This window comes from Streptomyces sp. V4I23 (assembly GCF_030817975.1).
Classification (GTDB): domain Bacteria; phylum Actinomycetota; class Actinomycetes; order Streptomycetales; family Streptomycetaceae; genus Streptomyces.
The window spans coordinates 3,482,718-4,391,750 of the sequence record NZ_JAUSZW010000004.1; the positions used below are offsets into that span (position 1 = coordinate 3,482,718).

The 909,033-nt window shown below is 71.0% G+C and carries 804 protein-coding genes, 23 tRNA genes, 3 rRNA genes, 1 other RNA gene, 35 pseudogenes and 3 riboswitches (2 of these 869 running past the window's edge); of the genes and pseudogenes, 370 read left to right on the plus strand and 496 right to left on the minus strand.

Going from position 1 to position 909,033, the window contains the following annotated elements; translation table 11 throughout:
• Positions 1-689, plus strand: partial view of a tryptophan--tRNA ligase gene (gene trpS, locus QFZ82_RS17965; protein WP_307714139.1) — the 3' portion only. It extends 307 nt beyond the left edge of the window; 689 of the gene's 996 nt are visible here — the last part of the coding sequence; its start codon lies beyond the left edge, outside the window; its stop codon occupies positions 687-689.
• A 54-nt stretch (positions 690-743) separates the two neighbouring features.
• Here the strand turns inward: trpS and proC are convergent, their stop codons facing one another.
• The 6 genes and pseudogenes from proC to QFZ82_RS17995 form a co-directional block, all read right to left on the minus strand.
• A complete protein-coding gene (gene proC / locus QFZ82_RS17970; protein WP_307714140.1) occupies positions 744-1,553 on the minus strand; it encodes a pyrroline-5-carboxylate reductase in 810 nt (269 codons plus the stop codon).
• A gap of 102 nt (positions 1,554-1,655) precedes the next feature.
• Positions 1,656-2,393 carry an ABC transporter permease gene (locus QFZ82_RS17975; protein WP_307714141.1) on the minus strand — a complete coding sequence of 246 codons (738 nt, stop codon included), beginning with the start codon at positions 2,391-2,393 and terminating at the stop codon, positions 1,656-1,658.
• Entirely contained in the window at positions 2,390-3,157 is a 768-nt protein-coding gene (locus tag QFZ82_RS17980) for an ABC transporter ATP-binding protein (RefSeq protein WP_307714142.1), read from the minus strand. The genes QFZ82_RS17975 and QFZ82_RS17980 overlap by 4 nt, the downstream gene beginning before the upstream one ends.
• Positions 3,158-3,291: 134 nt before the next feature.
• Positions 3,292-3,570 (minus strand): annotated as a pseudogene (locus tag QFZ82_RS17985) (class I SAM-dependent methyltransferase); the annotation flags it as partial.
• A 17-nt stretch (positions 3,571-3,587) separates the two neighbouring features.
• Positions 3,588-4,121 carry a hypothetical protein gene (locus tag QFZ82_RS17990; RefSeq protein WP_307714143.1) on the minus strand — a complete coding sequence of 178 codons (534 nt, stop codon included), beginning with the start codon at positions 4,119-4,121 and terminating at the stop codon, positions 3,588-3,590.
• A gap of 31 nt (positions 4,122-4,152) precedes the next feature.
• On the minus strand, positions 4,153-4,461 hold the full coding sequence (locus QFZ82_RS17995) for a peptidase (protein ID WP_307714144.1): 309 nt from the start codon (positions 4,459-4,461) through the stop codon (positions 4,153-4,155).
• A 151-nt stretch (positions 4,462-4,612) separates the two neighbouring features.
• Between QFZ82_RS17995 and QFZ82_RS18000 the strand changes: the two genes are divergently transcribed.
• Complete coding sequence (locus tag QFZ82_RS18000) at positions 4,613-6,763, plus strand: serine/threonine-protein kinase (protein ID WP_307717757.1); 2,151 nt, start codon at positions 4,613-4,615, stop codon at positions 6,761-6,763.
• A 36-nt stretch (positions 6,764-6,799) separates the two neighbouring features.
• On the opposite strand, the gene ilvD is transcribed toward QFZ82_RS18000, so the two are convergent.
• The 4 genes from ilvD to QFZ82_RS18020 all read right to left on the minus strand — a co-directional run bounded on the left by ilvD (position 6,800) and on the right by QFZ82_RS18020 (position 11,239).
• Positions 6,800-8,653 carry a dihydroxy-acid dehydratase gene (gene ilvD, locus QFZ82_RS18005; RefSeq protein ID WP_307714145.1) on the minus strand — a complete coding sequence of 618 codons (1,854 nt, stop codon included), beginning with the start codon at positions 8,651-8,653 and terminating at the stop codon, positions 6,800-6,802.
• A gap of 128 nt (positions 8,654-8,781) precedes the next feature.
• On the minus strand, positions 8,782-9,408 hold the full coding sequence (locus QFZ82_RS18010) for a TetR family transcriptional regulator (RefSeq protein WP_307714146.1): 627 nt from the start codon (positions 9,406-9,408) through the stop codon (positions 8,782-8,784).
• Between the two features lie 30 nt (positions 9,409-9,438).
• Positions 9,439-10,284 carry a sugar phosphate isomerase/epimerase gene (locus QFZ82_RS18015; RefSeq protein ID WP_307714147.1) on the minus strand — a complete coding sequence of 282 codons (846 nt, stop codon included), beginning with the start codon at positions 10,282-10,284 and terminating at the stop codon, positions 9,439-9,441.
• A 22-nt stretch (positions 10,285-10,306) separates the two neighbouring features.
• Positions 10,307-11,239, minus strand: coding sequence for a Ppx/GppA phosphatase family protein (locus tag QFZ82_RS18020; RefSeq protein WP_307714148.1), 933 nt, complete (start codon positions 11,237-11,239; stop codon positions 10,307-10,309).
• Between the two features lie 40 nt (positions 11,240-11,279).
• Between QFZ82_RS18020 and QFZ82_RS18025 the strand changes: the two genes are divergently transcribed.
• Positions 11,280-12,131 (plus strand): hypothetical protein, encoded by an 852-nt coding sequence (locus QFZ82_RS18025; protein ID WP_307714149.1) that lies wholly within the window; start codon positions 11,280-11,282, stop codon positions 12,129-12,131.
• A 112-nt stretch (positions 12,132-12,243) separates the two neighbouring features.
• Here QFZ82_RS18025 and QFZ82_RS18030 read toward each other — a convergent pair whose 3' ends face one another.
• On the minus strand, positions 12,244-13,917 hold the full coding sequence (locus QFZ82_RS18030) for a hypothetical protein (RefSeq protein WP_307714150.1): 1,674 nt from the start codon (positions 13,915-13,917) through the stop codon (positions 12,244-12,246).
• A gap of 205 nt (positions 13,918-14,122) precedes the next feature.
• On the opposite strand from QFZ82_RS18030, the gene radA reads away from it, so the two are divergent.
• Both radA and disA read left to right on the plus strand, forming a co-directional pair.
• Entirely contained in the window at positions 14,123-15,517 is a 1,395-nt protein-coding gene (gene radA / locus QFZ82_RS18035; protein ID WP_307714151.1) for a DNA repair protein RadA, read from the plus strand.
• 81 nt (positions 15,518-15,598) lie between these two features.
• Entirely contained in the window at positions 15,599-16,750 is a 1,152-nt protein-coding gene (disA, locus tag QFZ82_RS18040; RefSeq protein WP_177149505.1) for a DNA integrity scanning diadenylate cyclase DisA, read from the plus strand.
• 77 nt (positions 16,751-16,827) lie between these two features.
• Here disA and QFZ82_RS18045 read toward each other — a convergent pair whose 3' ends face one another.
• Complete coding sequence (locus QFZ82_RS18045) at positions 16,828-17,637, minus strand: hypothetical protein (protein ID WP_307714152.1); 810 nt, start codon at positions 17,635-17,637, stop codon at positions 16,828-16,830.
• Between the two features lie 175 nt (positions 17,638-17,812).
• On the opposite strand from QFZ82_RS18045, the gene QFZ82_RS18050 reads away from it, so the two are divergent.
• The 6 genes from QFZ82_RS18050 (at position 17,813) to cseC (ending at position 23,166) form a co-directional block, all read left to right on the plus strand.
• Positions 17,813-18,466: a phosphatase PAP2 family protein gene (locus tag QFZ82_RS18050; RefSeq protein ID WP_307714153.1), complete on the plus strand. Its 654-nt coding sequence runs from the start codon at positions 17,813-17,815 to the stop codon at positions 18,464-18,466.
• 178 nt (positions 18,467-18,644) lie between these two features.
• On the plus strand, positions 18,645-19,559 hold the full coding sequence (locus tag QFZ82_RS18055; protein WP_307714154.1) for an A/G-specific adenine glycosylase: 915 nt from the start codon (positions 18,645-18,647) through the stop codon (positions 19,557-19,559).
• Between the two features lie 258 nt (positions 19,560-19,817).
• On the plus strand, positions 19,818-20,390 hold the full coding sequence (locus QFZ82_RS18060) for a SigE family RNA polymerase sigma factor (RefSeq protein ID WP_307714155.1): 573 nt from the start codon (positions 19,818-19,820) through the stop codon (positions 20,388-20,390).
• Complete coding sequence (locus QFZ82_RS18065) at positions 20,378-21,043, plus strand: hypothetical protein (protein WP_307714156.1); 666 nt, start codon at positions 20,378-20,380, stop codon at positions 21,041-21,043. Before QFZ82_RS18060 ends, QFZ82_RS18065 begins: the two co-directional genes overlap by 13 nt.
• A 68-nt stretch (positions 21,044-21,111) precedes the next feature.
• Positions 21,112-21,813, plus strand: a complete 702-nt coding sequence (cseB, locus tag QFZ82_RS18070; RefSeq protein WP_307714157.1) for a two-component system response regulator CseB — start codon at positions 21,112-21,114, stop codon at positions 21,811-21,813.
• Between the two features lie 36 nt (positions 21,814-21,849).
• Positions 21,850-23,166 (plus strand): two-component system sensor histidine kinase CseC, encoded by a 1,317-nt coding sequence (gene cseC, locus QFZ82_RS18075; RefSeq protein ID WP_307714158.1) that lies wholly within the window; start codon positions 21,850-21,852, stop codon positions 23,164-23,166.
• Positions 23,167-23,329: 163 nt separating this feature from the next.
• Here the strand turns inward: cseC and QFZ82_RS18080 are convergent, their stop codons facing one another.
• On the minus strand, positions 23,330-24,037 hold the full coding sequence (locus QFZ82_RS18080) for a M23 family metallopeptidase (RefSeq protein ID WP_307714159.1): 708 nt from the start codon (positions 24,035-24,037) through the stop codon (positions 23,330-23,332).
• Between the two features lie 543 nt (positions 24,038-24,580).
• Between QFZ82_RS18080 and dacB (QFZ82_RS18085) the strand changes: the two genes are divergently transcribed.
• Complete coding sequence (dacB, locus tag QFZ82_RS18085; protein WP_307714161.1) at positions 24,581-26,182, plus strand: D-alanyl-D-alanine carboxypeptidase/D-alanyl-D-alanine-endopeptidase; 1,602 nt, start codon at positions 24,581-24,583, stop codon at positions 26,180-26,182.
• Positions 26,183-26,262: 80 nt separating this feature from the next.
• Here the strand turns inward: dacB (QFZ82_RS18085) and QFZ82_RS18090 are convergent, their stop codons facing one another.
• Positions 26,263-28,788 (minus strand): ATP-dependent Clp protease ATP-binding subunit, encoded by a 2,526-nt coding sequence (locus QFZ82_RS18090; RefSeq protein ID WP_177149515.1) that lies wholly within the window; start codon positions 28,786-28,788, stop codon positions 26,263-26,265.
• 431 nt (positions 28,789-29,219) lie between these two features.
• Here QFZ82_RS18090 and QFZ82_RS18095 point away from each other — a divergent pair, with 431 nt between their 5' ends.
• Entirely contained in the window at positions 29,220-29,780 is a 561-nt protein-coding gene (locus tag QFZ82_RS18095) for an SCO3374 family protein (protein ID WP_307717758.1), read from the plus strand.
• Here QFZ82_RS18095 and QFZ82_RS18100 read toward each other — a convergent pair.
• The 10 genes from QFZ82_RS18100 to QFZ82_RS18145 all read right to left on the minus strand — a co-directional run bounded on the left by QFZ82_RS18100 (position 29,759) and on the right by QFZ82_RS18145 (position 37,658).
• Positions 29,759-30,094, minus strand: a complete 336-nt coding sequence (locus tag QFZ82_RS18100; protein WP_307714162.1) for an Lsr2 family protein — start codon at positions 30,092-30,094, stop codon at positions 29,759-29,761. The genes QFZ82_RS18095 and QFZ82_RS18100 overlap by 22 nt on opposite strands.
• A 144-nt stretch (positions 30,095-30,238) precedes the next feature.
• Positions 30,239-30,766, minus strand: a complete 528-nt coding sequence (locus tag QFZ82_RS18105; protein ID WP_307714163.1) for an amino-acid N-acetyltransferase — start codon at positions 30,764-30,766, stop codon at positions 30,239-30,241.
• 9 nt (positions 30,767-30,775) lie between these two features.
• A complete protein-coding gene (locus tag QFZ82_RS18110) occupies positions 30,776-31,171 on the minus strand; it encodes a BlaI/MecI/CopY family transcriptional regulator (RefSeq protein ID WP_307714164.1) in 396 nt (131 codons plus the stop codon).
• 101 nt (positions 31,172-31,272) lie between these two features.
• Complete coding sequence (locus QFZ82_RS18115) at positions 31,273-31,446, minus strand: hypothetical protein (RefSeq protein WP_307714165.1); 174 nt, start codon at positions 31,444-31,446, stop codon at positions 31,273-31,275.
• Between the two features lie 14 nt (positions 31,447-31,460).
• Complete coding sequence (locus tag QFZ82_RS18120; protein WP_307717759.1) at positions 31,461-32,087, minus strand: hypothetical protein; 627 nt, start codon at positions 32,085-32,087, stop codon at positions 31,461-31,463.
• A gap of 130 nt (positions 32,088-32,217) precedes the next feature.
• Complete coding sequence (locus QFZ82_RS18125; protein ID WP_307714166.1) at positions 32,218-33,015, minus strand: type III pantothenate kinase; 798 nt, start codon at positions 33,013-33,015, stop codon at positions 32,218-32,220.
• Positions 33,015-34,022 (minus strand): carboxylating nicotinate-nucleotide diphosphorylase, encoded by a 1,008-nt coding sequence (gene nadC, locus QFZ82_RS18130; protein ID WP_307714167.1) that lies wholly within the window; start codon positions 34,020-34,022, stop codon positions 33,015-33,017. The genes QFZ82_RS18125 and nadC overlap by 1 nt, the downstream gene beginning before the upstream one ends.
• Positions 34,019-35,719: an L-aspartate oxidase gene (locus QFZ82_RS18135; protein WP_307714168.1), complete on the minus strand. Its 1,701-nt coding sequence runs from the start codon at positions 35,717-35,719 to the stop codon at positions 34,019-34,021. Before QFZ82_RS18135 ends, nadC begins: the two co-directional genes overlap by 4 nt.
• The gene (panC, locus tag QFZ82_RS18140; RefSeq protein ID WP_307714169.1) at positions 35,716-36,741 is read right to left on the minus strand and encodes a pantoate--beta-alanine ligase; all 1,026 of its coding nucleotides are present in this window, start codon (positions 36,739-36,741) and stop codon (positions 35,716-35,718) included. Before panC ends, QFZ82_RS18135 begins: the two co-directional genes overlap by 4 nt.
• Complete coding sequence (locus QFZ82_RS18145) at positions 36,738-37,658, minus strand: Rossmann-like and DUF2520 domain-containing protein (RefSeq protein WP_307714170.1); 921 nt, start codon at positions 37,656-37,658, stop codon at positions 36,738-36,740. Before QFZ82_RS18145 ends, panC begins: the two co-directional genes overlap by 4 nt.
• A 55-nt stretch (positions 37,659-37,713) precedes the next feature.
• Between QFZ82_RS18145 and QFZ82_RS18150 the strand changes: the two are divergent.
• Positions 37,714-38,653: pseudogene (locus QFZ82_RS18150) on the plus strand (low specificity L-threonine aldolase); the annotation flags it as partial.
• Here QFZ82_RS18150 and QFZ82_RS18155 read toward each other — a convergent pair.
• Positions 38,636-39,313 (minus strand): response regulator transcription factor, encoded by a 678-nt coding sequence (locus tag QFZ82_RS18155; protein WP_307717760.1) that lies wholly within the window; start codon positions 39,311-39,313, stop codon positions 38,636-38,638. The pseudogene QFZ82_RS18150 and the gene QFZ82_RS18155 sit on opposite strands and share 18 nt — an antisense overlap.
• A gap of 42 nt (positions 39,314-39,355) precedes the next feature.
• Positions 39,356-40,555, minus strand: a complete 1,200-nt coding sequence (locus QFZ82_RS18160; protein WP_307714171.1) for a sensor histidine kinase — start codon at positions 40,553-40,555, stop codon at positions 39,356-39,358.
• Between the two features lie 96 nt (positions 40,556-40,651).
• Between QFZ82_RS18160 and QFZ82_RS18165 the strand changes: the two genes are divergently transcribed.
• Together QFZ82_RS18165 and QFZ82_RS18170 are read left to right on the plus strand one after the other, a co-directional pair.
• A complete protein-coding gene (locus QFZ82_RS18165) occupies positions 40,652-41,677 on the plus strand; it encodes an SAM-dependent methyltransferase (RefSeq protein ID WP_307717761.1) in 1,026 nt (341 codons plus the stop codon).
• Entirely contained in the window at positions 41,674-42,816 is a 1,143-nt protein-coding gene (locus tag QFZ82_RS18170) for an NADH-quinone oxidoreductase subunit D (RefSeq protein WP_307714172.1), read from the plus strand. Before QFZ82_RS18165 ends, QFZ82_RS18170 begins: the two co-directional genes overlap by 4 nt.
• Before the next feature lie 53 nt (positions 42,817-42,869).
• Here the strand turns inward: QFZ82_RS18170 and QFZ82_RS18175 are convergent, their stop codons facing one another.
• From QFZ82_RS18175 to QFZ82_RS18190, 4 genes are all read right to left on the minus strand, one after another.
• Positions 42,870-43,880, minus strand: coding sequence for a hypothetical protein (locus QFZ82_RS18175; RefSeq protein ID WP_307714173.1), 1,011 nt, complete (start codon positions 43,878-43,880; stop codon positions 42,870-42,872).
• Positions 43,881-43,963: 83 nt separating this feature from the next.
• Complete coding sequence (locus QFZ82_RS18180; RefSeq protein ID WP_307714174.1) at positions 43,964-44,941, minus strand: ABC transporter substrate-binding protein; 978 nt, start codon at positions 44,939-44,941, stop codon at positions 43,964-43,966.
• Between the two features lie 58 nt (positions 44,942-44,999).
• A complete protein-coding gene (locus tag QFZ82_RS18185) occupies positions 45,000-45,683 on the minus strand; it encodes an ABC transporter permease (protein WP_307714175.1) in 684 nt (227 codons plus the stop codon).
• Complete coding sequence (locus QFZ82_RS18190; protein WP_307714176.1) at positions 45,683-46,381, minus strand: ABC transporter permease; 699 nt, start codon at positions 46,379-46,381, stop codon at positions 45,683-45,685. Before QFZ82_RS18190 ends, QFZ82_RS18185 begins: the two co-directional genes overlap by 1 nt.
• Positions 46,382-46,522: 141 nt before the next feature.
• On the opposite strand from QFZ82_RS18190, the gene QFZ82_RS18195 reads away from it, so the two are divergent.
• Positions 46,523-47,695, plus strand: coding sequence for an ABC transporter ATP-binding protein (locus QFZ82_RS18195; RefSeq protein WP_307714177.1), 1,173 nt, complete (start codon positions 46,523-46,525; stop codon positions 47,693-47,695).
• Between the two features lie 33 nt (positions 47,696-47,728).
• On the opposite strand, the gene QFZ82_RS18200 is transcribed toward QFZ82_RS18195, so the two are convergent.
• Entirely contained in the window at positions 47,729-48,838 is a 1,110-nt protein-coding gene (locus tag QFZ82_RS18200) for an esterase family protein (protein ID WP_307714178.1), read from the minus strand.
• A gap of 187 nt (positions 48,839-49,025) precedes the next feature.
• Between QFZ82_RS18200 and QFZ82_RS18205 the strand changes: the two genes are divergently transcribed.
• From QFZ82_RS18205 to QFZ82_RS18230, 6 genes are all read left to right on the plus strand, one after another.
• Complete coding sequence (locus QFZ82_RS18205) at positions 49,026-50,882, plus strand: phosphatidylglycerol lysyltransferase domain-containing protein (protein WP_307714179.1); 1,857 nt, start codon at positions 49,026-49,028, stop codon at positions 50,880-50,882.
• Positions 50,883-50,989: 107 nt separating this feature from the next.
• A complete protein-coding gene (gene folP, locus QFZ82_RS18210) occupies positions 50,990-51,847 on the plus strand; it encodes a dihydropteroate synthase (protein ID WP_307714180.1) in 858 nt (285 codons plus the stop codon).
• Positions 51,844-52,290 (plus strand): nuclear transport factor 2 family protein, encoded by a 447-nt coding sequence (locus tag QFZ82_RS18215; protein ID WP_307714181.1) that lies wholly within the window; start codon positions 51,844-51,846, stop codon positions 52,288-52,290. The genes folP and QFZ82_RS18215 overlap by 4 nt, the downstream gene beginning before the upstream one ends.
• Positions 52,291-52,486: 196 nt before the next feature.
• Positions 52,487-52,846 (plus strand): dihydroneopterin aldolase, encoded by a 360-nt coding sequence (gene folB / locus QFZ82_RS18220; RefSeq protein WP_177149541.1) that lies wholly within the window; start codon positions 52,487-52,489, stop codon positions 52,844-52,846.
• A complete protein-coding gene (folK, locus tag QFZ82_RS18225; RefSeq protein WP_307714182.1) occupies positions 52,843-53,493 on the plus strand; it encodes a 2-amino-4-hydroxy-6-hydroxymethyldihydropteridine diphosphokinase in 651 nt (216 codons plus the stop codon). Before folB ends, folK begins: the two co-directional genes overlap by 4 nt.
• Positions 53,494-53,597: 104 nt before the next feature.
• Positions 53,598-54,086 (plus strand): DUF3180 domain-containing protein, encoded by a 489-nt coding sequence (locus QFZ82_RS18230; protein ID WP_177149688.1) that lies wholly within the window; start codon positions 53,598-53,600, stop codon positions 54,084-54,086.
• A gap of 25 nt (positions 54,087-54,111) precedes the next feature.
• On the opposite strand, the gene folE is transcribed toward QFZ82_RS18230, so the two are convergent.
• The 6 genes from folE to dacB (QFZ82_RS18260) all read right to left on the minus strand — a co-directional run bounded on the left by folE (position 54,112) and on the right by dacB (QFZ82_RS18260) (position 61,602).
• Entirely contained in the window at positions 54,112-54,717 is a 606-nt protein-coding gene (gene folE / locus QFZ82_RS18235; protein WP_307714183.1) for a GTP cyclohydrolase I FolE, read from the minus strand.
• Positions 54,718-54,827: 110 nt separating this feature from the next.
• Positions 54,828-56,861: an ATP-dependent zinc metalloprotease FtsH gene (gene ftsH / locus QFZ82_RS18240; RefSeq protein ID WP_307714184.1), complete on the minus strand. Its 2,034-nt coding sequence runs from the start codon at positions 56,859-56,861 to the stop codon at positions 54,828-54,830.
• Between the two features lie 187 nt (positions 56,862-57,048).
• Positions 57,049-57,588, minus strand: coding sequence for a hypoxanthine phosphoribosyltransferase (hpt, locus tag QFZ82_RS18245; RefSeq protein WP_177149689.1), 540 nt, complete (start codon positions 57,586-57,588; stop codon positions 57,049-57,051).
• A 40-nt stretch (positions 57,589-57,628) separates the two neighbouring features.
• Positions 57,629-58,663: a tRNA lysidine(34) synthetase TilS gene (gene tilS, locus QFZ82_RS18250; RefSeq protein ID WP_307714185.1), complete on the minus strand. Its 1,035-nt coding sequence runs from the start codon at positions 58,661-58,663 to the stop codon at positions 57,629-57,631.
• Positions 58,664-58,874: 211 nt separating this feature from the next.
• A complete protein-coding gene (locus QFZ82_RS18255; RefSeq protein WP_307714186.1) occupies positions 58,875-60,029 on the minus strand; it encodes a zinc-dependent metalloprotease in 1,155 nt (384 codons plus the stop codon).
• Positions 60,030-60,198: 169 nt separating this feature from the next.
• A complete protein-coding gene (dacB, locus tag QFZ82_RS18260) occupies positions 60,199-61,602 on the minus strand; it encodes a D-alanyl-D-alanine carboxypeptidase/D-alanyl-D-alanine-endopeptidase (protein WP_307714187.1) in 1,404 nt (467 codons plus the stop codon).
• 97 nt (positions 61,603-61,699) lie between these two features.
• Between dacB (QFZ82_RS18260) and QFZ82_RS18265 the strand changes: the two genes are divergently transcribed.
• Together QFZ82_RS18265 and QFZ82_RS18270 are read left to right on the plus strand one after the other, a co-directional pair.
• Positions 61,700-62,194: an inorganic diphosphatase gene (locus QFZ82_RS18265; RefSeq protein WP_017949744.1), complete on the plus strand. Its 495-nt coding sequence runs from the start codon at positions 61,700-61,702 to the stop codon at positions 62,192-62,194.
• Between the two features lie 139 nt (positions 62,195-62,333).
• A complete protein-coding gene (locus QFZ82_RS18270) occupies positions 62,334-64,001 on the plus strand; it encodes a threonine/serine exporter ThrE family protein (RefSeq protein WP_307714188.1) in 1,668 nt (555 codons plus the stop codon).
• A 90-nt stretch (positions 64,002-64,091) separates the two neighbouring features.
• Here the strand turns inward: QFZ82_RS18270 and QFZ82_RS18275 are convergent, their stop codons facing one another.
• Positions 64,092-64,784 carry a DedA family protein gene (locus QFZ82_RS18275; protein ID WP_307714189.1) on the minus strand — a complete coding sequence of 231 codons (693 nt, stop codon included), beginning with the start codon at positions 64,782-64,784 and terminating at the stop codon, positions 64,092-64,094.
• A gap of 203 nt (positions 64,785-64,987) precedes the next feature.
• Positions 64,988-65,746, minus strand: coding sequence for a MerR family transcriptional regulator (locus QFZ82_RS18280; RefSeq protein ID WP_307714190.1), 759 nt, complete (start codon positions 65,744-65,746; stop codon positions 64,988-64,990).
• Positions 65,747-65,832: 86 nt separating this feature from the next.
• On the opposite strand from QFZ82_RS18280, the gene QFZ82_RS18285 reads away from it, so the two are divergent.
• A complete protein-coding gene (locus QFZ82_RS18285; protein ID WP_307714191.1) occupies positions 65,833-67,251 on the plus strand; it encodes a glutamate decarboxylase in 1,419 nt (472 codons plus the stop codon).
• Between the two features lie 9 nt (positions 67,252-67,260).
• On the opposite strand, the gene QFZ82_RS18290 is transcribed toward QFZ82_RS18285, so the two are convergent.
• The 5 genes from QFZ82_RS18290 to QFZ82_RS18310 all read right to left on the minus strand — a co-directional run bounded on the left by QFZ82_RS18290 (position 67,261) and on the right by QFZ82_RS18310 (position 71,357).
• A complete protein-coding gene (locus QFZ82_RS18290; protein WP_307714192.1) occupies positions 67,261-67,902 on the minus strand; it encodes a PadR family transcriptional regulator in 642 nt (213 codons plus the stop codon).
• Between the two features lie 54 nt (positions 67,903-67,956).
• Entirely contained in the window at positions 67,957-68,175 is a 219-nt protein-coding gene (locus QFZ82_RS18295) for a hypothetical protein (protein WP_177149553.1), read from the minus strand.
• A 42-nt stretch (positions 68,176-68,217) separates the two neighbouring features.
• Entirely contained in the window at positions 68,218-68,796 is a 579-nt protein-coding gene (locus QFZ82_RS18300; protein WP_307714193.1) for a DinB family protein, read from the minus strand.
• Positions 68,797-68,908: 112 nt separating this feature from the next.
• Positions 68,909-70,366, minus strand: a complete 1,458-nt coding sequence (locus QFZ82_RS18305; RefSeq protein WP_307714194.1) for an aldehyde dehydrogenase family protein — start codon at positions 70,364-70,366, stop codon at positions 68,909-68,911.
• Between the two features lie 91 nt (positions 70,367-70,457).
• Positions 70,458-71,357, minus strand: coding sequence for a helix-turn-helix transcriptional regulator (locus tag QFZ82_RS18310; protein ID WP_307714195.1), 900 nt, complete (start codon positions 71,355-71,357; stop codon positions 70,458-70,460).
• Positions 71,358-71,681: 324 nt separating this feature from the next.
• Between QFZ82_RS18310 and QFZ82_RS18315 the strand changes: the two genes are divergently transcribed.
• Entirely contained in the window at positions 71,682-72,176 is a 495-nt protein-coding gene (locus QFZ82_RS18315; RefSeq protein ID WP_307714196.1) for an ATP-binding protein, read from the plus strand.
• A 45-nt stretch (positions 72,177-72,221) separates the two neighbouring features.
• Here the strand turns inward: QFZ82_RS18315 and QFZ82_RS18320 are convergent, their stop codons facing one another.
• From QFZ82_RS18320 to rpmG, 5 genes are all read right to left on the minus strand, one after another.
• Positions 72,222-72,458 (minus strand): DUF397 domain-containing protein, encoded by a 237-nt coding sequence (locus QFZ82_RS18320; RefSeq protein WP_177149558.1) that lies wholly within the window; start codon positions 72,456-72,458, stop codon positions 72,222-72,224.
• A gap of 170 nt (positions 72,459-72,628) precedes the next feature.
• On the minus strand, positions 72,629-72,871 hold the full coding sequence (rpsR, locus tag QFZ82_RS18325) for a 30S ribosomal protein S18 (RefSeq protein ID WP_307714197.1): 243 nt from the start codon (positions 72,869-72,871) through the stop codon (positions 72,629-72,631).
• Between the two features lies 1 nt (position 72,872).
• Positions 72,873-74,006: a GTP-binding protein gene (locus QFZ82_RS18330; protein WP_307714198.1), complete on the minus strand. Its 1,134-nt coding sequence runs from the start codon at positions 74,004-74,006 to the stop codon at positions 72,873-72,875.
• Complete coding sequence (locus tag QFZ82_RS18335; protein WP_177149561.1) at positions 74,006-74,260, minus strand: type B 50S ribosomal protein L31; 255 nt, start codon at positions 74,258-74,260, stop codon at positions 74,006-74,008. The genes QFZ82_RS18330 and QFZ82_RS18335 overlap by 1 nt, the downstream gene beginning before the upstream one ends.
• A 5-nt stretch (positions 74,261-74,265) precedes the next feature.
• Positions 74,266-74,430: a 50S ribosomal protein L33 gene (gene rpmG, locus QFZ82_RS18340; protein WP_030361075.1), complete on the minus strand. Its 165-nt coding sequence runs from the start codon at positions 74,428-74,430 to the stop codon at positions 74,266-74,268.
• 61 nt (positions 74,431-74,491) lie between these two features.
• Between rpmG and rpmB the strand changes: the two genes are divergently transcribed.
• The 7 genes from rpmB to QFZ82_RS18375 all read left to right on the plus strand — a co-directional run bounded on the left by rpmB (position 74,492) and on the right by QFZ82_RS18375 (position 79,723).
• A complete protein-coding gene (gene rpmB / locus QFZ82_RS18345) occupies positions 74,492-74,728 on the plus strand; it encodes a 50S ribosomal protein L28 (protein WP_307714199.1) in 237 nt (78 codons plus the stop codon).
• Positions 74,728-75,033, plus strand: coding sequence for a 30S ribosomal protein S14 (rpsN, locus tag QFZ82_RS18350; protein WP_307714200.1), 306 nt, complete (start codon positions 74,728-74,730; stop codon positions 75,031-75,033). The genes rpmB and rpsN overlap by 1 nt, the downstream gene beginning before the upstream one ends.
• 86 nt (positions 75,034-75,119) lie before the next feature.
• Positions 75,120-75,581, plus strand: coding sequence for a hypothetical protein (locus tag QFZ82_RS18355; protein WP_307714201.1), 462 nt, complete (start codon positions 75,120-75,122; stop codon positions 75,579-75,581).
• Between the two features lie 370 nt (positions 75,582-75,951).
• On the plus strand, positions 75,952-76,701 hold the full coding sequence (locus tag QFZ82_RS18360; protein WP_307714202.1) for a FadR/GntR family transcriptional regulator: 750 nt from the start codon (positions 75,952-75,954) through the stop codon (positions 76,699-76,701).
• A 51-nt stretch (positions 76,702-76,752) separates the two neighbouring features.
• Positions 76,753-77,520 carry a (Fe-S)-binding protein gene (locus QFZ82_RS18365; RefSeq protein WP_307714203.1) on the plus strand — a complete coding sequence of 256 codons (768 nt, stop codon included), beginning with the start codon at positions 76,753-76,755 and terminating at the stop codon, positions 77,518-77,520.
• Complete coding sequence (locus QFZ82_RS18370; protein WP_307714204.1) at positions 77,517-79,076, plus strand: LutB/LldF family L-lactate oxidation iron-sulfur protein; 1,560 nt, start codon at positions 77,517-77,519, stop codon at positions 79,074-79,076. The genes QFZ82_RS18365 and QFZ82_RS18370 overlap by 4 nt, the downstream gene beginning before the upstream one ends.
• Entirely contained in the window at positions 79,073-79,723 is a 651-nt protein-coding gene (locus tag QFZ82_RS18375; RefSeq protein ID WP_307714205.1) for an LUD domain-containing protein, read from the plus strand. Before QFZ82_RS18370 ends, QFZ82_RS18375 begins: the two co-directional genes overlap by 4 nt.
• A 56-nt stretch (positions 79,724-79,779) precedes the next feature.
• Here QFZ82_RS18375 and QFZ82_RS18380 read toward each other — a convergent pair whose 3' ends face one another.
• Positions 79,780-80,901 carry a DUF2786 domain-containing protein gene (locus QFZ82_RS18380; protein ID WP_307714206.1) on the minus strand — a complete coding sequence of 374 codons (1,122 nt, stop codon included), beginning with the start codon at positions 80,899-80,901 and terminating at the stop codon, positions 79,780-79,782.
• A gap of 95 nt (positions 80,902-80,996) precedes the next feature.
• On the opposite strand from QFZ82_RS18380, the pseudogene QFZ82_RS18385 reads away from it, so the two are divergent.
• Both QFZ82_RS18385 and QFZ82_RS18390 read left to right on the plus strand, forming a co-directional pair.
• Positions 80,997-81,200 (plus strand): annotated as a pseudogene (locus QFZ82_RS18385) (ATP-binding cassette domain-containing protein); the annotation flags it as partial.
• A gap of 1,388 nt (positions 81,201-82,588) precedes the next feature.
• Positions 82,589-82,675, plus strand: a pseudogene (locus tag QFZ82_RS18390) (hypothetical protein); the annotation flags it as partial.
• A gap of 259 nt (positions 82,676-82,934) precedes the next feature.
• Here the strand turns inward: QFZ82_RS18390 and QFZ82_RS18395 are convergent.
• The gene (locus tag QFZ82_RS18395; protein ID WP_307714207.1) at positions 82,935-83,597 is read right to left on the minus strand and encodes a lipoprotein; all 663 of its coding nucleotides are present in this window, start codon (positions 83,595-83,597) and stop codon (positions 82,935-82,937) included.
• 111 nt (positions 83,598-83,708) lie between these two features.
• Between QFZ82_RS18395 and QFZ82_RS18400 the strand changes: the two genes are divergently transcribed.
• Positions 83,709-84,269 carry a sugar O-acetyltransferase gene (locus QFZ82_RS18400; protein WP_307714208.1) on the plus strand — a complete coding sequence of 187 codons (561 nt, stop codon included), beginning with the start codon at positions 83,709-83,711 and terminating at the stop codon, positions 84,267-84,269.
• A gap of 48 nt (positions 84,270-84,317) precedes the next feature.
• Positions 84,318-85,976 (plus strand): bifunctional 3'-5' exonuclease/DNA polymerase, encoded by a 1,659-nt coding sequence (locus tag QFZ82_RS18405; protein WP_307714209.1) that lies wholly within the window; start codon positions 84,318-84,320, stop codon positions 85,974-85,976.
• A 251-nt stretch (positions 85,977-86,227) separates the two neighbouring features.
• On the opposite strand, the gene QFZ82_RS18410 is transcribed toward QFZ82_RS18405, so the two are convergent.
• Positions 86,228-87,136: a zinc-binding dehydrogenase gene (locus QFZ82_RS18410; RefSeq protein WP_307714210.1), complete on the minus strand. Its 909-nt coding sequence runs from the start codon at positions 87,134-87,136 to the stop codon at positions 86,228-86,230.
• Between the two features lie 284 nt (positions 87,137-87,420).
• Here QFZ82_RS18410 and QFZ82_RS18415 point away from each other — a divergent pair, with 284 nt between their 5' ends.
• Positions 87,421-88,140 (plus strand): ScbR family autoregulator-binding transcription factor, encoded by a 720-nt coding sequence (locus QFZ82_RS18415; RefSeq protein ID WP_307714211.1) that lies wholly within the window; start codon positions 87,421-87,423, stop codon positions 88,138-88,140.
• Between the two features lie 66 nt (positions 88,141-88,206).
• Here QFZ82_RS18415 and QFZ82_RS18420 read toward each other — a convergent pair whose 3' ends face one another.
• Together QFZ82_RS18420 and QFZ82_RS18425 are read right to left on the minus strand one after the other, a co-directional pair.
• Positions 88,207-88,971, minus strand: coding sequence for an SDR family oxidoreductase (locus QFZ82_RS18420; protein ID WP_307714212.1), 765 nt, complete (start codon positions 88,969-88,971; stop codon positions 88,207-88,209).
• Between the two features lie 96 nt (positions 88,972-89,067).
• Positions 89,068-89,769: a ScbR family autoregulator-binding transcription factor gene (locus QFZ82_RS18425; protein WP_307714213.1), complete on the minus strand. Its 702-nt coding sequence runs from the start codon at positions 89,767-89,769 to the stop codon at positions 89,068-89,070.
• Between the two features lie 146 nt (positions 89,770-89,915).
• Here QFZ82_RS18425 and QFZ82_RS18430 point away from each other — a divergent pair, with 146 nt between their 5' ends.
• Positions 89,916-90,905 (plus strand): ScbA/BarX family gamma-butyrolactone biosynthesis protein, encoded by a 990-nt coding sequence (locus tag QFZ82_RS18430; protein WP_307714214.1) that lies wholly within the window; start codon positions 89,916-89,918, stop codon positions 90,903-90,905.
• A gap of 97 nt (positions 90,906-91,002) precedes the next feature.
• Here the strand turns inward: QFZ82_RS18430 and QFZ82_RS18435 are convergent, their stop codons facing one another.
• The 10 genes from QFZ82_RS18435 to wrbA form a co-directional block, all read right to left on the minus strand.
• Positions 91,003-92,391 (minus strand): aldehyde dehydrogenase family protein, encoded by a 1,389-nt coding sequence (locus QFZ82_RS18435; protein ID WP_307714215.1) that lies wholly within the window; start codon positions 92,389-92,391, stop codon positions 91,003-91,005.
• A complete protein-coding gene (locus tag QFZ82_RS18440) occupies positions 92,391-93,488 on the minus strand; it encodes a phenazine antibiotic biosynthesis protein (RefSeq protein WP_177149579.1) in 1,098 nt (365 codons plus the stop codon). The genes QFZ82_RS18435 and QFZ82_RS18440 overlap by 1 nt, the downstream gene beginning before the upstream one ends.
• 139 nt (positions 93,489-93,627) lie before the next feature.
• Positions 93,628-94,374 (minus strand): DsbA family protein, encoded by a 747-nt coding sequence (locus QFZ82_RS18445; RefSeq protein WP_307714216.1) that lies wholly within the window; start codon positions 94,372-94,374, stop codon positions 93,628-93,630.
• Positions 94,375-94,581: 207 nt separating this feature from the next.
• Positions 94,582-95,670, minus strand: a complete 1,089-nt coding sequence (locus QFZ82_RS18450; protein WP_307717762.1) for an LLM class flavin-dependent oxidoreductase — start codon at positions 95,668-95,670, stop codon at positions 94,582-94,584.
• Positions 95,671-95,948: 278 nt separating this feature from the next.
• The gene (gene aroC / locus QFZ82_RS18455) at positions 95,949-97,133 is read right to left on the minus strand and encodes a chorismate synthase (RefSeq protein ID WP_307714217.1); all 1,185 of its coding nucleotides are present in this window, start codon (positions 97,131-97,133) and stop codon (positions 95,949-95,951) included.
• 2 nt (positions 97,134-97,135) lie between these two features.
• Positions 97,136-98,350 (minus strand): 3-hydroxybenzoate 6-monooxygenase, encoded by a 1,215-nt coding sequence (locus QFZ82_RS18460; RefSeq protein WP_307714218.1) that lies wholly within the window; start codon positions 98,348-98,350, stop codon positions 97,136-97,138.
• Between the two features lie 132 nt (positions 98,351-98,482).
• Positions 98,483-99,751 (minus strand): 3-phosphoshikimate 1-carboxyvinyltransferase, encoded by a 1,269-nt coding sequence (gene aroA / locus QFZ82_RS18465; RefSeq protein WP_307714219.1) that lies wholly within the window; start codon positions 99,749-99,751, stop codon positions 98,483-98,485.
• Positions 99,751-100,494, minus strand: coding sequence for an SDR family NAD(P)-dependent oxidoreductase (locus QFZ82_RS18470; protein WP_307714220.1), 744 nt, complete (start codon positions 100,492-100,494; stop codon positions 99,751-99,753). The genes aroA and QFZ82_RS18470 overlap by 1 nt, the downstream gene beginning before the upstream one ends.
• 288 nt (positions 100,495-100,782) lie before the next feature.
• Positions 100,783-101,832 (minus strand): DUF6081 family protein, encoded by a 1,050-nt coding sequence (locus QFZ82_RS18475; protein WP_307714221.1) that lies wholly within the window; start codon positions 101,830-101,832, stop codon positions 100,783-100,785.
• Positions 101,833-102,276: 444 nt separating this feature from the next.
• Positions 102,277-102,894 carry an NAD(P)H:quinone oxidoreductase gene (gene wrbA / locus QFZ82_RS18480; protein WP_307714222.1) on the minus strand — a complete coding sequence of 206 codons (618 nt, stop codon included), beginning with the start codon at positions 102,892-102,894 and terminating at the stop codon, positions 102,277-102,279.
• 426 nt (positions 102,895-103,320) lie between these two features.
• Here wrbA and QFZ82_RS18485 point away from each other — a divergent pair, with 426 nt between their 5' ends.
• Positions 103,321-104,202 (plus strand): shikimate dehydrogenase, encoded by an 882-nt coding sequence (locus QFZ82_RS18485; RefSeq protein WP_307714223.1) that lies wholly within the window; start codon positions 103,321-103,323, stop codon positions 104,200-104,202.
• Positions 104,203-104,363: 161 nt separating this feature from the next.
• Here QFZ82_RS18485 and QFZ82_RS18490 read toward each other — a convergent pair whose 3' ends face one another.
• The 14 genes and pseudogenes from QFZ82_RS18490 to QFZ82_RS18555 form a co-directional block, all read right to left on the minus strand.
• Positions 104,364-105,497, minus strand: coding sequence for a transposase (locus QFZ82_RS18490; protein ID WP_307714224.1), 1,134 nt, complete (start codon positions 105,495-105,497; stop codon positions 104,364-104,366).
• A gap of 467 nt (positions 105,498-105,964) precedes the next feature.
• The gene (locus QFZ82_RS18495; protein ID WP_307714225.1) at positions 105,965-107,083 is read right to left on the minus strand and encodes a 3-dehydroquinate synthase; all 1,119 of its coding nucleotides are present in this window, start codon (positions 107,081-107,083) and stop codon (positions 105,965-105,967) included.
• Positions 107,080-107,643: a shikimate kinase gene (locus QFZ82_RS18500; protein ID WP_307714226.1), complete on the minus strand. Its 564-nt coding sequence runs from the start codon at positions 107,641-107,643 to the stop codon at positions 107,080-107,082. Before QFZ82_RS18500 ends, QFZ82_RS18495 begins: the two co-directional genes overlap by 4 nt.
• Positions 107,627-107,959, minus strand: a complete 333-nt coding sequence (locus tag QFZ82_RS18505) for a YdhR family protein (RefSeq protein ID WP_307714227.1) — start codon at positions 107,957-107,959, stop codon at positions 107,627-107,629. Before QFZ82_RS18505 ends, QFZ82_RS18500 begins: the two co-directional genes overlap by 17 nt.
• A 195-nt stretch (positions 107,960-108,154) precedes the next feature.
• Positions 108,155-110,039, minus strand: a pseudogene (locus QFZ82_RS18510) (anthranilate synthase family protein).
• On the minus strand, positions 110,036-110,695 hold the full coding sequence (locus QFZ82_RS18515) for an isochorismatase family protein (protein ID WP_307714228.1): 660 nt from the start codon (positions 110,693-110,695) through the stop codon (positions 110,036-110,038). The pseudogene QFZ82_RS18510 and the gene QFZ82_RS18515 overlap by 4 nt, the downstream one beginning before the upstream one ends.
• A gap of 36 nt (positions 110,696-110,731) precedes the next feature.
• Entirely contained in the window at positions 110,732-111,517 is a 786-nt protein-coding gene (locus tag QFZ82_RS18520) for a 2,3-dihydro-2,3-dihydroxybenzoate dehydrogenase (protein ID WP_307714229.1), read from the minus strand.
• 217 nt (positions 111,518-111,734) lie between these two features.
• Entirely contained in the window at positions 111,735-112,913 is a 1,179-nt protein-coding gene (locus tag QFZ82_RS18525) for a 3-deoxy-7-phosphoheptulonate synthase (RefSeq protein WP_307714230.1), read from the minus strand.
• A 364-nt stretch (positions 112,914-113,277) separates the two neighbouring features.
• Positions 113,278-113,814: a hypothetical protein gene (locus tag QFZ82_RS18530; protein WP_307714231.1), complete on the minus strand. Its 537-nt coding sequence runs from the start codon at positions 113,812-113,814 to the stop codon at positions 113,278-113,280.
• A gap of 318 nt (positions 113,815-114,132) precedes the next feature.
• Positions 114,133-115,374 carry a hypothetical protein gene (locus QFZ82_RS18535; RefSeq protein ID WP_307714232.1) on the minus strand — a complete coding sequence of 414 codons (1,242 nt, stop codon included), beginning with the start codon at positions 115,372-115,374 and terminating at the stop codon, positions 114,133-114,135.
• A 77-nt stretch (positions 115,375-115,451) separates the two neighbouring features.
• Positions 115,452-115,961, minus strand: coding sequence for a SigE family RNA polymerase sigma factor (locus QFZ82_RS18540; RefSeq protein ID WP_307714233.1), 510 nt, complete (start codon positions 115,959-115,961; stop codon positions 115,452-115,454).
• Positions 115,962-116,038: 77 nt separating this feature from the next.
• Complete coding sequence (locus QFZ82_RS18545) at positions 116,039-118,972, minus strand: BTAD domain-containing putative transcriptional regulator (protein WP_307714234.1); 2,934 nt, start codon at positions 118,970-118,972, stop codon at positions 116,039-116,041.
• 215 nt (positions 118,973-119,187) lie between these two features.
• Positions 119,188-119,853, minus strand: coding sequence for a hypothetical protein (locus QFZ82_RS18550; protein WP_307714235.1), 666 nt, complete (start codon positions 119,851-119,853; stop codon positions 119,188-119,190).
• A complete protein-coding gene (locus QFZ82_RS18555; protein ID WP_177149596.1) occupies positions 119,850-120,074 on the minus strand; it encodes a hypothetical protein in 225 nt (74 codons plus the stop codon). Before QFZ82_RS18555 ends, QFZ82_RS18550 begins: the two co-directional genes overlap by 4 nt.
• 169 nt (positions 120,075-120,243) lie before the next feature.
• Here QFZ82_RS18555 and QFZ82_RS18560 point away from each other — a divergent pair, with 169 nt between their 5' ends.
• The 3 genes and pseudogenes from QFZ82_RS18560 (at position 120,244) to QFZ82_RS18575 (ending at position 125,366) form a co-directional block, all read left to right on the plus strand.
• Entirely contained in the window at positions 120,244-122,787 is a 2,544-nt protein-coding gene (locus QFZ82_RS18560) for a polysaccharide lyase family 8 super-sandwich domain-containing protein (protein ID WP_307714236.1), read from the plus strand.
• A gap of 419 nt (positions 122,788-123,206) precedes the next feature.
• A pseudogene (locus QFZ82_RS18570) lies at positions 123,207-124,731 on the plus strand (methionine--tRNA ligase).
• A gap of 473 nt (positions 124,732-125,204) precedes the next feature.
• Entirely contained in the window at positions 125,205-125,366 is a 162-nt protein-coding gene (locus QFZ82_RS18575) for a hypothetical protein (RefSeq protein ID WP_307714239.1), read from the plus strand.
• Positions 125,367-125,896: 530 nt separating this feature from the next.
• Here the strand turns inward: QFZ82_RS18575 and QFZ82_RS18580 are convergent.
• Positions 125,897-126,163 carry a hypothetical protein gene (locus QFZ82_RS18580; protein ID WP_307717763.1) on the minus strand — a complete coding sequence of 89 codons (267 nt, stop codon included), beginning with the start codon at positions 126,161-126,163 and terminating at the stop codon, positions 125,897-125,899.
• 97 nt (positions 126,164-126,260) lie between these two features.
• Here QFZ82_RS18580 and QFZ82_RS18585 point away from each other — a divergent pair, with 97 nt between their 5' ends.
• The 4 genes from QFZ82_RS18585 to QFZ82_RS18600 all read left to right on the plus strand — a co-directional run bounded on the left by QFZ82_RS18585 (position 126,261) and on the right by QFZ82_RS18600 (position 128,583).
• Positions 126,261-126,539 carry a hypothetical protein gene (locus QFZ82_RS18585; RefSeq protein WP_307714240.1) on the plus strand — a complete coding sequence of 93 codons (279 nt, stop codon included), beginning with the start codon at positions 126,261-126,263 and terminating at the stop codon, positions 126,537-126,539.
• A complete protein-coding gene (locus tag QFZ82_RS18590) occupies positions 126,536-126,928 on the plus strand; it encodes a type II toxin-antitoxin system VapC family toxin (protein ID WP_307714241.1) in 393 nt (130 codons plus the stop codon). Before QFZ82_RS18585 ends, QFZ82_RS18590 begins: the two co-directional genes overlap by 4 nt.
• Positions 126,929-127,190: 262 nt before the next feature.
• Complete coding sequence (locus QFZ82_RS18595) at positions 127,191-128,009, plus strand: hypothetical protein (protein WP_307714242.1); 819 nt, start codon at positions 127,191-127,193, stop codon at positions 128,007-128,009.
• 58 nt (positions 128,010-128,067) lie between these two features.
• The gene (locus QFZ82_RS18600; protein WP_307714243.1) at positions 128,068-128,583 is read left to right on the plus strand and encodes a hypothetical protein; all 516 of its coding nucleotides are present in this window, start codon (positions 128,068-128,070) and stop codon (positions 128,581-128,583) included.
• A gap of 129 nt (positions 128,584-128,712) precedes the next feature.
• On the opposite strand, the gene QFZ82_RS18605 is transcribed toward QFZ82_RS18600, so the two are convergent.
• Together QFZ82_RS18605 and QFZ82_RS18610 are read right to left on the minus strand one after the other, a co-directional pair.
• Positions 128,713-129,258 carry a UPF0158 family protein gene (locus QFZ82_RS18605; protein ID WP_307714244.1) on the minus strand — a complete coding sequence of 182 codons (546 nt, stop codon included), beginning with the start codon at positions 129,256-129,258 and terminating at the stop codon, positions 128,713-128,715.
• Positions 129,259-129,545: 287 nt separating this feature from the next.
• Positions 129,546-131,633: a hypothetical protein gene (locus tag QFZ82_RS18610; protein ID WP_307714245.1), complete on the minus strand. Its 2,088-nt coding sequence runs from the start codon at positions 131,631-131,633 to the stop codon at positions 129,546-129,548.
• Between the two features lie 190 nt (positions 131,634-131,823).
• Here QFZ82_RS18610 and QFZ82_RS18615 point away from each other — a divergent pair, with 190 nt between their 5' ends.
• The gene (locus QFZ82_RS18615; protein WP_307714246.1) at positions 131,824-132,000 is read left to right on the plus strand and encodes a hypothetical protein; all 177 of its coding nucleotides are present in this window, start codon (positions 131,824-131,826) and stop codon (positions 131,998-132,000) included.
• Between the two features lie 72 nt (positions 132,001-132,072).
• Positions 132,073-132,282: a hypothetical protein gene (locus QFZ82_RS18620; protein ID WP_307714247.1), complete on the plus strand. Its 210-nt coding sequence runs from the start codon at positions 132,073-132,075 to the stop codon at positions 132,280-132,282.
• Between the two features lie 591 nt (positions 132,283-132,873).
• On the opposite strand, the gene QFZ82_RS18625 is transcribed toward QFZ82_RS18620, so the two are convergent.
• From QFZ82_RS18625 to QFZ82_RS18675, 11 genes are all read right to left on the minus strand, one after another.
• Positions 132,874-132,947, minus strand: a tRNA-Thr gene (locus tag QFZ82_RS18625).
• 130 nt (positions 132,948-133,077) lie between these two features.
• Positions 133,078-134,610, minus strand: coding sequence for an alpha/beta hydrolase (locus QFZ82_RS18630; protein WP_307714248.1), 1,533 nt, complete (start codon positions 134,608-134,610; stop codon positions 133,078-133,080).
• Between the two features lie 108 nt (positions 134,611-134,718).
• Positions 134,719-135,924 carry a DNA polymerase III subunit delta' gene (locus QFZ82_RS18635; protein WP_307714249.1) on the minus strand — a complete coding sequence of 402 codons (1,206 nt, stop codon included), beginning with the start codon at positions 135,922-135,924 and terminating at the stop codon, positions 134,719-134,721.
• Positions 135,925-136,347: 423 nt separating this feature from the next.
• Complete coding sequence (tmk, locus tag QFZ82_RS18640) at positions 136,348-139,515, minus strand: dTMP kinase (RefSeq protein ID WP_373429299.1); 3,168 nt, start codon at positions 139,513-139,515, stop codon at positions 136,348-136,350.
• Positions 139,516-139,652: 137 nt separating this feature from the next.
• Positions 139,653-142,499, minus strand: a complete 2,847-nt coding sequence (gene topA / locus QFZ82_RS18645; RefSeq protein WP_307714251.1) for a type I DNA topoisomerase — start codon at positions 142,497-142,499, stop codon at positions 139,653-139,655.
• 223 nt (positions 142,500-142,722) lie between these two features.
• Positions 142,723-142,920 carry a hypothetical protein gene (locus QFZ82_RS18650; RefSeq protein ID WP_177149604.1) on the minus strand — a complete coding sequence of 66 codons (198 nt, stop codon included), beginning with the start codon at positions 142,918-142,920 and terminating at the stop codon, positions 142,723-142,725.
• A gap of 271 nt (positions 142,921-143,191) precedes the next feature.
• Positions 143,192-144,703 carry a class I SAM-dependent methyltransferase gene (locus tag QFZ82_RS18655; protein WP_307714252.1) on the minus strand — a complete coding sequence of 504 codons (1,512 nt, stop codon included), beginning with the start codon at positions 144,701-144,703 and terminating at the stop codon, positions 143,192-143,194.
• 163 nt (positions 144,704-144,866) lie between these two features.
• On the minus strand, positions 144,867-145,454 hold the full coding sequence (locus QFZ82_RS18660; RefSeq protein ID WP_307714253.1) for a small secreted protein: 588 nt from the start codon (positions 145,452-145,454) through the stop codon (positions 144,867-144,869).
• A 191-nt stretch (positions 145,455-145,645) separates the two neighbouring features.
• Positions 145,646-148,054, minus strand: coding sequence for a sodium-translocating pyrophosphatase (locus QFZ82_RS18665; RefSeq protein WP_307717764.1), 2,409 nt, complete (start codon positions 148,052-148,054; stop codon positions 145,646-145,648).
• A 433-nt stretch (positions 148,055-148,487) separates the two neighbouring features.
• Positions 148,488-148,922, minus strand: coding sequence for an ATP-binding protein (locus QFZ82_RS18670; protein ID WP_307714254.1), 435 nt, complete (start codon positions 148,920-148,922; stop codon positions 148,488-148,490).
• Between the two features lie 93 nt (positions 148,923-149,015).
• Positions 149,016-149,369 (minus strand): STAS domain-containing protein, encoded by a 354-nt coding sequence (locus QFZ82_RS18675; protein ID WP_003967428.1) that lies wholly within the window; start codon positions 149,367-149,369, stop codon positions 149,016-149,018.
• Positions 149,370-149,448: 79 nt separating this feature from the next.
• Here QFZ82_RS18675 and QFZ82_RS18680 point away from each other — a divergent pair, with 79 nt between their 5' ends.
• Complete coding sequence (locus QFZ82_RS18680; RefSeq protein ID WP_307714255.1) at positions 149,449-152,130, plus strand: DEAD/DEAH box helicase; 2,682 nt, start codon at positions 149,449-149,451, stop codon at positions 152,128-152,130.
• Positions 152,131-152,275: 145 nt separating this feature from the next.
• Here QFZ82_RS18680 and QFZ82_RS18685 read toward each other — a convergent pair.
• From QFZ82_RS18685 to ssd, 7 genes and pseudogenes are all read right to left on the minus strand, one after another.
• Positions 152,276-152,536 (minus strand): annotated as a pseudogene (locus QFZ82_RS18685) (Rv3654c family TadE-like protein); the annotation flags it as partial.
• Positions 152,533-153,036, minus strand: a complete 504-nt coding sequence (locus tag QFZ82_RS18690; RefSeq protein WP_307714256.1) for a TadE family type IV pilus minor pilin — start codon at positions 153,034-153,036, stop codon at positions 152,533-152,535. The gene QFZ82_RS18690 and the pseudogene QFZ82_RS18685, both read right to left, overlap by 4 nt.
• Positions 153,023-153,277, minus strand: coding sequence for a DUF4244 domain-containing protein (locus QFZ82_RS18695; protein WP_307714257.1), 255 nt, complete (start codon positions 153,275-153,277; stop codon positions 153,023-153,025). Before QFZ82_RS18695 ends, QFZ82_RS18690 begins: the two co-directional genes overlap by 14 nt.
• A 52-nt stretch (positions 153,278-153,329) precedes the next feature.
• Positions 153,330-154,124 carry a type II secretion system F family protein gene (locus tag QFZ82_RS18700; RefSeq protein ID WP_307714258.1) on the minus strand — a complete coding sequence of 265 codons (795 nt, stop codon included), beginning with the start codon at positions 154,122-154,124 and terminating at the stop codon, positions 153,330-153,332.
• Positions 154,121-154,954, minus strand: a complete 834-nt coding sequence (locus tag QFZ82_RS18705) for a type II secretion system F family protein (protein WP_307717765.1) — start codon at positions 154,952-154,954, stop codon at positions 154,121-154,123. Before QFZ82_RS18705 ends, QFZ82_RS18700 begins: the two co-directional genes overlap by 4 nt.
• 14 nt (positions 154,955-154,968) lie before the next feature.
• Positions 154,969-156,117 (minus strand): TadA family conjugal transfer-associated ATPase, encoded by a 1,149-nt coding sequence (locus QFZ82_RS18710; protein ID WP_307714259.1) that lies wholly within the window; start codon positions 156,115-156,117, stop codon positions 154,969-154,971.
• Positions 156,114-157,217 carry a septum site-determining protein Ssd gene (ssd, locus tag QFZ82_RS18715; RefSeq protein WP_307714260.1) on the minus strand — a complete coding sequence of 368 codons (1,104 nt, stop codon included), beginning with the start codon at positions 157,215-157,217 and terminating at the stop codon, positions 156,114-156,116. The genes QFZ82_RS18710 and ssd overlap by 4 nt, the downstream gene beginning before the upstream one ends.
• A gap of 474 nt (positions 157,218-157,691) precedes the next feature.
• On the opposite strand from ssd, the gene QFZ82_RS18720 reads away from it, so the two are divergent.
• Positions 157,692-158,582: an HAD family phosphatase gene (locus QFZ82_RS18720; protein ID WP_307714261.1), complete on the plus strand. Its 891-nt coding sequence runs from the start codon at positions 157,692-157,694 to the stop codon at positions 158,580-158,582.
• Between the two features lie 334 nt (positions 158,583-158,916).
• Here the strand turns inward: QFZ82_RS18720 and QFZ82_RS18725 are convergent, their stop codons facing one another.
• Positions 158,917-159,747 carry an oxidoreductase gene (locus QFZ82_RS18725; RefSeq protein ID WP_307714262.1) on the minus strand — a complete coding sequence of 277 codons (831 nt, stop codon included), beginning with the start codon at positions 159,745-159,747 and terminating at the stop codon, positions 158,917-158,919.
• Between the two features lie 103 nt (positions 159,748-159,850).
• Between QFZ82_RS18725 and QFZ82_RS18730 the strand changes: the two genes are divergently transcribed.
• Complete coding sequence (locus tag QFZ82_RS18730) at positions 159,851-160,837, plus strand: ATP-binding protein (RefSeq protein ID WP_307714263.1); 987 nt, start codon at positions 159,851-159,853, stop codon at positions 160,835-160,837.
• 54 nt (positions 160,838-160,891) lie between these two features.
• Here QFZ82_RS18730 and QFZ82_RS18735 read toward each other — a convergent pair whose 3' ends face one another.
• Positions 160,892-162,175, minus strand: a complete 1,284-nt coding sequence (locus tag QFZ82_RS18735; RefSeq protein ID WP_307714264.1) for a hypothetical protein — start codon at positions 162,173-162,175, stop codon at positions 160,892-160,894.
• A gap of 297 nt (positions 162,176-162,472) precedes the next feature.
• Between QFZ82_RS18735 and QFZ82_RS18740 the strand changes: the two genes are divergently transcribed.
• From QFZ82_RS18740 to QFZ82_RS18765, 6 genes are all read left to right on the plus strand, one after another.
• Positions 162,473-164,812 (plus strand): bifunctional SulP family inorganic anion transporter/carbonic anhydrase, encoded by a 2,340-nt coding sequence (locus QFZ82_RS18740; protein WP_307714265.1) that lies wholly within the window; start codon positions 162,473-162,475, stop codon positions 164,810-164,812.
• A gap of 251 nt (positions 164,813-165,063) precedes the next feature.
• Positions 165,064-167,019 carry an acetate--CoA ligase gene (acs, locus tag QFZ82_RS18745; RefSeq protein WP_307714266.1) on the plus strand — a complete coding sequence of 652 codons (1,956 nt, stop codon included), beginning with the start codon at positions 165,064-165,066 and terminating at the stop codon, positions 167,017-167,019.
• Between the two features lie 250 nt (positions 167,020-167,269).
• Positions 167,270-168,664 (plus strand): Na+/H+ antiporter NhaA, encoded by a 1,395-nt coding sequence (gene nhaA / locus QFZ82_RS18750; protein ID WP_307714267.1) that lies wholly within the window; start codon positions 167,270-167,272, stop codon positions 168,662-168,664.
• 40 nt (positions 168,665-168,704) lie between these two features.
• A complete protein-coding gene (locus QFZ82_RS18755) occupies positions 168,705-169,196 on the plus strand; it encodes a phage holin family protein (protein WP_307714268.1) in 492 nt (163 codons plus the stop codon).
• 76 nt (positions 169,197-169,272) lie between these two features.
• On the plus strand, positions 169,273-170,211 hold the full coding sequence (locus tag QFZ82_RS18760; protein WP_307714269.1) for an alpha/beta fold hydrolase: 939 nt from the start codon (positions 169,273-169,275) through the stop codon (positions 170,209-170,211).
• Between the two features lie 151 nt (positions 170,212-170,362).
• Positions 170,363-170,551: a hypothetical protein gene (locus QFZ82_RS18765; RefSeq protein WP_256356048.1), complete on the plus strand. Its 189-nt coding sequence runs from the start codon at positions 170,363-170,365 to the stop codon at positions 170,549-170,551.
• 30 nt (positions 170,552-170,581) lie between these two features.
• Here QFZ82_RS18765 and QFZ82_RS18770 read toward each other — a convergent pair whose 3' ends face one another.
• From QFZ82_RS18770 to nth, 3 genes are all read right to left on the minus strand, one after another.
• Positions 170,582-171,781 (minus strand): MarP family serine protease, encoded by a 1,200-nt coding sequence (locus QFZ82_RS18770; RefSeq protein WP_307714270.1) that lies wholly within the window; start codon positions 171,779-171,781, stop codon positions 170,582-170,584.
• 116 nt (positions 171,782-171,897) lie between these two features.
• Positions 171,898-172,620, minus strand: a complete 723-nt coding sequence (locus tag QFZ82_RS18775) for a CoA pyrophosphatase (RefSeq protein WP_307714271.1) — start codon at positions 172,618-172,620, stop codon at positions 171,898-171,900.
• Positions 172,621-172,678: 58 nt separating this feature from the next.
• Complete coding sequence (gene nth / locus QFZ82_RS18780) at positions 172,679-173,509, minus strand: endonuclease III (RefSeq protein ID WP_373429428.1); 831 nt, start codon at positions 173,507-173,509, stop codon at positions 172,679-172,681.
• 305 nt (positions 173,510-173,814) lie between these two features.
• Between nth and QFZ82_RS18785 the strand changes: the two genes are divergently transcribed.
• Positions 173,815-174,489, plus strand: a complete 675-nt coding sequence (locus tag QFZ82_RS18785) for a Crp/Fnr family transcriptional regulator (protein WP_215183860.1) — start codon at positions 173,815-173,817, stop codon at positions 174,487-174,489.
• Positions 174,490-174,552: 63 nt separating this feature from the next.
• On the opposite strand, the gene QFZ82_RS18790 is transcribed toward QFZ82_RS18785, so the two are convergent.
• The 5 genes from QFZ82_RS18790 to QFZ82_RS18810 form a co-directional block, all read right to left on the minus strand.
• Entirely contained in the window at positions 174,553-175,437 is an 885-nt protein-coding gene (locus QFZ82_RS18790) for a prohibitin family protein (protein WP_307714273.1), read from the minus strand.
• A gap of 159 nt (positions 175,438-175,596) precedes the next feature.
• A complete protein-coding gene (locus QFZ82_RS18795) occupies positions 175,597-176,436 on the minus strand; it encodes an MBL fold metallo-hydrolase (protein ID WP_307714274.1) in 840 nt (279 codons plus the stop codon).
• The gene (locus QFZ82_RS18800) at positions 176,433-177,296 is read right to left on the minus strand and encodes an NUDIX hydrolase (protein WP_307714275.1); all 864 of its coding nucleotides are present in this window, start codon (positions 177,294-177,296) and stop codon (positions 176,433-176,435) included. Before QFZ82_RS18800 ends, QFZ82_RS18795 begins: the two co-directional genes overlap by 4 nt.
• Positions 177,297-177,458: 162 nt before the next feature.
• Positions 177,459-177,929 carry a RidA family protein gene (locus tag QFZ82_RS18805; RefSeq protein ID WP_307714276.1) on the minus strand — a complete coding sequence of 157 codons (471 nt, stop codon included), beginning with the start codon at positions 177,927-177,929 and terminating at the stop codon, positions 177,459-177,461.
• Complete coding sequence (locus QFZ82_RS18810) at positions 177,926-178,087, minus strand: DUF4177 domain-containing protein (protein WP_005314434.1); 162 nt, start codon at positions 178,085-178,087, stop codon at positions 177,926-177,928. The genes QFZ82_RS18805 and QFZ82_RS18810 overlap by 4 nt, the downstream gene beginning before the upstream one ends.
• Positions 178,088-178,206: 119 nt before the next feature.
• On the opposite strand from QFZ82_RS18810, the gene QFZ82_RS18815 reads away from it, so the two are divergent.
• Both QFZ82_RS18815 and QFZ82_RS18820 read left to right on the plus strand, forming a co-directional pair.
• The gene (locus tag QFZ82_RS18815; RefSeq protein WP_307714277.1) at positions 178,207-179,169 is read left to right on the plus strand and encodes an ArsA-related P-loop ATPase; all 963 of its coding nucleotides are present in this window, start codon (positions 178,207-178,209) and stop codon (positions 179,167-179,169) included.
• The gene (locus tag QFZ82_RS18820; protein ID WP_307714278.1) at positions 179,166-180,476 is read left to right on the plus strand and encodes an ArsA family ATPase; all 1,311 of its coding nucleotides are present in this window, start codon (positions 179,166-179,168) and stop codon (positions 180,474-180,476) included. The genes QFZ82_RS18815 and QFZ82_RS18820 overlap by 4 nt, the downstream gene beginning before the upstream one ends.
• Before the next feature lie 204 nt (positions 180,477-180,680).
• Here QFZ82_RS18820 and QFZ82_RS18825 read toward each other — a convergent pair whose 3' ends face one another.
• Positions 180,681-181,025, minus strand: coding sequence for a WhiB family transcriptional regulator (locus QFZ82_RS18825; protein WP_177149633.1), 345 nt, complete (start codon positions 181,023-181,025; stop codon positions 180,681-180,683).
• 392 nt (positions 181,026-181,417) lie between these two features.
• Here QFZ82_RS18825 and QFZ82_RS18830 point away from each other — a divergent pair, with 392 nt between their 5' ends.
• A complete protein-coding gene (locus QFZ82_RS18830) occupies positions 181,418-183,646 on the plus strand; it encodes a transglycosylase domain-containing protein (protein ID WP_307714279.1) in 2,229 nt (742 codons plus the stop codon).
• Positions 183,647-183,739: 93 nt separating this feature from the next.
• Here QFZ82_RS18830 and QFZ82_RS18835 read toward each other — a convergent pair whose 3' ends face one another.
• Positions 183,740-184,204, minus strand: a complete 465-nt coding sequence (locus tag QFZ82_RS18835; protein ID WP_307714280.1) for a GatB/YqeY domain-containing protein — start codon at positions 184,202-184,204, stop codon at positions 183,740-183,742.
• A 253-nt stretch (positions 184,205-184,457) separates the two neighbouring features.
• On the opposite strand from QFZ82_RS18835, the gene mptB reads away from it, so the two are divergent.
• From mptB to QFZ82_RS18860, 5 genes are all read left to right on the plus strand, one after another.
• Positions 184,458-185,912 carry a polyprenol phosphomannose-dependent alpha 1,6 mannosyltransferase MptB gene (gene mptB / locus QFZ82_RS18840; RefSeq protein WP_307714281.1) on the plus strand — a complete coding sequence of 485 codons (1,455 nt, stop codon included), beginning with the start codon at positions 184,458-184,460 and terminating at the stop codon, positions 185,910-185,912.
• The gene (locus QFZ82_RS18845; protein WP_307714282.1) at positions 185,909-187,147 is read left to right on the plus strand and encodes a glycosyltransferase 87 family protein; all 1,239 of its coding nucleotides are present in this window, start codon (positions 185,909-185,911) and stop codon (positions 187,145-187,147) included. The genes mptB and QFZ82_RS18845 overlap by 4 nt, the downstream gene beginning before the upstream one ends.
• A 21-nt stretch (positions 187,148-187,168) precedes the next feature.
• Positions 187,169-188,107, plus strand: a complete 939-nt coding sequence (locus QFZ82_RS18850) for a metallophosphoesterase (protein ID WP_307714283.1) — start codon at positions 187,169-187,171, stop codon at positions 188,105-188,107.
• A gap of 131 nt (positions 188,108-188,238) precedes the next feature.
• Positions 188,239-188,312: transfer RNA gene (locus tag QFZ82_RS18855), tRNA-Pro, on the plus strand.
• Positions 188,313-188,411: 99 nt separating this feature from the next.
• Complete coding sequence (locus QFZ82_RS18860) at positions 188,412-190,187, plus strand: PE-PGRS family protein (protein ID WP_307714284.1); 1,776 nt, start codon at positions 188,412-188,414, stop codon at positions 190,185-190,187.
• Here the strand turns inward: QFZ82_RS18860 and QFZ82_RS18865 are convergent.
• Positions 190,117-190,959 (minus strand): PE-PGRS family protein, encoded by an 843-nt coding sequence (locus QFZ82_RS18865; protein WP_307714285.1) that lies wholly within the window; start codon positions 190,957-190,959, stop codon positions 190,117-190,119. The genes QFZ82_RS18860 and QFZ82_RS18865 overlap by 71 nt on opposite strands.
• Positions 190,960-191,666: 707 nt before the next feature.
• Here QFZ82_RS18865 and QFZ82_RS18870 point away from each other — a divergent pair.
• Positions 191,667-193,040: a DUF4041 domain-containing protein gene (locus QFZ82_RS18870; protein ID WP_307714286.1), complete on the plus strand. Its 1,374-nt coding sequence runs from the start codon at positions 191,667-191,669 to the stop codon at positions 193,038-193,040.
• 31 nt (positions 193,041-193,071) lie between these two features.
• The gene (locus tag QFZ82_RS18875; protein WP_307714287.1) at positions 193,072-193,965 is read left to right on the plus strand and encodes a phosphorothioated DNA-binding restriction endonuclease; all 894 of its coding nucleotides are present in this window, start codon (positions 193,072-193,074) and stop codon (positions 193,963-193,965) included.
• 224 nt (positions 193,966-194,189) lie between these two features.
• Here QFZ82_RS18875 and QFZ82_RS18880 read toward each other — a convergent pair whose 3' ends face one another.
• The 3 genes from QFZ82_RS18880 to QFZ82_RS18890 form a co-directional block, all read right to left on the minus strand.
• Complete coding sequence (locus tag QFZ82_RS18880) at positions 194,190-195,707, minus strand: LacI family DNA-binding transcriptional regulator (RefSeq protein ID WP_307714288.1); 1,518 nt, start codon at positions 195,705-195,707, stop codon at positions 194,190-194,192.
• Between the two features lie 47 nt (positions 195,708-195,754).
• Positions 195,755-196,135: a helix-turn-helix domain-containing protein gene (locus QFZ82_RS18885; RefSeq protein WP_307717766.1), complete on the minus strand. Its 381-nt coding sequence runs from the start codon at positions 196,133-196,135 to the stop codon at positions 195,755-195,757.
• Positions 196,136-196,209: 74 nt separating this feature from the next.
• Positions 196,210-196,467 carry a helix-turn-helix domain-containing protein gene (locus tag QFZ82_RS18890; RefSeq protein ID WP_307714289.1) on the minus strand — a complete coding sequence of 86 codons (258 nt, stop codon included), beginning with the start codon at positions 196,465-196,467 and terminating at the stop codon, positions 196,210-196,212.
• Between the two features lie 484 nt (positions 196,468-196,951).
• On the opposite strand from QFZ82_RS18890, the pseudogene QFZ82_RS18895 reads away from it, so the two are divergent.
• Positions 196,952-197,524, plus strand: a pseudogene (locus tag QFZ82_RS18895) (hypothetical protein); the annotation flags it as partial.
• Positions 197,525-197,533: 9 nt separating this feature from the next.
• Here QFZ82_RS18895 and QFZ82_RS18900 read toward each other — a convergent pair.
• Positions 197,534-198,340: pseudogene (locus QFZ82_RS18900) on the minus strand (IS481 family transposase); the annotation flags it as partial.
• Positions 198,294-198,803 carry a leucine zipper domain-containing protein gene (locus QFZ82_RS18905; protein ID WP_373429300.1) on the minus strand — a complete coding sequence of 170 codons (510 nt, stop codon included), beginning with the start codon at positions 198,801-198,803 and terminating at the stop codon, positions 198,294-198,296. The gene QFZ82_RS18905 and the pseudogene QFZ82_RS18900, both read right to left, overlap by 47 nt.
• A gap of 114 nt (positions 198,804-198,917) precedes the next feature.
• Here QFZ82_RS18905 and QFZ82_RS18910 point away from each other — a divergent pair, with 114 nt between their 5' ends.
• From QFZ82_RS18910 to QFZ82_RS18930, 5 genes are all read left to right on the plus strand, one after another.
• Positions 198,918-199,262, plus strand: coding sequence for a hypothetical protein (locus QFZ82_RS18910; protein WP_373429301.1), 345 nt, complete (start codon positions 198,918-198,920; stop codon positions 199,260-199,262).
• Positions 199,259-199,957, plus strand: coding sequence for an ATP-binding protein (locus tag QFZ82_RS18915; protein WP_307717767.1), 699 nt, complete (start codon positions 199,259-199,261; stop codon positions 199,955-199,957). The genes QFZ82_RS18910 and QFZ82_RS18915 overlap by 4 nt, the downstream gene beginning before the upstream one ends.
• Before the next feature lie 85 nt (positions 199,958-200,042).
• Complete coding sequence (locus QFZ82_RS18920; protein WP_307714291.1) at positions 200,043-201,374, plus strand: hypothetical protein; 1,332 nt, start codon at positions 200,043-200,045, stop codon at positions 201,372-201,374.
• Between the two features lie 32 nt (positions 201,375-201,406).
• Positions 201,407-202,045, plus strand: coding sequence for a plasmid mobilization relaxosome protein MobC (gene mobC / locus QFZ82_RS18925; RefSeq protein WP_307714292.1), 639 nt, complete (start codon positions 201,407-201,409; stop codon positions 202,043-202,045).
• 1 nt (position 202,046) lies between these two features.
• Positions 202,047-203,744 (plus strand): relaxase/mobilization nuclease domain-containing protein, encoded by a 1,698-nt coding sequence (locus QFZ82_RS18930; protein WP_307714293.1) that lies wholly within the window; start codon positions 202,047-202,049, stop codon positions 203,742-203,744.
• Positions 203,745-203,890: 146 nt separating this feature from the next.
• Here QFZ82_RS18930 and QFZ82_RS18935 read toward each other — a convergent pair whose 3' ends face one another.
• From QFZ82_RS18935 to QFZ82_RS18980, 10 genes are all read right to left on the minus strand, one after another.
• Positions 203,891-204,292, minus strand: coding sequence for a hypothetical protein (locus QFZ82_RS18935; RefSeq protein ID WP_307714294.1), 402 nt, complete (start codon positions 204,290-204,292; stop codon positions 203,891-203,893).
• Positions 204,293-204,382: 90 nt separating this feature from the next.
• Positions 204,383-204,607, minus strand: a complete 225-nt coding sequence (locus tag QFZ82_RS18940; protein WP_307714295.1) for a hypothetical protein — start codon at positions 204,605-204,607, stop codon at positions 204,383-204,385.
• A gap of 177 nt (positions 204,608-204,784) precedes the next feature.
• Entirely contained in the window at positions 204,785-205,471 is a 687-nt protein-coding gene (locus QFZ82_RS18945; RefSeq protein WP_307717768.1) for a DUF317 domain-containing protein, read from the minus strand.
• Between the two features lie 845 nt (positions 205,472-206,316).
• The gene (locus QFZ82_RS18950; RefSeq protein WP_307714296.1) at positions 206,317-207,264 is read right to left on the minus strand and encodes a hypothetical protein; all 948 of its coding nucleotides are present in this window, start codon (positions 207,262-207,264) and stop codon (positions 206,317-206,319) included.
• Positions 207,265-207,317: 53 nt separating this feature from the next.
• The gene (locus QFZ82_RS18955) at positions 207,318-208,340 is read right to left on the minus strand and encodes a glycosyltransferase (RefSeq protein ID WP_307714297.1); all 1,023 of its coding nucleotides are present in this window, start codon (positions 208,338-208,340) and stop codon (positions 207,318-207,320) included.
• A 1-nt stretch (position 208,341) separates the two neighbouring features.
• Entirely contained in the window at positions 208,342-209,634 is a 1,293-nt protein-coding gene (gene serS, locus QFZ82_RS18960; protein WP_307714298.1) for a serine--tRNA ligase, read from the minus strand.
• Positions 209,627-210,337 carry a histidine phosphatase family protein gene (locus QFZ82_RS18965; RefSeq protein ID WP_307714299.1) on the minus strand — a complete coding sequence of 237 codons (711 nt, stop codon included), beginning with the start codon at positions 210,335-210,337 and terminating at the stop codon, positions 209,627-209,629. Before QFZ82_RS18965 ends, serS (QFZ82_RS18960) begins: the two co-directional genes overlap by 8 nt.
• On the minus strand, positions 210,334-211,260 hold the full coding sequence (locus tag QFZ82_RS18970) for an aminoglycoside phosphotransferase family protein (protein ID WP_307714300.1): 927 nt from the start codon (positions 211,258-211,260) through the stop codon (positions 210,334-210,336). The genes QFZ82_RS18965 and QFZ82_RS18970 overlap by 4 nt, the downstream gene beginning before the upstream one ends.
• Complete coding sequence (locus QFZ82_RS18975) at positions 211,260-212,510, minus strand: methionine adenosyltransferase (RefSeq protein WP_307714301.1); 1,251 nt, start codon at positions 212,508-212,510, stop codon at positions 211,260-211,262. The genes QFZ82_RS18970 and QFZ82_RS18975 overlap by 1 nt, the downstream gene beginning before the upstream one ends.
• An 80-nt stretch (positions 212,511-212,590) precedes the next feature.
• Positions 212,591-213,493 carry an aminoglycoside phosphotransferase family protein gene (locus tag QFZ82_RS18980; protein ID WP_307714302.1) on the minus strand — a complete coding sequence of 301 codons (903 nt, stop codon included), beginning with the start codon at positions 213,491-213,493 and terminating at the stop codon, positions 212,591-212,593.
• A 206-nt stretch (positions 213,494-213,699) separates the two neighbouring features.
• On the opposite strand from QFZ82_RS18980, the gene QFZ82_RS18985 reads away from it, so the two are divergent.
• From QFZ82_RS18985 to QFZ82_RS19005, 5 genes are all read left to right on the plus strand, one after another.
• A complete protein-coding gene (locus QFZ82_RS18985) occupies positions 213,700-214,920 on the plus strand; it encodes a helix-turn-helix domain-containing protein (RefSeq protein ID WP_307714303.1) in 1,221 nt (406 codons plus the stop codon).
• Positions 214,921-214,930: 10 nt separating this feature from the next.
• A complete protein-coding gene (locus QFZ82_RS18990) occupies positions 214,931-215,413 on the plus strand; it encodes an NUDIX hydrolase (RefSeq protein WP_256904159.1) in 483 nt (160 codons plus the stop codon).
• 151 nt (positions 215,414-215,564) lie between these two features.
• Entirely contained in the window at positions 215,565-215,843 is a 279-nt protein-coding gene (locus tag QFZ82_RS18995) for a hypothetical protein (protein WP_128802538.1), read from the plus strand.
• Positions 215,844-216,082: 239 nt separating this feature from the next.
• On the plus strand, positions 216,083-216,937 hold the full coding sequence (locus QFZ82_RS19000) for an AAA family ATPase (protein WP_307714304.1): 855 nt from the start codon (positions 216,083-216,085) through the stop codon (positions 216,935-216,937).
• Between the two features lie 29 nt (positions 216,938-216,966).
• A complete protein-coding gene (locus QFZ82_RS19005; protein ID WP_307714305.1) occupies positions 216,967-217,527 on the plus strand; it encodes a guanylate kinase in 561 nt (186 codons plus the stop codon).
• Between the two features lie 37 nt (positions 217,528-217,564).
• Here the strand turns inward: QFZ82_RS19005 and QFZ82_RS19010 are convergent, their stop codons facing one another.
• The 6 genes from QFZ82_RS19010 to QFZ82_RS19035 form a co-directional block, all read right to left on the minus strand.
• The gene (locus QFZ82_RS19010; RefSeq protein WP_307714306.1) at positions 217,565-218,422 is read right to left on the minus strand and encodes an NAD(P)-dependent oxidoreductase; all 858 of its coding nucleotides are present in this window, start codon (positions 218,420-218,422) and stop codon (positions 217,565-217,567) included.
• Positions 218,313-219,092, minus strand: a complete 780-nt coding sequence (locus tag QFZ82_RS19015; RefSeq protein ID WP_307714307.1) for an HAD family hydrolase — start codon at positions 219,090-219,092, stop codon at positions 218,313-218,315. The genes QFZ82_RS19010 and QFZ82_RS19015 overlap by 110 nt, the downstream gene beginning before the upstream one ends.
• 135 nt (positions 219,093-219,227) lie before the next feature.
• Positions 219,228-222,599, minus strand: coding sequence for an AAA family ATPase (locus QFZ82_RS19020; protein ID WP_307714308.1), 3,372 nt, complete (start codon positions 222,597-222,599; stop codon positions 219,228-219,230).
• Positions 222,600-222,706: 107 nt separating this feature from the next.
• The gene (locus QFZ82_RS19025; RefSeq protein WP_093681760.1) at positions 222,707-223,081 is read right to left on the minus strand and encodes a hypothetical protein; all 375 of its coding nucleotides are present in this window, start codon (positions 223,079-223,081) and stop codon (positions 222,707-222,709) included.
• The gene (locus tag QFZ82_RS19030) at positions 223,078-225,537 is read right to left on the minus strand and encodes an AAA family ATPase (protein WP_307714309.1); all 2,460 of its coding nucleotides are present in this window, start codon (positions 225,535-225,537) and stop codon (positions 223,078-223,080) included. Before QFZ82_RS19030 ends, QFZ82_RS19025 begins: the two co-directional genes overlap by 4 nt.
• Before the next feature lie 315 nt (positions 225,538-225,852).
• Entirely contained in the window at positions 225,853-226,485 is a 633-nt protein-coding gene (locus QFZ82_RS19035; protein ID WP_307714310.1) for a hypothetical protein, read from the minus strand.
• 233 nt (positions 226,486-226,718) lie between these two features.
• On the opposite strand from QFZ82_RS19035, the gene QFZ82_RS19040 reads away from it, so the two are divergent.
• The 5 genes from QFZ82_RS19040 (at position 226,719) to QFZ82_RS19060 (ending at position 236,463) form a co-directional block, all read left to right on the plus strand.
• A complete protein-coding gene (locus tag QFZ82_RS19040) occupies positions 226,719-228,860 on the plus strand; it encodes a hypothetical protein (RefSeq protein ID WP_307714311.1) in 2,142 nt (713 codons plus the stop codon).
• 17 nt (positions 228,861-228,877) lie between these two features.
• Positions 228,878-230,506, plus strand: a complete 1,629-nt coding sequence (locus QFZ82_RS19045) for a class I SAM-dependent DNA methyltransferase (protein ID WP_307714312.1) — start codon at positions 228,878-228,880, stop codon at positions 230,504-230,506.
• 40 nt (positions 230,507-230,546) lie between these two features.
• Positions 230,547-231,776, plus strand: a complete 1,230-nt coding sequence (locus QFZ82_RS19050) for a restriction endonuclease subunit S (RefSeq protein ID WP_307714313.1) — start codon at positions 230,547-230,549, stop codon at positions 231,774-231,776.
• Positions 231,773-235,051: a type I restriction endonuclease subunit R gene (locus QFZ82_RS19055; protein ID WP_307714314.1), complete on the plus strand. Its 3,279-nt coding sequence runs from the start codon at positions 231,773-231,775 to the stop codon at positions 235,049-235,051. The genes QFZ82_RS19050 and QFZ82_RS19055 overlap by 4 nt, the downstream gene beginning before the upstream one ends.
• A 155-nt stretch (positions 235,052-235,206) precedes the next feature.
• Positions 235,207-236,463, plus strand: a complete 1,257-nt coding sequence (locus tag QFZ82_RS19060) for a hypothetical protein (RefSeq protein WP_307714315.1) — start codon at positions 235,207-235,209, stop codon at positions 236,461-236,463.
• Between the two features lie 19 nt (positions 236,464-236,482).
• On the opposite strand, the pseudogene QFZ82_RS19065 reads toward QFZ82_RS19060, so the two are convergent.
• The 6 genes and pseudogenes from QFZ82_RS19065 to QFZ82_RS19090 all read right to left on the minus strand — a co-directional run.
• A pseudogene (locus QFZ82_RS19065) lies at positions 236,483-236,785 on the minus strand (aminotransferase class I/II-fold pyridoxal phosphate-dependent enzyme); the annotation flags it as partial.
• A gap of 115 nt (positions 236,786-236,900) precedes the next feature.
• The gene (locus QFZ82_RS19070) at positions 236,901-238,181 is read right to left on the minus strand and encodes a hypothetical protein (protein ID WP_307714316.1); all 1,281 of its coding nucleotides are present in this window, start codon (positions 238,179-238,181) and stop codon (positions 236,901-236,903) included.
• Entirely contained in the window at positions 238,181-239,662 is a 1,482-nt protein-coding gene (locus tag QFZ82_RS19075; protein WP_307714317.1) for an N-6 DNA methylase, read from the minus strand. Before QFZ82_RS19075 ends, QFZ82_RS19070 begins: the two co-directional genes overlap by 1 nt.
• Positions 239,663-239,688: 26 nt before the next feature.
• The gene (locus tag QFZ82_RS19080; protein ID WP_128802526.1) at positions 239,689-239,880 is read right to left on the minus strand and encodes a hypothetical protein; all 192 of its coding nucleotides are present in this window, start codon (positions 239,878-239,880) and stop codon (positions 239,689-239,691) included.
• Between the two features lie 362 nt (positions 239,881-240,242).
• A complete protein-coding gene (locus QFZ82_RS19085) occupies positions 240,243-241,565 on the minus strand; it encodes a 7-cyano-7-deazaguanine synthase (RefSeq protein ID WP_307714318.1) in 1,323 nt (440 codons plus the stop codon).
• Complete coding sequence (locus QFZ82_RS19090; protein WP_307714319.1) at positions 241,562-242,350, minus strand: hypothetical protein; 789 nt, start codon at positions 242,348-242,350, stop codon at positions 241,562-241,564. The genes QFZ82_RS19085 and QFZ82_RS19090 overlap by 4 nt, the downstream gene beginning before the upstream one ends.
• Before the next feature lie 470 nt (positions 242,351-242,820).
• Between QFZ82_RS19090 and QFZ82_RS19095 the strand changes: the two genes are divergently transcribed.
• Complete coding sequence (locus QFZ82_RS19095; RefSeq protein ID WP_307714320.1) at positions 242,821-243,573, plus strand: hypothetical protein; 753 nt, start codon at positions 242,821-242,823, stop codon at positions 243,571-243,573.
• Positions 243,574-243,661: 88 nt separating this feature from the next.
• Here the strand turns inward: QFZ82_RS19095 and QFZ82_RS19100 are convergent, their stop codons facing one another.
• Both QFZ82_RS19100 and QFZ82_RS19105 read right to left on the minus strand, forming a co-directional pair.
• Positions 243,662-244,132, minus strand: coding sequence for a DUF5615 family PIN-like protein (locus QFZ82_RS19100; protein WP_307714321.1), 471 nt, complete (start codon positions 244,130-244,132; stop codon positions 243,662-243,664).
• Positions 244,129-244,773, minus strand: coding sequence for a DUF433 domain-containing protein (locus QFZ82_RS19105; protein WP_307714322.1), 645 nt, complete (start codon positions 244,771-244,773; stop codon positions 244,129-244,131). The genes QFZ82_RS19100 and QFZ82_RS19105 overlap by 4 nt, the downstream gene beginning before the upstream one ends.
• Positions 244,774-245,424: 651 nt before the next feature.
• Here QFZ82_RS19105 and QFZ82_RS19110 point away from each other — a divergent pair.
• From QFZ82_RS19110 to QFZ82_RS19160, 11 genes and pseudogenes are all read left to right on the plus strand, one after another.
• Complete coding sequence (locus QFZ82_RS19110; protein ID WP_307714323.1) at positions 245,425-246,261, plus strand: DUF2182 domain-containing protein; 837 nt, start codon at positions 245,425-245,427, stop codon at positions 246,259-246,261.
• A gap of 248 nt (positions 246,262-246,509) precedes the next feature.
• Positions 246,510-247,166, plus strand: coding sequence for a DUF1326 domain-containing protein (locus tag QFZ82_RS19115; protein ID WP_307714324.1), 657 nt, complete (start codon positions 246,510-246,512; stop codon positions 247,164-247,166).
• Positions 247,167-247,454: 288 nt separating this feature from the next.
• Positions 247,455-247,639, plus strand: a pseudogene (locus QFZ82_RS19120) (multiprotein-bridging factor 1 family protein); the annotation flags it as partial.
• 742 nt (positions 247,640-248,381) lie between these two features.
• On the plus strand, positions 248,382-250,127 hold the full coding sequence (locus QFZ82_RS19125; RefSeq protein WP_307714325.1) for an alpha/beta fold hydrolase: 1,746 nt from the start codon (positions 248,382-248,384) through the stop codon (positions 250,125-250,127).
• A gap of 600 nt (positions 250,128-250,727) precedes the next feature.
• Positions 250,728-251,219, plus strand: coding sequence for a hypothetical protein (locus tag QFZ82_RS19130; RefSeq protein WP_307714326.1), 492 nt, complete (start codon positions 250,728-250,730; stop codon positions 251,217-251,219).
• Between the two features lie 42 nt (positions 251,220-251,261).
• Positions 251,262-251,954, plus strand: coding sequence for a class F sortase (locus QFZ82_RS19135; RefSeq protein WP_307714327.1), 693 nt, complete (start codon positions 251,262-251,264; stop codon positions 251,952-251,954).
• Between the two features lie 88 nt (positions 251,955-252,042).
• Entirely contained in the window at positions 252,043-252,438 is a 396-nt protein-coding gene (locus QFZ82_RS19140; protein ID WP_307714328.1) for a molybdopterin-binding protein, read from the plus strand.
• Between the two features lie 133 nt (positions 252,439-252,571).
• Complete coding sequence (modA, locus tag QFZ82_RS19145; protein ID WP_307714329.1) at positions 252,572-253,384, plus strand: molybdate ABC transporter substrate-binding protein; 813 nt, start codon at positions 252,572-252,574, stop codon at positions 253,382-253,384.
• A 100-nt stretch (positions 253,385-253,484) separates the two neighbouring features.
• Positions 253,485-255,497, plus strand: coding sequence for an ABC transporter permease (locus QFZ82_RS19150; RefSeq protein WP_307714330.1), 2,013 nt, complete (start codon positions 253,485-253,487; stop codon positions 255,495-255,497).
• A 251-nt stretch (positions 255,498-255,748) separates the two neighbouring features.
• Positions 255,749-256,324, plus strand: a complete 576-nt coding sequence (locus QFZ82_RS19155; protein WP_307714331.1) for a TerD family protein — start codon at positions 255,749-255,751, stop codon at positions 256,322-256,324.
• Positions 256,325-256,540: 216 nt separating this feature from the next.
• On the plus strand, positions 256,541-257,239 hold the full coding sequence (locus QFZ82_RS19160; RefSeq protein WP_307714332.1) for a 4'-phosphopantetheinyl transferase superfamily protein: 699 nt from the start codon (positions 256,541-256,543) through the stop codon (positions 257,237-257,239).
• A gap of 89 nt (positions 257,240-257,328) precedes the next feature.
• Here the strand turns inward: QFZ82_RS19160 and QFZ82_RS19165 are convergent, their stop codons facing one another.
• Entirely contained in the window at positions 257,329-258,384 is a 1,056-nt protein-coding gene (locus tag QFZ82_RS19165; protein ID WP_307714333.1) for a CdaR family transcriptional regulator, read from the minus strand.
• A gap of 264 nt (positions 258,385-258,648) precedes the next feature.
• On the opposite strand from QFZ82_RS19165, the gene QFZ82_RS19170 reads away from it, so the two are divergent.
• The 3 genes from QFZ82_RS19170 to QFZ82_RS19180 all read left to right on the plus strand — a co-directional run bounded on the left by QFZ82_RS19170 (position 258,649) and on the right by QFZ82_RS19180 (position 262,429).
• Complete coding sequence (locus QFZ82_RS19170) at positions 258,649-259,311, plus strand: hypothetical protein (protein ID WP_307714334.1); 663 nt, start codon at positions 258,649-258,651, stop codon at positions 259,309-259,311.
• A 241-nt stretch (positions 259,312-259,552) separates the two neighbouring features.
• The gene (locus QFZ82_RS19175; protein ID WP_373429302.1) at positions 259,553-261,382 is read left to right on the plus strand and encodes a prolyl oligopeptidase family serine peptidase; all 1,830 of its coding nucleotides are present in this window, start codon (positions 259,553-259,555) and stop codon (positions 261,380-261,382) included.
• A 288-nt stretch (positions 261,383-261,670) separates the two neighbouring features.
• Positions 261,671-262,429 carry an SURF1 family protein gene (locus tag QFZ82_RS19180; RefSeq protein WP_177149647.1) on the plus strand — a complete coding sequence of 253 codons (759 nt, stop codon included), beginning with the start codon at positions 261,671-261,673 and terminating at the stop codon, positions 262,427-262,429.
• 178 nt (positions 262,430-262,607) lie between these two features.
• Here the strand turns inward: QFZ82_RS19180 and QFZ82_RS19185 are convergent, their stop codons facing one another.
• The 7 genes from QFZ82_RS19185 to QFZ82_RS19215 all read right to left on the minus strand — a co-directional run bounded on the left by QFZ82_RS19185 (position 262,608) and on the right by QFZ82_RS19215 (position 269,018).
• Complete coding sequence (locus QFZ82_RS19185; RefSeq protein WP_307714335.1) at positions 262,608-263,696, minus strand: hypothetical protein; 1,089 nt, start codon at positions 263,694-263,696, stop codon at positions 262,608-262,610.
• 71 nt (positions 263,697-263,767) lie between these two features.
• Positions 263,768-264,430 carry a SigE family RNA polymerase sigma factor gene (locus tag QFZ82_RS19190; RefSeq protein ID WP_307714336.1) on the minus strand — a complete coding sequence of 221 codons (663 nt, stop codon included), beginning with the start codon at positions 264,428-264,430 and terminating at the stop codon, positions 263,768-263,770.
• Positions 264,431-264,750: 320 nt separating this feature from the next.
• The gene (locus tag QFZ82_RS19195; RefSeq protein ID WP_307714337.1) at positions 264,751-265,833 is read right to left on the minus strand and encodes an aspartate-semialdehyde dehydrogenase; all 1,083 of its coding nucleotides are present in this window, start codon (positions 265,831-265,833) and stop codon (positions 264,751-264,753) included.
• Positions 265,830-267,101 (minus strand): aspartate kinase, encoded by a 1,272-nt coding sequence (locus tag QFZ82_RS19200; RefSeq protein ID WP_177149650.1) that lies wholly within the window; start codon positions 267,099-267,101, stop codon positions 265,830-265,832. The genes QFZ82_RS19195 and QFZ82_RS19200 overlap by 4 nt, the downstream gene beginning before the upstream one ends.
• A gap of 237 nt (positions 267,102-267,338) precedes the next feature.
• Positions 267,339-267,998, minus strand: a complete 660-nt coding sequence (locus QFZ82_RS19205; RefSeq protein ID WP_307714338.1) for a DUF5063 domain-containing protein — start codon at positions 267,996-267,998, stop codon at positions 267,339-267,341.
• Positions 267,991-268,590: a recombination mediator RecR gene (recR, locus tag QFZ82_RS19210; RefSeq protein WP_177149652.1), complete on the minus strand. Its 600-nt coding sequence runs from the start codon at positions 268,588-268,590 to the stop codon at positions 267,991-267,993. The genes QFZ82_RS19205 and recR overlap by 8 nt, the downstream gene beginning before the upstream one ends.
• A gap of 92 nt (positions 268,591-268,682) precedes the next feature.
• Positions 268,683-269,018, minus strand: coding sequence for a YbaB/EbfC family nucleoid-associated protein (locus QFZ82_RS19215; RefSeq protein WP_307714339.1), 336 nt, complete (start codon positions 269,016-269,018; stop codon positions 268,683-268,685).
• 324 nt (positions 269,019-269,342) lie between these two features.
• On the opposite strand from QFZ82_RS19215, the gene QFZ82_RS19220 reads away from it, so the two are divergent.
• Positions 269,343-270,092 (plus strand): SLATT domain-containing protein, encoded by a 750-nt coding sequence (locus QFZ82_RS19220; RefSeq protein ID WP_307714340.1) that lies wholly within the window; start codon positions 269,343-269,345, stop codon positions 270,090-270,092.
• Positions 270,093-270,159: 67 nt separating this feature from the next.
• Here QFZ82_RS19220 and QFZ82_RS19225 read toward each other — a convergent pair whose 3' ends face one another.
• The 5 genes from QFZ82_RS19225 to QFZ82_RS19245 form a co-directional block, all read right to left on the minus strand.
• Positions 270,160-271,041: an SGNH/GDSL hydrolase family protein gene (locus tag QFZ82_RS19225; RefSeq protein ID WP_307714341.1), complete on the minus strand. Its 882-nt coding sequence runs from the start codon at positions 271,039-271,041 to the stop codon at positions 270,160-270,162.
• A 290-nt stretch (positions 271,042-271,331) separates the two neighbouring features.
• The gene (locus QFZ82_RS19230) at positions 271,332-272,279 is read right to left on the minus strand and encodes a class I SAM-dependent methyltransferase (protein WP_307714342.1); all 948 of its coding nucleotides are present in this window, start codon (positions 272,277-272,279) and stop codon (positions 271,332-271,334) included.
• 140 nt (positions 272,280-272,419) lie between these two features.
• Complete coding sequence (locus tag QFZ82_RS19235) at positions 272,420-273,070, minus strand: hypothetical protein (RefSeq protein WP_307714343.1); 651 nt, start codon at positions 273,068-273,070, stop codon at positions 272,420-272,422.
• Positions 273,071-273,191: 121 nt separating this feature from the next.
• Positions 273,192-275,624 carry a dolichyl-phosphate beta-glucosyltransferase gene (locus QFZ82_RS19240; protein WP_307714344.1) on the minus strand — a complete coding sequence of 811 codons (2,433 nt, stop codon included), beginning with the start codon at positions 275,622-275,624 and terminating at the stop codon, positions 273,192-273,194.
• Positions 275,621-276,391: a GntR family transcriptional regulator gene (locus QFZ82_RS19245; RefSeq protein ID WP_307717770.1), complete on the minus strand. Its 771-nt coding sequence runs from the start codon at positions 276,389-276,391 to the stop codon at positions 275,621-275,623. The genes QFZ82_RS19240 and QFZ82_RS19245 overlap by 4 nt, the downstream gene beginning before the upstream one ends.
• Before the next feature lie 103 nt (positions 276,392-276,494).
• On the opposite strand from QFZ82_RS19245, the gene QFZ82_RS19250 reads away from it, so the two are divergent.
• Positions 276,495-276,944: a hypothetical protein gene (locus QFZ82_RS19250; RefSeq protein ID WP_307714345.1), complete on the plus strand. Its 450-nt coding sequence runs from the start codon at positions 276,495-276,497 to the stop codon at positions 276,942-276,944.
• Between the two features lie 27 nt (positions 276,945-276,971).
• Here QFZ82_RS19250 and QFZ82_RS19255 read toward each other — a convergent pair whose 3' ends face one another.
• Complete coding sequence (locus QFZ82_RS19255; RefSeq protein WP_307714346.1) at positions 276,972-277,985, minus strand: GlxA family transcriptional regulator; 1,014 nt, start codon at positions 277,983-277,985, stop codon at positions 276,972-276,974.
• A 114-nt stretch (positions 277,986-278,099) separates the two neighbouring features.
• Here QFZ82_RS19255 and QFZ82_RS19260 point away from each other — a divergent pair, with 114 nt between their 5' ends.
• Positions 278,100-279,035, plus strand: a complete 936-nt coding sequence (locus QFZ82_RS19260; protein ID WP_307714347.1) for an NADP-dependent oxidoreductase — start codon at positions 278,100-278,102, stop codon at positions 279,033-279,035.
• Positions 279,036-279,089: 54 nt separating this feature from the next.
• Here the strand turns inward: QFZ82_RS19260 and QFZ82_RS19265 are convergent, their stop codons facing one another.
• Both QFZ82_RS19265 and QFZ82_RS19270 read right to left on the minus strand, forming a co-directional pair.
• On the minus strand, positions 279,090-280,847 hold the full coding sequence (locus tag QFZ82_RS19265) for a VCBS repeat-containing protein (protein WP_307714348.1): 1,758 nt from the start codon (positions 280,845-280,847) through the stop codon (positions 279,090-279,092).
• A gap of 298 nt (positions 280,848-281,145) precedes the next feature.
• Positions 281,146-282,501 carry an aspartate aminotransferase family protein gene (locus tag QFZ82_RS19270; RefSeq protein ID WP_307714349.1) on the minus strand — a complete coding sequence of 452 codons (1,356 nt, stop codon included), beginning with the start codon at positions 282,499-282,501 and terminating at the stop codon, positions 281,146-281,148.
• A 158-nt stretch (positions 282,502-282,659) separates the two neighbouring features.
• Here QFZ82_RS19270 and QFZ82_RS19275 point away from each other — a divergent pair, with 158 nt between their 5' ends.
• From QFZ82_RS19275 to QFZ82_RS19285, 3 genes are all read left to right on the plus strand, one after another.
• On the plus strand, positions 282,660-283,253 hold the full coding sequence (locus tag QFZ82_RS19275) for a type 1 glutamine amidotransferase family protein (RefSeq protein ID WP_307714351.1): 594 nt from the start codon (positions 282,660-282,662) through the stop codon (positions 283,251-283,253).
• Positions 283,250-283,768: a MarR family winged helix-turn-helix transcriptional regulator gene (locus tag QFZ82_RS19280; RefSeq protein ID WP_307714352.1), complete on the plus strand. Its 519-nt coding sequence runs from the start codon at positions 283,250-283,252 to the stop codon at positions 283,766-283,768. The genes QFZ82_RS19275 and QFZ82_RS19280 overlap by 4 nt, the downstream gene beginning before the upstream one ends.
• Before the next feature lie 101 nt (positions 283,769-283,869).
• The gene (locus tag QFZ82_RS19285; protein WP_307714353.1) at positions 283,870-285,588 is read left to right on the plus strand and encodes a serine/threonine-protein kinase; all 1,719 of its coding nucleotides are present in this window, start codon (positions 283,870-283,872) and stop codon (positions 285,586-285,588) included.
• Between the two features lie 85 nt (positions 285,589-285,673).
• Here the strand turns inward: QFZ82_RS19285 and QFZ82_RS19290 are convergent, their stop codons facing one another.
• Entirely contained in the window at positions 285,674-287,005 is a 1,332-nt protein-coding gene (locus QFZ82_RS19290; RefSeq protein ID WP_307714354.1) for a S1 family peptidase, read from the minus strand.
• Between the two features lie 134 nt (positions 287,006-287,139).
• Between QFZ82_RS19290 and QFZ82_RS19295 the strand changes: the two genes are divergently transcribed.
• Entirely contained in the window at positions 287,140-288,987 is a 1,848-nt protein-coding gene (locus tag QFZ82_RS19295) for a serine/threonine-protein kinase (RefSeq protein WP_307714355.1), read from the plus strand.
• Between the two features lie 6 nt (positions 288,988-288,993).
• Here QFZ82_RS19295 and QFZ82_RS19300 read toward each other — a convergent pair whose 3' ends face one another.
• The 4 genes from QFZ82_RS19300 to QFZ82_RS19315 form a co-directional block, all read right to left on the minus strand.
• Positions 288,994-293,484: a caspase family protein gene (locus QFZ82_RS19300; protein ID WP_307714356.1), complete on the minus strand. Its 4,491-nt coding sequence runs from the start codon at positions 293,482-293,484 to the stop codon at positions 288,994-288,996.
• A 2-nt stretch (positions 293,485-293,486) separates the two neighbouring features.
• On the minus strand, positions 293,487-293,912 hold the full coding sequence (locus tag QFZ82_RS19305) for a hypothetical protein (RefSeq protein WP_307714357.1): 426 nt from the start codon (positions 293,910-293,912) through the stop codon (positions 293,487-293,489).
• A 293-nt stretch (positions 293,913-294,205) separates the two neighbouring features.
• Positions 294,206-294,586, minus strand: coding sequence for a hypothetical protein (locus tag QFZ82_RS19310; protein WP_307714358.1), 381 nt, complete (start codon positions 294,584-294,586; stop codon positions 294,206-294,208).
• Positions 294,587-295,107: 521 nt separating this feature from the next.
• Positions 295,108-296,013: a LysR substrate-binding domain-containing protein gene (locus tag QFZ82_RS19315; RefSeq protein ID WP_307714359.1), complete on the minus strand. Its 906-nt coding sequence runs from the start codon at positions 296,011-296,013 to the stop codon at positions 295,108-295,110.
• Positions 296,014-296,105: 92 nt separating this feature from the next.
• Here QFZ82_RS19315 and QFZ82_RS19320 point away from each other — a divergent pair, with 92 nt between their 5' ends.
• A complete protein-coding gene (locus tag QFZ82_RS19320; protein ID WP_307714360.1) occupies positions 296,106-296,933 on the plus strand; it encodes an oxidoreductase in 828 nt (275 codons plus the stop codon).
• 231 nt (positions 296,934-297,164) lie between these two features.
• On the opposite strand, the gene QFZ82_RS19325 is transcribed toward QFZ82_RS19320, so the two are convergent.
• Entirely contained in the window at positions 297,165-298,451 is a 1,287-nt protein-coding gene (locus tag QFZ82_RS19325; RefSeq protein ID WP_307714361.1) for an adenylosuccinate synthase, read from the minus strand.
• 153 nt (positions 298,452-298,604) lie between these two features.
• Between QFZ82_RS19325 and QFZ82_RS19330 the strand changes: the two genes are divergently transcribed.
• The gene (locus QFZ82_RS19330) at positions 298,605-299,444 is read left to right on the plus strand and encodes a diacylglycerol kinase (protein ID WP_307714362.1); all 840 of its coding nucleotides are present in this window, start codon (positions 298,605-298,607) and stop codon (positions 299,442-299,444) included.
• Positions 299,445-299,595: 151 nt separating this feature from the next.
• Here QFZ82_RS19330 and QFZ82_RS19335 read toward each other — a convergent pair whose 3' ends face one another.
• From QFZ82_RS19335 to QFZ82_RS19390, 12 genes are all read right to left on the minus strand, one after another.
• A complete protein-coding gene (locus QFZ82_RS19335; protein WP_307714363.1) occupies positions 299,596-300,801 on the minus strand; it encodes a cytochrome P450 in 1,206 nt (401 codons plus the stop codon).
• A 19-nt stretch (positions 300,802-300,820) separates the two neighbouring features.
• Positions 300,821-301,480, minus strand: a complete 660-nt coding sequence (locus tag QFZ82_RS19340; protein WP_307714364.1) for a response regulator transcription factor — start codon at positions 301,478-301,480, stop codon at positions 300,821-300,823.
• The gene (locus tag QFZ82_RS19345; RefSeq protein WP_307714365.1) at positions 301,477-302,826 is read right to left on the minus strand and encodes a sensor histidine kinase; all 1,350 of its coding nucleotides are present in this window, start codon (positions 302,824-302,826) and stop codon (positions 301,477-301,479) included. Before QFZ82_RS19345 ends, QFZ82_RS19340 begins: the two co-directional genes overlap by 4 nt.
• A 91-nt stretch (positions 302,827-302,917) precedes the next feature.
• Positions 302,918-303,583 carry a response regulator transcription factor gene (locus tag QFZ82_RS19350; protein ID WP_307714366.1) on the minus strand — a complete coding sequence of 222 codons (666 nt, stop codon included), beginning with the start codon at positions 303,581-303,583 and terminating at the stop codon, positions 302,918-302,920.
• Positions 303,580-304,887 (minus strand): sensor histidine kinase, encoded by a 1,308-nt coding sequence (locus tag QFZ82_RS19355; RefSeq protein ID WP_307714367.1) that lies wholly within the window; start codon positions 304,885-304,887, stop codon positions 303,580-303,582. Before QFZ82_RS19355 ends, QFZ82_RS19350 begins: the two co-directional genes overlap by 4 nt.
• Positions 304,888-304,897: 10 nt before the next feature.
• Positions 304,898-306,088 (minus strand): acyltransferase, encoded by a 1,191-nt coding sequence (locus QFZ82_RS19360; protein WP_307714368.1) that lies wholly within the window; start codon positions 306,086-306,088, stop codon positions 304,898-304,900.
• Positions 306,081-307,049 carry an alpha/beta hydrolase gene (locus QFZ82_RS19365; RefSeq protein ID WP_307714369.1) on the minus strand — a complete coding sequence of 323 codons (969 nt, stop codon included), beginning with the start codon at positions 307,047-307,049 and terminating at the stop codon, positions 306,081-306,083. Before QFZ82_RS19365 ends, QFZ82_RS19360 begins: the two co-directional genes overlap by 8 nt.
• Before the next feature lie 125 nt (positions 307,050-307,174).
• Entirely contained in the window at positions 307,175-307,996 is an 822-nt protein-coding gene (locus tag QFZ82_RS19370) for an NAD(P)H-binding protein (RefSeq protein ID WP_307714370.1), read from the minus strand.
• A gap of 55 nt (positions 307,997-308,051) precedes the next feature.
• The gene (locus QFZ82_RS19375; RefSeq protein WP_307714371.1) at positions 308,052-308,921 is read right to left on the minus strand and encodes a S9 family peptidase; all 870 of its coding nucleotides are present in this window, start codon (positions 308,919-308,921) and stop codon (positions 308,052-308,054) included.
• Between the two features lie 567 nt (positions 308,922-309,488).
• Positions 309,489-310,682 carry a kynureninase gene (kynU, locus tag QFZ82_RS19380; RefSeq protein ID WP_307714372.1) on the minus strand — a complete coding sequence of 398 codons (1,194 nt, stop codon included), beginning with the start codon at positions 310,680-310,682 and terminating at the stop codon, positions 309,489-309,491.
• Positions 310,675-311,496: a tryptophan 2,3-dioxygenase family protein gene (locus QFZ82_RS19385; RefSeq protein ID WP_177149706.1), complete on the minus strand. Its 822-nt coding sequence runs from the start codon at positions 311,494-311,496 to the stop codon at positions 310,675-310,677. Before QFZ82_RS19385 ends, kynU begins: the two co-directional genes overlap by 8 nt.
• 87 nt (positions 311,497-311,583) lie before the next feature.
• Positions 311,584-312,519 carry a DUF3152 domain-containing protein gene (locus QFZ82_RS19390; RefSeq protein WP_307714373.1) on the minus strand — a complete coding sequence of 312 codons (936 nt, stop codon included), beginning with the start codon at positions 312,517-312,519 and terminating at the stop codon, positions 311,584-311,586.
• 187 nt (positions 312,520-312,706) lie between these two features.
• Between QFZ82_RS19390 and QFZ82_RS19395 the strand changes: the two genes are divergently transcribed.
• Positions 312,707-313,126: a DUF3151 domain-containing protein gene (locus tag QFZ82_RS19395; protein WP_177149708.1), complete on the plus strand. Its 420-nt coding sequence runs from the start codon at positions 312,707-312,709 to the stop codon at positions 313,124-313,126.
• Between the two features lie 171 nt (positions 313,127-313,297).
• Here QFZ82_RS19395 and QFZ82_RS19400 read toward each other — a convergent pair whose 3' ends face one another.
• The 7 genes from QFZ82_RS19400 to QFZ82_RS19430 form a co-directional block, all read right to left on the minus strand.
• The gene (locus QFZ82_RS19400; protein WP_307714374.1) at positions 313,298-314,749 is read right to left on the minus strand and encodes an MFS transporter; all 1,452 of its coding nucleotides are present in this window, start codon (positions 314,747-314,749) and stop codon (positions 313,298-313,300) included.
• A gap of 194 nt (positions 314,750-314,943) precedes the next feature.
• Positions 314,944-315,966, minus strand: a complete 1,023-nt coding sequence (fbaA, locus tag QFZ82_RS19405; RefSeq protein ID WP_177149710.1) for a class II fructose-bisphosphate aldolase — start codon at positions 315,964-315,966, stop codon at positions 314,944-314,946.
• Positions 315,967-316,154: 188 nt separating this feature from the next.
• Positions 316,155-316,694 (minus strand): orotate phosphoribosyltransferase, encoded by a 540-nt coding sequence (gene pyrE / locus QFZ82_RS19410; protein WP_307714375.1) that lies wholly within the window; start codon positions 316,692-316,694, stop codon positions 316,155-316,157.
• Positions 316,695-316,704: 10 nt separating this feature from the next.
• Positions 316,705-317,499, minus strand: a complete 795-nt coding sequence (locus QFZ82_RS19415) for an aldose 1-epimerase (protein WP_307714376.1) — start codon at positions 317,497-317,499, stop codon at positions 316,705-316,707.
• A gap of 19 nt (positions 317,500-317,518) precedes the next feature.
• Positions 317,519-318,460 carry an SRPBCC domain-containing protein gene (locus QFZ82_RS19420; RefSeq protein ID WP_307714377.1) on the minus strand — a complete coding sequence of 314 codons (942 nt, stop codon included), beginning with the start codon at positions 318,458-318,460 and terminating at the stop codon, positions 317,519-317,521.
• Positions 318,461-318,582: 122 nt separating this feature from the next.
• Positions 318,583-320,187 carry a polyamine aminopropyltransferase gene (locus QFZ82_RS19425; protein WP_307714378.1) on the minus strand — a complete coding sequence of 535 codons (1,605 nt, stop codon included), beginning with the start codon at positions 320,185-320,187 and terminating at the stop codon, positions 318,583-318,585.
• Positions 320,188-320,240: 53 nt separating this feature from the next.
• Complete coding sequence (locus QFZ82_RS19430) at positions 320,241-320,801, minus strand: DUF2617 family protein (RefSeq protein ID WP_307714379.1); 561 nt, start codon at positions 320,799-320,801, stop codon at positions 320,241-320,243.
• Positions 320,802-321,637: 836 nt separating this feature from the next.
• On the opposite strand from QFZ82_RS19430, the gene QFZ82_RS19435 reads away from it, so the two are divergent.
• Entirely contained in the window at positions 321,638-322,825 is a 1,188-nt protein-coding gene (locus tag QFZ82_RS19435) for a pyridoxal phosphate-dependent aminotransferase (protein WP_307714380.1), read from the plus strand.
• 222 nt (positions 322,826-323,047) lie between these two features.
• On the opposite strand, the gene QFZ82_RS19440 is transcribed toward QFZ82_RS19435, so the two are convergent.
• The 4 genes from QFZ82_RS19440 to QFZ82_RS19455 all read right to left on the minus strand — a co-directional run bounded on the left by QFZ82_RS19440 (position 323,048) and on the right by QFZ82_RS19455 (position 325,562).
• Entirely contained in the window at positions 323,048-323,794 is a 747-nt protein-coding gene (locus QFZ82_RS19440) for a UPF0158 family protein (RefSeq protein WP_307714381.1), read from the minus strand.
• Positions 323,795-323,913: 119 nt separating this feature from the next.
• On the minus strand, positions 323,914-324,516 hold the full coding sequence (locus QFZ82_RS19445; protein WP_307714382.1) for a hypothetical protein: 603 nt from the start codon (positions 324,514-324,516) through the stop codon (positions 323,914-323,916).
• An 89-nt stretch (positions 324,517-324,605) separates the two neighbouring features.
• Positions 324,606-324,863: a hypothetical protein gene (locus tag QFZ82_RS19450; protein ID WP_307714383.1), complete on the minus strand. Its 258-nt coding sequence runs from the start codon at positions 324,861-324,863 to the stop codon at positions 324,606-324,608.
• Positions 324,864-325,007: 144 nt separating this feature from the next.
• Positions 325,008-325,562, minus strand: a complete 555-nt coding sequence (locus QFZ82_RS19455; RefSeq protein WP_307714384.1) for a Uma2 family endonuclease — start codon at positions 325,560-325,562, stop codon at positions 325,008-325,010.
• Positions 325,563-325,651: 89 nt separating this feature from the next.
• On the opposite strand from QFZ82_RS19455, the pseudogene QFZ82_RS19460 reads away from it, so the two are divergent.
• A pseudogene (locus QFZ82_RS19460) lies at positions 325,652-325,909 on the plus strand (aminotransferase); the annotation flags it as partial.
• Positions 325,910-325,972: 63 nt separating this feature from the next.
• Here the strand turns inward: QFZ82_RS19460 and QFZ82_RS19465 are convergent.
• Positions 325,973-326,527, minus strand: coding sequence for a YbjN domain-containing protein (locus QFZ82_RS19465; RefSeq protein ID WP_307714385.1), 555 nt, complete (start codon positions 326,525-326,527; stop codon positions 325,973-325,975).
• Positions 326,528-326,747: 220 nt separating this feature from the next.
• Complete coding sequence (clpB, locus tag QFZ82_RS19470) at positions 326,748-329,348, minus strand: ATP-dependent chaperone ClpB (RefSeq protein ID WP_307714386.1); 2,601 nt, start codon at positions 329,346-329,348, stop codon at positions 326,748-326,750.
• 120 nt (positions 329,349-329,468) lie between these two features.
• Between clpB and QFZ82_RS19475 the strand changes: the two genes are divergently transcribed.
• Entirely contained in the window at positions 329,469-329,882 is a 414-nt protein-coding gene (locus QFZ82_RS19475; RefSeq protein WP_307714387.1) for a pyridoxamine 5'-phosphate oxidase family protein, read from the plus strand.
• 130 nt (positions 329,883-330,012) lie between these two features.
• On the opposite strand, the gene QFZ82_RS19480 is transcribed toward QFZ82_RS19475, so the two are convergent.
• Positions 330,013-330,330, minus strand: coding sequence for a (2Fe-2S)-binding protein (locus QFZ82_RS19480; RefSeq protein ID WP_307714388.1), 318 nt, complete (start codon positions 330,328-330,330; stop codon positions 330,013-330,015).
• A 330-nt stretch (positions 330,331-330,660) separates the two neighbouring features.
• On the opposite strand from QFZ82_RS19480, the gene QFZ82_RS19485 reads away from it, so the two are divergent.
• The gene (locus QFZ82_RS19485) at positions 330,661-331,650 is read left to right on the plus strand and encodes a helix-turn-helix transcriptional regulator (protein ID WP_307714389.1); all 990 of its coding nucleotides are present in this window, start codon (positions 330,661-330,663) and stop codon (positions 331,648-331,650) included.
• 23 nt (positions 331,651-331,673) lie between these two features.
• Here QFZ82_RS19485 and QFZ82_RS19490 read toward each other — a convergent pair whose 3' ends face one another.
• From QFZ82_RS19490 to QFZ82_RS19510, 5 genes are all read right to left on the minus strand, one after another.
• Complete coding sequence (locus QFZ82_RS19490; protein WP_307714390.1) at positions 331,674-332,696, minus strand: helix-turn-helix transcriptional regulator; 1,023 nt, start codon at positions 332,694-332,696, stop codon at positions 331,674-331,676.
• A gap of 199 nt (positions 332,697-332,895) precedes the next feature.
• On the minus strand, positions 332,896-333,465 hold the full coding sequence (locus tag QFZ82_RS19495) for a hypothetical protein (protein ID WP_307714391.1): 570 nt from the start codon (positions 333,463-333,465) through the stop codon (positions 332,896-332,898).
• Complete coding sequence (locus QFZ82_RS19500; protein ID WP_307714392.1) at positions 333,462-334,715, minus strand: hypothetical protein; 1,254 nt, start codon at positions 334,713-334,715, stop codon at positions 333,462-333,464. Before QFZ82_RS19500 ends, QFZ82_RS19495 begins: the two co-directional genes overlap by 4 nt.
• A complete protein-coding gene (locus QFZ82_RS19505; RefSeq protein WP_307714393.1) occupies positions 334,712-335,458 on the minus strand; it encodes an ABC transporter ATP-binding protein in 747 nt (248 codons plus the stop codon). Before QFZ82_RS19505 ends, QFZ82_RS19500 begins: the two co-directional genes overlap by 4 nt.
• A 79-nt stretch (positions 335,459-335,537) precedes the next feature.
• A complete protein-coding gene (locus QFZ82_RS19510; protein WP_307714394.1) occupies positions 335,538-335,906 on the minus strand; it encodes a hypothetical protein in 369 nt (122 codons plus the stop codon).
• Between the two features lie 488 nt (positions 335,907-336,394).
• Between QFZ82_RS19510 and QFZ82_RS19515 the strand changes: the two genes are divergently transcribed.
• The gene (locus QFZ82_RS19515) at positions 336,395-337,369 is read left to right on the plus strand and encodes a helix-turn-helix transcriptional regulator (RefSeq protein WP_373429303.1); all 975 of its coding nucleotides are present in this window, start codon (positions 336,395-336,397) and stop codon (positions 337,367-337,369) included.
• A gap of 3 nt (positions 337,370-337,372) precedes the next feature.
• On the opposite strand, the gene QFZ82_RS19520 is transcribed toward QFZ82_RS19515, so the two are convergent.
• The 8 genes from QFZ82_RS19520 to QFZ82_RS19555 all read right to left on the minus strand — a co-directional run bounded on the left by QFZ82_RS19520 (position 337,373) and on the right by QFZ82_RS19555 (position 342,846).
• Positions 337,373-337,627: a hypothetical protein gene (locus QFZ82_RS19520; RefSeq protein ID WP_307714396.1), complete on the minus strand. Its 255-nt coding sequence runs from the start codon at positions 337,625-337,627 to the stop codon at positions 337,373-337,375.
• Positions 337,624-339,075: an NAD(P)/FAD-dependent oxidoreductase gene (locus QFZ82_RS19525; protein WP_307714397.1), complete on the minus strand. Its 1,452-nt coding sequence runs from the start codon at positions 339,073-339,075 to the stop codon at positions 337,624-337,626. Before QFZ82_RS19525 ends, QFZ82_RS19520 begins: the two co-directional genes overlap by 4 nt.
• Positions 339,072-339,968 (minus strand): serine hydrolase, encoded by an 897-nt coding sequence (locus tag QFZ82_RS19530; RefSeq protein ID WP_307714398.1) that lies wholly within the window; start codon positions 339,966-339,968, stop codon positions 339,072-339,074. Before QFZ82_RS19530 ends, QFZ82_RS19525 begins: the two co-directional genes overlap by 4 nt.
• Positions 339,965-340,453: a hypothetical protein gene (locus QFZ82_RS19535; RefSeq protein WP_307714399.1), complete on the minus strand. Its 489-nt coding sequence runs from the start codon at positions 340,451-340,453 to the stop codon at positions 339,965-339,967. The genes QFZ82_RS19530 and QFZ82_RS19535 overlap by 4 nt, the downstream gene beginning before the upstream one ends.
• Positions 340,454-340,525: 72 nt before the next feature.
• Entirely contained in the window at positions 340,526-341,569 is a 1,044-nt protein-coding gene (locus QFZ82_RS19540) for an HTTM domain-containing protein (RefSeq protein ID WP_307714400.1), read from the minus strand.
• Positions 341,566-342,231: a DUF5819 family protein gene (locus QFZ82_RS19545; RefSeq protein WP_307714401.1), complete on the minus strand. Its 666-nt coding sequence runs from the start codon at positions 342,229-342,231 to the stop codon at positions 341,566-341,568. Before QFZ82_RS19545 ends, QFZ82_RS19540 begins: the two co-directional genes overlap by 4 nt.
• A complete protein-coding gene (locus QFZ82_RS19550) occupies positions 342,228-342,545 on the minus strand; it encodes a hypothetical protein (protein WP_177149729.1) in 318 nt (105 codons plus the stop codon). Before QFZ82_RS19550 ends, QFZ82_RS19545 begins: the two co-directional genes overlap by 4 nt.
• Positions 342,546-342,582: 37 nt before the next feature.
• A complete protein-coding gene (locus tag QFZ82_RS19555; protein ID WP_307714402.1) occupies positions 342,583-342,846 on the minus strand; it encodes a hypothetical protein in 264 nt (87 codons plus the stop codon).
• A 264-nt stretch (positions 342,847-343,110) separates the two neighbouring features.
• Between QFZ82_RS19555 and QFZ82_RS19560 the strand changes: the two genes are divergently transcribed.
• Together QFZ82_RS19560 and QFZ82_RS19565 are read left to right on the plus strand one after the other, a co-directional pair.
• On the plus strand, positions 343,111-343,518 hold the full coding sequence (locus QFZ82_RS19560; RefSeq protein ID WP_257537232.1) for a YciI family protein: 408 nt from the start codon (positions 343,111-343,113) through the stop codon (positions 343,516-343,518).
• 8 nt (positions 343,519-343,526) lie between these two features.
• Positions 343,527-344,732, plus strand: coding sequence for an RNA polymerase sigma factor (locus QFZ82_RS19565; RefSeq protein ID WP_307717771.1), 1,206 nt, complete (start codon positions 343,527-343,529; stop codon positions 344,730-344,732).
• Positions 344,733-344,875: 143 nt separating this feature from the next.
• Here the strand turns inward: QFZ82_RS19565 and QFZ82_RS19570 are convergent, their stop codons facing one another.
• Genes QFZ82_RS19570 through dnaK form a run of 4 tightly spaced genes read right to left on the minus strand, consistent with a single transcriptional unit; the run spans position 344,876 to position 349,042 of the window.
• Complete coding sequence (locus tag QFZ82_RS19570) at positions 344,876-345,346, minus strand: heat shock protein transcriptional repressor HspR (RefSeq protein WP_177149732.1); 471 nt, start codon at positions 345,344-345,346, stop codon at positions 344,876-344,878.
• A gap of 1 nt (position 345,347) precedes the next feature.
• A complete protein-coding gene (dnaJ, locus tag QFZ82_RS19575) occupies positions 345,348-346,526 on the minus strand; it encodes a molecular chaperone DnaJ (protein WP_307714403.1) in 1,179 nt (392 codons plus the stop codon).
• Positions 346,527-346,556: 30 nt separating this feature from the next.
• Positions 346,557-347,204: a nucleotide exchange factor GrpE gene (gene grpE, locus QFZ82_RS19580; RefSeq protein WP_307714404.1), complete on the minus strand. Its 648-nt coding sequence runs from the start codon at positions 347,202-347,204 to the stop codon at positions 346,557-346,559.
• Positions 347,201-349,042, minus strand: coding sequence for a molecular chaperone DnaK (dnaK, locus tag QFZ82_RS19585; RefSeq protein ID WP_307714405.1), 1,842 nt, complete (start codon positions 349,040-349,042; stop codon positions 347,201-347,203). The genes grpE and dnaK overlap by 4 nt, the downstream gene beginning before the upstream one ends.
• Positions 349,043-349,264: 222 nt before the next feature.
• On the opposite strand from dnaK, the gene QFZ82_RS19590 reads away from it, so the two are divergent.
• From QFZ82_RS19590 to QFZ82_RS19600, 3 genes are all read left to right on the plus strand, one after another.
• Entirely contained in the window at positions 349,265-349,786 is a 522-nt protein-coding gene (locus QFZ82_RS19590; protein WP_307714406.1) for a sugar transferase, read from the plus strand.
• Between the two features lie 130 nt (positions 349,787-349,916).
• A complete protein-coding gene (locus QFZ82_RS19595) occupies positions 349,917-352,184 on the plus strand; it encodes a (Fe-S)-binding protein (RefSeq protein WP_307714407.1) in 2,268 nt (755 codons plus the stop codon).
• Positions 352,185-352,409: 225 nt separating this feature from the next.
• A complete protein-coding gene (locus QFZ82_RS19600; protein ID WP_307714408.1) occupies positions 352,410-353,303 on the plus strand; it encodes a Yip1 family protein in 894 nt (297 codons plus the stop codon).
• A gap of 91 nt (positions 353,304-353,394) precedes the next feature.
• On the opposite strand, the gene QFZ82_RS19605 is transcribed toward QFZ82_RS19600, so the two are convergent.
• The 3 genes from QFZ82_RS19605 to QFZ82_RS19615 form a co-directional block, all read right to left on the minus strand.
• Positions 353,395-353,892: a phosphoribosyltransferase gene (locus QFZ82_RS19605; RefSeq protein WP_177149458.1), complete on the minus strand. Its 498-nt coding sequence runs from the start codon at positions 353,890-353,892 to the stop codon at positions 353,395-353,397.
• A gap of 14 nt (positions 353,893-353,906) precedes the next feature.
• On the minus strand, positions 353,907-354,482 hold the full coding sequence (dcd, locus tag QFZ82_RS19610) for a dCTP deaminase (protein WP_307714409.1): 576 nt from the start codon (positions 354,480-354,482) through the stop codon (positions 353,907-353,909).
• 73 nt (positions 354,483-354,555) lie between these two features.
• The gene (locus tag QFZ82_RS19615; RefSeq protein ID WP_177149456.1) at positions 354,556-354,732 is read right to left on the minus strand and encodes a hypothetical protein; all 177 of its coding nucleotides are present in this window, start codon (positions 354,730-354,732) and stop codon (positions 354,556-354,558) included.
• Between the two features lie 221 nt (positions 354,733-354,953).
• Here QFZ82_RS19615 and QFZ82_RS19620 point away from each other — a divergent pair.
• Positions 354,954-355,027 (plus strand) — tRNA-Gly (locus tag QFZ82_RS19620).
• A gap of 51 nt (positions 355,028-355,078) precedes the next feature.
• Here QFZ82_RS19620 and xerC read toward each other — a convergent pair.
• The 3 genes and pseudogenes from xerC to QFZ82_RS19635 form a co-directional block, all read right to left on the minus strand.
• Positions 355,079-356,251, minus strand: a pseudogene (gene xerC, locus QFZ82_RS19625) (tyrosine recombinase XerC).
• A pseudogene (locus QFZ82_RS19630) lies at positions 356,251-356,427 on the minus strand (excisionase family DNA-binding protein); the annotation flags it as partial. The pseudogenes xerC and QFZ82_RS19630, both read right to left, overlap by 1 nt.
• A gap of 40 nt (positions 356,428-356,467) precedes the next feature.
• Entirely contained in the window at positions 356,468-357,247 is a 780-nt protein-coding gene (locus QFZ82_RS19635) for a GntR family transcriptional regulator (protein ID WP_307714410.1), read from the minus strand.
• 18 nt (positions 357,248-357,265) lie between these two features.
• On the opposite strand from QFZ82_RS19635, the gene QFZ82_RS19640 reads away from it, so the two are divergent.
• Entirely contained in the window at positions 357,266-357,733 is a 468-nt protein-coding gene (locus QFZ82_RS19640) for an NUDIX hydrolase (protein ID WP_307714411.1), read from the plus strand.
• Positions 357,734-357,964 (plus strand): e9imm peptide, encoded by a 231-nt coding sequence (locus QFZ82_RS19645; RefSeq protein WP_307714412.1) that lies wholly within the window; start codon positions 357,734-357,736, stop codon positions 357,962-357,964.
• 418 nt (positions 357,965-358,382) lie between these two features.
• On the opposite strand, the gene QFZ82_RS19650 is transcribed toward QFZ82_RS19645, so the two are convergent.
• Positions 358,383-358,613 (minus strand): hypothetical protein, encoded by a 231-nt coding sequence (locus QFZ82_RS19650; RefSeq protein ID WP_307714413.1) that lies wholly within the window; start codon positions 358,611-358,613, stop codon positions 358,383-358,385.
• Positions 358,614-358,685: 72 nt separating this feature from the next.
• Between QFZ82_RS19650 and QFZ82_RS19655 the strand changes: the two genes are divergently transcribed.
• The 3 genes from QFZ82_RS19655 (at position 358,686) to QFZ82_RS19665 (ending at position 360,464) form a co-directional block, all read left to right on the plus strand.
• On the plus strand, positions 358,686-358,823 hold the full coding sequence (locus QFZ82_RS19655; protein WP_307714414.1) for a hypothetical protein: 138 nt from the start codon (positions 358,686-358,688) through the stop codon (positions 358,821-358,823).
• Between the two features lie 241 nt (positions 358,824-359,064).
• Entirely contained in the window at positions 359,065-359,811 is a 747-nt protein-coding gene (locus QFZ82_RS19660; RefSeq protein ID WP_307714415.1) for a hypothetical protein, read from the plus strand.
• Positions 359,812-360,035: 224 nt separating this feature from the next.
• On the plus strand, positions 360,036-360,464 hold the full coding sequence (locus tag QFZ82_RS19665) for a hypothetical protein (protein ID WP_307714416.1): 429 nt from the start codon (positions 360,036-360,038) through the stop codon (positions 360,462-360,464).
• Positions 360,465-360,886: 422 nt separating this feature from the next.
• Here the strand turns inward: QFZ82_RS19665 and QFZ82_RS19670 are convergent.
• The 6 genes and pseudogenes from QFZ82_RS19670 to QFZ82_RS19695 form a co-directional block, all read right to left on the minus strand.
• Positions 360,887-361,126 (minus strand): annotated as a pseudogene (locus QFZ82_RS19670) (site-specific integrase); the annotation flags it as partial.
• Positions 361,126-361,335 (minus strand): annotated as a pseudogene (locus QFZ82_RS19675) (excisionase family DNA-binding protein). The pseudogenes QFZ82_RS19670 and QFZ82_RS19675, both read right to left, overlap by 1 nt.
• Positions 361,298-362,191: an AAA family ATPase gene (locus QFZ82_RS19680; protein ID WP_307714418.1), complete on the minus strand. Its 894-nt coding sequence runs from the start codon at positions 362,189-362,191 to the stop codon at positions 361,298-361,300. Before QFZ82_RS19680 ends, QFZ82_RS19675 begins: the two are co-directional and overlap by 38 nt.
• Positions 362,172-362,646: pseudogene (locus tag QFZ82_RS19685) on the minus strand (leucine zipper domain-containing protein); the annotation flags it as partial. The pseudogene QFZ82_RS19685 and the gene QFZ82_RS19680, both read right to left, overlap by 20 nt.
• Before the next feature lie 219 nt (positions 362,647-362,865).
• On the minus strand, positions 362,866-363,315 hold the full coding sequence (locus QFZ82_RS19690; RefSeq protein ID WP_307714419.1) for a hypothetical protein: 450 nt from the start codon (positions 363,313-363,315) through the stop codon (positions 362,866-362,868).
• Positions 363,312-366,008 (minus strand): annotated as a pseudogene (locus QFZ82_RS19695) (RHS repeat-associated core domain-containing protein); the annotation flags it as partial. The pseudogene QFZ82_RS19695 and the gene QFZ82_RS19690, both read right to left, overlap by 4 nt.
• A gap of 114 nt (positions 366,009-366,122) precedes the next feature.
• Between QFZ82_RS19695 and QFZ82_RS19700 the strand changes: the two are divergent.
• Entirely contained in the window at positions 366,123-366,590 is a 468-nt protein-coding gene (locus QFZ82_RS19700) for a hypothetical protein (RefSeq protein ID WP_307714420.1), read from the plus strand.
• Between the two features lie 273 nt (positions 366,591-366,863).
• Here QFZ82_RS19700 and QFZ82_RS19705 read toward each other — a convergent pair whose 3' ends face one another.
• The 4 genes and pseudogenes from QFZ82_RS19705 to QFZ82_RS19720 all read right to left on the minus strand — a co-directional run bounded on the left by QFZ82_RS19705 (position 366,864) and on the right by QFZ82_RS19720 (position 370,051).
• Positions 366,864-367,223 (minus strand): hypothetical protein, encoded by a 360-nt coding sequence (locus QFZ82_RS19705; RefSeq protein ID WP_307717772.1) that lies wholly within the window; start codon positions 367,221-367,223, stop codon positions 366,864-366,866.
• Positions 367,224-367,531: 308 nt separating this feature from the next.
• Positions 367,532-367,949, minus strand: a pseudogene (locus QFZ82_RS19710) (hypothetical protein); the annotation flags it as partial.
• 55 nt (positions 367,950-368,004) lie between these two features.
• Positions 368,005-368,553, minus strand: coding sequence for an SMI1/KNR4 family protein (locus tag QFZ82_RS19715; protein WP_307714421.1), 549 nt, complete (start codon positions 368,551-368,553; stop codon positions 368,005-368,007).
• A 697-nt stretch (positions 368,554-369,250) separates the two neighbouring features.
• Positions 369,251-370,051: a hypothetical protein gene (locus tag QFZ82_RS19720; protein WP_307714422.1), complete on the minus strand. Its 801-nt coding sequence runs from the start codon at positions 370,049-370,051 to the stop codon at positions 369,251-369,253.
• A 415-nt stretch (positions 370,052-370,466) separates the two neighbouring features.
• Here QFZ82_RS19720 and QFZ82_RS39795 point away from each other — a divergent pair, with 415 nt between their 5' ends.
• Entirely contained in the window at positions 370,467-371,537 is a 1,071-nt protein-coding gene (locus QFZ82_RS39795) for a tetratricopeptide repeat protein (RefSeq protein WP_373429304.1), read from the plus strand.
• Positions 371,538-371,722: 185 nt separating this feature from the next.
• On the opposite strand, the gene QFZ82_RS19730 is transcribed toward QFZ82_RS39795, so the two are convergent.
• Together QFZ82_RS19730 and QFZ82_RS19735 are read right to left on the minus strand one after the other, a co-directional pair.
• Positions 371,723-371,899 (minus strand): hypothetical protein, encoded by a 177-nt coding sequence (locus QFZ82_RS19730; RefSeq protein ID WP_307714424.1) that lies wholly within the window; start codon positions 371,897-371,899, stop codon positions 371,723-371,725.
• Between the two features lie 5 nt (positions 371,900-371,904).
• The gene (locus tag QFZ82_RS19735) at positions 371,905-372,429 is read right to left on the minus strand and encodes a DUF5994 family protein (protein ID WP_307714425.1); all 525 of its coding nucleotides are present in this window, start codon (positions 372,427-372,429) and stop codon (positions 371,905-371,907) included.
• A gap of 284 nt (positions 372,430-372,713) precedes the next feature.
• On the opposite strand from QFZ82_RS19735, the gene QFZ82_RS19740 reads away from it, so the two are divergent.
• The 7 genes and pseudogenes from QFZ82_RS19740 to QFZ82_RS19770 all read left to right on the plus strand — a co-directional run bounded on the left by QFZ82_RS19740 (position 372,714) and on the right by QFZ82_RS19770 (position 377,092).
• Entirely contained in the window at positions 372,714-373,283 is a 570-nt protein-coding gene (locus QFZ82_RS19740) for a DUF5994 family protein (RefSeq protein ID WP_307714426.1), read from the plus strand.
• 4 nt (positions 373,284-373,287) lie between these two features.
• Entirely contained in the window at positions 373,288-373,539 is a 252-nt protein-coding gene (locus tag QFZ82_RS19745; RefSeq protein WP_307714427.1) for a hypothetical protein, read from the plus strand.
• 88 nt (positions 373,540-373,627) lie between these two features.
• Positions 373,628-373,888 carry a hypothetical protein gene (locus QFZ82_RS19750; RefSeq protein ID WP_307717773.1) on the plus strand — a complete coding sequence of 87 codons (261 nt, stop codon included), beginning with the start codon at positions 373,628-373,630 and terminating at the stop codon, positions 373,886-373,888.
• Between the two features lie 62 nt (positions 373,889-373,950).
• Positions 373,951-374,223 carry a hypothetical protein gene (locus tag QFZ82_RS19755; protein WP_307714428.1) on the plus strand — a complete coding sequence of 91 codons (273 nt, stop codon included), beginning with the start codon at positions 373,951-373,953 and terminating at the stop codon, positions 374,221-374,223.
• A 210-nt stretch (positions 374,224-374,433) separates the two neighbouring features.
• A complete protein-coding gene (locus QFZ82_RS19760) occupies positions 374,434-375,675 on the plus strand; it encodes a PP2C family protein-serine/threonine phosphatase (RefSeq protein WP_307714429.1) in 1,242 nt (413 codons plus the stop codon).
• A gap of 294 nt (positions 375,676-375,969) precedes the next feature.
• A pseudogene (locus QFZ82_RS19765) lies at positions 375,970-376,224 on the plus strand (hypothetical protein); the annotation flags it as partial.
• A 571-nt stretch (positions 376,225-376,795) separates the two neighbouring features.
• Positions 376,796-377,092: a hypothetical protein gene (locus QFZ82_RS19770; RefSeq protein WP_307714430.1), complete on the plus strand. Its 297-nt coding sequence runs from the start codon at positions 376,796-376,798 to the stop codon at positions 377,090-377,092.
• Between the two features lie 62 nt (positions 377,093-377,154).
• Here the strand turns inward: QFZ82_RS19770 and QFZ82_RS19775 are convergent, their stop codons facing one another.
• Both QFZ82_RS19775 and QFZ82_RS19780 read right to left on the minus strand, forming a co-directional pair.
• Positions 377,155-378,252, minus strand: coding sequence for a S8 family serine peptidase (locus QFZ82_RS19775; protein ID WP_307714431.1), 1,098 nt, complete (start codon positions 378,250-378,252; stop codon positions 377,155-377,157).
• A 38-nt stretch (positions 378,253-378,290) separates the two neighbouring features.
• The gene (locus tag QFZ82_RS19780; RefSeq protein WP_307714432.1) at positions 378,291-381,524 is read right to left on the minus strand and encodes a M36 family metallopeptidase; all 3,234 of its coding nucleotides are present in this window, start codon (positions 381,522-381,524) and stop codon (positions 378,291-378,293) included.
• Between the two features lie 111 nt (positions 381,525-381,635).
• Between QFZ82_RS19780 and QFZ82_RS19785 the strand changes: the two genes are divergently transcribed.
• Positions 381,636-383,330, plus strand: a complete 1,695-nt coding sequence (locus QFZ82_RS19785) for a helix-turn-helix transcriptional regulator (RefSeq protein ID WP_307714433.1) — start codon at positions 381,636-381,638, stop codon at positions 383,328-383,330.
• Between the two features lie 228 nt (positions 383,331-383,558).
• Here the strand turns inward: QFZ82_RS19785 and QFZ82_RS19790 are convergent, their stop codons facing one another.
• The 4 genes from QFZ82_RS19790 to QFZ82_RS19805 form a co-directional block, all read right to left on the minus strand.
• Positions 383,559-384,581 carry a LacI family DNA-binding transcriptional regulator gene (locus tag QFZ82_RS19790; RefSeq protein WP_307714434.1) on the minus strand — a complete coding sequence of 341 codons (1,023 nt, stop codon included), beginning with the start codon at positions 384,579-384,581 and terminating at the stop codon, positions 383,559-383,561.
• A 76-nt stretch (positions 384,582-384,657) separates the two neighbouring features.
• Entirely contained in the window at positions 384,658-385,485 is an 828-nt protein-coding gene (locus QFZ82_RS19795; protein WP_307714435.1) for an ATP-binding cassette domain-containing protein, read from the minus strand.
• Entirely contained in the window at positions 385,482-386,498 is a 1,017-nt protein-coding gene (locus QFZ82_RS19800; RefSeq protein ID WP_307714436.1) for an ABC transporter permease, read from the minus strand. Before QFZ82_RS19800 ends, QFZ82_RS19795 begins: the two co-directional genes overlap by 4 nt.
• Before the next feature lie 321 nt (positions 386,499-386,819).
• Positions 386,820-387,836 (minus strand): sugar ABC transporter substrate-binding protein, encoded by a 1,017-nt coding sequence (locus QFZ82_RS19805; protein WP_307714437.1) that lies wholly within the window; start codon positions 387,834-387,836, stop codon positions 386,820-386,822.
• Between the two features lie 304 nt (positions 387,837-388,140).
• On the opposite strand from QFZ82_RS19805, the gene QFZ82_RS19810 reads away from it, so the two are divergent.
• Complete coding sequence (locus QFZ82_RS19810; RefSeq protein ID WP_307714438.1) at positions 388,141-389,103, plus strand: carbohydrate kinase; 963 nt, start codon at positions 388,141-388,143, stop codon at positions 389,101-389,103.
• Between the two features lie 288 nt (positions 389,104-389,391).
• A complete protein-coding gene (locus tag QFZ82_RS19815; RefSeq protein WP_307714439.1) occupies positions 389,392-391,971 on the plus strand; it encodes a GH32 C-terminal domain-containing protein in 2,580 nt (859 codons plus the stop codon).
• A 312-nt stretch (positions 391,972-392,283) separates the two neighbouring features.
• Here the strand turns inward: QFZ82_RS19815 and QFZ82_RS19820 are convergent, their stop codons facing one another.
• Positions 392,284-393,471, minus strand: a complete 1,188-nt coding sequence (locus QFZ82_RS19820) for an MFS transporter (protein WP_307714440.1) — start codon at positions 393,469-393,471, stop codon at positions 392,284-392,286.
• 73 nt (positions 393,472-393,544) lie between these two features.
• Between QFZ82_RS19820 and QFZ82_RS19825 the strand changes: the two genes are divergently transcribed.
• The 3 genes from QFZ82_RS19825 to QFZ82_RS19835 all read left to right on the plus strand — a co-directional run bounded on the left by QFZ82_RS19825 (position 393,545) and on the right by QFZ82_RS19835 (position 396,980).
• Positions 393,545-394,312, plus strand: coding sequence for a DeoR/GlpR family DNA-binding transcription regulator (locus tag QFZ82_RS19825; protein ID WP_307714441.1), 768 nt, complete (start codon positions 393,545-393,547; stop codon positions 394,310-394,312).
• Positions 394,313-394,389: 77 nt separating this feature from the next.
• Entirely contained in the window at positions 394,390-395,130 is a 741-nt protein-coding gene (locus tag QFZ82_RS19830) for a PP2C family serine/threonine-protein phosphatase (RefSeq protein WP_307714442.1), read from the plus strand.
• A gap of 515 nt (positions 395,131-395,645) precedes the next feature.
• Entirely contained in the window at positions 395,646-396,980 is a 1,335-nt protein-coding gene (locus QFZ82_RS19835; RefSeq protein ID WP_373429429.1) for a protein kinase, read from the plus strand.
• An 18-nt stretch (positions 396,981-396,998) separates the two neighbouring features.
• Here the strand turns inward: QFZ82_RS19835 and QFZ82_RS19840 are convergent, their stop codons facing one another.
• Both QFZ82_RS19840 and QFZ82_RS19845 read right to left on the minus strand, forming a co-directional pair.
• Entirely contained in the window at positions 396,999-398,270 is a 1,272-nt protein-coding gene (locus tag QFZ82_RS19840; protein ID WP_373429305.1) for an MFS transporter, read from the minus strand.
• Positions 398,271-398,275: 5 nt separating this feature from the next.
• On the minus strand, positions 398,276-399,673 hold the full coding sequence (locus tag QFZ82_RS19845) for an NAD(P)-binding domain-containing protein (RefSeq protein ID WP_307714443.1): 1,398 nt from the start codon (positions 399,671-399,673) through the stop codon (positions 398,276-398,278).
• A gap of 130 nt (positions 399,674-399,803) precedes the next feature.
• On the opposite strand from QFZ82_RS19845, the gene QFZ82_RS19850 reads away from it, so the two are divergent.
• The 3 genes from QFZ82_RS19850 (at position 399,804) to QFZ82_RS19860 (ending at position 401,591) form a co-directional block, all read left to right on the plus strand.
• On the plus strand, positions 399,804-400,169 hold the full coding sequence (locus tag QFZ82_RS19850; protein ID WP_307714444.1) for a helix-turn-helix transcriptional regulator: 366 nt from the start codon (positions 399,804-399,806) through the stop codon (positions 400,167-400,169).
• Between the two features lie 86 nt (positions 400,170-400,255).
• Positions 400,256-400,426 (plus strand): 50S ribosomal protein L32, encoded by a 171-nt coding sequence (gene rpmF / locus QFZ82_RS19855; protein WP_307714445.1) that lies wholly within the window; start codon positions 400,256-400,258, stop codon positions 400,424-400,426.
• A gap of 4 nt (positions 400,427-400,430) precedes the next feature.
• Positions 400,431-401,591, plus strand: a complete 1,161-nt coding sequence (locus tag QFZ82_RS19860; RefSeq protein ID WP_307714446.1) for a GTP-binding protein — start codon at positions 400,431-400,433, stop codon at positions 401,589-401,591.
• A gap of 66 nt (positions 401,592-401,657) precedes the next feature.
• Here the strand turns inward: QFZ82_RS19860 and QFZ82_RS19865 are convergent, their stop codons facing one another.
• The gene (locus QFZ82_RS19865; protein WP_373429306.1) at positions 401,658-402,944 is read right to left on the minus strand and encodes a phytase; all 1,287 of its coding nucleotides are present in this window, start codon (positions 402,942-402,944) and stop codon (positions 401,658-401,660) included.
• Positions 402,945-403,132: 188 nt separating this feature from the next.
• Here QFZ82_RS19865 and QFZ82_RS19870 point away from each other — a divergent pair, with 188 nt between their 5' ends.
• A complete protein-coding gene (locus tag QFZ82_RS19870) occupies positions 403,133-404,230 on the plus strand; it encodes a magnesium and cobalt transport protein CorA (RefSeq protein WP_307717777.1) in 1,098 nt (365 codons plus the stop codon).
• A gap of 9 nt (positions 404,231-404,239) precedes the next feature.
• On the opposite strand, the gene QFZ82_RS19875 is transcribed toward QFZ82_RS19870, so the two are convergent.
• The 4 genes and pseudogenes from QFZ82_RS19875 to QFZ82_RS19890 form a co-directional block, all read right to left on the minus strand.
• Positions 404,240-404,425, minus strand: coding sequence for a hypothetical protein (locus tag QFZ82_RS19875; RefSeq protein ID WP_307714447.1), 186 nt, complete (start codon positions 404,423-404,425; stop codon positions 404,240-404,242).
• Between the two features lie 188 nt (positions 404,426-404,613).
• Positions 404,614-406,128 (minus strand): ATP-binding protein, encoded by a 1,515-nt coding sequence (locus tag QFZ82_RS19880; RefSeq protein WP_373429307.1) that lies wholly within the window; start codon positions 406,126-406,128, stop codon positions 404,614-404,616.
• A 117-nt stretch (positions 406,129-406,245) separates the two neighbouring features.
• A pseudogene (locus tag QFZ82_RS19885) lies at positions 406,246-407,201 on the minus strand (helix-turn-helix domain-containing protein).
• A gap of 282 nt (positions 407,202-407,483) precedes the next feature.
• Positions 407,484-407,606, minus strand: a pseudogene (locus QFZ82_RS19890) (ATP-binding protein); the annotation flags it as partial.
• 115 nt (positions 407,607-407,721) lie between these two features.
• Between QFZ82_RS19890 and QFZ82_RS19895 the strand changes: the two are divergent.
• Both QFZ82_RS19895 and QFZ82_RS19900 read left to right on the plus strand, forming a co-directional pair.
• Positions 407,722-408,174 carry a hypothetical protein gene (locus tag QFZ82_RS19895; RefSeq protein WP_307714448.1) on the plus strand — a complete coding sequence of 151 codons (453 nt, stop codon included), beginning with the start codon at positions 407,722-407,724 and terminating at the stop codon, positions 408,172-408,174.
• Between the two features lie 111 nt (positions 408,175-408,285).
• Positions 408,286-409,938 carry an immunity 49 family protein gene (locus tag QFZ82_RS19900; RefSeq protein WP_307714449.1) on the plus strand — a complete coding sequence of 551 codons (1,653 nt, stop codon included), beginning with the start codon at positions 408,286-408,288 and terminating at the stop codon, positions 409,936-409,938.
• A gap of 58 nt (positions 409,939-409,996) precedes the next feature.
• Here QFZ82_RS19900 and QFZ82_RS19905 read toward each other — a convergent pair whose 3' ends face one another.
• The 4 genes from QFZ82_RS19905 to QFZ82_RS19920 form a co-directional block, all read right to left on the minus strand.
• Positions 409,997-410,125 (minus strand): hypothetical protein, encoded by a 129-nt coding sequence (locus tag QFZ82_RS19905; RefSeq protein ID WP_307714450.1) that lies wholly within the window; start codon positions 410,123-410,125, stop codon positions 409,997-409,999.
• Positions 410,126-410,249: 124 nt separating this feature from the next.
• The gene (locus tag QFZ82_RS19910; protein ID WP_307714451.1) at positions 410,250-411,101 is read right to left on the minus strand and encodes an immunity 49 family protein; all 852 of its coding nucleotides are present in this window, start codon (positions 411,099-411,101) and stop codon (positions 410,250-410,252) included.
• An 11-nt stretch (positions 411,102-411,112) separates the two neighbouring features.
• On the minus strand, positions 411,113-411,274 hold the full coding sequence (locus tag QFZ82_RS19915; protein ID WP_307714452.1) for a hypothetical protein: 162 nt from the start codon (positions 411,272-411,274) through the stop codon (positions 411,113-411,115).
• A gap of 252 nt (positions 411,275-411,526) precedes the next feature.
• Positions 411,527-411,685, minus strand: a complete 159-nt coding sequence (locus tag QFZ82_RS19920; RefSeq protein WP_307714453.1) for a hypothetical protein — start codon at positions 411,683-411,685, stop codon at positions 411,527-411,529.
• A 364-nt stretch (positions 411,686-412,049) separates the two neighbouring features.
• On the opposite strand from QFZ82_RS19920, the pseudogene QFZ82_RS19930 reads away from it, so the two are divergent.
• Positions 412,050-412,136 (plus strand): annotated as a pseudogene (locus tag QFZ82_RS19930) (DUF397 domain-containing protein); the annotation flags it as partial.
• A gap of 64 nt (positions 412,137-412,200) precedes the next feature.
• Here QFZ82_RS19930 and QFZ82_RS19935 read toward each other — a convergent pair.
• From QFZ82_RS19935 to QFZ82_RS20010, 16 genes are all read right to left on the minus strand, one after another.
• Positions 412,201-412,788 carry an immunity 49 family protein gene (locus QFZ82_RS19935; RefSeq protein WP_307714454.1) on the minus strand — a complete coding sequence of 196 codons (588 nt, stop codon included), beginning with the start codon at positions 412,786-412,788 and terminating at the stop codon, positions 412,201-412,203.
• Entirely contained in the window at positions 412,785-413,033 is a 249-nt protein-coding gene (locus QFZ82_RS19940) for a hypothetical protein (RefSeq protein WP_307714455.1), read from the minus strand. The genes QFZ82_RS19935 and QFZ82_RS19940 overlap by 4 nt, the downstream gene beginning before the upstream one ends.
• Before the next feature lie 50 nt (positions 413,034-413,083).
• Positions 413,084-413,938, minus strand: a complete 855-nt coding sequence (locus QFZ82_RS19945; protein WP_307714456.1) for an immunity 49 family protein — start codon at positions 413,936-413,938, stop codon at positions 413,084-413,086.
• Positions 413,935-417,018 carry a hypothetical protein gene (locus QFZ82_RS19950; RefSeq protein WP_307714457.1) on the minus strand — a complete coding sequence of 1,028 codons (3,084 nt, stop codon included), beginning with the start codon at positions 417,016-417,018 and terminating at the stop codon, positions 413,935-413,937. The genes QFZ82_RS19945 and QFZ82_RS19950 overlap by 4 nt, the downstream gene beginning before the upstream one ends.
• Complete coding sequence (locus QFZ82_RS19955; protein WP_307714458.1) at positions 417,015-417,446, minus strand: DUF6507 family protein; 432 nt, start codon at positions 417,444-417,446, stop codon at positions 417,015-417,017. The genes QFZ82_RS19950 and QFZ82_RS19955 overlap by 4 nt, the downstream gene beginning before the upstream one ends.
• Positions 417,447-417,552: 106 nt before the next feature.
• On the minus strand, positions 417,553-417,861 hold the full coding sequence (locus QFZ82_RS19960; protein WP_307714459.1) for a pore-forming ESAT-6 family protein: 309 nt from the start codon (positions 417,859-417,861) through the stop codon (positions 417,553-417,555).
• A 55-nt stretch (positions 417,862-417,916) separates the two neighbouring features.
• Positions 417,917-418,252 carry a hypothetical protein gene (locus QFZ82_RS19965; RefSeq protein ID WP_307714460.1) on the minus strand — a complete coding sequence of 112 codons (336 nt, stop codon included), beginning with the start codon at positions 418,250-418,252 and terminating at the stop codon, positions 417,917-417,919.
• Positions 418,253-418,391: 139 nt separating this feature from the next.
• Positions 418,392-419,810, minus strand: coding sequence for a DUF6177 family protein (locus QFZ82_RS19970; protein ID WP_307714461.1), 1,419 nt, complete (start codon positions 419,808-419,810; stop codon positions 418,392-418,394).
• Between the two features lie 73 nt (positions 419,811-419,883).
• Positions 419,884-423,858, minus strand: a complete 3,975-nt coding sequence (gene eccCa / locus QFZ82_RS19975; protein ID WP_307714462.1) for a type VII secretion protein EccCa — start codon at positions 423,856-423,858, stop codon at positions 419,884-419,886.
• Between the two features lie 13 nt (positions 423,859-423,871).
• On the minus strand, positions 423,872-425,197 hold the full coding sequence (locus QFZ82_RS19980; protein WP_307714463.1) for a MinD/ParA family protein: 1,326 nt from the start codon (positions 425,195-425,197) through the stop codon (positions 423,872-423,874).
• A 52-nt stretch (positions 425,198-425,249) separates the two neighbouring features.
• The gene (eccD, locus tag QFZ82_RS19985) at positions 425,250-426,605 is read right to left on the minus strand and encodes a type VII secretion integral membrane protein EccD (protein ID WP_307714464.1); all 1,356 of its coding nucleotides are present in this window, start codon (positions 426,603-426,605) and stop codon (positions 425,250-425,252) included.
• Positions 426,599-426,931 (minus strand): hypothetical protein, encoded by a 333-nt coding sequence (locus QFZ82_RS19990; protein ID WP_307714465.1) that lies wholly within the window; start codon positions 426,929-426,931, stop codon positions 426,599-426,601. The genes eccD and QFZ82_RS19990 overlap by 7 nt, the downstream gene beginning before the upstream one ends.
• Positions 426,932-427,035: 104 nt before the next feature.
• The gene (locus tag QFZ82_RS19995) at positions 427,036-427,593 is read right to left on the minus strand and encodes a PadR family transcriptional regulator (RefSeq protein ID WP_307714466.1); all 558 of its coding nucleotides are present in this window, start codon (positions 427,591-427,593) and stop codon (positions 427,036-427,038) included.
• A 76-nt stretch (positions 427,594-427,669) separates the two neighbouring features.
• Positions 427,670-428,551, minus strand: a complete 882-nt coding sequence (locus QFZ82_RS20000) for a septum formation family protein (RefSeq protein WP_307714467.1) — start codon at positions 428,549-428,551, stop codon at positions 427,670-427,672.
• A gap of 184 nt (positions 428,552-428,735) precedes the next feature.
• The gene (locus tag QFZ82_RS20005; RefSeq protein ID WP_307714468.1) at positions 428,736-430,778 is read right to left on the minus strand and encodes an NADPH-dependent 2,4-dienoyl-CoA reductase; all 2,043 of its coding nucleotides are present in this window, start codon (positions 430,776-430,778) and stop codon (positions 428,736-428,738) included.
• Between the two features lie 184 nt (positions 430,779-430,962).
• Positions 430,963-431,097, minus strand: coding sequence for a DUF6126 family protein (locus QFZ82_RS20010; protein ID WP_307714469.1), 135 nt, complete (start codon positions 431,095-431,097; stop codon positions 430,963-430,965).
• Between the two features lie 148 nt (positions 431,098-431,245).
• On the opposite strand from QFZ82_RS20010, the gene QFZ82_RS20015 reads away from it, so the two are divergent.
• The 4 genes from QFZ82_RS20015 to QFZ82_RS20030 all read left to right on the plus strand — a co-directional run bounded on the left by QFZ82_RS20015 (position 431,246) and on the right by QFZ82_RS20030 (position 436,824).
• Positions 431,246-432,373, plus strand: a complete 1,128-nt coding sequence (locus QFZ82_RS20015; RefSeq protein WP_307714470.1) for an LLM class flavin-dependent oxidoreductase — start codon at positions 431,246-431,248, stop codon at positions 432,371-432,373.
• Positions 432,370-432,993, plus strand: a complete 624-nt coding sequence (locus tag QFZ82_RS20020; protein WP_307714471.1) for an FMN reductase — start codon at positions 432,370-432,372, stop codon at positions 432,991-432,993. The genes QFZ82_RS20015 and QFZ82_RS20020 overlap by 4 nt, the downstream gene beginning before the upstream one ends.
• Positions 432,994-433,065: 72 nt before the next feature.
• Complete coding sequence (locus tag QFZ82_RS20025; protein ID WP_307714472.1) at positions 433,066-433,512, plus strand: universal stress protein; 447 nt, start codon at positions 433,066-433,068, stop codon at positions 433,510-433,512.
• 129 nt (positions 433,513-433,641) lie between these two features.
• Positions 433,642-436,824, plus strand: coding sequence for an AAA family ATPase (locus QFZ82_RS20030; RefSeq protein ID WP_307714473.1), 3,183 nt, complete (start codon positions 433,642-433,644; stop codon positions 436,822-436,824).
• Between the two features lie 84 nt (positions 436,825-436,908).
• On the opposite strand, the gene QFZ82_RS20035 is transcribed toward QFZ82_RS20030, so the two are convergent.
• The 5 genes from QFZ82_RS20035 to QFZ82_RS20055 all read right to left on the minus strand — a co-directional run bounded on the left by QFZ82_RS20035 (position 436,909) and on the right by QFZ82_RS20055 (position 441,210).
• Positions 436,909-437,985: a MerR family transcriptional regulator gene (locus QFZ82_RS20035; protein WP_307714474.1), complete on the minus strand. Its 1,077-nt coding sequence runs from the start codon at positions 437,983-437,985 to the stop codon at positions 436,909-436,911.
• Positions 437,986-438,083: 98 nt separating this feature from the next.
• Positions 438,084-438,941 (minus strand): ABC transporter permease, encoded by an 858-nt coding sequence (locus tag QFZ82_RS20040; protein WP_307714475.1) that lies wholly within the window; start codon positions 438,939-438,941, stop codon positions 438,084-438,086.
• The gene (locus QFZ82_RS20045) at positions 438,938-439,909 is read right to left on the minus strand and encodes an ATP-binding cassette domain-containing protein (RefSeq protein WP_307714476.1); all 972 of its coding nucleotides are present in this window, start codon (positions 439,907-439,909) and stop codon (positions 438,938-438,940) included. Before QFZ82_RS20045 ends, QFZ82_RS20040 begins: the two co-directional genes overlap by 4 nt.
• Positions 439,910-440,007: 98 nt before the next feature.
• Complete coding sequence (locus QFZ82_RS20050) at positions 440,008-440,547, minus strand: NADPH-dependent FMN reductase (protein ID WP_307717779.1); 540 nt, start codon at positions 440,545-440,547, stop codon at positions 440,008-440,010.
• Positions 440,548-440,802: 255 nt separating this feature from the next.
• Entirely contained in the window at positions 440,803-441,210 is a 408-nt protein-coding gene (locus tag QFZ82_RS20055) for a hypothetical protein (RefSeq protein WP_307714477.1), read from the minus strand.
• A gap of 186 nt (positions 441,211-441,396) precedes the next feature.
• On the opposite strand from QFZ82_RS20055, the gene QFZ82_RS20060 reads away from it, so the two are divergent.
• The 3 genes from QFZ82_RS20060 to QFZ82_RS20070 all read left to right on the plus strand — a co-directional run bounded on the left by QFZ82_RS20060 (position 441,397) and on the right by QFZ82_RS20070 (position 445,151).
• Positions 441,397-442,422 carry an endonuclease/exonuclease/phosphatase family protein gene (locus tag QFZ82_RS20060; protein WP_307714478.1) on the plus strand — a complete coding sequence of 342 codons (1,026 nt, stop codon included), beginning with the start codon at positions 441,397-441,399 and terminating at the stop codon, positions 442,420-442,422.
• A gap of 435 nt (positions 442,423-442,857) precedes the next feature.
• Positions 442,858-443,103, plus strand: a complete 246-nt coding sequence (locus QFZ82_RS20065; RefSeq protein WP_307717780.1) for a DUF2630 family protein — start codon at positions 442,858-442,860, stop codon at positions 443,101-443,103.
• A 59-nt stretch (positions 443,104-443,162) separates the two neighbouring features.
• Positions 443,163-445,151, plus strand: a complete 1,989-nt coding sequence (locus QFZ82_RS20070) for an FUSC family protein (RefSeq protein WP_307714479.1) — start codon at positions 443,163-443,165, stop codon at positions 445,149-445,151.
• Here QFZ82_RS20070 and QFZ82_RS20075 read toward each other — a convergent pair.
• Complete coding sequence (locus tag QFZ82_RS20075) at positions 445,146-445,541, minus strand: RNA-binding S4 domain-containing protein (protein ID WP_307714480.1); 396 nt, start codon at positions 445,539-445,541, stop codon at positions 445,146-445,148. The genes QFZ82_RS20070 and QFZ82_RS20075 overlap by 6 nt on opposite strands.
• Positions 445,542-445,738: 197 nt before the next feature.
• Here QFZ82_RS20075 and QFZ82_RS20080 point away from each other — a divergent pair, with 197 nt between their 5' ends.
• Together QFZ82_RS20080 and QFZ82_RS20085 are read left to right on the plus strand one after the other, a co-directional pair.
• Positions 445,739-447,217 carry an APC family permease gene (locus tag QFZ82_RS20080; RefSeq protein WP_307714481.1) on the plus strand — a complete coding sequence of 493 codons (1,479 nt, stop codon included), beginning with the start codon at positions 445,739-445,741 and terminating at the stop codon, positions 447,215-447,217.
• Between the two features lie 143 nt (positions 447,218-447,360).
• Positions 447,361-448,320, plus strand: coding sequence for a hypothetical protein (locus QFZ82_RS20085; protein ID WP_307714482.1), 960 nt, complete (start codon positions 447,361-447,363; stop codon positions 448,318-448,320).
• A 14-nt stretch (positions 448,321-448,334) separates the two neighbouring features.
• On the opposite strand, the gene QFZ82_RS20090 is transcribed toward QFZ82_RS20085, so the two are convergent.
• Positions 448,335-450,389, minus strand: a complete 2,055-nt coding sequence (locus QFZ82_RS20090) for a PhoX family phosphatase (RefSeq protein ID WP_307717781.1) — start codon at positions 450,387-450,389, stop codon at positions 448,335-448,337.
• A gap of 283 nt (positions 450,390-450,672) precedes the next feature.
• On the opposite strand from QFZ82_RS20090, the gene QFZ82_RS20095 reads away from it, so the two are divergent.
• Positions 450,673-452,295: a VWA domain-containing protein gene (locus QFZ82_RS20095; protein ID WP_307714483.1), complete on the plus strand. Its 1,623-nt coding sequence runs from the start codon at positions 450,673-450,675 to the stop codon at positions 452,293-452,295.
• Positions 452,296-452,421: 126 nt separating this feature from the next.
• Positions 452,422-454,026, plus strand: coding sequence for a methionine--tRNA ligase (gene metG, locus QFZ82_RS20100; protein ID WP_307714484.1), 1,605 nt, complete (start codon positions 452,422-452,424; stop codon positions 454,024-454,026).
• A gap of 114 nt (positions 454,027-454,140) precedes the next feature.
• Here metG and aspS read toward each other — a convergent pair whose 3' ends face one another.
• On the minus strand, positions 454,141-455,919 hold the full coding sequence (gene aspS / locus QFZ82_RS20105; protein WP_307714485.1) for an aspartate--tRNA ligase: 1,779 nt from the start codon (positions 455,917-455,919) through the stop codon (positions 454,141-454,143).
• A 192-nt stretch (positions 455,920-456,111) separates the two neighbouring features.
• Here aspS and QFZ82_RS20110 point away from each other — a divergent pair, with 192 nt between their 5' ends.
• Complete coding sequence (locus tag QFZ82_RS20110) at positions 456,112-458,223, plus strand: SpoIIE family protein phosphatase (RefSeq protein WP_307714486.1); 2,112 nt, start codon at positions 456,112-456,114, stop codon at positions 458,221-458,223.
• Here the strand turns inward: QFZ82_RS20110 and QFZ82_RS20115 are convergent.
• From QFZ82_RS20115 to QFZ82_RS20125, 3 genes are all read right to left on the minus strand, one after another.
• On the minus strand, positions 458,166-459,257 hold the full coding sequence (locus tag QFZ82_RS20115; protein WP_307714487.1) for an AI-2E family transporter: 1,092 nt from the start codon (positions 459,255-459,257) through the stop codon (positions 458,166-458,168). The two genes, QFZ82_RS20110 and QFZ82_RS20115, sit on opposite strands and share 58 nt — an antisense overlap.
• 91 nt (positions 459,258-459,348) lie before the next feature.
• Positions 459,349-460,332, minus strand: a complete 984-nt coding sequence (locus QFZ82_RS20120) for a pirin family protein (RefSeq protein WP_307714488.1) — start codon at positions 460,330-460,332, stop codon at positions 459,349-459,351.
• A 120-nt stretch (positions 460,333-460,452) separates the two neighbouring features.
• Positions 460,453-460,905, minus strand: coding sequence for an SseB family protein (locus QFZ82_RS20125; RefSeq protein ID WP_177149390.1), 453 nt, complete (start codon positions 460,903-460,905; stop codon positions 460,453-460,455).
• Between the two features lie 131 nt (positions 460,906-461,036).
• Between QFZ82_RS20125 and QFZ82_RS20130 the strand changes: the two genes are divergently transcribed.
• Entirely contained in the window at positions 461,037-462,863 is a 1,827-nt protein-coding gene (locus QFZ82_RS20130) for an acyl-CoA dehydrogenase (protein ID WP_307714489.1), read from the plus strand.
• A gap of 153 nt (positions 462,864-463,016) precedes the next feature.
• Complete coding sequence (locus QFZ82_RS20135) at positions 463,017-464,312, plus strand: M18 family aminopeptidase (protein ID WP_307714490.1); 1,296 nt, start codon at positions 463,017-463,019, stop codon at positions 464,310-464,312.
• Between the two features lie 86 nt (positions 464,313-464,398).
• Here the strand turns inward: QFZ82_RS20135 and QFZ82_RS20140 are convergent, their stop codons facing one another.
• Together QFZ82_RS20140 and QFZ82_RS20145 are read right to left on the minus strand one after the other, a co-directional pair.
• Positions 464,399-466,207 carry an NHL domain-containing thioredoxin family protein gene (locus QFZ82_RS20140; RefSeq protein WP_307714491.1) on the minus strand — a complete coding sequence of 603 codons (1,809 nt, stop codon included), beginning with the start codon at positions 466,205-466,207 and terminating at the stop codon, positions 464,399-464,401.
• Positions 466,208-466,288: 81 nt separating this feature from the next.
• Positions 466,289-466,597 (minus strand): antibiotic biosynthesis monooxygenase family protein, encoded by a 309-nt coding sequence (locus QFZ82_RS20145; protein ID WP_307714492.1) that lies wholly within the window; start codon positions 466,595-466,597, stop codon positions 466,289-466,291.
• A gap of 53 nt (positions 466,598-466,650) precedes the next feature.
• Here QFZ82_RS20145 and QFZ82_RS20150 point away from each other — a divergent pair, with 53 nt between their 5' ends.
• Entirely contained in the window at positions 466,651-467,145 is a 495-nt protein-coding gene (locus tag QFZ82_RS20150) for an LURP-one-related/scramblase family protein (RefSeq protein ID WP_307714493.1), read from the plus strand.
• A gap of 1 nt (position 467,146) precedes the next feature.
• Here the strand turns inward: QFZ82_RS20150 and QFZ82_RS20155 are convergent, their stop codons facing one another.
• The gene (locus tag QFZ82_RS20155) at positions 467,147-467,953 is read right to left on the minus strand and encodes a carbon-nitrogen family hydrolase (protein WP_307714494.1); all 807 of its coding nucleotides are present in this window, start codon (positions 467,951-467,953) and stop codon (positions 467,147-467,149) included.
• 169 nt (positions 467,954-468,122) lie between these two features.
• On the opposite strand from QFZ82_RS20155, the gene QFZ82_RS20160 reads away from it, so the two are divergent.
• Positions 468,123-468,947 carry a maleylpyruvate isomerase family mycothiol-dependent enzyme gene (locus tag QFZ82_RS20160; protein WP_307714495.1) on the plus strand — a complete coding sequence of 275 codons (825 nt, stop codon included), beginning with the start codon at positions 468,123-468,125 and terminating at the stop codon, positions 468,945-468,947.
• A 58-nt stretch (positions 468,948-469,005) separates the two neighbouring features.
• Here QFZ82_RS20160 and QFZ82_RS20165 read toward each other — a convergent pair whose 3' ends face one another.
• The 5 genes from QFZ82_RS20165 to pdhA (QFZ82_RS20185) form a co-directional block, all read right to left on the minus strand.
• The gene (locus QFZ82_RS20165) at positions 469,006-470,313 is read right to left on the minus strand and encodes a nitrate/nitrite transporter (RefSeq protein WP_307714496.1); all 1,308 of its coding nucleotides are present in this window, start codon (positions 470,311-470,313) and stop codon (positions 469,006-469,008) included.
• The gene (locus QFZ82_RS20170; RefSeq protein ID WP_307714497.1) at positions 470,310-470,972 is read right to left on the minus strand and encodes a GntR family transcriptional regulator; all 663 of its coding nucleotides are present in this window, start codon (positions 470,970-470,972) and stop codon (positions 470,310-470,312) included. The genes QFZ82_RS20165 and QFZ82_RS20170 overlap by 4 nt, the downstream gene beginning before the upstream one ends.
• Before the next feature lie 110 nt (positions 470,973-471,082).
• Positions 471,083-472,489 carry a dihydrolipoamide acetyltransferase family protein gene (locus tag QFZ82_RS20175; protein WP_307714498.1) on the minus strand — a complete coding sequence of 469 codons (1,407 nt, stop codon included), beginning with the start codon at positions 472,487-472,489 and terminating at the stop codon, positions 471,083-471,085.
• 14 nt (positions 472,490-472,503) lie between these two features.
• Entirely contained in the window at positions 472,504-473,484 is a 981-nt protein-coding gene (locus QFZ82_RS20180) for an alpha-ketoacid dehydrogenase subunit beta (protein ID WP_307714499.1), read from the minus strand.
• A gap of 2 nt (positions 473,485-473,486) precedes the next feature.
• Positions 473,487-474,635, minus strand: a complete 1,149-nt coding sequence (pdhA, locus tag QFZ82_RS20185; protein ID WP_307714500.1) for a pyruvate dehydrogenase (acetyl-transferring) E1 component subunit alpha — start codon at positions 474,633-474,635, stop codon at positions 473,487-473,489.
• 344 nt (positions 474,636-474,979) lie between these two features.
• On the opposite strand from pdhA (QFZ82_RS20185), the pseudogene QFZ82_RS20190 reads away from it, so the two are divergent.
• Both QFZ82_RS20190 and QFZ82_RS20195 read left to right on the plus strand, forming a co-directional pair.
• Positions 474,980-475,204: pseudogene (locus QFZ82_RS20190) on the plus strand (response regulator); the annotation flags it as partial.
• A 192-nt stretch (positions 475,205-475,396) separates the two neighbouring features.
• Positions 475,397-476,407, plus strand: coding sequence for a phosphotransferase (locus QFZ82_RS20195; RefSeq protein WP_307714501.1), 1,011 nt, complete (start codon positions 475,397-475,399; stop codon positions 476,405-476,407).
• Positions 476,408-476,425: 18 nt separating this feature from the next.
• On the opposite strand, the gene QFZ82_RS20200 is transcribed toward QFZ82_RS20195, so the two are convergent.
• Positions 476,426-477,964: a protein kinase gene (locus tag QFZ82_RS20200; RefSeq protein WP_307714502.1), complete on the minus strand. Its 1,539-nt coding sequence runs from the start codon at positions 477,962-477,964 to the stop codon at positions 476,426-476,428.
• A 305-nt stretch (positions 477,965-478,269) separates the two neighbouring features.
• Here QFZ82_RS20200 and QFZ82_RS20205 point away from each other — a divergent pair, with 305 nt between their 5' ends.
• From QFZ82_RS20205 to QFZ82_RS20230, 6 genes are all read left to right on the plus strand, one after another.
• Positions 478,270-479,868: a protein kinase gene (locus tag QFZ82_RS20205; RefSeq protein WP_307714503.1), complete on the plus strand. Its 1,599-nt coding sequence runs from the start codon at positions 478,270-478,272 to the stop codon at positions 479,866-479,868.
• Positions 479,869-480,087: 219 nt separating this feature from the next.
• The gene (locus QFZ82_RS20210) at positions 480,088-480,687 is read left to right on the plus strand and encodes a hypothetical protein (protein WP_307714504.1); all 600 of its coding nucleotides are present in this window, start codon (positions 480,088-480,090) and stop codon (positions 480,685-480,687) included.
• 85 nt (positions 480,688-480,772) lie between these two features.
• Positions 480,773-481,411: a PadR family transcriptional regulator gene (locus QFZ82_RS20215; protein ID WP_307714505.1), complete on the plus strand. Its 639-nt coding sequence runs from the start codon at positions 480,773-480,775 to the stop codon at positions 481,409-481,411.
• 144 nt (positions 481,412-481,555) lie between these two features.
• Positions 481,556-482,317 (plus strand): ABC transporter ATP-binding protein, encoded by a 762-nt coding sequence (locus QFZ82_RS20220; RefSeq protein WP_307714506.1) that lies wholly within the window; start codon positions 481,556-481,558, stop codon positions 482,315-482,317.
• Complete coding sequence (locus QFZ82_RS20225; RefSeq protein WP_307714507.1) at positions 482,314-485,175, plus strand: ABC transporter permease; 2,862 nt, start codon at positions 482,314-482,316, stop codon at positions 485,173-485,175. The genes QFZ82_RS20220 and QFZ82_RS20225 overlap by 4 nt, the downstream gene beginning before the upstream one ends.
• A gap of 111 nt (positions 485,176-485,286) precedes the next feature.
• Positions 485,287-485,829 carry a bacterial proteasome activator family protein gene (locus QFZ82_RS20230; protein ID WP_177149370.1) on the plus strand — a complete coding sequence of 181 codons (543 nt, stop codon included), beginning with the start codon at positions 485,287-485,289 and terminating at the stop codon, positions 485,827-485,829.
• Positions 485,830-485,948: 119 nt separating this feature from the next.
• On the opposite strand, the gene QFZ82_RS20235 is transcribed toward QFZ82_RS20230, so the two are convergent.
• The 8 genes from QFZ82_RS20235 to pdhA (QFZ82_RS20270) form a co-directional block, all read right to left on the minus strand.
• Complete coding sequence (locus QFZ82_RS20235) at positions 485,949-487,082, minus strand: IS30 family transposase (protein ID WP_373429430.1); 1,134 nt, start codon at positions 487,080-487,082, stop codon at positions 485,949-485,951.
• Between the two features lie 162 nt (positions 487,083-487,244).
• A complete protein-coding gene (locus QFZ82_RS20240; RefSeq protein WP_307714509.1) occupies positions 487,245-488,234 on the minus strand; it encodes an NAD(P)H-quinone oxidoreductase in 990 nt (329 codons plus the stop codon).
• 10 nt (positions 488,235-488,244) lie between these two features.
• On the minus strand, positions 488,245-489,369 hold the full coding sequence (locus tag QFZ82_RS20245) for a TrkA family potassium uptake protein (protein WP_307717782.1): 1,125 nt from the start codon (positions 489,367-489,369) through the stop codon (positions 488,245-488,247).
• Positions 489,321-490,787 (minus strand): molybdopterin molybdotransferase MoeA, encoded by a 1,467-nt coding sequence (locus QFZ82_RS20250; protein ID WP_307714510.1) that lies wholly within the window; start codon positions 490,785-490,787, stop codon positions 489,321-489,323. The genes QFZ82_RS20245 and QFZ82_RS20250 overlap by 49 nt, the downstream gene beginning before the upstream one ends.
• Positions 490,784-491,740, minus strand: a complete 957-nt coding sequence (locus QFZ82_RS20255) for an NTP transferase domain-containing protein (protein ID WP_307714511.1) — start codon at positions 491,738-491,740, stop codon at positions 490,784-490,786. The genes QFZ82_RS20250 and QFZ82_RS20255 overlap by 4 nt, the downstream gene beginning before the upstream one ends.
• 132 nt (positions 491,741-491,872) lie before the next feature.
• A complete protein-coding gene (locus QFZ82_RS20260; protein WP_307714512.1) occupies positions 491,873-493,324 on the minus strand; it encodes a dihydrolipoamide acetyltransferase family protein in 1,452 nt (483 codons plus the stop codon).
• The gene (locus QFZ82_RS20265; protein WP_307714513.1) at positions 493,324-494,328 is read right to left on the minus strand and encodes an alpha-ketoacid dehydrogenase subunit beta; all 1,005 of its coding nucleotides are present in this window, start codon (positions 494,326-494,328) and stop codon (positions 493,324-493,326) included. Before QFZ82_RS20265 ends, QFZ82_RS20260 begins: the two co-directional genes overlap by 1 nt.
• Positions 494,325-495,464 carry a pyruvate dehydrogenase (acetyl-transferring) E1 component subunit alpha gene (gene pdhA / locus QFZ82_RS20270; protein ID WP_307717783.1) on the minus strand — a complete coding sequence of 380 codons (1,140 nt, stop codon included), beginning with the start codon at positions 495,462-495,464 and terminating at the stop codon, positions 494,325-494,327. Before pdhA (QFZ82_RS20270) ends, QFZ82_RS20265 begins: the two co-directional genes overlap by 4 nt.
• 241 nt (positions 495,465-495,705) lie before the next feature.
• Here pdhA (QFZ82_RS20270) and QFZ82_RS20275 point away from each other — a divergent pair, with 241 nt between their 5' ends.
• Positions 495,706-496,248, plus strand: a complete 543-nt coding sequence (locus tag QFZ82_RS20275; RefSeq protein WP_373429431.1) for an Lrp/AsnC family transcriptional regulator — start codon at positions 495,706-495,708, stop codon at positions 496,246-496,248.
• Between the two features lie 124 nt (positions 496,249-496,372).
• Here QFZ82_RS20275 and QFZ82_RS20280 read toward each other — a convergent pair whose 3' ends face one another.
• Together QFZ82_RS20280 and QFZ82_RS20285 are read right to left on the minus strand one after the other, a co-directional pair.
• Positions 496,373-496,969 (minus strand): TetR/AcrR family transcriptional regulator, encoded by a 597-nt coding sequence (locus QFZ82_RS20280; RefSeq protein WP_307714515.1) that lies wholly within the window; start codon positions 496,967-496,969, stop codon positions 496,373-496,375.
• Positions 496,966-498,477 carry a 3-hydroxyacyl-CoA dehydrogenase gene (locus QFZ82_RS20285; RefSeq protein ID WP_307714516.1) on the minus strand — a complete coding sequence of 504 codons (1,512 nt, stop codon included), beginning with the start codon at positions 498,475-498,477 and terminating at the stop codon, positions 496,966-496,968. The genes QFZ82_RS20280 and QFZ82_RS20285 overlap by 4 nt, the downstream gene beginning before the upstream one ends.
• A gap of 122 nt (positions 498,478-498,599) precedes the next feature.
• Between QFZ82_RS20285 and paaN the strand changes: the two genes are divergently transcribed.
• Positions 498,600-500,279 carry a phenylacetic acid degradation protein PaaN gene (gene paaN / locus QFZ82_RS20290; RefSeq protein ID WP_307714517.1) on the plus strand — a complete coding sequence of 560 codons (1,680 nt, stop codon included), beginning with the start codon at positions 498,600-498,602 and terminating at the stop codon, positions 500,277-500,279.
• Between the two features lie 57 nt (positions 500,280-500,336).
• Here the strand turns inward: paaN and QFZ82_RS20295 are convergent, their stop codons facing one another.
• Genes QFZ82_RS20295 through QFZ82_RS20305 form a run of 3 tightly spaced genes read right to left on the minus strand, consistent with a single transcriptional unit; the run spans position 500,337 to position 503,004 of the window.
• Positions 500,337-500,969, minus strand: coding sequence for a TrmH family RNA methyltransferase (locus QFZ82_RS20295; RefSeq protein WP_307717784.1), 633 nt, complete (start codon positions 500,967-500,969; stop codon positions 500,337-500,339).
• Between the two features lie 17 nt (positions 500,970-500,986).
• Positions 500,987-502,171 (minus strand): HTTM domain-containing protein, encoded by a 1,185-nt coding sequence (locus tag QFZ82_RS20300; RefSeq protein ID WP_307714518.1) that lies wholly within the window; start codon positions 502,169-502,171, stop codon positions 500,987-500,989.
• Positions 502,168-503,004, minus strand: coding sequence for a DUF5819 family protein (locus QFZ82_RS20305; protein WP_373429432.1), 837 nt, complete (start codon positions 503,002-503,004; stop codon positions 502,168-502,170). The genes QFZ82_RS20300 and QFZ82_RS20305 overlap by 4 nt, the downstream gene beginning before the upstream one ends.
• 114 nt (positions 503,005-503,118) lie before the next feature.
• On the opposite strand from QFZ82_RS20305, the gene paaA reads away from it, so the two are divergent.
• From paaA to QFZ82_RS20335, 6 genes are all read left to right on the plus strand, one after another.
• Entirely contained in the window at positions 503,119-504,090 is a 972-nt protein-coding gene (gene paaA, locus QFZ82_RS20310) for a 1,2-phenylacetyl-CoA epoxidase subunit PaaA (protein ID WP_307714520.1), read from the plus strand.
• Positions 504,087-504,377, plus strand: coding sequence for a 1,2-phenylacetyl-CoA epoxidase subunit PaaB (paaB, locus tag QFZ82_RS20315; RefSeq protein ID WP_177149357.1), 291 nt, complete (start codon positions 504,087-504,089; stop codon positions 504,375-504,377). The genes paaA and paaB overlap by 4 nt, the downstream gene beginning before the upstream one ends.
• Positions 504,374-505,093: a 1,2-phenylacetyl-CoA epoxidase subunit PaaC gene (gene paaC / locus QFZ82_RS20320; protein WP_307714521.1), complete on the plus strand. Its 720-nt coding sequence runs from the start codon at positions 504,374-504,376 to the stop codon at positions 505,091-505,093. Before paaB ends, paaC begins: the two co-directional genes overlap by 4 nt.
• Complete coding sequence (gene paaD, locus QFZ82_RS20325; RefSeq protein WP_307714522.1) at positions 505,087-505,605, plus strand: 1,2-phenylacetyl-CoA epoxidase subunit PaaD; 519 nt, start codon at positions 505,087-505,089, stop codon at positions 505,603-505,605. The genes paaC and paaD overlap by 7 nt, the downstream gene beginning before the upstream one ends.
• A complete protein-coding gene (locus tag QFZ82_RS20330; protein WP_307714523.1) occupies positions 505,606-506,661 on the plus strand; it encodes a 2Fe-2S iron-sulfur cluster-binding protein in 1,056 nt (351 codons plus the stop codon).
• 155 nt (positions 506,662-506,816) lie between these two features.
• A complete protein-coding gene (locus QFZ82_RS20335) occupies positions 506,817-507,980 on the plus strand; it encodes an acyl-CoA dehydrogenase family protein (RefSeq protein WP_307714524.1) in 1,164 nt (387 codons plus the stop codon).
• A 142-nt stretch (positions 507,981-508,122) separates the two neighbouring features.
• On the opposite strand, the gene QFZ82_RS20340 is transcribed toward QFZ82_RS20335, so the two are convergent.
• From QFZ82_RS20340 to QFZ82_RS20355, 4 genes are all read right to left on the minus strand, one after another.
• Complete coding sequence (locus QFZ82_RS20340; RefSeq protein WP_177149352.1) at positions 508,123-508,467, minus strand: rhodanese-like domain-containing protein; 345 nt, start codon at positions 508,465-508,467, stop codon at positions 508,123-508,125.
• A gap of 64 nt (positions 508,468-508,531) precedes the next feature.
• On the minus strand, positions 508,532-509,377 hold the full coding sequence (locus tag QFZ82_RS20345) for a hypothetical protein (protein ID WP_307714525.1): 846 nt from the start codon (positions 509,375-509,377) through the stop codon (positions 508,532-508,534).
• 33 nt (positions 509,378-509,410) lie between these two features.
• Positions 509,411-510,892 carry a DUF2252 domain-containing protein gene (locus tag QFZ82_RS20350; protein ID WP_307714526.1) on the minus strand — a complete coding sequence of 494 codons (1,482 nt, stop codon included), beginning with the start codon at positions 510,890-510,892 and terminating at the stop codon, positions 509,411-509,413.
• 304 nt (positions 510,893-511,196) lie between these two features.
• Positions 511,197-511,283, minus strand: a tRNA-Leu gene (locus QFZ82_RS20355).
• A gap of 335 nt (positions 511,284-511,618) precedes the next feature.
• Between QFZ82_RS20355 and QFZ82_RS20360 the strand changes: the two genes are divergently transcribed.
• From QFZ82_RS20360 to pknB, 6 genes are all read left to right on the plus strand, one after another.
• Entirely contained in the window at positions 511,619-512,482 is an 864-nt protein-coding gene (locus QFZ82_RS20360) for a DUF3662 and FHA domain-containing protein (RefSeq protein ID WP_307714527.1), read from the plus strand.
• A gap of 10 nt (positions 512,483-512,492) precedes the next feature.
• On the plus strand, positions 512,493-513,008 hold the full coding sequence (locus QFZ82_RS20365) for an FHA domain-containing protein (RefSeq protein WP_177149348.1): 516 nt from the start codon (positions 512,493-512,495) through the stop codon (positions 513,006-513,008).
• Between the two features lie 141 nt (positions 513,009-513,149).
• Positions 513,150-514,658, plus strand: coding sequence for a Stp1/IreP family PP2C-type Ser/Thr phosphatase (locus QFZ82_RS20370; RefSeq protein WP_307714528.1), 1,509 nt, complete (start codon positions 513,150-513,152; stop codon positions 514,656-514,658).
• A gap of 26 nt (positions 514,659-514,684) precedes the next feature.
• Positions 514,685-516,112 (plus strand): FtsW/RodA/SpoVE family cell cycle protein, encoded by a 1,428-nt coding sequence (locus QFZ82_RS20375; RefSeq protein WP_307714529.1) that lies wholly within the window; start codon positions 514,685-514,687, stop codon positions 516,110-516,112.
• Entirely contained in the window at positions 516,109-517,569 is a 1,461-nt protein-coding gene (locus tag QFZ82_RS20380) for a penicillin-binding protein 2 (RefSeq protein WP_307714530.1), read from the plus strand. The genes QFZ82_RS20375 and QFZ82_RS20380 overlap by 4 nt, the downstream gene beginning before the upstream one ends.
• Before the next feature lie 167 nt (positions 517,570-517,736).
• On the plus strand, positions 517,737-519,755 hold the full coding sequence (gene pknB / locus QFZ82_RS20385; protein ID WP_307714531.1) for a Stk1 family PASTA domain-containing Ser/Thr kinase: 2,019 nt from the start codon (positions 517,737-517,739) through the stop codon (positions 519,753-519,755).
• Between the two features lie 71 nt (positions 519,756-519,826).
• Here pknB and QFZ82_RS20390 read toward each other — a convergent pair whose 3' ends face one another.
• From QFZ82_RS20390 to QFZ82_RS20415, 6 genes are read right to left on the minus strand one after another with little or no spacing between them, the layout of a single operon-like run.
• Positions 519,827-520,504 (minus strand): class E sortase, encoded by a 678-nt coding sequence (locus tag QFZ82_RS20390; protein WP_307714532.1) that lies wholly within the window; start codon positions 520,502-520,504, stop codon positions 519,827-519,829.
• A gap of 39 nt (positions 520,505-520,543) precedes the next feature.
• Positions 520,544-521,899, minus strand: a complete 1,356-nt coding sequence (locus tag QFZ82_RS20395) for a class E sortase (protein WP_307714533.1) — start codon at positions 521,897-521,899, stop codon at positions 520,544-520,546.
• Positions 521,896-522,534 (minus strand): aminodeoxychorismate/anthranilate synthase component II, encoded by a 639-nt coding sequence (locus QFZ82_RS20400; RefSeq protein ID WP_177149341.1) that lies wholly within the window; start codon positions 522,532-522,534, stop codon positions 521,896-521,898. The genes QFZ82_RS20395 and QFZ82_RS20400 overlap by 4 nt, the downstream gene beginning before the upstream one ends.
• The gene (locus QFZ82_RS20405; RefSeq protein WP_307717988.1) at positions 522,531-522,731 is read right to left on the minus strand and encodes a hypothetical protein; all 201 of its coding nucleotides are present in this window, start codon (positions 522,729-522,731) and stop codon (positions 522,531-522,533) included. The genes QFZ82_RS20400 and QFZ82_RS20405 overlap by 4 nt, the downstream gene beginning before the upstream one ends.
• A 30-nt stretch (positions 522,732-522,761) precedes the next feature.
• Entirely contained in the window at positions 522,762-523,463 is a 702-nt protein-coding gene (locus tag QFZ82_RS20410; protein WP_307717785.1) for a class E sortase, read from the minus strand.
• Between the two features lie 51 nt (positions 523,464-523,514).
• Complete coding sequence (locus QFZ82_RS20415) at positions 523,515-524,282, minus strand: DUF881 domain-containing protein (RefSeq protein WP_307714534.1); 768 nt, start codon at positions 524,280-524,282, stop codon at positions 523,515-523,517.
• Positions 524,283-524,423: 141 nt separating this feature from the next.
• On the opposite strand from QFZ82_RS20415, the gene crgA reads away from it, so the two are divergent.
• Positions 524,424-524,681, plus strand: a complete 258-nt coding sequence (gene crgA / locus QFZ82_RS20420; protein ID WP_307714535.1) for a cell division protein CrgA — start codon at positions 524,424-524,426, stop codon at positions 524,679-524,681.
• 261 nt (positions 524,682-524,942) lie between these two features.
• On the opposite strand, the gene QFZ82_RS20425 is transcribed toward crgA, so the two are convergent.
• Together QFZ82_RS20425 and QFZ82_RS20430 are read right to left on the minus strand one after the other, a co-directional pair.
• On the minus strand, positions 524,943-525,839 hold the full coding sequence (locus QFZ82_RS20425; RefSeq protein WP_307714536.1) for a rhomboid family intramembrane serine protease: 897 nt from the start codon (positions 525,837-525,839) through the stop codon (positions 524,943-524,945).
• Positions 525,840-525,934: 95 nt separating this feature from the next.
• Positions 525,935-526,468, minus strand: a complete 534-nt coding sequence (locus QFZ82_RS20430; protein WP_307714537.1) for a peptidylprolyl isomerase — start codon at positions 526,466-526,468, stop codon at positions 525,935-525,937.
• A gap of 293 nt (positions 526,469-526,761) precedes the next feature.
• Between QFZ82_RS20430 and QFZ82_RS20435 the strand changes: the two genes are divergently transcribed.
• A complete protein-coding gene (locus QFZ82_RS20435; protein WP_307714538.1) occupies positions 526,762-527,442 on the plus strand; it encodes a DUF5324 family protein in 681 nt (226 codons plus the stop codon).
• A gap of 202 nt (positions 527,443-527,644) precedes the next feature.
• On the opposite strand, the pseudogene QFZ82_RS20440 reads toward QFZ82_RS20435, so the two are convergent.
• From QFZ82_RS20440 to QFZ82_RS20450, 3 genes and pseudogenes are all read right to left on the minus strand, one after another.
• Positions 527,645-527,992, minus strand: a pseudogene (locus QFZ82_RS20440) (DUF6344 domain-containing protein); the annotation flags it as partial.
• A 245-nt stretch (positions 527,993-528,237) separates the two neighbouring features.
• Positions 528,238-528,621, minus strand: coding sequence for an AsnC family transcriptional regulator (locus tag QFZ82_RS20445; protein ID WP_307714540.1), 384 nt, complete (start codon positions 528,619-528,621; stop codon positions 528,238-528,240).
• Positions 528,622-528,674: 53 nt separating this feature from the next.
• Positions 528,675-528,747 (minus strand) — tRNA-Ala (locus QFZ82_RS20450).
• Positions 528,748-528,937: 190 nt separating this feature from the next.
• On the opposite strand from QFZ82_RS20450, the gene QFZ82_RS20455 reads away from it, so the two are divergent.
• Positions 528,938-529,486, plus strand: coding sequence for a DNA-binding protein (locus tag QFZ82_RS20455; RefSeq protein WP_307714541.1), 549 nt, complete (start codon positions 528,938-528,940; stop codon positions 529,484-529,486).
• Positions 529,487-529,532: 46 nt separating this feature from the next.
• Entirely contained in the window at positions 529,533-530,825 is a 1,293-nt protein-coding gene (locus tag QFZ82_RS20460; RefSeq protein WP_307714542.1) for a serine/threonine-protein kinase, read from the plus strand.
• 22 nt (positions 530,826-530,847) lie between these two features.
• Here QFZ82_RS20460 and QFZ82_RS20465 read toward each other — a convergent pair whose 3' ends face one another.
• From QFZ82_RS20465 to dnaA, 13 genes are all read right to left on the minus strand, one after another.
• Positions 530,848-532,356 carry a hypothetical protein gene (locus tag QFZ82_RS20465; RefSeq protein WP_307714543.1) on the minus strand — a complete coding sequence of 503 codons (1,509 nt, stop codon included), beginning with the start codon at positions 532,354-532,356 and terminating at the stop codon, positions 530,848-530,850.
• Positions 532,353-532,607 (minus strand): hypothetical protein, encoded by a 255-nt coding sequence (locus QFZ82_RS20470; protein WP_307714544.1) that lies wholly within the window; start codon positions 532,605-532,607, stop codon positions 532,353-532,355. Before QFZ82_RS20470 ends, QFZ82_RS20465 begins: the two co-directional genes overlap by 4 nt.
• Before the next feature lie 106 nt (positions 532,608-532,713).
• Complete coding sequence (locus QFZ82_RS20475) at positions 532,714-533,784, minus strand: VWA domain-containing protein (protein WP_307714545.1); 1,071 nt, start codon at positions 533,782-533,784, stop codon at positions 532,714-532,716.
• Between the two features lie 185 nt (positions 533,785-533,969).
• Positions 533,970-534,104, minus strand: a complete 135-nt coding sequence (locus tag QFZ82_RS20480) for a DLW-39 family protein (RefSeq protein ID WP_003958712.1) — start codon at positions 534,102-534,104, stop codon at positions 533,970-533,972.
• 235 nt (positions 534,105-534,339) lie between these two features.
• Positions 534,340-534,413: transfer RNA gene (locus QFZ82_RS20485), tRNA-Ile, on the minus strand.
• Positions 534,414-534,495: 82 nt separating this feature from the next.
• Positions 534,496-535,131, minus strand: a complete 636-nt coding sequence (locus QFZ82_RS20490; RefSeq protein ID WP_373429308.1) for a DUF3566 domain-containing protein — start codon at positions 535,129-535,131, stop codon at positions 534,496-534,498.
• 3 nt (positions 535,132-535,134) lie between these two features.
• On the minus strand, positions 535,135-537,729 hold the full coding sequence (gene gyrA, locus QFZ82_RS20495) for a DNA gyrase subunit A (protein ID WP_307714546.1): 2,595 nt from the start codon (positions 537,727-537,729) through the stop codon (positions 535,135-535,137).
• A 44-nt stretch (positions 537,730-537,773) separates the two neighbouring features.
• Positions 537,774-539,849: a DNA topoisomerase (ATP-hydrolyzing) subunit B gene (gyrB, locus tag QFZ82_RS20500; protein WP_307714547.1), complete on the minus strand. Its 2,076-nt coding sequence runs from the start codon at positions 539,847-539,849 to the stop codon at positions 537,774-537,776.
• Positions 539,850-540,155: 306 nt separating this feature from the next.
• Positions 540,156-540,701 (minus strand): DUF721 domain-containing protein, encoded by a 546-nt coding sequence (locus QFZ82_RS20505; protein ID WP_307714548.1) that lies wholly within the window; start codon positions 540,699-540,701, stop codon positions 540,156-540,158.
• On the minus strand, positions 540,698-541,837 hold the full coding sequence (recF, locus tag QFZ82_RS20510; protein WP_307714549.1) for a DNA replication/repair protein RecF: 1,140 nt from the start codon (positions 541,835-541,837) through the stop codon (positions 540,698-540,700). The genes QFZ82_RS20505 and recF overlap by 4 nt, the downstream gene beginning before the upstream one ends.
• Before the next feature lie 57 nt (positions 541,838-541,894).
• Positions 541,895-542,788 carry a phosphogluconate dehydrogenase (NAD(+)-dependent, decarboxylating) gene (gene gnd, locus QFZ82_RS20515; protein ID WP_307717787.1) on the minus strand — a complete coding sequence of 298 codons (894 nt, stop codon included), beginning with the start codon at positions 542,786-542,788 and terminating at the stop codon, positions 541,895-541,897.
• Positions 542,789-542,874: 86 nt separating this feature from the next.
• Positions 542,875-544,005, minus strand: a complete 1,131-nt coding sequence (gene dnaN / locus QFZ82_RS20520) for a DNA polymerase III subunit beta (RefSeq protein ID WP_177149470.1) — start codon at positions 544,003-544,005, stop codon at positions 542,875-542,877.
• 871 nt (positions 544,006-544,876) lie between these two features.
• Positions 544,877-546,691, minus strand: a complete 1,815-nt coding sequence (gene dnaA / locus QFZ82_RS20525; protein ID WP_307714550.1) for a chromosomal replication initiator protein DnaA — start codon at positions 546,689-546,691, stop codon at positions 544,877-544,879.
• A gap of 360 nt (positions 546,692-547,051) precedes the next feature.
• On the opposite strand from dnaA, the gene rpmH reads away from it, so the two are divergent.
• The 9 genes from rpmH to QFZ82_RS20570 all read left to right on the plus strand — a co-directional run bounded on the left by rpmH (position 547,052) and on the right by QFZ82_RS20570 (position 553,924).
• Positions 547,052-547,189, plus strand: a complete 138-nt coding sequence (gene rpmH / locus QFZ82_RS20530; RefSeq protein ID WP_018846094.1) for a 50S ribosomal protein L34 — start codon at positions 547,052-547,054, stop codon at positions 547,187-547,189.
• A gap of 18 nt (positions 547,190-547,207) precedes the next feature.
• A complete protein-coding gene (gene rnpA / locus QFZ82_RS20535; RefSeq protein ID WP_307714551.1) occupies positions 547,208-547,579 on the plus strand; it encodes a ribonuclease P protein component in 372 nt (123 codons plus the stop codon).
• Positions 547,576-547,935: a membrane protein insertion efficiency factor YidD gene (gene yidD, locus QFZ82_RS20540; RefSeq protein WP_307714552.1), complete on the plus strand. Its 360-nt coding sequence runs from the start codon at positions 547,576-547,578 to the stop codon at positions 547,933-547,935. The genes rnpA and yidD overlap by 4 nt, the downstream gene beginning before the upstream one ends.
• A gap of 3 nt (positions 547,936-547,938) precedes the next feature.
• Complete coding sequence (gene yidC, locus QFZ82_RS20545; RefSeq protein WP_307714553.1) at positions 547,939-549,225, plus strand: membrane protein insertase YidC; 1,287 nt, start codon at positions 547,939-547,941, stop codon at positions 549,223-549,225.
• Between the two features lie 14 nt (positions 549,226-549,239).
• Complete coding sequence (locus QFZ82_RS20550; protein WP_177149321.1) at positions 549,240-549,752, plus strand: R3H domain-containing nucleic acid-binding protein; 513 nt, start codon at positions 549,240-549,242, stop codon at positions 549,750-549,752.
• 110 nt (positions 549,753-549,862) lie between these two features.
• Positions 549,863-550,579, plus strand: a complete 717-nt coding sequence (rsmG, locus tag QFZ82_RS20555; protein ID WP_177149320.1) for a 16S rRNA (guanine(527)-N(7))-methyltransferase RsmG — start codon at positions 549,863-549,865, stop codon at positions 550,577-550,579.
• Between the two features lie 246 nt (positions 550,580-550,825).
• Positions 550,826-551,899, plus strand: coding sequence for a ParA family protein (locus QFZ82_RS20560; RefSeq protein WP_307717788.1), 1,074 nt, complete (start codon positions 550,826-550,828; stop codon positions 551,897-551,899).
• Entirely contained in the window at positions 551,896-552,996 is a 1,101-nt protein-coding gene (locus QFZ82_RS20565) for a ParB/RepB/Spo0J family partition protein (protein WP_307714555.1), read from the plus strand. Before QFZ82_RS20560 ends, QFZ82_RS20565 begins: the two co-directional genes overlap by 4 nt.
• A gap of 310 nt (positions 552,997-553,306) precedes the next feature.
• Positions 553,307-553,924, plus strand: a complete 618-nt coding sequence (locus QFZ82_RS20570) for a GNAT family N-acetyltransferase (RefSeq protein WP_307714556.1) — start codon at positions 553,307-553,309, stop codon at positions 553,922-553,924.
• Between the two features lie 78 nt (positions 553,925-554,002).
• On the opposite strand, the gene trxA is transcribed toward QFZ82_RS20570, so the two are convergent.
• The 7 genes from trxA to QFZ82_RS20605 form a co-directional block, all read right to left on the minus strand.
• Positions 554,003-554,335 (minus strand): thioredoxin, encoded by a 333-nt coding sequence (trxA, locus tag QFZ82_RS20575; protein WP_307714557.1) that lies wholly within the window; start codon positions 554,333-554,335, stop codon positions 554,003-554,005.
• A 49-nt stretch (positions 554,336-554,384) separates the two neighbouring features.
• Positions 554,385-555,359 carry a thioredoxin-disulfide reductase gene (gene trxB, locus QFZ82_RS20580; RefSeq protein ID WP_307714558.1) on the minus strand — a complete coding sequence of 325 codons (975 nt, stop codon included), beginning with the start codon at positions 555,357-555,359 and terminating at the stop codon, positions 554,385-554,387.
• 124 nt (positions 555,360-555,483) lie between these two features.
• Complete coding sequence (locus QFZ82_RS20585) at positions 555,484-556,380, minus strand: hypothetical protein (protein ID WP_307714559.1); 897 nt, start codon at positions 556,378-556,380, stop codon at positions 555,484-555,486.
• Positions 556,377-557,081 carry an RNA polymerase sigma factor SigM gene (gene sigM, locus QFZ82_RS20590; protein ID WP_307714560.1) on the minus strand — a complete coding sequence of 235 codons (705 nt, stop codon included), beginning with the start codon at positions 557,079-557,081 and terminating at the stop codon, positions 556,377-556,379. Before sigM ends, QFZ82_RS20585 begins: the two co-directional genes overlap by 4 nt.
• Positions 557,082-557,105: 24 nt before the next feature.
• Positions 557,106-558,842, minus strand: coding sequence for a protein kinase family protein (locus QFZ82_RS20595; RefSeq protein WP_307714561.1), 1,737 nt, complete (start codon positions 558,840-558,842; stop codon positions 557,106-557,108).
• Between the two features lie 120 nt (positions 558,843-558,962).
• Positions 558,963-561,110, minus strand: a complete 2,148-nt coding sequence (gene murJ / locus QFZ82_RS20600) for a murein biosynthesis integral membrane protein MurJ (RefSeq protein ID WP_307714562.1) — start codon at positions 561,108-561,110, stop codon at positions 558,963-558,965.
• 44 nt (positions 561,111-561,154) lie between these two features.
• Positions 561,155-563,506 (minus strand): DUF6049 family protein, encoded by a 2,352-nt coding sequence (locus QFZ82_RS20605; RefSeq protein ID WP_307714563.1) that lies wholly within the window; start codon positions 563,504-563,506, stop codon positions 561,155-561,157.
• A 182-nt stretch (positions 563,507-563,688) separates the two neighbouring features.
• Between QFZ82_RS20605 and QFZ82_RS20610 the strand changes: the two genes are divergently transcribed.
• The gene (locus QFZ82_RS20610) at positions 563,689-565,155 is read left to right on the plus strand and encodes a CCA tRNA nucleotidyltransferase (RefSeq protein ID WP_307714564.1); all 1,467 of its coding nucleotides are present in this window, start codon (positions 563,689-563,691) and stop codon (positions 565,153-565,155) included.
• A gap of 92 nt (positions 565,156-565,247) precedes the next feature.
• On the opposite strand, the gene QFZ82_RS20615 is transcribed toward QFZ82_RS20610, so the two are convergent.
• From QFZ82_RS20615 to QFZ82_RS20625, 3 genes are all read right to left on the minus strand, one after another.
• Positions 565,248-566,516: an MFS transporter gene (locus QFZ82_RS20615; RefSeq protein WP_307714565.1), complete on the minus strand. Its 1,269-nt coding sequence runs from the start codon at positions 566,514-566,516 to the stop codon at positions 565,248-565,250.
• A 77-nt stretch (positions 566,517-566,593) separates the two neighbouring features.
• Positions 566,594-567,676 (minus strand): inositol-3-phosphate synthase, encoded by a 1,083-nt coding sequence (locus tag QFZ82_RS20620; protein WP_307714566.1) that lies wholly within the window; start codon positions 567,674-567,676, stop codon positions 566,594-566,596.
• Between the two features lie 59 nt (positions 567,677-567,735).
• Positions 567,736-568,452, minus strand: coding sequence for a PadR family transcriptional regulator (locus QFZ82_RS20625; RefSeq protein ID WP_307714567.1), 717 nt, complete (start codon positions 568,450-568,452; stop codon positions 567,736-567,738).
• 372 nt (positions 568,453-568,824) lie between these two features.
• Here QFZ82_RS20625 and QFZ82_RS20630 point away from each other — a divergent pair, with 372 nt between their 5' ends.
• On the plus strand, positions 568,825-571,503 hold the full coding sequence (locus QFZ82_RS20630; protein ID WP_307714568.1) for a transglycosylase domain-containing protein: 2,679 nt from the start codon (positions 568,825-568,827) through the stop codon (positions 571,501-571,503).
• A 126-nt stretch (positions 571,504-571,629) separates the two neighbouring features.
• Entirely contained in the window at positions 571,630-573,198 is a 1,569-nt protein-coding gene (locus QFZ82_RS20635) for a glycosyltransferase family 87 protein (protein ID WP_307714569.1), read from the plus strand.
• A 45-nt stretch (positions 573,199-573,243) separates the two neighbouring features.
• Here the strand turns inward: QFZ82_RS20635 and QFZ82_RS20640 are convergent, their stop codons facing one another.
• From QFZ82_RS20640 to QFZ82_RS20650, 3 genes are all read right to left on the minus strand, one after another.
• Complete coding sequence (locus QFZ82_RS20640; RefSeq protein ID WP_177149304.1) at positions 573,244-574,275, minus strand: alanine racemase; 1,032 nt, start codon at positions 574,273-574,275, stop codon at positions 573,244-573,246.
• Positions 574,276-574,369: 94 nt separating this feature from the next.
• On the minus strand, positions 574,370-575,488 hold the full coding sequence (locus QFZ82_RS20645) for a peptidoglycan bridge formation glycyltransferase FemA/FemB family protein (protein ID WP_307714570.1): 1,119 nt from the start codon (positions 575,486-575,488) through the stop codon (positions 574,370-574,372).
• A gap of 141 nt (positions 575,489-575,629) precedes the next feature.
• A complete protein-coding gene (locus tag QFZ82_RS20650) occupies positions 575,630-575,944 on the minus strand; it encodes a hypothetical protein (RefSeq protein WP_177149302.1) in 315 nt (104 codons plus the stop codon).
• Between the two features lie 271 nt (positions 575,945-576,215).
• Between QFZ82_RS20650 and rpsF the strand changes: the two genes are divergently transcribed.
• From rpsF to rplI, 4 genes are all read left to right on the plus strand, one after another.
• Positions 576,216-576,506, plus strand: coding sequence for a 30S ribosomal protein S6 (gene rpsF, locus QFZ82_RS20655; RefSeq protein WP_004950685.1), 291 nt, complete (start codon positions 576,216-576,218; stop codon positions 576,504-576,506).
• 75 nt (positions 576,507-576,581) lie between these two features.
• Entirely contained in the window at positions 576,582-577,166 is a 585-nt protein-coding gene (locus tag QFZ82_RS20660; RefSeq protein WP_307714571.1) for a single-stranded DNA-binding protein, read from the plus strand.
• Positions 577,167-577,209: 43 nt separating this feature from the next.
• Entirely contained in the window at positions 577,210-577,446 is a 237-nt protein-coding gene (gene rpsR / locus QFZ82_RS20665; protein WP_003956534.1) for a 30S ribosomal protein S18, read from the plus strand.
• Positions 577,447-577,464: 18 nt separating this feature from the next.
• On the plus strand, positions 577,465-577,911 hold the full coding sequence (gene rplI, locus QFZ82_RS20670; protein WP_177149300.1) for a 50S ribosomal protein L9: 447 nt from the start codon (positions 577,465-577,467) through the stop codon (positions 577,909-577,911).
• 131 nt (positions 577,912-578,042) lie between these two features.
• On the opposite strand, the gene QFZ82_RS20675 is transcribed toward rplI, so the two are convergent.
• Entirely contained in the window at positions 578,043-579,380 is a 1,338-nt protein-coding gene (locus QFZ82_RS20675; protein ID WP_307714573.1) for an MATE family efflux transporter, read from the minus strand.
• 426 nt (positions 579,381-579,806) lie between these two features.
• Between QFZ82_RS20675 and dnaB the strand changes: the two genes are divergently transcribed.
• Positions 579,807-581,279 carry a replicative DNA helicase gene (dnaB, locus tag QFZ82_RS20680; protein ID WP_307714574.1) on the plus strand — a complete coding sequence of 491 codons (1,473 nt, stop codon included), beginning with the start codon at positions 579,807-579,809 and terminating at the stop codon, positions 581,277-581,279.
• Positions 581,280-581,351: 72 nt separating this feature from the next.
• Here dnaB and QFZ82_RS20685 read toward each other — a convergent pair whose 3' ends face one another.
• Together QFZ82_RS20685 and QFZ82_RS20690 are read right to left on the minus strand one after the other, a co-directional pair.
• Positions 581,352-581,717, minus strand: a complete 366-nt coding sequence (locus QFZ82_RS20685; protein WP_307714575.1) for a VOC family protein — start codon at positions 581,715-581,717, stop codon at positions 581,352-581,354.
• Positions 581,718-581,726: 9 nt separating this feature from the next.
• A complete protein-coding gene (locus QFZ82_RS20690) occupies positions 581,727-582,332 on the minus strand; it encodes a TetR/AcrR family transcriptional regulator (protein ID WP_307714576.1) in 606 nt (201 codons plus the stop codon).
• 95 nt (positions 582,333-582,427) lie between these two features.
• Between QFZ82_RS20690 and QFZ82_RS20695 the strand changes: the two genes are divergently transcribed.
• Positions 582,428-583,804 (plus strand): serine hydrolase, encoded by a 1,377-nt coding sequence (locus tag QFZ82_RS20695; RefSeq protein WP_307714577.1) that lies wholly within the window; start codon positions 582,428-582,430, stop codon positions 583,802-583,804.
• Between the two features lie 85 nt (positions 583,805-583,889).
• Here the strand turns inward: QFZ82_RS20695 and QFZ82_RS20700 are convergent, their stop codons facing one another.
• From QFZ82_RS20700 to QFZ82_RS20715, 4 genes are all read right to left on the minus strand, one after another.
• Positions 583,890-584,342, minus strand: coding sequence for a GNAT family N-acetyltransferase (locus QFZ82_RS20700; RefSeq protein ID WP_307714578.1), 453 nt, complete (start codon positions 584,340-584,342; stop codon positions 583,890-583,892).
• A gap of 10 nt (positions 584,343-584,352) precedes the next feature.
• A complete protein-coding gene (locus QFZ82_RS20705) occupies positions 584,353-584,811 on the minus strand; it encodes a MarR family winged helix-turn-helix transcriptional regulator (protein ID WP_177149293.1) in 459 nt (152 codons plus the stop codon).
• A gap of 275 nt (positions 584,812-585,086) precedes the next feature.
• Positions 585,087-585,941, minus strand: a complete 855-nt coding sequence (locus tag QFZ82_RS20710) for a GNAT family N-acetyltransferase (RefSeq protein ID WP_307714579.1) — start codon at positions 585,939-585,941, stop codon at positions 585,087-585,089.
• A 4-nt stretch (positions 585,942-585,945) separates the two neighbouring features.
• Positions 585,946-586,491 carry a DUF2269 domain-containing protein gene (locus QFZ82_RS20715; RefSeq protein WP_307714580.1) on the minus strand — a complete coding sequence of 182 codons (546 nt, stop codon included), beginning with the start codon at positions 586,489-586,491 and terminating at the stop codon, positions 585,946-585,948.
• Between the two features lie 526 nt (positions 586,492-587,017).
• Between QFZ82_RS20715 and QFZ82_RS20720 the strand changes: the two genes are divergently transcribed.
• Positions 587,018-588,829, plus strand: coding sequence for a globin domain-containing protein (locus QFZ82_RS20720; RefSeq protein ID WP_307714581.1), 1,812 nt, complete (start codon positions 587,018-587,020; stop codon positions 588,827-588,829).
• 28 nt (positions 588,830-588,857) lie between these two features.
• On the opposite strand, the gene QFZ82_RS20725 is transcribed toward QFZ82_RS20720, so the two are convergent.
• The 4 genes from QFZ82_RS20725 to QFZ82_RS20740 all read right to left on the minus strand — a co-directional run bounded on the left by QFZ82_RS20725 (position 588,858) and on the right by QFZ82_RS20740 (position 592,101).
• The gene (locus tag QFZ82_RS20725; RefSeq protein ID WP_177149290.1) at positions 588,858-589,337 is read right to left on the minus strand and encodes an NUDIX domain-containing protein; all 480 of its coding nucleotides are present in this window, start codon (positions 589,335-589,337) and stop codon (positions 588,858-588,860) included.
• A gap of 61 nt (positions 589,338-589,398) precedes the next feature.
• Positions 589,399-590,289 (minus strand): LysR family transcriptional regulator, encoded by an 891-nt coding sequence (locus QFZ82_RS20730; protein ID WP_307714582.1) that lies wholly within the window; start codon positions 590,287-590,289, stop codon positions 589,399-589,401.
• 249 nt (positions 590,290-590,538) lie between these two features.
• A complete protein-coding gene (locus QFZ82_RS20735; RefSeq protein WP_307714583.1) occupies positions 590,539-591,672 on the minus strand; it encodes a cystathionine gamma-lyase in 1,134 nt (377 codons plus the stop codon).
• Between the two features lie 51 nt (positions 591,673-591,723).
• Complete coding sequence (locus QFZ82_RS20740; RefSeq protein ID WP_307714584.1) at positions 591,724-592,101, minus strand: phage holin family protein; 378 nt, start codon at positions 592,099-592,101, stop codon at positions 591,724-591,726.
• A 47-nt stretch (positions 592,102-592,148) separates the two neighbouring features.
• On the opposite strand from QFZ82_RS20740, the gene QFZ82_RS20745 reads away from it, so the two are divergent.
• From QFZ82_RS20745 to QFZ82_RS20760, 4 genes and pseudogenes are all read left to right on the plus strand, one after another.
• Positions 592,149-592,466 carry a cupin domain-containing protein gene (locus QFZ82_RS20745; protein WP_307714585.1) on the plus strand — a complete coding sequence of 106 codons (318 nt, stop codon included), beginning with the start codon at positions 592,149-592,151 and terminating at the stop codon, positions 592,464-592,466.
• Between the two features lie 120 nt (positions 592,467-592,586).
• Positions 592,587-592,808 (plus strand): DUF5326 family protein, encoded by a 222-nt coding sequence (locus QFZ82_RS20750; protein ID WP_307714586.1) that lies wholly within the window; start codon positions 592,587-592,589, stop codon positions 592,806-592,808.
• Positions 592,809-593,070: 262 nt separating this feature from the next.
• Positions 593,071-593,842, plus strand: a pseudogene (locus tag QFZ82_RS20755) (IclR family transcriptional regulator).
• A 142-nt stretch (positions 593,843-593,984) separates the two neighbouring features.
• Positions 593,985-594,419: an SsgA family sporulation/cell division regulator gene (locus tag QFZ82_RS20760; RefSeq protein WP_177149284.1), complete on the plus strand. Its 435-nt coding sequence runs from the start codon at positions 593,985-593,987 to the stop codon at positions 594,417-594,419.
• A 22-nt stretch (positions 594,420-594,441) separates the two neighbouring features.
• On the opposite strand, the gene QFZ82_RS20765 is transcribed toward QFZ82_RS20760, so the two are convergent.
• Positions 594,442-595,770 (minus strand): YibE/F family protein, encoded by a 1,329-nt coding sequence (locus QFZ82_RS20765; RefSeq protein ID WP_307714587.1) that lies wholly within the window; start codon positions 595,768-595,770, stop codon positions 594,442-594,444.
• A gap of 71 nt (positions 595,771-595,841) precedes the next feature.
• Positions 595,842-595,974: riboswitch (TPP riboswitch) on the plus strand.
• On the opposite strand from QFZ82_RS20765, the gene thiC reads away from it, so the two are divergent.
• Positions 595,967-597,742, plus strand: a complete 1,776-nt coding sequence (gene thiC, locus QFZ82_RS20770; protein ID WP_307714588.1) for a phosphomethylpyrimidine synthase ThiC — start codon at positions 595,967-595,969, stop codon at positions 597,740-597,742. (Overlaps the previous riboswitch by 8 nt.)
• A 214-nt stretch (positions 597,743-597,956) precedes the next feature.
• On the opposite strand, the gene QFZ82_RS20775 is transcribed toward thiC, so the two are convergent.
• The 3 genes from QFZ82_RS20775 to QFZ82_RS20785 all read right to left on the minus strand — a co-directional run bounded on the left by QFZ82_RS20775 (position 597,957) and on the right by QFZ82_RS20785 (position 601,301).
• Positions 597,957-598,781: a hypothetical protein gene (locus QFZ82_RS20775; RefSeq protein WP_307714589.1), complete on the minus strand. Its 825-nt coding sequence runs from the start codon at positions 598,779-598,781 to the stop codon at positions 597,957-597,959.
• A 148-nt stretch (positions 598,782-598,929) separates the two neighbouring features.
• Positions 598,930-600,027 carry a metallophosphoesterase gene (locus QFZ82_RS20780; protein WP_373429433.1) on the minus strand — a complete coding sequence of 366 codons (1,098 nt, stop codon included), beginning with the start codon at positions 600,025-600,027 and terminating at the stop codon, positions 598,930-598,932.
• A 161-nt stretch (positions 600,028-600,188) separates the two neighbouring features.
• Entirely contained in the window at positions 600,189-601,301 is a 1,113-nt protein-coding gene (locus QFZ82_RS20785; protein ID WP_307714591.1) for a LacI family DNA-binding transcriptional regulator, read from the minus strand.
• Between the two features lie 359 nt (positions 601,302-601,660).
• Between QFZ82_RS20785 and hisC the strand changes: the two genes are divergently transcribed.
• Positions 601,661-602,740: a histidinol-phosphate transaminase gene (gene hisC / locus QFZ82_RS20790; RefSeq protein WP_307714592.1), complete on the plus strand. Its 1,080-nt coding sequence runs from the start codon at positions 601,661-601,663 to the stop codon at positions 602,738-602,740.
• 25 nt (positions 602,741-602,765) lie between these two features.
• Here the strand turns inward: hisC and QFZ82_RS20795 are convergent.
• Positions 602,766-603,177, minus strand: a pseudogene (locus QFZ82_RS20795) (cyclophilin-like fold protein).
• 200 nt (positions 603,178-603,377) lie between these two features.
• On the opposite strand from QFZ82_RS20795, the gene QFZ82_RS20800 reads away from it, so the two are divergent.
• The 5 genes and pseudogenes from QFZ82_RS20800 to QFZ82_RS20820 all read left to right on the plus strand — a co-directional run bounded on the left by QFZ82_RS20800 (position 603,378) and on the right by QFZ82_RS20820 (position 611,079).
• Positions 603,378-604,883 carry a cytochrome ubiquinol oxidase subunit I gene (locus tag QFZ82_RS20800; protein WP_307717789.1) on the plus strand — a complete coding sequence of 502 codons (1,506 nt, stop codon included), beginning with the start codon at positions 603,378-603,380 and terminating at the stop codon, positions 604,881-604,883.
• Positions 604,884-604,904: 21 nt separating this feature from the next.
• Positions 604,905-605,907, plus strand: a pseudogene (gene cydB / locus QFZ82_RS20805) (cytochrome d ubiquinol oxidase subunit II).
• A 15-nt stretch (positions 605,908-605,922) separates the two neighbouring features.
• A complete protein-coding gene (gene cydD / locus QFZ82_RS20810; protein ID WP_307714593.1) occupies positions 605,923-609,480 on the plus strand; it encodes a thiol reductant ABC exporter subunit CydD in 3,558 nt (1,185 codons plus the stop codon).
• A gap of 109 nt (positions 609,481-609,589) precedes the next feature.
• A pseudogene (locus QFZ82_RS20815) lies at positions 609,590-609,790 on the plus strand (histidine kinase); the annotation flags it as partial.
• A gap of 125 nt (positions 609,791-609,915) precedes the next feature.
• Positions 609,916-611,079, plus strand: coding sequence for a M23 family metallopeptidase (locus QFZ82_RS20820; protein ID WP_307714594.1), 1,164 nt, complete (start codon positions 609,916-609,918; stop codon positions 611,077-611,079).
• A 69-nt stretch (positions 611,080-611,148) separates the two neighbouring features.
• Here the strand turns inward: QFZ82_RS20820 and QFZ82_RS20825 are convergent, their stop codons facing one another.
• Positions 611,149-612,012: an HAD family hydrolase gene (locus QFZ82_RS20825; protein ID WP_307714595.1), complete on the minus strand. Its 864-nt coding sequence runs from the start codon at positions 612,010-612,012 to the stop codon at positions 611,149-611,151.
• 92 nt (positions 612,013-612,104) lie between these two features.
• Here QFZ82_RS20825 and QFZ82_RS20830 point away from each other — a divergent pair, with 92 nt between their 5' ends.
• Positions 612,105-613,004, plus strand: a complete 900-nt coding sequence (locus QFZ82_RS20830; RefSeq protein WP_307714596.1) for an LLM class flavin-dependent oxidoreductase — start codon at positions 612,105-612,107, stop codon at positions 613,002-613,004.
• An 89-nt stretch (positions 613,005-613,093) separates the two neighbouring features.
• Here QFZ82_RS20830 and QFZ82_RS20835 read toward each other — a convergent pair whose 3' ends face one another.
• The 3 genes and pseudogenes from QFZ82_RS20835 to QFZ82_RS20845 all read right to left on the minus strand — a co-directional run bounded on the left by QFZ82_RS20835 (position 613,094) and on the right by QFZ82_RS20845 (position 616,316).
• On the minus strand, positions 613,094-613,666 hold the full coding sequence (locus tag QFZ82_RS20835; RefSeq protein WP_307714597.1) for an RNA 2'-phosphotransferase: 573 nt from the start codon (positions 613,664-613,666) through the stop codon (positions 613,094-613,096).
• Between the two features lie 127 nt (positions 613,667-613,793).
• A pseudogene (locus QFZ82_RS20840) lies at positions 613,794-614,497 on the minus strand (MerR family transcriptional regulator); the annotation flags it as partial.
• A gap of 26 nt (positions 614,498-614,523) precedes the next feature.
• Positions 614,524-616,316 (minus strand): annotated as a pseudogene (locus QFZ82_RS20845) (SDR family oxidoreductase).
• 301 nt (positions 616,317-616,617) lie between these two features.
• On the opposite strand from QFZ82_RS20845, the gene QFZ82_RS20850 reads away from it, so the two are divergent.
• The 7 genes from QFZ82_RS20850 to QFZ82_RS20880 all read left to right on the plus strand — a co-directional run bounded on the left by QFZ82_RS20850 (position 616,618) and on the right by QFZ82_RS20880 (position 622,159).
• Positions 616,618-617,583, plus strand: coding sequence for an ABC transporter ATP-binding protein (locus QFZ82_RS20850; protein WP_307717790.1), 966 nt, complete (start codon positions 616,618-616,620; stop codon positions 617,581-617,583).
• Positions 617,580-618,482 (plus strand): ABC transporter permease, encoded by a 903-nt coding sequence (locus QFZ82_RS20855; RefSeq protein WP_307714598.1) that lies wholly within the window; start codon positions 617,580-617,582, stop codon positions 618,480-618,482. Before QFZ82_RS20850 ends, QFZ82_RS20855 begins: the two co-directional genes overlap by 4 nt.
• A complete protein-coding gene (locus tag QFZ82_RS20860) occupies positions 618,479-619,390 on the plus strand; it encodes an ABC transporter ATP-binding protein (RefSeq protein ID WP_307714599.1) in 912 nt (303 codons plus the stop codon). The genes QFZ82_RS20855 and QFZ82_RS20860 overlap by 4 nt, the downstream gene beginning before the upstream one ends.
• 17 nt (positions 619,391-619,407) lie before the next feature.
• On the plus strand, positions 619,408-620,127 hold the full coding sequence (locus tag QFZ82_RS20865; protein ID WP_307714600.1) for an ABC transporter permease subunit: 720 nt from the start codon (positions 619,408-619,410) through the stop codon (positions 620,125-620,127).
• A 265-nt stretch (positions 620,128-620,392) separates the two neighbouring features.
• The gene (locus QFZ82_RS20870; protein ID WP_307717791.1) at positions 620,393-621,082 is read left to right on the plus strand and encodes a hypothetical protein; all 690 of its coding nucleotides are present in this window, start codon (positions 620,393-620,395) and stop codon (positions 621,080-621,082) included.
• Between the two features lie 108 nt (positions 621,083-621,190).
• A complete protein-coding gene (locus QFZ82_RS20875) occupies positions 621,191-621,811 on the plus strand; it encodes an NADPH-dependent F420 reductase (RefSeq protein WP_307714601.1) in 621 nt (206 codons plus the stop codon).
• Between the two features lie 261 nt (positions 621,812-622,072).
• Positions 622,073-622,159: transfer RNA gene (locus QFZ82_RS20880), tRNA-Ser, on the plus strand.
• 3 nt (positions 622,160-622,162) lie between these two features.
• Here QFZ82_RS20880 and QFZ82_RS20885 read toward each other — a convergent pair.
• The 9 genes from QFZ82_RS20885 to QFZ82_RS20925 form a co-directional block, all read right to left on the minus strand.
• Positions 622,163-622,975 (minus strand): HAD family hydrolase, encoded by an 813-nt coding sequence (locus tag QFZ82_RS20885; protein WP_307714602.1) that lies wholly within the window; start codon positions 622,973-622,975, stop codon positions 622,163-622,165.
• Positions 622,972-624,249 (minus strand): serine--tRNA ligase, encoded by a 1,278-nt coding sequence (gene serS / locus QFZ82_RS20890; RefSeq protein WP_307714603.1) that lies wholly within the window; start codon positions 624,247-624,249, stop codon positions 622,972-622,974. Before serS (QFZ82_RS20890) ends, QFZ82_RS20885 begins: the two co-directional genes overlap by 4 nt.
• A 480-nt stretch (positions 624,250-624,729) precedes the next feature.
• Positions 624,730-625,671: a prephenate dehydratase gene (gene pheA / locus QFZ82_RS20895; RefSeq protein ID WP_307714604.1), complete on the minus strand. Its 942-nt coding sequence runs from the start codon at positions 625,669-625,671 to the stop codon at positions 624,730-624,732.
• A gap of 44 nt (positions 625,672-625,715) precedes the next feature.
• A complete protein-coding gene (gene efeB, locus QFZ82_RS20900) occupies positions 625,716-626,936 on the minus strand; it encodes an iron uptake transporter deferrochelatase/peroxidase subunit (RefSeq protein WP_307714605.1) in 1,221 nt (406 codons plus the stop codon).
• Positions 626,937-626,941: 5 nt separating this feature from the next.
• Positions 626,942-628,900, minus strand: coding sequence for a copper resistance protein CopC (locus tag QFZ82_RS20905; RefSeq protein WP_307717792.1), 1,959 nt, complete (start codon positions 628,898-628,900; stop codon positions 626,942-626,944).
• Positions 628,901-628,922: 22 nt separating this feature from the next.
• On the minus strand, positions 628,923-629,369 hold the full coding sequence (locus QFZ82_RS20910) for a copper chaperone PCu(A)C (RefSeq protein ID WP_307717793.1): 447 nt from the start codon (positions 629,367-629,369) through the stop codon (positions 628,923-628,925).
• Positions 629,369-630,025 carry an SCO family protein gene (locus QFZ82_RS20915; protein ID WP_307714606.1) on the minus strand — a complete coding sequence of 219 codons (657 nt, stop codon included), beginning with the start codon at positions 630,023-630,025 and terminating at the stop codon, positions 629,369-629,371. The genes QFZ82_RS20910 and QFZ82_RS20915 overlap by 1 nt, the downstream gene beginning before the upstream one ends.
• Before the next feature lie 31 nt (positions 630,026-630,056).
• A complete protein-coding gene (locus QFZ82_RS20920; protein ID WP_307714607.1) occupies positions 630,057-630,803 on the minus strand; it encodes a YcnI family protein in 747 nt (248 codons plus the stop codon).
• Positions 630,804-630,898: 95 nt separating this feature from the next.
• The gene (locus QFZ82_RS20925) at positions 630,899-631,681 is read right to left on the minus strand and encodes a hypothetical protein (protein ID WP_307714608.1); all 783 of its coding nucleotides are present in this window, start codon (positions 631,679-631,681) and stop codon (positions 630,899-630,901) included.
• Between the two features lie 203 nt (positions 631,682-631,884).
• Here QFZ82_RS20925 and QFZ82_RS20930 point away from each other — a divergent pair, with 203 nt between their 5' ends.
• Positions 631,885-632,337, plus strand: coding sequence for an ATP-binding protein (locus tag QFZ82_RS20930; RefSeq protein WP_307714609.1), 453 nt, complete (start codon positions 631,885-631,887; stop codon positions 632,335-632,337).
• A 28-nt stretch (positions 632,338-632,365) separates the two neighbouring features.
• On the opposite strand, the gene QFZ82_RS20935 is transcribed toward QFZ82_RS20930, so the two are convergent.
• Complete coding sequence (locus tag QFZ82_RS20935) at positions 632,366-633,823, minus strand: aminopeptidase P family protein (protein WP_307714610.1); 1,458 nt, start codon at positions 633,821-633,823, stop codon at positions 632,366-632,368.
• A gap of 129 nt (positions 633,824-633,952) precedes the next feature.
• Positions 633,953-635,497: a PP2C family protein-serine/threonine phosphatase gene (locus QFZ82_RS20940; RefSeq protein WP_307714611.1), complete on the minus strand. Its 1,545-nt coding sequence runs from the start codon at positions 635,495-635,497 to the stop codon at positions 633,953-633,955.
• A 494-nt stretch (positions 635,498-635,991) separates the two neighbouring features.
• On the opposite strand from QFZ82_RS20940, the gene QFZ82_RS20945 reads away from it, so the two are divergent.
• Both QFZ82_RS20945 and QFZ82_RS20950 read left to right on the plus strand, forming a co-directional pair.
• A complete protein-coding gene (locus tag QFZ82_RS20945; RefSeq protein WP_307714612.1) occupies positions 635,992-636,732 on the plus strand; it encodes a bifunctional DNA primase/polymerase in 741 nt (246 codons plus the stop codon).
• 199 nt (positions 636,733-636,931) lie between these two features.
• Positions 636,932-637,534, plus strand: a complete 603-nt coding sequence (locus QFZ82_RS20950; RefSeq protein WP_307714613.1) for a hypothetical protein — start codon at positions 636,932-636,934, stop codon at positions 637,532-637,534.
• A 193-nt stretch (positions 637,535-637,727) separates the two neighbouring features.
• On the opposite strand, the gene QFZ82_RS20955 is transcribed toward QFZ82_RS20950, so the two are convergent.
• From QFZ82_RS20955 to QFZ82_RS20965, 3 genes are all read right to left on the minus strand, one after another.
• Positions 637,728-638,711 (minus strand): DUF5926 family protein, encoded by a 984-nt coding sequence (locus QFZ82_RS20955; protein WP_307714614.1) that lies wholly within the window; start codon positions 638,709-638,711, stop codon positions 637,728-637,730.
• A 151-nt stretch (positions 638,712-638,862) separates the two neighbouring features.
• Positions 638,863-639,462: an ATP-binding protein gene (locus QFZ82_RS20960; protein ID WP_307714615.1), complete on the minus strand. Its 600-nt coding sequence runs from the start codon at positions 639,460-639,462 to the stop codon at positions 638,863-638,865.
• A 53-nt stretch (positions 639,463-639,515) separates the two neighbouring features.
• Positions 639,516-640,319, minus strand: coding sequence for a glycerophosphodiester phosphodiesterase (locus tag QFZ82_RS20965; RefSeq protein WP_307714616.1), 804 nt, complete (start codon positions 640,317-640,319; stop codon positions 639,516-639,518).
• 276 nt (positions 640,320-640,595) lie between these two features.
• Between QFZ82_RS20965 and QFZ82_RS20970 the strand changes: the two genes are divergently transcribed.
• Both QFZ82_RS20970 and QFZ82_RS20975 read left to right on the plus strand, forming a co-directional pair.
• Entirely contained in the window at positions 640,596-642,062 is a 1,467-nt protein-coding gene (locus tag QFZ82_RS20970) for a trypsin-like peptidase domain-containing protein (RefSeq protein ID WP_307714617.1), read from the plus strand.
• A gap of 80 nt (positions 642,063-642,142) precedes the next feature.
• Positions 642,143-642,227: transfer RNA gene (locus tag QFZ82_RS20975), tRNA-Ser, on the plus strand.
• A gap of 148 nt (positions 642,228-642,375) precedes the next feature.
• Here the strand turns inward: QFZ82_RS20975 and QFZ82_RS20980 are convergent.
• Positions 642,376-643,053 carry a tyrosine-type recombinase/integrase gene (locus QFZ82_RS20980; RefSeq protein WP_307714618.1) on the minus strand — a complete coding sequence of 226 codons (678 nt, stop codon included), beginning with the start codon at positions 643,051-643,053 and terminating at the stop codon, positions 642,376-642,378.
• A 475-nt stretch (positions 643,054-643,528) separates the two neighbouring features.
• Entirely contained in the window at positions 643,529-645,088 is a 1,560-nt protein-coding gene (locus QFZ82_RS20985) for a YncE family protein (protein ID WP_307714619.1), read from the minus strand.
• 527 nt (positions 645,089-645,615) lie between these two features.
• Between QFZ82_RS20985 and QFZ82_RS20990 the strand changes: the two genes are divergently transcribed.
• Positions 645,616-645,697, plus strand: a tRNA-OTHER gene (locus tag QFZ82_RS20990).
• Between the two features lie 140 nt (positions 645,698-645,837).
• Here the strand turns inward: QFZ82_RS20990 and QFZ82_RS20995 are convergent.
• The 5 genes from QFZ82_RS20995 to QFZ82_RS21015 form a co-directional block, all read right to left on the minus strand.
• Positions 645,838-645,972, minus strand: coding sequence for a hypothetical protein (locus tag QFZ82_RS20995; RefSeq protein ID WP_307714620.1), 135 nt, complete (start codon positions 645,970-645,972; stop codon positions 645,838-645,840).
• Between the two features lie 584 nt (positions 645,973-646,556).
• On the minus strand, positions 646,557-647,378 hold the full coding sequence (locus QFZ82_RS21000; RefSeq protein ID WP_307714621.1) for a LamG-like jellyroll fold domain-containing protein: 822 nt from the start codon (positions 647,376-647,378) through the stop codon (positions 646,557-646,559).
• A 200-nt stretch (positions 647,379-647,578) separates the two neighbouring features.
• Positions 647,579-647,950, minus strand: a complete 372-nt coding sequence (locus tag QFZ82_RS21005; protein ID WP_307714622.1) for a hypothetical protein — start codon at positions 647,948-647,950, stop codon at positions 647,579-647,581.
• An 83-nt stretch (positions 647,951-648,033) separates the two neighbouring features.
• Positions 648,034-649,329, minus strand: coding sequence for an LAETG motif-containing sortase-dependent surface protein (locus QFZ82_RS21010; RefSeq protein ID WP_307714623.1), 1,296 nt, complete (start codon positions 649,327-649,329; stop codon positions 648,034-648,036).
• Positions 649,330-649,570: 241 nt separating this feature from the next.
• The gene (locus QFZ82_RS21015) at positions 649,571-650,476 is read right to left on the minus strand and encodes a bifunctional DNA primase/polymerase (protein ID WP_307714624.1); all 906 of its coding nucleotides are present in this window, start codon (positions 650,474-650,476) and stop codon (positions 649,571-649,573) included.
• Between the two features lie 422 nt (positions 650,477-650,898).
• Between QFZ82_RS21015 and QFZ82_RS21020 the strand changes: the two genes are divergently transcribed.
• From QFZ82_RS21020 to QFZ82_RS21040, 5 genes are all read left to right on the plus strand, one after another.
• Positions 650,899-651,822, plus strand: a complete 924-nt coding sequence (locus QFZ82_RS21020) for a bifunctional MaoC family dehydratase N-terminal/OB-fold nucleic acid binding domain-containing protein (RefSeq protein WP_307714625.1) — start codon at positions 650,899-650,901, stop codon at positions 651,820-651,822.
• Positions 651,819-652,223: a MaoC/PaaZ C-terminal domain-containing protein gene (locus tag QFZ82_RS21025; RefSeq protein ID WP_307714626.1), complete on the plus strand. Its 405-nt coding sequence runs from the start codon at positions 651,819-651,821 to the stop codon at positions 652,221-652,223. The genes QFZ82_RS21020 and QFZ82_RS21025 overlap by 4 nt, the downstream gene beginning before the upstream one ends.
• Complete coding sequence (locus QFZ82_RS21030) at positions 652,220-653,389, plus strand: lipid-transfer protein (RefSeq protein ID WP_307714627.1); 1,170 nt, start codon at positions 652,220-652,222, stop codon at positions 653,387-653,389. The genes QFZ82_RS21025 and QFZ82_RS21030 overlap by 4 nt, the downstream gene beginning before the upstream one ends.
• Positions 653,390-653,511: 122 nt before the next feature.
• Complete coding sequence (locus QFZ82_RS21035) at positions 653,512-654,066, plus strand: SigE family RNA polymerase sigma factor (RefSeq protein WP_307714628.1); 555 nt, start codon at positions 653,512-653,514, stop codon at positions 654,064-654,066.
• A gap of 162 nt (positions 654,067-654,228) precedes the next feature.
• Positions 654,229-655,875, plus strand: coding sequence for a long-chain fatty acid--CoA ligase (locus QFZ82_RS21040; protein ID WP_307714629.1), 1,647 nt, complete (start codon positions 654,229-654,231; stop codon positions 655,873-655,875).
• A gap of 107 nt (positions 655,876-655,982) precedes the next feature.
• Here the strand turns inward: QFZ82_RS21040 and QFZ82_RS21045 are convergent, their stop codons facing one another.
• On the minus strand, positions 655,983-659,942 hold the full coding sequence (locus tag QFZ82_RS21045; protein ID WP_307714630.1) for a PAS domain-containing protein: 3,960 nt from the start codon (positions 659,940-659,942) through the stop codon (positions 655,983-655,985).
• Between the two features lie 168 nt (positions 659,943-660,110).
• Entirely contained in the window at positions 660,111-660,554 is a 444-nt protein-coding gene (locus QFZ82_RS21050) for an SSI family serine proteinase inhibitor (protein ID WP_307714631.1), read from the minus strand.
• A 235-nt stretch (positions 660,555-660,789) separates the two neighbouring features.
• On the opposite strand from QFZ82_RS21050, the gene QFZ82_RS21055 reads away from it, so the two are divergent.
• From QFZ82_RS21055 to QFZ82_RS21080, 6 genes are all read left to right on the plus strand, one after another.
• Positions 660,790-660,883: transfer RNA gene (locus QFZ82_RS21055), tRNA-Ser, on the plus strand.
• Between the two features lie 217 nt (positions 660,884-661,100).
• Positions 661,101-661,173, plus strand: a tRNA-Arg gene (locus QFZ82_RS21060).
• Between the two features lie 224 nt (positions 661,174-661,397).
• Positions 661,398-662,264, plus strand: coding sequence for a DUF2797 domain-containing protein (locus QFZ82_RS21065; RefSeq protein WP_307714632.1), 867 nt, complete (start codon positions 661,398-661,400; stop codon positions 662,262-662,264).
• Between the two features lie 221 nt (positions 662,265-662,485).
• Positions 662,486-663,367, plus strand: a complete 882-nt coding sequence (locus tag QFZ82_RS21070) for an amidohydrolase family protein (RefSeq protein WP_307714633.1) — start codon at positions 662,486-662,488, stop codon at positions 663,365-663,367.
• Positions 663,368-663,432: 65 nt separating this feature from the next.
• The gene (locus QFZ82_RS21075; protein WP_307714634.1) at positions 663,433-664,170 is read left to right on the plus strand and encodes a response regulator transcription factor; all 738 of its coding nucleotides are present in this window, start codon (positions 663,433-663,435) and stop codon (positions 664,168-664,170) included.
• 1 nt (position 664,171) lies between these two features.
• On the plus strand, positions 664,172-665,740 hold the full coding sequence (locus tag QFZ82_RS21080; RefSeq protein ID WP_373429434.1) for a histidine kinase dimerization/phospho-acceptor domain-containing protein: 1,569 nt from the start codon (positions 664,172-664,174) through the stop codon (positions 665,738-665,740).
• 178 nt (positions 665,741-665,918) lie between these two features.
• Here the strand turns inward: QFZ82_RS21080 and QFZ82_RS21085 are convergent.
• Positions 665,919-667,744, minus strand: a pseudogene (locus QFZ82_RS21085) (MFS transporter).
• 8 nt (positions 667,745-667,752) lie between these two features.
• Positions 667,753-668,217: a MarR family winged helix-turn-helix transcriptional regulator gene (locus QFZ82_RS21090; protein ID WP_307714636.1), complete on the minus strand. Its 465-nt coding sequence runs from the start codon at positions 668,215-668,217 to the stop codon at positions 667,753-667,755.
• A 203-nt stretch (positions 668,218-668,420) separates the two neighbouring features.
• Here QFZ82_RS21090 and QFZ82_RS21095 point away from each other — a divergent pair, with 203 nt between their 5' ends.
• A complete protein-coding gene (locus tag QFZ82_RS21095; RefSeq protein ID WP_307714637.1) occupies positions 668,421-668,639 on the plus strand; it encodes a hypothetical protein in 219 nt (72 codons plus the stop codon).
• Positions 668,640-668,655: 16 nt separating this feature from the next.
• Here the strand turns inward: QFZ82_RS21095 and QFZ82_RS21100 are convergent, their stop codons facing one another.
• The 9 genes from QFZ82_RS21100 to QFZ82_RS21140 all read right to left on the minus strand — a co-directional run bounded on the left by QFZ82_RS21100 (position 668,656) and on the right by QFZ82_RS21140 (position 673,761).
• On the minus strand, positions 668,656-669,378 hold the full coding sequence (locus tag QFZ82_RS21100; protein WP_307714638.1) for a hypothetical protein: 723 nt from the start codon (positions 669,376-669,378) through the stop codon (positions 668,656-668,658).
• A gap of 60 nt (positions 669,379-669,438) precedes the next feature.
• On the minus strand, positions 669,439-670,296 hold the full coding sequence (locus QFZ82_RS21105) for an RNA polymerase sigma factor SigF (protein ID WP_307714640.1): 858 nt from the start codon (positions 670,294-670,296) through the stop codon (positions 669,439-669,441).
• Positions 670,297-670,530: 234 nt separating this feature from the next.
• Positions 670,531-671,376, minus strand: coding sequence for an RNA polymerase sigma factor SigF (locus QFZ82_RS21110; RefSeq protein WP_307714641.1), 846 nt, complete (start codon positions 671,374-671,376; stop codon positions 670,531-670,533).
• Positions 671,377-671,564: 188 nt separating this feature from the next.
• Positions 671,565-671,858: a Dabb family protein gene (locus QFZ82_RS21115; protein ID WP_307714642.1), complete on the minus strand. Its 294-nt coding sequence runs from the start codon at positions 671,856-671,858 to the stop codon at positions 671,565-671,567.
• A gap of 51 nt (positions 671,859-671,909) precedes the next feature.
• Positions 671,910-672,071, minus strand: a complete 162-nt coding sequence (locus tag QFZ82_RS21120) for a hypothetical protein (protein ID WP_307714643.1) — start codon at positions 672,069-672,071, stop codon at positions 671,910-671,912.
• Between the two features lie 141 nt (positions 672,072-672,212).
• Positions 672,213-672,297: transfer RNA gene (locus QFZ82_RS21125), tRNA-Ser, on the minus strand.
• Positions 672,298-672,376: 79 nt separating this feature from the next.
• Positions 672,377-672,868 (minus strand): tRNA adenosine(34) deaminase TadA, encoded by a 492-nt coding sequence (gene tadA / locus QFZ82_RS21130; RefSeq protein ID WP_307714644.1) that lies wholly within the window; start codon positions 672,866-672,868, stop codon positions 672,377-672,379.
• Positions 672,869-672,875: 7 nt separating this feature from the next.
• Positions 672,876-673,418 (minus strand): hypothetical protein, encoded by a 543-nt coding sequence (locus tag QFZ82_RS21135; RefSeq protein ID WP_307714645.1) that lies wholly within the window; start codon positions 673,416-673,418, stop codon positions 672,876-672,878.
• 160 nt (positions 673,419-673,578) lie between these two features.
• Positions 673,579-673,761 (minus strand): hypothetical protein, encoded by a 183-nt coding sequence (locus tag QFZ82_RS21140; RefSeq protein WP_307714646.1) that lies wholly within the window; start codon positions 673,759-673,761, stop codon positions 673,579-673,581.
• Between the two features lie 114 nt (positions 673,762-673,875).
• Between QFZ82_RS21140 and upp the strand changes: the two genes are divergently transcribed.
• Complete coding sequence (gene upp / locus QFZ82_RS21145; protein WP_177153687.1) at positions 673,876-674,511, plus strand: uracil phosphoribosyltransferase; 636 nt, start codon at positions 673,876-673,878, stop codon at positions 674,509-674,511.
• Positions 674,512-674,549: 38 nt separating this feature from the next.
• Here the strand turns inward: upp and QFZ82_RS21150 are convergent, their stop codons facing one another.
• Together QFZ82_RS21150 and QFZ82_RS21155 are read right to left on the minus strand one after the other, a co-directional pair.
• Entirely contained in the window at positions 674,550-675,173 is a 624-nt protein-coding gene (locus QFZ82_RS21150; protein ID WP_307714647.1) for a LytR C-terminal domain-containing protein, read from the minus strand.
• A gap of 112 nt (positions 675,174-675,285) precedes the next feature.
• Positions 675,286-675,582, minus strand: coding sequence for a type II toxin-antitoxin system VapB family antitoxin (locus QFZ82_RS21155; protein WP_003955420.1), 297 nt, complete (start codon positions 675,580-675,582; stop codon positions 675,286-675,288).
• A 96-nt stretch (positions 675,583-675,678) separates the two neighbouring features.
• On the opposite strand from QFZ82_RS21155, the gene QFZ82_RS21160 reads away from it, so the two are divergent.
• Complete coding sequence (locus QFZ82_RS21160) at positions 675,679-677,292, plus strand: helicase HerA-like domain-containing protein (RefSeq protein ID WP_307714649.1); 1,614 nt, start codon at positions 675,679-675,681, stop codon at positions 677,290-677,292.
• A 35-nt stretch (positions 677,293-677,327) separates the two neighbouring features.
• Here QFZ82_RS21160 and QFZ82_RS21165 read toward each other — a convergent pair whose 3' ends face one another.
• From QFZ82_RS21165 to QFZ82_RS21200, 8 genes and pseudogenes are all read right to left on the minus strand, one after another.
• Entirely contained in the window at positions 677,328-678,860 is a 1,533-nt protein-coding gene (locus QFZ82_RS21165) for a M28 family metallopeptidase (protein WP_307717794.1), read from the minus strand.
• 165 nt (positions 678,861-679,025) lie between these two features.
• On the minus strand, positions 679,026-679,625 hold the full coding sequence (locus tag QFZ82_RS21170) for an HhH-GPD-type base excision DNA repair protein (RefSeq protein ID WP_307714650.1): 600 nt from the start codon (positions 679,623-679,625) through the stop codon (positions 679,026-679,028).
• 52 nt (positions 679,626-679,677) lie between these two features.
• On the minus strand, positions 679,678-679,872 hold the full coding sequence (locus QFZ82_RS21175; protein ID WP_307717989.1) for a hypothetical protein: 195 nt from the start codon (positions 679,870-679,872) through the stop codon (positions 679,678-679,680).
• 62 nt (positions 679,873-679,934) lie between these two features.
• A complete protein-coding gene (locus QFZ82_RS21180) occupies positions 679,935-680,348 on the minus strand; it encodes a YciI family protein (RefSeq protein ID WP_307714651.1) in 414 nt (137 codons plus the stop codon).
• Between the two features lie 210 nt (positions 680,349-680,558).
• Complete coding sequence (locus tag QFZ82_RS21185) at positions 680,559-681,359, minus strand: SDR family oxidoreductase (protein WP_307714652.1); 801 nt, start codon at positions 681,357-681,359, stop codon at positions 680,559-680,561.
• Complete coding sequence (locus QFZ82_RS21190) at positions 681,356-683,017, minus strand: FAD-binding dehydrogenase (protein WP_307714654.1); 1,662 nt, start codon at positions 683,015-683,017, stop codon at positions 681,356-681,358. The genes QFZ82_RS21185 and QFZ82_RS21190 overlap by 4 nt, the downstream gene beginning before the upstream one ends.
• A complete protein-coding gene (locus tag QFZ82_RS21195) occupies positions 683,014-683,694 on the minus strand; it encodes a TetR/AcrR family transcriptional regulator (protein ID WP_307714655.1) in 681 nt (226 codons plus the stop codon). The genes QFZ82_RS21190 and QFZ82_RS21195 overlap by 4 nt, the downstream gene beginning before the upstream one ends.
• A 99-nt stretch (positions 683,695-683,793) precedes the next feature.
• Positions 683,794-683,907: pseudogene (locus QFZ82_RS21200) on the minus strand (SDR family oxidoreductase); the annotation flags it as partial.
• Positions 683,908-684,244: 337 nt separating this feature from the next.
• Here QFZ82_RS21200 and QFZ82_RS21205 point away from each other — a divergent pair.
• Positions 684,245-684,472: a hypothetical protein gene (locus QFZ82_RS21205; protein WP_307714656.1), complete on the plus strand. Its 228-nt coding sequence runs from the start codon at positions 684,245-684,247 to the stop codon at positions 684,470-684,472.
• A gap of 601 nt (positions 684,473-685,073) precedes the next feature.
• Here the strand turns inward: QFZ82_RS21205 and QFZ82_RS21210 are convergent.
• Positions 685,074-685,289: a DUF5988 family protein gene (locus QFZ82_RS21210; protein ID WP_307714657.1), complete on the minus strand. Its 216-nt coding sequence runs from the start codon at positions 685,287-685,289 to the stop codon at positions 685,074-685,076.
• A gap of 149 nt (positions 685,290-685,438) precedes the next feature.
• Between QFZ82_RS21210 and QFZ82_RS21215 the strand changes: the two genes are divergently transcribed.
• Entirely contained in the window at positions 685,439-685,606 is a 168-nt protein-coding gene (locus QFZ82_RS21215) for a hypothetical protein (RefSeq protein ID WP_307714658.1), read from the plus strand.
• 310 nt (positions 685,607-685,916) lie between these two features.
• Here the strand turns inward: QFZ82_RS21215 and QFZ82_RS21220 are convergent, their stop codons facing one another.
• Positions 685,917-687,110, minus strand: a complete 1,194-nt coding sequence (locus tag QFZ82_RS21220; RefSeq protein ID WP_307714659.1) for a peptidoglycan-binding protein — start codon at positions 687,108-687,110, stop codon at positions 685,917-685,919.
• 244 nt (positions 687,111-687,354) lie between these two features.
• Here QFZ82_RS21220 and QFZ82_RS21225 point away from each other — a divergent pair, with 244 nt between their 5' ends.
• Together QFZ82_RS21225 and QFZ82_RS21230 are read left to right on the plus strand one after the other, a co-directional pair.
• Positions 687,355-689,007: a GH25 family lysozyme gene (locus QFZ82_RS21225; RefSeq protein WP_307714660.1), complete on the plus strand. Its 1,653-nt coding sequence runs from the start codon at positions 687,355-687,357 to the stop codon at positions 689,005-689,007.
• A 122-nt stretch (positions 689,008-689,129) separates the two neighbouring features.
• Positions 689,130-690,053 (plus strand): peptidoglycan-binding protein, encoded by a 924-nt coding sequence (locus QFZ82_RS21230; RefSeq protein ID WP_307714661.1) that lies wholly within the window; start codon positions 689,130-689,132, stop codon positions 690,051-690,053.
• 140 nt (positions 690,054-690,193) lie between these two features.
• On the opposite strand, the gene QFZ82_RS21235 is transcribed toward QFZ82_RS21230, so the two are convergent.
• Positions 690,194-690,281, minus strand: a tRNA-Ser gene (locus QFZ82_RS21235).
• Between the two features lie 98 nt (positions 690,282-690,379).
• Here QFZ82_RS21235 and ffs point away from each other — a divergent pair.
• From ffs to QFZ82_RS21265, 6 genes are all read left to right on the plus strand, one after another.
• Positions 690,380-690,478, plus strand: an RNA gene (gene ffs, locus QFZ82_RS21240) — signal recognition particle sRNA small type.
• Between the two features lie 64 nt (positions 690,479-690,542).
• A complete protein-coding gene (locus tag QFZ82_RS21245; RefSeq protein ID WP_307714662.1) occupies positions 690,543-692,807 on the plus strand; it encodes a DNA polymerase III subunit gamma and tau in 2,265 nt (754 codons plus the stop codon).
• 61 nt (positions 692,808-692,868) lie between these two features.
• Positions 692,869-694,119, plus strand: a complete 1,251-nt coding sequence (gene purD / locus QFZ82_RS21250; RefSeq protein ID WP_307714663.1) for a phosphoribosylamine--glycine ligase — start codon at positions 692,869-692,871, stop codon at positions 694,117-694,119.
• Positions 694,120-694,536: 417 nt separating this feature from the next.
• On the plus strand, positions 694,537-696,198 hold the full coding sequence (locus QFZ82_RS21255; protein WP_307714664.1) for a hypothetical protein: 1,662 nt from the start codon (positions 694,537-694,539) through the stop codon (positions 696,196-696,198).
• 191 nt (positions 696,199-696,389) lie between these two features.
• A complete protein-coding gene (locus QFZ82_RS21260) occupies positions 696,390-697,850 on the plus strand; it encodes a N,N-dimethylformamidase beta subunit family domain-containing protein (RefSeq protein ID WP_307714665.1) in 1,461 nt (486 codons plus the stop codon).
• Positions 697,851-697,944: 94 nt separating this feature from the next.
• Complete coding sequence (locus QFZ82_RS21265) at positions 697,945-698,844, plus strand: phosphoribosylaminoimidazolesuccinocarboxamide synthase (RefSeq protein ID WP_307714666.1); 900 nt, start codon at positions 697,945-697,947, stop codon at positions 698,842-698,844.
• 49 nt (positions 698,845-698,893) lie between these two features.
• On the opposite strand, the gene QFZ82_RS21270 is transcribed toward QFZ82_RS21265, so the two are convergent.
• The 4 genes from QFZ82_RS21270 to QFZ82_RS21285 form a co-directional block, all read right to left on the minus strand.
• Positions 698,894-698,966 (minus strand) — tRNA-Gly (locus QFZ82_RS21270).
• A gap of 317 nt (positions 698,967-699,283) precedes the next feature.
• A tRNA-Gly gene (locus tag QFZ82_RS21275) sits at positions 699,284-699,356 on the minus strand.
• Between the two features lie 81 nt (positions 699,357-699,437).
• A tRNA-Gly gene (locus QFZ82_RS21280) sits at positions 699,438-699,509 on the minus strand.
• Between the two features lie 137 nt (positions 699,510-699,646).
• On the minus strand, positions 699,647-699,982 hold the full coding sequence (locus tag QFZ82_RS21285; protein ID WP_307714667.1) for an Lsr2 family protein: 336 nt from the start codon (positions 699,980-699,982) through the stop codon (positions 699,647-699,649).
• 279 nt (positions 699,983-700,261) lie between these two features.
• On the opposite strand from QFZ82_RS21285, the gene purS reads away from it, so the two are divergent.
• The 7 genes from purS to purM all read left to right on the plus strand — a co-directional run bounded on the left by purS (position 700,262) and on the right by purM (position 708,340).
• Entirely contained in the window at positions 700,262-700,507 is a 246-nt protein-coding gene (gene purS, locus QFZ82_RS21290) for a phosphoribosylformylglycinamidine synthase subunit PurS (RefSeq protein WP_147987130.1), read from the plus strand.
• Positions 700,504-701,184, plus strand: a complete 681-nt coding sequence (purQ, locus tag QFZ82_RS21295) for a phosphoribosylformylglycinamidine synthase subunit PurQ (protein ID WP_307714668.1) — start codon at positions 700,504-700,506, stop codon at positions 701,182-701,184. Before purS ends, purQ begins: the two co-directional genes overlap by 4 nt.
• A complete protein-coding gene (purL, locus tag QFZ82_RS21300; protein ID WP_307714669.1) occupies positions 701,181-703,430 on the plus strand; it encodes a phosphoribosylformylglycinamidine synthase subunit PurL in 2,250 nt (749 codons plus the stop codon). The genes purQ and purL overlap by 4 nt, the downstream gene beginning before the upstream one ends.
• A 169-nt stretch (positions 703,431-703,599) precedes the next feature.
• A complete protein-coding gene (locus QFZ82_RS21305) occupies positions 703,600-704,388 on the plus strand; it encodes a maleylpyruvate isomerase family mycothiol-dependent enzyme (RefSeq protein WP_307714670.1) in 789 nt (262 codons plus the stop codon).
• Positions 704,389-704,435: 47 nt separating this feature from the next.
• Complete coding sequence (locus QFZ82_RS21310) at positions 704,436-705,242, plus strand: META domain-containing protein (protein ID WP_307714671.1); 807 nt, start codon at positions 704,436-704,438, stop codon at positions 705,240-705,242.
• Positions 705,243-705,712: 470 nt separating this feature from the next.
• Positions 705,713-707,230: an amidophosphoribosyltransferase gene (purF, locus tag QFZ82_RS21315; protein WP_177153798.1), complete on the plus strand. Its 1,518-nt coding sequence runs from the start codon at positions 705,713-705,715 to the stop codon at positions 707,228-707,230.
• 42 nt (positions 707,231-707,272) lie between these two features.
• Positions 707,273-708,340, plus strand: coding sequence for a phosphoribosylformylglycinamidine cyclo-ligase (gene purM, locus QFZ82_RS21320; RefSeq protein WP_307714672.1), 1,068 nt, complete (start codon positions 707,273-707,275; stop codon positions 708,338-708,340).
• A gap of 54 nt (positions 708,341-708,394) precedes the next feature.
• On the opposite strand, the gene QFZ82_RS21325 is transcribed toward purM, so the two are convergent.
• A complete protein-coding gene (locus QFZ82_RS21325; RefSeq protein ID WP_177153145.1) occupies positions 708,395-708,658 on the minus strand; it encodes a DUF3073 domain-containing protein in 264 nt (87 codons plus the stop codon).
• A 281-nt stretch (positions 708,659-708,939) separates the two neighbouring features.
• The gene (locus tag QFZ82_RS21330) at positions 708,940-710,040 is read right to left on the minus strand and encodes a Glu/Leu/Phe/Val dehydrogenase dimerization domain-containing protein (protein ID WP_307714673.1); all 1,101 of its coding nucleotides are present in this window, start codon (positions 710,038-710,040) and stop codon (positions 708,940-708,942) included.
• A gap of 155 nt (positions 710,041-710,195) precedes the next feature.
• Here QFZ82_RS21330 and QFZ82_RS21335 point away from each other — a divergent pair.
• A pseudogene (locus QFZ82_RS21335) lies at positions 710,196-711,027 on the plus strand (hypothetical protein).
• Between the two features lie 477 nt (positions 711,028-711,504).
• A complete protein-coding gene (bldC, locus tag QFZ82_RS21340; protein WP_003949541.1) occupies positions 711,505-711,711 on the plus strand; it encodes a developmental transcriptional regulator BldC in 207 nt (68 codons plus the stop codon).
• Positions 711,712-712,068: 357 nt separating this feature from the next.
• Here the strand turns inward: bldC and QFZ82_RS21345 are convergent, their stop codons facing one another.
• The 3 genes from QFZ82_RS21345 to hrpA all read right to left on the minus strand — a co-directional run bounded on the left by QFZ82_RS21345 (position 712,069) and on the right by hrpA (position 716,631).
• Entirely contained in the window at positions 712,069-712,263 is a 195-nt protein-coding gene (locus tag QFZ82_RS21345) for a DUF6274 family protein (protein ID WP_307714674.1), read from the minus strand.
• A 252-nt stretch (positions 712,264-712,515) separates the two neighbouring features.
• A tRNA-Asp gene (locus tag QFZ82_RS21350) sits at positions 712,516-712,590 on the minus strand.
• Positions 712,591-712,680: 90 nt separating this feature from the next.
• Complete coding sequence (gene hrpA / locus QFZ82_RS21355) at positions 712,681-716,631, minus strand: ATP-dependent RNA helicase HrpA (protein WP_307714675.1); 3,951 nt, start codon at positions 716,629-716,631, stop codon at positions 712,681-712,683.
• 118 nt (positions 716,632-716,749) lie between these two features.
• Here hrpA and QFZ82_RS21360 point away from each other — a divergent pair, with 118 nt between their 5' ends.
• Genes QFZ82_RS21360 through QFZ82_RS21370 form a run of 3 tightly spaced genes read left to right on the plus strand, consistent with a single transcriptional unit; the run spans position 716,750 to position 718,944 of the window.
• On the plus strand, positions 716,750-717,289 hold the full coding sequence (locus QFZ82_RS21360; protein ID WP_307714676.1) for a hypothetical protein: 540 nt from the start codon (positions 716,750-716,752) through the stop codon (positions 717,287-717,289).
• A gap of 60 nt (positions 717,290-717,349) precedes the next feature.
• Positions 717,350-718,117: a DsbA family protein gene (locus tag QFZ82_RS21365; protein WP_307714677.1), complete on the plus strand. Its 768-nt coding sequence runs from the start codon at positions 717,350-717,352 to the stop codon at positions 718,115-718,117.
• A complete protein-coding gene (locus QFZ82_RS21370; RefSeq protein ID WP_307714678.1) occupies positions 718,114-718,944 on the plus strand; it encodes a cytochrome c biogenesis CcdA family protein in 831 nt (276 codons plus the stop codon). Before QFZ82_RS21365 ends, QFZ82_RS21370 begins: the two co-directional genes overlap by 4 nt.
• 106 nt (positions 718,945-719,050) lie before the next feature.
• On the opposite strand, the gene QFZ82_RS21375 is transcribed toward QFZ82_RS21370, so the two are convergent.
• From QFZ82_RS21375 to QFZ82_RS21390, 4 genes are all read right to left on the minus strand, one after another.
• Positions 719,051-719,127, minus strand: a tRNA-Phe gene (locus QFZ82_RS21375).
• A 22-nt stretch (positions 719,128-719,149) separates the two neighbouring features.
• Positions 719,150-719,224: transfer RNA gene (locus QFZ82_RS21380), tRNA-Asp, on the minus strand.
• A gap of 39 nt (positions 719,225-719,263) precedes the next feature.
• Positions 719,264-719,336, minus strand: a tRNA-Glu gene (locus QFZ82_RS21385).
• An 80-nt stretch (positions 719,337-719,416) separates the two neighbouring features.
• Complete coding sequence (locus QFZ82_RS21390; RefSeq protein ID WP_307714679.1) at positions 719,417-720,970, minus strand: metallophosphoesterase; 1,554 nt, start codon at positions 720,968-720,970, stop codon at positions 719,417-719,419.
• A gap of 76 nt (positions 720,971-721,046) precedes the next feature.
• On the opposite strand from QFZ82_RS21390, the gene QFZ82_RS21395 reads away from it, so the two are divergent.
• From QFZ82_RS21395 to QFZ82_RS21430, 8 genes are all read left to right on the plus strand, one after another.
• Positions 721,047-721,397: a metallopeptidase family protein gene (locus QFZ82_RS21395; RefSeq protein WP_307714680.1), complete on the plus strand. Its 351-nt coding sequence runs from the start codon at positions 721,047-721,049 to the stop codon at positions 721,395-721,397.
• Entirely contained in the window at positions 721,394-721,873 is a 480-nt protein-coding gene (gene crcB / locus QFZ82_RS21400; protein ID WP_373429309.1) for a fluoride efflux transporter CrcB, read from the plus strand. The genes QFZ82_RS21395 and crcB overlap by 4 nt, the downstream gene beginning before the upstream one ends.
• Complete coding sequence (locus QFZ82_RS21405; RefSeq protein ID WP_307714681.1) at positions 721,870-722,232, plus strand: CrcB family protein; 363 nt, start codon at positions 721,870-721,872, stop codon at positions 722,230-722,232. The genes crcB and QFZ82_RS21405 overlap by 4 nt, the downstream gene beginning before the upstream one ends.
• An 81-nt stretch (positions 722,233-722,313) precedes the next feature.
• Positions 722,314-722,907, plus strand: a complete 594-nt coding sequence (locus QFZ82_RS21410; RefSeq protein ID WP_307714682.1) for a hypothetical protein — start codon at positions 722,314-722,316, stop codon at positions 722,905-722,907.
• A gap of 257 nt (positions 722,908-723,164) precedes the next feature.
• A complete protein-coding gene (locus QFZ82_RS21415) occupies positions 723,165-725,336 on the plus strand; it encodes a DEAD/DEAH box helicase (RefSeq protein ID WP_307714683.1) in 2,172 nt (723 codons plus the stop codon).
• A 237-nt stretch (positions 725,337-725,573) separates the two neighbouring features.
• Positions 725,574-728,660 carry an FG-GAP-like repeat-containing protein gene (locus QFZ82_RS21420; RefSeq protein ID WP_307714684.1) on the plus strand — a complete coding sequence of 1,029 codons (3,087 nt, stop codon included), beginning with the start codon at positions 725,574-725,576 and terminating at the stop codon, positions 728,658-728,660.
• A 129-nt stretch (positions 728,661-728,789) separates the two neighbouring features.
• Positions 728,790-731,852, plus strand: a complete 3,063-nt coding sequence (locus tag QFZ82_RS21425) for an FG-GAP-like repeat-containing protein (RefSeq protein WP_307714685.1) — start codon at positions 728,790-728,792, stop codon at positions 731,850-731,852.
• 112 nt (positions 731,853-731,964) lie between these two features.
• A tRNA-Lys gene (locus tag QFZ82_RS21430) sits at positions 731,965-732,040 on the plus strand.
• A 174-nt stretch (positions 732,041-732,214) separates the two neighbouring features.
• Here QFZ82_RS21430 and QFZ82_RS21435 read toward each other — a convergent pair.
• The 3 genes from QFZ82_RS21435 to QFZ82_RS21445 all read right to left on the minus strand — a co-directional run bounded on the left by QFZ82_RS21435 (position 732,215) and on the right by QFZ82_RS21445 (position 733,883).
• On the minus strand, positions 732,215-732,880 hold the full coding sequence (locus QFZ82_RS21435; RefSeq protein ID WP_307714686.1) for a bifunctional 2-polyprenyl-6-hydroxyphenol methylase/3-demethylubiquinol 3-O-methyltransferase UbiG: 666 nt from the start codon (positions 732,878-732,880) through the stop codon (positions 732,215-732,217).
• Positions 732,881-732,959: 79 nt separating this feature from the next.
• Complete coding sequence (locus tag QFZ82_RS21440) at positions 732,960-733,358, minus strand: hypothetical protein (RefSeq protein WP_307714687.1); 399 nt, start codon at positions 733,356-733,358, stop codon at positions 732,960-732,962.
• 279 nt (positions 733,359-733,637) lie between these two features.
• Positions 733,638-733,883 (minus strand): hypothetical protein, encoded by a 246-nt coding sequence (locus QFZ82_RS21445; protein WP_307714688.1) that lies wholly within the window; start codon positions 733,881-733,883, stop codon positions 733,638-733,640.
• Positions 733,884-733,990: 107 nt separating this feature from the next.
• On the opposite strand from QFZ82_RS21445, the gene QFZ82_RS21450 reads away from it, so the two are divergent.
• Complete coding sequence (locus tag QFZ82_RS21450; RefSeq protein WP_307714689.1) at positions 733,991-734,755, plus strand: GntR family transcriptional regulator; 765 nt, start codon at positions 733,991-733,993, stop codon at positions 734,753-734,755.
• Positions 734,756-734,812: 57 nt separating this feature from the next.
• Here the strand turns inward: QFZ82_RS21450 and QFZ82_RS21455 are convergent, their stop codons facing one another.
• Positions 734,813-735,211 carry a tyrosine-type recombinase/integrase gene (locus QFZ82_RS21455; protein ID WP_307714690.1) on the minus strand — a complete coding sequence of 133 codons (399 nt, stop codon included), beginning with the start codon at positions 735,209-735,211 and terminating at the stop codon, positions 734,813-734,815.
• Positions 735,212-735,679: 468 nt separating this feature from the next.
• Between QFZ82_RS21455 and QFZ82_RS21460 the strand changes: the two genes are divergently transcribed.
• Together QFZ82_RS21460 and QFZ82_RS21465 are read left to right on the plus strand one after the other, a co-directional pair.
• A complete protein-coding gene (locus tag QFZ82_RS21460) occupies positions 735,680-736,666 on the plus strand; it encodes a hypothetical protein (RefSeq protein WP_307714691.1) in 987 nt (328 codons plus the stop codon).
• A gap of 10 nt (positions 736,667-736,676) precedes the next feature.
• Complete coding sequence (locus tag QFZ82_RS21465) at positions 736,677-737,405, plus strand: type 1 glutamine amidotransferase (protein ID WP_307717796.1); 729 nt, start codon at positions 736,677-736,679, stop codon at positions 737,403-737,405.
• Positions 737,406-737,682: 277 nt separating this feature from the next.
• Here the strand turns inward: QFZ82_RS21465 and QFZ82_RS21475 are convergent, their stop codons facing one another.
• Together QFZ82_RS21475 and sigJ are read right to left on the minus strand one after the other, a co-directional pair.
• Positions 737,683-738,681: a peptidoglycan recognition family protein gene (locus QFZ82_RS21475; protein WP_307714692.1), complete on the minus strand. Its 999-nt coding sequence runs from the start codon at positions 738,679-738,681 to the stop codon at positions 737,683-737,685.
• A gap of 117 nt (positions 738,682-738,798) precedes the next feature.
• The gene (gene sigJ / locus QFZ82_RS21480) at positions 738,799-739,677 is read right to left on the minus strand and encodes an RNA polymerase sigma factor SigJ (protein WP_307714693.1); all 879 of its coding nucleotides are present in this window, start codon (positions 739,675-739,677) and stop codon (positions 738,799-738,801) included.
• A gap of 229 nt (positions 739,678-739,906) precedes the next feature.
• On the opposite strand from sigJ, the gene QFZ82_RS21485 reads away from it, so the two are divergent.
• The 3 genes from QFZ82_RS21485 (at position 739,907) to QFZ82_RS21495 (ending at position 742,910) form a co-directional block, all read left to right on the plus strand.
• A tRNA-Met gene (locus QFZ82_RS21485) sits at positions 739,907-739,980 on the plus strand.
• A gap of 258 nt (positions 739,981-740,238) precedes the next feature.
• Positions 740,239-741,414: a PP2C family protein-serine/threonine phosphatase gene (locus QFZ82_RS21490; protein WP_307717797.1), complete on the plus strand. Its 1,176-nt coding sequence runs from the start codon at positions 740,239-740,241 to the stop codon at positions 741,412-741,414.
• A gap of 296 nt (positions 741,415-741,710) precedes the next feature.
• A riboswitch (cyclic di-AMP (ydaO/yuaA leader) is annotated at positions 741,711-741,867 on the plus strand.
• 11 nt (positions 741,868-741,878) lie between these two features.
• Complete coding sequence (locus QFZ82_RS21495) at positions 741,879-742,910, plus strand: M23 family metallopeptidase (RefSeq protein ID WP_307714694.1); 1,032 nt, start codon at positions 741,879-741,881, stop codon at positions 742,908-742,910.
• A 123-nt stretch (positions 742,911-743,033) separates the two neighbouring features.
• Here QFZ82_RS21495 and QFZ82_RS21500 read toward each other — a convergent pair whose 3' ends face one another.
• From QFZ82_RS21500 to QFZ82_RS21515, 4 genes are all read right to left on the minus strand, one after another.
• Positions 743,034-744,386: a PrsW family intramembrane metalloprotease gene (locus QFZ82_RS21500; protein WP_307714695.1), complete on the minus strand. Its 1,353-nt coding sequence runs from the start codon at positions 744,384-744,386 to the stop codon at positions 743,034-743,036.
• Positions 744,387-744,499: 113 nt separating this feature from the next.
• A complete protein-coding gene (gene trmB, locus QFZ82_RS21505) occupies positions 744,500-745,291 on the minus strand; it encodes a tRNA (guanosine(46)-N7)-methyltransferase TrmB (protein ID WP_307714696.1) in 792 nt (263 codons plus the stop codon).
• A gap of 147 nt (positions 745,292-745,438) precedes the next feature.
• A complete protein-coding gene (gene lhgO / locus QFZ82_RS21510; RefSeq protein WP_307714697.1) occupies positions 745,439-746,692 on the minus strand; it encodes an L-2-hydroxyglutarate oxidase in 1,254 nt (417 codons plus the stop codon).
• Positions 746,693-746,851: 159 nt separating this feature from the next.
• Entirely contained in the window at positions 746,852-748,336 is a 1,485-nt protein-coding gene (locus tag QFZ82_RS21515) for an MFS transporter (protein WP_307714698.1), read from the minus strand.
• 670 nt (positions 748,337-749,006) lie between these two features.
• Here QFZ82_RS21515 and QFZ82_RS21520 point away from each other — a divergent pair.
• Positions 749,007-751,181, plus strand: coding sequence for an asparagine synthase-related protein (locus QFZ82_RS21520; RefSeq protein ID WP_307714699.1), 2,175 nt, complete (start codon positions 749,007-749,009; stop codon positions 751,179-751,181).
• An 84-nt stretch (positions 751,182-751,265) separates the two neighbouring features.
• Here the strand turns inward: QFZ82_RS21520 and QFZ82_RS21525 are convergent, their stop codons facing one another.
• Together QFZ82_RS21525 and QFZ82_RS21530 are read right to left on the minus strand one after the other, a co-directional pair.
• Positions 751,266-753,233 (minus strand): sigma-70 family RNA polymerase sigma factor, encoded by a 1,968-nt coding sequence (locus QFZ82_RS21525; protein ID WP_307714700.1) that lies wholly within the window; start codon positions 753,231-753,233, stop codon positions 751,266-751,268.
• 230 nt (positions 753,234-753,463) lie between these two features.
• Positions 753,464-754,249 (minus strand): TetR/AcrR family transcriptional regulator, encoded by a 786-nt coding sequence (locus QFZ82_RS21530; RefSeq protein WP_307717798.1) that lies wholly within the window; start codon positions 754,247-754,249, stop codon positions 753,464-753,466.
• A 326-nt stretch (positions 754,250-754,575) separates the two neighbouring features.
• On the opposite strand from QFZ82_RS21530, the gene QFZ82_RS21535 reads away from it, so the two are divergent.
• A complete protein-coding gene (locus tag QFZ82_RS21535) occupies positions 754,576-756,039 on the plus strand; it encodes an NAD(P)/FAD-dependent oxidoreductase (protein ID WP_307714701.1) in 1,464 nt (487 codons plus the stop codon).
• A gap of 129 nt (positions 756,040-756,168) precedes the next feature.
• Complete coding sequence (locus QFZ82_RS21540; protein WP_307714702.1) at positions 756,169-757,824, plus strand: SpoIIE family protein phosphatase; 1,656 nt, start codon at positions 756,169-756,171, stop codon at positions 757,822-757,824.
• Positions 757,825-757,828: 4 nt separating this feature from the next.
• On the opposite strand, the gene QFZ82_RS21545 is transcribed toward QFZ82_RS21540, so the two are convergent.
• Positions 757,829-759,103 carry an MFS transporter gene (locus QFZ82_RS21545; RefSeq protein WP_307714703.1) on the minus strand — a complete coding sequence of 425 codons (1,275 nt, stop codon included), beginning with the start codon at positions 759,101-759,103 and terminating at the stop codon, positions 757,829-757,831.
• 158 nt (positions 759,104-759,261) lie between these two features.
• On the opposite strand from QFZ82_RS21545, the gene QFZ82_RS21550 reads away from it, so the two are divergent.
• The 5 genes from QFZ82_RS21550 (at position 759,262) to QFZ82_RS21570 (ending at position 766,320) form a co-directional block, all read left to right on the plus strand.
• Positions 759,262-759,828, plus strand: coding sequence for a MarR family winged helix-turn-helix transcriptional regulator (locus QFZ82_RS21550; RefSeq protein ID WP_307714704.1), 567 nt, complete (start codon positions 759,262-759,264; stop codon positions 759,826-759,828).
• A 657-nt stretch (positions 759,829-760,485) separates the two neighbouring features.
• Positions 760,486-762,012, plus strand: a 16S ribosomal RNA gene (locus QFZ82_RS21555).
• A 289-nt stretch (positions 762,013-762,301) separates the two neighbouring features.
• A 23S ribosomal RNA gene (locus QFZ82_RS21560) occupies positions 762,302-765,425 on the plus strand.
• Between the two features lie 79 nt (positions 765,426-765,504).
• Positions 765,505-765,621 (plus strand): 5S ribosomal RNA (rrf, locus tag QFZ82_RS21565).
• The 16S, 23S and 5S rRNA genes sit together here, the layout of an rRNA operon.
• Positions 765,622-765,768: 147 nt before the next feature.
• On the plus strand, positions 765,769-766,320 hold the full coding sequence (locus QFZ82_RS21570) for a GNAT family N-acetyltransferase (protein ID WP_307714705.1): 552 nt from the start codon (positions 765,769-765,771) through the stop codon (positions 766,318-766,320).
• Positions 766,321-766,328: 8 nt separating this feature from the next.
• Here the strand turns inward: QFZ82_RS21570 and QFZ82_RS21575 are convergent, their stop codons facing one another.
• From QFZ82_RS21575 to QFZ82_RS21600, 6 genes are all read right to left on the minus strand, one after another.
• Positions 766,329-767,975 (minus strand): type VI secretion protein, encoded by a 1,647-nt coding sequence (locus QFZ82_RS21575; RefSeq protein WP_307714706.1) that lies wholly within the window; start codon positions 767,973-767,975, stop codon positions 766,329-766,331.
• A gap of 1 nt (position 767,976) precedes the next feature.
• Positions 767,977-769,392, minus strand: coding sequence for an ATP-binding protein (locus QFZ82_RS21580; RefSeq protein WP_307714707.1), 1,416 nt, complete (start codon positions 769,390-769,392; stop codon positions 767,977-767,979).
• Between the two features lie 12 nt (positions 769,393-769,404).
• The gene (locus tag QFZ82_RS21585; protein WP_307714708.1) at positions 769,405-770,958 is read right to left on the minus strand and encodes an SCO6880 family protein; all 1,554 of its coding nucleotides are present in this window, start codon (positions 770,956-770,958) and stop codon (positions 769,405-769,407) included.
• Positions 770,955-772,247, minus strand: coding sequence for a hypothetical protein (locus tag QFZ82_RS21590; RefSeq protein WP_307714709.1), 1,293 nt, complete (start codon positions 772,245-772,247; stop codon positions 770,955-770,957). Before QFZ82_RS21590 ends, QFZ82_RS21585 begins: the two co-directional genes overlap by 4 nt.
• On the minus strand, positions 772,237-773,070 hold the full coding sequence (locus QFZ82_RS21595; protein ID WP_307714710.1) for a hypothetical protein: 834 nt from the start codon (positions 773,068-773,070) through the stop codon (positions 772,237-772,239). Before QFZ82_RS21595 ends, QFZ82_RS21590 begins: the two co-directional genes overlap by 11 nt.
• 152 nt (positions 773,071-773,222) lie before the next feature.
• Entirely contained in the window at positions 773,223-773,531 is a 309-nt protein-coding gene (locus tag QFZ82_RS21600; RefSeq protein ID WP_142217964.1) for a hypothetical protein, read from the minus strand.
• 377 nt (positions 773,532-773,908) lie between these two features.
• Here QFZ82_RS21600 and QFZ82_RS21605 point away from each other — a divergent pair, with 377 nt between their 5' ends.
• From QFZ82_RS21605 to QFZ82_RS21640, 8 genes are all read left to right on the plus strand, one after another.
• Complete coding sequence (locus tag QFZ82_RS21605) at positions 773,909-775,450, plus strand: metallophosphoesterase family protein (protein WP_307714711.1); 1,542 nt, start codon at positions 773,909-773,911, stop codon at positions 775,448-775,450.
• Between the two features lie 106 nt (positions 775,451-775,556).
• The gene (locus QFZ82_RS21610) at positions 775,557-776,069 is read left to right on the plus strand and encodes an SseB family protein (protein WP_307714712.1); all 513 of its coding nucleotides are present in this window, start codon (positions 775,557-775,559) and stop codon (positions 776,067-776,069) included.
• Positions 776,066-776,713, plus strand: coding sequence for a hypothetical protein (locus tag QFZ82_RS21615; RefSeq protein ID WP_307714713.1), 648 nt, complete (start codon positions 776,066-776,068; stop codon positions 776,711-776,713). Before QFZ82_RS21610 ends, QFZ82_RS21615 begins: the two co-directional genes overlap by 4 nt.
• The gene (locus QFZ82_RS21620; protein WP_307714714.1) at positions 776,713-781,443 is read left to right on the plus strand and encodes a putative T7SS-secreted protein; all 4,731 of its coding nucleotides are present in this window, start codon (positions 776,713-776,715) and stop codon (positions 781,441-781,443) included. The genes QFZ82_RS21615 and QFZ82_RS21620 overlap by 1 nt, the downstream gene beginning before the upstream one ends.
• Positions 781,437-781,913: a hypothetical protein gene (locus QFZ82_RS21625; protein WP_307714715.1), complete on the plus strand. Its 477-nt coding sequence runs from the start codon at positions 781,437-781,439 to the stop codon at positions 781,911-781,913. The genes QFZ82_RS21620 and QFZ82_RS21625 overlap by 7 nt, the downstream gene beginning before the upstream one ends.
• A 272-nt stretch (positions 781,914-782,185) precedes the next feature.
• On the plus strand, positions 782,186-782,599 hold the full coding sequence (locus QFZ82_RS21630) for a contact-dependent growth inhibition system immunity protein (protein ID WP_307714716.1): 414 nt from the start codon (positions 782,186-782,188) through the stop codon (positions 782,597-782,599).
• Between the two features lie 117 nt (positions 782,600-782,716).
• Positions 782,717-783,052: a hypothetical protein gene (locus tag QFZ82_RS21635; RefSeq protein ID WP_307717990.1), complete on the plus strand. Its 336-nt coding sequence runs from the start codon at positions 782,717-782,719 to the stop codon at positions 783,050-783,052.
• Between the two features lie 49 nt (positions 783,053-783,101).
• Positions 783,102-783,605, plus strand: coding sequence for a hypothetical protein (locus QFZ82_RS21640; protein WP_307714717.1), 504 nt, complete (start codon positions 783,102-783,104; stop codon positions 783,603-783,605).
• Between the two features lie 320 nt (positions 783,606-783,925).
• Here the strand turns inward: QFZ82_RS21640 and QFZ82_RS21645 are convergent, their stop codons facing one another.
• Positions 783,926-784,246 (minus strand): DUF397 domain-containing protein, encoded by a 321-nt coding sequence (locus QFZ82_RS21645; RefSeq protein WP_307714718.1) that lies wholly within the window; start codon positions 784,244-784,246, stop codon positions 783,926-783,928.
• A gap of 11 nt (positions 784,247-784,257) precedes the next feature.
• On the minus strand, positions 784,258-785,109 hold the full coding sequence (locus QFZ82_RS21650; protein ID WP_307714719.1) for a helix-turn-helix transcriptional regulator: 852 nt from the start codon (positions 785,107-785,109) through the stop codon (positions 784,258-784,260).
• A 200-nt stretch (positions 785,110-785,309) separates the two neighbouring features.
• On the opposite strand from QFZ82_RS21650, the gene QFZ82_RS21655 reads away from it, so the two are divergent.
• The 3 genes from QFZ82_RS21655 (at position 785,310) to QFZ82_RS21665 (ending at position 787,064) form a co-directional block, all read left to right on the plus strand.
• The gene (locus QFZ82_RS21655) at positions 785,310-785,726 is read left to right on the plus strand and encodes an ATP-binding protein (protein ID WP_307714720.1); all 417 of its coding nucleotides are present in this window, start codon (positions 785,310-785,312) and stop codon (positions 785,724-785,726) included.
• 181 nt (positions 785,727-785,907) lie between these two features.
• On the plus strand, positions 785,908-786,285 hold the full coding sequence (locus QFZ82_RS21660) for a Uma2 family endonuclease (protein ID WP_307714721.1): 378 nt from the start codon (positions 785,908-785,910) through the stop codon (positions 786,283-786,285).
• Positions 786,286-786,335: 50 nt separating this feature from the next.
• On the plus strand, positions 786,336-787,064 hold the full coding sequence (locus tag QFZ82_RS21665) for a Uma2 family endonuclease (RefSeq protein WP_307714722.1): 729 nt from the start codon (positions 786,336-786,338) through the stop codon (positions 787,062-787,064).
• An 11-nt stretch (positions 787,065-787,075) separates the two neighbouring features.
• Here the strand turns inward: QFZ82_RS21665 and QFZ82_RS21670 are convergent, their stop codons facing one another.
• A complete protein-coding gene (locus QFZ82_RS21670; RefSeq protein ID WP_307714723.1) occupies positions 787,076-787,684 on the minus strand; it encodes a hypothetical protein in 609 nt (202 codons plus the stop codon).
• 138 nt (positions 787,685-787,822) lie between these two features.
• On the opposite strand from QFZ82_RS21670, the gene QFZ82_RS21675 reads away from it, so the two are divergent.
• Positions 787,823-788,629, plus strand: coding sequence for an SAM-dependent methyltransferase (locus QFZ82_RS21675; RefSeq protein ID WP_307714724.1), 807 nt, complete (start codon positions 787,823-787,825; stop codon positions 788,627-788,629).
• A gap of 14 nt (positions 788,630-788,643) precedes the next feature.
• Here the strand turns inward: QFZ82_RS21675 and QFZ82_RS21680 are convergent, their stop codons facing one another.
• Positions 788,644-789,438, minus strand: a complete 795-nt coding sequence (locus QFZ82_RS21680; protein WP_307714725.1) for a thioesterase family protein — start codon at positions 789,436-789,438, stop codon at positions 788,644-788,646.
• Between the two features lie 151 nt (positions 789,439-789,589).
• The gene (locus tag QFZ82_RS21685; RefSeq protein ID WP_307714726.1) at positions 789,590-789,781 is read right to left on the minus strand and encodes a hypothetical protein; all 192 of its coding nucleotides are present in this window, start codon (positions 789,779-789,781) and stop codon (positions 789,590-789,592) included.
• A gap of 380 nt (positions 789,782-790,161) precedes the next feature.
• On the opposite strand from QFZ82_RS21685, the gene QFZ82_RS21690 reads away from it, so the two are divergent.
• Together QFZ82_RS21690 and QFZ82_RS21695 are read left to right on the plus strand one after the other, a co-directional pair.
• Complete coding sequence (locus tag QFZ82_RS21690; protein ID WP_307714727.1) at positions 790,162-791,175, plus strand: bifunctional lytic transglycosylase/C40 family peptidase; 1,014 nt, start codon at positions 790,162-790,164, stop codon at positions 791,173-791,175.
• A gap of 241 nt (positions 791,176-791,416) precedes the next feature.
• On the plus strand, positions 791,417-792,160 hold the full coding sequence (locus QFZ82_RS21695; protein WP_307714728.1) for a phosphatase PAP2 family protein: 744 nt from the start codon (positions 791,417-791,419) through the stop codon (positions 792,158-792,160).
• Between the two features lie 22 nt (positions 792,161-792,182).
• Here the strand turns inward: QFZ82_RS21695 and QFZ82_RS21700 are convergent, their stop codons facing one another.
• On the minus strand, positions 792,183-793,751 hold the full coding sequence (locus QFZ82_RS21700) for an FAD-binding oxidoreductase (RefSeq protein ID WP_307714729.1): 1,569 nt from the start codon (positions 793,749-793,751) through the stop codon (positions 792,183-792,185).
• 73 nt (positions 793,752-793,824) lie between these two features.
• Positions 793,825-793,989, minus strand: coding sequence for a hypothetical protein (locus tag QFZ82_RS21705; protein WP_307714730.1), 165 nt, complete (start codon positions 793,987-793,989; stop codon positions 793,825-793,827).
• A gap of 163 nt (positions 793,990-794,152) precedes the next feature.
• Here QFZ82_RS21705 and QFZ82_RS21710 point away from each other — a divergent pair, with 163 nt between their 5' ends.
• Both QFZ82_RS21710 and QFZ82_RS21715 read left to right on the plus strand, forming a co-directional pair.
• Positions 794,153-794,977 carry a hypothetical protein gene (locus QFZ82_RS21710; protein ID WP_307714732.1) on the plus strand — a complete coding sequence of 275 codons (825 nt, stop codon included), beginning with the start codon at positions 794,153-794,155 and terminating at the stop codon, positions 794,975-794,977.
• Between the two features lie 168 nt (positions 794,978-795,145).
• Positions 795,146-795,337, plus strand: a complete 192-nt coding sequence (locus tag QFZ82_RS21715) for a hypothetical protein (protein ID WP_307714733.1) — start codon at positions 795,146-795,148, stop codon at positions 795,335-795,337.
• A 111-nt stretch (positions 795,338-795,448) separates the two neighbouring features.
• Here QFZ82_RS21715 and QFZ82_RS21720 read toward each other — a convergent pair whose 3' ends face one another.
• Positions 795,449-795,793, minus strand: a complete 345-nt coding sequence (locus QFZ82_RS21720; protein ID WP_218183572.1) for a metal-sensitive transcriptional regulator — start codon at positions 795,791-795,793, stop codon at positions 795,449-795,451.
• Positions 795,794-795,986: 193 nt separating this feature from the next.
• Here QFZ82_RS21720 and QFZ82_RS21725 point away from each other — a divergent pair, with 193 nt between their 5' ends.
• Complete coding sequence (locus tag QFZ82_RS21725; RefSeq protein ID WP_307714734.1) at positions 795,987-796,607, plus strand: DUF47 domain-containing protein; 621 nt, start codon at positions 795,987-795,989, stop codon at positions 796,605-796,607.
• A gap of 5 nt (positions 796,608-796,612) precedes the next feature.
• Positions 796,613-797,611, plus strand: a complete 999-nt coding sequence (locus QFZ82_RS21730; protein ID WP_307714735.1) for an inorganic phosphate transporter — start codon at positions 796,613-796,615, stop codon at positions 797,609-797,611.
• Positions 797,612-798,237: 626 nt separating this feature from the next.
• Here QFZ82_RS21730 and pstB read toward each other — a convergent pair.
• From pstB to mshD, 11 genes are all read right to left on the minus strand, one after another.
• Positions 798,238-799,014, minus strand: a complete 777-nt coding sequence (pstB, locus tag QFZ82_RS21735) for a phosphate ABC transporter ATP-binding protein PstB (RefSeq protein ID WP_307714736.1) — start codon at positions 799,012-799,014, stop codon at positions 798,238-798,240.
• A gap of 50 nt (positions 799,015-799,064) precedes the next feature.
• Positions 799,065-800,141, minus strand: coding sequence for a phosphate ABC transporter permease PstA (gene pstA, locus QFZ82_RS21740; RefSeq protein ID WP_307714737.1), 1,077 nt, complete (start codon positions 800,139-800,141; stop codon positions 799,065-799,067).
• Complete coding sequence (gene pstC, locus QFZ82_RS21745) at positions 800,138-801,139, minus strand: phosphate ABC transporter permease subunit PstC (RefSeq protein WP_307714738.1); 1,002 nt, start codon at positions 801,137-801,139, stop codon at positions 800,138-800,140. Before pstC ends, pstA begins: the two co-directional genes overlap by 4 nt.
• A gap of 101 nt (positions 801,140-801,240) precedes the next feature.
• Positions 801,241-802,368 (minus strand): phosphate ABC transporter substrate-binding protein PstS, encoded by a 1,128-nt coding sequence (gene pstS / locus QFZ82_RS21750; RefSeq protein ID WP_307714739.1) that lies wholly within the window; start codon positions 802,366-802,368, stop codon positions 801,241-801,243.
• Between the two features lie 238 nt (positions 802,369-802,606).
• Complete coding sequence (locus QFZ82_RS21755; RefSeq protein WP_307714740.1) at positions 802,607-803,023, minus strand: NUDIX hydrolase; 417 nt, start codon at positions 803,021-803,023, stop codon at positions 802,607-802,609.
• A complete protein-coding gene (locus tag QFZ82_RS21760; RefSeq protein WP_307714741.1) occupies positions 803,020-804,210 on the minus strand; it encodes a CHAD domain-containing protein in 1,191 nt (396 codons plus the stop codon). Before QFZ82_RS21760 ends, QFZ82_RS21755 begins: the two co-directional genes overlap by 4 nt.
• Entirely contained in the window at positions 804,197-806,428 is a 2,232-nt protein-coding gene (locus QFZ82_RS21765; protein ID WP_307714742.1) for an RNA degradosome polyphosphate kinase, read from the minus strand. Before QFZ82_RS21765 ends, QFZ82_RS21760 begins: the two co-directional genes overlap by 14 nt.
• A gap of 203 nt (positions 806,429-806,631) precedes the next feature.
• Positions 806,632-807,573, minus strand: a complete 942-nt coding sequence (locus QFZ82_RS21770; protein ID WP_307714743.1) for an ABC transporter permease — start codon at positions 807,571-807,573, stop codon at positions 806,632-806,634.
• A complete protein-coding gene (locus QFZ82_RS21775) occupies positions 807,570-808,451 on the minus strand; it encodes an ABC transporter ATP-binding protein (protein WP_307714744.1) in 882 nt (293 codons plus the stop codon). The genes QFZ82_RS21770 and QFZ82_RS21775 overlap by 4 nt, the downstream gene beginning before the upstream one ends.
• Positions 808,448-808,846, minus strand: a complete 399-nt coding sequence (locus QFZ82_RS21780; RefSeq protein ID WP_307714745.1) for a GntR family transcriptional regulator — start codon at positions 808,844-808,846, stop codon at positions 808,448-808,450. Before QFZ82_RS21780 ends, QFZ82_RS21775 begins: the two co-directional genes overlap by 4 nt.
• A 100-nt stretch (positions 808,847-808,946) precedes the next feature.
• Positions 808,947-809,870 carry a mycothiol synthase gene (gene mshD, locus QFZ82_RS21785; protein WP_307714746.1) on the minus strand — a complete coding sequence of 308 codons (924 nt, stop codon included), beginning with the start codon at positions 809,868-809,870 and terminating at the stop codon, positions 808,947-808,949.
• Between the two features lie 546 nt (positions 809,871-810,416).
• Here mshD and QFZ82_RS21790 point away from each other — a divergent pair.
• Positions 810,417-812,237: a bifunctional UDP-sugar hydrolase/5'-nucleotidase gene (locus tag QFZ82_RS21790; protein ID WP_307714747.1), complete on the plus strand. Its 1,821-nt coding sequence runs from the start codon at positions 810,417-810,419 to the stop codon at positions 812,235-812,237.
• A 152-nt stretch (positions 812,238-812,389) separates the two neighbouring features.
• Positions 812,390-813,262, plus strand: coding sequence for a phosphatidylinositol-specific phospholipase C (locus QFZ82_RS21795; protein ID WP_307714748.1), 873 nt, complete (start codon positions 812,390-812,392; stop codon positions 813,260-813,262).
• Positions 813,263-813,295: 33 nt separating this feature from the next.
• Here QFZ82_RS21795 and QFZ82_RS21800 read toward each other — a convergent pair whose 3' ends face one another.
• The 5 genes from QFZ82_RS21800 to QFZ82_RS21820 all read right to left on the minus strand — a co-directional run bounded on the left by QFZ82_RS21800 (position 813,296) and on the right by QFZ82_RS21820 (position 818,836).
• The gene (locus tag QFZ82_RS21800; RefSeq protein ID WP_307714749.1) at positions 813,296-814,750 is read right to left on the minus strand and encodes a cell wall metabolism sensor histidine kinase WalK; all 1,455 of its coding nucleotides are present in this window, start codon (positions 814,748-814,750) and stop codon (positions 813,296-813,298) included.
• Positions 814,747-815,460 carry a response regulator transcription factor gene (locus tag QFZ82_RS21805; protein ID WP_307714750.1) on the minus strand — a complete coding sequence of 238 codons (714 nt, stop codon included), beginning with the start codon at positions 815,458-815,460 and terminating at the stop codon, positions 814,747-814,749. The genes QFZ82_RS21800 and QFZ82_RS21805 overlap by 4 nt, the downstream gene beginning before the upstream one ends.
• A gap of 20 nt (positions 815,461-815,480) precedes the next feature.
• Positions 815,481-816,488: a S1C family serine protease gene (locus tag QFZ82_RS21810; RefSeq protein WP_307714751.1), complete on the minus strand. Its 1,008-nt coding sequence runs from the start codon at positions 816,486-816,488 to the stop codon at positions 815,481-815,483.
• A gap of 518 nt (positions 816,489-817,006) precedes the next feature.
• On the minus strand, positions 817,007-818,032 hold the full coding sequence (locus tag QFZ82_RS21815) for a LacI family DNA-binding transcriptional regulator (protein WP_307714752.1): 1,026 nt from the start codon (positions 818,030-818,032) through the stop codon (positions 817,007-817,009).
• Positions 818,033-818,056: 24 nt separating this feature from the next.
• Complete coding sequence (locus QFZ82_RS21820; protein WP_177150228.1) at positions 818,057-818,836, minus strand: response regulator transcription factor; 780 nt, start codon at positions 818,834-818,836, stop codon at positions 818,057-818,059.
• A 258-nt stretch (positions 818,837-819,094) separates the two neighbouring features.
• Here QFZ82_RS21820 and QFZ82_RS21825 point away from each other — a divergent pair, with 258 nt between their 5' ends.
• The 8 genes from QFZ82_RS21825 to QFZ82_RS21855 all read left to right on the plus strand — a co-directional run bounded on the left by QFZ82_RS21825 (position 819,095) and on the right by QFZ82_RS21855 (position 824,174).
• Positions 819,095-819,913, plus strand: a complete 819-nt coding sequence (locus tag QFZ82_RS21825) for an alpha/beta hydrolase (RefSeq protein ID WP_307714753.1) — start codon at positions 819,095-819,097, stop codon at positions 819,911-819,913.
• A 44-nt stretch (positions 819,914-819,957) separates the two neighbouring features.
• Complete coding sequence (locus QFZ82_RS21830; protein WP_177150230.1) at positions 819,958-820,212, plus strand: MoaD/ThiS family protein; 255 nt, start codon at positions 819,958-819,960, stop codon at positions 820,210-820,212.
• Between the two features lie 10 nt (positions 820,213-820,222).
• Complete coding sequence (locus QFZ82_RS21835) at positions 820,223-821,284, plus strand: hypothetical protein (RefSeq protein WP_307714754.1); 1,062 nt, start codon at positions 820,223-820,225, stop codon at positions 821,282-821,284.
• Between the two features lie 169 nt (positions 821,285-821,453).
• Entirely contained in the window at positions 821,454-822,203 is a 750-nt protein-coding gene (locus tag QFZ82_RS21840) for a DUF2993 domain-containing protein (RefSeq protein ID WP_307714755.1), read from the plus strand.
• A 217-nt stretch (positions 822,204-822,420) separates the two neighbouring features.
• A complete protein-coding gene (locus QFZ82_RS39800) occupies positions 822,421-822,504 on the plus strand; it encodes a putative leader peptide (protein ID WP_355648638.1) in 84 nt (27 codons plus the stop codon).
• 146 nt (positions 822,505-822,650) lie between these two features.
• Entirely contained in the window at positions 822,651-823,496 is an 846-nt protein-coding gene (locus tag QFZ82_RS21845) for a sulfurtransferase (RefSeq protein WP_307714756.1), read from the plus strand.
• Between the two features lie 36 nt (positions 823,497-823,532).
• Positions 823,533-823,820, plus strand: a complete 288-nt coding sequence (locus tag QFZ82_RS21850) for a DUF1416 domain-containing protein (protein ID WP_017945923.1) — start codon at positions 823,533-823,535, stop codon at positions 823,818-823,820.
• 39 nt (positions 823,821-823,859) lie between these two features.
• Complete coding sequence (locus tag QFZ82_RS21855) at positions 823,860-824,174, plus strand: DUF3099 domain-containing protein (RefSeq protein WP_177150234.1); 315 nt, start codon at positions 823,860-823,862, stop codon at positions 824,172-824,174.
• Here QFZ82_RS21855 and QFZ82_RS21860 read toward each other — a convergent pair.
• Positions 824,168-824,530 (minus strand): DsrE family protein, encoded by a 363-nt coding sequence (locus QFZ82_RS21860; RefSeq protein WP_177150235.1) that lies wholly within the window; start codon positions 824,528-824,530, stop codon positions 824,168-824,170. The genes QFZ82_RS21855 and QFZ82_RS21860 overlap by 7 nt on opposite strands.
• Before the next feature lie 274 nt (positions 824,531-824,804).
• Between QFZ82_RS21860 and QFZ82_RS21865 the strand changes: the two genes are divergently transcribed.
• From QFZ82_RS21865 to QFZ82_RS21890, 6 genes are all read left to right on the plus strand, one after another.
• On the plus strand, positions 824,805-825,521 hold the full coding sequence (locus tag QFZ82_RS21865) for a hypothetical protein (RefSeq protein WP_307714757.1): 717 nt from the start codon (positions 824,805-824,807) through the stop codon (positions 825,519-825,521).
• A complete protein-coding gene (locus tag QFZ82_RS21870) occupies positions 825,518-826,306 on the plus strand; it encodes a hypothetical protein (RefSeq protein ID WP_307714758.1) in 789 nt (262 codons plus the stop codon). The genes QFZ82_RS21865 and QFZ82_RS21870 overlap by 4 nt, the downstream gene beginning before the upstream one ends.
• Positions 826,303-827,178, plus strand: a complete 876-nt coding sequence (locus QFZ82_RS21875; RefSeq protein WP_307714759.1) for a hypothetical protein — start codon at positions 826,303-826,305, stop codon at positions 827,176-827,178. Before QFZ82_RS21870 ends, QFZ82_RS21875 begins: the two co-directional genes overlap by 4 nt.
• A gap of 221 nt (positions 827,179-827,399) precedes the next feature.
• The gene (locus QFZ82_RS21880; RefSeq protein ID WP_307714760.1) at positions 827,400-827,972 is read left to right on the plus strand and encodes an FABP family protein; all 573 of its coding nucleotides are present in this window, start codon (positions 827,400-827,402) and stop codon (positions 827,970-827,972) included.
• Positions 827,973-828,108: 136 nt separating this feature from the next.
• Complete coding sequence (locus QFZ82_RS21885) at positions 828,109-828,570, plus strand: Fur family transcriptional regulator (protein WP_307714761.1); 462 nt, start codon at positions 828,109-828,111, stop codon at positions 828,568-828,570.
• Between the two features lie 10 nt (positions 828,571-828,580).
• Positions 828,581-829,576, plus strand: coding sequence for a folate-binding protein YgfZ (locus QFZ82_RS21890; RefSeq protein ID WP_307714762.1), 996 nt, complete (start codon positions 828,581-828,583; stop codon positions 829,574-829,576).
• Positions 829,577-829,585: 9 nt separating this feature from the next.
• On the opposite strand, the gene dtd is transcribed toward QFZ82_RS21890, so the two are convergent.
• On the minus strand, positions 829,586-830,023 hold the full coding sequence (gene dtd, locus QFZ82_RS21895; RefSeq protein ID WP_307714763.1) for a D-aminoacyl-tRNA deacylase: 438 nt from the start codon (positions 830,021-830,023) through the stop codon (positions 829,586-829,588).
• Positions 830,024-830,183: 160 nt separating this feature from the next.
• Here dtd and QFZ82_RS21900 point away from each other — a divergent pair, with 160 nt between their 5' ends.
• Together QFZ82_RS21900 and QFZ82_RS21905 are read left to right on the plus strand one after the other, a co-directional pair.
• Positions 830,184-830,825: an AmfC protein gene (locus QFZ82_RS21900; RefSeq protein ID WP_307714764.1), complete on the plus strand. Its 642-nt coding sequence runs from the start codon at positions 830,184-830,186 to the stop codon at positions 830,823-830,825.
• 88 nt (positions 830,826-830,913) lie between these two features.
• Entirely contained in the window at positions 830,914-832,158 is a 1,245-nt protein-coding gene (locus QFZ82_RS21905) for a GNAT family N-acetyltransferase (RefSeq protein WP_307714765.1), read from the plus strand.
• A gap of 8 nt (positions 832,159-832,166) precedes the next feature.
• Here QFZ82_RS21905 and QFZ82_RS21910 read toward each other — a convergent pair whose 3' ends face one another.
• Complete coding sequence (locus QFZ82_RS21910) at positions 832,167-832,334, minus strand: hypothetical protein (protein ID WP_307714766.1); 168 nt, start codon at positions 832,332-832,334, stop codon at positions 832,167-832,169.
• A gap of 300 nt (positions 832,335-832,634) precedes the next feature.
• Here QFZ82_RS21910 and QFZ82_RS21915 point away from each other — a divergent pair, with 300 nt between their 5' ends.
• The 6 genes from QFZ82_RS21915 to QFZ82_RS21940 all read left to right on the plus strand — a co-directional run bounded on the left by QFZ82_RS21915 (position 832,635) and on the right by QFZ82_RS21940 (position 839,448).
• Positions 832,635-833,465 (plus strand): GntR family transcriptional regulator, encoded by an 831-nt coding sequence (locus QFZ82_RS21915; RefSeq protein ID WP_307714767.1) that lies wholly within the window; start codon positions 832,635-832,637, stop codon positions 833,463-833,465.
• Between the two features lie 123 nt (positions 833,466-833,588).
• Positions 833,589-834,365, plus strand: coding sequence for an HAD family hydrolase (locus QFZ82_RS21920; RefSeq protein ID WP_307714768.1), 777 nt, complete (start codon positions 833,589-833,591; stop codon positions 834,363-834,365).
• 277 nt (positions 834,366-834,642) lie between these two features.
• Positions 834,643-835,686 carry a phosphotransferase family protein gene (locus QFZ82_RS21925; RefSeq protein WP_307714769.1) on the plus strand — a complete coding sequence of 348 codons (1,044 nt, stop codon included), beginning with the start codon at positions 834,643-834,645 and terminating at the stop codon, positions 835,684-835,686.
• Positions 835,687-835,816: 130 nt separating this feature from the next.
• A complete protein-coding gene (locus tag QFZ82_RS21930) occupies positions 835,817-836,452 on the plus strand; it encodes a TetR/AcrR family transcriptional regulator (protein WP_307714770.1) in 636 nt (211 codons plus the stop codon).
• Between the two features lie 212 nt (positions 836,453-836,664).
• Positions 836,665-838,590, plus strand: a complete 1,926-nt coding sequence (locus tag QFZ82_RS21935) for an AAA family ATPase (protein WP_307717799.1) — start codon at positions 836,665-836,667, stop codon at positions 838,588-838,590.
• A gap of 51 nt (positions 838,591-838,641) precedes the next feature.
• Positions 838,642-839,448: an alpha/beta fold hydrolase gene (locus tag QFZ82_RS21940; RefSeq protein WP_307714771.1), complete on the plus strand. Its 807-nt coding sequence runs from the start codon at positions 838,642-838,644 to the stop codon at positions 839,446-839,448.
• Between the two features lie 91 nt (positions 839,449-839,539).
• Here the strand turns inward: QFZ82_RS21940 and QFZ82_RS21945 are convergent, their stop codons facing one another.
• On the minus strand, positions 839,540-839,992 hold the full coding sequence (locus QFZ82_RS21945) for a GNAT family N-acetyltransferase (protein ID WP_307714772.1): 453 nt from the start codon (positions 839,990-839,992) through the stop codon (positions 839,540-839,542).
• A 296-nt stretch (positions 839,993-840,288) separates the two neighbouring features.
• Here QFZ82_RS21945 and QFZ82_RS21950 point away from each other — a divergent pair, with 296 nt between their 5' ends.
• From QFZ82_RS21950 to QFZ82_RS21960, 3 genes are all read left to right on the plus strand, one after another.
• Positions 840,289-840,729 carry a helix-turn-helix domain-containing protein gene (locus QFZ82_RS21950; protein ID WP_177150246.1) on the plus strand — a complete coding sequence of 147 codons (441 nt, stop codon included), beginning with the start codon at positions 840,289-840,291 and terminating at the stop codon, positions 840,727-840,729.
• 35 nt (positions 840,730-840,764) lie between these two features.
• On the plus strand, positions 840,765-841,352 hold the full coding sequence (locus tag QFZ82_RS21955) for a hypothetical protein (protein ID WP_307714773.1): 588 nt from the start codon (positions 840,765-840,767) through the stop codon (positions 841,350-841,352).
• A 123-nt stretch (positions 841,353-841,475) separates the two neighbouring features.
• Entirely contained in the window at positions 841,476-841,814 is a 339-nt protein-coding gene (locus tag QFZ82_RS21960; RefSeq protein WP_177150248.1) for a DUF2516 family protein, read from the plus strand.
• A 493-nt stretch (positions 841,815-842,307) separates the two neighbouring features.
• Here the strand turns inward: QFZ82_RS21960 and QFZ82_RS21965 are convergent, their stop codons facing one another.
• The 3 genes from QFZ82_RS21965 to QFZ82_RS21975 all read right to left on the minus strand — a co-directional run bounded on the left by QFZ82_RS21965 (position 842,308) and on the right by QFZ82_RS21975 (position 846,076).
• Positions 842,308-843,549 (minus strand): PP2C family protein-serine/threonine phosphatase, encoded by a 1,242-nt coding sequence (locus QFZ82_RS21965; RefSeq protein WP_177150249.1) that lies wholly within the window; start codon positions 843,547-843,549, stop codon positions 842,308-842,310.
• Positions 843,550-843,864: 315 nt separating this feature from the next.
• Positions 843,865-844,950, minus strand: coding sequence for a C40 family peptidase (locus QFZ82_RS21970; protein ID WP_307714774.1), 1,086 nt, complete (start codon positions 844,948-844,950; stop codon positions 843,865-843,867).
• A 340-nt stretch (positions 844,951-845,290) separates the two neighbouring features.
• Entirely contained in the window at positions 845,291-846,076 is a 786-nt protein-coding gene (locus tag QFZ82_RS21975) for a trans-aconitate 2-methyltransferase (RefSeq protein ID WP_307714775.1), read from the minus strand.
• Between the two features lie 325 nt (positions 846,077-846,401).
• On the opposite strand from QFZ82_RS21975, the gene mshA reads away from it, so the two are divergent.
• The 3 genes from mshA to QFZ82_RS21990 all read left to right on the plus strand — a co-directional run bounded on the left by mshA (position 846,402) and on the right by QFZ82_RS21990 (position 850,071).
• On the plus strand, positions 846,402-847,742 hold the full coding sequence (mshA, locus tag QFZ82_RS21980) for a D-inositol-3-phosphate glycosyltransferase (protein WP_307714776.1): 1,341 nt from the start codon (positions 846,402-846,404) through the stop codon (positions 847,740-847,742).
• A 14-nt stretch (positions 847,743-847,756) separates the two neighbouring features.
• Positions 847,757-848,257, plus strand: a complete 501-nt coding sequence (locus tag QFZ82_RS21985) for a YbjN domain-containing protein (protein WP_307714777.1) — start codon at positions 847,757-847,759, stop codon at positions 848,255-848,257.
• A 137-nt stretch (positions 848,258-848,394) separates the two neighbouring features.
• Positions 848,395-850,071: a glycosyl hydrolase family 28-related protein gene (locus QFZ82_RS21990; RefSeq protein WP_307714778.1), complete on the plus strand. Its 1,677-nt coding sequence runs from the start codon at positions 848,395-848,397 to the stop codon at positions 850,069-850,071.
• A gap of 221 nt (positions 850,072-850,292) precedes the next feature.
• Here the strand turns inward: QFZ82_RS21990 and QFZ82_RS21995 are convergent, their stop codons facing one another.
• A complete protein-coding gene (locus tag QFZ82_RS21995) occupies positions 850,293-851,564 on the minus strand; it encodes an MFS transporter (RefSeq protein ID WP_307714779.1) in 1,272 nt (423 codons plus the stop codon).
• Positions 851,565-851,717: 153 nt separating this feature from the next.
• On the opposite strand from QFZ82_RS21995, the gene QFZ82_RS22000 reads away from it, so the two are divergent.
• Positions 851,718-852,479, plus strand: a complete 762-nt coding sequence (locus tag QFZ82_RS22000; protein ID WP_307714780.1) for a phosphoglyceromutase — start codon at positions 851,718-851,720, stop codon at positions 852,477-852,479.
• Positions 852,480-853,063: 584 nt separating this feature from the next.
• Here the strand turns inward: QFZ82_RS22000 and QFZ82_RS22005 are convergent.
• From QFZ82_RS22005 to phoU, 4 genes are all read right to left on the minus strand, one after another.
• A complete protein-coding gene (locus QFZ82_RS22005; RefSeq protein ID WP_307714781.1) occupies positions 853,064-853,606 on the minus strand; it encodes a DUF4262 domain-containing protein in 543 nt (180 codons plus the stop codon).
• Positions 853,607-854,033: 427 nt separating this feature from the next.
• Entirely contained in the window at positions 854,034-854,513 is a 480-nt protein-coding gene (locus QFZ82_RS22010; protein ID WP_307714782.1) for an SMI1/KNR4 family protein, read from the minus strand.
• A gap of 364 nt (positions 854,514-854,877) precedes the next feature.
• On the minus strand, positions 854,878-855,030 hold the full coding sequence (locus QFZ82_RS22015) for a hypothetical protein (protein WP_307714783.1): 153 nt from the start codon (positions 855,028-855,030) through the stop codon (positions 854,878-854,880).
• A gap of 157 nt (positions 855,031-855,187) precedes the next feature.
• Positions 855,188-855,865, minus strand: a complete 678-nt coding sequence (gene phoU, locus QFZ82_RS22020; protein ID WP_307714784.1) for a phosphate signaling complex protein PhoU — start codon at positions 855,863-855,865, stop codon at positions 855,188-855,190.
• Positions 855,866-856,064: 199 nt separating this feature from the next.
• On the opposite strand from phoU, the gene QFZ82_RS22025 reads away from it, so the two are divergent.
• Complete coding sequence (locus QFZ82_RS22025; RefSeq protein WP_307714785.1) at positions 856,065-857,324, plus strand: cell wall metabolism sensor histidine kinase WalK; 1,260 nt, start codon at positions 856,065-856,067, stop codon at positions 857,322-857,324.
• Positions 857,321-858,001 carry a response regulator transcription factor gene (locus QFZ82_RS22030; protein WP_018847140.1) on the plus strand — a complete coding sequence of 227 codons (681 nt, stop codon included), beginning with the start codon at positions 857,321-857,323 and terminating at the stop codon, positions 857,999-858,001. The genes QFZ82_RS22025 and QFZ82_RS22030 overlap by 4 nt, the downstream gene beginning before the upstream one ends.
• Positions 858,002-858,126: 125 nt before the next feature.
• Here QFZ82_RS22030 and QFZ82_RS22035 read toward each other — a convergent pair whose 3' ends face one another.
• A complete protein-coding gene (locus QFZ82_RS22035; protein ID WP_307714786.1) occupies positions 858,127-858,807 on the minus strand; it encodes a DUF461 domain-containing protein in 681 nt (226 codons plus the stop codon).
• A 592-nt stretch (positions 858,808-859,399) separates the two neighbouring features.
• Here QFZ82_RS22035 and QFZ82_RS22040 point away from each other — a divergent pair.
• The 6 genes from QFZ82_RS22040 (at position 859,400) to QFZ82_RS22065 (ending at position 865,756) form a co-directional block, all read left to right on the plus strand.
• The gene (locus QFZ82_RS22040) at positions 859,400-859,882 is read left to right on the plus strand and encodes a CarD family transcriptional regulator (protein ID WP_003953493.1); all 483 of its coding nucleotides are present in this window, start codon (positions 859,400-859,402) and stop codon (positions 859,880-859,882) included.
• A gap of 299 nt (positions 859,883-860,181) precedes the next feature.
• Positions 860,182-860,919: a 2-C-methyl-D-erythritol 4-phosphate cytidylyltransferase gene (ispD, locus tag QFZ82_RS22045; RefSeq protein WP_307714787.1), complete on the plus strand. Its 738-nt coding sequence runs from the start codon at positions 860,182-860,184 to the stop codon at positions 860,917-860,919.
• Positions 860,909-861,406: a 2-C-methyl-D-erythritol 2,4-cyclodiphosphate synthase gene (gene ispF / locus QFZ82_RS22050; RefSeq protein ID WP_307714788.1), complete on the plus strand. Its 498-nt coding sequence runs from the start codon at positions 860,909-860,911 to the stop codon at positions 861,404-861,406. Before ispD ends, ispF begins: the two co-directional genes overlap by 11 nt.
• A gap of 86 nt (positions 861,407-861,492) precedes the next feature.
• Positions 861,493-862,893 (plus strand): cysteine--tRNA ligase, encoded by a 1,401-nt coding sequence (cysS, locus tag QFZ82_RS22055; protein WP_307714789.1) that lies wholly within the window; start codon positions 861,493-861,495, stop codon positions 862,891-862,893.
• Positions 862,894-862,987: 94 nt separating this feature from the next.
• Complete coding sequence (gene rlmB, locus QFZ82_RS22060; RefSeq protein WP_307714790.1) at positions 862,988-863,935, plus strand: 23S rRNA (guanosine(2251)-2'-O)-methyltransferase RlmB; 948 nt, start codon at positions 862,988-862,990, stop codon at positions 863,933-863,935.
• Between the two features lie 183 nt (positions 863,936-864,118).
• Positions 864,119-865,756, plus strand: a complete 1,638-nt coding sequence (locus tag QFZ82_RS22065; RefSeq protein WP_307714791.1) for a DoxX family membrane protein — start codon at positions 864,119-864,121, stop codon at positions 865,754-865,756.
• 95 nt (positions 865,757-865,851) lie between these two features.
• On the opposite strand, the gene QFZ82_RS22070 is transcribed toward QFZ82_RS22065, so the two are convergent.
• The 5 genes and pseudogenes from QFZ82_RS22070 to QFZ82_RS22090 all read right to left on the minus strand — a co-directional run.
• On the minus strand, positions 865,852-866,574 hold the full coding sequence (locus QFZ82_RS22070) for a nucleotidyltransferase family protein (RefSeq protein ID WP_307714792.1): 723 nt from the start codon (positions 866,572-866,574) through the stop codon (positions 865,852-865,854).
• Positions 866,575-866,685: 111 nt separating this feature from the next.
• On the minus strand, positions 866,686-867,108 hold the full coding sequence (locus QFZ82_RS22075) for a hypothetical protein (protein WP_177150267.1): 423 nt from the start codon (positions 867,106-867,108) through the stop codon (positions 866,686-866,688).
• 210 nt (positions 867,109-867,318) lie between these two features.
• Positions 867,319-868,446, minus strand: a complete 1,128-nt coding sequence (locus QFZ82_RS22080) for an ABC transporter ATP-binding protein (RefSeq protein WP_307714793.1) — start codon at positions 868,444-868,446, stop codon at positions 867,319-867,321.
• Between the two features lie 351 nt (positions 868,447-868,797).
• Positions 868,798-869,226, minus strand: a complete 429-nt coding sequence (locus QFZ82_RS22085; RefSeq protein ID WP_307717800.1) for an RNA-guided endonuclease TnpB family protein — start codon at positions 869,224-869,226, stop codon at positions 868,798-868,800.
• Positions 869,227-869,242: 16 nt separating this feature from the next.
• A pseudogene (locus tag QFZ82_RS22090) lies at positions 869,243-869,926 on the minus strand (RNA-guided endonuclease InsQ/TnpB family protein); the annotation flags it as partial.
• A 156-nt stretch (positions 869,927-870,082) separates the two neighbouring features.
• Between QFZ82_RS22090 and QFZ82_RS22095 the strand changes: the two are divergent.
• Together QFZ82_RS22095 and QFZ82_RS22100 are read left to right on the plus strand one after the other, a co-directional pair.
• Positions 870,083-870,158, plus strand: a tRNA-Thr gene (locus QFZ82_RS22095).
• An 88-nt stretch (positions 870,159-870,246) separates the two neighbouring features.
• Entirely contained in the window at positions 870,247-872,337 is a 2,091-nt protein-coding gene (locus tag QFZ82_RS22100) for a restriction endonuclease (protein WP_307714794.1), read from the plus strand.
• A gap of 41 nt (positions 872,338-872,378) precedes the next feature.
• Here the strand turns inward: QFZ82_RS22100 and QFZ82_RS22105 are convergent, their stop codons facing one another.
• The gene (locus tag QFZ82_RS22105; RefSeq protein ID WP_307714795.1) at positions 872,379-872,987 is read right to left on the minus strand and encodes a hypothetical protein; all 609 of its coding nucleotides are present in this window, start codon (positions 872,985-872,987) and stop codon (positions 872,379-872,381) included.
• The gene (locus QFZ82_RS22110) at positions 872,987-874,378 is read right to left on the minus strand and encodes an FAD-binding oxidoreductase (RefSeq protein WP_307714797.1); all 1,392 of its coding nucleotides are present in this window, start codon (positions 874,376-874,378) and stop codon (positions 872,987-872,989) included. The genes QFZ82_RS22105 and QFZ82_RS22110 overlap by 1 nt, the downstream gene beginning before the upstream one ends.
• Before the next feature lie 87 nt (positions 874,379-874,465).
• Here QFZ82_RS22110 and QFZ82_RS22115 point away from each other — a divergent pair, with 87 nt between their 5' ends.
• Both QFZ82_RS22115 and QFZ82_RS22120 read left to right on the plus strand, forming a co-directional pair.
• Positions 874,466-875,350, plus strand: coding sequence for an aminoglycoside phosphotransferase family protein (locus QFZ82_RS22115; RefSeq protein WP_307714798.1), 885 nt, complete (start codon positions 874,466-874,468; stop codon positions 875,348-875,350).
• Between the two features lie 25 nt (positions 875,351-875,375).
• Complete coding sequence (locus QFZ82_RS22120) at positions 875,376-875,846, plus strand: GNAT family N-acetyltransferase (RefSeq protein ID WP_307714799.1); 471 nt, start codon at positions 875,376-875,378, stop codon at positions 875,844-875,846.
• A 16-nt stretch (positions 875,847-875,862) separates the two neighbouring features.
• Here the strand turns inward: QFZ82_RS22120 and QFZ82_RS22125 are convergent, their stop codons facing one another.
• Together QFZ82_RS22125 and QFZ82_RS22130 are read right to left on the minus strand one after the other, a co-directional pair.
• Positions 875,863-876,858 carry a zinc-binding dehydrogenase gene (locus QFZ82_RS22125; RefSeq protein ID WP_307714800.1) on the minus strand — a complete coding sequence of 332 codons (996 nt, stop codon included), beginning with the start codon at positions 876,856-876,858 and terminating at the stop codon, positions 875,863-875,865.
• Positions 876,859-876,901: 43 nt separating this feature from the next.
• On the minus strand, positions 876,902-878,086 hold the full coding sequence (locus QFZ82_RS22130; protein ID WP_307714801.1) for an FAD-dependent oxidoreductase: 1,185 nt from the start codon (positions 878,084-878,086) through the stop codon (positions 876,902-876,904).
• A gap of 143 nt (positions 878,087-878,229) precedes the next feature.
• Here QFZ82_RS22130 and QFZ82_RS22135 point away from each other — a divergent pair, with 143 nt between their 5' ends.
• Positions 878,230-878,874, plus strand: a complete 645-nt coding sequence (locus QFZ82_RS22135) for a pentapeptide repeat-containing protein (RefSeq protein WP_307717801.1) — start codon at positions 878,230-878,232, stop codon at positions 878,872-878,874.
• Between the two features lie 86 nt (positions 878,875-878,960).
• On the opposite strand, the gene QFZ82_RS22140 is transcribed toward QFZ82_RS22135, so the two are convergent.
• The 3 genes from QFZ82_RS22140 to QFZ82_RS22150 all read right to left on the minus strand — a co-directional run bounded on the left by QFZ82_RS22140 (position 878,961) and on the right by QFZ82_RS22150 (position 881,346).
• Positions 878,961-879,461 (minus strand): hypothetical protein, encoded by a 501-nt coding sequence (locus QFZ82_RS22140; RefSeq protein WP_307714802.1) that lies wholly within the window; start codon positions 879,459-879,461, stop codon positions 878,961-878,963.
• Between the two features lie 131 nt (positions 879,462-879,592).
• Entirely contained in the window at positions 879,593-880,213 is a 621-nt protein-coding gene (locus QFZ82_RS22145) for a response regulator transcription factor (protein WP_177150276.1), read from the minus strand.
• On the minus strand, positions 880,210-881,346 hold the full coding sequence (locus QFZ82_RS22150; RefSeq protein ID WP_307717802.1) for a sensor histidine kinase: 1,137 nt from the start codon (positions 881,344-881,346) through the stop codon (positions 880,210-880,212). Before QFZ82_RS22150 ends, QFZ82_RS22145 begins: the two co-directional genes overlap by 4 nt.
• Positions 881,347-881,660: 314 nt before the next feature.
• Here QFZ82_RS22150 and QFZ82_RS22155 point away from each other — a divergent pair, with 314 nt between their 5' ends.
• Positions 881,661-882,149, plus strand: a complete 489-nt coding sequence (locus QFZ82_RS22155) for a heme-binding protein (protein ID WP_373429435.1) — start codon at positions 881,661-881,663, stop codon at positions 882,147-882,149.
• A gap of 366 nt (positions 882,150-882,515) precedes the next feature.
• On the plus strand, positions 882,516-883,901 hold the full coding sequence (locus tag QFZ82_RS22160) for a M1 family metallopeptidase (protein ID WP_307714804.1): 1,386 nt from the start codon (positions 882,516-882,518) through the stop codon (positions 883,899-883,901).
• 54 nt (positions 883,902-883,955) lie between these two features.
• On the opposite strand, the gene QFZ82_RS22165 is transcribed toward QFZ82_RS22160, so the two are convergent.
• Positions 883,956-884,531: a TerD family protein gene (locus tag QFZ82_RS22165; protein ID WP_177150279.1), complete on the minus strand. Its 576-nt coding sequence runs from the start codon at positions 884,529-884,531 to the stop codon at positions 883,956-883,958.
• 179 nt (positions 884,532-884,710) lie between these two features.
• On the opposite strand from QFZ82_RS22165, the gene arfB reads away from it, so the two are divergent.
• Positions 884,711-885,148 (plus strand): alternative ribosome rescue aminoacyl-tRNA hydrolase ArfB, encoded by a 438-nt coding sequence (gene arfB, locus QFZ82_RS22170; protein WP_177150392.1) that lies wholly within the window; start codon positions 884,711-884,713, stop codon positions 885,146-885,148.
• 19 nt (positions 885,149-885,167) lie between these two features.
• Here the strand turns inward: arfB and QFZ82_RS22175 are convergent, their stop codons facing one another.
• A complete protein-coding gene (locus QFZ82_RS22175) occupies positions 885,168-885,725 on the minus strand; it encodes a flavin reductase family protein (RefSeq protein ID WP_373429310.1) in 558 nt (185 codons plus the stop codon).
• 309 nt (positions 885,726-886,034) lie between these two features.
• Between QFZ82_RS22175 and cdgB the strand changes: the two genes are divergently transcribed.
• On the plus strand, positions 886,035-887,675 hold the full coding sequence (gene cdgB / locus QFZ82_RS22180) for a diguanylate cyclase CdgB (RefSeq protein ID WP_307714806.1): 1,641 nt from the start codon (positions 886,035-886,037) through the stop codon (positions 887,673-887,675).
• Positions 887,676-887,761: 86 nt separating this feature from the next.
• Entirely contained in the window at positions 887,762-888,733 is a 972-nt protein-coding gene (locus QFZ82_RS22185) for a carbohydrate-binding protein (RefSeq protein ID WP_307714807.1), read from the plus strand.
• Between the two features lie 70 nt (positions 888,734-888,803).
• Here QFZ82_RS22185 and QFZ82_RS22190 read toward each other — a convergent pair whose 3' ends face one another.
• From QFZ82_RS22190 to QFZ82_RS22200, 3 genes are all read right to left on the minus strand, one after another.
• Positions 888,804-889,730 (minus strand): 1-phosphofructokinase family hexose kinase, encoded by a 927-nt coding sequence (locus QFZ82_RS22190; RefSeq protein ID WP_307714808.1) that lies wholly within the window; start codon positions 889,728-889,730, stop codon positions 888,804-888,806.
• A 118-nt stretch (positions 889,731-889,848) separates the two neighbouring features.
• On the minus strand, positions 889,849-891,012 hold the full coding sequence (gene nagA / locus QFZ82_RS22195) for an N-acetylglucosamine-6-phosphate deacetylase (RefSeq protein WP_307714809.1): 1,164 nt from the start codon (positions 891,010-891,012) through the stop codon (positions 889,849-889,851).
• On the minus strand, positions 891,012-891,941 hold the full coding sequence (locus tag QFZ82_RS22200) for an ROK family protein (protein ID WP_307714811.1): 930 nt from the start codon (positions 891,939-891,941) through the stop codon (positions 891,012-891,014). The genes nagA and QFZ82_RS22200 overlap by 1 nt, the downstream gene beginning before the upstream one ends.
• Before the next feature lie 287 nt (positions 891,942-892,228).
• On the opposite strand from QFZ82_RS22200, the gene QFZ82_RS22205 reads away from it, so the two are divergent.
• The 3 genes from QFZ82_RS22205 (at position 892,229) to otsB (ending at position 894,620) form a co-directional block, all read left to right on the plus strand.
• Positions 892,229-893,446 (plus strand): extracellular solute-binding protein, encoded by a 1,218-nt coding sequence (locus QFZ82_RS22205; RefSeq protein WP_307717803.1) that lies wholly within the window; start codon positions 892,229-892,231, stop codon positions 893,444-893,446.
• Positions 893,447-893,527: 81 nt separating this feature from the next.
• Positions 893,528-893,764, plus strand: a complete 237-nt coding sequence (locus tag QFZ82_RS22210; RefSeq protein ID WP_307714812.1) for a DUF3263 domain-containing protein — start codon at positions 893,528-893,530, stop codon at positions 893,762-893,764.
• A 10-nt stretch (positions 893,765-893,774) separates the two neighbouring features.
• On the plus strand, positions 893,775-894,620 hold the full coding sequence (gene otsB / locus QFZ82_RS22215) for a trehalose-phosphatase (protein WP_307714813.1): 846 nt from the start codon (positions 893,775-893,777) through the stop codon (positions 894,618-894,620).
• A 234-nt stretch (positions 894,621-894,854) separates the two neighbouring features.
• Here otsB and QFZ82_RS22220 read toward each other — a convergent pair whose 3' ends face one another.
• The 3 genes from QFZ82_RS22220 to QFZ82_RS22230 are packed head-to-tail and all read right to left on the minus strand — an operon-like array spanning position 894,855 to position 897,492.
• On the minus strand, positions 894,855-896,237 hold the full coding sequence (locus QFZ82_RS22220; protein ID WP_307714814.1) for a trehalose-6-phosphate synthase: 1,383 nt from the start codon (positions 896,235-896,237) through the stop codon (positions 894,855-894,857).
• Positions 896,238-896,266: 29 nt separating this feature from the next.
• Positions 896,267-896,512 carry a hypothetical protein gene (locus tag QFZ82_RS22225; protein ID WP_307714815.1) on the minus strand — a complete coding sequence of 82 codons (246 nt, stop codon included), beginning with the start codon at positions 896,510-896,512 and terminating at the stop codon, positions 896,267-896,269.
• 38 nt (positions 896,513-896,550) lie between these two features.
• The gene (locus tag QFZ82_RS22230) at positions 896,551-897,492 is read right to left on the minus strand and encodes a glucosyl-3-phosphoglycerate synthase (protein ID WP_307714816.1); all 942 of its coding nucleotides are present in this window, start codon (positions 897,490-897,492) and stop codon (positions 896,551-896,553) included.
• Between the two features lie 116 nt (positions 897,493-897,608).
• A riboswitch (SAM riboswitch) is annotated at positions 897,609-897,753 on the plus strand.
• Positions 897,754-897,770: 17 nt separating this feature from the next.
• On the opposite strand from QFZ82_RS22230, the gene thrC reads away from it, so the two are divergent.
• The 4 genes from thrC to groL all read left to right on the plus strand — a co-directional run bounded on the left by thrC (position 897,771) and on the right by groL (position 901,997).
• Positions 897,771-899,075, plus strand: coding sequence for a threonine synthase (thrC, locus tag QFZ82_RS22235; RefSeq protein ID WP_307714817.1), 1,305 nt, complete (start codon positions 897,771-897,773; stop codon positions 899,073-899,075).
• The gene (locus QFZ82_RS22240) at positions 899,072-899,347 is read left to right on the plus strand and encodes a MoaD/ThiS family protein (RefSeq protein ID WP_018847107.1); all 276 of its coding nucleotides are present in this window, start codon (positions 899,072-899,074) and stop codon (positions 899,345-899,347) included. Before thrC ends, QFZ82_RS22240 begins: the two co-directional genes overlap by 4 nt.
• A gap of 406 nt (positions 899,348-899,753) precedes the next feature.
• A complete protein-coding gene (locus QFZ82_RS22245; RefSeq protein ID WP_005315736.1) occupies positions 899,754-899,957 on the plus strand; it encodes a cold-shock protein in 204 nt (67 codons plus the stop codon).
• Between the two features lie 417 nt (positions 899,958-900,374).
• The gene (gene groL, locus QFZ82_RS22250; protein WP_307714818.1) at positions 900,375-901,997 is read left to right on the plus strand and encodes a chaperonin GroEL; all 1,623 of its coding nucleotides are present in this window, start codon (positions 900,375-900,377) and stop codon (positions 901,995-901,997) included.
• A 97-nt stretch (positions 901,998-902,094) separates the two neighbouring features.
• On the opposite strand, the gene QFZ82_RS22255 is transcribed toward groL, so the two are convergent.
• Positions 902,095-902,355 (minus strand): Txe/YoeB family addiction module toxin, encoded by a 261-nt coding sequence (locus tag QFZ82_RS22255; RefSeq protein WP_307714819.1) that lies wholly within the window; start codon positions 902,353-902,355, stop codon positions 902,095-902,097.
• Positions 902,352-902,603, minus strand: coding sequence for a type II toxin-antitoxin system Phd/YefM family antitoxin (locus QFZ82_RS22260; RefSeq protein ID WP_307714820.1), 252 nt, complete (start codon positions 902,601-902,603; stop codon positions 902,352-902,354). The genes QFZ82_RS22255 and QFZ82_RS22260 overlap by 4 nt, the downstream gene beginning before the upstream one ends.
• Before the next feature lie 182 nt (positions 902,604-902,785).
• Between QFZ82_RS22260 and QFZ82_RS22265 the strand changes: the two genes are divergently transcribed.
• The gene (locus tag QFZ82_RS22265; RefSeq protein ID WP_307714821.1) at positions 902,786-904,297 is read left to right on the plus strand and encodes an alpha/beta hydrolase; all 1,512 of its coding nucleotides are present in this window, start codon (positions 902,786-902,788) and stop codon (positions 904,295-904,297) included.
• Positions 904,298-904,306: 9 nt separating this feature from the next.
• Here QFZ82_RS22265 and QFZ82_RS22270 read toward each other — a convergent pair whose 3' ends face one another.
• The 4 genes from QFZ82_RS22270 to QFZ82_RS22285 all read right to left on the minus strand — a co-directional run bounded on the left by QFZ82_RS22270 (position 904,307) and on the right by QFZ82_RS22285 (position 907,025).
• Entirely contained in the window at positions 904,307-904,885 is a 579-nt protein-coding gene (locus tag QFZ82_RS22270; protein WP_307714822.1) for a Uma2 family endonuclease, read from the minus strand.
• 56 nt (positions 904,886-904,941) lie between these two features.
• A complete protein-coding gene (locus tag QFZ82_RS22275) occupies positions 904,942-905,787 on the minus strand; it encodes a hypothetical protein (protein WP_307714823.1) in 846 nt (281 codons plus the stop codon).
• A 205-nt stretch (positions 905,788-905,992) separates the two neighbouring features.
• Entirely contained in the window at positions 905,993-906,202 is a 210-nt protein-coding gene (locus QFZ82_RS22280) for a DUF397 domain-containing protein (protein WP_307714824.1), read from the minus strand.
• On the minus strand, positions 906,183-907,025 hold the full coding sequence (locus QFZ82_RS22285) for a helix-turn-helix transcriptional regulator (RefSeq protein ID WP_307714825.1): 843 nt from the start codon (positions 907,023-907,025) through the stop codon (positions 906,183-906,185). The genes QFZ82_RS22280 and QFZ82_RS22285 overlap by 20 nt, the downstream gene beginning before the upstream one ends.
• A 115-nt stretch (positions 907,026-907,140) precedes the next feature.
• Here QFZ82_RS22285 and QFZ82_RS22290 point away from each other — a divergent pair, with 115 nt between their 5' ends.
• Together QFZ82_RS22290 and QFZ82_RS22295 are read left to right on the plus strand one after the other, a co-directional pair.
• On the plus strand, positions 907,141-907,362 hold the full coding sequence (locus tag QFZ82_RS22290; RefSeq protein ID WP_307714826.1) for a hypothetical protein: 222 nt from the start codon (positions 907,141-907,143) through the stop codon (positions 907,360-907,362).
• A complete protein-coding gene (locus tag QFZ82_RS22295; protein ID WP_307717991.1) occupies positions 907,359-907,577 on the plus strand; it encodes a hypothetical protein in 219 nt (72 codons plus the stop codon). The genes QFZ82_RS22290 and QFZ82_RS22295 overlap by 4 nt, the downstream gene beginning before the upstream one ends.
• A gap of 3 nt (positions 907,578-907,580) precedes the next feature.
• On the opposite strand, the gene QFZ82_RS22300 is transcribed toward QFZ82_RS22295, so the two are convergent.
• Positions 907,581-909,033, minus strand: partial view of a serine/threonine-protein kinase gene (locus QFZ82_RS22300; RefSeq protein WP_307714827.1) — the 3' portion only. The gene runs 371 nt beyond the window's last position; 1,453 of the gene's 1,824 nt are visible here — the last part of the coding sequence; the start codon falls outside the window, past its right edge; its stop codon occupies positions 907,581-907,583.

Here is a 909,033-nt window from a genome sequence, read left to right on the forward strand (position 1 = left end):
TGCGGCGCATGATCCAGTACAAGGAGAAGAGCGCGCGGGCTCGGGAGTCCGGGCAGAGCGTGCGGCTCTCGCTGCTCACCTATCCGGCGCTGATGGCGGCGGACATCCTGGCGTACCGGACCGACGAGGTGCCGGTCGGTGAGGACCAGACCCAGCATGTGGAGCTGACCAGGGACCTCGCGGTCCGGTTCAACCAGCGGTACGGGCACACCTTCACCGTGCCGCGGGTGACACATCCGCCGGTGGCCGCACGGGTCATGGATCTGCAGGACCCCACGTCGAAGATGGGCAAGTCCCACGAGGTCGGCGCCGGGATCGTGTACCTGCTCGACGAGGCGGACGTGGTGCGCAAGAAGGTCATGCGTGCGGTCACGGACAGCGGGCGCGAGGTCGCGTACGACCGGGAGGAGCGGCCGGGTGTCACCAATCTGCTGGAGATCATGGCGGCCTGTACCGGGCACGATCCGAAGGAGCTGGCCGGGGAGTACGGCTCGTACGGCGCGTTGAAGAAGGACGTCGCCGACGCGGTGGTGGAGGTGCTGCGGCCGGTCAGGGTGCGCCACGCCGAGCTGGCGGCCGACCCGGCGTACATCGACGAGGTGCTGCGCAAGGGCGCCGACCGGGCCAGAGGGATGGCGCGTCCGACGGTCGACGCCGCCTATCGCGCGATCGGGTTGCTGCCGGCCTGAAGCGGTGAGCGCGGGCCGCCGCCGTTCATGGCGGGCGGCCCGCGTACGAGGCGGTCAGCCGTTGCCGGAGGCGAGCTCGCGGCTGCGGTCGCGGGCGGCTTCGAGGGCGGCGATGAGGGCCGCGCGAACGCCGTGGTTCTCCAGTTCGCGGATGGCGCTGATCGTGGTGCCGGCCGGGGACGTGACGGCCTCGCGGAGCTTCACGGGGTGTTCGCCGCTGTCGCGGAGCATCACCGCGGCGCCGATGGCGGCCTGGACGATGAGGTCGTGGGCCTGGGCGCGCGGGAGGCCGAGGAGGATGCCGGCGTCGGTCATCGCCTCGACGAGGAAGTAGAAGTAGGCCGGGCCCGAGCCGGAGAGCGCGGTGGCCGCGTCCTGCTGGGACTCGGGGACGCGCAGGGTCTTGCCGACGCCGCCGAAGATCTCCTCGGCGTGCACGAGGTGCTCGGTGGTGGCGTGGCTGCCGGCGGAGATGACGGACATGCCTTCGTCGACGAGGACGGGGGTGTTCGGCATGACGCGGACGACGGGGGTTCCCGCGGCCAGACGCTCCTCGATGGAGGAGCACGTGATGCCGGCGGCGGCGCTGATGACGAGCCGGTCGGCGGCGACGTGCGGGGCGAGCTCGTCGAGGAGCTTGCTCATGTCCTGGGGCTTGACGGCCAGGATGAGGGTGTCGGCGCGCTTGGCCGCCTCGGCGTTGGTGACCGCTTCGACCCCGTAACGGGTGCGGAGCTCCTCGGCACGCTCGGGACGGCGGGCGGTGACCAGCAGATCGGCGGGGTGCCAGCCGGCGCGGATCATGCCGCTGAGCAGGGCCTCGCCGATCTTGCCCGTACCGAGGACTGCGACTGTCTGGGTCATGGCTCTGTTCACCTCGCCGGTCGGGATGCGTGCGCTCACATCCTTTCACCGGGGGCGGTGGCGTGCCGCGGCCGTCCACGTGGCGGGCACGGCCGGGACGGTTCAGGCGGTGCGGCGGCGCAGGGTGGCGGCGCCGAGGGCGAGGACGAGGACGGCGCAGGCGGCGACGACCAGGACGTCGCGGAGGAAGGCGGCGGTGGTGTCGGTGTGGTGCAGGACCTCGTTCATGGCATCGACGGCGTACGACATGGGCAGCACGTTCGAGATGGCTTCGAGGGCGGGCTGCATCTGGTCGCGCGGGGTGAACAGGCCGCACAGCAGCAGCTGCGGGAAGATCACGGCCGGCATGAACTGGACCGCCTGGAACTCGGAGGCGGCGAAGGCGGATACGAACAGGCCGAGTGCCGTGCCGAGCAGCGCGTCGAGGAGTGCGACCAGGAGCAGCAGCCAGGGCGAGCCGACGACGTCGAGGCCGAGGACCGACAGGGCGAGCCCGGTGGCGAGGAGGGACTGGACGACGGCGACGAGACCGAAGGCCATGGCGTATCCGCCGATGAGGTCGCCCTTGCCGAGGGGCATGGCGAGCAGTCGTTCCAGGGTGCCCGACGTGCGTTCGCGCAGGGTGGCGATGGAGGACACCAGGAACATCGTGATGAGCGGGAAGATGCCGAGCAGCGAGGCGCCGATGGAGTCGAAGGTGCGCGGGCTGCCGTCGAAGACGTAGCGCAGCAGCAGGAGCATCAGGCACGGCACGAGCAGCATCAGGGCGATGGAGCGCGGGTCGTGGCGGAGCTGGCGCAGGACGCGGGCGGCTGTGGCGAGGGTGCGGGCTGTGCTCATCGGGCGTCCTCCTGGAGGGCGTCGGCCTCGTCGACCAGGTGGAGGAAGGCCGCTTCGACGGTTTCGGTGCGGGTGCGGGCGCGCAGGTCGTCCGGGGCGTCCTCGGCGAGGATCTCGCCGTCGCGCATGAGCATGAGCCGGTGGCAGCGCTCGGCCTCGTCCATGACGTGGGAGGAGACGAGGATCGTCGCGCCGCGGTCGTCGGCGAGGCGGTGGAAGAGGTCCCACAGGTCGCGGCGCAGGACGGGGTCCAGGCCGACGGTGGGTTCGTCGAGGACGAGGACCTCGGGCGTGCCGAGCAGGGCGACGGCGAGCGAGACGCGGCTGCGCTGACCGCCGGAGAGGCGGCCGGCGAGGGCGTCGGCGTGCGAGGTGAGGTCGACGTCGGCGACGGCGCGCGCGACGTACTCCTCGCGGGCGTCCTGGTGGGCCCGGCCGGGGAGCAGGACGGATGCGAAGTAGTCGAGGTTCTGGCGGACGGTGAGGTCGTCGTAGACGGAGGGCGCCTGGGTGACGTAGCCGATCCGGGAGCGCAGTCCGGCGTCGCCGGCCGGGCGGCCGAGGATTTCTAGGGTGCCGGTGACCTTCGCCTGGGTACCGACGACGGCGCGCATGAGGGTCGATTTGCCGCAGCCGGAGGGCCCGAGGAGTCCGGTGATGCGGCCGGGCAGGACGGTGAAGTCGAGGCCGCGGAGGACGGTGCGGTCTCCTCGTACGACGGTGAGGCCGCGGGCCAGGACCGCGACGCCAGAGGAATTCATCATGCGATGAATAATGCGCCTGGCGGTGCCTGGGCGTCAAGGAGGGGGCAAGGACAGGGGAAGGTCGGGGCGGGCCAGCAGGACAGGGCTCAGGCGGGGAGGCGGATGACCGTGAGGTCGACGGCGTACGCCTCTTCGGGCACGCCGGGCAGCGACCGGCGGAACCGGTCGGCCATCGCGGCGCCCGGCTCCACGGCGGTGACGCGCGCGCCGCGCTCGCGCAGCAGCCGGGTGGCGATGCCGGTGCCGGCGCCGACGTCCACGGTCCGGGCGCCGGTGAGCGGGCGGCCGGACAATTCCTCGACGGCGTCGAAGAGGGCGGGCGGATAGCCGGGGCGGGCGGCGTCGTACTGGTCCGCCGCGGTGTCGAAGGAGAGGGCACGCCGGGACCGATCGGAATCCGTCATGCCTCTCATCCCTCCCACGGGGGCGGCTAGTTGCGCCGGGATCCGCCGCTCCGGCGGGCGCGGGCCGCCGGGTTCCCGGAGCGGCTGCCGCGGCGCTTCTCGTACTGCCGGAGCGCCGTCTCGTACTCGGCGCGGCGCAGCTGCTCGCCGGGTGCTTCCGTCAGGCAGCGCAGGGAGTAGGCGATGAGGGAGCCGATGAAGCCGATCGCCTTGAGGCTGCGCAGCGAGTCCTCGGATGCGGAGCCGGTCGGCCGCCGGCCGAAGCTCTCCCAGGTCTTGCGGAAGGCGATGGCGCTGCAGACGGCGAACATGACGACGACGAGGACGTTCACGAAGCCGCCGACCTCGGCGATGGCCAGGCCCTGGTAGGCGAAGCGCAGCACGAGCGCGGCGGCGAAGGCGGTGACGAGCGCCCCGGCGCCGACGGCGGCCCGGCGCAGCACGTAGCCCCCGTCGTGCTCGACCCAGGTGGTGCCGAAGTAACGGATGGGCTCGGGCCGCGGGCCGGTGCCGCTGCCGGTGCCAGTGCTGTCGCCGGGGCTCTCGGTGTGCTCGCTCACGGGTCGATTATCCCCGCGGCGTGGGTGCGGGTCAGGAGCAGCGGATGGTGACGTAGCCGTCGCTGCCCGTCTGGACGTAGGCGTCGGAGACGAACTCGCCGTTGGCGATGTTGTCCCAGATGTTGGTGGTGCCGTAGGGGCCGGTGATCGTCTCGCCCGGCTTCTGGCAGTTGATCGGGACGCTCGCGCCGTACGGCAGCACCCGGATGAGCCGGTACTGGGTACCGGGGCCGGAGCGCACGTTCAGCCGGACGCCCGGTGCGACCGGGTAGCGCTTGACCGTGAAGGTCTCCACGGCCTCGGTCCCGGCCTCTTCGCCCTGTACTTCCTCAACAGCCATCGAGTTCTCCCCCGTTGATGCACGTCTGATGCACGTCGTGTGAAAGCGGCGTGACTCGCCGCGCGCAGGCTAGCAAGCCATGGCTGGATCGTACGCATCATCGACTAGGCTCCGAGCGTCGCGCGTGCGCACCATCAGACGGGGGTGGGAGATGCCACCGCTGCGCAGTACCGGGTGGTTCCCGGAAGCGGAGCATCCGGAATATGCCGGGCAGTACCGCCTCGAGGCCTGCCTCGGCAACGGCGGCATGGGCGTCGTCCACCTCGCCACCTCCGCTTCGGGCCTGCGGCTCGCGGTCAAGGTCATTCACGCCGAGCACGCCTCGGACCCCGAGTTCAGGGCGCGTTTCCGCCAGGAGGTCGCCGCCGCCCGCCGGGTCAGCGGCGCGTTCACGGCACCGGTCGTGGACGCCGACCCCGACGCCGAACGCCCGTGGATGGCCACGCTGTTCATCGACGGTCCGACGCTGTCGGACCGGGTCAAGCGGAACGGCCCCCTGGATGCGGCGGAGCTGCGCAGGGCCGGCGCGGGGCTCGCCGAGGCCCTGCGCGACATCCATCGCGCCGGCGTGGTGCACCGGGATCTCAAACCCAGCAACGTGCTGCTGGCCCCTGACGGACCGAAAGTCATCGACTTCGGGATCTCCCGTCCCTCGGACAGCGATCTGCGCACGGAGACCGGGAAGCTGATCGGGACGCCGCCGTTCATGGCTCCCGAGCAGTTCCAGCGCCCGCGTGAAGTCGGGCCCGAGGCCGATGTGTTCGCGCTGGGCGCCGTGCTCGTGCACGCGGCGACCGGGCGCGGCCCGTTCGACTCCGACAGCCCCTACATCGTGGCGTACCAGGTCGTGCACAACGAGCCCGATCTGGCGGGCGTGCCGGAGGATCTCGTACCGCTGCTGCGCAGCTGCCTGGCCAAGGACCCGCGCGAGCGGCCCACGCCGTACGAGCTGATGGTGGCGCTGCGCGCGTCGTCGCCGTCGTCGGCGTGCGACACCCAGGCCTACATACCGGCGCAGCGTGGACCGGAGCAGCGGGAGAGGCGGCTCCCTGCGGCGGATGAGGCCGCCCCCGGAGGGAAGGCCGGTGCGAAGCGCCGCGGCCGGGCCCGGTGGGCGGCCGTCGCCGCCGGCCTCGCCGTGCTGGCCACCGGTGCGGTCGTGACCGTCGCCGCCACGTCGGACGATCCGGGACCGGGCCGCGCGGCACCGCGCGCCGAGGAGTCCTTCCGCCCCTGGAGCGTGGCACTGCACCGCGGCGACGGCGAGAACCGGACCCCGGTCTGCACCGGGGCCGGCCCTGCCCTCTTCTGCACGGCTCCCGGCACCGGAGCCGTACGGCTCGACCCGGCCGACGGCAGCACCGACTGGTCGGCGGGGAGCGCGGGTCCGCGGACGGCCCGGGGGCAGGGCGACGCGGGTCAGGAGCCCGTACTCGCGGGCGGCCTGCTGCACGTCGTCACGGCGGGCGGCGACCGCCACGAAGCGCTCGACCCCGCGACCGGCGCGGTGCGGTGGGACCTCGGCATCTCCGCGTACGCCGCGGTGCGTCCCCTCGGTGACGTCGTGCTGCTGGTCACGGAGGGCGGGCAGGTGCGGGCCGTCGACGCCGCGACGGGTGCGGACCGGTGGCGTAAGCGGCTCGGCGGGCCGGGCACGCAGTGGGTCCGGGCCGCGGACGGCGAGGGTCCCGCGTTCGACGCGACGCTCTCCGCGGACGGAACGACCACACGCGTCGGCGCGATCGATCCGGCGAGCGGCCGGCGGCTGTGGAGCGAGCGGCTCCAGGGCTCGCTGACCCCGGCGGGGGCCGTGGACGGTTCGCTGTATCTGCTCTCGTCCGACGCGGACGGGTTCACCGACGCCGTGGTCCGTGTGGACACGGCGTCCGAGGACCGCGCCGTCAGCCGTGTCCCGCTGGCCGCCCCCGTCGACCAGGCGCAGGCCACGGTCGCCGGGTCCGTCGTCTACCTGTCGGGCGCGGGCGGTTCGCTCCTCGCGGTCGACACGTCCCGGCCGGCCGGGGACGCGCAGCTGTGGCGCCTGGAGACGGCGGTGACCCACCTGTCCCGGCCGGCGGCCGACGACCGCTTCGTGTACGTGTCGGCCGGTGACGGGCGGCTGCTCGCCGTCGACGTCGCCCGCGGCACGCTGACCGGCCAGACCAGGCCCCGGATGGACGACGGGCGGTTCACGTACGCGGCCCTGCTGCCCGCCCCCGTCACCGCGCCCGGCACGGTCTTCGCCACCGCCCCCGACGGGTCCGTCTTCGCCGTCGACGCGAAGGACCCGGCGCGCTGGTGAGCGCGCCGGGTCCCCGGTGACTGCGATACGGGCGGGTCAGCCCAGCTTGGAGACGTCCCGCACCGCGCCCTTGTCCGCGCTCGTCGCCATCGCCGCGTAGGCGCGCAGCGCCGCCGAGACCTTGCGTTCGCGGGACTTCGGGGCGTACGCCCCGCCCAGCGCCTGCTCGCGGCGGGCCAGTTCGGCCTCGTCGACCAGCAGCTCGATCGAGCGGCCCGGGATGTCGATGCGGATGCGGTCGCCGTCCTCGACGAGGGCGATGGTGCCGCCGGACGCGGCCTCCGGGGAGGCATGACCGATCGACAGGCCGGACGTGCCGCCGGAGAAGCGGCCGTCGGTGATCAGGGCGCAGGTCTTGCCGAGGCCGCGGCCCTTGAGGAAGGACGTCGGATAGAGCATCTCCTGCATGCCGGGGCCGCCCTTGGGGCCCTCGTAGCGGATGACGACCACGTCGCCGTCCGTGACCTGCTTGTTGAGGATCTTCTCGACGGCCTCCTCCTGCGACTCGCAGACGACGGCCGGGCCCTCGAAGGTCCAGATGGACTCGTCGACGCCCGCTGTCTTCACGACGCAGCCGTCGACGGCCAGGTTGCCCTTCAGCACCGCCAGGCCGCCGTCCTTGGAGTAGGCGTGCTCGGCGGAGCGGATGCAGCCGCCCTCGGCGTCCTCGTCGAGGGTGTCCCAGCGCTCGGACTGGGAGAAGGCCTCGGCGGAGCGGACGCAGCCCGGGGCCGCGTGCCACAGCTCGACGGCCTCCGCGGACGGGGAGCCGCCGCGCACGTCCCACGTCTTCAGCCAGTCGGCGAGCGAGGGGCTGTGGACGCTGTGCACGTCCTCGTTCAGCAGCCCGGCGCGGTGCAGCTCGCCCAGCAGGGCGGGGATGCCGCCGGCGCGGTGGACGTCCTCCATGTAGTACGTGCGGTTCTTCGCGACGTTCGGCGCGACCTTGGCGAGGCACGGCACCCGGCGGGAGACCGCGTCGATCTCCTCCAGGCCGAAGGGGACGCCCGCCTCCTGGGCCGCCGCCAGCAGGTGCAGGATCGTGTTGGTCGAGCCGCCCATCGCGATGTCGAGGGCCATGGCGTTCTCGAAGGCGGCCATGGTGGCGATGTTGCGCGGGAGGACCGACTCGTCGCCCTGGGCGTAGTAGCGGTCGGTGAGCTCGACGACCGTACGGGCGGCGTTCTCGTACAGGGCGCGGCGGGCGGTGTGGGTGGCCAGCGTCGAGCCGTTGCCCGGCAGGGAGAGGCCGATGGCCTCGGTCAGGCAGTTCATCGAGTTGGCGGTGAACATGCCGGAACAGGAGCCGCAGGTCGGGCAGGCGTTCTCCTCGATACGGAGCATGTCCGCGTCGGAGATCTTGTCGTTGACGGCGTCCGACATCGCGTCGACCAGGTCGAGCGTGCGGACGGTGCCGTCGACCAGGGTGGCCCGGCCGGACTCCATCGGGCCGCCGGAGACGAAGACCGTCGGGATGTTCAGGCGCAGGGCCGCGTTCAGCATGCCTGGGGTGATCTTGTCGCAGTTGGAGATGCAGATCAGGGCATCGGCGCAGTGCGCCTCGACCATGTACTCCACGGAGTCGGCGATCAGGTCGCGCGAGGGCAGCGAGTAGAGCATGCCGCCGTGGCCCATGGCGATGCCGTCGTCGACGGCGATCGTGTTGAACTCGCGCGGGATGCCGCCCGCCTCGCTGATCGCCTGGGAGACGATCCGGCCGACCGGCTGGAGGTGGGTGTGGCCCGGAACGAACTCCGTGAAGGAGTTGGCGACGGCAATGATCGGCTTGCGGCCGATGTCCGCGCCCGGTACACCGGAGGCCCGCATAAGGGCGCGGGCGCCCGCCATGTTGCGGCCGTGGGTGACAGTGCGGGACCTCAGCTCGGGCATCGTCGCTCGCTCCTCGTCGTGATGGGTGTATCTGTCTCGAGCGTACGCCGCCGCTCCAAGATCTGGACAGCGTGTCCGGAATGCGGGACGCCCGGCTCAGTCCTCGGTCGGCTCGGCTCCTGGTCCGCTCAGGCCCCGGTCGGGCCGGGGTCCGTGAGGTAGCGCTGCAGCGTGGGCGCCACCATCCGCACGATCTCCTCCGTGTCCACCGAGGCCAGCGGCTCCGCCTTGATCACGTAACGCAGGATCGCGATACCGATCATGTGCGACGCGGCGAGCTCGGCTCGGAAGGTCGGGTCCGGTACGTCGAGGTCGCCCGCGACCCGCTCCAGCAGCCGCCGCAGGACGAACCCGCGCAGCACCGTCGCCGCCGCCTCGTGGGTCAGCGCGGAACGGATGATGGCGAGCAGGGGGGCACGGGTCACCGGGTTCTCCCAGACGCCGATGAAGTAGCGGGCGAGCCGCTCGCCGATGCCCTCGGTGCTCGTGCCGAGGATCACGGGGATGGCCAGCGCGGGCTCGAAGGAGACCTCGATCGCCGCGGCGAAGACGTCGTCCTTGGTGCCGAAGTAGTGGTGCACGAGCGCCGCGTCGACCCCGGCGGCCCGCGCGATCCCGCGCATCGTCGTCTTGTCGTAGCCGCGCTCGGCGAACTCGGTGCGCGCCGCCTGGAGGATCCGCTCGCGCGCGCCGGGCCCCTCGTCGGCCGCCTTGCGGGCCGGCCGCCCGCGCCGCCGGGGCGCCGCGCCGGTCATCGGGCCGTACCGGTCATCGCGTCGTGCCCGTCATCGCGTCCTACCGGTCCCGCCGTGGACGCGCGACGCGGCCGCGGAGGCCAGGTGCAGCCGCGTGAAGGCCAGCGCCTCCGCCAGGTCGGCCTCGCGTTCGGCGGCGGACATGGCGCGCCGCGTGTTGACTTCGATGACGACGTGGCCGTCGAAGCCGTTGCCGGCCAGGCGCTCCAGCAGTTCGGCGCAGGGCTGGTCGCCGCGGCCGGGCACCAGGTGCTCGTCCTTCGCGGACCCCTTGCCGTCGGCCAGGTGCACATGGCCGAGCCGGTCGCCCATCCGGTCCACCATCGCCATCGTGTCGGTCCGCGAGGTCGCCGTGTGCGACAGGTCGATGGTGAAGTGCCGGTAGTCGTCCTTGGTGACGTCCCAGTCGGGGGCGTACGCGAGCATCTCCCGGTCCCGGTAGCGCCAGGGGTACATGTTCTCCACGGCGAACCGGACGTCCGTCTCGTCCGCCATGCGCCAGATGCCGCGGACGAAGTCGCGCGCGTACTGCCGCTGCCAGCGGAACGGCGGGTGCACGACCACCGTGGATGCCCCCAGCTTCTCGGCGGCGGCCTGCGCCCGCTGGAGCTTGACCCACGGATCGGTGGACCAGACCCGCTGGGTGATCAGCAGGCACGGGGCGTGGACGGCGTGGATGGGGACCTGGTGGTAGTCCGAGAGCCTGCGCAGCGCCTCGATGTCCTGGCTGACGGGGTCCGTCCAGACCATGATCTCGACCCCGTCGTAGCCGAGGCGCGCGGCGACCTCGAAGGCGGTCGCCGTCGACTCCGGATAGACGGAAGCCGTCGACAGGACAACCTTCGCATCCGGGATGCGCACGACTGGTTCTGCCACGGAGACAGCCTAAAGGCAGGCGCTAGGCGGTCGGCAGATGGTCGAGGCGCCGCAGGATGACGCCCTCGCGCAGCGCCCAGGGGCAGATCTCCAGTTCCTCGGCGCCGAAGAGGTCCATCGCCCCCTCCGCGACCAGGGCTCCTGCCAGCAGCTGACGGGCCCGGCCCGGGGAGACGCCGGGCAGGCCGGCGCGCTGCTCCACGGTCATGGCGGCGAGCTTGGGCACCCAGCCGACGAGTGACGAACGACTCAGCACGCGCTGGACGTAGAGGCCCTCGCCGGAGCGGGCCGCACCCGCGATGCGGGCCAGCTGCTTGAAGGTCTTGGAGGTGGCGACGATGTGGTCCGGCGGGCCCAGCCGGCTGAATTCGCCGACGACGCGGGCGATCTCGGCGCGCACATGGCGCCGCAGCGACTTCACGTCCTGCGGGTCCGGCGGGTCGCCGGGCAGCAGTCCCGCGGTCAGCCGGCTCGCGCCGAGCGGCAGGGAGACGGCGGCGTCGGGCTCCTCGTCTATGCCGAACGCGATCTCCAGCGAGCCGCCGCCGATGTCGAGGACGAGCAGCTTCCCGGCCGACCAGCCGAACCAGCGGCGGGCCGCGAGGAACGTGAGACGCGCCTCCTCCTCGCCCGAGAGGACCGTCAGCTCGACACCCGTCTCGGCCTTGACCCGGGACAGGACCGTGTCCGCGTTGGTCGCCTCGCGCACGGCGGAGGTGGCGAAGGAGAGAACCTCTTCGCAGCCCTTGTCCTCGGCGGCCTGCAACGCGTCGGCGACGGTGTGGACCAGCCGCTCGATGCCCTCCTCGCCTATGGCGCCGCCCTCGTCGAGCAGCTCGGCGAGACGCAGCTCCGCCTTGTGGGAGTGCGCGGGAAGGGGGCGGGCGCCGGGGTGGGCGTCCACCGCCAGCAGGTGAACCGTGTTCGAACCGACGTCGAGGACTCCGAGTCTCATGGGCGGAACGCTACTGCGGTCGCGCGCATACGCTGGAGCCGTGCCAAAGACGAAAAAGGCGAAGCCGGGCAAAGCAGCGCCCGCTACGAGGTCCGAACGGCCCGACAACCACGACAAGCGCGCCTCGAAGAAGACCGAGCCCGACGAAAAGGGCCTGGACTTCCCCCGAGCATGGGTGGAGTTCCCCGACCCCGCCGACGACGAACAGGTCTTCCGGTGCGACCTGACGTGGCTCACCTCACGCTGGAGCTGCATCTTCGGCAGCGGGTGCCAGGGAATCCAGGCCGGGCGGGCGGACGACGGCTGCTGCACGCTGGGCGCGCACTTCTCCGACGAGGAGGACGAACAGCGTGTGGCGGAGCACGTGGCACGCCTGACGCCGGACCTGTGGCAGTTCCACGACGTCGGCACCCGGACCGGCTGGGTGCAGCAGGACGAGGACGGTGAGCGCCAGACGCGCCGCTGGGAGGGCTCCTGCATCTTCCAGAACCGCCCGGGCTTCGCGGGCGGCGCGGGCTGCTCGCTGCACATCCTCGCGCTGCGCGAGGGCCGGGAGCCGCTGGAGACCAAGCCGGACGTGTGCTGGCAGCTGCCGGTGCGGCGTACGTACGAGTGGATCGACCGGCCGGACGACACCCGCGTGCTGCAGGTGTCGATCGGCGAGTACGACCGCCGGGGCTGGGGCCCGGGCGGGCACGACCTGCACTGGTGGTGCACGTCGGCGACGTCGGCGCACGGCGCGGGCGAGCCCGTGTACGTGACGTACCGCCCGGAGTTGACCGAGCTGATGGGCAAGGCGGCGTACGACGTGCTGGTGGAGCTGTGCGAGGCGCGTCTGGCGTCGTCGCTTCCGCTGGTGGCGCCGCACCCGGCGGACCCGAAGCCCCGCTGACGGGCGGGCCGGACGGACGGCGGCCCGCCCCTCGGCGCCGGGGCCGCCGGGTGGCACGCCCCTCGGTGTGCGGAATGCCGGGGGGACGCCGCGGAGGACCGTTTCGGCCGGGTCAGTCCGAGGGCGGCGGGGTCGCCGGCTCGGACGGCGGTTCCGACGCGGGCGGTGACGTGGGCGGGTCGGACGGATCGGGCGAGGACGGCGGCGGAGAGGTCGGCGGCGTCGGGTCCGGCGAGGACGGCGGGGGGCTGGAGGGCGGCGGGCTCGACGGCGGCGTGGGGGTCGGGTCGGGCGAGGAGGGCGGCGGGCTGGTCGCCCCGCGGCCGTGGATCGCCACGACCGCGCCGGCCGGCTCGATGCCGACCTGCGCGCGCCAGTAGCCGGACGGCTCCCGCGAGGAGTCGACGGTGAGGTACAGAGTGATCGTTTCGCCGGGGTAAAGAGTGCCGGACGAGCGCGTGGTGCGCAGCCAGGGCACGTCCGTCCACAGCGACCAGTCGACCGGGGCGCCGCCGGACGCCATGAGCGTGATGACGGTGGTGTCCCCGGCGGGCTGCGCCTCGACCGTGAGCCTGCCCGGGCCCCGCCCGTAAGCGGAGGGCGGGGCGGGGGTGCCCGTGCTGACCACCTCGACGGAGACGTCGGACGTGTGGCGGTCGGCCGTGAAACGGGGGTCGGGCGTCGCGCTCGCGTTGCCCGCGTGCTCGTAATGACCGTACGGGTCGCCCTCGGCCGAGGCGTCCTGGTCGCCGGCGCTGATGACCGGCCCGCGATGGCCCTCACCGGTCAGCGGCGCCCCCCGGTACGCCGCCCACAGGGCGAGCACCGGCGCGGCCACGACGGTGGCCACGACCGTGGTGGTCACCACGCGGGCGCGCATCCGGTCGCGCCGGGCGGCGTGGTCCTTGGGATCGAGCGGGAAGCCGTCCGGGCCGAAGCGCGGGGCGCCGGCGCGGGCGCGCGGGACGTGCCGCATCGCGACGTACGCGGCGGCGCGCGGCGCCTCGACCAGGGGCAGCGCGGCCGGTGTGACGGACGAGCCGGGCCAGGGCCCCCGGGCGCCGGCGCGCTCGGCGGCGCGACGGCAGCGGGGGCAGTCGTCCACGTGACGCACGAGCTCACGGCGCAGGGCGGCCGAGAGCAGGACGCGGTTGTCGCCGGTGAGCCGGGCGACGGCCGGGCAGTTGCCGGTCTCGACGACGGCGAGCGCGGCCCGGGTGCGCTCCACCTCGCAGGCCGCGGCGGCCAGCAGCTCGCGGGCCGCGACCTCGCCGAGACCGAGGACCGAGGCGACGGCGGCCGGGCCGAGGCCGTGGCGCACGGCCAGTTCGAGGGCCTCGCGCTGCTCGGGAGTGGTGCCGGCGGCCTCGGGCCAGGCCAGCAGGGCCAGTTCGGCGTGGCGGCGCTCGGCGGCCTCGGGGGCGACGCGGGGCGCGGGCTCGCCGCCGACGGCGGGCCGTCCGGTGTGGGAGCCCTGGCGCCTGCGGCGCTGCTCGCTGAGCCGGCGCAGACAGGCCCAGCGCGCGAGCGCGTACATCCAGGCCCTCCGCTCGGCCTCGCCGGACGGGCAGCGTCCGTGCTGCCGTTCGGCGATGGCGAGGACGTCACCGAGGACCGCCGTCGCCGCGTCGTGGTCGCACAGCACGGAGAGGCAGTAGGTGAACAGGCCGTCGAGATGCGGCTCGTAGCGCGCGGGCGGTCGCTCGGCGGACGGACGGGGCGCGCGACGGTGTGCGCGGTGTGCGCCGGTGATGTGGGTAGGGGTTTCCAGCCTGCTGCTCGTCACTCCGTGACCGTAGGGGCAGCGCTGGACCCTGTTCGTACCCCTTGAGCACTTTTAATCCATACGGGTGAACCGTTCCCTGGAGGGAGGACAGAAGGGACAGGTTCCGCGCCCCGGGTGCCCACTGTTTCGCGCTGCGCGCCGGGCAGCGCGCCCTTGGCAGCGGGCGCCGGGCAGGGCTGTCAGTGGGCCCCGCTACGGTTTGCGCATGGCTGCCCGTACGAAATCCGCGAAGGACCGGCCGTCCTACCGCTGCACCGAATGCGGCTGGACCACCGCAAAGTGGCTCGGCCGCTGCCCCGAGTGCCAGGCCTGGGGCACGGTCGAGGAGTACGGCGCGCCCGCCGTCCGCACCACGGCCGCCGGCCGGGTCTCCACCGCCGCGCTGCCCATCGGTCAGGTCGACGGCCGGCAGGCGACCGCGCGCTCCACGGGCGTGGACGAGCTCGACCGGGTCCTCGGCGGCGGTCTCGTGCCGGGTGCCGTCGTGCTGCTCGCGGGTGAGCCGGGCGTCGGCAAGTCGACGCTGCTGCTCGACGTCGCGGCCAAGGCGGCGAGCGACGACCACCGCACGCTGTACGTGACGGGCGAGGAGTCCGCGAGCCAGGTCAGGCTGCGCGCCGACCGGATCAGGGCCCTGCACGACCACCTCTACCTGGCGGCGGAGACGGACCTGTCCGCGGTCCTCGGCCATCTGGACGCGGTCAAGCCGTCCCTGCTGATCCTCGACTCCGTGCAGACGGTGGCCTCCCCCGAGATCGACGGCGCGCCCGGCGGCATGGCCCAGGTCCGCGAGGTCGCGGCCGCCCTGATCCGCGCCTCCAAGGAGCGCGGTATGTCCACGCTGCTGGTGGGCCATGTGACGAAGGACGGCGCGATCGCGGGTCCCCGGCTGCTGGAGCATCTCGTCGATGTGGTGCTCCACTTCGAGGGCGACCGGCACGCCCGCCTCCGCCTCGTCCGCGGCGTGAAGAACAGGTACGGGGCGACGGACGAGGTCGGCTGCTTCGAGCTGCACGACGAGGGCATCACCGGCCTGGCCGACCCCTCGGGCCTGTTTCTCACCCGCCGCGACGAGCCCGTCCCCGGCACCTGTCTGACGGTCACCCTGGAGGGCCGCCGCCCGCTCGTCGCCGAGGTGCAGGCGCTGACGGTCGACTCGCAGATCCCCTCCCCCCGGCGCACCACCTCGGGTCTGGAGACCTCGCGGGTGTCGATGATGCTGGCGGTCCTGGAGCAGCGGGGCCGGATCTCCGCGCTCGGCAAGCGCGACATCTACAGCGCGACGGTCGGCGGTGTGAAGCTCTCCGAGCCCGCCGCCGACCTCGCGATCGCCCTCGCGCTGGCGTCGGCGGCGAGCGACACCCCGCTGCCGAAGAACCTGGTCGCGATCGGCGAGGTGGGACTCGCCGGCGAGGTCAGACGGGTGACGGGCGTCCAGCGGCGGCTCACCGAGGCGCAGCGTCTCGGCTTCACGCACGCCCTGGTGCCGTCCGATCCGGGCAAGATCCCGGCGGGCATGAGGGTCACGGAAGTCGCCGACATGGGGGATGCTCTGCGGGTGCTCCCACGCGTCCGCCGGAAGGCTCCCGACGGCGCCTGAGGCGTACGCCCCCCGGGGCGACGAGGCTCGCCGGTAGACTTTGCCCTGGTCTCGCCCACCCGTACGAGCCGGAGGAGTGCAGTGGCAGCCAAGGACGGGGCAGCAGCACCCGGAAAGTCCGGCCAAGGCACGGGCAACGAAGCGCTGATCCGCGCCGCCCTGAGCGCGGTCGCCCCGGGCACCGCCCTGCGCGACGGCCTGGAGCGCATCCTGAGGGGGAACACCGGTGGACTGATCGTTCTCGGCATGGACAAGACCGTCGAGTCCATGTGCACCGGCGGCTTCGTGCTGGACGTGGAGTTCACCGCGACCCGGCTGCGCGAGCTGTGCAAGCTGGACGGCGCGCTGATCCTCGACAAGGACATCTCCAAGATCCACCGGGCCGGTGTCCAGCTGGTCCCGGACGCCTCCATCCCGACCGAGGAGACCGGCACCCGCCACCGCACCGCGGACCGGGTCTCGCGCCAGTGCGGCTTCCCGGTGGTGTCCGTGTCCCAGTCGATGCGGCTGATCGCGCTCTACGTGGACGGGGAGCGCCGTGTCCTGGAGGAGTCCGCCGCGATCCTGTCGCGGGCCAACCAGGCGCTGGCCACCCTGGAGCGCTACAAGCTCCGCCTCGACGAGGTCGCGGGCACGCTGTCGGCGCTGGAGATCGAGGACCTGGTCACCGTCCGGGACGTCACGGCGGTCGCGCAGCGCCTGGAGATGGTGCGCCGGATCGCCACCGAGATCGCCGAGTACGTGGTGGAGCTGGGCACCGACGGCCGCCTCCTCGCGCTCCAGCTCGACGAACTGATCGCGGGCGTGGAGCCCGAGCGCGAGCTGGTCGTCCGCGACTACGTGCCCGAGCCGACGTCCCCCAGAGCCGCGCCCGGGAGGGGCGGCCAGCGCTCGCGCACGGTGGACGAGGCGCTGGCGGAGCTGGACGCCCTCACCCACACCGAGCTGCTCGAACTGCCCGTCGTGGCACGGGCGCTGGGCTACAGCGGCTCGCCCGAGACCCTGGACTCCGCGGTCTCGCCGCGGGGTTACCGCCTGCTGGCGAAGGTGCCCCGGCTGCCGGGCGCGATCATCGAGCGGCTCGTCGAGCACTTCGGCGGACTGCAGAAGCTGCTGGCCGCCAGCGTGGACGACCTCCAGGCCGTGGACGGCGTCGGCGAGGCGCGGGCGCGCAGCGTGCGCGAGGGCCTGTCGCGGCTCGCGGAGTCGTCGATCCTGGAGCGGTACGTCTGAGACGTGTACGGGCGAGGGGCCTCACGACCTGTTCGTGAGGCCCCTCGCCCGTGCCCGGCGACTCTGCGGCCGGCCGTTCAGTCCTTGTCGAGGCGGAACGACGCGGGCAGCACCTTCACGCCCGGGAACGCGACCTCGACGAGGTAGGTGCCCGCAGCCGCGCCGCCCGGGGACGTCGTCGGGCACTGCGGCGCGCTGCGCTTCCTGTCCCACTGGACGGTGTGCGTGATCGTCCCGTTGCCGGGGACGCTCAGGAACCGGGACGGGGCCGTGCGCGGGCAGTGGCCCGAGGACCACACGTCCTTGTCCTCCCTGTCGGTGACGGTGAACACCGCGGCCTTCGGTCCGAAGTCCGCCTTGCACGTCGTGGGCGACGAGTTGGCGACGACGAGCCTGAACGCCGGCTTCTCACCCGGCGCGTAGGACACCTCAGTGGTGCTGAGGGTCAACCGCAGTGCGCCGGGCGCGCAGTTGGGGAGGTCCGAACCGGCCGGGACGTGTACGCCGGGGGCGCCTTGCGAGGCGCCGCCCGTGGTGCCGGGGCCACCCGTGGTGGCACCGTCCCCGCCGCTCGCGCCGCCGGGGCTCGCGGAGCCGTCGCCGGAGCCCCCCGCGCCGCCGGAACCGCTCGTACCGCCGCCCGACTCGTCACGCCCGCCGGGCTGTTGGCTGATCGCAGGACCGGACTGGTCGGGTCCGGGAGTGATCGAGTGCGCGGGGGCCGGGCCCTTGCCGTCCGCGGTGTTCTTGCCGTCGTCGTCCCCGCCGGACGTGACGGCCCACACGATCAGCACCGCGAGCAGCGCGACCAGTGACGCCGCGACTGCCCTCCGTCGCCAGTAGATGGAGGAGGGAAGCGGCCCGATCGGATTGCGCAGAGATCCCACGGACCGAACTCTACGAGAGAACGTGCCCAACTCCCGCCCCACCCGCCGCCCTGGAACGAAGTTCTGCTGATCATCATCACGGGCCGCGTCCCGCAAGGCCATGACTTCCGTCGGGAGTCGCTCGGGACGATCGCGAAGGGTGACCGGACCGCCTGGGACGATACGGTCCGTGACCATGGACAGCAGCATCACACGCGCTCTCTACCGCGACATCATCGACTTCGCCCACACCACGCCCTCCTGGGTGCGGCACCTCGCCGAACTCTGGACGGAAGCAGGGCTGTTGCTCTTCGGCGTGCTGTTCCTCGTCGCCTGGTGGCGGTCGCGCACCGGTGAGCTGCGCGCGATAGCGCTCGCCGTCCTCGCACCGCTGGTGACGGCGGCCGGCTACGTGGTCAGCGAATCCCTCAAGTCCCTGGTGGACGAGGAGCGTCCGTGCCGCACGGTCACGGAGGCCGCCGCGTCGCTGGTGCCCTGTCCGCCGTACGGCGACTGGTCCTTCCCGAGCAACCACTCGGCCATCGCCGGGGCCGCGGCCGTGGCGCTGGCGATCGCGTGGCCGCGGATCGCGGTGCTGACGCTGCCGATGGCGCTGCTCATGGCCTTCTCCCGGGTCTTCGTCGGAGTCCACTACCCGCACGACGTGCTGACGGGCCTGGTGGTCGGCGCGCTCGTCGCGGCGGTCTGCGCGACGGCCCTGCTGCGCCCGGTCCGGGCGCTGCTCGGCGCCATGCGCGCGAGCCGCATCGGAATCGTGCTCTGGTTCGCAGGCCCCGGCCCCCTCCCGCGGCCCGCCCACGAGACGACTCACGCGGCCCGGGTGCCGTGACGCGGGGCGTGCGGGATGCGCCCGCTCCCCGCACGGGCCCGGCGTGCGCGCTCCCTGGGCGCCCGCTCCCCGCCAGGCGCGTGGAGCCGGGCGGGCCCTCCGCGGCCGCCGCGCGGGCCCGCCCGGGGCGGGTGCATGCGTCCCCCGGCCGCCGGGGCATGCCAGGATCGTGCGTGCCATGACTGTCACTCATGATTCCCAGACGCCCGACGCCCTCGACCCCGAAGCCCTCCACGTCCCCGTCATCGCCTGGTTCGACCGGCACGCACGTGACCTGCCCTGGCGCCGCCCGGAGGCCGGCGCGTGGGGCGTGATGGTCAGCGAGTTCATGCTGCAGCAGACCCCGGTCTCCCGGGTGCTCCCGGTGTACGAGGAGTGGCTGGCCCGATGGCCGCGCCCCGCCGACCTCGCGGCGGAGGCTCCCGGCGAGGCCGTCCGCGCCTGGGGACGGCTCGGCTACCCGCGCCGCGCGCTGCGGCTGCACGGCGCCGCACGGGCCATAGCGGAGCGGCACGGCGGCGAGGTGCCGCGCGTCCACGCGCAGCTGCTCGCCCTGCCGGGCATCGGCGAGTACACGGCGGCGGCGGTGGCCTCCTTCGCGTACGGCCAGCGGCACGCGGTGCTGGACACCAACGTGCGGCGGGTCTTCGCCCGCGCCGCGACCGGCATCCAGTACCCGCCGAACGCGACGACCGCGGCCGAACGCCGTCTCGCCCGCGCTCTGCTCCCGGACGAGGAGAGCACCGCGGCCCGCTGGGCGGCGGCGTCCATGGAGCTCGGCGCGCTGGTGTGCACCGCACGGAACGAGGACTGCGGCCGCTGCCCGATCGCCGCCCGGTGCGCCTGGAGGCTCGCGGGGAAGCCCGCACACGACGGCCCCGCGCGCCGCGGCCAGACGTACGCCGGCACGGACCGCCAGGTACGCGGCCGGCTGCTGGCGGTCCTGCGCGAGGCCGCGACACCCGTATCGCAGTCGGCGCTGGACGCGGTCTGGGACGAACCGGTGCAGCGGGCCCGGGCACTCGACGGGCTCGTCGCCGACGGTCTCGTCGAGCCTCTGGACGGCGGCCTCTACCGGCTCCCGCTCGGCTGAACCGGTCCGGGTGGGCCGCCGACGGCCCCGCCCGGACTGACCACGACCCGGTCAGGGTCCACCACGACTGAAGCGACCACCGGCAGCAACCACCAACGGCCCCTGCCCTGGTCAACCACGGTCCCGTAAGCCTGTTACACAACCGATGGACGGCCGTGCGTCGCCCGAGGGCTGCTCCGCACAGCGCCGTGACAACCCGCCCGTAGCTTCTGTCACGCAACGACACACGGGGTTTTCACGGGGACGGAGGCGGTTGGAATGGCGCACGGCGAGGTGCTCGAATTCGAGGAGTACGTACGCACCCGGCAGGAGGCGCTGCTGCGCAGCGCCCGGCGCCTCGTCCCCGACCCCGTCGAGGCCCAGGACCTCCTGCAGACCGCGCTGGTGCGCACGTACGGCCGCTGGGACGGAATCGCGGACAAGTCGCTCGCGGACGCGTACCTTCGCCGCGTGATGATCAATACGCGCACCGAGTGGTGGCGTGCCCGCAAGCTCGAAGAGGTCCCCACCGAGCAGCTCCCGGACGCGAGCGTCGAGGACGGCAGCGAGCAGCGCGCGAACCGCGCCCTGCTGATGGACGTCCTCAAGGTGCTGGCTCCCAAGCAGCGCAGCGTGGTCGTGCTGCGGCACTGGGAGCAGATGAGCACCGAGGAGACCGCCGCAGCGCTGGGAATGTCGGCGGGTACGGTGAAGAGCACGCTGCACCGGGCGCTCGCGAAGCTCCGCCAGGAGCTCGAGTCGCGGGACCTGGACGCCCGCGCCCTGGAGCGCGACGAGTCGCGGCGTATCCACCGGCAGGGCGAACGGGAGCGGGAGCGGTGCGCGGCCTGACAGGCAGAGACAGCGGGACACGGGTGGCGGGCAGCACGGCGACGGCCGGGCTGGTCGCCTTCGCCCTGTTGGCCGCCGGCTGTTCCACCGGGGGCTCGGGGTTGCAGGACGAGGGGGCCGCCCCGTCCGACCACGCGGCGAAGGGCACGCCCTCCCCGGCGCCGTCCGGGGGCGCCGGACAGTTCACGAAGGCGGTCGACGCGGTGGAGCTGCTCAAGAACGACCCGAAGGTCAGCGCCCGGGTCAAGGCGGACCTGCGGCCGTGCGCCAAGGACTCGTACCCGGTGGACACCTCGTACGGAGTCCTCACCGGCAGCTCCGCCCCCGATGTCGTGGTGAACGTGATGACCTGCGCCGACGCCGTCGGCATGGGCACGTACGTGTACCGGGAGAACGGCGACACGTACGAGAACGTCTTCGCCGTCGAAGAGCCCGCGGTGTACTCGGCGATCGACAGGGGCGACCTGGTGGTGACCAAGCAGGTGTACGCCAAGGGCGATCCGGTGGCCGAGCCGTCCGGCGAGGAGGTCACCACCTACCGCTGGTCCGCCGGGAAGTTCACCCAGCAGTTCTGGGTGCGCAACGAGTACAGCCGGTCGGTCGGCGAGGGGGAGGTCGTGGCCACGGACCCGCCCGCCCCGGGCGACAACTGACGCCCCCGCCTGCCCGGTGAGACATGTCCGCAGAGAAACGATCCCGAACGAGAGCTGAGAACTGACGGATGGCCGAGACCCATGTCCTGTTCGTCGAAGACGACGATGTCATCCGCGAGGCCACCCAGCTCGCGCTGGAGCGCGACGGCTTCACGGTCACGGCCATGCCCGACGGGCTCCAGGGCCTGGAGGCGTTCCGGGCCGACCGGCCGGACATCGCGCTGCTCGACGTGATGGTGCCGGGCCTGGACGGCGTCAGCCTGTGCCGCCGCATCCGCGACGAGTCGACGGTTCCCGTGATCATGCTGTCGGCGCGCGCGGACTCCATCGACGTGGTGCTCGGTCTGGAGGCCGGCGCCGACGACTACGTGACGAAGCCCTTCGACGGCGCGGTCCTCGTGGCCCGCATCCGCGCGGTGCTGCGCCGCTTCGGACATGCCGGCGGCGGCGCGGCCGAGGCGTCCGCCGGGCAGCGGGAGCAGGACGGCGTGCTGGTCTTCGGGGACCTGGAGATCGACACCGAGGGCATGGAGGTCCGCAGGGGCGGCAAGCAGGTCGGGCTGACGCCCACGGAGATGCGGCTGCTGCTGGAGTTCTCATCGACGCCCGGTACGGTGCTCTCCCGCGACAGGCTGCTCGAGCGGGTCTGGGACTACGGCTGGGGCGGTGACACCCGCGTCGTGGACGTCCATGTGCAGCGGCTGCGGACCAAGATCGGCCAGGATCGCATCGAGACGGTCCGCGGCTTCGGTTACAAGCTGAAGGCGTGACGCAGGCTGTATGAGATCCGGACAGGACCCCGTCGGATGAGACGCCCCTCCCTGCGCACCGGCGTCCGGTGGAAGATCAGCATCGCCATCGCCGGCGTCGGCGCCCTCATCGCCATGGCGCTGAGCCTGGTCGTGCACAACGCGGCGCGCGTCTCCATGCTCCGCAACGCCCGTGACGTGCAGATGGACCGCATCCTGCTCGCCCAGCGCTGGTACGAGACCTCCAAGAACCGCGATCCGCGCTTCAACAGCAAGATCAACGACTCGGCCCTCCCCGACGAGCTGCAGAAGCTGATGCGCGAGAACCGGCGCGGCAGTTACGTCGACGACAGCGGCGAGACGCCCGAGATCTGGGCCGCCGTGCCGCTGGCGAACGGCGACGTGCTCTCCCTGCGCACCGAGTTCACCGGGCGCAGCGCCACCGTGATGAAGGACCTCGACCGGGCGCTGATCATCGGCTCGGTGTCCGTCGTGCTGTGCGGCTCCGCGCTCGGCGTGCTCATCGGCGGTCAGCTCTCGCGCCGGCTGCGCAAGGCGGCCGCGGCCGCGGGCAATGTGGCGCAGGGCAACACCGACGTACGGGTCAGGGACGCCATAGGCGGGCTCGTGCGCGACGAGACGGACGAGCTGGCCCGCGCCGTGGACGCCCTGACCGACGCGCTGCAGTCCCGCATCGAGGCGGAACGCCGGGTCACGGCTGACATCGCGCACGAGCTGCGCACGCCCGTGACGGGTCTGCTGACCGCGGCGGAGCTGCTGCCCCCTGGCCGCCCCACCGAGCTCGTACGGGACCGGGCCCAGGCGATGCGCACGCTGGTGGAGGACGTGCTGGAGGTGGCGCGGCTCGACAGCGCGTCGGAGCGGGCCGAGCTCCAGGAGATCCAGCTCGCGGAGTTCGTCGGCAGGCGGGTGGCCGCGCTGCACCCCGAGGCCGAGATCCGGGTCGTCCACGAGTCCTGGGTGAACACCGACCCGCGCCGCCTGGAGCGCATCCTGGGCAATCTGCTGACCAACGCGGTGAAGTACGGCAAGGGCCCCATCGAGGTGACCGTCGAGGGCCGCGTGGTGCGCGTACGGGACCACGGGCCCGGGTTTCCCGAGGCGCTGCTGCGCGAGGGGCCGAGCCGGTTCCGTACGGGCGCGAGCGACCGGGCGGGAACGGGCCACGGCCTGGGCCTGACGATCGCGGTCGGCCAGGCGCGGGTGCTGGGCGCCCGCCTGACCTTCCGCAACGCGGCCCCGGAGGGCTCGACCCCGCTGGGTGCTTCGGGCGGGGCGATCGCGGTGCTCTGGCTGCCGGAACACGCCCCGACCAACACGGGCAGCTTCCCGATGCTCCCCCTGGACGCCTGACCGGCTCGGATCGGGCGAGGCGGGGCCGGCGCGGCGGGCTGTCGGTCGGGCCCCGAACGACGTCGAGGGCGACCCCGAGGACAGCGTGATGCCGTCCTCTGGGTCGCCCTCGATCCGATCGCCCAGCCGCGCCATGCCCGGGGCCGAGCCCTTCGGGGTCGCGTCAGATGGTGACGCCGACGGTGCGCAGGAAGGACACCGGGTTGAGCGCCGAGCCGTAGTTCGGGGTCGTACGGATCTCGAAGTGCAGGTGCGGGCCGGACGAGTTTCCGGTGTTGCCGGACTTCGCGATCGTCTGGCCGGCCTTCACGGTCGAGCCGATGGAGACCTTGATCGTCGACAGGTGGGCGTACTGCGAGTACTTGCCGTTGGCGTGCTTGATCACGACGGCGTTGCCGTACGCGGGGCCGTCGCCGCCACCGTTCGGGCCGGCCTTGACGACCGTACCGGCGCCGGCCGCCTTGACCGGGGTGCCGACCGGAACGGCGAAGTCCTGGCCGGAGTGCTTGGCGGACCACATGGCGCCGCCCTGGGCGAAGCTCGCGGTCAGCGTGTACTTGTTGACGGGCTTGACCCACGCGGCCCGCTTCTTGGGGGCCTTCTTGGCCGTGGCCTTCTTCGCGGCCTCGGCCTTGGCCGTCGCGGCCTTCGCCTTCAGCTGCGCGGCAACCTTCGCCTGGGCGTCGGCCTGGGCGGCGACGGCGGACGCGGCGTCCACGACGGCCGGCTTGGCGGCCTTGCCCGCATCGGCGGAGGCGACACCCGCACCGGCTCCGACGACCATCACGGCGCCCATACCGGCGGCCACGACAGCCCCACGGGTACGGAGCACGGACGGGCGGAGACGGTTGATCACGGTGCGCTTCGACATACGGGAGAACCTCCGGGCATGAATGGACCCGGCGTGCTCGCCGGGCTGGCTCCACATTGGTAACCCGGCCCCCCAAGACGTCTCAAATGCCTCAACTACGACATCACGTCGTAGGGAAGCCCCTGTGAACGGCATCTCTTGACGCCCCTGGAACGCACGCACAGACAGTCGAGAACAGGTCGACATATGCCTACAGGTCAGGGTTTAGCGGCATGTCGGGGCCCTGTCCGTCCGTTGCGGGCGACATTCAGGGGGTCACTGACCGGCGAGGGGGCGAAAGTCCCGCCCCGCAGTGGACCGAACATGCCCGTCCCAGCCGTCACAACGGCACTATTCCGTCTAGTAGGTCCGATTCGTCCTGTGCGCCTTGTCACGGCCGGGGCCCGTCCGGAGCCCCCGGATCGTGACCCAGGCCACGGGCTCGTGGTCTCCACGGGGTGGCGAAGAGCGCCCGGAATGCGGCATTTCGCGGTGACCGGGGCCACAGACACGGCCCCGAGGCGTCCTTCCGGAGCGGGTGCGCTTGCGGGATCCTCCCGTGACATGAGCAGACCCGTGAATCCCGTGAACCGCCGCCCCGGTCTCCGCCGCGGCTGGATCTGGACCGCCGTCGCCGGACTCGCCTGCACCCTCACCCTGAGCTCCCCCGCGGGGGCCGGCCCCGCGGACACCGGCCTGGGGAACGCGATCGACACGATCCTCTCCGACGCCCGCCTCGACGGCGGGGCGGTGAGCGTCGTGATCGCCGACGCCACCACCGGGGAGCGCATCTACCGGCGGGACGCGGCCGACCGCCTGATGCCCGCCTCGAACACCAAGCTCCCCACGTCCGTCGCCGCCATGGCGCTCCTCGGCCCGGACCACCGCTACACCACCGACGTCCTGACCACCGGCACCCGCCTCGGCTCCACCCTGCACGGCGACCTCTACCTGCGCGGCAGCGGCGACCCCACGACGCTCGCGAAGGACTACGACCGCCTCGCCGCCGACCTCGCCGCGAGCGGGATCCGGCGGGTCACCGGACGTCTCGTCGCCGACGACACCCGGTTCGACGACCAGCGCCTCGGCCGCTCCTGGGCGGCCGACGACGAGTCCTCGTACTACTCGGCGCAGATCTCCGCGCTCACCCTCGCGCCCGACACCGACTACGACTCCGGCACGGTCGTCGTCGAGGCCAGGCCGGGCGCCCGCCCCGGCGACCGGCCGACGGTGAAACTGACCCCGCCGAACGACTACGTACGCCTCGACGTCCAGGGCACGACCGTGGAGCAGGGCCGTCCCGACACCCTCTCGGTCGAGCGCCGCCACGGCACCAACACGATCACCGTCAGCGGCGACATCCCCCTCGGCGCGAATCCCACCAAGGAGTGGATCACCGTCTGGGAGCCCACCGGCTACGCCGCCGCCGTCTTCGCGGACGCGCTCGCCGCCCACGGCGTACGGATCACGGGCAGCCCGCGCCTGGGCCGCCCCACCCCGCCCGGCGCCCGCACGCTCGCCTCGCACCGTTCCATGCCGCTCAAGGAGCTGCTGCACCCCTTCATGAAGCTCTCGAACAACATGCACGCCGAGGCCCTGACGAAGACGATCGGCCACCGGACCTCCGGCCACGGCACGTGGGACGCGGGCCTGAAGGCCATCGGCGCCCATCTGGCGAAGGAAGGCGTCCGGACCGGAACCCTGCGCCAGGCCGACGGCTCCGGCCTGTCCCGGATGAACCTCTTCCCGGCCGAGGAGCTGGCCACCCTGCTGCTCTCCGTGCGCGACGAGCCCTGGTACGCGGACTGGTACGCGTCCCTGCCCGTGGCCTGCGCCCCGGACCGCGCGGTCGGCGGCACCCTGCGCTCCCGGATGTGCTCCACACCCGCGGCGCTCAACGCCCGCGCCAAGACGGGCTCGCTCACCGGCGCCTCGGCGCTGTCGGGATACGTCACGGACGCGGGCGGCCGGGAACTCGTCTTCAGCGTCGTCCTGAACGACTACCTGGCGTCCTCGGTCAAGAGCATCGAGGACGCGGTCGTCGTGACGCTGGCGTCCTCGGACACCGCGAAGGGCACGATCGCGACCGCCCGCCCCACCGGCGCCCGCGCGGTGGAACCGGACGCCACCCTCGAATGCTCCTGGCGCAAGCCCGCGCGCTGCTGAGCACGCGCATAGGAAAAGGGCCCGGCCCCGGACCTGAGGTCCGGGGCCGGGCCCTTCACATCAACCGCCTCGCAGGGCCGTCACGCGTCCTTCGACAGGTTCGGCCCCGTGCCGCCGGCCGCCTGCTCGATCGGCGGGACGTCCGGCAGAGCCGACTTCTCCTCGCCGCGGAAGGTGAACTTCTGCTGCTCGCCCTCGCCCTCGGTGTCCACGACCACGATGTGACCGGGGCGCAGCTCGCCGAAGAGGATCTTCTCCGACAGGATGTCCTCGATCTCGCGCTGGATGGTGCGGCGCAGCGGCCGGGCACCCAGGACCGGGTCGTAGCCCTTCTTGGCGAGGAGCGACTTGGCCGTGGAGCTGAGCTCGATGCCCATGTCCCGGTCCTTCAGACGCTCGTCCACCTTGGCGATCATGAGGTCGACGATCTGGATGATGTCTTCCTCGGTGAGCTGGTGGAAGACGACCGTGTCGTCGACACGGTTGAGGAACTCGGGACGGAAGTGCTGCTTGAGCTCCTCGTTGACCTTGACCTTCATCCGGTCGTAGTTCGACTTGACGTCGCCCTGGGCGGCGAAGCCCAGGTTGAAGCCCTTGGAGATGTCCCGGGTCCCGAGGTTGGTCGTCATGATGATGACCGTGTTCTTGAAGTCCACGACGCGGCCCTGGGAGTCGGTCAGACGACCGTCCTCCAGGATCTGCAGAAGGGAGTTGAAGATATCGGGGTGGGCCTTCTCGACCTCGTCGAAGAGGACGACGGAGAACGGCTTCCGGCGCACCTTCTCGGTGAGCTGGCCGCCCTCTTCGTAACCCACGTATCCGGGCGGGGAGCCGAAGAGACGGGAAACCGTGTGCTTCTCGCTGAACTCCGACATGTCGAGGGAGATCAGCGCGTCCTCGTCGCCGAAGAGGAATTCGGCGAGCGTCTTGGAGAGCTCGGTCTTACCGACACCGGAGGGGCCGGCGAAGATGAACGAACCACCGGGGCGCTTCGGGTCCTTCAGACCGGCGCGGGTACGCCGGATCGCCTGGGACAGCGCCTTGATGGCGTCCTTCTGGCCGATGACGCGCTTGTGGAGCTCGTCCTCCATGCGCAGCAGACGCGAGGACTCCTCCTCGGTCAGCTTGAAGACCGGGATGCCGGTGGCCGTGGCGAGGACCTCGGCGATCAGCTCGCCGTCGACCTCGGCGACGACGTCCATGTCGCCGGCCTTCCACTCCTTCTCCCGCTTGGCCTTCGCCGCCAGCAGCTGCTTCTCCTTGTCGCGGAGAGAGGCCGCCTTCTCGAAGTCCTGGGAGTCGATCGCGGACTCCTTGTCCCGGCGCACGCCGGCGATCTTCTCGTCGAACTCGCGCAGGTCCGGCGGCGCGGTCATCCGGCGGATACGCATCCGGGAACCGGCCTCGTCGATCAGGTCGATCGCCTTGTCCGGCAGGAAGCGGTCCGAGATGTACCGGTCGGCCAGGGTGGCGGCCTGGACCAGCGCCTCGTCCGTGATGGAGACCCGGTGGTGGGCCTCGTAGCGGTCGCGCAGGCCCTTGAGGATCTCGATCGTGTGCGGCAGCGACGGCTCCGCGACCTGGATGGGCTGGAAGCGGCGCTCCAGGGCCGCGTCCTTCTCCAGGTGCTTGCGGTACTCGTCGAGCGTGGTGGCGCCGATGGTCTGCAGCTCGCCTCGCGCCAGCATCGGCTTGAGGATGCTCGCGGCGTCGATCGCGCCCTCGGCGGCACCCGCACCCACGAGGGTGTGGAGCTCGTCGATGAACAGGATGATGTCGCCGCGGGTGCGGATCTCCTTGAGGACCTTCTTCAGGCGCTCCTCGAAGTCACCGCGGTAGCGGGAGCCGGCGACCAGCGCACCCAGGTCGAGGGTGTAGAGGTGCTTGTCCTTGAGGGTCTCGGGCACCTCGCCCTTGACGATGGCCTGCGCCAGGCCCTCGACGACCGCCGTCTTGCCGACGCCGGGCTCGCCGATGAGCACGGGGTTGTTCTTGGTACGGCGGGACAGCACCTGCATGACCCGCTCGATCTCCTTCTCGCGCCCGATGACCGGGTCGAGCTTGGACTCACGAGCGGCCTGGGTGAGATTCCGGCCGAACTGGTCGAGGACGAGGGAGGTCGAGGGAGTGCCCTCGGCCGGGCCGCCGGCCGTGGCGGCCTCCTTGCCCTGGTAACCGGAGAGCAGCTGGATGACCTGCTGCCGCACCCGGTTGAGATCGGCGCCCAGCTTCACGAGGACCTGGGCGGCGACGCCCTCGCCCTCGCGGATCAGGCCGAGCAGGATGTGCTCGGTGCCGATGTAGTTGTGGCCCAGCTGAAGAGCCTCCCGGAGCGACAGCTCCAGGACCTTCTTGGCACGGGGCGTGAAGGGGATGTGCCCGGACGGGGCCTGCTGGCCCTGGCCGATGATCTCCTCCACCTGCTGGCGGACCGCCTCGAGCGAAATCCCGAGGCTCTCCAGGGCCTTAGCGGCGACACCCTCACCCTCGTGGATAAGGCCCAGGAGGATGTGCTCGGTGCCGATGTAGTTGTGGTTGAGCATCCGGGCTTCTTCCTGAGCCAGGACGACAACCCGCCGCGCGCGGTCGGTGAACCTCTCGAACATCGTTAATCGCTCCTCAGAGCGGTCAGGCAGTAAGGGGTCGGTCCCCTCCCTGTCCTTCCGCAGCTTAGTCCCGCAAGCGGGGACCGCTCATTCCAACTGCCGACACCCGTCTGTGGCCTCCTGACCCCTGAACGCCGACAACTGCTCCAACCCGATGGTGCGAGACGATGTTCCCGCAGGCCAGGCAGTTACCCCCACCAGCAGTACGCCGATGGCGAACGTGAGCCGGCCTGGCGAGCGTGTCGCCCCTCCCCACTAGGAATGTCTTACCCGTTGCCACCGACAGTCCATGCGGCACGCAGCCGTTCCCTCAGCTACGGGCGAACAACCTTGCGCCGGTGCACACGTCCGGACAGCGCCGATTCGCCCACGGTGCGCGACGCAACGTCCACCCTGCGTAACCCATGAAGGCGGTACGCAGTTCCCCGGACATGGTCCTCGCCGTCCCGCATCCCCGCGCGCCTCTCGAAGGCGGCGCCGCGCATTGGTACCGCAGCGCACTCGGCTGGGCGGTGGCCGACGGCTCACCCCCGGAGCTGCTGACCGGACGGGATTTCGACGTACTGGAGCTGCCCGCGGAGGCCGGGGCCGCCGTCCTGCGGCTGACGGACCGCACCGGGCCCGTGGCCGTGCAGGGGCGCAGGATGCGGCTGCTGGTGGCCGCTGGGAGCGCGGAGGAGCTGCCGGGGCTGCTCGACTGGCTCGAATGGGGCGGGGTCGATCTCGACCTGACCGCCATGGGCGAGGGCGGGCGGATGACCGCCCCACCGCCGCCCGGACGCGGTGACGTCCGGGGAACCGCCCGCTGGCTGCGCCCTCCGGGGCGCTGGGGCCGGCTGCCGGCTCTCGCCGCATTCGGGGACAGTGGGGATGCCCCCGATCTCGTACGGCTGGTGGACACGGCGGCCACGCAGTGCCACCGCGTCCGGCTGCTGCGTGCCGGACGCGCGCGGGTGCAGCCGACGGGAACTCAGCCGTTCGCCTTCTCGTAGGCCTCGCGGACCGTCGCCGGGACGCGGCCGCGGTCGTTGACCTCGAAGCCGTTCGCCTTGGCCCAGGCGCGGATCTCGGCGGTGTCCTTGTTGCCGCCGGACGCCGCACGGCCCTTGCCACGGCCGGTCGCCGCGCGACCGCCGGTGCGCCGGCCGTTCTTCGCGTAGGGCTCGAGGAGGCTCCGGAGCTTGTCCGCATTGGCGGTGGTGAGGTCGATCTCGTAGGTCTTGCCGTCCAGAGCGAACGTCACCGTCTCGTCCGCCTCGCCACCGTCGAGGTCGTCGACAAGAAGGACCTGAACCTTCTGTGCCACCGGATTTCCTTTCATCGAAAATGCAGTACGCGGAAAGGAAACCGCTTTTCTCTGGAAAACACAAACCCTCGGCAGAGGTTCAGAACCGCGAGAACACGGGAAACGTGCGCGATTCGGACATAGAGATCCGGGCTCTTGCGACGATCACAGGTGCAGAAGCATCCGGCTGTTGCCCAAGGTGTTCGGCTTCACTCGTTCGAGCCCCAGGAACTCGGCGACACCCTCGTCATAGGAGCGCAGCAGCTCGGCGTAGACATCCGTGTCCACCGGAGTCTGTGTCTCGCCGATCTCGACGAAGCCGTGCTTGGAGAAGAAGTCCACTTCGAAGGTGAGGCAGAAAACCCGGCGCACTCCCAGCCAGCGGGCTGTCTGCAACAGCTTGCCCAGCACCTGATGGCCGATGCCGTGCCCCTGGAAGGCCGGGTCCACGGCGAGTGTGCGCACTTCGGCGAGGTCTTCCCACATCACATGGAGGGCGCCGCAGCCGACAACCCTCGCGTCCGCGTCGCGTTCCGCGACCCAGAACTCCTGGATGGCTTCGTAAAGGGTGACCGTTGCTTTGTCGAGCAGGATGCCTTCGCTCACGTACGGATCCACGAGACGGCGGACGTCCGGCACATCGCTGGTCCGGGCCCGCCGGACGGTGATGGCATTTGCTGCGGCATAAGGCATGGCCCGACGCTATCGCCCCGCGGCTCCGGGGCCGTCGCCGGCCTCGCCGCCCTGAACGATGTGCATGGCGGCTTGCAGCTGCTCGCGCTGCTCGGGCGACATCATCCCGAAGAAGGCGACGAGTGCGGCGGCGGGGTTGTCGCTCTGGGACCAGGCTTCGTTCATCAGTGCGGCCGAGTAGGCGGCCCGGGTCGAGACCGCCGTATATCGATAGGCGCGGCCCTCGACTTCCCTGCGCACCCAGCCCTTCTGATGGAGATTGTCCATTACCGTCATGACGGTGGTGTAGGCGATGGACCGCTCCTGCTGGAGGTCTTCCAGGACTTCCCTGACCGTGACCGGTCGGTTCCATTGCCAGACCCGAGTCATGACGGCGTCTTCGAGCTCTCCCAATTGACGGGGCACATTGCCACCATAGTGGGAGATCCTGGAGTCATCGCCTATTGATGGAGCAAAAAGGACGTACGGCCGCAAATCTGCCGTACGTCCTCGTTGTGCTGCTCGGGTCAGGCGTCGGGCCCCGCCTGCTTCGCCGACTCGGCGCGGGCGAGCGCGGCGTCCACCGCCGCGTCCTCCTTGGCCTTGTTCGAACCGCCCTGGCTCTTGACGATCGTCACGACCAGACCGATGAAGAAGGCGGCCATCACCACCGGGGGCACGAGCGCGGAAACGTAGTCCATGCCCTCCAGAGTAGCTATCCGGCGGCGCGCTGCTCCGGCGGGGGCACCGGCTTGCGGCGTGGCGGGAAGACCTCCGAGGGCTTCGGCACCGGCCGCTCGTCCGGGGCGGGCGGCGTGGGCTTCGGCTGCTTCGGCTGCTGCGGCTGCGGCTTGCTCTTCGGGTCCTCGGCGGCACGTCCGCCGGGCAGCGCCGTGAGCCGGGCACGGCGGGCACCCGCCGGCGCCGGCACGTGTACGGCCGGCGCGGGGACGCCCGGCACGGGGACGGCCTGCCGGGCGAGCCGGGCCTGCACGGACTGCTCGGCGAGCGCCAGGCAGCGCCGGAGCACGGCAGCGGCCACCGGATGGCCGCGCAGGGCGCGCAGGGCGGCGAGATCGTCGGTCAGGGGCTCGTGGCCGGCGGCCAGCGCTTCCTGGAGGAGCTCCAGATAGCCAGTGGCGGAGCCGGGCAGGGCAGCGCGGTAGCGGGCGAGATCGGCGACGAGGAAGTCCCGCTGCCGGCCCGCCTCGCGCACGGCCTCGTCGACGGAATCGGCCAGTCGCAGGCAGTCCCTGACGTCCTCGTCGGCGAGGGGAGCGGGATGGAGGGCGGCGGCGAGGGCGCGTCGGAGCACTCGCAGCTCGTCAGCGCCGAACGCCATGCCGCCGTGGGATCCGTATGGCGTGGGCATGGCCCGACCATACGAGCCGACGGCACAAATTCCCTTTAATGGTACGAAAGCGGGCGTTGCGCCCAGGGTGGTGCCGGTTCCCGGCCACCGCCCCGGGCCGTCACAGGCGCGAGACGTTCCGCTCGTAGACCAGGCGCAGACCGATCAGCGTCAGCCACGGCTCGTGCTCGTCGATCGCCGACGACTCGCCCAGCACCATCGGCGCCAGACCGCCCGTCGCGATCACCGTCACCTCGTCCGGGTCCTCCGCCAGCTCCCGCTTCATCCGGTGGACCACCCCGTCCACCTGGCCGGCGAAGCCGTAGACGATGCCCGCCTGCATCGCCTCGACCGTGTTCTTGCCGATCACGCTCCTGGGGCGGACGACCTCGATCTTGCGCAGCTGCGCGCCCTTGACGCCGAGCGCGTCGACGGAGATCTCGATGCCGGGGGCGATCACGCCGCCGACGTACTCGCCCCGCACGCTCACCGCGTCGAACGTCGTCGCCGTGCCGAAGTCCACCACGATCGCCGGTCCCCCGTAGAGGTCGACCGCCGCGGCCGCGTTGATGATGCGGTCCGCGCCGACCTCCTTGGGGTTGTCCGTCAGGACCGGGACGCCGGTCTTGATGCCGGGCTCCACGAGGACCGCCGGGACGTCGCCGTAGTAACGGCGGGTGACCTCGCGCAGCTCGTGCAGAACCGAGGGGACGGTGGAGCAGATGGCGATGCCCTCGATCCCGTCGCCCAGCTCCTCGCCCAGCAGCGGGTGCATGCTCATCAGGCCCTGCAGCAGGACGGCGAGCTCGTCCGCCGTGCGGCGCGAGTCGGTGGAGATGCGCCAGTGTTCGACGATCTCCTCGCCGTCGAAGAGGCCCAGCACGGTGTGGGTGTTGCCGGCGTCGATGGTGAGCAGCATCAGGCGTCGACCTCGCGGAGGTCGAGACCGATGTCGAGGATCGGGGACGAGTGCGTGAGCGCGCCCACCGCGAGGTAGTCGACGCCCGTCTCGGCGTACGCGCGGGCGTTGGCCAGGGTGAGCCGGCCGGAGGACTCGAGGATCGCGCGGCCGGCCACGAGCGTGACGGCCTCCTCGGTCTCGGCCGGGGTGAAGTTGTCCAGCAGGATCAGGTCGGCGCCCGCGTCGATGACCTCGCGGACCTGGTGCAGCGTGTCGACCTCGACCTCGATCGGGATGTCGGGGAAACGGTCCCGCACGGCCTTGAACGCCGCGGCGACCCCGCCCGCCGCCACCACGTGGTTGTCCTTGACCAGCGCCGCGTCGGACAGCGACATCCGGTGGTTGACGCCGCCGCCGCAGCGCACCGCGTACTTCTCCAGGGCGCGCAGGCCGGGCGTCGTCTTGCGGGTGTCGCGCACCTTGGCCTTCGTGCCTTCGAGGGCGTCGGCCCAGGCGCGCGTCGCGGTCGCGATGCCGGAGAGGCGGCACAGGATGTTCAGTGCGCTGCGCTCACCGGTGAGCAGGTCGCGCGTGCCCGCGGTGACGGAGAGCAGCTTCTGGCCCGCCTCGACGCGGTCGCCGTCCTCGACGTGCCGCTCGACCTCGAAGTCGGAGGTGCACACGATCGACAGGACGGCCTCGGCGACCCGCAGGCCCGCGACCGTGCCGGCCTCACGGGCCGTGAAGTCGCCGGTGGCCACGGCGTCCTGCGGGACGGTCGCCGCGCTGGTGACGTCCACGCCGCCGTCGAGGTCCTCCTCGATGGCGAGGTGGGCGATGTCCTCGACCTGCACGGGGTCCAGGCCGGCCGCGGCCAGCAGCTCGGCGAGCGCGGGGTCGAGGCCGCTCTCGTACGTCTCGTCGGCACAGCCGCAGCCGTCGCCGCAACCCGTGCCTGCGGCGGGGGCGCCGATCTGGATCAGCGGTACGTCCACGGGCTCCGGACGTTCTTCGGGCGTGGTCACGGTTGCGGCTCCCTGGGGGCGATGGGCGTTACGGGCGGAAAGGCTTCACTGGCGGTACGCCGTGGGACGAGGCCGCGGTCGGGCGTGAGGCGCACCGTGATGTGACGGCGCCAGTCGGCGTCGTCGCGGTCGGGCCGGTCCTCACGCCAGTGGCACCCGCGGGTCTCGGCGCGCTCGCGGGCCGCGGCGACGAGGACCCGGGAGACGAGGAGCAGGTTGGTGGCCTCCCAGGACTCGACGCCGGGCTCGGCCGCCTTGGGTCCGTCGGCGTCGTGGGCCGCGTTCAGCGACAGCGCCTCCAGGGCGTCGGCCGCGCCGTCGAGGCTGGCCGCCGTCCTGATCACGCCGGCGCCGTGGGTCATGATCCGCTGGACCTCGTGGCGCTCCTCGGGGGCGAGCAGCGGGACGGTGTCGCCGGCCGCCTCCTGGGGCGCACCGGCGCGGGCGTCCGCGCGGGACGCGATGTCGGCCGCGATCCGCTCCGCGAAGACCAGGCCCTCCAGGAGGGAGTTGGACGCGAGCCGGTTGGCGCCGTGGACGCCCGTGCAGGCCACCTCGCCGCAGGCGTACAGGCCCGGGACGGTGGTCCGGCCGTGCAGGTCGGTGCGCACGCCGCCGGAGGCGTAGTGGGCCGCCGGGGCGACCGGGATCGGCTCGGTCACCGGGTCGATGCCGTGGGCACGGCAGGCGGCCAGGATCGTGGGGAACCGGTTCTCCCACATCTCCGCGCCGAAGTGGCGGGCGTCCAGGTACATGTGCTCGGCGCCCTGCTCCTGCATCCGGCGCATGATGCCCTTCGCCACGATGTCGCGCGGGGCGAGCTCGGCCAGCTCGTGCTGCCCGGCCATGAAGCGGATCCCGTCCGCGTCCACGAGGTACGCGCCCTCGCCCCGGACCGCCTCGGACACCAGCGGCTGCTGGCCCTCGCTGTCCCGGCCGAGGAACAGCACGGTGGGGTGGAACTGCACGAACTCCAGGTCCGAGACCTCGGCTCCGGCGCGCAGCGCGAGCGCCACGCCGTCGCCGGTCGAGACGGCGGGGTTGGTGGTCGCCGAGAAGACCTGGCCCATGCCGCCGGTGGCGAGCACGACCGTGGGGGCGTGCACGGCGCCCACGCCGTCGTGCTGGCCCTCGCCCATGACGTGCAGCGTGATGCCGGCCGTACGGCCCTCGGTGTCGGTGAGCAGGTCGAGGACCAGGGCGTTCTCGATGGCGCGCAGACCCTGGTCGCGGACCGCGTCGACCAGGGCGCGGGAGATCTCGGCACCGGTCGCGTCGCCGCCCGCGTGCGCGATGCGCCGGCGGTGGTGGCCGCCCTCGCGGGTGAGCTCGATCTCGCCGGACGCCGGGTCGGTGTCGAAACGCGCGCCGGTGGCGATCAGCCGCCGTACGGCGTCGGGGCCCTCGGTGACCAGGGTGCGTACCGCCTCCTCGTCGCACAGACCCGCGCCCGCGACGAGGGTGTCGTCGAGATGCTGCTCGGGTGTGTCGCCCTCGCCGAGCGCCGCGGCGATGCCGCCCTGCGCCCAGCGGGTGGAGCCGTCGTCGAGGCGGGCCTTGGTGACCACGACGGTGCTCAGACCGGACGCCGCGCACCGCAGGGCTGCGGTGAGGCCGGCGACTCCGGAGCCGACCACCACGACGTCGGCCTCGATGGCCCAGCCGGGGGCGGGGGCGGTCAGCCGTATTCCGGTCACTGCTGGGCTCCGAACGTCAGCGGAATGTTGTCGATCAGGCGGGTCGTGCCGACCTTGGCGGCGACGGCGAGGATCGCCTCACCGGTGTGCTCGTCGGGGACCTCGGTGAAGGTGACGGGATCGACGAGTGCCAGGTAGTCGAGCACGAGCGGCGGGTCGGCCTGGGCGGCCTCGTCCAGCACGGTGCGGGCCGCGGCCCGCACGGCGTCCGCGCCGCCCGGCGGGGCGGCCTGCGCGACCGCGTGGGCGTCAGCGGCGGCCCGGGCCTCGCCCATCGCGGACAGGGCGGCGGCGCGGGCCGGGGCGGCGGGGACCGCCTCGGCCCGCGCGTGCAGCGCCTGCTGCGCGGCGAGGCGGTCACGGGCGGCGAACAGCGCGTGGGACAGGGCGAGCGCGGTCCGCCGCTCGGCGGGCGAGAGGTAGGCGTTGCGGCTGGAGCGGGCGAGGCCGCTGTCCTCGCGGACGGTGGGCACGCCCACGATCTCCACGGGGAAGTTCAGGTCGCGGACCATGCGGCGGATCAGGGCGAGCTGCTGGGCGTCCTTCTGGCCGAACAGCGCGACGTCCGGTGAGGTGAGGTGCAGCAGCTTGGCGACGACGGTGAGCATGCCGTCGAAGTGGCCGGGGCGCGTCCTGCCCTCCAGCACGCCGCCCATCGGGCCCGCGGTGATGCGCACCTGCGGCTCGCCGCCCGGGTAGACCTCCTCGACGGACGGGGCGAACACCACGTCGGCGCCCGCCTCCTGGGCCACGGCCAGGTCCGCGTCCAGCGTGCGCGGGTAGCGGTCGAGGTCCTCGTCCGCGCCGAACTGCAGGGGGTTGACGAAGACGGTGACGATGACGAAGCCCTTGTCGCCGACGTGCTCACGGGCGGCCCGGATGAGCCCGGCGTGGCCCTCGTGGAGGGCGCCCATGGTCATCACGACGGCGGTGCGGCCGGGGACGGCGTAGTGCTCGACGACGTACCCGAGGTCCTCCCGCGTCGGCACCAGCTCGACGTCGCGCCTGGTCTTAACGCTCATCGCAGGTCCCCCTCCGCGAGGACGCCCAGCAGGTCTTCGGCGAGCTCCGGCTTGAGCATGCCGTGTGCGAGGGCCCGGTCCGCGGTCGTACGGGCCATGGCCAGATATCCGGCGACGGCGCCGGGAGCGTGCTTGCGCAGCTCGGCGACGTGCGCCGCGACGGTGCCCGCGTCGCCGCGGGCGACGGGGCCGGTCAGGGCGGCGTCCCCCGAACGCAGCGCGTTGTCCAGGGCCGCGCCGAGGAGCGGGCCGAGCATGCGGTCGGGGGCCGCGACCCCCGCCGCGCGCAGGAGCTCCATGGACTGGGCGACCAGGGTGACGAGGTGGTTCGCGCCGAGCGCGAGGGCCGCGTGGTACAGCGGGCGGGCCGCCTCCTCGATCCACTCGGGCTCGCCGCCCATCTCGATGACCAGCGCCTCGGCCGCGAGCCGCAGCTCCTCGGGCGCGGTCACGCCGAACGAGCAGCCCGCGAGCCGCTGCACATCAACGGCCGTACCCGTGAACGTCATCGCCGGGTGCAGCGCGAGCGGCAGCGCCCCGACGCGGGTCGCCGGGTCGAGCACCTTGGCGCCGAACCGGCCCGAGGTGTGCACGAGCAGCTGCCCCGGCCGCACGGAGCCGGCGCCGGCCAGGCCGTCGACGAGGCCGGGCAGCGCGTCGTCGGGGACCGTGAGCAGCACGAGCTCGGCTCGGGCGAGCACCTCGGCGGGCGGCACGAGGGGCACGTCCGGGAGCAGCTCGGCGGCCCGGCGCACGGAGGCGTCCGAGACGCCCGAGACGGCCACCGGCCGGTGCCCTGCCAGCTGGAGCGAGGCGGCGAGGGCGGGGCCGACACGGCCCGCCCCGACCACGCCCACGGTCAGCCGGGCGGGGCGGTCCCGCGGGTCGAGCGGTTCCTGTGGTGGTGTGGCGTTCACGCGGCGGTGCCTTCCGTTCCAGTCCGCGGGGGGTACCGGACGATTTCTCGTCACGATGCTACGCCAGCGTTTCCGCCGCCCCCGCGGTTGTCCACAGGCTGTGGGCGATGATCGGACCCTGACGGATACGAGCGAGCACAACGAGCACGGCGAGCGGCGGCGCAGACTGGCCGCGTGGCGCACGTCGGAGCGCGTGCTGTGGCGGACGTCCGCCGAACTGCGCGTGAGGGACGGCCTTGCGGCGCTCGCCTCGGGCGCCGCCGACGTCTACGACCCCGACGAGCCCGTCGACATGTACGGCGACGGGATCGTGGCGGAGCTGGAGCGGCGCACGGCCGCCCTGCTGGGCCTTCCGGCGGTGGTGTACTTCCCGACCGGGACGATGGCGCAGCAGGTGGCCCTGCGCTGCTGGGCCGCCGCACCGGCAACCACGCGGTGGCGCTGCATCCGCAGGCGCATCCCAAGGTGCACAAGCGCTCGGCGCTCTCCGTGGTCAGCGGCCTGCGCACGATCCATCCGACGAACCGGCCGCGGCTGCCGACGGCCGACGAGGTGGCCGAGTGCGACGAGCCCTTCGGCACGCTGATGCTCGAACTGCCGCTGCGGGACGCGGGTTTCGTGCTGCCGTCTCGTGGGACGACCTGGTCGCCGTCGTGGAGGCGGCGCGCGCACGTGATGCGGTGGTGCACTTCGACGGCGCGCGTCTGTGGGAATGCGCCCCTCACTTCGGCCGCCCGCTGGACGAGATCGCGGCGCTCGCGGACAGTGTGTACGTCTCCTTCTACAAGTCCCTGGGCGGCATGGCGGGTGCCGTGCTCGCGGGGCCCGAGTCGCTCGCGGACGAGGCACGCGCCTGGCGCCACCGGTACGGCGGCCAGGTGTTCCAGCAGTATCCGGCGGTGCTGTCGGCCCTCATCGGGGTGCTGCGCCAGGTCCTCCCGCCGCAGCCGTCCCGCGATGCCTGCGCGGTACGGCGCTCAGACCTGTCCGCCGCCGCCCGCGCGCACGAGGCCCGTCTCGTACGCCAGCACCACGACCTGCACCCGGTCGCGCAGGCCGAGCTTGGTGAGGATGCGGCCCACATGGGTTTTCACGGTGGCCTCCGAGAGCACCAGCCGGGCCGCGATCTCGCCGTTCGACAGGCCCTGCGCGACCAGCATCATGACCTCGCGCTCACGGTCGGTGAGACGCTGCAGCTCCTTGTGCTGCGGCTCCGCGCCGGAGCTCGGCAGCATCGGCGAGAACCGGTCGAGCAGCCGGCGCGTGGTGGACGGCGCGACGACCGCGTCGCCGCTGTGCACGGAGCGGATGGCGCCGAGCAGTTCGCCCGGCGGTACGTCCTTGAGCATGAAGCCGCTGGCACCTGCCTTGAGTCCGGAGAAGGCGTACTCGTCGAGGTCGAAGGTGGTCAGGATCAGCACCTTCGGCGCGTTCGGCTCGGCGCAGATGCGGCGGGTGGCCTCGACACCGTCGAGGCGCGGCATGCGGACGTCCATCAGGACGACGTCCACGGCGGTGGAACGCAGGTTCTCGATCGCCTCCGCGCCGTCCCCGGCCTCGGCGACGACCTCCATGTCCGGCTGGGCGGCGAGCACCATGCGGAATCCGGTGCGCAGGAGCACCTGGTCGTCGACGAGCATCACTCGGATGGGCAGCACGGTCGGCTCCTCGGCCTGTAGGGGGCTGTAGGGGGCTGGTCAGTGGGCGGGCTTGAGCGGCAGCAGAGCACTGATCCGGAAGCCGCCGCCCGGCCGCGGCCCGGCGTCCAGCGTGCCGCCGACCATACCGACGCGCTCCCGCATGCCGATCAGTCCGTGGCCGCGGCCGTCAGCGCCGCCGTCCTCGTACAGCTCGTGCGACGAGCCGCGCCCGTCGTCCTCGACGAGCAGGCCGAGCCCGTCGTCGAAGTAGACGAGCCGCACGCTGGCGCCTGCCTCCGGGCCGCCGTGCTTGCGGGTGTTGGTGAGGGCTTCCTGCACGATGCGGTACGCGGTGAGCTCGACACCGCTCGGCAGCGGCCGCGGCGTGCCCTCGATCTTGAAGTCGACGGTCAGCCCGGCGGTGCGGACCTGTTCGACCAGTTCCTGGATCTGCTCGACGTCCGGTTGCGGCACGTATTCGCCGCTCTCCGGGCCGTCCCCGGTGCGCAGCACACCGAGCAGCCGCCGCATCTCGGCGAGCGCCTGCCTGCCGGTGGAGGAAATGGTCTCCAGCGCCTGCTTGGCCTGATCGGGCGCCGCGTCGAGCACGTAGGCGGCGCCGTCCGCCTGGACCACCATGACGGAGACGTTGTGGGCGACGACGTCGTGGAGCTCTCGGGCGATACGGGCGCGTTCGGCAGCGACGGCGACCTTCGCCTGCGCCTCGCGCTCCTTCTCGAGCCGGGTCGCCCGCTCCTCGAGCTGCGCGAAGTACGCGCGCCGGGTGCGTATCGAGTCGCCGAGGACCCAGGCGAGGGCGAACGGCAGGCTCATGACCACGGTGACGAAGATCCGGCCGAGGGTGCCCTGCTCCTCCGCGGGCCAGCGGATCTGCGCCAGCGTGGCGGCGGACAGGCCGCCGACCAGGGCGAGCCGGGAGGCCCAGCGCGGACCGTCGTGCGCGGCGACCGTGTAGATGATGACCATCATCGCGAAGTCGGCCGGGTTGACCTCGACGTCCAGCACCAGCTGCGCGACGCCCGCGAGCGCCGCGAGGACCAGCATCTTCTCCGGCATATGGCGGCGCAGCGCGACCACGACGCTCAGCACCAGGACGACCCCGACCGCCGTGATCCGGGGCCCCGCGCCTACGGGTTCCTGGACAGCCCACATCATGGCGAACCCGAAGAGCACGACGGCCCAGAAGCAGTCGACGCCCGTCGGGTGTCTGCGGAGGAAGTCGTAGAGGCGCTGCACGTGACCAAGCGTAAGGAAGGGAGATAGGTGCCGGAGTCAACCGGAGGGGCGATCCGGTAGACGAAGGCGTACTCCGCAAGGTGGAGACTGGTGCGCGTGACGTATGAGACCTCTGCCGGGCCCCCTGCCGTGGGCTCCGGCCTGCGCGGGTGGCGGGCCGCGACCGAGGCCGCGCTCTACGGGCCGGACGGCTTCTACCTGCGGCCGGAAGGCCCCGCCGGGCACTTCCGTACGTCCGTGCACGCCTCCCCGCTGTTCGCCTCGGCCGTCGCGCGGCTGCTGCTCGACGTGGCGGACGCGTACGGGATCGACGAGCCCGCGCTCGTGGACATGGGCGCGGGCCGCGGCGAACTGCTCACCGGCGTGCTGGCCGCTCTGCCCCCCGGCTACCCGGTGCGCGCCTGCGCCGTGGAGCGGGCTGCGCGGCCCGCCGGGCTCGATCCGCGCATCGCGTGGACGGACACGCCCCCGGACGGGGTGTGCGGGCTGCTGTTCGCGAACGAGTGGCTGGACAACGTCCCCGTCGACGTCGCCGAGGCGGACGAGCAGGGCACGGTGCGCCGGGTGCTGGTGGACTCCACCGGGGAGGAACGGCTCGGCGACGAGGTCGACGGCGACGACGCCGCGTGGCTGGCCCGCTGGTGGCCGCTGACGGAGCCGGGGTCCCGGGCGGAGATCGGCAGGCCGCGCGACGAGGCGTGGGCGCGGGCGTCCGGCCGGGTGGCGTCGGGCCTCGCGGTGGCCGTCGACTACGCGCACACGGCCGGCGCCCGACCGCCCTTCGGCACGCTGACGGGCTTCCGGGACGGCCGGGAGGTGCGCCCGGTCCCGGACGGCAGCTGCGACATCACGGCCCATGTGGCGCTGGACGCGTGCGCCGCCGCGGTCCCGGCGGCCCGGCTGATGACGCAGCGCGAGGCCCTGAACCGGCTGGGCGTGACGGCCGGGCGGCCGCCGCTGGCCCTGGCGTCGTCCGACCCCGCGGCGTACGTCCGCGCCCTGTCGCGGACCGGCGAGGCGGCGGAGCTGACGGCGCGGGGCGGCCTGGGCGACTTCGCCTGGCTGGTGCGGCGGATCGAGCCGGGGCGGCCCGGCGGGCCTCTGTCAGACTGGTGCGCATGACGGAGACCACGGTCGGCATCGGCGGAGCGGCGGAGAGCACCGACATGGTGCTCAACATCGGTCCCCAGCATCCCTCCACCCACGGTGTGCTGCGGCTGCGCCTCGTGCTGGACGGCGAGCGCATCCGGCACGCGGAGCCGGTCGTCGGCTACATGCACCGCGGCGCCGAGAAGCTCTTCGAGGCACGCGACTACCGCCAGATCGTGGTGCTCGCCAACCGCCACGACTGGCTCTCCGCCTTCTCCAACGAGCTCGGCGTGGTGATGGCCGTCGAGCGCATGCTCGGCATGGAGGTGCCGGAGCGCGCGGTGTGGACCCGCACGCTGCTCGCCGAGCTCAACCGGGTCCTCAACCACCTGATGTTCCTCGGGTCGTATCCGCTCGAACTGGGCGGAATCACCCCGGTGTTCCACGCCTTCCGCGAGCGGGAGGAGTTCCAGCACGTCATGGAGGAGATCTCCGGCGGCCGGATGCACTACATGTTCAACCGCGTCGGCGGCCTCAAGGAGGACCTGCCCGCCGGCTGGCTCGGCCGGGTCCGGCACACGGTGGCCGACGTCCGTTCGCGGATGGACGTCTACGACCGGCTGGTCCTCGGCAACGAGATCTTCCGCGGCCGCACCCGCGGCGTGGGCGTCCTGTCGGCGGAGGCCGTGCACGCGTACGGGGTGAGCGGACCCATCGCCCGGGCGTCGGGCGTCGACTTCGACCTGCGCCGGGACGAGCCGTACCTCGCGTACGGGGAGCTTCAGGACACCCTCACGGTCGTCACCCGCACCGACGGCGACTGCCTGGCCCGCTTCGAGGTGCTGCTGGAGCAGACGCACAACGCGCTGGACCTGGCGGACGCCTGCCTCGACCGGATCGCCGAGCTGCCGCCGGGCCCGATCAACCAGCGCCTGCCCAAGGTGCTCAAGGCGCCCGAGGGCCACACCTACGCCTGGACCGAGAACCCGCTCGGCATCAACGGCTACTACCTGGTGTCCAAGGGCGAGAAGACGCCGTACCGGCTCAAGCTCCGCTCGGCGTCGTACAACAACATCCAGGCGCTGGCCGTGCTGCTGCCGGGGACGCTCGTCGCCGACATGGTGGCGATCCTCGGATCGCTGTTCTTCGTCGTCGGCGACATCGACAAGTAGACGCGGAAGGCCGCCCTGCGCGGGCGGCCTTCCGATCGGGTCTTTCCTCGTCGCTACGAGACGGCGTTGCGCAGGTGGGCCACGTCCAGCTGCTCCGTCTCGTCGTGGGCGGTCAGGTCGATGACCTTGCCGATCGCGCGGGGGTCCTTCATACGCACGGCCGCGAGGGCCTCTTCGCCCACCACGTCGGCCAGGTCCTCGTGCTGCACGGCCTCGATCGCCTTCTGTGCGGGCTGCGGGTCCGCCGGCGCGGAGCCGGTGCCGGCCCCCGTGCCGAAGAAGTCGAAGCCGCCCTCGGGGCGCTTGGCGCGCGCACGCTCGGCGCCGTAGGGGACGATCGCCGACGCGGCGGGCACGGGACGGCGCGCGGGCAGGGCGGACGCCGGACGGGCGTGCTGCCCGGCCCCGGCGCCCGCCACGTGCTTCCCCTGCGGTTCGTCCGCCTCCTGGGACCGCTCGGCCAGATCCCGGGCGCGCGCCTCCTCGACGGTGCGCCTGGCCTCCTGGGCCGCGGCGTTGCGCGACAGCTCGTCCAGCGCCTTGGCGGCCCGCAGGTACGTGGCCGGGGTGGGCGTCGAACCGGCCGGGGGCAGGGCCTTCGAGGGCGCGGCCGCCTCGATCGCGAGCTGCCTGCGGCCCTCCAGGGCGCTGGCCCGCTCCGTCTCGGCGTTCGCGTACCGCCGCAGCAGGGCGGCGTGTTCGCCGCGGAGCCCGGCCAGCTCGACCCGCTTGGCACGCAGCTTGGCATCGAGCTTGATGCGCAGTTCGCGCGACTCCTCGATGTCCGCCTCGAGCTCCGCTATGCGCTCCTCGGTCTTCCACTGGTCGCCGGCGCGGGCGCGCGTGAGCTCCGCGACCCGGCGGCCGGCGCTCCGGTCCCAACTGCGCATGAGGACCGCACCGGTGACGGCGGCGGCAGCGGCGGCCGCCACCAGGATGCGCAGCACGACGGCATCCCCGACGAGCCACGCGCCGGCGGCGCACAGTACCGACGCTCCGGCCACGGCCGAGGGCGGCAGCAGTTTGTGCAGGGGCGGGGAATGGCGGTGGCGTCCACGTGGCATGGCCCGAAATTTACCGTGCGTAGGCGGGGAATGGGGTGTCGGCCCGGCAAATCTCTGGACGAGAACTCCGGGCCGGCACGCCTCTACTTCTCGATCAGCCCCTTCGACAGGAGATAGTCCTTCGCGGCGTCCTCGGGCTTCGCGCGCTCGGCGTCCACCGCGCGGTTCAACTCGGCGAGATCCGCGGTGGTCAGCACCTCGGTGAGATCACCAAGGACTTCGGCGATCTCCTTGTCCCCGGCGTCCCGCGCATTGACCAGCGGAAGGACGTTGTCGGCGTTCTGGAGCTTCTTGTCGTCCTCCAGCAGGACGAGGCCGAAGCTTTCCAGCGTGGCGTCGGTGGTGGTGGTCAGGACGAGCTGGTCCTCACCGTCCTTGACGGCCTGCTTGGCCTGCGGCGTCCCGACCCCCTTGGGGTCCACGCCGGCGACGTCGATTCCGTACGTCTTCTTCAGACCGGGGGCGCAGAAAGGCCGGACCTCGCACTCGTCACCCGCCGCGATCTTCACCTTCAGCTTCGACTTCCCAAGATCCGAAAGCGTCTTGAGCTTGTTCTTCTCGGCGAATTCCCGGGAGACCGCGAACGCGTTCTGGTCGACGGCCTCGCCCGCGTCGAGCACCTTCAGTCCGCGCGGCTCGGCGAGCTCGGTGAGCGCGGCGACGGTGGCGCCGACATCGCTGGAGGCGACGGGCTTCTCCTCCGGCGCCTTCGGACCGTTCACCTTCGCGTTGAGGAATTCCGCGACGGTGGCCGCGTATTCCGGTACGACGTCGATCTCGCCCTTCTCCAGGGACGGTTCGTACAGCTCGCGGTTCTTCACCGTGGTGACCGACGTCTCGTATCCCGCGTCGGCCAGCAGCTGGGCGTAGAGCTCGGCGAGCACCTTGGACTCGGTGAAGGCCGCCGCGCCCACGACGAGCGTGCCCTTCTCCCTGGATCCGCCGGCCGATGCGGCGCTGTCCTTCTCCTGCTCCAGGCTTTCGCCGCCGCACGCGGCAAGAGAACCCACGAGGGCCACCACACCGAGTACCGCGCCCGCGACGCGCGAGGTCTTGCTCATCAGGTTCTCCGTCCATGCGACCGACACATCGAAAAAGGGTCCTTCCGCTCCCGCCGTATCAGCGGGCCGACGCCGTCGCGGCCCTGCGCAGCGGGTTCAGCAGCCGGTCGGCGGCGACCAGCAGCCCCTCCACGAGGAGCGCGAGCACGGCGGCGAGCAGCGCGCCCGCGACGACCTGCGCGGTGTTGTACGTGTTGAAGCCGGCGGTGATGATCCGGCCCAGGCCGCCCTGGCCCACCATCGAGGCGATCGTCGCCGTGGCCACCACCTGGACGGCGGCCGACCGCAGCCCGGTCATCAGCAGGGGGTAGGCGAGGGGCAGCTCCACCCGGAGGAAGAGCTGGCCGCCCGACATGCCCATCCCCCGCGCGGCCTCGACCACCGCCCGGTCCACCTCCCGCATCCCCACGTACGCGTTGGTCAGCAGCGGGGGCACGGCGAACAGCACCAGCGCGATGATCGTCGGCAGGTAGCCGGCGCTGCGCAGCGGCGTGAGCATGAAGAGCGCGAGGACGGCGAAGACAGGGATCGCCCGGCCCGCGTTCGAGATGTTGACCGCCAGGGCGCCGCCCTTGCCGATGTGCCCCAGCCACAGGGCCACCGGGAGGGCGATCGCGCAGGCCAGGGCGAGCGCCACACCGCTGACGTACACATGCTCGCCGAGCCGGTGCCAGGCACCGCTCTCGCCCGACCAGTTGGCCCCCGTGGTGAGCCAGGTCCACGCGTCGGCCGGCACAGCCATCAGACCCTCGCCTCCGCCGCGCGCACGCGGGTCCAGGGGGTGAGCAGCCGCTGCGCTCCGAGCAGCAGCAGGTCCGCGAGCGCCGCCAGCAGCACGCACAGCACGGACGCGGTCAGCACCTGCGCCTTGAAGGTGGTCTGCACCCCGTCGTCTATGAGATTGCCCAGGCCGCCCTTGCCGACGAGGGCGCCGACCGTGGTCAGCGCGACCGTCGACACCGTGGCGATGCGCACGCCCGCCATCAACGCGGGGAGCGCCAGGGGCAGTTCCACCTCCCACAGCAGGCGGACCGGTCCGTAACCCATGCCGCGGGCGGCCTCACGCGCCTCGGCGGGCACCGCCCGGAGCCCGGCCAGGATGTTCCGTACGAGGATGGTGAGGGAGTAGAGCACGAGGCCCGTCACGACCAGTGCGGCGGACAGCCCGAAGAAGGGCAGCAGCAGCGAGAACATCGCGAGCGACGGGATCGTGTAGAGCAGGGTCGTCAGGCCGAGGACCGGTCCGGCGAACCGCGGCCGGGCGCGCACGAGCAGCGCGAGGGGCAGCGCCACCGCGAGTCCGATCAGCACCGAGGCCACGGTGATCCAGACGTGCTGGACCGTCGCGTCCGTCAGCTCCTCGCTGCGGCTGCGCAGATACTCCGCGCAGAACCAGTCGTTCGCCGCGAGGCAGCTGCTCGCGGCCCGCTCCGCACTCATCCCTCCCCAGCCTCCCCCGGAACGCCGGATCAATGCCGGCGGTCCACGGATTCGACCCTAACCCCCGCCACTGACAATCGCCGGGGACCGGCACATTGCCGCAACATGGCTTTCACACATGCGCCGTCACAATGGGGAGCCATGATCCGTTTCGACAACGTCACCAAGCGGTATGCCGACGGCACGACCGCCGTGGACGACCTCTCCTTCGAGGTCGCCGAGGGTGAACTGGTCACGCTGGTCGGTCCCTCGGGCTGCGGCAAGACGACCACGATGAAGATGGTCAACCGCCTCATCGAGCCGAGCAGCGGCCGCATCTGGGTGGGCGGACAGGACATCTCCACCGTCGACCCCGTCGCGCTGCGGCGCCGCATCGGTTACGTGATCCAGCAGGTGGGCCTCTTCCCGCACCGGACCGTCCTCGACAACACGGCCACCGTTCCCCACCTGCTCGGCGCCGGCCGCGCCAAGGCCCGTGCGCGCGCCGCCGAACTGCTCGACCTCGTCGGCCTCGACCCGTCCGTCCACGGCGACCGCTACCCCGAGCAGCTGTCCGGGGGCCAGCGCCAGCGCGTCGGCGTCGCCCGCGCGCTCGCCGCCGACCCGCCCGTGCTGCTGATGGACGAGCCCTTCGGCGCGGTCGACCCCGTGGTGCGCGAGCACCTGCAGAACGAGTTCCTCAGGCTCCAGTCGCAGGTGCGCAAGACGGTCCTGTTCGTCACGCACGACATCGAGGAGGCCGTACGGCTCGGGGACCGCATCGCCGTCTACGGTCAGGGCAGGATCGAGCAGTTCGACGCTCCCGCCACCGTGCTGGGCGCGCCCGCCAACGACTACGTGGCCGACTTCGTCGGCGCCGACCGGGGGCTCAAGCGACTGTCGGTCACCCCCATCGAGGAGGGCGATCTGGAGCAGCCTCCCGTGGTGCACCTGGGCGATCCGCTCCCCCGCGAACTCGGCTCGCGCTGGGCCGTGGTCCTGGACGGGGCGGACAACCTGCACGGCTGGATCTCCGCCGAACAGGCACGGCGCAGCGGTTCGGTGCGCGAGCACGCCCGTCGCATGGAGGCGTGGCTGCCGGTCGGCGCCTCGCTCAAGCAGGCGTTCGCCACGATGCTCCAGCACGACGCGGGCTGGATCGCGGTGATCGACAAGGAGGAGACCGGCCGCTTCCTCGGGGTGCTGACACCGGCCCGGCTGCACGAGGCGCTGCGCCGCTCGATCGACGCGGACGCCCACGACATCGCGCGCGCGGACGTCACCCTTGAGTCGATCGGCACGGTTCCGCCGCCGCTGTCCGTGGACAAGCCCTGACGGCGGCGGGCCGCGGGGCGCGTCGCGCGGGGGTCACGTCGCGCTGAGCCGTCCGCTCAGCCACTCCAGGGCCGGCGGGATCTCCCGCCGCCACGTGTTGAAGTTGTGACCGCCGCTGTCGAGCACGATCGACGACACCCGCGCGGGCGCCTTGACCTTCTCGATGAAGGCGAGGGTCCCCTTCAGGTTGCCCTCGCCCTGCCGGGACGAGGTGACCAGGAACGACGACCTGCCCTGCGGCAGATGGTCCAGGCTCCACAGCAGGTCGGCCCGCTTCCTCGCCCGGTCGTCACCATGGAAGAGGTCGCCTGTGGTCGGGTCCTCCGCGGCCTTGTAGTACGCGGACAGGCCGGCGCCCGCCGCGAACTGCCCGGGATGGTGCAGCGCGATCTTCAGGGCGCAGTAGCCGCCCGTGGAGTTGCCGATGAAGCCCCAGTTCCGCGGGGCCGTGCCCACCCGGTAGGTCTCCGAGACCGCCTTCGGCAGGTCCGTCGCGAAGAACGTCTCGGCCTTCGGCCCGCCCGGCACGTCCACGCACTCGGTGTCCCTCGGCGGCGCGACGGTCGGCCGCAGCATCACCAGGATCATCGGCTGCATCCGGCCCTGTCCGGCCAACCGGTGTGCCGTGGCGGGGTACTTGAGTCCCTTGATCAGGTTCTCGGCCGTGCCCGGGTAGCCGGTGAGCACGACGGCCGCGGGGAAGGTGCGCTTCCGGTGCCTCTCCTGGAAATACTCCGGCGGCAGGTAGACGTACGCGGGGCTGTCGATCCCCGACGTCGCGCCCGACACGACGACCTTCTGGATCTGGCCGCCCGTCACCGCGCGGGATCCGCCCGGCACGTCGGGCGCTCGTCTGTCGACGACCTCGATGCTGCTGCCCGCCGCGTGGTCCTCGACCACGCCCGTCTCCTGCTCCTGCCCGAAGAGGTCGGCCCAGGAGCCGTAGAAGAGGAAGGAGTTGTTGGCCGCGAGGGCGACGGCGGCGAAGAGCGCCAGCTGCGTGGCGAGCAGCAGCCCGATCCGCCCGGCCACCGGACGCAGCCCCCTGCGGGCCAGCCTGGGCCACAGCCACACGGTGGCGGCGAACAGCAGCACGGCTGCGGCTATGGCCAAGGCCAGGACTTTGTTGCTGGTCAGACCCATGGTGGCGAGTGCTTTCTGCTACGGGCCGGCGTCGGTGATCCGCGCCCGGCACGGGGCCGGTCGCCGAGAAATTCCCGGCGGCGGATGAACCCGCCTCCTGGAAGTGCCGTCCTAGAGAGCGCACATCGTCCGGGGCCGACCGACCTGTGGCCCGGACGCACGATCTCTCGCGGAGTCACGGGAAGCGATGTCTGCAACGGTAGATGGGGACAAATCAGCATTGGTTCCGAAACGGGCGACGCATCGGGCGATGAACCGGGTACGCCGCCTCCTGCGCGGGCCCCGCCCCGAGGCGGTACCCGCGCTCGTCGGCTCGGCCTGCACCCTCGTCGGCCTGATCGACATCGCGGCCGGGGTCTTCCCGCGGTTCCGGCACAGCAGGATGCACACCCTCGCCGAGGTGCTGCCCGGAGCCCTCGGCCCGTTCGCCGCCGCTCTCTCGCTCAGCACCGGAGTCCTGCTGCTCCTGCTGGCACACGGCATCAAACGCCACAAGCGGCGCGCCTGGCGGGCCGCGGTGATCCTCCTGCCGGCCGGGGCCGTCGCCCAGTTCGTCTACCGCCACTCCGTCGTCGGCGTCCTTCTCTCCCTGGGCCTGCTCACCCTCCTGCTGCGCCACCGGGGCGAGTTCGCCGCCCTTCCCGACCCCCGCAGCCGGTGGCGCGCACTGGCCAACTTCGTCGTGATGAGCGCCGGTTCGCTCGGCCTCGGACTGGTGATCGTGAGCGCCCACCCGGGCAGGATCGTCGGCAGCCCCGGCCTCACCGACCGCCTCGAACACGTCATGTACGGGCTGGCCGGCTTCGAGGGCCCGGTCGACTGGACAGGCAACGTCCCGTGGACCGTGGGCTACTCGCTCGGCTCGCTCGGCCTGCTGACCGCCGTCACCACGATCTATCTCGCCTTCCGTCCCGAGCACCCCGCCGCCCGCCTCGGCGCCGATGACGAACGCCGGCTGCGCGCCCTGCTGGCCACGCACGGCGGCCGCGACTCGCTCGGCCACTTCGCGCTCCGCCGCGACAAGGGCGTCGTCTTCTCGCCCAGCGGCAAGGCCGCCGTCTGCTACCGCGTCGTCTCCGGCGTGATGCTGGCCAGCGGCGACCCGATCGGCGACGTCGAGGCATGGCCGGGCGCCATCGAGCGCTTCATGGACGAGGCCAGGGCCCACTCCTGGACCCCCGCCGTCATGGGCTGCTCGGAGACCGGCGGCGAGGTCTGGACACGCGAGACCGGCCTCGACGCGCTGGAACTCGGGGACGAGGCGGTGGTGGACGTCGCGGATTTCTCCCTGACCGGGCGTGCGATGCGGAACGTACGCCAGATGGTCAAGCGCATCGAGCGAGGCGGCTACGAGACCCGCGTACGGCGCGCCCGTGACCTCACCGACGAGGAGCTGGAACGGATCCGCCGGGCCGCGGCCGACTGGCGCGGCACCGACACCGAGCGCGGCTTCTCGATGGCGCTCGGCCGGATAGGCGACCCGGCCGACGGCGACGCCGTGATCGCCACCGCCCACAAGGCCGATGAGCACGCCCCGTACGGCGATCTGAAGGCGATCATCCACTTCGTTCCCTGGGGGGACGACGGCATGTCCCTGGAGCTGATGCGCCGCGACCGCTCCGCCGATCCCGGCATGAACGAGCTGCTCATCGTCGCCGCCCTCCAGGCCGCCCCCGCCCTCGGCATCGAGCGGGTCTCCCTCAACTTCGCCATGTTCCGCTCGGCGCTCGCCCGCGGCGAGAAGATCGGCGCCGGCCCGGTGCTGCGACTGTGGCGCGGGCTGCTCGTCTTCCTCTCCCGCTGGTTCCAGATCGAGTCGCTGTACAAGTTCAACGCCAAGTTCCGGCCGCGCTGGGAACCGCGTTTCGTGGTTTTCCGCAGCACCCGCGACCTGCCCCGCATCGGCTTCGCCGCGATGCAGGCGGAGGGCTTCGTGAACCTCTCGCCGCCCCGCCCGTTCGCCCGCCGCCGCGCGGCACGCGAGCCACGCCCCTGCGCCCACCTCACCCGCCGCGCCGAACAGCACGAGATCCGCGCCGCCTGACCGCGCCCGAGTGCGCCCGGCGGATCGTGGCCGGGCCGGATGCCCGGCGACCGGCCCCCGCGACCGGCCCCGGCCACGATCCGCCGGGCAGGCCCTAGGCTGGCCACATGAGTACGTTGCGCGGACGGGGTACGGCCGACGGCCTGCCGGAGTGGGATCGCTGTGCGGTCATGGGGGTCGTCAATGTGACGCCCGACTCCTTCTCCGACGGAGGCCGCTGGTTCGACACCACGGCAGCGATCAAGCGCGGCCTGGACCTGGTCGCCCAGGGCGCCGACCTGGTCGACGTCGGCGGCGAGTCCACCAGGCCCGGAGCGACCCGCGTCGACGAGGCCGAGGAGCTGCGCCGGGTCGTCCCCGTCGTCCGCGGGCTCGCGGCCGAGGGCGTGGTCGTCTCCGTCGACACGATGCGCGCCTCCGTCGCCGAGCAGGCGATCGCCGCCGGGGCCGTCCTGGTCAACGACGTCAGCGGCGGTCTCGCCGACCCCCGCATGGTCCCCGCCGTCGCCGAGACCGGCGCCCCGTTCGTCGTCATGCACTGGCGCGGGTTCAGCGAGGACATGAACAGCCGCGCGGTGTACGGCGACGTCGTCGCCGAGGTGGTCGCAGAGCTGCGCGAGCGCATGGAGGCGGTCGTCGCGGGCGGCATCGCGCCCGAGCGCATCGTCGTCGACCCCGGTCTCGGCTTCGCCAAGGCGGCCGAGCACGACCTCGCGCTCGTGGCCCATCTCGACGAGCTGCGCGCCCTCGGCCGCCCGGTCCTGGTCGCCGCCTCCCGCAAGCGGTTCCTCGGCCGGGTGCTCGCCAAGGAGGGCGCGACGCCGCCGGCCAGGGAACGCGACGCGGCCACCGCCGCCGTCTCCGCCATCGCCGCCCACGAGGGCGCCTGGGCCGTACGGGTCCACGAGGTGCGGGCCACGGCCGACGCCGTGCGCGTCGCACGCGCCGTCGAGGGCGCCCGGTGAGCCCTACCGACACGGAGCTGGTCGAGAAGGCCAACACCGCCTTCTACGAGGCGATGGAGCAGGGCGACTTCGAGGAGCTGTCCACGCTCTGGCTGGACGAGGACATCTCCTGCGTCCACCCCGGGTGGCCCGTGCTCTCGGGACGCGGCGAGGTCCTGCGCTCGTACGCGCTGATCATGGCGAACACCGAGTACATCCAGTTCTTCCTGACCGACGTGAAGGTGAGCGTGGCCGGCGACACGGCGCTCGTCACCTGCACCGAGAACATCCTCAGCGGCGGTCCCGCCGAGGAGGCGGGCGAACTCGGGCCGCTCGTCGGCCAGCTGGTCGTCGCCACCAATGTGTTCCGCCGCACATCCGACGGTTGGAAGATCTGGTCACATCACGGTTCCCCCGTACTGACCGAAACCGAGGGCGAAGAGGACGAGGACAGCCCCTCGTAAGTGGGTAAGCGCCCCACAGGAGGTTCATGGCAGCCTCCCCCGGGTATACGCGGCTACCCCAAGCCCACGCGGTTCCCCCGGGCCCCGTGGGCAAGTCGTGTCGGTGCTCGCAGGTAGATTCGCATCCGGGTACCGCGCCATCCGCACGTGGCCGGGAGCCCGCATCCCGCTCGTACAGAAAGCAGGAGTGATTCGCGTGGATCGTGTCGCGCTGCGCGGCCTCAAGGCCCGCGGGCACCATGGCGTCTTCCCCCGGGAGCGGGAGGAGGGCCAGACCTTCATCGTCGACCTGGTGCTCGGCCTGGACACCCGCCCGGCGGCGGCCGACGACGACCTGGCGAAGACCGTGCACTACGGCGTGGTGGCGGAGGAGGTCGTCGCGGTCGTCGAGGGCGAGCCGGTCGACCTGATCGAGACACTGGCCGAGCGCATCGCCCAGCAGTGTCTGAAGCACGACGGCGTCGAGGAGGTCGAGGTGGTGGTGCACAAGCCGGACGCCCCGATCACGGTGCCCTTCGACGATGTGACCATCACGATCACCCGGAGCCGCGTATGACCAGGCCCACCCGTCACCCGGTCACCGCCCCCCAGGCAGCCGCTGCCCGGCGCGCGGTCCATGGCGACCCCACTGTGCAGCCGGTGCCCACCTCCGTGGTGGATCAGGTGGACGCCGCCGACATCACCCTGTCCAACCCCAAACAGGCGGTGATCTCGCTCGGCTCCAACCTGGGCAACCGCCTGGAGACCCTCCAGGGCGCGATCGACGCCCTCGAGGACACCCCGGGTCTGCGGGTCAAGGCGGTCTCCCCGGTGTACGAGACGGAGCCGTGGGGCGTCGAGCCCGGCAGCCAGCCGTCCTACTTCAACGCGGTGGTCGTGATCAAGACGACCCTGCCGCCGTCCTCGCTCCTGGAGCGCGGCCACGCCATCGAGGAGGCGTTCGACCGCGTCCGCGACGAGCGCTGGGGCCCGCGCACGATCGACGTCGACATCGTGGCGTACGCGGACGTCGTCTCCGACGACCCGGTCCTCACCCTCCCCCACCCGCGCGCACACCAGCGCGCCTTCGTGCTCGCCCCCTGGCACGACGTCCAGCCCGAGGCCCAGCTGCCGGGCCACGGCGCGGTCGCCGAACTGCTCGCGGGCATAGGCGTCGCCGGCGTGCAGCCCCGGGCCGACCTGGAACTGCGGCTGCCCGAGTAGTCGTTAGGCTCGTACGGGACGATCGCGCTGCGGCGCGGTCCCGTGCGGGACGACGCGTGCGGGACGCCCCGTACGACACCACAGCTGAAGGGCGGCTCTTAGCGGTGAAGCAACTACGGCTCGGTGTGCTGGCCGGACTCTTCGCCGCGGCAGGAGTCCTCTCCTGGGGCGGCGCCCGTCTGTGGGACTCCCTGGGCACCCTGCCGAGCGTGCCGCTGGCCGCGCCCATCGTGCTCGGGGTGATCGCCGCCGTCCTCGCCGCCACGGCCCTGTCGCTGCGCGCCCGCCTGAAGGCGCAGCGCGAGCGCCGCCCGGGGGCGAAGGGCGTCGAACCGCTGATGGCGGCGCGCGCCGTGGTCTTCGGCCAGGCGAGCGCACTGGTCGCGGCGCTGGTGAGCGGGATGTACGGCGGCACCGGCGTGTTCCTGCTCGGCTCGCTCGACGTGCCCGCCCGCCGGGACCAGGCGATCTACGCCGGAGTCTCGGTGGTGGCGGGCATCGCCGTGATCGCGGCCGCGATGTTCCTGGAGCGCGTCTGCAGGCTGCCCGAGGACGGCGACGACGACACCGACCAGGCGGCCCGGGCGGTGTGATCCGCGGCGCCGGCGGCGAGAGCCGTCAGCGCGCCATGATCAGGCTCATCGCCTCGTTGCGCGTCGCCGCGTCCCGCAGCTGGCCGCGCACCGCCGAGGTGATCGTCTTGGCTCCGGGCTTGCGGATGCCGCGCATCGACATGCACATGTGCTCGCACTCGACGACGACGATCACGCCGCGCGGCTCCAGGATCTCCATCAGCGAGTCGGCTATCTGGGTCGTCATCCGCTCCTGGACCTGCGGGCGGCGGGCGTAGACGTCCACCAGCCGGGCCAGCTTCGACAGGCCCGTGATCTTCCCGGTCGTCGAGGGGATGTAGCCGACGTGCGCCACGCCCCTGAAGGGGACCAGGTGGTGCTCGCACGTCGAGTAGACCTCGATGTCCTTGACGAGGACCATCTCGTCATGGCCGATATCGAACGTGGTCGTCAGCACGTCCTCCGGCCGCTGCCACAGCCCGGCGAAGATCTCCTTGTACGCCCGCGCCACCCGCGCCGGCGTCTCCTGCAGCCCCTCGCGGTCCGGGTCCTCGCCCACCGCCAGCAGCAGCTCGCGTACGGCGCTCTCCGCCCGCTTCTCGTCGAACTCGGCGATCGCGCGCTCGCCTTCCAGCGTCACCGGGTCGGTCATCTGTGCCTCGTTCCTCTTGCTCGGGCCGCGGGCATACGAAAATGCCGCGTCCCCCAGGCTAGAACCTGGGGGACGCGGCATTCATTCCGGGGCGGCGCCGAGCCCGGGGCTCAGGCCTCCGGGCGCTCCTCGGGGACCGCCTCGACGGTCTCCGCCGGGACCGCCTTGGTCACGTCAGCCACCGTCGGCGTGCTGCCGTTGGCACCGTTCGTCAGGGCGAGCTCCTTGGGGGAGAGCACCGGCGGACGGGTGGAGGGCGTACGGCGGGAGGAACCGGTCCACGCCGGGCGGGCCGGGCGCTTCACGATCGGGGCGAAGATCTCCGCGATCTCCTCCTTGCCGAGGGTCTCCTTCTCCAGCAGCTGGAGGACCAGGTTGTCGAGGACGTCGCGGTTCTCGACGAGGATCTCCCAGGCCTCGTTGTGCGCCGTCTCGATGAGCTTCTTGACCTCTTCGTCGACGAGCGCCGCGACCTCTTCCGAGTAGTCGCGCTGGTGCGCCATCTCGCGGCCCAGGAAGGGTTCGGTGTTGTCGCCGCCGAACTTGATCGCGCCGAGCCGCTCGGTCATGCCGTACTGCGTGACCATCGCGCGGGCCGTGGCCGTGGCCTTCTCGATGTCGTTCGCCGCGCCCGTGGTCGGGTCGTGGAAGACGAGCTCCTCGGCCGCGCGGCCGCCCAGCATGTACGCCAGCTGGTCGAGCATCTCGTTGCGCGTGGTGGAGTACTTGTCCTCGTCCGGGAGCACCATCGTGTAGCCGAGGGCCCGGCCGCGGGACAGGATCGTGATCTTGTGGACCGGGTCGGAGTTCGGTGAGGCCGCCGCGACCAGGGCGTGTCCGCCCTCGTGGTACGCGGTGATCTTCTTCTCCTTGTCGGACATGATCCGGGTCCGCTTCTGCGGGCCCGCCACGACGCGGTCGATCGCCTCGTCCAGCATGTGGTTGTCGATGAGCTTCTTGTCGCTGCGCGCGGTGAGCAGCGCGGCTTCGTTCAGCACGTTCGACAGGTCGGCGCCGGTGAAGCCCGGCGTACGGCGTGCCACGGCGGACAGGTCGACGTCCGGGGCGACCGGCTTGCCCTTCTGGTGGACCTTGAGGATCTCCAGCCGGCCCTGCATGTCCGGACGGTCGACGGCGATCTGCCGGTCGAAGCGGCCCGGACGCAGCAGCGCCGGGTCGAGGATGTCGGGCCGGTTGGTGGCGGCGATCAGGATGACGCCGCCCTTCACGTCGAAGCCGTCCATCTCGACGAGCAGCTGGTTCAGCGTCTGCTCGCGCTCGTCGTGGCCGCCGCCGAGACCCGCGCCGCGGTGCCGGCCGACGGCGTCGATCTCGTCGACGAAGACGATCGCCGGAGCGTTCGCCTTGGCCTGCTCGAACAGGTCCCGGACACGGGAGGCGCCGACACCGACGAACATCTCGACGAAGTCAGAACCGGAGATCGAGTAGAACGGGACGCCCGCCTCTCCCGCGACGGCGCGCGCGAGCAGCGTCTTGCCGGTGCCGGGCGGGCCGTAGAGCAGCACGCCCTTGGGGATCTTGGCGCCGACGGCCTGGAACTTGGCCGGCTCCTGGAGGAACTCCTTGATCTCGTGGAGCTCCTCGACCGCCTCGTCGGACCCGGCCACGTCGGCGAAGGTCGTCTTGGGGGTGTCCTTGGTGATGAGCTTGGCCTTGGACTTCCCGAAGTTCATCACTCGGGAGCCGCCGCCCTGCATCTGGTTCATCAGGAAGAGGAAGACCACGACGATCAGGACGAAGGGCAGGAGCGAGAGCAGCACCGAGACGAACGGGCTCTGCTTCGACGGCGAGACCGTGTAGCCCTTCTCGATCTCACCGGCCTCGAACTTCTCCTGCAGCTTGTCGGCCAGGTCGGCGCCCTGGGTGCCGATGTAGCTGGCCTGCACCTTGGTGCCGCCGTCGACCTTCTGGCCCTTCTTGAGCTCGATCTTGATGATCTGCTCGTCGCCGGTGGTCAGCTTTGCCTGCTTGACCTGGTTCTTGTCGATCGCCTGGACGACCTCGCCGGTGTCAACCGTCTTGTAGCCGCCGGACGAGCCGACGACCTGCATCAGCACGACCACGGCGAGGACGGCCAGCACGATCCACATGACCGGCCCACGGAAGTATCGCTTCACGTCCATCCATACGGAGCGGATCCGCTCCGTCCCTCCTGCCCGTAGGTAAATGCTGCTGTGGGACTTGCTATGAGACTGCTATGAGAAAAGACAACTGTTCTTCGGACGGTACCTCAGCATTGTCACCGGAGACCGCCTTCCCATGCTCCAACGGCGGAAAGGCGGCCTGGGTTCCCCGGGACCTTCCGGTGCCTCAGCCCCCGTAGACGTGCGGCGCGAGCGTGCCGACGAAGGGGAGATTGCGGTACTTCTCCGCGTAGTCCAGGCCGTATCCGACGACGAACTCGTTCGGGATGTCGAAGCCGATCCACTTCACGTCGATCGCGACCTTCGCGGCGTCCGGCTTCCTCAGCAGCGTGCAGACCTCCAGGGAGGCCGGCTCGCGCGAGCCGAGGTTGGTCAGCAGCCACGACAGGGTCAGGCCCGAGTCGATGATGTCCTCGACGATCAGGACGTGCTTGCCCTTGATGTCGGTGTCCAGGTCCTTCAGGATCCGGACGACGCCGGACGACTGCGTGCCCGCGCCGTACGAGGACACGGCCATCCAGTCCATCGTGACGGGGGTGGCGAGCGCACGCGCCAGGTCCGCCATCACCATCACGGCGCCCTTGAGGACACCGACGATGAGCAGGTCCTTGCCCGCGTACTCCGCGTCGATCTTGGCGGCAAGCTCGGCGAGCTTGGCGTCGATCTCTTCCTTGGTGATGAGCACCGACTGAAGGTCGCTGCCCATGTCCTTCTCGTTCACCCGCGTCGCTTTCTGTCTCGGCGGTTCAGCCTTGCCGAATGACCAGTCTGCCACCCTGGCGACGCGCCTCGACCCGGCCGGGCAGATTGATGGCCCGCTGACCGCGCCAGCCGGTGATCAGCCGGTCGACCTCTTCGACGTGTCGGGCGAACAAGGAACCGGCCGGCGCACCGGCCTCGATGGCGGCCCGGCGCAGCACCCGGCGCCGTACGGCGGCGGGCAGGTCGAAGAGCTTGGCGCACTCCAGGGCGCCGCTCTCGTCCCGTACCCGGGCGGCCACGTCGGCGGCCCAGCCGTCGAGCGCGTCGGCGTCGTCGCGGGAGAGGCTCGCGGTACGGGCCAGGGCTTCGACGACTCCTTTGCCGAGCGCCTTCTCCAGAGCGGGCAGGCCCTCGTGGCGCAGCCGGGAGCGGGTGTAGGCCGGGTCGGCGTTGTGCGGGTCGTCCCAGACCGGCAGCGACTGGACCATGCAGGCCTTGCGGGCGGTCTGGCGGTCGATCTGGAGGAAGGGGCGGCGGTAGCGGCCGTCCGTCCCCGAGACGGCGGCCATACCGGACAGCGAGCGGATGCCCGAGCCGCGGGCGAGACCGAGCAGAACGGTTTCCGCCTGGTCGTCACGGGTGTGGCCGAGCAGCACGGCCGAGGCGCCGAGGCGCTCGGCGGCCTCGTCGAGCGCGGCGTAGCGGGCGTCGCGGGCGGCGGCCTCGGGCCCTCCCTCGCGGCCGACGCGCACGGCGACGGACTCGACGGGGTCGAGGTCCATGGCGGTGAGGCGGGCGACGACGTCGGCCGCGCGCTGCGCGGAACCGTCCTGGAGGCCGTGGTCGACGGTGATGCCGCCGGCGCGGACGGAGAGTTTGGGGGCCTCGAAGGCGAGGGCGGAGGCGAGCGCCATGGAGTCGGCGCCGCCGGAGCAGGCGACGAGGACGAGCGGGCGCTCTCGCGCGGCGCGGGCGGCGGCTTCGGCGGTGTCGGTGTGCTCTGCGTGCTGAGTGAGGACTTCGTGGAGTACGCGGCGGACCGCCAGGCGTATCGCCGCGACCGCAGGATGGGGACCCATGTCCGGTGCCCTTCGTGAAGTTCGGGAGGGGGTGTCTCGGTCCGAGGTGAACGAGAGCGACGGGAAATCAGTCACTCAGAGTGCGTCGATGGTGACAGAACCGAGCCGATGCCCGAGCATTGCACGCCTGCCCAACGCCCCACGGTCCCTCGGACGGGTGATTGGCGGGGCGCCCTTCTGCCGTCACGGGCCCGTCGTTCACGACACTGTTCTACGGTGCGCCCTCGGCCTTGCGGTGCACCCGCGCGACCCAGTCCGCCGGTTTGGCGATCTCCGCCTTGGTCGGGAGCGTGTTGGGGGACGTCCAGACCCGGTTGAACCCGTCCATCCCGACCTGGTCCACCACGGAGCGCACGAAACGCTCGCCGTCGCGGTACTGCCGCAGCTTGGCGTCCAGGCCGAGCAGCTTGCGCAGCGCGAGGTCGAGGCGGCTCGCGCCACGGGCCCTGCGCTGCTGGAACTTCTCCCGGATCTCGGTCACGGAGGGCACCACGTCCGGTCCGACGCCGTCCATCACGTAGTCGGCGTGACCCTCCAGCAGGGACATGACGGCGGTCAGCCGGCCGAGGATCTCGCGCTGGGCGGGCGTCTGGACCAGTTCGACGATGGAGTGCCCGCCCTCGTCGTCCTCGCCCTCGGGGCGAGCCCCGACGAGCGACTGCGCGGCCTCCCGGAACCGTTCGAGAACGGTCATCGGGTCCATCTCGGTCTCGCCCAGGAATGACTGGATCTCGCCCTCGAGATGGTCGCGCAGCCACGGCACGCCGGTGAACTGGGTGCGGTGGGTCTCCTCGTGGAGGCAGACCCAGAGCCGGAAGTCGTGCGGGTCGACCTCCAGCTCGCGCTCGACGTGGACGATGTTGGGGGCGACGAGGAGCAGCCTGCCGCCGCCGTTGCCGTTCGGGTCGGCCGGGTCACCGGCCGGCAGGTCGCGGGTGGCGGGGGCGAAGGTCTCGTACTGCCCGAGGACCCGCGAGGCGAGGAACGACAGCAGCATCCCGAGCTCGACGCCGGTCACCTTGCCGCCGACCGCGCCCAGCACCGCACCGCCCGGCGTGCCGGACCGGCGCTCCTGCATCTTGTCCAGCAGGGGGCGCAGCAGTTCGCGGAAGCCCGCGACGTTCGCCTTGATCCAGCCGGCCCGGTCCACGACGAGGACGGGGGTGTCCTGCGGCTGCGAGCCCGCGGGGATCATCGCGGTGAAGCCGCGCACGTGCTCCTCGGAGGCCTTGGCGTGCCGGCGCAGCTCGGCGACGACGGCTCGCGCCTCGTCACGGCTCACGTCGGGACCGGGCCGCACGAAGCGGGTCGCGGTCGCCGCGGCGAGGTTCCAGTCGACCATCTCGGCACCACCGATGCTCGTCATGCGACAACCGTACGTTCTCGACCGCCGGGACGTGCAGGTGTCGGGTGGCCCGCCGGCCCCGCCCTGGCCGCGCCGGAGTGCGGGCGCCCGAAGTGTCCTGCGCGGGCCGCCCGCCCGCAGGGCGCCCACGGAACGCAGGGCCCGCCCGGATGGACGCCGGGTCGGGTGGCTACTTCGCGAGGGCCGACGCCAGGCGGTCGAGGGCGTCCTGCGCCGCGCCCCGCGAGGGGGTGCCGCCGGCGAGGAACGCGAAGCCGAGGAGTCGGCCGCCCGGGCCGACGACGGTGCCGGCGAGGGTGTTGACGCCGGTGAGCGTGCCCGTCTTGGCGCGGACGAGGCCGGAGCCGGCCGAGGACGGTGCGTAGCGGTTCTCCAGGGTGCCGGTGAATCCGGCGACGGGGAGGCCGGTGAGAACCGGGCGCAGTTCGGGGTGGGCCGGGTCGCCTGAGCGGGCGAGCAGCGCCGTCAGGAGGGCGGCGGAGACCTTGTCCTGCCTGTTGAGGCCGCTGCCGTCGGCGAACCGGGTGCCGGCCAGCGGCAGCTGGAGACGGCGCAGCTGTGCGGTGACGGCCCGTCCGGCGCCGGCGAAGTCCGCCTTCTCGCCGGCGGCTGTCGCGGTCTGCCGGGCGAGCGACTCGGCTATGTCGTTGTCGCTGCTGGTCAGCATCCGCTCGACGACCGCGGAGAGGGGATCGGAGAGGACCTGCGCGAGCGGGACGGCCTCCGCGGCCGCCCGGCCGGGCCGGGGGACGCCGCTCACGTGCACGCCCCGCTCCTCCAGCATCGTGGCGAAGACGCGGGCGGCCTCGCCGGCCGGGTCGGCGGTGCGGGTCGCGGCGCCGGTGCTCCGCGGGTCGTTCCGCCCCTGGTCGACCATCAGGGCGCTGACCGGGGCGATGTTGTCGTTGGGGCCGATGGGGTGCAGCAGGGGGCCGGTGTAGAGCGAGGTGTCGTGGACGAGGCGGACGGCATCGGCGCCGCGGCCGCGCAGGGCGCGGGCCGTGCGGTCGGCGAGCGTGGCCAGACGGCCCCGGTCGAGAGTGGCGTCACCGCCGCCGACGAGGGTGATCTCCTTCGCCCCGGCGGTCGCGACGACCGTGGTGGCTATGCGGTGGTCGGGTCCGAGCGCGGTCAGGGCGGCGGCGGCCGTGGCTATCTTCACGGTGGACGCGGGGGTCATGGGGGCCGTCGCTCCCTTCCCGTACAGCCGCTCCCCCGTGCCGAGGTCGATGACGCAGGCGGTCGGCGACGGGCCGAGGGCCGGGGCTCCGAGCAGCGGTCCGAGGGCCTTCGCGAGGTCGGCCGGGGCGGTCGCGGGGTCCTTCGCGGACGCGGTGCGCGGGCCGTCGGCGGCGGCGAGCACGACAGGGGCGCTGGGCGCGGGGGCGGGGCGCCGGGGCGCCGGCCGCCCGTGATGTACGCCACCCGTACGTCCGTGGGCCACCGCCCACTCCTTCTCGGCCTTACGCTGGCCCGAGTCCCAAGGACCCGCCGCGGCCACCGCCCCGGCGGCGAGGGCGAGGCCGGCAACGGCGGCGCCCGCTGCGAGCTGCCACGTCGTGACCTTCGGCACCCCGCACCAGCCCCTTTCGCGATCACCCAAGTGCGTGAGGGACACTTAATCACCGTCAATCACGTCTTGCTATGTCTTGATCATGGAGGAGCCACCCGTGGAGTTCGACGTCACCATCGAGATCCCGAAGGGTTCGCGGAACAAGTACGAGGTGGACCACGAGACCGGTCGGATCCGCCTGGACCGTCGACTCTTCACCTCGACCAGCTACCCGGCGGACTACGGCTTCGTCGAGAACACCCTCGGCGAGGACGGCGACCCGCTGGACGCGCTGGTCATCCTCGACGAGCCGACCTTCCCGGGCTGCCTGATCAAGTGCCGCGCCATCGGCATGTTCCGGATGACGGACGAGGCGGGCGGCGACGACAAGCTGCTGTGCGTGCCGGCGTCCGACCCGCGCGTGGAGCACCTGCGCGACATCCACCACGTGTCCGAGTTCGACCGCCTGGAGATCCAGCACTTCTTCGAGGTCTACAAGGACCTGGAGCCCGGCAAGTCCGTCGAGGGCGCCAACTGGGTCGGCCGCGCCGAGGCCGAGGCCGAGATCGAGGCCTCCTTCAAGCGCCTGGAGGCGCAGGGCGGCGCGCACTGACGCCGCTTGCACGAACCCCTGACGCGGGCGGGACACCTCGGTGTCCCGCCCGCGTCGCGTAGCACCCCTTGGGCGTGCCCATACTGGGCAGGAGGGCCGGACACAGGGCTGGTACGAGAGGGAGCGAGGACGGCGAGATATGGCGGAGCCCGAGGGTCCGGAAGACCGGAAGCCTCAGTCCGACGAGGCGCACAGCGCCTTCGCTCCGCCCCCCGGGGTGGAGCAGCCGGGAGCACCGGAAGAGGATCATCCCAGCTCGGAGTTCGCGGTTCCCGAGGGGCTGCTGCCGGAACCGCCGCCGGAGCCGGAGGGGTCGGCTTTCGCACCGCCGAGCACGTACAGCGCCAGGAGCTCCCCGCCGGCCTTCACCCCCGCGCACGGCGTCCCCGTGGTGCGGCTCACCAAGGACGCGCCCTGGCAGGACCGGATGCGGGCCATGCTGCGGATGCCCGTGGGCGAGCGGCCCGTGCCGGAGACCGCGCACCGGCAGGACGAGGCCGGCCCCGCCGTGCCGCGCGTGCTCGACCTGACGCTGCGTATCGGCGAGCTGCTGCTCGCGGGCGGCGAGGGGGCCGAGGACGTCGAGGCGGCGATGTTCGCGATCACGCGCGCGTACGGCCTGGACCGCTGCGAGCCGACCGTCACCTTCACGCTGCTGTCGATCACGTATCAGCCGTCCCTCGTCGACGACCCTGTGACGGCCAACCGCACGGTGCGGCGGCGGGGCACCGACTACACCCGGCTCGCCGCGGTCTACCGGCTGGTCCACGACATCAGCGTCGACGAGTCGGACGTCACCTTGGAGGAGGCGTACCGGCGGCTGGCGGAGATCCGCAGGAACCGGCACCCGTACCCCGGCTGGGCGCTCACCCTGGCCGGTGGCGTGCTGGCCGGTGCGGCGTCCGTGCTGGTCGGCGGTGACATCGTGGTGTTCCTCGCGGCCGCGGTCAGCGCGATGCTCGGCGACCGGCTGGCCTGGCTGGCGGCCGGACGCGGACTGCCGGAGTTCTACCAGTTCGTGGCGGCGGCGATGCCGCCCGCCGCGGTGGGCGTGGCGCTGACGCTGTCGCCGCTGGACGTGCGGGCGTCGGCGGTGATCACCGGTGGGCTGTTCGCGCTGATCCCCGGGCGGGCGCTCGTCGCCGGTGTGCAGGACGGTCTGACCGGCTTCTACATCACGGCCGCGGCCCGTCTGCTGGAGGTCGGCTACCTGGTGGTCGGCATCGTCGTCGGCGTGCTGAGCGTGCTGTACCTCGGCTTCGCGCTCGACGCCGGGCTCCAGCCGGAGACGGCCATCCACACGGTGGAGCGCCCGGTGGTCCAGACGCTGGCGGCGATGATGCTGTCCCTGTGCTTCGCCGTGATGCTCCAGCAGGAGCGCAACACGGTGTGGCTGGCGGCCCTCAACGGCGGGGTGGCCTGGGTCGTCTACGCGGCACTCGCCGACACCGCCGACGTCTCGCCGGTCGCTGCCACGGCCGCCGCGGCGGGGCTGGTGGGCCTGTTCGGCCAGATGCTCTCCCGCTACCGCTTCGCGTCGGCCCTGCCGTACGTCACGGCCGCGATCGGGCCGCTGCTGCCGGGCAGCGCCACGTACTTCGGGCTGCTGTCGATCGCCCGGGGCGAGCTGAACACGGGGCTCGCCTCGCTCAGCAAGGCGGCGGCGCTGGCGCTGGCCATCGCGATCGGGGTGAACCTGGGCGGGGAGATCTCCCGGCTCTTCCTGCGGGTGCCCGGAGCCGCGGGCGTGCCGGGAGCGGAGGCCCCGGGCGGCCGCCGCGCGGCCAAGCGGACGCGCGGCTTCTGACGGCGGGTACGGGCGTCGGGTGCCCGGCGCCGGGCTCAGCGCCGGGCTCAGCGCTGGGCGGAACGGGCTGTCAGGCCCGGGGCGCCGGGGTCAGCGCTTGGCGTGGCGGCCGCGCGCGGTCGACGGCGCTTCGGCGGCGTCGGCGGAGGCGGCGGCCTCCTTCTTGTTCTTGGAGCGGGCCCGCAGGACCTCGATCACGATCGGGAGCACTGAGATCAGCACGATCAGGATCAGGATCGCCTCGATGTTCTTGTGGACGAACTCGACCTTGCCGAGCGCGGCGCCGAGCAGCGTCACTCCCGCGCCCCACAGCACACCGCCGACGACGTTGAAGGTGATGAACGAGCGGTAGTTCATCCGGCTCACACCGGCGACGATCGGCGTGAACGTCCGCACGATGGGCACGAAGCGGGCCAGGACCAGGGACTTCGGGCCGTACTTCTCGAAGAACTCGTGCGCCTTCTCCACGTTCTCCTGCTTGAAGAGCTTGGAGTCGGGGCGCTTGAAGAGGGCCGGACCGACCTTGCGGCCGAAGAGATAGCCGACCTGGTCGCCGATGATCGCGGCCAGCACGACGAGGGTGCAGACCACCCACAGCGGCTGCTTGATCACATCGGTGGTCACCAGCAGGCCCGTGGTGAACAGCAGCGAGTCGCCCGGCAGGAAGAAACCGATCAGCAGGCCGGACTCGGCGAAGACGATGACCAGGACACCGATCAGCCCGAAGGTGGTGATCAGATAGTCCGGGTCGAGCCAGCTCGGTCCGAGCGCAAGGGTGTTCACGAGGTCCGGGCTCCTGAGTCGGTAGTCGGGCGATGCGCCGGGCGGCGTACAGCGTGCGGGGACGGGCCAAAGCTATCAACGCACCGGGCCCCCGCCGCGTTCCACCGGCCCGCCCAGGATGCACTGTGCCCCGGCCGGGACAAAGTCCCGGCCGGGGCACATGGCCGGAGGGCGACGGCCCGGTGGACGGCCGGCGACCCGAATCAGGCGCGCCGCGCGGCGTTGGCGATGATCGCCTCGCGCTCGTAGGCGGCCAGGCCCGGCTTCGCCTTGTCGATGTTGCGGGTGAAGCGCTCGTCGGAGACGTACATCTCCGCCAGGCAGGTGTGCATCTCGTGGGTGCACTCGTAGTGGTTGCGGGAGATCCACCGGCGGTGCTCCTCCGCGACGTCCGTCGCGGCCTCGGAGCCCGGCTCCTCACCGGCCTCCATCAGCGCCACGAACCGCCGGGTGATCTCCTCGGCCTCGGCTTGGATCCGCTGCCAGTCCTCCTTCGTGTACGACGCGCTACGCCGCGCCGACTCCTTGTAGGCGTCGGTGCCGCCCCAGCCCTGCTCGGCCTCCTCCGCGTAGTCGTCGGGGTCGAAGTCCCCGAAGACCTCGAACTTCTCCTCGGGCGTGAGGTTGATGCCCATCTTCTTCGCCTCCATGGCTCGCTCAACGGCGGCTGCCATCTCCTTCAGCTTGGTGATCCGGGCGGTCAGCAGCTCGTGCTGCCGCCGCAGGTGGGCCTGCGGGTCCGCGTCCGGGTCGTCGAGGAGTGCCGCCACCTCGTCGAGCGGGAAGCCGAGTTCCCGGTAGAACAGGATCTGCTGCAGCCGGTCCAGGTCGGCGTCGTCGTACCGCCGGTGACCCGCGTGGCTGCGCCCGCCCGGGCTGAGCAGGCCGATCTCGTCGTAGTGGTGCAGGGTGCGCACCGTGACGCCGGCGAAACGGGCGACCTGTCCCACGGAGTAGCTCATCGCCTTCCGCTCCTTCGTTTCCGTGACGCCTCCCAGGCTGCTGCCTCACGTTGCGTGAGGTGCAAGTCCGGGTGAGCCTGAGTCCCATGGCACTCCACCAGGGCGCGTCCGGTGACGGCGGACCGGAACGGCGCAGGCTGTCGCTCAACCCGTTCTTCGGCGAGGCGGATCCGGTCGGCGGCATGACGGCGGCCCCGCCCACGCACCGCCTCCCGGACGGGCCGCTGCCGCCCTCCACCGCGTACCAGCTCGTGCACGACGAGCTGATGCTCGACGGGAACTCCCGGCTCAACCTCGCCACGTTCGTCACCACCTGGATGGAGCCCCAGGCAGGGGTTCTGATGGGCGAGTGCCGGGACAAGAACATGATCGACAAGGACGAGTACCCGCGCACCGCGGAGCTGGAACGCCGCTGCGTGGCAATGCTCGCGGACCTGTGGCACGCCCCGGACCCGGCCGCGGTCGTGGGGTGCTCGACGACCGGGTCGAGCGAGGCGTGCATGCTCGCGGGGATGGCGCTCAAGCGGCGCTGGGCGACGAGGAACGCCGACCGCTATCCGGCGAGCGCCAGGCCCAATCTGGTGATGGGCGTGAACGTGCAGGTCTGCTGGGAGAAGTTCTGCGCCTTCTGGGAGGTGGAGGCGCGGCAGGTGCCGATGGACGGCGACCGTTTCCACCTCGATCCGGAGGCCGCCGCCGCGCTGTGCGACGAGAACACCATCGGGGTCGTCGCCGTCCTGGGCTCGACCTTCGACGGGTCCTTCGAGCCCGTCGCCGACGTCTGCGCCGCGCTGGACGCGCTCCAGGAGCGCACGGGCCTCGACATCCCCGTCCATGTCGACGGCGCGTCCGGGGCGATGGTGGCGCCGTTCCTCGACGAGGAGCTGGTCTGGGACTTCCGGCTGCCGCGGGTGTCCTCGATCAACACCTCCGGGCACAAGTACGGGCTGGTCTACCCAGGGGTCGGCTGGGCGCTGTGGCGCTCGCCGGCCGAGCTGCCGGAGGAACTGGTCTTCCGGGTCAACTACCTGGGCGGCGACATGCCGACCTTCGCCCTCAACTTCTCCCGGCCGGGCGCGCAGGTGGTCGCGCAGTACTACACGTTCCTGCGGCTGGGACGGGAGGGATACCGGGCGGTGCAGCAGACGGCGCGGGACGTCGCGAGGAGACTCTCGCGGCGGATCGGGGAGCTGGGCGACTTCCGGCTCCTGACGCACGGCGACGAACTGCCGGTGTTCGCGTTCACGACGGCGCCGGACGTCATGCGCTTCGACGTGTTCGACGTGTCGCGGCGGCTGCGGGAGCGGGGGTGGCTGGTGCCCGCGTACACCTTCCCGGCGAACCGGGAGGACCTGTCGGTGCTGCGGGTGGTGTGCCGCAACGGCTTCTCGGCGGACCTGGCGGAACTGCTGCTGGAGGATCTGCGGATGCTGCTGCCGGAGCTGCGGGAACAGTCGGGGCCGCTGAAGAAGGACACGGCGAAGGCGACCTCGTTCCACCACTGAGGGGTCGCGTCAGTGCGAGTCGCCCTCGTGGTGCCCGCCCGTCGCGTAGGGGTTCTCCTCGCCCTCGGCGAGGACGCCGACGAAGGGGGCGCCCTCCCCCGCGAACGTGTACGCGCCGGACTCGATCCGCTCGATCAGGCCCCGGGTCCACTGGGCGCCGGAGTCGGCCTGCGTCACCCACAGGTTCATGATCTCGCCGATGTGGCCGAGCGATTCGGGTCCCTCCTCGGGCGTGTAGTAGTCCGTGACCGACGAGCGCCACTCCTCGATGCTCCGCACCCGCTGCCCGAGCAGCTCCACCGCCTCGGAGCGCGGCAGGTCCACGATGAAGCCGAGCGCCGCCGAGAGCACGTCCGGCTTCTGGTCGTAGGCGGTCAGGGACGCGCGCAGGAGGGCGAAGAACTCCTGCGTGCCCTTGTCGGTGATCTCGTACTCGGTGCGCGGCGGCCCGCCCGCTGTCGACGGCGCCGTCTCGTGCGCGTACAGCAGTCCCTGCTTCGCCATGTGCTTGAGCGCGTGGTAGATCGATCCCGGCTTGGCGTTGGACCACTCGTGCGCGCCCCAGTACTCCAGGTCGTTGCGGACCTGGTAGCCGTGCGCCCGCCCGTGCTGGCGCACCGCACCCAGGACCAGCAGCCGGATCGCCGACATCCGCGTCCCTCCTGTTCAAGTTTGACCAGGGTACGCGGGCGACCGATCCGCCGGTCAGCGCGTCCACTTGTACTTGCCGCCGCCGACCCACCTCACGACCCCGGGATCGTCGAGGTCGACGTGGGGCAGACCGGCCTCGTGCGCCAGGTGGACCACGTCCAGCAGATCGCGGGCGGTCCCGGCCACGATGCCGTTGATCTCCACCAGGCGGAACGGCGGATCGGCGGGCGTGACGGCGTGGACGACGATCGGGGTCCTTTCGTCATGGGCCATGCTTCCAGGGTGGGCCGACACGACGGCGGGCACATGTCGGGGCTACGCGCCCGGGCCGCCGCCCTGCTCCAGGGCCACCAGGTCGAAGGCGCCCTTGCCGTCCAGCGACTCGCGGATGACGTCGGCGTGGCCGGCGTGGCGGGCGATCTCCTCGACCAGGTGGAGCAGCAGCCAGCGCATGGACACCCGGCCGTCCTTGGGGAACCAGGGCGCGGGCGGCAGCGGGAAGGTGTCGTCCAGGCTCGGCACCGAGCGGACGAACTCCGCGGTCTCCTTCGAGACCGAGGCCCAGAAGGTCAGCGTCGCATCGATCGTCTCGCCGTCCACGAGACGGAAGCTGTCGCCCCAGGTCTCCTCCGAGCGCTGCCGTTCTCCCCCAGAGCTTCGCCTGGGAGGTGCCCCCGGCTTCTGCTGCGCCATCCGCAGCCAGTTGAGCTCCATCTCGGCGACGTGCTTGAGCAGTCCCGACAGCGAGAGTTCGCTGGCGCTCGGGCGGCTCGCGGCCTGCTCCTCGGTCAGTCCGAGCACGGAACGCCGGATGGCGCCGCGCTGTGCCTCGACGAAACTCAGCAGCGCGCCGCGCTCGTCGCCGTGGGCCTCCGCGGGAACGTGAGTGACCATGGTGTCCGCCTTCCGGTCCGCGGGGAGAGGGCCTCTCCCCTTTTCGACACCCCTCACGCTACGGACCCTTGAGGACAGGTTCTGTCCTCAAGGGTCCGTAGCACGGGAAATGTCAGAAGGGGAACTGAGAGCGGCCGTGCTGCACCGAGATCCACTTCTGGGTGGTGAACGCGTCGAGCATCGAGTCGCCGTTCAGCCGCCCGACACCGGAGTGCTTCTCGCCTCCGAAGGGGACGATCGGCTCGTCGTGCACCGTGCCGTCATTGATATGGATCATGCCGGTGCGGACCCGCTTGGCGAGCCGGACACCGCGCTCGATGTCGCCCGTGTGCACGGCGCCGCTGAGGCCGTACGGGGTGTCGTTGGCGATCCGTACCGCCTCGTCCTCCCCGTCGAAGGGGATCACCAGGGCGACCGGGCCGAAGATCTCCTGGCTGAGCACGGGCGAGCCGGCCGGCAGGTCGGTCAGGACCGAGGGCGCGACCAGGTTGCCGTCGGTCGCACCGTGCAGCAGCGCGGTCGCGCCCGCCTCGACCGTCTGCTCGACGAGCGAGGTCACCGCGTCGGCCTGCGAGGCGTTGATCAGCGGGCCGATGTGGGTCGTCGGGTCGGCCGGGTCTCCCACCTTCAGCGTCTTCACCTTGGCGACGAACTTCTCGGTGAACTCCTGCTGCACCGAGCGGTCGACCAGGATGCGGTTGGCCGCCATGCAGACCTGGCCCTGGTGCACGTAGCGGCTGAAGACCGCGGCGTCGACCGCGTAGTCGATGTCGGCGTCGTCGAGGACGATCAGCGCGCTGTTGCCGCCCAGTTCGAGGATGGCGTGCTTGAAGTTGGCCGCGCAGACGGTGGCTACGTGGCGGCCCACCTTGTCGGAGCCGGTGAAGGAGATGGCCTTGGGCACCGGGTGCTCCAGCAGGGCGTCGCCGATCTCGGCGATGTCCGTGATGACCACGTTCAGCAGACCGGCGGGCAGCCCCGCGTCCTCGAAGACCTTGGCGACCAGGGAGCCGCCGCAGATCGGCGTGTTCTGGTGCGGCTTGAGGACGACGGCGTTGCCGAGCGCGAGCGCCGGGGCGACCGACTTGAGGGAGAGCAGGAACGGGAAGTTGAACGGGCTGATGACACCGACGACGCCGACCGGGACGCGGTAGACCCTGTTCTCCTTGCCGTCGATCGGCGAGGGCAGGATGCGGCCCTCGGGACGCAGGGCGAGCTGCATCGCCTCGCGCAGGAACTCCTTGGCGAGGTGCAGCTCGAAGCCCGCCTTCAGATGCGTGCCGCCGAGCTCCGCGATGATCGTCTCGGTGATCTCCTTCTCGCGGTCCTCGATGATCCGCAGGGCGCGCTCGAAGACCAGCCGGCGGGTGTACGGGTTGGTCTCGGCCCAGGCTTCCTGCGCGCGCTCGGCGGCGCGGTACGCCTGATCGACCTCGGCCGCGGTGGCCACGGTGACGGACGCCAGCTTCTCGCCGTCGAACGGGTTGAAGTCGATGATGTCCCAGGAGCCGCTGCCCTGCCTCCACTCGCCGTCTATGTACTGAAGTGCCAGTTCACTGAAGAAGGACATGTGATCGCTCCAGAGGCATACGCGGCTGTGGCCGGCAGAAGCACAGAAGTCAGATGGTCCGGGACTGATGTGGCGTCATCGTACTTGTGTTTCAGGTGAGTTGAAGGAGTCCCCGGAGAAGGTCGCGGGTCTCCGCGGCGTCCGGGCTGTCCTCCTCGAGCCGCTTCATCACCCGTTCGTAGTGGGCCACTTCCTCGCGCTTGTCCAGGTAGAGGGCGCTCGTCAACTGCTCCAGGTAGACGATGTCGGAGAGGTCCGACTCGGGGAAGCGCAGCATCGTGAACGCGCCGCTCTCGCCCGCGTGCCCGCCGAAACTGAACGGCATCACCTGCAGCGTGATGTTCGGCTGCTCGGAGACCTCGATGAGATGCCTCAACTGCGCCTGCATCACCGCACGGTCGCCGTAGGGCCGGCGCAGCGCCGCCTCGTCGAGCACCACGTGGAGGCGGGGGGCGTGCTCGGAGACGAGGGCCTTCTGCCTCTCGAGGCGCAGGGCGACGCGGCGGTCGATCTCGGCCGCGGGGGCGTCGGGCATGCCGCGGGTGACGACGGCATGCGCGTACGACTCGGTCTGCAGCAGTCCGTGCACGAACTGCACCTCGTAGATGCGGATGAGGGAGGCGGCTCCTTCGAGGCCGATGTATGTCTGGAACCAGCCGGGCAGCACGTCGCCGAAGCTGTGCCACCAGCCGGCGACGTTGGCCTCCTTGGCGAGGCCGAGGAGGGACCTGCGCTCGGCCTCGTCGGCCACCCCGTAGAGCGTGAGCAGGTCCTCGACGTCCCGCGCCTTGAAGCTCACGCGGCCCAACTCCATGCGGCTGATCTTGGACTCGGACGCGCGGATGGAGTATCCGGCGGCCTCCCGGGTGATACCGCGGGACTCCCTCAGCCTTCTGAGCTGGGAGCCCAGCAGGATGCGCCGCACCACCGAGCCTCCGCCCGGGCCCTCACCGCCGGGGTGCGCCCACGACGCCGTCTCGCCTGCTGTCACGACTCCAACCCTCCCCACTCCCCGCGCCGTTCGGCACGGACCGATCCTCCACGAGGGTCCCCCCGAACCCAAGAGCCGGATTCTGCCACCAAAACGCTTCAGCCCGTACTCGTCCGGTTACGGAAATGGGAAGCCGGTGAACGGCGGAGCGGAAGAAACCCGCAGAAGAAATGAGCAAGAACCGGCACGGGGTCGGACAGGTCCGGCGCGTGCACGTGCATCTGCCCTTGCATCTGCCCTGCGCATTGGGAACCATGGTGCTCGCGCACCTGCGTGCTCGTTCGTGTTGTAGCGTCACAGCCGCGATTCCCGGGAGTGCCTCGCATGGGGACGAATGGATCGACCATGCTCGAGCCGTTACGGCAGGGCCTTCCGCCGATCGATCCCTCGGCCGTCTCCAGCTCCGTCTCCTGCGCTCTGCCGGCCCGTTACGAAGCGGTGCGCGGCGCACGCCAGTTCACCCGGGCCACGCTCGGCCAGTGGGAGCTGGACCACCGCTTCGACGACGTCGCCCTGGTCGTCTCCGAGCTCGTCACCAACGCCCTGCGCCACGCGCTGCCCTCCGACACGGCGCCGCGGGAGAACGCCAAGGAGCCGCCGGTGCGGCTGCATCTGATGCGCTGGACGGGCCGGCTGGTCTGCGCGGTGCGCGATCCCAGCCACGACGGGCCCATGGCCAGGGAGTCCGAGGAGGACTTCTCGGCGGAATCGGGGCGCGGTCTGTTTCTCGTCGATTCCTTCAGCGACGGCTGGGGCTGGCACCCGCTCGCCGGTTCGCTGCGCGGCAAGGTCGTCTGGGCGCTGTTCCGCCTGGGCTGACCTCGCGGGGGCGGGCCGGATCGGGGGCCGGCCCGCCCCGGCCATTCACGCGACCAAGTGGTCGAATTCCCCGTCCTTGACGCCCAGAAGCAACGCTTCTATCTCCGCGGGCGTGTATACGAGTGCGGGACCGTCCGGGTGCCGTGAGTTGCGCATCGCCACATCACCGCCGGGCAGCTTGGCGAATTCCACGCAGGAGCCCTGGGAGTTGCTGTGTCTGCTCTTCTGCCAGACGACTCCCTGAAGCTCCGTGGCGGTCATGCCGTTGTACACGTGGTGCACAAGTCGCTCCCGGGGTGCAAGGTGCAGGTCTCAACCATCCGGGATCATAGCTGTGTTCATATGCCGATGCATGGGCGGATGCACTGGCAGATGCACGTGCACGGGCGGTGCTGTCGCGACTACGGAAGCGCTCTCACGCGCCGGCGGCACGCGTGCCACGCGCGGTGGTCTCAGCGCGTGGACGCGTACGGCAACAGGGCCATCTCCCGGGCGTTCTTGATCGCGCGGGCCAGCAGCCGCTGCTGCTGCGCCGTCACCCGGGTCACCCGGCGGCTGCGGATCTTGCCGCGGTCGGAGATGAACTTCCGCAGCAGATCGGTGTCCTTGTAGTCGATGTAGGTGATGCCGGCCTGATCCAGGGGATTCGGGCGGGATTTCGCGGGCTTGCGCGGGTCGGTGCGGCGGGGGGACATGTCAGACCTCCAGGAGGGAGTCGAAGGCGGGCGGCAGCCGCTTCCAGGCCTCGCGGCCCGCGGCGTACTCGGCGTCGGTCAGCAGACAGGATTCGAGGAGCATTTCCAGGCCGTCGCGGTCGAGGCCCGGCGAGGTGAAGACCAGGTGCTGGCAGCAGTCCCCGTGCTCGGGGTGCCAGTCCAGGGCCGCGGCCGCCCGGCGCACCGGCGGCACCATCTCCCAGGCGGCGTCCGGCAGCGAGGCGAGCCAGGGGCCCGCGCTCTCGACGCACAGCGCGCCGCCGGCGGCGTCCCACGCCAGCAGGGTGTCCGGCCGGTCGGCGAGCCAGAACCGGCCGCGGCTGCGGGCGGCCGCACAGGTCAGGTCCTCCAGAGCCGCGTACAGCCGCTCCGGATGGAAGGGGCGTGCGCGGTGCCAGACGTAGGTGGTGACACCGCAGTCGTCCGCCTCCTGCGGCAGCAGCGCGCAGGCCGGGTGCTGGGCGGCGGCGGCCGCCTCCACGTCGAAGCCGGCCGTGGCCGCGGCGGCGAGTTCGTCCGAGCCCACGGGGACGCGGCGGGCGGTCGGGTGCAGCTGAGTCAGCAGCGCGCGGTCCTCCTCGTCGGCGTCCTCGCTCTCGACCACGGCGATCACGGGCGCGTACTCCAGCTGGCGCGCCCAGGTGTCGGCGATCGTGCGGCGGTCCGTCGACGCCGCGGCGAGCCCGGCCTCGGCGAGGTCGTCGCCGTTGCCGAGGCAGGGCAGGAGCAGCGCCGGGTCGACGGCGCACATCACCGAGGTGACGGCGAGCCGTTCACCGCCGTGCGCGGCGACGACCTCGGCCATGGCCTTGGGCTCCACGGAGTCCCACAGCTCGACGATCGCGAGGCGGGTCGCCCCGTCCTCGGCGAGCCGCACGAGCTCGGGCATCAGGTCCTCGCGCAGCGCGCAGCAGGCGCAGTCGTTGACCAGCGGCGTCTCGCCGGTGTCGCGGACACGGAACGCGTCGCGCACCGTGCGCACGACGGTGCCCCGCTCCGCCGTGGAGAGGTCGTGGTGGAGCGCGACGCTGCCGGGCACCGAGGCGAGCAGCCGCTCCACGGTCTCTCGGCGGGCTTCGGCGTGCAGCCCGGCGACGATCGCGACGGGCAGCATCAGCGGGCCTCGCGCCGGCCGTAGCGGCGCTCGAAACGCTCGACGCGTCCGGCGGTGTCGAGGACGCGGGCCTGGCCTGTGTAGAAGGGGTGGCTCGCCGAGGAGATCTCGACGTCGATGACCGGATAGGTGTTGCCGTCCTCCCAGTCGATCGTCTTGTCGCTGGTGGCGGTCGATCGCGTGAGGATCGCGAAGTTCGCGACCTTGTCGCGGAAGACGACAGGCGCGTACGGGGGGTGGATGCCGGGCTTCATCGAGCTCAGCGCTCCTCTCGGAAGTCGACGTGGCGGCCGGCGACCGGGTCGTACTTGCGCAGCGTCAGGCGGTCGGGGTCGTTACGGCGGTTCTTGCGGGTGACGTAGGTGTAGCCGGTGCCCGCGGTGGAGCGGAGCTTGATGACCGGGCGGAGTTCGTTGCGAGCCATACGGGTAGTATATGGAAATGGTTTCCATTACCAAATGAGCTCGACGAGAGGTGCATCACCCATGTCCGCCCACTGCATGCTGACCGGGTCGAAGCCCGGCTTCGGCAACCGGATCTCCCACTCCCACCGGCGCACATCGCGCCGCTTCGACCCCAACATCCAGCGCAAGCGCTACTGGCTGCCGAGTGAGGGACGCCATGTGCGCCTCACGCTCAGCGCCCGCGCCGTGAAGACGGTCGACACCATCGGCATCGAGGCCGCCGTGGTCCGCATCCGCGCCCGGGGAGTGAAGGTCTGATGGCGAAGAAGAGCAAGGTCGCTCGCAACGAACGCCGCAGGAGCGTCGTCGAGCGGTACGCCGAGCGCCGCGCGGAGCTGAAGGAGATCATCCGCAGGCCCTCCAGCAGCGACGCCGAACGCGCCGCCGCACAGGCCGAGTTGAGGCGTCAGCCCCGGGACGCCAGCGCGACCCGGGTGCGCAACCGCGACAGCGTCGACGGACGGCCGCGCGGCCACCTGCGGAGGTTCGGGCTGTCCAGGGTCCGGATGCGTGAGCAGGCCCACGCCGGCTTCCTCCCGGGGGTGCGCAAATCGTCCTGGTAGCTTGGCGCGGTCTTGCAACCAACCAGGTACGCGGGCGCGTCGGCCCGTGACCGCAGGGGGACAGATCAGTGCACAAGCTCGTACGCATGTCGGCAGCCGCGGCCGGCCTCGTCGCCGCCCTCGCCCTGACCGGCTGCGGCAGCAGTGAGAGCGACGACACCGGCGGCGGCGACAAGGCGTCGGCCGCGCCCACCGAGTCCGGGGACACCGGCGGCGGCGAAGGCAGGCCCCGGGACATCGAGGGCACCTGGACGGGCCTCAGCGACGGCAAGCCGGTCGCCCTGTCCGTCACGCAGGGCAAGGCGGCGCTGCTCGCCGACGGTCACGCCTGCACCGGCGAGGTGCAGGAGACGGGCAGGCAGACGCTGTCGCTGAAGTGCGCGGACGGGAACACCGACCGCACGACGGGTTCGGTCGAGTCCAACGACGGGACGACGCTGGTCATCTCCTGGGACGCGGGCAAGAAGGACACGCTGAAGAAGAGCGATGCCGGCGAGCCTCCGGCGGGGCTGCCCACCGGTCTGCCGACGGGCGTACCGGCCCCCTGACGCACCGGGCTCCGGCGCGGCGGCCGGACTGCCGGCCTCCCGACGCACGGGTCGAGGGGCGGTCCGGCCCGAACTGCCGGACACCCCTGGCGGGCCGCGGACCCTCACGGGTCCGCGGCCCTTCCTCGTCCAGGGCCTCGGACACGTCCTCCAGCGCGGCGTTGGCGCGTCGCGGACCGGGCCCAGGCCCGGGGGCCCTGCGCTTCCCGGACCGCCTTCGCCGCCCGCCACCTGCAGCGCACGGACGAGGGGTGGTTGGACGCGGCGTGAGCGGCCGGCCCCGCGGGCGGGAGCGGGAGCGGTCGGATCATCGGCCGGGTGTGGCCTAGCGTGGTGGCCGACCCCTGTCACCGAGCCGAGGAGCCGACCGATGACTGCCGAGTGGCGCCCCGTACGGCAGTCCCGCACGCACGAGCTCGTCCTGGAGAGCATCGAGGAGCGGGTACTCTCCGGCGAACTCAAGGCCGGCGACCGGCTGCCGCCCGAACGCGAGCTGGCTCCCGTGCTCGGGGTCAGCCGGTCCGCGCTGCGGGAGGCGCTGCGGGTACTGGAGACGATCGGCGTGCTGTCCGCACAGGCCGGACGGGGCCCCGACTCCGGCGCCCGGATGGTGCGCAACCCGGACGACGCGCTCGGCCGGCTGCTGCGGCTGCACTTCGCGCTCGGCAGCTACACCCTCCAGGACATGCTGGAGGCCCGGGTCGTCCTGGAGCGTTCCAGCTTCGAGGCCGCGGCGCGGCACGCCTCGCGGGAGGTGCTGGCGGAGGCGGAAGCCCTCCTGGCCCGCCTGCGTGAACCGGGCATCGGCGTCGCGGAGTTCAACGACCTGGACACCCGCTTCCACGTCCTGATCGCCCGCGGCTCCGGCAACCGGCTCACCTCGACGCTCACCTCGGCCGTGCGCGAGTCGGTGCGGCCGCTGATCCTTCGCGCCCTGGAGGCGGTGGAGGACTGGCCCGCCACGGCTGCCGCGCTGAGCGCCGAGCACACGGAGCTGCTGCGGCTGGTGCGGGAGGGCGAGGGCGGCGCGGCCGCCGATCTCGCCGAGCGGCACATCCGGGGTTTCCACGGTTCCCTGGTCGACGACTCGGACGAGGACGGCCCACAGCCCTCGCCCTGAGCGGCCCGTCGTTAGTATGGTCGGACCATACTGCACAGGAGGGCTCGCTCGATGCGCATCGGACTGTTCGCCACCTGCCTGGGAGACACGCTCTTCCCCGACGCGGTGCGGTCGACCGCCCTCCTGCTCGCCCGCCTCGGCCACGACATCGTCTTCCCGCCCGAGCAGACGTGCTGCGGCCAGATGCACATCAACACCGGCTACCAGCGCGAGCCCCTCCCGCTCGTACGGAACTTCGCCGACCGGTTCGGCGACTCCTCCATCGACGCCGTGGTCATGCCCTCCGGCTCGTGCGCCGGATCGGTGCGCCACCAGCACGAGACCGTCGCCCGGCGGTACGGCGACCCGGCGCTCGTCACGGCGGTCGCCGGGGTGAAGGCGAAGACGTACGAGCTGTCGGAGCTCCTCGTCGACGTGCTCGGCGTCACGGACGTGGGGGCGTACTTCCCGCACCGCGTCACCTACCACCCCACCTGTCACTCCTTGCGGATGCTGCGCGTCGGCGACAAGCCGCTGCGGCTGCTGCGCGCCGTGGAGGGCATCGACCTCGTGGAGCTTTTGGAGGCCGACGCGTGCTGCGGCTTCGGCGGGACGTTCGCCCTGAAGAACGCCGGGACCTCCACTGCCATGCTCCAGGACAAGATGCGCCACGTCGTCTCGACCGGCGCGGACGTCTGCACCGCCGGCGACTCGTCCTGCCTGATGCACATCGGCGGCGGGCTCTCCCGTACCGGGGCGGGCACGCGCACGCTGCACCTCGCCCAGATCCTCGCCGCCACCCGCACCTCGCCGTACGCCCCCTCGGAGGCCGCCCGATGAGCAGCAGCACCTTCCTCGGCATGCCCGCCAGGCCGCCGCGCGTCCCCTACGGCGCCGGAAACCTGCGCGGCGACGTCCCGTTCCCCGAGGCGGCCGAGGGCGAGCTGCGCAACGCGCAGCTGCGCCGCAACCTCGGCAGGGCCACCCGCACCATCCGCGCCAAGCGGCTCGCGGTCACCGGTGAACTGCCGGACTGGGAGCGGCTTCGCGACGCGGGCTCCGCGATCAAGACCGACACCATGAACCGGCTCCCGGAGCTGCTGGAGGAGCTGGAGCGGAAGGTCACCGAACGCGGCGGCACCGTCCACTGGGCCCGCGACGGCGCCGAGGCCAACGCGATCGTCACCCGCCTGGTCAAGGCCGCCGGCAGCGACGAGATCATCAAGGTCAAGTCGATGGCCACCCAGGAGATCGGCCTCAACGAGCACCTGGCCGACGAGGGCGTCACCGCCTGGGAGACCGACCTCGCCGAACTGATCGTGCAGCTCGGCCACGACCGGCCCTCGCACATCCTGGTCCCCGCGATCCACCGCAACCGCGACGAGATCCGGGACATCTTCCTGCGGGAGATCCCGGGCGTCGACCCGGACCTCGACTCCCGGCCGGAGCACCTGGCGGCCGCCGCCCGCGCGTATCTGCGGCACAAGTTCATGACGACGAAGGTCGCCGTGTCCGGCGCCAACTTCGGCATCGCCGAGACCGGCACGCTGTGCGTCGTGGAGTCCGAGGGCAACGGCCGGATGTGCCTGACCCTGCCCGAGACGCTGATCACCGTCATGGGCATCGAGAAGGTCCTGCCGCGCCATCAGGACCTGGAGGTCTTCCTCCAGTTGCTGCCGCGCTCCTCGACCGGAGAGCGGATGAACCCGTACACGTCGCTGTGGACGGGCGTGACCGAGGGCGACGGGCCGCAGGACTTCCATCTCGTCCTCCTCGACAACGGGCGCACCGCCGCCCTCGCCGACCAGGCCGGCCGCGAGGCGCTCAACTGCATCCGCTGCTCGGCCTGTCTGAACGTCTGCCCGGTGTACGAGCGCGTCGGCGGCCACGCCTACGGATCGACGTATCCCGGCCCGATCGGCGCGGTGCTCACCCCGCAGCTCGCCGGGATGCACGCCGCCGACGACGACCCGAACGCCTCGCTGCCGTACGCCTCCAGCCTCTGCGGCGCCTGCTTCGACGCCTGCCCCGTGAAGATCGACATCCCGTCGCTGCTGGTCGAGCTGCGCCACCAGAAGACCGAGCAGTCACGGGGCGGCGGGGAGCGGCTGGCGATGAAGGCGGCCGCGGCCGTGATGAAGCGGCCGACGCTCTACACCGCCGCGCAGAAGGCGGCCCGGCTCGGCCGGGTGGCCGCCGGACGGGACGGCACGATCCGGCGTCTTCCGCCGCCGTTCTCGGGCTGGAGCGACAGCCGGGACACACCGGCCCCGCCGAAGCAGACGTTCCGTGCCTGGTTCGCCTCGCAGGAGGGCGGCGAGGCCCTGCGCGAGGCGGCCCGTGAAGGCGAACGGCGGCGGCCGGCCGGCCCCGCCCACCCCGAGGAGGACCAGTGACCGCACCGGTCGGCGGGCCGTCGGCCCGCGACATCGTGCTCGGCCGGGTCCGCGACGCCCTCGCGCTCGCGCCCCGGCGGGAGGTGACGGTGCCCCGGGACTACCGCACCGGCCGCACCCTGCCCGACGGGGAGCGCCTGGCGCTCTTCACCGACCGGCTGACCGACTACCGGGCGCGGGTCCACCCCTGCACGGCCGACCGGACCGCCGAGGTCGTCGCCCGCGTCCTGCGCGAGCGGGGCGCCCGCGTGATCGGCGTCCCGGCGGGGCTCGACCCGGGCTGGCTGACCGGCCACGACGGCGAGGTGCGCGTCGACTCCGCCGACGTGCCGCCGGCCGGACTGGACGCGCTGGACGCGGTGGTCACGGCGTCCGCCGCCGGCTGCGCGGAGACCAGCACCGTCTTCCTGGACGGTTCGCCGGACCAGGGCCGCCGGGCGCTGTCGCTCGTACCGGACCTCCACGTCTGCGTGGTCGACCTGTCCACCGTGGAGGCGGGAGTCCCCGAGGCCCTCGCCCGGCTCGTGCCGGGACGGCCGACCACGCTGATCAGCGGCCCGTCGGCCACCTCCGACATCGAGCTGGAGCGCGTGGAGGGCGTCCACGGTCCGCGCACCCTGGACGTGATCGTCCGCACCGACGTCTGAGACGTCCGGGGGCGGTCGGAGGGCTGCGGGCAGACCCGCCGCCAGGGAGGATCCGGCTAGCGCAGCCGCTTGCGGGGCGAGTGCGGCTCCCGACGGGCCCGGTCGGCCGCCGACGTGCCGTCGCGCCAGCCGTCGAGGTCCGTCGCGCCGCGGACGCGTGTCCTGGTCGTCTCCGGGAACATCCGGTCCGCGTGGTCCGCTACCGCCACCTCGCGGGTCGCCAGGACCGGGAGCAGGTCCGCCGTGACCTGTTCCTCGGCCACCGCCGCCAGATGCTCGCCCAGGCGGGACGCGTACGCCGTCCAGAACGACTGCCGGAAGGTCTTCGTGCGCCTGCGCCCGCCCGCCCGCTGGGCGGACTCCGCCTTGGTCATGGCTCCGGCGCCCTGGACGAGCAGCGAGGTGTAGAGCAGTTCCACCGCTTCGAGATCGCCCTCGAAGCCCACGACGGTGCTGAAGCCGAAGGCGCTGTTCCAGACCGCGCGGCAGCGGTTCGCGGAGGCGACCGCGTCGAGCAGCACCGCCTTGGCCGTCTCGTACGGGGCGTCCACGCCGATGCGGCACGCGGACGGCGCGTCCTTGCTGTGCGCCCCGTGGGCGAGGACGGCCTCGTCGATGCTGTGGCGGGCCATCAGTTCCTGCGCCTTCGCGGTGAGCGCCTCGGCCTCCTCCGGGTAGCCCGTCGCCTCCGCCTTGGCCAGCAGGGCGCGGACGCGGGTGAGCATGCGCGGCTCGTGCGCGGAGGCGATCGCCGTCAGGGGCGCACCCGGCGGCGGGGCGACGGGCTCGATCGCGGGGAGACGCGCGAGCAGGCGGTACAGCTGAAGGACGGAGGTCGCGTGCGTGAACCGGTCGGCCCGGTACGGCTCGTGGTCCGCGACGTCGGCGAGCTGGGCCCGCCAGCGCGGTGCGAGCCGGTCGCCGTAGGCCCGCGACTCGGCGGTGACCAGACCGGCGGCCAGGCGCTCGTGGGCGTCGTCGAGGTCCCGCCGGACCAGGCGCAGGACGTCGGCGGGCTGCCAGCCGCGCTCCCAGGCGCGGCGCAGCAACTCCTCGCCGCGCCGGCGCAGTTCCGCGTCGGCGGACGGGTCGGCGGCGAGGAGGGAGGCGGCGGTGTCCAGCGACTCGTCGCCCTCCGCGTACAGCGCCGCCGCCAGCGCCTTCTCGACCGTGCTCACACACCAGATGGTGTCACGGGGTAGTGCCTGCCCCACCTCCTGGACGCCCCTTGGCGGCCGTGACCGGCGGGCGGGCGGCCGGAAGCCTTGAGCGCATGCAACCGACTGCCGTACGACTCACCGCGCTCCGCCGCGTCCACCGCGACGTCACCGCCCTCGACGGCGTGGACCTCGCCTTCGCCCACGGGTCCTTCACCGCCGTCATGGGGCCTTCCGGCTCCGGCAGGTCCACGCTGCTGAACTGCGCCGCCGGTCTCGACCGGCCCACGTCCGGACGGGTCGAGATCGACGGGACCGAGTCGCCGGTCAGCTCACGACACCGTCCGCCGAACAGGTCGCGGGCCGACTCGCCGCCCTGGAGCCCACGCGCGGCGCCGGGCCGGATGCCGTGGCCGGGACGGTCGCGGGGACGGGAGCTCGGGCATGCTGATCGTCGCGTGTGCCGCGCCGCGTGCCCGGTGGGCCACCTTCGTCGCCGGTGCCGTGGCCCTCGCGCTCGGCGTCGGGCTGCTCACCACGATGGGACTGGGGCTCGCCTCGACCCTCGACCCGCCGGAGCGGGCGCCGCAGCGGTTCGCCGCGTCACCGGTCGTGGTGATGGGCCGCGACAGCCTCACCGTGACGGTGCGGCGCGAACCGGAGACCGCCGAGGTGTCGAAGAAGCTCGACCGTCCACAGCCTGTGGACGCCGCAGTGCTGCGGGCCCTGCGCAGGCTCGGACCGGTGGTGGTCCGGGGCGGGGGCGGCTGGTCACCGGCCTCCTCCTGGCCGCGGCCGGTACCGGGCTGCCGCTGTGGGTCTGGCGACGGACCCGGCCGACCTGCTGAAACGCAAGACGTACACGACCCGGCCGATGGTCCTGATCACCGCCGTGGCGCTCCTCGCCCCGCTGCTCGTGCGCCGCGCGGCCCGGCTGCTGCCGGTGCTGGGCGGTGCGGCAGGGCTGCTCGTACGGGAGAACACGGCCGCCTCCGTGCGCCGGACCTGCGCCGTCGCGGCACCCGTGCTGGTCACCGTCGCGCTCGCCGGGTCGCTGCTCGGTTCGGCGGAGACGGTGACCGCGTCAAGGGCGGCCGAGGCACGCGCCCGGACCGCCGCCCACCTGGTCGTCACGGGCGAGGAGCTGACCGTGCCCGCGCCGCGGGACGGGATGACGCTCTCGGCGACCGCGGCCACCGCCGTCTTCGTACGCGAGGAGGGCACCGCGCTGGTGAGGTCCGGGGCGCGGGCGGTGGCCGACCCGGCGGCGTTCGCGGCTCTGGCGAGGCCGGCGGTCGTGGCGGGCGATGTGCGCGACCTCGACGACCGGTCGATCGTCGTCAGCGAGGAGTGGGAGCGGCACACCGTCGGCGAGAGCGTCGACGTGTGGCTCGGCGACGGGCGGGCCCGCCCGGCTGCGGATCGCCGCCGTGCTCGCGGTCGGGGCGGGCGGCGACACGACGTACGTGACCGCCGCGAACGCACCGGGGGCGGCCGTGGACCGCATCGACGTACGGCTCGGGTCCGGCGTGCGGCCCGCGGCGGCGGCGGCGGAACTGCGGCGCACCACCGGCGGTTCGGTCCGCGACCGGGACGCCTGGGCGGCGGCGGCCCATCCGCGCACGAACCCGCGGACCCGGACGGCCTGCTCGTCGTCCTCGGCATCGCCCTCGTCCACACGGCGATCGCGCTCGCGGGCACGCTGCTCATGGCCACGTCCGCCCGGACCGGCGAACTGGCCTCGCTGCGCATGGCGGGCGCGACCCGCGCCCAGGTGCTGCGCGTCGTCGCGGGCGAGGCGCTGCTCTCGGTCGCCGTCGGCGCGGTGCTGGGAGCGGCGGTCACCGCCGTCAGCCTCGCCGGTCTCGCAGGGGCGGTTGCGGGCGCTGTCGGCGCCGGTGGCGGTCACGGTGCCGTGGGGGACGGCCGGGCTCGCGCTCGGTGCGTGCGCCGTGGTCGCGGTGCTCTCGGCGGTGGCCGGCTGCCCGCGGGCGGTCCGGCGGTGAGCCGGCCGGACGCGCCTGCGGGGCGATGTGCTGCTCGGGCATCGGGCGTCAGCCCGTGCGCAGGCTCTTCCTGGCCAGCTCGTACGCGGGAAGCATCTCCTCGTGCTCCTGGGTGTCGAGTCCGCCGAGGTCCACGACCACGACGCCCTCGGGCGTCGCCACGGCGAAGGCGCGCTCCTTCTTCGGCTCGTCGAGGAGGTCGTCGGTGTTGACGTACGTGACCTCGACGGCGTCCCGCTCGCCCGCCTTCGTGACGGTGTACGTCTCCTTCTCACGGCTCTTCGCCGCGTCCGCGACGAACGCCCGCAGCGCCTCACGGGCGTCGTCGCCCGCCTTGCCGCCCGCCCAGACGCGGAGGAAGCCGATGTTCCCGGCGGGCTTCGCGTCGATCTCGCAGACCAGCGTGACGGGACCCTGTCGCAGGAGAGCGCCGAACTCGTCGTCCGCGCCGCCGCTCTCGACCGCTTCGGGCTTCCAGTCGGCCGCGACGTCGATGGTGACCGGCATCGGGCACGGCGAGTCGGGGCCGCCGATCGTGGCCCCCTTCTTCGCGGAGCCCGCGGCGGCGGCCGTCGCCGTGGCGTCCGCCGTGCTCCTGGCCCCTGCCTCGGCGTCCGCCGCCTGCTCCGACGAGCAGCCGGTCACCGCGCCCAGCACCAGGACCGCCGTCGCCGCCTTGAGGGCCGCGCCGCGCGCACGCCCCTGCCTCACTTCTCGCACCGGAGGATCCCCACCCTGTGAATGTGCTCGCGGCCATGACCGTCCGCGTAGTAAGGATCAATCGTACGGAGGCGACGACCGGAGCCGAGGGGCGGACCGCGCATGGGCGTGAACAAGGACCGGATGCTGGCCGGCGAGTGGTACCTGCCCGACGATCCCGAGCTGGCCGAGGACACGGGGCGGCGCTTCGCGCTGTGTGCCGCGTACAACGCGGGCGGCGGCGCGGCGCCCGCGGACCGGGAGCGGATCCTCGCCGAACTGCTCGGCGGCCTGGGCCGGGAGGTGCGCATCCGGCCGCCGTTCCAGTGCGACTACGGCTACAACATCCGCATCGGCGACCGGACGTTCGTCAACTTCAACGCGGTCTTCCTGGACGCCGCCCCCATCACGATCGGCGCCGACGTGCAGATCGGTCCGAACGTCCAGCTCCTCACGCCCGCCCACGAGCTGGACACCGAACGCCGCCGCGCCGGCTGGGAGCGGGCGGACCCGGTGACCGTGGGCGACAACGTGTGGCTGGGCGGCGGGGTGATCGTGTGCCCGGGAGTGACGATCGGCGAGAACACCGTGGTCGGCGCGGGGGCCGTCGTCACCAGGGACCTGCCGGCCGGGGTGCTCGCGGTCGGCAGCCCGGCCCGCGTCGTCCGCCGCCTCACCGGCTGACGGCGGCGGCACGGCGCATTGTCCGACCCTGCTGCCACACTCGAACCCGTGAGCGAGCGGTGGGCCGTGGCGGCGGACGGGGACGGGGCACGGCTCGTCCCCCTCGGCCCCGACGGCCTGCCCGCGGGGCCGGTCGTCACCGAGCCCGACCTCGTCGAGGCGGTCCGCTCCCGGCCCGCCGTGGGCCGGTGGGTGTGGCGGTCCACAGCGGAGATCTATCCCCGTCTTCTCGCGGCGGGCGTCAGGGTCGAGCGGTGCTACGACATCGAGGACGCGGAGCTGCTGCTGCTCGGCCACGAGGGACGGCTGGGCGAGCCGCGCTCGGCGGCGGCCGCGTGGGCGCGCCTGCGGAACACTCCCGTGCCTCCCGATCCCCCGGCGCGCGCGGCCGTGCCGGGCTCCCAGGCCCCGTTGTTCGAGCCGCAGCCGGCGCCCCTGCCGCTGGAGGCGCTGCTGGAGGTCTACGCCGGCCAGCACAGACGGCACGACGCCGCCGAACACCCGGGGCGGATGCGGCTGCTGACGGCCGCCGAGTCGGCGGGGATGCTGGTGGCCGCCGAGATGCACCGGGCGGGCCTGCCGTGGCGGGCCGACGTGCACCGTGAGGTCTTGCACGAACTGCTCGGCGAGCGGTACGCGGGCGGCGGCGAGCCGCGCCGCCTCGCGGAGCTGGCGGACGAGGTCTCGGCGGCGTTCGGACGGCGGGTGAGGCCGGATCTGCCGGCGGACGTGGTGAAGGCGTTCGCGGGGGCCGGGATCAAAGTGAGGTCGACCCGCCGCTGGGAGCTGGCGGAGATCGACCATCCGGCGGTCGATCCGCTGATCCGGTACAAGAAGCTGTACCGCATCTGGACCGCGCACGGCTGGAGCTGGCTCCAGGACTGGGTGCGCGACGGGCGGTTCCGGCCGGAGTACCAGCCAGGCGGCACCGTCTCGGGGCGGTGGACGACCAACGGCGGCGGGGCGCTGCAGATCCCCAAGGTGATCCGGCGGGCGGTGGTCGCGGACGAGGGCTGGCGGCTGGTGGTGGCCGACGCGGACCAGATGGAGCCGCGCGTGCTGGCCGCGATCTCCCGTGACCGGGGGCTGATGGAGGTCGCCGGTCACGACGGCGACCTGTACACCGCGCTGTCCGACCGCGGGTTCTCCGGCGACCGCGCGCACGCCAAGCTCGCGCTGCTCGGCGCGATCTACGGGCAGACGTCGGGCGACGGCCTGAAGAACCTGGCGGCCCTGCGGCGCCGGTTCCCGCGAGCCGTGGCGTACGTGGACGAGGCGGCGAAGGCGGGCGAGGAGGGCCGCCGCGTCCGCACCTGGCTCGGCCGGACGAGCCCGGGGGCCGAGGAGACGGGGGCCGAGGAGGCGGGCATTCCCCAGGAGGACGACGAGGACCGCGGCCGCGTCTCCTCCTCGGACGCCCGCGCGAGGGGCCGCTTCACGAGGAACTTCGTGGTGCAGGGCAGCGCCGCGGACTGGGCCCTGCTGATGCTGGCGGCGCTGCGGCGGTCAATGGCGGGGATGCGGGCGGAGCTGGTGTTCTTCCAGCACGACGAGGTGATCGTGCACTGCCCGGTGGAGGAGACGGAAGCGGTGACCCGCGCGATCCGCGAGGCGGGCACCCTCGCGGGCCGCATCGCCTTCGGCGACACCCCGGTGCGGTTCCCCTTCACGGTGGCGGTGGTGGAGCGCTACGCGGACGCGAAGTAGGCCGCGCTACGCGGGCGGACCGGGCCAATCCAGCCTCGCCGGACCGCTGCGCCGACGGACCGGGCCTGTCCAGCCCCGCCGGCGATTGAGGCGCGGGGGTCCGGGGCAGAGCCCCGGCGACCCGGCCGAGGCATCGGACCCGGCCGCCCCCGGGGTGGCACGGCACGCCCTGCTGGGGTCCCCCACGCCCGCCAGGGCCCCGCCAGGGCGCAGGGGGAGTGTCCTCAAGCGCCGACCGGGCTGAAAAGGCGTCACGGCACGAGCAGCACCTTGCCCGTCGTGCGCCGCCCGCGCAGGTCCTCGAAGGCGCGGCGCGCCTCGCCGAGCGCGTACGGCGGCGACGTCACCGGCCTCAGACGTCCCTCCGTCACCAGGCGCAGCATCTCCGCCAGCGGGCCCGACACCGCCCCGGGCCGCGCCAGTGTCGGGCGGAGCCAGAAGCCGACCACGGCCGCGTTCAGCCGCAGCAGCCGCGCCGGGTCCACGGGCGGCAGCCCCTCCCCCCGCGCGTCCCCGTACGTCACCAGGCGGCCGAAGTCCGCGAGGGACGACAGCGCCCGCTCGAACAACTCCCCGCCCGTCGCGTCCAGGATCACGTCCGCGCGCTCCGCGAGCGGGTACTCCGCCACCGCGTCCGCCCCCAGTTTCAGGGCGAGTTCACGCTTCTCGGGTGTCGACGCCTGGGCCAGTACCCGCCCGGCGCCGAAGATCCCGGCGAGTTGTACGGCGAGGCTGCCCACACCCCCGCCCGCCGCGTGCACGACCACCGTCTCCCCCGGCTGGAGGCGAGCCGCCGAGGTCAGCAGGTGCCACGCGGTCAGACCCTGCATCAACAGGGCCAGCGCCTGTCCCGCGTCGAGTGCGTCCGGTATCGCGATGACGGCCGACTCCTTGGCGACGGCCAGCTCGGCGTACCCGTTCGCCACCCGGGCGAGCACCCGGCGGCCGTCCTCGGTGCGGCCGACGACCTCGCTGCCCGGGATGCGCGGCAGCGATTCCGCTACTGCGTAGGAGCCGTCGACGACAAGGGTGTCGGCGTAGTTCACGCCGGCCGCCTCCACCGTGAGCAACAGCTCGCCCGGTCCCGGTACGGGATCGGGCGCCTCGACGCCCTCCAGCACCTCGGGACCGCCGAATCGGCTGAACTGGATCGCACGCACTCTCGATTCCCACCCTTCTGTCCGGTGTGCCCGCCCACCGACGGAGCGCGGGCTCGAATAAACAACCGACTAAACGGTTTCTTTCTTCATGCACGCCTGCGGAGATGACAATGTCTGGGCCTCGAGACGGCTCCCACCTCCCGATTCGGGGTAGTTTCAGCGGCCAATGAGAGCGAAAACCAGTCGGACCACGCACACCAAGGGCCAGTAAAGAAACCGCATGGTAGGTTTCTGTGGTGGGAGATGTCCCTCGTATTGCGGATCGCGAGGAAGGGGTGGCGGCGGTGGCCAAGCAGGAGCGGGCGGAACAGACCCGGCGGTCCTTGATCCGCGCGGCGGCCCTGACCTTCGACGAGGTCGGCTACGAGCGCTCCTCCCTCACCCGGATCAGCGAGGCCGCCGGTGTGTCCAAGGGCGCGCTGTCGTTCCACTTCGCCTCCAAGGACGAACTCGCGGACGCCGTCCAGGAGTCCGCCCACCTCGCCGCCCGGACCGTCGTCGACGACGTCCGCCGCCGCCCCGGCCCGGCATTGCAGTCCGTCATCGACATCACGCACGAGCTCGCCGCCCTGCTGGAGAGGGACCCCGTCGCACGGGCGGGAGCCCGGCTGGCCCGGGAGCGTCCCGCGAGCACCGAGCTCCCGCACCACTGGAACGCGGCCTGGGCGGAGGCCGTACGCCGGCTGCTGCGCCACGCCCGCACGGACGGGTCCCTGATCCCTGATGCGAACGTCCACACGGTCGCGGTACTCGTGGCGTACCTGATGTCAGGTCTGGAGACGACCGTGCGCGACCACGGCGTCCTGGCCGAACTGGTACCGCCGCAGGGCGTTGACGATCCCCCCGAGCCGCCCCGCGCGTGGCTCAGCCGGATCTGGGAGCTCGTACTGCCGGAGGTCGCCGCCGCCGGGCACCTGCCGGTGCTGATGGCGGACGGCACCCGTACCGGGGACGGCCAGGACAGCGCCCTGTGCCCGCTGGGACCGCACGCGGCGGAGCCCTGAAAGCCCGCGGCCGACCGCATCCCGCCCCTGCCCGTCGGGCCGTGACAGGGGCCTGAGGCCCCCGCGTCAGAGCCGTGAGCCGCCCGTGGCGTCGATGTACTGCCCGGTGACCCAGCGGGACTCCTCGGACGCCAGGAAGCCCACGACGTCCGCGATGTCGGCCGGCTGCCCGATGCGGCCGAAGGCGGAGAAGCTCTCCAGGAAGGCGGCGCCCTCCGGGGTCGAGCGCAGCGGCGCGTTCATGTCCGTCTCGACGAAGCCCGGCGCCACCGTGTTCACGGTGATCCCGCGTCCGGCGAGTTCCTTGGCCAGGGCCAGGGTGAAGGTGTCCACGGCGCCCTTGGTCATCGAGTACGCGATGGCCTCGGGGAACGCCATCCGGGTCACGCCCGAGGAGATGTTGACCACGCGCCCGCCGTCGCGCAGCAGCCCGAGACCCCGCTGGACCAGGAAGAACGGCGCCTTGACGTTCACCGTGAACAGCAGGTCGAAGTCGGCCTCGGTCACCTCGTCGATCCGGGCCGTCGGCCCGAGCGCGGCGTTGTTGACCAGCACGTCGAGCCCCGGCTCGGCTCCCTGCGCCGCCATGCCCTCGCCGAACCCCTCGTAGAGCGCGGCCACACCGTCGCCGGCGGCCAGATCGGCGCGCACGGCGAAGGCTTGCCCGCCCTCCGCGATGATCGACTCGACCGTCTCCTTCGCGGCCGCGTCGTTGCTCCCGTAGTGGACCGCGACGAGGAATCCGTCCCTCGCCAGCCGCTGCGCTATGCCGCGGCCGATCCCCCTGCTCGCTCCCGTGACCAGCGCTGTCCTTGCACCCGAAGCAGTCATGCGACCGCCCTCCCCTTCGAAGTGATCGATTTCGCGCGTGATGTTGTGGCGGCCTTCCGGCCGGCGTGAGCCCGCCGGAAGGCCTGGCTGCAGTGCCTAGGCGCCCGCCGCCGCCCCCGCCGTGAGTGCCGCGCCCTCCTCGCCGTCCCTCTCGGCCGGTCCGTCCTCCTCGGCGGCCTGGGCGGACACCCGGGCACCGCGGTCGGGACTGGTGTCCAGCCGGCCGAGGATCCCGGGGACGGCGATGGCGGGCAGCATGTGGTCGTACATCAGGCCCACCTGGCGCTCCAGACACGAGATGTCCGACGACGCCTGCGAGGTGAGCGACAGGCCGGTGAAGGCGCCGACGAGGATCCCGGCCGTCTCCTCGGGCAGCACGTGCGGGAGCAGTTCGCCCTGCGCCTTGGCCTGATCGAGCAGGCTCGCGATCAGTTCGGTCCACTCGCTGTACGGGGCGCCGAAGAGGTCCCGCGAGCTCTGGTCGGCGGCGAGGCGCGCGGCCGCGCGCAGGACGACCTCGCGGGGCAGCCGGTAGGCCAGCACCATGCTGACGTCCACGACTTCCTGGAGCTTGGACGGCTGCTCGGGGACGCCCTCGGTGGTCACCGCGTAGGCGAGGACCCCTCTGGCCAGGTCTTCCTTGGACGAGAAGTGGAAGTACAGCGCGCCTTTCGTCACATCGGCGCGGGCCAGGATGTCCGCGATGGTCGCGGCCTCGTAGCCCCGCTCCGCGAAGACGGTGGCGGCTGCCTCAAGGATGGTCGCGCGAGTCCTGGTCGCGCGTTCCTGACGTGCCATCAGGCCTCCTCTCACTCCCCGTTCGCTTTCAAGTTCTTCTTGAGTTTGCCGCGGATCGATTGACAAAACAAACCGGGCAGTCCGTATCTTAGCAGGGGAACGGACGGCCGTTCCCACGTAGAAGGTCTACGAGCCTGGGGGGTTCTATGTCTCAGTTGTCCATCCATGCCCGAAAAAGGACCACACGCAAGATCCGCCGGTCGGTTTCGTCGCCGACCGCCGCGGTGGTCTCCACGGTCGGCACCCGGCCGAGCGGACCGATCACTCCGAAGTTCGTGCACCGCGTCGCCGAGGACGACATCCTGATCACCTCGTGGACGCGCCTGGGCGAGGACCGATTCCACCTCTCCGCCGACTGGACGGTGGCCCACGGGTTCTTCGCCCCCGCACCGAGGGCACGGCACAACGAAATGCTCGTGGTGCAGACCATCCGTCAGGCGGGTCTGCTGCTGGCGCACGCGGGGTTCGAGACCCCCACCGCCGACCAGTACCTCATGAACAAGCTCCAGTACTCCTCGGATCCGGACTACCCCACGGTGGACCGGACCATGGATGCCATCGAGATCGACGTCCGGTGCGTCCCGTCCGGACGCCGCAGCCTGGACATGCACTTCGTGTTCTCGCACGAGGGCACGATCTTCGTGACCTGCAGCGCCGCGTTCAGCTGGGTGCCGGCGAACGTGTACGGACGGCTGCGTGGAGCGTACGCCTCCGCCCGGCCGGCCGGTGCCCCGGCCCCCGTCGCTCCGGCCCTCGTGGGCCGGCGCGCCGAGGACGAGGTGACGCTCGCCCCCACCGACAGGACCAGCCGGTGGGAACTGCGCGGCGACACCGGACATCTGGCCCTGCTGGACCACCCGGTCGACCACGTGCCGGGCCTGGTCCTCGTCGAGGCCGCCCACCAGGCGGCGTTCGCCCACGCGGGGCCCGACGGCTTCGTGCCGACGTCGACCTCCATCGTGCCCACGAAGTACGTGGAGTTCGACACCCCCTGCTGGATCGAGGCGCGCGACGTCCAGGGCGCGCTCCCCGGCAGCAGGGCGATCGAGGTGACCGGGATCCAGCACGGTGAACTCACCTTCCGCTGTGTCCTCACGTCCTGCGTCAAGTGGCCTCCCGCCGTGGGCGAGTGGTAGGAGCGCACGACCTGTCGGTCAGGTGCGTGACCGACGACAAGGAGGAGGCCCTGTCCGGGGTATGGACAGGGCCTCCGGCCTGTGGGGGGGGTGCCCCTCAGCCGCGGATGACGGTCTTGGTGCGCATCAGGAACTCGCCCAGGTAGCCGTCGTGCGGCACGCTGCGGTCCATCCAGTGGGTCGGGTGGTCCCCCAGGTGGACGTTGCAGATGCTCGGGTCCTCCACCAGCGCGTCGATGAGGTCGGCGTGTGATTCCTCGTCCCCGGTGATCACGCCGAGCACGAGGGTCTCGCGCAGCGACGCGATGCCGTCGGCGGGGCTCCACGGCGCCACCCACACGCAGGGGAAAGACAGTTCGACACGGTGCTGACCGCTCTCGGTGCCGGTGAGTTCGTGGACGGCGGGCCGCAGCACCGCACTGCCGTCCGGCAGTTCCTCGACGACACCGTCCCCGCCGAGGTGCGCGGTGGTCCCGGCGGCCTGGGCCAGCAGGTAGCGCTCGAGGTTCCGCGCGGTCTCGGCCGGCTGCACGGGCAGGACGGCCTTCTCGTCCTCGGGCGGCAGCGACGGCAGCGCGGCCAGCCGCTCGGCGATCGCCGCGGCCAGCGGTGCCGGGTCGCCCTCGACGAACACGGCGGTCGTGTTGACGCACTTGACGCCGCCGTGGTGGGCCACCGAGTCCACGATCGTGTCCAGATGCTCGCGCCAGTCGGCGTCGGCGGTGACGAGGATCTTGGAACGTCCGGGGCCCTGCGCGAGCACCGTCGTGTCGGCCGCGTACTTCTGGACCACGTCGTCGCCGCCGTAGCTGATGCTCAGGTCGGCCCCGGCCATGACCTCGTCCGCGACCGAGTGGTCCGTGGGCAGCAGGACGACCTGGTCGTCGCCGAAGCCCGCGGCCCGCAGCGCGGTCACCAGCCGGTGGGGGGTGAACGGCTCACGGCGCGAGGGCCGTACGGCGACCCGGTAGCCGAGAGCCAGTGCCTCCAGCCACAGGGCGTGCGGCGCCGGGTGGTTGCCCGCCGCGTTGACGGCGAGGACCTCGCCGCGCCGCGTCCACACCGCGCGGCCGATGCGGGTCAGCGGGTGTCGCCAGTCGGAGACGGCGCCCGTGGGGCGCGCGTTGTACGACGGGGTCAGCACGCGCTCGGCGGAGTCGGCGATCTCGTCGGCCGCCGACCGCACGGCCTGCAGGGGCACACCGCAGATCCGCGAGACGGTCCGCTCGTACTCCTCGTACGACAGGCCGCCGACCTCCTGCTCGCGGAAGATGCGGCCCGCGCGGGAGAGGGCGGCGAGCCGATGCTCCTGCGGCAGCGGACGCGCCTTGCGCAGCGCGACCATGGCGCGGCCGACGAACAGCGCGGGGACGAGGCTCAGTTCGGCGGTGGGGGCGCCGGCCACGTCGGGGATGGTGAGCCGCTTGCGGGACCGGTAGGGCCCGTTCGGGCCGAGCGCGTCGAGGGCGACCGGTTCGGCGGTCATCAGTAGACCCCCTCGATGACCTTCTCGTCGTCGAACTCGCGCACCGGTGCGATGTCCGCGACCGAGTCGCCGACCTGGCCCTCCAGCGGGCGGATACGGGTGGCGAAGTCCCGCTCCAGGTTGTTCGGCAGGAACAGGCTCTTGCCGACGTAGTTCATGACGACCCGGCCGCGCTCGCCGTACTCGACGGGCTTGCGGGCCTCCAGGTCGATCACGTTGTAGGTCATGTACGGCGAGAACGGGTCGTAGACGCACGGCTCGTCGTCGCTCAGACCGGGACGCTCGCTGACGTGGCCGAGGGTCATCGTGTTGCCGAAGCCGCTGTAGAGGGCGATGCCCGGGTACAGCTCGGTGCGGTACAGATGACGGGTGTCGGGGTCGAGCTGGGTGCCGACCCACATGATCGCCTTGACCTTCTTGCGCACCAGCTCGACGAGGTCGTCGCGCCGGCTCAGCCGCTCCAGCACCGGCGGCGTCAGCATCAGGACGCCGATGTCCTGGGATGCCAGCGCGTGGGAGAGCTGGTCGACCAGGTGGTCGGTGTAGAGGTCGGCCTCGGTCTCGGCGCCACGGGCGATGATCTTCTTCACCCAGCGCGGGTCGACGTCGATCGTGAACGACAGGCCGCCGCGGGCCGCCACCAGCTGCTGGAAGGTCGCGCCGACCATGTGCGGGCCGGACGGGATCGACAGCAGCCAGTTCACGTCGCGCGGCACGCCATGGGCGTCGAGCTGCGCGTTGCTGTGCGCGATCAGCATCTCCAGCCACTCCTGGAGCATGACCACGCGCTTCGGCGCGCCCGTCGTGCCGCCGCTGTCGAAGACACCGACGACCTTCGGGCGGGGGCCGTAGCCGCGGGGGATCAGGTCCTCCGCGCGGACGTCGCGCAGCGAGTTCGCCACGTTGGGGAACAGCTTGAGGTCGTCGAACCCGCGCACATCGGCAATGGGGTCGAACTCCAGCTTCTGCGCCTGTGCCAGCCAGAACGGCGAACCGGTCTCCGGCGAGAAATGCCAGCGGAGCGCCGCGCGGAGGAATTCGTCCGGGTCCGGCGTGACACCGTACGGCAGCTCGAGAATGGGATCGATGGCGGACACCGATGTGCTCCCTTCGGGAAACAACAAGAGAAAGAAGAAGTCAGCTTGTCCACATCATTCAAATGCCCGCGCATCGACCCCGCAAAGGCGGCCGTTTTACTCTGTCATGTGACCGGCGAATTGAATTGACGAAGCGCCATCAGTCCTGCGCCGAAAGGGAAACGGAATCCAGGACCCCGTCCGTCCAGTCCGCGGTGTAGGCGCGGAAGTCCGGGAAGCCGCCCTGCTGCGGGTCGGCCGTCCAGCGGAAGTCGGCGCCGGGGTTGTGCACGTCGACGCCGGCCGCCGTGAACAGGTGCGGGCTGCCCTGCACCCGGGGACCGCGCGCCACCGCCCAGTCGCGGTACACGGCGGCACGCCCCTCGCCCCGCTCGACGGCCGAGGCGAGGGCCTTCTCGTCGACGAGGGGGCACGCGGCGGCGACGGCGAGTATCTCGGCCGTGAGGCTGATGCAGCGACCCTCGCCGTAGAAGGCGTGCCGCAGCGCGGTGTCGAGCTGGTCGGACGCGCGCAGGCCGCCGACGGCCGGGTCCTTGGCCGCCTGGACGGCCTCCATCGCCGGCAGGGTCGTCACCGGGTAGGTGTACTCGGGCGAGGTCCACAGGCGCCACCCCAGCGCGGGCACCTTGGCGCCGATCGCGACCACCTCGGCGTCGATGATCGGCTTCGGCGTCGACTGGCTGTTGAACAGCTCCAGCGGGAACACCCGGTGGTCCACGACGAGTTCGGCGCCGCGCCGCTCGGCGGCCGCGTGCAGCGTGTGCAGGGCCAGTGTGGCCCAGGGGCAGCCGATGTCCGACCACACGGTCACGGTGCGGGCGTCGGAGGAGAAGAGCGAGTCGTCCGCCGTCACGGGCAGGGTCCGAGCGTCGGCCAAGGGGTTCATCAGGTGTCCTCTTTCCTGGAGTCCGGGCCGTGCCCAGAGGCCGGGGAGAACCACCGCCGCCGGCCGTGGCGCGGCACCGTCAGTGTGACCGGCGGCACGCCGCGTTGCGCAGCGCGCGCGGGGGACTTCGTCACTTCCCCGCGGTGAACAGGCAAGAGGGGCCCGCCGGGTGTCCGGCGGGCCCCTCTCACGTACGGACGTCGCGGCTCACCGCGCGGCACGCTCCCGGTCCCGGCGGGTGACGCGCTCCGCGTGCGTCGGCCCGGCCGGCACATCGGCGGCGCGGCCCGACGCGAACTCCTTGCGGAGCACCGGGAGAACCTCCTCGCCGAACAGGTCGAGCTGTTCCAGCGCGGTCTTCAGCGGAATCGAGTGCGCGTCGACGATGAACAACTGCCGCTGGTAGTCGCCGAACGTCTCCCGGAATCCCAGCGTCTTGTCGATGACCTCCTGCGGGGAGCCGACGCTCAGCGGTGTCTGCTCCATGAAATCTTCCAGACGGGCGCCGCCGTACAGCGGGGCGTTGTCGAAGTAGGGGCGGAATTCCCGGACCGCGTCCTGGGAATTCTTCCGCAGGAAGAACTGGCCGCCCAGTCCGACGATCGCCTGCTCGGGCGCGCCGTGTCCGTGGTGCGCGTAACGCTCCCGGTACAGATTGACCAGCCGGACGAAATGGTCCTTCGGCCAGAAGATGTGGTTCGCGAAGAAGCCGTCGCCGTAGTACGCGGCCTGCTCGGCGATCTCGGGGGAGCGGATGGAGCCGTGCCAGACGAACGGCGGCACCCCGTCCAGCGGCCGGGGCGTCGCCGTGAAGCTCTGCAGCGGCGTACGGAACCGGCCCTCCCAGTCCACCGTCTCCTCGCGCCACAGCCGGTGCAGCAGCGCGTAGTTCTCGACGGCGAGCGGGATGCCCTGCCGGATGTCCTTGCCGAACCAGGGGTACACGGGAGCCGTGTTGCCCCGGCCCATCATCAGGTCGACCCGGCCGTCCGCGAGGTGCTGGAGCATCGCGTAGTCCTCGGCGATCTTCACCGGGTCGTTGGTGGTGATCAGCGTGGTGGCCGTGGACAGGATGATCCGCCGCGTCCGCGCGGCGATGTGGCCGAGCAGCGTCGTCGGGGACGACGGCACGAACGGCGGGTTGTGGTGCTCGCCGGTGGCGAACACGTCCAGGCCGATCTCCTCCGCCTTCTCGGCGAGCGCGACCATCGCCTTGATGCGCTCGTGCTCGCCGGGCGTGCGGCCGGTGTGCGGGTCCCTGCCCACGTCCCCGATGCTGAATATGCCGAACTGCATGCTGTCCATCCCATCTCCGCCCGGACTCACTGAGAGATGCCGCCGGTCCCGGCGGCCGCTTCCTCCGGCTTCCCGGACCGGGCCGGGGCCGCATGCGCCCGTCCGCCGGCCCGTGCGGTGGCCGGCCTGCCGGTCCGGGTACCCGCGGGAGGAAGGGCTCGCCGCCCTTCCTCCGCCGTCTGCCTCACGGCGCCCAGTGTTCCCTCGCGGGCCCCCGCACCGAACCGTGGCGCTGCTACTCCGTCAGGTCGGCTGTGCACCAGACTTGTTGGTCTCCGTCAGCGGACCGCGAGCGCGTCGAGGTACGAGCCGACGTTGCGGCGGGTCTCGGTGACGCTGTCGCCGCCGAACTTCTCGACGACGGCGTCCGCGAGCACCAGCGCGACCATCGCCTCGGCGACGATCCCGGCGGCGGGCACCGCGCACACGTCGGAGCGCTGGTGGTGCGCCTGCGCGGGCTCACCGGTGCGGACGTCGAACGTGGCGAGCGCCCGCGGCACGGTCGCGATCGGCTTCATCGCCGCCCGCACCCGCAGCACCTCGCCCGTCGACATGCCGCCCTCGGTGCCGCCCGAACGGCCCGACGTGCGCCGCACGCCCTGCTCCGTGGCCACGATCTCGTCGTGCGCCTTGGAGCCGGGCACCCGGGCCAGCTCGAACCCGTCGCCCACCTCGACGCCCTTGATCGCCTGGACGCCCATCAACGCGGCGGCCAGTCGGGCGTCCAGGCGCCGGTCCCAGTGGACATGGCTGCCCAGGCCGACCGGCACCCCGTACGCCAGCACCTCCACGACGCCGCCGAGCGTGTCGCCGTCCTTGTGGGCCTGGTCGATCTCGGCGACCATCGCCCGGCTCCCCGCCGCGTCCAGGCAGCGCACCGGGTCGGCGTCCAGCCGCTCCACGTCCCCGGGGACCGGCAGCAGCCCGGACGGGGTCCGCGCCGCTCCCAGCTCGACGACATGGGACAGGATCTCGATCCCGGCCGTCTCGGCGAGGAACGCGCGGGCGACCGCGCCGAGCGCGACGCGCGCCGCGGTCTCCCGGGCACTCGCCCGCTCCAGCACCGGGCGGGCGTCGTCGAAGCCGTACTTCTGCATGCCGGCCAGATCGGCGTGACCGGGCCGCGGCCGGGTCAGCGGAGCGTTGCGGGCCAGACCCGCCAGGATCTCCGGATCGACCGGGTCCGCCGACATCACCTGTTCCCACTTGGGCCACTCGGTGTTGCCGACCATGACGGCGACGGGCCCGCCCTGGGTCAGGCCGTGCCGGACGCCGCCGAGGAAGGACACCTCGTCCCGCTCGAACTTCATCCGCGCGCCGCGTCCGTACCCGAGGCGCCGCCGCGCCAGGGCGTCCGTCACCACGTCCGTGGTGACCGGCACACCGGCGGGCAGCCCCTCCAGCGTCGCGACCAGCGCGGGGCCGTGCGACTCACCCGCGGTGAGCCAGCGCAGACCACCCATGATCAGACCAGTCCGGCGGGCACGGGCGGGGCGACGTGGCCGGCGACGCCGACCTTGCTGCCGTGCAGCCAGGCGACCTTGTCGTACATGTCCTCGGCGCTGAGGGAGGCCAGCATCGCGTTGCGCTCCTTGGCCGCCTCGCCCGCGGGGTGGTACAGCTGCCGGCCCATCTCGCGCGCGACGAGCTGGGTCGCGGCCGTGCGCTCGCGGCGCTCGGCGTTGAACTTCTGGAAGTTCACCTCGAACTCGGACTCCTCGGTGCCGATCAGCTCGCCGAGCACGACCGCGTCCTCGACCGCCTGGCAGGCGCCCTGGGCCGCGTACTGGAGCATCGGGTGGGCGGCGTCGCCGACGAGGACGACCCGGCCGTCGGTCCAGGTGTCGACCGGGTCGCGGTCGCACAGGACCCAGCTGCGCCAGTCCTCGCCGAGGTTCAGCAGGCGCCGCGCGGTGTCGCCCAGCTCGGGGAACTCTCCGAGTACATGGTCCTTGCCGACCGGCTCGCCGAGGACGGCCTTCGTGGCGCCGTCGTCGCGGGTGGCGGCCAGGTTGAGGAACTTGCCCTCGCCGATGGGGTAGTGGACGAAGTGCCACTTGGGCCCGGCCCACAGCGTGACGGTGTTCCAGCGCAGCTCCTCGGGGACCTGCTCCATCGGGATCACCGAGCGGTAGATCGTGTGCCCGGACACACGCGGGAAGCCGTCGCCGACGAGCTTCTTGCGGACGAAGGAGTTGATGCCGTCGGCGCCGATGAGCGCCGCGCCGGTGACCTCCTCGCCGGAGGTGAGACGCACGGTGACCGAGCCGTCGTTCTGCTCGTAGCTCACCACCGACGCCTCGGTGCGCAGCTCGATCGTGTCGACGCCGCGGCACGCCTCCAGCAGCGGCGCGTAGAGGTCGATGCGGTGGACGACGGCGTACGGGTTGCCGAACCGGCGGCGGTAGTCGCCGGTGAGCGGCATGGAGGCGACCTTCTCGCCGGTGGTGCCGTCCATGAAGCGCAGTTCGTCGATGTGCACGGCGCGGGCGCGGACCTCGTCGCCGACGCCGAGCTGGTCGAGGGCCTGGAAGGCGTTCGGGCCGAGCTGGATGCCGGCGCCGATCTCGGTGAAGGTGTCGCGGGCCTCCAGGACGGTGACCCGGTGGCCGCGACGGGAGATGCTCAGGGCCGCCGCCAGACCGCCGATCCCGCCGCCCGCAATGATGATGTCCGACATCTCGCTCTCATTTCTCGCTACGTGTGTCTGCTGGTCGTTGGGCGCTGCTGTGCCGTGCAATGCCGTACGGGCCGTGCCGCGCGCGTGCGTGACGCGCAGTGCCGCGCAGTGCTGCTGGGTGCCGCTCGGTGCTCAGCCGGCCGGCGGGGGAAAGCTCGCCTGCGGTCCGAAGAGCCTCGACAGCTCCTCGTGGAAGCCGGGGAAGGTCTTGGCGACGCAGCCCGGGTCGTCGAGAGTGATGCCCTGCGTGCACAGCCCGAGGACCGAGAAGGCCATGGCGATGCGGTGGTCGCGGTGGCAGGCGATCTCGGTCGGCGCCATCCGTCCGGGGTGGACGGTGATCCGGTCCTCGCCCTCCTCGACCCGGACGCCGCCCGCGCGCAGGTTCGCCGCGATCGCGGTGATCCGGTCGGACTCCTTGAACCGCGCGTGGCGGATGCCGTGGACGGTGATCGGACCGTCGGCGAGCGGGGCCACGGCCGCCAGGGTCATGAAGGTGTCCGAGATGTCGCCCATGTCGACGTCGAAGCCGCCGCGCAGCCGTCCGGTGCCGGTGACCGTGGTGGCGTCCGGACCGATCTCGACCTCGGCACCGGTACGGGCCAGCACCTCGGCGAAGCGCAGGTCGCCCTGCAGGCTGTCCTTGCCCAGGTGGGGCACGGTGACGGACGTACCGGTGACGGCGGCGGCGGCGAAGACGTACGAGGCGGTGGAGGCGTCCGGTTCGATGCGCAGCCCGGTGCCGGTGTAGCCCCCGCGCTCCACCCGCAGCCGGCCCTCGGCGTCGATACCGACCTCGGCCCCGAACCGGCGCATCAGCGCCGTCGTCATGTCGATGTACGGGCGGCTGACCAGCCCGTGCGCGGCGACGGTCAGCGGCTCGCGCATCAGCGGCGCCGACAGCAGCAGGCCCGTGAGGTACTGGCTGCTGACGGAGGAGTCCAGTGCGAGCTCGCCGCCCGCCAGGCCGCGCGCGGTGATGCGCAGCGGCAGTCCGCCGCCGTCGCCCGCCTCCACGCGGGCGCCCAGGTCGATCAGGGCGCGGGTCAGCGGGCCGAGCGGCCGGGCCCGGAGCTGGTCGGAGCCGTCGAAGTGGAACTCGCCCTCGCCCGCCGCCGCGAGGACGGGGAGGAAGCGTGCCGCGGTGCCCGCGTCGGCGCACCACACGGCCGCTCCGGTCCGCGGCGCGCGGCCGAGTCCGGTCACCGTCCAGCGGTCGTCGCGCACGTCGACGTCGACACCGAGGGCGGTGAGCGCCTCGCGGAAGGCGACCGTGTCGTCGCTGACCAGGGGGGCGGTCAGGACGCTCGTCCCGTCGGCGGCGGCGGCCAGCAGCAGGGCCCGGTTGGTCAGCGACTTGGACCCTGGGATACGGGCCGCGCGGGCACGTATCCCGGACATCAGAGGGTCACCCCGCCGTCCAGCACCAGGTCGTGGCCGACGACGAACTTCGACTCGGGACTCGCGAGCCATGCCACGGTGTCGGCGATCTCCTCGGTGCGCGCGACCCGGCCGGCCGGGGCCGACGTCTTCACGTGCTCCTCCCACTCGGCGCGGCCGTTGGTGGCCTCCACGTCGCCGGGGCTGATGGAGTTGATCCGGATGCCGTCGCCGATGTGTTCCTGCGCGGCCGTGCGGGTGAGCGCGGACAGCGCCGCTTTCGTCGAGGCGTAGGCGCCGAATCCGAGCCGGCGGCCGTTCACGCTGACATTCGTGGAGTGATTGACTATCACACCGCCGCCGTGTTCCCGCATATGGGCGATCTCGTGCTTCATCAACAGCCAGACGCCGGTGAGATTGGTGGAAAGGACTTCGCCCCATACGGCTTCGCAGGTTTCCGCGATCATATGGGGGTGGGGGACCCAGCAGGCGTTGTTGAACGCGATGTGCAGTCCGCCGTGGCGTTCCACCGTCGTTTTCACGAGCCGGATGACGTCCAGTGCGTGCGTCACGTCGGCCATGACGGCGTCGGCCTTGCCGCCCTCCTTCTCGATCAGGGTGACGGTGTCCGTCAGGTCCCGGGGTTCCCGCCCGGCGACCACCACGGTGGCGCCCTCCCTGGCGAAGGCCAGCGCGGTCGCTCTGCCGGTGCCGGAGCCGCCTCCGGTGACGAGTGCGACCTTGCCGGTGAATCGTGCTGTCATCAGGATTCTCCTGGTAGCGGGCTGAAGGGGCGATGCTCGGCGGACGGGAAAAAGGTTCCCCTCGATGGATTACCGCGAGCAATTCATTCCGTTCGCAAGAACGCGATGCGAATCACCTCTGGAGTCCCCTTAACTCTGCGCCGCGCCGTGGCCACCGATCAATGCGCGTCCGGCTACTTCGTCAGTTGACGGGATATGCCCGGGGCCATGCGAAAGCCCCGCATTCTCTTTCCCGGGCGGACCGTGGAAAGAGAATGCGGGGCTCGGCGCGGGAGCAGCTGCCCGTCGTCAGAACCGGGCGCCGGTGACGCGCAGATGGCGCACGTCCAGCCGCGCCCCCTGCCCCCAGAGCCGGCTGCCGGGCCGGCTGTCCGGGTCGGCGAAGGTCTGCGGCGCCGGCGCACCCGCATCGGGGTCGTGGTAGGCGGTGGTGTCGGTGAGCTTCACGAGGGCGCCGTCGGCCTGCGGCCCCTCGGCGTCCAGGAGCGTGAACATGCCGAAGCCGGGCGCGAGTTGGCGCGGGGTCACGAGCTCTTCGCGGCCGCCGAGGTCGATGACGAGATGGGTGCGGTCCGTGGGGCGGAAGCCGATCCTGTCGACCTTGTGGACCTCGCGGCCGTTCACCGTCCACACCACCGTGCCCGCGGCCCGGTCGTAGGAGATGGCCAGGTCGTCGGCCTGGTCGGGGCTGGAGCGCCGGGCCACCGGGAGGGCGTAGGAGAAGGCCGCGTGGCCGGCGCCGTGGGTGGGCAGCCGCTCGTAGAGCGCGTAGATCCGGCTGTTGGTGACGAAGAAGTCGAAGACCATGTTCGACTCCTGGTCGATCGTGGTCATCGCGCCCGCCGCGAGCCGCAGGTCGGCGCGCGGGTCGGCCACGGCGTCGCCGAACGGATGCCGCTCGGTCCCGAACGTCCGGGCGCTGAGCGAGGAGTGGAACGTGAGCACGGTCCCGGGAGTGGCGTCGAAGCCCAGGACTCCGCTGGAGGCCCGATGGCTCGCGAGGGCGAACCACTTGATGTGGTCGAGCGCGCCGTCACCGCCGGCGGACTCCTTGCCCGTGGTGTAGGCGAAGGCGGGCGCACCGGTCACGGGGTCGGTCCCCGTGGGCACGACGCGCAGCCCCGCCCGTGAGGTGGAGGTCCTGCCGTCGCCGTGGGGGAACGACCCGAGCGGCGTCACGGACCACTTGGCGTCGTCACCGGTGTGGTCGAATCCGCCGCTGAAGTCGTCCCAGGTCGTACGGGTTCCGGTCTCGGCGCCGACCGGGCCGGCGGGCACGAGGGCCATGGCGAGGGCGACCGTCAGCACGACCGGCAGGTGGAACATGGCGCGTTTCACTGCGGTGGCTCCCTGTGGTGTGTCGGCCGGAGGGCCGGGACCAGCCGGCCCGAATGCCCGGCAAGGGCCAGGGCGGCAGGGCATCGGACGAAGGCCCGGCCCGCCAGGCCGCCCGAGGGGTGGTTCGGGCACGAGGCAGGGACGACGGCCGCCTCGCGCACGGCAGCGCGTGTGCGCCCCGAGCCGGAGACCGGCGGAGCCCCTGGGCGTCACAGCGTGCGCGGGGCCGGGGCACGAGCAAATCTCCGGTCGATCACGCCCGGCGAAGCCGGAGAAGCCGCCCCGCCCGAAGGACGGCAGGAGCCCCGGGCCCGTGCCCCGGAGACCCGGGGGCACGGAGGCCGGGGCGCGTGGCCCAAAGGCGCAGGTTCCGGGCCGGGGCCCCGGAAGCGGACGTCCGCGCCCCGGAGGGCGCGGGGGCGTGGGGGCGGAGCCCCCGGAAAATCAGGCCGTCGCCTCGAGGCCGCGCTTCAGCGCCGTGCCGATCTCCACCGCGCGACGCGCCTGGAACTCGACCGCCGCCAGGTTCTCCGTGCCGGGGGCCTCGTTGTTGTAGCCCACGTGGCTGGCGCCGTACGGGTTGCCGTTCTTGATGTCGAACTGGATGCCGTCCGCGTAACCGGGCGGAACGATGATCGCGCCCCAGTGGTAGAAGGTGTTGTTCAGCGCCAGGATCGTGCTCTCCTGGCCGCCGTGGGTCTGCGAGGTCGAGGTGAACGAGGAGACGACCTTGTTCACCAGCTTGCCCTTGGCCCAGATGCCGCCCGTGGTGTCGATGAACTGCTTGAGCTGGGCGGCCGGCAGGCCGTAACGGGTCGGCGTGCCGAAGAGGATGATGTCGGCCCACTCGAGGTCGTCCAGGCTCGCCACCGCGATGTCCTTCGTGGCCTCGCGGTGCGCGGACCAGGCCGGGTTGGAGGCGATGGCGGCCTCCGGAGCGAGCTCGGCCACCTGGCGCAGCCGGACCTCGGCGCCCGCCTTCTCCGCCGACTCGGCGGCGGCCAGTGCGAGCTTGTGGACGTTGCCGGTGGACGAGTAGTAAATGACTGCGACATTCGTCACGGTGGTGCGCTCCTTGTCGGAATGCGGGGCAGGGACGGTTCGGAACCGCACCTGACCATCCCGCAGGGGTCATTGAGCCCTCAATCGATTCGCGGCGATTTCGTCACGTGTGGCGCCGGGAGTCCACGGCCGCGCAGGCGGACCGGCGCCGTCAAGACGGCACACCGGGCCCGGCGCTGTTCATCTGACGAAGTATCGGGTGCTGGATACACGCTCCCGTGTCGCAGGCGTCACCCTGTGTCAGATAACGGAAGCCGGCAATCCGTGCGGTCGCTCCCGCCTCCCGGAAGTGCTCGTACACCCCCGGCCCTCGACCGCCGGGTGGTCCCCCGCGGCCGTTGACCTTGTGATCGCCCGGATCCGGCGCCCCCCACGGCCGCGCCGCCGCCGTCTTCCGCCCCGGCCGATCCGACAAGGAGCCACGAGATGAGCAACGCTCGCCTCTCCCCACGGCAACCCGCAGACCCCGTGCCCCGCAGCGGAATGCGCGCGGCCGTCCTGGGGTCCCCCGTCGCCCACTCCCTCTCCCCCGTCCTGCACCGCGCCGCCTACGCCGCCCTCGGGCTGACCTGGTCCTACACGGCCATGGAGTGCGACGAGCGCCGCCTGCCCGCGCTGCTCGACTCGCTCGACGGCTCGTGGGCCGGCCTGTCCCTGACCATGCCGCTGAAGCGTGCGGTGCTGCCGCTCGTCGACGAGGTGACGCCGCTGGCGCTCGACGTCGGCGGCGCGAACACGGTGATCCTGCGCGACGGCCGGCGGTACGGCCACAACACCGACGTCCACGGCATCCTCGCCGCGCTGCGGGAGGAGGGCCTGGGCGGCGACGGCCGGCCCGACGCCGTGATCCTGGGCGGCGGGGCGACCGCGTGCTCGGCGCTGGCCGCGCTGAAGGAACTCGGACAGACCGACATCCCGGTCGTCGTACGGGAGAGCAGCCGCGGCGGGCAGGTGTGCGCGGCGGCCACACGGCTCGGGGTGGCCGTGCGGTACCACGCGTTCGACGAGCTGGGCGACGCACTCGACGGCGCGCGCCTCGTCCTCTCCACGCTGCCGGCCGGGGCGGCGGATCCGTACGCCGGGGCGATCGCGCGCAGCGGCGCCGACGTCTTCGACGTCGTGTACACCGACTGGCCGACGCGGCTCGCGAGGGCCGCCCGCTTCGGCGGTGCGCGGGCGGTCGGCGGACACGCGATGCTGCTGCACCAGGCCGTGCGCCAGGTCGAGTTGATGACCGGCCGCTCGGACGTGCCGGTGGAGGAGATGCGCCGCGCGGTGCGGACGGAGATCGGCCTCCGGGCCGCCTAGACCACGGACCGCCGGATTCCGCACGGAACCTCGGCGCACGGTCGGCTTCGGAAGCGGTGCGGCTTCCGGGCACCGGCGCCTGCTCTCGTGTCGGCGGAGCACGCCGGGGCCGCAGCGCGGGGAACGCCGCGGGCCGGCACGGGGCCGTCGGCCCCGCTCGCTCAGGCGGAGCGGATCAGACTGCGTGCGGTGCGCTCTTCCCGGACACGTGCGGCCGAGAGGGCCACGATGGCGTGTGCCACGGAGCTGAGCGTGACGTGCCGGTGCCAGCCCCCGAACGTACGGCCCTCGAAGTCCCGTACGCCGACGCGCGTGCTGATCTCGGCGAAGTCGCGCTCGACCCGTTCGGTGAGCCTGCCGAGCCGAAGGAGCACGGCGGGCGGGGCCTCGACCAGATTGGTCAGCCACAGCTCCCCCGGCTGCCGCTCCCATCCCGACCAGGCGCCCGCCAGTTGCAGCGGCAGCCCGCCGCCCGGAGCGGGCAGGCTGACCCGCGTACCGGTCACGAGCGCCGAGCGGTTGATCGAGCTGTGCGGATCGACCCACCCGACCTGCCGGGACGCCTTCTTCACCCACTCGATCAACTGTTGTGCCTGGAGCCGGCGTTCACCGTGCCCCGTGGACAGCATCTCGCTCGGCACCAGCAGCGTCGTGCCGCCGATGCGCAGGACGAACGGGACCCCCTTGCGCGCGAAGTTCCGTGCGAGCAGGGTGGCGTCGTGGTCGCGCGCGTCCATCACCACCGGACGGCAGCGAAGCCCCCATGCGCGCAGCGGTTCCAGGACGGCGTGCAGGGCGACGGCGCCGGGATCGGCCTCGCCCTCGCCCTCGGGTATCTCGGCGCGCTTGCGCCTCTCCTTGTCCTGCAGCCAGTCCGCGGGAAGGATCAGCCGCCAGTTGATGGGTGCGCTCTGCTCCTCGTTGGCCAGCCAGACGCCGTACGACTTCTGGCTGTTGACGACCCGCCCGAGCTGCGGCACGAAGGACTCCTCCACCCCCACCGTGTGCTCGCCGGTCTTGACCACGTACATCGGCCGGACCACCCAGGCGTGCGGCAACAGCGTGCGGTCCAGGTGGCCGGCCAGTGCTCTGCGCACCGCCAGCCAGTCCCACGAGGACTTGCTGATGAAGTGGTGCAGCCGCTGTTCGGCCGCGCCGCCGCCGATCACCGACGCGATCGACCGCATGGACTTGCGCCCGGGAATCGAGAGCAGTCCGGAGATGTACCACTCACCGCGTTCACGCTGATCCCGGCGCGGCAGTGACGTGAGCATGCGCTTCGAGAACTCGGTCACGAAGTCGTCGTCGACATCGCCCCAAGCGATGTCCGGTCGTCCTTCCCTGTGCCTGGTCCCTTCCACAGGGCCCCCTTCCCCTGGATGTGACCTGGTCCGCCGAAACCGCACAGCTCGCCGCGCGGAGTGCCAGACCTGGCCAACTCGACCACCATACCAAACCACGCAGTCGGTTTTTATTCGAAACAGGCCAACGACACTCCGTCAGGTCAGAGGAGCAAGCCAGTGGCATATGCAGGAGGGAGGAGGTCAAACACAGGGAAGGGGCAGTTGAGAGCCCCGGGAGGACTGCCACCACGGGCACCTCTCGGGGCTGACAAACAAGGGAGATGGTCGGTTTTCTGTCAGTAACTCGTCACCGGAAAGTCGTCGTCGACTGCTTCCGTACCGCGCGTGCTGTGCCCGCGCCGACCGGTGGCCGGAGGGCGGCGGTCCGGGGGACGGCGGTCGGGCGGCCTGCGCACGGCTCAGGAACCGATCCGGCGGTACGCCTCGTCCTGCAGCGCGCCCTCCGGGTCGTGGAGCAGACCCGGCCTGCCGATGGCGTCGAGCACGACCAGCGGCGCCGCGGCGTCCCCGGAGCCGGCCGTCAGGGCCTTCCGCAGCCCGTCCCACGCCCCACGAGGGTGGGACGTGGGCAGCCCGACGGCGGCGAGGATCTCGCGGTGGCGTTCCACGGAATCGTCGTCCAGCCGGTCCGCGAGCCGGGCCAGTTCGGCGGCGAAGACCATGCCGACGGCCAGGGCGTGCCCCGGCGGTACGCGGTAGTGACCCACGCGCTCGATCGCGCGGCCGAGGGTGTGCCCGTACGCGAGGATCCAGGCCGCCTCGCCGTCCGGCCGGTCGAGGGCGGCGGTCTTCACCCGTACCGCGCGCTCGATCAGACCGGCGGCGTCGCAGCCGGACGGACGGGCGGCCCGCGCCGGATCGGCGGCGATCAGGTCCAGGATCACCGGGTCCCCGACGAAGCCCGCCTTGATCAGCTCGGCGAGCCCGCCGAGATGGCCTCCCTCGGGCACCGTCCCGAGCAGGTCCGGATCGCAGACCACCCCGGCGGGCGGGCGGCACACGCCGACCAGCTCCCGGCCCTCGGGCACGTTGATGCCCGCGGCGCCGCCGACGGCCGCGTCGACCATGCCGAGCAGCGTCGTCGGCACCAGGATCAGCGGCACACCGCGCCGCCAGGTCGCCGCGGCGAAGCCGGCGAGGTCCAGGGTCGCGCCGCCGCCGAAGGCGACCACGGCGTCGGCGCCGGTGATGCCGGCCGCCGCGAACCGGGACCACACGCCCGCCAGGACACCGATCTGCTTGGCCGCCTCGCCCTGCGGGATCTGCAGCACGGCGACCCGGCGGCCGTCGGCGTCCAGCGCCGCGCGAATCGACCGCACCTGACAGCTGAGGGACTCGTCGTGGACGAGGGCGACCGTCTTCGCCTTCTCCGGAAGAAGGCCGATCACCGCGGAGGCGGCCTTCTGGCCGATCAGGACGTCGTACGGCCGCTCACCGCCCGCCCTCACGCGCAGCGGATGACGCCCGCCGAGCGCTTCGGGAGAGGCGGGCACGAGACCTGGGAAGAGGGTGCTCACACGGGCTCCTTCGCTCGTGGGAAGGCCCCCGAGGGCCTGCCCGGCAGCAGGGCGGCGATCCGGCCGGCGACCTCGTCGGGGCGCTCCCCGGGCGCCACCGTCACGGTGTGGCGGGCCAGTCTGCGGTAGATCGGTGTGCGTACGCCGAGGACGGTGCGCAGCCGGCCGCCCGGGTCGTCGGCCAGCAGCGGACGGCTCGCCGCGTCGCCGATCCGGTCGAGCAACTGCTCCAGCGGCACGGCGAGATGGACGACCGTGTGCGAGCGCAGCACCTGCTGGACCGAGGCGTCCAGGACGGATCCGCCGCCCAGCGCGAGGACCCCCGCGTGACGCGCGAGCGCGCGGTGCACCGCCGCCCGCTCCAGCAGCCGGAAATGCGCCTCGCCCGTGCGGTGCAGGATGTCGGCGATCGCCGTGCCCGCCGCCGCCTCCAGGTCGGCGTCCGTGTCCCGGAAGCCGACGCCGAGCAGGCCCGCGAGCAGCCGCCCCACCGTGGTCTTCCCCGCGCCGGGCGCGCCGATCAGCACGGCGGCCGGCCGGCGCTCAGGACGCGAAGGCAAGGCCGTGTCCGGAGAGCGAGTCCAGGGTGTGCACACCCTGCACGGTGGCCTCCACGTCGAAGGCGTGGCGGTGTCCGGGCGGTGCCCCGATGATCTCGGCCGCGCGGGTGGGGATCGGCTGGGCGGCCGCCTCGGCGGACTCCCACAGGAAGATCGCTCCCCACCGCTCGCGGGCCTCGTCGGAGATCCAGGTCTTGAGCACCAGTCCGGGTACGGCCGCGAACCGGTCCACGGCCTCGTCCCGGAGGAAGTCGCGCAGCTCGGCGATGGTGCGGCCGGTGCCCGCGAGCTCCCACCAGACGACTACGGCATGCATGGCTGTTCCTCCTCGGCGGTGAACACCCGCCTGTGTCGGGTCTGTTGTGCGGTCTGAGTGCGGTCTGGCGGCAGCGGCCGCGGGCGCGGTGCCAGGGGGAGGGGACACCGCGTCCGCGGCCCGCCGTCCGTGCCGGTCCGGCGACGGGGGATGGTGCCGGACCGGCGGGCCGACCGGGGCGGGAACGCCCCTGGATCAGTCGGCCGTCAGCGGGGTGAGCAGATCGCCGATGATCCGCACACCGTCCTCGGTCAGGATCGATTCCGGGTGGAACTGCACCGAGCGGAAGCCCGGTCCGCGCAGTCCGTGCACCTCGCCGGTCACCGCGTCCCGGCTCACTCCCACCGGTGCCCCGATGAGCTCGGACCGCACGGTGTCGGTGGCGCTGCGTGCGGCGAACGTGTTGTAGAAGCCCACCTGTTCGGGCCTGCCGAACAGGTCGATCTTCCGCTGCACGCCCTGGTTGGGCCTGTCCCTGCGGACCAGGTCGAGCCCCAGGACGGTGCTGAGCACCTGGTGGCTCAGGCACACCGAGAGGAACGGGATGCCCCGCGCCAGCAGTTCGCGGGTCGCGCCGTGCAGGTGGGCGATCTTCGGGTGGTCCACATCGCGCGGATCGCCGGGGCCGGGCCCGAGCACGACCAGGTCGCAGCCGTCGAAGGTGTACTCCTGGTCGAATCGGCGGACCGTCACCTCCATGCCGAGTGACCGCAGTTGATGCGCCAGCATGCCGGTGAAGGTGTCCTCCGCGTCCACGACGAGGACCTTCCGGCCGGCCAGCGCGGGCACCGCGCGGTGGCGCGCGCCCGGCTCCTGGAGCCAGTACGCCGAGATCGACCGGTTGCGCTGGTCCAGCGCGGCCAGGACGTCGGGGTGCCGGGCGAGCCCGGACTCCGTCGCTCCGAGCGCGGCGAGCAGCCCGGACGCCTTGGCCCGCGTCTCGGCCACCTCGGACTCGGGCCGGGAGTCCCTGACCAGGGTGGCGCCCACGCCGATGGTGACCCGCCCGGTGGCGGAGATCTCCGCCGTCCTGATCATGATGGCCGAGTCCAGGGTCGGGGCGCCCTCCGCGTCCCGGCCGATGAGGGCCAGCACGCCGCTGTAGTAACCGCGGCCCTGGGACTCGTACTTGGCGATCACCTTCGCCGCGCTCTCCAGCGGGCTGCCGGTGACCGTCGGGGCGAACATGGTCTCGCGCAGGATCTCCCGCGGGTCGCGGGTGCTGTGGCCCTCGATGAAGTACTCCGTGTGTGCGAGGCGCGCCATCTCCTTGAGGTACGGGCCCACCACGCGCCCGCCGCCGTCACAGATCCCGGCCATCATCTTGGAGCTCTTCGTCGACCACCATGTAGAGCTCGTCGGCCTCCTTGGGGTCGGCGAGGAAGGCGGTCACGCCCTCCAGCGTCGGCCCGGTCGGGGGATAGCGGTAGGTGCCGCTGATCGGGTTCATCACGGCGGTGCCGCCGTGCAGGCTCACGTGCCGCTCCGGGCTGGCACCGACGAACGTGCGGTCGCCGGTGTGCACGACGAACGTCCAGTACGCCCCGCGCTCGCCCTCCAGAAGCCGTCGGAAGAAGGTCAGCGCGGCGGCCGGCGACCAGTCGCCGATGTCGGCCACGAAGGACCTGCGGATGACGAAGTTGGCGCCCTCGCCGGTGCCGATCTCGTCGGCGAGGATCTCCCGCACGGTCTGCGCGTAGTCGTCGTCGCCGACGTCGAAGCGGCCTTCCGACACCGCGATGGGCCGGTCCGGCAGCCGGTCCAGCAACTCGCCCAGGCTCACCGAGTCCTGGTCGCGCACGGACAGGGTGATCAGCGGGGCGCCGTCGTCGGCCGCCGCGTACCCGCGCTCGGTGATCTGCCGGTAGGGGACGACCACCAGCACCTCGTGCTCGGCGCGCCCGGTGCCGGCCGTCCGCACGCTCCCGCTGGAGGGCACGTCCGCGAGAACGGCCGGCGTGGCCAGCTCTCCGACGATCACGTCGACCCGGTCGGCGCCCGCCGCCTCGGGGCGGTGCAGCAGGGCGAAGGGGGGCGGGTCCGCGGCGAGGACCAGGTCCAGCAGTCCGTGGTCGGTCATCGCGTCCCTCGGCTCTCCGCCGGAGCCAGCTGGTCCAGCACGGTCTTGGTGGTCACGGTCATGGCGCAGCGCTGCGCCGCGTACTCCAGCGCCATCCGGTGGTACTCGAGCGAGAAGTCCGCGATGGCGTCGCCCACGAGGAAGGGCTGGATGTCGTGGGTGAAGGCGTCCGTGGTCGTCATGAGGACGCCGACGTGCGCGTACACACCGCAGACGATGAGCTGGTCGCGGCCGCTGCCGCGCAGCAGGTCGAGCAGTCCGGTGCGGAAGAAGGCGCTGTAGCGCCACTTGGTGAAGACGGTGTCCCCCTCGGCGGGGACGAGTCCGTCGACGACCTTCTTGTGCTCCGGCTCCACGGTCATGCCGGGACCCCAGAAGTCCTTGAGCAGGCCGCGCTCCTCGTCGGTCATACCGCCCGGCTGGGCGGTGTACGTCACCGGGATGCCGAGCTCCGCGCAGCGCTCCCGCAGGGCGGTGGCGTTGCGGACCAGGTCGGTCACCGGTGACTCCCCGGCCGGGAACGGCCGCAGGAAGTACTTCTGCATGTCGTGGACCAGCAGGACCGCTCGTCTCGGGTCCACGGTCCACTGCGCGATGTTCTCCGGCATGTCCCCCTGACCGGGCATCGGGTAGGGGCTGATCGTGGGCAGAGCCATCCGGGATCTTCCTCTCGGCTGATGGGTACGGGGCGGTCAGTGGCCGAGCGAGGCACCGCCGTCCACGGTGAGGTCGTGCATGGTGATGTGCGCTGCCCGGTCGGACAGGAGGAACAGCACGGCGTCGGCGATGTGCGAGGGCTGGGCCAGCCGTCCCATCGGGATGCCGACGCGGAAGGCGCCGGCCACGCCGTCGATCGAGGAGCGCGCCGCGCTGCCGTCGTCCCACAGGGAGGTCAGCATCGGGGTGTCGGTGGAACCGGGCGCCACCACGTTGCAGCGGATGCCGTACCGCGCGACCTCGAGGCCGAGGACCTTGGTGAACATGGTGGACGCGGCCTTGGACGCGGAGTAGGCGGACATGTCCACGCGGGCCGTACCGGCGGCGTTGGAGGCGATCGTGACGATCGCGCCGGAGCCGCGTTCGACCATGCGGTTGACGACCGCGCGGGACATGAAGAACACGCCGCTGGTGTTCACCGCGAAGGTCGTGGCCCAGTCCTGGTCGGTGAGGGCCTTCGCCTTGCCGAGGCGGAGCACGCCGGCGCCGTTCACCAGGTACTGGATGCCGCCGAGCTGCTGCTCGACCGCGTCCACCACGGCATCGACGTCCGCGCTGTCCGTGACATCCGCGGGGTAGGCCTCGGCCACCTGCCCCACCGCGCGCAGTTCCTTGGCCAGTTCCTCCAGTGGCTCCAGATTGCGGTCGACCATGGCGACAGCGGCGCCGTCGGCCGCCAGAGCACGCACCACTGCTTCGCCGATGCCGCCGGCCGCACCGGTGACGAGGGCTACCTTCTTTTCCGTCTTGTCGACATTCATCGTGGTCCCAAAGCTCGGGGATTGCGGCGGCCGGGGCCGCCGGGATTCCGTGGGCTGTAATGCCGCACCACGAAATCCCGGCGGCTCGCCGCCATTTCCTGCTGCGGATGTACGGGTGTGGCTGCCGCACGAATTCCGGACCCGTGCGGTTTCTCGTGAGACGTGCCGGCCGTTTCCGTCACGTCGTGCGGGTCGCGCCGTTCCTCGTGCCGTCCGCCTAGACGTGCCAGGCGGCGGCGACCTCCAGGGCCTGCCGGGGGTTGAGCCGCGGGTCGCACAGGCTCGTGTACTTGTCCCCGACCCGGTCCAGCAGCGAGGCGTCGTGGACGCACTCGGAGACCGCGTCGGGCGTGGTCTCCAGATGCAGTCCGCCCGCCGTGCCGCCGGCGTCGGTGACGGCCTTCTGGAACTCCTCGACCTCACGGATCACCGTGGTGACGAGGCGGGTCTTGAAGCCGTCGGGCGATCCGAACGTGTTGCCGTGCATCGGGTCGCACAGCCAGATGACCGGGTGTCCGGCCTCCCGCACCGCGGAGACGAACGCGGGCAGCCGCTCGGCGACCCGGTCGGCGCCCATCCGGGAGATGAGCGTCAGCCGGCCCGGCGTACGGTCCGGGTCGAGCCGCTCGCACAGCGCGAGCAGCCCGTCGCGGTCCATGCTGGGACCGACCTTGCACGCCACCGGGTTGGCGACGGAGGCGAGCAGGTCGACATGTGCGCCGTCCAGCTGCCTGGTCCGGTCGCCGATCCACGGCCAGTGCGTCGAGGTGAGGACCAGGCGGCCCTCCTCGTCGCGGCGCAGCTGCGGGAGCTCGTAGTCGAGCACCAGCGCCTCGTGGCTCGTCCACACCGGTGCGTCGACCGGCGAGAGCGAGCGCACGGACCGCGACCGCAGGGCGTCCATCGCCGTCGCCGCCGCGTCGTGCCCGGACAGCAGCCGGCCCGGGTCGGGCCTGCGCAGTTCCGGGTCGGCCTCCGGGCTGTTGACCAGGTGGCCGCGGTAGACCGGCAGTTCGACCCCGCCGACGACCTCGGTCGAGCTGGAGCGCGGCTTGCCGAACTGCCCCGCCATCCGGCCCACCTGAAGGACCGGACGCAGCGAGTTCAGCGACATGACGCCGGCGAGGGCGTCCAGCAGCGCCGTCTTGCGTATGACGTGCTCGGGCTGGCATTCGAGCGGGTCCTCGGCGCAGTCGCCCGCCTGGACCACCTGGAGCAGCCCCTCGGCCACCTCTGCCAGCAGATAGCCGAGGGTCCGTATCTCCTCCACCGCGACGAGTGGTGGTCGGAGGGAGAGCTCGCGCACGGCCTGGGCAGCGGCCCCGGCGTCCTCCCATTCGGGCTGCTGCAGAGCCGGCAGCCTGCGCCAGCGCTGCGTTTCGCTCTCAGGAAGCACTTCTCCGAATCCGGTCGGCCTTTCCGAGATTGTTTGACTCGTCACCCAGGACCTCCATCGTGAGAATTCCCCATCGTTGCTACGGCTCCGGCGTATCGACTCCCATCCCGTCCCGGATTTCCGAGAATCGAACCCCAACTCGAGTTTCGGGGTGGGAATTTGATGGGTCAAAACCGACCTTCGCACTTCGTCACGTGATGCAGGCGCCGTATTTTCACGACAAAGTCGGCCCTTTTTTGTGTCAGGTGGCGGCGAATCCAGAAAGTATCGGCACTACCTGGTCAGGTCGTGCGGGCGCAAAAAAGCCGCCCGTCCTTTTTCCTTCGGGAAAGAGGACGGGCGGTATTTTTCGCCGGAGAGCGGGTCAGGCCACCGGCACCGTGGTGCGGCGCATGCGCAGCGCGCCCTGGCCGAGGACGACCCGGTCGGCCGGCAGCACCAGCAGCATCTGGTCGGTGATGCGGCCCGTGAGCGTCACACCGGTGCGCTCCAGTTCGAGCACCGGCACCTGGCCGCGCAGCCCGAAGCGGGCCCGCTCCTGGGCGTACGGCATCCGGCAGCGCAGGTCGTCGACCAGCTGGAGCGGCTCCTCCCAGCGGCGCAGCGGCCACAGGGCCGGGACCTGCGGCACGGACACCGCCCGCGGCAGCCAGATCCGCGCCGTGCACAGCAGGGTGCCGCCGATCCGGTAGCCGAGGCCCAGCCGCAGGCCGAGCCCGCCCCCGCCGCCGTCCTCCTCGTCGCCGACGGCCCACTCGGGCGCCGGGCCGACCTCGGCGTCCAGCGCGTCGACGGACACGTCGTACCCGGCCGACTCCAGCGCCTCGGCGACCGGGTCCGTCCGTACGGCGCGGATCCACGCCGCCTCGTCGAGCGGCAGCCGGACCGTGCTCTCTTCCATCCGCATCATGTTCTTCTTCCCCGTGGACGCGCGGCGGCTGCCGGACGTACCGGAGCCCGGCCGCCCCCGCAGGACGGCCGGACCCCGCGGCCACAATTGGTGACGAACGATCAACATACTGTGGAGCGAGGCGCGTTGGCGAGGAGGATCGACATCCCCTGAGGGCCTGGTCGGTCAGGCCCCGGCCCGCCCACGGAAATCGGCGGTGCTTCGTGCGCAGCGACTCTGCCGGTGGCCGCGCGCCGCGGACAACACATGGCGGCCGACCTTGTCATATGCCCGGGGCGCGCGGGCAGTCCTCGCGCCCCCGGGCGGCCGTCATCCCCGCGGCAGCCACTTCTCGTCGAGCGCGATGGCCCTGAGCTGCTCCATCGTCAGCGCCGGCAGTTCACGGCCGGCGTCCTGTCCCTGACCGGGCGCGTTGAACGCCATGATCACGACGCGGAACCCGTCGGGCCGCAGCGTGTCGACGGTCCAGCCGACCGTCCCCACACCGCCCTTCCGGTCGGGATCGGCCTCCTTGCTCTCCAGCACCCGCGTGCCGTCCGGCAGGGGCGTCGCATCGGCGAAGTGCGGGGAGAGGTCGCCCATGCCCGGCTGGACGTTGATCTGGACGAAGCTCCTGCCCCTGCCGTCGTCCACGACGACGAAGCCGTACCCCGCGTCACCGTCCGCGTCGGTGACCTCCAGGCCCTTCGGCAGCAGCTCGGCGAGCGTCTTGGTCACCTCCTGCCCGGAGGGCTCCCCGGGCCTGGTCTCCTCGGGCCGCGCGGCGCCCGCCTCGGCGCGGTAGTCCTTCATCAGCGGCTGCCAGGAGGCGTCCGTGACCAGGGCCTTCATCTGCTCGGCGGTGAGCGGCGGCGCCGACCGGGTGATCTCGCCGCCCTTCTCGGCCGGCGAGTCGTACTCGCTCGCGTCGACCAGGACCCCCTGCGGGGTGATCATGGTCGCCCGCCACTGCTTCGCGCCCTCGTCCCTGCCGTACACGAAGCCCTTGAGCAGCATGTACCGGGAGCCGTCCGCGAGGGTCTCTGCCGTGCAGGAGTCGTGGTCGACGAGCGCCGTGGAGGGGCAGGTCACGTAGTCCGCGCCGCCCTTCGGGTCGACGGTGTTCAGGCTGAGCGAGATCCGCGCCTCGCCCTTCCCGTCGTCGAGGACGACGGCGGCGTACGGCATCGAGCCCGGGCCCTTGCTGCTGCCGCGTCCTCCCTCCTGGACGACGTCTCCCTCGGGCAGCAGCGCCTTGAGCGCGGCGATCATCTCCTCGGCGCCGATCACGCCGTCGGTCTTCTCGACCGTCAGGCCGGGCGCCTCCCCCGCGGAGGCGACCGAGCCCTTTCCGCCGCCGGTGTCCCGCTCCCCGAGCACACCGGTGGCGTACGTGCCGGCCAGGCCGACCGCCGCCAGCGCCAGCGCGCCGCCGGCCACGGCCGCGCGGCGCACGGCCAGGCCGCGGCGGCCCCGGCGCAGTCCGCCCTCGACCAGCGCGGGCCGGTCGGCGGGCCGGATGCTCTCACAGGTGCGATGCAGCGCATCGCCGAGTTCGTCCTCGAAAGGCATGGGGAACCACACTCTCTGCTCGACGGTGGGGAGGAAGTGTTCGGGGAGCGCGCCCGCACGTGCGGCGCACCCGGTGCTCAGCGGGCGGCGAGGTCCACGAGGCTGCCGCCCAGGTGTCCACGGAGCTTGGCGAGCGCGCGCACCGCCCGGGTGCGTACCGCTGCCGGGCTGACGTTCATGGCGTCCGCGGTCTCCTCGATGCTGCGGTCCTCCCAGTACCGCAGCACCACCACCGCGCGGTCCTTCGGGGACAGCCGGCCGAGCGCGCCGAGGAGGGCGAGCCGCAGCTCGGGATCGTCACCGGACGGGCGTGCGCTGTCGGGGAGTTCGCCGACGGGACGCTCGGCGGCGGAGCGCCGGCGCTTGTGCGTGAGAAAGCAGCGCACGAGCACGGTCTGCGCGTAGGCGGCCGGATTGTCGATGCGGGAGACGCGTCCCCAGAGCATGTACATCCGGCCGAGCGTCTCCTGCACCAGATCCTCGGCGAGGTGACTGTCACCGCTGGTCAGCAGGCACGCGGAACGGTAGAGGTGCGTGGCGCGACTCGCCGCGAACTCTCTGTACCCGTCTGCTCGCGACGCTCTCATGTCCCTGACCACTCCCCCTCGGTGACGCCTTCACCCCACTGACGCGACGGCACACGGGATATGTTTCACCGGAGATCTCAGGCCCCGTCCGCGAACCGGTGGTCGGCCTCCGGCTGCGGGATCGAGGGCGCGGGCGCGTCGGGCTCCGACGCCGTCAGGCGCAGCAGTTCGCGCAGTTCGGCGAGTGTCTTCTGGTGCGCGCCGTCGAACGCCTCCAGCGTTTGCACCGCGGCCCGCCACTGCTCCCGTGCCTCGCCCACGCGCCCCGCCGACCGCAGCAGCAGCCCCCGCTGGTGCCGGGCGAGGCCCACCATCTGCGCGTCGGCCCGCGCCTGCGCGCTCTCCAGCAGGCGCGCGCACTCCACCGCCGCCTCCTCGTCGCGCCCGAGCCCGCGCAGGGCCCGGACGAGTCCCACACGGCCCTGGGACTCGCCGTGCCAGGGCCCGTCGTCGCCGAGGATGCGCAGGCACTCCTCGAAGTGGCGCAGGGCGGCGGCCGGTTCGCCGAGCGTGAGATGGGCGTAGCCGATGTTGCAGTGCGAGGTCTGGACGAGCACGTCGCCGCCGAGCCGCACGCCGATCTCCAGCGCCCGCTCGTGGTGGTCGATGGCGGCCCGGGCGTCCGTGTGCTCGTAGAGGTTGCCGAGCGCGATGAGGACGACTCCCTCGGCGTACGCGTCGTCCATGCGGTGGACGATCTCCAGGCTCTCCCGCAGGACCTCGGCCGCCTCCTCGTACCGTCCCAGGGCCTCCAGCAGGAGCCCCTGGTTGCTGAGGCTGCGCTGCATGCGGCGCTCGTTGCCGAGTGCGCGCCAGGCCGCGAGCGCTCCCTCGTTGAGCGGCAGGGCGCGGTCCGGGCGGCCGCTGAGGAAGTGCAGTCCGGCGAGGTCGCTCAGCGCGTTCGCCTCCGACTCGGCGTCGCCGTGGGCGCGGGCCGCGTCGAGGGCGATCCGGCCCACGACGGCCAGCTCCTGGAGCCGGCCGCGGTGCCGCAGCAGGAGGGACCAGGCGCGGACGAGGAGGGGGACGGTCCGCGAGGCGAAGGCGTACCGCTCGGTCAGCGCGACCGCGTTCGCCACTTCGGAGTCGCACCAGGCCAGCGCCGTGTCGCCGCAGGAGAAAGGTTCCGCCTCGCCGATCGGCTCGGGCAGGCGCAGTTCGGTGTCCGAGCCGACCGGGGACAGCGTCAGCGCCGCCTGCCGCGCCCGTTCGCCGTACCAGCGCAGCACGCGCTCGACCGCCGCCTCCGTACCGCCGGCCCGCTCGGCCAGCTCACGGGCGTAGTCCCGTACGAGGTCGTGCGGGACGAACCGGCCGTACGACACCTCCTGGAGCAGTGCCACCTCGACCAGCCGGTCCAGGGCCGCCGCCGCCCGCGGCTCGTCGGTGTCCATCAGCCGGGCCACGGCGGGCACTCCGTACTCCGGCAGGTCCACGGCGCCGAGGCCGCGCAGCGCGAGCGCCGCGTCGGGGTCCAGGCCGTCGTGGGCGACGGCGAGCGAGCCGCGCACGCTCAGGTCGTCGTAGTCGAGGTGGTCGAGCCGCCCGGCCTCCGCGTCCAGCAGCCCGGCGAGCACGTCGGGGGTGAGCGCGCTGCGGGCGGCGAGCCGGGCGCCGACGACCCGCAGCGCCAGCGGCAGCCGCCCGCACAGCTCGACCAGCCGGTCCAGCCGCTCGCCCGGGCCGCGCCCGGAGACCGCCCGCACCAGCTGCTCGCTGTCACCGGTGCTCAGCGGAGCGAGGGGGAAGCGCTGGGCGCCGTCCAGCGCGGTCAGCGGGGAACGGCTGGTGACGACGACCGCACACCCCGGCCCCGCGGGCAGCAGCGGCCGCACCTGCGCGGCGGACGCCGCGTCGTCGAGCACGAGGAGCGTGCGGGTGGGCGCGAGGACCGAACGCAGCAGTGCGGTCGCCGCGTCGGGCGCCTCCGGCATCTGACACGGTCCGACACCCAGGTCCCTGAGCAGCGCGGCAACGGCCTGGGGCGCCTCCAGCGGAGTCATGCCGGGGGTCGCACCGTGCAGATTCAGGTACAGCTGCCCGTCGGGGAAGTCCTCGCGGAGCGTGTGCGCGACATGGGCGGCGAGCGCGGACTTGCCGACCCCCGCCATACCGGAGACGACGACGACGGCTCCGCCGCCGGCGAGCACGGTGCGCAGCGCCGCGACGGTCTCCGCGCGGCCGGTGAAGTGAGCGGGACCAGGCGGCAGTTGTGCGGGCAGCCGCCGCTCGGGGACCTGCGGCGGGAGCGACTGCGGGCGCGGCGACTTCGCGACCGGGCCGCGCAGCACCTCCTCGTGCGCCTGCCGCACCGCCGGTCCGGGTTCCACGCCCAGCTCCTCCACCAGCGTGCGGCGCAGCGAGCGGTACACGTCGAGCGCCTCCGCCTGCCGGCCCGTGCGGTGCAGCACCAGCATCAGCTGCCGGTGGAACGCCTCCCGCAGCGGGAACTCCGCGACCAGTGCCGCAAGTTCCGGACCCAGCCCGTCGTGCCGGCCGAGCGCCACCTCGGCGTCGTAGCGCCACTCCAGGAGCAGCAGCCGCGACTCCCGCAGCCGCCGCACGAGCGCGGGCTCGGCCTCGTCGGGACCGTAGACGCCGGCCAGCGGGCTGCCCCGCCACAGCGCGAGGCCGTCCCGCGCGGCGGCCACGACAGCGGCCCATTCCCCGCGGCCGTACGCGGCACGCGCGGTGCGCACCTGCTCCTCGAACACCTCGGTGTCCAGCTCGCCGGGCGCCACCCGCAGCACGTACCCGGGCGCCACGGCCCGCAGGCGGCCCTCCTCCGCGAGGATGCGGCGCAGCCGGGTCACGTGGTTGTGCAGGGAGGCGTGGGCGGACGCGGGCGGTTCGTCGCCCCACAGCGCTGCCTTCAACTCGTCGACGGGGACGACCTTGTTCGGGCGCAGCAGCAAGGTGGCGAGCAGCGCGCGGATCTTGGCACTGCCCAGGTGCTGCGGCTCACCCGCGGCATCGTGCACGGCGGGCGCGCCGAGCAGGGCGAACCGCATCGTCTTCCTCCCCGTACCCGCCCGTCCGTGGGCGCCGGGCCCATGTTAGCGATCTGTTGGAGAGGGCTGTTTGGATCGGTTCATCGGATCCGGCCCGCTGGTGCTCGGCGTGGGGAAGCCACACTCGGGGGAGTGTCGCCGCCGCGGCCGGATTCGCGGACAGAGAGAGCCCCGGTCACCTCGGGTGCCGGGGCTCTCGTCCGTTCGTCCTCGGCTCAGGGGGACGCCGCGCCGGGCGGATCGCCCGCGGTCCTCATGAGTTCCGCGACGAAGAGCAGGCTCCTGGCGGCGAAGTACCCGTCACGGTCGTCGTGCCACGCCGCGGGCAGCGTCCTCGGCTCCAGCCGTTCCACGCACGACGCGAGCACCGCACGGCGGTGCGGGTCCAGCTCACCCCCGGCCGCCACGCACTCCGCGGCCAACCGGTCCATCTCCCCTACCAGCCCCTCGCGTTGGGTCCCGCCCCGCCGCAGCCCGCGCCGCCAGTGGTCCAGCGCGTGCGGAGCGGCCTCGCGTGGGGCGCCGTACCAGTAAGCGGGTACGAGGGGATTCGCCTCGCCGGGCCGGGGACTGCGCAGTCCCCGGCGCTTGGCCTCGCCCCGTTTCTCCGCGTACGCCCGCACATCCGCCTGCCACAGCGATCTGCTGGCCCGGATGACGCCGAGGGCCCGCAGCAGCGCCGCCTCGTCGTGCCGGAACGGCCCGGCCTTCGCCTCCAGGTAACTGACCGTCGCCTGGAAGCCGATCGGCCGGTACAGCTGCGCGCACGACCGCAGGGACACGACCCGGTGCCCGTACGGCAGCGACGCGTCACGGACCTTGCGCGCGAAGTTGTCGAATCCCGTGGAGCCGCCCCCCCTCGTGCCACGTGGCCGCCTCACGGCAACAGCTCCAGCGGTTCGTACTGGTGTGGCCTGCCACCCGTCCATTCCACCCACGTCGGGTCCTCCAGCACCACCGCCCCGGTCTCGCCCGAGCGGCGGACGAGCTCCAGGACCTCCTCGTCGGAGTGGGCCAGACCCATGATCCGTCCACGCACGGTGACACGCCGGCCGCCCGAGGGGGAGATCCGGTGCACGACGATGGGCGGGTTCCCGGCCATGGCTCCAGCGTGCTCCGACCGCCGCGCCCATGCCAGGTCCGCGCCCCCGCCAGGTCCGCGGCACCGCGCGCCACTACCGTGGACAGGGGGCCGCCGCTGCCGTTGACAGGGGTGGTCACCGTTGCTTGGATGCGCGGCAAGCGCTTTCCCGGCTGACCCTGGAGCCCAGGTGCATCTTTCGCGTCGCGCCCTGTTGTCCGTGTTTCCCGCGGTGGCCCTGCAGGCCGCGGCACAGTCCCGGGCGTCGGCGGCGCCTCGCCGGGCCCCGGGAGGCGCCGATGCCGTCTCCGACCACGCCACGTTGCTCCGCAACACCGCCGCGGTGTTCGCCGGAACCGCCGAGTCCAACGCCCGGCCGGAGGTCGCCCCGAAACTCGCCTCCATCGAGTCCACGGCGCGGACCCGGCTCGCCGCCCTGGACGACGCCGGACCGGGCGAGCTCTTCAAGGGCGTCCCGCTCGGCACGAGCGACCCGAACCTGAACAGGTCGTTCCAGTACCTCTACGAGATCGCGCTCGCCACCCGCACCCCCGCCTCGGACCTGCGGGACGATCCGGCGGTGCGGCGGCGGGTGGTCGACGGCCTGGTCCACCTCCACGAGAGGTACTACGGCGACCAGTCGAAGGGCTATTACGGCAACTGGTTCACCTGGGAGATCGGCATCTCCGCCCATGTGAGCAAGATCCTCGTCCTCCTCGGTGACGACATCACGGCCCTCGCCGCCGGTCTCCCGGCCGCCTACGTCGCCTCGATGGACGCCTATCTGCGCAACGGCAGGGACGGCGACGTCGACCTCGACTCGCGGTTCCACACCGGTGCCAACCTGGCCGACATCACGACGAACCGGATCCTCCAGGGCGCCGTCCTCGGCGACGACGCCCGCATCCGCAAGGCCGTCGCCGACCAGCTGACCGTCTTCGCGACGATCGACCCGTACGACCTGCGGCACGGCGTCACCGACGGGTTCTACGCGGACGGCTCCTTCGTCCAGCACGACTCCGTCGCCTACACCGGCTCGTACGGCAAGGGCCTGCTCACCCGTGTCGTCCAGACCGTCAAGATCCTCGACGGCACGGCCTACGCGCCCGGCGAGGACCTCACCGGCACGGTCCGGCGCTGGGTGACCGACGGTTTCGCCCCGGTGATCTTCGAGGGCTGGATGATGGAGATCGTCAAGGGCCGCGGGGTCTCCCGGACCACGACCGGCTACAGCGACGTCGCCGCGGTCGTCGAGGCCGTCGTCGACCTCTCCTCGTACGCCACCGGCGCCGACGCCGCCGCGCTCGCGGCCTACGTCAAGCACGTCCACCGGTCGTCCAAGTCACCCCTGGACCCCACGGGTTTCGTGTCGCCCGTCAGCATCGCCCGCCACGCGGACATCGTCGCCTCACCGGTCCCCCCGAAGGACCTGACCCCCGCCGCGCACCACACCGCCTTCAACGCGATGGACCGAACCGTCCACCGCCGGCCCGGCTACGCCTTCGCCCTCGCGCGCAGTTCGGCGCGCATCAGCAAGTACGAGTACATGAGCGGCGAGAACCTGATGCCCTGGTTCCAGGGCGACGGCGCCCACTGTCTCTACCTCTCGGGCGAGGACCAGACCGGGGCGTACGGCGTCGACTACTACACCGCCGTCTCCCCCTACCGCCTCGCCGGTGTCACCGCCCCCGTGGAGGCCCGCCGTACGGTCCCCGAGCTCTACGGCGGCCTCTGGTACGACAACCCGGCCCGCGGCTTCACCGCGTCGTCGACGTCGCAGAACACCTACGTCTACTTCCCCCGCGCCACGAACGCCTTCTCCGGCGGCGCCCGCCTCGGCGCCTACGGCACGGCCGGCATGGTCCTGGCCGACGACGTCCCGTGGACCGCGAAGCAGGCCGGCGCCCTCCCCGACGACTTCGTGGCCTATCGCGGTGCCCGCGCCACGAAGTCGTGGTTCCTGCTCGACGACGAGATCGTGGTGCTCGCGGCGGGCGTGGGCGACCCGGCGGGCCGCGCGGTGACGACCACGGTCGACGCCCGGATCGCGGCCCCGTCGGACACCGTCACCCTCACCGGCGGCCTCCGCGACGGCACCCCGTGGTCGGGCACCGGCACGGCGCCCCTGGCCTGGCTGCGGTACGCCAACACCACCCGCGGCACCGCGGTCGGCTACGCCCTCCTGGACGGCCCCGAGCCCACGGCGGCCCTGGAGCCGGTGACCCGCAGCCGCCGGGTGGTCCGCCAGGCGAATCCGGCGGCTCCGGTGACGAAGCAGGTCTTCACGCTCTCGCTCGACCTGCCCGCCGGGGCCCCGCCCACGGCGATGGCCTACGCCATCCTCCCCAACGCCACCGCCCGCCGGACGGCCTCCTGGGCAAGGGGTCCCCTGACCGTCCTGACCAACACGCCCGAGGCCCAGGCGGTGAAACACGCACACCTGGGCCTCGTCGCCGCGAACACCTTCGCCCCGGGCACCCACCACGTGGAACACCTCGCGATCGACGGCCCGGCCTCGGTGCTCGTCCGCAGGAACCCGGACGGCACGACGGCGCTCGCGGTCTCCGACCCGACGACGGAGCGCCGGACGATCGCACTGACACTCCGCGGCCGCACCCTGCGACCGGTCTGCGCGGACGAGGGGGTCCGGGTCGCGCCCGTCCCCGGCGGAACTCGCATCGAGGTGACGACGCACCAGGCGTACGGGCGCAGCTTCGTGGCGACGCTGCGGTGAGGGGCGCCGGGGGGGCGGCGCGCTACGGGAGCCTCCGGGACCGGCCGTCGCCGTCGGGGCCGGTGAGCGCCGCGATGTCCTCGGCCGTCCAGTGGCCGGCCGCACCGGGACATGCGTACTGGTGAAGAGGCAGGGTTCGAACCCTGCGCAATTCGCTGGTGTGTGGGGCCCGTGCGACGCCTGCCTCGCCCCGCATTGCCCTCGGGTCCCCCGTGCGTGCGGCTGCTGCGACGGGCGGAAACAGCGTGCTGCAACGACGCGCTGTTGCTACTCTCGGACGCATGATCACGCCTTCGCCTCAGCACCGGATGATGCCCCGTCGACGGGGCTGCTGAGTACGGACGCGTACCGAATCCGAGGCCCCGGGACGGGGCCTCGATGGTTGTGCGATCAGGCCTCGCTACCCGGTAGGAGGACCGATGAGCGCACGACGGCACTACATCACCACGACCATTCCGTACGTCAACGCCCGCCCCCACCTGGGCTTCGCCCTGGAGCTCGTCCAAGCGGACACGTTGGCCCGTCACCACCGCCGCCGAGGCGAGCAGGTCCGGCTGCTCAGCGGAACCGACGACAACTCTTTGAAAAACGTCCTGGCCGCCGAAGCAGCCGGCGTCGACGTGCAGTCGTTCGTCGACCGCAACGCCGACGCGTTCGCCGCGTTGCGTGGTCCCCTGGCGCTCTCATTCGACGACTTCATCCGCACCAGCAGCGACCCGCGTCACCGCGTCGGAGTCGAACGGCTGTGGCGCCGGTGCGCCGCGTCCGGCGACCTCTGTCGCAAAGAGTACGAAGGCCTGTACTGCGTTGGCTGCGAGCAGTTCTACACCCCCGACGAACTGATCGATGGACGGTGTGGCGAGCACGGCACCGAACCTCAGCTCGTCGCGGAGGAGAACTGGCCGGCTGTCCCGCTACGCCGACCGCCTCCATCAGCTGATCTCGAGCGGTGACCTGCGCATCGAGCCTGCCGCCCGCCGCAACGAGGTCCTCGCCCTCATCGAAACCGGCCTGCACGACTTCTCCGTCTCCCGTTCCCACACTCGCGCCCGAGGCTGGGGCATCCCCGTGCCGGATGACCCGAGCCAGGTCGTCTACGTGTGGTGGGACGCCCTTGGTAACTACGTCACCAGCCTTGGATACGGCACCGGTGACACCGCCTACGACCAGTGGTGGGCAACCAGCGAGCGCCGCGTCCACCTGGTCGGCAAGGGAGTGGTGCGCTTCCACGCCGTGTACTGGCCGGCCATGCTGCTGTCGGCCGGACTCCCACTGCCCACCGACCTCCTGGTCCACGACTACCTCACCGTCGACGGGCGCAAGATCAGCAAGTCCGCCGGAACCGCCGTCGACCCGGCTGCGCTGGCCGCGACCTATGGCACCGACGCGGTGCGCTGGTGGCTCCTGCGCGATGTACCCCGGGTCGGGGACGCCGACTTCACACCCGACCGCCTGACCACCCGCGCGGATGCGGACTTCGCCGGAGGTCTGGGCAACCTCGTCCACCGCATCGTGACCATGGTTCACCGCTTTCGCGGGGGAACTGTCCCCGTCTCGGCCACTGCACCTTCCAGTGGGCCGGCGCTGGTGGAGATCTACCGGAAGGTCCCTGGTCTCGTCGATGCCGCCTTGGCCGACTTCGACTTCCGGCGCGCCCTTCGCGCCGTCTGGAACATCGTGGAGGAAACCAACCGATGCATTGATGCCACCCGGCCATGGGAACTGGCTCGGGAAGAGCGGCAGGGCAACGGTGAAGCAGCGAAGCGGCTCGACACTGTCCTCGTCACGCTGGTCACCGCATGCCGCGTGCTGGCCGATGAACTACGCCCGTTCATCCCTGATGCCGCGACGCGAATCACCGGACAGCTGACACCGGTCGAGGGGCGTCTGCCCGCAGCACAGCCGCTTTTCCCGCGCCTGCAGGAGGACACGCAGCCAGCGTGACACCGGTGCTGCATGAACCTGGCCGGTGGGGTCGTCCTGGCGGCACGGTTGGTGACTCAGGCGCCGCGACGGATGAGCATGGACACTCTCGCAGAGTCACGGGGACGGAGCGCAGGGGCGCGGCCGTGTCCCGGCAGCCCGGGTCCGTACGCGCGCCCCCGGGAGTTCGCCCACCCGCGAGGTAGCAGTGGAGGCGGGCACCGCATCGGTCGTGCGGTGAACCCAGGACTCTCGCGGCCCAGTTCCGGCGTCCTCACGGTCGTCCGACATGTCGGGCCACGACAGGCCGCATCACCGGCCGCCCCCGCGCACGACCACGCCGAAGCGTCCAGCGGCGCAGGGGCGTTGACGTCTGCGCGGGACACGGTGACGAGGGTTCGCTGCCGCCTGCTCACCCGAAAGGCCGTCAGCCGGTGAGCCGATTCAGCAGGTGCTGTGTTTCCTTGATGCGCTCGACGCACAGCACGTGAAACGTGTCCACGGAACGTCCCGCGGCCGACTGGAACAGGTCGACGACCAGTTTCAGCCAGCTCGGCTTGCCTGAGCTCCTCGAACGCCGCGTCGATGCGCTCCTGGTCGACCGACGCACCGGACTCCAGACGGACGCGCTCGCGCAGCACAGCCACCCGCTGTGACTGGAAGCGATGGTCGAGCGGCTCGACCAGACGTGACGGCACGTCCCCCATGGGACGCGTCACCGAAGTGAAGTGATCACAGGGAGAAGGCCCCTGCCCCGCGCAACAGAAAACCCCAGGTCAGCGACTATCTGACCTGGGGCTTCAATGGAGCCGCCTTCGGGATTCGAACCCGAGACCTACGCATTACGAGGCCGTCAGAGATCGTGACGGCGTGTGGCACGTGGTCGCATCAGATCCTGTTTCCCCAGATCAGCACCCAGGTCACGGTCCCGCTGTTCGCATGCCTCGCTGCACCGTCCACAGGCGTCCGCGCTCCCCTTGCGCTCCCCACCCGATGGCAAAGCGCGAAATCGACCTGTACAGCCGGGTGGGGACGCCATGGTGGCACAGCTTGTCGAGATCGCACATACAAGATGACCGGCACCACTCGCAGGCCCCTCGCCCACATCCCTCACGCCGCCGTGCACAGCGGCACGCGCAGCAGCAACAGCAGGCCGACGAGAGACGGTCCGTTTGCGCCTCGGGTGTCACGGCCACCTGCTCTTCGACACCTGTGGGCTCGGGTACGTCGATGTGAAGCAGCTTGAGCAGTCGGCGGTGAGGACCCGGTACGCGTTGCCCAGACGCAGGACGGTGCACGGATACCGGCCGCGCTTGGCAAGGTCGTACCCCGTGGTGCGGCTGAGAGACAGCGTGCGGTTCGCCGTCTCCAGGTCCACGGCTGCAGGCAGCGCGAGCAGTCCCTCGCGCGACAGCCCGCGGGAGCATCGTCGCGCTTGATGATCACAGAGGATCTGTACCCCGTGAGGCAATCCGCCACCTGCCTCCAGGCAACCCGCAGTGCCGCAGAATCACCCCGCGCAATAACAAGGCTTTTGTTAAGGTGGCTCCATGGCCACCGCTCCCGAGCCCGCTCCCGGTGAAGGCCCAGTCCGCCCTGTCTCCGTCTCCCTCCACGAAGGCACCATCGCCGCCCTCAAGGCACGCACCGGCAAGCGTGGCATGTCCGCCTACGTCGAAGCCCTCATCCAGCGCCAACTCGAGCGTGACCGGCTGCGCGAACTCATCGAAGACGCGGAGACCGAGCACGGGCCGGTGGATCAGGCAGCGGTCGAGGCCAAGCGGGCGCTCCTGCGCGGTGACGCAGCCGGCTCGGCGGACGCCGCGTGAGCGGCACCCTCGTCCTGGACTGTGAGGGTCTGTCCAAACTCGTACGCCGCACCCCCGAGCTCACCGAGTGGCTGGCCGCCGCCGAAGCCGAGGACATCCGCGTCATCACCAGCTCCGTCACTCTCGTCGAAGCCCGCGACCCCAAAACCAATCAAGCCCGCTTCGACTACGCCGTCTCCCGCGTCAACATCATCCCGCCCACTGAAGCCGTCGCCCGCCACGCCAGCAAACTCCTCGCCGCGGCCGGCCTCCACGGCCACAAGTACGCCCTCGACGCGATCGTGGCCGCCACCGCACTGGCCTCGCCTTCCCCCGTGATCGTCCTGACGTCAGACCCTGAGGACCTCCTGATGCTGTGCGGCCCTGGCATCCGTGTGATCAAGATCTGACGCAGTGCGATGCTGGGCCGGCCACGACCTCCGACTCCCTGCTGATCGACACAGTTCTGTCCATCTGGGCGCCTGCTGTCGGTGCACTGAAGTAGGCTGTCTTTCCGCACGGTCCGGACCGCTGGTAGCACCGGGGGCACCAGCCGCGACTCAGACACTTCCCGTCCGGGAGCGCGCCAGTACCGCGCTCACCAGCGGTGATCTCCTTCTTCGCATGCGCTCCCTCAAGGTTGCGCACCCAAGCGTCCCCGGAGTCTCCCGCATGGCTACCGAGCCCGAATTCACACCCGTCGTCGACTTCCTGTGCGAGCACAGCCCCAGCAAGAGCCGTGTCATGGCTTTGATCGGTCCGTACCATGGCGCTCGTTCGCTCACCGGAGTGCTGACCTGCAAGGACAACGCACACCAAGCAGTCCAGCTGCTGCGCCGCGCGCTGGCTTCCCGCGACACCGCAGCCGTCGCGGAAGACCTGCACGCTCTGACCGCGGCACTGCCCGACGCCCCTGCCAGCTCCCTGCGCACGGCCACGGCCCACGCAGCCTCAGGAACATGGCCCGCGCCCGCAGGCACGACGTTCTGCCCGCTTGACGAAAACCTCGGGGAGGACGAGGAGACGCAAGGCGACGAGACCGCCCCGTCGCCGGAGTCAGGAACGCCCCATGGAGCACGTCTGAAGGCCCTGCCGGGCAAGGTCGTACGCATCACCCACCTGCGCGAGTTCCACATCACCGACGAGAACGCACTCATACGCGCGGCGATGGCCGACGGCTGGGAACCGTTGCCTGCATCCGAGTTGGACGAGGACGATCCACGCGACCTGATCGGCGCCGTGATGACTCTCACCGAGAGCGGTGGCTGGATCACCGGCACGGACACCCTGGAAGACCAGAGCGAGGCAGGCCTGCTGCGCCCCGAGGACGGCGATGAGCTCACCGACTGGAGCCCCGTCCCGGTGACAACCCACTTCCACCACGGCTGGCGTCTGAGCCAGCCGGTCTCCGACACACCAACCGAAGAGGAGCGGCCCGACTTGGTCGCGCTGTTCCCGGTCAAGGAGCGTTCCTGCGAAAACGAGGACTGAGGACTGCGGCTGGCAGCTCACTCCTCGCACCGCCGATCTGCTCTTGACGTCGCTGAGCGTGCTAGCCGATCAGGCCTACGACGACGCCGACGAGCTGCGCGACCAGCCCGTGACCAGGCAACGGCCCGGGGACTGGGAGCTGTTCACCCGCTTGCCCGCTCTCACTTGGTCCGCCGACCGGAGCTGGCGCCGACGAATGGCACGGGCCTTCGACGACCTCTCCGATGACCTGGAGCACGGCCGGTGGCCCCAACCCTCATGCACGGCCGAGGAGATGGCTTTGCACTTGGCGATCGAAGACGCGCCCAGCTACCAGGACGACATCGAGACGCGCGACACCGAGCACAGTTACTTGCCCGAGCACCGCGACGACTACGACTGGAACGCCTGCTCCGATCTGTTCTTCCAGGACCATGACGTTCTCATGCTCTTCGACGCACGACTCGATGGCATCGAGGACCCGGACGGCAACGTGAACCAGCATCTGGGCATGGGTGACCTGCGTGCTGCCGCGTGGTTCGAGCCGTTCGGACACCCGCCCGCCCGGGACCCCGAGCGCGGCTTCCGCCGCTGACCAACGCCTTCGTGAAGATGGAGCCGAGCCCCCACATCCTCAGCCTCTTGCTGTGGGGGGCGCGGCGTTCTTTTCGACTGCGGTACGGCTGTGCCAGGCCCGGTTCCTACGGCCCTGGCACAGTTCAGTTCACGCTGTCCGCCGTGGTACGGGAAGCTGCGGGTAGTAGCCCTCCTCGGCCAGCCAGGCCCTGGCTCGGCCGCGCTGTCGCTCATCGCTGAGCTGGTGATACCGGCGCCAGGCGCGCTCGTCACGCGCGAGGACGCCCTTGAAGCGCCGGAAGGCGCCCCGCCCGCCGATGGCGATCCGCAGCCGGTCGGCGAGGGCGGCGTCGGCGAGCCCTTCGATGAACAGCTCCATGTCCCGGTAGCCGGCACGGGAGCCCAGAGCCGGCACCCGCAGCCGTCGCTCGGGATCGTCCGCCTCCTCGTCCTCGGACCCGGCATCCAGTTCCTCGGTGAACGTCGGTCGGCACTCCCCGGTGGACAGATCGAGCCGACCACCGGACTCGCCCGGATCGCCCTCCAACAGCATGGCGAGCATCTCCAGATCGACTGCCAGCGGTCGCAGGAGGGGGATCGCCGCATATCCCGTGGCCGTGCGCAACCGGTCCGCCAGCTCCCGATCGCCCCGGAAACCTCTTTCCTGGAGGGCACCGAGAAACGAGGCCGCCATCTCCGCTGCCCCGGCAGCCCTTGCGCCGCAGCCATGGCCACACCATCGCCGGCCAGTTGCAGCACCTCACGTACGGGGCCACGGAGCAACGCGGCGAGCAGTGCCGCCCATTCCTGCGCGTGGAGCGCGCCACGCACGGCCCGCGGCCCGACCTCGTCCCATTCCTCGGCCACGCCCTGACGGTAGCGCGCGCCACCGAGGAGGTACGGCGCCGAGGGCCACCCGACTCCCCGCTCCGTGCTTGTGCCGGCCGCCCGCGCCTGCGGGAGTGGGCGGTGCTGTCCTGGTCAGCGGTGCCGCTTGCGGCTGCTCTTGCCGACGCGGCGCCCGTGCTTCCGGCCGCGGCCGAGGCGGGCGGCCGGAGTGCGCAGTGCCCGGGCCGCCAGCCGCCTGAGTTCTTCGAGCCCCGCCCGGTCCGGGTGCGCGGAGTCCAGCGCGGCGGCAACCGCGTCCCTGACCTCGGGGCTCTGGGCACGCAGCGCCTCCTCGGCGCCGCCCTCACCGCCCGCCAGCTCCACGAGCTGGAGCAGGCTCTCGGCGAGCACCAGCAGATGCTCCGCATCGGTCATGTCCTCGGGGGACAGCAGTTCACGGTGCGCCAGCGAGTTCAGGGCGAGCGGGGCCAGCCGCGCATCGCCGCGCAGCGCGCGCAGCAGCTGTTCTCCCCCGCCGTCCGGCAACGCCGTCAGCAGTACGTCGAGCATCGCCTGCGCCCGCGTGCGGAAGGCCATGGTCCGTACAGCGTCGGTGAGTTGCCGGAGTGCGGCATCCCACTCGCCGTGGGCCGAGATCCAGCCGGCCAGCTCCGCCCGGGCGGCATCCGGGTCGTAGTCCTCGGCCAGTACCCCCAGCAGGCCGGCCGCCGGTGCCTGGGCCAGTTCTCCGACCAGCGGTGCGTCTCGGCCGGCCACCAGCAGGCGCTTCCGTACGGCCCGGGTGCCGAGCTCGGTGAGACGGATGAGTTCGACCGGCCCGGCAGTCAGCTCCTCGCGCCGGGCGCGGGCGCGCTCCTGCGCCGCCGCGTCCTTTGGCGCTCCCGCGACGCCCAGCAGCTCCGCGAACTCCGGCGGCATGTCGGCGGGCAGCTCGTCTCCGGCACCGGAAAGATCGGCGTCGAGGAACACCGGATCGGCCATACCCCTGTCACGCTCGATCGCCCCCAGGTCCACCAGCGCGTCAAGCACCGTACGCAGATCCCGGTCGGCGTGCTCCAACCACATCCTGTGCTGGAGGTCCGCCCCGCCGTCGAACCGGAACCGAGCGCGGTAGGCCAGGTGCACGGAGTCCCGCAGGTGCGGCCAGGGCATCGAGTACGGCAGGCTGTAGAGCGTGTTCAGCACATCCTCCAGCACCTCCTCGTAGACATCGAACAGCATCGACTCGACGTGCCACCCGCTGCGCGACCCGATCAGCGCCTGCCGCAGCTCGAACCACGCATGGAAGGCACGCAGCCACAGCTGAAGCGGGTCGGCCAGCACCTGCCGGGCCTTGGCCACCGCATACAGCCGTCCCTTGGCCACCCGGACCAGCCGCGCCTTCTTCGCCCACTCCACCAGCAGCCCCAACCGCGGCAGGTCGGCTGAAGAGCGCACGCCCTCGGCCTTGTCGCCGGTGCCCAGTACATCCACCAGCTCGCGTGCGTCGGCGATCCGCAGCCGCCCCGTCGCCGTCACCGCGCGGCCGTCGCGCCCCACCCACTCGGCGAGCCCGCGCAACTGCGCCACGACCGCAGGCATCTCAGCCCGTCGACGCAGTTCGTCGTCCGGTGGCAACACCACGGGCAGTTGCGGCTCGGCCCGGACCACGCCGGTCAGTACACGGCCGGTCAGCCGCCGTTCCATGACCGCGTCGAGGGCCTGCTGGTCGTAGGCGACCTTCCCGCGCTGCGCCCGCTCCGCGAACCGCTGCAACGCCGCCCCGTCCACAACGTCCACGCCCTGCTCGGCAGCGGTCATCACCCAGAACTTCGCCAACCCCCATCGGGTACGGTCCGCCATCGCCGCCCGATACTCCCCCGCGGCCTCATCGACCGCGGCAAGAGAGTCCTCAAGTGCGGGACCACGCGGATCCGCCAAGTGCGCGGCATGCAGAAAACGCAGCAGCGCACGCAACGTGCCAGGCGCATCACCGCATTCCTCCCCGGGAAGTTCGGTGACCTGCTCCGGCAACCAGGAGAGCAGCAGTTCCTCCACATGCCTCGGCTCCCACAGCCCCAACCGGCCGTCGACAGTAGCCCGGTGCCGGTACTCCAGAGCCGCCTCGGCCAGGAAAGCGTCCACCGGCAGCCCCCGCTCCCCGGCCCAACGCACCAGCCGGTCGACCAGCAGCCCGCACCCCGCATCGAACTCCTCCTCAGCCCCGGCTTCGAACCGCATCCGCATGAACCCGCCCGCCCAACCTGTCCGCAGCACTGCTTGCCCCGCCACGCTATCGCCGAACCGCGGCACACAACCCGGCCGAGGAACAGCAGCCCACTACCGGGCGAAGGTCACCCTCCGCGGACCGGACAAGAGCCAACTCAACTAGCAGAGGCGCAGCTTGGGCCCAGAGCTCCGATCGGGAGCTGTGCGCATCGGCGGGGGAACCGGTAGGCCGGTCACCGAGGCGGCGCCGGATCTGGGGATCAACGCGTACACCCTGCACAACAAGGTGAAGACCCAGCACGAGGCCGGCAGCCAGGACGCCGGCGCAGACGGCACGTCGAGCGAGCCGGAGCGGGTGAACCGCGTTCTCTGTGGTTGAAGGATGCGATGAACCAGTGAGCGTGGCGGAGTCCATCGCGTCCAGAGGACCAGAATCGGCATCCCGCACGCGATGACCTGCCGAGCAGGTGAGGTCTCGCAGTCCTGGTTCTACGAGTGGATCGGCCGCAAGCCGACCGCCGGAGAGCAGCGGCAGGAGCTACTGGATGAGGAGATCCAGCCGCTGTTCACCGTCTCGGGCGGCACCTACGGCTCGCCAAGGATCGCCCGCGACCGGCGCGAGGCGGGTTGGGCGGTCGCCAAGATGGCTGCGACGTCGTAATTCGGCCCCGGCATGACGACGTCGTAGCCACGCCAAGAACTCGGTCGCGGCCGCACGACCGAGCTGAGGCAGTGCGGGCGTGCGTGAAACGGAGGCGCGGCCTGACCCGGCGAGGCCGTCGGCCCGCGGCCCGCGCCCTGATCCGCCAATACGTCAGCACCGCTGGCGCCGAACGTGGTGTTGTGCGGGGACGTCACACAGATCGACACCCACGAGGGGCCGCTCCACGTGGCCACCGTCGAGGATCTGTTCCCCCGCCGGATGCTCCAGATGCTGTTCGTTCCCGACAACGCCAATATCAACGCACTCACCGGACAATCCGACACCGCACGCCACGGTCCACCGCACGACTGCCGCACCGATGCGCTCCCCTGGCGCACCCCAGCACCGGCCACAGCTGAGCATGCGCCAGCCAATTCACGAAAACACCAGGTCAGGCAGCGTTCAGAGGCTCTCGGGCCGCCCCTTACCCGAAACCCCGCTCTGACCGACGCATTCCGATACGCGGGTCAGAAAGTACCTCCAGCACCGGACCCCTCGGCACGAAACGTAGAAACCCCGGGTCAGAGCCCTGACCCGGGGTTTAAAGAGAGCCGCCTTCGGGATTCGAACCCGAGACCTACGCATTACGAGTGCGTTGCTCTGGCCAACTGAGCTAAGGCGGCGCGCTACGGGACGAGATACCCGTCCCCGCGGGGACACGCTCTCATCAGCAGCGGCGCCAAGTCTACAGGGTTCTTCGGGGTGCCCCGAACCACCTCCGGCCGCACCCCGGACCGGCGCACGTCCGCGGGCTCAGCAGCGCTTGCCGTCGGCCGGCGGTGTGCCCTCCAGGAGGTAGGTGTTGATCGCTGTGTCGATGCAGTCGCTTCCCCGGCCGAACGCGGTGTGGCCGTCGCCGTCGTAGGTCAGCAGCCGGCCCGAGGACAGCTGGTCGGCGAGGCTCCTGGCCCACTTGTACGGGGTGGCCGGGTCGCGGGTCGTGCCGACCACCACGATCGGGGCCGAGCCCTTCGCCTCGATGCGATGGGGCTTGCCGGTGGCCTTCTCGGGCCAGTAGCCGCAGTTCAGGGAGGCCCAGGCGAAGCCCTCGCCGAAGACCGGGGAGGCCTTCTCGAACTCCGGGACGGCCGGCTCGACGGCCTCGGGCGTGCGGAAGGCAGCCGGGAGGTCGAGGCAGTTCACGGCGGCGTTGGCGAACATCAGGTTCGCGTACGAGCCGTCCGCCTCCCGCTCGTAGTACATGTCGGCCATCGCCAGCAGCGAGGCGCCGTCCCCCTCCTGGGCCGCGGCCAGCGCCCCCCGGAGCTGGGGCCACACGCCCTCGTCGTACATGGCCGCGATGACGCCCGTGGTGGCCAGCGACTCGGTGAGCTTGCGGCTCTCGCCGGTCGGGGCGGGGGTGGCGTCCAGCTTCTCGAACAGCGCCTTGAGGCGTGCGGAGGCGTCCGCGGCGGACTTCCGGCCCAGGGGGCAGTCGGCCCGCTGGACGCAGTCCGCGGCGAAGGACTGGAACGCGGTCTCGAAACCGGCCGTCTGGTCGCGGTTCATCTCGCGGGCGGGCAGCGAGGGGTCCATCGCGCCGTCCAGGACGAGCCGGCCGGTCCGGTCGGGGAACAGCTCGGCGTACGTCGCGCCGAGGAAGGTGCCGTACGAGGCGCCGACGTAGTTCAGCTTCTCGTCGCCCAGCACGGCGCGGACGAGGTCCATGTCCCGCGCCGCCTCGATCGTGGAGACATGCGGCAGGACCGTGCCGGAGCGCTTCTCGCAGCCCGCGGCGAAGGCCTGGTAGGCCGCCGCCAGCTTCGCCGTCTCGCCGGCGTCGTCCGGGGTCTGGTCGGTCTGCGTGAAGGCGTCCATCTCCCGGCCGGAGAGGCACTCGACCGGTGCGCTGCGGGCGACGCCGCGCGGGTCGACGGCGACCATGTCGTAGCGGGCGCGGACCGGCGCGGGGTAGCCGATGCCCGCGTAGCTCTGGAGGTAGCCGATGGCCGAGGCGCCGGGTCCGCCCGGGTTGACCAGGAGGGAGCCGAGCCGCTTGCCCGGGCCCGTGGCCTTCTTGCGGGCGACCGCGAGGTCGACGGACTCGCCCTCGGGGTCCGCGTAGTCGAGCGGGGCCTTCACCGTCGCGCACTGGAAGCCGGGGACGCCGCAGGAGCGCCAGGCCGGCTTCTGCGTGTAGTACCGCTCGAGGTCGGCGGAGGGCGCCGCCCGGCCGGACGGCGAGGAACCGGGAGACGAACCGCCGCCGCCGCTGCAGCCGGAGACGAGCAGGCCGAGTGCGGCCAGGGGGAGGGCGAAAGTGCGGAACAGGCGCCTGGAGTCCATCCCCGGAGCGTAATCCCAGCAGAGCGCCGATGCCCGTCCCTGCTCGTACGGGTGACCTGGTCAACCCACCGTGGAGGTGACGCCCCGGCGCCCGGTCGGCCCACGGCGTCAGCCCGCGCGCAGCGCCATCGTCATCGCCTCGACCGCCAGCAGCGGGGCCACATTGCGGTCCAGGGCCTCGCGGCAGGCGACGACCGCCTCTATGCGGCGCAGGGTGCCCTCGGGTGTGGAGCCGCGGGCGATGCGGTCGAGCGCGTCGCGCACGTCCTCGTTGGCGAGCTGGACCTGCGAGCCCATCTGGAGCGCGAGGACGTCGCGGTAGAACCCCGTCAGGTCGGTGAGCGCGAGGTCGAGGCTGTCGCGCTGCGTCCGTGTCCTGCGGCGCTTCTGCTTGTCCTCGAGCTCCTTCACGGCACCGGCCGTCCCGCGCGGCATGCGGCCGCCCGCGGACGCGCCGAGCGCCGCCTTCAGGTCCTCGGTCTCCTTGACGTCGATCTCCTCGGCGACCTGCTTGGCGTCCTCCGCCGCGGCGTCGACCAGCTCCTGCGCGGCCTTGAGGCAGCCGCCGATGTCCTCCACGCGCAGCGGGAGCTTGAGGACGGTCGCACGCCGGGCGCGGGCGCGCTCGTCCGTGGCGAGCCTGCGCGCGCGGCCGATGTGGCCCTGCGTGGCCCGCGCCGCCGCCGCGGCGACCTCGGGCTCGATGCCGTCGCGCCGGACCAGCACGTCGGCGACTGCGGAGACCGGGGGCGTGCGGAGCGTGAGGTGGCGGCAACGGGACCTGATGGTGGGGAGCACGTCCTCCAGGGAGGGCGCGCACAGCAGCCACACGGTGCGCGGGGCGGGCTCCTCGACCGCCTTCAGCAGGACATTCCCCGCGCCCTCGGTGAGGCGGTCGGCGTCCTCCATGATGATCACCTGCCAGCGGCCGCCTGCAGGGGAGAGCTGCGCGCGGCGCACCAGCTCCCGGGTCTCCTTGACGCCGATGGACAGCAGGTCCGTGCGGATCACCTCGACGTCGGCATGCGTCCCGACGAGCGTGGTGTGGCAGCCGTCGCAGAACCCGCAGCCGGGCACGCCGCCGAGCGCGCGGTCGGGGCTGGTGCACTGCAGGGCGGCGGCGAAGGCACGGGCTGCGGTGGCCCGCCCGGACCCGGGGGGCCCGGTGAACAGCCAGGCGTGCGTCATCTTCGAGGCGGCGGGGGCGGGGGCGCGCTGGGCCTGGGCGGTGACATGGGTGTCGGCGTCCCGCGCGGCGGCGCAGAGCTGCGTCTGGACGCGCTCCTGGCCGACCATGTCGTCCCAAACGGCCATCTGCCGTCACCGCCCTTCCGTGCTGCGGTCTCCCATTGTGGAGGAGCCCTCTGACATCCCGCCCCGACCGGGCCCCGTGCAGGCGGACCGGGCAGCCCTGGTCCCGCCCGTGGGCCCGCCCGGGCGTGGCAGCGCGTGAGGGGAGCTCCGTCGCACCCGCGAGCCGGGGCGTGGGCGGCCCCCCGGTCGCACCCCCGCGTGCGGGGCCCATGGGTTCGCGGCGGGGGCCACCGTACGCCACGCTGCGTCCGTCCCCGCCCCCCCGGGACCCGGGCACAGCAGCCCTTGCGTACGGAGGCCGCGTGCCGCGCCCTACCGGCTCGTCACGCGCTGGAACGCCCTGGGCGGACCGGATGCGACCGGCGAGCGGAACGCGTCGGCTCCCCAGGCCAAGGCCTGCGAGCCGACGCGTTCGAAGCCCTCTCAGCGACTGCGGCCTCGGCTGTCGTCGTCGTCCTCGTGGGGGCCGAGCAGTTCGTCCGCCAGGGTCGGGAGGTCGTCCAGCGGCGTCTCCTCCGCCCAGTCCGGGCGGCCGCGCCGACGGGCCGGCTGGGGGTCGACCTGAGGCAGCTCCCGGGTGCGCTCGTTCCCGCCTTCGGCGCCCTCGGCGTTCTCCGGGCGCTCGTCGCGGAAGAAGCCCGGCGGCACCCGGTCCGCGGGGTCCGCGTCCCGGCGCGCATCCCGGACCGGCGGCAGCACCGACGTCTCGTCGGCCGCCCGCCGGTCGTCCACGGCCGGCAGCACGGAGGTCTCCTCCTCGGCCCTCGGGTCCACGGCCGGCAGGACGGACGTCTCCGCCTCGTCCGGGACCTTGCGCAGCAGCCTCGTCTCGTCGTCCCCCGCGACCGCGTCCGGCCTCGGGACCTCCTGCGTGATCTCGTCCGGACCGGCCGACGGCCCCTCCTCCGGCCGCACGACCGGCGTCGGCACCGTGACCTCGTTCGCCGACTGCGCGGACACCGCGGCCGCTGCCGCGGCAGCCGCCTCCGCGGCCCGCCGTGCCTGCTCGGCCTTCAGCAGCGCCTCTTCCGCCTTGCGCTGCTTCTCCAGCCGGCGCGCCTCGGCCTCGGCCCGCAGCCGGGCCTCCTCCTCGGCCTGGCGGCGCAGCCGCTCCTGCTCCTCCTGGCGGGCCTTCTCCTCGGCCTCGCGACGGCGGCGTTCCGCCTCCGCCCTCCGGCGCGCCTCCTCGGCGCGCTGCCTTGCCTCCTCGGCCTGGCGCTCGGCCTCGCGCTGCCGCGCCTCCTCCTCTTCGCGCCGCTTGCGCTCCTCCTCCTCGGCACGCAGGCGGGCGAGCTGCTCCTGGCGCTCGCGCTCCAGGCGCTCCTCCTCCGCCTTGCGCGCCGCCTCCTCCTCGGCCCTGCGGCGGGCCTCCGCCTCGGCCGCCCTGCGTGCCTCCTCTCGTGCCGTGATCTCGGCATCGGACAGGGGCAGCATCTGGTCGAGCCGGTGGCGTACGACGGTGGTGACCGCCTCGGGCTCCTGGCCCGCGTCCACGACGAGGTAGCGCCCGGGGTCGGCCGCGGCCAGGGTCAGGAACCCGGCGCGCACTCGCTGGTGGAACTCCGCGGGCTCCGACTCCAGCCGGTCCGGCGCCTCGGTGAAGCGTTCGCGTGCGGTCTCCGGGGAGACGTCGAGCAGCACGGTCAGGTGCGGTACGAGTCCGTCCGTCGCCCAGCGAGAGATCCGCGCGATCTCCGTCGGCGACAGGTCGCGGCCCGCGCCCTGGTAGGCCACGGAGGAGTCGATGTACCGGTCGGAGATGACGATCGCGCCGCGCTCCAGCGCCGGGCGGACGACCGAGTCGACGTGCTCCGCGCGGTCGGCGGCGTACAGCAGGGCCTCGGCCCGGTTGGACAGTCCGGCGCTCGACACGTCCAGCAGGATGGACCGCAGCCGCTTGCCGACGGGGGTGGCACCCGGCTCCCTGGTGACGACGACCTCGTGTCCCTTGGCGCGGATCCACTCGGCGAGCGCCTCGACCTGGGTGGACTTGCCGGCGCCGTCGCCGCCCTCGATGGCGATGAAGAAGCCGTTCGCCGCGGGCGCCTGGGCCGGGTCCGCGCCGCCGCGCACCGCGTCGCGCAGATCGCGGCGCAGCGGCACCCCGGACCGGTCGTCGGTCTTGGCCAGCACGACCGCGGCGACGGGCAGCAGCAGCGCGCCCGCGAGCATCAGCGTGAACGCGGCTCCGCCGTGCGCGAAGACGAAGTCGCCGCTCGCGAGCCGGTGCGGTCCGATCGCCGCCGCCAGCAGCGGGGCCGCGATCGCAGTGAGTCCGATGGCGACGCGGACGACCGCCTGGAGGTGCTCGGTGATGCGGGGGCGGCGGAAGTCCTCGGTCTCCTGGTCGATCAGGCCGTGCCCGGTGTTCGCGGCCACACCGGCCGCGAAGCCGGCGAGCGCCGCGATGAACAGCACGGTGGCCGTGTCCGGTACGAGACCCATGGCGAGCAGCGCCACGCCGGTCACGGTGAGCGCGAGGGCGAGCAGCCGACGGCGCGACAGCGAGGGCAGGACGGCTCCGGCCGCGCGGATCCCGGCTCCGGTGCCGCCGATCAGGGCGAGGACGAGCAGCGCGAACGCCGCCGGGCCGCCGCCGAGGTCGACGGCGTGGAGCACGGCGACGGCCGTCGCGGACGCGATGGCTCCGGTGACGGCGGCGCAGGCGAGTACGAACAGCGGGATGCTGCCGGTGCGGCCCTTGTCCACGCCGTTCCCGGTCGACGGGCGGCGCAGGCCCTCCAGCGGCGAACGAGGGCGGGGCGTCTGCGCGGCGGGCAGCTCGACGAAGTACAGCGTCGACACGGACGCGGCGAACAGGCCGGCCGCGAGGTAGGAGGCGAGCGCCGCCTGGTGCAGGGTGAACCACTCGATGCCCGAGCCGAGCAGGTTGCCGATCAGCGTGGCGACGAGCAGCACGGCGGCCGCGGCGGGGATGACCGCGAAGCCGGTGCGCAGCCACAGCCGGCGCAGCGCGTCGAGGTGGTCGGGCAGCGGCCGTACCGCCGCGCCCTCCAGCGGCGGCGCGGGCAGCAGCGCGGGCGCGGCGCCGTCACGGGCGACCGTCCAGAAACGTTCCGCGACACCGGACACGAAGACGGTGATCAGCAGGATCGCGAGTGCGTTCGCGGGGACCCAGTCGATCCACAGCGGCGCGACGACCAGCAGCGCGACCCGCACGCCGTCCGCGCCGATCATGGTCCAGCGCCGGTCCAGCGGGCCGCTCGGCGCGGTGAGCGAGGTCATCGGGCCGAGGAGTACGGCCCCGAACAGCAGCGTGGCCAGCACGCGCGCGCCGAGGACGGCGGCGACGGCGAAGGCCGCCCCGCGGTAACCGGTCCCGAACGTGCCTGACTCGACGGCCGCCTGCAACGCCAGCAGCATCAGGACGAGGACACCCAGTGCGTCCCCGGTCCCGCCGACCACTTGGGCGTTCCAGAGCCGCCTCAGCGGCGCGTGACGCAGGAGGGCGCGCACGGCGCGCTCCCGCGAGTCCGCGGCGAGTGCGTCGGAATCAGATGCGTCGGAAGCAGTCTCTGCAGCGGTACTCATGACCGCCTGCTGCTCGGCTGGCTGCTCGGCTCGCGTCATCCGCCCAGCCTATCCGGAGCGGGTCGCTCCCCGGAGGGGTGTCCGAACACACGGGCGCTTTGTCACACGAGTGTGAAGGTCCCGTGCGGCAAAGCGCCTGTGCCGGTCCGGCCAGGAGTCGCCTCCCGGCCGGTCCTCTACTCCTCGCCCGCGGTCGCGGAGGCGTTGGCCGACGCCGCCGTCTTCTTCGTGGTGGCCTTCTTCGCCGGTGCCTTCTTGGCGGCGGCCGTCGTCTTCTTGGCTGCCGTCTTCTTGGCCGCCGTCGTCTTGGCGGCCGTCTTCTTGGCCGCGGTCTTCTTGGCGGGCGCCTTCTTGGCCGTCTTCTTGGCGGGTCCCTTGGCACGCTTCTCGGCGAGCAGTTCGTAGCCGCGCTCCGGCGTGATGTCCTCGACGCTGTCGCCGGTGCGGAGCGTCGCGTTGGTCTCGCCGTCGGTGACGTACGGGCCGAAGCGGCCGTCCTTGACGACGACGGGACGCTCGCTGACCGGGTCGGTGCCCAGCTCCTTCAGCGGCGGCTTGGCCGCGGCCCGCCCGCGCTGCTTGGGCTGCGCGTAGATCGCGAGGGCTTCGTCCAGCGTGATGCTGAACAGCTGCTCCTCGTTCTCCAGCGAGCGGGAGTCGGTGCCCTTCTTCAGGTACGGGCCGTAGCGGCCGTTCTGCGCGGTGATCTCGACGCCTTCGGCGTCGGTGCCGACCACTCGCGGCAGGGACATCAGCTTCAGCGCGTCCTCGAGCGTGACGGTGTCGAGCGACATGGACTTGAACAGCGACGCCGTACGCGGCTTGACCGCGTTCTTGCCGGTCTTCGGCGTGCCCTCGGGCAGCACCTCGGTGACGTACGGGCCGTAGCGGCCGTCCTTGGCGATGATCTGGTGTCCGGTCGCCGGGTCCGTGCCCAGCTCGAAGTCACCGCTCGGCTTGGCGAGCAGCTCCTCCGCGTACTCCACGGTCAGCTCGTCGGGCGCGAGGTCGTCGGGGACGTCGGCGCGCTGGTGGCCCTCCGCGTCCTTCTCGCCGCGCTCGACGTACGGGCCGTAGCGGCCGACGCGCAGCACGATGCCGCTGCCGACGGGGAAGCTGGAGATCTCACGGGCGTCGATGGCGCCGAGGTCGGTCACCAGCTCCTTGAGACCACCGAGGTGGTCACCGTCGCCGTTGCCCGCCTCGGAGGCCGCGCCGGCGGCGTCGCCCTCTCCGAAGTAGAAGCGCTTGAGCCACGGCACGGCCTGCGCCTCGCCCCGTGCGATGCGGTCGAGGTCGTCCTCCATCCTGGCGGTGAAGTCGTAGTCGACGAGCCGGCCGAAGTGCTTCTCCAGCAGGTTCACCACGGCGAAGGAGAGGAACGACGGCACGAGCGCCGTCCCCTTCTTGAAGACGTAGCCGCGGTCCAGGATCGTGCCGATGATCGACGCGTACGTCGACGGGCGGCCGATCTCGCGCTCTTCCAGCTCCTTGACCAGCGACGCCTCGGTGTAGCGGGCGGGCGGCTTGGTGGCGTGGCCGTCCACCGAGATCTCCTCGGCGGACAGGGCGTCGCCCTCCGCGACCTGCGGAAGGCGCCGCTCGCGGTCGTCCAGCTCCGCGTTCGGATCGTCAGCGCCCTCCACGTAGGCCTTCATGAAGCCGTGGAAGGTGATCGTCTTGCCGGAGGCGGTGAACTCGGCGTCGCGGCCGTCGGAGGCCCGCCCGCCGATCTTCACCGTCACGCTGTTCCCGACGGCGTCCTTCATCTGGGAGGCGACGGTCCGCTTCCAGATCAGCTCGTAGAGACGGAACTGGTCGCCGGTCAGACCGGTCTCGGCAGGCGTGCGGAAACGATCGCCCGACGGCCGGATCGCCTCGTGCGCCTCCTGCGCGTTCTTGACCTTGCCGGCGTACGTACGCGGCTTGTCGGGCAGGTAGTCGGCGCCGTACAGCTGCGTCACCTGCGCCCGGGCCGCCGCGACGGCGGTCTCGGACAGCGTGGTGGAGTCCGTACGCATGTAGGTGATGAAGCCGTTCTCGTACAGCTTCTGCGCGATCTGCATGGTCGCCTTGGCGCCGAAGCCCAGCTTGCGCGAGGCCTCCTGCTGCAGCGTCGTCGTGCGGAACGGCGCGTACGGCGATCGGCGGTAGGGCTTGGACTCGACGGAGCGGACCGCGAAGGACGTGTCCTGAAGCGCTGCGGCCAGGGCACGGGCGTTCACCTCGTCGAGGTGGAGCACCTGCGCGCTCTTGAGCCGGCCGTCAGGACCGAAGTCGCGGCCCTGGGCGACACGCTGCCCGTCGACCGTGTTGAGACGGGCCGTGAGGATCGAGGGGTCGGACGTGTCACCGGCGCGGCCGGTGGCGAAGGCGCCGGTCAGGTCCCAGTACTCGGCGGAGCGGAACGCGATGCGCTCGCGCTCCCGCTCGACGACGAGCCGGGTCGCGACGGACTGCACGCGGCCGGCGGACAGCCGGGGCATGACCTTCTTCCACAGGACCGGCGAGACCTCGTAGCCGTAGAGGCGGTCGAGGATGCGGCGGGTCTCCTGGGCGTCGACCATGCGCTTGTTGAGCTCGCGCGGGTTCGCGACGGCGTCGCGGATCGCTTCCTTGGTGATCTCGTGGAACACCATGCGGTGGACGGGAACCTTGGGCTTGAGCACCTCGAGGAGGTGCCATGCGATGGCCTCGCCCTCGCGGTCCTCATCGGTGGCGAGGTAGAGCTCGTCGGACTCGGCGAGCTGCTCCTTGAGCTTCCTGACCTGGGCCCGCTTGTCTGCGTTGACGACGTAGATCGGCTGGAAGTCGTGTTCGACGTCGACGCCGAGGCGGCGCACCTCGCCGGTGTACTTCTCCGGCACCTCGGCGGCGCCGTTCGGCAGGTCGCGGATGTGCCCGACGCTCGCCTCGACGACGTAACCAGGGCCGAGGTAGCCCTTGATCGTCTTCGCCTTGGCAGGCGACTCGACGATCACGAGTCGGCGGCCGCCCTGTGCGGTCTCGCTGGTCGGGGACAACTTCGCTCTTCTCTCCGGTCGACGCTCGATGGGCGCTCACTGCGGTGCGGTACGCGGTGGTGCGGCGTTACGGCACTGCTGTGGCGCTGCTGTCGCTGCGGAGTGTGACGGTACAACCCGCCCCCGTGTCAAACGGCAAAAGACCGCAACGGCCACTCGAACGGTAACCCGACTCCAGCCCTTTGTGCCGCCCGGACCGGCACGTCGGCGCCTGTGCGCCGCCTCAGATACGAGTGAAGCACCACACGCCGAGCGTGAGGAAGGCCGCACCGAAGAAGATCCCGAAGGCACCGGCCGTGGCGGGGCTCACTCCGTGAGCGACGGGTGCGCGGTGCGCGAGCCGTGTCCCCGTCCACAGCAGCAGCCCGGCTCCGAACAGCGCGAATGCCGTCCCGGCGAAGATCGCTGGCCCGCTCTCCATGCCCGTATCCGGTCCTTCCCTGGCGCCATGGATGTCCGGGTGCCGAGGCTGGCACGCCTGGGCGTCGTCCGCGCGAATTCCGGGTGAACGGCGCGTGGGTTCACTCACGCGGTCGCGTCGGCAGATTTTCCGGAGGGATCTCCTCCCCTTCCTCTGTCCTCATCGATCACTCCCCTTTGATCGTTCCCGGGTCCGGCCGCGGGAGCGGGGGGAGCGCTGACCGAACATTGGCCGATGTGCCCGTATCGGGCGGCGCAAACCGTGCAGGCGCCTATGCCGTCGTGCCCGGATCGGCCGGTTCGAGGAAGCCCTCCTCCACCAGCAGTCGTAGCGCCTGCGGCGTCCGGTCGCGCAGGAGCACCGGGTCCTCGTCGATCAGCTGGGCGATGGCGTCCAGAATCCTTCCGGCGCTCAGTGTCCCGTCGCACACACCCGCGAAGCCCGCGCCGACGGTGTCGACCTTGGTCGCCCGCCGCATGCCGCGGTTCTGGCGGAGGACCACGTGCTCCGGGTCCTCGGCGCCCGGCAGGCCGACCTGCTCCTGCACCACCTCGGGCGCCAGCCGGAAGTGGTCGCAGAGCAGCGCCGCGTCGTCGTGCGTCCGCAGGTAGTCCTGCCGGTCGAAGTGGGCGCGCACGGCGTCGCCGAGCGGCTGCTCGACGGGGTGCGGCCACTCCTCCGCCACGATCGACGGCCGGTCCGCACCGGACTTGCGCAGCGTGATCCAGCCGAAGCCGACCGCCTTGGTCTTCCGCGCCTCGAACTCGTCCAGCCACGCGTCGTAGCGTGCCGCGTACTGCGCGGGATCGCTGCGGTGGTCGCCGCTGTCGCGCAGCCACAGCTCCGCGTACTGCGTGATGTCCTGCACCTCGCGCTGCACGATCCAGGCGTCGCAGCCGCGCGGCACCCAGGAGCGCAGCCGCTCCTGCCAGTCCTCCCCCTCGACGTGCTGCCAGTTGGCGAGGAACTGGGCGAAGCCGCCCTCGTTCAGCCTGTCCCCCGCCTGCTGGACGAGCGAGCGGCACAGATCGTCCCCGCCCATCCCGCCGTCCCGGTAGGTCAGCCGGGCGCCGGGGGAGATGACGAAGGGCGGATTGGAGACGATCAGGTCGTACGTGTCCGAGGCGACCGGCTCGAACAGCGAGCCCTCCCGCAGATCTGCCTCCGGCGCGCCGGACAGCGCGAGCGTGAGCCGCGTGAAGTGCAGGGCGCGGGGATTGAGATCGGTGGCGGTGACCCTCGTCGCGTGCTGCGCGGCGTGCAGCGCCTGGATGCCGGATCCCGTGCCGAGGTCGAGCGCGGACGCGACAGGCGTACGCACGGTGATGCCGGCAAGCGTGGTGGAGGCGCCGCCGACGCCGAGGACGACCCCTTCGCCCTGTCCTCCGGCTCCCCCCGCGCCGCCGACCGCGCAGCCGAGGTCGGACACGATGAACCAGTCCTGGCCCTCCGGCCCCCCGTAGGGCCGGACGTCCACGGCTGCCCGGACCTCGTCGCCGTCGCGCACCACCCAGCCGTCCGCCAGGCACGCGTCGAGCGGCAGCGCGTCGCGCGCCCGCCCGTACGCCACGGGCCGCTGCAGCAGGAACAGCCGGACGAGCGTCTCCAGCGCTCCCTCCCCACGGGTGGCACGCAGGGCGGGCACGGTCTCGCTGCGGGCGAGCGCCGCGTACGCCGGGGCTCCGAGCAGGTCGAGCAGCCCGTCGGCGGTGAAACGGGCGGCGAGGAAGGCGTCGCGGAGTCGGGGGGCGTGGTCGGGCGCGGGAAGACTGGTCGTACTCACGAACCCATTGTGGCGGCCGCCCCTGACAATCGCCGCACGGCCCGGCCCGGGTCGGGGGCCGGGCCGTGCGGTGTGCCGTGCGTGGCGGCACGCATCGGCCGGGGCCGAGTGGGGCCTCACACAGTCTTGTTGTCCTGCTTGTTGTCCTGCGAACGGGCGCCGGTCACGCCTTGCTGGGCGACGCGGAGGCGCCCGAGGCGGGGCTCGACGTCTTCGCCCGCTGGCAGCCCGGCTGCTTCGCCATGGCCTGGCCCAACTGGCCGGCCTGGAGCTTGGCCAGCGCGTCCTGGTCCATGCGCTCGATCTTCTTCAGACCGTCCGCGACCTCCTGCAGGCCGTCGGCGAACTTCTGCTGGTCCTTGGCGTCGAGGGCGTCGACCTTCTGCTTGAGCGCCAGGTACTCCTTGGCGGTGGCCTCCAGTTCGTTCACCGCGTCGGTGCGGAGCTTCTCGCCGTTGTCGACCGGCGGGACACCGGCGTCCCTGACGGCCTTGGCAAGTGCCTTGTCCGCTGCGGCGATGTCCGCGAAAGCCTTGGAGTCGGCGGCCTGGATGTCGGCGGGCTTGCCGTCCGCGGCCGTCGAGATGATGGCCTGCTGGGCGTCGGCTCTCTTCTGGATCTGCGGCTGCGCCTGGTCACAGACGTTCTTGGCCCAGTTGTTCACCTTCTCCTCGCTGTCGTCACCGCATCCCGACAGCGCCAGTACCAGTACCGCACCGCCGGACAGTGCGGCCGCAAGCTTCTTGTTCACCGGATTGGTCCCTTCCAAGGCTCTCTCGGCCCCGGAACATACACGCCAAGTGGGCGACAAACGCGTGTCGTGCGCCCGGTTCATCACCTATTGAAGCCATTTGCACCAAGGGAGACAAGACTCACCCACACGCGCGAATGGGCGGACGCCGCGTCAGTGCGCAGCGCCCGCCCATGGGTTGATCCGCGACGTCAGGACACCGCCGCGGGATCGGCCGACTTCGCGCCGCGCTCGGCCCGGCTGTCGCTGTCGTCGCCCACCGCGATTCCACGCCGCTTGGAGATGTACACGGCACCCACGATGACCACCATGGCGATCACCGCGACCAACGCGCGCACGCCGGCATTGGAGTCGTCCCCGAAGCTGAACTGGACGACTGCCGGCGCGATCAGCAGCGCGACCAGGTTCATCACCTTCAGCAGCGGGTTGATCGCCGGACCGGCCGTGTCCTTGAACGGGTCGCCGACCGTGTCGCCGATCACCGTCGCCGCATGGGCCTCGCTGCCCTTGCCGCCGTGGTGACCGTCCTCGACGAGCTTCTTGGCGTTGTCCCACGCACCGCCGGAGTTGGCGAGGAACACGGCCATCAGCGTTCCGGTGCCGATCGCCCCCGCGAGGAACGCGCCGAGCGCGCCGACCCCGAGCGAGAAGCCGACAGCGATCGGCGTCATCACCGCGAGCAGACCCGGCGTGGCCAGCTCCCGCAGCGCGTCCTTGGTGCAGATGTCGACGACGCGCCCGTACTCCGGCTTCTCGGAGTAGTCCATGATCCCCGGGTGCTCGCGGAACTGCCGCCGCACCTCGTAGACAACGGCTCCCGCCGACCGGGACACGGCGTTGATCGCCAGCCCGGAGAAGAGGAAGACGACCGCGGCGCCCAGGACCAGCCCCACCAGGTTGTTGGGCTGGGAGATGTCCATCACCAGGTTCATCGGGGCGCCGTCGCCCAGCTTCTCGCCGACGTCCCGGGCCGCGGTGCCGATGGCGTCGCGGTACGAGCCGAAGAGCGCGGCCGCGGCGAGCACGGCCGTGGCGATGGCGATGCCCTTGGTGATGGCCTTGGTGGTGTTGCCGACGGCGTCCAGGTCGGTGAGGACCTGCGCGCCCGCGCCGGTGACGTCGCCCGACATCTCCGCGATGCCCTGGGCGTTGTCGGAGACCGGCCCGAACGTGTCCATGGCGACGATGACGCCGACCGTGGTGAGCAGGCCGGTTCCGGCGAGCGCCACGGCGAAGAGGGCGAGCATGATCGACGTGCCGCCGAGCAGGAACGCCCCGTAGACGCCGAGGCCGATCAACAGCGCGGTGTAGACCGCCGATTCGAGGCCGATCGCGATGCCGGCCAGCACGACGGTGGCGGGGCCGGTCAGCGACGACTTGCCGATGTCCCGGACCGGACGCCGGTTCGTCTCGGTGAAGTAGCCCGTGAGTTGCTGGATCAGGGCCGCCAGCACGATGCCGATGGCGACGGCGACGAGCGCCAGGACACGCGGGTCACCCTCGTGCGCCCGGACAGCGGCGTCCCCGACACCGTCCAACTCGGCGTACGAAGAGGGCAGGTAGATGAACACCGCGATGGCCACCAGGACGATCGAGATCACCGCGGAGATGAAGAACCCTCGGTTGATGGCGGTCATCCCGCTGCGGTCGGCGCGCCGCGGGGCGACCGCGAAGATGCCGATCATCGCGGTGACCACGCCGATCGCCGGGACAATCAGCGGGAAGGCGAGCCCGGCGTCGCCGAAGGCCGCCGAGCCGAGGATGAGGGCCGCGACGAGCGTGACGGCGTACGACTCGAACAGGTCGGCCGCCATGCCGGCGCAGTCCCCGACGTTGTCGCCCACGTTGTCGGCGATGGTCGCGGCGTTGCGCGGGTCGTCTTCGGGAATGCCCTGCTCGACCTTGCCGACGAGGTCGGCGCCGACGTCGGCCGCCTTGGTGAAGATGCCGCCGCCGACACGCATGAACATGGCGATCAGCGCGGCGCCGAGGCCGAAGCCCTCGAGCACCTTGGGCGCGTCGGCCGCGTAGACGAGCACGACGCAGGAGGCACCGAGAAGCCCGAGGCCCACCGTGAACATGCCGACCACGCCACCGGTACGGAACGCGATCTTCATGGCCTTGTGCGCGACGGCCGTCAGATCCTTTTCCGGCTCTCCTTCCTGCGGTGTCGCTTCCCGCGCGGCCGCCGCCACCCGGACATTGGCCCGCACCGCGAGACGCATGCCGATGTATCCGGTGGCCGCCGAGAAGATCGCACCCACCAGGAAGAACACCGAACGCCCCGCACGCTGCGACCAGTCGTCCGCGGGAAGAAGCATGAGCAGGAAGAACACCACCACGGCGAAGACGCCGAGGGTGCGCAGCTGCCGTGCGAGATAGGCATTCGCGCCTTCCTGCACCGCCGCCGCGATCTTCTTCATGGAATCGGTGCCCTCGCCTGCGGCGAGGACCTGGCGCACGAGCAATTGGGCGACGACCAGGGCCGCCAGTGCGACGGCTGCGATGACCACGACGATCATCCGGTTGTCGTCCGTGAGTACCGCAGCCGCATAGGAAGTGGGATGATCGGTCATTTGTGGGTTGAAGAGCCCCGCCATTCGTCCTCCTTGACGTTCAGAGCTCAAGATGTGGACGGATTGTAGGTAGCGGAACCTGATCAAAACAGGGTGCGGCAAATGCAATTGACCTTGACCGGCTACTCAGCAGATGATCGCGTTCTGAAAACGTGCCCGAAAGAGGTAATGGGGCAAAAGCATTGACTCTTGATCGACGATCTAGAAAATACGAAAGAGGCCCTGCTCAGCAGGGCCTCTTTCGCGGAACAATGAGATGAGAATCGGAAGATCGATCACCCGGACGGCGGTCAAGCACGGGCAGGGCGCCGTCCGCCGAATCTGGCCGGTCCGCCACGACGGCCTCCCGGCGCCCGGACAGGCTCGTCGATTCGGTCGGCCCGCGTTGGGCCGAACGGGTCATGGCGAGGCCTGGTCGGCGGAGGAGCGGGGCGGAGGGACGGTCGGCCCGGACGGATCAGGTGGCCGCCGCAGGCGGTGCTGCGGGCCAGCTCATCCGGATCACGCCGCCGTCCTCGGAGGACAAGACCTCCATGTCGTCGACGAGGCCGCTGATCACCGCGAGCCCCATTTCGTCCTCGTCCTCGGCGTCGGCTTCCTCGTCCGCGGCTCGCCCGCCCGGGCCCGCACCGCCGCCCGAGCCGGGAACCTCGTCCCCGACCTCGATCGAGAAGGTCTTCTCCTCCTCGGACAGCAGGACCCGCACGGGCGCCGTGAGGCCATGGCTGCGGTGCAGCCCGACCGCACGGCTGCACGCCTCGCCCACGGCGAGGCGGACCTCGTCCAGCACCGCCTCGTCGACCCCGGCCCTGCGTGCCACGGCAGCGGCGACCAGCCGGGCCGTCCTGACGTGCTCGGGCTGGGCGCTGAAGCGGAGCTCAACGGTGGCCATGCAGATCCCCCTCGGACATATGGGCGTGCCTCTCAGGGGCCCGGGCTGGATGCCCGGTGCCCCTCACTGCTTCCGGCGGTCTCCGGCCGAGTGTCAGTCGGTCGCCGCGACGGCTTCGTCGACCGTGGTGTGGATGGGGAACACCTTGGTCAGACCCGTGATCCGGAAGATCTTGAGAATGCGCTCCTGGTTGCACACCAGGCGCAGGGAGCCCTCGTGCGCGCGCACGCGCTTCAGGCCGCCGACGAGCACGCCGAGGCCGGTGGAGTCGAGAAAATCCACGCCCTCCATGTCGACGACCAGGTGGTAGCTGCCGTCGTTCACCAACTCGACCAACTGCTCGCGCAGCTTGGGCGCGGTATACACATCAATCTCGCCACCGACCTCGACGACCGTACGGTCGCCACCAGGGCCGGACACATTGCGAGTCGACAGGGACAGGTCCACGGATCCTCCAGCACCTTGCTATCGAGCGGCCGTCCCCTCAGGTCTCCCCGACGGAGCCGGAAGACGGTCGCCAGCCGCGATGGCATTCAATCACTTACCAGCAGCCATGCACGACGCCTTGGGACCATTGTCCGTCACGCCAGTGACACACTCGGTGCCGATGGCCAAGAATCACCGTCCCAGACGACCTCCCGAGAGCGGGGAAACCCGCCCCTCCCCCGGTGCGGTCCTCGACCGGCTCACCATGGGGGCGAACCGGGCTGCGCGCATCACTCATACGGAGCACTTGCCCCCGCGACCGGGCAGGCATGCCGTCTGGCCCGACCGCATCCGCGCGGAAGTGATCGCCGCCGTCCAGGAGGCCGGCATCGACCACCCCTGGGCCCACCAGGCGGCCGCCGCCGAGCACGCCCTGGACGGCGAGTCCGTGGTCATTGCGACCGGCACCGCCTCGGGCAAGTCCCTGGCGTACCTGGCCCCCGTCCTCAGCACCCTCCTCGACGGCGCCGAGGCCCCGAACGGCCGCGGCACCACCGCCCTGTACCTGGCCCCCACCAAGGCCCTCGCCGCCGACCAGCTCCGCGCCGTCCGGGAGCTCGCCGCGCCCCTCGGCAACCGCGTCCGCCCCGCCGTCTACGACGGCGACACGCCCGTCGAGGAACGCGAATGGGTGCGGCAGTACGCCAACTACGTCCTCACCAACCCGGACATGCTGCACCGCGGGATACTGCCGTCCCACCCGCGCTGGGCCTCCTTCCTGCGCACCCTGCGCTACGTCGTGATCGACGAGTGCCACACCTACCGGGGCGTCTTCGGCTCCCACGTCGCCCAGGTGCTGCGCCGCCTCCGCCGCCTGTGCGCCCGCTACGGTGCGCACCCCGTCTTCCTGCTCGCGTCGGCCACCGCCGCGGCCCCGGCCGTCGCCGCCGGCCGTCTCACCGGCCTGCCCGTCTGGGAGGTCGCCGACGACGCCTCACCCCGCGGCGAACTCGTCTTCGCCCTGTGGGAGCCGCCGCTGACCGAGCTCCACGGCGAGAAGGGCGCGCCGGTCCGCCGCACCGCGATCGCCGAGACCGCCGACCTGCTGACCGACCTGACCGTGCAGGGCGTGCGCAGCGTCGCCTTCGTACGCTCCCGCCGGGGCGCAGAGCTCATCTCCGTGATCGCCAAGGAGCGCCTCGCCGAGGTCGACCGCTCGCTGCCGCAGCGCATCGCCGCCTACCGCGGCGGCTACCTCCCCGAGGAACGCCGCGCCCTCGAACGCGCCCTGCACTCCGGCGACCTCCTGGGCCTCGCCGCCACCACCGCCCTCGAACTCGGCGTCGACGTCTCCGGGCTCGACGCGGTCGTCATCGCCGGATACCCGGGCACCCGTGCCTCTCTGTGGCAGCAGGCCGGCCGCGCGGGACGCTCGGGGCAGGGTGCCCTGGCCGTCCTCGTCGCCCGCGACGACCCGCTGGACACCTATCTCGTCCACCACCCCGAGGCACTGTTCCGGCGGCCGGTCGAGTCCACCGTCCTGGACCCGGACAATCCCTACGTCCTCGCTCCCCACCTGTGCGCCGCCGCGGCCGAACTCCCGCTCACCGAAGCCGACCTGGAGCTCTTCGGGCCCGCCACCGCGGAGCTCATGCCCCAGCTGGAGACCGCCCGGCTGCTGCGCCGGCGCGCGTCCGGCTGGCACTGGACGCGCCGCGAGCGGGCCGCCGATCTCACCGACATCCGCGGCGGCGGCGGGCGCCCCGTCCAGATCGTCGAGGCCTCCAGCGGCCGCCTGCTCGGCACCGTCGACGAGGCCGCCGCCCACACGGCCGTCCACAACGGCGCCGTCCACCTGCACCAGGGCCGCACCTACCTGGTCGAACAGCTCGATCTTGAGGACTCGGTCGCCCTGGTCGAGGAGGCCAATCCGCCGTACTCGACCACCGCACGGGACACCACCTCCATCTCCGTGCTCGACACCGACATCGAGGTCGCGTGGGGGGACGGGCGCCTGTGCTACGGCTCCGTCGAGGTCACCAACCAGGTCGTCTCCTTCCTTCGCCGCCGGCTCGTCACCGGCGAAGTGCTCGGCGAGTCGAAGCTCGACCTCCCGCCCCGCACCCTGCGCACCCGAGCCGTGTGGTGGACGGTCACCGAGGACCAGCTCGACGCCGCACGCGTGGGTCCGGAACAGCTCGGCGGAGCCCTCCACGCGGCCGAACACGCCTCGATCGGCATGCTGCCGCTGTTCGCCACATGTGACCGCTGGGACATCGGCGGTGTATCCGTCCCGCTCCATCCCGACACGCTGCTCCCCACGGTCTTCGTGTACGACGGGCATCCGGGTGGCGCGGGTTTCGCCGAGCGTGCCTTCCGCACGGCCCGCGAGTGGCTGACCGCGACGCGCGAGGCCATCGCCTCCTGCGAGTGCGAGGCCGGCTGCCCCTCGTGCATCCAGTCCCCCAAGTGCGGCAACGGCAACGACCCGCTGCACAAGCGCGGCGCGGTCCGCCTGCTCACCGAACTGCTCCGTAGCGCTCCGGCCCAGGCACCGGGCGAAGGCGGCCTGGGCGAGTCCCGGGACGCGGCTGCCCCGGGGGCCGTGGGCGAGCCGGCGGCGGAAGAGGCGAACGAACCGATGGGTGACTCGGTGGGCGAGCGAGCAGGTGGACCGTCCGCCCCGTCGGCGGAGGCACCGGAGGGCGAGCCTGAGGACCGGCCTGCCTCGCAAACGACCGGGCCGGCGACGCAGGGGCCGCCGCCCGGCGCCCCCTCGTAGGGAGCCCCTCCGGGGTCCGGCGGCGGGACGGTGCGGGCGGTCGGGTCCGTGTCGCGTGGGTCGCTCCGTCAGCCGCCCCCTCGGGCGGCCCCGCCCTCGACCTGACTTCGGGTGTGTACGGCCCGAAGCGGAAGCGGGCGGTCACGTCGGCGATCTCGCCCCGCACCACGCACCTGGTGACCTCCGCCTCCTGCGCCCGGGCGACCTCGGCCGCCTTGGCACACGCCGCGGCCCGGCCGCTCAGGGCGTGGTCGGCCGCGGCCAGGGCTGCCAAGTCGGCGGCCCCGCCCGCCCGATGCCGTGCCACGACCGCCTGTCCCATCGCCAGCACCAGCGCGAAGACCGCGCACAGCACCGTGGTGGCGGAGGCCACCCAGACGGTGGCCGAGCCCCGGTCCCGGTTCATGGCGCCACCGCCGTACCGCCCGGCACAGCGGCTCCGGCCCAGGCCGCAGCACGCACCGCGGTCGCCCGTACCCCGTCGAGCCGTACGGCTGCGGCGCCGCCGGCCGAGGCGTCGTCCGTGCCCTGCCCCACCGTGTCCTCGGCCAGGGCCGCCGCCTCCGCACTCAGCGTCAGCGCCAGCACACCGGGTCCGGGCGTGTCCGCCTGCACCCGCACCCGCCACAGGTCGCCTGCCCTGGACAGGGTGACCCGTGCGCCGGAAGGGGCCGCGGAGCGTGCGGCGGCCAGCGCCGCCGCACGCGGCTCCGATCTGGCCGCCGCCCGTGCTCCGGCCCGCGCCGCGTCCACGCACTGGATCTGCGCGGACGCGGCCATCAGCGCCCAGACCAGGGCCATGGCGAACAGGACCAGCGCAGGAACCGCCACAGCCGCCTCGGCGGTCACCGACCCCCGGTCGCCTCGCCCGTCCGGATCCGCGCCCGGCTTCTCAGAACTGGGCATCGAGGGCCTTGCCGATCAGCGCCTGGAGCCCTTTCGACACAGCGTCACTCGTGACGACCTTGTACAGAACGGCCGCGAAGCCGCAGGCGGCGATCGTCCCCACCGCGTACTCGGATGTGGTCATGCCCTTGTCCGTCCGCAGCCCTGCCAGCCGGCCGCGCAGTCCGCCGAGCCTGCCTCCGAGCGGCCCGCGTCCGTCGGCCCTGCTCTCGCACAGCCGGTGCCACAACGTCTTCCACATGCTCGACTCCCTGGTCTTGTAGTGCTCTTGTACGGGTGAGAAATCGGTGCGGTCAGTCGGCGGCCAGCAGTCCGCCGGCCAGCCCGATCACCACCGGTGCGACGCCGACGGCGAGAAAGGCGGGCAGGAAGCACAGGCCCACGGGTGCCGTGATCAGCACCTGTGCCTTCCGGCCGCGCGCCGCCACCTCTCGGGCGCGGTCCGCGCGAAGCCTCTCCGCCAGCCGCGTCACCTGCTCCGCGGCCGGGGCGCCCGTCAGGTCGGCGCGCTCCAGGCAGCGGGCCAGCGTGCCGGCCCCCGCTGTCGCGCCGAACCAGCCCCAGGCGTGTGCCGGCTCGCCACCGAGCCTGAGCTCGGCCGCGGCCCTGGCGAGCCTCTCCCCGAGCTGACCGCCCAGCGACTCGCCCACGGCCTCCGCCGCCTCACGCGGTCCCGCGCCGGCCGAGATGCAGGCGGCCAGGAGGTCGGCGGCGAGCGGCAGTTGTCGTGCCGCCTCCTCCCCGCCGTCGGCTCCCTCCCTCTCGGCCACCACCGCCGCGGCACGCTCCCGGCGCCGGAGCCAGTGCCGTACACCGAGTGCCGCAGCGATCCCCACAGCGGCGCCTACCGCGCCGCCGATCAGGACGTAACAGAGAGCCGCCGCGCCGAACGGCGCCGCCCACTTCCTGGCCCGGGCCGCCAACTGCGCTCTGCTGCGGCGCTGTTCCCGCTCCACCGACAGCAGCGCCTCGATCCGTCCACGCACCGCCCTGCCACGGCGGTGCGCCGCGATCAGCGAGCCGACACAGCTCACCGCCGCCAGGCCGGCCAGCACCGCCCCCAGCCTGTGGACGACGTCCGGGCTCATGTCTCCTCACCCGCCCGCACGATCCGCCCCGCCCAGAACAGGCCGGCCGCCTCCAGCAGCCCTCCGGCGACCAGGCAGGCGATACCGCCCGGCGTGTGGAACAGCACGTCCAAGGGGTCCGCGCCGAGCGCCCAGCCCATCCCCAGCCCGGCGACGGGCAACAGCGCGAGGAGCACGACGGTCGACCATGCGCCCGCCAACTGTGCGGCCAAGTCCTCCCGTTGGTCCCGCTCAGCCCGCAGCGCCGCCTCCAGCCGGTCCAGGCCGGCGGCCAGCCCCGCACCGCTGTCCACGGCGACCCGCCAGCAGGCGGCGAATCCGGCCAGCCCCTCCGCGCCGGGCTGCCGAGCCGCGGCCTTCAGCGCCCCGGGGACATCGCCGCCGAACCGCGCCGCCGCCAGGACGGCGGCCTCCTCCTGACCGAGCGCCCTGGTGGACCGGGCGCCGAACAACAGCGCCTGCCCCGGCTGGAGACCCGCTCGCAGCTCCCCCGCGACCGCGCCGCACAGCGCGACCACCCTCTCGGCCCTGCGGTCCTTCTCCTTCCTGTGCTCCCGGGCCCGCAACCGCCGCCGCACCAACGGCACCGCCGCCGCCCCTGCGACGAGAGGCACGACGGACTTCCCGAGCACGGCGACCACGAGCGCCACCGGCAGGCAGAGCCACTCCCTGCGCAGCCGCAGCACCGGCAGCATGCGCTCCCACGCCCACCACGGCGGTTCGGCGACGGCGCCCCCGCCCGCGAAGAGGAGCCTCGCCCGGCGCAGTCCCTGGTCCTGGCCCGTGAGCAGCCAGGCGGCGGCCCCGGCACAGACAGCCGCCGCGCACATCGACTCAGCGGCCCTCACAGCGCCTCCCCGATCAGGGCGCGAAGCCGCGGCCAGCCCTCCTCGCGCGCGAATGCCTCCGCGCCCCACCTCAGCGCCGGAACCGTCACCACCAGCCCGGCCGCATCCCGCTCCAGCACGTGTACCTCCGCGATGCGCCGCCGACCGTCCGCGTCCCGTGCGAGATGGACGACGACGGACAGCGCCGCGGCCAACTGGCTGTGCAGTGCCGCCCGGTCGAGCCCCGCCGCGGTCCCCAGCGCCTCCAGCCGCGCGGGCACGTCCGCCGCCGCGTTCGCGTGCACGGTGCCGCACCCTCCCTCGTGACCGGTGTTGAGTGCGGCCAGCAATTCTGTGACCTCGGCCCCCCGGACCTCTCCGACGACCAGCCGGTCGGGCCGCATCCTCAGTGCCTGGCGAACCAGGTCCCGCAGGGTCACCCGTCCCGCGCCCTCCTGGTTGGCGGTGCGCGATTCGAGCCGCACCACGTGGGGATGGTCTGGCCTCAGCTCGGCCGAGTCCTCGGCGAGCACGATGCGCTCCCGCTCCCCGACCAGCCCCAGCAGACTGCTCAGCAGGGTCGTCTTCCCCGAACCGGTCCCGCCGCTGATCAGAAAGGAGAGCCGGGCCGTGATGAGAGCCCGCAGCACGCGGTCCCCGTCCGGCGGAACCGTCCCGGCCACGACCAGCTCCCGCACCGAGAACGCCCGCGGCCGCACGACTCGCAGCGACAGGCACGTCGAGCCGACGGCCACCGGTGGAATCACGGCGTGCATCCGCGTCCCGTCCGGCAGCCGGGCGTCCACCCAGGGCCGGGCGTCGTCGAGCCTGCGCTCCGCAACCGCCGCGAGCCGCTGCGCCAGCCTGCGCACGGACGCCGCGTCCGGGAAGGTCACCTCCGTGAGCTCCAGGCCTCTGCCCCGGTCCACCCACACCCGGTCCGGCGCGGAGACCAGCACATCGGTGACGGACGGGTCGGACAGCAAGGGCTCCAACGGTCCCGTGCCCACCAGCTCGCCTCGTAACTTCTCCGTACCGCCCAGAACTTCGGCATCCCCCAGCAGGCGCCCCTGCGCCCGCAGGGCTGCCGCGACCCTGGCCGGTGTCGGCTCGGCGCCGCTCTCCGCCAGCCGCTGCCGTACGGCCTCCAGCAGCCCGGTGCTCATGAGACCGCCTCCCCGGCGAGCGCCTTCTGCCAGAACGCCGTGCAGAACCTGGCCAGCGGCCCTCGTCCGCTCGCTCCCGGCGGCGCTCCACCGTCCTGGTCCGCCGACAGCCCCGGCTCCATGGGCAGTTCACCTGCGAGCGGCAGGCCGAGCGCGGCCGCCACCCACTGCTCGTCCAGCCCGGAGGCGTACGGGCCGCGGACGACCACTCGCAGGTCCGAGAGGACCATGCCCACTACCGAGGCGACCCGGTTCGCCGCGGCGACCGCGCGGAGCTCGCCGGGCACCACCAGCAGCCCCAGGTCGAGCTGGGCGAGCGCCTCGGCCACGCCTTCGTCGACGCGGCGCGGCAGGTCGACGACGACCACCCCGCCCCGGCGGCGCGCCGCCGCGAGCACCGACCTCATCGCCTCGGGCGGGACGACGACGGAATCCCCGCGGTCCCAGCTGAGCACCCGCAGCGCGTGCAGCTCAGGCAAGGACTCCTCCAGTGCACCGCCGGCGACGCGGCCCTTCGAGGCGGCGAAGTCGGGCCATCGTCTGCCCTCGGTCTGCTCGCCGCCGAGCAGGACGTCCAGTCCACCGCCGAGCGGGTCCCCGTCGACGAGCATGGTGCGCCGGCCGGCGCGGGCGGCTGTCACGGCGAGGGCGCAGGCCAGCGTCGACGCCCCCGCGCCGCCCCGTCCGCCGATGACTCCGACCGTCAGGGCCTGCCGTCCGACGCCCTCGGCGACGTCGGCGATCCGGTCGACGAGCCAGCCCTCCCCGTCGGGCAGGCGAACAACACTGTCGGCACCGATCTCCACGGCCCGCCGCCAGACGTCCGGGTCGTCCTGGTCGCGGCCCACGAGCAGCACCCCGCGCCTGCGGGTGGCCCCGCGGCACCGCTCGGCCGCGTCGTCTCCGACGAGGACCAGCGGCGCGCCCTCCCAGACACCCTTGCGATCGGGCACCGTGTGGTGGACGTCCGGCTCGGCCCCCGCCGCCGCGCAGAGCCGCAGCAGGTCGTCGAGCAGGTCCACGTCCTCGGTGACGATCAGCGGTCCCGCGCGGCGCTCCTCGGCAGTACGGGGACGCTCCGATGTGATGGATCCGGCCACGATCTCCACCCCTCTCCCGGCGATCTCGCACACGGCGAGATCCGTGATTCCTCCGGTCCGCGAACTTCGCGGCTGGAATCACGGTGCAGCTCGCCGAAAAACCGTGTGGATCTTGCCGAAAAACTGTGGACAACCGGCCACTTGTGAATATCTCCGTAGCCCGAACCGGTGAGAGACCGAAAGGTCTCGGAGCGCAGCACGACAACTACTCATAGTGACGAATCCGGGGGTGCGCCTTCCATGTCATCCGAGCGCGACAGAGGCGGGCGGCAGGCGGCAACGGCCGCGAAGATGAGGGGAAAACCCGCCCGGACATGCGACGACCCCCGCCGGGGGGGAGAGCGGGGGTCGTCTCTCCGGCCGACTCGGGGGGGGAGGAGCCGGACCGGGTTAGCACGGTCGCGAACGATCCGTGACTTCCATGGTGTACCCGAGAGCCTTCTCAGGCAAACCCACGCGCCCAGCGTACGCCGAATGGCGGGCACATATGCTCACCCCGTGGAAAACCACTCCTTGCCGCGCACAGCCGCCTTCTTTGATCTGGACAAGACGGTCATTGCGAAGTCTTCGACGCTGACCTTCAGCAAGTCCTTCTACCAAGGCGGGCTGATCAGTCGGCGTGCCGCGCTGCGCACCGCCTATATCCAGTTCGTGTTTCTCGCGGGCGGCGCCGATCACGACCAGATGGAGCGGATGCGCGAGTACCTGTCCGCGCTCTGCAAGGGCTGGAACGTGCAGCAGGTCCGCGAGATCGTCGCCGAGACGCTGCACGATCTCATCGACCCGATCATCTACGACGAGGCCGCCTCCCTCATCGAGGAGCACCACATGGCCGGCCGGGACGTGGTCATCGTGTCCACGTCCGGCACCGAGGTCGTGGAGCCCATCGGCGAGTTGCTCGGCGCGGACCGCGTCGTGGCCACCCGCATGATCGTCGGCGACGACGGATGCTTCACGGGCGAGGTGGAGTACTACGCGTACGGTCCGACGAAGGCCGAGGCGGTCCGGGAGCTCGCCGCGTCGGAGGGCTACGACCTGGACCGCTGCTACGCGTACAGCGACTCGGCGACCGACATTCCGATGCTCTCGGCGGTGGGCCACCCCTACGCCGTGAATCCGGACCGCGCGCTGCGCCGTGAGGCGGCGGTGCGGGGCTGGCCGGTTCTCGCCTTCAACAAGCCGGTGCGGCTGAAGCAGCGGCTGCCGGCCTTCTCGATGCCACCCCGTCCGGCACTGATGGCCGCCGCGGCGGTCGGAGCGGCGGCCGCGACCGCCGGACTCGTCTGGTACGCCAACCGACGCCGGGGAGCGGCGCGCGCGGCTCGCGCGACGACCGAACCCGGCACCCGGTTCGCCCGTATTTGAACCTAAAAGTAAAGAAGTCCGCGCAGGCCTTTCCCTTCCCGGCCTGCGGTAGTACAAAGGATGTAACGGCCCGCGAGACCGAGGACATCCGAAAGGATCACCTTTAAACGCAGAGAAGGCCCCACGGACCGAAGCATGGAAGCCGAGCACCCACGCGACGTCGACCCGTCGATTACGGGCCAGCCGCACCAGGTGACGGGCAAAGTTCCCGACCTGATGGGCAACATTCGAGGACGCATGGTAACTGGGCGGACATGCCAGCGGCGGTACCAATTGGTACCGCCGCAACCCTTTTCAGCAGGAATCCGGGCCTTTCGCCCTCAGGGGCGTCCCCTCAGGCCGCGCCGCGCTGCAGCGCTTCGCACACCGCCGTGGACTCCCTGACACCCAGCTCCACGGCCCGCCCGCAGTGGGCGATCCAGGCCGCCATACCTTCCGGCGTCCCCGACAGGTAGCCCTCGAAGGCCGCGGTGTAGGCCGCGCGCCCCTGCTCGGCATGCCCGACCTCGGCCGGGCAGATCGACTTCGGGTCGAGGCCGCTGCCGATGAGCACGATCCGCTCGGCCGCCCGCGCGACCAGACCGTTGCGGGAGACGAACGGGCGCAGCGCCAGCAACTCGCCGTGCACGACGGCCGCCGTCACCAGGGCCGGTGCGGAACTGCCCCTGATGATCAGCTCCGCGAGCCCGTCCAGACGCCCCGCCACCTCGGCCGCGCCGGGCAGAGGCGCCTCGATCAGCGGCTCGTCGACCGGCTCGCCGGACAGGCGCGGCCTGCCCACCGCCTCGGCGGTGTCGCTGCCGCTCGCCGCGACCAGATGCAGCCTGGCCAGCACCCGCAGGGGCGACTGCCGCCAGATCGACAGCAGCTGGCCCGCCTCCGCGGTCAGCCGAAGCGCCGCACCCACGGTGCGGGCCTCGGGCTCGCTTCCGAAGTCGGTGCGCCGGCGTACCTCCTCCAGCGCCCAGTCGGCACCGGACAGGGCGGCGGAGGCACGGGCTCCGCGGAGCGCGGCCTCCGACGTGATCTCGTTGCTGCGCCGCCGCATGACCCGGTGCCCGTAGACCCGGTCGACGGCTTTGCGTACGGAGTCCACGGAGTCGGCGACGCCTGGCAGCGTGCCGAGGGTGGCGAGAGGGTCGGCCGGCGAGGCGTTCGTACTCATAGGTAGCGAGGCTACGCGCCGGCCGGCCCCTGCCCCACCTTGGAGTGGTCTTCTTCACGCACCTTGACAACGGGCAGCGCTCGCAGCACTACTCTAGGTGAACATGAAGATCGCTTTCGTAGGGAAGGGCGGCAGCGGCAAGACGACGCTGTCCTCGCTCTTCATCCGCCACCTGGCCGCCGCCGAAGCCCCTGTCGTCGCGGTGGACGCCGACATCAACCAGCACCTGGGGGCCGCGCTCGGTCTCGACGACGCGGCGGCTGCCGCCCTGCCGGCGATGGGCGCGCACCTGCCGCTGATCAAGGAGTACCTGCGCGGCACGAACCCGAGGATCACCTCGGCCGAGACGATGATCAAGACCACGCCGCCCGGCGAGGGCTCCCGGCTGCTGCGCGTCGTCGAGGACAACCCGGTGTACGAGGCGTGCGCCCGGACTGTCCGGCTCGATGACGGCGAGATCCGGTTGATGGCGACGGGGCCGTTCACCGAGTCCGATCTCGGCGTCGCCTGCTATCACTCCAAGGTCGGTGCGGTCGAGCTGTGCCTCAACCATTTGGTGGACGGGCCCCAGGAGTACGTCGTCGTCGACATGACCGCGGGCTCGGACTCCTTCGCCTCCGGCATGTTCACCCGGTTCGACATGACCTTCCTGGTGGCCGAGCCGACCCGCAAGGGGGTGTCGGTCTACCGCCAGTACAAGGACTACGCCCGGGACTTCGGGGTGTCGCTGAAGGTCGTGGGCAACAAGGTGCAGGGCCCGGACGACCTGGAGTTCCTGCAGGACGAGGTGGGCGACGACCTGCTCGTCACGGTGGGGCACTCGGACTGGGTCCGGGCGATGGAGAAGGGCCGGCCGCCTCGGTTCGAGCTGCTGGAGGCCGCCAATCGGACGGCGCTGCAGACCCTGCAGGACGCGGCGGAGGACTCGTACGCACACCGGGACTGGGAGCGCTACACCCGTCAGATGGTGCACTTCCATCTGAAGAACGCGGAGAGCTGGGGCAACGCGAAGACAGGCGTGGACCTGGCGGCCCAGGTGGACCCGGCGTTCGTGCTCGGTGAGCACGCACCGGTGCCGCAGCCGGGCTGATCCGCGCGACGAGGGCGGACCGGCGGTCCGGACCGCCCTCGCGTCACGCCGCGTTCAGCGCTGCGAGGCGCGTTTCCCCGCGTCCCGCCCGGCGGACGGACCGGCCGGGGCCACCGGCGGCTTGGAGAGGAAGTCGGACCAGCCGCCCTTGGGCGCCTCACCGACCTCCAGCTGCCGCAGCTTCTCGAGAACCAGCGGGTCCTGGGCGTCCAGCCAGTCGGCCAGCTGACGGAAGGACACGCACTTCACGTCGCTCTTCACGCACACCTTGGCGATCGTCTGCTCGATCGCCTTCATGTAGGTCCCGCCGTTCCAGGACTCGAAGTGGTTGCCGATGATGAGCGGCGCACGGTTGCCCTTGTAGGCGCGGTCGAATGCCTTCAGCAGGCCGTCGCGCATCTGGTTGCCCCAGTACTCGTGCATCGCCGGGTTGCCCTTGGACGTGCCCGACTGATTGACCATGAAGTTGTAGTCCATCGACAGCGTCTCGAAGGCGCGGCCGGGGACAGGGACCATCTGGAGGGCCAGGTCCCACAGGCCCAGTTCCTTCTTGGGCCAGACCTGCTCGCTGATCCCGCTGGTGTCGTAGCGGAAGCCGAGGTCGCGTGCCGCGCGCAGGAAGTTGTGACGGCCTTCGAGGCACGGGGTGCGGGCCCCGATGAGTTCCTTGTCGTAGTCGAAGGGGAGCGGCTCGGCCGAGGCGAGACCGGCGTTCGTCCTCCAGTTCTTCACAAAGGACTTGGCCTGGCGGATCTCGCTCTTCCACTCCTTGACGGACCAGGTGCCCACTCCCCCCTTCTTGCCGCAGAAGTGCCCGTTGAAGTGGGTGCCCACCTCATTGCCGTCCTGCCAGGCACCGCGCAGCTCTCGCACGGTGTCCTTGATTCCCTGAACGTCGTTGAAGCCGATGTCGGAGCTGCCCACCGCGTGCTGGGGCGGGGCGTACAAGTGCCGCTTCTCCTCGGGGAGGAGATAGACGCCGCTGAGGAAGTACGTCATCGTCGCGTCGTACTTCTTGCCGACCTTGCGGAAGTGGGAGAACAGCTTCTGGCTGTCCTCGCCGGCGCCGTCCCACGAGAACACCACGAACTGCGGTGGTTTCTCACCGGGCTTGAGCCGCTGAGGCTTGAGCAGGCCCGGCTGGGCGCCGGTGAAGGCGGTGGAGCCGTCGCCGATGAGACGGACCACACCCGCCTTCTTGGGAGCCGGAGCGCCGTGCTCGGTGTCCGCGTCGCCCGAGCCCTGCGCGCCACCGCCCGAGCAGCCGGCGAGTCCTGCGATCAGTGCCGTGGCGACCGCACCGACGACGGCGGCGGCCTTCTTCGTGGCGGCCAGCATCCGCCCACCCTCTTTCGTATGGCGATACGACTATCCGACTGGGGATGGAGTCGACACGGTCGCTCGCCAGGAGTGAGGGGAGCGGCCCGACAGGCCGCAATGAAATGATTAATCACTGCATCAGGTGATTGATTGCCCTATTTGCCCAGAAAATCATGCCAGAGTCTTTACTCTGCATTACGATCCATTTACTTACTGTTGAGCGCTCGTGCGATTCGAGCATCCCGCCGCTGCATGCCGTGCCCCACGGCCGCGTCCCCCACGTTCCGCGACCGCGCCACCTTGGAGGAGACGGGAATGTCCTGCGTCCCCACCCGCACCAACAACGCCGATCACCCGCCGATGTCCCCGGCCGCCCGCTTCCAGGGCCCGCACAGTCCGCCTCCCACCGGAGCACGTCGGCGCTTCCACATCGCGGGCGCCGACCTGTCCGCATCCGTCTCCGTCTTCCTGATCGCCCTGCCGCTCTCGCTCGGCATCGCCCTCGCCACCGGGGCGCCGCTCCAGGCAGGCCTCGTCGCCGCCGCCGTCGGCGGCATCGTGGCGGGCCGGTTCGGCGGATCCGCGCTGCAGGTCAGCGGCCCGGCCGCCGGACTGACCGTCGTGACCGCGGAGTTGATCCAGCGGTACGGGTGGCGCACGACCTGCGCCATCACGGTCCTCGCCGGCCTGTGCCAACTTGGCCTCGCCGCCCTGCGGGTGGCGCGCTCCGCCCTCGCCGTCAGCCCCGCCATCGTCCACGGAATGCTGGCCGGCATCGGCGTCACCATCGCCCTGGCACAGCTGCACATCGTCCTCGGGGGCACCCCGCAGAGCTCGGCCCTCGCCAACGTGGGTGCGCTGCCCGACCAGTTGACGCATCTGCACCCGGCCGCACTGTCCGTCAGCGTCCTGACGGTCGCCGTCCTGCTGGCGTGGCCGCGTATCCCGGGGCGAGCGGGACGGATCCTGCGGACCGTTCCGGCGGCCTTGGCCGCCGTCGCCGCCGCGACCGCACTCGCGACGTTCGCGCAGCTCCACCAGCCGCGTGTCGACCTGCCCTCCTGGCGCTCGCACGCCCTCCCTGAGCTTCCCGAGGGGCCCGTGCTCGGGCTGCTCGCCGCCGTCCTCACCATCACGCTCGTCGGCAGCGTGGAGTCGCTGCTGTCGGCCGTCGCCATCGACAAGCTCGCCGCCGCCCGCAAGAAGCCGGACGTGCGCATCCCCCGCGCGGACCTCGACCGCGAGCTCACCGGACAGGGCGCGGCCAACGTCGTGTCCGGCGCGCTCGGCGGACTGCCCATCACCGGCGTCGCGGTCCGCAGTTCGGCGAACGTCTCCGCCGGAGCGGTCAGCCGCCACTCCACCATGCTCCACGGACTGTGGATCACGGTGGCCGCGCTGCTGCTGGTGCCCGTCCTCGACCTGATCCCACTGGCCACGCTCGCCGCGCTGGTCATGGTGGTCGGCGTGCAGATGGTCAACATCACGCACCTGCGCAGCGTCAAGCGCAACCGCGAGATCCTGGTCTACGCGGCGACGGTCAGCGCTGTCGTCCTCACCGGCGTACTCGAAGGCGTGTTGATCGGGATCGCGGTCGCCGTCACGGTCGCGCTGCACCGGCTCACCAGGACCCGGATCACCGTCGAGGAGGACGGCACCTTCCACCGCGTGTGCGTACGCGGGCAGTTGACGTTCCTGGCCGTTCCCCGGCTGAGCCGGGTCCTCGGACAGGTACCGCACGGCGTCGACTGCGTGGTCGAGCTGGACGGCTCCTTCATGGACCACGCGGCGTACGAGGCGCTGCACGACTGGCAGACGTCGCACAGCGCGCAGGGCGGCACCGTGGAGTTCACCGGCCGGTCCGGGGCGCGGATCAGCGAGCCCGCGCAGGAGGCGCACGGCTGCTGCCGCCCCTGGACGCCCTGGCGCAACCACCACTGCGGCGAGCGCCCCCAGCCGGCCGAGGCGCATCAACTGGCCACCGGGCTCAGCGCGTTCCAGCGCAACACCGCTCCCCTGGTCCGCGACGAGCTGGCGCGCCTAGCCCGTGAGGGCCAGCAGCCGTCACAGCTGTTCCTCACCTGCGCCGACTCCCGACTGGTCACCAGCATGATCACGGCGAGCGGCCCCGGCGACCTGTTCACCGTGCGCAACGTGGGAAACCTGGTTCCACTACCTGGCGAGGAGAGCGGCGACGACTCCGTCGCCGCCGCCATCGAGTACGCGGTGGACGTGCTGGGGGTGGAGTCCATCACGGTCTGCGGCCACTCGGGCTGCGGGGCGATGCAGGCCCTGCTGAACAGCCCGCCCGACGGCGCACCGACCCCGCTGCGCCGCTGGCTGCGGCACGGCCTGCCCAGCCTGGAGCGCATGCGCAACCGTCGGCATGCGTGGGCGAGGATCTCGGGACGGATGCCCGCGGACGCCGTGGAGCAGCTGTGCCTGACCAATGTGGTCCAGCAGCTGGAGCATCTGCGGGCCCATGAGTCGGTCGCCCGCCGGCTCGCCGAGGGCACGCTGCAACTGCACGGCATGTACTTCCATGTCGGCGAGGCCCAGGCATATCTGCTCACGAGCGCGACCGGCCACGACGTCGAGCAGGTCTTCGACCGGGTCGCACCCACCCCGTCCGTACTGGAGAAGGCCCGCGTCTGATCAGGTACACCTGTGCACGTCGGACCGGTAATGCACGCCGCGTGACCGAGCACACACCGCGCGGCTGAACCGCCGCTGTGCGGTGTCCGTGGGAACGTGTGGCTCCTCTTCCCCACCGCCCGGGGTCGAGGGGCCACCTCCCCACAGGTCTAAACCAATTTCCCGAAGGCCCTTGTCACCCGGCCTTCTGGCTGATGAGCTATGGCCTGGGACACATACGCACAGAAGACGCCCTGAGAAAGGGAGATGTCGTGAGCAACGAAAGCCTGGCCAACCTTCTTAAGGAAGAGCGGCGGTTCGCACCTCCGGCCGAGCTGGCCGCGCACGCCAACGTGACCGCGGAGGCGTACGCACAGGCCGCCGCGGACAGGCTTGGCTTCTGGGCCGAGCAGGCACGGCGGCTCGACTGGGCCACCGAACCGACCGAGACCCTCGACTGGACCAACCCGCCCTTCGCGAAATGGTTCGCGGACGGCAGGCTCAATGTCGCGTACAACTGCGTGGACCGCCATGTCGAGGCGGGCCACGGCGACCGCGTCGCCATCCACTTCGAGGGCGAGCCCGGTGACAGCCGCGCCATCACCTACGCCGAGCTCAAGGACGAGGTCTCCAGGGCGGCCAACGCCCTGACCGAGCTCGGGGTCCGCAAGGGCGACCGCGTCGCCGTCTACATGCCGATGATCCCCGAGGCCGCGGTCGCCATGCTGGCCTGCGCACGGATCGGCGCCGCCCACTCGGTCGTCTTCGGCGGCTTCTCGGCCGACGCGGTCGCCTCCCGGATCCAGGACGCCGACGCCAAGCTCGTCATCACCGCCGACGGCGGCTACCGCCGCGGCAAGCCCAGCGCGCTCAAGCCCGCGATCGACGAGGCCGTCTCCCGCTGCCCGCAGGTCGAGCACGTCCTGGTCGTGCGGCGCACGGGCCAGGAGACCGCGTTCACCGAGGGCCGCGACGTGTGGTGGCACGACGTCGTCGGCCGTCAGTCCGCCGAGCACACCCCCGAGGCGTTCGAGGCCGAGCACCCGCTCTTCATCCTCTACACCTCCGGCACCACGGGTAAGCCCAAGGGCATCCTCCACACCTCCGGCGGCTACCTCACCCAGGCGGCCTACACGCACCACGCCGTCTTCGACCTCAAGCCCGAGTCCGACGTCTACTGGTGCACGGCGGACATCGGCTGGGTCACCGGCCACTCGTACATCGTCTACGGCCCGCTGGCCAACGGCGCGACGCAGGTCATGTACGAGGGCACGCCGGACACCCCGCATCAGGGCCGGTTCTGGGAGATCGTGCAGAAGTACGGCGTCACGATCCTCTACACGGCTCCGACCGCGATCCGCACGTTCATGAAGTGGGGAGACGACATCCCCGCCAAGTTCGACCTCTCCAGCCTGCGCGTCCTCGGCTCGGTCGGTGAGCCCATCAACCCCGAGGCATGGATCTGGTACCGGGAGCACATCGGCTCCGGGAAGACCCCGATCGTCGACACCTGGTGGCAGACCGAGACCGGCGCGATGATGATCTCGCCGCTACCAGGCGTCACCGAGACCAAGCCCGGCTCCGCGCAGCGCCCGCTGCCCGGCATCTGCGCCACCGTCGTCGACGACGAGGCGCACGAGGTGCCCAACGGGGGCGGCGGCTACCTCGTGCTCACCGAGCCGTGGCCGTCGATGCTGCGCACCATCTGGGGCGACGACCAGCGGTTCATCGACACCTACTGGTCCCGTTTCGAGGGCAAGTACTTCGCGGGCGACGGAGCCAAGAGGGACGACGACGGCGACATCTGGCTGCTCGGCCGCGTCGACGACGTCATGCTCGTGTCCGGCCACAACATCTCGACCACCGAGGTCGAGTCGGCGCTGGTCTCGCACCCCAAGGTCGCCGAGGCCGCCGTCGTGGGCGCCGCGGACGAGACGACCGGTCAGGCGATCGTCGCGTTCGTCATCCTGCGGGGCACGGCGAGCGAGGACGACGGCCTCGTGAACGAACTGCGCAACCACGTCGGCGCGACGCTCGGCCCGATCGCCAAGCCCAAGCGGATCCTGCCGGTGGCCGAGCTGCCGAAGACCCGCTCCGGCAAGATCATGCGCCGCCTGCTGCGCGACGTCGCCGAGAACCGTCAGCTCGGTGACGTCACCACGCTCACGGACTCCTCCGTGATGGACCTGATCCAGTCCCGCCTGCCCAGCGCCGCCAGCGAGGACTGACCGGCGCACAACACCGTCCGAGGGACCGGCTCGCCCCGGATCCACCGGGCACCGCAAGGCCCCGGCACACCCGCGCCGGGGCCTTGCGCATGCCGTCGCGGCCGACCGCTGCCCGTACGCCCGCGACGGGCCGCAGGATCTTTAGGTAGAGTAAAGAACGCGTCAATGGCGTAGCGAAGGATCTCAGGTGCGCCGGGAAGTCTGGTCGGCAACAGTTTTGTCGTGTCCGACCGACCGGAGGTTACGCACCGTGGCCGCGCTCAAGACCACTCCCAAGCTCTTCGGCCGTCCGTCGCTGCCCGAGCGGAACTTCGTCACGGACGCGCTGCGCGCGGAGACGGTCGGCGGTGTGCTGCTCCTGCTCGCCGCGGTGGCGGCACTGATCTGGGCGAACACCCCTCTCGGCGACAGCTACGCCTCCGTGCGCGACTTCCACGTGGGGCCCGCGTCGCTCGGCCTCGACCTGTCGGTCCAGCACTGGGCGGCGGACGGTCTGCTGGCCGTCTTCTTCTTCGTCGCCGGCATCGAGCTCAAGCGGGAGCTGGTCGTGGGAGAGCTCCGCGACCCCAAGGCCGCTGCCCTGCCCGTCATCGCCGCGCTCTGCGGCATGATCATGCCCGCCCTCGTCTACCTGACGGTCACGACGCTCGGTGACGGTTCCACGGCCGGATGGGCGGTCCCCACCGCCACGGACATCGCCTTCGCCCTCGCCGTCCTCGCGGTGATCGGCACGTCGCTGCCGTCCGCGCTGCGCGCGTTCCTGCTGACGCTGGCGGTCGTCGACGACCTCTTCGCGATCCTGATCATCGCAGTCTTCTTCACGAACGACCTGAACTTCGCGGCGCTCGCCGGCGCGTTCGCCGGTCTCCTCCTCTTCTGGCTGCTGCTGCGCACGGGCGTGCGCGGCTGGTACGTGTACGTGCCGCTCGCCCTCGTCATCTGGGGGCTGATGTACAACAGCGGCGTCCACGCCACCATCGCCGGTGTCTCGATGGGCCTGATGCTGCGCTGCAGCCGCCGGGAGGGTGAGGAGCAGTCCCCGGGCGAGCACATCGAGCACCTGGTGCGTCCGCTGTCCGCGGGCATCGCCGTCCCGCTGTTCGCGCTGTTCTCGGCAGGAGTCACCGTCACCGGCAAGTCCCTCGGCGACGTCTTCACCCGGCCCGAGACGCTGGGCGTCGTGCTGGGCCTGGTGGTGGGCAAGGCACTCGGCATCTTCGGCGGCACCTGGCTGGCGGCGCGTTTCACCAGGGCGGAGCTGAACGAGGACCTGCGCTGGCCGGACGTCTTCGCGCTCGCCTCGCTCGCCGGCATCGGCTTCACCGTCTCCCTGCTGATCGGTGAGCTCGCCTTCACCGGGGACGCCACTCTCACCGACGAGGTGAAGGCCGCGGTCCTGATCGGTTCCCTGATCGCCGCAGTCCTCTCCGGCGTTCTCCTCAAACTGCGGGTGCGCACCTACCAGGCGCTGGCGGCCGAGGAGGAGCGCGACGAGGACATGTCCGGGATCCCCGACATCTACGAGCAGGACGATCCCGCGTACCACTTGAGGATGGCGGCCATCTACGAGGAGAAGGCCGCGGAGCACCGCAGGAGGGCACAAGCAGCGGGGGCATCGCGCGACGGCGGCGACAGTCCGGCATGATCTGACATCGGACCGTAGAACTTTGGAGAGGGAGTCAGCGATGAGCGACCGCGGCAACACCACGGCGAACGCTGTCGGCGCCGACCGCAGTCTCGGTCAGCTGGTCGCCGCGGCGACCGCCGAGATGTCGGCGCTGGTGCACGACGAGATCGCGCTGGCCAAGGCCCAGTTGCGCCAGGACGTGAAGAAGGCGGGCATCGGCGGTGGTGCGTTCACCGCCGCGGGTGCGGTGCTGCTCTTCTCGTTGCCGATGCTGAGCTTCGCGCTCGCCTACGGCTTCCAGTTGTGGACCCACTGGCACCTGTCGGTCTGCTTCCTGCTGTCGTTCGCCGTCAACGTCCTCGTCGCCGGACTGCTGGCGCTGATCGGTCTGGTCTTCGTGAAGAAGGCGAAGAAGGGCAAGGGCCCGCAGAAGGCGGTCGCCTCGGCCAAGGAGACCGCGGCGGTGCTGCAGAACGCCAAGCCGCATCCGCGCCGCCCCGCGCAGCCCGAGCTCCCGGCCGGCTCCCGGCAGGACAAGGTCACGGTGTGACCCGGAAGACCGGCGCGGGCGCGGCCGGCCGGGGAGTGGCGAACGCCCGGTCCGCGGGTGTGGCACGCTCATCAGCATGACGGCACCTGTTTCCAGCCCCGGCGGCCCCGGCGGTCCCGTACGTCTCGACGGTCCGTGGACCCACCGCGACGTCGCGGCCAACGGCGCCCGCTTCCACATCGCCGAGATGGGCGACGGGCCGCTGGTGATGCTGCTGCACGGGTTCCCGCAGTTCTGGTGGACCTGGCGGCACCAGCTGCCCGCGCTCGCCGACGCGGGCTTCCGGGCGGTGGCGATGGACCTGCGCGGAGTGGGCGGCAGCGACCGTACGCCGCGGGGTTACGACCCGGCCAACCTCGCACTCGACATCACCGGCGTGGTCCGGTCCCTGGGCGAGCCGGACGCCGCGCTGGTCGGACACGACCTGGGCGGCTACCTGGCGTGGACGGCGGCCGTGATGCGTCCCAAGCTGGTGCGCCGCCTGGCGGTCTCGTCGATGCCGCACCCGCGGCGCTGGCGTTCCGCGATGCTGTCGGACTTCGCGCAGAGCCGTGCCGGGTCGTACGTGTGGGGTTTCCAGCGGCCCTGGATCCCGGAGCGTCAACTGGTCGCCGACGACGCCGCGCTGGTGGGCCGGCTGATCGAGGACTGGTCGGGGCCGCAGCCGCTCGACGAGGAGGCGGTCGACGTCTACCGACGCGCGATGTGCATCCCTTCGACGGCGCACTGCTCGATCGAGCCGTACCGCTGGATGGTGCGTTCGCTGGCCCGGCCGGACGGCATCCAGTTCAACCGCCGGATGAAGCGTCCGGTGCGGGTGCCGACGCTGCATCTGCACGGGTCACTCGATCCGGCGATGCGCACGCGCAGCGCAGCGGGTTCGGGCGAGTACGTCGAAGCCCCGTACCGGTGGCGGCTGTTCGACGGTCTGGGCCACTTCCCCCACGAGGAGGACCCGGTGGCCTTCTCGAACGAGCTCATCAGCTGGCTCAAGGACCCGGAACCCGACCGCTGAGCCGTCCCGCGGCCGCGAGAGGCCGGTTGGGGGCCGTCCGGGCGAACCGGATGGAACGGTTGTCCTACGAACGGCCACATGCCCGGCGCATAGGCCAATTGGCGGGTCCCGACACGGTTACCGACCATGGGGCCCGGGCAGACGTCCGGGTATGGGCTGGACGCACGACTACGGTGACACAGCACGCAACCGCCGCTCGGCCAATGGGCCGATCTCCCACGACAGTGGCGGCTCTCAGCACGAGAGCCAGGAGCATCCGGGGCAGGGGATGGGCATTTCGCGCATTCTCCGGCGCCGTGCACGCTGGGTGTCCGCGCGACTGCGGCATCCGCGGGCCTGAGCCGGCGACAGCCCCGGCCCGGCCGCATCCCTACAGGGCGCATCCCTGGCTGTCGACCTGCTGGTTGGCGGCCCTGCCCCGGGCGATGTCGTCGCGGATCTCGTCGACCGTCAGGGCGTAGCCCGTGTCGGCGTCGTCGAGGGACCGGGCGAAGATGACGCCGTAGACCTTGCCGTCGGTGGTGAGCAGTGGGCCGCCGGAGTTGCCCTGGCGCACGGTCGCGAACAGGGAGTAGACGTCGCGGCGGACGGTGCCCCGGTGGTAGATGTCGGGACCGTTGGCGTTGATCCGGCCGCGGACACGGGCGGAGCGGACGTCGTAGGAGCCGTTCTCCGGGAAGCCCGCGACGATCGCGCTGTCGCCGCTGCGGGCGTCGTCCTCGGCGAACGCGAGCGGACGGGCCCTGAGGTCGGGGACGTCCAGGATCGCGATGTCGCGCTCCCAGTCGTACAGCACGACCTTGGCGTCGTAGAGCTTGCCCTCGCCGCCTATCTGGACGGTCGGTTCGTCCACGCCGCCGACCACATGGGCGTTGGTCATCACCCGGCGCTCGTCGAAGACGAAGCCGGTGCCTTCGAGGACCTTGCCGCACGTGGGCGCCGTACCGACGACCTTGACGATGGACTGCTTGGCGCGTGCGGCGACGGGGCTGCCGACGAGAGCCGGATCCGGGGGCCGGACCTCGGTGATGGGCTCGTTGGCGAACGGGCTGAAGACTTGCGGGAAGCCGTTCTGCGCGAGGACGGAGGTGAAGTCCGCGAACCAGGTGTTGGCCTGATCGGGCATCACCCGGGAGATGCCGAGCAGCACCTTGGAACTGCGCACCTCCTTGCCCAGCGTGGGCAGTGAGGTGCCGGCGAGCGCGGATCCGATCAGCCAGGCGACCAGCAGCATGGCGACGACGTTGACCAGGGCGCCACCGGTGGCGTCCAGGGCGCGGGCGGGTGACCAGGTGATGTGCCGGCGCAGCTTGTTCCCGAGGTGGGTGGTGAACGCCTGGCCGACCGACGCGCAGACGATCACGATCACCACGGCGATGATGGCGACCGTGGTCGACACCTCGGACCCGTCGGTCAGCGCCGCCCAGATCACCGGGAGCAGGTAGATCGCGACGAGCCCGCCGCCGAGGAAGCCGATCACCGAGAGGATGCCGACGACGAAGCCCTGGCGGTAGCCGACGATCGCGAACCAGACGGCGGCGACCAGCAACAGGATGTCCAGCACGTTCACCGTCAATAGCCTCGCAGTGTCGTCGCCGGGTGCTCCTTCCGGCTGGTCGGTCCGGGTTCGCGGCGCGGCCGCTTCGTCTGTGCGCCCCGGGGTGCGCTTCGTACGGGATCAGCGTGTCATGCGCGCCAGTCCAGCGGGACCTCCCTGGTCCGGTCCCATGGTCGCTCCCAGCCCGCGAAGTGCAGGATCCGGTCGATCACTCCGGCCGTGAAACCCCAGACCAGAGCGCCTTCGACCATGAACGCGGGCCCGGCGTGGCCGCTCGGGTGGAGGGCCATCGCGCGGTTGTCCGGGTCCGTGAGATCCGCCACGGGCACGGTGAAGACCCGCGCGGTCTCGGCGGGATCGACCGCCCCGACCGGGCTCGGGGTGCGCCACCATCCCAGTACGGGCGTGACGACGAATCCGCTCACCGGGATGTAGAGCTTGGGCAGCACGCCGAAGGGCTGGACCCCGGAGGGGTCGAGCCCGGTCTCCTCCTCGGCCTCCCTCAGCGCCGCGCGCAGCGGCCCCGTGGTGGCCGGGTCGCCGTCCTCCGGATCGAGGGCGCCGCCGGGGAACGACGGCTGCCCGGCGTGCGAGCGCAGCGTGCCGGCCCGCTCCATGAGCAGCAGCTCGGGCCCCCGCGGCCCCTCGCCGAACAGGACGAGCACGGCGGACTGCCGCCCGCGGCCGCTCTCGGGCGGCAGGAAGCGGCTCAGCTGGTGCGGCTGGACGGTGTCGGCGGCGCGCACCACGGGGTCGAGCCAGTCGGGCAGGCCGTCGGTGGTGACGGACACCTCTTCGTGCCTGCCGGACTGCTCGTACGTCTTGTAGGTCTCTTCGCCTGCGCGCGTCATGGGCACCCCCTGGTGGTCAACGCCCCGGGGCATCCGGATCGTTCCTCTTGGGGGCCGTTCACCCGATCGCGCCCAGGGCCGGGGCCGGTTTTCCCGGATAGTCCGGCGGCGGCTTGAGCCGCTGGCCCGGCCGGCCGCCCATCTCGTACTTCAGGAGCTTCCTGGCCTTCTCGGGGTCGGTCTCGCCCTCGCCGTAGGCCGGGCAGAGGTGAGTGATCGGGCAGGCGCCGCAGGCGGGCTTGCGGGCGTGGCAGATGCGGCGGCCGTGGAAGATGACGCGGTGGGAGAGCATCGTCCACTCCGATTTGGGGAAGATCGTGGCCATCTCGGCCTCGATCTTCACCGGGTCGTCCTGGTCGGTCCACTTCCAGCGGCGCACGAGGCGCATGAAGTGCGTGTCCACGGTGATGCCGGGGACTCCGAAGGCGTTTCCCAGGACGACGAAGGCCGTCTTGCGGCCCACTCCCGGAAGGCTGACCAGGTCCTCCAGCCGCCCGGGGACCTCGCCGCCGAAGTCGTCGCGGATGGCCTTGGACAGCCCCATGATCGACTTGGTCTTGGCCCGGAAGAAGCCGGTCGGGCGGATGAGCTCCTCGACCTCCTCGGGCACCGCCGCGGCCAGGTCCTCGGGAGTGGGGTACTTCGCGAAGAGGGCGGGGGTCGTCTGATTGACCCTGAGGTCGGTTGTCTGGGCCGACAGGACCGTCGCTATCAGCAGCTGGTACGGATTCTCGAAGTCGAGCTCCGGATGCGCGTACGGGAAGACCTCGGCGAGCTCGCGGTTGATCCGGCGGGCGCGGCGGACCATGGCCAGACGCGATTCCGGTTTGACCGATTTCTTCCTTTTGCCCGGACTGGGCGAGAGCTGTTCGCCCACAGCGGAATTCAGGTTTCCGGACACGCTCCCAGCCCCCTTGGCCTGCGCTCTCACCGGCGAATTGGACACCCGGCCAGCCTAAGGGCCGCCACCGACATTCGCGCCGGTCCCCGTGAATCACGACCCAATCGGGCCCCTGCCGCACGGTTGGGCGCGCCAGTGCGTCAAACTTGTTGTGATTGATCGCACGATTGTTTACTACGGGGGTCCCGATCCCCGACGATGCCGCCGCGGGGCACCGAGTCCCGGAACAGCACGGCAACGGTCCGGCATCATGGGGACAACGTCCCCTGAGCAGGTCGACAAGGAGAGAACTCGTGGACGACGTTCTGCGGCGCGCCCCGCTCTTCGCGGCGCTCGATGACGAGCAGGCCGCGGAGCTCCGCGCCTCGATGAGTGAAGTGACGCTCGCCCGCGGCGACGCGCTCTTCCACGAGGGCGAACCGGGCGACCGCCTGTACGTGGTCACCGAAGGCAAGGTCAAGCTCCACCGCACGTCCCCCGACGGCCGCGAGAACATGCTCGCCGTCCTCGGCCCGGGCGAGCTCATCGGCGAGCTGTCCCTCTTCGACCCCGGCCCGCGCACCGCGACCGCCACCGCCCTGACCGAGGTGAAGCTCCTCGGCCTCGGCCACGGCGACCTCCAGCCCTGGCTGAACGCGCGCCCCGAGGTGGCCACCGCACTGCTGCGCGCGGTCGCCCGCCGGCTGCGCAAGACCAACGACCAGATGTCCGACCTGGTCTTCTCCGACGTCCCGGGCCGTGTCGCCCGCGCGCTCCTCGACCTGTCGCGCCGCTTCGGCGTGCAGTCGGAGGAGGGCATCCACGTCGTCCACGACCTCACCCAGGAGGAGCTGGCCCAGCTCGTCGGCGCCTCCCGCGAGACCGTGAACAAGGCGCTCGCCGACTTCGCCCAGCGCGGCTGGCTGCGCCTCGAGGCGCGTGCGGTGATCCTGCTGGACGTGGAGCGCCTGGCCAAGCGTTCGCGCTGACACCCGCCGCACCTGCGAGAGGGCCGCCCGCGCGACGCGGGCGGCCCTCTCGCATGCGTGGCGTCAGTTCCTGCCGCCGTCCACGATCAGCGGATTGCCGGTGCCGGAGCCGCAGGGCACGGCGTAGACCGGGTTCTTCTCGGCCGCCTCGCGGAACGCCTCGATGCACTGGTTGGTCAGCACCTTGTCGCTCAGCGACTCGTTGAGGATGCGGTTGGCCTTGGCGATGCCCTCGGCCTCGATGCGGCGGCGTTCGGCCTCCGCCTTGGCCGTACGGGCCGCCTCCGTCGCGCGCTCGGTGGCCTGCTGCTGCTGGATCTTGCGGTCGATCTGGTCCTGCAGCTTCTCCGAGGGCTTCACGTTGCGCAGGTTGACCGTGGTGACGTCGATGCCGCGCGGGGCGAGCCGCTCCTTGATCAGCTCACCGATCTCGGCGTTGATCTTCTCGCGGGCGGAGGTGTAGCCCTCCTCGCTGGTGTGGCGGGCGAAGACGTTGCGCACGATCTCGCGGCTGTCGGGGAAGACCAGGCGCTGCTGGATCGCGTCCTCGCTGCCCGCGAGGCGGTACAGCTCGACGGCCTTCGCCGGGGTGACCGCCCACTTCACGGTCAGCTCCGCGTACATCACACCGCCCTGCGAGGAGCGCACCTCGACGACGTCCTTGTCAGAGAGGTTGAGGTCCACCGGCCGGGTGGAGAAGGTCGTGACGCTGGTGAACGGCGAGGTGAGGTTCACGCCGGAGGTCATCGGAGAGCCGACCTTGCCGAACGTGACCGGCACGCCGACCTCGTAGGCGCTGACGACGTGGACACAGCTGGCCATGCCGGAGAAGAGCCCGGCGAGCAGGGCGCCCAGGGCGCCGATCTTGAGACCCCGGTTGTCGCCGCCGCGGGCAACGGCGTACATCACCGCAGCGGCGATGACGAGGATGACGAACAGGACGAACACGGCTTGATCCCCCCAGTGACGGATGTCGCGAAGCGCAAAGTAAGCGGAGCGTAAAGCATCACCGGCGGTGGGGACGCGGGAGGGCGGTGTCCGGTTGCGGCCCCGCGGCCACGGCCCTGTCCGGCGACCGGGCCGGGCTGCGCCGGACACCCCCTGGGGTCAGCCCTGTTCGATCAGACCGTGCTCGCGCAGGTACTCCAGCTGCGCCCGTACCGACAGCTCCGCCGCGGGCCACAGGGACCGGTCGACGTCCGCGTACACCTGCGCGACGACCTCGGATGCCGTCGTGAAGCCGTCCTCGACGGCCGTCTCGACCTGCGCCAGGCGGCTCGCCCGGTGCGCGAGGTAGAACTCGACCGCGCCCTGGGCGTCGTCGAGCACGGGCCCGTGGCCGGGCAGCACCGTGTGGACACCGTCGTCGACGGTGAGCGAGCGCAGCCGCCGCAGCGAGTCGAGGTAGTCGCCGAGCCGGCCTTCGGGGTGGGCGACGACCGTCGTGCCCCGGCCCAGGACCGTGTCGCCGGTCAGCACGGCGCGGTCGGCGGGCAGGTGGAAGCTGAGCGAGTCGGCGGTGTGCCCCGGCGTGGGTACGACCCGCATCTCCAGCCCGCCCGTGGTGATCACGTCCCCGGCCGCGAGCCCCTCGTCGCCGAGCCGCAGCGCGGGGTCGAGGGCGCGGACCTTCGTACCGGTCAGCTCCGCAAGGCGTGCGGCGCCCTCCGCGTGGTCGGGGTGCCCGTGGGTGAGCAGGGTCAGCGCGACACGCTTGCCGGCCTTCTCGGCCGTCTCGATCACGGCCCGCAGATGGGCGTCGTCCAGCGGCCCCGGGTCGACCACCACGGCGAGGCCCGAGTCCGGCTCCGAGACGATCCAGGTGTTCGTGCCGTCCAGCGTCATCGCAGAGGGATTCGGCGCGAGGACGTTGACCGCGCGGGCGGTGGCGGGCCCGGAGAGCGCGCCTCCGCGGGGCTGTCCGGGCAGTGCTGCGGCGTCGGTCATCGCGAGCCTCCGGTCGGCACGTGCTTGGTGAACTCGTCGTACCCGGGCCAGCTCAGGACGACCTCGCCGCCCTCCAGGCGCGCGTTCGCGAGCACGGGCGCCATGTCCTGCCCGGCGGCCGCCTCCAGCGCCTGCGCCGCCGTCTCGTACTGCCGCAGGGTGCGCAGGGTGGCGATGGTGGGGGGCATCATCAGCAACTCGCCCTTGTCGTAGCCCGCGGTCGCGTCGGCCGGGCGGATCCAGACGGTGCTCTCGGCCTCCGTGGACGCGTTGCGGGTGCGCTGGCCCTCGGGCAGGGCCGCCACGAAGAACCAGGTGTCGTAGCGGCGCGGCTCGAACTCCGGGGTGATCCAGCGCGCCCACGCACCGAGCAGGTCCGAGCGCAGCACCAGGCCGCGCCGGTCCAGGAACTCGGCGAAGGACACGTCCCGGTCCACCAGCGCCTGCCGGTCCGCCTCCCAGTCGTCCCCCGTCGTGTCCCCGACGACCGTGCCGGGCGTCGGGCCCGCGAGCAGGACGCCCGCCTCCTCGTACGTCTCGCGGACCGCCGCGCACACGATGGCCTGCGCGGACGCGGTGTCGGTGCCGAGTCGCCGCGCCCAGGTCTCCAGCGACGGTCCGGCCCAGCCGACGGGCCGGTCGTCACGCGGGTCCACGCCCCCGCCCGGATAGGCGTACGCGCCGCCCGCGAAGGCCATGGACGTGCGCCGGCGCAGCATGTGGACGGCGGGCCCGTCCGCCGCGTCGCGCAGCAGCATCACCGTGGCGGCCCTCTTGGGGGTCACGGGCGTGAGCTCACCGGCCGCGAGCGCGCGGATGCGGTCGGGCCATTCCGGCGGGTACCACTGACCATTGGACATGGGGCGGATGCTATGCGCTCACGCGCGGATGTTCGAGGGGTGGCCGGTGCGGCCGGCCACCAGGTGGCGAGGCGGATTCCCCCACCGGCCGCGGCACGACGACGGCCCCGAGCCCGCCGGCGGACCGGCGGGCTCGGGGCCGTACACCTACTGACCTTGCGTTCAGTCCTGGACGAGCTCCACCTGGATCTCGACCTCGACCGGAGCGTCCAGCGGCAGCACCGCGACGCCCACCGCGCTGCGCGCGTGCACACCCTTGTCGCCCAGAACCTCGCCGAGCAGCTCGCTCGTCCCGTTGATCACGCCGGGCTGGCCGGTGAAGTCCGCGGCCGACGCCACGAAGCCCACGACCTTCACGACGCGGGCGATGCGGTCCAGGTCGCCGACGACCGACTTCACGGCGGCCAGAGCGTTCAACCCGCAGATACGGGCGAGCTCCTTGGCCTCCTCGGCGGTGACCTCGCCGCCCACCTTGCCGGTGACCGGAAGCTTGCCCTCCACCATCGGCAGCTGGCCCGAGGTGTACACGTACGAGCCCGAGACCACAGCCGGCTGATAGGCGGCCAGCGGCGGGACGACCTCCGGCAGGGTCAGACCGAGCTCGGCGAGCCTGCGCTCGACCACGCCGCTCACGAGGACTTCTCCCGCTTCAGGTAGGCCACCAGCTGCTCGGGGTTGTTCGGCCCGGGCACGACCTGGACGAGCTCCCAGCCGTCCTCGCCCCAGGTGTCCAGAATCTGCTTCGTCGCGTGCACGAGGAGGGGCACGGTCGCGTATTCCCACTTGGTCATGGAGCCGACTGTAGCCGCACCCCCCGGCCGCTTCGTGAAGCAGCCCGGGGCGGGCACGTGACGCAGCCCGCAGGCAGCCTCGTGCGTAGGCCGGTGCACGACTGGTTAGGCTCGAATACGTGAGCAGGCTCCAGGTCGTCAGCGGCAAGGGCGGTACCGGTAAGACCACGGTGGCCGCCGCCCTCGCGCTCGCCCTCGCCACCGAGGGAAAGCGCACCCTCCTCGTCGAGGTCGAGGGCCGGCAGGGCATCGCCCAGCTCTTCGAGACGGAAGCCCTTCCGTACGAGGAGCGCAAGATCGCCGTGTCGTCCGGCGGCGGCGAGGTGTTCGCGCTGGCCATCGACGCCGAACGCGCGCTCCTCGACTACCTGCAGATGTTCTACAGGCTCGGCAGCGCGGGCCGCGCCCTCAAGAAGCTCGGCGCGATCGACTTCGCGACGACCATCGCGCCCGGCGTCCGGGACGTACTGCTGACCGGCAAGGCGTGCGAGGCCGTACGCCGCCGGGACAAACAAGGGCGGTACGTCTACGACCACGTGGTCATGGACGCGCCGCCCACCGGCCGCATCACCCGCTTCCTGAACGTGAACGACGAGGTCGCGGGCCTCGCCCGGATCGGCCCGATACACAATCAGGCGCAGGCCGTGATGCGCGTGCTCAAGTCCCCCCAGACGGCGGTCCACCTGGTCACGCTGCTGGAGGAGATGCCCGTCCAGGAGACCGCGGACGGCGTCGCCGAGCTGCGCGCCGCCGAACTCCCCGTGGGCAACGTCATCGTGAACATGGTCCGCCCCCACCTTCTCGACGAGGAGGCGGTGCGCGACGCGTCGGACGGCCGCCGAGGCGAGATTGCCGAGGCGCTCACGGCGGCGGGCGTCCCCGGCTCGGCGAAGCTCGTCACCCCGCTGCTGGCCCAGGCCGCCGAGCACGCCCGGCGGGTGGAGCTGGAGCGCGAGCAGCGGCGGGTGCTGAACGCGCTGGCCCTGGGCGCGTACGAGCTGCCCGTGCTCAGCGAGGGCGTCGACATCGCCGGGCTGTACCAACTGGCCAGAGAACTGCGCAAGCAAGGGGCGGGCTCATGACGCTGGACGCATCGGCCCGCCTGGAGGTCGACCCGCTCATCGACGATCCGGCCACGCGCATCATCGTGTGCTGCGGCGCGGGCGGCGTCGGCAAGACCACGACGGCCGCGGCCCTCGGCGTACGGGCGGCGGAGCGCGGTCGCAAGGTCGTCGTCCTGACCATCGACCCGGCCCGGCGGCTCGCCCAGTCCATGGGCATCGACTCGCTCGACAACACGCCGCGCAGGGTCAAGGGCATCGAGGGCGACGGCGAACTGCACGCCATGATGCTCGACATGAAGCGCACCTTCGACGAGATCGTCGAGGCGCACGCGGACGCGGAGCGCGCCCGCGCGATCCTGGAGAACCCCTTCTACCAGTCCCTGTCCGCCGGTTTCGCCGGCACGCAGGAGTACATGGCGATGGAGAAGCTGGGGCAGCTGCGCGGGCGCGAGGAGTGGGACCTGATCGTCGTCGACACTCCGCCGTCGCGCTCCGCGCTCGACTTCCTGGACGCGCCCAAGCGCCTCGGGTCGTTCCTCGACGGCAAGTTCATCAAGCTGCTGATGGCTCCGGCGAAGGTGGGCGGCCGCGCGGGGATGAAGTTCCTCAACGTCGGCATGTCGATGATGACGGGCACGCTGGGCAAGCTGCTGGGCGGTCAACTGCTCCGCGACGTCCAGACCTTCGTGGCCGCGATGGACACGATGTTCGGCGGCTTCCGCACCCGCGCGGACGCGACCTACCGGCTGCTGCAGGCGCCGGGCACAGCGTTCGTGGTGGTCGCGGCGCCGGAGCGGGACGCGCTGCGGGAGGCGGCGTACTTCGTGGAGCGGCTGGCCGCGGAGGACATGCCGCTCGCGGGTCTCGTCCTCAATCGCGTGCACGGCAGCGAGGCCGCGCGGCTGTCCGCGGAGCGGGCGCTCGCGGCCGCGGAAAATCTTGACGAGTCCGGCATTGTGGATCAGGGGCCCGGGAAGACTGGTGGTCGTGACGCCGCGGCCGTCTCTCCCGAATCCCCGGCCGTGGATCACTCCCCCGAAGCACGTGAGGTTCCCCCCGACGCACCCGGATCACCGTCCGAGGTTCCCGAAGTACACGACGTGCACGAAGTGCATGGTGTGCAGACCGCGCAGCAGTTGACGGCCGGCCTGCTGCGTCTGCATGCCGAGAGGATGCAGGTGTTGGCACGCGAGCAGCGCACGCGCGACCGTTTCACGGCCCTCCACCCCGAGGTGCCCGTCACCGAGGTCCCGGCCCTTCCGGGCGATGTCCACGACCTGGCCGGCCTCCGCGCGATCGGCACGCGCCTGGCAGCGGGGTCGTAGGACCGCGCTGCGCGCGCGAACGGCACGTCGTCCACGCGCAGCCCGGACTCGGGCGCCGCGTTCCCGGTCGCCCCGGCCCTGGGCGCAGAGCGACTCAAGCGCGCAGCATGCTCCGGCCGTCGGCCCAGAGCGGCTCAAGCGCGCAGGCGCAGCACGCTCCGGCACGCCGGCGTCATCGCCTGCGCGCCGACGCGCGGGTGCCCGTCAGCCCACCGCCGCGTACGTCTCGTACGTCTCGTCGTCGTCGAGGCCCACTGGCAGAATGCCCGCGCTGCGCTCGTACTCCGTGCGCGCGGTCTCGAGCAGTCTCCGCCAGGACGTGACCGTCGGGCGCCTGCGCAGCAGCGCTCGTCGCTCCCTCTCGGTCATGCCGCCCCACACGCCGAACTCGACGCGGTTGTCCAGCGCATCGGCCAGACATTCGGTACGTACCGGGCAACCGGTGCACACCGCCTTGGCCCTGTTCTGCGCTGCCCCTTGTACGAACAGTTCATCCGGATCCGTCGTGCGGCAGGCTGCCTGCGCACTCCAGTCGGTAACCCAGCCCATGCCGGCGCCGTCCTCTCCCGAATCGAGGCTCCCCCACGGCGGCAGCGGCATATTCACCGCTGCCAGTTGAGGACGTTACGGAAGGCGGGCACAGCGCAACACCCCCACGGGGCCCAATCTTGAATGGTCCGAACGGACTATGCGTACGCGGCAGATCACCCAGGGGAGTGACCTGGGGGCATGCACGACAAACCCGGCAAAGCGGGACAGTTCCTTTGCCGTACAACAGACTTCGACGACAAACGCAGGGATTCGGGCATGGCTCCGCCGGATTCGGGTACAGCGGAGTTCTGCCAGGTACTTGATGCGAGACCGCACTGCCGTGACAGTTGAGAGCAGCTTAGGCCAATGCCTTTACGCCTGTCCGGCAAATGAGAACGTAGGCTGCCCTCATGCCAAAGAAGCGCTCGGGCGGCGGTCTGACCGGGACCCAGCAGGCCGCCAAGTTCCTCGGTGTCAGTGTGCTCTCCGGAGCGGTGCTGGCGGGCATCGCCCTGCCCGCCGCCGGTGCGCTGGGACTCGCGGCCAAGGGCACGGTCGAGGGATTCGACGAGATCCCGGCCAACCTCAAGACACCGCCCCTGAGTCAGCGCACCACCATCCTGGACTCCGAGGGCGGCAAGATCGCCACGGTCTACTCGCGCGACCGCACGGTGGTGCCCCTCAAGGACATCTCGCCTTACATGCAGAAGGCGATCATCGCGATCGAGGACGCCCGCTTCTACGACCACGGCGCGGTCGACCTCAAGGGCGTGCTGCGCGCGCTCAACAAGAACGCGCAGTCCGGGGGCGTGTCCGAGGGTGCCTCCACGCTCACCCAGCAGTACGTGAAGAACGTCTTCGTCGAGGAGGCCGGCGACGACCCCGACAAGGTCGCCCAGGCCACCCAGCAGACCATCGGCCGCAAGATCCGCGAACTGAAGTACGCGATCCAGGTCGAGGAGGAGCTGGGCAAGAAGAAGATCCTCGAGAACTATCTCAACATCACCTTCTTCGGTCAGCAGGCGTACGGCGTCGAGGCCGCCTCTCAGCGCTACTTCTCCAAGTCCGCCAAGGACCTGAAGCTGGAGGAGGCGGCGATGCTGGCCGGCATCGTCCAGTCGCCGAGCCGCTACGACCCGGTCAACGACACCGAAGAGGCCACCAAGCGCCGCAACATCGTGCTCCAGCGCATGGCCGACGTCCGCGACATCTCCCAGGAGGAGGCGGACAGGGCCAAGGCCACGCCGATCGAACTGGCCATCAGCAAGCCGGACAACGGGTGCATCACCGCCGTGAACGGCGCGGGCTTCTTCTGCGACTACGTGCGCAAGACGATCCTCAGCAACCCCGCCTTCGGGAAGACGGACGAGGAGCGCTCGAAGCTCTGGAACCTGGGCGGCCTCACCATTCGCACGACACTGAGCCCGCGTGCGCAGGCCGCCGCGAACCAGGCCGCCACGGCGAAGGTCAACAAGACGGACAAGGTCGCCGCGGCCGTGGTGCAGGTCCAGCCCGGCACGGGCAGGATCCTGTCGATGGGCCAGTCCCGCCCGTACGGCCTGGACCAGAAGCAGCACGAGACGGTGCTCAACCTCGCGGTCGGCAGCAAGATGGGCGGCACGACGTACGGCTTCCAGGTCGGTTCGACCTTCAAGCCGATCACGGCGGCCGCGGCACTGGAGAAGGGCATCAGCCCCGCCCAGTCGTTCAGCTCCGGATACGAGATCACGCTGCCGGAGAACTCGTACATCCGGTGCGACGGCTCTCCCGCGGGGCACCAGAACTGGCTCGTGGGGAACGAGCTGAAGTCCGAGGTCGGCAGCTGGGACATGACGAGCGCCCTCGGCAAGTCCATCAACACGTACTTCGCGAAGCTCGAGCAGATGACCGGCCTGTGCGAGACGGTCCAGATGGCGAAGAAGATGGGGTACGAGCGCGAGCTGGGCCAGAACCTCAAGGAAGTGCCCTCCATCACCCTCGGCGCCACGGAATCCACCCCGCTCGACATGGCGGCCGCGTACGCCACGTTCGCCAACCGCGGCACGTACTGCACGCCGGTCGCCATCGAGTCCGTGACGGACGCCAACGGCAAGCGGATCAAGGTGCCGGGCTCCGAGTGCTCGCAGGTGATGAACCAGAAGACCGCGGACACGATCAACCAGATGCTCAAGGGCGTGGTCGAGGACGGCACCGGTACGCAGGCCGGCCTCCAGGACCGCGACAACGCGGGCAAGACCGGTACGACCAACGACCGCAAGGACGCCTGGTTCGTGGGCTACACGCCGAACCTGTCCACGGCGGTGTGGGTCGGCGACGACGTCGGCGAGAAGACGTCGATGTACAAGATCACCATCGGCGGCCAGTACTACGACAAGGTCTGCGGCGGCTGCCTGCCCGGCCCGATCTGGAAGATCGCGATGACCGGGGCACTGGACGCCTCCGAGACCCCCGCGTTCAACCCCGTCTCCGTCCCGCGCGGGAAGGAGAAGGAGGACAAGGACAAGGACAAGGGCCGCGACCGTGACGAGAACAGGCCCGGCGACAACGGGCCCATCCCCGGCATCAGCATCCCGCCGGACCTGATCGGCGGCGGCAACAACCGCGGTCAGGGCAACGGCAACGGCGGCAACTGGCCGTAGGCGCCCGGCAGTCACGGCGAAGGGGGACCCGGTGACCGGGTCCCCCTTCGCCGTGCCGTATGCCGTGCGGCCAGTGCCGTATGCCGTGCGCACTCAGCCCGCGAGCAGCTGCTTCACGGCGGCCGCCACGCGGCCGCCCTCGGCGCGGCCCGCCACCTTCGGGTTCACGATCTTCATGACGGCGCCCATGGCGCGCGGGCCCTCGGCGCCGCCCGCCCTGGCCTCCTCGACGGCCTGCGCCACGATCTGGTGGAGCTCGTCGTCCGTCAGCTGCTGCGGCAGGTAGGCGTCGAGGATCACGCCCTCGGCCTTCTCGCGCTCGGCCTGCTCGGCACGACCGCCCTGCGCGAAGGCGTCGGCGGCCTCGCGGCGCTTCTTCGCCTCCTTGGCGATCACCTTCTGCACCTCGTCGTCGGAGAGCTCGCGGGCCGTCTTGCCCGAGACCTCCTCCTTCGTGATCGCGGCGAGGGTCAGCCGGAGCGTGGAGGAGCGCAGTTCGTCGCGCGCCCTGATCGCCTCGGTGAGGTCTTCCTGCAGCTTGGACTTGAGCGTGGTCATGCGCTCAAGTGTCGCAGGTACGGGAGGGGGTGCGCCCGCGCATTTCGTGCGACGCGCACCGGTCGGCGCCGCCGGGGGGTGCTCTTGGCCCCCGCCCGGCCGGCCGGCCGGGGCACGCCGGGCCCGTGCGCGGCGTGCGCCGACGGGACGGGCGCACGCGCCGGGGGACTCGTAAGGCCGCGGACACACGACGGCCCCTGCCGGTCGACCGGGACGTCGCCTCCCGGACACCGTCCGTTGACAGCCTGCGCTGGTGTCGTCCCTCCGTCTCCCCGTCGGCCGAGCCGTCGACTTCCGCCACTGTCAGCTGCTCGGGCTCATCGGCTCGACGGCGCTCGCGGCGGGCGGCGTGGGTGCCGGAGCACTGCCCGTGCGGGAGGTGCTCGCTCCGGACTCGGGGGCGGCCGCACTCGGCCTGGTCGGCGCGTACTTCGGGCTCGTCGTCCTGATAGCGGCATGGGCCCTGGTGGGCCGGGCGGTGCGCGGACCACGGCCGCCCGGGCGGCGCGACCTGCTGGTCACGCTCGTGCTGTGGGCGGCACCGCTCGTGGTGGCGCCGCCCCTGTTCAGCAGGGACGTCTACAGCTACCTGGCGCAGGGCGCGATGGTCGACGCACGACTCGACGTGTACACCCACGGCCCCTCCCGCCTCGGCGGTCCGCTCACGGCCGAGGTGGCACCGCTGTGGCGGGACACCCCGGCCCCGTACGGCCCGGTCTTCCTGGCCCTCGCCTCGGCCATAGCCGGGTCCGCGGACTTCGGCACGTTCTCGGCGGACCGGCTGACCGGCGGTGTGCTCGGCATGCGCCTGGTCGCGCTGCTCGGGGTGGCCCTGATGACGCTGTGCCTGCCGCGCCTGGCCCGGTACTGCGGAACCGATCCGGCCGTCGCGCTCTGGCTCGGCGCGCTCAACCCGCTGGTGCTCCTGCATCTCGTCGGCGGCGCACACAACGACGCCGTCATGATCGGACTGCTGGGCGCCGGACTGGTCGCCGCCCTCGGCCGCAGGCCGGTCGCGGCGGTCGTCCTGATCACCCTCGCCGCCCTGGTGAAGGCCCCGGCCGCGCTCGGGCTGGTCGCCGCGGTCGTGCTGTGGGCCCGGCAGCCGCCCTGGGCCCGCGCGCCGTGGCCGTCCTCCACCCTCGCGGCGCTGTGCGTGTGCGCGGCCACCACCGCGGTGACCACCGCGCTCGTCGGCACCGGATACGGCTGGCTCGCCGCGCTCGACACCCCTGTGTCCCCGGAGAACTGGTCCCTGACCTCGACCCTCGGCCGGATGACCACCGCAGTGCTGACCGACGCGGGCAGCGGGCTCGCGGAGCTCGCCCGTCATGCGGTACCCGCCTGGCACCTGCTCGGCCTCGCGGCCACGGCCCTGGCCGTCCTTCTCGCCTGGCGCCGCCATCATCTGCTGCGCCCGGTCCACGCGCTGGGCCTCAGTCTGACGGCCGTGGCCCTCCTCGGGCCCGCGATACGGCCCTGGTACGTGCTGTGGGGCGTGTTCCTGATCGCCGCCGCCGGCCCGGGAAGGCCGCTGCGCCGGGCGGCCGCCGCCGCCAGCGGAGTCCTCGCTCTGGCCGTGCTGCCGAGCGGATTCGCCCCCGACGCCACGCAGTTGGCGCTCGCCGTCGGCGGCGGGCTGCTCGCGCTGACGGCGCTGTGGGGCGCACATCGGTTCGCCCACCGGCCTGTTGGGAGTACGGCATGACACAACTGGAGACGACGGAGAGCGCCTGGCAATGGCCGGTGACCACGCGCGGGCGGCTGCTCCTGGTCGCCGGACTGGCCGCCGCCGTCCTGCTGTTCCTCGCGACGGTCCCACTGCACCGTGACTGGTTCGACCTGGGCGTCTACTACGGGGCCGTGCACCACTGGACGGACGGCGGCGCTCTCTACGACTACCTGGTTCCGGGCACGCACTACGGCTTCACGTATCCGCCCTTCGCGGCGGTGTGCATGCTGCCGATGACACTGACCGGCTGGCAGAGCGCCGTGGCGCTGAGCGTGCTGTTCAACGCGGCCGCCGCGGCCGTGATCCTGCACTGGACAGCCGGCCCCCTCGTCCGCCGGGAGGGCTGGACGCCCTGGTACGCCCTCGCCCTCGCGGGCTGCGCCTTCGCCCTGCTGGAACCGGTCCGCGACACCGTCAGCTTCGGCCAGGTCAACCTGCTCCTGCTCGCGCTCGTGCTCGCCGACGCCCGGCTGCTCGCCGGCGGCCGCGCCTCGCGGTACGCGGGCGTCGGCACCGGCCTGGCCGCCGCGATCAAGCTCACCCCGGCCGTCTTCATCCTCCACCTGTTCCTCACCGGCCGGCCGCGCGCCGCCGCCACGGCCACGGCCGTCGCGCTCGGGGCCACCGGGATCACCGCGTGGGCGGCGCCGGACGCCTCCCGCGTCTACTGGACCGAGGCGCTGTGGGACACCGACCGCGTCGGCGCGCTCGCGTACGTCTCCAACCAGTCCTGGCAGGGCCTGGTGGCGCGCCTCTTTGACCCGGCCGAACCGAGCCGGACCGTATGGGCGCTCGGGGTCGTCGCGCTGCTGGCCGTCTGGGCCGTACGCGTGCGCAGGGCGAACGCCGCCCATGATCACGCCGGGGCCTTCGCCCTGACCGGCGTCCTCGCCTGCCTCATCAGCCCGGTCACCTGGGTCCACCACCTGGTCTGGCTGGCCCCCGCCCTCGTGGTGCTGGCCGACGCGGCCCTGCGCGCGCCGGACGGGCCGGACCGCAGCCGGCTGCTGACCTGCTCCGTGACGCTGCCAGTGGTGCTGAGCAGCAGTGTGGTGTGGCTGTGGAGCAGGGACTCGTCCGGACTCGACGGCTTCCTGGGAGGCAACGCGTACGTCTGGATCTCGCTCGGGCTGCTCTTCGCCCTGCCGCTGCGCACGTCGCCGGCCCCATGCGTCCCGGTCGGCGACCGACCGCCGCTCCCCGGGTCCTGAACGGTCTGCAACGATGGGCCTATGCGCGCACGCTACGGGATGCCCATGAAAATCACCGCAGGAATCACGGCAGTCGGCGCGGCCGGCCTCGCCTACGCCGCCGGGTTCGAAGCCCGTTCCTTCCGGCTCCGCCGGATCACCGTGCCGGTCCTGCCGCGCGGGATGCGGCCGCTGCGCGTCCTCCAGGTCTCCGACGTCCACATGGTGAGCGGCCAGCGCAAGAAGCGCGCCTGGCTGCAGTCCCTGGCCGGCCTGCGCCCCGACTTCGTCGTGAACACCGGGGACAACCTCTCCGACCCGGAGGGCGTGCCGGAGGTGATGGACGCGCTCGGCCCGCTGATGGAGTACCCCGGCGTGTACGTCTTCGGCTCCAACGACTACTACGGCCCGAAGCTGCGCAACCCCGCCCGCTACCTCCTGGAGAAGGCCCAGGGCCGCCACGGCCTGAACGGCAACGCCCCGGCGGTCGGCGCGGTCCACAATCCGTGGGAGCAGCTGCGCGACGGCTTCGACGCGGCGGGCTGGCTGGACCTGACGAACACGCGGGGCCGCCTGAAGCTGGAGGGCTACGAGATCGCCTTCACGGGCCTGGACGACCCGCACATCAAGCGCGACCGGTACGAGCTGGTCGCGGGGGGCCCGGAGAAGGACGCCGACCTGTCGCTGGCGGTGGTGCACGCCCCCTACCTGCGCAGTTTGGACGCGTTCACGTCCGACGGCTACCCGCTGATCCTGGCGGGACACACCCACGGCGGCCAGCTGTGCATCCCGTTCTACGGCGCCCTGGTCACCAACTGCGACCTGGACACGGACCGGGTGAAGGGCCTGTCCACGCACACGGCGGAGGGCAGCACCGCCTACCTCCACGTCTCGGCGGGCTGCGGCACGAACCGCTACACCCCGGTCCGCTTCGCCTGCCCCCCGGAGGCGACGCTGCTGACGCTGACCCCGAGGGACTGACCCCGGAGTCGACCGTGCCTCCGCCCCTCTGGCCTGCGGAGGGGGCCGCCCGGGGGCCGGCGAAAACCGGATTTCGTCTCAGGGCGCGGGTGGGCTAAAGTAAACGATGTCGCCGGGACAGTGGGCGACATCGGGGTGTAGCGCAGCTTGGCAGCGCGCTTCGTTCGGGACGAAGAGGTCGTGGGTTCAAATCCCGCCACCCCGACAGCCGAAATACCAGGTCAGGTCCGGTGCTGAGAGATCAGCGCCGGGCCTGATTTGCTTTGTGGCCCTGTTTTGGGAGCCGTTTGGGAGCCAACTGGGTGTGATCTTCGAGATCCGGCTCCCAGTGGCTCCCGAGGAGCGGCCTTCTGCACCTCTCAGCGCGGGCGTACGCATCGCGCCCCGAATGAGTCACTGCACGGCTTGTGCCGAGGAGACCCGAGACGGTACGACGATCGCCATGCACCCTTGGTCTCCGTTAAATGACCGGCAACTCGCACTCCTCACCCGTATCGGGGGCGGAACCGACCCCGTCACGTCGGACCGCCCCGAGCTCGCCGTCACGGCTCGCGCGCTCAGGGACCGGGGCTTGGTGACCATGCCCCGGAAGAAGGGGAGGTGGCAGGCGGAGATCACTGACGCGGGGCGCTTCTATCTGGAGCACGGGCATCATCCCGACCGTCCGGAGTTGGCTCCGCGCAAGCCTCGCGTGGCGGCGTCTGAAGCCGGGGTGCCGGTGGCCTCTGGTCCGTCGCAGGATGCCGATCCTCCGACGGAGACGAAGCCCGCCCCGAAACGGGCTGTGAAACCTCCTCGCCCGGCGCCGGCGGCTGTCGGGCCGGCGCTCATCGCGCAGGTGCAGGAGGCCGGACGATTCCTTCGGATCCCGGACCCCGACGCGGAGGAACGGGCTCGGTATCGGAGGGCGTTCGACGCGGCGCGGCAGTGCGCTCCGGAGGGGTACCACCTGAAGTACAGCGGGCGGGCGAAGGGCGACTTCTTCCTTGGCCTGCTCCGGGTGTCCGGCGAGGACGACACCGAGTGGAACCGGATCCGTCTGGCGCGCAGCCGTGTGATCACCGACGTCGAGGACGTGCTCGCCGCGGTCACCAAGGACCACAGCGCCTTCGAGATCTCCGAGGAAGTCCTGCCGAGGGTACTGGCGCTGATCCGGCTGCTCGCCGAGCAGGCTCTCGCGAGGTACGGCGAGATCGCGGTGTCCAAGAAGCGCAGGCAGCCGAGGCCGCTGCTGACGGTCCACGGCAGGACGTACGAGGTCGGCTTCCGTGAGCGGCAGAAGCAGGTCCGGTACGTCCCCAAGCAGCCGGGTCGGCGCACGTACGACTGGCAGCGGGTCACGCCGGCCCACAAGTTCGAGCCGTCCGGCGAACTGGAGCTGCTGGTCAGCGAGAACTCGGGTTACAGCTACAACTACGGCTGGAAGAAAGAATGGGCCGACACGGCCAAGAAGCCGCTGGAGGAGCAGATCGCCTCAATCTTCCGGACGTTGAAGGCACGCGCGGAGGAGCAGGAGCAGGCCCGGCTGGAACGAGAGGCGGAGCAACGGCGTCTGCGAGAGGAGCGGGAGCGCCAGGAGGCCGAGCGCCGGCGGCTGGAGGCGGAGCGTGAGGAGCGCGAGCGGCGGGAGTGGGAGGCTGCGGTGAGTGCGGCTTCGGTCAAGGCGGTTCACGCGGTAAGGGCCGAGCACTTCGGCACGGCCCTGGAGCAGTGGCGGGCCGCGGGTGAGATCCGGGCATTCTGCGCCGCTCTGGACGAAGTCGCCGCCGCGTCGGAAGATGCCCTCGAAGCTGAGAGGCTGCGGGCGTGGTCGGCTTGGGGGAACGCGGAGGCCGATCAGCTCGACCCCACGACGAATGGCAAGGGTCTGGCCGCCCGTGACTTCAACGTGGAGCCGACGAAGAAGCAGCTGCGACCGTTCCTCGACGGCTGGCGGCCGGACTGGCCGGAGAAGGAGCCTCCGGCTCAGCCAACGCCTCCGAAGCCGGAGCCAGACCCGTGGCGCGGCGTCATCGACGCACATCAGGATCAAGGGTGGCGATATGGACGCCAAGGTCGCGCTCAATGGTGGAGGCGATGACGCCGTGACCTCGGTCGCGTAGGGCCTTGACCGCCTTGTCGACGAGTTCTCCGAGCCGGATGACCTCGGCGCGCAGGGCTACCAACTCGTCGTAGCGGTCGGCCTTGTCTTCGCCGCACCAGGCCCGGACGGTTCGCAGGACAGCTGCCTCTGCGTCCAGCTTCCGGTCGTCCCGTCGGCTGTAGGAGTACCAGGAGGACTGGGCACGCTCCTGCTCGATGCCCTGCTGCTTGCGGTCCACCTCCGGAAGGATCTCGTCGGCGAGGCGGCCGGCGATCTGACGGGCGACGCGCTCGGTGACCGGCCACCCAGCCAGGCACATGCCGTGGCGGTTCTCGTACACCATGGCGTCGCCGCGGAGTTCAGCTGCGTCCATGCCGATGAGCGGTGCCGTCCCGTCGAGGCGGCTCAGCTCCAGGACCCCGGCGTCGGCCACCGTTCGGCGCAGGCGGAGCCTGTTCTTCGGACGGACGAAGCCGAGAATCATGCGGGCGGCCTCGAAATCCGTGCTGCCCCGGACGTGGCGAGAGGACTCCGCCAGCGCCAGCTCCGCCGCGTCATCCGCGCGGAACGTATCGACATCCGCCCACGGTGCTACGAGAGAGCCGGAACTGACCCACTCCTGCAGGCCAGCGGCATCACCTTCGAGGAACCGCACGTGAACCCAGCCAGACCTGTCAGGGCCGCCCACTCGAACGACCTCCACCTGGCGCACCGCGCTACCCAGATCCTTCGGCCTCGGGCGGTACGCCCAGTGCTCGCCAATCTCCATGTGCCTATTGAGCCAGGTCTGTTGGACCCATCACTGGGCGTTTGCCATAACTACCAGCGCAAGCTCCTCATCACCAAGTTGACGCCGCTCTGCGAAGCACCGCGCGAAATAGCTTCCCGACAGGGACGCAAGGAGGCACAGCAGCACGTCCGGCCATCCGCGCTGCCCCCCGTAGCGTTTCTCGCCGGACGACGCTCCCTCCACGTACGAGACTCAGTGGCTCGTCGACCAGTTCACCGGTCGGGGACTTCGTCGCGCCCCACCTGGAACTCATGACCCTCCTCCGGAGAGACCCTCACACATAGTCACAGAATGGTCACGAGGTGGAATATGCGGGTGATCAAGTGGCTGATCACCAAGAAAATGTCACTCTACGTTTGCCGGGAATATCCGGCGCCCTGTGTGCTGGGGAGCCTCAGGGGCGGAGGGGGTGGGGAATGACTACTAACCGTTTCAATCCGCCGCCGGGTTGGCCTGTGCCACCCGCGGGATGGATGCCGCCGCCGGACTGGCGGCCCGACCCCTCGTGGCCCCCGATGCCGGAGGGATGGCAGTTGTGGGTTCCTGGGGTCGACTCTGCCACCGCGGCGCTCGCCGTCGGTCCTGCCACAGGCTCTACGGTGCCAGCTGCGGCTGCTCCCGGGAGCGCGACGGCGGTGCCGGCTCCTCGGAAGGGCGGGTTGTTCGGGCGGCGTCGTTCGGATGCTGTGTCCGAGGCCGAAGAGCTGCGGGCGTGGATCGCAAGGACACAGGGGCTGGATGCCGCGGGGGTCGCGGGTCTCGTACGGCAGGTCGAGGCGGAGGCCGCTGCGCTGCGTGAGGCTGCGTCCGCCCAAGTCGTCGAGGAGGCCGAGGAGATCCTGAAGGACGCGCGAGAGACGGCGAAGGAGATTCTCGGCGACGCGCGCCGGACGGCAAAGGAGACCGAGCGGGTCCGCAAGGAGGCCGACCGGCACCGCAAGGACGTCTTCGACGCCGAGCGGCGGCTTGCCGAGCTGCAGGGCCGGATCGTCAACGCCGACGAGACCGCCATGCTGCAGGAGGCAGGGATCTATGCCTACCGGCATGCGCTGCACGACGCGATCGCCTACCGCAGCAGGCTCGACACGCTGCAGAACGAGATCAAGGCGCTCGCCCGTGCGGGCCACGCCGTCCAGGCAGCCACGGACTGGACGGTCAACGGCTCCAAACGCGAGGGTCAGAAGATGGTCCGCGACTTCTCCAAGCTCATGCTGCGCGCCTACAACGCCGAAGCCGACTACGCCGTGCGGTCCATGCGGCCGCACCGGCTGAGCTCCCTCGTCGACCGGCTCTTCAAGAGCCGCGAAACGATCGCCCGGCTCGGTGCCACCATGCACATCCGGATCACCGACGAGTACCACAACGCGCGCGTAAGGGAGTTGGAACTCACCGCCGACTTCCTGCAGAAGAAGGAAGAGGAGAAGGAGGCCCAGCGCGAGGTACGCGCCCGGGAGCGTGAGGAGGCGGCGGTCCAGCGGGAACTCGACCGGCAGCGCGAGAAGCTGAACAAGGAACTCGGCCACTATCAGTCAGCACTTGACCGCCTGCGCGAGCGCGGTGACGAGGCGGGTGTGGCGGAGATGGAGGCCAAACTGGCCGAGATCGAGAATGCTCTGCAGGACGTCGAGTCCCGCACGGCGAACGTCCGCGCCGGCTATGTGTACGTCATCTCGAACATCGGCGCCTTCGGCGATCGTATGGTGAAGATCGGCATGACGCGTAGGCTCGAACCTCTGGAGCGTGTCTACGAGTTGAGTGGCGCGGCTGTGCCCTTCCGTTTCGATGTGCACGCGCTGATCTTCAGCAAGGACGCGGTCGGCCTGGAGACGGAACTCCACCGGCAGTTCGCCTCCCAGCGGGTCAACCAGGTCAACAGTCGGAAGGAGTTCTTCTACGCCACCCCGGCGGAGGTGCGCGACGCGCTGCAACGGTTCGCCGGACAGCATCTGATCGAGTTCACCGAGGAACCCCAGGCGCTGGAATGGCGGGCCGGCAGGCGCACGGGTGAAGCCGACGTGCCTGCCGCAGGCGCAGGAGGAGTTGCCGCCCGGACAACGTGATGTGCGTCGAAGCATCACTACGATCGCTGTCATGGATTGGCTGGAGCGTGCCGCGAACCTGAGGCAGTGGAGTCGGGACGGTGTGCGGGCGCCGCACAAGCCGTTGCTGCTGCTGTACGCGCTGGGCCGTTTTCAGGCGGATGCCGCGGACGAGTTGCCGTACAGCGCGGTGGAGTCGGATCTGAAGCAACTGCTGGTGGAGTACGGTCCGCCGCGCGGGACCACGCCCGCCTATCCCTTCCACCACCTGGTCAGCGACGGGGTGTGGGAAGTGCGGACCGAGCACGGCGCCGGCAGCCCAGGCACCGGGGTGCGGGAACTGCGGGCCAGCCGGGCCACTGGGCGGCTGGCGCCGGACCTTCAGGTGGCGCTCCGGCGGGAACCGTCGCTGCTGGGCCGCATGGCAAGGGTGCTGCTGGATCTGCACTTCCCAGCGTCGCTGCACCAGGACCTGTGCAACGCGGTGGGCCTGGAACTGGAACTGGCGGAGACCGACGCGCTGGCAGCGCCCGAGAGGCGGCAGCGGGACCGCCGGATGCGGGAGATGGTGCTGACCGCGTACGAGTACCAGTGCGCCTTCTGCGGCTACGACGGCATGATCGGCACGGCGCCCGTCGGGTTGGAGGCAGCACACGTGCGCTGGTGGGCGTTCGACGGCCCGGACGACGTCGACAACGGACTGTGCCTGTGCTCGCTGCACCACAAACTCTTCGACAAGGGCGTCCTCGGCATAGGCGACGGCCACCGCATCCTGGTCTCGCACCAATTCGTCGGCCGCAGTCAGGCTGCCCGCGAGCATGTCACCGCACTCGCGGGCCGTCCGCTCATAGGCCCTCAACCCGGCCTGCCGCCCATCTCGGCAGCCCACCGCTCCTGGCACACCAGCCAGGTCTTCCACGGCAGCCCACGCCCGGCCGCCGCCTGACCTGGAGTTCAATGTGGGATTCCATGGACGGGGCCGCCAAGCATCCCTGATCGCTCCTCATGCTGCTTTCACCGCTCGCATGCGGCTCCCAGTCCGTCGCCTCAGGCAACGCTCGGCCCCCCCCCGCCCGGTCGAAGTGCGGGAGGCGATCCACGCGTGGCCAGGGCCTCGACCATGTTCTGGTCGAGGCCCTCTCACCGCATCGTATGCACCCTCGTCTTCGGCTACTCCACCGCTTCACGGCGCGCTCGCAACAGCGTGTCGAGGACACTCACCGGCGAGCGTGGGCTCATTGTCAAGCGGGCATCGAGCGCTGCCTCCCACTGCTCGGTTAGGCCAGCCATGAGGCGCTTGCGCATGCCGGGGGTGACGTGGGCATAGCGCGCCGATACAGAGCCGTCGATGTGGCCCATGCGGTCGTCCATGAGGACCTTCTCGGTGCCGAGGTCTTCCATCACGGTCCGGTGGGTGTGGCGGAGGCCGTGGGGTGTGAGGCCCTTGGCGATCGGGAGCCAGCAGGCGTCGGCCCGGTCGCTGGCGCCGCGTCCTCGGGCTGGGACGCCGGGCCATGGCTCGCCGAGCAGTGGTACGGGGCGGGCTTCCTGTGGCGCCTTCTTCGGGTACCAGCCGGAGACCGCTGGGGTGAACAGCCACGTCGCGAAGCCGTTTCGGCGCCAGTGGGCTGCGTGCTCCGACACCGTGCCGCCGCGCACGAACCCCAGGTCCGCGATGGCCTGCTCCACGCTCATCCGCGTGGCTTCGGTGACGCGGTCGGGGTGGTTGAGGACGTTGGACACCGTGCCCGTGGAGACTTCGGCACGGCGTGCGACGTCGACGAGCTTCGCGCCCTGGTGGCCGCCGGTGCGGGCCGCGCCCTGTCCCCGGAAGACGTAGGTCTTGCCGTGACACGGGCAGGGTTTCGGCTTCGTACGGGCGACATGGTTGGCGACCAGGGCCGACAGCCAGTCCATCGCGTAGATGGTGCGGTAGCTGTCGTCCTTGGGCGGGCAGCGCACGAGCTCGCCGGTGTCGAGTTCGTACAGCTGCCATTCGACGCGGATGGAGCCGGGGCGGGCGAACTGCGTCTCCAGGCCGACGATTTCGCCCCAGCGCATGCCGGTGTACCCCTTGAGGACGACGGCGACGAACTCGTCGTCGCGGCCGGAGAGCAGGGCGGCCCGTTCGGCGGTCATCAGGATGCCGAGCGGGTCGGTGACGACCTTCTCCGGGCCGCGGTCGCGGGAGCGGCCGGCGCGCTTGCCGCGTCCGCGCCGTCGGGCGGCCGGGTTGGACGTGATCAGCCCCTCGTCGATCGCGTCCTCGAAGATCAGGTGGAGCGTCGAGCGCCAGGTCTTGACGCTGGAGGCCGCGTACGCGGCCTTCTCCTTCTTCTCCCACAGGTCGACGTCCGTGCGCAGGATGCCGGCGAGCGCCTTGTCCTCGAAGTCGGGGAGCAGGTGCTCCTCGATGTGGCGTTTGTAGTTCTGCATGGTCGAGGCGGCCAGGTCCTGGGCCTCGTACCAGCGGTTCGCGTACTCGCCGAAGGTCTCCTGGCCGAGTGCCGGGTCGCGCCAGTCGCCCCGTCGGTACTTGTTCTCGGCCTCGCTCGCGGCGCGCTGAGCCTCGCCCTTGGTGGCGAACCGGATCGCTTTGCCGTTGTCGTCGACCACCGTGAGGTGCTTGCCGGGCGCGGTCTTGTACCGGCCGCGCCAGTAGTTTCCGCGCTTCTCCGCGAAACCCAACTTCCGTCTTCCTCCCCGGCTCTTGGCTTGTGACTGGCGCTGGCGCGCTACGCGACGGTCTCGTACTGGGTACGGCGCGGCGGTCGAGCCCGCAGACGCCCTGTCGTCGGAGCCGTAGTCGGCCCGGGAGGCCGGGCGGCACGAGTTCGTGCAGCGGGAGGACTTGTCGCTTCCAGACTGGCCGTCGCGCTGCTGATAGATCGCTTCGGGCGCTCTTCGTGGAGGCGGACGATCTCGGCGAGGTGCGCGGCGGTGAAGCGGTAGGCGCGGCCGACGCGGGTGTGCGGGATGAGTCCGCGTCGGGCCCGGTCCTTGACCCACCAGGCGGAACAGCCGAGGGCTTCGGCGATTTCTTCGGGGCGGTAGAGACGGGGCAAGGGGGCTCCGCCCTCGGTGCCGGGAAGGCGTCGTACGAGGGCAGGGGGTATGTCGGAGTGGTGCAAGAAGGGCGGGTCCTTACGGGGTGGGAGCGTGCTCGGTCAGCGGCGCTGGGCGGGCCTCGTCACGTGGCGGTCGGCCTCTGCAGCAGCACGAGAGGCGAGACAAGGAGGGCTTCGGAGATCACGACGAGGTCGTCTGCATCACATCGTCGTTGGGCGCGTTCGATGCGGGACAGCATGGTGTTGGGCATCGGGTGGCCGAGGGCGGTGACGCGGTCGGCCAACTGGCGTTGTGACAAGCCGCGTTCGGTTCGGAGGATTTCGATGGTGCGGGCCGCCTGAATTCCTGCGGGTCCGACTTCCAGTGGGCGTGGGGGCATGGCTCCAATTGAAAGGTGCATTCGCCGGTTTGGGTAACCGGCGATCGTGGTCTATGTTGCGCTCGCGTCGTTCGCCGAGATGCGTTTCCCGGGGGTCGGGAAGGAGTGCGGAACAGTGTGCCGATCATGGCTTTGACGTGGGGTGTTGTGTTGTAGCTTCCCCGTCTGCGGCTCGTCAACGGCTTGCCGATGTGGTGCTTCTGGCTCTGCAGTCCGGGCAACTATTTGGTCAACAGCGGATCGTGCATTACGGTTTTACTCCCGCCCGCCACCGAGCCCCATTTCTCGCGGCCTTTCTGCCGTGAGAGATTGCGCCGGATAGGGCTGGACTTGCGCGACTGGGGTGTGGCTATGTTGACGACACCCCCGGAAACGCAATCGCTTCCCGGCGCGCGTCCGCGCCAACACCCCCTCGAATCCCGCCCCGACCGACGGTGAGCCGTGATGTCCACGCACAGGCCACCGAGTGAGGACCGCCCCGCACTTGGCACGAATCCGCACCATCAAGCCCGAAGCCTTCGTCTCCGAGTCCCTGGCCGTCGTCTCCCTGACCGCCGAGCGCACCTTCCTCGGCCTACTCACCCAGGCCGACGACCAGGGCCGCAACCGCGACCATGCCGCGATCATGGCCGGGCAGCTGTGGGTGCTGCGCCCCGAGCACACCCCGTCCGATGTCGAGACGGACCTCGCCCAGCTCGCCGACGCCGGACTGATCTGCCGCTACAAGGGACCGGATCACAAGCGGTACCTGCACGTCGTGACCTGGCACCAGCATCAGAAGATCAACCGGCCGAGCAAGAGCCGCCTCCCGGGCTGCCCGATTCACGAGGCTTCGGTCGCGTCGGCTCCTGCCGTGAGCGCCGGTGTCACGGAGTACTCGCTGCCGCCTGACGCAGTCCTCACTGAGGGCTCCGGCGAGGTCCGGGAGTCCGCACTGAATCCGGGGCTCGAATGCGAAGTCGCAGGTCAGGAGCGCCTCACGGAGTCCTCCGTGAGGGATCAGGGAGCGGTCGGTGAGGCAGCAGTGACGTCTCACCGACCGGATCTAGGACCTAGGTGTACTCGGTCATGACGTTGGTGACAGTCGGCTGATCGGTGGCTGGCCGCCGAGCGCGGTGTGTCGGCGGCCAGTGTTGTAGAACTCGAGCCAGGGCGCGAGTGCTCGGGCGCGTTGGGCGTTGCTGGTGAAGACCTTCCGGTAGGCCCATTCGGTCTGCATGGTTCGGTTGAAGCGTTCGACCTTTCCGTTGGTCCACGGACAGTGGGGGCGGGTGAACTTCTGCCGTGCGCCGAGTGCTTGGCAGGCTGCCTGGAAGTCGTGCGAAAGCCGGTAGCTCTTGGCGTTGTCGGTCATGACCCGCTCGATGCGGGTGATGCCGTGGGCGTGGAAGTGCGCGGCTGCGCGGGTGAGGAAGCCCGCGCAGGTGGCGCCCTTCTCGTCGGGGAGGATCTCGGCGTAGGCGAGGCGGGAGTGGTCGTCGACGGCCGCGTGGACGTAGTCGTAGCCCAGGCCCCGGAGGGATGCTGGTCGTTCGCCGCGGCCGTGGGCGCGGTGGCCGCCGCCGGCCGGGATCTTTCCGAGCTTCTTGACGTCGACATGGATCATGTCGCCGGGCCGGGTGTGTTCGTAGCGCCGGCCGCTGGCCCTGGTGGCTCGGATCACTTGGCCGGTCAGCGGGTCGCAGGCGGCGAGCGGTGGCATCCGATGGCGTTGGAGGATCCGGCTTACGGTTCGGGCGGGGACGCCGGTGTGATCGGCCAGGGCGTCCGGTCCGCGTCGCAGGGTGCGGCGGGCCTTGAGCACGCGGCGTTCGACCGCCGCGTGCTCAAGGCCCGCCGCGGCCGTGGGCGCGGTGGCCGCCGCCGGCCGGGATCTTTCCGAGCTTCTTGACGTCGACATGGATCATGTCGCCGGGCCGGGTGTGTTCGTAGCGCCGGCCGCTGGCCCTGGTGGCTCGGATCACTTGGCCGGTCAGCGGGTCGCAGGCGGCGAGCGGTGGCATCCGATGGCGTTGGAGGATCCGGCTTACGGTTCGGGCGGGGACGCCGGTGTGATCGGCCAGGGCGTCCGGTCCGCGTCGCAGGGTGCGGCGGGCCTTGAGCACGCGGCGTTCGACCGCCGCGGGTGTGCGGGTGGGGCGGCGGTGAGGGCTGCTGCTGCGGTCCTGCAGCCCGCTCCAGCCCTCGGCGCGGTAGCGGTTCACCCAGCGGTGGGCGCACTGACGGGAGACGCCGAGTTCCTTCGCGACGTGAGCGACCGGACGCCCGTCGAGGACGACACGGCGCACCAGCAGGCATCTGCCGTGAAAGGTCAGCCGGGCATTAGCGTGGGGCACCAGGACCTCCGAGGTGAGTGAAGACGGCTATCTCCGCTACGCCCGGAGGTCCTTCCTTGATCAACTACCGACGGCAACGTGTCACCAACGTGTCGGCCGAGTACACCTAGGACCGTGGATCTAGGAGATATCCCTTCGGGGGGCGCAAGCGCCCACGCGCCCGACACCGTCTCAGCCAAGCAGCTCCTTGGCGAGTACGTCGCCGCGTGCAATCACCGCCCGCCGGGCGCCTTCCTGAACCATCTCGGCGGTCAGGTGCGCAAGCTGCTCGACGAGGGCATCGCTCCCGCCCATCTCCGGGCCGCCCTCGAACGCCATCGGGTCAAGGGCCTGTCCCCGGGCGTCCTGCCCAGCCTGGTCCACGAGGTCATGAACGCCGCATCCTCTGCCCCGCCCGCCGCCCACCGGGCGTGGACGAACCCCACCGACGTCGTCGCCGCCTACGGAGATGAGCTCTGACCGCCACCCTCACCCGCGCACCCCAGCCCGTCGGCGCGATCACCGACCGGCTCAACACGATCCTCGCCAACCGCGGCATCGACCCCACCTCCGCTGCCGCCCACGAACCGGCGCCCGAGACCGTCACCGCCCTGGAACTCGCCGACGCCCGCATCCCCGCCCGCTACCGCCGCGCCCTGGCCGACCACCCCCAGATCACCGCCTGGGCCGACCAGATCGCCCGCGCCGGACGCCCCGGCCCGACCGGGCCCGGTATCGCCGAGGGCCCGTCGCTGCTGATCGCCGGCCCCACCGGCACCGGCAAGACCCACCAGGCGTACGGCGCCGTACGCGCCCTCCTCACCCGAGGGGTCCGCCTACGCTGGGAGGCCACCACCTCCGCCGATCTCCACGCGCGGCTCCGTCCCCGCTCCGGCCACGACGGCGAACGGGAACTGCAGACACTGGCCCGCTGCCCGCTGCTGCTCCTGGACGACCTGGGAGCGGCCAAGACCAGCGAATGGACCGAGGAGCTCACCTACCGGCTGATCAACCACCGGTACGAGCACATGCTCCCCACCCTCATCACCACCAACCTCCCCACCGCCGAGCTGCGCACCGCGCTCGGCGACCGCGTCGCCTCCCGGCTCTCAGAGATGACCGAGCGGGTCATCCTCACCGGGCCCGATCGACGCCGCACCGCGCCCGCCGCCTGAACGACGCGCGCTCCCTCCTCACCCGCCCCGCCCGTCCGTGCTTCCGCATGCCCTCGAACGCGCGGACCCTTTGGAGAGCCTCTGCATGACACCTGGCACCACCACACTCATCAACGCCAACGACCTCGGCATGCCCGCCTTGCCGCACTGGCTCCCAGCGCCTGCAGCCATGTCCGCCCTATTCGTCGTCGCATTGTCCGCCGCATGGTTCCTGCGGCGGTACCTACGGAAGCCGAATGCTGGACAGCGCCGTAGAACCGCCGCGATCCCGGTCGCCGCCGTCGCCGCGATCGGCTGCACCGCCTACAGCGCGGACACCAGCTGGCGCTTCGCCGCGGACTACCTCGACATGGGCAGCACCATCGAGCGCGCCGCGATGTTCGCCGCCGCTGAACTCGCCCTCTTCGCCACCGCACTCATGGCCCGGCAGAACCTCAACGGCCCGAAACAGGCGCCCGGCGCGCCCGGCACCCTCACCTGGGTAATCACCGGCGTGCAGATCGTGCCTGCCTACGCCGAGTCCGGCCTGGTCGGCGGAACCGTGCGTGCTGTCGTCGGCCCGGTCCTGGCGGCCGTGCTCTGGCACTTGGCCATGGGCATCGAACTGCGCCACCGCAGCCCGCACGCCGACTCCCGCAGCCTGACCGCCGTCCTCACCCGACAGGCACGCGAACGGCTGCTGGCTCGTCTGGGGATTACCGACCAGGACGCGGATGCCGCCCGGATCATCCGCGACCGCGCCCTCGACCGGGCCGTCACTCTGATCCTCCGGGCAGAGATCATGCCGCCCGACAAGCGCACCAAGTGGCGAGGCCGGCGCCTCACCCGCCGCCTGCACCAGGCTCTGGAGCAGGCTGATGTCGACCGCGACGAACGCCAGGACGAGCTGCTGCTGCGCAAGCTCGCCACCCGCCAACAGGTCACTGCCCTGACCTCCAAGCCATTGCCCGCGCGCTGGCCCGAACCCGCGGCGCGTACGAGAGGCGGCTCCGCGACGGCCCGCCCGCGGACCACGGCAAGAGAGCGGGCAGAAATTTTGGGCCGCCCGCCCTCCCAGGTCGCGGGCGATGACTCCGCCGACCGGGCAGCCCGTCCCCAGCTCGAAAACCGCCCGCGACAGCCCGTCCACACCACCGTCGGCCCGGAACGAGAACCGGGCGATGAACTGCCGGGCAGCGACCAAAGCCCGGCCTGGCGGGCGGAGTCGAAGCGCCCGGGCTCCAAAGCGCGCGCGACACGGGACCTCCTCCACAAGTACGCCCGTGACCTCTACCGCGAGCACGGACGTCTCTCCCGTGACCTGCTGGAGGAAGCCGTACGCAAGGACGGCTACAGCGTGGCCAGCGACACCGCCGGCGAGGTGGTCCGCACCGTCAAGGCCGAGCTGCCGACGGCGCCCGTCGGCCACCCGCACTGAGACCACCCCCAACGCCCAAGGAAAACCACTCAATGCACGACTCGCACAGCGAACTCCCCACTCCACAGGAGGAGATGATCACCGGCCTCGACAGCGCAGCAAGCAATGGCGATGGACCGTCCATAGGCCGGTCCATCGCGGACCCCTCCGCCCCGGGGGTGGCGGAGGAGCAGCTCCGGCACGAGGGCGTGCCGGAACAGGAGCGAGTGGTCGCCGGCGAGCAGCCGCGCGATCCCTCCGTTGGGACCACGCAGCGTGCGCCGTACCGCCGCGCGAACCTCGACGCGCAGCGTTCCGAGCACGTCACCGCGCGCTTCGCGCCGCACGAGAAGCACGACATCCAGTCGTCGGCGAAGGCCGCTCACGTGACCATGGCCCGCTACATTGCCGACGCCACCATGGCTCGTGTCCGCGGTGAGATCACCGTCGCTGCCGAGCGCACGGTCTACGACGATGCGGTCGATGAGCTCGCCGCTATGCGGGCGCAGATCGCCCGGATCGGCAACAACGTCAACCAGATTGCCCGCCGCCTCAATGCGGACGGCGATCCACACCCTGTGGACTCCGCGATCCTTCACCGGGCGGACCGTCTGCTCGCCACCGCCCACGACACGGTCCGGGCGATCGACGACGCCGCCTTCCGGGCAGCCGGGCAGAAGTGGGCGGTCTGAGGTGATCGCGAACATCGTCAAGCCGGGCAACCACACCTACGGTGTGCTGGCCTACCTCTTCGACAAAGGCCGCGCCAACGAACACACCGACCAGCACATCGTCGCCTCCTGGGACGACTTCGTCCCCGACCCCGGCCCCTGGGACAGCCCTGGCCACAAGCAACGGCTCGGCCAGCTCACCCAGGCCCTGGATCTGCGGGTCAAGCAAGCCGGCGACAAGGCACCTGAGGGACACGTGTGGCACTGCTCGATCCGCGCCGCGCCCGAGGACCGCATCCTTACCGACGCCGAGTGGGCCACCATCGCCCGGCGCGTGTTGCACGCGACTGGCATCGCACCCGATGGCGATCCGGACGGCTGCCAGTGGGTTGCTGTGCGTCACGCGGAGGACCACGTCCACATCGTCGCCACCAAGGTGCGCGGTGATCTGCGCCCGCCGCGGAACTGGCACGACTACCGCCGCGCCATGAACGAACTCAGCGCCGTCGAGGAGGACTTCGGCCTCACCCGGGTTGGACGTGGTCCCGAAGCTGCTGCTGGCACCTCGGCGGTGAAGCGCTCCACCCGGGCCGAGGAGGAGAAGGCCAAGCGACGGGGCCACGACAAGACCGCGCGTGAGCGGCTGCGGCACATCGTGCGTACCGCGCTGTCCCACGCGAAGGATCTGGAGGAGTTCTTCAACCTGCTCGCCGATGCCGGCCTTCAGGTCGAGACCCGCACGCTGCCCTCCGGCGACCTCGGCGGCTACAAGGTCGCCCTGTCCGACGACGGCACGCCCATCTGGTTCTCCGTCTCCAGCCTCGCCACCGACCTGTCCCTCCCTCAGATCCGACAGCGCCTGGCTGCCACCGAGGCACAGCCCACCGCAACGCCAACGGCTCGCCAGCACCGCCCCAGCCCGTGGCACGTGGCCACCGCTGCCGCCGAACGCATCCCCCACCACCTCGCCCGCGCCGACGACGGCGCTGTCCAGGCCCACCTGACCGTCTTGGGCGAAGTCCTCTACGCGATGCCCGCCCATGCTCCTGTCCGGCTCCAGGCCGAACTCCACCGTGCGGCTGCCGCCTTCGAACACGCCGCCCACACCCGCGCCCGCGCCGACCACCAGCACGCCCGCGCACTGCGGGGCGCGCTCAAGGCCATGCGCTACCAGCCCGCGGACCACACCGGGCTCGCCATGCTCTTGGACGCCGCCATCCTCGTCGTCCTCGCAGTCCAGCGCCACAGCGCACTGCACCACCACGACCGACAGGTGGCCGCCGCCCGCCAGACACTCACCCACCTGCAAGCCGCCTACGACCAGATAGCCCCCATCAGCCTCGCCGAACTCGCCAGGCACCATCCCTTTGACAACACAGCACAGCGGTACGCCCGCACCCTGCAGGAGGTCCTGCCCCGCCACGCCGAACAGATCCTCACCGAAGACGCCTGGCCCGCCCTCACCGCCACCCTCGCCGCCGCCGAAGCCGCTGGCCACAACCCGGCCACCGTCCTCCAGCAGGCAGCCCAGCACCGCCCCTTGGATGACGCCAAGTCAGCATCCGAAGTCCTCGTCTGGCGCATCCAACGCCTCGGCGACCGGCACGTACCCGGCCCAGGCGCACGAACCGCGCAGGCCCGCCGCCTTCGCACTCAGACCGATCCTGGTCTCCCGGGCGCCTACACGCCGCCCACATCCCGCCCCGGACAGTCCCGCTGAGCATGACCCCCTGAAGCGGAGGCGACGAGGAACGACACCACGCGCAGCCACGGACCCGTACGAAGCGACGGATCGTCGCTGTACATCCCCGGTTACCGAAACCGGGGATTCTCCGGACCCTATGTGTTGCCCAACCGCCCCACCCCTCAACAAGGAGCACCCGCATCCCCCTCATCGAACCCCGCCGGCACGTCGTCGCCCAGCTGTGCGGCGCGTACTTCAAGTACCACTTCGGAACCAAGACCTGGTCCCACCACGATGGAGGCCCCTTCACCAAGGCGGAACAGGCCGCCGCCCTCGCGCCCACCATCGACGAGGTCAAAGAGGCGAAGGAGCAGATAGGCCGGTACCACGAGTACCTGCAGACCTGGCTCGAAGCCCCCGAGGTCCTGGACCGCTTCCTCACCCCCTTCCTGGACCACCTCGACGAGAAGTCCTTTGGCAAGGCCATCGACATCATGAACAAGAACGAGCGGTGGAAGCTCCAGCAGTTGGTCAACGCGGTAGCCGAACCCGTCCGTCCGTTCACCCCGTACACCTTCTGACAAACGGCGGCACCGACCGCATCCCCAGATGAGGAAGGGGGCCGGTGACCGGGAAAACATCCCGGTCACCGGCCCCCTTCGCGTCCCCCGGAGTCACCGTGTGCGCTGTACTTTGTCAACGGCCTGCGCCAGGTGCGAGTCAACAAGGCCCGGCGAGCCGGAAACGATCACCAGCACGTTGGCGATGCGGATCGCCGTCTGCTGGACAACGCTGCGCTGCGGGCCGACGGAGTAGGTGAGCAGCTGGCTCCACTGCTCGTCGCCGAGAGGCGGCGCGGCCAGCCCGGACAGAGTCGAACGGCAGAAGTTCTTGTGCATGCATCTGCAGCAGCGCGAACGCCTCACGTTGGGTCTCACGGAACTCGCGGTCTGCGCGAGCACGTCGTCGGAACATACGGTCTCCATCTCTGTCATCCGACGGGCACAGGGGAACGAACTTGCAGGTCAAGGGAATCGACGACGAACACCACAACAAGCGCTGCAGGGCGCGGATCGTCAGCTGCGGCGGACGACGTTGAGCCGGCCCTCTGTGCTCTTGGGCACGGTGCGGCGGGGCACCGGGACCGGTGAGGAGAGCGAGAAGGCGAATGCCGCGACCAGGTCATGGGGGACGCTGGCACTGAAGCTGGCGCACCACAGATATGGAGCGCCGAGAACGGGTTCCGCCCACGCCTGCCACCCCATCAAGTCAGGGTGCGGATCCGTGTCCTGGACAAGCGGCGGCTGCAGTCCCAGGGAGACGGTGGCGGAGAACCCGGGGTCCATGGCGGTGGTGTGGGGGCAGTCCACGTCACGGATCCAGCCTTGGGCACCGACTGCGTTGAGGACCGTCTCGGGCCCTTCGAAGCCAGCGTCCGGCACCTCACGGGCGTCGAGCGCGACGATGAGATCAGCGAGCGCCTCGTACGGGACGCCGGCGGTGAAGTACGCGTTCCACCCCGTCATCGCGGAGGCAGCATGCGGGCGGGCGCTCAGCTGCCAAGCAACGGGCAATCCGCCCAGCTCGAACGGGTAAGCCGCGAGGATCCACTCTGCGCCGCGCAGCCCGTCCGGGCTCACATACAGCAGGGTGTGACGGGAGGTGGGCCACATACGCCAGCCGAGGCCGGTCAAGGTGTCGCCGATCAGCTCGGCAAGCGCTCCGTCGTCACCGGCAAGGTGGCGCGGAGTGACCCAGTACATCGGGTCTGGCATGTCGGAACGAGAGGGGTCACTGGAGTGGTGCGGGTGCAGGGGCGTCGCCTCCGTGGGCTCGGACGTCAGTTCTTCTGGCAGGCGTTGTACGTTGACATGCCGTGCCGCAGCGCACCAGTCCTTTCAGGATCTTTCCTGTCTGCCCCCGGCGAACTGGTGTCTGTTGTCAACGAAGCCAGCCGCTTTGCCATCCAACCCAGTCGAATCGCGGTGATCTCTCGGTGTCGCCGCAATGGACACCGCCGCCATGCCGTTACGCGTGAGCTGCACGCTCTCGGATGGGACACTTGGTCACATGAAAGAGGTGCGCTGCGAGCGATGCGACAACATCATCGGCATGGGGTGCGCCTGCCCTCCTGATGGCAGCGTGCCCAAGGCGCACCCGGAGGAAAGGCGTGTTCGACAGGAGTGGCGGCGATTCCCCGGCAACGCCATCTTGATCAAACAGAATGGTAAGGCGCACGTTCCAGGCGCCTGCGATCACATGACAGAAGACGAGGTGCGGCCTCCGAAGTGGGGTTGGATTCTCGATCCGTCCCCCGGAGATTGGGGCCGTATCAGCGAAAGCAGCCCAGCCATCGCCACTGTGGGGAACGCGCAGCTGCGGGCGACGAGCCGGTGCATGACGTGCATGGGGACTCTCGGCGGCTGATGAGCTGCAGGGCGTGCTGTGCTGTGGGATAGCTGACCAGAGGACCGACGGCTTGCCGTCGGCCCTCGTTCGTTTCGTGGTTCTGGGCACGCCGGATGCGGCACGACTCGGTTCGATTGGAACAACTGGCGAAGGACAGATTTGCCCCGGTAAGCGGACTCGACTCACTGGAGGTCTTCCTTCAGATGCCCAGCTCCTCCTCGATCGCCATGGTCACGGCTGGCCATGGGACCTTCGGTTCACCGAACAGTCGCCAATAGCGATACGACGCGCGAACCAGGGAGCTGACACCCAGCCTCGCCGCACCCGGGTCGATCGTTCCGATCACCCGGCGGGTGATCCCGCCGGCTCCGCGCGCTGCGGGACGGACACCGTGTGCAAGGAGGAGAGTGGCCGTGCGGACGGCGTCCAGGGTCGGCGGGGGCGCCAGGGACGCGAACTGGCCGAAGACGAGCTCCCTCCACCTCAGCCTCGTCCTCGCCCAGGCCAGCCGTTCCAGCCCGGTGCCGAGGTCTACGGCCATGCGTGCGGGGTTGTCGGCATTCCAAAGAAGGACGATGTCGCCGAGAGGCAGATCGAGGTGGTTGAAGCGAAGAGTGATGCCTTCGACTTGGCGGCGCCGCCATGCTGCCAGCTTGCCGTTGATGCTGATGTGGCGCGCGTGGAAACCCAGTCGCGACAGCACGCTGAGCCAGCCGTCCAAGATCCCCCCGTACTCGTCGATGCACTGAATCGGCTGGACGCGGGAGACGTTGACAAACGAGGTCAGAAACCCTTCCCGGAGGTCGCCCGTTGCGTCACGCTGCCCGGTGAAACGGACAACAGGCTGGGGCAGGAAGCCGCTGCGGTAGGTCAGCGGACGCCCGTCCTTGAGGAGGGGGTCAAGGGCTTGGACGGCCGAGATCGTCAGCTCGGTCTCGCGGCCCCACCGAATTGGCAGGCAGGCGTCCTGCGAGACGCCTTGGGCCGCGAAGCCCGCCTTGAGCCCTGCCAGTAGCTCTTCCCACGACGGGGCCTGACGAGGCGGACAGTACGGCGATCCTCTGTGCGCATGCTCAATCGCGATCCGTCCGTCGGAGACGGTGAACTCCCATTGCGCTCCGAGGACTTGACGGAGGACCGCAGGCAAGCGGACCTCCGAACGGGCCGACGGCCCGAGTACGAGCTCTCTGGAACCGCTCGTCAGCATGACCGAGTCGACATCGCGGTGAAGTGGCGGGCCGGATCGAAGCGATGCATCCCGACCTCTTGGACCTCCGTGTGCTTGAGGCCCTCGGCCTGCTCGATCGCAAGGGCGAGAAGCTCCGCTGCTGTCTCGTCGTCCTCGTCGGGGTCGGCCACCGTGATCACGCCCGTCTGATCGCACAGGGCCGCCTCGGCGCAGGTTCCCCCACGCCAGGTGAGCGCGGCCATGGGGGTGCCGGCGCGGAGGGACTCACCGAAGACGGCGGCGCCGGCCTCCACGTACGTACGGGCGTAGGTGTAGACGAAGACGGAGGCGTCGCGGATGGCGGCGGTCTTGGCGGGGCCGCCGAGTTCACCGACCCACTTCACGTGACCTGCGCTGAAGAGGCGTTCGTGGCTTCGCACGTATGCCTCGTCGAAGACGGGGCCGACGATCTGTATCCGGCGGCCGAGGATCTGGGCGGCTCGGACGGCGATGTGGGGCGCCTTTTCCTCGTCTATGCGGCCGAGCCACACGAGGTCGTGCCCCGCGGCGGCAGGCGGCTCCTCCTCGTCCAGGCCAAGGTGTACAGCGAGTTCAGGAATCGGCTGATGGTCTGCGTACCGCTCGATCATCTCGGGCGAATAGCAGTAGAGCCGTGACTGTTTGCCGTTGAAGGCTGTGTCGGCGTGCTGGAAGACGGGCGAGTGCTGGAATGTGGCGACGTCGCAGTCCAGCTCGTTCCAGGTACGCGTCCAGGCTGGCAGCGACGGGTACTCGTGCCCGACGACCAGGAGGTCGTATCCGGTGCTGCGGAGATCGCGCTCGGCGAGGGATCCCGTGGTGAGGTCCTCCAGGCGGACCGGCCGACGAACCCAGTCGTTCTCCAGGTCCGTGAGCCAGCCTGGCCCAAGAAGGTGTACGTCGGCGCCTGCGGCTCGGGCGCCTACGGCGACCGCCCATAGCCATCGTTCGATCCCGCCGTAGCCGGCGGGTGGAAAGGCGTAGCTACCAGGGAAGTCGCAGACGCCGACAAGCACGTTATGCCTCCGGTGTTCCGTCCGCCGAGATCCGGCGGAAGCCGAGGTACGGGACGAGCGATTCGGGCAGGAGGATGGAACCGTCCTGCTGCTGGCACTGCTCAAGAAGAGCGGCCAGGGTGCGGCCGACGGGAAGGCCGGAGCCGTTGAGGGTGGCGACGAGCTTGGGCTTGCCGTCCTCGCCGCGGGTCCGGATGTTGGCCCGGCGGGCCTGGAAAGTGCCGAAGTTGGAGACCGAGGAGATCTCGCGGTACGTGTTCTGACTCGGGATCCAGACCTCGATGTCGTAGGTGAGCTGGGCGGAGAAGCCCGTGTCACCGGCGGCCAGCTTGACGACACGGTAGGCGAGGCCGAGTTCCTTCAGGCACGCCTCGGCGTGGCCGACCATGGTCTCCAGCGTGGCGTCCGCGTCCGCCGGGTCGACCATCTGGACGATCTCGACCTTGGCGAACTGGTGCTGGCGGATCAGGCCCCGGGTGTCGCGGCCGTACGAGCCTGCTTCGGACCGGAAGCACGGCGTGTGCGCGGTGAGCGCCAGCGGCAGCTCGGCCGGAGGGATAATCTCGTCGGCGTAGAGATTGGTCAGCGGTACCTCGGCCGTCGGGATCAGGAACAGTTCGCGGTCGGCGACGCCGGTCTTGAACAGGTCCTCCTCGAACTTCGGCAGCTGCCCCGTGCCGGTCATCGTCTTGCGGGTGACCAGGTACGGGACCGCGTGCTCGACGTACCCGTGCCGACGGGTGTGCAGGTCGAGGAAGAGCGTAGCCAGGGCACGCTCCAGCGCTGCTCCGGCGCCGCGCGAGACCGCGAAGCGCGGGCCGGACAGCTTCGTCGCCCGAGCGAAGTCGAGGATGCCGGTGGCTTCACCGAGGTCGACGTGGTCCTTCGGTTCGAACGGGAAGGTCGGCGGAGTGCCGACCCGTCGGATCTCGACCGCGAAGTCCTCGGAGTCGCCGTCCGGGGCCGCGTCGTCCGGCAGGTTCGGGATGCTGAGGAGGAGGTCGCGGAGCTGTTCCTCGACCTGCACCTGCCCGGCCTCGATGTCCCGGATCTGGTCCTTGAGCTCGCGGGCGCGCTCCTTCAGTTTGGAGATGTCGCCGCCCTGCTTGGCCGTCTGCTGGACCTCACTCGCCACCCGCTTGGACTCAGCCCGCAGCTCGTCAGCCGAGCGGATGTTCTGGTTGCGCCGAGACTGGAGGGACTCCAGCTCGGACAGGTCCAGGGAGTAACCGCGACGAGCGAGCCGACGAACCGCTTCGGCACCCATTTCGATTAGGGCGCGGGCATCATGCATGAGGAAGATCCTTTTGATCCGGTTGGTGGGATACGGAATCGACGGTAGCAACCGCCGAGCCCTCACCGATCCGGAATATGTCCGCGCCACCGCGGTCGGCGCGACCTCCGGGAACGTCCCTGTCGAGATCACTCATCAGCGCCGTGATCCAGTCCGGCAGCTCGTCGTCGGGTATGGCGATCGGCTCGACGTACGGCGCCTCGGGGAAGAAGAGCGGCATGGCCTCCTTCGGAGATCGGTTCTGATGCCAGAGGAGCACGGAGGCCAAAAGGCCGTGGCCTACGAGAACGCGGGGTCCGGGTCGCTCCAGGGTGGCGAGCAATCCGGTGAGCATCCTCCGGATGCCGGCGCGCTGGGACTCGGTGCCACCCGCAGGCCGCTCGTTCGGACCCTGGCCGTCAAGCCAGACCGCGTACTCCAGGAACGGGCGGCCCTCGAACTCTCCGTAGTCGAGTTCATTCAGGCGAGGATCGATGACCAGCTTCGCCGCCGGCACTCCCATCAGCAGAGAAGCCGTCTGCTGGGCACGCGGGAACTCGCTGGTCAGCCACGTCCTCACGGTGTGGAGGGGGAGGGTGGACCAGCCCAGGCTCAGCGATTGCCGACCCTCCTCGGTCAGGTGGATGGGTTGGGACGGGTCGCCGTTGACGAGGTACCGCTTGCTGTAGTTCGTCTGGCCGTGGCGGAGGACGTAGGTGGTCACGAGCCCCTCCTCGGGGTCGACGTGGAAAGGCCGGCGAGCACTCCCGCCATCTGCGGTGCTCTCGGGTCCCCGGCCTCCAGGTAGTAGAGGAGTCCGTCGAGGGCCAGCGCTCTGCACCACGGCGCGAGTACGGGAATAGGGATCCGCGAGATCCGGGTGGCAGCGGCCAACCGCCCGTCGGTCCCGTGTCCAAGGTCGTAGTAGACGGTCCAGAATGCCCAGTCGAATGCCGCGTCGCCCAGCATGGGCAGCGGATCGAGTAGGCGAGGGTGCCCCAGCCAGTCGAATGGCACGTTCTCCCGATACAAGTCCGCGTGCAGGACAGTCGTCCTGCTTGGGTCTTCCTGCAGTCCGGCGAGCGCCGGGAGCGCGGCGTCGACGAGGGGATGCCATGCGTCGAGGTCGAGCGTCTCCATCCGTCGCCGGATCCGCGGCAGCATCTCCGTGCCGAGGTGGTCGGTGAGCAGCAGGAAGCTGTTCGGTCGCCTTCGGCGCTGGCCGAGGATGTGCAGCCCCTGAAGGGCAGCCGCCACCATCTGAACCTCGCGCTCTGGCCGCTGGGCGCCACCAGGGCGCCCTCCCACCAGCTCCAGGGCGGCCACCGCCAGGTCGTCAGCGAACTCGATGACGTCCGCCGTCGGTCCGCCGGTCCACAGCCGCAGTGCACTCACTTCGTGGCGATACCGGGTGGGGTCGGTCCATGCCTTGAGGAGTAGCGGACGCCCGTCGAGGGCGGTCGCTGTCGCGATCACCGAGGCGTGTCCGGCGTCGTGATAGTCGCCGAGGGACAACTGCCAGCGTTCGGCGGCCTGTTCCAGCAGGGCCGGTGCTGCGTCCAGCCACGCCTGGGCTTCCGGCCCGTAGTGCGCGAGTAGCCGCTGTCGGCACCCTGCGGGAACCTCTCCGAGCGTCCGCGGCACCATCAGCTCAGCACGATCCCGTCGGAAACCAACTCGTCCGTCAGGGCTGGGAACTCGCCGAGCGCCTCGGTGACCAGGGCCTGCACCTTGTCCACCTCGACGTCGGGAGAGGACAGGCGGACAAGGACACGCCAGGGCTGATCGAGTCGCTGCCCGGTCGTGCTCACCAGGTGAACCTCGGCGTGCCCCTCGGTCGCCTCGTGGAGCCGGTTGGCGAGACGCTGCGCGGCGACGTTGTACAGCTTGCCGACGTGGTAGACGGGATTCTTGCCGTTGGCGCCCTCCAGGTTCATCGGCCGCAGCGGTGTGATCAGCCCGTTGACCCGGTTGCCTCGCCCCACGACGCCTTCGTCACCCGACTCGATCGAGCTGCCGGTGTACGTCAGGTACAGCTCGTCCTTCTCCGGGACGTCGCGGGCGTTCAGTCGGAAGCGGGCCTCCGCTCCGGGCAGCCGGAGGGCGGCGAGGCGGTGGCACTCGGCGAGGACCATCTCCGCGTTGCTGACGTACTCCGCCCGGCTGGCGACGTGACGCGACTTCTGGGGGACGCACAACACGATGTCGGCCTGGGCTCCGTCCCAGTAGCCCATGAGTTTGACGTCCGAGCCGCACCAGGCGTGGGCGAGCGTGAACTCGCTCTTCCCGGAGAAGTGGTCCACCAGTTCCCGGACGAACGACTCGAAGGGGTTCTCCGGCGCCCAGCCGGTGCCGAGGGACGTGTCGTTGGAGAGCCGTACCCGCCGCTCGCGGAGATCTTCGACGGAGCGCGGGTTGAACCAGCGGGTGCGGTCGGGCACCCCGTCGCCGGTGAGTACAGCACCCGGGCTCGAATTGCTGGTGATGTTGAAGACGATGTCGAGGTGGGCCGAGACCTCGGGCAGTCGCTCGGCGAAGAACGCCCGAACCTCGGCCTCCACTATGTCCTCGACCGGTATCCGCTCGCCGCCGCACAACGGCGCGGCCCTCCCATTGACCAGGACCCGCACCGGCGACGTCATCCGACCGGCGCCGTACCGCACCTCGCTGGCTCCACCGAGGAGGGCGAGCTTGTCGAAGTTGTGGTGCAGTACAGCGCCGAAGTGTTGAACGGTGTAGCGGCTGTAGGCGCGGGACAACCGCTCGGCGAGATGGTCGGCCAGGGTGTCCGGATGCCCGAGACCCTTGCGTTCCACGATGGTCGTCGTGTCCGGCTGGGCCATGCCGGTGTCGATGACGATGTGACTGTTGTCGATGGTCGTGCTCGTACGAGGCATCACGAACTCCCTTTCAGGGGTGGATAGAAGGGAATGAGCGCAGGCGTCAGCACGCCTGGACGAGCGGTGGAGCGGAGGATTCAGCGAGGGACGCCGGCAGCGCGGAGGAGCGCGACCGTCTGAGCGAGCGACCGGTACGCGGAGGCAGCCTGTTCCTCCGCCGCGAGTCGATAGATGTCGTGGACGGTGATGAGGTCGATGTCCTGCATCCGACGGCGATCGAGCCAAAGGAGCAGGCGCCAGGCAAGGACCGGCCCGCTGAACGGCAACCGGGTCAGGAGATCGACCGGGATGCGTCCGGGCGGCACGCCCCCGTACAGCAGGTCGCGTACGAGATGGAAGACCACATCGGTGTAGTCGAGGACGGCCGGTCCGCAGGCGCTCGCCTCCCAGTCGACGACGTGCAGGCACTCGCCGTCGACGAGGAGGTGCTCGGGCTTGAGGTCACCATGCAGGCGAACGACCGGATGGGAATCGGTCGGTTGGAGGGCCTCTCTCAGCACCGCCCACCAGGGCAGTGACCGGCAGCGAGGAGAGAACTGATCGAGCAGGAACTGGTGCGGGGAAACGACACCGGCTCGCCGAGCTTCCCAGCCAGATCCGGGAGTGGCGTCGGCAACAGGCCGGTGCAGCCTGCGACTCACAGTCACGACGTAACCGATGTACTCCTCAATGGCTGAGTGCGTGCTCACCGAGCACGGCGTCCCATCCACCGCCCGGAAGGCCGTCCAAGAACCGGCCCCATCGTTTCCCGTGGCCAGGACGGCCGGGACCGAGATACCCCACAGGGCAGCGCGCTCGACCGTCGCGACCTCGCGCTGGCGCCGGCCCTCGGGGTCGATGCCCACGTAGATCTTCAACAAAGCACTGCCGTCCGTGGCGAACCGCGTTCTGGAGTACGGCTTGAGAGCTGCCGGGCCGAACGGGCCGAGACCCTGCTCGATCCACGGCTCTGCCGTCTTCGTGCTGCGCACCCTCCACACCTCCAGTCCGTATCAGCGAGCCGCGCCCAGCTCCCATGTGAGAAGCAGGACCGATCACCAAAGCCGACCGAAGCGAAGGGAGTTGACCACATCGCCCGGCGGCTTTTTCGATCTACTGCGACAGTAGGTACGGCACCCCGCAGCACCCCGGAAAATCCTTCCGGGGTCGATTCCGGCCATGAGGTGATGCTCAGGACATGCGAGGGATGACAGAGAACCTGACCATCGGCGAGCGCGTCGCCTGGTACCGGCGCCGACGCGGCCTTTCCCAAGAAGTCCTGGCCGGCCTTGTCGGACGAACCACGGACTGGCTGAGCAAAGCGGAGAACAATCGGATCGAGCTTGACCGGCTCTCGGTGATCACCTCACTCGCCGAGGCCCTCGACGTCTCCCTCGGAGACCTGCTCGCCGAACCGACCCTCATGGAGTGGTCCAACGACAGCGGCCGCCGCACGGTCCCCGCCCTGCGCGAAGCCCTCATGGACTACAAGCAGCTCACGCCGCTGCTGGGGCCTCCGCCCGATGACGAACCGCCCGCCCTGAAGGACCTTCGGGCCAACGTGAAGGAGATCCTCGACGCCTATCAGGCGTCCCGCTACGGCTTCGCCACGCGACGCCTTCCCCTCGTACTGGCCGATGCCCTCGCCGCATCCCGCGGGTACTCGGGGCGCAAGAGGGAAGAGGCTCATGCCCTGCTCGCTCTGACCTACCAAGGAGCGGCCATGGTCCTGGGCAAGGTTGGGGAGTCGGAGCTGGCATGGATCGCCGCCGACCGCGGCCTGGCGGCTGCGCAACACAGCGGCCAGAGTGCGGTGACGGGCTCGCTCTTCCGGGCGGTCACACACTGTCTGCTGGCCACCGGGCGCTTCACCCCGGCGGTCCAGCTGGTGAACGATGCGGCGGCCGTGATGCAGCCCGGCTTGGGAACCGCGAACGACGAGTACCTATCGGTCTACGGCACGCTCTTCCTCGCCGGCGCTATGGCGGCCGCCCGAGCGGAGGACCGGGCGACGACGCAGACTTTCCTTCGGGAAGCCGACGAAGCCGCGCAGCGGTTGGGCGCCGACGCCAACCACCTGTGGACGGCCTTCGGCCCAACCAACGTGGCCATCCACTGCGTCGCCACCGCCGGAGAGCTCGGAGACATCCAGATAGCTGCCGACCTCGGACAACGCATCGACACCAGCGACCTGCCTGTGGAACGACGTGTGAGGCACAGCTTGGAAGTCGCCAGAGCACTCAGCGCCTGGAACCGGACCGATGAAGCCCTGGCCACCCTGTTGGCCGCCGAGCAGGCTGCCCCGGAACAGGTGCGCCACCACTACCTGAGCCGGGAACTGGTCATCGGCTGGATCCGAGGCACTCGAGGCCGCCCGTCCCAGCCAGTGGCAGACCTGGCACGCAGGCTCGGCGTCGTCGGCGGTTAGAGTCCGTCCCGTGAGCGAGAACGAGCACGAAGCGAAGATGGCCCACCCGCGTATGGCAGCCGGCGCACTCTTCTTCGACGACGCCGACCGAGTCCTGCTCGTCGAACCCTCGTACAAGGACTACCGCGACATCCCCGGCGGATACGTCGAGCAAGGGGAGTCTCCCCGGCAAGCCTGCGTCCGCGAAGTCCACGAGGAGCTGGGCATCAAGCCCCACATCGGCCGCCTGCTCGTCGTGGACTGGGCGCCGAATCCGGGGGAGGGAGACAAGGTCCTCTACCTCTTCGACGGTGGCCGTCTCAGTGCGGAACAGCGCCAGCAGATCGCCTTGCAGGCCGACGAGCTCCGCAGCTACGACTTCCACGACGCCCAGCAACTGCCAGAACTCACCATTCCACGCCTCGCACGCCGGATCACCGCCGGGATCCAGGCCCGCGCAGCCGGCCTGACCGCCTACCTGGAACAAGGGGTGTCGCCAGAAATAGGGGCTTGACCAGGGGCCGCTTGGTCTCAGCCCCGCGTGACGATCCTGGCACGAATGTTCACCGGCGCCCGGTCGGCGTCGATCGACTTCCAGCTATGGGCGGGGCAGTGCACCAGAGGCGGCATTCCCTCCCGCCACCGACGTGCGGATACTGACCGCCATGACTTCGCATCCGCTGGACGAGATCGAGTGCGCTGCTCAGGTCATCACGGACCTACACATCGCGACGGTTCCTGGTGACCACGCGCAGGCAGCCAGCCATGCTGCGGCCAACCTCTGCTCCGGCACTGGCTCAGGGCTCTTGGTGGCGCCGACACAGCTGCAGAAGCTGATCGCCGAGGCAATCGAGATCGGGTACGCGACTGCCCTGCGTGATGTACGAGAAGGGAATTTCGACGGCGACCTGCAGGAATGGCGTCCTGATCTTTTCCAGGGGTAGGGCGAGGCGGGGTGGAGCGACGCGGACAACGGAGCCCCCTGCGCCTCCACACGCGTCCGTCCACGGTGCCCTAATAGGCTCCGGATCATGACCAGAGATGGGCAGGCGGTAGGCGCGGTGAGTAGAAGTCGCCCGGGGTGGCGCCCGGACAGCTGAGACAGCAACGCGAAGCCCACGGCCTGACGCTCGAAGGCGCGTGCGAGCAGCTACACGAGGTGGCCCGGGCCGCGGGGCTCACAGTGCCGGCCGCCAACTTCCAGACTCTGTGGCAGCACGAGCAGGGTGAGGTCTATCCCGGGCCGCACTACCGTCGTGCGTATTGCCTGCTGTACCGCGCGACCGAGCCTGAGCTCGGCTTCCGTAACGCTCTGCCCGACGAGGCCACGAAGCTCAAGTTCACCGCGTCGAGCGAACCGCAGAACGGCGCCCATGTCCTTGCCGTGGAACGGGCGTTGCACCAGCTGGCACCCAGCGCGGAGGACGCCGACGGCCTGGGCGTCCAGCAGCGGATCATCGACGCCTGGAAGCGGCGTCACACCGACGGTGATCCGAACCGGCCGACGCTGATGATGGTCGGCGGCTACGCGGGCAGCGGGAAGTCGGAGTTCGCCCGCTTCCTGTCGCAGCTCACCGGATGGCCCGTCCTCGACAAGGACCCGATCACGCGCCCACTCGTCGAGCGCCTCCTTGTTGAAATGGGCAGCGAGCCCAACGACCGGCACACCGACCTCTACCGGGAGAAGGTCCGCCCGCTGGAGTACCAGTGCCTGCTGGAGACCGCATACGCGAACATCGACTGCGCGATCAGCACCGTACTCTCCGCGCCCTTCATCTCCGAGACCACCGACCCTCGGTGGATGCGACGCCTGATCAACCGCTGTGAAGCGCGTGGCGTCACCGTCGCCGTCGTCTGGATTCAGTGCGACCTCGACACGATGCACGAGTACATCAGCTTCCGGTCCGCCGGCCGGGACAGCTGGAAACTCCAGAACTGGGACACGTACGCCACCGGGATCGACCTCGAACTCCGGCCCGTCGTCCCGCACTTGGTTGTCGACAACCGGCTCGGCGCCGCGATATCGCTCACGGACTAGGTGCGCCAGGTCTTCGGGACGATGTTCCCGTGAGGCAGGGCATCCTGCTGTACGGGCCGCCGGCGGCAGGCAAGGACACGATCACGGCGGCGCTCACCGAACTCGACGAGCGGTACGTGCTGTTCACCCGGCTGAAGATCGGGACCGGGAAGACCAAGGGCTACCGGATGGGTACGCCAGCGCAGCTGACCGCCCTAGAGGCACGCGGCGATGTCATCTACCGCAACGACCGGTACGGCAACATCTACGTCGTCGACCGCCCCGGCCTCGACCAGGCCATGGAGGGCGGCAAGACCCCCGTCGTCCACCTCGGCCAGATGGCGGGGATTGAGCAGGTGACCGCCCTCTACCCGGCGCGTTCAGTGCGCGTTCTGCTGTGGTGCTCCAAGGAGACCACCGCTCGACGCTCACCACAGCGGGGTGACACCGACACGGCGGCCCGGCTGGCCGCGTGGGACGCCACTCAGGCCGATCTTGCGGCACATCCGCGGGCTCAGTGGGAACTGCGCGTGGAGGCGGACGGGACGGCGCCCCATGAAACCGCACAGAGTATCGACGATATCGTCCGCACCACGCCACCTCGCTCCTGACGGCCAGGACATCAGGGCCCCAGCGGATGCGACCTGCTCAACTCGGGTTGTCCGGGCCCCGCTCAAGGCGCAGAGCTTCCAGGGCCTCAGCGATATCCAGCCGCTCGTCTCTGTTCCCGTCCCACCGGGCAAGCGTCGCGGCAGCCGCGTGCATTAGGGAGTCCGGCAGCCCGGCGTCGGCGAGAAGGGCCGCCGCGTCCTCAAGCTCTGGGCCCCAACGCCAGGCGCGAGCAGCGGTCTTGGGGATGTAGCCGGTCTCCACGAGGTAGCTGCGGGTGCGCTTGGATGCGATCATCAGCAGCTCGTCCGCTACCCCGTACGTGTCCGCTGCCCCGTAGGCCACGGCAGCCAGCACCCGGGAGACCTTCTGGTAGCTGGAGTACGCGAGCTTCAGTGCGGAGGCTTTGCCGATGCTGTCGCCCAGGACGTGGGTCCGCACATCGGTGCCGGCGAAAAGTTCGGCGATCCGGTCGGCCTGCTCGACGGCGCCGGAAAGGTAGAGCGTCGGGGACTTGCCGCCCACCGGAGGCGATCCAACCACCGCGGCGTCGATGACCGGCATCGGAGCCAGGCGGTCGGCGATATTCACCACGCGCGACGGCGAGACGGCGTTCGCGTCGACATAGATCGTGCCTGCCTCGGACATGCCGAGCTCGGCTACTTGGCCGGCGGTCTCCTCCGCTGCGGCGGGAGGACACAGGGAGAGCAGCACGTCGGAGCGGGAGACGAGCTCGGGCAGCGCCGCGGCTTCGAGGCCCGCGCGCTCGGCCCGGCGGCGGGTTGTGTCACTGCGTCCGTCGGGGCACCACAGCACGATGTGGCCGCTCGCGCGCAGCTCGGCGCCGAAGGCGGATCCCATGCTGCCGGGGTGCAACAACCCAACGGTGTTCGTCATGCCGTGGTCCTTGTGTGGTCGGCGGAGTGCAAAAGCAGCAGGTCGATGGCGGCGCGTGCATGCGGCACCACGTGTCCGGCCCGGGATCGTCCGGCGGCCAGGAGCGGCCGTTGCCGATCCAGATGGTGCGCAGCCCTGCGGAGCGTCCGCCGCCGATGTCGTTGACCGGGTTGTCGCCGACCATCCAGCCGCCGTCGCCCAGCACAGTGCCGCAGCGGGCCGCCGCCAGGGCGAAGTGCCGGGTCTGCGGTTTGCGAGCGTCGGCCTCCTCGGAGACGAAGACGCCGTCCACGCGCTCGGAGATACCGGTGGCCCGCAGCTTCGCGCGCTGGATGTCCACCGCACCGTTGGTCGCCACCCCCACTCGCCAGCCGGCCGCACGCAGCTCGTCCAAGCCGTCGAGGACGCCGGCCTGGCACGACACCAAGGCCGCGATGTCGGTGCAGTACGTGTGCCACAACTCCGCAGTCGACATAGGCAGTCGGTACCGGGTGCGGATCGCCTCAAAAGTGGACGGATAGGCCCGCTCGGCCACCATGTCCAGGACGTTCGCATGATCTTCGTCCTCCAGGCCGTGCTGGGCGGTGAACTCTGCGGCCCAGACAGCGAGGGTTCCCCGCCGGTCCACCAGGGTGTTGTCGAGGTCGAAGAGAACCAGAGGCGGCTGCACATCCCGCACCCTAATGCGCGGCGGTCAGCTGTGTGCTCGGGGCTGCGGGGCGGGTCGAGTGACCCTTCCCGCTGCACTCTGCGCCGCGCATCGTTCCTTCATGCTGCCAAAGTGATCAACCTAGACCGATGGCGCCTACGGCTGCGCCGAGCCCAGGGCGGCATCCTTGTCCCGGCCGGCCCAGCCGTTGTGGGTGCGCCAGAGGAGGTGGACACCGTAGACGGCGAGCAGAGTTTCGGCGGACCAGTCCTCGGCCGGCGGCTCGGTGAGGACCAGGTAGAGACGGTCGGCGGGGGCGGCCAGGGTGTGGTTGATCTCCAGGAGGCGGGCGGCACCCGAGCGGAGGTCGGTGTAGGCGGAGTGACCGGCGCCGAGGATCTCGTATAGGAAGTCGCCATCTTCGGCCGTGCGGCTGACGTCTACGACTTGGGATGACGTCGCCTGTTCGTCGGCCTCGAACAAGGCCGACATCAGGGCGTGGCGCACCGCTTCGTGCTTCTTGCACGTGCGGTCGGCGGTCGCGGTGGTCTCCAGCGTGTGCAGAAGATTCGTGGCGGAAGGTGTCGTTACGGCGGTGTCCTCGGCGGATGCCATGGGCTCGGCTGCTTCCTGCTCGGGCTGCGGTGCGGAGGGTGTGGGTGCGGTCTCGGCTGTCGGCTCGGTCAAGGTGGTCATGCGGCGCTGAAGCGTCTCCCGGGCCTGGGCCAGAGAGGGGGACCAGTCCGTCCGCGCCAGGTTCTCGCGGAGACGACTCACGTCCAGGCTGTCGTCCTTGAGGGCGCGATTGGTTTCGGCGGCGAGGTCGCGCAAGAGGTTCAGACGCTGTCTGTCGGGTGAGCCGAGCACTCGTCTTACGTCCACCCAGTCCGCCTGGTCGCGTCGGAGTACGCGGTTGGCCATGCCCTTGAGCTCGGAGAGCCGTTCACGGGCGTTCTCCGGTAGGGCGACGCCGTCGGCGGTCAGTTCGTCGAACACGCCGAGCGCCGCCAGGTAGCGCTCGGCCATCTTCGCCGAGATGGGCTGGCGTCCACGCTGGTCCGTCGTGAGCAGGCAGTGGTTCCTCTCCTGCGCGAAGACCCAGCAGTCCAGCTTCTCGCCAGGGCGGGGCGGAGTCGATCCGTGGCGGACGGTCAGGATCAGCGGGACCTTGACCGGCGGGGAGAGCGCTTTGACCTTGTAGCGGCCGCCTGTACCCCGGTCGAGGACGCGGACACGAATGTCGGTGCCGATCTCGGGGAGGTCAGCGGCCGCCATCGACGGCTCGGTGGGGGTGGTTCCAGGCCCGGGAGTATCGGTGGTGTCCATGAGGGCATCCGGGAGCGGGGAGGTGTGCAGTACGGTCAGGCTCTGGGTGCTTCGGGTGAGGGCAACGTAGAGCTGGCGCAGCCCAGCCGGTCCGCGGTCGGCGATGGTGGCGGGTTCGACGACGAGGACGTGGTCGTACTCCATGCCCTTCGCGTGGGCGGCGGCGAGAACGGACACGGTGGCACGGTGCTCTTCGGTGAGGCCGGCGGTCTGGTCGAGATGACGATTGATCTCGTCGAGCCAGCCGGAGTCGTCGGGGACGATGACGGCCACGCGGCGCAGGGTGTGTCCGTCGCTGGTGCCGACGAGCCGGGTCGTCTGAGTGACGGTCTCGTCGAGCAGCGTCCACGGTTCGGCTGCCAGAGTCCGGACGCTGTCGGCGCCCGCTTCGCGCACCGCCCGCGGGTAGGGGAGCGAGGGGGAGATCGTGCGAGCCAGAGGTGCGACGAACTCCATGATTTCCGCCGGTACGCGGTAACTGGTGTTCAGTTCGGCGACGTGCCAGTCGCCGTGGTCGGACAGCAGAGTGCCGAGGCGGTCCCAGTCGGCGTAGGCATGCGGACCCGTGGCCTGGGCGAGATCGCCGAGCACGGTCATGGAGCCGTTGATCGCGATGCGTCGGCGCAGTGAGCGTGCCTGCATGGGGGTCAGGTCCTGGGCCTCGTCGATGACGATGTGCCCGTAGCGTTGTGGAGTCTCTCCGGTGATGAGGTAGCGCAGCTCTTCCAGACAGACGCGGTCGTCGAGGGTCCAGAGGTCGGCGTCCGCCGTGGCTGCCCTCGGACGGTGAAGGGCTGCCTGCTCCTCCGGGTCGAGGACGCCGTCGGCGCAGGTGCGCAGGAGTTCGGGGGAGTCGTAGAGGCTTCGGAGGGCTTCCCTGTCACCGGGCGACTGCCAGACGCGTTCGATCAGCCGCTCGACCTGGCGGTTGCGTTCCAGGTCCCGGCGGATCGTGTCTCCTTGGCTGCGGCGTGGGGCCAGAGCAACGAGTTCCTGCAGCAGACGGTCCACAAGCAGACTGCGGAAGCGGTTGCGGCGCTCTCGGTAGGAGCCGTCGCCCTCGCGTGCCTCCTGGAGAAGGACGAGAACCTCGGAACGCGGGATACGCAGAGTGGTACTGCCAGCCGTGACCGCGAGTTCGGGCTTGGCGTCCTTGTACGTGGGCGTAGTGGTGAATTCGTCGATCGCGTCGGGGCGACACTCGTGTTCCACGCGTCGGCGCAGGACGGCGGCCATGCGGTCGTCGGACTTGACCAGTCGCGCGCGTGGGGTGTCGGTGCCGAGGACATCGCCGTCCCAGAGGCGGTTCATCTGAACCGCGTTGATGTTCCGGGTGCCGAGGGTCGGGAGGACCTGGCCGACGTAATCGAGGAAGCGCTCGTGCGGGCCGATGACCAGGACGTCCTGCGCCTTGAAGTGGTCGTTGTTGACGAGCCACGTCACGCGGTGCAGGCCGACCGCGGACTTTCCGGTGCCCGGGCCGCCCTGCACGACAAGGATGTCGGCGGGAGAACCGGTGACGAGATCCATCTGATCGCGGCGGATGGTCTCGACGATGTCCCGCATGCTGCCACTGCGGGAGCGCTGGAGCTCTCGCAGGAGGAAGTCATCGGGCGGCTGTTGTCTCTGCCGATGGAGCTGGGCGACATCGGACGGGGTAGGAGCCGACGGGACCGCTGGCGTCTCGGACGCCGCGACCTTGGAATCGTCCTGGACCCCCGCTTCGAGCTCGGTGCCATCGATGACAGACGGCGTGGTGGGAGAAACGACGGAGATTTCATCGACGTACGCTTCGACGACGTTCTTCGCGCAGCGCAACTGTCTCCGCAGGAGCACTTCACCTGGCGCCTCGGGCAGGGCCTTCGCCCACTTCTCCGCCACCGGGGCGGTCCACAGCACTACGACGGTCTCGCGGGTCTCGACGTCGGAAACGGCACGGCGGCCGATGTAGAAGGTGTCCGACTCTTCGCCCGGCTGGACCTTGACGCGGCTGACGACCAGCGACGCGTCCCCGAGGCCGGCGTATTCTGCGGCCTTCTCCTCGGCGTCCTTCCGGTTGGCGACGCTGTCCTTGCCGCTGGCGGAGGCCGCGGCGATCGAGCCGCCGCTCAGTTCGGCCAGTCGCTTCTCATAGCAGTCGTAGGCGCGGTCCACCGCCTTCTGCTCTTCGGCGATGATCTCGTCGCGCATGGTGGTGCTCATGTACGTCCCCTCCCCCTGCGGTGCCCCAAGAGACGCCGCGCGCCGGGAATATGCCCGGCCCCCGGCAAAAGACTTATCAGACGCATGGGCCAGCTGTGAATATTCGGTCAACGAGGCAATTCCCGTACCAGTTCGCTGACTTCCGCACGCCATGAGTGGACCTGGTCTCGGGTAGGGCCGATCTCGTACTGGTGGTAGTGGCACCCGAGGCAGAGATGCGACCAGACGGCGTTGGCCCTGCGGGCGGTGGTCGCGGCGGTGTAGCAGCGCAGGCAGAGCATCTTCGCCCGCGTGGTGATGCCGGCCAGTCCCGGCATAGCGGCGTCGAGCGTGCGGTCGACCGCGATCTCCAGGGCGGTCCGCAGCGCGAGGGAGGCTCCACGGTGCCGACCGGCCGCCGAGGCTTCGACGCTGGGGTCGGAGAGCAACTGGTCGGCTGTCAGCAGCAGCTCGTCGATCGAAGTACTTGCGGCGCCGGTCACTTTGCCACCTCCGTCTTGCGCACCTTCTGCGCGAGCTCGCTGATCTCGGTCACGAAGCGGTGCGCGTCGGCGATGCGAGTTCCCGTGGCGTGGGCACCGCTCTGACACTGCTTGAGGAGGTCCACCGCACGCGGGCCGCAACGGGTGCGGAGCTCCCGGTAGACATCGCCGGTGCGACCGATGTCGCCGAAGAAGGCCAGCGCGGCCATCTTCATGAGCTTGTCCCCCTCGGCCATGGCGGACTGCAGATCGTGCTCGGAGCCCCCGGAGCGGAGGTGCTGCACCCAGGCCGCCTCGACAAAGGCGTTCTCCAGCGCGATCCGGCACAGTGCGGGGAGCACGTGGGTGCGGGCCGCCTCCGGAAGACTCTCGGTACTGGCGAGAGCCCTGGCATCCGCGATCGCCTGGCGGACCGGATCGGTCACCGCCTTGACGTTCACCTTGGACGCCTTGCCCCGCTCGACCTCGAACACCGTGACCGGCAGCTCCTGGGTCGTGAAAGCGCGCTGAAGCCGGGTGTCGTGGGTGAACACGACCACCTGCCGATGCTCGCCGAGCTCGTGCAGGACCTGGGCGAGCCCGTTGACCTTGGCCGGGTCCATGGACTGCACGGGGTCATCAATGACGATGAAGCCGAACGGGCTGTCGGCGGTGGCCGCACGGGGCAGGAACAAGGACAGCGCGAGAGAGTGCTGCTCTCCCTGGCTCATGACGCTCAGCGCCGAAGCCTCCTCCCCGTCGACGGTGACGTCCATGACAAGCTTGCGGACGTTGGCCCTTTCGCTGCCCTGGAGGCTCACCGACTGGAGGTCAATGTCGCTCTCCTGGCGCAGCTTCTCCCAGATGTGCTGGGAGTGGCCGGTGAAGCCCTCCATACGCCTCTCCCGCAGCTCCGCGGTGAGCGTCTTGACCCAGGTGCGGGCCTTCCTGACAAGGCCGAGTCGGGGCTCGGCGTCTGCCGCGGTGCGGGCCATTTCCGTCCAGCTCGCCAGGCGCGTGACGAGCTGACGCCACCGTTCGTCCCGCTTCTCCAGCTCCCGGACGGCGTTGTCCTTCACGGCGGCGCAGGCGTCGGCCAGGGTCAAGGCGGTGTCGTGGAAGCGCTGCACGAGCTGAGCCGGATCGCTGATCGCACGGCAGGCAATCCATTCGTTCCAGGGATCGGTCAGGGCGACCGGGATCCGCTGAGGCGTCTCGATGAGGTTCTGAGCCGCCCGTGCCGCCGACCGCAGTTCGCTGCGCGCGTCCTCGGCGGTCTTCGCCTCCTGCCGGAGCAGGGCGATCTGGGCACCGGCGTCGGCGGCCCACGCGGCGTCGAGGACCCGTTCCGTGCCGCAGACCGGGCAGGACCCTTCGTCGGGATGACGGTTGCTGTGGGCCAGAGCCTTCTCCAGCAGGCCGGCGCGCTGCAACGAGTCCTCGGCCCCGCTCAGACGCACGTCCTCGACTCCGGCGAGTGCCTCGCGCAGCCGGTCCACCGCTGCTCCGACCTGCTCCAGGTCAGGTCCCCGCATGTCGACCTCGGCACGCAGTTCGGCGAGGAGACCGTCATCGTCGAAGGGCAGGCCCGCCACGAGTCCGTCCAGCGCCTCGAAGTCAGGCCGGCCCTTCGTCTCAATGGCGACGAGCGCCTGGACCGCACGCTCGTCGTCCTCGAGTGCGTACAGCGCGGCCGTGATCTCCGGCAGCTCGTTCTTCGCTGCCTTGACCGCGTCGCCCAGCGCCTTCTCCTGCAGCCCAAGGTGGTTGTACGCGGCGCTCAGGTGCCCGAGTCCGAGGATCGTGGCGATGGAGTCATACATCTGGGAGGGCTTGCCGCTGATCATGCGGCCGAGGTCGACGTACGACAGAAAGGGACGGTAGTCCGTCAGGGCCTGCTTCCACGCCGCCTGGTCGAGGGGGACTGCGCCGTGTCCCGGACGCCGGAACGTGCCCACGCAGTCGGTGATGTCGTGGCCGGTCCAGGCGCGAGTGAGCGTGCTCCGGCCGGAGTCGCCCTCGACCGTCAGCTTGACCTCGATCTCCGTCTTGGCGCCATCGTGCAGGTTGCGCCAATTGCTGGTGCGCGTCGCATCCTGCCCGAGCCAACGCATGTTCGTGCCGGTGAACGCCGTCTCGATGGCTTCGGCGATGCTGGACTTCCCCGAGCCGTTGCGGCCCACGACGAGCGTGACACCCGGGCGGGGGCTGAGGTTCAGCCAGGCCCGGGGGCCGATGCCGCGGAAACCTTCCACAGAGACGGAGTCGAGGAAGATCCGGCCCATGGGCGAGTTTCCCGGGGTCTGCGGGCTGCCGAGTGCCTCGGTCAGGAGCGCCTTCACGGGTTCGCCGAGGGGCGCGGCAGCCAGACGTGTCTCCACCAGGTCTGCGAGCGGCACGGACTCGGCGGCAGGGGCCTGTTGGGCGAGGGACGCGGAAGGGGACGCGGCAGGCTCGTTCTGTTCCGAACTGGTCATGGGAGTGCTCCTTGATCCGGTACTTGAACTGGGAAGTGGCGCAACAGCTGTGCTGCGGGGGCGTCGGGTTATCCGCGTGCGTCGGTTCCGATGAGCTCGACACCCAGAGATGTCGGAGATGACGAAGTCGACAGGGGCGGCGGTCGGTCGCCGATGGCGTGCGCGCGTCGCACGTACGCCGGTGGGCGGTTCCCCGTCAGCGGTCAGCCGCCGAGGGTGTACTCAAGGCCGTCTGTTCGAAGGGCGGCCTCCGTCCGCGTGAGAGCGCCGTGACGGGACACCTCTCAGGCGGCCGGGGAGGGAGACTCCTCGACGTCAGCCGACCTTCTGCCAGTCCTGGCAGCCGCTGGTCTTGAAGTACTCGCCCTTGTTGACGGTGACGCGGCCCTGCCCCTGGATGTTGTCGTTGGCGATGATCGCGTCGAACTCGCCGGAGGCGTTCTTCAAGCGTGCCCAGTAGCAGTTGGGGATGATGCTGTCCTTCTCCGGGCCAGAGGTCCGGTAGGTGCCGGCCTGGATGTCCTCGCCCACGAGGTACTGGCCTTCGCCCGAGAAGCCGCTCGGGGGGCCGGACTTCTTCACCGGCTTCGGCTTGGCGGTGACCGTCGCCTTGACCGTCTCGGTGACAGTCACGGCCGGCTTCGGTTCGCCCGCGGCGGCCTTGGTGACCGTGACGGCCGGGGCGGGACCCGAGGAGCCCGCCGTAGCGCCGGACTCTCCGCCGCCACCGATCGCGGCACCGAAGATCAGCGCGACGAGCGCCGTCGCGCCGTGGGTGAGCCAGACTTTGCGCCGCGAGGGCGTGCGCCCGGCGGGCGGCAGGCCCGGCACGGGCGGCTGGGTGAACGTGTGCGGCGTCGGCTGCGGAGGCACCGTTGCCCAACCGAGGCTGGCGCCCATGCCTTCCGACGGCTGGTGGGCGGGCGGCATCGAGGACATGTCAGCCATGGGGAGACCTCCGGATCGCGACTGCGGCGAGCACCGGGTGTCGGTGCGCCGAACGAGCACCAGAGTGGGACCGGAAGGCTTAGAAATTCGTTGGAGATGCTGATAACCGGGGTTATCAACTTTCCTCTCCTGCCCCTTTCCCCTTCGCTGTAGGGTTCTGCCTGCCTCGGTGCCCGCTGATCGGCCGGTGAGGATGCCCGAACAGGACCGGTACGGAAGGGGGAGTGGAGCGAGTGACCAGCAGACGCGAAGGGGCCGTGTCGCCCATCGTGCCCGAGCCGTCGGCCTGGCGGATCACATATGCGGAAATCGCCACCCTCGCCCAGGTGCGTCGGCCCGTCCCCACCACCTGGAGCCGCAGGCACCCCGACTTTCCCGCTCCCGTCGCCCACGAAGAAGGGCGGCCCCTGTTCGACGCCCGCGCGGTCGTCGACTGGCTGACGACGACGGGTCGCGGCAACGCCGAACCCCGCCGCCTGCAGGCCGAACTGGCCCTGTACACCCTCGCCGCCTGGCGGACGCCTGCCCTTTCCGCCTCCGTTCTGGTGGGGGCGCTGACCGCGCTGATCTGCCTGCGCCAACAACTTGACGTTCCTCTCTCGGGCCAGAGCTGGGACGTGGTCCTCACCCAGGCCGACGAGCTCGATCCCGAGGACACGTACATGTCGGCCGAGTTGAAGGCCGTCCCGGAGTCGGACCGCCTCGGTCCCGAGCTGGCCGCGTTGGCCGACGAGCTGACCGAGGCCGCCTACAGCCCCGCCGAGGCTTTCGACTGGGTCCTGGAGGCCCGCCGCCGCCTCGGCTCCCACGACCTGGCCGCCGACGAGCCCACCCCGGCCGTGGTACGCGCCCTCGCTGCCCTGTCCGGCGTCGACACCCTCGACGAAGGCTCCGTCGTCGCCACCCCGCACTCGCGCTCCGGCGACCTGCTCGCCGCCCTGCACGCCCGGGCCGCCGAGGACTCCGGCCACACCTACCTCGCCGCCGACCCCGACCCGGTGCGGGCCCGCCTGGTCCGCCGCCGGATGCTCGTCCGAGGCGTGAACGAGTTCGACCTCGGCGTCACCGAAGGGGAGGACCTGCCCGTCGACGACTGGGGATATCCCCATCTGCTGGCCTCCGTCCTCCCCTACGAGTCGGGGGAGAACCGCAGCCCACAGGCCATCCTGGAACAGGTACAGGCACTCACCGACTACCTCGACGAAGGCTCGACAGCCGTCGTTCTCGGCCCGGCCGACGTGCTCGTACGCCCGTTCCCCCGGCACAGCGAGGCCGACCGTCTGCGCCGGTCCTTCCTCCGGGACGGTTTACTCAAGGCCGCGGTGAGCCTGCCCGACGGCGCGTTCTCCTACCGTCCCGGCTACCGCACCGCCCTCTGGGTGCTGGCCCGCACCTCGGCGGAACACCGCACGGGCCTGGTCCTCCTCGCCGATTACTCCGCGCAGCCGCTCACCGACACGGTCCTTGACGTGCTTGCTGAGGACATCGCCATCTGGCGCGCCGCCCCCTGGCGCGGCGACCGCCGCCACGAACCCCGCCACGCGGTGATTGTCCCCGCGAAGGACCTCGACGACCGGCCGGGCGCTGCCTTCACCACCCAGCACCGCCCGCCCATGGCCCGCTACACCCGGGGCGTCATCGAGCGTCCGGTCCGCATCAGCGCCCTGGAGCAGCGCCTGACGGAGCTGCACGAGCAAGCCCGGCAGCACGCCGACCTGCGCACGGCACTGAGCGCCCAGGTCGTGCTGCGCCCAGACGACCAGCCCGTGCGGCGCACCACCGTCCGCCGGCTCCTCGACGACCGGCGCCTGCGCCGACGCCCCGGGCACCGTTTCGCCGACGAACACCTCACGGCAGACGGCCACTACACCGTGCTCACCCCCGACGAGGTCCTCGGCATCGCGCGCCCGGGCGGACGCCGCATCGACCGCGGAGTCCTCCTCACCGGCTACGAACACGCCCTGTTCACCGAGCCGGGCGACATCGTCGTCACCACGAGCCCCCGCTTCGGCACCTACGTCGACGAAGCGGGCCTGTCCCTGGTGGCTGCCCCAGCCCGTATCCTCCGCGTCCACCCCGACGCCGACCCGCCGGTGCTGCCACGGGTACTCGCAGCACTGCTGCGGGCGGCCGCCGCCGAGTACGCGCGCACCAGTGGCGCGGTGCGGGCCTCACGAGGCATCGAGGACCTCCTCATCCCCGACCTGAGCAGGCGCGAGGCCGAGCGCTTCGACTCCGTGCTCGCGGAGATCGAGACCCGCGCGCACCTCCTGCGGGAGCAGTCCGCCGCTCTCGACGACCTGGTCCGCCTCACCGCCGCCGGCATCGCCGACGGCACGCTCACCCTCCAGAACCTCCCCGGAACCGACGACTGAAGGAGACGGTCTGCCCCATGGCTACCGCTGCGAAGAAACCCACCGAACAGGCGGAATTGTTCAGCGCCTCCACCGCCAAGGAGATCCAGGCGATCCTGTGGAAGGCCGCTGACAAGCTGCGCGGCTCCATCGACGCCGCGCAGTACAAGGAGTTCGTCCTCGGCCTGATCTTCCTGAAGTACGTCTCCGACGCCTTCGACGAGCGCCGTTCCGAGCTCGCCGCGGAACTCGCCGATGACGGCATCACCGAGGACCGGATGGACGACTTCCTGGAGGACCGGGACGAGTACACCGGCGCCCACGTCTTCTGGGTACCGGAGACCGCCCGTTGGACGTGGATCGCCACCCACGCCAAGAGCCAGGGCGTCGGCAAGCTCCTCGACGATGCGATGGACGCCGTGATGCGGGAGAACGCCTCGCTCACGGGCGTCCTGCCGAAGATCTTCAACCGCGACAACGTCGACCAGAAGCGTCTCGGTGAACTCGTCGACCTCATCAGCGACGCCCGCTTCGGCGGCAGCGGGGACAAGCCCGCGCAGGACGTGCTGGGCGAGGTGTACGAGTACTTCCTCGGCAACTTCGCGCGGGCCGAGGGCAAGCGGGGCGGCGAGTTCTACACCCCGCAGTCCGTCGTCCGGCTGATCGTGGAGATCCTGGAGCCGTACGAGGGACGGGTCTACGACCCGGCGTGCGGCTCGGGCGGCATGTTCGTCCAGGCGGCCAAGTTCATCGAGGCCCACGCCGGGCGCGCCCACAAGGCCGACATCTCGGTCTTCGGCCAGGAACTAAACGAGCGCACCTGGCGCCTGGGCAAGATGAACCTCGCCATCCACGGCATCGACGGCAACCTCGCCCCCCGCTGGGGTGACACCTTCGCCGACGACAAACACCCCGACCTCAAGGCCGACTTCGTGATGGCCAACCCCCCGTTCAACATCAAGGACTGGGCGAGGGACGAGGGCGACCCGAGGTGGCGGTACGGGGTACCGCCGAAGAGTAACGCCAACTACGCCTGGCTCCAGCACATGATCTCCAAGCTGGGCGAGCGCGGCACCGCCGGCATCGTCCTGGCCAACGGCTCCATGAGCTCCCAGCAGAGCGGCGAGGGCGAGATCCGGCAGGCCCTGGTCGAGGCCGACCTGGTGGCCTGCATGGTCGCCATGCCCTCCCAGTTGTTCCGCACGACGCAGATCCCGGCCTGCCTGTGGTTCCTGGCCAAGGACAAGACCCCGCAGGGCGCGAAGCGCCTGGACGACCGGCGCGGCGAGATCCTGTTCATCGACGCCCGGAACATGGGCGAGATGGTCGATCGTACGGAGCGCGTACTGACGGAGGCCGACCTCGCGAAGATCGCCGGCGCCTATCACGCGTGGCGGGGAACGGCGTCGGCTCGTGAGGCGGGGCTGACATACGAGGACGAGGCTGGGTTCTGTTTCTCAGCCGACCTTGCGACGGTCCGGGAACACGGGTACGTGCTGACGCCGGGGCGATACGTGGGCGCTGTGGAGACGGAGGAAGAGGGGGCGGAGGCGGTGGCGGAAAGGATCGCCTCGCTGACGGAGGAACTGTACGAGCTCTTCGAGAAGTCAGCGGAGCTGGAGAAGACGGTTCGGGACTGCTTGGGAGGTATCGGCGGTGGCCACTGAGCGAATTCACGTAACGCCAAGTATTCGCATCCCCGGAAGCATGGAGAAGCATCCTCCAAACTGGAGGTGGATGCCCTTGGATTCCATCTGCATTGGTATCTACGACTGTCCTCATTCCACACCCAAGCTGACTCTGGAGGGCCCGTATGTAGCTCGAACCCAGGACGTCATTACCGGCGTCTTCCGCTCCGACGGGGCGGCCCACGTTTCTCAGGAAACTTACAAAGATCGCATCAAGCGTGCTGAACCGAGCTATGGCGACCTCCTCTATAGTCGCGAAGGTACCTACTTTGGGATCGCAGCGGAAGTGCCCTCGGGTGTTCAAGTATGTCTGGGTCAGCGAATGGTTCTCATCCGCCCTGACGCGGCGCATGTAGATCATCGCTTCCTGCGTTATTGGTTGAACTCGCCTGTCATGTCTGCTCACGTCCACGGACAACGGGATGGCTCGGTCGCCGAACGTCTTAACTTGCCGACAATTCGCGCCCTCCCGATTCCCCTCCCGGATTCGCGTGAACAGCGACGGATTGCTATGGCGCTCGGGGCACTGGATGACAAGATCGCAGTCAACGAGCGCATCGCGGCCACGGCCGACGAGCTGACACACGCCCTGTTTACACGTGAGTTTCTCGCCTCCGCCACCCCCGTTCCTCAAGACGGCTGGGTATCCGGTCATCTGTCAGACATCTGCTCAACCCAGTATGGCTACACGGCCAGCAGCAGCTCAGAGCCAGTTGGCCCGAAATTCCTGCGGGTCAAGGATATAAACAAGAGGAATTGGGTCAACTGGGCGGATGTGCCTTACTGTGAAATCAGCGAACGCGACCTTGAGAAATATCAATTGTCTCTTGGTGACGTCTTGGTGGCTCGCATGGCTGATCCTGGTAAATCGGCAATCGTCGAAGAGTCGACGGATGCCGTGTTCGCTTCATACCTTGTACGCCTTAAGACACCTTCACTCGCCCATTCGTACTTCGTGTGGGGATTCCTGAAGTCGGATGCTTACGCGGATTATGCGGAAAGTGCACGAGGGGGCTCAGTCCAGGCAAACATGAATGCCAAGGTCATCGTCGGTGCCCAACTGTCGATTCCTCCCGTTGAGGTGATGCAACAGTACCTTCGCCTCATCGCTCCCGTACGCCAGCGGTTGACGCTGGCTCTACGGGAATCCCAATCGCTGGCTGCCCTTCGCGACACCCTCCTCCCCCAGCTCATGTCCGGCCGCCTTCGCGTCAAAGACGCCGAGAAGATTGTCGAGGATCACACATGACGCACGACGGCGAGAGCGGAAGCAGAAGAAGCCAGAACCACCGCCCTCTGGAAGCCGACTGGGAGCTACTCGCCCTCGACGAGCTAGCCGAGTTGGCCTGGCTGCCCGCCTCCGGCAACGAGTTCGCGCCCGGCTCCGGGCACCGTAAGTCGTGGGACGACCTGATCCTCTACCCCGACCTCCGCGAGGCGATCGAGCGGCTCAACCCCGAGCTGCCCCCGGACGCCGTACGCGACGCTATCGCTGCCGCGGCGACCCCGGAGTCGCAGGACACGTACGAGGAGAACCGCACCGCCCACGGTTACCTGACGACCGGCATCCGCTCCGTCGTCTACACCGACGCCTTCGGTGCCGAGCACAACCCGACCGTCCGCCTCGTCGACCTGACGGATCCGGACGGGAACACGTACCGCGCGCTGAACCAGGTCACCGTCGTCGACGGCGAGAAGCGGCGCCGCTTCGACATCGTCCTGTACGTCAACGGACTCCCCCTGGCCGTACTGGAGTTGAAGCGCGCCGGGGACGAGTACGCCACGCTTCAGGACGCGCACTCCCAGGTCGCCCGGTACGTGAAAGAGTTCCCGACCGCCTTCCGCTACAACGCGGTGGTGCTGCTCTCCGACGGCATCACGGCCAAGTACGGGACGCCCTTTACTCCGTACGAGCACTTCGCGCCGTGGAACACGGACGAGTCCGGGGCCCGAGTCGACCCGTTCACCGCGGACGGCGACGGGGTGGCCGACTCGGGCCAGAACCTGGCACTGCACGGGCTGTTCACCCAGCCCCGCTTCCTTTCCCTGTGCCGGTCCTTCATCAACTTCGTGCCGTCCAAGCGGATGAAGCGCATCGCGAAGCCGCACCAGTACTTCGCGGTGACCCGGGCCGCGGAGAAGGTGCGGGAGGCGGCAGCCGGTGATGGGAAAGCCGGTGTTGTCTGGCACACGCAGGGCTCGGGCAAGTCCGAGGAGATGGTGCTCACCACGGCGATGGTGATGAGCGACCCGGCCCTGCTGAACCCGACCGTCGTCGTCATCACCGACCGCAACGACCTCGACGACCAGCTGTACTCCACCTTCCTGGAGAGCGAGATCCTCCCGGGTACGCCCCTCCAGGTCGCGACCCGGGCCAAGCTGCGGGAGGAGCTCGCGGCCAAGCGGACCGGTGGCATCCTCTTCACCACCCTGCAGAAGTTCGGTAAGACCAAAGAGGAGAAGGAGTCGGGGGCCGACCACCCGCTGCTCTCCGACCGGCGCAACATCGTGGTCGTCGTCGACGAGGCCCACCGCAGCCACTATGACAACCTCGATGGCTACGCCCGTCACCTCCGCGACGCCCTCCCGCACGCCACGCTCCTCGCCTTCACCGGAACGCCGATCTCCGAGGCCGACCGCAACACCCGCCAGGTCTTCGGCGGTTACATCGACATCTACGACCTCAAGAGGGCCGCCGACGACGGCGCGACGGTCAAGGTCTTCCACGAGGGCCGGGTCATCAAGCTCGTCCTTGGCAAAGATGTCGACCCGACGAAGATCGACGAGGAGGCCGACCGCATCACCGACGGCCTCGACGACACCGAACGCCGCCGGGTCGAAACGGCCGTCGCCACGATGAATGCCATGTACGGCTTGCCGGCCCGTGTCAAGGATCTCGCCGAGGACCTAGTGGCGCACTGGGAGGAGCGGCGCGAGCGGATGCGACCGTTCGTCGGCGTCTCCGAGAAGGGCGGGGCGGCCGGCAAGGCGATGGTCGTCTGCGCGACCCGTGAGATCTGCGTCCGGGTCTACGACGCCCTGCGTGAGCTGCGGCCGGAGTGGCACAGCGACGAGCTCGACAAGGGCGCGATGAAGATCGTCTTCTCCTCGAACTCCCGTAAGGACGAAGACCACCTGCTCGCCCACGCTCTGCCCGATGGCCAGCGCAAGGCGGTCATCAACCGGGCCAAGGACCCCGACGACGAGCTGGAGCTGCTCATCGTCAACAACATGCTGCTGACCGGCTTCGACGCCCCGCCGGTCCACACCATGTATCTGGACCGTCCGCTCAAGGGCGCCAACCTGATGCAGGCCCTCGCCCGGGTCAACCGCCGCTTCCGCGGCAAGGAGGACGGTCTGCTCGTCGGCTACGCGCCGCTGACGGAGAATCTGCAGAAGGCGATCGCCGAGTACACGGAGGCCGACCAGGAGGACCGCACCCTCGGCCAGGACCTCGACCGCGCGCTGGATGAACTGCGCAACGAGTACGACATCCTCAGCGACATCCTGCGCGGCTTCAACTGGCGTGCGCGTCTTGAACAGCCGACGGCGAAGGCGTTCGTCAACGCCGCTGGCGGGGCTGCCGAGTACCTCCGGAACCCGCGTACCCCCGGCAACGACCCGGAGAAGCTCGACGACCCCCGCCAGACCGTCGGCCGGCGTTTCCGCGACCACTCCCACCGCCTGGAGCGTTTCTACGCGCTGTCCGCCAGCGCCACGAACATCGGCGAGCGTTTCCCGGACCACCCGACCTGGCGTCGGGACATCCAGTTCTTCGTCGAGGTCCGCGCCTACATGGCCAAGCTCGACGCCGCGGACCGCGAGGCGCGCGGCCTGCCCGTCGCCCGCGACGTCGAGCTGTACCTCGCCCAGCTGACCTCGTCCGTGGTCGAGACCGGCGGGATATCGGACCTGTTCGCCGAGGCCGGCCTGGAGATGGCCGACCTGACGCACCTCAATGACGCGCTCGTCGCCAAGCTCCAGGGCAGCGACACTCCCCACCTCGCGGCGGAGGCGCTGCGTCGGCTCATCGAGCAGAAGATGCGCGAGGTCACGCGTCACAACATCGTCCGCCGCACGGCCTTCTCCGACCGTCTGCAGGACCTGATGATCCGGTACACGCGGCAGCAGTACACGAGTGCCGAACTCATCGCCAAGCTGGTCGAGATGGCCAAGGAGGTGGTCGAAGACGCTCGGCGCGGCGAGAAGTTCGATCCGCCGCTGAACTGGCGCGAGCTCGCCTTCTACGACGCAGTGGCCGAGCACGACTCGGCGCAGGAACTCATGGGCGATGAGATCCTGGCGAGCATAGCCCGCGACCTCGTCGCCGAGGTCCAGAAGAAACTCAAGCCCGACTGGATCGCCCGTGAACCGGTCCGCGCCGGTCTCCGCAGCGCCATCAAGCGCCTGCTGGCCCGCCACGGCTACCCGCCGGACCGTCGTGCGGAGGCGGTGAACCTGGTCCTGAAGCAGATGGAGCACTTCGCCGACGAGTGGGCCACCACCGGTATGCCGGACAGCTGAGCCCGCGCGGCCGCGTTGGTGCAAGAGCAATGCACCCACATCCCGACCGGGTCGGGGCCGAGGTCTCCCGCCTTTGGAAGACCTCGGCCGCGGCCCGGCGATCACTCTGCGAACCCGACCACCTTCGATGCGAGAAGCCACTTCAGGAGCGGACCATGGGCAACGAGATTCAGCTGATCAGCGACGGGGATGGGCTGACAGTCATCGGGAGCGCCAAGGATGTCGAAAACTTCCTCGCTTCGGAGGGACTGCCGTCCAAGAGCCTCGGACCGCGATGGTACAAGTCCGTCTTCGCCACGGGTGCTGCAGTCGCCGAGGCAGGATCGGAGATCGCCGCCAACTCCGCTCACTGGGTGAAGCTGACCCCGAAATCGGCGCTGCTTCTCAAGAAGTATGGCCTGAGGGAGAGCGCGAAGACGGGGCTCAGCACGGGTGTGCTGAAGGGGCAGAAGGGTCAGATCAAGGGATTTCTCGAGTTCGCGCACGCGCCCCGATCGCTCCTGTCCAACCCGGCGACTCTTGCCAACGCCGGGAAGTTCATGGCGCAGGTTGCGATGCAACAGACCATGGACGAGATCACTGACTATCTCGCCGCGATCGACAAGAAGGTCGACGACGTACTCCGTGCCCAGAAGGACGCTGTGTTGGCCCGCATGATCGGAGTGGGCTTCGTGATCGAGGAGGCCATGACCATCCGAGAGAAGCGGGGCAGGGTCGACGAGGTCACTTGGTCGAAGGTGCACGCCGCGCCGGCGACGATCGCGGAGACGCAGGCGTACGCACTGCGTCAACTCGACGCGCTCGCGGAGAACATGGAGCGTCAGACCAAGATCGGCGATCTCGCCACGATGGTCAAGGAGGCTGAGGGCATCGTTCGAGAATGGCTCGCCGTTCTGGCTCGCTGTTTCCAGTTGCAGGACGCGATCGCTGTACTCGAACTCGACAGGGTGCTGGACGCGTCCCCCGATGAGCTCAACGGGCATCGCCTCGGCCTGAAAGCCGCCCGGCAGGGCCGGCTGGAGCACATCTCGCGGAGCACAGAAACTCTGCTGGCCAGGATGGACGCCGCTGCTGGCGTGGCCAACGCGAAGGTGTTGCTGCACCCGACCACATCCCCGGCTGTGGTCCAGTCGAGCAACCAGGTCGCGACCGGCGTCCATGACTTTCACGTGCGGCTCGGAATCGAGTCCGGTGGCGACTCATCTGAGGCGAGGCGATGGACGGAAGCTGCCCTGGAGGTGAGGGACAGAGCATTGGAAAAAGGAGTAAATGGTGTTGGTGCTGCCCGAAGCCTTGGCAACGAGACCCTCGACCGGGCCAACTCGGTGAAGAACAAGCTCTCCAGCGGTATCGCCGAGCGAGCGCGTCGTCTGCGCGGGAACGACGAGCAAGGCGACAAGAAGACTGAGTGAGCGCCGACCATCCCGGTATGCTCAAAGGCGATGACCTCCTCGTCCGGCTCCAGCAGCGCTGGCATGATGGCGGCGATGGCCTCGGTCGCGCCGGCGGTGACCAGGACCTCGGTGTCGGGGTCGATGGAGAGGTCGTAGAAGCGCCGTTGGTGGTCGGAGATCGCGGCGCGCAGTTCCGGGACGCCCGGGCCGGGCGGGTACTGGTTGCCCTTCCCCTCCCGCAGGGCGCGGACGGCGGCCTCGCGGATCTCCTCGGGTCCGTCGGTGTCGGGGAAGCCTGGCCAAGGTTGATCGCCCCCGTCGCGGTCGCCAGCGCCGACATCTCCGCGAAGATCGTCGTCCCGAGTCCGTCCAGCCTTCGGTTCAGCAGCGGCCTGGCGTCATGTCTCCACCGTTCTCACGCGGGTGCCTGTCGGCTCTCCGGGGACCATCCTGACTCATTGCCGGTCATGCCCCCGTGGTGCGGGCCCGCGGTGGGCGAGAGCAGGAATGCCCTGCTCTTCCGGCTCGGCTGTCGGTTCCCGGAGGATGCCGGCCTTCGCTGAGATGTCGCGCAGGAGCGCGTCCCGCATGGTGTGCAGCGTCGCGATCTTGGCGACCAGGAGCCGCGCAACGGCGTGCAGGGGGTCGGCCATCGTGTGGAAGTCGGTGCGCGTGAACCGATCCGGCCAGGTGACCTCCAGGCGTTTGAGGGCACCGGCGGAGATTTCCCGGCCGTTCTGGCCCTGCGCCAGCCGTGCGATATCGCTGCTCCTACTCCTGAGTTCGTGGAGCAGCCACCAACTGTCCTCGTCCTCAACAGGTTGTACGGCCACGACGCCTCTGAGAGGTGTTGCTGGTCGGCGCGGAACAGCAATGTGTGCGCCGTCAGAACGGGTGCTCAGCATCAAGGTGCCGGGAGGATGTACCTCGCCGTCGTTCACTGGACTGCTCAGACGGAACCTCTGGACATGGGGCACGGGAAGGTCGTAGAGATCTTTAGGGGCGATTACATCGGTTACGTCGGTGGTGGGTTCTGTGGGCAGCGGGGGAAGCGAGCGTTCGGAACCTTTGCCCGTCTTCGGTTTGGCGACCTTCGCAAGCGGTCGTGTCTCCCACGACGGAATCGTCGACGCCCAGTCGTCATGGAGTGCGTCGGCCAGTTCCACCGCCTTGCGCGCGGTCTCTTGGTAGAGGGCGGTCATCTCCTGGATGAGGCCGAAGGCTCGGTGGTATGCAGTGATGATGTCTGGCGGGGGCAGCGGAAACAACATGCGGTGGAGGGTGTCGAGACTGATGGTGGGCTCGACATGTGCCGTCACGTCCTCGTCAATGTGGGCCTTCGCCGTGGGTGTCTGTAGCCAGATACGCAGCCACCGCACTATGTGCGGCTCAGCGCGAATGATGCCGATCGACCTGGTCGCTGTACATCCCGCGTGCTCGGCGGTGACAAGTGCGGAATCGCCCACCCGTCGGACGAGTACGACAGCCAGGTCGCCCTCCCTGAGGGTTGCCCGGTTGGGCGGGGACGCGCCCGGCCGACACTCGTTGGCCCTGGGCGAGAGGATCCTGCCGTCCTGGACGAACGTCGAGCTGACGACTCCCGCAGCCTGATCAGCAACCGCGTCGTCGAGGAAACCGGAAGTGGTGTAGATGCGCCTGCGGATCCGCTCGATTTTGATGGAGGTCGTCTGCCAAGCCACTTTACCCGAGGCGACCTGGTCGGCATTGGCTTCCATCAGATCTCCTCCAAGATGTCCAGCAGTCGGAGTTCCAGGTCGCGCATCTGGTCGAACTGATCGGCCAGTTCGAGCTTGAGCTGCTCGACCCGGCTCCGTGTGTCCCGCTCGGGGCTGGGAGGCTCCACAGCGTACGAAGTCGGCATCAGGCTGGACTCGCGGTCGGCGATCTCCTTGGTGGAGCAGCTTCGGGACCAGCCAGCTGCGTCGTTGTACGGCGCGGCCGTGGCACCGTTCTCGAAGAGGCCACGCCAGGCCGCCAGGGTGGCCAGGATCAATGCCGTGTTCTTGTCGCCCAGCCTCCGTGCTCTCGAATCCGGGACCGGTTCGAAGGCTCGCCGCGCGTTGACGAACAACACCTGCTGGCGACGATCCCGGACACCCCAGCCGGGGCGCGCGCTCTTGTCCTTGTTGAGCACCCACAGACAGGCGGGGGCCTTGGTGTGACCAAACACGCGAGGCGGCAGAGCGATCACGCACTCAACTAGATCGTCACGCAGGAGGCGTTCGCGGAGCCTTCGGGTGACGGGTTGTCTGCTGTTGGCCACGCTGTCGGCCATCAGGAAGACGGCACGTCCGGCCGGAGCCAGCGCGTGTGCGATGTGCTGGATCCAGGCGGAGTTGGCGGACCCTCGGGACGGCGGTTCCTCCGTCCACCGGGGATCGACAGGGAGCGTGGGAGCCGACCGGCGGGTACTCTGCTCCGTCTTGTCCTCCGGTGCCCAGTCGCGCTGGTTGAAGGGCAGGTTAGCCAGGACGATGTCGTGGGGCTCGGGTTCGGGCTCCGCGAGGCTGTCCCCGGGCGGGAAGACGTGAGCCGTGATCCCCCGTACCGCGAAGTTCATGCGGGCCACCTGTGAGGTGTGGGCGTGCTGTTCCTTCCCCTGCAAGGACATAGTCGGGTGCAGCTCGACGCGTTCGCGGACATAGCAGTGACTCTCGACGAGCAGTCCCCCTGAACCGCAGACCGGGTCCAGCACTCTGTGCCCGTCGCGGGGGACAGCCGCACCGACCATGAGACGCGCCATGTCACCCGGCGTGAAGTAGTGGCTGCCGTCAGCCTGGGTCTGGTTCGCCGAGAGGTCACGGAGGCACTGGTCGAGCAGGGGCCCGACCCGCTGGGTGGAGCCGATGGTCTGGATGAGAGCGTGCAGTGATCCTTCGGAACCGGAGGGCGGAACGGGCATCAGGCTCCCCGTGCCCGCGTCGGCGCCCTGTTCGTCGGCTGCGGGAAGCCAGTGGCTCAGACACTTGCTCACGGCAGCGCGGATTCCCGAACCGCGCCCTGCCGACTGACCCAGCAACCATGACCATGTCGGTACGCCGGTGCCGTGAGCGGCGTGCGCGGTCCGGCTCAGGTACAGCAGCCCGAGGACGAGGCGAGTCGCGTCGTGGGCATTCATCAGCCGCGAGAGGTGCGTGCGGTGTCGGCGCACCTTCGCAAGCACCTCATCGAGCGAGGAGGCACCCTCGGTCTGCACGTGTCCTCCAAGGGCACTCATGTCACTCACGAGCCCACCACACCCAGGGCGCCCATGACCACGATGAGGAGCGTCAGGGAGCCGGCGAAGGTCAATGCTCCAGTCTTGAAGGCCGCCGCCGGACGCCCTCCCTCGAAGATGGTCATGACACTGCCGGCTAGAGCGGCGACAAGCGCCGTGAGGACCGCGATGATCACGTACATCAGCCTCAGTTGCACGTGGTTCCTTCCTGAGGTCGGGGGATCTCCCAGTGGACGAGTGAGCCGGTGATCCCTGGCTTCAGGAAGGACAGTAGAAGACGTAGGCCGCGCGCTGCCGGGTGCACGCCATTTGGGATTTTCCTAGGCGCGCGCCCAGGATACAAGCACTTCAGGCAAGTGCACGTCGTTTGGGAGTCAAGACAGCGAGTCGACGAGGAGGCGTATCCGGGCCTTCGACTCACGATCCGAATGGGTAGGCGAAAAAGCCTTGACCCAGATCAGTGGACGCTCTGCGCAGGTACTGCGTCCAGGACACCTCGACGATGCCGTCCCATGACCACCAAAGCGGCCTGGTGCGAGCCGGATCTCGCCTGCGCCGCCTACGCCGCGTCAGCTGCCTCCGTCGCGTCCGCAATCTGAAGCAGCCGGGCCAACTCTTCCCGCCCGCGCCTGATCAATTCGAAGGCCACCACCGGATTCGTGTCCGACGGCAGCGGAGTATCGGTGAGGAGATCCGTCAAGGTGTATCTGCCGAGCAGCCACCGCTGCAGTGCGCGCCAGTCGGCACCCCGGTCAAGCGGTAAGCCGTCCGCCCACGGCAATGCCTCGTACCGGGTGCCGTCGATGCCGTTGGCGTGGAGTAGCCCGGAGCGGCGCACGAGGCACGGGAAGCAAACGCCGCAGTTGGCGATGGGAGGGCCGCCGCTTCGGCGGGTTGGCGGCTTGCCGCAGCTCAGGGTGGACTCCAGGTCGGACGGGGTGAGCCCCGCATCACGTCCGGCCTTGCACACCTCGCCTTTCGTGAGCTGAGCCAAGGGGTTGACCACCTGCACCGCACTCGCCGTGTCACTCACTGCAGTCACCAAGGCGTTGAGACTGGCCAGCGTCCGCGGGTGCACGGAGCGCGTGGAGCAAGCGGCCGAACGTGCTGGTGTCAACGGCGGATTGAGGGCGAGTTGGCCGTTCTCAGGGATGTGGACGGTACCCACTCCGTGCGCGGTGGCCGCGCGGATCGCGCCCGCCGCGTAGAGCAGACCACGTGTGCGGGAGGAGGTCTCCAGCCGCGACCCGGAGCCGTCGCCCGCCGGTGTCTGGCTCATCGGTAACAGCAGCACCGGCCGTGCTCCGTCCAGTTGCTCGACAGCCTTGTATACCCGCTGCTGGAGACGCAGCAGGCCGATCTCTCGGAACATCACGAGCAGCAGCGGTCGGGAGTCATCGGCGCGCGAACGGGTAGCGGCCCAGCTGAGGGAATCCAGTCCGCCGGAGAACAACGCGACTTCCGAGGCACGCGGGTCGTCGGGAGAGACCATCGCCTCCTCGACGTAGTGACCGGTGAGGGGACGGAAGTCCACGTTCCAGAGGTCCCCGGTGAGGACTTGGAGAAGCGCAGTGAGGTGGGTACGGACCGCTGCGCTTGCCCACCGCTCGCGTTCCGTGACGGGCACGGCGAGGCTGATGCGGCGGGTCCACCTGTCCCGTACTCCGGTCCGGCGTACGTACTTGTCGGCGATGAAGGCAGCCCTGGCGACGCGGAACAGATCCTCGGCCCAGTCGGGGACGGAACCGGGCAGATGGTGCCGACCGGTGATGCGGCGCTCCTTTTCCTGGAAGGCTTCCTCGCCGATCTCCGTCCAGCGGTCGCCACGAGGTCGGTCGCCCCGGGTGCCGCGCCACCACAGGAAGTCGTCGGAATCGGTCACGCTGCAGCTCCCTCTTCTCCGATGATCTCCTCAGTGATCAGGCCAAGCACCTTTCCGACCGCCCGCGGTACCAGCAGCTCGGCAATCTTGGGCAGTGTGGCCGACGGATCCTGCACAGCGCCCACCACTGACTGCGCGGTATCCACAGCCTGTGCAAGGTCCGTCGCTTCGGCGGACTCCTCACAGGGACTCGGCACCAGGTCCACTACCTTCTCCGCGACCCAGTCGGCGATCCTGCCTTCCGGATCGGTCGCGATGAGCACCGGGACCGCCAGCTTGACGTGCTCGGCGACAACGGACCTGAGGAACTCCCCCACCATGTCGGCGAAGAACACCTGGTAGAGGTCGCACAGGATGTCCCAGGTGAAGCCGCCGCCGACAGTACCTCCGCCCATGGTGTCGTCCAGCTCGGGATGCCTGCTCCGGACATCGCGGACCGCCGCGGCCATCCCCCTGCGCACCGCGGCGTCGGCGAGTGTGCCGCCGTCCCCACCGACCTCCGAGACGAGACGCGCGACAAGCGCGTCCTCCGACTCCGCGCCCTCTGCGGCCAGCGACCCCAGGACTCCGGCGAGCCGTTCACCGGCCGCGCAAGCAGTGTCGTACAACCCGAAAGCTGATCGATCGGCACGGAGCGTCTCGTGCAGGGCGCTCAGGTGGTCCGCCGCGATCTCCTCCAGCCGCTGATCCGCGTTCCGCGAGTCATCCCGCCAGCGCGCCAGCCGCCTCCCTGCGGAGCTCCACCGATCGCCGTTCGGTCCCTTCCATCGCGTGGATGTCCCCACATCGCCCCCAACGATGGTGTCCGAACCAGCACTTCGTCCATGGCATCAGACCGGACGATCCCCAGGTAGGGCGGGACTCGGCCAGGGCCCCGCAGACCAGCCAGGTGCTGAAACAGCCAGGGGTATCACTTCCCGTGACGCCTACACCCAGAAGCGTGACCAGCCGTAGCACTGAGTCACATACGCCACGCAAGTCCCCATTCAGGTCAGGTCACGGGCTGGCAAGATTGGCCCTTGCGTCGCATGTCCTGTTGTTCATCCCCTCTGCAAAGGGGCTCACTGACGGCGTATCAAATCAGCAATCACTGACTGCCCACACCAGACGACATCAGTCGCTTGAAAACCGTTTGCGGTCCAAGTCCGGTCACAAGTCGTCATCGGGCACACGGGCAGCCGGCAGACGGGGCGGCCACGCCAGCATGGATTCCACGGTCGTGCACGAGAACACGGTGCAGCGAAGGGTGGAGCCCATGGCCAAGCTCACGGAGGAGCAGAAGCGCCAACGAGCGGCCAAGCGTGCTCTGCGCTCGGCCCTCGAAGCCGAAACGGATGACCGTCGTCGCCGCGAGCGGGATGAGCGGTGGAAGCGAGAAGGTACGTGCCTCAGCTGGGCGGACTACATGGCCGGTGAGCCCTGTCGGGGCTGCGGAGAGCCCATGTACGACGGACTGGGGGACTGGTATCCCCTCATGAAGCTGTCCGAGTCGGAGAAGCGCGAGTACGAGGAAGCCAACCAGAGGTTCCGCGAGCGGCACGCCGACTGCCGGGATGCTCGGTGGTCCGTCAGCGGTTCTCGGGTGACGCACTGCTGTTTTTGTTGCCCGCCACCGCCGATGGGGCCGAAGCAGATGGAGAAGCTCGCCAGGCTGTTCTCGTCCTGGCCCTCACGGGAGGAGAGCAAGAAAGACCTCGATACTTGGGACCTCACTCTCCGTTGCGACCATGTGGTGCCCCACATTCAGCATCGCGAGCACAGCCACGTTTCCACTCGCGTCGTCGACTGCCCGGAATGCGGAGAGCGTCGCGGAGTAGTGAGCACTGAGCGGGTAGGGCCCGCGTACCGCGACGACGGGACCATCCGTGAGCGTTCGGCAGCTGATCGAGAGTGGCTCGACCGGGAACTGGCAGCCGCCGAGGCGAAGCTGACCCGTCAGCAGAAGAGCGCGGCGGCAACCCAACGGCGCATCGCCGAGCTCCAGGATGAGCTCGGCAGCAAGTCTTGATGAGACGAAGCGCAGTCGGCGGCGCCGCGTCATTTCTCGGCATCGCTTCCCATGGGCTGCCGACCGGGAGCCCTCGTGTATCGCGGTGTCAGGACTCAGCGGCCGAATCACGCCCCGGCCAGTGCTTCGGCGGGGCGACGGCCGGGTCCGTGATCCGGAGCCGGTTCTGCCGGGTCGGGTCGATCGATGTCAGGGCGACGAGACGCTGGCCGTCGGCTGTTTCGAGTTCGGACAGGGCGTGGGGAAGGGCAGCACAGACGGTGGCGATCGCCGTGCCCAGGCCGACCAGGCCACCGTGCTTGTTGTTCTGGCGGTACTCGATGCGGTGCAGGCCCGACTGCGCGATGGCCGCCACTTCGAGCGGCCGGCTGAGTTGCTTGGTGTCGTTGGTGATGACGACGTCGAAGTCCTCGGCCTGGGCCCTGGCGTACAGCTCGATGTCCTTCGTGCCCGTCCAGCCCTTGAGGTCATGGACGTGGACGACGTCGTGTGCCTTCAGCAGGATCCGGACGATCTCGGTCATGGGGCGGGGCACGTTCTCGTCGAGCAGCAGTTTCAAGCGACGACCTGCCGGGGCTCGCTGCTGCCGTAGCTGTCGACGTACTCGCTGAAGTCGGCCGCGTCGCGGGCGGCCTCGGCCGTCACCCCTGGGTAGAACTCACCGATCTGGTCCGGTGGGACACCGTCCCTCACGAGGGCTGCGACATCTGACGCGGGGATCCTGGTGCCTTGGATGACCGGTTCGCCGCCTCGGACCGACTCGTCGACCGCGACGTGCTCACGGGGGGTGAGCAGAGCGGGAATGCTGCGGCCGTCCTTGTAGAAAGGAGCGAGCACATCCACCATCTGGTGGATGACCACGTTGCCCCCCTTGATCAGGTCTACGGCGTGGTCGGGCTCGGCCAGATAGATGGTGTCCGGGCCCGCGACGAGTTTGTACGAGGAGAGGTGCTCCCACTCGCCGAGGTCTTCCCGGAGCGTGTTCAAAGCACGGCGGATCTTCTGCAACGAAGCCTCTTCGCGCAGCTGCACACAGATGCGGAGTGCGACAACGTCACGGAACGAGTAGAGGATCGGCCTCTCGCTGGAGGTCTCGGGCACAAGCACGGCGCCCTTGGTCCCAGAGGCTCGGCGCCAGTGGGACAGCTGGCGCAGCGTGGCGCCGGAAAGAGCCGCGGCGAGTTTGGGTTCGTACGACACCGCGTGCCTCCTTCCGCCCCCATCGATATCGGCCTGAACGTACCCCATTCTCCTGGAGGCCACTCGGTACAGAAACCGAAGGGCCCATTCAGGGTGAGCCTGGCACGCTCCCTGCCATGACCGCCCTCGGCGTCGCGCTCCATGAAGAGGCGACCCTCGAACTCCTGGTGGACGACCTGTCACGCTAGGCATAGGAACGTCGACGCCTCCGTGCTGGGCTTGGGAGCCATCTGGGAGCCGACCCGCTCCCGAAGCCCCCTCCACACCACCCGAGACCAACCGGGACCACTCACCTGACCTGCGCAAACACAATCCAGGCAGGAAAGATCATTAACCGAGCCTCATTCGGGACGAAGAGGTCGTGGGTTCAAATCCCGCCACCCCGACAGAGAAACACCAGGTCAAGGGCCTGATCCTCGCTGAGGATCAGGCCCTTCCCGCTTCTCTGGAGATCGTTTGGGAGAAATCTGGGAGAAGATCTTGGTCGGCTTCTCCCAGGGGGTCACTGCCTGAGCCGACCGAGGCACGTCGGCTCAAGGGGCTCGGGCCTGCGCGTTCGCGAATCTGACTGGCCCTAAGGACCGCCCGGGCCAGGTCGCGTCGCAGGTGCACGTGTGCTGTTCTGGAAAGCAGCCGCAGGAGGCAACACCGATGCGTCGCAGCCGGACTTCCGCCTTCGTACCCACCCGGTCGCCCGCCCCCACCGGAGCGGGCGGGGGGTTGCTGCCCACGCGGGATCTCGCGGCCGCCTGGATCCTCGTCGTCCTGATCGCGGTGCCCGCCTGGGCGTTGACGATCGGACAGGCCCGGGACATGGGGGTCGAGCCCGGCACCATGGGGATGGCACTGCCCCTGTTCCTGCTGCTCTGGGTGACGATGATGGCGGCCATGATGCTGCCCTCCATGGCACCGGTGGCCCTCACCTGGGTGCGGGGCATCGGACGGCAGTCCTCGGGCTGGACCCGGGCCGCGCGCTCCATCGAGTTCGTGGGCGGATATCTGTTGGTGTGGACGGCCTTCGGACTGCTCGCCTACGCGGCCCTGGCCTTCACCGGCGGCTTGGTGGACGACCATCCGACCGCCGGACGCTGGATCGGCTCGATCGCCTTCCTGCTGGCCGGCCTGTACCAACTCGGTCCCCTCAAGCACGTCTGCCTACGGCACTGCCGCGACCCGCTGAGCCATCTGGTGCGCTACGCCGGCTTCCGGCGACCGGCCCGCGACCTGCGGGTGGGCGTCCACCACGGCGCCTACTGCGTCGGCTGCTGCGCCGGACTGATGGTCGTCCTCATTCCGCTCGGCGTGATGAACGTGGCTGCGATGGCCGGACTGGCCTTGGTGATCTTCATGGAGAAGCTGTGGTCCCGGGGCTTGCTTCTCACCAGTGTCGTGGGCATCGCCTTCCTCGTCCTGGCCCTGCTCGCCCCGTTTCAGGACTGGCTGCTGCCGGGGCTGCAGGGCTCGATGCCGTCAATGGACGGCATGTGATCACCCCTGTACGTGCCAGGTCACTTCCCTGGCGCTCCCGCCGACTCGTCAGATATGGGTCCGCTCGACGAGCGGCTCGCCGCCGCTGCCCACCACAGGGGCGATTGCCGACGCGGGCCGGTTTCCCGACCGGGACGTGAGGTGCAAGCTGGAGGGGAGGCCACCCTCCCGATCCCGGGAGCGGGCTCGGGATATGCGGTCTCGCCACTCCGAGTGAGCTCTTTCGGGCTCGGCGGGAGGGAAGCGAGATGACAGAACAGGCCACGACCGTTACGCGCTGGCACCTGGCCGGCGACTGGTTCGACGTGTGCAAGTGCGCCATACCCTGCCCCTGCACGTTCGCGCAGCCCCCGACCTACGGTGACTGCGAAGGCGTACTGGTCTGGCACATCCGGGAAGGCAACTTCGGCGACGTACAGCTCGACGATCTCAACGTCCTGATGCTCGGCTCCTTCGAGGGCAACCCGTGGGCCGGCACGCATACCGATCCGTACGCCGCGATCTTCCTCGACGAACGCGCCGACGACCAGCAGCGGGCTGCACTCGGGGCCGTCTTCGGCGGTGAGGCGGGCGGATGGCCCGCACAGTTCGGGGAGATGTTCCACCCCGAGATGCGTGGCATGGACATCGCCCCCATCCACGTGGAGATCGACGAGGACCTTGCCACCTGGCGAGCCGAGATCCCAGGCCGTGTCACGGCGACCGCCGAGGCTCTCACCGGCCCGACCACCCCGAACGGCGCACGCGTCCAGGTCCACAACGCCCCAGGCGCCGAAGTTGGGCCGGGCCAGATCGCCACGTGGGGCCGGGCCACCGTCGACCGCGCCGACGCATTCGGCTTCTCCTGGGAACGCTCCGGCAAATCGAGCAAGCACTTCCCCTTCGACTGGAGCGGCCCTGAATGAAGAGCCGGCTGCCCGGCCTGGTTGCGTACGACGGACGGCCTGTGACTCACTTGGCCCCTCTGGGCTGAGCTGCACCGCCGTCCGAGCCCATCGCGGGACGCCAGTACTGCCCTGCGCTGGGAGAAATCTGGGAGAAGATCTTGGTCGGCTTCTCCCAGGGGGTGACTGGTGAGGCCGTCCGAAGTGCGGCGGCCGAAGGCACTCGGACCTGCGCGTTGGCGAATCGAGCCCGTAGTCGGCCGGGAACACCATGCCTGCCCGCCTCAACCGCCATCAGGATCACGACACATGGCAAGCCATCACTCAGCGCGTCCCCACGACCACGCCCGAGCGCTCGCCCAGCGCGTGCGAGCGTTGCGGGAGGTCCGAGGATGGTCGCGGGAGCGGCTCGCCAAGGAAGCCGGGCCGTAGGGACACTGGCCCGTCTGGAGAGCGAGGGAGCGATCCAGCCAGGTTTCTTCACGGTCGGTTCCCCTCCCAGACGTGGGCCTACCTCACCTGCGCCGCACGCTCTCGCAGGAGAGCGTTCAACACGGTCACCGGTGACGTCGGGCACATCCCCAGGCAGCAACCAGCCCGACGCGGCCGGTGTGAAGAGCCACGTGGGGAAACCGTTGCGGCGCCAGTGGCAGCTTGGTCCCGGCGGGCGCACCTGAGCCAGATTTTTCGACGAGGACCCTGAACTGTACGACCGGCCAGGCCCGGATATCCGACGGAGCTGTACGACGACCGAGTGCTGGCCGGCACACCGCGGCGCTCATGATGGTGTCGCCGTTGCTCACGGAGTCCCGGACGTCGAACTGAGTGTCGTCCAGCGCCGGTAGGCGCATCCCGCGCCACCACGCTCCCGGTGTCCGGGGCCGCGAGCGGTCCGGTGACCTCCCGGAACAGGTCTCCAGTACCTCCTTGCGGTGACCAGCCGGGCCGGCAGCAGACCCTGTCGCTGCTCGGCACGGCCATGCTTGGTCATCGCCGCGTCGACAAGCTCGGACGTGAACACCTTCGTCAGGGCCCCGAGGCGCGTCCGGTGGCCCACCTGCCACCCCTTGGAAGTCGTCGGGAACCTGAAGCGTGGTGCTCGCGGCTGATGGGTGGCGGTTCCGCAACCCGTTCGGACGCGTGTCGGTTGCCCTGATGGCCGACCGCCAGTGGTATGGCAAGCGGGCCCGTCGCCACTGGGCAGGGCCCGCCCCCTGCCGACGGAAGGGCCCGGCGATGCGAAGAGTTGGCCGACAGACACCACTCAGGAGCACCGCCGGCGCCCTGGCCGCGGCGCTGCTGCTGCTGTCGGCGGGTCCGGTCTCGGCCGGCGGCCCGGGCGGCCAGGGCGGCGTGGTGCTGCGCTGGCGGGCCTGCCCGCAGGAGGCGCAGGCGGGCTTCGAGTGCGCGGTGGCGAACGTACCGCTGGACCACGCGGATCCCGGGGGCCGCACGATCGAGCTGGCGGTGATCCGTCACCGGGCGGCCGACCCGGCGCGGCGGACAGGATCGCTGTTCTTCAACCCCGGTGGCCCCGGCGGCCCGGGGACCGTAGGCCTGCCCCAGCTGTACGGCAAGTTCCCCCAGGAGCTGAAGGACCGCTACGACATCGTCAGCTGGGACCCGCGTGGCGTCGGGGAGAGTACGGCCGTGCGCTGCTTCGACAGCACCGAGCAGGCCGCCGCCTGGCACGAGGACGTCCCGCCTTTCCCGGTGGGCGAGCAAGAGCGCCGGGCCTACACAGCCGCGTACGAGAACCTGGCGGAACGATGTGAGCTGCGGGATCCGGCGCTGCTGCGCCACGTCTCGACCGCCGACACCGCACGCGACCTGGACCTGCTGCGCGGGGCGGTGGGCGAAGACCGGCTGCTCTACTGGGGCATCTCCTACGGCACACTGCTCGGCGCGACGTACGCGAACCTGTTCCCTGAGCGGGCCGGGCGGCTCGTGCTCGACGGAAACGTCGACCCGCAGGCGTGGGTGAACCACAGTGCAGGGAGCGAGCCGGAGAGGAACACCTTCCTGCGCCTGGGTTCGCACCTCGGTTCCGCAGACACACTCGGTCAGTTCCTCGATCACTGCGGACGCGCGCCGGTGTCCCGCTGCGTTTTCTCCGCCGGGAGCCCGGGGGCCACGAGGGCCAAGTACGAGGCGCTGCTGGAACGACTCGCCGAGCGGCCGGTGGACAGCTGGACGTATGCGCGAGTGGTCAGTGAGGTCCGCGGCGAGCTCTACACCGTGCACCCGGGCTGGACCGGGATGGCCGAGGTTCTGCAGGCCCTCTGGGAGGGCCGGGCGCCCCAGGACCCCCCGGCCCCGGCCGGGCCCGCCCGCTACCCCGGATTCGAGCAGTCGCTCGCGGTCCTGTGCGCCGAGAGCCCCAACCCCGCCCTGCCCAGCCGGTACACGGCGCTGGAGCAGCAGGCAGTGGAGCAGGCCGGGGCTCTCGGGCGCTGGTGGGTCTGGGCGAACGAGCCGTGCGCCGCGTGGCCGGCCCGCGCGGCCGACCCCTACACCGGCCCGTGGGACCGCGCCACCGCGCACCCGGTCCTGGTGGTCAATCCGACCCACGACCCGTCCACCCCCTACCGCGCGGGGCAGGCGATGGCCGCAGAGCTCGACGGGGCCCGGCTCTTGACGCTCGACGGCTACGGGCACACCGCGCTGGACAACCCGAGCACCTGCGTGAAACGGCACGTCGTCAGGTACTTCCTCACCGGGGCACTGCCACCGCAGGATGCGCGGTGCGCACAGGACACCCCGCCCTTCGCCGCCCCCGCAGAGCGGGAGCAATCGCCCGCCGTCAGCGCGGTGACTGGTCGGAGCACGGGCGCAGGGGAGGCGGGTTCGCCGTCCAGGACCGTGGCTCCGAAGGGCACTGTGCGGTTCCCGGTGTGGCCGCTGCGCTCGGCAGATCTGTTCCCTTCCTGGCCCACCGGGCGCGGACCGTACGTGACGGGCACCCGGACGATCGGTGGTTGACCGTCGCCACGAGTGCCAGCGAGTGGTTCGGGCTGAACGCTGCCGAGCAATTACTGACTCTCCTGGAAGAGACGGCTCGGAGCGAAGACGACGAGCCGTCGGCCGTCTTCGTGACGATCACCGGGAGGCAAGCGACAAGCAGAGCCTCGCCAAGGATCGCAACTCCTGACGAAAGAGCGGCGAGGGAGATGCGGACCTGCGAGAAACCGGCAGCCACTGCGGCTCGCCTGACCTCATCCGGGACGAAGAGGTCGTGGGTTCACATCCCGCCACCCCGACAGCTGAGACACCAGATCAGGCCTCTACTCGGTCGAGTGGGTGCCTGACCTGTTTCGTATGCGCGACGATCTGCGTGACGACTGCTCGGACAGAAGCGTGAGCATGTCGCCACCCGATCGGCACACCGATGTGATTTTCCTCCGTCGGGCCTAGCGCGGCTCACGCCACCTGCGGAAAGTTCCCCGGCGGGAGTCCGGCGCGCGCCGACCCGCTCGTTTCGGACCGGTCGTCGGACACCGTGAGCTGCTTGTCTTATCAACGGAGCGCGGCACTCTCGTCGGGACAGTTCGTCCTGCCCCGCGCCGGTCGAAAGGTGGTGAAATGCGCAGCGCACGTATTCTCGCCTGCAGCGCCTTGACCCTGTGCGCCCTGGGTCTCCCGGCGGCAGCGGCAGGCGCCGATGAGTCCGACGTCAGTGTCAGCCCGCAGAGGGCCTTCCCCGGCTCGACCATCACGGTCAGCACGGAGGTCTGCGGGCCGGACGTCACGTACGCCAAGGGGCAGGCGGAGGCCGGTGGCCAGATCAACCTGACCGAGGGTCAGGACAGCGGTGAACTGGTCGGCGATTTCACGGTCCCCGAGTCTGCCGAGGACGGTGTGTACACCATCACGGTCAAGTGCCCCCCGCGAACCCGTGTCGAGACCAGCTTCCAGGTCGTCAGCCGCCCGGAGGGGGCGGTGCGCGGTGGATTCGGCGGTGCCGAAGGGGTGAACGGCACTCAGATCGCGGTCGGTTCCCTGCTGATCGCCGGCGCGGCGACCGGCGGCGCGTTGACGATGCGGCGGCGTCGCTTCGCCGGCATCGCCTCCTGAACAGTCGGCCGGCCCTACGCCCCTACCGAAACCCGGACCGTCATGGGACACACACGGCCCGCCCCCTTCGTGTCGACGAAGACCCTCGCCGTCGTCATGATCACCGGCATCGTTCTGCTGTACACCGGCCTGCGCGGCGAAACGGCTCCCCAGCCGTCCGCCGCGCAGGCCCATGCCGTATCCGGTCCGCGATCCTCTGCCGCTCCGGGTGGCGCGTCACCGGATCCCGTCCGGCAGACCGCCGGTCCCGCGCCGCCCAACGGCCCGACCGGCTCACGGTCCCTTTCCGCCCCGATCAGATTGCGCATCCCCGCCATCGGTGTGGACACCCCGATGATGGAGCTCGGGCTCGACCCCGAGGGCGCGCTCGAAGTGCCACCGGCGGACAAGCCCAACCTCGCCGGCTGGTACGCCGACGGCCCGGCCCCCGGTGAGTCCGGCACGGCCGTCGTGGCCGGCCATGTCGACACCCCCACCGGCCGCGCGGTTTTCTACCCTCTGGGTGCCGTCACCCAGGGCAGCACGGTCGAGGTCGTCCGCCGTGACGGGCGGATCGCGCGGTTCGCCGTCCAGGCCGTCGAGGCGTACTCGAAGAGCGAGTTCCCGAGCCGGAAGGTCTACCGCAGTACCGCCCAGCCCCAACTGCGGATCATCACGTGCGGTGGCGGCTACAGCAAGGACACCGGTTACCTCGGCAACGTGGTCGTCTACGCGAGCCTGATCGGCCTCGACTAGCCGCCGATCACACAAGCGTCTCGCACCTGCCATGTGCATTGATCCAGAGATTCGCAGATGCCAGTCGAATGGCCGTATCCTGGCGCATATGCAGTCCTACACCATCGGACAGGCGGCTCGTCTGCTCGGCGTCAGTCCCGACACCGCGCGCCGCTGGGCGGATGCCGGCCGGGTCGCGACCCATCGCGACGAGGGCGGACGCCGTCTCATCGACGGCCGCGATCTGGCCGCCTTCTCCGTCGAACTCGCGCAGAGCGGCAACGACGAGGACGAGGGCTCGTACACCTCGGCACGCAACGCTTTCCCCGGCATCGTCACCGCCGTCAAGCTCGGCGACGTCGCGGCGCAGGTGGAGATCCAGGCGGGGCCCCACCGCCTGGTGTCCCTGCTCACGCGGGAGGCGGTCGAGGAGCTGGGTCTGGAGGTCGGTGTGGAGGCGACCGCCCGGGTGAAATCGACCAGCGTGCACATCGACCGCACCTGACCGGCCGACCCCGCTCCCGCATCCGGAACGGGCCGCGGATCGCCGACCAGCGGCGTCGCCCGTCACCGGCGCGGCTTTCGACCATCCGCCCGGGCGGCCACCGCCTACCGCCTCCCCGCAAGGAGTCCCTGCCATGTCCCTGGCCTTCCGTCCCACTCGGCGCCGTGCCGCTGCCGCCGTCGCGGCCGTCGTCCTGACCTGCCCGCTCGCCGCCTGCGGTGGCGGCGGCGACCAGCAGGACCGGGGCGCGACCGGTTCCGGGTCCGGTTCGCACGCGCAGGACGTCGACCTCACTGTGCTCGCCGCGTCCTCGCTCACCGACGTCTTCGAGAAGGCCGGCGCCGCGTACGAGAAGACCCGTCCGGGCACGGAGATCACCTTCTCCTTCGCCGGGTCCCAGGAGCTCGCTGCCCAGGTGCGGCAGGGCGCACCCGCCGACGTCCTGGTCACCGCCGACACCAGGACCATGGACGGGCTGAGGGACGAGACGGGCGAACCCGTGGTCGTCGCCAGGAACCGGCTGGTCATCGCCACCGCGGAGGGCAACCCGGAGAAGCTCGCCGCGTTGAAGGACCTCGCGGGCCCGGCGGTCAAGGTGGTCCTCGCCTCCCCCGAGGTCCCGGTCGGCCGGTACAGCCGGCAGATCCTCGACGCCCAGGGCGTGACCGTGCGACCCGTCTCGGAGGAGCCCAGCGTCCGCGCCGTCCTCGGCAAGGTCGAGCTGGGCGAGGCGGACGCGGGCCTCGTCTACAAGACGGACGCCGCGACCGCCACCGACAAGGTCGACTCGGTCGAGATCCCGGACGCGCAGAACGCGATCGCGCAGTACCCGGCCGCCGCCCTGAAGACCTCCCGGCACGCGGAGGCGGCCGACGCGTTCGTACGGTGGCTCGCCACCGCCGAGGCGCAGAAGCTCTTCCGGGACGCCGGGTTCCAGCAGCCGTGAGGAACGCGGGTGGGCATCCGGCCGTCGTACCGGGTTCGGTGACGGACGCGGGACGGCCACCGGTCGCCGTATGTCCGCACAGCGAACCGAGGGATCTCCGATGAAACGCCCCCTGAGCCCCAGCCACAGCCCCCGGACTTCGGTCGAGGCGGAAGGCCGCGACAGTCCCGACGTGCCGGGTGGCCGTGCCCCACGGGCAGGCGCGCCGGTCGCACTCGCCGTTCCCGCGCTGCTCGCCGTCGCCCTTCTGCTGCTGCCGCTCGTCGGCGTACTCGCCCGTACGGAGTGGGGCAGGCTCGGCAGTCACCTGACCAGTCCCGGAACCACGGAGGCGCTGCGCCTCTCGCTGGTGGTCTCGTTCTGGGCGCTCGGCCTGTCGCTCGTCCTGGGGGTGCCACTGGCCTGGCTGCTGGCCCGGGTGGACTTCCCCGGCAAGGTTCTCGTGCGCTCGCTGGTTCTGCTCCCGATGGTGCTGCCGCCGACCGTCGGCGGCGTCGCCCTGCTGCTGGCCTTCGGACGGCGTGGCCTGCTCGGGCCCTGGCTGGAGGACACGTTCGGCATCACCCTGCCGTTCCACACCTCGGGCGCGGTGCTCGCGGCGACGTTCGTCGCCATGCCGTTCCTGGTGATCAGCCTCGAAGGGGCGCTCGGCGGTCTGCGGCCCCGTTACGAGGAGACCGCCGCGTCCCTGGGGGCCTCGCCGGTACGGGTGTTCTTCACGGTCACGCTGCCGATGGTGATGCCGGGGCTGGTCGCCGGCGGCGCCCTCACCTGGGCCCGTGCACTGGGCGAGTTCGGCGCGACGATCACCTTCGCGGGGAACCTGCCCGGGACCACGCAGACCCTCCCGCTCCAGGTCTACCTGCTGCTCCAGGAACAGCCGGACGCGGCGACGTCCGTGTCACTCCTGCTGCTGGCCATCGCCATGGTGGTCCTCGTGGCCCTGCGGGGCAGGTGGGCGGGAACCCCGCTCGGCGGCGACCGGCCCCCCGCGCCTGTCGCACACGGCGCGGAGGGAGCGGGTCCAAAGGCTCCGGCGCCCGGCGAAGGCGAGCCGGACCTCCTGGTTCCGCAGGACGGCTGGGCGCTGCACGCCGACGTCACGGGCTTCAACCGGCTCACCCTGGACGCCGAACCCGGCACCACCATCGCCGTCGTCGGCCCCAACGGCGCCGGAAAAACCACCCTGTTGCGCGCCCTCCTCGGCCTCACCGTCCGCTCGCACGCCGCGCTGCGCCTCGGCGACAAGGACGTCTCCCGGCTGCCCCCGCACCGGCGCGGTGTCGCCTGGGTGCCGCAGGACGGCGCGCTGTTCCCGCATCTGAACGCGCTCGCCAACACCGCCTACGGGCTGCGCGCCCAGGGTGTGCGCCGCGCCGAGGCGCGGCGCAGCGCCCAGCAGTGGCTGGACCGGCTCGGCGTCGGGCACCTCGCCCACCGCAGGCCCGCGCAGCTCTCGGGCGGACAGGCCCAGCGCGTCGCGCTGGCCCGTGCGCTGGCCGCGCGGCCCCGGCTGCTGCTCCTCGACGAACCGCTCGCCGCGCTCGACCAGACCGCCCGGGCCCGTGTGCGCCACACGCTGCGCACGCACCTCGACGGATTCGGCGGCGTCTGCCTGATCGTCACGCACGACCCCGTGGAGGCCGTCTCGCTCGCCGACAGGGTGCTCGTGCTCGACGGCGGCCGCGCCCTCCAGGACGCGCCGCCCGCCGAGGTCACCCGGCACCCGCGCTCGCCTTGGGTGGCCCGCATGCTGGGGCGCAACGCGTGGCCCGGCACGGCCTCGGCCCACGGGCTCGACCTGGCCGGGGGCGGCACGCTGGTGGCCGCCGAACCGCTTCCGGCCGGCACCGAGGCGCTGGCGGTCATCGCGCCGGAGGCCGTATCCCTGCACCGGGACAGGCCGGAGGGCAGCCCGCGGAACGTCTGGCCGGGCACCGTGCGCGAGATCACCGTCTCCGGCAGCCGGCTGCGCGTTCTGATCGTCTCGGACCGGGTGCCCGACCTGGTCGCCGAGATCACCCCGCAGGCCGCCGCCGAACTGGGCATCGCGGACGGGGTGTCCGTGTGGACGAGCGTCAAGGCGACGGAAGTGACCACCGTGCCGCGCTGATCGCCGAAGCCGGGAAGGGACCCTCTCCGCAGGCGCGCGAGGCGTCACCGCCGGGCCTGCCTGCAGGCGCGCGACGGTGTGACCGCCGGGCCTGCCCGTAGGCGCGCGGCCGTCAACGCAGCGACCCGGGGTCACCCGAGCGGGTTCCTCTGCGGAGGAAGGGAACCGGCTCGGGGGCCCGCTCGTTGGCTCGGTCGGGCAAAGAAATCGTCAAGAGGCGCGGCCCGCGCCGGATTGCGCAGGGGATTTCCATGGGTGTCAGCCTTTCCAAGGGCGGCAACGTCTCGCTCACCAAGGAGGCCCCGGGCCTGACCGCGGTCATCGTGGGTCTCGGCTGGGACGTCCGCACCACCACCGGGACCGACTTCGACCTCGACGCCAGCGCCCTGCTGGTCGATGCGAACGGCAAGGTCCTGACCGACCAGCACTTCGTCTTCTTCAACAACCTCAAGAGCCCCGACGGCTCCGTCGAGCACACCGGTGACAACCTCACGGGTCAGGGCGAGGGCGACGACGAGCAGATCAAGGTCGATCTGGCGGGCGTGGCCGCCGAGGTCGACAAGATCGTGTTCCCGGTCTCGATCCACGAGGGCGAGAGCCGCGGCCAGTCCTTCGGCCAGGTGCGCAACGCCTTCATCCGCGTCGTCAACCAGGCGGGCGGTGCCGAGCTGGCGCGCTACGACCTGAGCGAGGACGCGTCCACGGAGACCGCGATGGTCTTCGGCGAGCTGTACCGCAACGGCGCGGAGTGGAAGTTCCGCGCCGTCGGCCAGGGGTACGCCTCCGGACTGCGGGGCATCGCGCAGGACTTCGGCGTCAGCATCTGAGCCCTGCCGGGCTCCGATCCTTCCTTAATCGTCCTGAGTAGTCCCTGCTCCGGCGTTCGGAGTGCGGCCCGCGCCACGGGCCGCACCCGCGCCGGGACGGCGTACGCGGCCGCAGCGGTGCACGGAGCGCTGTGCGCGCACGCGTCGAGGCCGGCGCGGTGCGCTCCGGGCCCAGACGTAGGGGGTGCGGCGCTCGGTGGAGTACGGTCACAGCCGGTGCACCGTGCGACCGATGCGGAGGACGTGATGGCCGGGGACATAGCGCAGCCGTTGCCCGGGCTGGACTTGGTGTGGTCCGGCCGGGTGCCCGAGCACGCGCAGGATGCCGCGGCACTCGCGCACATGCTGGACGCCGAGGAGGCCGCGCGCCTCGCGGTGTTCCGGCGCCCTGAGGACCGGGACGCCTTCGCCGTCGCGCACGTGACGCTGCGTCGGCTGCTCGGACAGCGGTTGGGGCAGGCGCCTCAGGACGTGTCGATCGTGCGGGAGCCGTGCGCGCACTGCGGCGGGCCGCACGGCCGTCCCTATGTCCCGGGCAGGGCCGTCCACTTCTCCTTGTCGCACACCAGCGGCATGGTGATGATCGCGCTCGCCTCCGTCCCCGTGGGCATCGATGTCGAGATCCTGCCGTCGGCCGGGACCGCCGAGGACGTCGCGACCCAGCTGCACCCCCATGAGCGTGCGGAGCTGGCAGCGCTTCCCGCGGGGGACCGGACCACCGCGTTCGCCCGCTGCTGGACGCGCAAGGAGGCGATGCTCAAAGCGATGGGCGTCGGCCTGAACGAGGACGTGGCGCTCGCCTACGTGGGCAGCGGTGCCCGACCGGCCGCCCAGGACCTCTGGCTGATCGCCGACCTGCCCGCCGACCCGGGCTATGCGGCGGCAGCCGCCGTGCGCCGTCCGGGAACACTCTAGGGCCGGGCAGCGGCGCGTCCGGGCCGCCCGGCCGCCGGACCGCCCGCAGGACTCCGAGGCCCGATGCGAACCTCGATCGAGGGGCGTGCTCAGAGGTCCTTCGACGGCCAGTCCAGCAGGCGCGCGCCGATCGCCGCCGTCTGCAACGTGTACCGGTGCACCGGGTCCGTGGGGTCGGAGCCGGTCAGCCGGTGGATGCGCTCCAGCCGGTACGTGAGCGCGCGGACGCTCAGGTTCAGCCGCCGGGCGGCCTGCGCCGCCACACATCCGGCGTCGAAGTAGGCGTGCAGCGTGTCCAGCAGAGGCTGCGCTCCTCCCCTGGCCTGCTGCAACGGCCCCAGGGCGCTCCGCACGAGGTCGGCCATCGCCTCCCGGTCGCGCGCGAGTACGGGGAAGACCAGCAGGTCGGCGGCGTGCAGTACAGGCTCGTCGAGTCCGATGCGGTCGGCGAGGTCGAGGGCGTTCAGGGCCTCCTCGTACGAGCGGACGACACCGCCCGCCCCTTGGTGGGGGCGGCCGATCGCCGCCCGGCCGCCGCCGGTCGCCGCGTACGCCTGCTTGGCGAAGTACCGCACGACCTCCTCCTGGTCGGCGGGGACGACGCAGATCAGCCGGCCCTCCTTGGTGGTCAGCAGGATCCGGCGGTCTCCGAAGCGGCTGAGGAGCGCCGCCTCGACCGTGCGGGTCACCGGGTGCGTGTCGTCATAGGCCTCGGGAGCCTCGGCGACGCCGACCGCGTGCGCATGGGCGAGCCGCAGCCCGAACCGCTCGGCACGCTGCGCCAGCCGGCCCGGGTCGCTGCGCCCGTACAGCAGGTCGTCGACGAACTCCCGCCGGGCCGCCTCCTCTTTGCGCACGGCCAGCCGCTGCGCCCGCTCATACCCGCCCGCGAACGCGTCGACCGCCTGCTCGACCGCGGCCAGCACGCTTTCGGGCGACGTGGTCGCGGGCCAGGCGGTGCGCGTCTTCGCCAAGTACTGGATGACCAGCGGTCGCAGACCATGCCCCGCCTCCGCGGCCTGTTCACCGAGGGCGCGCCGTCCGTCGAGTTCGTCGCGGGTGAGCCGGCGCCCGGTCCGGCCGACCTCCGCAAGAATCTCGGCGTACCCGGCGACGTACGCCTCCGGTGTCTCCGTCGTACCCAAGTCGGCTCCCCCCACTCGACGTTGTCCCGCCCACGGCCGCTTCTGCTCCCAGCTGCGGCCCTTCTCCCCACGCCGTACCGCACGCGCCGCTCCTGCGCGTACGGCGGAGGGCTCGCCTCCGGCGGCCCGGCATCAAGAACGCGTCAAGACTGCCGGAATCCGGAAATGCGAGCAAGCTCGCGAGGCTGTCACCATGGGGTCGCGCCGGAGCCTAGGGATGCGCCGGATGCTGTGAATCGGCAACGGGGGAACGGGGTCGCGCCGGTGAACGAGTTCGTCGCGGCCGCGGTCGCCTTTCCCACCGTGTTCTTCAGCGCCGCTCTCGTCGTGGTCGTCGCCTTCTGGGTGCTGGTGCTGTGCCGAGCCGCCGGTCACGACATGTTCGACTCCGACGTGGAGCTCCCGGGCGGCGTCGCCGGGCTCCGCGGCGTGCCGGTCGCCGTCGTCGTGTCCCTGCTGGTCGCTGTCGCCTGGTTCACCAGCCTCGCCGGCTCGGTGCCGCTGCGCCGCTCCGGCCTGACCGGCGTCCCGTACGCCGCCCTCGCCTGCGCGGTCCTCGCCGCCGCCGCGCTGGTCGCCTGGGCCGTCACGCGACGGCTGGTCCGGGTGCTGGCGAAGCTCTTCCCCGACGAACCCGGGCCGTCCCGGCAGGACTTCGTCGGCATGACGTGCACCGTCCGCACCGGACGGGTGGACACGCGCATCGGCCAGGCGGAGGTCACCGCTCGTGACGGCTCCACCGCCGTCGTACAGGTCAGACAGCTCGGCCCCCGGAACGGGAAGGAGACCGGCACCGTCGAGGAGCCGCTGACCCTGGGCGCGACCGGGCTGCTCTACGCGTACGACGAGGCGGGCGAGTTCTTCTGGGTCACCCCGTACGTGCCGTTCGGCGAACGGCCCGGCATCGGCCGCTCGACCGCGGCCTGAGCCACTCCCTGCCCGGAACGGTGGGGCGGCCCGCAGCCGCCACGCCGCGCCGCCGGTCGGCCCGGAGTGAACCCGGGCGCGGCGGCTGCCCCTTCGGCAGCGGCGTGACACCAGCCGGGCGGGGAGCTTCCGGGTGGGCGGCGAGGGTGATGCCCTCGGGATCGCGGCTTGATTGTCAGGTACGCACAGAAGTTGTCCACAGGCTGAGGAGAGTGTCCGCGGTTTCCGGTTTGATGGGGGCATGGACGACGCACTCAGCACACCCGACATGCCCGGCATGCCCGACTGGGAGAAGCGCTTTCGGGCGCCCCGTGTCTCTCTCCCCGACTGGGCCGAGGACGCCCCCGACCGCTCCCTTTTCGTCTCCAACGCGACGGGGACGTACGAGCTGTACGCCTGGGACCGCGCCACGGGCACTCAGCGGCAGGTCACCGACCGGCCGAACGGCACCACCGACGGCGTGCTCACGCCGGACGGCGAGGCCGTCTGGTGGTTCTCGGACACCGACGGCGACGAGTTCGGGGTCTGGATGCGGCAGCCGTTCGGCGGCGGGGAGGACGTGCCCGCCGCGCCCGGCCTTGAGCCCTCCTATCCGGCCGGACTCGCCATAGGCCGCGACGGCACCGCCGTGATCGGCCGCTCGACGGACGAGGACGGCTCGACCGTCCACGTCGTGCAGCCGGGCACGGAGCCCGTGGAGATCTACCGGCACCGGGAGTCGGCGGGCGTCGGCGACCTCTCCCACGACGGGACGCTCCTCGCCATCGAGCACACCGAGCACGGGGACGCGATGCACTCCGCGCTGCGGGTGCTGAAGCTGGACGGCGAAGTGGTGGCGGAGCTCGACGACACCGAGAACGGCACGGCGGAGCTCGGTCTCGAGGTGCTCGGCTTCGCACCGGTCGACGGCGACACCCGGCTGCTCGTCGGTCACCAGCGGCGGGGACGCTGGGAGCCGATGATCTGGGACGTGATGACCGGTGAGCAGACCGGCCTCGCGATCGACCTCCCGGGCGATGTGAACGCCGAATGGTACCCGGACGGCTCGGCCCTTCTCGTCGCGCACGACTTCGAGGCGCGCGGCGAGCTGTGGCGCTACGACCTCGCCGCGCACGAGCTGACGCGGATCGAGACGCCCGCCGGTTCGGTCTCGGGCGCCACCGCCCGCCCCGACCGCACCGTCGAATACCTGTGGTCGTCCGCCGCCCGGGCGCCGCAGGTCCGCTCGACGAAGGGTGGTGTGGTGCTCGACCCGCCGGGGATGAAGGCGCCGTCCTCGGTCCCTGTCGAGGACGCCTGGGTGGAGGGCCCCGGCGGCCGCATCCACGCCCTGGTCCAGAAGCCGGCCGGCGCGAGCGGCCCGCTGCCGACGGTCTTCGAGATCCACGGCGGCCCGACCTGGCACGACAGCGACTCCTTCGCCGCGGGCCCGGCGGCCTGGATCGACCACGGGTACGCGGTGGTCCGCGTCAACTACCGCGGCTCGACCGGCTACGGGAGGGAGTGGACGGACGCGCTCAAGCACCGTGTGGGGCTGATCGAGCTGGAGGACATCGCGGCGGTCCGCGAGTGGGCGGTCTCCTCGGGTCTCGCCGACCCGGACAAGCTCGTGCTCGCGGGCGGATCGTGGGGCGGCTATCTGACGCTGCTCGGGCTCGGCACCCAGCCGGACGCCTGGGCCGTCGGTCTGGCCGCGGTGCCGGTCGCGGACTACGTCACGGCCTACCACGACGAGATGGAGGCCCTGAAGGCCATGGACCGCACACTCCTGGGCGGCACCCCGGAGGAGGTGCCGGAGCGTTTCGAGGTGTCGTCCCCGCTGACGTACGTCGACGCGGTCCGCGCACCGGTCTACATCTCGGCGGGGGTCAACGATCCGCGCTGCCCGATCCGCCAGGTGGAGAACTACGTGGACCGCCTCGCGGCCCGCGGCGCGGTCCACGAGGTGTACCGGTACGACGCGGGGCACGGCTCGCTCGTGGTGGAGGAACGCATCAAGCAGGTGCGCCTGGAGATCGCCTTCGCGGACCGGCACCTGAACGGGGGTGAGGCGCAGGCCGACGGACGGTAGGCCACGGCAGGCGGTCCGGACGCCGGGCCAGGGCAGGCCGTCCGGAGGCTGGGCCAGGGCAGGCCGGCGGACGCTGGACCACGTCAGGACCGGTGACGGCAGGTCGGGCGGACAGCAGGCCGGTGGACGCTGGACCACGTCAGGACCGGTGACGGCAGGTCGGGCGGACAGCAGGCCGGTGGCGGTGGGCCACGGGGGCGGTCGACGGCAGGCCGCGGTGGACCGGCGGACGGCCCGAGGTCCGGCCCCGGGACGAGAGAGCGCGGGCACATTCCGTACCGTGGAGGCGTGTACCGATTCCTGCTGACGCCCCGCTGGTGGGGGATCAACGTCTTCGTCCTGCTGGCGATCCCCTTCTGCGTCTTCATGGGCTCCTGGCAGCTGGGCAGGTTCGAGGACCGCGTCGACAGCCACCGGGAGGCCGAGCGGCGGCCCGGTCAACAGGAGAGGCTCGCGGCGGCCCCCCTCGACGAGCTGCTGCCCGTCGACAAGGAGACGTCGGGACGGCAGGCGACGGCGACGGGCCGGTACGGGGAGCAGTTCCTCGTTCCGGACCGTGAGCTGGACGGCAGGCGAGGCGCCTACGTGCTGACGCTGCTGCGGACGGAGAGCGGCAAAACGCTGCCGGTGGTCCGCGGCTGGCTGGCCGAGGGTGAGCGCGCGCCGGCGGCTCCTTCCGGCGTGGTGACGGTGACGGGCGCGCTGCAGGCGTCCGAGACCGTGGGCACGGACGGGGTGCATGCGGCCGGTGGCCTGCCGCGCGGCCAGCTCGGCATGATCAGCGCGGCGTCGCTGGTGAACCTGGTGCCGGACGACGTGTACGACGCGTGGGTCACGCTGACGAAGGCGGACAGCGGCCTGACGGCGGTGCCGGCGTCCGCCCCGCAGAACAGCGGCCTGGACCTGAAGGCGTTCCAGAACCTGGGCTACACCGGCGAGTGGTTCGTGTTCGCGGGCTTCGTGCTGTTCATGTGGTTCCGCCTGGTCCGCCGTGAGGCGGAGGCGGCACGCGACCGCGAACTCGGGCTGACGCCCGAGATGTCCTAGCCCGGGTCCGGCCACAGCCGGCGGCGCCCAGGCACCCTGGCGCCCTGGCGCCCTGGCGCCCTGAGGCACGGCTACTGCGTGACCCCAGGATTGGGCTCGCCCACGGCCCGAGGTTGGGCGCGCCCCGCATCACCGGCGCGGCCGCTCACAGCATCGGGGCCGCGCGCCGCGCGGACGGTCACTGGCCCGGGAGCAGGCCCGTGCGGTAGATCGTGCCGGCGCAGGCGTTGGTGATCGTCGCCTGGGCGTTCGGGGAGCCCGCCTCCGCGATGTGGGTGACCGTCACGCTGCCGTCCTGCGTGGCTCCGTCCTCGGAGGCCAGCTGGGTCTCGGTGTTGTTCTCCGCCGAGGTGCCCTCGCTCGTGCCCGTGCCCGCCGATCCGCCGTCCGTGGGCGACGGGTCGGGCGAGGCGGTGCTGGGGCAGGTGTCGGACGGCACCCAGGCGAACTTCACCTCGTAGGCGGACGACGGCTTCAGCAGCAGCGACGCCTGCTCCGCCGACGGATCGGGCAGGCCGCCCGCCGCGTCGCCCGAGGTGTGCGCGACCACATTGATGCGGGCCTGGTCGGCCGCGCCCGCGGTCTGGAAGACGACGGCCCCGCCTCCGCCGACCGTGCAGTCCGACGCGGAGACATTGGCGACGCGGAAGGTGCCGTAGACCTTGCCGTCGGGGTCCGGCGGATTCGTCTCCGCCGAGAGGACCCCGAGGTCGGCGCCGCCGCACACCGGCACGGTGTCGCCCGCGCTGCCCGGCGGGACCGGTTCGCCCGAGGCGCCGTCGCCCGCGCCCCCGCCCGGCTGCTCGCCCGGTGCCGCGCTGGTGGGGTCCTTGACCTCGGGGTCCTGGCCGGCGCCCTTCGAGGGGGCCAGTGGGTCCTTGTCCCCGCCGGTCGCGCCCGGCTCGTTGCCCGTGCCGCCCTGGGCCTGCTCGCCGTGCCCGGCATTGACCGGGTTGGCCTGGTCCACGCCGCCGGAGTTCGCGACGTGGACGAAGGCGGGCACCGCGGTGCCGATCAGCAGCACCGCCGCCGCGGCCCCGACGAGCGCCTGGCGCTTGCGGGCGCGCCGCGCCGGGACCGCCCGGCGCAGATGGTCGAGCGCGCCTTCGGAGGGCTCGAGGTCCTCGACGACGCCGTGCAGCATTCTGCGCAGGGCTTCCTCGTCCCCGCCCAGTCCCGCACCCGGTCCCTCTCCGAGGCCCGCGAACAGGTCCTCGTCGGGACCCGTGCCAAGGCCGCCCAGTTCGTTCTCCGGCCTGTTGCTCACTTTTCCGTTCCCAGTCCGGTCGTCAAACGGCCCGTCCGGCCCGTACTGCTCAAACCTGTCGCCGTGCGTGCTCATGCCGTGGCCTCCATGGCGACGCGCAGTGCCGCGATGCCCCGGGAGCCGTACGCCTTCACCGAGCCGAGGGAGACCCCCAGCGTCTCGGCCACCTGCGCCTCGGTCATGTCGGCGAAGTACCGCAGGACCAGCACCTCGCGCTGGCGCCGCTGCAGCCCCCGCATCGCCTTGATCAGCGCGTCCCGCTCCAGCTGGTCGTACGCGCCCTCCTCCGCGCTCGCCATGTCGGGCATCGGCTTGGAGAGCAGCTTCAGACCGAGGATGCGGCGGCGCAGCGCGGAGCGGGAGAGGTTGACGACGGTCTGGCGCAGGTAGGCGAGGGTCTTCTCGGGGTCCCGTACGCGCGAGCGCGCGGAGTGGACCCGGATGAACGCCTCCTGGACCACGTCCTCGCAGGACGCGGTGTCGTCCAGGAGCAGGGCGGCGAGACCCAGCAACGACCGGTAGTGGGCGCGGTAGGTCTCGGTGAGGTGATCGACGGTCGTGCCGGCGGCCATGGTGTCGTCAGCGCCCTGCCGCGGAGCCGGGATCCGCGTGGTCCGCGGTGCGGGCATGGGTGCGATCACCGGCATGCCGCCGGCCGGACGGGGTCTGCGGAGCGGGCGCACCGAAGCGCCGCGGACCGGGACCACCCCTGCGATGTCGAGAACCTCTGCCACGCCTGTTGGACACGCTTCCCCCCGTCAGGGTTGTACGCGTACGCCACCGCTTTTGGCGGTGAAACAAATGCCCTCATGCGCACTCGCTCATCCCCAATGCCCCATTTTTACGGCACCGTTCCGAGGCGACCGCAAAGACGCTTCCCCCCAACTGCCGGTTGCAGCAAGGAGGGAAGCGAATGATCGAACAGGCTCACGCCCCAGCTCAAGTGGTACAGACCTTGAAAGTTCACAGGGCATGGACATCCTACAAAGCCGCACGGACAATCCGTTCCCATTATCGGTTCGGTCGTCTGCGGCCGGTCCCCCGGCCCTCGGGCTCAGAGCTCGGCGGCCACCGTCTCCGCGATCTGCGCGGAGTTCAGCGCGGCTCCCTTGCGCAGGTTGTCGCCGCACACGAAGAACTCCAGCGCGGACGGGTCGTCGGGTGCCCGGCGCACCCGCCCCACCCACGTCGGATCGGTGCCCACCACGTCCGCGGGCGTCGGGAAGTCGCCCGCGTGAGGGTCGTCGTAGAGCACGACGCCCGGCGAGGTCGCCAGGATCTCGTGCGCCCGGTCCACCGTGACCTCGTTCTCGAAGCGCGCGTGCACCACCAGGGAGTGCGTGGTCAGCACGGGTACACGGACGAATGTCGCCGCGACCTTCAGCGACGGCAGGTCCAGGATCTTGCGGGTCTCGGCGCGCAGCCCCAGTTCCTCGGACGACCAGCCGCCCTCGCGCGGCTCACCGGTCCAGGGCACGACGTTCAGCGCGAGCGGCGCGGGCAGCGGGCCGAGGCCGTCGTCGCCCACCGCACGGCGTACGTCGCCGGGCCCCGTGCCCAGCTCCGTGCCGGCCACCAGGGACAGCTGGGCGCGCAGGGCGTCCACCGCGTCCCGCCCGGCGCCGCTTGCGGCCTGGTACGAGGACACGACCAGTTCCCGCAGGCCGAACTCGGCGTGCAGCGCCCCCACCGCGGGCGCCAGCGTCAGCGTGGTGTCGTGGGGGCTGGCGACGATGCCGCGCGGCCGCACCCGTACGCAGTGCGGATTGACCTCGGGCACGACGAGCGGGACGTCCGGGTCCATCCGGAAGGCCGGGGAGTTGTCCACGACCACCGCGCCCTTGGCGACGGCGACCGGCGCCCACCGCTCGGACACCTCGCCCGGTACGAGGAACACCGCGACGTCGATGCCGTCGAAGACCTCCTCGCCGAGCGGCACGACCTCGCACTCCTCCCCGCGCACGGCCAGCTTGCGGCCGGCCGAGCTCCCCCTGGCCCCTGGGGGGCTGGAGGGACCCCCAGAGGCGGCGAGTCGGATCTCGCCCCAGATGTCGGCGTGCTGCGACAGGATCCGGAGCATCACCGCACCGACGGCTCCGGTCGCTCCCACGACCGCGAGCGCCGGTTTGGGCTTCATCGCCCGGTGCCTCCGTAGACGACCGCCTCGTCGGAGTCGGAGTCGAGCCCGAAGGCGGTGTGCACGGCGCGCACGGCCTCGTTGACGTCGTCGGCGCGGGTGACCACCGAGATGCGGATCTCGGAGGTCGAGATCAGCTCGATGTTCACGCCCGCGTCGGACAGCGCCTCGAAGAAGGACGCGGTCACACCGGGGTTCGTCTTCATACCGGCGCCGACCAGGGAGATCTTGCCGATCTGGTCGTCGTAGCGCAGGGAGTCGAAGCCGATCGCCGACTTCTGCTTCTCCAGCGCGGCCATGGCCTTCGCGCCGTCGGTCTTCGGCAGGGTGAAGGAGATGTCCGTCAGCGCCGTGGTGGCCGCCGAGACGTTCTGCACGACCATGTCGATGTTGATCTCGGCATCGGCGATGGCACGGAAGATGGCCGCGGCCTCGCCCGGCTTGTCCGGGACGCCGACGACGGTGACCTTGGCCTCGGAGACGTCGTGGGCGACTCCGGAGATGATGGCGTGCTCCACCTTCTGATCCCCTTGCGGTTCGTTGCTGACCCAGGTGCCGCGCAGCCCGGAGAAGGACGAGCGCACGTGGATCGGGATGTTGTAACGGCGTGCGTACTCGACGCACCGGTGCAGCAGCACCTTGGAGCCGGAGGCGGCGAGCTCCAGCATGTCCTCGGAGGAGATCCAGTCGATCTTCCGGGCCTTCTTCACGACCCGCGGGTCGGCGGTGAAGACGCCGTCGACGTCGGTGTAGATCTCGCAGACCTCGGCGTCCAGCGCGGCGGCCAGCGCCACCGCCGTGGTGTCGGACCCGCCACGCCCCAGCGTGGTGATGTCCTTCTTGTCCTGGGACACACCCTGGAAGCCGGCGACGATGGCGATGTTGCCCTCGTCGAGCGCCGTGCGGATCCGGCCCGGCGTCACATCGATGATGCGCGCTTTGTTGTGGACCGAGTCGGTGATGACGCCTGCCTGGCTGCCGGTGAACGACTGGGCCTCGTGGCCCAGGTTTTTGATCGCCATGGCCAGCAGGGCCATGGAGATCCGCTCTCCTGCGGTCAGCAGCATGTCGAACTCACGCCCGGCAGGGATCGGAGATACCTGCTCGGCGAGATCGATCAGCTCGTCCGTCGTGTCACCCATCGCCGACACCACGACGACCACCTGGTGGCCGTCCTTCTTGGCATCGACGATTCGCTTGGCGACCCGCTTGATGCCTTCGGCATCGGCAACGGAGGAGCCTCCGTACTTCTGCACGACAAGGCCCACGTGCGCTCCTCGCTCAGTCTTCTGCAGTCACTACTGCGGTCGGCTCAGTCTATCGAGCGGCCGCGATACGCCCCTGTGATGTCACATGGTGAGATGTCCCGCTCACTAGGTGATCATCCAGGAAGGGGCCAGGGACGTTCGCGGCCGCTCGGATGGCTGCTGCCCCGGGGACGGCGGCGTACGCGGGATGTGGCCCGCTTCACAGCCGGGCGGCACGAGCGAGGAGCCCGCCGGACGTCAGCGCGCCCGGCGCAGCCCCAGCGGGGCGGCGATCTCCTCGACCATCACCTTGCCGGCCTCTTCGGCCAGCAGCTCCTCGGCGAGGTCCTCGTCGGTGTCCAGGCCGTCCAGCTCGGCCAGCGGCTGGTCCAGGCGGACGTGGGCCACGAGGGACTGGAGGGCGCGCAGGGTGGCGGAAGCGGTCGGGCCCCAGTTGGAGAAGTACGAGAACTGCCACCACCACAGCGCCTCCGTGGTGCGGCCGGCGCGGTAGTGGGCGAGGCCGTGGCGCAGGTCGGTGACGATGTCCGCGAGGCTGTCGGAGATCCGCGAGGGCACCGGGGCCTTGCGGGGCTCGTACGGGTCGAAGACCTCGGAGAAGACGTCCACCGGGTCGAGGAGCACGGCGAAGCGCTCGCGCAACTCGTCGACGTCCTGGTCGGGACCGGTGTCCGGCTCGTACCGCTCGTCCGGGAGGATGTCCTCGTGCGCGCCCAGGCGGCCTCCGGTCAGCAGCAGCTGGGACACCTCCAGCAGCAGGAACGGGACCGCGCTGTCCGGCTCGTCGCCCTTCGCGACCTCGGTCGTCGCCACGATGAAGGATTCGATCGAGTCGGCGATCTGGACCGCGAAGTCGTCCGGGTCCTGACCTACGGCGTGCAGCATGGCGTCAGACATCGAGCAGTCGTCTCCCCTCGAAGGCACGCCCGAGCGTGACCTCGTCGGCGTATTCCAAGTCTCCCCCCACCGGGAGGCCGCTGGCCAGCCGCGTGACCTTGAGTCCCATCGGCTTCACCATGCGTGCGAGATAGGTGGCCGTCGCCTCGCCCTCGAGATTGGGGTCCGTGGCCAGGATCAGCTCGGTGACCGTGCCGTCCGCGAGACGGGCCAGCAGCTCGCGAATGCGCAGGTCGTCCGGGCCCACACCCTCGATGGGGCTGATGGCGCCGCCCAGAACGTGGTACCGGCCGCGGAACTCACGCGTCCGCTCGATCGCGACGACGTCCTTCGGCTCCTCCACGACGCAGATGACGGCCTGGTCGCGGCGGGGGTCACGGCAGATGTTGCACTGCTCCTGCTGTGCGACGTTGCCGCACACGGCGCAGAAGCGCACCTTGTCCTTCACCTCCAGCAGCGCGTGCGCGAGCCGGCGGACGTCGGTCGGCTCCGCCTGGAGGATGTGGAAGGCGATCCGCTGCGCGCTCTTGGGACCGACGCCGGGCAGCCTGCCCAGTTCGTCGATGAGGTCCTGAACCACGCCTTCGTACAACGGAACGCCTTTCCTTGCGTGCTTGCTGCTTACGGTAGTTGGTGAATATGACGCTTAGAAGGTCCTGACGGGACCGGAGGGAAAAGCCGGGGTCAGAACGGCAGGCCCGGCATGCCGCCGAGGCCCTGCGCGAGCGGTCCGAGCTTGTCCTGCTGGAGCTGCTGGGCGTTCTCGTTGGCGGCCTGAACGGCGGCGACGACGAGGTCCGCGAGGGTCTCGGTGTCCTCCGGGTCGACGGCCTTCGGGTCGATGACGAGGTTGCGCAGCTCGCCGGAGCCTGTGACGGTGGCCTTCACCAGACCGCCGCCCGCCTGGCCCTCGACCTCGGTCTGCGCCAACTCCTCCTGCGCCCGGGCGAGATCCTGCTGCATCTTCTGGGCCTGCTGGAGCAACTGCTGCATGTTGGGCTGGCCACCACCGGGAATCACGGTCACTCCTGTCCGTACGTTGCTTCGATACGGCCGAGCCTACGTGGTCACCGGGCGCGATGCCCCACCTGGAGGTGACCAACTCTTTCGAGTGAGAGCCACGGGCCCCGACCAGGATCCGCTACCTGATCAAGGCCCCCGTGCGGGCGGAAATACGGGCATCGGGGGCGCACGGCCCACCATTCGGCGGTATGAAGGGCGTGCGCATTCGCGGGCCCATCAGAACGAACGCGCGCACCGTACGTCACACGGTGTAACGTCAGCACCTTTTGAGCACCTTTTCAGCGAAGCCGCTGAAGCCGTAGAGGGTAGAGGAGCGCACCGGTGAGCCAGCCGGAGATGCAGCCCGGGGGGCCGGCCCGGGAGGAGGGCGGCACCGCGCCGCTGGGTGATCTGACCGGGCGGGCGTTCCCGCTCGGCGACTGGGGGGAGCCCGCGGTCCGCCTCGACGAGCTCTACCGGTGGGTGGAGGCCGACGCCCTGCGGACGGCCGAGTGGTACCTCGTGGACCGAGCCCGCAAGCGCCGGTGGGCCCGGCTGCTGCGCCTCGGTACGGCGCTGGGCGCCATCACCGGCGCGGCCCTGCCGATGCTCGACCTGACGGGCGCGGTGGCCGGGGCCGCCCCCTGGGGGTACGTCTGTCTGCTGATCGCCGCGGCCTGCGTGGCCTGCGACCGGTACTTCGGCCTCACCGCGGGCTGGATGCGCGACGTCGCCACGGCCCAGGCGGTGCAGCACCGCCTGCAGTCGCTGCAGTTCGACTGGGCGTCCGAGAGCGTGCGGGAGGTGCTGGGCCCGACGGAGGGCACGGCGAGCGAGGCGGCCGAGCGCTGCCTGGGGGTGCTGCGCCGCTTCTCCGAGGACGTCTCGGAACTGGTCCGTACGGAGACGGCGGACTGGATGACCGCCTTCCGCGCGGGCCCGGCGCCGCTGCGGCTGACGACCCAGTCCCCCGCCCGCCCGGAGGCGGGCCCCCCGCCGCAGTCCGCGGGCGTGATCCAGGGCCGCTTCCCGCTGCCTCCGGGCACCCGCCCGAACATGCCCCGGCAGCGGCCCCCGGAGCCGCCGCGCTGAGGCCCGTACGGGGCCGGCCGCCCGGCGGCATGCGGGCAGCACGGGCCCTGGGGGGGGGCGTCGTCCCTCAGTCGAGGTTCAGCACCGCGGCCGCCTGGCCGGCCATCGCGGCCTCGCCCGCCGCGTTCGGGTGCACCGGGACGACGTTGGTGCCGAACAGGAGCGGTTCGATCCAGCGCGTGCCCCTCGGGCTGCAGGCGTCGTGGCCCTTCGAGACCTCGGCCATGTCGACGAAGGTGGCACCGGCCTCGCCGGCGGCCTTCTCGACGGCCGCGTTCAGGTCCGTCTGCAGCTGGTGCAGGTAGGGCACATCGCCCTTGGCGACCGGCATCTTGAGGAAGCAGCCGGGGACGGCACGCTCGGGCAGGATCCACGGATAGCCGAGGATCGCGACCTCCGCCTTCGGCGACCTGGCCCTGATCTGGTTCAGTGCCGTCCTGATCGCGGGATACGTCTTCTCGGCGATGTCGTCGGAGAAGCTGCTGCCGTAGGTGTCCTTGCACGGGCTGCCCTGGCCGGCCGTGAGCGCACCCAGGGTGCCGCAGGCGAGGATGGCGCTGATGAAGGTGTTGTTGTCGTTGCCGCCGATGGTCAGCGTGACGAGGTCGGTGTCGCTCGCGAGCGCGTCGAACTGCGGGGCGACACCCGGGTACTGGGCCTGTGTGAAGTGCTCGGTCTTCGCGGCGCCACAGGTGACGTCCGTGAGGTTCGCGCCGGTCCGGGCGGCGAGCAGGCGCGGGTAGTTCCTGGTGGTGCGGAAGCACAGGGGGGACGCGGCCGGGTCGAGCGGGAGGACGCCCGAACCGGCGCTGTAACTGTCCCCGAGGGCGACGTAGTTCATCGGTTCGGCGGTGGCCCGGGCGGGGGCGGCGGTCCCCAGCCCGAGTGCGGCGGTCCCGGCGGCCGCGAGGACCACCGACAGGGCTCTGTTCTTGGCGCGGAACGGCATGGGGGGCGGCTCCTTCAGGCGAATGGTGCGGCTCTGGCATGCTCCGGCGCTCCGGGCGCCGGTTCGCGGAGCCACGACCTGTTCGCCGGGGCGCGTTCACCCGATCGGTGCGAGAAGCGTAGGAGGGCCCCGGGCCCGCCGCCCCTGTGACGGAATCCCAACCCTTGACACTTTTTTCGTGAGCCGTCACCAACGCCCGCCGGACGATGTGTGCTTGCCGCCACGTGCGACGGCTCAGGGGCACGCGCCCCGGAGCCGTCGTGTGCGATGCCGTCGGCCGGTGAATCCCCTCAGCGCCTGCGGCCGGATGTCAGCGCCCGCGTCAGGATCGGCGGGAGCAGGTCCCGGGCCAGACGGCGGGCAAGGGAGCGGCGGGCCGGAGGCGCCGCCGGGGACGGTGCGGGAGCGGGCGGTGGGGTGACGGGCTCCGGCTCGGGGGCGGGCCGCGGGAGCGGCTCGTTGCGCGAGACCGGCGGGGCCGGCGGCTGCGCCTTGGGACCCTTGATACGGATCAGGGGCAGGCCCGCGACCTCCTCCACCCCGTGCCACACGTCCGTCCGCGTCGCCAGGAACTCCAGCAGCTCCTCGGTGAACGGGGCCGGGTCGCCCCATGTCCCGTACAGCTTGCTGCCCGTGATCACGATCGGCTTGAGGCCGGTCGTGGCCACCGCGCCCCATACGGCCGCCGAGACCCCCGGGCAGTGCTCGGCCCGGAAGTCGTCGAAGGCCACGATCCCGTCGGGGAGCAGGAGTTCGCGCGCCGCGGCCACGTCGCCGTGGACGTGCTCGTACAGGTGGGACGCGTCGACGTGGACGAAGCGGCAGGTGGCCGCCGCGACGCGGGAGGTGATGACGGACGTCGGCGCCTGCACCACCGTGGGCAGCTCGTCGTGGAAGGAGAGGTAGTTGGCCTCGAAGGCGCGGCGCGTCAGGGTCGCGTACGAGCGGTCCATCTCCGCGCTGTTGGGGTCGTCCGGCGCCTCGGAGTCGAACAGGTCGCAGACGGTGAAGGTCTCTCCTTCTCGCAGACAGCCCCCGAGGAAGATCGCGCTCTTGCCCATGTAGGCGCCGAGCTCCAGAAGGTCACCCTTCACGTCCGTGTCTCTCTGACGGGTCAAAAACCAGTCGAAGATCAGCTGATCGACCGGCCAGAACCAGCCCTTGACGTCCGCGAACCGCTCCGGCCTGGGAAGTTCTTCCGCGGCCGTCCCCTCGGCGGGGGTACTTGTCTGCGACATGCCCCGGTCCTACAGCGGGAAGGTGTCCGGTATCCGTCCGCCATGTGTCCGGAACCCTTCCGCCACGCGTCCGGCGTCTGTCGGGCGCGTGTGCGGCACCTCCCCTCCAGGGCGCGACGCGGACCTCGGCGACGCCTGCGTCAGCTGAAGATGATCATCGAGCCCTGCCCGAGGCTCCGTGTCGCCGCCGCGTGCAGGCCCAGCCACACGTGCCGCTCCCGTGCGAACGGACTCTCGTCGTACGGGATCGGACCGGCGGGCTCCTCCAGGGCTGTGGGCCGCTCCGGCGGCTCCGGCGCGGCCGGCGGGTTCGCCGGGTCGATGCCGATCGCGGGGGCCACGTACTCCAGTTCGCGCAGAAGACCCTGAGTGGAGCCCAACGGACCCCCGCCCTCCAGCAGTTCGTCGTTGAACAGCGGCGCGGGGAAGTCCACCGGGACGTACGCGCCCGCGTGGTCGTAGTGCCACACCAGGTGCGACTGCTGCGCCGTCGACTCGAACATCTCCAGCAACTGCTCGTAGTCGCCGCCGAGTTCGTCGACCGGCGTCACCGCGAGACCGCACAGCTGAAGCAGGTAGGCGCGCCGCAGGAAGTGCAGCGCGTCGTAGTCGAAGCCGGCGACCGGTGCGACGTCGCCCGACAGCCCCGGCATGTAGGCGAAGACGGGCACGGTGGGCAGACCGGCGCCGGTCAGGGCCTTGTCGTAGGAGGCGATCTCTTCGGCGAAGGGGTTGTCGGGGCTGTGGCACAGCACGTCGACAAGGGGGACCAGCCACAGGTCACAGGCCAAGGGAAGGCTCGCTCTCAGCGGTTCGGACGGGTTCTCCCCCTGGCTTCGCCAGGAGGGCGGTGGGTCGCGGACGGTGGCCGGGACAGCGTAATGCCGTGCGGAGGACCGGCGAAGAGGGCCCTCACCGTGTACCGCCTTCCGCACCCACGTCCCATACCCATACCCCGGCTACGCGCTCTCCCGGCCTGCCCAGCAGTTTCGTGACCGTCTCGTAGAGCGCCTGCTCGTGGTACTGCGGCGGCAGCACCACCACGCCGGCCTTCCAGGCGGCGAGGTCCGCGCGGGCCTGCGCCTGCCAGTTGGGGCCGATCACGGGGACCCGGCCGGTGTTGCGGACGTCGGAGAGCAGGTTGGAGGTGTGGCGGGGCGTCGCACCGTAGATCCCGATGCGGTCGGGGCCCCACGGGCCGTTGAAGTAGCCGCCGGCGACCGGGAATCCGAGGCCGTTCGCCGACTGCCAGTGCAGGGCGTCCGCACTGCCCGGCGTCGGCAGCGGCACGGTGACCAGCGACTCGCCCTCGCCGAGGTAGGAGCGGTACGCGCCGTGGGTGATGAAGCCCGGCACCTCCGCCCGCTCCCGTACCGGGTAGGGGGTCGGGAGCACCGGGATCAGCGCCGCCGCCAGCGCCGCGAAGCCCGCTGCCCGCAGGCCCCCGGAGCGGTTCTCCGCCGCCGCGAGACGGTCGGCGGCGAGCGCGAGCAGCATGCCGAGCACGGGGGCGCACACCATCGCCACCCGCGACTCGATGACCGACTCGAACAGCGGCTGGTGCGCGAGCGCCCGCCAGGGCCCGGTCAGCACGATGTCCGTGTACGGGATGCGGAACTTCGGTCCGAGCGACAGGAAGGCGGCGGCCACCGCCGTGAACGCCAGCGCCTTCACCACCGCCAGCCGCCACCACTGGATCACCAGTGCGGCGCTCAGCGCGATCAGCGGCCAGCCGAAGAAGGCGTTCTGCTCGGTGCGGTTCATCGCGAGCGGATCGGCGCCCGCGTCCGAGCCGAGCAGGGCACGGCCCGAGAACTGCAGGAACGCGAGCGGGCTGTTGCCCGCGTTGTCGCCGTGCAGCACGCTCTTGTAGCTCTGCGGCCCGAAGAACTGCCAGCCGAGCGGGAACGCCACCAGCGGCAGGCACACCAGCAGCGCGATGCCGAGCCCGCGCAGCAGCGGCCGCCACGCCGTCCGGGCCACGTCGCGCCGCACGAGCGCGTACGACAGGGCGAACAGCAGCATGCCGACGGCGGCGAGCAGCAGCGGCTCCTCGCCGAGGAAGATCTGGTACGTCGCGAACAGGCCGAGCAGCACGCCGTCGCGGACCACGTTGCGGCCCTCGCACAGCCGCAGCGCCCGGTCGACGATCAGCGGCAGCATGAACAGGACGAGGAAGTTCGGGTGTGCGTTCCCGTGCGAGATCATCGGCGGCGCGAAGGCGGCGAAGCCGCCGCCGAGCGCGGCGGCGGCTCTGTTGCGGACGAGCCGCCGGGCGATCAGCCAGTACCAGGAGACGGCGGTCGCGGTCAGGCCGAGGGTGAGGACGAGCGCCCAGGTGACGGTCGGCCCGAAGGCCAGCGTGACGGGGGTCAGGGGGACGGACAGGCCCAGCATGACCGTGTTGGCCATCAGGTTCACGCCCTCGGGATATCCCTGGAGGGTGGTGAACAGCGGATTGCGCAGATGCGTGACGTTGTCGGCGGTGACCGCGAAGAACCACTCCCACTGGTTCTGGTCCTGGCCGGCGTCGCGCAGGTAGCCGCGGTCGAGGTCCGCCCACAGGCCCTTGTAGAGCAGGACGGACGCGAGGAGGAAGAGCCCGGCGACGGAGAGGTCCGCGCGCCGTACGGCACGGGTCCGCAGCCGCAGCAGTTCCAGCAGCACCTTGCCGTAGTCGGCGGGCCTGACCTTGGATCCGGCGACGTGCGACCAGCGCACCGGGACCTCGGTCACGGGCCAGCCCTCGCGGCGGAAGAAGCGCAGGATCTCGACGTCGATGCCCCACCCGGTGAGCCGCGAGTCGGCGAACGCGGCGCGCGCCTTGTCGCCGTCGAAGAGTTTGAAGCCGCACTGGGTGTCGCGGATGCCGGACACCGCGACGAGGCGTATGAGCCGGTTGCCCATGCGGCCGAGCCACTCGCGCAGGCGCCGCTGGTGCACCTCGATCCGGGCCTCGGGGTGGGCGCGCGAGCCGATGGCGGCCGCGGCGCCGGTGGCGGCGAGCTCGTCGTCGAGGCGGGCCAGCTCGTCGACGGGGGTGGCGAGGTCGGCGTCGGTGAACAGCACCCGCCGCCCGTAGGAGGCGAGGACGCCCATGCGCAGGGCATGGCCCTTGCCGCGGTTGGTCCTGCTCGACACGAGCTGGATGCGGGGCTCCCCGGCCGCCGCCTCCTGGGCGATCTTCGCGGTCGCGTCGGTGGAGCCGTCGTCGACGACGATCAGCTCCCACTCGCCCCAGCGCTCGGGGTCGGCGCGCAGGAAGGCGCAGACGGCGTCCAGCGTCGGGCCGAGGCGTTCCTCCTCGTTGTACGCGGGTACGACGACGCTCAGGTCCACGCTCACCGCTCGGACCGGGCGTCGGGGATCCGGACCGGGGCCGGGCGGTCGTCCGTGGCGTCACCGGCCCCGTCAGGGGGGACCGGTCCGCGTTCGAGCCGGTCCGCCCAGGCGAGCGCGTGCGCGTTGTAGGCGTGGATCTCCTGGCGCACACCCTCCGCGTCACCGTGGGTCACGGCGTCCACCACCTTCTCGTGCCCGCTCCACAGCCACTCCGACATCTCCTGGTCGGACCGCAGGTACGGCACGGCGAACACCCACGCCTGCACCCGCAGCCGGTGCAGGAACTCGGAGATGTAGTGGTTGGTCACGAGCGCTCCGAGCTCGCGCCAGAACCGCAGGTCGTAGCCGATCAGAATGTCGAGGTCACCGGCGCGTGCCGCCCGTGCGGCCTCCTCGGCCCGGCGGCGCACCGACAGCAGGTCCTGGGCGCTCAGGGCCGCGGAACCGCGCTCCGTGCGCTGCCGGAAGACGCCGTCGACCACCATCGAGCGCGCCTCGACCATCGTGCGGTAGTCGTCGACGGAGAACCGGTGCACCTTGAAGCCGCGGTGCTGGTCCGATTCGAGCAGCCCCTGCGCGGACAGGTCCACGAGCGCCTCGCGCACGGGTGTCGCGGAGACGCCGTACTGGTCGGCGATCTGCTTGACCGTGAACTCCTGCCCGGGCTGGAGACGCCCGGCGAGCACCTCGTCACGCAGCGCGTCCGCGATCTGCTGCCGCAGGGTGCTGCGTGTGACGGCGGTGCCGCCGCCGCTGGCGTTGCCGGGCATCGTGGTGGCCTTCTCCTTCTGCTTCGTCCCGGACACGATAGGCCAGGGGTCGTGACGGGGTCGTGGGGCATGGGGCCCGCACCGTGACGGAAGCGAGGCGGATGTGACGGATGTGTTCGAACCGGCCGACGGCGACGGCGCCCCGGTGTCCGGGGCCCGCCGGGCCGCCGAGGTCCGCACGGCGTTCGAGGGGCTGCTCCAGATCCGCCGTGTGACCAACGCGACGGCCGCGGACCCGGCGGCCGTCCCCGCGCCCTGGGAGCTGAACCGCATGGTGCGCGCGGTGTCCCTGGCCCTGGAGGCGGCCGGCTTCCCGCCGTCGGCGGTGGGCGCCGACGGCGCGAGGACGGCGACCGGCTACCGCGTCCGCCCCGGCGAGCGTCCGGCCACGGTGTACGTGGAGTGGCTGGGCCCGCCGGGCGGCGGCGCGGCGCAGGCGGAGGAGGCCGAGCTGACGGCGTGCGCGGCGGCCCTGGGGCGCCTCGGCTGGGAGGCGCTGCTGTACCGGGGCCCGCGGCGCCGGCGTTTCCTGGAGGTGGAGCGGGGGGCGTGAGCGGCCGCCGGGGCCCGCACCGATGGGCTACGAGGCGACGAGCTCGCCGCGCCCCGCGGCCGGCTCGCCCGCCCGGGCACGGAACGTCTGGCGGTACGCCATCGGCGACACCCCGATCACGGCGGCCATGTGCTGGCGCAGCGACGCCGCCGTGCCGAAGCCCGACTCCGCCGCGACCCGGTCCACGGGGAGGTCCGTCGTCTCCAGCAGGCGGCGGGCGTGCTCGACGCGCTGGCGGGTCAGCCACTGGACCGGCGTCGTGCCGACCTCCTCGCGGAAGCGGCGGGAGAACGTGCGCACGCTCATCCGGGCGTGCGCGGCCAGTTCCGCGAGGGTCAGCGGACCGCCCAGTCGGCCGAGTGCCCAGGCGCGGGTCGCGGAGGTCGACGCCGCGGAGGGCGGCGGCACCGGCCGCTCGATGAACTGGGCCTGGCCGCCGTCCCGCCACGGCGGCACGACGCACCGCCGCGCCACCCGGTTGGCGACCTCGCTGCCGTGGTCGCGGCGCAGCAGGTGCAGGCACAAATCCACCCCGGCCGCGACGCCCGCCGCCGTCAGCACGTCGCCGTCGTCGACGAACAGCACGCCCGGGTCCACCTCGACCCCGGGGAAGGCGCGCTGGAACTCCTCCGCCTCGTTCCAGTGCGTGGTGGCGCGGCGGCCGTCGAGCAGGCCGGCGGTGGCGAGGACGTACGCGGCGGTGCAGATGGACACGACGCGGGCGCCGGGGCGGAGCGTCGTGAGGGCGGCGGCGAGCGGCGCGGGCAGCCACTCCTGGGGCCGGTCCGGGCCGCAGGTGAACGGCGGGACGACGAGCGTGTCCGCCGTCGCGAGCACGTCGAGCCCGTGCTCGACGGTGACGGAGAAGTCGGCGCTGGTGCGCACCGTGCCGCCCTCGATGCCGCAGGTGATCACCTCGTACAGCGGTTCGCCGCCGGGCCCTTGGGCAGTGCCGAAGATCCGGACCGGGATGCTCATCTCGAAGGGGTAGACGCCGTCGAGCGCGAGGACGACGACGCGGTGCGGGGCGGAGGAGGCCATGGCCAGATCCTTGCACATCATGGCCATCCAGCCACTCGAATGCGGCTTTCCGCTGCCGCAGGGTTGGTCCCGGGCCCCGGTCGGGGCCGATTCCCCTGACGAGGAGCGGACATCATGCGGGCCATCAGGCAGGACACACTCGGCGGACCGGACGTGCTGAAGGTCGTCGAGACCGACCGTCCCGAGCCCGGTCCCTCGGAGGTCCTGGTGCGGGTCCACGCCGCCGGGGTCAACCCGACGGACTGGTGGCACCGTTCGACGGGCGGGCTTCTCGGCGACGGACGCCCGGTGCCGCTCGGCTGGGACGTGTCCGGCGTCGTGGAGGCCGTCGGTCTCGGCGTGACGATGTACCGGCCGGGCGACGAGGTGTTCGGCATGCCCCGGCTGCCCGAACCGGCGGGCGCGTACGCCGAGTTCATGACCTCACCGGCCCGCCATCTGGCCCGCAAGCCGGCCGGGATCTCGCACGTGGAGGCCGCCGCCCTGCCGATCGCCGCGCTCACCGCCTGGCAGTCGCTGGTCGACACCGCCGGCGTACGCCCCGGGCAGCGCGTGCTGGTGCACGCTGCGGCCGGCGGCGTCGGACACCTGGCCGTCCAGATCGCCAAGGCACGGGGCGCGCACGTGATCGGCACGGCGAGCGCGGCCAAGCACGCCTTCGTGCGGGGGCTCGGCGCCGACGAGGTCGTCGACTACCGGACGACGGACTTCACCGAGGCCGTCGAGGACATGGACGTGGTCCTGGACGTCGTGGGCGGTGAGTACGGGCCGCGGTCCCTGGACGTGCTCCGGCCGGGCGGCATGCTGGTCTCCCTCGCCTCGCCCGCCGAGGCGTACCTCGCCGGGGAGGCCGAACAACGCGGGCTGCGCGCCGGGTTCACGATCGTGGAGCCCGACAACGGCGGGCTGCGGGAGATCGCCGCGCTAGTCGAGTCGGGCAGGCTGCGCGTGCACGTGGACACGGTGCTGCCGCTGGAGCAGGCCGGCAAGGCGCACGAGATCGGTGAGACCGGCCGGACGCAGGGAAAGATCGTGCTCACTGTCGTGTGAGCGGGCTCCCGAGGGGCGCCGCCGCGCGGGCGGCACCCCTCGGGGCCGTGGTGCCTAGTACAGGCCGGTGTACGTGTTCCAGCCGGTGCCGATGGTCGCCTTGGGCTTGAAGCCGCCCTTGCCGTCGGAGTCGTAGCGGTAGAGCGTGCCGCCGCTGGTACGCGCGACGAGGTCCGCGCGGCCGTCGCCGTTCATGTCGCCCGGCGCCGTCAGCTTGGTGTACTGGCCCCAGCCGGAGCCGATCAGCTTCTTCGCCTTGAACGGCGCGGAGGCCACGCCCGTGCCCTCGTACAGGTACAGCGTGCCGTCCTTGGCGCGCGCGATCATGTCTGCGCGACCGTCGCCGGAGATGTCACCCGCGCCGACGAGCACGTTGAACTGGCCCCAGCCGCTGCCGATCCGCTGCTTCGCGGCGAAGCCGCTGCCGGTGCCGTAGCCGCGGTAGAGGTAGAGCACGCCCGAGCCGTCGCGGGCCACGATGTCGCCCTTGCCGTCGCCGGAGAGGTCACCGAGGCCGACGAGGGTGTTGTAGACGCCCCAGCCGCCGCCGATGTCGTGGATCGAACCCGACGAGTGGCTGAGGTTGTAGAGGTGACCGTTGTAGACCTCGAACAGGTCGGCGTAGCCGTCGTCGTCGAGCGAGGAGAAGTACGACAGCTTCGCGCCCGTGAACATGCCGTCGTCACTGGCCCTCATACGCGGGGCGAACTGGCCGTTGTTCAGGTCGTAGTAGTAGTAGAGGGCACCGCGGGAGTCGAGGCCGAAGATCTCGTCCTTGCCCCACGAGGGGAGGCTGCTGCCGTTGGCGAACCGGCCCACGCCGTTCCAGCCGCCGCCGAGCTTCACGCGGGGCAGGAAGGCGCCCGTGCCCGTGGAGGAGTACTGGTAGAGGTCGCCGTTGTACGCGCGGGCGAGCAGGTCGGCGTTGCCGTCCTCGTCGAGGTCGTCGATGCTGAACAGCGTGTTGAAGATGTTCCAGCCGGTGCCGACCTTGACCCTGTCCTTGAAGGGGCGCGTGGCCTCGCCGGTGCCGCTGTAGAAGAACAGCTCACCCGCGGTGTTGCGGGTGAAGAGGTCGGCGACGGCGTCGTTGTTGACGTCGTTCATGCCGACGAGCTGGTCGAACTGGCCCCAGCCCGTGCCGACCTTGACCCGGGACCCGAGCGGGCTGGAGGCGCTGGTGGTGCCCGGGTACAGGTAGAGGTCGCCGGCGTGGGTACGCGCGAGCACGTCACCGATGCCGTCGCCGGTCAGGTCACCGGGCGAGAAGACCTTGTTGTAGATCTGCCAGCCGTGTCCGGACCAGAAGTTGTTCGGGTAGTACAGGTCGTTCGTGTACGCCGAGAGCCGTCCGGCGGCCGTGAGCGTGAAGTGGACCGGACCGTCCGGGTGGAGACCGGCCGCGGTGAAGACGTCCTTGTAGGTCTGGGTCCCCGTCTCGCCGGAGACGTAGTAGCTGATCTCGTGGCTCTCGGCGCCGGTGTCGACGTACACGGTCCCGTCGATGCTTTGCAGGAGTATGTCGGACCAGCCGTCGCCGTCCACGTCGCTGCGCGGCGGGGCGAGCGGCGCGCCCTCGTCCTGGGCGCTGAACGCGCCGCGGTTCACCTCGGGCCGCGGCAGCGTCAGGCGGGGCAGCTGCCCCGCGTCGCGCGCGGGCTGCTCGACGGCGGCGCGGGGCGCCGGCGGTTCGTCCGCGAACGCGGGCGCCGGGGAGGCGAGCAGGGCACCTGCCGTGACCGACAGGGCGAGTGCGGTGCATGCCGCCAGGCGGCGGGTGGCCGCCGGGCGGCCGGTTCTCTTCGAAGACAAGGTCCCCCCAGGGAGTGATGCCACAGGTGCGGGCACCAGGTCAGACGCATGAGGTGGGGGGAGGGATGTACGGGAGCGGCTATGTTTCGGGTGGGCGAGGGTGGGCCGCTGCGCGGGGCGCTTTCCCCACCCCCGCCCTTTCCCGTAACCGGGCAGGCCCCGGACCCCTCACCGCGCTGCGCGCGGTGTCCTCAAACGCCGGACGGGCTGACACAGTCAGCCCCGCTGGGGGCACCTCCACGGCCGCCAGGCCGTAGGGGGAGTGTGAGGCGCGGGAATCCGGGGGAGGCGCCCTCGGCTAGGCCACCCACTCGTCGGCCACCGACAGCGCCGCGTCCAGGGCCGCCAGGCCCTCCTTGGCCTCGGACTCCGTCACGTTGCACGGCGGCACCGCGTGCGTGCGGTTCATGTTGACGAAGGGCCACAGGCCGTTCTTCTTGCAGGCCGCCCCGAACGCCGCCATCGCCGCGTTCGCCTCCCCCGTCGCGTTGTACGGCACCAGCGGTTCACGCGTCTCGCGGTCGCGGACCAGGTCCAGCGCCCAGAACGCGCCCGTGCCGCGCACCTCGCCCACCGACGGGTGGCGCTCGGCCAGTTCGCGCAGGCCCGGGCCGAGGACCGTCTCGCCAATGCGGGCGGCGTGCTCGACGACCTTCTCCTCCTCCATCACCCGGATCGTGGCGACGGCGGCCGCGCAGGCCAGCGGGTGGCCGGAGTACGTCAGGCCGCCCGGGTACGGGCGCTTGTCGAACGTCGCCGCTATCTCGGCCGAGATCGCGACACCGCCCAGCGGTACGTAGCCGGAGTTGACGCCCTTCGCGAACGTCATCAGGTCCGGCACCACGTCGAAGTGCTCGGCAGCGAACCATTTGCCCGTACGGCCGAAGCCAGCCATGACCTCGTCGAGCACGAAGACGATGCCGTAGCGGTCGCAGATCTCGCGGACGCCCGCGAGGTAGCCCGGCGGCGGGGTCATGATTCCGGCCGTGCCGGGGATGGTCTCCAGGATGATCGCCGCGATGGTCTGCGGGCCCTCGAAGGCGATGGTGTCCTCGAGGTGCGTCAGGGCGCGCTCGCACTCCTCCGCCTCCGTCGAGGAGTAGAACGGCGAGCGGTAGAGGAACGGCCCCCAGAAGTGGACGACGCCCGCGGTGCCGTTGTCGTTGGCCCAGCGGCGCGGGTCGCCGGTGACGTTGATCGCGGTCGCCGTGCCGCCGTGGTACGAGCGGTAGGCCGAGAGCACCTTCGGGCGGCCCGTGTGCAGACGGGCCATGCGGATGGCGTTCTCGACGGCCTCGGCGCCGCCGTTGGTGAAGAAGATCTTGTCCAGGTCGCCCGGGGTCCGCTCGGCGATCAGCCGGGCCGCCTCGGAGCGCGGCTCGACCGCGAACGCGGGCGCGAAGGTGGCGAGCCTGCCCGCCTGCTCCTGGATCGCGGCGACGACCTTCGGGTGCTGGTACCCGATGTTGGTGTAGACGAGGCCGCTGGTGAAGTCGAGGTAGCGGTTCCCGTCGTAGTCCCAGAAGTACGAACCCTCGGCGCCGGCGACGGCGAGCGGGTCGATCAGTCCCTGGGCGGACCAGGAGTGGAACACGTGCGCGCGGTCCGCCGCCTTGACGGCGGCGCCGGCCTGGGGATCGGCATGAGGGTTCATGCGGGCCAGCGTAAGGAGGAGCAGGTGGGAGCCGACATGGCCACCTTGTATGACCTCGGCCTCCTTGTCTGGGCAGGGTGTCGGGCCGCCGTCCTCCGCCATTGACAGTATGCTGTCGATATGACAGGCTACTGTCATTGAAAGTCGAGGAGGGCACCATGACCCGCAAGACCGTTCATCTGGCCGTGTACGACACCTACGCCGACTGGGAGACGGGCCACGCCACCGCCCACCTGACGCAGAACGGCTTCACCGTGCGCACGGTCGGCCTCACGACGGAGCCCGTCACCACCATGGGCGGCGTCCGCATCCAGCCCGACCTGGCGCTCGACGCGCTGGACCCGGCCGACAGCGCGCTGCTGATCCTCACCGGCGCCTCGCTGTGGGAGACCGGCGACAAGCTCGCGCCGTTCGCCGCGGCGGCGCGCACGTTCCTCGACGCGGGCGTCCCGGTCGCCGCCATCTGCGGCGCGACCGCCGGTCTCGCCCGCGAGGGCCTGCTCGACGACCGCCCGCACACCAGCGCCGCGTCCTTCTACCTGGAGGCCACCGGCTACCGGGGCGGCGAGAAGTACGTGGAGGCGGACGCCGTCACCGACGGCGACCTGATCACCGCGGGCCCGACCGAGCCGGTCGCGTTCGCCCGCGAGGTCTTCGCCCGGCTCGGGGTCTACGAGGGCCCGAAGCTGGACGCCTGGTACCGGCTCTTCCACGACTCGGACCCGGCGGCGTACGAGATCCTTTCGGCATGAGCACGCACAGACCCGACAACCACCCGCAGGAACTGCTGACCCGTACGGCGCTCGGCGTCTTCCGGCTGAACGGCCAGTTCATCACCGTCTCGGACGGGCTGGCCCAGGAGGCCGGGCTGACGGCGGCCCGCTGGCAGGTCCTCGGCGCCGTGCTGCGCGAGCCGGAGACCGTGGCCGGGATAGCCCGCACGATGGGCATCACGCGACAGAGCGTGCAGCGCATCGCCGACCTGCTGGCCGAGCAGGGGCTCGCGGAGTACCGCCCCAACCCGGCCCACCGCCGCGCGAAGCTGCTGCACGCGACGGAGGCGGGACGCGAGGCGATACGCAAGATCGACCCGGGGCATGCGCGGCTCGCCCGCCGGCTGCTCGGTGAGCTCGGGGCGGAGGGGTTCGCGGAGACCGTGCGGGTGCTGGAGCGGCTGTCGAGGGCGATGGACGCCATAGAGCAGGAGACGGCGGGTGCGCCGGAGGGGGCCGAGGCGGAGGAGACGGCGGTCGCCACAAGCGGCTGAACCGCAGCCCGGTCCGCATGTCGCGCACCCCCCGCTGCCCCCGGCGCACGGCACTATCCTCGGTCCGTCGAACCATCGGACACGGGGGAGGGCCACGCGCCATGGAGCAGCTGGCACCGGGGGATCCACGGCACATCGGCGAGTACCGGCTGATGGCCAGACTCGGCGCGGGCGGCATGGGCCAGGTGTATCTGGCCCGCTCCGACCGCGGGCGGACCGTGGCCGTCAAGCTCGTACGGCAGGAGCTGGCCGAACAGGAGCAGTTCCGCAACCGGTTCCGCCTGGAGGTGCGCGCCGCGCTGCGGGTCGGCGGCCGGTGGACCGCCCCCGTCCTCGACGCCGACACCGAGGCGCCCGTCCCCTGGGTCGCGACCGGCTACATCGCCGGGCCCGCCCTGCACACCGTCGTCTCCGGCGCACACGGCCCGCTTCCCGAACGCAGCGTCCGCCTCCTCGCCTCCGGACTCGCGCACGCCCTGACGAGCATCCACGCGGCCGGCCTGGTCCACCGCGACCTGAAGCCGTCGAACATCCTGGTCACCATCGACGGCCCGCGCGTGATCGACTTCGGCATAGCCCGCGCGCTGGACACGGTCACCGACGGCGGACTCACCCGTACCGGCGTGCTCGTCGGCTCCCCGGGGTTCGTGTCCCCCGAGCAGATCCGCGGCGACCGGGTCACGCCCGCCGGCGACGTCTTCTGTCTGGGCTCGGTCCTCGCCTACGCGGCCACGGGCCGGCTGCCGTTCGGCACGGGCGACAGCGGGGTGCACGCGCAGATGTTCCGCATCGCCCAGGAGGAACCGTCGCTGGACGGCGTCCCCGAGGGCCTGCGGGACCTGGTGCGGGACTGCCTCCACAAGGATCCGGCGGCCCGGCCGACACCGGCGCAGATCCTGGAGCGCACGGACCGGGAAGCGGACGGGGAGCCGTGGCTGCCGGCCGCGCTCGTCGCCCAACTGGGACGTCACGCCGTGGAGTTGCTGGAGTACGAGCAGCCGCCGGCAGCCGCCGCGGACCCGGCCTCCTTGCCCGCCGAGCCCCCTGCTCCCTCCCCCGCGCAGCCGCCCACGATGACGGCCCCGCAGACACCGCCCCCGCCCGCACCCGCGCCGCAGCCTCCGCCGCCCGGCCCTGCGGGACCGGCCGGCCCGCCGTACGGCTACCCGCACGCGCCGCCCGCCCCGGCCCTCTACGCACCGGCCGCGTACACGCCCGCCTCCTACACGCACGTCCCGGCTCCCACGCCGCCGCCCGCTCCCGAGCCGCGCACGTCACGCGGCGGCACCCTCGCCCTGATCGCCGTCGCCCTGGTCGTGGCCGTCGGCGCGGGCGGCGCGGTCTACACGTTCATGTCCAAGGACAAGGGCGGCACGGCGGCGAAGCCCGAGCCCGGTCCCGCCTCCTCCTCGGCGTCCGGCTCCACGACGCCGTCCGACGACGCCAAGGGGCCGTCCCCCTCCTCGTCGCCGTCCACGGCGACGGGCGGGGTCCCGCAGGAGTACATCGGCAGCTGGCGCGCGTCGTTCGACACCGCGGACGGCACCAACGTCCGGGAAATGACCATCACCCAGGGCGAGAGGGGTGAGCAGGTCATGACCCTGTCCGGCACCGGCCCGAACTACGACTGCCGCTGGTCCGCCATGCTGCGCGCACCGGGACCGCCGCTCGAACTGGGGCCGACCACGGTCACCTTCGGCGATCCGGTGTCGTGCGCACCGGGCCAGTGGAGCCGCCTCGACATGCCGGACGACTCCACGATCGTGCGCGAGCTGGTCGGCTCGGGCGGCGAGCCGCTCACGTACACGAAGACGGGCTGAGCCTGTACGAAGACGGGCCGAGACGTGAACGCGGACGGGCCGAGACGTAGACGAGACGGGCCGGGCGGGGCCGGGACGGGAAGGATCAGCTCCAGCTCGCGGAGTGGAAACTGCGGAACTCCCGGCGCTCCTGGACCGACACGATCCAGCGCGCGGACACCAGGAGGCCCAGGCTCAGGGCGATGACGCCCAGTCCGAGGCGGGGGTTGTCGAAGTCCACGATGCTCGTGATCTCCCGGGAGCCGCCGGCTGCCGCACCCGAACCGCCGGACCCGGCGGGCCCGGCGTCCCCGCCCGCCTGGCCGGATGCTTGTGCCCCGGAGCCGCCCGTGCCGCCGCCGGCGCCCGGCGGGCGCGGCGGTCCGCCCGTCAGGTCCACGCCCAGCGCCTCCATGGCCGCGGGCACCGGCTGGAAGTACGTCGTGCCGCCGCTCGCGCAGTCCCCGTCGCCGCCCGACGTCACGCCGAGCGCCAGCCCCTCCGAGAACAGCGGACCTCCGCTGTCACCGGGCTCCGCGCACACCGTGGTCTCGATCAGGCCGGTGACCGTGCCCTCGGGATAGTTCACCGTCGCGTTCACCGCGGTCACCTCGCCGGACCGGAAGCCGGTCGTACTGCCGCTGCGGAACACCCGCTGACCGACGACGGGATCGGCCGACCCGACGATCCGTACGCCCTGGCCGCCGCCGATCGAGGCGACGTTGGTGCGGTCGAGCGTGTCCGTGCTCTCGTACCGGACCAGGGAGTAGTCCTTGCCCGGGAAGGCCGCGTCGGTGGTGGTGCCGACCAGTTCGGCGCCCTGCCGGTCCCGGAACCAGGACGTGCCTTCGGGTCCGCAGTGGCCGGCCGTCAGGATGTAGGTGTCCGTGCCGTCGGTCACGTTGAAGCCCGCCGAACAGCGGCGCTGGTCGCCGAAGATCGGGGACGCACCGCCGACCCTGGTGGTGAAGGCGCCCGGCGTGCGCTCCATGCGGACGTGGCCGCCGATCCGTTCGGCGAGGCCGGACAGCCGCGACCAGTCGGCGGCGGAGACCGTGCTGTCGGCGCGCACGGTGACCTCGTTGGACGCGTAGTCGACCGCCCATGCCGTCCCGGCGACGCGGGGCGCGTCACGCAGCGCCTCGGTGGCGGAGCGGAGCCGGTCCATGCTGTGGGGCACGATCCGGGCGTCCGCACCGGCCGCGCGGACCTCCGCGGCCGCTTCGGCGTCGGTCACCGCGACGACCGTCCGCCCCTCGTCGGTCGTCCAACTTCCCGCGGTACGCGACGTGCCGAGCCGCGCGACGGCGTCCGCCACCCCCCGGCGTTCCGCCGGTTCGCCGGCCATGGCGTCCGTGACCATCAGAACGCCGCAGACCAGCCCGCCCGCGGCGGCCAGCCGCACCAGCCGCCGCAGCTTCCGTCGTGCGTGCCTCATACGCGGCCCCAAGGTCGTACCGTCCCTGTGTCACCCGCTCTATACGTGGCCGCGGCCCGCGCCGTTCACCGACGCCCCGCCGAGCGGGCCGTGAACATGTCACCCGTGGGCCTGGCCTGTGGAAGGATCGCCGCGTGGACGCCCTGACCCCCGACGACCCCACCCGGATCGGCCCCTTCCGCCTCATCGGCAGGCTCGGCACCGGTGGCATGGGCCGCGTGTACCTGGCCCGGTCCGAGGGCGGCCGGACCGTCGCCGTGAAGGTCGTGCACGCGCAGCTCGCCGAACAGGACGAGTTCCGGCGGCGGTTCGCGCGCGAGGTCGCCGCGCTGGAGCGCGTCGGCGGCGCCGGGACCGCGCCCGTGATCGACTCCGACACGGCGGCCGACGCGCCCTGGGTGGCCCTGACCTACGTGCCCGGACCCTCCCTGCGGAACGTGGTGGGCGAGGAGTACGGCCCGCTGCCTGCCGAGACCGTGCTGGCGCTCGCGAGCAGGCTCGCCGACGCGCTCACGCACATCCACCGGGCCGGTCTGGTGCACCGGGACCTCAAGCCGTCCAACATCCTGCTCACCGTCGACGGTCCCCGCATCATCGACTTCGGCATCGCGCGCGCCGTGGACACCGTCACCGACGGCGGGCTGACCAGCACCGGCGCGGTCGTCGGCTCGCCGGGCTTCATGTCGCCCGAGCAGGTGCGCGGCGAGAAGCTGACCCCCGCGTCGGACATCTTCTGCCTCGGCGCGGTCCTCGCGTACGCGGCGACCGGGGTGCCGCCGTTCGGTTCCGCGGACAGCGGCGCGCACGCGACCATGTTCCGCATCGCGCACGACGAACCGGACCTCACCGGACTGCCGTCCGAGCTCGAACCGCTCGTCCGGGCCTGCCTGGACAAGGACCCGCACCGCCGTCCGCCCGCCTCCGTGCTCGCCGCGGCCGACCACGGCCCCACCGGCGCCTGGCTGCCGGCCGACGTGCTGGCCCGCCTCGGCAGGAGCGCGGCACGGCTCCTGGACGCCGACACCCCGGTGCCCGGCACCGGTGACCCGACCCCCGCCGCCGACCCCGCGCCGCCGCGCCGCCCGCACAGAGGACGGGTGCTCGCGGCCGTTCTGACGGCGGTGCTGCTCGCGGCCGGGGGCGTGGGCGCGGCGACGTTCTGGCCCGAGAAGCAGCCGTCGGGCGGCGACAAGCGCCCCACGTCCTCGGGGCCGGGCACGGACGATCGCCCCGCCGGGGATGTGCCGCAGTCCTTCGTGGGCGCCTGGGAGGGCGTGCTCGACGGCACGGCGGACGCCCCCTACTCCACGGGCCGCATCGAGATCGCCCAGGGGCGTACGGGCGAGAAGACGGCCGTGTACGTCACCGTCACCGGCGAACGGCTGTGCATGGGGCGGTCCGTGCTGGTGTCGGCGGACGCCGACCGGATCGTGTTCGGCGAGAGCGACGTGACGCTGAGCGTGCCGGAGAAGCAGTGCACCCCGGCCGCGCACCAGACGCTCACCGTCCGCTCGCCCGACGTCCTGGAGTGGACCTCGGGCGCGGCGACGGCGACGTTCCGGAAGGCGGGCTCAGGCCCGGAGGCGGTGCCCTCGAAGTTCCTCGGCACCTGGACCGAGGACGAGTCCGGCGCCGAATGGGGCGCCGGCCAGGCGGAGTTGTTCGAACGCCGGGTCACCGTCACCCAGGGCCCGGTCGGGTCCGCCGTCGTCCGCTACGAGTCCGCGTCCCCGCGAACGGACGAGACGACGGGCGAGCCCGTCGGCGGCACCGTCAACTGCGCCTCCACCGCCGTTCTCGGCGGCGTCGGCGGCCTGGTGGTCGTCGGCCCGCCCGTCCGCGACGCGCAGGCCTCCGACCCGGAATGCACGACGGACACGTCGTCGCAGAACCTGCGGATCGACCGCTTCGAGGGCAAGGAGCGGCTCCTGGTGTACGGGATGAGCGCGGACGGCGAGCCGGGCGAGTACTTCCGCGGGTGAGCCGCGTCATCCGCAGGACCGCTGGTGGCCGAGGTGCGGAAGGAGGGCCGCCCACTGGTCCTCCTCGACGCTGAGGGGGCTGGTGGCGCACAGCCGCTCGTAGATCGTGTCGGTGTCGCGGTCGAGGAGGTAGGTCTTCCGCTTGGCGTAGCTTCCGCCCACGTCGCGGTCCGGCACCACGGCCATGAAGGGACTGTCGCCCGGAAGCAGCCGCAGCTCCTTCACTCCTTCCAGAGTGGCGACTGCCGGCGTGCGCCACCGGCCGTCCCCGCTGCTCTCCCAGATCCGGTAGGGCTCACTGGTCACCACGCGGGTGCCGTCCGGGGCCGGAGTGATGTCGGAGATGGCCTGGTCGAACCGCATCTCGGACTCCGCACGGGGCTTGTACGGGTCGCTCACGTTCCAGAACTTGACCGTTCCGTCCAGCAGCGTCGTCGCCAGCCTCCCCTTTCCGACGGGCTGGTAGCCGCCGGACGCGGCAGGCAGCCGTGCGGCCTTCCTGGGGTTGCGGATGTCGCTCATGTCCCACAGCTGGGACTCCTGGGCGATGGTGTCGGTGACGAGCAGCCGCGAGGACGGCACATAGCCCGCTCGCCCGGCGGCCACGTCCTTGAGCAACCGGCCCTTGACCGGGTTCTTCACGTCGGTGAGGTCCCAGATGCGCAGGTCCGCGGGCCTGACGCCCGCGGGCTCGTCCCCCTCCACGGCCGCGAAGGCGTGCTCGCCCATGAAGAACATGCTCTCCGGTTCGGAGAGCGGCGTGACAGGGAGCGTCGCGCGCCGGACCGGTCGGCGCGCGTCCCGCAGGTCCCAGACCTCCGCCTCCGTGGTGGACCAGCCGGCAACGACCAGGAGATTGCCGTCCCCGGACACGGCCGTACGCACGTCCGAGGTCTTGATGACGATCTCGGCCCCCGGCGTGGGGCGGCCCTCACCGTCCTCGCCGAAGTCCCACAGCCGGAACACATGGTCGTTCGTGACCTGCGTCCACCGGTGCGCCAGCAGCAGCGGCCGGTCCCGTCCCGGGAGGAAGTAGCGAGCCTCCCACGGCTGCGGCAGCGTGAACCGCAGGCGTGGATCGGCGCCGTCCGCCGTGGCCGCGCTGCGGAGGTCCCAGACCTGGGTGCCGTCCGATCCGGAGGTGATCACGAGAGTGCCGTCGCGGCTGACCGGGCTGGCGCCCGGGTCCGGGGAGGCCATGCCTCCGAGGAGCCGGGGGGCGGGGGCACGCTGGGGCCACAGCCGTACCCTGCCGCCCATGTCGCCGACGGCGAGATGTGTTCCGCCCGGGCTGTACGCCACGGCCTGGGCAGGCTCGCCCCCCGGCAGGTTTCCCTGCTCGGCGAGGGAGCCCAGCAGTTCCGGACCGGTGGCGGTGGACTCCCGGAGCTTGGCGCCTCCCGGGCGCCCGTTGTCGGCGGCGGCGAGCTGCCGTCCGTCCGGACGGAAACTCAGTGAGGGCAGATCACTGCCGTAGCCCCAGTCGGTGTCCCACGCGTTCTCGGGCTTGATGCCGACCAGCCGACGGCCGTCCCTGACCGTCCACATGGCCGTCTTTCCCTTCCCGCCGGTCGCCGCGACCAGGTCCCGCTTCGGGTGGAAGGCGACCGCCATCACCGTCTTGGCAGTGGCGGTGTCCAGCAGCCCCGGCCGTGCCGGATCACGCACGTCCCACAGCCGTACCTCCGCCGGTTTCTCCCCGTCCTTCCCGCTGACGCCGTTGCCCGTGACCAGCAGACCGTCGCGGCCGAACGCGAGCGAGATCAGATGCGTGGGAGCGGCCGTGCGGTCCGTACGCAGCCGCGGTCCCGAAGGATGCGAGACATCCCACAGCCGCAGCCGGCCCTTTGCGCTGCCGGCCGCCAGTGTGCGCCCGTCCGGGCTGAACGCCAGCGTGTAGGTGGTCCCTTCGGGAAAGCCCCGCACGGCAAGCCGCTTCGGCTTCGCCGGGTCGGCGACGTCCCACAGCGCGAGCTCCGTCGCCGTCTGCGTCGCCAGCAGCCGGGTGCGCGGGTGGAAGGCGATCGCTCCGCTGCCCTTGAGCTTCATCGTCGCTGCCTTCAGCGGATCGCTCGTGCGGGAGATGTCCCACAGTTGCACCCGCCCGCGGCGCTGGGTGGTGGCCAGCACGTCGCCGTCTGCGCTGAAGGCCATGCCGAGCACGGGCTCCCGGTGACCGCCCCAGATCTCCACCGGCGTGAGGGTCAGATACGCCGCGTACAGGCTCGACCGGGTCTGCGGCGTCTCGGCCGTGCGGTACGCCGCGAGACTCAGCCGCAGCGCGGTCTGGGGGTCGCGCTCGCGCATCGTGTCCGCCTGCGCGGCCACCTGGTTGGCGATCAGCACCGTCTCGCGACCCTCGGCGTCCCGCTGTGCCCCGCGGGCCACCACCGCGAGCGTGGTCGCGAGAACGGCCAGCACGGCCACCAGGGCCGTCACCATCCGGCGCCTCCTGCGGCGACGGTCCTGCCGGACGGTTCCGGCGTGGAGGAAGTCCCGCTCCACCGGACGGATCGGCAGCGTCCCGCCGCCCTGCGCGAGCCGGGCCCGTGCCGCGGCCAGCTGGTCCCCCTCGTACAAACCGCTGTCCGGTCTGCCCGCCGCGTGCCAGCCGTCGGCCGCCTCTCCCAGCCTGCGGCGGTCGAGCAGCCCGGCCCGGTCCTCCGTGATCCAGTCCCGCAACCGGGGCCAGGCGTACAGCAGCGAGTCGTGGCAGAGCTGGGCCTCGCCCTGGTCGACGACGAGGAGGCGGGCCGCCGCGAGCCGGTCGACCAGGTCGCCGGCCCCCTCCAGGTCCTCGGCCGGGACCCGGCGGCGTACCGCACGGCCACCGTCGTCCACCAGCACGACCATGCGCAGCAGCAGTTCACGCAGCCTGCGCCGCCCGTCCTCGTCCAGCCGGTGGTGGACCTCGTCCGCGGTGCGGGTCACGGAGGTCCGGATCCCGCCCGCCGCCTGGTACCCCGCGAAGGTCAGCCGGTCACCGCGGCGTCTCGCCCACGTCTGCTGGAGGGCGTGTGCCAGGAAGGGCAGCGCGACCGCGTCGCCGTCGGCAGCCTGCTCCTGGCGCAGTTCGCGCAGCAGATGCTCGGCGAGCCCTTCCTCCAGGCGCAGTCCGGCGTGCGCCGCGGGCCGTTCGACGGCGGCCCGCAATTCGTCGTCGGACATGGCGGCGACCGTGAACTGCCCATTCCGTACGAGCCGGGCGAGCCGCGCGTCGCCCAGGCACGGGCCGTAGAAGTCGGCACGCAGACCGAGCACGATGCGGGGGCCCTGGGCCGTGTGGCCGGTGACGGCCCTGATGAACAGTTCGCGTTCCTCGGCGTCCCCGCACTGGGTGAAGATCTCCTCCAGCTGGTCGACCACCAGGACATCCGGTCCGCCGTGCCCGAACCGCCCGGCGCCCAGTTCTCCCTCGACCTCGGCGAACGACCGTCCCGTCGCGCCGGCCCAGACATCCGCCAGCGTACGGAACGGCCGGGCGCCCGCTCCGGGAACGAGCAGCACCCGCTCTCGCTCCAAAGCGGCCACCAGCCCCGCTCTGAGCAGCGAGGACTTGCCGGCGCCCGACGGACCGACGAGGACGACCGGCCCCGCGTACGCGTCACCGGTCACACGGTCGACGAGAACGCGGGTCAACTCCTCGCGGCCGAAGAACAGATGGTGCTGCTCCGGCAGGAAGGGCCGCATGCCGGGGTAGGGGCACGGCCCGTCGCTCTGCCCGAGATCGCCGTCGGGCTCCGCCGTCCGGACCGCCCGTCCTGGGTTGCGGGCGACGACAAGGTCGGCGGCCCGGCCCACGCCGTCGGAGTGCGGACGCGCCGGCCCGCCCTGGAAACGGTGGTCGAGGATCCGGTACAGGTCGAGGAGGGTGAACCAGGCGGGCCCGCCCGCGTCGCCCTCCGTCAGGACCCGCAGCAGTTCACCGCTGAACAGCGTGTGCCGCTCCCCTGCGGGCGCGAACGACGCCGCGTAGTGCGTCGCCGAGGTCAGCAGGAAGCTGCCTGCGGGGCGGGCGGATGCCAGCACTTCGCGGTACTCCTGCGGCGCGGCCCCCGCGAGTCCGGAGAAGCAGCAGTCGAGGACGACCACCGGGCTCGCCGCCGCGTCCGCCAGGCGTTTGCTGATCTGGTCGTACGGAACGGCGTGGACGGTGTCGTTCGAGGACGCGGTGCCGGAGGTGGCGAGATACAACTGCCGTCCGGGGCCGAGGAGTCCGTGCCCGACGAAGAAGAAGAGCACCACACCGCCCTCCGAGGCGTCGATGGCGGCCTGCACAGCGGCCAGCACCTCGGTGGGGCCCTCGGGGTCGATGATCTCGGTGACGCGGCCGTCCATGCCGCACCGCTCCCGCAGCGCCCGCGCGAGGTCCCGCGCCGAGTGCGCGGCGCTGGGCAGGGCGGTCAGCGACAGGCTGCCGCTCGTGCCGTACCGGCCGGTTCCCACCACGACGGCGTGACAGTTGGCTGCCGACAAGTCCCCCCGTGTGTCGGCCATGGTCAGGCGTTCTCCGGTCCGGCCGCCTGCCCGGAGGCGTGCCCCGACGCCTGCGGGCCGGGCTGTGGCGGCTGCTGGAGCACTTCGGCGACGCGCTGCGCCAGGTCACCGGCGCTCTCCGCCCGCCGCCCGTCGATCCGCTCCGACGTGACGGTGACCTGGGTGCCGTCGGGCCGCGTGATCGTCACGGTCTGGTTGACCTTACGGCTCTGCAGCCAGGCCACGATCGCCGCCGCCACGGCAGCGGTCAGCCCTCCCGGCGCCAGCAGGAGGCTGACCAGATCCGGGGCGGCCCCGCTCATGGTCCCGGGATCCGGCACCTGGGGAGGAGGAAGACGGACGAGGCCGCGCACCTGCGGGTCCTGCAGCAGCCACCATCGCAGATCGTCCGTCTCGGCCGGTCCACCGGCGTCCAGAGTGATTCTCACGAGCCCTCCGAGCAGCGAGCGATGCACAGGACCTTCGAGATTAACGATGCATCCGCAGGGCCCACCACGCCCTTTCGGCAAGGGAGTTGGCCGGAAGGCGCCCTCTCGCTCACCCCAGCGGTGTGATCGTCGCGCTGCGCAGCAGGACCGGGTGGACGAACCGGTCGGCGGCGACGGGCGGGAAGCGCCACAGCACGGGCCAGGTGCGGCGAGCTGATCTCCTGCCCCCACACCCGTCGACGCCTAGGCCCGCGTTCGTGGGCCACGCCGCCCGGGCGCAGCCGACTCGGGAGTCAGCTCTCGGCCGGGAACACCCTGGTCACCTTGCCCTTGAGATCGGCGGTCAGGTGACCGCCGCCGTAGTCGTCGGCGAAGTGGACCGCCAGGCCGAGCGGGGAGTGGAAGGTTTCGTTCGCATTGTCGACCAGGATGTAACGCAGGGTCGGTTTCTTCACGTTCAGGCCCTTCTCCGCCCTCTTCAGCAGGGCGGGGACGACGTCCCAGTCGATGTCGTCCATGCTGAACGGGAGATCGCCGCCCGACAGCGTGTTACTGATGATTCCCTTCTCCACTCCCTGGCCCGGGCGGTAGGTGTAGCTGTCGTACGTGGTGTCGCTGCCCTTGACCATGACGTCCAGGGACACGAACGCGTCGTAGACGCTGAAGCTCCCCACGCGGTCCGTGCCCGTCGCGGCCTCGATCTCCTTGACCGCCGTCCGGATGCCGTCCGGTGTCAGCAGTCGGAGGCCGGAAACGGCCCGGCGGTCCGAAGACGGCAGGTGCGGACGGCGCGGTCGCCGGGCCCGGCGGGGGCCCCAGCCGGTACGACGTGGGCTCGCCGGTCCCGGCCCGGAGCGCTCTGTCCGCCCTCCGCCGCAGCCGCGAGCATCCGGTCCACGGTCTCCGGGTCCGGCCGCGCGGCCGGGTCCTTGACGAGTACGGCGGCCAGGACCCCCGGTCAGCGACCCGGCCCGGCGGGGCGGTTCATGGCCGGGAGCCTACGAGACGCAGGTGACTCGGTGCCGGTCAGGTCCTGGTGTCGGCAAGCAGCGGATGGCGGTGACCTACCGGTCGACGGCCCGGGTCACGATGGTCATCGAGTTCCCCGACGCGTCGGGCCTGGAGCCGATCGCCCTGGAACCTTCGCCGGCGCCGGCCTCGACCGGACCATCCGCCTGTGGAAGCTGCCCTGACCTCAGAGCGCCTCGGCGACCCGGGCCGCCGCCCGTGCGTAGTGCCGCACCAGCCCGCGCGTGTCGTCCGCCCGCCAGGCCAGCGCGAACCGGCTCGGCGACACCCCGCGCACCGGACGGACGACGACGCCGCCCCGGGTGAGCAGCGGCACGTTCCCGGCGGCGACCAGGCAGACGCCGAGGCCGTCGACCAGCGCCTCGTACGTCTCGTCCGCGCTGGCGATCTCGCCGCCGATGCGTGGCGGCCCGGCGCCGAGCACCTCGCGGTCCTCGAGCGCGAGCCAGTGGTCCCGCAGTTCGGGCGCCAGGGCGGGGAGGGCGAGGAACGGCTCGTCGAGGAGCTCGGCGAAGTCCACGCTCTCGCGGCCCGCGAGCGGATGCGCCTCGGGCAGCGCGACAAGGCGCGGCTCGGTCGCCATGACCACCCACCGGAACCGCTCCGGACCGCTCAGCGGCAGCCACACGAACGCGACGTCGCTCGTCCCGTCGGCGAGGCCCGCCGTCGCGTCCTCCCAGCCGACCTGCCGCAGTTTCGCGCGGGCACCGGGGTGTGCCTCGGTGAACCGGGAGCGGATCGCGGGGAGCAGACCGCCGCGGCCGGGGCTGGTGCTCATCCCCACGGTCAGGGTGCCCTGCTGCTCGGCGGTGGCCTGCCGGACGGCCCCGTGGGCCTCCTCCCAGGCGTCGAGGACCTTACGGGCGTGCGGGAGCAGTGCCCTGCCGACGGGGGTGAGGCGCACCGACTGCCGGTCGCGCTCGAACAGGGGCGCGCCGAGCTGCCGCTCCAGGGCCCTGATCTGCTTGCTGAGCGCGGGCTGCGAGACGAAGAGGCTCTCGGCGGCCCGGGTGAAGTGGAGCTGCTCCGCGACCGCGACGAAGTAGCGGAGGTCCCGCCCGTGGACGTCCATGACCACGGGATATCACAAGACGTCTTGGACGCCCAACAGGGCACTGGGCGAAGGTTGTTGAGCACACGGAGACAACACGAGGGGATGCGGACATGAGCAGGGTCTGGCTGATCACCGGGGCGAACAGCGGGTTCGGGCGCGCGTTCGCCGAGGCCGCGGTCGGTGCGGGAGACGTCGTGGTCGCCGCGGCACGCCGCGTCGAGTCGCTGGAGGACCTGGTCGCCGCCCATCCGGACCAGGTCGAGGCGGTGGCGCTGGACGTCACCGACGGGGCGGCGATCGACACGGTCGTGGCGGATGTGGCCGAGCGGCACGGCCGCATCGACGTGCTGGTCAACAACGCGGGCCGCACGCACGTCGGTTCGGTGGAGGAGACCGGCGACGAGGAGCTGCGCTCGCTCTTCGACGTCCACGTCTTCGGGCCGGCCGCCCTGACCCGCGCGGTCCTGCCGCACATGCGGGTCCGCCGCTCGGGCGCGATCGTGCAGCTCAGCAGTGTGGGCGGCCAGATGTCGATGGCGGGCTTCGGGGCGTACAGCGCCACGAAGTTCGCCCTGGAGGGCCTGTCGGAGGCGCTGGCGGCCGAGGTGCGCCCGCTGGGCATCGACGTCCTGATCGTCGAGCCGGGCGCCTTCCGCACGAACCTGTTCGGCAACCACAGTCTGAGCGGGGACGGCATCGCCGACTACGCGGACACGGTGGGCGCGACGCGGCGGATGGTGGAGACCGGGGGCGGGACGCAGGCGGGCGACCCGGCGAAGGCGGCGGCGGCCGTGCTCGCCGCCCTCGACGCGAAGGAGACACCGCTGCGGCTGGCGCTCGGCGACGACGCGATCGACACGATCCACGCCCACCTGGACCAGGTCAGGGCGGACCTCACGGCCTGGGACGAGGTGGGCCGCGACACCAGGCTCGCCTGACGCACGCCCGAGGGCCCGCACCTGCCACCGTCGGCGGGTGCGGGCCCTCGGGCGTGCGGTACGGCAGGCCGTCGGATCGACGGCAAGGACCGGCTGTCCCTGTACGGGACGAGGATCACGTCCGCCGGAAACAGGCCGTCCCCGGGCCACGGATCATCGGTTGATCCCCGGCTCCGGCACCGCAGGTCCGGGGCGGGAAGCAGAGTTCCCGCCCCCGGATCCGTTGGTGCCCTACGACAGGAACGAGTTGATCTCGATCGTCTCCGTGCGGCCCGGGCCGACGCCGATGGCGGAGATCGGCGCGCCCGACATCTCCTCGAGCGCCTTCACGTAGCCCTGCGCGTTCTTCGGCAGGTCGGAGAAGGTCTTCGCCTTGGTGATGTCCTCGGACCAGCCCGGCAGGTACTCGTACACCGGCTTCGCGTGGTGGAAGTCGGTCTGGCTGTAGGGCAGCTCCTCGACGCGCTTGCCGTCGATCTCGTACGCGACGCAGACCGGGATCTGCTCCCAGCCGGTCAGCACGTCCAGCTTCGTGAGGAAGAAGTCCGTGAGGCCGTTGACCCGGGTCGCGTAGCGTGCGATGACCGCGTCGAACCAGCCGCAGCGGCGGTCGCGGCCGGTGGTGACGCCCCGCTCGCCGCCGATGCGGCGCAGCGCCTCACCGTCCTCGTCGAACAGCTCGGTCGGGAACGGGCCCGCGCCGACACGGGTCGTGTACGCCTTGAGGATGCCGATGACGCGGCTGATCTTCGTCGGCCCGACGCCCGCGCCGGTGCAGGCTCCGCCCGAGGTCGGGTTGGAGGAGGTGACGAAGGGGTACGTGCCGTGGTCGACGTCGAGCAGCGTGCCCTGGCCGCCCTCGAAGAGGACGACCTTGCCCTCGTCAATGGCGTTGTTGAGGATCAGCGTGGTGTCGGCGACGTACGGCTTGATCTGCTCCGCGTACTGGAGCATCTCCTCGACGATCTTGGCCGGCTCGATCGCGCGCCGGTTGAAGACCTTCGCGAGCAGCTGGTTCTTGGACTCCAGCGCCGCCTCGACCTTCTGGGTCAGGATCGACTCGTCGTAGAGGTCCTGGACGCGGATGCCGGTGCGGTTGATCTTGTCGGCGTACGTCGGGCCGATGCCGCGGCCGGTCGTGCCGATCTTGCGCTTCCCGAGGAACCGTTCCGTCACCTTGTCGATGGTGACGTTGTACGGAGTGATCAGGTGGGCGTTTCCGCTGATCAGCAGCTTGCTCGTGTCGATGCCGCGGTCGTTCAGCCCGCTCAGCTCGGAGAGCAGAACCGCAGGGTCCACGACGACGCCGTTGCCGATGACCGGAGTACATCCGGGCGAGAGGATTCCGGAAGGGAGGAGATGCAGCGCATACTTCTGGTCGCCGACGACCACCGTGTGGCCGGCGTTGTTGCCACCCTGGTAACGCACCACATAGTCCACGGATCCACCGAGGAGGTCGGTGGCCTTTCCCTTGCCCTCGTCACCCCACTGAGCACCGAGCAGCACAAGTGCGGGCACAGGCGTACACCCCTTCCGGGCGGGGCAAGACCAAGGTCAGGGGGCCGAAGCCGTACCTGAGTATTCGGACCGGTTGCCCCGGAATAGACGAAGCCCCTGGCGCAATAGCGCAAGGGGCTCTTGCACAAAGATGCTACCCGAGGAAGGACCGAGGTGTCGGATCACGACCAGCTGCTGGTGGTCATCGACCCGGTCGCCCGCCGAATGGACGGCGAGTCCGTACGCATCGCGAAAGATGTGCTGTGCGGGGGCTCGGAGGCGAAAATCTGTCTCCCCGAAGGGCCGGAGGAATTCGCGCGCGCGCTCGCCCGGAGGGGTCACCGCAGGCCCGTCGTGGTCGGCGACGACCGCGCCCTGCTGCGCGCCGTCGCCCTGCTGCACCGCGACCGCCGGCTCGGCGACGGCGCGCTGGGGCTGGTCCCGGTGGGCTCCTCGGTGCAGCTGGCGCACTCGCTCGGCGTGCCGGCCGGGCCGGTCGCGGCGGCGCGGGCGGTGCTGGACGGCGTGGTGCGCCGGCTGGACCTGCTGGTCGACGAGTCCGACGGCGTGGTGCTGGGCGGCCTGTCGATCCCGGCAGCGCGGGCGGTGGCACGGGCGGAGGCGTCCGTGTGGAACGCCTGCCGGTCCCTGGTCCGCACCCTGGTGCGCCCGGCCCCAGCGGGCCCGGCGGCCCGCGCGCACCGGCTGCGTGTGGAGGCCGACGGGGTCCTGCTGGCCGACCTGGACCGTCCGGTCGAGGCCGTGTCGGTCCGGGCGGACCGCGACGGCCGCGCGGAGGTCCTGATCCGGCACCCCTCGGCCACGGAGGCGGTCCGCACGAGCGCCCTCACGGTGACGGTGTCCGGCCCGGACTTCCGCTACCGCGCGGACACTCATGTGACGGGCCCGGTCCGCACCCGCACGTGGACGGTCCGGCCGGGGGCGTGGGGTCTGACGCTGCCGGTGACCGCCGGGGCGGAGACCTGGGCGGAGGGCCGTCAGGACGGGTCGTAGAGCCGGTCGCGATGCTGGTGTACGGGGTGTGGCCGCGGGCCGGCGCGAAGCGCGGTACGGACCCGGGGGGAAGCCCCCACAGCCCGCGCGCCCGCCAGGGCGCAGGCCCCACGGGGCCCGGGGTGAAGCCTCGGTGGCGGGATGGGGAGCGTCAGAGCTCCACGTGCAGCTCCCGCAGGCCCCTGATCACGAAACCCTCCCGCCACTTCGGTTCCGACACCGGCCTCATCCCCGGCGCCTCCCGCAGCAGTTCGCCGAACGACGCCGAGAGTTCCAGGCGGGCCAGCGGTGCGCCCAGGCAGTAGTGGATGCCCGCGCCGAAGCTCACGTGCGGGTTGTCGGCGCGGGCCAGGTCCAGGGCGTCCGCGCGCGGGAAGCGCGCTTCGTCGCGGTTCGCGGAGCCGAACAGCAGCGCCAGTTCGGAGCCGCGCGGGATCACCGTCCCGTCGATCTCGATGTCGTCCAGCACCCAGCGCTCGAAGAGCTGGAGCGGTGTGTCGTACCGCATCAGCTCTTCCACAGCTGTGGACAACATCGAGTGGTCCGCCCGCAGCGCCGCCAGCTGCTCGGGGTGGCGGAAGAGCGTCCACCAGCCGTTGGCCGTCGTGTTCACCGTCGCCTCGTGGCCCGCGTTGAGCAGCAGCACGCACGTGGAGATCATCTCCTGCTCACTGAGCCGGTCGCCCGCCTCGTGCGCCGAGATCAGCGCGGAGATCAGGTCGTCGCCCGGATCCGCCCGCCGCACCGCGATCAACTCCCGCAGGTACGCGCTGAATTCGAGCGACGCCCGCACCGCCCGTGCCGCCGTCTCCTCGGACGGGTTCAGCTCGTACATCCCGCAGATGTCCGCCGACCACGGCCGCAGCAGGCCCCGGTCCGACGCGGGGACGCCGAGCATCTCCGCGATCACCGCGACCGGCAGCGGCTCCGCGACCTCGGCCACCAGGTCTCCCCCGCCCGCGCGCCTGAGGTCCGCGACCAGGTCCGCCGCCAGCCGGCGCACCACCGGCTCCAGCGCCTGCACGGTCCGGGGCGTGAACGCCTTCGTCACCAGGCGCCTGATCCGGGTGTGGTCCGGGGCCTCCAGGTCCAGCAGCCCGTGGTCGCCCAGTGTGTGGAACGGCTCGTGCGCGGCAGGCGGAGGCGTACGCCCGAACTCCTCGTGCGTGAAGCGGTGCAGATACGTGCGCCCCAGCCGCCGGTCCCGCAGCAGCGCCGACACATCGGCGTGGTGCGGGACCAGGAACTGCCGCGTCGGCTCGAACCAGTGCACCCGCCCCCGTGCCCGCAGCTCGGCGAGAGCCGGGTACGGGTCGGCGGCGAAGGCGGGGGACCAGGGCTCGAACGGTACGTCCATGACGGGACGCTAACCCCGCCTACGACGGCGTGACCAGCCTCGCCTCGTACGCGAACACCGCCGCCTGGGTGCGGTCGCGCAGGCCGAGCTTCACAAGAACCCGGCTCACGTGCGTCTTGATCGTGGACTCGGCGACGACCAGGTGCGAGGCGATCTCCGCGTTCGACAGGCCCTGCGCGATCAGCACCAGCACCTCCGTCTCGCGTTCGGTCAGGTCACCGACCTGCGTCATCGCGGCCGGGCGCGGGGTCTCGGCGAGCCGCGAGAACTCGGTGATCAGCCGTCGCGTGACCGTCGGGGCGAGCAGCGCCTCGCCCGCCGCGACCACGCGGACGCCGTCGGCGAGCTGCCGGGCCGAGGCGTCCTTCAGCAGGAAGCCGGACGCCCCGGCGCGCAGCGCCTGGTACACGTACTCGTCCAGATCGAACGTGGTCAGCACCAGCACCTTCGCACCGCTGTCGGCGGCGACGATCTCGCGCGTGGCGTCGATGCCGTTCAGCTCCGGCATGCGGATGTCCATCAGGACGACCTCGGGCGCCAGCTCGGCGACCCGGCGCACCGCCTCGCGTCCGTTGACCGCCTCGCCGACGACCTCGATGTCGGGCATGGCGTTCAGCAGGACCGAGAAGCCCTCCCGGACCATGGCCTGGTCGTCGACGATGAGCACGCGGATCGTCATGACAGCTCCTGGGCGGGGGTCGCGGCGACGGGGATGAAGGCGGTCACCTCGTAGCCGCCCTCCTCGGTCGGCTCGGCGGTCATCTCGCCGTTCAGCATCGTCACACGTTCCCGCATGCCCGTGATGCCGTGGCCCGCGCCCCTCGAAAGGGGCGGGCGAAGCCCTCGTTCAGGGGCGGTGGTCGGGCGACGGGCGGGACTGACGAGGCCCTGGGGCGCGGTGTTCACCACGCGCAGGCCCAGCCCGCCCAGTACGTAGGAGATCTCGATCCTGGCGGTGGAACCGGGGGCGTGCCGCAGGGCGTTGCTGAGCGCCTCCTGGATGATCCGGTACGCGGACAGCTCGACGCCCTGGGGCAGCTCGCGCACCGCTCCCGTGACCGTCTTCTCCGTCTCCAGCCCCGCGTCGCGGACGTTGGCGATCAGGTTGTCGAGGTCGCTGAGCATCGGCTGCGGCGCGTCCGGCGCCTCGTAGTCCTCGGCCCGTACGACGCCGAGGATGCGGCGCAGCTCGGTCAGCGCGGCCACCGCGTTCTCGCGGATGGTGGCGAACGCCCGCTCCAGCTCCTCCGGCGGGTTCTCCACCCGGTAGGGCGCGGCCTCGGCCTGGATCGCGACGACGGACATGTGGTGCGCGACGACGTCGTGCAGCTCGCGGGCGATGGTCGTGCGCTCCTCCAGGAGCGTGCGCCGGTCGCGCTCCACGGCGGTCACGGTCTGCTGCGCGGCGACCTCCTGCTTCGCCTCGCGCCGGGTCAGGAACATGCTCACGACCAGCAGGGCCACGGCGGAGGTGAAGAGCATCGCGGGTGCGTTGCTGCTGTAGCCGCGGCTGAAGACGCTGTCGGAGAACGCCCCGTACCCGGCGGTGATCAGCCACATCCAGCCGGCCGTGCGCGGCCGGGTCCGCAGTGCGACCACGACCATCACCGCGAAGTGGGACAGGAATCCCGCGGGCGTCCAGGGCCAGTCGCCCCAGGGCCCGCCCAGCACCCCCACGAACGGAGTGCTCACCAGCGACACCCACCAGGCGCCGACCGGCCTGATCAGCGTCATGGCCACCGCGCCGGCCGGGACGAGCCCGAGCAGGAGGCTGCCGAACTCGCCGTCCCCGGCGCCGCCCGCGAGAAGCAGCGTGCAGAAGGCGGTGAACAGCACCACGGCGTGCGGCAGCCACACGGCGAGCGCGCGTATCCGCCCGCCGGGAAGCCGCCGTACCAGCGGCCCGTCACCGCGCAGCGGCGCCAGCGGGCGGTAGGCGAACGTGTCGTGGAAAAGGTCCTGGCGGAGGCCGCTGAGTGCCCCTTGGGCCAGGCGGTACTCAAGGCTGCGGGTCTTCTCGGTCACGTGAGAAAGGTAAGCGGAGCGCCGGGCGCGGTCGTCAGCATCGCTACGGATCCTGCGGCATCCGTCCTGAGGACTACCTGGGGCGACGCGCTCAGTAGCCGGCCGGACGCACCAGGCCCGTCTCGTACGCGAAGACCGCCGCCTGGGTGCGGTCGCGCAGGCCGAGTTTCACAAGAACCCGGCTCACGTGGGTCTTCACGGTCTGCTCGGCGACCACGAGGGACCGGGCTATCTCCGCGTTGGACAGGCCCTGAGCGATCAGGGACAGCACCTCCGTCTCGCGTTCGGTCAGATCGCCGACGCGCTCCTTGAGCGGAGCGCGCGGCGACCCGGTCGTCCGGGAGAACTCGGTGATCAGCCGCTTGGTGATGTTCGGGGAGAGCAGCGCGTCCCCGGCGGCCACGACCCGCACGGCGTGCGCGAGCTCGTCGGCCGACGCGTCCTTGAGCAGGAATCCGGACGCGCCCGCGCGCAGCGCCTCGTAGACGTACTCGTCGAGATCGAAGGTGGTCAGCACGAGCACCTTCGTCGCCGGGTCGTCCGCGGTGACGCGGCGGGTGGCCTCGATGCCGCCGAGCTCGGGCATGCGGATGTCCATCAGCACCACGTCGGGCCGCAGCTCGCCGGCCCGGGCCACGGCGTCGAGACCGTCGACGGCCTGACCGACGACCTCGATGCCGGGCTCGGCGTTCAGCAGCACCGTGAACCCCTGCCGGACCATCATCTGGTCGTCGGCGATCAGCACGCGGATCGTCATTCTTCCGTCTCCCCCTTGGCAGGTGTGTCTCCCGGCAGGAAGGCCGTCACCTCGTAGCCCCCCTCCGGTGTGGGTCCGGTCGCGAGATCGCCGCCGAGCATGGCGGCCCGCTCGCGCATGCCCAGCAGCCCGTGTCCGGCGCCCGGTGAACGCGGGGCGGGGACGCGGGGCGCGGTGTTGGAGACCCGGACGCGCAGGCCGGGCGGCGAGAAGGCGAGCTCGATCCGCACCGTCGTGCCGGGCGCGTGCCGGATGGCGTTGCTCAGCGCCTCCTGGACGATCCGGAACGCGGACAGCTCCACGCCCGGTGTGAGCGGGCGCGGCTGTCCCGTCGAGACGCAGTCGACGGTCAGCCCGCCGGCCCGCGCGTTCTCGACGAGGGCGTCGAGGCGGGCCAGCGTGGGCAGCGGGGCGTGCGGGGCGGACTCGGACGCCTCCGGGTTCTCCGAGCGCAGGACGCCGAGGACGCGGCGGAGTTCGGTGAGCGCGTCGAGCGCGTTCTGCCGTATGCCCGCCAGGTTCTCCTTCAGCTCGTCGGTGGGCTCCTTCACCAGGTGGGGCGCGACCTGGGCCTGGATCGAGATCACCGACATGTGGTGGGCGACGACGTCGTGCAGCTCGCGGGCGATGCGGTTGCGTTCCTCCAGCACGGTGCGCCGGGTGCGCTCCTCCGCGGTCAGCACCTCCTGCTCGACGAGTGCGGCACGCGCCTGGCGCCGGCCGCGCAGGGCTGTGCCGAGCAGCACGACGACCGTGCACAGGACGACCGCGACCACCCCGGTGGACTGGTAGTCGGACGCGCCCAGCAGTCCCTGGACGGCATAGGTGAGGAACGCCGTCAGGCCCAGTGCCGCCGCGGACACCCGGGTGCGCACCCGAAGTGCGAGCAGCAGCAGCACGGCCATGTGCCCCAGGATCCCGGCCGCTGTCCAGGGCCAGGGGAAGTCGTGGGCGTTGCCTCTCAACAACTGGTGGCGCACCAGGACGGCGCCCACCACCATGGCCGCCGTCGACAGCCACCACGCCGCGACCGGCCTTCGCAGCGCGAGCACCACCGCACCGCCCTGAGGGAACCCGATCAGGAAGCCGAGCTGGGGGCCGAGACCGCCGTTGTCCACAAGCTGTGCCACGCCGCCGAACGTGATCCCGAACGCGGCGACGCAGAGCAGACCGTGCGGGAGCCAGCGCAGCCAGACGAGGGGCGGCAGCGGATCCGACCGGAAGGTCCACAGCCCCTCCCACAGCACCCTCAGCCAGCTCAGAATGCCTTGTGGGAAGGCGAGTTGGGGCCCCGTGGTCGTCACACGCCCCACCCTAGACACTGCCGTGCACATCCGCCGCCGCGTTCCGTTCCGCGCGATGCGCCCGCACCACACGCGACGCACGTCGCGTGCGGCCCCGTTCGTGCGGCCGCGTGCGGCCCGCTTCGTACGGGTGGAAGGCCGCCCGGCACACCAGCAGGACGAGCGTGAAAACCGGCAGCCAGGCGATCCGGGCGAGCACCCAGCCACCGTCGTCGGGCACGGCGTGCAGACCGGGCAGCCGGCCGAGGGACAGCCCGATGGCCGTGACCGCCATCAGGGCGGTCTGGTGCCACAGGAAGACGGTCATGGCGCAGAGGCTGAGCAGGGCGACGGCCGCCCAGGCGGCGGGCCTCCTCAGAGCGCGGCGCAGCGGGCCGAGCAGCAGCAGGGCGGCGCCGCACTGGGCCAGGCCGAAGGTGACGGCGGCGAGAGTGGGCGGGCTGAGGTTGGAGACGGGCGCTCCCGGGACGCCGACCATGGACGCCGGGTATCCGGCCCACGCGACGAGCGCGGCCGTGGCCGCCGCACCGCCCACCAGCAGCGCCCAGCACACCCCTCTGCCCGGCTCCCGGCGGGCCCAGGCGGTGCCGAGGCAGTACGGGACGAGCCAGCCGGCCGCGACATCGACCCAGCCCAGACAGGCGGGCGCGCCGAAGCCGAAGCGGAACAGGTCCACGTGCAGCACGACGGCGAGGGGCCACAGCGGATGCAGGCGGGCGACGAGCGGGGTCGCCGCGGTCAGCGCGGCGAACACCAGCAGGAACCACAGCGGGGACAGGGCCAGGCCGAGCAGGGTGCGCACGGTCGCGGTCCCGGTCCCCGCGGCCAGCGTGCAGGCGGACACGACGGCCCACAGCCCGAGCAGGGCCGCCACGGGACGGAACAGACGGGCGAACCGGGAGCGCAGCCAGGCGAGATGGCCGCCGGGGTACGCAGCCCGGCTGCGGGCCGCCGCGTATCCGCCGACCAGGAAGAAGACGGCGAGCGTCTGCAACGCCCAGGACACGGGCGCCAGTTCGGGCATGTGGCGCAGCGGGGAGTCGCCGTGCAGCGTCCCGCCGTCCGCGACGAGCGCGGTGACCAGCCAGTGCCCCAGGACGACGCCGGTGATGGCGAAGGCGCGCAAGGCGTCCACGGCCCGGTCCCTGCCCGGCGGGGTCGCGGCGTCGATACGGCGGACGAGGCCGCGCGGGTCAGGCACGGGACACCTCCGCGGTACGGCCGGCGGCGATCAGCGCGAGGTTGCGCAGCGCGGTGGAGCCGGGCCGCAGGTAGTCGCTGTGGCCGCCGCCGCCCGCGTCGAAGACCCGGGCGCCGAACGCGTCCGTCACGGGGTCCGTGCCGAAACCGACCTCGGTGCCGAGGAGTTCGAACCGTACGTGCGGGACGCCGGCGATCCAGTCGTCGCCGCCGCGCCCGGCCCAGACGGTGGCGCGGGTGCGCAGGGCGGCGGCGGAGTCGGCTCCGGTGCCGGGACTGCCGAAGAGGGCGATGTCGGTGACCGCCTCGGTCTTCGGGTGGTGGGCGGCGCGGGCGCAGACGACGGAGCCGTAGGAGTGGCACAGGAGCGACACGGGGGCCGCGCCCTTGGCGGCGCGCAGTTCGCCGACGAACGCGGCGAGTTCGTCCGCCGCCTCCTCGGCACGGCTGCTGGTCAGGGCGTCGGTGCCGACGGTCGCCGGGGTGGCGTACCCGAGCCAGGCGACGACTGCCGTACGGTCCGCGCCGGTGGCGCGCAGGGCGCGGTGGAGCGCGGCGGCCCCGGCGCGGAAGCGTGCGTACGTGTCGAGATGAGTGTCCGAGCCCGGCACGAGGACGGTGACGCGGTCGGCGCGCGCGAGGTCGCCGAACACCTCGGCGGCGCGGCCCCCGTCGCGCCCGTCGAATGTGAGGAACTGCCGCCCGTCCGCCGCCATCGCCCGCAGCGCGCGGGCCCGCCGGTGGTCTTCGTGGCCGTCCGCGACACGGGCAGCGGCGCGGATACCGGCCCGCGTGATGGCGTACCGGGCGTCCAGGGCGGGCAGTTCGGCGGCGCTGAGCGGTGCGAGGGCGGCCGGCTCGGGCGCCGGGACGGCGGACGGCCTCGCCGCGGCCGACACCGGGACGGCCACGGCCGCGGCGAGGAGCGCGGCGAGCAGGGTGCGGCGCAGGCGGGACGCCATGGGGATTCCTTCCGGTCCGAATCGCTGATCCGGAAAGGACGTTAGGAATCCGGTCCGTAGGCCGGCGTCCCGCGCGAGAGCGCACGTGCCGCGTAGCTCTCAGGTATGACGGGTAGGGGCGCCGGTCACGCCCGGAAGGCGTCCGCGTGCTCGGCGGCCCACTCGGTGAACGTCCTCGCCGGCCGGCCCGTCACCTTCTCGACGGTGGGGACGACGGTGCGGCCCACCGGCGGGGTGTTCCCGTACGCCTCCAGCAGGAATCCGATCACGTCGTCGGCCAGACCGGAGGCGCGCCACCGGCCGACGGCCTCCTCCTCGGTCAGCTCGACGAGCCGGATCGCGCGTCCGCGCGCGGCGGCCAGCGTCTCCGTCTTGTCCTTCAGGGTCAGCACCTCGGGCCCGGTGATCACGTACTCCTGTCCGCCGTGGCCGTCCTCGGTCAGGGCGACGGCCACGACCGCGCCGATGTCGGCCTCGTGGACCATGGCGCTGAGCCGGTCGGTGAACGGCTCGCGCACCTCGTCGGCCGTGCGTACGCCGTCGGCCCACTCCAGGGCGTTGCCCATGAACTCCACCGGCATCAGCACGGTCCACGGGATCTGCCCCGCCCGCACCGCGTCCTCCAGCAGGCTGAGGCCGCCGCCGTGCAGCACGGTGATCCGCCGCACGCCGGCCTCGCGGGCGAGATCCAGGATGCGCGGGCCGGTCTCCAGCGGGGCGAAGTACGGGCCGCCGAAAGTGATCAGGTGCAGGCCGGTCACGCCCTGGAGCGCGGCGGCGAGCGTGGCGGGGGCGGTGAGGTCGCCCCGGACGACCTCCACCCCGGCGGGGAAGTCGGCCTTGCCGGGGTCGCGAGTCAGGGCGCGGACGGAGTGTCCGCGGCGCAGCAGTTCGGCGACCACCTGGCGGCCGACGGTTCCGGTTGCTCCGGTCACGAGATTCGTCATGGGAAGACCGTAGGAAGGGTTGCGGTCAGCTTCTGTCCGCAAGCACCGCCCCTGTTCACCAGGCGAGTTGGGCGATCTCCTCGGCCACGACGGCGCAGGCGTCCGCGGCCGGGTCGATGAGCGGGAAGTGCCCGACCTCCTCCAGCAGGGTCAGCCCGACGGTCTCGCCCGCCTTCGCCGCGGCGTCGACGAACGCCTCGCTCACCGCCTGCGGCACGACGATGTCCGTGCGGCCCTGGACGACGACCGTCGCGATGCCCGTGGGCAGCAGGACGGCCGGGTCGGTGTGCGCGGCCCGCTGCTCGTACTCGCCCGCGGCGCCGAGCAGTTGGCGCACCGCGCCGCCGCACACGTCGAGCCCGACGGCGTGCGCGAAGTCGGCGATCGGGGCGAGCGCGACGACGCCGCGCAGGGCGGGCGGCGCGGGCAGCCGCCACGGCGAACCGGCCGGCAGGACGTGCCGGGCGGCGGCCCACAGCGCGAGCTGCCCGCCCGCGGAGTGCCCGGTGACGACGGTGCGCCGCGGGTCCGCCTGCGGCAGGGCGCGCCGGGCGAGTTCCGGCAGGGCGTCCAGGGCGGCGGCGACGTCGTCGAACGTCTCCGGCCACCGTCCCGCGACGGGCCCGGTCCCGCGCTGCTGCGGGATCTCGCGCCCGCGCCGGTACTCGACGTTGGCGACGGCGAGTCCGCGGCGGGCGAGGAAGTCCGCGAACGGGGTGACGTGCTGCCGGTCGTACGGCGCCCGCCAGGCCCCGCCGTGCAGCAGCACCACGAGCGGGGCGCTGGCCCGGCCGTCGCGCGGCGCGTAGAAGTCGACGACCTGATCGGGATGCTCCCCGTAGGCGACGGACGCGTCCGGCGCGACGGCAGGATGCGAGAACGCCGACTCTTCCTCGGCGGCGTCACGGGCGACGGGGTCCGGCATGTGCTGCTCCAACAGTCCCGCAGGTGTGGCGTATTCAACCTGACCAGCGCGGACGCTACCAGTTACGGCGGGGCCGCCGGGTCGCTGCGCGGGCTTGCCCCCGCCCCTTCCCCTACGGCCCGGCGGCCGTGGGAGGCCCCCGTCCCGCAACCGGGGCGCCGCCCCAGGCCCCGTACCGCCCTGGCGGGCGGCTTTCGGGGGCGCTGCCCCCGGCCCCCGCGCCTCAATCGCCGGCGAGGCTGGATCTGCCTGCGGCACATCAGCCCGTCTGAGGGCCCCACCCACGGCCGCCAGGCCGTAGGGGGAACTGGAGGACACCGCGCGGAGCGCGGTACCGGTGCGGGTCCGGGGCTTGCCCCGGTTACGTGATGGGGGCACCCCCCAACGGCCGCCAGGCCGTAGGAGCTTGAGGACGCCGCGCGGAGCGCGGTACCGGTGCGGGTCCGGGGCTTGCCCCGGTTACGGGAAGGGGCGGGGTGGGGAAGCGCCCCGAGCAGCGGCAGTCCAGCCCGGGGCCCCGGGGCGCAGCCCCACCGGGGGCCGGGGGCAGCGCCCCCGGACCGACCGTCAGCCCCGCAGCACCTCCGACAGCACTCGCGCCGCCCGCTCCACGTCACCGAAGCCCACGTACAGCGGCGTGAAGCCGAACCGCAGGACGTCCGGGCGGCGCAGGTCTCCGATCACGCCGCGGTCGATCAGCTCCCGCATCACCCGCGGCGCGTCCTCGCAGCGCAGCGCGACCTGACTGCCGCGTTCCGCGTGGGCCGCCGGAGTCAGCGAGGTCACGGACCCGGCCGGGACGTACGCCTCGACACACTCCAGGAAGAAGTCCGTCAGCGCCAGGCTCTTGGCCCGTACCGCGTCGATCGAGACCCCGTCCCATACGTCGAGCGACGCCTCCAGCGCCAGCATGGACAGGATGTCGGGGGTGCCGACCCTGCCCCGGACCGCGCCGGGCGCGGCCTCGTAGCCGAGGGTCATCGCGAACGGGTCCGTGTGCGAGTTCCACCCCGGCAGCGGGGAGTCGAAGCCGGCCTGGTGGCGCCCGGCGACGTACAGGTACGCCGGTGCACCGGGGCCGCCGTTCAGGTACTTGTACGTGCACCCGACCGCCAGGTCCACGCCGTGCTCGTCCAGCCCCACCGGCAGCGCGCCCGCACTGTGGCACAGGTCCCAGACCGCGAGCGCGCCCGCGTCGTGGATCGCCGCCGTCAGTCCGGGCAGGTCGTGGAGCCGGCCCGAGCGGTAGTCGACGTGATTGACGAGCGCGACCGCCGTCGTCGGCCCGAGGGCCGCGAGCAGGTCCGCGGGGTCGACGAGTACCAGCTGCTTTCCGGTCATCCGGGCGGCGGACTCGGCGATGTACCCGTCCGTGGGGAACGTGCCGGCGTCCACCAGGACGTCCGTACGCGCCGGGTCGTCGACGAGCCGCACGGCGCCCACCACCGCCTTGAAGACGTTGACACTCGTGGAGTCGCCGACCACGATCTGCCCCGGCGCCGCGCCCACCAGCGGCGCGATCCGGTCGCCGATCCGCTCGGGCGCCGTCCACCAGCCGCTCTCGTCCCACGAACGGATACGCAGCTCGCCCCACTGGCGCGTCACCACATCGGCGACGCGGGCCGGCACGTGCGCGGGCAGCGCGCCCAGCGAGTTGCCGTCCAGGTACACGGCCTCGTCGAGCGCGAAGAGCTTGCGCGCGGCGGCCAGTTCGTCTGCGGCGTCCAGCACCGCGGCCTTCCCGGCCAACGACTCAGACATGGCTGCGCGCCGTCCACAGCTCGGGGAAGACGTTCTTGCGGGCCCGCTTCTCCAGCCAGGAGACGCCCGCCGAACCACCCGTGCCGACCTTCGAGCCCATCGCCCGCCGCGTCGCCACGAGATGGTCGTTGCGCCATCGCCACACCAGCTCGCCGACGTCGGTGAGCGCCTCGCCGAGGCGCACCAGCTCGGAGTCCTGGTCCTCGGCGGCGTACAGCTCGGCCCACGCCCGCTCGACCTGCTCGGACGGCTCGTACTTCTGCGACAGGTCCCGCTCCAGCACCTCGGCCGGTATCGCGTGGCCCCGGCGCGCCAGCAGCCTGAGCACCTCGTCGTACAGACTCGGCTCGTGCAGGGCCTTCTCCAGCTCCGCGTGCACGCGCGGCGCGCCGCGGTGCGGCACCAGCATCGACGCGGACTTCTCGCCGAGCAGGAACTCCATGCGCCGGTACATGGCCGACTGGAAACCGGAGCCCTCGCCGAGCGCGTCGCGGTAGGCGTTGAACTGGGCCGGGGTCAGGTTGGCGATCGGCCGCCAGGAGGCGTTCAGCGCCTCCAGCTCCCGTACGGAGCGCCTGAGCGCGTCCATCGCCACGGGGACGCGGTCCTCCCGCAGCGCGCGGGCCGCGGTCTCCCATTCGTGGACGATCACCGTGAACCACAGCTCCATGACCTGGGTCGTGACCAGGAAGACCATCTCGCCCGGGTCGTCCGAACGGGGGTGCTGGAGGTGGGTGAGGACGTCCGCCTGGACGTAGTCCTCGTACGGAGTGGTGCCCGCGAAGTCCAGATTCGGGGCGGCGTCATGCGACATCGCTGTCTCCTCGACGAATCCGGGTAGCGGTCCGCCCCTTCCTGATCGGTGTGGGCCCCGGTCCCCACCGGCATCATAGGACGAGGTTCACACCGGCGGTCCGGTGAGATACGTCCCGTCCTCGCCGTAAGGCCAGGCGTTGGAGACGCAGCCGTTCAGGCCCTTGATCTGCTGCATCATCACCGGCGCGGGGCGGCCAGGGCCGGGGCAGCCCATGTGCTGCCGGATGCCGATCTCGTGCCCCACCTCGTGGTTGATGATCAGGTGCCGGTACTCGGCGGGTGTCCCGGCGAACGTGGGCGAGCCCAGCATCCACCGCTTCAGATTGACGACGACGCCCTCGACGGTCTCGCAGTTCAGCTCGCCGCGGGTGTTGAGGCCCTGGGCGAGGCAGAGCCGGTCGGCGGTGGCCGGGGTGGCGATCCTGATCACGAAGTCGGCGTCCGACGAGACGAGCTGGAACCGGCCGCGGCCGTGGGCGGCCCAGCCCCGGGGGTGGGCGAGGATGTCCTCGATCTCGGCCGCCGCCTGCCGCGCGGACAGGTCGATGCCGTCCTCGACCTCGACCTTGTAGCGGCGCAGCATGCCGGTGCCGGCCGCCGCGCCGGTGGCCTGCGCGGCGGTGAACGTCCCCTCTCCGGACGCGGGCACGTTCCGCGGCCCGCTCGCCTTCGGGGACGCCTTCGGGGACGCCTTGGGCGACGCGGTCCCGCCGGGGCGCGGCGAGACGGAGACGGACGGCTTCGGGTCGGCCTCGGGAGGATTCTCGGGAGAGGTCTCGGGGGACATCAGCGGTTCGGCGCGGGGCGTCTGCGACGGGGCCGCGGACGCGGCGCCGGTGCCGTCGCCTGTGCCACCGCTGCGCCAGTGGGCGAGGGCGGCGCCACCGCCGATGGACAGGACCCCGACGATCAGGCCGAGCACGAGGAGCGGGCCGAGCGGACGGCGACGCGCCCGGTCCCGGCGGGACGGGGCCCGGCGGCCACGTCCACGCCCGCGTCCGGTGGCGGCGCGCTTGCCCAAGACAGAACTCTCCCCTGGCTCGGCCGGCTTTTCTGGGGGAGAGGGTGGGGCCTCCACTCCGGCGGTGTACATCGGCTGCGGACGAGTAAATCGACAGCGCGTGCGATCGTACCCGGGAGGACGTGGCACGTGAGGCAGCGGTTCCCTGGCCCGGCCGGGTGCGGTGCGCCGATGGCAGACTTCAGCCATGAACCTTCACGAGAACCTGCTCGGCGGTCCGCCCCCGACCCACCTGCCGGAGAACGAAGAGGCCTACCGGATGCTCGCCGAGCAGTCCGCGACGCCTGCCGAGGTCGCCGCCGCGCACCCGACCTTCTCCCTGGCGTGGGCGATGCTGGCCGACGACGCCTTCGAGGCCGGGCATGTGGTGGAGTCCTACGCCTACGCCCGCACCGGGTACCACCGCGGGCTCGACGCCCTGCGCCGCGCGGGCTGGAAGGGCCACGGCCCGATCCCCTTCAGCCACCGCGCCAACCGCGGCTTCCTGCGCTGCCTGGCGGCTCTGGCGCGCGCCGCCGGCGCGATCGAGGAGAGGGAGGAGGCGGACCGCTGCTGGCAGTTCCTCAAGGACAGCAGCGACGAGGCCTACGCGGAACTGAAGCGCTAGCCCCGGCAGCGTTTCACCCGAGGCGTTCGAGGCGGGGGGCTCGGGGCACCAGCCCCGAGCACCCCAGCCCCGTCGGCGATTGAGGCGCGGGGTTCGTGGCAGAGCTCGGACGCGGTGCGTCGCAGCGGCCCCGACGGCAGCGCGGGGCCGGGCCCCGCGCAGACCGGGGCGTCACGCGTCAGGCTGCTCCTCACGGGACGGCTCCAGCGGCGGCGCCGACACCCCGCAGTTCATCCGGCACTCCGGGTGCGTGTGCTCCTCCGCCGGCGCCGGCGCCCTGACCATCGCCCAGGCGATCACGGCGCCCGCCACCAGCACCCCGGCGCACATCGGAATCGCACGCCGGAACGTCTCCCCGAACTCCGCCGCCGAGCGGTACGCCTCCGGGCCCATCCCCGCCAGCAGCGGCAGCGCCGCCACCGCGATCAGACCCGCCGCGCGGGCCGCCGCGTTGTTGATGCCGCTCGCGATCCCGGCCCGCGCGGTGTCCACGGACGCCAGGACGGTCGCGGTCAGCGGTGCCACCAGGGTCACCATGCCCATGCCCATCACCACCATGGCAGGCAGCACGTCCGCGACGTACGAGGCGCCCTCGCCGACCCGGAGCATCAGCATCGTCCCGGCGGCGCACAGCAGTGGACCGACGGTCAGCGGGATGCGCGGCCCGATCCGTTCCCCCAGTTCCCCGGACTTCGCCGACAGCAGGAGCATCAGCACGGTGGTCGGCAGCAGCGCCGTACCGGCGCCGAGTGCCGAATAGCCCGCGACGACCTGCAGCTGGAGCGCCACGAGGAAGAAGAATCCGCCGAACGCCGCGTACACGCACAGCGTCACCAGGTTGACCGCGGTGAACTGCCGGATCGCGAAGACGGACAGCGGCAGCATCGGCTCTGGCCGCCGCCGCTCGAGCAGGACGAAGGCCACCCCCACCAGCACGCCCACAAGCCCGGGCCACACCGTCGCGTCGATGAGCGCGTACGTCACCAGGCCCAGCGCCGCCGCGCCCAGCACCGCGCCCAGGACGTCGAAACGGCCGACCGCCCGAAGATCGCGCGACTCGGGGACGTGCCGCAGCGCCACCGGCACGCACAGCGCGGCCAGCGGCACGTTGAGCAGGAAGACCCAGCGCCAGCCGGGCCCGTCCACGAGCCAGCCGCCGACGAACGGTCCGACCGCCGCGCCGACGCCGCCGAGCCCCGACCACAGCCCGACCGCCCGGGCCCGGTCGTCGGGATGGAAGCTCGCCTGGATCAGGGCAAGCGATCCCGGGGTGAGCAGCGCACCGCCGACGCCCTGCAAGGCCCGGGCCGCGACCAGGATGCCGCCGTTCGGAGCCAGTCCGCACAGCAGCGAGCCGATGGCGAACCAGACGACGCCGAGCACGAAGATCCGCCGTCGGCCGTAGCGGTCGCCGAGCGCGCCCCCGAGGAGGATGAGACCGGCGAGCGTGAGCATGTACGCGTTGACGGTCCACTGCAGGACGGCCAGGTCGGCGTCGAGGTCCCGGCCGATCCGGGGCAGGGCCACGTTGACGACGGTCGAGTCGAGCAGCGCCATCCCGGAACCGAGGACGGTCGTGAGGACCACCCAGCGCCCCTGGGCCGAGGACAGCCTGATGTCCATACGGGCATCCTCCCGGCCCCCGCACCCGCGGGCTAGTCGAGGACGCCGCTTTCCCAGAAGATAGGCGAGGTGGGCCCGGCTCCGGCTGCCGAACTCGTCCGCGGCGGGGCGCTGAGGCCGCACGCCAGGGACACCGACGAGGGACAGCAGGAGGGCCCGGCACCGCGTCGCGGTGCCGGGCCCTCCGCACGGCATTACTTGATCTTGGTGCCGGTGGAGCGCAGAGCCGCACAGGCCTCGACCACACGGGCGGCCATGCCCGCCTCGGCCAGCTTGCCCCAGGTGCGCGGGTCGTAGGTCTTCTTGTTGCCGACCTCGCCGTCGACCTTCAGGACGCCGTCGTAGTTCTGGAACATGTGGGCCGCGACCGGACGCGTGAAGGCGTACTGGGTGTCGGTGTCGAGGTTCATCTTCACGACGCCGTTCTCCAGCGCGGTGCTGATCTCCTCGGCCGTCGAGCCGGAGCCGCCGTGGAAGACGAAGTCGAACGGCGCGGTCTTGCCGTACTTCTCGCCGACGCCCTGCTGGAGGTCCTTGAGCAGCTCGGGACGGAGGACGACGTTGCCCGGCTTGTAGACGCCGTGCACGTTGCCGAAGGAGGCAGCCAGCAGGTAGCGGCCCTTCTCGCCCAGGCCGAGGGCCTCGGCGGTGCGCAGCGCGTCCTCGACCGTGGTGTACAGCTCGTCGTTGATCTCGTGCGAGACGCCGTCCTCCTCGCCACCGGTCGGGGTGATCTCGACCTCGAGGATGATCTTGGCGGCGGCGGCCTGCGCCAGCAGCTCCTGGCCGATGGCCAGGTTGTCGGCGAGGGTCTCGGCGGAGCCGTCCCACATGTGGGACTGGAAGAGCGGGTTACGGCCGGCCTTCACGCGCTCGGCGGAGATGTCGAGCAGCGGACGTACGTAGCCGTCCAGCTTGTCCTTCGGGCAGTGGTCCGTGTGCAGCGCGACGGTGATGTCGTACTTCGCGGCGACGATGTGCGCGAACTCGGCCAGGGCGACGGCGCCGGTGACCATGTCCTTGTTGTGCTGGCCGCCCAGGAACTCGGCGCCGCCGGTGGAAATCTGGATGATGCCGTCGCTCTCGGCCTCGGCGAAGCCACGCAGGGCGGCGTGCAGGGTCTGCGACGAAGTCACGTTGATGGCCGGGTAGGCGAACTTGCCTGCCTTCGCCCGGTCGAGCATCTCGTTGTAGACCTCGGGAGTCGCGATGGGCATGTGTCCGCTCCTTGTGATGTGCGGGTATGTGGTGCTGGCCCTGACCTGGGGGCGACGTCATCGTCGCGGCCTATCTTTCCAGACTCTCCGCCCGGGTCCACAGAGCCCGTCGCGCCAGGATGCGCCAAGGGCGTCCTGTTTCACGTGAAACAGGACGCCCATCGACATCAGCGCAGGTCAGGATGGCCTCAGGCGAGACCGAGCTCTTCGAGCGAGTAGGCGTTGACGTAGGTCAGGCCCGCCTCGGCGATCTTCGGGGCGGCACCGCGCTCGACGATCACGGCGACGCCGACAACCTCGCCGCCCGCCTCCCGTACCGCCTCGACAGCGGTCAGCGGGGAGCCGCCGGTGGTGGAGACGTCCTCGACGACGAGACAGCGACGGCCCTTCACGTCCGTGCCCTCGATCCGGCGCTGCATGCCGTGCGCCTTGCCCGCCTTACGGACGACATAGGCGTCGAGCCGCCCGCCGCGGGCGGCCGAGGCGTGCAGCATCGACGTCGCCACCGGGTCGGCGCCCAGCGTCAGACCGCCGACGCAGTCGTAATCGAGGTGGGCGGTGGCGTCGAGCATGACCTGGCCGACCATCGGCGCGGCCTCGCCGTCGAGCGTGATCCGGCGCAGATCGATGTACCAGTCGGCCTCGATGCCCGACGAGAGGGTCACCTTGCCGTGCACCACGGCCTTGTCCTTGATCTGCTGGAGCAGCTCAGCGCGTACGTCAGTCATGCCCATGAGCTTAAAGCCGCCGCCAGGTCCAGGTCGTCGTGACCTCTAGCGGCTCGATCGGGGTAACGAGTTCGGGGTGGGTGTTCAGACCGTTCGGAGGGCCGGACTGCGGCTCCACGCAGACGGCCTCGGCCTGCTCGTCGTAGATCACCACCCACTCGGCGCGGCTCGCGACCGTCAGCTCCAGCTGCCCCGGCCACGTCAGGGTGACCGACAGGCCGTCGGGCATGCCGAAGCAGTCGTCCCACGGTCCGGGCAGCGGGTCGATACGGCGTCCCGTCGGCAGGTGGTCCTCGCCGCGCTCCTCCTGCCACGCCGGTGCGAAGTCGATCCGTACGTCCTCGCCGCTACCGAGGTTGCGCAGGAACCAGGGGTGCCAGCCGGCCTGGGCGGGGAAGGACGTCCCGTACGTCTCCACACCCATCGCGAGGGTCAGCGACTCAGCCGTCAGCTCGAAGGTCTGCGTGACCCTGCCGGTGTACGGCCAGGGTTCGGCGAGATCGTAGGTGAACGCGGCCTCGCTCTTGCCCGCCGTCGCGGTGCGCCAGGCGGTGTCGCGGCCGGTGCCGTGGATGGCGTGCGGAGCCGCGTTGAGCGGGAGTTGGTGGACGACGTCCCCGTTGCGGAACTGCCCCTCCCTGGTGCGGCCGCACCAGGGGACCATGGGGAACGAGCCGTACCGCTCCCCCTGGCGCAGCACCTCGATGCCGCCGATGCGCAGACTTCCGATGCGGCAGCCGTTCTCCGGATGCACGGTCAACTCGACGTCGCCGGCGCCCAGCCGGACGCTCTCTTCGCTACTCACACGACGACACTAGCCCGCACTACTTGCGTCGGCGCAGCACACGGCCCACGACGACCGCGGAAGCGAGCGCGAGCGCCGCGGCGGGCGCGATCCACCGCAAGGCGGCGCCGGAGCCGGACGCGTCCGGGCCCGGGGTCGGCGCGTAACGGCCGCGCGGGGGTGCGTGGTCGACCTCCTCGGCGCTCCGGCCGATCATGGTGCGCCGCGCGTGGGCCGCCTCGGCGGCGGGCTCCGCGGGGAGCTCCGACAACTCCTCCAGACCGTCCAGGTCGTCGAGGTCGTCCACGTCATCCACGTCATCCACGTCGTCGGCGGAGACCGCGGAGGCGTCGGAGGCATCGAGGCCGGCGGCCGGCGCATCGAGGTCGGCGAACTCGTCGTCGGCGTCCTGTCCGAGCGACGGCGGGGGTACCGGTCCGTCGAGGACGGAGGGAGCGCCGGGCGGGGCGCAGTCCGGCTCGGCGGGCTGCTCGGAGGACGCGTCCGCGTCCAGGGCGTCGTCGGACGCGTCCTCGGGCGACGCGCTCGCGCCGTCGGAGGCCGCGACCGCGAGCGCCTCGGCGAACCGGTCCAGAAGGCGGTGGGCGGCCGTCGTCCGCGCGGACGCCCCGAGGGCCGCGAGCCGGCCGTCGGCCGTCGACGAACCGCTGAACGTCAGCGTCGTACCTCCGTCGGTCGGCTCCGGGCGTACCGTCAGCACGATCTTCACCGAACCGCTGCCGCGCGCCTCCGCGCCGTCGCCCTCGGCCACGAAGGAGCCCTCCTGCTCCACGAGGTGCAGGGCGCCGCGGTAGGTGATGGTGTGGCTGCCGACCCGGACCTTGAGCCTGCCGGTCAGCGGCCCCGCCGCCCGGTCGGCGTCCTGTTGGAGCCCCGGAACGCAGCGGGCCACCCGGCCGGGGTCCCGCAGCACCTGTCGGAGGGTCTCAGCCGGAACGGGTACGAACACCTCATGCTCCATGGAAGCCGAGCCTACTCAGCCGGGCCCGCCGCGTCTGCCTTCGCGCGCCGGTTCGTCGGCGCAGCGCTGCGTGCGGGGCCTCAGGGGGCGCCTTTTGAACAGCCGGCGCCCGGCCGGTGACCTCAGCGGACGTATCGGGGGCGTACCAGGGTCGACGGTTCGAGGCCCGGCACGCGGGTGCGCTCGGCCGCCCGCCCGTAGGCGGCGAGTTCGGCGGCGAGCGGCGAGCGCAGCGGCGGCACGCCACGGTCCAGCACGAGCCGCGGGGCGCCGCCCGCCGAGGCGAGCAGGAAGCCCCCCCGGGGCGCGGTCGCGGTGCTGTTCCGGAACCGGTCGGGGCCCGTGTCCGCGCGGCCTCTTCCCCGCCCCGGACAACCGTTCAGGTACGCGGTGGTGGAGAAACCGGCAGCCCGCAGCGTCGCGTCGACCGTCCAGTACGTGTGCGGCCGGGCGGCGGGCCCCGCGTGGACGGCCAGGCGCCCGCCCGGTGCGAGGACCCGGCGGGCGAGACCGTAGAACTCCAGCGAGTACAGCTTGGTGCCGGCGGTGATGCCGGGGTCGGGGAGGTCCGAGACGATCACGTCGTACTGCCCTCGCTGCGCGCCGCGCAGCCAGGAGAAGGCGTCCGCGGTGACCACACGCAGCCTCGGGTCGTCGTAGACATGGCGGTTGAGCGCGGCGAGGGCGGGATCGGTGCGGGCGAGGCCTACGAGCCCGGCGTCCAGTTCGACGATGGTCACCGAGCCGACGTCCCCGTATCCGAGCGCCTCGCGTGCGGCGAGGCCGTCGCCGCCGCCGAGGATCAGCACACGCTCGTGCCGCCCGTTCATGGCCGGGTGGACGAGCGCTTCGTGGTAGCGGTGCTCGTCGCGGCCGCGCACCTTCAGCCACCCGTCGAGGTACAGGTCGGGCGCCTGGGACGGCCGGCCGGTGAGGACGACCTCCTGCACGCCGGTGTGCACGGCGACCCGCACCTGGTCGCCGTAGACCGCGCGGCGCGCGGCGCGCTCGAAGTCGCCGACGAGGGCTGTCGCCAGGGCGAGCAGCGCGAGCACCACCCCGTTCAGCACGAGCAGCCGCAGCCGCCAGCGCGCCGACATCTCCGCCCGGAACAGCCACAGCACGAGCACGGCGCCCGCCACGGCGTTGACCGCGCCGGTCGCCAGCGCGCCCGTCAGCTCGCCGAGCCAGGGCAGCAGCAGGAACGGGAAGGCGAGTCCGCCCACCAGCGCGCCCACGTAGTCGGCGGCGAACAGATCGGCGACGGTGCCCTCCGCGTCCCGTCGCGAGACACGCTGGATGAGCGTCATCAGCAGGGGTATCTCGGCGCCGATGAGAACCCCGATGGCCAGGGAGAACGCCACGAGCGCGACGCGGGACCCGCCCGCCCAGGCGAAAGCCGCGTACAGGACCATCGCGGAGGCGCCGCCGACGAGCGCGAGCACCGCCTCCAGCACCCCGAAGCCGACCGCGGCACGGCAGCGCAGCCGTTTGGCGAGCAGCGAGCCCACACCCATCGCGAAGACCATGACGGACAGCACGACGGACGCCTGGGTGACCGAGTCGCCGGTCAGGTACGAGGCGAGCGCGACGAGTTCGAGCTCGTACACCAGCCCGCACGCCGCGCAGACGAAGGCCGCGGCCAGCACGAGACCGCGCCCGGCGGCGGGGCTCACGGGCGGCGCCACCGCGTTGCGGGGTGGGGAGGTGCGCTGCCGGCCGATCATCCCCGCCACGCTACGTCACAGTCCACATCCGCCCTGTCACCCACAGGGGTTGACTACAGGGCCGCACGGTCCGGGCGGCGCTCCACACGCCGGCTCTGGGGGCCGTGGTGCCGCAGCACGCCGACCCGCGTACGCGTGACCACCAAGCGGCTCTCCTGCGGGTACGCGTGCCAGGTGCGCCAGCGCACCTGGTCCTCGACGCGCTGGGCCAGCATGGCGGTGAAGGCGTGCGGCGAGCCGGGAAAGGTGCCCGCGAGGCCATGGGGATGGTCGGCCACCAGCGCCAGCAGTTCCTGGGCCCGGACCGCGAACGACTGCTCCGACAGCGTCTCGACCCGGGCGGCGAACTCGTACTCCCAGTCGCCGAGCCGCTTGGCCACGCCGAGGGGCAGCGGCGTGCTGCTGCCCGGGATGCAGGCGACGGTCTCCGAGCACGAGCCGTCCTCCTGGTCCAGCAGCACCTGGTGGGACGCCCCGAGGAGTCGCAACTGAAGCCTGGAACCGAATAGTTCGAGGTCGAGGACGGCAAGGGCGGGCAGCGGCTCCCGGCCGAGCGCCCAGGCGAGGTCGTCGGCACGGGTGTCGGTGTAGGCGGTATCGATGGTCGTGAGCATGGGGTCGGCTCCGCATACGCGCTTCGGCGGGTGGACACGTGGACCTGACGCCCCGGAGACGGGGCGCACGACATGGGGGGTGGCCTGCTCGGGTCCACAGAAGGTCCGAGGGCTGGATGGTTCCAACAGGTTCCACAGTGAGGGAATCACGAATTACGCGACAACCACAGCCTTTTTACCCAACTTGGCATGGTTTCCATCCCCTCGGGGGCCAGGCGGTTCATGTGTTCAACGAATGACAGGGCCCGTGGGGCACGTGAAGTGCCGCCTCATCCTGGGCACTTGTGCGAGGAGCGGCCAACGCGAAGGTGCCCGGCGGGAGTTCACCCGCCGGGCACCTTCACCGGTCGCGGACCAGCTGCCCCGTGTCAGCTGCCTCCGCCACATCCACCCCCGCCGCCGCCGCACGAGGACGAGGAGCTGCCGCACGAGGAGGAGCCGCCGCAGGAGGAGGACGAGCTGCCGCCGTCACCCGCCCACCAGCTGCTCGACCCGCCGCTCCCGCTGCTCGACCCGCCGCTCCGGCGCCTCCGGCCGCTGCCGGTCCTCGCCGCGCTCCGGCCGGCGGACACGGCCACCACAAGGGCCACGACCACCACCAGCCCGACAGCCACAGCACCGAAAATCACCATCACACCCACCGTCCTTCGCATTCCCCCGGTGGGGGTACCTCCCAGGCCCGAAGGCTCTGGGGGAGAGTCCCCCGCGACGCTGCGCGACCGCTTCCTCTGGTCGTGTTCCTGTGACGCTCACCTGCGTGACAGGGGGATTCCCTCGGCCTCCCGGACCCAAAGCAGACTTGAGCAAGTCCAGAGGTTCGGCCCAGGATGGCGCCCATGACAGGACGCGAACCCGGATCACGACCGCTGCTGAACCGCAGGCTGGCGGAGTTCGGCACCACGATCTTCGCCGAGATGTCCGCGCTGGCGGCCCGGACCGGGTCGATCAACCTCGGACAGGGCTTCCCCGACACCGACGGCCCCGAGGCGGTCAGGGAGGCGGCGGTCCGGGCGCTGCGCGACGGACGCGGCAACCAGTACCCGCCCGGCCCCGGCATCCCCGAGCTGCGCACGGCGGTCGCCGACCACCAGCTCCGCCGCTACGGGCTCGTCCATGACCCCGACACCGAGGTCCTGGTCACCGCGGGCGCCACCGAGGCGATCGCGGCCGCGCTGCTCGCCCTGGTGGAGCCGGGCGACGAGGTGATCGCGCTGGAGCCGTACTACGACTCGTACGCCGCGTGCATCGCCATGGCGGGCGGTACGCGGGTGCCGGTGACCCTGCGCCCGCAGGAGGGGGCCTACCGGCTCGACCTCGACGAGCTGCGGGACGCGGTGACCCCCCGCACCCGGCTGATCCTGCTCAACACGCCGCACAACCCCACCGGCACGGTCCTGACCCGCGAGGAACTCGCGGCGATCGCGGCCCTCGCCGTGGAACGGGATCTGCTGGTGGTGACCGACGAGGTGTACGAGCACCTCGTCTTCGACGGCGAGCACGTGCCGCTCGCGTCCTTCCCCGGGATGCGCGGGCGCACGGTCACGATCTCGAGCGCGGGCAAGACGTTCTCCTTCACCGGCTGGAAGGTCGGCTGGGTGACGGCCGCACCCGAGCTGGTGAGTGCCGTCCGCTCGGCGAAGCAGTTCCTGACGTACGTGTCGGCGGGGCCCTTCCAGTACGCGGTCGCGGAGGCGCTGCGGCTTCCGGACACGTACTTCGACGGCCTGCGCGCCGATCTGCGCGCCAAGCGCGATCTGCTGGGCGCGGGGCTCGCGGCCGCCGGTTTCACGGTGTACCGGCCGGCCGGGACGTACTTCGTGACGACCGACATCCGCCCGCTCGGCGAGGCGGACGGCTTCGCGTTCTGCCGGTCGCTGCCCGAGCGGTGCGGGGTCGTCGCCATCCCGAACGCGGTCTTCTACGACCACCGCGAGCAGGGCGCCCCGTTCGTGCGGTTCGCGTTCTGCAAGCGGGCAGGCGTGCTGGAGGAGGCGGCCTCCCGACTCAAGACGCTGGCCGCCTGACAGCCACAGACGTACCAGCAAATGTACCGGCCACACGGCCTGGTTGCTCCGAGCCGCCGCGCTCCCGCACTCGACTGCCGCCTGGTCGACCGGGACACCGGTGATCAGCAGTCATATCACGCAGCCCGCCTGTCGGCGGACACGCTTCCATCAGCTATCAACCGGCGCCGCTAGGCCCGGTGACAGCGCCCCCGGATCATGCAGGACAGGGGCAGCAAAGAGTCATACCGGCCCCGAAGGATGCGAACCCGAGCTGGGCTCTACGAAGAAGGTGATGTGCGGGCAGTACCCCTCCTCGGTCAGCCAGGCGCGGGCCCGGCCGCGCTGTCGCTCATCGCGGAACCGGTGGTACCGGCTCCAGGAGCGTTCGTCACCAGCGAGGACGTCCTTGAAGCGCCGGAAGGCGCCCCGCCCACCGATGGCGATCCGCAGCCTGTCGGCAAGGGCGGCGTCCTCGACCTCTTCGATGAACAGCTCCATGTCCCGGTAACCGGCCCGGGACCCCAGAGCCGGCACGTACAGCCATCGCTCGGGGCCGTCGTCCTCCTCGGCCTCGGGCCCAGGCCCCGGCTCATCGGTGAACGCAGGCCAGCACTCCCCGGTGGACAGATCGATCCGGCCACCGGACTCGGCCGGGTCGCCCTCCAGCAGCATGGCGAGCATCTCCAGATCGACCGCGAGCGGGCGCAGGAGGGGGATCGCCGCGTCTCCCGTGGCCGCGCGCAACCGGTCCGCCAGCTCCTCATCGCCCCGGAAGCCGCGCTCCTGGAGCGCGCCGAGAAACAAGGCCGCCATCTCCGCAGCCCCCGGCAGGCCCTGCGCCGCGGCCCCGGCCACACCATCGCCGGCCAGCTGCAGCACCTCACGCACGGGTCCACGACGCAACGCCGCAAGCAACGCCACTCCGTCCTGCGCATGGAGCGCGCCACGCAGGGCCCGCAGCCCGTCCTCGCCCCATCCCTCAACCACGACCCCGACGGTAACGCGCCACCGAGGACGTACGACGCCGGGACCCATCGGATTACCTCCGCCCGGCTCCGTGCCAGTGCCAGCGCACTCGGCGCCTGGGGGCAGGCGGTGTTGCCCGGTCAGCGGCGCCGCTTGCGGCCGCTCTTGCCTGAGGAGCGCCGAGCCTTCCGGGCGCGGCCGACGCGGGCGCCGTGGGTACCCAGTGCCCGGGCCGCCAGCTGCCTGAGCTCGTCGAGTCCGGCCCGGTCCGGGTGCGCGGAGTCCGACGCGGCGGCAACCGCGTCCCTGGCCTGGGAGCCCTGGGCGCGCAGCGTCTCCTCGGCGCCGTCCCCGCCGCCCGCCAACTCCACGAGCTGAAGCAGGCTCTCGGCGAGCACCAGCAGAGACTCTGCATCGGTCATGTCCTCTGGGGACAGCAACTCACGGTGCGCCAGCGCGTTCAGCGCCAGCGGCGCCAGCTGTGTGTCTCGTCGCAGCGTGCGCAGCAGCCGCTCGCCCTCACCGTCCGGCAACGCCGCCAGCAGCACGTCGAGCATCGCCTGCATACGCGTGCGGAAGGTCATGGTCCTGACGGCGTCGGTCAGTTGCCGCAGGGCACCTTCCCGCTCGCCGCGGGCCGTGATCCAGCCGGCCAGCTCCGTACGGGCGGCGTCCGGGTCGTAGTCCTCGGCCAGCACCCCCAGCAGGCCGGCCGCCGGCGCCTGGGCCAGTTCACCGACCAACGGTGCGTCCCTGCCGGCCGCCAGCAACCGTTGTCGTACGGCCCGGGTACCGAGCTCGGTGAGACGGATGAGCTCGACCGGCCCGGCGGTCAGCTCCTCTCGCCGGGCATCGGCACGCTCCCGCGCCGCCGGTCCGTTGCCGCCCCCGCGACGCCCAGCAGCTCTGCGAGCTCCGGCGGCATGTCCGCGAGCAGCTCGGGACCGGCATCGGAGAGTTCGATGTCGAGGAACACCGGATCGGCCATCCCACGGTCACGCTCGATCGCGCCCAGGTCGTCCAGCAGGTCGAGCACCGCGCGCAGGTCCCGGTCCGCGTGCTCGAACCACATCCGGTGCTGAAGGTCCAACTCACGGCACAGAACGGCACGCCCCCTGGCCGATCCCGATCGACGAAAGACCAGGCCATCCCAGCCGGCTGCCCCGACCAGGAACGACCACGTCCGGCGACGGCGGTGCCGACGGCACGGGCACGGCCAGCGGGCAGTCCCTCGTCAGCGGGCGTCCGCCTCGAGCTCCGGACGCGGGAGTTCGTCGAGGTCGAGGGTGAAAGTGCGACCGTCGGCCAGGGGGATGGGGAGCTTGCCCGTGCCGTACTTGTGGGTGTGCGCCGCGATGTAACCGGTGCCGGTCGGCTGAGTGTGGAGGACGACTTCCTGGGCGTAGGGGTCCACGACCAGGTAGATCGGGATTCCGTAGCGGCCGTACTTCGCGGTGCAGTCGTCGTAGTCCTTGCGTGCGGAAGAGGTCGAGACGACCTCGGAGATCAGCAGGACGTCCTCGAAGCTGTAGCGCTTGCCTTCCTTGCGTGCGTCCTCGCGCAGGATCGCGAGGTCGGGGGCGGAGTTCTCGTCGGCGGGGAAGTCGATGTAGACATCGGAGGTGACCTTCGCGTGACGGCCAAGGGCAAGAGCGGAGTCGATCTGCATCGACCTGATGGTGCTGGAGTGCTCTTCGCTCTGCGGGGTCATGATCACCTTTCCGTCGGCCCCGAACAGGACCGTGTACCCCTTGGGGAACTCGGTGTGCACGATCGCGTCGACGCTCATGGACGGCTCCTTCCCGTGTGTGGTCAGGATACGACGGACAGTGCCGCGTCACCGAGCCCGTCGGTACGGCCGGCAGACCGGTCCGGACAGGTTGTGCGGCCGCCGGTTTCACGGTGTACCGGCCGGCCGGGACGTACTTCGTGACGACCGACATCCGCCCGCTCGGCGAGGCGGACGGCTTCGCGTTCTGCCGGTCGCTGCCCGAGCGGTGCGGGGTCGTCGCCATCCCGAACGCGGTCTTCTACGACCACCGCGAGCAGGGCGCCCCGTTCGTGCGGTTCGCGTTCTGCAAGCGCAGTGAGGTCCTCGAGGACGCGGTCGCGCGGCTGAAGTCCCTGGCCGTCTGAGGAACGCCGGTACGCACGAGGGCCCGGCGGTCTCCCGCCGGGCCCTCGCGTACGCGTGATGCGTCAGGCGTCGTCGGCCGGCTTCTCCTCGCCGGCCTCCTCGGCCTTCTCGGCCTTCTCCAGGCCCAACTGGTCGACGATGAAGCGGTCGAACTCGATCGACGCGCGCACCCAGCTGACCGTGGACGACACGAAGTGCTCCAGGCTGACGCCGGTGCCGATGAGCATCTGCGCCTCACCGATGAGGCGGAGGGACTGCTCCTTCGTCTCCTCGTCCTCGTGCAGGTGCGTGTAGACCTTCGGCCACAGGGTGCGGCGGTTCCAGTCGTCGATGGTGTCGAGGAGCTTTGCCCGGTCCTCGACCGCGTGCGGACGGTCGTAGAAGGTGCGCACCGAGAAGACCTGCTGCTCGTTCTCGCCGCGGAACATGAAGTACGTGCGGAAATCCTCCCACGGCGCCGCGAGGTCGCCCTCGTCGTCGACGACGTACTTCAGCTCCATCTGCTCGAGCAACTGCTTGACCAGGTCCTGGTCGGGAACGACGGGGCCCGCCGGTCCTGCGGCCTGGGGCTGGGGCTGGCCCCCGAAATTCGGAATCGAGGACGGATCGATGGTCACCGTGTATTTCCCTTCGTACGGATGCCGCCATCCTCTCCCATCCCCGCCCGTGCGTGGCAAGCCCCGCCACACCCGATCCGCTGCCGGCTGATCCCTCCGGGGGCTCCGCCCCCGCGCCCCGATCTCCCCCTACGGCCTGGCGGCCGTGGGGAGCCCGCACCCGCCAGGGCGCAGACGCACGGGGCCTGGGGCGAAGCTCCCCGAGGGGCGCCCCGCTCCCTTACTCCGCGCCGTCCCCCGTCGCCGCTCCCACGATCAGCTCGTCGCCGAAGCGGTCCACCCGTACCGTGTCGCCCTCCTTGACCTCCCCCGCGAGGATCTCCTTCGCGAGGCGGTCGCCGATCGACGTCTGGACCAGCCGGCGCAGCGGGCGGGCGCCGTACGCCGGGTCGTTGCCCTCGTCGGCGAGCCATTGCAGCGCCGCCGGGGTGACCTCGAGCGTGAGCCTGCGCTCGGCGAGGCGGCGGGCCAGCCGGTCGATCTGGAGCCGCGCGATGCGTGCCAGCTCGTCCTTCGACAGGGCCGAGAAGACCACCAGGTCGTCGAGGCGGTTGAGGAACTCCGGCTTGAAGGTGGCCCGCACCACCTCCAGCACCTGCTGCTTCTTCTGCTCGGCACCGGTCAGCGGATCGACCAGGTACTGACTTCCCAGGTTGGAGGTCAGGATGAGGATGGTGTTGCGGAAGTCCACCGTCCGCCCCTGCCCGTCCGTCAGCCGTCCGTCGTCGAGGACCTGGAGCAGGATGTCGAAGACCTCGGGGTGGGCCTTCTCCACCTCGTCCAGCAGCACCACGCTGTAAGGGCGGCGGCGCACTGCCTCGGTGAGCTGGCCGCCCTCCTCGTAGCCGATGTAGCCGGGCGGCGCGCCGACGAGGCGGGCGACGCTGTGCTTCTCGCCGTACTCCGACATGTCGATGCGGACCATCGCCCGCTCGTCGTCGAAGAGGAAGTCGGCGAGCGCCTTCGCCAGCTCGGTCTTGCCCACACCGGTGGGGCCGAGGAAGAGGAACGAGCCCGTCGGGCGGTCCGGGTCGGCGATGCCCGCGCGCGTACGCCGGACCGCGTCGGACACGGCCCGCACCGCCTCGCCCTGGCCGATCAGCCGCCGCCCCAGCTCCTCCTCCATGCGCAGCAGCTTCTGCGTCTCGCCCTCCAGGAGGCGGCCCGCCGGGATGCCGGTCCAGGAGCCGACCACGTCCGCGATGTCGTCCGGGCCGACCTCCTCCTTGACCATCGTGTCCTTGGACGCCTCCTCCTCGGCCTCGGACGCGGCCTCCAGGTCGCGCTCCAGGGCCGGGATCTCCCCGTAGAGCAGCTTGGACGCGGTGTCGAAGTCGCCGTCGCGCTGGGCGCGCTCGGCCTGGCCGCGCAGGTCGTCCAGCCGCTCCTTGAGCTCACCGACGCGGTTGAGGCCCTGCTTCTCCTTCTCCCAGCGTGCGGTCAGCCCGCGCAGCTCCTCCTCCCGGTCGGCGAGGTCGCGGCGCAGCTTCTCCAGGCGCTGCTTGGAGGCGGGGTCCGACTCGTTCCTCAGCGCCAGCTCCTCCATGCGCAACCGGTCGACGGCGCGCTGCAGTTCGTCGATCTCCACGGGCGAGGAGTCGATCTCCATGCGCAGCCGGGAGGCTGCCTCGTCGACGAGGTCGATGGCCTTGTCGGGCAGGAAGCGTGAGGTGATGTACCGGTCGGAGAGGGTCGCGGCGGCCACCAGCGCGGAGTCGTTGATCTGCACCTTGTGGTGGGCCTCGTAACGGCCCTTGAGGCCGCGCAGGATCGCGACGGTGTCCTCGACCGTCGGCTCGGCGACCAGCACCTGCTGGAAGCGCCGCTCCAGCGCCGGGTCCTTCTCGATCCGCTCGCGGTACTCGTCGAGGGTGGTGGCGCCGACCATGCGCAGCTCGCCGCGGGCGAGCATGGGCTTGAGCATGTTGCCGGCGTCCATCGCGGAGTCGCCGCCTGCGCCGGCGCCGACGACGGTGTGCAGCTCGTCGATGAAGGTGATGATCTGCCCGTCGCTGTCCTTGATCTCGGACAGCACGGTCTTCAGCCGCTCCTCGAACTCACCGCGGTACTTCGCGCCCGCGACCATCGCGCCGAGGTCGAGCGCGACGAGCCGCTTGTCGCGCAGCGACTCGGGCACGTCGCCCTTGACGATGCGCTGGGCCAGGCCCTCGACGACGGCGGTCTTGCCGACGCCGGGCTCGCCGATCAGCACGGGATTGTTCTTGGTGCGCCGCGACAGCACCTGCACGACGCGGCGGATCTCCTGGTCCCGGCCGATGACCGGGTCGAGCTTGCCCTCGCGGGCGGCCGCGGTGAAGTCCGTGCCGAACTTCTCCAGCGCCTTGTACTGACCCTCGGGGTCGGGCGTGGTCACCCGGCGCCCTCCTCTTGCCTTCTCGAACGCGTCCAGCAGCTTCCTGTCCGTGGCACCCTGCCCGGACAGCACTTCCCCGGCCTGCCCGCCCTTGGCGGCGATGCCGATGAGAAGGTGCTCGGTGGAGACATAGTCGTCGCCCAGCTCCTTGGCGCGCCGGCCGGCGTCGGCGATGACGGCGAGCAGCTCGCGGTTGGGCTGCGGCGGCGCGACGGTGGAGCCCGTGACGCTGGGCAGCGACGCGAGGAGGCGCTCGGCCCCGGACCGGACGGCGGCCTGGTCGGCGTCGACGGCGGCCAGCAGGTCGGTGATGTTCTCGTTCTCCTGCCCCGCCAGGAGGGCGAGCAGCAGGTGCGCCGCGGTCAGGTCGGCGTGCCCGTCCTGTACGGCCCGGTTGCTCGCCGCATTGATCGCGTCACGGCTCTTGTTGGTCAGCTCGGCGTCCACGTGCCCTCTCTCCTCCTTGCTGATGGGCTCTCCCCAGCTATGACTGAGTCAACCTGCACAAAGTTGAGTCTACTCCACTCAGGGTGTTGACGGACAGCCCGCGGAGGTAGGTTCCGCCCCATGGCCATCGATCCCCGCGACCCCGGCGCGTCCTACCTCGGCTTCTGGCGCGAGTACCACATGTCCACCCTGACCACCCCGCGCCCGGACGGCACGCCGCACGTCGTGGCGGTGGGAGTGACGTACGACCCCGAGGGCGGGACACGCGGGCTGGCGCGGGTGATCACCAACAAGCACAGCCGCAAGGTCGCCAATGTGCTGGCCGCCGGCCCGCAGGGCGCACGGGTCGCGGTGTGCCAGGTGGACAAGGGCCGCTGGGCGACGCTGGAGGGCGTCGCGACGATCCGCACGGAGCCGGAGGTCGTCGCCGACGCGGTGAGCCGCTACGCGGAGCGGTACGGGCGTACCCCGACGCCCAACCCGGACCGCGTCGTCATCGAGATCGCGCTGACCCGCGCGATGGGCCGGGCGTAGCCGGCCGCGCACCGGAGCGCCCTGCGGAAGGGTCTCCGGGCAGCACAACGGCGCCATCGTGTTTCAGGTCCACGATGGCGCCGCTGTGTGGGGGAAGCACCCAAGCGATTTGAAACGACGGGGGAATCGCTCAGGCACTGCGGGGGGTGGCGGTGGTGCCCGGTTCGACGAGCTGGTGATCACGCGCGTCGAGGTTGACGAAGATCATGCCGTACCGGATGGCGCAGCGGACGGGCTGCGGGGCTCCCCGCGGCCGGCGCAGGCACCGGTAGGCGCGGACGTCCTCGTCCTCTTCGCGGGCGACGACGATGGGCTCTCCGAACAGGGTGACCATCAACGAGTCGCCACGGTGGGGGATTGCCGTGACGAGGTCGATGAAGTGCCACCCGGAGCGATATGCCGTCGCCATCTCCCGTCGGAAGACCCTGTCGTCCGGGGGTATGGTCATGCGTCCGCCTTCGCGGGCGGGGCGTCCCAACCGCTGTCCGGCGGCCCGGCGACGGCCTGCACACTGTCCCAACCGCTGTCCGCCGGGAAGTCGGCCAGATGGAACCCCGTGGCACCCAAGACGCCGAACGCCACGGTCACAGAGAAGACAGCGGCAAGCACCGAGCGAAGCATTCTTTCGCGCATAGTCGGCTTCGTCCTCACTTGATGGTTTCTTCTCCCCCGCATCACAAGACGATGGCTCATTCAGGCATGTCAATGCCACAGGGTCGATGCATCATGTTCCTGTACGTTCAAGACCCTGGGGGGTGGAGATTTGCCGCAGAACACCATGAAACCGACACATCCCCATGCGGTCACCGATCTCTGTGACGAAGGAGCACGGCTCTACGTCAGTGCTCTCAACACCGGACGGATCAGCCGATCCGACGCGGAAGTGGCACCCTGCCTCCTCGAATTCGCCCTGTTGCATCCGGATCCGGACGATGCGAACTGGCTGCGCCCCGTCCCCCCGTCCGTCGCGCTGGCGCAAAGACTGCACCCCATCGAGCGGGAGATCGTGGACCGCCGGCGGCTGTCCATCGAACTGACCGACGCGTTCGAACCGTTCATGGCCATCAGTGCCCAGAGCCCGGCGAGCACCCATGCCATCACGGTGCTGGAAGGCTTCGACCGGATCAACGCCGCGCTCAATCTCGCCACAGCGGAGTGCCGCACGGAAATGCTGACGATCCAGCCCGGCGGGGGCCGCAGCGCGCACGTCCTGACCCAGGCCCTGGAGCGGGACCGCCCGCTGATCGACCGCGGCGTCAGCATCCGCACGCTGTACCAGCACACGGCCAGGTACAGCCAGGGCACGCTCGCCTACGTCGAGCGCATATCCGCCGGCAAGGTGGAGATCCGCACCCTTGAGGAACTCATCGAGCGCCTCATCGTGTTCGACCGTACGGTGGCGTTCATTCCCGCACGGGACGACCGCCGGGTGGCCCTGGAGCTGAGGCACCCGGGACTGGTCGAGTACCTCATCAAGGTCTTCGAGCAACTCTGGCGGCGCGCCGTGCCGTTGGTGGAAGAGGTCCCGTACGACCCCACACCGGACGGCATCTCGGGCGTCCAGCGGTCCATTGCCAGGCTCCTGATCGAGGGCCACGTCGACGAGGCCATCGCCCGTCGTCTGGGGATGAACGTCCGCACCTGCCGCGCCCATATCGCCAAGCTCGCCGCCGCGCTCGGCAGCGGCAGCCGTGCCCAGCTCGGCTTCCTGATCGCGAAGTCCGGCATCCTGGAAGCGGAGTGCCTGCCCGGCGGCGCGAACGACTGATCACCCCTCAGTACCGGACGGTTTTACTCCACTATGCCTGCGGCGGGCGCGCCGGTACCACCGTCATCTTGTTGCAGTGCAGCAACCGGAGCATCGAGCAGCCCCGACCGCACGATGCTCACCCCCAGCTGCACGCGGTTCGTGCTGCCGAAGACCGCGGACAGGTGCGCGACATGCTTGCGGCAGGTGCGCACGCTGATGCCGAGCCGTCGCGCGACGACCTCGTCGGCGTATCCCTCGGCGAGTAACCGCGCGATGGCCGCCTGCCGCTCGGTCACACCGTCCACCGTGGAAGAGGACGGCGTGGCCCCGGACGTCTGCAACGCCTGGTGCCACAACCGCTCGAAGACGGAGACCAGGTACTCGACCAGGGCCGGCTGGCGGAGCTCCAGCGCCGACGAGAGGCCGTCCGGGGCGGCAGGGATGAAAGCCACGGCCCGGTCCATGACGAACATGCGCTGCGGCAGGTCGCTGAGGCTGCGCACCTCAAGGGCGTCACCGACCTGGTGGAGGAAGCTCTTCAGCGCCGGGCTGTGCAGCGAGGCGCGCCCGTACAGGCTGCGCATCCGCACGCCCTTGTCCCGTAGCCGCAGATGCTTCGGCAGGGCCTCGCGAAGGACGGACTCGCTGCGCACACCGGGCTGTATGCACAGCAGCTCCGTCCCGCACGCGTTGACGGCGCTCTCGACCGCCGCATTGATCCGGGGCAGCCCCTCCAGCACCGCGATCCCACCGGTGCCGGCCGCCGGCTGCGGCGTCCCGATCGCGCTGAACCGCTCCAACGACCGCGCAACCCTCGCCTCCCGCGTCCTTGACGCATGGATCTCCGCCTCGATGTCCTCCAGCGCCGTGTGCAGCGCCACCGACGGTGGTGTGGGCACCAGCCGCTCCAGGTCGTCCGGGTCAGGGTGCAGCAGGCCCAGGTCGATCAGGCACGGCGCGTCCGCCACCTCCCCTCGCCGCACGCAGCCGCGTCGCAGCGCCTCGCCGTAGACCGAGGCGCCCGCCTCGCACAGCTCCGCCAGATCATGCGTGTGATGCGCCATCCCCGTCCCCCCGGACGCCACGTGGACCACCGACGACTTCAACCGGTGATCCTACGAGGCCCGGTGGCGGACGCAGCCGTCCAAGAGACGATGACAGCCGTGGCCGTACGAGGGGGTCGTACGGCCACGGCCGGTATGGAGGCCGGACCGATCCCCGGAGTGGTGCGCTCGCGCCTCAAGTGTGCCCCTCGGGCCGCTGTCACCCATGCTGCCTTGCTTCCGACACCGCTAGTGCAAGGGCGAACAGGGCCAGCGTGACCAGCCACGCAGCCATGCTTCCGGCTGGGTAGAGGGCGATGGCCCACCAGGTGTGGGTCGCGTGACCATCGGGTTGGTAGGCGCGGCCAAGGATGAGGTTGGCGATGAGGAACATCAGGCCGGCCGCTGCGGCGGTCGCCTCGTTGGTGAGACGTCGTGTGAGGAGGGCGAGAGCGAGGAGGAGGGTGATATTGCGAGCGACGTCCATCCCCACGACCAGCCCGGCTGCCTGGGCGAGCACGACGGTGAGGAGGACAGCACCGGATTCGAATCGGCGAACGGGCACCACAGCCGTGCTTTCGGCTTCACGTAGCCGTCGTTCCAAGCAGTACATGACGGCGACGACAGCCAGGATCGGGGTGAAGTAGGCGAGGCGAACTCCGGTCAGACCGCCGACGAGGCTGGGAACGGGAACCTCGGTGGCGCCGACCGTCCAGCACACCAGGACGAGCAGAGCGAGTGCCAGGGGCACGGCCCACCAGCGGCGCACTGTGACTGCGTAGAGGTTCATGGGGCGACCTGCCTGCAGTGCTTCTGGCTCGTGGCTGCCTTGTTGAACCAGGCGGTCTGCTCTTCGGCAGGAAGCCGACGGATCTCCTGGAGTGCCGCCCAGTCTCCGCGGGGCAGGCCATTCCTTACGGCCTGTTCGTTCACCCCCATCACCAGCGCGGCCCACGCGGCGGCGGGTGAGCCCGGCTGTCCGCAGTCGGTCACACCGCCGAACGCGGCTGTCCCCGCTACTGCGGACTCCGCCAGATTCGCCGCGTACTGCTGACGGTCGTTGTCGGCTCGGTCCGGAGGAAGCGACCAGTGCAGCGGCCATGTGCCCGGTTTGAGAGGCAATTTCTGGGATCTGACGCTCAGCTCCCGCGGGGCAGGTATCCCTGCGATCTTCAGTCGTTCGATCGGAGCCAGCGCATCGCGGCGCAGCTGTTCCACGTACGGCTGGTACTCCGGCGGCGCGCATACTCTTGGCACCTCTCCGGTGCAGGCCATGGCGACGCTGCGGGGACTCGTCGGATGGTGGTAGCCCCAATCGATCACCAGGACGCGTCCGCCGACCAACGTGGCGGCCGCCACGAGGATGCTGACGCCCACGCCCCATACGCGTCGGCGTACACGGACCAGGAGGCAGGAGGCGAGGGCGAGGCCGGCGGCGACGAGCCACGGCACGGTGTACACGGCGGTGTCGCGTACATCGGTGACGGTCGATGTCCCGTCGACGAAGCCTCCCAGGTGCCGCACCCAGGGGCTGGACAGTGTGTGCGGGATGGACAGCCAGGCCCAGCAGCCGATTCCGGCGATGGGTGCTGCGATGCTCCTGGGCAGGATGCCTCCGAGGCACCAGCCGATGAGCAGCCAGCCCAGGGGGAGAACGAACAGATGGGCGACGGCGAGCCACCCGAAGCTGTCAGGCCACACACCCACAGCCCTGCGGGCCAGCACGAGGGCCCCGACGATGAGGGCGAGGTGCAGTGTCAAGACCGGTGTGGCGGCCCGCAGGAGTTGTTGCGGGATGCTGCGTGCGCTGGTGGCTCGCACACCGCCCAGCAGACGGTGGCGGCCGGCTTCCCATGCGGCGGCCCCTGCTACCGCAGGCGCGATGGTCGCCAGACCATAGGCTGCCAGCTCGCCGGATTCCACTCCGTATCCCGAAGGCACGGGGTGAGCGACGTCGCCCATGTACATGCCGATATAGAGCCACGCGGGGAGCAGCAGCCACGGTGCGGCCGAAGCGCGGAGATTCGCCCAGGTGATCATTCGGTCGCCTCCAGCAGCGAGGCGTAGGCGCTCTCCAGTCGGCGCCCCGGCGCACAGTCGGGCTGGGCGTGGGCGGCGAACGCATCAACCGCTCCTCTGAACCTTGACCGCCCCGCTTCGAGCACCACGACCTCGTCGAAAGCCTGGTCGATGTCGCCGATGTCATGGGTGGAGACGATGACGTGGACCGTGCCTCGCAGCGAGATCAGCAAGTCGAGGAACCGGCGCCGCTGGTGTGGGTCCAGTCCTACGGTGGGCTCGTCGAGGAGTAGCAGCTCCGCATCATGGACGAGTGCTTGTGCAATGGCGATCCGCTGCTGCTGACCACCGGACAGCGTCCTGATCTTTTTGTTGATCTTGTCCGTGAGGCCGACTCGCTCGATCGCCTCTGGCGCGGCGCGCCAGGCGTCACGTTCCCTCATGCCCTTGAGCCAGCCGATATAGGCCACATGCTCCCTGCACGTCATTCCCGGCAGGAATCCGGGGCGCTGCGGCAGCCAGGAGACCTTGCTCCGGTAGGCCCGCTTGTGCCTGCGGTCGTTAGGATCAAGGCTTCCGTAGCTGATGAGCCCGGACTGCGGCTTGGCGGCACCGGCGCCGAGGGAGAGCAGAGTGCTCTTGCCCGCGCCGTTGGGTCCGAGGAGGACGGTATGTCCAGGTGAGAACTCCAGATCAAGCCGGTCGAGGACCGGGCGAGAAGTGCCTGGATACCGGAAGGTGCAGGACTGGAAGTGCAAGGGCATGGGTGGTACCTCGGCGCCGGAAGGAAGGCACCTTCGGCCCCACTCGCCTGGGCTGCGTGGGGCCGAAGGAGCAGGATCTTTAGTAGTAGACGGTAAGCGAGTTGACCCAGAGTCTTCCGGTGGCGGCCGCCTCGTTGACGGCGAAGTAGTAGTCGCCGGAGCCGTGATCGGACCAGTTGCCGGTAGAGGTGTAGCCGGCGCCCCTGAAGCAGTTCGTGAACACCGCCGTCGCGTAGGCCGGGTCAGGGCCGAAGGTGTCCTTACGGAGGCGGACTTCAGCGCCGCTGTAGGAGCCGGAGCAGCCGGTGAACGTGATCGTGGTGGTGCCACCGCCGTCGTACCAGCGGCGGGATTCGAAGCCGGGTGCGACTCCCGACAGGGAGCTGGACCAGCTCGCTGCGTGAGCGGGTGCCGCAACGACACCGAGAACAGCTGCTGCGCCGAGCACAACGGCACCTATCCGGCGACCTGACTCACGCAAGGCAGCAGTGCGTACAGATTGCATGATCCCCCCAGGGGTCGTCTTGTGCGGACAACGAGGACTGCATGTACGCGATCAATGTCGTTGACCGGCACACGAATCCCCCCATTTGGTCTATCGAGATGCGGCCCCGGTGAAGATGTGTTCGCTCACCGACATGGCGTCGCCGTAGGCCGGCGCCCACCATGTCTTCAGCCGTCTCGCCGGCGACTCTCTCTTGGCCACGGCGCAGCCGCCACCGTCATCTTGTTGCACTGCACAAAGTGGAGCCGCGCAACGCCCATCCAGCGGGAGCGAGTACACCCTGCCCATAACTCCCCTGTCTCACCTGCGGGTTAGACTCCAGGTCACCAGCCGGAGCGGCCTCGTGCCAGGGCGGGACCGACCATCCTGCCCGGCGCGCGCAGGGCCGGTCGGGGCGGCGGATGACCGGGGGCGACGCAATGGGATCAGACATGTCCGGGCTGGGGCTCTCCGCTCCTGAAGAGGCCGTGTACCGGCACTTCCTGAGGAATCCGGACACCTCCGACGACGAGATCCACACACTGCTGGGCCTGGATCGGCACGAGGTGCGCGCGGGCGTGCACCGCCTGTGCGCGCTGGGGGTGCTGAACCGCACCGGACCGAACGCGCTGGCCTCCGCGGACCCGGAGACCACCGTGGAGCGCCTCACCGACCTGCGTCTGCGGGAGCTCCACAGGGAGCTGGCCCGGGTCACCCAGGCGCGGCACCTCGTCGCCGAGCTGCGGCAGGAGCAACCCAGGGACGGCGTCTGCGCGGCGCGCGTCGAGCGGCTGGCGGACGTCGAGCGGATCCGCGCCCGGATCGACGACCTCGCCTTCTTCGCCCGCGAGGAGATCCTCTCGGTCGAGCCGTACGCCGAGCTGACGCCCGAGAACATCGCGCACGCCCGTCCCCTCGACCAGCGCTGCCTGCGGCGCGGCGTGCGGATCCGCAGCGTCGTGCCGCGCACGGCGCTCGACCACCCGCCCACCGCCGGCTACCTGCGCGAGCTGGCCTCGCAGGGCGCGCAGATCCGGGTCGCGCAGACCGTCACCGAGCGCATCCTCGTCTACGACCGCAGCACCGCCCTGGTGCCCGCGGACCCCGACGACACCACGCGCGGCGCCCTGCTCGCCCGTGAGGACGGGCTCGTCGCCAACGTGCTCGCCCTGTTCGAGAAGATCTGGAGCCAGGCGGAGCGCCTGCCGCCGCACGGCCAGGGCGGCCACGGCCCCGAGCACCCGACCGAGCTGGAACAACGCGTCCTGGAATCGATGTGCCGGGTCAGCAAGGACGAGATCGGCGCCCGCGAGCTGGGCATCTCCGTCCGCACCTACCGGCGCCATGTGGCCGACCTGATGCAGCTGCTCGGCGCGGCGGGCCGGCCGCAGGCCGCCCTGCTGGCCCGTGAGCGCGGCTGGATCTGAACCTCACCCGTGAGGGTCCGGCAGTGACCATCCGCGCAGCGCGCGGTCCCGCAGCGCCCCGGCCACCGCCGCGCGCGCCGCGTCCGGACCGGCCCCGAGCCACAGCGTGATCCGGTCCGCGGACACACGCGTGGCGCAGGGCCATTCCGGCGGCAGCAGGGCCAGCAGGCGTATCACCGTCAGGGGCGCGGCGGGCGCGTCCGCGGCCCGGCGCACGACACGGATCTCCGCCTCGTGGCCGCCGTTCCCACCGCTCATGACGCGGGGCCGAGAACCGGAGCCGTACGGACGCCGAACTCGCGCCGCAGGGCGGAACGCGCCGCCCAGTAGCCCGACATGCCGTGCACGCTGGGGCCGGGTGGCGTGGACGCCGAGCACAGGTACACCCCGCGCAGGGGTGTCCGGTAGGGGTCGAGCCGGGGCACGGGACGCAGCAGCGACTGCGTGAGGCTGATGGCTCCCGAAAGGATGTCGCCGCCCACGTAGTTCGGGTTGTACGCCTCGAACCCGGCGGCGGTGACGGCCCGTTCGGCCAGGACCGTGTCCGTGAAGCCGGGGGCGTGCCGCTCGATCGCGGCCCGGATCATCGGCAGCGGGTCACGTGTGTCGCCGTTGGGCACGTGCGCGTACGCCCACACCGGCCGCCTGCCCCGCACCTCCCGCCCCGGGTCGGTGACGGCGGGATCGACGAGCATGACGAACGGTTCGGTGGTCGGGACGCCGCGCGCCGCGAGCGTCTCCTGCCGCAGCATCGTGGCGCGGCTGCCGCCCAGGTGGACCGTGCCCGCGCGGCCGATGTCCGGGTCGCGCCAGGGGATCGGCGCGGAGACCAGGAAGTCCGCCTTCGCCGCGCCGGGGCCGTACCGGAAGCGCGCCAGGGCCCGCGCGTAGCGGTCCGGCAGCCTGTCCCCGGCGAGCGCGAGGAAGCCCTTCGGCGCCACGTCCAGCAGGACGGTCCGTGCGCCCTTCAGCTCCCGCAGGTCGGCGACGGGCGCTCCGGTGCGGATGCGGCCGCCGTGCGCCACGAGGTCGTCGGCGAGTGCGCGGGCGATGGCGGCACTGCCTCCCCTCGGCAGCGGCCAGCCCGTGCTGTGGCCGAGGTGTCCGAGCAGCAGGGCTGTCGCACCGGAGGCGAGGCTGGGCAGCCGCCCGACCGCGTGCGAGGCCACACCGGTGAGCAGCGCGGCCGCCTCCTCGGTCGCGAACCCGTGGAAGGGGCTGCCGTGGCGCAGCACGCGCGGCGCCAGCAGGGCCGGGGCGGCGAGGCCGTCGGGCCGGGAACGCTGCCCGGACAGCATGAAGTCGACGACGCCGGTGCTGTGCGCGACCAGGGGTTCCATGAGCCTGCGCCACCGTGCGCCGTCGGCGCCGAGTCCGGCACAGGTGGTCGCGAGGTCGCGGTGGGCGAGCGCGGCGGGCCGCCCGTCGAGGGGATGGGCGTAGCTGATCGCGGGCTGGAGGAGTTCCACCCCGCGGGCGGCGAGGCCGAACTCGCGGAAGAACCGCGAGGCGGCGGCCATGGGGTGCACCGCGGAGCAGATGTCGTGCACGACCTCGCTGTCGAAGAGCGAGGCGGTGCGCAGTCCGCCGCCGATGTCGTCGGCGCGTTCACGGAGTTCGACGCGCAGACCGGCGCGGGCCATGGTGACCGCGGCGGCGAGTCCGTTGGGGCCGCTGCCGACGACAGCGACGTCGACGTCCGTCATCCGCCCGCCGGCCTCTCGGGGGTTCCCCGGCCCTGCGGGGCCTTCTTCGCCTCGGCGAGCAGCTTCAGCCCCGCCCGGTCCGTCCCGGCGGGCCGGCCGCCGAGCCGGTGCACGACCGCCCAGGTGGTGGTGCCGGGGAAGGCCCCCGCGAAGACGGAGGCGTCCCGCGTCGCCCCGTTGTGCCAGCGCAGCTCGCCCGCGCTCTGCCAGGACACCGCGGGTTCGCCCAGCGCCCCGTCCACCAGCAGGCCCTGCACGAGGCGCGCCACGGCCCGCGGGGTCGCCCACAGGCCGCCGGCGGGCAGGATCGGACCGGTCATGGTCCAGGGGGTGCGGGGCCGCCCGAACAGGCCGCGGGCGGTCAGCGTCCGGTCGGCGGGCGGCCGGGCGGTGACGTCGTCGACGCCGAGCGGCGTGAGCACGTGCGCGCGCAGCAGTTCCTCGTACGTGCCGCCGCCGGCCGCCTCCAGGGCGGCGCCGAGGACGGCGTAGCCGAGGTTGGAGTACTCCTCGCCCGCGCCCGGCTTCCGCACGGCGATCGCGTCGAGCCGCCGCAGGACCCTGTCGAACTCCTCGGCGTCGAGGGTGGCGTACGGGTCGCGGGGGTCGGTCGACGTCGGCAGCGGATGCAGGCGGGGCAGACCCGAGGTGTGGTCCGCCAGCTGCCGCAGCGTGATCTCCGATCCGGCGGGAACGGCCGGAAGCCATGCGGTCAGCCGGTCGTCGGGGTCGAGCCGGCCGGCGTCGGCGAGCCGCGCCAGCAGGGTTCCGGTGAGCGCCTTGGTGAGGGATCCGATCTCCACGTACGCGTCCGGGTCGTGGCCGTGCTCGGCCCGTACGGGACCGGTTCCGGTGATCGCGCACACCGGCGCGGGACGCAGCAACCGCCTCATGCGCCGGTCCACTTCCGCAGCAGCGCCAGGCGCTCGGTCGGCTTCGGGGTCGTACCGCCGGCGACCCTGCCCCACGCCGTGAGCGTCCGGGGGGACGCGGTGCCGTCGACGAACCGGGCGAGCAGGTCCTGCGAGAGGGCGAACTCCTCCTCGACGTACGCACCGGCGGCCGCCGAATGGACGGCCAGCTCCTCGGCACCGTGGGCGGTCTCGAGCCGCAGCAGCATCTCCGGCGGTTCACCGGCGCCGCCCAGCGCCGCCGTGAGGACGGTCTCCACGGCCAGCGCCAGCCGGCGGCGGGAAGCGCTGCGCACCGGGGCGCCCTCGACCGTCGCCGAGCGCAGCTCCGCCCATGTCCAGGCCCGGTGGCCGCCGGCCGCCGCGGCCTCCATGCCCTGCTCCGTCAGCCGGACACCACGGCCCTCGGTGCCCGGCGGGGCGCCCACGTGCACCGCGTCCTCGGTGATCCAGAACAGTCCGACCATCGCCACAGTTGACTCCCGTTCATGTTGTACGTCCCGTCCGGGCGGGCGGCACGGCCGCCTGCACCCGGACGGTCAGCCTGCATTCTCGGCAGAGGCCGTCCGCGCCGCCGTCACGGCGGACTGTTCCGGCCATCCGGCCCGCTCCCGTACGGAGGCCCCGACGCGGTCGCGGACGCGGTCCACCAGTCGGATCCCCGCGGCGAGCGGCCGGCTCAGGAAGATGAGGTCGCAGGCCACCATCGTGAGGGCGAACCCGGTGAGCCCCATGAAGAAGGCGATCGACAGGTGGAAGCCGATCGACGCCACGGCCGCCCAGGGACGCAGCCTCGGCACGAGCACGCCCAGCGGGAAGTAGACCAGGAACAGGGTGGTGGCGTAGGTGCCGACGATCACCAGCAGGTCGTTCTCGTACACCAGCCGTGAGAATCCCGGGAGTTCGAACTCGGGGATGCGCATGATGTAGAAGAGCGCCGTGCCGTCCTGCCACAGCTTGCCCTGCACCTTGTAGAGGCCGCTGGTGACGTACACGAGGCAGATCTGCACCGCGACGGCGAGCACGCCCAGGTTGTGCAGCGGGTTCTGCGCGGCGCGCAGGCCGGCGGGCAGCCGGTCCTTGATGCGCCCGGCCAGGCCGCTCGTCAGGGAGAGCCGGTCGTAGCAGCGGGTGAGCATCAGCATGGGGATGACGAGGTACGCGAGGTTGTCGCCGCCGTCGAGCAGGAACTGGTCCCGCTGGTACACCGACCACAGGAACACCCAGTGCAGGGCGAGCAACGGCCGTCCGCCGACGCCCAGCATGACGGCGAGCGCCAGCAGCATGCCGAGGTGGAAGACCAGCTCGAACCAGGCCGTCGAGGTGCTGACCGCGTAGAGGCTGAAGGTGCCCGTCTCGTCCAGGACGGTGAGGAAACGGCTCCAGGACTCGACGCCCGAGGGGCCGAAGAGATAGTGCCGGTCGGCGTACTGCGAGGCGTAGAACATGAAGCCGACGAAGCCGAGCAGGGCCCGCGTGCCGGAGACGCCCAGGACGGCGAACGGCGTCGAGCCGAGCCGGTCGAGCGAGGTCAGGGAACGGCTCGCCGAGGCGCGCAGCCGCGCGCGAAGTGAGGTGATCACCGCAGTTCGTCCGCCTTCTGCCAGTCGAAGTCCTGCACCTGCACCGTGTCCTTGCCTGCCTTCGCCGGGGCGTTGCGCTGCGACCAGGGCGGCAGTTCGCGCACGTACATGCGCACCTGGATCCGCCGGGGGTCACCGCCGCAGGCGTCGGGCATCTGGGTCAGGGAGTAACGGGAGAGGAAGCGGACCGCGTTGTCCTGCGCCTTCTGCTCCTCGGGCATCAGGCGGACCTTCCCCTTCGCGTCCTTCTGGTCCTTCGCGATGTCGTCCTTGTGCTTCTCCCGCAGCCGGTCGAGCAGCGGGTCGGTCGCGTTGATGGACTGCATGGGCGCGGAGACCAGCCGCGACATGCGGGAGGGGAAGAACCTGCTCTCCTGTGCCGCGCGCACGTAGGGAGTGGTGACGTCGTGGTAGTCGGTGACGCTCCCGTCCCGGCACTGGGCCCGGGCCAGCACGCCCCGGTCGTCGGCGAGGGGATCGGGCGCGAAGAGCATCCAGTTCTGCAGGAAGTACGGGTTCAGATAGCCCTTCACCTTGTCGAAGTGGCGGACCTTCAACGGGGTGGCGGGGGCCTGGGAGAAGGAGGCGAGAGCGAGGTGAAGGCCCAGGAGGGCGGCGCCGCCGAGCAGCACCACCCTCCTGATCACGAGATGACTCGTCACTTGTCGAAGACCTCTTCGACGGTCGGAGCGCCCGTGCTGGTGGTGTCCGCCGGGGCGGAGCCGAGGCTCGCGATCCGGACCACGTTGCCGACCTGGCTGCGGATGGCCTGCGTGCCGGCCAGCGCCTTGCCGTGGACGACCGCGGCCTTGGCGACGGAGCCGATCCACATCGGCTTCATGTCGGCCTTCGGCTCGGCGCTCTGGGCGGCGGAGGCGGTCACCGACGGCGCCGCGGCCTGGGCAGGGGCCTGCATGGCGAGCAGGGCGGCGACGCCGCCGAGAACCACACCGGCACCGGCAATTGCCTTCTTCACTGTTTCTCCCGTTTGTTCTTCTTCTCGGTCCGTCAGTTCACTGCCAACCGTTGACCGGCTTGCACAACTGGTCGATGGGCGGTGGCAGCCTGCGGTCGCCCGTGTGCTTCTCGCAGAATTTCTCGAGCGCCCGCCCCACCAGGCCGTGCGAAGCGTTTTCGCGTATCGACGCCGACAGCACGGGCCGCTGCTCCGCGGTGGCACCGGCCGTACCTGTCGATCCCCAGACGATGGCCGCGGACGCGGCCAGGACGACGATCGACCTGACGCGAACCGAATGACGTCTGGACTGCGCGTTCACTTGCTTCCCCCTTGACCTGACGGGTCGTTCTGACGAGGAAAACAATGCCACTGGAACAGCAGCGTCGGACCGGTTGCTCATGTCAGCTTCCTGCACGCGGCCCGGCACCTTCCTGCCGCGCCGCCCTGCCCCCGGACATGCGAAAAGGGGCTCGTCCACGAGAGCCGAAAAAGTTCGGACGGCGATGTCGAGAAACCGTGACCTGCTCCGTCCCCGAGGTGAACGCGACCACAATGGGTCGTACCAGCACCGAGGAGAAACACGATGGCCAAGTACCTGCTGCTCAAGCACTACCGAGGCGCCCCGGCCGCGGTCAACGACGTGCCCATGGACCAGTGGACGCCGGAGGAGATCTCGGCCCACGTGCAGTACATGAACGACTTCGCGGCGCGGCTCGAGAAGACCGGCGAGTTCGTCGACGGTCAGGCGCTCGCCCCCGAGGGGACGTGGGTCCGGTACGACGGCGAGGGTCGCCCGCCGGTCACCGACGGGCCGTTCGCCGAGACCAAGGACCTCATCGCCGGCTGGATGGTGATCGACGTCGACAGCTACGAGCGCGCCGTCGAGCTGGCCGGGGAGCTGTCGGCCGCTCCCGGGGCGGGCGGGAAGCCGATCCACGAGTGGCTGGAGCTGCGCCCGTTCTACGGGGTGTCGCCCACCATCACGGAGTGACGCCTCCGATGGACGAGGTCCTGCTCAGGAGCCTCACGCCGAGCGTGCTCGCCGTCCTCGTCCGCCGCGGAGCCGACTTCGCGGCGGCCGAGGACGCCGTACAGGAGGCGCTGGTCGAGGCGGTCCGCGTCTGGCCGGCCGACCTCTCCCCAAGCTCTTCGAGCAGGGGATACCCCATGCGGGACCCGAAGGGCTGGCTGGTCACCGTGGCCTGGCGCAAGTTCCTCGACGCGACCCGCGCGGACGCCGCCCGCCGCCGGCGTGAGGACCTCGTCGACGAGGAGCCGGTGCCCGGGCCCGCGCCCGCGGTGGACGACACGCTCCAGCTCTACTTTCTGTGCGCCCATCCGTCCCTGACGCCGTCGTCCGCGGTCGCGCTCACGCTGCGCGCGGTCGGGGGGCTGACCACCCGCCAGATCGCCCAGGCCTACCTGGTGCCCGAGGCCACCATGGCACAGCGCATCAGCCGGGCCAAGCGCACCGTCTCCGGCGTGCGGTTCGACCAGCCCGGCGACGTCGCCACCGTGCTGCGCGTCCTCTACCTGGTCTTCAACGAGGGCTACTCCGGCGACGTCGACCTCGCCGCCGAGGCCATCCGGCTCACCCGGCAGCTCGCGGCCCGGGTCGACCACCCCGAGGTGGCGGGGCTGCTCGCCCTCATGCTGCTCCACCACGCCCGGCGCGCCGCCCGGACCGCGCCCGACGGCAGCCTGGTGCCGCTCGCCGAGCAGGACCGCGGCCGGTGGGACACCGCGTCGATCGCCGAGGGCGTCGAGATCCTGCAGGCGGCCCTCGCCCGCGACCGGCTGGGCGAGTTCCAGGCCCAGGCCGCCATCGCGGCACTCCACGCCGACGCACCCACCGTCGAGGAGACCGACTGGGTGCAGATCGTCGAGTGGTACGACGAGCTCGTGCGCCTGACCGACAGCCCGGTCGTCCGGCTCAACCGCGCGGTGGCCGTCGGCGAGGCCGACGGACCGCGCGCCGGCCTGGCGGCGCTCGCGGCGCTGGACGACTCCTCCCCGAGCTCTTCGAGCAGGGGACACCCCATGCCCCGCCACACCGCGGTGGCGGCGTACCTCCACGAGCGCGACGGCGACCTGGAGACGGCGGCACGGCTGTACGCCGAGGCGGCCCAGAAGGCACCCAACCTCGCCGAGCGAGATCACCTGACGCGCCAGGCCGCCCGGCTCAACGCCCGCCGGACTCGCTGACCGGTCGCGCTCGGACTTTCCCTCGGCACCAGGCGCGGCCCCATGGCCGGAGCGGTGGCCTCGAAGTGAGTACCCGGGCCTCTCCACCAAGAGCCGAAAGGGCCGGAGAGCATTCGCTCTCCGGCCCTTTCGGCACACACTGCTCAGGACGATCTGCCGCCCTGGTCGGGCCGCTTGGGACGCCACACCACCAGCGCGCTCGTCTGCTGGACGTCCTGGTACGGAACGAGGTCGCGCCGGTAGGAGGCGTGGACCTGCGCCTCACGCTGCTGCATCGCCGCCGCCGCGCCCTCCACGGCCGCCGACAGCTCGGCGACGCGGGCCTGGAGCGCCGCGACCTGGTTCTCCAGCTCGATGATGCGCTTGATCCCGGCCAGATTGATGCCCTCGTCCTGCGACAACTGCTGGACGGTGCGCAGCAGTTCGATGTCGCGGGCAGAGTAGCGCCGGCCCCTTCCGGCCGTGCGGTCGGGGGAGACGAGACCCAGGCGGTCGTACTGCCGAAGAGTCTGCGGGTGCAGGCCCGACAGCTGCGCTGCCACCGAGATCACGTACACCGGCGACTCGTCGGTCAGTTCATAGGGGCTGCGACTGCGTCCCGGACGGCCCTCCATGTCATGCTCCCTTCGCGGCCTGGAACAGCTCGGCCCGCGGGTCCTCGTCCGCGGTGGCTTCGCGGTAGGCCTCCAGCGCTTCCTTCGCCTTGTCGCTGAGCTCGGTCGGCACGGCCACCTCGATGGTGACCAGCAGGTCCCCGCGCGTGCCGTCCTTGCGGACGGCGCCCTTGCCGCGGGCGCGCATCGTCCGGCCGTTGGGCGTGCCCGCAGGAAGCTTCAGCGTGACCGCGGGACCGCCGAGGGTGGGCACCTTCACCTCGCCGCCGAGCGCCGCCTCCGCGTAGGTGACGGGCACGGTGACGGTCAGGTTGTCGTCCTTGCGGCCGAAGACCGGGTGGGCGTCGACGTGGACCACCACGTACAGATCGCCGGCCGGTCCGCCGCGCTCGCCCGGTGCGCCCTTGCCGCGCAGCCGGATGCGCTGCCCGTCGGACACACCCGCCGGGATGCGCACCTGCATGGTGCGCGAGGAGCGGGCGCGTCCGCTGCCCTTGCAGACGTCGCAGGGCGTCTCGGCGATCAGGCCGCGGCCCTTGCAGTCCACGCACGGGTCGGTCAGCGAGAAGGATCCGCTGCCGCCGCGCGAGACCTGGCCGGTGCCGACGCACGTCGGACACACGCGGGGCGTGCCGTTCTTGTCGCCGGTGCCGGAGCAGGCCTTGCAGGGCGCCTGGCTGGACATTCGCAGCGGGACCGTGGCCCCGTCGACGGCCTCGGTGAAGCTGAGCGTCACCTCGGACTCGATGTCCTGGCCACGGCGCGGCTGCGTGCGCGCACCCGCGCCGGCGCCCCGGTTGAACAGGCCGCCGAACACGTCCCCCAGGCCACCGCCGAAACCGCCGGCGCCGCCCTGGCCACCGCCCGGGGCGCCCCCGAAGAGGTCGCCCAGGTCGAAGTTGAACGTGCCGCCGGCGCCGGGACCGGCCCGGAAGCCGCCGTTGCCGAACAGGGCGCGGGCCTCGTCGTACTCCTTGCGCCGCTTGGGGTCGCCGAGGATGTCGTTCGCCTCGGAGATCTCCTTGAAGCGCTCCTCCGCCTTGGCGTCGCCCTTGTTGGCGTCCGGGTGGTTCTCGCGGGCGAGCTTCCGGTACGCCTTCTTGATCTCGGCCTCGGTCGCGTCCTTGGGGACGCCGAGAACCTTGTAGTAGTCCTTCTCGACGAAGTCCTTCGTGCTCATCGACGTCCCTCCTCCCGGACGTGTCGTGCGTCAGCCCTCGTCCGGGCCACCGCTCTCCTCGTCGGCCTTCTTCTCTTCCTTGGCCGCCGACGCCGTGCCCGGCTGGGGCTCGGCCACCGCGACCCGCGCGGGGCGGATCGTGCGCTCGCCGATGCGGTACCCCGGCTGGAGCACCGCGACGCACGTCGTCTCCGTGACGTCCGGCGCGTACGAGTGCATCAGGGCCTCGTGCACGGTCGGGTCGAAGGGCTCGCCCTCCTTGCCGAACTGCTGCAGGCCCATCTTGGCCGCGGCGGTCTCCAGGGACTCGGCGACGGACTTGAACCCGCCCACCAGCTCCCCGTGCTCCCTCGCGCGGCCGATGTCGTCGAGCACGGGCAGCAGCTCGGTCAGGAGCGTCGCCGTGGCGATCTCCTTGACCGTGACCCTGTCGCGCTCCACGCGGCGGCGGTAGTTCTGGTACTCGGCCTGGAGGCGCTGGAGGTCGCCCGTGCGCTCACCGAGCGCCGAGCGGGCCTGGTCCAGCTGCGCCGTCAGGCCGGCGATCTTCGCTGCGTCCCCTGCCGGGGCCGCCGAGCCCTCCTTCTCGGAGGACTCGGCGGAGTCGGCGGCGTCCTCAGGGGTGGCGCCGGAGGGGACGTCGGGCTTCTCGTCGAAGCCCGGGGTCTCCTCCGTCACGCGGCACCACCCTTTGCGTCCTTCTCGTCGTCCACGATCTCGGCGTCGACGACGTCGTCGTCGGCCTTGGCCTCACCGGCGGCACCGGCGGCCGCGCCCTCGGGGGCGGCGTTCGCGTACAGCGCCTGGCCGAGCTTCTGGCTGACCGCGGCGACCTTCTCGGTCGCGGTGCGGATCTCGGACGTGTCCTCGCCCTTGAGCTTCTCCTTCAGCTCGGCGACGGCGGTCTCGACCTCGGTCTTCACCTCGGCGGGAACCTTGTCCTCGTTGTCCTTGAGGAACTTCTCCGTCTGGTAGACGAGCTGCTCGCCCTGGTTGCGGGTCTCGGCGGCCTCGCGGCGGCGGTGGTCCTCGTCCGCGTACTGCTCGGCCTCCTGGCGCATGCGGTCGACCTCGTCCTTCGGCAGCGAGGAGCCGCCGGTGACGGTCATCTTCTGCTCCTTGCCCGTGCCCAGGTCCTTCGCGGTCACGTGCATGATGCCGTTGGCGTCGATGTCGAAGGAGACCTCGATCTGCGGGACGCCGCGCGGGGCCGGCGGCAGACCGGTCAGCTCGAACATCCCGAGCTTCTTGTTGTACGCCGCGATCTCGCGCTCGCCCTGGTAGACCTGGATCTGCACCGACGGCTGGTTGTCCTCGGCCGTCGTGAAGATCTCGGACCGCTTGGTCGGGATCGTGGTGTTGCGCTCGATGAGCTTGGTCATGATGCCGCCCTTGGTCTCGATACCGAGGGACAGCGGGGTCACGTCGAGGAGCAGGACGTCCTTGACCTCGCCCTTGAGAACGCCGGCCTGGAGCGAGGCGCCGATCGCGACGACCTCGTCCGGGTTCACACCCTTGTTGGCGTCCTTGCCGCCGGTCAGCTCCTTGACGAGCTCCGCGACGGCGGGCATACGGGTCGAGCCGCCGACCAGGACCACGTGGTCGATCTCGGACAGCTGGATGCCGGCGTCCTTGATGACGTTGTGGAACGGGGTCTTGCAGCGCTCGAGCAGGTCGGCCGTCAGCTGCTGGAACTGGGCGCGGGTGAGCTTCTCGTCCAGGTGCAGCGGGCCCTCGGCGGAGGCCGTGATGTACGGCAGGTTGATCGTCGTCTCGGTCGAGGACGACAGCTCGATCTTCGCCTTCTCCGCAGCCTCGCGCAGACGCTGGAGAGCCATCTTGTCCTTGGACAGGTCGACGCCGTGGCCGTTGTTGAACTGCTTGACCAGGTAGTCGACGACGCGCTGGTCCCAGTCGTCACCACCGAGGTGGTTGTCACCGTTGGTGGCCTTCACCTCGACGACGCCGTCGCCGATCTCCAGCAGCGAGACGTCGAAGGTGCCGCCACCGAGGTCGAAGACGAGGATCGTCTGGTCGTCCTTGTCCAGGCCGTAGGCCAGGGCGGCCGCGGTGGGCTCGTTGACGATGCGCAGGACGTTCAGACCCGCGATCTCGCCGGCCTCCTTGGTCGCCTGGCGCTCCGAGTCGTTGAAGTACGCCGGGACGGTGATCACCGCGTCGGTGACCTTCTCACCCAGGTACGACTCGGCGTCGCGCTTCAGCTTCTGCAGGATGAACGCGCTCATCTGCTGCGGGTTGAAGTTCTTGCCGTCGAGCTCGATCTTCCAGTCCGTGCCCATGTGGCGCTTGACGGACCGGATGGTCCTGTCGACGTTGGTGACCGCCTGACGCTTGGCCACCTCGCCGACCAGCACCTCACCGTTCTTCGCGAAGGCGACGACGGACGGCGTGGTCCTGGCACCCTCGGCGTTGGTGATGACGGTGGGCTCGCCGCCCTCCAGAACGCTGACGACGGAGTTAGTCGTGCCCAGGTCGATGCCGACCGCACGTGCCATTTCAATTCCTCCAGCTGACTTGAGTGGAACTCGCTCAAGGATGCCCCACGTCCCCGGATGAGTCAACAGACCTGAGTCGGTGCGACTCAACTTTTATCCGGCGCTTATATGCAGCCTGGTCTCACGCGCGTGGCGCACCCGTTCGGATCGGGGACCGTCTGCGACAGTCATAGTCGCAAAAAACGGTCAATAACCATCATTCGCGACGGAGGGTGGGCACTCATGCCGGCGAAGCGAGCGGTCGATCTCGCAGGCAGCCTCTTCCTGCTGCTGGCACTGTCCCCGGTCCTGCTGACCGCCGCGGCCGCCGTCGCCGTGTCGTCACCGGGGCCGGTCCTGCACCCCGCACCGCGCACGGGCCTGCATGGCCGTCCCTTCCAGATGTTCACGTTCCGCACGACGCACGCCGGTCACGCCACGGCCGTGGGCAGGCTGCTGCGCCGCCGGTTCCTGGACGGCCTGCCACAACTGATCAACGTCGTGCGCGGGGATATGTCCCTCGTCGGACCGCCCCCGCTCCCCGTCGAGCCGGCCCCGGCGGGCCCGGGGCGAGCCCGCCTCGCCGTACGGCCCGGAATCACCGGCCTGTGGCAGATCAGCGGGCGGTCCGAGCTCCCATGGGAGGAAATGACGGTGCTCGACCTGCATTATGTGGAACAGCATTGGCTTGGACTCGACCTGATGATCCTGGCCAGAACCGTCCCCACCGCGCTCGCCGGGCGCCCTCCGGTCAGGGTTGCCTGAGCGACACAGATCACCGCCCACCCAGCTACAGTGCGGCGGAATAAGTGGGTACGCTCAGCACGGACTGATTAAGTTACCGCTTAGTAGTAGTGCTGGACCATCCACCCTCGCAGGCCCGAGGAGCCCCCAAATGCAACTCGCCGCGATCATTGTGTCGCTGACCCTGACCGTGGTCGGCGTTGCTCTCTTCGCCCGAGCCATCGCGCAGATCTATCGGTTCGTGAAGCTCGGCCAGCCCGTGCCCGCCGGCACTCGCACCAGCAACCCCAAGGCCCGGACGATCACCCTGGTCAAGGAGTTCCTCGGCCACACCCGGATGAACCGGTGGGGCATCGTCGGCTTCGCGCACTGGTTCGTCGCCGTCGGCTTCCTGACGCTGCCGCCCACCCTGGTGCAGGCGATCGGGCAGCTCTTCAAGGCGGACTGGGTGCTCCCGGTCGTCGGCGGCTTCCTGCCCTTCGAGCTCTACATCGAGTTCATCGGCGTCATGACGATCCTCGGCATCGTCGTACTGATGGCGATCCGGCTGCTGAGCCTGCCGTCCCGCGCGGGCCGCAAGTCGCGTTTCGCGGGCTCCAAGGCCTGGCAGGCGTACTTCGTCGAATACGTCATCCTCACCATCGGCCTGGCGATCTACGTGCTGCGCGGCCTCGAGGGCGCGATCCACCACGTCGAGCACTACGAGGCGGCGTACTTCGCCTCGTACCCGCTGGTCCTGGCCTTCAAGGGCCTGAGCGTGCCGACCCTCCAGACGCTGATCTACTTCACCGCGATGGTGAAGATCAGCACCTCCTTCATCTGGGCCACCACGGTGGCGCTCAACACCAACATGGGTGTGGCCTGGCACCGCTTCCTCGGCTTCCCGAACATCTGGTTCAAGCGCAACGCCGACGGCGCCAGCGCCCTGGGTGCGCTCCAGCCGATGACGTCCGGCGGCAAGCCGATCGACTTCGAGGACCCGGGCGAGGACGACGTCTACGGCGTCTCCCAGGTCGAGCAGTTCTCCTGGAAGGGCATCCTCGACTTCTCCACCTGCACCGAGTGCGGCCGCTGCCAGTCGCAGTGCCCCGCCTGGAACACCGGCAAGCCGCTCTCCCCGAAGCTCCTGATCATGTCGCTGCGCGACCACGCGCACGCCAAGGCCCCGTACCTGCTGGCCGGCGGCGGCAAGACCATGGAGGGCGAGGAGAAGGCCTCCGAGGAGCAGCTGAAGGACGTCCCGGCGGCCGCCCTCGCGGAGGCCGAGCGTCCGCTGATCGGCACCGTCGAGGAGAACGGCGTCATCGACCCGGACGTCCTGTGGTCCTGCACCACCTGCGGCGCCTGCGTCGAGCAGTGCCCGGTCGACATCGAGCACATCGACCACATCGTCGACATGCGCCGCTACCAGGTCATGATCGAGTCCGCGTTCCCGTCCGAGGCGGGCACGATGCTCAAGAACCTGGAGAAGAAGGGCAACCCCTGGGGTCTCGCCAAGAAGCAGCGCGTCGAGTGGACCAAGGAGGTCGACTTCGAGGTCCCGATCGTCGGCAAGGACGTCGAGGACCTCACCGAGGTCGACTACCTCTACTGGGTCGGCTGCGCCGGCGCCCTGGAGGACCGGGCCAAGAAGACCACCAAGGCCTTCGCGGAGCTGCTGCACATGGCGGGCGTCAAGTTCGCGATCATGGGCGGCGAGGAGAAGTGCACCGGCGACTCGCCCCGCCGCCTGGGCAACGAGCCGCTGTTCCAGCAGCTCGGCCAGGAGAACGTCGCCATGCTGAACATGGCGTTCGGCGAGGACGACGAGGACGAGTCGACGAAGAAGCCGAAGTCGGCGAAGAAGATCGTCGCGACCTGCCCGCACTGCTTCAACACGATCGCGAACGAGTACCCGCAGCTGGGCGGCGAGTTCGAGGTCATCCACCACACCCAGCTGCTCCAGCACCTCATCGACGAGGGCAAGCTGATCCCGGTCACGCCGGTCGACGGCCTGATCACCTACCACGACCCGTGCTACCTGGGCCGCCACAACAAGGTCTACACGCCCCCGCGCGAGATCATGTCGGCCGTCCCCGGCCTGCGCCAGCAGGAAATGCACCGCCACAAGGAACGCGGCTTCTGCTGCGGTGCCGGCGGCGCGCGGATGTGGATGGAGGAGCGCATCGGCAAGCGCATCAACACCGAGCGCGTCGACGAGGCCCTGTCCCTCAACCCGGACATCGTCTCCACCGCCTGCCCGTTCTGCCTCGTCATGCTCACGGACTCCGTGAACGGCAAGAAGAACGACGGCCAGGCCAAGGAGTCCCTCCAGGTCGTGGACGTCGCGCAGCTGCTGCTCGACTCCGTCAAGACCCCGGCCGACCCGGCGGGAGAGGCCGAGACCGAGAGCACGCCGGAACCGGAGCCGGTGAAGTAACCGTCTTCCTGTAGGAACAGCGAGCGGCCGGACCTGCCTCGGGGGCAGGACCGGCCGCTTCTGTCATGGCCCCCGCCGCCCCCTCCACCGTTCCCTGACCTCCGCGAAGGCGTACGGGGGCGGCCCCCGGGGGTTCCCCTAGGGGATGTCACAGCTCGGCCGCAAAGGCCCCCGGTTCCCGGTCCGCCGTCACCCGGCATGCGCGGACCGGGTACGTTCGATTACGTGGCTGGATTCAGGATCGGACGCGGCCGGGACAACCGCACCCCGCGACAACAGCAGGCGCCCCAGGCGCCGCCGCCCTACACGGGCGGCGGCCGTGCCGCGCCTCCGTACGGGCAGCAGGCCCCGCAGTGGCCCCAGACGAGCGGCGGGCCTCAGCAGTATCAGCAGCAGCGCCGCCAGGGCGGGTACGACGAGCCGGAGTACTTCGGCGACCCGTACCACCAGGCGCCGCCCGCGCCCGACCCGTACGCGGCCAACCACCCGGGCCACACACAGGCGTTCAGCGTCCACGACGATGTGTACGGCGACGGCGCCACCTACCACGCCGGCGCGGCCCCGGCCGCGCCCGCCGGCCCGCGCCTGCACTGGAAGCAGCTGCTGAGCGGCATCGTGATGCGCCCCGGCCCGACCTTCCTGCAGATGCGCGACTATCCGGTGTGGGGCCCCGCGCTCGTCGTCACCTTCCTCTACGGCCTGCTCGCGATCTTCGGCTTCGACGAGCCGCGCGAGGAGGCGATCAACGCGACGATCTCCACCGCGATCCCGTACGTGCTGAGCACGGGCGTCACGTTCGTGATCAGTGGCCTGATCCTCGGCGCCGTGACCCACACGCTGGCCCGCCAGTTCGGCGGCGACGGCTCGTGGCAGCCGACGGTCGGCCTCTCCATGCTGATCATGTCCATCACGGACGCACCGCGCCTGGTCTTCGCCCTCTTCCTGGGCGGCGAGAACTCCCTGGTCCAGGTGCTGGGCTGGCTGACGTGGCTGGCCGCCGGGGCGCTGTTCACCTCGATGGTCAGCAAGTCCCACGACCTGCCGTGGCCGAAGGCCCTGGGCGCGTCGGCGATCCAGCTGATCGCGCTGCTGTCGATCATCAAGCTCGGCACGATCTGATCCGGGCAGAGGAAGGCCCCCGCCGGCGAGCGGCCCGCGGGGGCCTTCTCCGTGTCGCTGCGGAGTCCTGCGCGGTCTCCTACGCGGTTTCCTACGCGTCGAGGACCTGCCCGGACCTGCGCACGACGGGCTTCTCCACGCTCCAGGGGAAGTTGATCCAGTCGTCGGTGCGCTTCCAGACGTACTCGCACTTCACCAGCGAGTGCGACTTCTCATAGATCACGGCGCTGCGGACCTCGGCGACGTGGTCGACGCAGAAGTCGTGGACGAGCTTGAGCGTCTTGCCCGTGTCGGCGACGTCGTCGGCGATCAGGACCTTCTTGTCGGAGAAGTCGATGGCGTTGGGTACCGGCGCCAGCATGACCGGCATCTCCAGCGTCGTCCCCACGCCGGTGTAGAACTCCACGTTGACCAGGTGGATGTTCTTGCAGTCCAGCGCATAGGCGAGACCGCCGGCGACGAAGACGCCGCCGCGCGCGATGGAGAGCACGATGTCGGGCTCGTAGCCGTCGTCGGCGATGGTCTGCGCGAGCTCACGGATCGCGCCGCCGAACCGCTCGTACGTCAGGTTCTCCCGTACGTCACTCATGTTCGTTCCGGCCCTCACACCTGCGTCCGATGGAAATTCATGAAGGACCGGGAGGCCGTCGGCCCCCGCTGGCCCTGGTACCGGGATCCGTACCGCTCGCTTCCGTACGGCTCCTCTGCGGGTGAGCTGAGCCGGAACATGCAGAGCTGTCCGATCTTCATGCCCGGCCAGAGCTTGATCGGCAGCGTGGCGAGGTTCGACAGCTCCAGGGTCACGTGCCCGGAGAACCCGGGGTCGATGAAGCCGGCCGTGGAGTGCGTCACCAGGCCGAGCCGCCCGAGGGAGCTCTTCCCCTCCAGCCTCGACGCGAGGTCGTCCGGCAGCGAGATGACCTCGTAGGTCGAGGCGAGTACGAACTCGCCCGGGTGCAGGATGAACGCCTCGTCGCCCTCCGGCTCGACGAGCCGCGTCAGATCGGCCTGCTCGACGGCGGGGTCGATGTGGGGGTAACGGTGATTCTCGAACACCCGGAAGTAGCGGTCCAGCCGCACGTCGATGCTCGAGGGCTGCACCATGGATTCGTCGTACGGATCGATGCGCACGCGCCCGGCGTCGATCTCGGCCCGGATGTCCTTGTCTGAGAGAAGCACGCCCCGAGGATACGCAGAGCGCGCGGGCGGCCCCCAATCGGACACCGGCCCGCGCGCCCGGCCGCCGCCTCGGCTACCGCTTGTTCTGCTCCACGACCGGCACGGCATGCCGCAGCCGCGCACACCGCGGACACCGGATCAGCCGCCCCGGCCCGAGCCGGTCGGGACCGAGCTGCTGCATCGGAAACGAAGCGGTGGTGAACACGTGCCCCTCGGCACAGCGGACGACGGTGCGCTCCATCAGGTCCATCGGGCCCCTTCCCCAACGAATGCGGACGAAGGCCCACATTAGGGGATGATCCGGACGCCACCCCAGGCGGCACTCCGCGCCCCGAGGTTACGCCTCAACTCCCGCGCCCGGCACCCACATCCGCCCTCTCGGAAACACGAACGCCCCGCGGCGTCATACACCGGAGGGCGGGCGATGGGGTAGAGTATGCGACGATGCGGCACCGATCACCGGTGCGCTACGCGGGTGTAGTTTAATGGTAGAACATGAGCTTCCCAAGCTCAGAGCGCGGGTTCGATTCCCGTCACCCGCTCCATGAGAAAGCCCCAGGCCAGCGGCCCGGGGCTTCTTTGTTGTCTGGACCGGATCAGGCTTCGCGTGCCCGTTCCGTGCCCGATGCCTGATCATCGGGCACGCTGTCGGCCTTCTCACGCTCGGCGCGGACACGGGCATCGATCCCATCGGCCACCTCACGCTGACGCTCAAGGTTCGAGTGCTGATAGATCAGCGCGGCCCGCTCGGAGGACTGCCCGGCTCGGACCATCGTGTCCTTGAGCGTGGCACCCGACTGCGTCGAAAGCGTGTGACCGGTGTGACGAAGGTCGTAGAAGCGGAAGTTCTCCGGCAGTCCGACCGCCGCGCGAGCCCTCCGCCACTTCCGCCCGAACGTGGAGCGCCGGAACGGCTTGCCCCGCTCCCCCACGAACAGCAGTCCGTCCGGCTGCTTCTCCGCGTACCAGGCGAGATGCCGCTTGAGGTCCTTCTCCAGAAAGGCCGGCAGGACGAGGAACCGCTTGCCCGCATCGGACTTGGTGTCGCCCGGAGCCCGCCGACCGGTGGTGAGTTCAGGCTCGGCGGTCCGCACCCAGATGCCGACGTTCTCCAGGTCGACGTCCCGGCGGCGCATCGCGGCCTGCTCCTCCGGGCGGGCAGGACCGTAGGCAGCGATGTAGACCATCAGCCGCCAGCGAGGCCCGAGGGCGTCGGCGAGCGCGTCGACCTGGGCGACGGTGGCGGTCGGTCGTTCCTCGGCTGTCTCCTTGCCCGCGCCCCTGATGCGGCAGGGGTTGCGGCGGATCAACTCGTCATCGGCGGCGGTCTCCATGATGGCCTTCAGTAGCCGATACGCCTTGGCGACCGTGGTTTCCGCCCCGGTGGTGTCGAGGCGTTCGGAGCGCCAGGAGCGGACACGGGGCGGGGTGATCTCGTCCAGGTCCAGGTCCTCGAAGGCGGGCAGGATGTGCAGTCGGAGCAGCCGCCGGTACAGCTCGTCCGTGGTGGGCGAGAGGCGACGCTCTTTGACCCATTGCAGGGCCTAGTCCTTGAAGTTGACCGCACCGGCGTCAGGATCCACCCAGTCTCCGCGCCGGATCTCTGTCTGCTGCTCCGCCAGCCAGTCATCAGCGTCCCGGGCGGTCGCGAAGGTGTGCGGAGCCGGGCGGTCGACGCCGTCGGGGCCGAGGTACCGAGCCTGATAGCGGCCGGACGGCAGCTTTCGGATGCGGCCGAAGCGCCGCTTGTTCTTCTGCTTCTTCGCCATCAAGCAGCCCTCCCGTATCGCGCACCGCGTCGGCGGATGGGCTGGACGGTGTTGCCGTCGATGTAGGCGTCCAGCGCGCTTTCCGCGATCCGCACATGGCGGCCGACCTTGACGAAGGCGATCCGCCGTTCGGCGATGAGCCGCCGGGGGAAACGGGCGGTGGTGCCGAGGCGCTCGCGAAGAAGTCCCGGCGGTTTGCGAAGAGTTGAGCGTGCGTCAGTCGGCGGCGGAGATGCGGTACTCGAAAACGAACTGGTCAGCGGCCATGAGGGTGTCGCAGACCTCCACGACCCGACCGGCTTCGGTGACCGCGTTGCGGAGCAGGTGCACAACGGGCGCGCCGGGGCTCAGCGCCAGTTCGGATGCCTCAGCCTTGGCGGCCGGGCGGGCTGTCAGCGTCTCGATAAACTCGGCGAAGGTGTGGCCGTCGTCCTCCAGGCGGGCGTAGATGCCGCCGGGGCCGGGGTTCTCGGCGAACAGTTCGGGGATGTCCTTGACCACGTCCCACGGCAGGTACGAGGTAGCCGTCTCGACGGGGACGCCGTTGCGGAAGTAGAGCCGCCGCCGGGCGAGGACCTGAGTGCCGGCAGAAGCGCCGAGCCGGTCGGCGATCTCCTCGGGAGCTTCCATCGGGCCGATATAGAGGACGCTCACCTTGGCCGTGGCGCCGGACTGGGCCGACTCGGCGAGATACGCGGCCTTGCCGCCGCGGCGGTGCGAGGCGCGGAACCGGCCCGAGGAGCGCAGCCGCACGGGCGGCCGGTCCTTCACGATCGAGCCCTTGCCGTGGCGGGTGTCCACGAGCCCACTGGCCCGGACCTCCACCATGGCCTTACGGATGGTGCCGCCGGACACGCCGTAGCGCTCCACCAGCTCGGATTCACTCGGCACCAGATCACCAGGCTTGAGGACGCCTGCCCGGATCTGCTGAATGATCTCGTCGGCGATCTGAACGTACCGAGGTACGGCCCTCCCACCTCCTACGGCTGTTCCCATAGTCCTTCTCACTCTCCTATGCTCCTGTACATGAGTAACAGCGCCCGAGAGACCCAGTCAACGCCACTGCACTCCGTGTCCGTGGCGGGAGCAGTGGTACGCGAGGACGGGCGACTGCTGGCGATCCGCCGAGCCGACAACGGAACGTGGGAGCTCCCAGGCGGCGTACTCGAACTCACCGAGGCCCCCGAAGACGGTGTAGCCCGCGAAGTCTGGGAAGAGACCGGCATCCGCGTCGAGGTCGACGAACTCACCGGGGTCTACAAGAACACGACGCGCGGCATCGTCGCCCTGGTGTTCCGCTGCAAGCCGTCAGGCGGCACTGAGCGAACCTCCGCCGAGTCGACGGCAGTTGACTGGCTCACGCCCGAGGAAGTCTCCGAACGGATGGGCGAGGTCTACGCGGTGCGTCTGCTCGACGCGTTGGACGGACAAGGCCCACATGTCCGCAGCCACGACGGCCGCCGACTGATCACGGCACGGTGAGTGGTGCAGCGCACGACGCGGATGACTCGCGAAGAGGCGATACCCCTTGTCGAATGCCTGATGAACGGAGGCACAGACGACGAGGCGAAAGACGCCGCGATGCTGGAAGCCCTGGAGCGCGGACTCGTGTGCCCACACATCGGCGACTACATCTTCTGGGACTTCGACCAGGAGCTGAGCGCTGAGAAGATCGTAGATCGCGCCTTGGCATACAAGCCGATCGCCCTCTGAGGGAACTGTCGGATCCCAGGTGATGCTTGACGTTCTGGTCCCAGGTGATGCTTGACGGTGGGCCTGGACAACATCGGAAACCTTGTGAGGGAACGGCGCGGTAAGAGTTTCTCTACTTCATCAAGGCGCCGCGCAAGCGCGGCGCGCGCCGCTGCCCCCGGCTCGGGGGCAGCCCCTGTCTTCGCCGGGCTGCCCCCGGCCGGGCGGCGGCGCACCGAGCGCGGACACCAAACCGTCAGAGAAAGGCCGGCGGGGGCTGGGGCGGTCGGTGTAGCGGCTTTACGCAGCCACCATGGGGCGAGCCTCCAAGATCATGGCCCCGATCGGGCAATTGCGGGCAGGCGAGGAGCCAGCCCGATTCGCGGCCAGCGTAAGGGGCCATGATCTCTCGCCCCACGGCAGCTCCCGCCCAAAGCCGCTACACCGACCGCGCGCTACCGTGCACCTCATGGGCGATTACCACGATGGCGAGCTGAAACCCGTCAGTGCTGGAGAGGTCGAACGCCTTCGGCGGCTCGCAACCAGGGTGAAAGCTGAACTCACCCGAGCGGGCCTCGTCTTCCACGAAAGCGACGAAGATCAAACTCAGGGTGGCGTCGAGGCTGAGCTGGACGAATTCGACGATGCGGCTGGGGGCCTCTGGCTCCACTGGCGCCTCCACCCTTCGTTCCGACAAGGAGTCCGCGAGGCCATCCAAGAGGGGCGCACTGACAGTCCGCTGGTGCGGACTTCCGGCCTGTTGTACGAGCACATGGCCGACGTGATCCTCGGCACGCTCAAGGCACTCGGCTACGAGGCGGAGCACAGCGATGACGAGTACCGGGTGTACGCGGTGAGGGTCCTGGCTGGCCCGAGCTGATCCGTTCAGCGTGCCCCATGCGTGCCCGATCGAGCGGGGAACCACGGGTAAAGACGGGACACGACGGCGCGTAGCCCAGCAAGACACAGCTCAACAGAGCGCCAGGTCAGCCAGCATCCGCATACGAGATCTTCCAAACTGGTGCCATGCCGCATGTGCAGCAGCCGGCTACGGCAGGGCGGCAAACCGAAGAACTGGCCCGCAAGGGAATCGTGTCCGAAGCCTGGTCTAGGTTTTGCCTGTGAACCACAGCCGTTCCAACGCCGGGGCGCCCCGCGAGCCTGACTTGCCGCCGTACCAGGTAGTCCTGGCAGAGACTGATTGGGGTTCGCTCCAGACGGCTTTCGGGAACGGTGAGGACCTTCCCAAGGTCCTGACACGGCTGTTGGAGCCCGATCCCAAGGCCCAGGTCACCGCTTTGTCGGAGCTAGGTGAGATGGTCAACCACCAGAGCACCATCTACGAGGCCACTGCCCCCGTCGCCATGTGTGTCGCCGGCATCCTCACCCACCCGGCGGCTGCGACCCCCCGGCCCTATCGCGACGTCCCCATTCGCGCGGCGCTGTTGAACTGGTTGGTTTCCACGGCCTACGACGCCTCCGACGAGATTGCTGGCCGCATTGAGCAGTGGTTCCCTGGCTTCCTCACCCACGACACCACCATGGCGTCCTTCCGGGAGCTGCGCCCGATGCTTTATCGGGCCGTCTCGCCCTTCCTGCAGGACAGCCACGAGGACGTGCGCGAAGCCGCCGTCATTGCTGCGCTCATCCTCGCCGAACACCCAGCGCTCGCCGAACACCGCGATCACCTCGCCACGCACGCGCGCCGCATCCTGGACACCAGCGGCGACGACCCGAACCGACGCGTTGCCCGGAAGGCCCTCGAAGCATGGAGCCACGACGTCCCCGACCCTGAACCTCTCCGGGAGGAGTGCTGGGACTGGGGGCCACACAGCGATGGCCGTGGCGATCTCGAACCTCCCTTCTGACCGATACGCGCACGGCCCGCGGGCTGAACACTGCAGCGGGTGAGAGACACCAACCAAAGGACGCGCGGCCGGCCAAGTCGCTGCGGGACGAAGAGTGTCCGTGCCACATCCGTGCCAGAACGCGTGGCGAACCACGGTCAACTCCGGGCATCGCACGCCCCTCTTACACGGGCAACAGCGGACTATCTATCCAGGTCACGACTACATGTGGGCGCCAACGAGCGGTGATTCCCAAGCGGATGGTCTACCGCCAGCTTCTCAGCGGTCGGCTTCCCTTCGCCGCATTCCGGACCGATCATGGGGTCATGGTGTCAAGCATCGTCGTTCAGTACACCGATCTCCTGCGGACCAGCGACTACGACCTGTGGAGCCGGTTGCGGGAGCTTCTGAGGGCCCAGGGACTTGATCCGGACCGAACGATCGTCGTCGACCTCTTGCAGGAGGGCCCCGATCACGAGGACGGCCAGGTGATTTCCGAGGAAGGCAGGGTCTACAGGTTCACTCTCTCCTATGACCAAGCAGCAGAGCACGGCGCGCGCAGCGCCCGCCTCGACCGCTGGACCGACATAACCGATTCTTGGCGGCGCGGATCGCTGGCTACCCGAACAGCCGACGCTTTCGCTTGGATGTCATCGCCCGAAAGCCTCACCTGAGTTACTTCGAACCAAACAGCCGCCGTGCCACAGCCGTCCCAGATGCAGGGGTCAGCAGCGGTCAACAAGGGGGACTGTCGGGTGCGTCCGTGCCCGCCAGATCGGTCCACGAAGCAGCAGGTCACCGACCCATTGCCCCAGCCTCTCTCCGAATGCTCAGCATCGTGCCCGACCCGTGCCCGACAGGTCGGTAAACCACGGTCAATAGCGGGTGCCAGGAAGAGTCCAAGGCTTCACCCTGGCACCCCTTGCCGCTGGTCAAGGCGCCAACGACGCCTAAAGGCACGGTGATTCCCAAGCGCAGAGCGCGGGTTCGATTCCCGTCACCCGCTCCAAAGATGAAGGCCCAGGCCAGGGAACATGATCCCCGACCCGGGCCTTCGTGTTGTCTAGACCCTTCTAGGCTCCGCGCACCACTTCTAGGCGTACTCCTTGAAGTTGACCGCGCCGGCATCCGGGTCCCGCCAGTCCCCGCGGGTGAGATCAGCCTCGGCCTACGAGAGCCAGACCTTGGCATCGGACTTGGTGTCGAAGGTGTCTGGCGCCCGACGCCTCTCACCGGCCGGGTCGAGGTACGACGCCGTCCAGCGGCCGGAGCGGTACTGCCTCACCGCTCCGAACCGCCGGCAGTTCTTGCCCTTCTTCGATCCCTTCTTTGCCACTAGGCAGCCCTCCTCACGCGGCGGCGGGGGCGGATCGGTTCAACGGTGTTGGCCTCGATGAAGGCAGAGAGGACGCTCTCGGGGATGCGAACATGACGCCGACCTTCACGAACCTGATGCGGCGCTCGGGCGATGAGGCGCCGCGGGAAACGCTCGGTCGTGCCGAGCAGTTCAGCTACCTCGGACACCGACAGGTACTTCTCGCGCAAGACGGTCTCCTCGCTGTGCAGGATTCGAGTCGGACAGCCCGGACAGCTCCATTTCTGACTGTCCGGGCTGTTCTCCCAGGTGTGGCTCCCGGACACCCGGACAGCTCGGACACCTCTTGTGCGGCCTGTGTCCGGGTGTCGGTGTCCGGGTAGTAGCGGCCGCCCCCGTCCGGGCGAGCTGGCCGTCCGTGGCCATGCGGGAGCAGGTGCGGCGGATCGTGTCGATGTCGACGTGCGGCAGGGCGCTGGCCATGTCCTTGGGCTTGGACCCGGGGTTGGCGCGGACGTGCCGAAGGATCGCGGCGGGGGTTTCGCCGACGGTGTGGTCGGGGACCGGTCCGTCCAGCAGGTGCCAGGCGCCGGAGGCGTCCTGGAACTGGAGGGCGTACTCGGCCTCGTTCACGTCGCGACCGGTGACGTGCAGGATGCCGTCGGCCTGGCCGCGGGCTCGCTTGAGAACGAGCGTGGCGTCGGCGGCTCCGGCGATGCCGTTGGTGCCGGAGACCTCGGTGAGGAAGTCCTCGGAGGCCATCTTGCGGACGTGGTGCACGAGGACGTCGGCGATGCCGTAGTGGTCCGCGAGTCGCTTGGCGAAGCCGACGGCGTGATAGTCCGCGTCGTAGGCGGACACGCCCTGCGGGGCCTGGCCGCGCATCTTGGCGAACACGTCGATGACGACCATGCGGGCGTCCGGGTTGCGGTCCAGCCACCCTGCGATGGCCTCCGCTCCGCCCGGGGGGAAGGGCGGGCACTCGGTCACGAGCGTGAGCCCGGCCGGCGCTTTGTGTCCCCCGAGAAGCTTGCCCATGCGGGCCTGAAGGCGGCGCGGGGTGTCCTCCAGGGCAACGTAGAGCACGGGACGTCGGGATGTTGCCCAGCTTCTTGATGTCGACGTGCACCAGTTCGCCGGGCCGGTCGCGTTCGTAGCGGCGTATGACCCGGCCGGTTGCCCGGTCCAGGTGTGTGAGCCGGGCCAGGCGGTAGCGGGTCAGCACCAGGTGCACGGTCGAGGGCACCAGGTGCAGCAGGTGCGCGATGCGGGCCGGTCGCCACCGGCGCAGGAGGCGGACCTTGATGATCCGGCGTTCGGTGCGGGTCGGTGTCCGGCACGGGCTCAGGTGAGGCCGGGAGGAGCGGTCGGTCATCCAGGCCTCGCCGAGGGCCCGGTAGCGGCCGGCCCCATCGCTGGGCCGTGGTGGGCGAGACCTGGAAGCGTTCGGCGGCCCTTCGCAGGGGCCAGCCGTCCTCGACCACGCAGCGGGCCAGCCGCAGACAGCCAGTCTCGGTCAGGGGTGCATTACGGTGGGGCACGAGGGCCTTTCGGTTGGTGTAGACGTCGCAATCCACACCGAACCGGAAGGCCCTCACCTGTTCAAGATCTCCCAGCCGAGACCTGACTTCCCCGTCCACAACCTCCCGGGACAGAACATCTAGAGCGCGGCTTCGATTCCCGTCGTCCGCTCTTGACAGAAGGCCCAGGTCAGCGACCTGGGCCTTCTTCGTTGCCCTCCGGATGGGTGGAGATCATCCTTACGCCGTTCGGTTCGGTGCAGCTCCAGGGACTGGAGTTCGCGGATCGTCGATGTCGACTGCAATCTCGAACCCTGAGGTCGAGCTAAAGGTAGCGACGTTTCCCGACAGCTGAATCCGATCAAATGGATTGGATTCCATGAAGAACATCGCCCAGATCAGCGCACGCTCAACAGTCAAACGTGCGATGAACCCCTCCGATCCGTACGAACCCTCGCCGCCCCAAAGCAGCCCCTTCTCTCCCAGGTCCACAGCGGCAAGCCCATCGACCGAAGACACCCAGGACGGGTCGCATTCCAGCATCTCATCGAGGTCGAAGGGGGCGAGCACCATGAAACCACTCGGCGCGGCGGGGTCGGGGGCGACATCATAGGAGTGTCCGTCGGCGTAGTGGAGTGCATCCTTGATGGGAAGCTCAAAGTCTTCCCACAGGCGTTCGATCGTGGTCATTTCTTCTTACACTTCCCGTTGCGCACGTGCTGCGGCCTCTCCTGGAGTCCAGTCGGGGGAACTGGCTCGCTTAGTTCATTTCTGTTCCGCGCGGAATTCATGCGCCTTCTGAATTGCTCCGCCCAGGTCCGCCCAGTCGTCGAATCAGGGTGAACCGCGTTCGGGTCGACGCGCTCGATGATGACCGGTCTCCCCACTTCGCGCGCCGCATCAAGCCTTCGGTTGTCGTACGACACCAGCTGGCCGTCCACTTCCATGACCTTCAACGCCGTACCGGGACGTCGCCAGTCCCACTCCCCGGAGCGCATCTTCTCCACGTAGTCGTTCGGGGACACGGTGCGTTGGGAGAAGTTGAGGTCTTCCGGATTGGCCCACTCCGGCTCCCCGGCAAGCCCCAGGTGGTCGGCCCAGCTATGGGGGTTACGAACATACGCCGCTGCGTTGGGCGCCGGAACCAACCCGAGCGGGTCCGGTGTGGTGTAGCGGGCGGTTTCTGGGTCGTAGTGCCGGAAGTAGTTGTAGTGGAGGCCGGTTTCCTCGTCCGCGTACTGGCCGGGGAAGCGGAGCGGGCAGTCCACCTCGCCCTCTGAAGCGGGAAGGGGAGTGCCCCAGAGGGTGGTGCGGGATTGCCAGGCGAGAGTGCCGTCGGAAGTGACCAGTTCGATGGGCGTACCGACCAGGTCCGTGACGATCGCGAGGAAGCGGGCGTCGTACTCGGACTGGGGGGTGGTGTCGGCGAGGCCAAGGATCGAGTGGCCGGCCTCGGGTTCGAACTCGATCGTCCGGCGGGTGGATTGGGATATCGGGCGGTGGGTGCCAGGCGCGTAGTCCCATGTCGTCGCCGTGCCGTCCGAGGCGAACTGCTCCGCCAGGCAGGTGCCGTCCCAGGTGAAGGTGAGGGCGGTTCCGTCCGGACCTGTTTTGGAGATGCGGCGGCCCAGGGGGTCGTAGGCGTAGGTCCATTCCCCGCCGTCCAGGGTGGTGGCCCTGGTGAGGCGATTCTCCGCGTTCCACGTGTAGGTCCAGGTGCAGGTCTGGCCGTTGAGGAGCTTGCGGGTTTTGCGGATCAGCCGGCCGGCGGCGTCGTGTTCGTAGGTGGTGCGGCCCGCCCGGCGGATGACGGCGCCCTCGTAGCTCCGGTCTCCGGGCGTGGGGTGGTGCGGTGCGTCGGCGTGGGTCTGGTTGCCTGTCCTGTCGTACGCGTACCTCTCGCTCCAGCCGTGTGCCTGGACGCCCGTCACACGACCCATGGGATCCAGTGTGAAACGTCGTGTTCCGGTGGTCAGTTCGCGTATCTCGGTGAGGTAGCCGTCAGGGCGGTACGCGTAGGTGCGCTGTTGGAGGATTCGGTCCGCTTCGGTCTCGTTGCGGGTGGCGAGGGTCTGGGTGGTGAGGCGGTTGCCCTTGTCCCAGGTCTGCGTGAGGGTGGTGTCGTCGCCGATGCGGCGTTCTGTCTCGCGGCCCGCAGCGTCGTAGGCGAAGGCAATGGTTGCGTCGCCTCGACTCAGTCCGGTGGGGCGGCCCGCCGCGTCGTATGTCCACTCCGAGCGCATGCCGGAGGGGGTGGTGCGCGAGGTGCGGCGGCCCATGGCGTCGTACGTGTAGGCGCTGATGCGGCCGTTGACTGTTTCCGAGATGACGCGACCGACCGCGTCGTGTTCCCGGGTCAGTTCCGCGTCCGCGTTCGCCGCGTGGAGCAGGGCACCGCTCGCGTCGTATGCGTAGGTCGTGACGTCACCGGTGGACTCGTCGTGCTGGGTGATCACGCGCCCGGCCGCGTCGAGTGTGAAGCGCAGCGTTTGGCCCAGCGCGTTCGTCTGGGCTGTGAGGCGGCCCGCCGGGTCGCGTTCGTACGTGCGCGTAGCGCCGTTGAAGTCGGTTTCCGCGACCAGGTGGCCTGCCGCATCGTATGTGTAATGCCACTGCTTGCCGTGGGGGTTGATGACCTCGGTCAGGCGCAGCTCGGTGTCGTAGGCGAAGGCATAGTGCGCGCCGTCGGGGTCGGTCCTCGTGGCGGGCTGGTCGAAGTAGGTGTACGTGTAGGTGGTGGTGTGCCCGGCCTCGTCGGTGTGGAGGACGAGATTACCTTCGGTATCCCACTGCCACACCTCGCGGCCGCCGTCCGGCCCCTCGCGCCAGGCCGGCATGCCCTCGATCGTCCAGCCGTGACGCGTGGTCCGGCCCAGGGCATCGGTGACGGCGGTGACCTGGCCGTGCGGGCCACGGCGCATGCGGAGGGTGCGGCCCAGAGGGTCCGTTGTCTCGACCGGAAGACCCGCCGCGTCCGTGACGATACGGGTGGTGCGACCCAGAGGGTCCGTGACGGAGGTGAGGTGGCCCGAGCTGTTGTAGCCGTAGTGCGTGACGGCGCCGCCGGGGTCGGTGGTCGACGTGTGGGCCCCACGGTCGTCATAGGTGTGGAGCCACACCGCGCCGCCCGGTTCGCGCGTCTCCAACGGCAGGCCGCGCTGATCGTAGACGGTCTCCGCCACCGTACCGTCGGGCCGCTCGACAGCGATCAACCGACCCTGGTCGTCGTAGCGGTAGCGCGTGGTGCGGCCCAGGGGGTCGGTGACGGCGATGGGATGCCGGTTGCTCTCGTCCCATTCCGTGCGCGTGGTGTTTCCCAGCGGGTCCGTGTACGCGGTGATCTTGTACGCCTCGTTGCAGACGTACACGGTGGCCCGACCTCGTCGCCAGAGCCCCGATCTCTCGCCCCATGGCAGCTCCCGCCCAAAGCCGCTCTACCGACCGCGTGGTCAGGTGACACGCTCGGCGAACGCTGGATCTTGTGATGTGCTGTGCACGTGAGCGCCAGCCTTTCGACGATCGTGGCCGTCCTTGGCACCTTGCTGGGTGCTGTGGTGACCCACCTTTTTCAGCGCAACTCTGCCGAACAGGCAAGAATCTTCACGGCGAGCCAGCAACTCCGCTCGGAACGTCTCTCGGTGTACAGCGACTTCGCTGGTGCCGTAACAGAGTTTCGGCGCGGCCAGTACGATCGCTGGCACAGGAAGAATGAGGACCCTCAAAGCCCGGCCTATGTCGATGCCCGCACCGAGTCCTACCGGCTCCGTGGCGTCTCCCAGCACGCACTGTTCCGCGTCCAACTCATAGCGAGCAGCGCACAGGTGACGGACGCTGCGCGGGCTGCATATGAGAGGGCGTCCGCAGTCCACCGAGCGGCTGACTCTCAGCACTTGAACGCCAACGGTGAGGAAGCGCGCGCCCTCTTGGAACAGTTCATCGTCTTGGCCTCCGCAGACGTCCGGTAACGCCTGACTTCAGGTCGTGCTGTACAGCAGCGGAGTACAGCAACCACGCCGACCGCAGCAGGCCTTCAGGGCAGCTGAGAAGCTGGCCGGGCAGCCTGGCAGACCTCAGCGACCACCCTGCCGATAGTTCGCCTCGAGAGGGTCAGTCCGTGCCACAGGCCTGCCAGATGGAGCGGGCACTCAGGGGGACCGCGGTTGCCGGCGGAGCTGAGGTGTAGTTGGCACGGGAGCTGGCGTTACGCAGGTCAGCGCCCAACCCGCCCCACCCCGCTCCTAAAGCGGTGACTCCCTGACAGCCAGCGGCAGCGGCCAGCTAGCGCAGGCCACGAGTGCGCTGCCGTCCTCGGTGAGGAAGAGCAGGGTGAACCGTGTCCGATTGCCAGGATCGATCAGTGCTGTGCGCACAGGTCGGTCATATTCGCGGATGAGCTGCACTGCTCGCTCCAGGCCAAGAGGTTCGAGTCCGCGCATCCGCATGCGCTGAAGTCGGCGACTGAAGACTCCGGCATGCGCACCAGTGGGTTGTACCCGCTCCTCCACCGAGTAGGGGGCGCCGCTGCGGAGGGCGGCCAGAGCTATCAGGGACGCCTCGTCATCACCGATCAACAGCGATTCCAGCACATGCCGTTCCATGGTCACCCCGTTTGGATCGTGCGGTACAGCAGCCAGGTACCGCAACCCTAGTAACCGCCCCCGCACGGTAGCGTCCCTCCGGGCCCGCCCAGCGGCCGGTATGACCCCCGCTGACCGATCCCGCTAGAACTACGGATCAGAAGGTGTCCGTGCCCGATGCGTGCCCGACAGGTCGGTAAGCCACGGTCAACCGCGGGGGCCAGGGAGAGCCCAAGGCTTCACCCCGGCACCCGTTGCCGCTGGTCAGGTCGCCAACAAGGCCCAGAAGCACGGTGATTCCCAAGCTCAGAGCGCGGGTTCGATTCCCGTCACCCGCTCCACGCAAAAGCCCCAGGCCAGCGGCCCGGGGCTTCTTTGTTGTCTGGACCGCGCTGAGCGCCTTGCACCAGATCCGCACCAGAAGGCTTCCCCTTGCCCCTCTGGCGGGCGGCCCGCACCAGCTGATCCAGCCCGCTCGCAACTTCCTGCTGCCGGTCCAGGTCGGAGTGCTGATAGATCAACGCGGCCTTCTCCGAGGACTGCCCGGCGCGGACCATCGTGTCCTTGAGCGGGCCCCCAGGACCGGGTCGCGAGGGTGTGCCCGGTGTGACGAAGATCGTAGAAGCGGAAGCAGTCCGGCATGCAGACGAGTCTGCGGGCCTTGCGCCACTTCCGTCCGAAGGAGGTGCGCCGGAACGGGGCGCCCCTTCTCCCCACGAACAGAAGTCCGTCCGGTCCGTTCTCGGAGCCGCTACACCGACCTACGGGGGTCAAGTGCGTCCCATGGTGCAGGACTGACTGATCAGTCCCACCAGGTGCCGCCGGCCTGCCAGCGTTGGACCCACTCCAGGAAGCCAGCTGCATCAGGCCCGGGGTAGGGGTGGGCGCCGACATCGGCTACAAGCCAGATCTTCCCACGCTGCGGCCCCGTGACGACCAACAGCCAGTACATCGGCCCGTCTTCTGCCCCAAGGATGATCGAGCCGTGGTTGTAGACGGCATTGGAGCGTTCTTCGATGTCCCCCTCTGCGTCCTCCTCGTACTCCCAGGCCCACGCTGCCTCCAGCGGGAACGGCGCGGTCACATTTCGGTCGCCGAGGTCGGGCCAGCTGGGAGGGAGCCAGTCGAGGGGGAGAAGACCGCCGTCTTCGGCTGGGCCGAGCGCGGAGCCGTTGGCGATCTCTGCGACGAAGCTGCGGTAGGGCTCAGGCAGTACGACGCCGTTGGCTGTCTCCCACGCCGCAACCCCGTCCCATCCCAGCGGGGCCTCTCTCCACTCGGATGGGAAGGCGGCTCGGAGGGTGTCGAGGGCTTCGCGTCCCGGGCGAGGTTCTTCATCGGCTGCATCCATGGCACTACAGGTATCAGCCACTCCGGACAGACCCTTCACCTGGGCCACTCATCCGCCGCCGTTCCTTGCAGGCGTGCCCATCCGTGCCCGATCGGTCGCAGAGAGCGGGGAGCCAAGGGGGCGTGGACGCTCCCCCGCAGGCCAGCGGTCTCCCAGCTCAGCGGGCGTCCGCATTCGTGGTCTTCCAAACCAGTGCCGTAACTCCAGCACTTGCATCGAGGGCGGGCCTACCTCGGGATGTATGGTCACGCGCGTGAAGAGAGCTCGCTGGGTGTCGGATGGAGGCTCTTGGCTCGCCATCTGGACAGGCACGTCGTTGATGTTCTGGCTGGCAGGGAAGGTGGCCGGCGAACCAGCGGGCTGGATGACCTGCGCGGCCTTCGCCTTGTTCTCCCTGGCGTCCGGCATGCTCTCCCAACGGTGGCATCGATACCGTCGATCAAGGAAGCAGGCGCGGGCCGTTTCAGCGCCGTCCGACTCATAGCCAAGCCGGTCAGCTCGGGCCGTCTCCGGGCCGTGCGAGGGCGCACAGCGGCGACCAACGCTGACAACCCTGGACGACTCGACCGCAGGTCACGACGTTGGCCGCCAATCAGGGTCCAGGTCACGAAGCCGGCAGATCGTTTCTTCGGCTACCGATCTGGTCCCTACGCCCGGACGCTTCGCAGCGAAGCAGCCCATCCGCACAGGCCGTTGGCTACGCGGTCCGGCTCCGAGGTCGCGCTCCCGTCAGCAGCGTTGGCCGGGCCAGTGCCGGATCCGTCCAGCGGTCCTCGCCGGTGAGTCCGAGCAGCCCTATCCGGTGCTGCAGATCCGCCGATGCGCCCGACTCGCGGAGCCGCACCGCAGCATGGTCAAGGAGCCAGGCGACCAGTTCGGCGCGCATCTCCTCCTCGTCGTGCTCGTACCAGCCGACGCTCCACGGCAGGCTGTCTGCCAGGAGCTCGGACTCCCATTCCGCCGCCGCCTCGGCGAGATGTCGGTCGCTGAGGTACCCGGTCTGCTTCTCCCATTCTGCGAGCCAGGGGCCGACAGTTCCTGACGCCTCGGCACACATCACGAAGACCTGGTGCGCGGGGACGATCGCATCCGGGTCGGTGAGGCTCTGCGCCCACCACGCATGCAGAAACTCGCGTACCGGACCGGCGTGATCGTCAGGCCACTGCTGCCAGCGGCCGCGGGCGAAGGAGTAGCCGGCCTCTTCCAGTCCGAACAGAGGTTCCGCGCGGCCGGCGACCAGCACCGCGGCGAACTGAGGCAGGATGCGGCGCAGCACGGCCGCGTGATCGGTCCAGTCGACGGCCTGCCAGGTCCGGCGCAGGAGATCCGGTTCCAGCTCCACATCCGGCGTCTTCAGAAGGGAGAGCTCCTCCGGGCTGCCCCAGTGGCATTCGCAGTTGTGCTCGTCCGGGTGTGCGGTCATGCCGTGGAAGGTGACGGCGAGGTTGTCCAGGGCGGCGCTGAGGCGGCGACGTGCGGGACGGTCGGCGAGATGCATGATGTGCCCGGCCTTCGAGGACTCCGTACGGCTTCCGCCGGCCGAAGGTCGCCACTTTACCAGGTGAGGCGGGGGCCGGCGCTGGCCGCCTGGGGTTGCCCGGCCGGGACTACTACGTGAAGAAGCGAGGCGAAGGCTGCCAGCACATCCAAGCCGTGAAACGCCCTTGCCCGCGAATGCTCAACGCCCTGTGGGCCCTTATACATCAGAACAGTGCCGCAGTCGTTTCCTATGCGCCGGACAAGCGAATATGCCATCCGGTTGGGGGCGGTCGACACCCGGCCGGTTGCAGCGCTGACCGCCCGACTGATTACTGAGGTGGTCAGCATGAACGGGTTGCCCGTCCAGTCACGCCGCTGCGCGGCGTGAGGAAAAGGCAGTGAGGGCGGGAGCGCGCGACACTCCTGGAGAGAACATGCAGGACCTTACGATCTGCCGCGAGCTCGGTGAACGCCACGGCGAGGGCCGGCCGCTCAACAGTCTCGGCACCGCTCTGCAACAGGTGCAGCGGTTCGACGGGGCAATAGCGGCCCACCAGCAGGACCTCGCCATCTGCCGTGAGATCGGCGAACGTCACGGCGAAGCTCTTGCGCTGGACAACCTCGGTGCTGCCCTGCAGCAGGTGGGGCGGTTCGACGAAGCCATCGAAGCCCACCAGCAGGCCGCCGACCGTTTCACCGAGCTCGGTGACATCCACGGCGAGGGCCGGGCGCTGAACAACCTCGGTGCCGCCCTGCAGCAGGTGCGGCGGTTCGACGAAGCCATCAACGCCCACCAGCAGGCCGCCGACCGTTTCACCGAGCTCGATGACATTTACCGCGAAGGTCAGGCGCTGAACAACCTCGGTGCCGCCCTGCAGCAGGTGCGGCGGTTCGACGGGGCAATCATGGCCCACCAGCAGGCCGCGAACCATTTCACCAAGCTCGGTGACCGCGACGGCGAAGGCCAGGCGCTCAACAACCTCGGTGCCGCCCTGCAGCAGATGCGGCGGTTCGAGGAAGCCATCGAAGCCCACCAGTTCGCCGCCGAACGTTTCAGCGAACTCGGTGACCTCCACCGTGAAGGTCAGGCGCTCAACAACCTCGGTGCCGCCCTGCAGCAGATGCGGCGGTTCGACGAAGCCATCGAAGCCCACCAACAGGCCGCCGACCGTTTCACCGAGCTCGGTGACATCCACGGCGAGGGTCAGGCGCTGAACAACCTCGGTGCCGCCCTGCAGCAGGTACGGCGGTTCGCCGAAGCCAGCGACGCCCACCAGCAGGCCGCCAGCCGCTTCAGCGAGCTCGGCGATGGCCGGAGCCGGGTCATGAAACACCGGGAGTCGCGCGGCATGTGGCGAGTGCTCACGGGCAGAGGTCGAAAGGACCGGCCACGGCGGCCTGCTGCAGATGCCCCCAAGCCTGCGGAACTCGCTCCGACGCCGTACGTCCCTGCGCTCCCTCCCGCAGCCAAGGTGCCGTCAGCGTGCGAAACCGTCGCCGACTGAACAGCAGCGGCACACCGCCGCAAGAGGCCAGACGCATGGGACCGCCTGCAGCTCACACTTCGCACACCCGATCTCCCTTCCGGGCCCGGAGCGGCCCCTCGACGTACCGAGTACGGGACTTGAGCACCGCAGGCGGTCCAGATGCGGGAACTTCTCCGCCCTGTCGTGGAGCATCAGCCACCGGTTTACCGGACGCGGCGTTTCCCTGCCCGTCGGCGGCGGCCCAGGTGTATGCGGAGGAAGATCAGGTCGGCGACGAGCACCATCACGCCGATGATCAGCAGGTAGAACAGTCCCTCGGTCACCGCTCCGGTGATGCCCAGCACGATCGCGACGATGATCAGCAGGAGAAAGAGGGCCATCTCCATCACCTCGTATCGCGGCGTTCCTGGCCTGCCTGCCGGTCTTCCGTGGCGATCGGGTGTGTCCGGCCGGTGCCGGTGTCGATAAGGATCTGCTCGGCCGTGGCGTTGTGGGCGCTGACGGCCCGGGCCATCGCTGCGCGTGCTGCGTCGGGAGTCGTGTCCGGCGGGATCACCAGCAGGGAGAAGTGGTCTCGATCCCCTCGGGTGATGAGGACGGTGTCATCACCGACCGGGAAGGAGTCGATGTGCACGACGCGGTCGTCGATGATCAGTCGTGTCGGTAGTTCTTCCCAGGCGCTGGAGTCCAGGCCGACGCGCGTGAGGGGTCCGACGTGCTCGGTCAGCGCGGTGATCAGGCTGGGCAGCTCGGCGCCGACGTCGCGGGAACGCGGCCACCATGCGCCGTCGAGGATTCCCTCGCGGACATGTGTCGTCCCCAGCCGCAGAAGGGCTGTTCCAGGCTTCACGGCCTTGTGGATCGCGTCCGGCAGGACCTTCGTTTCCGGTGGGGTGTCGGCGTCGGACATGGTGTGCTCACCTGTCTGCGGGGTTCGGTGTGCGTTCGTTGATCGCCTGGGATGACGTCCGGGGGGCTACCGGTTTCACGGTACTCCGTGATCCCACCCGCGGGCTGCGGATCCGCACCGGCGGTTTCCATCGAATTCGCTGGTCACGGCCGGGTTCACCGGACCATGCCCGGAGTAGAGTGGAGACACCGGGAGTACTTCGCACACCAGCTCCACGCGGGTGTCGTTCTCGGCGAGCAGCAACACTGGGACCATGAAGATGCGCCCGGGGACAGGTCCGCGCCATGACCGCGACCATCGACCGCACGACTGACAGTGAGCGCGAGACCTCACCGCCGACCCGCCTGTCTCTGACCCCGAAGGGGTCGGCTCCGGGGCTTTTGGACGGTGCCTGGTGGCCTCGCTCTCGCGATCTTTCCCGTGAACTCCCCGCCCTCGTCGAGGTGCTGGACGCGTGCTGGGGACGGATCACGCGTGTCACGGTGAACCCGACCCACTGGCCCGTGATCCCGCGCAAGGTGGCCGTGGCAGGGCACACGGTGCACGTGGGCTGGTTCGCAGACGAGCAGGACCCGCACAAGCTGATCCTTCTCTCCTACACCACAGGCCGCTGGGATCTGCTGGTGATCCCGCCGGAGGCCGGTGCGGCTGCCGCCGCCCGACTGATGATCGCGGCAACCACCCCCGGCGGGCTCGCCGCCGCCAGCGGCCTCATCGCGAGCGAGGACGTCGCCCGCGACGCCAGGGACGCACTGGGCCGGGAAGAGGAGTGGGAGACCGACGGCGGGCACGCTTCAGCAGCGGCCGAGCAGCCCGACCCGACCGGGCCCATGAGCTCCGCCCGAGGGAGGTGAGGACATGGAGACCGCCATCACCGTGTCCGTGATCATCGCCATGATCCTCATAGGTGTGCTGTTGATCCATCTGCTCAATGGCCAGCACGCCGAGCGGATCGCAGCATTCCACTACGGCGATGTCGTGCCGGGCATCGGTCGGCGGCGGCGGAAGAGCCGACGGCCGGCAGAGCGTGCCGGATCGTCCGTCGCCCCCGCTCACCCCGTCGCCGCTGCTCACAGGGAAGACCGAGAAGAGGCCGCGGATGACGCATGACCTTGTTGTGACCGGGGCGGTGGGTGTGGGGCTCGACGAGTGTGGGGCCACCGCCCACCGGCACGTCGAGCTGATGAACGAGGCCACCATGAAGCCACCGGAACCACCCGAGGACGGGCGGGCCGAGGTGCGCATCGTCGCGGCGTCCCCCGAGACCGCCCGTCGGGTCGCAGAGGTACTTCGTCATTGCTTCGCCTCCACCGAGCAGCGCAGCTACCCCGCCGGCAGCGACGGCGGAACCCGCCTCCACCTCACCGTGGACATCACGCAGACGGCGGAGCGGGCGCGGCCCTGGCTGGCAGCCAGTCGGTCCTCCGATCAGGACCGCACACAGACGGATGAAGTCTGAGGCAGAGACCCTCGTCGGCGCCCCGGCACGAGTGGGTGCCCGGCACGAGTGGGTGGCAGACCATGGCAACACTCCACGAGCGGAAGAACTACCGCGAGGCGATCATGAAGTCCCTGTACGTGGCCACGGAAGGCAATCGCCTCCTCGGCGTCACCGGGGCGAAACTGCGCGACGACCTCCACATGCCCGAGCAGGACCTGGCCGCGGCCTGCACGTATCTGGCGGGCGAGGGTCTCATCACAGTCGACTGGGCACGGGGAAACACCCCCGCGATGGTCACGCTGACGCATCGGGGAATCCGGCTCATGGAGGCCGAAGAGGAGGAACGCGGCTGACGCGGCACTGAGCCCCTTCCGGCCAGGCCCGCATTGCCCTGAAAGTCCCTTCTGCCGGATAGGCGGCACAGGCATAGCATGGTGAATGGGTCGGTGCACTCTCACGTGCAACCGCCCGGAAGGGCGACCCCGGTGTGTATACGCCGGGGTCGTTGCGCACGATCGGCGCGACGGCAGGGACATCGGCTGGCGAGCTGAAAGGGCACGGTGATGGCGGAGGGTGATCGGCAGCCTGGCAAGGACACGGTGGACCGGTCGGAGGGGTTCGGTGAGCGGCTGCTGGGGGTGCTGCTGGACCGGGCACACGAGATGCCGCCGCAGCTGATCGCCCCCCTGATCGCGGAAGAGGTGGCCCGGGTCGGTGGCCGGGACATCTCGATCCTCCTGCAGGACTATGCGCAGCTGCTCCTGGTGCCGCTGCCGGGTAGGCGGCTGACCCTCAGCGGGCCCGAGCCGATCGGTGAATCCCCCGCCGGCACGGCCTTCCTGCGTGCGATCCCTGTCGAGGTACCGCAGGCCGACGGCGTCCGGATGTATCTGCCGTTGCTGGACGGCAGCGACCAGGTGGGAGTCCTGGCCGTCACCCTGGAGACCGTCGACGACGACGACCGGCGCCTGCTGCGCAGACTCGCCGGCCTGATCGCCGACATGCTGGTCACCAAGCACAGCTACACCGACCAGTTCTTCCTCACCCGGCGCCGTGAACCCATGAGCGTGGCCGCGGAGATCCAGTGGTCTCTGCTTCCGCCGCTGGCGATGGCCGTGCCGCAGGTCGCGGTGGCCGGAATCCTGGAGCCCGCCTACAGCGTCGCCGGCGACAGCTTCGACTACGCACTCAACGACGACATCCTGCATGTGGCCGTGATCGACGCGATGGGCCATGGCCTGAACGCCGCCACGATGGCCACCGTCGCCATCGGCGCCTACCGGCACTCCAGACGTGCCGGCATCGGCCTGTCCGAGATCTACACGTTCATGGACCGGGCCGTCGCCGAGCAGTTCGGGCCCGAACACTTCGTCACCGCGCAGATGATGCGTCTGGACATCGCAACGGGCCACCTGCAGTGGGTCAACGCGGGCCACCCGGCACCGCTGCTGATCCGCGAACACGAGGTCCTGAGGCAGCTGGAGAGCCCGACCACCTTGCCGGTCGGCTTCGGCGGTGAAGAGCCCCAGGTCAGCGAGCAGATACTGCAACGCGGCGACCGGGTGTTGTGCTTCACCGACGGCCTGATCGAGGAACACGAAGCCGGTGAAGAGCAGTTCGGCGAGGAACAACTCATCCATTGGGTCAACCGCGTCGAGCAGGCAGAGGAGGGAGTGCGGGCAGTGGTGCGCTCGCTCTCCCACACACTGAAGGAGGAACGGGGCGGGAGCACCAGTGACGACGCGACCCTCTTCCTGATCGAGTGGCTCGGAGGCGCCGCCGACCACCTCGCCGTCCTGGAGTGAGCAAGCCGGCACCCGGCCCATCGCCGCAACGGTGCCCTTCAGGGCGGCGAACAGCGGTCGTCAACGGTGCGATGGGCCGTTCAGGAAGCCCTCCGCCCTCTTCCCGACAGTGCGGTCCCCGGCGCGATGGCCTCATGGGACGCGCTCGGCAGACCGCTCGACGCGCGGGGCGTGCGTGACCGGGCCTAGGCTTCAAGGGGGCGTACAGCGGCGTGCATGCATGCTCGCCCCTGGGGCACATGATGCTGCGACCGCGTTCGCACGTCGCCGGGCCGTGCTGCGAGAGGTGACTCCATGGACCACGAGCCGTTGCCCTCCGCGGGCCACGCAGAGGTTCGTATCGTCGCGGCGACGCCGGAGGCCGCCCGGCGCGTCGCGGAGGTACTCCGCCGCTGTTTCGCGTCGACCGAGCAGCGTAGCTATCCCGCAGGCAGCGAAGGGGCCACTCGCCTCAGTCTCACCGTCGACACCGCGCACGCCGCGGAGCCCGCACAGTCCTGGCTGGCAAGCAGCCGTTCGCCCTTCGACGACCGCGTGCAGGCAGACGAGGTGTCCTCGGGCGGCGAGCGAGAGCTCGGCAGCCCTCCTGGTGCCGGCGCGCGCCCCGCCGAGGGAGACCGGGGAGCGGCAGCCACGGCGACACTGCGTGAGCGCAGGACCCATCGGCAGGAGGTTCTGAAGGCTCTCTACGAGGCCGTCGGACACCATCGCCGGGAGGTCGGCGCAGACGCGCTCCGCGAACGACTTCGTCTCCCCGACGAGGACCTGAGCGCCGCCTGCGCCTACCTGGCCGGCGAGGGCCTGATCACCGTCGACTGGACATCGCACGAGACCCCGGCGACCGCCTCGCTCACCCACGAGGGCATCAGGTTCATGGAAGAGGCGGAAGAGCGCGGCTGAAGCGCGCGGTGTCTCCTGGGCCAGGCAGGCCGTGCAGGTCACCGGGCCCCGCGTTCCGACAAACCCATAGCCGGCCAGGGTGCGAGTACTCAGTCCCACCTGAGTGCTTCGGCCGAGGAGGGCCTTGTCCGCCGCGTGCCCGATCAGTGAGCGACCAGCCGGGGGGGCGCTGCGTTAGCATCCCGAGTGGGGCAGGTGGAGCTGGAACGACGACCGGCCTGTGCTGTCCTTCGGGCGACTGCTCGCGGTCAACGACGTCGGGGAGCGTGACGACCCCCATGGGCAGCCGGAGTACTGGAAGGTGGAGTTGCAGCTCGTCTTCGGCGAGGACCCGGCATGGGCCGATCTCGACAGCATGGGACATCAGGACACCGGGTTCGACCACGCCGAGATCGGCGTTTCAAGGACTGCCGCGCTCGCGGAGAGGCGTCGCTTCATCGAGTCCTACCCCCAGCTGGTCGCCATGTGGCGAGCCGAACCCGCTCGCAGCGCCTTGACCCTCGAACGAGCGGGATAGCGCGGGCTCGAAAGGGAGGCGGCCACCCCGGACGCACGGGTGGCCGCCACACGCCGGTCCGTTCAGTGCTTCTTGCGGCCCTTGGCCGGGGTCGCGCCCGGAGACTTCACCGCGGCCGCGGCGTCCACCACGCCCCAGCCGTAGACCGGTGAGTAGACACCCGTCAGGCCGGTGCCCGGCTGGCGGGCCGTGCCGAGGAGCGTGTTCTCGACGTCGGCCAGGGTCCGGCCCTGGGCGAAGAGCAGGGCGGCGACGCCCGCCACGTGCGGCGTGGCCATGGAGGTGCCGGCGTAGTAGTCGTAGTCCTTGTGGCCGCAGGAGGCGGATCCGGTGCCGGCCGGCACGGTGGACACGATGTCGTCCTTGCAGGAGACGAGTCCCGCGCCGCCGGGAGCAGCGACGGCCTTGAGGTCCGGCTTGTTCGGGAGTTCGGAGAACCAGCTCTTCAGCTCGTTGCGGTCGGTCGAGGCGACGCAGATCGCGCCGGGCTCCCACGCCGGGGTGTTGCAGGCCGGAGTGGCGGAGTTCCCGGCGGCCACGACGACCGACGTGCCCTGCGCGCCCGCGTACGCGATCGCTTCGGTCACCGACGACTCCAGGCCGGTGATGGTGACGACCTGCGTGCCCGCCAGCCCGCCGAGGCTCATGTTGATCACGTCGGCGCCGTGGTCCACGGCCCACCGTATGCCGGCGGCTATGTCCTCGAAGGTGCCGCTGCCCTCCTCCAGCACCTTGACCGGCATGATCCTGGCGTTCGGCGCGACACCGGCGACACCGGTGCCGTTGCCCGCGACGGCGGCCACGATGCCGGCGACGTGGGTGCCGTGCTCGTCGCCGTTGTTCTCCCCGTCGGGGCCGCGGAAGTCGCCGTTCCCGCACGGCCCACCGGCCTTGCCGCAGCCGGTGAACGTGGCGCCGGCCACCAGGTTGCCCTTGAGGTCGGGGTGGGTCAGGTCCACTCCGGTGTCGACGACGGCGACAACGGCACCCGTGCCGGTGCTGGTGGCCCACGCCTGTTCGGCGCGGACCTGGTCCAGGCCCCACTGGTCGCCTCTCAGCGGGTCGCCGGCGCCGGCATGCGCGAGGCCGGCCGACGTGCTCAACAGGGCGGCGGCGCCGAGAAGCGACGCGGCCAGAGTGAAACTGCGGTTGCGGGACATGTGTTCCTCTCCTGGGTGACGGACGGGAGCACCGATGGTCAGCCGGTCTGCCGCGCGGTGAGGGTGAACTGGTAGTCGGCGCCGTACAGGTAGAGCAGCCCGACGTAGGCCGCGCCGGGGGCGATCACGGCCTTCTGGCCCGGCGTCGCGAAGTCGCCGGTGATCGGCTTGCACGCCGCGTCGTAGAAGAACATCTGCATCTCGCCGAGTTGGCTCTCCGGCTCGGTGTACGACGCCACGTGCAGTCCGTCGCCCCAGCCGGCCGGCAGCTTCATGATCCACGCGTCGGCGCCCTGAGCGGCCGGGGGTGTGCCGCAGGCGGCCTGCCACGAGGCCACGGTCACGCCGGGACGGTACGGCTCGGTGCCGGGGAGGTACCACAGCCCCTGCGGCGCACCGGCCTGGATCGTCCCCGACTCGCTGACCGGCTCGTCCGGCGTGAACGGCAGCGGCTCGACGCCGGAGGCGTTGCCGAACACCTGGAGTTCGGACAGCACGGCGTACGTCTTGGTCTCGCCCTGGATGGAGTCGACGAAGACCCGGACGTGGCTCGCGGTGACCGGTGCGTCCAGCTTCAGGGTCTGGATCTGCATGTCCGGCGCCGTGGGCCGCGGCGCCCGGGCGGCGAACGTGCCCGCCTCGACCGTCTTCCACAGCACCCCGTCCGTCGAGGTCTGGACGGTGAAGTCCTTGGTCGCGTTGAACCGTCCGGCCGTGGTCGGCTTGAGCGTGCTGACCGCGATGCGGGAGACCTGCGCCTCCTCGGCCAGCTTCACCTCGGCCACCTGGTGCGCGCCCGCGTTGTACGGCTTGCCCGTGTCCTTGGTCTTCCACGCGGTCGCCTCGGTGTCGTCGATCAGGAAGCTCGCGGGAAGGCCGTCGTCCTGGCTGGTGGTCTTCACGAGGCTCGCGCCGTTGTGCTTCGAGGCGAGGTTCGGCGCCAGCTCGAGGGTCCGGGCGGTCGTCCTGCCCGACTGGACCTGAAGACCCCGGAACTTCTGGATGCCGAAGCCGCGCGCCTGCACGGTCACCGTGTAGGCGCCGTCGACCATCGGCGCCGAGACGACACCGCCGGGGCCCGACGTGCCGAGCGGTGTCACCCGGGCCTCGAACTCACCGATGATCACCCGGGCGTCCTCGACGGGTTCGCCGGTGGAGGCGTTCACCAGCTTGACGGCGAGCATCCCGTTGCGCGACGGGGCCGCATGGTCGAATCCCGGCTTCGGGTCGGTGTCGTCGGGACCTGCGGTCGCGGCCGAACGGCCCGCGCCGCGGCGGGCAAAGGCGGTCCAGATGGTGTCGGTGTTGTCGCCGTGGAAGCGGAGGGTGTCCGCGTCGAGGATGGCGTCGCGCATGTCGAGGAACGACGGCGACGGCGGGGACAGCGGCATGGCGTCGGTCACCAGGTGCTCGGCGATGTCGCTGCCCGCCTTGGTGCCGTACCGGTCGACCAGGGCGCGGCGCAGGTCCCACAGCATGGCGGTCCAGATCTCGCCGTCCGCGTGGACCTCGGGACCCGTGATGTCGTAGCCGTAGTCGCCGTATGTCAACGGGCTCTTGTCGTAAGCCCAGTTGCGGATGCCCCGCTCGGCGTTCCCCACGGCGTACTCGCCGACCACGGCCTTGTCGTAGAGGCCCTCGCGGCCCAGGTGGTTGATGGCGTACCAGTCGCCCCAGCCCTCGCCCATCGCACCGGACTGCTCACCGCCGAGCGAGCCGAGTCCGCCGCCCCCGACGTACCGGTTGGACAGGCCGTGGCTGTACTCGTGCTGGATGACGGTCTGGTCGAAGTTGCCGTCGGCGTACGGGCCCTCGAACGCGTCGTTGATCGGCTCCCACAGGTACATGCTGGAGAACGACGGGATGCCGTCGGGCAGGGTCAGCATGTTGGCGTTGTCCCGGCCGAGGTAGGTCGGCGCGCCACCGGTCGCGGCACCCGAGTGGGCGAGACCGCTGATCGGGTCGCCGCCCTGGCCGCCCTTGCCGAAGTTGTTGACCTGGAAGTTGCCCGCGGTCTCGGTGAAGCCGAACTGGTAGTACTCGTCGTGGATCCGGTTGTGGTGGTAGAAGAGGTTCGTCACCGCCGGGTCGCGGTCCAGCACGTACGACGGCGGCAGCGTCTGGCCCTTGGTGCGGGCCCAGTTGGCGGCGTACGCGTAGTTGAACTGCGCTGTCGGGCTGATCGGCCGGTTGTGCTCGTCGGTCGGCGCCAGTGGTGCCGTGTACTGCGCGAAGGTGTTGGCGTTGTTGCCGAGCGTGGTGGGGCCGGGCAGTCCCGCGGCGCCGCTCGGGTCGACCCAGCCGCCCGGTGACGACGCGTTGGGGCCGAAGCTCTTGATGACCGGCCCGCCGCCCTGCGCAGCGCCCGGGAAGTTCTCGTAGACCGTGCCCTCGGGCTCCAGGGGGCCTTCGTGGTGCACCAGGGAGTGCCTGGCCAGCGTCTTGCCGGTCGCCGCGTCGACGACCACGCCCCACGCCTCGTCGAGGCTCTTGACGAACAGCACGCTGTACGCCGGGCGGGCACCGCCGGGCGTCGGGAACGCGACCTTGCGGACTCGTTGCACCTGTGCGAACGGCCCGGCCGCGAACACCTGGTAGCCGGCCTGGGTCTCGCCTGTCGGCAGCGGCACGAAGTCGGACGAAGGAGACAGCGACGACACGACAGCGGCGAGTGCGTCGGCCGGGGACTTGTCGAACCCGGCGAGCAGGCCGCCGCTGCGTACCGGGTCACCGGCGTAGGACAGCACCCGGCCGTCCTCGGCCACGGTCACCGTCATCACGCCGCCGTGCACGGCCTCGACGCCGTCGAACGCCTGCGTGAAGCTCACCACCCGGGCGCCGATGCCCGGCAGTTCGTGGTCACGCCGTACCGCAAGCGCCTCGACGTCCGCGGCCGACAGGCCGAACGCCGCGCGGTGCGCCTGCAGCCAGTCCCTCGCGATCGCGAGCGGTTCGCCGGCCCGCGGACCGGTGAGATGTGCGCCGGGCGCTCGCACGGTCCGGGGCGTCCCGTAGGTGGTGTTCCAGGTGACTTTCGGCGATACGCCTGCCGGGGCCGACCTCAGCAGCGCCGCCACGGCCGCGAGCTGCTCCTCGGTGGGCGGCAGGGTCGGCAGGCCACGTCGTACGTCCGTTGAGTCCTGCGGGACGTCACCGGCGACGGCCGACGCCGGGCCGCCCGACGGGTCATCGGTCACGGAGTGGGCGACCGTCGGTGTCGCCATCAGCGCAGCGGTGAGCGCGGACACGACCAACTTGCGGGATGCATTCATGGGCAGTCCTCGGCTGGAAGCGATGCGACGGCCGCGGTCCGTCGACGCAAATGAAAGCCTCGGTTCCGCCCCCTGGACAATCCAAGAACTGCACCTATTCTTGCCTCAATCATGAATGACAATGCGTCCGGGGCGCGCCCGTTCCTTCCGGGCCCGTCCCCTGCGTCCTTCGCCGAGAACGTGTCGACAGCCGTTCAGGAACAGGTCCGCAACGCCGAGTTGGCCGCGCTCCGCGGCCGGGCCGACCTCGGTCTCGAAACGCTGCGGAGCGCCCTGGCGGAACTGCCGCGGCTCGCCGACGACGACCGGATCGCCCTCGCCGAGATGGCCTCCATGCTCACCCGGTGGGGAGCGCCCGGCCCCGCCCCCTGGGCGCTTCTCGACGAGTTGGCCGCCGCGTGCCACACCCCCCGCGCACGCGGTGCGGTGTTTCTCGCACAGGCACGGGCCGCCCGGGGGAAGGCGATGGCCGACTACGGCACCCGGGCCCTCTTCGAGTTCACCGCGGCGGGAGACATAGGAGGACAGGCGCTCGCCCTGAGCCGCATGTCCTTCCCCGCCGATGCCGGCCTCAGCCCCTCCTACCGGCGCGAGCTCGCCCGCCGGGCGCTGTCCTTGGCCCAGCAGTCCGGCGAGCCGTGGATCATCGCCCTCGTCGCCGGCATGCTCGCCGCCGGCGAGACCTATCAGGGACGCAAGCACGCACCCCATCGCTGGCGTCGGGCCGCCTCGCTGCTGCCGGCCGACCTCGACGCGGTCACCGGCGAGATCGCCTCGCTCAACTACCTGAACTGGGCGCTGACCTGCGCGTACGTCGGGGACTACCCGACCGCCCTGGAGGCCGTCGGTCGCGGCCGGGTGGTGGGCCGGGGGCCCTGGGTGAACAAGTTCGCCGCGGTCGAGGCGCTCGTGCGTCACCGTACGGGACACCTCGACGTCGCGAGAGAGCAGGCCGCGGTCGCGATGACGGGCGCCGCACCGGGCGTCCGCGAACTCGGCAGCGCTGTCGCCGCCGCGGTGACGTTCGAGACGGCCCGCCGCCTCCCGCACGACACCCTCGAGGCGGTCGTCGAGGTGGCGTATGCGACCTCGCCTCCGTGCGGCGCGAGTGCGGCGGCGACGCTTGCGTACATACGCCATGCGCGCCGCGAGCCGCGCCCGGCGCGCGGGCTGCCTCCGATCCTGCGGAAGGCTCGCGAGGCCGAGCACCACTTCGGCTGGGAGGACGCCCTGCTCGCGCTGACCGAGATCGCACCCGACGCGGCGCGGGACGAGGCCGCCGCCATGTCCCGGTTCTGGTCGCCCTATCCGCGCGCCGCGGCGATCCGTTCGGTCGTCGAGGGACACCTCGCCGGCAGGCGCGGCTGGGCCTCCCTGATCGCGGGCGCGGACGCCCTCGCCGACATGGGCGAGCCCATCACCGCCGGCCGCGCCTACCACGCCGCCGCCCGGGTCGCCCCCTCCACGCCCGAACGGGCCCGCGCCCGCGACCGCGCCGCCGAGCTCCTGACCTCGGCGGGAGCCGACAGATCGCTGGCCACGCTCGCCCGCGACCGCTCCCTGCACCGGGGCCTGCTCCACGTCCCGGAGAACCAGCGCCACCAGGTGAACGCCGGGCTCACCCCCCGCGAGCGCGATGTCGCGGTGCTCGCGGCCCAGGGGTTCACCGCGGTGGAGATCGCCGGCCATCTGGGCATCACGGTCGGCACCGCGCGCAACTACGTGATGAACGTCCGCCGGAAGTTCGGCTCGGTACCCAAGCGACGCCTGGCACTGGTGCTCGGCATGGTCGGGGAGCCCGACTGAGCCCGGCCGGGCTCGCGGATGCGTCTCGGGTGGTGCGGGGCTGCCGGCGCACGGCCGGCAGCCCCAGCCGTTCCCGGCCGGTCCGGCCGGGAACGCCGTGGGCCGCGGCGCCCGTATGGCCGAGCCCGGCGGCACAAGGGCGGTGGTCCGAAGGACACGGATCACGGCCCGGGAGGGCCGGGCGCGCCGCACGACTGACGCCCCCATGCGGGCCCGTCCTCTTCGGGATCAGTCGCCTCGCACCGGCAGTTCGCCCGAGCCCCGCGCCACCAGGCGGGTCGGGATCGTGACCGTACGGGCGCGGGTGCGGTCGCCGTCCAGGCGGGACAACGCCGTCGTGGCCGCCGCCGTGCCGAGGGCGGACGGGTTCTGGGCCACCACCGTCAGGGCCGGTTCCAGCACCTCCGCGAGCGGAAGGTCGTCGAAGGTGACCAGGGCGATGTCCCTGCGGCCGGTGCGGGCGAGTTCCGCCACGACGCCGAGCGCCACGATGTTGTTCCCGGCGAAAAGGGCCGTGGGAGGCTCCGGCAGGGACAGCAGGCGCGTGGTGACCGCGGCTGCCGTGCTCTGGTCGTGGGCGCCGGTCACCAGCGTGCGGTCGTAGGCGATGCCCGCGTCCTCCAGGGCGGCGCGGTAACCGGCGAGGCGCTCGCGCCGCGTGTACAGCCTCGTGGGCAGGTCACCGACGAAGCCGATGCGCCGGTGGCCGCGCTCGACGAGGTGCGCGACACCCTCCTGCGCACCGGAACGGTTCGAGCTGACGACGCAGTCGGCGGACAGCCCGACGCCCGGGCGGTCGAGGAAGACCACGGGCAGGCCGGCCGCGCGCTGGGCCTTGAGATAGGTGTGATCGGCCCCGAACGCCGGCACGACCATGAGCACGCTGACGCGCCGCGCGAGGAACGTCTGGATCAGGGTCCGTTCGCGGTCGGGGTCGTCGGCGGACGATCCCATCAGGAGCGTCAGCCCCCGGTCCCGCACCGTGTCCTCGATCCCGCCCGCGACCGTGCCGAAGAACGGGTTGCCGAGGTCTGGGACGATCAGGCCGATGGTGGTGTCGGGGCCGCCCACGCGGATGTTGCGGGCCATCAGGTTGGGCTGGAAGCCGAGCTTCGCCACGGCGGCGAGCACCCGCTCCCTGGTCTGCGGCGAGCTCGGCCCGTCCTCGTTGAGCACCCGTGAGACCGTCTTGGCGCTGACGCCCACCTCGCGGGCCACATCGGCGAGGGTCGGGCGTCGTGTCGCGGCCATGTGTCACCGTTCCTGTGTGTGCGGCCCGGTGGTCCCGGCCGGGAAGCCGGCCGGGACCCGCTGGCGGGATGCTGTGTCAGTGGGCGGAGACTCCGGCCGCTTTGGCGGCGTCCGTGTCCGCGACGACAGTACCGCCGCCCTCGCGCACACTCAGTGCCCCCGTCATGATGGCGACGACCTCGGCCATCGAGTAGTCGGACGGCTTGATGAGCGCCTCGCGCCGGCCGAGCCGGTGGACGTGGACACGGTCGGCGATCTCGAAGACGTGCGGCATGTTGTGGCTGATCAGGACCACGGGCATGCCCTTGTCACGGACCCGGCGGATCAGGTCGAGGACCTGTCCGGACTCCTTGACGCCCAGTGCGGCCGTCGGCTCGTCCATCACGACGACGCTCTTCGCCCAGGCCACGGACCGCGCGACCGCAACGGCCTGGCGCTGGCCGCCGGAGAGGGTCTCCACCGGCTGGGTCAGGGACCGCAGGCCGATCTTGAGGTCGGCCATGTGGGCCGCGGCCTCCTGCCGCATCCGCTTCTTGTCGAGCATGCGCAGCGCGCTGCCGAGGAATCCGGGCCGGCGCAGCTCGCGTCCGAGGAACATGTTGGAGGCGATGTCCATCGACGCGGCGACCGCGAGGTCCTGGTAGACGGTCTCGATGCCGTGCTGCCGGGCACTCTGCGGGCCGGTGAACCGGATGGGCTCGCCGTTCAGCCGTATCTCCCCCTCATCCGGGACGAGGGCGCCGGTGAGCGCCTTGATCAGGCTGGTCTTCCCGGCGCCGTTGTCGCCGATGACGGCGAGGACCTCGCCGGGCAGCAGGTCGAAGTCGGCGCCGTCGATGGCGGTGACATGGCCGTACCGCTTGACCAGGCCGCGGGCCTGGAGCACGGGGGTGGTCGTGTTCATCGGGCCTTCTTCCGGGAGATCTGGTCGACGGTCACGGCCAGGATCACCAGCGCGCCGGTGATCAGGGTCTGGTAGATCGAGGCGACGCCCATCAGCTGGAGACCGTTGCGGAACACGCCGACGATGAGGACGCCGATGAAGGTGCCGAGGACGGCGCCGCGTCCGCCGAAGAGGCTGGTGCCGCCGAGTACGACGGCGGTGATGCTGTCCAGGTTGTCGGTCTGCCCGGCCTGCGGGTCGCCGACGCCGGTGCGCGAGATCAGCAGCAGGGCGGCGATCCCGTAGACGAGTCCGGCCAGGGTGTAGATGCCGACGGTCAGCCGGGAGGTGCGGATGCCGTTGAGGCGGGCGGCCTCGGGGCTGTTGCCGAGCGCGTACACGTGCCGGCCCCAGGACGTGCTGCTCAGCGCGTAGGCGAAGAGCAGGAACAGGGCGATGGTCACGAGCGAGCCGTACGTGATGTCGGTGTTCCCCAGCGGGAACGTCTCGCCGAGCGCGGTGAGCGGGGCGGGCAGGTTGGTGACCGTCTGCTCGGCCGAGTAGATGTGGGTCAGGGCGAACGCCACGTTCAGCATGCCGAGGGTGACGATGAACGGCGGCAGCGGGATCAGTTGCACCAGCAAGCCGTTGACCAGGCCGAAGCCTCCGCAGACGACCAGGCCGAGGGCGATGGCGGCGAGGGGGGAGAGGGAGCCCTCCGCGGCCATCTTGGCGATGACGATGCTGCCGAACGCCATCACGGCGCCGCACGAGAGGTCGATCCCGGCCGTCAGGATGATCAGGGTCTGCCCGATGGCGAGCGTGCCCACGACCATGACCTGCTGAACGATCAGGGAGAAGTTCCCGCCGGTGAGGAACTGCTCGGTGGAGAGGGAGAAGAAGAGGCAGGCCAGCACGAGCGCCGCGAGCGGCCCGGCGGTGGGCGCCGTGAGCACCCTGCGGACGGCGGTCGGCCCCTTGAGCTGGTCGTAAGCGGTGGGCGTGGGCGGGGTGGCGGTGGACGTGGCAGTCATCGTGATCCTTGCCAGTGGGTGGGTACGGGGGCGGACCGGTCGGGCGGGTGCCGGGGCCGGGCCGGTCCCGGGGCGGGGTCCGGGCTCGTCCCGGCGGGGCGGCCTCACTCGGCGTGCGCCCCGCCGGGGGCGGTGGTCGGCCGGATCCGTGCGGTCCCGCCGCCGCGCGCCGCCGGCCCTCGGTCCCCCGGCCCGACCGGGGCCGGTCCGGGTGGGGTCGGGCGGGTCCGGGCGGGTCCGGGCGGGTCCGCGGTCCTGTCGAGGTCCGGAAGTCCGGGGGTCCGGCCGGCTCGGAGCCCCGGGCCGACGGCGGTGCCGGGGCTAGCCCCAGCAGTTCTCCAGGCCGAACGCCGTGTCCTTCGCGTCGACTCCCGTCTGCGGCTTGTCCGTCACGAGCGTGACGCCGGTGTCGGTGTAGCCGGACGCCTTCTTCCCGTCCTTGGCGAAGTCGGCCACGGCCTGGACGCCCTGGGCCGCCATCCTCAGCGGGTACTGCTGCGACGTCGCCGCGATCTTCCCCTCCTTGACCGCCCGCGTCCCCGTACAGCCGCCGTCGACCGAGACGACCAGCACCTTCTTCTCCAGCCCCTTCGCCTTGAGCGCCGTGTACGCGCCGAGTGCGGCCGGTTCGTTGATCGTGTAGACGACGTTGACGTCGGGCGCCTTCTGCAGGCAGTTCTCCATGGCCGTCTGGCCCTTGGCCTGGTCGCCGCCCGTGTCCTGGGCGCACACGACGGCCGGGTCGCCCTCGGCGACGCCGAAGCCCTTGAGGAAGCCGTTGTGCCGCTGGACGCCCACGGCCACGCCGGGCGCCAGGTCCAGCATCGCGATCTTCGCCGGCTTGCCCGCCATCGCCGCCTTGGCGTACGCGCCGATCAGCTCGCCGGCCTTGAGGTTGTCGGTGGCGAAGAGGGCGTCCGTGGCGTCCTGCGGCTCGGTCGGGCTGTCCAGCGCGATCACCAGGATGCCCTTGGCACGCGCCTTCTCCAGCGCGGGGACGATCGCCTTCGAGTCGTTCGGCGTGATGAGGATGCCCTTCACGCCGGAGGCCACCATGTTCTCCACGGCGGTGACCTGGCCCGCGTTGTCCCCGTCGAACTTGCCCGCCGCGCTGACCAGTTCGACGCCGCTCTTCTTCGCCGCCTGCTCCGCGCCCTCCTTCATCTTCACGAAGAACGGGTTGGTGTCCGTCTTGGTGATCAGGCCGACTTTCACCTGACCGCCGCCTCCGCCCTGGGCGCCGGAACCCGAGCCGCAGGCCGTCAGGGACAGGGCCGCGACGGCGGCGCAGGCGGTCACTCGGGCGAGAGCGGAAACGGTGCGAGTGCTGCGGGACATGGGACGACTCCCTGCGAGTTCGGGCGAGCGCGGCCGGAGACCTGTGTCGAGGGCTCGGCGAGCTGCGGTGCTGCGGAGCCCGGGGGCTCCGGAGAGGAGGGACGAACGCGGTTGCTCCGCCGTGTCATCGCTGACTTATGTCATCGTTGACACCGCTTGTCGAGGATGATGGACTCCGCTTCCCGGCAACGTCAATGCCTTGGGACCGTCACAAATCGGCAACGTACGCAGCGGTGCGGACGCCCCGCCCGCTCGAGCGGCGCGGCCCGTCCCCGCGCCCAGGCCCCCGAAGAGAGAAGCAGCCATGCGCCCGCAGCAGGTCACTGTCCTGGGTGAATGCGTCGCCGACGCCTTCACCTCGCCCCCGGCCGACCCGGCCGAACTCTCCCTGCGCGTCCTCCCGGGCGGCGGCCCCGCGAACACGGCCGTCGCCCTCGCCCGCCTCGGCACGCCGGCGCGCTTCCTCACGCGGCTCTCCCAGGACGTCTTCGGCCGCCTCTTCCGCGCCCACCTGGAAGCGTCCGGCGTCGACCTGTCCGGCGCGGTGCGGGCGGCCGAGCCCAGCACCCTGGCGGTCGCCGAACTGGACGACCAGGGCCAGGCGGCGTACTCCTTCCACGCCGAGGGCACCGCGGACTGGCAGTGGACACGCGCCGAGCTGGCGGCGGCAGGCACGGACGGCGCCGCCTGCCTGCACTCCGGTTCCCTGGCGCTGGTGCGGGATCCGGGGGCGCCCGCGGTCGAGGAGTTCCTGACCCGGGCCGCCGCGACGGCGACCGTCTCCGTCGACCCCAACGTACGGCCGCTTCTGGTCCGTCCGGAGGTCTACCGGCAGCGGCTGTCCCGCTGGTGCGCGACCGCCGACATCCTCCGGCTCAGCGAGGAGGACCTGGAGCTGCTGCTGCCGGGCACGGCTCCCGACCGCGCCTGCGACACCTGGCACGCGGCCGGCGTACGGCTGGTCGTCGTGACCCGCGGCTCCCGGGGCGCTCTGGCGTCGCTGGACGGGGAGCGGGTCGCGGTGCCGGCACCGGCCACGCGGGTCGTCGACACCGTGGGCGCGGGCGACTCGTTCACGGCGGGGTTCCTCCACCACCTCGGCTCCCGCGGGCTGCTCGGCGGACGGCTCGACGGCCTGCGCGTCGAGGATGTCGCGGACGCGTGCGCCTTCGCCGTCCGCGTCGCCGCCCTGACCTGCGCCGTCGCGGGTCCCAACCCCCCGTGGAGCCACCAGCTGACGCCGGTCGCCGCCGTCGCCTCCGAGTGAACGCGTATACGTTCGCGGCCGGTTCGCCCGCCCGGTCTCCGCGCGTTCCCGCCGGATCAATTCCGTCCGGACCGTTGACTCACCTGTGACGACGTGCACATCATCGGGCCCAGCCGATGTCATCGCTGACACATGTCAGCGATGACACCCGTGTTGCCGGACCGTTGCCATCGCGGTCCGGCCACGGGATCCCCCGACTCGGCGGGCCTTCCCCGCACCGCGGCGCACCCCCATCGCCTCGCATCGCGGCGCTCCGTGCCCCGGACGGTCCGCACCACAGGAGACACCATGAGCTCTGGACGTGTTGTCCGGCGTGCCCCCGTGCGGCTGCTCGCCGCCGTGGCCACCGTTTGTGCCCTTACCTCGACCGCCGTCGCACCGCAGTCCTTCGCCGCCGACCGCCCGCCGTTCACCGAGCCCCACCGGCCCCAGTTCCACTTCAGCCCCGCGAAGAACTGGATGAACGACCCCAACGGACTGGTGTACTTCAAGGGCGAATACCACCTCTTCTACCAGTACAACCCGAGCGGCAACACCTGGGGCAACATGTCCTGGGGCCACGCCGTCAGCAAGGACCTGGTGCACTGGGAGGAGCTCCCGCTCGCCATCCCGCACGACGACGAGGAGATGGTCTTCTCCGGCAGCGCCGTCGTCGACCGGGACAACACCTCGGGATTCGGCACCCGCGAGAACCCCGCCATGGTCGCCGTGTACACCAGCGCCTACAAGGACGGCGGCAAGCAGGCCCAGTCGCTGGCGTACAGCACCGACCGCGGCCGCACCTGGACGAAGTACGCGGGGAACCCGGTGCTCGACATCGGGTCGAAGGAGTTCCGCGATCCCAAGGTCCAGTGGCACGCGCCGACCAGGAGCTGGTTGATGACCGTGTCCCTGTCCACCGAGCACAAGGTGCGGTTCTACTCCTCCAGGGATCTCAAGCACTGGACGCATCTCAGCGACTTCGGCCCGCAGGGCGCGGTGGGCGGCGTGTGGGAGTGCCCGGACCTGTTCCCGCTGCCCGTCGACGGCGACCCCGACCGGGTCAAGTGGGTCCTCGTCGTCAACATCAACCCCGGTGGCATCGCCGGAGGTTCGGCCGCGCAGTACTTCGTGGGCGACTTCGACGGCAAGCGGTTCGTCCCCGACGACGACGGTTCCTACACGCCGCCGGCCGGCCTGGTGATGCAGGACTTCGAGCGGTCCGACTACGGTTCGGACCAGGGCAGTTGGGACACGACCGGTACGGCGTTCGGCGCCGGGCCCGAGAAGCTGCCGGAGGACGCGCCGCCGGGCGTCACAGGAGTCGAGGGCAGGGGCTACGTCGACAGCTTCCACGGCGACGACGCCGCCACCGGCACGCTCACCTCACCGGCGTTCACCGTGACCAGCCCGTACGTCAACTTCAAGGTGGGCGGCGGCCGTCATCCGCACGACCCGGACGCCGTCCTGACCGAGGGCCCGGTCGCGCCGCCCGCCGGGACCGTCCTCGCCGACTTCGAGGGCGAGGGATACGGGGACTGGACCGCGGCGGGCGAGGCGTTCGGCGACGGCCCGGCCGCCGGCACGCTGCCCGGCCAGCACCCGGTGTCCGGCCATCTCGGCGACGGGCTGGTGAACACGTTCCTGCGGGGCGACTCGACCACCGGCACACTCACCTCCCCCGACTTCACGATCGACAAGGACTACGTCAACTTCCTGATCGGCGGCGGCAGGCACCCCTCCTCCACCGACGCACCGACCGCGGTGCGCCTGATCGTCGACGGCAAGGTCGTGCGCAGTGCGACCGGAAAGGACTCCGAGGCGCTCAACTGGGCATCGTGGGACGTGCGGGAGCTGGCCGGCCGGACGGCACGCATCGAGATCGTGGACGCCAACACCGGCGGCTGGGGCCACATCAACGTCGACCACATCGTGCTGTCCGACACCCGTGCCCGGCCCCGCTCGACCGAGACCTCCGTCAATCTGCTCGTGGACGGGAAGGTCGTGCAGAGCGCCACCGGCTCGGACAGCGGCGCGCTGGACTGGGCGTCGTTCGACCTGCGCGCCCATGCGGGCAAGCAGGCGAGGATCCAGCTCGTCGACATGAACACCGGCGGATGGGGGCACCTCATCGCCGACCGGTTCGTCGCCGCCGACGAGCCCGCGGTGTCCTCGGTGCGGCGCGCGCAGTGGGTCGACCACGGCAAGGACTACTACGCGGCCGTGTCGTGGGAGGGCGCGCCGGACGGCAGGCGCCACATGATCGGCTGGATGAACAACTGGCAGTACGGCAACCACATCCCCACCTCGCCGTGGCGCAGCGCGCAGAGCATCCCCCGCGAGATGGCACTGCGCACGGTCGACGGAAGAATCCGGCTGACCCAGCGGCCGGTGCGGACGGTCGCGTCGCTGCGCGAAGGGCCCGTGGTGACTGCGCAGGACGTGGACGTCACCGGCGGCTCGGCCCCGCTGGCGGGCGGGCGCGCCGACGGCAAGGCGCTGGACATCGACGCCACGTTCTCCCTGCGGGACGCCGAACGGTTCGGCCTCAAGGTCCGCACCGGCCCCGGCGGCCAGGAGACCGTCATCGGCTATGACGCCGGAACGCAGGAGCTGTACGTCGACCGCACGAGGTCCGGCGCGGTCGACTTCAGCAGCGACTTCCCCGGCGTGCAGCGCGCCCCGCTCAAGGCCAGGGACGGCAAGGTCAGGCTGCGCATCCTCGTCGACTGGTCCTCCGTGGAGGTGTTCGGCGGCCAGGGAGAGGCGGTCATCACGGACCAGATCTTCCCGGACGAGGCCGGAGACGGCGTGGAACTCTTCGCGGAGGGCGGCTCGGCGAGGCTGGACGCGGTGACGGTGCACCGCCTGGGGTCCTACCGGGGCTGATCCGGGCCGGGCGCGCCGCGCGGCACCACGCGCGGCGCGCCGTCCGGGGGGCGGGTGCGGTCCGGCTGGGGGTGCGACCGCCGTGCCCATGCAGCCGCGCCCTGCCGGGCGGGTGGATCCGCCGTGCGCGCCGTGCCCTGCCGGGCGGTGCCAACCGGCCCGGCGGTGGGCGGACGTCGCGCCCGCGGCCCGGTGTGCCCCGGTTCGGCCCGCGTGTGTGGAGCGCGGGCGGTGACGTGCCGGGGCGCTGCGTGCGGTGCGGTGCGGTGTCGGTGCTTGCCCGCCGCCCGGTCTCGTTGCGGCGTCCCGTCCTCACACCTTCTCGGTCTGCGGTTCGGCGGCGGGAGCGGGGCTCCGGGTGTGCAGCACGCCGGCCGTGCAGGCGGCCACCACGCAGAAGGCGACGGGCAGGAAGAAGGTGAGATTGAGCGGGACGAGGTGGGTGAGCGGTCCGATCACGGCGGGCCCGGCGAGCATGCCGAGGTAGCCGAGGCCGGCGACGCGCGAGACGTTGGCGCCCGCGGCGTTCGGGTCGGCGTGGCCCGCGGCGCTGAACAGCTGGGGGATGCACCCGGACAGGCCGGCCCCGAACACGGCCCAGCCCGCCAGGGCGAGCGGCACCCACGGGGACAGTGCCGCGGTGGTGAGACCCAGCGCGGCCACGGCGGCACCGTGGCGGAGGACGGCCACCGGGCCGACCCGGGCCGCCACCCGGTCGGCGAGCAGCCGGCCGACGGTCATGGCGGTGGAGAAGGCGCCGTAGGCGAGGGCCGCGGTCGCGGCCGGAGCGTCCAGGACGTCCCGCAGGTGCAGCACGCTCCAGTCGTTGGCCACGCCTTCGCAGAGCATCAGCATCAGTGCGAGGGCGGCGAGGAACCAGATGCGCCGGGGAGTGCGGCGCCGGGACGGCGCACCGGCCGCCGGCTCCTCCTCGGCGGCGCGCTCGGGCCGCAGCAGTGCGCCGGCGGCCGCCGCAGCCGCGACGAGCCCGAGGACCGCCGCCGCGCCGAGGGTCGCCGCGGGGCTCCAGCCCCAGCTCAGCGTGCGGGCGCCGATCAGCGCAGCGAGGACGCCGCCGATGGAGAAGGTAGCGTGGAAGGCGGACATGACGGGCCGTCCGTAGCCCCGCTCGACCTGGACGGCGTGGGCGTTCATGCTCACGTCGAGGCATCCGTTGCCGAACCCGAGCAGCAGCAGCGCCCCGCCCAGGGTCCAGGCGTTCGTGGCGAGGCCGGGCAGGACGACGGCCGCGCTGCACAGCGCCGCTCCGAGCGGGACCACCGTACGGGCGCCGGCCCGGTCGGTGAGCGGGCCGGCGGCCTGCATCCCCGCGAACGCCCCGAGGCCCAGCAGCAGCAGGAGCCAGCCGAGCACGGCATGGCTGAGGCCCGCCCGGTGCTCGACGGCCGGGATGTGGACCACCCACATGCCCAGCAGGAAGCCGTTCAGGGCGAAGTAGGCGAAGGTGGCCGCACGGCCCTTTCGCAGTGATGTCTCCATGACTCCGAACATATCGAACATGACTTGTGTTCGTAAGCTTGCCTTTCGCGCATCCGTGGTGTTCCATCGGGGCGTGGCGAGTACACCGAGCGCGGAACGACTCCGGCAGATCACCGAGGCCGTGCGCGAGGCCGGCCGTATCGGCGTCGCGGAGCTGGCAGGTCTGACCGGCGCGTCGGAGATGACGATCCGACGCGACCTGGAGCTGCTGGCCGATCAGGGAGTCCTGGAGCGCTACCGAGGCGGCGCGCGCAGCCTCCTGCTGCGCGGCGAGGAGCCTCCGTTCGCGCTGCGGGCGCAGGACGGGCTCGACGCCAAGCGGCGCATCGCCGCCGAAGTCGCCGCACTGATCGCCGACGGCGAGTCCGTCGTCCTCGACAGCGGCACCACCTGCCTGGAGGTGGCGCGCGCCCTCGAGCACCGCCGGCTGACCGTGATGCCTCTGTCCCTGCACGCGGTGAACGCCCTGACCGGCGCCCCGCGGCTGACCCTGCTCGTCCCCGGCGGCCGCCCACGGCCCGGCGAGCTCGCGCTGACCGGGCCCCTGACCTTGGCGTCGCTGTCCGCGCTGCGCTTCGACACGGCGGTCGTCGGCTGCTGCGGACTGAACGCGGAGAACGGCCTGACCGCGTACGACCTCGACGACGCGGCCGTCAAGCGCACCGCGATCGCGTCGGCCCGCCGGGTGGTCGCCGTGGCGGACGCCGCCAAGCTCTCCCGTACGGCCCTCGCCTTCGTCGCGCCCGCTTCCGCGCTGCACGCCGTCGTCACCGACGCGGCCGCCCCGCAGGAGGAGATCGACGCGCTGACCGCGGTGGGCGCGACGGTACGGAGCGTCTGACCGGCCCGGCCCTGCGCCCTGTGGCGTGACAATGGGGTGAGGGACACGCCTTCCGTCACCAAGAGGCCGGAGCCGACATGCCCTACACAGCCGTGACCGCCCTCAGCCATGCGGGCCTGATCCGCGACCACAACGAGGACAGCCTGGTCATCGGCCCGTGGACGCTGTGCGGGACGGTCACCGAGAACCCGCAGACCCTGCTGTTCCCCCTCGGCACGCCACTCGTCGTCGCGGTCGCCGACGGACTCGGCGGGCAGCCGGGCGGCGAGGTGGCCAGCGCGCTGGTCGTCCGCCGCCTCGCCTCGCTCGGCCCCTCCCTGGACGGCGAGGAGGCCGTCCGTGATGCCGTGGAGCTGTGCAACCACGAGGTGTTCTCGGCGGCCGACTCCGAGCCGGAGCTCGTCACCATGGGGACCACCGTCGCCGGCGCCGTGCTGCTGGCCGAGTCACTGCTGACGTTCAACGTCGGCGACAGCAAGGTGTACGACGCGACGGGCGACGGGCTGCGCCAGGTGAGCGTGGACGACAGCCCGCCGCCGCCACCGGGCCGGCGCACCACGTCGGTGGTGACCCAGACGCTCGGCGGCACGCCCGTGTTCCGAGCCGTCACGCCCCACGTCACGGCCTCCGCGCTGGCCGGCGGCGACCGCTACCTGGTGTGCAGCGACGGGCTGACCGACCCGGTGCCGGACGAGACGATCGGCGACGTGCTGCGGGTGCACGACGACGGCCGGGCGGCCTTCGAACTCTGGAAGGCGGCCATCGAGGCCGGCGGCCCCGACAACATCACGCTCGCGCTCGTACGCGTCAGCGCGTGAGACGACCGGCCGAGGCGTGCTCCGGTACGACGAGGCAAGGATCGCGGATCAGTGTGCGCTCGTCAGCTCCTGCGCCTGGGTACGACGGGTGGCCAGTCGGTCCAGGTGGGCCACGACGTGGGCGTGGAAACGGTCCACTGCCTCGTCGACGCTGCGGATGAATCCGGACTCGGCGTTGCCGCGGCCACTGCTCTGTGCCGCCGCCCGAAGCCCGGCGGCCTCCCCCCACCGCCCGTCGCTCCCGAAGGCCGACGTCGATCAGACCGTCGTGGGCTGTCCGTTCGTCACGACCGCGCCGGGGATCTGTCTGCCGTGGCGGGGTGTTCGTCTCCCGTGCCGTGGAAGCGGGGCGTGTGGACGCCTCCGGGCTCGTCGTGAGTCGCTGGGCGCCTGCCGCGTCCGGGGCACCCCTCCCGGCTGGCTAGGCTTACTGTGCCCCGACTCCTTCACCGATTCTCCTTGCGGAGGCCGAGGGCGGCTCGCGACAGGTCCGGAGTGAGGTTTTGGTGCAGCAGGTGCTGGTGGCTGATCGATACCGGTTGGATGCCCGCATTGGGCAGGGCGGCATGGGGGAGGTCTGGCGGGGCTCCGACGAGGTGCTCGGCCGGCCCGTGGCCGTCAAGCTGCTCCTCGGGGATCACGCCGATCCCCAGGCGGCCGCCCGGTTCCGCATGGAGGCGCAGACCGCAGCGCGGCTCAACCACCCAGGCGTCGTCTCGGTGTTCGACTTCGGGACGTGGGACGGCCGCTTCTACCTGGTGATGGAGCTTGTCGAGGGCCGGAGCCTGGCCGAGGAACTGACCGACAGCGGGCCGCTGACGCCGGAGCGGGTCGCCGCCGTCGCCGCCCAGGCCGCGGCAGGGCTCGCATCGGCCCACCGGCAGGGCATAGTCCACCGGGACATCAAGCCGGGCAACCTGCTCTCCGACACCGAAGGCGCCGTGAAGATCGGCGACTTCGGCATCGCCCGTTTCGTCGACGACCCGTCGGCCGCGCTGACCACCGCGGGCCAGATCGTCGGTACGAGCCTGTACCTCGCCCCCGAGCGCGCCCTGGGCCGCACCGCCGAGCCCGCGTCGGACGTGTACTCCCTCGGCTGCGTCCTGTACCAACTGCTCACCGGCCGGCCTCCGTTCAAGGCCGACACCGCCACCGCGACGCTCTACCTGCACATCGACGCGGCGCCCCTGCCGCCGCTGGAGCTCGGCATCGGGCTGTCGCCCGCGTTCCAGAACTACCTGCTCGTCATGCTGGCGAAGCAGCCGGAGGAACGGCCGACCGCGGACGAGGTCGCCGCCTGGTTCGCCGCCGGCGCCTGGCAGGGGCGCTCCGAGCCCATGCCCACGCCGCAGCCCGTGCAGGCACGGCCCGTCCCGCCGCAGCCCGCCCGGCCCGTCGGCGCGGCGGCCGCCGCCCCTGGTCCCGTCGGCTCGGCACCCGGCCCGGCGACCACGTACATGCTGCCCGGGGCCCCGGCGTCCGGCACGCGCCCCGCTCTGCGGGCGTTCGCCCGGCGCCGCCCGAGGGTGACCGCGATAGTGGCCGGAGCCCTTGCCTTCGCCACCGCCCTGCTGATCGGGATGGCGGTGTTCGCGCCCGAGGACAGCCCGGCGGAGACACCGGTGACCGGCGAGCCCGCGGTCACCGAGTCCCTCACCGGCGGCGCGGACGGCGCCCCCGCCGAGAGCCCCGAGAGCCCTGTCGTGGAGAGCCCCTCCGCCGAACAGCCGGCCGAACAGCCGGCCGAGCCGTCGGACGACGCCCAGAAGCCAAAGGACGCCGGCGACGACGCGAAGAGTCCCGGCGGAAAGGGCGAGAACGACGGCAGGAAGCACGACGAGGACGACTGACGCACCCTCAGAGGCGGTCTACGAGGCCATCTCTGCCCGCTGACGGATCGGTGCCCGCGGCGGCGAGCCGCGCGTCCCGGTCCCCAGCGCCAGGCCCGCGCCGAGCGCCGACACTCCCGCGAGGACCGCGAACAGCCCCTCGTAGCCGCCGAACGCACCCGCCAGCGCGGTTCCCGCGAAGGGCGCCAGCGCGCCGGCCACGGCGACCGGGGCGGCGAGCAGCGCCGACCGGTGGGCGTAACGGGCCGCACCCCAGCGGTCGGTGACCGCGGTGGCCTGGAGCAGCGTCAGATTGCCGCGGACCGTGCCCGCCGCGACGGCGATGGCCACGAGCAGCGGATACGGCCCGGGGACCAGCGCGAACGCGGCGGTCGTGGCACCGCCCGCCGCGATGTACGCGGCCGTCCGGGCCCGGGCGCCCGTGCGTCGCGCGACGGCCCTGTACAGCGTGCGGCCGAGCGTCTGGCCCACGCCGCCGAGGCCGAGGGCCAAAGCGGCGGCCGTGGTGGAGACACCCCGTTCGGTGAGGAGCGGGATGAGGGCGACGACCACGCAGTGCATCGCGAACCCGGACAGCGTGAACGCGGCGGCCAGCAGCAGGAAGGGGCGGCTCCTCGTCACCGCGCCCGGGGTGCGGTCCGGTGCGTCGTGCGGGGGACGGACCGCCTCCTCGGGGGCGGGCGGCCAGGGCCCCCGGAGTGCGAGGGCATGGGCGGGGACGGTGACGGCGGCCAGGACTGCGGCGAGTACGGCGTAGGTGGCGCGCCAGGAGAGGTGCTCGGCGAGTACGGCGGTCACGGGGGCGAAGACCGTGGAGGCGAGGCCGCCCGCGAGGGTGACGACCGTCAGGGCCCGTACGCGCTCCGCGCCCCACCAGCGCGTGAGCGCCGCGAAGGCGGGCTGGTAGAAGGTGGCGGCCATCGCCACGCCGACCAGCAGCCAGCCCGCCGTGAATCCGGCGAGGCCGGGGGCGCAGGCGACCACGAGCAGACCCGCGACCGCCAGGACGGAGCCGCCGGTCATCACCGCGCGGGGGCCGCGGGCGTCGAGGACGCGGCCGATGGGCACGCCGGCGACGGCCGACACGAGCAGGGCGGCGGAGAAGGCCGCCGTGGTGGCGGCCGGTGACCAGCCGGTGTCAGTGGTGATGGCCGAGTTGAGGACGGGGAAGGCGTAGTAGAGGACGCCCCAGCCGGTGATCTGGGTGGCGCAGAGGGCCGGGAGGGCGGCGCGCGGCCTCGTCCGGTCCCCCGTCCCGGTCGAGGCGGCGCGCGGGCGGATCCGGTTCACGGCGGTCAGCAGCCGTCCGAGGCGGTGCGGGCCTCCGCGGCCGATGCGCCGATCCGGAGCGTGGCGGGGGCGCCGCAGCAGCCGCCGGCAGCACCGGAGTCCCCGGCTCCCCCTGCTGCCTCGACTGCCTCGGGCTCGTCGAACAGCCCCGCGCCGCCGCACACGCCGGTCTCCGGGAGGGTCAGTTCGACGCGCTCGGCCGCGGCCGTGTCCCCGGCGAGGGCGGCGGCGATCGAGCGGGTCTGCTCGTACCCGGTCATCGCCAGGAAGGTCGGGGCGCGGCCGTAGGACTTCATGCCGACCAGGTAGACGTCCTGCTCGGGGTGGGAGAGCTCGCGCACGCCGTGGGGGTAGACGGTGCCGCAGGAGTGGACGTTGGGGTCGATCAGCGGCGCCAGTTCGACGGGGGCCTGGAGGCGCTCGTCGAGGCCGAGGCGGAGCTCGGAGAGGAAGGAGAGGTCGGGGCGGAAGCCCGTGAGGACCACGACTTCGTCGACCGGCTCGGTGCGGCCGCCGTCGTCGGAGACCAGGACGAGGCGCCCGTCGCCCTGCCGCTCGACGGCGGCGGTGCGGAAGCCGGTGACGGCGGAGGCGTACCCGGCGTCGACCGCCGCCTTGGCGGCCAGGCCCAGCGCCCCGCGGGCGGGGAGCTGGTCGGCCTCGCCGCCGCCGAAGGTGGATCCGCTGATGCCCCGGCGCAGTACCCACACCGCGTGCGTGCCCGCGTCCTCCTTCGCCAGGGCGGCGAGGGTGGCCAGCGCCGTGAACGCGGAGGCGCCGGAGCCGACGACGGCCGTGCGCCGGCCGGCGTAACGGGCGCGGACGGCCGGGTCCGCGAGGTCGGGGACGCGGTAGGAGATCCGGTCGGCGGCCGCCTTCTCGCCGAGCGCGGGCAGGCCGTCGCCGCCGAGGGGGCCGGGAGTGGTCCAGGTGCCGGAGGCGTCGACGACGGCGCGGACGGTGATCCGCTCCTCGGCGCCGTCGGCGGTGACGAGGTGCACGGTGAAGGGCTGTTCCTCGCGGCCGGAGTCGACGACGCGGTCACGGCCGGCGCGGGCCACACCGGTGACGGTCGTGCCGTACCGGACCCTGTCGCCGAGGACGTCGGCGAGCGGCTGAAGGTACCGCTCGGCCCAGTCGCCGCCGCTCGGGTACGCGGCGTCGTCGGGCCTGACCCAGCCGGTGGGGGCCAGGAGCTTCTCGGCGGCCGGGTCGACGACCTCGGCCCACGGGGAGAACAGCCGCACGTGCGCCCACTCCCGCACCGCGGTGCCCGCGACCGGGCCCGCCTCCAGGACCAGTGGTTCGATACCCCGCTCGATCAGGTGGGCCGCGGCGGCGAGACCGACGGGGCCGGCTCCGACGACGGCGACGGGCAGTTCGGTGGTGGCGGGCGCGTTCATCGGTCCACTCCTCGGTATTTCGACGTTTGTCGATGCCTTGCCCTGCAAGCATCACACCTGCATCGATGACCGTCAACATAGACATTCGTCGAAACCGGGCGCCTGGTTCGACATGTGTCAACATAGATGCATGTCGAACACGAAGGTCCTGCCGCTGCTGGAACCGGAGTCCGCCGCGCCGTGCTGCCCGCCGCTCACCGAGCGCCCGCTGAACGCGGAGGAGGCGGAGCGCACCGCGAAGATGTTCAAGGCGCTCGGCGATCCCGTGCGCCTGCGCCTGTTCTCGGCGGTCGCTTCCCACGAGGGCGGCGAGGCATGTGTGTGCGACATCTCCGACGTCGGCGTCTCGCAGCCGACGGTCTCCCACCACCTGAAGAAGCTCAAGGAAGCCGGGCTACTGTCCTCCGAGCGGCGCGGCACGTGGGTGTACTACCGGGTCGAGCCGTCCGTGCTCGCCGCGATGGGGCGCCTGCTGACGACGGCCGCCACCGCCTGACCCCGCGTCGGACACCCGGGCGGCAGTTCGTAATGGGAACCATTTTCAGATAAGATCCGGGGCGGTCGCTCACCAGGAGGATTCCCATGGCCGTTCCCAAGCGGAAGATGTCCCGCAGCAACACCCGTCACCGCCGCGCCCAGTGGAAGGCGACGACGTCCCGGCTCGTGCCGATCACCGTCGACGGCTCCACCTACCTGGTGCCGCAGCGGCTGGTGAAGGCCTACGAACGCGGTCTGCTGCACCCCGAGGGCTGACGGCATGACCGGCCGACTGCCCGTGACGGTCCTGTCGGGCTTCCTCGGGGCGGGCAAGACCACCCTGCTCAACCATGTCCTCGGCAATCGCGAGGGCCTGCGCGTCGCCGTCATCGTCAACGACATGAGCGAGATCAACATCGACGCGGCCCTCGTGCGCGGCGGCGACGCCGCGCTGTCGCGGACCGAGGAGCGCCTGGTCGAGATGACCAACGGGTGCATCTGCTGCACCCTGCGGGACGATCTGCCGGAGGAGGTCGACCGACTGGCCCGCGAGGGCCGCTTCGACCATCTGCTCATCGAGTCCAGCGGCATCTCCGAACCGATGCCCGTGGCCGCGACGTTCGCCTTCCCCCGCGACGACGGCGCCACCCTCGGGGACGTCGCCCGCCTGGACACCATGGTCACGGTCGTCGACGCCGCGAACTTCCTGCCCGAGCTGACGAGCGGCGACGGGCTCACCGAACGCGGCCTCGACCAGTACGAGGACGACGAACGCACCGTCAGCGACCTGCTGATGGACCAGATCGAGTTCGCCGACGTCATCGTGCTCAACAAGCTCGACCTCGTCGGGCCCGAGGACGCCGCACGGCTGCGGGCCGCGCTCAGCCGCCTCAACCCCGTCGCGCGCATCGTCCCCGCCCGTCACGGCCGGGTCGGCGTCGGCGAGGTGCTGGGCACGGGGCTGTTCGACCTGGAGCGCGCCCAGCAGGCGCCGGGATGGGTCATGGAGCTCAACGGCGACCACGTACCGGAGACCGAGGAGTACGGGATCTCCTCCGCCGTCTTCCGCGCCGGACGGCCCTTCCACCCGGGCCGGTTGTGGGACTTCGTCACCGAGGGCCTCGACGGCGGGACGTACGGACAGGTCCTGCGCTCCAAGGGGTTCTTCCGGCTGGCGAGCAGGCCCGCCGTGACGGGCCTGTGGTCGCAGGCAGGCTCCGTGGCCCGCTTCGAGCCCTCGGGCGTGCGGGACCCCGACAGCACGCAGGACCAGGAACTCGTCTTCATCGGCACGGACCTGCGCGCCGACGCGTTGCGGGCCGCTCTGGAGGCGTGCCTGATGGCCGACGGCGAACGCGTGCCGCACGACGACCCGTTCCCGGCGTGGGACACGTACGGCATCGACGACACCTGCCGGCACGAGCCTGTTCCCGCGCTCTGAACCTCCGGGCCGGGCGGTGGTCGCAGCCACGGCACCGTCCGGCCCGGACCGTGTCCGGGGACGCGCTCAACCGTCGAGGGCGTCCGTCACGTCGCCCAGGTCCACGAACTTGAAGCCCGTTCCGGCGCGGTCGCCGTCCGCCGGGGTGGCGTCGCCGTCCTGGACCACCAGCAGGCCGTTCGGGTACTGACGGCCCAGCGGGGCGTTCAGTACCGCGGCGCCGTCGCACTCCTCGGACCCGTCGAGCGTCGCGGACGCCGCGGTGACCCGGAAGCCGCCCTCGTACTCGGTGTCGTCGGCGAGTTCGCGGTCGTAAGCGGCGAAGGTGCTGTCGCCCTGGCTGGACGCGAGCAGGTATCCGTCGCCGTCGGGCTCGGTGAGCAGCGTCAGGCCCTCGACATCGGCGGCAAGGCGGGTGCCGCCGTAGCCCGGGTCGGGTCCGGCGACGCACTCGTCCGACGGCTCGTCGTACGTGGCAGGGACACCGTACTCGCGCACCTTGTCGACCAGCACCGGCGTGCCCGTCAGGTCGGCGCGCAGCCGCCAGATGCCGACGTCCTCCTGACCGGCGTAGAGCGTGCCGTTCGCCGGGTCGACCACCATGCCCTCGACCTGCGGGAGCTCGCCCGGCTCGGCGCACGGGGTCCAGGAGGTGCCGTCCGGGAGACGGAAGGCGGAAGGCAGGTCCAGGGTGCGCACGGTGCGGTAGGTGACGGTACCGGCGGGTGTCGGTGTGAGCTCCAGCAGCCCGACCGTGGTGCGCTCGCGGCGGCTGACCAGGGCGTACGAACGGCCGGTCGCCCGGTCGGTCCAGGTGGCCAGGCCGTACGCGGTGCGCTGGTCGTCGATCTCGTCCTGGTCGGCGGAGAACACCGGCGGCGCCGCCGGGTCCGTGACGTCCGTGAGCGGACCGCCGGGCCGGTCGCGGTCGATGCGGTACACGCGCAGCCGGTCGTGGCCGCGGTCGCTGGTCACCGCGACGTCGGCCCGGCCGGACGGCAGCCGCAGGCCGTGCACGAGGTCGACGTTGTTGAAGCGGCCGGGGGCGTCGCCCTCGGCCGCGGGCGGCGGCGCGGGCACCGACTGGACGGGCCGGGCGCCGAGATCGTAGACGCGCAGTCCGCCCTCCTTGGCAGTGGCGATGACCAGACTGCGGCCGGGGTCCGCCACGTTGCGCCAGATCGCGGGGTCGTCGGCGTCGGCGTTGCCGCCCGCCTCGTCGTCGTGGAGCGTGGGCGTCTCGGCGCGGGCCGTCACGGCGGGCAGGGCGCCAAAGGACGCCGAGGCCGGTACGGGCGCGACGCCGGCGAGGGCCGACAGGGCGATGACGAGAGCGGCTGCACGAGCGTTCACGAAAGCTCCTCGGTGCCGGGGACATGGTGATCCACCGTGAGCCTGCAGGCGGACCGTGGCCGTACGGCGTCCGCGGAGTGATGCCCGCGTATGTATGTCATGAACTCGACCAAGTGGGCCGGGAACCGACTCCCCGCTCCCGAATGACACACTGACCGTCCGTCGCTCGAAAGGGCTCCGCCGTGCCGATGATCCGCACCCTGCGCCGCGCCGTCCGCCGTGCCTACCGCCGCACCGTCGACCTCAGCCATCCCGCCCGGTCACCGCTCGGCAGCGCCGTGGTCAACTGCGTGCTGTACGAGGACGGGGTGCGCCGACCGGGACCGTACACGGCCGATGAAGCCGTGCGCGCGGCGCGCAAGACCGGACGCGGCTTCGTGTGGATCGGCCTGCACGAGCCGGCCGAGGCCGAACTCGCCTCCCTCGCCGAGCTGTTCCGGCTCCACCCGCTCGCCGTCGACGACGCGGTCCGTCCGCCCCAGCGCCCCAAGGTGCAGCGCTACGACGGCCCGGACGGAACGGGGACGCTGTTCGCCGTGTTCAAGACGTGCCGCTACGTCGAGCACGAGGAACTGACCGCCACCAGCGAGGTCGTGGACACCGGCGAGCTCGCGGTCTTCGCCGGCGCCGACTTCGTGATCACGGTCGGGCACGGGCGGCACGAATCACTGGGCCCGCTGAGGGAGGAACTGGAGACGGTGCCCGAGCAGTTGGCCAAGGGCCCGGCCGCCGTCCTGCACGCGATAGCCGACCACGTGGTGGACGACTACCTGGCCGCCGCCGACGCGATGCAGAGCGACGTGGACGCCGTCGAGAGCGCCGTCTTCAGCGAGCACGCCGGCCGCGGCGACGCCGGGCGGATATACCAGCTCAAGCGCGAGCTGCTGGAGCTCAAGCGGGCCGTGACACCGCTGGAGCGGCCCCTGCGGACGCTGGCCGCCGAGCACCTGCCGCCCGTCGGCGAGGACATCCAGCCGTACTTCCGCGACGTCGCCGACCACCTGGCGCGCACGAGCGAGCAGATCAACGCCTTCGACGGACTCCTCGACTCCATCCTCCAGGCACATCTCGCCCAGGTGACCGTCGCCCAGAACGAGGACATGCGCAAGATCACGGCATGGGCGGCGATCGTCGCCGTGCCCACCATGGTCTGCGGGGTGTACGGCATGAACTTCACGCACATGCCGGAACTGCGCTGGACCTACGGCTATCCGCTCGTCCTGGCCGTGATGGCGACCGCCTGCGTGCTCATCCACCGCAGCTTCCGCCGCAACGGCTGGCTGTGAGCCGCCGCGTCAGGTCAGCGCGATGAACAGCCCCAGCGTGACGAGCGCGACCGCGCCGCCGTAGAGCGCGAGGGTCACCGAACGGGCCTCGACGGAGGGGTCGGTGCCGCCGCCGGCCCGGCGCAGACCGAGGACGGACCTGCCGAGCAGGACGAGCGCTGCCGCACAGCAGGCGGCGATGAGTGAGTCAGCCACGCGGCGACGTTCTCACGCGCCGCGGGTCCCCGCATCCGGAGCGCGTCCGACCGGGTCACCCCCGCATCCGGGACGCGTCCGACCCGGGTGGGGGCGGTATCGGCACCCTGGGCGACGGGCGCCATCCCTCCAGGCGAACCGCGTTGGGTCAGGCCCGAGACCGCCATCGCGACGGGCCGTCGGCCTGGTCACCCGAAGAGCGGGGCGGGCGCCGTCCGGCCGTAGAGTTCGTCGAGACCGATGAGCAGCGTGTCGTCGCTGCGTGACGTTGCGCTGCGCAGCGCGTCACTGAAGCCTGCCGCGCTGAAGCAGGCGAGCCCGCACCGAGTGGTGTCCAGACCACGTCCGGCGAGAACCTCGCGTGCCCGGGTGAGCCGCTCCAAGTGGCTCAGTCCCATGACGGTGCCCCACTTCGCCTCGCCCAGCAGGTGCACCGCCGGCTTCGTGCCGCCCGCCCCGGGCTCGACCACGGCGACATCCACTTGAATCTGCCGCCGCGCCGCCGGGTCGGTCACCACGCCGCCGCCGACCTGCCCCAAGGCCGAGCTGAGCACAGACCCCCCGGGCCCAAGCACATACTCCCGGCACATCGCCTCGAAATGCGGCCCGGCCACCTGCGCCGCGAAGCGCTCCGCCGACTGTGCCCAGACATCCGCCGCCTGCCCGCTCTCCAACCGCGCCCAGGAGGGCCGCATGACGGCCTCGTAGAAGTTGATCAGCGGCTCGGTGATGCGGTACTGCGACTTCCCGGCCCTGAACACGTCCGCTTCCCGCACGAGCAGATGACTGTCCTCCAGCACGTTGAGGGGATGCGAGATGTCCACCGACTTGCGGCCGATGTACCCCGCGATCCCTCCCCGGGTGGTGTTTCCCTGAGCCACCGCGGCGAGGACCGAGTGGTAGAGCGCGGTGTCCCGGATATCCGCCTCTTCCGCGAGCAGATAACGCGCCTCGCGGAAGAGGGGGCTGAAGGGGGACAGGACAGTACGGCAGAGCCAGTCGTCGAACTCCTCGAGGCTGCCCGGAACATCGTCGGCCAGGAACTGGCGCCGATATGCCGGCGTGCCGCCGACCACGGCATGGAGCCGGGCCGCAAGGGCCGGACTGTCCGTGACGCCCCAGAAGTCGGCGGCCGGCCGGTACCCGAAAGGCCGCACGACAAGCTCCAGCTGCGCCCGCCCCCGCAAGGGCGCATTGCTCGCGAGCAGTCCTCCCATGACGGACATCGCGGATCCGCACAGAAGCAGCCGCATCCGGCTCTCCTCGATCTGGAAGCGGTCGATCTCCCGCTGGATCAGGGACGGCAGCTCGGCAGCGGTCTTCGCCAGGTACGGAAACTCGTCGATGACCACCAGCAGCGGCGCCTCCCCCTGTCGGGGCGCGGCGAGTCCGAACAGGTAGGAGATCGCGTCGTCCCAGGTGGCGAAGGAGAAGGGGACCGGGGACCCCACATGGTCGGCAAGGGCAGCAGCGAATTGGCGCAGTGACTCCGCCTCGGTCGCCGCCGTAGCCCCGAAGTAGAAGCCTCCGTACTGCTCGACCAGGGCGCGCAACAGATAGGTCTTCCCCATGCGGCGCCTGCCGCTGACGATCCCGAGCATGGCATGTGGCACGGGTCTGGCGGCGAAGGCGGCGAGTCCGTCCCATTCGGCGTCACGGTCGAAGACGCGAGACGGCTTGGGGGGACGTGGCTGACTCCGCACGGGACCTCCTTAGGACTACACCCCTAAGGACTGTACTCCTCACGTAAGGATTCGCCCGAGGAGCCGGGATCGTCGCCGACGGACTGCTCGTCCCGTTGGGCGGGAGACCGACACGGCTCAGGCGGCCCTTGCGAGGTCGGCTCTGCAGTCGCGGCAGTGTCCCGGTGTCGAGGCGCGGAACGCGCGGTCGCACTTGTCGCAGTTCTGGAGCGGGTCGTGAACTCTGGGCGCGGCTTCTGCGGGCAGCGGGGGCGGGAGCTGAACGGTGAGGCGGTGGGCAAGGAGTCCCGCTGGGTGTTTCACGGGGGCAGGCAGGTCGGCGGTAAGGGTGTGGCGTACGGCCTCGGGCGGGGCGTCGCGTTCGAGCCAGGCGGCGACGGCGGGAGCGAGGCGGCGGATGTCCCGCTCGGTCAGCAGCAGCCGGGGGTCGTCGCGCCGGAGACCGGCGAGGAGGTCGGTGGCCAAGCGGTACCGCTCCAGGTCGGGGACCTGCGGCTGAGGTAGCGGCGGGCTGGACCTCTGTGCGGGGGCGTCCGCCTTCGGTGGGGGTACGGGGCTCGGGGCGGGCGGTCCGGCGCCGGGCCCGGCGCCTTTGGAGCGGGCGCCACGGGTTCCGGGGCCGCCGGTGCCGGGGCCGCCGGTGCCGGGGCCGCCGGTGCCGGGGCCGCCGGAATGACCCCATCCGCCACGGACGGCTCCCGCCCCCACACCTCCGGGTGGTTGTACGAGATCGTCCGCGTGACGAGCTTACCTCCGGACAGCCGCTCCAGGCAGCGCCGCAGGTACCGGTGCTCCTCCAGCTCCCGCAGTGCGGCGGCAATACGCGCCTCGCTCTCCGGGAAGCGGTCGGTGAGCGCCTTGATGCCGACCTTCGCTCCGTCCGGCAGCGACTGGATGTGCACGGCGAGCCCGATCGCGGTGAGTGACAACTCACCGTGCTGGGCGAGGTGGTTGCCGACGATCGTGAAGCGGTGGGTGTGGACCGCGTTGACGTGAATCACGCCGAAGGCGGTGACGCGTCCGGGAACACGGGACGAGGCGCGTGAGGGCGCGCTAATCTGCTGGGTATCCATCGGGAAGGGCTCTACTTCCTCGGTGGTCAGGCCCTCGATCGGGATTGCGAGTCCCGGCCGGGGGCCGACGCATGTCTGCGGTTGTCGGGGCGAGCATATGCCAGCCAACCCATCCGAAATCCAACCCAGTTGGACAATCTCACCCGTGCGGGTGACGGGGGTGAGGTGGGGTGGGAAGGGTTCTTTCCCCGGTCCTTTCGAGGTTCTTTAAAGCTCTTTGCGTCGTGCGGCAGCGGGTCGCGGAACACCGGGTCACGCATCCCCGCGACCCGGCGCCACCAGTCACGATCCGAGATCCAACTCCGCCCAGAGGGTCTTCGAGGGCACAGGCCCCGTGACGCCCCAGCGATCGGCGAGAGCCTCGACGATGAACAGCCCCCGCCCGGACTTGGCAAGCGGACCGGGGTACCGGGCCCGGGCGGCCGGCACGTACTGCCGGTCCGGCGCGTGATTGGATCTCTGAAGATCGGATCCCTTCGCCAAGGAAACGCGCGAGTAAGTGAAACGAGGAACGGGGAGCATGCGAAAGACAGTTACCGCGGTGGGTCTGCTCGTCACAGCGGCGCTGCTGACGGGCTGCGGAAACGACGGCACGAACGGGAACGTGAAGCCGGGCAACGACGATGCCGTGGCCGAAGCGTCGAAGAGCCCGTCGTCCACGGCTGCCGAAACGCAGGACGCCACCCGCGAGGTGACCCTGGAGGTCGAGGGCCAGGGCACGACGTCGGTCATGTACAACGCGGCCAGCAGCGGCTTCGAACAGCAGACCCTGCCGTGGAAGAAGACAGAGACCGTCGAACTCACGGCAGCGGAACAGAAGGTGGGATACCTGGTGTCGGTCGTCCCGGGCTCGATCCAAGCCGCCGACGGGACGTTGCAGCAGGCCCCCTGCGTCATCAAGGTCGACGGCAAGCAGGTTGCGGACAACGACGGCGTAAAGAATCCGAAGGGCTGCTCGTACAAGATCAAGTAGCCCTCTCGTGCGGCTGGGCATGCCCAACTGTCCACCCTCGTAGGGCTGCAGGCCCATGCATGCACGACCCACCGTCAGATCGCCGCTCATGCGCCTCGTAGAGTCACAACGGTGAACGCAGACAACACACTTGGCACCCCGGACGCCTCCGACCGTGACCCCGACCTGCCCATGCTGACCGCCGCCCAGGCCGTACGTCTGCGGGCACTCGCCGCTCCCTACGCCGAGGACGGCCACACCTTCTCCCTGTACAACCTTGCGCACCTGTGCCGCCGCTCGCCCGAGGACCGTTGGCCCGAGATGGTGGCGGCGCACTTCGCCGGTCTGCGGGAGGCGAGCCGGGGCGGCGCAGGCAACGAGAGCGCCGAGGAGCTCCTGCGCGGTGTGCATGCACGGCTGCTGCCCACCGAGTCGTTCACCCCGGACCTTGTCGGCGCCATGCGCTACGCGCGCCAGGTTGCCGACGGGCTCGTCTTCGCCTATGCCCTCGACCGGCCCACGTCCGTGCGGATCCTCACCGACCCCGACGTGGAGCGCGCCGGGCTTCAGGAGCTGGGGGAGGCGGCGTACGCGAACCTGATGCGCGTGCCCGTCGAGTACGAGGAAGTGGCCATCGAGGGCCATGCGTTGCTGCACTCCGTCTACGGGGACTCCCCGTTCGTCGCGAGCAAGGCGCTGTTCCTGTCCGAGGTGGTCCAGCAGGTGACGGGTGAGCCGCTCCCGGACGCCGGTGCCCTGGTCGCCGTGCCGACGCGGCATCTGCTGGCGTTCCACCCGATCACCGACGGGTCCGTGGCCGACGCCATCAACGACCTTGCTGCGTATGCCTACCGCGCCCACCAGGACGGGCCGGGCTCGCTGTCGCCGCGGGTCTACTGGTGGCACCGGGGCGGCCTGACGTCGCTCACGGTCATCGACGACGAGACCGGTACCTTCTCACTGCAGCCGCCGCCGGAGCTGTACGGAGTGATGAAGGGCCTGGTCCGCCTCGACCGCGCCGGACGTCTCGCCGGCCGCGCCACTGCCGAGGCTCCGGACATCGACAAGCTCACGCAGAACACGGTCGAGGCAATAGCCGGGCTCGCCCAGGACCCGGCCGGGCTCGGCGACGCCTTCGGCTCGGCCCTGGAACTTGCCCACGCCCACTGCGCCACCGACCCCCACGTGGCGCGCATCGAGGGCTGGGACGCGTGGGCGGCTGCCGTGCAACTCGGCTCCGCGCTGTTCACCGGCGAGCCTCCCGCCGACGCCCGCGCCTGGCTCGACGCCTTCTATGTGTCGGTCGTCTGCCGCCAGCGGGACCGCGTCACTCGGCTCTGCCAGGTGCCGCTGGAGATGCTGCGCCAGGACGACTCCGTCGACGAGTACGTCCTGCACTGGATCGACACGCTGCAGACCTACTGGGCCCAGCGCCCTATGGACGACGTCGTGGAAAAACTGATCACCACGATGAAGACGTCCGCGCCGGAGGCCGTGACCCGGGCACCGAAGGACTTCGTGGACCTGATCGACTACCAGCCGGCCGCCCTCTTCCACCGCCTGATCACCCGCGACCACGACGCCTTCGCCGAGGCGCTCACGAAAGCCCTCGCACACCACGCCACCTACTGGGGCGAATCGACGGCACCGCGCGCCCGGGTGGCACTGGGACCGCTGGCCATGGCGAGCCTGGCGTACGACTACGGGTTCCCCGTCGAGGGCAAGCAGCCGTACCTGCCGACGTATCTGCTCAACCGCGAACGGATCGAGGACATCCCGGGCTGAGGGCCTCCGGGCTCGGCCAGGTCGTCAGCGCACGTCAGCACGACGGGCACACCGAGCGTCACGGCAGGTCGGTGAGATCCGGCCCGAGTCCGTCGATGATGTCGGGGGCCTTGATTCCATGCCCTTCGGCGGTGCCGAAGCAGGTCGGCTCACCGGGCCCCGCCGCGACCGTCAACAGACCGTCCACGTCACGAAGTGCCGCCGAAAGGCGCGGAGCATTGCTCGCGACACGGCGGGATGCGGCCGGCCCCGAAAGTTGCACGGGCCGGTCGCCGCCTGGAGATCGCAGCCGCTGCTGATGGTCTGCCTGCTTACGTGGGGAACTCTCCGCACCAGTTGCGCTTGATCAGGACGGCAGGCAGGTACTCGGACTCGACCTCGATCGGCATGCCCGCGTCGTGGGCGAAGCACGCCATGGCAAGGGGCGCGAGCGCGACGAGGCCTGAGGCCTGGACAGACCGACTCTCCTCGCTCCAGTACTCCTTGTGCCACTGCAGGGCGTTGGTCAGCGCCCGGGTGAAGCCGGCTTGGTCCTCGCGGATGACGCGATGGAGCATCTCCATCGGCGGGTAGAGCAGCTTGCCCACCGTCTCCGGGTCGGCGACGACTTGAGGGTCGGTGGCGTCGACCGCAGCAAACAGCTTCTGGCCGAGGTCAGGGCCGCCAAGCCAGTAGGCCTGAAGAGTGTCGATCCAGGCGTAGTGGTATTCCTCGAAGCGCGAACCGTTCTCCCGAAGCAGAGACATGGGCACCTGGCACAGGGCTGTGATCCTGTCCCGCTCCCGGCACACCACAGCCAGGTAGAAGGCGCTGATCCAGGCACCCGGGGTCACGTACCACTGTGGGCCGGTGGCCTGAAGTGTGCGGTCCTTGTGCGCGATACGGCACTGCACGTACTCCTCGGCCGTGGTGGCGGCGGCGAACACGGCGGAGCTCACCTGCATCGCAGTGACCCAGGCGTCCCACGTGGGGAAGATCGCCGCCCGCGGATCCAGCAGGCAGCGCGACTGCGCCAGGGTGAGCGTGATCTGCTGGGTGTCGCCCAGATCCGTGGAGTCAGCCTCCAGTCCGTCGATCAGCTCCTGTGCGTTCTCCTGGAGCACGGCGAGGCCTTCTTCCGCGTTCCCTGTGGGAAAGGGGTGGCGGGGGATGGTCGCGACCAACGCGTTTCTCCTCAGAAGATCTCGAAGTGCTTGAGCTCGCCATCCGCGTCGACGTAGGTCGTGTTGCCGGCCAGGTCCGTCAGCTTCGCCGTGCCCTCTGTGACCTTGATCAAGTCCTCCGGCACGGGCAACGATCCGGTCGGGGCCGACGTGCCCTCGCGGAGATTGACCATGCCATCGCCGACGGCATTCCGGGCGCTGTGCCCGTCCGGGACAGCAAGATCCCTGAAGGATCAGTGCTACTGCTTTCCCTCGCTGGTCGGTCGAGGTTCGTGGACGCCATCAAGGACGGGGCAGTGGCCAGAGCTGCCCCGCGTCCGCCGACGCCTCCAGCCCCTCGATCCGCCTGGCCACTCCCTCGCTCAGCCGCTAGGCGAACCCTTCAGCGTCGGGCCCCGGCGCACTGTGGCGGGCAACAATCACGGTCACTGAAGGGTTCCCTTGCTGATGTCGAACCGCCGATACTGATAGCCAGTGTACGTTCCAGCGTTCTTCTCACCCTTGACGACGACGTATCCCGGCTTTCCTTCCTTGAGGGCATGCTGCAGGTCCTTCACGAGGCCCAACTCACCCCGCTTCTTCATGACTTCGATGATCTCGAAGAAGTACTCCCTGCTCCCCTGAGATACCTGCCTACCGTCCGGGAGAGTTCGCCTACCGAGCTCTGTACCAGGGCTGCTCTTGGCCTCTACGACGACTACGCGACCATCTTCGTGTTTCCAGACCTGGTCGAACTGGTCGTTCCCGTTCTTCGGACCGAGAAGGGCCTGCTCCTCGAAATCGGGATAGCGCTCGGCGATGCAGTGATCCCTGGCTGCTGTTTCTCATCGAAGAGCCGGGGCTGGTGGCCAAGTACCAGAGGTCATACGATCTCGCCAGGACCGCCGCACTCTCGCCGAAGGCGTCCCTGGCCCTCATCGAATCAGCGGCGAAGGACTACGCGTACCCATGAGCACCGCACATGACCTGACCTCCGTGACCTGGCGGAAGTCCTCGTACAGCAACGGCGAAGGCGGCGCCTGCCTGGAAGTCGCCAACAGCATTCCGGGCGCCTTGTCGTCGGATCCCAGCAGGCCGTCGATCCCTCACCGTCATGGTGTTAACCATGCGCTCCCGCCCAGGCGTCGACCTCACCGGCCCAGCCGAACTGCAGAAGCTCCTTGGGCAGGTACTCGGACTCGACCTCGATCGGGATGTCGTTGTCGTAGGCCATGCATGCAATGGCGAGCGGGGTGAGGGCTACCAGGCCATCGCTGTTCAGGGAACGGGCCTCGTCGCCGGTCCAGTACTGCTTGTGCCATGTGAGGAACTCGGCCAGCGAGGTGTTGAACTTCTCCGTCTCCCCGAGGTTGTAGAGCTGAAAGAGCTCGAGCGGCGGGTAAAGGATCTTCAGCAACGTCTCCTCGTCGGCAATCTGGGCCACCTGGGGACTGGCTCCGTCAATCGCCTCGACCAGCTTGTTCCCCATGCCGTCCGCCCGGCGGAACCAGTAGCTCTGAAGGGCCTCCACCCAGCTGTAGACGTACTCGTCGAACACGGCGCCGGACTCACGGAGGAGCGATACCGGGACCTGCATGAGCCGGTCGAGTCGCTCATTCTCGCGGCAGATCGCCGCCAGGTAGACCGCGGTGAGCCAGGCCCCGGCGTGCGTGTATGGGGTCGGTCCGGTCGCCGGGAGATGCTTCACTTCGCCGGCGATCCCGATGCGGCACGGCCAGGGCCTTCCGCAGCCACAGCCGCATCGAATAGCGCGGAACCGACCTGCATGGCTGTGACCCACGCCTCCCACGTCTCGAACCTTGCAGCCTGAGGATCGGCCGCACAGCACGACATGGCCACGGTCAAGGTGGAGTTAAGAGCCCGGGAGCGGGCCATCTCCGATTGCTCGAGGCGGTCGATCACCCGACTGGTGCTCTTCTTGAGCGCTGCCATGTCCTCCTGAGTTGCCTCAACAGGCAAGTCATGACGGGCAACGCTGTCTGTCACGTCTCGAACTCGCCCACCCAGGAACGGTCCAGGAGGCGGACGGGCAGGTAGTCGGACTCGACCTCGATGGGGAAGCCTGCGTCATACGCAAGGCACGCGATGGCCAGCGGCCCGAGGGCCAGGAACCCCGCGATGTCCCCCGACCGCTCCGGCGTGCTCCAGTACGCCTTGTGAAGTTCCAGAGCCTCTGCCAGCGCCTGGTTGAACCCGTCGTGATCCTTGCGCAGGAACTTGTAGAAGAGATTGATCGGCGGATACAGCACGCACTGGAGGAGATCGCGCGGCGCGATCGTGGCGATGTCCGGATGGGACTGCTCGATGGCAGCTGTCAGCTTCTCCGGCAGCCGCGGCTGCTCACGCCAGTACGTCTGCAGTGCGTCCACCCAGTGGTAAACGTACTCATCGCCCTCGGCACCGGACGCTCGCAGGAGATCGAGTGGAATATTGCACATTTGATCCATACGGGGTTGGTCCCGGCAGATGATGACGAACCAGAGCACAGTCAGCCAGTTGCCCGCGTTCGCGTAGAACTGGGGGCCCGTGGCGTTGATCGTCCGCATCTCATGTGAAATGCGCGTCTCGATCGACCCTTGGGTGACGGACGCGGCGGCAAAGGCCGCGGTACCCACCTGCATGGCCGAGACGGTCGCATCCCACGTGACGAAACGGTTACCACGCGGATTAAGGGCCTGGTTCACCTGCACCTGCAGGAGCGCTTCGTTCAGGGCCATGCCGACGATCGCAGGAGAGGCGTCCAGATTCTGGATGCTCGTCTCGAACTCCTTGGTCAGGCGCTTTGCCGTCTGCTCGTCAACCGCAGGAAGGGCGTGCCGCTCGACAATCACCGTCACGGAGTGCTCCCGTCAATGGACTCGAAGGAGAAGTCTTCCTCCTTGAACTTTCCGACGTTGAATCGGCTGCTCTTGAATCCCCCATAAGTCGGCCCGTTGGAAACTCCCTTGACAAGGATGTACTCGACCTTGTCCGCGATGAGGGCCTTCTTCAAGTCAGTGTACAGCTTGAGTTCAGCGGCATCTCCGCCCTGCGCTCTCTTCCACATCTCGTTCATGATGTCGAGGAAATATTCGCGCGAGCCCTGCTTCGCCTTGTATCCACTCGGCAGCGTCCGCTCGTTCATGCCCGTGCGGACGTCACTCTTCGCCTCGATGATGACGAAGCCTTCGTCGTTCTTGCGCCGCCAGACCTGGTCGAACTGGTCGTTTCCGTTCTTGGGGCCAGCGGTCGGCTCCCACTTGGCACCTGGGTAGTACTTATCGATCACATGGTGGCGGGCGACTGCCTCGCCGTAGGCCTCCGAGGCCTTGGACATCGTGTCGTGGTAGGGCGCATGGTGAGCCTTGAGGGCTTCGTACGCCGCCTTGTTCTCGGGAGTCCCATTCGCTTTCCATTCCTTCTTGGCGTCTGCGAGCGGATCGTGCAGGCGGTTGTCCGCCTGGACCGCCTCATACCGCGCCTTGGCCCGGTCGTCCAGGGTTCTTCCAGCCTGCGGGTCGTTGATCTCATCGGGAGTGCCCGAACGGTCCCAGCCCTCGTAGTACTTCGTCGGGAAGGCCGACGGAGCGTTGTCCTTCGGGATCCACACATTCGGATCGGCCGGGTCCTTGATCAGCTGCGGCGGCGGGAAGCCACTCTCGTCAGCGACGTCGGTGTCTTGGCGATAGCCACGCGGCCAGTAGTACTCGTCGAAGTACCCCTCCTCGTAATTGGCTCGGTAGACCTGGATTTCCGTAACTTGCTCCCGCGTGAGCGACCCGGGAGGACCGTAGGGGTTGTCCCCCTGGCGCATAAAGCTTGGAGGGTCGGGAACACGGTCCGGACCGGCAACACCACCGGCCGGCGTAGCCGCGTCGTCCCCTCCGCGCGCCGCGTCGTCCGCGCCACCCGTGCCCGGCGTCTCCGCGTGCCCGGAGCCGCCCGACAGGCCGTCGTCGACCGCCGAGCCGCCCGGCAGGTCGCCGCCGCCCGTACCCGGGGTGTCCGTGCGGGGACCCGGGACCGCGTTGTCGCCGAGGTTTCCGCCCGGCGGCGTGCCGCCGCTGCCCGTAGTCGGGGTGGTGTCACCCGAGCGGCCCGCGCCGCCCACCCCGTTGTCCAAGCTGTTCGTCGGCAGGTTGTTGCCCGCTCCGCCGCCCGGCAGGTTGTTGCCGGCCTGGCCCGTGGGCAGGTTGTTCGCCCCGCCGCCCGGTGCACGGTCGAACGCCCCGCCGCCCGGGGCCTCGTCGCCCGCCCGGCCGACGTCGCCCAGGTCGCTGCCGAGCCGGACCCCGTCGTCGCCGCCGCGTGCGCCCACGCCCGCAAGGGCCGGCACTTCGGCCGGGGTGCGCACCAGGGGGTTGTCCGCTCCCGACGTCGGGTTGGACACCGCGGGCGACCCTTCCTTGTGCGCCTGCTCGACGGTCTGCTTGACCGTGCCGTCCGCCGCCAGCAGGTTGCCGTCCTTGTCGAAGTAGGACACCGAGCCGTCGAACGGGTCGGTCACCTTGGCCGTGCCCTCCGGCAGCGCCGTCGCACCCTCCGGGACCTTGACCGTGCCCTCGGGTACCGGCAGGGAGCCCGTCGGGGCCGGGGTGCCCTCCGGCAGCTTCACCATGCCGTCGCCGAAGTCGACCGCGCCCGCGGGGATCGGGGTGCCCTCCGGGAGGCGGACCGTCCCGGCCGGGACCTCGAACGCGCCCTCCGGGACCGCCGCGCCCTCCGGCAGGTGCAGCGTGCCGTCCGGGAGCTTGAACGAGCCCTCCGGCAGCGCGATCGCGCCCTCCGGGATCGGCGGGAACTCGATCTTGCCCATGCCCTTGAGCCCGGCCATCACATCGCTGATCTTCGACAGGCCCGCACCGGCGCCCTTGAAGATGTACGTCGTCGGGTCGAGAGCCCGGCCCGCCTTGCCCGCCACCGACAGGACCTTCGCCGCCGCGCCCGCCTTGCCGGCGCCCGCCACCGCGCCGCCGGTGCCGCCCGTGAAGACCGTCGTCAGCACGTTGAACGTGACCGCACCCGCGGCCCGGCCCGGGTGCGCGTCCCACTGGTCCCAGGCCAGCAGCGCCTTGCCCGTCTCCTTCATCGCCGTACGCGAGTCCCGGATCCAGGACGGCAGATCCTTCTCGTCGGCCGTCCAGAGCCAGACGGCGGTCCCGGGGCTGAGGGAGAGCGCGAGGCCGGTCGCCAGCTTGCCCAGGCCGACCCACGCCTGGCCCGCCGCGTCCCAGCCGTCGAAGCCGACCAGCGTGCCCAGGCCCTTGATCGTGCCCCACACTCCGTCGACGAAGAAGCCCTCCACGAAGTCCCCGGCGTGCTCCCACACCTGCCACCACGGAGTGGACTCCTCGACGGCGTCGCCCCAGGGCAGGCTCTTGGCCTGCTTGAGGGCCTCGGCGTCGTAGCCGTACATGCCCTTTCCGTTGGAGCCGTCGTTCACCTTGAGCGGATCGCCGTTGACCAGGGCGACGATCTTGTTGTGGCAGGCGCGTTCCGCCTCCTGGAACTGCGTCCACACCTCGGCGATCCTGTTGCGGCGCTCGAGGTTCTCCTCGATCAGATCGCCGTCCTCGCGCCACTTGTCGTCGTCCGCGACTTTGGTGCGGAACGCCTCGGCCTCCCGCTTGAGGTCCTTCAGCTGCTGCACCAGCGGACGGATGTCACTGGCGTACGTGCCCAGCGCGCCTGCGACGGTACCGAGGTCCGAACTCAAGGTCCCGGCCTTGTCCTTGACCGGCTGCGTCACCGCGAACAGCTGCTCCGCCTCCGGCGCCTGGTAGAACGCCCGCAGCCCGCCGAACGTGGTGTGCACGTCGCCGGCGGCCGTCACGATCTTGGCACCGTCCCCCGACAGGTCCTTGACCGCCTTGTCCAGCTCTTCGAGACTGCCCGTGAAGACGGGTATCTCCGCCGGATCGACCGGTGCGTTGCTCACTGCTTCGTCCCCCCGGGCATGTCCTTCTTCAGCAGGTCCAGGCGCACCGAACGAGCCGCGTCCTGCGCCTCCTTGGCGGCGTCCAGGTCGCCCTCGACGTACTCACTGGTGGCCTTGGCGGCGCCCAGGACGGCGGCCTGGATGCGCTTGCCCATGGCGTCGAGGTCCTTGCCGCGCTCCTTCAGGAACTCGCTCAGTGCCGCGGCCACCGGTCCCATCGCCTTCTGCGTCAGGGGCTTCCCGGTTGCTGTCGGCCCGTGCAAGGGTGTCTCGGACGCCGAGCCCGGGACCGCCGTGCCCGCAGCCTGTGCCGCCGCCGACATGTGCGTGCCCATGTTGGTCAAGGCCTTCTCGAGCTCACCGGCACGTGTGCCGGTGAGCTTCAACTGGCCCTGAACTCCCTGCGGCTTGATGTCCCACGCCGTCATGAACGCCCCCCTGCACAACCCGAACCGCCAACTGCACCACGAAGAAGACACACGAAGCCCTGCGCCCGCTGGAACGGTTCACCTGCGGGCGCGCGTCCCCTGCACGTCAGCCGATGTTGTCGACAGCTGCCTTCGCACGCTGGATCGTCTGCTGCGCCGTCACGTCGTTCTTCTCCAGCGTCGTCTTCAGCAACTGGATGATGTTGCGAACCTCTTGCGAGGTGTTGTTCCACCGCAGTTCCTTGGCGTGGTAGTCGTCCGCCACGCCGTCCGCCTGGAAGTCCTTCATCGCGTTCTTCACCTGCGTGTCACGCGCCTGGATGACCTGCTCCAGGCGGGCGATCACCGCCTGGATGTTGCCCTGCGCCTCCGACGACGCACCCGTGTCGTACGCACGGCGGTCCTCACCAGCCATCACACACCACTCCCCGTAGAAGATTCGGAACCGAGCACTTCAGCCGGCCGTCGGGTCAGGAACGGCCCGAGAACCGCGCCAGGTCGAAGTTCGCGGACGCCATCTGCGTGTTCGCGTTCTCCCCCTGCTCCTGCGTGCCGGTGCCGAACGCCGCGTCCATGCCCGCCTGACCGCCCAGAATCGCCGCCAGCGAACCGTTCAGCGCCGCCGTGATCTCGTCCGCACGCGACTTGAACAGGTCGAACGCCACCTTGCCCGAGCCGTGGAACTTGCCCTCCAGCGGCTGCGCCGCCTGGATGAGCTGACGGATCAGCAGCCCGAGATCCGTACTGGACCCCTGCGACTGCGACTTCAGGGTCGACAGGACCTGCGCCCCCATGTCGAACTTCATCGGACTCCCCCGCCAGACGGATGATCGTACAAACGCCATTCTAGGCAACCCCTATGACACATCCGCATCTTCAATCGCGTCACTGTGACCAACCCACGACAGAGACAGACCGGTTCCAGTCACGAAGGCGCAAATAGCCTTACTCGCCCTTCAGATGGCGCATCAGCCGATCGAAGTCCTGCCACCCCGACAGGTCCGACGGGTCACCGGGCAACGGGTAGTAGAGCGCCGGACGGGTACGGGGACCGAGCTGGACGGGCCGATCGGACTGCGGTGTCTTACGGGCGCGGTCGCCGGGAATCTGCCGGACCTCCTCCGCGCCGAGGACGAAAGCCACCGGGACACCCGGTCCCTCGAAGCTCGGCGGCACGGCCAGATCGCGGCGGGCTCGGCGGAGTTGAACGAGCATCGACTGCAGGCGATGCCGCGTGGCGAGCGCCTCCGCGGCCCGTGGCAGGGCGTCCAGTGGAGGTTCCTCGTCGGATCCGTAGCCGAAGGCGAGCGCGACGTCCTCTTCGACGCCCGCCGTCGTCCGGCTGATCCGAACCGTGGCCAGGGCAGGCCGGGACGGGCTGCCGACCACCACGACCCAGGTCGGCTCGGGCGCCCGTTCGTAGGCCACATCGGTGAGCCGGCGCGGTGACCACGGCAGGTTCGCGGGCTCCGCGGTGCCCCAGCCGGCGGGCGGTTCGCCGGTGAGCTCCCGCCACACCGTCTCCAGCGCGCCGCCGAGCACCAGGCGGTCGTCGGCGGGGTGGACCGTGCGGAACGACAGAGCCAACTGGCGCTCGCCGGTCTCCGTGACCTCCTTGTAGGCGTCGGCCACCTCTGCACGCCGGTCGTCGGGGGTCGAGTCGGCCGCCTCGACCGGCGCGAACAGTCCGTCCTGCCAGCGCAGTACGGCGCCGGACAGGCCGTCGTAGTAGCCGTCCCGCTCGTCCTGCACGACCCAGCGCGACGGCCAGCCGGGCAGAGCGTTGCGCACAGCCGGCGAGAGGGTGGTCCCCGCGGGACTGACGATCTGCAGGCCGAGACCCGCGTCGGCCGCGGCACGGAAAGCGTCGGCCAGCCAAGCCGTCATCGCGACCACCGGGCGATCCTGGATGACAACGGCGACCCTGTCCGTCAGCACGTCGACGGCGGGCTGCGCCGCGGCCGGTACGGGCACCAGACCCGCGCCGTCGCTCTCCACCACCGCGAGGGAGCGCGCGGCCTCCGGCGGATGGGCGGAGCCGCCGAGCAGCGAGACGAGCCGGGCCGCGAAGGTGCCTGCCAGCCGTTCGGCCTCGGCGACGCCCGTGGTGGCCCGGGCCTCGGTCCACCAGTACGGGACCTCCGGTGCCGTGGCCCCGAGCAGGCGCTCCGCCTCGCCCGGGACCTGCACGAGCATCGGGGACTCGACGGAGACGAAGGGCCTTCCCTCCGCGTCGCAGAGCTGGACGACGGCACCGTCGCCCTGAGCGCCCACGAGCTTGTCGGGGCCTCCCGCGAGCAGTCCCGCGAGCATGGCGGCGGGGTCGGGCATCCGCTGGGTGAGGGCTATGACGTCCTTGGTCATGGGGTGCTCGTCCGGTTCCTCGTCATGGGGTGATCCTTCAGGGCCTTGTGCCGCTCTTCGGCAACAGGTGCAGTCACCGGCCGGTGTACACGGTCTGGATCAGGCGGTTCGGCTGGCCCCTGCGAAGGAAAACGCCGCGTCCCGCGGGCTGCTGGGAGGCGTACACACCGGGGAACAGCTGACCCTCGCTGCGGTCGCCGGCCATCAGCACGGCAGAGGCCCCCGATTCGCGCAGGCCCTGCACCAGCGGCTCGTACATGCCGCGCGACGCGCCCGCGACGCGGCGGGTCAGCACGAAGTGGAGACCGATGTCGACCGCGGACGGAATGTACGGCAGGAGGGGGCTGAGCGGCGACTGGCCCGCCGTGGTCAGCACGTCGTAGTCGTCGACGAGGACCACGATCCGCGGACCGCTGCCCCAGCTGCCGGGCTCCAGGTCCTCCAGGCGTGCGCTCTCGTCGGGCAGCCGCTTGTCCAGTTCGGTGGCGATGCCCGCGGAGAGGCCCGCGCACAGCTTGGCGTTGTACGCGTAGCCGCCGTTGAACTCCTCGGGGATCGCGCCGCGCAGACTGCGCCTCGGGTCCATGATGGCGAAGACCAGCTCGTCCTCGCCGTACCGGTCGATGAGTCCGTCGGCGATCGTCCGCAGCAGATTCGTCTTGCCGCATTCGCTGTCACCCATGACCAGTAGGTGCTGGTCGTGCCCGAACAGGTCGAGCATGACGGGCTCGAGCGCGGTCTGGTCGAGGCCGATCGGCACCTTGTGCGGCTCAGCAGCCGGGCCGGGCAGCACGTGCGGCTCCAGGACGTGCGGCAGAACCCGTACGGGCTGGGCCACGTCGCCGTTCCAGGTGGCGCGGACGGAGCGTGCGGTGCGTTCCAGGACGGCGCCGAGCTCCGAGGCATCGGCGAGGGTGTCGGTGCGGGGCAGCGCGACCTGTGCGAAGAGCTTGCCGTCGGTGAGTACCCGGCCGGGCTCGTCCGGTGACAGGGTCTCGGCGAGCTTGCGGTCGATGCTCGACTCGCTCGGGTCGTTCAGGCGCAGTTCGACACGGGTGCCGAAGTTCGACTGGGCGGCGATACGGACGTCGTTCCAGCGGAGCATGCCGGCGACGACGTGGATGCCGTAGCCGCCACCGCGCTTGAGGATGTCGACGACGGCGTCGTCGAGTTCGTCGAAGTCGTCGCGCAGCGCACCGAAGCCGTCGATGACGAGGACGATCTCGGCCGATGCCAGTTCGGGCAGCCGACCGGCCGCGTGCAGGGCGCGCAGCTGGTCGACGGAGTCGATGCCGTGCTCCCGGAAGAGGTCCTCGCGCAGGGCGAGCATGTTCCGTACCTCTTCCACGGTCCGTGCCGCGCGTTCGCGGTCGGCGCGGCCCGCGATGCCGCCTACGTGCGGCAGGCCCGCGAGGGCCTGGAGTCCGCCGCCGACCAGGTCGAGGCCGTAGATGCCGACCTCCTGCGGGGTGTGGGTCAGCGCCAGGGACAGGACGAGGGTGCGCAGGAGGGTCGTCTTGCCGGACTGCGGGCCGCCGATGACGGCCGCGTGTCCGCCCGCAACGGTGAGGTCGAGGAACCACTCGCCCTGCCACTGCTTGGTCGGGTCGTCGAGCAGTCCGAGCGGCACCGACAGCGCGCCCTTGCGCTTGGCGAGCTGCATGCCGCGCGCGCCCACGTCGAGCGGGCCGGCGACCTGGTCCAGGGCGATCGCGGTGGGCAGCGGGGGGAGCCAGATGCGGCGTACCGGAGCGGCGGCGCCCGTCAGCTGGTCGACCATGACGCCCATCTCGGTGGGGCCGGTCTCGCGGCGGCGCGTCGTCTGCTCCTGGGGCGCCGAACTGTCCGGTGTCCCCAGCGTGTTGTACGCCTCGTACTCGAGGGCGAGGGGCCCGGTGTCCTCGTCCTCGACGCGCCGCACCGGTCCGCGGTAGGCGCCGGAGACGTAGCTCGCCTTGAAGCGTTCGTAGTGGCTGGTGTCGACCTTGAGGTAGCCGAAGCCGGGCAGCGGCGGCAGATGGAAGGCGTCCGCGGTGTCGAGGACGGTACGGGACTCGTCGGCGGAGAAGGTGCGCAGGCCCAGCCGGTACGAGAGATAGGTGTCCAGCCCCTTGAGCTTGCCGCCCTCGATGCGCTGGCTGGACAGCAGCAGGTGCACACCGATGGAGCGGCCGATCCGGCCGATGGACAGGAACAGGTCGATGAAGTCCGGCTTGGCGGTCAGGAGTTCGCCGAACTCGTCGATGACGACGAACAGGTGCGGCAGCGGGTCGAGGTCGGGGCGCTTCTCGGCGCGCAGCGCCGCGTAGTCCCCGATGTCCGCCACGTTGCCCGCGTCCTTGAGGACCTGCTGGCGGCGCTTGACCTCGCCGGCGAGGGAGGCGTGGACGCGTTCGACGAGGCCGGCCTGGTTCTCCAGGTTGGTGATGACACCGGCGACGTGCGGGAGGCCGGCGAAGGGAGCGAAGGTGGCGCCGCCCTTGTAGTCGACGAGGACGAGGGCCAGGTCCTCCGGCGGGTGGGTGGCCACCAGCGCGAGGACGAGGGTGCGCAGCAGTTCCGATTTTCCGGATCCGGTGGCGCCGACGCACAGTCCGTGGGGGCCCATGCCGAGCTCGGACGACTCCTTCAGGTCCAGGAGCACCGGCTCGCGGGCGTCGCTGATGCCGATGGGGACGCGCAGGAACGCACGCTCGCCGCGCGGCGCCCACAGGTGCTCCAGGTCGAGCCGGGCCACGTCGTCGATGCCGAGCAGGTCGGCGAAGTCGACGGCCCCGGACAGCGGGGCGTCCACGAGGGACTCGGCGGAGAGCCGCAGCGGCGCCAGCATCCGCGCCAGGCCCTCGGCGAAGGCGATGCCGACCTCGTCCACGGTCCCGTGGGCGCTGATCGGTTCCTCTGCGCGCAGATCCTCGATGAACACCTGGTCGCCGTCGACGGTGATCCGTACGCCGACGTGACCCGGCTCCTGGATCCGCTGCTCGAGCAGATGGAGGACGGTGACGCCCATCTCGCGCAGGCCGACCGCCTCGTCGGGGCGCGGCAGGTCGACGGCGTCCTCGCCGTGCCCGTCGGTGACGACCAGCAGCCGGGAGTTCATGGTCAGGGCGTCCTTGCCCGCCAGGCCGCGCCGCACCTCTGCTGCGTAGGAGGCGCGGCGGCGCAGCTCGGGCCCGATCTGCCGGGCGAGCTGGGGCGTGGAGGGGGCGATGCGGCGGGCGGCGACGGGGCCGTCGAACTGCTCGGTGTCCAGCAGATGCGGCATCCACTTGGCCCACTCCCAGTCGCCGAGCCGATCGCCGGGTGCGGCGATCGCGATGGCCACGTCGTCGGGAGCGTGCATCGCGGCGGACTGGACGAGCAGGGCACGGGCGACGCCCAGGCAGTCCTCGCGGGGGCCGATGACGCTGACGTTGCCGACACGGTCGAGGGGGACGGTGAGCGGGAGTTCGGTGCCGGTGCGGAAACGGGTGGTGAGTGCGGACGCCTCGTTGAGCATGAAGCGGTCGGGCGGTGTGAGGACGGACGAGCCCTGTTCGGCGATCTGCAGATCGCGAACCGGCATCTCGCCGGTGCCGACGCGCACCCGCAGGAAGTCGCCGTCGGCACGGCGGCGCTCCCACAGGCGCGCCGGGTCGCGGAGGATGTCGTACAGCGCGTGCGGCGGCGGGTTGAGCACGTCGGCGCGCTCGCGGCGCTCGCGTTCCTCCGCGGCCAGCTCCTCGCGCAGCTCCTCCAGATAGGCGAGGTACGCCTCCCGCTGGGTGCGGCGGGTGCGCTGGGCCTTGCCGCGCTGGGAGAAGACAAGCACCACGGAACCGACGATGGTGACGACCAGGATGATCGCCCCGAGCGCGGCGAACTGGCTGTTGCGGACGACCGTCATCATCACGACGGACGACATGACACCGGCGACAGGCAGCAGCGACATCGCGATGTTGCCGGCCTTCCCCTCGGGAAGGTTGGGCGGGGCTTCGATGGTGCGCGCCGTGGAGGCGGCCGGGGGCCGGGTGGTCCGGGCCGGGCGGTGTATCAGTCGGGTACTCATCGTCGTCCGTCGTTCAATGACGCTTCTGGGAGAGCTGGAAGACGGCGGCGGCCAGACGTGTGGCTGCCTGCCGCGTCCCACGGGCGAGCATGTCGGTACGGATCCTGCCGCCGGCCGCCAAGTGCCGGTCGTAGGGCAGGACGTGGACGCGCGCGCCGGTGGACTCGAGCTTCCGGGCGGCCTTGTCGACGTCGAGCCCAGGGTGCGGCACGAGTTCGGTCAGCACGACGACCGTGCCGGCGATCAGATGCGGGGGCAGCCCCTGCATCCACTGGAGCACCGAATAGGTGCTGGTGACGCCTTCCAGGGTGGCGGGCGCGGTCAGGACGCGGGCCTGGGCGGCGGACAGGGCGACGCGGGCGACCTCGGCGGGCAGCGTCTCGCAGTCGACGACCGTCACACCGAAGTAGCGTCGCAGCGCGACCATGACCCGCTCGTACGCCCGTGTGTCGAGCATCGCACCGATCTGGCCCTGACTTCCGGGCAGCAGCCAGGCGTTGTCGGGAAGTTGGACGAGGTAGCCGGTGACATCGAGCAGCGACATCTGGGGTTCGACGATGCCCGCGAGGTCACCGGTGGTCCAGCGCAGCGTCTCCGCACCGAGCCGCAGCGGCAGCGAGCCGAGAGCGGGATCGGCCTCGACGAGGAGAACGGGGTCCTGCCGGTAATGGGCGTAGGTGGTGCCGAGCAGGGCGGTGACGGTCGACTTGCCGGCACCGCCGCGTATGGAGACAACGGCTATCTGCCGGCCGGTCGTCACCGGCTGCTGGAGCATCTCCGCGGTACGCGTGATCTCCGCGACCTCGCGGGCGGCCGACGACGTGACGGTCCGGCGTACGGCGCGGACGGCGCGGGCGGCGAAGGACTCGCCTCGGCGGGGCCCCCGTCCGGCAGCGGCCAGGTCTCTGTCGACGACGGGGCGCGAGTCGGGGGTACGGGGGCCTTGGCCGGCCGGGGCGTACCGGGTGGGGGCTGAGGGGGCCGGGGCGTGACGGCCGGGCTGGTGCGGCCCGCCGCCCTGGTGGCCTGCCGGCGGTTCCTGCCCCTGGGGTCCGGTCTGCGGACCGGGCGGGTACGCGGGACCGGCCTGCTGAGGCGCACCTGCGCCGGGGGCTGCATACGGCACCTGGGCGCCCTGCGCGGTGACGGCCGGGCCGGGCACGGGCGCGCCCTGCGGCGGGACCCCGGGGGCGGGGCTCTGCACAGGGGCACCCTGCTGCGAGGCGGCACCCCCAGGGGTGCCGGGGGCCGCCTGCCCACCCGCGGCCTGCGCACTCTGCGGTGCGCCGCCCCTGAGGTCGCGCAGCACATCGCCCTGCCAGTTGTCTCCGTTCGGCATGCCTGCCCTTCTTGTCCGCCGTACTGCCCCGCGCGGAGCGCCTGCGTGTGACTCAGAACTTGTTGAGCAGCTGCCCGTACACACCGAACACGCCGACGGCAAGCGGGAAAAGGCCCACCACACCGATGGATTCGACCAGATCGGCCATGCGCCGCAGCCTGACCCGCACGTGTTCGGGTGGCTGGACCGCCAGGACGAGCAGCGGCAGCACCGCGGCCGCGCACAGCACGACGAGCGGCCCTGCACCACCGGCATGCTGCAACCACAGCATCACGAGACGTACGACCAGGGCCGCTGCGGCTGCGAAGAGCGCCACGACCTCCGCGACCAGAGGAAAGGCCCGCGCTCTCGACAGGAGCACCACGGCGACGACCGACGCCAGCGACACCGTCCATACTGTCGGCCTCTCGGCCTGCGTCAGCAGCCAGCCGCCGGCAGCCGCCGAGACCGCGGTGGCCATCGTGGCGAGGGCGAGGCCGCGGTGTGTGGCCGCGAGCGCGTTGCCGACCTGGTGGCGACTGACGGAGACGCCGCCCGAGCGCCGGTCGTCGAGTGCGGTGAGCCCCGATGCCATCAGGGCGAGCCGCGGAAGCATGCCGAGCAGCACCACGGAGAAGACGGCCATGACCGCTCCGAGCCGGGCCGGGTCGCCCTGGACGACGGCAACGGCCTCCCACACTCCGGTGATCGCGGCCGTGGCCATGGCGCCGATGAGACCGCCGCGGCCGAGCGGCGAGAAGTAGCCGAGCAGCGCCAGCGTCAGGACGAGCGCACCCGCCACGGCGGCGAGACGTGCGGTCCCCGGCCAGGCGTAGGCGTCGGCGGCGGTCCACGCGGTGAGGATGCCGAGCCCGCCTGCGGCGAGCAGGAGCGCTGTCGCCAGGCCCCGATTGCCCTGACCGATCCGGGCGACGAGCGCACCGGCGGCGGAAAGGACGAGCGTGGTGGCGGTGAGAGCACCGGCCAGGCCGTCGAGCGGGAACTCACGACGGGCGAGCACCGCGGCGATCACGGCGAAGGCGACGGTCGTCACGCCCGCCGCCACGCGCCGCGCCGCAGGGCGCCAGCGCCATGCCTGGAGGTCGAGGTCGTCGGCCACCTGGTCGGTGACGTCGTGCACCACGGGCGCCGGTGGCGCGGAGTGGGCACGGACGAGCCGGAGCACGGCGCCGTCGGCAACCTCCGCCGAAGCGAGCGTGCTGTCGTGCGGCAGCGCCGAGCCGTCGGGGGTGATCAACTGCCGTGTGAGCGGGCGCGATGCTACTCGATCATCGAGCAACTGCAGGATGTCCGGGAGCAGTTGACCGATCGGAGTGTCGGACGGCAGAACGATGTCGGCCCGGCGCCGCTCGCCGACCAGGGTCACCCTGCTCAACTGCGCCCGGGAGCTCGCTGCTGTGCTCACCACTTGTGTGAACCTGTCATCGCGGCGGATTCGGCGGACTTCTCCGGTTCCGCTGTTTCGGTCGAGGTCACCGGTCGCTGGTACTGCTGCTCCTGGAGTTGCTGCTTTTGCTGCTCGGCCTTCTGCTTCGCCAGAGTGTGCTGCAAGAAGGACCATCCGATGCACCCCGCGCACAGGACCGCCGCTATGGCGATGCCGGCGAACATCTTCCCGAGCCGCTCGTCCGCCGTACGCCGCGCCCGCCCCGCACCGAACAGCAGCGCGTCCCGCATTCTGCGTCGGCGTACCGCCACCGACTCCAGCAGCTGGCTGTCGTAGTCCCGCGACATCGCATCCCCCTTGTCTCGCCTCTGCAACATAAAGCATGGCTCGACAGGCGGTATGCGCCAGGGGCGGTCCTCCGCCACTCCACCGACCGGGCCGGTCCCCGGAGTTACCGCCGCCCGGGCCGGTGCCGGTCCGGCGCGAGCTCCGTCAACGTGTCCGTCAGCCACTTCGTCCAGAACGTCTCCAGCTCGATGCCCGCCCGCAGGACGACATGACGCAGCCGGTCCTCCTGGGTGATCCGGCGCTCCGGCGGGAAGTCGCGTGCCTCGATCTCCTCGTAGGCGGCCAACTGGGCGCGGTGCAGCTCCCTGTGGCGGACGAGTTCCTCCTCCAGGCCCGCGCCGCCGACCACCGCCGCCGCGCGCAGGCGCAGCAGCAGGGGGTCTCGTACGGTCTTCGGGTCCTCGGGGCGGGCCGTCCAGGCGGCCAGTTCCTCGCGGCCCGCGGGCAGGACCTCGTACTCCTTCTTCTGGCCGCGGGTCGGCTGGGCCGAGGGCAGTGCCCTGATGTGGCCGGCCTGCTCCAGTTTTCCCAGCTCGCGGTAGATCTGCTGGTGGGTCGCCGACCAGAAGTAGCCGATCGACCGGTCGAACCGGCGCGTCAGCTCCAGGCCCGAAGAGGGCTTTTCGAGCAGGGCCGTGAGGATCGCGTGGGGCAGGGACATGGCCGCATCGTAGGACGCGCCCCGCCCGGGGAATGCCGCGCGCCCGGCCCCCGGGCCGGGCGCGCTCCGCGGGGCGTCAGCCCGCCCAGACCTCGGCCTCGTCGGCCGGGACGGTGGTGGCCAGGCCCAGTTCCTTGCGGGCGGCGACCGTCTTGTTCGGGTCGAGACCGGTGAAGGCAGGGTCGTAGGAGAGGTAGAACGCGTCGGAGTCGGCGGCGTTCGCGGCCTTGTTCCAGTGGCCGGCGGTCTTCTCCAGCTGCGCGCGGAGCTTGCCGGTCTCCGCGCCCTCGATGCCCTGAAGGCCCTTGACGTGCGCGTCGAGGGCGGCGGCGACGGCCTTGGCCTGCGCCTTGTAGCCGGCGAGGTCGTCCTCGACGTTCTCCGCCTCGGGCTGGTTGTTCCACAGCGCGTCGTAGACGGCGTTCGCACCCTTGAGGTACGCGGCCTGCTCGGGCCCCGCGCTGCCCGCGGTCTTCAGCGAGCCGGTGAAGGAGCCCTTCTCCTTGGTGTAGGAGCAGCTCACGGCGCGGTCGCCGGTCGACCAGCTCTCCTGAGTGGGCGTGTAGTAGAAGATCTCGACGCCCTCGGGGAGTGCCCAGGTGTCCGGGGCGAACTTCGCCGCCTCGGCCGGGCACCGCTCGTCGGCGATAGCCCAGATCGCCTCGTTGCCGGGGAACGCCTTCTCGTCGTCGAGCGTGAACTCGCCGACGACCTGCCCCTGGTGCGGCTCGCCGCAGGGCACCATCTCGATGGTGACCGCCTCGCCCTCGACCGCCTTGCTGTTCGGGTTGTAGCAGTCCCCGGGGTTGAGCTGGAACACCGACCGCTGGCGCGCCACCTTCTCGGCGCCCTCCTTGGCGCTCTCGACGACGTCCGAGCACCCCACGGCGCCGGCCGCGAGCAGGGCGACGACGGCGGATATGCCGCGCAGGGAACGGGAGGGGGTGCGGACTGCCATGACGCGTACATCCTCTTACGGAAGTCTTATGAATGTCGTGCGCATCGTATGCCACCCCTGTGACCGGGCTGTGGGCACGGGTGCGTACGGCCCGGGAGACGTCCGCGAACGTCTCGCCTCCCGGTCGCCGCACCGAGTTCATGCCCCCCGTCGGCCCCTCGCCGAGGCCGACGGGGACCCGTTCTCACAGGGCGGCGGCGAGCCGGGTGCCCTGGTCGATGGCGCGCTTCGCGTCCAGCTCGGCCGCCACGTCCGCGCCGCCGATGAGGTGGACCGTGCGGCCGGCGGCGGTCAGCTCGTCGTACAGCGAACGCTGCGGCTCCTGCCCGGTGCACAGCACCACCGTGTCGACCGGCAGCACGGAGGAGGCGCCGTCGACCGTGATGTGCAGGCCCTCGTCGTCGATCCGCTCGTACGTCACGCCGGCCGTCATCGTCACCCCGCGGTGCTTGAGCTCGGTGCGGTGGATCCAGCCGGTCGTCTTGCCGAGTCCGGCGCCGACCTTGCTCGTCTTGCGCTGGAGCAGGTGCACGGCGCGCGGCGGCGCGGGGCGCTTCGGCGCGGTGAGGCCACCGGGTCCGGCGTACGCGGTGTCGACGCCCCACTGGCGGAAGTACGTCTCCGCGTCCAGGCTCGCACCCTCGCCGCCGTCGGTGAGGTACTCGGCCACGTCGAAGCCGATGCCGCCCGCGCCGACGACCGCGACGCGCTCGCCGACCGGCGCGCCGTCGCGCAGCACGTCGAGGTAGCTGACGACGCTCGGGTGGTCGATGCCCGCGATCTCGGGGACGCGCGGGGTCACTCCCGTGGCGACCACGACCTCGTCGTAGTCGTCGGCCGACAGGTCGGCGGCGGCGACACGGGTGCCGAGGCGCACCTCGACACCGCGCTCGGCCAGCTGGGTGCGGAAGTAGCGCAGGGTCTCGTCGAACTCCTGCTTGCCCGGGACGCGCTTGGCGATGTTCAGCTGGCCGCCGATCTCGTCGGCCGCGTCGAACAGGGTGACGGCGTGGCCGCGTTCGGCGGCGGAGACGGCGCAGGCCAGTCCGGCGGGTCCGGCCCCCACGACGGCGACGCGCTTCTTCAGCCGGGTGGGGGCGAGGACGAGCTCGGTCTCGTGGCACGCGCGCGGATTGACCAGGCAGGAGGTGATCTTCAGGCTGAACGTGTGGTCGAGGCAGGCCTGGTTGCAGCCGATGCAGGTGTTGATGGTCTCGGGCCGGCCGGCCTGCGCCTTGGCCACGAACGCGGGGTCGGCGAGGAACGGCCGTGCCATCGAGACCATGTCCGCGCGCCCGTCGGCGAGCAACTGCTCGGCCACGTCGGGGGTGTTGATGCGGTTGCTGGTCACCAGCGGGACGGACACCGCGCCCATGAGCTTCTTGGTGACCCAGGTGTAGGCGCCGCGCGGCACCGAGGTCGCGATGGTGGGGATACGGGCCTCGTGCCAGCCGATGCCGGTGTTGATGATCGTGACACCGGCGGCCTCCACGGCCTTGGCGAGCGTGATCACCTCGTCGAGCGAGGAGCCGCCGGGCACCAGGTCGAGCATGGAGAGCCGGTAGATCAGGATGAAGTCGGCGCCGACGGCCTCGCGGGTGCGGCGGATGATCTCCAGGGGCAGCCGGACGCGGTTCTCGTACGAGCCGCCCCAGCGGTCGGTGCGCTGGTTGGTGGCGCTCGCGATGAACTCGTTGACGAAGTAGCCCTCGGAGCCCATGATCTCGACGCCGTCGTACCCGGCGGACTTGGCGAGGACGGCCGCGCGGACGAAGTCCTCGATCGTCTCCTCGATCTCCGCGTCGGTGAGCTCGTGCGGGACGAACGGGCTGATCGGGGCCTGGATCGCGCTCGGGGCGACGAGGTCCTGGTGGTAGGCGTACCGGCCGAAGTGCAGGATCTGCATGGCGATCCGGCCGCCCTCGGCGTGCACGGCGTCGGTGACGACCCGGTGCCGGGCGGCCTCGTCCTCGGTGGTGAGCTTGGCACCGCCCTCGTAGGGGCGGCCGCGGTCGTTCGGCGCGATGCCGCCGGTGACGATCAGGCCGACGCCGCCGCGGGCGCGCTCGGCGTAGAAGGCGGCCATGCGCTCGAAGCCGTTCTCGGCCTCTTCGAGGCCGACGTGCATGGAGCCCATCAGCACCCGGTTGGGCAGCGTCGTGAACCCGAGGTCGAGCGGGCTCAGCAGATGCGGGTACGGGGTCGGCCGTGCAGTGCTCGTACTCATCGGGGCGCCTCCTCGCGCGGGCTGGTCGGTTCAAGTTCTAGCCGCCCTCCGGAGTCTTTTGCAACAAAGTGCAAAATGAGCTCGGTCACGCTCGGCCGAACGCGATCGTCCCCGCGGTCGAATAAGTGCAGCGCCGGCACCGGCTGACCCTGGCGGGCGTCGCGCCGCGGGCCCGGCGGCGTGGTCACTTCTGCGCATGCTCGCCGACATAGAAGAGGAGCCACACGAAACCCGCGAAGAAGTGGGTCGCGACCACGTACACGAAGACGCGCAGCGCCACGCCGCGCTCCTTCCACTCCTCGCTCTCGTGCCCGCCCACGGCAGCCTCCGGTCCTCGGGTCGGCCCCGGGGGGAGCCACAGGACAGGGCACGGGGGCGGGGTGGCCGGGGCGGAATACAGACCGGAGGGCCTTGGTTGAGGGGGCTATAGTTCAATATTCAACCATCAGCCCGAGAGGTGAGCCCCCATGCAGTTCGGCATCTTCACGGTCGGGGACGTCACGACCGACCCGACCACCGGCCGTACGCCGAGCGAGCACGAGCGGATCAAGGCCACGATCGCCATCGCCGAGAAGGCGGAGGAGGTCGGCCTGGACGTCTTCGCGACGGGAGAGCACCACAACCCGCCCTTCGTGCCGTCGTCCCCCACCACCCTCCTCGGGCACATCGCGGCCAGGACCGACCGGCTGATCCTGTCCACCTCGACCACGCTGATCACCACCAACGACCCGGTGAAGATCGCCGAGGACTACGCCTACCTCCAGCACATCGCCGACGGGCGCGTCGACCTCATGATGGGCCGCGGCAACACCGGCCCGGTCTATCCGTGGTTCGGGCAGGACATCCGCCAGGGCATCCCGCTCGCCATCGAGAACTACGCGCTTCTCCACAGGCTGTGGAGGGAGGACGTGGTCGACTGGGAGGGGAAGTTCCGCACGCCGTTGCAGGGCTTCACCGCGACCCCGCGCCCGCTGGACGGCGTGCCGCCGTTCGTCTGGCACGGTTCGATCCGCTCCCCCGAGATCGCCGAGCAGGCCGCGTACTACGGCGACGGCTTCTTCCACAACAACATCTTCTGGCCCATGTCCCACACCAGGAAGATGGTCGCGCTCTACCGCGAGCGCTACGCGCACTACGGGCACGGCACGCCCGAGCAGGCGATCGTCGGGCTAGGCGGCCAGGTGTTCATGCGCCGCAACTCGCAGGACGCCGTGAAGGAGTTCCGCCCCTACTTCGACAACGCGCCGGTCTACGGCCACGGCCCGTCGCTGGAGGACTTCACCGAGCAGACGCCGCTGACCGTCGGCTCCCCGCAGCAGGTCGTCGAGCGCACGCTCGGCTTCCGCGACGCCGTCGGCGACTACCAGCGCCAGCTGTTCCTGATGGACCACGCCGGGCTGCCGCTGAAGACGGTGCTGGAGCAGCTCGACATCCTCGGCGAGGAGGTCGTGCCGGTGCTGCGCAAGGAGTTCGCCCGCCTGCGGCCGGCCGGAGTGCCCGAGACCGCGCCCCTGCACCCCGCCGTCGCCGCCCGCGACGCCCAGGACACGGACGCCCGCGGCGCGGACGTCCGGGACATGAAGGAGTCGTCATGACGCACACCGCCGAGCCGCTGAACCTCGTCGTCGTCTCCGCCGGGCTGAGCGTGCCGTCGTCCACGCGGCTGCTCGCCGACCGGCTCGCCGAGTCCGTACGACGCGAACTCGCGGGCAGCGGACGTCCGGTGGAGGTCCGCGTGGTGGAGCTGCGCGACCTGGCCGTTCCGATCGCCAACAACTTCGTGACGGGCTTCCCCGCGCCCGCGCTCGAGGAGGCGATCGAGGCGGTGACGGGGGCGGACGCCCTGATCGCCGTCACGCCGGTGTTCACGGCCTCGTACAGCGGGCTGTTCAAGTCCTTCTTCGACCTGATCGAGCCCGACGCCCTCGGTGGCAAGCCCGTCCTGATCGCGGCGACCGGCGGGACGGCCCGGCACTCGCTGGTGCTGGAGCACGCCCTGCGTCCGCTGTTCGCCTACCTGCGGGCGGTGGTGGTGCCGACGGCGGTCTACGCGGCGTCGGAGGACTGGGGCGGCACGGGCGACGCGCTCACCGCCACGCTGCCGGACCGCATCGCGCGGGCCGGGCGCGAGCTGGCCCGCATGCTGGCTCCGGCGGCCGGCGTCCCGGCCCAGGCCACGCCGGAGGAAGCGGTCACCGCCGACCTGTTTGCGTAGTTCTGTGCCCCTTCGGGTGGTTATCCGTAGGCTTGAACCGAGTTCGGGCTCATGAACCACGGAGGTGGCGGAATGGCGAAGTCGGGCAGGATCGTCGTAGGGGTGGACGGCTCCGAGCCGTCCGTCCGGGCACTGCGCTGGGCGGTGCGACAGGCCGGGCTCACGGGTGAGCCCCTGGAAGCCGTCATCAGCTGGGAGTACCCGGCGGCGGGCTGGGCGGCCATGGTGCCCGCCCTGCCCGCCGACTTCGACCCGGAGGCGATGGCGGGCAGGATCCTCGACGACACACTGGAGCAGACCATCGGCGCCGAGGCCGCGGCCGCGATCACGCGGAAGGTCCTCATCGGCAACCCGGCACAGGCCCTGATGGAGCGCGCCGAGGGGGCGACACTGCTGGTCGTGGGGGACCGCGGGTACAGCGGGTTCAAGGCGGCGCTGCTGGGCTCCGTCGGGCTCCATCTCACCCAGCACGCCCCCTGCCCGGTCGTGGTGGTGCGGGGCGAGGCGGACACGGCCTGACGGGAGCTTCCCGGTGCACGGGCCCGCCTGACGGGCTTCCCGGTCGGGCGGGCCCGGCGGGGGCCCGCCCTTCCGCGGGCGTTTCCCGGTTCGGCGGGCGTTGTCGGTGACGCCGCCTATGGTTTCGGCATGAGCCCTGCACTGATCGGGCGTGACCACCCCGCGGGCGTCCTCCGGACCGAGATCGGCCGGGCGACGGACAGCCACGGGGGCCTGGTGCTGGTCACCGGCGAGGCCGGCATCGGCAAGACGACCCTCGTCACCGCCGCGGCCGACGAGGCCCGGCGGCGCGGCGCCCTCGTGCTCGGCGGCTCCTGCTGGGACTCGGACAGCGCACCGGGCTACTGGCCCTGGGTCCAGGTCGTCCGCGGGCTGCGGCGGGGAGCCGGCGCGGACGCCTGGGCACAGGCCGAGAAGGCGGCCGGCGGGCTGCTCGCGGTCCTGCTCGGGGAGACGCCGGGCGACGCGGAGGCCGGCGGCGAGAGCTTCCCGATGTACGACGCGGTGACGACGGCGCTGGTCACCGTCTCGCAGCAGCGCCCCGTGGTCGTCGTCCTGGACGATCTGCACTGGGCCGACCCGGCGTCCCTGCGCCTGCTGGAATTCGCCGCCCAGCACACCTGGTTCGAGCGGCTGCTGCTCATCGGCACGTACCGGGACGCGGAGGTCGAGGCGGCCGACCATCCGCTCCAGGAGCTGATCCTGCCGCTGGCCGCCCGGGCCGCCGCCACGGTCACGCTCACCGGCCTGGAGCGCGACGAGGTCGGTGCGCTCATCGAGCTGACGGCCGGTATCGAGGCCGGACCCGGCCTCGTCGACGAGGTCCACCGGCGCACCGGCGGCAATCCGTTCTTCGTCGAGCAGACCGCCCGCATCTGGCACAGCGGCCAGCCCGTCACCACCGTCGCCCCCGGTGTGCGCGAGGCGGTCCGGCGGCGGCTCGCGCTGCTGCCCGGGCCGGTCGGCGCGCTGCTCGTCACCGCGGCCGTGCTGGGGCGGGAGTTCCACCGGCAGATGCTCGCGGCGGCAGCGGCGGCGCCCGTGCCGCAGGTGGACCGGCTGCTGGATCGGGCCGTCGCCGCGCGGCTGGTCGCCCCGCGGACGGGCGGCCGGTTCGCCTTCGCCCACGACCTCGTGCGGGAGACGCTGTACGAGGCGCTGGACGAGGCCGACGCGCGCGCCCGGCACGCGGCCGTCGTGCGGGCCGTCGCGGCCGCGCCCGACCTGAGCGAGAAGGTCCTCCCCGCCGACCTCGCACGGCACGCCCATCTCGCGGGCGACGAGCTGGAGCGCGAGCGCCGTGTCGAGCTGCTGATGGCGGCAGCCCGCGACGCGTCCGGACGGCTCGCCGGCGAGGAGGCCGTCGGCCACTACCGCCGCGCGCTCCAGGCCGCCGGGTCCGATGCACGCCGGGCCGCGCTCGTCTGCCTCGACCTCGGCGCGGAGCTGCGCCACAGCGGCGACGAGATCGACGCGTGGCGCCACTTCGACCGGGCCGCCGACCTGGCGGAGGAGCTCGGCGCCCCCGAGCTGCTGGCACGCGTCGCGATCACCCTCCACAACCAGAGCGACGTGCAGGGCGGCAGACAGCGGGCGCGGACCGGGCGACTGCTGCGCGACGCCTACCGCGCGCTGGTCGACCGGGGCGGCGAGGAACTCGCGGGCCTGTCGCACGAGCGGATCGCGCAGGACCTGGCCGTGCGCTGCACCGCCCTGGCGCGCAGCGAGGGCGACGACGACGCGCTGTCGTTCTCGCTGTGGGCGCGGCACGACGCGATCTGGGGACTCGGCACCTCCGCCGAGCGGCTGGACCTGACGGACGAGATGGCCGAGGTCGCCCGCCGCACGGACAACGCCGAGATGGAGCTGCACGCCACCGCGATGCGCTGGGTCTCGCTGCTGGAGCTGGGCGACCCGGGATATCTGGCGCAGCTGCACACCTTCGTCGGCCTGGCCGAGCGGACCGGCCTGCGCCGCTTCGAGCTGGGCGTCGCGGTCGACCGCTCGTTGATCGCCGCCCTCGCCGGCCGCTTCGACGAGGCCAGGCAGCTCCTGGACCAGGTGATCGGCACCCGGCGCGAGCACCCTGCCTTCGCCTTCATGACGTCCCACATGGACTGGGCCCTCAAGTTGCTGACGGGCCGCCTGGAGGAGGCGGCCGAGGCCGTGGCGGGTCTCGAGGAGGTGGGGCACCCGTATCCGCAGCTGCTGGAGGGGATCACAGCCGTCGAGCGGGGCGACGCCGGTCTCGCGCGGCGGCTGCTGGACGGGATCGAGCAGCGTGCCGAGTCGCTGCCGAGGGCGTTCGCGCCGCTGCTGATGCGGCTGCGGGCGCAGACGGCGGCGGCCTCGGGCGACGAGGACGCCATCGAGCGGGCCCGCGCGGCACTGGAGCCGTACGCCGGGCAGTGGGTGGTCTCGCTGTACGGGTGCGACATCAGCGGCCCGGTCGACCAGTGGCGGGGGCTGCTGGACGCGGCCCAGGGCCGGACGGCGGACGCGGTCCGGGCGCTGACGGCGGCGTACGCGTCGGCGGACCGGCTGCGGGCGCGGCCCTGGTCGGTGCGAGCCCGTGCGGCACTGGCCGATGTGCTGGAGGCGTCGGAAGGGGAGGCGGCCGCACGGTCGTTGAGGGCGGACGTGGAGCGCGAGGCACGGGAGCTGGGGCTGACGCATCTCCTGCGCGACCCGCAGGAACGGGCCGCGTCCCCGTCCGAGCCGGCCGCGCCCCGGCCGGCCCCCGGGGACGGGCCCGCGTCCGCGTCCGCGGGGGAGTTCCGGCGGGACGCAGCCGTGTGGGCGCTGTCGTTCGCGGGGCGTGCCGTGCACGTGCCCGACGCCAAGGGGCTGCGGGACCTGCACACCCTGCTCTCCCGCCCCGGGGACGACCTGTCCGCCGTGGTGCTGCTCGCCCCCGAGGGCGGCGAGGCCGTGGTCGCCGCGCGCGCCCTCGGCGGGGACCCGGTGCTCGACGACGAGGCGAAGAACCGCTACCGGCAGCGCCTCGCGCGCCTCGACGAGGAGATCGACCGGGCGGCGGCCCGTGGCGACGAGCGCCGCGCCGAGGAGTACGGGCGCGAACGCACCGCGCTTCTCCAGGAGTTGCGCGCGGCCGCCGGGCTCGGCGGCCGGACCCGGCGGCTGGGCGACGAGGCCGAACGCGCCCGCAAGACCGTCACGGCCCGCATCCGCGACACCCTGCGCCGCCTCGACGGCCTCCACCCCGAACTGGCCGCGCACCTGAGGGAATCGGTCTCCACAGGCGCCTCGTGCGCCTACCGCCCGCCACGGCCGGTCACCTGGCGCCTGTGACGGGGGCGCCGCGCACGGGCGCACGGCTGTGCGGCCCCGGGGACCGGCCCGACTCGTGCGCGCGGCGCGCCCCGCGCCCCTGCGTCAGGTCCTGACCACGTCCGCCACCACCACCGCGATGTTGTCCGCGCCGCCCCCCTCGTGGGCCAGCCCGATCAGGGCGTCGACGGCCGCCTCCGGGGCGGCGTCCGACGCGAGGCAGTCCCGTACGGCAGCCTGCGACACCGTCGTGGACAGGCCGTCCGAGCAGAGCAGAAAGCGGTCGCCCGCCTTCGCCTCGTGCAGCCGCAGGTCCGGCCTGCCCGGACCGTCGCCGGCGTCCAGCGCGCGCAGCAACATCGCCCGCTGCGGGTGCGCCGCAGCCTCCGCCTCGTCGAGGCCGCCCTCGTCGATCATCGACTGCACCACCGTGTGGTCGTGTGTGAGGCGGTGGAGCACCCCGTCGCGCAGCAGGTACGCGCGGGTGTCGCCGATGTGCGCCAGAGCCAGTTCCGAGCCGGTCCACAGCAGCGCGGTCAGCGTGGTGCCGGACTCGGGAAAGGCACGCACCGCCGTGCCGGCGCGGTGCACCGCGTCCTCCAGGGTGTTGAGCAGATCGCCCGCCCGCGAGGACGCCTGTGCGGCGGTCTCCAGCGGCTCCAGTGCGCCGATCGCCGCCGCGCTCGCCGCGGCCCCCGCGCCGCCGAAGCCGTCCGCGACGGCGAGCAGCCGCGTCCCGGCGTACACCGCGTCCTGGTCGGTCTCCCTGACGAGGCCGCGGTCCGTGCGGGCCGCGCAGCGCATCCCCAGGGGCATCGTGATCCGGTCCGTCATGTCGGTGTCCTTCCCTGACAACTGGTCCACGAGGAGGTCCGCCAGGCTCCGGCGCGCCGAGGTCTCCGACTCGACCTGCATCCAGTACGCCCGGATCTCGCGGGCCGCGGCATCCGTGTCCGTCTCCGCCAGGTCGCAGACCCGGCCGACACCGGCGAGCGGCATCCCGATCCGCCGCAGCCACGCCACGAGCCGGGCCCGCTCCACCTGGGCGTCGTCGTAGTACCGGTAGCCGGTGAACGGGTCGACGCGTGCGGGCGGCAGCAGGCCCAGCTCGTCGTAGCGCCGCAGCGCCCTCGCGGACAGCCGCGACGCGCGGGCGAACGCACCTATGGTCAGCAACCCCATGCCTGCCCGGCCTTCCTCCTCGTGCCGGGCGGGGATGCCCGGCGGACCCGATGCTGGAGTCTCCCCCGCGAGGAAGGTCAAGGCCGGGCGGCACGGCCCTACTTGCGGTTGTAGAGCCGCATCGTCACCGAGCCGAACACGACCACGAGCGCCGCGGACCAGCCCAGGGACCAGCCGATGTCCGCGGCCGGCCAGTTGCCCGCCATCAGTTCGCGTACGGCGGTGGCCACATGGGTGACCGGGCTGTTGTTGACGAACGCCTGGAGCCAGCCCGGCATGGTCTTCGGGTCGACGAACACGTTGCTCAGGAACGTCATCGGGAAGATGACCATCATGCTGACGCCCATCACCGACTTCTCGGTGCGCAGCAGCAGTCCGAACATCGTCCAGATCCAGGAGAACGAGAACGAGAAGACCATCAGCAGCGCGACGCCGAGCGCGATGCCGACCGGTCCGCCGTCCGGGCGGTAGCCGATGACCAGGCCGACGGCGAGCATGACCACGGAGGCGATCAGATAGCGCACGACGTCGCCGAGGAGGTAGCCGACCATCGGGGCGGGCCGCCAGATCGGCAGCGTGCGGAAGCGGTCGAAGACGCCCTTGGAGATGTCGTTGTTGACCGCGACACCCGTGTACATCGTGATCATCACGACGCTCATGGTGAGGATGCCGGGCAGCAGGAACTGGATGTACGCCGAGACCGACCCGGCGATCGCGCCTCCGAAGAGGTACGTGTACATCAGCACCATCATGATCGGGAACGCCGTCACGTCGAACAGCTGCTCCGGCACGTGCTTGATCTTGAGCATGGCGCGCCAGCCGAACGTCAGCGACGCCGACCAGGCGCTCGGACGCGGCGGCCGCTCCCCGGCGACCAGCAGGGCGGCTAGGTCCTCCGCCCTCGGCGCCCGCAGTTCGATGTCGCCGAGGTCCTTGGTGGTGGTCGCGGTGCTCATGCCGCCTCCCCCTTCTTGTCGGTCAGGGCGAGGAAGACCTCGTCCAGGCTGGGCTGCCCCAGCGCGAAGTTGTCCACGGTGATGCCGTTCCTGGCCAGCTCGGCCAGGGCGTGCGCGGCCTGCTCGGCCGCGCCCCGGTCGCTGCCGCTGCCGTCGACCCGGGCGGTGAGGGCGACCGGGTCCGGGTCGAGCACGACCTCGGCGCCGAGCGCGGCGGCCAGCACCCGCTCGGCCTCGGGCCGCTGCCCGGCCTCGCGCAGCCGCAGATGGACGGCCCCGGATCCGACGGACGCCTTCAGCTCGCCCTTCGTGCCCTCGGCGATCACCTTGCCGTGGTCGATCACGGCGATGCGGGACGCGAGCTGGTCGGCCTCGTCCAGGTACTGCGTCGTCAGCAGCACGGTCGTGCCCTGGCCGACGACGGCGCGCACGATGTCCCAGACCTGGTTGCGGCTGCGCGGGTCGAGCCCGGTGGTGGGCTCGTCGAGGAACAGCAGGTCCGGGGTGTTGAGGATGGAGGCGGCGATGTCGATACGGCGCCGCATGCCTCCCGAGTAGTTCTTCACCTGCTTGTCGGACGCCTCCCGCAGGCCGAAGGCCTCCAGCAGCTGCGCCGCGCGCTCGCGCGCGGCGGGCTTGGAGTGACCGAGCAGACGGGCGAGGAGCACCAGGTTCTCGGTGCCGGTGAGGTCCTCGTCGACGGAGGCGTACTGACCGGTGAGGCTGACCCGGCTGCGGACCGCGTCGGCGTCCCGCTGCACGTCCTTGCCGAAGACGCGGGCCTCGCCGCCGTCCGGCCTGAGCAGGGTGGCCAGCATGCGGACGGTGGTCGTCTTGCCCGCGCCGTTGGGGCCGAGGACTCCGTAGACCGTGCCGGTCGGCACCCGGAGGTCGACGCCGTCGACGGCGCGGTTCTCACCGAAGACCTTCACCAGGCCGGTGGTCTCGATTGCCAGATCTGTACTCATCGTCAGTCCTTCGGTTCCTTTTCGTCCGTGGAGACAGGACTCGGGCGGGGGCGCGAATTCATCGGCGGTCCGGTTCATCGGCGGTCCGGGCGGCGCCGTCATGAGGCGTAGGGACGCAGGGCGCGGGCCTCGCGCAGCGCGAGGCCCCACCACCGCAGCTGATCGAGCATCGGCGTCACGGCTGCGGCGCGGTCCTTTGGCGACTCGGCGAGCAGGTCGACGCCGACCCCGTTGCGCAGGGTCACCGTGTGCAGCTCGGTGAACACCGACCGCAGCTGCTCGACGGCGTAGAGGCCGCGTGAGCCGTGGCCGTAGCTGACGAAGGCGACCGGTTTGGTGTGCCACTCGTCGTAGGCGCAGTCGATGGCCTGCTTGAGGGAGGCGGGGAAGGAGCGGTTGTACTCCGGGGTCACGACGACGAAGGCGTCGGCGCGGCCGACCTGAGCGGCGAAGTCGCGCATGGGCGCGGTGGCCCGGCCCGGGTAGCGGGCCGGGAAGTCGAAGCCGGCCAGGTCGACGACCGCCGGCTCCAGGTCGTCCCGCTGCGCGGCGTACTGCGCGAACCAGTGCCCCAGCTCGTCGCCGACGCGCCCCTCGCGTGTGCTGCCGATGATCACTGCGACGCGCAGCGGCGGCATGTCCTCGTCCCGCACGGTGCGCCTCCCTCCACCTGTCCGCGGCCCTCACCCAGGAGGCGCGAGACGGCAACGCGCGGCCGCCGGATCGGATCCGGCGGCCGCGCGAGGCAGGGTCCGGCCCGGCGGGCCGGACGGGGCTCAGCTCCGGGGCGGGGACACGTGCTGGGCTTCCCCACCGGCGACCTCACCGCGAGCAGCGGGCCGGACCCGCACGAACGGGTCCGGTGACGCGCTCATCCGCAGGTCCGGTGACCCTCACTCATGCGTGTAGGCGTAGTAGAACGTCACGAGCCCGACACCCGCGCCGACCGCGACACCGATGCCCGCCGACCTGAGCACGCTGCTGTCGGCCAGGCTGGTCAGGAACCCGATGGTCGCCGCGGTCAGCGCCCCGTAGGCCAGGGCCCGCATCTCGCGCGGCAGGGAGTGCCGGATGCGGCCGAGCCCGAACGCGAGCGCGCCGAACACCACCGCGCAGACCACGCCGAGGACCCACTGGCCGCCGGTGGCGACACCGTCGTTCTCAAAGCGCAGGATGGACGCGGCCCAGACGCCGACCGTGACGGCGAGCAGGGCGGTCAGTACCGGACCGAGCGGGTGGTGCTCTCGTGCGGGCGTCCGGCGCCGACGCCGGTGCCGCGGCGTCGCTGCTTGTGTGGCCATGGCGCAGAACTCCTTCCCTCCGACCCCCGTCCCCTATCAGGGCACACCCGCACGCCCCCGGCGGCAAGTCAGGCCGCCCCGCACCCGTACCACCGCCGAGTCAGCGGCAACGGATCCGGTGCCACCGGCGTCCTCAGGGCAGACGGACTGCACGCGCACACGACGACTCACGGCTCGGAGGCCTGCGTGGACCAGGAGACCAGGGACGGCGGGTACCCGGCGGCCGGGCCGTACGACGCCGGGCGCGGCCCCGCTGCCGGGCGGCGACGCGGCGCGTGGCCCGCCGGGCTGCTGCTCGTCGTGCCGACCGCCGTGGTCGTGTGCCGCGCCGCGGACACCGACGCCGTCACGCCCGTGCCGCAGCTGCTCGCCTTCCTGCCGTGGCTGCTGGCCCCGGCCGCGGTCGCGCTGCTGGTGGCGCTGTTCGCCCGGCGCCGCCTGCTCGCGGCGTGGGCCGTGGCGGTGCTGGCTCTGACCGGCTGGTTCGTCAGGCCGTACGACACCGGGCTGACCGACGAGCCGCCCGGGCCGGCCGTCGCCCGCGTCGAGGTCCTCACGGCGAACCTCGAGTTCGGCGGGGCCACCGACGCGCTGATCGCGGCGATCGCCCGCGAGCGTCCGGGCCTCGTCTTCGTCCAGGAATGCCCGGCCGTGTGCTCCGAGGCGCTCGCGTCCGAGGCCCTCCGCGCCGACTACCCGTACCGCCGTGTCGTCGAGGCCGGCGGCGCGGCGGGCTCGGCGATCCTCAGCCGGTACCCGCTGGCCCCCGCCACCGGTGTCCGCTCCGTGCTCGGCATGCCGGCCGCCGGCGCCCGCATCGCGGGCCGGCCGGTGAACCTCCAGCTCGCCCACCCTTTGCCGCCCGTCCCCAGCGCCGTGACCGACTGGCGCAGGGAGCTGGCCCGGCTGCGCGACCGTGCCGCCGCGGCCGCGGACCGCCCGTCCGTCGTCGCGGGCGACTTCAACGCCACCCAGGACCACGCCGCCTTCCGGGACCTCCTGGAGGCGGGCGGCCTGCGCGACAGCGCCCGGCTCGCGGGCGCGTCCCGCACCCCGTCCTGGCCGGCCGGCCTGCCGCGCCCGCTCGGCGCGCAGATCGACCACGTGCTGGTCAGCGAGGACTTCTCGGTGCGCTCCGCCCGCTTCCTCGACCTGGGGGCCACCGACCACCGGGCGCTCCTCGTCTCGCTGGAACTGCACGACGTGCGCTGACCCGGCGGCGGGGTCAGAGTGGGGACGTGGTGCGAGGCCACGCGGGCGGCCGGTCGGGAGGCGAGACGGATGACGAGCGGCCTCGGCGCGACGGTCACCGTGGACGCCACCGCCGACCTGACGCGGGCGGTGCGCACGGCCTGCCCGGACGGCGTCGACGCCGTCGCCGGCCTCGTCTCGGACGAACCGGGCTCCTTCGCCGGGTACGCGGCGCTCGCCCGGCCCGGCGGCCTCGCCGTGTCGGCCCGGCTTGGAGCGGGGGCGGTCGCGCTGCCCGGCGAGGTGGAGGGCGTCGGCTTCCGGCTGCACTGCACGCCTCGTCGACGCTGCTCGACGCCCTCGCCGCGGCGGCGGTTCGCTGCAGACGCCGCCGGAGGAGCCGCGCGGGAGGAGCCCGCGGCAGGACCGTCTTCGTCCTCCGACCAGGGAGCAGTCATGAAAGACGAGCAGATCATCGACGACATCGGCGCACTCGTCGAGGAGGAGCGCGCCCTGCGCGACCACTCGATCCGGCAGGGCGGACTCGACCCGGACCGGCAGGCCAGGCTCAAGGAGGTGGAGATCCGCCTCGACCAGTGCTGGGACCTGTTGCGCAGGCGGCGGGCGAAGTCGGAGTTCGGCGGCGACCCCGACACGGCACAGGTGCAGCCCGCCGACGAGGTCGAGAACTACGAGAGCTGACGCGCCCGCTCCGTACGCCGTACTTGCGCGGGGCGAGCCTTTCGGGGTCTGTTGACACCATGGCGGATCTCCAGGGCGGGGCGGCAGCGGCGGGCGGGCGCGCGGGGCGGCTCACCCCGCCCGAATGGCTGATCCGCGGCCTGCGCCCGCAGGACGCGCCCGTTCCGTGGGCCGCCGTCGCCCGCGCGTCCGTCGCCCTCTCCGCGCCGCTGGCCGCCGGGCTCGCGTCCGGACAGCCCGCGTACGGGGCGCTGGCGTCGATGGGCGCGCTGTCCGGCGTCATCGGCGACACCGCCGACGCCTACCGGATGCGCCTCCTGAACATCGCCGTCCCGCAGCTCTTCGGCGCGGTCGGCGTCACGCTCGGCACGCTCGTGTACGGGCAGGGATGGGCCGCGGTCGGCGCGCTCACGCTCGTGGCGCTCGTCTCGGGCATGATCTCGACGATCGGCGCGGTCGCCTCGGTGTCCGGCCTGCTGCTCCTGCTGAACGCCGTCGTGGGCGCCGGTCTGCCGATGCCGGGACCGTGGTGGACGGCGCCGCTGCTGCTCAGCCTCGGCGGCCTCCTCGTGCTCGTACTGACCCTGCTGGGCTGGCCGCTGCGCGGCCGCGCGCCGGAAGTGGCCGCGGTCGCCGCGACCTACCGCAGTGTCGCCGACCTGCTCGCCGCGGCGGGCACCGGCGACTACGACGCCCGGCGCCAGGACGTCACCCAGTCCCTCAACACCTCCTACGACCTGGTCCTCGCCCGGCGCGCCCACGACCACGGACGGCGCGGGCCGCTGGTGCGGCTGCTCGCCCAGCTGAACGTGGTCATCCCGCTCGTCGAGGCCGCCGCGGCGGCGCACCGCTACGGCCGTGCCTCCCGCCGGCCCGAGATAGCGGCCGCCGTAGGGGACTTGGCGGTCGCGGTGGAGAGCGGTCGCCGCACGGCCCCCGAGCTGGTGCTGCCCGAGCCGGAGGGCCCGGCGGACCGCGCCGTCGACCGCGCCCTGCGCCACGCGTCGGCGGTCGTCCACCGGCCGGACGCCGACGCCGCGCTGTCCCACGACCGGCTCGGCAGGCCCGCGGCGCTCGGCGTCCGCGTCCGGCGGGCGGCGCGCAGCGTGCTGACGTCCGAGCCGTCCTGGCGGTACGGGCTCCGTCTCGCGCTGTGCATCGGCATCGCCCAGGTGTTCGTCTCCCTGGTGCCGGTGACCCGGTCGTACTGGGTCGCGCTCACCGTCACGTTCGTCCTCAAGCCCGACTTCGGCTCGGTGTTCTCGCGCGCGGTGCTGCGTGCGCTGGGCACGGCCGCGGGCCTGCTCGTCGCGGCCGCGGTGCTGGCGGCCGTGCCGCGCGGCTGGGCGGACGTGCCGGTGATGATGGTGCTCGCCGCGCTGATCCCGGCGTTCTCGGCGAAGGGGTACGCCTTCCAGACCGCGGCGATCACCCCGGTGATCCTCATGCTGTCGGACGTCCTCAACCACCAGGGCTTCCACCTCGTGCTGCCCCGGCTCGTGGACAGCCTCATCGGCTGCGCGATCGCGCTGGTGGCGGGGTACCTGCTGTGGCCGGAGAGCTGGCACACCCGGATCGGCGACCGGCTGGCGAAGGCCGTGGAGGACGCGGCGGACTACGTGGCGTGCGCCTTCGGCCCGGTGGGCACGGCGGGCGGCACCGACCAGGGCGAACGGGTGCGGCGGCGCAGGCGGCTGTACCGGGACCTGTCGTCCGTGCGGTCCGAGTTCCAGCGGGCGCTGACCGAGCCGCCGCCGACCGGCGCACGGGCCGCCGCCTGGTGGCCGCTCGTCGTGGCCGTCGAGCGGATCGTGGACGCCACGACGGCGGCCCGGGTCCGCGTCGACCACGGGGCCGAGCCGCCGCGCGACACGGAGATCACCGGCATCGAGGAGCAGCTGCGCGAACTCGCCGAGGGGCTGCGCTCCAGCGAGGAGCTGGTGGAGGTGCGTGCCGACCTGCCGGGCGACGAGAAGGGCGTACTGGAGCCGCTGCGTCAGGAGGTCAGGGCCGCGCGGGCGATCGCCTTGCCCGCGCCCCGGTCATGACCCCGGCCGGAGCCCCTGCAGGCGCTCCAGCTCGCGGCGGTCCCGCTTGGTCGGGCGGCCGGCGCCCCGGTCCCGTACCGCCGCCGGAGCGGTCAACTCCTTCGGCGGGGGCGGCGGGCTGTTGTCGACGTAGCACGTCGTGGCGACCGGCGGTCCGACCCGCTTCCGCACGATCTTCGAGACGACCACCAGCCGCTCCCGCCCCGCGTGGAAGACCCGCACCTGGTCGCCGACGCGCACGGACTGCGCGGGCTTGACCCGCTCGCCGTTGACGCGCACGTGGCCCGCCCGGCACGCCGCCGCGGCCTGCGAGCGGGTCTTGGTGAGCCGTACCGACCAGACCCAGGCGTCGACCCGTACGGTCCCCTCGTCCGATACCTCTGCAGCCATGTCACCGACTGTACGGCTCCGGGGACCCGGCGAGCACGCGCACGGGCGGGACGGCACCCCGCCCCCTCACCACAGCGCACACATCCGACTACGATGCGCACGATCTCCCCTTGACGGAGGCGTCTCCTCCGAACGCGGGTGTTCGCTTCTGACGTGCCCGCATCTCCCGCGCGGCACAAGGGCATTCGGAGATTTCCATGCGCAGCAGCTCCGGCAGAGGGCTTCGGCCAGGGGTCCTGGGGACGTGGGACACCGTCGTCATGGCGGTCGCGGGCAGCGCCCCGGCCTACTCGATCGCGGCGACCACCGCCGTCCTCGTCGCCACCGTGGGTCTCGCGGGACCGGCGGCCCTGCTGTACTGCGCGATTCCCATGCTCGGCATCGTCCTGGCCTTCGGCCGGCTCGGCCGCCTCGACGTCAACGCCGGGGCGGGGTACTCGTGGGTGGGCCGCACCCTGCACCCCTTCCTCGGCTTCCTGTCGGGGTGGGCTCTGGTCGTCTCCGCGACCCTTTTCATGGTGGCCGGTTCCCTGCCCGCCGGTGCGATGACGCTCGCACTCGTCGATCCGGATCTCGCCGGCGACAGGGCGCTGGCGACGGCCGTGGGCGCCGCCTGGTTCGTCGCGATGCTGCTGGTCGTGCTCGGCGGCGCGCGGCTGACCGTGCGCGCCCAACTCGTCCTGTCCGGCGTCGAACTGGCCGTCCTGGCGCTGTTCGTCGCCGCCGCACTCGTCCGGGGCGGCAGCCGTGTCGCCTTCGACTGGTCCTGGTTCGGCTTCGCGCACTTCGACGGACCCGCCGGATTCGCCTCGGGCGCGCTGGTCGCCACGTTCTACTTCTGGGGCTGGGACGTGACCAGCAACCTGAGCGAGGAGACCCGCGACAGCCGGCGCACCGCGGGGCTCGCCGCACTGATCGGCGTCGGCGTCGTCTTCCTCGTCTTCGAGGCGTTCACCGTGGCCGTCAACATGTTCCTGACGGCCGAGGAGATCCGGGCGTCCGGTTCCCACGTGCTCGGTGCGCTCGGTGAGGCGGTCTGGCCCGGAGTGGGCGGCAGGCTCCTCGTGCTGGCCGTGCTGCTGTCCACCGTCGCCACCCTGGAGACGACGCTCATCCAGGTGACCCGCTCGCTGTTCGCGATGGGCCGGGACCGCACGATGCCCGCGGTGCTGGGGCGGGTGCACCGCCGGTGGCACACCCCGTGGGCCGCGGTTGCCGCCGTCGGCGCCGTCGCGCTCACCTTGTTCGCGGCGTCGGTCGCGCTCGGCTCGGTCGGTGACGTGCTCGCCGCCGGGGTCTCCGCGATAGGGCTGCAGATCGCGTTCTACTACGGCCTCGCGGGCATCGCCGCCGTCGTCGCGTACCGCAGGACGCTGCTCCGCTCCGTGCGCGACTTCGTCCTCGGCGGCGCCTGGCCGCTGTTCGGGGCGCTGTTCATGCTGTGGATCTTCATCGAGTCGCTGGGCGAGCTGAGCGGGGCCTCGGTCGCGATCGGTCTCGGCGGGCTTGCCGCCGGTCTCGTGCCGATGCTCCACTACTGGCGCAAGGGCAGTTCCTACTACCGGCCCGCTCCCCTCGACGCCACGCGCCCGGTCGACACGGACGACGACTACGGCGACCGGCGGTCCGGCCACCGTCCCGACTACACCGGGAAGGCGCTGGCCACCGACTACTGACCGCCCCCGCACGTCGTCCGATCCCCGCGCCGGAACGGCAGGCGTCCCCCGTAGAGCCTGTGGATCCCCGCAGTCGCCGTGGATCCCTCCGAAGACCGTCGGATCGCCAGAACGTACCTGAACCGCCGAGGGAAGTGCCGCCCATGGCCGCTCGCCGCCGCTTCGTCCCCGACTTCGATCCCGCGTACGGGGACCGGGCGCTGTCCGACGCCCTCGACGACATCGTCATCGGCCGCTGGCAGGGCGTACGGGACCTGCTGCGCGACACCGGCGACGACTGGGGGCTGCGCACCCATCGGATCCGGCTGCTCGCCCACGCCGCGGCCGGCTCGTCCGCCACGGGGATCTGGCGGGCCGCCGAGCCGGCCAGCCCCGACGCTGCGGTCCTCGCGGCGGCGACCGAGGTCGTGCGGGTCTTCCACCGGGCCATCGCCGCGGGGCGCGGTGGCGGGGTCGACCGCGACCGGCTGGACCTCGCCGTGCGGGCCTGCCTCGACGCCGCCGACCTGCACCCCGCCGACCCCATGCCGTGGGTGTCGCTGCTGACGGTGGCGCGGCTGTACGAGGACGGGGTGCCCCGCAGGGAACTGCGGCGCTGGTGGGACGAGATGCGCGGGCGCGACCCGTACAACGTCGAAGGTCACGTGCAGCTGTTGCGCTACCACTCGGCGCGCTGGCACGGCACGCACGGCAGGATGTACGACTTCGCGCGGGACGCGGCGGGGGCGTCGCCTCCCGGGTCGCCGCTGCCGGTGCTGGTGCAGATCGCGCGGGCGGAGGAGTACCGCCATGTCTTCGACACGGCCCAGGGGCGGGTGGTGCGCGGCCTCGACCAGCACTGGAAGCACGAGCTGGCCGTCGTGGAGATACGGCGCACGTGGGACCGGTGGATCCTGTGGCGCGCGGACGGACCGGTCGCGCCGCAGGAGATCGGGGAGCTCAACTATCTGACGCACGCCGCCTGTCACGCAGGGCTGAAACAGGAGGCCCGCGGCCTCTTCCAGCTGCTGGGGACGCGGGCCGCGCATCTCCCGTGGACGTACACGGGAGACGCGGCCGAGCAGTTCACGAGGTGGCGCACACAGCTCGGCGTCACCTCGTGAACCGTACTCCGGGATCAGGCGCCGATGTTGCCGCCGTCCTTGCGGTAGACCGCGACGACCGACGGGCGCACGATCGTGCCGGGACCGTCGGGCCAGGAGCTCGCGGGCTTCTCGACGGACGCGCCGTCGACCTCGCCCGGGTGCTGGACCGCGACCAGCACGCGGCGGTCCTGGATGATCGGACCGCAGGTCTCCGCGCCGGTCGGCACGGTCAGGAACTGCTTGAGCTCACCGCGGCGCTCACCGTGGGTCGCGACACCGAACAGGCCGTCGTGGGAGCCGAGCGCGTTGCCGTCCGTGGAGAGCCACAGGTTGCCGTACGGGTCGAAGGCGACGTTGTCCGGGCAGGAGATGGGGCTGACCTTCTCCTTGGGGAAGCCGGCGAAGTAGGTGGCCGGGTCGTTCGGGTCGCCCGCGACCAGGAAGAGGCGCCAGGCGAAGCCGTCGCTCGCCGGGTCGTCCCAGTGCTCGGCCAGCTCCAGGACCTGGCCGTGCTTGTTGTTGTTGCGCGGGTTGGCCTCGTCCGCACCCGCCTTGCCGGCGGCGCCGCGGTCCTTGTTGTTCGTGAGCGCGACGTAGACGCGGCCGGTGCGGGGGCTCGGCTCGACGTCCTCGGGGCGGTCCATCTTGGTGGCGCCGACCTTGTCACCGGCGAGGCGCGTGAAGACGTACACCTCCTCGGCGGTCATACCGGGGACGTGCGAGACGTCGCCCGTGGCGAGCGGGATCCACACGCCGCTGCCGTCGAACTCGCCGTCGTTCGGGAGCTTGCCGGTGCCGTCGACCTCGGCGGCCGGGCTGTCGCCCGTCAGCTTGGCGACGTAGAGGGTGCCCTCGTCGAGGAGCGTGAGGTTGTGCTCGCGGGCCCGCCGGGAGCTGCCCTTCATCATGCGCTTGCTGGAGACGAACTTGTAGAAGTAGTCGAACCGCTCGTCGTCGCCCATGTAGACGACCGGACGGCCGTCGGCGGTGAGCCGCGGCTGCGCGGCCTCGTGCTTGAAGCGGCCGAGGGCGGTGCGCTTGCGGGGCGTGGACTCCGGGTCGTACGGGTCCAGTTCGACGACCCAGCCGTGGCGGTGCGACTCGTTGGGCTCCTGCTTGGCGTCGAAGCGCTTGTCGAAACGCTCCCACTTGCGCTCGGTGGCGCCGGTGCCGATCCCGTACCGCTTGTCGGTCGCACTCGACCCGCCCGCGAAGTACTGGTTGAAGTTTTCCTCGCCGTGGAGCGTGGTGCCCCATGGAGTGGTGCCGCCGGCGCAGTTGTTGAGCGTGCCCAGCACCTTGGTGCCGGACGGGTCGGCGGACGTACGCAGCAGGGCGGAGCCGGCGGCCGGACCGGTGAGCTCGAACTCGCTCGTGGCGGTGAGGCGGCGGTTGAGCGGGTGGCGGGTGACCGGGGTCAGCTTGCCGCTGCGGTGCTCCTCCTGGACCACGACGACGGACAGACCGTGCGCGGCCCAGGCGATCTCCACCTGGCCGCGGGTCGGGTTCTCGGGGTCGTAGCCCTTGAACATCAGGACTTCGTCCGTGTACTCGTGGTTCGCGACGAGGACCTGGCGGCCGTACTCGCCCTTGAGGGGGAGCAGGGAGAGGAAGTCGTTGTTGTAGCCGAACTGACCCGCCTGGGCCTTGGCGGTCTGCTTGTCCGGGTCGAAGGCCGGCGCGCCGCGCAGGATGGGCTCGCCCCAGCGGATGACGACGCTCTGCTCGTAGCCGGCGGGGACGGTGACCTTGTCGTCCTTGTTGGGGGCGACGGGGGCGAAGCGCAGACCGCGGGCGCCGTCGGCCGTGCCCGGCTTCTGCGGCCGGCCGGTTTCCGCCGCCGCGGCGGGGGTGGCGCCCTGCACGACGGCGGCACCGCCGGCGGCGGCGGCGACGGTGACGACGGCGGCGGCACGCATCATCGAACGGCGCGACAGCGCGCTCGCTATGACGTCACCTGCGTACTCGTTGTCGCTGGTGTTGGGAACCTCGTGGAAGCAGGCGTCGCCGCAGCGGTAGCGGCAGGTCAGCGCGGAACGCCCGCCCGCGTGCGGGGCGGTGTTCAACAGCGGCAGCAGTTTGCGCACGTCGTCCTCCTCCGGCGCATCCTGCGCCGACATGGTGTCGGAATGATTCCGGCGGTGACGTTAGGTGCGCTCCTCTGCCCGGCGGCGGACACGAGGTGAACGAGGAATGAATGGGGCGCGCACGGGGCGCGGTCGGTGTGTGTGGGAGGCCATGCGGGTGCCCTCCCGGAAGCCGCGACGGGCGGCCGCTAACCTTACGTGTCCGCCCTGGCCTGCGTTGCCCGGGGGGAACGTCTGCAGAGCGGACAGTCACCGCACCCAACTCATGCGAAAGGCCCCGCCCATGGGTATTCGGAGCTTGCTGCGCAAGGTGTTCGGCCGCGATCGCGCTGACGGCGCCGGGCGCGAGGAGTCGGCGGCGGCCTCCGTTCCCGCCCAGACGGAGCGCACGGAACCGGCCACGGAGACGACCACGGAACCGGCCAAGGAACCGGCCACGGTGCCGGCCAAGGAACCGGCCAAGGAACCGGCCACGGTGCCGGCCAAGGAACCGGCCAAGGAACCGGCCAAGGAACCGGCCACGGTGCTGGCCAAGGAACCGGCCACGGTGCCGGCCCAGACCGCGGTGGACCGGGCGTCGGACCTGGTCTCGGCGGCGTTCGACAACCCGACCCCGCGCTTCCCCACCCAGCCGAAGCCGTCCACGACGGCGCCCGCACAGGAGCCCGCCGCGCCTGCGGAGTCCGTCACCCGGGAGCCCGCCGCGCCTGTCGAGGACGTCGAACCCGACTCGCTCGCGGCCGAGGTGGCGGCCGCCGCGCCTGCGGAGTCGACCGAGGTCGAGGCCGCCGCCCCTGCGGAGGACATCGAGCCCGAGGCCGTCACGGCCGAGCCGGAGGCCGTCGCCCCTGTCGGGGACGTCGAGCCCGAGCCGCTCGCGGCCGAGCCGGAGGCCGCCGCGCTTGCGGAGGCCGTCGAACCCGAGACCGTCGCGGCAGAGACCACCACCCCCGAGACCGTCACCGCCGCGCCCGAGACCACCCCCGAGCCGGAGGCCGACGCGGCCGAGCCGCAGGACAACGCCCCCACCGACAACGCCACAGCTGCGGAGGTGGCCCCCACCGAGGACACCCCGGACGCCGAGCCCGAGGCCGCCGCGCCCGCGGAGCCGACCGAGGTCGAGCCCGAGGCCGTCACGCCCGCCGAGGACGTCGAATCCGACTCCCTCGCGGCAGAGACCACCACCACCGAGCCCGTCACCGCCGCGCCCGAGACCGCCCCCGAGCCGGAGGCCGGCGCCGTCGAGGGCAAGGCCGCCGTCCCGCTCACGCGCCTCAAGTCGCGGGCGCCCCGGATCGTCGACGCCTACAAGGCCGCGGGCACCGCCCTCAAGAAGGCCGGGCTCACCGGCGCACGCGCGCGGGTCTATCTCGTGCTCGACCGGTCCGGGTCCATGCGCCCCTTCTTCAAGGACGGCAGCGCCCAGCGCCTCGGCGAGCAGGCGCTTGCCCTCGCCGCGCACCTCGACGAGCGCGCCACCGTCGACGTCGTCTTCTTCTCGACCGAGATCGACGGCACCGGGGAGCTCACTCTCGACGCCCACGAGGGCCGCGTCGACGAGCTGCACGCCGGGCTCGGCCGGATGGGCCGGACGAACTACCACCTCGCCGTCGAGGAGGTCCTCGCCCTGCACGCCAAGGCGGCCACGGACGCCCCCGCGTTCGTGATCTTCCAGACCGACGGCGCGCCCGAGTCCAAGACCGCCGCCACCGCCGCCCTCACGGCCGCCGCCGACCGGCCGGTCTTCTGGCAGTTCGTGGCGTTCGGCGAGCACGACGCCAAGGCGTTCGACTACCTCCGCAAGCTCCAGGCCGCCACCGCCGCGTTCTTCCACGCCGGCCCCACGCCCGCCGAGCTGCCGGACGCCGAGGTGTTCCAGGGCCTCCTCGGGACCTGGCGCCCCTGACCGGGCCGGCGAACGACACCCCGACGGCCGGGCCGCGCACACAGCGCGGCCCGGCCGTCGGGCGTCGTGGGGCGGTCCGCCTTATGCGTGTGAGTTGATCTCCGCCGGGCCGATAGGATTTGGACCATGGCGGCCACTGGATCCGAGAAGCAGGGGGCGAAGGCGTACTACGTCTCGACCCCCATCTACTACGTCAACGACGCTCCTCACCTGGGCCACGCCTATACGACCGTCGCAGGCGACGTGCTCACCCGCTGGCACCGTCAGCGCGGCGAGAAGGTGTGGTACCTCACCGGCACGGACGAGCACGGTCAGAAGATCATGCGCACGGCCGAGGCGAACAACGTCACGCCCCAGGCATGGTGCGACAAGCTCGTCGAGGAGGCGTGGAAGCCCCTCTGGGAGCACCTGAACATCGCGAACGACGACTTCATCCGCACCACGGAGAAGCGGCACACGGACCGTGTGCAGGAGTTCGTGCAAGACCTGTACGACAAGGGCGAGATCTACAAGGGCGGGTACGAGGGCCCGTACTGCGTGGGCTGCGAGGAGTACAAGCTCCCCGGCGATCTCATCGAGGCCGAGGACGGCACCAAGCTGTGCCCGGTCCACAAGAAGCCGGTGGAGATCCTCAAGGAGGAGAACTACTTCTTCAAGCTCTCCGAGTACGGCCCGAAGCTGCTCGACCTCTACTCGGCGAACCCTGACTTCATCCAGCCCGAGTCCGCCCGCAACGAGGTCGTGAACTTCGTCAAGCAGGGCCTCCAGGACCTGTCGATCTCGCGCTCCACCTTCGACTGGGGCGTCCCGGTCCCGTGGGACGAGAAGCACGTCATCTACGTGTGGGTCGACGCGCTGCTCAACTACGCGACCGCGGTCGGCTACAACGAGAACCCGGCGAAGTTCGAGGAGACCTTCCCGGCGAACGTGCACCTGGTCGGCAAGGACATCCTCCGCTTCCACGCGGTGATCTGGCCCGCCATGCTGATGGCGCAGGGCCTGCCGGTGCCCGGCAAGGTCGCGGCCAACGGCTGGCTGATGGTCGGCGGCGAGAAGATGTCGAAGTCGAACCTGACCGGCATCAAGCCGCAGGACCTGACCTCGCACTTCGGCGTGGACGCCTACCGCTGGTACTTCCTGCGCGCGATCGCCTTCGGCAGCGACGGCTCGTTCTCCTGGGAGGACTTCACCGCCCGCTACACCTCCGAGCTCGCGAACGACTACGGCAACCTCGCCTCGCGCGTCGCGGCGATGGTGGGCAAGTACTTCGGCGGCGAGCTGCCGGAGGCCACGGCCGCCGGGGACGCCGAGAAGGCCGTCCAGGACGGACTGGCCAAGGCGGTCACCGAGGCCGACCGGAAGATCGGCGAGGAGCTGGACTTCCAGGGCGGCATCCTGGCGATCTTCGACTTCGTGAAGCAGGTCAACGGCTACATCACGGAGCAGGAGCCCTGGAAGGTCGCCAAGGACGATTCCGACGAGGGCCGTGCCCGCCTGGCCACGATCCTCTACACCGCCGCCGAGTCCCTGCGCGCGGTCGCGGTCCTGCTGAACCCGGTGATGCCGGAGACGTCCCAGAAGCTCTGGGAGTCGCTCGGCGCCGAGGCGGTCCTCGGCACGCTGGCCGACCAGCGGGTCCAGGACGCGGGCGAGTGGGGCAGGCTCCCCGCCGGCGCGACGGTGACGAAGGGCGCGGTGCTGTTCCCGCGCCTGGAGGAGAAGCAGGCGTAAGGACGCCGTACACGCGACGAGGGGGCCGGACCGGGAGTCCGGCCCCCTTTCGCATGCCTGCAACGCAGAGCGCCCCCGGCCGGTGGCCGGGGGCGCTCTGCGGAACGGAAGTGGTTACTTGTCGTCGCCGGACTTGGCGACCGGCTTGCGCAGCGCGATGTTCAGCTCGCGCAGGCGGGCCTCCTCCAGCTCCGTCGGGGCGCCCATCATCAGGTCCTGGGCGTTGCCGTTGAGCGGGAACGCGATCGTCTCGCGGATGTTCGGCTCGTCGGCGAGCAGCATGACGATGCGGTCGACGCCCGGGGCGATGCCGCCGTGCGGCGGGGCGCCGAACTGGAAGGCCCGCAGCATGCCGGCGAACTCGCGCTCGACGGTCTCCCGCGAGTACCCCGCGATCTCGAACGCCTTGAACATGATCTCGGGCTCGTGGTTCCGGATGGCTCCGGAGGACAGCTCGACACCGTTGCAGACGATGTCGTACTGCCAGCCCAGGATGTCCAGCGGGTCCTGCGACTCCAGGGCCTCCAGGCCGCCCTGCGGCATCGAGAAGGGGTTGTGCGAGAAGTCGATCTTGCCGGTCTCCTCGTCCTTCTCGTACATCGGGAAGTCGACGATCCAGCAGAACCGGAAGACGTTCTCCTCGAAGTGGCCGGCGCGCTTGGCGGCCTCGACGCGGACCGCGCCCATGATCTTGGAGACCTCGTCGAACTCGCCCGCGCCGAAGAAGACCGCGTGGCCCGGGGCGAGGGACAGGCGCTCGGTGAGGACCTTGACGTCCTCCTCGGTGAGGAACTTGGCGATCGGGCCGGTCAGGGCACCGTTGTCGCCGACCCGCACCCAGGCGAGGCCCTTGGCCCCGTGCTCGACGGCGAACTCGCCGAGGCCGTCGAAGAACTTCCGCGGCTGGGCGGCCGTGTCCGGCACGGGCAGGGCGCGGACGTGCTTGCCGGCGAACGCCTTGAACTCCGAGCCCGCGAAGACGTCGGTGATGTCGACGAGCTCCAGCTGCGCCCGCAGGTCCGGCTTGTCGTTGCCGTACTTCAGCATCGACTCGCGGAACGGGATGCGCGGGAACGGCGAGGTGACGTGGCGGCCGCCGCCGAACTCCTCGAAGAGCTCGGTCATCAGCTTCTCGATCGGCTGGAAGACGTCCTCCTGCTCGACGAAGCTCATCTCGACGTCGAGCTGGTAGAACTCGCCCGGCGAGCGGTCGGCGCGGGCGTCCTCGTCGCGGAAGCAGGGCGCGATCTGGAAGTAGCGGTCGAAGCCGGAGATCATGAACAGCTGCTTGAACTGCTGCGGCGCCTGCGGCAGCGCGTAGAACTTGCCGGGGTTCAGCCGGGACGGCACCACGAAGTCCCGCGCGCCCTCGGGGGAGGTGGCGGTCAGGATCGGGGTGGCCATCTCGTTGAAGCCGAGGGCCGTCATCTTGTGCCGGATCGCGGAGATCACGGCCGTGCGCAGCATGATGTTGCGGTGCATGCGCTCGCGGCGCAGGTCGAGGAAGCGGTACTCCAGGCGTCGCTCCTCGCCCACGCCGTCGTCGGTGTTGATCTGGAACGGCAGCTGCTGCGCCGCGCCCAGGAGCTCGACCGCGGACACCTCGACCTCGATCTCACCGGTGGGCAGGTCGGGGTTGACGTTCTCGGCGCCGCGGGAGACGACCTTGCCGTCGACGCGGACGACCGACTCCTTGTTGACCTTGTCCAGGGCCTCGTAGGCCGCGGTGCCCGGGCGGGCGACGAGCTGCGTGATGCCGTAGTGGTCACGCAGATCGATGAAGAGGATGCCGCCCAGGTCTCGGCGATTGTGCAGCCAGCCGCTCAGCCGGACGTCCGCGTTGACGTCAGAGGCGCGGAGCTCGCCGCAGGTGTGGGACCTGTACCGATGCATCGTCGTTCATCCAGTCTTGGAGTGTCGGGGTCGGGCAACCTTTGCAAGGTTACCGCCCGGCCCCGCCGCGGCTCATTGACATAGACGCGACAGCGTCACATCGGCCGGCCCGCCTCGCCCGGCTGCCCGGCCGCTGCCCCGGGGCACCGTCCGGCGCGTCATGACCTTCGGGGCCGGAATAGGGTGAGGGCCATGCGTACGGAGGACGTTCTGGCCGCCATCGCGACGGGCCTGTGGCGCTGGGACGACGCGTCGGGGACGGTCACGCTCGACGCGGAGGCCGCCCGGCTGCTGGGGCTGCCCGCGGAGCCCGGCGAGTACTCGGAGGCCGCCGTGCGCTCCCGCTTCCACCCGGTCGACTGGAACGAGGTGAACGGGATCGTCGCCCTCGCGGCCGCCGAGGGCACCCTCGCCGAGGCGCGGCTGCGCATCGTCGACGGGGCGGGCCGGGTCCTGCGCACCGTCCGCAGCCGCAGCAAGCCCGTCCTCGACGGCGCGCACTACCGGCTGATCGGCACGATCCAGGAGGTCACCGAGCCCAGGCCGAGCGCCACCGCCGCCCAGACGTCGATCACCGGCGACTGGCGGCGCTCCCGCGAGGCGTTCCTGCTGGACGCGGGCCGCGCGCTGGCGGAGGCCCGCTCCACGGCCGAGGTCCTGCGCGTCGCCGCGTCCCTGTCCATGCCGGGCTTCTCGCCCGACGGACTCGCCGTCTTCGGCGTCCGCGGCGACCGGCTGACGATCATCGGCCACCACGGGCACGGCGAGGGCGACGACGAGCCCTTCAGCGACCTGCCGCTGGACACCGACTACCCGGCCTCCGAGGTCGTCCGTACCGGCCGCGCGATCTACCTGCCGACGCCGGACGACTACCGCCGCCGCTATCCCGTCACCTGGCCGCTCGCCCGGCGCTTCGGCCGCCGGTCGTGGGCCTTCCTGCCGCTGATCGTCGCCGGGCGCACCATCGGCGCGTGGATGGCCGCCTTCCGCCACCCGGTCGCCTTCACCCCCGACGAGCGCTCGGTGCTGACCACCGTGGCCCGCATGCTCGCCCAGGCGCTCGCCCGCGCCGGGGCCGCCGAATCCGAACGGGAACTCTCGCTCGGCCTCCAGCGCACGATGATGCCGACGCTCGGCCCCGGCATCCCGGGCATGACCGTGGCCGCCCGGTACGTGCCCACCGGCGGCGGACTACAGGTCGGCGGCGACTGGTACGACATGATCCCGCTGCCGTCCGGACGGGTGGCGCTGGTCATCGGCGACGTGCAGGGCCACGACGTGCGCGCCGCGGGGCTCATGGGCCAGCTGCGGATCGCCCTGCGCGCGTACGCCTCCGAGGGCCACCGGCCCGATGCGGTCCTCTCCCGTGCCTCCCGCTTCCTGCACGGCGTCACGGACGCGCACGAGACCGGAGACCAGGCGGGCCCCAGGTTCGCCACCTGCCTCTACCTGGAGGTCGAGCCGTCCACCGGCCTGGTCGAGATCGCCCGCGCGGGCCATCCCGAGCCCGCCGTGATCACCTCCGACGGCACCGTGCTGCTCCGTGCCACCGAGGGCGGACTGCCGCTCGGCATCGACCCGGACACGGACTATCCGACGACCCGGTTCGTGCTGGAGGCCGGCGTGACGCTGATGATCTGCACGGACGGGCTCCTGGAGACCGGCGGGCACGACCTGGACACCGGCTGGGCGCGGCTGCGGGCCGTGCTGGAGGAGAACGCGGGCCGGCCCCTGGAGGATCTCGCCGACACCCTCGTCCAGGCCGTCCACGGACCGACCTCGTATTACACGACCGGCCCGCTGGCCGACCGGCGCGAGGACGACATCGCGGTCCTGCTGCTCACCCGGGAGGCCGAGCCCGCCCGGCGGCCCACCCGGCGCACGGCGATGAGCGTCGCGCAGGCGCAGCCGGAGCGGATCGCGGCGGCGAGGCAGCAGGTGCGCGAGCTGCTGCACGACTGGTCGGACGAGGAGCAGATCGACTCCGCGGTGCTGATGGTCTCCGAGATGGTCACCAACGTGCTCGTCCACACGGACGGCAACGCCCTGCTGGCCGCCGAGATCGCCCACGGGGAGAAGGGCCGCAGGCTGCGCGTGGAGGTCACCGACCCGAGCGACGAGCTCCCCCACAAGCGCCGTCCCGGCGAGATGGCGTCGTCCGGGCGCGGCCTGGTGCTGATGGAGGTGCTGGCGGACGTCTGGGGCGTGGACCCGAGAGGCGAGGGCAAGTCGATCTGGTTCGAGCTCTACGAGCCGCCCGCGGGCGAGGGCCCGGACGGGCCGGACGGGGCGCCGTTGGCGTAACGGGCCCGCAGCTCGCCGATCACGCCGAAGGCGGCGGCGGTGACGGGCACGGCGAGCAGCATCCCGAGGATGCCTGCGAGGCTCGCGCCCGCCGTGATCGCCAGCATCACCACGGCCGGGTGCATCTGGACCGTACGGCTGTGGATCATCGGCTGGAGCACGTGGCCTTCGAGCACCTGGACGGCGAGCACGACGCCCAGAACCCAGAGCGCGATCACGAATCCGCGGTCGGCGAGCGCGACGAGCACGGCGACGGCGCCGGAGATGAAGGCCCCCAGGTACGGGATGTAGGCGCCGACGAACACCAGCGCCCCGAGCCCGACCGCGCCGGGCACGCGCAGGATCAGCAGCCCGAGGGTGATGCACAAGGAGTCGATCAGCGCGATGAAGGTGGTTCCGCGCATGAAGCCCTCGACCGCCTCGAAGGCGCGGCGGGCCATCGCCTCCGCGGTGTCGCCGGTGGAGCGCGGGACGAGGGAGCGCAGGGTGAGGACGGCGCGGTCGGAGTCGCGCAGGAAGAAGAAGACGAGCAGCAGCGCCAGCACGGCGACGGCGATCATCTCGCCGACCACGCTCAGTCCCGAGATCACGCCGGAGGCGGCCGTCCCGCCGAACTTGCTCAGCAGCTCCTTGGCGTTGGCCGCCACGTCGTCGAGCGAGGTGCCCGCCGCGCCGAAGTGCTCGGCGAGGTCCCGGGCGGCCCGCCGGAGCGAGGAGATGATCTGGTCGCCGGTCTCCAGCAGCGCGTTGACCACGATGTAGGCCGCGCCGCCGACGACCGCGAGCACGGCCGCGCACGTCAGTCCGGCGGCCGGCGAGCGCCGCACCTTCATGCGCAGGAGCCGCCGGTACAGCGGTCCGAGCAGTGCGGTGCCGAGCAGCGCCAGCAGGACCGGCGTGACGGCCGTCTTGAACGTGACGACCAGCCAGACGCCGACCGCCGCGACCCCCGTCAGCAGCAGCACGACCACGCACCAGGCCGCGAGTCGGCGCACGGGGTCGGGGAGGACGGGCCGGACGTGAGGGGTCTGCACGGTACCCAGCCGATCACGCCCCCCGTTCCGCGTCCCGTCGGAGCGGGCCAGGGGGGTGACACGGCGTCAGCCCCCTGGCGGCGGGCCGTCGTCAGGTGACGGTCGGCCCGGACTCCTGCATGCCGTGGACGGCGGGGATCGTACCGAGCCGGCCCTTCTGGAAGTCCTCGAAGGCCTGCTGGAGCTCCTCGCGGGTGTTCATCACGAACGGCCCGTAGTGCGCCATCGGTTCGCGGATCGGCGCGCCGCCCAGCAGCACGATCTCCAGGTCGCCGGTGTGCGAGCCGTTCTGGGTGTCGTCCGCCCAGACGGTGACGACGCCGCCGGCGCCGAACACCGCGGTCTGGCCCATGTGGATCGGCCGCCGTTCTTCGCCGACCGCGCCGCGTCCGGCGAGGACGTACGCCAGGCCGTTGAAGTCCTCGCGCCACGGCAGCCGGATCTGCGCCCCCGGGCGCAGCGTCGCGTGGATCATCGTGATCGGGGTGTGGGTGATGCCCGGACCCTCGTGACCGTCCAGCTCACCGGCGATGACCCGCAGCAGCGCACCGCCGTCGGCCGAGGTCAGCAGCCGGACCTGGCCGCCGCGGATGTCCTGGTAGCGGGGGTCCATCATCTTGTCCTTGGCGGGCAGGTTCACCCACAGCTGGAGCCCGTGGAACAGGCCGCCGGACATGACGAGCTGCTCAGGCGGCGCCTCGATGTGCAGCAGGCCGGAGCCGGCGGTCATCCACTGGGTGTCGCCGTTCTGGATGGTGCCGCCGCCGCCGTTGCTGTCCTGATGGACGAAGGTCCCGTCGATCAGGTACGTGACGGTCTCGAAGCCGCGGTGCGGGTGCCAGGGGGTCCCCTTCGGCTCGCCCGGCGCGTAGTCCACCTCGCCCATCTGGTCCATCATGATGAACGGGTCGAGGTGGCGGTAGTTGATCCCGGCGAACGCGCGTCGCACCGGGAAGCCCTCCCCTTCGAAGCCGCTGGGCGCCGTGGTCACGGCGAGCACCGGCCGGGACACGGCGTCGGCGGGCGCGGCGACGCGCGGCAGGGTGAGCGGGTTCTCGACAGTCACTGCAGGCATGGCGGGACCTCCTTGTGCGACCAGCTTAGTTGAATCCTGAACTTCTTGCCATAGGGAACGACGAACGCCCGGGAGGAATTCCTCCCGGGCGTCCCGGTCCCACAGCCTGCCCGCCGGCCGCTATCCGTACATCCGGCGCATGGCGAAGTCGACCATCTGCTCCACGGCCTTCGCGTCGAAGACCATCCGGTGGTCACCCTCCATGTCGAGCACGAAGCCGTACCCCGTCGGCAGCAGGTCGATCACCTCGGCGCCGGTGATGACGAAGTACTTGGAGTCCTTGCCCGCGTAGCGGCGGAGCTCCTTGAGGGACGTGAACATGGGGATGACCGGCTGCTGGGTGTTGTGCAGCGCCAGGAAGCCCGGGTTGTCGCCGCGCGGGCAGTAGACCTTCGACGTCGCGAAGATCTGCTGGAAGTCCTCGGCCGACATCGATCCCGTCGTGAAGGCCCGCACCGCGTCGGCCAGGGACGGCGGCGACGGCTCGGGGTACAGCGGCTGCTCTCCGTAGGAGGGCTGCTGCGGCACGTACTGCTGCTGCTGTGCGCCCGGGGTCTGGTCGTAGCCGTACATGAGCGCAAGAGTAACGAGTCACAGTTGCCCCGATAGGGGTTGCATCTTATTACCGACGGGTAGCATCATCGAAGCTACTTACTGGTACGTGGACGACAAGTCCATCTTCCGATCCTTACGGAGCCGTCGCCATGGGGCACTACAAGTCGAATCTCCGCGACATCGAGTTCAACCTCTTCGAGGTCCTCGGGCGCGACAAGCTGTACGGCACCGGCCCGTTCGCGGAGATGGACGTCGACACCGCCAAGTCGATCCTCGAGGAGATCGCCCGCCTCGCGGAGAACGAGCTGGCCGAGTCGTTCGCGGACGCCGACCGCAACCCGCCCGTGTTCGACCCGGCCACCAACACCGCCCCGGTCCCGGCCTCCTTCAAGAAGAGCTACGAGGCCTTCATGGACTCGGAGTACTGGCGCCTGGGCCTGCCGGAGGAGATCGGCGGCACCACCTCGCCCCGCTCCCTGATCTGGTCCTACGCGGAGCTGCTGCTCGGCTCCAACCCGGCCGTCTGGATGTACTCCTCGGGCCCCGCCTTCGCCGGCGTCCTCTTCGCGGAGGGCAACGAGGCGCAGAAGAAGGTCGCCCAGATCGCGGTCGACAAGCGCTGGGGCTCGACCATGGTCCTCACCGAGCCGGACGCCGGCTCGGACGTCGGCGCCGGGCGCACCAAGGCGATCCAGCAGGAGGACGGCTCCTGGCACATCGAGGGCGTGAAGCGCTTCATCACCTCCGGTGAGCACGACATGGAGGAGAACATCCTCCACTACGTCCTCGCCCGCCCCGAGGGTGCCGGTCCGGGCACCAAGGGCCTGTCCCTCTTCCTCGTCCCGAAGTACCACTTCGACTGGGAGACCGGCGAGCTGGGCGAGCGCAACGGCGTGTACGCGACGAACGTCGAGCACAAGATGGGCCTGAAGGCCTCCAACACCTGCGAGATGACGTTCGGCGACCAGCACCCCGCCAAGGGCTGGCTGATCGGCGACAAGCACGACGGCATCCGCCAGATGTTCATGATCATCGAGTTCGCCCGGATGATGGTCGGCACGAAGGCCATCGCCACCCTCTCCACCGGCTACCTGAACGCGCTGGAGTACGCCAAGGAGCGCGTCCAGGGCCCCGACCTGAAGAACTTCGCGGACAAGACCGCGCCCAAGGTCACCATCACGCACCACCCCGACGTGCGCCGCTCCCTCATGACGCAGAAGTCCTACGCGGAGGGCATGCGCGCCCTGGTGCTCTACACCGCCGCGCTCCAGGACGACATAGCCGTCAAGGAGGCCGCCGGCGAGGACGCCAAGAACCTCGTCGCGCTGAACGACCTGCTGCTGCCCATCGTCAAGGGCTACGGCTCCGAGAAGTCCTACGAGCAGCTGGCCCAGTCGCTGCAGACCTTCGGCGGCTCCGGCTACCTCCAGGAGTACCCGGTCGAGCAGTACATCCGCGACGCCAAGATCGACACGCTCTACGAGGGCACCACCGCCATCCAGGGCCAGGACTACTTCTTCCGGAAGATCGTCCGCGACCAGGGCCAGGCGCTGAACGCGCTGTCCGAGGAGATCAAGAAGTTCCTCGCGGTCGGCCCCGGCGGCGAGGAGCTCGCCCCGGCCCGCGACGCGCTCGCCAAGGCGGCCGTCGACCTGGAGGCGATCGTCGGCACCATGACGAACGACCTGATCGCCACCGGCGAGGACGTCAAGAACATCTACAAGGTCGGGCTCAACACCACCCGCCTGCTGATGGCCTCCGGTGACGTCGTCGTCGCCTACCTGCTGCTGCGCGGCGCCGCCGTGGCCGCCGAGAAGCTGCCGACCGCGTCCGCCAAGGACGTGCCGTTCTACCAGGGCAAGATCGCGGCCGCGAAGTTCTTCGCCGCCAACGTCCTGCCGGGTGTCTCCGTCGAGCGCGCGCTCGCCGAGACCGTCGACGGCTCGCTGATGGACCTCGACGAGGCCGCCTTCTGACCTCGTCCGCACCGTCGCACAGGGCCGCCGCCACGACCTCGTCGGGCGGCGGCCCTGCCGCGTAGACCGTCGCGGCGGAGCCCGTAGGGCCGCCCACCTGGGGTGCCGCGCATCGGCAACCGGCGCACGTACACCCCTCGTTAAGGTGAACCCATGAGCAGCCCATCCCCCCGCTTCGACCGCGGTCACACCGACGACCTCATGTCCTTCCTGACGGCAGCACCCTCGCCGTACCACGCCGTGGCCGAGGCCGCCGAGCGGCTGGAGAAGGCCGGCTTCCGCCACCTGCTGGAGACCGATTCCTGGGACGGCTCCGCAGGCGGCCGGTACGTACTGCGCGGCGGCGCGCTGATCGCCTGGTACGTACCGGAAGGCGCCTCGGCCCACACCCCCTTCCGCATCGTCGGCGCCCACACCGACTCCCCCAACCTGCGGGTCAAGCCCCTGCCGGACACAGGCTCCCACGGCTGGCGGCAGGTCGCCGTCGAGATCTACGGCGGGACGCTCCTCAACACCTGGCTCGACCGCGACCTGGGCCTGGCCGGCCGGCTGACCCTGCGCGACGGCTCGCACCGGCTCGTCAACATCGACCGCCCGCTGCTCCGCGTCCCCCAGCTCGCCGTCCACCTGGACCGCTCGGTCAACACCGACGGCCTCAAGCTGGACCGCCAGCGCCACATGCAGCCCGTGTGGGGCCTCGGCGACGTCGAGGAGGGCGACCTGATCCGGTTCCTGGAGGAGGAGTCGGGCGTCGGCGAGGGCGAGGTCACCGGCTGGGACCTGATGGTCCATGCCATCGAACCGCCCGCCTACCTCGGCCGCGACCGCGAGCTCCTGGCCGGCCCCCGTATGGACAACCTCCTGTCCGTCCACGCGGGCACGGCCGCCCTGACCGCGGTCGCCGCCTCCGGCGAGCTGCCGTACATCCCCGTCCTCGCCGCCTTCGACCACGAGGAGAACGGCTCCCAGTCCGACACCGGCGCCGAGGGACCGCTGCTCGGTTCGGTGCTGGAGCGCTCGGTGTTCTCGCGCGGCGGCACCCTGGAGGACCGGGCCCGCGCCTTCGCCGGGACCATCTGTCTGTCCTCCGACACCGGCCACGCCGTCCACCCCAACTACGGCGAGCGCCACGACCCCACGCACCACCCCCGCGCCAACGGCGGCCCCATCCTCAAGGTCAACGTCAACCAGCGCTACGCCACCGACGGCAGCGGCCGGGCCGTGTTCGCCGCGGCCTGCGAGAAGGCCGGCGTGCCGTGGCAGACGTTCGTGTCGAACAACGCGATGCCGTGCGGCACCACGATCGGTCCCATCACCGCGGCCCGGCACGGCATCGCGACCGTGGACATCGGCGTCGCGATCCTGTCGATGCACAGCGCCCGCGAACTGTGCGGCGCGGACGACCCGTACCTGCTGGCGAACGCGCTGGTGGCGTTCCTGGAGGGCTGAGCCGCAGACGCGGCGTGCCCGGCCGGCCGGCAGGGGCCCCGCCGAGGCGGCCAGGGCTCTATGACCGCCTCGGGACCTGTCCCGGTCTACCCGGCCGCCGGGTCCATCCCCGCCAGGACGAGCGGCAGCCGGTCGGCGCCGCCGGCGGTGAGGCGCACCGGAACACCCCAGTCCTGCTGGTGCACATGGCAGGCCGGGTATTCGTTCGCCGGATCGTCGTCGCAGGACGCGGCCATGGCCGAGACGTGCAGGACGCCCTCGGTGATCTCCGGGTTCAGCTCCAGCTCCCTGCTCAAATCCGTTCCCGCGCCCTCGCCCGCGCGCAGCAGCTCGGGCGGGGTGGAGGAGACCAGCAGGCGGGTCGAAGGCCCGTAGCGGGTGTCGAGCTTCTGTCCGGCCGGGGCCTGGAAGACGACGTCCAGCCGGAGCGCGCCCGGCGCGACGTCGGTCGCGGCGCGCTGGGTGCGGTGGGCGACGCCCTCCACGCGCACGGCCTCCTCCGGCAGCCGCAGCCGGGTCAGCCGGTGCCGGGCCGACTCCACGACCACGATGTCGTCGCCCACGAGCACGGCCCCGCTGGGCTCCCGCAGGTCGGTGGCCAGCGTGGTGACCTCGTTCGTCGCCGGATCGTAGCGGCGCAGCGCGTGGTTGTACGTGTCGCTGATCGCCACCGAGCCGTCGGGCAGCGCGGTGACGCCCAGCGGGTGCTGGAGCAGCGCCTGTCCGGCGTCCCCGTCGCGGTGCCCGAAGTCGAACAGACCGGTGCCGACGGCCGTGCGGACGTGCATGTCCCGGTCGATGAAGCGGACCGCCGAGGTCTCCGAGTCGGCGATCCACAGCCGGTCCTCGGTCGCGGCGAGCCCGGACGGCTGCGCGAACCACGCCTCGGCCGCCGGGCCGTCCACCAGGCCCTCGTTGGTCGTGCCCGCGGCGACCTGCACAGTGCCCGCCTCGGGATCGTACGTCCACAGCTGGTGCACGCCGGCCATCGCGATCCACAGCCTGCCGTCCCACCAGGCCACGTCCCACGGCGACGACAGCGAGACCTCCAGCGCGGGCCCCGAGGTCGGCGACCCCTGCCACCACTGCTTCCCGGTCCCGGCGAGGAGCTCGATCGCACCGGTCTCGGGGTCGTAGGCGCGGATGGCGTGGTTCACCGTGTCCGCGACGGCGACGCGGCCGTCGGGAAGCAGCGCGAGCCCCTGCGGCTCGTTGAACTGGCCGTCCCCGATCCGCCGCACGACGCTCTCGCCGTCCGGCTCCAGTTCCACGAGCTGGTGCCGGGTCGAGTCGGACACGAGGAAGTTGCCCGACGGCAGCAGCAGCGCCTTGCCGGGGAAACGCAGATCGGTGGCCACGGGCTCGGGCGCCACGTAGGGCCCGTCACCACGCCGCAGCGTCCCCTTGGCCGCGTGCTCGGCCTCCAGCTCCTCCACGAGCTTCTCGATGGCGTGCGCATGCCCCTCGCCCGCGTGCTGGGCGACGACGTACCCCTCCGGGTCGATGACGACGAGCGTGGGCCAGGCCCGTACGGCGTACTGCTTCCACGTCGCGAGCTCGGGGTCGTCCAGGACGGGGTGGTGGACCTGGTACCGCTCGACGGCGTCGACGACGGCCTGGTGCTCGGCCTCGTGGACGAACTTCGGCGAGTGCACGCCGATGATCACCACGGTGTCGCGGTGCTTCTCCTCGAGCTCGCGGAGCTCGTCGAGGACGTGGAGGCAGTTGATGCAGCAGAAGGTCCAGAAATCGAGGATCACAATGCGCCCTCGCAGGTCCGCGAGGGTGTACTGCCTGTCACCTGTGTTCAGCCAGCCGCCCTTGCCGATCAGCTCGGGAGCACGGACACGGGCACGGCGGGGCGCGGGGGTGGGCGCCGGGGCGGCATCGTTCATGGTTCAAGCTTGCCATCCGGGTACGAACGCCGGATCACGGCCGTGCGGCCCCGGATCCCGGCTGGTGACCCGGTGGGGCCGTCAGAGCGTCACCGTGGACTCGTAGATCCCGCTCGTCATGTCGTCGCACAGTGCCCGGCACTTCCCGAAGAGGTCCGCGAACTCGGGCTTGCCCTGCCATTCGGACGTCGCCTCAGGGCTCCGCCACGCCGCGAAGGACACGAAGTGGTTCGGGTCGGACAGGTCGCGGATGAGGCGGGCCTTCACGAAGCCTTCGTTGGCGCCCTTGGTCCACGCCAGGAATTCCGTCCAGGCGTCGATGAAATCGTCGGCCTTCCCTTCTGTGACGTGCCAGTTCCCCGAGGACCAGTGCTTGAGTTCCTCTCTCATACCACCAGGCTAATCCGGCATACCGGTCAGTTCATTCGGGAATCCGTGCGCCCATGACCTACCTGGTGCGGGACAAGATCTTCGCGATCGGCGACGACTACTGGATCGACGACGAGCACGGACGGCACGCCTTCCTCGTGGACGGAAAGGCGCTGCGGCTGCGGGACACCCTGGAGCTCAAGGACCCGAGCGGGTACGTGCTCGTCACGCTGCGGCAGAAGCTGCTCGGCCTGCGGGATGCCATGACGATCGAGCGGGACGGGGCCGCGCTCGCGACGATCCGCAGGAAGCGGCTGTCGCTGCTGCGCAACCACTACCGGGTCACGCTCGCCGACGGCACCGGGCTGGACGTCAGCGGGCGGATCCTGGACCGCGAGTTCGCCGTCGAGTACGAGGGCGAACTGCTGGCGCACATCTCGCGGCGGTGGCTGACGCCGCGGGACACGTACGGCGTGGACGTCGTGCGGGAGGACGCGGACGCCGCGCTGCTGATCGCCGTCGCGGTGTGCGTGATCCGGATGGCGGAGAAGGAGCGGGAGGAGGGGTGAGCTACCCGGACCGGCCCGGCGGGACCGGCAGGCCCAGGCGGCGGTCCTTGAGCGCCGGGAAGAGCTCCCGGGTCTTCTCCACCTTCGACGGGTCGAGGTCCACGGTCAGCACCTCCTCGTCCGGGCCGGCCTCGGCGAGGACCTCGCCCCAGGGGTCGACGACGATGCTGTGCCCGGCCTGTTCGACGTCGGCGTGCGTGCCCGCGGTCCCGCAGGCGAGCACGTACGCCTGGTTCTCGACGGCGCGGGCGCGGGCCAGCAGGGTCCAGTGCTCGCGGCGGCGGGCCGGCCAGCCGGCCGGGACGACGAGCGCCTGGGCGCCGGCGTCGACGAGGCCGCGGAACAGCTCGGGGAAGCGCAGGTCGTAGCAGGTGGCGAGGCCGAGGGTGAGCGCACCGGGCACGGACACGGTCACCAGTTCCTCGCCGGCGCCCATCATCACGGCCTCGCCCTTGTCGAAGCCGAAACGGTGGATCTTGCGGTAGGCGGCGGCCAGCCGGCCGTCGGGCGCGATGACGAGCGCGGTGTTGTAGAGCGTGCCGTCGCCGGCCCTCTCGACGATCGAGCCGGCGTGCAGCCAGACGCCCGCGTCGCGCGCGGCACCGGCCATCGCCGCGTACGTCGGCCCGGCCGGCGTCTCGGCCTCCGCCTCGAACTGCCGGTAGGCGAAGGCGCCGACGGGCCAGAGCTCGGGAAGGATCACCAGGTCGGCGTCCCGTTGCTCGCGTACCAGCGCGGCGACGCGGCGCCTGCGGGAATCGACCGATTCGTCCGGGTCTACTGCGATCTGCACGAGCGAGGCGCGCACACTACCACCGTCCTGGCATTCGAGCTGTCAACTCGGGCCTACGATCGTCACACGAAAGCACTGCCGGGGTGCCTTCGGGCAGCGTACTGTGCTCATCCGGGGGCCACCCCCGGACCCCCACAGACCGCCGCCAGTCCAGTTTGCCCGCGTACGACCGCCGAGGGGTCCCGTGACCGTCCATCCCAGCCTCCAGAACTACGCCGATGCCTGGACCCACGCAGTCGAGTCGATAGCCGAGCTGGTGCAGCCGCTCCCCGAGGGGGAGTGGAACCGCGCCACGCCGTGCCCGGCCTGGTCGGTGCGGGACATCGTGTCGCACGTCATCGGCATGGAGTGCGAGATGCTCGGCGACCCGCGCCCGATCCACTCGCTGCCGCGCGATCTCTACCACGTGCGGAGCGATTTCGCGCGCTACATGGAGATGCAGGTCGATGTGCGCCGGCACCACACCTCCCCGGAGATGACGGCCGAGCTCGAGTACACGATGATCCGCCGGGCCCGTCAGCTGCGCAACGAGAACCGATCCCCCGACACTCCGGTCCGGGCCCCGCTGGGGGCCGAGCAGACCCTCGAACTCGCCTACCGCATGCGCGCGTTCGACACGTGGGTGCACGAGCAGGATCTGCGCGTGGCGCTCGGCAAGCCGGGCAACCTGGACTCGCCGGGTGCGTACGTGACGCGGGACTGCCTGCTCGAGGCCCTGCCCAAGGTGGTGGCCAAGGACGCGGGCACGCCGCCGAATTCGGCCGTGGTCTTCGACGTGAGCGGCCCGGTGGAGTTCCTGCGGACCGTGCGGGTGGACGCCGACGGGCGCGGCTCGGTGGACGGTTCGCCGTCGCTGGGCCCGCTGGTGACGTTCACGACGGACTGGGAGACCTTCTACCGGCTGGCATGCGGCCGGGTGCGGCCCGCGGCCGTCGCGGACCGGGTCAAGGTCGACGGCGACGCGGAGGCGGCCGAGGCGATCCTGCGCGTCATCGCGGTCACGCCCTGACGAAGGCGCCAGGGGGCGGGCGCACCCGCCCCCTGCCGTCGCCCGTGGCGGGCGGCCGTCAGACCGGCACGTGCACGGCCTCCACCCGGCTCGCCACCAGGCGCTCGCGCTCGCGCCGCACCGTGCGCGCCCGCAGCCGCAGGATCTGGGCGACCCCCAGGGCCTGGAGCACGAAGACGGACGAGAACGCGATCCGGTAGTCGTCGCCGGTCGCGTCCAGCAGCACGCCCACCGCGAGCAGCGTGGTCATCGAGGCGACGAAACCGCCCATGTTGACGATGCCGGACGCCGTCCCCTGGCGTTCGGGCGGATTGGCGGGTCGCGCGAAGTCGAAGCCGATCATCGAGGCGGGGCCGCAGGCGCCGAGCACGGTGCACAGCGTGATGAGCAGCCACAGGGGAGCGGTGTCCCCGGGGTACACGAGGGTGGCCACCCAGAGCAGGGCGCTGGCGCCTATGGTGCCGAGCGCCAGCGGGGTGCGTGCCGCATGGTGGCGCGCGATGATCTGCCCGTAGACGAGGCCGACGACCATATTGGACGCCACGACAAGAGTCAGCAGAGCGCCGGCGCTCTCCCGCGTCAGCCCCTGCGCCTCCACGAGGAACGGCATCCCCCACAGCAGCAGGAACACCATGGCGGGGAACTGGGTGGTGAAGTGCACCCACATGCCGAGCCGGGTGCCCGGCTCGCGCCAGGACGCGGCGATCTGGCGCCGTACGAACGCGGCGCCCGCGTGCCGGACGGGCGGCGGCTCGTGGCCCTCGGGGTGGTCCTTGAGGAAGAGCAGCATCAGGACGAGTACGACGAGGCCGGCCGCGGCGCTGCCGGCGAAGGTGGCGGTCCAGCCCACGCTGTGCAGCATGCGGGCGATGACGAGGGTGGAGACCAGGTTGCCCGCCATGCCGAAAAGCGCGGCGATCTGCGCGATGAGGGGACCGCGCCGGGCGGGGAACCAGCGGGTGCCGAGGCGCAGCACGCTGATGAACGTCATGGCGTCGCCGCAGCCGAGCAGCACGCGGGACGCGAGCGCCATGCCGTACGAGGGCGAGAGGGCGAACCCGAGCTGGCCGACGGTGAACAGCACCACGCCGATGGTGAGGACCTTCTTGGTGCCGAGCCGGTCGACCATCAGGCCGACCGGTATCTGCATGCCCGCGTAGACGAGCAGCTGCAGGATGGAGAAGGCCGACAGGGCCGAGGCGTTGACGTCGAAGCGGTCGGCGGCGTCGAGTCCGGCGACGCCCAGGGACGTACGGAAGATGACGGCGACGAAGTACACCGCGACGCCGATGCCCCAGACGGCGGCGGCCCGTCGGCCGCCGGGAGGATCACTGGGGAGGGACGCCTCGCAGGAGGACGCGCTCACCGCTCCTCACCCCGCACCAGCACCTTGACGCGGCCGAGATGGGCGCGCACGCACGCGGCGGCGCCCTCCACGTCACCGGCCCGGATCCTCTCGAGGATCTCGGCGTGCTCGGTGTGGTTCCTGGTGACCCGGTCGGGGAGCGCCTGCATGATCGCGACGCCCATGCGCAACTGGCGGTCGCGCAGCTGGTCGTAGAGCTTGGAGAGGATCTCGTTGCCCGCGTGGCGGACGATCTCGGCGTGGAAGCAGCGGTCGCTGACGGCGAAGGCGGCGAGGTCCCCTGCGGCGGCGTGCCGCTGCTGCTCGTCGAGGATGTCCTGGAGGCGGGCGATGAGCGCGGCGGGCGCGGGCACGGCCTTGCGCACGGCGAACTCCTCCACGAGCAGCCGGGTTTCGACGACGTCCGCGATCTCCTGCGCGGAGACGGCGAGGACCAGCGCGCCCTTCTTCGGGTAGAGCTTGATGAGCCCTTCGACCTCGAGCTTGAGGAGTGCCTCGCGCACGGGGGTGCGGGAGACGCCGACGGCCTCGGCCAGCTCGCCCTCCGTGAGGAGCGTCCCGCCCTCGTACTGCCGGTCGAGGACGGCCTGCTTGATGTGGGTGTAGACGCGGTCGGCGGCCGGAGGCTGTCTGACGGGGGGCGCGGAGGCGGCAGGCATGCACACAGCATAGATACAACAGACTTCAACCAGAAAGCCCCGTCCGCGATACGGACGGGGCTTCCGTGCCCGGCGGGTTCACCGGGGATGTTTCACGTGGAACAGGCCTGTCAGGCCCAGGTGATGAGCCGCTTCGGGTTCTCCAGGATCGCCGCGACGTCGGCGAGGACCTTGGAGCCCAGTTCGCCGTCGACCAGCCGGTGGTCGAAGGAGAGCGCGAGCGTGGTGACCTGGCGAGGCTTCACCTTCCCCTTGTGGACCCACGGCTGGAGCTTGATCGCGCCGACCGCGAGGATCGCGGACTCGCCGGGGTTCAGGATCGGCGTGCCGGTGTCGACGCCGAAGACGCCGACGTTGGTGATGGTCACGGTGCCGCCCTGCATGGCCGCCGGGGTGGTCTTGCCGTCGCGCGCGGTGGCCACGAGCTCGCCCAGCGCCTCGGCCAGTTCCGGCAGGGTCTTGTCGTGCGCGTCCTTGATGTTCGGCACGATCAGACCGCGCGGGGTGGCCGCGGCGATGCCCAGGTTGACGTAGTGCTTCTGGACGATCTCCTGGTTGGCCTCGTCCCAGGCGGCGTTGATGCCCGGGTTCCTCTTGATGGCGACGAGCAGGGCCTTGGCGATCAGCAGCAGCGGGTTGACCCGCAGCCCCGCCATGTCCTTGTCGGCCTTCAGCTCCTCGACCAGCTTCATCGTGCGCGTCACGTCGAGCGTGACGAACTCGGTGACGTGCGGCGCGGTGAAGGCGCTGCCGACCATCGCGGCAGCGGTCGCCTTCCGTACGCCCTTGATCGGGACACGGGTCTCACGAGCGCCGGCGGGAACGGACACGGGAGCCGGCGCCTCGGCCGCCACCGGCTCGGGGGCGGCGGCCGGCGCGGGTGCCGCGGCGGCGTGCACGTCCTCGCGGGTGATGATCCCGTCGGGGCCGGTGGGCGTGACCGCCTCCAGGTCGATGCCCAGGTCCTTGGCGAGCTTGCGCACCGGCGGCTTGGCGAGCGGACGCGGGCGGGCCGGGGCGGCCCCGTTCATCTCGGCCTGGATCGCGGCCGCGGCGGCCTGCTCGGGGACGGCTCCGGCCGGCGCCTTGCGCGGACGGCGCTTGGTCGACGACTCGGCGACGCCGTAGCCCACGAGGACCGGCTGGCGGCCCTGCGGCTTGGCCTCCGGCTCCGGCTCGGACGCGGGCTGCGGCTCGGCGGCGGCGAGCGACGGCTCGGTGGCCGCCGGGGGCGGCTCCTCGGCCGGTCCCGACCCGGGAGCCACGTCGATCGTGATGATCGACGTGCCGACGTCGACGGTCGTGCCCTCCTCGAAACGCAGCTCGTGCACGACGCCGTCGTACGGGATCGGCAGCTCGACGGCCGCCTTCGCCGTCTCGACCTCGCACACGACCTGGCCGTCGGTGACGCTGTCGCCGGGCTGGACGTACCACTTGAGGATTTCGGCCTCGGTGAGTCCCTCGCCCACGTCGGGCATCTTGAACTCGCGGAAGCGCAGGGAGGTGTCTGCGGTCATGGTCACGGCACTCCTCAGTACGCGAGCGAGCGGTCGACGGCGTCCAGCACCCGGTCCAGTCCCGGAAGGTACTCCTCCTCCAGGCGGGCCGGCGGGTACGGGGCGTGGAAGCCGCCGACCCTCAGCACCGGGGCCTCCAGGTGGAAGAAGCACCGCTCGGTGATACGGGCGGCGATCTCCGCGCCGGAGCCGTAGAAGACAGGGGCCTCGTGGACCACGACCAGCCGGCCGGTCTTCTCGACGGACGTCTGGATCGTGTCGAAGTCGATCGGGGACATGGAGCGCAGGTCGAGGACCTCGACCGACTTGCCCTCCTCGGCCGCCGCGGCCGCGGCCTCGACACAGACCTTCACCATCGGGCCGTAGGCGGCGAGGGTGATGTCGGTGCCGGCCCGGGCGACACGCGCCGTGTGCAGCGGGTCGGGGATCGCCTCGGTGTCGACCTCGCCCTTGTCCCAGTAGCGCCGCTTCGGCTCGAAGAAGATCACCGGGTCGTCGCTCTGGACGGCCTGCTGGAGCATCCAGTAGGCGTCGGAGGCGTTGGACGGGGAGACCACCTTGAGGCCCGCGACGTGCGCGAAGAGCGCCTCGGGGGACTCGGAGTGGTGCTCGACCGCGCCGATGCCGCCGCCGTAGGGGATACGGACGACGACGGGCAGCTTGATCTTGCCGAGTGCGCGGGCGTGCATCTTCGCGAGCTGCGTGACGATCTGGTCGTACGCCGGGAAGACGAAGCCGTCGAACTGGATCTCCACGACCGGGCGGTAGCCGCGCAGGGCCAGGCCGATCGCGGTGCCGACGATGCCGGACTCGGCGAGCGGGGTGTCGATGACCCGGTCCTCGCCGAAGTCCTTCTGCAGCCCGTCGGTGATACGGAAGACGCCGCCGAGCTTGCCGACGTCCTCGCCCATGATCAGGACCTTGGGGTCGGTCTCCAGGGCCTTGCGCAGCGACTCGTTGAGCGCCTTCGCGAGCGGGAGTTTCTGTACCGCCATGACTACTTGCCCTCCTCGACGAACGACGCCTGGTAGGCGGCGAACTGCGCGCGCTCCTCGTCGACGAGCGTGTGCCCGTCCGCGTACACGTGGTCGAACATCGCCATGTCGTCGGGGTCGGGCATGGCCCGTACCGCCTCGCGCACCCGCTTGGCGAGCGCGTCGCTCTCCTCGTCCAGAGCGGCGAAGAAGGCCGCGTCGGCGTGGCCCTCGTTCTCGAGGTACGTCCGCAGGCGCTGGATCGGGTCCTTGGCCTCCCAGGCGGCGCGGTCCTCGTCGTGCCGGTACCGGGTCGGGTCGTCGGAGGTGGTGTGAGCGCCCATGCGGTAGGTGAACGCCTCGACCAGGGTCGGGCCCTCGCCTCGGCGTGCGCGCTCCAGCGCGGAGCGGGTGACCGCGAGGCAGGCGAGGACGTCGTTGCCGTCGACGCGGACGCCGGGGAAGCCGTAGCCCTGCGCACGCTGGTAGAGCGGGACGCGGGTCTGGCGCTCGGTCGGCTCGGAGATCGCCCACTGGTTGTTCTGGCAGAAGAAAACGACCGGGGCGTTGTAGACCGCGGAGAAGGTGAAGGACTCGGCCACGTCGCCCTGGCTGGACGCGCCGTCGCCGAAGTACGCGATCACGGCCGAGTCGGCGCCGTCCTTGGCCACGCCCATCGCGTAGCCGGTGGCGTGCAGCGTCTGCGAGCCGATGACAATCGTGTACAGGTGGAAGTTGTTGCTGTTCGGGTCCCAGCCGCCGTGGTTCACACCGCGGAACATGCCCAGCAGATTCGTCGGGTCGACCCCGCGGCACCAGGCGACGCCGTGCTCGCGGTAGGTCGGGAAGACGTAGTCGTCGTCGCGCAGGGCGCGTCCCGAACCGATCTGGGCGGCCTCCTGGCCCAGCAGCGAGGCCCACAGGCCCAGCTCGCCCTGGCGCTGCAGGGCGGTGGCCTCGGCGTCGAACCGGCGCGTGAGGACCATGTCGCGGTACAGCCCGCGCAGTTCCTCGGCGCTCAGGTCGATGTCGTAGTCCGGGTGCTGGACGCGCTCACCCTCGGGCGTCAGCAGCTGTACGAGCTGGGGCTCGGAACTCTGTGGCTTCTTCGCGGCGCTGACGCGCTTGCTGCTGCGTCGCGGTTTGCGCGCGGCAGTGCTCTCCACGGTCACGTGCGTGCTCCTCCGTCGGTCCGGCCCCCGGGGTCCGCCGGTGTGGCCAGTGCGGCTCGCCCGCGTCCGGACCGGTGCACGGGGTGGGTGCGACGCGGCCGGATTCGGGCGTGACAGGTGCCCCGGCGAACGTCCTGTCAAAGGCACGTTACCCAGTGCGCAGTGCTCCTGCGAAACCCCATTTGACCTGCGATTTTGCTTGGATTTCCAAGTAAATCGAGGAAATGCGGGAACGCCACTGGTCAGGGCCGTGCGGACCGCCGGAACGAAGGCACGTTATCCCGCACACCCCAGGCACGGGAAGAGTCAACATGTGAGACGCCCAGGCACACGAAGAGGGAGAAATCACCGCATTCCTGCTCGGTGACCCCGCGGCCGCGCGGCGCGACGCCCGGGAACTACTTTCGGCCGAACCCGGCACCGAGGTCGTGGGCGAGGCCGATACGGCGGAAGACGCCCTGGTCAGGATCCCCGCCACCGCTTCCGACGTAGCGGCTCTCGACGTGCGGCTGCCGGACGGAAGCGGCGGGGAGGTGTGCCGCGAGGTCCGTTCGCAGAACGAGAACATCACAGGTCCTCGAGGCCGTCCGCGGCAGCGATGCGTCATCGCGGTGCACGGCCCGGGTGTCACCCGTTCGGGCCGATCCGCCGGATCCCCCGGCCGGGACTTCTGCCCGCGTCGACCGTCCCTCATCGTGCACGCGATCGAACCTCTCGAACAGCCACCGGCGCGACACGCAGCGTGATCTAACATCTGGCGGGTGCCGCGCTCATCTGCTACCGCTGCGCCCCCCGTCGACGCCCTTCTGCGCCGTTACGACACCGTGGGCGAACCGCTCTCCTGCCGTCCCGTCACCCAGGGCCTCCTCAATCGCGGCTACCGCATCTCCACCACGCGCGGCGCGTACTTCCTCAAGCACCACCTCGACGGGGACCAGGCCGCCATCGTCCGCCAGCACAAGGCCACCCGCAGGCTCCAGGCGCTCGGCGTCCCGGTCGCGCCGCCCCTGGAGGGCGCCGACGGGGGCACGGTGGCCGTGATCGGCGGCCGCTGTTACGCCCTGCACCCCTGGGTCGACGGCCGGCATCGCGACGGCGCCCAGCTCAGCACCGCCCAGTCGCGGCGGCTCGGCGCTCTGCTGGGGCTGGTGCACACCTGTCTGGCCCAGGTCATGGACGGAGCGGCGAGCCGGAGCGCCGCGTACGAGAGCGCCGACCCCGAGGAGACGTTCGCGCTCATCGACGAGCTGCTGGAGCTGGCCCGCGGCAGCCGCCCGCGCGACTCGTTCGACACCCTGGCCGAGCACCGGCTGCTCCAGCGGCGGGCTCTGCTGGCCCAGCACGCGGGCCGCAGGCCGCCGCCGGGCGGCGGTGGCGGCTGGGTCCACGGCGACTTCCACCCGCTGAACCTGCTGTACCGGGGCGCCGAGCCCGCCGCGATCGTCGACTGGGACCGCCTCGGCGTCCAGCCGCGGGCCGAGGAGGCGGTACGGGCCGCCGCGATCTTCTTCGTCCAGCCCGCCGGACAGCTGGAGCTGGCGAAGGTCCGGGCGTACGCGCGGGCCTACCGGCGCGCGGCGGACGCGGACCCGGCGGAACTGGCCGCGGCGGTGCACCGGGTGTGGTGGGAGCGGCTCAACGACTTCTGGATACTGCGCTGGCGCTATCAGCTCCACGACCGAAGGGCCGACCCGCAGTTTCCTGCGGCGTCGGCCCTGGCGGTCTGGTGGACGCGGGAGTACGAGGCGGTGTGCGACGCCTTCGCCGGATGACCCCCGCGTGCGGCGGTCTCAGCCGCCTTCGTTGCCGGCGGTGTTCCCGTTCCCGCCGTCGGTGCCGCCCGCCGGGTCGGTGGGGACGTCCGTCGGGTCCGTCGGGACGTCGGTCGGGTCGTTGGTCGGGTCGTCGGTGGGATCGCCCGTCGGGTCGTCGGTCGGGTCACTGGTCGTCGGGTCGCCGGAGGGTGTCTGCGGGGCGCTCGGCGTGTACGACGGGATGTCGGACGGCGTCCAGGACGGCTGCTCGTTGCCCCCGGTCGTGGTGCCCGGGTCCTCGGTGGGCTCCGTCTCCTCGTCGGACGGCGTCGGCGTCTCGTCCGGCGTGGACGGCGTCTGCGAGACCGACGGCGTGGTGTCGGGGTTCTTGTTGGAGTCGTTCGCCTTGTTGAACGCGAACGCGATGCCGGCGACCACCGCGACGACCGCGAGCGCGGCCAGCAGCCACACCTTGCCGCGGCCGCCGCGCCCGTGGTGCATGCCGTCGTAGCCGCCGTCGTGCGGGTTGGGCGGCGGCAGGATCGGGCCCTGGGAGGTCTCGCCGTGCACCGGGTGCACCGCGGTCGGTCCCGTCATGCCGCCGGGCGGGGTGCTGCCGGGGTCGTACAGGTCGACCGGGCCGGTGTTCCAGACGCCCGTGTGGCCGCCCTGCTGCTGGAGCATCTGCAGCGCGTACTGGACGAGTCCGCGCATCTCCTCGGCGCTCTGGAACCGGTCGTCCGGGTCCTTCGCGAGCGAGCGCATCACCAGGCCGTCGAGCTCCGGCGGCACCGCGTCCAGGACCTGGGACGGCGGGACCGGGATGTCCTGCACGTGCTGGTAGACGACCGAGAGCGGCGTCTCACCGGTGAACGGGGGCCGCAGCGCGAGCAGTTCGTAGAGCAGGCAGCCCGTGGCGTACAGGTCGGAACGGTGGTCGACGGCCTTGCCCAGCGCCTGCTCGGGGGAGAGGTACTGCGGCGTGCCCATGACCATGCCGGTCTGGGTCATCGTCGACTGCGCGCCGTGCAGGGCGCGGGCGATGCCGAAGTCCATCACCTTCACCGCACCGGAGTTGGTGATGATGACGTTGGCCGGCTTGATGTCGCGGTGCACGATGCCGTGCTGGTGCGAGTAGGCGAGGGCCTCCAGAACTCCCGAGACGATGATCAACGCCTGCTCGGGCGGCGGGGCTTCGGCGTTGACCAGCAGATCGCGGATCGTGCGGCCCTCGACGAGCTCCATCACGATGTAGGGGACGGTCTGGCTGCCGACGACGTCCTCGCCGGAGTCGTAGACCGCCACCACGGCATGGTGGTTGAGGCCGGCGACCGACTGCGCCTCGCGCGTGAACCGGGCCTTGGAGACAGGGTCCTCGGCGAGATCGGCGCGCAGCAGCTTGACGGCGACGGTACGGCCGAGCCGTACGTCCTCCGCCGCGAACACCTCGGCCATGCCGCCACGGCCGAGACGGTGCGTCAGCCGGTAGCGGCCGTCACCGACCAGTCCGCCGACGCCCCAGGCTTCCGCCGACTCCGGCACTCCGCCGCCGTCTGCTTCGGGTTCGGGTGCCATCAGTCCTCGCCGTCGTATCTGTCCGCTTGCGTGGTGTGCGTGCGGGGCCGCTGTCCTCAGGGTGCTTGTGCCACGCCACGCTACAGCCTTCGGACGACAGGCCGGTTTCGAAGGAGACCTGCCATCAAAGCCGCAGTCCACCGGCCCGCGCAAATTCCATGCTGTTCCTGTAACGCTTCCGAGACGCTTCTTGTGCGTACGGTCACGGAACGGGCACCCGGCTTGACGTGTCGGTGCCCTGGGGCAGACTTGGCCCGTAAATCCGGATCAGCCGCGGCCACCGCGCGCACAGGGGGAAGCACGAGATGAGCCAGGACGGCGCACAGGGCCGCTATGCGGGCGGTTCCGTAGCGGGCGGCCGGTACCAGCTTCGCGACCTGCTCGGCGAAGGCGGCATGGCGTCCGTATATCTGGCGTACGACTCCGCGCTGGACCGCCAGGTCGCGATCAAGACGCTCCACACGGAGCTCGGCCGGGAGCAGTCGTTCCGCGAGCGCTTCCGCCGCGAGGCGCAGGCCGTCGCCAAGCTGTCCCACACCAACATCGTCTCGGTGTTCGACACGGGCGAGGACGAGCTGGACGGCTCGCTCATGCCCTACATCGTCATGGAGTACGTCGAGGGCCAGCCGCTCGGCTCGGTCCTCGCCGCGGACATCCAGCAGTACGGGGCGATGCCCGCCGACAAGGCGCTCAAGGTCACCGCCGACGTGCTGGCCGCGCTGGAGACCAGCCACGAGATGGGCCTGGTCCACCGCGACATCAAGCCGGGCAACGTGATGATGACCAAGCGCGGTGTGGTCAAGGTCATGGACTTCGGCATCGCCCGCGCCATGCAGTCGGGCGTCACCTCCATGACGCAGACCGGCATGGTCGTCGGCACTCCCCAATATCTGTCGCCCGAGCAGGCCCTGGGCCGCGGCGTGGACGCCCGCTCCGACCTGTACTCGGTCGGCATCATGCTCTTCCAGCTGCTGACCGGACGACTGCCCTTCGACGCGGACTCGCCGCTCGCCATCGCGTACGCGCACGTACAGGAGGAGCCCGTCGCCCCGTCGACGATCAACCGCTCCCTCACCCCCGCGATGGACGCGCTGGTCGCCCGGGCGCTGAAGAAGAACCCGAACGAGCGTTTCCCGAGCGCGGCCGCGATGCGCGACGAGTGCGCCCGGGTCGCGGGCGCCGGACTGACCGGCGCCCCCGTGATCATCGGCGGCGCACCGGCGAGCAGCGGCTCGGGGGTCGGCTCCGCCGTCTTCCCGCCGCTGGACCAGGCGACGCCAGCCCCGCAGAGCGTCCAGACGCCGTACCAGCCGGGCCCGTACGGTCCGCCCACCCCGGCCCCGGCGCCCACGCCGCACTACGGCTACCCGGCCCCGGCGTACCAGACGCAGCCCCCGGTCGCCTCCACGCCGCCGCCGTCGTACACCATGTCCCCGGCCGCGGCGCCCGCGTCGGGCGGCGGCAAGCGGAACATGCCCGTGATCGTGGGCGCCGTCGCGGTGGCGCTCCTCGCCGTCGGCGGCCTGGTCACGGCGATCGCGCTGAACGGCAAGGACCAGGGGACGGAGGCGGGCGGGGGCGGCGACCCGTCGACGAGCGCATCGCAGGACGCGAGTTACAAGGGCCCCGAGCGCAACCGCACGATCGACAAGACGAAGTGCTCGAACGCCCCAGAGGGTTACGACGACCCGTCGAAGGTCCAGGCGCCGAACTTCGTCTACGTGGACGTCCTGTCCGTGAAGGAATGCGCGGACACGATGGGCTGGAAGCTCAACATCAAGGAAGTCGCCAACGCGCAGTGGGGCGAGGACATCGTCCTCTCGCAGTTCCCGCTGGCGGACACGGAGATCTCCGAGAAGAACACGACGTTCATGCTCGAGGTGTCCACCGGTCGCCCCGACTAGTCCCCCAGGGAGCCGTGCGGAACGGCCGGGTGGTACGCCGTTCGGCCGAGGCCCGGTACCCCATCCGTGTACCGGGCCTCGGCCGTTGCGCGCAGGCTGCCCGCCGGAGGCGCTGCCCGGGCCCGAGCGCCCGAGATGCCGGATCCGTTCCTCCATGTGACGCTGAGTCCGTTCTCGATCAGTTCGGCGACTCGGTGCCCCGTCACGGGAGGCCCTCCGGTGATTCCACAACTCCGCGCCCGGTGCGCGATCACCGTCGCATCGCTCGCGCTGACGGCCCTTCCCCTCGCACCGGCCGCGCACGCCGAGCCGTCCGGGCCCCCGATGCCCCGGCCCGTCGTGAAGCCGTCGCCCACACCCTCGACCTCGTTCGCCGGACGGCAGGCGGGCCAGGGCCGGCCGCGCCCCGGACGGCCGCAGCCGACGGGGAGCGGGAGCGCGAGTCCGTCCGTGGACCCCGCGCGCAGCGCCACCTCCCCCGCCGCCTCCGCCTCCGAGCCCGCGCGGCGCTCACCGCAGCCCTCCCGCTCCGCGGCACCGTCCCTCTCCGCCCCGGGGCAGGCGCCCCGAACGGCAGACGCGGGGGACCATCCCCCTCCTGCGGATGACGAGGCGCCCCGAGGGGACGAGGACGCCGGAACCGCAGGCGCAGGGTCGCCCGCGCCGCCGCACTGGTCACCCGCCGAGGCCGGTGACCAGGGACCTCATTCCGCCCCCGCGCCGGTCGCGCACCAGATCTCACCGCTGTCGCTGGGCGTCGGCATGGCCCTGATGGGCCTCGGGATCGGCTTCCTCGGCATCCGTCTGCGCCGCCGCTGACACAGCCGTCCTCCTCAAGACGGACCCCGCACGTCCTTCCGGCGACGGTTGGCGGCAGGCGGCATACCCGGTATACATACCGAGTATGTCGATCCGTCACGGGCTTCTCGCCCTCCTGGAACCCGGCCCGCGCTACGGCTCCCAGCTCCGCTCCGAGTTCGAGTCGCGCACGGGCGCCACCTGGCCGCTGAACGTCGGCCAGGTCTACACGACCCTCGGTCGCCTCGAACGCGACGGCATGGTCGCCCAGGACGGCGAGGACGAGGCGGGCCACACGCTCTACGTCATCACCGACAAGGGCCGCGCCGAACTCAGGCAGTGGTTCGCGGCGCCCGTGGACCGCAGCAGTCCGCCCCGTGACGAGCTCGCCATCAAGCTCGCCATGGCGGTCGGGACACCCGGCGTGGACATCCGCTCCGTGATCCAGTCCCAGCGCCGTCACTCCGTGAAGGCGATGCAGGACTACACCCGGCTCAAGGCGCAGGCACTGACCGCGATCGAGAGCGGTGGCTCCCAGGAACGCGACGACGTGGCCTGGCTGCTGGTGCTGGAACAGCTGATCTTCCAGACCGAGGCGGAGGCCCGCTGGCTCGACCACTGCGAGATGAGGCTCACCAGGCTCTCCGCGGCGGTCCGGCAGGACCCGCCGCCGGCCGCGCCTCCTGCGCCATCGCCCGCGCCGGACCGGACGTCGGCCTCGGGCCGGCGCACCGGACCGGCGTAGGACCCGCTACGGCGTCTTCGACGGGCACGCGGCACCCCGTATGCCTGCGGCGTCCGCCCCGGCCGCCCTCCGGCCTCCCGAGGCCTCTTTCGACCTCTCGTACACCGCCGGTGTGTACTCACCCGCTCAAGGGGGAAACCATCCATGTCCCAACACCAGTCACCACAGCCACTTCCGTCGCAGCAGCCCGTGCTGCAACTCCAGCAGCTGACGCGCGTCCACGGCAGCGGAGCCACCGAGGTGCACGCCCTGCGCGGCATCAACCTCGACGTCTTCCCCGGTGAACTCGTCGCCGTCATGGGCCCGTCGGGATCCGGCAAGTCCACGCTCCTCACCATCGCGGGCGGGCTCGACGTCCCGACGTCGGGACGGGTGATCGTCGAGAACACCGACATCACCACCGCCGACCGCAAGACGCTCGCCGCCCTGCGCCGCCGCAGCATCGGGTACGTCTTCCAGGACTACAACCTCATCCCCGCCCTCACCGCCGCCGAGAACGTCGCCCTGCCGCGTGAACTCGACGGCACCTCGGCCCGCAAGGCCCGCACCGAAGCCCTCGCGGCCCTGGCGGAGATGGAGCTCGGCCACCTCGCCGACCGCTTCCCCGACGAGATGTCCGGCGGTCAGCAGCAGCGCGTCGCCATAGCCCGCGCCCTCGTGGGCGAGCGCCGGCTCGTGCTCGCCGACGAGCCCACCGGCGCCCTCGACTCCGAGACCGGAGAGTCCGTGCTGGCGCTGCTGCGGGCGCGCTGCGACGCCGGCGCGGCCGGCATCCTGGTCACCCACGAGCCGCGGTTCGCCGCATGGGCCGACCGGGTCGTGTTCCTGCGGGACGGCGCGGTCGTCGACCAGACCGTCCGCAGCGAGGCGGACTCGCTGCTCTCGGGCCAGGCGGCCGAGCTGTGACGACCTGGTACCACTCCTGGCGGGCCGCGATCCGTATCGCGCGCCGCGACGCCTGGCGCTCCAAGGGGCGCAGCTTCCTGGTTCTCGCGATGATCGCGCTGCCCATCCTCGGGGTGAGCGCCGCCGATCTCACCGTGCGCAGCGCCGAGTTGTCGACCGAGCAGAGTCTGGCGCGCCGGATCGGCGCCGCGGACGCGCGGCTCTCCGATCCCGGCATGGGCGGCGTCCCGATCCTCCAGGCCCCGGACGGCAACAACTACGCTCCGGCCGAGGACTTCAACGACAAGCCGTTTCCCGAGGGCAGCACGGACATCGCCAAGGCGCTGCCCGCGGGCGCCAAGACGCTGACGGACACGACCGGTTACGCCAAGCTCCGTACGACCCACGGTCTGCTGCCGACGGAGATCCGTGAGCTGAAGGCCTCCGACCCGATGGCCCGGGGCATCATGCCGGTCGTCAGCGGCAGGCTGCCGCAGAAGTCCGACGAGGTCGCCGCCACCACGCACTTCCTCGAGAGCAGCGGCCTGAAGGTCGGCTCGAAGCTGACCGCGCGTGGCTTCGACCGCGCCTACACGATCGTCGGTGCGTACGAGCTCCCCGACGAACTGGACACCGACCAGGTCAACGCCCTTCCCGGCGCCCTGATCGCCCCGCTCGCCAAGGCTCTGGAGGCCGCCGGGCTGCAGGGGCCCTCGGCCGGCACGAGCCTTCTCGTCACCGTGCCCGGTGGTTTCACGTGGAACACGGTCCAGGAGATCAACGCCAAGGGCGTGACGGTTCTTTCTCGTACGGTGGCCCTGAACCCGCCCGCCGACTCCGAGGTGCCACTGTTCCAGAAGGAGGACTGGGGCAAGTACGAGGAGAGCACCGCCGCCAAGGCCGCCGCGCTCGCCGCCGTGGGCACGGTCGTCGGTCTGGCCATGCTGGAGATCTGCCTGCTCGCCGGTCCCGCGTTCGCCGTGGGGGCGCGCCGCTCGCGCCGTCAGCTGGGTCTCGTGGGGGCCAACGGCGGCGACCGCCGCCATATCCGGGCCATCGTCCTCGCGGGCGGTCTGGTGATCGGCGTCGCCGCGGCCGTCGTGGGCACCCTGCTCGGCCTGATCCTGACCTTCGCCCTCCAGCCGGTGCTGGAGGACTACATGGGCCAGCGCTTCGGCAGCTTCGACATACGGCCCCTGGAACTCCTCGCGATCGCCCTGCTGGCCGTGGTGACCGGTCTGCTGGCCGCGATCGTCCCCGCGATCACGGCGTCCCGGCAGTCCGTCCTCGCCTCCCTCACCGGCCGCCGCGGTGTGCGCAGGAGCAGCCGTGTGCTGCCGGTCGTCGGCCTGGTCGCGGTCGGCCTCGGTGCCACCATCGCGCTGTACGGGTCCACGATGACGGACCAGTTCATCGTGGTGGCGGGCGGCAGCGCCCTTGCCGAGCTGGGTGTGGTCGCGCTGACCCCGGCCCTGGTCGGCCTGTTCGGCCGGACCGGCCGGCTGCTGCCGCTCTCTCCGCGGCTCGCGCTGCGCGACGCCGTGCGCAACCGGGGCCGTACGGCTCCCGCTGTCGCCGCGGTGCTGGCCGCGGTGGCCGGCACCGTGGCCGTGGCGACGTACGCGGCGAGCGAGGACACTCAGCGCAGGGCCGAGTACCAGGCGCAACTGCCGCACGGAGCCGTCTCGGTGACGATGGACGAGGGGGGCGGGCGCGACGTCCCCGGTGTGCGCGCCACGGTGCAGAAACTGCTGCCCGTCGGCGTGCGGGCCGACGTGGACCGCATCGCCGTCGGCAAGAAGAACTGCTCGATGTACGAGCCGCGCGAGGGCTGCGGCCGCTACGAAGTGATCATACCCAAGGCCCACGAATGCCCCATGTGGGCGACGGACGTCGCCAAGCCCGGCCAGGACCCGGCCGAGAAGTTCAGCAAGGCCGAACGCCGCAAGCTCGCCAAGGACTGGCGCTGCCAGGAAAGCGGCGGCTACGGGGTGCCGACCGACGGGGGGCTTCTCGTCGGCGACGAGAAGCTGCTCAGAGTGCTCGGCATCGAGGACCCGGCCGCCGAGAAGGCCCTGGCCGCCGGCCGGGCGGTCTCCTTCGACAAGCGCAACGTCAACGCCCGGGGCTCGGTCGACATCCGGCTGATCACCGACATCGAGGCCGCCGACAGGGCCATGGAGCAGGGCAAGGAGGCTCCCGGCGAGATCAGGAGCCTGCCCGTCCACCAGGTCGCCCGCACGCCGGAGACGTACGGCGTCAGGCTCGTCGTGCCTCCGGCGGCGGCCGAGAAGGCCGGCTTCGACACGGTCCCGATCGGCGCCTACTTCTCCACCGAGCAGATGCCCACCACCGAGCAGCGTCAGAAGCTCGACGACGAGCTCGACAGGACGGGCGCGGACATCAGCCTGCACGTCGAGGAGGGCTACACCAGCGAGAACAGCATCGTGCTGCTGGCGCTGACCGTCTTCGCCGGACTGATCACCATCGGTGCGGCGGGTATCGCCACGGGCCTGGCGCAGGCCGACGCGGAGGCCGACCTGAAGACGCTGGCCGCCGTCGGCGCCCCGCCGCGGGTCCGCAGGACGCTCAGCGGGTTCCAGTGCGGCGTGGTCGCCGCGATGGGCGTAGTGCTGGGATCGGCGGCGGGAGTCCTGCCGGCCGTCGGCCTGCGGCTCACCGAGAAGCGTCAGCAGATGGGCTGGTACCAGGAGGCCCTCGACAACGGCTGGGGCGCGGGCGAGCTGCCGTACGTGCCGATCGTGGTGCCGTGGGAGACGCTGGCCACGCTGCTGGTCGCCGTGCCGGTGGGGGCGGCCCTGCTGGCGGCCCTGGTCACCCGCTCCCGCGGGGCGCTCGCCCGCCGCGAGGCGACCTGAGAGGACCCGCCCACGGCCGTGCGCTGCGATTTCGTGCCCCCGCAGGAGGGTGGATCACCTTCCTGCGGGGGCACACCGTGTGGTGACGCCCATGTACGAGAGAATGGCGGCATGGAGATGCCGAGGAATGAACGGTCGCAGGAGAGCCCCCACGTCCTCGTGGTGGGACAGGACGGGATGGCGCTCGGCGGCGGTGACGGTGACGACGAGTCGCGCGAGGTCCCGGTGACGGAGATGGTCGAACAGCCTGCGAAGGTCATGCGCATCGGCAGCATGATCAAGCAGCTTCTGGAGGAAGTGCGGGCGGCGCCTCTCGACGAGGCCAGCCGCGTCCGGCTCAAGGAGATCCACCGCGGTTCGGTCAAGGAGCTCGAGGACGGCCTCGCGCCCGAGCTCGTCGAGGAACTGGAGCGCCTGTCCCTCCCGTTCACCGACGACGCGATTCCCTCCGAGGCAGAACTGCGCATCGCCCAGGCCCAGTTGGTCGGCTGGCTGGAGGGACTCTTCCACGGCATCCAGACGGCGCTGTTCGCCCAGCAGATGGCCGCAAGGGCTCAGTTGGAGCAGATGCGCCGCGCCCTGCCGCCCGGTGCCCCGCACGACGACGACGAGGGCGGGCAGCACGGAGCGATCCGCTCCGGCCCGTATCTGTAACCAGGATCGGCGCGATCGGGCACGGCCGTCACCAGGCACGGCTTCATGGCCGGACAGCGAAAGGCCCGGCCCACCGCTCGGCGCTTTCTAGGGGTCGTCGCAACACGTGGTCGTGTTGATCAGGCCGCGAGCAGTTTATGCAGGCGCTCGGCTGGGGTTTCCCAGCCGAGCGTTTTGCGTGGCCGACCGTTCAGTTCAGCGGCGACGGCGGCCAGGTGCTCACGACTGTGGACGGACAGGTCGGTGCCCTTGGGAAAGTACTGCCGCAGCAGGCCGTTCGTGTTCTCGTTCGAACCGCGCTGCCAAGGGCTGGCCGGGTCGCAGAAGTAGACCGGGATGTCGGTGGCGACGGTGAACTCCCGGTGCCGGCCCATCTCGCTGCCCTGGTCCCAGGTCAACGACCGCTTCAGGTGAGCCGGCAGCGTCTGGACCGTCTCGACCAGGGCGTCGCGGACCAGCTCGGTGCCCCGGCCGTTCGGCAGGTGCACCAGCAGCACATAGCGGGTGGAGCGTTCGACCAAAGTGCCGATGGCTGAGGCGCCGTCCTTGCCGATGATCAGGTCGCCTTCCCAGTGGCCGGGCACCGCCCGGTCCTCGGCCTCTGCGGGACGGTCGCTGATCATCACCATGGGATCGCGGAAGCGGGGCTGGCGCTGCTGGGCCTGGCGACGGGGCTTGCGCCGGACGCGGCCGGTGCGCAGCGCTTTGGCCAGCTCTCGGCGCAGCTCACCCCGGCCCTGGACGTAGAGGGCCTGGTAGACGGTCTCGTGGACCACGTGCATCTCCGGCCGGTCGGGGAACTGGGCGCGCAGGGCCTGGCAGATCTGCTCAGGGCTCCACCGTAGGTCCAGGCGGTCCTGGACGAAGGCGCGCAGTTCGGGGCTCTGTTTGATCTTCCCTGGCTTTGGGCGAGGCCGGCGCGCGTCGGCGCGGGCCTGAGCGGCGAAGGGCCGGTACTGGCCATTGGTGGGGTGCCGGTTGCGGCGGACCTCGCGGCTGATGGTCGACGGGCTCCTGCCCAGCTCACCGGCTATCGCACGGACCGTGGCCTTCTCCCGGAGCCGGTCGGCGATGTAGACCCGTTCGTCCTCGCGCAGGTACCTGGACGTGTCAGAAGGCGGCACCACCGGTCGAACCGGAGGTGCCGCCTTCTGCTTGCGGTCGGCACTGCGACCGTTACGCCATCGGCGGCCCGTCTTCGGGTTGATGCCGACGATCAGGCACGCCTGGTTGTTGCTCAAGCCCTGCTGCATGAGCCGGAAGTATGTCTCCCGCTCACGCAGCAGCTTCTTCGGCCCCTGAGCCGTCCGGATCTCCCGGATCTTGAAGTCCATCGCCACCCCTGAACTGGGGTGTTGCGACGACCACTAGAACGGAAGCTCGGTGGGCCGGGCCTTCGGCGTGGCGTACGCCCCTCAGGGCTTCTCGGGCGCGATCAGCAGCACCTTGCCCACGTGGTCACCGGACTCCAGCGCCCGGTGGGCCTCGGCGGCGTCCGGCAGCGGCACATGGCGGTCCACGACCGCGCGTACCCGGCCGGCTGCGATCAGCGGCCAGACGTGCTCGGCCACGGCCGCGATGATGGCCGCCTTCTCGCCCATCGGGCGGGCGCGCAGCGAGGTGGCGGTGATCGCCGCCCGCTTGGCCAGCAGGGCGCGGAGGTCCAGCTCGCCCTTCACGCCGCCCTGGAGGCCGATGACGGCGAGCCGGCCGTTGACCGCCAGCGCCCGGACGTTCCGGTCCAGGTACTTGGCGCCGACGATGTCGAGAATGACGTCGGCACCCGCGCCGTCCGTCGCCTTGCGGATCTCCTCGACGAAGTCCTGCTCGCGGTAGTCGATCAGGATGTCCGCGCCCAACTCAGCGCAGCGCGCCAGCTTTTCGGGGCTGCCCGCCGTCACCGCCACCCGCGCGCCCACGGCCTTGGCCAGCTGGATCGCCATCGTCCCGATGCCGCTCGCGCCACCGTGGACGAGCAGGGTCTCGCCCGGCCGCAGGTGGGCGATCATGAAGACGTTGGACCACACGGTCGCGGTGACCTCGGGCAGCGCCGCGGCCGTCGCCAGATCCACTCCGTCCGGGGCCGGAAGCAACTGCCCTGCCGGTACCGCGACTTTCTCGGCGTATCCGCCGCCCGCGAGCAGCGCGCACACCTCGTCGCCGACGGCCCAGCCCGAAACTCCGGGCCCCAGCGCGGAGATCCGGCCCGCGCACTCGAGGCCGGGGTAGGGGGAGGAGCCGGGCGGCGGGTCGTAGAAGCCCTGCCGTTGCAGCAGATCGGCGCGATTGACGGCGCTGGCGACGACATCGACGAGGACTTCTCCCTCGCCGGGTACGGGGTCGGGGACCTCGGCCCAGACCATGGCCTCGGGACCACCGGGTTCGGGAATCGTGATCGCATACATGGCCGCGAGGCTACTCCCGGCCGCCGGGCGTCTGGTCGTTCTGTGAGCGGACGATGGTGATGAGCCGGTCGGTGAGTTGCAGCGGGCTCGCCGCGGGGTCGTCGTAGCCGATCAGCCGGTGCCCCCGCAGCACGCTGACGACCAGGTCGTCCGTCTCCCGCACGTCGCGGCCCACCTCGGCCTTTATCACCGGCCGCTCGATGAGGTCGAGGCCGCTGCCCTGCTGGATGAGGTCCTCCAGGACCGTACCGGCGCTGGGGCTGAGCACGGACAGGCCGAGCAGCCGGCCGGCGGCGCCCGAGCTGGTGATGACCGCGTCGGCGCCGGACTGGCGCAGCAGCGGCGCGTTCTCCTCCTCCCGGACGGCGGCGACGATCTTGGCACCACGATTGAGCTGGCGGGCCGTCAGGGTGACCAGCACGGCGGTGTCGTCGCGCTGGGGGGCGACGATGATCTGGCGGGCCTTCTGGAGTTCGGCCCGGATGAGCACGTCGCTGCGGGTGGCGTCGCCGACCACGCCGACGAAGCCCTCGGCATTGGCCGCCTCGATCACCTTGCTGCTCGGATCGACGACGACGATCTGGTCCTTCCGCAGCCCGGTGGCGCAGAGCGTCATCATCGCCGATCGTCCCTTCGTGCCGAAGCCGACGATGACGGTGTGATCGCGCAAGGTGGACCTCCAGCGGTTCAGTCGCCACTCCTCCCGGGTGCGTTCGGTGAGGACCTCAAGGGTGGTGCCGACCAGGATGATCAGAAAGAGCACACGCAGCGGGGTCACCAGCAGCACGTTCGTGAGCCGGGCCGCGTCGCTGTAGGGAACGATGTCGCCGTACCCCGTGGTGGAGAGGGTGACGGTCGCGTAGTAGACACAGTCGAGGAAGTCGACGGAATCGTCGGCGTTGTCGTGGTAACCGTGGCGGTCGCTCCAGACGAGCAGCACCGTGATGACGAGCACCATCAGGGCCATCAGCAGGCGCTTGCTGACCTGCCGCAGCGGACGCTCGACCACCCGTCGGGGAAGCTTCACGCGGCTCGTGATCAGCTGTTCGTCCGCATTCCGGGCCATGGCGTCGTGGCCGGGAAGTTTCACGTGAAACGTCCTCCCTCGGCGGTCGGCGGCGTCCAGGCGGCCCAGGGCAGGTCGAGGACTTCCAGCTCGTCACCGGCCCCTGCCCCACCGGGCGGGACCACGGCCAGACCGTCGGCGGCCGCGATGCCCCGCAGCATCGCCGGACCGTTGTAGTGGAGCGGCACGAGCAGATCCTCGCCGTGCACGAACGGCACGAGCCGGGTGTCGTGCGGGTGGCCGTGCACCGCATCCCGAACGGGCAGGCGGTACGGAACCGCGGGCGGTCGCCCGCAGAGTCCGCGCAGCAGCGGCTCGGCGAGCGTGAGCAGACCCGAGACGGCGGCCAGGGGATTGCCGGGCAGGCCCACCAGGTGACGGCCGGGAGCAAGCCGGGCGAGCAGCATGGGGTGGCCGGGCCGTACGGCGACTCCGTCGACCAGCAGCTCGGCGCCCGCCTTGCGCAGCACCGGGTGGACGTGGTCGACGGGCCCCGCCGCCGTACCTCCGGTGGTGATCAGCAGGTCCGCGTCGGAGGTCGTGACGGCACGGTGCAGGGCCTCGGCGTCGTCGCCGATCCGCCCGGTCGCGACGACTTCGGCCCCCAGCGACGCCAGCCAGGGACCGATCATCGGACCGAGTGCGTCACGGATGAGGCCGTCGTGGGGGAGCCCGGAGGTGAGCAGTTCGTCGCCGAGCACCAGGACCTCGACACGCGGCCGGGCGACGGTCACGAGGTGGTCGTAACCGGCGGCCGCGGCCAGCCCCAGGACGGCCGGGGTCACCTGGGAGCCGGAGGGCAGGAGCTGGTCGCCCGCTCGGCACTCCTGGCCGCGCGGCCGGATGTCCTGGCCCGGGACGACCTCACGCTCGGCGTGCAGCTGCTGCGGGGCCGCACCGGCACGGGCGTGCTCGCTGCGGATGACGGCGGTCGTGCCGGGCGGAACCCGTGCGCCGGTGGCGATGCGTACCGCCGTGCCATCGGGGAGGGGCCGCGTCTCGCCGTGCCCGGCGAGGACGGACGCCTCCGTGTCCAGGCGCCAGGGCCCGGGGCCGGCGACCGCCCAGCCGTCCATGGCGGAGGTGTCGAAGGACGGGAGGTCGCACAGCGCCACGAGCGGCTCGGCCATGACCTGTCCCAGCGCGTCGCCGAGGGCTGCGCTCCGCGTGCGCGGGGCGGCAGCGCGTCCGATGCGGGCGGCGAGGGAGCGCGCCTCGGGCCATGAGGTGGCGCAGTGGCGCGCCGGAGCGGCAGCGCCGGGCGGCGCGGCGCCGGGAGCCGCACGGCCGGGCTGCCGGTCACGCGGGCCGACGAGGGCGAGGGCTTCGTCCACTCCGTCGAGGTCGCCCTCGGGGGCGAGCTCCTGTGGGCGCGGGGCGGGGCGGGGATCGTCGTGGACGCGCTCCTGCCGTCGCCCGCCGGGAGGCGGGACCTCGTGGGCGGGTCCGGCGCCGGGGCGGCCCGAGGTGTCGTCGTGGCCGGTCATCCGGCTTCGGCCTCGCCATTCTCGCGTGGGTCGTCGGCGGCGCCGGTACCGCCGGCGCCGCGTTCGGTCCCGGAAGCGGCGGGGGCCGCCCCGGGTGCGGGCCCGGCGGCCTGCTCGGTCTCCTCCGCCCAGCGGGTCGCGAGAGCGACGGCCTTGCGGGCGGCCTCGGCCACGGCCTCCGGTCCGCCGCCTGCCCGGGCGGCCGCGTAACCCACCAGGAAGGTGGTCAGCGGCGCGGCGGGGCGGGCGACTCCGTGCGCGGCATCGCGGGCGAGGTCGAGCAGGACCCGGGTGTCGACGTCGAGTTCGACGCCGAGTTCGTCCTTGACTGCGGTGATCCATTCATCCAGCACGTAGCCATGCTCCCTGATACGGGCCCGGGCAGCGGAAACGTCCTCCCAGGTGTCGCAGTCGAAGGAGGCGAGGGGGTCGGTCCGGACCCGGGCGAGGTCCAGTTCCTGTGCCAGAAGACGCAGCGGCAGTCCGGAAAGGGTGCCGTGTTCGGTCGCGAGGAGAGCGAGTTCACGTCGGAGCGGCTCGGTGCGGTAGGCGGCAACGAGAGGCTGGTCGCGGCCGTCGGCGTCGGTCAGCAGTGCCGCCTCCCGGTTGCTCTCGTCGAGCGCGGAGATCAGGCGCCGCACGGTCGTCGGCCCGAGGAACGGCAGATCGGCGGAGAGCACGAGCACCGCGGGTGCGTCGCACTGCCGGACTCCGGCGTCGAGCGCGGCGAGCGGTCCGCCGCCCGGCGGCTCCTCGCGGGCCCATACGACGGGGCGGGCGGTGGGGCGGCGTCCGCCGACGACGACGGTGCGCCCGGCGTCCCGGCACACGCCGAGGACCCGGTCGAGCAGGGCCCGCCCGCCCACGCTCACCGCCGGCTTGTCGGCTCCGCCCAGGCGCTTCGCGGCACCTCCGGCGAGCACGATGGCGTCGTACGCGGTCTTCGCGGTCACTCATGCAGTATGGGCCGGATCGTGGCAGGCGGGGAGCCCCGTCCCGATCTCTGGTCGGATCTCGGTCCGGGGCGTGCCCGCGGGTGTCCCGGCTGTCTGCCGGCGGTGCCCCCGGCTGTGTACCGGGGCGCCCTACAGGGTGCGCAGCAGGACCGACGGGTGCTCCACGCAGTCGGCGACGTAGCGCAGGAATCCGCCGGCGGTGCCGCCGTCGCAGACCCGGTGGTCGAAGGTCAGCGACAACTGGACCACCTGACGTACCGCCAGCTCGCCCTCGTGCACCCACGGCTTCGGCACGATCCGGCCGACGCCGAGCATGGCGGCCTCCGGATGGTTGATGATCGGCGTGGAGCCGTCGACTCCGAAGACCCCGTAGTTGTTCAGCGTGAACGTGCCGCCCGTGAGGTCCGCCGGAGTCAGCGTCCCCTGCCTCGCCGCCTCCGTCAGCCGCGCGAACTCTGCGGTGAGCGACTCCGCCGATCTGGCGTGCGCGTCCTTGACGACGGGCACGACGAGACCCCGCTCGGTCTGTGCCGCGAAACCGAGATGCACCTCGGGGAGCCGCACGATCTCGCGGGCCTCCGTGTCCACGGTGGAGTTGAGCTCGGGGTATCGCGCGAGCGCGGCCGTGCAGATCCGGGCGAGAAGCGCGAGGAGAGAGATCTTCTCTCCACCCGCCGCGTTCATCGCCACACGGGCGGCCATGAGCTCGGTGGCGTCCGCGTCGACCCAGCAGGTGGCGTCGGGGATCTCGCGCCGACTGCGCGAGAGCTTGTCGGCCACGGCTCCGCGCACTCCCCGCAGCGGAACGCGCTCGCCCTGTGCCGACGCCAAGGGCCGGAACGCCTCGGGCTGTGCGGCCACGGGCTGCGGTGCGGCCGGAGCCTGGAGCTGCGTGCCGGCAGCGCTCACGGCCCGCTCGACGTCGGCCCGCAGGATGAGCCCGTCGGGGCCGGATCCGGCGAGGCTTCGCAGGTCGAGACCGTGCTCACGGGCGAGCCTGCGCACGAGCGGCGAGATGACGGCGACAGGGCCCTCGTGCGGCGCCCGCTCGCCGGCGGCCCTGTGCGCCGACGCGTGGGTGGGGCCGGTCCCCGTGGCCACCGCCGCGGCCGCCTGCCGGGGGGCGGCAGCGGGCGCGTTGCCCGAGGTGCGGCCGGCGCCACCGGCGGACGGTGTGCCCGTGGCGGGCCGGATGCGTCGTCGGCGGGCCGCCGGGGCCCCGGTCCCGTACCCGACCAGCACGTTCCCGGAGGTCTCCGTGCCGGTGTCCCCGGTGTCGGCGGCCGGTCCGGCAGCGCCACCGGAACCCGCGACGCCCGCGGTGTCCGCGTCCATCGCCCCCACCGCGACGGTCAGCAGCGGCGCGCCCACGGGCAGCTCGGTGCCCTCCTCACCGAAGCGCGCGGTGACGACGCCTCCGTACGGGCACGGCACCTCGACCATCGCCTTGGCCGTCTCGACCTCGACGACGGGCTGGTCGATCGCCACGACGTCGCCCACGGACACCAGCCAGCGCACGATCTCCGCCTCGGTCAGTCCCTCACCGAGGTCGGGCAGCCTGAATTCGAGCACCTGCGCCATCAGCTCTCCGCCTCCCACTGCAGCCGTGCCACCGCGTCGAGCACCCGGTCCACGCCCGGGAGGTGGTGACGTTCCAGCATCGGCGGCGGATACGGGATGTCGAACCCGGCGACCCGCAGCACGGGCGCCTCCAGATGGTGGAAGCAGCGCTCGGTCACCCGCGCGGCGATCTCCCCACCGGGACCGCCGAAGCCTGTGGACTCGTGGACGACGACCGCACGGCCCGTCCGCCGTACGGAGGCGCAGACCGTCTCGTCGTCGAACGGGACCAGCGAGCGCAGGTCCACGACCTCCAGGTCCCATCCCTCGGCCTCGGCCGCCTCGGCGGCCTCCATGCAGACGGGCACGGAGGCACCGTAGGTGATGAGCATGGCGCTGCGGCCGGGGCGCCGTACGACGGCGCGGCCGATCGGCTCGACGGCCGTGGGGGCCTCCGGCGACCACTGCGCCTTCGACCAGTACAGCCGCTTGGGCTCCAGGAAGACCACGGGGTCGTCGGAGGCGATCGCGGCCCGCAGCATCCCGTAGGCGTCCTCGACCGTGGCGGGCGTGACGACGTGGAGACCCGGAGTCGCCATGTAGTACGCCTCGGAGGAGTCGCTGTGGTGCTCGACGCCACCGATCCCGCCGCCGTAGGGCACGCGGACGGTGATCGGCAGCGGCATGGCGCCGCGGGTGCGGTTGCGCATGCGGGCGACATGGCTGATGAGCTGCTCGAACGCGGGGTAGGCGAAGGCGTCGAACTGCATCTCGACGACGGGCCGCAGCCCGTACATCGCCATACCCACGGCCGTGCCGAGGATGCCGGCCTCGGCCAGCGGCGTGTCGGTGCAGCGGTCCTCGCCGAACTCCTTCGCGAGCCCGTCCGTCACCCGGAAGACTCCGCCGAGCGTGCCGACGTCCTCTCCCATCACGTGGACGGTGGGGTCCTCGGCCATCGCGTCGCGCATCGCGCGCTGAAGGGCCTGGGCCATGGTCGCCGGCTTCACGGCAGCCGTGGTCATCGTGCTTCTCCCTCGGCGTCGAGCTCGGCGCGCAGCTGCGCCGCCTGCTCACGCAACTGGCCGGTCTGCTCCGCGTAGACGTGCGTGAACAGGTCCATCGGGTCGAGGACCGGGTCGGCGTTCATCCGCTCGCGCAGGTCGGCCGCCATCGATTCGGCGGCGTCGGCGGCCGTCCTGCGGCGGTCGTCGTCGAGCAGTCCGCGCTCGGTCAGCTCGCGCTCCAGCAGCAGGATCGGATCGTGCCCCCGCCAGGTCTCGACCTCGCTGTCGCCCCGGTAGCGGGTGGCGTCGTCGGCGTTGGTGTGGGCGTCCATGCGGTAGGTGACGGCCTCGATCAGCGTCGGACCGCCACCGCGCCGGGCCCGGGCGACGGCCTCGCCGAGCACCTGGTGCACGGCGGCGGCGTCGTTGCCGTCGACCAGGCGGCCGGGCATGCCGTAGCCGACGGCCTTGTGGGCCAGGGAGGGCGCGGCGGTCTGCTTGGCCAGCGGCACGGAGATCGCGAAGCCGTTGTTCTGCACGAGGAAGACGACAGGGGCCTGCCACACCGCCGCGAAGTTCAGTGCCTCGTGGAAGTCGCCCTCGCTCGTGCCGCCGTCGCCGACCATGGCGAGCGCGACGACGTCGTCGCCCTTGAGACGGGCCGCGTGCGCCAGCCCCACAGCGTGCGGCAGCTGGGTGGCGAGCGGGGTGCACAGGGGCGCGATGCGGTGCTCGTACGGGTCGTAGCCGGTGTGCCAGTCGCCGCGCAGCAGGGTCAGGGCCTGCACGGGGTCGAGCCCGCGGGCGACGGCCGCGAGGGTGTCGCGGTAGCTCGGGAAGAGCCAGTCCCGCTCCTCCAGGGCCAGCGCGGCGGCGACCTCACACGCCTCCTGTCCGGTGCTCGACGGGTAGACGGCGAGCCGGCCCTGCTTGGTGAGAGCGGTCGCCTGGGCGTTGTACCGCCGGCCGCGGACGAGCTCCGCGTACAGCCGGAGCAGCAGCTCGGGGTCGGCCGCGGCGGCTGCCTCGGTGCCCAGCACGCGGAACGGCTCCGGGTCCGGGAGCAGGGGTGCGGGGTCGGTGCGGTGCTGCCAGGCCGGGGGCGGGGTGGGCCGGTAGACGGCAGCGTCACCGGGCAGCTCCTGGACCGTCATGCTGCTCTTTCTCAACGCGAGCACCTCCTCGTGGGAGCGCCGACGATCAACGAAGACGAAGGCGACGACGAATGCGAACGGGAGGCGTCGCGAGTGTGGCGCGCCTCACCTACCGATTGTTCGGTCGTGGACGCATTTTGGCTACAGGCGCGGGCAGCCTGTGGACAAACGGTTCTCCACAGCTTGAGATGGAGACAGGTCGTCCATGCTGGGAAGGCGGGGGGACATGCCGACTGAACAAATGGCCCAGGACGGGGACCGCGCGGAGCAGACGCCGCCGCCGCGCCCCCTGGACGCGATCGACCGCGACATCCTGCGGATGCTCCAGGCGGACGGCCGCGCGTCGATCCGTTCCGTGGCCGAGCGGGTGCACGTGTCGCGCGCCAACGCGTACGCACGGATCAACCGGCTCATCGACGACGGCGTGATCCGGGGCTTCAGCGCCCGCGTGAACCACGAGCGTGCGGGCCAGGGCGCGTCCGCCTACATCACGCTCAAGATCGTGCAGAACTCCTGGCGGACCGTGCGCGAACAGCTCCAGGCCCTGCCGGGAGCCGCGCACATCGCCCTGGTGAGCGGCGACTTCGACGTGCTGCTCCTCGTGCACACGCCCGACAACCGCACCCTGCGCGAACTGGTCCTGACCAGGCTGCAGTCCATCCCCGAGGTCCTGTCGACGCGCACGCTGCTGGTCTTCGAGGAGACGGACCTCGACCCGGTGCCCGGCCCGCCCGGCACGGCCGCCGGCCTGGCCCCCGACGCGGAACCGCCGGAGGGCCCGTAGGCGCAAGGGACGGCACGTGTGGCGCCTCAGGTACCGCCTGTCCGGAGTCCCGTCCGGGGGAACTGGTTCAGGCGCTGGGCAGGCCTGCGTGAACGTCCCTGGGAAGCCTCCCGCCGGAGACGGCTCAGGCGGGCACGTCCCTCCGCAGCCCGTCGAAGGCCATCCGCACGACCGCCTCGGCCACCTGCTCCCCGTCGTATCCGCCCGCGTGCGGGCGGTACCACTCGACGAGGGAGTTCACCATGCCGAAGAGCAGCCTCGTCGCCAGCCGGGTGTCCATGTCGGCGCGCAGGTCCCCCTCCGCGGCGGCCGCCTTCAGCAGGTCGGCGACCCGCTGGTCGAACTCACGGCGGCGTTCCATGGCCCACCGCTCGGTCTTCGTGTTGCCGCGGACGCGCAGCAGCAGCGTCACGTAGGGCAGTTCGGCCATGAGCACCTCGACGGTGCGCCGGGTGACGTACTCGACGCGCTCGACGGCCCGGCCCGCCACGGCGCCGTCCTCGTCGAGGATCGCGAACAGGGCGTCCAGGGCCCGGCTGACGGCCCGGCGCAGCAGCTCCTCCTTGCCCGCGACATGATGGTAGATCGAGGACTTGGAGATGCCCGCGGCCCGGGACAGGTGCTCCATCGACGTGCCGTCGTAGCCGCGCTCGTTGAAGATCCGCACCGCGACGGTCAGCAGGGTCTCGGGGGTGTACGTGTCCCGCTTGGGCGTGGTCATGATGCGTCCTCGAGCGGGGAGCCGTACGACCACTGGTGCAGTCCCAGCGTGCGCGCGTAACGGCCGGTCGGCACGGACTGGTGGAGGTTGGCCAGCAGCTCCCAGGCCCAGTCGCGCCCGAGCTTCTCGTTCCATTCGACCGGCCCCAGCGGGTAGTTGACGCCGAGCCGCATCGCGGTGTCGATGTCCTCGGCGGAGGCGACCCGCCGGGCGACGGCGTCCAGCGCGATGTCACCGAGCATCGCGACCGTACGGGCGACGATCATGCCGGGTATGTCGGGGAGGACGCTGACCCGCTTGCCGAGCGCCTGGAACAGGCCGGTGGCCTGCGCGAGGGTGTCCTGCTGGACATCGGCCGCCGCGGACAGGGCGATCCGGCCGGCCGTCCGGTAGTCGAGGGCGAGGTCGAAGTAGACGACGTCGCGGAACTCCGCCGCGATCTGCCCGTCCGCCAGCACCAGCTGCCCGCCGCTCGGCAGGATCAGCCGGGTGCCCGTGTCCTCGTCCTCCTGCCGCACGGTGATGCCCGCCTCGCGGATCATCCCGATCAGCTCTGCGGCGGGTCCGAGGTCGCCCTCGGCGATGACGTACTCCGGCGCGTCCTCGGGCCCCGCGTCGGGCGGCGCGGGCCGCGCGGCGCCCTCGGCGTACGAGAACCAGCCGTGGCCTGACTTGCGGCCGAGCCGGCGTGATTCGACGAGCCGGCGCTGGGCGAGGGACGGCTGGAACTTGGGGCTGTGGAAGAAGGACTCCCACACCGAGCGGGTGACGGCCTCGTTGACGTCCTGGCCGATCAGGTCGGTGAGCTCGAACGGGCCCATGGCGAAGCCGCCGCTCTCGCGCAGGATCGCGTCGATGGTGGCCGGGTCGATGCCGTGCTCCTCGTGGACGGCGAAGGCCTCGGCGTAGAAGGGCCTGGCTATGCGATTGACGATGAAGCCGGGCAGGTCGGCGCAGGGCACGGGCGTCTTGCCCCAGGCCGCGGCCGTCGCCCACGCGCGCGTGGCGGTCTCCTCGTCGGTGGCGTGACCGCTGACGACCTCGACCAGGGGGAGGAGGGGTGCGGGGTTGAAGAAGTGCAGGCCGACGAAGCGGCCCGGAGCGCGGAGGGCTCCCGCGACGGCTGTGACCGAGAGGGAGGAGGTGTTGGTCGCGAGCAGGCAGTCGTCGGCGACGATCTTCTCCAGCTCGGCGAAGAGCTCCTGCTTGACCGCCAGTTGTTCGAGGACCGCCTCGACGACGAGCGCGGCGTCGGCGAGCTCCGCCAGGTCCGCGGCGGGGACGAGACGCGCGCGGGCGGCGTCGCGCTCCCCGGCGTCCATGCGGCCCTTCTCGACCAGCCGGTCCAGGCGCGCGCCGATGGCCTCCGCGGCCTCACCGGCCCGGCCGGCCACGGCGTCGTAGAGCCGCACGGGGTGGCCCGCGACGAGGGCGACCTGCGCGATGCCCTGGCCCATGGTGCCGGTGCCGACGACGGCGACGGTGCGGCTGGTGTCGATGGCGGTCATGGAGCGATCCTCCCCGATGAGTTGTCCACAGCTTCGACAGGCCCCCTTGTACCGACCGATCGTTCGGTTACTCTAACTCTGTCACTAGTTCCCTGCCCAGCTCGACGAGGAGTTGGTCCGTCATGCAGCAGCTGACCGAGACCCACCGGCCCACGCTCGACCAGGCCCTCGAAGCGATCCGCACGCGCGCCTACTGGTCCCCGCACCCGGAGCACCCCAAGGCGTACGGCGAAAGCGCCCCCGCGGACGGCCTCGCGGCCTTCGAGGCGCTGCGCGGCACCCGCTTCGACCTGGACCAGCCGGGCACGGACGGCTGGACGGGCGGTGAGACCTCGCCGTACGGGCCGGAGCTGGGCATCGAATACCCCCACCCGGATCTGGACGTGCTGCTCCCCGCGATGCGCGCGGGCATGGCGGCCTGGCGCGAGGTCGGCCCCGAGACGCGCGCCCTGGTCTGCCTGGAGATCCTCTCCCGCATCAGCGCCCGCACCCACGAGTTCGCGCACGCGGTGATGCACACCAGTGGGCAGGCGTTCATGATGGCGTTCCAGGCAGGCGGCCCGCACGCCCAGGACCGCGGCCTGGAGGCCGTGGCGTATGCGTACGCGGAGCAGACCCGGACCCCGGCCGCGGCCGACTGGTCCAAGCCCCAGGGCAAGCGCGACCCCCTTGAGCTGCGCAAGACCTTCACGACGGCCGGCCGCGGCATCGCCCTGGTGATCGGCTGCAACACCTTCCCCACGTGGAACGGCTACCCCGGGCTGTTCGCCTCCCTGGCCACCGGCAACCCTGTCCTGGTCAAGCCGCACCCGCGCGCGGTGCTCCCCCTCGCCCTCACCGTGAAGGTGGCGCGCGAGGTCCTCGCCGAGGCGGGCTTCGACGCCAACCTGGTCTGCCTGGCCGCCGAGCGCCCGGGCGAGGGCATCGCGAAGACGCTGGCGACCCGCCCCGAGATCAGGATCATCGACTACACGGGCTCCACCGCCTTCGGGGACTGGCTGGAGGCCAACGCGCGCCAGGCGCAGGTCTACACCGAGAAGGCCGGCGTCAACACGGTCGTCGTCGACTCCACCGACGACTACAAGGGGATGCTGTCCAACCTGGCCTTCTCCCTGTCCCTGTACAGCGGCCAGATGTGCACCACCCCGCAGAACGTGCTGGTCCCCCGGGACGGCATCACCACCGATCAGGGCCCGAAGACGTACGACGAGGTGACGGCCGACCTCGCGGCGGCCGTCGGCGGTCTGCTCGGCGACGACGCCCGGGCCAATGCCCTCCTGGGTGCCCTGGTCAACCCCGACGTGAAGGCCCGTCTGGAGGCGGCGGCCGAGCTCGGCGAGGTGGCGCTCCCCTCGCGCGAGGTGGTCAATCCGGAGTTCCCGGACGCGACCGTGCGCACTCCGGTGATCGTCAAGCTCGACGGCGCCCGCAAGTACTGGGAGGCGCAGGACGCGGAGCCCGCGTTCCTCTCCGAGTGCTTCGGCCCCGTGTCGTTCGTAGTGGCCATGGACTCGACGGCAGACGCGCTGGACCTGCTGCGGCGCACGGTCCGCGACAAGGGCGCCATGACGGTCGGGGCGTACACCACGTCCGAGGAGACGGAGCGCGCGCTCGAAGAGGTCTGCCTCGACGAGTCGGCCCAGCTCTCGCTGAACCTGACCGGCGGCGTGTACGTCAACCAGACCGCGGCGTTCTCCGACTTCCACGGCTCCGGCGGCAACCCCGCGGCGAACGCCGCCCTGTGCGACGGCGCGTTCGTCTCGAACCGCTTCCGTGTGGTCGAGGTACGGCGCCAGGCCTGACGCGCCCGGCGGGCCGGTCAGTCGCCGGCCCGCCGCGCCCGGAAGGAAAGTCCGCCCTCAGGGCAGCGGCACGTCCGCGTGCCGCTGCACCCATGCGTGCATGGCGATGGCCGCCGCAGCGCCCGCGTTGATCGACCGCGTGGAGCCGAACTGCGCGATCGAACAGACCATCGCCGCGTGTTCGCGCGCCTCCGGCGTCAGCCCCGGTCCCTCCTGGCCGAAGAGCAGCACACAGCGGCGCGGCAGCTCGGTCCGCTCCAGCGGCACGGCGCCCGGCAGGTTGTCGATGCCGATGATCGGCAGGTCTTCCGAGGCCGCCCATGCGGTCAGGGACGCCGTGTCCGGGTGGTGGCGCACATGCTGGTACCGGTCGGTGACCATGGCCCCGCGCCGGTTCCAGCGCCGGCGGCCCACGATGTGGATCTCGTTCGCGAGGAAGGCGTTCGCGGTACGCACCACGGACCCGATGTTGAAGTCATGGCCCCAGTTCTCGACGGCCACATGGAAGCCGTGCCTCCGAGTGTCCAGATCGGCGACGATCGCCTCACGCGTCCAGTACCGGTACCGGTCGACGACGTTGCGGCGGTCGCCCTCGGCCAGGAGCTTCGGGTCGTACCGCTCGTCCTGCGGCCACGGCAGGGGGTGCGGTCCCACGCCGACCTCGGGGCCGTAGCCCTCGTCGTACTGCATCGGTTCCTCGGTGGTGCTCACCCGACGAGCGTACGGGGCACCTCGCCGCTCTCCCGTTCCGGCTGCCCCTGGGCCGGCCTCCGCGAGAACACCCGGTCCCGCGCCCGGGCCGCCCGCGCACCGAGCCACAGCAGGAACGCGGTCGGCAGGAAGACGGCGTCGGCGGCGATCATGGCGAGCGAGAAGACCGGCAGCCCGAGCAGCACGGCGATGCCCGCGTGCTCCAGCATCATGGCGACCAGCAGGACGTTCTTGACCCGCCGGTTGATGAGGGTGAACGGGAACGCGACCTGGACCGCGACCGTGGCGTAGGTGAGCACCAGCATAAGCAGACCACTGGTGGCCAGCGCGTCGGAGAGGGCCGGCCACGGCGTGAAGTAGTCGAGCTTGAGCGGGTAGTACAGGGCCGTCCCGTCCTGCCAGCGCGTGCCCTGGATCTTGTACCAGCCGGCGGTCGCGTAGATCAGACAGACCTCGGCCATGATCACGACGAGAGCGCAGTTGTGGACGACGTTGGCCAGGACGTCGAGCAGCAGGCGCGGCTGGCTTCGGGGGGCCTCCCGGGAGAGCAGCCACCACAGCCCCTGGGCCGCCCACAGCAGCCACAACAGCCAGAGCACCCGGCCGGGCCCGTTGAGGAAGGTACCGACGAGCAGCCCGACTCCGAGCACCGCCCACATCAGGGGTCCGACGCGGTCCCGAAGGGGCACGCCGGGCAGTGCGCGCGCCGCGCGGCGGGCGTCGAGCGACCAGACCTGGGCGCAGCGCGTGAAGACCAGGTATATCGCCATCAGGTGGACGACATTGTCGCCGCCGTCGCCGACGAAGATCGAGCGGTTCTGCAGGGACAGCACGCCGAACATGAACAGCGCGGACGCGGCGCGGGTGCGCCAGCCGAGTATGAGCAGCACGCTCGCGACTATGGACAGGCCGTAGACGGTCTCGAACCAGAGGCCGCTGTCCGACCACAGCAGGCCGGTGAAGGCGTTGTTGTTGGCGACCAGCTCCCGGCCCATGTCCCAGCTCCAGGGGCCGCCGGGCCCGTAGAGCTGATGACGGTTCGGCAGCTCGACCAGCAGGAAGAGCAGCCAGGTGGTGCCGAACCCGATCCGGACGATCGCGGTCTGGTAGGGCCCGAAGGCCGTCGCCGTGACGCGCTGGACGATGCGGGCCGCGCCGCGCTCCACAGTGGTGGTACTCACCTGCCCGCCTCCTTCTCGCCGTTGTCCACACCGGCGGGCAGATCGGCCGCAGTGATCGTCCACCACGGCATGATCCGGTGGACGGGCCGGGTGTCCGTCCTCTCGCCGCTCCACGCGGGCGCTTCGATCGCACGGGTCGACGACCTGAGCTGGACGCGCTGGACGGGGCCTCCCAGGTCCATGCCGTCCAGCCGCAGCATCACGATGCGGCGCATGTACCGCTCGGAGAGCCTGCCGCGCAGGCCGTTGGGGCGGGCCTCGTTGTCGTGGGAGCCGAGGAAGAAGTCCCAGCCGCGGCGCAGCTGGTTCTGGTCGATGTGGCTGGGGACGAGGCTGCCGCGAATGGCCTCACCGTCCTGTGCGGACAGATCGAGCCATTCACTGGTCCGGCGGCTGCCGTCTTCGGCGGTGTACTCGGCCCGCACCTGCACGGCGATGTTCTGCTGGAGCGGATTGGGGGCGAAAAGCTTCCAGTTCTGTTCGAACTCGGGGTAGACCCAATGCTGGACCGCCTCACCATGGCTCTTCGTGACCGTGTTGGAGGGGGCGACGTGGAGGAAGACCATGGTGAGGTGGACGCACGCGAAGGCGGCGACGAGCGCGAGGAAGACAGCCGCAGCGACCTGGTACGGGAGGGACAGCGCGGCGATGCCGCGGTCGGGGCCGGAAGGTTCCGGGCCGCTCGGGGCGACGCCCGCCTCGGCCGGACCGATCGGGGGCGGGCCGGATGGGTCGACCTTGACCGGTATCGCGTCCCCTTCCGGCGACCGCGGCGCGGGCGGCCCGGAGCCGAGGCTCCCTCCCGTGCCGTCCCTGTGCTCGAAGGACTCCATCCCCGCCCCGATCCCCTGTCGTACGCCTCGGTTATCCACAGGCTTGACACCTTAAGGGCCGTCGACCCACCATTGAAGTCGATGAACCGAACGATCGGTCGGTAGGGGGCCCGGATGACGACAGTGACACCGGAGGCGTACGAGGCGGCGTTCGACGCCGCCGTGGCCGCCGATGAGCGCATCGAGCCGCGCGACTGGATGCCGGACGCGTACCGGGCCTCGCTCGTCCGCCAGATGGCCCAGCACGCGCACTCGGAGATCATCGGCATGCAGCCGGAGGCCAACTGGATCACGCGGGCGCCCTCGCTGCGCCGCAAGGCGATCCTGATGGCCAAGGTCCAGGACGAGGCCGGTCACGGCCTCTACCTCTACAGCGCCGCCGAGACCCTGGGCACCAGCCGCGACGAGCTGCTCGACAAGCTCCACGCCGGCCGCCAGAAGTACTCGTCGATCTTCAACTACCCGACCCTGACCTGGGCGGACGTCGGCGCCATCGGCTGGCTCGTCGACGGCGCCGCGATCACCAACCAGGTCCCCCTCTGCCGCTGCTCCTACGGTCCGTACGCCCGTGCGATGGTCCGGATCTGCAAGGAGGAGTCCTTCCACCAGCGCCAGGGCTACGAGCTGCTGCTCACCCTGTCCCAGGGCACGCCGGAGCAGCACGCGATGGCACAGGACGCCGTGGACCGCTGGTGGTGGCCCTCGCTGATGATGTTCGGCCCGCCGGACGACGCCTCCGCGCACTCCGCCCAGTCCATGGCCTGGAAGATCAAGCGGCATTCGAACGACGAGCTGCGCCAGCGCTTCGTCGACATCTGCGTCCCGCAGGCCGAGGCGCTCGGCCTGACGCTCCCCGACCCGGACCTCCGGTGGAACGAGGAGCGGGGCCACTACGACTTCGGGGCGATCGACTGGTCCGAGTTCCAGGAAGTCCTCAAGGGCAACGGGCCGTGCAACGAACAGCGGATCAGCCAGCGCCGCCGGGCGCACGCGGCGGGCGCCTGGGTCCGCGAAGCGGCCACGGCGTACGCCGAGAAGCACAGACCAGCAGCACCGCACACCGAGCCCGGGGAGGCGACCGCATGAGCAGCTCGACCGAATGGCCGCTGTGGGAGGTCTTCGTGCGCTCGCGCCGCGGCCTGTCCCACACGCACGCGGGCAGCCTGCACGCCCCGGACGCCGACATGGCCCTGAGGAACGCGCGCGACCTCTACACCCGGCGCAGCGAGGGCGTCTCGATCTGGGTGGTGCCCTCCGCCACGATCACCGCCTCCTCGCCGGACGAGAAGGACCCGTTCTTCGACCCGGCCGCCGACAAGCCGTACCGCCACCCGACCTTCTACGAGATCCCCGAAGGAGTGAAGCACCTGTGAGCAGCACGCCCGTGCACACCGCGGCCCTGGCGCTCGGCGACGACGCGCTGGTGCTCTCGCACCGGCTGGGGGAGTGGGCCGGCCACGCTCCCGTCCTCGAGGAGGAGGTGGCCCTCGCCAACATCGCCCTCGACCTGCTGGGCCAGGCCAGGGTGCTGCTCTCACTCGTCGGTGACGAGGACGAGCTCGCGTACCTGCGCGAGGAGCGCGAGTTCCGCAATCTCCAGTTGGTCGAGCAGCCGAACGGCGACTTCGCCCACACCATCGCCCGCCAGCTCTACTTCTCCGGCTACCAGGTCATGCTCTACGAGACCCTCGCCGCCGGTGACGGCCCCTTCTCCGGACTCGCGGCGAAGGCGGTCAAGGAGGTCGCGTACCACCGCGACCACGCCGAGCACTGGGCCGCGCGACTGGGTGACGGGACCCCGGAGAGCCAAGAGCGCATGCAGGCGGCGTGCGAGGCGCTGTGGCGGTTCACCGGCGAGATGTTCCAGCCGGTCGAGGGCCTGGACGTCGAGTGGGAGGCGCTGGAGTCGGCCTGGCTGGAGTACGTCACCGGCGTGCTGAGGCAGGCGACGCTGACCGTGCCGGACGGGCCGCGCAAGGGCGCCTGGTCGGCCGGGGCAGGCCGCCAGGGCCTGCACACGGAGCCGTTCGGCCGGATGCTCGCCGAGATGCAGCATCTGCGCCGGAGTCATCCGGGGGCGTCATGGTGACCGGGACACAGGAGCCGCCCGCCGGTGACACGGCGCTGGAGGCGGAGCTGCGCAGACTGGCCGGGTCCGTTCCCGACCCCGAGCTGCCGGTGCTGACTCTGGAGGAGCTGGGAGTGCTCCGCGGGGTCCACCTGGTCGGCCCGGACCGTGTCGAGGTCGAGCTGACCCCGACGTACACGGGCTGCCCGGCCGTCGAGGCGATGACCGCGGACATCGAACGAGTGCTGCACGACCACGGGATGGCGGACGTCTCGGTCGTCAAGGTGCTCTCCCCCGCCTGGTCCACGGACGACATCAGCGAGGAAGGGCGGCGCAAGCTGCGCGAGTTCGGCATAGCGCCGCCGCGCCCCCACCGTGCTGAGGGACCGGTGCAGCTGACGCTCGCCGTGCGCTGCCCGCACTGCGGGTCGACCGAGACCGAGCTGCTCAGCCGGTTCTCCTCGACGGCGTGCAAGGCCCTGCGCCGCTGCGTCTCCTGCCGCGAACCTTTCGACCACTTCAAGGAGCTGTAGATGTTCCATCCGCTCCGGGTCGGCGCCGTCGAGCAGCTCACCGACGACTCGGTGGCCGTCACCTTCGAGGTGCCGCCCGAGCTGCACGAGACCTTCCGCCACACCCCGGGACAGCATCTGGCCGTGCGCCGGGTCGTGGACGGCGAGGAGATCCGGCGCACGTACTCGATCTGCTCCGCGGCCGTCCCCGCCGGCGGCGTCCCCGTGCTGCGCGTGGGCATCCGCCTGGTCGACGGCGGCGAGTTCTCGACGTACGCCCTCAAGGAGCTGGCCGTCGGCGACGTCGTCGAGGTCATGCCTCCGATGGGCCGGTTCCTCCTGCCGCCCCGCCCCGGGCACTTCGCCGCGGTGGTCGGCGGCAGCGGCATCACGCCGGTCCTGTCCATGGCCGCGACTCTGCTCGCCGAGGAGCCGGACGCCCGGTTCTGTCTGATCCGCAGCGACCGCACGGCGGCATCGACGATGTTCCTGGAGGAGGTCGCCGACCTCAAGGACCGCTTCCCGGACCGCTTCCACCTGGTCACCGCGCTGTCCCGGGAGGAGCAGCAGTCGGGACTGCCGTCCGGCCGGCTGGACCGGGAGCGGCTGACGGCCCTCCTGCCGGCGCTGCTGCCGGTGGCGGACGTGGACGGCTGGTTCCTGTGCGGGCCCTTCGGACTCGTGCGGGGAGCCGAGCAGGCCCTCCTCGGACTCGGAGTGGACCGCGGGCGCATCCATCAGGAGATCTTCCACGTGGACGACGGCTCGGCCCCGGTCGCCGCTCCGGTGGTGGCCCCCGCCCATGCGTCCCTGACAGCGACACTCGACGGCCGGTCCGGTACATGGCCGGTGCAGGAAGGGGAGTCGCTGCTGGAAACCGTGCTGCGCAGTCGTGCGGACGCTCCGTACGCCTGCAAGGGCGGCGTCTGCGGCACCTGCCGCGCCTTCCTGGTCTCCGGAGACGTCCGCATGGACCGCAACTTCGCTCTGGAGCCGGAGGAGACCGAGGCGGGCTACGTCCTCGCGTGCCAGTCCCATCCGGCCACAGCGGAGGTGGAGTTGGACTTCGACCGCTGACCCGGTCCGTCCCGGACCCGCCCCGAAAATCGCCCTGCCCGCATTCCGCCCCGCACGTGCTGTGTTCATTTCCGGCACGGTGCCCTATCTTGACGCTCCGTCAGATATGGCCTCCACCGGTGCCGTTGTGCTGGTGCGTGCGGGAGGACGGGACAGTGGACTTCACCTTCACCGAGGAGCAGCAAGCGGCCGTGGAGGCCGCCCGGGCCGTCTTTTCGGACGTGGCGCCTGAGGCGGTGCCCAGCCCGGCACTGACGCCGGGCGCGGTGGCCGATGACGTCGACCGCGCCTTGTGGGCCGGTCTCGCGCGTGCGGACCTGCTCGGCCTGGTCCTGCCGACGGAGCACGGCGGAGCGGGCCTGGACCCGATCGCCCTGTGCCTGGTGCTGCGCGAGGCCGGGAAGGTGCTGGCCAGGGTGCCCCTGCTGGAGACAAGCGCGGTCGCCATGGCGGTGGCCCGGCACGGCAGCCCTGCTCTGCGCGCCGAGATCCTCCCCCGGGTCGTCCGCGGTGAGCTGATCCTGACGGCCGGGGCGAACGGCCGCACCGGCCACGATCCCGCCGAGCTCGCCGTGGCCGCGCGCCGGACGGATGGGTCCGGATGGGTGCTCGACGGGGTGCAGACCGGCGTGCCCTGGGCCCAGTGCGCGGACCGGATCGCCGTACCCGCGCACACCGACGACGGGCGTGCCCTGTTCGCCCTGGTCCCCCAGGACGCCGCTGGGCTCTCGCTCGCGGAGCAGATCTCCACCAACGGCGAGCTGTTCGCCGAGGTCACCCTGGACTCCGTCCGGGTGGACGGCTCCGCCGTCGTCGACGCGGACGGCTCGTGGGAACGGCTGCACGGGCTCCTGGCGACCGGCACGTGCGCGATGGCGCTGGGCCTCGGCGAAGCGGTGCTCACGATGACGAGCCGCTACACGGCGAAGCGCGAACAGTTCGGCTTCCCCTTGGCGACGTTCCAGGCGGTCGCCGTCCAGGCGGCCGACCGCTACATCGACCTGCGCGCCATGGAGGCCACCCTGTGGCAGGCCGCCTGGCGCCTGACCGAGCCGGAGGAGGCTGGTGCGTCCGGCACGGCGTCCGCCGTCGCTCTGCCCGTCACGGCCGACGTGTCGGTGGCCAAGATCTGGGCGTCCGAAGGGGTGCGCCGGGTGGTGCAGACAGCCCAGCATCTGCACGGCGGCCTCGGCGCGGACACCGACTATCCGCTCCACCGCTTCCATGCCTGGGCAAAGCAGCTGGAACTCTCCCTCGGCCCGGCCGCCGCCCACGAAGAGACCCTCGGCGATCTGCTCGCCGCCCATCCGCTCGGCTAGCGGCTCACACTGGAGGCCACGTCCCCTCCACGACCGACCGCCCGGCCGCCCGGCCGTCAGCTGCCGGCCGTAGCCGGTCGTCCGCCGCATACGGAACCGGTGCGGGCGCCGCCGCTGACCGGGCGCCGCCGCCCGGCCGCGATCACAGCACGAAGGCCGGGGCCCCGCCCTCGGTCACCATCGGGCGGCCCGCGCCGTCCCAGGCGAGCATGCCGCCGTCGATGTTCACCGCGTCGATGCCCTGCTGCACCAGGTACTGGGTCACCTGCGCGGAACGCCCGCCCACCCGGCACATCACATAGGCGCGACGTCCGTCCGCCACCGCCTCGGTCACCTCGCCGAAGCGGGCGACGAAGTCGCTCATCGGGACGTGCAGCGCCCCCTCGACGTGACCGGCCGCCCACTCGTCGGCCTCACGGACGTCCAGCACCAGACCGTCGGCCGGTACAGCCGCGGCTTCCACGGAGGGCAGCGGGGCGAAGTTCATGGGGCAATGCCTTCTCTCGTACGTACACGGCGGCGGGGGGCCGCCTGCGGGCCTCGAAAAAAACCTACTCCACCAGGCCGGCCAGTTCCTTCTCCCGCTCGGCGACCTGCGCGAGCAACTGCTCGGCGATCTCGTCGAGCAGCGCGTCCGGGTCGTCGGGCGCCATCCGCAGCATCGCGCCGATGGCGCTCTCCTCCAGCTCCTTGGCGACCGTGGTGAGCAGTTCCTTGCGCTGCGAGAGCCACTCCAGCCGGGCGTAGAGCTCCTCGCTCTCGCTGAGCTGCGGCTCAGGCGTCACCGGACCGGCCTCCCACTCCTCGGCCAGCTCCCTCAGCCGGACCTCGTCACCGAGGCCGTAGGCGGCGTTCACCCGGGCGATGAACTCGTCGCGCCGGGCCCGCTCCGTCTCGTCCTGTGCCAGGTCCGGATGCGCCTTGCGCGCGAGCTCCCGGTAGAGCTTGCGGGCCTCTTCACTGGGCCGCACCCGCTTGGGGGCGCGCACCGGCTGCTCGGTGAGCATCGCGGCGGCCTCGGGGGACAGTCCGTCGCTGTCCACCCAGCCGTGGAACAGCTCGTCGACGCCGGGCATCGGCATCACCATGGCCCGGGCCTCCTGCGCCTTGCGCAGGTCCTCCGGGTCGCCGCTGCGTGCCGCCCGGGCCTCGGCGATCCGGGCGTCCAGCTCGTCCAGCCGCGCGTACATCGGTCCGAGCTTCTGGTGGTGCAGCCGGGAGAAGTTCTCCACTTCCACCCGGAACGTCTCCAGCGCGATCTCGAACTCGATCAGCGCCTGCTCGGCCACACGCACCGCCTGTGCGAGCCGGGCCTCGGGCCTCGGCTGTGCGTCCTGGTGCGCGTCGCGCTCTTCGTCGTTCCGGGTGGTCGGTCCCCCGGCGGCTTCCTGGGTCACCCGTCCAGACTACGGGCGCGGCGGGCCGCCCGGTCACACCCCCAGCTCGGCGGCTATGCGCCCGCTCTTGATCGCGGCCAGCAGATCCGCATGGTCCGCCTCGGTCCTGTCCGCGTAGGTGACGGCGAAGCACGCGACGGCCTCGTCGAACTCCTCGCTCTTGCCGCAGTAGCCGGCCAGGAGCCGCGGATCGGCACTGTGGGCGTGCGCCCGCGCCAGCAGCGCGCCGGTCATCCGTCCGTAGTCGTCGACCTGGTCGGGCGCCAGAGCGGCGGGATCCACGCTGCCCTTGCGGTTCCGGAACTGCCGCACCTGGAACGGCCGCCCGTCCACCGTCGTCCAGCCGAGCAGGATGTCGCTGACCACCTGCATCCGCTTCTGACCGAGCACCACGCGCCGTCCCTCGTGCTCCACCTGCCGCACCGGGAAGCCGGCGGCGCGCAGATGCGGCTCCAGCGCCGAGGCCCGCGCCTCCTTCACCTGCAGCACCAGCGCGTCGCCCCGGTGATCGAGCAGCAGCACCACGTACGACCGTGTGCCGACGCTTCCGGTGCCCACCACGCGGAAAGCGACGTCGTGGATCGCGTACCGCGCGAGCAGCGGCAGCCGGTCCTCGGAGACCGTGGCCAGGTACGGGCCGAGGGACGCGGCGACCATCGACGCCTCTTCGTCCGGCACCCGCCGCAGGACAGGCGGCGCGTCCACGAAGCGGCGGCCGGCCTCGCCGCCCTCGCCCGTCACCGGCTCCGTGGACCTCGCGGCGAAGCGGGCGCTGGTGTTGTTGCGGGCCTTCTCGGCGACACGCTCCAGAGTGCCGAGCAGATCCCGCGCGTCCGTGTGCGAGACGAGCTCCTCGTCGGCGATGGCGTTCCACGCGTCCAGTGCCGGCAGCTTCGCCAGCAGCCTCATGGTGCGGCGGTAGGCGCCCACGGCGTCGAAGGCAGCCGCCCTGCAGACGTCCTCGTCCGCCCCCGCCACCCGGCCGGCCAGCACCAGCGACACCGCCAGCCGCTTGACGTCCCATTCCCAGGGTCCGACGACGGTCTCGTCGAAGTCGTTGAGGTCGATCACCAGCCGGCCGCGGGCGTCCCCGTAGAGGCCGAAGTTCGCGGCATGCGCGTCGCCGCAGATCTGGGCTCCGATCCCGGTCACGGGGGTGCCCACCAGGTCGTGCGCCATCAGTCCGGCCGAGCCCCGCAGGAAGGCGAACGGCGAGGCCGCCATCCTCCCCACCCGTATCGGGGTCAGCTCGGGCACGCGGCCACGGCTGGACTCCTCCACCGCCCGCGTGGCATCGGGCCGCCCGGTCGTGAGGACGAGCGAATCGTGCCCGGACCGCGGCACCCGCGCCCGCAGCGCCTTGCCCAGGTCCTTCGGCGAACCGCCGGCCGCCGTGCCCTTTGTCACCCTGCGGGGAGCGAATCCGGGCACTTCCGGGATGCGCTCACCGGCCCCTCCGCCCGCCACGCCGCTCTCCGGCCGCTGCGGCGGCACCAACATCTCGGTCTCGTCCATGCCGCGGCCTCCCCCGGCGTCGTACGCCCTCAACATCAACTGCCAAGACCGTACCGCCGGGCCACAACAGCCGTCTGCCCCTGTGGAAAACCCTGTCCGCCGCTCTTCGGCCGCTCATGTGGCCACCGACACGGAGCCCGTCATGTCCCGCCACCAAGGCGCGTTCGGCCCGTGATGTTCCACGTGAAACATCGAGCCGCGCCCCCGCCGACACACCCGGCCGCCCGCAGAGGCCGGGCCGACGACGGGCACAACGAGAAACGGGCCCCCACCGGGACTTTCGTCCGGTGGAGACCCGTCTCCATGGTGCGCGAGGGGGGAGTTGAACCCCCACGCCCTTGCGGGCACTGGAACCTGAATCCAGCGCGTCTGCCTATTCCGCCACCCGCGCATTGGGTGTTGCCGTCGGGCGCTTCACCGTTCCGGCGCTGCCCCCTGGCGACATGCAGAAGATTAGCACGCTGCACAGGGTGGATTCACATCCGTTGTTTCGGGGCCCCTCGGAACGAACAGGGAACGGGACGAGGGAGCGGGAACGACGAGCGGCCTGCCCCCACTCCTCCTTGATGTACCCAGGGTGCGGGACACTGTTCTCAGGCCGCCTCTACGATCCGTGTGAGAGGTGACACTCATCGACGGGGCAGACAAGGGGAACCAGCCGATTTCCCGACGCGTGGATACGATCTGTAAGCAGTACCAGGGCGACAACGACGGAGGAGGTGCCCCATGGGAGTCCTGAAGCGTTTCGAGCAGCGTCTCGAAGGCCTGGTCAACGGCACCTTCGCCAAGGTGTTCAAGTCCGAGGTCCAGCCTGTCGAGATCGCGGGCGCCCTCCAGCGCGAGTGCGACAACAACGCGACGATCTGGAACCGAGAGCGGACGGTCGTCCCCAATGACTTCATCGTCGAGCTCAGCGCGCCCGACTTCGAGCGGCTGAGCCCGTACTCGGGCCAGCTCGGCGACGAGCTGTCCGGCCTCGTCCGCGACTACGCCAAGCAGCAGCGCTACACCTTCATGGGCCCGATCAAGGTCCATCTGGAGAAGGCGGACGACCTCGACACCGGTCTGTACCGCGTGCGCAGCCGCACTCTGGCGTCGAGTACGTCACAAAACGCCGGCGCACCCGCCGCTCCGCAGGGCGCACCCCGCGGCGGCTACGGCTACCCTCCCCCTGCCTACGGCGGGGGGACCCCCATCGCCGGCGCACCGCCCATGCCTGCCGCGCCGCCGCCCGGCATGCCCGGCGACCGGCGCCCCGGCCCCGCGGCCGGTCAGCGCGTGCCCGGCCCGGGCGCCCTGCCGAACGCACAGGTACGCCGCTGGATCGAGATCAATGGCACACGCCATCAGATCTCCCGCCCGACGCTGGTGCTGGGTCGCAGCACCGACGCCGATGTGCGGATCGACGACCCCGGCGTATCGCGCCGGCACTGTGAGATCCGGACCGGAACGCCCTCGACGATCCAGGATCTCGGGTCCACCAACGGCATCGTGGTGGACGGGCAGCACACCACCCGCGCTACGCTCCGCGACGGCTCGCGGATCGTCGTGGGCAGCACCACCATCGTTTACCGGCAAGCCGAAGGGTGAAGCGGGGGCAATGTCAGAGCTGACCCTGACGGTCATGCGGCTAGGTTTCCTGGCTGTTCTGTGGCTGTTCGTGATCGTGGCCGTTCAGGTCATCCGCAGCGACCTGTTCGGGACGCGCGTCACGCAGCGCGGCTCGCGCCGCACGGCGGACGCCCGTCCCCAGCAGGCGCGTCAGGCCGCTGCGCCGCAGCAGCAGCAGCGCCAGCAGGCGGGCGGCCGCCAGCGCAGGGGGGCGCCCACGAAGCTCGTCGTCTCGGAGGGCAGCCTCACGGGCACCACGGTCGCCCTCCAGGGCCAGACGATCACTCTGGGCCGCGCGCACGACTCCACCATCGTGCTGGACGACGACTACGCCTCCAGCCGGCATGCCAGGATCTACCCCGATCGAGACGGCCAGTGGATCGTCGAGGATCTCGGGTCCACCAACGGCACCTATCTCGACCGGACCCGGCTCACCACCCCGACACCGATTCCGCTGGGCGCGCCGATCCGCATCGGCAAGACCGTCATCGAGCTGCGGAAGTAGTACGACAATGAGCGAGCGGAGCGAGCGAGTCGCAGCGGTCCCCACGGGCGACCGGCACGGACTCCCGACCGGAGGGTGGGCAGTGTGGCTCGAGACCGGCTGGCGCGACAGTCAAGCGGCGAGCCGACGGGCGAGGTGCGCATGAGTCTTTCTCTGCGTTTCGCCGCGGGATCGCACAAGGGCATGATCCGCGAGGGCAACGAGGACTCCGGTTACGCCGGCCCGCGCCTGCTCGCCATCGCCGACGGCATGGGCGGCCAGGCCGCCGGCGAGGTCGCCTCCTCCGAGGTCATCTCCACGCTCGTCACGCTCGACGACGACGTTCCCGGCTCCGACATCCTCACCTCGCTCGGCAGCGCCGTGCAGCGCGCGAACGACCAGCTCCGGATGATGGTCGAGGAGGACCCCCAGCTCGAGGGCATGGGCACCACGCTCACCGCGCTCCTGTGGACCGGTCAGCGCCTCGGCCTCGTCCACGTCGGCGACTCGCGCGCGTACCTGCTGCGCGACGGCGTGCTGACCCAGATCACGCAGGACCACACCTGGGTGCAGCGGCTCGTCGACGAGGGTCGCATCACCGAGGAGGAAGCCACCACCCACCCGCAGCGCTCCCTGCTGATGCGCGCGCTGGGCAGCGGCGACCATGTCGAGCCCGACCTCTCCATCCGCGAGGTCCGCGCCGGCGACCGCTACCTGATCTGCTCCGACGGCCTCTCCGGCGTCGTCTCCCACCAGACGATGGAGGAGACGCTCGCCAGCTACCAGGGCCCGCAGGAGACCGTGCAGGACCTGATCCAGCTCGCCCTGCGAGGCGGCGGTCCCGACAACATCACGTGCATCGTCGCGGACGTCCTCGACACCGACTCCGGGGACACGCTGGCCGGACATCTGAGCGACACCCCGGTCGTCGTCGGCGCGGTCGCCGAGAACCAGCACCAGCTGAACGACGGCGGCGCCATGCAGACCCCGGCCGGCCGCGCGGCGGGCCTCGGCCGCCCCTCGGCGGCGCAGGCTCCCAGCGGCAGCTTCGGCCCGCCCGGATCCGGCGACGGGTACGGCGGCATGCCGCCGGAGGGCTCCTTCGGGTCCTACACCGACGACGACTTCGTCAAAGGGCGCGGCGGCCGCAAGTGGCTGAAGCGGTCGTTCTTCGTCGCCCTCGCCCTCGCGGTCGTGGGCGGCGGACTGTACGGCGGCTACCGCTGGACCCAGACCCAGTACTACGTCGGCTCGAAGGACGAGCACGTCGCGCTCTACCGGGGCATCAGCCAGGACCTCGCCTGGGTCTCGCTCTCGGATGTGGAGAAGGACCACCCCGAGATCGAACTCAAGTACCTACCGCCCTACCAGCGCAAGCAGGTGGAGGCGACGATCACCGAGGACAGCCTCGGCAAGGCCAGAGCCAAGGTCGACGAGCTCGCCCGCCAGGCGACCGCCTGCAAGAAGGACGAGCAGCGCCGCGAGGCGGCCGACCGCGCCAGCACCCCACCGCCCGGTGAGGGCGAGGGCGAGGCCGACGGCGCCGCCGGGACGCCCACCACGCCCACCACGCAGACCTCCAAGACCAAGCCGAACGCAGCCGCTCCCTCTCCGGGTCCCACCCTCTCGGAGGAGGAGCAGAAGCTGGCCTCGAACTGCGGCAAGCAGTAACAGGGCCGTAGGGGGCCTTCTCCACCATGAGCGTTGTCACCAACACGACCACGATCGGCGCGATCGACGCACCGAGCCGACGGAACACCGAGCTGATGCTGCTCGGGTTCGCCGTCGCGATTCCGGTGTTCGCCTACCTCAACGCCGGGCTCGCTCTCGACGGCGAGGTGCCCACGGGCATGCTCGGCTACGGGCTCGGCCTCGGTCTGCTCGCAGGCGTCGCTCACCTCGTGGTGCGCAAGTTCGCCAAGTACGCGGACCCGCTGCTGCTGCCGCTGGCGACGCTGCTGAACGGACTCGGCCTGGTGCTGATCTGGCGCCTCGACCAGTCACCGCGGCTTCAGGCACGTGCCGACTTCTCCGCGCAGGCCACCAACCAGCTGATGTACTCGGCTCTCGGTGTCGCTCTGTTCGTCGGTGTGCTGCTGATGCTGAAGGACCACCGCATCCTTCAGCGCTACACGTACATCTCGATGGCGGCGGCACTCGTTCTGCTGCTGCTTCCGCTCGTTCCCGGCCTCGGCGCGAACGTCTTCGGCGCCAAGATCTGGATCCGCGTCGGCGGCTTCTCGATCCAGCCCGGCGAGTTCGCGAAGATCGTCATCGCGGTCTTCTTCTCCGGCTACCTCATGGTGAAACGGGATGCGCTGGCGCTGGCCAGCCGCCGTTTCATGGGGCTCTACCTGCCGCGCGGCCGCGACCTCGGACCGATCCTGACGATCTGGGCCATGAGCCTGCTCGTGCTGGTCTTCGAGAACGACCTCGGTACCTCGCTGCTGTTCTTCGGCATGTTCGTGATCATGCTGTACGTCGCCACCGAGCGGACCAGCTGGATCGTCATGGGTCTGCTGATGTCCGCGGGCGGTGCGGTCGTCGTCTCGCAGTTCGCGAGCCACGTCCAGTCCCGTGTGGCCGCCTGGCTCGACCCCTTCGGGTGCCTGGAGACCGCACCCGAAGGCACCAACATGGCCTACGCCTGTGACCAGATGACGCAGGTCCTCATGTCCTTCGGCGCCGGCGGAACCCTCGGCACCGGTCTGGGGCAGGGCGACTCCGACCTCATCGGCTTCGCCGCCAACTCCGACTTCATCTTCGCCACCGTCGGCGAGGAGCTCGGTCTCGCCGGCGCCATGGCCTTCCTCCTGCTGTACGGCCTGCTCATCGAGCGGGGTGTCCGCACGGCGCTCGCCGCCCGGGACCCGTTCGGCAAGCTGTTCGCGATCGGCCTGTCCGGCGCCTTCGCGCTCCAGGTGTTCGTCGTCGCCGGCGGTGTGATGGGCCTCATCCCGCTGACCGGTATGACCCTGCCGTTCCTCGCCGCCGGCGGTTCCTCCGTGATCGCCAACTGGGCCCTGATCGGCATCCTGATCCGGATCAGCGACACGGCGCGCCGTCCCGCGCCCGCGCCCGCCCCGTCCCCCGACGCCGAGATGACCCAGGTGGTCCGACCGTGAACAAGCCCCTGCGCCGGATCGCGATCTTCTGCGGGCTGCTCGTCCTCGCCCTGCTCATCCGGGACAACTGGCTCCAGTACGTCCGGGCCGACGAGCTCAACACGCACAAGCTCAACCGCCGTGTCCAGATCGAGCGCTACGCCCACGAGCGCGGCAACATCATCGTCGACGGCAAGGCCGTCACCGGCTCCGTCGAGACGGACGACACCGACTTCACGTACAAGCGGACCTACGTCAACGGCCCCATGTGGGCGCCGGTGACCGGGTACGCCTCGCAGGCGTACGACGCCAACCAGCTCGAGAAGCTCCAGGACGGCATTCTCAGCGGCAACTCCGACCAGCTCTTCTTCGACCGGACCATGTCGATGTTCACCGGTGACAAGAAGAAGGGCGGCAACGTCGTCACCACCCTCAACGGCAAGGCCCAGGAGGCCGCCTTCAAGGGCCTCGGTGACAAGAAGGGCGCCGTCGCCGCCATCGACCCGAGGACCGGCAAGATCCTCGCCCTCGCCTCCACGCCGTCCTACGACCCCTCCTCCTTCGCGGGCTACTCGGCCAAGGACGAGAAGGCGTGGGTCGCCCTGGAGAAGGACAAGGACAAGCCGAAGCTCAACCGCGCGCTCCGCGAGACCTACCCGCCCGGCTCCACGTTCAAGGTGGTCACCGCCGCCGCGGCCCTCGAGTACGGCGCAGTCGACGACATCGACGCCGCGACCGAGACCCCGGAGCCGTACATCCTGCCCGGCACCCGCACGGAGATGGTCAACCACGCCGGCGGCTGCGAGAACGCCAGCCTGAACGAGGCCATGCGGGTCTCCTGCAACTCGGTCTTCGCCAAGCTCGGTGACGACGTGAGCCGCGACAAGATGGTCGAGATGGCGGAGAAGTTCGGCTTCAACAACCCGGAGATCGACACCCCGGTCCGCGCCGCCGCCTCCGTCTACGACAAGAACATGAGCCGGGACGGCAACGCGCAGTCCTCCATCGGCCAGTTCAACACCGCGGCCACCCCGCTCCAGATGGCCATGGTCACGGCGGCCATCGCCAACGACGGCCGGCTGATGAAGCCGTACATGATCGACAAGCTCGAGTCGCCCACCCTGGACGTCATCCAGGCGAACGAGCCGGAGGAGATGAGCCGCCCGATCTCCGCGAAGAACGCCCAGCTTCTCCAGCAGATGATGGAGAACGTCGTCGAGAACGGCACCGGCAACAACGCGCGGATCAGCGGCGTCAAGGTCGGCGGCAAGACCGGTACCGCCCAGCACGGCGAGAACAACAGCAAGAACCCCTACGCCTGGTTCATCTCGTACGCCAAGGACGACAACGGGTCCCCCGTCGCCGTCGCTGTCGTCGTCGAGGACAGCAACGCCCGCCGCGACGACATCTCGGGTGGCGGCCTCGCGGCCCCCATCGCCAAGGCCGTGATGAAGGCGGTGCTCGACGAACAGGAGTGACGAGGATCACTCCCGACCCGCATACCTGCACATTGCGATACCGGTCGGGTATCAGCTGCCGCTACCGGGCGGATCAAGCAGTACGTGCCCGGTAGCGTATGCGCGAACAGCACACCGGCGGACCACACACGGGTGCGGTCGGGACTGACGGAGAGGGCTGGAAGGTTATGGAAGAGCCGCGTCGCCTCGGCGGCCGGTACGAACTGGGCTCGGTGCTCGGCCGTGGTGGCATGGCCGAGGTCTACCTCGCCCACGACACCCGGCTCGGCCGCACCGTCGCCGTGAAGACGCTGCGGGCCGACCTGGCCCGCGATCCGTCCTTCCAGGCCCGGTTCCGCCGTGAGGCCCAGTCGGCCGCCTCGCTCAACCACCCGGCGATCGTCGCTGTCTACGACACCGGCGAGGACATGGTGTACGACGGCCCCGGCGGGGGCGCGGGGGTCTCGATCCCGTACATCGTCATGGAGTACGTCGACGGATCGACCCTGCGTGAGCTGCTCCACTCGGGCCGCAAGCTGCTGCCCGAGCGCACGCTGGAGATGACGATCGGCATCCTCCAGGCGCTGGAGTACTCGCACCGCAACGGCATCGTCCACCGCGACATCAAGCCGGCGAACGTCATGCTGACGCGCACCGGCCAGGTCAAGGTCATGGACTTCGGCATCGCCCGCGCCATGGGCGACTCCGGCATGACCATGACGCAGACCGCGGCGGTCATCGGCACCGCGCAGTACCTCTCCCCGGAGCAGGCGAAGGGCGAGCAGGTCGACGCCCGCTCCGACCTGTACTCCACCGGCTGCCTCCTCTACGAGCTCCTGACCGTGCGTCCGCCGTTCGTGGGCGACTCCCCGGTGGCCGTGGCGTACCAGCACGTACGGGAAGAGCCGCAGCCACCCAGCAACTTCGACCCCGAGATCACGCCCGAGATGGACGCGATCGTGTTGAAGGCTCTGGTCAAGGACCCGGACTACCGCTACCAGTCCGCCGACGAGATGCGCGCCGACATCGAGGCCTGCCTCGACGGCCAGCCGGTCGCGGCGACGGCCGCGATGGGCGCGGTCGGCTACGGCGGCGGCTACGGCCCCGACGACCAGCCGACCACGGCGCTGCGCCAGGCCGACCCGGCCGGCCAGACCTCGATGCTCCCGCCGCTGAACGCCGACGACGGCGGCTACGGCGGGTACGACGACCGCCCGGACCGCCGACGCCAGAAGAAGTCGAACACCTCCACGATCCTGCTGGTCATCGCCGGCATCCTGGTCCTGATCGGCGCGGTGCTCATCGGCCGGTCGGTCTTCGGCGACAGCGGCGGCGGCAACAACGTGCCGGTGCCCCAGCTGGTGGGCATGACCCTGAAGGAGGCCGAGCGACGGGCCGAGAACGCCAAGGTCGAGGTCCAGCAGTCCGGTACCGAGCGCTGCGACCAGCCCAAGGGCAGGATCTGCAGCCAGGACCCGGAAACCGGCGAGATCCCCGAGGGCGGCACGATCAACGTGGTCGTGTCGGAGGGCGCGCCCAAGGTCAGGGTTCCCGACGTCACCGACAAGGACGTCGACTCGGCGACCGAACTCCTCGAGGAGGACGGCTTCACGGTCGACGTCAAGGAGGTCGAGTCCGCCGAGGAGGACCCGGGCACGGTCCTCGAGCAGGACCCGGCGGGCCGGACCATGGTCGAGAAGGGCACCGAGGTCACGCTGACGGTCGCCAAGCAGGCCAAGCGGGACCTGCCGGACGTGGTGGGCCAGCAGTTCGAGACGGCGAAGAGCCAGCTGGAGATCCTCGAGTTCGAGGTGGTGCGGGTCGACGTCGACTCGGACCAGCCGGCGAACCAGGTCGTCGGCCAGAACCCGCCGGCCGGCAAGGTCGCCAAGGGCTCCAAGGTCACCCTCCAGGTCTCCAAGGGCCCGCAGCAGACGCAGGTCCCGGTGCCCTCGGAGATCCTGGGCAAGCGAGTGGCCGAGGCCAAGCAGATCCTGGCGCAGGCCGGCTTCACGAACGTCGCGATCGCCCCTGGCAACCCCCAGGACGACAACGCCCTCGTGACCGGCTCCAACCCGTCGCCCGGCACCCCCGCCGACCCGAGCCAGCAGATCGTCCTCGCGACGTTCGGCGGTGGCGGCAACAACGGGGGTAACAACGGCGGCAACAACGGCGGCGGCTTCATCGGCGGCGTCGGCGACGACTGAGGTCCTTCACGGCACGGGAAAGCCCCGGCACCCCTGAGGGGTGCCGGGGCTTTCCCGTGCCGTGAAGGGCTCTAGCGCAGCTCGGCCGGAGGCGTCCGCTGCGCGTCCACCTTCTGCGTGCGCTCCAGCTCGCCCCACACGATGTACCGGTAGTCCGACGTGTAGACCGGCGTGCAGGTCGTCAGCGTGATGTAGCGGCCGGGCTTCTTCCTGCCCGACTCCTCCGGGACCGGCCGCAGCACGTCCACGTTGTACTTCGAGGTCTTCGGGAGCGTCTTGTAGACCTTGTAGACGTACCAGGTGTCCTTCGTCTCGAAGACGATCGGGTCGCCCTCGCGCAGCTTGTGGATGTTGTGGAACTTGGCGCCGTGGCCGTCCCGGTGCGCGGCCAGGGTGAAGTTGCCCTTGTCGTCCCATGGGAGCGCGGACTTGATCGGGTCGGTGTAGTAGCCGGCGATCCCGTCGTTGAGGGCCGTGGTGTCCGTGCCCTTCTTCACCAGCACCTCGCCGTTCTTCATGGCGGGTACGTGCAGAAAGCCGATGCCGTCCTTGGTGTCCAGCTCACCGGGACCGCTGCTCGCCCAGCCGTCGCGCATCCGGTCGCTCTGTTCGGAGGCCTCCCGGTCGGCGAGGACGTTCGTCCACCACAGCGAGTAGGCGACGAAGAGCCCCAGCACCACGCCCGCGGTGATCAGCAGCTCCCCGAAGACACTGATGGCGCCGGCGATCCGGCTTCGTGCACGTGCCACTGCACCTGTTCCTGTCTTGAAGTGTCTGGGCCGACGTCATCAGCCGACGAGTGCGTCGGGTTTTCCCTTGCTGCGCGGCCGTTCCTCGACCATCTTGCCCCACACGATCATGCGGTAGGTACTGGTGAACTCCGGCGTGCAGGTCGTCAGCGTGATGTACCGGCCGGGCCGCGTGAAACCGGAGCCGGGCGGTACGGGACCGATCACGCTCACGTTCGACGGCGAGGTCTGCGGCAGGATGCTCGCCATCTCGTACGTGTAGTAGGTGTCCTGCGTCTCGACGACGATCGGGTCGCCGGGCTCCAGGTGGTTGATGTAGCGGAACGGTTCCCCGTGGGTGTTGCGGTGGCCGGCGACCGCGAAGTTGCCCTGCTTGTCGTGGGGCATCGCGGTCTTGAGCTTGCCCTCGCTGTAGTGGCCCACCATGCCGCGGTCCAGGACGCCGTTCTTGTCGATGCCCTCGGCGATGGGCACCACGACGTCCAGCCTCGGGATGTACATGATGGCGAAGCCCTGGCCCGGTTCGAAGGCATCGGGCTTGCGGCCCTTGGACCAGTCGTCCTGGATCTTGGTCGCCGCCTTGTCGGCCTGCTGCCCCGCCAGCACGTTCGTCCACCACAGCTGATACGTGACGAACAGCAGCATCAGCACGCCGAAGGTGATGAACAGCTCGCCGATGGCGCGGCTGGCGATGACCGCCGGACTGTCCTTCGCCGCCTTGGCCGCCCGTCTCGCCTCGACCCGCGACATCGGTTTCGCGGGCCCGGCGGGCTTCTCGGCGACCGCTGCGACGGGCCGCCTGCGGCCCCTGCCCTTCGCCGCTCGGCGACGATCGGCCCGGCCGGACCGCGGAGGCGTCTCGGCCGCGCGGCGCGTGTCGGACGTGCGCAGCGCCACCGTCTCGTCGTCGGTCACCGGGGCGGTGACGGAAACGGCGGGCCCGTGGTCCGCGGCCGAAGCCTCAGGGGCCCGGGTCTCAGAGGCCAGGGTCTCGAACACGGCGGTCTCCGCCGGGGCCTGCTCGGTCTCGAACGGCTCCGTGTGCGGCGCGGCCTGCTGGGCCTCGGGCACCGTCGGATGCGGCGGGACCGGGGCGTGCGACGGCGACCGCACCCCGGCCGGCTCCGGCTCCCCTACGGGCTCCGGGCCGTACCAGTCCTGGCGGTAGCCCTCGCGGTCGTACCAGTCGACCGGCTCCCCTGCCGCCCGCGGCTCCGGATACGGCAGGGCCTGGCTCTCCTGCCCCGCGGGGACGGTCGGCACGCGGAACCAGGCGGAGGCGTGCTCGCCCGGGGGCAGGGGATCCGTCAGGGGGTCGTAGCCGGGCCCTGCCTCGCCCCCGTACTGCCGCCCGTCATCCGGCTCGTGCTCGTGCCCGGGGCGCACGGCGCTCACGCCAGTGCCTTGCCCACCACCGGTGCGAGCCCTGCCGAACGCCCGACGGCTCCGGCGTCCCCGCACTGCACCAGCCAGTTGGCGAGCATGAGATGGCCGTGCTCGGTCAGGACGGACTCGGGGTGGAACTGCACGCCCTCGACGGGCAGTTCACGGTGGCGCAGACCCATGATGATGCCGTCGGCCGTACGGGCGGTCACCTCGAGCTCGGCCGGCAGGTCGGCGGGCTCGGCGGCCAGCGAGTGGTAGCGCGTCGCCGTGAAGGGCGACGGCAGCCCGGAGAAGACGCCCTTGCCCTCGTGGGTGACCAGCGAGGTCTTGCCGTGCAACAGCTCGGGCGCGCGGTCGACCACGCCGCCGTAGGCCACCGCCATCGACTGCATGCCCAGGCAGACGCCGAAGACGGGCACGCCCGTGGCCGCGCAGTGGCGGACCATGTCGATGCAGACACCGGCCTGTTCGGGTGCGCCCGGGCCGGGGGAGAGCAGCACGCCGTCGAAGCCGTCCTGCGCGTGCTCCAGGGACACCTCGTCGTTGCGCACCACTTCGCACTCGGCGCCGAGCTGGTAGAGGTACTGGACGAGGTTGAAGACGAAGCTGTCGTAGTTGTCGACGACGAGGATGCGTGTGCTCATCGGGCCGCTCCCTCTCCGTCGACCGTCACGTCGTTGAACGGGAGCAGCGGCTCCGCCCACGGGAAGACGTACTGGAACAGTACGTAGACGACCGCCAGGACCAGCACGAGCGAGATGAGCGCCCGCACCCATGCGTTCCCCGGCAGATGCCGCCAGATCCAGCCGTACATGCCGTCCCTTTCCGTTCGGTACGGCACCAGACTAAAGGGCGGCGCGTGCCCCGGGGGTCAGCTGTGGAAAGCCCGCGGTTTGCCGTCGGTCACAGGCTGCGTCGCATCGAGGCGCGCCCAGACGACGAGCCGATGGCTGCTGCCCCACTCCGGTTCGCACGTGGTCAGCGTCAGATAGCGGCCCGGTCCGTCGAATCCGGCGGCGCCGGCCTCGACCGGATCCGGCACGGGCGCGATGACGCCGATGTCGGTGGGCAGCGTGCGGTAGGGGGCCTTCACGATCCGATAGGTGAACCAGGTCGTCCCGTCCGTCAGCACGACGGCGTGCCCCGCGCGCAGCCGCGGGAAGTCCTTGAAGGGGTCGCCGTACGTGCGGCGGTGGCCGGCGACCGCGAAGTTGCCCGTCTCGCCCAGGGCGGCGGTCCCCGCGTAGTGCCCGAGCCCCTTCTTGAGGACCCCCGTGCCGGTGCCCTCGAGGACCGGCCAGTCCCAGTCCTTCCCGAAGCGCGGGATGTACATGACCGCGAAAGGCTTTCCGGGCTCGTACTCCTCGGGGGCGGCCGGCCTCGTGCGGTCGGGCGCGGGTGTCGCCACCGGGGCCCCGGTCCAGCTGTCCCGCAGCCGGTCGATCTGGCCTTCCGTCGCGCCCTCGGCCTCGACACCGGTCCAGAAGATCACGTAGACGACGAACAGCACGATCAACGTTCCCACGGTGATGCACAGTTCGCTGAAGGTCCGTACGAGCAGCCGCACCCTCACGTGCACCCCCAGGCTCCCCCGACCGGCGGCGCCCTCCGGACTGCCTGAGCGCTACCCGGCGGGCTTCGCGTAGTGGAGATCCACTGTGCCCGAGTAGCCCGGAAGAGTCACCCGCTCGTCCTCGTCCACTTTCCAGCCGAGGCCGTAGGCCTCCACGTACAGCTGGTAGTTCTGGATCGCGGGTGACTTCGCGAGCGCCTTCTTGAGCGCCTCCTGGTCACCGACAGCGGTGATCTTGTAGGGAGGGGAGTAGACGCGCCCCTGGAGGATCAGCGTGTTGCCCACGCACCGCACGGCGCTGGTGGAGATCAGCCGCTGGTCCATGACCCGGATGCCCTGAGCCCCGCCCTGCCACAGCGCGTTGACCACGGCCTGCAGGTCCTGCTGGTGGATGACCAGGTCGTTGGCCTGGGGCTCGGGGTAGCCGGGAGCGGCCTGTGCGTTCGGCGGGGCGTCGTCGAGCGTGACGGTCACGGCCTTGCCGCTCAGCTTCTCGGTGCCCGCGGACTCCTCCAGGGCGTTGAGCCTGGCGTCCTCCGCCTGGGTCGAGCCGTCGTCGCGCTGGGCGAGGGCGTCGACGTCGTCGCGTACGGCCGCGGTGGACTCCTCGAGATCGCCGTTGACGGCGCTGCGCTGTTTGATCAGGTCGGAGAGCTTCAGCAGGGAGTCGTCGGTGCGCAGATCCGTGCCCTTGGCGGTGTTGAAGCTCGTGACGAAGATCAGACCGGCGAGGGCGAAAACGGCAGCCGTGAGCAGCCGGACGGGCCGCCACCTGGTGCGGCGAACCGCCCCTTGCGGGGAGTCGGCAGAATTGCGCAACGTACCCTTATCTCCTTCGGCACCGCGGAAGCACTACGCTAACGGACGCCCGGGGGAGCCGATGGTCCCCCTCGCGCCGGCCCCGGCGCCAGCCACAGTTACCTGCGCGGTCACGCAAGCGCATCGACAGGAGAGTCCCTCGTGCCGAAGTCACGTATCCGCAAGAAGGCCGACTTCACGCCGCCGCCGGCCTCGAAGCAGGCCACGAACATCAAGCTGACCAGCCGCAGCTGGGTCGCGCCGGTGATGCTCGCGCTGTTCCTGATCGGTCTCGCCTGGATCGTTCTCTTCTACGTGACCGAGGGCGAACTGCCGATCAAGAGCTTCGGCAACTGGAACATCGTCGCGGGCTTCGGCTTCATCGCCGCGGGCTTCGGTGTCTCCACGCAGTGGAAGTAGCTTCCGCCCCGTCGGCCCTCAAGCCCTGCCCTAAGGTTATCCACACGGTTGTCCACAGCAGGGGAAAAGGTCAGACGATCTGTGGATAACTCTCCGGACGTTGACGCCGATGTGATTGCCTCGGCCGGACCGGTGAAGCTGAAGGCCCCTCGTTCCGACCACGAAACCCCAGGTCAGTAACGAGGGGCACGCTTGTTCCCACAGCGTGCACAAGATCCGCCACACGCTGTGGACAACTTTGGGGAAAGATGCCGCCCCGGGTCAGGTGAGCGCGAGGGTCCGCGCCACGACGACCACGAGGGAGACGAGCAGGACGAGCGCACACACGCCGAGCTGGACCGGGGTGCGCCGCTTGCCCTGCGGGGCGTGGACGAGCCCGTAGGCGATGGCCGCGCCGGCGATCAGACCACCGACGTGGGCCTGCCAGGCGATGCCCGGCCAGAAGAACGTGATCACCAGATTGATCGCCAGCAGGGCCACGACCGGGCGCATGTCGTATCGCAGCCGCCGCATGAGGACCATGGTGGCGCCGAGGAGGCCGAAGATCGCGCCGGAGGCCCCCAGCGAACCCTGCCCGGGATCGGCCAGGAGATAGGTGAGGGCGCTGCCCGCCAGTCCCGAGATCAGGTACAGGGCCAGGTAGCGGGAACGGCCGAGAGCCTGCTCGAGCGGCCCCCCCAGCCACCACAGGCCCAGCATGTTGAACGCGATGTGCCAGAGCTCCTGGTGCAGGAACATCGAGGTCACGAGGCGGTACCACTCGCCCTCGGCGACCCCCTCGCTGGAGAGGAACGGCGCGGGCGGCCACTGACCGACCAGGGCCAGCACGTCCACCAGGCGGTCGTTCACCGCGCCCAGGACGAACACCACGAGGTTGATCGCCAGCAGCACCTTGGTCACCAGGCGCGGATCCGCCGTCACCGTCCCGCCCGCGAGCGTCCGCGGCCGGTTCGCGTCGGGCGCGTGGCCCGTGCCCGACCCGGTGCGCACGCAGTCCGGGCACTGGAAGCCGACCGACGCGCTGATCATGCAGTCCGTGCAGATCGGACGCTCGCAGCGGGTGCAGCGGATACCCGTCTCGCGGCCCGGGTGCCGGTAGCAGCCCGGCAGGCCATGGGTGTCCTTCGGCTCCTGTGGACTGCCTGGCGCCTGGTCCATGAGGTCCCCTCGTCTTCCGGGCTCGCGCGACACCGCCCTGTCCATCCTTACGGACGGACAGGGCGAAAAGGTTCCCCTACGGGAATCCCGCGGGATCAGCTCGCGCGCTTCTCCACGACGACCGACTCGATCACGACGTCGTTGAGCGGGCGGTCGGTGCGCGGGTTGGTCTGGGTGGCCGCGATGGCGTCCACGACCTTCTTGCCGGCTTCGGTCGCGACCTCGCCGAAGATGGTGTGCTTGCGCGTCAGCCACGCGGTCGGCGACACGGTGATGAAGAACTGCGAGCCATTGGTGGCCGGGCCGGCGTTGGCCATGGCCAGCAGGTACGGCTTGTCGAAGGCCAGCTCCGGGTGGAACTCGTCGGCGAACTCGTAGCCCGGGCCGCCGGTGCCGTTGCCCAGGGGGTCACCGCCCTGGATCATGAAGCCGCTGATCACACGGTGGAAGACGGTCCCGTCGTACAGCTTGTCCGTGGACTTCTTGCCGGTGCCCGGGTGGACCCATTCACGCTCGCCGGTCGCGAGATCGACGAAGTTCTTCACCGTCTTGGGCGCGTGGTTCGGCAGGAGCCGGATCTCGATGTCGCCTTGGTTGGTCTTCAGGGTGGCGTAAAGCTGCTCGGCCACGGTCTGCCTTCCGTAAGTCTTCTCTGACCCCCCAGATCCTCGCACGGCGGGGCGGCGTACACGGAAAGGCAGCGGGGTAGCCGTCGCACAGGCGCTCTTCGACGGCGCTCTTCGACCGGAACACGAACACAGGCATGTGTCGTCCGCGAGGTCCCGACATGACCCGGATGCCCGCCCCGGATGCCGAGGGAGCGCTCAACAGGCATGATTTTCAATCGGGTGGAAAGGCGGAACTGTGCCCAACTGGGGACAAACTCCAGGCCCACCAGAACGCCACCGAGGAGGAGGATCCCGTGACCCGCATGGACAGCGTGCGCGCCGCGACCGGTACGGCGAAGGAGAGCGTGCAGCACGCCGCGGAAGTGGTGGCGCCCTACGCCGGCACGGCAAAGGACCAGGCCGCGCTCTACGCACACGAAGCCCGCGTACGGCTCGCGCCAAAAGTCTCCAAGGCCGCTGCTCAGGCCCGTGTCCAGTACGGCGCGCGTGTGGCGCCGCATATGCCGCCCAAGATCGACAAGGCCGCACACCGGGCTGCTGCACAGACCCGGAGGGCCGCGCGTCAGGCGGCTGACTACACCGTTCCGCGTGTCGAGCACGCGGTGGCCGTCGCCCAGCCCGTGCGGCATGAGGCCGCGGCCCGTTCTGCTGCCGTCCTTGCCGCTCTGCGCGGACAGGTGACGGCGAAGGAGATCCGGAAGCTTGTGAGGAAGCACGAACGGCGATCCAGGGCCGGACGTGTCTTCAAGGGTGTTGCACTGGTCGGCGTACTGGCCGGCGGCGTTTTCGCCGCCTGGAAGTGGTGGGACAAGCAGGCGAACCCGGACTGGCTGGTGGAACCGCCCGCCGCCACGGAGGTCTCCGACCGGGCCCCGCTGTCGTCCGTCGACGGCAGCAACACGTCCGATCTCGATCCCGAGGTCCGGATGAAGCAGGACGAGGCGGAGTCCTCGGACCGCGACGAGGGTCGCTGACCGTATTCCGTCCCTGTGGGCGATGGCGCCGGGAGAGAAGGACGCGCCCGGCGCTTCACGCCGCTACGGCGTAGGACGAACGGACCGGAGCGGCGGCCGGGGCGCCGGTCGCGGGGCGCGCGGCGAGCGCCGCGCGTGCCGGCCGCCGGGATCCGGTCGGGTGCGCCGCGGCGGCGGGTGCGGCGGCGACGGCGGAGGAGACGGCCGGGGCATCGGCCTCGGCCATGTCGGCGGCGTCGGCTTCGAGCGCGGGCAGGTGCCTGGTAGCCGGGGAGGCGCCATGGGCCTCGGCGCCGATGCGCTGCTTCATCGTCGGCGGCAGCGACCGGTCCCGGGCCGGGGGCAGCCAGCGTGTCGTGGCCGCCCTCGTGCTCTGGGCCGGCAGGACGGCGCCGGAGACCTGCGGGCGGGCCTTCACCGGCTCGTCGGGCGTCCGGGCGGCGGGCTGCGACGCGGCAGCGGCGGCGGTGGTGAGCCCCACCGAGGCAAGCAGTGCGAAGAACGCGGTGACGAACGCGGTCCACAGATTCCTGACCTTGAAGGCGGCCATGACCCCTCACTTTCGGGTTGAGCGCTTTACATACCTTTCTCATGATGTGTACGCATCTCGAGGAGTGTGGGAGCGACGCCGTTCCCGCGCAGTTCTTCGGATGAACACCACCCGTGTGGCCCATCCCGCGACGCCGTGGGCTGCCCGCGCACGGGATGCGCGGCCTGCCGCGGTCGTGTAGCGCGTGTCCCTCAGGGGCCACCCCGCACCCGTTTCCTGCCTGATCAGCGGGCCCCGCCCCGTGCCTATCGGGCGAAGAGGTCGTCGGTGCCGGTGACGGCCGCGACCAGGCGGCATTCGGGGAGCACCGCGAGGGTGCGGTGGACGGTGGCGATGTCGCAGCGGAAGGTGAGGACCTCGGCGTCCGTCGGACGGCGCAGCCGGCGGCGTACGGTCGCGGGGCTGACGCTCGTGCACTGAGCGAGTTCGGACCAGCCCATTCGGCCGTCCGTGACGAGTTCGCCGAACAGGGCACGGTCGACGGGGTCGAGTCCCAGCGTGCGCGCCGACTCGCGCGCCGTCCGGGGCGAGCACGTCCAGCGCCAGATCGGCGCCGCCGGGGCCGTCACCTCGACGGGGTCGCCGGACGACTGCCGCCTCGCTGACCCGCCGAGACCGCCGCACACCACGAAAAACTCCCCTGATCCGCGTTTCCGCAGGTCAGGGGAGTCTCGTGAGGTTGTGGAGCCTAGGGGAGTCGAACCCCTGACATCTGCCATGCAAAGACAGCGCTCTACCAACTGAGCTAAGGCCCCGGGAAAGGTGACCACGACCGAGAGGCACGCTCCTCGGTCACCGTCGCGCACCAGAGTACCGGGTCACCCCCGTGATTCTGCAAAAGGATTGGGACTCCCGATGGGACTCCCGGTCCGTGGACACGCTCCGTAAGATGCACCACGAGGTTCGCAGCAGCGAAGCCGCTTGGGGAAGCGATGGGGAGACGCAATGGACGCAGCGCAGCAGGAGACGACCGCAAGAGCCCGGGAACTGCAGCGCAGCTGGTACGGGGAGCCGCTGGGGGCGCTCTTCCGCAGGCTCATCGACGACCTCGGACTCAACCAGGCGAGGCTCGCGGGCGTGCTCGGTCTGTCGGCTCCGATGCTCTCCCAGCTGATGAGCGGCCAGCGCGCCAAGATCGGCAACCCCGCTGTCGTCCAGCGCGTCCAGGCACTGCAGGAGCTGGCGAGCCAGGTGGCCGACGGCAGCGTGAGCGCCGTGGAGGCCACGGACCGGATGGAGGAGATCAAGAAGTCGCAGGGCGGCTCGGTCCTCACCGGCACCAGCCAGTCCACGGGCACGTCCGGGGCGCCGACCGTGCGCCGCGTCGTGCGTGAGATCCAGTCGCTGCTGCGCTCGGTCTCGGCGGCGGGCGACATCATCGATGCCGCGGACTCACTCGCCCCCGTCCACCCCGAACTGGCAGAGTTCCTCCGGGTGTACGGCGCCGGGCGCACCGCCGACGCGGTCGCCCACTACGAGTCGCACCAGAGCTGAACGAGGCGGACGCCGCCGCGAGGGAACCGGGAGCTGGCGCAGCACAATGGGTGAGGTCTTCGCTGGTCGGTACGAACTGATCGACCCGATCGGACGCGGCGGTGTCGGAGCCGTCTGGCGCGCCTGGGACCACCGGCGCCGCCGCTACGTGGCGGCGAAGGTCCTGCAGCAGAGCGACGCCCACACTCTGCTCCGCTTCGTGCGCGAGCAGGCGCTGCGAATCGACCACCCGCACGTCCTCGCCCCGGCCAGCTGGGCCGCGGACGACGACAAGGTCCTGTTCACCATGGACCTGGTGAGCGGTGGATCTCTGGCTCACGTCATCGGCGACTACGGCCCGCTGCCCCCGCGCTTCGTCTGCACCCTGCTCGATCAGCTGCTGTCCGGACTCGCCGCGGTGCACGCGGAGGGGGTCGTGCACCGAGACATCAAGCCGGCCAACATCCTGATGGAGGCCACCGGAACCGGCCGGCCGCACCTGCGGGTCTCCGACTTCGGCATCTCCATGCGCAAGGGCGAGCCGCGGCTGACCGAGACCAACTATGTGGTGGGCACGCCCGGTTACTTCGCGCCCGAGCAGATGATGGGCGCGGAGCCGGACTTCACCGCCGACCTGTTCGCCGTCGGTCTCGTCGGGCTGTATCTCCTGCAGGGCCGGAAGCCCGACTCCCAGGCGCTGATCGAGCACTTCGCCAACTACGGCACTCCGGGCGCCCCCCAGGGCATTCCCGAGCCGCTGTGGCAGGTGCTCGCCGGGCTGCTGCAACCCGATCCGCAGGCCCGCTTCCGCACGGCGACGGGTGCGCGCAAGGCGCTCACCGCCGCCGTGGAGATACTGCCCGAGACCGCGGCCGACGAGGAGCCGGTCGAGATCTTCGACCAACTCGGGCCGCTGCCGGCGGGCTTCGGCCCGGCAGGGCCGGAGCCGGTCCGGGACACGCCCCGGCAGGCGCCGCCCGCCACCCCTGCGCCGCAGTCCGCCCCGGCCTCGGAGACGGGCAGCTTCCACCTGGCCCCGCCTCCGCAGCAGCCCTCCCCCCAGCTGCCGCACGCGGTCCAGCCGGAGCCCACACCGAGCCCGGTCCCCGCTCCGGCTCCCGCTCCCGCGCATCCCGTCTCCCCCCATCACGCGCCGGCGCAGGAGCAGCTCTCCCAGGCCCTCACCGCTCCGGTGCCGTACGAGCAGCCTTCCACTCGTGCTTACACCGCCCAGCGCCCGCACGTTCCCGATCCCGCCGCACCGAAGCGACCGGGACCGCCCCCGAAGGTCGCGGTCCCGGTTCTGATCGTCGCTTTGCTGTGCTTCGCCGTGGGCATCTGGGCGCTCACCCAGACCTGAGCCGGCACCGCCGCGCTCCCGCCTACCGGCCGGGCGGCGGTCCGTACTGCCCGTACCCGTAGCCCTGCCCGTGCGGCCCCTGCGGGGACTGCCCGTGCGGGGTCTGCGGCTGCGCGGGCGGATAGCCGTACCCGGGCGGCGGGCCGTACGCGGCCGCCGACGCGTCCTGCGCCTGGCCCGCCTGGGCATGCTGCGCCGCCGGCACCTGTCCCTGTCCCTGCGCCGGGACGGTGGCCGGGCCCTCCGGGGCCCCGTCCCGCCGCCGTACGAGCAGCGTCCATGCGCCGAGCCCGAGCACCAGGACGGTCCCCGCGCCGATGCCCGCCGCGGCGACGACCGCCATCGTGCCGCTCTTCTCCGCGGCGTCGGCGTTCTTGCCGCTGTCGGCAGCGGCCCGGTCCTCCTCGGTGACCTGGAAGTCGCCCGCCGGACCGTCGTAGGCGGGACCCGCCTCGGGCTGACCGGTCACGTTCACGCGCAGCGTCAGCGGGAACGGCTTGTCGCCGAACGCCTCGGACATCTCCGGGCTCAGCGTGACCGAGAGGTAGTACCAGCCGGCGAACCGCATGGCGGCCGCACTGGTGTCGGAGTCGTAGCGGTTCTTGTAGGCGACCGGCGGCAGCGGGTCGAGGGCCATGGCCTTCTGCTTGCCGTCGTAGTAGACGCTGCTGTCCTCGTCCACCAGCCCGCGGGCCGGGTTGTGCAGGGCCACCGCCATGGCGTTGCCGACGCTCTTCAGGCCGTCGCCCGAAGTGCTGTTGCCGATGTCGGCGCTGACGAACAGTTGCTGGCCCCAGTCCACCGGCACCCGGTAGAAGAGGGTCCGGCCGGGCGCGATCTCGTCCTGCCACTCGCCCTGTTCGAGGCTGGTCGCGTCGTGGAAGCCGGTGCCTCCGGCCCGCTTCTGCGGACCGCCGCCCGGCACCGCGGGCGAGGCGGACTGCCAGTTCTCCGGCGCCGCCGTGGACTCGGCCTCCTTCAGCCCGGGCTCGGAGAGGAAACGGATCTCCACATCCCACGGCTCGGGTGTCGACGTGGCCTCGCTCGTACGCTCCAGGAGGACGTAGTACGCGCCCGCCTCCTGGCAGCTGCTGCTGTCCTTCTCGATCCGCCGGGTCGCGTAGTCGGCGACCGGGCGGGCGTACGTCGCCGATCCGAAGGTGGCCTCGCCGTCGCTGCACTCGGATCCCGACCGGTCCTCGATGCTGACTTCGAGCTTGTCGGCGTAGGCGACCTTCGTCCCCAGCCTGGGGACGGCCACCGCCGAGACGTAGGCGTTGGACGTGGCGTCCAGGTCGATCCGGTAGTAGCGCTTCTCGCCCGGCTTGATGCTGTCCTTGTACGTGGAACCGGCGGTGAGTTCCGGGCCGGTGCTGTTGACGGGCGTGCCCTGGACGGGCTTCGCCTCGTCGTCGAACGTGTACGGGCTCGGTTCGCCCGCCGCCCACGCCTGCCCCGGCAGCGCCGCCACGGCGCACATCGCCGCCATCGCGGCCAGCGTCACCCGGCCCCTGCCGCGCTGCCTCTTCACGCGTTTCTCCCTGTGGTCGATGAGTCCGACGAGCCCGCCGCCGGGCTCGGCCAACCGGACGGGCCGGTGGCCGCCGCGGCCCTGCGCCGCAGCAGGACGACCGCCACGGCCGCGATCAGGACGGCGCCGCCGCCCGCCGCCGCGGCGATCGCGACGCCGGACCATCCTGCCCCGTCGGCGCCCGCGCTGTCTGCGCGCGCGGGCGAATCACCCTTCTTGTCCCCCTGTTCGCCCGGACCGCCCGCCGGCACGGGCGCGTCGTGCTGCGGCCCGCCAGCCGGTCGCCGAGGACCGCCACGCGCAGGACCACACCGATCCGCGGGTTCTCCGCGATCTCGGCGGCCTTCGCGCCGAGCGTCACGGCGATGGAGAAGCCTCCTGTCGTGTCCCTTGGGGCTGGGCACGCGTGCGACCGCCGACGTCAGCGGAGTCGCGCCCCTCCTTCTGGAGGAGATGCTCGGTGCTCGACTCGCAGGCGCTGTCGGCGCCGTACGCGATCTCCGTGCGCAGCGCGTCGAAGGTGTCGACCGCGGACCCCGGCTGCGGCACGGCTGTGGCGGAGAGATCCACCGTCGACTCGGCGTCGAGATCAACGGCGTAGTACCGCTGTTCGCCGGGGCCGATGGTGTCCAGGTACTGACCGGGGCGGAGCACCGGGGCCGAGTCCCGCTCCGGCGTGCCGGCGACCCGCTCGCCGTCGAAGCGGTAGCCGTCCGCCGACAGCTGGGCGGAGCGCTGCAGCTGACGGGCGAGCGCGTCGGCGTCGGGGGCGTCGTAGTAACGGCCGTTCCCGGCCCGGGCGATGCACTCCAGCTGCTCCCGTGCGGCGCCGCGCACCTGGAAGCCGACGGTGTCGATCCGCAGCCCCACGCCGTCCCCGGCGAGCCGGCGGGCCACCTCGCAGGGCGGCGGAGTCCCGCAGTTGTCCTCGCCGTCCGAGACCAGCAGGATCGTGCGCGTGCCGACGGCACCGTCAGCGGGCTCGGGAAGGTCCTCGGCGGCCTTCTGCAGCGACAGGCCGATGGGAGTGTCCCCCTTGGGCTGCACGGCCTGTACGGCCCGCTTCAGGCCCGCCCGGTCGAGGGGCCGCAAGGGCAGCACGGACCGTGTGTCGGTGCAGCCCTTGGGCCGGTCGGCCCCGTATACGCGCAGGCCGGTCGGATGGCCTTCGGGGAGCGCGTCGACGACCGCTCGCACGGCCGAGTGCGCGGCCTCCATCCGAGTGCGCCCCGTGCCCTCGCCGTCGGCCATGGACCCGGAGGAGTCCAGCACCATCACGAGTACCGTGGCCCTGCCCTTCCCCGGCGCCCGGGCCTCCCGCCCGGCCTGCTCCGCCGCGTCCGCCGCCGGCAGCGGCCCTGCCACCAGGGCCAGCAGTGCGGCGCCGACCGTCACCACCGCCGCACGGCGGCGCTGTCGTGCTGTCACGCTCGTCCCCCTCCACGGCTTCGCGTTTGCTCCCGCAAGCCAGTGATTTGCGGAAGTGAACTCAAGGGCATTGCGTCACGGTCACGCAACAGCGCGCAGTCGGCCGCCGTCGCGGCACCGGCCCCCGAACAGCACGAAGCCCCGGTCGCTTCCGCGACCGGGGCCCATGATCCAAGAACTGCGTCTCACACACCCGAACCTGCGGGCACGGAGTCGGTCGCCTCCGTCCACAGATCCTGCTCGGCGCGATCCGCCTGGATCTGGCGGTACACGAGGAGCCCGCCGATGGCGGCCAGTGCGACCAGGAGAAGCTTCTTCACCGCGCGACCTCGTCTTTCCTTGACGTATGAGGACTTCTGGCGCCCGACTATACACACCGACCGATACCGATCGGTGACCTACCGGGCAGCCGCCGAGGCCCCGCCCCGCCTCAACTGGGGGCCGCGGCAAAGCGATCGGCCAGGCACTCGCCGGGGCGCGCCGGTCACGGACCGTGCGGCCCGGCCGGACACGCCAGAGGCCCCCAACCGGATCCGGCTGGGGGCCTCTGCACTGTGGGGCTAACAGGATTTGAACCTGTGGCCTCATCCTTATCAGGGATGCGCTCTAACCAACTGAGCTATAGCCCCTCCGCGCTGCGCGCTGACCTCTGAAGATTAGCGCACACGCGGTGCAGCGCCAAAATCGGATTCCGGGGACCCGGCTCCGGCGCTACTCGTCCTCGGCGAGCGTGAGCTCCACACCGCCCACAAATCCGGCGGAGAGGTTGTAGATGAAGGCCCCGAGGGTGGCCAGCGCTGTGGCGAGCACCACATCGATCACCGCGATGACCGAGGTGAAGATGAGCACGCGCGGCAGCGACAGGAACGACTGGAGATCGAAGCCGTTGCTCTCGTTGGAGCCGGTGGCCTCGCTGATCGTCCCGCCGACCGTCGAGAAGACGCCCATCGCGTCCATGACCATCCACAGCACCGCGGCCGCCACCACGGTGCAGATGCCCAGGGCGATGGAGAGCAGGAAGCTGACCTTCATCACCGACCACGGGTCGGCCTTCGCCACCCGCAGCCGCGCCTTGCGCGTACGCGGTGTCGTACTGGCACCCGTACGCGGCCGGCGCACCGCCGAAGCGGACTGGCCGCCCTGGGCGCCGCCCGGCGAGGGATACGCCTGCGGCGGGTGGTACGCCTGTCCCGGCTGGGCGGGAGCGGGCTGCTCGCCGCCGAACATCTGGTGAGGGGGCTGAGGCCCCCGGGTGTCCGTCACTGTGGCCCCCTGGGAGTCCGCGGCAGGGCCACGGGCACCGTTCGCTCCGGAAGCGGCCGCTCCGGCGCCCGTGGCTCCACTCACGCTCTACTCCTCGTGCTCCCCAGCCGAGGACGGAGTGCCCTCGGCTGCCGACTCGGCCGGCTCGTCGCCGTCCGCCTCGGTCCCGTCGACCTCTTCGGCCTCGCGACCTGCCTCGGCGTTGCGAGCGATCCCGACCACGGCATCGCGCTTGCCCAGGTTGATCAGTTGGACGCCCATGGTGTCACGGCCCGTCTCCCTGACTTCATTGACTCGCGTACGAATCACGCCGCCACCGAGCGTGATGGCGAGGATCTCGTCGGTCTCCTCGACCACCAGCGCGCCCACGAGCGATCCGCGGTCCTCCACGATCTTCGCGGCCTTGATACCGAGGCCGCCGCGACCCTGGACGCGGTACTCGTCGACGGCGGTCCGCTTCGCGTACCCGCCGTCGGTGGCGGTGAACACGAACGTACCGGGCCGGACGACATTCATCGAGAGCAGTTCGTCGCCCTCGCGGAAACTCATGCCCTTGACGCCGGAGGTCGCGCGTCCCATCGGGCGGAGCGCCTCGTCCGTCGCCGTGAACCGGATCGACTGCGCCTTCTTGCTGATGAGCAGCAGATCGTCCTCGGCGGACACCAGCTCGGCGCCGATCAGTTCGTCGTCGGCACCGCTCTCGGTCTCCCGGAGGTTGATCGCGATGACACCGCCCGAACGCGGGGAGTCGTAGTCCTTCAGCGACGTCTTCTTCACCAGACCGGCCTTGGTGGCGAGCACCAGGTACGGCGCGGCCTCGTAGTCGCGGATCGCCAGAATCTCGGCGATCTGCTCGTCCGGCTGGAAGGCCAGCAGGTTGGCGACGTGCTGACCGCGCGCGTCACGGCCGGCGTCCGGCAGCTCGTACGCCTTGGCCCGGTAGACCCGGCCCTTGTTGGTGAAGAACAGCAGCCAGTGGTGGGTGGTGGAGACGAAGAAGTGGTCGACGATGTCGTCTTCCTTCAGCTTCGTGCCGCGCACGCCCTTGCCGCCGCGCTTCTGCGAGCGGTAGTCGTCGGTCTTCGTGCGCTTCACATAGCCGCCACGCGTGATCGTGACGACGATGTCCTCCTCGGCGATCAGGTCCTCCATGGACATGTCTCCGTCGAAGGGCACCAGCTTGGAGCGGCGGTCGTCTCCGAACTTCTCGACCAGCGCGGCCAGTTCATCACTGATGATCCCACGCTGCTTCTCCGGCGAGGCCAGGATCGCGTTGTACTCGTTGATCTTCGCCTGGAGTTCGTCGTGCTCCTGGATGATCTTCTGACGCTCCAGGGCGGCGAGCCGGCGCAGCTGCATCTCGAGGATCGCGTTGGCCTGGATCTCGTCGATCTCCAGCAGGCCCATCAGGCCCTCGCGCGCCACCTCGACGGTGTCGCTGCGCCGAATCAGCGCGATGACCTCGTCGATCGCGTCGAGCGCCTTGAGCAGACCGCGCAGGATGTGCGCCCGCTCCTCGGCCTTGCGCAGGCGGAACCTGGTGCGCCGGACGATGACCTCGACCTGGTGCGTCACCCAGTGGCGGATGAACGCGTCCAGCGACAGCGTGCGCGGCACCCCGTCGACGAGGGCGAGCATGTTGGCGCCGAAGTTCGTCTGCAGGTCGGTGTGCTTGTACAGGTTGTTCAGCACGACCTTGGCGACCGCGTCGCGCTTCAGCACGATGACCAGGCGCTGGCCGGTGCGCGAGGACGTCTCGTCACGGACGTCCGCGATGCCGCCGATCTTGCCGTCCTTCACGAGGTCGGCGATCTTCTGCGCGAGGTTGTCGGGGTTCACCTGGTACGGGAGCTCCGTGACCACCAGGCACTGGCGGTTCTGGATCTCCTCGACCTCGACGACGGCCCGCATCGTGATGGAGCCGCGACCGGTGCGGTACGCCTCCTCGATGCCCTTGCGGCCGACGACCAGGGCGCCGGTCGGGAAGTCCGGGCCCTTGATCCGCTCGATCAGGGCGTCGAGCAGCTCCTCGTGCGTGGCCTCCGGGTGCTCCAGCGCCCACTGGGCACCGGCCGCGACCTCGCGCAGGTTGTGCGGCGGGATGTTGGTGGCCATACCGACGGCGATACCGGCGCTGCCGTTGATCAGCAGGTTCGGGAAGCGCGCCGGCAGGACCGTCGGCTCCTGGTTGCGGCCGTCGTAGTTGTCCTGGAAGTCGACGGTCTCCTCGTCGATGTCCCGGAGCATCTCCATGGCCAGCGGCATCATCTTGCACTCGGTGTACCGCATGGCCGCGGCCGGGTCGTTGCCCGGGGAACCGAAGTTGCCGTTGGAGTCCACCAGCGGCATGCGCATCGACCACGGCTGCGCCAGGCGGACCAGGGCGTCGTAGATCGAGGTGTCGCCGTGGGGGTGGTACGTACCCATGACGTCACCGACGACACGGGCGCACTTGTAGAAGCCCTTCTCGGGGCGGTAACCGCCGTCGTACATCGCGTACAGCACGCGGCGGTGGACGGGCTTGAGACCGTCCCGCACATCCGGCAGCGCGCGCGACACGATGACGGACATCGCGTAGTCGAGGTAGGAGCGCTGCATCTCCGTCTCGAGCCCGACGGGCTCGACACGCATGGCGAGCGGCTCTTCCTCTTCGGTGGTGACAGGAGTGTTCTCGTCGGCCATTGCTGGTCTTCAGTCCTTTCGTGCGGTACTCAGCTGAGACCGACTCAGATGTCGAGGAAGCGGACGTCCTTGGCGTTGCGCTGGATGAACGAGCGCCGCGCCTCCACGTCCTCGCCCATGAGCACCGAGAACAGGTCGTCGGCCTGCGCCGCGTCGTCCAGCGTGACCTGGCCGAGCACGCGGTGCTCCTGGTCCATGGTGGTGATGCGCAGCTCCTCGGCGTTCATCTCGCCGAGACCCTTGAAGCGCTGGATCGAGTCCTCCCTGATGCGCTTGCCGGCCTGCTTGCCGAGCTCGACCAGGGCGTCGCGCTCGCGGTCGGAGTACGCGTACTCGAAGTCGTCCCGGCCCCACTTGATCTTGTACAGCGGGGGACGGGAGAGGAAGACGTGGCCGGCCTCGACCAGCGGCCGCATGAAGCGGAACAGGAACGTCAGCAGCAGGGTGTTGATGTGCTGGCCGTCGACGTCGGCGTCCGCCATCAAGATGATCTTGTGATAGCGGAGCTTCTCGATGTCGAAGTCCTCGTGGACCCCGGTGCCGAAGGCCGAGATCAGCGCCTGGACCTCGGTGTTCTGCAGGATCTTGTCGATCCGCGCCTTCTCCACGTTCAGGATCTTGCCTCGGATGGGCAGGATGGCCTGGTACATCGGGTTGCGGCCGGACTTGGCCGAGCCGCCGGCGGAGTCACCCTCGACGATGAAGATCTCGCACTGGGTCGGGTCGTTGGACTGGCAGTCGCTCAGCTTGCCCGGCAGCGACGCCGACTCCAGCAGGCCCTTGCGGCGGGTCAGATCGCGTGCCTTGCGGGCCGCGACACGGGCGGTGGCCGCCTGGATCGACTTGCGGACGATGTCCGCGGCCTCGTTGGGGTTGCGGTCGAACCAGTCGGTCAGGTGCTCGTGGACGACCTTCTGCACGAAGGTCTTCGCCTCGGTGTTGCCCAGCTTGGTCTTGGTCTGGCCCTCGAACTGCGGCTCGCCGAGCTTGACCGAGATGATCGCGGTCAGACCCTCGCGCACGTCCTCGCCGGAGAGGTTGTCGTCCTTCTCGCGCAGCAGCTTCTTGTCGCGCGCGTACCGGTTGACCAGACCCGTCAGAGCGGCCCGGAAGCCCTCCTCGTGCGTACCGCCCTCGTGCGTGTGGATCGTGTTCGCGAAGGAGTACACACCCTCCGTGTACTGCGAGTTCCACTGCATCGCGATCTCGACCGAGAGCATCCGCTCCTTGTCCTCGGCCTCGATGTCGATGACCGTGGGGTGGATGAGCTCGCCCTTGCGGCTGTTGAGGTACTTGACGAAGTCGACGATGCCGCCTTCGTAGTAGTACTTCACGGTGCGGGCCGGCTGCTCCTCGACCGCCTCGGCGGAGGCGTCCGCGTCGTCGGCGCGCATGGTCGCCTTCGCGGACTCGCGCTCGTCGGTCAGCGTGATCGTCAGGCCCTTGTTGAGGAAGGCCATCTCCTGGAAGCGCCGCGACAGCGTCTCGAAGGAGTACTCGGTCGTCTCGAAGACGTCCGGATCGGCCCAGAAGGTGACCGCAGTGCCGGAGTCGGACACTTCTTCGTGCTTGGCCAGCGGAGCCGTGGGGACGCCCGACTTGTACTCCTGCGTCCAGCGGTAGCCGTCCGTCCTGATCTCGACGGCGAGCTTGTAGGACAGCGCGTTCACCACGGAGACACCCACGCCGTGCAGACCGCCGGAGACGGCATAGCCGCCGCCGCCGAACTTGCCGCCCGCGTGCAGCACGGTGAGCACGACCTCGACGGCCGGCTTCTTCTCGACGGGGTGGATGCCCACCGGGATGCCACGGCCGTTGTCGACGACGCGTACGCCGCCGTCGGCGAGGATCGTGACGTCGATGCTGTCGGCGTGGCCGGCCATGGCCTCGTCGACGGAGTTGTCGACGACCTCTTGGACGAGGTGGTGGAGTCCACGCTCACCGGTCGAGCCGATGTACATGCCGGGGCGCTTGCGGACCGCGTCCAGACCCTCGAGGACGGTGATCGCGCTGGCGTCGTACGAGGAGCTGACCTCGCCGTTCCCACCGGCAGCAGTGGACAGGGTGTTCTCGTTGGGGTTGCCGGAATCGGCCACGAAGCGCCCTTTCTGGCACAGCACAAGCCGCTCTCCGTCATTGCGGGACCGGCTGCGTCGTTCGGCATCTAATCGACGTGTCCCGCGAGAGGCGCGGGATTGTCCACCAGTCTACCGGTACCGGCGACATGAATGGGGGTTTGCCGGTAGCTGAGTCCGCATGTGCCGCCCTGAACCTCCTCCGTCCGACTCCCCATATGCGGGAAGGGGCTCCAAGAGGCTCACACGGGCTTTGAGAGCTTCGGGCTGTCAACCTCCGGCTACCCTGAGGGACACCTCGGACGTACCGCCCGGTTCCCCCTGTCCCGGGGCCGCCCGACCGGGGCCGGGTCAGCCGTACGTGTCCCCCGGGCCCGTGCTTCCCGGCGCCCGCAGAGGACCGAACCGGCGCTGCGGCCCGCCGGGGCCCAGCACCTTGATCACCCGGACCGTGCCGTGCCCCAGGTCCTCGTTCAGCCGCGCCACCAGCCGCGGAGCCAGCAGCCTCAGCTGCGTCGCCCACGCCGTGGAGTCGCACTGGACCGTCAGTACGCGCTCGTCCGGGTCCTCGTCGTAGCGCAGCGGTACACAGTGCTTGGCCAGGTCCTCGCCGACGATCTGCGGCCAGCGGCCCATCACACCGCCCACCGCGGCCGGGGTCTCCCAGCCCCGTTCGGTGATCAGCCGGTTGATCGCCGCGCCCAGCGGCAGCGGATCGCGACCGTCCGCCCGCGCACCGGAGCGCAGCCCACCGCCGCGCCTGGCCTGCTTCTTCTGCTGCGCGGCCGCGCCCTTGGCCTTCGCCTGCTCCTTGGCCGCGCGCAGCGCGACGCGTGCCAGGTCGACACCCGAGGACTCGGGAACCCGGGCGGCCGAAGGGATCTCGTCCTCGCTCATACGCGCTCCACCTGCCCGTCGGCCACCGCGTACCGGGCGCCCGCCAGCACGTGCGGGACGTCGTCGTCGACGGCTGCCGTCACCAGCACCTGTTCACCAGGGGCCACCAGCTCCGCCAGGCGCTCCCTGCGACGTGCGTCCAGCTCGGCGAACACGTCGTCGAGCACGAGCACCGGCTCGTTGCCCTCGGCACGCAGCAAGTCGTAGGAGGCCAGCCGCAGCGCCAGCGCGTACGACCAGGACTCGCCATGGCTCGCGTACCCCTTCGCCGGGAGCTGTCCCAGCTTGAGCAGCAGGTCGTCACGGTGCGGGCCGACCAGGGTCACACCCCGCTCGATCTCCTGCTTGCGAGCCTCGGCCAGCGCGCCCATCAGCTGCTCGTACAGCTCCTCGCGCGTCATGGGCCCGGTGTGCTCGGCGCCCGCGGGACCGGAGGAGGAACGGTACTCCAGGGCGATCGGACCGCCGCCCGGGGCGAGTGCCTCGTACGCCTTGTCCGTCAGGGGCTGGAGGGTGGTTATCAGGTCGAGCCGTCTGGCCAGCACCTCGGCGCCGGCCCGCGCCAGGTGCTGGTCCCATACGTCCAGCGTGGACATGTCCATGGAGCGCCCGCCGTGCCGGCGCGCCATCGCGGCCGACTTCAGGAGGGTGTTGCGCTGCTTGAGCACGCGGTCGTAGTCCGAGCGCACTCCGGCCATGCGGGGCGAGCGGGCCGTGACCAGCTCGTCGAGGAAGCGCCGGCGTTCACCGGGATCACCCTTGACCAGCGCGAGGTCCTCCGGCGCGAACAGGACCGTGCGTACGATCCCGAGCACATCACGCGGCCTGACCTGCGAGGACCTGTTGATACGGGCGCGGTTCGCCTTGCCCGGGTTGAGCTCGAGCTCGACCAGCTGGGAGCGCTCGCCCTGGGTGACGGCGGCGCGGATCACCGCACGGTCGGCCCCCATCCGCACCAGCGGAGCGTCCGAGGACACCCGGTGGCTGGACAGCGTCGCCAGATAGCCGACGGCCTCGACGAGATTGGTCTTGCCCTGGCCGTTCGCGCCCACGAAAGCGGTGACGCCCGGATCGAGAGGGACCTCGACCCGGGCGTACGAGCGGAAGTCGGCCAGCGACAGATGCGTGACGTGCATGGTGTGGCGCCGACCTTCCCCCGGCAAGGCTGTGCATGGCGGTGCACAGCCTGTGGATTACTTCTTGTTCTCCACCGCGTGGCCACCGAACTGGTTGCGCAGTGCGGCGATCATCTTCATCTGCGGGGAATCGTCCTGGCGGGACGCGAACCGCGCGAACAGCGACGCGGTGATCGCCGGCAGCGGCACCGCATTGTCGATCGCGGCCTCGACGGTCCAGCGGCCCTCGCCGGAGTCCTGCGCGAAACCGCGCAGCTTCTCCAGGTGCTCGTCCTCGTCCAGGGCGTTGACCGCGAGGTCGAGCAGCCAGGAACGGATGACCGTGCCCTCCTGCCAGGAGCGGAAGACCTCGCGCACGTCGGTGACGGAGTCGACCTTCTCCAGCAGCTCCCAGCCCTCGGCGTAAGCCTGCATCATGGCGTACTCGATGCCGTTGTGGACCATCTTGGCGAAGTGCCCGGCGCCGACCTTGCCCGCGTGGACCGAGCCGAACTCGCCCTCGGGCTTGAGCGCGTCGAAGACCGGCTGGACCTTCGCCACGTGCTCGGCGTCGCCGCCGTACATCAGCGCGTAGCCGTTCTCCAGGCCCCAGACACCGCCGGAGACGCCGCAGTCGACGAAGCCGATGCCCTTGGCGGCCAGCTCCTCGGCGTGCTTCTCGTCGTCGGTCCAGCGGGAGTTGCCGCCGTCGACGACGATGTCGCCGGGGGACAGCAGCTCCGCCAGCTCGTCGATCGTGGACTGGGTCGCGGCACCCGCCGGGACCATGACCCAGACGACGCGCGGGCCCTTGAGCTTGTTCACAAGCTCCTCGAGGCTGTGGACATCCGCGAGGTCCGGGTTGCGGTCGTAGCCGATGACGGTGTGGCCTGCGCGGCGAATGCGCTCACGCATGTTGCCGCCCATCTTGCCGAGGCCGACGAGACCGAGCTCCATCAGAGATTCCTCAATCGTTGTGTGCCGTTTCCTACCCGCGTCCGAGACTACGCCCGGACGCGGGTGCACACCTGTGGGGTCAGGCGCTCAAAAGCCGCTGATCAGCCGCTCAGTCGCACCGGCATGATCAGGTACTTGTACGCCTCGTCCGCCTCCGCGTCCACGGCCGGCTTGCCGCTCAGCAGCGCGGGCTTGGTGGAGGTGGTGAAGGACAGCTGGGCGACCGGGGAGTCGATCGCGCTCAGACCGTCCAGCAGGAAGGTCGGGTTGAAGGCGATCGAGATGTCGTCGCCCTCCAGCTGCGCGTCCACACGCTCCACAGCCTGTGCGTCGTCGCTGGAGCCGGCCTCCAGGATCAGCACGCCCTGCTCGAAGCTGAGGCGCACCGGGGTGTTCCGCTCGGCGACCAGGGCGACACGCTTGACGGCCTCGACGAACGGCGCGGTCTCGATGACGGCCACCGAGTTGAACTCGGTCGGGAACAGCGTGCGGTACTTCGGCAGGTCGCCTTCGAGCAGACGGGTCGTCGTCCGCCGCCCGGCGCCCTCGAAGCCGATCAGACCCTCACCGGCACCGGAGCCGGACAGCGCCAGGGTGACCGTGTCACCGCTGGTCAGCGCCTTGGCGGTGTCGAGCAGCGTCTTGGCGGGCACCAGGGCCACCGCGGAGGCGTCGGGGCTCTCGGGCTTCCACAGGAACTCCCGGACCGCGAAGCGGTAGCGGTCGGTGGAGGCCAGGGTGACGGTGTCGCCCTCGATCTCGATCCGCACGCCGGTCAGGACGGGAAGGGTGTCGTCGCGGCCGGCGGCGATGGCGACCTGGGCGGCGGCGGAGGCGAAGACCTCGCCGGGCACGGTGCCGGTCGCGGTCGGCATCTGCGGGAGCGCCGGGTACTCCTCCACAGGCAGGGTGTGGAGGGTGAACCGCGAGGAGCCGCAGACCACGGTCGCCCGTACACCGTCTGTGGAAATCTCCACCGGCCGGTTGGGCAGGGCGCGGCAGATGTCGGCGAGCAGGCGGCCGGAGACGAGCACGGTGCCGTCCTCGTCGATCTCGGCTTCCACCGAGACGCGGGCCGAGACCTCGTAGTCGAAGCTGGAGAAGCTGAGGGCGCCGTCCTCCGCCTTCAGAAGAAGGCCTGCGAGTACGGGCGCCGGCGGACGGGCCGGAAGGCTGCGGGCCACCCAGGCCACCGCCTCCGCGAGTACATCGCGCTCCACCCGGATCTTCACCGGAACCGCCTCCTGCTGTTGCTGGCTCGCCCTGCTGGCCTTCGTCGTCGGCTTGATGCCGGAGACCAGTCTGACGCACGGCGCCGACAGCTGGTGCGGGTCGGGGTCAAGTCGCGCCAAGAGGTACCGGGCGCTCCGGGCTCGAGTTGTGCACAGGCCCCTCTTCCAAGCGAATTTCCCGGTAACTCTGAGTGGGAGTAGTAGTAGGGCCTGTGGAAACCGTGGATAACGCCTTCTGCGCAGGTCAGAGCCCGTTTTTTGTCCACTGAGCCTGTGGGCGGGACCGGTGGACAACCGGGTGATTCTGTGGACGCGCGAAAGTTCTGCACACCCGATGCACAGCCCACAGGGACTTCTCCCCAGTGCCGTCCCCAGCTTTACCCACGTTCCCCACAGGCCAACCGACCACCTTGGTGTGATGCCTTTCACTCGACCCGGTGAGCGGGGATGTCGCGTTGCCGAACAGTGGACAGGGGTGGGGAAAAGCTGTGGGCAACGAGGCCCTGCCTGTGGGCCGCCGGTGGACAACGTGGATCAAGGTCTGTGGACGATTCGGCTGTCCACAGACTGTGGAGGGCGTCCGGCCACAAATCCACACCCTGCTGAGCTGGCCCTACAGTGCCTCCGCAGGCTGTCCTGTGGACCGTATCTGGACAACTTCCCGGTCCCCAGGCTGTGGACGGAAGATCGCCCCCACTCCTGTGGAGAACGGGCACCGGTCGGGACGTATTCGAACACAGCCGTCCCGTGACAGGACGGCACGGCGGCCTGCCGAGCGGCCCCGGCGCTCCGAGAGAGGCCCTGGAACGCCGAGAAGGCGCCCCCGGGATCTCCTCCCGTGGCGCCTTTTCGGGCCGTGCCGGCGGCTGGGTCAGCCGTTCTTGATGCGGTTGGTGAGCTCGGTGACCTGGTTGTAGATCGACCGCCGCTCCGCCATCAGCGCGCGGATCTTGCGGTCCGCGTGCATCACGGTCGTGTGGTCGCGTCCGCCGAACTGCGCGCCGATCTTCGGCAGCGACAGATCGGTGAGCTCCCTGCACAGGTACATCGCGATCTGGCGTGCCGTCACCAGCACGCGACTGCGCGAGGATCCGCACAGATCCTCGACCGTGAGGCCGAAGTAGTCGGCCGTGGCCGCCATGATCGCGGTCGCGGTGATCTCGGGAGCGGCGTCCTCGCCGCCGGGGATCAGGTCCTTGAGCACGATCTCGGTGAGACCGAGGTCCACCGGCTGACGGTTGAGCGAGGCGAACGCCGTGACCCGGATCAGCGCGCCTTCGAGCTCACGGATGTTCCGGGAGATGCGGGACGCGATGAACTCAAGCACCTCCGGCGGGGCGTTGAGCTGCTCCTGCACGGCCTTCTTGCGCAGGATCGCGATACGCGTCTCCAGCTCGGGCGGCTGCACGTCGGTGGTCAGGCCCCACTCGAAACGGTTCCGCAGCCGGTCCTCCAGCGTCATCAGCTGCTTGGGCGGCCGGTCCGAGGACAGCACGATCTGCTTGTTGGCGTTGTGCAGCGTATTGAAGGTGTGGAAGAACTCCTCCTGCGTCGACTCCTTGCTCGCGAGGAACTGGATGTCGTCGACCAGGAGGATGTCCACGTCGCGATAGCGCTTGCGGAACGTGTCGCCCTTGCCGTCGCGGATCGAGTTGATGAACTCGTTGGTGAACTCCTCGGAGCTCACGTACCGCACGCGGGTGCCGGGATAGAGGCTGCGCGCGTAGTGCCCGATGGCGTGCAGCAGGTGCGTCTTGCCGAGCCCCGACTCCCCATAGATGAACAGGGGGTTGTACGCCTTGGCCGGCGCCTCGGCGACCGCGACGGCCGCGGCGTGCGCGAAGCGGTTGGACGCGCCGATGACGAACGTGTCGAAGAGGTACTTGGGGTTCAGGCGGGCGTGCGGTTCGCCGGGACCGGGACCGGGAGCGGGCGCGGGCTTGGCGCCGAGCGGTCCGGGGGCGCCCGAGGGGCCGCCGCGGTGCGGGGTCTGCGGCTCGGGCAGCTGGCGTTCGGCACGCGGGTCGTACTGCCGGCGCTCCGGCGGCTGCCGGTAGTCGTGCTGGGACCGGCTCGGCGGGGCGGAGGCGTACGGGTCGCGCTCCTGGAAGCCGCCGAGGCGCGGCTGCTGCCAGGAGAGGTCCTCCTGGGTACGCGGCCAGGCGCCGGGCTCGGGGCGCTGCTGCTGGTACTCGGGGTACGACGGGCGCACCTCCGGCAGGCCGTCGTCGGAGGACGGGCGGTGGCCGTAGCCGCCGTCGTAGGGGCCGCTCTGGCGCCCGGTCTCGTAGGCGTCGCCGCCCTGGCGCGGCCCGTCGTACGCGTCGGTCGGGCGGGAATCGTCGCGCTGAGGTCCTTGGTAGCGCTGCTGCTGCTGATGCGCGGGCGGTGCCTGGGGGGCGGCCGGCTCACCCACAGAGTCGTCGACGGTGATCGCGATCCGGATCGGACGGCCGCACTCGCGGCTCAGCGTCTCGCTGATCAGCGGGGCGAGGCGGCCCTCGAGCACCCGCTTGCCCCACTCATTGGGGACGGCGAGCAGCGCGGTGTCGGCGACGAGCGCGAGGGGCTGGCAGCGTTCGATCCACTGCTTGTCCTTGGGCTCGACGCCCTGCTGGCCCTCGTCCAGGAGCTGGTCCAGCACTCGTGGCCACACTGCGGCAAGATCGGCAGGTACATCAGCCACGAAGCACGCTCTCTCACAGGTCCCACGAATGTGTGGTTCTCGGGACGGGATGGGAAGACAGGCAGGAAAGGAATCCGAGTTCAGCCACGGTAGTCAGGCCGAGCCATGCGGTTCAAGTTGTTGTCCACAGCCTGTGTACAGCGGGGACCGCCAACGGCCTGGTTTGACCGGATGGCGTAGCCGCGCGTACCGTAACCAGGTCGAGTTGTCGATGGCTGCTGCCGCCTGCCTCCGATGGGCAAAGATCACGGTCTGTGATTGTGAAGCGGTGCACTCGGGCGTAATCGCGAGCTACTCGTGGGCGCACGGTGACAGCCAGGCGATGTCCCGCCATCAACGAATCATTTCTGGAGCCCCCGAGTGAGCAAGCGCACCTTCCAGCCGAACAACCGTCGTCGTGCGAAGACCCACGGTTTCCGCCTGCGCATGCGTACCCGTGCCGGTCGCGCCATCCTGGCGAACCGTCGCAGCAAGGGTCGCGCCAACCTGTCCGCCTGATCGCGTACAGGTCATGACGTGCTGCCTTCCGAGAATCGGCTGAGGCGGCGCGAGGACTTCGCGACTGCGGTACGCCGAGGACGCCGGGCCGGACGCCCGCTTCTCGTCGTCCATCTACGCAGCGGTGCAACGGACCCGCACGCGCCTGGGGAGAGCGCTCCCCCGACGTGTGCGGGTTTCGTCGTGAGCAAGGCCGTGGGCGGTGCCGTCATACGCAACAAGGTCAAGCGGAGACTGCGCCACCTCATACGCGATCGGCTCTCCGAGCTGCCCCCCGGTAGCCTGGTGGTCGTACGGGCGCTGCCCGGTGCGGGCGACGCCGAACACGCACAGCTGGCCCGAGACCTGGACGCCGCGCTGCAGCGGCTGCTGGGAGGGGGCGCGCGATGAAGTACCCACTGCTGGCACTGATCAAGATCTATCAGTGGACGATCAGCCCGCTGCTGGGACCTGTCTGCAGGTACTACCCGTCGTGTTCCCACTATGGATTTACGGCCATCGACCGGCACGGTGCGGTGAAAGGCACGGCCCTGACCGCCTGGCGGATCCTGCGGTGCAATCCGTGGTCGCCGGGCGGCGTGGATCATGTGCCCCCGCGCAAGCGCCCACGGTGGCACGAAATGCTGCGCGATGCCTTGCGCGGCAGCAAGGGCGGGCACTCCGCCGCTGATGTGCCTGCCCTGGGGTCGGCCCCCGGAACCCCGAGCCCGGCCGCAGAGACCTCGCCCAATGCTCAAGGAGCCTGATTAGTGGACACGATTGCCAGTCTCTTCAGTTTTATCACCACACCTGTCTCGTGGATCATCGTCCAGTTCCACAAGCTCTACGGGGCGATCTTCGGCCCGGACACGGGCTGGGCCTGGGGACTGTCCATCGTGTCGCTGGTGATCCTCATCCGGATCTGCCTGATCCCGCTCTTCGTGAAGCAGATCAAGTCGACCCGGAACATGCAGGCGCTCCAGCCGAAGATGAAGGCGATCCAGGAGCGCTACAAGAACGACCGACAGCGTCAGTCCGAAGAGATGATGAAGCTGTACAAGGAGACGGGGACGAACCCCCTCTCCTCGTGCCTGCCCATCCTCGCGCAGTCGCCGTTCTTCTTCGCTCTGTACCACGTGCTCAGCAAGATCGCCTCGGGTGACGAGATCGGTGTCCTCAACCAGAGCCTGGTGAACAGTGCGCGTGAGGCGCACATCTTCGGCGCTCCGATCGCCGCCAAGTTCATGGACGACCCGGCCAAGGTCGAGGCACTCAACGCCTCCCTCACTGATGTCCGCATCGTCACCGCGATCATGATCATCATGATGTCTGCGTCGCAGTTCTACACGCAGCGCCAGCTGATGCAGAAGAACGTCGACCTCACCGTCAAGACGCCGTACATGCAGCAGCAGAAGATGCTGATGTACATCTTCCCGGTGATCTTCGCCGTCATGGGCATCAACTTCCCGGTCGGTGTCCTCGTCTACTGGCTGACCACCAACGTGTGGACCATGGGCCAGCAGATGTACGTCATCAACCAGAACCCGACGCCGGGCAGCAAGGCGCAGGACCACTACCTGCAGCGCCTCCTCAAGGGCGTCGTCGCGCACGGCGAGGTCCGCTCGCGCCGCAAGCGGTCGGTCGTCCAGGCGATCGTGGCCAAGGGGTCGGACCGCAACGAGAACGAGCGCCGGTTCATCACCGGGCTGGCCAAGGCCGGCCTGGCCGCCCAGGCGGACGGCACCGTGACGAAGAGCGAGACGGCGGTGGCCGAGGCCGAGGGCGGCAGTGGCGCCCAGCGGCGCCAGCAGCCCAAGCGGCAGAGCAAGGCGCGGCGCCAGTCCGCCGCCGGCGCCGTGGGTGCGGCCAAGGGTGACGAAGGCCCGGCCGACTCCGTGTCCAAGACGTCGCTGCAGAAGGACGAGTCCGCCGAGGGCGTCCAGCCCAAGGCCGGCGGTGGCAAGGCCACCGGATCCCGCCAGACCAAGCCCGGACAGGCGAAGTCCGGGCAGCGCAAGGGCCAGCAGCGCCCCAAGCACCCGTCGTCCAAGAAGTAAGAAGGAGTCCATCCGTGACGGAAGGCACCATCTCCGCCGCCGCCGAGGGTGGCGACACCCTGACCCGCCTCGAGCAGGAAGGGGAGATCGCGGCTGATTACCTCGAGGGCCTGCTCGACATCGCCGACCTCGACGGTGACATCGACATGGACGTCGAGGCGGACCGCGCCGCGGTCTCGATCATCAGTGACGCGGGCAGCCGGGATCTGCAGAAGCTCGTGGGCCGGGACGGCGAAGTCCTCGAGGCTCTTCAGGAGCTGACGCGCCTGGCTGTGCACCGTGAGACCGGTGACCGCAGCCGTCTCATGCTCGACATCGCCGGATTCCGGGCGAAGAAGCGCACCGAGCTGGCCGAGCTCGGCGCCAAGGCGGCCAACGAGGTCAAGACCACCGGCCAGCCGGTGAAGCTCGACCCCATGACGCCCTTCGAGCGCAAGGTCGTCCACGACGCGGTCGCGGCCGCCGGCCTGCGCAGCGAGTCCGAGGGCGAGGAGCCCCAGCGCTTCGTCGTCGTACTCCCTGCCTGACCCACGTGTTCCCTCGGCCCCGTCTGTTCGCAGGCGGGGCCGATCTTTGTCAGCCTGATAGTCAGCCACCACAGCCCTGTGCGGCAGTGCGGTACGGAAGGACGGTTCCCGTGACGGAGGCAGCGGAGCTTCCCCAGGCGCCCGAGGCGGCGCGGACGGTGTTCGGAGAGCTTTTTCCGGAGGCCGTGCGGTATGCGGAGCTGCTCGCGGATGCCGGGGTCAAGCGCGGCCTGATCGGCCCGCGTGAGGTTCCCCGGTTGTGGGAGCGTCACCTGCTGAACTGCGCTGTGCTCTCCGAGGTCGTCCCGGAGGGGGTGACGGTGTGCGACGTCGGCTCGGGCGCCGGTCTGCCGGGCATCCCGCTCGCCCTCGTCCGGCCGGACCTCAAGATCACCCTTCTCGAACCCTTGCTGCGGCGTACGAACTTTCTGCAGGAGGTCGTCGAGCTGCTGGGCCTGGACCACGTGACCGTGGTCAGGGGCAGGGCCGAGGAGATGCTGGGGAAGGTTCCTCCGGTGCATGTGGTGACGGCACGAGCCGTGGCACCGCTGGACCGCCTGGCCGGCTGGGGCGTCCCTCTGCTCCGTCCCTACGGCGAGATGCTGGCGCTCAAGGGCGACACCGCCGAGGAGGAGATCCAGAGCGCCCGGGCCGCGCTGAGCAAGCTCGGAGTCGTGGAGACCTCGGTCCTCCATGTCGGTGAAGGCATCGTCGACCCGTTGTCCACCGTCGTACGGGTCGAGGTGGGTGAAAGTCCGGGCGGTGTGAGGTTCGCCGCCAAGCGCGCGAAGGCGGCAAGGACAAGCCGAACTCGTCGTCGCCGCTGACCCAGCACGCTGAGCCATACAAGCTTCCATACGTACGCATTTCGGAGTGTCGTCCCGGTTCGGTGATGCGGCGCAGGCATCGTGTTTCACGTGAAACGTCGCTCACTGCTGCAGGGAATCATCAGCCGCGGCCGTGCTGCCGCGCCCGGGAGGGGTCGCAAGCCCCTCCTGAGGGCTACCGAGTTGTCCACAGAGGTGGATTCCTCCACAGAACCACGGGCCTCGCTGGTTCACGACCCCGAAAGCATGGCAGGCTCTCCTCATCGCGAGCCTGAAGTCGAGGAGAGTGAATCCTTGCGGTCCGACGCCAACATCGCGGGACCGATGACCGATCCGGTCCCCGGTCCCCGTACCGAGTCCCCGGGGGAGGATGTTTCACGTGAAACACCGCCGCCCATGGACGACACCCCCATCGGCCGTGCTGCTCAGCTGGCTGTGGAGGCGCTGGGGCGTGCCGGTGAGGGCCTGCCCCGACCTGAGCAGACACGCGTCATGGTTGTCGCCAATCAGAAGGGCGGCGTAGGGAAGACCACCACCACGGTCAACCTCGCCGCCTCGCTCGCCCTGCACGGTGCGCGCGTTCTGGTGGTGGACCTCGATCCCCAGGGCAACGCCTCCACGGCGCTGGGAATCGATCACCATGCGGAAGTTCCCTCGATTTATGACGTCCTGGTGGAGAGCAGGCCCCTCGCCGAGGTGGTCCAGCCCGTCCCCGACGTCGAAGGACTCTTCTGCGCTCCCGCCACCATCGATCTCGCCGGTGCGGAGATCGAGCTGGTGTCGCTGGTGGCGCGGGAGAGCAGACTCCAGCGCGCCATCCAGGCGTACGAGCAGCCGCTGGACTACATCCTGATCGACTGCCCGCCGTCGCTCGGCCTGCTGACCGTCAATGCGCTCGTCGCGGGTGCGGAGGTTCTCATCCCCATCCAGTGCGAGTACTACGCGCTGGAGGGACTGGGCCAGTTGCTGCGGAACGTCGATCTGGTGCGAGGACACCTCAATCCTTCGCTTCATGTATCGACGATCCTGCTCACCATGTACGACGGCCGGACGCGGCTCGCCTCCCAGGTGGCGGACGAGGTGCGCAGCCACTTCGGGGATGAGGTCCTGCGGACGAGCATCCCCCGGTCGGTGCGCATCTCGGAGGCCCCGAGCTACGGACAGACGGTCCTGACCTACGATCCGGGTTCCAGCGGTTCCTTGTCGTACCTTGAAGCCGCCCGGGAGATCGCGCTCCGTGGCGTGGGGGTCCACTACGACCCGCAGCACGCCCACGCGGCTCAGAACAATCAGCAGAATGTGTCGGAGGGGATCCAGTGAGCGAGCGACGTAGAGGATTGGGGCGTGGGCTCGGTGCGCTGATCCCCGCGGCTCCCCAGGAGCAGCAGGCACCGCCCTCGGCGGGTGCCGCGCCCTCTCCGGCGGCGGTTCCGGTGCTGACCACGGACCGTGGGGTGGCGGCGGCCAAGGTCGCCACCCTCCCCGCGGCCGCCACCGCGCCGGACGGGATCGGTTCCGCCGTGGACATTGACGCCGCACCGCAGCCGAGCGAACCGGCAGGAGCGCATTTCGCGGAGGTGCCGCTCGGTTCGATCACCCCCAATCCGCGACAGCCGCGTGAGGTCTTCGACGAGGACGCTCTCGCCGAGCTGATCACCTCCATCAAGGAGGTCGGCCTGCTCCAGCCCGTCGTCGTACGGCAGTTGGGTCCGGACCGCTACGAGCTCATCATGGGCGAGCGCCGCTGGCGGGCGTGCCGCGAGGCCGGTCTGGAGCGGATCCCTGCGATCGTCCGGCACACCGAGGACGAGAAGCTTCTGCTGGACGCCCTGCTGGAGAACCTCCACCGGGCACAGCTGAACCCGCTGGAAGAGGCCGCTGCCTACGACCAGCTCCTCAAGGACTTCGACTGTACCCATGACCAGTTGGCCGACCGCATCGGGCGCTCGCGTCCGCAGGTTTCCAACACGCTGCGCCTCCTCAAGCTCTCACCGCCCGTGCAGCGCAGGGTCGCTGCCGGCGTTCTCTCCGCGGGGCACGCGCGGGCGCTGCTCTCCGTGGACGACTCGGAAGAGCAGGACAGGCTGGCCCACCGCATCGTGGCCGAGGGCCTCTCGGTACGGGCGGTCGAGGAGATCGTCACTCTGCTCAACTCCGGCCCCAAGAGCACGCCCAAGGCCAAGGGCCCGCGAGCCGGGACCCGGCTGTCCCCGGCGCTCACCGATCTCGCCTCCCGGCTCTCGGACCGCTTCGAGACGCGGGTGAAGGTCGACCTCGGGCAGAAGAAGGGAAAGATCGTCGTCGAGTTCGCGTCGATAGACGACCTCGAGAGGATCCTCGGCACCCTGGCCCCCGGAGAGGGCCGCGTCCTGGAGAAGGGGCTCGGTGAGGAGCTCGCCGAGGACGAGGACGTCTGAGGCTCTTCGATCACCAGTGCCGTCAAGGGCGGGTCGTGTTCTCGTTTCACGAGACACGACCCGCCTCTTGCCGTATTGCGGTATCCGTGTCTGGGCTGGGTGGATACGATGCGTTCTGGTATGACGCATCCACCTTGAGCTACCTCAGAGGGAGGGCGGGGGCCATGCGAGCGGTGAGCCGCAGCCAACTGGTGACAGCTGGTTTGGGACTTGGGGCAGTAGGCGGATTCGTCAGCAGCCTGCTTCGGGAGAGGAGCGCGCTGGCAGCCGCGCGGAGCGCGGCAGATCAGGGAAGAGAGGGTGAGTCTCGATGGGGCGCCGACTCGTACCGCTCACGCTCGACAACCTTTCGGACCTTCCCCAGCGCTGTCGTTCGTGTGTCTTCTGGGAGCTTGATCCGGTCAGCGGCGAAGCAGCGGTAAAAGCGGGGACTCCGCAGCTCGAGAAGGAGGCCTGGATCTCGGCGGTTCTTCTCGACTGGGGCTCGTGCGGCCGTGTCGTCTACGTCGACGACGCGCCGGTCGGTTTCGTCCTCTACGCACCGCCGGCCTATGTGCCCCGGTCGATGGCCTTTCCCACGAGTCCCGTCTCCGCGGACGCGGTGCAGCTCATCACCGCCTGGGTCATGCCCGGGTATCAGGGACAGGGACTGGGGCGGGTGATTGTCCAGACCGTCGCCAAGGACCTGTTGCGGCGGGGCTTCCGGGCCATCGAGGCGTTCGGCGATGCGCGCTGGAAGGAGCCCGCGTGCGTCCTGCCGGCCGACCATCTGCTCGCGGTGGGCTTCAAGACGGTGCGTCCGCATCCGACGCACCCCCGGCTACGGCTCGAGCTGCGGACGACGCTCTCCTGGAAGGAAGACGTGGAGCTGGCGCTCGATCGGCTGTTGGGCGCGGTGCAGAAGGAGCCGGCGCTCCGGCCGCTGTGAGGCCGACATGAGAATGGGCTCACCCCCATGTCGGGGGTGAGCCCATGCGATGTTTCACGTGAAACGTCGAGGCGATGACTACTCGCCGATGAAGCTTTCGAGGTCGCGGACGATTGCGGCCTTCGGCTTGGCACCGACGATGGTCTTGGCGACCTCACCGTTCTGGTAGACGTTCAGCGTCGGGATGGACATGACGCCGTACTTCGCAGCGGTGGCCGGGTTCTCGTCGATGTTGAGCTTCACGACCTGGATCTTGTCGCCGTGCTCGGCCGCGATGGCCTCGAGGGACGGCGCGATCTGGCGGCAGGGGCCGCACCAGGCAGCCCAGAAGTCCACGAGGACGGGCTTGTCGCTCTTGAGGACGTCCTCTTCGAAGGAGTCGTCGGTCACGTTCTTCAGGTCGCCGGCCACGGCGTCCTCCTTACTTCTTTGCGGGGTGTAGGGGAGTGCGGTGCGGGGGTCAGACCACAGGGGTCTTCTCGGGCTCGGCGACCTTCTCGCTGTCCGAGAGGGCGGCGAGGAAGCGCTCGGCGTCCAGGGCGGCGGAGCAGCCGGTGCCGGCGGCCGTGATGGCCTGACGGTAGGTGTGGTCGACGACGTCACCGGCGCCGAAGACACCGGGCAGGTTGGTGCGCGTGGACGGCGCTTCGACCTTGAGGTAGCCCTCGTCGTCGAGCTCCAGCTGGCCCTTGAAGAGCTCGGTACGGGGGTCGTGACCCACGGCGATGAACAGGCCGGTGACGGCGAGCTGCGAGGTCTCACCCGTCTTGGTGTTGCGCAGGGTCAGACCGGAGAGCTTCTGGTCCCCGTGGATCTCCGCGACTTCGCTGTCCCAGGCGAAGGAGATCTTAGGGTCGGCGAAGGCGCGCTCCTGCATCGCCTTGGAGGCGCGCAGCGCGTCACGGCGGTGGACGATCGTGACGGACTTGGCGAAGCGGGAGAGGAAGGTGGCCTCCTCCATGGCGGTGTCGCCACCACCGATGACGGCGATGTCCTGGTCCTTGAAGAAGAACCCGTCACAGGTGGCGCACCAGGAGACGCCGCGTCCGGAGAGAGAGTCCTCCTTCGGCAGGCCCAGCTTGCGGTGCTGCGAGCCGGTGGTGACGATCACAGCCTTCGCGCGGTGCACGGTTCCGGCGGTGTCGGTGACGGTCTTGATCTCGCCCGTGAGGTCGACGGCCACGACATCGTCGGGGACGAGCTCGGCGCCGAACCGCTCGGCCTGGGCGCGCATGTTGTCCATCAGGTCCGGACCCATGATGCCGTCGCGGAAGCCGGGGAAGTTCTCCACATCGGTCGTGTTCATCAGCGCGCCACCGGCGGTGACGGCCCCCTCGAACACCAGCGGCTGCAACGACGCGCGCGCGGTGTAGAGCGCGGCCGTGTAGCCCGCGGGCCCGGAGCCGATGATGATCACGTTACGGACGTCGCTCACGGGTTTCTTCCTCGTCTCTGCAGACTGCCTACTGCCTACGGGGGCGGGTTACAGGATCTCACCCCACCCAACGGATCCTACGGGGCTTGCATTCCCGGGACGTCGGAGCGGCACAGGCAAGGTCTCAGTTGCGAGGGTAGGACTCCGAATGCAGCAGGTTTCCCGGGCCGGCGGCTGCCTTGCCGACGCAGGCGGCATCGACGACGTACGCCTGGACCCGCGTCTCGTCGGCGGGATGCGCCATCACGACGAGGTAGGCGTCGACCCCCGCATAGCGGCCCTGCTCGAAGGCGAGGGGGCGATCGGACCGGCCGGTCCCCTGCTGGATGCATGCCGGCACGGAGGTCTCGGGTGAGCTCTTGGGCGAGACGGTGGAGGACTCGGTGTCGAGCGGCGGCACCTTCTTGATCCTCGGCTCGGCATGGGTGTCCGCAGCGAGCAGCGTGTGCACGCGGTCCTGGATGGGCGCCCCGGAGAACTCTCCGGTGTCGGCGCTGACGCTGGCGTCCTTGGTGCTGGAGTCGCTCCCCGATTGCGTCTGGACCTGGAGGAGCATGACGCTGACCCCGACGGCGGCAGCGCCGAACACGGTGCCGAACACGGCCACGCGCCGGCGGCGGGTCCGACGGTCACGGCCGGGGCCGGTCGCGGCACGCGAGTGGCCTGAGGGGCGGTCGGCGGCGGGTGCGATCGCCTCAGCCGGAGACGGGGGCGGCGCTGTTTCACGTGAAACATGCGCGGGCTCGGAGGGGGCGCTGGCGGCCAGGAGCGCCTCGGCAGCGAGTGCGGCGTCGATCCGGCCGGCGACGTCGGCCGGCATCCGGCCGGAGCCCGGCAGCGTCCCCAGCAAGCCGCGGATCTCTTCGAGCGAGCTGCGGACATCTGCGCACAGGGAGCAGTCGTCGAGGTGAAGGCGGATCTCAGCGGCACGGGAGGGGGAAAGGAGACCTTCGGTGAGGTCGGAGATCTCCGAGACATCCGGGTGCTGTGTTGTGCCGGCCCTGTCGGTCGAGGATGTCACGCGCGCCCACCTCCACCCTTCACAGCCGCAGGCCCGTTCGGCCCTGTGTCTCGTGCTCCCGACTCCGGTGGGACGGATGTCCCCGGCGTCCGGTTCCTTCCCCCGCTGACGTCGGGGTTATCCCCGCGCTCCGCACGGAGGTGGGTGAGCATGGGCAGCAGCCGGGCGCGGCCCCGGGCGCACCGGCTCTTGATCGTCCCGGTGGGTACGTCGAGGACCCGTGCGGCTTCCGCGACGGGGTATCCCTGCATGTCCACCAGGACGAGCGCGGCCCGCTGCTCCGGCGGCAGTGTGGCCAGAGCGGCCAGGAGCTGGCGATGGAGGTCCTGGCGCTCGGCTGGAGCCTCGGCGGACTCGTGAGGCTCCAGCAGCTGTTCCAGGCGCTCCGTGTCGTCGACCGGAGAGGTCTTACGGGATGCCGCCTTGCGGGCGCGGTCGAGGCAGGCGTTCACGGTGATGCGGTGCAGCCACGTGGTGACGGCGGACTGGCCGCGGAAGGTGTGCGCGGCGCGGAAGGCGGAAACGAGGGCGTCCTGGACCGCGTCCGCAGCCTCCTCCCTGTCCCCCAGCGTGCGCAGCGCCACGGCCCACAGCCGGTCGCGGTGGCGCCGCACGAGCTCGCCGAAGGCGTCGGGGTCACCGGAGACATGGCGGGCCAGCAGATCCTGGTCGCTCGCGTCGCCGAGTGTGGCGTCGTCCAACGGTGAGCCCCCTCCCCGCTTCTGTCAGCCGGTGAACGTGACGTCCGTGATGCCTTGCTTGTAACCGGTGCCGCTGAACTCGTCCTTCGACGAGTACGGCATCGCGGTCATCCAGAGCAGGACATAGCGGCTCGCCACCGGCTTCTTGGCCGTCAACTTCAGTGCCGATCCGCTGGTCTGTCCGGAGGCGATCTGCGTCATGGAGCTCACCGGGCCGGACGGGGACAGGGAAGCGGCTGCGTAGAGGCTGATCGTGGTGTGATCTCCGCCGTAGCGCAACGCTATGGACGCGCTGGAGACGTCCTTTTCCGCACCCAGGTCGAAGACGATGCCCACACCCTGCTTCACCGACGGAGCGAACTCCGGTCCGTCGAAGTAGCTCTTGGTCCGCCAGTAGGTGGTGCCGTCGCCGTCGTGTGTCGCTCCCACATCCCCCGCGTTCTGGGGGGATCCGTCCGGGGCGTACTCCTGGGCCGCCTGAATCCTCAAAGGGACGGGAGCCTTGGGCTTCTCGTTCTCACCACCCGTGACGGACGTCTCCGAGGTCTTGGGCTCCTGGGTGCCCTGCTCCTGGCCCAGCAGCTTGTCGGCCACCTGCCAGCTTCCGAGCCCCAAGGCCGCGATGAGGAGCGCGGACACGGCCCACTTCAGCGCCTTGCCCGTGCGGCTCTCCAGGGGAGCGGGCGGTGTGGGCGACACCTGCGTGACACCCATGCCCGGCCGGACGGCGGTGCGCCCGTAGTTGCCCTGCTGATAGGTGGTGCGCTGGTACTCCGGGGGCGCGGTGAAGGCCGGCTCCGGCGGGCGGATGCGTGGCATCGCGGCGACCGCCTTCGCCAGTTCGTCGGGCGTGGTGCACGGCGGCTCCTGGCGGGAGGCGGTGGCACCGTCGTTGACGAGAGCGCGCATGGCGAGCTCGGACAGTCCCCGATGGACGCCGGCACGCACCTGGTCGGGTGCGACGAGGCCGACGCCCTTGGGAAGCCCGGAGAGGCCGTAGGCATCGTTCTCATAGGGCCAGCGCTGGGTGAGCGCGGCATACAGCAGGGCGCCGATCGCCTCCGTGTCGGTGCGCTGGGGGCGTTCGGCGGAGATGCCGCGCAGCGCGGCGTTCACCGCGAGGCCACGGATGCGGTACTGGCCGGTGGAGGTCCGCAGAACCGCGCCAGGCGTCAGCCGCAGATGGGCGAGCCCCTCGCGGTGGGCCGCGGCCATGGCCAACGACACCTGCTCGACGAGCTGGTACGCGTCGTGCGGTTCGAGAGGCCCGGAAGCCAGCAGCGTGGTCAGCTCGACGGCGTCGGGGAGCCATTCGTGGACGACGTAGACCAGGTCGTTCTCCTCGACGGCGTCGAGGACCTGGACGAAGCGCGGATCGCCGAGGAGAGCCGATGAGCGGGCGGCAGCGAGAACGGAACGAGCCCTGGGATGGTCCGCGGGCAGGAGGTGGACGCCGACGGCCCGGCGCAGTTTCTCGTCGACGGCACGCCAGCTGCTGAAACCGTCCAGACGGGTGACGCACTCCTCCAGGCGGTAGCGTCTGGCGAGTTTGTGGCCACTGTGCAGTTCGGGCGTCGACAGGGAGAGGTCTTTGCCCTCCGTCCCGGTCTCCCCCTCGCCGTCCGTCTCCGGTGCGGTCGTCTCCGCAGTCTTCTGGGATTCTGCCGCCCCGTCGGTCGTGGCCTTGCCCGCCTGCGCGGTCAGCGGTTCGTCCCCGCCGTTGTCGGCCACGTCGACGGCGGCCGTGCTACGTTCCGCCACCGTCGTTCCTGCCTCCCCATCCGTTGCGCCATATCCAAACGCCATGCCAATTGTGCCCACAGTCGGACGCTATGCACGACACGCGGCATCCGACGAAGGTTGTGCCAGGGCCGGTCCGTCCTAGCGGCCGAGACGGCCACGGACCATGCCGACCATGGCGTTGAGCTCCTCGATGTGCATCCTCTTCGCTGCGACGAGGAAGACGCCCATCAGTACGGCTCCACCGGCGGCCAGCGCCACCAACGAGCCGCCCGCGCCGCTGCCCAGTCCCGTCATGACGCCGAAGGCTGCCGCGCCGCCCGCGACCGCGGCCGGCACCGACGCCATGGAGAGGCGTGCATAGGTCCGCATCACGTGAGAGCCGTCCAGATCGCCGCCGAGGCGCTTCTTGAGCCGCCGCCAGGCGACCCCGACGCCCACCGCGTAGGCGAAACCGTAGGAGGCGCCCATGCCGACGACCGCCCACTGGGCGGGCAGCAGCGCGTAACACAGGGCGGACGCCCCGGCGTTGACCGCCGCGACGATGACCGTGTTGTAGAAGGGCGTCCTGGTGTCCTCGTAGGCGTAGAAGCCGCGCAGGACGACGTACTGAACGGAGTAGGGGATGAGGCCGAGGCCGAAGGCCATCAGGATGAAGCCCATGCCCCGTGCGGCCTCCTGGCCGGTGGACGCGAACAGCAGCGTGGACATCGGAACGCCCAGCGCGAGGAAGGCGAAGGAGACTGGGACGATGGCGACCGCGCTGTTGCGCAGACCCTGGGAGATGTCGTCGCGCACGGCGCCCGGGTCGTCGTCGTGGGCGGCGCGCGAGATGCGCGGGAGCAGGGCGGCCATCACGGAGACCGTGATGATGGCCTGCGGCATGCCCCAGATGAGCTGGGCGTTGGTGTAGGCGATGAAGCCCGCGCCCTGCTTGCCCGAGGCCTGGCCCGCCGCGGTGGCGAGCTGGGTGACGACGAGGACACCGGCCTGGTTCGCGAGGACGAAGAGCACCGTCCACTTGGCCAGCTTCACCGTCTTGCCGAGACCGTGGCCCTTCCAGTCGAAGCGCGGACGGAAGCGGAAGCCGGTCTCTCGCAGGTACGGAATCATCGCCAGCGCCTGGACGACCAGGCCGAGGAGCGTTCCGACGCCGAGCAGGCGGACCCCCTCCGGCGGAATCGTCTGCACACCCATCTGCGATTCGGCCGAGGTGCCGTACACCCAGATGAAGAGGCCGAACGTCGTGATCATGACGATGTTGTTGAGGACCGGAGTCCACATCATCGCGCCGAATCTGCCGCGAGCGTTGAGGATTTGGCCCATGACGACATGGATGCCCATGAAGAAGATCGTGGGCAGGCAGTACCGGGCGAAGCTGACGGCGACGCTGTTTGCCGCCGGATCGCCAGCGATCGTGTCCGACATCAGCTGGATCAGCAGCGGTGCGGCGAACACGGCGATGGCGACGATGGCGCCGAGCGCCACCATCACCAGGGTGAGCAGGCGGTTGGCGTACGCCTCGCCGCCGTCCTCGTCGTCCTTCATCGCGCGCACCAGCTGCGGCACGAAGACCGAGTTGAGTCCGCCGCCGACGGTGAGGATGTAGATCATCGTCGGCAGGGTGTACGCGACGGTGAACGTGTCACCGAGAAGAGCGGCGCCCAGGGCGGCGGTGATCACCAGGCTGCGCACGAACCCGGTCAGGCGGGAGACCAGCGTGCCGGCCGCCATCACGGCGCTGGACTTCAGCAGACCGGAGGCCCGCCCTGCCGGCTTCTTGGGGGGTGCGGGCGCCGCGGGGGCGGGTTCGGGTGCCGGGTCCGGGCGGCCGGAGGCCTGCTGGTCCCGGAAGAGGTGAGCGAACGCATCAGGTTCCGGTTCCTTGTCGCCGGCGTGGGTGACGAGGTCGTCCACGCCCGTGAACTGGGTGGTTCCGGCGGCGTCCCCGTACGGCAGGTGCCGGGAGGGACCCTCCGGCTCGGGCGGGGGCGTCTGTGCCCAGACGCGGGGGTCGGGGGCGTACTCGGACGACGGAGGCTGCTGGTAGAGCGGCTGCGGTTCCGGGTAGGTGCCGGGGGGCGGCGGAGGGTGCGCAGACCGGTCGTAGAGCACCTCGGCCACCGGGTCCTGGGACGAAAGATCCTGGGCCTGGAAGGGGTCAGGAGCGTACGCGTCCTGGACGTAGGGGTCCTGGTAGGGCTCAGGGGCGGGCTGATGCGGCGGCGGGACCTGGCCGGGCGGGTTCCCACCCGCCTGGCCACGATCACCGTCGTACGGCGCGTTCATGACTACCCCACCTCATCGTCCCCGGCCGACCGGCCACACATCGCTCAACGGTCCACTTTCTCACCAGCGCCCGACGGGTCGCCGCTTTCGGGTCGGGTGTCCGGTCCCGGGTCACTCGCCTGCCCGGGCTCCGGGCTGTCGATGTCACCCCGCGTGCTCTCTTCCTCGTCCGAGGCGGTGTCGTCGTCCGTCGACACTTCCTCGGACTCCGCGCCCGTCGCCTCGCGAGCGGCAGCGCGCTTGCGCTGGGTGTACATCCTGATGCCTGCGAGGACCAGAAGCAGAACGCCGCCGGCGATGACGAGCATGACCGTCGGTGTGATCTCGGAGACCTTCACCGTGAAGTTCATGGCCTTGCCGTAGAGCTTGCCGTCCTGCGTGTAGAGCTGCGCCGTCATCTGGACCTGGCCGTTGGCATTGGCCGAGGCGGGGAACTTCACCGTCTGGCTGTGTCCGCCGTCGATCCGGACCTGCTGCTCGGTGACGCCCTTGTCGCCGTCGAGGTTCAGACGCGTGGGGTTGTGCGACGTGAGCCGGAGCACCAGATGGTCGATGCCCTGGACCAGCTCGTTCTGCACGGTGACCGGAATCGTGGCGCTCCGGCCGGAGAGGGTCACGTCCGACTTCTCGATCAGCAGGACCTCTTCGGTGAGGTCCCGCAGATAGCTCCGCACCTCGTCGCGGTACTGCTGGGCCGCCACGGGGTTTCCCCGCCAGGAAACCGACAGCTCGCGGTCGATCGCCCTGCCGAAGGGCGTGTTCACCCGGTCCGCCTGGGTGAGGATGCCCTCGAACATGTCGAGGGTCTCCTGGGTGCCCCGGACGTCCTGGAAGGCCTCGACGGGCAGCTCCTGCTTACGGAGCTTGCGCGGGTACTGGGAGGTGCCGGGCACCTTGGTGTTGGCGTCGGCGTCCGGCTTGGAGTCCGCAGCCGCCACGAGGTCGAGCGGCTGGGTCCAGCGCTGGCCGAGGGCCTGCAGGGCTCGCGCCATGGTCTGGGCCTGGGCTGCCGTGGGCACACGCTGCGGGGCGACGACGATGCTGCGCTGCTTGTCCGGGGCCTGGTGCGTCACGGCGAGCGACTGGGCGAGGAACTTCTGGACGGCGAGCGTCGAGGTGTCCGACCGGCTCATGTCGCCCTGGAAGGCCTTGGAGAGCCGTGAGTCGGCGACGACCGCGGTCGTGCCACCGCCGATGGGCCGCGCCGCGGTGGGCGTGTAGCCCAGGTTGTCCTGGAGGCTGTCGCTGCGGGCGATCACGTTGTGCGCACCGGCCGATGTGGCCACATCGACGATCGACGAGTCGATCGCGCCCTCCACGGGCCAGGCGAAGTCGGTCGACGCGTTCACGTGGAGGACCGTCTCGACCGTGGTCGCGGCGACCTCGGTGGCCGGCTGGAGATGGCTGAGCGATCCGGAGACGGACTTGCCGCGGTGCGCCAGTGAGGCCAGGTCGGGATCGGCGAACGGCAGGGCGACGACCTTGCGGTCCTGGACCGCGGCTTGGAGATCGCTCAGCCAGCGCTTGGCCACGTCCTGGTTCTTGCCCTGGACCGTGGTGTTCCCCTTCTTGACCTGGTAATTCCGGGTCATGGCGTCCACGGTGGCCAGCAGGTCCGGATCGATGACCCAGGTGACCGGCAGTTCCTTGCCGAGGGAGACGAGCTGGTCGAGCCGCCCGCCGGTGGACAGCTCGGCCGCCAGCGACTCGTCCTCGAACACGGGTGTCTGCTGCTCGTCGGAGCCCGTCTCGGAGGTGAGATGCGTGGAGGAGATGAGCGGCCACAGATACGTGAGGCGGGTCTTCTTGTCCGGCGCCTCCGGCTGCCACGGCAGGAAGGTCCGCTCGATGCCCAGCACCTGGTCGTACGGCAGGTTCGCGGTCTGTCCCGAGAGCGAGACGCCGAGCTGGTAGACGCCACCGTCCTCGTCGAGGTCGAGTTCGTCGGCCGGCACGGAGAGCCGGAAGTCATGGCTGATGCCGGAGGCGAGGCGTGGGATCTCGAGCGAGTACTTGTCGTCCACCTCCGCACCGTCGAGGCCTGGGTCGTAGCCGGTGCGCTCGGCGGCGCGATCGATGGCCGTCCTGCCCACGAGCTTGTGCCCGACCCGCAGATCGACGTGCGCGTCGGTGATCGTCTGCTTGCCCTCGTTGATCACCGTGCCGGAGATGGTGATCGTGTCCTTCTCGCCCGGCGTCGCCGGCGTGAACGTGTCGAGAGACACATCGACGGTCCGTGACCCGGTGGCGTCCTCCGCTGCATGCGCCGTCGGCGCCGCGGGGCCGCACAGCAGCCCGGCCACGAGTGGTGCGCCGGTGAGCAGCGAGGCTGAGCGACGCAGCCACCGGCGGGCAGGAGAAGTACGCATCCCCTGGAAGTCTGCCGCCTCGGCCACGCGCTCGCCCGTCCCTCGTCGTCTGCTTGCCGGTGGTGGTTCTCTGGTTCTTGCGTCCAGGCATGGTAACGATGCGCGCTGGGTCGAAGTGCCGCGGACTGCATCACAAGATCGCAAGGGGCTCCACGGGCCGCCGTAAACGAGGGCGCTCCGGTCGGCCGGGGCACGTACCCTTTTCTGTTGTGCCGAACGCCAATGAAGACAACCCCACTGCCCTGAGCCAGGTGCAACGCCGCGCGGTGAGCGAACTGCTGCGGGTGTCCCCGGTCGCCGACGACCTTGCCCGCCGTTTCCAGGAGGCCGGGTTCAGCCTCGCCCTGGTCGGCGGCTCGGTACGTGACGCACTTCTCGGTCGGCTCGGCAACGACCTCGACTTCACGACGGACGCTCGGCCCGAGGACGTACTGAAGATCATCCGCCCGTGGGCGGACTCGGTCTGGGACGTCGGCATCGCCTTCGGCACGGTCGGATCCCAGAAGGAGGGCCGCGTCGGTGACGACGTGCAGCGCTTCCAGATCGAGGTGACCACCTACCGGTCGGAGTCCTACGACCGGACGTCGCGCAAGCCCGAGGTGTCCTACGGCGACTCCATCGAGGAAGACCTCGTCCGTCGGGACTTCACGGTGAACGCCATGGCCGTCGCCCTCCCCGAGAAGGTGTTCATCGACCCGCACGGCGGCCTGGAGGACCTTGCGGCCTGTGTGCTGCGAACGCCCGGCACTCCTGAGGAGTCCTTCTCGGACGATCCGCTGCGGATGATGCGCGCCGCCCGGTTCGCGGCCCAGCTCGATTTCGAGGTGGCACCCGACGTGGTGGCCGCCATGAAGGCGATGGCGCAGCGCATCGAGATCGTCTCCGCTGAACGTGTGCGTGACGAACTGAACAAGTTGTTGCTGTCCGCGCACCCCCGGAAGGGACTGGGGCTGCTCGTCGACACCGGGCTCGCGGACTACGTACTGCCCGAGCTGCCGGCACTCCGCCTTGAGAGCGACGAGCATCACCGGCACAAGGATGTGTACGAGCATTCACTCACCGTGCTCGACCAGGCGATCGGCCTCGAGGACGAGGGACCGGACCTGGTGCTGAGGCTGGCGGCGCTGCTCCATGACATCGGGAAGCCGAGGACGCGGCGGTTCGAGAAGGACGGGCGCGTCTCCTTCCATCACCACGAAGTGGTGGGCGCGAAGATGACGAAGAAGCGGATGACCGCGCTCAAGTACTCGAACGAGATGGTCAAGGACGTCGCGCGGCTGGTCGAGCTGCACCTGCGCTTCCATGGCTACGGGACCGGCGAATGGACCGACTCGGCGGTGCGGCGCTACGTGCGGGACGCCGGGCCGCTGCTGTCGCGGCTGCACAAGCTGACCCGCTCGGACTGCACGACCCGGAACAAGAGGAAAGCGGCTGCGCTCTCCCGGGCCTACGGCGGTCTCGAGGAGCGCATCGCCCAACTGCAGGAGCAGGAGGAGCTGGACGCGATTCGGCCGGACCTCAACGGCAACCAGATCCAGGAGATCCTGGGCGTCGGCCCCGGTCCGGTGATCGGCAAGGCGTACGCGTTCCTTCTCGATCTGCGTCTGGAGAACGGACCGATGGAGCACGATGCCGCGGTTGCCGCGCTCAAGGAGTGGTGGGCGGCACAGGGCTGAGCGTGAAGCGGCGCGATGTTTCACGTGAAACATGCGCCCTCATGACGGTCGGGGCGGTGTTTCACGTGAAACACCGCCCCGACCGCTTTCCGCTACGCCAGCTCCCCCGTACGCCTCCAGCGCGCCAGCATCACGGCGACCCCTGCATAGATGACCGCGACCAGGCCGATGAGCGGAGCCGACCTGCCGTCCGGCGGCAGCATGAGGGCCGCGATGCCGGCCGCTCCGACGAAGCCCGCGTTGAACAACATGTCGTAGAGAGCGAAGATCCGGCCACGGAAGGCGTCGTCCGTGGCGGTCTGGACGATCGTGTCCGTCGCGATCTTCGCTCCTTGGGTGACGAGACCCAGAACGAAAGCGGCGACCAGTATCGGCCCGGGAGCGAATGGCAGTCCCAGCGCCGGTTCGAGGACGGCTGCCGCCGCGGCGCATCCGACCATCCAGCCGTACCGTCCGAGGCGCCCGATCGCCCAGGGCGACAGCACGGCGGCGGCGAAGAACCCCGCCCCCGAGACCGCGAGTGCCAGGCCGAGGAGGGCGAGTCCGTCCGATTCGGTGTCGGTCCACGCGTAGCGGCAGAGCATGAGCACCATCACGGTGAACGCGCCGTAGCAGAACCGCATGAGGGCCATCGCCGCCAAGGCGTGGGCAGCGGGCGGTCGCTGAGTCAGATGCCGCAGGCCGTCCAGCAGCCCGCGAGCCGTGGACGCGATCGCCGTGAGCAGGCGCGGCTGGACGAGCTCCGGATCGGGACCGAGAAGTTCGCGCCCCATGCGCAGCGACGCCAGGGCGGAGGAGAGGTAGAGCGCGGCCCCGACCAGTACCACCACGGCCCCGGAATCGGCGACGACGAGGCGGACCAGGAAGGCCAGCCCGCCGCCCGCGGTGGCGGCGAGCGTTCCGGCGGTGGGTGACACGGAGTTGGCCATGACGAGCCGGTCTGCGTCGACCACACGGGGAAGGGCGGCCGAGAGCCCCGCCAGTACGAACCGGTTGACGGCCGTGACGGACAGCGCGGAGGCGTAGAAGAGCCAGTCCGGCACCGAGGCCAGAATGAGCAGCGCCGTGCAGCCTGCGAGCAGGGCGCGCAGGAGATTGCCGTAGAGGAAGACCTGTCGGCGCTGCCAGCGATCGAGGAGCACGCCGGCGAAGGGGCCCACGAGGGAGTACGGAAGCAACAGGACGGCCATGGCGGAGGCGATCGCGGCCGGCGAGGTCTGCTTCTCCGGGGAGAACACCACATACGTGGCGAGAGCGACCTGGTAGACGCCGTCAGCCGACTGGGAGAGCAGTCGGACGGTCAGCAGTCGGCGGAAGTCGGTCAGGCGCAGTAGTACGCGCAGATCACGTACAGCGGGCATGCGAGCAAGCGTCACATACGAGGAGGGTCCCCGGGCCGATGACCCGGGGACCCTCCTCGATCGGACGGGACGAACGCTTAGCGCTCGACCTCGCCCTTGATGAACTTCTCGACGCTCTCACGAGCCTGGTCGTCGAAGTACTGGACCGGCGGGGACTTCATGAAGTACGAGGACGCGGAGAGGATCGGGCCGCCGATGCCCCGGTCCTTGGCGATCTTCGCGGCGCGCAGGGCGTCGATGATGACACCCGCGGAGTTCGGGGAGTCCCACACCTCGAGCTTGTACTCGAGGTTCAGCGGGACGTCACCGAAGGCGCGGCCCTCGAGACGCACGTACGCCCACTTGCGGTCGTCCAGCCAGGCCACGTAGTCCGACGGGCCGATGTGGACGTTCTTCTCGCCCATCTCGCGGTCCGGGATCTGCGAGGTGACGGCCTGCGTCTTCGAGATCTTCTTGGACTCCAGGCGCTCGCGCTCGAGCATGTTCTTGAAGTCCATGTTGCCGCCGACGTTCAGCTGCATCGTGCGGTCCAGGATGACGCCCCGGTCCTCGAAGAGCTTCGCCATCACGCGGTGCGTGATGGTGGCGCCGACCTGCGACTTGATGTCGTCGCCGACGATCGGGACACCGGCCTCGGTGAACTTGTCAGCCCACTCCTTGGTGCCGGCGATGAAGACCGGGAGGGCGTTGACGAACGCGACCTTGGCGTCGATGGCGCACTGCGCGTAGAACTTCGCAGCGTCCTCGGAACCGACGGGCAGGTAGCAGACCAGGACGTCGACCTGCTTGTCCTTGAGGACCTGGACGACGTCGACCGGGGCCTCGGTGGACTCCTCGATGGTCTGGCGGTAGTACTTGCCCAGACCGTCCAGGGTGTGGCCGCGCTGCACGGTGACGCCGGTCGCCGGCACGTCGCAGATCTTGATGGTGTTGTTCTCGCTGGCGCCGATGGCGTCCGCGAGGTCGAGGCCGACCTTCTTGGCGTCCACGTCGAAGGCAGCCACGAACTCGACGTCACGAACGTGGTAGTCGCCGAACTGGACGTGCATCAGACCCGGCACCTTGGCCGCCGGGTCGGCGTCCTTGTAGTACTCGACGCCCTGCACCAGCGAGGCGGCGCAGTTGCCCACGCCGACGATGGCTACGCGAACCGAACCCATTCCGGTTGCTCCCTGTGTGATCTCGGTATTCCGGATGAAACCCTGCGGAGCGCAGGGCCTCACTTGGCGGTGTCGTCGGACGGATCCGGCGGGGTGGAGTCGTCCGGAGGTGTCCCTCCGGATGACTCGTCGCCCTGGTGCCGGGGCAGGCCGCCCGTCGCTCCAGATGTGTTGTCCTGCTGAGCGGTGCTCTCGGGGGAGGGCCGTCGCTGCTCCCGCCCCGCCCGCTCGCTCTCGATGAGCTCGTTCAGCCAGCGCACTTCGCGCTCCACGGACTCCATGCCGTGCCGCTGCAGTTCGAGCGTGTAGTCGTCGAGGCGCTCGCGGGTGCGGGCGAGAGAGGCGCGCATCTTCTCCAGGCGCTCCTCCAGCCTGCTGCGGCGGCCCTCCAGGACCCGCATCCGCACCTCGCGCTCCGTCTGGCCGAAGAAGGCGAAACGGGCTGCGAAGTGCTCGTCCTCCCAGGTGTCGGGGCCGGTGTGCGAGAGCAGCTCTTCGAAGTGCTCCTTACCTTCCGCCGTCAGCCGATAGACGATCTTGGCGCGGCGCCCCGCCAGCGATGCGGCGAGGGCGTCCTCGGGTGCGTTTCCCGGTTCCTCGATCAACCAGCCGTTGGCGACGAGCGTCTTGAGGCAGGGGTAGAGGGTTCCGTAGCTGAAGGCCCGGAAGATTCCCAGCGAGGTGTTGAGCCGCTTGCGCAGCTCGTACCCGTGCATCGGGGCTTCGCGGAGCAGGCCGAGGACGGCGAACTCGAGGATGCCTGAGCGTCTGCTCACTGTCGCCTCCCTCGCCCGTCGGTGCCCGTATGCCGGTCCGATGTGTCGTGCTGATGTATCGACTCGATACATCAGCACGATAGAGCGGCGCTTCGCGTGCGACAAGGGGGCCCTTCGTGAGCGGCGTCACATCGTCAATTCGTCGGCGGTGAGTTGCCTGAAATGGGGTGAACTTCGACCCTCGGTGGGTTTTGACCGTGCGTAGTCTGTGCGGCATGCAGACCACTGGGAACCATGTGACGCCCCTGTGCGTCATCGCCGTGGATGCACAGCGGATGAGCTCTCCCCAGAGCTCGGCCGTATCCATTTCGGGGGGACCGGAACTCAACTGCCGCTTCCAGGCGTCTCGCCTGCCCGAGGAGTAGTCGTTCGATGAGCGAGCACCGACGCAAACCGCCGCAGCCGCAGGGTGGCGGGCGCGCCGCGGCCCGACGCGCCGCCCAACAGTCCTCTGGGCGACGTGCAGCACCCGGGAGGGGTGCCACGTCAGCCTCCCCTTCCGCTTCTCATGGGGAGGAGCGTCCGTACGGTGGCAGAGCCGAGGCCCGGCGCGCCGCCCAGCGGGGCGGTGGTCGCCGGCGCGTGGACGAGTCGGGAACAGGTGGCAGGGCCGCGCGCCGTGGCGCCGCCGGAGCCGGAGCCGCAGCCGGTAAGAAGCGGCTGATCGACTACCCGCGACACGACAAGTACGGATGGCGTCGCTGGATGCCCTCCTGGAAGCTCGTCGCGGGACTGTGCATCGGCTTCATAGGGCTGCTGATGGTGGCCGCCGCCCTCGCGTACAGCATGGTCGTCGTCCCGAAGGTGGCGGAGGCGGCCACGGCCCAGAACAACGTGTACTACTGGGCCGACGGCTCCCAGATGGCCGCCACGGGTGGTGAGGTCAACCGCCAGATCATCGGCATCGACCAGATTCCGAGGGAGATGCAGGACGCCGTCATCTCCGCGGAGAACAAGACCTTCGAGAAGGACTCGGGCATCGACCCGATGGGTATCTCCCGCGCTGTGTTCAACATGGCCCGGGGCCAGCAGACGCAGGGTGGCTCGACCATCACCCAGCAGTACGTGAAGAACGCGCGGCTCGACGACCAGGACCAGACCCTGAGCCGTAAGTTCCAGGAGCTGTTCATCTCCATCAAGATCGACAGCACGATGGACAAGCCCGACATCATGGCGGGCTACCTGAACACCTCGTACTACGGCCGCGGTGCCTACGGCATCCAGGCCGCGGCCCGGACGTACTACAACAAGGACGCCGAGGACCTGAACGCGAGCGAGTGCGCCTTCCTCGCCTCTCTACTCAAGGGCGCGACGTACTACGACCCGGCGGGTGCCACGGAGATCGACTCCAGGGCGAAGCCCGCGGCCAACAGGGAGCGAGCCGAGAAGCGCTGGCGCTGGATCCTCGACGAGATGGTCAAGGACAACCGGCTCCCCGCCGAGGAGCGCGCCAAGTACACGGAGTTCCCCAACCCGCAGAAGCCGAAGAAGAACGCGCAGCTGAGCGGGCAGATCGGTTACCTGGTGGACCTCGCCAAGGCCAACTTCCTCAACAACTACGAAGGGATGACGGAGAAGAAGCTGGCGCAGGGTGGCTACGAGATCCACACGACCTTCGACAAGAAGAAGGTCAACGCGCTCGAGGCCTCCATCAAGAAGATCTACAAGGAGCACATCGACCCGGATAAGCGGCCGGATACGGACACCCACGTCCAGTTCGGCGGCGCCTCCGTGGAGCCGGAGACCGGGAAGATCGTCGCGATCTACGGCGGCGCCGACGCGACGAAGCACTTCACGAACAACGCCGACGCGACCGGCGCCCAGGTCGGATCGACGTTCAAGCCCTTCGTGCTGGCCGCCGCGATGCGGGACGGCGTGCGCAACCCCGAGCTTCAGCCCGAGCAGGGGCCCAGCGAGCGCACCATCGTCGACCCCGACAAGAGCCGGTACAACGGAGCCAACAAGCTCAAGATCAAGAACTACGACGGTTCGATCTGGCGCAACGAGGAGGGCAAGGAGTGGCTGCAGAAGAACGACGGTGACGAGTCGTTCAAGAACATCAGCCTGCGCGAAGCCATGATCCACTCGGCCAACTCGCCGTTCGTGCAGCTCGGCATGGACATCGGCATCCCGCAGGTGCGGAAGGCGGCCGTCGACGCCGGTCTGCTCGAATCCAGCCTGGTCGAGGCGAACGTCCCCTCGTTCTCCCTCGGCATCTCGGACCCCAGCGCGATCCGCATGGCGGGCGCGTACGGCACCTTCGCGGCCAACGGAAAGCAGCGCGACCCGTATTCCGTGACCTCCGTCGACCACCAGGGCAAGACGATCTACAAGCACGAGGACGAGCCCGATACGGTCTTCACCAAGGCCGTCGCCACCAACGTGACGGACGTGCTCCGGGACGTCGTCGACGACGAGGAGGGCACGGGTAAGAACGCGCGCCTTCCCGGCCGTCAGGTCGCCGGCAAGACGGGTACCACCGACGACAACAAGTCCGCATGGTTCGTCGGCTACACCCCGCAGCTGTCGACCGCCATCGACATGTACCGCCTCGACGACGACGAGAAGAGCGGCAAGAAGCGCGAGTTCCTGAAGATGTACGGCACCGGTGACCGGGACACGATCCACGGTTCGTCGTTCCCCTCCGAGATCTGGCAGACGTACATGTCCAAGGCGCTCAAGAACGCCAAGATCATGGAGTTCGACGAGCCGGAGGAGCTCGACGCCGAGGCCGTCTGGGGTGGCGGCGCGGTCAGCCCCAAGCCGACACCGAGCAGCAAGCCGTCCTCGAGCCCGTCCGAGTCGCCCTCCTCGAGCCCGTCCGAGAGCCCTTCGACGAGCCCGGGTCCCACGGAGTCGTGCAACCCGTGGGAGGACTGGACCTGTGAGCCCAGCGGCGGTACCGATGCCGGCACCGACCAGGGCGGAGGCAACGGCGGGATCACCACGAGTCCGACGACGTCGCCGGGTACGGACAGCGGCGGAGGCAACGGCAACAACGGCGGAGGCAACGGCGGAGGCTTCATCGGAGGCTCCGACGGAACCGAGTAGCCGCCGCCCGTAGGCCGGCACCGCCAGAGGGCCGCCGTACCGGCGAGCACAGCGCTTCGTTGGCTGTGCCTGCCGGACACGGCGGCCCTCGTCGTGTACCCGGCCCCTTGCGGCAGGATGTGCACCATGCCCAGCGCAGAGGAGACGAGCGTGTACGAGGACCGCCGCGGTGTCCTGCCCGCACGGCGGGACAGTCCTGACGTGCGCCCCACACGGCGCGACAGGATCGCCGCGGCCGGCAGCGAGCTGATCGGTGGCCCTGCGGGCCGCTGGGCACGGCGCACCGGCAACGGTCCGCTCACACCCGTGCGTTTCATCGCCCTGGTGGCGATCGGCATGTTCGCGCTCGGCATGGTGCAGAAGCTGCCCTGCTACAACTGGGCCTGGTTCAGAGGCACCAGTTCGCAGTACACCCACGCCTGCTACTCGGACATCCCGCACCTGTATCTCGGCCGCGGCTTCGCCGATGGACGCATTCCGTACTTCGACCGGCTGCCCGGTGACATGGAGTACCTCGAATACCCGGTGCTCACCGGGCTGTTCATGCAGGTCGCCTCCTGGGTCGCCGACGCCGCCTCCTGGCTCGGGCTGTCGGGCGACGACATGATGCAGCGCGAGCAGCTGTACTGGATGATCAACGCGGGCATGCTGCTGATCTGCGCCGCCGTCATCGCCGTCTGCGTCGCCCGCACCCACCGCCGCCGCCCCTGGGACGCGCTGCTGGTGGCTCTGGCACCCGCGTTCGCGCTGACGGCCACGATCAACTGGGACCTTTTCGCGGTGGCTCTGACGGCCTCGGCGATGCTGATGTGGTCGCGCAGCCGGGTGCTCGCCGCAGGCGTCCTCATCGGCCTGGCGACGGCCGCCAAGTTCTACCCGTTCCTGCTCCTCGGGCCCCTGCTGGTGCTGTGCTGGCGTGCGGGCAAGTGGCGCGAGTTCCTCACGGTGGCTTTCGGGGCCGTGGCGGCGTGGCTCGTGGTCAACGTCCCCGTCATGCTGCTGGCACCGGAGGGGTGGAAGAAGTTCTACAGCTTCAGCCAGGAGCGGCCCGTCGACTTCGGCTCGTTCTGGCTGATCATCACCCAGCGCACAGGCCGCTCGATCGAGGCGGAGACGGTCAACACGTACGCGATGCTCCTGACGATCGTGGCATGCGCCGGTATCGCTCTGCTGACTCTCACCGCACCGCGCAGGCCCCGGTTCGCGCAACTGGCGTTCCTGGTCGTCGCCGTGTTCGTCCTCACCAACAAGGTCTACTCGCCGCAGTACGTACTGTGGCTGATCCCGCTCGCGGCGCTCGCCCGTCCGCGCTGGCGGGACTTCCTCGTCTGGCAGGCCTGCGAGGTCATGTACTTCCTCGGCATCTGGATGTACCTCGCGTACACCACCAGCGAGAAGCACCAGGGGCTGCCGCCCGAGGGCTACCAGCTCGCGATCGCCCTGCACCTGCTGGGCACGCTCTACCTGTGTGCCGTGATCGTGCGGGACATCCTCATGCCCGAACGCGACGGGGTGCGGACGGACGGCTCGGACGACCCTTCCGGCGGAGTGCTCGACGGGGCCGAGGACGTGTTCGCCCTGAGGCGTGCGGCCCGGCGGCGACATGCCGCGCAGACCGTGGAGGGGCCCCGGGTGGAATGGGGGACGCAGCCCGCCGGGACGGGGCAGGGCACAGAGGCTCAGCCGTCCGCCTGACGGCCTCGCGGAATCCCGCGCGGGCGGCAGACAGCGCCGGGCCTCCTACCGGTCGACGAGGCGGTCGAACTGCGTGGTCGTGTGCCGCAGGTGGGCGACGAGCTCGTCACCGACCCTGGGTTCGTCGGCGTCCGCGGGCACGAACAGGATCGACACCTGCATGTGCGGCGGTTCGGCGAACCAGCGCTGCTTGCCCGCCCACACGAACGGCGACAGATTGCGGTTGACCGTCGCGAGACCGGCCCGGGCCACGCCCTTGGCACGCGGCATCACGCCGTGCATCGCCTTGGGCGCCTCCAGCCCCACCCCGTGCGACGTGCCGCCGGCGACGACGACGAGCCAGCCGTCGGACGCGGCCTTCTGCTGCCGGTAGCCGAAACGGTCCCCCTTGGACACGCGGGTCACGTCCAGGACCGCCCCGCGGTACTCCGTCGCCTCGTGGTCGCCCAGCCACAGACGGGTGCCGATCCGGGCGCGGAACCGGGTCTGCGGGAACTGCTGCTGCAGCCGCGCCTGTTCGTCCGACCGCAGGTGGCTGACGAACATCGTGTGCAGCGGCAGACGGGCGGCACGCAGCCGGTCCATCCAGCCGATGACCTCCTCGACGGCATCGGAGCCGTCCGTGCGGTCCAGCGGCAGGTGCAGCGCGAAGCCCTCGAGCCGCACGTCCTCGATCGCGGCGTGCAGTTGGCCGAGCTCCTGCTCGGTGATGCCGTGGCGCTTCATCGAGCTCATGCACTCGATGACGACCCGCGCCCCGACCAGGGCGTGCACACCGTCCACCGAGGACACCGAACGGATCACCCGGTCGGGCAGCGGCACCGGCTCCTCACCGCGCCGGAACGGTGTGAGGACCAGCAGGTCGCCGCCGAACCAGTCCTTGATCCGCGCAGCCTCGTACGTCGTGCCGACCGCGAGCATGTCGGCGCCGAAGCGGGCCGCCTCGTCGGAGAGGCGCTCGTGGCCGAAGCCGTAGCCGTTGCCCTTGCAGACCGGGACGAGTCCCGGGAACTGGTCGATCACGGACTTCTGGTGCGCCCGCCAGCGCGCGATGTCGACGTACAGGGAGAGCGCCATGACCGGCCCGGAACCTTTCTGGTGGTTGCGGTGTAGCAGAGACATGTACGAGATTACGGAGTCCTTCGCGCCGCCGGAGCGGTCAGCGGCGTCCTCAGCGGCGCGACATGTAGAGGTCCAGCGCCTTGTGGAGCAGCTTGTTCAGCGGGAAGTCCCACTCGCCGACGTACTCGACGGCCTCGCCACCGGTGCCGACCTTGAACTGGATCAGGCCGAAGAGGTGGTCCGTCTCGTCGAGCGAGTCGCTGATGCCCCGGAGGTCGTAGACGGTGGCGCCCATGGCGTAGGCGTCGCGCAGCATCCGCCACTGCATCGCGTTCGAGGGCCGGACCTCGCGCCCGATGTTGTCGGAGGCTCCGTAGGAGTACCAGACGTGTCCGCCGACCACGAGCATGGTCGCCGCGGACAGGTTCACGCCGTTGTGCCGCGCGAAGTACAGACGCATGCGGTTGGGGTCCTCGTTGTTGAGGACGGTCCACATGCGCTGGAAGTACGACAGCGGGCGCGGCCGGAAACGGTCGCGCTCGGCGGTGATCTCGTACAGGCGCTGCCACTCGGCGAGGTCCTCGTAGCGGCCCTGGACCACCTCGACACCGGCCTTCTCGGCCTTCTTGATGTTGCGGCGCCACAGCTGGTTGAAGCCCTTGAGGACGTCGTCCAGCGACCGGTTGGCCAGGGGCACCTGATAGACGTACCGCGGCTGCACGTCACCGAAGCCGGCCCCGCCGTCCTCGCCCTGCTGCCAGCCCATCTTGCGCAGCCGGTCGGCGACCTCGAAGGCCCGGGGCTCGATGTGCGTGGCCTCGACATCACGCAGGCGCTTGACGTCGGGGTCCTGGATGCCGGCCTTGATCGCGGGAGCGTCCCAGCGGCGGATGACGACGGGCGGCCCCATCTTGACGGAGAAGGCGCCCTGGTTCTTGAGGTGCGCCAGCATCGGCTGCAGCCAGTCGTCCAGATTCGGGGCGTACCAGTTGATGACCGGGCCCTCGGGGAGGTACGCGAGATACCGCTTGATCTTGGGCAGCTGGCGGTAGAGCACCAGGCCGACCCCGACAAGATCGCCGCTCTTGTCGAACCAGCCGAGGTTCTCCGAGCGCCATTCGGTCTTCACGTCCGCCCACGCCGGGACCTGGCAGTGACTCGCCGAGGGCAGGCTCTGGATGTAGGCCAGATGCTGCTCACGACTGATGGTCCTCAGGGTCAGGCTCATGCGGGGCGCTCCTCGGCAGGTGTGTCCCCATGGGTACAGGGGCTCCGGCTCTCGCGCCGAAGCCTACTGGTCCGAGGAGGCGCTCCGAATGGCTGTACGCAAGAGCGGGCCGGTCGCGGCCCGCTCCCGATGCGCTGTGCGTCAGCCGAGGACTCCGCCGAAGAGGCCGCCGTGCGCCATGCCGAGGAAGAAGCCCACGGCCGACGCTCCGAGACCGATGATCAGCAGGAACCGCTCGCGCGTGGTCGCCGAGATGAACTGGCCGTACGCGCCCGTGACGATTCCGACAAGGCCGGTCCACGAGCTCAGCAGGTGGAGGTGGTGGAACATCGCCGTGATGAACGCGATGGCACCGAGCACCAGCGTCACCGCCATCAGGGTGTCCTGAAGCGGATGTGGCTTGCCGTCCGTGGCGAGGAGAGAGGCGGGGGACTGACGTCGCATTGCATGTGCCATGAGGCACCTCCTGGCTGTGCCGGAAGGCGGCGCATCGTAGCGCCGCGCGCACCCGATGTGTACAGATTGCGGCCATCCGCCACCGGATTTCAACCGGAAGCCGGTGTGCAGGTACTCTGTACGGTCTGCACCGGTGTCTGCCCTGGCCAGGACACGATCGCCTCTCGTCGAGCGGGGATTGTCAGTGGCGGCCGATACCGTTGCTCACGCATCACGACCCTCCTGCCACGGAACGACCGTGGCCGCTGAGTCCAAAGGAGGTGGGTTCCACATGCGTCACTACGAGGTGATGGTCATCCTCGACCCCGATCTCGAGGAGCGCGCTGTCTCCCCGCTGATCGAGAACTTCCTCTCCGTCGTCCGTGAGGGCAACGGAAAGGTGGAGAAGGTCGACACCTGGGGCCGTCGTCGTCTCGCTTACGAGATCAAGAAGAAGCCCGAGGGCATCTACTCGGTCATCGACCTGCAGGCCGAGCCTGCGGTCGTCAAGGAGCTCGACCGCCAGATGAACCTGAACGAGTCGGTCCTCCGGACCAAGGTCCTCCGTCCCGAGACCCACTGAGCACCTAGCTCAGAGGTCATCGGGTTCGAGTAGCAGCAAGCAGCCAGAAGCAATCCCCGCCGAGAGGTTCCCCCAATGGCAGGCGAGACCGTCATCACGGTCGTCGGCAATCTCGTCGACGACCCCGAGCTGCGCTTCACCCCGTCCGGTGCGGCGGTCGCGAAGTTCCGCGTCGCGTCCACTCCCCGCACCTTCGACCGGCAGACCAACGAGTGGAAGGACGGCGAGAGCCTGTTCCTCACCTGCTCGGTCTGGCGGCAGGCGGCGGAGAACGTCGCCGAGTCGCTCCAGCGCGGCATGCGCGTCGTCGTGCAGGGCCGCCTGAAGCAGCGGTCCTACGAGGACCGCGAGGGCGTCAAGCGCACGGTCTTCGAGCTGGACGTCGAGGAAGTCGGCCCCAGCCTCAAGAACGCCACGGCCAAGGTCACCAAGACCACCGGTCGCGGCGGCCAGGGTGGTTACGGCGGCGGCCAGCAGGGCGGCGGCAGCTGGGGCGGCGGCCCCGGTGGTGGTCAGCAGCAGGGCGGCGGCGGTGCACCCGCCGACGACCCCTGGGCCACGAGCGCGCCGGCCGGCGGCGGCCAGCAGGGCGGGGGCGGCGGCTGGGGCGGAAGCTCCGGCGGTTCCGGCGGCGGCTACTCGGACGAGCCTCCCTTCTAGGGCAGCTCGTACCCCCACTTCTTGATCACACAGGAGAATCACCATGGCGAAGCCGCCTGTGCGCAAGCCTAAGAAGAAGGTCTGCGCGTTCTGCAAGGACAAGACCGTGTACGTGGACTACAAGGACACGAACATGCTGCGGAAGTTCATTTCCGACCGCGGCAAGATCCGTGCCCGCCGCGTGACCGGCAACTGCACGCAGCACCAGCGTGACGTCGCCACGGCCGTCAAGAACAGCCGTGAGATGGCGCTGCTGCCCTACACGTCCACCGCGCGATAAGGGAAGGGTGACCGAGATATGAAGATCATCCTCACCCACGAGGTCTCCGGCCTCGGCGCCGCCGGCGACGTCGTCGACGTCAAGGACGGCTACGCTCGCAACTACCTGGTCCCGCGCGGTTTCGCGATCCGCTGGACCAAGGGTGGCGAGAAGGACGTGGCGCAGATCCGCCGCGCCCGCAAGATCCACGAGATCGCGACCATCGAGCAGGCGAACTCCGTCAAGGGTCAGCTCGAGGCCGTGAAGGTGCGCCTGGCCGTTCGCTCCGGCGAGGCCGGCCGCCTGTTCGGTTCCGTCACCCCGGCCGACATCGCTTCGGCGATCAAGGCTGCCGGTGGTCCGGAGGTCGACAAGCGTCGCGTCGAGCTCGGTGCGCCGATCAAGACCCTGGGCTCGCACCAGGTGTCCGTGCGTCTGCACCCCGAGGTTGCCGCGCAGCTCGGCGTCGAGGTTGTCGCCGCCTGATCAGCGCGCTCGACTGAGCGGTAGGAAGGGCCGCACCCCACGGGGTGCGGCCCTTCTGTTGGTCCGGCGTGCTCGATCGGTTCGTCTGATGCGCGGTACCGCGTGCCCTACGGAACGTTTCACGTGAAACGTCAGCGCGTCGCGCCGGTCACGATCCAGCGTCCGGACCGGGCCCGCCACCACAGCGTCAGCAGCCGCACGGTCATCATCAGGGTCATGGCCCACCACAGCGCGGTCAGGCCGCCGCCGACGGAGGGCACCAGCAGGGCGACCGGCGCGAACGCCGCGAGGGTGACGAGCATGGCCCAGGCGAGATACGGGCCGTCCCCCGCACCCATCAGCACCCCGTCCAGGACGAAGACGACTCCGGCGATCGGCTGGGACACCGCTACGACGAGAAGCGCGGGAAGAAGCGTGTCCCGGACCGCCTGATCCCCGGTGAACAGAGGGATGAACAGCGGGCGCGAGACCACGACCAGGACGCCCAGGACCACGCCCGCGGCGATTCCCCACTCCACCATGCGGCGGCAGGCCTGCCGTGCTCCCTCGGCATCGTTCGCACCGAGGTAGCGCCCGATGATGGCCTGCCCGGCGATCGCGATGGCATCGAGGGCGAAGGCCAGCAGGCTCCAGAGCGACAGAACGATCTGGTGTGCCGCGATGTCGGTGTCGCCCAGGCGGGCAGCCACAGCGGTGGCGATCATCAGGACCGCACGCAGCGAGAGCGTACGGACCAGGAGGGGGACGCCGGCCTGGGCACTCGCCCTGATCCCGGCCGCGTCGGGGCGCAACGAGGAACCGTACTTGCGGGCTCCGCGCACGACGACGAGGAGATAGGCGGCGGCCATGCCGCACTGGGCGGCGACCGTGCCCCATGCGGAACCGGCAATGCCCAGCCCGGCGCCGTACACCAGTCCTGCGTTCAGTGCTGCGTTGGCCGTGAATCCGCCGAGGGCCACGTAGAGCGGTGTCCGCGTGTCCTGGAGACCCCGCAGGACGCCGGTCGCCGCGAGCACGATCAGCATGGCCGGTATGCCGAGGCTGGAGATGCGCAGATAGGTGATCGCATGCGGTGCCGCTGTCTCCGATGCGCCGAAGAGATCCACAAGCCAGGGGGCGGTCGGGAGGGTCACCGCGATGACGGCGACACCGAGGAGGAGCGCGAGCCAGATGCCGTCCATCCCCTGGCGGATGGCCGCTGGAAGGTCGCCTGCGCCGACACGGCGGGCCACGGCGGCGGTGGTGGCGTAGGCCAGGAACACGAAGACACTGACGGCCGTCATGAGCAGGGCTGCCGCGACGCCGAGACCGGCGAGCTGGGGAGTGCCGAGGTGGCCCACGATGGCGCTGTCGACGATCACGAACAGAGGCTCGGCGACCAGTGCGCCGAAGGCGGGGACGGCGAGCGCGATGATCTCTCGGTCGTGGCGTCGACGGCGCGCCTTGGGGGTCACGGAGGCCTGGGACATGGGGGCCAATCTAATCTTCCACAGGTAAGAGATGCAACGCCTGGGTGTCCCTTACTTCTCCAGGGCTTGGGCATCACCCGGTGCGCGGTTTGTTCTGATCTTGGCCCGGTGGGGAAAGTTTTTCTCCCCCACAGCCAGTGGATGGAAAACGAGCAGCTCAGAGGCCATGTGGTGAGGCGGCTATGAGTTTGTCCACAGTGCTGTCCCCCGGTCCGTGCACAGGTTCCGAAGACTTCTCCACAGCATCTGGTCCTCCGTCCACAGAGCCTGTGGATAACCAGATTGGCTGACGGTGCCGCCGGGCCTACCGTGGACCGTCGCCCGACGCGCGCAAGCGGAGTCAGGCGACTGGATTTGTCAGTGTCGTGCCGTAGAAAGAGTGCCACGGCAAAGGTCCGCGGAGCGGACGGGAGGAGGTGGCCGCGGGTGAGCATTTCCGAGCCCTTGGACGACCCGTGGGCGGCCGACACTCCCGGTGACCGGCTTCCCGCCTCCCGCCGCCGCGGCAGCGACACCCGCCGTGACGACCAGCACGACCGCGGCCGGGAGAGCACCGGCTGGGACAGCGGTCCCGGCTTCGAGCGAGTGCCTCCGCAGGACCTGGACGCCGAGCAGTCCGTCCTCGGCGGCATGCTGCTGTCGAAGGACGCCATCGCCGACGTGGTCGAGATCATCAAGGGTCACGACTTCTACCGGCCGGCCCACGAGACCGTCTTCCAGGCGATCCTCGACCTCTACGCCAAGGGTGAGCCGGCCGACCCGATCACCGTCGCGGCCGAGCTGGTCAAGCGTGGTGAGATCACCCGTGTCGGCGGGGCCCCGTATCTGCACACGCTGGTCCAGTCGGTGCCGACCGCCGCCAACGCGTCGTACTACGCGGAGATCGTCCACGAGCGGGCGGTGCTGCGCAGGCTCGTGGAGGCCGGCACCAAGATCACGCAGATGGGATACGCGGCCGACGGCGACGTCGACGAAATCGTCAACTCCGCCCAGGCCGAGATCTACGCCGTCACCGAGCAGCGGACCAGTGAGGACTACCTGCCGCTCGGCGACATCATGGAGGGCGCTCTCGACGAGATCGAGGCGATCGGCTCGCGCAGCGGTGAGATGACCGGTGTGCCCACGGGCTTCACCGACTTCGACTCCCTGACGAACGGCCTGCACCCGGGCCAGATGATCGTCATCGCCGCCCGTCCCGCGATGGGCAAGTCGACCCTGGCCCTGGACTTCGCGCGTGCGGCCTCGATCAAGAACAACCTGCCCAGCGTGATCTTCTCCCTCGAAATGGGGCGCAACGAGATCGCGATGCGTCTGCTGTCGGCGGAGGCGCGTGTGGCGCTGCACCACATGCGCTCCGGGACGATGACGGACGAGGACTGGACCCGCCTGGCGCGCCGGATGCCCGACGTCTCCCAGGCCCCGCTCTACATCGACGACTCGCCGAACCTGTCGATGATGGAGATCCGTGCCAAGTGCCGCCGCCTGAAGCAGCGCAACGACCTGAAGCTGGTGGTCATCGACTACCTCCAGCTGATGCAGTCGGGCGGCTCCAAGCGCGCCGAGAGCCGCCAGCAGGAGGTCTCGGACATGTCGCGAAACCTCAAGCTCCTGGCCAAGGAGCTGGAGATCCCGGTGATCGCGCTCTCCCAGCTGAACCGTGGCCCCGAGCAGCGCACGGACAAGAAGCCGATGGTCTCGGACCTGCGTGAATCGGGTTCGATCGAGCAGGACGCCGACATGGTCATCCTGTTGCACCGCGAGGACGCGTACGAGAAGGAGTCCCCGCGCGCCGGCGAGGCGGACCTGATCGTGGCGAAGCACCGTAACGGCCCGACGGCCACGATCACGGTGGCGTTCCAGGGCCACTACTCGCGCTTCGTGGACATGGCCCAGACCTGACGCGCGGCGCCTGAGGGCGCCACCTGCGTCACCCGCGTGACCCGTGGCCGCGGTCGGCGGCACGCGAGCCGGTCAGGCCGGGGGCATCAGTTCGTAGAGGTTGCCCGAGTCGTCGGTGAAGTAGAGGCCGCGGGCCGCGAGCGGGTGGTCCGTGCGGCCGTTGTCCGGCGTGGACGGATCGTTGCCATAGGGGACCGCCGCCTCGCGCAGGCGGATGAGGACCGCGTCGAAGGTCGCCGGGTCCACGTCGAAGGCCAGGTGCGTGCCCGGCGGCTCCGGGACGCTGAGGTAGTCGAGGGTCAGGGACTCGTTGACGCGGACCGGGGCGAAGTGCCGGTCGGGACCCTCGTACGGGAGACCCATGACGGTCGCGAAGAAGCGGGCGGCGCGCTCGTTGTGGGCGGCCGGGACGATGGTGTGGTTCAGCGTGATCGGCATGGGACCTCCTCAGCCGGTGGACGCGAGGGCGCCGTGCAGAAAGACGTCGACGACCGGGCCGATGTCCTGGGGGCTTTCCTGGATCGAGCTGGTGAAGAGCAGGCCGAAGAAGAGCTGGGCCAGTTGTCGTGGCGGGAGGCGGAGCGAGTCCTCTTCGGGTGCGAAGAGGCCGGCGATGGCGTCCGTCGCCGCGTTCATGCCCGCCTGCCGGTCCGGTGACTTCGTGCCCGGGCGGCCGGCGGCACGGCTTCGGCCCTCGGTGGCGTGCAGGGCGCCCATCACGGCCCCTATGCGGTCCACATGGGCGCGCAGCGCCTCCGCGGCCTGGGTGAGACGGGCGGCGAGAGGCTGGTCCAGTGGGATGGACCGGATCTCCGCCAGGGACGTGCCCGGGTCCATGGCCTCGGCAACGCAGGCGTCCAGGAGCTCCTCCTTGTCGGTGAAGACGCGGAAGACGGTGCCCTCGCCGATGCCGGCCGCCTGTGCGATCCGGCGGGTGGTGACCGAGCTGCCCTGCTCGATGAGCAGGGGAATCGTGGCCCGGACGATCATCTCGCGGCGTTGCTCCGTGCTCATGGCCGGAGCCCTGCCGCCCTTCGCGGGGCGTGGCGTCATGGCCCCAGCATGCGGAGTGAGCACTCACTCCGCCATACCCTCGGGGACCGGCTTAATCGGTCGACGGAGCGCTCGTGCACCGATAGACCTGCCGCATGACCTCATCCTGGGAAGAGCTGCTCCCCACCACCCGCAGGGCTCTCCTGTACCGCATCGCCGTCGCGCAGAGCGAGGGACGTACCCCGTCGTTCGTCGGAGCCGTCCTGAGGGACGGCCGTCTGGTGTGGACGGGCGCGCGCACCTGCATCGACGGCCATGCACCCGACGCCGATACGCAGTACCGCATCGGCTCGATCACCAAGACCTTCACCGCGGTTCTCGTGATGCGGCTGCGTGACGAGGGGCTGCTGGATCTGAGCGATCCGCTGGAGAAGCATCTGCCGGGCACGGGTGTCGGAGAGGTGACCATCGCTCAGCTCCTCGGTCACAGCGCGGGTTTGAGTGCCGAGTCCCCGGCTCCTTGGTGGGAAAGGACTCCCGGCACCCTGCGCCCCGAACTCGCCGATGTGCTGGGCGACAAGGCGCGGATGCACCCTCCCGGCCGACGGCACCACTACTCCAACCCCGGCTACACGCTTCTCGGTTCACTCGTGGAAGCCGTACGCGGCGTTCCGTGGGAGCAGGCCCTTCAGACGGAGATCCTCGATCCGCTGGGGCTGGCCCGGACGAGCGCGCAGCCGCGAGCGCCGCATGCGGGCGGCTGGGCCGTCCATCCGTGGGCGGATGTCATGCTCCCCGAGCCCGTCGAGGACCTGGGGCTGATGGCCCCCGCCGGACAGTTGTGGTCGACCGCGGCGGACCTCTGCCGGTTCGCCTGGTTCCTCGCCGAGGGGGACGACCGGGTGCTGAGCGCCGCCTCCGTGCGCGAGATGCGCACGCCCTCGGTGCCCGCGGAGGCGGGAGACTGGAACAGCACCTATGGCCTGGGCATGCAGATCGTCCGCAACGAGGAGCGCACGCTCGTGGGGCACTCGGGCTCCCTGCCCGGGTTTCTCGCAGGGCTGTGGACGAGTGTGGACGACGGCGTCGCCGCGGTGGCGCTGACCAATGTGACGTCAGGGCCGCTTGCGAGCACGGTAGCCGCCGATCTCGTCCGGATCGTGACGGATGCCGAGCCCCGGATGCCCGCGCCGTGGCGACCGCTGCCCGACGTCGACCAGGAACTGCTGGACCTCACAGGTCCCTGGTACTGGGGTACGTACGCATACGGGCTGCGCCTTGTCGGCGATCGCGGTGTCGAGCTGGAGCCTCTGCGTGGGGGCGGTCGGCGGTCCCGCTTCGTGGCCGGGTCCGAGGGCGAGTGGATGGGGCTGGACGGCTACTTCGCAGGGGAGACGCTCACGGTGGTGCGCCGTGAGGACGGGTCCGTGAGCCATCTGGACCTGGGATCGTTCGTGTTCACGCGTGAACCCTACGAACAGGGCGACGCGGTGCCCGGCGGTGTGGACGAGGACGGGTGGCGCGGGCTCTGATCCCGCCATGTTTCACGTGAAACGGGCCGACTCATGCCAGACGGGTCGGCCCGTTCTCGCCGCCGGGTGCGCGCCGTTCCTGTGCTCAGAGGGTCAGTTTGAACCCGATGTGCGAGGGCTCGAAACCGAGGCGCTCATAGAAGCGGTGGGCATCGGTCCGGGTGGCGTCGGACGTGAGCTGGACCAGTTGACAGCCCAAGCCGCGGGACTTTTCGACGGCCCACTCGATGAGCTGTGCGCCCAGCCCGCTGCCGCGCTCGTCGGCATGGATCCGAACGGCCTCGATGATCGACCGGGTGGTGCCGCGCCGGGAGAGACCGGGGATGACCGTCAGCTGAAGTGTGCCGACGACCCGGCCGTCCCGGACGGCGACGATCGGGTGCTGGTGGGGGTCCGCGGCCAGCCGCTCGAACGCCGCGGTGTACGGAGCGAGGTCGTCGGGCGATTCGCGCTGGGCGCCCAGCGGGTCGTCGGCGAGCAGCGCCACGATCGCCGGGATGTCCTCGGCGACCGCCGGGCGTATCTGCAGATCACTCATGATCCGCAGACTACGCGGGGACCCGCAGCTCTTCGACGGTCTTGACGAGTGGAGCGAGCTCCGGGTTCTTGGCGGCTTCGTCGAGCGCCTCTCGCAGCGCGGTGTCGTTGGTCGGCCGCGCCTCGGCGAGCAGAGCCAGGCCGGCTTCGGTGACATCGGTGTAGATGCCACGGCGGTCCGTGTCGCAGAGGTAGCGCGTCAGCAGTCCGCGGTCCTCGAGCCGGGTGACCAGTCGGGTCGTGGCGCTCTGGCTGAGGACGACAGCGTCGGCGACCTGCTTCATCTGCAGATGCCCGCCCGGCCCGCTGTGCTGCCGGCTGAGCACGTCGAGCAGCGAGAACTCGCGCATGCTCAGTCCGTGCCGGGACTCCAGAGCCCGCTCGATGTGCGCCTCGATCTTTCCGTGCAGCAGCGAGAGGGCGCACCAGCCCTGTGCGAGGGCCGTGAGGGCGGGGTCGGTCGCGGTCATCTGTCTCCTCCTCGGTGCCGTTCGGGGCTCCCTATCAGAGTAGACGATGACCGCAATAGTCCGCGCTTGCAATTAATAAGCGTCTGCAAGTATTGACGAAGGGTGCACCGCACAAGGTGGAAGCGGCTGACGCCGGATCGCGGCCGAAGCCCGGGTGGCCGAACTCGTCCGCTGACCCCGCTGTCTGCCGGGCCGGACACCGCTGCAGAATCCCGCGGATGGTCCGGCACCGGTTGATGACGTACCGCCGTCGCGGTGGGCCGGGGGATCGACCCTCAGCCTGCCGCGACGGTCAGCGGTGCGAACCGGCGGGTCCAGTCGCCCGGCAGCGCGGAGATGGCATAGGTCATCACCGCGTTGAAGGCGATCGGCTCCAGGCCCTGTGACTTCACCCACGTGAGCAGATCCTCGTGGCGCACGTCGATGTCGGTGCGCAACGGGCGGTCCGTGTTCGCCGCGAGTGAGGTGATCAGGGCCTTTGCCGTCTCGGTGTCCTTGGCGATCAGGGGGCCGACGACGTGCGTCGCCATATTCGGCCAGGCAGCCGCGTACCCGGTCAGCACGCCGTCCTGCTCGGCCACCCGGAGCTGGTCGGCGAAGGCCGGGAGGCGGGTGATCATGTGGGTGCGGTCCACGCCGAAGACCTCGGTGTCCAGGCGCACCAGGGCGGGCATGTCCTCCGCTGTCGCCGGACGGGTCGGCACCGTGGCAGCCGGGTCGGTGGCGGTGAAGCGACCCCGGACCATCTCCGCCCGGCCGGTGGTGACGAAGCCCAGCTCCTCGTAGAGCGGCTGCCCGTTGGGCGTGGCGTGAAGGGTCAGCGGGGTCTCCCCGGCCTCTGCCAGTACGTGCTTCATCAGTTGGCGCCCGATGCCCTGACGGGCGAGTCGCTCGGCGACGAGCACCATGCCGATCGCGGCGAGGCCCGGGCCGTACGACGTCAGCACGCAGGAGGCCACCAGTCCCTTGCCCGCCGGATCGTCGATCCCGTACCCCGTGCCGGCCGTCAGCAGCAGACTCCACTTGTGATCCTCGCGTGGCCAGCCGCGGTCCTCCGAGAGGTCGGCACATGAGACGAGGTCATCGATGGTCAGGCGCCTGATGGGCAGCTCGGAGAGCGGAGTCGACATGAGGTCAGGCTGTCTGACGCACTGATCGTCCGTCCACCGTTTTAGGGGAAGTGACGGAGGCCCGTGAACGGCGACCGCGCCGGATGGTTCCCCATGGCTTGAGTACCGAAATCACCGTCATGAAGAGGTAGGCGGCCAGCGATACGGCGGGCCCCATCACGAGGTCACGCGGATCGGCGACCACGACACCCGAAGCGACGCTGTCGGCAGCCTCGTTGACGCCCGGCCGCAAGGCGAGGGCCGAAGCAGTGGTCGTCGCCAGCGTCAGCCAGAACTTGATGAAGACCCACCAGTGGCGGGCGAGACCCCACTTGGTACCGAGAGACAGGAAGAGGCCGCTGAGGAGTGTGAGGAAGGCGAGGGGCAGGACGAGCCAGTCCGTGAAGACCTTCATGGAGCGGTAGGAGGCCTCGATCACCGGTACCGAGCCCGTGGTGAAGGCGGTGAGCGCAAGCGCGAGCAGGCCGAGAGTGAGCCCGAGCCAGCCCGCCGATGCGGCGACATGGACGACAAGGATTCCCCGGCGGACGGGGCGCTTGAGTGGTTTCACGTGAAACACAGTGCCGGGGCAGCGGGGCGCCGGTCGTCTGACAGCGGGAGTAAGCGTCGCTACTCGCGTCGGCGTACACGAGCCCACGGACGTATGAACGGCCCGTGCGACGGTGAAGATCGCGGACCGGGTCTGTGCAGAGTTCGGGGTTGGCCTGGACGGGTGTCTTGCATACGGTGGTTCCATCTCCGCGGGGCCTGGGAGTTCATCCGGGGCGCACGAGGAGTGGGAGTGCAGGAGCTCCGGACGATCCGGATGCAGGGACATGGTGGCATGGGAGCCTAATGGGAAAAGGGGTTCGGGTGCCCGGACTTTCGACTCTTTGTCCCGGTTCTGGGAATCGGCTGCCATGCTGCGACAGCGGGCGTCCGGGCAGAGTCTTCATCGGAGGGAACTCGTCCTGATACAGAGCATGGCGGCGGCACGGACGAGTCGCGGCAGTGCTGGACAGCGCAGGTAAGTGCGGCACGTTCCGACTGGCGGACGTGCGCGAACCGACCGAAAGATGTTCGAGGCGAGGCACACCATGGAAGCTCCGGCCACCACGCCGGCCGACAACGGCGCGTCAGGCGACAACGGCGGAGGCGGTTGGTTCACCCCTCGCACACAACCGGCCCGGCCTGGTGGGGCGACGGGTGCCGAGGGTGCACCCACTCCCTCGCGACCCGGCCGGGAAGGGCGGGACGGCCGGACGGAGGAGAGTGAGCCGAGCCGGCCCGCGGCTGTACCGACGCGACCTGTGTCGGCGATACGCCCGGTCGGTTCCGGTTCGTCCCGCCGCAACCGGCCGCAGCTCTCGGTCGTACGGGACGTACCGTCGACACCCGTCCCCGAAGAGACCGATACCGAGCGGCCGACCGCGGCCGCGGAACCGGACCAGGACCCGGCCGCCGCGCCGGCCACCGCAGCCGAGGCCGGCACCCAGGGCGCGTCCGCACTCGATGCCGAGCCCGAGCACTCCCGGCCTGACGCCGGACACGACCCGGCCCATGGGGCACCGGAACCGAGTGACATCCCGGCCCGGCAGGCGTCCCACGGCACCCGCGCCCCGAGCGACACGCCGGCGTCCGGTACGGCCCATGGCATCCCGCCCCAGCGCGCGCCCTACGCGGCCCCCGCGCCTCACGCCGCCCCCGCGGACCACGACGCCCCGGCCTCCGGTACGGACCACGCCGACCCGTTCGGGCCGCCCCGTGACTCCGCACCCGCCGAGTCCCCTGCGTCTCCCGACGCCGTGCTGATCCGGCGGACCATGGCCGAGATCGCACCCGTGGCCGACCAGGTCACCTCCTACTTCTACGCCCTGCTCTTCGTCCGCCATCCCGAGCTGCGGTCCCTGTTCCCGGTCGCCATGGACACCCAGCGCGACCGGCTGCTCAAGGCGCTGCTGACCGCGGCCGAGCACATGGACAACGCGGCGGTGCTGACGGACTACCTCCGCAACCTCGGCCGCGGCCACCGCAAGTACGGGACGCAGCCCGCCCACTACCCCGCCGTGGGCGAGGCCCTGATCGGCGCCCTGACGCGGTACGCGACGACCACGTGGGACGCCGAGACCGAGGCGGCCTGGGTCCGCACGTACACGACGATCTCCCAGATCATGATCGACGCGGCGGCCGAGGACGAGCAGAACGCACCCGCCTGGTGGGATGCCGAGGTCGTCTCGCACGAGCTGCGGACCCCGGACATCGCGATCATCACGGTCCGTCCGGACCATCCGTACAAGTTCCTCGCCGGGCAGTACACGAGCCTGGAGACGCCGTGGTGGCCCAGGATCTGGCGGCACTACTCCTTCGCCGGCGCGCCCCGGCCCGACGGGCTGCTGTCCTTCCACGTCAAGGCCGTCCCGGCGGGCTGGGTCTCCAACGCCCTGGTCCACCACGCCAGGCCCGGCGACGTACTGCGGCTCGGTCCGCCCGCCGGGTCGATGACGGTCGACCACACCACCGACAACGGTCTGCTCTGTCTCGGCGGCGGCACCGGCATTGCGCCCATCAAGGCGCTCGTCGAGGACGTGGCCACCCATGGCGAGCGGCGCACGGTCGAGGTCTTCTACGGGGCGCGCTCCGACCACGACCTGTACGACATCGACACCATGCTCCGGTTGCAGCAGACGCACCCCTGGCTGTCGGTCCGCCCGGTGGTCGACGACCGCGCGGAGTTCCCCTCGGCCGTGCGCGACCTCGGCCGGTACGGACCGTGGCACGGCTTCGACGCCTATCTCTCGGGGCCGCCCGGAATGATCCGCAGCGGTGTGCACGCGCTCCGCGGCATCGGCATCCCGTACGACCGCATCCGGCACGATTCCCTGGAAGAGCTCGTGGCGGCGGCCGACTAGGCGACGCGACGCGGCGCCGTCGTGGGCGTCAGCCCAGGTCGGGGGCGTGCATCGCCCGCACACCTTCGATATTGCCGTCCAGGTAGTGGCGCAGGGAGAGCGGCACCAGGTGGACCGCGGCGATCCCGACCCTGCTGAACGGGACGCGTACGATCTCGTACTCCCCGCACGGCTCGTCGACCTCCGGACCGTGCCGCAGCGACGGGTCCATGGACTCCAGGCGGCAGACGAAGAAGTGCTGCACCTTCACGCCGGTCACGCCGCCGTCGGCGATGTGCTCGACCGTGTCCACGAAGCACGGCACCACATCGGTGATCTTGGCCCCGAGCTCCTCGTGGACCTCACGGTGAAGGGCGTCGACGACGGTGGCGTCCTCCGGCTCGACGCCGCCGCCCGGCGTGAGCCAGTAGGGGTCGACACCGGGCTTGGTGCGCTTGATCAGGACGAGGTCGTTCCCGTCGAGCAGAATGGCGCGTGCGGTGCGCTTGACCACTGGTCGTTCGGTCATGGCAAGAGAGTGGCCCATGTCGCCGCTTCTGAAACTCCTGCGGCCCCTCGCGTGCCGCGCCTCACCAGCCCTCGGCCGCGCGCAGCAGCTTCTCGTGCGCCCGCGCGACATGGGGGTGGGCCAGTGTTCCGGTGCGTATGACGAGGAAGTACGTGCGCAGCGGGGGCACGGGAGGGTCGATGAGGGTGACGACCCGGCCCTGTGCGAGCGCGTCCTCGCACAGGTAGCGCGGCAGGACGGCGAGGCCCGCGCCGGCGGCGGCGGCCTCCAGCACCGCGCGCAGATCGGGTGCGATGACGGCGCCGGCGGCGGCCGGAGGGGAGTCGAAGACGGCGTGCCAGTAGCGGGAGACGAGCGGCAGGGACTCGTGCACCTCCACGACCGGCAGCTGCTCGAGGACGACATGGCCCTTGCGGAGCTCGTCCGGCCCCAGGCGGGCCGCCCACCTGGGGGCGGCGACCAGGACGTGCTCCTCGTCCCACAGGGCGGTCGAGGCGAGCAGCCGTCCACGGGGCCGCGTGGTGGCGATGGCGACGTCGTGGTGGCCGGCGGCGAGACCTTCGAGGGTCTCCTCGGCGTTGCCGAACGAGGTGCGCAGAGCGAGGCCCCGGCCGATCAGGGGGGCGAGGGCGGGCAGGGCGCGCAGGGCGGTGAACTCGGGCGGTCCGGCGAGGTGGATCGTGCGGACCGGCGACTCGTCGTCGAGTCCCGCCTCGGCGATCTCCAGGAGCGCGTCCAGATGCGGGGCGGCCCGGTGGGCGAGCTCGTCTCCGATGGTGGTCGGAGTGACACCGCGGGCCTGGCGCAGGAACAAGGGGCGGCCGAGCTGTCGTTCGAGCGTGCGTATCTGGCCGGTGACGGCCGGCTGGGACAGGCCGAGCAGCGCCGCGGCGCGGGTGAAGGAGCCGGCCCGGTGCACCGTGACGAATGTGCGCAGCAGGGCCAGATCCATGCCATGTCCCTCCCGGTCCGACGTTGCGCCCGAACCCGGCCAACTATAAATAAGTCGATAGGTCTCTGTCGTCAGCGTGATTGGACACTGACGCACAGTCAACTAGCCTTGAACGCACGGTTCTCGGCGCGCAGGAACCGGAACGGTCCGAGCCGTCGAGGGGGAGGCTCGGACCGTTCGCCAGAGCCGCCCGGTCGTCCACGGCGCCCTTCCGGCCGGGCCGTGTGCCCGGATCGCCTGCCAGGGCCGTCAGCGGGCGGCCGCCTCGTCCAGCGCCCGCAGCACGTCGGCCACCAGGTCCTCGGCGTCCTCCGCGCCGGCGGAGAAGCGGACGAAGCCCTCGGGGACGGCGTCGCCGCCCCAGCGCCCCCGCCGCTCTGCCGTGGAGCGCACGCCGCCGAAGCTGGTGGCGTCGTCGACGAGCCGCAGCCCGTCCAGGAAGCGTTCCGCGTGCGCCCGGTCGGGCAGGACGAAGGAGACCACGCACCCGAAGCGCCGCATCTGCCGGGACGCGACCGCGTGCGAGGGGTCGGTGGCCAGTCCCGGGTAGCGCAGGCCGGTCACCTCCGGGCGTGCGCCGAGGGCCTGCGCGAGCGACAGGGCGTTCGCGCACTGCCGGTCGGCACGCAGGTGCAGGGTGGCGAGCGAACGGTGGGCGAGCCAGGCCTCCATCGGTCCCGGAATGGCCCCGACGATCTTCCGCCAGCGCCGCACGCCCGCCGCCAGGGCGGTGTCGCGGCAGGTCACATGGCCGAGCAGGAGGTCGCCGTGTCCCGTCATGCCCTTGGTGTCGCTGGCCACCGAGAAGTCGGCGCCGAGGTCCAGCGGCCGCTGCCCGAGCGGGGTGGCGAGCGTGTTGTCGACGGCTACGAGCGCGCCGGTGGCATGCGCGGCCTCGGTCAGGCGCAGTACGTCGCACACGTCGAGGCCGGGGTTGGACGGCGTCTCCATCCACAGCAGCCGTGCCCCGTCGAGGACGGACAGCTGTGCGTCGCCGCCGGTGGGGGCCGCGCGGACCTCGATGCCGTACGCCTGCAGCTGCTCACGGACCAGGGGCAGGGCCTGGTAGCCGTCGGAGGGCAGGACGACCGCGTCGCCGGACCGCAGTTGTGACAGCAGAACGGCGGAGACCGCCGCCATCCCGGACGAGAACGCGATCGTCTCGACGGCTTCCCCCGGCGCCTCCAGCTCGCTGATCGCCTGCTCCAGGCGGGTCCAGGTCGGGTTCTCGTCGCGGCCGTAGGTGTAGGGGCCGGTGGGCTCGCCCGGCAGATGGAAGTGGGCCGCGAAGACGGGGCCCGGCAGGGCCGGTTCGTACTTCACCGGATCGGGCAGCCCCGCCCGTACCGCTCGTGTGCCGTCTCCCCAGGGAGCACCGGTCATGCCGGCCGCTCCTGGGCCGCGTCTCGTGCGATGCCGGACCTCATGCCCTGCTCAGTCCTTCTCGGGCAGGACGACGTTCAGCGCCCACGAGACGACGGAGATGATCAGGCCGCCCAGCACGGCGGTCCAGAAGCCCTCCACATGGAAGTTCAGATCGAGTTCGTCGGCGAGCCACGAGGTCAGCAGCAGCATGAGCGCATTGATGACCAGGGTGATCAGGCCGAGGGTGAGGATGAACAGCGGCAGCGTGAGCAGCTTCAGCACGGGCTTGACGAGGAAGTTCACCAGGCCGAAGATCAGCGCCACCAGGATGAGGGTCCACGCCTTCTTGCCGGTGCTGTCACCGGTGAGGGTGATGTCCTGCAGGAGCCAGATGGCCACCAGCAGGGCCCCCGCATTGGCGATCGTCTTGACTAGGAAATTCATCATGTGTCTGATCGTGGCAGACGTATCGGGCCAAGTGCAGGGGCGGACGGATGAAGGCATTCCGACTGGATGAGCTGGAGGCGGAACGCGCTGCCAACGACGGCGCGTATCTGCAGTTCCTGCGGGAGCGGAACATGTCGGTCGGCCTCTACGCGCTGGACGCCGGACAGGTCGATCCGCAACTGCCCCACAACCAGGACGAGGTGTACCTCGTCGTCAGCGGCCGTGCCTCGATCACGGTGGGCATGGAGACGACCCAGGTCGGGCGGGGCAGTGTCGTCTACGTGCCGGCGGGGGTGCCGCACAAGTTCCATCACATCAGCGAGGACCTGCGGGTCATGGTGGTCTTCTCTCCCCCCGAGAGCTGAGCCGGACCCCGCACAGTCCCTAGGGGTTCACTCAGGGGACTTCAAGGGATCGCGGGCCCCGGACACGGCGTCCCGCCGCCTAGCATCGAAGGCACGCAGTCGGAGAAACGAGGTAGGACGATGGCCGTGCGGGAGATGTTCACGGGGATGCCCTGGTGGGTGAAGTGGATCGCGGTGCCTGTCATCGCCCTTGCCGTGTTCGGCGGTCTGATCACGAGCGCCATCGTGTTCGTGATCAGCTTGCTCTTCAAGGTGCTGCTCTTCGTTGCGCTGGTCGGCGGACTGGTCTTCCTCGTACGCAAGTTCATGGCGTCCTCGGGTTCGTCGCGCGGGGACTGGTGAGCAGGGCGCCGGACGTCCGTTAGCCCGGCCGGGGGAACGGGCCGGACAAAGCCCGCCCCGTGCCGGGTGCTGCCCTTAGAGTGGCAGCTCTCTGCCGCCCCTCGGATATCTCTGCGCACGTGTGCGCCGGCCGGAGCACCACACCGGCCCGGGGCTGACCGCCTGTTCAGGCCGGCTGTTCAGGGTCCGGGGTCGCGGCGGCCGCGCGGGGGCGGCCCCCGCGGGCGGGCACGCTGCCCGTCACCACGCCTGGGGGTGACCTTTGGCCGGGGCTACGAACGCCGCTGTCCCTACCCTGATCGGCTCGGTGCAGCGTGCGCTCCGGCTGCTGGAGGCGGCGGGGGCGCACGAGGGCGGAGCCCCCGCCAAGCAGCTCGCGCGTGAAGCCGGCATTCCGCTGCCCACCGCCTATCACCTGCTGCGCACCCTGACGCACGAGGACTATCTCCGCCGGGACAAAGGCGTGTTCACGCTCGGGGACGCGATCGGCCGGCTGGCCGGGAGCGGGCGCGTGCGGAATCGTCGCAGCACCGTCGAGGACTCACTGACGCACTGGCGGGACGCGATCGGCGTCGCCGTCTGCTTGGCCGTATACCGCGAGGGCGGGATCGAGCTCGTCGCGATCGCGGATTCGCCGTACACCCCGGCCGTCCGGGAACGGGCCGACTTCCGCGAGACCGGGCATGCCCACGCGATTGGACAGTGCCTGCTCAGCCGGCTCGACGAGAACGCCCGCCACGACCACCTCGACCGCCACCCCGTGCAGCCGGTGACGCCCCCTTCGATGCGCGACCGGGCCGCGCTCCTGGAGCGGCTCGCACCCCTCAGGCGCAGGGAACCGGTCGTCGAACGCCGGGAGTACGCGCTGGGCACGATCTGCACGGCCATCCCGATCACAGCGGGTGACACGGCTGCGACGATGGCCGTTTTCCCTCCCCGTGCACCAAGAGGCCAGGCTGGGCTCGGCAGTTGAACAGCTACAGGCAAGGATCGGCGGCCTGTCGGCGTCGCTTGCGTTCTCTATCAGTATCTGAAATATCACTCCTTGTGATCTGCTGCCGCTTCCAGCACCATGGCGTCGACAAGGCCAAGAGAGCCGGCAGCGATCGTTCCTGGCCGTTTTCCTCTTTTCGTCAGCACGGTTCATTGATTGCTTCAGCTACTGCGAGGTACGTGATGCGCGAGTCGGTCCAGGCCGAGGTTCTGATGAGTTTTCTCGTTTCCGAGGAGCTGTCCTTCCGGATCCCGGTGGAGCTGCGCTACGACACGTCGGATCCGTACGCGGTGCGGATGACCTTCCACCTTCCCGGTGACGCGCCCGTGACCTGGGCTTTCGGCCGGGAACTGCTGCTCGACGGGATCAACACGCCGAGCGGGGACGGCGACGTGCACATCGCTCCGACCCGGCCCGAGGCGCTGTCGGACGTCCACATCCGCCTGCGCGTCGGGAGCGATTCCGCGCTGTTCCGCGTCGGCGCGCCGCCGCTCGTCGCGTTCCTCGACCGTACGGACAAGCTGGTGCCGCTCGGCCAGGAGCTCGCGCTGGGTGATTTCGAGGTCAGCCTGGAGGAGGCACTCGGGCGCATCCTTGCCGAGGAGAACGCCGGCTGACGGCCGGTCACCGGCCGCCCGGCTACTTCTTGCGGCGCCGCCCCCTGCCGCCCCGCGCGGGCGCGGCCGCCTTGTCGACCGCCCGGCCCGGGCGGTCCGCGGACACGACCAGGGCGGCGAGCGCGGTGGTCACGGGCACGGAGGCGACCAGGCCGATCGAGCCCACCAGGGTCCGTACGATCTCCTCCGCCACCAGCTCGCTGGTGGCCACCGTGCCCACGCTGGACTGGGCGATCGAGAACAGCAGCAGCAGCGGCAGCGCCGCGCCCGCGTAGGCGAGGACGAGCGTGTTGACGACCGAGGCGATGTGGTCGCGGCCGATCCGGATGGCGGAGCGGTAGAGGGCGCGCGGGCCCATGTCCGGGTCGGCCTGGTGCAGTTCCCACACCGCCGACGTCTGGGTCACGGTGACGTCGTCGAGCACGCCGAGCGAGCCGATGATGACCCCCGCGAGCAGCAGGCCGCTCATGTCGATGTTCGGGTAGAGGCCCTTGATCAGGCCGGTGTTGTCGTCGGTGTTGCCGCTGAGGCTGGCCCAGCCGATGAACAGCGAGCCCAGCAGGCCGATCAGCAGCAGGGAGATCAGCGTGCCCAGCACGGCGACCGACGTCCGCGCGGTGATGCCGTGGCACGAGTAGAGCGCGATGAGCATGATCGCGCTCGCCCCGACCACCGCGACGATCAGCGGATTCGCACCCTGCAGGATCGCGGGCAGGATGAACAGTGTCAGCACGGCGAACGAGACGGCGAGCGCGATCAGCGCCATCACGCCGCGCATGCGTCCGACCAGGACGACCACCAGGGCGAAGATGCCCGCCAGCAGGGCCATCGGGAATCCGCGGTCCACATCGGTCACCGAGTACTGCAGATCGCGGGGCGCGTCCGGCGCGTACGCCACCACCACGCCCTGGCCCTCCTGCAACTGCCGCGGCGCGTCGGGCTGGACGATCTCGACGAACCTCCGGCCCTTGTCCTTGCCGGTGGTGACCTCGACGGTGGCCTTTCCGCAGTCGCCCTGCTGCGCGTCGACCGCCTCGCGGCCCTGGGGCGTCGACGTGTCGCCCGTCGGGGGGACCTGGCCGGCGTTGACGTCCTTGCAGTCGACCCTCTCGACGCTCACCACCCTGCCCTGCTCGGTCTGCCGGTCGAAGCCGACCCCCGAGCGCTCGTGGCCGGGCGTCCCGCCGGGCCACAGCACGGCGAGGCCGACGACAACGGCCGTCGCGAAGGGGATCAGCACCGCGGCGATGACCTTGCGGAGGTGCTGGGAGACGGGCGCTGCCGGCCCGTGACTGTGCACATGGCCGTGGTCGTGGCCCTGCTGTTCGGGATGCTGCGGCGATGAGGTCACGGACAGATCATCGCAAGAACGAGAGGGGGCCTCTGTTCAGCGCGCCAGACATGACGCTAGCGTGGTGTCACCTTTGCACACGCGGGAGCTCGGAGCACCGGGCTGAGAGGGCGCTGACCTTCGTACATCCGTACGGGACAGCTGCGCCGACCGCCGAACCTGTTACCGGGTAATGCCGGCGTAGGGAGTAGGTCTCATGACCGTATCGGACGCACGCACGCCTGCCTCGAACCAGAACGACGAGGCCGGGAAGTCCATCGGCTGGCACAAGGGATACGTCGAGGGCTCGCGTCCCGACATCCGCGTGCCGGTCCGCAAGGTGCACCTCACCAACGGCAAGGACGTGACGCTGTACGACACGTCGGGGCCGTACACGGATCCGAACATCGAGACGGACGTACGCCGGGGTCTGCCGCCACTGCGGGAGAACTGGATCGTCGGTCGCGGCGACACCGAGGAGTACGCGGGACGCCCGGTCCGACCCGAGGACGACGGGATCAAGCACACGTCGCCGCGTGGGGGCCTGCGCAACCTCGACGCCGTCTTCCCCGGCCGTCCGCGTCAGCCGCGGCGGGGCCGGGACGGGCAGGCGGTGACGCAGCTCGCGTACGCCCGCCGCGGCGAGATCACGCCGGAGATGGAGTACGTCGCCGTCCGCGAGAACGTCGCGCCCGAGGTGGTGCGGGAGGAGATCGCGGCGGGCCGCGCCGTCCTGCCGGCGAACGTCAACCACCCGGAGATCGAGCCGATGATCATCGGCAAGCGGTTCCTGGTGAAGGTCAACGCCAACATCGGCAACTCCGCGGTCACCTCCTCCATCGAGGAGGAGGTCGAGAAGATGACCTGGGCGACCCGCTGGGGCGCCGACACGGTCATGGACCTGTCCACGGGCCGCAACATCCACACCACGCGCGAGTGGGTCCTGCGCAACTCCCCCGTGCCCATCGGCACCGTGCCGCTCTACCAGGCGCTGGAGAAGGTCGACGGCAAGGCCGAGGAACTGACCTGGGAGATCTACAAGGACACGGTCATCGAGCAGGCCGAGCAAGGCGTCGACTACATGACCGTCCACGCCGGCGTCCGCCTGCCGTACGTGCCGCTCACGGCCAACCGCAAGACCGGGATCGTCTCGCGCGGCGGCTCGATCATGGCGGCGTGGTGCCTGGCGCACCACAAGGAGAGCTTCCTCTACGAGAACTTCGAGGAGCTGTGCGAGATCCTCGCCGCGTACGACGTCACGTACTCGCTCGGCGACGGCCTGCGCCCCGGCTCGATCGCGGACGCCAACGACGAGGCGCAGTTCGCGGAGCTCAGGACGCTCGGTGAACTGAACACGATCGCCAAGCGGCTGGGCGTGCAGACCATGATCGAGGGCCCGGGCCACGTCCCGATGCACAAGATCAAGGAGAACATCGACCTCCAGCAGGAGATCTGCGAGGAGGCGCCGTTCTACACGCTCGGCCCGCTGACCACGGACATCGCTCCGGCCTACGACCACATCACCTCCGGCATCGGAGCGGCGATGATCGCGTGGTGGGGCACGGCCATGCTCTGCTACGTGACGCCCAAGGAGCACCTGGGCCTGCCGAACCGCGACGACGTGAAGACCGGCGTCATCACGTACAAGATCGCGGCACATGCGGCGGACCTGGCCAAGGGACACCCGGGCGCCCAGGAGTGGGACGACGCGCTGTCCGACGCCCGCTTCGAGTTCCGGTGGGAGGACCAGTTCAACCTGGCCCTCGACCCCGACACGGCACGGGAGTTCCACGACGAGACGCTGCCCGCAGAGCCGGCGAAGACCGCGCACTTCTGCTCGATGTGCGGTCCGAAGTTCTGCTCGATGAAGATCTCCCAGGACATCCGCCGACAGCACGGCGGCAATCAGGAGGAGATCGAGGCGGGCATGGCGGAGAAGTCCAAGGAGTTCGCAGCTGCGGGCAACCGGGTCTACCTGCCCATCGCGGACTGACGCACGGCCATGGCCCGGCGTCCTCCCACCCGTCCGCGGGAGGACGCCCTCCCGGCATCGCCCGGTTCGCGGACGGGGTGCAGCGCTGGGCTCCGCCGGCGTCGGCCCTGTTTGGTCCGGCCCTCGTGCACGAGCACGGGCGGACGTCGGTGGAGCCGGCGGAGAGCCCGGTCGTTCGGCGGCTGTGACCGCTCGTCCGGTGGCGCGCCGGCGGTCAGTCCGGCTGGTGCTCCGGGCCGCCGAAGTCGGGGCTGGAGAAGTCCGGGCTGGTGTAGGTCGGACGCCGGCCCGCGACCCGGCCCTCGGCCGGACTGGAGAAGTCCGGCCCGCTGTAGCCGACCTTGGGGATGCGGTTCACACGGTGCGGGGGATCGGCGGGGGACGCCGCGGCGGCGGGGTCGGCCAGGGCCGCGCGGAGGAAGGGCATGACGCCCCGCTCCAGCAGGGCCTCGCACCAGGCCTCCTTGGCCAGCCGGACCTCGTCCGGCAGCTCGCCCTCCTGCCGCCCGTCCGCGACGTGGCTGGCGCCGTTGCGCAGGGCGGTGAGCAGCAGTGCGACGGCCGCCACCAGGATGGCGGCGGCCATGAGCGCCCCGAAGACCCAGCCGGTGAAGACCAGGGTGTCGGCGAAGGACGGGGTGGGGCTCAGCATCTTGAGGATGTAGCCGACGATCAGGAAGATCCCGGCTGCCGTGCCCGCGAGGAGCGGCGCCAGAACGGCGATGACGGCCGCGAATCCGGCGCCGGTCTCCGCCGCCTCGCCGGCCGGGGCGGTGCGTAGGGAGCCGTCCACCGAAGCGGCGGCGGTCGCGCGTGTCTCCGCGCGGACCTTCACATAGTGCTCGTATTCGGCGGCGGCCGAGGCGGTGATCAGCGCCGTCGCGTTCAGGGCCATGGTGCGCAGCTGTTCGGTACTCAGGCCCGCTCGCACGGCGGCCGGATCCGGACGTTCGCGGGCGTCGCGCAGTGCGCCGTCGAGGACCCGCTCGTACTCGGCGCGGTCCTCGTTCAGCAGGTGCGGAGCGCTGTTCATGTGCATCCCCCGATGCTCCGTAGGGCCGGATCGCCCGTGTGTGCCGGGCAGTTGGGCGGAAACGGAGGAGAGCCTGCTACGGATAAGCCGATGGTAGAGCGGTTACGGCACGGCGTGACAGGGGGTTTCCGTAAATCGCCTGCCGCCGCCCCGGTCAGCCCCGCAGCGGGAGTTGCTGGACAAGAAGCTTTCCGGCCATGGTCACTCCGCCGTCCATGGCGATGGCCAGATTGTCCGCGTACACATGGGGACTCTCGACGACGGGACGCTCGCCGTCCTCGCCGTCCTCGGTGCCGACCTCGCCGAGGAGGTACGGGATCGGGCTGTGGCCGTGCACCACGCGCGTGCCGCCGTACGCGGACAGCAGTTCGCGCACGGCCTGTGGGCCGCCTTCGTCGCGGAAGGCGAAGCGCTTGGTGAACTTGCGGAACAGGTCCCAGCACTCGTCGGCGTCATTACGGGTGAGGATCGCGTGCACCGCGTCGTTGACGTCCTCGATGGTCGAGCCGTATTCGAGGTAGGCGGTGGTGTCGGAGTGGAGCAGCAGATGGCTGTCCTCCTCCACGATCGCGTCGAGCCGGGCCATCCACTGCAGGTGGACCTCCTGCAGCCGGTCCATGTCGTACTTCTGGCCGCCGTTGAGCAGCCAGGCCGCCTGGAAGGTGGCGGTGCCCGCACCTGAGTTGACGGGGGTGTCGCCGAAGCGCTTCGCGCCGATCAGCAGCAGCTCGTGGTTGCCCATGAGCGCCTTGCAGTAGCCGCCGGCGGCCGCGGCCTCTCCGGAGAGCCGCATGACCAGGTCGATGACGCCGATGCCGTCGGGACCGCGGTCGGTGAAGTCGCCGAGGAACCACAGCCGGGCGTTGCCCGCGCACCAGCGGCCCTCGGAGTCGATGAGGCCCTTCTCGGCGAGGGCGGCGACGAGCTCGTCGAGGTAGCCGTGGACGTCGCCGACGACGTAGAGCGGGCCGAGGCCGTCGGGCGCGGGCGGGTCGTCCACGGCGACCTGCACCTGGACGGTGTCGCCCGGTCCGCCGCGGGTGATCACGGGAAGGTCGCGCGCGGTGGGGGTGTAGCCCTCCGGCGGCTCGCCCTCGGGGAACGCGTTGCCGGGGTGGCCCGCGTGGCCGGGGTCCACGGACTGCGACTGCACGGGAACCTGCGCGTACGGCGGTACGCGGAAATCGCGCAGCGTCGCCGTCCGCACCACGGGTCCTTGACCGGCCCCCTGAGTCATCGACCCCTCCACCACCGTCGCGCCGCCGTTCACCTCTCGGCCCAGCCTGGTCGGGGTGGTCCGCGGTGTCGTTCGCCCATCATAGGAATGAGCCCGGCGGTGTGTGACGCACCAGGGGTGGTGAATCCTTTCGCACCCCCTGGTTCATCGGCCCTTTCGTCCCGAATTGAGTTGGTCTAGTCCTTCGCCGGGGATCGTGGCGCGCTCACCGTGGTGCGCGGAGGGCGGCGCTGCGAGGACGTCCTGACGATCAGTTCGGTCGGTATCACCTGCTCGACCGGCCGGTCCTCGTCGATCCCCTCGATGGCGTCGATCAGCAGCTGGACCACGGCCGTGCCGATCCGGCGGGGCTTGAGCGACAGCGTCGTGATCGGCGGCTCGGTGGTCGCGTACACGGTCGACTCGCTGCAGCACACGAGCAGCAGGTCGTCGGGGACGCGCAGGCCGTACCGCCTGGCCGCGGCCAGGAGGTCGGTGCCGTTGGGGTCGAAGAGGCCGTAGACGGCGTCGGGCCGGTCCGGCCGGGCGAGCAGCCGGTCGGCGGCGACGGCACCCGCGCAGGGGTCGTGCGCCGGGTAGGACTCGTAGACCGGGTCCTGGCCGACGCGTTCGCACCAGTCGAGGTAGGCGGTGGTCGACAGCCGGGTGTAGGTGTCGGTGGTGGTGCCCGTGAGCAGGCCGATCCGGCGGGCGCCGGCGGCGGCGAGGTGGTCGAGCAGGCCGAGTACGGCGGCTTCGTGGTCGTTGTCGACCCAGGCGGTGACCGGGAGCGTGCCGGCCGGGCGGCCGTCGGAGACGACGGGCAGACCCTGGCGCGCCAGCTCGGTCACGACGGGGTCGTGGTCGGAGGGGTCGATGACGACGGTGCCGTCGAGGGCGACGTTCGACCAGACGTCGTGGCGTGAGGTGGCGGGGAGGATGACGAGCGCGTAGCCGCGGGCGAGTGCGGCGGACGTGGCGGCTCTGGCCATCTCCGCGAAGTACGCGAATTCCGTGAAGGTGAAAGGTTCATCCCCGTAGGTCGTCACGGTCAGGCCGATTAAGCCCGACTTCCCGGTTCTGAGTGTGCGGGCCGCGGCGGAAGGGCGGTAGCCCAGCCGGTCGGCGACCTCGCGGACATGTCGACGGGTGGCGTCCGGGAGCCTCCCCTTGCCGTTGAGCGCGTCGGAGACAGTCGTGATGGAGACTCCGGCTGCGGCGGCGACGTCCCGGATGCCCGCCCGGCCTTGCCGGCTGCCCCGGCGGGATGTGTCCGTCCGGCTCACCTGGTGCTTCCCTGCTGCTGTCATGGCGAGCCGATAGTAGGGCTCGCGCGGTGGGTCTGGCCGGTCGCATATGCAGGCGTTGACAGGCACGTTTTTGCATGATCATTAGAGCTCAAACTCAATGGATATCAAGGGAGTTGGGGGTGAGTGGCTCAATGTGTCGGGTATCCGGCCGCATGGGCCTGTTGGGGGGCCCAGGTTGCGAAGAGGTCTCAACTCACCACTACGAGGGATGCGCGCCACGGCGTGAGCTACCGGCGTGCGCCAGGGTGGCGCGCTCCCCCTTTTCCTCGCCTGCGGCCATTCGCAGCAGCCGGGAATCCTCATAAGGTGAGGAGTATTGGTGAGCGGTACCGAACATGCATGATCGAGGAGGACCTGCGGTGAGCGAGACGAGCCCCAAGCTGCGCGCCGAGCTGGACGGCATCCCCACGTACAAGCCCGGCAAGCCGGCGGCGGCCGGCGGCCCGGTCGCCTTCAAGCTCTCCTCCAACGAGAACCCGTACCCGCCGCTGCCCGGCGTCATGGAGAGCGCCCTGGCCGCGGCGCGGAACTTCAACCGCTACCCCGACATGGCCTGTACCGGCCTGATCAGTGAGCTGGCCGAGCGGTTCGGGGTCCCCGCCACGCACCTGGCGACCGGCACGGGCTCGGTGGGCGTCGCCCAGTCGCTGCTGCAGTCCACCTCGGGCCCAGGCGACGAGGTGATCTACGCCTGGCGCTCCTTCGAGGCGTACCCGATCATCACGCAGATCAGCGGTGCGACGTCCGTGCCGGTGCCGCTGACCCCGGGTGAGGTGCACGACCTGGACGCGATGGCGGACGCGATCACCGACCGGACCCGGCTGATCTTCGTCTGCAACCCCAACAACCCGACCGGCACCGTGGTGCGCCGGGCCGAGCTGGAGCGCTTCCTGGACCGGGTGCCCTCGGACGTGCTGGTCGTGCTGGACGAGGCGTACCGCGAGTTCATCCGCGACGCGGACGTCCCGGACGGCATCGAGATCTACCGCGACCGCCCCAATGTGGCGGTGCTGCGCACGTTCTCCAAGGCATACGGGCTCGCGGGGCTGCGGGTCGGCTTCGCGATCGCCCATGAGCCGGTGGCCGCCGCCCTGCGCAAGACCGCGGTGCCGTTCGGCGTCTCGCAGCTCGCGCAGGACGCGGCCGTCGCCTCGCTGCGGGCGGAGGACGAGCTGCTGGGACGGGTCGGCTCGCTGGTGTGCGAGCGCATCCGCGTGCACGAGGCGCTGGTGAAGCAGGGCTGGACGGTCCCGGAGACGCAGGCCAACTTCGTCTGGCTGCGGCTCGGCGAGCGCACGCTGGACTTCGCGGCCGCCTGCGAGAAGGCGGGCGTCGTCGTGCGGCCGTTCGCGGGCGAGGGCGTGCGCGTGACGATCGGCGAGGACGAGGCCAACGACCTGTTCCTGCACACCGCCGAGACGTTCCGCGCGTCCCTCTAGGTCTCGGGCCCGATCGGTCCAGCTCTCAGGCCCGGTCGGTCGCGACCTGTTCCACCCGGACCGGGTCGCCGTCGCGGACGCACGCGAGCCGGCGCGGGTCGCCGTCGATGCGGCCGAGGACATTGCACGGGCTCGCGAGACGGCACTCTCCCCCACACTCCCGTTCGGGGGGACCCTCAGCCCCGGGAGATGGGCGTCGGACCGTAGGGCAGAGCCAGGGCGTCGCCGTCGGTCCAGAAAGCGACCATGCCCGGCTCGACGACCTGGCGCGCGTCCGGTTCCGGGGCGGGGGAGACGGGGGTCTCGAAGTAGACCTCCTCTCCCCAGGTCCGCGCGGTCACGGAGAACGGCAGAACCCCCATGAGCGCCTTGCTCGTGGGGGTTTCGTCGATCGTGGCGGTCAGCTGCCCGGTGGGCCAGGAGATGCGTATCCGCATGCCCAGGATTCAACGATATGTTGAAAATTTTGGGAAGAGGACCTCTATGGGGACCCCGGTAGGCACTACGGATTTCGTTTAAGCCATAATTGCTTGTGAATGTGAACGCGTTCACAAGCTCGCCCGTCTTGATCCCGTATGGAAGGGAATGGGTGGGCGACCGCGGTGACCACGCCGATGTAAGGAGAGACGACGTGGACCTGAACCTGGCGCTGGCGCCCGAGACCTTGGCGCGCTGGCAGTTCGGCATCACCACCGTCTACCACTTCCTCTTCGTGCCCCTGACGATCTCGCTCGCCGCGCTCACGGCCGGACTGCAGACGGCCTGGGTGCGGACGGAGAAGGAGAAGTACCTCAGGGCCACCAAGTTCTGGGGCAAGCTGTTCCTGATCAACATCGCCATGGGCGTGGTGACCGGGATCGTGCAGGAGTTCCAGTTCGGCATGAACTGGTCCGACTACTCGCGCTTCGTCGGGGACATCTTCGGTGCGCCGCTCGCCTTCGAGGCACTGATCGCGTTCTTCTTCGAGTCGACGTTCATCGGCCTGTGGATCTTCGGGTGGGACAAGCTGCCCAAGAAGATCCATCTGGCCTGCATCTGGATGGTCTCGATCGGCACGCTGCTGTCGGCGTACTTCATCCTCGCGGCCAACTCCTGGATGCAGCACCCCGTCGGCTACCGGATCAACGAGGAGAAGGGCCGCGCCGAGCTGACCGACTTCTGGGCGGTCCTGACCCAGAACACCACGCTCAACCAGGTCTTCCACAGCTTCTCGGCGGCCTTCCTGACCGGCGGCGCCTTCATGGTCGGCATCGCCGCCTTCCACCTGATGCGCAAGAAGCACATCCCGGTGATGCGGACCTCGCTCCGGCTCGGCCTGGTCACCCTGGCGGTCGGCGGCCTGCTCACCGCGGTCAGCGGGGACACTCTCGGCAAGGTCATGTACGAGCAGCAGCCGATGAAGATGGCCGCCGCCGAGGCACTGTGGGACGGCGAGGAGCCGGCGCCCTTCTCCGTGTTCGCGTACGGGGACGTCGACAAGGGGCACAACAAGGTCGCCCTGGAGATCCCCGGCCTGCTGTCCTTCCTCGCCCACAGCGACTTCGACTCGTACGTGCCCGGCATCAACGACACCAACAAGGCGCTGCAGGAGAAGTTCGGTCCCGGTGACTACAAGCCCATCGTCCCGGTCGCCTACTGGGGCTTCCGCTGGATGATCGGCTTCGGTATGGCCTCCTTCTCCCTCGGCCTGCTGGGCCTGTGGCTCACACGGACGAAGTTCCTGCTGCCGGCCGCCCTGCGGACCGGGGAGGACAAGGTGCCGCACCTGGTACTCCTGCGAAAGCCGCTCGGGACAAGGCTCACCCGGCTGTACTGGCTCCTGGCGCTCTGGACGATGGCGTTCCCGCTGATCGCCAACTCCTGGGGCTGGATCTTCACCGAGATGGGCCGGCAGCCCTGGGTCGTCTACGGCGTGATGCAGACCCGGGACGCGGTCTCCCCCGGTGTGTCCCAGGCGGAGGTCATCACCTCGATGACCGTCTTCACCCTGCTCTACGCGGTGCTCGCCGTGATCGAGGTCAAGCTGCTCGTGAAGTACGTCAAGGCGGGACCGCCCGAGCTGACGGAGGCCGACCTCAACCCGCCCACCCGGATCGGCGGCCACGACCGTGACGCCGACCGGCCGATGGCCTTCTCGTACTGAGTCCGCTGAGGAGCTTGAGGCATGGAACTCCACAACGTCTGGTTCGTACTCATCGCCTTTCTGTGGATCGGCTACTTCTTCCTGGAGGGTTTCGACTTCGGAGTCGGTGTCCTGACGAAGCTGCTCGCCCGTGACCGGGCCGAGCGCAGGGTGCTGATCAACACCATCGGGCCCGTCTGGGACGGCAACGAGGTGTGGCTGCTGACCGCGGCCGGTGCGACCTTCGCGGCCTTCCCCGAGTGGTACGCCACTCTCTTCTCCGGCTTCTACCTGCCGCTGCTGCTGATCCTGGTCTGCCTGATCGTGCGCGGTGTCGCCTTCGAGTACCGGCACAAGCGGGACGAGGAGCGCTGGCAGACCAACTGGGAACACGCGATCTTCTGGACGTCGCTGCTGCCCCGCCGTGCTGTGGGGCGTGGCGTTCGGCAACATCGTGCGCGGCGTGAAGATCGACGAGAACAAGGAGTACGTGGGCGGGCTGATCGATCTGCTCAATCCGTACGCGCTGCTGGGCGGGCTCGTGACGCTCACTTTGTTCACCTTCCACGGCACGGTCTTCGCCACGCTGAAGACGGTGGGGGACATCCGGGTGCGGGCCAGGGCGCTGGCGCTGAAGCTGGGGCTCGTCACCGCCGCCGTGGCGCTGGTCTTCCTGGCCTGGACGCAGGCGTCCCGAGGCGACAGCACCAGTCTGGTCGCCATGGTGGTCGCCGTCACGGCGCTGGTCGGTGCGGTCGGAGCCATCAGGGCGGGACGCGAGGGATGGTCGTTCGCGCTGTCGGGAGTGACCATCGCGGCGGCCGTGGCGATGCTGTTCCTGGCGCTCTTCCCGAACGTCATGCCCTCCACGCTCGACGACGCCTGGAGCCTGACGGTCACCAACGCCTCGTCGAGCCGGTACACCCTGAAGATCATGACCTGGCTGGCGGCGGTCGCCACACCGCTGGTGCTGCTCTACCAGGGCTGGACGTACTGGGTGTTCCGCAAGCGGATCGGCGTACAGCACCTCGCCGACTCCCACTAGCGAGGGATGTTTCACGTGAAACCGATCGACCCCCGGCTCCTGCGGTACGCCCGTGCCACCCGCCTCTTCCTGGGTGCGGTGGTGGTTCTCGGCCTCGTCGGCGCGGTGCTCGTCATCGCGCAGGCGATGCTCATCGCCGAGGTCGTGGTCGGCGCCTTTCAGCGAGGGCTGACCGTGTCGGGGCTGTCGGCGCCGCTGGTGCTGCTGGCGGCCGTCGCGGCCGGCCGTGCGCTCGTCTCCTGGCTGACCGAGCTGGCTGCCCACCGGGCGAGCGCGGCGGTCAAGTCGGAGCTGCGGGGCCGGCTGCTGGCGCGGGTGGCCGAGCTGGGCCCCGGCCCGGTGGGCGGCGCCGGCCCGGCCGGGGGCGGCACCGGTGCTCTGGTCACGCTCGCGACGCGCGGCATCGACGCCCTGGACGACTACTTCTCGCGCTACCTTCCGCAGCTGGGGCTCGCGGTCGTGGTCCCGGTCGCCGTGCTCGCCCGGATCGTGACCGAGGACTGGGTCTCGGCCGCGATCATCGTGGTGACGCTGCCCCTGATCCCGCTGTTCATGGTGCTCATCGGCTGGGCCACCCAGTCCCGGATGGACCGTCAGTGGCAGTTGTTGTCACGGCTCTCCGGACACTTCCTGGACGTCGTGGCCGGACTGCCGACGCTCAAGGTGTTCGGGCGGGCCAAGGCGCAGGCGGAGTCGATCCGGTCGATCACCACGCAGTACCGGCAGGCGACGGTCCGCACGCTGCGGATAGCGTTCCTGTCGTCGTTCGCGCTGGAGCTGCTGTCCACGCTGTCGGTGGCACTGGTGGCCGTCGGCGTCGGCATGCGGCTCGTCCACGGCGAACTCGATCTGTACACCGGCCTGGTGATCCTCATCCTCGCCCCCGAGGCGTATCTGCCGCTGCGCCAGGTCGGAGCGCAGTACCACGCGGCGGCCGAGGGTCTCGCGGCCGCCGAGGAGATCTTCGAGGTGCTCGGCACCGAGCCGACGCGCACCGGTGGCGGGCCGGTCCCGGACGAGCTCCGGCTGGAGTTCGACGCGGTGACCGTACGCCGTCCCGGGCGCGACGAGGCCGCTCCCTGCGCGGCCTCGCTCGTGGTGGAACCCGGCGAGACGGTGGCCGTGGTCGGGGAGAGCGGCGTCGGCAAGTCGACGCTGCTGGACGTGCTGATGGGGTTCGTGGAACCGACCGAGGGGCGGGTGCGGATCGGCGGCACCGACCTCGCCGCCGTCGACCCTGAGCTCTGGCGGCAGCAGATCGCCTGGGTGCCGCAGCGCCCGTACCTCTTCGCCGGGACGATCGCGGAGAACGTACGGCTGGCCCGCCCGGACGCCGACGACGCGGCGGTGCGCGCCGCCCTGCGGGAGGCGGGAGCGTACGACTTCGTCAGCGCACTCCCCCAGGGCGCGGGCACGGTACTCGGCGAGGACGGCGCGGGGCTGTCCGCCGGACAGCGGCAACGGCTCGCGCTCGCCCGGGCGTTCCTGGCCGACCGGCCGCTGGTGCTGCTCGACGAGCCGACCGCCGCGCTCGACGGCATGACGGAGGCGGGCGTCGTCGAGGCCGTGGGCCGGCTGGCGCAGGGGCGCTCGGTCCTGCTCGTGGTCCACCGCCCGGCCCTGCTGGCCGTGGCGGACCGGGTGGTCACGCTCACCCGCGCCGACGGCGGTTCCGCCACGGGGCACGGTGACGCCGGACCGGCGCAGGCGCCCGCGGCGGTCCGGCCGGACGAGGAGACCGTCGTGGAGCCGTCCGGTGCACGGGCCGGCGCCCCGGACGGCGTACGGTCTCCGCTGCTGAGAGTCCGTGCGGCGGCGGACGGACTGCGCGGCCGGCTCGCCCTGGCCCTGCTGCTGGCAAGCCTCGCCCTCGGATCGGCGGTCGGGCTGATGGCCGTGTCCGGATGGCTGATATCCCGGGCGTCCGAACAGCCGCCGGTGCTCTACCTGATGGTGGCGGTCACGGCCACCCGCGCCTTCGGCATCGGACGGGCCGTCTTCCGGTACGCCGAGCGACTGGTCTCCCACGACGCGGTGCTCCGCATGCTCGCCGAGACGCGGGTCGCGGTCTACCGGCGGCTGGAGCGGATCGCGCCCGCCGGGCTGCGGCGGACCCGGCGCGGGGACCTCCTCTCGCGGCTGGTCGCCGACGTGGACGCCCTCCAGGACTACTGGCTGCGCTGGATGCTTCCGGCGGGCGCGGCCGTCGTCGTCGGCGCGGCCTCCGTCGGGTTCACCGCCTGGCTGCTGCCCGAGGCGGGGGCCGTCCTCGCCGCCGGCCTGCTGGCCGCGGGCGTGGGCGTGCCGCTGCTGAGCGGGGCTGTCGCCCGGCGGGCCGAGCGGCAGCTGGCGCCGGCGCGCGGAGTGCTCGCCACCACGGTGGCCGACCTGCTGCGCGGAACGGCCGAACTGACCGTCGCCGGGGCGCTGCCGCGGCGGCTCGCGGCCGCGCGGGACGCGGACCGGAACCTGACCGGCATCGCCGCGCGCGGAGCGGCAGCCACCGCACTCGGCGGCGGGCTCTCGTCGCTGATCTGCGGCCTGACCGTGGTGGGTGCCGCGTTCGCCGGCATCCAGGCGGTGCACGACGGCCGGCTCACCGGGGTCTGCCTGGCGGTCGTGGTCCTCACACCGCTCGCCGCCTTCGAGACGGTCGTCGGACTGCCGCTCGCCGTGCAGTACCGCCGCCGGGTCGAGCGCAGCGCCGAGCGGGTGCACGAGGTGCTGGACGCGCCCGTGCCCGTGCACGAGCCGTCGCACCCGGCCGCACCGCCCGCCACCGCTTTCCCGCTGGAACTGCGCGGGATCGGCGCCCGGTACGCCGGGCAGGAGGCGGACGCGCTGAGCGGCGTCGACCTGACGCTCACGGCGGGCAGGCGGGTGGCCGTCGTCGGCGCCTCCGGGTCGGGGAAGACCACGCTCGCCCACGTACTGCTCCGCTTCCTCGACGCCGGCTCGGGGACGTACACGCTCGGCGGCGTCCCGGCCGAGGCCCTGGAGGGCGACGCGGTACGGCGTCTCGTGGGGCTGTGCGCCCAGGACGCCCATATCTTCGACAGCACGCTGCGGGAGAACCTGCGCCTCGCACGTCCGCAGGCCCCGGAGGACGAACTCCGGCGGGTGCTCGGCGAGGCCCGCCTGCTGGACTGGGCCGACGCGCTGCCCGAGGGGCTCGACACGCTCGTGGGAGAACACGGAGCCCGCCTCTCCGGCGGCCAGCGCCAACGGCTCGCCCTGGCACGGGCGCTGCTCGCGGACTTCCCGGTGCTCGTCCTGGACGAGCCCGCCGAGCATCTCGACCTGGCGACCGCCGACGCGCTCACCGCCGACCTGCTCGCGGCCGCGGAGAAGCGGAGCGGCGCGGGCCCGGCGACCGTACTGATCACGCATCGTCTGCGTGGTCTGGAGGCCGTCGACGAGATCGTGGTGCTGGAGGCGGGGCGCGTCGTGCAGCGCGGACCTTACGACGCGCTCGCCCTGGTGGAGGGGCCGTTGCGGTCGATGCTGGAGCGGGAGCGGGCCGCCGACGCCCACGCCTCCCGACTCTCTGCCTCACCCGCCTCGACAGCATGACCATGCCGTCGCCGGGGGAGCCGTCCGACACCGCGGACCGGGGCCAGCGGGAGATCGTTGCGGTCTCCTCCGACACCCCGGTCATGTCGCGCGGAGTGGTGATCCCCGGACCGCGGCACTGCCCGCCGGGACGGACGGCGTGCGGATGACCGTGGCCGACGACGGCGTGGACATCCCGGACGGGGGCCGGCGCAGCGGGCTGCGCGATCCGGCGCGCCGGGCCGAGTCATGGGGTGGATCGAGCGGCGTCGGACCGGGCACCGGGGACGGCGGCGCGGCCACGACGGTTTTCTGGGAGGCATCGCTGTAGGTCCCGCAGGACCGTTCGGCGGGCGTCTGTCGCCCGAGCGCGGTGCCTGCTGGGCCAGGTGGCCGTACGACACCGCACCGTTGCCCGACTTGGCGGCGAAGCCGGGCGACGATCACGGAATGTGCTTGAGACACCGTGACAGGCTGATGATCGTTCCGGTGGTGCTGTGCACGCTCCTCGGTGCGCCGGCATCCGCCGCGGCGTCCGAGAAGCCGAAGCTGTCGGCCGCCGCTTCCGAGCTGCCGCCCGTCCCTGACCAGCCCGAGCCGCCGGTCCCTGACCAGCCAGCCCCTCCCGTACTCGACCGGCCCGCGCCCCTCGCCCCGGAGGCCGATCAGCCCGCGCCCCCCGTCGCCGTCGAAGTGGCACGGCTGTTCGCCGACGCGGCCAAGGCCACCGCGGCGTACGAGCGGAGCAGCCGCGCGGCGGAGGCGCAGCGCGTCACGGCCGAGAAACTCCAGTCCAGACTGGCGGAGCAGAGGGCAGAGCTCGGAGCCATCCACGACTCGATCGGCGGCGTCGCACGCGAGCAGTACCGCACCGGCGGTTCCCTCGCCCACACCGCACGGCTTCTGCTCGCCGACAACCCCGACGCGCTGCTGCGCGGCTACCGTGTCGCGGCGCAGACGGAGCGGGCGGTGAACCTGCTGCTGGAGCGCGCCCGGCTGGCCGAGCGGCAGCTCGGACGGGCCGAGCAGAAGGCGCAAGCCGCCTGGCGGAATCTCGCCACGCGCAACGCGCAGCTCGCGGTGGTCAAGCGGGGCATCGAGGCGAAACTGGAGACCGCGCAGTGGCAGTTGCAGAGCCAGGCCGACGCCAGCGTGGCGGCGGGCTCCTGCGCGGGCGCCGTACGCCTCGAGCAGCCCGAGCTGCCCGAAGGCGGGCCCGAGTGGGTCACGCCCGTCGAGGACTACAGCCTGTCCGCCGGGTTCGACAGTGTCGGTGAGCGCTGGGCTCGGCGGCACACCGGGCAGGACTTCGCCGTCGGCATCGGCGCGCCGGTGCGTGCGATCGGGGCGGGCCGGGTGGTCTCGGTGTCCTGCGGCGGCGGCTTCGGCATCGAGATCGTGGTCGAGCACCCGGGCGGCTACTACTCCCAGTACGCACACCTGGCCGGGGTGACCGTGGACCAGGGCGAGCAGGTGCGCACCGGGCAGTGGATCGGTCAGGCCGGCACGTCGGGCAACTCGACGGGGCCGCACCTGCACTTCGAGGTGCGGCTCACGCCCTACCTGGGGTCGGGAGTCGACCCGCTGGCCTGGCTGCGGTCGCACGGCGTCCCGCTGTAGCGCAGCCGTCGCGCCGGCGACCGGCAGCCCGTCCCCGGCGACCGTAGCCCGGCCGGGGCCGGTGCCCGGTCAGCCCCGCGCCCGCGCGTGCTGGGTGAGGATCTGCTCGATGACGACGGCGACACCGTCGTCGTTGTTGGCGACGGTCCGCCCGGAGGCGGCGGCGACGACGTCCGGATGGGCGTTGCCCATCGCGTACGAGGTGCCTGCCCAGGTCAGCATCTCCACGTCGTTGGGCATGTCCCCGAAGGCCACGACCTCGTCGGACGAGATCCCGCGCTCCGCGCAGCACAGGGCGAGCGTGCTGGCCTTGCTCACGCCCAGGCCGCTGATCTCCAGCAGCGCGGTCGGGCTGGAACGCGTGACGGAGGCGAGGTCCACGGTGGCCGTGCGGGCCAGTGCCAGGAACCCGTCGGGGGTCAGCTCGGAGTGGTGGGCCAGCAGCTTGAGCACGGGGGCGCCCAGGCCGGGCCGCGGTTCGTGGAGCAGCTTCTCGGCCGTGGCGACGGTCGCGCCCGGGTCGAGGTGGAAGGGCGGGTACTCCGGCTCGTAGTGGATGCCGGTCGCCAGTTCGACGGCGAACGACGTGCCGGGGGCCGCGGCCCGCAGGGCGGTCACCACGTCGAGCGCGTTCGCCCTCGGCAGGTCACGGATCTTGAGCAGCTGCCCGCCGGAGTGCAGGTCCACGACGGCCGCGCCGTTCGCGCAGATCGCGAGACCGTGGCCGTGGACGTGGTCGCTCACGACGTCCATCCAGCGGGCCGGGCGGCCGGTCACGAAGAAGACCTCGATCCCGGCCTCCTCGGCGGCGGCGAGTGCGGCGATGGTCCGGTCGGAGACGGACTTGTCGTCGCGCAGCAGTGTGCCGTCGAGGTCGGTGGCGATCAGCCGGGGCGTCGCGGGCAGGTGGCGGGGATCGGTAGCTGAGGTCACTGGGACATTCTCCCGTACCGGGTGCACGGGCGTGCGGGAGGGCGCACATCTGAGGGGGCGGCTTCCCTTGCGCCGCCGCGTACGCTCGATGCATGCGTTTGAGTACTGTGATCCTTCCCGTACGACCCTGGCACGACGGCGGCCGCGACCAGTGGCTGCGCGCCGAGCAGCTCGGCTTCCACGCCGCGTACACCTATGACCACCTGTCGTGGCGGACCTTCCGGGACGGGCCCTGGTACGGCGCAGTGCCGACGCTGACCGCCGCTGCGGCCGCGACCGAGCGGCTGCGGCTGGGCACGCTCGTGACCTCCCCCAACTTCCGGCACCCGGTGACCCTCGCCAAGGAGCTGATCTCCCTGGACGACATCTCCGGCGGCCGGATCACGCTCGGTATCGGCGCGGGCGGTGTCGGCTTCGACGCCACGGCCCTCGGGCAGGAGGTGTGGACGCCGCGGGAGCGGGCCGACCGGTTCGCCGAGTTCGTGCCGCTGCTCGACAGGCTGCTGACCGAGGAGGCCGTCACTCACGAGGGGACCTTCTACTCGGCGGTCGAGGCGCGCAACATCCCCGGCAGCGTCCAGCGCCCGCGGCTGCCGTTCGCCGTCGCCGCCACAGGCCCGCGGGGACTGAGGCTCGCCGCCGCGCACGGGCAGGCGTGGGTGACGACCGGTGACCCGAAGCTGTTCGAGACGGGGACGCCCGAGCAGTCGATCGAGGCCCTCCGCGGGCAGATGGACAAGCTGTCGAAGGCATGCGCCGACATCGGCCGGGACGAAGGCGAACTGGAGAAGATCCTGCTGACCGGGTTCACCCCCGACCGGGGGCGGCCGCTGGAATCGCTGGACGCGTTCGTCGACTTCGCGGGCCGGCACCGCGCGCTCGGTTTCGACGAGATCGTGATCCACGCGCCCATCCCCGACTCGGTCTTCGCCGCCGACCAGGCCGTCTTCGAGCAGATCGCGACGGAGGCCCTGGGACAGCTCCGCCGCTGACCGGCGGAGGCGTCCCCCCGCCCCGGCCACACGACCGCTCGCAGCACGGCGGCGCAGGGGCGCCGGGGGAGCGAGACGGGCGGGGGCCGCTAGGCACCCGGGAAGCGGATGAACTCCGGGGGCACCGAGGCCGTCAGCCACACGCCGTTGGCGCTGACACGGAAGACATGGCCCGCCCGGTGCAGCGCGCCGGCGTGCACAGCCAGCACCACAGGGCGCCCCCGGCGGGCGCCGACGCGGGTGGCGGTCTCCCGGTCGGGCGAGAGGTGGACGTCGTGGCGGTTCATCGGGCGCAGTCCCTCGGCGCGGATCGCGTCCAGGCTGCGCGCGACGGTGCCGTGGTACAGGTACTCGGGCGGTTCGGCCGGCGGGAGCCCGAGATCGACCTCCACCGTGTGGCCCTGGTTGGCGCGGATACGGGCTCCGTCGACGGTGAAGCGCTTCTTGTCGTTGACGGCCACGACATGGTCGAGCTCGGCGCGGGTGAAGCGGAAGCCATGCTCCGCTGCCGCGCGCATCAGCTCGTCGATCGGCACCCAGCCGTTCGCGTCGAGGGTGATGCCGATCCGCTCCGGCTGGTGCCGCAGATGCTTCGAGAGGTACTTCGACACCTTGACGGTGCGCCGGTCGTCCGGGGAGGCGCCGACGGGTCTTGCGTTCATACCTTCAGCGTGCCCCGACGATGTCGGCCACGCCACTGGAAATTTTTGCGCCTCAGATGTTTGATCCACAACCAACTGCGCTTATCCACAGGGAGATTGGCGGATCTGTGGACAACTGCCTTTGGTTTTACCCTATTTGACCAAATCCTCTTTCACCATTGCGTGTTGCGGTGAGTGACTCCAACGTCCGTGCCCGCACCTCCCGTTCGGCGGCTGCCGCGATGAACGCGGAGGCCTGCGCCTCGCCAACCGGCTTCCGTGCGGCGACCATTGTGCCCTCGGGCAGCATCACCGGACGCTGCTCCTGCTCGGCAGGCGCCGGGCCGCCCGCCGACAGTTGCCGCGGGACCGGGTGGCGAACACCCGCATCGCACGCGCGAGTTCCGCGTCGACCGTCTGCTGGGCGAGCGGGTGAAGACGCCGGACCAGAACGGCGGCTTCCGCCGCTTCCGCGTCCGTCGGCGGCTGGTGCGCCGGAAACCCGGCGAAGACGTGCTCGGCGGTGAACTCCAGGAAGCGCGCGGCGATGTGCTCGAACTGGCCCCGAAGCTCCCTGAGGTGAACGGAGATTGCTGGCAGCGGCACACCGGCGGCGTGCAACTGGACATCCACGTATAGCGCTTGCGGGCTCGGTACCAGGAACTCGTCCTCGCGGCCCGTGATTCGTTCCAGCACGCCGAGCTCCACGGCGTCGGCGAGCGACTGTTCTTCGGCCGAACACTCCGAATTTCACGGCCAGTTCGTCCCGGGTGACGCGTGCCGCTCCTCGTCGGTCCACGGCCCCTGCACCTCGGCAACGAGCCCGAGCACCCCGCCCAGGCCGCGGCCCGCGACCTCGATCCGGTACTCGGCGCCGCTCACAGGGGAGGTTCGATCCGGGCGAGCGCGCGCAGTACCCTCGGCGCGAACCGCGCCATGACACGGGCGCCCCGTGCCTCCGGCGTCACGGGCACCACGGCCTCGTTCCTCATGACGGCCCTCAGGACGGTCTCGGCGACCTTCTCCGGCGGGTAGTTGCGCAGCCCGTACAGCCGGGCCGCCTTCTTCTGCCGTCGCTTCTGCTCCGCCTCGTCCGCCCCGGCGAAGCGCGCCGTCGCGGTGATGTTGGTGTTCACGATGCCGGGGCAGATCACGGAGACGCCGATGTCCCGGCCGGCGAACTCCGCGCGCAGGCACTCGCTGAGCATCAGCACGGCCGCCTTGGACGTGCTGTACGCGGGAAGCGTCCGGGACGGCAGATAGGCGGCGGCCGACGCGATGTTGACGATGTGGCCGCCCTGGCCGCGCTCCGCCATCCGGCCCCCGAAGAGCCGGCAGCCGTGGATCACGCCCCACAGGTTGACGTCGAGGACCTTCTTCCAGTCGTCGGTGCTCGTGTCGAGGAACGAGCCCGACAGGCCGATTCCGGCGTTGTTGACGAGGACGTCCACCCCCCCGTACTCCGTGGTGACCTTCTCGGCCAGCTTCTCCATCGCCTGCTCGTCGCCCACGTCGACGGTCTCCGCCCAGGCGTCGGCCGCCCCTGTCAGCCGCGCCAGCTCCGCGGTCCGGGCGGCGCCCTCCGCGTCCCGGTCCACCGTCACGACGCGCGCCCCGGCCTCGGCGAAGGCGAAGGCGGTGGCCCGCCCTATGCCGCTCGCCGCACCCGTCACGAGCACGAGCCGGCCGCCGAACCGAGCCGGCCGCCGAACCGCTGTGCGTACGGCCCCTGCGCCGCTACCGAGGAAGGAGGGCCCGAGGGGGCCGTGCCGGACTCGTGGGCCGTGACGAAGTCGCCGATCCAGGCCGCCATTTGGTCAGGGCGGGTGCGCGGCACCCAGTGCTTGGCGGCCAGGGTGCGGCGGGTGAGCCGGGGCACCCAGGCGTCGAGTTCGTCGTAGAGCCGCTCCGACAGGAAGGCGTCACCGGCCGGCGTGATCAGCTGGACCGGCGCGTGCGCGTAGGCGTCGGCGCGGGGGCGGCGCAGCCGCGCCCGGACGTTGTCCCGGTAGAGCCAGGCCCCGTGCGCCGCGTCCTGGGGCAGCGAGGCCGTCGGACAGTTCCCGGCGGGCACGCGCTCGACTCGCTCCAGCATCCTGGGCCACCGCTTGCCCAGCGGCCCGCGCCAGGCCCGCTCCGGCAGCACCGGTGTGTGCAGCAGGTACACGTACCAGGGCTTGGCGCCCTGGCCGAGGAGCTGTCCGACGCGGCGCGGGGTGGGCCGGCGCATCCGCCGCTTGATCCAGTGCCCGAAATGGTCCAGGGACGGCCCGGACACGGAGGTGAACGAGGCGATGCGGCCCTCGGTGCGCCGGACCGTGACGAACTCCCAGGACTGCACCGACCCCCAGTCGTGCCCCACGAGGTGCACCGGCCGGTCCGGACTCACCGCGTCGGCCACGGCGAGGAAGTCGTCCGTCAGCTTCTCCAGCGTGAAGCCGCCGCGCAGCGGGACGGGGGCGGTGGAGGCGCCGTGGCCCCGGACGTCGTACAGCACGACGTGGAAGCGGTCGGCGAGCCCGGCCGCGACCTCGGACCAGACCTCCTTGCTGTGCGGGTAGCCGTGCACCAGCAGCACGGTCGGCCGCGTCTCGTCGCCCAGCTCGGCGACGCACAGCTCGACACCGCCCGTACGGACCCGGCGCTCGCGCGCCCCCTGCAGACCGCTCACCGGATCATCTCCCCTCCGCCCGGCACGGCACCTGCGGCAGGCCGTCGGCCCCCCGGCACGGGACCACGCCACCGTCCGTCTCCCGGGCGACTACGAGCCGTAACGTCACACCGACGAATGCGACCATGCCCGGCGATCACGTCAAGGGGTGTGCGCGGCCTGTGGAAAACCCCGGACCCCCGAGGTGAGGTCGCCTCAGGTCGCATCGCCCCTACGGGTCCGTACCTCTCGAGTCGGACGCACATCGGGACGCGAGGCTGACGTCAGGTGTGGCGGCCGCCACTACCGTCGAAGCGTGACTGTGATCGCGACCGAAAGCCTGAGCAAGCGGTTCCCGAGGGTGACCGCGCTTGACCGGCTCTCGTTGGACATCGGCCCCGGTGTGACCGGCCTGGTGGGCGCCAACGGAGCCGGCAAGTCCACGTTGATCAAGATCCTGCTGGGTCTGTCCCCCGCCACCGAGGGCCGTGCCGCCGTGCTCGGACTCGACGTGGCCACGAGCGGAGCGCAGATCCGCGAGCGCGTCGGCTACATGCCCGAGCACGACTGCCTGCCACCCGACGTCTCGGCCACCGAGTTCGTCGTCCACATGGCGCGCATGTCGGGACTGCCGCCGACGGCCGCCCGCGAGCGCACCGCCGACACGCTGCGCCATGTCGGCCTCTACGAGGAGCGCTACCGCCCCATCGGCGGCTACTCGACCGGCATGAAGCAGCGCGTGAAGCTGGCGCAGGCCCTCGTCCACGACCCGCAGCTCGTCCTCCTCGACGAGCCGACGAACGGACTCGACCCGGTCGGCCGCGACGAGATGCTCGGCCTGATCCGCCGCATCCACACCGACTTCGGCATCTCGGTCCTGGTCACGTCCCACCTCCTCGGCGAACTGGAGCGCACCTGCGACCACGTCGTCGTCATCGACGGCGGCACGCTGCTGCGCTCCAGTTCCACGAAGGACTTCACGCAGACCACGGCCACCCTCGCGGTCGAGGTCACCGACTCCGAGACGCACCCCGACGGCACCGCCGCGCTGCGGGCCGCGCTCGCCGCGGCCGGGGTCACGCTGCACGAGCGGACCGAGGAGGGCCTGCCCGGCGCGGGCCACATCCTGCTGCTCGAGGCGGCCGGCGAGGAGACGTACGACATCGTCCGGGACACCGTCGCCGACCTCGGCCTCGGTCTCGTCCGGATGGAACAGCGCCGTCACCACATCGCGGAGGTCTTCCGCCCGGAGACGGCCGACCGGCCCATGGAGGTGCAGACCCGGTGAGCACGCAGACCCCCGGGGCCCCGGAGACCACGCGGATCCACAACATCGGGTACCGCACCTACGACGGCCCCCGCCTCGGCCGCGCCTACGCGCGCCGCTCGCTCTACTCGCAGTCGCTGCGCGGCGCGTACGGCCTCGGCCGCTCCGCCAAGTCCAAGGTCCTGCCGATGATCCTGCTCGGCATCATGTGCCTCGTGGCGGCGATCATGGTGGCCGTCGCGATCTCGGTGCCCTCGATGTCGGACCTGCCGGTGGAGTACACCCGCTACGCGATCATCATGCAGGCGCTGATCGCCCTGTTCCTGGCGGCGCAGGCACCGCAGTCCGTCTCACGCGACCTGCGGTTCAAGTCGGTCCCGCTGTACTTCTCGCGTCCCATCGAGCGCGTCGACTACGTGGTCGCCAAGTTCGCGGCGATGGCCTCCGCGCTCTTCGTCCTCACGGCCACGCCGCTGGTCATCCTTTATCTGGGCGCGCTGCTGGCGAAGTTCGACTTCGCCGACCAGACGAAGGGCTTCGCGCAGGGCATGGTCTCCGTGGCTCTTCTCTCCGTCCTCTTCGGCGGCATCGGCCTCGTGCTCGCCGCCTTCACACCGCGGCGCGGTTTCGGCGTCGCCGCCGTGATCGCGACGCTCACCATCACCTACGGCGCCGTGTCCACGGTCCAGGCCATCGCCTGGGAGACCGGCTCGGCGGGTGCCGTCCCGTGGCTGGGCCTGTTCTCGCCGGTCACGCTCATCGACGGGGTGCAGAGCGCGTTCCTCGGCGCCACGTCCGCCTTCCCGGGCGGCGAGGGCCCGGGAACCGGCGCCGGCGTCGTCTACCTCCTCGTCGTCCTCGCGCTCGTCGCCGGCTCGTACGCCGTGCTGATGCGCCGCTACCGGAAGGTCGGCCTGTGACAACGGTCAACATCGAGCACGCGTCGCGCTGGTTCGGCAACGTGGTGGCCGTCAACGACGTCACCATGGCGATCGGCCCCGGCGTCACCGGTCTCCTCGGCCCCAACGGCGCCGGAAAGTCCACCCTCATCAACATGATGGGCGGCTTCCTCGCCCCCTCCACCGGCACCGTCACTCTCGACGGCCGGCCGATCTGGCGCAACGAGTCGGTCTACCGGCAGATCGGCGTCGTTCCCGAACGGGAGGCGATGTACGACTTCCTCACCGGCCGCGAGTTCGTCGTCGCCAACGCCGAACTGCACGGCCTGGGCGATCGCGAGGCCGCACGGGCGCTCGCCACGGTGGAGATGGAGTACGCCCAGGACCGCAAGATCGCGACGTACAGCAAGGGCATGCGCCAGCGCGTGAAGATGGCTTCCGCGCTCGTCCACGACCCGGCCGTGCTGCTGCTGGACGAGCCGTTCAACGGCATGGACCCGCGCCAGCGCATGCAGCTCATGGACCTGCTGCGCCGCATGGGCGCGGAGGGCCGCACCGTGCTGTTCTCCTCGCACATCCTGGAGGAGGTCGAGCAACTGGCCTCCCACATCGAGGTGATCGTCGCCGGGCGGCACGCGGCCAGCGGCGACTTCCGCCGGATCCGCCGCCTGATGACGGACCGCCCGCACCGCTATCTGGTCCGCTCCAGCGACGACCGGGCGCTCGCCGCCGCCCTGATCGCCGACCCGTCCACAGCCGGCATCGAGGTCGACCTCGGCGAGGGGGCGCTGCGCATCCAGGCCGTCGACTTCGGCCGGTTCACCGAGCTGCTGCCGAAGGTCGCGCGGGAGCACGGCATCCGGCTGCTCACGGTCTCGCCGTCCGACGAGTCCCTCGAATCGGTCTTCTCCTACCTCGTAGCGGCCTGAAAGGAGCTGTGACGTCCATGTACAACCCCACAGTCGCCCGGCTCACCTATCGGGCCGTGCTCGGCAGGCGCCGTGCCGCCATCCTGTTCGTGCTGCCTGCTCTGCTGCTGCTGATCGCCGCCGCCGTGCGGACGTTCAACGGCGCGGACGACCAGGTCGCGGCCGACGTCCTGAGCGGGTTCGCCCTCGCCACGATGGTGCCGCTGATCGGCGTGATCGCGGGGACGGGTGCGATCGGCCCGGAGATCGACGACGGTTCGATCGTCTACCTGCTCGCCAAGCCGGTGAAACGGCCGACGATCATCTTCACCAAGCTGATCGTGGCGATCGCCGTGACCATGGCCTTCTCGGCCGTCCCCACGTTCGTCGCCGGCTTCATCCTGAACGGCAACGGGCAGCAGATCGCCATCGCCTGCACCGTCGCGGCCCTGGTCGCCTCCATCGCGTACAGCGCCCTCTTCCTGCTGCTCGGCACGGTCAGCCGGCACGCGGTGGTCATCGGGCTCGTCTACGCCCTGGTGTGGGAGACGCTGTTCGGCAGCCTGGTCCCCGGGGCCCGGACGCTCAGCGTCCAGCAGTGGTCCCTCTCGCTGGCCGAGAAGATCGGCGGCGAGGGGATGATCGGCTCGGACGTCGGCCTGCCCGCCGCCGTGGCGCTGCTGGCAGGGGTGACCGTGGCGGCGACCTGGTACGCGGGCCAGCGGCTGCGCGTGCTCAAGCTCGCCGGCGAGGAGTGACGGACGGCGCACGGCGGCCCCTGCCCTGTCGGGCGGGGGCCGGCCCGTTTCGCGTAACTGTACGTTTATCGGCTCGTTGTGCCCTGTGCGTGGAGGCAACTGGAGTGAGTGGCGTCGAGCGTTCGTGAAGTCGGGGATTGCCGGTGCCGGGGCGAGGGATCTCGGTCGGGCCGGTCATTGAGTGGGTTGCACCGTGAGCCGACCTCCGCCCCTGTGCCCGGGGAGAGGGCCGTCCATGGCCGGTTCCGGAACGGAAGGCATGCCCATGCCCACAGAAGTCGCCCTGCTCGAATCGCGCGCGATGCGCGACAGCGTCAAGGGGCACGTCGAAGTGCTCGACAAGGTGAAGGCGCTCCGGCTGCTGCCGGACGACATGCATGTGTCCACAGACGGCGTCGCGGGGTACTTCGAAGTATCCACAGCTGTCATCAGGCAGATGGCGTCACGGCACCGCGAAGAGCTCACCGAGAACGGGATGAAGGTGTTGCGTGGCTCTGACCTGCGCGAATATCAGAGTGACAAGTTGTCACTCTCATCCGAGGGTGGCGCGAGTTATCCACAGCGCCGCTCCAGCCTCACCCTCTTCACCCGCCGTGCCGTGCTCAACGTCGCCATGCTCCTGCGCGACAGCGACATCGCCCGGCGCGTGCGCACCTACCTCCTCGACGCGGAGGAGGGGTGGCGCGAGGGCTACGCGTCGCTCGACCGCCGAGTCACCGATGTCGAGCACTGCCTCGCCGGTGTGGGCACCGCGCTGCAGGAGCTCGGCCCGGTTCTGAACCGGATGTCGCAGCGACTCGACAGTCTCGACCAGCGACTGGAGGCCACCAACCGTGTGGTCGGTGCGATGAGCAACCGGTTGTGCGAACTGTCCGACGACATGATCAGGATGGACGCGAGGATGGACGACTTCGCCCGCCAGCTCAGAGATCTCCGTCGCCGCAGGCGTCGCTGACCGCCCGCTGCCGACCACCCGGCCGGTCGGGCCTACGTCCACAGCCCGACCGTGTCCGGGCATGTAGCCCGATACGGCCGGGGCCGTGCGCCGCCTAGCGTCACATCCATGACGAACATCGCGATCATCGGCACAGGAAACGTCGCCAGAACACTCGCGGCCGGCGCCGCACGCACCGGGCACGACGTGGTGCTCGGCTCCCGCGACCCGCAGAACAGGAAGGACCTGGACCACCCCGTGGTCACCGTGGCCGAGGCGGCCGCACACGGGGACATCGTCGTCAACGCCACGCCGGGGACCCCCGAGAGCGTCGAACTCCTCGCCTCCGTGCGGCCGCAGCTGGCCGGCAAGGTGCTGCTCGACGTCACCGTCGCCCTGACGCCCGCCATGGAGCTGGTGCACCACAACGACAGCGTGGGGGAAATCCTCCAGCGGGCGCTGCCGGACACCAAGGTCGTCAAGACACTGTGCACCATGGACGCCTCGGTCATGGTCCGTCCCGAGCTCCTGACCTCACCGGGCACGGTCTTCCTGTCCGGGTACGACGCCGGGGCCAAGGAGCGCGTCGGCGAACTGCTGGAGGACTTCGGCTGGCCGGCCGCCTCCCGGCTCGACCTCGGCGGCATCGCCACGGCCCGGGGTCAGGAGCACTTCGCGCTGCTGTTCGTGGGGGTGGCCACCGCGCTCGGCGCGCACGTCTTCAACGTGGAGGTACTGCGGGCTCGCTGACGAGAAATCCGTTGGCGCCGAACGCCCCTACCGGGCAGAGTGGTTGAAGCCGGTACCGCACATCCGTGCGAGGTGCCGGTGCGACCGACCGGGAGAGGAGTGCGGCGATGACCGAGAGTTCGAGTCGAGGTCCGTTGTGCTCCCGTCGGGGCGGCACCGGGCAGGCCGCGGAGTAGTCATCACCCTCCGCACGGCCGGCCGGAGCGGCTGCCCAGGGGGCGGCCGCTTCGAGCGCGCATCCGCGCGGGCCGCCCCCCTCCCGGAGGATTGGCCGAGTGGTAAGGCAGCGGCTTGCTAAGCCGTCGTCAGGGCTCCGACCCTGCGCGCGTTCGATCCGCGCATCCTCCGCCGTCAGCCCCGGAGCAGGTGCTCCAGGACCACCGCGATGCCGTCGTTCTCGTTCGACGCCGTGATCTCGTGGGCCACAGCCTTCAGTTCGTCGTGCGCGTTCGCCATCGCCACGCCGTGCGCGGCCCAGCCGAACATCGGGATGTCGTTCGGCATGTCGCCGAAGGCGATCGTGTCCGCGCCCCGTACGCCCAGCCGGCGCGCGGCCAGCGACAGGCCCGTGGCCTTGCTCAGGCCCAGCGGCAGGATCTCCACGATCCCGGCGCCCGCCATCACCACGTCCACGAGACTGCCGACCACCGCCCTGGCCACCGTCGCCAGCTCGTCGTCCGCCAGCGTCGGATGCTGGATGTAGACCTTGTTCAGCGGAGCGGCCCACAGGTCGGCCGGGTCCTTCATCGGCACGTACGGAAGCGGGCCTTCCTGCACCCGGTAGCCCTCGCCGATCAGCACGTCGCCGTCGAGCCCGTCCCGGCTCGCCGCCAGCAGCAGCGGGCCGACCTCCGCCTCGATCTTGGAGAGGGCGAGCCCGGCCAGCTGCCGGTCGAGAGTGACCGACGTCAGCAGCCGGTGCTCGCCCGCGTGGTAGACCTGCGCCCCCTGCCCGCACACGGCCAGGCCGCCGTAGCCGAGGTCGTCCAGGATGTGCCGCGTCCACGGCACAGCGCGCCCGGTGACGACGATGTGCGCGGCACCCGCCGCGGTGGCCGCGGCGAGCGCGTCACGGGTGCGCTCCGAGACGGTCTCGTCGCCACGCAGCAGCGTGCCGTCCAGGTCCGTCGCGACGAGCTTGTACGGGAAGGGGGCGGGACTCACTTGGAGATCGGCTCCAGCACCTCGCGGCCGCCGAGGTAGGGACGCAGGACCGCGGGGACGTGCACCGAACCGTCGGCCAGCTGGTGGTTCTCGAGGATCGCCACGATGGTGCGCGGCACGGCGCACAGCGTGCCGTTCAGCGTCGCCAGCGGCTGCACCTTCTTGCCGTCGCGCATGCGGACGGACAGGCGGCGCGCCTGGAAGCCGTCGCAGTTCGAGGCGGAGGTCAGCTCGCGGTACTTGCCCTGGGTCGGGATCCACGCCTCGCAGTCGTACTTGCGCGAGGCCGAGGCGCCGAGGTCACCCGTGGCGACGTCGATCACCTGGAACGGCAGCTCCAGGCCGGTCAGCCACTGCTTCTCCCACTCCAGCAGCCGCTTGTGCTCGGCCTCGGCGTCCTCCGGAGCGACGTACGAGAACATCTCGACCTTGTCGAACTGGTGGACCCGGAAGATGCCGCGGGTGTCCTTGCCGTACGTGCCGGCCTCGCGGCGGAAGCAGGGCGAGAAGCCCGCGTACCGCAGCGGCAGCTTGTCGCCGTCGATGATCTCGTCCATGTGGTACGCGGCGAGCGGGACCTCGGAGGTGCCGACCAGGTAGTAGTCGTCCTTCTCCAGGTGGTACACGTTCTCCGAGGCCTGGCCGAGGAAGCCGGTGCCCTCCATGGCGCGCGGGCGGACCAGCGCCGGGGTGAGCATCGGGACGAAGCCGGCCTCGGTCGCCTGGGCGATCGCTGCGTTGACGAGGGCGAGCTCCAGGAGGGCGCCGACGCCGGTCAGGTAGTAGAAGCGCGAGCCCGAGACCTTGGCGCCGCGCTCGACGTCGATGGCGCCGAGCGCCTCGCCGAGCTCCAGGTGGTCCTTGGGCTCGAAGCCCTCGGCGGCGAAGTCGCGGATCGTGCCGTGCGTCTCCAGGACGACGAAGTCCTCCTCGCCGCCGACCGGAACGTCCGGGTGGACGATGTTGCCGAGCTTGAGCAGGAGCTGCCTGGTCTCCTCGTCGGCGTCGTTCTGCGCGGCCTCGGCGGCCTTGACGTCGGTCTTGAGCTGCTCGGCCTTCTTCAGAAGCTCGGCGCGCTCATCGGGAGAGGCCTTGGGGATGAGCTTGCCGAGCGACTTCTGCTCGGAACGCAGCTCGTCGAAGCGGAGGCCCGAGGACCTTCGCCGCTCATCGGCGGAGAGAAGTGCGTCGACGAGGTCGACATCCTCTCCACGGGCGCGCTGGGAGGCGCGAACACGGTCGGGGTCCTCACGGAGCAGGCGAAGGTCAATCACCCCACCAGGCTACCGGTGCCGACTCGGGCCACCCCACCCGATATTGCCTTGCGTGTCACTTTGCCCGAATTGCCGGAATCGATAAAAGTGAGGCAATTCCTCGCCCTGGGCGCCAATTCCCCGGATCCCTGTCCGGATCGTGGACCGCTTGTCCACAGACATTCGGTGGGAAGCGCGGTTATCCACAGGGTGTGCGAACCGTCTGTGGACTATGGAATTGATCATTCCGAAAGGTGCGTGAGTGCCCGAGGATTCGGTGATCAAACCGTCCCCACACACTCATTCGGGTGGGAATTCCTCGCCCTGAAGGGTTGATCAAGGGAATGAGAGTGACAGGAGTCGACCTGTCGCTCTGTGGAGGGAAGTGGGAGTCCTGGGCCGATTTGTCGACGATGCGGTGATGCGTTGTCGACTTGTCCCCAGGTCGAGAAGCGCGCCTGTGGATAAGTTCTGTGGACAACGAAAATCTGCCGGTACGACTCAGTCCTGTGCGCGGCCGTCCTGGCAGCGCGCCAGCCAGTCGGACGCGGCGGTGAACTCGGCGTCCGACGTCCCCGCGCGCAGCGGACGCACCTGCTCGGGCGCCACCCCGGCCCTGGGGTAGGAGCCGAGGAACCGGACCTCCTGGCAGATCCGCTTCAGGCCCATCAGCGCCTCGCCCACCCGGCGGTCCGAGACATGGCCCTCGGCGTCGATGGCGAAGCAGTAGTTCCCGATGCCCGCGCCGGTCGGCCGCGACTGGAGCAGCATCAGGTTGACCCCGCGTACGGCGAACTCCTGGAGCAGCTCCATCAGCGCACCCGGATGGTCCTCGCGCTGCCAGATCACCACGGACGTCTTGTCCGCGCCCGTCGGCGCCGCCGGCCGGGCCGGCCGGCCCACCAGCACGAACCGCGTCTCGGCGTTCTCGGCGTCGTGGATCTCGGTGACCAGCGCCTCCAGCCCGTACGTCGCCGCGGCGAACGCGCCCGCGAAGGCGGCGTCGAACCGTCCCTCCTGGACGAGTCGCGCCCCGTCCGCGTTCGACGCGGCCGACTCCCACAGCGCGTCCGGCAGATGGGCGCGCAGCCAGTTGCGCACCTGCGGCTGGGCCACCGGGTGGCCGGTCACCGTCTTGATCTCGGAGAGCTCGGTCCCCGGGCGCACGAGCAGCGCGAAGGCGATGGGCAGGACGACCTCGCGGTAGATCATCAGCGGCTCGCCCGACGCCAGTTCGTCGAGGGTGGCCGTGACGCCGCCCTCCACGGAGTTCTCGATCGGCACGAGCGCCGCCGCGGCCTCACCCGCCCGTACGGCGTCGAGTGCGGCGGGCACCGAGACCATCGGGACGAGCTCCCGGGTCGCGGCTTCCGGCAGGGTACGCAGGGCGGCCTCCGTGAAGGTGCCCTCGGGACCGAGATACGTGTAGCGCGTGGCCGACATACCGTCACCCTAATGCGCCGCGGACCCGCCCGTACGCTTCCTGCTCAGCCCTCCAGCAGTCGCTGCCCCACGTACTCGCCCTTCGCCGGCCCGCCCGGCACCGCGAACAGTCCGCTCGCCTCGTGCCGGATGAACGGCGACAGCGCGTCGCCCCGGTCGAGCTTGCGCTGCACCGGCACGAAGCCGTGCAGCGGGTCGGCCTGCCAGCAGACGAAGAGCAGCCCCGCGTCGGGCGTCCCGTCGGCGTCGATCCCGTCGTGGAAGGAGAAGGGCCGCCGCAGCATCGCGGCGCCGCCGTTCTGCTCGGGCGCGGAGATGCGCGCGTGCGCGTTGTCGGGGATCACGAGCTTTCCGTCGGGACCGGTCTCGTCGAGGGCGAGCTCCGTCGTCTCCGTACCGCCCGTCAGCGGAGCGCCGTCGGACTTGCGGCGGCCGATGACCTGCTCCTGCTTCCTCAGCGACAGCTTCTCCCAGTCGTCGAGCAGCATCCGGATACGGCGCACGACGGCGTACGAACCGCCCGCCATCCAGGCGTGCTCGGTCGCCTGCGGCACGAAGACCCGCTGCCGGAAGTCCGGTTCGGACGGCTTGGGGTTGCCGGTGCCGTCGACCTGGCCCATCAGGTTGCGGGCGGTCATCGGCTTCGCGGTCGCGCCCGGGGAGCGGTTGAAGCCGTTCATCTGCCAGCGCACCCGCGCGGCCCCGCCCGCCGACTTCTGGATCGAGCGCAGCGCGTGGAAGGCGACGAGCGCGTCGTCCGCGCCGATCTGCACCCACAGATCGCCGTCGGAGCGCTTCGGGTCGAGGCGGTCCGAGGAGAAGGCCGGCAACGGGTCCAGCTCCACGGGGCGTTCGGCGATCAGGGACGTACGGTCGAAGAAGGTGCGGCCGAACCCGAAGGTGACGGTCAGCGACGACGGTCCGGCGTCGAGCGCGACGCCCGTGTCACCGTCCCCCGCGGGCCGCCCCGCCATCAGCTCCGCCGCCAGGGCCGACCAGCGCCTCATCAGCGCGGCCGCCTCCTTGCGCCCGGCGCCGGGCGCGAGGTCGAAGGCGACCAGATGCCCGTGGGCCTGCTGCGGGTCGGTGATCCCCGCCTGGTGCGTGCCGTGGAAGGCGACGCCGGTGGCGCCGACCGAGGTCAGCGGCGTCGGGGCGTCCGACGAGGCGGCGTAGGCGGCGGCGCCGCCTACGCCGCCGAGCACGAGCCCGGTCGCGCCCGCGGCGCCGAGCAGCCGCCGCCTGGAGATGTCGTTGTCGCTCACTGGGTTCAGCCGATCCTGATGTTCTTGTCGACGGTGGTCTGGTCGATGTCGGAGGTGCGCACGGTCACCTTGACCTGCCAGTCGCCGGGCATCGGGATCTGGACCGCACTCGCGCTCCAGTGTCCCGCCGCCACCCGGTCCGGCGTGATGGGCAGCGGGCCGATCTCCTTGGCCTGCAGGGTGAACGAGACCTTCAGCTCGGGGGCGTCCAGCGGTTCGCCGTCCGGCGTCTCGGTCCACACGTGCATCTCGCTCGCGCCGGGCTGCGCGGGGTCGAGGCTGAGCCGTACGGTGCCCCTGCCCTGTTCGCCGCCCGTGTCGAAGGGCAGCTCGATCTCCGTGGGCCCGGTGGCCTGGGGAGCGGCCGACCGCTCGCCGCCGCGCGCGGCCTCCTCCTCCGTACGCCCCGGCTCGGTCGACGTGAGCACCGTCGTCACGGCCAGCAGGACGACCGCGACCGCGGTCTCGGCCAGCACGGTACGGCGCAGTCCGGAGCGCTCGGCATCGGCGTCCCTGGTGCGCCTGCGTTCGGCCGTGGCCATCGCGGCCTTCTGGCGGGCGAGTTGAGCGGCGCGGACGGGGTCGGCCGGCTCGGCGGCGGCGTCCTCGGCGGGGTCGTCCTCCGCGGTCTGCCCGTCGTCTGCGGGTCCGGCCGCCGCGACCTCGGACAGGCGCGCGGTCCAGCGACGCGAGATCCACGCGACGGCGACCAGCACCACCACGAGGCCGATCTTGAGCAGGAGCAGCTGTCCGTACCGCGTCCCGGTGAGCGCCGACCACGAGCCGACCTGCCGCCACGACTGGTAGAGCCCGGTCGCCGCCAGCACCACGACGCTCCAGAACGCGGCCGTGGAGAACCGCTGTACGGCCTCGCGCTCCACGGACGGCGCGCGGTACAGCGCGACCAGCAGCGTGGCCAGACCACCCAGCCAGACCGCGACGGCCAGCAGGTGCAGGACGTCCACCGGCATCGCGATCCCCGGCTGGATGCCGGTGGACGCGTGCTCCGACAGCGCCCAGGTCGCCGCGATCCCGGCCGCGACGACCGAGCCGCCCAGGGCGAGCCCGAAGGTGAGGTCCTTGCGTTCCTCCTCGCCCTCGCGCGAATCGGCCGGCGGGCGCGGAGTGCCGTCGGACAGGGTGGTGGGAAACGAGCGGGCATAGGCGCCGAAGAGCACCGCGACGAAGAGCGCGGCCGCTCCGAGCAGCAGCAGCCGGGAGACGAGCGCGGCGCCGGTCTTCGTCTCCAGGACGTCCCCCAGCCCGCCGAGGTCGAGCGCGTCCGCGAGCTCGCCCGAGCCGGTGTACGGCGAACGCAGCACCAGCATCGCCAGCGTGGCCGCGGTCAGCGTGATCCACCCCTGGGCGACGAGACGCTGCACGGGCCGCACCGACGCACCGCGCCGCCAGCACAGGAGCACGAAAGCCGCACCGCCCGTGAGCAGGACGAAGCCCGCGTACGCGGCGTAGCGCGCGATCCCGTACAGCAGGCCGACGACTCCGCCGCCGGCCTCCTGGTCGGGCAGCGCGACGGTGGTCTTCGACGGCGCGCCGATGGAGAAGGTGAAGGCACCGGAGACCGGGTGGCTGTCGGCGGAGACCGCCTGCCACGCCACGGTGTACGTGCCGTTCGGCAGACCCGCGTGAAGGGGGACGCCGTATCTGACGGTGCCGCCGGAGCCGAGGTCGCGGATCTCGGCCGTGTCGGCGCGCTTGCCGCTCGGTTCGAGCACACGGATCGAGTCGTCGCCCATGGCGATCTGCTCGGAGAAGGTGAGCGTGACCTCCTTGGGCGCGGTGGCCACCACAGCCCCGTCCTTCGGGTCGCTCGAGATCAGCGCGGCGTGCGCCGACGCGGGGCCCGCACCGGCCAGCAGAGCGCCGACGAGCGTGCCGGCGAGCACGACCGCGGCGAGCAGTCGCCGCAGCGGGGACAGGCCGAAGCGCGGGGCGGTGGCTGTCATCATGCGATCAGTCCCTCACTGCTCACTGCTTCTGCGGGTTGTAGGTGGTCTCCTTGACGGGGACCTCCACCGTGATCGGGTCCGACTTCTCGAAGTGCAGCTCGACCGCGACCTTGTCGCCCTGCTTCGGCCGCTGCTTGAGCGCCATGAACATGATGTGGCTGCCGCCGCGTTCGAGATCGAGCGTGCCGTCCGCGGGGATGTCGAACGACGCCACCTCGCGCATCTTCCGGTCCGTCGTCCGGTGGATCGTGACGTCGTCCGAGATGTCGCTCGTGACCGAGGTGAGCGTGTCCGCGCTCCCCCCGCTGTTCTCGACGGTGAGGAACCCGGCGGCCATGTCGTCGACGGGCTGCGGCATGAAGGCACCGCTGACCGCCAGCTCCGGCCCGGCGTCCGCCGAGCAGCCCGACAGTGCCAGACCGGCGCCCACGGCGACGGCGACGGCCAGGGACGTACGCCGGCGGATCACGGCCTCTCGCCCTTGATCAGCGCGGGCAGGTCCTTCGCCCAGTCGTCGGCCGTGGTGTCCTCGCCGTACAGGACGTAGCCCTTGTCGGTCTTCGGCGAGAAGGCGATGACCTGGGCGCCGTGCATGGAGACGACGGTGCCGTCCTTCTCCTTCTTCGGCGGGTCGATGCCGATGCCGATCGCGCGTGCGCCCGCCTGTATGGCCGGGAACTCGCCGGTCAGGCCGATGAAGGACGGGTCGCCCGCGCTCGGCAGCCACTTGCCGAGCTCGGCGGGGGTGTCGCGCTCGGGGTCGGTGGTGACGAAGACGACCTGGAGCTTGTCCTGGTCGGCCTTGGGCAGCTGCTTTCTGGCGATGGAGATGTTGCTCATCGTCAGCGGGCAGACGTCGGGGCAGTGGGTGTAGCCGAAGTAGATCAGGGTCGGCTTGCCCTTGGTCCGCTCCCGCAGGTCGAACGTCTCGCCACGGGTGTCGGTCAGGACGAGGTCCGGCTTGGCGTACGGCTTGTCGAGCACCGTCGCGGCCTCGGTCTTCTCCTGCGCCGAGACGTCGAAGTTGGGCTTGGCGGCCCCTTCGCCACCGGTGGCGCAGGCGGACAGGGTGAGCCCGGCGGCCACGACGAGCGCGGCCGCGAGCAAGGTGTTCTTACGCATTGAGCAGGTTCCAGACGTGGTGGACGGGGTTTCAGGAGCTGCGGCGGCGTCCGGCGAGGACGCCGAAGGCGACCCCTGCCGCGCCGACGACGATGCCGACGACGGCCAGAATGCGGGCCGTGGTGTCGCTGCTGCCGGACGAGGAGGCCGCCGCGGACTCGCTGTGCGCGCCCGCGTCGTCGTGGCCGCCGTTCTTGTTCTCGGCCGAGGCGTCCGTCGCGCCCGTGCCGTGGTGGTCCTCGCTCGCCGCGGAGAGCTTCAGCACGGGAGCGGGGGACTCGGGCTCCTCGCCGCCCTCCTTCGGCTCCTCGATCCAGCGCACGACCTCCTTGTTGTCGTACGTCTGGAGCGCCTTGAAGACCATCTGGTCGGTGCCCTCGGGCAGCTGACCGAGGGAGAGCGGGAACTGCTGGAACTGGCCGGGGCCGATCTTCGAGCCGTCCGCGGTCCAGGTGACCTTGGAGACGGCCTCGGTGATCTGCTTGCCGTGCACCTCGAGCGGCTTGTCGAGCTTCGCCTTGGTGACCTCGACCTTCCAGCCGGGCACCGGCTGCGGCATGACGGACGCAAGCGGGTGCTCGGTGGGCAGGCTGACCTCGAGCTTGACGGTCGAGGCGTTGTCGCGCTCGTTGGGGACCTTGAAGTTGACGGTCGCGTAGCCGCCCTTGGCGGCCTCGCCCTGCGGCTGCACGCTGACGTGCGCGCAGGCGGCACCGGAGAAGACGACGACGGAGGCGGCGGCGACGACGGCAGCGGCGGCAGCGCGGTAGACGTTCATGCTGGCAAACACTCCACGGTGAAGGAGAGAGGAGGTGCGCCGGCGCACGGGCGTGCGCGGGCACGGCGGCTCCACTCCCGTCGAGCGAGCCGCGATCAGGCGCTGAGGACGAATACGCGCGGCGGCCCGCGTCTGATCACCGTGTGCTGAAGAACCTCGCCCGCAGTCGGCGGGGGCGGTCCTGCCGTGTGCGCCGACGGGCGGGGCAGGCGCTCCGGCGCGCCGGGCAGACCGGCGCGCAGGGCCCGTACGAGCACGACGGCCGCACGCAGGGCGCGCAGCCGCGCCGCACCGGCGACCTCGTGGGCCGAGCCGGCGGACAGCAGCATGAGCCGCAGCAGCGCCGCGTCTCCGCGCCGCAGCAGCAGTCCGGTCGCGATCCCGGCCAGCAGGTGTCCGAGCACCATGGCCAGCGAGGGCGCCTCCGGCCCCGTGGCCGCCGCTTCGGCGAGATGCGCGTGACCGGTGTGCGCGGCCGGGTCGATGCCCGCCATGGTGACGATGCGCCGCGCGTCGGAGGGAGTGAGGGAGGCGGCGCCCGCACCGCAGACCAGCTTGGCGGCCGTCCTGATCAGCGCTTCGTCGGCGGTCTGCGCGAGGTGCAGCCTGCTCTGCCCGATGCCGAACAGGGAGTGCAGACCGAGCTGTCCGGCGGTCAGCACGGCCGCGATGGCCGGCAGCGAACGCTCCCGCCCCGCGAACGGCACGACCAGCGCGAAGACCCCGGCGCTCCCGGCCACGAGCGTCCACAGCGCAACCGCCTCGCAGGCGGCGAGCACATGCCCGGTCGCGGACAGCACGACGCAGACCGCGGTGAACACCGCGGCCCTCAGAAGCCGCAGACCGGCTCCGGCACGTGCGTGGCGCGTGGACGACATGGCCGGGTCATCATCGCACTGTGCCGTTCGCGTCCGTACGGCAGGTCCGGAAGATCCCCTTTGCGGACCGGGTCCGTCGGCATACACCGCGAAGCCCGGCTTCGCATCCGCCGAACGAGGGCTGTCGCGGTGACCCTGTGCTTACCGAATGTGCCCGCGGGCAATACGTATCGGTATGTCGAGCCGCGGCCGGGAGGCTGAGCATGAGCATCTGGTGGTCCCTCCATCTGCGGCGTGAGGCTGCGAGCGTGCCGCTCGCCCGCCGTCTGCTGCTCGGCGCCATGGAGACCGCGGGCGTCGACCCTGACGTCTCCTACGACCTGTCGGTGGCCCTGACCGAGGCGTGTGCGAACGCCGTGGAACACGGCGGCGGGGCCGACGCGCGCGACGCGTCGACGGGATACCGGGTGACGGCCTTCCTGGACGGCGAGAAGTGCCGTATCGAGGTGGCGGATTCGGGTCCGGGGTTCGTCCCGCGGCGCGGTTCGCTGTGCGGGCACACCGCACCCTCCACGGCGGAGAGCGGCCGGGGGCTCTGTCTGATCGAGCAGCTCGCGGACCACGTCCATGTGCGCAGCCGACCGGGCCGTGGCGCGGTGGTGAGCTTCGACAAGATCCTGAAATGGCGCGAGGGCGCGCTGCTCGGAGTCTCCTGAGCGGCGCGCCCTCGCTGTCGGTCCGGGATCAGCCCCGCAGGCCGGCCATCCAGGCCTCGACCTCGTCGGCCCGGCGGGGGAGGGCGGCGGAGAGGTTCCGGTTGCCGTCCTCGGTGACGAGGATGTCGTCCTCGATGCGGACGCCGATGCCGCGGTACTCCTCGGGCACGGTGAGGTCGTCCGCCTGGAAGTACAGGCCGGGCTCGACGGTCAGGCACATGCCGGGCTCGAGGGTGCCGTCGACGTAGCTCTCGGTGCGCGCGGCGGCGCAGTCGTGGACGTCCATGCCGAGCATGTGGCCGGTCCCGTGGAGGGTCCAGCGGCGCTGGAGGCCGAGCTCCAGGACGCGCTCGACGGGCCCTTCGACCAGGCCCCATTCGACGAGCTTCTCGGCCAGGACGTGCTGGGCGGCGTCGTGGAAGTCGCGGTATTTGGCGCCGGGCCTGACCGCGGCGATGCCGGCCTCCTGGGCCTCGTACACGGCGTCGTAGATCTTGCGCTGGATGTCGGTGTAGCGGCCGTTGACCGGCAGGGTGCGGGTGACGTCGGCGGTGTAGAGGGTGGTGGTCTCCACACCGGCGTCGAGCAGGAGCAGGTCGCCGGAGCGCACGGGGCCGTCGTTGCGGACCCAGTGCAGGGTGCAGGCGTGCGGGCCGGCTGCGGCGATGGTGCCGTAGCCGACGTCGTTGCCCTCGACGCGGGCGCGCAGGAAGAAGGTGCCCTCGATGTAGCGCTCGCTGGTGGCCTGGGCCTTGTCGAGGACCTTGACGACGTCCTCGAAGCCGCGGGCGGTCGCGTCGCACGCCTTCTGCAGCTCGCCGATCTCGAAGTCGTCCTTGACCAGACGGGCCTCGGACAGGAAGACGCGCAGTTCCTCGTCGCGCTCGGCGGTGACCTTGTCGGTCAGGGCGGCCTCGATGCCGGCGTCGTGGCCGCGCACGACGCGGACCGGGCCGGTGGCCTCGCGCAGGCGGTCGGGCAGCTCGCGCACGTCGGAGGCGGGGACGCCGTAGAGCTGCTCGGCCTCGGTCAGCGAGTGGCGGCGGCCGACCCACAGCTCGCCCTGGCCGGACAGCCAGAACTCGCCGTTCGCACGGTCGGAGCGCGGCAGGAGGTGGATCGTGGCCCGGTGGCCCTCGCCCTCCGGCTCCAGGACCAGGACGCCGTCCTCCGTCTGGTCACCGGTCAGGTACGCGTACTCGGTGGAGGCGCGGAAGCTGTACTCGGTGTCGTTCGAGCGGGTCTTCAGGTTGCCCGCGGGGATCACCAGGCGCTCGCCGGGGAACCGGGCGGACAGCGCCGCGCGGCGGGCGGCGGTCTGTGCGGCCTGCGCGACCGGCTCGAGATCCCGCAGCTCCGTGTCCGCCCAGCCGGTCGTCATGTTCTCGGCCAGCTCGTCGGACACGCCCGGGTACAGGCCGTTCTTGCGCTGCTTGATCGGCTGCTCGTCCTCTTCCGGGGTCTCCGGGGTGAGCTCCTCCGCCACGTCTGCCTCCTGGGCCTGCCGGCCTTCGCGATACGTCATAGGGCCCCGCCGCCGTTCCGGCAGCGTGGGGCGTCTCCATCGTATGTGCGAGGCAGGGCGGACCGGGGCGGTCCTGTGAGATGCGACGAATCAGTCGAAACGGGCGGCGAGCAGCACGACGTCCTCGCCGCCGTCCGCCCGGTCCAGGCCCTCCGGCAGCATCGTGTGCAGCACGTGGTCGGCGATCGCCGCGGGATCGTTCCTGGCGGCCTTCGGCACGCTCACCGCCGCCGAGTGCAGCCGGGCGAAAGCCCGGTCCATCGGTTCGCCGGTGCGCCGGAGCAGTCCGTCGGTGTACAGCAGCACCGTTTCTCCTGGCCGCGGGGACAGCTCCACACTGGGCGCCTCCCAGCAGGCGAGCATGCCCAGCGGCGCCGACAGCGAGGTCTCGACGAACTCCGTGCGCAGGTCCCCGATGACCAGCGGCGGAGTGTGCCCGGCCCCGGCCAGGACGATCTTGCGGACGGCCGGCTCGGCGTACGCGAACAGGGCCGTCGCGGTGCGCGCGGGCTCGGTCAGGCGCAGCAGCAGTTCCAGGTCGGAGAGGACCGCGACCGGGTCCTCGCCCTCCATCACGGCGTACGCCCGCAGGGACGCGCGCAGGCGGCCCATGGCGGCGAGGGCGCTCGGACCCGACCCGCTGACCGAGCCGACCGCCAGGCCGAGCGCGCCTTCGGGCAGCGGCAGCGCGTCGTACCAGTCGCCGCCCCCGCGCGGTCCGGCGCTGTGCCGGGCGGCGAGCCGGACGCCGGGCACCCGGGGCAGCCGGCTGGGCAGCAGCTCCTCGGCCACGGTCGCGACGGTGGCCCGGGCGCGCTCCAGCTCCAGGAGGCGGGCGAGGTGTTCGGTGGCGTAGCGCGTGTAGAGGCCGACGAGATGGGTCTGGCGCTCGACGGGTGCGGCCGGTTCGTCGTAGAACCACACGGCCGCGCCGAGCGTGCCGGACTCCTCGGTGGTCAGCGGTGACGTGTAGCTCGCGGCGTAGCCGAGGCGGACGGCGACCTCGCGGTGCAGCGGGTGCAGGGCGTCGTCGGCGAGCAGATCGGGATGCGCGACCGGCCGCGGAACGGTGGGTGCCGGGCCGCCGCGCCGACGGCCTTCGAGGATCGATCCGTACGCCGTGACCTCGCGCGGCACGGTCTCGATGTGGCCGAGGTCGGCGCGGCTGAGGCCGAGGCCTTTGGTGCGCGCGGGGCCGCTGCCGGCGGCGAACGCGCCGTCGCGCGCGGGGTCGCCGGAAGGTTCGAGGACGACCATCCCGCGGCGGGCGCCGACCAGCGCGGCGCCGGCGCGCAGCAGTTCGTCGAGCGCGTCGTCGAGCGAGGCGGTCCGGATCAGCCGCTCGGTGAGCTCGTGGAGGGTGGTGAGGTCGGAGACCCAGCCGGCCAGCCGGTCCTGGATCACCGCGCCCGGGGCAGGCGGTGGGGCGGGGGCGGGGGGCAGCGGGGCGGCAGTGTGCATCGGAGCGGGAACCGTTGAATCGATTCCGGCCACTTTCGGCAGGTGCGGGGCGCTCACGGCTGCCGGCTTTCCGGCAGGTGCGTTTCGCTCAATAGCATCGCAAACCCCCATGTCCATCTGCGCCGCTACCCATGCATCCACATCTACACGCACACGCAAGGTGATGTCCAGCATTGTCCCGGTGGGATTGATGGTGTCTGCGGGACAGTTAACTTGGCCGAAAAAAGCACCCGATGGCGGATGTCTGCGGTCGACTGAGGGCGTTCGGCAGGGGGACCCCGGGGTGCAGACTCCAGGGGAAGCGTCATTGCAAGCGTGCTGGGTACGTGTACGTAGACGGTGATGGCCAGGGGCAGTTGGACCGCCCCCGGAACCTGGCAGCGGGCCCGAGCGTCTCAATGCCAAAGGCCGCGCCCCATCCTCGAGTGGCGGGGAAAGTCAGAGCGGGACAGCAAGCGCCAGGCGCGCGCCACCCCTCGCCACGCGTTTAATGGACTACAGCCGACGTTCGGCCCCCGAGCGGCGATTCTGCCGCAGGTACGACGGGGGGCCCATGCCAGCGGCACGGGCGGTGACGCGCCGATCAGTACGCATTTGTACGCACAGTGAAGTCATGTGCACGTTTTGTGATGTGGACCCCGGCGTTCAACGGAAAGGAACGAGCGCTCATGCGCGAGATCCTCGGAAGGCGACGCAGGCTCTGGTACCGGCGCAAGAAGGGGCCGATCCAGCTCGAAGCGGCGCTCACCTGCGCCGCCGAGTGGGGCTGGCCCGTGCTCCCCGGTGTGGGACTGAACGCCTCGGGGGGCAACTCCCCGGACGGCTCCGGAAGAAGCGGCGGTGACCGCGGGCGCGGATGCGCCTGTCCCGACCCCGAGTGCGTCGTTCCCGGCGCGCACCCCTTCGACCCGGGAATCCTGGCGGCCACCACCGACGAGCGGATGATCCGCTGGTGGTGGACCAACCGGCCCACCGCGCCGGTCGTGCTGGCCACGGGAGGCCGGGCGCCCTGCGCGCTGAGCCTGCCCGCGGTCCCGGCGGCCCGTGCGCTGGCCGTGCTCGACCGGATGGACATGCGGCTCGGGCCCGTCGTCGCCACGCCCACCCGCTGGTCGCTGCTGGTCGCCCCGTACAGCCTGGAGCAGCTCGGCGAGCTGCTGTTCGTCAAGGACTGCGTGCCCAGTTCGCTGCGCTTCCACGGCGAGGGCGGTTACCTGGTGCTGCCTCCCTCGGAGACGGGGGCCGGGCAGGTGCGCTGGGAGCGGGCGCCCCTGCCCGGGTCCGCCGCACCCTGGCTGCCGGACGTGGAGGCCGTCGTGGACGCGCTGGTCGAGGCGACCGCGACCAGCGCACCCGAGAGCGGTCTCTATCCGCCGGACGCGGGCGGAAGCAGCCGGCTCGCCTACTGAACGGTCCCTCCGCGGGCCCGTCCCCCGGCCGGGCCCGCGTTCGCGGCCGGCGAGGTGTGGTGCTCCGCTGCCGTCACTCTTACGGGTAACAGCAGGGCCGACTTGTCACGGAATTGGGTGTGCGCCGTCCGGGGCGTCCGCATTTCGCGGATATCTTCGGGCAACCGTCAGGAATTTCCGCGCCGTCGGCAGGTGGGCCATGAATCTCCGCATGATCGGGCTCGCCGCCGTGGTGGTCGTCGCCGGGCTGGTCCCCCTCGCCGCGTCGGCCGGAACGGCCGGGGCCCCCGCTTCAGGATCGTCGTCGTCCGAGGAGGCGGAGGGGGGTGAGAGGAACGGCGCCGGTACAGGGGAAGCGCCCGGCCTGCTCCCCGGGCTGAGTGCATCCGACGGGGTGGCCGGGACCGAAGGGGCGCATAGTACTGGAACCGGCGAGCGGGCCCCAGCGCACACCTCCGAGCGATGTGGGCCGGAACTCGCCTCCCCGGACGGCGTCGAGGCGCAGACATGCGTCCTGACCGACGGCGGCCGGACCTGGGCGCGTACGTATTACCGCAATGCGACGGGTGACGAATTGACATCCGTGCTGACCCTGATGGGGCCAGGCGGGCGTACCTGGCAGACGAACTGCCCGATCGAGGAGGGCGACGAGCCGGGCACCTGCGAAACCCCTCGGGAACGTTCGCTGGGGGCTGCCTCGCACTACTCCGCCGTCGCGGAGTTCGCCGCCGCGTGGGCCGGCGCCGACGCGGCGCTGCTGCTGCGGTCCGGCAGCAACTCCCGTACGGCCACGGGCCGTTGAAGTGTGGAACACTCCTGGAAATGGAAGCGCCCGGTCGCTGGCGACGGGGGATGCACCAGCGACCGGGCTTCTAGAACGGTAACAAGAGATCTGCGGTTCGCAAATTCGATCTCTGGTATTCGGACAGGGATTTAGCTCGCGATAGAGCGAGTTGTGACTGGAGTCACCCGGAAGGCCCTGGAATTCGTCACCCTCAGCTGAGGGTGACCTGGCGGTTGGTGAGGCCGCCGCGGGCCCGGCGCTCCTCGGGGGTCAGCGGTGCGTCGCTCTCCAGGGCCTTCGCGAGCCGCTCGGCGAACTCCGCCGCGGGCGTCTCGCACTCCTTGGCCCCCATGGAGCCGGGCAGGTCCCACACCGGGACCATCAGCCCGTGGGCACGGAAGGAGCCGACGAGCCGGGTGCCTTCGCCGAGCGAGGACGTGCCGGCCGCGTGCAGACGGGCCAGGGCGTCGAGCAGCCGCTCCTCGGGGTGCGGCATGACCCAGCGCAGGTGGTTCTTCTCCGGCGTCTCGCACCAGTAGGCGGCGTCGACACCGGACAGCTTCACGGTCGGGATCGCCGCGGCGTTCGCGCGCTCCAGGGAGGCGGCCACCTCCCCCGACGCCTGCTCGGCCGAATCCGGAACCCAGAACTCGAAACCGGAGTGCACCTGCGGCACGAAGGCGGCGTCCGGGTCGAGCAGATCCTGCAGCCGTACGTCCGAGGCCGGGTCGCCCCCGGTGACGGGCGTGCCCGGCTCGGCGGCGAGCGCCTTGCGCAGCGTGCCGGCGAGGTCGCGGCTGAGGTCGCCGGAGGGGGTGTCGTTCTGCAGGCCGAGCAGAACGGAACCGTCGTCACGGCGCAGCGCGGGCCACGCCATCGGCAGGACGGTGGCGAGCGTCAGGGACGGCACGCCCTCGGGCAGTCCGCCCTTCAGGGTCAGCTCGACGGTGGCGGCGGGCACGAGCTCGCGCAGGGCCACCCAGTCGCACTCGCCCGGCAGTCCCTCGAAGGGGCGCTGGACCAGTTCGGTCACGGCGTGCGCGGCGGCCCGGCCGTGACAGGCCTTGTAGCGGCGGCCCGAACCGCAGGGGCAGGGCTCGCGCGCGCCCACGACCGGCACGGGCTCGTCGACGCCTGTGGCCCCGGCCTTGGTCTGAGGCTTCGTCGCCTTCGTCTGGGGGCGCTTCTTGGCCATGGTGTGGCTTTCTCCCGATGCGGCGGTGCTGTGTCGGGCGCGAGCCTAGCCGTATGCCACCCCCGTGGGGGAGCGGTGACGCACCGGTGCGGCGGTGTGCCGGAACGAGGGTGTGACGGACCGTCGGCACGATTCCGTACCGGGCGCCGGATCAGTCCAGATCGTCGAAGGAGTCGGCGAAATCGAAGGACGGCCCCGCGACGCGCGTGGCGAAGTCCTCGCGGCGATGGCCCTCCGTGACGATCACCCACACGGTGACCTCACCGGACATGCCGTCCCGCACGCCCCACTCCTGGGCCAGCGCCGAGATGATGTTCAGCCCGCGGCCGCCGCGTGCGGTGACCGAGGGCGTGGCCGGGACCGGGCGGGTCGGACCACCTCCGTCCGTCACCTCGACCGTGAGCCCGCCCGCCTTGTCCACTCGCCAGGCAGCACGGATGTCGCCCTCACCCACGTCGGCGCGCCCCAGAGGTCTGCCATGGCGACACGCGTTGCTGAGAAGTTCGGAAAGGATGAGAACTGCATCGTCGACGACCGCTTCGGATACGCCGCTGCGGCTCAGCTGCTCCCGCATCCGGTGTCGTGCCTCACCCACGCCCGCAGGGCCATGGGGAACGGCCATGCTCGACGACGTGGGCACCTCCTGTGCCACCACCAACGCCACCCCCGAGACCTCCTTTGCCCCACGCCACGGTGTGAATGCCCCAATGGACTGGACCGGAAACCGGCCAAGCAGGGACGAGTGACGCACTCGACACGCTCGAATACGTACCGAACGCGCCGGAGCACTCCCTGTAACGGAGGTTATGCACGGCCCAGTTGGGACAGGACCTGTTTGGGGCGGTTGGTGATGATTGCGTCGACGCCGAGGCGGACGCAGAGTTCGACGTCCTCCGGTTCGTTCACCGTCCACACATGGACGCGGTGGCCCGCCTGGTGCAACCGGGCCACGTAGCCGGGATGGCCACGCACCACCCTGATGCCGGGGCCCGCGATTCGCGCACCGCCCGGAAGCCGCCCGTCGCGCAGCCGCGGAGTCATGAACTGTGTGAGATAGACGGTGGGCAGGCTGGGGGCGCCGACCGCGATCCGGTGCAGGGAGCGGGCCGAGAAGCTCATCACCCGCACCTGCGACTCGTCGGCGGACGGCGGCGCGTCCAGGCCGAAGCGCCCGAGCAGCTTCAGCAGCCGCTCCTCGACCTGACCGGCCCAGCGGGTGGGGTGCTTGGTCTCGATGGCGAGTTCGACGTGGCGCCCGGAGTCGGTGACCAGTTCCAGCAGCCGTTCCAGGGTGAGCACGGAGGTGAGGGACGGGTCCCGCCAGTCCGGGCCCTCGGCAGCGTCCTTCCAGGAGCCGAAGTCGAGGGCAGCTAGATCCGCGAGCTCCAGGGCGGAGACCGCGCCGCGGCCGTTGGAGGTGCGGTTGACGCGGCGGTCGTGGACGCAGACGAGATGGCCGTCGGCGGTGAGACGCACATCGCACTCGAGGGCGTCCGCGCCGTCCTCGATCGCCTTGCGGTAGGCGGCCAGCGTGTGTTCGGGTGCGTCCTCGGAGGAGCCTCGGTGGGCGACGACCTGGATGTGGTGCTGCTGCCGTGCTGGGGTCACCGCGTCATGGTGTCACCGGGATGGGGCATACGGATGCAGGAGTACGGCGGAACGCATTGTTCCTGTCCGTCTTGGGCCGTTCCGGCCGGCGGCGCCGCGCAGCCGGTCGGACGCTCTGGGGATGCGTCCGTTTTGCCGGAAGTAAAGGATTGCCGGAATACGCACAGCTCCTGCTTACAGTGGCCTGACGTGCTGTGGGAAAAGCTGTCTGCGGACGGATCGTGCCGACGAAGCAGAACGAACCGACACCGACGTGGAATCTGAGGAGACAGAGCTGTGAGCACCGAGAACGAGGGCAACGCGGTTCCGGCCGCCCCGTCCGTACCTCCTCGGCCGGACACCGCTCCCGAGGGTTCTTCGCCCGGGCCCGGCCACTCCGCCTCCGGCTCCTCCCCCGCCGGCCCCGGGGCCCCGGGCCCGGGGGCGACGGAGACATCGGAGGCGGCGACGGCGGCGGAGCGCCCCTGGCAGTCCCCCCAGCCGGGGCACGCCCCCGCGCAGCACCCCGGCGCCGCGTGGCCGCCGCCCCCGCTCCCCTCCTACGGGGGCGGAGGCAACGGCGGTCCCGCATGGGGAGCGCCCGTCCCGGCGGCCGAGCCCCGGCGCAGGCGCGCGGGCGGGCTCGTGGCGGCCGTACTCGTCGCGGCCCTGGTGGCGGGCGGCGTCGGCGGCGGCATCGGCTACTGGGCCGCCGAGAGCAACGACGACGCCACCGGCTCCACCACGGTCTCCGCCGTCTCGCCGCAGGACCTCAAGCGCGAACCGGGCACGGTCGCCGCGGTCGCGGGCAAGGCGCTGCCGAGCGTGGTGACCATCGAGGCCAAGTCGGGCGCCGGCGGGCTGGACGGGCCCGAGGGCGGCGGCGAGGCAGGCACGGGCACCGGCTTCGTCTACGACCGGGAAGGTCACATACTCACCAACAACCACGTGGTGGCCTCCGCGGCCGACGGCGGCGCGCTGTCGGTGATCTTCTCCAACGGCAAGAAGTACGACGCCGAGGTCGTCGGCCGGGCCCAGGGCTACGACGTCGCCGTCCTGAAGCTGAAGAACGCGCCCCCCGGACTCGCCCCGCTGCCCCTCGGCAACTCGGACAAGGTCGTGGTCGGCGACTCGACCATCGCGATCGGCGCCCCCTTCGGTCTGTCCAACACGGTCACCACGGGCATCATCAGCGCCAAGAACCGCCCGGTTGCGTCGGGCGACGGCTCCAGCGGCAAGAACTCCTACATGAGCGCGCTGCAGACCGACGCCTCGATCAACCCCGGCAACTCGGGCGGCCCGCTGCTCGACTCCAGCGGTGCGGTCATCGGCATCAACTCGGCCATCCAGTCGGCGGGCAACGGCCTCGGCCAGTCCCAGGCCGGTTCGATCGGCCTCGGTTTCGCGATCCCGATCAACCAGGCGAAGACGGTCGCCGAGCAGCTGATCAAAACCGGCCGGCCGGTCTACGCGGTGATCGGCGCGACGGTCGACATGGCGGGCGAGGGTACGGGCGCCAAGATCGCCTCCGAGGGCGCGGGCGGCACGGCGGCGGTGACCCCCAACGGCCCCGCGGCCAAGGCGGGTCTGAAGCCGGGCGACGTGATCACCGGCTTCGGCGACAAGGCGATCGACAGCGGCCCGACGCTGATCAGCGAGATCTGGAACCACAAGCCGGGAGACAAGATCACGCTGACGTACGAGCGCGGCGGCAAGGAGCACAAGGCCGAGGTGATCCTGGGCGAACGCGAGGGCGACAGCTGAGTCCCCGAGAACGCTGCTGCACCCGATGGGCCGCGCCCGGTAGTCTGTAGCCCGCTCCGGCGCAGGTGGCCGGGGCGCTGGGTGGGTTGCCCGAGCGGCCTAAGGGAACGGTCTTGAAAACCGTCGTGGCGCGAGTCACCGTGGGTTCAAATCCCACACCCACCGCTTGCAGGTCAGAGAACTTGCAGGTCAGAGGGCGTGTCTCCGAGTCGGAGACGCGCCCTCGGCGTTCACCCTGTCTTACCCCGTGTCCCCCGTTTCCCGGGGTTGATCAGGGCGTGTGGCCAACCTGTGGCCAAGTTGGCCACGTCGGTCACGCGTCCCGGCGGGCCTCCAGGGCGGCATCGATCATGCGGTTCGACGCGTCCTGATGACCGCGGAGGAGCTTCGCGTAGAACTTCCACAGCACGGCCGGACTGTGGCCGGCGCGACGGGCGACCTCCACCGGGTCAACCCCGGCCTTGATCCAGAGTGAGACGCAGGCGTGCCGCAGGGAGTACGGCACGTCTGCGAGGGGCGTCTCCACCTCTTCGGCGGACAGTGCCTTGACCCGGGCCGCCTGCCATACCTCCGTGTACTCCGTAGACCGGACCCGTCCGCCCCTCGCCGCGCGAAAGAGCCTCCCGTCCGGAGCCGTCCCGTGCTCGTCCAAGTGCGCGCGCAGCATCGCGACCAGCACGGGCGGGATGGGAACGGGGCGGGTGGCCTTGCGGGCCCGGCGCTTCAACCCGCGCTCCTCGTACGACTTCCCGTCGTCCGTCCACCCGGACCCGACCTCCGGGCGGCTCTTGGACAGCACCAACTCGCCCCAGCCCTGCGCCGGCAACTTGCAGTTGCTTCGCTTCAGACCGGCGACCTCAGCGGGCCGCATCGCGGCGTAGTACATGCAGCCGAAGAACGCGTGCAGGTGCCGACCCCGGGCGCTGACCTCCTGCACGGCCGCCAGCAGCTCGCTCGCCTGCTCCGGGCCCGGCACGAACTCGAAGTCCACTTCGTCCGTCGTCTCCGGCGGTGCCCAGTCGATACGGTCCAGCGGGTTCGCTCCCGCCGCACCTCCGCGGGCGGTTCCTCCGCGTCCTTGCGATTGACGTGCTCGCCGGTCTCCGGATCGAGCACCATGCGGAACGCCCACGCCTGTAGCGCGCCGCGCAGTACGGCGCGATCCGGGGCCCCGCGCTGCGTCGAGACGAAGATCGGGGCCCACATCGAGCTTTAGCGGGCAGGTCCACAGACTGCCCGACTCGCGGCAAGCTTACGGGCCCCGATCTCTCGCCCCATGGCAGCTCCCGTCCAAAGCCGCTACGCCGACCTCGAGTAAGAACATCGTGGCCCCGCCTCCGGTTCAGGTCAGGGCCACGAGTCGTGAAGGGGATGACATGCCCTGTCAGGGCATGCTGTCGGGAATCAGTCGCCTGGCTGCCGGTGTCGGTGTGAAGGCGCCGGGGCTCGGCCGCGCAGGACCACGTTCATGTCCTTGCAGGCGACAGTGCCGGGCTCGGGATGGCGCTCAGGCCCTCCGGACCCGCCAGTTCTGACAGCTGGCCGGACATGCCGTTGAACCTGCAGAAGGTGACCGTGGAGGGCTCATAGGTGTCGTCGCCGGCGAAGGTCGCGGTGTAGCAGGTCTCGTTGTCCTGCTTGCGCGGGACCTTGCACGTGGCCTTGCCCCGGCTGTCGGTCGTGTCGGTGCACAGCGCGACGGAGTCGGTGGTGAACTCGATCGACCGCCCCTCCAGCGGCTCGCCCTCGGCAGTCAGCTTGGCCTTCAGAATCAGGCCATTCCTTCCCCCGTCGCCCAGAGCGTCCACGACGTCCTTCCCGTTCCCCTTCCCCTTCCCCTTGTTCTTCTCCAGCTTCAGCTTCAGCTTGGTCGGAATCCGCTCTTCGACGAAAGCGGTCGCCACCCCGAGAGGCTCGTCGCCGACGGGGATGGTGTCGATGACGGTGTTGGTGGCGGTGTCGATCACCGACACCGTGTCATCGGCGAAGTTGGTGACGTAGACACGGGTGCCGTTCGGGGTCACCGCCACAGCAACGGGCTCGCCGCCGACGGTGATCGTGTCGATGACGGTGTTGGTGGCGGTGTCGATCACGGACACCGTGTCATCGAAGCGGTTGGTGACGTAGACACGGGAGCCATCCGGGGTCACCACCAGCAGCTGGGGGTTGTCGCCGACGGTGATCGTGTCGATGACGGTGTTGGTGGCGGTGTCGATCACCGACACCGTGTCATCGGCGACGTTGGCGACGTAGACACGGGTGCCGTTCGGGGTCACCGCTACACCAACGGGCTCGCCGCCGACGGTGATCGTGTCGATAACGGTGTTGGTGCCGGTGTCGATCACCGACACCGTGTCATCATTCACGTTTGTGACGTAGACACGCGAGCCGTTCGGGGTCACCGCCACACCGATGGGGCCGTCGCCGACGGTGATCGTGTCGATGACGGTGTTGGTTGCGGCATCGATCACCGACACGGTGTCAGCGGCCAAGTTGGTGACGTAGACACGCGAGCCGTTCGGGGTCACCGCCACACCGATGGGCTCGTTGCCGACGGTGACCGTGTCAATGACGGTGTTGGTTGCGGCATCGATCACCGACACGGTGTCAGCGGCGAAGTTGGCGACGTAGACACGCGAGCCGTTCGGGGGCACCGCCACACCGATGGGCTCGTCGCCGACGGTGATCGTGTCAATGACGGTGTTGGTTGCGGCATCGATCACCGACACGGTGTCATCTGCGGAGTTGGCGACGTAGGCGAACGTTCCGTTCTGCGCGGCGGCGGGCGTCGCCACCGCGAGCGGGACGGCCAGGCCCGCCAGCACCGCCAGACCCGCCACCCAGGCCCGCACCACCACCCACCACGAACCCCCGCCCCCGCAACTTCGTCCCGCACCTCTCCGTTCCGGCGCCCCCCACACTGCGATACCCGACATGAAGACCTCCTGCAGTCCACGAAACCGACGTGCGTCCCGTGCTCCGGATGAAGACGGCGACCAACGCCCCGTCAGGGCGTCCTCAATCACCGCGGCGCTGATGATCGCCGCAGCCGACGCTAAACGCCGTAATCGGCCCACAGCCGCTCACCACCCCGATTGCGGCCCGTATGGACGACTCGGATCCCCCTCCTGGACCGCCGCCCTCCGCCGCTCCTAGTCTTCTAGTTCCGCTGACATCCAACGTTGACATCAACGACGACGGACAGCGGTGACAACCGGCAGCCACGTGCGGCGCCCATGCCCGCGGTGACCCGCAGCCACGCCGGGGCGAGATCGAACTCCTGAGGCGGTGGTCAGTGGGCGTGCTATACAGCAGCGGGGTACAGCAACCAGTCCGACCGTCGCAGACCTTCAGTACACCTAAGCAGCTGACCGAGCAGCCTGGCAGGCCCCAGCGACCACCCCGCCGATAGTTCGCATCGAGGGGCGCACACGTCGAGCGGTGACTTGCCTCGGCCAAGGCTCAGCGGAACTCCGGAGCCGCTCCCGGCCAACCTCCGGCCAGGATCGGCGTCCCATGGCACTCGCAATACGAGAATATGCAGGTCAGCTGCGGTTGGAGTTCGTGCGGCTGATCGGTCTTGAAAACCGTCGTGGCGCGAGTCACCGTGGGTTCAAATCCCACACCCACCGCCAGCAGGTCAGAGAAGTAGCAGGTCAGAGGGCGGGTCTCCGAATCGGAGACCCGCCCTCTGCGTTCATCCTGTCTCGTCCTGCACCGCCCGTATGCCACCTCTGACCAGTGCGTGTGGGCCATCCGTGGGCCAGGATGCGGCTCAATCGCTGCTGCTCAGGCCCTTGTCGATGAGGTCATTGGCGAGCGACTGCTGACCGCGCAGGATCCTGGCGTAGAAGCGGAACAGGACGGTGAGGCTGTGGCCGGCACGGCGGGCGACTTCGACGGGGTCCACGCCGGAGTTGATCGCGCCTCTTGAGCCGGAGCTGCTCGTAGGACGCACCGTCGTCGGTCCAGCCGGAGCCGAGCTCGTGACGACCTCCGGCGAGGATCAGCTCACCCCAGCCCGTCCCGGGCAGCTGGCAGTCGGTCACCGTAAGCGCAGCGATCTCGGAGGGCCGCATAGCCGCGTAGTAGAGGCAACGGCGCCAGGTGGGTGCCCCGGTCGCCTGGTCACGAACGGCCGCGATGAGCGTGGCCGCCTGCGTGGGGTTGGGCACGTACCGGAAGTCGACCTCGTCGTCCTCGGCCGGCGGAATCCGGTCCACTCGGGGCAGGGGATTGAGCGACAGGATGTCTCGCTCGACGGCATAGCGCATGGAGCCTGCCCTACTTCATCAAGGCGTCTCGCTCCGCTCGCCGGAGCCTCATCCCCGGCGTCACCGCCGGGGATGACGCTCTTGTCTCGCCCCGCCTCCGTCCCCGGCAAGAAGAAGTAGCACGAATGCCCGAGCCCCTGCACGCGGATGTCCTTGCGTGCAGGGGCTCGGGAGGGCTGGCCGGGCTTTACGACCTTACGGGTGGCCGGCCCGCCGGCACTCAGAGGTCGGGAACTCCCGTCAGGGCGGCCATCTGACTGATCATCGTCGGGTTCGCGACGCCGGAGTAGGCACGGACCTCGTCCACGGCGCCCTCGAAGTACTCACCGCGGATCGCGGAGCGGCCCACCTGAAGGCCGCCCGAGACCGTCCACGAGGTCGTGTCCACGGCAGTGGACGTGTTGGCCAGCTGCCCGTTCACATAAAAGCGAAGCTCATGAGCAGCGGCGTCGAAGACGACGGCCAAGTGGTCGCCCACGCCGTAGGGATCGTCATCGGGCAAAGCCTGCTCCTCGGTGATGACCACTTGCGGAGCATTCGCCTTGTCCTTGGTGGACACCACGACTTCCCACTTCCCGCTTGCCGCCTGGTACCGGATCACGATGCGATCGGCGTCAGTGCCCGGAAGCGACAGGACGGTCTGTGTCCTGTTGTCGGCTGCGGCCAAGCGAGCGCGAGCGGCGAGAGTGAAGCTCCCGCCCCCGCCGACCGGTGCTGCGGATGTCGCCGCCCAGTCACCGTCGCCGTCGAGCCTGAGATCGCCCTGATCGACCAGTGCGGGATCTCCGAAGGGGTCCTCGTTGTGGTAGATCCAGGCATCGCCGTTCAACGTCAGCGGTAGGCCCTCAGGCTCCACATTGGGAGAGATTCCGCCGGGCGCCTCCTCCAAGGGCCAGTAGCCTTCCCGACTCAGCGGCGTCTCTCCAGCCCGGGGGCCATGTCCCTTGCCAGCTGCATAGGCGGTGCCAGGGAGCGCACCGAGTGTGAACGAGAGCGCGACGGCGCCCAACGCCACAAACGCGGCACGGTATCTGTCGTGCATGACCCCCCTTTAAAAGAATCCGGTCAAGATGCTGAAGTGATCTTCCGGCCTCGCTCCTTCGGGCGCAAGGAGTTTCGGGAACGACGGATGCCCACAGGGCTCAGATGGCGCAGGCACCGGAGTCAGCGTTACCAAGGGCGGTGCCAAGTCGCCCCACGCTCATATGGAGGTGATCAACCGCTCTGCGCTCGCCCCGTTGGCTACGCCGGGGCCGGGACGAAGCCGCCGTGGGCGCGGCCGTCGGTGAGGAGGGCGGGCCAGTCGAGGTCGTCGGGGAGCGTGTCCAGCGACAGGACCACCGCGCCGCCGGCCTGCTCGACCGCCGAGCACCAGGCGGACATCTCCTCGGCCTCGTCCTCGGCCTGGGCGCCCTGCACCAGGCAGCCGGCGTCCCCCGGGCCGTCCACCACCGTCATCGTGAGCCGGGGCATGAGCTGCCAGCCGTCGCAGAGTGGTACGCGGCCGTCGGGCGCGTGGAGCGGGGGCAGGAACTCGTGGACCGGGGCACCGCCGAGCAGGAGCAGTGGGGTGGGGCCCATGACGAAGTGAGCGTTGTGGCGTGGCAGGAACATGGCGTCACGGTTCCACAGATTGGGTGGACGCGAAGCGCCGCCCCCGCCCGAGAGGGCGGAGGCGACGCTCTTCGGACGGTGCGTCAGGATCCGGAGCTCGCCTTCCGGCGACGGACGACGAAGACGGCACCCGCACCGAGCGCGATTGCCGCGCCGGCGGCCGCCGCGAGCTGCGGCAGCGCGGAGTCGGCGCCGGTGTTGGCCAGCGTGCCGGTGGTGCCGCCCTGCGGGACGACCGCCGGCCTGGTCTTCGAGGTCTTGCCGGGCTTGGCGTCGTCGACCTTGCCCGGCTTGCTGCCGGCGGCCAGCAGGTCGAACTCGTACTCCGTGAAGAAGTTGCCGCCGCAGGTGCCGTCGTCGTTGACGTAGTCACCGGCCACGAAGGCCATGCCTTCGCCGGCGGGCGCCTTGGCGTCGACCTTCAGGCGCAGCTTGACGTCGGCGTGGGCGCCGGCCTTCAGCGGGCTGATGGAACCCGCGTACTCGCCGTCCGCGACGTCGTTCCACTCGGGCGAGTTCTTGGTGGACCACTGGAGGCCGAAGTACTCGTCGATGACGTTGTAGCCGCTCTTGTCGGTCGCGTGGAAGTACACGAACGGCAGGACCTCGTCGAGGGTCTTGTCGGTGCCGTTGGTGACGCGGACCGAGAAGTCGACCGTGGAACCGGCGACGATCTTGGAGGGGAGGCCCTGGGCGACGGTGGTCAGACCGTTCTCGGGGACACAGGCTCCCCCGTCGTCACCGTCGTTGTCGTCGTCCTCGTCCTCGTCCTCGTCCTCCTCCGCCTTGGCGTCGGCGAGGGCCTTGTCGGCCGCCTCCTTCGCCTTGAGGGCCTCGGCCGTGGCCTTCTCGGCCTTGGTCAGCGCCTGCCCGGCGGCGACGCGGGCGTTGTCGGCGTCGGTGGCGGCCTTCTTCGCCTTCTCGTCGGCGGCGGCCTTCGTCGCCTCCGCGGCGTCGGCCGCGGCCTTGGCGTCCGCGACCTTCTTCTCGGCGGCGGCCCTCTCCTCCTCCGTGGCGGTCTCGGGGAGTTCGGCCAGTTCGGTCTCGGCGTCGGCGAGCGCCTGGTCCGCGGCCTCCTTGGCGGTCTTCGCGGCGGCGGCCTCGTCGGCCGCGGCCTTGGCGGCCACGGCGTGGGGCGCCTCGTCGGAGCAGGCGAAGTCGAAGGCCTCCTTCGCCGCCTTCTCCGCGGCGACGGCGGCGTCGTACGCCTTCTGCGCCTCCGCGGCCGCCGCCTCCAGCTCCTCGATGGTCGGCTTGTCCTCCGCCGCCTGTGCCGCCGCCGACTGTCCGGCGGTGGGCCTGGCGTCGGCGAACGCGGGGGTGACGGTGAGCAGTACGGCGGGGGTGGTCACTGCGGTGACGACCGCCGTGGCCAGCATGCGGCGAATGTTCAAGAGAGCCCTTTTCTCGGGTCCGGGGCGCGGTCAGAACGCAAGTACAGGGCAGCCGCTGCGGGGGCACTCACGCATCGCGGCTGCCCGGCGATCGTATGACCGGAAATGGGGGAGAAGGAAGGAGGTTATGCAGATGCCGGGGACTGCCGCGGGCGTACAGCGGGAAGGCAAAACGGCGGATAAGCCGCAGTTGCCTCCGGGGCCGCACCCTCTTGTGTGATCCATGTCATCCGCGCGGTCCCGCCGTGAGCCGGGCCGCCGAGGTGATCGTCGCGCGCGCCTCCCGTTCCGGGAGGCCCGCCCGGACTGCCGCGTCGGTCAGCGCGTCCGCGAGCGCGTCGCCGAAGCCGTTCTCGTACGCACGGCAGGCGGCCCAGAACAGCCGGGTGTTGCGCTGTCCCTCCTGTGCGGCGAGGACGAACTGGACCAGTCCCTGGCCCTGGTGCGTCCGGCTCGGTGCGCCCGCCGCCCCGGCGGGCGGGTGTCCGCCGGGGTGCGCGGCGTGGCGGGGGCGCGCGGGAGGTGCGATCAGGCGCAGGAGGGCGGGCGGGCAGGGCGCGGGGGGCAGGTGCGCGGTCCCGGGGGCCAGGCGGTACGCGCCGTGCGCGGTGACGGAGCCCGGTCCGACGAGGTACCCGCCGGCACCGCGCACGTCGATGCCGGGGGCGAGACGGCCCGCGGAGTTGGGGACGACCACGTCGGGCGGGCCGGTGAGCCACAGGTGCCGGCCGCCGCTCGGGGTGAGCACCGTGACCGTCTCCGGGATGGTGAACAGATGGCGCAGGGCCAGGTGCCGGAGCTCCGCCACGGAGTCGGTGTGCGACGTGGTGTCGAGGTCGATGCCGATGAGCCGGTGCGGCGGGCGTCCGCAGGCGATGCCGTAGCCGGTCGCCCAGGGCGCGGCGGCGAACAGGGCGCGTACGGCGGCGGGGTCCGTGGTCGCGTCGTGCACGCCGTGACCGGGCAGGCCGCACTCGCCACGGCACAGGGACGGCCTCGGCTCGTCCCGGTGGGGAGAGCGCAGGGCCGGGAGCTTGGTGGGCGACAGGGGGATGACGGGGAGCCCGCGCTCGGCGGCGGTGAGGGCGTGGGCGAGGGCCAGGGTGGCGGTCTGCCGGTCGGTGATGGCCATGCCTCTATGTTCGTACACGCGTTCGAAGAAGGGAAGGGGAACGGATGGGGTGAAAGGGTGGCGGAACATTTCGTTCCGTACAGGGGACGGGTCGAGGGGTGCGCCGGTTTGATGGGTGCGAGGTGGTTTGTCGACGTGTCGTCACGCTTGCGAGCGAATCATCCGGTTCTGGCGCGTTCACCGGGAATCCGGTGGGCAGCTCTGTTCTCGCGACGCCGTGGAACAGGCGTCGACATCACGCACCGGTGCGGGGTGCGGCCGGCCCGAGGGGGAGTGGGAAGGAGGTGAACAACCGGCTGCGCGACGGCATTTGGGGGCCGTCACGCAGGCGTACGGGTGTGCCACGTGTGGCCATCGGTTCACGGCCTTGACACCCCAGGAGATCTGACGGACAGTCAGATCTCCTGGGAGGGGAGGACGCGATGACCGACGAGCTCTACGCACGGCTGAAGACGTACGAGGGGCGGCCCGTCGCCCTCGCCTGCGAAGGCAAGGATCCCGTCAACGAGCCGATGATCAGGCACTGGTGCGAGGCGATGGGGGACACGAACGCCGCGTATCGGGGGCCGGACGCCATCGCGCCCCCGACCATGCTGCAGGCGTGGACGATGGGCGGGCTGTCGGGACACAGCGGCCGGGCGCCCGCCCAGGACGAGATGTTCGCCCTGCTCGACGCGGCGGGGTTCCGGTCCGTGGTGGCGACCGACTGCGAGCAGGAGTACCTGCGGCCGCTGCGCCCCGGCGACCGCATCACCTTCGACGCGGTGATCGAGTCGGTCTCCCCGCGCAAGACGACGAAGCTCGGGACGGGGTACTTCATCACCACACGGACGGACGTGCGGGCCGGTGGAGAGCCGGCGGGCACGCACCGCTTCCGCATCCTCAAATACGCACCGGCCGCCCGGCCGGCCCGAGCCGCCCCGTCCCCCGCGGCCGAGCGCCCGCGCCCGGTGGTCAACCGGGACAACGAGGGGTTCTGGCAGGGCGTGGCCGCCCACCGGCTGCTCATCCAGCGCTGCGGCGGCTGCGGGAGGCTGCGCCTGCCCTGGCTGCCGGGGTGCGCGGCATGCGGCTCGCCCGACTGGGACACGGTGGCCGCGAGCGGAGCGGGCACCGTCTTCTCGTACGTGGTGATGCACCATCCGCCCTTCCCCGCGTTCGACCCGCCGTACGCGGTGGGGCTGATCGAGCTGGCCGAGGGCGTGCGGTTCGTGAGCAACGTGGTCGGAGTGCCGTACGACAAGGTCCGCATCGGGATGCCGGTGGAGCTGGAGTTCCTGAGGGTGGACGACGACCTGGAGCTGCCGGTCTTCCGGGCCGCGCCGGACCGGGGGGAGGCCGTATGAGCCCGGTCCCGGGCGCGGGCACTGAGCTGCCTCCGCTCACCGTTCCCGTCACGCGCACGCTGATCGTCGCCGGCGCCATCGCCTCCCGCGACTACCAGGACGTGCACCACGACGCCGAGCTCGCGCGGGAGAAGGGGGCCCCGGACGTCTTCATGAACATCCTGACGACGAACGGTCTGGTCGGGCGGTACGTCACCGACTTCTTCGGGGAGCGCGCCGTGCTGCGCCGGGTCGCCGTACGGCTCGGTGTGCCCAACTACCCGGGCGACTCCATGGTGTTGACCGGCACGGTCGAGGCGAGCGACGGCACGACGGCCGAGGTGCGGGTCGTCGGCGTCAACGGCCTCGGCACCCATGTGACGGGCACCGTGGCCGTGACCCTCCCGGAGGAGAGCGCATGAGCATCCGGGGAAAGGACGCGCTCGGCGGCAGGGCGGCCGTGGCCGGGATCGGCGCGACCGAGTTCTCCAAGGATTCCGGTCGCAGCGAGCTGAAGCTCGCCGTGGAGGCCGTGCGGGCCGCGCTCGACGACGCCGGCCTCTCCCCCGCCGACGTCGACGGCATGGTCACCTTCACCATGGACACCAGCCCGGAGATCACGGTCGCCCAGGCCGCGGGCATCGGCGAGCTGTCCTTCTTCTCGCGCGTCCACTACGGCGGCGGCGCGGCCTGCGCCACCGTGCAGCAGGCGGCGCTGGCCGTCGCCGCGGGAGTCGCCGACGTCGTCGTCTGCTACCGGGCGTTCAACGAGCGCTCCGGTCGCCGCTTCGGCTCCGGGGTGCGCCGCCGCGAGCCGTCGGCGGAGGGCGCCGCACTCGGCTGGAGCCTGCCCTTCGGACTGCTGACCCCGGCCTCCTGGGTGGCGATGGCCGCACAGCGCTATCTGTACGCGTACGGGCTGACGCCCGAGGTGTTCGGCCATGTCGCCGTGAGCGGTCGGCGGTACGCGGCGACCAACCCGGCCGCGTACTTCCACGGCAGGCCGATCAGCCTCGCGGACCATGCCGCGTCGCGGTGGATCGCCGAGCCCCTGCGGCTGCTGGACTGCTGCCAGGAGACCGACGGCGGCCAGGCGATCGTCGTCACCGGTGCCGAGCGCGCCCGTGACCTGCCGCATCCGCCCGCGGTGGTCCTCGCCGCGGCCCAGGGAGCGGGCAGGGCCCAGGAGCAGATGACCAGCTTCTACCGCGACGACCTCACCGGACTGCCCGAGATGGGCGTGGTGGCCCGCCAGTTGTGGCGCGCCTCGGGGCTCGGTCCCGCAGGCATCGACGTGGCGATCCTGTACGACCACTTCACGCCGTTCGTGCTGATGCAGCTGGAGGAGTTCGGCTTCTGCGGGCCCGGGGAGGGGGCCGCCTTCGTGGCGGCGGACGGGCTGCCTCTGAACACTCACGGGGGCCAGCTGGGCGAGGCGTACCTGCACGGGATGAACGGGATCGCCGAGGCGGTCAGGCAGGTGCGCGGCACCTCGGTGAACCAGGTACCGGGTGCGTCCAAGGTGCTGGTCACGGCGGGCACCGGGGTCCCCACCTCCGGACTGGTCCTCGGGGCCGACGGCGCGTAGCCCCTGCGGGTGCCCTCCACCTTCAGGAGGTGCGGCCCGCGCCGGCCCTACAACCTGAGGGGGACACCGCTTCGGTCCCTGGGGCCGATCCGCCGCGGCGGGCCCGCTCCTAGCGTGGAGACATGACCACGCCAGTCTGTACGAACGCCTCCCAGGCCGCCGCGCCGGTGCCGTCGTACACGCCTTACACATCGTTCTCGTCGTATGTACGGGCGCGGGGGCCCGTACTGCTGCGGACCGCCAGGTCGCTCACCGCGAACCCGAGCGATGCCGAGGACCTGCTGCAGACCGCGCTCACCAAGACGTATGTCGCGTGGGACCGGATCGAGGACCACCGTGCGCTCGACGGCTACGTGCGCCGCGCGCTGCTCAACACCCGCACGTCGCAGTGGCGCAAGCGCAAGGTGGACGAGTTCGTCTGCGACGAGTTGCCCGAGCAGGAGACCGTCGCGGCGACGGACCCGGCCGAGCAGCAGGTGCTGCACGACGCGATGTGGCGTGCGGTGATGAAGCTGCCGGACCGACAGCGGGCCATGGTCGTCCTGCGGTACTACGAGGACCTGAGCGAGGCACAGACGGCCGAGGTGCTCGGCGTGTCGATCGGGACGGTCAAGAGCGCGGTGTCGCGGGCGCTCGGAAAGCTGCGCGACGACCCGGAGCTGATCCCTGTCCGCTGACCGGACGCGGGCGCCCGATCCGGACGCCACCGACGCGTCATGTGCGGTGTTGGTCGGTGGTGTGCGGTATTCACTACTCCCTGGTAGTGACATACCGCTTGGTATGTGCGCAGAATCTTCCCACTTGCCGCAACGTAGCGCCAGCGCCCACGGGAGGACGCCGTGCTGAGCACCATGCAGGACGTACCGCTGACTGTGACCCGCATCCTTCAGCATGGGATGACGATCCACGGAAAGTCGCAGATCACCACCTGGACCGGCGAGCTGGAACCCCAGCGCCGCAGCTTCGCCGAGGTCGGCCGGCGCGCCACTCAGCTGGCCAACGCCCTGCGCGACGAGCTCGGCATCGACGGCGACCAGCGCGTGGCCACCCTCATGTGGAACAACGCGGAGCACGTCGAGGCGTACTTCGCGATCCCCTCCATGGGCGCCGTGCTCCACACACTGAACCTGCGCCTGCCCGCCGAGCAGCTCGTGTGGATCGTCAACCACGCCAGCGACCGCGCCGTGATCGTCAACGGTTCGCTGCTCCCCCTGCTCGCCCCGCTCCTGCCGCACCTGCCGACCATCGAGCACATCGTGGTCTCCGGCCCTGGCGACCGGTCGCTGCTCGCCGACACCGAGGCGCAGGTCCACGAGTACGAGGAGCTGATCGCGGGCAGGCCGACCACCTACGACTGGCCCGAGCTGGACGAGCGCAGCGCCGCGGCCATGTGCTACACCTCCGGCACCACGGGCGACCCCAAGGGCGTCGTCTACTCCCACCGCTCCATCTACCTGCACTCCATGCAGGTCAACATGGCCGAGTCGATGGGCCTGACCGAAAAGGACACCACCCTCGTGGTCGTCCCGCAGTTCCACGTGAACGCCTGGGGCCTGCCGCACGCCACCTTCATGACCGGCATCAACATGCTGATGCCCGACCGCTTCCTCCAGCCCGCGCCGCTGGCCGACATGATCGAGCGCGAGAGGCCGTCGCACGCCGCGGCCGTCCCCACCATCTGGCAGGGCCTGCTCGCCGAGGTCACCGCCAACCCGCGCGACCTCAGCTCCATGCAGCAGGTCACCATCGGCGGCGCCGCCTGCCCGCCCTCCCTCATGGAGGCGTACGACAAGCTCGGCGTGCGGCTGTGTCAGGCCTGGGGCATGACGGAGACCTCGCCGCTCGGGACCATGGCCCACCCGCCGGCCGGTCTGAGTGCCGAGGAGGAGTGGCCCTACCGCATCACGCAGGGCCGTTTCCCGGCCGGTGTGGAGGGGCGGCTGGTGGGCCCCGGCGGCGAGTTCCTGCCCTGGGACGGCGAGTCGGCGGGCGAGCTGGAGGTGCGCGGTGCCTGGATCGCCGGCGCCTACTACGGCGGAGCGGGCGGCGAGGACTTCCGCCCCGGCGACAAGTTCAGCGAGGACGGCTGGCTGAAGACCGGCGACGTCGGCGTGATCAGCCCGGACGGCTACCTGACGCTGACCGACCGGGCCAAGGACGTCATCAAGTCCGGTGGCGAGTGGATCTCCAGCGTCGAGCTGGAGAACGCGCTGATGGCGCACCCCGAGGTCGTCGAGGCGGCCGTCGTCGCCGTCCCGGACGAGAAGTGGGGCGAGCGTCCGCTGGCGACGGTCGTGCTCAAGGAGGGATCGACGGCGGACTACGGGACGCTGCGGGACTTCCTGGCGGAGTCGATCGCCAAGTGGCAGCTGCCCGAGCGGTGGGCGATCGTGCCGGCGGTGCCCAAGACGAGCGTGGGCAAGTTCGACAAGAAGGTGATCCGCAGGCAGTACGCCGACGGGGAGCTGGACGTCACCGAGCTGTAGTCGTCACGCCCGCCGCAGCGGCGGCGAAGGACGACGAAGGGGCCGGCGGTCATCACCGCCGGCCCCTTCGCGTGAACGTCTCTCGCGTGAATGTCCGCGCGTGGGTGTCAGTTGGTGCCGATCTTCGCGAGCAGATCGACGATGCGGGCCTGGACCTCGCTGCTGGTCGACCGCTCGGCGAGGAAGAGCACCGTCTCCCCTGACGACAGCCGCGGCAGTTCGGCCGGGTCGAGACCCGCCGAGGTGTAGACGACGAGCGGCGTGCGGTTCAACTGCCCGTTCGCGCGCAGCCAGTCGATGATCCCGGCGCGCCGGCGACGCACCTGCATCAGGTCCATCACCACCAGGTTCGGCCGCATCTGGCTTGCCAGCGTCACCGCGTCCGCGTCTGTGCCGGCCCGGGCCACCTGCATCCCGCGCCGCTCCAGCGTCGCCGTCAGCGCGAGCGCGATCTCCTCGTTCTCCTCGATCAGCAGCACGCGCGAGGGGTGCTGCTCACTGTCGCGCGGGGCCAGCGCCTTGAGCAGGACCGCCGGATCGGCGCCGTACGCCGCCTCCCGTGTCGCCTGCCCGAGGCCCGCGGTCACCAGCACCGGCACCTCGGCGGCCACGGCGGCCTGCCGCAGCGACTGCAGCGCGGTCCGCGTGATCGGACCCGTCAGCGGATCCACGAACAGGGCCGCGGGGAACGCTGCGATCTGCGCGTCCACCTCCTCGCGGGAGTGCACGACGACGGGCCGGTAGCCACGGTCGCTCAGCGCCTGCTGCGTGGGGACGTCCGGCGCCGGCCACACCAGCAGCCTGCGCGGGTTGTCCAGCGGCTCGGGCGGCAGCTCGTCGTCGACGGGCTGCGGCTGGGGCCTGTTGGCGACCTCGACCGCGCCGCCGGGTCCGTCCAGCGGCTCGGGACCCTCGGCGCCCTCGTCGGGCGCCCCGATCGCGTACGCGCGGCCTTCCGAGCGGTCGGCGGGCAGCCGCGATGTGCCCGGCGCCGGGGCGGGCGCGGGGTTCGGCGCGGCCTGCGGCTGCGGATGGGGGCGGGCGGCGGCCTGGGGGAGGTCGCTGTCCGGTCGCGTGCCCAGCTTGCGGCGGCGGCCGGAGCCGAGCGTCTGGTTCTGCTGCTGCGTGAGGTGCTGCACGAACGGCACGCCCTGCCCGAGGGTGCGCACGCTGAACGCGCGCCCCTGCGTCGAGTCCGCGGTGACCGGCTCCTCGGCGGGCAGCGGCTGGGCGACGCGGGGCGGGGGTACGGCCGCTCCGGCCGCGGCCGCCGGTCCCGTGACGGGACGCGCCGGCGGCAGCGGTACGGACACGGATCCGGTGTCCGTACCCCGCGCGGGCGTGCTCGCCGCGTCCGCGGAGTCCTGCGCCTGAGCCGAGGCCCCCCCAGGGGCGGAGCCCGTCTGCCCGTTCTCCGGTGCGGCAGGCGTCGCCTGCGCCGCGGGCCCGCCGTCCGACGTGACAGGCGTCGCCCGCGCCGCGGGCCCGCCGCCCGACGTGCTGTCCGGCGCGGTCCGCTGTGCCTGGCCGGGCAGAACGGGCTGCGGAGCGGGCTGCTGAACGGCGGTCCCCTCGGCGGCCTCCTCGGCCGTCCCGACGGCCGTCTCGCCGGTGGCGGGCGCCTGCGCCTGACCGCGGGCACGCCTGCGGCCGGTGGGCGCCGGATGCGGCTGCGGCGGCGTGTGGTGCTCCGCACCGGGGGCCGTGGCCACGGCGTCGTGCTGTTCGGCCGGGATCGCGGCGGCAGTCCCCGGCTGCACCCGGTCCGCCTCGGCGGGCGGCAGCGCGAACGCGGTCCGTGCGGCGCCCTCCGCCTCGGCGGGTGCGGGGGCGAGCGCCCGCCGGGCCCGGCGGCCGGTCGGCTGGGCGGCTGTCGGCGCGGCTGCCGGCGGTGCGACGGGCTGGGCAGCCGACGGTGCGGCGGCCAGCTCGGGCAGCCCGCTCTCCACGGCCCGCCGGGCCCGCCGCCCCGAGGGAGGGGCCGCGAGGCCGTGGGCGTCGACCGGCACGCCCTGCGGCGGCACGGTCTCGCCGCGCGCGGCCCGGCCGCCGGCGCCTTCCGCGGCCGTGACCACCGAGCCCTCCGCTGGAGCCTGCGGCGCGGCCGCGGCCTGCTCGGCGGGGCTCGGCCGCCCGCGCCGGCGCCCCGTGCCGTTGGCCTTCACGCTTCCGTCGGCGGAGGTGTCGCCCGCGGCCGGGGCGGGGACCGGTTCGGCCTCGGCCGGGTCCGCCTGGGCGGCACGGCGCCGCCCGGACGGCGGTGCGGCGACCGGGTCCTCCATCGCCACGGGGCTCTCCAGGAAGGCGTCCGTGGAGGCCCGGCGCGCGCGCCGCCGACTGCCGCCGGCCGTGGCCGGGGCGGGCTCGGAGGTCTGCTGGGCGGGCAGGGCGAGCTCCGCGGCCGGCGGCGGGGCCACCGTGCCGGCGCCCTCGCCGAGCGGCACCTCCAGGACGTACGCGCTGCCGCTCATCCCCGGCACCTCGTGCGTCTGCAGCACCCCGCCGTGCGCCCGGACGATCCCGCGCACGATCGGCTCGTGCACCGGGTCCCCGCCGCTGAACGGTCCCCGTACCTCGATCCGTACGACGTCGCCGCGCTGTGCCGCCGCGACCACGACCGTCGAGTCCACGTAGCCGCCGCCGGGCACGACCTTGGCCTTGCCCGTCGAGTCGACGCCCGCGACGTCCGCCACCAGGTGCGCGAGCGCCGTCGCCAGCCGCGTCCCGTCCACCTCGGCCTCTATCGGCGGCGCGTGCACGGCGAACTGGGCCCGCCCCGGGCCGATCAGCTCGACGGCGCCCTCGACGCCCGCCGCCACGACGGCGTCGAGCAGCACCTTGGACTTGGTCAGCTCCTCCTCGCCCGTGTCGAGGCGCTGGTAGCCGAGCACGTTGTCGACGAGCGTCGTCATCCGGGCGTATCCGGCGGCCAGATGGTGCAGGATCTGGTTCGCCTCGGGCCACAGCTGTCCGGCGGGGTCGTCGGCCAGCGTGCCCAGTTCCCTGCGCAGCTCCTCCAGCGGCCCGCGCAGCGACTCGCCGAGCACGGCGGTCAGCTGGGCGTGCCGGGCGGCGAGTTCCCCGTACCGCTCGGCGCCGGCCTCCAGCTCGGCGGTGTACCGATCGGCCTTGTCGGCCAGTTCGGCCTCGTACTTCTCCGAGGCGGCCGTGAGCTCGGCCGTCAGCCGCTCCGTCGTCCGCGACAGCTCGCCGGTCAGGCGCTCGGTCGTCTCCGCGAGCTCCTCCGCGTGCTTGCGGGCCTGCTCCTCGAACGGCCGCCGGTCGGTGAACGTCATCACCGCGCCGACCAGCTGGTCCCCGTCGCGCACCGGCGCGGTGGTCAGGTCGACGGAGATCTTGGAGCCGTTCTTCGCCCACAGCACCTGCCCCCGCACCCGGTGCTTGCGCCCGGACTTGAGGGTGTCGGCGAGCGGCGACTCCTCGTAGGGGAAGGGCTCGCCGTCCGCGCGCGAGTGCAGGATCAGCGGGTGCAGCTCCTGGCCGCCGAGATCACTGGCGCGGAAGCCGAGGATCTGCGCGGCCGCCGGGTTGACGAGGACGACCCGTCCGTCGGTGTCGGTGCCGACGACGCCCTCGGCCGCGGCCCGCAGGATCATCTCGGTCTGCCGCTGCGAACGCGCCAGCTCCGCCTCGGTGTCCATGGTCCCCGACAGGTCCCGCACGACCAGCATCAGCAGCTCGTCGCCGGTGTAGGCGTTGTACGAGTCGTACGCCTCGCGTCCGTCCAGGCTCGCGCTGGTCACCTCGACCGGGAACTCGCTGCCGTCCGTCCGCCGCGCCGTCATCCGGGCGGGCTTGGTGCGCCCGTGCTCGTCGGCCGTGTCGGGCCGGCGCATGGAGCCGGGGATCAGGCGCGAGTCGAACTCGGGAAGCAGGTCGAGCAGCCCCCGGCCCACGAGAGCGGTGCCGGGCGCCTCGAAGAGCTCGAGGGCGATGGTGTTGGCGTTGACGACCGTGCCGTTGGCGTTGACGAGCACGAGCCCGTCAGGGAGGGCGTCGAGTATGGCTGCGAGGCGAGCAGCGCCTCGGGATGGCCTGCTGCTCACGACGACGGTTCCTCCCTGACCTACTGCGTATTGCGGACGGCCGGTCCCATCTTGCCCCTCGGGCCTCGGCCTGTCACTGAGGGAGTCTAAGGGCAGTGTCCGGCGTGGGGACGGCGGATGCGGGGGAGCTCTCACCAAGGTTGTGTGCGAATGGCGTACGCCTTCGGCCTATGACCTGGTGTTCGGCAGGACCGGCTCCAGCATCTGCCAGCGTGAGATCTCGCAGCCGTCGGACCGGTTGAAGGTGGCGTCCACGCGCCGCCCCTGCCAGGTGCCGGTGATCCGCGCGGTGGCCGGCCCGCCGAACTGCTGGGTGCACATCTGTCCCTCTGGCACCGGCGCGAACGGGTCGTGGTTCCGCCGGGCGAGCTCGTCGAGCCGCTCGCAGGCGGACTTCGCGGAGGGGTGGGTGCCGCCCGCGGGGGCGCACTTCAGCCTGTAGCGGCCGTCCGTCCGGGTCCCGGTCTCGGAGACCACGACCATCAGCCGATCGGGTGCGTCCAAAAGCGGTACGGGCAGCGGGAGGGGTGACGTGACGGCCCCGGCGGCGGGCATGGCGCAGGCCAGGGCGGCGGCGGACACGGTTGCGGTGACGACGAGGCGACGAAGCATGCAGGGCTCCTGGAAGGTGTCGGGTCCGTGCGGGGCGGCCGGCCCCTGGCGGATCTCGGCCGGGCGGCCGGGTCGGGCCCCGGCATCTCTAACGCTGCGTGTGCCGCCGCGTTGCGCAACCCGAGATGCTTTGCTCTGCGGGCCCAGGGGCTAGTACCGTGGACGGCGATTGGTGACAGGCCACCGGGCTGTGTCATCATCTGCACGCACCACCCGCGCTCGCGCGGGTGTGCCTGGAGGCGTCGCCTAGTCCGGTCTATGGCGCCGCACTGCTAATGCGGTTTGGGTCTTAAAGCCCATCGAGGGTTCAAATCCCTCCGCCTCCGCCAGTTGATCACCGAAGCCCCGGCCCGACGGCCGGGGCTTCGGTCGTTCCGGCCCCGCCCCGCCTGCTCCCCTCGCGCGCCCACCGCGCCCGCCCACTGCGCCCATTCGGGTATCTGTGCAGGTCAGATGGGGTGCGGCTAATGGATTTCGCGTGACGGCGCGGGTCATGTAATGTTGTTCCCGCAACGCCGACCGGGCAGAAAAGCCCGGGAAGCACAAGCACTCGTAGCTTAACGGATAGAGCATCTGACTACGGATCAGAAGGTTGCAGGTTCGAATCCTGCCGAGTGCACACAGGCGAGAGGCCCCGGACGAGAGTCCGGGGCCTCTCGCGTTGGGGCCGTGGAGCAGCGGAGCACCTGGGCACGAGGAGAAGGTGCCGAGACCGGTTCGTCCGGTCGGCGTACGGGCCGGGCGCCGCGAGATCATGGAGGGCGTCGCGATCCGTGCGTGCCCGAGCCGGCTGAGGGCCACGGATCACCGGCGTGGACGCAGCGGGTCGCCGGAGGTGTGGGCATGGCGTGGCGGTGTGCGGGGGTCGCCTGGCCCGACGGTGGGCCGGGCGCGGTGCTGCGCTGGGAAGGCGGGCGGGTCAGCCCGCTCGGGGCCGGCCGGGAGATCGGCTTCTGCGCCATGGGCGAACGGCACTGCGTCGGCGCGCGCGGGAACGCGTGTCCGCTGCGGGCGCGGGTCTCGGCGCGCGCCGCGCAGGCGCGGTGCCCCGAGTGCGCGCGGCTGGACCGGGCGCACTCCGTGGCGGCCGACGCCGTGCCCGACGACCCCCGGATCTACCGGGTGTACCTGGCCTGGTTCGGGCCCGGGATGGTCAAGGTCGGGATCACCGCCGAGGAGCGCGGGGCGGCCCGGCTGCTGGAGCAGGGAGCCGTGGCCTTCAGCTGGCTCGGTCGCGGGCCGCTGATGGCCGCGCGGCGGACCGAGGAGCTGCTGCGCGCCGCGCTGGGCGTGCCCGACCGGATCCCGTACGGCAGGAAGCGGGCGGTGCGCACGGCGTTGCCGCCGGTCGCCGAGCGGGCCGGCGAGGTCGAGGAGCTGCACGCGCGTGCCGTCGCGCTCGGCGGGTGGGCCGGCTCCCTGGAGCGGATGCCGTGCGAGGTGGTCGATCATGCCGCGGTGTTCGGGCTCGACGGGCTGCCGGCCGCGACCGGCGTCGTGCGTGAGCTGGTCGACGGGGGCGTGGTCGCCGGGCGGCTGCTGGCCGCGGCCGGGCCGGACCTGCATCTGCGGACCGCCGCCGGCCGGGTCGTGGTGGTCGACACCCGCCTGATGACCGGATGGTCGCTGGTGGGCGCCGACCCGGGGGCCGAGGTGAGCGTGCCGCTGACCGCGGTGCCGGCCGGGAGCGAGCAGGACGGGCTGTTCTGACCGGCGCCCCGGTGGCAGGCGCCGGATGGCAGGCGTCCCGACGGCACAGGACACGGTCCCCTTCGGTTCTCTTTCTGCGATGACGGTGGACAACGCCGCCGTTCGGATCGGAAGGTGACCCCCATGACTGGCGAACCCGCCGCCGGGCGGCGCGGCGGCGCGGGGCGGGACGTACGAGAGCTACGGCGTGCACGTCGCCGAGGCGGAGCGGAGCTACGGCTGTGAACGAGGGCGAGGCCGCGGAGGTACGGGAGTTCTGGGGGCGGCTCGGGCTGCCGGGGCTCGTCGACGTCCACACGCACTTCATGCCCGAGCGCGTCCTGCGCAAGGTATGGGCGTACTTCGACTCCGCGGGACCGCTGACCGGCCGGGAGTGGCCCATCACCTACCGGCGCGCCGAGGACGAACGCGTCGAACTGCTGCGGGCGTTCGGAGTGCGGACCTTCACCTCCATGCTCTACCCGCACAAGCCGGGCATGGCCGCCTGGCTCAACGGGTGGTCGGCCGGCTTCGCGGCGCGCACACCGGACTGCGCGCACACGGCGACCCTGTTCCCCGAGCCGGGCGTGGCCGCGTACGTACGGGACGCGGTCGAGGGCGGGGCGCGCGTGTTCAAGGCGCATGTGCAGGTCGGCGCGTACGATCCCGGCGATCGGCTGCTCGATCCCGCGTGGGGACTGCTCGCCGAGGCCGGGGTGCCGGTCGTGATGCACTGCGGCTCGGGGCCCGCGCCCGGCAAGCACACCGGGCCGGAGCCGGTGGCACGGCTGCTCGCGCGTCATCCGCGGCTGCGGCTGGTCGTCGCGCACATGGGCATGCCGGAGTACACCGACTTCCTCGGCCTCGCCGAGCGGTACCCGCACGTGCACCTCGACACGACGATGGCGTTCACGGACTTCAGCGAGGCCACCGTGCCCTTCCCGGTGCGGGAGCGCGGGCGGCTCGCCGGCCTCGGGGACCGGGTCGTGCTGGGGACGGACTTCCCGAACATCCCGTACCCGTACGTCCATCAGCTGCGCGCCCTCGAACGGCTGGAGCTCGGGGACGACTGGCTGCGGGCCGTCTGCCACGACAACGGCGCCCGGCTCCTCGCGCCGGCCTAGCTTTCTCAGGGAATTCACAGGGTCGGGCAAGAAGGCTCTCAGGGCGGGCCCCCAGGGTGGCGGGCATGACCACCACCTCGCCCCTGGGGCGTACCGAACTGCTCAGGCCCGACGGCGGTCCCGTACGGGTGCTCGTCGTGGACGACGAGGCGCCGCTGGGCGAGCTGTTGTCGATGGCCCTGCGGTACGAGGGCTGGGAGGTGCGCAGCGCGGGCGACGGCGCGGGCGCGCTGCGCTCGGCGCGCGAGTTCCGGCCCGACGCCGTCGTGCTGGACGTGATGCTGCCGGACACGGGCGGCCTCGCCGTCCTCGGCCCGCTGCGCCGCGAAGTGCCCGACGTGCCCGTGCTCTTCCTCACCGCGAAGGACGCGGTCGAGGACCGGATCGCGGGGCTGACGGCCGGCGGCGACGACTACGTGACCAAGCCGTTCTCGCTGGAGGAGGTCGTGGCCCGGCTGCGCGGCCTGATCCGGAGGTCGAGGGCGGCGGCCGTGCGCAGCGAGTCGCTGCTCGTCGTCGGCGACCTCGTGCTCGACGAGGACAGCCACGAGGTGACGCGCGGCGGGCAGTCGATCCGTCTCACGGCGACCGAGTTCGAGCTGCTCCGCTACCTCATGCGCAATCCGCGCCGGGTGCTGAGCAAGGCGCAGATCCTGGACCGGGTGTGGAACTACGACTTCGGCGGCCAGGCCAACGTGGTCGAGCTGTACATCTCGTACCTCCGCAGGAAGATCGACGCGGGGCGGTCGCCGATGATCCACACCCGGCGCGGGGCGGGGTACCTGATCAAGCCCGGTGAGTGAGGTGACGGCGGGCGGGCGCGGGCGGCCGTGGTCGCTGCGGACCCGGCTGGTGGTCTCGGCCGTGCTGCTGATCGCCGTGGTGTGCGCGGTGATCGGGACGGTCGCCGCGGCCGTCGCGAGCACGCAGAGCGAGCCGGACGCGCTCGGGCCCACCGAGGACCCGCTCACCGCGGCGCAGCGCGACGCGCTCGCCTCCGTGGCACGGGACGGCGAGCCGCACACGGTCGAGCTGCCGGACCGCGGCGACTACCGGGTCGAGTACGCCGACGGCGTCCGCGGCTCGTTCCTGGTCGGGGTCCCGACACGCGACGTGCGGGACGCGCTGCGGACGCTGATCCTGGTCGAGGTCTGCGTCACCGGTGCGGGACTGGTCGCCGCGGGTATCGCGGGCGCCTCCATGGTCGGCGTGGCACTGCGTCCGCTGCGGCGGGTGGCGGCGACGGCGCGGCGTGTCTCCGAACTTCCGCTGCACAGCGGCGAGGTGGCGCTGCACGAGCGGGTGCCGGACGCCGAGGCCGATCCGCGCACGGAGGTCGGACAGGTGGGGGCGGCGCTCAACACGCTGCTGGGACACGTCGGTTCGGCACTGACCGCACGGCAGGAGAGCGAGACGCGGGTGCGGCGGTTCGTCGCGGACGCCAGCCACGAACTGCGCACGCCGCTCGCCTCGATCCGCGGCTACGCGGAGCTGACGCGGCGCGGCCGGGAGCGGAACGAGGCGGAGGCACCCCCGGGCGGAAGGCCGGGTGGCAGGGACGCCGTCCCGCCGGACACCCGGCACGCGCTCCGTGGCTGCGTACGGCGGTGGCGATCGGCGGCCTCGTGGCCGCGGCGGGGCTGCTGTTCGCGGTCCGGGCCGGGCGGAGGGCGGCGCTGGCCGCGGCCGGGCTGGGTCTCGTCGTCTCGCTGGCGGGCCCGGCGGCGTACTCGCTCACGACCGTGGGCGAGGCCCACGCGGGTTCGATCGTCACGGCGGGGCCCGCGGTGGCGGGCGGCCGGGGCGGCCCGGGCGGACCCGGCGGCGGGGGCGGCCCCGGGACGCCGCCGCGCGGGCAGACGGACGGTGGGGCGGGCGGCCGGGCCGACGGCCCGCCGGGCGGCTGGATGCAGCCTCCGGGGCAGCCGGGCCGGGGCGGCCAGGGCCCGGCGCAGGGCCGGGGGCAAGATGCCCGCCGGCGCCCCCTCCCGTGGCGATGGCGGTCTGGGAGGGCTGCTCGGCGGCACGACCGTCGATGCCGCGACCGCGGCCAGGATCGAGCAGGACGCGGACGACTTCACCTGGGCCGCCGCGGCCGTGGGCTCCCAGAACGCCGCGAGTCACCAACTCGCCACGGGCGAGCCGGTGATGGCGATCGGCGGCTTCAACGGCAGCGACCCCTCCCCGACCCTCGCGCAGTTCAAGCAGTACGTCGCCGACGGCCGGATCCACTGGTTCGTCTCCGCGGGCGACGGCATGCGCAACGGGCCGGGCGGGGGCACCGCCGCGCAGATCACCGCATGGGTCGAGGAGAACTTCACCGAGGTCACCGGGGGAGGCACGGCCCTCTACGACCTGACAGCGGCCTCATAGCGGGTGCAACGTACGGGGCGCGGTCCTGGTGGCGTCCGGCCGGACGGACAGCCGGACGGGCTCGGCCGCGACACCCGTTTTCCCTCTCCTCGCACAACTGCAGGGGGGCGGCAGGCCGTCCCCTGCCTGCCGCCCCGTCCCGGCCGCCTCTCCACTCGAGGAGCGACCGGGAGACCGACTACTCGCCCGGGTGGGCGAGTTCGATGTCGTGGCCGTCGACCACGCGCCCGGCCAGGATCAGCGCGCCCGCGACGGGCGGGTATCCGGTCGCGACGACCGTGTACTCGCCGGCGTCGAGGTCGGCGAAGGTGTAGGCGCCGTCGTCGCCGGTCGTCGCCGTGGCCACCACGTTCCCGGCCGCGTCGACGAGCGTCACGGGGCGGGCGCCTCGGCCAGGGCCTTGGGTGCGGCACCCTCCTCCGTGGCGCTGCTCTTGAGGGCGACCTCCTTGATGAACAGGGTCACGAGGAAGGCGACCAGGGCGAACGGCGCGGAGTAGAGGAAGACGTCCGCGACACCGTGTCCGTACGCCGTCTCCATCACCGTGCGGATGGGGCCGGGCAGCGCGTCCAGGTCGGGGATGGAGCCGCCGGCCGTGCCGCCGTGGCCCGCCGCCGTGCCCCGCGGGCCGAGTTCGGCGAGCCCGTCCTTGACGTAGTGGGTGACCCGGTTGGCCATGACCGCGCCGAGCGCCGAGACGCCGATCGCGCCGCCGAGGGAGCGGAAGAAGGTGACGACCGAGCTGGCCGCGCCCAGGTCCGAGGGGGCGACCTGGTTCTGCGTGCACAGCACCAGGTTCTGCATCATCATGCCGAGGCCGAGGCCCAGGACCGCCATGAAGAGCGCGATCTGCCAGTAGTCCGTGTCGTGGCGGATGGTGCCCAGCAGGCCGAGGCCCGCGGTCACCAGCACACCGCCGCTGACGAGCCATGCCTTCCAGCGGCCCGTCCTGGTGATGATCTGGCCGCTCGCCGTGGAGGAGAGGAACAGGCCGCCGATCATCGGGATCGTCATGACGCCGGACATCGTCGGCGACTTGTCCCGCGCCAGCTGGAAGTACTGGCTGAAGAAGACCGTGCCGGCGAACATCGCGACACCGACGAAGAGCGAGGCGAGCGAGGCGAGCGTGATGGTGCGGTTGCGGAACAGCCGCAGCGGGATGATCGGGTCGCTCGCCCTGGACTCGACAAGGAGGAACAGCGCGCCGAGGGCGACGGAACCGCCGACCATCGCGTACGTCTGCCAGGACAGCCAGTCGTACTTGTCGCCCGCGAAGGTGACCCAGACCAGCAGCAGCGAGACGGCGGCGCTGATGAGGAACGCGCCCGACCAGTCGACCTTGACCTCGCCCTTCACCACCGGGAGCTTGAGGGTCTTCTGCAGGACGATCAGGGCGATGACCGCGAACGGCACGCCGACGTAGAAGCACCAGCGCCAGCCGAGCCAGTCGGTGTCGGTGATGATGCCGCCGAGGAGCGGGCCGCCGACGGTTGCGACGGCGAATGTGGCGCCGAGGTAGCCGCTGTAGCGGCCGCGCTCGCGCGGGGAGATCATCGCGGCCATCACGATCTGGGCGAGGGCGGACAGGCCGCCGACGCCGATGCCCTGGACCACGCGGCAGGCGATCAGCATGCCCGCGTTCTGCGACAGGCCGGCGACCACCGAGCCCAGGACGTAGATGACCAGCGCTATCTGGACGAGCAGCTTCTTGGAGAACAGGTCCGCGAGCTTGCCCCACAGGGGAGTGGTCGCGGTCATCGCCAGCAGCGAGGCGGTCACGACCCAGGTGTAGGCGCTCTGACCGCCGCCGAGATCGCTGATGATCTCCGGCAGCGCATTGGAGACGATCGTCGACGAGAGGATCGCGACGAACATGCCGAGCAGCAGCCCGGACAGCGCCTCCATGATCTGGCGGTGTGTCATCGGCGTGCCGCCGTCGGGGGTGTGCCCGCCCCCGTGTCTGGCGTGGCCGCCCCGCACACCGGTCGGTGTGGTCGTAGCCATGAACTTCCTTACGTCGTCTGTGCGGGTGTACGGGTGGCGTGGGCCCGGCAGTCCCCGACGGATTCCCGGAGGCGGGCCAGCATCGCGTTCAGCTGGCCGACGTCGTCGTCGGACCAGTCCTTCAGGTAGTGGGCGAACATGTCCGTCGTCCGACGGCCGAGGTCGTCGAGCAGGTCCGCCCCCGTCGGGGTGAGCCGCAGGATGCGCGAGCGCCGGTCGTCCGGGTCGGGCGAACGCTCCAGCCAGCCGCGCTCCACCACATGGGCCACGTGCCGGCTGGTCACCGACATGTCCACGGCGAGCAGTTCGGCGAGGCGGCTCATCCGCATCTCTCCGTACCGCCCGACGAGGGACAGAACGGCTGCGGACCCGGAGGGGCACTCGAGGGGCAGCACCCGCGCGAGGCTCCGCTTCACGGCGCCCATGGCGCTGATCTGCCGGGCCAGCTCCTCGAACCGACTCCGCTCCGCCATGAGCCCTCCCGAGCATCTCGTTGCTTAGGGCAACGATAGAACCCATTGGTTGCTACAGGCAAACGAAAACGGGGCGGGGCGGGTAAAGGAACCCAAAAGGCTTTGCATGTGCAGCGTCATGCGGCGGTCATCACGCCCGGAATCCGCGTCGGGCGGTCGCCCGGGGTTGGGCCGGACACCGGGGTTCGCTAGGGTCCTGCCCCATGGCACACAACCCCCATGCTCCCCAAGGCCAGGGCCCCGAGGGCAACTACGACCCCGCGGGCAGCACGCAGATGTTCCGCGCGTTCGTCGACGAGGGCGCCCCGCAGGGCCGCGCGGCGGCCCCCGCGCGGTCGTCGTCCTCGCGCGTCGGTCTGATCGTCGGCGTGATCGCCGTCGTCGTCGTCCTCGGCGCGGTGGCCTGGCTCGCCCTCGGCTGACCGGTACGGCGGGGGCTCACGTCCACTCGGCCGTGATGTCCCGCGTCTCGATGTGCATGCCGAGCGGCACCCGCCATGCCTCCACGCACACCGTGAACGCCTTCTTCCGCACGGCTCCGGGCCCGATCGGCGCGGGCAGTGGCTGGGCCGTCTCGATGGTGGCCCAGTCGATACCGAGCGCGCCGATGACGTGCGTGGCGAACGTGACCGTTCCCGAAGTCGCCGCTCTCCCGCCCCTGTTGCGGAACTCCACGGTGACCCGCTCGCACCAGCGCTCGTCCAGCGCCTCGCGGACCGGTTCGGTGAGCTGGAGCAGCGCCGGGCCCGCAGGAGGTGCGGGGCTGCCGGACGGCGGCGGCTCGGGTGTCGGCGCAGGGGACGGCGGCCGGGGCGCCGGGCCGCTCGGAGTGCTCGGCGAAGGCGCGTCCGCCGAGTCGCCCGCACCCGTGCCAGGCCGCTCGGCGGCCGGGGGTGCCTCGTCCTGCGACAGCCCGTCGGGCGGCGGTGGGACGGGGGTGTCACGGCCGGCGGGTGTACGCGGCGGCCCGGACGCGTCCGGTTCGTCCAGGGGGACCAGCACGACGCCGCCCTTGGGCGGGACCGCGCCCGTCGGCGCCGGACCGGCGCCCGCCGCCCCGAGCGGTATCCGCCCGTCGTCGTCGCTGCCCGAACACGCGGTCAACGCCCCGCCGAGGCAGAGCGCCACCGCCACGATCCCGGTCCGCCGTCGTCGCCGCATGGCGGCAGTGTCGCTGACGTACCGTCAATGCAGAAGAGCCCGAGCCGACTCGGCATGGACTCAGTCCGCGATCAGTCCCTCCCGCAGCTGCGCCAGCGTGCGCGTCAGCAGCCGGGAGACGTGCATCTGCGAGATGCCGACCTCCTCGCCGATCTGCGACTGCGTCATGTTGGCGAAGAAGCGGAGCATGATGATCTGCCGCTCTCTGGGCGGCAGTTTGGCCAGGAGCGGCTTGAGCGACTCGCGGTACTCGACGCCCTCCAGCGCGCTGTCCTCGTAGCCGAGGCGGTCCGCGAGGGAGCCCTCGCCGCCGTCGTCCTCGGGCGAGGGGGAGTCCAGCGACGAGGCCGTGTACGCGTTGCCCACGGCGAGGCCGTCGACCACGTCCTCCTCCGACACGCCCAGCACCGCGGCCAGTTCGGGCACGGTCGGGGAGCGGTCGAGCTTCTGGGACAGGTCGTCACTGGCCTTGGTGAGCGCGAGCCGCAGCTCCTGGAGCCGGCGCGGCACCCGCACGGACCACGAGGTGTCCCGGAAGAAGCGCTTGATCTCGCCCACGACCGTCGGCATCGCGAACGTCGGGAACTCCACGCCCCGTTCGCAGTCGAACCGGTCGATCGCCTTGATCAGGCCGATCGTGCCGACCTGGACGATGTCCTCCATCGGCTCGTTGCGGCTGCGGAAGCGGGCCGCCGCGTACCGCACGAGGGGGAGGTTGAGCTCGATGAGGGTGTCGCGCACGTAGGTGCGCTCCGGGCTGTCGTCGGCCGCGCCCTCGCTGTCCAGCGCGCGCAGCCGCAGGAACAGGGAGCGGGACAGAGTGCGGGTGTCGATGGCTTCCGAGCTGTCGGACACGACGGGTGCGGGTGCGCCGGGCGCACGCGTGAGCACCTTCGAGCTGCCCATTTCTGCGGACATGCCACCCCCTTGAGGTCGCGGACGGTCGCGGTGGCCGCGACCGACTGAGGAACGCAGCCTCCACCTGAATACCGGCGGCGGGGCTGCGGCAAACGCGCTTTCCGCAGAATGTCACATGTCGGCAACACGCTGTAGTGACATGTCGACAAGTATCGGGTCGAAATGCCCAGGAAACCAAGGGGGTAAGGCTTTTGAGCCACCCTCAGAGACTCGGAGAGGGTCTACCCGTTCTGCTTACGCTTCGATCCTGTTTGCGGATCGAAGTCGCGCGAAACTTCGCGCCAGCAGCCGCGACACGTGCATCTGCGAGACGCCCAGTTCCTGACTGATCTGAGACTGTGTCAGGTTGCTGTAGTAACGGAGCATCAGGATGCGCTGCTCGCGCTCGGGGAGCTGGACGAGCAGGTGCCGTACGAGATCGCGGTGCTCCACGCCGGCGAGTGCCGGGTCCTCGTAGCCGAGCCGGTCGAGCAGGCCGGGCATCCCGTCGCCCTCCTGCGCCGCCTCCAGCGACGTGGCGTGGTACGAGCGGCCCGCTTCGATGCAGGCGAGCACCTCGTCCTCGCCGATCTTCAGGCGCTCGGCGATCTCCGCGGTCGTGGGCGAGCGGCCGTGGGCCGTCGTGAGGTCCTCCGTCGCGCCGTTGACCTGGACCCACAGCTCGTGGAGCCGGCGCGGCACGTGCACGGTGCGGACGTTGTCGCGGAAGTAGCGCTTGATCTCGCCGACGACCGTCGGCATCGCGAACGTCGGGAACTGTACGCCCCGGTCCGGGTCGAACCGGTCGATCGCGTTGATGAGCCCGATCGTGCCGACCTGGACGACGTCCTCCATGGGCTCGTTCCGGGACCGGAAGCGGGCGGCGGCGTAGCGCACCAGCGGAAGGTTGGCCTCGATGAGTGCCGAGCGCACCCGGGCGTGCTCCTTGGTGCCCGGTTCCAGCGTCTTGAGGCGGCCGAAGAGGGCCTGGGTGAGGGCCCTGGTGTCGGCGCCCCTGCTCTGAGGCCTCGCGACGGCGGAGGGGGTCTCGTCCGGCCGCTCGTTCTGGGGTGGTACCTGAGGCGCAGTACTGGCCGACACGGTCACGCCACCCCTTTGCGGTCGATTTCGGTCAACTCATCCGTCAAAAGCGGTCATAGCATCACAAGACATGTCCACTGTGTGCAAGCACCTGATAACTCCGTGTTGACAGCGCATTGGCGTCCGATGAGCCGCAAAGAACAAGAACCCCTCGCCGTGGCGGCGAGGGGTCCGGGGGTGCGGAGTGCTCAGAACTCGTAGTCGGCGATCACCCAGGTGGCGAACTCGCGCCACTGTGCGGCGGCCGCCTGGTGCGCCGGGTGCTCGAGGTAGCGCTTGAGGGCGTCGGCGTCGGCCACGGCGGAGTTGATGGCGAAGTCGTACGCGATGGGCCGGTCGGTGATGTTCCAGGCGCACTCCCAGAACTCCAGCTCCGGGACGAGCCCGCCCAGCTCCTGGAAGGCCTTGGCGCCGGCGATCACGCGCGGCTCGTCGCGCCCGACGCCGTCGTTGAGCTTGAAGAGGACCAGATGGCGGATCAAGGGGGCACTCCTGGGGGACTGGGGATGGGGCTGAACGGGATGCCTGCCGGTCTAGTTGACGAGCTCGGTCATGAACTGTCCGACACCCTGCGCGGCGTCCGAAATGCCCTCGAACCCTATCCCGACCAGATCGGCGGCCTTCTCCGGGGAGGTGATGATCGTGTACAGGACAAAGACGACGACTACGTAAAGAGCGACCTTCTTCGCTTCCACCCTCGGCCCCTGTCTCCCCTGCCGGCCCTGCCCTGCCCATGCGTCGCGTGAGTCTAACCGAGCCGCTTTTTCCGGCCACCCCCGTCACGGATCATGCGCGAAGGGCCCCGGTGCGCCTGCACCGGGGCCCTTCGACAAGAGCGGTAGCGGAGGGATTTGAACCCTCGGTGACTTGCGCCACACTCGCTTTCGAGGCGAGCTCCTTCGGCCGCTCGGACACGCTACCGGGAGAGAGCTTAGCCCAAGGTGGCCCGTACGCCGAAATCGGTATTCGCACGGCACCCGCCGACGGCGCGGGCCGGGCCTCAGCGCTCGGCGGGACGGTCCCGGAAGAAGGTCGTCAGCTGGGTCGAGCACGCGCCTTCCAGCACGCCGAGCACCACCTCCGGCCGGTGGTTGAGCCTGCGGTCCCGTACGACGTCCCACAGTGAACCGGCCGCGCCCGCCTTCTCGTCGCGTGCGCCGTAGACCACGCGGTCCACACGGGACTGCACGATCGCGCCGGCGCACATCGTGCACGGCTCCAGCGTCACGACGATCGTGCAGCCGGTGAGCCGCCACTCGCCGAGACGGGCGGCCGCACGGCGGATCGCCAGCACCTCGGCGTGCGCCGTCGGATCGCCCGTCGCCTCGCGTTCGTTGTGGCCCGTGGCCAGGACCGTGCCGTCCGCGGCGAGCACGACGGCGCCGACCGGCACGTCACCGGCCCGCGCCGCGCGCTCGGCCTCCTCGATCGCCAGACGCATGGGCGCCTGCCAGGGGTCGCGTACGGGGTCGTCGTTCGGATCGTCCGTCATGTGATCGTCAGCGCACGGTCTCCAGGACCTCGCCCGCGCCGAGCGCTTCGGCGATCTCCAGCAGCGCGTCCGTGTCCAGCGCCAGCAGCTCCTTCTCCGACAGTCCGAGGTCCATCAGGATCTCGCGGTCGCCGACCGGGCCGGCCGGTACGGTGTCGCCGCTCTCCAGAGCGCCGCCGTCCGCCGTGTCCTCGTCGTCGTCCGCTTGCGTCTCCCCGTCCTCGGTTCCGTCGAGGTCCAGGGCGTCCAGGTCGTCGGCCGGGTCGTCATCGTCCCCGCCGAGCAGTTCGTTGGTCAGCATCTCCCCATAGGAGGAGCGTGCGGCCGCGGCCGCGTCCGAGACGAAGATACGAGGGTCCTCCTCGCCCTCGACGCGGACGATGCCGAACCAGGCGTCCTCCTGCTCGATGAAGAGGAGCACCGTGTCCTCGTCCACCGAGGCATCGCGGGCCAGGTCGGTCAGATCCGACAGCGTCTCCACATCGTCGAGCTCTGTGTCGCTCGCTTCCCACCCGTCATGAGTGCGCGCGAGCAGTGCGGCGAAGTACACCGTGACTCTCCCACTGATCAGAGGTGTGACGACCGGCGGTGCGCTGATGTCTGCCCCGCCCACTCGGAATCGTGGCAGAAACATTCGCGTTGCGAGAGGTCTTCCGTCGTGGCGTCGGCCACCAGTTCTGCGAGGCCGGCTCCGGGGGAACCCCGCGAGGTCACCAGCGGAACGTCCGCATACGCATCTGCTGGCGCATCCGGGCCGCGCGGGCCCGTCGTGGCTGCACCCGGTCGCGCAGTGCCTTCGCCTCGTTCAGCTCGCGCAGGAACTGGGCGCGTCGCCTGCGGCGCTCCGCGTCGGTCTCCGGTTCCTCGTCGCGCTCCGGCTCGGACTCCGCCATCGGTCACACCACCCCACGAGTGCTCCGTTTGCCCACGTGCCTGCGGCCCGGGGGTACCCCACCACCTTCCCTCCGATACCCCTGTTGATGCGAGTGCGGGCTAGTGTTGGCGCCATGCGGATCCACGTCGTCGACCACCCGCTGGTGGCGCACAAACTCACCACGCTGCGCGACCGGCGCACCGACTCCCCGACCTTCCGGCGCCTCGCCGACGAGCTGGTCACCCTGCTCGCGTACGAGGCCACCCGGGACGTGCGCACCGAGCAGGTCGACATCCAGACCCCGGTGACGGGCACGACCGGCGTCAAGCTGTCGCATCCGCGCCCCCTTGTCGTGCCGATCCTGCGGGCGGGCCTCGGCATGCTCGACGGCATGGTGCGGCTGCTGCCGACCGCCGAGGTGGGTTTCCTGGGGATGATCCGCAACGAGGAGACCCTGGAGGCGTCGACGTACGCGACGCGGATGCCGGAGGACCTGTCCGGCCGCCAGGTGTACGTGCTCGACCCGATGCTGGCCACCGGCGGCACGCTGGTCGCGGCGATCCAGGAGCTGATCAAGCGCGGCGCGGACGACGTGACCGCGGTCGTGCTGCTGGCGGCGCCGGAGGGCGTCGAGTTGATGGAGCGCGAACTGGCGGGCACGCCGGTGACGGTGGTGACGGCGTCGGTCGACGAGCGCCTGAACGAGCACGGCTACATCGTCCCGGGCCTCGGCGACGCGGGCGACCGCATGTACGGGACTGCCGGCTGAGGGCTCGGTTCGCCTCGGGCTGGACGGCCTGCCCCGATTCAGCGGCAGGTGGCTGAGGGCGCGGGTGCCGGTTCGGCCATGGCGGCCAGGGCCGTGTCCGCGTTCTTCTTCGGTTCCAGGGCCTTGTAGGCCGTACCGATGATCAGGTCGATGTCCGCCGTCTCGCGGGTGTCGGTCTTGAGCTGGGTGCCGACGAGCTGCGTGCCCAGGACCCGGAAAGAGCCCTCGTGGGCCGTCGGCCCGCCCAGCAGCACCGCGGTGCCGGGGACCTTCTTGTCGTACTCCGGCGTCGCGTTGCCCACCTTGCCGATCGTGAAGCCGCGCTTCTTCAGCTCGTCGGCCGCCGCCTTCGCCAGACCGCTGCGCGGGGTGGCGTTGTAGACGTTCACCGTGACCTGGCGCGGCTTCGGCGGCGGGGGCGCCGCGGAGACGGTCGGGGCGGGCTCGCACTTGCGCTTGGCGCCCGCCGTGGATTTCTGGCTTCCGCCGGTGAAGGCGTCGACGAGCTGCACCGTGCCCCAGCCGACCAGTCCGAGGGCCACCACCACGGCCACCACCGCAAAGACGACTCTGCGGCGGTTCCGGCGGCGTCGCATACGTGGGTATTTGTCGCCCGTGATGCGGTACTTTCCGCCCATGCCGGGGGGAGTGAGCATGCTCATGGGCGCAGCGTAGTGCGGCCTGGTCGCCATGCCTACTAAACGATCAGCGCATTGCGTCCGTACGGTGCCGAAAGACCCCGAAAGGATCAGTGGCCGGCCCTGCCGAGGGGGCTCAGCCCAGCTCGAGCACGCGGGCGTGGAGCACCTGGCGCTGCTGCAGGGCGGCGCGCACGGCGCGGTGGAGCCCGTCCTCCAGATAGAGGTCGCCCTGCCACTTCACGACATGGGCGAAGAGGTCGCCGTAGAACGTCGAGTCCTCGGCGAGCAGCGTTTCCAGGTCCAGCTGGCCCTTGGTCGTCACGAGCTGATCGAGGCGGACCGGGCGCGGCGCGACATCCGCCCACTGCCGGGTGCTTTCCCGGCCGTGGTCGGGATACGGCCGCCCGTTGCCGATGCGCTTGAAGATCACACGGAAAGCCTACCGGCCGAGGGGCACCGGGCGCAGCCGCGGAGCCGCAGTGCGATCCTGCGGAAAAGTATGCAAAACGGGAAACAGGGGTCCCTCATGACACCTCAGGAGCCAGTGCGACAGGGCGCCGGCGAGGAGATCGGGTCCGCCGCGGCCCTCCCACCGCCCGCCGGGGAGATAGCCTCCGCCTACTCCTTCACCGGCCCCGCGCTCGACCTGGGCGCCCTGCTGTGGGACAGGCAGTGCCTGCCAGGGGCGCAGATCCGCATCCCGCTGTCGATGCTCAACCGGCACGGCCTGGTCGCCGGCGCGACGGGCACCGGCAAGACCAAGACGCTCCAGCTGATCGCCGAACAGCTCTCGGCGAACGGCGTCCCGGTCTTCCTCGCCGACATCAAGGGGGACGCGTCGGGGATCTCCGCCCCGGGGCAGGGCGGCGACCGGGTCCAGGAGCGGGCGGGTCAGGTCGGCCAGCGGTGGTCCGCGGCGGGCTTCCCGTGCGAGTTCTACGGACTCGGCGGCATCGGGCCGGGTATTCCGGTGCGGGCCACGGTCACCGACTTCGGCCCCCTGCTCCTCGCGAAGGTGCTCCGGCTGAACCAGACGCAGGAGCAGTCCCTCGGGCTGATCTTCCACTACGCCGACGCCAAGGGCCTGGAGCTGGTCGACCTCAAGGACCTGCGGGCCGTGGTCGCCTTCCTGGTGTCGGACGAGGGCAAGGCGGAGCTCAAGACCATCGGCGGACTGTCCACCGCGACCGCCGGAGTGATCCTGCGCTCGATCACGGCCTTCGAGCAGCAGGGCGCCTCCGGATTCTTCGGCGAACCGGCCTTCGACACGGCCGAGCTGCTGCGCACGGCGCCCGACGGGCGCGGGCTCGTGTCCGTACTGGAGCTGCCGGCGGTGCAGGACAAGCCGCAGCTCTTCTCGACGTTCCTGATGTGGATGCTCGCCGACCTCTTCCACGACCTGCCGGAGGTCGGGGACCTGGACCGGCCCAAGCTCGTCTTCTTCTTCGACGAGGCGCATCTGCTGTTCAGCGGGGCGTCGAAGGCGTTCCTGGAGTCGATCACGCAGACCGTGCGGCTGATTCGCTCGAAAGGGGTCGGGATCTTCTTCGTCACGCAGACCCCGAAGGACGTGCCCGGCGACGTCCTCGCGCAGCTCGGCAACCGGGTGCAGCACGCGCTGCGCGCCTTCACCCCCGAGGACGCCAAGGCGCTCAAGGCCACGGTCAGGACCTTCCCGAAGTCCCCGTACGACCTGGAGGAGGTCCTCACCGGGCTCGGGACGGGCGAGGCGGTGGTCACCGTGCTGAGCGACACGGGCGCGCCGACACCGGTCGCCGTGACCCGGCTGCGCGCGCCGCGGTCCCGGATGGGGCCGGTCGAGGCGGCCGCGCTGGACGCGGCGGTCAAGGGGTCCTCGCTGTATGAGCGCTATGCCGAGGCCGTCGACCGCGAGTCGGCGTACGAGCGGCTGACGGCCGAGCAGCGGGCGGCGGAGGCGGCGGCCGGGAAGGCGGCTCGGGAGGCAGAGCGCGAGGCCGGGCCGGAGCCCGAGCGGCGGAGCGGGGAGAGGCGGGAGGAGTCGCTCGCCGAGCAGGTCATGGGCAGCGGCGTCTTCAGGTCGCTGGCGCGCTCGGTCGGTACCCAGCTCGGCCGGGAGATCACGCGCTCCCTGTTCGGAACGGCGCGCCGCAGGAGGTGATCCCGCGGCGCGCCGGTGTGCCCTTGCGTGGGCCGTTACTCGGTGACCTCGTGGTCGTGGCCGTCGTGCAGGCCGCCGCCGCTGCCCGCGTCGCCCTCCGTCGGGACGGTCGCGACCGGCTTGCGCAGCGAGCTCAGGTCGTGGGCGTAGGTGCCGACGGCGTTGGCGATGACGCCGATGTTCACGGCGAAGGCGTCCATGTCGATGTTGTCGATGGTGTCGCCCTTGGCGTGGTAGTTCGGGTCGTACGCGACGCCTGCCGTGCCGCCGAACTTCTTCGCCTGTGCCTCGGTCTTGATGCCCTCAGCACCTGTGAAGGTGCCGCCTGACGGGATGCCGACCTCTATGAACGGGCCGTAGTCGGAACGGCCGGTGAAGTCGGTGCCCTCGTGCGGGTGGCCCTGCCGGTCGAGGAACTCGTTGATGTCGCGCTCCAGTTGCGCCGAGCCGGCGGGGCCGGGGCCCGCGCCCACGCGGTCGGAGTCGTCGCCGTCGTAGACGAAGAGCCCGTAGTTCGGCGAGGCGATCATGTCGAAGTTCAGGTAGAGCTTGATCTCCTTCTTGCCGAGATCGCTCAGGTTCGCGACGTAGTGCTCGGAGCCGAGGAGTCCGTTCTCCTCGGCCGACCACCAGGCGAAGCGGATCTTGTTGGCGGGCCGCGGCTCCTTCTTGGCCAGTTCCTGGGCGACTTCGAGCAGACCGGCCGAGCCGGAGCCGTTGTCGTTGATGCCCGGGCCCTCGGTGACCGAGTCGAGGTGCGCGCCGAGCATCACGGTGTTGGCCGCGTTGCCGTGGCGGGTCTCGGCGATCACGTTGTTGGTGGAGCGCGTCTCCTGGAGCTGGCGGATCTCGAAGGAGACGTTCACCGGCTCCTTGGCCAGGTCGGCGGCGAGCTTCTCGCCGTCGGCCTTGGTGATGCCGCCGGTCGGGATCTTCCCCGCGGCGGCATCGCCGAGGGTGCCGGAGAGCACGCCGTCCGTGTTGTTGTAGACGATGGCGCCGACCGCACCGGCGCCGGCCGCGGCAGTCTGCTTCTCGGCGAACGTGCAGCCGCCGCGCTTGATCAGCGCGATCTTGCCGGTGAACGCCGACGAGGCGTAGTCGGCCGCCGTGCAGCCGGTCGTGTCGTCCACCGGCACGGCGGCCAGCGCGGCGCGGACACCGCCGACGGGGGTCGACTTGGTGAACGTCATCGCCTTGATGGTGAGGTCGCGCGGCGACGGCGAGAGGACCGACAGCTTCTCCGCCAGCGTCTGCGTGTAGACGAACTCGAACTTCTGGTACGAGACGTCGTACCCGTACCGCTTCATCTGCTGGTACACGTACGCGGCCGACGCGTCGTGCCCCAGGGAACCGGCGGCGCGGTGGCCGCCGGACGAGTCGGCTATCTGCTGGAACTTCTCGAGGTGCTCGAATGCGTCGTCGGCCGACGCACGGGCGACCAGCTTCCTGGCCAGCTTCGCCGCGTCCTTGGCCGCTCGGTCGGCGGGGTCGGTACGGGCTGCGGAAGGGGAGGCGGATGCCAGCAGGAGCGGGGTCGCGAGTGCGGCTGCGGCCAGAGTGGCCACGGCTCTGCGAGGGGTTGCGTTCACAGAGGTCCTTCCCGGTGCGAACGTGGGTTGAGGGGAAGCTAGCGATCTGCCGGGGGTTCTGTGAACACCTTTTCCACAACTGGCGGCGCTTTTCCTCGCCTTGATGCCCGGACGGACTGCTTCCGCGTCCACGTGCCGCCATCAGCGCTTTTCCGTGGCCGACTTCCTCGCCTTGGCCGCCGCCTTCTTCTCCTGCTTGTACGCCCGCACCCGGGCCAGCGACTCGAGTCCGGTGATGTCGGCCGCGGACCGGTAGGAGTCCTTCTCGCCGTACGCCCCGGCCGCCTCGCGCCACCCCTCGGGCGTGATGCCGTACTGCTTGCCGAGCAGCGCCAGGAAGATCTGTGCCTTCTGCTCGCCGTAGCCGGGCAGCGCCTTCAGCCGTGCCAGCAGTTCGGCGCCGCTGGCCACGTCCCGCCACACGGCGCTCGCGTCGCCGTCGTACTCGTCGACGAGGAACTGGCACAGCTCCTGCACTCGCTTGGCCATCGACGCCGGATAGCGGTGCACGGCCGGCTTCTGCCGGAGGAGCTCGCCGAAGGCGTCCGGGTCGTACGCCGCGATCTGAGCGGCGTCCAGGTTGTCGGCGCCCAGGCGCTGCGCGATCGTGAAGGGGCCGGTGAATGCCCACTCCATGGGGATCTGCTGGTCGAGCAGCATGCCGACGAGGGCGGCGAGCGGGCTGCGGCCGAGCAGCGCGTCGGCCTCGGGCTGCTGGGCGAGGTGAATCGTGGCGTCCATGTCCCGATGATCGCCCGGCGGCGTACGGGCCGCCAGCGCCGTGGGCCGCACGTCAGGACGCGAGCCGGGCCGCCGGCATGCGGAGGTGGCGCGCCTCGGGCAGGCTGAGCGTGTGGCGGGCCGCCGCCCGGCAGGCGGCGAGGGCGCCGTCGCTGTCACCCGCAGGCTCCGGCAGACGCGCCCGTACGGTGTCCGGCCACTCCTGCACCGCGTCCTCGGTCGGGCCGAAGCGGCCGCAGCGCCGCACGAGCGCGCCGAGGACCTGCGGCGCGTGGCGGCGCAGCAGGTCCTCGGTCCCGGGCGCGCGGTTCAGACATCGCCTCCGCCGTCCAGGATGGGCCGGATCACGACGGGGTACTCCGTGGTCCCCTCCGGGGTCGGGCACTGCGCGATCCGCGCGGCGATCTCCGTGACCCGCTCCAGGCTCTCGCAGCCGAGGACCCAGTAGCCGGCGAGGAGTTCCTGCGTGTCGCTGTACGGCCTGTCGGTGATCGCCGGACGGCCGTCTTCGCCGGAGGTCACGTGCCGGGTGAGCGCGGGCTCGGCGAGCCCCTGCCCGTCGACGAACTCACCGGACTTCGCGAGGTCGTCGTTCACGGACTGCATGAAGGAGAACATCGCCTGCATCTCCTTCTCGCTCCACGCGGGCGCCCCCGGCGACGCCTTGCCGCGCATCGCCTCGTAGTCGGCCTGCGTGCCCTGAACCATCACCAGGTACTTCATGGTCTTGCTCCTTCGTCCGGGCCTTCGCCCCTCGCTGCCGCCCCCTGTGGGCAACTCTCACAGGGGACGGCGGAGCGGGAACCGGATTCTCGGCAGGGCACGCCGGGTTTTTTCGGACGGTCGGCGGCCGGCGGCGTCTTGTCGCCCGGCGGCTTCATGCGCACCGCGCGCGGGATCGCCGATGCCTGCCCTGCCCGGCGGCGGTCCGCGTCAGCGCAGCCCGTGTCTGCGGGCCACCAGGCGCTCGACGGCCGACCTCGGCAGCAGTCTGCGCAGTGCGAACACCACGGGCGCGTTGCTGCCCACCGCGTAGAGCGGCCTCGGGCGCGCCGCCTCCGTCGCCCGCACCACGGTGGCGGCGACGCGCCGGGCCGGGATGCCTCTCGCCTCGTTGGCGTTGAGCGCGGCGAGCATCGTGCGGTACTCCGCCAGGAACGGCGAGTCGTCGGCGACGTACTGCGTGCGGCGCTCGCTGATGCCCGTGTTGATCGAGCCGGGCTCGACGGTGGTGATGCCGACGCCGTACGGGGCGACCTCGCGCCGTGCGGCGTTCGCGAAGCCCTTGAGCGCCGCCTTGGAGGCGACGTACGAGGAGCGGTACGCGAGCGGGAAGCTGGCCAGCATGGAGCCGATCATGACCACCCGGCCGCGCCGGCGGGCACGCATGCCGGGCAGCAGGAGCTGGGTGAGCCGTACGGCCCCGAGGACATTGAGGCGGAACAGCCGTTCCAGCGCCTCCATGGGCAGCTCCTCCAGCGGCCCGTTCTGGCTCTCGCCCGCGTTGTTGACCAGGACGTCCACCGCACCGGCCGCCGCGGCGCACGCCTCGATGGAAGCGTCGTCGGTGAGGTCGAGGGCCAGGTACTCGACGCCGGGGACCGGGTCGGTGACCGACGCCGGGTCGCGGCTCGTGCCGTAGACGCGGTAGCCGCGCTCCACGAGCGCCGCGGCCACGGCGGCGCCGATGCCCGACGACGCGCCCGTCACCAGGGCCGTGCCCCGGGGCGTCACGCCAGCCGCCGGGCGATCGCGAGGCCGGCGGCCCGGCCGGAGAAGATGCAGCCGCCGAGGAACGTGCCCTCCAGCGCGTTGTAGCCGTGCACCCCGCCGCCGCCGAACCCGGCGACCTCGCCGGCCGCGTAGAGACCGTCGAAGACGGACCCGTCGGGCCGGACCACCTGCGAGTTCAGCGTCGTCTCCAGGCCGCCGAGCGTCTTGCGGGTCAGCAGGTGCAGTCGTACGGCGATCAGCGGACCCTGGTCGGGGTCGAGGAGGCGGTGGGGCTTCGCGACCCGGGTGAGCCGGTCGGGCCAGTACGCGCGGGCGTTGACGACGGACATGAGCTGGAAGTCCTTGGTGTACGCGTTGTCCACCGCGCTGTCGCGTGCCAGAACCTCCCGTTCGACCTGCGCGTAGTCGAGTTCGCAGTCGGGCGTCAGGGCGTTCATGCCCTTGACGAGCTCCTTGAGCGTCGGCCGTACGACGAAGTCCTCGCCGTGGTCGAGGAACGCCTGCACGGGGCCGGGGGCGCCCTTCTTCGCACGGGACAGCACCAGCTTCAGGTCCTTGCCGGTGATGTCCGGGTTCTGCTCGGAGCCGGAGAGCGCGAACTCCTTCTCCACGATCGCCCGCGTCAGCACGAACCACGTGTGGTCGTGCCCGGTGCCCACGATGTGCTTCAGCGTGGCGAGCGTGTCGTGGCCGGGGAACAGCGGCACGGGGAGCCTGCGCCCGGTCGCGTCCAGCCACAGGGAGGAGGGGCCGGGGATGATCCGGATCGCGTGATCGGGCCAGATCGGGTCCCAGTTCCTGATGCCCTCGGTGTAGTGCCACATGCGGTCGCGGTTCACGATCGAGCCGCCCGCGCGCTCGGTGATCCCCAGCATCCGGCCGTCGACGTACGCGGGAACGCCGGTGATCATCGACGTGGGTGCGGGCCCGAGGCGGCCGGCGGGCCAGTTCTCGCGGACCAGCTCCTGGTTTCCGCCGATGCCGCCGGAGGTCACGACCACCGCCTGCGCGCGGAGCTCGAACTCGCCCGCCGGCTCACGCGAGGAGGCGACCCCGCGCGGCCGGCCGGACGCTTCGAGCACGGTGCCCCGCACACCGACGGCCGCCCCGTTCTCGACGATCAGCCCGTCCACGCGGTGGCGGTGACGGAAGGTCACCAGGCCGCGGGCAGCCGAGGCGAGCACGGGCTCGCGGAAGACCCGCACCACCTCGGGGCCGGTGCCCCAGGTGATGTGGAAGCGCGGGACGGAGTTCCCGTGCCCGCCCGCCGTGCCGTTGCCGCGCTCGGCCCAGCCGACCGTCGGCATCACCCGCAGCCCGAGCCGCTGCAGGTAGTCGCGCTTCTCACCGGCGGCGAAGTGCACGTACGCCTCGGCCCACTTGCGCGGCCAGCGGTCCTCGCGCTCCCGGTCGAAACCGGCCGAGCCCAGCCAGTCGGACATGGCCAGGTCGACGGAGTCCTTGATGCCCATCCGCCGCTGCTCGGGGCTGTCGACGAAGAACAGTCCGCCGAGCGACCAGAACGCCTGACCACCGAGGTTGGCCTCGTTCTCCTGGTCGACGACCACCACCCGCCGTCCCGCACGGGTCAGTTCGTACGTCGCGACGAGACCGGCCAGTCCCGCTCCCACGACGATGACGTCGGCGTCCTCGCTCACGCTGCCTCCTCGGCGCCGGGCGTGCTGTATGCCTGCAGAACGTGTCCGAACAGCTCCTCGCGGCGCCTGTGCGGCGCCTCGCTGTCCGGTTCGAGCAGCACCTGCACGGAGGTGCCGTCGTGCACGGCGACCAGGGCCTGCCCGAGGGCCGTCACATCGGGGACCCGCCGCCCGGTCCGCGCGAGCGCGTCGACGACGACCGGCAGGATCGTGTCGAGGATCGCCTGTTCGCGGGCCGCCATCACGCGCCGCAGGGACGGATTGCGCAGCGCGTGCGCGGTGAACTCGGCCGTCACCCTGTACCAGGCGTCGTCCACGGGGATGGCGCGGAGCGCGGCCCGCAGCGCCTCCTCGGGTGCCGCGGCGGAGACCTCGCCGAGCGCCTCGCGCAGATCGGCGATCATGCGCTGCGATCGCTCCTCCCACATGGCGAGGAACAACTCGTCGAGGGAGGTGAAGTTGGAGTAGAAGGCGCCGCGTGTGTAGCCGGCCCGTTCGCAGATCTGTTCCACGGTCGAGCGGCCGAAGCCCTCGTCGGCGAACACGTCGAGGGCGGCGTCGAGCATGCGCCGCCGTGTCTGTGCGCGGCGCGCGGTGACGCGCTTGGGCGCGGGCGGTGATGCGGATGCCGCTTCGGTGGTGAGTGTGGGTGTGGGTGTGGGTGCGGTGGCGGTCATGGCCGGGTCCCCTCATTCGATGCGCGAACGTATCGGATGCGTTCGTGCATCGACAAGGGGTGTGCACCGGCCTGCGCCGTCCTTACGGCGGCCGCTTTGCTACCAGGTCGGGCGGGCGCTGACGCCGCCGTCCACCACCAGGTCGTGGCCGCTGATCCAGGCCGCGGCGTCCGAGGCGAGGAACACGCACGCGTTGCCGACGTCCTCGGGGCTCATCGGACGCGGTGTATTTCGGCTCATCTGTACCCCGATACGCCCAGGAATTAGACATCTGACGACATCTCGCCCGGATTCCCCTCGGCGGTATTCGTCCGCTGATGTGCCAGACGAAAGTGCACGTCAGTTGGCGTTGTCGTGAAGAAGTATTCACCGTCAAAACCGGAGCGTAAGTTGCCGGTTGGTCCGTTGGCGTGATCTCATCCTGTGGTGCGGGAGTCGCGATTGCTGATACCCGCTCCGGGCGTCAGGCGACCGTTTGCCGGCCCGTTTTCCTTTGGCGCATTCGTTCGGCGTCAGTCCAGGAATCCCCCAGTATGGAAAGGGAGAGAAAGTGCGTAACGACTTCACCCCTGTTGAGACCGCCGAGATTTCCGACAGCGAGCTGGACGGCATTTCCGGCGGTATCGCCAGCGCCCACGCCGGTGTCAACGGCTACGGTGCTGCCGTGAACGTCGGTGACGTCGTCGGGGCTGCCCAGTCCGTCGCGTCCGTCGTGCCGGTCGCCGCGGTCACCGGTGGGGCCCAGGGTCTCGTCTCGGTGCAGACCACCGGCATCTGAGAACGACCTTCCTCAGGTCTTCTCGGCCTTCTCGGCCAAGAGCATTGCCCGCCCCCGCCCGCGTGTCCGTGGGTGATGAGGGCGGGACAGGGCCCCGGAATATCCAGTCCCGGGGCCCCTGCGCATGTCCGGACCGGCATCGGAACGGCATGGCTTTCCCCTGTCGGCAGGGTCCTTTCCCGTATCGGTAGGACCCTTTCCGCCCAGGTGTGGACCTTTCCCGCGGTGGAACGGATCAGCGGGCGGCGGCGGTGATTTCCGTACGGGATTCCGCACGCGAACCCGCGACAATCGCGCCCGGCCGGCAACGCGGCCCGAATGCCCTGATGGCGGCGGCGAGCAGAGCCGCGCCGAGAGGGGCGACGAGTCCGGCGCGGTAACCGCCGAGCAGTTGCGCGGGCGAGCCCGAGCCGACGGCGACCACGTCGACCGCGCATTCCGCCAGGTATCACGCGCGGCCCGGCTTACCTGCGTTCCGTTTCCGTAGACACCGAGCCCGTCGGCTACGGCCTGGTCCGGCGCGCCGGCGACGACACCGGCGCGGTCCGCGCCTTCGTCCGCACGGCGCACGAGGTGGCGGGGGCGACGGCCTGAGCGGCGCTCAGCCCGGGAGTTCCGTGCGCTCCCACCATTCGTAGACGGGCAACGCCCCTTCGGCGGTCTCCTGCCGCCGCGAGGTGGCCTTGAAGTGCTCGTACCCGCCGCGGAACGGGATCTTGAGGTCGGTCCCGGGCGCGGCCGTATCGGCGAGGGAGACGATCCGCTCCGGAAGATCGGCGGGGCCGCCTTCGAGGACTGCTTTCGATGCGTCGGTCATGACGGCAGTTTCCCCAAAGCCCACACGGGCGCGGTCCGTGACGCGCCGGGAACGGTGGTCCTCGCAGGCGTGGCCGCGCCGCTGTGGCTCGGCGCCGATGCCGTCGCCTCCCGGGAGTGTTTCGACACGGCTACGGGCTGGGCGAAAGCATGAGCATGACGGAGGAGGGGTGCGAAGTCACCGTCCGGACCGCTGACGGCGAGCGGAGCGCCGTGTCGCCCACCCTCAGCGAGGGGCCGGCCGGTGCCGCGGTCATCACGGCCCTGGCCGCAGCCGTACCGCCGTACGTCTGCCTGTGGCCGGCCACCCAGCGATGAACCGGTCGGCGACTCTTCCGGGGCCCATGAACCCGGGCCCCGTCCGATGTTCGGAAGGCCTTGACTTGCGGTTAATTCGGAGGAAAATCCGATATACACCAGAAAACCAGAGCGAGCCGCACCGTCGGTGGAGACGTCCACCGGCCGGCGTGACCCACTTGTCGGCTCTGGCCAGGCCCCCGGCAGATCCGATCGACCTCAGGGTTCTCAGCGACGACTGGAACTCGGCGAGATCGAGAGGACTACCGGGGACTGCATGTCTGGGCCCGGGGGACAGCATCCGGTCGAGCACCTGCTGAGACGTGGTGCGTCAGTGACCGCAGCCCGGTGTGGGGGTGTCGAGGTGTCTCCAGGTCTGCGGGCCGACCTGGCCGTCGACGGTGATGCCGCTGCACTTCTGGACGGCGCGGATCGCGGTGTCGGTGGCGGTTCCGAAGTTGCCGTCGACCGTCAGGGCGGTGTCGTAGTTGTTGTTGAGCAGGCACTGGATCTGCTTGACCTTGGAGCCGACCATCCCTTTGGCCATGGTCTGGGTGCGGTCGGAGTTGTAGGAGCAGTGGGCACGGCCGGCCGCGCCGAGAGCGACCGAACTGCTGGGTGAGCCCGACACCCGCGGTGCCGGGCTGGTGGCCCTCGACGCGGACACCGACGGGTCCGCTGACGCGGTCGCGGGCGGCCTGCCGGCGTCCGCTGCGGAGGCCTTGTCGCTGGGCTCGCGGGGAGCGGCCGTGCTCGGGACAGAGGCGCTCGGCTGGGGATCGGTGGGACGCGCCTGGGGAGGCTGGGACTGTCCGCCCCGGGGCGTCTCGTCCCCGGTGGAGGTGGGCAGGGAGTACCAGCGGCCGATCACGAGCAGGACGACGAGTCCCGACACGACGAGCCACGCGGGCCTGACCCGCAGCGTGCGACGGCGCTTCTCCGGGGCCGGGGCGCCGGTCCCGGGGCGCGGGGCCGTCGTGACCGGCTGCTCCCGCACCGGTTCGCTCGCACCGCTGTCCCGCGCAGCGGTCCCGGCGGGCTGTTCCACCGTCCCGCCCACCGCTTGGTCCCGTTCGGGGGCCTGGCCATCCGCCTCGTCCGGCACGGTGGCCGCCGCATCGGTGCCGGGGGCCGCAGGCATGTCCGTTTCAGGCCGAGCGTCAGGGACGGGAGCGTCAGCGGCACTCGGTGCGCCGGGGGCGGAAGCGGCGGGGGCAGCCGCCTCGCGGGCGTCAGCGGTGGAAGCGGCGGGGGCAGCCGCCTCGCGGGCGTCGGCGGCGGCCTGCCACAGCCCCATCACCCGGTCGGTGTCCAGCCGCAGGCGGGCGCAGAGGCGGACCATCGCCGCACGGGGCGGGAACGCCTCGCCTTTGAGGACACGGTTCCAAGAGGACCGTGAGTAGCCCGTGTCGTAGCGGAACGCGTCGAGGGAGAGGTTCCTCTCCTTCTTGATGCGGACCAGTTCCCGCCGCAGAGCTTCCACCTGTGCCGGCTCTTTCTCGGGCCCGTCCCCCTCGTGCTCCACGCGCCATCCCCTCTTCGCAGGACCCCTGGACCGCTGCGTTCCAGCGCCGTTCCTTTCCGCAGGTCATCACGCATGCGGAACGCGTGGGACGCCACGGCACGGATGGAACGGCGATCACCTTACCGATGGGACGGCGGTGCCCCGAATCTCATCTCGGCAGCGCGACACGGCAGTTGTCGCAGTCGCCCGCTGCCCGGGTGCACACACCTGTGCACCGCGACGGGCTCCTACCGAGAGACGAGACATGCGCAAGAGGATCAGGAACCTGGCCCTGCAGACGGCGGCCCTCGCCGCCGCGTCGGCGACCGTGTTCGGTGTCGTGACCGCCATGGGCGGCGAGCAGGCACAGGCGACCAGCCCCACCGCGTACAGCGTGAAGGGCATCGACACCAGCCATCACAACGCCCACCCGATCCAGTGGGCCACGATCAAGGCTTCCGGCTACACCTTCGTCTTCCACAAGGCCACCCAGGGCACCGGCTACCGCGACCCCCGATTCGCCACCGACTTCACCGCCGCCACCCGGGCGGGACTCATGGCCGCGCCCTACCACTTCTACGACGCCGGTTCAGGCGCCGCGCAGGCCGGCCACTTCATCGACACCGTCGAGAAGGCCGGCTACGACGCCCGTCGGCCCGGCCAACTGCCGCCCGTCGTCGACCTCGAGAAGATCCGCGGCCGCTGCCCGGCCGGTGTCACCAACGCCCAGATCACCGCCTTCATCACCGAGGTCCGCGCCGCCTTCGGCGTGACACCGATCGTCTACACCTCGAAGGACTTCACCGACACCTGCCTGCGCGGTGACACCGGAGCCCTGGCGCAGAGCCCGCTGTGGCAGCCCCGCTACCAGAGCGGAACCCGCGAACCCGCACCCGTCGGAGGACGCTCCTGGTCGATCTGGCAACACACCGAACACGGGTCCGTGTCCGGCATGCGCGGCAACGTCGACCTCAACGTCTACCGCGGCACCCTCACCCAGCTGCGGGCCCTGGCCCACCTCACCACCGGGCAGCGGCCCACGCCCCCGCCGCCCGGCAACACGCCCGGCGCCCAGTGGCCCGTGCTGAAGAACGGAGCACGCGGAACGGACGTCGCCACCGCTCAGCACCTCCTCACGGCCGCCGGCCACTCCACGACCGCCGACGGCAGCTTCGGCCCCGCCACGGAGCGTGCCACCGTCGCGTTCCAGAGCCGGAACGGCCTGACTGCCGACGGGATCATCGGCCGGAAGACCTGGGACAAGCTCACCACCCCCATCCGCCAGGGTTCCACCGGCGCCGCGGTGAGGGCCGCGCAGACCCAACTGGCCGGATACGGCCACCGCATCACCGTCGACGGGGTGTTCGGTCCGGCGACGGCCCGGGCGACGAAGGCGTTCCAGAGCCGGAACGGCCTGGCCGCCGACGGGATCATCGGCCCGGAGACGTGGAACAAGCTCGTGTCCGGCACCACCACCCACACCCCGACCGCGCCGAGGTCCGCGCCGCCTTCCACCGGCACCACGCTGACGCACCGCCAGGCCACCGACCAGCTGAGGGCGGCCGGCCTCACGTGGAAGTCCTCCGGCAACTGCCACGACCGCAACCGGCGCACCTGCACCTCCTTCGACGGCGTCCGCACCCGCAGCATCCAGGGAGTCATCGCCCTGAAGAAGAGCAGCGGCTGCCCCGTCACCATCACCGGCGGCACCGAGACCGGACACGCCGGCGGCCCCAAGTCGCACAGCAAGGGTTTCAAGATCGACATCGGACGGGGCGACTGCGTGTCCGCCTACATCAAGCGCCACGCCGCCTACAGCCACGACCGCGGTGACGCCCTGGTCTGGAAGGGCGCCGTCGGCGGCATCAAGGCCGACTTCGCCCGTGAGAGCGACCACTGGGACATCACCTTCCACTGATGTCTCGAACCTTCCACTGACGTCCCGAAACCGGAGCGCACCCGGCCGCCCACGCATCGCACCACCGTGGGCGGCCCGGCGTCGCCAGTGCCCCCTCGCAGCTGACTGAAAGGCAAGCGCCCATGACCCGTCCCACCAGCCTGCGCATGCGGCTGATCGCCGTGACGGCGGCCGCCGTGACCGCACTGACCGGCCTCGACCTCGCGAACGCGTCCTCCGGCAACGCCGCCGATTCCGCCGCACGGGCCGACACCGCAGCGCCATCCACCCGCGACGCCGCCGGCCGAGCGGCCATGAACGCCGACCCGGCGACCCGGCCGCAGACCACCCGGCAGCCCGTCCTGCGGACCGGAATGCAGGGACCGGCAGTGCGCAGCCTGCAGCGCCTGCTGACCGCGCACGGGCACCCGACCGACGTAGACGGCGACTTCGGCCCCAGGACCCAGGCCGCCCTCATCGCGTTCCAGCACAAGGCGGGTCTGACCGCGGACGGTATCGCCGGCACCCGCACTTGGCGGGCACTCCAGACCGCAGCCACGCCGACCACTGCGCAGCCACCGGCGCCCGCCGCTCCTGACACCTGCTGGACCTCGGCCGACTCCTCCACCGACTACGCCTACCGCTGCGAGTTCGGCATCCACCCGGTGTCCGGCCGCAACAGCACCGCTCTGACGCGGGCGATGCTCACGAAGGCCACCACCGACTTCTCGGACCACTTCCCCTTCAAGGGATGCGGACAGGTCCTGAAGGAGGGACAGGTCTGCAGCCTGCTCCCGCTCAACGTCCAGATGGTCGAGGCACCCGTGAAGGTGATCGACATCGGGCCCGACTACTTCGTCCTCATGTCACTGCCCGGTCATCCCGAGGGCGAGGACCGGTCCATCAGGTTCACGATCCACGTCGCGGGGAACCAGCTCCGCCTCGGCGTCCATGCCTGGGGCAAGCCCAGCCGATCCGCCAGGGCATCCGTCGACACCGGCTTCGTCACGCACGTGTGGGGCACCTACGCGCAGCAGGGGCTCCGCAGCTTGATCGCTCCGAAGTAGCGGCCGCGTCGACGAGGTCCACCGCACCCGCGTGATCGGGCAGGTTGCGATGAGGCCGGCGGCATGAGCGCGAGGGCCGGAACGTCGAAGGGCCCCACCGCGAACGGTGGGGCCCTTCGACATCGTGCCCGGTGAGGCACTGGCGGAGGATACGAGATTCGAACTCGTGAGGGGTTGCCCCCAACACGCTTTCCAAGCGTGCGCCCTAGGCCTCTAGGCGAATCCTCCGCCGGAAACATTACATGACGCAGAGGAGTGCTCGCGAACCCGTTCCCATCGGCCCGGAACCGGGGGTCCGACCACCCCCCTGCATCGGGTAACCTGGGCGCAGCCCCTCACGTGGCGCTATCTGACTGAACTCCCCCAGGGCCGGAAGGCAGCAAGGGTAGGTCGGCTCTGGCGGGTGCGTGAGGGGCGCTTGCGTTGTGCGTGGACCTCGGGGTCTCGGGGCGGCTTCGATTGTCGGCGGGCCCCGATAACCTCGTAAGCGTGTCGTCCCTTGCGCTGTACCGCCGCTATCGCCCCGAGTCGTTCGCCGAGGTCATCGGGCAGGAGCATGTCACCGACCCGTTGCAGCAGGCCTTGCGGAACAACCGGGTCAATCACGCGTACCTGTTCAGCGGGCCGCGCGGCTGCGGCAAGACGACCAGTGCCCGCATCCTCGCCCGCTGTCTGAACTGCGAGAAGGGCCCGACGCCGACGCCCTGCGGTGAGTGCCAGTCCTGCCGCGATCTCGCGCGCAACGGGCCGGGGTCGATCGACGTCATCGAGATCGACGCCGCGTCGCACGGAGGCGTGGACGACGCCCGTGACCTGCGTGAAAAGGCGTTCTTCGGGCCGGCGAGCAGCCGCTACAAGATCTACATCATCGACGAGGCCCACATGGTCACCTCGGCGGGCTTCAACGCTCTGCTGAAGGTGGTCGAGGAGCCCCCGGAGCATCTGAAGTTCATCTTCGCGACCACCGAGCCCGAGAAGGTCATCGGGACCATCCGGTCCAGGACGCACCACTACCCGTTCCGTCTCGTGCCGCCGGGCACACTTCGGGAGTACCTGGCGGAGGTGTGCGGCCGAGAGGGCATCCCCGTCGAGGACGGAGTGCTGCCGCTCGTCGTGCGCGCCGGGGCCGGGTCCGTGCGTGACTCCATGTCCGTCATGGACCAGCTGCTCGCCGGCGCGGCCGAGGACGGTGTGACGTATGCCATGGCCACCTCCCTCCTCGGATACACGGACGGGTCGCTGCTCGACTCGATCGTGGACGCCTTCGCCTCGGGTGACGGCGCCGCGGCTTTCGAGGTCGTGGACCGCGTCATCGAGGGCGGGAACGACCCGCGCAGGTTCGTGGCCGATCTCCTGGAGCGGCTGCGGGACCTGTTGATCCTCGCCGCCGTTCCGGACGCGGGCACCAAGGGCCTGATCGACGCGCCCGCCGACGTCGTGGAGCGCATGCAGGCGCAGGCGTCCGTCTTCGGCGCTGCCGAGCTCAGCCGCGCGGCCGACCTGGTGAACACCGGACTGACCGAGATGCGCGGCGCCACGTCCCCGCGGCTCCAGCTGGAGCTGATCTGCGCCCGCGTGCTGCTTCCCGCCGCCTTCGACGACGAGCGGTCCGTGCAGGCCCGGCTCGACCGGCTGGAGCGCGGCGCGACGTTCTCGGCGGGCGGGCCGGCGCCCGCCATGGGATACGTCCCCGGTCCCGAGGCCCAGGCGCACGCCCCGGTGCCGCCCGGTGGCGGTCCCGCGGCGGCGCGCGCCGCCGTACGGCCCGAGGCGGCTCCGCCCGCACCGGTCCCGGCCGCTCCGGTGGCCGCGCCCGCACCGCCGCCCGCATCCGCGCCCGCCGCCCCTCAGGCGCAGCCGGCCGCCGAGCCCGCGCCTGCCCGTCCCGGCGCCTGGCCGGGCGCGACCGGTGGCGGCGGAGCCCCGGAGGCACCGCGGCGGCCCGGCGGCTGGCCCACCGCCTCCGCCCCCGGTCAGGGCGCACAGCCCGCCGCCCCCCAGCCACCGCGGACCCCGGAGCCCGCGCCCCCCGGCCCCGCCGCTGCCGCGCCCGCACCGGGCCCTGTCATGTCTCAGGGCGCCGGCCAGGTACGGAACATGTGGCCGGACATCCTGGAGGCCGTGAAGAACCGGCGCCGCTTCACCTGGATCCTCCTCAGCCAGAACGCGCAGGTGGCGGGCTTCGACGGCACCACGCTCCAGCTCGGCTTCATCAATGCCGGCGCCCGGGACAACTTCGCGAGCAGTGGCAGCGAGGACGTCCTGAAGCAGGCGCTCGCCGAGCAGTTCAACGTGCAGTGGAAGGTCGAGGCGATCGTCGATCCGTCCGGCGGCGCGGGCGGAGGGCCCGGCGGCGGCCAGCCCGGCTCCGGCGGCTACGGCGGCCAGTCCTCGGGCGGGTCGGGAGGCTACGGCGGGCAGTCCGGTGCCGGCGGCGGTTACGGCGGGCAGGGCGGCTACGGACAGAGCAGGCCACCCGCCGCCGCTCCGGCCCCGCCCGCCCCGGCGGCCCCCGCACCCCGGCCCGCCCCGTCGACTCCGTCCACGCCTCCTCAGGCGGCCGCGCCGCAGTCGGCCCCCGAGCCGGTCCGCCCGGCGGAGACATACAGTCCGCCGCCGCCCCCACCGGTCTCGCTGGAGGACGACGTCCCGGAGGAGGACGATCCGGATCTCGTCGACTCGGCGCTCTCCGGGCACGACCTGATCGTGCGCGAGCTCGGCGCGACGGTCGTGGAGGAATATACGAACGAGTAGCGGGCCTGCCCTCACAGGCCCGTACGACGCTGTGGGGCGCACGGCGGTTAGGCTTGCGCCCGTGAAGGTCCTCGTCATCGGCGGCGGCGCCCGCGAACACGCCCTGTGCCGCTCTCTGTCCCTCGATCCCGACGTCACCGCTCTGTACTGCGCGCCCGGAAACGCCGGTATCGCCGAGGTCGCCGAGCTGCACCCCGTCGACCCGCTGGACGGCCCGGCCGTCGCGCGGCTCGCCACCGTCCTCGGCGCCGAGCTCGTCGTGGTCGGCCCGGAGGCGCCGCTCGTCGCCGGTGTCGCCGACCAGGTCCGCGCCGCGGGGATCCCGTGCTTCGGCCCGTCGGGTGCCGCGGCGCAGCTGGAGGGCTCCAAGGCCTTCGCCAAGGACGTGATGGCCGGGGCGGGAGTGCCCACGGCCCGCAGCTACGTCTGCACCACCCCCGAGGAGATCGACGAGGCGCTCGACGCCTTCGGCGCCCCGTACGTGGTCAAGGACGACGGGCTCGCCGCCGGCAAGGGCGTCGTGGTCACGAGTGACCTGGAGCAGGCCCGCGAACACGCGCTCGCGTGCGGCCGGGTCGTCATCGAGGAGTACCTCGACGGCCCCGAGGTCTCGCTCTTCGCCATCACCGACGGCGAGACGGTCGTGCCTCTGAGGCCCGCCCAGGACTTCAAGCGCGCGCTCGACGGCGACGAGGGCCCGAACACCGGCGGCATGGGCGCGTACTCGCCGCTGCCGTGGGCCGACCCCAAGCTGGTCGACGAGGTCATGGACACCGTCCTCCAGCCGACGGTCGACGAGATGCGCCGCCGCGGCACGCCCTTCTCCGGGCTGCTGTACGCGGGGCTCGCGATCACGTCGCGCGGTGTGCGGGTCATCGAGTTCAATGCGCGCTTCGGCGACCCGGAGACGCAGGTCGTGCTCGCCCGGCTGAAGACGCCGCTGGCCGGGGTCCTGCTCGCCTCGGCGAACGGAACGCTGGACACCTTCCCTCCGCTCACGTGGCGTGACGACGCGGCCGTGACCGTCGTCGTCGCGTCCCACAACTACCCGGGCACGCCGCGCACCGGCGACCCGATCGGGGGTCTCGACGAGGTCGCCGCCGAGGACGCGCCGCACGCGTACGTCCTGCACGCCGGTACCAAGCGCGACGGCGACGCGATCGTGAGCGCCGGCGGCCGGGTGCTGTCGGTGACGGCGACGGGCAAGGACCTGGCCGAGGCGCGCGAGCGCGCGTACCGCGCGGTGTCGCGCATCCGCCTGGAGGGCTCCCAGCACCGGACGGACATCGCCCGCGCCGCCGCGGGGGGCTGACCGGCGGGGCCGTTCCGGCTCCCGCACACGAGCGCACCTTCTTCCCGGACGGGGCCCGGCGACGCACAGCGCGCCGGGCCCCGTCCGTATGCCGGATCCGGTCGAACCGTCCACGCCCGGCTCCGTCGCCACCGTCGCGTGCGGTAAAGCGCCGACCTCGCGCGTACGCCCGGTAACACCGGCCCGACCTGCGCTTCCACGCTTCGGTCCGCTGCCGTCCGCCGCGTCCGATGCATTGCCCAAAGCCATTCCATCGAGTGATGGCTGAGCCATCCGGATGACGGTCGCCGAAGCCCCAACTAGGGTGCGGCGCAGGGGTTCCGGCACTTGGCCCACCGGCATTGCGATGTCAGTGGGCGGTGCCACAGTGGGGGAGTGACCAACACCGTCGCAGGGCAGAGGGGGTGACGTCCGGTCGTGACCGGTACCGCTATCGGGGAGTCGGTGGGCGCTCGTGGCGCCCGTTCCAAGGCCTTCGCCGTGCTGCGTGTCCGCGGCTGGGCGGCGGCCGTGGCGCTGCTCCCCACGGCCGTCACCGTGATTCTGCTGGCCGGCGGTGCGACGGGGAGGATGAGCGGTGCGGGCTGGGACACCGCGCGCTGGACGGTGACCGCGTGCGCTGTGGTCGTGCTGCTCGCGGCCGCTGCCGTCGCCGCGGTGATCGCCCGGGCCGCCCCCGCGCTCAGCCCGACCGTGGAGCTCCCGGAGCGCTCGGCCCCCGATCTGTACCGGCTGGTCCACGACCTGGCCGAGCGCCTCGACGTGCCCGCGCCGTCCGCGCTCGCGCTCACTCCCGACTGCGACAGCTGGCTCGAGGACCGCACGCACCCGGCGCACGCGATATCCGGGGCCAGGCGGCGCCCGGGCGAGGCGCCGGTCCTGGTCATCGGCTCGCCCTTCCTGTGGTGGATGCGGGTCGCCGAGCTGCGGGCGGTGCTCGGCCCGGTCGTCGCGGGCACCAGCCTCGCCGCCGACCCCGACATAGCCGCCGCCCGCCGGTTCGTGCGGGGCCTGGACGCGGCGGTCGCCGACGCGGCCGACCCCGGGGAATGGTCCATACGCAGGCCGCTGTCCCTCGTGACCGGCCGGATAGCCCGGCTTCTGCTGCGCGGCTGTCAGCTGCACGCGGCCGAGATGGAGCGCTGGGTCGCGGCCGCCGCGTCCGAGCGGGCACAGGGTGTGGACTACGGTCTGCGGATCGTCGCCCAGGAGCAGGTGGGCCTCGCCTACGCGGGCTGGGACAGGCTGCTGACCCGCGTCGCCCTGCCCGCCTGGCACATGGGCCGCTGGCCCTCGCGGCTGGACGCGGGCGTCGTGGCGGCGCTGACCGAGCTCTCCCGGCGTGACCGTCTCGCCGAGGGCTTCACCTCGCGGCTGGGCGAGCGTCCCGCCTGCGACCTGCTGGAGGAGCCCGGCACCGTGGACGAGGCGGCGTCGCTGCTGGCGGCGCGGCTGTTCCACGGCGGCCCTGCCGAGGGCGGCCCCGACTGGTCCCCGGTGGACTGGCAGCACTATCCCCGCGAGGTCGTCGACCGCAAGTGGCGTACGGAAGCGGCCCGTATCCACCGGGTCCTCGACGAGCTGGGAGTGCCGCCCGCGACCGGGCCCGAGGGGCCGACCCTCGCCCGCGTGATCGAGCATCTGTCGCAACAGCCCGGCGGTGCGGCGAGCGACGATCTCGCGGCCGCGCTCACCGCCCGTACGGCCCGCGAGGAGGCGGCACGTGAGCCGACGCGGGCCCAGGGCCGGCCGGCGGCCGCCCTGGACGGCGCGGGGGACGTGCTGGCCCTGTGGGGCGGGGACCCGCTGCCGCTGTTCCCGCTCCAGCCGCCGCGCAGCGGCCGTGACCTGCTCGCCGACCATGTCGTCGCGATGGTGTGCTGCACGGCGATCGACACCGTGGGGGCGGCGCCCGGCCTGGACTGGCTGGACGGCCCGGCGCTGCTGATCGACGGCGAGCGGCGGGCCGACCTCATGGCGCCCGTGCTGAGCCTGGTGGAGGACGGCGACGCGCAGCCGCTGCGCGTCTGGCTGGGTTCCCTCGGCGTCCGGCCGGAGAAGCCGGTGCGCCTCGCCTGAGCCGCGTCGGCGCCCTGCCACCCATGGCTCGCCCCCGGCCGCGGCCCCTCTCGTACGGAACGATCTCTTCACCTTCACGTCTATTCGCGACGAACGGTGACGGAGTGCGTGCGTTATGTGATGTGCTGGAGACCGGCGCTGAACAGGTCGGCGCATCGACGATGTACCGGGGCACCGAGGGAGGGCGCGGCATGGGGGCGGAGCAGATCCGGCGATGGGAATCGGGCGCTCTCGCCCACGCCGTCAGCGATCCCTTCGGCCAGGGCCCGCTGCCCTGGCTGCGCGGCGGTGAGCACTACTTCGGCGACACCGGCCAGGTCGTCCCCTGGTACGCCGACCCGGCGCTGGCCCGCGGCGGCTCCGGCCGCCCGCGCACCGCCGACGACGTACGCCGCCAGATCAAGGGCTTCGTGTCGCCCGGGGCCGCCGCGCCCGGCGAGGCGATCGATTTCCACATCACCGTGGACCCGCCGCAGCAGTTCTCGGTCGACATCTACCGCATCGGTCACTACGGCGGCGACGGCGCCGCCAAGATCACCACGAGTCCGCGGCTGTCCGGCATCGTCCAGCCGCCCCCGCTCACCGCCGACCGCACCGTCTCGTGCCACCACTGGTGGCTCTCGTGGCGGCTGCAGATCCCCTCGTACTGGTCGATCGGCGCGTACGTCGCCGTGCTGACCACCCTCGACGGCCACCGCTCCCACATCCCCTTCACGGTCCGCGACGACCACCCGGCCGACCTGCTGCTGCTCCTGCCCGACGTCACGTGGCAGGCGTACAACCTCTATCCGGAGGACGGCCGCACCGGCGCGAGCCTGTATCACGCGTGGGACGAGAACGGCCGGCTCCTCGGCGAGGAGGACGCCGCCGTCACCGTCTCCTTCGACCGCCCCTACGCAGGGGCCGGCCTGCCCCTGCACGTCGGCCACGCCTACGACTTCATCCGCTGGGCCGAGCGGTACGGCTACGACCTCGCCTACGCCGACACCCGCGATCTGCACGCGGGCCGCATCGATCCCTCCCGCTACCGCGGCCTGGTCTTCCCCGGCCACGACGAGTACTGGTCGGCGCCCATGCGCCACGCTGCCGAGACCGCCCGCGACCGCGGCACCTCGCTGGTCTTCCTCTCGGCCAACACCATGTACTGGCAGGTCGAGCTCGCTCCCTCTCCGTCCGGTATGCCCGAGCGCCTGATGACCTGCCGCAAGCGCCGCGGCCCCGGCAAACCGGCCCTGTGGCGCGAGGTCGACCGGTCAGAGCAGCTGCTGCTGGGCATCCAGTACGCGGGCCGGGTCCCGGAGCCCTCCCCCCTGGTCGTGCGCAACGCGGACCACTGGCTGTGGGAGGCGACCGGCGCGGGAGAGGGCGACGAACTGCCCGGTCTGGTCGCGGGCGAGGCCGATCGCTACTTCCCGCGCACCGCGCTCCCGGAGCACGTCAGCCGCATCCTGCTCGCGCACTCGCCGTACGAGGACGGCGACGGCGTGGTGCGCCACCAGGAGACGTCGCTGTACCGGGCTCCCTCCGGCGCTCTGGTCTTCGCGTCGGGGACCTTCGCCTGGTCACCGGCCCTGGACCGGCCCGGCCACGTGGACCCCCGCATCCAGCGCGCGACGGCCAACCTCCTCGACCGCATCTGCAAACGCGACTAGGCGACGATCCGGCGCGTCCGGCACCCCTGCTCAGGAGACTCCCGCCCGCATACGGGACAATCGGAGCCGTTGTACGTAACCACGGGGAGGAACCGTGTCCGGATTCGTCGAAAAGCCCGAGCCGATCCAGGTGCCCGGCCTGATGCACGTGCACACCGGCAAGGTGCGCGACCTGTACCGGAACGAGGCGGGCGACCTCGTGATGGTCGCCAGTGACCGCATGTCCGCCTACGACTGGGTGCTCCCCACGGAGATCCCCGACAAGGGCCGGGTGCTCACCCGCCTGTCCCTGTGGTGGTTCGAGCAGTTGCAGGACCTCGTCCCGAACCATGTGCTGTCCACCGACCTGCCCGCCGGCGCCCCCGCCGACTGGGAGGGCCGCACCCTGATCTGCAAGTCGCTGAACATGGTCCCGGTCGAGTGCGTGGCCCGCGGCTATCTGACCGGCTCCGGCCTCGTCGAGTACGAGCAGACCCGTACGGTCTGCGGTCTGGCACTCCCCGAGGGCCTCGTCGACGGCTCCGAGCTGCCGGCCCCGATCTTCACGCCGGCCACCAAGGCGGCCGTCGGCGACCACGACGAGAACGTCAGCTACGAGGAGGTCGTCCGCCAGGTCGGCGCGGAGACGGCCGCCCACCTGCGCCGCACGACCCTCGACGTGTACGCGCGCGCCCGCGACATCGCCCGTGAGCGGGGCATCATCCTGGCCGACACGAAGTTCGAGTTCGGCTTCGACGGGGAGACCCTGGTCATCGCGGACGAGGTGCTGACCCCGGACTCCTCCCGCTTCTGGCCCGCGGCTTCCTGGGAGCCGGGCCACGCGCAGCCGTCGTACGACAAGCAGTATGTGCGTGACTGGCTGACGTCCCCGGTCTCCGGCTGGGACCGCAGGAGCGAGCAGCCGCCGCCCGCGCTGCCGCAGGACGTCGTGGACGCGACCCGGTCCAAGTACCTGGAGGCGTACGAGCTGCTGACCGGGACGGCCTGGCAGTAACGGCACACGAAGAAGCCCCCGGCGAGATCGCCGGGGGCTTCTTCATCTGAGCGGACGACGAGATTCGAACTCGCGACCCTCACCTTGGCAAGGTGATGCTCTACCAACTGAGCCACGTCCGCATGCGCCGTAGCGCGGAGACCACTATACCCAAACTCGCGGCCGGGTGAGACATACGGCCGTACGGATCCCTGGCCAGTGCCTCGCCGGGCTCGCCTGAGGGGAGGACCGGTCGGCGGTTCCGGGATCACGGGCGGGCCCAAGTGCCGGTCCTCGGACGGCCGGAGGCGGTCACTCGGCGCCAGGGGCACGGTCGAGGGGCGCTGGGCGCCGAAGTCCCCTGTACGCCGATTTCTGTGGGGACCGTCACACGGGAAGTCGTCCCGAATCGGAGAACGACGAAGGCCCTGGTCATATCGACCAGGGCCTTCGCTCTCGGAGCGGACGACGAGATTCGAACTCGCGACCCTCACCTTGGCAAGGTGATGCTCTACCAACTGAGCCACGTCCGCATTGCTGCCGCTCGGCTCTCACCGGGCGGTGCGTTCACCACTGTACCTGATCCACATCAGTGGACGGTAATAGTGGTGCAGAGCGGGTGACAGGAATTGCACACTGCGCCTTCCCCCTGGAAGGGGGATGTTCTGCTACTGAACTACACCCGCATGCTCGGTGGGCCGGGCCTTTTCGGCCTTGCCCCTCGGCGTGCTCCAGACTCTAGCCGATCACCAGGGGTGCAGTGCAACTCGCTGCGCCGGCGCCCGCGTCCGGGCGGCGCGCGACGGCCTGCCGGGCCGACGGCTCAACTGGCCTCGCGGAACGCCTCGTAGACACGCTTGGGGATGCGACCCCGGGCCGGCACGTCCATCTTGCGCGACTGTGCCCAGGCGCGGACGGCGGCCGGGGACGGCTCGAGCGCGGTGTGCCGGTACGAGATGCGCGACTTGTCGCGCTTGGTGACGTTCGTCATCTTTCGGCCCGCTGCCACGTACGGGGCCAGGGCCTTGCGCAGTTTCTTTGCGTTGGACGTATTGAGGTCGATCTCGTACGACTTCCCGTCGAGGCCGAACATGACCGTTTCCGCCGCTTCTCCTCCGTCGATGTCGTCGGAGAGCGTGACCACTACTCGCTGAGCCACGGATATCGGTCCTTTCACTGCGGTATCACCGGTTCTGACGTGCGGTGATACCGGCTTTTCGGCTACCGAGGGGCAATGCTGCTTTCCTCTGTATTCCTTTGTACAGCGCATGGCCACGCATTGTGAAGCCCCGGCAATTTTCTGCGCGTGTCCGCCACAAAGGCGTCCGGGATTCTTATCCGGGATTTTACGGCGGGGCCCTCAGGTATCTACTCGCGTAGATTTTCGGGCCGGGTACGCTGAGGGAACCGCCCTCGCAACACACCACCGGGAGTGCCCGTGGCTCGCGTCGTAGTCGACGTCATGCTCAAGCCCGAGATCCTCGACCCCCAGGGACAGGCGGTGCAGCGTGCACTGCCCCGGCTGGGATTCGACGGGATCGCGGACGTCCGTCAGGGAAAGCGCTTCGAGCTGGAGGTGGACGGGCCGGTCGACGACGCCGCCCTCGCCCGCATCCATGAGATGGCCGAAACGTTCCTCGCCAACACCGTCATCGAGGACTTCGTCGTGAAGGTGGAGTCGTGACCGCTCGTATCGGAGTCGTCACCTTCCCCGGGACGCTCGACGACCGGGACGCGCTGCGTGCCGTGCGCCTCGCGGGTGCCGAGCCGGTCTCGCTGTGGCACCGCGACAAGGACCTCAAGCAGGTCGACGCGGTCGTCCTCGCCGGCGGTTTCTCCTACGGCGACTATCTGCGCGCGGGTGCCATCTCGCGGTTCTCGCCGGTGATGGAGACGATCATCGAGCAGGCGAAGGCCGGTATGCCGGTCCTCGGCATCTGCAACGGCTTCCAGATCCTCACCGAGTCGCATCTGCTGCCGGGCGCGATGCTGCGCAACAATCATCTGCACTTCATCTGCCGCGACCAGAAGCTGCGGGTGGAGAACGCGGACAGCGCGTGGACCGCCGACTACGAGGCGGGACAGGAGATCTCCGTACCGCTGAAGAACATCGACGGCCGTTACGTCGCCGATGAGCGCACGCTCGACGAGCTGGAGGCAGAGGGCCGTGTCGCCTTCCGCTACCTCGACGGCAACCCGAACGGTTCGCTGCGTGACATCGCCGGCATCACGAACGCCGCGGGCAACGTGGTCGGCCTGATGCCGCACCCGGAGCACGCAGTGGAGCCGCTGATCGGTACGGGCCGTACCGACGGGCTCGGATTCTTCACCTCGATCCTGAAGAAGTTGGTCGCAGCATGACCCTCGACACCGTCAAGCACGCAACCGAGACCCCCGAGGCCGACCAGCCCTGGAAGGAGCTCGGCCTCAAGGAGGACGAGTACGCGCGCATCCGCGAGATCCTCGGCCGCCGTCCGACGGGCGCCGAGCTCGCGATGTACTCCGTGATGTGGTCGGAGCACTGCTCGTACAAGAGCAGCAAGGTGCATCTGAAGCAGTTCGGAGAGAAGACGCCGGAGAACGACGCCATGCTCGTCGGGATCGGCGAGAACGCGGGCGTCGTCGACGTGGGTCAGGGTTACGCGGTCACCTTCAAGGTGGAGTCGCACAACCACCCTTCGTACATCGAGCCCTACCAGGGTGCGGCCACGGGCGTGGGCGGCATCGTCCGCGACATCCTGGCGATGGGCGCCCGCCCGGTCGCGGTGGTCGACCCGCTGCGGTTCGGTGCGGCGGACCACCCGGACACCAAGCGGGTGCTGCCGGGCGTCGTCGCCGGCATCGGCGGCTACGGCAACTGCCTGGGCCTGCCGAACATCGGCGGCGAGGTCGTCTTCGACGAGTGCTACCAGGGCAACCCGCTGGTCAACGCCGGCTGCATCGGCGTGATGAAGCACGAGGACATCCACCTCGCCAAGGCGTCCGGCCCCGGCAACAAGGTGATCCTTTACGGCGCCCGTACCGGCGGTGACGGCATCGGCGGCGTCTCGGTCCTCGCGTCCGAGACCTTCGACGACACCAAGCCCACCAAGCGCCCTGCGGTGCAGGTCGGTGACCCGTTCCAGGAGAAGCTCCTGATCGAGTGCACGCTCGAGATCTTCAAGGAGAAGCTCGTCGCGGGCATCCAGGACCTCGGCGGCGCGGGTCTGTCCTGCGCCACGAGCGAGCTCGCATCCGCCGGCAGCGGCGGTATGCGGGTCGAGCTGGACACCGTGCCGCTGCGTGATGCGACGCTCTCGCCGGAGGAGATCCTCATGAGCGAGTCGCAGGAGCGGATGTGCGCGATCGTCGAGCCGCAGCACGTCGAGCGGTTCCTGGAGATCTGCGAGAAGTGGGACGTCATCGCCACCGTGATCGGTGAGGTGACCGAGGGCGACCACCTGGAGATCTTCTGGCACGGCGAGCTGATCGTGGACGTGCCGCCGGGCACCGTCGCGCACGAGGGCCCGACGTACCACCGCCCCTACGCCCGCCCGTCCTGGCAGGACGCGCTGCAGGCCGATGACGCGAACCAGCTGCCCCGCCCGCAGAACGCGGAGGAGCTGCGTGCGCAGGTCCTGAAGCTGGTGGCGTCTCCGAACCAGGCGTCGAAGGCGTGGATCACGGACCAGTACGACCGGTTCGTGCAGGGCAACACCGTGCTGGCCCAGCCCGAGGACGCGGGCATGGTCCGCATCGACGAGGAGTCGAACCTCGGTGTGGCGATGGCGACGGACGGAAACGGCCGCTACGCCAAGCTCGACCCCTACACGGGCGCGCAGCTGGCGCTGGCGGAGGCCTACCGCAATGTGGCCGCCTCCGGTGCCAAGCCGCTCGCGATCTCCGACTGCCTGAACTTCGGCTCCCCCGAGGACCCGGATGTGATGTGGCAGTTCGCCGAGGCCACCCGCGGTCTCGCGGACGGCTGTCTGCAGCTGGGCACGCCGGTCACCGGCGGCAACGTCTCGCTCTACAACCAGACCGGCGAGACCGCGATCCACCCCACCCCGGTGGTGGCGGTGCTGGGCGTGATCGACGACGTCAACCGCCGCACCCCGATCGCGTTCGCCGAGGAGGGGCAGCTGCTCTACCTCCTCGGAGACACCCGCGAGGAGTTCGGCGGCTCCGCCTGGTCCCAGGTCGTGCACAACCACCTGGGCGGGCTGCCCCCGCAGGTGGACCTGGACCGGGAGAAGCTGCTGGCGGAGATCCTGATCTCGGCCTCCCGCGACGGCATGATCGACGCGGCGCACGACCTGTCCGACGGCGGCCTGGTCCAGGCCGTGGTGGAGTCCTGCCTGCGCGGCGGCAACGGCGCACGCCTGGTCGTCCCCGACGGGCTGGACGCGTTCACGTTCCTGCTCAGCGAGTCGGCCGGCCGCGCGGTCGTCGCCGTCCCGCGCAGCGAGGAACTCCGCTTCACCGACATGTGCGGCGCCCGCGGCCTGCCCGCCACCCGCATCGGCGTCGTCGACGGCGACACGGTCGAGGTCCAGGGCCAGTTCGGCATCCCGCTGAACGAACTCCGCACCGCACACGAGGAGACCATTCCGGGTCTGCTCGTCTGAGACGCGTGCCCCGAAGCCCCCGCCCGGTCCGACCGGGCGAGGGCTTCTGCGGTGCGTGCTCGAGGGAAGGCCGCTCGCCCGGTGCGGCGCGGGGCGGGCGTGCGCGGCGATGGCCAGGAGTGCACCGTCGAACGGCCCCGTGTCGTACCCACCCCGTAAGGTCGGCGTCATGCCACCGGCCAAGAAGCGTCTGCGTACGTACGACTCCGCCAAGGTCCGGGCCGCCGTGCTGGCCCAGTTCGGGCATGTCCGGGACGTCGCGGCCGTGCTGACGCCCCAGCAGCTGGAGCTGCCCACCCGGCTCGGGGACTGGACCGTACGGGAGCTCGTCGCACACCTCGCCATGGCGGTCGGCGCCGTCCCCCGCTACCTCGCGCTGCCCGAGCCGGCCCGGCAGGACGTCGCGCTGCTCGACTGGCCTTTCGCGACGGTGACGGCCGCAGGGCAGGTCGACCTGGACACCCGGGAGCTGGCCGCCGGTGACCTCGGCGAGCTGTACGCGCGCACGGCCGAGCGCGTCGGCGAGCTGCTGCCGCTCGTGTCGGACGAGCGGCTGGTGCCGACGCGGTTCGGGGCCATGCGGCTCGGGGACTTCCTCGTCACCCGCACCGTCGAGCTGGTCGTCCACACCGACGACCTGGCCGACGCGACCGGCCTGGACGTCCCGTACGACCGGCAGGCGCTCGCCGCCTGCACCCGGCTGCTCGCCGACGCGCTCGCGGTCAAGGCGCCCGGGGCGTCGACGGAGGTGCGGATTCCGCCGTTCGCCGTCGTCCAGTGCGTGGAGGGCCCCCGGCACACGCGGGGGACGCCGCCCAATGTCGTCGAGACCGACCCGCTGACCTGGATCCGGCTCGCCACCGGGCGCACGGGCTGGCGGGAGGCGCTGGAGGCCGCGAAGGTCAGCGCGAGCGGGGAGCGCGCGGACCTCGGAGGGCTCCTGCCGATCCTCGCCTGACCGGCGGTCCGGGGGAACCGGCCGCGGGGCCGCCCCGTCCCAGGGATATGCGCTACCAGCTGAGCATTCCTGTCACCGCCCTGGCCCTTCTGGCCCTGGCCGCCTGCGGCACGGAGCGGGGAGGCGGGGCCGGCAGCGGCGACACCGTTGCACCTGACGTTCCTCTCGCCGGCGTGCGCTGGTCCGTGGAGAGCGTGAGCGTCGACGGCACGAAGACCGCTTCCCCGTCCGACGCGTATGTGGAGATCACCGACAAGGGCCGGGCGCAGGGCAACTACGGTTGCAACCACTTCGGCGCCGACATCACGGTCGAGGGCGACACCGTGACGGTCGGCCCCGGCGAGGTGACCGAGATGGCCTGCGACAAGAAGATCCAGGGCTTCGAGGACGCCCTGCGCGCCGCGTTCTCCGGCAAGCTCAAGGCGAAACTCACCGACGGCAGGCTCACCCTCACCACCGAGAAGGGCGACACGATCGCACTGACCGCCGAGCGGCCCTCCCCGCTGATCGGCACCAAGTGGACCGTGGACTCCCTGGTGGCGGACGAGACGGCCACCTCTCTGCCCGCCGGCACCGAGGGCAAGGCGCATCTGACCATCGCCGAGGACGGCACCGTCGGCGGCAGCCTCGGCTGCAACCGTTTCACCAGCACCGCGAAGGTCTCCGGGGACTCGATCACCTTCGGCCGCCTCGCCTCCACGCGGAAGCTGTGTCCTGGCCCGGTGATGGATCTGGAGCGCGAGCTGGTCCAGGTCCTGAAGCAGGGGACGGTGAAGTACGAGGTGAAGCACCGCGCCCTGACCCTCACCGCGTCCAACGGCAAGGGTCTGGCGGCGTACGCGGACATGCGCTGATCGGCCGGGATCGCGCGGCGCAGCACACAGAGGGACATACCCGCCACAACCGGGCGTCGGCGGGGTGCCGGGAGAGGCGGGAGAGGGGCCGGGTGGTGCCCGGAATGTCGGAAAATGCTCCCCGCTGCCGACGGGGCCGGATGTGAACTAGCGCACGCGGCCACAGGTGGCGCTCGCGACACCGGCCAGGTCGGCGCGGCGGCGCTCCACGCGTGTGACCGCACGGTCACCGCGGGGCTGCACGGCCCAGGAGCCCGGCCGTGACCGGCCAGGTGCGTCAACGATCGTCCCGGCATGCGGACGCCGGAATGGACGATTTGGCGATCTTCCCAAGCCGCCCCGACGGCGGTACGGGCACTGCCGATTCCTGCCTCCGGCGCTGCGTGGAGGCCGCTCGGCGGGCTCCCGGAATGAGGTTGCGAGGCATCCCCAATTCGGACCAGTGGTCGATCTCGCCTACACTCGGTTGTGTGCCACGTGGTGACGGACGACTCAACCACGACCTGCTCCCCGGTGAGAAGGGCCCCCAGGACGCTTGCGGCGTCTTCGGTGTCTGGGCTCCGGGTGAAGAGGTCGCGAAGCTCACTTACTTCGGGCTCTACGCCCTCCAACATCGAGGCCAGGAATCCGCGGGAATCGCGGTCAGCAACGGCTCTCAGATCCTCGTCTTCAAGGACATGGGCCTCGTGTCCCAGGTCTTCGACGAGACCTCTCTCGGCTCCCTGACCGGTCATATCGCGGTCGGTCACGCCCGCTACTCGACCACGGGCGCCTCCGTGTGGGAGAACGCGCAGCCGACCTTCCGGGCCACGGCCCACGGCTCGATCGCGCTCGGCCACAACGGAAACCTGGTCAACACGGCGCAGCTGGCCGAGATGGTCGCCGAGCTCCCCAAGGAGAACGGCCGGGCCACCCAGGTCGCCGCGACCAACGACACCGATCTGGTCACCGCTCTGCTCGCCGGACAGGTCGACGAGGACGGCAAGCCGCTGACGATCGAGGAGGCGGCCGCCAAGGTCCTTCCCGACGTCCGGGGCGCCTTCTCGCTCGTCTTCATGGACGAGGGCACCCTCTACGCGGCCCGTGACCCCCAGGGCATCCGCCCGCTGGTCCTCGGCCGTCTCGACCGCGGCTGGGTCGTCGCCTCGGAGAGCGCCGCTCTCGACATCTGCGGCGCGAGCTTCGTCCGCGAGATCGAGCCCGGCGAGCTCATCGCCATCGACGAGAACGGCATCCGCACCTCTCGCTTCGCAGAAGCGAAGCCCAAGGGCTGTGTCTTCGAGTACGTCTACCTGGCGCGTCCCGACACCGACATCGCCGGCCGGAACGTCTACCTCTCCCGGGTCGAAATGGGCCGGAAACTGGCCAAGGAAGCCCCGGTCGAGGCCGACCTCGTCATAGCGACGCCGGAGTCCGGTACGCCCGCCGCGATCGGCTACGCCGAGGCCAGCGGCATCCCGTACGGCTCCGGCCTGGTGAAGAACGCCTACGTCGGCCGCACCTTCATCCAGCCCTCGCAGACGATCCGCCAACTGGGCATCCGCCTGAAGCTGAACCCGCTGAAGGAAGTCATCCGCGGCAAGCGGCTGGTCGTCGTGGACGACTCGATCGTCCGCGGCAACACCCAGCGGGCCCTGGTCAAGATGCTCCGCGAGGCCGGCGCCGCCGAGGTCCACATCCGGATCTCGTCCCCGCCGGTGAAGTGGCCCTGCTTCTTCGGCATCGACTTCGCCACCCGCGCCGAGCTCATCGCCAACGGCATGTCGATCGAGGAGATCGGCAAGTCGCTGGGCGCCGACTCCCTCGCGTACATCTCCATCGACGGCATGATCGAGGCGACCACCATCGCCAAGCCGAACCTCTGCCGCGCCTGCTTCGACGGCGAGTACCCGATGGAGCTGCCCGACCCCGAGCTGCTCGGCAAGCAGCTCCTGGAGACCGAGCTTGCGGGTGGCGCCGACGCCGCCGACGCGCTCCGTCGGCCGTAATCCCCGCTCCAACGCAGTCACGACACGAAAGCTCTCAACCTCATGAGTGAGACCACCGGTGCCAGCTACGCAGCCGCGGGCGTCGACATCGATGCGGGTGACCGCGCTGTCGAGCTGATGAAGGAGTGGGTGAAGAAGACGCAGCGCCCGGAGGTTCTGGGCGGTCTGGGTGGCTTCGCCGGCCTCTTCGACGCCTCGGCCCTGAAGCGTTACGAGCGTCCGCTGCTGGCGTCCGCGACGGACGGTGTGGGCACGAAGGTCGACATCGCCCGGCGGATGGGCGTGTACGACACGATCGGGCACGACCTGGTCGCGATGGTCATGGACGACATCGTGGTGTGCGGCGCGGAGCCGCTGTTCATGACGGACTACATCTGTGTGGGCAAGGTGCAGCCGGAGCGGGTGGCCGGGATCGTCAAGGGCATCGCCGAGGGCTGTGTGCTGGCCGGTACGGCGCTGGTCGGCGGTGAGACGGCCGAGCACCCGGGTCTGCTGGGGCCGGACGACTTCGACGTGGCCGGTGCGGGCACGGGTGTGGTGGAGGCGGACCGGCTGCTGGGTCCGGATCGTATCCGGACGGGTGACGTGGTCGTGGCGATGGCGTCGTCGGGGCTTCACTCCAACGGGTACTCGCTGGTGCGGCATGTGCTGTTCGACCGGGCGGGGATGTCGCTGGAGCAGCAGGTCGAGGAGTTCGGCCGGACGCTGGGCGAGGAACTGCTGGAGCCCACCAAGATCTACTCGCTGGACTGTCTGGCGCTGACCCGGACGACCGAGGTGCACGCGTTCAGTCACATCACCGGCGGCGGGCTCGCGGCGAACCTGGCGCGGGTGATCCCGGACGGTCTGCACGCGGTGGTCGACCGTTCGACGTGGACCCCCGGCGCGGTGTTCGACCTCGTCGGCCGGGCCGGTGACGTGGAGCGGCTGGAGCTGGAGAAGACCCTGAACATGGGCGTCGGCATGATGGCCGTCGTCCCGGCGGAGTCCGTCGAGGTCGCGCTGACCACCCTCGCCGACCGCGGCGTGGACGCCTGGGTCGCGGGCGAGATCATCGAGCGCGGTGACCGTGCCACGGGTGCCGAGCTGACCGGCGACTACGCAAGCTGAACAGCACAGAACCCGGTCCGGGGCAGGCCCCGGACCGGGTCGGTGAGTACAGCGTCAAGCGCCGCGGCGCTGTGACGACGGGCCGGACTCGTCGTCCTCGTCCTCGTCGTCGTTGTACATGTCCGCGTACCGCGCGTACGGGTCGTCTTCCTCGTCGTCGTCCTCGAACGGCTCGCCGTTCGGCGGCTGGCTCGAAATCGGACTCGAAGTCGATGCGCCCAGCTCGTTGGCCAGACGCGACAGGTCAGTCCCGCCGCTGTTGTACTTCAGCTGGCGGGCGACCTTTGTCTGCTTGGCCTTGGCCCGGCCGCGCCCCATGGCTCGACCCCCTCGGTGACGGGGCTCGACGGCCCCAGAGTCTTGACACGCGTTCATGAGTCGGAACGGGCTCTCCGTGAAGAGCTCGGTCCGTAGGGCTTCAACGGTACCTGCTTCCGCGGCCATACGGTACGCCGCCCGCATGAGGTGCCGCTTCACACGACCCGCGAGGCGCCCTGTCCTCGCTGGTCAACTGCGATTTTAACCTCTTCCTGGCGCCCGACCCGCCGACCGGGGTGAGTCTTGTCTCCCCGGACGGGCGGGCCGGGCGGGCGCCCGGGTCAGCGACGGCGGGCGTCGGCCATGCGCTGCTCGGCGATCCGGTCGGCCGCGGCGGCCGGCGGAATGCCGTCTTCCTTCGCACGTGCGAATATTGCCAGCGTGGTGTCGAAGATCTTCGACGCCTTCGCCTTGCACCGGTCGAAGTCGAAGCCGTGCAGCTCGTCGGCGACCTGGATGACGCCGCCGGCGTTCACCACGTAGTCGGGGGCGTAGAGGATCCCGCGGTCGGCGATGTCCTTCTCAACGCCCGGGTGCGCGAGCTGGTTGTTCGCCGCGCCACAGACGATCTTGGCGGTCAGCGCCGCCACGCTGCCGTCGTTCAGGGCGCCGCCGAGCGCGCAGGGCGCGTAGACGTCCAGACCCTCGGTGCGGATCAGGGTGTCGGTGTCGGCGACCGCGGTGACCCCGGGGTGCTTGTCGAGGATGCGGCGCACGGACTCCTCGCGCACATCGGTGATCATGACCTCGGCACCGTCGGAGAGCAGGTGCTCGACCAGGTGGTGGCCGACCTTGCCGACGCCGGCGACGCCGACCTTGCGGCCGCGCAGCGTCGGGTCGCCCCACAGGTGCTGGGCCGAGGCGCGCATGCCCTGGAAGACGCCGTACGCGGTGAGCACGGACGAGTCGCCCGCGCCGCCGTTCTCGGGGGAGCGGCCGGTGACCCAGCGGCTCTCGCGCGCGACGACGTCCATGTCGGCCACGTAGGTGCCGACGTCGCAGGCGGTCACGTAACGGCCACCGAGGGAGTCGACGAACCGGCCATAGGCCAGCAGCAGCTCTGTTTTTTGACTGGGCTCGAACTGCTCCGGGTCGCCGATGATCACGGCCTTGCCGCCGCCGTGGTCCAGGCCGGCCATGGCGTTCTTGTACGACATGCCCCGGGAGAGGTTCAGCGCGTCGGCGACGGCCTCCTCGTCGGAGGCGTACGGGTAGAAGCGGGTGCCGCCGAGGGCCGGGCCCAGGGCGGTGGAGTGGATGGCGATGACGGCCTTCAGGCCGGAGGCGCGGTCCTGGCACAGCACGACCTGCTCGTGCCCTCCCTGCTCCGATCGGAACAGAGTGTTCAGTACATCGACCGGAGCGCCGGTTACATCGGTCACGGTGGTGACTCCCAAGTACGAAGCGGCGGATGCGGACCCTCCTGCGGGTGGGGAGAGTCCGGTTGGGCAAGAGAGTAAGTCCTCACCAAGCGTAGATCCGACCCGGTGCCGAGGATCACCCTCCGTCGGAGTACGGACATGGAAGGATCTGCGGCATGCCGGCGCTGTCATCGGTCCTTGTCCCGTACGCGGCCTACCTGCGGATCTACGAGCCGCTGGCGGCCTTCCCCGAGCCGGAGCGCAGCCACTGGGCGCGCTACGCGCGCAGGGAGGACACCCCGACCGTCCAGGACGAACTCCGCCGCTCCCTGGCCGACTTGCTGCCGACCCCGCCCGTCGCGGTGCGCGTCCACGAGAGCGCGGACGCCTTCGTGACCGATGTCGACGGCGTGGTGTGCGTCTGCCCGTGGCGCACGCGCCTGCGCGGCTGGCTGGCCCTGGAGGAGCTGCCCGCGCAGCTGCCCGGCGGCGCTCCTGGACGCGGCGCTGCCGCCGGTCGTGCGCGAGCAGGCCGCCGCCGACTTCGCACAGTGGCGTGAGGAGAACCCGGACGCCCGCCCGTGGATCAGGACGGCCGTGTGGGGGGTGCCCGTGGGCTGGTTCGTGCTCTTCGCCGACGAGGAGCGCGAGTACACGGCCACCGCGCCCTCGCTGCGCTACCGGACGCCCATGGTCCAGGCCCGTCGGCGGGTGGCCCGCGGGCTGCGGACGCTGCGGGAGGAGATTGACGAGGGGCCGCTGACCGAGAGCCTGGTGGACGTGGGGCGGTGGCTGGAGGAGTTCCACCCGCGGTCACTGGTCGAGCTGGACTACGGCGGTCTGGTGCACGCGCTGCCCGGCGAGCTCCTGGCGGCGGACCGGTCGGCGGCCGACGCGGCGGAGGGGATCGCGGCGCTGCGGGCCGGGGACGGCGAGGGCGCGGCCGAGGCGTACGGGCGTCTGACGGAGCGTTGGAGAGCCGTGAGGGATCGTCAATTCGCGAACTGATGGAGGCGGGCAGCGACGGCGGCGGCCGGGAGGGGACGTAGGTCCCGATCCGGGCGATTGCCTCAAGCGTGATGGATTACACTAACCGCTCCCTTGCGTCCATCGCCCACCCTCGTGTCAAAATAGGACAAGGAGTCCGGGGAGGGTTCCTTCCATCCAAGTAAGGGCGGATTGCTCAGCATTGCACGCTATGGGGGGTCTGAGGACTCCTGATCGCTCTGTGACTGATCGTCACTGTGACGTGACTGTCCGTTATGGCATGGTCCATCGGCCTTCCGCCGCTGATGGACACCTGAGAGGGCAATTCCATCGGTTTGGCCGACGTGGCTGGACAGATGGTGTAGTTGTAGTGCCGAGGACAAGCCGTTCGTCCTATAACCGACTCGGCCCGCGTCCGCCATTTCGGGCAACGCGGGTCAAGGTGCAGAATTTAGAGGAAAGAACCGAGAAGGTTCGGTTCTCCCGAGGAGGCCGCTCATGACCGCTCGCACCCCTGATGCCGAGCCGCTGCTGACCCCGGCTGAGGTCGCCACGATGTTCCGCGTGGACCCGAAGACGGTCACCCGCTGGGCTAAGGCGGGCAAGCTCACGTCCATCCGCACGCTCGGTGGACACCGCCGCTACCGCGAGGCAGAGGTCCGCGCACTGCTTGCGGGTATCCCGCAGCAGCGCAGCGAGGCCTGAACACCCCGTTTGACCGGGCATTTCCTGGGCCCCCACCCTGGATGAGCCCACCACTGGCTCCACAGACGCGCGTCTGCCCCAACAGGCCTTCGTCTTCGATCGCGCTGGACTCCGCCGGGTCCAGCGCGATCTTTTTTGTGCGCCGGCACCGGCTGTTGCCGGGGTTACGCATGACATCGGTGTCGACGCCTGGGGCTGCTGGGGGAGTGGTGCAATGGCACATATTAAATCGGCCCCTTGTAGGGAGGGGCTAAATGCCGCGGTTCAGGAAATCCGTTCGGTGACACCCGTCACAGTGCGCGACTCTTGCCAAAACCCGGACCATCACCCAATCGGCCGCGCCATGGCGGGTGTTGGTCACTCCTCGGTGGCTTCCGGAGCGGGGTCGGATGCGGCCGGCCCGGGCTCCGGATCGGGGCGCTCCATGGCCAGGCGCAGGAGCCGATGGCAGACGGGGCAGCTCCTCGTGAGGTGGCGGTAGCCCGTGGCGGCCGCCAGATGGGCGCGCAGGAGCGCGCGTGTCTCGTGCCGCCTTGCCGCAGACGCCGCCATGTACGCCACCCCCTGGACCCTGGGTACCGGCGGCGGATGACACCGTCAAGACGGCACGGGCGTGCGGATGACAAAGGCCCGCGTCGACGCGACGCGGGCCTTCACGCGAACGGGCGTGGTCCTGACGGGATTCGCCGTGTCCGGCTGCGGCTCCTCCCCCTGCCTTCGGCGGCGGCACAGTGGCACCGGCTCCGGCGTCCCGGGTACGACGAAGGCCCGCATCGACGTGATGCGGGCCTTCGGTCAATCGCGCGGTCCTGACGGGATTTGAACCCGCGGCCTCCACCTTGACAGGGTGGCGAGCACTCCAAACTGCTCCACAGGACCAGGTTTCGCGGCCGGACACTCCTTGGCCGCGAGAGAGACTGTACAGCAGGTTCGTTGGTCAGGTCGAACTCACCCAGGGCGAGCGGATCGTCACGGTGCGGCCGCGTCGATCGCCTTCACGATCCGCTTGTCCGAGACGGGATACGCCGTGCCCAGCGCGTGCGCGAAGTAGCTCACCCGCAGCTCCTCGATCATCCAGCGGATGTCCAGGACCTCCTGGGGCACCGGCCGGCCCGGGGGCAGCTGCTCCAGCAGCCAGGCGTACTCGTCCTGCATCTCGTGGACCTTCTCCATGCGCGTGGTGTCGCGCTGGACGGCCGTCGGCATCTGCTGGAGCCGGCGGTCCACGGCGATCAGGTAGCGCATCAGGTCGGGGAGCCTGCGCAGGCCCGTGCGCGTCACGAAGCCGGCCGGTACGAGGGCCGCCAGCTGCTCGCGCACGTCCTGGACGTTGTTGATCAAGGTCAGGCTGTTCGTGCCCTTCAGGCGCCGCTCACAGGCCTGCCAGGCCGCCAGGATCTGCTGCACCTGATCGATGGTCCGGACGGTCATGTCCACGAGGTCCGAGCGGACCTTGTCGAACAGCTTCCGGAACGATTCCTCGTCCCACGCCGGGCCGCCGTGGTCGGCGATGAGCCGGTCCGCCGCCGCCATGGCGCAGTCGTCGAACAGCGCCTGGATCGAACCGTGCGGATTGCGGGACAGCGCCAGCTTCTGTTGGTTGGTCAGCCTGTCGGAGGCGAACTTCGCCGGGTTCACGGGGATGTTCAGCATGATCAGGCGGCGGGTGCCCTGCCACATCGCCTGCGTCTGCTCGGCCTCGGTGTCGAAGAGCCTTACGGAGACGCTGTCGCCCGCGTCGACGAGCGCCGGGTACGCCTTGACCGGCTGGCCGGCCCGGCGTGTCTCGAACACCTTCGTCAGCGTGCCGATCGTCCAGTCCTTCAGGCCGGTGCGCTCCAGCGACTCGCCCGACGGGCCGGAGGCGGCGGCGGCCTTGGACAGGGCCTGGCGGGCCTTGGGCCGCAGCTGGAGCTTCAGCGCCTCCAGCTCCTTGTCCTCGGCGAGCTTCTTGCGGCGCTCGTCGACGATGCGGAAGGTGACCTTGAGGTGGTCGGGAACCCGGGACAGGTCGAAGTCGTCGGCCGTGACCGGGACGCCGACCATTCGCTGGAGCTCGCGCGCCAGGGTGACGGGCAGTGGCTCCTGCAGGGGGACGGCCTTGTCCAGGAACGCCTTCGCGTAGTTCGGCGCCGGCACGTAGTGGCGGCGGACCGGCTTGGGCAGAGAGCGGATCAGCTCGGTGACGACCTCTTCGCGCAGGCCCGGGATCTGCCAGTCGAAGCCCTCGTCGGTGACCTGGTTCAGCACCTGGAGCGGGATGTGCACGGTGACGCCGTCCGCGTCCGCGCCCGGCTCGAACTGGTACGTCACCCTGAACTTCAGCCGACCCTGCCGCCACGAGTCCGGGTAGTCGTCCTTGGTGACCGCGCCGGCCTTCTCGTTGATGAGCATCTCGCGCTCGAAGTCGAGCAGGTCTGGCTGCTCGCGGCGCTTGTGCTTCCACCAGGAGTCGAAGTGGGCACCGGACACGACGTGTTCGGGGACCCGCTGGTCGTAGAAGTCGAAGAGCGTCTCGTCGTCCACGAGGATGTCGCGGCGGCGGGCGCGGTGCTCCAACTCCTCGACCTCGGTCAGGAGTTTGCGGTTGTCCGCGAAGAACTTGTGGTGGGTGCGCCAGTCGCCCTCGACGAGAGCGTTGCGGATGAACAGGTCGCGGGAGGTCTCCGGATCGATCCGCCCGTAGTTCACCTTGCGCTGGGCGACGATCGGCACGCCGTAGAGCGTCACCTTCTCGTACGCCATGACGGCCGCTGCGTCCTTCTCCCAGTGCGGCTCGCTGTACGTGCGCTTCAGCAGATGCTGGGCGAGCGGCTCGATCCACTCCGGCTCGATCTTCGCGTTGACACGGGCCCACAGGCGCGAGGTCTCCACGAGCTCGGCGGACATGACGAAACGCGGCGGCTTCCTGAAGAGCGCGGAGCCCGGGAAGATCGCGAACTTGGCGTTCCGCGCACCCAGGTACTCGTTCCTCGCTGTGCTCTTCCCGCCCTCCGCCCCGGCGGTCTTGACGTCCTTCATGCCGACGTGCGAGAGCAGGCCCGAGAGCAGGGACACGTGGACGGACTGCTCCGGGGCGTCCTCCTCGTTGACGTGGATGCCCATCTGCCTGGCGACCGTGCGCAGCTGCGAGTAGATGTCCTGCCACTCGCGGATGCGCAGGAAGTTCAGGTACTCCTGCTTGCACATGCGGCGGAAACTGGAGGAGCCGCGTTCCTTCTGCTGCTCGCGGACGTAGCGCCACAGGTTGAGGAAGGCGAGGAAGTCGCTCGTCTCGTCCTTGAAGCGCGCGTGCTGCTGGTCGGCCTGCGCCTGCTTGTCGGCCGGGCGCTCGCGGGGGTCCTGGATCGACAGCGCGGCCGCGATCACCATGACCTCGCGCACGCAGCCGTTCTTGTCGGCCTCGATGACCATCCGGGCGAGCCGGGGGTCGACCGGGAGCTGGGACAGCTTGCGGCCGAGCGGGGTGAGCTTCTTGCGGGGGTCCTTCTCCGCGGGGTCGAAGGCTCCGAGCTCCTGGAGCAGCTGCACGCCGTCGCGGATGTTGCGGTGGTCCGGCGGGTCGATGAACGGGAACTTCTCGATGTCGCCGAGCCCGGCCGCGGTCATCTGGAGGATGACGGACGCGAGGTTGGTGCGCAGGATCTCCGCGTCCGTGAACTCGGGGCGCGAGAGGAAGTCGTCCTCGGAGTACAGGCGGATGCAGATGCCGTCGGAGGTACGGCCGCAGCGGCCCTTGCGCTGGTTGGCGCTGGCCTGGCTGACCGGCTCGATCGGCAGCCGCTGGACCTTCGTGCGGTGGCTGTAGCGCGAGATCCGGGCGGTGCCCGGGTCGATCACGTACTTGATGCCGGGGACCGTCAGCGAGGTCTCGGCCACGTTCGTGGCCAGGACGATGCGGCGGCCGGTGTGCGGCTGGAATACGCGATGCTGCTCGGCGTGCGAGAGCCGGGCGTACAGCGGCAGGACCTCCGTGAAGCGGTACTGCTTCTTGTTGAGCGCGTCCGCGGTGTCGCGGATCTCGCGCTCGCCGGAGAGGAAGACGAGGATGTCGCCCTTGCCCTCGCCCATCAGCTCCTCGACGGCGTCCGTGATCGCGGTGATCTGGTCGCGGTCGGAGTCGTCCGACTCCTCTTCGAGGAGGGGGCGGTAGCGGACCTCGACCGGATAGGTCCGGCCGCTGACCTCGACGATCGGCGCGTCGCCGAAGTGGCGGGAGAAGCGCTCCGGGTCGATCGTCGCGGAGGTGATCACGACCTTGAGGTCGGGGCGCCTGGGGAGCAGCTGAGCGAGGTAGCCGAGGAGGAAGTCGATGTTCAGTGACCGCTCGTGGGCCTCGTCGATGATGATCGTGTCGTAGGCGCGCAGCTCGCGGTCCGTCTGGATCTCGGCCAGCAGGATGCCGTCCGTCATCAGCTTCACGAAGGTCGAGTCCTGGTTCACCTGGTCGGTGAAGCGGACCTTCCAGCCCACGGCCTCGCCGAGCGGGGTGCGCAGCTCCTCCGCGACACGCTCGGCCACCGTACGGGCGGCGATCCGGCGCGGCTGCGTATGGCCGATCATGCCGCGCACGCCGCGGCCGAGCTCCAGACAGATCTTGGGGATCTGGGTCGTCTTTCCGGACCCGGTCTCGCCCGCGACGATCACGACCTGGTGGTCCCGTATCGCCTGGAGGATCTCGTCCTTCTTCTGGCTGACCGGGAGCTGCTCGGGGTACGTGACCTCGGGTACGCGCTCGGCGCGCCCCGCGGTGCGGGCCGCGGACTTCTCGGCCTCGGCGGCGATCTCGTCCAGCACGGCCTGCCGCGCCTCGGGCTTACGGATGCGGCGGGCGCCCTCGAGACGACGGCCGAGCCGGTGGGCGTCGCGCAGGGACGCCCCGGCCAGCAGGGTCTGGAGGTCTGCGAAGGAAGTAGACATACGGAGTCCAGGATCGCACTCTCCGGAAAGCGCTGGCGAACTCATTTCGTCAGCAAGCTGGTGCAGTATGGAGCGAATCGTTCATCCCTCCCGAGCGTCCTGAAGGGAAAGCGCGCCCATGCTGATCGGCCGCGACCGCCGGCACCGCGTCGTGGTGACCGCGAGCCTGCTGCTCGGGCTGCTCGGCACGCTGCTGGGATGCGTGGCGGCCCTGTCGACGGAGGCGGCGGCCCCGCACGCGGGCTCGAACCGCGGTGCCGTGGCTGCCGGGAAGGGCTCCGCCCGCGGTGCGGTGGTTGCGCCGGTCGCCGGGACCGGGGTGGCAGCCGTCACCGGTGCCGGGGCGGACATCGCCCGCGGTGGTGCGGCCGGCGTGCGGACGGGTGCGGGATCCGCGCCGGGCGAGGCGGTCCTCGCCGGGGCTGCGAAGCCGCCCGGATGCGGGGAGCGCACCGGGGCCGGGGACAGCGGGGCGCACCCGGGTGTGCCTCCGCGCGGCGGCTCCGCGTACGAACTGCTGCCCGCCCTGCCCCAGACCCACGGCAGCGGCGGCGTCGCGCTCGTCTGCGACCAGACCGCGCTGGACGTCTCGCCCCTGCGCGGCCCGCCGCCGCTCGCGCCGCCTTCCGCGGTCGACCTCTCCGTCCTGCGCGTATAGGCCCGCCGGTCCCCTCACCGGCACCCGTTTCCGTCAGGCCTTTCGTTCAGGAGCTCCGCCATGCCTTCCGCGTATCCCGCCACGTCCACCTCCTCACGCAAGCCGCTCGCGATCGGCGCGGGCGTGCTCGTCGCCGCGCTGCTGCTCGGCTTCGCCTCCTACACCGCCACCCGGCCGGAGGCGGCGCCGTCCGGCGGGTCCTCGTCCGGCGGCTCCTCCTCCGTCGCCGACGGTTCCGCCGAGCCGCAGGCCGGCACGCACCCCGAGCTGGAGAAGCTCGCCCGCCGTGACGCGAAGGATCCTCTTGCGGCGGGCCGCGCGGACGCGCCCGTCGTGATGGTCGAGTACGCGGACTTCCAGTGCGGCTACTGCGGGAAGTTCGCCCGCGACACCGAGCCGCAGCTCGTGAAGAAGTACGTCGACGCCGGTGTCCTGCGGATCGAGTGGCGCAACTTCCCGATCTTCGGCGAGGCGTCCGAGGCCGCCGCGCGCGCCGCGTGGGCGGCGGGTCAGCAGGGCCGCTTCTGGCAGTTCCACGCCGCCGCGTACGCGGAGGGCGCCAAGGAGAAGGGCTTCGGCCCGGAACGCCTCACGGCACTGGCCCGCGAGGCGGGGGTGCGCGACCTCGACCGCTTCACGCGTGACCTGGACAGCGACGCCGCGCGCCGGGCGGTCACGAAGGACCAGGAGGAGGGCTACGGTCTGGGCGCCACGTCCACGCCGTCCTTCCTGGTCAACGGCCGGCCCATCGCGGGAGCGCAGCCGCTGGAGACGTTCACCGAGGCGATCGAGGCGGCGGAGCGGACCGCGAAGCAGGGGCCGCGATGAACGACATCGGCTATCTGGCCGCGTTCCTCGGCGGTCTCCTCGCCCTGATCAGCCCGTGCAGCGCCCTGCTGCTGCCCGCGTTCTTCGCGTACTCGGTCGACTCCACGGGCCGGCTCCTGGCACGCACCGGCATCTTCTTCGCGGGCCTCGCGACGACCCTGGTCCCGCTCGGCGCGGCCGGGTCCTTCGCGGGCCGGCTCTTCTACGGCCATCGCGACCTGCTGGTCTCGGCAGGCGGCTGGCTGATTGTCACGCTCGGGGTGGCGCAGATCCTCGGGATGGGCTTCGCCTCACGCCGTATCGCCGAGGTGTCGGGCCGGATCCGTCCGACGACGGCCCTGTCCGTCTACGCCCTGGGCCTGGTCTACGGGCTGGCGGGCTTCTGCGCGGGCCCCATTCTGGGGAGCGTGCTGACGGTCGCGGCGCTGAGCGGGAGCCCGGTCTACGGCGGGCTGCTGCTCGCGGTCTACGCCCTGGGCATGGCGGTCCCGCTGTTCCTGCTCGCCCTGCTCTGGGACCGCTTCGACCTGGGCGGCCGCCGGTGGCTTCGCGGCCGGGAACTGCGCGCGGGCCGGTTCCGGCTGCACACGACGTCGCTGGCGTCGGGCCTGTTCTTCGTGCTGCTGGGCACGGTGTTCCTGGCCTTCGACGGCACGACGGCCCTGCCGGGCCTGCTCTCGGTCGACGACTCGTTCGCGGTGGAGGAGTGGGCGTCGGGCATCGGCAGAGCGGTGCCGGACTGGGCGCTGCTGGTGCTGGTGGTCGCGGTGGCGGCGCTGGTCCTGGGCGTGCGCGGCTGGCGCCGCGGCGAGAAGGAGAAGGCGTAGCGCGTGCCCTGGGACGGGGGCTCTCGAAGTCCCCGTCCCAGGGCCCCCGACGTCAGGGGTCCGCGGAAACGGCGAAGGCCCCGATCCGGGGATCGGGGCCTTCTGCTGGTGGCTGGGGCCGGGGTCGAACCGGCGACCTATCGCTTTTCAGGCGATCGCTCGTACCAACTGAGCTACCCAGCCACGAAGCTCTTTCGAGCTCCAGCGGTCCTGACGGGATTTGAACCCGCGGCCTCCACCTTGACAGGGTGGCGAGCACTCCAAACTGCTCCACAGGACCAAACATTGTGCGAGAACAAGTCTCGCACACGGTGATGCGTGCCCCCAACGGGATTCGAACCCGTGCTACCGCCTTGAAAGGGCGGCGTCCTGGGCCACTAGACGATGAGGGCTAAGGGCCCGCCTGGGCGCTTCTCAGCGCGTCGGGGACGTGAGAAGCATATGGGATGCGGGGACCTATCGCCAAAACGGTTTACGGGGAGGGCGACGGCGAGTTCCCCGACGGGCTCGCAGAAGGCTCTGGCGGCTCCGCGACATGGCGGCTGACCTCCGCTGTCGTCAGGCCCAGGCCGCCCAGCGTGATCTCGTCCCACGCCTGCAGCCGCCGGCTCGTCCGGTCGAGGTAGAGCACCGAGGCCCGCACCTTCTCCGGCTGCTTGTCCTCCACCGCGCGCAGCCCGCCGCCGCCCGTCGATCCCTCGATCCTCAGGCGCGTGCCGTTCGGGAGGATCTCGGTGTGGCGCTTGTGGATGTGCCCCGCCAGGACCAGCGGCACCGTGCCGTCGGTCTCGCGGGCCGCGACCGGGTTGTGGGCGACCGCGATGTCGACGGGGGTGCCCGCGCGCTCCTGGTCGCGCAGGGCGGACGCGAGGCGGATGCCGGTCATGCGTTCCGCCGGGTCGCCCTGGGCCTCGACCGACCGGTCAGGGGTGAACTGCGGGTCGCCGCTGCCCGCGATGCGCAGTCCCCCGACGCTCACGGCCCGCCCCTCGTCGAGGACGTGGACGTTCTTCATCCGGGACAGGTACTCCTGCGTCGTGCGCGAGTCGTGGTTGCCGCGGACCCACACGTAGGGCGCGCCCAGATCGGGGATGGGGTCGAGGAAGCCGTTCTCGGCGGAGGACCCGTGGTCCATCGTGTCGCCGGAGTCGATGATCACGTCGATGCCGTACTGCTTCACGAGGGAGCCGATGATGTGCCAGGCGGCGGGGTTGAGGTGGATGTCGGAGACGTGGAGCACCCGCATCGTGCCCGGGTCCGGCGAGTAGGTCGGGAGCGTCGACGTCGCGTCGTACAGCTTGGTCACGTTGGTGACCAGGCGTGCCAACTCCTTCTGGTAGACGTCGAATTCGGTCACGATCGAGCGCGCGTTGCCGACGACGGAGGGTGCGGACGACAGCAGTCCGGAGAACTTCGGCTCCAGGACGGACTTCGGGTTCCAGGTCGCGGCCGCCGAGACGCCGGACGCGGCGAGGAGCGCGAGCGCGAGGCCGCCCGCGGCGAGGGCGCGGCGGGGGCGGCGGTACACGGCGAGGCCCAGCGCGGTCGCCCCGGAGACGACGGCGACGCAGGACCGCAGGGCGAGCTCGGTGGTCCCGTCCCGGACGTCGGCGGAGATCTCCTCCTGCAGGCCGGACAGCCGCTCGGGGTGTTCCACCAGGGCCTGGGAGCGGACGGGGTCGAGGCGGTCCACGTCGACGTCGAGGCGGACGGGGGCGACGTGGGAGTCGAGTTCGAGGGCGCCGAGCGGGGAGACGTTGATCTTCGTGCCGCCGCTGAGGGAGGGGCGCAACGTCATGGTGGCGTCCATCGGGCCGACCGGCGTACGGACGTTGCCGACGATCAGCAGGCCGAGCCAGGCGCCGATGAGGACGACGGCCGTCAGTCCGAGGGCGCGGACCCAGGGCCGCTGGGCCGTGGCGAGTGCGGTGGTCTGCGAGGACGTGCGGCCGCCGGGGCGCGGCGCGGTACGGAACGGGCGGGTCGGGCGGGTCGGCTGGTTCGGTTCCGGGGCTTCGCGGGCCATTGGTCCCGTATGCCCCACGCGACCGGCGACCATGCCGGGGCGGCGCGGTCCGCGTGCCGTGCGTGACAATGGCCGGGTGCTGGAGATGACGCGCGAGGAGTTCGAGGAACTGGTCGCCGAGGCCCTGGACAGGATCCCGCCCGAACTGACGCGGCTGATGGACAACGTCGCCGTGTTCGTCGAGGACGAACCCACCCCGGACGACCCCGAGCTGCTCGGGCTCTACGAGGGGACTCCGCTGACGGACCGCGGCGAGTGGTACGCGGGTGTGCTGCCGGACCGGATCACCATCTACCGGGGCCCGACCCTGCGGATGTGCGAGACCCGTGAGGACGTCGTCGCGGAGACCGAGATCACCGTGGTGCACGAGATCGCCCACCACTTCGGTATCGACGACGAGCGGCTGCACGCCCTGGGGTACGGGTGAGTTCCGGCCCCTGGGGCGCCGGAGAGGCCATCGACCCGGACGTCGATCTGCACGTCCCGGCACAGCGCGCGGAGCTGGCCGGCGCCCACAAGTGGGCGGTGCTCGGGGCGATCTCGGCCGGCGGCGCGGTGGGCGCGTCGGCGCGGTACGGGGCGACGCGGCTGTGGCCCACTGCGGAGGGGGCGTTCCCCTGGGCCGTCTTCTGGGTGAACGTGCTGGGCTGCGCCCTGATCGGCGTGCTGATGGTCCTCGTGAGTGAAGGCGGCCGGTCCGCGCATCCGCTGGTGCGGCCGTTCCTCGGCGTGGGTGTGCTGGGGGGCTTCACGACGTTCTCGACGTACGCGCTCGACTTCACCGAGCTGCTGGAGCGCGAGGAGGCGGGCACGGCACTGGCGTACGCGGGCGGCACGGTCGCCGGTGCGCTGGCCGCCGTGTGGGCGGCGGCCTCGGTGACGCGGTGGGCGGTCCGGCGGTGAACTGGCTCCTCGTGATCCTGGGCGCGGCGGTCGGCGCCCCCCTGCGCTACCTGACGGACCGCGCGGTGCAGGCGCGGCACGACTCGGTGTTCCCGTGGGGGACCTTCACGGTGAACGCCGCGGGAAGCCTCGTCCTCGGCGCCCTGGCCGGGGCGTCGGTGTCGTCGGGGACGTACGCGCTGCTCGGCACGGGGCTGTGCGGTGCGCTCACGACGTACTCCACGTTCTCCTACGAGACGCTGCGGCTCGCCGAGCGCGGCTGGAGGTTCCTGGCCGTGGCGAACGTGGCCGCTTCGTTGCTGGTGGGGCTCGGATCGGTGTTCCTCGGCGTGGAGTTGGCGCGCGGCCTCGCGGGCTGAGGGGGCCGGGAGGCGTGTCCCCCACGGGGTGACGGGAGTTGGGCAGGGCGACCCGCGATCCCCTGTCCCGGAGGTGCTCCCGTGCGCCAGTTGTCAGCCCCCGGCCGGACGGCCGTCTGGATCGCCGCCTCCTTGGCGGCCATGGCATCGGCAGGCTGTATGAGCGTGGGCGAGGACGAGGGCCGCAAACCCGCGCCCAGCACCTCGTCGGAGCGGCGCGGGGCGGCGGCGGAGCCGGACGGCGGCCACGGAGCGCCGGGCGGCGCGCAGCGCCCGGTCGGGCACGGCGAGGAGGGCCGGCACGGGAAGGACGCGACGGCGGACGACGAGGCCGGGAAGGGGCGGGACGCCGAGGGATCGCCGAGCCCGAGCGGTGCGGCGAGCGGTGGGGCGGAGCCGACGCCGGGCGGGAAGCCTGCGAAGCCGGGGGCGAAGCCGACGCCGCCGCACGGCGGCGGGTCCCCGCCCCCGACCCAGCAGCCCCCGACCCTCCCTCCGCCCCAGTCGCCCACGCCCCCGGTGAGCCCGACGCCGCAGCCGAGCGAGCCGACGGACCCGCCGCCGGCGTCGTCGGCGCCCGAGGTGCACGCGGGGGCGACGCGGTCGGTCGAACACCCGGGCAGCCACCGGGGCGGCGACGAGCCCACGGCGTTGCCGCAGGGCAGGCCGGCGTAGATCCCCTGGGGAGGCGGGACTCGGCCCCGCCTCGCCCGGACGGCGGGTGTAAGGCGGGTCACTCGCGGGCGGTTTGCCTTTGCCGGGGGAGGGTGCGTATGGTGGTAGATCGTTTGATCCCATTGCCCGGCGCCGAAACGGAAGCGCGCCGTGTGGCGCGTATTTCCCTAGCCGTGGCTGACCGCATCGAGGCGGTCGAATTGCGAATTCACGGGGTTTGGGCGCGTGCCGAGACTCCGGAAGGTTTCGCATTTCGCATGTCCACTTTCAGTACTGATCACGCCGTCATGCCCGAGAACGACACGCTCGACGAGACGGTCTCCGAGGCCGCCGAGACGGCCGCCGAAGAGCCCCAGGAGCCCCAGATCACGTTCGCGGATCTCGGCCTGCCCGAGGGCGTCGTCCGCAAGCTCGCCCAGAACGGCGTGACCACCCCCTTCCCGATCCAGGCCGCGACCATCCCGGACGCCCTGGCCGGCAAGGACATCCTCGGCCGTGGCCGCACCGGCTCCGGCAAGACCCTCTCCTTCGGTCTGCCGACCCTGGCCACGCTGGCCGGCGGCCACACCGAGAAGAAGAAGCCCCGCGCGATCATCCTCACCCCGACCCGTGAGCTCGCGATGCAGGTCGCGGACGCCCTCCAGCCCTACGGCGACGTGCTCGGCCTCAAGATGAAGGTCGTCTGCGGCGGTACCTCCATGGGCAACCAGATCTACGCCCTCGAGCGCGGTGTCGACGTCCTCGTCGCCACGCCGGGCCGCCTGCGCGACATCATCAACCGCGGCGCCTGCTCCCTGGAGAACGTCCAGGTCGCCGTCCTCGACGAGGCCGACCAGATGTCCGACCTGGGCTTCCTGCCCGAGGTCACCGAGCTGCTCGACCAGATCCCGGCCGGCGGTCAGCGCATGCTCTTCTCCGCCACCATGGAGAACGAGATCAGCACGCTGGTCAAGCGCTACCTGACCGACCCGGTCACCCACGAGGTCGACAGCGCCCAGGGCAACGTCACGACCATGACGCACCACGTGCTCGTCGTGAAGCCCAAGGACAAGGCGCCGGTCACGGCCGCCATTGCCGCCCGCAAGGGCCGCACGATCATCTTCGTCCGCACCCAGCTGGGCGCCGACCGCATCGCGGAGCAGCTGCGCGACTCCGGTGTGAAGGCCGACGCGCTGCACGGCGGCATGACGCAGGGCGCCCGTACGCGCACGCTGGCCGACTTCAAGGACGGCTACGTCAACGCGCTCGTCGCGACCGACGTCGCCGCCCGCGGCATCCACGTCGACGGCATCGACCTCGTCCTGAACGTGGACCCGGCCGGCGACCACAAGGACTACCTGCACCGCTCCGGCCGCACGGCCCGTGCCGGCAGGTCCGGCGTCGTCGTCTCGCTGTCGCTGCCGCACCAGCGCCGCCAGATCTTCCGCCTCATGGAGGACGCGGGCGTCGAGGCGTCGCGTCACATCGTGGGCGGCGCGGGCGCGTTCGACCCGGAGGTCGCCGAGATCACCGGTGCGCGTTCGCTCACCGAGGTCCAGGCCGACTCCGCGAACAACGCCGCCAAGCAGGCGGAGCGCGAGGTCGTCGAGCTGACCCGCCAGCTGGAGCGCGTGCAGCGCCGCGCGGCCGAGCTCCGCGAGGAGGCCGACCGCCTGGTGGCGCGCGCGGCCCGCGAGCGCGGCGAGGACCCGGAGGCCGCGGTCGCTGAGGTGACCGAGGCCGCCGAGGCCGAGATCGCGGCCGCGCCCGAGGCGCAGCCGGAGCGTGAGTCCCGCGAGGAGCGCCCCGCGTACGACCGTCGTGACGACCGGGGCAACTTCGAGCGCCGCGGCAACGACCGTGGCGACCGTGGTGGCTTCCGCCGTGACGACCGCCGTGACGGTGACCGTGGCGACCGTGGTGGCTTCCGCCGTGACGACCGTCCGTCGGGTGGCTTCCGCTCCGGCGGCAGTGACCGTCCGTTCAACCGTGACCGCCGTGACGACCGTCCGTCGGGCGGCTTCCGCCGGGACAACGACCGTGGCGGGTTCAACCGTGACCGTGACGACCGTGGTGGCCGTTCCTTCGAGCGTCGTGACAACGACCGTGGTGGTTTCCGCCGTGACGACCGTCCGTCGGGCGGCTTCCGCCGGGACAACGACCGTGGCGGGTTCAACCGTGACCGTGACGATCGTGGTGGCCGTTCCTTCGAGCGTCGTGACAACGACCGTGGTGGCTTCCGCCGCGACGACCGCCCGGCCGCCCACCGCGGCAGCGACCGCCCGAACGGCCGCCGCGACGACCGCCCCTCGGGCGGCTTCCGCGCCGGTGGCGAGCGCCACGACCGTCCGTACGGCCGCCGCGACGACCACCGCGGCGCCGGTTCGAACTCCGGCTCGTTCGGTGGCGGCCGCCGTGACGACAAGCCGCGCTGGAAGCGCAACGGCTGACGCTGTGTGACCTGCTGAGACAGGGCCCGTACGACACTTCGGTGGCGTACGGGCCCTGTTGCGTTGAACGGGTTCGAAAGTGCCTTCCGCTGCTGGTGGGGCTGCTGTTACAGTCCTCTCACTTGCATGGGGTGCGGTGTGGCTGGGGGGCCTCTCACACTTATGTCCGGCGTTTGGCCGGGCACAGGGCACCGCTTGAATCCCCGTGCCTCTTTCATGCCTCAGGGGAGGACCCGAGTGCCTCGTAGCGCTCTTCTACGCCATTCCATCGCGGCCGTCGCCGCGACCACCCTTCTCGCCGGCATCGGTCCGCTCGCGTCGACGGCGACCGCGGCCGAGGACCGAGGAGTCGTTTTCCCGGCGGCGGTCGCGGGGCAGCCGCGCACCGTGGTCCCGCTCGTCGCGGGGCCGAACGGCTACCTGCGCTACGAGCAGGGCCGTGGACACTTCTGGAGCACCTACGCGGGCGACTCCACGCCGCTCTCCGTCGAAGAGGAGGGGCCGGAGGCCGACGGCACGTACGGCGCCGGTTTCGACGGCTTCGCCACGTACCTGGCCGACTGGACGCCTGCGTCGGACTCGGTCCGGCTGGTGAACACGGCCACGGACAGCGTCAGCTACCTCGACATCCCGAGCGGTCACCAGTACGTCGGTGTCTTCGGGTCCACCGTGGTCACTTTCACCCAGACCACCACGACCGCCCCGCGCGCGTGGCATCTGCTCCGGAAAGTGAACGGCACGGTGCAGGACACCCCGGTGACCGGCTGGCCGGAGGACGGGCTGCCGCCCGCCAAGGCGGTGACCGGGACGGCGGACGGCATCCTCACCACGTACGAGCTGAACGGCGCCTCCCGCTCCGCCTGGATCGACCTTGCCTCGGGGCAGGTGCGCACCGTCCCCCGTGACGCGGCCGCCCAGCCGGTGTCCACCGTGTCGAGCCCGACCGAGGTCGTGGAGTGGGCGAAGGACGGCAAGGCGCGGTTCTACGCCAAGGGCGAGGCCGGCGCGTCCGGTCCGCTCGCCCTGGCCGCCACGACCGACCTTCCCTACAACGAGGGCGACGTGCTGCTCGGGGTCGTGGGCAGCCGGCTGATCGTCGGGCGTGCCTCCGGCCAGCACTCCTCCGCCCCGTACCGCGTCGTCTCCGTGCCGCGCGCGGGTGGGGAGGAGACCACTCTCTTCGCCCACGGGCGCAAGCAGGCGCTGGCGGCTCCGGACGGCGGGCTGCTGCTGGTCGCGGGGGCGACCGCCGACGCGCTGAGCCTCCAGAGGCTCGTGCCGGAGGGAGACGGGACGGCAGCGGCCAAGCTCGTGGACGTCACCCCGTTGAACTCCAAGCCGAGGTCGTTCAGCTTCAGCCACGGCCGGCTCGAGTCCCTGGAGCAGATGCCCGACGAGAGCAACGCCTTCCGCACGCGGTCGGTGTCCGTGACGGGCGAGCTGACGGCCGGGGCGACGCAGGAGCGGGGCGACTTCGGGCTCGGCATCGACGAGTGCACCGACGAGAGTCCCTGCCAGGACCACTTCGCCACAGGCGACGGACGCCTGGTCGTCCAGGGACCGTTCGGGTCGGACGACGAGCCCCAGGTGGTGGAGCAGGGCGCGACCTCGGGGCGCGTCCTGACCACCGAGCTCAAGAACGTCCAGATCTCTGACGTCTCCGGGCGTTACGCGCTCGGCGGCGGAGAGACCGAGACCGGCGAGTGGGTGACGGACACCGCCTTTGACCTGGACACGGGCAAGCGACTGGCCACGTTCCGCGTTCCCGCCTTCAGCAACGACCTGTACGGCGACACCTTGTGGGCGCCGGGCGAGGTGAACGGAACGGTCGTCGGCTACGACGTCCGCACCGGTGCGGTGAAGCGCACGGTCGACCTGGGCTCGGGCTGCCGGGCGGAGTCCATCAAGGTCACGGCCCACTGGCTGAGCTGGGACTGTGCCGGCCCGGTTCCCACCGGCGGTGTCTACGACCTCGACAAGAACATCAACAAGCCCTACACGCAGCCGTTCTCGGTGCTCGGTGACGGCTACGTCGTCCAGACAGAGGGCCGGGACCTGACGGTCACCGACATCCGTGGCGCCGAGCCGGTCGTCAAGGCCACGTACCAGACCTCGGAGGACAACTTCGAACAGGGCCCGTGGACCGTGGACACCGCCACCGGTCGCATGGCCTTCCAGGACAACGCCGTCGGTGACGTCCGCGTCGTCGATCTCGGCGTCCCGGCGTCGCCGCTGGCCCGGATCGACGCCGACGTACCGGCCGCGCAGGCGGTGAACGGCGGCGCTGCCTCCTGGAAGCCGCGCTGGTGGCTGTCGAAGCCGGCCGCGTCCTGGACGCTGACGCTGAGGAACAAAGCGACCGGTGCCGTCGCACGCACGCTCTCCGGGGGTGAGGCGCGGGGCCTGCTGCGGGCCTCCTGGGACGGCAGGGACGCGGCCGGGAAGCTTGTCGCGAACGGCGCGTACACCTGGGCGCTGACCGCGAAGCCGGCCGACGGCCAGGGCGCGGACCTGAACCTGACGGGCTCGGTCGCGATCAGCGGGGCCGCGCCGGTGTTCCGGGACCTCGTCGGGAACGACGGGTTCGGCGAGCTGCTGGTGAAGGACTCGACGGGCCTGGTGTCGCTGTACAAGGGAACGGGCACGGGTGGGGTCTCCTCGCGCGTGGCGGGCAGCGGGAAGTTCGCGGTCGACGCGCATCTCGTCCCCTTCGGAGACGTGAACGGCGACCGCTGCAACGACGTGCTGGTCCGGCAGGCGTCCGAGCTGCTGGTGTACCGGCCGGGCTGCGGCAAGGTGGTCTCCCCGTCGTCGCCCTACACGGTGATCGGCTCCGGCTGGAGCCAGTACGACGTGCTGACCTCGCCCGGTGACATCAACGGTGACGGACGCCACGACCTGATCGCGCGTCAGACGACGACGGGTGACATGTACTTCTACGCGGGGACGGCGGATCACCGGTTCAAGGGCCGGGTGAAGATCGGCACGAACTGGAAGACGTACAAGAAGATCGTGGGCGCCGGTGACCTGAACGGTGACGGCCGCGGCGATCTGCTCGGCGTGGACGGTTCGGGTGCGCTGTGGCGCTACTACGGGACGGCGACCGGCTCGGTGACGTCCCGCGTGAAACTGGCGGACGCGTGGGGTTCGGCGTACACGACAGTCGTCGGCATGGGTGACATCTCGGGTGACGGCAAGCCGGACGTGGTGGCGCGTGACGCGGCCGGGAAGCTGTTCCGCTTCAGCGGGACGGGGGCCGGGACGCTCGCGGCCCGGGTGGAGATCGGGAACAGCGGCTGGGCGGCCTTCAAGGGCCTGTACTGACAAGCGTCTCGTGCCGAGGCACACACCTACCGCAATGACCCGCTCGCGGCAGCCTTCAGGCCATCGCCGGAAGGCTGCCGCGGCCGCACTCCCCAGCCGGGGAGTGCTTCCTTTCCGAAAAGGACATACGTGTACGGCAAGAGACCCCTGGGCGGCTTCGTCGCCGCCGCAGTCGTGCTGGGAGCCGCTGTGGCCATCGGCCCGGCCTCCCCCGCCGCGCAGGCGCAGCCGACTCCCGAGGTGGTCATCCCCGGGGTGACCAGCCAGGTTCCCGTCCACAGCTATGTGGTGAACGCGGGCCCGCACGGATATCTGCGTATCGAAGAGGGGCGAGGCGCGATCTGGCGCTCGTACGGGGGCGCCGAGGACGTCGAGGTCGACCCGGCGGCGAAGCCCTGGCCGTCGTACGAGTGGGGCAGCGGCTCCGACGTGGTCGCGCGCCACCAGCAGTCGGCGGGCACCGTCGACCTGCGCGACATGGTCACGGACCAGACCGTGACCGTGCAGCTGCCGGCCGGGCACACCTACATGAGGGCGCTCGGCTGGAACGTCCTGACCCGGACCGGGTCGGGGTCCGAGACCCGCTTCCATGTGCTCGACATGCAGACCGGGCAGCTGCGTGACCGGCTCGTCGAGGGGCTGCCCGAGGGCAACGGCGCGCACGGCCTCGGGGTCGGCGACGCCGATGGGGCGGTGCTCGGCTGGAGCGGCCAGTACTTCTGGCTGGACGTGACGCAGCAGCGCGCGTTCCCCATCGGCGTGGACATGTCGACGACCGTCGGCGAGATGGTCCTGACGCCGGACCGGCTGCTGGTCCGCGGCTACGACAAGGTGTCCGTGTTCCGGCGCGACAACCTGACGCAGCCCGAGCTCGCCCGGCCGCTCACCCGCGACCCGGACAGCCGGCTCCTGGGCCTGGTGGGCAACGAGCTGATCGTCGCCCGGCACGACCCGGCGCTCGGAGTCGGCACCATGGACATGCCCACCTGGCGCGTCGACGCCGAGTCGCTGGACGGCTCGCCGGCCCGCACTGTCCTGGCCCGCACGAAGGACCTCGCGACCGCGACCCCGAGCGGCGGTCTGCTGGTGCACGGCGGACCGAGCCTCTCCGAGTGGGGCGTCCAGCTGATCCAGGCGGACGGCAGCGGGCGGGCCGTGGCCACGCGCGACACCCGCGTCGCGACGCGGACCGTGCCCAACACGGTGAACCGGCTGTCGTACCACCAGGGCCGGCTGACCAGCCTGGAGAGCGTCGCGGCCGTCGGCCGGACCGGCATGTACACGCGCACGGCGGAGCCCGGGAGCGGCACATTCGTCCACGGCGAGCGCCAGGACCGCGGCTGGCTGCCGCCGCTGCCCGACCGGTGCTCCCTCATCGTCTGCCCGAGGGTCGACGAGACCGGCGACGGCCGCATCGTCTACGGCGGCCCGCTGGGCACCGGCCCGAGTGAGGTCGTCGTGCCGATCCACCGGCTGGACGAGGGCCGGCAGCTGCCCGGCACGAAGTTCGACGTCGGCACGCGCTCGCAGGGCATGATCGGCAGCTGGGGCCGCTGGACCGTCGCGTACGCCATGCTGTCCGACGGCTCGCCGGAGACCCGGATCGTGGACACCGACACCGGCCAGGTGGTCCGGAAGCTCCCCGTCCAGCCGAGGTCCCTGTCGGGGACGACACTGTGGGCGCACGGCGAGGGCCACGGGACGATCGTGGGCTACGACGTCAGGACCGGCGAACGCGTGAAGGAGTTGTACCTCTCGGGCTGCTTCGTCGAGGGTGCCGAGTCGGTCGGCCGCTGGCTGCACTGGATCTGCTCCGGGGCGCGGGACGACGAGGGCGTGCTGGACCTGGAGACGGGCGCCGTCACCGGTCTCGGGATCGGCTACGGCAACCGCGCCAAGCTCGGCGACGGCTTCGTCGCCTACCCCCAGGACGGCAAGCTCAAGGTGAAGGACCTGCGTGACGGCGGCACGGTCCACGAGATCGACGCCAACCTGAACGCCATCGATGCGGCGTGGGACATCGACCCGGCGACGAACACCATCGCCTGGGCCGACGGCAAGGGCGCGATCCACCTGGTGGGCAGCGGCGTCGCCACGTCCACGATCACCGTGGCGGACTCCGCCGCCTCTGCTTCCGTCAACCTCAGGAGCAGTGCCTGGCAGCCCCGTTGGTGGCTGTCCGAGCCCGCGGCCTCCTGGACGCTGACGCTGAGGAACAAGGCGACCGGCGCTGTGGTGCGCACGCTCTCGGGCGGCAAGGCGCGTGGCCTGGTGAGCCCCTCGTGGGACGGCAGGGACGCGGCCGGAAAGCTGGTCGCGAACGGCGCCCACACCTGGACGCTGACGGCGAAGCCGGCCGACGGCCAGGGCACGGACGTGAACGCCTCCGGCACGGTGTCGGTCACGGGCGCTTCGCCGGTGCGGCGTGACCTGGTCGGGGACGACGGCTTCGGTGACCTGCTGGTGATGGACTCGACGGGTCTGGTGTCGCTGTACAAGGGCACGGGCACGGGCGGGGTGTCGTCGCGGATCGCGGGTACGGGGGCGAAGTTCGCGACGACCGCGGTGCTTGTGCCGTCGGGCGATGTGAACGGTGACCGCTGCAACGACGTGCTCGTCCGCCTCGGCAACGAGCTGCGCTCCTACCGGCCGGGCTGCGGCAAGGTCGTGTCGGCTTCTTCGCCGTACACGTCGGTCGGTACGGGCTGGGGTCAGTACGACGTGCTGACCTCGCCGGGCGATGTGAACGGCGACGGCTTCACCGATCTGATCGTGCGTCAGACGACGACGGGTGACATGTACTTCTACGCGGGGACGGCGGATCACCGGTTCAAGGGCCGGGTGAAGATCGGCACGAACTGGAAGACGTACAAGAAGATCGTGGGCGCCGGTGACCTGAACGGTGACGGCCGCGGCGATCTGCTCGGCGTGGACGGTTCGGGTGCGCTGTGGCGCTACTACGGGACGGCGACCGGCTCGGTGACGTCCCGCGTGAAACTGGCGGACGCGTGGGGTTCGGCGTACACGACAGTCGTCGGCATGGGTGACATCTCGGGTGACGGCAAGCCGGACGTGGTGGCGCGCGACGCGGCCGGGAAGCTGTTCCGCTTCAGCGGGACGGGGACCGGGACGCTCGCGGCCCGGGTGCAGATCGGGAACAGCGGCTGGGCGGCCTTCAAGGGCCTGTACTGACGTGCTCCCGTCGCGGCCCGGTGAGCACCGGGCCGCGACGGGCCGGGACCGTGACGGGATACCCGATCGGTTCCGGGGATCTCTTTGGCTATGCTCAGGGGTGTTGTGCCGAGGGCCGTTAGCTCAATTGGCAGAGCAGCGGACTTTTAATCCGTTGGTTGTGGGTTCGAGTCCCACACGGCCTACCACTCAGCCCCAGGTCAGAGGCGTTCTGGCCTGGGGCTGCGGATATTCCTGCAGACGTTCCGGGTGCATGCTCAGCCAGTGCTCAGCCGTAGCGCAAATGATCAAGGAGCAAAGAAGCCCCGGCCGACTGCGACGGGGGGGCGCAGACCGGCCGGGGCGTCGGGGTGTGGCTACGCTCAGGTGCGGGCGCGGACCACCAGGGTGCCGATCTTCCGTGGCCCAGGAGGGGCAGGCAGGACGCTCGCCGCGGGTGACTCGAATCCGTGCTCGCGGAGGATCTCCTCCCAGCGCTCGGGCTCGTAGTCCCAGCGCTTCACGACGAGCGGGTCCTCGTCCTCGGAGCGGTTGATGTACGAGGCCTGGCAGCCGTAGCAGCCTTCGACGGCCGGCCGCTGGGAGAACGCGAGGACGCCGCCGGGCTTGAGTCGCTTGCGGATGACGGGCAGCAGCTGCTCGGGGTCGGTGAACCAGGCCGCGCCGTACACGGAGTAGATGGCGTCGAAGCGCTCGCCGGTTTCCTCGAGGAACCGGACGGCGTCCGTGCGGTGCAGCACCAGGCTGGCGTCGGACCAGTGCGCCTCGGCAGCCTTCAGTTGGGCGAGTGAGACGTCGACACCGACGGCACGGGCGCCGAGCGCGGCCACGTGTGCGAGGTTGCCCCCCTTGCCGCAGCCGAGGTCCAGGACGGCGGCGCCGGGCTTGATGCCGAGGAGTTCCGTGCCGGGTCCGTGGTCGGGGTACTGGGTCCAGTTGAACCAGGTGGTCTCACCGGCGGCGTTGACGGGGCGGCGTTCGGGCTTCTGCCGCGCGTAGGTATCCCAGGCGATCGCCGTGTCTGTCACTGCCTGCTCCGCTCGTAGGGCCAGCCGCCCGGCTGGTGACGCCGGACGGCTGGAGTGTCGTACAGGTGGTGCGGGTCTGTCAGCCGCTCTTCGGACTGTCGTGGCATCCGGCGTGGCACTGGTTGCAGTCGGCGGCCGAGCGCCAGAGTTCGGCGTCGACCGTGTACCCGGCGGCCTGGATCGCGCTTACGGTGCGCTCACGCGCCGCCGCCGCGCCGCCCCGCGGCTGTTCGTTCTCGTCGGTGGGAACGTGATGGACGAACCGCCCGACGACCTTCTGGCAGAACAGGGCGTAGTCGACGGTGTGGAGGATCCATGTGTGCCAGCCGATGTCCACGAGCTTGCTCGGCGACAGCTCCTGTCTCGGGCGCTTGGCGCTGGCGGCGAGGAACGCGGCCGCTTGGGCGACGATGCGCCGGGCGAGGGAGAGGGTGATGTCGGGGTGTTCGGCGATGATGCGGGCGGTGAGCCGCTGCATCGTGTCGGCCGGGACGAGGGTGGCCGGGTCGGTGGTGCACGGGACGGTCTAACGCGATGGTCATGTTTCCTCCTGTGTGGACGGTCCCCTGGTGGGGTTGGGCCCGTCCGCGCTGGGACGGAGTGCACCAGCGCGGACGGGAGCCTGAGGGCCGCGGTCAGCGGCGGGTGGGACAGGCTCGGTGGAGGTGGAGTGTGGTACCGCAGCCGGAACCTGACAGCTTGTCGACGACCTCGTAGTCCTCGCCGGGGAGGACTACGAGGTGACAGCGGGCGCAGATCACGGTCGGTCCCTTCGGTCGATCTCGGCCCATACGCTGTCGCCGTCGTCGGTGCGGTCGTGGCCGTACCGGTCGGCGGTGCCGAGGCTGGTGAGGATGGTCGAGCGGGTGACGTTGCTGAGCTCCTGGGGGAGGTTGACCTCGATGCGGATTGCGTTCGGTGTCTCCGTGATGCGCGGTTTGCTGCTGGTTGCGGCGGCAAGCATGCCCGCGAGGGCGACGGCATGTGGAGGCACAGTGGACACAGCTCTCCCCTGGTGATCAGCCGGTCACTTTTAGTGATGCTGAGTATTCAGCTTCGACCTGGGTTGGCTTTGTCAATGTCGACTGCACGACCCCCGGAGCTGCGCATATGCCACGCGAAACGCCTTACCTCCAGGTGGCCGACGCTCTGCGCGCCCGCATCAAGGCAGGCGAATGGGCCGTCGGGGAAAAGCTCCCGTCCCGGGCCCGCTTCGCCGAGGAGTACGGCGTCGGCCAGTCAGTAGCGCAGCGTGCCATGGAGCGCCTCATCATCGAGGGCCTCCTCGAAGGTCGCGCCGGATCCGGTACCTACGTCCGTCGGCCACGGGAGCGTCTGCGGATGGTCCGCTCCCGGCACCGCGAGCGACGCGGCGGCAGCCCGTTCCGGGCAGATATGAAGGAGCAGGGCCGAGCCGGTACATGGGAGTCCAGGTCCCAGGCTCGTACTCCTGCACCCGAGCACATCGCCGAGCGTCTCGCGATCGAACCGGGCGACCCGTGCGTCGTGACCCGGTACGAGTTCCTGGCTGACGGCCAGCCGGTCCAACTGTCCGAGTCCTGGGAGCCGATGGCCATCACGGACGGCACGCCGATCGTGCTTCCGGAGATGGGCCCGCATGCGGGTGCCGGTGTCGTCGAGCGGATGCGCTCGATCGGTGTCCTGATCGAGACGGCGGTCGAGGTTCCGCGCCCTGCCCGCGCGACCCACGAGCAGGCCAACCTCCTCGGCATCAGCGTGGGAGATCTCATCACGGAGATTGAGCGGACGTACTACGACCGTGAGGGCCGGCCGGTGGAGACGGCTGACATCACGGTCGCCGATGTGCGGTGGGAGATCGCCTACGAGATTGGCATCGAGCAGCCGGACGGCTGACCCCCAGACGCACGAATGCGCCCCCTCCCGCTGAGTGGCAGGAGGGGGCGCGGTCGTTCACGGGTACTGGCGTCGGCTCGGATCCAGGGCCAGGGACGAAGGAACCGAAGGCCCTTCGGGCGGGGGCGCGTTGTCGCGCCTGCACACGAGGGCGTCGGGGTCGTTCTTCGCCGGCTGCAGGCTGTACCCATCAGGGCACCGGCCGTCCTTGCCGTCCCGTCCGACTCCGCCGAGCAGATGCGAGTACGTGTCGGACGTGATCGCGATTCCCGAGTGCCCGAGCCGCTTCGGCACGATGGCCATCGCGACGCCGGCCGCGAGCATGAGCGACGCCTGTCCGTGGCGCAGGTCGTGAAGCCGCACGCGGCGTAGGCGGCGGCGCTCGGCGTCCGGCAGGTGTGCGTCGTCCTCGAACCGCACCTCGCCGGCCAAGGCGCAGAACAGCTTGGTCTCCATGCTCGTGGGCCCCCTGGCCCGCGACGGACACGAGACGCCGGGGCAGTCGCCGCCGCTCGACGCGAGCGCATCCGCAGGGAGCCGTCGCAGGGTTTCGTGGGACCGCTGTGCCTGGTTGTGGACGAGCTCGGCCGTCCGTACTCGTACTGCGCCTGCCTGTGGGGCACGTGCCAGGAGAGCAGCTTGGCTGCGAGGCTTCAGCCGCCGCACCGCTCCATGCGGCGGCCACACGCAGCCTCGACCAGGGCTCCGGGATCACCTTCAGTTGACGCCATCGGGCAGTATGGGCGCATGGCCGTCCCAACCTCCCCGGAAAACCGCCCAGTTGACTTGACGGGAGACGCCTGCATCACCTTCACGGCGCCTTTCTACGCGGAAGGGAACCCGCTGGAGCCGAAGGAGGCCTGCACCCTCCCGTCCGGCGACGACCTCGACGGGGCCGGCTTTCTTCTGCGAAGGCCGGTTTCGTTGAGCCCCTTGCTCCAGGGGTCGCTCACCTACGGGCAGCCGACCGTGGACCTGCTCACCACCTTCGTCGGCAGTGACGAGTGGAAGGGCGAACTCCAGCGCCGCCTCAAGGACCTGCTCGCCGCCCGGGCCGGCCAGTCGCTGCTGGACACGGTCGATGTCACAGGCATGGTCTTCCCCGACGGGTACGGCTCCATCGCCGTGACGCTCCACCTTCCCGGGGGGTGGGAACCGCGGCACCGGGAGTCGACACTCGCCGGTCTCGGTCGCGAGGGACGCGAGCCCCTCGCAGCCGAGTTGAGGTCCATGCTGCTGCCGCCCGCACAGCGACTACTGCGCCGCTGCGGGGCCGGTGAAACGGTCGCCATCCCGTACTTCAACCTCACCTATGCGGGGAGCACCGACCACCCCGAGCCCGGCAGGTCCCGCCTCGCCGACGGCATGCGGACGCTGATCTATCCCGACTCACCCATGCCGCTCGCCTCCCACTCGCCCTGGCGCGACGAATTCCTCTTCGCGGGTTACGCCTACAACCTGCTGGCGACGCCCGCCCCGAAGGCCGCAGCCGAGAAGTTCACGCTGCTGCTCCTCATCCTGGACGTGTCCTACATCCGGCTGGCCCGCACCGCCACGGCGGCCGACGACGTGCTGCGCAACCCGAGACACAGCGCCGACACGCGCTGGCTCTCACAGCTTGAACACCGGCTGCGTTCGGAGTACCAGGCGCTGGTCACACCGACGTTCAGCTACGACCATCATGCGCTGAGAACGCGCGATGCCGTGTTGAGGGCCTGGGAGGCGGGCAACCTCCAGAGTCGGGCCGCAGATCTTCTTTCGACGGTCCGGCAGACGGTTGACTTACGGTTGGCCGAGGACCAGGCGCGCCGGATCCGCAGGGTGAACCTCGTGGTGGCGGTCCTGACCGTCCTGTCAGGGGTGGCGACCGCCCAAGCCGCGGTGTCGCTCTACGACCGCTTCTTCGGGTGAAAGGGCAGTGATGACCGAGGCCGATGCAGTGGTATGGGTGGCCGACGGCCTGGCGGCCGAGGGACTGGACTACGGTGACCGGCTCGTGGAGCGGCTGACCGGGCAGGGCCTGCGCGTCCTGCGACGTGATCTGACCACCGCCACCACCAACGATGTGCCCAGCGGGCGCCTGCATGTTCTCTCCGGCGGTTCGACTTCTGTGAACGACCGTTCGGGATGGATGGCCGGGGGGCTGGCCGTCACCCGTTCCCTGATCGAAGCCGCACAGCGCGAAGAGCATGCGGTGGTAGGTGTCTGTCTTGGTTCCCAGATGATCGCCGAAGCACTCTGGCCGGGGCGCGGATCAGTCCGGTCAGCCAGGCGGATCGAGGTTGGCCTCACCGAGATCCGCTGGCGGGAGGACGAGCGGAGTGAAGACGGCGAACAACTGGTCGTCCCGGCGTTCCATTACGAGGAACTCGACCCCGTACCGCTGCTGGAGGGCAACGCCCAGGTGATCGCGGACAACGGCCACTCACCCGTCCAGGGCTACCGGTACGGCCCCCGCATCTTGGGGCTTCAGTTCCATCCCGAGTTCGGGCCCGCCGATGTGCGCCGTATCGTCCTGCACCACCGCCGCACCATCGAGACCTACCACGGCGACTTCCGGGCAGCCCTGGACTCCGTGGACCGTTACGAATCCTCGTGGAGCACCGCTTTGTTCGACCGGCTCGTGCACCGCGTTCTCCAGCACGGCTGACAGCAGTCAAGGGCGGTGCCTCACCGCGGCTCCGGCGGGGTGCTGCCTCGGCCGGCTGCCCTCCAATACGCTCGACCACCTCGCCATCCCGGAAGACCGAGGGGCACGCCCGCGCCCTGCTCAGCAACAACGCCCGCCTCCTGGACGTGCCCGACGACGCCGAGGCGGCCGCGGCCGCGCGCAGGGAACGGTCCTGCCGTGCAGACCGGTCCCCGGCCGGGGAGCCATGCCGTGATTCCAACGTGAGCAGGGCCCCCGGCGGGGTGACGGAGACGTGTCACGTCCAGGACAGGCCGCGCACGTGCGCCGACGTGATGACGGCCGGTGTCGCGTCCGTCGCCGAGGCCGGGAAGTAGACGGCCTCGAAGCGTACTTTCTCGTCCGCGGCGACGGAGCCGGCGTGAGGGAAGTCCAGGAAGCTCGAGCCCGTGGTGGTCAGGCGCTCGATGATCGGGCCGGTCCAGCGCGAGCCGTCGGGGCGCAGGTGGTAGAAGCGGCCCTGGAGAGTCCCGCCCGCGGGGGCCGTCAGGGTCAGGTGCATCGCGCCGGTGTAGCGCACGGCGGACGTGAGCAGGTCCGCCGATCCCACCGGGACGGTCGTCCAGTCGCCGGGGGGCAGCGTCGTGTCGGTGGCGGAGGCGAGATTCCAGTTGTCGGGCATGTCGTCCTCCTCGGACGGCGGGGCGGATGCGAGACGGTCGGCGATGCGCTCGCGCAGGGACGCCATCGTGAACCCGCGCGGATCGACCTTCCCCGGCTGCCACTCGAGGTGGCCGATCACGCTGCGGTGGTTCCAGCCGTGGGCGCGGCAGATCGCGGCGGCCGCCTTCTCGATCGCTTCGAGCTGGGCGGCGGGCCACGGGTCCTTGCCGTCACCGAGGTTGATGCACTCGAAGCCGTAGAAGTGGCGGTTGCCGTCGGTGTTCGCCTCGTCGTCGGGAGGCAGCGCCCTCTCCTCGATCACGGCGCGCAGGACGTCGTCGTCGCCCAGGCCCGCGTGGTTCGCCCGGCCGTTGCCGACCAGGTAGACCACGCCGTCCTTGGCGATGACGCCGTGGCACAGCGGTCCGGGCAGCTGGGAGTGGCCGTTGTAGCAGAGCTCCACCGAGGACTCGGTGCCGGAGGTGACGGTGTGGTGGATCATCACGCCGTGCACCGGGGCCCACGGGCCCACATGATTGCGGTTGTGGGTGCGCCAGTCGCGGTACTCCACCACGCGCAGCCCCTCGTTCCGCAAGGCGGTGAGCAACTGGTCGGCGGACAGCGGTTCGGCCATCGGGTCTCCTCTCGGTGTGCGTCACCGTGTGGTCGCGCAACGATCGGCGATCAATGCTGGGATACCCAACGGCCGTACCGCCCACCCTGGTTGGAGCCGCGTCGCCGACGCCGGTCCTCACGCCTCCGGCACGGTCAGGTCCAGCGCCCTCAGCCGTTCCGGGTCCGTCAGGATGTTGATCTCGACGATCCGGCCGCCGCTCACCGTGAACGCCATCACCGACACCGGCACACCGTCCGTCGCCGCGACCACGCCCGCCGCCCCGTTGACCAGGCACGGGCGGGCCACCTCGGCGAGGCGGGCGAAGGTGATCGCCTGGCCCGCGACCGCCTCGGCGCCGCGGACGAGCGCGCCCGGACGCAGCGCGCCTCCGTCGGAGCGGGCCACCACGTCCGGGTCGAGGACCGCGACGAGGGCCTCGAAGTCGCCGCCCCGCGCCGCCGTGAGGAAGGCTTCGACGGCCTCGCGCTGCCGGCCGAGGTCGGCGTCCGGGACCGGGGCCGCCCCCTGCACCCTGCGGCGGGCCCGGCTCGCGAGCTGGCGCGCGGCCGCCGGGGTACGGCCCACGACGGGAGCGATCGCGTCGAACGGCACCGCGAACATGTCGTGCAGCACGAAGGCGAGCCGTTCCGCCGGGGCCAGCGTTTCCAGCACGACCAGCAGCGCCAGGCCGACCGAGTCGGCGAGCAGGACCTCGTGCTCCGGGTCGAGCGCGTCCGCTCCGGTGACGATCGGCTCGGGCAGACGGGTCTCCATCGGCTCCTCCCGCCGTGACGCACGGGTGCGGAGCATGTCCAGGCAGACCCGGCCGACCACGGTGGTCAGCCAGCCGCCCAGGTTCTCGACGCGTTCGGAGTCGGAGCGGCTCAGTCGCAGCCAGGCCTCCTGGACGGCGTCGTCGGCCTCGGTCAGCGAGCCGAGCATCCGGTACGCGACCGCCCGCAGGTGCGAGCGGTGCTCCTCGAAGCGCTGTGCCAGGAAGTCGTGCTCGTTCATCGTCCGCCCCGTATCCGTTGTCGTCCGCCCTGTCACAGCATTGACGGAGCGCACGGTGCGGATGTGACGGACACCTCGCCACCAGGCCGGATACGCCAGGGCGAGGCCGAAAATGCGGCCGCAGAGGCCGAAAATGTGGCCGGAGGGCTGCCTATGAGGCCGGATCGGCGAGCCGGACCCGTAAATGGAGTGGATCTTGCTCCGGATGGCGTAAGGTGGTGTTCACCGACGCGGGGTGGAGCAGCTCGGTAGCTCGCTGGGCTCATAACCCAGAGGTCGCAGGTTCAAATCCTGTCCCCGCTACTGAAGACGGCGGCCCGGCAATCGATCATCTCGATTGCCGGGCCGCCGTCGTTTCCGGCGTCGTTTCCGGCACCCGTGACCTCGGTTTCTGTGCGGCCGGACGTGGCAAGTCGCCGCGCGCTCCAGGGGCGCGCAGCATGGGAAGTGCGCGGCCACCGCTCCGTGGCCGTGGGCGGAGCGGCAGGGAGAACACCTGTGGGGCGAGAACAGGGCAGCAGGTACGTCGCGCCGTGGTTCGTCCGTCTCCTGCCTGCCGCGATGATCGCCGGCGGCGTCGTCTTCGACCTGCTGACGCCGGCCCGTTTCACCGCGGTGCCGCTCTTCGCCGCGGCCCCGCTCATCGCTGCGCCGATCGTCACCTGGGTCGTGACGCTTCTGACCGGTATCGCCGCCGTCGTGGCCACGACAGGCCTGCACGCCTACAACGCCACCATCGACCAGATCACCGCCGTCACCGAGACGAGCACGGTGCTCACCGTGGCGGCCCTCGCGCTGTTGATCAACGGGGTCGTGACGCGCAGCAGCGCGCGGCTCGCCTCGGCGCGAGTGATCGCCGAGGCCGCGCAGCGCGCCGTGCTGCCCACGCCCGCGGACCGGATCGCCGGTCTGCACATCGCGGCGCGGTACGAGGCGGCGCAGGCGGACGCGTTCATCGGCGGCGACCTCTTCGCGGTGCAGGACACCCCGCACGGGGTGCGGCTGATCGTGGGGGACGTGCGCGGCAAGGGAATGGAGGCGGTGGCGGCCGTCGCCGTGCTGATCGGGGCGTTCCGGGAGGCGGCCGAGCAGGAGACCTCGCTCGAGGGCGTGGCGCGGCGGCTGGAGCGGGCGCTGACGCGTGAGGGCATGCGGCGGGAGGGGCTGGACGCCATCGAGGGGTTCACCACCGCCGTCCTCGGCGAGATCCCGCCCAGCGACGGTGCGGGGCACGGGACCGTACGGCTGGTGAACCGCGGGCATCCCGACCCGATGGTGCTGCACGCCGACGGCGGACTGGACGTGCTGGAGCCGTCCGAGGCCGCGCTGCCCTTGGGCATGGGCGACCTGGCCATGTGGCCGGACCGTGCCGAGGAGTATCCGCTGCCCGCCGGTTCGACGCTGCTGCTGTACACGGACGGCCTGTCCGAGGCGCGTGACGCCCGAGGCGTCTTCTACGACCCGGGGGAACGGCTCCGGGGCAGCGTCTTCCCCGGTCCCGAGGCACTGCTCGACGCGCTGGTCGACGACGTGCGCCGGTACACGGGCGGGGCGTCCACGGACGACATGGCGCTCCTGGCGGTCGGCCGGCCGGGGGCGGGGCAGCCGGAACGGCGGCGGACGGTGCCGGTCGTCTCCGCGGACGGCGCGTCCCGGACGCCTGGGCGGCGCGCGGTGCGTGGTGCGGCCGGCGCCCGCCCGGCGCGGGGGCGCGGCACGCCGACGGCGGGCGGCTGAGCCGCGGGCGCGGCCGGCCGGACTGAGGGGCGCAGCACACAGGGACGGCGAAGGCGTACGGCGCATCCGTACGGTGCGTAGTCGCAAGGTGCCACTGTGCATAACATTTGACGCAACGTCAGAAGGGGACATCGATCTGAAGGGTGATCAAGTCGCCCGATTCCGCCTGCTTCTGTCCTGGTAAGTCCCGGCCACGGTCGTTAACGATCACTCGGAACAGCTTGGAATCGGGCCCCGGCTTCTATTAACGTTCGATAACGCAGCGCGGTCGTCCCAGTCGTCGCAAGAGGCGGCACCGTGCGCACGCGCCGAATCCCGCAAGGGAACCGGGGAACCACCAATTGGGGTGAATCGGGCAACATTTGCCGCTCAGTCCGCGGCCGAGGATGCCCGTAGGAGACCTTCCTGCTCCGAACCCGTCAGCTAACCCGGTAGGCGAGAAGGAAGGAAAGGAGTACGCCTTCGTGGCGTCCAACATGCCTGCCCCCGAGGCCCCGTTCGCGCCCGCTCACTTCGGCGGCGACGCCGCGGAGCGGACGTGGGAGGAATGGAATCCCACCGAGGAATCCGTCCGTCCGCTGCGTGGTCGGCACCGCGTCGTCAAGCAGCGCGGCGGGCTCGCCCGCAGCTCCACCGTCCTCGGCGTCGGCGTCATCGCCGCGGTCGGCGCCGGTGGCATAGCGACCGCCCAGGACAAGCCTGCGGTCTCCATCTCCCTCCCCGACTCGATCGCGGACAACCTCCCCGACGCCAAGTCCCTTCCGGGCGTGGGCTCCCTCATCTCCGACGACGCCGACTCCGAGGGCTCCGAGGCGAACGCGGCCCCGCTCACCGCGACGACCACCGTCGCCGACAACGGGACGGCCGGCGCGGGCGAGGCCCTGCGCGCCCGCATCCTCCAGCAGGCCGAGCAGCAGCGCGCCGAGGCGGACGCCGAGGCGAAGGCCGCCGCCGAGAAGCTGGCCGCCGAGCAGGCCGCCGCCGCGGCCGCGGAGCAGCAGAGCAAGGCCGAGGCCCTGGCTGCCGAGGAGAAGCGGAAGGCCGAGGAGGCCGCGCGGGCCAAGGAAGAGGCGGAGCGCCTCGCCAAGCTCGCCGCGAGCTACGCCCTGCCCACCTCCTCGTACACGATCACTTCCACGTACGGCGAGTCCGGCTCCATGTGGTCCTCCGGTCAGCACACCGGTCTGGACTTCGCCGCTCCCACGGGCACCCCGGTCAAGGCGGTGCACGGCGGCACGATCAAGTCGGCCGGCTGGTCCGGTTCGTACGGCTACCGCATCGTGCTGGAGCTGGAGGACGGCACCGAGGTCTGGTACGCCCACCTGTCGTCGATGACCGCGAGCGCGGGCCAGCAGGTCGCCACCGGCGAGACCATCGGCCGCGTCGGCGCGACCGGCAACGTCACCGGACCGCACCTGCACATGGAGGTGCACACCCCGGGCGGCTCCGGCCTCGACCCGATGGCCTGGCTGCGGGACAAGGGCCTCACGATCTGATCGACGGCAGCGGCCGAAGGCGCGCGGTACGGAGTCTCCGTGCCGCGCGTTCTTGTGTCCGGGCTCTTTCCGTGGCGTGCGTCCTCGGGGCCGCGCGCCGGCGCGGCCCCGAGCATCGCGAGGTCAGCGGCGGTACGGGTTGTAGCCGCCGTAGTCGCGGTGCGGTGGCGGTACGGCGACCCGGCCCGTCGCCCGCGCCGCGTACACGAGCGAGGGCGCGGCCACGTCCCTGCGCCGCCACAGGTGGTGCAGCAGCTCCCGCTCGCGCTCCGCGAAGTCCGGGCCCGCCGCGCCGCGGTGGGCCCGGTGGCGGAGAGAGGCGAGCGACGTCGCGAACGCCTCGTACTCGGAGACCGCGTGTCCCGCGGCCGGTCCGTACGTCCGCCGCGCGTAGTCGCGCGCCATGGTGCGGGCGCGCATCGAGGACAGCGCCTGCGGCTCCGCGGCCGCCAGCCAGCCCGCCGCCGCGTACGCCGGCAACTCGGTCGATATCGTGCGCAGCTCGCGCTGCCGGGTCCATATGGTCAGCCAGGTCAGCAGCCCGAAGGCGGGCACCATGAACGCCGCGTACACCCCGTAGAAACCCCACGGGCCGAACAGCGACGCCGAGCCGTTCCACAGGGCGTGCATGCCCATCGCGAGGGCAAGGCCGAGCAGGGGCAGCGCGATGCGCCGTATTCGGTGGCGGCGCGCGGCGAGTGCGGCGAGGCCGAAACCGATGCCGGTGAGCACCGTGAACAACGGGTGCGCGAACGGCGACATCACGATCCGCACGAAGAACGTCGCCGCGGTGACCGAGGCCAGGCCCGAGGTGCCGAACGTCTGGTCCTCGCCGTAGGCGTTTCCGAGGTACAGGATGTTCTCGGTGAAGGCGAAGCCGGTCGCCGTCACGCCCGCGACCACGACCCCGTCCACGAGGCCGGTGAAGTCCCGCCTTCGGAAGAGGAAGAGGAGCAGGACCGACGCCGCTTTGGCGCTCTCCTCGACGACCGGCGCTATGACCGTCGCGCCCAGGGTGTCGGCGGAAGCGGGATCGGCGGTGGCGGTGGCGATCCAGCGGGTCGCGAAGGTGTTCGCGAGGATCGCGATCAGGGCGGCGGCGAACGCGCCCCAGGCGAAGGCGAACAGCAGATTCCGCCAGGGGCCCGGCTCGACCCGGTCCAGCCAGCGGAACGCCGCCAGCAGCAGCGGCACCGGCAGCGTCGCGAGGCCGAGGCCGACCAGGAAGCCCTGGGTGCCGGTCTGTTCCCGCACGAGCGCGAGGATCACCAGTCCGCACAGCGCGAGCAGCGTGATCAGCACACCCGCCCGGACGGCACGGCTGCGCCACAGGCGGGCGGCACGCATCCGGCGGCGCCGCGCGGTGCTCTGCGGCACGCCGCCGACCGGCCCGCCGCCCTGCTCCTGCCGGCATGGGGGCACCACCGGATGCGGCGGGCGGCTCGCCATCGTGTGCTGCGCGGACGACTGGGACACCTGTCGACCCTAACGAGGGGCACTGACAACTGGCGACGGTGCGGCGACGGTGCGCGGTACGTCACCGCGTCCACGCCGCATCGGTCACGGCCGGTCGGCGAGGGTCCGCGCCGTCACGCCTCCGGCAGCACCCGGCGGAACAACAGGTCGTGGACCTTGTGTCCCTTGTCCAGACCCTGGCCCTCGAAGCGGGTCAGCGGACGGAAGGCGGGACGCGGGGCGTAGCCGCTTTCCGGGACGGTGTTCTCGAAGTCCGGGTGCGCGGTCAGGACGTCGAGCATCTGCTCGGCGTACGGCTCCCAGTCGGTCGCGCAGTGCAGGACGGCACCGGGCCGGAGCCGCTGGGCGGCCAGCGTCAGGAACTCCGGCTGGATCAGCCGCCGCTTGTGGTGGCGCTTCTTGGGCCAGGGGTCCGGGAAGTAGACGCGCAGGCCGTCGAGCGAACGGGGCGGCAGCATCTCGCGCAGCAGGATGATGGCGTCGCCGTTGGCGACCCGCACGTTGGTCAGGCCGTTCCGCTCGGCGAGGCCGAGCAGGTTGCCCTGGCCGGGCGTGTGCACGTCGACGGCGAGGATGCCGGTGTCCGGATCGTCGGCGGCCATCTGCGCGGTGGCCTCGCCCATCCCGAACCCGATCTCCAGGACGACCGGCAGCCCGCCGAACATCTCGTCGAGGTCGAGCACCCGGTGCCCGTCGATGTCGAGCCCCCACACCGGCCACAGCCGTTGCAGCGCGTCGCCCTGCCCGGCGGTCACCCGGCTGCGGCGCGGCTGGAAGCTGCGGATGCGCCGCTCATGATGAGACCCGGCCGGATCGGCGGCGGGCCCGCCGGGGAAACGCGGCTCGCCCTTGGCGCGGATCACCGGGCGCGGGGTGTCGGGGGTGGTGTTTCGAGACTCAGACACAATGCCTCGATTCTACGAGGCCGGGCACGGGGCCCTGCCGCGTCGGGGCTCGGGGCCCGTCCCGCCCTGCCGCGTCCGAGCTCGGGAGCCGCCCGGCTCTGCGCTGCCGCGTCGGCGCTCGAGGCTCGCCCGTCCCGACCTGCCGCGTCAGCGCCCGGGAGCCCGCTCCGGCGCGCCCGTGGGGTGGACCCGGTCCTCCTTCAGGGCCTCGAGCGCCCGGCGGGCCACCTCGCGGCCGATCGGCAGGGACGCCGTAGCCGCCGGAGAGGGGGCGTTCAGCACGTGGACCGTCCGCGGCGCCTCGCGGATCAGGAAGTCGTCGGCCAGTGTCCCGTCCCGCAGCACCGCCTGGGCACGGACTCCGGCCGGGGCGGGGCGCAGGTCGTCCTCGGTCACGGCCGGGAGCAGCCGGCGCACCGCCTGCGTGAAGGCGTGCTTGGACAGGGAGCGGTGCAGCTCGCCCGCGCCGTAACGCCAGTGCCGGCGGGCGATCTGCCAGGACCCCGGCCACCGCAGGGTCTCCGCGAGCTCCAGGGGACGCACGGCCGACCAGGTGTAGCCCTCGCGAGCCAGAGCCGGGACCGCGTTGGGACCGACGTGGACGCCGCCGTCGATACCGCGGGTCAGATGCACCCCGAGGAACGGGAACGCCGGGTCCGGCACCGGATAGACCAGGCCGCGGACGAGGCCGGGGCGGGTCAGCTCGTAGTACTCCCCACGGAAGGGGACGATCCGCATCCGCGGGTCGTCGCCCGCGAGCCTCGCCACCCGGTCGCAGTGCAGCCCCGCGCAGTTCACCAGGGCCCGCGCGCGCACCACCGTCCCCGAAGCCGTGCGCACCGCGACGCCCCACGGCCGGCGGTCGACGGCGGTGACCTCCTCGCCGTACCGCACGTCGGCGTCGGACGCCCGCGCGAGCTGCGCCGCGACCGCGCCGTAGTCGCACACGCCGGTGGTGCCGACGTGGATCGCGGCGAGGCCGCGCACCTCGGGCTCGTACTCGGCGATCTGCGCGGGGCCCAGCTCGCGCACGGGGATGCCGTTCTCCCGGCCGCGCTGGACGAGGGCGTGCAGCCGCGGCAGCTCCTCGCGCTCCGTGGCGACGATCAGCTTTCCCGTGACCTGGTGGTCGATGCCGTACTCCGCGCAGAACTTGACCATCTCGGCCGCGCCGCGCACCGCGAATCGGGCCTTCAGGGAGCCGGGCCGGTAGTAGATGCCGCTGTGGATCACGCCGCTGTTGCGCCCGGTCTGGTGGCGGGCAGGCCCCTGCTCCTTCTCCAGGACCGTCACCCGGGTCCCGGGCGCCGAACGCGTGAGGGCATACGCCGCCGACAGGCCGACGATCCCGCCGCCCACCACCAGCACGTCGCAGTCGAAGCTCCGCCCGGACGCCGTCACCGCGTCACCTCCCACCCCGATAGTGCACTGGCCCGCCGACAATGCGCTTAAACCAGCGTGGACCGAGGGGCGCGCGTCATCATGCTCACATCCGTTCCGGCCGGACCGTCCGCCGTCCCGACCCGTCGCGGACGCTGCCGTCGCCCGAGGGCCGGCCGTCTATGCCGGCGCCGCCAGCAGCGGGCGGGCCCTCTCCCGCAGCTCCATCACCCGGGGCTCGTCGCCGTACGGCTCGAGGCGGTGCAGCAGGTCCCGTACGTACTCGGTGGTGCGCGCCGAGGAGATCCGGCCCGCGACCTCCACCGCGCGCGTGCCCGCCGCGCAGGCCGCGTCCAGATTCCCCGACTCCAGCTCGGCCACCGCCGAGACGACCAGGCGTAAGCCGTGGGAGCGGACGAATTCCTCCGTCGGCCGCGACAGGGCCTGCTCGGTGAAGCGGCGCACCTGGCGGGGTGCCTTCAGGTCCCGGTAGCACTCGGCGGCGTCGGCGGCGAAGCGGTCGTAGGAGTAGAAGCCGAGCCACGACGGGTCCGCGTCGCCCTCGCGGGAACGTTCCAGCCAGCCCTCGGCGGCCTTCAGAGACTGGCCGGCCGCCGCGGCGTCGTTCGCCTTGGCGTGCGCACGCGCCTCCACCAGCCGGAAGAAGCTCATCGTCCGGGCGGTGGCGAGGCCGCGATTGCGCTCCAGCGCGGCCTGCGCGAGGTCGACGCCCTCGTCGGCGAAGCCCCGGTAGGTCGCCTGCAGCGACATCGAGGCGAGCACGTAGCCGCCCAGCGGCACGTCGGCCGCGGCCCGGGCGAGCCGGAGCGCCTGGATGTAGTAGCGCTGCGCCGCCTCCTGCTGGCCGGTGTCGAACGCCATCCACCCCGCCAGCCGCGTCAGCTCGGCGGTGGCGCCGAACAGGGCGCGGCCCACCTCGTCCGAGTACGAACCGAGGAGCAGCGGGGCCGCGTCCACACGCAGGCACTCGGGGACCATCGACGAACGCCAGTCCCCGCCGCCGTACTTGGAGTCCCAGCGTCGCGCGTCCTCCGCCGCCTCGCGCAGCTTGGCCACATCGCTGTGGCCGACGCGCACAGGGATGTCCGTGCCCTCCGGCGCTTCGGGGGCGGCCGGTGCGGATCCGCCGGCGGGGGCGGCCTGTCCGGCACGCGCGGAGGCGCCGACGAGCCGCTCGACCGACGGGTCCGCGGGGGTTATCAGCCAGCGCGAGGCGGGAGTCGCGTACGCGCTCACCGCGAACGAACCGGCCAGCGACTGCCAGATGCCCCCGCCGCCCGCCCGCCGGCCCGCGAGGTCCAGGCGGTACAGCTCGGTGGCCGATTTCACCGCCTCGCCCACGTCCCGGGGGAAGGCCAGACCGACCTCGGGCGCCGGGTCCGCGTCCGCCAGGCCGATCTCGTGCAGCGGCACCGGCCGGCCCAGCTTGGCCCCGATGGCGGCGGCGATGAGGTGGGGCGCGGAGCCCTGCGGCACCATGCCCTTGGAGACCCACCGCGCCACCGACGTCTTGTCGTAGCGGAGGGTCAGACCGCGCTGCGCCCCCAGGTCGTTGACCCGCCGGGCGAGGCCGGCGTTGCTGATTCCCGCGAGGGCGAGAACGGTGCCGAGCTTTTCGTTCGGCCCGCGTTGCTCCCTGGACATGCGCCACCCCTCGACACACAGACAGCTGCCGTGACGCCTTCGGCGCACGGCATTCGTGCTGTGTCCTCCCGGTTCGCACACCCCCGCGTCCGGGCGGTCCCGGCCGCAAAAGCAGGTGGCCGAGCCCTTCGGAATATGCGCTCCTGCCGAGGACAGCAGTAAACCCAGCGTAGTTCGCCACATCCCTACCGTTAAGAGGCGGTGTGCCGTATGGCGGGATTGTTGTGCGGGCGGGAGTACGCCATCGGCCGCCGTGCTCCCGCCGTGTGGTCGTGCGCCCGTGCGTGCGCTCTGGCCGAGGATGTTCGGGAGCGCTTCCATGAGTACCGCGTGGGTCGGCCCACTGCGTACTGGAAACCAGTGGGCTGGGGGACACTGCCGCCTCGATTCCCCGCGGGCGGCGGACCGGTCCGGGAGGCGAACTCCGCCTCCCGGGCTGGAGGTTGGGCCCTGGGACGCCCGCCGAGAATGGCCGAATGCCGTCTGTGCCGGAGGGGCCCCGAAATCACCGGACGACCCCCTGCGACACCTCGGCCGGCCTCCTGGCGGCCGCTGAATCGCCCATGCCACAGGCGAGTTCACTTTTTGCGCGCGCTACCGGAGCCCCATCCCCCGCGCCTCCTTCGTGGCAGCATGTTCCCGAACGGCTTCGGGAATCGTGGAGGCGGGGATGCGGTGGCTGGTGGGGTGGAGCAGTATCGCCGCGCACTTCGGCATGGCCGGGGCCGACAGAGCCCTTGACGGCCTTGACGATCTCGACGGCGACGGCCGCACCGTCCACCCCGTCGGAGCCCAACTGCTGTGGGGAGACCCCGATCCGCTGTGGGCGGTCGGTGACTGGCGGCCCGACGAGGTACGCGTCGTCACGGCCGAACCGCCCGCGCGTTCCGTCCCCGGCGGGGGCGCGAACCCGCCCGCGGTCACCCGGCTCGCCGTCCTCGGCTGCTGCGCCGCAAGCGACGAACAGCTGCGGGTCGGGCTGTTCGCGGCGCGCGGCGGCGCACTGAGGCATCTGACCGCATGGGCCGGCAGCTACACGGTCGTGGTCCAGGCCGGGCGCCGCATCACCGTCGTGGGTGACCTCGCGGGCGCCCGGCCCGTCTTCTACACCCCCTGGGCCGGCGGCACCGCGTACGCCACCGCCGCGCTCCCGCTCGCCGACCTGATCGAGGCCCAGCTCGACATCGGGCACCTGGCCGCCCTGCTCGCCTGCCCCGAGACTCCGGAGGCACTGCGCGACTCCACCCCGTACGCGGGGGTCAAGCGCATCCCGCCCGGACACGCGCTGATCCTGCGGGAGGGCTCACGGGAGATCACCGGGTACGAGCCGGTGGCCTCCCTGGCCGTCGCCGGGCCGCAGATCGACCCGGCCAAGGCGGTCGACGGGGTGCGGGACGCGCTGGTCGATGCCGTACGGGCGAGGCTCACCGCCCCGCGGCACGCACCGGAGACCCTGCCGCCCGACCCGGGCCCCGTGCCGGGCATGGGGCCCGCCGAACGCCGCGCCGCGCGAGGGGCGCCCGCTCCCGGCATCGGCGCCGACCTGTCCGGGGGCAGCGCCTCCAGCACGCTGGCGCTGCTGGCCGCCGGGCTGCCCGGCGTGCCCGGCACCGTGCTGGGGCACGGGACGGGCGCGGGCGAGCGGCTGCTCGCCGTCACCTTCAACGACCTGGTCACCAGCGGACGCGAGGCCCGCGAACCGGAGCTGGAACGCGCCCGCGCCATCGCAGCCAATCCGCGGCTGCATCACATCGTCGTCGCGGCAGGGGAGGAGTCCCTCCCGTACGCCGGACTCGACGCGGGGCCGCTCACGGACGAGCCGGCGCCCGCCCTGGTGACGGCCGAACGGCACCGCAGCCGGCTCGCGGCCGGCAGCGCCGACCACTTCACCGGGGCGGGCGCACGGCAGGTGCTGGACGCGCATCCGGCGCGGCTCGCGGATCTGCTGATGGACCGGCGCCGACGCCATCTGCTGCGGCCGGTCACCGCACTGGCCCGGGCCGACGGGGCCTCGCCGCAGTCGCTGTTCGTGCCGCTCACCGTGTACCGGGCGGCGCGGCGCCTGGCCCGTACGCCCTACCGTGCCGGTCTCGAAGCCGCTGCCGACCGGCTGCTCTCCGCGAACCGCGCGGGCGCGGTCGGTCTCAACGGCGCGGTGGGCGCCTCGCTCGCCGCCCTGAACTGGGCCCGGCCCGGCCCGGCGGCTCGCTGGCTGACCGGCGAGGCGCTGGCTGAAGTATCGGTTCGCCTGATGGAGGCGGCGACGCGGCCGATGTCCGTGCAGCGGCCCGGCGAGGCCCGGGCCCGGGCGGCGCTCAGCCGCCATGCGGCGGACCAGCGCATCCTGGAACAGGCCGCCGAGATCCGCAGCCAGCGGCTGCACGCCCCCTTCCTCGACAACCAGGTCGTACGCGCCAGCCGCGACCTCCCCGAATCGCTGCGGGTCCAGCCGGGGGCGCGGGCATCGGTGCTGCGCACGGTCCTCGCGGGGGCCGGTATCCACGACCTCCCGCCGGGCTGGGGCGCCACGACGCACGCCTCGCACACCGCGACGGCGGCGGCACGCACCGGTCTGCGGGCCGCGCTCCCGCATCTGATGGCCCTGTTCGACGCCCCGCTGCTCGCGGACGCGGGCCTGGTGGAGGCCCGTGTCGTCCGCAAGGCGCTGCGGGCCGCCTCGGAAGGCGAACCCGTCCCGCTGGACGGCCTGGCCGACCTGGTGTCCACGGAACTGTGGCTGCGCCGGCTCCTGTCCCGCCGCGGCACCTGCTGGACGGGCACGGCGGCGCCCCGCCGCCGCGCGGTGGCCGGGGGCGTCCCCAAACGCCGGACGCTCCAGGCGTAGAGCCGGGCCACGACGCACGGGTCGAGGGGCATGCGCGCCCCGAGGGCGTGCCGAACCGGCCGGGCGAGCGCGGTCCGGCCCTGCCTAGCGGCAACTGATCCGGGACTCCGCCCAGTCCGCCGGCGCAGCCGTCCCCGACGGGTCCTCCGGCTCCACGACCAGGCGCAGCGTCCTGTGGCCGGCGAGCGGCACGTGGACCGGCACCGCCGCGTCGCCGCGGCCGAGAGCGGCCGAGCGCCAGAGCCGGACGCCGCCCCCGTACACCGAGAAGCGCACCGGGCGCACACCCGGCGTCAGGTCGTCGACGCCGACGAACGCGTCATAGGCCGTGCACGCGCGGTTGAGGTCGATGGTGACGGACGACTTGCCGTGCACCGTCACCCCGTGCCCGTACTGCTTGCCGCCGATCGACATGTCAGAGCGCTTCCACATCCAGCTGCTCTCGTTGTGCCGCACCTCGGGACCGGTGTGGTCGCCGAAGATGTCGTAGTCCAGGCGGTTGACCTGGTAGACCTCCGCCTTCTGGGGAGGCGGCGTGGGCTTCGGTGTCGGTGTCGGTGTCGGTGAGGGGGTCGGCGTCGGCGTGAGGGGCGGGGTGGGGGTCGGGGTGGGCTTCGGCTCGGCGGGGTGCGGCGTCGGCGTGGGAGTGGGGCTCGGCGTCGACTTCGGGCCGGCCTCGGCCGACGGCGGAACGGGCGCGGGCGGCGTCGCCGGCGGCTCCGGCTTCGGCTGGGGCGCGGGCGGCTCCGGCGCGACGGGCCGGGAGGTTGGGGGCTTGGCCATGGGCTCGGGCGCGGGCTCGCGGTCGACCGACATGGCCCACACCAGCCCGGCCGTCGCGGCGACAGCCACAGCCGCCGCCATAGCCTTCGCGGGCGCGCCGAGTCCCTGTGCGGCTGCCCCGCCCGACGTGCCCGACGTGCCCGACACGCCCGACGTGGCGGCCGCGGCAGCACCGGCCCCCGCTGTGCCGCCGGCGACGATCCCGGCTGCCTTGAGGGAGTACCCGGCGGCGAACCAGCCGATGACCGCGATCGGCAGCAGCGCAGGAATGCCCGCGTTCACATGGGCGAGCTCACCGGCGGCCAGACGGCACTTGACACACTCGTCCAGGTGCTTGCTCAGACCCCGCTCCGCCCGCACCCGCAGCCCTCCGCGGGCGTACGCGCCCAGCCGGTCCGCGTACCGGGCGCAGTCGCCGCCCGCGGTGAGCGCCGTGCTCACATGGGCCTGGAGATACGCCTGCTTGAGGCCCTCCCTGGCCCGGCTCGCCAGCACCGCCGTCGCGTTGGCGGTCAGGCCGAAGAGGGGCGCGACGTCGCTCGGCGACTCCTCCTCCACTGTCGTGTGCCACAGCACCGCCTGCCAGCGCTCCGGCAGGGACCGGAAGGCCTGCATGGCGAGCGACTGCTCGGCCTCGTGCATCGCGCGCACGTCCGCCCCGACGTCGAGCGTGTCGCCCGTCGCCGAGTCCGTGCTGCGCGCCGCCTCCGCGGCGAACACCGCGAAGTCGTCGACCAGTTGCTCCCGCTTCGCCGTCTTCGTCCAGGCGGCGGCGACCCGGCGGACGGTGGTGAGCAGGTACGCCCGCACCGCCTGCTCCGGCCCGGCCCCGCCGCGCACCGCCTGCAGGGTCCGAGCGAAGACCTCGGCCGTCAGGTCGTCCGCGGTGTGCGCGTCGCGGCAGCACGTGTGCGCGTACCGCCGGACGGCCTCGCAGTGGCGGCGGAACAGCTCCTCGTAGGCGCCGTCGTCACCGTCCCGCATGCGCCGGAGCAGCTCGGCGTCCGCAGACGCAAGCTGGCGCGGCGGCGGCAGCACCGAACCGGCGCTGCGGTCCCGCTGCTGCGGAACGGCGTACTTTGCCGCCTCCACGTCCGCCGGATCCGGCTCGTGAGCCGCACCGGTGTTCGCGCCGTCCGGCCCGTCGGCACGCGGGCGCGGCACGCCGGACGAGCCGTTCCGTCCGCCCTGGCTGGGCACCTGCCGTGGCGGTCCGGCCGTCCCGGAACTCCCACCGCCGAGTGACTCGTCCTGATGGTCACCGCTCATCGCGGAAGCCCCCGTAAGCACTTCGGACCCGAATTACCGGGCAAGCGTGCCACAGGGCGCCTGTACGCCGAACTCTTATGCGCCGCAACCACTCGTCCGGGGCGACTTCCCCGAACAGCGCACCGCCGGTCATCCGAAAGCGGCAGGAACAACCGGGCGAGCGGACAAGGGCGGTTGACGGCACCGCGCCGCCAGGGACGGGTCACGGAACAGGAGCGCCCGTGCGGACCTCACGCGGACCGCGGCCGCAGACCCTCCAGCAGGATGTCCAGCAGCCGGGCCGACGCGGCCTCCTGCTGCGCGGCGTCGGGCAGCGACGGCGCGGCCGTCGCTATCACCAGCAGCACGTCGGCCACGGTCACGTCACCGCGCAGCTCACCCGCGGCGCGTGCCCGCTCGACGAGCCGGCCCACGACCTCCAGGAGGTCCGCCGCGCCGGCGTCGTCCTGCTCCTCGGCCGGCACCGGGCGCGGCCCCACCACGCGCAGCCCGGACGGTGCCCCCGCCCTCTGCTGCGGCACCCACATGTCCTCGCGCGCCTCACCCGACAGGTCGTCCGCGCGATCCGCCGCCTCGTCGCCGTCCACCCCGACCCGCAGCACCTGCGGCGGGAGCAGCCGCCCCGCACCGGACGCAACCGAGGTGCGCAGGAACCGGGAGAGCGCCGACCACGGCTCCTCCTCCTGCCCGAGAGCCGTACGCGCCTGCTCGGTCAGCCGGGAGATCTCCTCCGCGGCTATCCGCCGCACGAGCACGTCCTTGCTCGGGAAACGGCGGTACACCGTGCCCACGCCGACCCGGGCGCGCCGGGCCACGTCCTCCATCGGGGCCCCGTACCCCAGCTCGCCGAACACCTCGCGGGCTGCGCGCAGGACATGCTCGAGATTGCGCTGCGCGTCCACGCGCAGCGGCGCCGAACGGCCCGTCCCGACCGGACCCGTCGGTCCGCTCCCATTGCCGTCCGCGGCCGAAGCCGGCGCGACGGCGGTCTGCCAATGCGAATCCTGGATGTGCATAAGCGTTCCCCCGGTCATGTCGTCTCCCCCCGGAGACATCCCCGCCTTGGTCTGCCGGGCGTGCCTTGACCTGGCACCCCGACCGACAACGAACATAGTTGAGCCGGAGTCAATTCAGAAGGGGGTACTTCGCACGGAGCGCCCCCCGATCGGAGCAAGGACCGGAAGGATCCCTATTCCACCCGCTGCCTCCCGCCACCCCGCCGGGCCTGACCTGCGCGGCTTCCGTTATGCCCCGAGCTGTGCCGCGACAGGGCCACCGACGGCTTCCGGTCACACAATCCGCCGGGCCTGTGGACAAACGACTGAGGTCGTTGCGTCATGGGATGGTGAAGGCTGCAAACTCCCGGGGCACGACCTCCGGCACCTCGCCGCGCACGCGCATTCTGGTCGTAGGCGGCGGCTACGTCGGGATGTACACCGCGCTGCGCCTCCAGCGGAAGCTGAAGCCGGAGCTCGACCGCGGCGACGTCGAGATCGTGGTGGTCGCCCCCGACCCTTATATGACGTATCAGCCGTTCTTGCCGGAGGCCGCGGCCGGTTCCATCTCCCCGCGCCATGTGGTCGTCCCCCTGCGTCGCGTCCTCGGCAGATGCACGATCGTCATCGGTGAGGCCCGCGCCGTCGACCATGCCAAGCGGACGGCGACCGTCACCACGCTCGCCACCGAGGAGGAGGGCGCCGGAGCCGTCGAGATCACCTACGACGAGCTCGTCATCGCCCCCGGCTCCGTCTCCCGCACCCTTCCCGTCCCCGGCCTCGCCGACTACGGCATCGGTTTCAAGACGGTCGAGGAAGCCATCGGCCTGCGCAACCACGTCATCGAGCAGATGGACATCGCGTCCTCCACCCGCGATCCGGCGATCCGCGACGCGGCCCTCACCTTCGTCTTCGTCGGCGGCGGTTACGCGGGCGTCGAGGCCCTGGCCGAACTCGAGGACATGGCCCGCTACACCGCGCGCTACTACCACAACGTCAAACCCGAGGACATGAAGTGGATCCTCGTGGAGGCGGCCGGGCGCATCCTGCCCGAGGTCGGCGAGGAGATGGGCCGCTACGCCGTCCGGGAGCTGCGCGCCCGGAACATCGACGTACGGCTGGACACCCGGCTCGAGTCGTGCGAGGACCGGGTCGCCGTGCTCAGCGACGGCTCCCGCTTCCCGACCCGGACCGTCGTCTGGACGGCCGGCGTCAAACCGGCGCCCCTGCTCGCCGCCACCGACCTCCCGCTCAACGAGCGCGGCCGCCTCGCCTGCACCGAACACCTCACCGTCGACGGCGTCGCCCACGCGTGGGCGGCGGGCGACGCGGCGTCCGTCCCGGACGTCACCTCCGACAGGCCCGGCGCCGAGTGCGCGCCCAACGCCCAGCACGCCCTGCGCCAGACCAAGGTCCTGGCCGAGAACATCGCGGCCGCCCTGCGCGGACAGCCCCTGCACCAGTACGCCCACAAGTACGTCGGCTCCGTCGCCTCCCTCGGACTCCACAAGGGCGTCGCCCACGTCTACGGCCGCAAGCTCAAGGGCTATCCGGCCTGGCTGATGCACCGCACCTACCACCTCAGCCGGGTGCCGACCTTCAACCGCAAGGCCCGCGTCCTGGCCGAATGGACCCTCGCCGGTCTCTTCAAACGTGAGATCGTCTCCCTCGGCTCGCTGGAGCATCCGCGGGCCGAGTTCGAATTCGCCGCGGGCGCCAGACGCAATGGCGACGGAAAGGACAGCGGCCCGCCGCCCAGTGCAGCGGACGAGTCGGCGGACAGTTCCCCGGACGGCCCTTCGGGTACCTGACGCCGCCGACAGGAGCTGGGCGAAAAGGACTGTCCGTCCGGTCGACCACACTGGACGTGTGACCATAGGTGGGCTCACACCTGCACAGAGTGACCCTTGGCGACGACCCCCATTGAGGCTTGAAAGTCAGTGAACTTCACGCGTTGGAGCCCCAGGCTCCCCGGTACGCAGCGTCGCGCCGCAGCACGGAGGACCGACCAGGGGCTCTCGCCGGTGCAGCGGGGCGACGGCTCGGTGCCCGCGGCCCGCGGTCAGTCCGGACAGCCGCCGGAGACCCCTTCGGACGTCCCGGCGCTGGAGGACTTCTCCGTGCCGGAGATCCTCGGCCGCCTCCCCGCCCTGGTCGCCCTCGTCTACGGACCCGACCACCGCATCGCGTACGTCAACGAGGCATACGCCGCCGCCTTCGGTCACCGCACGCTCGGCACCACGGCCGCCGACAGCTGCCCCGAGCTCGCCGAGCTGGGCCTGCTCCCGCTCATGGACCAGGTGCTGCGCAGCGGCAAGCCCCGTACGGTCAAGTCCCGCAGGACCCGGGGCGGAGGGTCGTACACGGTCACCTGCCTTCCCGCCGAACGGACCGAAGGCGGCAAGGAGCCCGAGGGCGTCCTGGTCTTCGCGGCCGACGTCACCGACCACGCCGAGGCCGCCGAGCGGCTGCGCGCCAGCGAGCGGCGTCACCGCGAGACCGCCGTGACCCTCCAGCGGTCGCTCCTGCCTCAGGAGTTGGAGCAGCCCGACGACCTGCGGTTCGCCGCCACCTACCAGCCCGGTGGCACGGACGCGGCGGTCGGCGGCGACTGGTACGACGTGATCACGCTCGGTGCCGGCCGTACGGCCCTGGTCATCGGCGACGTGATGGGCCGCGGTGTCCGCGCGGCAGCCGTCATGGGTCAGCTGCGCACCGCCGTACGGGCCTACGCCCGCCTGGACCTGCCGCCCCACGAGGTGCTCCAGCTCCTCGACGGACTCGCCTCCGAGATCGATCCCAGCCAGATCGCCACCTGTGTGTACGCGGTCCACGACCCGAACGAGGGCCGCTTGGTCTACGCGTCGGCCGGGCATCTGCCGATCCTCGTCCGCGACCAGGACGGCACCGTCCGCCGCGCCGACGAGCCCACCGGCCCGCCGCTCGGTACCGGCGGCTATCTGCACGCCTCGGGTTCCATCGACCTCCCGCCCGGCGCCACCGCCGTCCTCTACACGGACGGCCTGGTGGAGCGCCGGCGCGAGGACATCGACGAGGGGATGGCCGCGCTGGAGCGCGCGCTGTCCGGGGCGACCGGTACGCCGCAGGTGGTCTGCGACCGGCTGATCCGCTCCATGGGGGTGACCGCCGAGCACGACGACGACGTCGCGCTCCTCGTCCTGCAGCACCCGACCCGCAAAGGCGCGAACGCCGAGCTGTTCCACAACGCCGCGCTGGACCTCCTCGGCGGCATCGAGGCCGCGCCCCGCGCGCGTGCCTTCGCCTCCGGGGTACTGGCCTCCTGGCGTTTCTCGCCCGAGCTGCACGACCTCGGGGTCCTGGCCGTCAGCGAGCTGGTGGCCAATTCCCTCAAGCACGGTTCCCCGCCCATGCGCCTTCGGCTGCGTCGCACGGACCGGCGGCTGATCGTCGAGGTGACGGACGGGGACGAGCACCTGCCGCGACGCCGCCGGGCGGAGTCCGAGGACGAGGCGGGCCGCGGTATCTCGATCATCGCGACGATCGCCTCGTCCTGGGGAAGCCGCCGTACTCCGGGTGGCGGCAAGGCCGTCTGGTGCGAGTTCGCCCTGCCCTGACGCGTCAGTGGGCGGGGGCGACGGCCTCTTCGGGCTTGTGCACCGTCACCACGCGGGACTTCGGCGCGAGCGACGGCCGGTCCTGCACCGGCGTGAGCCGCTTGCCCAGCCGCAGCGCGAGCACGGTGATGCCGAGCGAGAACAGCACGAACGTCACGATGTACGGCCCCTGGAGCGCGGCGCCCATCGGACCGCCGACGGCCGGACCGACCGCCAGCGCGAGCTGCTTGACGAGCGCGAACGCTGAGTTGTACTGCCCGACCATCGACTCCGGCGCCAGGTCGGCGACCAGCGGGGCGACGGTCGGCGACAGCATGGCCTCGCCGAGCCCGAACAGCGCGTACGTCGAGATGAACGCGGCGGTCGCCATGGCCTGGCTGCCATGGCCGAGGCCCGCGTAGCCCGCGGCCGTCCACGCGACGGCCCAGATCAGGCCGACCGAGGCGATGACCCGGCTGCGGCTGCGGCGCTCGACGAACTTGAGCACCAGGAACTGTGCGGCCACGATCACCGCGGTGTTGGCGGCGAGCGCCGTGCCCAGGGTGGCGGGCTCAATCCCGGCAGCCTCGGTGCCGTACGCGGCGAGTCCGGATTCGAACTGGCCGTAGCAGGCGAAGAAGAGGACGAAGCCCAGCACCAGCAGTTGCACCATCGCCCGGTGTCCGAGCAGCGCGCGCATCCCGCCCCCGGCCCTGGCCTCCGTGTCGGCGGGCCGGGCACTGCGCAGCGATGCGGACTCGGGCAGCCGTACGGTCAGCGCGATGCCGACGAGGACGAGGAACATCGCGGCCTCGATGCCGAACAGCAGGGTGAAGCTGGCGGGCCGGCTCTCGTCGACGATGTGTCCACCGATCAGGCCGCCGATGCCGAGACCGAGGTTCTGCAGGAAGAACTGCATGGCGAAGGCGCGGGTGCGTGTCGTGGTCTCCGAGCACCAGACGATCATGGTGGCCAGCGCCGGCTGCATGACGGCGGTCCCGGCGCCGAGCACCGCCGCGGACAGGACGACGGACGGAACGCTCCCCGACAGCCCCATGCCCGCCGCTCCGACGGACGCCAACACCGCAGCGCCGACCAGTACGGGCAGCGGCCCGCGCCGGTCGATGACCCGTCCGGTGAACGGCAGGGCCACGAGTGCGGCCATCGCGAAGACGGCGAGCACCACGCCCGCCGCACTCGCGCCCAGGTCTCGCACCTGGGCCACGTAGATGTAGAGGTACGGAACGGTGAAGCCGAGCCCGAACGCGCTCAGCGCGTTCCCCGCCTGGATCCGGCGCATCGCTGCACCCTTCGCCTTGGTCACACTCACCCACTTCGGTCGAGGTCCTGCAGGACCTGGAGGACTGAAGCCTGAAGACTTCAATAGTAAAGTTCGAACCTGAACAATACACATTGAAGGACTTCAAGGCCAACGAGTGCCGTGCGATACTTCCGCGCATGCCTACTGAGACCCCCGCGGACGCCGTCTCCGGCCCGCAGGAGCCGACCCTCGACGAGCAGATCGCCGCCTACCAGCGCGAGTACGGGGATCTCGATCCCCAGGTCGAGAAGGTGGTCTCCGCGCTCGGACGGCTCAACCGCCGGATGAACGTCGCGTACGGCCGCCAGGTCGCGGCCCTCGGCATCAGCAACGCCGAGTGGGAGGTCCTCAAGACCCTGGTCCTCTCGGGCTCCCCCTATCGCCTCGGCCCCGGGGAGCTCGCCAAGCGCCTCGGTCTCACGCCGGCCGCGATGACCCACCGCATCGACCGGATGGCGGGCGAGGGCCTCGTGACCCGCGACCGGGACGAGAACAACCGCGTACGCGTGATCGTCGAGCTGACGGACGAGGGCCGCACGAAGTGGCTCGAGGCGATGCGCATGGCCACCACGTTCGAGGAGGACCTGCTCCAGGACCTCGCCCCGGACGAGCGCGCCCTGCTCGGCGAGCTGCTCATCCGCGTGCTGCGCCGGGTCGAGCACGACCAGCCGGACGCCGGCGGCCGCCTGACCGACCTGGACTAGCGACCGGCCTCCGGACTGCGGCGGGGGAGGGTTGACACGACCCCCGTCGATCTGTAAGGTTCTTCGAGTTGTCGCGGAGCCGGAACGGTTCTTCGACAGCCATCCTCGCCGCTGACGCGGCAACCACACTCAGCACGATCTCCCAGTCGGGACGAATTTCGCATGTCGAAATTCATTTCGATGACTCGATTATGAGTCGCCCGGGAAATCCGCTAGGGTTTGGACGTCGGAACGGCCCAACGGCCGGGAAGACAACCCCCTCTGACTGGGAATCAGGCCCGAAAGGATCTGATAGAGTCGGGTCCGCCGGAAAGGGAAGCGCGAAAGCGAAGAACTGGAAAGCACCGAGGAAATCGGATCGGAAAGATCTGATAGAGTCGGAAACGCAAGACCGAAGGGAAGCGCCCGGAGGAAAGCCTCAGAAGATGTTCTGCGGGTGAGTACAAAGGAAGCGTCCGTTCCTTGAGAACTCAACAGCGTGCCAAAAATCAACGCCAGATATGTTGATACCCCGTCCATCTCCGGATGGTCGAGGTTCCTTTGAAAAAGTCCATCCCGCTTGCGGGGTGGCAATCACAGCGAGGACGCTGTGAACGACCGGTCTTATTCCGACCGGTTGTTCCGCTCTCGGATGTGTCACCCGATCACGGGTAAACATTCATGGAGAGTTTGATCCTGGCTCAGGACGAACGCTGGCGGCGTGCTTAACACATGCAAGTCGAACGATGAACCTCCTTCGGGAGGGGATTAGTGGCGAACGGGTGAGTAACACGTGGGCAATCTGCCCTGCACTCTGGGACAAGCCCTGGAAACGGGGTCTAATACCGGATAACACTGCGGATCGCATGGTCTGCGGTTGAAAGCTCCGGCGGTGCAGGATGAGCCCGCGGCCTATCAGCTTGTTGGTGGGGTGATGGCCTACCAAGGCGACGACGGGTAGCCGGCCTGAGAGGGCGACCGGCCACACTGGGACTGAGACACGGCCCAGACTCCTACGGGAGGCAGCAGTGGGGAATATTGCACAATGGGCGAAAGCCTGATGCAGCGACGCCGCGTGAGGGATGACGGCCTTCGGGTTGTAAACCTCTTTCAGCAGGGAAGAAGCGAAAGTGACGGTACCTGCAGAAGAAGCGCCGGCTAACTACGTGCCAGCAGCCGCGGTAATACGTAGGGCGCAAGCGTTGTCCGGAATTATTGGGCGTAAAGAGCTCGTAGGCGGCTTGTCACGTCGGATGTGAAAGCCCGGGGCTTAACCCCGGGTCTGCATTCGATACGGGCAGGCTAGAGTGTGGTAGGGGAGATCGGAATTCCTGGTGTAGCGGTGAAATGCGCAGATATCAGGAGGAACACCGGTGGCGAAGGCGGATCTCTGGGCCATTACTGACGCTGAGGAGCGAAAGCGTGGGGAGCGAACAGGATTAGATACCCTGGTAGTCCACGCCGTAAACGTTGGGAACTAGGTGTTGGCGACATTCCACGTCGTCGGTGCCGCAGCTAACGCATTAAGTTCCCCGCCTGGGGAGTACGGCCGCAAGGCTAAAACTCAAAGGAATTGACGGGGGCCCGCACAAGCAGCGGAGCATGTGGCTTAATTCGACGCAACGCGAAGAACCTTACCAAGGCTTGACATATACCGGAAACGGCCAGAGATGGTCGCCCCCTTGTGGTCGGTATACAGGTGGTGCATGGCTGTCGTCAGCTCGTGTCGTGAGATGTTGGGTTAAGTCCCGCAACGAGCGCAACCCTTGTTCTGTGTTGCCAGCATGCCCTTCGGGGTGATGGGGACTCACAGGAGACTGCCGGGGTCAACTCGGAGGAAGGTGGGGACGACGTCAAGTCATCATGCCCCTTATGTCTTGGGCTGCACACGTGCTACAATGGCCGGTACAAAGAGCTGCGAAGCCGCGAGGCGGAGCGAATCTCAAAAAGCCGGTCTCAGTTCGGATTGGGGTCTGCAACTCGACCCCATGAAGTCGGAGTTGCTAGTAATCGCAGATCAGCATTGCTGCGGTGAATACGTTCCCGGGCCTTGTACACACCGCCCGTCACGTCACGAAAGTCGGTAACACCCGAAGCCGGTGGCCCAACCCCTCGGGGAGGGAGCTGTCGAAGGTGGGACTGGCGATTGGGACGAAGTCGTAACAAGGTAGCCGTACCGGAAGGTGCGGCTGGATCACCTCCTTTCTAAGGAGCACAGCACCGATTGCAGACAAACGTTCTGCACGGTCAGCTCATGGGTGGAACGTTGATTATTCGGCGCACTCGGTCACTGGTGACCGCTAGTACTGCTCCTCGGAGCGTGGAACGCGACCATCCAGGGATCGGCTGTGCCGGGCACGCTGTTGGGTGTCTGAGGGTGCGAGCGTTGCTCGCCCTTCGGGATGCCGGCCCCAGTGAACTCGCCCTGTATCGGGGTGGGGTGGTGGGTGGCTGGTCGTTGCTTGAGAACTGCACAGTGGACGCGAGCATCTGTGGCCAAGTTTTTAAGGGCGCACGGTGGATGCCTTGGCACCAGGAACCGATGAAGGACGTGGGAGGCCACGATAGTCCCCGGGGAGTCGTCAACCAGGCTTTGATCCGGGGGTTTCCGAATGGGGAAACCCGGCAGTCGTCATGGGCTGTCACCCACTGCTGAACACATAGGCAGTGTGGAGGGAACGAGGGGAAGTGAAACATCTCAGTACCCTCAGGAAGAGAAAACAACCGTGATTCCGGGAGTAGTGGCGAGCGAAACCGGATGAGGCCAAACCGTATGCGTGTGATACCCGGCAGGGGTTGCGCATACGGGGTTGCGGGAATTCTCTTGACCAGTCTGCCGGCTGGTCGACGAGTCAGAAACCGTATGGATAGGCGAAGGACATGCGAAAGGTCCGGCGTAGAGGGTAAGACCCCCGTAGCTGAAATTCATACGGCTCGTTTGAGAATTTCCCAAGTAGCACGGGGCCCGAGAAATCCCGTGTGAATCTGGCGGGACCACCCGCTAAGCCTAAATATTCCCTGGTGACCGATAGCGGATAGTACCGTGAGGGAATGGTGAAAAGTACCGCGGGAGCGGAGTGAAATAGTACCTGAAACCGTGTGCCTACAAGCCGTGGGAGCGTCGGATGCAAGCTTGCTTGTATCTCGTGACTGCGTGCCTTTTGAAGAATGAGCCTGCGAGTTTGCGGTGTGTTGCGAGGTTAACCCGTGTGGGGAAGCCGTAGCGAAAGCGAGTCCGAACAGGGCGACATAGTAGCGCGCTCAAGACCCGAAGCGGAGTGATCTAGCCATGGGCAGGTTGAAGCGGAGGTAAGACTTCGTGGAGGACCGAACCCACCAGGGTTGAAAACCTGGGGGATGACCTGTGGTTAGGGGTGAAAGGCCAATCAAACTCCGTGATAGCTGGTTCTCCCCGAAATGCATTTAGGTGCAGCGTCGTGTGTTTCTTGCCGGAGGTAGAGCACTGGATAGGCGATGGGCCCTACCGGGTTACTGACCTTAGCCAAACTCCGAATGCCGGTAAGTGAGAGCGCGGCAGTGAGACTGTGGGGGATAAGCTCCATGGTCGAGAGGGAAACAGCCCAGAGCATCGACTAAGGCCCCTAAGCGTACGCTAAGTGGGAAAGGATGTGGAGTCGCAGAGACAACCAGGAGGTTGGCTTAGAAGCAGCCACCCTTGAAAGAGTGCGTAATAGCTCACTGGTCAAGTGATTCCGCGCCGACAATGTAGCGGGGCTCAAGCGTACCGCCGAAGTCGTGTCATTGCAGTACATACCCCCAACGGGGACTGTGATGGGTAGGGGAGCGTCGTGTGCCGGGTGAAGCAGCCGCGGAAGCGAGTTGTGGACGGTTCACGAGTGAGAATGCAGGCATGAGTAGCGATACACACGTGAGAAACGTGTGCGCCGATTGACTAAGGGTTCCTGGGTCAAGCTGATCTGCCCAGGGTAAGTCGGGACCTAAGGCGAGGCCGACAGGCGTAGTCGATGGACAACCGGTTGATATTCCGGTACCCGCTTTGAAACGCCCAGTACTGAACCCGTTAATGCTAAGGCCGTGAAGCCGCCGGCTGAGTCTTCGGACGAGGTCGGAGTGGTGGAGCCGCTGACCCAAGGCGGTAGTAGGTAAGTGATGGGGTGACGCAGGAAGGTAGTCCAGCCCGGGCGGTGGTTGTCCCGGGGTAAGGGTGTAGGCCGTTGTGTAGGCAAATCCGCACAACATCAAGGCTGAGACCTGATGCCGAGCCGATTGTGGTGAAGTGGATGATCCTATGCTGTCGAGAAAAGCCTCTAGCGAGTTTCATGGCGGCCCGTACCCTAAACCGACTCAGGTGGTCAGGTAGAGAATACCGAGGCGTTCGGGTGAACTATGGTTAAGGAACTCGGCAAAATGCCCCCGTAACTTCGGGAGAAGGGGGGCCATCACCGGTGAGAGCACTTGCTGCTTGAGCTGGGGGTGGCCGCAGAGACCAGCGAGAAGCGACTGTTTACTAAAAACACAGGTCCGTGCGAAGCCGTAAGGCGATGTATACGGACTGACGCCTGCCCGGTGCTGGAACGTTAAGGGGACCGGTTAGCTGACTTTCGGGTCGGCGAAGCTGAGAACTTAAGCGCCAGTAAACGGCGGTGGTAACTATAACCATCCTAAGGTAGCGAAATTCCTTGTCGGGTAAGTTCCGACCTGCACGAATGGCGTAACGACTTCTCGACTGTCTCAACCATAGGCCCGGTGAAATTGCACTACGAGTAAAGATGCTCGTTTCGCGCAGCAGGACGGAAAGACCCCGGGACCTTTACTACAGTTTGATATTGGTGTTCGGTTCGGCTTGTGTAGGATAGGTGGGAGACTGTGAAGCTTGGACGCCAGTTCAGGTGGAGTCGTCGTTGAAATACCACTCTGGTCGTGCTGGATGTCTAACCTGGGTCCGTGATCCGGATCAGGGACAGTGTCTGATGGGTAGTTTAACTGGGGCGGTTGCCTCCCAAAGGGTAACGGAGGCGCCCAAAGGTTCCCTCAGCCTGGTTGGCAATCAGGTGTTGAGTGTAAGTGCACAAGGGAGCTTGACTGTGAGACCGACGGGTCGAGCAGGGACGAAAGTCGGGACTAGTGATCCGGCGGTGGCTTGTGGAAGCGCCGTCGCTCAACGGATAAAAGGTACCCCGGGGATAACAGGCTGATCTTCCCCAAGAGTCCATATCGACGGGATGGTTTGGCACCTCGATGTCGGCTCGTCGCATCCTGGGGCTGGAGTCGGTCCCAAGGGTTGGGCTGTTCGCCCATTAAAGCGGTACGCGAGCTGGGTTTAGAACGTCGTGAGACAGTTCGGTCCCTATCCGCTGTGCGCGTAGGAGTCTTGAGAAGGGCTGTCCCTAGTACGAGAGGACCGGGACGGACGAACCTCTGGTGTGCCAGTTGTCCTGCCAAGGGCATGGCTGGTTGGCTACGTTCGGAAAGGATAACCGCTGAAAGCATCTAAGCGGGAAGCCTGCTTCGAGATGAGGACTCCCACCTCCTTGAGAGGGTAAGGCTCCCAGTAGACGACTGGGTTGATAGGCCGGATATGGAAGCCAGGTAACTGGTGGAGTTGACCGGTACTAATAGGCCGAGGGCTTGTCCTCAGTTGCTCGCGTCCACTGTGTTAGTTCTGAAGTAACGAACTCGCCTTGCCGGCTGGTAGTTCGGACATCTTCATAGAGTTTCGGTGGTCATTGCGTTAGGGAAACGCCCGGTTACATTCCGAACCCGGAAGCTAAGCCTTTCAGCGCCGATGGTACTGCAGGGGGGACCCTGTGGGAGAGTAGGACGCCGCCGAACAATCATTGTGGGAAAGCCCCGGAACACTGTTCCGGGGCTTTCCTGCGTTCGGGGGTGTGTGCGGGTGCAGCAGGGGACGCAGCGGCACAGTGCGCCTCGGCGGAAACCCCGTTGCCGTGGCGCAGGGGCCTTGGCCACTATCGGGGCATGGACTACGTCATCCGGCCCGTGCGGGCCGAAGAATGGGCCAAGGCCCGCGAGTTGCGGCTTGCCGCCCTTCAGGACCCGCTGGCCTCGATAGCTTTTCTGGAGACGTACGAGGACGCCGTCGTGCGGCCGGACTCCTTCTGGCAGGAGCGCACGGCCTCGGCGGCGGCCGGCCGCGAGGTGATCCAGTTCATCGGCGAGGCCCCGGACGGGAGCTGGGACGGCACGGTGTCCTTGCTGGTGGAGCGACCTGGCGCCGAGGCGCGGGTCGGGAAGCCGGCGGCGGTGGAACAGACGCATGTGGTGGGCGTGTTCGTCCGGCCGGAGGCGCGGGGGAGCGGTCTCGCGGACGCGCTGTTCCGTGCGGCGCTGGAGTGGTCGTGGGCGCTGGAATCGCCGCGGGTGGAGCGGGTACGTCTGATCTTCCACGCGGACAACGTGCGGGCCGAGGCGCTCTACCGGCGCGCGGGCTTCGTGCCGAGCGCCGACACGTCTCCTATTCCGGGGGACGAGATGGCGCGCGAGTACGAGGTCAGGCGCGAGGCGGCCTAGCCAGGGGCTCAGTGGGAGGGCAGGGGGGCCGTCCAGCGGGCGCGGGCCTGTTCGGCCGAGCGCAGCAGGACGAGTGTCGGCAGGCCCTGGTCCTGGCCGGTGGCGAGGAGCTCGGGGAGCACGGGCAGCGGCGCCACGGCCGCGACGTCGTCGAGGACGAGGGTCAGTGGTGGGTCGAGCCGACCGTCGGATGACCGTGCGGCCATGCGGCGGCCGTGCTCGACCACGTCTGAGGCGAGTGCCGTGAGCAGCGGCATCGCACCGGGGTGGGAGCGCGGATCCTCGATCGGTTCACCCACCACGTAAAGCGTGCCCGCTTCGTTCACAAAAGATTCCAAGGCCAGCGAATCGGTTCGATGGGGAGTGCATGCCTCACGGATGTGGACCGACGACAGCGCCGCGAAGGCACGGCCGGTCAACTGCTGGGCGATGTCCCGGCGTTCCGGATACGCGGTGAGCGCGGACTCCAGCAGTCCGGCCAGTCCGGCGGCGGCCTTGGGATGCGTGCGGAGGATGCGTACGGGCTCGTGGGCCCCGGTGCCCTGCGCCCAGCGGTGGACCTGGCGGAACGGGCGGCCGTCCACGGCGGCGGCGTGCAGCCAGCAGCGCAGGAGCGTTTCCGCTGTGTCGGCCATGGCGGCGTCGATCAGGGCCCGGGGTCGCACGGGCGAAAGGAGGGCGGTGGCGCGGGCGGCCGCGGTCCGTTCGTCCTCGCAGCCGGCGGTGGGCGACCAGTGGAGCCGGGAAGGGGTGTCGCACAGGTGCCCGGGGTCGTAGACGAGAACGGGTCCCAGCTTGGCGCGGGCGCCCTTCGTCTCGGCCCACACGGAGGCGTCGGAGGTGACGACGAGGACAGGGCCCTCGGCGTCGACGAGCGCCTGGACGGTGGACGGCCGGCGGGTGGCGGGATCGCCGTACAGGACGCGGGAACCGGTGCCGCGCGGGCCGGGGACGGTGGTCGGGACACCCGTGGGCGGGTACGGGACCGGGGCCGCTGCGGTGGACGGGGCCGCTGCGGTGGACGGGGCCGCGGACGCGTGCGGGTACGGAGCCGGTGCGGGGGCCGTCGTCGCCGGGTCGGCCGGCTGGACTGCGGGGGCGGGCCCGGGGGCCGTGGGCACGGTCTGTTCGGACACAGGCGGCGCGGGGACGGTCTGCTCGGGCACGGGCGGCGCCGGGGCCTCGGATGCCGTCTCCACGGCCGTGGCGGCCGAGGGCGCCGTGTCGGCCCCGCCGTGCGGCTCCGACGACATCCGCCCGATCGCGTGCTTCTCGGCGCGGGCCCTCGCGCGGACCGCACGCCAGCGTGCCACCGTGCCCAGCGTGAACACGGTCAGCACGACCAGCACCATCAGTTCGCCGATGGCCAGGCCCCAGAACAGCCCGTATCCGGAGAGCTCGGCGGGCGGGGTCGATGGCCAGGCGGCGGGCAGGTCCTGCGGGGCCGAGACCAGCGACCGCAACGCCATGGGCGTACTGGTGAAGGTCACGCCCGTCGGCCAGGCACCGTGCGCGAACAGACCCGCCAGGCCCGTCGCCGTCCACACCAGCACCGTCAGCCCGAGCAGAAAGCCCAGAAGCCCGACCAACAGGCCGTCGGGGATGCCTCCTTCGCGCTCCCCGTTCCGGCCCCGCCCCTGGCGCCCCTGCTCCATCTCACGCCACCGTCGACTCTGAGGACTCGTCCCACTGCTGTTGCCGCTCGATCAGCGCCGCCCGCTGCTCCGCCTCCCACTCCGCGGCCTGGACGTGCTCCGGCACCGCGGGCCGCGAGGACTCCGTCATCGCCCGGTCGGTGAAGACGAGGGGCCGTTCGGCCTCGGTCACCAGGTGTTTGACCACCTGGACGTTGCCGTTGACGTCCCAGACGGCGATGCCCGGGGTGAGCGTCGGGATGATCTCGACGGCCCAGCGCGGCAGGCCGAGCACGCGCCCGGTGGCCCGCGCCTCGTCGGCCTTCTGGGCGTAGATCGTCCGCGTCGACGCCATCTTCAGGATGGCCGCGGCCTCCCGTGCCGCCGCGCCGTCCACCACGTCGGACAGATGGTGCACGACCGCCACGAACGACAGGCCGAGCCGCCGCCCGAACTTGAGCAGCCGCTGGAAGAGCTGCGCGACGAACGGGCTGTTGATGATGTGCCACGCCTCCTCCACCAGGAAGATGCGCTTCTTGCGGTCGGGCCGGATCCAGGTGTGCTCCAGCCACACGCCGACGATCGCCATCAGGATCGGCATCGCGATCGAGTTGCGGTCGATGTGGGACAGGTCGAACACGATGAGCGGCGCGTCCAGGTCGATGCCGACCGTCGTCGGTCCGTCGAACATGCCGCGCAGGTCGCCGTCGACGAGCCGGTCGAGAACGAGGGCCACGTCCAGGCCCCAGGCGCGTACATCGTCTATGTCGACGTTCATCGCCTCGGCGGACGCCGCCTCGGGGTGGCGCAGCTGCTCCACGATGTCCATGAGGACGGGCTGCCGGTCGGTGATCGACTCGTTCACGTACGCGTGGGCCACCTTCAGCGCGAAGCCGCTGCGCTCGTCGAGGCCGTGGCCCATCGCGACCTCGATGATGGTCCGCAGCAGGGCGAGCTGGCCGGTGCTGGTGATCGCCGGGTCGAGCGGGTTGAGGCGGATGCCGCCGTCGAGCGCCGTCATCGGGTCCAGCCGGATGGGCGTGATCCCCAGCTCCTGCGCGATCAGGTTCCACTCGCCGACGCCGTCCTCCCCCTGCGCGTCGAGGACGACGACCTGACGGTCGCGGAAGCGCAACTGCCGCAGGACGTACGTCTTCTCCAGTGCCGACTTGCCGTTGCCGGACTCGCCGAGCACCAGCCAGTGCGGGGCGGGGAGCTGCTGCCCGTACAGCTGGAAGGGGTCGTAGATGTAGCCCTTGCCGCTGTAGACCTCGCGGCCGATGATCACGCCCGAGTCGCCGAGGCCGGGTGCGGCCGTCGGGAGGTAGACGGCCTGCGCCTGCCCGGTCGAGGTGCGGACGGGCAGACGGGTCGTCTCCACCTTTCCGAACAGGAAGGAGGTGAAGGCATCCGTGAGGACGGACAGCGGATCACGCATGGCTCAAGGCCCCTATCGGCGGATGCCGGTCGCGAACGGAAGGGTGTTCACAAAGGCCCTGTGGTGCTCGCGGTCGCACCACTCCAGCTTCAGATACGACTTGCCGGCAGAGGCCCTGATCGTGCGCTTGTCCCTGGCCAGGGCCTCGGGCGAACGCGACGACACAGTGATGTACCCGACGAGGTTGACCCCCGCCGCACCGCTCGCGAGATCTTCACCCCGCTGGTCGAGCCGTCCGTGCGCGGCGATGTCGCGCGGATCGACGGTCCGGTTCATCTTGGCGGCTCGGCTGGCGTCCGCCTCGTCGTTGGTCTTCTCGGTGAGCATGCGCTCGATGGCGACCTCGGTGGGCTCCAGGTCCATCGTCACCGCGACCGTACGGATCACGTCGGGGGTGTGGACGAGCAGCGGCGCGAGGAAGTTGACGCCGACCGGGGTCATCGGCCACTCCTTGACCCACGCGGTGGAGTGGCACCAGGGGGCGCGGGTGGAGGACTCGCGGGTCTTGGCCTGGAGGTAGGTGGGCTCGACGGCGTCGAGCTCGGCCGGCCAGGCGTTTCGTTTTGTCATCGCCTGGATGTGGTCGATGGGGTGGTCCGGGTCGTACATGGAGTGCACGAGGGACGCGAGGCGGGCCTGGCCGAGGGGCTGCCGTACGCGGATGTCCGCCTCCGCCAGCCGGGCGCAGATGTCGGTGAGCTCGCGGGCCATGACGACGGCGAGGCCGGCGTCCTTGTCGAGCCGCCTGGCGCCGGAGGCGTGCTTGGCGGCCCGGGCCATGGCGTGGGCCTCGGCGGCGAGTTCGCGCGAGTAGTGCATGCAGGCGACGAGGTAGGCGCGGTGCTGCTCGCTGGAGGTGGACACCATGGACTGGAGCTGTTCGTACGACTCCTGGAGCCAGGCCGGCGCCTTCTCGTCCCCGCGCTGGGCGACGTCCTTGGCGTGCGCGTCGGGGTCGGCGGGCAGGGTGCGCGCGAGCATCTGAAGGCGCGTCACGAAGCCGTCACCGTTGGCGACATGCTTGAGCAGCGTGCCGAACCGGTCGACCAGCGCCTCCTGGTCCTCGCTGTCGCGCAGACCGACGCCGGGGCCCTCGATCTCGATGGCCGCGGTGACGGTGCGCCGGTCGGCGTGCAGCAGGACGGCGATCTCGTCGGGGCCGAAGGGGGCGGCGAGCCAGTTGATCCGCCCGATGCCCGGCGGCGGGCCGACCTCGATCTCCCGCCCGTCGATCCGGGTGCCGGCCTCGACGGCGCCGGATCGGTAGGTGGTGCCCTGGCGCAGGGTGCGCTTGTAGCTGCGGTTGATTTCGAACCATTTGTAGAAGGTGCGGCCCTTGTAGGGGACGTACACGGCGGCGAGCGCGAGCATCGGGAAGCCCGTGAGCAGCACGATCCGCAGGGACAGGACGGGGACCAGCAGCCCGCTCATCATGCCGAGGAACGCGCCGGCGATGATCAGTGCGATCTCGCCGGTCTCGCGGTTCTTGCCGACGATCGCGTTCGGCCGGGCGCGGCCGATGAGGTACGTGCGGCGGGGCGCGATGGGTGGGGACTGGGTCGTCAACGCCGGCCACCTCCTGTGCTGTTGCGGTTGCTGTGCGGGGTGCCGCTGGTCGGGGTGCTGCTACGGGGCGAGGGCGCGGCTCCCTGGCCCGTACGGCTGCCGTGTGCCGCGACGCCGCCGCTGACGGGGTTGGCGGGGCGGGGCGTGCTTGCGCCGGAGTCGCCGCCGGTGTTCTGGTTGCCCCGGGAGCTGTGGGTCTTGATGCCCTGCGAGACGAGGGCGGCCGGGGAGCTGATGACGGCGGCGGCCTTGCCCTCGGCGGCGTTCTGGATGCGGTTGTTGCGGGAGTTGGCGATCTCGTCGCCGAAGCCGGGGACGAAGCGGTAGATCATGGCGGAGGCGAAGATTGCGAGCAGGATGATCGAGAGCCCGGACACGACGGCGGAGAAGGAGTCCGGCCCCTCGCCCGCGGAGAGCGCGCCGGCGAGGCCGAGCACGATGACGATGACGGGCTTGACCAGGATGACGGCGATCATGATCCCCGCCCAGCGGCGGACGTGGCCCCACATGTTCTTGTCGACGAGCCCTGCGTAGACGACGACGCCGAGGAGGGCGCCGACGTAGAGCAGCACGGCGCGGATGAACAGCTCGAGGTAGAGGATGCCGGCGGCGAGGACGGTGACCAGCGCGACGATGATCAGCATGATCGGGCCACCGCTGATGCTGTCGCCCTTCTGGAGGGCCTCCTTGAAGCTGCCGAAGAAGATGTCGGTCTGCTGACCGGTCCCGGAGGCGATGACCTCGGTGACGGCGTCGGTGGCGGTGACGACGGTGTAGAGGATCAGCGGCGTGAAGGCGGAGGCGAGGACGGTCAGCCAGAGGAAGCCGACGGCCTCGGAGATCGCGGTGGTGAGCGGTACGCCGCGGATGGCGCGCTTGGCGACGGCGAGCAGCCACAGGATGAGCGTGAGGACGGTGGCGGCGGCGAAGACGATGGCGTAGCGGGCGAGGAAGGCGGGGTTGGTGAAGTCGACCTCGGCGGTCTCCTTGACGGCGCCGGAGAGGTAGTCGAGCAGGGTGACGGCGGCGTCGGCGCAGCCACGGGCGAGGGAGGCGAGGGGGTCGAGGGCGTCCGCCGGATCGTTCCCGACGGATGACCGTCCGACGCCGGGGGAGTCGCCGTCTTCGCAGTAGTCGCGGGCGGGGCCGACGATGAGATCACACTTGCCCTCATCGGACGGTGGCGGTGACGGGGCTGCGAACGCCCGGGCGGACAGGAGGACCGCTGCACACTGAAGCGACGCAACGGCCGACGCGACCGTAAGCGCACGGCGTGGACTACCGGGCATACGTGAACCCTCCGTACTGCTCTACGGCCTTGGCGATCTCGTCGGCGTCAGAGGCGGTGCGGTCCGCGTTCACGGGTGCCGGACCGTCCTTCTGGGAGAAGCTTTCGACCTTCCAGTCCGAGTCGGCCCAGCGCAGGGCCAGCGTCATCGTGAACCAGTCGTTGGTTACCGGGTTGGTCGAGCTGACCCCAGCAGTACCGAACACGCCGGTGCACCAGACCTCTACCGTGGCGGTGTCGGGCGTGAATGCAGTGATCTTGGTCCCGACGGGTGCGGTACGGGACACGTACGTCATCCCGGCGGGAGCGTTGCCATTGGCGTCGAGGCCGATCTTGTCGAGGAAGTCCTTGTCGTACGCCTGGTCGAGCTTCCCTTCGAGTTCCGCGGCCTTGTCGGCGACGAACAGTTGACGCACGATCGTGCCACGCCGGTCGGGCCTCAAGATGTCCGACGAAACGAGCGCCACCGCGTAATTCGCCGCCGCGCTCTGAGCCCCCTGCTCGTCCCGTGCGTAGCCCGTCGGGATGCCGCCCTCGTTGCCCTTCACCGGGCGCACCCCCGTCGCCGCCGTCGGGCGGCTGTCGGGGGACTTGCCGGTGTCGCCCGACGTGTCCTCCGCCCCGCCGCCCCTGTTGGCGAAGGCGATCGCCGCGATCAGTAGCACCACCACGCCCACCACCCCGATGAGCGAACGTGAGGTGCGCACCGGGCGGCGGGCGCTGCCGTAGACGTCGTCGCTCGTGCCCGGGAGCCGGGTGCGGGTCTGGCCCGAGCCGCCGAAGCCCTCGTTCGTACGGCTGTCGTGCTCGTCGCCGAGGCTCATCTCGGGCAGGCCCCCTCAACCGGTAGTGGACGTGCTGCGGACCGCGCGGACGCGGTGTGGTGACGTGACATCAGCAGGATGGGGGACATCGGGGGAGACGCAACCTCGGAGGTGGGCCGGGCGAGCCCGGAGAGGACGGGCGGGCGGCCGGGCTAGACGGCCATCCCGTACACGATGGTGAACAAGGTCCCCAGTGAGCCGATGATGAAGACGCCGGTGAGTCCGGCGACGATCAGGCCCTTGCCCTGCTCCGCACTGAAGGTGTCGCGGAGTGCCGTCGCGCCGATGCGCTGCTTGGCCGCGCCCCAGATGGCGATGCCGAGGCAGAGGAGGATGGCAACGGCCATCACGACCTCGATCATCACTCGAGCCTCGTTGCCCAGGCTTCCGAAGGGTCCCCAATTCGGGGCGATACCGCCGATGATGGTGGTGATGTCGCCCTTTTCGGCTGCCAGGATCATGTAACTCACCGCCCCTGTTGGGTTGTTCGCCGCCCACGCCACTCGGCACGGGCCAGGTTCTATCTTCGCTGATGAAACCGCCCGCGTAAGCCGACTTCGAGGGTCTCTTTACCCGATCTCCGCACGTTTGACCGAAGCGGCTGCCTTGACCTGCGAAGGCGTGGCGTGATTCGACCCCTGTACACATATCGTCACTCTGTGTATCACGGAGAGTGACTCCGGGCAATGACTGTCGTTGTGCCACCTTTGGGGCGGTCTCGTCGGGTGAGGAGGTGGAGACGCCTCACCCGCCAGGTGGCATTCGCGCCAAAGTCCATGACAAATTAGCCATCCGTAATTGTTTACGCGTTCAACTGACGTCGCTACGGTCCGCTCCCATGGGCCACTCACACGCACACCGTCCGTACGTCTCCCGCCGGGACTTCCTGCGCCGCAGTGCGATCGTCGGTGCGGTGGGTGCGACGGCCGCGAGTGGTGCCTGGTTCTGGCGGCAGCCCGCGTACGGCGCCGATACCCCCGTCTCGCAGGTCCACGTGAACTTCGGCAGTGACGCGGCGCGCGAGATGACGGTCAGCTGGATGACCCCCGGACCGGTGCGCAGCCCGTTCGTCCAGCTCGGCGGCGACCGGGTGGCCGCGCAGACCGCGCAGTACCCCGGCTACCCCGGCTACTTCCACCACGCGCGGCTCACGCGGCTGGTTCCGGGCACGTCGTACGGCTACCGCATCGGGCACGCGGACAAGACCGTCACGCCGGCGTACGGCTTCACCACCGGGCCGCGCGGTCGGGAGAAGTTCACGTTCACGGCATTCGGCGACCAGGGGACCGACCTCGCGACCACGGCGCAGCAGCCGGTTCAGCCGAGCCTGAACACCAAGCTGGCGCAGTCGTTCAATCCCGCGTTCCACGTCATCGTCGGCGACCTGGCCTACGCCAACGGCGACCAGAAGCTGTGGGACGAGTGGTTCGACATGATCTCGCCCATGGCCACGTCCACGCCGTGGATGCCGTGCATCGGCAACCACGAGATCGAGAGCCAGCTCGATGTGCTGGGGACCGGTGACAGCTGGGGCGAGTGGGGCTACGACCCGTACCGGACGCGCTTCGCCCTGCCCGGCAACGGCTACCCGGAACTGGACAACTGCTTCTACTCGTTCCGCTACGGCAGCGTCGTCTTCATCAGCATCGACAACAACGACGTGAACACCGAGATCAAGCACAACATCGGCTACACCGGCGGCCGTCAGCGGCTGTGGGCCGAGAAGGCCCTCGCCGCCGCCCACGCGGACAAGGGCGTCGACTTCATCGTCGTTCTGATGCACCAGGCGGCGTTCAGCTCCTCCTCGCGGCACGGAGCGGACGACGGTGTACGCGAGACCTGGCTCCAGCTGTTCGCCCGCTACTCGGTGGACCTGGTGCTCCAAGGGCACGACCACAACTACGAGCGCAGCCATGTGCTCGCCGGCGACCAGGTCGTCGCCGACGTGCCCAACAAGCTGGACCTCGGCACCGCGTACATCCTGTGCGGCAACGGCGGCGCGGTGCAGGACTCGTTCGACCCTGTCCAGCCGGCCTGGTCCGCCTTCCGTCAGGCGCTCAAGATCGGCACGCTGAAGGTCGAGGTGGACCCGCTCACTCCGAACGGGATGAGCCGTCTCACCCTCGGCGAGTACTGGGCGCTGGACGGCTCGCCCATCGAGGAGGGCATCGTCCTGGAGAAGAACGCGAAGTCCGCGCCGCGCCAGGACGATGCGGCAGGCACCGCTACGCAGAGCGCCGCCCCGGCGATCACGCTTCCCGCCGCGGACGCTCCCGCCGGGACCACGCTGATCGGCGTGGAGGCGGCGGGAGCGACCGGTCTCGCCCTGCACGTCCGCACGCGTGATGAAGCCCTGGACGAGCGCGTCTCGCTGAGCTGACGGGCCGGCCGTCTCGCCGCGCGGCTGTGGGGTGTGATTGCCGCCATGGTGGGATTCGGTCCTTTGTTCGTTGCTCGTGGGAATGGGTGCGTGGCAGCATTCGTGGGTGACTGACAACGGGGATGAGGCAGCGAGGCCTCAACGTGCTTCGCGGCTTGCGCAGTTGGCTGATGCGTCGGTGCCGACCGCATCGTTTGAGCCGTCAACGATTCCGCCGGTGACACCAGCGGTGCCGGTGGCCGCTGAGCCGGTGGACGAGGTGGCGGTGGCGCGGCGGGGGTTTGCGCGTTTGCTGGGGGAGTTCCGGCGGTCGGCGGTGCTGGTGCCGTTCGACGCGCACGGGAGTCTGTGGACGGCGGATTTCAACGGGGTGCGGTGGATCTGCGCGTTCTCGGACGAGGAGGCGTTGGCGCGGTTCGCGGTCGCGCAGGGGGATGCGGACCGGGAGTGGGCGTACCGGACGGTTCTGGGTGCCCGGTTGCTGGATGTGATGGTGCCGATGCTGCCGGGTCCGGCGGGGGTCGCTTTGGACGCGGGCAGTGATGACGGCATGTTGTTTCCGCCGGTGGAGGGCATCGTGCCCGATGCGGTGGCGGTGGATCTCGGGGGGATGCGGTGAGTGGGGGCGAGCCGGAGCTGAAGGCTCCGGCGGCGGCGCTGGCGGAGATCGCGAAGGGGATCAATCTGGCGCATGCCGAGCTGAAGGAGCTCGGGATGATCGGCGAGGCGTCGGTGGGGCGGGGGTTCTCGGATCTGGCGTTGTCGGGGCTGGAGTTGGGTCATGGGGGTTTGGCGGCGGAGTTCGAGACGTTCTGCAGCCGCTGGGAGTGGGGGGTTCGCACTCTGACGCTGAAGGGCAACGCGTTCGCGCAGGGGGTGGGGTTGTCGGCGGGGTCGTTCGCGGAGCAGGAGCAGTACGTCAAGGACTCGTTCAAGATCGGCGTGAACGCGCTGAACGGGAATCCTCATCTGTCGGAGGACGAGGTCAAGCAGATGAGCTGGGACACGATTCGTGACCAGCACGCGTGGGACAACGCGGACTGGAGTCCCGAGTCGATGGCCGAGGCGCACGGCCAGGTCGAGCAGACCTGGAAGAACACCACGTATGACGTGATGGACGCGCAGATGGACTCCATGGAGCGTTCCGGGCTCATCGACCCGAAGATCCGGGACGCGATGGACGAGCAGCTGAAGGAAGACCTGGATCCGGACCAGGCCACGATCGATCAGGCCGAGCAGCCGCGGTGGGGGGAGAGTCGCTGATGGTGGACTGGCGGGGGATCGGCGACGGCCTTGTCGACGGGTTCGACAAGGCCGTCGACAAGGGCAAGGAAGTGGTCGGCGAGGGCGTCGACTATGTGACCGACAAGGCCGGCCAAGGGCTGGACAAGGTCGGTGCGCACGACTGGGCGGACGCCGTCGAGGACTGGGGAGATGAGACCGCCTCCTCGCTCGGGGCGGAGGTCGGGGAGAAGCAGCTCGGGCAGACCGAGGAAGCGAACGAGCTGATCCACGGCAAGCCGGAGAAGATCGCCTCGACGGTGAAGAACCTGCGGGACTTCCAGAAGGCGTTCGATCTCGTCGGCGGCGGGATGAAGAAACTCGACTCCAGCAACTGGAAGGGCGAGGCCGCCACCACCTTCCGGGAGAAGTTCCAGACGCTTCCCACAGACTGGCTGCGCGCGGCGGACGCGTTCGAGGACGCGGCCAAAGCTTTGGAGATCTACTCCCAGGCGATCGTCACGGCGCAGGGCAAGGCGCGTGAGGCGATCGCCCTCTACAACGAGGCGAAGAAGGACTACGAGAAGGCTGCCGCCGAGTTCAACAAGAAGGCTGATGCCTACGACGCCGCCCGCAACAGCGACAACCCGTTGCCGCACCCGGGTGAGTTCAAGGATCCGAGCACGGCCAAACGCAAGCAGGCGCAGGAGATCCTGGACGACGCCCGCAACGCGCGGAACCAGGCCGCGGAGACCGCGAAGGGCGCGGTCAAGGCCGCCATGGCCCACGCGCCCAAGGACAAGACCGGACTGGACAAGCTCCAGACCGAGCTCATGGACTACAGCCTGGGCCAGAGCATCGAGCTCGCCCACTTCGGCGGCGGCATCATCAAGGGCACCGCCGGGCTGGTCAACTTCGTCCGCTCGGTCAACCCGATCGACATGTACAACCTGACCCACCCCGCCGAGTACTACAAGGGCGTCAACATGACGCTCGCCGGCCTCGCCTCCACCGTCGCCAACCCCGACCGCGCCCTGAAGAACGCCTGGGACGCCGCCAAGGGCGACCCCGCCGAATTCCTCGGCCGCCTCGTCCCCGAAATCGTGGGCACCAAGGGCGTCGGAGGAGTAGTACGGGGCGGTCTGCGGGCGGGCATGAAGCACGGTCCGGACGTGGACAGTCCGAACGGCACACGCGGGGACCACGAGAGCAACCCGGACAGCAACAGCAAGCGGTGCACCGAGACGGTGTGCAAGCAGGACCCCGTCGACATCGCGACCGGCAGGATGCTGCTGCCGCAGACGGACATCACACTTCTGGGCTCCATGCCCTTGGTCTTCCAGCGCACCTTCGATTCCTCCCGACGCTCCGGCCGCTGGTTCGGCCCCGCCTGGTCGTCCACCGTCGACCAGCGACTGGAGATCGACTCCGAAGGTGTCATCTTCAGCTGCGACGAGGGCAGCCTGCTCGCCTACCCCCATCCCGCACCCGGCGTCCCGGTCATGCCCACCCACGGCCGACGCTGGCCCCTCGACCGGGTCGACGACGGCTACACCATCACCGACCCCGACACCGGGAGGGTCTGGCACTTCGTCGACCACAGTGATGAACTCGCGCTGCTCGCCCAGACAGACGACCGCAACGGCCGCTGGATCACCTTCGAATACGACGAATCCGGTGCGCCGACCTCGATCGTCCACCACGGCGGCTACCACCTGAAGCTCGCCAGCAGCGAAGGCCGGATCACCGCCCTGCACCTGGCAGGCGCGGCCCCGGACGGCAGTGATCAGGAGATCCTCCGCTACGGCTACACCGACGGCCACCTCACCGAGGTCACCAACTCCTCCGGCCGCCCTCTCCGCTTCGGCTGTGACGAGCACGGCCGCATCACGTCGTGGACCGACACCAACGGCAGCCGCTTCGACTACGTCTACGACGACCAGGACCGCTGCACTTTCCAGTCAGGCACGAACGGCCACCTCGAAACCCGTTTCACCTGGGACGAGACCGACCCCGAAACCGGCCTCCGCGTAACCACCCTCACCAACGGTCTGGGCCACACCGAGCGCCACCTCATCAACGACCGCTCCCAAGTCGTCGCCGAGATCGACCCCCTCGGCGCGGTCACCCGATACGAATACGACCGCTACAACCGCCTGCTGTCCCGCACGAACCCACTGGGCCACGTCAGCCGCTCCACCTACGACGAACGAGGCCGGCTGACCGCACTGGAGCGCCCGGACGGTCGCCAGTCCCGCGCCGAGTACAACGAACTCGGCCTCCCCGTCCGCCTCGTCGGCACCGACGGAAACGTGACCCGCCAGACCTTCGACGAACGCGGCAACCGCACATCGGTCACGGATCCGTCAGGTGCGACGACTTACTACGCGTACGACGAATCCGGCCATCTACTGTCCACGACCGATGCCTTGGGAAACAGCTATACCGTGCAGTGTGACAAGGCCGGCCTGCCTGTCGCACTCGTCGACCCTCTCGGTGCGACCACGCGCTACGAACGGGATGCCTTCGGACGTCCCGTTGCAATCACCGATCCTCTCGGGAGGATTACGCGGCTGGAATGGACTGTCGAAGGCAAACCCGCCCGCCGCATTGAGGCCGACGGCACTGAGCAGTCGTGGACCTATGACGGTGAGGGCAACTGCATCAGCCACACCGACGCCATGGGCGGAATCTCAACCTACGAGTACACGGACTTCGACCTCCTGGCCGCCCGTACTGGCCCGGACGGCGTCCGGTACGAGTTCAGTCACGACAGTAACCTCCGCCTCACCCAGGTGCAGAACCCTCAGGGTTTGACCTGGGAGTACGAGTATGACGCGGCCGGGCGACTTGTGTCGGAGACCGATTTCGACGATCGGAGGCTTGCCTACGACTTCGACGCAGCAGGCCGACTGAAGTCCAGGACAAACGGACTGGGTCAGAGTATCCAATTTGAGTACAACGAACTCAGTCAGGTCACATGCAAGGATGTCGAGGGTGTGATCACCACCTTCGAGTACGACATTTTCGATGAACTGGCTGTGGCCGCGTCCCCTGACGCAACGCTCACGCGGCTACGTGACCGGTACGGGCGCCTGCAATGTGAAACCGTGAACGGGCGCAAACTGACCTTCACCCACGATGCCCTAGGGCGGCGGGTCGGCAGGACGACGCCTAGCGGAGCCGTGAGTGACTGGACGTATGACGCGGCTGGTCGGCGGATACGCCTCACGACTTCCGGCCGCACCCTGTCTTTCGAACATGACGTCGCTGGCCAAGAGTTGGCCCGACACATCGGCGACTCGGTCTCAATGAGGCACGAGTTCGACGTTCTGGGCCGCCTTACCGATGAGCGGGTCACGAGCCAGGGCCGAACTGTCCAACGCCGTGAGTACACCTACCGCTCAGACGGGAACGTCGTAGGCGTATATGACCAACTCTCTGGCAGCCGTGGCTTCGAGCTTGATCCAATCGGCCGCGTCACGGCAGTTCACGCTGCTGACTGGGCAGAACGCTACACATACGACGCCGCAGGAAACCAGACTGAAGCCTCATGGCCGGCCTCCCACGCTGATCGGGAAGCCATCGGAGCCAGAACATACAGTGGAACCCGCATCACGCGGGCTGGAAATGTGCGCTACGAGCACGATGCGCAAGGGCGAATCGTCCTGCGTCAGAAGTCTCGACTGTCGCGAAAGCCCGAGACATGGCACTACACATGGGACGCTGAGGACCGGCTTGTAGGAGTCACCACACCAGATGGTGTGGTGTGGCGGTATGAGTATGACGCCCTAGGACGACGCACCGCGAAGAAGCGAATCGCTGACGACGGCCGAACCGTCCTGGAGCACGTCTCGTTCACCTGGGTCGGCGTAACCTTGTGCGAGCAGACGACGCAGTCTCAGGGCCTCCCGCACCCCGTAACGCTCACCTGGGACCACAACGGGGTCCGTGTCCTTGCTCAGACGGAGCGCATTCTCGCGGCAGATGCACCAGAAGTGACCATTGATGAACGCTTTTTCGCAATAGTCACCGACCTGGTCGGTTCTCCGAGTGAACTGGTCGACGAGTCCGGCGCCGTGGCGTGGAAGTCACGCAGTACGCTCTGGGGGAAAACCACCTGGGCAGCATCAAGCACTGCCTATACGCCGCTCCGCTACCCCGGGCAGTACTTCGATCCGGAAACCGGCCTCCATCACAACTATTTCCGAAACTATGATCCCGATACGGCTCGTTATGTCACGCTGGACCCGCTCGGACTGAAAGCGGCACCCAATGCTGCGACTTACGTGCACAATCCGCACACGTGGGTCGACCCGCTGGGTCTTGCCCCGGACAACTGCCCGCCAAAGGGCGAGGCGAGTAATCCGTTCAAGCACAGGCAGGACGCGGAACGTGCCGCATTCGAAGCCGCTGGTGTCCCTTACGGCACAACGCCGGATGCAGAGTGGATAGTCACAGGAGATGTTCGGCGCGCCCACATGCCGGGCTACTTCTATTCTGACCAGGAGGCGCATTGGGGTCGATTCCGCCAGTTCGAGACAGATCAGGGGTCCCGAGTTGTTGTGGAGCACACCTTCGACAGGGCCGGCCCGCACTTCCATGCTGGCGTACCAAAGCAGGATCCCACCCGAAATGGCGTAAATTTCGGATGGGATAATGAGCCTGGCGACACCTTCCGGTACAAGGACACTTGGGAGAGGTATGGAAAGGTGAACAAACCTGGTGGGGATCACCACTTCTTCTACGAGGAAGGGTGGGGATCATGGTGAACAATCGAGAGTGGAGCGGCAGTGCGGTGACAGATGAAGTCGAGCTTAGGCGTCAACTGGCTGCGCATAAAATTGTGGTTCTTGGCGGTGCCACGCCTGAGGCGCCGACACCGTTGAGTGCGGTTCTCGCCGTGACGGGGGCATATGTAACGCCCAGGGTTCGAATCCCGCACATGACGCCGGATCGCGATGAGCGCGTAGATGTCCAATGGCATGAACTTGCTGCGCAAATGCACTTGTTCACCGACGATGGCAGTTTCCTGCTGCGCCTTTCGAATCCCGGCAGCGAATCCCGGGGGTGGCTGCGAGTGCGTGACGAGATGGGAGTGCGTCTGCCGTCTCGGTTGAATTCTGCGACCGGCCGTCGTGAATTTATCGCAGTGTCGCTCGACGGGGTGCATTTGTGCGCTGTTTCGGTGGAAGATGACGAGGATTGGATTGTTACCCACTCCTTCACCCGGCCGGGATAAGGTGATAGCCACAGCAGGAGGTATTTCGGTTCAGTGATCGATTTGAATCGGCTGATCGCTGGTTCGGTGCACATCTCCTCGCGGGGCACTCGACGGCATGGGTGGAGTGTTGGACGATCAGGATCCGCGGGGTTTGTGACGATTCGTCTCGATGAATGCGAAGCGGAACCGTAAACAGCGACCCGATCAGGTTCATGCCCGATGGTCCGGCCCAAGGCGTCGCTGCGCACTGGTGTGTAGCTGCTCAATTCACGAAGAAAGGTGCTTTCTTGATGACTCGTGATGTCAGCAGGACCTTGTCCCTCGAGAATCTAGAAGGGGACGAGTGGCCGGAGCCGCCGGCTGGTTCCACCGGGCTGGTGCGCACTGTCCATGCCTTGAGGAAGCGTCCGATCGGTGAGCTCAGTGCATATGAATTGAGCAGGATGATCGGCCAGGAGGTTGGATTGCCGTGGCTGATGCCTGTGGCGCTGGAAATTCTGAGCGAGACGGCACCCGCGCAGGCTGGCGGCGGATTCTATGACGAGGAGTTGCTTTCCGCCGTTTTGACCCGCTCCTCCGAGGTTTGGCGGACGTCGCCACAGTGGGCTGAAGAGGTGAGCGGCATTCTCCACCAACTCGTGGATCTCTCTCCATACATCCAGTCAGACGTAAAGGAGTTCCTTGACAACACTCGAAATATCTGAGCGTCGACCGGCTGGGTCTACAGCAGGCGCCATCCTTGCCACCTATGCTCCTCCTGGGGGAACGGTTCAATGAGTCACGCGAGAGTATCTCGACCCAGGGGCACCCCATTCGTCGAGTTGGTTCACCGCCAGGTGGCGGGCGAGGCGGGCGCTGCGGCGGGTGGCGATGAAGCGCTGGGGGAAATCAGCCGTGCGGCGTACTTGGTGAATCATCAGGAAGTAGATGTCGTGGTTACAGCCGTGGCTTCTGTCGGATCGCAGGTCGATGCCGCAGGCGTCGTCGGCTTCATCGACCAGGTCAAGCACTCGTCCTGGTGGTCGGCCGATGTGGCCCCTCCGCAGGTCGGCGATCACCTGCGTGCCGTGGTTCTCGACGACTCCAGGACGCCTCCTCGGCTCAGCGCACTTGAGAGGGACATCGAGATCGCCCAGGTGTTGCGGGAGCGTGAGTGAGGGCGCACGGGGATGTCATGCGTCTGATCGAGGGACTGGACAACCAGCCGTGACGGCAATTGAGTGTCTTACGTCGTTCATCACCGCCGGCCGGTTCTTGGGCTCGGGGGTCGGATCCGCGATCACTGACGTAGATGGGGCGATCCGCGTGGATTTCATCGATGACGTCGATGAAACAGGCCAGTCGATACGACGCGATTACGGATTCGTCGAGCTCACGTTCCATCCCGTCCCCGAGTGGGTCGTGGTCGGAGCAGCGTTTCAGCTGCACCGGCTGGCCGCGGAGCCGAGCCTGGCGGAGGAGTGGGCAGAGCGCATGGGCGTGGAGTTTCCCCGTTACCTTGCCTGGGACCAGTTGCGTGCCGAGCTGCGGCGGGTCGTGCCGACTCTCGATCTGACCATCCGGGAGCAGGGCGGGTTCGTCGAGTACCGAGCTCCGGTGTCGAACGTCTCCGTGCTGGTCGTGGACGAGCCCGAAGACGAACGCGGATATCGGGTTGGGCACCAGGATGTGTGGAGCGTGAGTGTCTGGGGGGCGCTCCAGCGGGATTGACACGGGCCTCGGGCGTTCATCGCGCACGTACGAGGCCGGAATTACGAGATGCCCCCGCTGGTCACCGCAGAGTTCGCCCCCCACTACAACGAGACCATGCCCCTCGTCGGCTGGGCCTCGACTGTCCCGTGGCGAGCAACTGCAGCCGTGCTTGAACCCCCGCGAAAGATCACAAGCAAGGCCGAACTCGCTCACAAGCAAGGCCGAATTCGACGCGGTGATGCCAGCCCGGGAACGAGACCGGCCGCACGCCAACTGGGCCAAGCCTCGCAAGCCGAGGAGGGCATGAGCCACACGACCAGCAAGGTCACGATGCACGGTTACTGGCAGCGGCCGAAGTGGTCGAACTCTCCCGCGCATACGCCCCGTGCGAACGCCGCCCACTTCTCGTCCGTCGTCGTGACGGCCCCGCCCACGTGGACGAGGCCGTCAGGGGTGTGGGTGACGTCTATGTGCGGGCTCGGCGCGCCGGTCTTGAGGGCGTGGGTGAGGGCGGCGAAGGCGGCGGGGGTGGTGTGGAGTATCGCCCCGTCGGGGTCGCTGCTCTCGGTGAGGCTGACGCCGGAGGCGTCCGCAGCAACGTTTACGCAGGCGTCGCCCTCGCCGCAGTAGGAGGACTTCTGCCACTCGGGTATGGGCACGGCCTGTCCTTTCACAGTTCCTGGACGATGGAGTGGATGAAGTCCCGGGACGCTTCCGGGGGACGGGCTACGGCCTCCATCCGGTCGAGCAGAGTCCGGTAGCGCGTGAGCTGGGCTTCCGCATCGAGCAGCACCGGGCCGTGGGACTGGTCGAGATGGACGGTGTCCAGCTGTGGGACGGGGCCGAGCCCGTAGGCCAGTGACTGGCCCGAGCCGGGGAACGCACCCGTGGCGAAGGGAATCACGCGCAGCGTGATGTGCGGCCGTTCACTCATGTCGAGCAGGTGCTCCAGTTGCTTGCGCGCAACCGACGGGCCGCCGAACTGCATGCGCAGGGCGGCTTCGTGCACGACCGTCGCGTACGGGATCGGGTCCGTCCGGTAGATGACGTCCTGGCGCTTGATGCGGTGCGACACCCGGTGCTCGACCTCGGGCGGGGTCAGTTCCGGCACGACTTGCCGGAACACCTCCCGTGCGTGGTCGGCGGTCTGGAGGAGTCCAGGGATGTGTGCGGTGTACGCCGTGCGCAGTCCTTTGGCGTGGTGCTCGAACTCGGCGAGGTCCAGTAGCCCGGTCGGGAGGATGTCCCTGTACTGGTCCCACCATCCCCGGCTCCGCTCGGTGGCCATCTCCGCCAGGGCGTCGACGAAGGCCTGGTCGGCGCAGGAGTAGGCGCGGGCCATGGCTCGGACCCGGTCCGCGCTGACGCCGAAGCGAGCCGTTTCGACGTTGCTCAACTGACCCGAGCTGGTGCCCAGTTCCCTCGCCGCCTCGGTGGCCGTCATTCCGGCCCGCTCGCGAAGGCGACGCAGCTCGGTGGCGAGGCGCACTCGCCGCGCTGTGGGGGCCGGCCTCGCAGGCATGCAACTCCTTCGGTGTCAGGGGTCAGGTCACCCACACGAGGGATTCAAGCATGGAATCTCTCGAATCGATGCAAAGATTCTTTGCGTCGCCTAGCCTGCATGTCAGGCCACCCGCCTGGAAGCACCCCGCTCGACGGAGCGACCTGGTCACCAGGCACCCGCATTCCCGCGACAACTCGCACTCCGTCGAGGAGACTTCCATGACCACCGTAGCCCCGCCCTGGACCTACGCCCTCCAACTCCCGCAGGATGCCCGCGCACCCGGTATCGCCCGCCGCACCCTCCGTGCCGTCCTCCACGCGCACCGGCTCGGCGCGCTCGTCGAGAACGCCGAGCTGCTCGCCTCCGAGCTCGTCACCAACGCCCTCCGGCACACCGACGGTCCGTACGGGCTCCGGCTGAGGGCGCCCGAGCGGGGACGGCTGAGGCTCGGGGTGTGGGACACCTGTCCCGACATCCCGGCGCCCTTCGAGGGGCTGCCGCGCCGGCCCGCGCCGGATGCGGAAGGGGGCCGGGGGCTCTGCCTCGTCGCCGCGTGCGCGGACGCGTGGGGTGCGACCGCGCTGCCGCAGGGCGGGAAGCTGCTCTGGGTGGAACTGGGCGGCGGTGCGCGGTGATCGGGCGACTGCTGCCCCGCACCCCTCATGAGGTCGCGCGCCTGATCTCACGGATGACGGACTTACGCGTCGAGATCCTCGCCGGCAGCCTGGTGCTCTCCCGGACCGACTGCGCGACCCGTACGGCGGTCGTCCGGCACCTCGCCCCGGAATCGTCCGACAGGCGGCGGTCCTCGAGGGCGTGGCCGTACGCATGCCCATGGACCAGGCCGACTTCGTGTCGCCCGACCTCGTCGTCCGGGCTCCCGGCAGCGATCCGCCCATGGACGGCATGGTGCGCACGCAGGACGTCGAGCTCGCCGTCGAGGTCGTGCCCCGGGAGGAGAAGACCCGGGAGTTCGGCCGGAAGAGCGACTGGTATGCCGTCGCCGGAGTCCGTGCCCTCCTGGTCGTCGACCCGCGCCAGGGCACGTGGGCATTGCACACCAGCCCCGACGGTGTCGGCTACCGAAGGACGCGTTCCGGGTGCTTCGGCGACAGCATCCGGCTGCCCGGGCCGCCGGCGCGCCTCGTGGACACCGCCGCTCTTCCGGTCTACCGGGGTGTGTCAGAGGCGTGACTTACCGTGACTGTTGGCGTTGGACGACCGCACGTCGGAAGGAGCCTGGCATGTCCGAGGCCCACGCATACGCATGGCAGTACGGTGGTGGCGTCGCCGAACGGGACACGGGACCTCCTCCCGGTCCCGCTCACGCAGCCGAGGAGCCCGAGCCGCAGGGATGGAGGCCGTCCACGATGTCCGTGCAGCCGCCGATGCGTCCCCGCCCGCGCCCCGGGAATCTGCGCGAGCTCGCTGAGACCATCGAATCGGCGACGGGTCTGCGCGTGCAGATCGTGGGAGGAAGCCTCGTGATGTCCCCGACTCCCCGCGGCAAGCACGCGGGAGTGATCTACAGGCTGGAGGAGACGATCCGGCCGAGGCTGCCGAAGTCGCTGGTGGCGGTCGAGATGGCCTCCATCGAAATGCCGGAGGATCCGGACGACTACGTCACGCCGGATCTCACCGTCTGTCCGGCCGAGTTCCTGACGTCCGATCACTGGCTGATCGACCCGCACGACGTCGAACTCGCCGTCGAGGTCATCTCCCAGTCCGAGAAGGCCCGCGACATCAGGCAGAAGAGCGACTGGTATGCCGTCGCCGGAGTCCGTGCCCTCCTGGTCGTCGATCCGCGCCACGGCACGTGGGCCCTGCACACCAGCCCGTCGAACGGCAGCTATCAGGACACCCTGCCGGGCAAGTACGGCGAGGAGATCCCGCTGCCGGACCCGCTCGCCCTGTCCGTGGCCACCGGTGAACTACCCCTGTACGGGGACGGGGGCAGCGCCCGGCCCCGCTGACGTCCTCCGGTCTACCAGCGGTGAGCCACGTCCACGATCAGGTGGTCGGCGGACCGGAGCACCCGGAAGGGCAGCTTGGCGCGGACGCCCAGGGCGACCTGCGTCTGGCCCTCGGAGCTCGCACCGAACCTGGTGTCCTTGAACGTCCTGTAGCCCGTGACGTTCACGCCTGGCAGCCGTTGGCCCGCCTTCCCGAGGTAGGTCGGCTCGAGCGTCGCCGGGTCGTAACTCGGGGCGGAGACGTAGACCTGCAGGACGGCTCCGCCGCTCACCGGGATCCGCTCACCGGAGCCGTCCTGGTGGAACGTGTCGACGTAACCGACGTGGTAGCCGGTCCTGCGCGCCGTCACGTCGATGTCGAAGACCATGCGGTCGTAGCAGGCGTGCCGGCTGGTCCTGACGTTCTTCAGCGGCCCGGGCTCCGACTCCGTGGCCGACTTCATGCCGCTGCCCCAAACGGTCGAGCAGGCGGTTCCCGTGGCGGCTTTGCCCGCCACCCCGGTGGCGGTACTGGTCGCGGGGTCGGCCTTGTCCGCCTGGCCGGTCGCGGCGCAGGCCGCGCCCGCCAGCCCGGCGCCCGTCAGCGCGAGCGCCGCGGCGACCGTCGTCAACCGTCGCATGACGTACCTCCAAGAAGAGCCGAATGCAGGTGCACGAGGTACGACGGCCGGGCAGGCGAGGCCGTTGCACCGCCGCGTGCTTTTCGGCCATGTGGTCAACCCTCCTCAGCGCAACGGGAGTTGACTAGGCTGACGGGCGTGACCGACAACGCGCGCGCTCTCGACCGCATCGACACGTCCCGGCCCCACACCGCCAGGATCTGGAACTACTGGACCGGCGGCAAGGACAACTACCCCGTCGACCAGGAGGCCGGCGACCAGATCCGAACGCTGCACCCGGGGATCGGGGAGTACGCGCTCGCCGACCGGCGGTTCCTCGGGCGGGCCGTGCGGTACCTGGCCGGTGAGGCCGGGATCCGGCAGTTCCTCGACATCGGCACGGGGCTGCCCAGCGCCGACAACACCCACGAGGTGGCGCAGCGCGTCGCGCCCGAGTCGCGGATCGTGTACGTGGACAACGACCCGCTCGTCCTCGTGCACGCCCGCGCCCTGCTCACCAGCAGTCCGGAAGGCGTCACGGACTATCTCGACGCCGATCTGCGGGACGTGGACGCGATCCTGGAGCGGGCGGCGAAAACGCTGGACCTTAGCCGGCCCGTCGGGCTGATGCTGCTCGGCGTCGTCATCTTCGTCGAGGACGACGAGGAGTCGTACGCCCTGGTGCGCCGGCTCATGGACGCCCTGGCGCCCGGCAGCCACCTCGTCCTGTCCCACACGATCACCAGCCCCGCGATGCCGGACGTGGACGCCGCGGTCGCCTTCTGGAACGAGCACGGTACGCCCCGCCTCACGCAGCGCACCCCGGACCAGCTCACCCGCTACTTCGAGGGGCTCGACCTGCTGGAGCCGGGCATCGTCTCCTGCAACCGCTGGCGCCCGGACGCGGGAGACCCCGCGATGCCGGAGGAGGTCGCCATGTTCGCGGGCGTGGGACGCAAGGCGTAACGGCACGGCGGGGGTCAGCGGGGGCCGACGAACAGACTCTGGGCGCTGCGGCCGATCGGACCCTTCTCGTCGTGGAGGCGGGCATCGGCCAGGCCGATGCCCGCCTCGTCCACGCTGGTGCGTGCCTCGACGCAGACCCACTCGCCCACCGGGTGGCGGTGCAGATGGACCGTCAGGTCGGGGTTGATGAACAGATGCCGGGAGAAGTCCAGGACGTTGCTCATTCCGTTGCCGGAGTCGGCGGCCACCAGGACGCGGTCCAGCGGACGGGTCTCCTCGCCCGCGACGAGTGGCATCCGCATGCGCATCCAGCATGTTCCGGGCCCTCGGTCCAGCCAGGATCCCTCGGCGAACCGGGTCTCCATCGCCGTGTGGTAGCCGATGTCCCACGGGACGCCGAAGAAGGGCGTGGCGGCGGTGTCCTCGGGCGAGGGGAGGAGCGGGCCCTCCGCGACGGAGGGGCCCGGCTCCTCGGTGGTCCGCACGCGCAGCGCCCTCGCCAGCATCACGGGTGCGTCCGCGCCCTCGGGGGTCAGCGTGGCCTCGGCGACTTCCACACTCCGTCCGGAGCGCACGACCGAGGCGGCGACGGTCAGCGGGCGTATCGGCACCGGGCGCAGGATCTCGTACGTGATCCGGGCGAGCCGCATGTCGGTGCGCGCGCCGGGGCGTTCCTCCAGGGAGCGGCCGAGGAGCGCGGCGGGCGGGCCGGCGTGCTGGGAAGCGGCGTCCCACGGGCCACGGGTGTGTTCGGTGGGCGCGTAGCGGTCCTCGGAGAGTCGCTCGAAGAACGCCTGGAGGTCCGTCATGCGGGGCCGCCTTCCCTGACACCTCGGGGGATGGGTGTACGGCACACACGCTACCTGTCGGTAACCGGATGCTCCAGAGGCCGGTGGTACGCGAAGGGGCCCGCGTGACCCCTGCGGGTGATGCGGGCCCCCTCCTGGCGGCTCCGGACTTTCAGCCGGAAACGACCATGTAGCCGAGCAGGGCGACCGCGATGCCCAGCAGCGCGATGAACGTCACCGTGGCGGCGGTGCCGCCGGCGTCGTCGCGGCGCCCCTGTCGGCGTGCGGCAACAGCCCCCTTCAGGCCCCCCTTCTGCGTGTCCTCCGTGCCCGGCGCGTCGGTCACGATCGCAGAGTTCTTCACGTGTGCTCCTGTATTGCTGGCCCCGCCGTGGTCGCCGGAGGGGGTCTGGCCTCAGCCTTCCTGGCTGCATTACACAGAGTAGCGGCAATTGGTCCAGACCACTTGCGCGGGTATGTGTCCGCGCGACCGGCGCCGGCCGCACTGCCGCTGCCCCGCTCGCGACCGTAAGCCCCGCCCCTGGGGGCGACGCTCTTTCACGCCAAGCGCCCTGCTACCGAGCGGAGTTGGCCCAAGCGCCTGGCGTAACCGCCGACGCGTGCGCCGGTGCCGGTGGCGCGCCGATGCGGTTCGGACAGGGGGAGTCGTCCACCCCCGGAACGACGCACCGGCCACCTACACTGACACCGGGCGTACTACCGTGGGGTGAAAGGTGGTTGACGGTGCGTAAGGCGTGGCTGATCGCGGGTGCGTCCGTGGGGCTGTGTCTGAGCTTCGTCGCGCTGCTCGTCGTCGGCACCTACTCGGCGGCCGCCGGCCTGTTCGGCGGGGGCGTCAAGGGCGGCGCGGTCGCCCTCGCGAAGGGGGCCGTGCCCGCGCGCTACCAGCCGCTGGTGCAGAAGTGGGGAAATCTGTGCCCCGCCATCAACCCGGCCCTGCTCGCCGCACAGCTCTACCAGGAGAGCGGCTGGAACCCGAAGGCGCAGAGCCCGGCGGCCGCGCAGGGCATCGCGCAGTTCATCCCGGGGACGTGGGCCACGCACGGGATAGACGGCGACAAGGACGGCGACCGCGACGTGTGGGACCCGGCCGACGCGATTCCGTCCGCCGCTTCGTACGACTGCGAACTGGCCGGATATGTTCGCAAGGCGCCCGGTGATCCGACCGACAACATGCTGGCCGCCTACAACGCCGGTGCGTACGCGGTCATCAAGCACGGCGGCGTCCCGCCGTACCGCGAGACGCAGAACTACGTGAAGGTCATCCGGAGTCTGGAGAAGAGCTTCGCGCGGCCCGTCGGCAGGGTCGAGCCGTCGCGCCAGGCCGCCGGGGCCATCTACTTCGCGCAGCGGAAGCTCGGCACCAAGTACCTGTGGGGCGGCAACGGCACGCCCGAGCAGGGCGGTCGTTTCGACTGCTCGGGCCTCACCCAGGCCGCGTACCGCACGGTGGGCATCGAGCTGCCGCGCGTGGCCAACGACCAGTACAACGCCGGTCCGCACCCCTCGCGCGAGGAACTGCTCCCGGGCGACCTGGTCTTCTTCTCGGACGACCTGACCAACTCGCGCGCGATCCGGCACGTCGGCATCTACGTCGGCGGCGGATACATGATCAACGCGCCGTACACCGGCGCGGTGATCCGGTTCGACAAGATCGACACTCCGGACTACTTCGGCGCGACCCGCGTCACGAAGGAGGGTGCGGCGGCCCTGCCGACCGACCTGCCGGCAGCGTGAGACAGCTGCCCGGTGGCTGGAATGCGACTGCTCAGTCGGGGCTCTGAGCTGCGACGACGTGTCACTCTTCGATAACGTCATGGTGATCGTTCGGTGGAGAGTGGAACGACACCGGGGAGCATGTCGTTCCCTTGACAGGGACGGCCGCACTGACCATGCAGCACACCGGAGTGACCACGGGGGTTGGCAGAGCGGCGCACAGGCACGTGCGCCGGTGGCACAAGGCAAGGGGCCGCGGCAGATGTCTGGACTCGCAATCGGGTTCCCCCTGACGGAGACGAGGGGCGGGACGAACCCCGACGTCGGCCTGCTCTACGACATCAACGGCATGGCCAAGGACGCACCGGACTGGTTCGACCGGACCATGGAGTTCGTCGGCGAGTACGGCATCGTGCTCGGCCTGGTGCTGGTCACCCTCTGGTGCTGGTGGAGCGTCCGCAGGCGCGGCACCGCCGACGACTCCGTGGCCGCCGTCGCCGGACTGGTCTGGACGCCGCTCGCGGCCGGGATCGCCCTGCTTGTCAACGTCCCGATCCGCGGATTCGTCGAACGGCCCCGGCCGTTCGTCGACCACGAGGGCCTGGAGGTCCTCGTCGCGGGCAAGACCGACTTCTCCTTCGTCAGCGACCACGCCACGCTGGCGATGGCGTTCGGCGCCGGACTCTTCATCGCCCACCGCACGTTCGGTCTCGCCGCCCTCGCCCTCGCCGTTGCCGAGGGCTTCTGCCGCGTGTACATGGGCGTGCACTACCCGACCGACGTCATCGGCGGCTTCGCGCTCGGCACCGCCGTGACCCTGCTGCTCGCCCCGCTCGCCCTGGCGCTGCTCACCCCGCTGGTGTCCGCGGTCGCCGGATCGCGCCCCCTGTCCTGGCTCGTGCGCTCCCGGCGGGCCCCCGGCACCGCACTGGTCACGGAGCCGCTGGACATCCCGGAGTCGCGTACGGAGGAGGCGGGAGCGGGCGAGAACGGGCTGGCGGCGTAGGTGTCTTCGGCGGCAGGCGCCCTCACAGGCCCTGCGGCTGGGCGAAGAGCCGGTCCGGGTCGTACTGCCGCTTCACGCGCGTGAGCCGGTCCGCCGCGGGACCGTAGTAGGCCCGGCGCCAGTCGCGCAGGTTCGGGTCCGGATAGTTCTGGTACGCCGCGCCCGAGGCGTACCGCCGCATCGACGCGTGGGCGTCCCTCAGCCAGGACTGCTGGGCCGAGCCGGACGTGCCCGGCCGCCAGGCGGCGATGTACTGGGCCAGCATCCGCGAACGCCGGTGCACGAACGACGTCGCCAGCGGGTCCACCCGGTTCACCGCGCCGCCGAGCGCGGTCAGCGCGATCGAGCCGCCGCCGCCCCGGCCCGCCGGGATGCGGGTGAACCCCTCGGCCGCCGCGATCAGCGCCTGCACCCCGGCCGGCGCCAGGTCGCGGTCGAAGAAGTCGGACGCCGCCGCGTACGTCTCGCGCGGCAACGCGCCCTGCTTGCCGCGGCCCGGGGTGGTGCCGGGCAGGCGGCACTGCTCGTCCGTGAGGGAGAGGCAGCCCGCGTAGGCGAGCATCGCGTCCAGATAGCTGCGCGGCCGCAGCGCCACCGAGGACGCGGGCGAGCCTGCGGAATCGGCGAGCCGGTCGAGAGCATTGCGCAGGTCGCTCTCGCGGCCGAGCGTGAAGGCGGCGACGGAGAGCGTCGGACGTACGCCGCCCGGACCCGCGGCCAGGTGCAGCGACGACCAGATCTCGTCCGGCTGGGCCGGCCCCCAGCGCTGCCAGGCGGAGATGACGGCCGCGGCCCTCGACCAGGGCCAGGTCAGGTAGGCGGTGACGGTCTGCGGCGCCGGGTGCGTACGGAACCGGAAGCCGGTCACCACGCCGAAGTTGCCGTTCCCGCCGCCGCGCAGCGCCCAGAAGAGCTCCTTGTTCTGCGTGGCGCTCGCGGTCAGCGTCCTGCCGTCGGCGGTGACGAGCGTCGCCTCGGTCAGACTGTCGCAGGTCAGGCCGTAGGCACGCGAGGTCACACCGTGGCCGCCGCCGAGTGTGAGGCCGGAGACGCCGACCGTGGGGCAGGAGCCCGCGGGGATCGTGCGGCCGCGGCGGGCGAGGGTCTTGTAGACGTCGACGAGTTTGGCGCCCGCGCCGATGACGCCGTCGGCGCCGATACGGTCCAGTGACGACACGTCGACGACGAGCCTGCCGTTGCCGGACGACCAACCGCCGTAGGAGTGGCCACCGTTGCGGATGGACACCGGGACGCCGTGCGCCTTCGCGTACGCCAGGCACTCCTTGACGTCGTCCTCACCCGCGACGTACGCGACCGCGGCCGGCTTCTGACCGTCGAAGCGGGTGTTGTACAGCTGCCGGGCGCTCGCGTAGTCGGCGTCTCCCGGCCGGATCAGCTTCCCGTCGAGGCCGCGGGCCAGCGCGCTCCAGTCGGCGGGACCGGCCGGCGTCCGTGCGGCCGTCGGCGTGCGGGCGGCCGTGGCCGTGGTCCCGCTCGCCTCGGCGGCACCGCCGTCTCTGCGGTTGCAGGCAGCGGTCGTCACAGCGGTGGTGACAGCAACAACGGTGGTGAGCAGCGCACGCCGGTCCATGGGGCCTCCTGGGAGAGGAGACGGTACGGGGCCGGGACGGGTTCCCGCGAGTCCTGCCGACGACCAGGTCGTGTCAGGAGGCGGTGGCGTGCGTACGGGCGTCCGTACGCGCCCGGTCGCGGGACCGCCGGGCGGGCCCCGACCAGCCGCAGCTGCAACGGGCGACGGCGAAGGAACCACGCTCGACGGTCGTGGTCAGGTGCGCCGGATCACCGACGGGCTCGTCTCGCTGGGACACCGGTCAACCGTACTGCGCCCCAGCGTGTCGCGATGCCCTGGGCCCGGCGTGACGAGGTGACCGGGCCGTCGTTATGCGAGGCGGGTGCCCACAGGCCCCTCGGGCCGAGGGGCGCGGGTGGGATTCGTCCAAGCAGCGGTCCGGCGTTGGGGGTTGACAGGCGATGGTGGTGCAGCAGCACAGGCGCAGGGGCGGCGCGATCGCCGTCGCGGCGACAGTGGTGGGGGTGATGGCCGCCACCGGGTGCTCCGGCGCGGGTGCCGCCGAGGACGGCAAGGGCCGGGGCTCGGCCGAGGAGGTCCGCAGGGCGGCGGACGTGCTGGCGGGGGCGAAGAGCTCCAGGGCCCGCACCTCGATGGAGATGGCGGCCGGCGGGACCCGGGTCACCATCCGCGGCGAGGGTGGATACGACTTCGCCCGGCGCATGGGCCGGCTCACCGTCGTCCTCCCGCCGGACCCCGCCGGTGAGGCCGGGCACGAGCCGATCACGGAGCTGTTCACGCCGGGCGCGCTGTACATGAAGAACCGGGGCGCCGGGGTGCCCGCGGACAAGTGGGTGCGGGTGGACACCACCACGCTGGAGGACGGGAACCTCGTCACCGGCGGCGCGACCGACCCGCTGGCCGCCGCCGAGCTGCTGCGCGGCACCGAGCAGGTGACGTACGTGGGGGAGACGGAGATGTCCGGCCGGAAGGTGCGGCACTTCCGCGGGACGACGGACATCGGCAGGGCGGCGTCGGCGGCACAGCCGCACGCGCGGGCGTCGCTGGCGGCGGCGGCGAAAGGGTTCACCAAGGACGTGGTCCCGTTCGACGCGTACCTCGACGAGTCGGGCCGGCTGCTCAAGGTGAGGCACCGTTTCACCTTCGCGAACGAGGGCCGGACGGTGGCGGTCACCTCGACGACCGTGCTGTTCGACTTCGGGACACCGGTGGACGTACGGCTTCCGGCCGCCGAGGACATCTACTCCGGCAAGGTCAAGGCCTGAGCCACGTCGGAGTGCGGGCCGGACGGGCCGGCGCTCGGGCGTGCGGGCCGGCGTGCGGGCGGGGCCGAGGGGCCCGGGAAGGCCAGGTTCCAAATGGTCCGGACGTGCCATGCGCGGTCTGTGTCCCGCTCCCTACGCTAGGGAACCGACATCGGCCGGAAGAGGTGATTGCACGTGGCTCCGCCCAGTACGCCGACGGTCCAGGAGGACCACGTGGCCGTTGCCCTCGCCGAGATCGAATTGTGCGGCGAGCTGATGATCGCCGCGTCCGCCGCCCACGAGGACCGGCTCAGTGCCGACCGTATCGACGAGGTGCTGATGGTGGCGGCGGAGAGGCCGGCGGGGGCGCTCGGCGGGTGATGATCGCCACTCCTCGTTGACCGGAGCGTATGGATCAAGCCACTCGCAGCGCCCCGCGCCGTGCGGGGGACCACCGGGCAGGACAGGGCGAAACGGATCGAAACGGCCTGGTCAGGTGCGCAGCAGGCGGGCGATCGCCTTCGTCGCCTCCTCCACCTTGGCGTCCACCTCGTCGCCGCCCTTGACGGCCGCGTCCGCGACGCAGTGCCGCAGGTGCTCCTCCAGGAGCTGGAGCGCGAAGGACTGCAGCGCCTTGGTCGAGGCCGATACCTGGGTGAGTATGTCGATGCAGTAGACGTCCTCGTCGACCATCCGCTGCAGGCCCCGGATCTGCCCCTCGATGCGGCGCAGCCGCTTGAGGTGCTCGTTCTTCTGCTTGTGGTAGCCGTGCACGCCGTGGTCGTGGTCGGTGCCGGGGTCCGTGACCGGGGGGCCGGCCGCCTCGGTGGTCGTCATCGCGTCCTCCCGTTGTCCAGAAAGGGTCGTATACCCCTCGTGGGTATATGGTAACGAATCGTGCGGGATCTCGTGGGGGTCTGTGCTGATCACGGTGGTTCATGGGCGACACTGGGACCTTGCCGGTTAGCCGTGGCCGGATGATGCGCCTAGCATCAGCCTGACCGAATCCAAAGCACCCCGAGGACCCCACGTGCGATTTCGTCTGACCCCCAGGGAGACGAGCTTCTACGACATGTTCGCGGCATCCGCGGACAACATCGTGACCGGCTCGAAGCTCCTGATGGAACTGCTCGGTGCGGAGTCCTCCGCGCGGGCCGAGATCGCGGAGCGGATGCGGGCAGCCGAGCACGCCGGGGACGACGCCACCCATGCGATCTTCCACCAGCTGAACTCCTCGTTCATCACGCCGTTCGACCGCGAGGACATCTACTCGCTCGCGTCGTCGCTCGACGACATCATGGACTTCATGGAGGAGGCCGTCGACCTCGTCGTCCTCTACAACATCGAAGAACTGCCCAAGGGTGTCGAGCAGCAGATCGAGGTCCTGGCGCGGGCGGCCGAGCTGACCGCCGAGGCCATGCCGCACCTGCGCACCATGGACAACCTCACCGAGTACTGGATCGAGGTCAACCGGCTGGAGAACCAGGCGGACCAGATCCACCGCAAGCTGCTGGCCCAACTCTTCAACGGCAAGTACGACGCCATCGAGGTGCTCAAGCTCAAGCAGATCGTGGACGTGCTGGAAGAGGCCGCCGACGCGTTCGAGCACGTCGCGAACACGGTGGAGACCATCGCGGTCAAGGAGTCCTGAGCTTCGTGGACACCTTTGCCCTGATCGTGACCATTGGTGTCGCGCTCGGATTCACGTACACCAACGGCTTCCACGACTCCGCGAACGCGATCGCGACATCCGTCTCCACGCGTGCTCTGACGCCGCGCGTGGCGCTGGCGATGGCCGCGGTGATGAACCTCGCGGGCGCGTTCCTCGGACAGGGCGTCGCCAAGACCGTCAGCGAGGGGCTCATCGAGACCCCGCACGGCGACCGCGGCATGGGCATCCTGTTCGCCGCCCTCGTCGGCGCGATCGTGTGGAACCTGATCACCTGGTACTTCGGGCTGCCGTCCTCCTCGTCGCACGCGCTGTTCGGCGGGATGGTCGGCGCGGCGCTCGCGGGCGGGACGGATGTGATCTGGACCGGAGTGGTCGAGAAGATCGTCATCCCGATGTTCGTGTCGCCGTTCGTCGGCATGATCGCCGGTTATCTGGTGATGGTCGCGATCCTGTGGATGTTCCGGAATGCCAATCCGCACAAGGCGAAGCGCGGTTTCCGCATCGCGCAGACGGTGTCGGCGGCCGGTATGGCCCTCGGGCACGGTCTGCAGGACGCCCAGAAGACCATGGGCATCGTGGTGATGGCCCTGGTCATCGCCGACGTGGAGAACGCGGGCGACCCGATCCCGACGTGGGTGAAGATCGCCTGTGCGGTGATGCTGTCGCTGGGCACGTACGCGGGCGGCTGGCGCATCATGCGGACGCTGGGCCGCAAGATCATCGAGCTGGACCCGCCGCAAGGGTTCGCGGCGGAGACGACGGGGGCGTCGATCATGTTCGGCTCGGCGTTCCTGTTCCACGCGCCGATCTCGACGACGCATGTGATCACCTCGGCGATCATGGGTGTCGGGGCGACGAAGCGGGTGAACGCGGTGCGGTGGGGTGTCGCGAAGAACATCGTGCTGGGGTGGTTCATCACGATGCCGGCGGCGGCGGCGGTCGCTGCGCTGAGCTACGGCGTGGTGTATCTGGTCTTCGGCTGACGCCGGGTGCTGTGTCGGGCCCCTGCCGCTCTTCGGGGTGGCGGGGGCCTTTGCCTTTTCCCCACCCCGCCCCTTCCCGAACTGGGGCTCCGCCCCAGCCCCCGTGGCCCTGCGCCCTGGCGGGCGCGGGCTTTGCGGGGGGCTTCGCCCCGTCCCCTGCCCCTGCCCCCTGACAGGCGCTTGTGGGGGCTTCGCCCCAGGTCCCCTGCCCCTGCCCCCTGACGGGCGCTTGTGGGGGCTTCGCCCCAGGTCCCCAGCCCTGCGCCCTGGCGGGCGCGGCCTGTGGGGGCTTCGCCCCAGGTCCCCAGCCCTGCGCCCTGGCGGGCGCGGGCTATCGGGGCTTCGCTCCACGTCCCGGGCTCCCTGGCCCGGGCCCGTGGCCCCCAGGCCCCGGTTTGGCGGGGCGGGAGCTTCGGGGATCCGCCCCGGGCCTCTGGGCGCCCTGGCTTGACGGGTGTGATTCAGGACCTGGCAAACCGGTCGCCCTGCGCCCTGGTAGGCGAGAGCTTGCCAGACAGCCGCGCCGGGAGACCCGGGGGGCGGGACATGCGTGGGCCCGCCCCCTGGGAGAGGGGGCGGGCCCGTCGTCTTGTGGGTGGCACCGCCATGCAGCACCCCAAGACGTCTTATCCGAAGCGTCCCGAGATGTAGTCCTCGGTCGCCTGGACGGACGGGTTGGCGAAGATCCGCTCGGTGTCGTCGATCTCGACGAGCCTGCCGGGCTGACCGACCGCCGCCAGGTTGAAGAAGGCCGTGCGGTCCGAGACGCGCGCCGCCTGCTGCATGTTGTGCGTCACGATGACGATCGTGAAGCGCTCCTTCAGCTCACCGATCAGGTCCTCGATCGCGAGCGTCGAGATCGGGTCGAGCGCCGAGCAGGGCTCGTCCATCAGCAGCACGTCGGGCTCGACCGCGATCGCGCGGGCGATGCACAGACGCTGCTGCTGACCGCCGGACAGACCCGAGCCCGGCTTGTTGAGGCGGTCCTTGACCTCGTTCCAGAGGTTCGCGCCCTTGAGGGACTTCTCGACGACGTCGCTCAGCTCGGACTTCTTGTAGTTCCCGTTCAGCCGCAGCCCCGCCGCGACGTTGTCGAAGATCGACATCGTCGGGAACGGGTTCGGCCGCTGGAAGACCATGCCGACCGTGCGGCGCACCGCGACCGGGTCGACACCGGAGCCGTAGAGGTTCTCGTCGTCCAGCATCACCTTGCCCTCGACGCGGCCACCGGGGGTGACCTCGTGCATGCGGTTCAGGGTGCGCAGGAACGTGGACTTGCCGCAGCCGGACGGGCCGATGAAGGCCGTCACGGAGCGGGGCTCCACCGTCATCGAGATGTCCTCGATCGCTTTGTGGGAGCCGTAGTAGGCGGTCAGGCCGCTGACGTCGATTCGCTTGGCCATGTCACTTCACTTCCAGAATGCCCCGCGTCGGCGGAGCCGATGTCGTGGCCTCAGCGGCCGGTCTTCGGGGCCTTCCAGCGGGCGATGCCGCGGGCGACCAGGTTGAGCAGCATGACGAAGGCGATCAGCACCAGGGCGGCGGCCCAGGCGCGGTCGTACGACGCCTCGCTGCCGACCCGGTACTGCTCCCAGATGTAGAAGGGGAGCGACGACTGGGCGCCTTCGAACGGATTGGGGTTGATCAGCTGGCTGCCGAAGACGAGCAGCATGATCGGTGCAGTCTCACCGGCGATACGGGCGATCGCGAGCATCACACCGGTGGTGATGCCGCCGAGCGCGGTGGGGATGACCACCTTGGTGATCGTGCGCCACTTCGGGACACCGAGCGCGAGGGACGCCTCGCGCAGCTCGTTCGGGACGAGCTTGAGCATCTCCTCCGTGGAACGGACGACGACGGGGATCATCAGGATCGCGAGGGCGAAGGCGCCCATCAGGCCGGACGGCGCGAGCTGGAACATCAGCATGATCGACAGCACGAACAGACCGGCCACGATCGACGGGATGCCCGTCATGACGTCGACGAAGAACGTCACCGCCTTGGCCAGTGCTCCCTTGCCGTACTCGACCAGGTAGACGGCGGTCAGAAGGCCGATCGGCACGGAGACCAGGGTGGCGAGGCCGACCTGCTCCAGGGTGCCGAGGATCGCGTGGTAGACGCCGCCGCCGACCTCGAAACCGGGGACGCCGGCCATCGAGTGGGTGAGGAAGTACCCGTCGAGGACCTTCATGCCGCGGCTGACCGTGACCCAGATCAGGGAGAGCAGCGGGATGACGGCGAGGACGAAGCAGACCCAGACGATGCTGGTCGCGAGCCGGTCCTTGGCCTGGCGCCGGTTCTCCACCGCGCTGGTGGCGACGTACGAGATGACGACGAAGAACAGGGCGGAGAGCAGACCCCACTGGATGCGGCTCTCCCAGCCTGCGACGTTGCCCAGCCCGGCGCCCAGGGCGATCGAGACGACGGCGAACCCGGCGGGCGCCCAGCGGGGCAGCGCACGGCTGCTGAGGCCTCCGCGGCGATCCGGCGTGGCGGGCGCGGGCGTTTCCTTGACGGCGGTCTGGCTCATGCGTTGGCCCCCGAGTACTCCTTGCGGCGCGCGATGATCAGGCGGGCCGCGCCGTTGACCAGCAGGGTGAGGACGAAGAGGACCAGGCCCGAGGCGATCAGGGCGTCCCGCCCGAACTCGTTGGCCTCGTCGAACTTCGCGGCGATGTTCTGGGCGAACGTCCCGCCGCCCGGGTTCAGCACGTGCAGCGAGATCAGGAAGCTCGGGGAAAGCACCGTGGCGACGGCCATGGTCTCGCCCAGCGCCCGGCCGAGGCCGAGCATCGAGGCCGAGATGACACCGGAGCGGCCGAAGGGCAGGACGGACATGCGGATGACCTCCCAGCGGGTCGCGCCGAGGGCCAGGGCGGCCTCCTCGTTCATGCGCGGGACCTGGAGGAAGACCTCCCGGCTCACACTCGTCACGATCGGAAGGATCATGATGGCGAGCAGGATGCCCACGGTGAACAGCGAGCGGGCGACGCCGACCTCGGTCTTCTCGAAGACGTACGTCCAGCCGAAGAACTGGTCGAGCCAGAGGTTGAGGCCCTCGAGGTACGGGACGAGGAACAGCGCGCCCCAGATGCCGTAGATGATCGACGGCACGGCGGCCAGCAGGTCGATGACGTAGGCGATGGGGGCGGCGAGCCTGCGCGGCGCGTAGTGGGAGATGAACAGCGCGATGCCGACGGCGATGGGCACGGCGATCACCATCGCGATGATCGAGCTGACCACGGTGCCGAACAGCAGTACCGCGATGCCGAAGACCGGCGGGTCGCCCGCCGGGTTCCAGTCGAAGGTGGTGAGGAAGTTGCCCTCGTTCCTCGATATGGCGAGCGAGGCGCGGTAGGTGAGGAAGACGGCGATCGACGCCATGATCACCAGCAGCAGAATGCCGGACCCGCGGGACAGACCGAGGAAGATCTTGTCGCCTGCGCGGCCCGTGGATTTGCTGTTCAGCCCGGTGACCGGCGGAGCCGGCGTGGGTGGAAGAGAGTCTGTGGGTGTGGTGGTAGCCATGATCTTTCCGGTCTGTGGTGGGGGAGCGCTCGGCTCCCCTGGCGGCGGTGCACCGGAGGGCGGGCCGGCGGGGGCGGACGGGCCCCCGCCGGCCTGCTGCGTTACTTCAGACCCGCGACGGTCTCGCGGACCTTGGCGTTGATCTCGGCCGGGATCGGGGCGTAGCCGGCCTCGGACAGGACCTTCTGGCCCTCGTCGCCGGCCGTGTAGGTCAGGAAGGACTTGACCGTGCCCAGCGTCTCGGGCTTGTTGCCGGAGTCGCAGACGACCTCGTAGGTCACCAGGACGATCGGGTACGCGCCCTCGGCCTTCGTGGCGTAGTCGAGGTCGAGCGCCAGGTCCTTGCCGGTGCCCTTGATCTTGGCGGCGGCGATGGCCTTGGAGGCGTTCTCCGACGTGGCCTCGACCGGGGCGGCGGCGCCCGTGGCGATGTTCACGGTGGGGATGGACTGCGAGGTGGCGTACGACAGCTCGAAGTAGCCGATCGCGCCGTCGTTCTGCTTGACCTGGGCGGCGACACCGGAGGAGCCGGACGCGGCCTGGCCACCGGGGGCCGGCCACTTCTTCTCGGCCTCGTACGGCCAGTCGGCCTTGGCGGTGGCGCCGAGGTACTTGCCGAGGTTCTGGGTGGTGCCGGAGTCCTCGGAGCGGTGGAAGGCCTGGATCGGCTTGTCCGGGAGCTTGGCGCCCTCGTTCAGCTTGGCGATCGCCGGGTCGTTCCAGTTCTTGATCTTGCCGTTGAAGATCTTGGCGATCGTGGGGGCGTCCAGGTTCAGCTTGTCGACGCCGGACAGGTTGTAACCGAGGGCGATCGGGCCGCCGACCATCGGCAGGTTGATGCCCTGGCCGGACTTGCAGACCTTCTTGGACTCCTCGACCTCTTCGGGCTTGAGCGCGGAGTCGGAGCCGGCGAAGCCGACGGTGCCCTGGTTGAAGGCGACGATGCCTTCACCGGAGGAGGAGGACTTGTAGTTGACCTCGATGCCCGAGCAGGCGGCCATGTAGTTCTTGATCCAGAGGTCCATGGCGTTCTTCTGGGCGCTGGAGCCGGAGGCGAGGAGCTTGCCCTTGGCGCCGTCACACTTGATGTTCGACGCAGCGCCGGTCTTCTCGCCGGAGCCGGGGGTGGTGTTGTCGTCCGAACCACACGCCGTGAGGACCAGGGCGCCGGACAGGGCGAGGGCACCGAGCGCGGTGGCGCGAAGCCCGTTCTTGCGCTGAAGCTTCACTTTCGGGTGTTCCTTCCAGTTGCCGCGATCGTGTGCGGCGTGCGTCGGGGGCGGCGGACCGGCACTGCACCGGTCACCGTGTACGGCCGAAATTAGGCAGATCAGGTGAAGCGGCCGACGGGGGAGAGTGAACGCAAGGTGAACCGTGTCCGGCGGCCCGGTGCCGCTCCCGGGATTGCCTCGATCGAGGGCGTGGTCACGCCGGCGGCGTCGGTGGGGCGGTGGTGCGCGGTGGGAGTCAGGCGGTGTGCAGCGCCTGGAGAAGGGCGTCGACCAGCGTGCGGTCGCGGGGCTGCGTGAGGCGCTCGCGCGCGGCGGCGGGCGGCAGCCAGACGATGCGGTCGACCTCGCGGCTGGCGGCGAAGGACCCCGAGCGGGCCTCGGCGGCCCAGTACGTGACGTGCTTGGGGCGCCCGCCCGCGATGTAGCGGACGGAGGGCAGCCGGGCCCCCGGGACGCACCGGTGGCCGGTCTCCTCCAGGACCTCGCGCAGAGCGGCACCGATGGCGTCCTCACCGTGCTTGAGCTTGCCCTTGGGGTGCGACCAGTCGTCGTACTCGGGCCGGTGGACGAGGCAGATCTCGATGCCGTCGTGTCCGTGCGGCGACCGGCGCCACAGCACGACGCCGGCGGCGAGCACCGTGCCGTCGTTCATGGCGCGCTGACGGTCACCGTGGCGTGCCGCCATTCCTGCTGGAAGGCGAACCTGGCGGCCTCGACCTCGTGCCGCTGGTCGGCGTGGAGCACACCGAGGGCGTACGCGGTGGCCGGTGCGATCCGGGGCGTACGGGCGGCCGCCGCGGCGGCCTCGGACGCCTCGGCGGCGTCGCGGTGGTGGTCCAGCACCCGCCCGGCGTGGCACAGGACCGGGTCGGCACCGGGGTGCAGTACCTCCTGGGCGTAGCGGTGCAGCCGCACCAGCCTGCGGACCTCGTGCCAGGGGGCGTCCTGCTCCTCGCCGGCAGTGGCGGTCGTGAGGCCGTTGACCAGGGCGTCCGCGTTGTACGGGTGGGCCGCGCGGCCCAGGGGGAGCTGGGCGACGGCGTCCAGCAGGCGACGCTCCGCGACCTCGGCGAGCAGGCCGAGCGTGTCGGCGGCCGGGCCGGCGGCCGCGGGGGCCAGGGGGAGGTCGGAGGCCAGTAAGGCGACGGCGTCGGCGACGGCGTGGAACCGGGAGGAGCCGAGCGCCTGCAGCGCGGCGGAGTGCGCCCTCGTCCGGGCGAGGGTGAGCTGCCGCTCCAGCAGGGCGCCGGCCCGCGCGGCACCGACGTTGAGCACGCCACCGCGCGCGGCCCCGGCCCCGCGCCCCGGGCTTGCGGGGCCGTCGGCCCCGGCCCCGTGGCCTGCGCCGAGGTTGTGGCCGGCCGGGGATCCCCCGCCGCCTGCCGCGTCCCGCCCGGCGCGACTGCCCACGGCGGCCGTCGGGCCGCCGGCTTCAGGCGCGGCGCACCGGGCCGGGGCGGCGTGCAGCGGGGAGAGTTCCGTCCTCGCCGGCGGGAGCGGGGACGCGCCCGACAGGCGGGACAGGGCGTCCAGCAGGCGGGACAGGCGGGACGTGCAGGCGTGTTCCAGTGCCAGCGTCGAGGAGAGCCAGCCCAGTTCCGTGCGCAGGTCGTCCGCCCACGCCGGGTCCAGCAGCGGGCGGAAGGTGTACAGCGTCCCGCTGATCCGGCGCGCCGCCGCCCTCAGGGCGCGCGCCGCCTCCGAGGCGCCCGCCGTGTCCGCACCGCTCTCGCCGTGCAGCCGCAGGCTGCGCAGGAAGTCCCCCGCCTGCGCGTGGAGGTAGTGGGCCACCGCCTCGCCCGCCGTGGCGGTGTCGCGGGAAAGTTCAGGGCTGTGCACGCCGGCGCCTCCGGGCGTCTATGAGCATCTCCTGTACGTGCCGCAGCGGCTGACCGTCGGAGTCCGTGGCGTGCCGGGTCCACGCGCCGTCCGGGCCGAGGTGCCAGGACGACGTGGTGTCGGACATGCCCGTCTCCAGCAGCCGGGTCAGGGCCGCGCGGTGGGCCGGGTCGGTGACCCGTACCAGTGCCTCGATGCGGCGATCGAGGTTGCGGTGCATCATGTCGGCGCTTCCGAACCACACCTCCGGCTCGCCCCCGTTGCCGAAGGCGAAGACGCGGGAGTGCTCCAGGAAGCGGCCGAGTATCGAGCGCACCCGGACGTTCTCCGAGAGGCCCGCCACACCGGGGCGTATCGCGCAGATGCCGCGTACCCAGATGTCGACCGGGACGCCGGCCGCCGCCGCCCGGTAGCAGGCGTCGATGATCGCCTCGTCCACCATGGAGTTGACCTTGATGCGGACATAGGCGGGGCGTCCGGCGCGGTGGTGGGTGATCTCCTTGTTGATCCGCGAGATCAGCCCGTCCCGCAGCGACTTTGGCGCGACCAGCAGCCTGCGGTAGGTCTCGCGGCGCGAGTAGCCGGAGAGCCGGTTGAAGAGGTCGGAGAGGTCCGCGCCGACCTGCGGGTCCGCGGTCAGCAGCCCCAGGTCCTCGTAGAGCCGGGCGGTCTTGGGGTGGTAGTTGCCGGTGCCGACGTGCGAGTAGCGCCGCAGCGTCTCGCCCTCCTGGCGTACGACGAGCGACAGCTTGCAGTGCGTTTTGAGGCCCACGAGCCCGTAGACGACATGGCAGCCGGCCTCCTCCAGCTTGCGCGCCCACTTGATGTTGGCCTGCTCGTCGAAGCGGGCCTTGATCTCGACCAGGACGAGGACCTGCTTGCCGGACTCGGCAGCGTCGATGAGCGCGTCGACGATCGGGGAGTCGCCGGAGGTGCGGTACAGCGTCTGCTTGATGGCGAGGACGTCGGGGTCGGCCGCGGCCTGCTCCAGGAAGGCCTGGACGGAGGTGGAGAACGAGTCGTACGGGTGGTGCAGCAGCACGTCCCGTTCGCGCAGGGCCATGAAGATGTCGGGCGCGGACGCGGACTCGACCTCGGCCAGGTCCCGGTGCGTGCCCGCGACGAACTTCGGGAACTTCAGCTCGGGCCGGTCCAGCGCCGAGATCCCGAACAGACCGGTGAGGTCCAGCGGCCCGGGCAGCGGGTACACCTCGGCGTCGGAGACCTTCAGCTCGCGCACCAGCAGGTCGAGCACGTACGGGTCGATGGACTCCTCGACCTCCAGGCGGACCGGCGGGCCGAAGCGGCGCCGCATGAGCTCCTTCTCCAGGGCCTGCAGCAGGTTCTCGGCGTCGTCCTCCTCGACCTCCAGGTCCTCGTTCCGGGTCACCCGGAACATGTGGTGGGCGAGGACCTCCATGCCCGGGAACAGCTCTTCGAGGTGCGCCGCGATGACGTCCTCCAGCGGCACGTACCGCTGCGGGCTGGCCTCCAGGAAGCGGGAGAGCAGCGGCGGCACCTTGACGCGGGCGAAGTGGCGGTGGCCGCTGACCGGGTTGCGCACGACGACGGCGAGGTTCAGCGAGAGTCCCGAGATGTACGGGAAGGGGTGCGCGGGGTCCACGGCCAGCGGCGTGAGGACCGGGAAGATCTGCTGCCGGAACAGGGTGAAGAGGCGGGCCTGCTCCTTCTCGGTGAGCTCGGGCCAGCGGATGAGGTGGATGCCCTCGTCGGCGAGCGCGGGGGCGACGTCCTGCTGGAAGCAGGCGGCGTGGCGGGCCATGATCTCGCGCGAGCGGGTCCAGATCAGGTCGAGGACCTCGCGGGGCTGGAGGCCCGAGGCCGAGCGGGTGGCGACGCCGGTGGCGATGCGGCGCTTCAGTCCGGCCACCCGGACCATGAAGAACTCGTCCAGGTTGGACGCGAAGATCGCGAGGAAGTTGGCCCGCTCCAGCAGGGGCGTGGCCGGATCCTCGGCGAGCTCCAGGACACGTTCGTTGAACGCGAGCCAACTGCGCTCGCGGTCGAGGAACCGCCCCTGGGGCAGCTCGCCGGCGAGCGCTTGCTCCGCGTCCTCCACGTACGTGTCGAGATCCGCGTCGATGTCGGGTTCGAGATCGGAGACGGTGGCGGCCACGGTGTGCGGCCGGTGTGCGGCTATGGACGCGACGGACGGCTGGGGGTGCTGGACCGGGACCTCGGCGGGCTGCTGGCTCATGAACCCATTCTTCCGCGCGGAAAGAGTCACCGGCGCGTCGGAGAGGGCCGGGGCGAGGGCTTTTCTCCCGTTGGGGGAGTCGGGCACAGCGGGCTGCATTGGCCGAGGGTCGCAAGAGTGTCTGAATGCCCGGTAACGACGACATGACGTGAGGGAAAGCGTGGCAGGGCCCCCCGGGGGGACGCGGGGGCCCCGCCGGGGCGTCAGCCGTGCCGTCGCCGGAAGATCCGGAACGCGGCGCAAGCGGCGACGGCGGCGACGGTGAGGACGATGCCGGTCTCGACGAGCTGGAGCGGCCACAGGTGCGATGCCGGATGGTAGTCGTACCAGCGACCGACGATGTCGTGCTCGGCGAAGCAGGCTGGGCGGTCGACGACGAGGCACATGTCACCGAGGCGCTCGCCGGACGAGGTGAGCAGTCCGGTGTCGGTGACCAGCCGGTCCTCCATGAGAGGGAACGAGTCCGGGTCGGTCCGTGTGCCGGTCGTGGTCGTCCACAGGCTGCCCCACCGCGACGACATGGCGAGCAGGACGGCTCCCGTCACCGTTCCCGCGACGGACATGGCGGCCAGCGTGCGGCGCACCAGCAGCCCGGTGAGCGCGCCCACCGCGACCGCGAGCAGGCCGTAGGCGATCGCCGTAGGCCCGATGGCGAGGAAGACATGGCGCGAGTACCAGCGCAGGTGCGTGTTCGTGGACACCGGTTCCCAGGCCAGGCGGAAGACGCCGATCAGGGCGGCCATGAGGGCCGTGACGGTCACGGCGGGGACCGTCACCTTGGTCGCGAACCACCGCAGCGGCGTCACCGACTGCGACCAGGCCAGCTTGTACGTCCCGCTCTCCAGCTCCCGGGCGACCACCGGGCCCGCCACGGCGGCCGCGACCAGCAGCGGCAGCAGCATGGCGGCCAGGCCCGCGTACTCGACGATCACCAGGAGCGCGCTGCGTACATCGGAACGGGGGAACAGGTTGCGGTCGAAGTCGTCGGGCGGGGTCGCCTCGAACCAGATCCGCAGACCCGCCGCGACGGCGGCGGACAGCACCAGCGCCCCGGCCGCGACGCCGAGGAGGGTGCGGTGCTGGCGGACGACGACCCAGGCGGCGCCGCGCAGGATGCCGCCGGTGCCGGGGGACAACGCACTCATGCCGCCACCGCCGCGTCCGTCGTCAGCAGGGCGGGGGCCCCGGGGGAGCGGAGATGGGCCATGAGCAGCTCCTCCAGGGAGGGGGCCGACGTCTGCCAGACGGGGTCGAGGACGCCCTGCGGGCGTATCAGCGCCGTGAGCTGACGCCCTGTCGTACGAGACTCCACGACGGTGTGCGGCGCGAGGTCCGAGACGGGGCCGGTGAGCAGGGTGTGCGCGGCGAGCAGGTCCTCGGTGTCGCCGGCGAGGCGGAGGCGGCCGCCGTCGACGAGCAGGACGTAGTCGCAGGTCGACTCCAGCTCGGACAGGATGTGTGAGGAGATCACGACTGTCGTGCCGTGCTCGGCGGCCTCGGCCATGAGGGTGCCCATGAGCCGGTGGCGCGCCAGGGGGTCGAGGTCGGCCATCGGCTCGTCCAGCAGCATCAGTTCGGGGCGTTTGCCGAGCGCGAGGGCGAGCGCGACGCGGGTGCGCTGGCCGCCGGAGAGCGTACGGACACGGGTGCCGGCGCCTAGACCGCCCTCCTCGACGATCCGCTCGGCGAGGGCCTGGTCCCAGCGCCCCGGGTTGAGTTCGCGGCCCAGGCGGAGGGTGTCGGCGACGGTCAGCTGGGGGTAGAGGGGTTTGTCCTGGGCGACGTACGCAATGTGTTCACGCACGGAGGCGGGCTCGGCGCCGAGCACCCGCAGGGCGCCCTCGCCGGGGCGCGTGAGCCCCGCGGCCAGCGCGAGCAGGGTGGATTTCCCGGCGCCGTTGGGCCCGGCCAGGGCGCACACCCGCCCCGCGGGCAACCGGAACGAGCAGTCGCGCAGGGCCGGGCGGCCCTGTCTGCGGTACGTCTTGCCGAGGCCGTTCGCCTCGATCGCGGTCGCGGTCATGCGCCGTCCCCCTTGTGTCCGTGCGGTTCCTCTTCCTCCAGCACGGAGGCGAGGAGCGCGGTGATGTCGTCCGTCTCCAGTCCCGTCGCGCGGGCCCGCGCGACCCAGTCGGCGAGCTCCGCGCGCAGCGGTGTGCCGGCCGCCTGGCCGCCGAGGGTCCGGGTCACGAAGGTGCCGAGACCGCGGCGGGGCTCGACGAGTCCCTCGCGTTCGAGTTCGCGGTAGGCCTTGAGCACGGTGTTCGGGTTGATCGCCGTGGCCTCGACGACCTCGCGGGCCGTGGGCAGGCGGTCCCCGGGCCGCAGCAGTCCGAGGCGCAGGGCCTGTTTGGTCTGCTGGACGATCTGGAGATAGGTGGCGACGCCACTGCGCCGGTCGATGCGGAACTCGACCACGTCACTGCACCACCCTTTCACTAATTGAGTAGTGAAAGGGTGGTGCAAGAGAGGGGGCGGTGTCAATGACGCCGCCCCCTCTGCCGGTTGGCGGGCCGGATCAGGTCTCGGTGCGGTACATGAGATCCACCTCGTGGGTCACGAAGCCGAGTTGTTCGTACACCCGCAGCGCCGCCAGGTTGTCCGCGTCCACGTAGAGCATCGCCGTCGGCAGGCCCTGGGCCGCGAGGTGGCGCAGGCCGGTCGCCGTGAGGGCCCTGCCGAGGCCGCCGCCCTGGGCGTCGGGGCTGATGCCGACGACGTAGACCTCGCCGAGCTGTTCCTCCGCGTGCACCTTCGTCCAGTGGAAGCCGACGATCCGGCCCTCCCGCTCGGCCAGGAAGAAGCCCTTGGGGTCGAACCAAGGCTCGGCCTTGCGGTCGTCCAGGTCCCGCTGCGTCAGCGAGCCCTGCTCGGGGTGGTGGGCGAACGCCGCGGCGTTCACCGCGAGCCATTCGGCGTCGTCCTGCCCCGGCACGAACGTCCGTACGGTGACACCCGGCGGGTAGGTCGGCTCGGGGATGCTCTGGGGGCTCAACGGGCGCCGCAACTGGCGCAGTTCGCGGAAGAGCGTCAGGCCGAGGACCTGCGCCATATGCCGGGCCGCGGACTTCCCGCCGTGCGCCCACATCCGCAGCCGCTTGCCCGAGGCGTCGAGGAGCGTCGTCCCCAGGGCCCGTCCGTGGCCGCGTCCGCGGTGGCCCGGGTGGACGACGAGCTCGGCGGCCGGGGCCTCGACGGGGTCGGTGTCCTCCAGCTGCGCGTAGCCGACGAGCTGTCCCTCGACGGAGACCAGGAAGTGCTGTACGCCTTCCCGCCGGCCGCCGCGCAGCTGCAGCCGGCCCTGCTCGGACACGGCCTGCATCCCGTCGGACCGGGCGGCCTCGGCGAGCAGCTCGGACACGGCCTCGGCCTGCTCGGCGGTGAGTTCCTCCAGGGACTGGATCTGCCGGCCGGGCTCCGGAATCACTGCGTCGATCGTCATGTGTCGAGGGTACGGCGGTGGGTGGCACCGCGGGCAGCGTCCGCCACGGGATGTGTCACCCGACGGGGGCGGCCTCCGGCCGCGTGGCCGAGTCATGCACCCGGGCGGGGGTGCCGCAGACGGCGGCTACGCCGTCGGAGTGACGCGGCCCGCCGAGGCGGGAGCCCCGCGACGCGCCTTCCCGCCTCACCCCGAGCCGGGACGCGCCGCACCCGCGTGCGGCCACCCGTGCCGTGCCTCACCCGCGCCGTGCCCCCACCCGCGCCGTGCCCCCACGCGCGCCGCGCCCGGCCTGAGGCGAGCCCGCCCGCGACGCGCCCGCCCGCGACGCGCCCGCCCGCGACGGCCCCGCCTGCGGCCCGCCCCGCCCGCCGATGCCCCCCGCGTTGGAGGGGCATGGCGGCCCGCGCGGTCAATTCGACCGGTACGTCCCGTTCCTGAGTGATGGCAACCAGGTCGTAACCCGTATCCCCCTGTCGCGCTACGCGCGTTGACTCTAGGCTGCCGCTCGCCCCTCTCTCCCCGTTTGACCTGACAAGGAGACAGATGTCAGCGACACCACCCCACCACCGCGCGGACAGGCGGACCCGGCGCGTGCTCGTCGCCGCCGCCGGCCTGGCCACGGTCGGCGCGCTCGCGGCCGCGCTGCCGGCCGGCGCCACCGGCGCCGACCGGCAGGGCTCCGGTGACCACCACCCGCGGACCGTCGATGTGCAGCTGCTCTCCTTCAACGACCTGCACGGCAACCTGGAGCCGCCGGCCGGCTCGGCCGGCACCGTCTCCGAGAAGCAGGCCGACGGCACGGTCAAGACGATCCCGGCCGGTGGTGTCGAGTACCTCGCGACCTCGCTGCGCACCGCGCGCCAGGGCCACCCGTACTCCGTCACCGCCGCCGCCGGCGACCTGGTGGGCGCGAGCCCGCTGCTGTCGGGTCTCTTCCACGACGAGCCGACCGTGGAGGCGCTCAACAAGCTGGACCTCGACGTGACGGGCGTGGGCAACCACGAGTTCGACGAGGGCGCCGTCGAGCTGGCCCGCCTGCAGAACGGCGGCTGCCACCCGACCGACGGCTGCTTCGAGGAGGGCAAGGAGTTCGAGGGCGCGGACTTCCCCTACCTCGCGGCGAACGTCACCAGGGAGTCGACCGGCAAGCCGATCCTCAAGCCGTACACGGTCTGGAAGAAGGACGGCGTCAAGATCGGCTTCATCGGGGTGACCCTGGAGGGCACGCCGGACATCGTCAGCGCCAACGGCATCAAGGGCCTGAAGTTCCACGACGAGATCGAGACCGTCAACAGGTACGCCCGCGAGCTGGACCGCAAGGGCGTGAAGTCGATCGTCGCGCTCATCCACGAGGGCGGCTCGCCCGCCTCCACCTCGTACAACTACGACTGCGACTCGCCGGGTGCGGGCGACGGCATCTCGGGCCCGATCGTCGACATCGCCAAGGGCATCACGCCCAAGGTCGACGCCCTGGTCACCGGCCACACCCACCAGGCGTACGTGTGCACGGTCCCGGACCCGGCCGGGAAGCCGCGCATGGTCACCTCGGCGTCCTCGTACGGCAAGCTCTACACGGACACCACGCTCACCTACGACCGGCGGACCGGCGACATCGTCCGTACGTCGGTGAAGTCGGCGAACCACGTCGTCAGCCGTGACCAGGCCAAGGCCCAGGACATGACGGACCTGATCACGCGCTGGAACAAGCTGGCCGCCCCGATCGCGAACCGCCCCCAGGGCTTCATCTCCGCCGACATCAACGGCCGCGGCGCGACGACCCCGGAGAAGCCGCTCGGCGACCTGATCGCGGACGCGCAGCTCGCGGGCCTCGCCCCGGCCGACAAGGGCGGCGCCCAGCTGGCGCTGATGAACCCGGGCGGTATCCGCTCCGACCTGGTCTACAAGGCGTCGGGCAGTGAGGGCGACGGTGTGGTGACGTACGGCGAGGCCTTCACGGTCCAGCCGTTCACCAACATGATGAATGTCGTGGACCTGACCGGCGCGCAGCTGATCACCGCGCTCCAGCAGCAGGTCAGCGGCCCGAACGAGGCGTCGCCGAAGATCCTCCAGGTCTCGAAGGGCTTCGCCTACACCCTGGACCTGACGAAGACCGGCGCCGACCGGGTCGTCGTGAGCTCGGTGAAGCTCAACGGCGAGGCGATCGACCCGGCGAGGACGTACCGGGTCGCGATGAACGAGTTCCTCGCGGGCGGCGGTGACGGTTTCACGGTCCTGAAGGAGCACACCAACAAGCTGGTGGGCGCCTCCGACCTGGATGTCTTCAACGCCTACCTGGCGGCCAACTCCTCGGCGTCCGCGCCGATCGCGCCGCCGGCGGCGGACCGCATCACGGTCATCCGGTAAGCGGTCGGTGCAGGACGGTGGGGCGGCGGTCCGGGGGGCCCGCCGCCCCATCGGCGTTTCCGCGGGCGCTTTCCGGCCGGTCCAGACCTTTGGGCGGAGCGAGACGTCGGGGCCCTGGCGTACCTTGTCGTGTTCGCGTCATACTCCCGGCCATGGACCGACGGAGATTTCTCGCGGGTGCGGCGGCCTTCTCCGCCGCCGCCCTCATCGGCGCCCCCCACGCCGCCGCCGCACCGCGCCGCACCCTGTCCGCGCAGGACTGGATGGCCGGTGCCGCCGACTCGACTCCCCTCCAGCGCCTGACGATTCCCGGCACCCACGACTCGGGCGCCCGGTTCGGCGGGCTGTGGACGGAGTGTCAGAACACGACCGTCGCGGAGCAACTGAACAGCGGCATCCGCTTTCTCGACGTCCGGTGCCGGGTGACCGGCGGCTCGTTCGCCATCCATCACGGGCCGTACTACCAGAACCTGATGTTCGGCGACGTCCTCGTCGCCTGCCGAGACTTCCTCGCCGCGCACCCGTCCGAGACGGTGCTGATGCGGGTCAAGCAGGAGTACTCCGAGGAGAGCGACGCGACCTTCCGCGCGGTCTTCGACGACTACCTCGACCGCCGGGGCTGGCGGTCGCTGTTCCGCATCGGCGACAGCATCCCCGCGCTCGGCCAGGCGCGCGGCAGGGTCGTCCTCCTCGGCGACAACGGCGGCCTGCCCGGAGTGCGGTACGCGGACGGCGCGCTCTTCGACATCCAGGACGACTGGAACGCGGCGCCGAACGCCAAGTACCCGAAGATCGAGGCGCACTTCCGCAAGGCCGTGGAGCAGCCGGGGAAGCTGTTCGTCAACTACGTGAGCACGGCGGCGTACCTGCCGCCGCGCTGGAACTCCGACAACCTCAACCCGCGCGTCCACGCCTTCCTCGACGGCTCGGTGGCGGGCGGCTGGCGCGGGCTCGGAATCGTCCCCATGGACTTCCCCAACACCCGCGCGGGACTGGTCGACTCCCTCATCCGACACAACGGCTGACGGGGCAGCGGGACCGCCGCTACGGCCGTCGCCCTACTGAACGGTGGACGGGGGCGGCGTCGCGGCGCCCGGCAGGCGGATCACCGCGCGCGTTCCGCCGCCCTCCGCCGCGGCGAGCGCCACCTCGCCGCCCGCCTGCTGGACGGTACGGGCCACGATCGACAGCCCGAGACCCGAGCCCGGCAGCGACCGCGCCGACGGCGAGCGCCAGAACCGCTCGAAGACGTGCGGCAGTTCCTCCCCCGGGATGCCGGGCCCGTGGTCCCGGACGGTCAGTTCGCCGTCCAGCAGGCGCACCTCGATCGCGCCGCCGGGCGGCGAGAACTTCACCGCGTTGTCCAGGACGTTGACCAGCGCCCGTTCCAGGGCGGCCTGATCAGCGCGTACGTACCAGGGCCGGACGTCGGCCTCGAAGCTCAGCTCCGGTCCGCGCAGCCGGGCCCGCTCCAGCGCGCCGTCGACGATCTCGTGCAGCGCCACGACCTGCACCTGGCGGCCGTGGGCCGCGCTGTCCGGGCGGGACAGCTCCTGCAGGTCGCCGATCAGCGACGCCAGTTCCGTCATCTGCGCCTTGACCGACGCGAGCAGGGCCCGGCGGTCGTCGGGCGGGATCGCGCGTCCGGTGTCCTCGCTGCGGGCGAGCAGTTCGATGTTCGTCCGCAGCGAGGTCAGCGGCGTGCGCAGCTCGTGGCCTGCGTCGGCGATGAGCTGCTGCTGGAGGTCGCGCGACGAGGCGAGCGCGGCGGTCATGGCGTTGAACGAGCGCGACAGCCGGGCGATCTCGTCGTTCCCGTCGACCGGGATGCGCACGCTCAGGTCCTCGGTGCGGGCCACGTGCTCGACGGCGCCGGTCAGCCGGTCCACGGGCGAGAGCCCGGTGCGCGCGACCCACAGCCCGGCCGCGCCCGCGCCGAACACCCCGATGCCGGAGACGACGAGCAACAGCAGGGCCAGCTCGCGCAGCGTGTTCTCGGTCTCCGCGAGCGGGAACGCGTACATGACGGCCGTGTCCCGGACGACCCCGCCGCCCGGCGGGGCCGCGACGGCCGCGACGGTCAGCACCCGCACCGACCGGCCTTCCGTGTCCGTGCCGTTGCGATACGCCTCGATCGCCGGGTCTCCGGCCCGCGCCACGTCCCGGTCGGCCGCGGTGACGCGGACCGTGCCGGCGTAGTTCCTGGCGAAGACGCACGGCCGGTCGTCGTCGGCGCGCGCGAGCTGGAAGTAGTAGTCGGACCGCGGCCCCTGGAAATCGGCCGGGTCGGAGGTCTCCTGGGCACAGCTGCTCAGCGTGGTGGCGATGTCGATGGCCCGCAGCGGCGTGTTCTCGTTCGCCGAGTGCAGCTTGCCGTCCACCTCGTCGTACAGCTTGCCGCGCACGACGAACCAGCACACGGTGGAGACGACAGCGACCGCCGCCGCGACCGCCGTCGCCACCAGCAGCGCGAGCCGGGAACGCAGCGGCAGGGCACGGAAGCGTGCGATCACTCCGGGCCACCCGATCGCAGCACGTAGCCCACGCCGCGCACGGTGTGCACGAGCCGCGGCTCACCGGCCGCCTCCGTCTTGCGCCGCAGATACATCACGTACACGTCCAGCGAGTTGGAACTGGGCTCGAAGTCGAAGCCCCACACGGACTTCAGGATCTGCTCACGGGTGAGGACCTGGCGCGGATGGGCCAGGAACAGTTCGAGCAGGGTGAACTCGGTACGGGTCAGCTCGACGTGGCGGGTGCCGCGGGTGACCTCCCGGGTCGCCAGGTCCATGCGCAGATCGGCGAACGCCAGCACGTCCTCGTCCCCCGCGGCCTCGGCCGCGGCGGCGTACGCGCTGCGCCGCAGCAGGGCGCGGATACGGGCGAACAGCTCGTCCAGCTCGAACGGTTTGACCAGGTAGTCGTCGGCGCCCGCGTCCAGCCCGGTGACGCGGTCGCCGACCGTGTCGCGGGCCGTCAGCATCAGGATCGGCACCCGGGACCCGGCGGACCGCAGCCGGCGGGCCGCGGTCAGGCCGTCCATCCGGGGCATCTGGATGTCGAGGACGACGAGATCGGGGGCGTACGCCTCCGCCTTGGCGAGCGCGTCGACGCCGTCGACGGCGACCTCGGTGCCGTACCCCTCGAAGGCGAGGGAGCGCCGCAGCGCCTCGCGCACGGCGGGCTCGTCGTCGACGATGAGGATGCGGTCGCCTTCAGTCATGGACCCAGCCTCGCACGCGATCAGTTGTCCCCGCCGGAGCGCAGACCGTCCAGGTCGGCCTTGACCGTGTCGATGGGGATCGCGAAGCCGAGCCCGACGCTGCCCGCGGTGGAGCCGGTGGCGGAACTGGGCGAGTACATGGCCGAGTTGATGCCGATGATCTCGCCGTTCATGTCGATGAGCGCGCCTCCGGAGTTGCCGGGGTTGAGCGAGGCGTCGGTCTGGATCGCCTTGTAGGTGGTCCTGGAGTCGCCGGTGTCGCCGTTGAACTGCTGCCCGCCGAATTCGAAGGGCCAGTTCTCGCGGGGGTCCTGGCCGCCCGAGTCCTCCTCCTTGGCGACCGTAACGTCACGGTCGAGCGCCGAGACGATGCCGCTGGTGACGGTGCCGGTCAGGCCCTCGGGGGAGCCGATCGCGACGACCTCGTCGCCGACCTTCACGCTGCTGGAGTCCCCGAGGGCGGCGGCCTTCAGGCCCTTGGCGCCGTTCAGCTCGATGAGGGCGAGGTCCTTGTCGGGGTCGGTGCCGACGATGTCGGCGGTGTACGTCCTGCCGTCGCTGAGACGCACCTTGATCGTCTCGGCGCCGGAGACGACGTGGTTGTTGGTGACGATCTCGCCGCCGGAGGTGATGATCACGCCGGAGCCGGTGGACTGCCCGGCGGCGGAGGTGGCGTTGATCTCGACGATGCTGGGCGAGACGGCCTGGGCGACGCCGGCGACGGTGCCCTTGCTGCTCTGCGAGACGTTGGTGCCGGAGGCGACGGAGCCGCCGGCGGTGCCGCCGTCGCCGTCGCCGTCGGCGCCGGCGAACCGGTCGACGAGGGCGGAAGCGCCGCCGCCGATCACCGCCGCGATGATGGCGACGGCGGCGACGAGCGCGACGGGCCGCTTGGCCCGGTCGGCCCGATGCGCCGCCGCGCCGGGCGGGGGCGGGAGCCGGGGCGGGGGCGGGGGCGGCGGGTAGGCGCCGAAATGGGGGGTGGGGTGGGTTCCCTCGTCGCCGGTTCGGCGGTAGTGGTCGCTCATGGAAACGACTGTCGGGGCCGGAGATGAGAGAAGTCTGAGGGCCTGCTGAGAAGCCCGACAGAAGCGTGTATGCCCGATATAAAGGTCGCGGTCTTTGCCCGGGGATCCGCCCGAGCCCCGGGCAGGTGGCAGCCCTGACGGCCCTGACGGGTGGCGGCTCCGTGCCGCTCCTGACCCTGCGCCGTGGGCACGGCGACACCTTCGGCCCTGCGGGCGTCGGCGTGGGGCTCGCCGGGGGCAGCGTCGCCGGGGCGACCTCAGCCCTGGGGGCACCACCCACGGCAGCCGGGCCGTACGGGGGACCGAGGCGCGGGCCGGGGCAGCGCCCCAGCGGGGTGTGGCGCTCGTGGCTGCGGCCACGCAGGGGGCGAAATCAGCCCCGCCGGCGTGTGAGGCGCGGGGCGTGGGGCGGCGCCCCGGCAGGCGCATCGCGTCGCGGACGCAGTCACGTCCGGTGTGGTGCGCGGTCGCGCCAAGGCAGCGCCCCCGTGGCGCACGCCCCCGGACGCGCCGCCGCGTCAGGCGTTGCAGCCGCAGGAGCGGCGGATCACCAGGCCCGACGGGAACAGCTTCACCCGCTCGCGGCGCGAGCCCCCCACCCGCAGGCCGTCGTCCAGGACCAGGTCCACCGCCGCACGGGCCATCGCGGGCCGGTCCGAGGAGATCGTCGTCAGCGGCGGATCCGTGAGCGCCGCTTCCTTCACGTCGTCGAAGCCGGCCACCGCCAGCTCGCCCGGAACGTCTATCCGCAGCTCCCGCGCCGCCCGCAGCACGCCGAAGGCCTGGTCGTCCGTCGAGCAGAAGATCGCCGGGGGCCGGTCGGGGCCGGACAGGATCTTCAGCGCGATCTGGTACGCGTCGTAGCGGTTGTACGGCGCCTCGAAGAGCCGGCCGTCGATCGAGCGCCCGGACTCCTTCATCGCCCGGCGCCAGCCCTCGACGTGGTCGGCGACCGGGTCGCCGACCGCCGGGGTGTTCGGGACGCCGCCGAGACAGGCGACGTACTCGTGCCCGTGCTCCAGCAGGTGCCGGGTCGCGAGCTGCGCGCCGCCGATGTCGTCCGTGACGACCGCGACGTCGTCGATCGCCTCGGGCCGCTCGTGCAGCAGCACGACCCGTGCGTCCCACGCCTCGATCTCGGCCGCGGCCCGCTCGCTCATGCCCTGGCTGACCAGGATCAGTCCCGAGACGCGCATACCGAGGAACGCCCGCAGATAGTGGACCTCGCGCTCGTCGCGGTAGTCCGAATTGCCGACGAGCACCATTTTCCCGCGCTCGGCGGCGGCCTGTTCGACCGCGTGCGCCATTTCGGCGAAGAACGGCTGCCGGGCGTCCGGCACGATCATGCCTATGAGATCCGTCCGTCGCGAGGCCATCGCCTGCGCGACCCGGTCGGGCCGGTACCCCAGCTCCTTGATCGCTGCGAGAACCCGCTCGCGCGTGGCCGGGGCGACCGGCCGGGGTCCGTTGTTGATGACATAGCTGACGACGGCGGTCGAAGTACCCGCCAGTCGCGCAACGTCGTCCCGCGTCACCTTGGCCACGGCGCGAAGTCTACGCGGGGTGACCTACCTCTGGGCAGGGCGTACGGCTGCTTCCTCGATCACAGGAGGTTCGTCCGAGTGGGTGACGGCCGCCGACGTCTTCGCCTTGGCCTCCTCCGCCGCCCGTTCGACCTTCTCCGGGGCGACGAAGCGGTAGCCCACGTTCCGTACGGTTCCGATGAGGGACTCGTGCTCGGGGCCGAGCTTGGCGCGCAGCCGCCGTACGTGGACGTCGACCGTGCGCGTACCGCCGAAGTAGTCGTAGCCCCAGACCTCCTGGAGCAGCTGGGCGCGGGTGAAGACCCGGCCGGGGTGCTGGGCGAGGTACTTCAGCAGCTCGAACTCCTTGAAGGTCAGGTCCAGGACCCTGCCCTTCAGCTTCGCGCTGTAGGTCGCCTCGTCCACCGACAGGTCGCCGTTGCGGATCTCCATGGGGGAGTCGTCGGCGGTGATCTGCTGGCGGCCCATCGCGAGCCGCAGCCGCGCCTCGACCTCGGCCGGTCCGGCGGTGTCGAGCAGGACGTCGTCGATGCCCCAGTCGGCGGTGACGGCGGCGAGGCCGCCCTCGGTGACGACCAGGACGAGCGGGCAGCCCGGCCCGGTGGAGCGCAGCAGCTGGCACAGCGACCGCACCTGCGGCAGATCGCGGCGGCCGTCGACGAGGATGACGTCGGCGCCGGGGGTGTCGACGAGGGCCGGGCCCTCGGCGGGGGCCACCCGTACGTTGTGCAGCAGCAGCCCGAGGGCGGGGAGAACCTCCGTCGACGGCTGGAGGGCATTGGTCAGGAGCAGCAGAGAGCTCATCGGATTCCACCCGTCCGGATCGTCGTGCGGTGCATGTCTTCGGATCGGTGTTCGGATCGGTGCTCGGTTCGCTCGTCCATGACGTCGGTTCCTCCTCGGTCCCTGCGAGGACGCCTGCGGCACTGCTTCGTACGGCGGCTCTCTCGCGCCCGAGAGCCTTGGTGAGCTTGTGTTCACCCGGCTGTAACAACGGCTGGAAAACACAAAAGGACCCGGGGGCGGCATTGCCCGGATCCTCTGCCCAGCAGAATAGCCCACATGAGTTGCGCGGAAGAGGGCCGATTTCACACTGTGGACGTGTCCTCGATCTCCCCCGGCCCCCGGCGCGCAATGTTGCGGGCTCTCGACGGCGTCCCGATCGAGGCGTTCCACGAGCCGTGCTCGGCCGGTCCGGCCGCGACGGCGATCGTCGTCGCCCACGGTTTCACGGGCTCCGTGGACCGGCCCGCGCTGCGGCGCGCGGCCGGCGTCTTCGCGCGGCGAGCGGGTGTGGTGACGTTCTCGTTCCGGGGGCACGGCCGCTCCGGAGGACGCTCCACCCTGGGCGACCGCGAGGTGCTCGATCTGGCCGCCGCGGTGGAGTGGGCCCGCTCACTCGGTTACGCCAGGGTGGTGACGGTCGGGTTCTCCATGGGCGGCTCCGTCGTCCTGCGCCACGCGGCCGTGCAGAAGCGCGAGGGGCGCACGGAGGCACGGACCGATGCGGTGGCCGCCGTGAGCGCCCCCGCGCGCTGGTACTACCGGGGTACGGCCCCGATGCGCCGCGTCCACTGGGTCATCACGCGCCCGGTCGGCCGGCTGGTGGGCCGCTACGGCTTCCGCACCCGTATCCACCACCGGGACTGGGACCCGGTTCCCCTCTCACCGGTCGAGTCCGTGCCGCTGATCGCGCCGACCCCGCTGCTGATCGTCCACGGCGACAGCGATCCCTATTTCCCGCTCGACCATCCGCGCATGCTGGCCGCGGCAGCCGCAGGCTCGGCCGAGCTGTGGCTGGAAGCGGGCATGGGCCACGCCGAGAACGCCGCGGACGAGGCGCTGCTCGTCCGCCTCGCGGACTGGCTGGTCGCCGCATGACCCATGATGGAGGGCGGCGCGACACGAATGAGAGGAGTGCCGCTATGGCAGCGGGAACCATCCGCTATTGGGCCGCGGCCAAGGCGGCGGCCGGCGTCGCGGAGGAGCCGTACGCCGCGAAGACGCTCGCCGAGGCGCTCGACGCGGTGCGCGAACGGCACCCGGGCGAGCTGACGCGGGTACTCCGTCGGTGTTCGTTCCTCGTCGACGGTGACCCCGTCGGGACCCGGAGCCATGAGACCGTACGCCTTGCCGAGGGCGGCACGGTCGAGGTGCTCCCGCCGTTCGCAGGAGGGTGAACCGCACAGCATGAGCAGCGATCAGCAGTATCCGTACGGCTCCTACGAGCCGTACCGGCGGCAGCAGCCGGAGCCGTACCCGGCGCAGCAGGACGCGTACGGGCAGCAGCCCTACCCGGACTCGGGCGCCACGCAGACCTGGCAGGGCGACACCTGGGACACCCAGTACCAGCCGGTCGTGCAGCCTGCCGCCGCGGCCGGCGCCGCCTACCTGCCGCCGCGGCCCGCCGAGGCGGCCGCTCCGCTGCCGCCCGAATCCCCTGCGGCCCCGGCCGGCGAGGGCCACGGCGCGCCCGGGGACGCTCCGCAGCCGCGGCTCACGGAAGCCCAGCGGGCCCGTGCCGAAGGCCGCTCGCCGATCATCGCGCCCGGTCTGCAGCCCGCCGGGCTGACCGCCCTGCTGGGTCTGCTGCTCGCGGGCGGCGCCGCCCTCGGCACGTACGCGCTGCTCGTCCCCCTCGTGCTGCTCCAGGCGGTCACCGCGGCGGGCTGGTTCCGGCTGAACGGGATGTGGCCCGCGCGGCAGGGCATCGCCCTGGCCTTCGCGGGCGGCCTCGCCGCCGACGCCGCGCTGCTCGCGGCGGGCCGGGAGAACGCCCCGGCCGCGATCATCGGCACGCTCGGCGTGTGGGTGCTGCTCACGCTCGTGCTGCAGCTGCGCAGCCACGCGAGCGCGGACGAGCGCATGGCCGGGCTGATGGCGACGGTCGCCTCGGCCGCGCTGGCGATCCTCGCCACGGGACTCCTCGCGGCGGACGCCGACGCGGTGACGATCGGCGCGATCGCCGTCGCCGTGGCCGTCGTCGCCCGTGCGCTGCCGCTGCCGGGCGTGGTCTCCGTCGTGGTCGCGCTGCTCGCGGCCGCCGGAGCGGGCATCGCCGCGGGCGGGCTGACGGGTGCGGGGTCCGGGGGCGCGCTGCTCGGGTGCGCGGCCGGCGCCTGCGCGCTGATCGGGCTGCGGGTGGCGAGCTACGACTACCCGTCCCGCTTCGTGCACATGACGGCGGGCGTGGCGCTGCCGCTGACGGCCGCGGCTCCCGTGGTGTATCTGCTCGGCCGCGCACTGGTCTGAACGCGCGCCGGCCCGGCGGCCGTGATGTGCGACGCAGACCCGGTACGGAACCAATGCCGTGCCCCGGACGTCGATCATTGAGCAGACGGCGTCGTCCGGACCGATTCACGCCCGCGGGCGGCCGGGGGCCGACAGGACAGGGCCAGGACAGGGTGGGGGACTCCGAGCAATGCGTGCACTGCGGATACTGCTGATCGTCGGCGTGATCCTCGGCGGACTCTTCGTCGCCGCCGACCGGCTGGCGGTCAACCTGGCCGAGTCCGAGGCGGCGGACAGGATCAAGAGCAGTCAGGGGCTGTCCACGATGCCCGAGGTGTCCATCGGCGGCTTCCCGTTCCTCACTCAGGTTCTGGGCAGGGAGCTGGACGAGGTCGACGTGAGCCTCTCCGGCATCACCGCCATCGCGGGCGGGCGCGAGGTCAACGTCACCGAGGTGAAGGCCGAATTGCGCCAGGTGCGCGTCGACGGGAGCTTCTCCTCCGCCACCGCCGGCCGGGCCGACGGGTCGGCCCGCATCTCGTACGCGGACCTGACCGAGGCGGCCCCCAGGGGCGCCGCCGTCGGATACGCCGGTCCCGAGCGGGCCGCGAAGGGGCAGGTCAAGGTCACCGGTCCGCTGACCGGGCTGCTGGAGGGCGCGGGCGTCCCGGTGCCCGACACGCTGAAGGCGCTGCTCGGCGACCGTCAGGTCAGCACGTACAGCACGGTCGGCCTGAGCGACGGGACCACGGTGCGGCTGAAGGCGCAGGAGCTGCCGCGGCTGCCCCTCCCGGGCTTCGACGACAAGCTCCGCGAGGCCGTGGACTACGACCTGAAGATCGACGGGCTGCCGTCGAGCATCACCCTCGACAAGGTCGCGGTCACGGACGAGGGGCTGCGGTTCTCGGGTACCGGCAAGGACGTGGCGCTGACCGGCTGAGACCCGGCGGAAGGGGCAGGGCCGAAGGCGCCGGACGGGTCGGCGGCCGCATGGTGAGACGGCTGCGTCCGAGGGGCAGGAGAGGCAGGCGCCCGCGTCGTCGGCGACGGGACGGACGCACGTTCCGGGAGCCACATGTCCCGCATAGTGGATGATCGCGTCTCACCATACGACACACCGGTGACATGGCAGCCGACTCGTCCCTACGATCGGTTCCATGAAGCAGCGACAGGCGGATCTCACGAAGCGGCGGGCAGTAGACCTGTGCCGCGTCGCCGCCATGCTCTGTCGCACTGTCTGAGCGGGCCCCGACTCCCGTATCCCTCAGGCCCTTCGACCTCTGTCAGGGCCGCCGTGCTGATCCACGCGCCTTCCGCGTACCCGCACACCTCTCGCGCACAACCCCTCGCGCACCACCGCCGCACACTGCCCCGGAGGAGAAGAAGCATGAGCCGCAGCGACGTCCTGGTAGACGCCGACTGGGTCGAGGCCCACATCGACGACCCGAAGGTCGTCATCGTCGAGGTCGACGAGGACACCTCGGCCTACGACAAGAACCACATCAAGAACGCGGTCCGCATCGACTGGACCAAGGACCTGCAGGACCCGGTCCGCCGTGACTTCATCGACCAGGAGGGCTTCGAGAAGCTCCTGTCGGCGAAGGGGATCGCGAACGACTCCACGGTCGTCCTCTACGGCGGCAACAACAACTGGTTCGCGTCCTACGCCTTCTGGTACTTCAAGCTCTACGGCCACAGCGACGTCCGTCTCCTCGACGGCGGCCGCAAGAAGTGGGAGCTCGACTCCCGCGACCTGGTCGACGGTTCCCAGGTGCCCGCCCGTCCGGCCACCGAGTACAAGGCCCAGCCGCAGGACACGTCCATCCGCGCCTTCCGTGACGACGTCGTCGCCGCGATCGGCAGCCAGAACCTGGTCGACGTGCGGTCGCCCGACGAGTTCAGCGGCAAGCTGCTCGCCCCGGCGCACCTCCCGCAGGAGCAGTCGCAGCGCCCCGGCCACGTGCCGAGCGCCCGCAACATCCCGTGGTCGAAGAACGCCAACGACGACGGCACCTTCAAGTCGGACGACGAGCTCCGCGAGCTCTACGCCGAGGAGCAGGTCGACCTGGCGAAGGACACCATCGCCTACTGCCGTATCGGTGAGCGTTCCGCGCTGACCTGGTTCGTGCTGCACGAGCTGCTCGGTGTCGAGAACGTCAAGAACTACGACGGCTCCTGGACCGAGTACGGCTCCCTCGTCGGCGTGCCGATCGAGCTCGGCGCCAACAAGTAATCCGCCCCGACCCGACCCATAAGAAGGACGAAAGACATGTGTGGAGCGAAGGCCGGCGGCCCCGACGCCTCGACGATCAAGCCCGGTGAGACCACCATCCAGGGCCAGGTGACCCGCGACGGCGAGCCCGTCACCGGCTACGTGCGCCTGCTGGACTCGACCGGCGAGTTCACCGCCGAGGTCCCGACCTCGGCGACCGGACAGTTCCGCTTCTACGCGGCCGAGGGCACGTGGACCGTGCGCGCCCTGGTCCCGGGCGCCACGGCGGACCGTACCGTCGTCGCGCAGACGGGCGGACTCTCCGAGGTCGCGATCGCCGTCTGATCGCCGACTGACCGGCCGAAGGGCCGCACCTCCTGGGGGTTGGACGCTTACCGGGAACGAGGTGCGGCCCTTCGGTCGTACGCTGAAGACATGTACGCGCGACGGCGTCGCACCTACTTGTTGATGATGGGCGGGTGCCTCGTCCTGTTCGTCTCCGCCTGGGCCGTCGTGCGGTTGTGGTCGGTCCCGGTGGCCGTCGGCATGTGCCTGGTCGCCATGGTAGTCCCGCCGGTCGCGGCGGTGATCGCGAACCGGCGGGGCCCGGACGACCGCTGGTGGGACGACCCGTCCGGGGACCCGCAGTCCGACGAGTGGTGGGACGAGATCGACGGGAAACGCAGGCCGCGTCAGTAGACGAGGGACTGCACGTCGTCCTGCACGGCCTCGCTGACGAAGACCTGGGCGCCCGCGATCCGTACGCCCTCCAGCACGTCCTTCTCCGTGATCTCGCGCCGGGCCGCGCACTGGGTGCACAGGGTGACGCGCCCGCCGGCCAGGATCGACTCGAGCAGATCGGGCAGCGGCGCGGCGTGCGGCAGTTCGAACTCGGCCGCGCGCCCGGGCAGGGCGAACCACGAGGACTCACCGGTCAGCCAGAGCGAGACCTCGACCCCACTGGCCACGGCGACGGCCGCCACGGTGAAGGCCTGGGAGCAGCGTTCGGGTGCGTCGGCACCTGCGGTCACCTTGATCACGAGCTTCTTCGCCATATGCCGAACTGTAATGCTCCCCGCCACAACCCCCGACCGGTGCCGGGGGTCAGGTGTGTACGCGGATACGGAATCCACGCTTCACGTCTCGTGGGGGGACTCTTTGGAAACGCAGGACACCGGGGCCTCGCCGGCCCCGGCCCCTGACACACCTCCGGAACCGGCCGGACGGCCGGCCGATCCCGCGCCGTCTGCCGCCGAACCCGGACCGGCCGGCACCGAGTCTGCGCCGTCTGCCGCCGAACCCGCGCCCGCGCCCGTGGCGGCCGGGCGCGTGCGCCGGCGCCGCCGCACCGTCGCGCTGATCGCCGCCGCCGCGGTGCTCGGCGTCGTCGCCGGCACGGTCACCGGCTACGCCGTGCAGTACCAGCGCGAGCCCACTCCGCTGCCCGTGCTGTCGCAGCCCGACATCAGGACCCCGAAGCCCGTCCCGGCCAAGGCGGGCACGACCGCCCGGTCCCTGAACGCGAACCGGTGGGTCAAGACCGACGGCGACCTGCGGGAGCTGCTGCTGACGAAGCCGAAGGGCGCCAGGACCGAGAGTGAGGCCGGCTGGGAGGACCTGTACTCCTTCGCGACATGGTTCAAGGAGGAGGGGGACATGTTCGAGTTCCTCGCCGAGGACGGGTTCCGCCGGTGCGCGTCCGTGAGCTGGTCCGTGGACGGCGAGGTCTACGTCGACATCCGGCTGGTGCAGTTCCGCGAGGACGAGGAACTGAACGCCGGGATCTTCGGCGAGGCACAGCAGTGGTACCTGGACGACGAGAAGTGGGCGGGCAACGACGGTGAGCCGATTCCCGGCAGCGCCGACGGCCGCACCTACGTCTGGGACGAGCCGCTGCGCGAGGCCGGCTACGAGCCCCTGTACCAGGGCCGGGCCGTGGCCTGGCGGGGCGACATCGTGATGATCATCGAGTACGCGAACAACTCGGGACCGGTCGACGAGAAGGACCTGAAGTCGCTCGCCAAGCGCCAGTTGGAGCGACTGTGAACGAGCCGACAAATCCCACCACGCAGGCGGACCTCGTGCAGGACGGACCCGGTCCCGCGACGCCGCGCCGGCGCCGTTTCCCGGTCGCGCTGGTCGCCGCCGTCGTGAGCCTCGGCCTCGTCGCCGGCGGAGGCGCCTGGGGCTGGTCCGTCCTCCAGGACGCGGACCGGACCGCGCCGACCGTGGTCTGGGCGGAACCCGCCGAGCACCCGGAATTCGACATCCCCCTGCTGGAGCCGACCGGTCTGGCGGCCCAGCTCCTGCCGATGCCTCTGCAGTACCAGCCAGGCCCCGACGTCGACGAGTTCGGCAACGACAGCGTGCTGGACGCCGAGCGGGCCGTCGCGCTGTTCAAGGAGGGTTCGCGCGGGCTGCCGAGCGCCAAGCGCAAGCGGCACGACAAGGCCGTCGACAAGCTGGGCATCAAGGGCCTGGCCGCGCGCAGCTACCGCCCCGTCGACTCCCGATTCGTCGTGGAGATCCGGCTGGCGCAGCTGAAGAACACCAAGGCAGTCGGCAATATCGCCGCGTTCCAGAAGGAGATGGCCGACGCGTTCGGGGTCTTCCGCAAGGGGCCGAAGATCAAGGACCACCCGAAGGCGACGTGCTTCCTGATGCCCGAGACCGACGACGTGGAGCTCGACGTCATGATGTGCACCGCCCCCGTGGGCGAGGTCCTGGTGAGCGTGTACGCGTACGGCGCCAAGCCGCTCGCCACCGGAAAGATCAAGAATCTCGTGCGTGAGCAGCTCGACCACATCTCGTCGCCCGGGGAGGCCGTGTGACCGACAACGCCCAGCCCACGCCGCCCCACCCCGTCGCGCCGCCGGAGGCACCCGCGCCGGACTCCGTGCCGCCTGCGCCGGACTTCACACCACTCCCCGCACCGCCGCGGGACCGGCGGGTCCTCAGGGCCGTGCTGCGCTGGACGGCCGCCGTGGTCGTCTTCGCCGCGGTGGGCACCGGCACCGCGTACGGCATCGTCTCGCAGGAGCGCACCGACGTCCCGGGGCTGTCGACGCTCAGTGACGGGCGGTGGGACTACCCGAAGCTCACCAAGCCGGTGCTGCCGGCCGGTGCTCCGCTGCCGTTCGACCAGACGAACCCGGCCGAGATCCACTACGCCGACCTGGAGCAGCTCCTGCTCCCGGCACCGGCGGGCAGCACGCCTGACCCGGCCCTGCGCGGCGAGCGCGGCCGGGTGCCGTTCGACCGGTTCACGGGGCAGTACGTGAGCGACGAGCGGGACAGCCTGCTCGAGCACCTCACGGAGTCCCGCGCGCGCCACGTCGTGGCACGCGGCTGGACGATGCCGGACGGCACCTCGGCCCGGATCTTCCTGCTCCGCTTCCACACCTCGGCGATCGCGGGCGACTTCTTCGACACGCAGATGGGCGGCAGCCCCGACACGACGCTGCAGCCGAACGGCGTGGAGGAGATGTCGTCGTACGACGACGCCTACGACGTGAAGGCGAAGGTGACCTCCACCGAGCGCTACGTGTACGACGAGGCCGCGCCCCGCGGCCCCGTGCACGTCCGCCACGCCTACATCACGGCCGGTGACACGGTCGCGTTCGTCGTCTTCTCCCGCAAGGGCGAGGTCCCGCGGGTGCCCTTCCACCAGACGGTCGTCCTGCAGAACCAGCTCCTCGGCTGACGCGGACCTCACAGAACGGGCCCGGCCCCGGCCTACTAAGCTGGGGCCCGGCCCGTTCTGCCTTCACCGCTCATTCGAGGAGCACTCCGTGATCGTTTTCTTCGAAGCCCTGCTGATCCTGGTCTGTGTCGGCGTCCTCGCCTTCACCGGTCTGGCTGTGAAGAAGCTGTACCAGGGCCAGCGCTGACCGCCCGTACCGTCACCGACCCACAGAGCTGCTCATGATCGAGATTCCGTCCGACCTGAACCCGGACCTCGTCCCCCTCGCGTTCCTCCTCGGCACGTGGGAGGGCGCGGGCGTATCGGACTTCCCCGGCGCCGAGAAGTGCAACTTCGGCCAGTCCGTGACCTTCAGCCATGACGGCCGCGATTTCATCGAGTACGTCTCGCACTCGTGGGTCCTCGACGGCGAGGGCAACAAGGTCAAGCCGCTGGAGAGCGAGAGCGGCTACTGGCGCATCGACAAGGACCGCAAGGTCGAGGTCGTCATGGTCCGCGACCAGGGCATCGTGGAGATCTGGTACGGCGAGCTCGCCGACCAGAAGCCGCAGATCGACCTGGTGACGGACGCCGTCGCGCGCACCGCCGTCTCGGGCCCGTACAGCGGCGGCAAGCGGCTCTACGGCTACGTGAAGAGCGACCTGATGTGGGTGGGCGAGAAGGCCACCCCCGAGGTCCCGCTGCGGCCGTACATGTCGGCGCATCTGAAGAAGGTCGTCACCCCGGAGCAGGTCGAGTCCTGGGCCAAGGACCTCGGCGACCTGCCCGACGACGGCATCGCGTTCTTCAAGTAGGCAGGCCCTTCGGGCAAGCCAGGAGTGCAGCCGCGTCCGTGGCTGACCAGGCAGGGCCGTCGACGGCCCTGCCGGTGGCCGGTTTCCCCGTGCCCGGCCGGGGCCGGGCGGCGTGCCGCTGCCTAGACTGGGGGCTGTGGTGAGCACCGACTGGAAGAGCGATCTGCGGCAGCGCGGCTACCGGCTGACCCCACAGCGCCAGCTTGTCCTGGAGGCCGTGGACACCCTCGAGCACGCCACCCCGGACGAGATCCTGGGCGAGGTGCGCAAGACGGCGTCCGGGGTCAACATCTCCACGGTCTACCGGACGCTGGAGCTGCTGGAGGAGCTGGGCCTGGTCTCGCACGCCCATCTCGGGCACGGCGCCCCCACCTATCACCTCGCGGACCGGCACCACCACCTGCATCTGGTGTGCCGGGACTGCACGAACGTGATCGAGGCGGACGTCGAGGTGGCCGCCGACTTCACCGCGAAGCTGCGCGCGACGTTCGGCTTCGACACGGACATGAAGCACTTCGCGATCTTCGGCCGATGCGAGGACTGCACGGAGAAGGCACGGGCCAAGGCGTCCGGCGGGACACCGTCCGCCGAGTCGTAGTCTTGCTCGTATGAAGAGCCCTCTCCTGTCCCTGCCCGGCGCGGTTCCCGCCGAGGGACGCGACGAAGGGGTCGCCGCGCACTACGGCGACCTGTTCCGTGAGCAGCGCGCACTCGCCGCCGGCAGGGGTCTCGTCGACCTCTCGCACCGCGGCGTCGTGAGCGTCACCGGCGACGACCGGCTGAGCTGGCTGCACCTGCTGCTCACCCAGCACGTGAGCGAGCTGCCGGCGGGGCAGGCCACCGAGGCGCTGATCCTCTCCGCACACGGGCACATCGAGCACGCCCTGTATCTCGTCGACGACGGCGAGACGGTGTGGGCGCACGTGGAGCCGGGCACGCAGGAGGCGCTGATCGCCTATCTGGAATCGATGAAGTTCTTCTACCGGGTGGAGGTCGCCGACCGCACCGACGAGTTCGCCGTCGTCCACCTGCCGGCCGGTTCGATAGCCGAGACGCCGGACGGCGTGGTCGTCCGGGAGACCGCGTACGGCCGCGACCTGTTCCTGCCGCGCGCGGACCTGGAGGCGTACGCGGAGCAGCACGGCCCGGTGGCCGGGATCCTCGCGCACGAGGCGCTGCGGATCGAGCAGCACCGGCCGCGGCTCGGTTTCGAGACCGACCACCGCACCATCCCGCACGAGCTGGGCTGGATCGGCAGCGCGGTCCATCTGCAGAAGGGCTGCTACCGAGGCCAGGAGACCGTCGCGCGTGTCCACAACCTGGGGAAGCCGCCGCGCAGGCTGGTCTTCCTCCACCTGGACGGCAGCGAGGTGCACCTGCCCGCCCCCGGCACGCCGGTACGGCTGGCCGCTGGGGGCACCTCCCAGGCCGGAGGCTCTGGGGGAGGCGACGAGGGCCGCCAGCTGGGCTTCGTCACCACGTCCGGCCGCCACCACGAGCTGGGGCCGATCGCGCTCGCGCTGATCAAGCGGAACGTACCGGTGGACGCGGAGCTCCTGGCCGGCGACACGGCCGCAGCCCAGGAGACGGTCGTCGAGCCGTAGGGCCCGCCGCTACACCTCGACGATGATCGTGAACGGGCCGTTGTTCGTCAGCGAGACGCGCATCTGCGCTCCGAACCGGCCCGTCTCCACGTGCGCGCCCAGCGCCCGCAGCTGGGCGATCACCTCGTCGACCAGCGGTTCGGCGACGGGGCCCGGCGCCGCCGCGTTCCAGGTGGGGCGGCGGCCCTTGCGGGCGTCCCCGTAGAGGGTGAACTGCGAGATCACCAGCAGCGGCGCCCCCGTGTCCGAGCAGGACTTCTCCCCCTCCAGCAACCGTACGGACCAGAGCTTGCGGGCCAGTTGGGCCGCCTTCTCCCTCGTGTCCTCGTGGGTGACCCCCACCAGCACACACAGTCCCTCGCCGACGATCTCGCCGACCGTCTCCGGCCCCGACTCACCGGGCACCACGACGCTCGCGCCGTCCACCCTCTGCACCACTGCACGCATACCGAGAAAACTACCTGGCCGCCATTCGGGGCCGAACAGGTGCAGACCGCCTGCGACGGGACGTATCGGGATGGCACGATGCACGCAGGCGGTGCATCCCCGGGCCCCCCGGGCCGGGAAAGGGCCCATGCACCGGTTGCGAGGGGACGGACATACGCACATGAGCACATCTGGCGCCGGGCGGTCGCTCGGCCCCGTATCGGTTTCCGCGCCGGTCTCAGCGCCGGTCTCCGTGGCGGACCGGCGGGCGGCGTCCGCGACGGAAGCCGCCCCGGCCGCCCGGCCACCCCACCAGCGCGCCGGCGCGGAGCTGCCCGAGCCCGTCCGGCACGATCTGGCCACGCTGAAGCTGCCGGAGCTGCGCGCCCTGCGCCGGGACTCGCAGCGCGACGAGGCCGACCTCAGCTATGTGCGGCGGCTGGTGCAGGGCCGGATCGACATCCTGCGGGCCGAACTGGAGCGCAGGGCCGACCCGGAGGCGCCGGTCGTCGACCGGCTCTCCGAGATCCTCGCCGACACCCCGTCACGGCGGGGCTCGTCCGCCCGGCACGTCACGCTGTCGACGCCGCACGGGGAGGAGTACCGCCGCCTCGCGTCCGACATGCTCGACGAGGTCGGCCTGTCCGACCTCGACGCCCGCACGGACGAGGAGCTGCACACCGCGATGGGGCGGCTGCTCGCCTACGAGCAGCAGGTCTCGCGCCGCCGGCAGCAGCTCCAGCGGACCGCCGACGACTGCAGCGCCGAGATCACCCGCAGGTACCGTGAGGGCGAAGCTCAGGTCGACGACCTGCTGACCTGACACGGGCCGCCGGGAGGGCGTTCGCGCACCGGCCGCCGGCCCGAAAAGGGCATGCGCGGGCTTCGGCGGGCGGCCTAGCGTGGGACGCATGAGTGTCGAGACGCGTCGGATCGCCGAGACCGAGTTCCCCGACTGGCTGAGGGCACTGGCCACCGGCTTCCTGCGGCCGCCGGTCGTCACCGACGAGGAGGTCGCGAGCCGCCTCCCGCACACCGACCTCACCCGCACGCAGGGCGCGTTCGACGAGGGCCGCTGTGTGGCGACGTACCGCTCGTTCGCCCAGGAGCTCACCGTGGTGGGCGGCGCCCGGATCACGGCGAGTGCCGTGTCGAACGTGACCGTCTCGCCGACCCACCGCCGCCGCGGCCTGCTCACCCGGATGATCACCGAGGACCTGGCGGAGGCCAAGGAGCGCGGCGACGCGGTCTCGACGCTGATCGCCGCGGAGTACCCGATCTACGGGCGCTACGGCTACGGCCCCGCCGCCTCGCTCACCGAGTGGTCCGTCGACGTGCCGCGCGCCGGCCTGGACGGCCGCTGGTCGCGGCCGGACGACGGCGGCCGCGTCGACCTGGTCGACGGCTCGGACGTCCGCAAGCTGGGCCCGGAGCTGCACGGGCGGCTCGCGGCGCGGCAGCACGGCGTGGTCAGCCGCGACGAGCGGTGGTGGCAGGTCAACACGGGCCAGGCGGTGACATCCGCGTTCCCGTGGACGGAGCCGTTCTACGCGGTGTACCGGTCGGCCGCAGGGGACGTGGAGGGCCTGCTGACGTACGCGGCCGACGACAAGTGGGGCGACGCCAAGCAGCCGCTGAACACGGCCACGGTCCGGGATCTGATCGCGGTGACGCCGGCGGCCGAGCGGGCGCTGTGGCACTTCGTGTGCTCGGTGGACTGGGTCACCACGGTCCGTTCGGGCGGGCGCGCCCCCGACGACCTGCTGCCGGATCTGCTGCCCGACCCGAGGGCGGCCCGGGTGGTCACGCAGGCGGATTTCCTGTGGGTGCGCGTGCTGGACGTCGTCCGGGCGCTGGAGGCGCGGACATATGCGGTGCCGGCGTCGCTGGTGCTGGAGGTCGGCGACGCCTCGGGCATCGCGGGCGGCCGTTTCGGCCTGACGGTGTCGCCGGACGGGGCGGCCTGCGCCCCGTCCTCGTCCGCGCCCGATCTGACGCTGGACGTACGGGAGCTGGGTGCGCTGTACCTGGGGGACGCCTCGGTGCTGCGGCTGGCGGCGCTGGGCCGCGTGGAGGAGCACAGCCCGGGAGCGGCGGCGCTGGCCGACAGAGTGTTCCGCACGGCGCGCCGCGCCTGGTGCCCGGACGTCTTCTGAGGGGGCTGTCAGACGCCGGGGGCCACGGCGGGCGCCACCAGCAGGAGGCCGCCGACACCGGCGCAGGTGGCGTTCTCCGCCTTTACACCGACGGTCAGCAGGGCGCATCCGAGCGCGGCCGTGAGGCCGAAGCGCCACTGCACGTACTGCTCGATGACAAGAGTGATCAGGGGCACGGCGATCCCTCCTCGGTTAGGAGTGGAGCGGCTCAGGGAGGTGCGGACGAGTCCGCGCGCGGCACCCGTACGACTCTGGACGGGCGAGCAGATGGCGCTTGAGCGAGCGTGAGCGTGTGTTGATACATCACGCACCGGTTGGCCAACTTGTCTGCCAACTCACTGAAGTTGTCCCCACTTGGCCGGTAGCAATAAACAGGATCCCGGTAACTCCCCATACCTGGCTGGAAGTTGTAACGTTCTGTTGTGACCCTTGAGCACCATGCAGTGAACGGCGCCGGAACGCCCTCACCGGATCAGGTGGCGGACGCCCTGGCCGAGCGCATCCGATCGGGCCGGCTGAAAGAGGGCGAGCGGATTCCGACCCAGGGGCAGCTGGTCGAGGAATTCAAGGTGGAGCGGCGCACGGTTCGACAGGCGCAGGCCTTGCTGCGTCAAGCCGGTCTGATCACCGGTGGCGGCAAAGGAGCTCCGGCCCGCGTTGCGTCACCGCATGCCCAGGGGGTGGTGCCGGAAGAGCCGCAGGAGACGGTCGCGGTCCTCGGCCCGCGCGTCATCGAGGCGTTCGAGGTGCAGGACGTGCGCATCGACGCGATCTGCCTGACCACCGAGACACTGAACCAGGCGCTCGCCGAGCCGCTGCGGCGGGTGCAGGCACGGCAGATCACACCGCAGAGCGTCCGGATCAGGGTGCTCGTTCCCGCGCGTTCCCTGAGCCTGGCGTTTCCGCGGCCGGCCGAGGACTCGGTCACCGAGGACGCGGTTCACGAGCACTGGCTCACGCTGCGGAACAGGTACGGCAGTGAGCTGCTGAAGAGGGCCCGGGAGATCACGTCCCGAGGCATCGATGTCGACGTGACGCTCAGGACCCTGCCGGTGACGCCGATCGCCAAGCTCTACCTGCTGAACGGCTCAGAGGCGCTCTTCGCGTTCTACAACGTCACCAGGCGCGAGGAACAGATCGCGGGAACGCCGTCCGCGATCTACGACACGCTGGGCGCGGAATCGATGCTCTTTCCTTTCGAACTGCACGCCGGACGCCGGGACGAGGCGTTCGTCCAGCAGTCGCAGGCGTGGTTCGACAGCCTTTGGGGCACGCTGGCCGAGGACAACATCGAGTTGAGCAGCTGACCGGCCGCCTCCCGTGCGAATCGCCACCGCCGTCAACTACGCCTACAACACGCACAGTTGTGGGCAGTATGGGGAGTGACGGCACCGGCAGTCCGACGACGCTGCCCCGACGGACGGAGCGATGTGACCGACTCGCACCCGACCGCTGTGTTCGCCCTTCTCGCCACTGCGAAGTGCGTCCTGTTCGACTTCGACGGTCCGATCTGCCATCTCTTCAGCGGGCATCCGTCCCAGCAGGTGGCGGCCGAGCTCCGGGACTGGATCGTGCGGAACGTACCGGGCGATGTGCCGGTGGGCGCCGACCGCAGCCACGATCCGCTCGCCCTGCTCAGGGCCACGGCGACCCGGTACCCGGGCAGCGACCTGGTGACGGCGATGGAGCGACAACTGACCGAGCACGAGCTCCGGGCCGTCGTGGCGGCCGAGCCGGCCGAAGGAGCCGGAGACCTGATACGCGGGCTCGACGGCGCGGGCTTCCGTCTCGCCGTCACGACGAACAACTCGGCGAGCGCGGTGCGAAGCTATCTCGACCGCGAGGGGCTGACCCTCCACTTCGGACCCCACATCCACGGTCGAATGCCGGATCCGCACCTGATGAAGCCGCATCCGAACTGCCTCAGTCAGGCTCTGGAGACGACCGGCTCGACCGCCGCCGAGTCCCTGATGATCGGGGACTCGGCGGCCGACTACGAAGCGGCCGCACATCTCGGTGTCCCGTTTCTGGGGTATGCGAGTAACGAGAGGAAGCGATCCGAGCTCGAGGAAGCCGGAGCCACGGAGATCGTCTCCAGCATGGCGGCTCTGCTACCGGTCCTGGGTGCGCTGGAGACCGGCGGTCCAGCGGGAGGTGACAAGTGTGCCGGTTCTTCCGAAAGTTGGTCGACTTCTCCGACCAACTGACATGAGTTGTACGCCGTTGTATTTTCGCTGAAGGGCCGCCGGCCGAGCGGAGTGCCGGGCCGGGACCGCTCTGCGCTCCCGGCATGCCGAGCAGGAGCGATGACTCCGGTCTGATGATGTCGGCAGCAGCTCCCCACGGAACGCAGAGCGGGAGGGTAGTTTTCCTCGAATCAGCACCTGATCCGGAGCACCAAGGGCACCAGTGATGACAGTCGGCGCGGAAACGGACTCCGAGGCTCGTCGGCGGGCCGTGATGTGGAGCGATGGCGGTGACCGCGTGATCGTGGGACCGCTCAAGGGCTACCACCACGAGACGTATGCCTTTCCCCTGCCGCCGGAAAGCCCGCTGCGCCCCCGCTACAAGTGGGGCAAGCTTCGCTCACCGCGCAGTGGCGTGCTCTGGTACGACCGCAGGTGCTTCGCGTCCGAGGACCGGCTTCTGCTGATGCTCGAAGGGCGCGTCGACCGGGTTCCGGAGTCCGTCGAGGTCGCGCCAGGCGTCTTTCTCCAGGGATTCGTGGAGGGGCGACCGCCCGGGGGCGGGCCGCTGCCGGGACGCCCGCTGTCCGGCCACCACGAGGGCCAGCTCGCACGGCTCTTTCAGCAGGTGGTCGCGATCAAGACCGATGAGTTCGACGACCTGCCCCGAACCTGCCTGCCCGACGGCCACCCTGTGCTCGACGACGATTCGACGGTGTTCCTCAACCGGTTGACGGATTTCACCGCCACCCAGGTGTACGACCGGCACGCCGAGGAATACGGCGAGCTGTTCGAGAGGCTCGGCGTGCGCAGAAGGGCACTGGAGGCTCTGGCGCTGCCCGCAGGGCGGTTGGCGAACCGCCCCTTCACTCTCGTGCACGGGGACCTGCACCGCCACAATTTCATCGTCGACCACGCGGGCGATCTGTGGACCATCGACTGGGAGCTGGCCATGATCGGCGATCCCCTTTACGAGCTGGCCACGCACCTCCATCTCATGCGCTGCTCGCCTCGTGACGCGCAACGCGTCGGCACGATGTGGGCCGGTGCGGTGGAAGAAGTCCGCCCAGGTGCCTCCCGGGAATGGCAGCGGGATCTTCCGTATCTGCTCGCCTACAAGCGGGTCCAGTCCGTTGTCACCGATGTCGTCCGCGCGGCCGTGGGGCTGGGCCCGCGCAACGATCCCCACCGCGTCGCCCTCCCGGTCGCGGCCTGGAAGGTCCGGCGTGTGCTGGAGGCGGCCAGGGGACCGCTGGGCCTGACGCAGGTGCCGACGGTGCCGCAGGTGATGTCCGCCTATGCGGGCTGGCTCAAGCGGTCGGGACCCGCCACCGCGCCGTGATCGCGCGGCGGTTCGCGGCCTGATCCTCCCGCGTCCCGTGCGGTGGTCCGTGCGGCCCTGGCGAGTGGTGTACTGGACAGGGCCGCGGCGCCGGCCGGTGCCGTGCGGGGTGTGGAGGAGAGGCGGCGGCATGAGCGGCGGGACGGGACTCCGCGAGCGCAAGAAGCGGCAGACGTACCGGGCGATCTCCGAGGCCGCCATCGCCCTCTTCCTGGAGAAGGGCTTCGACGCGGTGTCCGTGGCCGAGGTCGCCGCCGCCGCCGATGTGTCCAAGCCGACCCTGTTCCGGTACTTCCCCGCGAAGGAGGACCTTGCGCTGCACCGGTTCGCCGACCACGAGGACGAGGCCGCCCGGGTCGTCACGGCCGCCCGCGCGGAAGGAGTCCCGCCGCTCGACGCGCTGCACCGCCACTTCCTCGACGGCCTGGAGCGGCGGGACCCGGTCACGGGACTGAGCGACGAGGCCGGCGTGCTCGCCTTCCATCGGCTGCTGTACGGGACACCGAGCCTGGTGGCCCGGCTGTACGCGTACCAGGGCAGGTCGGAGCAGGCACTCGCGGACGCGCTGGGCGCCGTGGGAAAGCCGGACACGGCCGGTCTGGCAGCGCGGCTCGCGGCAGGGCAGGTCGTCGCCGTGCAGCGCATCCTGGCCGAGGAGAACTGGCGGCGGATCGCCGGGGGTGAGAGCGCGGACGACGTCGCGCCGGATGCCGTGGCGGCCGCGGATCTCGCCTTCGCCCAGCTACGGGATGGCTTTCCCGGTTAAAAATGTAACTCGGTTACGTTATTCTCCCGGGAATGACGTCCCTCGACCGTGCCCTCGATCAGGAACTCCACCAGGACCCCGACCAGCACCCCGGCCGGGCAGCTGTTCAGGAAGCCGACCGCACTCCCGACCGCGCTTCCGGCAGCGGTCCCGACCGTGATCTCGCCCGCGAGCGCGCCTTCCACGACCTCTGCCGCGCCGCCCTGCACGCCATGGCCGACGACGCCGACCACCGCGTCGCCACCGGGGCCGACGTCTCCGCCTCCGGCGCCGACGCCGAGACGCTCGGTTACGAACTGCGCAGCCACGCCAAGGAGTTGCGCGAGCAGCCGCCGGGCCCGCTGTTCTTCGGACGCCTCGACCACGAGGACGGCCGGCACCACCACATCGGGCGCCGCCGTATCAGCGAGCGCCCCGCTGCCCCACCCCTCGTCATCGACTGGCGCGCCCCTGTCGCGCGCACCTTCTACCAGGCGAGCGCCCGTGACCCCCAGGGCGTCGCCGTACGCCGCCGGTTCGGCTGGGCGCCGTACAGCACCGGCGATTCCGCGGACCTGACCGGCCTGGAGGACGAACTCCTCGGCACGGACGGTCCGGTCACGCCGGGGGAGGGCAGCGCCATCGTCGCCGGCGAGATCGAGCGGCCCCGCGTCGGCCCCATGCGGGACATCGCCGCCACCATCCAGCCCGAGCAGGACGACCTCGTCCGCGCGCCCCTCGCCGAGACCGTCTGCGTGCAGGGCGCGCCCGGCACCGGCAAGACCGCGGTCGGACTGCACCGGGCCGCGTACCTGCTCTACACCCACCCGCGGCGCATCAGCCGCGGCGGCATGCTGATCCTCGGCCCCAACCGCACGTTCCTGTCCTACATCTCGCAGGTGCTGCCCTCGCTCGGCGAGGTCGGCATCCGGCAGTCGACCCTCCAGGACGAGATCGCGCGCCACGAGGTGCGGGCCGAGGACACGCCGGCCGCGGCGGCCGTCAAGCACGACGCCCGCATGGCCGCCGTCCTGCACCGCGCCCTGTACGGACGCGTCGCGCCTCCGGCCGGACCGCTCGCCGTCCCCGACGGCTCCTACCGCTGGCGCGTACCGCTCGACGAACTGGAGCGGATCGTCGCCGAGGTCCGTAAGGAGGCGCCGCCGTACGCCGTCGGTCGCGAGCGGGTGCGCAGCCGTGCCGTACGAGCCGTGCAACTCCGGGCCGAGCGGCGGGCCGGGCCGATGAGCGACAGCTGGGTGCAGCGGCTCGGCAGGTCCCGCGCGGTCACGGCGTTCGTCGACGCCGTCTGGCCGACGGCGCGGCCGGAGGAGGTGCTGGCCGCGCTGCTCGCCGACCCGCGCGACTCCCTGCTGACGGCGGCCGAGCAGGATGCGATCCGGTGGCAGAGGCCGCCGCGTTCGTACCGCTCGGCACGATGGACGGCCGCCGATCTCGTCCTCCTCGACGAACTCGCCGGACTCGTCGAACGGCCCGACGGCTACGGGCACATCGTCGTCGACGAGGCGCAGGACCTGTCCCCGATGCAGTGCCGCGCCATCGCCCGCCGGGCCCGCTCCGGCTCTCTGACCGTGCTCGGCGACCTGGCCCAGGGCACGACGCCGTGGGCCGCCCGCGACTGGGCGGGCCAGTTGGCCCACCTGGGCAGGGACCGCGCCTCCGTGGTCGCGCTGACCACCGGCTTCCGTGTCCCCGCCGCCATCGTCGACCTCGCCAACCGGCTGATGGGCTCGCTCGACGTGGACGTACCGGTGGCGCGTTCGCTGCGCGACGACGGCGAACTGAGGATCCGCGCGGTCGACGACGTCACGGCGGCGACGGTCGACGCGGTCCGGGCGGCGCTGCGCCACGAGGGCTCCGTCGGCGTCATCGCGGCGGCGGGAGAGCCGACCGACGCCCTGCGCGCCGCGCTCCGGCCGCTGCTGGACGACGGGACCGGTGGGCGGGTCGAGGTGCTGCCCGCGACGCTCGCGAAGGGCCTCGAGTACGACCATGTCGTGGTCGTCGAACCCTCGGCGATCGCCGAGGCGGAGGCGCGCGGGCTGCACCGGCTGTACGTGGTGCTCACGCGGGCGGTCTCCCGGCTCGACGTCCTGCACACCCGCCCGTTGCCGCCGGCGATGGCGGGCGGCGCGTGATCGTCCGGGCCCACGGCGGCGCACCCGGTCGTGCTGGCTAGGCTGACCCGCATGAACTCCCTTCAGGCGAACGGCATTTCGATCGGCTACGACGACCGTGGCCCGGCGGACGGCCTGCCCGTCGTGCTTGTCCACGGGCACCCGTTCAACCGCAGCATGTGGGACCTCCAGGCCGACGCGCTCACCCGCGCGGGCCACCGCGTCATCACCGCGGATCTGCGCGGCTACGGCACGAGCGAGGTCGTCCCCGGCACGGTGCCGCTCTCCGCCTTCGCACAGGACACCGCCGCCGTGATGGACCGGCTCGGCGTCCGACGGGCCGTGATCGGCGGCCTGTCGATGGGCGGGCAGATCACGATGGAGTTCCACCGGCTGTTCCCCGAGCGGGTGCGCGCCTTGATCCTCGCCGACACCTCGCCGGCCGCCGAGACGCAGGAGGGCAAGGCGTTCCGCAACGCGATGGCCGACCGGCTGCTGGCCGAGGGGCTCGACGGATACGCCGACGAGGTGATCGACAAGATGGTCGCCCCGTACAACGTCACCGGTGTACCCGAAGTCGCCCGGCACGTCCTCGCCATGATGCGCGCGACCTCCCCGCAGGGAGCCGCGGCCGCCCTGCGGGGCCGGGCCGAACGCCCCGACTACCGCGCCTCGCTGGCCGCGGCCCAGGTGCCCGCGCTGGTCGTGGTCGGCGCGGACGACACGTACACGCCGGTCGCCGAGGCGCGTGCCCTGCACGCCCTGCTGCCCGACGCGACGCTGGCGATCCTGGAAGGCGCCGCCCACATGCCCAACCTGGAGCGTCCGGCGGATTTCAACGCGGCGGTGCTGGAGTTCCTGGGGCGCGTCGCACGGTAGGGCTGTGCCGATGGCCCGGACGGCTGTCAGGCCGGGCCGGCGACCTGGCGGGTCGTGGCGCCCGGGGGGCGCGTCGGCCCTGAAGGGAATGTCAGCACTCGGCGGCCAGGCGCAGCGCGATCCACGGCACGGTGTCGCCGGGCAGCAGGTACCGCTCGACCTCGACGAATCCGTGCCGGAGCGCGAACCTCAGACCGTCGGGGTTGGATTCCAGGACGACCGTCTCGATTCCCTCGCCGCCGAGCTCGCGCGCCCGCGCCAGACCGCGTGCGTAGAGCTCCGTGCCGAAGCCCTGCCCGCGGTGGGCGGCGAGCACTCGCGCGATCACGGTGACCACCGGCTCCTCGCTCGTGGGCGGGCGCACCGTCGAGCAGCCCACGAGCTCGTCGCCGAGGTACGCCACCTCCAGGTGGTAGCGCCCGGAACGCTCGCGGGCCTCGTCGAGCGACAGGGTGGCGGTCGGGATGATCACGTTGTGGACGTACTGCCAGTCCCTGAGCACGGCGTCGTCGCCGTGGGCCTTTTCGATGCGGAGATCGGTCATCGCAGCAGACAACCGGGTGCATGACGGAGCGTCAACCGGGTACATGCCCCGGGGCCGGCGCCGCACCCCTTGCCAGGCCCTGACCCGCGTGGAGCACTCCCTCACCCCACTGGACGCGACCTCGTGGAGCACCTCGTTCCGCTCACCGGGCGGATCGCCGGCGGTGCCGACGCGGTCGTGGACGGCTCCGCCGTTCCTGCGTCAGAGTTCGGCCCCGACCCGGCACCAGGGTGGCATGGAACACTCTTGCAAGCAGATGCTTGCAATTGTTAGCACTCATCGGGCACCATCGAACCATGGCATCGCTCAACGTCGGCAACCTCGGTGACTACCTCCGCGAGCAGCGGCGCAGCGCGCAGCTCTCGCTGCGGCAGCTCGCCGACGCCGCCGGGGTGTCCAATCCGTATCTGAGTCAGATCGAGCGCGGACTGCGCAAGCCGAGCGCGGAAGTGCTCCAGCAGGTCGCCAAGGCCCTGCGGATCTCCGCCGAGACCCTCTACGTCCGGGCGGGGATCCTCGACGAGCAGGAGCGGGACGAGCTGGAGACGCGTGCCGTCATACTGGCCGACCCCTCGATCAACGAGCGGCAGAAGCAGGTGCTGCTGCAGATCTACGAGTCCTTCCGCAAGGAGAACGGGCTCGACAGCGCGAGCGGACCCGCGAGCGCCCCCGAGGACACCACCGCTGACGGCCCCCGCACGGCCGGCGCGGGCGATGCCGATCCGAAGAACGACTGAGACGTACCGATCTGCCTTCCGGGAGGACGACAGTCATGGCCATCACCGATGACCTGCGCAAGACCTTCAGCGACCCGACTCCCCTCTACTTCGCCGCCGGCACCGCCGACCTCGCCGTGCAGCAGGCGAAGAAGGTGCCCGCGCTGCTCGAGCAGCTCGCGGCCGAGGCGCCGAGCCGCTTCGAGGCCGTGCGCAACACCGACCCCAAGGCCGTGCAGGAGAAGGTGACCGCTCAGGCCAAGGAGGCGCAGGCCACCGTGCAGGCCAAGGTCACCGAGGTGCTCGGCAACATCGACACCGACCTGAAGAAGCTCGGCGAGAGCGCCCAGGACCTCGCGCTGCGCAGTGTCGGCGTCGCCGCCGAGTACGCCGTCAAGGCGCGTGAGGCGTACGAGAAGGTCGCCGAGCACGGCGAGCAGACCGTGAGGGCCTGGCGCGGCGAGGCCGCCGAGGAGCTCACCGAGATCGCCGTGGCCGTCGAGCCGGAGTCCGCGAAGCCCGCCGGGTCGGCGCAGGACGCGAAGCCCGCGGAGGCCAAGGCCGAGACCAGGAAGCCGGCCCCGGCGCGTAAGCCGGCCCCCCGCAAGCCCGTGGCGAAGAAGGCGACGCCTTCGGCCGAGTGACGCCAGGAGCGCGGGCGCCGCGGTGACGCGGCGCCCCGCCCCGGCAGGCTCATCGCCTCGGAGGCGTTCCCGGAGGTACCTTGGCGCGAGGCGCCACAAACCACTGACTAGGCGGTGTTCGGGATGCTGGCTGACAACTTCGACTTCGGGCTCTGGATGATCACCAGGCTCGTCTTCCTCGTGACGTCCGTGACCGCGCTGGTCATGGCCGCTGTGGCCCGTGAGGACGCCTACCGGGCGGCGGACAAGAAGACGAAGTCCTTCTGGCTGATCATCCTCGGTGTCGCCGTCGCCGTGAACCTCTTCATCCCGATGCTGTTCCTGTCGATCGCCGGGCTGATCGCGGCGATCGTCTTCTTCGTGGACGTGCGCCCGGCGCTGGCGCAGGTGTCCGGCGGCGGCCGCCGCCGGGGCGGATCCAGCAGCGACGGTCCGTACGGCCCGTACAACGGCGGCCGCTAGCGGGCCCGCCCCGCTGGGCGCGCAGCGCGCCCGGGCCGGCGTTTCTCCTTGCTCGGACGGCCCTGGTCCGCGGTGGACCGGGGCCGTCCGTGCTGTACACGGCAGGACGCTCGTCCGACTTCGTGGACCGGTGCCTCATGCGCACCGTGCGCGTGTGCCGGTGGTCCGCATTGCCTCGACCGGGGCGACAGTCCGCCCGCGGGTCAGTGAACCCCGCGCACCGAAACCGGCCCTCCTGCGCCCCGCGCGGGCGGATCGGCACCCCGCGGCCCCGCGGCAAGCCGCCGGCTCTCGCCTGGGAGCCGGGAACCTGCCCGACGCGGAGCCCGTCAGCAGGCCGCCCACAGAGACCGGGCCGGGGCAGGCCCGTCCCGAGGTCGGCCGCTGGCCGAGGATGGTCTCGCGTGGCCGCGACAACGCTGTCGGCTCCCGCCCGAGGGCTGCGTCGCCCGTCCGCTCACGCCCACTCACCGAGGAGCGCGCGCCCGGCGTGTCAGGCCCGGGAGCCGCGGCTCAGGAGCAGGACCGCGACGTCGTCCGTCAGGTCGCCGCCGTTCAGCTCGCGCACCTCGCCGACCGCCGCCTCCAGCAGCGACTCGCCGTGCAGCCCCGCCGCCAGCTGGCGGTTGATCATCGCGACCATGCCGTCCTGGCCGAGGCGCTGTTTGGTGTCCGGGCCCTGGCGGCCCTCGATCAGGCCGTCCGTGTACATCATCAGGCTCCACGAGCCGCCGAGCTCCACCTGGCGGCGCGGCCAGCGGGCGCGCGGCAGCAGGCCCAGCGCCGGGCCGCCGTCGTCGTACGGCAGCAGCTGCGCGGCCCGCCCGTGCCGGGCGATCAGCGGGCTCGGGTGGCCGGCCAGGCAGAGCCCGGCCCGCCGGCCGTCCGGCGCGATGTCCACCGTGCAGAGCGTCGCGAAGATCTCGTCGCTCTCCCGCTCGTGCTCCAGCACCTGCTGGAGCGTGGACAGCAGCTCGTCCCCGCACAGCCCGGCGAAGGTCAGCGCCCGCCAGGCGATGCGCAGCTCCACACCGAGCGCCGCTTCGTCCGGTCCGTGGCCGCAGACGTCGCCGATCATCGCGTGGACGGTGCCGTCGGGCGTGCGGACCGTGTCGTAGAAGTCGCCGCCGAGCAGGGCGCGTGAGCGCCCGGGGCGGTAGCGCGCGGCGAAACGCAGGTCCGAGCCCTCCAGCAGGGGAGTGGGCAGCAGACCGCGCTCCAGACGGGCGTTCTCCTGCGCGCGCATGCGGGACTCGGCGAGCTTCACCTGGGCGGTGTCGGCGCGCTTGCGCTCCACCGCGTAACGCACGGCGCGGCTCAGCAGCCGTCCGTCGAGCTCTTCGCGGACGAGGTGGTCCTGGGCGCCGACCCGTACCGCCTCGGCGGCCAGCCGGCTGTCGCCGGACGCGGTCAGGGCCAGCACCGCGTGGCGCGGCGCAAGGCGCAGGACGTGCTTGAGGGCGCCCAGCTCGTCGCCCGTCGTACGACCCGGCAGGGCGAGGTCGACGAGTACGCAGTGCACGTCGTCGGTGAGCAGTCGCTCGGCCTCGGTGAGATTCCGGGCCGTCCGGATACGCACGCGGGTACCGGCCGCGTCGAGCAGCTCCGGGACGCTGATGGTGCCCGCCGGGTCGTCCTCGATGATCAGGAGCGTGAGGTCGCCGCCGCTGGTCGTCCCGCCGGGGGCGGTCTCCGCGACGGGGACGTTCCTCTGTCGCGGTACGGGTACGGGCATCGGTTCTGTTTCCTTCCCTCCCCCCGAGGGCGGCAGGGCGACGAACGACGTCCCGCCAGACGGGGACCATAGCGGTAGGCGGTGGCCGAACGGAATGCCGATCAACGAAGAGCCACTGGCATATGCCGCGCATAGGGAGGTAGTTACCGGGCGCGCCATGACGAACATCACGCCGCCATCACCCCGGCTGCCCCTTTCGCCCCATGTGCCGGGTGGCGCACGTCACTTGCGCCGCGGAGCCGGTGTCCGGCCGGCGCCGGGGCGCGTGCGGGCATGGGACGCACATCACGCGCCGGCCCCGGAGGGCGACCCGCGTCACCTGTCGGGGCGCACGACTCCGAGGATGCTCATCGACCCGGCGCCGGCGACCGTGACGTTCCTTCCCGGGCGGGGGGCGTGGATGATCGCGCCGTCGCCGACGTACATCCCGACGTGGCTCGCGTCGGCGTGGTAGATGATCAGGTCGCCGGGGCGCATGTCCTGGACGGCGATCCGGGGCAGCAGCCGCCACTGCTCCTGCGAGGTGCGTGGAATGCCGCGCCCGGCGGCCGCCCAGGCCTGCGAGGTCAGCCCCGAGCAGTCGTACGACCCCGGGCCCTCGGCTCCCCACACGTACGGCTTGCCGAGCTGCGCGGTGGCGAACTCGACGGCCTTCCTGCCCTGTTCGCTCGCGCGGCCGTCGATCTCGTCGAGTATGCCCGAGTCGAGCCACTGGCTCTGGGCCCTGTACTGCGCCTGCTGCTCCAGCTGGAGGAGGTGCCGGAGCTCCTCCTTCTCCAGCTTGTCCTCGAGCTTCTTGGCTGCGGCGATCTTGGCCTTGATCTGCTTCTTGGCCTTCTCCTGCTTGAGCCTGCCGGCCTCCAGCCGCTCCCAGTAGGCGCTGGCGTCCTTGCTGTACGCAGCCAAATCGGCCTGGGTCTGCGTCAGTTCGGCGATGAGGTCCTTCGTGGCCTTCTGGCCCTGCTGGATGCGGCCGATGCCGTCCAGGAACAGCTGCGGGTCGTCGACGAGTGCCAGCTGCGCTTCGGGCGGCAGGCCGCCTGCGCGGTACTGCGCGCGGGCGGCGGCGCCTGCGCGGTTCTTCAGGTCCTCGATGCGGGCCTGACCCTTGGCCATCTCCTGGGCCAGCTTCACGATTTCGGCCGACTGCTTCTCGGTCCGCTCCTTGGCCAGGTTGTACGCGTCGGTGGCGGACGCGGCCTGGCGGTAGAGCGCGTCGATCTGCAGGCGCACCGCTTCGAGCGAGGCGCTCGGCGGGGGAGGGGCCATCGGTCCGGGCACGGTGACCGAGGCAGGCGGCTGCGGCTCCGGTGCCGCGAGCGCTTGGCCGGGGACCGCGAGCACGGTCAGCGCGCAGACCAGGCTGATCGCTGCGGCAGTGGCACAGCGGCGTCGGTTCACGACTCCCCCTCCGGGCGGGCGCTGGTCAATCACATGTGATTGACCGTCAGTAACATGGGTGCGACGTCGTGATGGTGTCATGGCGACCGCCAAAACGACAGGCACGACCGGCACTTCGTTCCCCGCAGATTTCCCCACCCCGGCGATGCCTGCCGCTCGTCCCCACCGTCACTACGAGCCGGGTCGTCCCGGTGTTCCCCCGGCCGGATCCGTTCATCCGTCACGGTGTCCCGTACACCGCAAACCAGGAGGTGTTCACCCGTATTGCCGGTTTGCCCCGGTCGGTGGCGGGGAGCAGTGCCTCCGCGGTGCGTCGGCCGGGGCCGGCGCCTCACGTGCCTCAGCCGGGGGCGGGCGCCAGCGCTTCCCACGCGACGGTGACCTCGCCCTGCCGCCACCGCCGCCGGTCGTCCCTCAAGGGCCACTCGCCCGCCAGGTCGCCCACCGCCCGGATCCAGCGCTGGCGCGCCCCCAGCGAGGCGTACGGCGCGGCCGCCGCCCAGGCGCGGTCGAAGTCCCGCAGGAACGCGTGCACCGGCTCGCCCGGCACGTTGCGGTGGATGAGCGCCTTCGGCAGCCGCTCGGCCAGGTCGGAGGGGCGCTCCAGGGAGCCGAGCCGGGTCGCGAACGTGACCGTCCGCGGCCCCTCGGGTCCGAGCGCCACCCAGACGTGCCGCCGCCCGATCTCGTCACATGTGCCCTCGACGAGCAGCCCGCCGGGCGCCAGTCGCCCGCAGAGCCGCGACCAGACCGCCGCGACCTGGTCCTCGTCGTACTGGCGCAGCACATTGGCCGCCCTGATCAGCGCCGGCCGGTCCTGTGTCGGCACCTCGAAGCCGCCGTGCCGGAAGGTGAGCCCGGCGCGTTGATACGGCTTCGCGGCGGCGACGCGGGCCGGGTCGATCTCGACGCCGACGACCTCGCACCGCGGTTCGGCGGTGCGCAGCCGCTGGAGCAGCTCCACGGCGGTCCAGGGGGCCGCCCCGTACCCGAGGTCGACGGCGAGAGGGGCCGCGGCGCTGCGGCGCAGGGCAGGGCCGTGCGTCGCGGCTATCCAGCGGTCCATGCGGCGCAGCCGGTTCGGGTTGGTCGTCCCGCGGGTCGCGGTGCCGACGGGGCGATTCATGTCACCGAGGGTAAGCGTTCGCGCCGCGGGCCCCGGAGACCGGCCGCCCGGCCCGGTACGCATCGCCATCCGGCGCTGGGCCCCCGGCCCGCGGGTCGGCCGCCCGGCCCGGGTGGCGTGCACCCCGGCCCGGTGGCAGTCGGCCGCCCCCGGCCCGGGCGGGCCCCGCCTCGACCGGTGGGCCCGCCGTTCCGGTCCGCGCGGACGGCAATGATTTGGCAAAGTGGGAGCAGCCGGGAAATGGAAGCGTCTGCTCCGCTGTTGTGCAGGCGTGCGGGACCCCAGACCCGCAGTTTGTCGTGCCCGCAGCGAGAGGACCGCCGACGTGAGCCAGTACGTCTCCCGCCTCGGCAGCAGCCGGATGGCGCCCCGTCTCCGGTTCCCCGGCGGCCCCCGCAAGCCGCGCAGGGTCGCGATGCTCAGCGTCCACACCTCGCCGCTGCACCAGCCGGGCACGGGCGACGCGGGCGGCATGAACGTCTACATCGTCGAGCTCGCCAAGCGGCTCGCGGCCATCGACATCGAGGTCGAGATCTTCACGCGGGCCACCACCGGCGGTCTGCAGCCGGTCGTCGAGCTCGCGCCCGGCGTCCTCGTGCGGCACGTCGACGCGGGCCCCTACGAGGGTCTGGCCAAGGAGGACCTGCCGCCCCAGCTGTGCGCGTTCACGCACGGTGTCATGCAGGCGTGGGCGGGCCACCGGCCCGGGCACTACGACCTCGTCCACTCGCACTACTGGCTCTCCGGCCACGTCGGCTGGCTCGCCGCCGAACGCTGGGGCGTTCCCCTCGTCCACGCCATGCACACCATGGCCAAGGTCAAGAACGCCGCACTCGCCGAGGGCGACACCCCCGAACCCGCCTCACGCGTCATCGGCGAGACCCAGATAGTGGGCGCCGCAGACCGGCTGATAGCCAACACGGCGGAGGAGGCCGACGAGCTCGCCCGCTTCTACGACGCCGACCCGGCGAAGGTCGCCGTCGTCCACCCGGGGGTCAACCTCGACGTCTTCCGGCCGGACGACGGGCGGGCCGCGGCACGGGCGAGGCTCGGGCTGCCGCAGGACGCGTTCATCCCGCTGTTCGCGGGCCGCATCCAGCCGCTCAAGGCCCCCGACGTCCTGCTGCGCGCCGTCGCGCTGCTGCTGGAGCGCGACCCGTCCCTGCGTCACCGCATCCATGTGCCCGTCGTCGGCGGCCCCAGCGGCAGCGGACTGGCCAAGCCCGAGGGGCTGCAGAAGCTCGCCGCCCGGCTCGGCATCGCGGACGTCGTCCACTTCCGGCCCCCGGTCGGGCAGGTGCGGCTCGCGGACTGGTTCCGGGCCGCGTCCGTCCTGGTCATGCCCTCCTACAGCGAGTCCTTCGGGCTGGTGGCGATCGAGGCCCAGGCGGCCGGCACCCCGGTCGTGGCCGCCGCGGTCGGCGGGCTGCCGGTGGCGGTGCGCGACGAGGAGACGGGCTTCCTGGTCCCCGGTCACGACCCCGCCCACTACGCGGACGTCCTGGCGAGCTTCGTGCGCGACCCGTCGCTGACCGACCGCATGGGCGCGGCCGCCGCCCGGCACGCGCAGTCCTTCGGCTGGGGCAGGGCGGCGTCGGCGACGGCGGACGTGTACACGGCGGCGATGTACGAGCACCGCCACCGCACGCGGGCCCATCACCACTGACGTACGCTCCCTGCATGGCTGACGCAGAGCGCGCGATGCAGGTCATCGAGCAGACCCTGAAGGACGCGGAACTCGAGTGGGAGAGCCCGGACGCGGGCTCGTACGTCGTCAAACTCCCCGGCACCCGCAAGCTGTCGACGACCTGCTCCCTCCTGGTCGGCAGGCACTCGCTCTCCGTCAACGCCTTCGTCATCCGCCACCCCGACGAGAACGACGCGGCCGTCCACCGCTGGCTGCTGGAGCGCAACCTCAAGCTGTACGGGGTCAGTTACGCCGTCGACCGGCTCGGCGACATCTATCTCGTCGGCAAACTGCCGCTGGCCGTGGTCACTCCCGAGGAGCTGGACCGGTTGCTCGGGTCGATCCTGGAGGCGGCGGACGGCTCCTTCAACACGCTCCTCGAACTGGGCTTCGCGAGCGCTATCCGCCGTGAGTACGCGTGGCGCGTGTCGCGCGGCGAATCGACGCGCAACCTGGACGCGTTCACGAATCTGACCCAGCGGCCCGCCGACTGATCCCGCCGACACCTCCCCGCTCCTTCTGGCTCCCCCTTCATTCCTGGTGCACGGCCCTTCCCGTGCACCGGGACGCCGTGGCATGCTCACCGCCGACCCGGACATGAACGACGTTCACATACGCGGAAGGTGGGCTCATGGGGACCGACCGGCACTCCCTCAGCAGACGCACCCTGCTGGGCGGCGCGACAGCCGTGGCCGCGGCCTGGGCCGCCGGCGGCGTCACCGCGCCCTCGGCGGCGGCCGCCGCCGAGGGCGCGTCCCCCCTCTGGCGCGAGTACCGGCGCACGCCGTACACCCACCCGCAGATCCCGTACGTAGGACGGGCAGGACAGCGCGCCGGCGCCGAGCACCTCCCGCGGCTCCCGGTGAAGGCCGACGTCCTCGTGTACGGCGCCAGGAACGACGGCTCCGCGGACGCCGCTCCCGCCCTCAACCGCGCCATCGCCGAGGTGGGCGAACGCGGCGGCGGCACGGTCGTCGTCCCGCCCGGCACCTACCGCGTCGACGACGTCATCCGCATCGGCCACAGCAACGTCGTCCTGCGCGGCGCCGGCAGCGGCCGCACCAAGCTCCTCGCCGCCAGGAACCTCACCGAACTCGTCGGCCCCTACGGCTCCCGCTACGGCGGCGACAAGTCCTCCTGGTCGTGGGCCGGCGGCCTCATCTGGCTGTGCCCCAAGGACCGTTGGGACTCCCTCACCGAGGCCATCAGGACAAGGGCGTGGCCCTTCGAGGGATGGACCGGCAACCGGCGCGACGAATGGACCACGCTCACCACCGTCGCCCCCGCCCGCCGCGGCGACCGGTCCGTCACCGTCCACGACGCCTCGAAGCTGCGCCGCGGACAGCTCGTTCTGCTGCGTCTGGCCGACGACGCCGACCACACGCTGCTGGAGCACATGGCGGGCGACGTCGAGGGTGCGGCGTCCTATGTCTGGGACGACAAGACCAAGTTGACGTCGTACGTCCCCTACGAGTGGCCCGTGCGCATCATGGCCGTCGCAGGCGACCGGGTGACCCTCGAACGCCCGCTGCCGCTGGACCTGCGCCCCGCGTGGGACCCCCGCCTGACCACCCTCGTCACCCCGCTCACCGGCTCCGGCGTCGAGGGACTGACGCTGGAGGCCGTCCTGACCCCGCAGGCCCCGCACCTTCTCGACAAGGGCTACAACGGCGTCACTTTCCAGTGCGCGTACGACTGCTGGGCCGACGACATCACCGTCCGCCACGCCGACAACGGCTTCGGTCTCGTCGCCGCCTCCGCCTGCACCCTGCGGCGCACCCGGGTCGAGGGCCGCGGCAGCCACCATCCCTACTTCTGCCGCGAGGGCTCGCACGACAACCTGATCGAGGACTTCACCGTCGCGCAGCGCACGGTCCCCGCGCCCGCCGGGACCCAGCTGCACGGCATCAACGTGGAGGGTCTGTCGAGCCACAACGTCTGGTCGCGGGGCGTGATGGAGATGGGCACCTTCGACACCCACCGCGGGATGCCGTTCGCCAATGTCCGCACCGAGATCACGGTGAACAACACCGGCAGGCACGGCGGCGACGCCGGCGCGGGACCGCTGTACGGGGCGCGCTTCACGCACTGGAACGTGACCGTGACCAACGAGCGCGCCGGACTGGTCAGGATCGACGGGGTCGCCCCGTGCAGCGCGACCGTCGCGATCAGCACGGTGCGCGAGTTCGACCAGATCGACGTGCCGGACTTCGCGGGGGACCTCCGCACCCGGCTCGAGGCGTACGGCTCTCCGGGCGGCGTGCGCCCCGCGAACCTCTACGAGGCCCAGCGCGAACTGCGCCGGTGACGACCCGCCTCTCCGGCCGGTGCACCGCCCGCGTGCGGGACGCGCCGACCGGAGAGACAGCGCCCACCTGCTCACCCTGGCCGCCTTCTTCGCCCTCGGCGGGCGGTTGTCCGACAGCGTTGGCCCTCGCCTTCCTGTGTTCGCTGCGGCATCCGGGCACGCGGGTGACGGGCGGGACGGCGCAGGAGGGAGCGCCGCCCGATTGAGGCCCGGGCGAGACCTCAGGCCTCGACGGGCTCCGCCTTCTCGGAGGCCGTCTCCGCAGCCTCGGGCCGAGTGTTCTCGGCCAGCGCCCGGCGCAGCAGGAGCGTGTACCCGGCAGCCGCGACGCAGCCCACGGCCGCACAGCCGATCCACAGGACGTCCGGACCGGGCCCGTCGACCACCCAGCCGGCGAGGATCGGCGCGACGAATCCGGCGACCGCCCAGGACATGCCCATCACACCCTGGTAGCGGCCGCGGGCGTGCTCGGGGGCCAGGCGGGCCGTGGCGGCCGCGTTGGTCGGCACGTGCACCATTTCGCCGATCGTCCACACCACCACGGTGGCCGCGAACAGCAGAGGCGTGCCGGCCAGTGCCGTGACTCCCGTACCGGCGGCGAAGAGCAGCGAGGAGACGGTGAGCAGCGCGGCCGGCGAACGCTTCTCGGTGATCCTGTTGACCAGCAGCTGGAACGCGACGATCACCACCCCGTTGACCGCGATGACCATGCCGTACGCGTCGGCCGACAGGCCCTCGCCCGCCATGGTCAGCGGCAGACCCACCCAGGGGGCGGTGAAGATCAGGCAGACGAGCAGGTTGAGCAGGACCAGCGTCCTGAAGGGCGCGTCCCTCAGCACGTCGAGCACGGTCAGCCGCTCGTCCTCCGGGGCGCCCTCGACGGCGTCGGACCGCTTCTCGGGGCGCGTCTCCGGCAGCCGCAGGAAGACGATCAGCGCGCACAGGGCGGTGGCGAGGGCGTCGACCACGAACAGGGTCCGGTAGCCGAGGAAGATCGCGGCGCCGCCGCCGAGGGCGGCGATGGCGAAGCCGAGGTTGAGCGCCCAGTAGTTCAGCGCGTAGGCCCGGCGCAGCCCGGAGTCGGGCACGAGGTCGGCGATGGTGGCGCTGATCGCGGGCCGTACGGCCTGCATCGCCACGCCCATCAGCAGCACCACGACCGCGATGCCCCACGCGCTGGTCACCACGGCGAGCGCGGCGGCGCACGCGCCGCCGGCCAGATGCATCGAGATCATCGTGGGGCGCCGGCCCCACCGGTCGGTCAGCATGCCGCCCAGCGGCGACCCGGCGACGCCGCCGAGTCCGTGCAGCGCGACGACGAGGCCCGCGTACCAGGCGGAGTAGCCCAGTTCCTGGGTCAGATAGAGCGAAAGGAAGGTGAGGACGAAGGCGCCGGTACGGTTCACCAGTGTCGAGGTCCACAGCCACCAGAAGCCCCCGGGCAGCCCCGAGACGGTCCCGCGCAACGCGCGTCTGAACGAGGCGACGGACATGACGGAGACCCCCGGGTGTAAGCGGCTCAAGCGGCATCCGTAACTTACTGAGCCGCGTCTCGTCGCCGCCACTCATTTGACGGCGACCGTCAATCGAGTCCGCTCCTCGGTCACCCGCGCGGGGGGCGCGGGCCGTCGATTAGGCTCGGGCCCATGGCCGACGCACCGTACAAGCTGATCCTCCTCCGCCACGGCGAGAGCGAATGGAACGCGAAGAACCTGTTCACCGGCTGGGTGGACGTCAACCTCACGGAGAAGGGCGAGAAGGAGGCAGTCCGCGGCGGTGAGCTGCTCAAGGACGCCGGCCTGCTCCCTGATGTTCTCCACACCTCGCTCCAGAAGCGGGCCATCCGCACCGCGCAGCTCGCGCTGGAGGCCGCGGACCGCCACTGGATCCCGGTCCACCGCTCCTGGCGCCTGAACGAGCGCCACTACGGCGCGCTGCAGGGCAAGGACAAGGCCCAGACGCTGGCCGAGTTCGGCGAGGAGCAGTTCATGCTCTGGCGCCGCTCGTACGACACCCCGCCGCCGGTCCTCGCCGACGACAACGAGTTCTCGCAGGCCAACGACGCCCGCTACGCGACGATCCCGAGCGAGCTGCGCCCGCGCACCGAGTGCCTCAAGGACGTCGTCGAGCGCATGCTGCCGTACTGGTACGACGGCATCGTCCCCGACCTGCTGGCCGGCCGCACGGTCCTGATCGCCGCCCACGGCAACAGCCTGCGCGCGCTGGTCAAGCACCTCGACGGCATCTCCGACGCCGACATCGCGGGCCTGAACATCCCGACGGGCATCCCGCTGGTCTACGAGCTCGACGCCGACTTCAACCCGATCACCCGGGGCGGCACCTACCTCGACCCGGACGCGGCGGCGGCGGCGATCGAGGCCGTGAAGAACCAGGGCAAGAAGAAGTAAGCACGCGAATAGGCCTCCTACCTGCTGTTTCTCAGCGGGTAGGGGGGCTTCTCGCTGCCGTGGGCCATGGCTGGGCCGTCACGTGTCGATCGGGCCGCCCGAGTCAGGGCTCAAGCAAGGCAGCTTCCGGCTGCTGCCTCACCTCTGCCTGCGCTCCCGCATCGCACAAGCGACCGGACCGAGTCCGTCCCATCAGGCATACGACTCCCGCAAGAACCGTGCCTACTTGCGCAGACGCGGGATCAAGGCGACGATCCCCGTCCCTGCGGACCGGGCCGCAACCGGCAGAACCTCGGCTCCCTCGGCGGTCGGCCGCCGAGGTCCGACAAGACCGACTACAAGCAGCGGCACGCGGTCGAGTGTGGGATCAACCGGCTCAAGCGCCACCGAGCGGTCGCCACCTGGTTACGACAAACTTGCCGTCTGCTACGAAGCGACCGTGCTGGTCGCGGTCCTCAACGAGTGGCTGTAACGCACTTCGTCGGTCTGATGCCCACAGACCTACTGCCCGATTTCGCTGACCAGCGTATGGGCCCCGATCTCTCGCCCCATGGCAGCTCCCGCCCGAAGCCGCTCCACCGACCTCACGTGATTTCCGCCCAGGGGCCGGTGGTCTCGTCTTTGGGCACCCAGAGCAGTGGTTGGCTCATGCGGCAGTGCTCGTTCACTCCTTCGTCCCAGGGGAACCGACCAGTCTTGTCCGGCCAGAACAGCTGAGTGATCGGCAGTGGCGGGGTCTGGTAGAAGTCGATGCCTGCGCCGAAGAAGTCGTGGTACCAGCTGGGATGGACGGGCCGGACGGCCACGTCGTAGCCATTGAGGACATCCCCCCGGCGCTGGTCGGGCTCGAGTGGGCTGCCGTCCCGGATCGCTGCCCCAGCGGCGTTCGCCACGTTCATCGCGGTCTGCGAGGGCAGGCCGAACACGCTGACCTCGGGACTGCGCAGTGTGTGCCAGAGACCGATTGAGTAGCCCCAGTCGCCAGGGGCCTCACCGCCGGCCACACCCATGACGTGCCATCCGTAGTCCACGACGTTCTTCGCGATGTGGCGATCGCGTTCCTCCGACACGGGGCCGCCCCATTCGGTCGGGGCGCAGAGCAGGCAGAAGCAGGGGTACTCGTCCATCCGAGGAGATTAAGCGTTGCGGCACACAGGGCCGTCGCCTGCCCGTCCGGGGCGGCCTCGCTCACCCGAGCTCCTGTCCGGCCACGGACCCGACGAGTGCCGATCGTCCGCAGCGGCCCCGCACGTCCAGTGCCCCAATCACTCGCAGCCTCGATCGAGCAGATGAAGCCGAGGGCCCCACCGAGAGCTAGTCACGTGCTCCCTGCGTGCCCGATCTGAGGGGAACGAGGGGGCCACGGGGAGTAAGGGCCAGTCAACCGCTCCCCCGCAGGTCAGCAACGCTGCAGCTCAGCCGCCACCGCATACGGCGTCTTCCGAACTGGAGCTCCCAGCAGTGCTCTTACCGCTGGTGAACTGAATGAGTCATCGACACTCCGCGCCAATCCGCGGGCGATGGCGGGATGGCGCTCGGGCAGGGGCGGACAGGTCAGCTCACTGGCGAAGCCGGTTGACTCTCCAGCATCGTGTCCACTGTCAGGGCCCCCGCCGTCGTGCCGGTCAGCCACTCCGCGAGGGTGATCCCCTGGGGCCAGTGCTCTCCCTCGTGGTTGCACCACATGAAGCCCGCAGGGTCGCGGAAGTCGACCAGCGACCAGATGGTGCAGCCCCAGTCGTAGACCGGCACGAGGCCGGCGGGGATGCGACCGGACGGATCCGGGCCGTCCTGATACAGCTCCGCGATTTCCCCAAAATTGCCCTGTGCGCGGCCGCCGCTTACGCCCAGGATGCCTTCGTCCGGGCCGAATCCGCCGTTGGCGACTTCGAGGTACAGACGCCGCAGCAGCGGGGGCAGTGGGAATCCGATGGCTTCTTCTGCCTCGGCGACAGCTTCCGGTGGTGCGGGCGGGGGCAAGGCCCGCGTTCGGGCTGCGGCGCGCAACGCTTCGACAACCTCATCATCGTGCACCCGCTCAGCCTCTCAATTCGCAGCAGTGAGGGCCATCCCGGGGCTGGACTCGCACGATCGCTGGGCCGCCTGTGGGCCGTCCGAGGCCGATCGGCAGCGGCCAACGACGACCTCTCAGGAACTCACGCCCACAGCTCTGATCAGCAAGAAGCCAGCTCCCCGAGATCCCCGGCAAGATCCAGGCAAGGAGAAGTAAGCACGCAGTCCGAGCCCCCGGCCCCGGCGACCTCGTCGCCGGGGCCGGGGGCTCGGTGTCCCTGCCGCCCCGGACGTACACCGCGGCGCCGTACGCGCACGTGCCCCGGAACGCCGAAGTCCCGCCCCCTTCTCCTGGGGCGGGACCTTCTCCGCGTGCCGCCGTCGGCTACCCGCAGCAGCCGCCGCACTGGCAGGGCGCGCCCGACTGGCAGCCGCAGCCGCAGCCCGAGCCGCACCCGCAGGCGCCGAGGACGGGCAGGAAGACGACTTCGACGGAGCTCGCTTCCTGCGGGGAGTCGGTCATGGGGGACTCGGCCATGGATGCCTCCTCATGGGCGCGCGCTGCCGGGCGCACGCATCACCGGCATAGGGAAATGCCGCCTTCGCCCATTGCACGCCCGGCAGGCCCGGCGCATCAACGGCGCACATGCGCAAGCACCCCCAGTGCGCCGCCGGATGCCGCCACGCGCCCTCGACTACGCGCCCTCGACGGCGGTCTGCTGCTGGATCTCGTCCGCGTACTCGCCCGTCACCAGGTACACCACGCGCTTGGCCACCGACACCGCGTGGTCCGCGAAACGCTCGTAGTAGCGGCCGAGCAGCGTCACGTCCACGGCCGTCTCGATGCCGTGCTTCCAGCGGTCGTCCATCAGGTGCTGGAAGAGCGTGCGGTGCAGCAGGTCCATCTCGTCGTCGTCCTGCTCCAGCTGGAGCGCCAGGTCGACGTCCTTGGTGATGATGACCTCCGCCGCCTTCGCCATCAGGCGCTGCGCCAGCTGACCCATCTGCAGAATCGTCGCGTGCAGGTCGTTCGGCACCGCGCGGTCCGGGAAGCGCAGCCGCGCCAGCTTCGCCACGTGCTGCGCGAGGTCGCCCGAGCGCTCCAGGTCGGCGCTCATCCGCAGCGAGGTCACCACGATCCGCAGATCCGTCGCGACCGGCTGCTGCCGGGCCAGGAGGGCGATCGCACGCGCCTCCAGGTCGTGCTGGAGGTCGTCGACCTTCTGGTCGGCGGCGATCACGGTCTCGGCCAGCTTGAGGTCGGCGTCGAGCATGGCCGTCGTGGCGCGCCCGATCGCCGACCCGACCAGCCGGGCCATCTCGACCAGGCCCTCGCCGATCGAGTCCAGTTCCTCGTGGTACGCGTCACGCATTGGGTGTCCCTCTCTTGATGCGACCGGGTTCGGGTGGGGCTCCGAACCCCCACGCTCCCACGTTCGGCCCTTCAGTGGTCCGTACGCTCCCCCGCAAATGAACCATCACTTTCCCCTTGGTGAACTCTGAGCGACGACTGTTCGAGGTGCCACCCGTTTGGCTGGGAGAGTGTCCGGGACCCCGCATAACCTGGGATGCATGGACGTGAACGCGGCGGTCGCCGCAGCGGCAGCGATCGCCGGTCTTTGCACCGGCGTCATCGCGGTGCTGGCGTTCCGCTGGAGCGAGCGGGAACAGAAGCGCCCCACCCGCACCTCGCTCCACACCGATGCCGTGCTGCCGCCCGGCGTCGACACAGTGCTGTCCGTCCTCCGCTCCTCCGCGGTCGTCCTGGACGAGTCCGACTCGGTCGTCAAGGCCAGCTCCGCGGCGTACGCACTCGGTCTGGTCCGCGGCGGAAAGCTCGCCGTCGAACCAATGCTGCACATGGCCCGTGACACCCGGCGCGACGGCGAGATACGGCAGGTCGAGCTGGACCTGCCCCGGCGCGGCACCGGCCGCGGCGAGGCCCTGGCCGTCTCCGCCCGCGTCGCCCCGCTCGGCTCGCGCCTCGTCCTCCTCCTCGTCGAGGACCTCACCGAGGCACGCCGGATAGAGGCGGTGCGGCGCGACTTCGTCGCCAACGTCAGCCATGAGCTCAAGACCCCGGTCGGCGCGCTCTCGCTGCTCTCCGAGGCGGTCATGGACGCCTCGGACGACCCCGAGGCGGTCATGCGCTTCGCCGGCCGTATGCAGATCGAGGCGACCCGGCTCACCAACCTCGTACAGGAACTCATCGACCTCTCCCGGGTCCAGAACGACGACCCCCTGGAGGACTCCGAGCCCGTGCGCGTGGACGAACTGGTCGCCGAGGCCATCGACCGCTCCCGGCACACCGCGTCCACCAAGCAGATCACCATGGCCTCGGGCGGCACCGCCGACCTCAGCATCTGGGGAAGCCGCGGCCAGCTCGCCGCCGCCCTCGGCAACCTCGTCGAGAACGCGGTCAACTACTCACCGGCCCGTACGCGCGTCGGCATCTCCGCCCGCCGGGTCAGCGCACCCGGGGGCGACCTCATCGAGATCGCCGTCACCGACCAGGGCATCGGTATCTCCGAGAAGGACCGAGAGCGGATCTTCGAGCGGTTCTACCGCGTCGATCCCGCCCGCTCCCGTGCCACCGGAGGCACCGGCCTGGGCCTCGCCATCGTCAAGCACGTGGCCGCCTCGCACGGCGGGGAGGTCACGGTGTGGAGCTCCGAGGGACAGGGCTCCACGTTCACCCTGCGGCTGCCCGAGGCGGGCGCCGCACGGGACCGCGCCACCACCACCGGCCCGGATCGCGTCGACGAGGACGACGACCGGCCTTACGACACCGATCCGAACAGTGAAATTCCTGCCCCGGAGGTCCTTCCGTGACCCGAGTGCTCGTCGTCGAGGATGAGGAATCCTTCAGCGACGCCCTGTCCTACATGCTCCGCAAGGAGGGCTTCGAGGTCGCCGTGGCGACCACGGGTCCCGAGGGTCTCGACGAGTTCGAGCGCAACGGCGCCGACCTCGTGCTCCTCGACCTGATGCTGCCCGGCCTGCCCGGTACCGAGGTCTGCCGCCAACTGCGCGGCCGCTCGAACGTCCCGGTCATCATGGTGACCGCGAAGGACAGCGAGATCGACAAGGTCGTCGGGCTGGAGATAGGAGCCGACGACTACGTGACCAAGCCCTTCTCCTCGCGGGAGCTGGTCGCCCGCATCCGCGCGGTGCTGCGCCGCCGCGGTGAGCCGGAGGAGGTCACCCCCGCCGCCCTGGAGGCCGGCCCCGTCCGGATGGACGTGGACCGCCACGTCGTCACCGTCTCCGGCGGCAAGGTCGACCTGCCGCTGAAGGAGTTCGACCTGCTGGAGATGCTGCTGCGCAACGCGGGCCGGGTCCTGACCCGTATGCAGCTCATCGACCGGGTCTGGGGCGCGGACTACGTCGGCGACACCAAGACTCTCGACGTCCACGTCAAGCGCCTGCGCGCGAAGATCGAGCCGGACCCGGGAGCCCCGCGCTACCTGGTGACGGTCCGCGGCCTGGGCTACAAGTTCGAGCCGTAGACCGCGGAACGAGCGGAACGCCTACGGCCGGCGCCAGGCACGCCGAGCGCGTCCGGCACGCAGGCCGGGAAGGGCGCCCACCGATCTCGGTGGGCGCCCTTCCCGTACGCCTGGTGCGCGGTGTGTCAGTGACCCGAGCCGTGCGACGCCGACGCCGAGTCCGACGGGGACGCCGCCTCGCCGCCCGCGGCCTCGCGCTGCTCGTCGGAGACGGCCGGAGAGCCCGACGGGGAACCGGCCGGAGAGGCCGACGGCGACTGTGCGGCCGGCTGCTCGGCCGTCGGCTTCGGCGACGAGGACGGGCCGAAGTCCGCGTAGTAGCCGGTGGCCGGGACGACGAACGCCAGCATCTTCACGTCGCCGGTCTCGCTGAAGCGGAAGACGACCTCCTGCGTGTCGCCGTTCTTCACCGCCTCGTGGCCGCCCGCGATCACGGCGGACGCGTTGCCCTTGCCGCCGATGATCACCGAGCCGCCGGCCGGGACCGTGATCGGGCCCGAACCCTGGGCCGCCTTGAGCTCGACCTTCGCGTCGGAGCCCGGGAGCGTGATCGAGTCGAGGGTCTGCTTCTGGGTGCCGTCGTTGAAGACCGTGACGCTGACGGCCGCCGCGCCCTGGGCCGCGGGCTCGGGCTGCGTGATGACGGTCGCGTTCTGGAGCTTGAGGTTGTCGACGGCCGTCGCGGCGTTGTCCGGCCTGACGCCGAGGGTCTGCGCGTCGTTGCCCGCACCGCAGGCGGAGAGCGAGGCGATCGAGAAGACGATGGCAGCGCCGGCGAGGGCACCGCGTCGAAGGCTGCTGCTCACGGCGGCGGCATCTCCTTGGACGTACGGACTGTTGGGTGGCTGTCACCGGCCTGTGGCGTCAGCTCGCGCTCAGGTTACCGAGCCGCAGGTCGCGCCCCGCACCCGACCCGCCCTTTGCCCGCGCGGCCCGCGTGCCGGGGGTCGCGGGCCGGCGGCGGCAGCATGGTTTCGGACTTCGGACGGCTGCCCCGATCATGCCGATACGCACGCCGTTCACATAACGCCGGTGATCAATTTCCCGGGCGGCCATGTTTTCCTTACGAATAGCCCGACGTGATCAATTGTGGATTCGGTGCCGCCAGGGCCGGACGAGTGACCGATCCTCGAACGGACTACATGAACTCGGCCATCGAGAACCCGGCAAATCGGGACGTTCAACCCCTTGGAAGGGGGGTGCGCGGTGTGTAACGTGTGCGTTTCTGTGTGCCCGCGCAGCCGCTCCGACCTGCGAATACCCCCCTCCGCAAGCCGTCCGCAGCACGTTCGTGTCGCTGTTGTCAAGCCCCGAGATATGCCCTGACCTGCGAAAACGCCATTCAGAAGAAGCCGTATCCGTGTTACCCTGGATAGCCACGGAAGGGGTACCTGTCACATGACGTTCAAGGTTGGCGACACCGTGGTCTATCCCCATCACGGGGCCGCGCTGATCGAGGCCATCGAAACTCGCCAGATCAAAGGCGTGGACAAGACCTACTTGGTGCTCAAGGTCGCCCAGGGCGACCTGACGGTTCGCGTACCGGCGGACAATGCGGAGTTCGTCGGCGTTCGCGATGTGGTCGGTCAGGACGGGCTCGACCGGGTCTTCGAGGTTCTTCGCGCACCTTACGCGGAGGAGCCGACGAACTGGTCCCGGCGCTACAAGGCAAATCTCGAGAAGCTCGCCTCCGGCGATGTCATCAAGGTCGCCGAAGTAGTACGTGACCTGTGGCGGCGCGAGCGCGAGCGCGGGCTTTCCGCCGGTGAGAAGCGGATGCTCGCAAAGGCGCGCCAGATCCTGGTGAGCGAGCTCGCCCTCGCTGAGAACACCAACGAGGACAAGGCCGAGGCCCTGCTCGACGAGGTCCTCGCGTCCTGACGCACGATTGATGCCGCGGTGCCCGCTGACACGCTGGACGATCCAGCCTGTCGCCGGGCGCTGCGGCATGTTCGTCCACGAGTGTCATGTCGTCGACGTCTCACGTCGACCACCCGCCGCTCGCACATCACACCGTGCGCTGTTGTGGTGTGCCGGGCCCGGGCGGCTGGCGCAGACCAGTGGTCACGGAAGGGTCCGGTCAAGGCGTCGCGCCCGGCACTCCCCCCACCTGACGGCCGGGGGCATGCCCAGGCCATACCCATGTCGGCCGAGGAAACAAACCTGCCGGAGTGCAACCGATGCCAGACCAACCGCGCCCCTACCGCACCGCAGCCGTGATCCCGGCAGCCGGCCGGGGCGTGCGCCTCGGACCGGGCGCCCCCAAGGCCCTGCGCGCGCTGAACGGCACGCCCATCCTGGTCCACGCCGTCCGCGCCATGGCCGCGTCCCGCGCCGTCTCCCTCGTCGTCGTCGTGGCGCCGCCGGACGGTGCCGCCGACGTCAAGCGCCTCATGGACGCCCACGCCCTGCCGGAGCGGACGGACTACCTCGTCGTCCCCGGCGGCGACAGCCGCCAGGAATCCGTACGCCTCGGGCTCGACGCCCTCCCCGACGGCATCGACATCGTCCTGGTCCACGACGCGGCGCGCCCGCTCGTGCCCGTCGAGACCGTGGACGCCGTCATCGAGGCCGTGCGCGACGGCGCGCCCGCCGTCGTACCGGCGCTGCCGCTCGCCGACACCGTCAAGGAGATCGAGCCGGTACCGGAGGGCGAGCCCGAGCCGGTCGTCGCCACCCCCGAGCGAGCCCGTCTGCGCGCCGTGCAGACCCCGCAGGGCTTCGACCACGACACCCTCGTCCGCGCGCACCGGACCGTGACCGGCGACGTCACCGACGACGCGAGCATGGTCGAGCAGCTCGGCCTCAAGGTCGTCGTCGTCCCCGGCCACGAAGAGGCCTTCAAGGTGACCCGGCCGCTCGACCTCGTCCTCGCCGAGGCCGTACTCGCCCGCAGGAGGGCCAACGATGGCTTCTGAGCCGCTGAACCTCCCCCTCGTCGGCATCGGCACCGATGTGCACGCCTTCGAGAAGGGCCGCGAACTGTGGTGCGCCGGTCTGCTCTGGGAGGACGCCGACGGATACGGGCTCGCCGGCCACTCGGACGGTGACGTCGCCGCGCACGCCGCCTGCGACGCCCTGTTCTCCGCCGCCGGCATCGGCGACCTCGGCGCCCACTTCGGCACCTCCCGGCCCGAGTGGTCCGGCGCCTCCGGCGTCACCCTCCTCGCGGAGGCCGCGCGGATCGTGCGTGCCGAGGGATTCGAGATCGGCAATGTCTCCGTTCAGGTGATCGGCGTGCGACCGAAGATCGGAAAGCGGCGCGACGAGGCGCAGAAGGCGCTCTCGGCCGCCGCGGGCGCCCCCGTCTCCGTTTCCGGCACCACCACCGACGGGCTCGGCCTGACCGGACGGGCCGAGGGGCTCGCCGCCGTCGCGACCGCGCTCATCGTGCGGAGAGGCTGAATCCGTTTCCCGGGCGATATCACAAGTTGCCCCGCGAACCCCACAGGGGGCGCGGGGCACTGCCATCCGCCCACTACCCTTGATGCGTGACTATTCGCCTGTACGACACCAGCGCCCGGCAGATCCGTGACTTCACCCCCCTCGTGCCGGGTTGCGTCTCGATCTACCTGTGTGGCGCCACCGTGCAGGCCGCACCGCACATCGGGCACATCAGGTCGGGCCTCAACTTCGACATCATGCGCCGCTGGTTCGAGTACCGCGGCTACGACGTGACGTTCATCCGCAACGTCACGGACATCGACGACAAGATCATCAACAAGTCGGCCGAGCAGAACCGGCCGTGGTGGTCCATCGGCTACGAGAACGAGCGCGCGTTCAACCACGGCTACGAGGCACTCGGCTGCCTCCCGCCCACCTACGAACCGCGCGCCACCGGCCACGTCACCGAAATGGTCGAGATGATGCGCGGCCTCATCGAGCGCGGCCACGCGTACGAGGCGGACGGCAGCGTCTACTTCGACGTGCGCTCCTTCCCCGACTACCTGGCGCTGTCCAACCAGGACATCGACGACCTGCGCCAGCCCGCCGAGGAAGGCATCACCGGCAAGCGCGACCCGCGCGACTTCGCCATGTGGAAGGCGACCAAGCCGGGCGAGCCCGACTGGGAGACGCCCTGGGGACGCGGCCGCCCCGGCTGGCACCTCGAGTGCTCGGCCATGGCCCACAAGTACCTGGGCTCCGCGTTCGACATCCACGGCGGCGGCCTCGACCTGATCTTCCCGCACCACGAGAACGAGATCGCCCAGGCCAAGGCCTTCGGCGACGACTTTGCCTCGTACTGGGTGCACAACGCCTGGGTCACCATGAGCGGCGAGAAGATGTCCAAGTCGCTCGGCAACTCGGTGCTCGTCAGCGAGATGGTCAAGAACTGGCGCCCCATCGTCCTGCGTTACTACCTCGGCACCCCGCACTACCGCTCGATGATCGAGTACAGCGAGGAGGCACTGCGGGAGGCCGAGTCCGCGTTCGCCCGCATCGAGGGATTCGTGCAGCGCGTCGTGGAGAAGGCGGGGGGCGTCGTCGCGCCCGCCGACGAGGTACCGCTCGCCTTCGCCGAGGCCATGGACGACGACCTCGGGGTGCCGCAGGCCCTCGCGATCGTCCACACCACCGTCCGGCAGGGCAACTCCGCCCTGGCCGCCGACGACAAGGAAGCCGCCGTGGCCCGCCTCGCCGAGGTCCGTGCCATGCTCGGTGTCCTCGGCCTCGACCCGCTCGACGAGCGCTGGGCGGGCGAGGGCGACCGCGGCGACGACCTCCACGGCGTGGTCGACTCCCTGGTGCGCCTGGTGCTGGAGCAGCGCGAGGCCGCCCGCTCCCGCAAGGACTGGGCCACCGCCGACGCCATCCGCGACCAGCTCGGCCAGTCCGGACTCGTCATCGAGGACAGCCCCGACGGACCCCGGTGGACCCTCGGGCCCCGCTGAGCCACAGGCGCGATGTGCCGCCCGGAGCGCCGGGCGGCACACTTCCTTACGTACACACTTTTGTTTGAGCGAGCTTTACAGAAACAGGTAGGTCATGGCCGGGAACAGCCAGCGCAGGAACCGCCGCACGTCCAACAAGAAGGGCGCGCAGGTCGGCAGCGGTGGCAAGCGGCGCCGCTCACTCGAGGGCAAGGGTCCGACGCCGCCCGCCTCCGCCCGCAAGGGACACGTCAAGAACCGCCTCGCCAACGCCAAGGCCAAGCAGGCCCAGCGCCGTCCCGTGGCCCGCCGCGGCGGCAAGGGCACCTCGGAGATGGTCGTCGGCCGCAACCCGGTCTTCGAGGCGCTGCGCGACGGCGTGCCCGCCTCCACGCTCTACGTGCAGCAGTTCATCGACAACGACGAACGCGTCCGCGAGGCGCTCCAGCTCGCCACCGGCCGCGGCAACATCAACATCATGGAGGCGCCGCGCCCCGAACTCGACCGCATGACGAACGGGCTCAACCACCAGGGCCTGGTGCTCCAGGTCCCGCCGTACGAGTACGCCCACCCCGAGGACCTCGCGGCCGCCGCCTTCGACGACGGCGAGGACCCGCTGATCGTCGCGCTCGACGGCGTGACCGACCCGCGCAACCTCGGCGCGGTCGTCCGCTCCGTATCGGCGTTCGGGGGCCACGGCGTCGTCGTGCCCGAGCGCCGGGCGGCCGGCATGACCGCCGGCGCCTGGAAGACCTCGGCCGGCACGGCCGCGCGCACGCCGGTCGCACGCGCCACCAACCTGACCCGCGCACTGGAGTCGTACCAGAAGGCCGGTCTCACCGTCGTCGGCCTCGCCGCCGACGGCGACACCGAGATCGGCGAGCTCGAGGCGCTCGGCGGCCCCGTCGTGATCGTGGTCGGCAGCGAGGGCAAGGGCCTGTCCCGCCTGGTCGGCGAGACCTGCGACCACCTGGTCCGCATCCCGATGCCCGGCGGCGCGGAGTCCCTGAACGCGGGCGTCGCGGCGGGCGTCGTGCTCTACGAGGCGGCCAAGCGCCGCTGACTTGCCCAGCGGGGCCGCCCCGGGAACAACGGGGCGCCCCGGGAACGCAAGCGTTCCCGGGGCGCGTCCCTACCGGACAGACCCGGTGAAGCGCGGTCGAAAAGGCTCAAGAGGAGCGCTTGACGGGTCTCGGACAGATCGGGCCCGCCGGGGCCGTGCCCTAAACACACATCACTCGGTTAGATGAGTGTGGACACCAGAACGCCCCGGTCCGGGTTCGATGATCAGCCTGCGCTGAGCATGGTCAAGGTGGACTGCGATCCCGCGCAGGTCATCGTCAACCACGCCAGCTTCCGGGTGCGGCTCGCCCAGAGCGCGCGCCCCGCACGTGGCCTGGCGGACACCGCACGGCTCGCCTCCGTCGGCGCGGGCGCCGCGCGGCGCAGGGCGCCCGTCGTGTGGAGCGGCAGGTCCGCCCCCGGGGACTCCGGCGCGACCGGCCTCCTCCAGGCCGTGCGCAACTCCACCCTGGAGCACGACCCCTACAACTCCGGCGTCACCCAGGTCATGCCGCGCGTCGACCTCGGCGGCGACACCGTGCAGTACCCCGCGGTCACCGACGCACGACCCCTGCTGCCGCCCATGCGCCAGGCCGTCGGCGCCTACGACTCGTACGACTCCAACAGCCAGGGCGGCCGGGGCGGTCAGGACACGTCCAGCAGGGGCACGTACGGCACGGATCCGTACGGCACGGATCCGTACGGCACGGACCCGTACGGCCACAGCACGTACGACCCTGCGCCGTACGCCGAGATCTCGCCCACCGCCCACGCGCCCGCCAGCCACCGGTCCGCCGGCGACCCCACACGGCACGCCTACTACCCCGGCCGCCGCCTGAATCTCGGTGTGGTGCTCCTGCCGCTGCGCGTGTTCCTCGGACTGATCTCCGTGTACGCCGGCATGGGCAAGCTCTGCGACCCCGTCTACTTCGACGGCGGCCACCGCGGCTCCCTGGTCAAGTGGCTGAGCTCGCTCCACCCCTGGGCGCTGGCCGAGCCCCTGCGCGACTTCGCGCTCGCGCACCCCGTCGGCGCCGGACTCACCGTCGCCTTCCTCCAGGTCGTCGTCGGCGTCCTCACCGTCCTCGGCCTGTGGCAGCGCGTCGCCGCCGTCCTCGGCGCGCTGCTGTCCTCGGTGCTGATCCTCACCGTCAGCTGGCGGACCGTCCCCGTCTACGACGCCCCCGACTTCATCTTCCTCGCCGCCTGGTCCCCACTGATCATCGCGGGCGCCCCCGTCTACTCCGTCGACGGACGCCTCGCGGGCGAGGCCTGGCGCACCCTCGGCCCCCGCTCCGAGATCTGGGACCTGCGCCGCCGCGTCCTGTGCCGCGGCGGACTCGTCGCCGCCGTCGTCGTCGGCCTCACCATGCTCGTCGGCTCCATGCTCGGCGGTGCCGTCCGCTCCACCGAGATCGTCACCGTCCCCGGCCCCGGCCAGAACCCCAGCAACCACCTGCCCGGAGCCTCGCTCCCGCAGGAATCGAGCATCGAGCGCAGCTCCTCCAGCCCGCGCCAGGACCGGCCCTCCCCGTCCGCCAGCCGCTCAGGCGCCCCCACCTCCACGACCTCCGCACCCGCCGAGGACACCGTCCGCGAGACCGTCCCGGCCGACGGCGCCCCCAGCCAGACCCAGGGCACCGGCCAGCAGCCCCCCACCGGCTCCCAGCCCGCCCCGCCGCCCACCAGCGCCGGCCCCACGTCCAGCGGCGGCACCGGCTCCGGCGGCGCCTCCGGCGGCACCTCGGGCGGCACGACCGGAGGCTCCGGCGGCAGCGGCGGCTCCGGGAGCGGCGCCGTCATCGGCGGCCTGCTGGGCTGAGACCGCACACGCCGAGAGGGCGGTCACCGGAAGCGTCCGGTGACCGCCCTCTCGGTACGGTTCCTCGACTGCCCGCGCCGCCTGCCGACGCCGGCTCAGCGCACCTGCGAAGCGAGCTCCTTCGCGGCCTCCGTCAGATCCTTCGCCGTGTCGATCGCCCGCCAGTACGCCCCCTGCGGCAGCGGGAAGCCCGCCAGCCGCCGCTCACGCGCCAGCCGCGGAAACGTCGTGCGCTCGTGGTCGCCGACGTCCGGCAGCAGCCCCGTGAACGCCGCCGAGAACACGTACACGCCCGCGTTGATCAGATACGGCGACGGCGGCGACTCGATGAAGTCCGTGATGTGCCCGAACGCGTCCGTCTCCACCGCGCCCCACGGGATCCGCGGACGCGCCAGCGCCAGCGTCGCCGTCGCATCGCGCTCCTCGTGGAACGCCGCCATCTCCCGCAGCGAGAACCGCGTCCAGATGTCACCGTTCGTCGCGTACCACGGCTGTTCAGGATGCGGCAGGCTCTTCGCCGCGTACTTCAGACCGCCGCCACGGCCCAGCGGCTCCGTCTCCACCACCGTCGTGACCCGCAGCGGCAGATCGGCGCTCTCCAGCCACTTCTGGAGCACCTCGGCGAGATGGCCGCACGAGACCACCGCATCGGTCACGCCCTCCGCGGCCATCCAGGCCAGCTGATGCCCGATGATCGGCATCCCCGTGCCGGGGATCTCCACCATCGGCTTCGGGCGGTCGTCGGTGTACGGGCGCAGCCGGGAGCCCTGGCCACCGGCCAGGACCACGGCCTGCGTCGGATACGTAGGGGTCTGCATGCCGTGAACGATATGCGCACCGCCGGACACGACACGGACCGGACCCGCGAGTGCGGGCCCGGTCCGTCGAACCGGTCCGTGCGGTGCGCCGGCTGCCCGCGGCGCCGGGCCTCAGTGCCCGAGCGCCTGCTGCTGGACGCCCGTGGCGAAGGAGGTGTCGCAGACGGGCCGCGAGAACCGCTGCGCGCGCGTGGGCCCGTAACGGTCCACGGCGGCCCGGCCCAGGGAGCGGGCGATCGACATGCAGTGCTGGGCGAGCGACGGACGCGCCTCGACCTCGCGCTGCAGATGCGTGAGCGCGACGCCCGGGTCCTTCGCCTGCAGCTCCGTGAGCAGCCTGTCCCGCAGAACGTCCTGCGGGGCACGGGACGTGGCCCGTGTCGAGACGTGCTCCGAGGAGGCCGTGAGCATCTGCGACTTGGTGGCCTGTCCTGCCCACGGGACGGTGGAGACCGCGAGGGTTCCGGAGAGCACCAGGACGACAGGCAGAACGAGAGCGAGAGTGCGGCCGATTCGGCGGGCTGTGTGGGTCACGCGAGCGAGCGTAGCGGTCAGTAACAGCATGGCGACATCCAGTCACTCACGCGGGCGATGGTTCGAGGGTTGTTTTCGAATCGCACGTTGACGCACGAGGTGAAATGCCGCTGAATGCGCGAGATATATCCGAATGTGCGAAAAGCCGGGCTCCGCACGTCGAGTGCGGAGCCCGGCCTCTGTGCCACCGAACCGGAGCCGACCGGCGCGTCAGTCGCTCAGGCGCTCGCCCGTCGTCGTCGAGAAGACGTGGATCTCGCCCGGACGCGGCACGACGTGCAGCTCGCTGCCCTTGTCCGGCACGCTGCGGCCGCCGACGCGGACGACCAGGTCCTTGTGCTCGCCGCCGACCTGGGCGGAGCCGTACACGTAGCCGTCGGCGCCGAGCTCCTCGACGACGTTCACGGACACGGCGAGGCCGGCCGGGGCGTCCTTGGAGAGCGTCCTGGTCTCGGCGCCGCCGTGCTCGACGACGTCGAAGTGCTCGGGGCGGACGCCGACCGTCACCGTCGTGTCGCCCTTGTCGGCGGCGGCGGACAGGGCCTCGCGGGAGACCGGGACGACGCTGTTGCCGAACTTCACGCCGCCGTCGGTGATCGGGACCTCGACCAGGTTCATGGCCGGGGAGCCGATGAAGCCGGCGACGAAGAGGTTGGCCGGGCGGTCGTACATGTTGCGCGGCGAGTCGACCTGCTGGAGCAGACCGTCCTTGAGCACCGCCACACGGTCGCCCATGGTCATGGCCTCGACCTGGTCGTGCGTCACGTACACCGTGGTGATGCCGAGACGGCGCTGGAGCGAGGCGATCTGCGTACGCGTGGAGACACGCAGCTTGGCGTCGAGGTTCGACAGCGGCTCGTCCATGAGGAAGACCTGCGGCTCACGCACGATGGCCCGGCCCATGGCGACACGCTGGCGCTGACCACCGGAGAGCGCCTTGGGCTTGCGGTCCAGGTACTCGGTCAGGTCGAGGATCTTCGCGGCCTCTTCGACCTTCTTGCGGATCTCGCTCTTGTTGACGCCGGCGATCTTGAGCGCGAAGCCCATGTTGTCGGCGACGGTCATGTGCGGGTAGAGCGCGTAGTTCTGGAACACCATGGCGATGTCCCGGTCCTTGGGCGGCAGGTGCGTGACGTCGCGGTCACCGATGCGGATGGCGCCGCCGTTGACGTCCTCGAGCCCGGCGAGCATGCGCAGGGAGGTGGACTTTCCGCAGCCGGAGGGACCGACGAGGACGAGGAACTCGCCGTCCTCGGTCTGGATGTCGAGCTGGTCGACGGCGGGCTTGTCGGAACCCGGGTAGATCCGGGTCGCCTTGTCGAACGTGACAGTAGCCATGGTGAATGGCTCCCTTCACCGGCAGGAACGTGCCGGACGATCCGTTGTAGAGGGAGTGGTCCAGTCCACCCGTGGATGGACTTGCGGTGACGCTACCTGGCGATGCCGGATCTGTCAGCAGTCGGTGGTCAGGGAATTTCCCGCTTGCTCAACACGGTGGTGCCAGAGCACCCCACTTTTGACCTGAGCCCCTACGCGGTAGAGCCGGGTCCTTTTGACCTGCTACCGCATGAACGGTGCTTCCTGCTTCGACGCCCATCGCCGAACCGGAGTGGCCCTGAGGGCCACTCCCGTACGGTCTTACGCGGGCTCCACAGGCATGACGGCCGACGGCCCGTCGGTCCGTACCTCTCACGCTGCCAGATGGACCTCTGGCAGCTCCGAAGCCTTGATCACCGGCGGCATGGGCCTACCCGGCGGCAATGCCATCGCCACCGACCAGAACAGCCGCATCCCCTCGTCCCGAAGGTTCACCGCGGCGTTCACGTCCCGGTCGTGCAGCACGCCGCACTCCTCGCAGGTCCACTCGCGCACCGACACATCCAGCTTCGGACCCTTCGCATGGCATGCGGAGCAACGGCGGGTCGACGGGAAGAAGCGGTCCACGATCACCAGCGTGCGCCCGTACCAGGCGCACTTGTAGCGCAGCTGACGCAGCAGCTCGCCCCACGCCGCATCGATGATCGACTGGTTCAGCTTCGCCTTTCTCCGCCGTCCCTTCCCCACGGCCGGGCGCAGCCAGGCCAAGATCCAGACCGACCGCCTTCGGCTCGGTCCCACCCGGCAGAAACGCTGCAGGCAGAGGCTCGATCCGCTCCTCGACCAGCACCGACAGGAAATACCGGCCAGCTCGGTCCCGCGTCACCGCCAGCTTCACCGGCACCTCACCACGGGGAAGTGGCCGCGACCACCGCACATCGAGCGGCTCGGTCTGCTTGGCCAGCGTGACCAGCCCCGTGCCGGGCCGCTCCGGATCCTCGACCCAGCGGAACCCGGTCCGCACGTACGTCGCAGAATCCCGCGACCGGCGCTTCTTCTTCCGCTTCGGATACTTCGCCGTGCCCTTGAAGAACCGCGAGAACGCACCGTCCAGATGCCGCAGCGCCTGCTGCAACACCGCCGACGACACATCCCGCAGCCACGACGTCCCCTCCGCCCGACGCCACCCCGTCAGCGCCCGGCATGTCTCCGCGAAACCCACGGACACCCGGTGCTGCTCCCAGGCACGCGCCCGCAGGGCAAGCCCCTCGTTGTAGACCCACCGGCAGGCGCCGAAGGTCTGCTCCAGCTGCGCGGCCTGGTCCACGGTCGGATAGAAGCGGAAACGGTAGACGCGCTGCTGAGTGCCGGACTCCTTGGCGCGTCGCTGCAGGGGAACCGCCTCGCGCTTGTGGTGCTTGCGTCGGTCGGCGATGCCCAGGGCCTCGCGCTTGATGTGCTTGGCTTCCTCGCCGACGACGCGAGCAGGTGACTCCGTCATGCACCCCCCTGCTGTCCGACAGTCGGAACAGAACGTCAGTCCGTTCAACGAACGGATGAGTGAGTGGTTACGGCGAGCGCAAAGTTCTTCGCAGGTGGTCCGTGGCTCTGTGTAGAGTGGTGACGCTTTCGCGCACGTGTGACTCTGCGTGAAGTTGCCGCCTTAGCTCAATTGGTAGAGCAGCGACCTTGTAAGTCGCAGGTCGTCGGTTCGATTCCGACAGGCGGCTCCAACCAAATATGTGTCCCGGACCCTTCAGGTCCGGGACACTTCTGTTTTGCGGGGGCGTTTCGGGGTGTACCTGGGGAGGGGTGCGTCGGATGGGGCGTCGTTCGGGTGGATTGCTCGGAACCTGGGCGGAAGCACAGCGGCAGCAGCAGCGGCAACGTGAGGCGCAGCACTTGGCGGTGGTGCGTCAGCAGAGGGATCAGGAGCGGCAGCAACGGGCGTATGCGCGGGACATGGCGCGTATGCACCGGGAGCAGCAGGCCGCGTATCGCCGGCAGCGGGAGCAGGATGTTCTGCGGCGTACGCAGGAGCTGGATGCGCGAGTGGCCGAGTTGGAGGGGTTGCTCGTGGCGGGGTGCGGGGCGCCTGCCTTCGGTGTGGCGGCGTTGCGGAGGGCTGAGGAGGTGGAGCCGTTCGCGCCGGGGCCTTTGGCGCAGCCGGTGAGGATGCCGGATCCGGCTCATTACCAGTCGCAGGGCGGCTGGACGGCTGCCGGGCGGGCGCAGGCGGAGCAGGAGGTTCGGGCGCGTTTCGAGCGGGACTGGTATGCGGCGCAGGCTGCTGAGGCGAGGCGGCAGCAGGATTTGGCGGCGTATCGGCAGCAGTACGACACCTGGGCGCGTGCGCGACTGGCGGAGATCCGGGACCACAACGCCGGTATCGAGGATATGGCTCGGGCGTTGCGGGCGGGTGAGCCGGAGACGGTCGTGGAGTTCTTCTCGGCGGCTTTGTATGCGTCGAGGGCGTGGCCGGAGGGTTTTCCTCGGCAGGTGTCGGCGGCGTACGACCGGGTGGGGCAGCAGTTGGTGCTCGACTGGGAGCTGCCTGGCTACGAGGTGGTGCCGGAGGCGAAGGGCGTTCGGTATCTGGTCGGGACGGATCAGGAGAAGGAGATCGTCCGGCCGATGGCGCAGCGGAGGGCGCTGTACCGCGATGTGCTGGCGCAGAGTGTGTTGCTGGCGTTGCGGGAGTTGTTCGCGGCGGACGACTTCGGAGTGCTTCGTTCGGTGGCGCTGAACGGCTTCGTGGATGACGTGGATCCGGCGACGGGTCGGCCGTCTCGCATGGTCGTGGCCTCGGTGATGGTTGAGCGTGCCGATTTCGACGCGGTGCATTTGGAGCTGGTCGGTGCGGTGGAGTGTCTCACCGGGGGTTTCCGGGGACAGTTGTCGGCGCGTCCTGATCAGCGGGTGGGGGTGAGGCCGGGGCGGGTTCCGGAGCAGGTGGGCTCTGGGGTGGTGTCGCATGGTGGGGGTGATGAGCCGGAGCTGCTGGCGATGGACCCGGTCGAGTTCGAGGGTCTGGTGGCGGAGCTGTTCCGGGCTCGTGGGTTTCAGGCGATGACGACCCAGCGGTCGAATGACGGTGGCGTGGATGTGGACGCGGTCGATCCGGATCCGATCAGCGGCGGGAAGATCGTCGTGCAGGTGAAGCGCTACCGGAGCACGGTTCCGGTGGCGGCGGTGCGGGAGCTGTTCGGGACGGTTCAGGCGACCGGCGCCAACAAGGGGGTTCTGGTCACGACATCGGGGTTCGGGCCGGGGGCGTACACGTTTGCCAATGGCAAGCCGCTCACGCTTGTGTCGGGCGCGGAGCTGGTTGATCTGTTGCACCGGCACGGGCTGCGTGGGCGGCTCGGCGACGGAGGGGCGGCCCCGGCTCCTGCGTCGGCTGCGGACGAGGTTCCTGGTGGTGAACACGACTACAACGTGCTCGGGATGTCGTGGTCGGGCTCGGTGGCCTTGGACGTGTGTGCGCTGGTGTGTGCGGGGAACAGGGTGCTCGGCGACGAGTTCCTCGTGTTCTTCAACAATGAGACGACGCCGGACGGCTCTGTGCGCATGCTGGGTTCGTTCGCCGGGGATCGGACGGCGATTCGGGTGGCGTTCGATGCCTTGCCGGACGGGGCGGATCGACTTGTGCTGGTGGCGGCGGTTGATCCGGAAGTGAATCCGGATGCTGATCTTTCCACTTTCGTGGATGCGGGGATCCGGCTCCGGGATGCGTCGGGTGTGGAGGTGGACCGGTTGGTCGTGTCGGACGGTCGGGAGGGCGAGACGGCGCTGGTCCTGGGGTCGTTCCGGCGGCGTTCCAGCGGTGACTGGGAGTTCGTGCTGGGCGGCAAGGGCTACCGGGGTGGTCTGGAGGAGCTTGTGGGGGATTTCGGGATCGAGGTGGAGTGAGCGGGCATGCCCGGGCCGGCGTGCTGTCGGCCCGGGCGTTTTCATGCTTCGGGTAGCTGGGGGGTGCGGGCCAGTACACCGTGGCCCCGGGTAGGGGTGTGCGGGCCCAGGGTGTGGGGGTTGATGCTGAGCGCCTCGGCGAGCTTGGGTGCGAGTTCGGATGACAGCCAGTCCCATTCGTCGTCGTCGCCGGCCTCCGCGCGGCACTGGACCTCGAAGGGCAGGGGCTCGCCGATGGTGAGTTCCTCGTCGTCGGGCTCGCCGGTGAAGGCGGCCCGGCGGACGACGTGGCCGTTCTCGGCGACGAGCCAGGCGGAGCCGTCCGACTGTGCGCCGTAGTAGTACGCCTGGGCCTTGCCGAAGCGGGTGCTGAGCTGCTCGCAGAGGGCGGGCATGTCGTCCTCGGTGGGGTCGCACCAGGCTCCTACGACGAGGGTCCAGCCGTCGAGTTCGGGGGTGACGAAGACTCGGTCGTAGCCGTGGTCCGGGTCGTGGGCGTCGTCGTCGACGGCTTGGACGGCGTCCGAGAAGCCGGTCGGGCGCGGGTCCGTGAGGTCCATCGCGTCGAGTACGGCCGCCTGGTCGCCGGTGGGGAGCGCCAGCCAGTGCAGCCAGCAGGCGGTGATGGGGGCGGGGGCGTCGGTGGGCATCAGTGGCGGCCCGAGATCTTGTCGGCGAGGCGTGCCAGGGGGTCCGTCGTGGGCGTGTGGGTGGTGGATTCGCGGCGGTCCGCCGCGCGGTAGGCGGCGTAGAGGGTGTGGACGCCGAGCCAGCGCAGGGGTTCCGGTTCCCAGTTGCGGACCTTGTGGTTGACCCAGGGCAGGGAGGTCAGGTCGGTGGGGCCGGACTGGCCCGAGTCCTGCTGGATGAGGTCGCGCAGGGTGCGGGCGGCGAGGTTGGCGGTGGCGACGCCCGAGCCGACGTAGCCGCCGGCCCAGCCGAGGCCGGTGGAGCGGTCGAGGGTGACGGTGGCGCACCAGTCGCGGGGGACGCCGAGGACGCCGGACCAGGCGTGGGCGATGCCGGTGCCGGCGAGCTGGGGGAAGAAGCGGATGAGGATCTCGCGCAGGGCGTCGATGGTGGCGGGCTGGGTGCGTCCGTCGTTGTCGGTCCTGGAGCCGTAGCGGTAGGGGACGCCGCGGCCGCCGATGGCGATGCGGTCGTCGGCGGTGCGCTGGGCGTACATGTAGGCGTGGGCCATGTCGCCGAGGGTTTCGCGTCCCGCCCAGCCGATCTCGGACCAGACGTGCTCGGGCAGGGGGTCCGTGACGATCACCGAGGAGTTCATGGGGAGCCAGGTGCGGCGGCGTCCCTTGAGGGAGGCGGTGAAGCCCTCGGTGCAGCGCAGGATGTAGGGGGCGCGGACGGTGCCGTACGGGGTGACGGCGTGCTTGGGCCTGATCTCGGTGACGGGGGTGGACTCGTGGAGGATGACGCCGAGGGCTTCGACGGCGGTGGCGAGGCCCTTGACCAGTTTGGCGGGGTGGAGGCGGGCGCCGTGCGGGGTCCAGGTGGAGGCGACGGCACCGGTGATGTGGATGCGTTCGGCGGTTTCGCGGGCGCCGAGCAGGAGGCGGTCTTTTTCGCCGAAGGCGATGTCGACGGCGTGGAAGGCTTTGAGCCGGGCGAGTTGGGCGGGGGTGTGGGCGATCTCGAGGACGCCGCCCTTGTGGATGTCGGCGTCGATGCCCTCTTCGCCGGTGACGCGGATGACTTCGTCGACGGTGTCGTTCATGGCCTGCTGGAGGCGGACGGCGGCGTCGTGGCCGTGCAGGCGGGCGTAGCTGTCGCGTCCGGCGATGCCGTTGTAGAGCCAGCCGCCGTTGCGTCCGGAGGCGCCGTAGCCGCAGAACTTGGCTTCGAGGACGGTGATGTTGAGGAAGGGGACGGCCTTCTTGAGGTAGTAGGCGGTCCACAGGCCGGTGTATCCGCCGCCGACGATGCAGATGTCGGTGGTGGTGTCGCCGGGCAGGGGTTCGCGGGGGGTGGGGGTGCCGTCCTGTGCGTACCAGAACGATATGCCGCCGTTGACGGTGCTCATGTCGATTGCTGCTTCCCTGCCGGTGGACGCGTTCGTGTGGCGGGAATTTACTGCTCCGGGCGGGGTTTCGCGACGTACGATCGCGGCGTGATCGACATTCCGGACGAGCTGGTCGCTTCGCTGCTGTCGTACGGGGAGGAGTCGGGGAGGGCGCTCGTCGCGGCGCTGCCCGGGCGGGCGGAGGCCTTTCTCGACGGGTGGGGGCTGCGGATCGACGGGCCGTCGATGTACGGCGGGGTCTCGCTGGTGCTGCCTGTGGTGCGGGGGGACGGTTCGCGGGCGGTGCTGAAGCTGCAGCAGCGTGACGAGGAGACCGAGGGCGAGTGGCTGGCGCTGCGTACGTGGGCCGGTGACGGGGTGGCGCGGCTGTTGGAGTGTGACGCGGACACGGGGACGCTGCTGTTGGAGAGGGTGGCTCCGGGGCGGCATCTGTCGACGGTGGCGGACGACCGGGTGGCGACGGAGGTGCTGGCCGGGTTGTTGGCGCGGTTGTCGTCGGTGGCGGCGCCCGAGGGGCTGCGCAGGCTGGGGGACGTGGCGGCGCGGATGCTGGCGCAGGTGACGGACGCGGTGTGGGAGCTGGCGGAGGAGGACGAGCGGCGGCTGTTGCGGGACTGTGCGGCGGCGGTGCGGGAGGTGGCGGGGGAGCCGGGTGACCGGCTTCTGCACTGGGACCTGCACTTCGACAACATCCTGGCGGCTGAGCGTGAGCCGTGGCTGGCGATCGATCCGAAGCCGCTCGCGGGGGATCCGGGGTTCGAGTTGCTGCCGGCGCTGTGGAACCGGTTCGACGAGGACGCTGTGCTGTGGCGTTTCGACCTGTTGACGGAGGTGCTGGGGCTGGACCGTGAGCGGGCGCGTGCGTGGACGCTGGGTCGGTTGCTGCAGAACGGGCTGTGGGAGATCGGGGACGGGGAGTGCGAGCTCGACGAGCGCCAGGTGTTCATCGCTCGGACGCTGCTGGCACGGTAGGCGGCCGTCGGGGCAGGCTGTGCCCATGATTCGTACTGCTGTACCCGACGACGTGCCCGTGATCCACGAGATGGTCCGGGAGCTCGCGGCATACGAGAAGGCTCTGCACGAGGCGAAGGCGACCGAGGAGCAGTTGCGGGAGGCGCTGTTCGGGGAGCGTCCGGCGGCGTTCGCGCACATCGCGGAGACGGACGCGGGCGAGGTGGCCGGGTTCGCGCTGTGGTTCTTGAACTTCTCGACGTGGCGCGGGGTGCACGGGATCTATCTGGAGGACCTGTACGTCCGGCCGCAGGTGCGGGGCGGGGGTCATGGGAAGGCGCTGCTGACGGAGCTGGCGCGGATCTGTGTGGCGCGTGGCTACGAGCGCCTGGAGTGGTCGGTGCTGAACTGGAACGCCCCGTCGATCAGTTTCTACGAGTCGCTGGGTGCGAAGCCGCAGGACGAGTGGACGGTGTACCGGCTGACGGACGGGGCGCTCGCGAGTCTGGGGTCGTAGGGCGGGCCCGTGGGGGTTATGGGACGAGGACGACCTTGCCGACGGTGCCGCGGGTTTCGAGGGCGCGGTGGGCCGCGGCGGCCTGGGCGAGGGGGAAGCGGGTGACGGCGGGCCGCAGCCGGCCGGCCGCGGCTTCGGCGAGGGCGCGGGTCTCGAGTGCGCGCAGGCCGCCGGCCTTTTCGAGCATGGCGGCGCCGAGGACGCCCTCGGAGGTGATGCCGCGTTCGGCGAGTTCCTCGTCGGTGAAGAGGGGGGCGGCGTCGGTCGTGATGCCCTGGCTGGACCAGCCGAAGACGATGTGCCGTCCGCCCTTGCCGAGGAAGCCGGCGGCGGCGCGGGCGGTGTCCCCGCCGACGGAGTCGTAGAGGACGGTGGCGCGGTGGTCGCCGAGGTGGGCGCGGACCGTGTCGGGCCAGTCGGCGAGCAGGTAGTCGACGGCGAGGTCGGCGCCGTCGGCGCGGACGCGGGCGGTCTTGTCGGGGCCGCCGGCGAGGCCGATGACGGCGGCGCCTGCGTTCTTGGCGTACTGGACGATGAGGGTGCCGATGCCGCCGGCCGCGGCGGGGACGATGACGGTGTCCGCGGGGCCGAGGTCGGTGAACTGGAGGATGCCGAGCGCGGTGCGGCCGGTGCCGATCATGGCGACGGCCTCGGCCTCGTCGAGGCCGTCGGGGATCTCGTGGAGGCGGTCGGCGCCGGTGACGGCGAGTTCGGCGTAGCCGCCGGGGTTCATGCCGAGGTGGGCGACGACGCGCTTGCCGAGCCAGGTGTCGTCGGTGCCGGCGCCGATCCGGTCGACGGTTCCGGCGACCTCGCGGCCGGGCACGGTGGGGAGCTCGACCGGGGCCGGGTAGGGGCCCTGGGCGCCCTCGCGCAGGGCCGCGTCGAGGAGGTGCACGCCGGCGGCTGCGACGGCGATCCGTACCTGGCCGGGGCCGGGTACGGGGTCGGCGACGCTTTCGTGGGTGAGGTTCTCGGCGGGGCCGAAGGCGTGGAGGCGGACGGCGTGCATGGTGGGCTCCCTCGTTGTCGGTTGCGGGACCCACTCTTCAACCTCAACTTTGCTTGAGGTCAAGGGATGTTCGTGTCCCCGCGTACTTGATGGCGCGCAGGGCGAGCGAAACCGCTTCGATCCCGCTGTTGAACGCCACTTCGGACAGGAGTCCGGGGGCGGCCACCTGGTCGCCGGCGAGGTAGACGCCGTCGCCGCGGTCGATGGCGGGCCGGTCGCGCCAGGTTGCGCCGGGCAGGTCCACGGCTCCGGTCCGGCCGTTGGCCAGCGCCTCGCGGCGCCACACGGTGCGCTCGCGCCAGCCGGGGAAGCCGAGGTCGAGGAGGGCTTCGGCGTGGGCGACGCCGTCGGCCCTGGACTTGTCGGGGGCGATCGGGAGCTGGCCCTGGATGAGCGACTGTCCCTTGGGGGCGAGCGACGGGTCCTGGGCGGTGAAGCGTTCCAGCCAGCCGGGGGCGTCGAGGTCGGAGACGACGAACGGGTCGCCGCGCCGGGCACGCAGCGCCAGGTCGACGAGGGTGGTGCGGCCGCTGGTCCAGCGCAGGGTGTCGTCGCCGAGGAGCCGTCGCGCGGCGTCGAGGGAGGTGGCGACGATCACGGGGCCGTGGCGCTCGGGCAGGGCGTCGACGCGGGAGGTGGTCTCGATGCGTACGCCGAGGTCCCAGGCGCGCGCCGCCATGCGGTCGATGACCTGGCCCCAGCCGCCGCGGGGGTAGTGGGCCTCGGGGGGCAGGGCGGTGGCCCGGCGGAGCCGTTCCTGGACGAAGGCGGCGGAGAGCGATCCGGGGTCGTGGTGGAAGAGGGCGACGCCCATGAAGTGGGCGGCGGCGCGGGCGCCGGACTCGCCGGCGACGCCGGTGGCCCAGGTCATGAAGTCGGTGTCCACAGGGGCGGCTTCGGTGGGGCGGCGCGCGATCCTGAGCAGGGCGAGTGGCGGGGTCCTGCGGAGTGCGCCGCCGCGGCGGAAGCGGAAGCGGGCGCCTTCGAGGGGCGGGAGCGCGGCCATGGGGCCGAGCAGGCCGCGCTGCTTCAGCCAGGTCCAGTGGGGGCCGCGGTTGTAGAGGGCGTGCGGACCGTCGTTGGTGCGGTAGGGGCCCTCCGCGGTGCGGGCCCGGCCGCCGAGCGTGTGGTGCGCCTCGTACAGGGCCACGCGGGCACCGGACTCGGCGGCGGTGATGGCGGCGGTGAGGCCGGCGAATCCGCCGCCGACGATCGTGATCTCCTGCATGGCTGTCTCTCCCCGGGTGGCTCGGTCCGTTCTCACGGATGCGACGGATCCGGTGCCGCGATGTGTGACATCGCCGCGGCCCGAGGGCGTTGTCAGTGGCACACGGCACCATGGGGACCATGGCGAAGGCGCGTGGGACGAAGGTGGCTGCGGCTCGGGTGGCGGAGGTGCGGTTGCCGCCGCTGGAGAGGTTCGGGGGCGGCGCGCTGGAGCCGGACGGGGACTACGACGGGGTGGAGTTCGCCGGGCTGGATCTCGGCGGGCAGCGGGGTGCGGGGGCGCGGTTCATCGACTGCGCGCTGCGGGAGTGCGCGCTGGACGGCACGGAGCTGGCCGGGGCCCGTTTCGTGGACTGCGTGCTGGAGGGCGTACGGGGCGTGGGGACGGACCTGGCGGGGGCGTCGCTGAGGGACGTGGAGGTGAGGGACGCGCGGCTGGGCGGGGCGCAGCTGCACGGGGCGGTGCTGACGGGAGTGGTGGTGCGGGGAGGGAAGATCGACTTTCTGAATCTGCGGGAGGCGAAGCTGACGGACGTGGTGTTCGAGGGCTGTGTGCTGGTGGAGGCGGATTTCGCGGGGGCGAGGCTCGAGAGGGTGGAGTTCCGGGACTGCGCGCTGCGGCAGGTGGACTTCGGCGCGGTGCTCATGAACGACGTCGACCTGCGGGGGGCGGCGGAGCTGGACATCGCGCGGGGCGTGGAGCGGCTCGCGGGCGCGGTGATCAGTCCGGCGCAACTGCTGGAGCTGGCTCCGGCGTTGGCGGCGCAGGTCGGCGTGCGGGTGGAGTAAGCGGGGCGCAGGGGGCCGGGGGAGGCGGCGGTCGGGGGCACCGCCGGACCCGGGGAAGCGGTCCGGTGCGGACCGGTGGGCCCGGGCTACTGGGTGCGGGGGAAGCGGGACTGGAGGTCCCAGATCGCGGGGTTGTCGGCGAGACCCTCGTGCATGTCCGTCAGGTCGGCGATCAGGTCGTGGAGGAAGTCGCGGGCCTCGCGGCGCAGTTCGGCGTGGCTGAAGGTGAGGGGCGGCTCGTCGCCGGGCATCCAGTCGGCCTCGACGTCGACCCAGCCGAAGCGCCGCTCGAAGAGCATGCGGTCGGTGGACTCGGTGAAGTCGAGCTCGGCGTGCTGGGGCCGTGCGGCGCGGCTGCCGAGCGGGTCGCGGTCGAGCTGCTCGACGATGTCGCACAGCGCCCACGCGAAGTCCAGCACGGGCACCCATCCCCAGGCTGTGGACACCTCCCGGTCCGCCTTGGTGTCGGCGAGGTAGACGTCGCCGCAGAACAGGTCGTGACGCAGCGCGTGGACGTCCGCGCGCCGGTAGTCGGTCTGCGGGGGGTCGGGGAAGCGGCGCGAGAGGGAGTAGCCGATGTCGAGCACGTAGGTGATGGTGTCATGGGACCTGGAGAAAACGTCACCGCACGCGTATTCGAGTGAACGGCGTCCGGCTCCGGCCGGCGGCACGGCCGGCGCGGGGAGTGTCGCGCTGAGCGAAGCAGGCCACTGCGGCCTCACGGCAGCAGCCGCTGCTCCTTCGCCACCGCCACCGCTCCCGCCCGCGTGTCCACGCCGAGCTTGGCGTAGATACGGCCCAGGTGCGTCTTCACCGTCGCCTCGCTGATGAACAGCGCGCGGGCGATCTCGCGGTTGCCGAGACCGCGGGCGAGCTGGCCGAGGATGTCCCGTTCCCGTTCCGTCAGGGTCGGTCCGGCAGCGCCCCGCATCCGGTCCATCACGCGGCCGGCGACCGGTGCCGACAGCGCGGTGCGGCCCTCGGCCGCCGCGCGGATCGCGGCGAACAGTTCCTCCGGCCGTTCCGCCTTGAGCAGATATCCGGTCGCCCCGGCCTCGATGGCGCGGGTGATGTCCGCGTCCGTGTCGTACGTCGTCAGCACCAGCACATGCACGTCGGGCGAGGCGATGCGCCGCGTCGCCTCCACCCCGTCGATGCCCGCACCGAGCTGAAGATCCATCAGGACCACGTCCGGAGTCAGCTTGGCGGCCATCGCCACCGCCTCCTCGCCGCTGCCCGCCTCGCCGACGACCTCGATGTCGCCCTCGCTGCCGAGAAGGGCCAGCAGCCCCGCCCGTACGACGGCGTGGTCGTCGCAGAGCAGGATCCGTACGGTCATGACCCCTCCAGGGGAATCGCCGCCGAGAGCACCGTGCCCTCGCCCGGCGTGGACTCGACGGTCAGGGTGCCGCCGAGCTGGCGCACCCGTGCGCGTATCGCGGGCAGGCCGTGCCCTCGGACGACGGAGGGCGCGTCGGCCGCGGCGTCGGACACGTCTCCCGGATCGAAGCCCCGGCCGTCGTCGGCGACGTCGAGGACGACCTGGTCGTCCAGGTACGTCAGCGTCACCGCGGCGGTGGCGGCGCCGGCGTGCTCGCGTACGTTCGCCAGCGCGCCCTGCGCGATGCGCACCAGCGCCGACTGGACCCGGTCCGGCAGCGCGACCGGTGCGCCGTCGACCCGGAAGCCGGCCGACTCGCGGGCCGCGACCCTGCGCAGCGCCTCCTCCAGACTGCCGCCCTCGGCGAGGTCGGCGGGGGCCAGGTCGTGCACGAAGCGGCGGGCCTCGGCGAGATTGTGCTCGGCGATCGACTCTGCCGTACGGACATGGCGGCGCGCGGCCGAAGGGTCGGCGTCCCACGTGCGGTCGGCGGCCTGCAGCAGCATCTGCTGGCTCGACAGGCCCTGGGCGAGGGTGTCGTGGATCTCCATGGCCAGGCGCTGGCGCTCGGCGAGGGTGCCCTCGCGGCGTTCGGTGGCGGCCAGTTCGCGGCGGGTCCTGATCAGGTCGTCGATGAGGGTGCGCTGCCGGGTCACGAGCCGTTCGGCGTGGACGAAGACGGCGGTGGCGATCGCGGCGACGGCGGGCGGCGCGATGACCAGGTTGGGGTCGAACCCGCCGTGCGAGAGCTGGACCTGCGCCGTGACGACGAAGACGGTGAGCAGGACCACGAGCACGAGCGCGGCCCGCATCGGCAGCGTGCGCAGACCCGTGTAGAACAGCGGCACCGCGCACCAGGCGAAGCTCGGCGCGAGCACCACGAGCACCATCCACACGGTGACGACCGTGAACAGCCACGGCCGCACGAACCGGCGGGGTGTGGCGCGCGGCCCGAAGACCGGCCCGAGGACGTACAGCAGCGTCAGCGCGGCCGACAGGCCGATGATCCACGGGGAGCGGATCTCCCAGGGGTGGCGCAGCAGGTAGCGGGCGAGCGAGGCGCCGAGCAGCAGGAAGAACGCGGCGTGCATGACCCGCGCCAGCCACCGGGCGTCGGGGTCCTGCTCGTGCACGGCTCGCTCCTCGGGTCGGGCGCCGACCTGGTCGTGGTGCAGGTCGTAGGCATCCATCGTGACCCGGGCGGACCAGGGCGGCATCAGCCGATCGGTCGACATGCCCGTCGTCCGTCACGGGTCGCAGGGGCAGCCGGACCGTGGACCGTGCGGAGCCGGGGGCGGCCGGAGGATCGATGGCGGAGCGAGAACCCAGCCCGTACCTCCCAAGGAGCCATCCCGTGAAGAAGATCCTCATCGGTGCGGCCACCGCCGCCGTCGTCGCCGCCGGTATGTTCGGCGCGGTCTCCGCCAGCGCGTCGGCCCCGGCCGCCGAGACCCGGGCCGCGGTCACGGCCGACGCCTCGGACCGCAACCTGCAGCAGTCCACGCACCTGACCGTCGAGGCCGCGACGAAGGCGGCGCAGGCGACGCTGCAGGCGGCGGAGAAGGAGAACCAGCGCGTCACGGTCGCCGTCGTCGACCGCGACGGCAACACGATCGTCACCCTCCGCGGCGACGGAGCGGGCCCGCAGTCGTACGAGTCCGCCGAGCGCAAGGCGTACACCGCGGTGTCGTGGAACGCGCCGACCTCCGAGCTGGTGAAGCGCCTGGAGCAGGCGCCGAACCTGAAGGACATCCCGGGCACGCTGTTCCTCGCGGGCGGCGCCCCCGTCACCGCCGGCGGCGCCCCGATCGCGGGCATCGGTGTGGCGGGTGCGCCGAGCGGGGCGCTGGACGAGAAGTTCGCGCAGGCGGGGGTGGCGGCGCTGGGGCGCTGACGCTGACCCGGGTGAGGGCGGCGGGGGCATGGCCCCGGGGTCCGTGGCGGGCCCCGGCCCCAGCGCGCGCGGCGTGACTGCGCCTGTCCGTGCGGCGCGCTTGCCGGGGCGCTGCCCCGGACCCCGCGCCTCAGACGCCGCGGGGCTGGATATGTGGCGATGCCCCAGCGCCCGGACCCGCGCCCGGGTCTGGAGTTGCCCCCGCCGCAGCCCTCCGGGCCCCAGCCCCGGACGCCGGGCCTCAAGCGCCGGCGGGGTTGGATATGCCCCCCGGCCCCAGCCTTAGAGGTGGAGATGCCCCAGCGGCCGGATCCCGCGCCTCAGACGCCGGCGGGGCTGGAGGCTCCCCCCGCCTAGGATCAGGGGGTGGAACCGCGTGCTGCTGTCCGGATCGTCGTCGCCCTCGGCGTGCTCGTCCTCGCGGGCTGTACGGCCGGGTCCGTGGGGGTGCGGGGGGAGCCGGGGGCCGCCGGGGTGCGGGATCCGTACTTTCCGCGGCTCGGCAACGGCGGTTACGACGTCCAGCACTACGACCTCGCCCTCGACTACGACCCCGCCACCGGCCGCCTCGACGGCACCGCCGAGATCACCGCGCGGGCCACGCAGGACCTCAGCGCCTTCCATCTAGACCTGCACGGCCTGACCGTCGAGAGCGCCACGGTCGACGGGCGGCGCGCGGCGGCCAACCGGGCCGGGGACGAGCTGACCGTACGGCCGCGCCGGGACATCGGCGACGGCTCCCGTTTTCGTACGGTCATCCGCTACTCCGGCGTCCCGCGGACCGTCACGGACTCCGACGACGCCCACGAGGGCTGGCTCAGGTCACCGGCCGGGGCGCTCGCGGTCGGCGAGCCGTCCGGCTCGACGGCGTGGTTCCCCGGCAACCACCACCCGTCCGACAAGGCCACCTACGACATCGCCGTCACCGTGCCCAAGGGCGTCCAGGCCGTCTCCAACGGAGAACGGGCCGGCGAGCGCACCGCCGGCGGACGCACCACCCACAGCTGGCACTCGGCCGAGCCGATGGCCAGTTACCTCGCGATCCTCGCCGTCGGCGACCTGCGGGTGACGACGTCGCGCACGCCCTCCGGGCTGCCGGTCGTCACCGCTGTCGACCCGAAGGCCGCGAAGGCGAGCGCGGACCTGCTCGGCGAACTCCCCGACTACGTCGACTGGTGCGCCCGGCACTTCGGCCCGTACCCCTTCGCGTCGGCCGGTGCGATCGTCGTGCCGAGCGAGCGGATCGGCTACGCGCTGGAGACGCAGACCAGGCCCGTCTTCCCGCTGGACCAGTTCGACGGGACGACCCTGGTGCACGAGCTGGCGCACCAGTGGTTCGGCAACTCCGTCTCGCCCGAGTCCTGGCGGGACATCTGGCTCAACGAGAGCTTCGCCACGTACGCGGAGTGGATGTGGCGGGAGGACTTCGAGGACGTCCCGGTCGAGGACAGCTTCGAGGCGGCGTACGAGGACGACGAGAACTGGGCCTTCCCACCCGCCGAACCCCCGGGCCCCGACGAGCTGTTCGCGTCGCCGGTGTACGGCCGGGGCGCGATGGTCCTGCACCAGGTGCGCGAGGCGGTCGGCGACGACGCCTTCTTCCGGATCGTGCGCGGCTGGGCGGCGGAGCACCGCCACGGCAACGCCTCCACCGACGACTTCACCGCGTACGCCGAGGAGCGGTCGGGCAAGGACCTCACCGAGGTGTGGGACGTGTGGCTGTACGGGGACGGGCGGCCGGAAGCCCCGTGAAGGGGAAGGGCCCCGGCCGGAGCGGTCGGGGCCCTCGCCGGTCGGACGGCCGGGTCAGATGTTGACGCCGAAGTCGCGGGCGATGCCCTCGAGGCCCGAGGCGTAACCCTGGCCGACCGCGCGGAACTTCCACTCCGCGCCGTTGCGGTACAGCTCGCCGAAGACCATGGCGGTCTCGACGGCGGCGTCCTCGCTCAGGTCGTAGCGGGCGATCTCGGCGCCGCCGGCCTGGTTGACGATGCGGATGTAGGCGTTGCGCACCTGGCCGAAGTTCTGCGAGCGGGAGACCGCGTCGTAGATGGAGACCGGGAAGACGATCTTGTCGACGTCGGCGGGCAGAGCCGCCAGGTTGACGTTGATCTGCTCGTCGTCGCCGCCGCCCTCGCCGGTGCGGTTGTCACCGGTGTGGACGATGGTCTGGTCCGGCGTCGACTTGTTGTTGAAGAAGACGAAGTGGGCGTCGGAGGCGACCTTTCCCGCGGGGTTGACCCCGATGGCGGAGGCGTCGAGGTCGAAGTCGGTGCCGGTGGTGGTGCGGACGTCCCAGCCGAGGCCGACCGTGACGGCGGTCAGGCCCGGTGCCTCCTTGGTGAGCGAGACGTTGCCGCCCTTGGACAGGCTTACTGCCATTGGGAAGTCCCCTTTGTTCGAGTGTGCGGGCTTCGGGTCCTTGCGAAGCTACCGTCATCCGTCATAACGCGGGCAGGGGACCGGCAGGTTCCGTCCGCCGGCGGAAATGCCGGGGAACGCCGGGGAACGGCAGGGGGCGCGGGGAAAAGCGGATGACGGGCTCCGCACGGCGCGGGACCATGGGTGTCATGTCCGGGCCCTACATCATCCGTGGTTCGGTCTCCCTGCCGGAGGCCGAGCTCCTGTGGCGTTTCTCGCGCTCCTCGGGGCCGGGCGGCCAGCACGTCAACACCAGTGACTCCCAGGTCGAGTTGCGCTTCGACCTGGCGAGGACGGAGGCGCTGCCGCCGGTGTGGAAGGCGCGGGCGCTGGAGCGGCTCGCGGGCCGGCTGGTGGGCGGGGTGATCGCCGTACGCGCTTCGGAGCACCGTTCCCAGTGGCGCAACCGAGAGGCGGCGGCCGTGCGGCTGGCGGCGCTCCTGGCGGAGGCGACGGCACCGCCGCCGAGGCCGCGGCGGGCGACGAAGATCCCGCGCGGCATCAACGAGCGGAGGCTGCGGGAGAAGAAGCAGCGGGCGGAGACGAAGCGGGGGCGCTCGGGCCGCGACTGGTCGTGACCCCGGGGGGTGCCCGGTATCAGGCCAAGTTGCGGTAGCGGCCCTTGAAATACGTCAGCGGGCCGGAGTGGGAGCCCGCCCCCAGCCCCACCCTCAGGACGCGGCCGATCACCAGCGTGTGGTCGCCCGCCTCCACCCGTTGTTCCGTACGGCATTCCAGCGTCGCGAGCGCCCCCGTGATCAGCGGTGCCCCGCACACCTCGCCCCGCTCGTAGGCCAGGCCCTCGAACAGCAGCCGGTCGCTGACCCGGCCCTTCATCGCGAAGCGGCCCGCGACCTGGCGCTGGCTCTCGGCGAGCAGCGAGACGCCCCACAGGGGCTGTTCCGCCAGCAGGTCGTCCATGCGGGAGCCGTTGCGCAGGCTCACCATCACCAGGGGCGGGTCCAGGGAGACCGACAGGAACGCCGTCGCGGTCATGCCCACGTCCTCGCCGCGCGGGCCGTCGTCGGCGTCGTGCGCGGTGACCAGCACCACACCGGCGGCCAGGCGGGACATGGCGGCGCGGAACTCCTCGTTGCTCACCCCCTCAGCATGGGGGATGGCGGCGGCAGCGGTGGAAGGGGTCGTCTGGAGCACACCTGGAACGCTAGTCTCGGCCCTCCCGCACCCGCATCGGGCCAGGGAACCAGCCGGGGCCTAGGACCATGGGTCCAGCCGACGGGGCCGCACCACAGATGGTTGTGTGTTCAAGAAAGCGAGGGTGTGCCCATGGCGGACCCATCCGACCCTTCATCCTCTGATGTGACTTGAGTCACAGAGACCGGTATTTGTTGACCCTCTGTACCGGCGGGGCAGCTCGCTGTGATTCAGTGGCTCGGATACCGCAACAAGTACGCCAATCAGAACCCTGGAGTTTTGCTGTCGAAGTCTCGGGGAGAGCGAGCGATGGAGACCGAGTCGGAGCCCTACGTCCGTCTTGCGACCCTGCGGCAGCTGCACCAGGTGGTCGCCGACCTCAACACGGCCCGCAGCCTGGCCGACACCCTGCAGACCGTCGCCGACGGCGTCGTGGCCGGACTCGGATACGAGCTGGCGTGCGTCAATCTCGTACGCCCCGACGGTGATCTCGTCGTCGCCGCCTTCTCCGGCAGCGCCGCGGCCGAGGCCCTGATCACTGGCCGCGTCGGCTCCCGCGAGTCCTGGGAGCGGCGGCTGTCGATGGGCGAGGCGTGGGGCGAGCTCCGCTTCATCCCGCACACCGAGGGCTGGGTCCTGATCGAGGACGACGTCCCGCAGTGGCACACCGAGGGCCCCGAGCCCCGCTTCGAGGACGAGTGGCACCCCCAGGACCGGCTCTACGCGCCCATGTGGGCGTCGGGCGGCGGGCGCGAGCTGCTCGGCGTGATCTCCGTGGACCGGCCCCGCAACGGGCGCAGGCCCGGCGCCTGGGGCCAGGAGGCCCTCCAGATGTACGCGTCGCAGGCCGCGATCGCGATCAGCAACGCCCGGCTGCGCGCCAACATGCAGCGCGCCCTGGTCCGCCTGGAGCGCGAACAGCAGGCGCTGCGGGCCAGCGAGGAATCCTTCCGGCAGGCGTTCGAGTACGCGCCGAGCGGGATGGCCATCGCCGAGATGGGCGGGGACCAGCACGGGCGGCTGCTGCGGACCAACGACGCCCTGTGCCGGCTGCTGGGCCGGCCCGCCTCCGCGATGCGGCGCTACTCGTTCGCGGACCTCGTCCACCCCGAGGACGTCGGCACGCTGCTGCGGACCTCCGCCGAGGGCGGCCGCGCCGAGATCAGGCTGGGGCGCAGGGACGGCACGTATGTATGGGTGTCGCTGCGCAACTCGGTGGTCGCCGACACCGCCGACGGGCCGCGCTTCCTGCTCACCCACGTCGAGGACATCGAGGACCGCAAGCGCCACGAGCTCCAGCTCGCGCACCGGGCCTCGCACGACGCGCTCACCGGACTGCCGAACAGCGCCGAGCTGCGGGCGCGCCTGAGCGCGCGGCTCTGCGAGCGGCCGCACGCGGCGCCGTACGCGAGCGACATCCAGTCGCTGGACGCGGCGTACGAGGGCGACGGCGGCTTCGGCGCGGACGGCTTCGACTTCGGGGCGGTCGGCGGCCGGCCGTACGACCACCATGTGCACACCGTCGCCCCCGACGACGAGATCGACGACGGCACGAAGGGCCTCGCGGTGCTCTTCTGCGACCTGGACGGCTTCAAGTCGATCAACGACCGGTTCGGACACCAGACCGGTGACGCGGTGCTGGTCGAGGTCGCGCGCCGGCTCACCACCGGCGTACGGGACGGGGACACGGTCGCGCGGCTCGGCGGTGACGAGTTCGTCGTGCTCGCCGACGGCCTCGGCGCGGCGGACGCCGCGGATCTGGCCGTACGGCTGCGGAACGCGATCATCCTGCCGATCAGGGTCGGCGGCCGCGGGGTGCGTGTCGGGGCGAGCTTCGGAATCGGCTGGGCGAGCTGCGGGATGTCCGTGGAGGAGGTCCTGCAGTCCGCCGATCAGCGGATGTACGTCGAGAAGCGGTCCCGCGCCAAGGTGCACCGCCGGGCCGGATGAGGCGCAGGCCACCCCTTGCGACCACTGCGACCGGGTAGGCTCGCCGCGTCGGCGATGTGCTGACGAGATGGTGAGGAGTGACCGGTATGACGGCCGCGAACAACGGCGCGAGCACGCCCGAGGACGACGACCCGTTCGGCTACCTGTACGAGGACGGGCAGGCCGCGGGCGCCACGCCGCCGGGGCAGGGTCGCGGCTACGGCTACCCCGGTCCCGCCCCGCAGCCAGGCGTCCCGCGGACCTCGTACAACCAGGTGCGCACGGTCGGCGAACGCCGCCAGTACGCCCAGCCGCCCGCCCAGGGGTTCCCGCAGCAGAACTACAGCCCCCAGCAGGGTTACGGCCAGCAGCCGACCGCCGCGTACGCCGCACCGGAGACGTACCCCGGCGGTGCGCAGACCCGGCAGACCCCGGTGCCGCCCCCGCAGGGCCGCGGCCGCGGTCCCAATACCCGGGGCCTGCTCATCGGCGCCATCGCGGTCGTCGCGGTCGTCGTGATCGGCATCGGCGCGGCGCTGCTGACGAGCGGCGACGAGAAGAACGACGCGGGCGGCGACCCCGGCGCGAGCACGAGCCCGACGGCGGCGGACTCGGTCAAGCCGAGCGACGGTCCTTCGGACAAGCCCGAGGAGCCGGTCGAGCTCCCGAAGCAGGACGCGGCGTCGTTGAAGCTGGGCAGCCCGGCGACCGCTGCGAACACCGTGCCGGGCGCCAAGGGCACCGGCGGCGGCTATGTGATGTTCAACGGCCCGGGCGGCTCGGCGAGCTGGTCCGTCGAGGTGCCCGAGGCGGGCGCTTACACCATGTACCTGACCTACAGCGTGCCGGGCAAGGACGCCAAGACCTCGCTCACGATCAATGGTCAGACGCCCCGCGAGATCAACATGGCGAACTTCTCCAAGGCCGCTGAGGGTGACTGGGCGAAGGGTTGGACCAACACCTACGTCTTCGTGAACCTCGACAAGGGCAAGAACGACCTCAAGATCTCCTGCGAGCCGGGCAACCAGTGTGAGGCGTACCTCGACCAGGTGTGGCTGGAGGCGGGCCAGAAGGGCTGAGCCCCAAATCCGTCACCGTCCCGGCCGTCGCCTCGCGATGTGCCGGGACGAGGTGTTCGCGGGCGGCGGCTCACGCCGTGGCGGCGGGTTCCGTCACCGTGATCTGCGGCAGGAGTTTCTCGTACGCCGCGGCGTCGTACTCGCCCGCCGCGGGGGCCAGCACCGTGGCCGCCGACAGGGCGACCGCTCGGGCCAGGCGATCGGGCCACGGGAGCCCTTCGACCAGGCCGGACAGCAGACCTGCCACGGCGGAGTCGCCCGCGCCGGTCGGATTGCCCCGGACCGCCGTGGGCGGGGACGCCTGCCAGATGCCGTCGGGGGTGGCCGCGACCAGGCCGTCGGGGCCGAGCGAGCCGACCACCGCGTGCGCGCCGCGGCGGCGGGCGTCGCGGGTGGCGCGCAGCGGTTCGCGGGAGCCGGTGAGCTGGGCGAGCTCGTCGGCGTTCGGCTTGATCAGGTCGGGGCGGGCGGCGATGCCGCGCCGCAGCGGTTCGCCGCTGGTGTCGAGGAGGACGGGCACGCCGGCGGCACGGGCACGGCGGACCAGTTCGGCGTAGGCGCCGACATGGATGCCCGGAGGCAGGCTGCCGCAGAGCGCGACCGCGTCGGCCTCGGCGAGGAGGGATGCGTACGCGGCGAGGAAGGCGGACCATTCCTCGGGCGTGACGGTCGGGCCCGGCTCGTTGAGCTGCGTGGTGTCGCCGCTCGCGTCGTCGACGACGGCGATGGTGCGGCGGGTGGTGCCCGCGACGGGGACGAACGCGTCGCGTGGGGCGAGCGGCGCGAGCATCTCGCGCAGCACGGCGCCGGTGTGCCCGCCGGCGAAGCCGGTGACGACGGTCTCGTGGCCCAGCGCGCTGAGCACGCGGGCGACGTTGACCCCCTTGCCGCCGGGGCGTTCGCGGACCTCGGCGACGCGGTGCGTGGTGTGCGGGGTGAGGGCGGCGATCTTGTACGTGATGTCCAGGGCGGCGTTGAGTGTGACCGTAAGGATCACTCGTCTGCACCCCCGGATAGCGCGTCTGCCGTACTCGTACGGGTCCTGATCATGCCAAACGGAAGGCGGTTGGCCCAAGACCTGGTGACCAACCGCCTTGCCGGGGTTTGCGTAGAAATCACACCACTTGTGGTGCAACCACCCATTCACCACGGCGCATCACGCCCTTGAGCGTGAACTCCTCGTCGAGGACGACCAGGTCCGCGTACTTGCCGGGCTCCAACGAGCCGACCTCGTCGTACACGCCGAGCAGCTTCGCCGGGTTGGCCGAGATGGCGGTCACGACGTCCGCGACCGCGATGCGGTCGACGGTGACGGCCCGCTTGAACGCCGTGTCCAGGGTGAGCGTGGAACCGGCGATCGAGTCGCCCTCCACGAGCCGCGCGACGCCCTCCTTGACCTCGACCTCCAGCGGTCCGAGCTGGTAGCGGCCGTCGCCGAAGCCCGCCGCGTCCATCGCGTCGGTGATGAACGCGACCCGGCCGGCGCCCGCGCTGCGGAAGGCGAGCTCCAGGGCCGCCGGGTGCAGGTGTGTGCCGTCGTTGATGAGCTCGACGGTGACCCGCTCGTCCTCGAGCAGCGCGGCGATCGGTCCGGGCGCGCGGTGGCCGAGCGCGGGCATGGCGTTGAACAGGTGCGTGGCGACGGTGGCGCCGGCGCCGATCGCCTCACGGGTCTGGTCGTACGTGGCGTCCGTGTGCCCGATCGCCGCGATGACGCCGTGCTCGGCCAGCAGCCGTACGGAGTCGATGCCGCCCGGCAGTTCGGTGGCGAGCGTCATCATCCTCGCGGTGCCGCGCGCCGCGTCGACCAGCTTGCGGACCTCGGCCGGGTCGGGGTCGCGCAGCAGCGCCTCGCTGTGGGCGCCCTTGCGGCAGGGCGAGATGAACGGGCCCTCGAAGTGGATGCCGGCGAGGTCGCCCTGTTCGACGAGCTCGGACAGGAAACCGGCGCGGTGCGCGAGGAAGTCCATGTCGCCGGTGACGGTGGAGGCGACCAGGGTGGTCGTGCCGTGGTGCCGGTGCGTCTGCACGCCCTGGAGCACCTCGTCGGCGGTGCCGGACGTGAAGGAGGCTCCGCCGCCGCCGTGGTTGTGGAGGTCCACGAAGCCGGGGACGATCCAGTGCCCGGACAGGTCGAGCGCGGGGGCGTCGCCGGGTGCGGACGCGGCGATCCTCGTGCCCTCGACGGCGATCCGGCCGTTCTCCACGGTCCCGGTCGGCAGCACCACACGGGCTCCGGCGAGAACGGTGCTCGTGGTGCTTCCGGTGCTGGCGGCCATCAGGCGGTTACCTCCGTGAGTAGATCCCAGGCGAGCAGTCCTGCGCCCAGGCATCCGGCGGTGTCCCCGAGGGCCGCCGGGACGATGTCGGGCAGCTGCTGGAACGTGACGCGTTCCTCGACGGCCGCCCGCAGCGGTGTGAACAAGGTTTCCCCGGCCTCGGCGAGGCCGCCACCGATGATCAGCGTGCGGGGGTCCAGCAGGGTGAGCGCGGTGACGAGCCCGTCGGCGAGCGCGTCCACGGCGTCCTGCCAGACCCGCAGGGCCGCCGGGTCGCCGGACTCTACGGCTTTGGCGCAGTCGGCGGCGTCGGCGCCCGGGTCGCCGGAGGCGGCCGCCCAGGCGCGGGTGACGGCGGAGGCGGAGGCGAGGGTCTCCAGGCAGCCTCGCTGGCCGCAGCCGCACTCGGGGCCGCCGGGCCGGACGACGACGTGGCCGATCTCGCCCGCGCAGCCGTGCGCGCCGGCCTCGATGGTCCCGTCGATGCCGATGGCGCCGGCGATGCCGGTGCCGAGCGGGACGAAGAGGAACCGGTCGGCGCCGCGGCCCGCTCCGATCCGGCCCTCGGCGAGGCCGCCGGTGCGGACGTCGTGGCCGAGGGCGACGGGCACGCCGTCGAGCCGCTCGGCGAGCAGGTCACGGAGGGGGACGTCGCGCCAGCCGAGGTTGGCGGCGTAGACGGCGATGCCGCGTTCGGCGTCGACGATGCCGGGCACGGCGAGTCCGGCGGCCTCGGCCGGGCGGCCGAGGTGCGCGAGTCCGTGGGCGCGGAGGTCCGCCGCGAAGTCGAGGATGGACGCGACGACGGCGTCGGCTCCCCGGTCCCGCCCGGTGGCGCGCCGCGCCTCGTACAGCAGTGTCCCGTCCGCCCCGACCAGGGCGGCCTTCATTCCGGTGCCGCCCACATCGAGGGCGATGACGTGTCTCACGAAGACAGTGTGGCGCGTGGACCGGGAACAGGTCTAGTCCAGTAGAGGGGATTGTTGTCAAGCCATACAAAACCGTGAGTCGTGAGGGGCCGCGCCCTGGCGGGACGTTGTGAAAGCGATACCGGCAATGGTGTAGACCTCATGAGCGAACGTGGAAGAATCGATGCTCGTCTCGCAGGGCGTCACTGGGGACCGACCGGGGCAAATCGACAACTGGCAGCAGAGGGTGGGGGAGTGCCGTGAAGCGGCCCTTCAGAGGTCTGACCGCGGCAGTCGCCGCACTCGGCATGACGGTCGCGCTGAGCGGCTGCGGCAACGAATCCGACCACGTCACCCTCAAGCTGGTGGCCGCCGACTACGACGTCGCCGGCGGCGAGAGCAGCAAGACCTACTGGGCCGACCTCACGGCCGCGTTCGAGGCCGAGAACCCCGGCATCGAGGTCGAGGTCCAGATCGAGTCCTGGAACGACGTCGACCGCAAGGTCGCCGAGATGGTCGAGGCCGGACAGGCCCCCGACATCGCGCAGATCGGCTCCTACGCCGACTACGCGGCCGCCGACAAGCTCTGGTCCGCGGACCAGCTGCTCTCCATCCCCGTGCAGTCCAACTTCCTCGGCCCGCTCACCGCGGCGGGCGAGCAGAAGCGCACCCAGTACGGACTGCCCTTCGTCGCCTCGACCCGGCTGCTCTTCTACAACAAGAAGCTGTTCGCCGAGGCCGGCGTCGAGGACGAGCCGAAGACCTGGGCCGACCTGGAGGAGGCCGCCCGGAAGCTGAAGGCCGGCACCGGCGCCACCTACCCCTTCGCCCTGCCGCTCGGGCCCGAGGAGGCCCAGGCCGAGACGATGATGTGGCTGCTCAGCGGCGGCGACGGCTATACGGACCCGGTCGACAAGTACACGATCGACTCGCAGCGCAACGTCGAGACCTTCCAGTGGCTGAAGGACCACCTCGTCGAGGAGGGCCTGACCGGTCCGGTCGCGCCCGGGAAGCTCAACCGCAAGGACGCCTTCGCGGCGTTCACGCGGGGCGAGGTCGGCATGCTCAACGGCCACCCCTCCCTCATGCAGGCCGCCGAGAAGAAGGGCATCGAGGTCGGCAAGGTCGCCCTGCCGGGCCGGCACGGCGAGGCCAAGGCGTCGATGGGCGTCGCCGACTGGATCATGGGCTTCAAGGAGAACGGGCACCGCAAGGAGATCGGCACGTTCCTCGACTTCGTCTTCACCGACAAGAATGTCCTGGACTTCGCCGACCAGAACGACCTGCTCCCCGTGACCGTCTCCGCCTCCGAGGCGATGGAGCTGGACCCGGCGCACAAGGACCTGAGGGCGTTCCTGCAGGAGCTGCCCGGTTCCGTGCTCCCGCCCGTCGGCAAGACGTCGTGGGCCGCGGTCAGCGAGAGCATCAAGAAGAACATCGGCAAGGCGGTCGAGCCGGGCGGCAGCCCCGCGAGCGTCCTCGGCCGCATCGCCCGCGAGGCCGATGCGGCGGAAGCCGCGGAATAGCCGCGCCCGGGCTGGGTGAGCGGGCACCGATGTCCCCGAGGGTGTCCCCGTGCGCCTCCTCGCGGCGATAGGTTGGAGCGTATGACCGACGAGCCCACGCTGACCGAGCGTGAGCGCGCCGTCCTAGGGGTGGAGCGACGGTCCTGGGCCGGGCCCGGGGCCAAGGAGCGGGCGATCAGGGAGCAGCTGGGGATGTCCCCGGTGCGCTACTACCAGCTCCTCAACGCCCTCCTCGACGACCCGCGCGCCCTCGCCCACGACCCTGTCACCGTCAACCGGCTTCGCCGTGTGAGGGACGCCAGGAGAACTCGCCGATAAGGTCGGATGCATGGGCAGCTCCCCGTACGCACACACTCTGCCGACGCCGTCCACCCCCGCAGGCCGCGACGGGCTCGCGGCACTGCTCGACCGGCCCGCCGGGGCCGTCGTGGCCCTCGATTTCGACGGCACCCTCGCCGAGATCGTGCCCGACCCCGAGCAGGCGCGCGCCCACCCCGCCGCCGTACCGGCGCTGGCCGCCCTCGCCCCGAAGATCGCGTCCGTCGCGGTGATCACGGGCCGGCCCGCCGGGGTCGCCGTGCGCTACGGAGGCTTCGCGGGCGTCGAGGGCCTCGATCACCTGGTGGTTCTCGGGCACTACGGCGCCGAGCGCTGGGACGCCCTCACCGGGACCGTGAACGCGCCCGCGCCGCACCCCGGTGTCGCCGCCGCGCGTGCGGAGCTGCCCGGCTTCCTCGACGGCCACGGTGCCTGGCACGGCACGTGGATCGAGGAGAAGGGCCGGGCCGTCGCGGTGCACACGCGCCGCGCGGAGGATCCGCAGGGCGCCTACGAGGCCCTGCGCGAACCGCTCGCAGCGCTCGCCTCCCGCCACGGCCTGATCCTGGAGCCGGGCCGCATGGTCCTGGAACTGCGCCCGCCGGGCATGGACAAGGGCGTCGCGCTCGCGGAGTACGTGCGGGAGGTGGGCGCCACGGCCGTGCTCTACGCCGGGGACGACCTGGGCGACCTGCCGGCGTACGGCGCGGTCGAGAAGCTGCGGTCGGACGGGGTGCCGGGACTGCTGGTGTGCAGCGGCACCGAGGTCACGGAACTGGCGTCCCGCGCGGATCTGGTGGTGCCGGGGCCGGGGGCCGTGGCGTCGCTGCTGGCGGCGCTGTCGGAACGGGTCTAGCCCTGCGGGCTGCGTTTCCCCACCCCGCCCCTTCCCGTAACCGGGGGCGCTGCCCCCGGACCCGCTCCCTACGCCCTGCGGGCGTGGGGGGACCCCCAGCGCCTCAAGCGCCGGCGGGGCTGGATTTCGCTGCGCGAAATCAGCCGGTCTGGGGGCACCTCCCACGGCCGCCAGGCCGTAGGGGGAGGGCGGAGTGGGGAAACGGCCCCGCGCAGCGGCCACGACCCCCGGGCGTCATGCCCGCAGGGCCTCCAGCTGGTCCAGGAACCAGCGCCGCGGCGGCAGCGACGTCGCCGCCGCCGACAGGCGCTTCGTGCGCTCCGCCCGTTCGGCGTCCGGCATCGTCAGCGCCGCGTGCAGCGCCTCCGCCGTGCCGGTCACGTCGTAGGGGTTGACCGTGATCGCGTCCTCGCCCAGGTCCCAGTACGCCCCCGCCTCCCGGGACAGCACCAGCGCGCACCCCGCGTCCGAGACGACCGGGACCTCCTTGGCGACCAGGTTCATGCCGTCCCGGATGGGGTTGACGAGGGCGACGTCGGCCAGCCGGTACGCGGCGAGCGAGCGGGCGAAGTCGTCCTTGACGTGGACGACGACCGGGGTCCAGCCCGCGGTGCCGTACCGCTCGTTGATCTCGGCGGCGATCCGGGAGACCTCGGCCGTGTAGTCCCGGTAGACCGCGAGGTCCTGCCGCGACGGGTAGGCGAGCGCGATGTGGACGACCCGCTCGCGCCACTCGGGGCGGGTCTCCAGCAGCTCCCGGTACGCCAGCAGACCGCGCACGATGTTCTTGGACAGCTCGGTCCGGTCGACGCGCACGATCGTCCTGCGGCCCTCGCCCACCTGCTCGCGCAGCTGCGCCATCTGTTCCGCCACGTCCGGCCGGTGCGCCCGCTCGCGCAGGAAGCCCGCGTCGGCGCCGAGCCCGTGGACCCCGATCTCCGTCGTGCCGGTGCCGCCGGTGACCCGCTCGCAGCACGCGGCGAACGCGTCCGCCCACCGCTGCGTCAGGAAGCCCAGCCGGTCCGCGCCCAGCATCCCCCGCAGCAGCTCCTCGGCGACGTCGTCCGGCAGCAGCCCGAAGTAGTCCGGGGGCGCCCACGGCGTGTGCGTGAAGTGGCCGATCCGCAGGTCGGGGCGCATCTGGCGCAGCATCCCCGGCACCAGCGCGAGGTGGTAGTCCTGCACGAGGACCGCCGCGCCCTGTGCCGCGTCGGCGGCCAGCGCCTCGGCGAAGGCGCGGTTGTAGGCCCGGTAGGCGTCCCACTGCCGACGGAACTCCCGGTCGAAGACCGGCTCCAGCGGAGTCTGGTAGAGCATGTGGTGCACGAACCACAGCACCGAGTTCGCGATGCCGTTGTACGCGTCGGAGTGGATGGCCGGATCGATGTCGAGCATCCTGACGCCCGGCTCGCTCACCCCGCGCCGCACGGCCTCGCGGTCGCCGTCGCCGAGGGCGGCGCACACCCACAGCGACTGCGCGTCGGAGCCGATCGCGGAGAGGCCGGAGACGAGGCCGCCTCCGCCGCGGCGGGCGTCGAGCCCGCCCTTGCCGTCCGGTGAGTAGGAGACCGGGCCGCGGTTGGAGGCGACGAGGATCTGAGCAGCGTCGGTGACCATGTGGCGAACCTAGCCCGTCCCGTATGGCCTCAAACGTGCGTGCGGCCGCGCCGCGGGTCAGTGTCACGTTTCCGGCCACGGGCGGCCGCGACGGCGACCACGCCCGCCGCGGTCAGGCTGAGTGCGACCCCGCCGAGCAGCCACAGCTGCTCGGCGGTGGAACCGGTGCGGGCCGGCTCACCGGTGTACCGCGGCCCCTCGGCGGCCAGGGCCGGCGCCGTGCCCTGGATCCCGCGCATGACGTCCATGAAGTCGGTGAGGTCCATGAGGTTCATACATAGGAAAGTTAGACAAAAGGGACGGAGGTCCCGGCTTATGCCGCGCGACGCGCCGCGTACTCACCGATCTCGCGCATAGGCGGCCGCTCCTCGGTGTCCACCGGGTGGTCCCGGGGCTCGAATCCGTGCTCGCCGCGCACGAACTGGGTGAGCTCGGGCCGCACCAAATGGCCGCGGGCCAGCCTCAGTTGCGCCGTGCGGTAGATCGTCGCCGCCATCCGGCCAAGGGCCTGCCCGTCCTGGTGGCGGTGCCTGCGCGTGCCCACGTCGACCTGTGCGAGCGCGTCGAGTCCCACCAGGTTGAGGGCGTCCACCAGCAGGCCCAGCTCCACTCCGTAACCGACCGGGAACGGCAGTTGCTCCAGCAGGGAGCGCCGGGCCGCGTACTCGCCGCCCAGCGGCTGGACGAAACCGGCCAGTTGCGGCCAGTGCAGATTCAGCAGCGGCCGCGCCACCAGCTCCGTCACCCGGCCTCCCTGAGCGGGGGCGGAGCCGAGCGGGCGGTCGTACATCGCCTTGACGAACTGCACTTCGGGGTCGGTCAGCAGCGGCCCGACGATCCCGACGACGAAGTCCGGGGAGAACTCGCGCAGGTCCGCGTCGACGAAGCACACGATGTCACCAGTGGTCACCATCAGTGACCGCCAGAGCACATCGCCCTTGCCCGGCACCGCCGGTATGCGCGGCAGGACGGCGTCCCGGTGGACCACCCGCGCGCCCGCCGCGGCGGCCACCTCGGCCGTGCGGTCGCTCGACGCCGAGTCGATCACCACCAGTTCGTCGACCAGCGGAACGGGGCCCGACATCAGCGCGTCGCGTATCGAGGAGACGATCTCCCCGACCGTCTCCTCCTCGTTCAGGGCCGGCAGCACCACGCTCACCGTGGTGTTCTTCTTGGCGGCCAGCAGCCGGCCGAGAGGGCGGTCGGCCACCGACCAGGACCGTCGGGCGAGCCAGCGCTCCACCTCATCCAGCACGTGATCTCCATCTCGCGGATCGGACGACCATCTCAAGCGTCCAGGGGTTCGGTTACAGTCTTGAACAACGCGCATGACCGCCGCATGTCGGGGTCACCGCGCCGACAACCGAATACCGCTCATCCAGAGGGGCAGAGGGACACGGCCCGTTGAAGCCCCGGCAACCCTCCAGCCGATCTCTGCGCACATCGCGCGAGGCTCACGGCTAGGGAAGGTGCCAATTCCGTCTCGCGGCGAGATGCGCCGCGGGGAAGATGAGGAGAAAGGGCCTCGCCTCCATGGCTGTGCAGACTGTCGCCACCACCAACGGCTCCGCTGGTTCCACCGGATCCGTCGACCTGGGCCCCGCCTCCGGGCTCTCCTGCCGCGAGTGCGGCGAGCGGTTCGACCTCGGTCCGATCTTCGCGTGCGAGGTCTGTTTCGGGCCGCTCGAAGTCGCGTACGACGTGCCGAGCGGCGACCCCGAGGCCCTGCGCGAGCGGATCGAGTCCGGCCCCGAGAACATCTGGCGCTACGCCCCGCTGCTGCCCGTCCCGGCCGACGTCGCGGACAAGCCGAACCTGAACCCCGGCTGGACCAAGCTCGTCCAGGCCGACAACCTCGCCCGTGAGCTGGGCGTCGAGGCCGGCAAGCTCTTCGTCAAGGACGACTCCGGCAACCCGACGCACTCCTTCAAGGACCGCGTCGTCGCCCAGGCCCTGGAGGCCGCCCGCGCCTTCGGCTACACCACCCTCTCCTGCTCCTCCACCGGCAACCTCGCGGGCGCGGTCGGCGCCGCGGCGGCCCGCGCCGGCCTCCGCTCCTGCGTGTTCATCCCGCACGACCTGGAGCAGGGCAAGGTCGTCATGGCCGCGGTCTACGGCGGTGAACTGGTTGGCATCGAGGGCAACTACGACGACGTCAACCGCTTCTGCTCCGAGCTCATCGGAGACCCCGCCGGCGAGGGCTGGGGCTTCGTGAACGTCAACCTCCGCCCGTACTACGCCGAGGGCTCCAAGACGCTCGCGTACGAGATCTGCGAGCAGCTCGGCTGGCGGCTGCCCGACCAGATCGTCATCCCGATCGCCTCCGGCTCCCAGCTCACCAAGATCGACAAGGGGCTGCAGGAGCTGATCAAGCTGGGTCTGGTCGAGGACAAGCCCTACAAGATCTTCGGCGCCCAGGCCGAGGGCTGCTCCCCGGTGTCCGTAGCCTTCAAGGCGGGCCACGACGTGGTCAAGCCGCAGAAGCCCGACACCATCGCCAAGTCCCTGGCGATCGGCAACCCGGCCGACGGCCCGTACGTCCTGGACATCTGCCGCCGCACCGGCGGCGCGGTCGAGGACGTCACCGACGAGCAGATCGTGGACGCGATCAAGCTGCTGGCCCGCACGGAGGGCATCTTCACGGAGACCGCCGGCGGCACGACCCTCGGTGTGGCGAAGAAGCTGATCGAGGCCGGTGCCATCGACCCGTCCCTGACCACGGTCGTCGTCAACACGGGTGACGGCCTCAAGACCCTCGACGCGGTGGCGCCCACGACGGGTATGACCGCTGTCATCCGACCCAACCTGGACTCTTTCCGAGAGGCTGGCCTCGCATGAGCGTCAACGTCCGTATCCCCACCATCCTCCGCACGTACACGGGCGGGCAGGCCGAGGTTCCCGCCGAGGGCGCGACCCTGGCCGAGGTCATCGCGGACCTGGAGAAGAACCACACGGGCATCGCGGCCCGCGTCCTGGACGACCAGGGCAAGCTGCGCCGCTTCGTCAACGTGTACGTGAACGACGACGACGTCCGCTTCGAGCAGGGCCTGGAGACGGCGACGCCGGACGGTGCGGGCGTCTCGATCATCCCCGCCGTCGCCGGCGGCTGATCTCCTCCGCGTCACCCCGCGTTATCGGTATTGCCCCCTCCGCGAGAGAAGCGGAGGGGGCAATTCTGCATGGTTGAGCGCGGTAGAGTCTGGGAAGCCCCCTCCGCCGGCCGCTCGGCAATGCGTTCCCGCTCCACAAGAATGCGCCAAAGTAAGCGATCGAATTGCGTCGAAAGTGGCACTTTGCCGGGCCCGACTTGCCCCGGAATTCAATGAATTCGCATGGATCGGCCGATCGGTCCTGCCCAGATTTCTCGTCCGATTGACCTGTTGCAGAGGGCAGTTGGGCAGATACATTCAGCCGCGGTCGACGCGTTCCGGCGCACACCCCTCCTGCTGGGGTGAGGTCTGACCCGGGTCCGCGAAGTGCGGTCCTGTGCAAGGGCCAGTAATAGGGGAGTTAGGCATGGCTCAGGGCACCGTCAAGTGGTTCAACGCGGAGAAGGGGTACGGCTTCATCGCGGTCGACGGTGGTGCGGATGTTTTCGTCCACTACAGTGCGATCCAGATGGACGGATACCGCACCCTTGAAGAGGGTCAGCGAGTCGAGTTCGAGATCTCGCAGGGCCAGAAGGGTCCGCAGGCTGACATGGTCAAGCTCGCCGTCTGATCCAACTGATCCAGGCGCGTTCGGCCACCGACGCACTCACGCACGAGGGGTCCGCATCCCGACAGACCGGGACGCGGGCCCCTCGTGCTTCGTCGCGAGGTCCGCCGTGGCCCTCGCCGTGAGGGCCGCCGTGAGAGCCGCCGTGAGGGCCGCCGGGAGAGCCGCCGTGAGAGCCGCCCGCCGTGCGCCGTGAGGGCCGCCCGCCGTGCGCCGTGAGCGTGAGGCGCTTGCACTCTCCGGGGGCGAGTGCTAATCATTGGCGTTAGCACTCTCCCAGTGAGAGTGACAGAACTTGGATCGGGTCGGTGAGGTCCGCAGGCCGGGTGGGGCAAGGAACCACACGGCGCGCAGGCCGTCCGTCGCGGGCGCCGAATGCGATCCGAAGCAATCCACCCCAGTCCGGGAGGACCACTTCACATGGCCAAGATCATCGCGTTCGACGAGGAGGCACGGCGCGGTCTCGAGCGCGGGATGAACCAGCTCGCCGACGCCGTCAAGGTCACCCTTGGCCCCAAGGGTCGCAACGTCGTCCTCGAGAAGAAGTGGGGCGCCCCCACGATCACCAACGATGGTGTGTCCATCGCCAAGGAGATCGAGCTCGAGGACCCGTACGAGAAGATCGGCGCCGAGCTGGTCAAGGAAGTCGCCAAGAAGACGGACGACGTCGCCGGTGACGGTACGACCACCGCGACCGTTCTCGCCCAGGCGCTCGTCCGCGAGGGTCTGCGCAACGTGGCCGCCGGCGCCAACCCGATGGCCCTCAAGCGCGGCATCGAGAAGGCCGTCGAGGCCGTCTCCGGCGCCCTGCTCGAGCAGGCGAAGGATGTCGAGACCAAGGAGCAGATCGCTTCCACGGCCTCCATCTCCGCCGCCGACACCCAGATCGGTGAGCTCATCGCCGAGGCCATGGACAAGGTCGGCAAGGAAGGCGTCATCACCGTCGAGGAGTCCCAGACCTTCGGTCTGGAGCTGGAGCTCACCGAGGGTATGCGCTTCGACAAGGGCTACATCTCGGCGTACTTCGCCACCGACATGGAGCGTATGGAGGCGTCCCTCGACGACCCGTACATCCTGATCGTCAACTCCAAGGTCGGCAACGTGAAGGACCTCCTTCCGCTGCTGGAGAAGGTCATGCAGTCCGGCAAGCCGCTGCTGATCATCGCCGAGGACGTCGAGGGCGAGGCCCTGTCCACGCTCGTCGTGAACAAGATCCGCGGCACCTTCAAGTCCGTCGCCGTCAAGGCCCCGGGCTTCGGCGACCGCCGCAAGGCCATGCTGAACGACATCGCCATCCTCACGGGCGGCACGGTCATCTCCGAGGAGGTCGGCCTCAAGCTCGAGAACGCCGGCCTGGACCTGCTGGGCCGCGCCCGCAAGGTCGTGATCACCAAGGAAGAGACCACGATCGTCGACGGTGCCGGTGACAGCGACCAGGTTGCCGGTCGCGTCAACCAGATCCGCGCCGAGATCGAGAACAGCGACTCGGACTACGACCGTGAGAAGCTCCAGGAGCGCCTCGCGAAGCTGGCCGGCGGCGTGGCCGTCATCAAGGCCGGCGCCGCGACCGAGGTCGAGCTCAAGGAGCGCAAGCACCGCATCGAGGACGCCGTTCGCAACGCGAAGGCGGCCGTCGAGGAGGGCATCGTCGCCGGTGGTGGCGTGGCGCTGATCCAGGCCTCCTCGGTCTTCGAGAAGCTCGAGCTCCAGGGCGACGAGGCGACCGGCGCCAACGCCGTGAAGCTCGCGCTGGAGGCCCCGCTCAAGCAGATCGCCGTCAACGGTGGTCTCGAGGGTGGCGTCATCGTCGAGAAGGTGCGCAACCTGCCCGTCGGCCACGGCCTGAACGCCGCGACCGGTGAGTACGTCGACATGATCGCCGAGGGCATCATCGACCCCGCCAAGGTGACCCGCTCTGCCCTGCAGAACGCGGCCTCCATCGCGGCGCTGTTCCTCACCACCGAGGCCGTCATCGCCGACAAGCCGGAGAAGGCCTCCGCGCCTGCCGGTGGCGGCATGCCGGGCGGTGACATGGACTTCTGATCCTTCGCGGATCGGCAGTTCAGAAGCTGTACGGACCGAGGGCGGCACCCCACTCCCAGGGGTGCCGCCCTCGGGCGTTTCCCGCGGCCGTCCGTCCTCAGCGCTCGTAGTGGTACCGGCAGGCGGCGACGCGGATTTCGTCGTCGACGACCTTGTAGACGAGACGGTGTTCGTCGGTGATGCGGCGCAACCAGTAGCCCTGGAAGCCGTGCTTCAGGGGTTCGGGCTTGCCGATGCCCTCGTTGCCGTTGCGGGCGATGTCCTGGAGCAGGGTGTTGATCCGCTTGAGGACCCTGGGGTCCTGGGCCTGCCACCAGACGTAGTCCGCCCAACTGGACTCGTCCCACACGAACTTCATTCGGCAAGCTCCCGAATCGTGCCGCCGCCGCTCTCCAGGCGGTCGATGGACGCCAGCAGTCGGCGGGCGTTCTCGGGGCTGCGCAGCAGGTAGGCCGTCTCCTTCAGGGACTCGTACTCCGCGAGTGCCACGATCACCACCGGCTCGCGACCCGATCGGGTCACTATGACCTCTTCGCGGTCGTCGACCACCGCGTTGAGCGTCTCGGCGTACTTCGCCCGGGACTCGGTGTAGGTCATGGTGCGCATGGTCGACTCCCTCTGCTGTACAACATCCCGTACGTACAGGAAACTGTACGCAGGGGGTGGGGTGCGGCAAGCGCGGGGGCGCGCCGCCGACTCCCGCTGGCTCCGTTGGTGGGGCAAACCCCCCTGCCAAAACGGCAGTTGGCACCGTGGGGCCGGTCGCCCGCATGCGCGAGGGTCGTTCCATGACGATCACACGGACCTTCCGCCGCCGCCCCGGGCTCACCGTCGCCCTGACCCTGCCCGCCCTCGCGACCGCGCTCGTCGCCGTGCCCCAGCCGGCCGAGGCGACCGGTCGGCCGGACACCGCGATCCAGTGGGGGCCCTGCTCCGGAAAGGGACTCGACCCCCGCCAGGAATGCGGGACGGTCCCGGTGCCGCTCGACCACGCCGACCCGCACGGGCCCCGGATCTCCCTCGCGGTCTCCCGTATCCGCAGCGAGAAGCTGGCCGCCCGGCGCGGCACCCTGCTCCTCGTCCCCGGCGGCCCCGGCAACCCCGGCCTCCACGAGCCCTCCCGGCGCGGCATGCAGCTCCCGCTGTCCGTACGCGACGCCTACGACATCGTGAGCTTCGACCCGCGCGGCGTCGGCCGCTCGGCTCCCGTCAGCTGCGGCCTCGCGCACGACGACCTCGCCATGGAACGCCTGCGCCCCTGGCCCGCGCCCGACGGCTCCGCAGACCGCAACATGGCCACGGCCCGCCGACTGGCCGACGCCTGCGCGGCGAACGGCGGCGACGTCCTACCCACGATCAGCACCCGCAACGAGGCCCGTGACATCGACCGCATCCGGGCGGCGCTCGGCGAGGACAAGCTCTCGGCGTGGGGCGTCTCGTACGGCACCTACGCGGGGGCCGTGTTCGCGCAGATGTTCCCCCACCGCACCGACCGCTGGGTCCTCGACAGCAACGACGACCCCGACGCGAAGCGTGTCGCGCGCGGCTGGCTCGCGAACTACGCGGTCGGCGTCGAGGACTCCTTCCCCAACTTCGCAGCCTGGGCGGCGGACCCGGCGAACGAGTACCGCCTCGCCGAGACCCCCGAGGAGGTCCGGCCGATGGTTCTCGCACTCGCCGCCCGCCTCGACCGAGAGCCGATCCCGTGGCCGGACGCCAACCCCGAGGAGCTGAACGGCAACGTCCTGCGCCAGACGCTCCTGGACAGCCTCTACTCGCCGAAGCGCTTCCCCGTCGTGGCCCGCCTGATCGCCGCCGCGCGCGACGGCCTCCCGCTGCCGCCCCCCCACACCGTGCCGGACGAGGTCATGCAGAACACCGTCGCGGCCTCAGCCGCGACCCTCTGCAACGACGTGGACGCCTGGTCCGGGGACAGCCAGACGTCGTACGAGAAGGACGTGGCCGTGAGCCGCAAGCGCCACCCGCTGACGGCGGGCATGCCGGTCAACGTCATGCCGTGCGCCTTCTGGGACCTCGGGCCCACCGAACCCGCGACCCGCATCACCCCGCACGGTCCGTCCAACGTCCTCCTCGTCCAGAACGCACGCGACGTGGCCACCCCGCTCGCGGGGGCGAAGAAGATGCGGGCCGCGTTCGGGGACCGGGCCCGGATGGTGGTGGTCGACGCGGTGGGCCACGGGGCCTACGTCGACAACGGCAACGCGTGCGGGGACGCGACGGTGACCCGGTTCCTGCTCACGGGACAGCGGCCGGGGCGGGACGTGTACTGCGCGTCCTGACGCCGCCTGCTAGCCCGCGTAGTCCTTGAGCTTCTCGGTGTCGAGGGTGATGTTCACGGGGTGGGGGAGTTCGGCGGTCTCGCCGTAACCGTAGGTCCGCACGAGGTGGTAGAAGCCCTCTTTGGGCTCGCTGTGGACGACGACGGTGTGGGAGTCGCGGTCGACCAGGAGGTAGACGGGGATCTCTGCCCGCGCGTATCCGTCGCGCTTCTCGACCCGGTCACGTCGTTCGGTGTCGTAGTCGTGCGAGGTGATTTCGGCGGTCATGAGCACGCCCTCGGGGCTCGACCACTCACCGTGTCCGGCGAAGTGCCCGGACGGGACGAGGGTGCCGTCAGGGCGGCAGCGGCCCTTGCGGTAGCCCTCGATCACGAGCCCATGCTCGGGGTAGAGATCAAGGTCCGGGCGGTGCTGCATGCACTGCCGCAGCAGCCACATGAAGATCGATCCGTGGTCACCGTCGGGCACGGGCTTGACCCTCAGCTTTCCGTTGATGAATTCGAGCGTCACCGTCTCGGGGGCATTGCGGGCGAGCTCCTCGAAGTCCTCGACGGACATCTCGGGACTGTCGGCGCTGATGTGGGTCATGGCTTCGCCTCCTCCCCACCATCGTGCCCCGCTTATGGGGTGAGTGAGCTGCAGTGTCATGAAGGTGTCCTTTCGGGTGGGCGGGACGCCGCCGCGCGCGCCTCGGCCGCCAGGGCGCGGACGCGGGAGGGTGGGAGCGTCGGGGGTGGGGCCGACCGCGCTCCTCGGCAGTGGGCGCATGTGCCGGACCGCAGGTCCCCCGCCCCGGCCGGACGCCCGCACTCGCCGCATTCCAGGATGCGTACGGGGCAGGGCTTCGGCGGCGGCGCGGGCGGGAGCTTGTCGACGAGCCGGCGGCGGGCGAGGGCGGCCGGGTGGTGGACCGGGGCCGGGAGTCCGGTCGTGAGCGCGTGCACCACCTGCCGTTCGGTGGCCTCCCGCGCGAACCACTCCTCGACCAGCGGCGCGAGGGCCGTGCAGTCCGCGTGGGACAGCGACATCACCGGGTTCTCCCGTCCGAGGGCCGCGAGCAGGATGTACGCCCGTGAGCGGGTGGGCCGACGTCTGTCGGCCTCCTCGGGAGGCACGTCGCCCTTCGCGTACGCCGCCCACCATGCGTCGTTCCGCGCGGTACGGGACCACCACGTGCGGGTGACCCACTGTGTGCTGCCCGACGCCGACATCACGCATTCCAGGCCGCGCCGTAGATGACCGGCCGCGATGAGGGAGTTGAGCGCCTTGCCGACCGCCCACTGACCGTACGGGGTGTGCTTGGCCAGCGTCTTCACGGAGATGTCGCTGGTGTCCGGCAGCTTGTCGATGTACGCGGCGATGGCGGCTTCGCGGGGCCGCAGATGCGTGAAGTCGTCGGCGGTACGGGGAGGCTGGCCCGGGACCGTCCGTTTGCCGTAGCCGGGGTTGGCGAGGGGATGCGGGGCAGCACTAAAGTGGCCGTCAGCCATGGATCGAGTCCGTTTCGATCTGGTGGTGAGACCCCCGCAGGTGTTCCCGCACCGGGCGGGGGTCGTCGTTTATCGGAACGCTAGAGCGTGATGACGCTGCGTGGCAAGTCGGTCACCGTGCAGGGTGGGAGGGTGGGGTGAGGCCCATCCACCCATTCCTCTCAAGAGCGCTCGACTCTCGTAACTTGAGCTCCGGGAAACGGGGTTATGCCGTCTCGAGGTTTGTGACGAAGGCGGACCAGGCGGCGGCCGGGAAGACCAGGCGCGGGCCGTCCGGGTTCTTGGAGTCGCGGACGGGGACGATGCCGGGGTGGGCTGTGGCGACCTCCACGCAGTTGCCGCCGCTGCCGTCGCTGTAGCTCGACTTGAGCCAGACTGCCGTCGTCAGGTCGTACTCAGGGCTGCTGGTCTTCATGCGTGTAATCCTCCGCCACTGACTCGATCAGGGCCAAGGATGATTCCGGCGACAGTGCGCTGGCCCCGAGCAGATCGTAGGCCAGCTGATGGCGGGTGACCGTGGCCGGACAATCCTCCAACTGGCCAGTGCCCGGGCCCTCCAGATAGGCGAGTGGGGGTGCGTCATGGAAGGTCATCAGCTTGAGAGCGCCGCCCATCGATGCGTGCGCTCCCGCGTCGAAGGTCAGCACTTGCACGATGATGCGATGGCGTCGTGCCAGCCCCGCCACATGTCGCAGGGCCTCAGCCGTCACGGCCTTGTCGCCCACCTTCCGACGTAACACCGCCTCGTCGAGCACCGCCCACAACAACGGTCTTGTGGGATCGGCCAGCAGGCGCGCACGGTCGAGCCTCGCCTCCACCAGGTCATCGATGACCTCCTCCGTCGCCGTCGGCTGGTATGCCCGGAACACCGCCCGTGCGTACGCCTCCGTCTGCAAGAGACCAGGAATCAGCAGCGGCGCGTACTCCCTGATCGTCTCCGCCATCGCCTCCGCCTCCGCCGCCTCCGCGAAGTGGTCGGGATACCGCGACTTGCCGGACACCTCGCAGTTGCGCGCGAAGAAGTCGTCCGTGTCCAACACCTCGTCCAGTTGGACCGCGTGCTCGCGGAGAATGCGGCGCGTGCCCGCCTCCATCTGGCCGATGTACGAGCCGCTCACGAACAGCGGGCGGCCCAACTCGTCCTGCGTGAGGCCGGCTTTCATGCGGGCGTGGCGCAGTTCCGCGCCGAGCAGCGCTCTGGGAGACGTGGACGGGCCGAGATCCTTGGGTCCGGGCATGGTGCAACTCCTGGATCAGCAGGTCGCGTTGTTGGGCCACCGTCTCTTCCCAGGCTAGCGACCCCCGGACACGCTGGGTGAGGAAAGCGAACACTCAGTGGTGGAGGTGCCAGGCATGGGGCAGGTCGTGCGTTCGGCGGAGCGGCTGCGGGCCGCCGAGGAGGTGGTCGCCCAGCTCCGGGACGGGCTCGGCATCGTGTCGGTGACACTGCCGTCGCTGCGGGTCGACCCCGTCTCGCTGGCGAGCGAGATGCCGTATCCGCTGCTGGACCTGGGGCGTTGCAACCTCGACACGGCACTGCGGCTGGCCGCCGTCCTGCAGGGGCTGGAGAAGTGACGGCCGACGTCCCGGAGCTCGGGGAGTACGCCGTCGACATGCGCGACGGGCGGGTGGGCGTGGTGATGGGGTGCGTCGGGACGTACGTGCAGCTGCGCCCGCCGGGCGGAGGCCGGGAGTGGGACTGCCCGCCCGGGGACGTACGGCCTGCCCTGCCCGGGGACGTCCTGCGCGCCCGGGTGCGGGAGCGCAACGCGGCGGGACGGCTGCCGTAGCGGTCAGGAGTTGCGCCAGAGCTGTGCCGTGTCCGAGGGATTGCAGGAGGCCGACTCGAAGCCGATGGAGCTGGGCATCGCCAGGCAGATCTTGTCGGCGACGTTCTGCAGGGTGTGGCCGCTCGGCTTCGTCGCGGTGGTCTGCCATGCCTGGGCTTCGGAGCCGTTGCAGTCCACGATCGCGACCCCCGCGTAGCTCCGGGATTCGATGCAACGGCCGGTGCCCCGGCTGACCAGCCGGAAGGTGGTGCCCGAGATCGGTTCGTACGTCCACCGGTAGTTCATGGTGGTCCCGTTGCCCGACGGCGCGCCGCACACCGAGTTGGAGACGGAAGAGCCCGAGTAGGCGGAGTACGAGTCGGCCAGGCACCGGCCCGTCGCGGCACCCTTGAGGAGGTACGTCCCCGAGGGCGCGGGCTGCGCCGGGGGCTTGGCCCCGGCTGAGGTGCCGGAGTCGCCCGAGCCGCTCGAACCGCCGGAGCCTGAACCGCCGGTGACGGTCGAGCCTCCGGCGGCGCTTCCGGCGCCGGCGTTTCCCGTGCCGTCGTTCCCGCCACCGCCGGGGGCGCCCGGGGAAGCGGGCGACGAGCTCGATCCCGGCTTGGGACCCGGAGGGCGGGACGACGGCGGCGTGGGCTTCGGGGACTGCCCTCCTCCCGCCGACCCGGAGGGCGAGACGACGGCCGTAGGGGTCGAGCCGCCGGGGCCCGCGGCCTCGGAAGAGCCCTCCCAGGGAGCGAGGGCGATGGTGAGGGTCGTGCCCACGACGACCACGACGGGCATCGCGAAGAACAGCACGCGGGTGCGGCGTTCGCGCGGCTTGCGGGGAGTGGTGGCGCTCGCCTCGGGCGCTGCGGGCCCGCTCGCGGGCGCAAGGGGCGCGTGAGCCGGCGACTCCGGCTCGGGCCCGACCGCCGGCGGCGGGTTCGCGGCGAAGGCGGCCCGCTCGGTGATCCGGTCCATGACGTCCGGGGGCCAGGGCGAGGTCGTCGCGGCCGGCACGTGACCTCGGGCGCGGTCGAACAGCTCGGCCGCCGTGGGCCGTTGGGCGGGATCCTTGGCGAGGCACGACTCGACGACGGCCGACAGCCCGGGGTCGGTGTCGGGCAGCCGGCCGAGGTCGGCATCGGTGTGGACGATGCGGTAGAGCAGGCCGGGCCCGGACCCGTCGCCGAACGGCGGACGTCCGTTCGCCGCGTACAGCAGCAGGCTGCCGAGCGCGAACACGTCCGCCGCGGGGGACAACCGGCGGTCGGCCACGGCCTGTTCCGGTGCCATGTACGCCGGTGTGCCGATGACCATGCCCGTCCGCGTCAGCCTGCTCTGGTCGGCCGCCCGCGCCACGCCGAAGTCGATGAGCGTCAGGCCGTCGAGAGTCAGCATGACGTTGGAGGGCTTCAGGTCGCGGTGCACCATGTCGACGGCGTGCACGGCGCGGAGGCCGTCCGCCGCGTCG

What these genes read in the sequence shown, in the direction of transcription:
- proC (WP_307714140.1), bottom strand. Translation starts at nt 1,553, where the DNA reads ATGACCCAGACAGTCGCAGTCCTCGGTACGGGCAAGATCGGCGAGGCC.
- QFZ82_RS17975 (WP_307714141.1), bottom strand. Translation starts at nt 2,393, where the DNA reads ATGAGCACAGCCCGCACCCTCGCCACAGCCGCCCGCGTCCTGCGCCAG.
- QFZ82_RS17980 (WP_307714142.1), bottom strand. Translation starts at nt 3,157, where the DNA reads ATGATGAATTCCTCTGGCGTCGCGGTCCTGGCCCGCGGCCTCACCGTC.
- QFZ82_RS17995 (WP_307714144.1), bottom strand. Translation starts at nt 4,461, where the DNA reads ATGGCTGTTGAGGAAGTACAGGGCGAAGAGGCCGGGACCGAGGCCGTG.
- QFZ82_RS18000 (WP_307717757.1), top strand. Translation starts at nt 4,613, where the DNA reads ATGCCACCGCTGCGCAGTACCGGGTGGTTCCCGGAAGCGGAGCATCCG.
- ilvD (WP_307714145.1), bottom strand. Translation starts at nt 8,653, where the DNA reads ATGCCCGAGCTGAGGTCCCGCACTGTCACCCACGGCCGCAACATGGCG.
- QFZ82_RS18010 (WP_307714146.1), bottom strand. Translation starts at nt 9,408, where the DNA reads ATGACCGGCGCGGCGCCCCGGCGGCGCGGGCGGCCGGCCCGCAAGGCG.
- QFZ82_RS18020 (WP_307714148.1), bottom strand. Translation starts at nt 11,239, where the DNA reads ATGAGACTCGGAGTCCTCGACGTCGGTTCGAACACGGTTCACCTGCTG.
- radA (WP_307714151.1), top strand. Translation starts at nt 14,123, where the DNA reads ATGGCTGCCCGTACGAAATCCGCGAAGGACCGGCCGTCCTACCGCTGC.
- QFZ82_RS18050 (WP_307714153.1), top strand. Translation starts at nt 17,813, where the DNA reads ATGGACAGCAGCATCACACGCGCTCTCTACCGCGACATCATCGACTTC.
- QFZ82_RS18055 (WP_307714154.1), top strand. Translation starts at nt 18,645, where the DNA reads ATGACTGTCACTCATGATTCCCAGACGCCCGACGCCCTCGACCCCGAA.
- QFZ82_RS18060 (WP_307714155.1), top strand. Translation starts at nt 19,818, where the DNA reads ATGGCGCACGGCGAGGTGCTCGAATTCGAGGAGTACGTACGCACCCGG.
- cseB (WP_307714157.1), top strand. Translation starts at nt 21,112, where the DNA reads ATGGCCGAGACCCATGTCCTGTTCGTCGAAGACGACGATGTCATCCGC.
- cseC (WP_307714158.1), top strand. Translation starts at nt 21,850, where the DNA reads ATGAGACGCCCCTCCCTGCGCACCGGCGTCCGGTGGAAGATCAGCATC.
- QFZ82_RS18080 (WP_307714159.1), bottom strand. Translation starts at nt 24,037, where the DNA reads ATGTCGAAGCGCACCGTGATCAACCGTCTCCGCCCGTCCGTGCTCCGT.
- dacB (WP_307714161.1), top strand. Translation starts at nt 24,581, where the DNA reads ATGAGCAGACCCGTGAATCCCGTGAACCGCCGCCCCGGTCTCCGCCGC.
- QFZ82_RS18090 (WP_177149515.1), bottom strand. Translation starts at nt 28,788, where the DNA reads ATGTTCGAGAGGTTCACCGACCGCGCGCGGCGGGTTGTCGTCCTGGCT.
- QFZ82_RS18095 (WP_307717758.1), top strand. Translation starts at nt 29,220, where the DNA reads ATGGTCCTCGCCGTCCCGCATCCCCGCGCGCCTCTCGAAGGCGGCGCC.
- QFZ82_RS18105 (WP_307714163.1), bottom strand. Translation starts at nt 30,766, where the DNA reads ATGCCTTATGCCGCAGCAAATGCCATCACCGTCCGGCGGGCCCGGACC.
- QFZ82_RS18115 (WP_307714165.1), bottom strand. Translation starts at nt 31,446, where the DNA reads ATGGACTACGTTTCCGCGCTCGTGCCCCCGGTGGTGATGGCCGCCTTC.
- QFZ82_RS18120 (WP_307717759.1), bottom strand. Translation starts at nt 32,087, where the DNA reads ATGGCGTTCGGCGCTGACGAGCTGCGAGTGCTCCGACGCGCCCTCGCC.
- QFZ82_RS18125 (WP_307714166.1), bottom strand. Translation starts at nt 33,015, where the DNA reads ATGCTGCTCACCATCGACGCCGGCAACACCCACACCGTGCTGGGCCTC.
- panC (WP_307714169.1), bottom strand. Translation starts at nt 36,741, where the DNA reads ATGAGCGTTAAGACCAGGCGCGACGTCGAGCTGGTGCCGACGCGGGAG.
- QFZ82_RS18170 (WP_307714172.1), top strand. Translation starts at nt 41,674, where the DNA reads ATGACGGAGACCACGGTCGGCATCGGCGGAGCGGCGGAGAGCACCGAC.
- QFZ82_RS18175 (WP_307714173.1), bottom strand. Translation starts at nt 43,880, where the DNA reads ATGCCACGTGGACGCCACCGCCATTCCCCGCCCCTGCACAAACTGCTG.
- QFZ82_RS18180 (WP_307714174.1), bottom strand. Translation starts at nt 44,941, where the DNA reads ATGAGCAAGACCTCGCGCGTCGCGGGCGCGGTACTCGGTGTGGTGGCC.
- QFZ82_RS18185 (WP_307714175.1), bottom strand. Translation starts at nt 45,683, where the DNA reads ATGGCTGTGCCGGCCGACGCGTGGACCTGGCTCACCACGGGGGCCAAC.
- QFZ82_RS18190 (WP_307714176.1), bottom strand. Translation starts at nt 46,381, where the DNA reads ATGAGTGCGGAGCGGGCCGCGAGCAGCTGCCTCGCGGCGAACGACTGG.
- QFZ82_RS18195 (WP_307714177.1), top strand. Translation starts at nt 46,523, where the DNA reads ATGATCCGTTTCGACAACGTCACCAAGCGGTATGCCGACGGCACGACC.
- QFZ82_RS18200 (WP_307714178.1), bottom strand. Translation starts at nt 48,838, where the DNA reads ATGGGTCTGACCAGCAACAAAGTCCTGGCCTTGGCCATAGCCGCAGCC.
- QFZ82_RS18205 (WP_307714179.1), top strand. Translation starts at nt 49,026, where the DNA reads ATGTCTGCAACGGTAGATGGGGACAAATCAGCATTGGTTCCGAAACGG.
- folP (WP_307714180.1), top strand. Translation starts at nt 50,990, where the DNA reads ATGAGTACGTTGCGCGGACGGGGTACGGCCGACGGCCTGCCGGAGTGG.
- folK (WP_307714182.1), top strand. Translation starts at nt 52,843, where the DNA reads ATGACCAGGCCCACCCGTCACCCGGTCACCGCCCCCCAGGCAGCCGCT.
- folE (WP_307714183.1), bottom strand. Translation starts at nt 54,717, where the DNA reads ATGACCGACCCGGTGACGCTGGAAGGCGAGCGCGCGATCGCCGAGTTC.
- ftsH (WP_307714184.1), bottom strand. Translation starts at nt 56,861, where the DNA reads ATGGACGTGAAGCGATACTTCCGTGGGCCGGTCATGTGGATCGTGCTG.
- hpt (WP_177149689.1), bottom strand. Translation starts at nt 57,588, where the DNA reads ATGGGCAGCGACCTTCAGTCGGTGCTCATCACCAAGGAAGAGATCGAC.
- tilS (WP_307714185.1), bottom strand. Translation starts at nt 58,663, where the DNA reads ATGGGTCCCCATCCTGCGGTCGCGGCGATACGCCTGGCGGTCCGCCGC.
- QFZ82_RS18255 (WP_307714186.1), bottom strand. Translation starts at nt 60,029, where the DNA reads ATGACGAGCATCGGTGGTGCCGAGATGGTCGACTGGAACCTCGCCGCG.
- QFZ82_RS18270 (WP_307714188.1), top strand. Translation starts at nt 62,334, where the DNA reads ATGGCGGAGCCCGAGGGTCCGGAAGACCGGAAGCCTCAGTCCGACGAG.
- QFZ82_RS18280 (WP_307714190.1), bottom strand. Translation starts at nt 65,746, where the DNA reads ATGAGCTACTCCGTGGGACAGGTCGCCCGTTTCGCCGGCGTCACGGTG.
- QFZ82_RS18285 (WP_307714191.1), top strand. Translation starts at nt 65,833, where the DNA reads ATGGCACTCCACCAGGGCGCGTCCGGTGACGGCGGACCGGAACGGCGC.
- QFZ82_RS18290 (WP_307714192.1), bottom strand. Translation starts at nt 67,902, where the DNA reads ATGTCGGCGATCCGGCTGCTGGTCCTGGGTGCGGTGCGCCAGCACGGG.
- QFZ82_RS18295 (WP_177149553.1), bottom strand. Translation starts at nt 68,175, where the DNA reads ATGGCCCATGACGAAAGGACCCCGATCGTCGTCCACGCCGTCACGCCC.
- QFZ82_RS18300 (WP_307714193.1), bottom strand. Translation starts at nt 68,796, where the DNA reads ATGGTCACTCACGTTCCCGCGGAGGCCCACGGCGACGAGCGCGGCGCG.
- QFZ82_RS18305 (WP_307714194.1), bottom strand. Translation starts at nt 70,366, where the DNA reads ATGTCCTTCTTCAGTGAACTGGCACTTCAGTACATAGACGGCGAGTGG.
- QFZ82_RS18315 (WP_307714196.1), top strand. Translation starts at nt 71,682, where the DNA reads ATGGGGACGAATGGATCGACCATGCTCGAGCCGTTACGGCAGGGCCTT.
- rpsR (WP_307714197.1), bottom strand. Translation starts at nt 72,871, where the DNA reads ATGTCCCCCCGCCGCACCGACCCGCGCAAGCCCGCGAAATCCCGCCCG.
- QFZ82_RS18330 (WP_307714198.1), bottom strand. Translation starts at nt 74,006, where the DNA reads ATGCTGCCCGTCGCGATCGTCGCCGGGCTGCACGCCGAAGCCCGCCGA.
- QFZ82_RS18335 (WP_177149561.1), bottom strand. Translation starts at nt 74,260, where the DNA reads ATGAAGCCCGGCATCCACCCCCCGTACGCGCCTGTCGTCTTCCGCGAC.
- rpmG (WP_030361075.1), bottom strand. Translation starts at nt 74,430, where the DNA reads ATGGCTCGCAACGAACTCCGCCCGGTCATCAAGCTCCGCTCCACCGCG.
- rpmB (WP_307714199.1), top strand. Translation starts at nt 74,492, where the DNA reads ATGTCCGCCCACTGCATGCTGACCGGGTCGAAGCCCGGCTTCGGCAAC.
- rpsN (WP_307714200.1), top strand. Translation starts at nt 74,728, where the DNA reads ATGGCGAAGAAGAGCAAGGTCGCTCGCAACGAACGCCGCAGGAGCGTC.
- QFZ82_RS18355 (WP_307714201.1), top strand. Translation starts at nt 75,120, where the DNA reads ATGTCGGCAGCCGCGGCCGGCCTCGTCGCCGCCCTCGCCCTGACCGGC.
- QFZ82_RS18360 (WP_307714202.1), top strand. Translation starts at nt 75,952, where the DNA reads ATGACTGCCGAGTGGCGCCCCGTACGGCAGTCCCGCACGCACGAGCTC.
- QFZ82_RS18365 (WP_307714203.1), top strand. Translation starts at nt 76,753, where the DNA reads ATGCGCATCGGACTGTTCGCCACCTGCCTGGGAGACACGCTCTTCCCC.
- QFZ82_RS18370 (WP_307714204.1), top strand. Translation starts at nt 77,517, where the DNA reads ATGAGCAGCAGCACCTTCCTCGGCATGCCCGCCAGGCCGCCGCGCGTC.
- QFZ82_RS18400 (WP_307714208.1), top strand. Translation starts at nt 83,709, where the DNA reads ATGGGCGTGAACAAGGACCGGATGCTGGCCGGCGAGTGGTACCTGCCC.
- QFZ82_RS18420 (WP_307714212.1), bottom strand. Translation starts at nt 88,971, where the DNA reads ATGACTGCTTCGGGTGCAAGGACAGCGCTGGTCACGGGAGCGAGCAGG.
- QFZ82_RS18425 (WP_307714213.1), bottom strand. Translation starts at nt 89,769, where the DNA reads ATGGCACGTCAGGAACGCGCGACCAGGACTCGCGCGACCATCCTTGAG.
- QFZ82_RS18430 (WP_307714214.1), top strand. Translation starts at nt 89,916, where the DNA reads ATGTCTCAGTTGTCCATCCATGCCCGAAAAAGGACCACACGCAAGATC.
- QFZ82_RS18435 (WP_307714215.1), bottom strand. Translation starts at nt 92,391, where the DNA reads ATGACCGCCGAACCGGTCGCCCTCGACGCGCTCGGCCCGAACGGGCCC.
- QFZ82_RS18445 (WP_307714216.1), bottom strand. Translation starts at nt 94,374, where the DNA reads ATGAACCCCTTGGCCGACGCTCGGACCCTGCCCGTGACGGCGGACGAC.
- QFZ82_RS18450 (WP_307717762.1), bottom strand. Translation starts at nt 95,670, where the DNA reads ATGCAGTTCGGCATATTCAGCATCGGGGACGTGGGCAGGGACCCGCAC.
- aroC (WP_307714217.1), bottom strand. Translation starts at nt 97,133, where the DNA reads ATGGGTGGTCTGCGCTGGCTCACCGCGGGTGAGTCGCACGGCCCCGCG.
- QFZ82_RS18460 (WP_307714218.1), bottom strand. Translation starts at nt 98,350, where the DNA reads ATGTCGGACATCATCATTGCGGGCGGCGGGATCGGCGGTCTGGCGGCG.
- aroA (WP_307714219.1), bottom strand. Translation starts at nt 99,751, where the DNA reads ATGTCCGGGATACGTGCCCGCGCGGCCCGTATCCCAGGGTCCAAGTCG.
- QFZ82_RS18470 (WP_307714220.1), bottom strand. Translation starts at nt 100,494, where the DNA reads ATGACAGCACGATTCACCGGCAAGGTCGCACTCGTCACCGGAGGCGGC.
- QFZ82_RS18485 (WP_307714223.1), top strand. Translation starts at nt 103,321, where the DNA reads ATGAGCAACGCTCGCCTCTCCCCACGGCAACCCGCAGACCCCGTGCCC.
- QFZ82_RS18505 (WP_307714227.1), bottom strand. Translation starts at nt 107,959, where the DNA reads ATGCATGCCGTAGTCGTCTGGTGGGAGCTCGCGGGCACCGGCCGCACC.
- QFZ82_RS18515 (WP_307714228.1), bottom strand. Translation starts at nt 110,695, where the DNA reads ATGGCTCTGCCCACGATCAGCCCCTACCCGATGCCCGGTCAGGGGGAC.
- QFZ82_RS18520 (WP_307714229.1), bottom strand. Translation starts at nt 111,517, where the DNA reads ATGAATGTCGACAAGACGGAAAAGAAGGTAGCCCTCGTCACCGGTGCG.
- QFZ82_RS18530 (WP_307714231.1), bottom strand. Translation starts at nt 113,814, where the DNA reads ATGGAAGAGAGCACGGTCCGGCTGCCGCTCGACGAGGCGGCGTGGATC.
- QFZ82_RS18535 (WP_307714232.1), bottom strand. Translation starts at nt 115,374, where the DNA reads ATGCCTTTCGAGGACGAACTCGGCGATGCGCTGCATCGCACCTGTGAG.
- QFZ82_RS18540 (WP_307714233.1), bottom strand. Translation starts at nt 115,961, where the DNA reads ATGAGAGCGTCGCGAGCAGACGGGTACAGAGAGTTCGCGGCGAGTCGC.
- QFZ82_RS18545 (WP_307714234.1), bottom strand. Translation starts at nt 118,972, where the DNA reads ATGCGGTTCGCCCTGCTCGGCGCGCCCGCCGTGCACGATGCCGCGGGT.
- QFZ82_RS18555 (WP_177149596.1), bottom strand. Translation starts at nt 120,074, where the DNA reads ATGGCCGGGAACCCGCCCATCGTCGTGCACCGGATCTCCCCCTCGGGC.
- QFZ82_RS18585 (WP_307714240.1), top strand. Translation starts at nt 126,261, where the DNA reads ATGGCCACCGCTCCCGAGCCCGCTCCCGGTGAAGGCCCAGTCCGCCCT.
- QFZ82_RS18595 (WP_307714242.1), top strand. Translation starts at nt 127,191, where the DNA reads ATGGCTACCGAGCCCGAATTCACACCCGTCGTCGACTTCCTGTGCGAG.
- QFZ82_RS18605 (WP_307714244.1), bottom strand. Translation starts at nt 129,258, where the DNA reads ATGGCGGCCTCGTTTCTCGGTGCCCTCCAGGAAAGAGGTTTCCGGGGC.
- QFZ82_RS18610 (WP_307714245.1), bottom strand. Translation starts at nt 131,633, where the DNA reads ATGCGGTTCGAAGCCGGGGCTGAGGAGGAGTTCGATGCGGGGTGCGGG.
- QFZ82_RS18620 (WP_307714247.1), top strand. Translation starts at nt 132,073, where the DNA reads ATGACCTGCCGAGCAGGTGAGGTCTCGCAGTCCTGGTTCTACGAGTGG.
- QFZ82_RS18630 (WP_307714248.1), bottom strand. Translation starts at nt 134,610, where the DNA reads ATGGACTCCAGGCGCCTGTTCCGCACTTTCGCCCTCCCCCTGGCCGCA.
- QFZ82_RS18635 (WP_307714249.1), bottom strand. Translation starts at nt 135,924, where the DNA reads ATGGCCGTTTGGGACGACATGGTCGGCCAGGAGCGCGTCCAGACGCAG.
- tmk (WP_373429299.1), bottom strand. Translation starts at nt 139,515, where the DNA reads ATGACGCGAGCCGAGCAGCCAGCCGAGCAGCAGGCGGTCATGAGTACC.
- QFZ82_RS18650 (WP_177149604.1), bottom strand. Translation starts at nt 142,920, where the DNA reads ATGGAGAGCGGGCCAGCGATCTTCGCCGGGACGGCATTCGCGCTGTTC.
- QFZ82_RS18665 (WP_307717764.1), bottom strand. Translation starts at nt 148,054, where the DNA reads ATGGCGGGGCTCTTCAACCCACAAATGACCGATCATCCCACTTCCTAT.
- QFZ82_RS18670 (WP_307714254.1), bottom strand. Translation starts at nt 148,922, where the DNA reads ATGGCCACCGTTGAGCTCCGCTTCAGCGCCCAGCCCGAGCACGTCAGG.
- QFZ82_RS18680 (WP_307714255.1), top strand. Translation starts at nt 149,449, where the DNA reads ATGGCATTCAATCACTTACCAGCAGCCATGCACGACGCCTTGGGACCA.
- QFZ82_RS18690 (WP_307714256.1), bottom strand. Translation starts at nt 153,036, where the DNA reads ATGCCCAGTTCTGAGAAGCCGGGCGCGGATCCGGACGGGCGAGGCGAC.
- QFZ82_RS18695 (WP_307714257.1), bottom strand. Translation starts at nt 153,277, where the DNA reads ATGTGGAAGACGTTGTGGCACCGGCTGTGCGAGAGCAGGGCCGACGGA.
- QFZ82_RS18700 (WP_307714258.1), bottom strand. Translation starts at nt 154,124, where the DNA reads ATGAGCCCGGACGTCGTCCACAGGCTGGGGGCGGTGCTGGCCGGCCTG.
- QFZ82_RS18705 (WP_307717765.1), bottom strand. Translation starts at nt 154,954, where the DNA reads ATGTGCGCGGCGGCTGTCTGTGCCGGGGCCGCCGCCTGGCTGCTCACG.
- QFZ82_RS18710 (WP_307714259.1), bottom strand. Translation starts at nt 156,117, where the DNA reads ATGAGCACCGGGCTGCTGGAGGCCGTACGGCAGCGGCTGGCGGAGAGC.
- QFZ82_RS18720 (WP_307714261.1), top strand. Translation starts at nt 157,692, where the DNA reads ATGGCGGGCACATATGCTCACCCCGTGGAAAACCACTCCTTGCCGCGC.
- QFZ82_RS18725 (WP_307714262.1), bottom strand. Translation starts at nt 159,747, where the DNA reads ATGAGTACGAACGCCTCGCCGGCCGACCCTCTCGCCACCCTCGGCACG.
- QFZ82_RS18730 (WP_307714263.1), top strand. Translation starts at nt 159,851, where the DNA reads ATGAAGATCGCTTTCGTAGGGAAGGGCGGCAGCGGCAAGACGACGCTG.
- QFZ82_RS18735 (WP_307714264.1), bottom strand. Translation starts at nt 162,175, where the DNA reads ATGCTGGCCGCCACGAAGAAGGCCGCCGCCGTCGTCGGTGCGGTCGCC.
- QFZ82_RS18740 (WP_307714265.1), top strand. Translation starts at nt 162,473, where the DNA reads ATGTCCTGCGTCCCCACCCGCACCAACAACGCCGATCACCCGCCGATG.
- QFZ82_RS18755 (WP_307714268.1), top strand. Translation starts at nt 168,705, where the DNA reads ATGAGCGACCGCGGCAACACCACGGCGAACGCTGTCGGCGCCGACCGC.
- QFZ82_RS18760 (WP_307714269.1), top strand. Translation starts at nt 169,273, where the DNA reads ATGACGGCACCTGTTTCCAGCCCCGGCGGCCCCGGCGGTCCCGTACGT.
- QFZ82_RS18765 (WP_256356048.1), top strand. Translation starts at nt 170,363, where the DNA reads ATGGGCTGGACGCACGACTACGGTGACACAGCACGCAACCGCCGCTCG.
- QFZ82_RS18775 (WP_307714271.1), bottom strand. Translation starts at nt 172,620, where the DNA reads ATGACGCGCGCAGGCGAAGAGACCTACAAGACGTACGAGCAGTCCGGC.
- QFZ82_RS18795 (WP_307714274.1), bottom strand. Translation starts at nt 176,436, where the DNA reads ATGACCGACGCCGCAGCACTGCCCGGACAGCCCCGCGGAGGCGCGCTC.
- QFZ82_RS18800 (WP_307714275.1), bottom strand. Translation starts at nt 177,296, where the DNA reads ATGTCCAATGGTCAGTGGTACCCGCCGGAATGGCCCGACCGCATCCGC.
- QFZ82_RS18810 (WP_005314434.1), bottom strand. Translation starts at nt 178,087, where the DNA reads ATGACCAAGTGGGAATACGCGACCGTGCCCCTCCTCGTGCACGCGACG.
- QFZ82_RS18820 (WP_307714278.1), top strand. Translation starts at nt 179,166, where the DNA reads ATGACGCTGGACGCATCGGCCCGCCTGGAGGTCGACCCGCTCATCGAC.
- QFZ82_RS18825 (WP_177149633.1), bottom strand. Translation starts at nt 181,025, where the DNA reads ATGGGCTGGGTTACCGACTGGAGTGCGCAGGCAGCCTGCCGCACGACG.
- QFZ82_RS18830 (WP_307714279.1), top strand. Translation starts at nt 181,418, where the DNA reads ATGCCAAAGAAGCGCTCGGGCGGCGGTCTGACCGGGACCCAGCAGGCC.
- QFZ82_RS18835 (WP_307714280.1), bottom strand. Translation starts at nt 184,204, where the DNA reads ATGACCACGCTCAAGTCCAAGCTGCAGGAAGACCTCACCGAGGCGATC.
- QFZ82_RS18845 (WP_307714282.1), top strand. Translation starts at nt 185,909, where the DNA reads ATGACACAACTGGAGACGACGGAGAGCGCCTGGCAATGGCCGGTGACC.
- QFZ82_RS18850 (WP_307714283.1), top strand. Translation starts at nt 187,169, where the DNA reads ATGCGCGCACGCTACGGGATGCCCATGAAAATCACCGCAGGAATCACG.
- QFZ82_RS18865 (WP_307714285.1), bottom strand. Translation starts at nt 190,959, where the DNA reads ATGGAGATTGGCGAGCACTGGGCGTACCGCCCGAGGCCGAAGGATCTG.
- QFZ82_RS18875 (WP_307714287.1), top strand. Translation starts at nt 193,072, where the DNA reads ATGGATTGGCTGGAGCGTGCCGCGAACCTGAGGCAGTGGAGTCGGGAC.
- QFZ82_RS18890 (WP_307714289.1), bottom strand. Translation starts at nt 196,467, where the DNA reads ATGCCCCCACGCCCACTGGAAGTCGGACCCGCAGGAATTCAGGCGGCC.
- QFZ82_RS18920 (WP_307714291.1), top strand. Translation starts at nt 200,043, where the DNA reads ATGACACCTGGCACCACCACACTCATCAACGCCAACGACCTCGGCATG.
- mobC (WP_307714292.1), top strand. Translation starts at nt 201,407, where the DNA reads ATGCACGACTCGCACAGCGAACTCCCCACTCCACAGGAGGAGATGATC.
- QFZ82_RS18940 (WP_307714295.1), bottom strand. Translation starts at nt 204,607, where the DNA reads ATGCACAAGAACTTCTGCCGTTCGACTCTGTCCGGGCTGGCCGCGCCG.
- QFZ82_RS18945 (WP_307717768.1), bottom strand. Translation starts at nt 205,471, where the DNA reads ATGTACTGGGTCACTCCGCGCCACCTTGCCGGTGACGACGGAGCGCTT.
- serS (WP_307714298.1), bottom strand. Translation starts at nt 209,634, where the DNA reads ATGCATGATGCCCGCGCCCTAATCGAAATGGGTGCCGAAGCGGTTCGT.
- QFZ82_RS18970 (WP_307714300.1), bottom strand. Translation starts at nt 211,260, where the DNA reads ATGGTGCCGCGGACGCTCGGAGAGGTTCCCGCAGGGTGCCGACAGCGG.
- QFZ82_RS18975 (WP_307714301.1), bottom strand. Translation starts at nt 212,510, where the DNA reads ATGCCTCGTACGAGCACGACCATCGACAACAGTCACATCGTCATCGAC.
- QFZ82_RS18985 (WP_307714303.1), top strand. Translation starts at nt 213,700, where the DNA reads ATGACAGAGAACCTGACCATCGGCGAGCGCGTCGCCTGGTACCGGCGC.
- QFZ82_RS18995 (WP_128802538.1), top strand. Translation starts at nt 215,565, where the DNA reads ATGACTTCGCATCCGCTGGACGAGATCGAGTGCGCTGCTCAGGTCATC.
- QFZ82_RS19010 (WP_307714306.1), bottom strand. Translation starts at nt 218,422, where the DNA reads ATGACGAACACCGTTGGGTTGTTGCACCCCGGCAGCATGGGATCCGCC.
- QFZ82_RS19020 (WP_307714308.1), bottom strand. Translation starts at nt 222,599, where the DNA reads ATGAGCACCACCATGCGCGACGAGATCATCGCCGAAGAGCAGAAGGCG.
- QFZ82_RS19030 (WP_307714309.1), bottom strand. Translation starts at nt 225,537, where the DNA reads ATGACCAGTTCGGAACAGAACGAGCCTGCCGCGTCCCCTTCCGCGTCC.
- QFZ82_RS19035 (WP_307714310.1), bottom strand. Translation starts at nt 226,485, where the DNA reads ATGGCTGACATGTCCTCGATGCCGCCCGCCCACCAGCCGTCGGAAGGC.
- QFZ82_RS19045 (WP_307714312.1), top strand. Translation starts at nt 228,878, where the DNA reads ATGGCTACCGCTGCGAAGAAACCCACCGAACAGGCGGAATTGTTCAGC.
- QFZ82_RS19050 (WP_307714313.1), top strand. Translation starts at nt 230,547, where the DNA reads ATGGAGAAGCATCCTCCAAACTGGAGGTGGATGCCCTTGGATTCCATC.
- QFZ82_RS19055 (WP_307714314.1), top strand. Translation starts at nt 231,773, where the DNA reads ATGACGCACGACGGCGAGAGCGGAAGCAGAAGAAGCCAGAACCACCGC.
- QFZ82_RS19060 (WP_307714315.1), top strand. Translation starts at nt 235,207, where the DNA reads ATGGGCAACGAGATTCAGCTGATCAGCGACGGGGATGGGCTGACAGTC.
- QFZ82_RS19070 (WP_307714316.1), bottom strand. Translation starts at nt 238,181, where the DNA reads ATGGAAGCCAATGCCGACCAGGTCGCCTCGGGTAAAGTGGCTTGGCAG.
- QFZ82_RS19095 (WP_307714320.1), top strand. Translation starts at nt 242,821, where the DNA reads ATGGCCAAGCTCACGGAGGAGCAGAAGCGCCAACGAGCGGCCAAGCGT.
- QFZ82_RS19110 (WP_307714323.1), top strand. Translation starts at nt 245,425, where the DNA reads ATGCGTCGCAGCCGGACTTCCGCCTTCGTACCCACCCGGTCGCCCGCC.
- QFZ82_RS19115 (WP_307714324.1), top strand. Translation starts at nt 246,510, where the DNA reads ATGACAGAACAGGCCACGACCGTTACGCGCTGGCACCTGGCCGGCGAC.
- QFZ82_RS19125 (WP_307714325.1), top strand. Translation starts at nt 248,382, where the DNA reads ATGCGAAGAGTTGGCCGACAGACACCACTCAGGAGCACCGCCGGCGCC.
- QFZ82_RS19130 (WP_307714326.1), top strand. Translation starts at nt 250,728, where the DNA reads ATGCGCAGCGCACGTATTCTCGCCTGCAGCGCCTTGACCCTGTGCGCC.
- QFZ82_RS19135 (WP_307714327.1), top strand. Translation starts at nt 251,262, where the DNA reads ATGGGACACACACGGCCCGCCCCCTTCGTGTCGACGAAGACCCTCGCC.
- QFZ82_RS19140 (WP_307714328.1), top strand. Translation starts at nt 252,043, where the DNA reads ATGCAGTCCTACACCATCGGACAGGCGGCTCGTCTGCTCGGCGTCAGT.
- modA (WP_307714329.1), top strand. Translation starts at nt 252,572, where the DNA reads ATGTCCCTGGCCTTCCGTCCCACTCGGCGCCGTGCCGCTGCCGCCGTC.
- QFZ82_RS19150 (WP_307714330.1), top strand. Translation starts at nt 253,485, where the DNA reads ATGAAACGCCCCCTGAGCCCCAGCCACAGCCCCCGGACTTCGGTCGAG.
- QFZ82_RS19155 (WP_307714331.1), top strand. Translation starts at nt 255,749, where the DNA reads ATGGGTGTCAGCCTTTCCAAGGGCGGCAACGTCTCGCTCACCAAGGAG.
- QFZ82_RS19175 (WP_373429302.1), top strand. Translation starts at nt 259,553, where the DNA reads ATGGACGACGCACTCAGCACACCCGACATGCCCGGCATGCCCGACTGG.
- QFZ82_RS19195 (WP_307714337.1), bottom strand. Translation starts at nt 265,833, where the DNA reads ATGAAGCCCAAACCGGCGCTCGCGGTCGTGGGAGCGACCGGAGCCGTC.
- QFZ82_RS19205 (WP_307714338.1), bottom strand. Translation starts at nt 267,998, where the DNA reads ATGTCTGACGCCATGCTGCACGCCGTAGGTCAGGACCCGGACGACTTC.
- QFZ82_RS19225 (WP_307714341.1), bottom strand. Translation starts at nt 271,041, where the DNA reads ATGCCGTTCCGCGCCAAGAACAGAGCCCTGTCGGTGGTCCTCGCGGCC.
- QFZ82_RS19230 (WP_307714342.1), bottom strand. Translation starts at nt 272,279, where the DNA reads ATGTCGCAGACAAGTACCCCCGCCGAGGGGACGGCCGCGGAAGAACTT.
- QFZ82_RS19245 (WP_307717770.1), bottom strand. Translation starts at nt 276,391, where the DNA reads ATGCCCGGCAACGCCAGCGGCGGCGGCACCGCCGTCACACGCAGCACC.
- QFZ82_RS19255 (WP_307714346.1), bottom strand. Translation starts at nt 277,985, where the DNA reads ATGGCCTCCTCCGCCCCGCACCGCGTCGTCGTCCTCGCGCTCGACGGC.
- QFZ82_RS19260 (WP_307714347.1), top strand. Translation starts at nt 278,100, where the DNA reads ATGCGGGCCATCAGGCAGGACACACTCGGCGGACCGGACGTGCTGAAG.
- QFZ82_RS19270 (WP_307714349.1), bottom strand. Translation starts at nt 282,501, where the DNA reads ATGAACCCTCATGCCGATCCCCAGGCCGGCGCCGCCGTCAAGGCGGCG.
- QFZ82_RS19275 (WP_307714351.1), top strand. Translation starts at nt 282,660, where the DNA reads ATGACCCGCAAGACCGTTCATCTGGCCGTGTACGACACCTACGCCGAC.
- QFZ82_RS19280 (WP_307714352.1), top strand. Translation starts at nt 283,250, where the DNA reads ATGAGCACGCACAGACCCGACAACCACCCGCAGGAACTGCTGACCCGT.
- QFZ82_RS19285 (WP_307714353.1), top strand. Translation starts at nt 283,870, where the DNA reads ATGGAGCAGCTGGCACCGGGGGATCCACGGCACATCGGCGAGTACCGG.
- QFZ82_RS19290 (WP_307714354.1), bottom strand. Translation starts at nt 287,005, where the DNA reads ATGAGGCACGCACGACGGAAGCTGCGGCGGCTGGTGCGGCTGGCCGCC.
- QFZ82_RS19300 (WP_307714356.1), bottom strand. Translation starts at nt 293,484, where the DNA reads ATGGCCGACACACGGGGGGACTTGTCGGCAGCCAACTGTCACGCCGTC.
- QFZ82_RS19315 (WP_307714359.1), bottom strand. Translation starts at nt 296,013, where the DNA reads ATGGACGTCCACGGGCGGGACCTCCGCTACTTCGTCGCGGTCGCGGAG.
- QFZ82_RS19320 (WP_307714360.1), top strand. Translation starts at nt 296,106, where the DNA reads ATGAGCAGGGTCTGGCTGATCACCGGGGCGAACAGCGGGTTCGGGCGC.
- QFZ82_RS19335 (WP_307714363.1), bottom strand. Translation starts at nt 300,801, where the DNA reads ATGGACGTACCGTTCGAGCCCTGGTCCCCCGCCTTCGCCGCCGACCCG.
- QFZ82_RS19340 (WP_307714364.1), bottom strand. Translation starts at nt 301,480, where the DNA reads ATGACGATCCGCGTGCTCATCGTCGACGACCAGGCCATGGTCCGGGAG.
- QFZ82_RS19350 (WP_307714366.1), bottom strand. Translation starts at nt 303,583, where the DNA reads ATGACGATCCGCGTGCTGATCGCCGACGACCAGATGATGGTCCGGCAG.
- QFZ82_RS19365 (WP_307714369.1), bottom strand. Translation starts at nt 307,049, where the DNA reads ATGGCGTCCCGCCTGCGCCGCACCCTGCTCGCCGCGCTCCTCGCCGCG.
- QFZ82_RS19370 (WP_307714370.1), bottom strand. Translation starts at nt 307,996, where the DNA reads ATGACGAATCTCGTGACCGGAGCAACCGGAACCGTCGGCCGCCAGGTG.
- QFZ82_RS19375 (WP_307714371.1), bottom strand. Translation starts at nt 308,921, where the DNA reads ATGCCGGACCCCGTCGCCCGTGACGCCGCCGAGGAAGAGTCGGCGTTC.
- kynU (WP_307714372.1), bottom strand. Translation starts at nt 310,682, where the DNA reads ATGTCTGAGTCGTTGGCCGGGAAGGCCGCGGTGCTGGACGCCGCAGAC.
- QFZ82_RS19385 (WP_177149706.1), bottom strand. Translation starts at nt 311,496, where the DNA reads ATGTCGCATGACGCCGCCCCGAATCTGGACTTCGCGGGCACCACTCCG.
- QFZ82_RS19395 (WP_177149708.1), top strand. Translation starts at nt 312,707, where the DNA reads ATGAACCTTCACGAGAACCTGCTCGGCGGTCCGCCCCCGACCCACCTG.
- QFZ82_RS19400 (WP_307714374.1), bottom strand. Translation starts at nt 314,749, where the DNA reads ATGGACATCAGGCTGTCCTCGGCCCAGGGGCGCTGGGTGGTCCTCACG.
- fbaA (WP_177149710.1), bottom strand. Translation starts at nt 315,966, where the DNA reads ATGCCCATCGCGACTCCCGAGGTCTACAACGAGATGCTCGACCGGGCG.
- pyrE (WP_307714375.1), bottom strand. Translation starts at nt 316,694, where the DNA reads ATGACTGACGTACGCGCTGAGCTGCTCCAGCAGATCAAGGACAAGGCC.
- QFZ82_RS19420 (WP_307714377.1), bottom strand. Translation starts at nt 318,460, where the DNA reads ATGGAGCATGAGGTGTTCGTACCCGTTCCGGCTGAGACCCTCCGACAG.
- QFZ82_RS19425 (WP_307714378.1), bottom strand. Translation starts at nt 320,187, where the DNA reads ATGATCGGCCGGCAGCGCACCTCCCCACCCCGCAACGCGGTGGCGCCG.
- QFZ82_RS19430 (WP_307714379.1), bottom strand. Translation starts at nt 320,801, where the DNA reads ATGCTCACGACCATCGATACCGCCTACACCGACACCCGTGCCGACGAC.
- QFZ82_RS19435 (WP_307714380.1), top strand. Translation starts at nt 321,638, where the DNA reads ATGACAGGACGCGAACCCGGATCACGACCGCTGCTGAACCGCAGGCTG.
- QFZ82_RS19455 (WP_307714384.1), bottom strand. Translation starts at nt 325,562, where the DNA reads ATGAGCGTCGACGCGATCGTGCACACCGAGTTCCCCAAGGGGTACACG.
- QFZ82_RS19475 (WP_307714387.1), top strand. Translation starts at nt 329,469, where the DNA reads ATGGCCATCGATCCCCGCGACCCCGGCGCGTCCTACCTCGGCTTCTGG.
- QFZ82_RS19480 (WP_307714388.1), bottom strand. Translation starts at nt 330,330, where the DNA reads ATGACCATACCCCCGGACGACAGGGTCTTCCGACGGGAGATGGCGACG.
- QFZ82_RS19485 (WP_307714389.1), top strand. Translation starts at nt 330,661, where the DNA reads ATGAAACCGACACATCCCCATGCGGTCACCGATCTCTGTGACGAAGGA.
- QFZ82_RS19490 (WP_307714390.1), bottom strand. Translation starts at nt 332,696, where the DNA reads ATGGCGCATCACACGCATGATCTGGCGGAGCTGTGCGAGGCGGGCGCC.
- QFZ82_RS19495 (WP_307714391.1), bottom strand. Translation starts at nt 333,465, where the DNA reads ATGAACCTCTACGCAGTCACAGTGCGCCGCTGGTGGGCCGTGCCCCTG.
- QFZ82_RS19500 (WP_307714392.1), bottom strand. Translation starts at nt 334,715, where the DNA reads ATGATCACCTGGGCGAATCTCCGCGCTTCGGCCGCACCGTGGCTGCTG.
- QFZ82_RS19505 (WP_307714393.1), bottom strand. Translation starts at nt 335,458, where the DNA reads ATGCCCTTGCACTTCCAGTCCTGCACCTTCCGGTATCCAGGCACTTCT.
- QFZ82_RS19515 (WP_373429303.1), top strand. Translation starts at nt 336,395, where the DNA reads ATGTCCGGGCTGGGGCTCTCCGCTCCTGAAGAGGCCGTGTACCGGCAC.
- QFZ82_RS19520 (WP_307714396.1), bottom strand. Translation starts at nt 337,627, where the DNA reads ATGAGCGGTGGGAACGGCGGCCACGAGGCGGAGATCCGTGTCGTGCGC.
- QFZ82_RS19525 (WP_307714397.1), bottom strand. Translation starts at nt 339,075, where the DNA reads ATGACGGACGTCGACGTCGCTGTCGTCGGCAGCGGCCCCAACGGACTC.
- QFZ82_RS19530 (WP_307714398.1), bottom strand. Translation starts at nt 339,968, where the DNA reads ATGAGGCGGTTGCTGCGTCCCGCGCCGGTGTGCGCGATCACCGGAACC.
- QFZ82_RS19535 (WP_307714399.1), bottom strand. Translation starts at nt 340,453, where the DNA reads ATGGTCGGACTGTTCTGGATCACCGAGGACGCGGTGCACGTGGGCGCC.
- QFZ82_RS19560 (WP_257537232.1), top strand. Translation starts at nt 343,111, where the DNA reads ATGGCCAAGTACCTGCTGCTCAAGCACTACCGAGGCGCCCCGGCCGCG.
- QFZ82_RS19565 (WP_307717771.1), top strand. Translation starts at nt 343,527, where the DNA reads ATGGACGAGGTCCTGCTCAGGAGCCTCACGCCGAGCGTGCTCGCCGTC.
- QFZ82_RS19570 (WP_177149732.1), bottom strand. Translation starts at nt 345,346, where the DNA reads ATGGAGGGCCGTCCGGGACGCAGTCGCAGCCCCTATGAACTGACCGAC.
- dnaJ (WP_307714403.1), bottom strand. Translation starts at nt 346,526, where the DNA reads ATGAGCACGAAGGACTTCGTCGAGAAGGACTACTACAAGGTTCTCGGC.
- dnaK (WP_307714405.1), bottom strand. Translation starts at nt 349,042, where the DNA reads ATGGCACGTGCGGTCGGCATCGACCTGGGCACGACTAACTCCGTCGTC.
- QFZ82_RS19590 (WP_307714406.1), top strand. Translation starts at nt 349,265, where the DNA reads ATGCCGGCGAAGCGAGCGGTCGATCTCGCAGGCAGCCTCTTCCTGCTG.
- QFZ82_RS19595 (WP_307714407.1), top strand. Translation starts at nt 349,917, where the DNA reads ATGCAACTCGCCGCGATCATTGTGTCGCTGACCCTGACCGTGGTCGGC.
- QFZ82_RS19605 (WP_177149458.1), bottom strand. Translation starts at nt 353,892, where the DNA reads ATGAGTGACGTACGGGAGAACCTGACGTACGAGCGGTTCGGCGGCGCG.
- QFZ82_RS19615 (WP_177149456.1), bottom strand. Translation starts at nt 354,732, where the DNA reads ATGGACCTGATGGAGCGCACCGTCGTCCGCTGTGCCGAGGGGCACGTG.
- QFZ82_RS19635 (WP_307714410.1), bottom strand. Translation starts at nt 357,247, where the DNA reads ATGGGAACAGCCGTAGGAGGTGGGAGGGCCGTACCTCGGTACGTTCAG.
- QFZ82_RS19640 (WP_307714411.1), top strand. Translation starts at nt 357,266, where the DNA reads ATGCTCCTGTACATGAGTAACAGCGCCCGAGAGACCCAGTCAACGCCA.
- QFZ82_RS19690 (WP_307714419.1), bottom strand. Translation starts at nt 363,315, where the DNA reads ATGACCACGATCGAACGCCTGTGGGAAGACTTTGAGCTTCCCATCAAG.
- QFZ82_RS19705 (WP_307717772.1), bottom strand. Translation starts at nt 367,223, where the DNA reads ATGGAACGGCATGTGCTGGAATCGCTGTTGATCGGTGATGACGAGGCG.
- QFZ82_RS19715 (WP_307714421.1), bottom strand. Translation starts at nt 368,553, where the DNA reads ATGGATGCAGCCGATGAAGAACCTCGCCCGGGACGCGAAGCCCTCGAC.
- QFZ82_RS19720 (WP_307714422.1), bottom strand. Translation starts at nt 370,051, where the DNA reads ATGCATCTCGCCGACCGTCCCGCACGTCGCCGCCTCAGCGCCGCCCTG.
- QFZ82_RS39795 (WP_373429304.1), top strand. Translation starts at nt 370,467, where the DNA reads ATGCAGGACCTTACGATCTGCCGCGAGCTCGGTGAACGCCACGGCGAG.
- QFZ82_RS19730 (WP_307714424.1), bottom strand. Translation starts at nt 371,899, where the DNA reads ATGGCCCTCTTTCTCCTGCTGATCATCGTCGCGATCGTGCTGGGCATC.
- QFZ82_RS19735 (WP_307714425.1), bottom strand. Translation starts at nt 372,429, where the DNA reads ATGTCCGACGCCGACACCCCACCGGAAACGAAGGTCCTGCCGGACGCG.
- QFZ82_RS19740 (WP_307714426.1), top strand. Translation starts at nt 372,714, where the DNA reads ATGACCGCGACCATCGACCGCACGACTGACAGTGAGCGCGAGACCTCA.
- QFZ82_RS19745 (WP_307714427.1), top strand. Translation starts at nt 373,288, where the DNA reads ATGGAGACCGCCATCACCGTGTCCGTGATCATCGCCATGATCCTCATA.
- QFZ82_RS19750 (WP_307717773.1), top strand. Translation starts at nt 373,628, where the DNA reads ATGAAGCCACCGGAACCACCCGAGGACGGGCGGGCCGAGGTGCGCATC.
- QFZ82_RS19755 (WP_307714428.1), top strand. Translation starts at nt 373,951, where the DNA reads ATGGCAACACTCCACGAGCGGAAGAACTACCGCGAGGCGATCATGAAG.
- QFZ82_RS19760 (WP_307714429.1), top strand. Translation starts at nt 374,434, where the DNA reads ATGGCGGAGGGTGATCGGCAGCCTGGCAAGGACACGGTGGACCGGTCG.
- QFZ82_RS19775 (WP_307714431.1), bottom strand. Translation starts at nt 378,252, where the DNA reads ATGTCCCGCAACCGCAGTTTCACTCTGGCCGCGTCGCTTCTCGGCGCC.
- QFZ82_RS19780 (WP_307714432.1), bottom strand. Translation starts at nt 381,524, where the DNA reads ATGAATGCATCCCGCAAGTTGGTCGTGTCCGCGCTCACCGCTGCGCTG.
- QFZ82_RS19785 (WP_307714433.1), top strand. Translation starts at nt 381,636, where the DNA reads ATGAATGACAATGCGTCCGGGGCGCGCCCGTTCCTTCCGGGCCCGTCC.
- QFZ82_RS19790 (WP_307714434.1), bottom strand. Translation starts at nt 384,581, where the DNA reads ATGGCCGCGACACGACGCCCGACCCTCGCCGATGTGGCCCGCGAGGTG.
- QFZ82_RS19795 (WP_307714435.1), bottom strand. Translation starts at nt 385,485, where the DNA reads ATGAACACGACCACCCCCGTGCTCCAGGCCCGCGGCCTGGTCAAGCGG.
- QFZ82_RS19800 (WP_307714436.1), bottom strand. Translation starts at nt 386,498, where the DNA reads ATGACTGCCACGTCCACCGCCACCCCGCCCACGCCCACCGCTTACGAC.
- QFZ82_RS19805 (WP_307714437.1), bottom strand. Translation starts at nt 387,836, where the DNA reads ATGTCCCGCAGCACTCGCACCGTTTCCGCTCTCGCCCGAGTGACCGCC.
- QFZ82_RS19810 (WP_307714438.1), top strand. Translation starts at nt 388,141, where the DNA reads ATGCGCCCGCAGCAGGTCACTGTCCTGGGTGAATGCGTCGCCGACGCC.
- QFZ82_RS19815 (WP_307714439.1), top strand. Translation starts at nt 389,392, where the DNA reads ATGAGCTCTGGACGTGTTGTCCGGCGTGCCCCCGTGCGGCTGCTCGCC.
- QFZ82_RS19820 (WP_307714440.1), bottom strand. Translation starts at nt 393,471, where the DNA reads ATGGAGACATCACTGCGAAAGGGCCGTGCGGCCACCTTCGCCTACTTC.
- QFZ82_RS19830 (WP_307714442.1), top strand. Translation starts at nt 394,390, where the DNA reads ATGCCCTACACAGCCGTGACCGCCCTCAGCCATGCGGGCCTGATCCGC.
- QFZ82_RS19845 (WP_307714443.1), bottom strand. Translation starts at nt 399,673, where the DNA reads ATGAACGCGCCCGCCACCACCGAACTGCCCGTCGCCGTCGTCGGAGCC.
- QFZ82_RS19850 (WP_307714444.1), top strand. Translation starts at nt 399,804, where the DNA reads ATGTCGAACACGAAGGTCCTGCCGCTGCTGGAACCGGAGTCCGCCGCG.
- rpmF (WP_307714445.1), top strand. Translation starts at nt 400,256, where the DNA reads ATGGCCGTTCCCAAGCGGAAGATGTCCCGCAGCAACACCCGTCACCGC.
- QFZ82_RS19860 (WP_307714446.1), top strand. Translation starts at nt 400,431, where the DNA reads ATGACCGGCCGACTGCCCGTGACGGTCCTGTCGGGCTTCCTCGGGGCG.
- QFZ82_RS19870 (WP_307717777.1), top strand. Translation starts at nt 403,133, where the DNA reads ATGATCCGCACCCTGCGCCGCGCCGTCCGCCGTGCCTACCGCCGCACC.
- QFZ82_RS19895 (WP_307714448.1), top strand. Translation starts at nt 407,722, where the DNA reads ATGCGAAAGACAGTTACCGCGGTGGGTCTGCTCGTCACAGCGGCGCTG.
- QFZ82_RS19915 (WP_307714452.1), bottom strand. Translation starts at nt 411,274, where the DNA reads ATGGTCAATCTCCGCGAGGGCACGTCGGCCCCGACCGGATCGTTGCCC.
- QFZ82_RS19920 (WP_307714453.1), bottom strand. Translation starts at nt 411,685, where the DNA reads ATGAAGAAGCGGGGTGAGTTGGGCCTCGTGAAGGACCTGCAGCATGCC.
- QFZ82_RS19940 (WP_307714455.1), bottom strand. Translation starts at nt 413,033, where the DNA reads ATGGCAGCGCTCAAGAAGAGCACCAGTCGGGTGATCGACCGCCTCGAG.
- QFZ82_RS19955 (WP_307714458.1), bottom strand. Translation starts at nt 417,446, where the DNA reads ATGACGGCGTGGGACATCAAGCCGCAGGGAGTTCAGGGCCAGTTGAAG.
- QFZ82_RS19960 (WP_307714459.1), bottom strand. Translation starts at nt 417,861, where the DNA reads ATGGCTGGTGAGGACCGCCGTGCGTACGACACGGGTGCGTCGTCGGAG.
- QFZ82_RS19965 (WP_307714460.1), bottom strand. Translation starts at nt 418,252, where the DNA reads ATGAAGTTCGACATGGGGGCGCAGGTCCTGTCGACCCTGAAGTCGCAG.
- QFZ82_RS19970 (WP_307714461.1), bottom strand. Translation starts at nt 419,810, where the DNA reads ATGACCAAGGACGTCATAGCCCTCACCCAGCGGATGCCCGACCCCGCC.
- eccCa (WP_307714462.1), bottom strand. Translation starts at nt 423,858, where the DNA reads ATGAGTACCCGACTGATACACCGCCCGGCCCGGACCACCCGGCCCCCG.
- QFZ82_RS19980 (WP_307714463.1), bottom strand. Translation starts at nt 425,197, where the DNA reads ATGCCGAACGGAGACAACTGGCAGGGCGATGTGCTGCGCGACCTCAGG.
- QFZ82_RS19990 (WP_307714465.1), bottom strand. Translation starts at nt 426,931, where the DNA reads ATGTCGCGGGACTACGACAGCCAGCTGCTGGAGTCGGTGGCGGTACGC.
- QFZ82_RS19995 (WP_307714466.1), bottom strand. Translation starts at nt 427,593, where the DNA reads ATGTCCCTGCCCCACGCGATCCTCACGGCCCTGCTCGAAAAGCCCTCT.
- QFZ82_RS20000 (WP_307714467.1), bottom strand. Translation starts at nt 428,551, where the DNA reads ATGGCAGTCCGCACCCCCTCCCGTTCCCTGCGCGGCATATCCGCCGTC.
- QFZ82_RS20005 (WP_307714468.1), bottom strand. Translation starts at nt 430,778, where the DNA reads ATGAGTACGAGCACTGCACGGCCGACCCCGTACCCGCATCTGCTGAGC.
- QFZ82_RS20015 (WP_307714470.1), top strand. Translation starts at nt 431,246, where the DNA reads ATGCAGTTCGGCATCTTCACGGTCGGGGACGTCACGACCGACCCGACC.
- QFZ82_RS20020 (WP_307714471.1), top strand. Translation starts at nt 432,370, where the DNA reads ATGACGCACACCGCCGAGCCGCTGAACCTCGTCGTCGTCTCCGCCGGG.
- QFZ82_RS20025 (WP_307714472.1), top strand. Translation starts at nt 433,066, where the DNA reads ATGGCGAAGTCGGGCAGGATCGTCGTAGGGGTGGACGGCTCCGAGCCG.
- QFZ82_RS20030 (WP_307714473.1), top strand. Translation starts at nt 433,642, where the DNA reads ATGAGCCCTGCACTGATCGGGCGTGACCACCCCGCGGGCGTCCTCCGG.
- QFZ82_RS20035 (WP_307714474.1), bottom strand. Translation starts at nt 437,985, where the DNA reads ATGGGGTTGCTGACCATAGGTGCGTTCGCCCGCGCGTCGCGGCTGTCC.
- QFZ82_RS20040 (WP_307714475.1), bottom strand. Translation starts at nt 438,941, where the DNA reads ATGAGCACCGCGACCACCACCAAGGACCTCGGCGACATCGAACTGCGG.
- QFZ82_RS20045 (WP_307714476.1), bottom strand. Translation starts at nt 439,909, where the DNA reads ATGAGTACAGATCTGGCAATCGAGACCACCGGCCTGGTGAAGGTCTTC.
- QFZ82_RS20050 (WP_307717779.1), bottom strand. Translation starts at nt 440,547, where the DNA reads ATGCCGCCGCTGCGCGTCGCAGTGATCATCGGCAGCACACGCGAGGGG.
- QFZ82_RS20055 (WP_307714477.1), bottom strand. Translation starts at nt 441,210, where the DNA reads ATGGCCACACAAGCAGCGACGCCGCGGCACCGGCGTCGGCGCCGGACG.
- QFZ82_RS20065 (WP_307717780.1), top strand. Translation starts at nt 442,858, where the DNA reads ATGAAAGACGAGCAGATCATCGACGACATCGGCGCACTCGTCGAGGAG.
- QFZ82_RS20070 (WP_307714479.1), top strand. Translation starts at nt 443,163, where the DNA reads ATGGCGGATCTCCAGGGCGGGGCGGCAGCGGCGGGCGGGCGCGCGGGG.
- QFZ82_RS20075 (WP_307714480.1), bottom strand. Translation starts at nt 445,541, where the DNA reads ATGGCTGCAGAGGTATCGGACGAGGGGACCGTACGGGTCGACGCCTGG.
- QFZ82_RS20080 (WP_307714481.1), top strand. Translation starts at nt 445,739, where the DNA reads ATGCGCAGCAGCTCCGGCAGAGGGCTTCGGCCAGGGGTCCTGGGGACG.
- QFZ82_RS20085 (WP_307714482.1), top strand. Translation starts at nt 447,361, where the DNA reads ATGGCCGCTCGCCGCCGCTTCGTCCCCGACTTCGATCCCGCGTACGGG.
- QFZ82_RS20095 (WP_307714483.1), top strand. Translation starts at nt 450,673, where the DNA reads ATGGGTATTCGGAGCTTGCTGCGCAAGGTGTTCGGCCGCGATCGCGCT.
- metG (WP_307714484.1), top strand. Translation starts at nt 452,422, where the DNA reads ATGGCGGCCACTGGATCCGAGAAGCAGGGGGCGAAGGCGTACTACGTC.
- aspS (WP_307714485.1), bottom strand. Translation starts at nt 455,919, where the DNA reads ATGCATCGGTACAGGTCCCACACCTGCGGCGAGCTCCGCGCCTCTGAC.
- QFZ82_RS20110 (WP_307714486.1), top strand. Translation starts at nt 456,112, where the DNA reads ATGCGTACGGAGGACGTTCTGGCCGCCATCGCGACGGGCCTGTGGCGC.
- QFZ82_RS20120 (WP_307714488.1), bottom strand. Translation starts at nt 460,332, where the DNA reads ATGCCTGCAGTGACTGTCGAGAACCCGCTCACCCTGCCGCGCGTCGCC.
- QFZ82_RS20125 (WP_177149390.1), bottom strand. Translation starts at nt 460,905, where the DNA reads ATGTACGGCTACGACCAGACCCCGGGCGCACAGCAGCAGCAGTACGTG.
- QFZ82_RS20130 (WP_307714489.1), top strand. Translation starts at nt 461,037, where the DNA reads ATGGGGCACTACAAGTCGAATCTCCGCGACATCGAGTTCAACCTCTTC.
- QFZ82_RS20135 (WP_307714490.1), top strand. Translation starts at nt 463,017, where the DNA reads ATGAGCAGCCCATCCCCCCGCTTCGACCGCGGTCACACCGACGACCTC.
- QFZ82_RS20140 (WP_307714491.1), bottom strand. Translation starts at nt 466,207, where the DNA reads ATGAACGATGCCGCCCCGGCGCCCACCCCCGCGCCCCGCCGTGCCCGT.
- QFZ82_RS20145 (WP_307714492.1), bottom strand. Translation starts at nt 466,597, where the DNA reads ATGAGAGAGGAACTCAAGCACTGGTCCTCGGGGAACTGGCACGTCACA.
- QFZ82_RS20150 (WP_307714493.1), top strand. Translation starts at nt 466,651, where the DNA reads ATGACCTACCTGGTGCGGGACAAGATCTTCGCGATCGGCGACGACTAC.
- QFZ82_RS20170 (WP_307714497.1), bottom strand. Translation starts at nt 470,972, where the DNA reads ATGCCTGCCGCCTCCGCGCCCCCCGTCAGACAGCCTCCGGCCGCCGAC.
- QFZ82_RS20175 (WP_307714498.1), bottom strand. Translation starts at nt 472,489, where the DNA reads ATGACCGCAGACACCTCCCTGCGCTTCCGCGAGTTCAAGATGCCCGAC.
- QFZ82_RS20180 (WP_307714499.1), bottom strand. Translation starts at nt 473,484, where the DNA reads ATGGCGGTACAGAAACTCCCGCTCGCGAAGGCGCTCAACGAGTCGCTG.
- QFZ82_RS20200 (WP_307714502.1), bottom strand. Translation starts at nt 477,964, where the DNA reads ATGGCACCCGAACCCGAAGCAGACGGCGGCGGAGTGCCGGAGTCGGCG.
- QFZ82_RS20205 (WP_307714503.1), top strand. Translation starts at nt 478,270, where the DNA reads ATGAGCCAGGACGGCGCACAGGGCCGCTATGCGGGCGGTTCCGTAGCG.
- QFZ82_RS20215 (WP_307714505.1), top strand. Translation starts at nt 480,773, where the DNA reads ATGTCGATCCGTCACGGGCTTCTCGCCCTCCTGGAACCCGGCCCGCGC.
- QFZ82_RS20220 (WP_307714506.1), top strand. Translation starts at nt 481,556, where the DNA reads ATGTCCCAACACCAGTCACCACAGCCACTTCCGTCGCAGCAGCCCGTG.
- QFZ82_RS20230 (WP_177149370.1), top strand. Translation starts at nt 485,287, where the DNA reads ATGGAGATGCCGAGGAATGAACGGTCGCAGGAGAGCCCCCACGTCCTC.
- QFZ82_RS20235 (WP_373429430.1), bottom strand. Translation starts at nt 487,082, where the DNA reads ATGCAGCAGGGCTTGAGCAACAACCAGGCGTGCCTGATCGTCGGCATC.
- QFZ82_RS20240 (WP_307714509.1), bottom strand. Translation starts at nt 488,234, where the DNA reads ATGTATGCGATCACGATTCCCGAACCCGGTGGTCCCGAGGCCATGGTC.
- QFZ82_RS20250 (WP_307714510.1), bottom strand. Translation starts at nt 490,787, where the DNA reads ATGACCGGCCACGACGACACCTCGGGCCGCCCCGGCGCCGGACCCGCC.
- QFZ82_RS20260 (WP_307714512.1), bottom strand. Translation starts at nt 493,324, where the DNA reads ATGGCGCAGGTGCTCGAATTCAGGCTGCCCGACCTCGGTGAGGGACTG.
- QFZ82_RS20265 (WP_307714513.1), bottom strand. Translation starts at nt 494,328, where the DNA reads ATGACCACGGCTGCCGTGAAGCCGGCGACCATGGCCCAGGCCCTTCAG.
- pdhA (WP_307717783.1), bottom strand. Translation starts at nt 495,464, where the DNA reads ATGACGGTCCAGGAGCTGCCCGGTGACGCTGCCGTCTACCGGCCCACC.
- QFZ82_RS20275 (WP_373429431.1), top strand. Translation starts at nt 495,706, where the DNA reads ATGGCCCAGGACGGGGACCGCGCGGAGCAGACGCCGCCGCCGCGCCCC.
- QFZ82_RS20280 (WP_307714515.1), bottom strand. Translation starts at nt 496,969, where the DNA reads ATGACCACGCCCAAGCGGGACACGTACACCCCCGAGACCCTGCTGACC.
- QFZ82_RS20285 (WP_307714516.1), bottom strand. Translation starts at nt 498,477, where the DNA reads ATGACCGCCATCGACACCAGCCGCACCGTCGCCGTCGTCGGCACCGGC.
- paaN (WP_307714517.1), top strand. Translation starts at nt 498,600, where the DNA reads ATGCAGCAGCTGACCGAGACCCACCGGCCCACGCTCGACCAGGCCCTC.
- QFZ82_RS20295 (WP_307717784.1), bottom strand. Translation starts at nt 500,969, where the DNA reads ATGCAGTACGACGAGGGCTACGGCCCCGAGGTCGGCGTGGGACCGCAC.
- QFZ82_RS20305 (WP_373429432.1), bottom strand. Translation starts at nt 503,004, where the DNA reads ATGGAGTCCTTCGAGCACAGGGACGGCACGGGAGGGAGCCTCGGCTCC.
- paaA (WP_307714520.1), top strand. Translation starts at nt 503,119, where the DNA reads ATGACGACAGTGACACCGGAGGCGTACGAGGCGGCGTTCGACGCCGCC.
- paaB (WP_177149357.1), top strand. Translation starts at nt 504,087, where the DNA reads ATGAGCAGCTCGACCGAATGGCCGCTGTGGGAGGTCTTCGTGCGCTCG.
- paaD (WP_307714522.1), top strand. Translation starts at nt 505,087, where the DNA reads ATGGTGACCGGGACACAGGAGCCGCCCGCCGGTGACACGGCGCTGGAG.
- QFZ82_RS20330 (WP_307714523.1), top strand. Translation starts at nt 505,606, where the DNA reads ATGTTCCATCCGCTCCGGGTCGGCGCCGTCGAGCAGCTCACCGACGAC.
- QFZ82_RS20340 (WP_177149352.1), bottom strand. Translation starts at nt 508,467, where the DNA reads ATGAACTTCGCCCCGCTGCCCTCCGTGGAAGCCGCGGCTGTACCGGCC.
- QFZ82_RS20350 (WP_307714526.1), bottom strand. Translation starts at nt 510,892, where the DNA reads ATGGACGAGACCGAGATGTTGGTGCCGCCGCAGCGGCCGGAGAGCGGC.
- QFZ82_RS20360 (WP_307714527.1), top strand. Translation starts at nt 511,619, where the DNA reads ATGGGAGTCCTGAAGCGTTTCGAGCAGCGTCTCGAAGGCCTGGTCAAC.
- QFZ82_RS20365 (WP_177149348.1), top strand. Translation starts at nt 512,493, where the DNA reads ATGTCAGAGCTGACCCTGACGGTCATGCGGCTAGGTTTCCTGGCTGTT.
- QFZ82_RS20370 (WP_307714528.1), top strand. Translation starts at nt 513,150, where the DNA reads ATGAGTCTTTCTCTGCGTTTCGCCGCGGGATCGCACAAGGGCATGATC.
- QFZ82_RS20375 (WP_307714529.1), top strand. Translation starts at nt 514,685, where the DNA reads ATGAGCGTTGTCACCAACACGACCACGATCGGCGCGATCGACGCACCG.
- pknB (WP_307714531.1), top strand. Translation starts at nt 517,737, where the DNA reads ATGGAAGAGCCGCGTCGCCTCGGCGGCCGGTACGAACTGGGCTCGGTG.
- QFZ82_RS20400 (WP_177149341.1), bottom strand. Translation starts at nt 522,534, where the DNA reads ATGAGCACACGCATCCTCGTCGTCGACAACTACGACAGCTTCGTCTTC.
- QFZ82_RS20425 (WP_307714536.1), bottom strand. Translation starts at nt 525,839, where the DNA reads ATGGACCAGGCGCCAGGCAGTCCACAGGAGCCGAAGGACACCCATGGC.
- QFZ82_RS20455 (WP_307714541.1), top strand. Translation starts at nt 528,938, where the DNA reads ATGGACGCAGCGCAGCAGGAGACGACCGCAAGAGCCCGGGAACTGCAG.
- QFZ82_RS20460 (WP_307714542.1), top strand. Translation starts at nt 529,533, where the DNA reads ATGGGTGAGGTCTTCGCTGGTCGGTACGAACTGATCGACCCGATCGGA.
- gyrA (WP_307714546.1), bottom strand. Translation starts at nt 537,729, where the DNA reads ATGGCCGACGAGAACACTCCTGTCACCACCGAAGAGGAAGAGCCGCTC.
- QFZ82_RS20505 (WP_307714548.1), bottom strand. Translation starts at nt 540,701, where the DNA reads ATGAGCGAGGACGAGATCCCTTCGGCCGCCCGGGTTCCCGAGTCCTCG.
- recF (WP_307714549.1), bottom strand. Translation starts at nt 541,837, where the DNA reads ATGCACGTCACGCATCTGTCGCTGGCCGACTTCCGCTCGTACGCCCGG.
- yidD (WP_307714552.1), top strand. Translation starts at nt 547,576, where the DNA reads ATGAAGTACCCACTGCTGGCACTGATCAAGATCTATCAGTGGACGATC.
- QFZ82_RS20560 (WP_307717788.1), top strand. Translation starts at nt 550,826, where the DNA reads ATGGCAGGCTCTCCTCATCGCGAGCCTGAAGTCGAGGAGAGTGAATCC.
- QFZ82_RS20570 (WP_307714556.1), top strand. Translation starts at nt 553,307, where the DNA reads ATGGGGCGCCGACTCGTACCGCTCACGCTCGACAACCTTTCGGACCTT.
- murJ (WP_307714562.1), bottom strand. Translation starts at nt 561,110, where the DNA reads ATGAACGCGCCGTACGACGGTGATCGTGGCCAGGCGGGTGGGAACCCG.
- QFZ82_RS20615 (WP_307714565.1), bottom strand. Translation starts at nt 566,516, where the DNA reads ATGCCCGCTGTACGTGATCTGCGCGTACTACTGCGCCTGACCGACTTC.
- QFZ82_RS20620 (WP_307714566.1), bottom strand. Translation starts at nt 567,676, where the DNA reads ATGGGTTCGGTTCGCGTAGCCATCGTCGGCGTGGGCAACTGCGCCGCC.
- QFZ82_RS20630 (WP_307714568.1), top strand. Translation starts at nt 568,825, where the DNA reads ATGAGCGAGCACCGACGCAAACCGCCGCAGCCGCAGGGTGGCGGGCGC.
- QFZ82_RS20635 (WP_307714569.1), top strand. Translation starts at nt 571,630, where the DNA reads ATGCCCAGCGCAGAGGAGACGAGCGTGTACGAGGACCGCCGCGGTGTC.
- QFZ82_RS20640 (WP_177149304.1), bottom strand. Translation starts at nt 574,275, where the DNA reads ATGGCGCTCTCCCTGTACGTCGACATCGCGCGCTGGCGGGCGCACCAG.
- QFZ82_RS20645 (WP_307714570.1), bottom strand. Translation starts at nt 575,488, where the DNA reads ATGAGCCTGACCCTGAGGACCATCAGTCGTGAGCAGCATCTGGCCTAC.
- QFZ82_RS20650 (WP_177149302.1), bottom strand. Translation starts at nt 575,944, where the DNA reads ATGGCACATGCAATGCGACGTCAGTCCCCCGCCTCTCTCCTCGCCACG.
- rpsF (WP_004950685.1), top strand. Translation starts at nt 576,216, where the DNA reads ATGCGTCACTACGAGGTGATGGTCATCCTCGACCCCGATCTCGAGGAG.
- QFZ82_RS20660 (WP_307714571.1), top strand. Translation starts at nt 576,582, where the DNA reads ATGGCAGGCGAGACCGTCATCACGGTCGTCGGCAATCTCGTCGACGAC.
- rpsR (WP_003956534.1), top strand. Translation starts at nt 577,210, where the DNA reads ATGGCGAAGCCGCCTGTGCGCAAGCCTAAGAAGAAGGTCTGCGCGTTC.
- rplI (WP_177149300.1), top strand. Translation starts at nt 577,465, where the DNA reads ATGAAGATCATCCTCACCCACGAGGTCTCCGGCCTCGGCGCCGCCGGC.
- QFZ82_RS20675 (WP_307714573.1), bottom strand. Translation starts at nt 579,380, where the DNA reads ATGTCCCAGGCCTCCGTGACCCCCAAGGCGCGCCGTCGACGCCACGAC.
- QFZ82_RS20685 (WP_307714575.1), bottom strand. Translation starts at nt 581,717, where the DNA reads ATGCCGATCACGCTGAACCACACCATCGTCCCGGCCGCCCACAACGAG.
- QFZ82_RS20690 (WP_307714576.1), bottom strand. Translation starts at nt 582,332, where the DNA reads ATGACGCCACGCCCCGCGAAGGGCGGCAGGGCTCCGGCCATGAGCACG.
- QFZ82_RS20695 (WP_307714577.1), top strand. Translation starts at nt 582,428, where the DNA reads ATGACCTCATCCTGGGAAGAGCTGCTCCCCACCACCCGCAGGGCTCTC.
- QFZ82_RS20700 (WP_307714578.1), bottom strand. Translation starts at nt 584,342, where the DNA reads ATGAGTGATCTGCAGATACGCCCGGCGGTCGCCGAGGACATCCCGGCG.
- QFZ82_RS20705 (WP_177149293.1), bottom strand. Translation starts at nt 584,811, where the DNA reads ATGACCGCGACCGACCCCGCCCTCACGGCCCTCGCACAGGGCTGGTGC.
- QFZ82_RS20710 (WP_307714579.1), bottom strand. Translation starts at nt 585,941, where the DNA reads ATGTCGACTCCGCTCTCCGAGCTGCCCATCAGGCGCCTGACCATCGAT.
- QFZ82_RS20720 (WP_307714581.1), top strand. Translation starts at nt 587,018, where the DNA reads ATGGAAGCTCCGGCCACCACGCCGGCCGACAACGGCGCGTCAGGCGAC.
- QFZ82_RS20725 (WP_177149290.1), bottom strand. Translation starts at nt 589,337, where the DNA reads ATGACCGAACGACCAGTGGTCAAGCGCACCGCACGCGCCATTCTGCTC.
- QFZ82_RS20730 (WP_307714582.1), bottom strand. Translation starts at nt 590,289, where the DNA reads ATGGATCTGGCCCTGCTGCGCACATTCGTCACGGTGCACCGGGCCGGC.
- QFZ82_RS20735 (WP_307714583.1), bottom strand. Translation starts at nt 591,672, where the DNA reads ATGACCGGTGCTCCCTGGGGAGACGGCACACGAGCGGTACGGGCGGGG.
- QFZ82_RS20740 (WP_307714584.1), bottom strand. Translation starts at nt 592,101, where the DNA reads ATGATGAATTTCCTAGTCAAGACGATCGCCAATGCGGGGGCCCTGCTG.
- QFZ82_RS20745 (WP_307714585.1), top strand. Translation starts at nt 592,149, where the DNA reads ATGAAGGCATTCCGACTGGATGAGCTGGAGGCGGAACGCGCTGCCAAC.
- QFZ82_RS20750 (WP_307714586.1), top strand. Translation starts at nt 592,587, where the DNA reads ATGGCCGTGCGGGAGATGTTCACGGGGATGCCCTGGTGGGTGAAGTGG.
- QFZ82_RS20760 (WP_177149284.1), top strand. Translation starts at nt 593,985, where the DNA reads ATGCGCGAGTCGGTCCAGGCCGAGGTTCTGATGAGTTTTCTCGTTTCC.
- thiC (WP_307714588.1), top strand. Translation starts at nt 595,967, where the DNA reads ATGACCGTATCGGACGCACGCACGCCTGCCTCGAACCAGAACGACGAG.
- QFZ82_RS20775 (WP_307714589.1), bottom strand. Translation starts at nt 598,781, where the DNA reads ATGCACATGAACAGCGCTCCGCACCTGCTGAACGAGGACCGCGCCGAG.
- QFZ82_RS20785 (WP_307714591.1), bottom strand. Translation starts at nt 601,301, where the DNA reads ATGACAGCAGCAGGGAAGCACCAGGTGAGCCGGACGGACACATCCCGC.
- QFZ82_RS20830 (WP_307714596.1), top strand. Translation starts at nt 612,105, where the DNA reads ATGCGTTTGAGTACTGTGATCCTTCCCGTACGACCCTGGCACGACGGC.
- QFZ82_RS20835 (WP_307714597.1), bottom strand. Translation starts at nt 613,666, where the DNA reads ATGAACGCAAGACCCGTCGGCGCCTCCCCGGACGACCGGCGCACCGTC.
- QFZ82_RS20865 (WP_307714600.1), top strand. Translation starts at nt 619,408, where the DNA reads ATGTACAACCCCACAGTCGCCCGGCTCACCTATCGGGCCGTGCTCGGC.
- QFZ82_RS20870 (WP_307717791.1), top strand. Translation starts at nt 620,393, where the DNA reads ATGCCCACAGAAGTCGCCCTGCTCGAATCGCGCGCGATGCGCGACAGC.
- QFZ82_RS20875 (WP_307714601.1), top strand. Translation starts at nt 621,191, where the DNA reads ATGACGAACATCGCGATCATCGGCACAGGAAACGTCGCCAGAACACTC.
- pheA (WP_307714604.1), bottom strand. Translation starts at nt 625,671, where the DNA reads ATGTCGGCCACGCGCTACACGTATCTCGGTCCCGAGGGCACCTTCACG.
- QFZ82_RS20905 (WP_307717792.1), bottom strand. Translation starts at nt 628,900, where the DNA reads ATGACAGCCACCGCCCCGCGCTTCGGCCTGTCCCCGCTGCGGCGACTG.
- QFZ82_RS20915 (WP_307714606.1), bottom strand. Translation starts at nt 630,025, where the DNA reads ATGCGTAAGAACACCTTGCTCGCGGCCGCGCTCGTCGTGGCCGCCGGG.
- QFZ82_RS20920 (WP_307714607.1), bottom strand. Translation starts at nt 630,803, where the DNA reads ATGAACGTCTACCGCGCTGCCGCCGCTGCCGTCGTCGCCGCCGCCTCC.
- QFZ82_RS20925 (WP_307714608.1), bottom strand. Translation starts at nt 631,681, where the DNA reads ATGTCGTCCACGCGCCACGCACGTGCCGGAGCCGGTCTGCGGCTTCTG.
- QFZ82_RS20930 (WP_307714609.1), top strand. Translation starts at nt 631,885, where the DNA reads ATGAGCATCTGGTGGTCCCTCCATCTGCGGCGTGAGGCTGCGAGCGTG.
- QFZ82_RS20940 (WP_307714611.1), bottom strand. Translation starts at nt 635,497, where the DNA reads ATGCTGGACATCACCTTGCGTGTGCGTGTAGATGTGGATGCATGGGTA.
- QFZ82_RS20945 (WP_307714612.1), top strand. Translation starts at nt 635,992, where the DNA reads ATGCGCGAGATCCTCGGAAGGCGACGCAGGCTCTGGTACCGGCGCAAG.
- QFZ82_RS20950 (WP_307714613.1), top strand. Translation starts at nt 636,932, where the DNA reads ATGAATCTCCGCATGATCGGGCTCGCCGCCGTGGTGGTCGTCGCCGGG.
- QFZ82_RS20955 (WP_307714614.1), bottom strand. Translation starts at nt 638,711, where the DNA reads ATGGCCAAGAAGCGCCCCCAGACGAAGGCGACGAAGCCTCAGACCAAG.
- QFZ82_RS21000 (WP_307714621.1), bottom strand. Translation starts at nt 647,378, where the DNA reads ATGCACGACAGATACCGTGCCGCGTTTGTGGCGTTGGGCGCCGTCGCG.
- QFZ82_RS21005 (WP_307714622.1), bottom strand. Translation starts at nt 647,950, where the DNA reads ATGTTCCTGCCACGCCACAACGCTCACTTCGTCATGGGCCCCACCCCA.
- QFZ82_RS21010 (WP_307714623.1), bottom strand. Translation starts at nt 649,329, where the DNA reads ATGCTGGCCACGGCGGTCGTCACCGCAGTGACCACCCCCGCCGTACTG.
- QFZ82_RS21015 (WP_307714624.1), bottom strand. Translation starts at nt 650,476, where the DNA reads ATGGCCATCACCGACCGGCAGACCGCCACCCTGGCCCTCGCCCACGCC.
- QFZ82_RS21020 (WP_307714625.1), top strand. Translation starts at nt 650,899, where the DNA reads ATGACCGACGAGCTCTACGCACGGCTGAAGACGTACGAGGGGCGGCCC.
- QFZ82_RS21025 (WP_307714626.1), top strand. Translation starts at nt 651,819, where the DNA reads ATGAGCCCGGTCCCGGGCGCGGGCACTGAGCTGCCTCCGCTCACCGTT.
- QFZ82_RS21030 (WP_307714627.1), top strand. Translation starts at nt 652,220, where the DNA reads ATGAGCATCCGGGGAAAGGACGCGCTCGGCGGCAGGGCGGCCGTGGCC.
- QFZ82_RS21035 (WP_307714628.1), top strand. Translation starts at nt 653,512, where the DNA reads ATGACCACGCCAGTCTGTACGAACGCCTCCCAGGCCGCCGCGCCGGTG.
- QFZ82_RS21050 (WP_307714631.1), bottom strand. Translation starts at nt 660,554, where the DNA reads ATGCTTCGTCGCCTCGTCGTCACCGCAACCGTGTCCGCCGCCGCCCTG.
- QFZ82_RS21065 (WP_307714632.1), top strand. Translation starts at nt 661,398, where the DNA reads ATGGCGTGGCGGTGTGCGGGGGTCGCCTGGCCCGACGGTGGGCCGGGC.
- QFZ82_RS21075 (WP_307714634.1), top strand. Translation starts at nt 663,433, where the DNA reads ATGACCACCACCTCGCCCCTGGGGCGTACCGAACTGCTCAGGCCCGAC.
- QFZ82_RS21090 (WP_307714636.1), bottom strand. Translation starts at nt 668,217, where the DNA reads ATGGCGGAGCGGAGTCGGTTCGAGGAGCTGGCCCGGCAGATCAGCGCC.
- QFZ82_RS21095 (WP_307714637.1), top strand. Translation starts at nt 668,421, where the DNA reads ATGGCACACAACCCCCATGCTCCCCAAGGCCAGGGCCCCGAGGGCAAC.
- QFZ82_RS21100 (WP_307714638.1), bottom strand. Translation starts at nt 669,378, where the DNA reads ATGCGGCGACGACGGCGGACCGGGATCGTGGCGGTGGCGCTCTGCCTC.
- QFZ82_RS21105 (WP_307714640.1), bottom strand. Translation starts at nt 670,296, where the DNA reads ATGTCCGCAGAAATGGGCAGCTCGAAGGTGCTCACGCGTGCGCCCGGC.
- tadA (WP_307714644.1), bottom strand. Translation starts at nt 672,868, where the DNA reads ATGACGGACGATCCGAACGACGACCCCGTACGCGACCCCTGGCAGGCG.
- QFZ82_RS21140 (WP_307714646.1), bottom strand. Translation starts at nt 673,761, where the DNA reads ATGGCGGAGTCCGAGCCGGAGCGCGACGAGGAACCGGAGACCGACGCG.
- upp (WP_177153687.1), top strand. Translation starts at nt 673,876, where the DNA reads ATGCGGATCCACGTCGTCGACCACCCGCTGGTGGCGCACAAACTCACC.
- QFZ82_RS21150 (WP_307714647.1), bottom strand. Translation starts at nt 675,173, where the DNA reads ATGAGCATGCTCACTCCCCCCGGCATGGGCGGAAAGTACCGCATCACG.
- QFZ82_RS21160 (WP_307714649.1), top strand. Translation starts at nt 675,679, where the DNA reads ATGACACCTCAGGAGCCAGTGCGACAGGGCGCCGGCGAGGAGATCGGG.
- QFZ82_RS21170 (WP_307714650.1), bottom strand. Translation starts at nt 679,625, where the DNA reads ATGGACGCCACGATTCACCTCGCCCAGCAGCCCGAGGCCGACGCGCTG.
- QFZ82_RS21180 (WP_307714651.1), bottom strand. Translation starts at nt 680,348, where the DNA reads ATGAAGTACCTGGTGATGGTTCAGGGCACGCAGGCCGACTACGAGGCG.
- QFZ82_RS21195 (WP_307714655.1), bottom strand. Translation starts at nt 683,694, where the DNA reads ATGACCGCCACCGCACCCACACCCACACCCACACTCACCACCGAAGCG.
- QFZ82_RS21210 (WP_307714657.1), bottom strand. Translation starts at nt 685,289, where the DNA reads ATGACCGACGCATCGAAAGCAGTCCTCGAAGGCGGCCCCGCCGATCTT.
- QFZ82_RS21215 (WP_307714658.1), top strand. Translation starts at nt 685,439, where the DNA reads ATGAGCATGACGGAGGAGGGGTGCGAAGTCACCGTCCGGACCGCTGAC.
- QFZ82_RS21225 (WP_307714660.1), top strand. Translation starts at nt 687,355, where the DNA reads ATGCGCAAGAGGATCAGGAACCTGGCCCTGCAGACGGCGGCCCTCGCC.
- QFZ82_RS21230 (WP_307714661.1), top strand. Translation starts at nt 689,130, where the DNA reads ATGACCCGTCCCACCAGCCTGCGCATGCGGCTGATCGCCGTGACGGCG.
- QFZ82_RS21260 (WP_307714665.1), top strand. Translation starts at nt 696,390, where the DNA reads ATGGGGGCGGAGCAGATCCGGCGATGGGAATCGGGCGCTCTCGCCCAC.
- purL (WP_307714669.1), top strand. Translation starts at nt 701,181, where the DNA reads ATGACCCTCGACACCGTCAAGCACGCAACCGAGACCCCCGAGGCCGAC.
- QFZ82_RS21305 (WP_307714670.1), top strand. Translation starts at nt 703,600, where the DNA reads ATGCCACCGGCCAAGAAGCGTCTGCGTACGTACGACTCCGCCAAGGTC.
- QFZ82_RS21310 (WP_307714671.1), top strand. Translation starts at nt 704,436, where the DNA reads ATGCGCTACCAGCTGAGCATTCCTGTCACCGCCCTGGCCCTTCTGGCC.
- purM (WP_307714672.1), top strand. Translation starts at nt 707,273, where the DNA reads ATGAGTGAGACCACCGGTGCCAGCTACGCAGCCGCGGGCGTCGACATC.
- QFZ82_RS21325 (WP_177153145.1), bottom strand. Translation starts at nt 708,658, where the DNA reads ATGGGGCGCGGCCGGGCCAAGGCCAAGCAGACAAAGGTCGCCCGCCAG.
- bldC (WP_003949541.1), top strand. Translation starts at nt 711,505, where the DNA reads ATGACCGCTCGCACCCCTGATGCCGAGCCGCTGCTGACCCCGGCTGAG.
- QFZ82_RS21345 (WP_307714674.1), bottom strand. Translation starts at nt 712,263, where the DNA reads ATGGCGGCGTCTGCGGCAAGGCGGCACGAGACACGCGCGCTCCTGCGC.
- hrpA (WP_307714675.1), bottom strand. Translation starts at nt 716,631, where the DNA reads ATGTCTACTTCCTTCGCAGACCTCCAGACCCTGCTGGCCGGGGCGTCC.
- QFZ82_RS21360 (WP_307714676.1), top strand. Translation starts at nt 716,750, where the DNA reads ATGCTGATCGGCCGCGACCGCCGGCACCGCGTCGTGGTGACCGCGAGC.
- QFZ82_RS21365 (WP_307714677.1), top strand. Translation starts at nt 717,350, where the DNA reads ATGCCTTCCGCGTATCCCGCCACGTCCACCTCCTCACGCAAGCCGCTC.
- QFZ82_RS21370 (WP_307714678.1), top strand. Translation starts at nt 718,114, where the DNA reads ATGAACGACATCGGCTATCTGGCCGCGTTCCTCGGCGGTCTCCTCGCC.
- QFZ82_RS21390 (WP_307714679.1), bottom strand. Translation starts at nt 720,970, where the DNA reads ATGGCCCGCGAAGCCCCGGAACCGAACCAGCCGACCCGCCCGACCCGC.
- QFZ82_RS21415 (WP_307714683.1), top strand. Translation starts at nt 723,165, where the DNA reads ATGTCCACTTTCAGTACTGATCACGCCGTCATGCCCGAGAACGACACG.
- QFZ82_RS21440 (WP_307714687.1), bottom strand. Translation starts at nt 733,358, where the DNA reads ATGCAGCGGCTCACCGCCCGCATCATCGCCGAACACCCCGACATCACC.
- QFZ82_RS21450 (WP_307714689.1), top strand. Translation starts at nt 733,991, where the DNA reads ATGCCACGCGAAACGCCTTACCTCCAGGTGGCCGACGCTCTGCGCGCC.
- QFZ82_RS21455 (WP_307714690.1), bottom strand. Translation starts at nt 735,211, where the DNA reads ATGGAGACCAAGCTGTTCTGCGCCTTGGCCGGCGAGGTGCGGTTCGAG.
- QFZ82_RS21465 (WP_307717796.1), top strand. Translation starts at nt 736,677, where the DNA reads ATGACCGAGGCCGATGCAGTGGTATGGGTGGCCGACGGCCTGGCGGCC.
- QFZ82_RS21475 (WP_307714692.1), bottom strand. Translation starts at nt 738,681, where the DNA reads ATGGCCGAACCGCTGTCCGCCGACCAGTTGCTCACCGCCTTGCGGAAC.
- sigJ (WP_307714693.1), bottom strand. Translation starts at nt 739,677, where the DNA reads ATGAACGAGCACGACTTCCTGGCACAGCGCTTCGAGGAGCACCGCTCG.
- QFZ82_RS21490 (WP_307717797.1), top strand. Translation starts at nt 740,239, where the DNA reads ATGATCGCCGGCGGCGTCGTCTTCGACCTGCTGACGCCGGCCCGTTTC.
- QFZ82_RS21515 (WP_307714698.1), bottom strand. Translation starts at nt 748,336, where the DNA reads ATGTCCAGGGAGCAACGCGGGCCGAACGAAAAGCTCGGCACCGTTCTC.
- QFZ82_RS21520 (WP_307714699.1), top strand. Translation starts at nt 749,007, where the DNA reads ATGCGGTGGCTGGTGGGGTGGAGCAGTATCGCCGCGCACTTCGGCATG.
- QFZ82_RS21525 (WP_307714700.1), bottom strand. Translation starts at nt 753,233, where the DNA reads ATGAGCGGTGACCATCAGGACGAGTCACTCGGCGGTGGGAGTTCCGGG.
- QFZ82_RS21530 (WP_307717798.1), bottom strand. Translation starts at nt 754,249, where the DNA reads ATGCACATCCAGGATTCGCATTGGCAGACCGCCGTCGCGCCGGCTTCG.
- QFZ82_RS21535 (WP_307714701.1), top strand. Translation starts at nt 754,576, where the DNA reads ATGGTGAAGGCTGCAAACTCCCGGGGCACGACCTCCGGCACCTCGCCG.
- QFZ82_RS21545 (WP_307714703.1), bottom strand. Translation starts at nt 759,103, where the DNA reads ATGCGCCGGATCCAGGCGGGGAACGCGCTGAGCGCGTTCGGGCTCGGC.
- QFZ82_RS21550 (WP_307714704.1), top strand. Translation starts at nt 759,262, where the DNA reads ATGCCTACTGAGACCCCCGCGGACGCCGTCTCCGGCCCGCAGGAGCCG.
- QFZ82_RS21570 (WP_307714705.1), top strand. Translation starts at nt 765,769, where the DNA reads ATGGACTACGTCATCCGGCCCGTGCGGGCCGAAGAATGGGCCAAGGCC.
- QFZ82_RS21575 (WP_307714706.1), bottom strand. Translation starts at nt 767,975, where the DNA reads ATGGAGCAGGGGCGCCAGGGGCGGGGCCGGAACGGGGAGCGCGAAGGA.
- QFZ82_RS21580 (WP_307714707.1), bottom strand. Translation starts at nt 769,392, where the DNA reads ATGCGTGATCCGCTGTCCGTCCTCACGGATGCCTTCACCTCCTTCCTG.
- QFZ82_RS21590 (WP_307714709.1), bottom strand. Translation starts at nt 772,247, where the DNA reads ATGCCCGGTAGTCCACGCCGTGCGCTTACGGTCGCGTCGGCCGTTGCG.
- QFZ82_RS21595 (WP_307714710.1), bottom strand. Translation starts at nt 773,070, where the DNA reads ATGAGCCTCGGCGACGAGCACGACAGCCGTACGAACGAGGGCTTCGGC.
- QFZ82_RS21600 (WP_142217964.1), bottom strand. Translation starts at nt 773,531, where the DNA reads ATGATCCTGGCAGCCGAAAAGGGCGACATCACCACCATCATCGGCGGT.
- QFZ82_RS21605 (WP_307714711.1), top strand. Translation starts at nt 773,909, where the DNA reads ATGGGCCACTCACACGCACACCGTCCGTACGTCTCCCGCCGGGACTTC.
- QFZ82_RS21620 (WP_307714714.1), top strand. Translation starts at nt 776,713, where the DNA reads ATGGTGGACTGGCGGGGGATCGGCGACGGCCTTGTCGACGGGTTCGAC.
- QFZ82_RS21625 (WP_307714715.1), top strand. Translation starts at nt 781,437, where the DNA reads ATGGTGAACAATCGAGAGTGGAGCGGCAGTGCGGTGACAGATGAAGTC.
- QFZ82_RS21630 (WP_307714716.1), top strand. Translation starts at nt 782,186, where the DNA reads ATGACTCGTGATGTCAGCAGGACCTTGTCCCTCGAGAATCTAGAAGGG.
- QFZ82_RS21650 (WP_307714719.1), bottom strand. Translation starts at nt 785,109, where the DNA reads ATGCCTGCGAGGCCGGCCCCCACAGCGCGGCGAGTGCGCCTCGCCACC.
- QFZ82_RS21655 (WP_307714720.1), top strand. Translation starts at nt 785,310, where the DNA reads ATGACCACCGTAGCCCCGCCCTGGACCTACGCCCTCCAACTCCCGCAG.
- QFZ82_RS21665 (WP_307714722.1), top strand. Translation starts at nt 786,336, where the DNA reads ATGTCCGAGGCCCACGCATACGCATGGCAGTACGGTGGTGGCGTCGCC.
- QFZ82_RS21670 (WP_307714723.1), bottom strand. Translation starts at nt 787,684, where the DNA reads ATGCGACGGTTGACGACGGTCGCCGCGGCGCTCGCGCTGACGGGCGCC.
- QFZ82_RS21680 (WP_307714725.1), bottom strand. Translation starts at nt 789,438, where the DNA reads ATGACGGACCTCCAGGCGTTCTTCGAGCGACTCTCCGAGGACCGCTAC.
- QFZ82_RS21695 (WP_307714728.1), top strand. Translation starts at nt 791,417, where the DNA reads ATGTCTGGACTCGCAATCGGGTTCCCCCTGACGGAGACGAGGGGCGGG.
- QFZ82_RS21700 (WP_307714729.1), bottom strand. Translation starts at nt 793,751, where the DNA reads ATGGACCGGCGTGCGCTGCTCACCACCGTTGTTGCTGTCACCACCGCT.
- QFZ82_RS21710 (WP_307714732.1), top strand. Translation starts at nt 794,153, where the DNA reads ATGGTGGTGCAGCAGCACAGGCGCAGGGGCGGCGCGATCGCCGTCGCG.
- QFZ82_RS21720 (WP_218183572.1), bottom strand. Translation starts at nt 795,793, where the DNA reads ATGACGACCACCGAGGCGGCCGGCCCCCCGGTCACGGACCCCGGCACC.
- pstB (WP_307714736.1), bottom strand. Translation starts at nt 799,014, where the DNA reads ATGGCCAAGCGAATCGACGTCAGCGGCCTGACCGCCTACTACGGCTCC.
- pstA (WP_307714737.1), bottom strand. Translation starts at nt 800,141, where the DNA reads ATGAGCCAGACCGCCGTCAAGGAAACGCCCGCGCCCGCCACGCCGGAT.
- pstC (WP_307714738.1), bottom strand. Translation starts at nt 801,139, where the DNA reads ATGGCTACCACCACACCCACAGACTCTCTTCCACCCACGCCGGCTCCG.
- QFZ82_RS21755 (WP_307714740.1), bottom strand. Translation starts at nt 803,023, where the DNA reads ATGAACGACGGCACGGTGCTCGCCGCCGGCGTCGTGCTGTGGCGCCGG.
- QFZ82_RS21765 (WP_307714742.1), bottom strand. Translation starts at nt 806,428, where the DNA reads ATGAGCCAGCAGCCCGCCGAGGTCCCGGTCCAGCACCCCCAGCCGTCC.
- QFZ82_RS21770 (WP_307714743.1), bottom strand. Translation starts at nt 807,573, where the DNA reads ATGAGTGCGTTGTCCCCCGGCACCGGCGGCATCCTGCGCGGCGCCGCC.
- QFZ82_RS21775 (WP_307714744.1), bottom strand. Translation starts at nt 808,451, where the DNA reads ATGACCGCGACCGCGATCGAGGCGAACGGCCTCGGCAAGACGTACCGC.
- mshD (WP_307714746.1), bottom strand. Translation starts at nt 809,870, where the DNA reads ATGACGATCGACGCAGTGATTCCGGAGCCCGGCCGGCAGATCCAGTCC.
- QFZ82_RS21790 (WP_307714747.1), top strand. Translation starts at nt 810,417, where the DNA reads ATGTCAGCGACACCACCCCACCACCGCGCGGACAGGCGGACCCGGCGC.
- QFZ82_RS21795 (WP_307714748.1), top strand. Translation starts at nt 812,390, where the DNA reads ATGGACCGACGGAGATTTCTCGCGGGTGCGGCGGCCTTCTCCGCCGCC.
- QFZ82_RS21805 (WP_307714750.1), bottom strand. Translation starts at nt 815,460, where the DNA reads ATGACTGAAGGCGACCGCATCCTCATCGTCGACGACGAGCCCGCCGTG.
- QFZ82_RS21810 (WP_307714751.1), bottom strand. Translation starts at nt 816,488, where the DNA reads ATGAGCGACCACTACCGCCGAACCGGCGACGAGGGAACCCACCCCACC.
- QFZ82_RS21820 (WP_177150228.1), bottom strand. Translation starts at nt 818,836, where the DNA reads ATGAGCTCTCTGCTGCTCCTGACCAATGCCCTCCAGCCGTCGACGGAG.
- QFZ82_RS21825 (WP_307714753.1), top strand. Translation starts at nt 819,095, where the DNA reads ATGAGTTGCGCGGAAGAGGGCCGATTTCACACTGTGGACGTGTCCTCG.
- QFZ82_RS21830 (WP_177150230.1), top strand. Translation starts at nt 819,958, where the DNA reads ATGGCAGCGGGAACCATCCGCTATTGGGCCGCGGCCAAGGCGGCGGCC.
- QFZ82_RS21835 (WP_307714754.1), top strand. Translation starts at nt 820,223, where the DNA reads ATGAGCAGCGATCAGCAGTATCCGTACGGCTCCTACGAGCCGTACCGG.
- QFZ82_RS21840 (WP_307714755.1), top strand. Translation starts at nt 821,454, where the DNA reads ATGCGTGCACTGCGGATACTGCTGATCGTCGGCGTGATCCTCGGCGGA.
- QFZ82_RS39800 (WP_355648638.1), top strand. Translation starts at nt 822,421, where the DNA reads ATGAAGCAGCGACAGGCGGATCTCACGAAGCGGCGGGCAGTAGACCTG.
- QFZ82_RS21845 (WP_307714756.1), top strand. Translation starts at nt 822,651, where the DNA reads ATGAGCCGCAGCGACGTCCTGGTAGACGCCGACTGGGTCGAGGCCCAC.
- QFZ82_RS21850 (WP_017945923.1), top strand. Translation starts at nt 823,533, where the DNA reads ATGTGTGGAGCGAAGGCCGGCGGCCCCGACGCCTCGACGATCAAGCCC.
- QFZ82_RS21860 (WP_177150235.1), bottom strand. Translation starts at nt 824,530, where the DNA reads ATGGCGAAGAAGCTCGTGATCAAGGTGACCGCAGGTGCCGACGCACCC.
- QFZ82_RS21880 (WP_307714760.1), top strand. Translation starts at nt 827,400, where the DNA reads ATGATCGAGATTCCGTCCGACCTGAACCCGGACCTCGTCCCCCTCGCG.
- QFZ82_RS21890 (WP_307714762.1), top strand. Translation starts at nt 828,581, where the DNA reads ATGAAGAGCCCTCTCCTGTCCCTGCCCGGCGCGGTTCCCGCCGAGGGA.
- dtd (WP_307714763.1), bottom strand. Translation starts at nt 830,023, where the DNA reads ATGCGTGCAGTGGTGCAGAGGGTGGACGGCGCGAGCGTCGTGGTGCCC.
- QFZ82_RS21900 (WP_307714764.1), top strand. Translation starts at nt 830,184, where the DNA reads ATGAGCACATCTGGCGCCGGGCGGTCGCTCGGCCCCGTATCGGTTTCC.
- QFZ82_RS21905 (WP_307714765.1), top strand. Translation starts at nt 830,914, where the DNA reads ATGAGTGTCGAGACGCGTCGGATCGCCGAGACCGAGTTCCCCGACTGG.
- QFZ82_RS21930 (WP_307714770.1), top strand. Translation starts at nt 835,817, where the DNA reads ATGAGCGGCGGGACGGGACTCCGCGAGCGCAAGAAGCGGCAGACGTAC.
- QFZ82_RS21935 (WP_307717799.1), top strand. Translation starts at nt 836,665, where the DNA reads ATGGCCGACGACGCCGACCACCGCGTCGCCACCGGGGCCGACGTCTCC.
- QFZ82_RS21940 (WP_307714771.1), top strand. Translation starts at nt 838,642, where the DNA reads ATGAACTCCCTTCAGGCGAACGGCATTTCGATCGGCTACGACGACCGT.
- QFZ82_RS21945 (WP_307714772.1), bottom strand. Translation starts at nt 839,992, where the DNA reads ATGACCGATCTCCGCATCGAAAAGGCCCACGGCGACGACGCCGTGCTC.
- QFZ82_RS21950 (WP_177150246.1), top strand. Translation starts at nt 840,289, where the DNA reads ATGGCATCGCTCAACGTCGGCAACCTCGGTGACTACCTCCGCGAGCAG.
- QFZ82_RS21955 (WP_307714773.1), top strand. Translation starts at nt 840,765, where the DNA reads ATGGCCATCACCGATGACCTGCGCAAGACCTTCAGCGACCCGACTCCC.
- QFZ82_RS21960 (WP_177150248.1), top strand. Translation starts at nt 841,476, where the DNA reads ATGCTGGCTGACAACTTCGACTTCGGGCTCTGGATGATCACCAGGCTC.
- QFZ82_RS21965 (WP_177150249.1), bottom strand. Translation starts at nt 843,549, where the DNA reads ATGCCCGTACCCGTACCGCGACAGAGGAACGTCCCCGTCGCGGAGACC.
- QFZ82_RS21975 (WP_307714775.1), bottom strand. Translation starts at nt 846,076, where the DNA reads ATGAATCGCCCCGTCGGCACCGCGACCCGCGGGACGACCAACCCGAAC.
- QFZ82_RS21985 (WP_307714777.1), top strand. Translation starts at nt 847,757, where the DNA reads ATGGCTGACGCAGAGCGCGCGATGCAGGTCATCGAGCAGACCCTGAAG.
- QFZ82_RS21990 (WP_307714778.1), top strand. Translation starts at nt 848,395, where the DNA reads ATGGGGACCGACCGGCACTCCCTCAGCAGACGCACCCTGCTGGGCGGC.
- QFZ82_RS21995 (WP_307714779.1), bottom strand. Translation starts at nt 851,564, where the DNA reads ATGTCCGTCGCCTCGTTCAGACGCGCGTTGCGCGGGACCGTCTCGGGG.
- QFZ82_RS22000 (WP_307714780.1), top strand. Translation starts at nt 851,718, where the DNA reads ATGGCCGACGCACCGTACAAGCTGATCCTCCTCCGCCACGGCGAGAGC.
- QFZ82_RS22005 (WP_307714781.1), bottom strand. Translation starts at nt 853,606, where the DNA reads ATGGACGAGTACCCCTGCTTCTGCCTGCTCTGCGCCCCGACCGAATGG.
- QFZ82_RS22015 (WP_307714783.1), bottom strand. Translation starts at nt 855,030, where the DNA reads ATGGCCGAGTCCCCCATGACCGACTCCCCGCAGGAAGCGAGCTCCGTC.
- phoU (WP_307714784.1), bottom strand. Translation starts at nt 855,865, where the DNA reads ATGCGTGACGCGTACCACGAGGAACTGGACTCGATCGGCGAGGGCCTG.
- QFZ82_RS22025 (WP_307714785.1), top strand. Translation starts at nt 856,065, where the DNA reads ATGGACGTGAACGCGGCGGTCGCCGCAGCGGCAGCGATCGCCGGTCTT.
- QFZ82_RS22040 (WP_003953493.1), top strand. Translation starts at nt 859,400, where the DNA reads ATGACGTTCAAGGTTGGCGACACCGTGGTCTATCCCCATCACGGGGCC.
- ispD (WP_307714787.1), top strand. Translation starts at nt 860,182, where the DNA reads ATGCCAGACCAACCGCGCCCCTACCGCACCGCAGCCGTGATCCCGGCA.
- ispF (WP_307714788.1), top strand. Translation starts at nt 860,909, where the DNA reads ATGGCTTCTGAGCCGCTGAACCTCCCCCTCGTCGGCATCGGCACCGAT.
- rlmB (WP_307714790.1), top strand. Translation starts at nt 862,988, where the DNA reads ATGGCCGGGAACAGCCAGCGCAGGAACCGCCGCACGTCCAACAAGAAG.
- QFZ82_RS22065 (WP_307714791.1), top strand. Translation starts at nt 864,119, where the DNA reads ATGAGTGTGGACACCAGAACGCCCCGGTCCGGGTTCGATGATCAGCCT.
- QFZ82_RS22070 (WP_307714792.1), bottom strand. Translation starts at nt 866,574, where the DNA reads ATGCAGACCCCTACGTATCCGACGCAGGCCGTGGTCCTGGCCGGTGGC.
- QFZ82_RS22080 (WP_307714793.1), bottom strand. Translation starts at nt 868,446, where the DNA reads ATGGCTACTGTCACGTTCGACAAGGCGACCCGGATCTACCCGGGTTCC.
- QFZ82_RS22100 (WP_307714794.1), top strand. Translation starts at nt 870,247, where the DNA reads ATGGGGCGTCGTTCGGGTGGATTGCTCGGAACCTGGGCGGAAGCACAG.
- QFZ82_RS22105 (WP_307714795.1), bottom strand. Translation starts at nt 872,987, where the DNA reads ATGCCCACCGACGCCCCCGCCCCCATCACCGCCTGCTGGCTGCACTGG.
- QFZ82_RS22110 (WP_307714797.1), bottom strand. Translation starts at nt 874,378, where the DNA reads ATGAGCACCGTCAACGGCGGCATATCGTTCTGGTACGCACAGGACGGC.
- QFZ82_RS22120 (WP_307714799.1), top strand. Translation starts at nt 875,376, where the DNA reads ATGATTCGTACTGCTGTACCCGACGACGTGCCCGTGATCCACGAGATG.
- QFZ82_RS22125 (WP_307714800.1), bottom strand. Translation starts at nt 876,858, where the DNA reads ATGCACGCCGTCCGCCTCCACGCCTTCGGCCCCGCCGAGAACCTCACC.
- QFZ82_RS22130 (WP_307714801.1), bottom strand. Translation starts at nt 878,086, where the DNA reads ATGCAGGAGATCACGATCGTCGGCGGCGGATTCGCCGGCCTCACCGCC.
- QFZ82_RS22145 (WP_177150276.1), bottom strand. Translation starts at nt 880,213, where the DNA reads ATGACCGTACGGATCCTGCTCTGCGACGACCACGCCGTCGTACGGGCG.
- QFZ82_RS22150 (WP_307717802.1), bottom strand. Translation starts at nt 881,346, where the DNA reads ATGCACGCCGCGTTCTTCCTGCTGCTCGGCGCCTCGCTCGCCCGCTAC.
- QFZ82_RS22155 (WP_373429435.1), top strand. Translation starts at nt 881,661, where the DNA reads ATGTTCGGCGCGGTCTCCGCCAGCGCGTCGGCCCCGGCCGCCGAGACC.
- QFZ82_RS22165 (WP_177150279.1), bottom strand. Translation starts at nt 884,531, where the DNA reads ATGGCAGTAAGCCTGTCCAAGGGCGGCAACGTCTCGCTCACCAAGGAG.
- arfB (WP_177150392.1), top strand. Translation starts at nt 884,711, where the DNA reads ATGGGTGTCATGTCCGGGCCCTACATCATCCGTGGTTCGGTCTCCCTG.
- cdgB (WP_307714806.1), top strand. Translation starts at nt 886,035, where the DNA reads ATGGAGACCGAGTCGGAGCCCTACGTCCGTCTTGCGACCCTGCGGCAG.
- QFZ82_RS22185 (WP_307714807.1), top strand. Translation starts at nt 887,762, where the DNA reads ATGACGGCCGCGAACAACGGCGCGAGCACGCCCGAGGACGACGACCCG.
- nagA (WP_307714809.1), bottom strand. Translation starts at nt 891,012, where the DNA reads ATGGCCGCCAGCACCGGAAGCACCACGAGCACCGTTCTCGCCGGAGCC.
- QFZ82_RS22205 (WP_307717803.1), top strand. Translation starts at nt 892,229, where the DNA reads ATGACGGTCGCGCTGAGCGGCTGCGGCAACGAATCCGACCACGTCACC.
- QFZ82_RS22210 (WP_307714812.1), top strand. Translation starts at nt 893,528, where the DNA reads ATGACCGACGAGCCCACGCTGACCGAGCGTGAGCGCGCCGTCCTAGGG.
- otsB (WP_307714813.1), top strand. Translation starts at nt 893,775, where the DNA reads ATGGGCAGCTCCCCGTACGCACACACTCTGCCGACGCCGTCCACCCCC.
- QFZ82_RS22220 (WP_307714814.1), bottom strand. Translation starts at nt 896,237, where the DNA reads ATGGTCACCGACGCTGCTCAGATCCTCGTCGCCTCCAACCGCGGCCCG.
- QFZ82_RS22225 (WP_307714815.1), bottom strand. Translation starts at nt 896,512, where the DNA reads ATGAACCTCATGGACCTCACCGACTTCATGGACGTCATGCGCGGGATC.
- thrC (WP_307714817.1), top strand. Translation starts at nt 897,771, where the DNA reads ATGGCTGTGCAGACTGTCGCCACCACCAACGGCTCCGCTGGTTCCACC.
- QFZ82_RS22240 (WP_018847107.1), top strand. Translation starts at nt 899,072, where the DNA reads ATGAGCGTCAACGTCCGTATCCCCACCATCCTCCGCACGTACACGGGC.
- QFZ82_RS22245 (WP_005315736.1), top strand. Translation starts at nt 899,754, where the DNA reads ATGGCTCAGGGCACCGTCAAGTGGTTCAACGCGGAGAAGGGGTACGGC.
- groL (WP_307714818.1), top strand. Translation starts at nt 900,375, where the DNA reads ATGGCCAAGATCATCGCGTTCGACGAGGAGGCACGGCGCGGTCTCGAG.
- QFZ82_RS22255 (WP_307714819.1), bottom strand. Translation starts at nt 902,355, where the DNA reads ATGAAGTTCGTGTGGGACGAGTCCAGTTGGGCGGACTACGTCTGGTGG.
- QFZ82_RS22260 (WP_307714820.1), bottom strand. Translation starts at nt 902,603, where the DNA reads ATGCGCACCATGACCTACACCGAGTCCCGGGCGAAGTACGCCGAGACG.
- QFZ82_RS22265 (WP_307714821.1), top strand. Translation starts at nt 902,786, where the DNA reads ATGACGATCACACGGACCTTCCGCCGCCGCCCCGGGCTCACCGTCGCC.
- QFZ82_RS22270 (WP_307714822.1), bottom strand. Translation starts at nt 904,885, where the DNA reads ATGACCCACATCAGCGCCGACAGTCCCGAGATGTCCGTCGAGGACTTC.
- QFZ82_RS22275 (WP_307714823.1), bottom strand. Translation starts at nt 905,787, where the DNA reads ATGGCTGACGGCCACTTTAGTGCTGCCCCGCATCCCCTCGCCAACCCC.
- QFZ82_RS22280 (WP_307714824.1), bottom strand. Translation starts at nt 906,202, where the DNA reads ATGAAGACCAGCAGCCCTGAGTACGACCTGACGACGGCAGTCTGGCTC.
- QFZ82_RS22285 (WP_307714825.1), bottom strand. Translation starts at nt 907,025, where the DNA reads ATGCCCGGACCCAAGGATCTCGGCCCGTCCACGTCTCCCAGAGCGCTG.
- QFZ82_RS22290 (WP_307714826.1), top strand. Translation starts at nt 907,141, where the DNA reads ATGGGGCAGGTCGTGCGTTCGGCGGAGCGGCTGCGGGCCGCCGAGGAG.